Origin of the sequence: Streptosporangium heterodermiicola, from assembly GCF_051390675.1 — a bacterium.
Taxonomy (GTDB): Bacteria; Actinomycetota; Actinomycetes; order Streptosporangiales; family Streptosporangiaceae; genus Streptosporangium.
Map to the genome: position 1 here is coordinate 57,672 of NZ_JBPJSR010000002.1, position 705,446 is coordinate 763,117.

Annotated in this window: 610 protein-coding genes, 11 tRNA genes, 6 pseudogenes and 4 riboswitches (1 of these 631 only partly in view); of the genes and pseudogenes, 319 read left to right on the top strand and 308 right to left on the bottom strand. The window is 71.4% G+C overall.

The genetic code is table 11. The features are described 5' to 3' along the window. Nucleotides 1-631, bottom strand: partial view of a YeiH family protein gene (locus tag ACSC1Q_RS04080; RefSeq protein WP_436757287.1) — the 5' portion only. Its footprint begins 593 nt before the window's first position; only the first 631 of its 1,224 coding nucleotides appear in the window; it begins with the start codon at nucleotides 629-631; the stop codon falls past the left edge of the window. A gap of 70 nt (nucleotides 632-701) precedes the next feature. Between ACSC1Q_RS04080 and ACSC1Q_RS04085 the strand changes: the two genes are divergently transcribed. The 7 genes from ACSC1Q_RS04085 (at nucleotide 702) to ACSC1Q_RS04115 (ending at nucleotide 10,290) form a co-directional block, all read left to right on the top strand. Further along, nucleotides 702-1,607, top strand: coding sequence for a LysR family transcriptional regulator (locus tag ACSC1Q_RS04085; protein ID WP_436757288.1), 906 nt, complete (start codon nucleotides 702-704; stop codon nucleotides 1,605-1,607). Between the two features lie 278 nt (nucleotides 1,608-1,885). Then, a complete protein-coding gene (locus ACSC1Q_RS04090) occupies nucleotides 1,886-3,400 on the top strand; it encodes a phytoene desaturase family protein (protein ID WP_436757289.1) in 1,515 nt (504 codons plus the stop codon). Nucleotides 3,401-3,476: 76 nt separating this feature from the next. Beyond that, a complete protein-coding gene (locus tag ACSC1Q_RS04095) occupies nucleotides 3,477-4,184 on the top strand; it encodes a response regulator transcription factor (RefSeq protein ID WP_436757290.1) in 708 nt (235 codons plus the stop codon). Continuing rightward, nucleotides 4,181-5,590 carry a sensor histidine kinase gene (locus ACSC1Q_RS04100; protein ID WP_436757291.1) on the top strand — a complete coding sequence of 470 codons (1,410 nt, stop codon included), beginning with the start codon at nucleotides 4,181-4,183 and terminating at the stop codon, nucleotides 5,588-5,590. The genes ACSC1Q_RS04095 and ACSC1Q_RS04100 overlap by 4 nt, the downstream gene beginning before the upstream one ends. 222 nt (nucleotides 5,591-5,812) lie before the next feature. Beyond that, on the top strand, nucleotides 5,813-7,009 hold the full coding sequence (locus ACSC1Q_RS04105) for a bifunctional glycosyltransferase family 2/GtrA family protein (protein WP_436757292.1): 1,197 nt from the start codon (nucleotides 5,813-5,815) through the stop codon (nucleotides 7,007-7,009). A 254-nt stretch (nucleotides 7,010-7,263) separates the two neighbouring features. Continuing rightward, entirely contained in the window at nucleotides 7,264-9,360 is a 2,097-nt protein-coding gene (locus tag ACSC1Q_RS04110; protein WP_436757293.1) for a glycosyltransferase family 39 protein, read from the top strand. Nucleotides 9,361-9,636: 276 nt separating this feature from the next. After that, nucleotides 9,637-10,290, top strand: a complete 654-nt coding sequence (locus tag ACSC1Q_RS04115) for a TetR/AcrR family transcriptional regulator (RefSeq protein ID WP_436757294.1) — start codon at nucleotides 9,637-9,639, stop codon at nucleotides 10,288-10,290. A 25-nt stretch (nucleotides 10,291-10,315) separates the two neighbouring features. Here ACSC1Q_RS04115 and ACSC1Q_RS04120 read toward each other — a convergent pair whose 3' ends face one another. The 5 genes from ACSC1Q_RS04120 to ACSC1Q_RS04140 form a co-directional block, all read right to left on the bottom strand. Continuing rightward, nucleotides 10,316-10,687: a cupin domain-containing protein gene (locus ACSC1Q_RS04120; RefSeq protein ID WP_436757295.1), complete on the bottom strand. Its 372-nt coding sequence runs from the start codon at nucleotides 10,685-10,687 to the stop codon at nucleotides 10,316-10,318. Nucleotides 10,688-10,984: 297 nt separating this feature from the next. Then, on the bottom strand, nucleotides 10,985-11,254 hold the full coding sequence (locus ACSC1Q_RS04125) for a hypothetical protein (protein WP_436757296.1): 270 nt from the start codon (nucleotides 11,252-11,254) through the stop codon (nucleotides 10,985-10,987). Between the two features lie 67 nt (nucleotides 11,255-11,321). Then, nucleotides 11,322-12,173: a helix-turn-helix domain-containing protein gene (locus ACSC1Q_RS04130; protein WP_436757297.1), complete on the bottom strand. Its 852-nt coding sequence runs from the start codon at nucleotides 12,171-12,173 to the stop codon at nucleotides 11,322-11,324. A gap of 135 nt (nucleotides 12,174-12,308) precedes the next feature. After that, a complete protein-coding gene (locus ACSC1Q_RS04135) occupies nucleotides 12,309-12,533 on the bottom strand; it encodes a hypothetical protein (RefSeq protein WP_344745052.1) in 225 nt (74 codons plus the stop codon). Nucleotides 12,534-12,650: 117 nt separating this feature from the next. Beyond that, nucleotides 12,651-13,676: a phosphotransferase family protein gene (locus tag ACSC1Q_RS04140; RefSeq protein ID WP_436757298.1), complete on the bottom strand. Its 1,026-nt coding sequence runs from the start codon at nucleotides 13,674-13,676 to the stop codon at nucleotides 12,651-12,653. Between the two features lie 199 nt (nucleotides 13,677-13,875). Here ACSC1Q_RS04140 and ACSC1Q_RS04145 point away from each other — a divergent pair, with 199 nt between their 5' ends. Next, the gene (locus ACSC1Q_RS04145) at nucleotides 13,876-14,466 is read left to right on the top strand and encodes an RNA polymerase sigma factor (protein ID WP_436757299.1); all 591 of its coding nucleotides are present in this window, start codon (nucleotides 13,876-13,878) and stop codon (nucleotides 14,464-14,466) included. Further along, nucleotides 14,459-15,472, top strand: a complete 1,014-nt coding sequence (locus tag ACSC1Q_RS04150; protein WP_436757300.1) for a CU044_5270 family protein — start codon at nucleotides 14,459-14,461, stop codon at nucleotides 15,470-15,472. Before ACSC1Q_RS04145 ends, ACSC1Q_RS04150 begins: the two co-directional genes overlap by 8 nt. A 56-nt stretch (nucleotides 15,473-15,528) precedes the next feature. Here ACSC1Q_RS04150 and ACSC1Q_RS04155 read toward each other — a convergent pair whose 3' ends face one another. Continuing rightward, nucleotides 15,529-16,443, bottom strand: coding sequence for a TIGR03620 family F420-dependent LLM class oxidoreductase (locus ACSC1Q_RS04155; protein ID WP_436757301.1), 915 nt, complete (start codon nucleotides 16,441-16,443; stop codon nucleotides 15,529-15,531). 108 nt (nucleotides 16,444-16,551) lie between these two features. Here ACSC1Q_RS04155 and ACSC1Q_RS04160 point away from each other — a divergent pair, with 108 nt between their 5' ends. Next, nucleotides 16,552-17,088 carry a TetR/AcrR family transcriptional regulator gene (locus tag ACSC1Q_RS04160; protein WP_436757302.1) on the top strand — a complete coding sequence of 179 codons (537 nt, stop codon included), beginning with the start codon at nucleotides 16,552-16,554 and terminating at the stop codon, nucleotides 17,086-17,088. A gap of 32 nt (nucleotides 17,089-17,120) precedes the next feature. Here ACSC1Q_RS04160 and ACSC1Q_RS04165 read toward each other — a convergent pair whose 3' ends face one another. From ACSC1Q_RS04165 to ACSC1Q_RS04185, 5 genes are all read right to left on the bottom strand, one after another. Then, complete coding sequence (locus ACSC1Q_RS04165) at nucleotides 17,121-18,977, bottom strand: acyclic terpene utilization AtuA family protein (protein WP_436757303.1); 1,857 nt, start codon at nucleotides 18,975-18,977, stop codon at nucleotides 17,121-17,123. 169 nt (nucleotides 18,978-19,146) lie between these two features. Further along, nucleotides 19,147-19,959, bottom strand: coding sequence for an enoyl-CoA hydratase-related protein (locus ACSC1Q_RS04170; protein WP_436757304.1), 813 nt, complete (start codon nucleotides 19,957-19,959; stop codon nucleotides 19,147-19,149). Nucleotides 19,960-20,077: 118 nt separating this feature from the next. After that, nucleotides 20,078-22,201 (bottom strand): acetyl/propionyl/methylcrotonyl-CoA carboxylase subunit alpha, encoded by a 2,124-nt coding sequence (locus tag ACSC1Q_RS04175; protein ID WP_436757305.1) that lies wholly within the window; start codon nucleotides 22,199-22,201, stop codon nucleotides 20,078-20,080. Nucleotides 22,202-22,203: 2 nt separating this feature from the next. Continuing rightward, the gene (locus ACSC1Q_RS04180; RefSeq protein WP_436757865.1) at nucleotides 22,204-23,763 is read right to left on the bottom strand and encodes an acyl-CoA carboxylase subunit beta; all 1,560 of its coding nucleotides are present in this window, start codon (nucleotides 23,761-23,763) and stop codon (nucleotides 22,204-22,206) included. A 47-nt stretch (nucleotides 23,764-23,810) separates the two neighbouring features. Further along, the gene (locus ACSC1Q_RS04185) at nucleotides 23,811-24,536 is read right to left on the bottom strand and encodes a TetR/AcrR family transcriptional regulator (protein ID WP_436757306.1); all 726 of its coding nucleotides are present in this window, start codon (nucleotides 24,534-24,536) and stop codon (nucleotides 23,811-23,813) included. A gap of 135 nt (nucleotides 24,537-24,671) precedes the next feature. On the opposite strand from ACSC1Q_RS04185, the gene ACSC1Q_RS04190 reads away from it, so the two are divergent. Next, a complete protein-coding gene (locus ACSC1Q_RS04190; RefSeq protein ID WP_436757307.1) occupies nucleotides 24,672-24,863 on the top strand; it encodes a glycine zipper domain-containing protein in 192 nt (63 codons plus the stop codon). Between the two features lie 153 nt (nucleotides 24,864-25,016). On the opposite strand, the gene ACSC1Q_RS04195 is transcribed toward ACSC1Q_RS04190, so the two are convergent. From ACSC1Q_RS04195 to ACSC1Q_RS04210, 4 genes are all read right to left on the bottom strand, one after another. Beyond that, entirely contained in the window at nucleotides 25,017-26,183 is a 1,167-nt protein-coding gene (locus ACSC1Q_RS04195) for a PrsW family intramembrane metalloprotease (protein ID WP_436757308.1), read from the bottom strand. A 192-nt stretch (nucleotides 26,184-26,375) separates the two neighbouring features. Further along, complete coding sequence (locus ACSC1Q_RS04200) at nucleotides 26,376-26,954, bottom strand: TetR/AcrR family transcriptional regulator (protein ID WP_436757309.1); 579 nt, start codon at nucleotides 26,952-26,954, stop codon at nucleotides 26,376-26,378. Then, nucleotides 26,947-27,783: an alpha/beta fold hydrolase gene (locus ACSC1Q_RS04205; protein WP_436757310.1), complete on the bottom strand. Its 837-nt coding sequence runs from the start codon at nucleotides 27,781-27,783 to the stop codon at nucleotides 26,947-26,949. Before ACSC1Q_RS04205 ends, ACSC1Q_RS04200 begins: the two co-directional genes overlap by 8 nt. Nucleotides 27,784-28,213: 430 nt before the next feature. Continuing rightward, the gene (locus tag ACSC1Q_RS04210; protein WP_436757311.1) at nucleotides 28,214-28,465 is read right to left on the bottom strand and encodes a hypothetical protein; all 252 of its coding nucleotides are present in this window, start codon (nucleotides 28,463-28,465) and stop codon (nucleotides 28,214-28,216) included. Nucleotides 28,466-28,890: 425 nt separating this feature from the next. Between ACSC1Q_RS04210 and ACSC1Q_RS04215 the strand changes: the two genes are divergently transcribed. Beyond that, the gene (locus ACSC1Q_RS04215; protein ID WP_436757312.1) at nucleotides 28,891-29,436 is read left to right on the top strand and encodes a hypothetical protein; all 546 of its coding nucleotides are present in this window, start codon (nucleotides 28,891-28,893) and stop codon (nucleotides 29,434-29,436) included. A gap of 351 nt (nucleotides 29,437-29,787) precedes the next feature. On the opposite strand, the gene ACSC1Q_RS04220 is transcribed toward ACSC1Q_RS04215, so the two are convergent. The 3 genes from ACSC1Q_RS04220 to ACSC1Q_RS04230 form a co-directional block, all read right to left on the bottom strand. Further along, on the bottom strand, nucleotides 29,788-30,036 hold the full coding sequence (locus ACSC1Q_RS04220) for a hypothetical protein (protein WP_436757313.1): 249 nt from the start codon (nucleotides 30,034-30,036) through the stop codon (nucleotides 29,788-29,790). A gap of 1,605 nt (nucleotides 30,037-31,641) precedes the next feature. Beyond that, nucleotides 31,642-33,567: a serine/threonine protein kinase gene (locus ACSC1Q_RS04225; RefSeq protein WP_436757314.1), complete on the bottom strand. Its 1,926-nt coding sequence runs from the start codon at nucleotides 33,565-33,567 to the stop codon at nucleotides 31,642-31,644. A 296-nt stretch (nucleotides 33,568-33,863) separates the two neighbouring features. Next, nucleotides 33,864-35,225 (bottom strand): FAD-binding oxidoreductase, encoded by a 1,362-nt coding sequence (locus ACSC1Q_RS04230; protein WP_436757315.1) that lies wholly within the window; start codon nucleotides 35,223-35,225, stop codon nucleotides 33,864-33,866. 190 nt (nucleotides 35,226-35,415) lie between these two features. On the opposite strand from ACSC1Q_RS04230, the gene ACSC1Q_RS04235 reads away from it, so the two are divergent. The 3 genes from ACSC1Q_RS04235 to ACSC1Q_RS04245 all read left to right on the top strand — a co-directional run bounded on the left by ACSC1Q_RS04235 (nucleotide 35,416) and on the right by ACSC1Q_RS04245 (nucleotide 39,473). After that, on the top strand, nucleotides 35,416-38,196 hold the full coding sequence (locus tag ACSC1Q_RS04235) for an immune inhibitor A domain-containing protein (protein ID WP_436757316.1): 2,781 nt from the start codon (nucleotides 35,416-35,418) through the stop codon (nucleotides 38,194-38,196). A gap of 112 nt (nucleotides 38,197-38,308) precedes the next feature. Continuing rightward, the gene (locus ACSC1Q_RS04240; protein ID WP_436757317.1) at nucleotides 38,309-39,247 is read left to right on the top strand and encodes a diacylglycerol/lipid kinase family protein; all 939 of its coding nucleotides are present in this window, start codon (nucleotides 38,309-38,311) and stop codon (nucleotides 39,245-39,247) included. 70 nt (nucleotides 39,248-39,317) lie between these two features. Beyond that, complete coding sequence (locus ACSC1Q_RS04245) at nucleotides 39,318-39,473, top strand: hypothetical protein (protein ID WP_344747535.1); 156 nt, start codon at nucleotides 39,318-39,320, stop codon at nucleotides 39,471-39,473. A gap of 72 nt (nucleotides 39,474-39,545) precedes the next feature. Here ACSC1Q_RS04245 and mads6 read toward each other — a convergent pair whose 3' ends face one another. Then, nucleotides 39,546-41,270 (bottom strand): methylation-associated defense system protein kinase MAD6, encoded by a 1,725-nt coding sequence (gene mads6, locus ACSC1Q_RS04250; protein WP_436757318.1) that lies wholly within the window; start codon nucleotides 41,268-41,270, stop codon nucleotides 39,546-39,548. A 294-nt stretch (nucleotides 41,271-41,564) separates the two neighbouring features. Then, on the bottom strand, nucleotides 41,565-42,365 hold the full coding sequence (locus ACSC1Q_RS04255) for an SDR family oxidoreductase (protein WP_436757319.1): 801 nt from the start codon (nucleotides 42,363-42,365) through the stop codon (nucleotides 41,565-41,567). A gap of 242 nt (nucleotides 42,366-42,607) precedes the next feature. On the opposite strand from ACSC1Q_RS04255, the gene ACSC1Q_RS04260 reads away from it, so the two are divergent. The 5 genes from ACSC1Q_RS04260 (at nucleotide 42,608) to ACSC1Q_RS04280 (ending at nucleotide 46,152) form a co-directional block, all read left to right on the top strand. Next, nucleotides 42,608-43,006: a phage holin family protein gene (locus ACSC1Q_RS04260; RefSeq protein WP_436757320.1), complete on the top strand. Its 399-nt coding sequence runs from the start codon at nucleotides 42,608-42,610 to the stop codon at nucleotides 43,004-43,006. Next, nucleotides 43,003-43,749, top strand: coding sequence for a DUF3618 domain-containing protein (locus ACSC1Q_RS04265; protein WP_436757321.1), 747 nt, complete (start codon nucleotides 43,003-43,005; stop codon nucleotides 43,747-43,749). Before ACSC1Q_RS04260 ends, ACSC1Q_RS04265 begins: the two co-directional genes overlap by 4 nt. Next, complete coding sequence (locus ACSC1Q_RS04270) at nucleotides 43,750-44,757, top strand: YihY/virulence factor BrkB family protein (protein ID WP_436757322.1); 1,008 nt, start codon at nucleotides 43,750-43,752, stop codon at nucleotides 44,755-44,757. It begins immediately after the preceding gene. A 312-nt stretch (nucleotides 44,758-45,069) separates the two neighbouring features. Then, nucleotides 45,070-45,651 (top strand): hypothetical protein, encoded by a 582-nt coding sequence (locus tag ACSC1Q_RS04275; protein WP_436757323.1) that lies wholly within the window; start codon nucleotides 45,070-45,072, stop codon nucleotides 45,649-45,651. A 27-nt stretch (nucleotides 45,652-45,678) separates the two neighbouring features. After that, complete coding sequence (locus ACSC1Q_RS04280; protein ID WP_436757324.1) at nucleotides 45,679-46,152, top strand: VOC family protein; 474 nt, start codon at nucleotides 45,679-45,681, stop codon at nucleotides 46,150-46,152. Nucleotides 46,153-46,326: 174 nt separating this feature from the next. On the opposite strand, the gene ACSC1Q_RS04285 is transcribed toward ACSC1Q_RS04280, so the two are convergent. Continuing rightward, nucleotides 46,327-47,022, bottom strand: a complete 696-nt coding sequence (locus ACSC1Q_RS04285; RefSeq protein WP_436757325.1) for a TenA family protein — start codon at nucleotides 47,020-47,022, stop codon at nucleotides 46,327-46,329. A 292-nt stretch (nucleotides 47,023-47,314) separates the two neighbouring features. Between ACSC1Q_RS04285 and wrbA the strand changes: the two genes are divergently transcribed. From wrbA to ACSC1Q_RS04340, 11 genes are all read left to right on the top strand, one after another. Beyond that, a complete protein-coding gene (wrbA, locus tag ACSC1Q_RS04290; RefSeq protein WP_436757326.1) occupies nucleotides 47,315-47,995 on the top strand; it encodes an NAD(P)H:quinone oxidoreductase in 681 nt (226 codons plus the stop codon). Between the two features lie 133 nt (nucleotides 47,996-48,128). Then, nucleotides 48,129-48,647 carry a MaoC family dehydratase gene (locus ACSC1Q_RS04295; RefSeq protein WP_436757327.1) on the top strand — a complete coding sequence of 173 codons (519 nt, stop codon included), beginning with the start codon at nucleotides 48,129-48,131 and terminating at the stop codon, nucleotides 48,645-48,647. A 73-nt stretch (nucleotides 48,648-48,720) separates the two neighbouring features. Then, nucleotides 48,721-49,881 carry an acyl-CoA dehydrogenase family protein gene (locus ACSC1Q_RS04300; RefSeq protein ID WP_436757328.1) on the top strand — a complete coding sequence of 387 codons (1,161 nt, stop codon included), beginning with the start codon at nucleotides 48,721-48,723 and terminating at the stop codon, nucleotides 49,879-49,881. Between the two features lie 127 nt (nucleotides 49,882-50,008). Beyond that, nucleotides 50,009-50,443, top strand: a complete 435-nt coding sequence (locus ACSC1Q_RS04305) for an HIT family protein (RefSeq protein WP_436757329.1) — start codon at nucleotides 50,009-50,011, stop codon at nucleotides 50,441-50,443. Nucleotides 50,444-50,634: 191 nt separating this feature from the next. After that, nucleotides 50,635-51,831, top strand: coding sequence for a sensor histidine kinase (locus ACSC1Q_RS04310; RefSeq protein ID WP_436757330.1), 1,197 nt, complete (start codon nucleotides 50,635-50,637; stop codon nucleotides 51,829-51,831). 103 nt (nucleotides 51,832-51,934) lie between these two features. Next, nucleotides 51,935-52,696, top strand: coding sequence for a LytR/AlgR family response regulator transcription factor (locus tag ACSC1Q_RS04315; protein ID WP_436757331.1), 762 nt, complete (start codon nucleotides 51,935-51,937; stop codon nucleotides 52,694-52,696). Then, nucleotides 52,693-53,190: a DUF485 domain-containing protein gene (locus tag ACSC1Q_RS04320; RefSeq protein ID WP_436757332.1), complete on the top strand. Its 498-nt coding sequence runs from the start codon at nucleotides 52,693-52,695 to the stop codon at nucleotides 53,188-53,190. Before ACSC1Q_RS04315 ends, ACSC1Q_RS04320 begins: the two co-directional genes overlap by 4 nt. A gap of 70 nt (nucleotides 53,191-53,260) precedes the next feature. Beyond that, nucleotides 53,261-54,760: a sodium/solute symporter gene (locus ACSC1Q_RS04325; RefSeq protein ID WP_436757333.1), complete on the top strand. Its 1,500-nt coding sequence runs from the start codon at nucleotides 53,261-53,263 to the stop codon at nucleotides 54,758-54,760. Nucleotides 54,761-55,042: 282 nt separating this feature from the next. Continuing rightward, on the top strand, nucleotides 55,043-56,224 hold the full coding sequence (locus ACSC1Q_RS04330) for an MFS transporter (protein WP_436757334.1): 1,182 nt from the start codon (nucleotides 55,043-55,045) through the stop codon (nucleotides 56,222-56,224). Nucleotides 56,225-56,539: 315 nt separating this feature from the next. Next, complete coding sequence (locus ACSC1Q_RS04335; protein WP_350966963.1) at nucleotides 56,540-56,869, top strand: DUF485 domain-containing protein; 330 nt, start codon at nucleotides 56,540-56,542, stop codon at nucleotides 56,867-56,869. Next, a complete protein-coding gene (locus ACSC1Q_RS04340) occupies nucleotides 56,866-58,476 on the top strand; it encodes a monocarboxylic acid transporter (protein ID WP_436757335.1) in 1,611 nt (536 codons plus the stop codon). The genes ACSC1Q_RS04335 and ACSC1Q_RS04340 overlap by 4 nt, the downstream gene beginning before the upstream one ends. A 130-nt stretch (nucleotides 58,477-58,606) precedes the next feature. On the opposite strand, the gene ACSC1Q_RS04345 is transcribed toward ACSC1Q_RS04340, so the two are convergent. The 8 genes from ACSC1Q_RS04345 to ACSC1Q_RS04380 form a co-directional block, all read right to left on the bottom strand. Then, on the bottom strand, nucleotides 58,607-59,530 hold the full coding sequence (locus ACSC1Q_RS04345; protein ID WP_436757336.1) for an aldo/keto reductase: 924 nt from the start codon (nucleotides 59,528-59,530) through the stop codon (nucleotides 58,607-58,609). An 89-nt stretch (nucleotides 59,531-59,619) separates the two neighbouring features. Continuing rightward, the gene (locus ACSC1Q_RS04350) at nucleotides 59,620-61,134 is read right to left on the bottom strand and encodes a WS/DGAT/MGAT family O-acyltransferase (protein ID WP_436757337.1); all 1,515 of its coding nucleotides are present in this window, start codon (nucleotides 61,132-61,134) and stop codon (nucleotides 59,620-59,622) included. Between the two features lie 446 nt (nucleotides 61,135-61,580). Then, the gene (polX, locus tag ACSC1Q_RS04355) at nucleotides 61,581-63,266 is read right to left on the bottom strand and encodes a DNA polymerase/3'-5' exonuclease PolX (RefSeq protein WP_436757338.1); all 1,686 of its coding nucleotides are present in this window, start codon (nucleotides 63,264-63,266) and stop codon (nucleotides 61,581-61,583) included. A 128-nt stretch (nucleotides 63,267-63,394) separates the two neighbouring features. Further along, entirely contained in the window at nucleotides 63,395-64,072 is a 678-nt protein-coding gene (locus ACSC1Q_RS04360; RefSeq protein ID WP_436757339.1) for a cupin domain-containing protein, read from the bottom strand. Nucleotides 64,073-64,195: 123 nt separating this feature from the next. Next, entirely contained in the window at nucleotides 64,196-65,035 is an 840-nt protein-coding gene (locus ACSC1Q_RS04365) for a DUF6807 domain-containing protein (RefSeq protein WP_436757340.1), read from the bottom strand. Then, the gene (locus ACSC1Q_RS04370) at nucleotides 65,026-66,057 is read right to left on the bottom strand and encodes a Gfo/Idh/MocA family protein (RefSeq protein WP_436757341.1); all 1,032 of its coding nucleotides are present in this window, start codon (nucleotides 66,055-66,057) and stop codon (nucleotides 65,026-65,028) included. Before ACSC1Q_RS04370 ends, ACSC1Q_RS04365 begins: the two co-directional genes overlap by 10 nt. A gap of 124 nt (nucleotides 66,058-66,181) precedes the next feature. Continuing rightward, nucleotides 66,182-67,477, bottom strand: a complete 1,296-nt coding sequence (locus ACSC1Q_RS04375; protein ID WP_436757342.1) for a glycoside hydrolase family 30 protein — start codon at nucleotides 67,475-67,477, stop codon at nucleotides 66,182-66,184. Between the two features lie 196 nt (nucleotides 67,478-67,673). Beyond that, complete coding sequence (locus ACSC1Q_RS04380) at nucleotides 67,674-68,684, bottom strand: LacI family DNA-binding transcriptional regulator (protein ID WP_436757343.1); 1,011 nt, start codon at nucleotides 68,682-68,684, stop codon at nucleotides 67,674-67,676. A 184-nt stretch (nucleotides 68,685-68,868) separates the two neighbouring features. On the opposite strand from ACSC1Q_RS04380, the gene ACSC1Q_RS04385 reads away from it, so the two are divergent. From ACSC1Q_RS04385 to ACSC1Q_RS04410, 6 genes are all read left to right on the top strand, one after another. Next, on the top strand, nucleotides 68,869-70,167 hold the full coding sequence (locus ACSC1Q_RS04385; RefSeq protein ID WP_436757344.1) for an extracellular solute-binding protein: 1,299 nt from the start codon (nucleotides 68,869-68,871) through the stop codon (nucleotides 70,165-70,167). An 8-nt stretch (nucleotides 70,168-70,175) separates the two neighbouring features. Then, a complete protein-coding gene (locus tag ACSC1Q_RS04390) occupies nucleotides 70,176-71,177 on the top strand; it encodes a carbohydrate ABC transporter permease (protein WP_436757345.1) in 1,002 nt (333 codons plus the stop codon). After that, nucleotides 71,174-71,998 carry a carbohydrate ABC transporter permease gene (locus ACSC1Q_RS04395; protein WP_436757346.1) on the top strand — a complete coding sequence of 275 codons (825 nt, stop codon included), beginning with the start codon at nucleotides 71,174-71,176 and terminating at the stop codon, nucleotides 71,996-71,998. Before ACSC1Q_RS04390 ends, ACSC1Q_RS04395 begins: the two co-directional genes overlap by 4 nt. 41 nt (nucleotides 71,999-72,039) lie before the next feature. Beyond that, entirely contained in the window at nucleotides 72,040-73,419 is a 1,380-nt protein-coding gene (locus ACSC1Q_RS04400; protein WP_436757347.1) for a glycoside hydrolase family 5 protein, read from the top strand. 41 nt (nucleotides 73,420-73,460) lie between these two features. Beyond that, nucleotides 73,461-74,855 (top strand): sugar-binding protein, encoded by a 1,395-nt coding sequence (locus ACSC1Q_RS04405; RefSeq protein WP_436757348.1) that lies wholly within the window; start codon nucleotides 73,461-73,463, stop codon nucleotides 74,853-74,855. Between the two features lie 278 nt (nucleotides 74,856-75,133). Beyond that, the gene (locus ACSC1Q_RS04410; protein WP_436757349.1) at nucleotides 75,134-76,804 is read left to right on the top strand and encodes a glycoside hydrolase family 43 protein; all 1,671 of its coding nucleotides are present in this window, start codon (nucleotides 75,134-75,136) and stop codon (nucleotides 76,802-76,804) included. 169 nt (nucleotides 76,805-76,973) lie between these two features. Here the strand turns inward: ACSC1Q_RS04410 and ACSC1Q_RS04415 are convergent, their stop codons facing one another. Further along, nucleotides 76,974-78,023: a ParB N-terminal domain-containing protein gene (locus ACSC1Q_RS04415; RefSeq protein WP_436757350.1), complete on the bottom strand. Its 1,050-nt coding sequence runs from the start codon at nucleotides 78,021-78,023 to the stop codon at nucleotides 76,974-76,976. Nucleotides 78,024-78,243: 220 nt separating this feature from the next. Here ACSC1Q_RS04415 and ACSC1Q_RS04420 point away from each other — a divergent pair, with 220 nt between their 5' ends. Further along, on the top strand, nucleotides 78,244-81,678 hold the full coding sequence (locus ACSC1Q_RS04420) for an AfsR/SARP family transcriptional regulator (RefSeq protein WP_436757351.1): 3,435 nt from the start codon (nucleotides 78,244-78,246) through the stop codon (nucleotides 81,676-81,678). Between the two features lie 182 nt (nucleotides 81,679-81,860). Here ACSC1Q_RS04420 and ACSC1Q_RS04425 read toward each other — a convergent pair whose 3' ends face one another. After that, entirely contained in the window at nucleotides 81,861-82,445 is a 585-nt protein-coding gene (locus tag ACSC1Q_RS04425) for an HD domain-containing protein (RefSeq protein WP_436757352.1), read from the bottom strand. Nucleotides 82,446-82,799: 354 nt separating this feature from the next. Between ACSC1Q_RS04425 and ACSC1Q_RS04430 the strand changes: the two genes are divergently transcribed. Next, on the top strand, nucleotides 82,800-83,576 hold the full coding sequence (locus ACSC1Q_RS04430) for a methyltransferase (RefSeq protein ID WP_436757353.1): 777 nt from the start codon (nucleotides 82,800-82,802) through the stop codon (nucleotides 83,574-83,576). Nucleotides 83,577-83,618: 42 nt separating this feature from the next. Here ACSC1Q_RS04430 and ACSC1Q_RS04435 read toward each other — a convergent pair whose 3' ends face one another. From ACSC1Q_RS04435 to ACSC1Q_RS04445, 3 genes are all read right to left on the bottom strand, one after another. Then, the gene (locus ACSC1Q_RS04435) at nucleotides 83,619-84,548 is read right to left on the bottom strand and encodes a carbohydrate ABC transporter permease (protein ID WP_436757354.1); all 930 of its coding nucleotides are present in this window, start codon (nucleotides 84,546-84,548) and stop codon (nucleotides 83,619-83,621) included. A gap of 2 nt (nucleotides 84,549-84,550) precedes the next feature. After that, nucleotides 84,551-85,390 carry a carbohydrate ABC transporter permease gene (locus ACSC1Q_RS04440; RefSeq protein WP_436757355.1) on the bottom strand — a complete coding sequence of 280 codons (840 nt, stop codon included), beginning with the start codon at nucleotides 85,388-85,390 and terminating at the stop codon, nucleotides 84,551-84,553. Nucleotides 85,391-85,473: 83 nt separating this feature from the next. Further along, complete coding sequence (locus tag ACSC1Q_RS04445) at nucleotides 85,474-86,829, bottom strand: extracellular solute-binding protein (RefSeq protein ID WP_436757356.1); 1,356 nt, start codon at nucleotides 86,827-86,829, stop codon at nucleotides 85,474-85,476. A 359-nt stretch (nucleotides 86,830-87,188) separates the two neighbouring features. Here ACSC1Q_RS04445 and ACSC1Q_RS04450 point away from each other — a divergent pair, with 359 nt between their 5' ends. Next, nucleotides 87,189-89,645 (top strand): glycoside hydrolase family 3 N-terminal domain-containing protein, encoded by a 2,457-nt coding sequence (locus tag ACSC1Q_RS04450; protein WP_436757357.1) that lies wholly within the window; start codon nucleotides 87,189-87,191, stop codon nucleotides 89,643-89,645. Continuing rightward, entirely contained in the window at nucleotides 89,629-90,675 is a 1,047-nt protein-coding gene (locus ACSC1Q_RS04455) for a LacI family DNA-binding transcriptional regulator (RefSeq protein WP_436757358.1), read from the top strand. The genes ACSC1Q_RS04450 and ACSC1Q_RS04455 overlap by 17 nt, the downstream gene beginning before the upstream one ends. Here the strand turns inward: ACSC1Q_RS04455 and ACSC1Q_RS04460 are convergent. The 3 genes from ACSC1Q_RS04460 to ACSC1Q_RS04470 form a co-directional block, all read right to left on the bottom strand. Continuing rightward, nucleotides 90,669-91,847 (bottom strand): N(5)-(carboxyethyl)ornithine synthase, encoded by a 1,179-nt coding sequence (locus tag ACSC1Q_RS04460; RefSeq protein ID WP_436757359.1) that lies wholly within the window; start codon nucleotides 91,845-91,847, stop codon nucleotides 90,669-90,671. The two genes, ACSC1Q_RS04455 and ACSC1Q_RS04460, sit on opposite strands and share 7 nt — an antisense overlap. 165 nt (nucleotides 91,848-92,012) lie before the next feature. Then, the gene (locus ACSC1Q_RS04465) at nucleotides 92,013-92,579 is read right to left on the bottom strand and encodes a DUF4142 domain-containing protein (RefSeq protein ID WP_436757360.1); all 567 of its coding nucleotides are present in this window, start codon (nucleotides 92,577-92,579) and stop codon (nucleotides 92,013-92,015) included. A gap of 204 nt (nucleotides 92,580-92,783) precedes the next feature. After that, nucleotides 92,784-93,926: an ROK family protein gene (locus ACSC1Q_RS04470; RefSeq protein WP_436757361.1), complete on the bottom strand. Its 1,143-nt coding sequence runs from the start codon at nucleotides 93,924-93,926 to the stop codon at nucleotides 92,784-92,786. Between the two features lie 105 nt (nucleotides 93,927-94,031). On the opposite strand from ACSC1Q_RS04470, the gene ACSC1Q_RS04475 reads away from it, so the two are divergent. The 9 genes from ACSC1Q_RS04475 to ACSC1Q_RS04515 all read left to right on the top strand — a co-directional run bounded on the left by ACSC1Q_RS04475 (nucleotide 94,032) and on the right by ACSC1Q_RS04515 (nucleotide 100,836). Beyond that, nucleotides 94,032-94,760 carry an amino acid ABC transporter ATP-binding protein gene (locus ACSC1Q_RS04475; protein WP_436757362.1) on the top strand — a complete coding sequence of 243 codons (729 nt, stop codon included), beginning with the start codon at nucleotides 94,032-94,034 and terminating at the stop codon, nucleotides 94,758-94,760. Nucleotides 94,761-94,813: 53 nt separating this feature from the next. Continuing rightward, nucleotides 94,814-95,734, top strand: coding sequence for a glutamate ABC transporter substrate-binding protein (locus tag ACSC1Q_RS04480; protein ID WP_436757363.1), 921 nt, complete (start codon nucleotides 94,814-94,816; stop codon nucleotides 95,732-95,734). Continuing rightward, nucleotides 95,734-96,378, top strand: coding sequence for an amino acid ABC transporter permease (locus tag ACSC1Q_RS04485; protein WP_436757364.1), 645 nt, complete (start codon nucleotides 95,734-95,736; stop codon nucleotides 96,376-96,378). Before ACSC1Q_RS04480 ends, ACSC1Q_RS04485 begins: the two co-directional genes overlap by 1 nt. 55 nt (nucleotides 96,379-96,433) lie before the next feature. Continuing rightward, entirely contained in the window at nucleotides 96,434-97,261 is an 828-nt protein-coding gene (locus ACSC1Q_RS04490; RefSeq protein ID WP_436757365.1) for an amino acid ABC transporter permease, read from the top strand. Further along, a complete protein-coding gene (locus tag ACSC1Q_RS04495; RefSeq protein WP_436757366.1) occupies nucleotides 97,254-98,204 on the top strand; it encodes an asparaginase in 951 nt (316 codons plus the stop codon). The genes ACSC1Q_RS04490 and ACSC1Q_RS04495 overlap by 8 nt, the downstream gene beginning before the upstream one ends. Next, nucleotides 98,201-98,947: a copper homeostasis protein CutC gene (locus tag ACSC1Q_RS04500; protein ID WP_436757367.1), complete on the top strand. Its 747-nt coding sequence runs from the start codon at nucleotides 98,201-98,203 to the stop codon at nucleotides 98,945-98,947. Before ACSC1Q_RS04495 ends, ACSC1Q_RS04500 begins: the two co-directional genes overlap by 4 nt. A gap of 203 nt (nucleotides 98,948-99,150) precedes the next feature. Continuing rightward, a complete protein-coding gene (locus ACSC1Q_RS04505) occupies nucleotides 99,151-99,750 on the top strand; it encodes a sulfite oxidase-like oxidoreductase (protein WP_436757866.1) in 600 nt (199 codons plus the stop codon). Beyond that, nucleotides 99,720-100,478, top strand: a complete 759-nt coding sequence (locus tag ACSC1Q_RS04510; RefSeq protein ID WP_436757368.1) for a ferredoxin reductase — start codon at nucleotides 99,720-99,722, stop codon at nucleotides 100,476-100,478. The genes ACSC1Q_RS04505 and ACSC1Q_RS04510 overlap by 31 nt, the downstream gene beginning before the upstream one ends. 85 nt (nucleotides 100,479-100,563) lie before the next feature. Next, on the top strand, nucleotides 100,564-100,836 hold the full coding sequence (locus ACSC1Q_RS04515; protein ID WP_436757369.1) for a DUF6510 family protein: 273 nt from the start codon (nucleotides 100,564-100,566) through the stop codon (nucleotides 100,834-100,836). A 9-nt stretch (nucleotides 100,837-100,845) separates the two neighbouring features. Here ACSC1Q_RS04515 and ACSC1Q_RS04520 read toward each other — a convergent pair whose 3' ends face one another. After that, on the bottom strand, nucleotides 100,846-101,256 hold the full coding sequence (locus ACSC1Q_RS04520) for a helix-turn-helix domain-containing protein (protein WP_436757370.1): 411 nt from the start codon (nucleotides 101,254-101,256) through the stop codon (nucleotides 100,846-100,848). 178 nt (nucleotides 101,257-101,434) lie between these two features. Next, entirely contained in the window at nucleotides 101,435-102,409 is a 975-nt protein-coding gene (locus ACSC1Q_RS04525) for an aldo/keto reductase (protein WP_436757371.1), read from the bottom strand. A 224-nt stretch (nucleotides 102,410-102,633) separates the two neighbouring features. On the opposite strand from ACSC1Q_RS04525, the gene ACSC1Q_RS04530 reads away from it, so the two are divergent. The 4 genes from ACSC1Q_RS04530 to ACSC1Q_RS04545 all read left to right on the top strand — a co-directional run bounded on the left by ACSC1Q_RS04530 (nucleotide 102,634) and on the right by ACSC1Q_RS04545 (nucleotide 104,802). After that, nucleotides 102,634-103,173 (top strand): hypothetical protein, encoded by a 540-nt coding sequence (locus ACSC1Q_RS04530; RefSeq protein WP_436757372.1) that lies wholly within the window; start codon nucleotides 102,634-102,636, stop codon nucleotides 103,171-103,173. Nucleotides 103,174-103,227: 54 nt separating this feature from the next. Further along, nucleotides 103,228-103,500, top strand: a complete 273-nt coding sequence (locus tag ACSC1Q_RS04535) for a hypothetical protein (RefSeq protein WP_436757373.1) — start codon at nucleotides 103,228-103,230, stop codon at nucleotides 103,498-103,500. Between the two features lie 177 nt (nucleotides 103,501-103,677). Then, nucleotides 103,678-103,893 carry a hypothetical protein gene (locus ACSC1Q_RS04540; protein ID WP_436757374.1) on the top strand — a complete coding sequence of 72 codons (216 nt, stop codon included), beginning with the start codon at nucleotides 103,678-103,680 and terminating at the stop codon, nucleotides 103,891-103,893. A gap of 393 nt (nucleotides 103,894-104,286) precedes the next feature. Continuing rightward, nucleotides 104,287-104,802 carry an SSI family serine proteinase inhibitor gene (locus ACSC1Q_RS04545; protein WP_436757375.1) on the top strand — a complete coding sequence of 172 codons (516 nt, stop codon included), beginning with the start codon at nucleotides 104,287-104,289 and terminating at the stop codon, nucleotides 104,800-104,802. Nucleotides 104,803-104,871: 69 nt separating this feature from the next. Here the strand turns inward: ACSC1Q_RS04545 and ACSC1Q_RS04550 are convergent, their stop codons facing one another. After that, nucleotides 104,872-105,417 (bottom strand): NUDIX domain-containing protein, encoded by a 546-nt coding sequence (locus ACSC1Q_RS04550; protein WP_436757376.1) that lies wholly within the window; start codon nucleotides 105,415-105,417, stop codon nucleotides 104,872-104,874. A gap of 330 nt (nucleotides 105,418-105,747) precedes the next feature. Between ACSC1Q_RS04550 and ACSC1Q_RS04555 the strand changes: the two genes are divergently transcribed. Continuing rightward, the gene (locus tag ACSC1Q_RS04555; RefSeq protein WP_436757377.1) at nucleotides 105,748-106,095 is read left to right on the top strand and encodes a hypothetical protein; all 348 of its coding nucleotides are present in this window, start codon (nucleotides 105,748-105,750) and stop codon (nucleotides 106,093-106,095) included. Continuing rightward, a complete protein-coding gene (locus ACSC1Q_RS04560) occupies nucleotides 106,092-106,610 on the top strand; it encodes a MerR family transcriptional regulator (RefSeq protein WP_436757378.1) in 519 nt (172 codons plus the stop codon). The genes ACSC1Q_RS04555 and ACSC1Q_RS04560 overlap by 4 nt, the downstream gene beginning before the upstream one ends. On the opposite strand, the gene ACSC1Q_RS04565 is transcribed toward ACSC1Q_RS04560, so the two are convergent. Continuing rightward, nucleotides 106,579-107,232, bottom strand: coding sequence for a DUF4232 domain-containing protein (locus ACSC1Q_RS04565; protein ID WP_436757379.1), 654 nt, complete (start codon nucleotides 107,230-107,232; stop codon nucleotides 106,579-106,581). The two genes, ACSC1Q_RS04560 and ACSC1Q_RS04565, sit on opposite strands and share 32 nt — an antisense overlap. A 172-nt stretch (nucleotides 107,233-107,404) precedes the next feature. Here ACSC1Q_RS04565 and ACSC1Q_RS04570 point away from each other — a divergent pair, with 172 nt between their 5' ends. After that, nucleotides 107,405-108,343: an MBL fold metallo-hydrolase gene (locus ACSC1Q_RS04570; protein ID WP_436757380.1), complete on the top strand. Its 939-nt coding sequence runs from the start codon at nucleotides 107,405-107,407 to the stop codon at nucleotides 108,341-108,343. Between the two features lie 186 nt (nucleotides 108,344-108,529). Here the strand turns inward: ACSC1Q_RS04570 and ACSC1Q_RS04575 are convergent, their stop codons facing one another. Further along, a complete protein-coding gene (locus ACSC1Q_RS04575; RefSeq protein WP_436757381.1) occupies nucleotides 108,530-110,434 on the bottom strand; it encodes a S9 family peptidase in 1,905 nt (634 codons plus the stop codon). Nucleotides 110,435-111,023: 589 nt separating this feature from the next. Then, nucleotides 111,024-112,106 carry an alcohol dehydrogenase catalytic domain-containing protein gene (locus ACSC1Q_RS04580; RefSeq protein WP_436757382.1) on the bottom strand — a complete coding sequence of 361 codons (1,083 nt, stop codon included), beginning with the start codon at nucleotides 112,104-112,106 and terminating at the stop codon, nucleotides 111,024-111,026. Between the two features lie 190 nt (nucleotides 112,107-112,296). Here ACSC1Q_RS04580 and ACSC1Q_RS04585 point away from each other — a divergent pair, with 190 nt between their 5' ends. Next, nucleotides 112,297-113,733, top strand: coding sequence for a glutamate-cysteine ligase family protein (locus ACSC1Q_RS04585; RefSeq protein ID WP_436757383.1), 1,437 nt, complete (start codon nucleotides 112,297-112,299; stop codon nucleotides 113,731-113,733). Between the two features lie 134 nt (nucleotides 113,734-113,867). After that, nucleotides 113,868-114,917 (top strand): hypothetical protein, encoded by a 1,050-nt coding sequence (locus ACSC1Q_RS04590; RefSeq protein ID WP_436757384.1) that lies wholly within the window; start codon nucleotides 113,868-113,870, stop codon nucleotides 114,915-114,917. A gap of 83 nt (nucleotides 114,918-115,000) precedes the next feature. On the opposite strand, the gene ACSC1Q_RS04595 is transcribed toward ACSC1Q_RS04590, so the two are convergent. The 20 genes from ACSC1Q_RS04595 to ACSC1Q_RS04690 form a co-directional block, all read right to left on the bottom strand. Next, nucleotides 115,001-115,762 (bottom strand): class I SAM-dependent methyltransferase, encoded by a 762-nt coding sequence (locus tag ACSC1Q_RS04595; protein WP_436757385.1) that lies wholly within the window; start codon nucleotides 115,760-115,762, stop codon nucleotides 115,001-115,003. A gap of 169 nt (nucleotides 115,763-115,931) precedes the next feature. Continuing rightward, nucleotides 115,932-116,558 (bottom strand): pyroglutamyl-peptidase I, encoded by a 627-nt coding sequence (gene pcp / locus ACSC1Q_RS04600; RefSeq protein ID WP_436757386.1) that lies wholly within the window; start codon nucleotides 116,556-116,558, stop codon nucleotides 115,932-115,934. Beyond that, nucleotides 116,555-116,953 (bottom strand): thiol-disulfide oxidoreductase DCC family protein, encoded by a 399-nt coding sequence (locus tag ACSC1Q_RS04605; RefSeq protein ID WP_436757387.1) that lies wholly within the window; start codon nucleotides 116,951-116,953, stop codon nucleotides 116,555-116,557. The genes pcp and ACSC1Q_RS04605 overlap by 4 nt, the downstream gene beginning before the upstream one ends. Nucleotides 116,954-116,981: 28 nt before the next feature. Then, nucleotides 116,982-118,835: an endonuclease/exonuclease/phosphatase family protein gene (locus ACSC1Q_RS04610; RefSeq protein WP_436757388.1), complete on the bottom strand. Its 1,854-nt coding sequence runs from the start codon at nucleotides 118,833-118,835 to the stop codon at nucleotides 116,982-116,984. 142 nt (nucleotides 118,836-118,977) lie between these two features. Then, a complete protein-coding gene (locus ACSC1Q_RS04615) occupies nucleotides 118,978-120,012 on the bottom strand; it encodes a hypothetical protein (protein ID WP_436757389.1) in 1,035 nt (344 codons plus the stop codon). A 30-nt stretch (nucleotides 120,013-120,042) separates the two neighbouring features. After that, on the bottom strand, nucleotides 120,043-120,930 hold the full coding sequence (locus ACSC1Q_RS04620) for a hypothetical protein (RefSeq protein WP_436757390.1): 888 nt from the start codon (nucleotides 120,928-120,930) through the stop codon (nucleotides 120,043-120,045). Nucleotides 120,931-121,218: 288 nt separating this feature from the next. Next, nucleotides 121,219-121,650, bottom strand: coding sequence for a PPOX class F420-dependent oxidoreductase (locus ACSC1Q_RS04625; RefSeq protein WP_436757391.1), 432 nt, complete (start codon nucleotides 121,648-121,650; stop codon nucleotides 121,219-121,221). 234 nt (nucleotides 121,651-121,884) lie between these two features. Then, on the bottom strand, nucleotides 121,885-123,636 hold the full coding sequence (locus tag ACSC1Q_RS04630) for a hypothetical protein (protein ID WP_436757392.1): 1,752 nt from the start codon (nucleotides 123,634-123,636) through the stop codon (nucleotides 121,885-121,887). A 446-nt stretch (nucleotides 123,637-124,082) separates the two neighbouring features. Beyond that, nucleotides 124,083-124,847 (bottom strand): MBL fold metallo-hydrolase, encoded by a 765-nt coding sequence (locus tag ACSC1Q_RS04635; protein WP_436757393.1) that lies wholly within the window; start codon nucleotides 124,845-124,847, stop codon nucleotides 124,083-124,085. A gap of 472 nt (nucleotides 124,848-125,319) precedes the next feature. After that, nucleotides 125,320-125,868 carry a DUF8788 domain-containing protein gene (locus ACSC1Q_RS04640; protein ID WP_436757394.1) on the bottom strand — a complete coding sequence of 183 codons (549 nt, stop codon included), beginning with the start codon at nucleotides 125,866-125,868 and terminating at the stop codon, nucleotides 125,320-125,322. After that, on the bottom strand, nucleotides 125,865-126,341 hold the full coding sequence (locus ACSC1Q_RS04645; protein WP_436757395.1) for a DUF8788 domain-containing protein: 477 nt from the start codon (nucleotides 126,339-126,341) through the stop codon (nucleotides 125,865-125,867). The genes ACSC1Q_RS04640 and ACSC1Q_RS04645 overlap by 4 nt, the downstream gene beginning before the upstream one ends. 34 nt (nucleotides 126,342-126,375) lie before the next feature. Continuing rightward, nucleotides 126,376-127,158 carry a hypothetical protein gene (locus ACSC1Q_RS04650; RefSeq protein ID WP_436757396.1) on the bottom strand — a complete coding sequence of 261 codons (783 nt, stop codon included), beginning with the start codon at nucleotides 127,156-127,158 and terminating at the stop codon, nucleotides 126,376-126,378. 25 nt (nucleotides 127,159-127,183) lie between these two features. Further along, nucleotides 127,184-127,684 (bottom strand): DUF8788 domain-containing protein, encoded by a 501-nt coding sequence (locus tag ACSC1Q_RS04655; protein ID WP_436757397.1) that lies wholly within the window; start codon nucleotides 127,682-127,684, stop codon nucleotides 127,184-127,186. A 48-nt stretch (nucleotides 127,685-127,732) separates the two neighbouring features. After that, nucleotides 127,733-129,274: an acyl-CoA synthetase family protein gene (locus ACSC1Q_RS04660; protein WP_436757398.1), complete on the bottom strand. Its 1,542-nt coding sequence runs from the start codon at nucleotides 129,272-129,274 to the stop codon at nucleotides 127,733-127,735. After that, a complete protein-coding gene (locus tag ACSC1Q_RS04665; RefSeq protein WP_436757399.1) occupies nucleotides 129,271-130,818 on the bottom strand; it encodes a pyridoxal phosphate-dependent decarboxylase family protein in 1,548 nt (515 codons plus the stop codon). Before ACSC1Q_RS04665 ends, ACSC1Q_RS04660 begins: the two co-directional genes overlap by 4 nt. Before the next feature lie 1,095 nt (nucleotides 130,819-131,913). Further along, nucleotides 131,914-131,988, bottom strand: a tRNA-Val gene (locus ACSC1Q_RS04670). Between the two features lie 13 nt (nucleotides 131,989-132,001). Continuing rightward, a tRNA-Gly gene (locus ACSC1Q_RS04675) sits at nucleotides 132,002-132,073 on the bottom strand. 74 nt (nucleotides 132,074-132,147) lie between these two features. Beyond that, nucleotides 132,148-132,218 (bottom strand) — tRNA-Cys (locus ACSC1Q_RS04680). 25 nt (nucleotides 132,219-132,243) lie between these two features. Continuing rightward, nucleotides 132,244-132,315 (bottom strand) — tRNA-Gly (locus tag ACSC1Q_RS04685). Between the two features lie 88 nt (nucleotides 132,316-132,403). Then, complete coding sequence (locus ACSC1Q_RS04690) at nucleotides 132,404-134,752, bottom strand: N-acetylmuramoyl-L-alanine amidase (protein ID WP_436757400.1); 2,349 nt, start codon at nucleotides 134,750-134,752, stop codon at nucleotides 132,404-132,406. A 153-nt stretch (nucleotides 134,753-134,905) separates the two neighbouring features. On the opposite strand from ACSC1Q_RS04690, the gene ACSC1Q_RS04695 reads away from it, so the two are divergent. The 6 genes from ACSC1Q_RS04695 to ACSC1Q_RS04720 all read left to right on the top strand — a co-directional run bounded on the left by ACSC1Q_RS04695 (nucleotide 134,906) and on the right by ACSC1Q_RS04720 (nucleotide 143,185). Next, complete coding sequence (locus ACSC1Q_RS04695) at nucleotides 134,906-135,181, top strand: hypothetical protein (RefSeq protein WP_344743159.1); 276 nt, start codon at nucleotides 134,906-134,908, stop codon at nucleotides 135,179-135,181. A gap of 51 nt (nucleotides 135,182-135,232) precedes the next feature. Further along, complete coding sequence (gene glmS / locus ACSC1Q_RS04700; RefSeq protein WP_436757401.1) at nucleotides 135,233-137,053, top strand: glutamine--fructose-6-phosphate transaminase (isomerizing); 1,821 nt, start codon at nucleotides 135,233-135,235, stop codon at nucleotides 137,051-137,053. A gap of 201 nt (nucleotides 137,054-137,254) precedes the next feature. Further along, a complete protein-coding gene (locus ACSC1Q_RS04705) occupies nucleotides 137,255-138,247 on the top strand; it encodes a tripartite tricarboxylate transporter substrate-binding protein (RefSeq protein WP_436757402.1) in 993 nt (330 codons plus the stop codon). 4 nt (nucleotides 138,248-138,251) lie between these two features. Further along, nucleotides 138,252-138,453: riboswitch (cobalamin riboswitch) on the top strand. Between the two features lie 116 nt (nucleotides 138,454-138,569). Next, nucleotides 138,570-140,942 carry a ribonucleoside-diphosphate reductase subunit alpha gene (locus ACSC1Q_RS04710; protein WP_436757403.1) on the top strand — a complete coding sequence of 791 codons (2,373 nt, stop codon included), beginning with the start codon at nucleotides 138,570-138,572 and terminating at the stop codon, nucleotides 140,940-140,942. Nucleotides 140,943-140,976: 34 nt separating this feature from the next. Then, nucleotides 140,977-141,972, top strand: a complete 996-nt coding sequence (locus tag ACSC1Q_RS04715; RefSeq protein ID WP_436757404.1) for a ribonucleotide-diphosphate reductase subunit beta — start codon at nucleotides 140,977-140,979, stop codon at nucleotides 141,970-141,972. A 91-nt stretch (nucleotides 141,973-142,063) separates the two neighbouring features. Next, nucleotides 142,064-143,185: a mechanosensitive ion channel family protein gene (locus ACSC1Q_RS04720; protein WP_436757405.1), complete on the top strand. Its 1,122-nt coding sequence runs from the start codon at nucleotides 142,064-142,066 to the stop codon at nucleotides 143,183-143,185. Between the two features lie 103 nt (nucleotides 143,186-143,288). Here the strand turns inward: ACSC1Q_RS04720 and ACSC1Q_RS04725 are convergent, their stop codons facing one another. The 3 genes from ACSC1Q_RS04725 to glgC form a co-directional block, all read right to left on the bottom strand. After that, nucleotides 143,289-144,527, bottom strand: coding sequence for a DUF5685 family protein (locus tag ACSC1Q_RS04725; RefSeq protein ID WP_436757406.1), 1,239 nt, complete (start codon nucleotides 144,525-144,527; stop codon nucleotides 143,289-143,291). 120 nt (nucleotides 144,528-144,647) lie between these two features. Beyond that, a complete protein-coding gene (locus tag ACSC1Q_RS04730) occupies nucleotides 144,648-144,860 on the bottom strand; it encodes a VOC family protein (protein ID WP_436757407.1) in 213 nt (70 codons plus the stop codon). A gap of 163 nt (nucleotides 144,861-145,023) precedes the next feature. Beyond that, entirely contained in the window at nucleotides 145,024-146,250 is a 1,227-nt protein-coding gene (glgC, locus tag ACSC1Q_RS04735; protein WP_350966885.1) for a glucose-1-phosphate adenylyltransferase, read from the bottom strand. A gap of 48 nt (nucleotides 146,251-146,298) precedes the next feature. Here glgC and glgA point away from each other — a divergent pair, with 48 nt between their 5' ends. After that, a complete protein-coding gene (glgA, locus tag ACSC1Q_RS04740; RefSeq protein ID WP_436757408.1) occupies nucleotides 146,299-147,474 on the top strand; it encodes a glycogen synthase in 1,176 nt (391 codons plus the stop codon). A 31-nt stretch (nucleotides 147,475-147,505) separates the two neighbouring features. Here glgA and ACSC1Q_RS04745 read toward each other — a convergent pair whose 3' ends face one another. Continuing rightward, on the bottom strand, nucleotides 147,506-147,871 hold the full coding sequence (locus ACSC1Q_RS04745; protein ID WP_350966883.1) for a PH domain-containing protein: 366 nt from the start codon (nucleotides 147,869-147,871) through the stop codon (nucleotides 147,506-147,508). 96 nt (nucleotides 147,872-147,967) lie between these two features. Between ACSC1Q_RS04745 and pgeF the strand changes: the two genes are divergently transcribed. Next, on the top strand, nucleotides 147,968-148,654 hold the full coding sequence (gene pgeF / locus ACSC1Q_RS04750; protein ID WP_436757867.1) for a peptidoglycan editing factor PgeF: 687 nt from the start codon (nucleotides 147,968-147,970) through the stop codon (nucleotides 148,652-148,654). A 43-nt stretch (nucleotides 148,655-148,697) separates the two neighbouring features. On the opposite strand, the gene ACSC1Q_RS04755 is transcribed toward pgeF, so the two are convergent. From ACSC1Q_RS04755 to ACSC1Q_RS04775, 5 genes are all read right to left on the bottom strand, one after another. Then, entirely contained in the window at nucleotides 148,698-149,105 is a 408-nt protein-coding gene (locus tag ACSC1Q_RS04755; RefSeq protein ID WP_436757409.1) for a nitroreductase family deazaflavin-dependent oxidoreductase, read from the bottom strand. Nucleotides 149,106-149,171: 66 nt separating this feature from the next. Further along, nucleotides 149,172-149,987, bottom strand: a complete 816-nt coding sequence (locus ACSC1Q_RS04760) for a sirohydrochlorin chelatase (RefSeq protein WP_436757410.1) — start codon at nucleotides 149,985-149,987, stop codon at nucleotides 149,172-149,174. 202 nt (nucleotides 149,988-150,189) lie between these two features. Continuing rightward, a complete protein-coding gene (locus ACSC1Q_RS04765; protein WP_436757411.1) occupies nucleotides 150,190-150,747 on the bottom strand; it encodes a GNAT family N-acetyltransferase in 558 nt (185 codons plus the stop codon). A 239-nt stretch (nucleotides 150,748-150,986) separates the two neighbouring features. After that, nucleotides 150,987-152,006 carry an SPFH domain-containing protein gene (locus ACSC1Q_RS04770; protein ID WP_436757412.1) on the bottom strand — a complete coding sequence of 340 codons (1,020 nt, stop codon included), beginning with the start codon at nucleotides 152,004-152,006 and terminating at the stop codon, nucleotides 150,987-150,989. Between the two features lie 233 nt (nucleotides 152,007-152,239). Beyond that, complete coding sequence (locus tag ACSC1Q_RS04775) at nucleotides 152,240-153,622, bottom strand: MFS transporter (RefSeq protein WP_436757413.1); 1,383 nt, start codon at nucleotides 153,620-153,622, stop codon at nucleotides 152,240-152,242. A gap of 209 nt (nucleotides 153,623-153,831) precedes the next feature. Between ACSC1Q_RS04775 and ACSC1Q_RS04780 the strand changes: the two genes are divergently transcribed. After that, nucleotides 153,832-154,518 (top strand): GntR family transcriptional regulator, encoded by a 687-nt coding sequence (locus ACSC1Q_RS04780; RefSeq protein WP_436757414.1) that lies wholly within the window; start codon nucleotides 153,832-153,834, stop codon nucleotides 154,516-154,518. Nucleotides 154,519-154,546: 28 nt separating this feature from the next. Beyond that, complete coding sequence (locus ACSC1Q_RS04785; RefSeq protein ID WP_436757415.1) at nucleotides 154,547-155,866, top strand: alpha/beta hydrolase; 1,320 nt, start codon at nucleotides 154,547-154,549, stop codon at nucleotides 155,864-155,866. 120 nt (nucleotides 155,867-155,986) lie between these two features. On the opposite strand, the gene ACSC1Q_RS04790 is transcribed toward ACSC1Q_RS04785, so the two are convergent. Beyond that, complete coding sequence (locus ACSC1Q_RS04790; RefSeq protein WP_344743195.1) at nucleotides 155,987-156,412, bottom strand: Lrp/AsnC family transcriptional regulator; 426 nt, start codon at nucleotides 156,410-156,412, stop codon at nucleotides 155,987-155,989. 149 nt (nucleotides 156,413-156,561) lie between these two features. Here ACSC1Q_RS04790 and ACSC1Q_RS04795 point away from each other — a divergent pair, with 149 nt between their 5' ends. After that, complete coding sequence (locus ACSC1Q_RS04795; protein ID WP_436757416.1) at nucleotides 156,562-157,416, top strand: tryptophan 2,3-dioxygenase; 855 nt, start codon at nucleotides 156,562-156,564, stop codon at nucleotides 157,414-157,416. A gap of 79 nt (nucleotides 157,417-157,495) precedes the next feature. On the opposite strand, the gene ACSC1Q_RS04800 is transcribed toward ACSC1Q_RS04795, so the two are convergent. The 7 genes from ACSC1Q_RS04800 to ACSC1Q_RS04830 form a co-directional block, all read right to left on the bottom strand. Then, nucleotides 157,496-158,305: an Fpg/Nei family DNA glycosylase gene (locus ACSC1Q_RS04800; protein WP_436757417.1), complete on the bottom strand. Its 810-nt coding sequence runs from the start codon at nucleotides 158,303-158,305 to the stop codon at nucleotides 157,496-157,498. A 33-nt stretch (nucleotides 158,306-158,338) separates the two neighbouring features. Beyond that, the gene (locus ACSC1Q_RS04805) at nucleotides 158,339-158,776 is read right to left on the bottom strand and encodes a ribosomal maturation YjgA family protein (protein WP_436757418.1); all 438 of its coding nucleotides are present in this window, start codon (nucleotides 158,774-158,776) and stop codon (nucleotides 158,339-158,341) included. A gap of 128 nt (nucleotides 158,777-158,904) precedes the next feature. Next, entirely contained in the window at nucleotides 158,905-160,074 is a 1,170-nt protein-coding gene (locus tag ACSC1Q_RS04810) for a zinc-dependent alcohol dehydrogenase (RefSeq protein WP_436757419.1), read from the bottom strand. Nucleotides 160,075-160,097: 23 nt separating this feature from the next. Next, on the bottom strand, nucleotides 160,098-160,742 hold the full coding sequence (locus ACSC1Q_RS04815; RefSeq protein ID WP_436757420.1) for an SRPBCC family protein: 645 nt from the start codon (nucleotides 160,740-160,742) through the stop codon (nucleotides 160,098-160,100). A 587-nt stretch (nucleotides 160,743-161,329) separates the two neighbouring features. After that, nucleotides 161,330-161,644, bottom strand: a complete 315-nt coding sequence (locus ACSC1Q_RS04820) for an L-rhamnose mutarotase (RefSeq protein ID WP_436757421.1) — start codon at nucleotides 161,642-161,644, stop codon at nucleotides 161,330-161,332. A 54-nt stretch (nucleotides 161,645-161,698) separates the two neighbouring features. Continuing rightward, nucleotides 161,699-162,991, bottom strand: a complete 1,293-nt coding sequence (locus ACSC1Q_RS04825) for a M1 family metallopeptidase (protein WP_436757422.1) — start codon at nucleotides 162,989-162,991, stop codon at nucleotides 161,699-161,701. 24 nt (nucleotides 162,992-163,015) lie between these two features. Beyond that, the gene (locus ACSC1Q_RS04830) at nucleotides 163,016-167,281 is read right to left on the bottom strand and encodes a Pls/PosA family non-ribosomal peptide synthetase (protein ID WP_436757423.1); all 4,266 of its coding nucleotides are present in this window, start codon (nucleotides 167,279-167,281) and stop codon (nucleotides 163,016-163,018) included. A gap of 250 nt (nucleotides 167,282-167,531) precedes the next feature. On the opposite strand from ACSC1Q_RS04830, the gene ACSC1Q_RS04835 reads away from it, so the two are divergent. After that, nucleotides 167,532-168,047 carry a methyltransferase family protein gene (locus ACSC1Q_RS04835; protein WP_436757424.1) on the top strand — a complete coding sequence of 172 codons (516 nt, stop codon included), beginning with the start codon at nucleotides 167,532-167,534 and terminating at the stop codon, nucleotides 168,045-168,047. 142 nt (nucleotides 168,048-168,189) lie between these two features. Here ACSC1Q_RS04835 and ACSC1Q_RS04840 read toward each other — a convergent pair whose 3' ends face one another. The 3 genes from ACSC1Q_RS04840 to ACSC1Q_RS04850 all read right to left on the bottom strand — a co-directional run bounded on the left by ACSC1Q_RS04840 (nucleotide 168,190) and on the right by ACSC1Q_RS04850 (nucleotide 171,443). Beyond that, complete coding sequence (locus ACSC1Q_RS04840; RefSeq protein ID WP_436757425.1) at nucleotides 168,190-168,996, bottom strand: nickel/cobalt transporter; 807 nt, start codon at nucleotides 168,994-168,996, stop codon at nucleotides 168,190-168,192. Then, nucleotides 168,993-169,658: a hypothetical protein gene (locus ACSC1Q_RS04845; protein WP_436757426.1), complete on the bottom strand. Its 666-nt coding sequence runs from the start codon at nucleotides 169,656-169,658 to the stop codon at nucleotides 168,993-168,995. Before ACSC1Q_RS04845 ends, ACSC1Q_RS04840 begins: the two co-directional genes overlap by 4 nt. 111 nt (nucleotides 169,659-169,769) lie before the next feature. After that, nucleotides 169,770-171,443, bottom strand: a complete 1,674-nt coding sequence (locus tag ACSC1Q_RS04850) for a purple acid phosphatase family protein (protein ID WP_436757427.1) — start codon at nucleotides 171,441-171,443, stop codon at nucleotides 169,770-169,772. A gap of 296 nt (nucleotides 171,444-171,739) precedes the next feature. On the opposite strand from ACSC1Q_RS04850, the gene ACSC1Q_RS04855 reads away from it, so the two are divergent. Next, nucleotides 171,740-172,261, top strand: coding sequence for a hypothetical protein (locus ACSC1Q_RS04855; RefSeq protein ID WP_436757428.1), 522 nt, complete (start codon nucleotides 171,740-171,742; stop codon nucleotides 172,259-172,261). Nucleotides 172,262-172,340: 79 nt separating this feature from the next. On the opposite strand, the gene ACSC1Q_RS04860 is transcribed toward ACSC1Q_RS04855, so the two are convergent. Beyond that, nucleotides 172,341-173,330: a LuxR C-terminal-related transcriptional regulator gene (locus tag ACSC1Q_RS04860; RefSeq protein ID WP_436757868.1), complete on the bottom strand. Its 990-nt coding sequence runs from the start codon at nucleotides 173,328-173,330 to the stop codon at nucleotides 172,341-172,343. Nucleotides 173,331-173,673: 343 nt separating this feature from the next. Between ACSC1Q_RS04860 and ACSC1Q_RS04865 the strand changes: the two genes are divergently transcribed. The 13 genes from ACSC1Q_RS04865 to ACSC1Q_RS04925 all read left to right on the top strand — a co-directional run bounded on the left by ACSC1Q_RS04865 (nucleotide 173,674) and on the right by ACSC1Q_RS04925 (nucleotide 186,968). Further along, entirely contained in the window at nucleotides 173,674-174,042 is a 369-nt protein-coding gene (locus ACSC1Q_RS04865; protein ID WP_436757429.1) for a hypothetical protein, read from the top strand. Nucleotides 174,043-174,192: 150 nt separating this feature from the next. Continuing rightward, a complete protein-coding gene (locus tag ACSC1Q_RS04870; RefSeq protein ID WP_436757430.1) occupies nucleotides 174,193-174,327 on the top strand; it encodes a hypothetical protein in 135 nt (44 codons plus the stop codon). A 73-nt stretch (nucleotides 174,328-174,400) separates the two neighbouring features. Beyond that, nucleotides 174,401-175,699 (top strand): SidA/IucD/PvdA family monooxygenase, encoded by a 1,299-nt coding sequence (locus tag ACSC1Q_RS04875; protein WP_436757431.1) that lies wholly within the window; start codon nucleotides 174,401-174,403, stop codon nucleotides 175,697-175,699. A gap of 37 nt (nucleotides 175,700-175,736) precedes the next feature. Next, nucleotides 175,737-176,102, top strand: a complete 366-nt coding sequence (locus tag ACSC1Q_RS04880; protein WP_436757432.1) for a cupin domain-containing protein — start codon at nucleotides 175,737-175,739, stop codon at nucleotides 176,100-176,102. Next, nucleotides 176,099-177,634 carry a class I tRNA ligase family protein gene (locus ACSC1Q_RS04885; RefSeq protein WP_436757433.1) on the top strand — a complete coding sequence of 512 codons (1,536 nt, stop codon included), beginning with the start codon at nucleotides 176,099-176,101 and terminating at the stop codon, nucleotides 177,632-177,634. The genes ACSC1Q_RS04880 and ACSC1Q_RS04885 overlap by 4 nt, the downstream gene beginning before the upstream one ends. Next, a complete protein-coding gene (locus ACSC1Q_RS04890) occupies nucleotides 177,631-178,890 on the top strand; it encodes an ATP-grasp domain-containing protein (RefSeq protein ID WP_436757434.1) in 1,260 nt (419 codons plus the stop codon). The genes ACSC1Q_RS04885 and ACSC1Q_RS04890 overlap by 4 nt, the downstream gene beginning before the upstream one ends. Beyond that, nucleotides 178,887-179,735: a dimethylargininase gene (gene ddaH, locus ACSC1Q_RS04895; protein WP_436757435.1), complete on the top strand. Its 849-nt coding sequence runs from the start codon at nucleotides 178,887-178,889 to the stop codon at nucleotides 179,733-179,735. Before ACSC1Q_RS04890 ends, ddaH begins: the two co-directional genes overlap by 4 nt. Next, the gene (locus tag ACSC1Q_RS04900; RefSeq protein ID WP_436757436.1) at nucleotides 179,732-180,103 is read left to right on the top strand and encodes an avidin-fold protein; all 372 of its coding nucleotides are present in this window, start codon (nucleotides 179,732-179,734) and stop codon (nucleotides 180,101-180,103) included. Before ddaH ends, ACSC1Q_RS04900 begins: the two co-directional genes overlap by 4 nt. Before the next feature lie 2 nt (nucleotides 180,104-180,105). Then, nucleotides 180,106-181,911 carry an ABC transporter substrate-binding protein gene (locus ACSC1Q_RS04905; RefSeq protein ID WP_436757437.1) on the top strand — a complete coding sequence of 602 codons (1,806 nt, stop codon included), beginning with the start codon at nucleotides 180,106-180,108 and terminating at the stop codon, nucleotides 181,909-181,911. A gap of 6 nt (nucleotides 181,912-181,917) precedes the next feature. Beyond that, entirely contained in the window at nucleotides 181,918-183,315 is a 1,398-nt protein-coding gene (locus tag ACSC1Q_RS04910; RefSeq protein ID WP_436757438.1) for a cation:proton antiporter, read from the top strand. 65 nt (nucleotides 183,316-183,380) lie between these two features. Beyond that, nucleotides 183,381-184,619, top strand: a complete 1,239-nt coding sequence (locus ACSC1Q_RS04915) for an ATP-grasp domain-containing protein (RefSeq protein ID WP_436757439.1) — start codon at nucleotides 183,381-183,383, stop codon at nucleotides 184,617-184,619. Then, on the top strand, nucleotides 184,616-185,908 hold the full coding sequence (locus ACSC1Q_RS04920; RefSeq protein WP_436757440.1) for an MFS transporter: 1,293 nt from the start codon (nucleotides 184,616-184,618) through the stop codon (nucleotides 185,906-185,908). The genes ACSC1Q_RS04915 and ACSC1Q_RS04920 overlap by 4 nt, the downstream gene beginning before the upstream one ends. A 13-nt stretch (nucleotides 185,909-185,921) precedes the next feature. Then, nucleotides 185,922-186,968 (top strand): FAD-dependent oxidoreductase, encoded by a 1,047-nt coding sequence (locus ACSC1Q_RS04925; protein ID WP_436757441.1) that lies wholly within the window; start codon nucleotides 185,922-185,924, stop codon nucleotides 186,966-186,968. Nucleotides 186,969-187,312: 344 nt separating this feature from the next. Here the strand turns inward: ACSC1Q_RS04925 and ACSC1Q_RS04930 are convergent, their stop codons facing one another. The 3 genes from ACSC1Q_RS04930 to ACSC1Q_RS04940 are packed head-to-tail and all read right to left on the bottom strand — an operon-like array spanning nucleotide 187,313 to nucleotide 189,287. Beyond that, nucleotides 187,313-188,035, bottom strand: coding sequence for a hypothetical protein (locus ACSC1Q_RS04930; protein ID WP_436757442.1), 723 nt, complete (start codon nucleotides 188,033-188,035; stop codon nucleotides 187,313-187,315). Between the two features lie 32 nt (nucleotides 188,036-188,067). Beyond that, on the bottom strand, nucleotides 188,068-188,907 hold the full coding sequence (locus ACSC1Q_RS04935; protein ID WP_436757443.1) for an AfsR/SARP family transcriptional regulator: 840 nt from the start codon (nucleotides 188,905-188,907) through the stop codon (nucleotides 188,068-188,070). Between the two features lie 41 nt (nucleotides 188,908-188,948). Continuing rightward, a complete protein-coding gene (locus tag ACSC1Q_RS04940) occupies nucleotides 188,949-189,287 on the bottom strand; it encodes a hydroxyisourate hydrolase (protein ID WP_344748401.1) in 339 nt (112 codons plus the stop codon). A gap of 250 nt (nucleotides 189,288-189,537) precedes the next feature. Here ACSC1Q_RS04940 and ACSC1Q_RS04945 point away from each other — a divergent pair, with 250 nt between their 5' ends. Next, nucleotides 189,538-189,687, top strand: a complete 150-nt coding sequence (locus ACSC1Q_RS04945; RefSeq protein ID WP_436757444.1) for a hypothetical protein — start codon at nucleotides 189,538-189,540, stop codon at nucleotides 189,685-189,687. Between the two features lie 360 nt (nucleotides 189,688-190,047). Continuing rightward, a complete protein-coding gene (locus ACSC1Q_RS04950; protein ID WP_436757445.1) occupies nucleotides 190,048-193,155 on the top strand; it encodes an AfsR/SARP family transcriptional regulator in 3,108 nt (1,035 codons plus the stop codon). 111 nt (nucleotides 193,156-193,266) lie between these two features. Here the strand turns inward: ACSC1Q_RS04950 and ACSC1Q_RS04955 are convergent, their stop codons facing one another. The 11 genes from ACSC1Q_RS04955 to ACSC1Q_RS05005 all read right to left on the bottom strand — a co-directional run bounded on the left by ACSC1Q_RS04955 (nucleotide 193,267) and on the right by ACSC1Q_RS05005 (nucleotide 200,871). Next, nucleotides 193,267-194,907 (bottom strand): DUF885 domain-containing protein, encoded by a 1,641-nt coding sequence (locus ACSC1Q_RS04955; protein WP_436757446.1) that lies wholly within the window; start codon nucleotides 194,905-194,907, stop codon nucleotides 193,267-193,269. A 222-nt stretch (nucleotides 194,908-195,129) separates the two neighbouring features. Continuing rightward, nucleotides 195,130-196,383, bottom strand: coding sequence for an alkyl sulfatase dimerization domain-containing protein (locus ACSC1Q_RS04960; protein ID WP_436757447.1), 1,254 nt, complete (start codon nucleotides 196,381-196,383; stop codon nucleotides 195,130-195,132). A 319-nt stretch (nucleotides 196,384-196,702) separates the two neighbouring features. Then, nucleotides 196,703-197,338 (bottom strand): hypothetical protein, encoded by a 636-nt coding sequence (locus ACSC1Q_RS04965; RefSeq protein WP_436757448.1) that lies wholly within the window; start codon nucleotides 197,336-197,338, stop codon nucleotides 196,703-196,705. A 178-nt stretch (nucleotides 197,339-197,516) separates the two neighbouring features. Further along, nucleotides 197,517-197,753: a hypothetical protein gene (locus ACSC1Q_RS04970; RefSeq protein ID WP_436757449.1), complete on the bottom strand. Its 237-nt coding sequence runs from the start codon at nucleotides 197,751-197,753 to the stop codon at nucleotides 197,517-197,519. Nucleotides 197,754-197,940: 187 nt separating this feature from the next. After that, nucleotides 197,941-198,795, bottom strand: a complete 855-nt coding sequence (locus ACSC1Q_RS04975) for a Scr1 family TA system antitoxin-like transcriptional regulator (protein WP_436757450.1) — start codon at nucleotides 198,793-198,795, stop codon at nucleotides 197,941-197,943. A 4-nt stretch (nucleotides 198,796-198,799) separates the two neighbouring features. Then, nucleotides 198,800-199,315: a DUF6879 family protein gene (locus tag ACSC1Q_RS04980; protein ID WP_436757451.1), complete on the bottom strand. Its 516-nt coding sequence runs from the start codon at nucleotides 199,313-199,315 to the stop codon at nucleotides 198,800-198,802. Continuing rightward, nucleotides 199,287-199,556, bottom strand: coding sequence for a hypothetical protein (locus ACSC1Q_RS04985; protein ID WP_436757452.1), 270 nt, complete (start codon nucleotides 199,554-199,556; stop codon nucleotides 199,287-199,289). The genes ACSC1Q_RS04980 and ACSC1Q_RS04985 overlap by 29 nt, the downstream gene beginning before the upstream one ends. Before the next feature lie 196 nt (nucleotides 199,557-199,752). Further along, nucleotides 199,753-199,827, bottom strand: a tRNA-Val gene (locus tag ACSC1Q_RS04990). Nucleotides 199,828-199,844: 17 nt separating this feature from the next. Continuing rightward, nucleotides 199,845-199,915, bottom strand: a tRNA-Cys gene (locus ACSC1Q_RS04995). Nucleotides 199,916-199,940: 25 nt separating this feature from the next. Beyond that, a tRNA-Gly gene (locus tag ACSC1Q_RS05000) sits at nucleotides 199,941-200,012 on the bottom strand. Nucleotides 200,013-200,208: 196 nt separating this feature from the next. Next, complete coding sequence (locus ACSC1Q_RS05005) at nucleotides 200,209-200,871, bottom strand: ACT domain-containing protein (protein ID WP_436757453.1); 663 nt, start codon at nucleotides 200,869-200,871, stop codon at nucleotides 200,209-200,211. Between the two features lie 91 nt (nucleotides 200,872-200,962). Between ACSC1Q_RS05005 and dusB the strand changes: the two genes are divergently transcribed. The 4 genes from dusB to ACSC1Q_RS05025 all read left to right on the top strand — a co-directional run bounded on the left by dusB (nucleotide 200,963) and on the right by ACSC1Q_RS05025 (nucleotide 206,418). Further along, on the top strand, nucleotides 200,963-202,084 hold the full coding sequence (dusB, locus tag ACSC1Q_RS05010; protein WP_436757454.1) for a tRNA dihydrouridine synthase DusB: 1,122 nt from the start codon (nucleotides 200,963-200,965) through the stop codon (nucleotides 202,082-202,084). A gap of 241 nt (nucleotides 202,085-202,325) precedes the next feature. After that, a complete protein-coding gene (locus tag ACSC1Q_RS05015) occupies nucleotides 202,326-204,287 on the top strand; it encodes a TRAP transporter permease (RefSeq protein ID WP_436757455.1) in 1,962 nt (653 codons plus the stop codon). After that, nucleotides 204,284-205,264, top strand: a complete 981-nt coding sequence (locus ACSC1Q_RS05020) for a TAXI family TRAP transporter solute-binding subunit (RefSeq protein ID WP_436757456.1) — start codon at nucleotides 204,284-204,286, stop codon at nucleotides 205,262-205,264. Before ACSC1Q_RS05015 ends, ACSC1Q_RS05020 begins: the two co-directional genes overlap by 4 nt. A gap of 89 nt (nucleotides 205,265-205,353) precedes the next feature. After that, entirely contained in the window at nucleotides 205,354-206,418 is a 1,065-nt protein-coding gene (locus ACSC1Q_RS05025; RefSeq protein ID WP_436757457.1) for a sulfite oxidase, read from the top strand. Between the two features lie 27 nt (nucleotides 206,419-206,445). Here the strand turns inward: ACSC1Q_RS05025 and ACSC1Q_RS05030 are convergent, their stop codons facing one another. After that, nucleotides 206,446-208,698: an excinuclease ABC subunit UvrA gene (locus ACSC1Q_RS05030; protein WP_436757458.1), complete on the bottom strand. Its 2,253-nt coding sequence runs from the start codon at nucleotides 208,696-208,698 to the stop codon at nucleotides 206,446-206,448. Nucleotides 208,699-208,761: 63 nt separating this feature from the next. On the opposite strand from ACSC1Q_RS05030, the gene ACSC1Q_RS05035 reads away from it, so the two are divergent. After that, entirely contained in the window at nucleotides 208,762-209,721 is a 960-nt protein-coding gene (locus tag ACSC1Q_RS05035; protein WP_436757459.1) for a helix-turn-helix transcriptional regulator, read from the top strand. A gap of 18 nt (nucleotides 209,722-209,739) precedes the next feature. Here the strand turns inward: ACSC1Q_RS05035 and ACSC1Q_RS05040 are convergent, their stop codons facing one another. From ACSC1Q_RS05040 to ACSC1Q_RS05055, 4 genes are all read right to left on the bottom strand, one after another. Beyond that, a complete protein-coding gene (locus ACSC1Q_RS05040; RefSeq protein ID WP_436757460.1) occupies nucleotides 209,740-210,258 on the bottom strand; it encodes a DUF2087 domain-containing protein in 519 nt (172 codons plus the stop codon). 70 nt (nucleotides 210,259-210,328) lie between these two features. After that, the gene (locus ACSC1Q_RS05045; protein ID WP_436757461.1) at nucleotides 210,329-212,821 is read right to left on the bottom strand and encodes a DEAD/DEAH box helicase; all 2,493 of its coding nucleotides are present in this window, start codon (nucleotides 212,819-212,821) and stop codon (nucleotides 210,329-210,331) included. Between the two features lie 127 nt (nucleotides 212,822-212,948). Continuing rightward, nucleotides 212,949-213,689, bottom strand: a complete 741-nt coding sequence (locus ACSC1Q_RS05050; protein ID WP_436757462.1) for an SDR family oxidoreductase — start codon at nucleotides 213,687-213,689, stop codon at nucleotides 212,949-212,951. 96 nt (nucleotides 213,690-213,785) lie between these two features. Next, nucleotides 213,786-215,195 carry an acyltransferase family protein gene (locus tag ACSC1Q_RS05055; protein ID WP_436757463.1) on the bottom strand — a complete coding sequence of 470 codons (1,410 nt, stop codon included), beginning with the start codon at nucleotides 215,193-215,195 and terminating at the stop codon, nucleotides 213,786-213,788. Between the two features lie 253 nt (nucleotides 215,196-215,448). Here ACSC1Q_RS05055 and ACSC1Q_RS05060 point away from each other — a divergent pair, with 253 nt between their 5' ends. From ACSC1Q_RS05060 to ACSC1Q_RS05070, 3 genes are all read left to right on the top strand, one after another. Further along, nucleotides 215,449-216,699 (top strand): sensor histidine kinase, encoded by a 1,251-nt coding sequence (locus ACSC1Q_RS05060; RefSeq protein WP_436757464.1) that lies wholly within the window; start codon nucleotides 215,449-215,451, stop codon nucleotides 216,697-216,699. Beyond that, nucleotides 216,690-217,337, top strand: coding sequence for a response regulator (locus ACSC1Q_RS05065; RefSeq protein ID WP_436757465.1), 648 nt, complete (start codon nucleotides 216,690-216,692; stop codon nucleotides 217,335-217,337). The genes ACSC1Q_RS05060 and ACSC1Q_RS05065 overlap by 10 nt, the downstream gene beginning before the upstream one ends. Nucleotides 217,338-217,498: 161 nt before the next feature. Next, nucleotides 217,499-218,395, top strand: coding sequence for a ribokinase (locus tag ACSC1Q_RS05070; RefSeq protein WP_436757466.1), 897 nt, complete (start codon nucleotides 217,499-217,501; stop codon nucleotides 218,393-218,395). Between the two features lie 90 nt (nucleotides 218,396-218,485). Here the strand turns inward: ACSC1Q_RS05070 and ACSC1Q_RS05075 are convergent, their stop codons facing one another. Together ACSC1Q_RS05075 and ACSC1Q_RS05080 are read right to left on the bottom strand one after the other, a co-directional pair. Beyond that, nucleotides 218,486-218,629, bottom strand: coding sequence for a hypothetical protein (locus ACSC1Q_RS05075; RefSeq protein WP_436757467.1), 144 nt, complete (start codon nucleotides 218,627-218,629; stop codon nucleotides 218,486-218,488). 164 nt (nucleotides 218,630-218,793) lie between these two features. Next, a complete protein-coding gene (locus tag ACSC1Q_RS05080) occupies nucleotides 218,794-219,234 on the bottom strand; it encodes a GlcG/HbpS family heme-binding protein (RefSeq protein WP_436757468.1) in 441 nt (146 codons plus the stop codon). Between the two features lie 280 nt (nucleotides 219,235-219,514). Here ACSC1Q_RS05080 and ACSC1Q_RS05085 point away from each other — a divergent pair, with 280 nt between their 5' ends. Continuing rightward, nucleotides 219,515-220,366 carry a class I SAM-dependent methyltransferase gene (locus ACSC1Q_RS05085; RefSeq protein WP_436757469.1) on the top strand — a complete coding sequence of 284 codons (852 nt, stop codon included), beginning with the start codon at nucleotides 219,515-219,517 and terminating at the stop codon, nucleotides 220,364-220,366. Nucleotides 220,367-220,442: 76 nt separating this feature from the next. Further along, nucleotides 220,443-221,444, top strand: coding sequence for a phosphotransferase enzyme family protein (locus ACSC1Q_RS05090; RefSeq protein ID WP_436757470.1), 1,002 nt, complete (start codon nucleotides 220,443-220,445; stop codon nucleotides 221,442-221,444). Nucleotides 221,445-221,808: 364 nt separating this feature from the next. Here ACSC1Q_RS05090 and ACSC1Q_RS05095 read toward each other — a convergent pair whose 3' ends face one another. Beyond that, a complete protein-coding gene (locus ACSC1Q_RS05095; RefSeq protein ID WP_436757471.1) occupies nucleotides 221,809-223,662 on the bottom strand; it encodes a tetratricopeptide repeat protein in 1,854 nt (617 codons plus the stop codon). Between the two features lie 803 nt (nucleotides 223,663-224,465). Between ACSC1Q_RS05095 and ACSC1Q_RS05100 the strand changes: the two genes are divergently transcribed. The 4 genes from ACSC1Q_RS05100 to ACSC1Q_RS05115 all read left to right on the top strand — a co-directional run bounded on the left by ACSC1Q_RS05100 (nucleotide 224,466) and on the right by ACSC1Q_RS05115 (nucleotide 227,574). Next, entirely contained in the window at nucleotides 224,466-225,149 is a 684-nt protein-coding gene (locus ACSC1Q_RS05100) for a class I SAM-dependent methyltransferase (RefSeq protein ID WP_436757472.1), read from the top strand. 30 nt (nucleotides 225,150-225,179) lie between these two features. Further along, complete coding sequence (locus ACSC1Q_RS05105) at nucleotides 225,180-226,112, top strand: Ppx/GppA phosphatase family protein (RefSeq protein ID WP_436757473.1); 933 nt, start codon at nucleotides 225,180-225,182, stop codon at nucleotides 226,110-226,112. Nucleotides 226,113-226,149: 37 nt separating this feature from the next. Then, entirely contained in the window at nucleotides 226,150-226,968 is an 819-nt protein-coding gene (locus ACSC1Q_RS05110; protein ID WP_436757474.1) for a DUF1206 domain-containing protein, read from the top strand. Nucleotides 226,969-227,133: 165 nt separating this feature from the next. Next, nucleotides 227,134-227,574, top strand: coding sequence for an ATP-binding protein (locus tag ACSC1Q_RS05115; RefSeq protein WP_436757475.1), 441 nt, complete (start codon nucleotides 227,134-227,136; stop codon nucleotides 227,572-227,574). A 368-nt stretch (nucleotides 227,575-227,942) separates the two neighbouring features. Here ACSC1Q_RS05115 and ACSC1Q_RS05120 read toward each other — a convergent pair whose 3' ends face one another. Both ACSC1Q_RS05120 and ACSC1Q_RS05125 read right to left on the bottom strand, forming a co-directional pair. Next, nucleotides 227,943-229,268 (bottom strand): phytase, encoded by a 1,326-nt coding sequence (locus tag ACSC1Q_RS05120; protein WP_436757476.1) that lies wholly within the window; start codon nucleotides 229,266-229,268, stop codon nucleotides 227,943-227,945. 181 nt (nucleotides 229,269-229,449) lie between these two features. Continuing rightward, the gene (locus tag ACSC1Q_RS05125; RefSeq protein ID WP_436757477.1) at nucleotides 229,450-229,884 is read right to left on the bottom strand and encodes a DUF4267 domain-containing protein; all 435 of its coding nucleotides are present in this window, start codon (nucleotides 229,882-229,884) and stop codon (nucleotides 229,450-229,452) included. A 356-nt stretch (nucleotides 229,885-230,240) separates the two neighbouring features. Here ACSC1Q_RS05125 and ACSC1Q_RS05130 point away from each other — a divergent pair, with 356 nt between their 5' ends. Both ACSC1Q_RS05130 and ACSC1Q_RS05135 read left to right on the top strand, forming a co-directional pair. Then, complete coding sequence (locus tag ACSC1Q_RS05130; protein WP_436757478.1) at nucleotides 230,241-231,191, top strand: ATP-binding cassette domain-containing protein; 951 nt, start codon at nucleotides 230,241-230,243, stop codon at nucleotides 231,189-231,191. Then, a complete protein-coding gene (locus tag ACSC1Q_RS05135; protein WP_436757479.1) occupies nucleotides 231,188-231,997 on the top strand; it encodes an ABC transporter permease in 810 nt (269 codons plus the stop codon). Before ACSC1Q_RS05130 ends, ACSC1Q_RS05135 begins: the two co-directional genes overlap by 4 nt. Before the next feature lie 182 nt (nucleotides 231,998-232,179). Here the strand turns inward: ACSC1Q_RS05135 and ACSC1Q_RS05140 are convergent, their stop codons facing one another. From ACSC1Q_RS05140 to ACSC1Q_RS05150, 3 genes are all read right to left on the bottom strand, one after another. Next, on the bottom strand, nucleotides 232,180-235,488 hold the full coding sequence (locus tag ACSC1Q_RS05140; protein WP_436757480.1) for an AfsR/SARP family transcriptional regulator: 3,309 nt from the start codon (nucleotides 235,486-235,488) through the stop codon (nucleotides 232,180-232,182). 110 nt (nucleotides 235,489-235,598) lie between these two features. Beyond that, on the bottom strand, nucleotides 235,599-236,249 hold the full coding sequence (locus ACSC1Q_RS05145; protein WP_436757481.1) for a DUF3159 domain-containing protein: 651 nt from the start codon (nucleotides 236,247-236,249) through the stop codon (nucleotides 235,599-235,601). Beyond that, complete coding sequence (locus ACSC1Q_RS05150) at nucleotides 236,246-237,277, bottom strand: FAD-dependent oxidoreductase (protein ID WP_436757482.1); 1,032 nt, start codon at nucleotides 237,275-237,277, stop codon at nucleotides 236,246-236,248. The genes ACSC1Q_RS05145 and ACSC1Q_RS05150 overlap by 4 nt, the downstream gene beginning before the upstream one ends. Between ACSC1Q_RS05150 and ACSC1Q_RS05155 the strand changes: the two genes are divergently transcribed. After that, nucleotides 237,249-237,854, top strand: a complete 606-nt coding sequence (locus ACSC1Q_RS05155; protein ID WP_436757483.1) for a TetR/AcrR family transcriptional regulator — start codon at nucleotides 237,249-237,251, stop codon at nucleotides 237,852-237,854. The two genes, ACSC1Q_RS05150 and ACSC1Q_RS05155, sit on opposite strands and share 29 nt — an antisense overlap. Before the next feature lie 157 nt (nucleotides 237,855-238,011). Here the strand turns inward: ACSC1Q_RS05155 and ACSC1Q_RS05160 are convergent, their stop codons facing one another. The 6 genes from ACSC1Q_RS05160 to ACSC1Q_RS05185 all read right to left on the bottom strand — a co-directional run bounded on the left by ACSC1Q_RS05160 (nucleotide 238,012) and on the right by ACSC1Q_RS05185 (nucleotide 245,807). After that, nucleotides 238,012-239,301, bottom strand: a complete 1,290-nt coding sequence (locus tag ACSC1Q_RS05160) for a DegT/DnrJ/EryC1/StrS family aminotransferase (protein WP_436757484.1) — start codon at nucleotides 239,299-239,301, stop codon at nucleotides 238,012-238,014. 20 nt (nucleotides 239,302-239,321) lie between these two features. Then, nucleotides 239,322-240,413 carry a GNAT family N-acetyltransferase gene (locus ACSC1Q_RS05165; protein WP_436757485.1) on the bottom strand — a complete coding sequence of 364 codons (1,092 nt, stop codon included), beginning with the start codon at nucleotides 240,411-240,413 and terminating at the stop codon, nucleotides 239,322-239,324. A gap of 263 nt (nucleotides 240,414-240,676) precedes the next feature. Beyond that, complete coding sequence (locus ACSC1Q_RS05170; protein WP_436757486.1) at nucleotides 240,677-241,831, bottom strand: DegT/DnrJ/EryC1/StrS family aminotransferase; 1,155 nt, start codon at nucleotides 241,829-241,831, stop codon at nucleotides 240,677-240,679. 75 nt (nucleotides 241,832-241,906) lie between these two features. Then, on the bottom strand, nucleotides 241,907-243,274 hold the full coding sequence (locus ACSC1Q_RS05175; protein ID WP_436757487.1) for a lipopolysaccharide biosynthesis protein: 1,368 nt from the start codon (nucleotides 243,272-243,274) through the stop codon (nucleotides 241,907-241,909). Nucleotides 243,275-243,896: 622 nt separating this feature from the next. Further along, nucleotides 243,897-245,213, bottom strand: coding sequence for a M20/M25/M40 family metallo-hydrolase (locus ACSC1Q_RS05180; protein WP_436757488.1), 1,317 nt, complete (start codon nucleotides 245,211-245,213; stop codon nucleotides 243,897-243,899). Between the two features lie 213 nt (nucleotides 245,214-245,426). Next, nucleotides 245,427-245,807, bottom strand: a complete 381-nt coding sequence (locus ACSC1Q_RS05185; RefSeq protein ID WP_436757489.1) for a histone-like nucleoid-structuring protein Lsr2 — start codon at nucleotides 245,805-245,807, stop codon at nucleotides 245,427-245,429. A 1,125-nt stretch (nucleotides 245,808-246,932) separates the two neighbouring features. On the opposite strand from ACSC1Q_RS05185, the gene ACSC1Q_RS05190 reads away from it, so the two are divergent. Both ACSC1Q_RS05190 and ACSC1Q_RS05195 read left to right on the top strand, forming a co-directional pair. Further along, nucleotides 246,933-248,309 (top strand): SWIM zinc finger family protein, encoded by a 1,377-nt coding sequence (locus tag ACSC1Q_RS05190; RefSeq protein ID WP_436757490.1) that lies wholly within the window; start codon nucleotides 246,933-246,935, stop codon nucleotides 248,307-248,309. Then, nucleotides 248,306-251,413 (top strand): hypothetical protein, encoded by a 3,108-nt coding sequence (locus tag ACSC1Q_RS05195; RefSeq protein ID WP_436757491.1) that lies wholly within the window; start codon nucleotides 248,306-248,308, stop codon nucleotides 251,411-251,413. Before ACSC1Q_RS05190 ends, ACSC1Q_RS05195 begins: the two co-directional genes overlap by 4 nt. Here the strand turns inward: ACSC1Q_RS05195 and ACSC1Q_RS05200 are convergent. The 4 genes from ACSC1Q_RS05200 to ACSC1Q_RS05215 form a co-directional block, all read right to left on the bottom strand. Further along, the gene (locus ACSC1Q_RS05200) at nucleotides 251,395-251,706 is read right to left on the bottom strand and encodes a hypothetical protein (protein ID WP_436757492.1); all 312 of its coding nucleotides are present in this window, start codon (nucleotides 251,704-251,706) and stop codon (nucleotides 251,395-251,397) included. The two genes, ACSC1Q_RS05195 and ACSC1Q_RS05200, sit on opposite strands and share 19 nt — an antisense overlap. Beyond that, complete coding sequence (locus ACSC1Q_RS05205; protein ID WP_436757493.1) at nucleotides 251,699-252,196, bottom strand: DUF1622 domain-containing protein; 498 nt, start codon at nucleotides 252,194-252,196, stop codon at nucleotides 251,699-251,701. Before ACSC1Q_RS05205 ends, ACSC1Q_RS05200 begins: the two co-directional genes overlap by 8 nt. Nucleotides 252,197-252,270: 74 nt before the next feature. Continuing rightward, nucleotides 252,271-253,404, bottom strand: coding sequence for a DUF5925 domain-containing protein (locus ACSC1Q_RS05210; RefSeq protein ID WP_436757494.1), 1,134 nt, complete (start codon nucleotides 253,402-253,404; stop codon nucleotides 252,271-252,273). A 161-nt stretch (nucleotides 253,405-253,565) separates the two neighbouring features. Then, nucleotides 253,566-254,450 (bottom strand): LysR family transcriptional regulator, encoded by an 885-nt coding sequence (locus ACSC1Q_RS05215; protein WP_436757495.1) that lies wholly within the window; start codon nucleotides 254,448-254,450, stop codon nucleotides 253,566-253,568. 70 nt (nucleotides 254,451-254,520) lie between these two features. Here ACSC1Q_RS05215 and ACSC1Q_RS05220 point away from each other — a divergent pair, with 70 nt between their 5' ends. Next, on the top strand, nucleotides 254,521-255,489 hold the full coding sequence (locus ACSC1Q_RS05220) for a DMT family transporter (RefSeq protein WP_436757496.1): 969 nt from the start codon (nucleotides 254,521-254,523) through the stop codon (nucleotides 255,487-255,489). Here the strand turns inward: ACSC1Q_RS05220 and ACSC1Q_RS05225 are convergent. Then, nucleotides 255,449-256,936, bottom strand: coding sequence for a serine/threonine-protein kinase (locus tag ACSC1Q_RS05225; RefSeq protein ID WP_436757497.1), 1,488 nt, complete (start codon nucleotides 256,934-256,936; stop codon nucleotides 255,449-255,451). The genes ACSC1Q_RS05220 and ACSC1Q_RS05225 overlap by 41 nt on opposite strands. Before the next feature lie 335 nt (nucleotides 256,937-257,271). Between ACSC1Q_RS05225 and ACSC1Q_RS05230 the strand changes: the two genes are divergently transcribed. Then, complete coding sequence (locus tag ACSC1Q_RS05230; RefSeq protein ID WP_436757498.1) at nucleotides 257,272-259,128, top strand: peptidoglycan-binding protein; 1,857 nt, start codon at nucleotides 257,272-257,274, stop codon at nucleotides 259,126-259,128. A 76-nt stretch (nucleotides 259,129-259,204) separates the two neighbouring features. On the opposite strand, the gene ACSC1Q_RS05235 is transcribed toward ACSC1Q_RS05230, so the two are convergent. After that, the gene (locus ACSC1Q_RS05235) at nucleotides 259,205-259,408 is read right to left on the bottom strand and encodes an oligopeptide/dipeptide ABC transporter ATP-binding protein (protein ID WP_436757869.1); all 204 of its coding nucleotides are present in this window, start codon (nucleotides 259,406-259,408) and stop codon (nucleotides 259,205-259,207) included. 231 nt (nucleotides 259,409-259,639) lie between these two features. Between ACSC1Q_RS05235 and ACSC1Q_RS05240 the strand changes: the two genes are divergently transcribed. The 14 genes and pseudogenes from ACSC1Q_RS05240 to ACSC1Q_RS05305 all read left to right on the top strand — a co-directional run bounded on the left by ACSC1Q_RS05240 (nucleotide 259,640) and on the right by ACSC1Q_RS05305 (nucleotide 279,872). Continuing rightward, nucleotides 259,640-261,466 (top strand): methylmalonyl-CoA mutase family protein, encoded by a 1,827-nt coding sequence (locus tag ACSC1Q_RS05240; RefSeq protein ID WP_436757499.1) that lies wholly within the window; start codon nucleotides 259,640-259,642, stop codon nucleotides 261,464-261,466. Then, nucleotides 261,463-263,676 (top strand): methylmalonyl-CoA mutase, encoded by a 2,214-nt coding sequence (gene scpA / locus ACSC1Q_RS05245; protein ID WP_436757500.1) that lies wholly within the window; start codon nucleotides 261,463-261,465, stop codon nucleotides 263,674-263,676. The genes ACSC1Q_RS05240 and scpA overlap by 4 nt, the downstream gene beginning before the upstream one ends. Next, complete coding sequence (gene meaB, locus ACSC1Q_RS05250) at nucleotides 263,660-264,646, top strand: methylmalonyl Co-A mutase-associated GTPase MeaB (RefSeq protein ID WP_436757501.1); 987 nt, start codon at nucleotides 263,660-263,662, stop codon at nucleotides 264,644-264,646. The genes scpA and meaB overlap by 17 nt, the downstream gene beginning before the upstream one ends. A 444-nt stretch (nucleotides 264,647-265,090) precedes the next feature. Continuing rightward, entirely contained in the window at nucleotides 265,091-266,479 is a 1,389-nt protein-coding gene (locus tag ACSC1Q_RS05255) for a cytochrome P450 (RefSeq protein WP_436757502.1), read from the top strand. After that, a complete protein-coding gene (locus tag ACSC1Q_RS05260) occupies nucleotides 266,476-267,450 on the top strand; it encodes a terpene synthase family protein (RefSeq protein ID WP_436757503.1) in 975 nt (324 codons plus the stop codon). The genes ACSC1Q_RS05255 and ACSC1Q_RS05260 overlap by 4 nt, the downstream gene beginning before the upstream one ends. After that, entirely contained in the window at nucleotides 267,447-269,240 is a 1,794-nt protein-coding gene (locus tag ACSC1Q_RS05265) for a prenyltransferase/squalene oxidase repeat-containing protein (protein ID WP_436757504.1), read from the top strand. Before ACSC1Q_RS05260 ends, ACSC1Q_RS05265 begins: the two co-directional genes overlap by 4 nt. A 214-nt stretch (nucleotides 269,241-269,454) precedes the next feature. Next, the gene (locus ACSC1Q_RS05270) at nucleotides 269,455-272,226 is read left to right on the top strand and encodes a sensor histidine kinase (RefSeq protein ID WP_436757505.1); all 2,772 of its coding nucleotides are present in this window, start codon (nucleotides 269,455-269,457) and stop codon (nucleotides 272,224-272,226) included. A gap of 100 nt (nucleotides 272,227-272,326) precedes the next feature. Next, nucleotides 272,327-272,725: pseudogene (locus ACSC1Q_RS05275) on the top strand (roadblock/LC7 domain-containing protein); the annotation flags it as partial. Between the two features lie 119 nt (nucleotides 272,726-272,844). Next, a complete protein-coding gene (locus ACSC1Q_RS05280; RefSeq protein ID WP_350966776.1) occupies nucleotides 272,845-273,231 on the top strand; it encodes a DUF742 domain-containing protein in 387 nt (128 codons plus the stop codon). Continuing rightward, nucleotides 273,212-273,853: a GTP-binding protein gene (locus ACSC1Q_RS05285; protein ID WP_436757506.1), complete on the top strand. Its 642-nt coding sequence runs from the start codon at nucleotides 273,212-273,214 to the stop codon at nucleotides 273,851-273,853. Before ACSC1Q_RS05280 ends, ACSC1Q_RS05285 begins: the two co-directional genes overlap by 20 nt. Nucleotides 273,854-274,117: 264 nt before the next feature. Next, entirely contained in the window at nucleotides 274,118-276,136 is a 2,019-nt protein-coding gene (locus ACSC1Q_RS05290; RefSeq protein ID WP_436757507.1) for a CehA/McbA family metallohydrolase, read from the top strand. A gap of 151 nt (nucleotides 276,137-276,287) precedes the next feature. Beyond that, the gene (locus tag ACSC1Q_RS05295; RefSeq protein ID WP_436757508.1) at nucleotides 276,288-277,073 is read left to right on the top strand and encodes a polyphosphate kinase 2 family protein; all 786 of its coding nucleotides are present in this window, start codon (nucleotides 276,288-276,290) and stop codon (nucleotides 277,071-277,073) included. A 261-nt stretch (nucleotides 277,074-277,334) separates the two neighbouring features. Then, nucleotides 277,335-278,786, top strand: coding sequence for a bifunctional phosphatase PAP2/diacylglycerol kinase family protein (locus tag ACSC1Q_RS05300; protein ID WP_436757509.1), 1,452 nt, complete (start codon nucleotides 277,335-277,337; stop codon nucleotides 278,784-278,786). Between the two features lie 108 nt (nucleotides 278,787-278,894). Further along, nucleotides 278,895-279,872, top strand: a complete 978-nt coding sequence (locus ACSC1Q_RS05305) for a hypothetical protein (protein ID WP_436757510.1) — start codon at nucleotides 278,895-278,897, stop codon at nucleotides 279,870-279,872. 148 nt (nucleotides 279,873-280,020) lie between these two features. On the opposite strand, the gene ACSC1Q_RS05310 is transcribed toward ACSC1Q_RS05305, so the two are convergent. After that, complete coding sequence (locus ACSC1Q_RS05310) at nucleotides 280,021-280,311, bottom strand: TFIIB-type zinc ribbon-containing protein (RefSeq protein WP_344918700.1); 291 nt, start codon at nucleotides 280,309-280,311, stop codon at nucleotides 280,021-280,023. A gap of 45 nt (nucleotides 280,312-280,356) precedes the next feature. Then, nucleotides 280,357-281,427 carry an aminoglycoside phosphotransferase family protein gene (locus tag ACSC1Q_RS05315; RefSeq protein WP_436757511.1) on the bottom strand — a complete coding sequence of 357 codons (1,071 nt, stop codon included), beginning with the start codon at nucleotides 281,425-281,427 and terminating at the stop codon, nucleotides 280,357-280,359. Between the two features lie 57 nt (nucleotides 281,428-281,484). Between ACSC1Q_RS05315 and ACSC1Q_RS05320 the strand changes: the two genes are divergently transcribed. The 3 genes from ACSC1Q_RS05320 to ACSC1Q_RS05330 all read left to right on the top strand — a co-directional run bounded on the left by ACSC1Q_RS05320 (nucleotide 281,485) and on the right by ACSC1Q_RS05330 (nucleotide 284,137). Next, the gene (locus tag ACSC1Q_RS05320) at nucleotides 281,485-282,384 is read left to right on the top strand and encodes a TIGR03619 family F420-dependent LLM class oxidoreductase (protein WP_436757512.1); all 900 of its coding nucleotides are present in this window, start codon (nucleotides 281,485-281,487) and stop codon (nucleotides 282,382-282,384) included. Nucleotides 282,385-282,554: 170 nt separating this feature from the next. Continuing rightward, the gene (locus tag ACSC1Q_RS05325) at nucleotides 282,555-283,337 is read left to right on the top strand and encodes an HAD-IIA family hydrolase (protein ID WP_362843538.1); all 783 of its coding nucleotides are present in this window, start codon (nucleotides 282,555-282,557) and stop codon (nucleotides 283,335-283,337) included. Between the two features lie 167 nt (nucleotides 283,338-283,504). Continuing rightward, a complete protein-coding gene (locus ACSC1Q_RS05330; protein WP_436757513.1) occupies nucleotides 283,505-284,137 on the top strand; it encodes a hypothetical protein in 633 nt (210 codons plus the stop codon). A gap of 79 nt (nucleotides 284,138-284,216) precedes the next feature. Here ACSC1Q_RS05330 and ACSC1Q_RS05335 read toward each other — a convergent pair whose 3' ends face one another. Together ACSC1Q_RS05335 and ACSC1Q_RS05340 are read right to left on the bottom strand one after the other, a co-directional pair. Next, nucleotides 284,217-284,858: a response regulator gene (locus ACSC1Q_RS05335; RefSeq protein WP_436757514.1), complete on the bottom strand. Its 642-nt coding sequence runs from the start codon at nucleotides 284,856-284,858 to the stop codon at nucleotides 284,217-284,219. Further along, nucleotides 284,849-286,051, bottom strand: a complete 1,203-nt coding sequence (locus ACSC1Q_RS05340; RefSeq protein ID WP_436757515.1) for a sensor histidine kinase — start codon at nucleotides 286,049-286,051, stop codon at nucleotides 284,849-284,851. The genes ACSC1Q_RS05335 and ACSC1Q_RS05340 overlap by 10 nt, the downstream gene beginning before the upstream one ends. A gap of 107 nt (nucleotides 286,052-286,158) precedes the next feature. On the opposite strand from ACSC1Q_RS05340, the gene ACSC1Q_RS05345 reads away from it, so the two are divergent. The 3 genes from ACSC1Q_RS05345 (at nucleotide 286,159) to ACSC1Q_RS05355 (ending at nucleotide 291,051) form a co-directional block, all read left to right on the top strand. After that, the gene (locus ACSC1Q_RS05345) at nucleotides 286,159-286,920 is read left to right on the top strand and encodes an ABC transporter ATP-binding protein (RefSeq protein ID WP_436757516.1); all 762 of its coding nucleotides are present in this window, start codon (nucleotides 286,159-286,161) and stop codon (nucleotides 286,918-286,920) included. A 67-nt stretch (nucleotides 286,921-286,987) separates the two neighbouring features. Next, nucleotides 286,988-289,495 (top strand): FtsX-like permease family protein, encoded by a 2,508-nt coding sequence (locus ACSC1Q_RS05350; protein ID WP_436757517.1) that lies wholly within the window; start codon nucleotides 286,988-286,990, stop codon nucleotides 289,493-289,495. 128 nt (nucleotides 289,496-289,623) lie between these two features. Continuing rightward, nucleotides 289,624-291,051: a glycosyltransferase family 39 protein gene (locus ACSC1Q_RS05355; protein WP_436757518.1), complete on the top strand. Its 1,428-nt coding sequence runs from the start codon at nucleotides 289,624-289,626 to the stop codon at nucleotides 291,049-291,051. 15 nt (nucleotides 291,052-291,066) lie between these two features. Here the strand turns inward: ACSC1Q_RS05355 and ACSC1Q_RS05360 are convergent, their stop codons facing one another. Together ACSC1Q_RS05360 and arfB are read right to left on the bottom strand one after the other, a co-directional pair. Next, nucleotides 291,067-291,510 carry an NUDIX hydrolase gene (locus ACSC1Q_RS05360; protein WP_436757519.1) on the bottom strand — a complete coding sequence of 148 codons (444 nt, stop codon included), beginning with the start codon at nucleotides 291,508-291,510 and terminating at the stop codon, nucleotides 291,067-291,069. Between the two features lie 224 nt (nucleotides 291,511-291,734). Continuing rightward, a complete protein-coding gene (gene arfB, locus ACSC1Q_RS05365) occupies nucleotides 291,735-292,157 on the bottom strand; it encodes an alternative ribosome rescue aminoacyl-tRNA hydrolase ArfB (protein WP_436757520.1) in 423 nt (140 codons plus the stop codon). Nucleotides 292,158-292,406: 249 nt separating this feature from the next. Between arfB and ACSC1Q_RS05370 the strand changes: the two genes are divergently transcribed. The 3 genes from ACSC1Q_RS05370 to ACSC1Q_RS05380 all read left to right on the top strand — a co-directional run bounded on the left by ACSC1Q_RS05370 (nucleotide 292,407) and on the right by ACSC1Q_RS05380 (nucleotide 295,737). After that, the gene (locus ACSC1Q_RS05370) at nucleotides 292,407-293,240 is read left to right on the top strand and encodes a hypothetical protein (RefSeq protein ID WP_436757521.1); all 834 of its coding nucleotides are present in this window, start codon (nucleotides 292,407-292,409) and stop codon (nucleotides 293,238-293,240) included. 369 nt (nucleotides 293,241-293,609) lie between these two features. Next, nucleotides 293,610-295,157 carry an alkaline phosphatase D family protein gene (locus ACSC1Q_RS05375; protein WP_436757522.1) on the top strand — a complete coding sequence of 516 codons (1,548 nt, stop codon included), beginning with the start codon at nucleotides 293,610-293,612 and terminating at the stop codon, nucleotides 295,155-295,157. A 43-nt stretch (nucleotides 295,158-295,200) separates the two neighbouring features. Further along, nucleotides 295,201-295,737, top strand: coding sequence for a hypothetical protein (locus ACSC1Q_RS05380; protein ID WP_436757523.1), 537 nt, complete (start codon nucleotides 295,201-295,203; stop codon nucleotides 295,735-295,737). A gap of 172 nt (nucleotides 295,738-295,909) precedes the next feature. On the opposite strand, the gene map is transcribed toward ACSC1Q_RS05380, so the two are convergent. The 4 genes from map to ACSC1Q_RS05400 form a co-directional block, all read right to left on the bottom strand. Further along, a complete protein-coding gene (map, locus tag ACSC1Q_RS05385; RefSeq protein WP_436757524.1) occupies nucleotides 295,910-296,692 on the bottom strand; it encodes a type I methionyl aminopeptidase in 783 nt (260 codons plus the stop codon). A gap of 240 nt (nucleotides 296,693-296,932) precedes the next feature. Beyond that, nucleotides 296,933-297,331, bottom strand: coding sequence for a hypothetical protein (locus ACSC1Q_RS05390; protein ID WP_436757525.1), 399 nt, complete (start codon nucleotides 297,329-297,331; stop codon nucleotides 296,933-296,935). 249 nt (nucleotides 297,332-297,580) lie between these two features. Further along, complete coding sequence (locus ACSC1Q_RS05395) at nucleotides 297,581-298,795, bottom strand: ROK family protein (protein WP_436757526.1); 1,215 nt, start codon at nucleotides 298,793-298,795, stop codon at nucleotides 297,581-297,583. Between the two features lie 313 nt (nucleotides 298,796-299,108). Then, nucleotides 299,109-300,524, bottom strand: coding sequence for an FG-GAP and VCBS repeat-containing protein (locus tag ACSC1Q_RS05400; protein ID WP_436757527.1), 1,416 nt, complete (start codon nucleotides 300,522-300,524; stop codon nucleotides 299,109-299,111). 95 nt (nucleotides 300,525-300,619) lie between these two features. Here ACSC1Q_RS05400 and ACSC1Q_RS05405 point away from each other — a divergent pair, with 95 nt between their 5' ends. Beyond that, a complete protein-coding gene (locus tag ACSC1Q_RS05405; RefSeq protein ID WP_436757528.1) occupies nucleotides 300,620-301,849 on the top strand; it encodes a cytochrome P450 in 1,230 nt (409 codons plus the stop codon). Between the two features lie 12 nt (nucleotides 301,850-301,861). On the opposite strand, the gene ACSC1Q_RS05410 is transcribed toward ACSC1Q_RS05405, so the two are convergent. Next, on the bottom strand, nucleotides 301,862-303,289 hold the full coding sequence (locus ACSC1Q_RS05410; RefSeq protein WP_436757529.1) for an MFS transporter: 1,428 nt from the start codon (nucleotides 303,287-303,289) through the stop codon (nucleotides 301,862-301,864). Between the two features lie 242 nt (nucleotides 303,290-303,531). Between ACSC1Q_RS05410 and ACSC1Q_RS05415 the strand changes: the two genes are divergently transcribed. From ACSC1Q_RS05415 to ACSC1Q_RS05435, 5 genes are all read left to right on the top strand, one after another. Further along, nucleotides 303,532-304,491: an STM4015 family protein gene (locus tag ACSC1Q_RS05415; RefSeq protein ID WP_436757530.1), complete on the top strand. Its 960-nt coding sequence runs from the start codon at nucleotides 303,532-303,534 to the stop codon at nucleotides 304,489-304,491. Next, nucleotides 304,488-305,663, top strand: coding sequence for an STM4014 family protein (locus ACSC1Q_RS05420; protein WP_436757531.1), 1,176 nt, complete (start codon nucleotides 304,488-304,490; stop codon nucleotides 305,661-305,663). Before ACSC1Q_RS05415 ends, ACSC1Q_RS05420 begins: the two co-directional genes overlap by 4 nt. After that, on the top strand, nucleotides 305,660-306,466 hold the full coding sequence (locus tag ACSC1Q_RS05425) for an STM4013/SEN3800 family hydrolase (RefSeq protein ID WP_436757870.1): 807 nt from the start codon (nucleotides 305,660-305,662) through the stop codon (nucleotides 306,464-306,466). Before ACSC1Q_RS05420 ends, ACSC1Q_RS05425 begins: the two co-directional genes overlap by 4 nt. Next, on the top strand, nucleotides 306,457-307,854 hold the full coding sequence (locus tag ACSC1Q_RS05430) for an STM4012 family radical SAM protein (protein ID WP_436757532.1): 1,398 nt from the start codon (nucleotides 306,457-306,459) through the stop codon (nucleotides 307,852-307,854). Before ACSC1Q_RS05425 ends, ACSC1Q_RS05430 begins: the two co-directional genes overlap by 10 nt. A 74-nt stretch (nucleotides 307,855-307,928) precedes the next feature. Beyond that, a complete protein-coding gene (locus tag ACSC1Q_RS05435) occupies nucleotides 307,929-308,855 on the top strand; it encodes an STM4011 family radical SAM protein (RefSeq protein WP_436757871.1) in 927 nt (308 codons plus the stop codon). Between the two features lie 93 nt (nucleotides 308,856-308,948). Here ACSC1Q_RS05435 and ACSC1Q_RS05440 read toward each other — a convergent pair whose 3' ends face one another. Then, a complete protein-coding gene (locus ACSC1Q_RS05440) occupies nucleotides 308,949-309,575 on the bottom strand; it encodes a TetR/AcrR family transcriptional regulator (RefSeq protein ID WP_436757533.1) in 627 nt (208 codons plus the stop codon). A 38-nt stretch (nucleotides 309,576-309,613) separates the two neighbouring features. Between ACSC1Q_RS05440 and ACSC1Q_RS05445 the strand changes: the two genes are divergently transcribed. Continuing rightward, nucleotides 309,614-310,024, top strand: coding sequence for a hypothetical protein (locus ACSC1Q_RS05445; protein WP_436757534.1), 411 nt, complete (start codon nucleotides 309,614-309,616; stop codon nucleotides 310,022-310,024). Nucleotides 310,025-310,105: 81 nt separating this feature from the next. Here ACSC1Q_RS05445 and ACSC1Q_RS05450 read toward each other — a convergent pair whose 3' ends face one another. From ACSC1Q_RS05450 to ACSC1Q_RS05460, 3 genes are all read right to left on the bottom strand, one after another. Further along, a complete protein-coding gene (locus tag ACSC1Q_RS05450; protein WP_436757535.1) occupies nucleotides 310,106-311,038 on the bottom strand; it encodes a class I SAM-dependent methyltransferase in 933 nt (310 codons plus the stop codon). A 275-nt stretch (nucleotides 311,039-311,313) separates the two neighbouring features. Then, entirely contained in the window at nucleotides 311,314-311,928 is a 615-nt protein-coding gene (locus ACSC1Q_RS05455) for a TetR/AcrR family transcriptional regulator (protein ID WP_350966744.1), read from the bottom strand. Nucleotides 311,929-312,027: 99 nt separating this feature from the next. After that, nucleotides 312,028-312,684, bottom strand: a complete 657-nt coding sequence (locus ACSC1Q_RS05460) for a TetR/AcrR family transcriptional regulator (protein ID WP_436757536.1) — start codon at nucleotides 312,682-312,684, stop codon at nucleotides 312,028-312,030. Nucleotides 312,685-312,779: 95 nt separating this feature from the next. On the opposite strand from ACSC1Q_RS05460, the gene ACSC1Q_RS05465 reads away from it, so the two are divergent. Then, complete coding sequence (locus tag ACSC1Q_RS05465) at nucleotides 312,780-313,151, top strand: DoxX family protein (protein WP_436757537.1); 372 nt, start codon at nucleotides 312,780-312,782, stop codon at nucleotides 313,149-313,151. Nucleotides 313,152-313,194: 43 nt separating this feature from the next. On the opposite strand, the gene ACSC1Q_RS05470 is transcribed toward ACSC1Q_RS05465, so the two are convergent. The 3 genes from ACSC1Q_RS05470 to ACSC1Q_RS05480 are packed head-to-tail and all read right to left on the bottom strand — an operon-like array spanning nucleotide 313,195 to nucleotide 315,946. Next, entirely contained in the window at nucleotides 313,195-313,848 is a 654-nt protein-coding gene (locus ACSC1Q_RS05470; protein WP_436757538.1) for a biliverdin-producing heme oxygenase, read from the bottom strand. A 60-nt stretch (nucleotides 313,849-313,908) separates the two neighbouring features. Next, nucleotides 313,909-315,213, bottom strand: coding sequence for an acyltransferase family protein (locus tag ACSC1Q_RS05475; protein WP_436757539.1), 1,305 nt, complete (start codon nucleotides 315,211-315,213; stop codon nucleotides 313,909-313,911). Next, complete coding sequence (locus ACSC1Q_RS05480) at nucleotides 315,206-315,946, bottom strand: alpha/beta hydrolase (RefSeq protein WP_436757540.1); 741 nt, start codon at nucleotides 315,944-315,946, stop codon at nucleotides 315,206-315,208. Before ACSC1Q_RS05480 ends, ACSC1Q_RS05475 begins: the two co-directional genes overlap by 8 nt. Before the next feature lie 189 nt (nucleotides 315,947-316,135). Here ACSC1Q_RS05480 and ACSC1Q_RS05485 point away from each other — a divergent pair, with 189 nt between their 5' ends. Continuing rightward, complete coding sequence (locus ACSC1Q_RS05485; RefSeq protein ID WP_436757541.1) at nucleotides 316,136-316,663, top strand: GNAT family N-acetyltransferase; 528 nt, start codon at nucleotides 316,136-316,138, stop codon at nucleotides 316,661-316,663. Between the two features lie 13 nt (nucleotides 316,664-316,676). On the opposite strand, the gene ACSC1Q_RS05490 is transcribed toward ACSC1Q_RS05485, so the two are convergent. Next, nucleotides 316,677-317,333 carry a response regulator transcription factor gene (locus ACSC1Q_RS05490; protein ID WP_436757542.1) on the bottom strand — a complete coding sequence of 219 codons (657 nt, stop codon included), beginning with the start codon at nucleotides 317,331-317,333 and terminating at the stop codon, nucleotides 316,677-316,679. 25 nt (nucleotides 317,334-317,358) lie between these two features. Next, complete coding sequence (locus ACSC1Q_RS05495) at nucleotides 317,359-318,672, bottom strand: sensor histidine kinase (protein ID WP_436757543.1); 1,314 nt, start codon at nucleotides 318,670-318,672, stop codon at nucleotides 317,359-317,361. 259 nt (nucleotides 318,673-318,931) lie between these two features. Here ACSC1Q_RS05495 and lon point away from each other — a divergent pair, with 259 nt between their 5' ends. Further along, nucleotides 318,932-321,301, top strand: a complete 2,370-nt coding sequence (lon, locus tag ACSC1Q_RS05500) for an endopeptidase La (protein WP_436757544.1) — start codon at nucleotides 318,932-318,934, stop codon at nucleotides 321,299-321,301. Nucleotides 321,302-321,451: 150 nt separating this feature from the next. Here the strand turns inward: lon and ACSC1Q_RS05505 are convergent, their stop codons facing one another. Together ACSC1Q_RS05505 and ACSC1Q_RS05510 are read right to left on the bottom strand one after the other, a co-directional pair. Beyond that, entirely contained in the window at nucleotides 321,452-321,889 is a 438-nt protein-coding gene (locus tag ACSC1Q_RS05505; protein ID WP_436757545.1) for a GbsR/MarR family transcriptional regulator, read from the bottom strand. Next, entirely contained in the window at nucleotides 321,886-322,704 is an 819-nt protein-coding gene (locus ACSC1Q_RS05510) for an alpha/beta fold hydrolase (RefSeq protein WP_436757546.1), read from the bottom strand. Before ACSC1Q_RS05510 ends, ACSC1Q_RS05505 begins: the two co-directional genes overlap by 4 nt. A 199-nt stretch (nucleotides 322,705-322,903) precedes the next feature. On the opposite strand from ACSC1Q_RS05510, the gene ACSC1Q_RS05515 reads away from it, so the two are divergent. From ACSC1Q_RS05515 to ACSC1Q_RS05530, 4 genes are all read left to right on the top strand, one after another. Next, on the top strand, nucleotides 322,904-323,866 hold the full coding sequence (locus ACSC1Q_RS05515; protein ID WP_350966732.1) for a methionine ABC transporter ATP-binding protein: 963 nt from the start codon (nucleotides 322,904-322,906) through the stop codon (nucleotides 323,864-323,866). Then, nucleotides 323,863-324,519: a methionine ABC transporter permease gene (locus ACSC1Q_RS05520; protein ID WP_436757547.1), complete on the top strand. Its 657-nt coding sequence runs from the start codon at nucleotides 323,863-323,865 to the stop codon at nucleotides 324,517-324,519. The genes ACSC1Q_RS05515 and ACSC1Q_RS05520 overlap by 4 nt, the downstream gene beginning before the upstream one ends. 170 nt (nucleotides 324,520-324,689) lie before the next feature. Next, nucleotides 324,690-325,295 (top strand): ubiquitin family protein, encoded by a 606-nt coding sequence (locus tag ACSC1Q_RS05525; protein WP_436757548.1) that lies wholly within the window; start codon nucleotides 324,690-324,692, stop codon nucleotides 325,293-325,295. A gap of 200 nt (nucleotides 325,296-325,495) precedes the next feature. Beyond that, nucleotides 325,496-327,031 (top strand): acyl-CoA synthetase, encoded by a 1,536-nt coding sequence (locus ACSC1Q_RS05530; RefSeq protein WP_436757549.1) that lies wholly within the window; start codon nucleotides 325,496-325,498, stop codon nucleotides 327,029-327,031. 189 nt (nucleotides 327,032-327,220) lie between these two features. On the opposite strand, the gene ACSC1Q_RS05535 is transcribed toward ACSC1Q_RS05530, so the two are convergent. After that, nucleotides 327,221-327,685, bottom strand: a complete 465-nt coding sequence (locus tag ACSC1Q_RS05535) for a MarR family winged helix-turn-helix transcriptional regulator (RefSeq protein ID WP_436757550.1) — start codon at nucleotides 327,683-327,685, stop codon at nucleotides 327,221-327,223. 254 nt (nucleotides 327,686-327,939) lie between these two features. Between ACSC1Q_RS05535 and ACSC1Q_RS05540 the strand changes: the two genes are divergently transcribed. Both ACSC1Q_RS05540 and ACSC1Q_RS05545 read left to right on the top strand, forming a co-directional pair. Continuing rightward, nucleotides 327,940-329,049, top strand: a complete 1,110-nt coding sequence (locus ACSC1Q_RS05540; protein WP_436757551.1) for an NAD(P)/FAD-dependent oxidoreductase — start codon at nucleotides 327,940-327,942, stop codon at nucleotides 329,047-329,049. A 201-nt stretch (nucleotides 329,050-329,250) separates the two neighbouring features. Continuing rightward, nucleotides 329,251-330,639 (top strand): S1C family serine protease, encoded by a 1,389-nt coding sequence (locus ACSC1Q_RS05545; RefSeq protein ID WP_436757552.1) that lies wholly within the window; start codon nucleotides 329,251-329,253, stop codon nucleotides 330,637-330,639. A gap of 586 nt (nucleotides 330,640-331,225) precedes the next feature. Here the strand turns inward: ACSC1Q_RS05545 and ACSC1Q_RS05550 are convergent. From ACSC1Q_RS05550 to ACSC1Q_RS05585, 8 genes are all read right to left on the bottom strand, one after another. Then, nucleotides 331,226-331,984: an RICIN domain-containing protein gene (locus ACSC1Q_RS05550; RefSeq protein WP_436757553.1), complete on the bottom strand. Its 759-nt coding sequence runs from the start codon at nucleotides 331,982-331,984 to the stop codon at nucleotides 331,226-331,228. A 21-nt stretch (nucleotides 331,985-332,005) separates the two neighbouring features. Next, the gene (locus ACSC1Q_RS05555) at nucleotides 332,006-332,479 is read right to left on the bottom strand and encodes a glycoside hydrolase family protein (protein ID WP_436757554.1); all 474 of its coding nucleotides are present in this window, start codon (nucleotides 332,477-332,479) and stop codon (nucleotides 332,006-332,008) included. Nucleotides 332,480-333,086: 607 nt separating this feature from the next. After that, on the bottom strand, nucleotides 333,087-333,536 hold the full coding sequence (locus ACSC1Q_RS05560) for a hypothetical protein (RefSeq protein WP_436757555.1): 450 nt from the start codon (nucleotides 333,534-333,536) through the stop codon (nucleotides 333,087-333,089). A gap of 659 nt (nucleotides 333,537-334,195) precedes the next feature. Next, a complete protein-coding gene (locus ACSC1Q_RS05565; RefSeq protein ID WP_436757556.1) occupies nucleotides 334,196-335,191 on the bottom strand; it encodes a helix-turn-helix domain-containing protein in 996 nt (331 codons plus the stop codon). Nucleotides 335,192-335,457: 266 nt separating this feature from the next. After that, entirely contained in the window at nucleotides 335,458-337,161 is a 1,704-nt protein-coding gene (cydC, locus tag ACSC1Q_RS05570) for a thiol reductant ABC exporter subunit CydC (RefSeq protein WP_436757557.1), read from the bottom strand. 191 nt (nucleotides 337,162-337,352) lie between these two features. Then, on the bottom strand, nucleotides 337,353-339,251 hold the full coding sequence (gene cydD, locus ACSC1Q_RS05575) for a thiol reductant ABC exporter subunit CydD (protein ID WP_436757558.1): 1,899 nt from the start codon (nucleotides 339,249-339,251) through the stop codon (nucleotides 337,353-337,355). 16 nt (nucleotides 339,252-339,267) lie between these two features. Then, the gene (locus tag ACSC1Q_RS05580) at nucleotides 339,268-340,038 is read right to left on the bottom strand and encodes a cytochrome d ubiquinol oxidase subunit II (RefSeq protein ID WP_436757559.1); all 771 of its coding nucleotides are present in this window, start codon (nucleotides 340,036-340,038) and stop codon (nucleotides 339,268-339,270) included. An 8-nt stretch (nucleotides 340,039-340,046) separates the two neighbouring features. Then, nucleotides 340,047-341,231, bottom strand: coding sequence for a cytochrome ubiquinol oxidase subunit I (locus tag ACSC1Q_RS05585; protein ID WP_436757560.1), 1,185 nt, complete (start codon nucleotides 341,229-341,231; stop codon nucleotides 340,047-340,049). A gap of 166 nt (nucleotides 341,232-341,397) precedes the next feature. Here ACSC1Q_RS05585 and ACSC1Q_RS05590 point away from each other — a divergent pair, with 166 nt between their 5' ends. Then, nucleotides 341,398-341,727: a PadR family transcriptional regulator gene (locus tag ACSC1Q_RS05590; RefSeq protein ID WP_436757561.1), complete on the top strand. Its 330-nt coding sequence runs from the start codon at nucleotides 341,398-341,400 to the stop codon at nucleotides 341,725-341,727. A gap of 172 nt (nucleotides 341,728-341,899) precedes the next feature. On the opposite strand, the gene ACSC1Q_RS05595 is transcribed toward ACSC1Q_RS05590, so the two are convergent. After that, nucleotides 341,900-342,592, bottom strand: a complete 693-nt coding sequence (locus tag ACSC1Q_RS05595) for a permease prefix domain 1-containing protein (RefSeq protein ID WP_436757562.1) — start codon at nucleotides 342,590-342,592, stop codon at nucleotides 341,900-341,902. Between the two features lie 166 nt (nucleotides 342,593-342,758). Here ACSC1Q_RS05595 and ACSC1Q_RS05600 point away from each other — a divergent pair, with 166 nt between their 5' ends. Then, nucleotides 342,759-343,604, top strand: a complete 846-nt coding sequence (locus ACSC1Q_RS05600) for an alpha/beta fold hydrolase (RefSeq protein ID WP_436757563.1) — start codon at nucleotides 342,759-342,761, stop codon at nucleotides 343,602-343,604. A 28-nt stretch (nucleotides 343,605-343,632) separates the two neighbouring features. Here the strand turns inward: ACSC1Q_RS05600 and ACSC1Q_RS05605 are convergent, their stop codons facing one another. Beyond that, nucleotides 343,633-344,694 (bottom strand): pentapeptide repeat-containing protein, encoded by a 1,062-nt coding sequence (locus tag ACSC1Q_RS05605; protein ID WP_436757564.1) that lies wholly within the window; start codon nucleotides 344,692-344,694, stop codon nucleotides 343,633-343,635. Nucleotides 344,695-345,045: 351 nt separating this feature from the next. On the opposite strand from ACSC1Q_RS05605, the gene ACSC1Q_RS05610 reads away from it, so the two are divergent. Beyond that, nucleotides 345,046-345,408, top strand: a complete 363-nt coding sequence (locus tag ACSC1Q_RS05610) for a hypothetical protein (RefSeq protein ID WP_436757565.1) — start codon at nucleotides 345,046-345,048, stop codon at nucleotides 345,406-345,408. 133 nt (nucleotides 345,409-345,541) lie between these two features. Here the strand turns inward: ACSC1Q_RS05610 and ACSC1Q_RS05615 are convergent, their stop codons facing one another. Then, the gene (locus tag ACSC1Q_RS05615) at nucleotides 345,542-346,339 is read right to left on the bottom strand and encodes an MBL fold metallo-hydrolase (protein WP_436757566.1); all 798 of its coding nucleotides are present in this window, start codon (nucleotides 346,337-346,339) and stop codon (nucleotides 345,542-345,544) included. A 47-nt stretch (nucleotides 346,340-346,386) separates the two neighbouring features. Here ACSC1Q_RS05615 and ACSC1Q_RS05620 point away from each other — a divergent pair, with 47 nt between their 5' ends. Next, entirely contained in the window at nucleotides 346,387-346,806 is a 420-nt protein-coding gene (locus tag ACSC1Q_RS05620) for a MerR family transcriptional regulator (protein ID WP_436757567.1), read from the top strand. A gap of 337 nt (nucleotides 346,807-347,143) precedes the next feature. Then, complete coding sequence (gene trxA / locus ACSC1Q_RS05625) at nucleotides 347,144-347,515, top strand: thioredoxin (RefSeq protein ID WP_329083319.1); 372 nt, start codon at nucleotides 347,144-347,146, stop codon at nucleotides 347,513-347,515. Between the two features lie 180 nt (nucleotides 347,516-347,695). Here trxA and ACSC1Q_RS05630 read toward each other — a convergent pair whose 3' ends face one another. Further along, nucleotides 347,696-349,027: a class II 3-deoxy-7-phosphoheptulonate synthase gene (locus tag ACSC1Q_RS05630; protein WP_436757568.1), complete on the bottom strand. Its 1,332-nt coding sequence runs from the start codon at nucleotides 349,025-349,027 to the stop codon at nucleotides 347,696-347,698. A gap of 65 nt (nucleotides 349,028-349,092) precedes the next feature. Next, nucleotides 349,093-350,310, bottom strand: coding sequence for an FAD-dependent oxidoreductase (locus ACSC1Q_RS05635; protein ID WP_436757569.1), 1,218 nt, complete (start codon nucleotides 350,308-350,310; stop codon nucleotides 349,093-349,095). 94 nt (nucleotides 350,311-350,404) lie between these two features. Here ACSC1Q_RS05635 and sigK point away from each other — a divergent pair, with 94 nt between their 5' ends. The 4 genes from sigK (at nucleotide 350,405) to ACSC1Q_RS05655 (ending at nucleotide 353,029) form a co-directional block, all read left to right on the top strand. Next, nucleotides 350,405-350,995, top strand: a complete 591-nt coding sequence (gene sigK / locus ACSC1Q_RS05640; RefSeq protein ID WP_436757570.1) for an ECF RNA polymerase sigma factor SigK — start codon at nucleotides 350,405-350,407, stop codon at nucleotides 350,993-350,995. Continuing rightward, nucleotides 350,992-351,786, top strand: coding sequence for an anti-sigma factor (locus ACSC1Q_RS05645; protein WP_436757571.1), 795 nt, complete (start codon nucleotides 350,992-350,994; stop codon nucleotides 351,784-351,786). The genes sigK and ACSC1Q_RS05645 overlap by 4 nt, the downstream gene beginning before the upstream one ends. A 224-nt stretch (nucleotides 351,787-352,010) precedes the next feature. After that, nucleotides 352,011-352,619 carry a TetR/AcrR family transcriptional regulator gene (locus ACSC1Q_RS05650; protein ID WP_436757572.1) on the top strand — a complete coding sequence of 203 codons (609 nt, stop codon included), beginning with the start codon at nucleotides 352,011-352,013 and terminating at the stop codon, nucleotides 352,617-352,619. A gap of 5 nt (nucleotides 352,620-352,624) precedes the next feature. Further along, complete coding sequence (locus ACSC1Q_RS05655; RefSeq protein ID WP_436757573.1) at nucleotides 352,625-353,029, top strand: YkvA family protein; 405 nt, start codon at nucleotides 352,625-352,627, stop codon at nucleotides 353,027-353,029. Between the two features lie 49 nt (nucleotides 353,030-353,078). Here the strand turns inward: ACSC1Q_RS05655 and ACSC1Q_RS05660 are convergent, their stop codons facing one another. The 7 genes from ACSC1Q_RS05660 to ACSC1Q_RS05690 form a co-directional block, all read right to left on the bottom strand. Next, nucleotides 353,079-354,068: a phosphotransferase family protein gene (locus tag ACSC1Q_RS05660; protein WP_436757574.1), complete on the bottom strand. Its 990-nt coding sequence runs from the start codon at nucleotides 354,066-354,068 to the stop codon at nucleotides 353,079-353,081. 71 nt (nucleotides 354,069-354,139) lie between these two features. After that, nucleotides 354,140-355,147: a LacI family DNA-binding transcriptional regulator gene (locus ACSC1Q_RS05665; RefSeq protein ID WP_436757575.1), complete on the bottom strand. Its 1,008-nt coding sequence runs from the start codon at nucleotides 355,145-355,147 to the stop codon at nucleotides 354,140-354,142. A 34-nt stretch (nucleotides 355,148-355,181) separates the two neighbouring features. Further along, on the bottom strand, nucleotides 355,182-356,567 hold the full coding sequence (locus ACSC1Q_RS05670) for a GH1 family beta-glucosidase (protein ID WP_436757576.1): 1,386 nt from the start codon (nucleotides 356,565-356,567) through the stop codon (nucleotides 355,182-355,184). A 35-nt stretch (nucleotides 356,568-356,602) separates the two neighbouring features. Then, the gene (locus tag ACSC1Q_RS05675; RefSeq protein WP_436757577.1) at nucleotides 356,603-357,409 is read right to left on the bottom strand and encodes a carbohydrate ABC transporter permease; all 807 of its coding nucleotides are present in this window, start codon (nucleotides 357,407-357,409) and stop codon (nucleotides 356,603-356,605) included. 89 nt (nucleotides 357,410-357,498) lie between these two features. After that, nucleotides 357,499-358,476, bottom strand: a complete 978-nt coding sequence (locus ACSC1Q_RS05680; protein ID WP_436757578.1) for a carbohydrate ABC transporter permease — start codon at nucleotides 358,474-358,476, stop codon at nucleotides 357,499-357,501. Between the two features lie 83 nt (nucleotides 358,477-358,559). After that, a complete protein-coding gene (locus ACSC1Q_RS05685; RefSeq protein WP_436757579.1) occupies nucleotides 358,560-359,909 on the bottom strand; it encodes an ABC transporter substrate-binding protein in 1,350 nt (449 codons plus the stop codon). A 713-nt stretch (nucleotides 359,910-360,622) separates the two neighbouring features. Further along, complete coding sequence (locus tag ACSC1Q_RS05690; protein WP_436757580.1) at nucleotides 360,623-361,315, bottom strand: CHAP domain-containing protein; 693 nt, start codon at nucleotides 361,313-361,315, stop codon at nucleotides 360,623-360,625. Nucleotides 361,316-361,333: 18 nt separating this feature from the next. After that, nucleotides 361,334-361,472, bottom strand: a riboswitch (cyclic di-AMP (ydaO/yuaA leader). An 811-nt stretch (nucleotides 361,473-362,283) separates the two neighbouring features. On the opposite strand from ACSC1Q_RS05690, the gene ACSC1Q_RS05695 reads away from it, so the two are divergent. Then, nucleotides 362,284-363,252 carry a hypothetical protein gene (locus ACSC1Q_RS05695; RefSeq protein ID WP_436757581.1) on the top strand — a complete coding sequence of 323 codons (969 nt, stop codon included), beginning with the start codon at nucleotides 362,284-362,286 and terminating at the stop codon, nucleotides 363,250-363,252. Nucleotides 363,253-363,352: 100 nt separating this feature from the next. Continuing rightward, nucleotides 363,353-364,555: a DUF6716 putative glycosyltransferase gene (locus tag ACSC1Q_RS05700; RefSeq protein ID WP_436757582.1), complete on the top strand. Its 1,203-nt coding sequence runs from the start codon at nucleotides 363,353-363,355 to the stop codon at nucleotides 364,553-364,555. A gap of 148 nt (nucleotides 364,556-364,703) precedes the next feature. Here the strand turns inward: ACSC1Q_RS05700 and ACSC1Q_RS05705 are convergent, their stop codons facing one another. The 4 genes from ACSC1Q_RS05705 to ACSC1Q_RS05720 all read right to left on the bottom strand — a co-directional run bounded on the left by ACSC1Q_RS05705 (nucleotide 364,704) and on the right by ACSC1Q_RS05720 (nucleotide 370,260). Continuing rightward, nucleotides 364,704-365,990 (bottom strand): polysialyltransferase family glycosyltransferase, encoded by a 1,287-nt coding sequence (locus tag ACSC1Q_RS05705; protein WP_436757583.1) that lies wholly within the window; start codon nucleotides 365,988-365,990, stop codon nucleotides 364,704-364,706. Continuing rightward, nucleotides 365,987-366,916, bottom strand: coding sequence for a glycosyltransferase family 2 protein (locus tag ACSC1Q_RS05710; RefSeq protein WP_436757584.1), 930 nt, complete (start codon nucleotides 366,914-366,916; stop codon nucleotides 365,987-365,989). The genes ACSC1Q_RS05705 and ACSC1Q_RS05710 overlap by 4 nt, the downstream gene beginning before the upstream one ends. Nucleotides 366,917-367,005: 89 nt before the next feature. Next, nucleotides 367,006-369,063, bottom strand: a complete 2,058-nt coding sequence (locus ACSC1Q_RS05715; protein WP_436757585.1) for an N-acetylneuraminate synthase family protein — start codon at nucleotides 369,061-369,063, stop codon at nucleotides 367,006-367,008. 234 nt (nucleotides 369,064-369,297) lie between these two features. After that, the gene (locus ACSC1Q_RS05720) at nucleotides 369,298-370,260 is read right to left on the bottom strand and encodes an alpha/beta hydrolase (RefSeq protein ID WP_436757586.1); all 963 of its coding nucleotides are present in this window, start codon (nucleotides 370,258-370,260) and stop codon (nucleotides 369,298-369,300) included. Between the two features lie 275 nt (nucleotides 370,261-370,535). On the opposite strand from ACSC1Q_RS05720, the gene ACSC1Q_RS05725 reads away from it, so the two are divergent. The 4 genes from ACSC1Q_RS05725 to ACSC1Q_RS05740 all read left to right on the top strand — a co-directional run bounded on the left by ACSC1Q_RS05725 (nucleotide 370,536) and on the right by ACSC1Q_RS05740 (nucleotide 376,953). Continuing rightward, nucleotides 370,536-374,054 carry a S8 family serine peptidase gene (locus ACSC1Q_RS05725; protein WP_436757587.1) on the top strand — a complete coding sequence of 1,173 codons (3,519 nt, stop codon included), beginning with the start codon at nucleotides 370,536-370,538 and terminating at the stop codon, nucleotides 374,052-374,054. A 174-nt stretch (nucleotides 374,055-374,228) separates the two neighbouring features. Then, nucleotides 374,229-374,501 carry a hypothetical protein gene (locus ACSC1Q_RS05730; RefSeq protein ID WP_436757588.1) on the top strand — a complete coding sequence of 91 codons (273 nt, stop codon included), beginning with the start codon at nucleotides 374,229-374,231 and terminating at the stop codon, nucleotides 374,499-374,501. Nucleotides 374,502-374,573: 72 nt separating this feature from the next. Then, entirely contained in the window at nucleotides 374,574-375,290 is a 717-nt protein-coding gene (locus tag ACSC1Q_RS05735; protein WP_436757589.1) for an MgtC/SapB family protein, read from the top strand. Between the two features lie 451 nt (nucleotides 375,291-375,741). Further along, a complete protein-coding gene (locus ACSC1Q_RS05740; protein WP_436757590.1) occupies nucleotides 375,742-376,953 on the top strand; it encodes an MFS transporter in 1,212 nt (403 codons plus the stop codon). 162 nt (nucleotides 376,954-377,115) lie between these two features. Here ACSC1Q_RS05740 and ACSC1Q_RS05745 read toward each other — a convergent pair whose 3' ends face one another. Then, on the bottom strand, nucleotides 377,116-377,769 hold the full coding sequence (locus ACSC1Q_RS05745) for an NAD(P)-dependent oxidoreductase (RefSeq protein ID WP_436757591.1): 654 nt from the start codon (nucleotides 377,767-377,769) through the stop codon (nucleotides 377,116-377,118). Nucleotides 377,770-377,897: 128 nt separating this feature from the next. Here ACSC1Q_RS05745 and ACSC1Q_RS05750 point away from each other — a divergent pair, with 128 nt between their 5' ends. Further along, entirely contained in the window at nucleotides 377,898-378,278 is a 381-nt protein-coding gene (locus ACSC1Q_RS05750; protein ID WP_436757592.1) for a winged helix-turn-helix transcriptional regulator, read from the top strand. 152 nt (nucleotides 378,279-378,430) lie between these two features. Here ACSC1Q_RS05750 and ACSC1Q_RS05755 read toward each other — a convergent pair whose 3' ends face one another. Continuing rightward, nucleotides 378,431-379,738: an aminotransferase class V-fold PLP-dependent enzyme gene (locus ACSC1Q_RS05755; RefSeq protein WP_436757593.1), complete on the bottom strand. Its 1,308-nt coding sequence runs from the start codon at nucleotides 379,736-379,738 to the stop codon at nucleotides 378,431-378,433. Between ACSC1Q_RS05755 and ACSC1Q_RS05760 the strand changes: the two genes are divergently transcribed. From ACSC1Q_RS05760 to ACSC1Q_RS05770, 3 genes are all read left to right on the top strand, one after another. Next, complete coding sequence (locus ACSC1Q_RS05760; RefSeq protein ID WP_436757594.1) at nucleotides 379,737-381,125, top strand: aminotransferase-like domain-containing protein; 1,389 nt, start codon at nucleotides 379,737-379,739, stop codon at nucleotides 381,123-381,125. The genes ACSC1Q_RS05755 and ACSC1Q_RS05760 overlap by 2 nt on opposite strands. A gap of 428 nt (nucleotides 381,126-381,553) precedes the next feature. After that, nucleotides 381,554-383,896 carry a WD40 repeat domain-containing serine/threonine protein kinase gene (locus tag ACSC1Q_RS05765; protein WP_436757595.1) on the top strand — a complete coding sequence of 781 codons (2,343 nt, stop codon included), beginning with the start codon at nucleotides 381,554-381,556 and terminating at the stop codon, nucleotides 383,894-383,896. Between the two features lie 295 nt (nucleotides 383,897-384,191). Next, nucleotides 384,192-385,148 (top strand): GntR family transcriptional regulator, encoded by a 957-nt coding sequence (locus tag ACSC1Q_RS05770; RefSeq protein WP_436757596.1) that lies wholly within the window; start codon nucleotides 384,192-384,194, stop codon nucleotides 385,146-385,148. Between the two features lie 13 nt (nucleotides 385,149-385,161). Here ACSC1Q_RS05770 and ACSC1Q_RS05775 read toward each other — a convergent pair whose 3' ends face one another. Beyond that, nucleotides 385,162-386,037, bottom strand: a complete 876-nt coding sequence (locus tag ACSC1Q_RS05775) for an AEC family transporter (protein ID WP_436757597.1) — start codon at nucleotides 386,035-386,037, stop codon at nucleotides 385,162-385,164. 325 nt (nucleotides 386,038-386,362) lie between these two features. On the opposite strand from ACSC1Q_RS05775, the gene ACSC1Q_RS05780 reads away from it, so the two are divergent. Continuing rightward, on the top strand, nucleotides 386,363-387,484 hold the full coding sequence (locus ACSC1Q_RS05780) for a glycosyltransferase family 2 protein (protein WP_436757598.1): 1,122 nt from the start codon (nucleotides 386,363-386,365) through the stop codon (nucleotides 387,482-387,484). A gap of 51 nt (nucleotides 387,485-387,535) precedes the next feature. On the opposite strand, the gene ACSC1Q_RS05785 is transcribed toward ACSC1Q_RS05780, so the two are convergent. Both ACSC1Q_RS05785 and pulA read right to left on the bottom strand, forming a co-directional pair. Beyond that, the gene (locus ACSC1Q_RS05785; protein ID WP_436757599.1) at nucleotides 387,536-389,260 is read right to left on the bottom strand and encodes a carbohydrate-binding module family 20 domain-containing protein; all 1,725 of its coding nucleotides are present in this window, start codon (nucleotides 389,258-389,260) and stop codon (nucleotides 387,536-387,538) included. 93 nt (nucleotides 389,261-389,353) lie between these two features. Then, the gene (pulA, locus tag ACSC1Q_RS05790; RefSeq protein WP_436757600.1) at nucleotides 389,354-395,221 is read right to left on the bottom strand and encodes a pullulanase-type alpha-1,6-glucosidase; all 5,868 of its coding nucleotides are present in this window, start codon (nucleotides 395,219-395,221) and stop codon (nucleotides 389,354-389,356) included. Between the two features lie 366 nt (nucleotides 395,222-395,587). On the opposite strand from pulA, the gene ACSC1Q_RS05795 reads away from it, so the two are divergent. The 8 genes from ACSC1Q_RS05795 (at nucleotide 395,588) to ACSC1Q_RS05830 (ending at nucleotide 404,830) form a co-directional block, all read left to right on the top strand. Then, nucleotides 395,588-396,880 (top strand): extracellular solute-binding protein, encoded by a 1,293-nt coding sequence (locus ACSC1Q_RS05795; RefSeq protein ID WP_436757601.1) that lies wholly within the window; start codon nucleotides 395,588-395,590, stop codon nucleotides 396,878-396,880. 24 nt (nucleotides 396,881-396,904) lie between these two features. Further along, nucleotides 396,905-397,894 (top strand): carbohydrate ABC transporter permease, encoded by a 990-nt coding sequence (locus ACSC1Q_RS05800; RefSeq protein ID WP_436757602.1) that lies wholly within the window; start codon nucleotides 396,905-396,907, stop codon nucleotides 397,892-397,894. After that, nucleotides 397,891-398,757 (top strand): sugar ABC transporter permease, encoded by an 867-nt coding sequence (locus ACSC1Q_RS05805; protein WP_436757603.1) that lies wholly within the window; start codon nucleotides 397,891-397,893, stop codon nucleotides 398,755-398,757. Before ACSC1Q_RS05800 ends, ACSC1Q_RS05805 begins: the two co-directional genes overlap by 4 nt. 50 nt (nucleotides 398,758-398,807) lie before the next feature. After that, a complete protein-coding gene (locus ACSC1Q_RS05810) occupies nucleotides 398,808-400,424 on the top strand; it encodes a glycoside hydrolase family 13 protein (RefSeq protein WP_436757604.1) in 1,617 nt (538 codons plus the stop codon). Then, on the top strand, nucleotides 400,414-401,466 hold the full coding sequence (locus ACSC1Q_RS05815; protein ID WP_436757605.1) for a LacI family DNA-binding transcriptional regulator: 1,053 nt from the start codon (nucleotides 400,414-400,416) through the stop codon (nucleotides 401,464-401,466). Before ACSC1Q_RS05810 ends, ACSC1Q_RS05815 begins: the two co-directional genes overlap by 11 nt. Nucleotides 401,467-401,781: 315 nt before the next feature. Continuing rightward, nucleotides 401,782-403,047 carry a right-handed parallel beta-helix repeat-containing protein gene (locus ACSC1Q_RS05820; RefSeq protein WP_436757606.1) on the top strand — a complete coding sequence of 422 codons (1,266 nt, stop codon included), beginning with the start codon at nucleotides 401,782-401,784 and terminating at the stop codon, nucleotides 403,045-403,047. 93 nt (nucleotides 403,048-403,140) lie between these two features. After that, nucleotides 403,141-403,779 carry an ACT domain-containing protein gene (locus ACSC1Q_RS05825; protein WP_436757607.1) on the top strand — a complete coding sequence of 213 codons (639 nt, stop codon included), beginning with the start codon at nucleotides 403,141-403,143 and terminating at the stop codon, nucleotides 403,777-403,779. 268 nt (nucleotides 403,780-404,047) lie between these two features. Then, the gene (locus ACSC1Q_RS05830; protein WP_436757608.1) at nucleotides 404,048-404,830 is read left to right on the top strand and encodes a hypothetical protein; all 783 of its coding nucleotides are present in this window, start codon (nucleotides 404,048-404,050) and stop codon (nucleotides 404,828-404,830) included. Between the two features lie 94 nt (nucleotides 404,831-404,924). Here the strand turns inward: ACSC1Q_RS05830 and ACSC1Q_RS05835 are convergent, their stop codons facing one another. Further along, nucleotides 404,925-406,214, bottom strand: a complete 1,290-nt coding sequence (locus tag ACSC1Q_RS05835; protein ID WP_436757609.1) for an ABC transporter ATP-binding protein — start codon at nucleotides 406,212-406,214, stop codon at nucleotides 404,925-404,927. 325 nt (nucleotides 406,215-406,539) lie between these two features. Between ACSC1Q_RS05835 and ACSC1Q_RS05840 the strand changes: the two genes are divergently transcribed. The 3 genes from ACSC1Q_RS05840 (at nucleotide 406,540) to ACSC1Q_RS05850 (ending at nucleotide 409,883) form a co-directional block, all read left to right on the top strand. Next, entirely contained in the window at nucleotides 406,540-407,604 is a 1,065-nt protein-coding gene (locus ACSC1Q_RS05840; RefSeq protein WP_436757610.1) for a LacI family DNA-binding transcriptional regulator, read from the top strand. Between the two features lie 156 nt (nucleotides 407,605-407,760). Next, a complete protein-coding gene (locus ACSC1Q_RS05845) occupies nucleotides 407,761-408,798 on the top strand; it encodes a carbohydrate kinase family protein (RefSeq protein ID WP_436757611.1) in 1,038 nt (345 codons plus the stop codon). Between the two features lie 161 nt (nucleotides 408,799-408,959). Next, nucleotides 408,960-409,883 (top strand): aminoglycoside phosphotransferase family protein, encoded by a 924-nt coding sequence (locus tag ACSC1Q_RS05850; RefSeq protein ID WP_436757612.1) that lies wholly within the window; start codon nucleotides 408,960-408,962, stop codon nucleotides 409,881-409,883. Nucleotides 409,884-409,927: 44 nt separating this feature from the next. On the opposite strand, the gene ACSC1Q_RS05855 is transcribed toward ACSC1Q_RS05850, so the two are convergent. After that, a complete protein-coding gene (locus ACSC1Q_RS05855; RefSeq protein ID WP_436757613.1) occupies nucleotides 409,928-413,494 on the bottom strand; it encodes an indolepyruvate ferredoxin oxidoreductase family protein in 3,567 nt (1,188 codons plus the stop codon). A 110-nt stretch (nucleotides 413,495-413,604) separates the two neighbouring features. Between ACSC1Q_RS05855 and ACSC1Q_RS05860 the strand changes: the two genes are divergently transcribed. Then, the gene (locus tag ACSC1Q_RS05860) at nucleotides 413,605-414,057 is read left to right on the top strand and encodes an Lrp/AsnC family transcriptional regulator (protein WP_350966664.1); all 453 of its coding nucleotides are present in this window, start codon (nucleotides 413,605-413,607) and stop codon (nucleotides 414,055-414,057) included. Here ACSC1Q_RS05860 and ACSC1Q_RS05865 read toward each other — a convergent pair. After that, complete coding sequence (locus ACSC1Q_RS05865) at nucleotides 414,046-415,551, bottom strand: PucR family transcriptional regulator (RefSeq protein WP_436757614.1); 1,506 nt, start codon at nucleotides 415,549-415,551, stop codon at nucleotides 414,046-414,048. The two genes, ACSC1Q_RS05860 and ACSC1Q_RS05865, sit on opposite strands and share 12 nt — an antisense overlap. A gap of 92 nt (nucleotides 415,552-415,643) precedes the next feature. Here ACSC1Q_RS05865 and ACSC1Q_RS05870 point away from each other — a divergent pair, with 92 nt between their 5' ends. The 8 genes from ACSC1Q_RS05870 to ACSC1Q_RS05905 all read left to right on the top strand — a co-directional run bounded on the left by ACSC1Q_RS05870 (nucleotide 415,644) and on the right by ACSC1Q_RS05905 (nucleotide 423,931). After that, nucleotides 415,644-416,105 carry a nucleoside deaminase gene (locus tag ACSC1Q_RS05870; protein ID WP_436757615.1) on the top strand — a complete coding sequence of 154 codons (462 nt, stop codon included), beginning with the start codon at nucleotides 415,644-415,646 and terminating at the stop codon, nucleotides 416,103-416,105. Continuing rightward, a complete protein-coding gene (locus ACSC1Q_RS05875) occupies nucleotides 416,102-417,058 on the top strand; it encodes an isopenicillin N synthase family dioxygenase (protein WP_436757616.1) in 957 nt (318 codons plus the stop codon). The genes ACSC1Q_RS05870 and ACSC1Q_RS05875 overlap by 4 nt, the downstream gene beginning before the upstream one ends. Then, nucleotides 417,055-418,431, top strand: coding sequence for a purine-cytosine permease family protein (locus ACSC1Q_RS05880; RefSeq protein ID WP_436757617.1), 1,377 nt, complete (start codon nucleotides 417,055-417,057; stop codon nucleotides 418,429-418,431). The genes ACSC1Q_RS05875 and ACSC1Q_RS05880 overlap by 4 nt, the downstream gene beginning before the upstream one ends. Nucleotides 418,432-418,677: 246 nt before the next feature. Beyond that, nucleotides 418,678-420,246: an ABC transporter substrate-binding protein gene (locus ACSC1Q_RS05885; protein WP_436757618.1), complete on the top strand. Its 1,569-nt coding sequence runs from the start codon at nucleotides 418,678-418,680 to the stop codon at nucleotides 420,244-420,246. Nucleotides 420,247-420,319: 73 nt separating this feature from the next. Beyond that, nucleotides 420,320-421,285, top strand: coding sequence for an ABC transporter permease (locus tag ACSC1Q_RS05890; RefSeq protein ID WP_436757619.1), 966 nt, complete (start codon nucleotides 420,320-420,322; stop codon nucleotides 421,283-421,285). Further along, nucleotides 421,282-422,139, top strand: a complete 858-nt coding sequence (locus ACSC1Q_RS05895; RefSeq protein WP_436757620.1) for an ABC transporter permease — start codon at nucleotides 421,282-421,284, stop codon at nucleotides 422,137-422,139. Before ACSC1Q_RS05890 ends, ACSC1Q_RS05895 begins: the two co-directional genes overlap by 4 nt. Continuing rightward, complete coding sequence (locus ACSC1Q_RS05900; protein WP_436757621.1) at nucleotides 422,136-422,948, top strand: ATP-binding cassette domain-containing protein; 813 nt, start codon at nucleotides 422,136-422,138, stop codon at nucleotides 422,946-422,948. The genes ACSC1Q_RS05895 and ACSC1Q_RS05900 overlap by 4 nt, the downstream gene beginning before the upstream one ends. Beyond that, the gene (locus tag ACSC1Q_RS05905; protein ID WP_436757622.1) at nucleotides 422,933-423,931 is read left to right on the top strand and encodes an ABC transporter ATP-binding protein; all 999 of its coding nucleotides are present in this window, start codon (nucleotides 422,933-422,935) and stop codon (nucleotides 423,929-423,931) included. The genes ACSC1Q_RS05900 and ACSC1Q_RS05905 overlap by 16 nt, the downstream gene beginning before the upstream one ends. Before the next feature lie 83 nt (nucleotides 423,932-424,014). Here the strand turns inward: ACSC1Q_RS05905 and ACSC1Q_RS05910 are convergent, their stop codons facing one another. Then, nucleotides 424,015-424,494, bottom strand: a complete 480-nt coding sequence (locus tag ACSC1Q_RS05910; RefSeq protein ID WP_436757623.1) for a DUF2000 domain-containing protein — start codon at nucleotides 424,492-424,494, stop codon at nucleotides 424,015-424,017. A 113-nt stretch (nucleotides 424,495-424,607) separates the two neighbouring features. Between ACSC1Q_RS05910 and ACSC1Q_RS05915 the strand changes: the two genes are divergently transcribed. Beyond that, a complete protein-coding gene (locus tag ACSC1Q_RS05915; RefSeq protein ID WP_436757624.1) occupies nucleotides 424,608-425,099 on the top strand; it encodes an Lrp/AsnC family transcriptional regulator in 492 nt (163 codons plus the stop codon). A 297-nt stretch (nucleotides 425,100-425,396) separates the two neighbouring features. Beyond that, a complete protein-coding gene (locus tag ACSC1Q_RS05920; protein WP_436757625.1) occupies nucleotides 425,397-425,612 on the top strand; it encodes a hypothetical protein in 216 nt (71 codons plus the stop codon). A 301-nt stretch (nucleotides 425,613-425,913) separates the two neighbouring features. Here ACSC1Q_RS05920 and ACSC1Q_RS05925 read toward each other — a convergent pair whose 3' ends face one another. Beyond that, the gene (locus ACSC1Q_RS05925) at nucleotides 425,914-427,041 is read right to left on the bottom strand and encodes an AI-2E family transporter (protein WP_436757626.1); all 1,128 of its coding nucleotides are present in this window, start codon (nucleotides 427,039-427,041) and stop codon (nucleotides 425,914-425,916) included. A 500-nt stretch (nucleotides 427,042-427,541) separates the two neighbouring features. Here ACSC1Q_RS05925 and ACSC1Q_RS05930 point away from each other — a divergent pair, with 500 nt between their 5' ends. After that, nucleotides 427,542-428,909 (top strand): ROK family transcriptional regulator, encoded by a 1,368-nt coding sequence (locus ACSC1Q_RS05930; RefSeq protein ID WP_436757627.1) that lies wholly within the window; start codon nucleotides 427,542-427,544, stop codon nucleotides 428,907-428,909. 311 nt (nucleotides 428,910-429,220) lie between these two features. Further along, nucleotides 429,221-430,987, top strand: coding sequence for a glycoside hydrolase family 99 protein (locus tag ACSC1Q_RS05935; RefSeq protein WP_436757628.1), 1,767 nt, complete (start codon nucleotides 429,221-429,223; stop codon nucleotides 430,985-430,987). A gap of 94 nt (nucleotides 430,988-431,081) precedes the next feature. Here ACSC1Q_RS05935 and ACSC1Q_RS05940 read toward each other — a convergent pair whose 3' ends face one another. Next, on the bottom strand, nucleotides 431,082-431,426 hold the full coding sequence (locus tag ACSC1Q_RS05940) for a histidine kinase dimerization/phospho-acceptor domain-containing protein (protein ID WP_436757629.1): 345 nt from the start codon (nucleotides 431,424-431,426) through the stop codon (nucleotides 431,082-431,084). Between the two features lie 305 nt (nucleotides 431,427-431,731). On the opposite strand from ACSC1Q_RS05940, the gene ACSC1Q_RS05945 reads away from it, so the two are divergent. From ACSC1Q_RS05945 to ACSC1Q_RS05955, 3 genes are all read left to right on the top strand, one after another. Beyond that, nucleotides 431,732-432,472: a LysR family transcriptional regulator gene (locus ACSC1Q_RS05945; protein WP_436757630.1), complete on the top strand. Its 741-nt coding sequence runs from the start codon at nucleotides 431,732-431,734 to the stop codon at nucleotides 432,470-432,472. A 96-nt stretch (nucleotides 432,473-432,568) separates the two neighbouring features. Beyond that, nucleotides 432,569-433,141 carry an RNA polymerase sigma factor gene (locus ACSC1Q_RS05950; protein ID WP_436757631.1) on the top strand — a complete coding sequence of 191 codons (573 nt, stop codon included), beginning with the start codon at nucleotides 432,569-432,571 and terminating at the stop codon, nucleotides 433,139-433,141. Further along, nucleotides 433,138-434,307, top strand: coding sequence for a hypothetical protein (locus ACSC1Q_RS05955; RefSeq protein WP_436757632.1), 1,170 nt, complete (start codon nucleotides 433,138-433,140; stop codon nucleotides 434,305-434,307). The genes ACSC1Q_RS05950 and ACSC1Q_RS05955 overlap by 4 nt, the downstream gene beginning before the upstream one ends. 68 nt (nucleotides 434,308-434,375) lie before the next feature. On the opposite strand, the gene ACSC1Q_RS05960 is transcribed toward ACSC1Q_RS05955, so the two are convergent. From ACSC1Q_RS05960 to ACSC1Q_RS05970, 3 genes are read right to left on the bottom strand one after another with little or no spacing between them, the layout of a single operon-like run. Continuing rightward, the gene (locus tag ACSC1Q_RS05960; protein ID WP_436757633.1) at nucleotides 434,376-436,388 is read right to left on the bottom strand and encodes a tetratricopeptide repeat protein; all 2,013 of its coding nucleotides are present in this window, start codon (nucleotides 436,386-436,388) and stop codon (nucleotides 434,376-434,378) included. Nucleotides 436,389-436,402: 14 nt separating this feature from the next. Next, a complete protein-coding gene (locus tag ACSC1Q_RS05965) occupies nucleotides 436,403-437,416 on the bottom strand; it encodes a hypothetical protein (RefSeq protein WP_436757634.1) in 1,014 nt (337 codons plus the stop codon). A 53-nt stretch (nucleotides 437,417-437,469) separates the two neighbouring features. Further along, nucleotides 437,470-438,003 (bottom strand): hypothetical protein, encoded by a 534-nt coding sequence (locus tag ACSC1Q_RS05970; protein WP_436757635.1) that lies wholly within the window; start codon nucleotides 438,001-438,003, stop codon nucleotides 437,470-437,472. A gap of 121 nt (nucleotides 438,004-438,124) precedes the next feature. On the opposite strand from ACSC1Q_RS05970, the gene ACSC1Q_RS05975 reads away from it, so the two are divergent. Further along, complete coding sequence (locus ACSC1Q_RS05975) at nucleotides 438,125-439,201, top strand: helix-turn-helix transcriptional regulator (protein WP_436757636.1); 1,077 nt, start codon at nucleotides 438,125-438,127, stop codon at nucleotides 439,199-439,201. 202 nt (nucleotides 439,202-439,403) lie between these two features. On the opposite strand, the gene ACSC1Q_RS05980 is transcribed toward ACSC1Q_RS05975, so the two are convergent. The 4 genes from ACSC1Q_RS05980 to eda all read right to left on the bottom strand — a co-directional run bounded on the left by ACSC1Q_RS05980 (nucleotide 439,404) and on the right by eda (nucleotide 443,964). Further along, on the bottom strand, nucleotides 439,404-439,730 hold the full coding sequence (locus ACSC1Q_RS05980; RefSeq protein WP_436757637.1) for a cupin domain-containing protein: 327 nt from the start codon (nucleotides 439,728-439,730) through the stop codon (nucleotides 439,404-439,406). 67 nt (nucleotides 439,731-439,797) lie between these two features. Beyond that, on the bottom strand, nucleotides 439,798-440,418 hold the full coding sequence (locus ACSC1Q_RS05985; protein ID WP_436757638.1) for an AAA family ATPase: 621 nt from the start codon (nucleotides 440,416-440,418) through the stop codon (nucleotides 439,798-439,800). 1,359 nt (nucleotides 440,419-441,777) lie between these two features. Continuing rightward, complete coding sequence (locus ACSC1Q_RS05990; RefSeq protein WP_436757639.1) at nucleotides 441,778-443,037, bottom strand: TIGR03118 family protein; 1,260 nt, start codon at nucleotides 443,035-443,037, stop codon at nucleotides 441,778-441,780. Nucleotides 443,038-443,352: 315 nt separating this feature from the next. Continuing rightward, nucleotides 443,353-443,964: a bifunctional 4-hydroxy-2-oxoglutarate aldolase/2-dehydro-3-deoxy-phosphogluconate aldolase gene (gene eda / locus ACSC1Q_RS05995; protein WP_436757640.1), complete on the bottom strand. Its 612-nt coding sequence runs from the start codon at nucleotides 443,962-443,964 to the stop codon at nucleotides 443,353-443,355. Nucleotides 443,965-444,086: 122 nt separating this feature from the next. On the opposite strand from eda, the gene ACSC1Q_RS06000 reads away from it, so the two are divergent. After that, nucleotides 444,087-445,193: an RNA-guided endonuclease InsQ/TnpB family protein gene (locus ACSC1Q_RS06000; protein ID WP_436757641.1), complete on the top strand. Its 1,107-nt coding sequence runs from the start codon at nucleotides 444,087-444,089 to the stop codon at nucleotides 445,191-445,193. 119 nt (nucleotides 445,194-445,312) lie between these two features. On the opposite strand, the gene ACSC1Q_RS06005 is transcribed toward ACSC1Q_RS06000, so the two are convergent. The 3 genes from ACSC1Q_RS06005 to zwf all read right to left on the bottom strand — a co-directional run bounded on the left by ACSC1Q_RS06005 (nucleotide 445,313) and on the right by zwf (nucleotide 449,905). Continuing rightward, entirely contained in the window at nucleotides 445,313-446,269 is a 957-nt protein-coding gene (locus ACSC1Q_RS06005; protein ID WP_436757642.1) for a glucokinase, read from the bottom strand. Nucleotides 446,270-446,465: 196 nt separating this feature from the next. Then, nucleotides 446,466-448,361 (bottom strand): phosphogluconate dehydratase, encoded by a 1,896-nt coding sequence (edd, locus tag ACSC1Q_RS06010; RefSeq protein WP_436757643.1) that lies wholly within the window; start codon nucleotides 448,359-448,361, stop codon nucleotides 446,466-446,468. A gap of 68 nt (nucleotides 448,362-448,429) precedes the next feature. Beyond that, nucleotides 448,430-449,905, bottom strand: a complete 1,476-nt coding sequence (gene zwf / locus ACSC1Q_RS06015) for a glucose-6-phosphate dehydrogenase (RefSeq protein ID WP_436757644.1) — start codon at nucleotides 449,903-449,905, stop codon at nucleotides 448,430-448,432. 159 nt (nucleotides 449,906-450,064) lie between these two features. Between zwf and ACSC1Q_RS06020 the strand changes: the two genes are divergently transcribed. Further along, the gene (locus ACSC1Q_RS06020) at nucleotides 450,065-451,267 is read left to right on the top strand and encodes an ROK family transcriptional regulator (protein WP_436757645.1); all 1,203 of its coding nucleotides are present in this window, start codon (nucleotides 450,065-450,067) and stop codon (nucleotides 451,265-451,267) included. Nucleotides 451,268-451,323: 56 nt separating this feature from the next. Here the strand turns inward: ACSC1Q_RS06020 and ACSC1Q_RS06025 are convergent, their stop codons facing one another. Next, the gene (locus tag ACSC1Q_RS06025; RefSeq protein ID WP_436757646.1) at nucleotides 451,324-452,442 is read right to left on the bottom strand and encodes an epoxide hydrolase family protein; all 1,119 of its coding nucleotides are present in this window, start codon (nucleotides 452,440-452,442) and stop codon (nucleotides 451,324-451,326) included. 316 nt (nucleotides 452,443-452,758) lie between these two features. Between ACSC1Q_RS06025 and ACSC1Q_RS06030 the strand changes: the two genes are divergently transcribed. Further along, nucleotides 452,759-453,724, top strand: a complete 966-nt coding sequence (locus ACSC1Q_RS06030) for a helix-turn-helix transcriptional regulator (protein ID WP_436757647.1) — start codon at nucleotides 452,759-452,761, stop codon at nucleotides 453,722-453,724. A gap of 138 nt (nucleotides 453,725-453,862) precedes the next feature. After that, entirely contained in the window at nucleotides 453,863-454,789 is a 927-nt protein-coding gene (locus tag ACSC1Q_RS06035; RefSeq protein WP_436757648.1) for a class I SAM-dependent methyltransferase, read from the top strand. A gap of 40 nt (nucleotides 454,790-454,829) precedes the next feature. On the opposite strand, the gene ACSC1Q_RS06040 is transcribed toward ACSC1Q_RS06035, so the two are convergent. Genes ACSC1Q_RS06040 through ACSC1Q_RS06065 form a run of 6 tightly spaced genes read right to left on the bottom strand, consistent with a single transcriptional unit; the run spans nucleotide 454,830 to nucleotide 462,705 of the window. Then, complete coding sequence (locus tag ACSC1Q_RS06040; RefSeq protein WP_436757649.1) at nucleotides 454,830-456,182, bottom strand: MFS transporter; 1,353 nt, start codon at nucleotides 456,180-456,182, stop codon at nucleotides 454,830-454,832. After that, a complete protein-coding gene (locus tag ACSC1Q_RS06045; protein ID WP_436757650.1) occupies nucleotides 456,169-457,038 on the bottom strand; it encodes a phytanoyl-CoA dioxygenase family protein in 870 nt (289 codons plus the stop codon). The genes ACSC1Q_RS06040 and ACSC1Q_RS06045 overlap by 14 nt, the downstream gene beginning before the upstream one ends. Further along, nucleotides 457,038-458,108, bottom strand: a complete 1,071-nt coding sequence (locus ACSC1Q_RS06050) for a phenylacetate--CoA ligase family protein (RefSeq protein WP_436757651.1) — start codon at nucleotides 458,106-458,108, stop codon at nucleotides 457,038-457,040. Before ACSC1Q_RS06050 ends, ACSC1Q_RS06045 begins: the two co-directional genes overlap by 1 nt. 44 nt (nucleotides 458,109-458,152) lie before the next feature. Continuing rightward, nucleotides 458,153-459,382, bottom strand: coding sequence for a hypothetical protein (locus ACSC1Q_RS06055; RefSeq protein ID WP_436757652.1), 1,230 nt, complete (start codon nucleotides 459,380-459,382; stop codon nucleotides 458,153-458,155). Next, nucleotides 459,379-461,496 carry a DegT/DnrJ/EryC1/StrS family aminotransferase gene (locus ACSC1Q_RS06060; RefSeq protein ID WP_436757653.1) on the bottom strand — a complete coding sequence of 706 codons (2,118 nt, stop codon included), beginning with the start codon at nucleotides 461,494-461,496 and terminating at the stop codon, nucleotides 459,379-459,381. Before ACSC1Q_RS06060 ends, ACSC1Q_RS06055 begins: the two co-directional genes overlap by 4 nt. 15 nt (nucleotides 461,497-461,511) lie before the next feature. Next, complete coding sequence (locus ACSC1Q_RS06065) at nucleotides 461,512-462,705, bottom strand: radical SAM protein (protein ID WP_436757654.1); 1,194 nt, start codon at nucleotides 462,703-462,705, stop codon at nucleotides 461,512-461,514. Nucleotides 462,706-463,005: 300 nt separating this feature from the next. Here ACSC1Q_RS06065 and ACSC1Q_RS06070 point away from each other — a divergent pair, with 300 nt between their 5' ends. Genes ACSC1Q_RS06070 through ACSC1Q_RS06090 form a run of 5 tightly spaced genes read left to right on the top strand, consistent with a single transcriptional unit; the run spans nucleotide 463,006 to nucleotide 468,907 of the window. Next, nucleotides 463,006-464,214, top strand: a complete 1,209-nt coding sequence (locus ACSC1Q_RS06070; RefSeq protein WP_436757655.1) for a galactosyltransferase-related protein — start codon at nucleotides 463,006-463,008, stop codon at nucleotides 464,212-464,214. Beyond that, a complete protein-coding gene (locus ACSC1Q_RS06075) occupies nucleotides 464,211-466,298 on the top strand; it encodes a N,N-dimethylformamidase beta subunit family domain-containing protein (protein ID WP_436757656.1) in 2,088 nt (695 codons plus the stop codon). Before ACSC1Q_RS06070 ends, ACSC1Q_RS06075 begins: the two co-directional genes overlap by 4 nt. 1 nt (nucleotide 466,299) lies before the next feature. Next, on the top strand, nucleotides 466,300-467,310 hold the full coding sequence (locus tag ACSC1Q_RS06080; protein WP_436757657.1) for a zinc-dependent alcohol dehydrogenase: 1,011 nt from the start codon (nucleotides 466,300-466,302) through the stop codon (nucleotides 467,308-467,310). Continuing rightward, nucleotides 467,292-468,314, top strand: a complete 1,023-nt coding sequence (locus ACSC1Q_RS06085; protein ID WP_436757658.1) for a Gfo/Idh/MocA family protein — start codon at nucleotides 467,292-467,294, stop codon at nucleotides 468,312-468,314. Before ACSC1Q_RS06080 ends, ACSC1Q_RS06085 begins: the two co-directional genes overlap by 19 nt. Beyond that, the gene (locus ACSC1Q_RS06090) at nucleotides 468,311-468,907 is read left to right on the top strand and encodes a DUF1349 domain-containing protein (RefSeq protein WP_436757659.1); all 597 of its coding nucleotides are present in this window, start codon (nucleotides 468,311-468,313) and stop codon (nucleotides 468,905-468,907) included. The genes ACSC1Q_RS06085 and ACSC1Q_RS06090 overlap by 4 nt, the downstream gene beginning before the upstream one ends. 99 nt (nucleotides 468,908-469,006) lie before the next feature. Here the strand turns inward: ACSC1Q_RS06090 and ACSC1Q_RS06095 are convergent, their stop codons facing one another. Further along, the gene (locus ACSC1Q_RS06095; RefSeq protein WP_436757660.1) at nucleotides 469,007-469,696 is read right to left on the bottom strand and encodes a MarR family winged helix-turn-helix transcriptional regulator; all 690 of its coding nucleotides are present in this window, start codon (nucleotides 469,694-469,696) and stop codon (nucleotides 469,007-469,009) included. Nucleotides 469,697-469,777: 81 nt separating this feature from the next. On the opposite strand from ACSC1Q_RS06095, the gene ACSC1Q_RS06100 reads away from it, so the two are divergent. The 4 genes and pseudogenes from ACSC1Q_RS06100 to ACSC1Q_RS06115 all read left to right on the top strand — a co-directional run. Further along, a complete protein-coding gene (locus ACSC1Q_RS06100; protein WP_436757661.1) occupies nucleotides 469,778-470,947 on the top strand; it encodes a flavin-dependent oxidoreductase in 1,170 nt (389 codons plus the stop codon). After that, nucleotides 470,944-471,393: a DUF3237 domain-containing protein gene (locus ACSC1Q_RS06105; RefSeq protein WP_436757662.1), complete on the top strand. Its 450-nt coding sequence runs from the start codon at nucleotides 470,944-470,946 to the stop codon at nucleotides 471,391-471,393. Before ACSC1Q_RS06100 ends, ACSC1Q_RS06105 begins: the two co-directional genes overlap by 4 nt. A 151-nt stretch (nucleotides 471,394-471,544) precedes the next feature. Then, a pseudogene (locus ACSC1Q_RS06110) lies at nucleotides 471,545-471,851 on the top strand (CocE/NonD family hydrolase); the annotation flags it as partial. Next, a pseudogene (locus ACSC1Q_RS06115) lies at nucleotides 471,840-472,979 on the top strand (CocE/NonD family hydrolase); the annotation flags it as partial. The pseudogenes ACSC1Q_RS06110 and ACSC1Q_RS06115, both read left to right, overlap by 12 nt. Nucleotides 472,980-473,071: 92 nt before the next feature. Here the strand turns inward: ACSC1Q_RS06115 and ACSC1Q_RS06120 are convergent. Then, nucleotides 473,072-473,431 (bottom strand): signal peptidase I, encoded by a 360-nt coding sequence (locus ACSC1Q_RS06120; protein ID WP_436757663.1) that lies wholly within the window; start codon nucleotides 473,429-473,431, stop codon nucleotides 473,072-473,074. A gap of 2 nt (nucleotides 473,432-473,433) precedes the next feature. After that, a complete protein-coding gene (locus tag ACSC1Q_RS06125) occupies nucleotides 473,434-474,423 on the bottom strand; it encodes a hypothetical protein (RefSeq protein WP_436757664.1) in 990 nt (329 codons plus the stop codon). Here ACSC1Q_RS06125 and ACSC1Q_RS06130 point away from each other — a divergent pair. Beyond that, nucleotides 474,397-474,636, top strand: a complete 240-nt coding sequence (locus ACSC1Q_RS06130; protein WP_436757665.1) for a hypothetical protein — start codon at nucleotides 474,397-474,399, stop codon at nucleotides 474,634-474,636. The genes ACSC1Q_RS06125 and ACSC1Q_RS06130 overlap by 27 nt on opposite strands. Nucleotides 474,637-474,784: 148 nt before the next feature. Here ACSC1Q_RS06130 and ACSC1Q_RS06135 read toward each other — a convergent pair whose 3' ends face one another. From ACSC1Q_RS06135 to ACSC1Q_RS06145, 3 genes are read right to left on the bottom strand one after another with little or no spacing between them, the layout of a single operon-like run. Next, nucleotides 474,785-475,123, bottom strand: coding sequence for a hypothetical protein (locus tag ACSC1Q_RS06135; protein ID WP_436757666.1), 339 nt, complete (start codon nucleotides 475,121-475,123; stop codon nucleotides 474,785-474,787). A 3-nt stretch (nucleotides 475,124-475,126) separates the two neighbouring features. Beyond that, nucleotides 475,127-475,456: a DUF3140 domain-containing protein gene (locus ACSC1Q_RS06140; RefSeq protein ID WP_436757667.1), complete on the bottom strand. Its 330-nt coding sequence runs from the start codon at nucleotides 475,454-475,456 to the stop codon at nucleotides 475,127-475,129. Then, a complete protein-coding gene (locus tag ACSC1Q_RS06145) occupies nucleotides 475,449-475,685 on the bottom strand; it encodes a hypervirulence associated TUDOR domain-containing protein (RefSeq protein ID WP_436757668.1) in 237 nt (78 codons plus the stop codon). The genes ACSC1Q_RS06140 and ACSC1Q_RS06145 overlap by 8 nt, the downstream gene beginning before the upstream one ends. A 559-nt stretch (nucleotides 475,686-476,244) precedes the next feature. On the opposite strand from ACSC1Q_RS06145, the pseudogene ACSC1Q_RS06150 reads away from it, so the two are divergent. Beyond that, nucleotides 476,245-476,841: pseudogene (locus ACSC1Q_RS06150) on the top strand (class I tRNA ligase family protein); the annotation flags it as partial. Nucleotides 476,842-476,886: 45 nt separating this feature from the next. After that, a complete protein-coding gene (locus tag ACSC1Q_RS06155) occupies nucleotides 476,887-477,219 on the top strand; it encodes a hypothetical protein (RefSeq protein WP_436757880.1) in 333 nt (110 codons plus the stop codon). 121 nt (nucleotides 477,220-477,340) lie between these two features. On the opposite strand, the gene egtD is transcribed toward ACSC1Q_RS06155, so the two are convergent. From egtD to ACSC1Q_RS06185, 6 genes are all read right to left on the bottom strand, one after another. Next, nucleotides 477,341-478,321 (bottom strand): L-histidine N(alpha)-methyltransferase, encoded by a 981-nt coding sequence (egtD, locus tag ACSC1Q_RS06160; RefSeq protein ID WP_436757669.1) that lies wholly within the window; start codon nucleotides 478,319-478,321, stop codon nucleotides 477,341-477,343. A gap of 108 nt (nucleotides 478,322-478,429) precedes the next feature. Beyond that, complete coding sequence (gene egtC / locus ACSC1Q_RS06165; RefSeq protein ID WP_436757670.1) at nucleotides 478,430-479,146, bottom strand: ergothioneine biosynthesis protein EgtC; 717 nt, start codon at nucleotides 479,144-479,146, stop codon at nucleotides 478,430-478,432. Then, nucleotides 479,147-480,538 carry an ergothioneine biosynthesis protein EgtB gene (egtB, locus tag ACSC1Q_RS06170; RefSeq protein WP_436757671.1) on the bottom strand — a complete coding sequence of 464 codons (1,392 nt, stop codon included), beginning with the start codon at nucleotides 480,536-480,538 and terminating at the stop codon, nucleotides 479,147-479,149. It lies immediately after the preceding gene. An 88-nt stretch (nucleotides 480,539-480,626) separates the two neighbouring features. Continuing rightward, nucleotides 480,627-481,880 (bottom strand): glutamate-cysteine ligase family protein, encoded by a 1,254-nt coding sequence (locus tag ACSC1Q_RS06175; protein ID WP_436757672.1) that lies wholly within the window; start codon nucleotides 481,878-481,880, stop codon nucleotides 480,627-480,629. A gap of 170 nt (nucleotides 481,881-482,050) precedes the next feature. Beyond that, a complete protein-coding gene (locus tag ACSC1Q_RS06180; protein ID WP_436757673.1) occupies nucleotides 482,051-482,509 on the bottom strand; it encodes a zf-HC2 domain-containing protein in 459 nt (152 codons plus the stop codon). A gap of 51 nt (nucleotides 482,510-482,560) precedes the next feature. After that, on the bottom strand, nucleotides 482,561-483,211 hold the full coding sequence (locus ACSC1Q_RS06185; protein WP_436757674.1) for an RNA polymerase sigma factor: 651 nt from the start codon (nucleotides 483,209-483,211) through the stop codon (nucleotides 482,561-482,563). Nucleotides 483,212-483,554: 343 nt separating this feature from the next. Here ACSC1Q_RS06185 and ACSC1Q_RS06190 point away from each other — a divergent pair, with 343 nt between their 5' ends. From ACSC1Q_RS06190 to ACSC1Q_RS06200, 3 genes are all read left to right on the top strand, one after another. Further along, the gene (locus ACSC1Q_RS06190) at nucleotides 483,555-483,716 is read left to right on the top strand and encodes a hypothetical protein (RefSeq protein ID WP_436757675.1); all 162 of its coding nucleotides are present in this window, start codon (nucleotides 483,555-483,557) and stop codon (nucleotides 483,714-483,716) included. A gap of 63 nt (nucleotides 483,717-483,779) precedes the next feature. Next, nucleotides 483,780-484,772 carry an MvdC/MvdD family ATP grasp protein gene (locus tag ACSC1Q_RS06195; protein WP_436757676.1) on the top strand — a complete coding sequence of 331 codons (993 nt, stop codon included), beginning with the start codon at nucleotides 483,780-483,782 and terminating at the stop codon, nucleotides 484,770-484,772. Further along, the gene (locus tag ACSC1Q_RS06200; protein WP_436757677.1) at nucleotides 484,769-485,764 is read left to right on the top strand and encodes a TIGR04500 family putative peptide maturation system protein; all 996 of its coding nucleotides are present in this window, start codon (nucleotides 484,769-484,771) and stop codon (nucleotides 485,762-485,764) included. Before ACSC1Q_RS06195 ends, ACSC1Q_RS06200 begins: the two co-directional genes overlap by 4 nt. A gap of 37 nt (nucleotides 485,765-485,801) precedes the next feature. On the opposite strand, the gene ACSC1Q_RS06205 is transcribed toward ACSC1Q_RS06200, so the two are convergent. Genes ACSC1Q_RS06205 through ACSC1Q_RS06220 form a run of 4 tightly spaced genes read right to left on the bottom strand, consistent with a single transcriptional unit; the run spans nucleotide 485,802 to nucleotide 490,830 of the window. After that, complete coding sequence (locus tag ACSC1Q_RS06205) at nucleotides 485,802-487,784, bottom strand: DUF2264 domain-containing protein (protein ID WP_436757678.1); 1,983 nt, start codon at nucleotides 487,782-487,784, stop codon at nucleotides 485,802-485,804. Then, nucleotides 487,781-488,629: a carbohydrate ABC transporter permease gene (locus tag ACSC1Q_RS06210; RefSeq protein ID WP_436757679.1), complete on the bottom strand. Its 849-nt coding sequence runs from the start codon at nucleotides 488,627-488,629 to the stop codon at nucleotides 487,781-487,783. Before ACSC1Q_RS06210 ends, ACSC1Q_RS06205 begins: the two co-directional genes overlap by 4 nt. Then, nucleotides 488,626-489,561, bottom strand: a complete 936-nt coding sequence (locus ACSC1Q_RS06215; RefSeq protein WP_436757680.1) for a carbohydrate ABC transporter permease — start codon at nucleotides 489,559-489,561, stop codon at nucleotides 488,626-488,628. Before ACSC1Q_RS06215 ends, ACSC1Q_RS06210 begins: the two co-directional genes overlap by 4 nt. A 51-nt stretch (nucleotides 489,562-489,612) precedes the next feature. Then, entirely contained in the window at nucleotides 489,613-490,830 is a 1,218-nt protein-coding gene (locus tag ACSC1Q_RS06220) for an ABC transporter substrate-binding protein (protein ID WP_436757681.1), read from the bottom strand. 186 nt (nucleotides 490,831-491,016) lie between these two features. Between ACSC1Q_RS06220 and ACSC1Q_RS06225 the strand changes: the two genes are divergently transcribed. From ACSC1Q_RS06225 to ACSC1Q_RS06235, 3 genes and pseudogenes are all read left to right on the top strand, one after another. Then, nucleotides 491,017-492,243, top strand: a complete 1,227-nt coding sequence (locus ACSC1Q_RS06225; RefSeq protein ID WP_436757682.1) for an ROK family protein — start codon at nucleotides 491,017-491,019, stop codon at nucleotides 492,241-492,243. A 195-nt stretch (nucleotides 492,244-492,438) separates the two neighbouring features. Then, nucleotides 492,439-492,876: pseudogene (locus tag ACSC1Q_RS06230) on the top strand (winged helix-turn-helix domain-containing protein); the annotation flags it as partial. A 496-nt stretch (nucleotides 492,877-493,372) separates the two neighbouring features. Continuing rightward, nucleotides 493,373-493,642, top strand: coding sequence for a hypothetical protein (locus ACSC1Q_RS06235; protein WP_436757683.1), 270 nt, complete (start codon nucleotides 493,373-493,375; stop codon nucleotides 493,640-493,642). A 79-nt stretch (nucleotides 493,643-493,721) separates the two neighbouring features. Here ACSC1Q_RS06235 and ACSC1Q_RS06240 read toward each other — a convergent pair whose 3' ends face one another. The 4 genes from ACSC1Q_RS06240 to ACSC1Q_RS06255 all read right to left on the bottom strand — a co-directional run bounded on the left by ACSC1Q_RS06240 (nucleotide 493,722) and on the right by ACSC1Q_RS06255 (nucleotide 495,848). Then, on the bottom strand, nucleotides 493,722-494,351 hold the full coding sequence (locus tag ACSC1Q_RS06240) for a hypothetical protein (protein ID WP_436757684.1): 630 nt from the start codon (nucleotides 494,349-494,351) through the stop codon (nucleotides 493,722-493,724). Nucleotides 494,352-494,761: 410 nt separating this feature from the next. After that, nucleotides 494,762-495,028, bottom strand: coding sequence for a hypothetical protein (locus ACSC1Q_RS06245; RefSeq protein ID WP_436757685.1), 267 nt, complete (start codon nucleotides 495,026-495,028; stop codon nucleotides 494,762-494,764). A 60-nt stretch (nucleotides 495,029-495,088) separates the two neighbouring features. Next, entirely contained in the window at nucleotides 495,089-495,478 is a 390-nt protein-coding gene (locus tag ACSC1Q_RS06250; protein ID WP_436757686.1) for a hypothetical protein, read from the bottom strand. A 4-nt stretch (nucleotides 495,479-495,482) separates the two neighbouring features. Beyond that, entirely contained in the window at nucleotides 495,483-495,848 is a 366-nt protein-coding gene (locus ACSC1Q_RS06255; RefSeq protein WP_436757687.1) for a hypothetical protein, read from the bottom strand. Nucleotides 495,849-495,961: 113 nt separating this feature from the next. On the opposite strand from ACSC1Q_RS06255, the gene ACSC1Q_RS06260 reads away from it, so the two are divergent. Then, a complete protein-coding gene (locus ACSC1Q_RS06260) occupies nucleotides 495,962-496,294 on the top strand; it encodes a hypothetical protein (protein WP_436757688.1) in 333 nt (110 codons plus the stop codon). Between the two features lie 93 nt (nucleotides 496,295-496,387). Here the strand turns inward: ACSC1Q_RS06260 and ACSC1Q_RS06265 are convergent, their stop codons facing one another. Beyond that, a complete protein-coding gene (locus ACSC1Q_RS06265) occupies nucleotides 496,388-496,582 on the bottom strand; it encodes a CsbD family protein (protein WP_436757689.1) in 195 nt (64 codons plus the stop codon). 325 nt (nucleotides 496,583-496,907) lie between these two features. Between ACSC1Q_RS06265 and ACSC1Q_RS06270 the strand changes: the two genes are divergently transcribed. Continuing rightward, entirely contained in the window at nucleotides 496,908-497,486 is a 579-nt protein-coding gene (locus ACSC1Q_RS06270) for a ClpP family protease (protein ID WP_436757690.1), read from the top strand. 305 nt (nucleotides 497,487-497,791) lie between these two features. Here the strand turns inward: ACSC1Q_RS06270 and ACSC1Q_RS06275 are convergent, their stop codons facing one another. Beyond that, nucleotides 497,792-498,517, bottom strand: coding sequence for a DUF2470 domain-containing protein (locus ACSC1Q_RS06275; protein ID WP_436757691.1), 726 nt, complete (start codon nucleotides 498,515-498,517; stop codon nucleotides 497,792-497,794). 87 nt (nucleotides 498,518-498,604) lie between these two features. On the opposite strand from ACSC1Q_RS06275, the gene rpsD reads away from it, so the two are divergent. After that, on the top strand, nucleotides 498,605-499,219 hold the full coding sequence (gene rpsD / locus ACSC1Q_RS06280) for a 30S ribosomal protein S4 (RefSeq protein WP_436757692.1): 615 nt from the start codon (nucleotides 498,605-498,607) through the stop codon (nucleotides 499,217-499,219). On the opposite strand, the gene ACSC1Q_RS06285 is transcribed toward rpsD, so the two are convergent. Beyond that, nucleotides 499,207-500,235, bottom strand: a complete 1,029-nt coding sequence (locus tag ACSC1Q_RS06285; RefSeq protein ID WP_436757693.1) for an ion transporter — start codon at nucleotides 500,233-500,235, stop codon at nucleotides 499,207-499,209. The two genes, rpsD and ACSC1Q_RS06285, sit on opposite strands and share 13 nt — an antisense overlap. 299 nt (nucleotides 500,236-500,534) lie before the next feature. Between ACSC1Q_RS06285 and ACSC1Q_RS06290 the strand changes: the two genes are divergently transcribed. The 4 genes from ACSC1Q_RS06290 to ACSC1Q_RS06305 all read left to right on the top strand — a co-directional run bounded on the left by ACSC1Q_RS06290 (nucleotide 500,535) and on the right by ACSC1Q_RS06305 (nucleotide 502,862). Further along, on the top strand, nucleotides 500,535-501,023 hold the full coding sequence (locus tag ACSC1Q_RS06290; protein ID WP_436757694.1) for a hypothetical protein: 489 nt from the start codon (nucleotides 500,535-500,537) through the stop codon (nucleotides 501,021-501,023). 91 nt (nucleotides 501,024-501,114) lie between these two features. Then, nucleotides 501,115-501,792, top strand: a complete 678-nt coding sequence (locus tag ACSC1Q_RS06295; RefSeq protein ID WP_436757695.1) for a S8 family serine peptidase — start codon at nucleotides 501,115-501,117, stop codon at nucleotides 501,790-501,792. Further along, nucleotides 501,725-502,234 carry a S8 family serine peptidase gene (locus ACSC1Q_RS06300; RefSeq protein ID WP_436757872.1) on the top strand — a complete coding sequence of 170 codons (510 nt, stop codon included), beginning with the start codon at nucleotides 501,725-501,727 and terminating at the stop codon, nucleotides 502,232-502,234. Before ACSC1Q_RS06295 ends, ACSC1Q_RS06300 begins: the two co-directional genes overlap by 68 nt. Beyond that, nucleotides 502,197-502,862, top strand: a complete 666-nt coding sequence (locus tag ACSC1Q_RS06305; protein WP_436757696.1) for a hypothetical protein — start codon at nucleotides 502,197-502,199, stop codon at nucleotides 502,860-502,862. The genes ACSC1Q_RS06300 and ACSC1Q_RS06305 overlap by 38 nt, the downstream gene beginning before the upstream one ends. On the opposite strand, the gene ACSC1Q_RS06310 is transcribed toward ACSC1Q_RS06305, so the two are convergent. After that, nucleotides 502,844-503,479 (bottom strand): TetR/AcrR family transcriptional regulator, encoded by a 636-nt coding sequence (locus tag ACSC1Q_RS06310; RefSeq protein WP_436757697.1) that lies wholly within the window; start codon nucleotides 503,477-503,479, stop codon nucleotides 502,844-502,846. The two genes, ACSC1Q_RS06305 and ACSC1Q_RS06310, sit on opposite strands and share 19 nt — an antisense overlap. Nucleotides 503,480-503,555: 76 nt before the next feature. Between ACSC1Q_RS06310 and ACSC1Q_RS06315 the strand changes: the two genes are divergently transcribed. Together ACSC1Q_RS06315 and ACSC1Q_RS06320 are read left to right on the top strand one after the other, a co-directional pair. Continuing rightward, the gene (locus tag ACSC1Q_RS06315) at nucleotides 503,556-504,386 is read left to right on the top strand and encodes an ABC transporter ATP-binding protein (protein WP_436757698.1); all 831 of its coding nucleotides are present in this window, start codon (nucleotides 503,556-503,558) and stop codon (nucleotides 504,384-504,386) included. After that, entirely contained in the window at nucleotides 504,383-505,114 is a 732-nt protein-coding gene (locus ACSC1Q_RS06320; RefSeq protein WP_436757699.1) for an ABC transporter permease, read from the top strand. The genes ACSC1Q_RS06315 and ACSC1Q_RS06320 overlap by 4 nt, the downstream gene beginning before the upstream one ends. Nucleotides 505,115-505,229: 115 nt before the next feature. Here ACSC1Q_RS06320 and ACSC1Q_RS06325 read toward each other — a convergent pair whose 3' ends face one another. Further along, complete coding sequence (locus ACSC1Q_RS06325; RefSeq protein WP_436757700.1) at nucleotides 505,230-505,460, bottom strand: hypothetical protein; 231 nt, start codon at nucleotides 505,458-505,460, stop codon at nucleotides 505,230-505,232. 4 nt (nucleotides 505,461-505,464) lie between these two features. Further along, on the bottom strand, nucleotides 505,465-506,826 hold the full coding sequence (locus tag ACSC1Q_RS06330; protein ID WP_436757701.1) for a S8 family peptidase: 1,362 nt from the start codon (nucleotides 506,824-506,826) through the stop codon (nucleotides 505,465-505,467). 171 nt (nucleotides 506,827-506,997) lie between these two features. On the opposite strand from ACSC1Q_RS06330, the gene ACSC1Q_RS06335 reads away from it, so the two are divergent. Next, nucleotides 506,998-509,076: a spermine/spermidine synthase domain-containing protein gene (locus ACSC1Q_RS06335; protein WP_436757702.1), complete on the top strand. Its 2,079-nt coding sequence runs from the start codon at nucleotides 506,998-507,000 to the stop codon at nucleotides 509,074-509,076. Nucleotides 509,077-509,249: 173 nt separating this feature from the next. Here the strand turns inward: ACSC1Q_RS06335 and ACSC1Q_RS06340 are convergent, their stop codons facing one another. Beyond that, nucleotides 509,250-511,295, bottom strand: a complete 2,046-nt coding sequence (locus ACSC1Q_RS06340; RefSeq protein WP_436757703.1) for an LCP family protein — start codon at nucleotides 511,293-511,295, stop codon at nucleotides 509,250-509,252. A gap of 299 nt (nucleotides 511,296-511,594) precedes the next feature. Beyond that, a complete protein-coding gene (locus tag ACSC1Q_RS06345) occupies nucleotides 511,595-512,755 on the bottom strand; it encodes a neutral zinc metallopeptidase (RefSeq protein WP_436757704.1) in 1,161 nt (386 codons plus the stop codon). Between the two features lie 760 nt (nucleotides 512,756-513,515). On the opposite strand from ACSC1Q_RS06345, the gene ACSC1Q_RS06350 reads away from it, so the two are divergent. The 3 genes from ACSC1Q_RS06350 (at nucleotide 513,516) to ACSC1Q_RS06360 (ending at nucleotide 516,066) form a co-directional block, all read left to right on the top strand. Then, the gene (locus ACSC1Q_RS06350; protein WP_350966547.1) at nucleotides 513,516-514,385 is read left to right on the top strand and encodes a LysR family transcriptional regulator; all 870 of its coding nucleotides are present in this window, start codon (nucleotides 513,516-513,518) and stop codon (nucleotides 514,383-514,385) included. Nucleotides 514,386-514,489: 104 nt separating this feature from the next. Beyond that, nucleotides 514,490-515,323, top strand: coding sequence for a dihydropteroate synthase (gene folP, locus ACSC1Q_RS06355; protein WP_436757705.1), 834 nt, complete (start codon nucleotides 514,490-514,492; stop codon nucleotides 515,321-515,323). 125 nt (nucleotides 515,324-515,448) lie between these two features. After that, nucleotides 515,449-516,066, top strand: a complete 618-nt coding sequence (locus ACSC1Q_RS06360; RefSeq protein WP_436757706.1) for a VOC family protein — start codon at nucleotides 515,449-515,451, stop codon at nucleotides 516,064-516,066. Between the two features lie 49 nt (nucleotides 516,067-516,115). Here ACSC1Q_RS06360 and ACSC1Q_RS06365 read toward each other — a convergent pair whose 3' ends face one another. Then, complete coding sequence (locus tag ACSC1Q_RS06365) at nucleotides 516,116-517,300, bottom strand: MFS transporter (RefSeq protein WP_436757707.1); 1,185 nt, start codon at nucleotides 517,298-517,300, stop codon at nucleotides 516,116-516,118. Between the two features lie 58 nt (nucleotides 517,301-517,358). On the opposite strand from ACSC1Q_RS06365, the gene ACSC1Q_RS06370 reads away from it, so the two are divergent. After that, nucleotides 517,359-517,808, top strand: coding sequence for a MerR family transcriptional regulator (locus tag ACSC1Q_RS06370; protein ID WP_436757708.1), 450 nt, complete (start codon nucleotides 517,359-517,361; stop codon nucleotides 517,806-517,808). Between the two features lie 135 nt (nucleotides 517,809-517,943). Here ACSC1Q_RS06370 and ACSC1Q_RS06375 read toward each other — a convergent pair whose 3' ends face one another. From ACSC1Q_RS06375 to ACSC1Q_RS06395, 5 genes are all read right to left on the bottom strand, one after another. Beyond that, nucleotides 517,944-519,713: a S8 family peptidase gene (locus ACSC1Q_RS06375; protein WP_436757709.1), complete on the bottom strand. Its 1,770-nt coding sequence runs from the start codon at nucleotides 519,711-519,713 to the stop codon at nucleotides 517,944-517,946. Nucleotides 519,714-519,883: 170 nt separating this feature from the next. Then, nucleotides 519,884-521,314 (bottom strand): pyridoxal phosphate-dependent decarboxylase family protein, encoded by a 1,431-nt coding sequence (locus ACSC1Q_RS06380; RefSeq protein WP_436757710.1) that lies wholly within the window; start codon nucleotides 521,312-521,314, stop codon nucleotides 519,884-519,886. Between the two features lie 341 nt (nucleotides 521,315-521,655). After that, the gene (locus ACSC1Q_RS06385; protein WP_436757711.1) at nucleotides 521,656-522,300 is read right to left on the bottom strand and encodes a TetR/AcrR family transcriptional regulator; all 645 of its coding nucleotides are present in this window, start codon (nucleotides 522,298-522,300) and stop codon (nucleotides 521,656-521,658) included. Between the two features lie 59 nt (nucleotides 522,301-522,359). Then, nucleotides 522,360-524,042: a sensor histidine kinase gene (locus ACSC1Q_RS06390; protein ID WP_436757712.1), complete on the bottom strand. Its 1,683-nt coding sequence runs from the start codon at nucleotides 524,040-524,042 to the stop codon at nucleotides 522,360-522,362. After that, the gene (locus tag ACSC1Q_RS06395; RefSeq protein ID WP_350976805.1) at nucleotides 524,032-524,706 is read right to left on the bottom strand and encodes a response regulator transcription factor; all 675 of its coding nucleotides are present in this window, start codon (nucleotides 524,704-524,706) and stop codon (nucleotides 524,032-524,034) included. The genes ACSC1Q_RS06390 and ACSC1Q_RS06395 overlap by 11 nt, the downstream gene beginning before the upstream one ends. Nucleotides 524,707-524,869: 163 nt before the next feature. On the opposite strand from ACSC1Q_RS06395, the gene ACSC1Q_RS06400 reads away from it, so the two are divergent. The 3 genes from ACSC1Q_RS06400 to ACSC1Q_RS06410 all read left to right on the top strand — a co-directional run bounded on the left by ACSC1Q_RS06400 (nucleotide 524,870) and on the right by ACSC1Q_RS06410 (nucleotide 528,508). Continuing rightward, nucleotides 524,870-526,117 carry a LolA family protein gene (locus tag ACSC1Q_RS06400; protein WP_436757713.1) on the top strand — a complete coding sequence of 416 codons (1,248 nt, stop codon included), beginning with the start codon at nucleotides 524,870-524,872 and terminating at the stop codon, nucleotides 526,115-526,117. A 293-nt stretch (nucleotides 526,118-526,410) separates the two neighbouring features. After that, entirely contained in the window at nucleotides 526,411-527,439 is a 1,029-nt protein-coding gene (locus ACSC1Q_RS06405) for an ABC transporter ATP-binding protein (protein ID WP_436757714.1), read from the top strand. Further along, nucleotides 527,426-528,508: an ABC transporter permease gene (locus ACSC1Q_RS06410; protein WP_436757715.1), complete on the top strand. Its 1,083-nt coding sequence runs from the start codon at nucleotides 527,426-527,428 to the stop codon at nucleotides 528,506-528,508. Before ACSC1Q_RS06405 ends, ACSC1Q_RS06410 begins: the two co-directional genes overlap by 14 nt. Nucleotides 528,509-528,705: 197 nt before the next feature. Here ACSC1Q_RS06410 and ACSC1Q_RS06415 read toward each other — a convergent pair whose 3' ends face one another. The 3 genes from ACSC1Q_RS06415 to ACSC1Q_RS06425 form a co-directional block, all read right to left on the bottom strand. Further along, nucleotides 528,706-530,067 carry an ABC transporter substrate-binding protein gene (locus ACSC1Q_RS06415; protein ID WP_436757716.1) on the bottom strand — a complete coding sequence of 454 codons (1,362 nt, stop codon included), beginning with the start codon at nucleotides 530,065-530,067 and terminating at the stop codon, nucleotides 528,706-528,708. Nucleotides 530,068-530,494: 427 nt separating this feature from the next. Then, a complete protein-coding gene (locus tag ACSC1Q_RS06420) occupies nucleotides 530,495-531,241 on the bottom strand; it encodes a YcnI family copper-binding membrane protein (protein ID WP_436757717.1) in 747 nt (248 codons plus the stop codon). A gap of 52 nt (nucleotides 531,242-531,293) precedes the next feature. Next, nucleotides 531,294-531,848: an MFS transporter gene (locus ACSC1Q_RS06425; protein ID WP_436757718.1), complete on the bottom strand. Its 555-nt coding sequence runs from the start codon at nucleotides 531,846-531,848 to the stop codon at nucleotides 531,294-531,296. A 103-nt stretch (nucleotides 531,849-531,951) separates the two neighbouring features. Here ACSC1Q_RS06425 and ACSC1Q_RS06430 point away from each other — a divergent pair, with 103 nt between their 5' ends. After that, nucleotides 531,952-532,428: a hypothetical protein gene (locus ACSC1Q_RS06430; protein ID WP_436757719.1), complete on the top strand. Its 477-nt coding sequence runs from the start codon at nucleotides 531,952-531,954 to the stop codon at nucleotides 532,426-532,428. Nucleotides 532,429-532,569: 141 nt separating this feature from the next. Here the strand turns inward: ACSC1Q_RS06430 and ACSC1Q_RS06435 are convergent, their stop codons facing one another. From ACSC1Q_RS06435 to ACSC1Q_RS06455, 5 genes are all read right to left on the bottom strand, one after another. Further along, on the bottom strand, nucleotides 532,570-534,144 hold the full coding sequence (locus ACSC1Q_RS06435; RefSeq protein ID WP_436757720.1) for a sensor histidine kinase: 1,575 nt from the start codon (nucleotides 534,142-534,144) through the stop codon (nucleotides 532,570-532,572). 11 nt (nucleotides 534,145-534,155) lie between these two features. After that, nucleotides 534,156-534,986, bottom strand: coding sequence for a helix-turn-helix domain-containing protein (locus ACSC1Q_RS06440; protein WP_436757721.1), 831 nt, complete (start codon nucleotides 534,984-534,986; stop codon nucleotides 534,156-534,158). A gap of 446 nt (nucleotides 534,987-535,432) precedes the next feature. Then, nucleotides 535,433-536,182, bottom strand: coding sequence for an ABC transporter ATP-binding protein (locus tag ACSC1Q_RS06445; RefSeq protein WP_436757722.1), 750 nt, complete (start codon nucleotides 536,180-536,182; stop codon nucleotides 535,433-535,435). A 3-nt stretch (nucleotides 536,183-536,185) separates the two neighbouring features. Further along, complete coding sequence (locus tag ACSC1Q_RS06450; protein ID WP_436757723.1) at nucleotides 536,186-536,971, bottom strand: ABC transporter permease; 786 nt, start codon at nucleotides 536,969-536,971, stop codon at nucleotides 536,186-536,188. Between the two features lie 87 nt (nucleotides 536,972-537,058). Next, nucleotides 537,059-537,841, bottom strand: a complete 783-nt coding sequence (locus ACSC1Q_RS06455; RefSeq protein WP_436757873.1) for an ABC transporter permease — start codon at nucleotides 537,839-537,841, stop codon at nucleotides 537,059-537,061. 320 nt (nucleotides 537,842-538,161) lie between these two features. On the opposite strand from ACSC1Q_RS06455, the gene ACSC1Q_RS06460 reads away from it, so the two are divergent. The 5 genes from ACSC1Q_RS06460 to ACSC1Q_RS06480 all read left to right on the top strand — a co-directional run bounded on the left by ACSC1Q_RS06460 (nucleotide 538,162) and on the right by ACSC1Q_RS06480 (nucleotide 543,260). Further along, nucleotides 538,162-539,292, top strand: a complete 1,131-nt coding sequence (locus tag ACSC1Q_RS06460; protein WP_436757724.1) for an alpha/beta hydrolase — start codon at nucleotides 538,162-538,164, stop codon at nucleotides 539,290-539,292. 263 nt (nucleotides 539,293-539,555) lie between these two features. After that, a complete protein-coding gene (locus tag ACSC1Q_RS06465) occupies nucleotides 539,556-541,181 on the top strand; it encodes a serine/threonine-protein kinase (RefSeq protein WP_436757874.1) in 1,626 nt (541 codons plus the stop codon). Between the two features lie 85 nt (nucleotides 541,182-541,266). Continuing rightward, a complete protein-coding gene (locus ACSC1Q_RS06470) occupies nucleotides 541,267-542,082 on the top strand; it encodes an ABC transporter ATP-binding protein (protein WP_436757725.1) in 816 nt (271 codons plus the stop codon). Nucleotides 542,083-542,268: 186 nt separating this feature from the next. After that, complete coding sequence (locus ACSC1Q_RS06475) at nucleotides 542,269-543,003, top strand: DUF7873 family protein (RefSeq protein WP_350976776.1); 735 nt, start codon at nucleotides 542,269-542,271, stop codon at nucleotides 543,001-543,003. A 123-nt stretch (nucleotides 543,004-543,126) separates the two neighbouring features. Continuing rightward, nucleotides 543,127-543,260, top strand: a tRNA-OTHER gene (locus tag ACSC1Q_RS06480). 188 nt (nucleotides 543,261-543,448) lie between these two features. Here ACSC1Q_RS06480 and ACSC1Q_RS06485 read toward each other — a convergent pair. Next, nucleotides 543,449-543,736: an HU family DNA-binding protein gene (locus ACSC1Q_RS06485; protein ID WP_436757726.1), complete on the bottom strand. Its 288-nt coding sequence runs from the start codon at nucleotides 543,734-543,736 to the stop codon at nucleotides 543,449-543,451. A gap of 401 nt (nucleotides 543,737-544,137) precedes the next feature. Continuing rightward, complete coding sequence (locus ACSC1Q_RS06490; RefSeq protein ID WP_350976774.1) at nucleotides 544,138-544,311, bottom strand: hypothetical protein; 174 nt, start codon at nucleotides 544,309-544,311, stop codon at nucleotides 544,138-544,140. 163 nt (nucleotides 544,312-544,474) lie between these two features. Between ACSC1Q_RS06490 and mihF the strand changes: the two genes are divergently transcribed. Further along, nucleotides 544,475-544,783 carry an integration host factor, actinobacterial type gene (gene mihF / locus ACSC1Q_RS06495; RefSeq protein ID WP_344750230.1) on the top strand — a complete coding sequence of 103 codons (309 nt, stop codon included), beginning with the start codon at nucleotides 544,475-544,477 and terminating at the stop codon, nucleotides 544,781-544,783. A 236-nt stretch (nucleotides 544,784-545,019) separates the two neighbouring features. Here mihF and aceA read toward each other — a convergent pair whose 3' ends face one another. Continuing rightward, nucleotides 545,020-546,312 carry an isocitrate lyase gene (gene aceA / locus ACSC1Q_RS06500; protein ID WP_436757727.1) on the bottom strand — a complete coding sequence of 431 codons (1,293 nt, stop codon included), beginning with the start codon at nucleotides 546,310-546,312 and terminating at the stop codon, nucleotides 545,020-545,022. Nucleotides 546,313-546,647: 335 nt separating this feature from the next. On the opposite strand from aceA, the gene ACSC1Q_RS06505 reads away from it, so the two are divergent. Beyond that, entirely contained in the window at nucleotides 546,648-548,117 is a 1,470-nt protein-coding gene (locus ACSC1Q_RS06505; RefSeq protein ID WP_436757728.1) for a helix-turn-helix domain-containing protein, read from the top strand. 19 nt (nucleotides 548,118-548,136) lie between these two features. Here the strand turns inward: ACSC1Q_RS06505 and ACSC1Q_RS06510 are convergent, their stop codons facing one another. Further along, on the bottom strand, nucleotides 548,137-550,389 hold the full coding sequence (locus ACSC1Q_RS06510; RefSeq protein ID WP_436757729.1) for a hypothetical protein: 2,253 nt from the start codon (nucleotides 550,387-550,389) through the stop codon (nucleotides 548,137-548,139). Between the two features lie 131 nt (nucleotides 550,390-550,520). Here ACSC1Q_RS06510 and ACSC1Q_RS06515 point away from each other — a divergent pair, with 131 nt between their 5' ends. Next, nucleotides 550,521-551,480, top strand: a complete 960-nt coding sequence (locus ACSC1Q_RS06515) for a glucosyl-3-phosphoglycerate synthase (protein ID WP_436757730.1) — start codon at nucleotides 550,521-550,523, stop codon at nucleotides 551,478-551,480. A gap of 189 nt (nucleotides 551,481-551,669) precedes the next feature. On the opposite strand, the gene ACSC1Q_RS06520 is transcribed toward ACSC1Q_RS06515, so the two are convergent. Then, nucleotides 551,670-552,641, bottom strand: a complete 972-nt coding sequence (locus tag ACSC1Q_RS06520; RefSeq protein ID WP_436757731.1) for a threo-3-hydroxy-L-aspartate ammonia-lyase — start codon at nucleotides 552,639-552,641, stop codon at nucleotides 551,670-551,672. A gap of 359 nt (nucleotides 552,642-553,000) precedes the next feature. Between ACSC1Q_RS06520 and ACSC1Q_RS06525 the strand changes: the two genes are divergently transcribed. After that, on the top strand, nucleotides 553,001-553,435 hold the full coding sequence (locus tag ACSC1Q_RS06525; RefSeq protein WP_436757732.1) for a cold-shock protein: 435 nt from the start codon (nucleotides 553,001-553,003) through the stop codon (nucleotides 553,433-553,435). 178 nt (nucleotides 553,436-553,613) lie between these two features. Here the strand turns inward: ACSC1Q_RS06525 and ACSC1Q_RS06530 are convergent, their stop codons facing one another. Then, nucleotides 553,614-554,996, bottom strand: coding sequence for a glycoside hydrolase family 16 protein (locus ACSC1Q_RS06530; RefSeq protein ID WP_436757733.1), 1,383 nt, complete (start codon nucleotides 554,994-554,996; stop codon nucleotides 553,614-553,616). A gap of 482 nt (nucleotides 554,997-555,478) precedes the next feature. Here ACSC1Q_RS06530 and ACSC1Q_RS06535 point away from each other — a divergent pair, with 482 nt between their 5' ends. The 3 genes from ACSC1Q_RS06535 (at nucleotide 555,479) to ACSC1Q_RS06545 (ending at nucleotide 558,173) form a co-directional block, all read left to right on the top strand. Beyond that, nucleotides 555,479-556,318, top strand: coding sequence for a copper resistance CopC family protein (locus ACSC1Q_RS06535; RefSeq protein WP_436757734.1), 840 nt, complete (start codon nucleotides 555,479-555,481; stop codon nucleotides 556,316-556,318). A 143-nt stretch (nucleotides 556,319-556,461) separates the two neighbouring features. Beyond that, nucleotides 556,462-556,848: a cupredoxin domain-containing protein gene (locus tag ACSC1Q_RS06540; RefSeq protein WP_436757735.1), complete on the top strand. Its 387-nt coding sequence runs from the start codon at nucleotides 556,462-556,464 to the stop codon at nucleotides 556,846-556,848. Between the two features lie 8 nt (nucleotides 556,849-556,856). Beyond that, nucleotides 556,857-558,173: a hypothetical protein gene (locus ACSC1Q_RS06545; RefSeq protein WP_436757875.1), complete on the top strand. Its 1,317-nt coding sequence runs from the start codon at nucleotides 556,857-556,859 to the stop codon at nucleotides 558,171-558,173. Between the two features lie 30 nt (nucleotides 558,174-558,203). On the opposite strand, the gene ACSC1Q_RS06550 is transcribed toward ACSC1Q_RS06545, so the two are convergent. Further along, nucleotides 558,204-559,628 carry a S1 family peptidase gene (locus ACSC1Q_RS06550; protein ID WP_436757736.1) on the bottom strand — a complete coding sequence of 475 codons (1,425 nt, stop codon included), beginning with the start codon at nucleotides 559,626-559,628 and terminating at the stop codon, nucleotides 558,204-558,206. 323 nt (nucleotides 559,629-559,951) lie between these two features. Here ACSC1Q_RS06550 and ACSC1Q_RS06555 point away from each other — a divergent pair, with 323 nt between their 5' ends. Further along, nucleotides 559,952-560,839 carry an LLM class F420-dependent oxidoreductase gene (locus ACSC1Q_RS06555; RefSeq protein WP_436757737.1) on the top strand — a complete coding sequence of 296 codons (888 nt, stop codon included), beginning with the start codon at nucleotides 559,952-559,954 and terminating at the stop codon, nucleotides 560,837-560,839. Nucleotides 560,840-560,891: 52 nt separating this feature from the next. Here ACSC1Q_RS06555 and ACSC1Q_RS06560 read toward each other — a convergent pair whose 3' ends face one another. Further along, the gene (locus ACSC1Q_RS06560; RefSeq protein ID WP_436757738.1) at nucleotides 560,892-561,995 is read right to left on the bottom strand and encodes an amidohydrolase family protein; all 1,104 of its coding nucleotides are present in this window, start codon (nucleotides 561,993-561,995) and stop codon (nucleotides 560,892-560,894) included. Nucleotides 561,996-562,081: 86 nt separating this feature from the next. Here ACSC1Q_RS06560 and ACSC1Q_RS06565 point away from each other — a divergent pair, with 86 nt between their 5' ends. Then, nucleotides 562,082-562,714 (top strand): TetR/AcrR family transcriptional regulator, encoded by a 633-nt coding sequence (locus ACSC1Q_RS06565; RefSeq protein ID WP_436757739.1) that lies wholly within the window; start codon nucleotides 562,082-562,084, stop codon nucleotides 562,712-562,714. A gap of 130 nt (nucleotides 562,715-562,844) precedes the next feature. Here the strand turns inward: ACSC1Q_RS06565 and ACSC1Q_RS06570 are convergent, their stop codons facing one another. From ACSC1Q_RS06570 to ACSC1Q_RS06590, 5 genes are all read right to left on the bottom strand, one after another. Then, nucleotides 562,845-564,119, bottom strand: coding sequence for a cytochrome P450 (locus ACSC1Q_RS06570; protein ID WP_436757740.1), 1,275 nt, complete (start codon nucleotides 564,117-564,119; stop codon nucleotides 562,845-562,847). Then, nucleotides 564,106-564,321 carry a ferredoxin gene (locus ACSC1Q_RS06575; protein ID WP_436757741.1) on the bottom strand — a complete coding sequence of 72 codons (216 nt, stop codon included), beginning with the start codon at nucleotides 564,319-564,321 and terminating at the stop codon, nucleotides 564,106-564,108. Before ACSC1Q_RS06575 ends, ACSC1Q_RS06570 begins: the two co-directional genes overlap by 14 nt. After that, nucleotides 564,318-564,938, bottom strand: coding sequence for a TetR family transcriptional regulator (locus ACSC1Q_RS06580; protein WP_436757742.1), 621 nt, complete (start codon nucleotides 564,936-564,938; stop codon nucleotides 564,318-564,320). Before ACSC1Q_RS06580 ends, ACSC1Q_RS06575 begins: the two co-directional genes overlap by 4 nt. A 424-nt stretch (nucleotides 564,939-565,362) precedes the next feature. Further along, nucleotides 565,363-566,409, bottom strand: a complete 1,047-nt coding sequence (locus ACSC1Q_RS06585; protein ID WP_436757743.1) for a hypothetical protein — start codon at nucleotides 566,407-566,409, stop codon at nucleotides 565,363-565,365. Between the two features lie 299 nt (nucleotides 566,410-566,708). After that, on the bottom strand, nucleotides 566,709-567,653 hold the full coding sequence (locus ACSC1Q_RS06590; protein ID WP_436757744.1) for an acyltransferase domain-containing protein: 945 nt from the start codon (nucleotides 567,651-567,653) through the stop codon (nucleotides 566,709-566,711). Nucleotides 567,654-567,840: 187 nt separating this feature from the next. On the opposite strand from ACSC1Q_RS06590, the gene ACSC1Q_RS06595 reads away from it, so the two are divergent. After that, complete coding sequence (locus tag ACSC1Q_RS06595) at nucleotides 567,841-571,041, top strand: hypothetical protein (protein ID WP_436757745.1); 3,201 nt, start codon at nucleotides 567,841-567,843, stop codon at nucleotides 571,039-571,041. A gap of 153 nt (nucleotides 571,042-571,194) precedes the next feature. Here the strand turns inward: ACSC1Q_RS06595 and ACSC1Q_RS06600 are convergent, their stop codons facing one another. The 3 genes from ACSC1Q_RS06600 to ACSC1Q_RS06610 all read right to left on the bottom strand — a co-directional run bounded on the left by ACSC1Q_RS06600 (nucleotide 571,195) and on the right by ACSC1Q_RS06610 (nucleotide 575,836). Then, nucleotides 571,195-574,050: a hypothetical protein gene (locus ACSC1Q_RS06600; RefSeq protein WP_436757746.1), complete on the bottom strand. Its 2,856-nt coding sequence runs from the start codon at nucleotides 574,048-574,050 to the stop codon at nucleotides 571,195-571,197. A 150-nt stretch (nucleotides 574,051-574,200) separates the two neighbouring features. Beyond that, nucleotides 574,201-574,872, bottom strand: a complete 672-nt coding sequence (locus ACSC1Q_RS06605) for a nucleotidyltransferase domain-containing protein (RefSeq protein ID WP_436757747.1) — start codon at nucleotides 574,870-574,872, stop codon at nucleotides 574,201-574,203. A 106-nt stretch (nucleotides 574,873-574,978) separates the two neighbouring features. Further along, complete coding sequence (locus ACSC1Q_RS06610; RefSeq protein WP_436757748.1) at nucleotides 574,979-575,836, bottom strand: hypothetical protein; 858 nt, start codon at nucleotides 575,834-575,836, stop codon at nucleotides 574,979-574,981. A gap of 949 nt (nucleotides 575,837-576,785) precedes the next feature. On the opposite strand from ACSC1Q_RS06610, the gene ACSC1Q_RS06615 reads away from it, so the two are divergent. Continuing rightward, the gene (locus ACSC1Q_RS06615) at nucleotides 576,786-577,475 is read left to right on the top strand and encodes a type 1 glutamine amidotransferase domain-containing protein (RefSeq protein ID WP_436757749.1); all 690 of its coding nucleotides are present in this window, start codon (nucleotides 576,786-576,788) and stop codon (nucleotides 577,473-577,475) included. A 208-nt stretch (nucleotides 577,476-577,683) separates the two neighbouring features. Here ACSC1Q_RS06615 and ACSC1Q_RS06620 read toward each other — a convergent pair whose 3' ends face one another. Continuing rightward, nucleotides 577,684-578,241, bottom strand: a complete 558-nt coding sequence (locus tag ACSC1Q_RS06620; RefSeq protein ID WP_436757750.1) for a DUF1697 domain-containing protein — start codon at nucleotides 578,239-578,241, stop codon at nucleotides 577,684-577,686. 113 nt (nucleotides 578,242-578,354) lie between these two features. Here ACSC1Q_RS06620 and ACSC1Q_RS06625 point away from each other — a divergent pair. Then, a pseudogene (locus tag ACSC1Q_RS06625) lies at nucleotides 578,355-578,561 on the top strand (helix-turn-helix domain-containing protein); the annotation flags it as partial. A gap of 260 nt (nucleotides 578,562-578,821) precedes the next feature. Here the strand turns inward: ACSC1Q_RS06625 and ACSC1Q_RS06630 are convergent. The 5 genes from ACSC1Q_RS06630 to ACSC1Q_RS06650 form a co-directional block, all read right to left on the bottom strand. Continuing rightward, the gene (locus tag ACSC1Q_RS06630; protein WP_436757751.1) at nucleotides 578,822-580,744 is read right to left on the bottom strand and encodes a hypothetical protein; all 1,923 of its coding nucleotides are present in this window, start codon (nucleotides 580,742-580,744) and stop codon (nucleotides 578,822-578,824) included. A 108-nt stretch (nucleotides 580,745-580,852) separates the two neighbouring features. Next, a complete protein-coding gene (locus tag ACSC1Q_RS06635) occupies nucleotides 580,853-580,984 on the bottom strand; it encodes a hypothetical protein (RefSeq protein ID WP_436757752.1) in 132 nt (43 codons plus the stop codon). After that, nucleotides 580,968-581,294, bottom strand: a complete 327-nt coding sequence (locus ACSC1Q_RS06640) for a hypothetical protein (RefSeq protein WP_436757753.1) — start codon at nucleotides 581,292-581,294, stop codon at nucleotides 580,968-580,970. The genes ACSC1Q_RS06635 and ACSC1Q_RS06640 overlap by 17 nt, the downstream gene beginning before the upstream one ends. A 647-nt stretch (nucleotides 581,295-581,941) precedes the next feature. Continuing rightward, complete coding sequence (locus tag ACSC1Q_RS06645; RefSeq protein ID WP_436757754.1) at nucleotides 581,942-582,151, bottom strand: hypothetical protein; 210 nt, start codon at nucleotides 582,149-582,151, stop codon at nucleotides 581,942-581,944. 2 nt (nucleotides 582,152-582,153) lie between these two features. Then, entirely contained in the window at nucleotides 582,154-582,576 is a 423-nt protein-coding gene (locus ACSC1Q_RS06650) for a hypothetical protein (protein ID WP_436757755.1), read from the bottom strand. Nucleotides 582,577-582,717: 141 nt separating this feature from the next. Here ACSC1Q_RS06650 and ACSC1Q_RS06655 point away from each other — a divergent pair, with 141 nt between their 5' ends. Continuing rightward, complete coding sequence (locus ACSC1Q_RS06655) at nucleotides 582,718-583,863, top strand: helix-turn-helix domain-containing protein (protein ID WP_436757756.1); 1,146 nt, start codon at nucleotides 582,718-582,720, stop codon at nucleotides 583,861-583,863. 64 nt (nucleotides 583,864-583,927) lie between these two features. On the opposite strand, the gene cutA is transcribed toward ACSC1Q_RS06655, so the two are convergent. After that, on the bottom strand, nucleotides 583,928-584,263 hold the full coding sequence (cutA, locus tag ACSC1Q_RS06660; RefSeq protein ID WP_436757757.1) for a divalent-cation tolerance protein CutA: 336 nt from the start codon (nucleotides 584,261-584,263) through the stop codon (nucleotides 583,928-583,930). Nucleotides 584,264-584,490: 227 nt separating this feature from the next. Then, nucleotides 584,491-584,703: riboswitch (cobalamin riboswitch) on the top strand. Between the two features lie 107 nt (nucleotides 584,704-584,810). On the opposite strand from cutA, the gene ACSC1Q_RS06665 reads away from it, so the two are divergent. Both ACSC1Q_RS06665 and ACSC1Q_RS06670 read left to right on the top strand, forming a co-directional pair. Beyond that, the gene (locus tag ACSC1Q_RS06665) at nucleotides 584,811-585,161 is read left to right on the top strand and encodes a uroporphyrinogen decarboxylase/cobalamine-independent methonine synthase family protein (RefSeq protein ID WP_436757758.1); all 351 of its coding nucleotides are present in this window, start codon (nucleotides 584,811-584,813) and stop codon (nucleotides 585,159-585,161) included. A gap of 456 nt (nucleotides 585,162-585,617) precedes the next feature. Beyond that, the gene (locus ACSC1Q_RS06670; protein WP_436757759.1) at nucleotides 585,618-586,292 is read left to right on the top strand and encodes an HNH endonuclease; all 675 of its coding nucleotides are present in this window, start codon (nucleotides 585,618-585,620) and stop codon (nucleotides 586,290-586,292) included. Nucleotides 586,293-586,932: 640 nt separating this feature from the next. On the opposite strand, the gene ACSC1Q_RS06675 is transcribed toward ACSC1Q_RS06670, so the two are convergent. Both ACSC1Q_RS06675 and ACSC1Q_RS06680 read right to left on the bottom strand, forming a co-directional pair. Then, nucleotides 586,933-588,453, bottom strand: a complete 1,521-nt coding sequence (locus ACSC1Q_RS06675) for an OLD family protein (RefSeq protein WP_436757760.1) — start codon at nucleotides 588,451-588,453, stop codon at nucleotides 586,933-586,935. Between the two features lie 495 nt (nucleotides 588,454-588,948). Continuing rightward, nucleotides 588,949-589,293 (bottom strand): hypothetical protein, encoded by a 345-nt coding sequence (locus ACSC1Q_RS06680; RefSeq protein WP_436757761.1) that lies wholly within the window; start codon nucleotides 589,291-589,293, stop codon nucleotides 588,949-588,951. 186 nt (nucleotides 589,294-589,479) lie between these two features. Here ACSC1Q_RS06680 and ACSC1Q_RS06685 point away from each other — a divergent pair, with 186 nt between their 5' ends. Together ACSC1Q_RS06685 and ACSC1Q_RS06690 are read left to right on the top strand one after the other, a co-directional pair. Then, a complete protein-coding gene (locus ACSC1Q_RS06685) occupies nucleotides 589,480-590,826 on the top strand; it encodes an NsdA family TPR-like regulatory protein (RefSeq protein WP_436757762.1) in 1,347 nt (448 codons plus the stop codon). 41 nt (nucleotides 590,827-590,867) lie between these two features. After that, nucleotides 590,868-591,392 (top strand): NUDIX domain-containing protein, encoded by a 525-nt coding sequence (locus ACSC1Q_RS06690; RefSeq protein ID WP_436757763.1) that lies wholly within the window; start codon nucleotides 590,868-590,870, stop codon nucleotides 591,390-591,392. Between the two features lie 36 nt (nucleotides 591,393-591,428). Here ACSC1Q_RS06690 and ACSC1Q_RS06695 read toward each other — a convergent pair whose 3' ends face one another. From ACSC1Q_RS06695 to ACSC1Q_RS06705, 3 genes are all read right to left on the bottom strand, one after another. Beyond that, entirely contained in the window at nucleotides 591,429-592,850 is a 1,422-nt protein-coding gene (locus ACSC1Q_RS06695) for a replication initiator (RefSeq protein ID WP_436757764.1), read from the bottom strand. Beyond that, nucleotides 592,847-593,035: a hypothetical protein gene (locus ACSC1Q_RS06700; RefSeq protein ID WP_436757765.1), complete on the bottom strand. Its 189-nt coding sequence runs from the start codon at nucleotides 593,033-593,035 to the stop codon at nucleotides 592,847-592,849. Before ACSC1Q_RS06700 ends, ACSC1Q_RS06695 begins: the two co-directional genes overlap by 4 nt. A 511-nt stretch (nucleotides 593,036-593,546) precedes the next feature. Then, on the bottom strand, nucleotides 593,547-594,179 hold the full coding sequence (locus ACSC1Q_RS06705; protein WP_436757766.1) for a hypothetical protein: 633 nt from the start codon (nucleotides 594,177-594,179) through the stop codon (nucleotides 593,547-593,549). 304 nt (nucleotides 594,180-594,483) lie between these two features. Then, nucleotides 594,484-594,696, top strand: a riboswitch (cobalamin riboswitch). A 107-nt stretch (nucleotides 594,697-594,803) separates the two neighbouring features. Here ACSC1Q_RS06705 and metE point away from each other — a divergent pair. From metE to ACSC1Q_RS06720, 3 genes are all read left to right on the top strand, one after another. After that, nucleotides 594,804-597,029 carry a 5-methyltetrahydropteroyltriglutamate--homocysteine S-methyltransferase gene (gene metE / locus ACSC1Q_RS06710; protein ID WP_436757767.1) on the top strand — a complete coding sequence of 742 codons (2,226 nt, stop codon included), beginning with the start codon at nucleotides 594,804-594,806 and terminating at the stop codon, nucleotides 597,027-597,029. A gap of 173 nt (nucleotides 597,030-597,202) precedes the next feature. Further along, nucleotides 597,203-597,709: a lytic polysaccharide monooxygenase auxiliary activity family 9 protein gene (locus ACSC1Q_RS06715; protein ID WP_436757768.1), complete on the top strand. Its 507-nt coding sequence runs from the start codon at nucleotides 597,203-597,205 to the stop codon at nucleotides 597,707-597,709. A 702-nt stretch (nucleotides 597,710-598,411) separates the two neighbouring features. Further along, a complete protein-coding gene (locus ACSC1Q_RS06720; protein WP_436757769.1) occupies nucleotides 598,412-602,263 on the top strand; it encodes an NB-ARC domain-containing protein in 3,852 nt (1,283 codons plus the stop codon). Nucleotides 602,264-602,427: 164 nt separating this feature from the next. On the opposite strand, the gene ACSC1Q_RS06725 is transcribed toward ACSC1Q_RS06720, so the two are convergent. From ACSC1Q_RS06725 to ACSC1Q_RS06750, 6 genes are all read right to left on the bottom strand, one after another. Next, on the bottom strand, nucleotides 602,428-603,384 hold the full coding sequence (locus ACSC1Q_RS06725; RefSeq protein WP_436757770.1) for an SDR family oxidoreductase: 957 nt from the start codon (nucleotides 603,382-603,384) through the stop codon (nucleotides 602,428-602,430). 29 nt (nucleotides 603,385-603,413) lie between these two features. After that, complete coding sequence (locus ACSC1Q_RS06730; protein ID WP_436757771.1) at nucleotides 603,414-604,022, bottom strand: TetR/AcrR family transcriptional regulator; 609 nt, start codon at nucleotides 604,020-604,022, stop codon at nucleotides 603,414-603,416. A 182-nt stretch (nucleotides 604,023-604,204) separates the two neighbouring features. Beyond that, nucleotides 604,205-606,106, bottom strand: a complete 1,902-nt coding sequence (locus ACSC1Q_RS06735; protein ID WP_436757772.1) for a DUF6807 family protein — start codon at nucleotides 606,104-606,106, stop codon at nucleotides 604,205-604,207. Further along, entirely contained in the window at nucleotides 606,103-607,146 is a 1,044-nt protein-coding gene (locus tag ACSC1Q_RS06740; RefSeq protein ID WP_436757773.1) for a mandelate racemase/muconate lactonizing enzyme family protein, read from the bottom strand. Before ACSC1Q_RS06740 ends, ACSC1Q_RS06735 begins: the two co-directional genes overlap by 4 nt. Next, nucleotides 607,143-608,009: a 5-dehydro-4-deoxyglucarate dehydratase gene (locus ACSC1Q_RS06745; RefSeq protein WP_436757774.1), complete on the bottom strand. Its 867-nt coding sequence runs from the start codon at nucleotides 608,007-608,009 to the stop codon at nucleotides 607,143-607,145. Before ACSC1Q_RS06745 ends, ACSC1Q_RS06740 begins: the two co-directional genes overlap by 4 nt. A gap of 26 nt (nucleotides 608,010-608,035) precedes the next feature. Next, a complete protein-coding gene (locus tag ACSC1Q_RS06750) occupies nucleotides 608,036-608,923 on the bottom strand; it encodes an NAD-dependent epimerase/dehydratase family protein (RefSeq protein ID WP_436757775.1) in 888 nt (295 codons plus the stop codon). Between the two features lie 147 nt (nucleotides 608,924-609,070). On the opposite strand from ACSC1Q_RS06750, the gene ACSC1Q_RS06755 reads away from it, so the two are divergent. The 8 genes from ACSC1Q_RS06755 (at nucleotide 609,071) to ACSC1Q_RS06790 (ending at nucleotide 618,710) form a co-directional block, all read left to right on the top strand. Beyond that, nucleotides 609,071-610,048, top strand: a complete 978-nt coding sequence (locus tag ACSC1Q_RS06755) for a LacI family DNA-binding transcriptional regulator (RefSeq protein WP_436757776.1) — start codon at nucleotides 609,071-609,073, stop codon at nucleotides 610,046-610,048. Nucleotides 610,049-610,808: 760 nt separating this feature from the next. Beyond that, a complete protein-coding gene (locus ACSC1Q_RS06760) occupies nucleotides 610,809-611,789 on the top strand; it encodes a carbohydrate ABC transporter permease (protein ID WP_436757777.1) in 981 nt (326 codons plus the stop codon). Then, nucleotides 611,773-612,633 carry a carbohydrate ABC transporter permease gene (locus ACSC1Q_RS06765; RefSeq protein ID WP_436757778.1) on the top strand — a complete coding sequence of 287 codons (861 nt, stop codon included), beginning with the start codon at nucleotides 611,773-611,775 and terminating at the stop codon, nucleotides 612,631-612,633. Before ACSC1Q_RS06760 ends, ACSC1Q_RS06765 begins: the two co-directional genes overlap by 17 nt. Nucleotides 612,634-612,669: 36 nt before the next feature. Continuing rightward, the gene (locus tag ACSC1Q_RS06770; protein WP_436757779.1) at nucleotides 612,670-613,935 is read left to right on the top strand and encodes an ABC transporter substrate-binding protein; all 1,266 of its coding nucleotides are present in this window, start codon (nucleotides 612,670-612,672) and stop codon (nucleotides 613,933-613,935) included. A gap of 85 nt (nucleotides 613,936-614,020) precedes the next feature. Beyond that, nucleotides 614,021-615,304, top strand: coding sequence for a Gfo/Idh/MocA family protein (locus ACSC1Q_RS06775; protein WP_436757780.1), 1,284 nt, complete (start codon nucleotides 614,021-614,023; stop codon nucleotides 615,302-615,304). 96 nt (nucleotides 615,305-615,400) lie between these two features. Next, the gene (locus tag ACSC1Q_RS06780) at nucleotides 615,401-616,219 is read left to right on the top strand and encodes a PIG-L family deacetylase (protein WP_436757781.1); all 819 of its coding nucleotides are present in this window, start codon (nucleotides 615,401-615,403) and stop codon (nucleotides 616,217-616,219) included. 190 nt (nucleotides 616,220-616,409) lie between these two features. Beyond that, the gene (locus ACSC1Q_RS06785) at nucleotides 616,410-618,065 is read left to right on the top strand and encodes a penicillin-binding transpeptidase domain-containing protein (RefSeq protein ID WP_436757782.1); all 1,656 of its coding nucleotides are present in this window, start codon (nucleotides 616,410-616,412) and stop codon (nucleotides 618,063-618,065) included. A 54-nt stretch (nucleotides 618,066-618,119) separates the two neighbouring features. Next, nucleotides 618,120-618,710 (top strand): phosphoribosylanthranilate isomerase, encoded by a 591-nt coding sequence (locus ACSC1Q_RS06790; RefSeq protein WP_436757783.1) that lies wholly within the window; start codon nucleotides 618,120-618,122, stop codon nucleotides 618,708-618,710. Nucleotides 618,711-618,785: 75 nt separating this feature from the next. On the opposite strand, the gene ACSC1Q_RS06795 is transcribed toward ACSC1Q_RS06790, so the two are convergent. After that, nucleotides 618,786-619,562 (bottom strand): SDR family oxidoreductase, encoded by a 777-nt coding sequence (locus tag ACSC1Q_RS06795; RefSeq protein ID WP_436757784.1) that lies wholly within the window; start codon nucleotides 619,560-619,562, stop codon nucleotides 618,786-618,788. A 52-nt stretch (nucleotides 619,563-619,614) separates the two neighbouring features. Between ACSC1Q_RS06795 and ACSC1Q_RS06800 the strand changes: the two genes are divergently transcribed. Together ACSC1Q_RS06800 and ACSC1Q_RS06805 are read left to right on the top strand one after the other, a co-directional pair. Then, nucleotides 619,615-620,070, top strand: coding sequence for a winged helix-turn-helix transcriptional regulator (locus ACSC1Q_RS06800; protein WP_436757785.1), 456 nt, complete (start codon nucleotides 619,615-619,617; stop codon nucleotides 620,068-620,070). Nucleotides 620,071-620,194: 124 nt separating this feature from the next. Next, the gene (locus ACSC1Q_RS06805) at nucleotides 620,195-620,764 is read left to right on the top strand and encodes a carboxymuconolactone decarboxylase family protein (protein ID WP_436757786.1); all 570 of its coding nucleotides are present in this window, start codon (nucleotides 620,195-620,197) and stop codon (nucleotides 620,762-620,764) included. A gap of 20 nt (nucleotides 620,765-620,784) precedes the next feature. On the opposite strand, the gene ACSC1Q_RS06810 is transcribed toward ACSC1Q_RS06805, so the two are convergent. Further along, nucleotides 620,785-620,931, bottom strand: coding sequence for a hypothetical protein (locus tag ACSC1Q_RS06810; protein WP_436757787.1), 147 nt, complete (start codon nucleotides 620,929-620,931; stop codon nucleotides 620,785-620,787). A 124-nt stretch (nucleotides 620,932-621,055) separates the two neighbouring features. Here ACSC1Q_RS06810 and ACSC1Q_RS06815 point away from each other — a divergent pair, with 124 nt between their 5' ends. After that, on the top strand, nucleotides 621,056-621,850 hold the full coding sequence (locus ACSC1Q_RS06815) for an SDR family NAD(P)-dependent oxidoreductase (RefSeq protein WP_436757788.1): 795 nt from the start codon (nucleotides 621,056-621,058) through the stop codon (nucleotides 621,848-621,850). A gap of 13 nt (nucleotides 621,851-621,863) precedes the next feature. Then, complete coding sequence (locus ACSC1Q_RS06820; RefSeq protein ID WP_436757789.1) at nucleotides 621,864-623,777, top strand: FUSC family protein; 1,914 nt, start codon at nucleotides 621,864-621,866, stop codon at nucleotides 623,775-623,777. 34 nt (nucleotides 623,778-623,811) lie between these two features. Here the strand turns inward: ACSC1Q_RS06820 and ACSC1Q_RS06825 are convergent, their stop codons facing one another. The 4 genes from ACSC1Q_RS06825 to ACSC1Q_RS06840 form a co-directional block, all read right to left on the bottom strand. Beyond that, nucleotides 623,812-625,185, bottom strand: a complete 1,374-nt coding sequence (locus ACSC1Q_RS06825) for a GntP family permease (RefSeq protein WP_436757790.1) — start codon at nucleotides 625,183-625,185, stop codon at nucleotides 623,812-623,814. Next, nucleotides 625,182-625,763 (bottom strand): gluconokinase, encoded by a 582-nt coding sequence (locus ACSC1Q_RS06830; protein ID WP_436757791.1) that lies wholly within the window; start codon nucleotides 625,761-625,763, stop codon nucleotides 625,182-625,184. The genes ACSC1Q_RS06825 and ACSC1Q_RS06830 overlap by 4 nt, the downstream gene beginning before the upstream one ends. 366 nt (nucleotides 625,764-626,129) lie before the next feature. Continuing rightward, nucleotides 626,130-626,945, bottom strand: coding sequence for an SAM-dependent methyltransferase (locus ACSC1Q_RS06835; protein WP_436757792.1), 816 nt, complete (start codon nucleotides 626,943-626,945; stop codon nucleotides 626,130-626,132). Between the two features lie 527 nt (nucleotides 626,946-627,472). Further along, the gene (locus ACSC1Q_RS06840) at nucleotides 627,473-628,186 is read right to left on the bottom strand and encodes a DUF998 domain-containing protein (protein ID WP_436757793.1); all 714 of its coding nucleotides are present in this window, start codon (nucleotides 628,184-628,186) and stop codon (nucleotides 627,473-627,475) included. A gap of 291 nt (nucleotides 628,187-628,477) precedes the next feature. Here ACSC1Q_RS06840 and ACSC1Q_RS06845 point away from each other — a divergent pair, with 291 nt between their 5' ends. After that, the gene (locus tag ACSC1Q_RS06845; RefSeq protein ID WP_436757794.1) at nucleotides 628,478-628,810 is read left to right on the top strand and encodes a YciI family protein; all 333 of its coding nucleotides are present in this window, start codon (nucleotides 628,478-628,480) and stop codon (nucleotides 628,808-628,810) included. 48 nt (nucleotides 628,811-628,858) lie between these two features. Continuing rightward, nucleotides 628,859-631,192, top strand: a complete 2,334-nt coding sequence (locus tag ACSC1Q_RS06850; protein WP_436757795.1) for a sigma-70 family RNA polymerase sigma factor — start codon at nucleotides 628,859-628,861, stop codon at nucleotides 631,190-631,192. Between the two features lie 45 nt (nucleotides 631,193-631,237). On the opposite strand, the gene ACSC1Q_RS06855 is transcribed toward ACSC1Q_RS06850, so the two are convergent. Next, the gene (locus tag ACSC1Q_RS06855; protein WP_436757796.1) at nucleotides 631,238-632,314 is read right to left on the bottom strand and encodes a methyltransferase domain-containing protein; all 1,077 of its coding nucleotides are present in this window, start codon (nucleotides 632,312-632,314) and stop codon (nucleotides 631,238-631,240) included. Nucleotides 632,315-633,174: 860 nt separating this feature from the next. On the opposite strand from ACSC1Q_RS06855, the gene ACSC1Q_RS06860 reads away from it, so the two are divergent. Then, nucleotides 633,175-633,834 (top strand): HAD family hydrolase, encoded by a 660-nt coding sequence (locus ACSC1Q_RS06860; protein ID WP_436757797.1) that lies wholly within the window; start codon nucleotides 633,175-633,177, stop codon nucleotides 633,832-633,834. Between the two features lie 119 nt (nucleotides 633,835-633,953). On the opposite strand, the gene ACSC1Q_RS06865 is transcribed toward ACSC1Q_RS06860, so the two are convergent. Then, nucleotides 633,954-634,922 (bottom strand): aldo/keto reductase, encoded by a 969-nt coding sequence (locus ACSC1Q_RS06865; RefSeq protein WP_436757798.1) that lies wholly within the window; start codon nucleotides 634,920-634,922, stop codon nucleotides 633,954-633,956. A gap of 368 nt (nucleotides 634,923-635,290) precedes the next feature. Between ACSC1Q_RS06865 and ACSC1Q_RS06870 the strand changes: the two genes are divergently transcribed. After that, nucleotides 635,291-636,604, top strand: coding sequence for a YncE family protein (locus tag ACSC1Q_RS06870; RefSeq protein ID WP_436757799.1), 1,314 nt, complete (start codon nucleotides 635,291-635,293; stop codon nucleotides 636,602-636,604). Between the two features lie 173 nt (nucleotides 636,605-636,777). Here the strand turns inward: ACSC1Q_RS06870 and ACSC1Q_RS06875 are convergent, their stop codons facing one another. Both ACSC1Q_RS06875 and ACSC1Q_RS06880 read right to left on the bottom strand, forming a co-directional pair. Further along, nucleotides 636,778-638,001, bottom strand: coding sequence for an alginate lyase family protein (locus tag ACSC1Q_RS06875; RefSeq protein WP_436757800.1), 1,224 nt, complete (start codon nucleotides 637,999-638,001; stop codon nucleotides 636,778-636,780). A gap of 280 nt (nucleotides 638,002-638,281) precedes the next feature. Beyond that, complete coding sequence (locus tag ACSC1Q_RS06880) at nucleotides 638,282-638,761, bottom strand: MerR family transcriptional regulator (RefSeq protein ID WP_436757801.1); 480 nt, start codon at nucleotides 638,759-638,761, stop codon at nucleotides 638,282-638,284. 100 nt (nucleotides 638,762-638,861) lie between these two features. Here ACSC1Q_RS06880 and ACSC1Q_RS06885 point away from each other — a divergent pair, with 100 nt between their 5' ends. The 7 genes from ACSC1Q_RS06885 to ACSC1Q_RS06915 all read left to right on the top strand — a co-directional run bounded on the left by ACSC1Q_RS06885 (nucleotide 638,862) and on the right by ACSC1Q_RS06915 (nucleotide 647,997). After that, nucleotides 638,862-639,911 carry an aldo/keto reductase gene (locus ACSC1Q_RS06885; protein ID WP_436757802.1) on the top strand — a complete coding sequence of 350 codons (1,050 nt, stop codon included), beginning with the start codon at nucleotides 638,862-638,864 and terminating at the stop codon, nucleotides 639,909-639,911. 205 nt (nucleotides 639,912-640,116) lie between these two features. Further along, on the top strand, nucleotides 640,117-641,010 hold the full coding sequence (locus ACSC1Q_RS06890; RefSeq protein ID WP_436757803.1) for an NAD-dependent epimerase/dehydratase family protein: 894 nt from the start codon (nucleotides 640,117-640,119) through the stop codon (nucleotides 641,008-641,010). Between the two features lie 34 nt (nucleotides 641,011-641,044). After that, on the top strand, nucleotides 641,045-642,310 hold the full coding sequence (locus ACSC1Q_RS06895) for an enolase C-terminal domain-like protein (protein ID WP_436757804.1): 1,266 nt from the start codon (nucleotides 641,045-641,047) through the stop codon (nucleotides 642,308-642,310). 46 nt (nucleotides 642,311-642,356) lie between these two features. Next, nucleotides 642,357-644,423: a substrate-binding domain-containing protein gene (locus ACSC1Q_RS06900; RefSeq protein WP_436757805.1), complete on the top strand. Its 2,067-nt coding sequence runs from the start codon at nucleotides 642,357-642,359 to the stop codon at nucleotides 644,421-644,423. A 390-nt stretch (nucleotides 644,424-644,813) separates the two neighbouring features. Continuing rightward, complete coding sequence (locus tag ACSC1Q_RS06905) at nucleotides 644,814-646,205, top strand: ABC transporter substrate-binding protein (RefSeq protein WP_436757806.1); 1,392 nt, start codon at nucleotides 644,814-644,816, stop codon at nucleotides 646,203-646,205. Beyond that, nucleotides 646,202-647,176 (top strand): carbohydrate ABC transporter permease, encoded by a 975-nt coding sequence (locus ACSC1Q_RS06910; RefSeq protein ID WP_436757807.1) that lies wholly within the window; start codon nucleotides 646,202-646,204, stop codon nucleotides 647,174-647,176. The genes ACSC1Q_RS06905 and ACSC1Q_RS06910 overlap by 4 nt, the downstream gene beginning before the upstream one ends. After that, nucleotides 647,173-647,997, top strand: coding sequence for a carbohydrate ABC transporter permease (locus ACSC1Q_RS06915; protein WP_436757808.1), 825 nt, complete (start codon nucleotides 647,173-647,175; stop codon nucleotides 647,995-647,997). Before ACSC1Q_RS06910 ends, ACSC1Q_RS06915 begins: the two co-directional genes overlap by 4 nt. A 72-nt stretch (nucleotides 647,998-648,069) precedes the next feature. Here ACSC1Q_RS06915 and ACSC1Q_RS06920 read toward each other — a convergent pair whose 3' ends face one another. The 6 genes from ACSC1Q_RS06920 to ACSC1Q_RS06945 all read right to left on the bottom strand — a co-directional run bounded on the left by ACSC1Q_RS06920 (nucleotide 648,070) and on the right by ACSC1Q_RS06945 (nucleotide 656,268). Further along, complete coding sequence (locus ACSC1Q_RS06920) at nucleotides 648,070-649,599, bottom strand: golvesin C-terminal-like domain-containing protein (protein ID WP_436757809.1); 1,530 nt, start codon at nucleotides 649,597-649,599, stop codon at nucleotides 648,070-648,072. 1,754 nt (nucleotides 649,600-651,353) lie between these two features. After that, nucleotides 651,354-651,584: a zinc ribbon domain-containing protein gene (locus tag ACSC1Q_RS06925; RefSeq protein ID WP_436757810.1), complete on the bottom strand. Its 231-nt coding sequence runs from the start codon at nucleotides 651,582-651,584 to the stop codon at nucleotides 651,354-651,356. A gap of 85 nt (nucleotides 651,585-651,669) precedes the next feature. After that, entirely contained in the window at nucleotides 651,670-652,557 is an 888-nt protein-coding gene (locus ACSC1Q_RS06930; RefSeq protein WP_436757811.1) for a carbohydrate ABC transporter permease, read from the bottom strand. Further along, nucleotides 652,557-653,678 carry a carbohydrate ABC transporter permease gene (locus tag ACSC1Q_RS06935; RefSeq protein WP_436757812.1) on the bottom strand — a complete coding sequence of 374 codons (1,122 nt, stop codon included), beginning with the start codon at nucleotides 653,676-653,678 and terminating at the stop codon, nucleotides 652,557-652,559. Before ACSC1Q_RS06935 ends, ACSC1Q_RS06930 begins: the two co-directional genes overlap by 1 nt. Before the next feature lie 65 nt (nucleotides 653,679-653,743). After that, nucleotides 653,744-655,033, bottom strand: coding sequence for a sugar ABC transporter substrate-binding protein (locus ACSC1Q_RS06940; RefSeq protein ID WP_436757813.1), 1,290 nt, complete (start codon nucleotides 655,031-655,033; stop codon nucleotides 653,744-653,746). An 89-nt stretch (nucleotides 655,034-655,122) separates the two neighbouring features. Then, the gene (locus ACSC1Q_RS06945) at nucleotides 655,123-656,268 is read right to left on the bottom strand and encodes a LacI family DNA-binding transcriptional regulator (protein ID WP_436757814.1); all 1,146 of its coding nucleotides are present in this window, start codon (nucleotides 656,266-656,268) and stop codon (nucleotides 655,123-655,125) included. Nucleotides 656,269-656,445: 177 nt separating this feature from the next. Between ACSC1Q_RS06945 and ACSC1Q_RS06950 the strand changes: the two genes are divergently transcribed. The 6 genes from ACSC1Q_RS06950 (at nucleotide 656,446) to ACSC1Q_RS06975 (ending at nucleotide 662,885) form a co-directional block, all read left to right on the top strand. Further along, nucleotides 656,446-658,593: an amylo-alpha-1,6-glucosidase gene (locus tag ACSC1Q_RS06950; RefSeq protein ID WP_436757815.1), complete on the top strand. Its 2,148-nt coding sequence runs from the start codon at nucleotides 656,446-656,448 to the stop codon at nucleotides 658,591-658,593. Nucleotides 658,594-658,955: 362 nt separating this feature from the next. Further along, nucleotides 658,956-659,405, top strand: coding sequence for a helix-turn-helix domain-containing protein (locus tag ACSC1Q_RS06955; RefSeq protein ID WP_436757816.1), 450 nt, complete (start codon nucleotides 658,956-658,958; stop codon nucleotides 659,403-659,405). Continuing rightward, nucleotides 659,372-660,049: a tetratricopeptide repeat protein gene (locus ACSC1Q_RS06960; RefSeq protein ID WP_436757817.1), complete on the top strand. Its 678-nt coding sequence runs from the start codon at nucleotides 659,372-659,374 to the stop codon at nucleotides 660,047-660,049. Before ACSC1Q_RS06955 ends, ACSC1Q_RS06960 begins: the two co-directional genes overlap by 34 nt. Before the next feature lie 116 nt (nucleotides 660,050-660,165). Next, the gene (locus tag ACSC1Q_RS06965; protein WP_436757818.1) at nucleotides 660,166-661,836 is read left to right on the top strand and encodes an AAA family ATPase; all 1,671 of its coding nucleotides are present in this window, start codon (nucleotides 660,166-660,168) and stop codon (nucleotides 661,834-661,836) included. After that, on the top strand, nucleotides 661,749-662,033 hold the full coding sequence (locus tag ACSC1Q_RS06970) for an alpha/beta hydrolase (protein WP_436757819.1): 285 nt from the start codon (nucleotides 661,749-661,751) through the stop codon (nucleotides 662,031-662,033). Before ACSC1Q_RS06965 ends, ACSC1Q_RS06970 begins: the two co-directional genes overlap by 88 nt. Before the next feature lie 66 nt (nucleotides 662,034-662,099). Continuing rightward, a complete protein-coding gene (locus ACSC1Q_RS06975; RefSeq protein ID WP_436757820.1) occupies nucleotides 662,100-662,885 on the top strand; it encodes an SDR family NAD(P)-dependent oxidoreductase in 786 nt (261 codons plus the stop codon). Nucleotides 662,886-663,185: 300 nt separating this feature from the next. Here ACSC1Q_RS06975 and ACSC1Q_RS06980 read toward each other — a convergent pair whose 3' ends face one another. After that, a complete protein-coding gene (locus tag ACSC1Q_RS06980; protein WP_436757821.1) occupies nucleotides 663,186-664,175 on the bottom strand; it encodes an AraC family transcriptional regulator in 990 nt (329 codons plus the stop codon). Between the two features lie 324 nt (nucleotides 664,176-664,499). Here ACSC1Q_RS06980 and ACSC1Q_RS06985 point away from each other — a divergent pair, with 324 nt between their 5' ends. Next, nucleotides 664,500-665,477 carry a dienelactone hydrolase family protein gene (locus ACSC1Q_RS06985; protein WP_436757822.1) on the top strand — a complete coding sequence of 326 codons (978 nt, stop codon included), beginning with the start codon at nucleotides 664,500-664,502 and terminating at the stop codon, nucleotides 665,475-665,477. Nucleotides 665,478-665,593: 116 nt separating this feature from the next. Here ACSC1Q_RS06985 and ACSC1Q_RS06990 read toward each other — a convergent pair whose 3' ends face one another. After that, nucleotides 665,594-666,034 (bottom strand): VOC family protein, encoded by a 441-nt coding sequence (locus ACSC1Q_RS06990; protein WP_436757823.1) that lies wholly within the window; start codon nucleotides 666,032-666,034, stop codon nucleotides 665,594-665,596. 415 nt (nucleotides 666,035-666,449) lie between these two features. Here ACSC1Q_RS06990 and ACSC1Q_RS06995 point away from each other — a divergent pair, with 415 nt between their 5' ends. The 5 genes from ACSC1Q_RS06995 to ACSC1Q_RS07015 are packed head-to-tail and all read left to right on the top strand — an operon-like array spanning nucleotide 666,450 to nucleotide 669,501. Next, entirely contained in the window at nucleotides 666,450-667,673 is a 1,224-nt protein-coding gene (locus ACSC1Q_RS06995; protein WP_436757824.1) for a styrene monooxygenase/indole monooxygenase family protein, read from the top strand. 9 nt (nucleotides 667,674-667,682) lie between these two features. Further along, nucleotides 667,683-668,165 (top strand): flavin reductase family protein, encoded by a 483-nt coding sequence (locus tag ACSC1Q_RS07000; protein ID WP_436757825.1) that lies wholly within the window; start codon nucleotides 667,683-667,685, stop codon nucleotides 668,163-668,165. Then, a complete protein-coding gene (locus ACSC1Q_RS07005) occupies nucleotides 668,149-668,445 on the top strand; it encodes a helix-turn-helix domain-containing protein (protein ID WP_436757826.1) in 297 nt (98 codons plus the stop codon). The genes ACSC1Q_RS07000 and ACSC1Q_RS07005 overlap by 17 nt, the downstream gene beginning before the upstream one ends. Then, a complete protein-coding gene (locus tag ACSC1Q_RS07010; RefSeq protein WP_436757827.1) occupies nucleotides 668,446-669,219 on the top strand; it encodes an alpha/beta fold hydrolase in 774 nt (257 codons plus the stop codon). 36 nt (nucleotides 669,220-669,255) lie between these two features. Then, nucleotides 669,256-669,501 (top strand): hypothetical protein, encoded by a 246-nt coding sequence (locus ACSC1Q_RS07015; RefSeq protein ID WP_436757828.1) that lies wholly within the window; start codon nucleotides 669,256-669,258, stop codon nucleotides 669,499-669,501. Nucleotides 669,502-669,647: 146 nt separating this feature from the next. Here the strand turns inward: ACSC1Q_RS07015 and ACSC1Q_RS07020 are convergent, their stop codons facing one another. The 4 genes from ACSC1Q_RS07020 to ACSC1Q_RS07035 are packed head-to-tail and all read right to left on the bottom strand — an operon-like array spanning nucleotide 669,648 to nucleotide 671,779. After that, nucleotides 669,648-670,052: a hypothetical protein gene (locus tag ACSC1Q_RS07020; protein WP_436757829.1), complete on the bottom strand. Its 405-nt coding sequence runs from the start codon at nucleotides 670,050-670,052 to the stop codon at nucleotides 669,648-669,650. Between the two features lie 56 nt (nucleotides 670,053-670,108). Then, on the bottom strand, nucleotides 670,109-670,969 hold the full coding sequence (locus ACSC1Q_RS07025) for a helix-turn-helix domain-containing protein (RefSeq protein WP_436757830.1): 861 nt from the start codon (nucleotides 670,967-670,969) through the stop codon (nucleotides 670,109-670,111). Beyond that, the gene (locus ACSC1Q_RS07030; RefSeq protein ID WP_436757831.1) at nucleotides 670,970-671,506 is read right to left on the bottom strand and encodes a DUF6879 family protein; all 537 of its coding nucleotides are present in this window, start codon (nucleotides 671,504-671,506) and stop codon (nucleotides 670,970-670,972) included. A 3-nt stretch (nucleotides 671,507-671,509) separates the two neighbouring features. Further along, nucleotides 671,510-671,779 carry a hypothetical protein gene (locus ACSC1Q_RS07035; protein WP_436757832.1) on the bottom strand — a complete coding sequence of 90 codons (270 nt, stop codon included), beginning with the start codon at nucleotides 671,777-671,779 and terminating at the stop codon, nucleotides 671,510-671,512. 162 nt (nucleotides 671,780-671,941) lie between these two features. Between ACSC1Q_RS07035 and ACSC1Q_RS07040 the strand changes: the two genes are divergently transcribed. From ACSC1Q_RS07040 to ACSC1Q_RS07050, 3 genes are all read left to right on the top strand, one after another. Then, on the top strand, nucleotides 671,942-672,265 hold the full coding sequence (locus ACSC1Q_RS07040; protein WP_436757833.1) for a YciI family protein: 324 nt from the start codon (nucleotides 671,942-671,944) through the stop codon (nucleotides 672,263-672,265). Nucleotides 672,266-672,336: 71 nt separating this feature from the next. After that, nucleotides 672,337-673,590, top strand: a complete 1,254-nt coding sequence (locus tag ACSC1Q_RS07045; RefSeq protein ID WP_436757876.1) for an RNA polymerase sigma factor — start codon at nucleotides 672,337-672,339, stop codon at nucleotides 673,588-673,590. Nucleotides 673,591-673,761: 171 nt separating this feature from the next. After that, complete coding sequence (locus tag ACSC1Q_RS07050; protein WP_436757834.1) at nucleotides 673,762-674,397, top strand: maleylpyruvate isomerase family mycothiol-dependent enzyme; 636 nt, start codon at nucleotides 673,762-673,764, stop codon at nucleotides 674,395-674,397. A 193-nt stretch (nucleotides 674,398-674,590) separates the two neighbouring features. On the opposite strand, the gene ACSC1Q_RS07055 is transcribed toward ACSC1Q_RS07050, so the two are convergent. Further along, nucleotides 674,591-675,097: a carboxymuconolactone decarboxylase family protein gene (locus tag ACSC1Q_RS07055; RefSeq protein ID WP_436757835.1), complete on the bottom strand. Its 507-nt coding sequence runs from the start codon at nucleotides 675,095-675,097 to the stop codon at nucleotides 674,591-674,593. A 223-nt stretch (nucleotides 675,098-675,320) separates the two neighbouring features. Here ACSC1Q_RS07055 and sigJ point away from each other — a divergent pair, with 223 nt between their 5' ends. From sigJ to fdhA, 3 genes are all read left to right on the top strand, one after another. Beyond that, the gene (gene sigJ, locus ACSC1Q_RS07060; protein ID WP_436757836.1) at nucleotides 675,321-676,319 is read left to right on the top strand and encodes an RNA polymerase sigma factor SigJ; all 999 of its coding nucleotides are present in this window, start codon (nucleotides 675,321-675,323) and stop codon (nucleotides 676,317-676,319) included. A 249-nt stretch (nucleotides 676,320-676,568) separates the two neighbouring features. Then, a complete protein-coding gene (locus tag ACSC1Q_RS07065) occupies nucleotides 676,569-676,967 on the top strand; it encodes a hypothetical protein (RefSeq protein WP_436757837.1) in 399 nt (132 codons plus the stop codon). 298 nt (nucleotides 676,968-677,265) lie between these two features. Continuing rightward, complete coding sequence (gene fdhA / locus ACSC1Q_RS07070; protein WP_436757838.1) at nucleotides 677,266-678,489, top strand: formaldehyde dehydrogenase, glutathione-independent; 1,224 nt, start codon at nucleotides 677,266-677,268, stop codon at nucleotides 678,487-678,489. A gap of 44 nt (nucleotides 678,490-678,533) precedes the next feature. Here the strand turns inward: fdhA and ACSC1Q_RS07075 are convergent, their stop codons facing one another. Together ACSC1Q_RS07075 and ACSC1Q_RS07080 are read right to left on the bottom strand one after the other, a co-directional pair. Continuing rightward, on the bottom strand, nucleotides 678,534-679,916 hold the full coding sequence (locus ACSC1Q_RS07075) for an APC family permease (protein WP_436757839.1): 1,383 nt from the start codon (nucleotides 679,914-679,916) through the stop codon (nucleotides 678,534-678,536). Nucleotides 679,917-679,937: 21 nt separating this feature from the next. Continuing rightward, nucleotides 679,938-680,807 carry a carbon-nitrogen hydrolase family protein gene (locus ACSC1Q_RS07080; protein WP_436757840.1) on the bottom strand — a complete coding sequence of 290 codons (870 nt, stop codon included), beginning with the start codon at nucleotides 680,805-680,807 and terminating at the stop codon, nucleotides 679,938-679,940. Between the two features lie 102 nt (nucleotides 680,808-680,909). Here ACSC1Q_RS07080 and ACSC1Q_RS07085 point away from each other — a divergent pair, with 102 nt between their 5' ends. Continuing rightward, the gene (locus ACSC1Q_RS07085; RefSeq protein ID WP_436757841.1) at nucleotides 680,910-681,656 is read left to right on the top strand and encodes a FadR/GntR family transcriptional regulator; all 747 of its coding nucleotides are present in this window, start codon (nucleotides 680,910-680,912) and stop codon (nucleotides 681,654-681,656) included. Nucleotides 681,657-681,786: 130 nt separating this feature from the next. Here the strand turns inward: ACSC1Q_RS07085 and ACSC1Q_RS07090 are convergent, their stop codons facing one another. Beyond that, nucleotides 681,787-682,311: a ribosomal protein L7/L12 gene (locus tag ACSC1Q_RS07090; protein WP_436757842.1), complete on the bottom strand. Its 525-nt coding sequence runs from the start codon at nucleotides 682,309-682,311 to the stop codon at nucleotides 681,787-681,789. A gap of 346 nt (nucleotides 682,312-682,657) precedes the next feature. Here ACSC1Q_RS07090 and ACSC1Q_RS07095 point away from each other — a divergent pair, with 346 nt between their 5' ends. The 5 genes from ACSC1Q_RS07095 (at nucleotide 682,658) to ACSC1Q_RS07115 (ending at nucleotide 688,525) form a co-directional block, all read left to right on the top strand. Then, entirely contained in the window at nucleotides 682,658-683,767 is a 1,110-nt protein-coding gene (locus tag ACSC1Q_RS07095) for a BMP family ABC transporter substrate-binding protein (protein WP_436757843.1), read from the top strand. Nucleotide 683,768: 1 nt separating this feature from the next. Beyond that, a complete protein-coding gene (locus ACSC1Q_RS07100) occupies nucleotides 683,769-685,628 on the top strand; it encodes an ABC transporter ATP-binding protein (protein ID WP_436757844.1) in 1,860 nt (619 codons plus the stop codon). A gap of 302 nt (nucleotides 685,629-685,930) precedes the next feature. Further along, nucleotides 685,931-687,040 carry an ABC transporter permease gene (locus ACSC1Q_RS07105; RefSeq protein WP_436757845.1) on the top strand — a complete coding sequence of 370 codons (1,110 nt, stop codon included), beginning with the start codon at nucleotides 685,931-685,933 and terminating at the stop codon, nucleotides 687,038-687,040. Continuing rightward, nucleotides 687,037-687,951 carry an ABC transporter permease gene (locus ACSC1Q_RS07110; RefSeq protein WP_436757846.1) on the top strand — a complete coding sequence of 305 codons (915 nt, stop codon included), beginning with the start codon at nucleotides 687,037-687,039 and terminating at the stop codon, nucleotides 687,949-687,951. The genes ACSC1Q_RS07105 and ACSC1Q_RS07110 overlap by 4 nt, the downstream gene beginning before the upstream one ends. Before the next feature lie 121 nt (nucleotides 687,952-688,072). Further along, complete coding sequence (locus ACSC1Q_RS07115; RefSeq protein WP_436757847.1) at nucleotides 688,073-688,525, top strand: VOC family protein; 453 nt, start codon at nucleotides 688,073-688,075, stop codon at nucleotides 688,523-688,525. 121 nt (nucleotides 688,526-688,646) lie between these two features. On the opposite strand, the gene ACSC1Q_RS07120 is transcribed toward ACSC1Q_RS07115, so the two are convergent. Next, nucleotides 688,647-689,024, bottom strand: coding sequence for an ArsR/SmtB family transcription factor (locus ACSC1Q_RS07120; RefSeq protein WP_436757848.1), 378 nt, complete (start codon nucleotides 689,022-689,024; stop codon nucleotides 688,647-688,649). 164 nt (nucleotides 689,025-689,188) lie between these two features. Here ACSC1Q_RS07120 and ACSC1Q_RS07125 point away from each other — a divergent pair, with 164 nt between their 5' ends. The 4 genes from ACSC1Q_RS07125 (at nucleotide 689,189) to ACSC1Q_RS07140 (ending at nucleotide 693,425) form a co-directional block, all read left to right on the top strand. After that, nucleotides 689,189-689,383 (top strand): DUF1918 domain-containing protein, encoded by a 195-nt coding sequence (locus ACSC1Q_RS07125; protein WP_436757849.1) that lies wholly within the window; start codon nucleotides 689,189-689,191, stop codon nucleotides 689,381-689,383. Nucleotides 689,384-689,475: 92 nt separating this feature from the next. Then, nucleotides 689,476-690,453, top strand: coding sequence for an aldo/keto reductase (locus ACSC1Q_RS07130; RefSeq protein ID WP_436757850.1), 978 nt, complete (start codon nucleotides 689,476-689,478; stop codon nucleotides 690,451-690,453). 888 nt (nucleotides 690,454-691,341) lie between these two features. After that, nucleotides 691,342-691,746 carry an RICIN domain-containing protein gene (locus ACSC1Q_RS07135; protein ID WP_436757851.1) on the top strand — a complete coding sequence of 135 codons (405 nt, stop codon included), beginning with the start codon at nucleotides 691,342-691,344 and terminating at the stop codon, nucleotides 691,744-691,746. After that, nucleotides 691,650-693,425: a rhamnogalacturonan lyase gene (locus ACSC1Q_RS07140; RefSeq protein ID WP_436757852.1), complete on the top strand. Its 1,776-nt coding sequence runs from the start codon at nucleotides 691,650-691,652 to the stop codon at nucleotides 693,423-693,425. Before ACSC1Q_RS07135 ends, ACSC1Q_RS07140 begins: the two co-directional genes overlap by 97 nt. A gap of 47 nt (nucleotides 693,426-693,472) precedes the next feature. Here ACSC1Q_RS07140 and ACSC1Q_RS07145 read toward each other — a convergent pair whose 3' ends face one another. Next, nucleotides 693,473-694,351, bottom strand: coding sequence for a polysaccharide deacetylase family protein (locus tag ACSC1Q_RS07145; RefSeq protein WP_436757853.1), 879 nt, complete (start codon nucleotides 694,349-694,351; stop codon nucleotides 693,473-693,475). An 80-nt stretch (nucleotides 694,352-694,431) separates the two neighbouring features. On the opposite strand from ACSC1Q_RS07145, the gene ACSC1Q_RS07150 reads away from it, so the two are divergent. Continuing rightward, nucleotides 694,432-694,797 (top strand): MerR family transcriptional regulator, encoded by a 366-nt coding sequence (locus ACSC1Q_RS07150; protein WP_436757877.1) that lies wholly within the window; start codon nucleotides 694,432-694,434, stop codon nucleotides 694,795-694,797. Between the two features lie 106 nt (nucleotides 694,798-694,903). Here ACSC1Q_RS07150 and ACSC1Q_RS07155 read toward each other — a convergent pair whose 3' ends face one another. Further along, entirely contained in the window at nucleotides 694,904-696,430 is a 1,527-nt protein-coding gene (locus tag ACSC1Q_RS07155) for a glycosyltransferase family 4 protein (protein WP_436757854.1), read from the bottom strand. Nucleotides 696,431-696,590: 160 nt separating this feature from the next. Between ACSC1Q_RS07155 and ACSC1Q_RS07160 the strand changes: the two genes are divergently transcribed. Continuing rightward, the gene (locus ACSC1Q_RS07160) at nucleotides 696,591-696,770 is read left to right on the top strand and encodes a hypothetical protein (RefSeq protein ID WP_436757855.1); all 180 of its coding nucleotides are present in this window, start codon (nucleotides 696,591-696,593) and stop codon (nucleotides 696,768-696,770) included. Further along, entirely contained in the window at nucleotides 696,752-697,906 is a 1,155-nt protein-coding gene (locus ACSC1Q_RS07165) for a helix-turn-helix domain-containing protein (protein ID WP_436757856.1), read from the top strand. Before ACSC1Q_RS07160 ends, ACSC1Q_RS07165 begins: the two co-directional genes overlap by 19 nt. Here the strand turns inward: ACSC1Q_RS07165 and ACSC1Q_RS07170 are convergent. Further along, nucleotides 697,848-698,819 (bottom strand): alpha/beta hydrolase, encoded by a 972-nt coding sequence (locus ACSC1Q_RS07170; RefSeq protein ID WP_436757857.1) that lies wholly within the window; start codon nucleotides 698,817-698,819, stop codon nucleotides 697,848-697,850. The two genes, ACSC1Q_RS07165 and ACSC1Q_RS07170, sit on opposite strands and share 59 nt — an antisense overlap. Nucleotides 698,820-699,588: 769 nt before the next feature. On the opposite strand from ACSC1Q_RS07170, the gene ACSC1Q_RS07175 reads away from it, so the two are divergent. From ACSC1Q_RS07175 to ACSC1Q_RS07185, 3 genes are all read left to right on the top strand, one after another. Continuing rightward, nucleotides 699,589-699,660: transfer RNA gene (locus ACSC1Q_RS07175), tRNA-Gly, on the top strand. Nucleotides 699,661-699,780: 120 nt separating this feature from the next. Continuing rightward, nucleotides 699,781-699,853: transfer RNA gene (locus ACSC1Q_RS07180), tRNA-Pro, on the top strand. A 185-nt stretch (nucleotides 699,854-700,038) separates the two neighbouring features. Further along, nucleotides 700,039-700,111: transfer RNA gene (locus ACSC1Q_RS07185), tRNA-Leu, on the top strand. Between the two features lie 63 nt (nucleotides 700,112-700,174). On the opposite strand, the gene ACSC1Q_RS07190 is transcribed toward ACSC1Q_RS07185, so the two are convergent. Further along, on the bottom strand, nucleotides 700,175-700,678 hold the full coding sequence (locus ACSC1Q_RS07190) for an NUDIX hydrolase (protein ID WP_436757858.1): 504 nt from the start codon (nucleotides 700,676-700,678) through the stop codon (nucleotides 700,175-700,177). 61 nt (nucleotides 700,679-700,739) lie between these two features. Then, nucleotides 700,740-701,030, bottom strand: coding sequence for a hypothetical protein (locus tag ACSC1Q_RS07195; RefSeq protein WP_436757859.1), 291 nt, complete (start codon nucleotides 701,028-701,030; stop codon nucleotides 700,740-700,742). Between the two features lie 125 nt (nucleotides 701,031-701,155). On the opposite strand from ACSC1Q_RS07195, the gene ACSC1Q_RS07200 reads away from it, so the two are divergent. Then, nucleotides 701,156-702,133, top strand: a complete 978-nt coding sequence (locus tag ACSC1Q_RS07200; protein WP_436757860.1) for an isopenicillin N synthase family dioxygenase — start codon at nucleotides 701,156-701,158, stop codon at nucleotides 702,131-702,133. 99 nt (nucleotides 702,134-702,232) lie between these two features. Here ACSC1Q_RS07200 and ACSC1Q_RS07205 read toward each other — a convergent pair whose 3' ends face one another. Further along, nucleotides 702,233-703,516, bottom strand: coding sequence for an ROK family protein (locus ACSC1Q_RS07205; protein WP_436757861.1), 1,284 nt, complete (start codon nucleotides 703,514-703,516; stop codon nucleotides 702,233-702,235). Nucleotides 703,517-703,759: 243 nt separating this feature from the next. On the opposite strand from ACSC1Q_RS07205, the gene ACSC1Q_RS07210 reads away from it, so the two are divergent. After that, a complete protein-coding gene (locus ACSC1Q_RS07210) occupies nucleotides 703,760-705,073 on the top strand; it encodes an ROK family protein (protein WP_436757862.1) in 1,314 nt (437 codons plus the stop codon). Nucleotides 705,074-705,446 lie beyond the last annotated feature (373 nt).

The window sequence follows — 705,446 nt, forward strand, 5'->3', positions numbered from 1 at the left end:
GGCCCAGCTGGTGCGGGGTCAGCCCCAGCGCCCCCGCGAGCAGGGGGAGCGTGACGATCGAGACACTGCCGTACAGGACGACCACGCCCACCGCGGCCGCCACGTCGTCGTCGTCGCCCTCCGCGACCTCGTGCATGGCGGCCACGGCCGCCGCCCCGCAGACGGACACGCCGGTCGCGATCAGCAGGGACCTGCGCGGGCTCACCCCGACGCGGCCTCCGATCCACCGCGTCGCGGCGAACGTGACGCCGGTCCCCGCCGCGACCACCGCCAGCGCCCGCCAGCCGAGCGCCAGCAGCTCCGGCAGCGCGATCTGCAGGCCGAGCAGCACGATCGCCAGCCGCAGCACCCTGCGGGAGGCGAACCCGAGCCCGGGGGCGAGCGACCGGTGCAGGCCGCCGAGGTTGGTGAGCGCGACCCCGAGGACCACCGCGACCACGGCGGCGCTCACCCCGGGAACGATCCGGGCCGCCGCCGTCGCCAGGACCACCGCGCCGGCCGCGGCCCCGAGCCCCGGCGCGAGCGCCCGGAGCGCTCCACGTCCCGCCGCCGGTGCCGGTGCGGGTCGTACGGGTGTCTGAGGGGTTCGCGCGGTGGGGTCGGGAGAGCGGGTGAGCGGGGAGACGGGCATCTCCCGAGTCTCGGCGCGGCGTGGGGAGGCCGGTAGCCGTCACCTTTCTGGAAGGTCATAGCCTGGAGCTATGAGCGAGCTGCCCGACCTCGAATCCCTGCGCCTGCTCGTCGAAGTGGAACGCCTGGGCAGCCTCGGCCAGGCGGCCAGGGCCGCGGGCATCGCGCAGCCGTCGGTGAGCAAGCGCATCTCGCTGCTGGAACGCCGCCTCGGGCTGCCGCTGCTGGAACGCACCCCGCGCGGGTCCACCCTCACCCCGCAGGGCGTGATGGTCTCGGCCTGGGCCACGCAGGTGCTGGCGGCGGCGGAGGAGCTCATGCGCGGGGCGGAGGCGGTACGGCGCGGCCGGGCCGCGCACCTGCACATCGCCGCCAGCATGACGGTGGCCGAGTACCTGCTGCCGCGCTGGCTGGGTGAGCTCCAGGACCGCGAGCCCCAGGTCCAGGTCGGCCTGGACGTGCAGAACTCGGCCGAGGTGGCGAGGCTGATCGGCGGGAAGATCGAGCTCGGGTTCGTGGAGGGGCCCTCGGTCCCGGCCGGGCTGGCGTCGCGGGTGGTGGCCACCGACAGGCTCGTGGTGGTGGTCGCGCCGGGACACCCGTGGGCGCGCCGTCGCACCCCGCTGCTCGCCGCCGAGCTGGCCGCCACCCCGCTGGTCGTCCGCGAGCGGGGGTCGGGCACCCGCGAGACGCTGGACCTCGCGCTCACCGGCCACGCCGCGGCCGCCCCGAAGCTGGAGCTCGGTTCCAACGCCGCGGTCAAGGGCGCCGCCCGCGAGGGCGCGGCCCCCGCCGTGCTCAGCGGTTACGCGGTGGAGGCCGAGCTGGCCACCGGCCGCCTGGTCGAGGTGCCCACCCGGGGCATCGACCTCACGCGCCGCCTGCGGGCGGTCTGGCGCCACGGCCGTGCTCCCACGGGTCCCGCCGCCACCCTCCTCACGATCACCCTCTCCGCCGCCGCCCGCGAACGGCAGTGAGCTGTCAGTGAGCTGTCAGTGAGCGGCTGCGAGCGGTTGCGAGCGGCTGTGAGCGACGGTGAGCGTCAGTGCGCGACGGTGAACGGCGGCGATCCGGGAGCCGGGCGGCCGCGAGGTGGGCTGCCGATCTAGCGATATTTCGGGATATGGTGAAGCGCATGGTGATGGTCGAGACGCCGAGCGTGCTCTGTCCCGAGCCGCACTGGCAGACGGGTCTCTGAACGGCCGCAGTCCCAGCCCGCGTCCCCTCACCGCACCTCACCCCGCCGGGAAGTCTCGTGCTCCGCTCGCGCTACGAAGCCGTGATCGTCGGAGGCGGCCACAACGGCCTGGTCGCCGCCGCCTACCTCGCCCGCGCCGGCCGGCGCGTCCTCGTCCTGGAACGCCTCGGTCACGTCGGCGGCCTCGCCGTGTCGGCGCGGGCGTTCCCCGGGGTCGACGCCCGGCTCTCGCGCTACTCGTACCTGGTCAGCCTGCTCCCCTCGAAGGTCGTCGCCGACCTGGGGCTCAGGATCGCGCTGCGCCGGCGCCGATACGCCTCGTACACGCCGGTGGGCGGCACCGGGCTGCTGGTCGACAACGGCGACGCCGCGCGGACCGCGGCCTCCTTCGCCCGGGTCACCGGCGGCGACGGCGAGCTGCGGGCGTGGCGGCGCTTCTACGGGATGACCGCCGACGTGGCCGAGCGGGTCGCGCCGACGCTGCTCGAACCCCTCGCCGACCGGGCGGCGATGCGGAGTCTCGTCGGTGAGGAGGCCTGGCGCGACCTGTTCGAGCGGCCGGTCGGCGAGGTGGTGGACGAGCGGTTCGCCGACGACACCGTGCGCGGCGTGGTCCTCACCGACGCCCTCATCGGCACCTTCGCCGACCCCTCCGACCCGGGCCTGCTGGCCAACCGCTGCCTCCTCTACCACGTGATCGGCGACGGGACCGGCGACTGGAACGTCCCCGTCGGAGGCATGGGCGCGGTGTCCGGCGCGCTCGCCGACGCCGCCCGCGCCGCCGGGGCGGAGATCCTGACCGGCGCCGAGGTCCTCGCGATAGACCCCTCGGGCGAGGTCGCCTTCCGCGACGCGGACGGCGAGCACGCGGTGACGGGTGAGCGGATCCTGGCCAACGTGCCGCCCGCCGTGCTCGCCCGGCTGCTCGGAGACGCCGAACCCGTCCCCGAGGGGGCCCAGCTCAAGGTCAACATGGTGCTCTCGCGGCTGCCGCGCCTGCGGGACCCCGGCGTGGACCCCGCGGCGGCGTTCAGCGGCACGTTCCACATCAACGAGGGCCGCGACCAGCTCGCCCGCGCGTACGCGGAGGCGTCGGCCGGGAAGATCCCCTCGCTGCCCCCGGCCGAGGTCTACTGCCACTCGCTGACCGATTCCTCCATCCTCGGCCCGGAACTGCGCGAGGCCGGAGCCCACACGATGACGCTGTTCGGCCTGCACATGCCCGCCAGGCTGTTCAGGGAGGACCCGGCGGGGGCGCGCGAGGCCGCGCTGCGCGCCACGCTCGCCTCGATGAACGCCGTTCTCGCCGAACCCGTCGAGGACTGCCTGCTGCGCGCCCCCGACGGCAGCCCCTGCCTGGAGGCCAGGACCCCGGTCGACCTGGAGACCGAGGCGGGCCTGCCCGGCGGCCACATCTTCCACCGCGACCTGTCCTGGCCGTACGGGGAACCGGGGCGCTGGGGGGTGGAGACCGACTTCGAGCGCGTCCTGCTCTGCGGCGCGGGCGCCCGGCGCGGCGGCGGCGTCAGCGGCATTCCCGGCCACAACGCCGCCATGGCGCTGCTCACCTGAGCCCGGGCCCGGCTCTCCGAGCAGACCGGGTGAGGCGTTCATCCGGCTCTCATGATGGGCGTCTACCGTGGAGGTCATGGCTGAGGGTGAGACGGCGCGGGTGCTGGTCGTGGACGACGAGCCCGCGCTCAGGGAGGCGCTGCAGAGCAGCCTGGAGTTCGAGGGGTACCGGGTCGGCCTGGCCTCGGACGGCCAGGCGGCGCTGGAGGCGATCGACCGGGAGCCGTACGAGCTGGTCCTGCTCGACGTCATGATGCCCCGGCTGGACGGGCTGACCACCTGCCGCAGGCTCAGGGCGGCGGGCAACCACCTGCCGGTCCTCATGCTCACCGCCCGCGACGCCGTGGGCGACCGGGTCTCCGGCCTGGACGCGGGGGCCGACGACTACCTGGTCAAGCCGTTCGAGCTGGACGAGCTGCTGGCGCGCGTCAGGGCGCTGCTGCGGCGCGGCGCCCTGAGCGCGCCCGCGGCCGAGGACGACGCGGTCCTGGCCTTCGGCGACCTGCGGATGGACATCGCCGGTCGCGAGGTCACCCGGGCAGGGGAGCCGCTGGAGCTGACCCGCACCGAGTACCTGCTGCTGGAGCTGTTCATGGTCCACCCCCGCCAGGTGCTCACCCGCGAGCAGATCCTCGGCGAGGTGTGGGGATTCGACTTCGAGCCGTCCTCCAACTCCCTCGACGTCTACGTCATGTACCTGCGCCGCAAGACCGAGCTCGGCGGGCGCCCCCGGCTGATCCACACCGTCCGGGGCGTCGGCTACGTGCTGCGGACCTCCGCGTGAACGGTCGCCGTTCCCTGCGCTCCCGGCTCACCCTGCTGGTGGCGGCGGCCGTGGCGCTCGCGATCGCGGTGTGCGCGATGCTGTGCTGGTTCGTCGTACGGGCCGAGCTGCTGCGGCAGGTGGAGCGCTCGCTGGAGGGACGGCCGCAGGGCATCGAGTGGATCGGCCCGTACTGCCCGGGAGGGCCCCGGGGGGTGGGGGGCCCGGGGGACCGGGGGGAGGCCGCCGGCCGCAGGCCGCTGCCCCGCCTCCCGCCCATCCAGCTGGTCTACGCCGACGGCGGGAGGTGCGTGGCGGGCTCCACGCCCGTCGAGGTGACCCCGGCCGACGTGGCCCTGACACACGGGCCCCCGGGCGGGCGGCTGCTCAGGAACGGTGTGACCGACGCCGGAGAGGAGGTCCGGGTGATGACGAAGAACATCCGCCCCGGCCTCGCGGTCATGGAGTCACGATCCCTGGACGAGGTCTACGCCACCCTCACCGCCCTCGCCTGGATCCTCGCGGGGGTCACCGCGCTCGGCGTGCTCGGCGCCGCCTCCGCCGGGCTGCTCGTCTCCCGTACGGCGCTGCGCCCCGTCGGCCGCCTGACCGAGGCCGTCGAGTACGTCGCCAGGACCGAGGACCTCGACACCAGGATCCCGGTCGAGGGCACCGACGAGATCGCCAGGCTCGGCGTCTCGTTCAACGCGATGACCACCGCGCTGGCCGGGTCCCGCGAGCGCCAGCGGAGGCTGATCGCCGACGCGGGGCACGAGCTGCGCACCCCGCTCACCAGCCTGCGCACCAACATCGACCTGCTGCTGCGCAGCGAGAACGCCGGACGTCCCCTCGACGCCGCTCCCAAGCGCAGGCTGCTCGCCAACCTCAAGGCCCAGTTCGAGGAGATGTCCACGCTCGTCGGGGACCTGCTCCAGCTCTCGCGCTCGGAGGACGAGCACGAGCCGCACGTCGAGGTCGCCTTCCACGACGCCGTCGAGGCGGCCGTGCGCAGGGCGCGGCTGCGCGCCCCCGACACCTCGATCGAGGTGGGGCTGAGCCCCTGGTACCTGCGGGGCGACCAGGCCGCCCTGGAACGGGCCGTGGTGAACCTGCTGGACAACGCGGTGAAGTTCTCGGCGGACCGGCCGGAGCCGGTGGTCGTGCGGCTCCGTGACGGCGAGCTGACCGTCAGGGACCACGGCCCCGGCATTCCGGGGGAGGAGCTGCCGTACGTGTTCGACCGGTTCTGGCGGTCGTCCTCGGCCCGCAGCATGCCCGGCTCGGGACTGGGGCTGGCCATCGTCGCCAAGGCCGTGCGCGACGCCGGGGGAGAGGTGAACCTGGAGAACGCCGCCGGAGGCGGCATCCTCGCCCGCGTCCGCCTGCCCGGCTCTCCCACCCGGTCCCTCCTCACCCCGGGTACGTGAGCGGCCGTCCCCGTCGCCCTGTCGCCCCTTCTTCCCACGGCCTCGAACATGTGGGCCGCCGCCGACGCCACCCGTCCTTCGCTCCGCGCTCCGCGCTCCTCGCCGAGGCAACCGGTCGTGTCCCTTTCTCACCCGGTGTTAACGATCGCCTCAGGGTCGCTCAAGATCACGCGACCACTGTGAGGGTATGAGACAACCGAGCCCCCGCCCCCGGAGGGCGGCGTGAAGCAGGCCACGGCACCCGCGCGCACCCGGCTGGTCGAGATCGTGGTCCCCGTCCACAACGAGCAGCGGGTGCTCGGCGAGAGCGTCCGCCGCCTGCACGCCTACCTCACGAGAACCTTCCCCTACGGCTTCCGCATCACGATCGCCGACAACGCCAGCACCGACGCCACCTGGCGGATCGCCACCGCCCTCGCCCACGAGCTGTCCCACGTGCGCGCCCTGCGCCTGGAGGCCAAGGGCCGGGGCCGCGCGCTGCGCCGGGCGTGGTCGGAGAGCGACGCCGACGTGGTCGGCTACATGGACGTGGACCTCTCCACCGACCTGGACGCCTTCCTGCCGCTGGTGGCCCCGCTGCTGTCCGGCCACAGCGACCTGGCCATCGGCACCCGGCTGTCCAGGGGATCCAACGTCGTCCGGGGACCGAAACGGGAGTTCGTCTCGCGGACGTACAACCTGCTGCTCCGGTCGGCTATGGGGGCGCGGTTCTCCGACGCGCAGTGCGGTTTCAAGGCGGTCCGCACCGAGATCGCGCAGGCGCTGCTCCCCGCCGTCGAGGACGAGGAGTGGTTCTTCGACACCGAGCTTCTGCTCCTCGCCGAACGGCACGGACTGCGCATCCACGAGGTGCCCGTCGACTGGGTGGACGACCCCGACAGCCGCGTCGACATCGTCAGGACCGCCGTGGACGACCTCAGGGGGATGGCCAGGGTGGCGCGGAGGACGTTGTCGGGGGCGGCGCGGATCCCGGTACCGCCGCGCGTGCGGGGAGCGCGGCTGCCCGGGGGCATGGCCCGCCAGCTGCCCAGCTTCGCCGTCATCGGCGCGATCTGCACCCTGGCGCACCTGGTCCTGTTCGTGACCCTGCGCCTGGTGATGCCGGCCGTCGTGGCCAACGGGGTGGCCCTGCTCGTCACCGCCGTCGCCAACACCGCGGCCAACCGGCGCTTCACCTTCGGCGTCAGCGGCCGTACCGGAGCCCTCCGCCACCAGCTCGAAGGCGGCCTGGCCTTCCTCGTCGGCCTGCTGCTGAGCACCGGCGGCCTGGCCCTGCTCGACCTCGTGGCGCCCGCGGCGCCCACCGTCGCGGAGGTCGCCGCGCTCGTGGCGGCCAACGCCCTCGCCACCCTCGTACGCTTCCTGATGCTCCGCGCCTGGGTCTTCAACCCCCGCCGCGCCAAGGGGACCACCTCATGACCACCGACTCTTCGCGGGACACTGAATCGTCCCCTTCGCGGGACACGGGATCGTCCACGCCCGCGCCCGGCACGCCTACCTCCCCGCGGACGGGGACACGCACCGCTCACCGACCGGCGCTCCCCGCCCCCGGCGGACCGAGGCCGCCCGCGCCGACCGCGTCGTCTGCCTTGGGTACGGCGACGTCGCCTCCCGGCGGGCGGCAGGTTCCCGGCCGGGGCCGCGCGGAGCGGGACGGCGGGTTCGGAGGTGCCGTGCGGCGGGTGTTCCTCGGCGACCCCGGCGACCCCCGGTGGGCGCGGCCCGGCCTGTGGGGGGTGCTCGCGCTGGCCACGGTCCTTTACGTGTGGGCGCTCGGGCGGAACGGCACCGCCAACGACTACTACTCCGCCGCGATCCTGTCGGGCACCCAGAGCTGGAAGGCGTTCTTCTTCGGGGCACTGGACGCCGGGTCGTTCATCACCGTGGACAAGCCGCCGCTCGCGCTGTGGGTGATGGGACTGTCCGCGAGGGTCTTCGGGTTCGGCACCTGGAGCATGCTCCTGCCCCAGGCCGCCGCCGGGGTCGCCGCCGTCGCGGTGCTCCACTCGGCCGTGCGAAGGGCACTGCCCGGTCCGTACGGCCACGCCGCGGCGCTGGTCGCGGCCCTGGTGATGACGCTGACCCCGATCACCGTGGCCATCAACCGGGACAACAACCCGGACACCCTCCTCGTCCTGCTGCTGGTACTCGCCGCCTGGTTCTGCCAGGAGGCGGTACGCGCCGGACGGATGCGCGCGCTCGTCGTCTCGGCGGTGCTCGTCGGGCTGGCGTTCAACACCAAGATGCTCCAGGCGTACCTGGTGCTCCCGGTCTTCGCCCCGCTCTACCTGGCCATGGCTCCCGGGCCCCTGCTCCGCCGCCTCGGGCATCTGCTCGCGGCGGGCGTCGCGCTGGTGGTCTCCAGCGCGTGGTGGATGGTGGTCGTGGACCTGTGGCCCGCGTCGAGCAGGCCCTACGTCGGCGGCAGCACCGACAACTCCGTCCGGGACCTCGTCATCGGCTACAACGGCCTCGGCCGTATCTTCGGCGGGAGCGGCGCGCCCGGCGGAGGCAGCGCGCCCGGCGGACCCGGTGGACCAGGTGGACCCGGCGGTGGCGGCGGGTTCGGCGGCGCGGCGGGGGCCGGGCGCCTGTTCAACGACGTCATGGCCGGGCAGATCTCCTGGCTGCTGCCCCTCTCCCTGATCGCCCTCGTCGCGGGCCTGGTCCTGGTCGCGCGCGGCCCGCTCCGCGATCCCCGGATCGCCCTGACGCTGTGGGGCGGCTGGCTCGCGGTCCACTACGTGGTGTTCAGCTTCTCCAGCGGCACCTTCCATCCGTACTACACCACCGCGATGGCCCCGGCCGTCGCCGCCCTCACCGGCCTCGGCGGGGTGCTCGTGTGGCGGGCCCAGCTGGAGTCCAGGGCCTGGTCGTGGGTGCCGCCCCTGGGCATCGCGGTCACCGGGGCGTGGGCGTTCACGCTGCTCCGGAGTGCCGGGGACGCCGGGGACGCCGGGGACGCCGGGGACTTCGTACCCTGGCTGGCCTGGACGGTGGCCGGTGCGACCGTCGTGGCGGTCGCCGGGTTGCTCCTGGCCGGCCTCGGGCGGCGGCTCGGGTCGCGGATCGCCGCGGTCGCGCTGACGGCCGGGCTGGTCGCGGTCCTCGCCGGACCGGCCGCCTACGCGCTCACCCCTCTCGGCTCGCCCGTCAACGGCACCAACCCCACCGCCGGTCCCGCGGGGAGCGGAGGCTTCGACGGCATGCGGGGCGGCCTCCCCGGCGAAGGCGGCCCTCGGAACGGCGCACAGAGCGGCGCACAGAACGGCACTCAGGGTGGCCTTCCCGGCGGCACGCCGGAGCGGAATCCGGGACAGGACCCGGGACAGGACCCGGGGCACAGTACGGCCGGTGGTTCACCGCAGGGTTCCTCGCCCGCGCGCTACGGCTTCCCCGGCGGGATGCGGGGTGGCTTCGGCGGGGCGATGGACCAGCGGACGGTCGACTACCTGAAGAGGAACCGGGGCGGCGCGACCTGGCTGGTGGCGGTGAGCAGCGCGCAGGGCGCCTCCTCGGCCATCCTGTCGACCGGGCTGCCCGTCATCGCGATGGGCGGTTTCACGGGCGGCGACCCGGCCATGACCGTGGACCGGCTCAAGGGACTCGTCTCCTCGGGGCAACTCAGATATGTGATGCCCGGCGGCGGCAGGGGCGGGCCCGGCAGGGGTGATTCCCAGGTGACCGAGTGGGTGCGGGCCAACTGCGCCACCGTCAAGGCGTCGGAGTACGGCGGCTCCACCGACCAGTCCCTCTACCGCTGCGGCTGAGCCCGCTCGCCACGGTCCCGAAGGTCGCGACGGTCCTGGACGTTATGACGGCACCGGACGCCGCGACGGTGCTGGATGTCCTGACAGTCCGGGACGTACCGACGGCCCAGGAGGTCCCGGGCCCTCGGTACGTCCCGGCGGTCGTCGTCGTGTCCGGTCACCGCACCAGCGGAGCGCGGTGACCGGATACGGCCGCTGGGACCAGGGCAAAGCTATTGACTGGTTCGCCAATCAGGAGTAGTGAGGCGGCGGCCCGCGCTGCTGTAGTCTTGCGCCGTGCACAGCGGAGGAGGAGCGCGCAGCAGCCGCGCCGACCAGGCCGACCAGCGCCGAGCGGAGCTCCTTGAAGCCGCCAGGCGAGTCGTGCTGGAGCGTGGGCTGGCCAGCACCCGCGTCGCCGACATCGCCAAGGCGACGAACGTGAGCGGCGGGCTGATCCACTACCATTTCGCCACCAAGGACGATCTCATCACCGAGATGCTCCGCAGCACCAGCGACTCCGAGATCCAGCGGCTGAAGGAGATCGTCGCGGGCCCCGGCACCGCCGTCCAGCTCCTCGACCGCGTCCTGCGCTTCTACATCCCGGCCTCCCGCTCCGACCAGAGCTGGATCCTCTGGGTCGACGCCTGGGCCGTCGGGGTGCGCGAGGAGCACGTCCGCACCATCCTGCTGGAGCTTGAGGGCGCCTGGATCGAGATCCTCAGCCAGGTGATCTCCGACGGCGTGGCCTCGGGCGAGTTCACCTGCGACGACCCGCTGGGCTCGGCCGAGCGGATCGACGGCATGCTCGACGGCCTCGTGGTCCGATACACCCTGCACACCGGCAACATGTCGCGGAGCCGGATGCTCCACCACGCCCGGGTCGCCGCCGCCCGAGAGGTCGGCCTCGTCCTCTCCGACTTCCCCGACGCGCCCGCCGAGAGCTCCTAGGGCCGGGCCGGACCGCCTCCGGGTCCTAGCCGAGGGATTCGACGGCCTTGGACATCGGGCCTCCCGCGTCACCGGTGTTGAGCGTGCCGGCGGGCTCCACGAGCAGGATGGCCGTCTCCTCCTCGGCCAGGGGGCAGTGCTCGACACCTCGGGGCACCACGTACAGCTCGCCGGGTCCGAGGACGACGTCCCCCTCCCTGAGCTGGATGGTGAGCCGGCCGCTGACGACCAGGAACAGCTCGTCGGTCTCCGGATGGGCGTGCCAGACGAACTCCCCCTTGAGCTTGGCGAGCTTGATCTCGTAGTCGTTGAGGCCGGCGATCCTCTTCTGCGTCCACAGCTCGCTGAACCGGTCCAGCGCGCGGACGATATTGACGGGATCCAGGGAAACGGACACTCCGCTCACACCTTTCGAACAGGGCCGCCCCGGTCGGGGTGGTGGCCGATGTGATCAGCGTGGCCCGCTCGCGGGCCGTCCGTCTTGTACGTTCCTCGCATGACCTTCCGCCGCCCGCCGACGACGATCAGGGCGTGGCGGCCGCCCGTCGCGGGTGTCGCCGAGGTCTTCCACGCGCACTTCACCGACCACGCCTACCCGGCGCACACGCACGACACGTGGGACCTCACGATCCTCGACGCCGGGGCGGTGGACCTGCGCGGGTCCGAGACACGCCGTACGGGTCCGGGAAGAGGCTCAGGTGCGGGGGGTGGGCAGGGCGGCGAGGAGGAAGGCCAGCCGGGCCGCGGCGGCGTCGATGTTCTCGCTGCAGCCGAGCCGGTAGCCCCACGACGTGATGAAGCCGCCGTCCGGGGAGCAGGTCACGGTCTCGGCCAGGGTGTTGCTGAAGCGGTTGCGGACGTAGACGTACGCGGGATCGCCGAACGAGATCCGCTGCACGGAAAGGTCGGCGTGCAGCCGTATCGCGGCAACGAGCCTTTCGAGACAGGACAGCGTGTCCAGCATCGTGCGTCACCTCCGTCTCGACAGAGAATTGCACGATCTTGGGATGCTAATCAAGCAATTGCGGTGTTTAGTCCTCCGATTGTCCGGAGAAATCGTTGAGTACTCGGACGATCACCGATCGGGCATCCTCCCCGAAGGCCGCGACCTCGCAGAGTTCCTCGAAGGTCCGCCCGTAGAAGGCGACGTCCTCGGGGTCGCGCAGCAGCAGGTCCCTCGTCCTGGTCGGCACCGCCACGTGGTCCTCGTCGTACATCCAGAAGCCGTTGAGCAGTGCCGAGGGCAGGAACGCCTCGAAGGGGATCACCCCGAACTCCACGTTCGGAAGTGCCGTCACCGCCAGTAACCGGTCGAGCTGCCCGCGCATCACGTCCAGCGGGGCGAGCCGGTGGCGCAGCGCCGCCTCCGGCATGACGAACCTGAACCGCTTGCTCTGGTCGTAGAGGATGTCCTGGCGCTGCATGCGCACCCGGATGGCCGCGTCGATCTCGTCGGGCGCCCGGTAGAGGCGCTTGATCCGGGTGAAGATGCTCCGGGCGTACTCGGTGGTCTGCAGCAGCCCGATGACCACGCCGGGCTCGAACACCCGCAGCTGGGTGGTCCGCGCCTCCACGTCGCGGATGTCCTCCTGGAGCGCCGCCAGCCCGCTGCGGTGCCGCTGCCGCCAGGAGTCCTGGCGGTCCAGGAGTCCCGCGGCCTGCTCCACCAGCTCCCCGGCGACCGCGGGGGAGGCGTCCACCGCCCGCGCCCACCGGGTGACGTCGTCCTCGGTCGCGGTCTGGCGGGCGTTCTCGATCCGGGAGACCTTGGACGCCTGCCACCTCAGCCGCTCCGCCAGCTCCTTGCCCGACAGGTGCGCGGCCTCCCGCAGGTGCCGCAGCCGTACGCCGAGGTCGGTCCTCGCCTGCTGGAACCCGGTCACACGATCTCCTCGGCCGTTCGCGCGAGCCGGGTGCCAGGGCCGCCGTACGCCTGTGCTCCCCGCCTGCTCACGTCACCTCCCGCATGGTGCGCACGACGCTAGACCCGCGCGTGTGGATCAAGCCAGAGAGCACTCCTAATCGTGACCAATATTTACAGAAAGTACTCGGCGCGCGATGTCCGCGAGGAGTTCGCGCGGTACCTCGACGGCGGTCTCGCCGTCCAGGACGTGGCGCAGATCGGCCAGCGCCGCCGCGTCGGTCACCCGCAGACCCTGCACCACGATGGTCCCGCGGTCGGTCTCGTAGAGGGAGGGACAGGCCCCCGCCTCGGAGGTGGAGCCAAGAAACCGGAGACGCATGACTGAATCCTTCCCCGAACCACATTCACAAGCAATTGCGAGCAATCCTGGAATGCGGAAGGTTGCATGAAGGTTTCAACCACCGGCTAACGCATATTTCGCCTATTTCATCGCATGTCACATGAACGTCTGGGCGCGGGCGAACAGGTTCAGCGTGGTGGCGTGGAGCAGGTCCCCGATCTCCCTGGGAGCCTTGCCCGCGCAGGCGCGGGCGTGCGTGCCCTCCAGGACGATGCCGAGCTTGAAGCAGGCCATCACCGCGTACCAGTCGACGGCCGACAGGTCCCGGTCGGACAGGGCCGCGTAGCAGCCGACGAGCTCGGCGGCCGTGGCGAGCCCGGTGATCCCGCCGGAGATCACCCCCACCCCGTCGGGGGTCGGCCAGGTCGCCAGCAGCCACCCCAGGTCCAGCAGCGGGTCGCCCACCGTGCACATCTCCCAGTCGACGATCGCCGCCACCCTGGGCCCGTCGCGGGCGAACATGAGGTTGGCCAGGTGGTAGTCGCCGTGCATGATCCCCGGGGTGAACTCCTTCGGCCGGTTGCGCTCCAGCCAGCCCGCGGTCTCCGCCAGCCCCGGGATGTCGGGCCCCGGATATCCCTCCAGGGCTCCGTAGCCGTCCAGCTCGCCCATCCAGCGCGGCACCTGCCGCTCCAGGAATCCCTCGGGGCGGCCGAACCCGTCGAGCGCGCCGTGGTCCACCCGCCCGAGGTCGGCCAGCGCCGAGGCCGCCTCCAGTCCCATCCGGTGCCGGATCGCGGGATCGCCCGCGTGCGGCTGGGGCAGCTCGACGGTGGCGTTGAACCCCCGTACCGGCTCCATCAGGTAGAAGACCGCGCCCATGACGCTCTCGTCGGTGCAGGCCGCGACCAGGCGCGGCGCCGCCACCGGGGTGTCGCGCAGGACCGTGAGCACCCTCGCCTCCCGGCGGAGCGCCTCGTTGCTTTTGGCGCGCGGGTGCAGCGGCGGCCTGCGCAGCACGTACGACGCCCCGCCCCGCTCGAAGCGCACCATGACGTTCTGCGTCCCGCCCGTCACCGGCGCGACCCGCTCGAACGGCCCCTCCGGCAGCCCCCGCGCGTCCATCCACGCACCGAGCACGTCGAAGTCGATCGCGGTGACGTCGATGTGCGTGGACGTCATGCGCCCTCCTTGACCGAATGATGTTCTAGGTGGGGTGAATCTACGATTCCCGGCCGTGACGGTCAATAGTGTCCTGCCCCGGTCCCGTCGCGCTCCCGCCCCGGTCCCGCCCCGGCGAAGGCGTCGCCCGCGCCGCGAGAACCCGTTCGCGGACATCGGGTGAAAGAGGGTGACCGGACCGAGGAAACGGAGTTCAAGCTTGATCGCGGACACAGACATGGACGACGCGGAGGTGATCGAGCGTGCCCGGCGCGACCCCGCGGCCTTCTCCGTGCTGTTCGACCGGCACGCGCCCGCCCTCCACCGGTACGTGACGCGGCGCCTGGGCGACTCGCTGGCCGACGACGTCGTGGCCGACACGTTCCTGGCCGCCTTCCGGCGGCTCGGGCGCTACGACACCGCCCATCGCGACGCCCGCCCCTGGCTGTACGGCATCGCCGCCAACCTCATCGGCAAGCACCGCCGATCCGAGATCAGGGCCTACCGCGCCCTGGCCAGGACCGGCGTGGACGAGGTGGCGGAGAGCTACGCCGACCGGGTGGAGGCCCGGGTGTCGGCCTCGGCGGCGCACCGCGAGCTGGCGGGGGCGCTCGCGGTGCTGTCGCCGAAGGACCGCGAGGTGCTGCTGATGATCGCCTGGGCCGACCTCGGTTACGAGGAGGTGGCGCGGGCGCTGGACATCCCCGTCGGCACGGTGCGCTCGCGCCTGCACCGCGCCAGGAGGAAGACCCGTGAGGCCCTGGGCGGAGTCGATCCGTCCGCGACGAAGGAGGAGCCTGGCCATGGATGACCTGAAGACGCTGAGCGGCTTTCGCGCGGACGCGCCCGAGCCCGACGCCGACCGCCTGCGCTCCCTGCGCGCGCGCTCCACCGGGCGCCTCCGCCGGCTCCGGTTCGGGCTCGTGCCCTCACTGGCGGCGGCCACGGCGGCCGTCATGGTGGCCGTGGCCGTGAACGGCACCGGGCCGCAGGTCACCCGGCCCGGCATCGGCGCCGAGGCGACACAGGTGCCGTCCCCGCCGGTGGGGGCGACGCCGGTGGAGGCGGAGGTCGTGCTGGAACGGGCGGCACTGATGGCCGAGACACGCAAGCGGGACACCACGCCGCGCCCCGACCAGTGGATGTACCGGAAGGTCGTCGTCAAGCAGCCCAACGACACCGAGAACGACGTCCAGGAGTACTGGACGCGGTACGACGGCACCCGGCACGCGTTCCGCCAGGACGGGGGAGAGATGGACGTACGGACCCACGAGCCCGATCCTGACGACGACGACCTGAGCCCGAGGGAGTACGCGGCCAAGCTGGCCGACCTGCCCGCCGACCCGGACAGGCTGCTCGCCCACGTCAGGGGGGACCGGCACTGGATCACGAAGCCGGAGGACGACCCGGGCGGCAAGGAGCACCCGGACGAGCGGGCGTTCCGCGTGCTGTCGGTGTATCTCGGCCAGGAGGTGCCCATGTCGTCCGAGCTGGAGGCGGCGATCTTCCGTGCCCTCGCCAGGATCGAGGGAGTCCGGACGGAGGCCGGCGTGCGCGACGCGCTGGGCAGGCCGGGCATCGGCCTCGCCTACGAGGTCGACGCTCCCCGTGCCGGCACCCGGCGCGACGTGAACGGCCAGGTCGTCTCGCGGTCGTACGTCATCCTCGACCCCACGACCTACCGTTATCTCGGCAGCCGGGTGGACTATTTGCAGGACGAGGTGCTGGGGGGCGAGCTGATCTTCCCGAAGGGGAGCGTCCACGCGACCGCCGAGGTCGCCGCCGGGGTCGTCGACGAACTCGGGCAGATCCCCTGAGCGCTCCCTCGCCCCGCCGTCCACGTGCTCGCGGCACGCCGGTTCGACGGGCGTCGTCAGCCGACCGTGGCCAGGGCGGACAGCTCGCGCCATTCGCGCATGGGGAGCGCCTCGGGGGTGGCGGTCAGGACCTGCAGGCACACGTGGTCCGCGCCCGCGTCCAGGTGGGCCCGGACGCGCTCGGCGACGACGTCGGCGTCCCCGTAGGCGACGATCGCGTCGACCAGCCGGTCGCTCCCGCCGTCCGCCAGGTCGTCGTCGCCGAAGCCCAGCCTGCGCAGGCTCGCGATCTGGTGGGCGGCCATGCCGATGTAGGGGCCAAGGTGTCCCCTGGCGACCTCGCGGGCCCTCGCGAGGTCGGTGTCCAGCACGACGGCCTGCTCGACCGCGAGGAAGGCGCCGGGCCCCATCGCCTCCCTCGCCCGGTGGGTGTGCTCCACGGGCACGAAGTAGGGGTGCGCGCCGAGGGTCCGTTCGGCGGCCAGGGCCAGCATCCGCGGCCCGAGTGCGGCGAGGACGCGCCGCGGGGGCGCGGCCGGTGCGGGGGAGCCCAGCGGGATGGCGTCCATCGCGTCGAGGTAGGCGCCCATCGTGCGCACGGCCCGGCCTCGGCTGGGGATGCTGTAGCCGTTCATCCGGACCGGGGTGTCGGACACCCGGTGCCCGCCGAGGCCGAGGAGGTAGCGGCCGGGGAACGCCTCGTTGAGCGCGCGCTCGGCCGCCGCCATGGTGATGGGGTCGCGCAGGGCGATGTTGGCGATGCCCGCGCACACCGTCAGCCGCCGGGTGGCGGAGAGCAGCAGCCAGGCCTGGCTCACGCTGTCGCGGCCGAACCCCTCGCCGAACCACAGGGCGCCGTAGCCGAGCTCCTCGATCTCCGCCGCGGCCTCGCGGACCCGCTGCGCGGGCTGGTCGTCGAAGGCGAAGGTCCAGAGCCCGACGCGTCCGAGGTCGGCGGTGTCGTCGTTCATTCGGGGATCCCCCTCCGGAAATTATCCGGAGAGGGTCTCCGGATAATATGACCGTATGATACGGAGAAGTTCTCCGTTTGCAAACCGGCTGGAAACCTGGGGGTACCGATGCGGGTCGACGCGCGTCGCAACCGTGAGCACCTGCTGGCGACCGCCAAGGCCGTGATCGCCGAGCAGGGGCCCGAGGCGTCCCTCAACGAGGTCGCGCGCCGGGCCGGGGTGGGGCCGGGGACGCTCTACCGCCACTTCCCCACGCGGCAGGCGCTCCTGGCGGCCGTGTTCCAGGACCGGGTCGAGACGCTGTGCGCGAAGGCGGAGGATCTGCTCACCCACGCCTCACCGGACGAGGCGCTCGCCCTCTGGTCGCGGGACGTGCTCGCCCACGCCCTCGCCGACGGCGGGCTGTCCACCTCGATGACACTCGGCGGGGCCGAGCCCGGCTTCGACTGCCACGCGGCGATGCGCGCGGCGGCGGCGGGCCTGCTGACGCGGGCCCAGCGGGAGGGCCGGACGCGTCCGGACATCGACGTCGGGGACTTCTTCCAGCTCGTCACCGGCGTCGCGCTGGCCGCGAGCGAACTGCCCGGCGGGCTCGACCGGGCCGGCCACCTCCTCTCGGTGACCCTGGCGGGCCTGCGCGGATAGAACCGCCGAACGGGTCAGAGGAGCCGGACGGGTCAGAGAAGACGTCGCGGGATGTCGGCGAGCCCGGCGCGGAGCTCCTCCCCGAGGGCCTTGGCCTGGGCGTCGAGACGGGGACTCGCGGCCACGCCCCGGCCGAGGAGGCCGTGCACGACGAAGTTGAGGGCGAGCAGGTTGGACAGCTCGAAGCGCTCGACCTCCAGGCCCGCGGTGAACGGCAGGAGCTCCGCCAGGCGTTCGACCGTCAGGTAACCCTCCAGCCACCGGAACCGCTCGGGGGTACGGACCCAGACCCCCAGGTTGGCGTTGCCGCCCTTGTCCCCCGAACGGGCGCCCACGATCGTGCCCAGCGCGACCCTCGCGGTCCCACCCTCGCCGCGGTCACCGTGCAGGGCCCGCTCGGCCTCACCCCCGTCTCCGGTCGTGTCCCGCGTGGCCGTCGCCCCCGGGAAGGCGGGCGCGCCGGGGACGTCACGCGTGTCGAGTACGTCGAGTGCGTCGGGTACACCGAGTGCGTCGAGTGCGTCGGGTACGTCGCGTGTGCCGGGTGCGGCGGGGATCTCGCGGCCGTCCAGCCAGACGCGGGCCCGCACCGTCTCCGCCGGGACGAGCGTCGGCCAGTAGACCCCGTACGGCGAGGCGTCACCGGGAGGGGCGAGGCCGTAGAAGCCGGGATAGCTCGCCAGGCCGGTCTCGACCACGGCCGAGGAGAAGGCGCGTCCCGCCCTCCGCCGGTCGGCGTCCATCACGGTGACGCGCAGCAGGGCGGTCCCGGCGATCGGTGCGTGCTGGGTGAGCGGCGCGTGCGGGGTGTGCTGGGTGGGTGGCGCGTGCGGGGCGAGCGGGGTGAGGTCCACGTGGACCTCGTCGAAGGACTCCTTCGGCACCCGGGACCAGATGGCCTCCTCGGCGAGCCGGGCCTTCGCCTCGATGTCCAGGCCGGTCAGCACGAGCGTCATCGTGTTGCGGTAGCCGGCCAGGTAGTTGACGGCGACCTTGAGCGTGTCCGGAGGCGTCTCGCCGCGCACCCCCGAGACGCGGACGCGGTCCGGGCCCTCCTGCTCCAGCCTGATCGTGTCGAAGCGCGCGACCACGTCCGGCCCGAGGTAGCGGGGCGACCCGATCTCGTACAGCAGCTGCGCGGTGACCGTGCCCACCGAGACCAGCCCCCCGGTGCCCGGGTGCTTGGTGACCACGCTGGAGCCGTCGGCCTCCAGCTCCACCAGCGGGAACCCGCAGCGCGCCAGGTCGGGCACCTCGCCGAAGAACGCGTAGTTGCCGCCTGTCGCCTGGCAGCCGCACTCGATGACGTGCCCGGCGACCACCGAACCGGCCAGCGCGTCGAGGTCGTCCGGCCCCCACCCGTACCGCCAGATTCCCGGCCCCGTGACCAGGGCGGCGTCCGTGACGCGGCCGGTCACCACCACGTCCGCCCCCGCCGACAGGGCGGCGGCGATCGGGCGGCCCCCCAGGTAGGCGTTGGCGGTCAGGGCGGGGGCGGGCAGCGGCTCACCGGTGTCCGCGTTGAGGGCGCCGCCCAGGTCGTGGCCGGTCAGGTCGTCGCCGGTGACGTGGGCGACCCGCACCGGCAGCCCGAGGCGCCCGGCCAGCTCGCGCACGGCCTCGGCGCACCCGGCCGGGTCCAGCCCGCCCGCGTTGGAGACGATCCTGATACCTCGCTCCAGGCACGTCCCGAGGACCTCCTCCAGCTGCCTCAGGAAGGTCGGCGCGTAGCCGGGACGGCCCTTCAGCCGGTTCCCGGCCAGGATCAGCATGGTCAGCTCGGCGAGCCAGTCGCCGGTTAGCACGTCGATCGGGCCGCCCTCCACCATCTCCCCGGCGGCCGACAGCCGGTCACCGTAGAAGCCGGAGCAGTTCGCGACGCGCAACATCAGCTCTCCTCGGGCCGGGACGTCCCGGGCACGCCGCCGGGCGCCGCGAACCCCGGCCCGCGCGGCGCGGTTCCGTGGCGTGTCCCTGGCCCGCGCGGCGCGGATCCGTCATGTGTCCCCGGTCCGCGCGGCGCGGTTCCGTCGTGTGTCCCCGGTTCGCGGTACGGCATCAGCTCGCCTCCGGGGCGGGGATCCACGACGCGGGCCGCTTCTCCATGAAGGCGGCGATGCCCTCCTGCCCCTCGGCTGAGGTGAAGCGCCGCGCGGACAGTTCGGCCATCTGGCGCATGCCCTCCTCGACGCTCAGCTCGGGTACGGTCCGCACCAGCTGCTTGGTGAGCGCGAGCGCCTCGGGGCCGCCGCGCAGCAGCATGCCGGTGTAGTGCGCGACCGTCGCGTCCAGCTCCTCCTCGGGCACGGCACGGGTGAGCAGCCCGATCTCCCCGGCGCGGGCGGCGTCGAACGTCTCCCCGGTGAGCAGGTACTCGGCGGCGGCGCGCGGGTCGAGCCTCCGCAGCACGGTCACCGAGATCATCGCGGGCACCACGCCGAGCCGCACCTCGCTGAACGCGAACGACGCCGACTCGGGGGCGATCGCGAAGTCGCAGGCCGCGACCAGGCCGAGCCCCCCGGCCCGCGCGGTGCCGTTCAGCCTGCAGACGACCGGCTTCGGGCTCTCCCAGATCAGGCTCATGATCTCCGGGAACGACGCGGTCACCGGCGCCTCGTGCGCGTCGCCCGGCGCGACCCGCTGCTCCTTCAGGTCGGCGCCCGCGCAGAACACCGGCCCGGTCCCGGTGAGCACGATCACCCGGACGCTCTCCTCGGCCAGCGCCCAGTTGAGCCGGTCCTCCAGGTCGCCCAGCAACCGCACCGAGAGCGCGTTGCGGTTGCGGGGGGAGTCGAGGGTGATCGTCGCCACCCCCCCGGACACCTCCCTGCGCACCAGGCGTTCCACCGGCCAGCCCCCGTCGCTCTTCATCTCGGTCCTTCCGTCGTCGGGACCCTCACCCGGCTCCGGGACTCCACGGAACCCATGGAGCCCGCGGAGTTCGCGGAGCCCGCGGAGTCCGCGGAGCCCGGAGAACCCGGGGAGAAGGTCACGCCTGCTCCTCGATCACGGCCAGCACGGCCCCCGCCTCGACCTGGCGGCCCGGCGTCACGTTCACCGCCGCCACCGTGCCCGGCGCGGGCGCGGCGATCCGGTGCTCCATTTTCATGGCTTCGAGCACCACGACCACCTGCCCCGCCCCGACGGTCTCGCCGGTCTTGACGTCGACCCGCAGCACCGTACCGGGCATGGGCGCCACCAGGGAGCCGGGCAGCACGTGTTCCACCGGTTCCGGCAGGCGGGCCAGCGGGGTGAGCCGTACGGAACCGAGCGGGGAGTCCACGTGCGTCACGCCGTCGTAGCGGGCGACCGCGAACCGGTGCCGCACGCCCGAGGTCTCCAGCACCACGAGCGAGGGCGTCGCGCCGACCAGGACCGTATCGGGAAACCCCTCCGCCCGCAGGCCGTCCCTGGTGATCCGGTACGAGATCTCGGCCTCCGCGAAGGCGGCGCGCTGCGGCTGCGACACCACGTTGCGCCACCCGCTGGGCAGTCCCGCCTGCACGGTCGCCGCCGCCCGGTTGGCCGCCGCGCCCGCGAGCGCGGCGGCGAGGGCGGACAGGCGCACCGGCCCCGGCCGCCCCCGGCCGGGCTCCGCATCGGCAAGCCCGTGCTCCGCCGAGGGGCCGGTGTCGGCGAGCCGGTGTTCCGCCGAGGAGCCGGTGCCGGAGAGCCCGTGTTCCTCCGGGGAGCCGACGCCGGTGAGCCCGTGCTCCTCCAGGAAACCGGTGTGGGTGTCCCCGGCGAGGAACGCCGGGTGGCGCAGGACCTCGACCAGCAGGTCCCGGTTGGTGACGAGCCCGTGGATCCGCGCGCCCGCCAGCGCGGCGGCCAGCCTGCGCACGGCGTCGGGGCGGCTCGCGCCGTACGAGACGACCTTGGCGAGCATCGGGTCGTAGTGGACGCCGATCTCCGAGCCGTCCTCGACGCCGGAGTCCAGCCGCAGGCCGTGGCGCCCGCCGGGCGCGGGCGCGAAGCGGGAGTCCACCCCGGGGACCTCGAAGCGGTGCAGCACCCCGCTCTGCGGAAGCCAGTCGCGGGCCGGGTCCTCGGCGTAGAGGCGCACCTCGACGGCGTGCCCGGACGGCTCGGGCGGCGAGGCGGGGAGCCGGGCGCCCTCGGCGATCCGCAGCTGCCACTCGACGAGGTCGACACCGTACACGCACTCGGTCACCGGGTGCTCCACCTGCAGGCGGGTGTTCATCTCCAGGAAGGCGACCGTCTCGTCCCTGACGAGGAACTCGACGGTTCCGGCGCCGACGTACCCGATGGCCCGCGCGGCGGTGACCGCCGCGTCGAGGAGCCGCTCCCGCGTCGCGGGGGAGATCGCCGGGGACGGGGTCTCCTCGACCACCTTCTGGTGCCGCCGCTGGATCGAGCACTCCCGCTCGCCCAGCGCCCACACCGTCCCGTGCCCGTCGGCCAGGATCTGCACCTCGATGTGCCGGGCGCTCTCCAGCAGCGGCTCGACGAACACCGTGCCGTCCCCGAACGCCGACGCGGCCTCCCGGCGCGCCGACTCGACCGCCTCGGGCAGGTCGCCGGTGAGCCGCACGACGCGCATCCCGCGCCCGCCGCCCCCGGCCGACGCCTTCACCAGCAGCGGTACGGCCCATCCGGAGGCGGTCTCGCCCGTCCGGGTGAACAGGGCGTCCAGGTCGTCCGCCGAGTAACCGGGGCCCGCGACGAAGCCCGGCAGCACCGGGACCCCGGCCTCGGCCATCAGCGCCTTCGCCTCGATCTTGGAACCCATCGCGGCGACGGCCCCGGCCGGAGGGCCGACCCAGGTCAGCCCGGCCTCGGGTACGGCCCGCGCGAAGGCGGCGTTCTCCGACAGGAAGCCGTACCCGGGATGGACGGCGTCCGCCCCCGCCGCGCGGGCCGCCTCGATGATCTTCTCCACCGACAGGTAGGTGTCGGCGGGCCGCACCCCGGCCAGCCGTACGGCGTGGTCGGCCTCGGCCACGTGCGGCGCGTCCGCGTCGGCGTCGGAGAAGACCGCGACGGTCTCGATACCGAGGTCGCGGCAGGTACGGAAGACGCGGCGGGCGATCTCCCCCCGGTTGGCGACGAGCAGGCGGCGGATCGGTGCGGCGGTCACGGTCACGGGCATGGTCACATCCGGAAGACGCCGAAGCCCGAGGGCCGCGGGGCGGTGTCGTTGTCGAGGGCGGCCTTGCCGACGGTGCTGCCGACGGCCGACAGGCACAGGCCCAGGACCGTCCGGGTGTCGCGGGGGTCGATCACGCCGTCGTCGTAGAGGCGGCCGGAGAGGAAGAACGGCAGCGACTCGGATTCGATCTGCGCCTCGACCAGCTGCCGCATCGCCGCGTCGCCCTCCTCGTCGTAGACCTGCCCCCGGGCCTGGGCGGCGGCCCGGCCGACGATGGACAGCACCCCGGCGAGCTGGGCGGGCCCCATCACGGCCGACTTGGCGCTGGGCCAGGTGAACAGGAAACGGGGGCCGTAGGCCCTGCCGCACATCCCGTAGTTGCCGGCCCCGTACGAGGCGCCCATCACGATCGTGATGTGCGGGACGGACGAGTTGGACACCGCGTTGATCATCATGGCGCCGTGCTTGATGATGCCGCCCTGCTCGTAGTCCTTGCCGACCATGTAGCCGGTGGTGTTCTGCAGGAAGACCAGCGGGACGCGGACCTGGTTGGCGAGCTGGATGAACTGCGCCGCCTTCTGCGCCTCCTCGCTGAACAGCACGCCCCTGGCGTTCGCCAGGATCCCGATCGGACGGCCGTGCAGGCGGGCCCACCCGGTCACCAGGCTCCCGCCGTACAGCGGCTTGAAATCGTCGAACTCGCTGCCGTCCACCACCCGCGCGATCACCTCGCGCGGGTCGAACGGGATCCTCAGGTCCTCCGGCACGATGCCCAGCAGCTCGTCCTCGTCGTACAGCGGACCGCGCACGGCGCCGGGGGAGACGCCGGGACGGCGCAGGTTCAGGCCCTTCACGATCCGCCGGCCGATCCGCAGCGCGTCGTGCTCGTCGGCGGCGAGGTAGTCGGCCAGGCCGCTGACGCGGGCGTGCATCTCGGCGCCGCCCAGCGACTCGTCGTCCGCCTCCTCCCCGGTGGCCATCTTGACCAGCGGCGGCCCGCCGAGGAAGACCTTCGCGCGCTCCTTGACCATGACCACGTGGTCGCTCATCCCCGGCACGTACGCCCCACCGGCGGTGGAGTTGCCGAAGACCAGGGCGATCGTGGGGATCCCGGCCGCCGACAGGCGGGTCAGGTCGCGGAAGATCCGGCCGCCGGGGATGAAGATCTCCTTCTGGGTCGGCAGGTCGGCCCCGCCCGACTCCACCAGGTTGATCAGCGGCAGCCGGTTCTCGAACGCGATGTCGGCCGCCCTGAGCGTCTTGCGCATCGTCCACGGGTTGGACGAGCCGCCCCGCACGGTCGGGTCGTTGGCGACGAGCACGCACTCGACGCCCTCGACCACCCCGATCCCGGTGACCACGCTCGCCCCGACGGGGAAGTCGCTGCCCCAGGCCGCCAGCGGCGAGAGCTCCAGGAACGCCGAGTCGGGATCGACGAGCAGCTCGATCCGCTCCCTGGCCAGGAGCTTGCCCCGCGCGCGGTGCCGGTCGACGTACTTCCCGCCGCCGCCCGCCACCGCCTTGGCCTGCTCGGCGTCGAGCTCGGCCAGCTTGGCGAGCATCGCCTCGCGCCGCGCCAGGTAGTCGTCACCGGAGGTGTCCAGGCGGCTCACGAACCCGCTCCCTTGGTTGACACGGACCTGGTTGACACTGACTTGGTTGACACGGACGTCATGTCGGCGGCCCGGCTCGCCGGTATCGACGTCGGTGCCGGATCCCACGACGGAGCCGGTGTCAGGCCGATGGCACGGGCCCAGAGCGTGGAGAGCGTCGCGACGGCGGTCCGCTCGTCGGCGTGCTCGCCGAGGTCCAGCCAGACGTGGGCGAAGTGCTCGACCATCCCGCCCAGCATCACGGCGGTCAGCCGGGGGTCCAGCGAGGGATCGGCCAGCCCCTGCTCCTGCAGGCGCCGCAGCCCCTCCGCGCCCCGCCGTACGAAGACCTCGCGCAGCTCCAGCAGGAGGCCGCGGAAGCTCTCGTCGGTGGCCGCGACCTGCTCCAGCATCCGTACCAGCCGGGAGTTGGCGGCCCACGCGCGCAGGTAGAGCAGGTTGGCGGCCTCGATGCGGGCGTACGGGTCGCCGGGGGTGGCGGGCCCGACCACGCTGGCGGTGAACATCTCGCCCACCACGGTCGCCGCCACCTCGCGGAACAGCTCCTCGCGCGAGCCGAAGTAGGTGTAGAAGGTGCCGTGCGAGACCCCGGCGCGCGCGCAGACGTCGTCGACGCGCACGGCGTCGTAGCCCCGCTCCTCGAACGCCTCCCGCCCGGCCTGGACGAGCGCCGCCCGGGTGCGCCGTCCCCGGCCGCCGAGGGTCTCAGACTTGACGATCACGTCAAGTACGGTAGCCCACAACCGGCACTCCCGCCAGGGACGCCCGTGGTCCGGTGGATCCGTGGGGCCAGGGGAACACCGAGATGTCAGCCCGGCCGGGCGCATGTTCCACGGGAGCGAGGGAAGCGGCAGCACATGGATGAGAAGTCAGATGACGCGTCGCAAGCCGCCACCGGCCTCTCCCTCGGCATCGCCGTCGGTGTCGCCATCGGCGCCGCGCTGGGAGTCGCGCTCGGCAACCTGGCCATGGGCGTCGGTATCGGGATCGCCATCGGGGCCGGCCTGGGGGTGGCCTTCACGACCGGCCGGAAGAAGGGCGAGAGCTGAACGACCCACGGTCCGCGCCGGACGTCGTGCGGGCCGGTCCGCCCGCACGGCGTCCGGCGCGGACCGGAGAGCACGTGCACGGTCCGGTGCGTACGAAGGAGAGCGTGCGTACCCGCCATACGCGGGTTGGGGTTGTTACGGGGCACCGCCGTCTCACGCGGGCTGGGGCTGCGACGGGGAACGGGGCACGAAGCTCTCCCGCGCCCGTGCCATGGTCGCCAGCAGGGCGTCACGCTCGGCGGCGAGCTCACCGGGGCCGGTGCCGTCGCGCTCGGCGCGCTGGTGCAGCATGACCAGCTCGGTCGCGGCCTGCTGGTAGTCGGACATCGCGCGGCCCGCCCCGATCCCCCTGGCCCACCGGCGGGCCTGCCTGCGGGTGCTCAGCGAGCCGAGCATGCCGATGTCGTACGGCGTGACCAGGCCCGTCCCCAGGTAGGCGGGCAGGTGCACGCCCATCAGGGCCACCAGCAGCCGCCGCTCCCGCACGGTGACGACGACGAGTGCGCAGATGACGACCAGCTCCAGGAGATAGGCGGCCCCGAGGGCGGGCAGCGACTCCAGCGCCGAGGTCCCGTTCCACAGGCCGTGCAGGAGCACCGCGCCGAGATAGCCCAGCGGGATCGCGAGGAACCCGCCCCTGCGGCGCGTGGTGACCGCGTAGGCGACACCGAGCCCGATCATCGAGGTGAAGAGGGGATGCCCGAGCGGCGAGACCAGCCCCCGCAGCACGAAGAGGACCACCGCCCCCTCCGTGCCGGTCTCGGTGAACGCGGCGGAGTAGTAGATCATGTTCTCCACGGCGGCGAACCCCAGGCCGACCATGGAGGCGTAGATGATGCCGTCGGTCGGGCCGTCGATCTCGCGCCTGCACCGCCAGATCAGCCACAGGAGCGCGGCGCCCTTGAGCGCCTCCTCGACCACCGGTGCCACCGCCACCAGGGTCGCGGTCTCCGCCGCCCGCTCGCCCACGTCGAAGGCCCGCACCAGCACCATCGTGCCGCCCAGTTCCAGGACGACGCCGAGGACCACCGCGATGCCCGCGCCCCAGGCGAACGCGAAGAGCAGGTTCAGCCGGGGCTCGGGCTCCAGCCGGTCGAGCGCGAGCACGGCGGCGAGCAGGATCGGCAGCGGTGCCAGCCCCAGGGCGAACGAGACGCCGAAACCGGTGGGGCTCCCGTTCGCCAGGACGATGCCCATGGCGATCAGGACGCAGATCCCGGAGACCGCGAGGGCGGCGATCAGCCCCTTGCCCGGCCGGGGCGGCAGAACCCGCGGCCGTCCCCCGTGCGCGGGGGGAACGGCCGCCTCGTGTGTGTCCATCGGTGTCGGTCCCCTCGTGGTCGCTTCCGGGTGGAGAAGCACCACGGTCCCCCGGACCGGTTAACGTCCACTTGCAATCCGTGAGACGACCGGCCGGTCCGGCCATCGAGTGGTGAACCCTCGGCGACCGGCCACGCCCGGCCACGACCGGCCACGTCCGGCGATCGGGAACGATCGTCGACGGCGGCGTTCTCAGTCGCGGTGTCGTCCAAGGGCTCGCAGGCCCCGGTCGGTGAAGGCGATCAGCCACTCGAAGCTCTCGTCGATGTCGGCGCTCCACTGGAAGCCGTTGGCGGCCTGTAACGTGGCGAAGCCGTGGCAGAGGCTGCGGAGCATGCGCAGGGCGTGGTCGACGTGGGGCTCTTCGATCTCGTAGCCGCGCAGGACCGCCGCGAACGCGTCCATCGCCCGCCGGCTCTCCGTGGCCAGCGGATCGTCAGGGCCGGACGGTTCCATGCCGATCGTCGCGGCGTACCGGCCGGGGTGTTCCAGGACGAAGGCGCGGAAGGCGCGCGCCGCGGCCGCCAGGGCGTCGCGGCCGGCGTACCCCTGGATCGCGCCGCCCATGGCGTCGGCGGCCTGGCCTATCGCCAGGACCGCGATGCGCCGGTTGAGGTCCTCCTGGCCGTTCACGTGCTTGTACAGGGACGGGGTGCGCACGCCCACCCGCTCGGCCAGCAGGCCCATCGTCAGGTTGGCGAGGCCCACCTCGTCGGCGAGGGCGGCACCGGCCGCGACCACGGCCGCCGGGTCCAGACCGGCCCTAGGCACGAACGGCGTCCGATCGGAGGAAGTCGAGCACGAGCGAGATCACCTGGTCAGGGTACTGGTCGTGCGGGTAGTGCCCGGCACCCTCGATCATCGCGAGGCGGCCGAGGCCGGACGGCAGGGCGTCGACGATCGCCGAACCCTCGGCGCGCGGGTCGGCCCAGTCGGGGTCGAGCGTGCCCATCACGACCAGGACCGGGCAGCGGACGTCGCCGAGGTGCGCGCCGGCGTCGGTCGGGGCGCTGCGGCCCATGCCCTGCATCGCCTTCATCCGGCCCGGCTCGCGCATCAGGGAGTCGACGCGGCCGAGCCGCTCCGCCCACCCGGCCGGCTTCACGCCGGGGTAGGCCACGTCGAGGTAGGAGCGCCAGAGCGGCACGCTGCCGAACACGCCGGCGCCGAGCAGCCGCAGCATGCCCCGCCGGAAGCGCCTCACCCGCAGGTCGCCGAGACGGATCGACTGCTTGCGGGTGAACGGCCCCAGCTCGACGACCGCGGTGACCAGCGAGGGCTCCTTCGCCGCGGCGATGGTGGCGGCGCCGCCGGAGATCGAGTGGCCGACGAGCACGGCCGGGCCGCCCAGGTGGCGGATCACGGCGAGCAGGTCACCGGCGATGGCGGTGCGGCTCCACTCCGGCCAGTCGACGCTGGACTCGCCGCAGCCGCGCAGGTCGACCGCGGCGACCCGGTAGCCCGCCGCCACCAGCGGCGGGATCACCGCGTGGTACGCGGCGCGGCTGTCGCCCATGCCGTGCGCGAGAACGATCAGCGGGCCGGATCCGGCCACCTCGTAGGCGATCGTGCCGCCGTCGACGGCGAGGTACTCGGTCATGACATCCTCCAGGGGTGGCTAACGGTGTTAGCTAAAAGCTAATCTAGTTAGCCAAACCTGTCAACGACGAGACCCCGGGCGCGGCCGGGAGTGTGAGGAACCGTGCTTGAGCCGCCCGGAAACGGCCGGAGCGGCTTGAGGCCCCGTGCGATCCTCGCCTTCCTTGAAGAAGGCCCGCGACCGGGGGGCCCGCCTTCCGGGCTCACCTCCCGGTCCCGGGCGACGATCCGGGCGTCCCGCCTGCGAGGACGAGGAGGAGTGGAACCGCGCCCATCGGTCAATGGCCATCCGGGGCGGCCGGGGTCCGCGATTCCGTCGAATCCATCGGGGAGTCACCCGCGTTATGGGAAAACGCCTGTTGGCCCGGCCCATTGAGGGCCGGGCCGGTTACCGTGCCGGGGACCGGGCGATTACGCCGGGCCCGCCACGGCTACCACCACGCCGTGAAGTGCCACTTGTTGGCCGTCGAATACGTGCAGGACGACACGTTGACCCCCGTCGCCTTGACCGCGGACCTCCAGTAATTGCAGTTTCCGGAGTCGGGGTAGCCCCCGTAGAACTTGCTGCCCAGCGCGACGGTCGAGGCGGAGGTCGATGCCGTGCCGGCGTAGGCGGTACCCGTAAGGGAGAAAGCCGCCCCGGTGATGACGATACCGACGATTGCCCTTTTCAGAAGTCCCATGATGTGGCCCTTCCAGTGGATCTGCGGGAACTTGCAGCTGCCCGTTTATTCTCAACCGGCGATTACCGCCACGCAAGGCCGATCTGGTAATGGAACGTACCATTTGCAGAAATAAGCGAATTTATCCTGCGATTTCGAGTATTTCGAAATTGATGCGATTTCGAATCCGGCCGACGCGCAGCGATCCGCGCCCTCCGGGAAGCCCGCCGGGAAGCCCTCCGGGAAACAGGACGTGAGCCGCGGAACCGGGCGCCGTTCCTCGTGTTCACCTCGGGGAACCCGGCGGGGCTCGCGCTCCCGCGGTCGCGTTCGCCTCAGGTGACCCGGCGCCCGCGTCGAGTGGTTCGCCCGCGGCACGCGCTCGCCACGAGCGGTTCGCGGCGCGGCAGGCCCGGTTCTTTCGGGATGCTCCCGCTTCTTTCGGGTTGCTCCGCTTCTTTCGGGTTGCTTACGTCCGCGCGCGCCCGCTCGGCTCGGCGGCCGACAGCGCGCACGATGACGAGCGTCATGACCGACAGGATGGGAGTTATCCCCATGGGTCAATCGGCTCTCTACCGGGCCACCGGGCCACCGGGGCGGCCGGCCTCGTCGGCTACCTGCTCAACTCGGCCGGCCTGGCCGGGGCGTTCGCGATCGAGTACACGCTGCACCACGTCTTCCCGCCGCTGGGCGGGACCACGATCGACGGGCTGCTGTCCGGGGGCACCGGACGGGCGTTCCTCGTCACCTCGGTCGTCCTGATCGCGGGAGTCCTGGCCTTCGGCGTCGCGGCCCCGCGCTCGGGCGCCCTCCCGGCCGTCGCGATCGCGCTCTACGCCGTCGGCATGATCCCCGGCTCGCTCAGGAACCCGGTGCCCGTACCGGTCTATCTGGCCGGTCTGGTGATCGCGGCCGTGGGCATCGCCTGGATGTCCGCCCGGCTCTGGGCCGCCCGGGAGGAGAGCGCACCCCTCCAAGCCTCCGGCGCGTGACAGAGGGGCCCGCTCTCGGCGATCCCGTCACGGGTCGTATGGTGACGACGTCCGCCGTTCGCGCGTCTTCCGCACACGAAGCGGCCCCGTCGCCCGCGCGGGAACCGGCGACGCTCCCGCCGCCGGTTCCCGCGCGTACAGGTGCTTCGACCCCGGCATCTGTACGCGCGGGCACGCGCGAACAGGTGCCGGGGTCTCGGCCGGGTGGATCGCCCGGTTCGCCCTACGCGCAGAGGCGCGGCGCGCCCCCGCGGCCCGGCTCCCCGTCCAGGCCGCGGGCGGTCTCGTTGGTGGACACCGACATGAGGTAACCGGTCTGAAAGCCGGGGAGTTCCGGTGGCTCGGAACGCGTCAGGTGAGAGGCAGACAGGTCGCGTGTGGCTCGATGGTCACGCCGAGCAGGAGAGCGCCGCCGGCCACGACGGTCCAGGTGTTGCCGATCTGGAAGTTCTGCCGTATGAAGGCATCGCCGAGTCCGCCGACGGCGTAACCGCCGCCGGTGACGGTGGATCCGACCGGGCAGGTGGCCACCGCGGTCACGGTCCCGATCAGCGGTACGGGCGTGACGGGCCCGGCCACGTCGAAGGTGGCCGTGGGCACTCCAGCGGGGCCGGCCGGGCCCGCGGGGCCGGTCGCTCCGGTCGCTCCGGTGGCTCCGGCCGGTCCGGGGGCGCCCGGCGCGCCCGCCGCTCCCGTCGCGCCGACCGCTCCAGGCGGTCCCGCGGCTCCCGGTTCACCGGCGGGACCGGTCGGTCCCGGGGCTCCCTCGGCTCCGGCGGGTCCGGGTGCCCCGGTGGCTCCGGTGGCTCCCGCGGGTCCCGCCGGTCCCGCGGCGCCGTCGGCGCCCGCCGGTCCCGCAGGTCCCGCCGGTCCCGCAGGACCTGTCGCTCCAGTGGCGCCCGTCGCTCCGGCGGGTCCCGCGGGTCCCGCCGGTCCCGCGGCGCCGTCGGCGCCCGCCGGCCCAATGGGTCCTGCCGGTCCCGCCGGTCCCGCGGCGCCGTCGGCGCCCGCCGGTCCCGCAGGACCTGTCGCTCCAGTGGCTCCCGTTGCTCCCGTTGCTCCGACGGGTCCCGCGGGTCCCGCCGGTCCCGCGGCGCCGTCGGCGCCCGCCGGTCCCGCCGGCCCAATGGGTCCCGCCGGTCCCGCCGGTCCTGCGGCTCCCGTGGCGCCCGCCGGTCCCGCCGGTCCTATGGGTCCCGCGGGTCCTGCCGCTCCCGTGGCTCCCGCGGGTCCTGCCGGTCCTGCGGGGCCGATGGCTCCGGTCGCTCCTGCCGGTCCTGCCGGTCCTGCCGGCCCGGTCGCTCCCGCGGGACCGATCGGCCCGCGGGGGCCGGGCAGCCCGATTCCCGGCAGCCCGTCCTCGCCGTCACGACCATTGCGGCCGTCACGGCACCCGCAAGGCTTCCTGCCGCCGTCGCCTTCCTTCCCCGTGGCGATTCTCATCACACGGATACGCGAATGACCGGATCTACCGGTGGCCTTGAGGGCCGGGGCGGCCTCTTTGGCGACGGTTCGCGTGTTGAGAAGAAGGGTTGACGTGGTGTCGGAGGTGGCACTGGCCGGGGTCTGGCAGGAAAGCGCCAGGATGGCGCCGATTGCTGTTGCTGCGACGGACCAATTTCGAGCACGTTTGCCGGAATTAATGGTTGAAGTCCGTCTTCTACCGCTAGGAGTCATCGCATTCCATGTCTTTTGTGATTCAAGGGAATCTGATTGCCTAAACCGCGACAGTGGCGGCAAGCAGGAGTTACCCGATGATCGACATGGCAAAGCATCATCCTCGTTAACGAGGTTTAAACGGATTCGTCAACAATAGAAATATGTCCTAATTGCTAAGCTTATTTCGCTTCTGTGAATTCTTTCATAAGGTGAACCGGTATGAAGGTGATAGTTCTGCCGGAAGTCCCACGCGTGGTCCCGCTCCATGCCCAAGGTGCCAGGCCGGGAGCACGCCACCTCTCTCGATTCGGTACGGAGAAAGACTCCCGGTTCCTTCCCGGGCGGAGACGCCCATGAGGACCGGACGGCGTCGCGAAACGTCCACAGACCGTTTCTCGTCGCCGCCAGGACGGGAATGGTGTCGATCCTCTCCTGGTCCGAGCCGTCCCACCGGAGTACCCGCGCCCGGCGTGGCGGTCCGCGCGTCGATGATCTCGTCCGGCGTCACGATCAGGACGAGAACCGGCGAAAGGCGCGCCCCCGCGCTCAGCCGCAGTGGCTCCAGCCGCTCTTCCACGACAGTGACCCGTGCGAGCCGCCCCAGATGACGCATTTCTTGGCGGCGGGCAGGCGTACGGGGCCCGCGTAGACGGTGAAGTCGCCGGGGTTGCTTCCGGTGGAGCCGCCCTTCACCTGGAGGATCGCGTTCATCGCGATCTTGGAGGGGAAGACGTATTTGGACATGGTGACGACGCAGTTCCTGCCCTGGGCGGTGTTGTAGAGCAGGTAGACGGTCGCCGCGCCGCCCAGGGCCCTGGAGTCGACCACCTTGTAGCCGCTTCCGCAGACGCCGGTGGCGGTATGGGGGTTGGGCTTCTGGCTCGGCTTGGAGGTGGGCTTCACCGTCGGTTTCGCGGTGGTGGGCCTGGACGTCGGCTTCGGGGACGACGAGGGCTTGGGAGTGCCGCTCGGCCGAGGCGAGGTCGTCGGCTTGGTCGTCGGCTTGGTCGTCGGCTTGGGTGTCGGCTTGGGTGTCGGTTTCGCGGACGGGGTCGGCTTGGGGGTGTCGCTCGGCCGTGGCGAGGCCGTCGGTTCGGCCGTCGGCCTCTCCGTGGCGGGGTCCGGATCCCCGGCCGGCCGGGAGGACGGCTGCGTGGTGAGCCGGGACGGGTGGGGCGTGATCGCGGCGACCGTCTCGGTCTCCTCCTCCGAGGCCGTCGAGGCCGCCGGGGCCGTCTCCGAGGGCCGGGGAGACTCCTCGGGGACGTCGGGGACGAGCGTCGGCTCCTGGCTCGCGGCCTCCGGCACGACGGGGGTCGCCGCCGATCGCGCCGCGGCGGCCTTCCCGTCGTCCTGGAGGAGCACCACGGCCCCGGCGGCCACGCCGAGCGCGGCCACCACCGCCACCCCGGCGAGCAGGAGCCCCACCGGCCGGGGGGCCTTCCTCTCGCCCGGCCGCGACCCGGCCTGCCCTGACGACCCCTGCCCTGGTCCGCCCCGCCACGGCCCGGCCTGACCCTGTACGCCGTGCCCGGCCTGTCGCGCGGCCGTCCCGGGTACGGTCGCGGGGCCGAAATCGGTGCCACCACCAGGGCCGGGCACGGGAACGGAACCGGCCGCGGGGCCGGGAGGAGGGAAGGACGCCGGGCGGGGGACCGGGGTGGTGGGGCCCGCGCCCATCAGGTGGCTGACGAGTTGCTCGGCGGTGGGCCGCAGGGCCGGGTCCTTCGACAGGCAGGCCGCGATCAGGTCGCGCAGCGGCCCCTCCAGCGTGCCCAGCTCCGGCTGCGCGTTCAGGATCCGGTTGATCACGACGGCGATGGAGTCCTGGCCGAACGCGGGCGTACCCGTCGCGGCGAAGACCATCGTGACGCCCCAGGCGAACACGTCGGCGGCGGGCGTCACCTCGCCGGGGCCGAGCTGCTCGGGCGCGAGGTAGGACGGCGTCCCCATCGCCACCCCGGTAGCCGTCATCCCCGGCGAGTCCAGCGCCCTGGCGATGCCGAAGTCGATCACCACCGGGCCCTCGGGGCCCATCAGCACGTTGGCGGGCTTGAAGTCGCGGTGCAGGATGCCCGCGCGGTGGATCGCCGACAGCGCGGTGGCCGTGCTGACGGCGAGGCGCTCCAGGGAGGCTCCGCGCCGGGGTCCCTCCCGGTCGACCAGCAGGCGCAGGGACGGCCCGGGGACGTACTCGCTCACGATGTACGGGCGGCTGCCGGCCAGGTCGGCGTGCAGCACGGCCGCGGTGCAGAACCTGGCCACCCGCTGCGCGACCGACACCTCGCGCAGGAAGCGGGCCCTGGCCTCGGGGTCCCCGGCCAGCCCGTGATGGAGGAGCTTGACGGCGACCTGCTCGCCCCCGGGCCCCCGCCCGAGGTAGACGATCCCCTGACCTCCCTCGCCGAGCCGTCCGACCAGCTCGAACGAGCCCAGCCGGGGTGGATCCTCCTCGGTGAGCGGCTCTGTCATGATGTTCCCCCGAAACAAGCCCCGAACAAGCCCCGAAAAAATGGTTTATATGGTGCAGAACGCTACCAGCGCGAGCGGTGATGAAGACTCGCTCCGGTAGGACGCCTCGCCCGGGGAATCCCTTGACGTCCCGTTTCGGGTCTCGCGACGCCGGGCCCCGGGAGTTCCGCGACCTTCGCGCTCCGGGGCCTCGCGACGCCGGGCCCCGGGAATCCCGGGACCGTCGTGCTCAGGAGGCTTCGTGAAGGTCGCTCCGAGAACCTCGCGACGGCGGGGAACCCTCGAAGCGGGCCCGCTCAGATGGCCTTGCCGGGGTTGAGGATGCCGAGCGGGTCGAAGACCTTCTTGATCCCGTGGTGGATCTCCTCGGTGACCGGCCCGGTCTCCAGTGCCAGCCAGCGCCGTTTCAGCAGCCCGACGCCGTGCTCGCCGGTGAGCGTGCCGCCCATCGCCAGGGTCTCCCTGAAGAGCTCGTCGGCCGCGGCCCACACGTTGGGCGGCGGCTCGGTCAGGGCGTGGTCGAAGACGAAGACCGGGTGCAGGTTGCCGTCGCCCGCGTGGGCGACCGTGGTGATCAGCACGTCGTACTTGACGGCGATCGCCTCGATCCTCTCGATCATGTCCGGCAGCAGGGAGCGCGGCACGCACACGTCCTCCACCAGGCACTTGCCCAGCCGCTCCTTGGCCTGGTACGCCATCCGCCGGACCCCGATCAGCTCCTCGGCCTCCTGCGCCGACGACGACACCGCGACGAAGGCCGCGCCGTTGGCGGTGCAGAGCTCGGCCATCCGCTCGGAGACCGCGGGGCCGTCCACCGCGTCCGACTGCGCGATCAGCATCGCCCGGGTCGACTCCTCCAGCCCGATGTTCCGCCAGTCGTCGATGGCCTTGAGCGTGTTGCGGTCGAGCATCTCCATCAGCGACGGCTGGCAGCCGGCCGCGATGATCGCCGAGACGGCGGCTGCGGCGTCCCTGAGGGAGGTGAACTCGGCCGCGATCGTCGCCGGGTAGACAGACGGGGCCCTGCGCAGCCGTACCGTCGCCGCGGTGATGACCCCGAGCGTCCCCTCGGAGCCGACGAACAGCCCGGTCAGGTCGTACCCCGTCACGCCCTTCACGGTGCGCCTGCCGGTGTTGATCACCCGCCCGTCCGCGAGCACGACCTCCAGGCCCATCGCCGAGTCGCGGGTCACGCCGTACTTCACGCACCGCAGCCCGCCCGCGTTGGTGGCCAGGTTGCCGCCGATGGTGGAGATCTCGTACGAGGAGGGGTCGGGGGCGTACATCAGCCCGTGCTCGCGGGCGGCCCGGTCCAGGTCGGCGGTGATGACGCCCGGCTCGACCACGGCCGTCTCGTCGGCGGGGGACAGCTCCCTGATGGCCGCCATCCTGTGCAGCGCCAGCACGACGCACCCCTCGACGGCGGTCGCCCCGCCCGCGAGGCCGGTCCCGGCGCCCCTGGGCACCACCGGCACCCGGTGCTCGGTGGCCCACCTCATCACGGCGACCACGTCGTCCCTGGTGTGCGCCAGCACCACGGCGATCGGCTTCCCCGGCTCCAGGAAGGTCCGGTCCCGCGCGTAGGAGTCGGTCACGTCGGGGTCGGTCAGCACCTTCTCCGGTGCGAGCGCTGCGACGAGTTCGGAGATAGCGGTCACACGTTGGACTGTACGGCCTACGCCAACATGCCTTCCCCGGACAAAACGCGCTTTATTGCATTTTCGCAACATCATTTGGTGGCTTGACTCAAACTTTACCTTCTCGTCTAATCTCCCGGTTCGGCACGCTCATACGGCGCGCCGGTGATGGACGCGTCCGGTCAACCCGGACGCAGGGAAAGGGGACACGTTGTCCGGCAGAGTCAGCAGCGGAGGCGCTCCCCGGCGCCTCCTCGCGATAGTCCCCGTGCTCGGCCTGGCCGTCGCGGGACTGGCTGTGGGCGGTGCGTCGGCCGAGAGCGACACCTCGGTCGCGCGGTACCAGCCGACCGCGGCCGACTACTACATCAACTACGCGCCGCCCAGGGACGAGCCCGAGGTCGACGACCCGGCCGTGCCGTCGGCCAGGGCGCGCAAGGTCAGCCCGTCCAAGAAGCTCGCCGAGAAGTACTCGGAGGGCAACCCCGTCGCCGCGCGGGTGCTGGCCAAGCGTGAGGCCCAGGCGATCAAGACGGGGGCCAACCCCGCCGACTTCATCTTCAAGAAGTCGAAGACCGTCAAGACGGCCAAGCTCCTCACGCTGCTGGTGGAGTTCAACGACAAGGCCAACGACGACTTCTCCGGCTTCTCCCGGCCCGGGAACGTCGACAGCGAGGACCCGGCCGAGTGCGTCACCGAGCCGGCGGGCACCCTGCTCAACGGCCCGCTGCACAACAAGATCCCCAACCCGGCCACGCTGTCCCACAAGGACAACAACAGCTTCTGGGTGCCCGACTTCAGCCCCGACCACTTCAACAAGATGCTCTACACCAAGCAGGGCATCACCCAGCGCGTCCGCACCGACCTGACCGACCCCCGGGACGGCCGCAAGGGCATCGACATCTCCGGCTCCACCATGAAGAACATGTACGAGGAGATGTCCAAGGGCGCCTACACGGTCACCGGGCAGGCGAGCCCGTGGATCAAGGTCCCGCACTCCGAGGCCTACTACGGCGCGCGCGCCTGCGGCCAGCCGGTGCAGGACATGAGCGGTCACCCGGACAACCCGCTCGGGGCCGGCCAGCTCGCCATCGACGCGGTGAACTCCCTGGTCACGGCCGACCCGAACTTCCCCTGGGCCGACTACGACATCGAGGACGTCGGTGACGCCGACGGCGACGGCGACTTCGCCGAGCCCGACGGCGTGGTCGACCACCTGGTCCTGGTCCACGCGGGCAAGGACAAGTCCTCCGACGGCGGCGCCGAGGGCACCTACGCGATCTGGGCGCACTCCAGCGCGGTGGCCGGCGGCTACCAGGTGCCCGGCAAGAACGTGAAGATCTCCAACTACATCGTGCAGCCCGAGGACTCCGGCGTCGGCGTCTTCGCGCACGAGTACGGCCACGACCTGGGCCTGCCGGACCTCTACGACACCAGCGGCCAGGCCTCCTCGGCCGTCGACTTCTGGGACCTCATGTCCAGCGGCTCGCACAGCGGCCCGATCTTCCAGTCGATGCCCTCCCACATGAGCATCTGGAGCAAGTGGATCCTCGGCTGGGCCAACCCCAAGGTCTACAACCCCGGTGACCGCGCCGGCCTGGTGACGATCGGCCAGGCCTCGCGCACGCCCAAGCTCACCCAGGACGGCGTCCGCGTCAACCTGACCAGCCCGCCGGTCACGATGGTCGAGCCGCACAGCGGCACCAAGACGCTCTGGTCGAACTTCGACCAGGAGTGGGCCAACGTCAAGGTCGCCCGCGACCTGCAGGTGCCCGCCGGGACCGACCTGAAGTTCTGGGTCTGGAACAACTACGAGATCGAGGAGGACTGGGACTTCGGTTTCGTCGAGACCTCCGTCGACGGCGGCGTCACCTGGACCCAGCAGAAGGTCTACACCGAGGGCGGCGCCCTGGTCTCGACCGACGACGACTACACCGACCCCAACAAGAACCTCGCGGCGTTCGGCAACAAGAAGTACGGCCTCACCGGCAACACCGACGGCTGGCGTCACGACTACGTCGACCTCACCCCCTTCGCCGGTAAGGCGATCAAGGTGCGCCTGACGTACAACACCGACGCGGCCTTCACCCCGCGCGGCTGGCACGCCGACGACTTCTCGCTCACCAACGGCACCCAGACCGTCTGGAGCGACGACCTGGAGGCCGGGCTCAACGGCTGGACGGTCACCGGCGGCACCTTCAACGGCACCACCGGTCAGGGCTGGGTCCTCAACGACGGCAAGCGCGAGGTCTCCCGGTTCTATCTGGCCGAGTGGCGCAACTTCGACGGGTTCGACAAGGGCCTGCAGTACACCTACACCACCAACTACTCGCGTGACGGCGCGTGGAAGGTGGAGAAGGTCAAGTACAACGCCCCCGGCCTGCTCGTCTGGTTCCGCGACTCGAACTACAGCAACAACTCGGTGGCCAACAACCTCGAACTGGCCCCGAGCATCGGTTCCAAGGGCAGTCTGCTCCTCGTCGACTCCCACTTCGACCCGCTGCGCCGCACCGGCACGGCGGCCGAGAAGGACCCGACGACGCTGAAGAACCTGAACGGCCGCGTCCAGACCTCGAACGCCGCCTTCGGCTTCACCAAGACCTACCCCTTCACCGAGTGCTTCGAGGGGGCGGGCGAGCCCTTCAGCGAGTACTGCACCAAGCTGGCCGCGCAGAAGGGCGTCTCCGAGTTCACCGACGCCAAGACCTGGTACCCCGGGTTCGAGGCGCGCGGCACCAGCCTGTTCTACCGCGACTTCGACGCCTCGGTGGTCGTCCCCTCCAAGGGCGACCAGCCCTACAGCACCCGGATCGTCAACGCCGACGGCACCCCGGCGACCGAGCTGTACGGGACCGACATGGGCAACGGCCACGTCCTCGGCTCCGGCAACCCCGGTGACGAGGGCAAGGCGCTGGGCGTGAAGCTCAAGCTGATCACCCCGTTCCCGGGCAACCTCGGCGTGATCGTGCAGGTCACCCCGCCCAAGCAGTAACCCGCCCCGCCCAGCGGGCGAACGAGCGCCCACGGGCACCGGGGCCCCGCCGTCGAACGACGGCGGGGCCCTACCATTTGAACGGGCAACCACCCGATCGGATAGGGGCAGCGTGGGAGAGCTTCGAAGCAAGGCCGAGCACACCGAGGCCATCCGGACCAAGGGCAGGGTCTGCGTGGTCGTCAACACACGCTCGCGGCGCGGCCGGCGCCACTACCCGGCGGTGGTCCGCGCGCTGCGGGCCGAGGGGTTCGACTCGATCCGCTTCCTCCCGGTGGTCGACACCAAACGCCTGCGCGCCACCCTGGAGGAGGCCCTGGCCGACGAGCCCGACCTGCTCGTCGTGGGCGGCGGCGACGGCACGCTCAGCGCCGCCGTCAAGCACGTCGCCCACCGCGACGTCGCCCTCGGCGTGCTGCCCCTGGGCACCACCAACAACTTCGTCCGCAGCCTCGGCGTCCCCCTCGACCTCGCCGGGGCCGTCCGGGTCCTGCGCACCGGGAAGGTCGCCGACATCGACCTGGGCGTCGCCGGGGACCGCGAGTTCGCCAACCTCGCCAGCTTCGGGGTCTCCGTGGAGGTGGCGGGCAAGGTGCGGCACGGGGTGAAGCGCCTCCTGGGCCGCGCGGCCTACCCGCTCACGGCCCTCACGATCCTCCCGCGCCACCAGCCGTTCCGGGCCTTCCTCACCGTGGACGGGCGCCGCCACGAGCTGCTCACCCACCAGCTCAACATCGCCAACGGCCGCTTCCACGGCGGCTGGCAGGTCGCCAGGGACATCAGCATCGACAACGGCCGCCTGGTCGCGTACCAGCTCGGCTCGGGCAAGCGCCTGCGCCTGCTGCTGGAGACCATGGTCCGGGCCGGCAGCGGCCGCTGGCGCAGCCTGGCGGGCGGCCCCTTCGTGGTGGGCCGCGAGATGTACCTGGAGACCGACCCGCCGATGGCCGCCGACGTCGACGGCGAGGTCCGCCTGATGACCCCCATCATGATCCGTACCGTCCCCAACGGCCTGCGGGTGATGGTCCCGGACGACTTCGTCGACTCCTGAGCCCGGTTCCGGCGGTGATTGGAACGCGCCTCACCGGGTAGTCGGAGGTTTCCGACAGATGGAGGACACCATGGCATCGCTGATCGACCGGGTCCGAAGCTACCTGCGCACCCCGCAGGGGCAGCGGAACATGGAGAAGGCCAAGGCGATGGCCCGCGACCCGCGCAACCAGCAGAAGCTGCGCGGGCTCCTCGACCGCTTCCGGGGCGGCCACACCCGCCGCTGACCCGCCCGCGCGGCGGCGAGCCAGGCCCCGGCCGGGAGCCCGGGCCCGGTCTCTCGCGCGCCCGACTCGCCTTTACGGCTGTTTCCCGGTGATACGCCGGAATCTCGTCCTGAGCCTGTCGAGCAGCGGTTCCGGTGCCGGCAGGCTCTCGTGCTGTCCGTCCTCGTGTTGCGCGGGTGCCTGGGGGCGGGCGTCCCGCGGGTGGTGGTCCGGCCGCCCGGTGTCCTTGAGGCCCGCGGGGTCCACCGCGGCGACGCCCGCCGCGCCGGAGGTCTCGCCGGAGGTCTCAAGGACACCGGGAAGCTCGGGGACGAGGTTCCCGGGACCCGGGGCCTGAGGCCGGCCAGGGTCCTGGGAACGAGGGTCCTGGGGGCGAGGATCCGGTACGCCGGAGTGACGCGTGGCGGGGTCCGGGGGGCCAGGGGGAGCCAGGGGCCCCGGGGGGCCCGAGGGGCGGGGCCGGCGGGCCCGCCGCAGCTCCTCCAGGGCCTCCGCCGCGCCGGGACGCTTGCCCGTCGCGTGGTCGCGCATCCGCCGCAGCAGGTCCATCACCTCAACGGTCGCCCCGCCGGACGCGGGCTCGGCGTCGGGGGTGACCGGGGGGAGCCTCCCGGTCAGCAGCTGGAAGGCGATCACCCCGGCCGCGTACACGTCGGAGGCGGCCGTCATCCGCTCCGGCATGGCCTGGCACTCGGGGGCCGCGTAGTGGGTGTCGAGGACGTTGGGCAGCTCGTTGGCCACGGTGTGCGCGCGGGGCCCCGGCTTGGCGTAGTCGAACCCGGTGAGCATGGCCCGGCCCTCCTCCGTCACCAGCACGCACGCGGGGCTGAGCGCCCGGTGGATCACGTTGTTGGCGTGCACGTGGGCGAGGCCCAGCAGCATGTCCTCCACCACGTCCAGCCGGGCCGCGGCGGAGAGCGTGGACATGGGGGCGGTGAGGTGCAGGTGCAGCGCCTGGCCGTGCACGTCGTCGAGGACGAGCACGAACCGGCTCTCGTCGTCGATGGCGAAGAAGTCGCGGGCGCGTACCACGCACGGGTGCGGGGGAATCCTGGTGAGGGCCTGGTAGGCGTTGGTGATCAGCCGCCGCTCGGCCGCCCTCGGCTCCTCCTCGGCCAGCGGGTCGGCCCGGTAGACGCGCAGCAGGACCGTCTCGCTGCCCGGGACCGTCGCGTTGATCGCGCGGTACTCGGTGACCCGGGTGTCGCCGCCCAGCTGCTCCTCCACCTCCCAGCTGCCGAAGCGCGGCGGCGCCGTGGAGCGCCGCACGCTCCCGTTGAGCGCCTCGATGATCGCGGTGCCGTACGGCGCGCTGTCCGTGGTGTGGCCGCGCCTGACGCGGGAGACGTCGCTCAGCGTGCCGATCAGCCCGGCGAGGTCGGTGACGTGCCGCGAGTCGCGGCCGGCCGGGTCGACCAGCTCCGCGTCGGTCCCGGTGAGCACCACGAGGCTGTCGACGTAGACCCTGTCCAGCTCGCGGCGCGCCTGGGTGAGCAGGCCCTTGAGCGCGCGCCCGTTGCCGCGCAGCTTGGCGACGGGGGAGCCGAACGCCTCCCTCCGCTGCGGGAACCAGCGGGTCCCGGAGACCTCGATCCGGCCCCGGGTGCCCTTGACGTCGATGACGCAGAGCGAGTGGCCGGTCAGGACGATCACGTCCACCTCGAAGGTGTCGTCCCCGCGGGGCACCTCGATGTTGTGCAGCAGCAGCCAGTCGTCCGGCGCGTTGTCCCGCAGGTGCGCGATGACCCGTCGCTCGGCGTCGTTGACCGGGCTTCCGCCGCCGACGATCTGTGCCATCTCTAGCGTGCCGCCTTCCTGATCGCGCTCATCGTGCCACGCAGTATCCCAAGAGGCTCATCTTCGCCCGTACCTCTACTTTTCCACCACTGGACACGCGAGCCTCCCTATGATCATGGCGTATCCCGGCCGCGAGAGTGATCGACCTCCCCGGCACGCCGGACACGCGGGGGCGGCGCGGCCTCGGCCGATCCACGACGATCGCCCTCGCCGTCGTTCTCACCGGGGCCGGGGCCGGGGTGTCCTCGCCTCCGTGGAGGCGCACGCGGGATCCGGCCCCCGTACGGGCCAGGCTCAGCTCTCGCCGAACACGTCCCGGCGGCTGAACGGCGCCGTGGCGAACCGGCGCATGATCTTGCCGGTCGTCAGCCAGCGGACGTGGGCGCCGTTGCGGGCCCGGGACACGGCCCGCTCGGCCAGCCAGGGGGCGACCGTCTCCACCCGGTCGGCCAGGATGTCGAACATCTTCCTCGCCCTCAGCAGCTCCTGCGGGTCGTAGCCGTGGGTGAGCAGGCCGGTCACCACCATCCCCGGGCTGAGCAGCCCGATCGACACGCCCGGGGGCATCTCCTTGGCCGCCGCCCCCGTCAGGTAGGTGAGCGCCCGCTTGGTCGCGCCGTAGACACCCAGCCCGGGGACCGTACGGCCGTCGCTGCCCAGCCCCTCCATGTTCCACACGTGCCCGGAGCCCTGGGCGGCCATCCCGGTCACCGCCACCGCCGTGCCGTTCAGCACGCCGGCCAGGTTCACGTCGACGACCGTCCTGACCTCGTCCTCCGGCAGTCTCCACAGCGGCTCCCTGCGGTGGGAGACCCCCGCGTTGTTGATCCATACGTCCACCCGCCCGAACCTCCCGGCCGCCGCGTCCCACAGCGCCTGGACCTGGCTTCGGTCGGCGACGTCGGCGACCATCGCCAGGACGTCCCGCCCGGCCGCTCCGGCCGCTCCGGACGGTCCGGCCAGTTCGGCCAGGGCGCTCTCCACCGAATCGGCGCGGCTGCCGCACAGCGCGACGCGGTGACCGCGCTCCAGGAAGGCCCGGGCCATGCCGAGGCCGATGCCCCGGGTGCCGCCGGTGAGCACGATGTTCGTCATGGTCGCCTCGCGAGGGTCGGTGAACGAGTGGTCGGGTGGCCGGGGGGCGGGCCGCCATGGAACGGGCGGCCGGGTGTGAGCCTCCCGGGGCCGGGCGCGCGGGAAACGCGGGCCGGGGAGTAGTTTGCCGTGCGGCACGGCACGATGTCGTCCCCGTACCCCCAGTGATCGTCGCAGCCAGGCCCATGTTTGCCGGGGGAGGAGAGGGTAGACGTCCATTCCTGCAGGGGAGGAGGCAGCCCATGACCAACACCAAGGACTCATTGCCGACGTCCGAGCTGATCCGGCAGATGTCGGAGCAGGTCTCGCGTCTCGTCAAGGACGAACTGCGCCTGGCCAAGGCCGAGCTGACGGAGAAGGGCAAGCACGCGGGAATCGGCGTGGGGTTGTTCGGCGGGGCGGGAGTGGTGGCCCTGTTCGGGGCCGGCGCCCTGGTCGCCGCGGTGATCCTGTTCCTCGCGCAGGTCATGCCCCCGTGGGCGGCCGCCGCGCTGGTGGGCGGGGTGCTGCTGGTCGTGGCCGGCCTGCTCGGCTTCTTCGGCAAGCGCCAGGTCGCCGAGGCGGCCCCGCCGACCCCCGAACGGACCATCGAGAGCGTCAAGGACGACATCGACGCGGTGAAAGAGAGGGCGCACCGATGACTGAGACAGACCCGGGCGGGCCCGAGCGGCCCCAGGCCGTGGCCGGAACCACCGGATCCCGCAGGAAGGGCGTCGATGAGCCCATCACGCCCGACGAGAGCGGATCGCTGAACATCCCGCCGAACCGGCCGGACGCCGCGCCCGGCCAGGACCTCGGCGTCGCCGGGTCCGAGCGCGACGGCACGCCCGGGCTCCCGGGCGACCCGGGGAACCCAGGGAACCCAGGGAACCCAGGGAACCCAGGGAACACGGCACTCGCCGCCGTACCGGACACCACGGTGGCGACCACCCCGCACGCCGGCACCGGCGCGACGGGGGACGGCAGGACCGTCGGAGACGACGGGAACGACACGGAAAGCGTGCGGCGGGACATCGAGGACGCCCGCCGCGAACTGGGCGACACAGTGGAGGCACTGGTGCACAAGACCGACGTCAAGGGCCGTTTCCAGGAGACCGCCGCTCAGGTGGGCGACGACCTGCGCAAGGCGGGGGCGGCGACCGCCACCACGGCCACCGAGATGGTGGAGCGGGTCAAGGTGGCCGCTCCCGAGATGGTCGGACGGGTGAGGGAGGCGGCCCCCGAGGTCGTCGGCCGGGTCAAGGAGGTGACCCCCGTCGAGCTCAAGGACGCGGCGAACAGGGTCACCGCCGAGGCGGGCAAGCGCCCCGTCGTGACGATCGCCGCTGTCGTCGCGGTCGCCCTCGTCGTCCTCCGTGTCCTGCGGCGGGGTAAGAAGAAGTAGATGACCGGCAGCACCGGCAGGGCCGTCCCCGACGATTCGCGGGGGCGGCTCGCCCTTGTCCCCGACACCCCCTCGCAACTGTCCAGGGGGGCATGGTGGGGGGTCCTCAAGAGGACCGTCCTGGAGTTCCAGCGAGACGGCCTGCCCGACTGGGCCGCGGCCCTCACCTACTACGCGGTGCTGTCGATCTTCCCCGGCCTGATCGTGCTGGTGTCCGTGCTCGGCCTGGTCGGCCAGGACGTCATCTCCACCATCCTGTCCCAGGTCGCGGCACTCGCCCCCGGCGACGTCACGAAGCTGGTGGAGGACCAGGTCAACCAGGTACGCGGCAGCGGCAGCACGCGGGGTTTCCTGGCGATCGCCGGTCTGCTGGTGGCGCTCTGGTCGGCCTCCGGCTACATCGCCGCCTTCGTCAGGGCCGGGAACGCGATCTACGACATCCGGGAGGGGCGCCCCCTGTGGAAGCTGACCCCGCTCCGGATCGGGCTGACGCTGGTGTTCGTCGTCCTGATGGCCGCCGCCGCGGTGGCCGTCACCTTCACGGGAAGGCTCGCCGAGCTGGCGGGCGAGGCCCTGGGGGTCGGGCAGACCGCGGTCACCGTCTGGGGGTACGCCAAGTGGCCTGTCCTGGTGCTGATAGCCGCGGGCCTGGTGATGCTGCTCTACTGGGCCGCGCCCAACGTCCGCCAGCCGGGCTTCCGCTGGATCAGCCCCGGCGGGCTGCTCGCGGTGCTGCTCTGGGTCGTCGTCTCCGCGGGGTTCGCGGCCTACGTCGCCAACTTCGGCTCCTACGACAAGACCTACGGCACGCTCGGCGCCGCCGTGGTGTTCCTGGTCTGGCTGTGGCTGTCCAACATGGCCATCCTGCTGGGCGCGGAGTTCGACGCCGAACTCATGCGCGAACGCCGGATCGCCGGAGGCCATCCGCCCGAGAGCGAGCCGTACGCCGAGGCCAGGGACGAGGCGAAGGACGAGGACGGCCCCCTCCCCGGTCCCGGCGAACGCTGACCCGAACCCCCGTCGGAACGCCTCCGGACGAGACCTGCGCCCGCAAGCGAGCCAAACTCATGTCTGTCGGGGTAATCTGACCGTTTCCGGGTGGGCGGCGGACCCCCTCCTCTCCGCCCGCCCGGACCTTCCCGCGACCGGCGTGTCCCGTCAGGTCCCCGTTTCCGGCTCGGAACGGCGAACTATGCCGATCTCGGGCGCGCGGAGAGCCGGGCGCATGTAGCGTTCTTCGGCAGGACACGATGTTCTTCGGCAGGACATGATTTCCTCGGACAGGACACGATTCTCGGGGCAGGACACTCAGGAGGTCTCATGCGCCGTGTTCTCGGGATCGCCGCAGGCCTCGCCCTCATCGCGGCCGCTCTGTCACCGCTGCCGCAGGCCCAGGCCAGTTGCGTCAACGCCGCCAAGAAGTGCCAGGGCGCGCCGCTGATCGGCATCGAGGTGACGGGCGGGGCCGTGCCGCACCCGGATTCGACGGGCCGGGTCTCCTACACCCTCGACTACTCCATGACCTGGACGCCCTCCTTCGCCCCCTACTGGGGCGCCTTCTGGGTCGGAGGCCGTTTCCCCGAGGGCGCGCGGGGCCCCTCCCGGGCGGTGGTGCTCGACGGCGCCGGAGAGCGGGTCGCCGTCCTGCGCTGCCGCGAGCGCTTCGACGGCGTCTGGTGCGCCGCCGGAAGCCACGTCCCGCACCGGGGGCGGATCGTCTTCACGGCCCGCCTCGCACCCGGCACCGGGACCGGGACCGGGACCGCGGCCAGGCTCGGCTTCGACAGCTTCGAAGGACTCGACCGGAAGGAGTCCGCGCTCCGCCTCAGCCGGACGCGGGCGCGGGAGAGATTCTGCGAGCACCGTTTCACCACGACCGTCACGACGACGCAGGCCCCCTAGGCCGCCTGAGCCCCCTGAGGAGACGAGTTGAGCGCCGTACTGACCGGTGTGCACCACCTCAAGATCTGGGTGAGCGATCTGGAGCGGAGCCGCTCCTGGTACGAACGGGTCCTGGGGCTGGAGCACCACACCAGCTTCCAGGACGAGGACGGTGTGATCAGGGGGATGAGCTTCACGGTCCCCGGCGCGGCCTTCCAGATCGCGCTGCGCGAGAACCCCGACCTCGCCAGGGCGCTCTTCGACGCCGACCCCTTCGCGCTCCAGGTCACCCTCGACGGGCTCGACGAGTGGGTCGCCCGTCTCGACGGTCTCGGCGTCCCGCACAGCCCGGTCTTCCGGGCCTCCGCGGGCCACGCGATGGGCTTCACCGACCCCGACGGCGTCCAGATCCGCCTGTACGCCCCGGACGAGGAGGTCCACGCCGCCCAGGTGGGCTCCGGAGGCGTCTACCAGGGCCAGGCCCCCGAGCCCGCCCCGGCCCCCGGCCAGGACCGGGACTGAGGCGTCCACCGGGTCCCCGGGCGAGACTGGATTAAAGCGTCCACCGGGTCCCCGGGCGAGAGCAGGGCTGAAGCGTCCGTCGAGCCCCTGGCGGGACCGGGACCGAAGGGTCCTCTCCCGCCAGGGCGGTCGCCTGACGGTCCCGGCCCTGGCCTCGGCCGGGGGCGTGAGGGCTCAGGAACCGGCGGCCATGTCGAAGAAGCGCAGCTCCAGCCGTACGGCGCGGCGGAAGAGGTCGAGCACGCGCGACCGCCCCCGCTCGTCCAGCGCGGGGCCCAGCCGGTCCAGCTCCCCGCGCAGGAACTGCACCCAGGCGCGGAAGGCCGGGCCCTCGTGCAGCTCGATCCACTCGCGGTGCACGAAGTTGTCGGGAAGCGGTTCCTCGGCGCGGGAGGCCCAGCCCAGATAGGACCATTCGGCCACGCACAGCACCGCCAGGACGAGCGGGTAGTCCAGGCTGGTCCTCGCCTCGTCCATCAGGGCGCGGAAGTCCGCCGTGACCGGTTCCAGCTCGGGGGAGGTCATGTCGGCGGGGGTGGCGCCGAGGGCGGCGAGTGCCCGGTGGAAGTACGTCAGCTCCTCGGTGGTGGCGATCTCGCCCAGGAACTGGCCGAACGGCACCCGCGACTCGAAGCTGTCCGCGCAGGCCACGGCCGCCCCGAGCAGGGCGGTGAAGGAGTCGACGAACTGGAGGTCCTGGACCAGGTAGCGGCGCATGTCGTCGTCGGGGACGTCACCCCGGGTGATCGAGGCGGCGAACGGGTGGCTCACCACCGCCGTCCACTCCGGCTCGCTCAGCGAGCGCATCCACTCGCTGAAGCCGGGATCGACGGCACTCGCGCGCCACTCGTCGTAGGGGATCTGCTCCACGGGGCCTCTCCTCGCGATCTGGGCATTTTGCTTGTCCGGGCATCTGAGCGTCGGGGCATCTGAGCCTTGGGGTTTCTGAGCTCTGGGGTTTCTGAGCTCTGGGGCTTCAGGGCTTCAGGGCTTCTCGATTAGCGTGAATGCTAGCCCCGCCGCCCCCGGCGCGCGGCGGCCCGGGCATCCCGTGATCATTCAGGTCAAGGAGTCTTTACAGGTCACGACGGGTTCTTCTGGGGATCGTCGGGCACGTTCCGGCAGGACGATCCCGAAAGGGCACCCGGAGGGATGTGAGACCGTGAGCCAGGAGGCCCTGAGCCAGGAGGCCCTGAGCCAGGAGGACGTGAGCCGGGAGGACATGGCCGAACCGGTCGTCAACGCCGCCGTCGTCTACTACTCGGCCACGGGCACGGTCTTCGCGCTGGCGAAGGCGGCCGCGGCCGCCGCGGAGAAGGCAGGGGCCGAGGTCCGTCTGCGCAAGGTCAGGGAACTCGCGCCGGCCGAGGCCGTCGCGTCCAGCGAGGGCTGGGCCGCCCACGCCGCGGCCACCCAGTACGTCGTGGAGGCCTCCCTGGAGGACCTGGAGTGGGCCGACGTGCTCCTGTTCGGCACGCCCACCCGCTACGGCAACCCCACCGCCCAGATGAGGCAGTTCATCGACACCACCGGCCCGCTGTGGGCCAGGGGCCTGCTGGTCGACAAGATCGTGTCGTCGTTCACCGCGAGCTCGACGACCCACGGCGGCCAGGAGAGCACGATCCTCGCGATGAACAACACCTTCTACCACTGGGGTGCGATCATCGTGCCGCCCGGCTACGCGGACCCCGTCCAGTTCCGGTCCGGCAACCCGTACGGCACCAGCCACACCTCCGACAACGGCACGATCCCGCCCGGCGACGTGCAGCTGGAGGCGATGGCCTTCCAGGCCAGGCGGACGGTGGAGGTCGCGACGGCGTTTCTGCGCGGACGCCTGCCCTGACGGTGGCCCTCCTCCGCGACCACCGGGCGTCCGCCCCGGCGGCGTTCCCTCGCGCCGTCTCCGCGGAGCGGATCATTGACCGCCGAAACACCGGACGATTAGCGTCGAGGTCCCGGCGTCCAGGGGAGAGACCGTGACCGTGCACGAACCCGGCCTGGGCCGGTACTACGAGGACTTCGTCGTCGGCGACGTCTACCAGCACCCGCTCGGCCGCACGATCAGCGAGGCCGACAACACCTGGTTCACCCTGCTGACGATGAACACCAACCAGAACCACTTCAACGCCCACTTCGCCGAACGCGCCCCGGTCGGGAAGATCATCGTCAACTCCGGCCTGTCCGTGGCGATCGTGCTCGGCATCTCGGTGATCGACGTCAGCCAGACCGCCCTGATGAACCTCGGCTGGGACGAGATCAGGCTCACCCACCCGGTCTTCCTCGGCGACACCCTGTACGCGGAGTCGATCGTGCTGGACAAGCGGGAGTCGCGGTCGCGGCCCTACGCCGGGATCGTCACCTGCAAGACCCGCGGCCTCAACCAGGACGGCGACGAGGTCATGTCCTGGCGCCGCGCGGTGATGGTCTACCGCCGCGACGCGCCGCAGGACAAGAACTACTTCCCGCGGGCCAAAGCCGGCCCGCTCACCCCTTGAGGGCCGCCTCCTCCGCGCGGGCCGGGACTGGTCCGCTCACCCCCGACGGCCGTTTCGCGGAAAGGACCTCGTGATGGACTTCGAGCTCAACGAGGAGCAGCAGCTGTTCCGCCGGACCCTGCGGGAGTTCGTCGACAAGGAGATCGTGCCGGTCGCCTCCGAGTGGGAGCGGGAAGGCCGCTATCCCACGGAGATCGTCGAGGGCTTCAAGGAGATGGGGCTGTTCGGGATCACGATCCCCGAGGAGTACGGCGGGCTCGCCCTGGACCGGGTGTCGTTCGCCCTGGTCTTCGAGGAGATAGCGCGCGGGTGGATGGGCGTGGCCGGGGTGCTCGGCTCGCACTCCCTGGCCGCCTGGATGATCGCGAAGTACGGCACCGAGGAGCAGAGGGACGCCTACCTGCCGGACCTGGCCACCGGTGCCCGCCGTACCGGGATCGCGCTGACCGAGCCCGCGGCGGGCACCGACCTGCAGGGCATCCAGACGTGGGCCGTCCGCGACGGCGACCACTACGTGATCAACGGCACCAAGACGTGGATCACCAACGCCCGGCACGCCGACCCGATGCCCGTCCTGGTCAAGACCTCCGTCACCGACCCCGCGCACCGCGGCATGTCCCTTGTTCTCGTCGAGGCCGGTACGCCCGGGTACACCGTCAGCCGCGACCTGCCCAAGCTCGGCTACAAGGGCCCGGAGACCTGCGAGATCGTGCTGCAGGACGTGCGCGTACCGGTGTCGGCGCTGCTCGGCGGGACCGAGGGGCGGGGCATGCAGCAGGCGCTGTCGGCCCTGGAGCTCGGCCGGATCAACATCGCCGCCCGCGCGGTCGGCCTGTCCCAGTGCGCCTACGACGCCGCGCTGGGCTACTCGCGCGAGCGTCACGCCTTCGGGCAGCCCATCGCGGACTTCCAGGCCATCCAGCTCAAGATCGCCGACATGGCCACCGACATCCAGGCGGCCCGGCTGCTGACCTACTGGGCGGCGGTCCGCTCCGAGGGCGGCGCGGTGAACTCCGAGGCCGCGATGGCCAAGTACTTCGCCTCCGAGGTCGCGCTGCGCGCCACCACGGAGGCGATGCGGATCCACGGCGGCTACGGCTACTCGCAGGAGTTCGTCCTCGAACGCCTCTACCGGGACGCGCCCCTGATGGCCATCGGCGAGGGCACCAACGACATCCAGCGGGTGGTCATCGCGAGGTCCCTCATCTCGGGCGCGGCCAAACTCGGCTGGTGACACGGCCCTTGGGGCGCGGCCCGCTCCTGTGCCGCCGAAGGGGCGTACGGGCCGCGAAGGGGCGCACGGCCGCTCCCGTGCCGCCGAGGGATCGTGCGGGCCGCCCGGTGCCTCCTATCCTGGTGTGATGCCGGTTGCTGACGGGGTGCCAGGTGAGGACTGTCTGTTCTGTGCCATCGTGGCGGGGGAGCGGCCGGCCCACGTCGTCCTCTCCGACGGCGTGGCCGTCGCCTTCCTGGACACGCGGCCGGTCTTCAAGGGCCACGTCCTCGTGGTCCCGCCGGCCCACGTCGAGACGCTGGCGGACCTGCCGGTGCCGATGATCGGCCCGTTCTTCGAGCGTGTCCGCGCCCTCTCCGTCGCCGTCGAGCGGGGCCTGGAGGCGGCCGGTACGTTCGTCGCGATGAACAACCGGATCAGCCAGAGCGTCCCGCATCTCCACACCCACGTCGTTCCCCGCAACCGCAAGGACGGTCTGCGCGGCTTCTTCTGGCCCCGTACGAAATACGAGGACCCCGCCGAGGCCGAGTCCTACGCCCGTCGCGTCCGCGAGGCTCTCTGAGGCACCCGGCCGTCTCCGGCGGCTCATCTTTGATCTACATCGTAAAGGCGGGAGACCGGTAAGGGACTCCGGCGAACCGGTCACCCATCCGTACGCGAAAATCGGCGGTTTCGCGGTGAAGGTCCCGATGTGATCTCGCGCGATCTCCAGGGACGAGGCGCGGGCGTGGCCGGGCGTATAAGGTCCGGAGCGTGGAACCCCTCGTTGCCGTGTTGCTGGTCGCCGCCCTGGTCGGCGTACCCGCCCTGGTGCTGTGGCGGGTGCTGCGAGGGCGCAGGGAGCTGGGCAGCAGTCCCGCGGAACGGGCCACGTTCGAGACGCTGCACACCGCCTCCCTGGCCGCGCCGCCGCTGCGGGCGGGGCTGACGGAGGCGGGGGCGCAGAAGGCGTCGCGCTACCTCCGGGAGCTGCTGGGCTCCCCGGCGCTGGCGATCACCGACGAGGAGCGGCTGCTGGTCTACGACGGCGAGGGCGACCACCACGCCCGCGAGGCGTTCGCCCACGCCGCCAAGACGCTCTCCGGGGGCCGGACCCGCGTCCTGGGCCCCGAGCTCGTCTCGTGCGACCTTCCCGAGTGCCCGATCAGGTTCGCCGTGGTGGTGCCGCTCACCACCGACGGCAGGGTGGTGGGCTCCCTCGCCTCGTACGGCGGGCACGCCTCCGCCGGCCTGGTCAGGGCCGCCCACGAGGTGGCGAACTGGGTCGACTCGCAGCTGGAGCTGGCGGAGCTGGACCGGTCGAGGACGCGTCTGATGGAGGCCGAGGTCCGGGCGCTGCGCGCGCAGATCTCCCCGCACTTCATCTACAACTCGCTGACGACCATCGCGAGCTTCGTCCGTTCCGATCCCGATCGCTCGCGGGAGCTGCTGCTGGAGTTCGCCGACTTCACCCGCTACTCCTTCCGGCGGCACGGGGAGTTCACCACGCTGGCCGAGGAGCTGCGGTCCATCGACCGCTACCTCACCCTGGAACGGGCCCGTTTCGGTGACCAGCTTCAGGTGACGTTGCGTATCGCTCCCGAGGTGCTCGCGGTCGCGGTGCCGTTCCTGTGCCTGCAGCCGCTGGTGGAGAACGCGGTCCAGCACGGGCTGGAGAGCAAGCCCGGGATCGGGCGCATCTCGATCGTCGCCGAGGACGCCGGGGCCGAGTGCCGGATCAGTGTGGAGGACGACGGCGTCGGCATGGAGCCCGACCGGCTGCGCCGCATCCTGGCCGGTGACGCCGACGAGCGCTCGGGGGCGGGGGGAGTGGGGCTGGTCAACGTGGACGAGCGGTTGCGCCAGGTCTACGGTGACGAGTACGGCCTGGTGGCGGAGACGGCCAAGGGGGCGGGAACGAAGGTCAGCGTCCGTCTGCCCAAGTACCATCCGGGTGTCTCCGCCCGTTGAGCCCGCGCCTGAGCCGGACCTTCCCCCTACCGAAAAGTTGACAGGCGATGTCTGATTCATCACCCTCTAGAAATTCCCTCGTGAACGATCTGGAGGAGTGACCGTGACCGGCCTGCGCGTCCTTGCGGTGGACGACGAGCTTCCCGCGCTGGAGGACCTGGCCTATCTGCTCCGCGACGATCCCCGCATCGGGGAGGTCTCCCTGGCCAGGGACGGGGCCGCCGCGTTGCGCGTCCTGGACCGGGCGATCGCCGACGGGCGGCCGATCGACGCGGTCTTCCTCGACATCCGGATGCGCGGTCTGGACGGGGTGGTGCTCGGCCGGTTGCTCTCGCAGTTCGCCAATCCGCCCCGGGTGGTCTTCGTGACGGCCTACGAGGAGCACGCGGTGGACGCCTTCGAGATCAAGGCCGAGGACTACCTGCTGAAGCCGGTACGGCCGGAGCGGCTGGCCGAGGCGATCCGCAGGGTGTTCGTCTCGGCGGAGCTGCCGGAGATCGAGGGGCCGGGCCGTGCCGACCCCGACACCATCCCGGTGGAGCTCGGTGGTGTCACCCGGTTCGTGGCCAGTACCGAGGTCCGGTACGTGGAGGCGCAGGGCGACTACGCCCGCCTGCACACCGCGGGCGGTAGCCATCTCGTGCGCATCTCGCTGGCCACGCTGGAGGAGCGCTGGTCCTCGGCGGGGTTCGTACGGGTGCATCGCAGCCATCTGGTCGCGGTCAAGCACATCGACGAGTTGCACATCGACTCGGGCCGGTGTGTGGTCCGCATCGGTGAGACCGAGATCCCGGTGAGCCGCCGTCACACCCGTGAGCTGCGTGACCTGCTGGTCCGCAGGGCGCGCAGGGGCAGGTCCGAGTGAGCCGCGACGCCGGGTCCGGGGAGGGGGCCGAGCCGCGCCGGTGGATCGCCGACCGGTCGCGCAAGGACAGGGACGCCGAGCGGGCGGCGCGCAGGGACAAGGACGCCGAGCGGCCCCGCAGGGACGAGCGTCCGCGGCGTGAGGTGGTGACGAGCCCTCGCACGATGGCCCCCCGCCACCCGCGCTACCCGGTCACCCGTGAGATCGACGAGCAGACCCGGCTGGGCGAGGTCTACATGCGCTCGCTGGTCCGCACCCAGTTCCGCCTGGCCTTGTTCGTCTGCACGGTGCTGGGGTGCGTGGTCGCGGGGCTGCCCCTGATGTTCCTGCTGATGCCGGAGCTGCGCGCGGTCCACGTGCTGGGGATCCCGCTGCCCTGGGCGGTGCTGGGCGGTCTGATCTACCCGGCGTTCGTGATCGGCGCCTGGCTCTACGTCCGGCAGGCGGAACGCAACGAGCGTCACTTCGCCGAGCTGGTGGACAGGGCCCGTTGACCATGTGGTGGATCGTCCCGGGACCGGCCCCTGAGTTCTCCGCGACGGGAGACGGCGTGGAGGGCGTCGGATGAGCACCGCGTACGGTGTGACGGCGGTGGTGCTGGTGGTGCTGGCGGCGGTGCTGATCGGCGCGTTCGGGATCAGGTTGTCGCGGACCACGTCCGATTTCTACGTCGCCTCCCGCACGGTCTCCCCGCTGTGGAACGCCTCCGCCATCGGCGGGGAGTATCTGTCGGCCGCGAGTTTCCTGGGCATCGCGGGGCTGATCCTCACCTACGGCGCCGACATGTTGTGGCTGCCGGTCGGGTGGACGGGCGGTTATCTGGTGCTGCTCGTGCTGGTCTCCGCGCCGTTGCGTCGTTCTGGCGCGTACACGTTGCCCGATTTCGCCGAGGCGCGGCTGGAGTCGATGGCGGTGCGGCGGATGGCCGGGGTGCTGGTCGTGCTGATCGGCTGGCTGTATCTGATGCCGCAGTTCCAGAGCGCGGGCCTGGTGCTGCGGGCCATCACCGGTGCCCCGGAGTGGGCGGGTGGTCTGCTGGTGGCGGCCGTGGTGGCGGTGAACGTGATGTCCGGCGGCATGCGGTCGATCACGTTCGTGCAGGCCTTCCAGTACTGGCTGAAGCTCACCGCTCTGGCCGTGCCGCTGGTGTTCCTGCTGCTGGCGTGGCGCGACGGCGGCGCGCCAGGGCTGAGCGCGCACGACGCGGCCACGTGGGCGCTGCCGCTGGCGACGGGCAGGGAGTACGGCCTCTACTCGACCTATTCGCTGATCCTGGCCACGTTCCTGGGCACCATGGGGCTGCCGCACGTGCTGGTCCGCTTCTACACCAATCCCGACGGCCGGGCGGCGCGCCGTACGACGCTGGTGGTCCTGTCGCTGCTCGGCGCCTTCTACCTGTTGCCTGCGGTGTACGGGGCGCTGGGCCGGATCTACGTCCCGGAGCTGGAGGGCAGTGACACGGTGGTCCTGTCGCTGCCCGGACGGCTGATCGGCGGCGTGGCCGGGGATCTGCTGACGGCGCTGGTGACGGCCGGGGCGTTCGCGGCGTTCCTGTCGACCTCCTCGGGGCTGACGGTCTCGGTCGCCGGGGTCATCGGGCAGGACATCCTCAAGGGAGGGGTGCGGTCGTTCCGGGCGGCGGCGGTGCTGGCGGTGATCGTTCCGCTGGGGTTGGCGGTTTTCGCGCGCGCGTTGCCGGTCGCCGACGTCGTCGGGCTGGCGTTCGCGGTGGCGGCCTCCTCCTTCTGCCCGTTGCTGGTGCTGGGCATCTGGTGGCGGCGGCTCACCCCGGCCGGGGCGATGGCCGGGTTGCTCGCCGGTGGTGGCCTGGCCTGCGGCGCGGTGCTGATGACGATCGGCGGGGGGCCGCACACCGGTCTGGTCGGCGCGCTGCTGGCCCAGCCCGCCGCGTGGACGGTGCCGATCGCCTTCCTGGTCATGGTGGTGGTCTCGTTGCTGACGCCGGGGCGCATCCCGCCGAACGTGGCGCGAACGATGGTGCGCCTGCACACTCCCGAGATCCTCAACCTGGACCGGGGTGACTGGCGGCCCCGGTCCTCTTGACGGCCTGCTTGACGGTCCGGGTCCTCTTGACGGGTCCGGCGAGCTGTGACGAAATGACGCTTATGAAGCGACATTTCGGTTGTTCTGACTAGTTTTGTTACTCGCCGGCTCCGGTGACGTGGCGTTCGCCGAGGTCGGCGACGCCGCTGCCGTGCTACCCGGGCACCGGTCGGCACATCGGTTCTCCGCATCACGAGTACGTCGGTTCTTCGTGTCGCGAGTGCATCGGTCCGCCGTTTCGCACGAGGGCCGGTCGGCGGGCCGGTCCGCCGGTCAGCGGTGATGCCGGAGGTCCTGCGCCGGCCCCGGTTCCGGCTCATCTACTTCGGAATGGCCGTCAGCCTGCTGGGCGACGCCTCGCTGCTGCTGGTGCCCGGGATCCTGGCCAAGAGCCTCACCGGCTCCGACGCCGCCGCCGGGCTGACCCTGTTCTTCTTCACGCTGCCGCTGTGCTTCTCGCCCCTTTTCGGTTACCTGATCGACCGGGTGGACCGCAGGAGGCTCCTCGTCGTCACCTGCGTGCTGTCGGGCGTCTCGCTCGTCCCGCTGGTCGCGGTCACCGGGCCGGACACGGTGTGGCTGATCTACCCGGTGTCCGCGGCGATGGGCTGCTCGTACGCGGTGATCTTCTCCGCGCTCGGCGGGCTGCTCAAGGTCATCCTGCCCGAGCACCTGCTGGCCGAGGCCAACGGCGCCCTGCACACCACCCGGCAGGGGCTGCGCCTGTTCGGGCCGCTGCTGGGGGTGGCCGTCTACACCGGCTTCGGGCTCGGCGCGCTCGTGCTGTTCGACATGATCACCTTCCTGGTCGCCGCGGGGGTCTTCATGATGCTCTCCGCGCCGGAACCCCCGCCGCCCGTCACACCGGCCCCCGTGGGACGCTGGCGCGAGGAGTTCTGGGCCGGGGCCCGCCACCTCGCCGCCGACCCGCCGCTGCGCCGCGCGGCCGTGGCGCTCTGCCTGATGTTCTCGCTGGCCGGGGCGACCGAATCGCTGATCTTCGCGGTCATCGAGCACGGCCTCGCCAGGTCGCCGGAGTTCACCGCTTTCACCTCGACCGCGATGGGCATCGGCGCGATCGCCGGGGGGCTGCGAAGTTCCGGGGTGATCGCGCGCAGGGGCGAGCTGTTCGCGATCGGCTCGGGCATCGGCCTGTACGGGGTGGCGGTCATCTGCTGGGTGGTCCCCGCGGAGACGGTCGTGCTGGGGGCGATGATGGTGGCGGGCGCCGGGCTGACCCTGGAGGGGGTGGCCAGGACGACCCTGCTGCAGCGCCGCAGCCCCGGCCACCTCGTCGGCCGGGTGTCCACCGCCTTCGAGTCCCTGGCCGGGTTCGCCCAGCTGCTCTCCCTGCTCGCGGGCGCCGTGCTGGTGTCGCTCGTCGACTACCGCCTGCTGCTGGCGGTGGTCGGCCTGACGGTCTGCTGCGCCGGGGTCTACGCCCTGCGGGGCGGGCCGTGGTGAGCCCGCCGGCCGTTCGTCGCGGGTGGGCCGTACGAAGTGGACCGTGTCGAGCCGAGTGTGGTGAGTCCGGGTTCCCGCGGGCCGGCTGTTCGTCGTGGGCCGGCCGTACGAATCGGGCTGTATCGAGCCGATGGTGGTGACATCGGGCCCTCGTGGGGAACCGTTCGTCGTGCGAGACAGACCTTTCACCGCAAGCCCCACCCAACTGAACGCGACTCGGCGGCGCCTCGGCGAAGAGTCCGCGTGCGGGTCTCCTCCGGGGGTACCGTCCGCCCCTACGTTGTCCGTGATCCAGATCACATTTTGGGAGGTCCAGTGACCGCCAGCCAACATGATTCATCGGTCTACGAAGAAATTCAGACCGACGAACGATTCCAGGAGTTGAAGAGGCGTTTCCGGGCCTGGGCGTTCCCGATGACCGCGGCGTTCCTCGCGTGGTACCTGCTGTACGTCGTCCTGTCCGCCTGGGGGCGTGACTTCATGGGCACGAAGCTCTTCGGCAACATCAACGTGGCGCTGATCTTCGGTCTGCTCCAGTTCGTGTCGACGTTCGGCATCGCCTGGGCCTACTCCCGTTTCGCCGAGAAGAAGCTTGACCCGCTGGCCGACGAGATCCGCCACGAGGTCGAGGGGAAGACCGAATGAGCCACCAGACCCTCTCCACGATCCTGTTCCTGCTGTTCGTCGCGGGAACGCTGGGCATCACCTTCTGGGCCAGCCGCAACACCAAGGACGCCACCGACTACTACGCCGGTGGCCGGTCCTTCAGCGGCGTGCAGAACGGTCTCGCCATCGGCGGCGACTACATGTCGGCCGCGAGCTTCCTCGGCATCGCCGGGATCATCGCCCTGTCGGGCTACGACGGCTTCCTGTACTCGATCGGCTTCCTGGTCGCCTGGCTGGTGGCGCTGCTGCTCGTCGCCGAGCTGATGCGTAACTCCGGCAAGTTCACCATGGCCGACGTGCTGGCCTTCCGGATGAGCCCCCGCCCGGTCCGTACGGCGGCGGGTGTCTCCACCATCACGGTGTCGATCTTCTACCTGCTGGCCCAGATGGTCGGCGCGGGCGCGCTGGTCGGCCTGCTGCTCGGCGTCACCTCGCCGACGGGCAAGGCCCTCACGATCGTCGGCGTCGGCATCCTGATGATCGTCTACGTGGTCGTCGGCGGCATGAAGGGCACCACCTGGGTGCAGATCGTCAAGGCCGTGCTGCTGATGGGCGGCGCGACCCTGGTCACCCTGCTGGTGCTCGGCCACTACGGCTTCAACCTGTCCGGCCTGCTCGGCGACGCCGCCACCCAGAGCGGCAAGGGCGCGGCCTTCCTGGAGCCGGGCCTGAAGTACGGCACCGAGACGCAGGGCCTCGCGGGCAAGATCGACCTGATCAGCCTGGGCCTGGCGCTCGTCCTCGGCACCGCCGGCCTGCCGCACATCCTGATCCGCTTCTACACGGTGCCCACCGCGAAGGAGGCCCGCAAGTCGGTCCTGTGGGGCATCGGCATCATCGGCACCTTCTACCTGCTCACCCTCGTGCTCGGCTTCGGCGCGGCGGCCCTGGTCGGCGGCAAGGCGATCCTGGCGCAGGACAAGGCGGGCAACACGGCGGCCCCGATGCTCGCCGAGGCGGTCGGCAAGGCGATCTTCGGTGACGTGGGCGGCACCATCCTGCTCGCCGTCATCGCGGCGGTCGCGTTCGCCACGATCCTCGCGGTCGTCGCCGGTCTGACGCTGGCGTCGAGCTCCTCCTTCGCCCACGACCTGTACGCGCACGTGTTCAAGCGCGGCAACGTCACCGACAAGGAGGAGATCCTGGTCGCCAGGATCTCGGCGTTCGTCATCGGCGCGGTCGCGATCGGGCTCGGCATCCTCGCCCAGGGGCAGAACGTGGCCTTCCTGGTCGCGCTCGCCTTCGCGGTGGCGGCCTCGGGCAACCTGCCCGCGATCCTCTACAGCCTGTTCTGGAAGAAGTTCAACACGGCGGGCGCGGTCTCGGCCATCTACGGCGGCCTGGCCTCGGCGCTGATCCTGGTGATCTTCTCACCGGTCGTCTCGGGCAGCGCCACCGCGCTGTTCCCCGGCGCGAACTTCGCCTGGTTCCCGCTGAGCAACCCCGGCATCGTCTCGATCCCGATCGGCTTCCTGGCCGGGTTCATCGGTGCCCGCCTCAGCAAGGAGTACAGCGCGGAGAAGTACGCGGAGATCGAGGTCCGCTCGCTCACCGGCATCGGCGCGGAGAAGTCCGCCTCCCACTGACCCCCGTACCGACCCCCCGTACACGTCGTGCGGAAGTACGGGAACCCGGGGCCCGGCCGCGTCGCGGCCGGGCCCCGTTCTCGTGCGCGTCCGGCGGGCCCCGGTCACCCCGGGGCCCGCCGGACGGCCGCTAGCGGGACGCCTCGTCCAGCAGGGCGAGCTCCTCCTGCGACAGCGTCAGGTCGGCGACCGCGAGCAGCGGCCTGAGCTGCTCGACGTTGCGGGCGCTGGCGATCGGCGCGGCCACCGTGGGCTGGGCGGCGAGCCAGGCGAGCGCGACGGTGGCGGGCACCACGCCGTGGGAGGCGGCGATCTTGTCCAGGGCGTCGAGCACCCTGGGGCCGCGCTCCGACGTCAGGTATTCGGCCGCCCGGCCCGCGCGCGGGCTGTCGACCGTGACCCCCGGCCGGTACTTGCCGGTCAGGAAACCCATGGCCAGGCCGAAGTACGGGGTGCTGGTCAGCCCCGCCTCGGCCACCACGTCGCGCAGCGGCCCCTCGTAGTCGCGCTCGATGAGGTTGTAGTGCTGCTGCAGCACCCCGTACCGTGCCAGACCGGCCCCCTCGGAGATCGACAGCGCCTCCGCGAGCCGCTCGGCGCTGTAGTTGGAGGCGCCGATGTTGCGTACCTTGCCCTCGTTGACCAGCTCGTCGAACGCGCCGAGGGTCTCCTCCAGGGGAGTGGCCGCGTCGTCGATGTGGGCCCAGTACAGGTCGATGTGGTCCGTACGGAGCCGCCGGAGCGAGTCCTCGGCCGCCGCGCGGATGTTGGCCGCCGACAGGCCGGTGCGGCCGGCCAGCGACCCCACCTTGGTCGCCACCACGATCCGGTCGCGGTTGCGGCGGGAGGCCATCCACTCGCCGATCACGGTCTCCGACTCCCCGCCGGAGTGCCCGGGGACCCACGCGGAGTAGACGTCGGCGGTGTCGACGAAGTTTCCGCCCGCCTCCGCGTAGGCGTCCAGGACGGCGAACGAGTCGTCCCGGTCGGCTGTCCAGCCGAATACGTTGCCACCGAGGCAGAGAGGGAACAGGTTCAGCTCAGAAAAGCTCATGGGCCAACTCTATTTCTTGACCAATCACGTGGTTGCGGGGCATCGGCGGTGATTCTCACGGGATACGGCCCCGCCCCCTGTCTCCGACCTCAGGCGGGCACCATCTCCCTGGCCGGCACGGGCCGTTCCACCGGGGCGATCAGTGTGACCGGAGCGGGCTCGACCTGCTCCATCAGCTCGTCCATGGCCTCCCGCAGGTGGCCCATGAGCCGCCACACGTCGGCCACCCGGTCCGGGCAGGACAGGATGCCGAAGTCGAGCGAGCCGTCGTAGGAGAAACAGGTGATGTTGACCCCGCCGCTCACGTCGGTCAGCACCGACATGGGGTGGTAGGCGAGCACCCTGGCCCCGCACAGGTACAGCGGGAGCTGCGGCCCCGGCACGTTCGAGACGATCAGGTTGATCGGCGGCAGCACGATCGAGGCCAGCCGGAACACCGCGGAGGTCGCCAGCGCGGTGACGGCCGAGGGCAGCATCGACGACAGCTCGCCCAGCCAGGCCGTGGGGGCGCCGGCGAAGCGCCGCTTGGCGCTGAGCATCGTGCCGGCCATCACGCGCAGGCGCTCGCGGGGGCAGGCCAGGTCGGTCGGGATCGGGGTGACCATGACGGAGATCTGGTTGCCGACCACCTCCTGGGCGCTCGCGCTGCGGACCGCGACCGGGACCGCGGCGATCAGCGGCCGGTCGGGCAGCGCGTCGCGCTCGCGCAGCCACGCGCGCAGCGCCGAGGCGCACAGCGTCATGACCACGTCGTTGACGCTGGCCCCCGCGCTCCTGGCCACCCGCTTGACGTCCGCGAGCGGGATCGACCCGTAGGAGAAGCGCCGCTCGGCGCCGATCGGGCCGTTGAACGGGGTGCGCGGCGCGGTCAGCATGGGCGGCTCGGCAGGCTCCGGCTCCGGCGCCCGCCCCGCGATCATCCGGGTGGCGGCGGCCACCTGCCGGGCGCCGGGCAGCGCCGAGGTCAGCGGCATCGTGTCGAGCTCGGCCGCCATGCGGCCCAGGGAGTACAGGGTCCTGGCGGGCTGGAGCACGGTCCTGGCCACGGCGCCGGCGAGCATGCCGGCGAGGCCGGGGGCGGTGGTCCTGGGCTCGGACGCGGGCCGTTCGACGGCGCGGGGCTCGGGCGTGAGGTCCAGCAGTGCCGCGAGCAGCTCCGCCCCCGACACCCCGTCGATGGCGCAGTGGTGGACCTTGGCGTACAGGGCGACGCGGCCTCCGGTCAGGCCCTGGATGAGGTGCATCTCCCACAGCGGGCGGCCCCGGTCGAGGTGCCGCTCGTGGATCCTGGCCACCTGCTCGGCGAGCTGCGCGTCGTCGCCGGGGCCGGAGAGGGTCACCTCGTGGACGTGGCCGGCGACGTCGAGGTCGGGGTCCTCTGTCCAGTAGGGGCGGTCGAGGCCGAACGGCACGGTGGCGAGGCGCAGCCTCAGCGCCGGGGCCAGGTGCAGCCGCTCGCGGAGCAGCCCGACCAGGCACTCGCGGGTGAGGGCCCCGAGCCTGGAGCAGCCGGGGTCGAGGATGGCCAGCCCCGCGACATGGGCCGCCGTGGTCGCCGATTCGGCGTGAAGGAACTGCGCGTCGAGCGCGGTCAGCTGGCGCATCGGTCAGGCCTCCTGGCGGAAAATGCGAGAAATAGGAGAACACGTGTTGCCATCATCACGTCGGCACGTTTCCCTCTCGTTTCCTCCGTAGGACCTCCGGCGTCTTTCGGGTGTCTTCCCGGACGAGGTGCGGAGGCCCGCCGATCATCACTTTCCGTAACCTTCCCATTTCGCACGGTAGGCATGCCTTCCGGACGGGGCCGTCCCGGGGATCTTTTCCGAAGGCGATACCGGCCCGTGAGTGTCCGGCGTCGCCCATTTTACATGTATTTCCTACCAGAAAGCTAGGTAATAAGCGGGAGGTGACGCGCCCCCGTCCACGGCCGTCGCCCCGGCGCCCGGAAAAGCGTCCCGGTGACCGGGGGAGGGCGCCTTGAAAGACCGAGCAAGGCGCCTCGAAGGCGCCTCGCGGCCGAGGAGAGCGTCTCAGTGGCAGGGGAGGCGCCTCAGCGGCCGAGGAAGGCGAGCAGCCGCTTCAGCGGCCAGGTGTTGATCACGTCGTCGGTGGTGAGCCACCCGCGCTGGGCGACGCCGATGCCGAACCGCTGGTTGTCGAGGTGCGGGACCGCGTGGGCGTCGCTGTCGACGGAGAACTTCACGCCGTGGTGGTGCGCGAGCCGCACCAGGTCGGCGGGGAGGTCGGAACGGTCGGGGAAGGAGTCGATCTCCATCGCGGTGCCGGTGCGGGCCGCGGCCCGGAACACCTCCTCCCAGTCGGCGTCCACCGACGGGCGGATGCCGATCCTGCGGGTGGTCGGGTGGCCGATGATGTGCACGTGGGGGTTCTCGCAGGCGGTGACGAACCGCCGGGTCATCTCCGCCTTTGACTGGTTGAAGTGTGAGTGGACGCTGGCCACGCACACGTCGAAGCCCTCCAGCACCTCGGCCGGCCAGTCGACCGAGCCGTCGGGGGCGATGTTCAGCTCGCTGCCGTGCAGCAGCCGCGTCTTGGGGTACTTCTTCTGCAGCTTCTGGATGCGCTCGCGCTGTTCCAGGGCCTTTTCCAGCTTCATCCGGTGCATCGCGAGGTCGGGCGCGTGGTCGGTCACCGCGTAGTAGGCGTAGCCGCGGGCCGCGGCGGCGGCGACCATGTCCTCCAGGGAGGCGATGCCGTCGGTCAGGTCGGTGTGGGTGTGCAGGTCGCCCTTGAGATCCTTGACGGTGACCAGCTTGGGCAGCTCGTGCTTGAGCGCCGCGGCGATCTCGCCGCCGTCCTCGCGCAGGGTCGGCGGGATCCACTCCATGCCGAGCGCCTCGAAGACCTCCTCCTCGGTCGCGGCCGCGATCACCCGGTCGCCGTCGAACAGGCCGTACTCCGAGAGCTTCCAGCCCTTCTTCACGATGATCTCCCGCAGGTGCACGGTGTGCTCCTTGGAACCGGTGAAATACATCATCGCGGCGCCCCACGACTCGGCGGGGACCAGGCGCAGGTCGACCTGGACGCCCTGGGCGGTGCGGATCGAGGTCTTCTTCTCCCCGGAGGCGACGACCTCCGCGACGTAGGGCTGCGCCTTGAAGTCGTCCATCAGCGACTCGGGGCCGACCACGAGGACGTCGATGTCGCCGACGGTGTCCTTCATCCGGCGCAGCGACCCGGCGTAGGCGATCCGCTCGGCGCCGGGCAGCGAGGCGACGACCCGCTCCGCGAGGTCCATCGCCGTGCCGGTGTGCATCCTGGCGCTGTGCTCGGCCAGGTGCTCGACGCCCTTGAGGAGGTTCTCGACGGTCTTGGCGCCGAAGCCCTTGACACCGTCGAGGCGCCCCTCCCCGATCGCCTTCACCAGGGCCTCGGGTGAGTCGATGCCCAGCTCCTGGAAGAGGAAGACGGCCTTCTTCGGCCCGAGCGAGGCCACCCGGGTCAGCCGGCGCACCCCCTGGGGGACCTTCTCCCGCAGGTCGTCGAGCTGGCGGAAGCTGCCCCGCTCCAGGTATTCCTCGACCTTCTTGGCGATCGCCTCGCCCACCCCGGACACGCTCCGCACGGGCACGGTCGTGATGTCGTCGGGGAACCCGGCGATCGCCCTGGCTGCCTTCTGGTAGCTGCGGACCCGGAACGCGTCGCCGCCGTTCATCGCGAACAGCTCGGCGTACTCCTCCAGGGCGGCGGCCACGTCGTCGTTAGCTCGTGCCATGTACCCAGCCTAGAAGATCGCACCGACATTTCCCCGTCCCCGCGTCACGGAACACCGGTCTCCGCGTCACGGAACACCGGGCGGCGCGCGCCGCCGCGCCGCCCGGCGCTCCGCCCCCCCCGGGTCTCTCAGGCCCGGCCCCGGTCCGGGAGATCCCGAGAGTCCGCCGGGTAGGTCATCAGGTGGCCGCACATGCCGTCGCGGGGCACGGCCGGCAGCCGGGCGACCGCGGCCTCGCGCAGGTGGGTGAGGTCGCCGCCGCGCAGGGCCGCGAGCTGGGCGCCCGTCGTCTCGGCGGCGCGCAGCGGGCCGTCGCGCCAGCGCGCCTCGAAGGCGTCCAGGCGCGGGGCGACGATCCCGGCGGCGGCCTCCAGGAAGGAGGCGAAGGCCGGGCGGCCCCCGGCGCGGAGCCTCAGGAACCCCTCGACGGCGAGGTCACGGCGCTCGCGCGGGTCCGAGCGCGCCGCGCGGGCGTACCGGGCGGGGTCGGCGAGGACGTCCGGGGGGAAGGTCAGGACGGCGTCACCGGCCTCGGGCAGGCCGCTGTTCTGCATGAGGACCACGATGCGCAGGCCGCCGCCGTTGACCAGGCGGTGGACCGTGCCGGGGGTGAACCGGACGACGGAGCCGGGAGCCAGCGCCGTCTCCTCGTACCCGTTCCAGGTCAGGGTCTGGACGGCGCCGGAACCGGCCACCACGGCGTACGCCTCGGCGCACAGCGTGTGCAGGTGGGGCGAACCTCCGCGCAGGCCGTCCTCGGTGGGCCAGTCGTAGACGGTCAGGTCGCTCACGCCTGTGCCGAACACGGGTGCTCCTCACTCCTGCCGGACATCTCCGTCGAAAGTTTCACCTGAGCTTTGATCGCGCGTTCACGCCGGACGTCTCACCCGGACGCCTGGACGCTTCCGCCGGGCGCGGCGCCGGGCCGGTCACGCCGGTTCCGGGTACGGGTGTTCCTTGACGTAGGCCTCCAGCCGGGCCCGGTCCCACGCGCCGGTGGCCACGACCATCCGGTAGCCCAGGCGCAGCGTCGCGCCGGGCGGCAGGGTCAGCTCGCGGTGGAACGCGATGGACGGGTTGACGGCCGCGAACGGTGTCGTGCGGACGAACCACACGGTGGGCAGGGCGCTCTGGAACAGCAGGGTGGAGGAGCGGTCCACCTCGTCGTGGTGGCCGGTGTAGGCCAGCCACGCCGACTCCTCGCCCATCATCTCCGGCCCCTCGCCGCTCTCGGCGATCACCTGCCCGTGCTCGAAGGAGCGGGGCCCGCGCCAGAACAGGCCGCAGTACCCGGCCATCGGGCGGCCGTTGGTGGTGGGGCTGCCGAGGACCAGCTCCTCCCCGCGCACGTTGGTGATCGCGGTGGACAGCTCCAGCGCCCAGGAGTCGTCCAGCACGTCCCGTACCCCGAAGGTCCTCAGCTCGTCCACCCAGTGCTCGCCGCCCTGGGTGTGCCAGGTGAGGCGCTCCACGCCGGGGGAGAGGAACCCCTCGTGCCGCATGGTCCCGTTGTTCGGCAGGTTCACGTAGCCGGCGGCCTCGCGGACGTAGCTGCCGCCGCCCCAGAAGTTCTCCCCCGACAGGTCCGAGACGGTCAGCTGCAGGCCCTTGTGCCAGCGGTGGTCGTGCGGGCGGAAGGTGCTGACCACGTCCCCGGCGAGGGTCCTGATCGGGTGGAAGTACGGTTTGGGCGACTCGAAGACCGGGGTGTCGGGGCGGTGGACGTAGCGCAGGATCTCGACGCCGCGCTCGGTGAAGGTCAGATCCATGCGTGTCCGTCCAGGCGGTGGTAGGAGGGGTGGCCGGGGGTGAGGTCGGTACGGCGCACCGGCTCGCCGGTGAACGCGGACGCGTACAGGCCGGTGATCAGTTCGAGTGCCTGGCGCCCCTCGGGGCCGTTCATGGGCGGGCGCTCGCCGCGTTCGTAGGCGTCCAGCAGCTCCGCCAGCTGCGCCTCGTGCGAGCTCGGCAGGTCCTCGGGCGGGTTCCAGCGCGCCGAGGTGGAGGTCCAGTCGGCGTTGCGGTAGCCGTACAGGTGGCGCAACTCCACGGTCGCCTCGGTGTAGTCGAAGCGCAGGTAGCTCTCCTCGCGCCGGGACAGCACGCTGTTGACCACCGAGGCCATCGCGCCGGAGTCGAAGCGGACGGCGGCCATCGAGACGTCCTCGGTCTCGATCCTGCGGTCCAGCGTGCCGGTCATCGCGCGGATCTCCGCCCAGTCGCCGAGGATCGACAGCATCAGGTCCATCTGGTGGATGCCGTGCCCCATCGTGGGGCCGCCGCCCTCGGTCTCCCACCGGCCGCGCCAGGGCACGTCGAAGTAGGCGTGGTCGCGATACCAGGCGGTCACGCAGAGCGCGACGAGCGGGCGGCCCAGCTCGGGGGCGAGGGCGCGCAGGTGCCGCGCGCCGGAGCCGAACCGGTGCTGGGAGACGACCGAGGCGTAGCCGGGCCCCTCGGCCGCCGCGATCAGGTCGTACTCGGCCAGCGACAGGCAGGCGGGTTTCTCCGTCCACACCCAGGCGCCCGCCTTCAGGCAGGTCACCGCCTGGGCGGCGTGCAGGTGCGGCGGGGTGCACAGGTGGACGAGGTCGGGCCGCTCCGCGTCGAGCATCGCCTCCAGGGAGGTGTACGCCCCCGGGATCGCGTGCTCGGCGCAGAACGCCCTGACCCGCGCCTCGTCCACGTCCACCGCGGCCACCACCCGCGCCCGGTGCGCCTGGGCGCGCAGCGCGGGCAGGTGGCAGATCCCCGCGATGCCGCCGGCGCCCGCGACCGCCACCCGGATCATCCGGACCGCCCTTCCCGCGCGTACGGTCCGGGCGACCCGGGGGGCTCGGGCGGGCTCCCGGCCTCCGGTCGCGGGGAGCACGAAGCGCGACCGGAGACCCGGAGGCCGCCCGCGGGAGGGTGCGTCACCGTACGACCACCGTCGTCAGGGAACGCGGGGCGAGGGTGAGGGTCCTGCCGGATCTCAGCCCGGGGAGCGGGGTGGCGGTGAGGGAGTTGTCCGTGTCGGTCAGGTAGGCGGTGGCCCGGCCAGGGCGGGTGGCGATCGTGGTGGTGACGGTGGCGGTGGCGGTGTTGAGGATCTCGACGACCTCCGAGCCCCCGGCGTTGCGGAAGGCGGTGACCTTCAGCGCGGGGTCGGCCGAGGCGACGGAGAGCCGGACCGCGCCGGGCCGGACGAAGCGGCTGTAGGCGGCCAGCGCCCACAGCCGCTTGGAGACGCGGTAGGTCGCGGTGGCCTCGTCGATCTGGATCAGTCCCCGGGTGGCGCCGCGCGAGGCGCCGAACCAGAAGACGTAGCCGTTCGCCCTGCCCAGGGTGAGGGAGTCGTGGATCTGCTGGGCGACCGCGAAGCCGTCGTAGCCGCTGCCGTCGTCCCACGCCTCGTTCCAGGTGGTCCCGTTGGGCGACCACTCCGACATCCACACGGGCCGGTCGGTGGGCAGCGGGCCGTCCACCGGGCTGACGTAGGGGTGCCCGGCGTGCGTGGCGACCCACCGCCGCGCGACGGGGTCGGCCTCGATGGCGGCGGTGTACTCGCGCTGCTCGGACCAGCCGGCGGCGTCGCAGCAGACCACCTTGAGGCCGGTACGGGCCGCGGTGGGGCCGAGCACCTTGACGAACTCGGCGGCCTCCTTGGGGGTGAACCGCATCGAGGCGTACGAGACGGTGAGGTCGGGCTCGTTGGTGAACCCGATGTCGGTGATCTTGATGCCCTCCCGGGCGTAGAACTTCGCGTACTGCACCAGGTAGTTCGCGTACGCCTGCCGCCACGCGGGGAGCAGCGTCCCGCCGTTGCTGTCGGAGCCGTTGTCCTTCATGTAGCCGGGGGCGCTCCAGGCGTCGGCGTAGAAGCGGGTCACGCCGTAGCGCCTGGCCTCCTTGGCCAGCCAGACCTGGCCGCCGTCGTCGCCGTCCCAGACGTATTTCGGCGGCGCGGCCGGCCCGCCGGGGTCCTCGGGCTGGATGGAGGCCATCAGGTCGTACGGGCTGCCCGTGGGGGAGGAGCCGATGCCCAGGCGCAGGATGCTGAGCCCCGCCCCCTTCTCCGGGCTGAGCCACAGGTCGAGGATCTCCCGCTGCTTGGCGGCGGGCAGCGCGCGGACCAGCTCGTTGCGCCGGAACGCCTGCGAGAAGCCGAAGCCGTCGATCCGCTGGAGAACGCCGTGATGGTCCACCCTGACAAGGGAAGCGCTTTCCATGGTGGCAGGGCTGAATCCTAGGAGGGGGAGTACGAGGACCGGTGCCAGAAGTGCCCTGTGACGTCGAGACATGCGGAAACCCGCTTTCCGAAAGTTTCACAAGATTCCCGAGACATTTCGTGTCGAGTACCGTAAATGTTTCGAAAGCAGCCGTCAACAGCCGGCCGGGGTCGGCTGAGCGGGGCCGGGGCGGGGGTCAGCCGGGCAGGCGGGCGGTGCTCTCGCGGACGAGCAGGTCGGTGGCGAGCTCCACCCGCCGGGGCTCGTGGCCGCCGCGGTCGAGGCCGAGCACCATCCGGGTGGCCAGCGCCGCCATCTCCTGGAGCGGCTGGCGCACGGTGGTCAGCGGAGGCCACGCGGAACGTGCCAGGGGCAGGTCGTCGAAACCCACCACGGACAGGTCGCCGGGGACCCGCAGGCCGCGCTGCCTGGCCGCCTCGAAGACGCCGAACGCCTGCATGTCGCTGCCCGCGAAGATCGCGGTGGGCGGCTCCCCCAGGGACAGCAGGTCGTGGCCGTGGTCGCGGCCCGAGCCGACCAGGAAGTCGCCGTATCTGATGAGCGCGGTGTCCACCGCGATGCCCGCGGTCTCCAGCGCCGCCCGGTAGCCGTCGACGCGGGCCCGGCTGCACAGCATGCCGGCGGGGCCGCCGATCATGCCGATCCTGCGGTGGCCCAGCTCCAGCAGGTGGCGGGTGGCGGCCAGGCCGCCGTTCCAGTTGGTGGCGCCGACCGAGGCGACCCCGGGCGGCGGCTCGCCCTCGGGGTCCACCACCACGAACGGGATGGACCTGGCGGCCAGCTGGCCGTGCTGGTCGGCGCTGATCCGCGAGCCGACCAGGATGGCCCCGTCGGTGCGCCGGGCGGCGATCCGTTCCACCCAGTCCCTGCCGGGGCCCGCGTGGCTGTGCAGGACCGAGACGACCACCCCGGCGTCGACCTCGCGGGCCGCGGTCTCCACGCCGCGTACCAGCTCCATCGCCCACGGGCTCTCGATCTCGGTGAAGACCAGGTCGACCAGGCCGACGGGGGCGTCGCCCTGGCCGGTCCTGCGCCGGTAGCCGTGCTTGTGCAGCAGGTGCTCGATCCGCTGCCTGGTCTCGGACGCGACCTCGGGCCGCCCGTTGATGACTTTCGAGACCGTGGGCGCGGAGACCCCGGCCTCCTCGGCGATCAGGGCGATCGTCACACGCGGCTTGCTTGGCATGCGCCGAATACTAACTGAAACCTTTCGGAGGCCTCCCGGCGGAGGTGGCGGTTGACGTCCGCTGACGTCCGGGATCACTACCACGGGGCTATTGACGGGTAACCGGGAATTTACCTATCCTCCGGATCACGAAATATTCGGGGAATATATGAAAATTTCACGCTAACTCCCGAAAGGGGATCCCATGCTGAGTCGGCGAGGCGTGGTGGCTCTGGCGGTGTCCGCTCTGCTTCTCGGAGCCTGCGGTACGAGCGGGAACGGCGAGGGGGCCCGGCCAGGCGCGAGCACCGGCTCGGAGAAGGTCACCTTCGAGTTCTGGAACCTGGCGACGGCGGAACCGCTCAAGACGTTCTGGGCCGACCTCATCAAGGAGTACCAGACGGCCCACCCGAACGTGACGATCAAGAACATCGCCATCGAGAACGACTCCTACAAGCCGAAGCTCGCCACGCTCACCCAGTCGGGCAAGGCGCCCGACCTCTACTCCACCTGGGGCGGCGGCGTCCTGAAGCAGCACATCGAGGCGGGCCTGGTCAAGGACCTGTCGTCCGACGCGGGCGACGTCATCGGCGGCCTCACCCCGGCGGCCCTGGCCGCCTACCAGTTCGACGGCAAGACCTACGGGCTGCCCACCGACATCGGCATGGTCGGCTTCTGGTACAACAAGGCGCTGTTCGAGAAGGCCGGCATCACCGCCCCGCCCGCCACCTGGGCCGAGTACCTGGACGCGGTGAAGAGGCTGAAGGCCGACGGGACCACCCCGATCGCCCTCGCGGGCAAGGCCAAGTGGCCAGGCCACTACTACTGGGCCTACCTGGCCATGCGGGTCGCCGGGCTGGACGCGCTCAAGCGGGCGGGCAGCACCAACGACTTCACCGGGCCCGACTTCGTCGCCGCCGGGCAGCGGCTCAAGGAGCTCGTCGACCTGCAGCCGTTCCAGAAGGGCTTCCAGGGCGCCGACTACTCCACCCCCGACGGGCAGGCCGCGACCGTGTCGAACGGCAAGGCCGCCATGGAGCTGATGGGCCAGTGGGCCCCGGCCGTGCAGAAGGACTCCGGCAAGGGCCTCGGCGACGACCTCGGCTTCTTCACCTTTCCCGCGGTCGAGGGAGGCAAGGGCGCCGCGGGTGACGCGTTCGGCGGCGGCGGCGGTCTGGCCCTGGGCGTCAACGCCCCGCCCGCCGCGCTGGACTTCCTGAAGTTCGCGCTCAGGCCGGAGAACCACAGCAAGGCCGTCAAGGCCGGCGCCGTCCTGCCCGTGCTCAAGCAGGGGGAGGAGGCGGCCGTCACCGATCCCCACGTCAAGACGGTCTCCGAGACCCTCTCGGCCGCGAGCGGCTTCCAGCTCTACCTCGACCAGGAGTACCCGCCGGCCGTCGGCCAGGAGGTCAACGACGTCGTGGCCGAGCTGATCGGGGGCACCAAGACGCCCGAGGAGGTCGTCCAGGCCATCACCGAGACGGCCAAGTCGGAGTCGGAGTAGCCGTCCGGATGAAGACGACGGCGACGACGGCGACGGCGACGGGGCCGGGCACACGTGCGGCCCCGCACGCCGGGAAGCCCGACACGAGGCGGCGGGGGCGGAACGGCGCCCGCCGGGGACGCGGCTGGATCACCGCGATCCTGTTCGTGCTCCCCGCCCTGATCCTGTTCACCCTCCTGGTGCTGGCGCCGATCCTGGTGGCCGGCTACACCAGCCTCTTCAAGTGGAACGGCATCGGCCCGCCGGGCGACTTCGTCGGCCTGGACAACTTCACCCGGCTGTTCCAGAGCGACATCTTCGCCGGCGACCTGCGCAACGGCGGCATCCTGATCGTGCTGGGCCTGGCGGTGCAGCTGCCGCTCTCGCTGGGCCTGGCGGTGATGCTGAACCAGCGGATCCGCGGGCGGGCCTTCTACCGGCTGCTGTTCTTCGCGCCGTACATGCTCTCCGAGGCGATCACCGGCGTGCTGTTCTCGCTGATCCTGTCGCCCGAGGCGGGCCTGGCCAACCAGCTGCTCACCTCCTGGGGGCTGGAGCCCTGGTCCTGGCTGTCGGAGCCGGACACGGTGATGTTCTCGCTGTTCCTGGTGATCACCTGGAAGTACTTCGGGTTCCACATGATCATCTATCTGGCCGGGCTGCAGGGCATCCCCAGGGAGCTGAGCGAGGCGGCCAGGATCGACGGCGCCGGCAGCTGGAACGTGTTCCGCCACGTCACCCTGCCGCTGCTCGGACCCACCATCCGGGTCAGCGCGTTCCTGTCCATCATCGGCACGATCCAGCTCTTCGACCTGGTCTGGATCCTCACCGGCGGCGGTCCCTCGCACGCCTCGGAGACCATGGCCGTCAGCATGTTCGAGTACGGCTTCAAGCGGTCCCAGATCGGCTACTCCAGCGCGATCAGCGTCGTCATGTTCCTGATCAGCCTCGTCTTCGCCCTCGGCTACCAGCGGTTCGTGCTGCGCCGGGACCTGGAGGGGGCCAGCACCACCATGGGAGACCGCCGATGATCGCCCGGTTCCGCACGTACCCGATCCACGTGGTCATCTGGGTGGCGGCCGTCTTCATCGTCGTCCCCTTCCTGTACGGCCTGCTCGGCGGCTTCAAGACCTCCGACCAGCTCTCCGTCAACCCGCTGGGCCTGCCCTCCCCGTGGGTCACCGGCAACTACACCGACGTGATCGCCTCCGGCGCGTTCTGGCGCCAGCTCCTCAACAGCCTGTTCATCGCGGTCGCGACCACCGCGCTGGTCGTGGGGCTGTCGGCGATGGCCGCCTTCGCCTTCGCCCGGTTCGCCTTCCGGGGCCGGGAGTTCCTGTTCACGCTGTTCGCCATCGGGCTGATGTTCCCGTTCGCGGTGGCGATCCTGCCGCTGTTCGTCCTGCTGCGCACGTTCGGCCTGCTGGACAACCCGCTCGGGGTGATCCTGCCGCAGGCCGCGTTCGGCCTGCCGCTGACCGTGATCATCCTGCGGACGTTCTTCCGGTCCATTCCCAGGGAGGTCGAGGAGGCCGCCATCATCGACGGCTGCACCCCCTTCGGCTTCTTCTGGCGGGTGCTGCTGCCGATCGCCAGGCCCGCCCTGGCCACGGTCTCGGTGCTGGCGATCGTGGCGAGCTGGAACAACTTCTTCCTCCCGCTGGTGGTCCTCAACGACCCGAACCTGTGGACCCTGCCGCTCGGCGTCCAGCAGTTCCAGGGGGAGTACATGGCCGACACCGCCAGGATCCTGGCGTACGTCATCGTCTCGATGGTCCCCGCCCTGGCCTTCTACGCCGTCGCCGAGCGCCAGCTCATCAGCGGCCTCACCGCGGGCGCCACCAAGGGCTGACCCGGATTCCATCGTCGAACGTCGAAAGAGAGTGAGACACCATGACCCTGAGTGTCGCCGGATCCCGTCTCGTCGATTCGGCCGGCACCCCGGTACGGCTGCGTGGAGTGGGCCTCGGGGGCTGGCTGAACATGGAGAACTTCATCACCGGCTACCCGGCCAACGAGTCCGCGATGCGCGAGGCCGTCCGGGAGGTGCTGGGCGAGGACCGGGCCGAGCTGTTCTTCGACCGGCTGCTCACCTCGTTCTTCGGCGCCGACGACGCCGCGCTGCTCGCCGGGCTCGGCGTCAACTGTGTCCGCATCCCGATCAACTACCGCCACCTGGAGTCCGACGACCGCCCCTTCGAGATCGTCGAGCACGGCTTCCGCCACCTGGACCGGGTGATCGGCCTGCTCGCCGAGCACGGCATCCGCAGCGTCGTCGACCTGCACGCCCTGCCCGGCGCGCAGAACCAGCACTGGCACTCCGACAACCCCACCCACGTCGCCGCGTTCTGGGAGCACCGGCACTTCCAGGACCGCGCCGTCCACCTGTGGGAGGTGGTGGCCGACCGGTACCGGGACAACCCCTGGGTGGCCGGATACAACCCGATCAACGAACCGGGCGACCGGAGCGGGCGGGTCGTCGGCCCCTTCTACGACCGCCTGGTCAAGGCCGTGCGCGCCGTCGACCCGCACCACGTGCTGTTCCTGGACGGCAATACCTACTCCACCGACTTCTCGATCTTCCGCGAGGTGTACGAGAACACGGTCTTCGTCTGCCACGACTACGCCCTGGCCGGGTTCGCGCACGGCGGCCCCTACCCCGGCCACACCCGCGGCGAGTGGGTGGACCGGACCCGGCTGGAGCTCGCCTTCGAGCGGCGGACCGCCTTCCAGCGCGAGACCGGCACCCCCATCTGGGTCGGCGAGTTCGGGCCCGTCTACACCGGCGACCCGGAGATCGACCGGCAGCGCTACCGGATCCTCGCCGACCAGTTGGAGATCTTCGACTCGTACGGGGCCGGATGGTCGCTGTGGACCTACAAGGACGTCGGGCTGCAGGGCCTGGTCAGCGCGGGCGAGCCGTACATGAGCCGGTTCGGCGACTTCATCGCGAAGAAGGGACGGCTGGGCGCCGACCGGTGGGGCTCGACGATGGAGGAGTCGGCGAGCGACCTGGCCCCGCTGCACCGGCTGATGGAGACCGAGTTCCCGTCCTGGAACCCCTACCCGTGGGGCGCCCGCTACCAGACCGACGACCTGATCCGGCACATCCTCATCGCGCAGGCGCTGCTCCCCGAGTACGCGGAGCTGCTGCGCGGCCGCTCCGACGAGGAGCTGACCGCCCTGGCCGACTCCTTCGCCCTGGCCCGCTGCGTCCGGCGGCAGCCGCTGCTCGACCTGCTCGCGGAGAACCTGCGCGGCGAGGGGGCATGAGGACGCCGCTCGTGAGGAAGCGGCTTGCGAGGACGCCGCTCGTGAGGACGCCGCGACCGGTGGTCCTCGTTCTGCTGTCCCTGGCGTTCTCCCTGGTTGCGGGCACACCGGCGGCGGTACCGGCCGCCGCCGTCACCACCACCGCGGCCGCCACGATCGCCACCTACGACTTCGAGTCCGGGACCCAGGGCTGGGGACCGCGAGGGGGCGGGGTGTCGGTCGCCACGACCCCGGCCCCCGTACACGGCGGCGCCGGGGCCCTGCTCACCACCGGCCGTACCGCGACCTGGCACGGCGCGGCCCTCACCCCGCCGTTCGAGAAGGGCGTCGCCGACGACGCGACCTGGCTGTCGTCCTTCCCGATCACCCGGCTCAACCCGCCGCTGCCGTTCGACGACGAGCTCCAGGCCAAGCCCGCGTACTGGGGCGTCGCCGACCCGGGCAGGCTGCCCCCGGTCAGCCGGAGCCTGAACGCGCCCGCGGGCACGGTCACGGTGGACGGCAAGCGGGACGGGCAGTGGGACCTGCTGCCCGACGCGCCCGTCGCCAGGACCGGCGACCTGTCGGCGGCCTGGCAGGCGCGAACCACCCCCACCGGGCTGTACGTGCTGGCCGAGGTCACCGACCCCACGGACGACAGGACCGACACCGTCACGTTCACCGTGGGCGGCACCCAGTACCGGATCCAGCGGGGCGGCACGCACGCCCACGGCTTCAAGGCGCACGCCAAGCGGACCGCGACCGGCTACCGGGTCGAGGCGCTGCTGCCTTCCGGTACGGCGACCGGCGTCCGGGTCGCCGTGGCCGACGCGGGCCGGAAGGAGACCACCTGGACCGGTGAGCTGGTCCCCGTCCCGGCGATCAGGACGACCTCCGCGCCGAAGGGCGCCCCCGTGGTGGACGGCGTCGCGGACGCCGCCTGGAGCGGGGTCCCCGAGGTCACCACCGGCACCCGGATCCAGGGCACCTCGGGGGCGACCGCCACGGTGCGGGCCATGTGGAAGGCGGGCACCCTGTACGTCCTGGCCCGCGTCACCGACCCGGTCCTCAGCGAGGAGTCGCCGAACGCCTGGGAGCAGGACTCCGTCGAGATCTTCGTGGACCCGGAGAACAACAAGACCAGGGGCTACGACGATGACGACGGCCAGTACCGGATCAGCTTCACCGGTGGGAAGACCGTCGGCGGCACCTTCGACGCCTTCGCCGTCAAGGACAACCTGACCGGCGCGGCCACCCGGGTCGCGGGAGGCTACGTGGTCGAGGCGGCGATCCGGCTGCCCACGGTGACCCTGGCGCGGGGCGCCCTGCTCGGCTTCGACGTCCAGGTCAACGACGCCACGGGCACCGCCCGCACGGCCGCCGCGACCTGGAACGACCCGACCGGGCGGAGCTACGTCGACACGTCGAGGTGGGGGGTGCTCCGCCTCGCCACGTAGGCACGTAAGCACGTAGACACGACCACCAGACCGCCGGGTCCGTCCTCCTCCTGAGACAGGACCCGGCCTCCGGGGGTGCCGGGCCCGGCCTTAGGGGGGTGGGCCCGGCACTTCCCTCCGGAAATCCACGTCCGGAGGGTCACCCGTTCCGGGGAACCGGGGTGGATCCCCGACACGGCGCGCCTACGCCGCCCCGGCCCCTCAGCCGCCGGGGCCTTCGAAGGAAGACCCGGACACGCGGAGCTCGAAGGAAGACCTGGACCGATCAAGGGAGTCTCGTGTACAACAACCCCGTCATCCCCGGTTTCCACCCCGACCCCTCGGTGTGCCGGGTGGGCGCGGACCACTATCTCGTCACCTCGTCCTTCGAGTGGTTCCCCGGGGTCCCGATCTTCCACAGCCGCGACCTCGTGCACTGGCGGCAGCTCGGCCACGTCCTGGACCGGCCGTCCCAGCTCGACCTGGACGGCGTACGGCCGTCCGGCGGCATCTACGCCCCCACCATCCGGCACCACGACGGCGTCTTCTACATGATCACCACGTTGATGGACGAGCCGGGCAACTTCCTGGTCACCGCCACCGACCCGGCCGGGCCGTGGAGCGACCCGGCGTGGTTCCCCGAGACCCGGGGCTTCGACCCCTCGCTGTTCTTCGACGACGACGGCCGCGCCTGGATGACCGGTACCCGGCCGAGGGACGCCGGGCGATACAACGGTGACAGCGAGATCTGGCTGCGCGAGTTCGACCCGGCCACGCTCAAACTGCTCGGCGAGGAGCACGTCATCTGGGAGGCGGCGCAGCGCGGCGGCATCTGGTGCGAGGGCCCGCACGTCTATCGGATCGGCGCCCACTACTACCTGCTCACCTCGGAGGGCGGCACCGCCGAGGACCACGCCGTCATGGTCGCGAGAGCCGAACGGATCACCGGCCCCTACCTGGGCAACCCGCGCAACCCCGTTCTCACCCACCGCCACCTCGGGCTGCGCCACCCCGTCACCAGCGTCGGCCACCCCGACCTGGTCCAGAACGCGGAGGGCGAGTGGTGGTCGGTCCTCCTCGCCACCCGCCCCTATGGCGATCCGCCGGTTCCTCTCGCCTCCGCCGCCTCCGCCGCTCCCGCCGCTCCCGCCGAGGACCGTCCCCACACCGGGTCCGCCGGCTCCCCGGACGGTGACTCCCGCGATGAATCCGCAGGTGACCAGCAGCCCACGACGGCCGCCTTCCGCGCCTCCAAGGGCTACAACCTGGGCCGCGAGACCTTCCTCACCCGCGTCCGCTGGGAGGACGACTGGCCGGTCTTCGACCAGGTGGAACCGTACGCGCAGGCCCCCTCGACCCCCGCGCGCCGCTGGCCCGCCACCCCCGCCTGCGACCACTTCGACGCCCCGCGCCTCGCCCCGGCCTGGAACCACCTGCGCACGCCCCGCGAACCGTACTGGAGCCTGGCCGACAGCCGTCTCACCCTGCGGACGCGACCGCAGACCCTGCGCGAGCGGGCCGCGCCCAGCCTGGTCGCCCGGCGGCAGCGGCACATCGCCTTCGCGGCCCACACGGTGATGGAGTTCCGCCCGGAGGGAAAGGAGTGCGCCGGGCTCGTCCTGTTCCAGAACGACGATTTCCACATCACGCTCGTCCTCACCACGCACGGCCTGGAACTCACCCGCCGCTCCGGCGGCACGGACACCCTCCTGGCCCGCGCGGACGTCGTCCCGTCCGGCCCGCTGTGGCTGGGCGTGGAGGCCCACGGCCAGGACTACCGGGCCCGTTACGCGCCGCGCCCCGGCGAGTGGACCGACCTCGCGGCCCCGGTGGACGGCCGCGTCCTCAGCTCGACCGTCGCCGGAGGCTTCACCGGCGCCATGATCGGCCTCTACGCCTCCTCCAACGGCCACCCGAGCACCAACACGGCGGCCTTCGACTGGTTCGAATACCTGCCACTCCCGGAATGACCGCTGGCATCCAAGCGAACCCGAACGGACGCGGTGCACGTACCGCGATCCTCGGCATCCGCGTCGCCCGCTCCCGGGTCACCGGCGGGAAGGACGAAAGGCTCACCGTGAGAGGCGTGTGCAACCGCTGATTCTCAGCGGTTGCACACCGGTGCCGTCGTGCTTCCGCTCACTCCTTGAGGTTCGCCGCTCTGCGCTCAAGTTTCCTGGCGAACTCCGCCCAGGCGGCGGCGTTCTCCTTGACGGCCTGGCAGACGAGATCCACGCAGTGCTCGGGAACCGCGTCGATCAGCCGTTCCCGATCCGGTGTGAGCGCGGCGTTCACGCTGAGCACGCGCAGGAGAAGCCGGCCGCGCTCTCCTGATCGCAGAGCCGGGTCCTTGACCAGGATGTGCAGTGGTGACGCCCGGCGCCGATCGCGTCCCGGCCCGGGCGGGCGCGCCCCGGACGCGATCTCCGGGAGAGGCGGGAGAGGAACGCCGGAAGGGGCGGGCTGCTTCCGCGGGGTCGCGTCGGGCCGCGCGTCGGCGGATCGCGACGAGTTCGGCAACGGACCTTCCCCCCGCTTGAGACGGTCGCGGACGTCTCGCACCGTGCCCGGTGAGATCCCCGCCTGTTTCGCGATTCTCCTGAGCGAGGCGTGCGGCTCCTTCGCCATCAGCTCAGCGGCGCGGATCCGGCCCGCGGAGCTGTCCAGCGGGCGGACACGGCCGTCCTTCCCCAGCCGCGACGCCGGCTGAGCGCTCCCGCTGAACGCGGAACGACGGATGTTGCTCACCGTCCGGGCGGACAGTCCCGCGACCTTGCCGACCATCCTGTCGGACCAGTGCGGGTGCGAGCGGACGATCCGGTCGGCGGCCGCCGACCGGTCGGCGGCGGACAGCGGCAGGCCGTGCGCGATGTTCTCCCTGACGGCGATCACGAAGGCATCGCTCTCGTCGCCGTCGAAAAACCGCACGCGTATGTTCTTGTCCCCGCGCAGCATCGCCACCCGCAGCCGGTGCATCCCGTCCACGACCCGCATCGTGGGCCGGTGCACGATCACCGGGGGCAGCATGGTCTCCAGGCTGGACAACAGACGTATGTGCTGCAGGTCCTCCCCCATGCTCCGAGGTGTGTCCGCCGAGAGCAGCGAGCGGACGGGGACCGTCTCGGCTTCCGAGAGCCTGGAACGGTAGTCCTCATCCGACGCCTCCTCCGTGGTCTGGCTTACATTCAACGAGGTGGTTGTTCCAGCCCGATCAGCCAATCTGGTTTCCCTCCGACGAAGCCTTCGGCTTCCCGTTCCTGCTCCGGGGCCTGCCCGCACTCCGCCGGCCGCCCCTCCCCGTTCGGCGGGTTTTCCCGCATACCATTTCAGAGCGCACTCTCGGATTTGTCCTACCAGTTGTCTCGATCTTGTTCTGCGTGACCTGTCAGCGCGGAGATCGTGACGACCGGTGTCCACGTTCAAGCTGGGGCTCTGGCAGATCCATCGCCTCCAAAGGAGAACGACGTTGCGATTCCGCGTGCTGGGACCGGTGGAACTGCGGCGCGATGGAAATCCGGTCACCGTCGTCGGTGAGAAACAACGGACACTGCTGGCGATGCTGGTCATCAACGCCGGGAAAACCGTCTCCCACGACCAGCTGCTGACCGCGCTGTGGGGAGCCGACCACCCGGCCTCGGCGCGAAAACGCCTGCACAACTACGTGTGGTCGCTACGCCGCCTGCTGAACGACTCCGACGCCTTGCTGCGTATGCCCACCGGATACCGGCTGCGGATCTCCCCCGGCGAATCGGATCTTGAGGTGTTCCTCACCACGACCTCGCAGGGCCGCGGGCTTCTGGCGGCGGGCGACCTTTTCCAGGCGGCCCAGCGCTTTCATCACGCGCTGGCACTGTGGCGAGGCCCCGCTCTGAGCGGCACCGGCACCGAAGTGCGGGCGAGCGAGGGAATGGCGCTGGATGAGCAACGACTCGCCGTTCTGGTCGAGCGAATCTCGGCCGACCTGGCCTTGGGCCGCCACAACGAGCTGGTCGGCGAGCTACGCCGGCTGGTGGCCGACCACCCCTTGCACGAACCGCTGCACGCACACCTGATGCTCGCCCTGTATCGCACCGGCAGACACTCCGAGACACTGACCGTCTTTCGCGATCTACGCCGGGTGCTCACCACCGAACTGGGCACCGAACCGGGCCCAGACCTTCAGCGGCTACACCAGCGCATCCTGGCGAACGACCCCGACCTCCACCCACCCCCACCCGCAACCACCTCAAAAACCACCACCTCAGGAACCGTCACCTCAGAGGTCACCACCTCAGAAGCCGTCACCTCAAAACCCGCCACCTCGGAAGTCGCCGCTTCAGAGGTCGCCACTTCAAAGGCCGCCGCTTCAGAGGTCACTGCTTCGGAGGTCACCGCTTCGGAGGTCGTCGCTTTGGAGGTCGAGCGGGCAGCACCACCCCTTGGTGCCGGCTCGGCGGTGCCCGCCGATGGTTCGTCGTCCCCTGCCGATGGCCCGTTTCCTGCCTCCGAGGTGGCGGGGTTGTGCCAGCTGCCGCGGACCATCGGTGACTTCACCAGCCGAGACGTCGAGATCGAGCGGCTGGTGCGGGGGGCGGTCGAAGAGGTGGACTCGGCGGTGGTCATCGAGGCGATCGACGGGATGGCCGGTGTGGGCAAGACCGCCCTGGCCGTCCACGTGGCCCACCGGCTGGCCGGTCGTTTCCCCGACGGGCAGCTTTTCGTGGACCTGCACGGCCACACCCCCGGCCGAGAGCCGGTCCCCCCGCTGGAGGCGCTGCGGGCCCTGCTGCGCGCGACAGGCACCGCGCGGGAGAAGATCCCCGACGACGTCGAGGAGGCCGCCGCCTTGTGGCGGTCGGTGGCCGCCTGCCGCCGGATGCTCATCGTGCTGGACAACGCCGCCACCGCCGGCCAGGTGCGGCCGCTGCTGCTGGGCCGGCCGGGCAGCCACATCGTGATCACCAGCAGGCGGCGGCTGGCCGATCTGGACGACGTCACGGTGTTGTCCTTGGACGTGCTGTCGCGCGCCGAGGCCGTCGCCCTGCTCACCCAGATCATCGGCGCCGAGCGCGCCCACCCCGAACGGCGGGCGCTGGATGAGGTCGCCGATCTGTGCGGGTACCTGCCGCTGGCGCTGCGGATCGCCGCCGCCCGGCTGCTGCACCGGCCCGCCTGGACGGTGCGAGACCTGGCCACCCGGCTGGGCGACCAGCGGCGCAGGCTGCGGGAACTTCGTGCCGGTGACCGCGACGTCGCCGCCGCCCTCACCGTCTCCTACCACCAGCTGACCGCCCTGCAGCAGCGGATGTTCCGGCTGCTGGGCCTCGTTCCGGGAGACGACGTCGACGCTCACGCGGCCGCCGCCCTGACCGGCTCCTCCCTTTCGGAGGCCGAGGGCACGCTGGAGGAGTTGCTGGATGCCCACCTGCTCCAGCAGCACACCGCCGGCCGCTACGGCTTTCACGACCTGTTGCGCGACTACGCCCAGCAGACCTGCCAGGCCGACGAGCCCGACGGCGAGCGCCGCGCCGCGCTGGAGCGCTTGTGCGCCCACTATCTGGCCGCCGCGACCCTCGCGGTGCGGGCCCTCGGCCACGGCGTCCACCACCAGCCCTTCTCCGAACCCGTCTCCTCGGTGGAGCCGCCCGCCATCACCACCCGTGACCAGGCGACCGCCTGGCTGGACGCCGAGCGCGGCAACCTCGTGGCGGCGGCCCTCACCGTCCACGACATCTGGGCCGTCGACATGTCCATGACCCTGTGGAAGTACCTCTATTACCATGCTCACTACAGTGAGGCGCTGACTCTTCACCATCACGCCTCCGATACCGCCCAGCTGCTCGGTGACCAGAACGCGCACATCCAGATGCTCATCAATCTGGGCATCACATTCTGGAAGAAGGCACACTACGAGCAATCTCTGCAGCACCACCGGCAAGCGCTCGATCTCGCCCGTCAGATCGGCGATCGCGCCACGCAAAGCCGCGCCCTGATCAATCTCGGCATCACCTGGGCGATGACGGGAGATTACGAGCGGTCGAACGACTGCTTTGAGCGAAGCCTCGTCCTGTCCCGTGAAACGGGAAACCGTCAACGAGAAGGCCGTAATTTGGTGAACCTCGGTACCAACTACGAGCGGATGGGACGCTACCGTCTCGCCCTGCGTTATCAGGAACAGGCTCTGGCCTGCGCGCGCGATAGCGACGACCAGGCGACCGAGGGCCGGGCGCTGGGCAGTCTCGGCTACATCTACAGCCGGTTGGGACGTTACGAACTCGCGGTGGGCCACTCCCGGCTGGCGCTCACCATCGCCCGCCAAACCGGCGATCGCGATTGGGAGGTCGAGGTGCTGAACAACCTCGGAGTCGCCTACACGGGGCTACGCCGCTATCAGGAGGCCCTGCCCTGCTATCAGCAGTCCCTCGCGCTCAGCCGTGAAATAGGGAGCCGCTCCAGCCAGGCCGAGACGTTGAGTGAATTGGGCAATTTCTATCTGCAGCTCGGCCGTTATCCGGAAGCCAGGGATCATCACCAGCAGGCCCTGACCATGGTCGACGAAATGGGCGACCCCTTTCCCAAGGCCGCCGCCCTCAACGGGCTGGGGCAGGCCGCGTGTGCCACGGACGATCCGGCCAAGGCTCTCGACCATCACCGCCAGGCCCTGGCATTGGCCGAGAGCATCGGCCACCTTTACGAGCAGGCCCGTGCTCATCGGGGCATCGGCGATGCCCTGCATCGGACGAGGCACCCCGAAGCCGCCGAGTCGTGGCGGCGGGCACTGAGCATCTTCACCGAGATCGGCGCCCCCGAAAAAGAGAGCGTGGGAGAACACCTCGCGGCCGTGAACGGCATCGACGGCCTTTAGGCACTTCGCGAGCCCTCGATACCCGGCAACACCCAGTAGCGGGACAGCGCATGCGTGAGGCCGCCTCACGTGGCCGGTCGATGGTGGTGAACGAGCGTTGCGGCCAGACTGGCAAAAGACGCGAAAGATGCAAAAGACGCGAAATGGTCAGCCCGTCGCTCGTGACGTCCCCGTGTTCGGTGTCAGGTGTCCTGGTCCTCGCCGAGGACGCGTTTCACCCACTCCAGCGAGCCCGTGCCGAGCGCCTCGTCCGCGAGGCGCCTGGCGGACGGCGTCTTCAGCGCCGCGAGTGAGCTGTCGATCCACGGTTGCATGTTCCGGTAGCCCTGCTCGCGGTACTCGATGGCCTGGATCAGGCACTCCAGCTTGTCCGCGTCGCGGGCGCAGACGGCCTCCAGGCTGGCCTTCTCCTCGTACTCGCCGACCGCGCCGCTCACCATCTCCGCCACCGGCCCGGGAACGCCGCGTACCTGATCGGCGGTGACCTCCTCGTTGGAGGCCGCGGTGAGGTAGCGCCTGGCGAGGTGGTGGATGTCGGTGATCCGGGTCTCCTGGGTGTCGTGGAACAGGCTCATGAACGCCGCCCGCTCCGGATCGCCGCCCTCCAGCGCGGTGATCACACTCGCGATGACCGCCGTACGGAAGGAATGGTCGGCGACGCTCTCGGGATCCCGTACGCCGGCGACCAGCCAGCCTGTCCGCTTGTAGCGCTTGAGCAGGCCGATCTCGTACAGCAGGCCGGTCAGTCTCGACAGCTCCTCCGCCACGGAAGTCCCCTCTCACTCCTGGTGGACCATGCGCAGAGCGTAACGGGGGCGCGGTGACACGGCGTCGCTCCTCCCACGTTGGCGGCGATCGCGCCGAAGGTGCGCTCTCCGGCCTCGACGGTCTCCAGTACGGCCCGGGCATGGGTCGCCGACGGAAACTTTCCGAGCAGGGACGACTCCCCGGCGGAGAGAAGGGGGACAGCGGGCCGGCCCACGGCCTCGCCATCGTCATGACTCATGACACAGGTGACCGCCGGCTCTCGCGGCCGCGCCGGAAATGCTCGGGGCGCCCATGAGCGAGAATTCGGATCGAGCGGGGGAACGCGGTCGGAGAGCCGATTTCGAGGAGGCCATGTGATCATCACGTCGCGGTCGTTCGGGGAGTATCGCGCGATGTTCGCGCTCGACGACGCCGACCTGGACGGTGTCGTCCTCGACTGCGGTGGTGGCGCGTCCGGCTTCGTCGCCGGGGCCGCGAGGGCCGGAGCCGGCGCCCTGGCGGCCGACCCCCTCTACGCGCGCGGTCCCGCCGCGCTCGCCGCTCGCCTGCCCGCCGACAGGGAGCGAGCCGCCGCGCTCATCCACGAGAACGCGGACCGGTTCGTCTGGAGCTGGTACGGCTCGGCGCGGCGGTACGGCGAGATGCGTTCGAGGGCGGGAGCCGAGTTCGTCGCCGACATGGCCCGGCGGCCGGGTTCCTACCTGGCCGCCGGGCTGCCGCACCTCCCGCTGCGGGACGACAGCGTCGACCTGGTGCTGTGCTCACACCTGCTGTTCACCTGGGCCGGCGACGGGGCCGGCGGCCTGGCGTGGCACCGGGAGGCGATCCTGGAGATGAGCCGGGTGTGCCGTGGCGAGGTGAGGATCTTCCCGCTCGTCCACATGGGTTCGGGTGAGCCCGTCGCCTTCCTCGGCACCCTCCGGGCCGACCTCGCGGCCGCCGGCCTGACCACGGAGGTGCGCCGGGTGCCCTACGAGTTCCAGCGTGGCGCCGACCGGCTGCTGGCGGTCAAGAAGGTCGGGAAGGTCAGGGAGGTCGGGAAGGTCAGGGAGGTCGGGAAGGTCAGCGAGATCAGGGAGGTCGGGGAGGTCGGGAAACGGCCGGTGCCGTTCGGCGCCACCTCGGGGTGAGGGGTCGCCCGGCGCCGCCTCGGGGGATCGGGCCGGGCGCGGTCACTTGCCGAAACCGGCCGTCAGGCCGCTGAGCAGCTGGCGGCGGCCGACCACGTACAGCAGCAGGATGGGGAGCGTGGTGAGCACGACCGAGGCGAGCACGGCCGGGACGTTCACGCTGTACTGGCCCTGGAAGGTCCACAGCGCGAGCGGCAGCGTGCGCTTGTCGGGGCTCTGGGTGAGGATGAGCGGCAGCAGGAACCCGTTCCAGATCGTCAGCGCGTTGTAGATCGTCACCGTCACCACGGCCGGCATGGTGAGCGGCAGGGCGAGGCGCCAGAGCGTAGCCAGCTCGCCCGCGCCGTCCAGCCGCATCGACTCGAACAGCTCCTTGGGCACGTCGCGGATGAAGTTGGTCAGGACCAGCACCGACAGCGGGATCGCGAAGGCGATCGACGGGAGGATCAGCCCCGTCAGCGAGTCGTACAGCCGCAGCCGGATGATGATCAGGTAGACGGGGATGATGGTCGCCTGCAGCGGGATGGCCAGGCCCATGAGGAAGAGCGCGTTCACCCCGCGCAGGAAGCGGAAGGCGGTGCTGCCCCGGACGATCGCGTACGCCGCCATGAACGCGACCGCGACCGACGGGACGACCGCGCCGACGGTGACGATGAGGCTGTTGAGGAAGTACAGCGGGAAGTCGGACTCGACGACCAGCCGGTAGTTGTCGAGGGTCGGCGCGGCGGGCGGCGCGAGCGGGTTGGTGGCGTAGTAGCTGCTCTGCGCCTTGAAGCTGGTGATGACGATCCAGTAGATCGGCACGATCACGATCGCCAGCCACAGCCAGCCGACGGTCCCGCCCAGCCAGTTGGGGCGCTCGCCGAGCGAGCGCCGCCCGCCGGGAGTGGGCGGGCGGCGTCGCCGGTGCCCGCGCGGTCCCGACGCGAGCGTCTCGGCCCGCCTGGGTTCCGTCGTCCAGGTCATGCCCATGGTCAGGCCCCTTCCATCTGACTGGCGCCGGCGTCGCGTCCGCCGAGTCTGCGCAGGAGCAACGCCAGGGCGAGGCCGACGAGGACGAGGATGACGGCGATGGCACTGGCCGGTCCCATGAGGTTGGCCTGGAACCCGCGCTTGTACATGTCCAGGGCGAGCACCCGGGTGGCGTCGCCGGGACCGCCCGCGGTGAGCACGAAGATCAGGTCGAAGAAGGTCAGCGACCCGACGACCATCAGGGTGGAGGACGTGATGATCGTGTACTTGAGCTGCGGCAGCGTGATGCTGAAGAACTTGCGGACGCGGCCCGCGCCGTCTATCTCGGCGGCCTCGTACATGGAGTGCGGGATCTGCCGCACGCCGCCCTGGTAGATCAGCGAGTGGAAGGGGACGAACTGCCACGACACCACGAAGATCACGACACTGAAGGCGAGGACGGGCTCGCCGAGCCAGTCCTGCACGAGCAGGTCGATGCCAAGCCCGGCGCCGAGCCCGAAGTTGGGGTCGAGCAACGCCTTGTAGGCGATCGCGATGGCGGCCTGGCTGAGCAGCAGCGGGATGAAGTACAGCACCGCGAGCACCGAGCGGTAGCGCTGCCGCCCGGCCAGGAACACCCCGATCAGGATGCTGACCGGCGTCTGGACCGCCCAGGAGACGACCATCACCAGCAGCGTTATCCACAACGCGTGCAGGAGACCGGGGTCGCCGAGCACGGCCCGCCAGCTGGTGAGCCCGGACATCTGGATGTCGCCGAGCTGGTCCCAGGTCGAGAAGCTGAGGAACAGGACCCCGACCAGCGGGACGACCCCGAAGGCGACGAAGATCACCAGGGCCGGCACGGCCAGCCAGGGCAGAAGGCGGCTGTGAGCCCTCCGCCCGGCGGCCGGCGGCCTCCCTGTCCGGGCGGGGGTGGCGAACGCGCTCAACTGCCGATGACCGCGTTCATGTTGGACACGAACTGCTGCGGCGTGATCGACAGCTGGAACAGCTTGGCGATGTTGTCCAGCAGCACCTCGGCCGCGGTGGGGCTGAGCGCCTGGTCCCAGGACTGGGCGAACGACTTGGCGTTGCTGGCGATGCCGTAGACGAAGTTCAGGAAGTCCGCGTCCTTGGCACTGGCGAACGCGCTGTCGGCGCCGTTGACGATCGGCACCGCGCCGGTGCCCGCCCACTCCTTGACGTCCTCGTCGTTGAGCACGGCGGTCGCGAAGAACTTCTTCGCGATCTCCTTCTGCTCGGGGGTCGCCTTGGAGGAGATCGACAGGTACTGGCCGGGGTTGCCGACGGTGTTGCTGGGGTCGCCCTTGCCGCCCTCGACCGGCGGGAAGTTCATGTAGCCGAGGTGGCCGCCGGAGACGAAGTCGCCGCCGTCGGTCGACATGCTGCCGTACGTCCAGCCGCCGTGCAGCATCATCGCGGCCTTGCCGGTGTACAGCAGGGCCTGGTCGGCGTTGGAGTCGGCGGTGATCGAGGAGAAGCCCTTGATGAACCCGTCCGCCTTGACGAGGTCCTGCAGCTTGGTCAGGGCGTCGAGGGCGGCGGGGTGGGACCAGGCGTCCTTCTTGGCGTCGAACACGGCCTGGAACACCTCGGGGCCGCCGATGCGGTCGAAGAGGAACTCCAGCCACATCATGTTCGTCCAGCGGGACTGGCCGCCGAGGGAGAACGGGGCGATGCCGGCGGCGTTGAACTTGGGGACCAGGGCCATGATGTCGCCCCACGACTCGGGGGGCCGCACGCCGACCTGGTCGAAGATCTTCTTGTTGTAGTACAGGACGATGGGCTGCATGGTCTCGGCCGGCATCGCGTAGATCTTGCCGTCGATCGTGGCCGCCCCGAACGAGGAGGCGAACAGCCGGTCCTTCACCGCCGGGTTCTGCTCGAACCACGAGGTGAGGTCCTCCACCTGGCCGGCCTGCACGTACGTACGCAGGGTCCCGCCGCCCCAGCCCCAGATGACGGTGGGCGCCTGGCCCGCCCCGATCGCCGTCTTGATCTTCGTCTTGTACGCGTCGTTCTGCAGGGCGGTGAACTCGATCTGCCCGTTGGGGTTGGCCTTGTTGAAGCGCTCCACGGCCCTGGTGCGCACGCCCTCCTGGGGCTGGACCGACAGGAACCAGTAGGTGGCCTTGCCGGTGGCGTTCGCGCCACTCGCGCCGCTCGCGCCCCCGCCCGCCGGGGTGGGGCCGGACGTGCCGCAGGCCGCCAGCGCGGCGCTGAGGGGGATGCCCATCGAGAGGGCGAGGAAGGTGCGGCGGGATGGTGTCGTTGACTCCACGCTGATCTCCGTATGTCGAGTGCCGGGGCGGGGCTGGGCGGGACTTCGGGTGAAACATCGGTGGCGGTGGCCGTCGGTCGTGGATCGGCACCTCCGCTGCCAGGCGTCCGTCCCCCCCGAGCCCAGCATGGCGAAACATTTCCGAAACAGGCCGCGTGGCACGTCAATTTAGATTTCTACCAACCACCTGTCAAGGGGTGGGCCACATGTCGGCACGAGCTTGGTATGAGGGGGACTTGAGGTACTCTCATCTGGGACTTTCCTGGTCACCTCGGGTGCGTCAGGATGTGAGCAGAGCTGTCGCGACCCTTCGAAATGTTTCGAAAGGTGGCGAGAGCGGGTTTTCTTGAGGAGAGCACATGACGGCGCTAGATGGGACCTCCGCAGCGGGCCGGACCCTCCGGTCGTGGCAGGACCCGGCACTCCCGGTGGCCGAGCGGGTCGACGCCCTCCTCGCGGAGATGACCCTGGAGGAGAAGATCGGCCAGCTCGGCAGCCGCTGGCCCGGCAACGCCGTGCAGGCCGTGCAGAACGGGGAGCCAGAGGGGACGGCGAACGTCGCCCCGATGCAGGACGTCTTCGCGGCCTCGGGGTCGGTGCCCTTCGAGGAGTCGATCCGCCACGGGCTCGGCCACCTGACGCGGGTGTTCGGCAGCGCCCCGGTGACGGCCGCGGAGGGCGCCGCGGAGGTGGTGCGGCTGCAGACCGAGGTGGTGCGGCGCTCCCGGCTCGGCATCCCGGCGCTGGTCCACGAGGAGTGCCTGACCGGGTTCACCACCTACGGCGCGACCGTCTACCCGGCGGCCATCGCCTGGGGCGCGACGTTCGACCCGGACCTGGTGGAGCGGATGGCCGCCGCCATCGGGCGGGACATGCGCGCGGTGGGCGTCCACCAGGGCCTGTCGCCGGTGCTGGACGTGGTGCGCGACTACCGCTGGGGCCGGGTCGAGGAGACCATGGGGGAGGACCCGTACCTCGTCTCGATGCTGGGCGCCGCCTACGTGCGCGGCCTGGAGGGCGCGGGGGTCATCGCCACGCTCAAGCACTTCGCCGGCTACTCCGCCTCCCGGGCGGCCCGCAACCACGGCCCGGTGCCGATGGGCCGGCGCGAGCTGATGGACATGATCCTGCCAACGTTCGAGACCGCCCTCGTCGAGGGCGGCGCGCGTTCGGTGATGAACTCCTACTCCGACGTGGACGGCGTGCCCGCCGCGGCCGACCCGTGGCTGCTCACCGACCTGCTGCGCGACGAGTGGGGGTTCACCGGGACGGTGGTCTCGGACTACTGGGCGATCCCGTTCCTCGCCACGACGCACCAGGTCGCCGCGGACACCGGCGAGGCCGGGGCGCTGGCGCTGACCGCGGGCGTCGACGTCGAGCTGCCCGACACGCTCGGCTTCGGCCAGCACCTCGCCGGGCGGGTGCGCCGGGGCGAGCTGCCGGAGGCCCTGGTCGACCGGGCCGCCCGGCGCCTGCTCACGCAGAAGGTGCAGCTCGGGCTGCTGGACCCCGATTGGACGCCGGAGGGGTCGGTGGCCGGGGCGGAGGCCGTGGACCTGGACTCACCGGCCAACCGGGCACTGGCCAGGGAGCTCGCCGAGCGGTCGATCGTGCTGCTCGACGCGGGCACCGCGCTGCCGCTGCTCGGCGAGGGACGTCCCGAGGGGCGGCCCGAGCCGCGCAAGGTGGCCGTGGTCGGCCCCTGCGCCGACGACCCGCGCACGTTCATGGGCTGCTACGCCTTCCCCAACCACGTGCTGCCCCGCCACCCGGGGCTCGGGCTCGGCGTGGCCGCGCCCAGCCTGCTCGACGCGCTGCGGGCCGAGCTGCCCGGGGCCGAGCTGGTCCACGAGCCGGGCTGCGAGGTTCGGGGCGAGGACCGCTCCGGCTTCGCCGCCGCGCTGCGGGCGGCCCGCGAGGCCGACGTGTGCGTGGCCGTCGTCGGCGACCTGGCGGGGATGTTCGGGCTGGGCACCTCGGGCGAGGGCTGCGACGCCGAGGACCTGCGGCTGCCCGGCGCGCAGGAGGACCTGCTGATCGAGCTCGCCGCCACCGGCACGCCGGTCGTGGTGGTCGTCGTCTCCGGCCGCCCGTACGCGCTGGGCCGGGTGTCCGGGACGGCCGCCGCGCTCGTCCAGTCGTTCATGCCGGGGGAGGAGGGCGGGGCGGCCGTCGCGGGGGTGCTGTCGGGGCGGGTGCAGCCCGGCGGGAAGCTGCCGGTGCAGATCCCGCGCGGCCCCGGCGGGCAGCCGGGCACCTACCTGCAGCCGCCGCTGGGTTCCAACAGCCACGGCATCAGCAACCTCGACCCGACCCCGCTGTTCCCGTTCGGGCACGGCACCTCGTACACCACCTTCGCGATCGACTCCTTGAGGATCGGCGCCGCCGAGGTGCCCACCGACGGCGAGTTCACCGTGTCGGTACGCGTGCGCAACACCGGGGGCCGGGCGGGCGAGGAGGTCGTCCAGCTCTACCTGCACGACGTGGTCGCCCAGGTGACCCGGCCGGTGCGGCAGCTCACCGGGTTCGCCCGGGTCCGGCTGGAGCCCGGCGCGAGCGCCGTGGCGACCTTCGTCGTGCCCGCCGACCGGACCGCGTTCACCGGGCGTGACCTGCGGCGCGTCGTCGAACCCGGGGACATCGAGGTGTTCGTGGGCGCGTCGGCGTCCGACCTGCCCTGCCGGGGCCGCATACGATTGACCGGCCCGCTGCGTCACGTCGGCGCGGGCCGGCGACTGGTCACCCGCGTGGACGTGGAACCGGCACCGGGCTCGTCCGCCACACAGCAGGGAGTAACAGATGCCGGCCAGTCCTAGACGGGCCACGCTGGCCACGGTCGCGGCCTCGGCGGGCGTGTCGATCGCGACCGTGTCGAAGGTGCTCAACGGCCGGGGCGACGTCTCCCCGGTCACCCGCTCCCTGGTGGAGTCGTTGCTGGAGCAGCACGACTACGTCGCCCCGCCACAGCGCCGCAGGGACGACGCCGTGGTCCCGGCCACGATCGAGGTGGAGCTCGACGCCGACCTCAACCCGTACTCGACCGAGATCGTCCAGGGCGCGGTGCGGGCCGGGGCCGAGGTCGACGCGGCGATCGTGGTGAGCATCCGGACGAGCGACGACCGCGGCGCGGCCTGGGCCCGCGGCCTGGCCACCGCCGGGCGGCGGGCGGTGATCGCGATCACCAGCGACCTGACCGCCGGGCAGCTCGCGGCCCTGTCCCGGGCGCGCCTGCCCCTGGTCGTGATCGACCCGCTGAACCTGCCGCAGACCAGGGGGGTCACCAGCGTCGGCTCGACGAACTTCGCCGGGGGCCTGGCCGCGACGCAGCACCTGCTCGCGCTCGGGCACCGGCGCATCGCCTATCTCGGCGGACCGGCCACCGCCGCCTGCAACCAGGCCCGGCTGCACGGCTACCGCGCCGCCATGGAGGCCGCGGGCGCTCCGGTCCTCCCCGGCCACGTGCGGGAGGGGCACTTCCAGTACCAGGAGGGGGTGACGGGCGGCGCGGCGCTGTTCGGCCTGCCCGAGCCCCCCACGGCCGTCTTCACCGGCTGCGACGACATCGCGCTCGGCGTGCTGGAGGCGGCCAGGGCGCGGGGGCTGCGCGTGCCCGAGGACCTCAGCATCGTCGGCTTCGACGACACCCAGGTCGCCCGGATGGCCTCACCCCCGCTGACGACCGTGCGCCAGCCGCTGCGGGAGATGGGCGGCGTCGCGGTGCGCACGGCCCTGCGCCTCGCGGCGGGCGAGCGCGTCGACTCCCATCACGTCGAGCTCGCCACCGAGCTGGTGGTACGCGGCTCCACCGCCCCGCCCGGCGGCTCCGGCGGCCCCGGCCGCTACTGACCGCCGGCCGCGAGGGCCGGGAACGGGCCCCGCTCGCGCGGGTACGGGTAGTCCGGTGAGCGTTGCTGGAAGGACAGGATGGCGGGGTCCGGGACCACGCCGTCGCGGATCTCGACGGCCCGCCGGATGGTGTCGTCCGCGTCCCACGCCGCGGGGCCGTCGAGCACCGTCCGCAGGTGGGGCGGCAGGGCCTCGCTGATCTCCCAGGTGGCCGAGTCCCACAGGTACGACGGGCTGTGGTCGACACCGTGGTAGCGGACGTTGTCGCCCACCTCGGACATCGGGTCCGTGAACGTCGTGGGCCGTGCCCAGCCGAAGCCCATCCCCTCGTCGCAGGACACGTCGACGACGAGGGTGCCGGGCGCGAAGGCGGCCAGGTCGTCCTCGTCGGCGAACATCAGCGGGGCGTCGGTGTCCTGCAGCACGCAGTTGACGACGATGTCGTGGTCGGCGATGAAGCCCGCCAGCGGCAGCCGCCCGCTCTCGGTGAGCGCGTAGCTGCGGTTGGGGTCGTCGGCCTCGTGCTCGAAACGCACGATGCGCGCCGAGTGGATCGGCGAGGCGACCGCGGTGACGTCACGGAAGGTGAGGAGGTCGATGTCGTTCACGCCGTGCGCGTTGAGCGCCGTCACCGCGCCGCGTCCCGTCGCCCCGAAGCCGATGGCGACCGCCCGCGGCCTCCGGCCGTAGACGCCCGTCGGCCCGATGAGCTCCAGGGCGCGCAGGACCGAGGAGTAGCCCGCCAGCTCGTTGTTCTTGTGGAAGACGTGCAGGTTGAACGCGCCCTCGCGGGTCCAGTGGTTCATCGCCTCGAAGGCGATCAGCGTGAGCCGCCGGTCGATCGCGAGCTGCGTCGTCCTCTCGTCCTGGACGCAGTGCGGCCAGCCCCAGACGATCTGCCCCTCGCGCATCCCTTCGAGGTCCTCGGCCAGCGGCTTGGGGAGCAGGACGACGTCGCACTCCGCGACGAGCCTCTCCCGGGGGAGCAGCCCGGCGACGTACGGTGTCAGCTGCTCGTCGGGGACGCCGAAGCGCTCCCCGTAGCCGCTTTCGAGGTAAACGCGCCCTCGGAGGTCGGGGGAGAACCGCTCCAGGTGCAGCGGGTGGATCGCCAGCCGGTGCTCGTTCTCCTTGCGTGATCGTGACACGACGCCGAGGCTGAGCTGATCCACCGGGGGCTCCTATGATTGACCCCCCGTCTAGCACAGGCCCCATTTCGAACAGGCACTTCACGACCCGCGGGGCGATCCACGCCGCCTTCCGGACCTCTGTCCGCCTCCAGGCACCTCACGACCCGCGGGGCGATCCCCACGCCGCCTTCAGGACCTCCGTACGCCTCAGCTTCCCGAGGGGCTTGGAGCGGGGACCTCCTGGGCGCTGTGGAACATGTTCAGGTGCTTCCGTACGACGCGCTCGGCGGTGAGGGCGAGACTCCTCACCTGGGGGGTGGCGGAGTCGCTCTCCACCTGGCGCTTTATGAGGACGAGAGCCTGGCGGTGGTTGTCGATCTCCATGCTGATCCAGGCCCGGTCGAACTCGGCCCCGCGCAGCGCCATCACCGCCCCTAGCTGCTCGCGCTGCGCCGCGCTGGGTTCGTCGGGAAGTTTGACGCCCAGCTCACCGGCCACCCGCCGGATGACCTTGTCGAGTCTCGTGTGGTCGGCGATGAGCTGCTCTCCCAGCTCGCGGATGGCCCGGCCGACCTTCCTTCCCCCGTCGTCGCCGACCCTCTCCCTGACGGCCAGGCCCGCCTCGATCTCGGACAGGCTGCCCTGGTGCGCCTGGATGAGGAAATCCCTGTCCTGCGAGCTGAGAGGCAGGGGGGTGGGGAGGGCGGTGGCACCGGCCGTACCGGCCATCGCGGCCACGACGACGGCCAGCAGGATGATCATCATTCGAACCATCGGATCCTCCGTTGATCGATCCACGGTCGGGGCTCGCACCCTCCTCCCTCTCATCTATGCACATATAGGTCGATATGGCGTGATAAGTGGTAAATCCTCATAAAAGGACGCATTTGGCCCCGTTGGAGGAGGGGCCGGCCGGGCTTCCCGGTACCTCGTACCCCGTGGCCCTTCGGCCGAGGGGGCGGCGTACGTCGTGGTTCCTCAGCTGAGGACGGCGTCCAGCAGGAGGGAGCCCGCGCCGAGGAGGGCGGCGTCGGGGCCGCCCCGGGTGACGGCGATCTCCAGGTCGCGGGTGGCCAGGGGCAGGCAGCGCTCGTAGACGGCGGCGCGGATGGCGGAGATCAGCGGCTCGGCGGTGGAGAGGCTGCCGCCGACGACGATGGCGTCGGGGTTGAGGAAGTTGACCAGGACGGTGAGCACCTCGCCGATGAGGCGGCCCGCGTTCCTGACCAGGGCGGTGGCCTCGGGCACGCCGTCCTCGACCAGCGCGACGACGTCGGCGGGGCGCCGCGTCGCGATGCCGAGCCCGGACAGGGCGTCCATGAGCGCGGCGCCGCTCGCGTAGGCCTCCAGGCAGTCGGGGTGGCCGCACGAGCACATGGTGGAGGAGTCGGTCCTGACCCGGACGTGGCTGATGTCGCCGGCCGCGCCCCTGCCCCGGTGCAGGCGGCCGTCGACGATCACGCCGCACCCTATGCCGCTGCCGGCCTTGAGCACCATGAGGTTGTCGAACCCCGGCCACGAGCGGGCCTCGCCGACGGCGAGGAGGTTGGCGTCGTTCTCGACGAGCACCGGCAGGTCGTAGTGCGCGTCGAGATGGTCGGCGACGGGGAAGTTGTTCCAGCCGGGCATGCGCGAGGGGGACACCACCCGGCCGCTGCCCGGGTCGACGGGGCCGGGGATGCCGGTGCCGACGCCGCGCAGCGGGACACCGGCCGGGCCGTGGGCCAGCAGCAGCTCGTCGAACGCGGAGGCCATCCAGTCGAGGGTCGCCTCGGGGCCGAGCGCTATGTCGCAGGCGCGCTCCTCGACGACGAGGGGGACGCCGCTGAGGTCGAGCAGGCCGAGGCGGGCGTGGTGCGCCCCCAGGTCGGCCACCGCGAGCAGGCCGGCGGTCGGGCTCACCCGCAGCTTCCTGGGCCGCCGCCCGCCGCTGGAGGTCCCCGAGCCCTCCTCGACGAGGAGCCCGGTGCCGATCAGCTCCTCGACGCGCAGGGAGACGCTCGACGCCGCCAGGCCGGAGACGCGGGCCAGCTGGGCGCGCGACTCGGCATGACCGGTGGCGACGAGACGCAGAAGGTCCCCCTGTGCGCCGCGCACCAGCAGCCGCTCTTTGCCTGACATGAACTAGAGGAATACCACGTCTGTACTTACTACGGCAACGTGTTGACTTGCGTGAGAATCATCCGTTACCTTCCGCTTTATCTTCGATTTCGAAGGAAGATGGCAATGATTCAGGTCAAAGGGTTGAACAAGTGGTTCGGCGATCACCACGTGTTGCGCGACATCGACCTTGATGTGGCGCGGGGCGAGGTCGTCGTGGTGGTGGGCCCCTCGGGATCCGGCAAATCCACGCTGTGCCGCTGCCTCAACCGGCTGGAGACGGCCGGGTCCGGGGACATCCTCGTCGACGGCGTACCCGCCCCGGTGGAGGGCCGAGAGCTGGCCCGGCTCCGGGCCGACGTCGGCATGGTGTTCCAGTCGTTCAACCTGTTCCAGCACAAGACCGTGCTGGAGAACATCGTGCTCGCGCCGACGAAGGTCCGCGGTGACAGCCGAGCCGAGGCCGAGGCGTCGGCGCGGAGACTGCTGGAGCGCGTCGGCATCGCCGAGCAGGCGGGGAAACTGCCCGCCCAGCTGTCCGGCGGGCAGCAGCAGCGGGCCGCCATCGCCCGCGCGCTCGCCATGCGGCCCAAGGTGATGCTCTTCGACGAGCCCACCTCGGCGCTCGACCCGGAGATGGTCGGCGAGGTGCTGGACGTGATGGTCCGGCTCGCCGCCGACGGCATGACCATGGTCGTCGTCACCCACGAGATGGGCTTCGCCCGCAGGGCCGCCGACCGCGTGGTCTTCATGGACGAGGGCCGGATCGTCGAGACGGGCGAGCCCGGCGCCTTCTTCGAGGCTCCCAGGACAGACAGGGCCAGGGACTTCCTGGCCAAGGTTCTCACTCACTGATCTCACTCACCGATCGAAAACGATCCAGAAGTTCCAGAAGGATGGTGGGCCCGATGGTGTCCATGAAGCGGCTGGCCGCTGTCGCCGCTGTGTCCGTGCTCGGCCTCTCGGCCTGTGCCGGTACGGATTCGGCGAGCCCGGCCGTACCGGGCGAGGCCAACAAGGGGAGCGACCTGATCGCCTCGGCGCCGGTCGCGGCCGCCGCGGACATCCTGCCCGGCTCCACGATGGAGAAGATCAAGCAGCGCGGCGAGCTGATCGTCGGCGGGTCGCTCGACGCGCCGCTGCTGTCGCAGCAGAACCCGACGACCGGCGAGATCGAGGGGTTCGACGCGGACATGGGCAAGGCGCTCGCCAAGTTCATCATCGGCGAGCCCAAGGTGAAGATCGTCAACTCGGCCTCGGAGACCCGCGAGGCGCTGCTCTCCAACGGCACCGTGGACGTCGTCTTCCAGACCTACACGATCACCCCGGAGCGGGCCGAGCAGGTCGCCTTCGCCGGCCCCTACTACTCCTCGGGGCTGAGCCTCGCGGTCAGGAAGGGCACCACGGGCATCACCAGGCCCGAGGACCTGAACGGCAAGACCGTGATCGCCGGAGCCAACACCCCGGCCATCCCGGCGATCAAGAAGCTCGCCCCGCAGGCCAAGATCGTGACGTTCGGCAGCGACCCCGAGTGCATGCAGGCCCTCAAGCAGGAACGCGGCGACGCCTACGTCCAGGACGAGACGCTCCTGGTCGCCAACGCGCAGAAGGACACCTCGGTCGAGGTCGTCGGTAGCCCGTTCACCGAGGACCCGTACGGCATCGGCCTCAAGCACGGCGACGACCAGTTCAAGAAGTTCGTCAACGACTGGCTGAAGAAGATCCAGGCCGACGGCCTCTGGCAGAAGACCTGGAAGAACTCCCTCGGCACGGTCGTGCAGGGTGAGGCCCCCACCCCGCCGCAGATCGGATCGGTGCCGGGGTCCTGATGTCCGCCCTCCTGGACCACCTGCCCGAGTTCTGGCAGGGACTGGTCGTCACCCTCCAGCTGACCGCGGCGTCCTTCGCCGGCGCCGCGGTCGCGGGGCTCGTGATCACCGCGATGCGGGTGAGCCCGGTCGGCGTCCTGCGCGGGATCGGCACGGCCTACGTGGAGACCTTCCAGAACCTGCCGCTGCTGGTACTGCTGGTGCTCGCCGTCTTCGGCCTGCCCGAGATCGGGCTCAAGGCCGACCTGCTGGTGACGGCCGTGATCGTCATCGCGCTCTACGAGGCCGCCTACATCGCCGAGGCCCTGCGCTCCGGCGTCAACGCGGTCTCCGCCGGGCAGGGCGAGGCGGCCCGCGCGCTCGGGCTCACCTTCGGCCAGTCGCTGCGCCACGTGGTCCTGCCACAGGCGCTGCGCACGGTGATCCAGCCGGTCGGCAACATCTTCATCGCGCTGACGATGAACACCTCGCTCGCCGCCGCGGTCGGCGTGGTCGACCTGACCGCCGCGGCCAACCGGGTGAACCTCGCGGAGGCGCAGCCCATCCCGATCTTCGTCGGGGCGGGCCTGGCCTACGCGCTGATCGCCGCATGCGCCGGGTTCGTCACCGGGCGGCTCGAACGACGGCTGGTGGTGCTCCGGTGAGCGATCTGCTTTTCGACACAGGTGTCCCGGTCTCGACCGGAACGGCGGTGGCCCGGTGAGCAACCTGCTCTTCGACCAGCCGGGGCCGCGTGCCCGCCGCAGGATAAGGATCGCGACCGCGGTGGGGGCGGTCGCGGTCCTGCTCCTGCTGGCGCTCGCGGTCCGCCAGTTCGCCGCCAACGGCCAGCTCGACGCCGACCGCTGGTCGCCGTACGCCACCTGGCCGATGTGGCGCTACCTGCTGAACGGCCTGTGGGCCACCGCGCTCGCCGCCGTCGTCTCGGCCGCGCTCGCGATGGCCGCCGGGCTCGCCCTCGCCCTCGGGCGGCTCTCGCGGCACAGGTGGGTACGCGTGCCCGCCGCCACGTACGTGGAGGTCGTGCGGACCGTCCCGGCGCTGCTGCTGGTCTACGTCGTGCTGTTCGCGCTGCCCCGCTACGGGCTCGACCTGCCGCTGTTCTGGAAACTCGTGGTGCCGCTGGCGATCTCGAACGCCGCGGCGTTCGCGGAGATCTTCCGCGCCGGGGTCCTGTCCGTGGAGCGCGGCCAGGGCGAGGCCGGTCTCGCGGTCGGGCTCACCCAGGGCCAGACCATGCGCCTGATCGTGCTGCCGCAGGCGGCCAGGCGGGTGCTGCCCTCGATCGTGAGCCAGTCGGTGGGCCTGCTGAAGGACACCTCGCTGGGCTTCGTGGTCAGCTACGCCGAGCTGCTCTACAGCGGCAAGGTCCTGGCGACCTTCAACGGCCTGCTCATCCAGACCTACATCGTCGTCGCGCTGATCTACCTGGTGGTCAACGCGTCGCTGTCCAAGCTCGCCCGTACCCTCGACGCCCGCGACACCCCGGGGGCCCGCCGGATCAGAAGGAGACCCGCCCGTGCCTGAACTCGTCCCGCTCGCCGAGGTGGTGCGCTCCGGATTCGTGGAGAGCGTGCACTTCGGCAGCGCCGTCGCCCTCGCGCCCGACGGCACCGTCGCCGTCGCCAGGGGAGCGGTCGGCGCGCCGGTGCTGCCGCGCTCCTCGGCCAAGCCGTTCCAGGCGCTGGCCTGCCTGCTGTCCGGGGCGGCCCTGAGCGGCCCCGGCCTGGCCATCGCCGCGGGCAGCCACACCGGCCAGGACTTCCACGTGCGGCTCGTCGCCGACATCCTCGCCGGGGCCGGGCTCGGCTTCGAGGCCCTCGGCTGCCCCGCGGACTGGCCGGAGGACGAGGCCACCCGGCACATGCTGATCCGGGCGGGCCTGACGGCCTCGCGCGAGCGGATGAACTGCTCGGGCAAGCACGCCGCGATGCTCGCCGCGTCCGTCACCTCCGGCTGGGAGACCGCCTCCTACCTGGACGCCGGCCACCCCCTGCAGCGGCGGGTGCGCGCCGTGACCGAGGAGCTGTCGGGGGAGCGCGCGGCCCACGTCGCCGTCGACGGGTGCGGCGCCCCGCTGTTCGGGCTGTCGCTGACCGGGCTGGCGCGGGCCGTACGGGCCCTGGTCGTCGCCGAGCCGGGAACCCCGCCGCGCGCGGTCGCCGACGCGATGCGCGAGCACCCCGAGTACGTCGGCGGGACCGGGCACGTGAACACCTCGCTGATGCGGGCGCTGCCGGGGGCGGTGGCCAAGGGCGGGGCCGAGGGGGTCCTCGTCGTCGCGCTCGCCACCGGGCACGCGGCGGCCGTCAAGGTCATCGACGGGAGCCCGCGGGCCACGAGCGCGATCGCGCTCGCCGCGCTCAGGGCGGCCGGCGGGGACGTCACGGGCGCGGCGGGCTTCGCGACCGTTCCGGTACTGGGCGGGGGCCGACCAGTCGGTGAAATTCATGCTTTGGAGGAAAAATGAGTCTTAGATATGAGATCTGCATTGACAGCACCGCGGGCGCGCTCGCGGCCGAGCAGGCCGGGGCGCACCGCGTCGAGCTGTGCTCGGCGCTCTTCGAGGGGGGCCTGACCCCGACCCTCGGCACCGTCGAGGCGACCCTCGCGGCGGTCTCGGCGATCCGGGTCCACGCGATCATCCGCCCCCGGGGCGGCGACTTCATCTACGACGAGCACGAGGTCGCGGCCATGGAGCTCGACGTGGCCACGATCAGGGACGCGGGCGCGCAGGGCGTGGTGATCGGGGTGCTGACGCCGTCGGGCGAGGTGGACGTCGAGGTGGCCAAGCGCCTCATCGGCGCTGCCGGGGGCCTCTCGGTCACCTTCCACCGGGCCTTCGACATGACCGCCGACCCGTTCGCCGCCCTGGACACCCTCGCCTCCCTGGGGGTCGACCGGGTCCTCACCTCCGGCCAGGACGTCACCGCGCTGGAGGGCGCGCCGCTGATCGCCTCCCTGGTCGAGCGGGCGGGCGACGACCTGATCGTCATGCCCGGCGGCGGCATCACACCCCGCAACGTGCACCGCGTGGTCGAGGCGACCGGAGCCTCCGAGATCCACTTCGCCGCCCTGGTCGACGCGCCCAGCCCCGCCGTGCACCGCAACCCCCACCCGTTCATGGGCGGCGAGCTGCGCCGGCCCGAGTACAGCCGCCTGGTCACCTCCCCGCGCCTGGTCTCCGAGGTGATCGCCGCCTCGGGCGCCTGAGCCCCCGGAGTCATTTCCGTCGCGTACGTGCGCAGGGGCCACGTCCGCAGCGCTCGGCGCGACTCACCGCGGCCCGCCCGCTGACGTGGGACGCGGCCGGATGTGATGAGATTTACCTAGTTCTCATGACTCGTCGGCTCGTGATCGGTTCGAGGGGCATGGCGCGGTCGCCATGACCTGCCGGACAGTGGGAGGTGGGCGTCATCGGTATCGTCTCGCCCGGGTTCTTCGGCCGCCGCCGCGCCGGAAACCCGGATCTGCCACCGGGGCAGTACCTCACGGAGGACTTCCCCGTCCTGTCCGCCGGGCCCACGCCCCTGGTCTCCACCGACGACTGGAGCCTCGGCGTCACCACCGAGACCGGCGAGGTCGTCCGCTGGAGCTGGGCGGAGCTCAACGCCCTGCCCGTGGAGCGGTTCACGGTCGACCTGCACTGCGTCACCAAGTGGTCCAAGCTCGGCACCACCTGGGAGGGCGTGTCGCTGGACACCCTCCTCGACGGCGTGGAGACGTCCGCCGAGTACGCGCTGGCGGCCTCCTACGGCGGCTACACCACCAACCTCCCGCTGGAGGACCTCCTCGACGGCCGGGCCTGGATCGCCGTCCGCTACGAGGGCGAGTCCATCACCCCCGAGCACGGCGGGCCCGCCCGGCTGCTCGTGCCACACCTCTACCTCTGGAAGAGCGCCAAGTGGGTGCGCGGCCTCCGGCTCCTCGACGAGGACCAGCCGGGCTTCTGGGAGGGCGTCGGCTACCACAACTATGGGGACCCATGGCGCGAGCAACGGTACTGGGGCGACTGACCTGGAGGGTCGCCACGGTCACCGCCGTGCGCGACGAGACCCCCGGAGCACGCACGATCACCCTGGACGTCCCCGGCTGGCCCGGCCACCTCGCCGGCCAGCACGTCGACGTGCGGCTCACCGCCCCCGACGGCTACTCCACCCAGCGCTCGTACTCCATCGCCTCGGCCGCCGACGGGGATCGCGTGGAGCTCACCGTCGAGCTGCTGCCCGACGGCGAGGTCTCCCCGTACCTAGCGCGGGTCCTCTCACCGGGAGATCCGCTGGAGGTACGCGGCCCGATCGGCGGCTGGTTCGTCTGGCGGCCCGAGACGCCCGAGCCGGTGCAGCTGGTCGCGGGCGGCTCGGGGGTCGTCCCGCTCATGGCGATGGTCCGCGCCCGCGCCTCGGCGGGGACCGGCACGCCGTTCCGGATCCTGTACTCCACACGCGGTCCGCGCTCGGCCCTCTACCGCGCCGAGCTGGACCACAGGAGCGCCGACGGCTCCGGCCTGGACGTCACCTACGCCTACACGCGCGAGGTGCCCGACGGCTGGGAACGCCCGCCCGCGCGGGTCGACGCCGCCCTGCTCGCCGAGGCCGTCTGGCCCTCCGAGCGGGAACCCGCCGTCTTCGTGTGCGGGCCCACCGGCTTCGTCGAGACCGTCGCGGGCCTGCTCGTCTCCGCCGGTCACGACCCCCGTCTGATCCGCACGGAACGCTTCGGCCCCAGCGGAGGACGACCGTGAACTCCGTCCCACGGATGAATCCGGGGGATTCCTCCCCTGGCGGGCGGAGTTTCCCGCACCGCCGGTCACACGCTGGAGGTATTCGATGAGCCAGGACCACCTCGACGGGAACGCGGCGGGCGGAGCCCTGCGCGACGTCTTCGCCGTCGACCTGACCGCCGCGAGCGGCCGGTGCTCCGGCTGCGCGCGGACCCTCGCGCTGGCCGAGGCGCTCCTCTACACCCACGCCCCGGGCCTGGTGGCCCGCTGCCCCGGGTGCGAGGAGGTCGTCTTCCGGCTCGTACGGGCGCCGGGACGGGCGTGGCTGGACATGCGCGGCATGACCTGTGTCCAGTTCGAACTGCCCGCCGGCTCCTGACACCCCCGCTCAGCCCTCCGCCCTCTCGGCGGCGTGCCGCCGGTAGGCGGCGGGCGAGATGTCGAAGGCCGCGCTGAAAGTCCGGTTGAAGTGCGCCTCGTTGGGGAACCCCCAGCGGGCCCCGATGAGGCGTACCGGCACGGCGCGCTTCGAGGGATCGGCCAGGTCGGCCCGGCACCTCTCCAGCTTGCGGCGCCGGACCCAGCCGGCCACGCCGACGCCCTGGGGCTGGAACAGCCGGTGCAGATACCGGACCGAGACGTTGTGCGCCGCGGCGATGGCCGAGGGGGAGAGGCCAGGGTCGTCCAGATGCTGTTCGATGAACGCCGTCACCCGCATGAGGAAGACCTGCACCATGCCGAAGTCCAGCATCCGCACCTCGCCGTAGAAATCGTGGGTGCGATCGCTGGCCGCGTCCACCGAGATCACCGACTGGGCGACGGCCTCCCACCAGAAGTCGAACCGCTCGGCCGGTGGCGGCGGTGCCTTACCGGACGCCTTACCGTGCCGGGCGCCTTACCTGGCAGGGAGTCTTACCGGGCAGGGAGCCTTACCGGGCCGGGGACGTCACTGCTCGACGTCCCCGGCCCGGTAGGACTCAGTGCTTGACGACCCGGGGGCGGTACGGCTCGGCGAGGAAGGCGAGCTCCTTCTCGGTGAGGGACAGGTCCACCGCGGCGACCGCGTCGTCCACGTGCCGGTCCTTGGTCGCGCCCACGATCGGGGCCGACAGGCCGGGCTGGTGGAGCAGCCACGACAGCGCCACCCGCGCGGGGGCGACCTCGCGCTCCCTGGCCACCTGGGCGACCCGGTCGAGGATCAGGCGGTCGTTGTCGGCGTCGTCGTAGAGGGAGTCGATGCGAGGATCGCTGCCCGCCCGGGTGGTCTTCTCGTCGGATCCGGCGCGGGCCAGCAGGCCCCGGGCCAGCGGGCTCCACGGGATCAGGCCGACCCCCTGGTCGAGGCAGAGCGGGTTCATCTCCCGCTCTTCCTCTCTGTGAAGAAGGTTGTAGTGGTTCTGCATCGACACGAACTTGGTCCAGCCGTGGGTCTGCGCGGTGTGCTGGGCCTTGGCGAACTGCCAGGCGTACATGCTGGAGGCGCCGATGTAGCGGGCCTTGCCGGAGCGTACGACGTCGTGCAGGGCCTCCATGGTCTCCTCGATCGGCGTGTCTGGGTCCCAGCGGTGGATCTGGTAGAGGTCCACGTAGTCGGTGCCCAGGCGGCGCAGCGAGGCGTCGATCGCCGAGTGGATGTGCTTGCGCGACAGGCCGCCGGAGTTGACGCCCTCGTCCATCGGCATGAACACCTTGGTGGCCAGTACGTAGTCGTCCCTGCTGGGGAAGATCCTGGCGAGCAGCCGGCCGGTGACCTCCTCGCTGGTGCCGTAGGAGTAGATGTCGGCGGTGTCGAAGAACGTCACCCCCGCGTCGGCGGCCCGTCGCACGATCGGCTCGGAGGCGGCCTCGTCCAGCACCCACTCGCCCCATTTAGCGGGATCGCCATAGCTCATCATGCCAAGGCAGACCCTAGACACTTTCATCCCGGTTGACCCCAGGCGCACGTACTCCATGACAAACCTCCGGATCTTCAGACCTTGAACCCCACCCTACGACCGCCACCCTCACCCGGTTTGTCCCACCCACCTCGCCGCCTTCACCGCTCTTTCCTCCGGCGCGCTCCACGCTCACATACCGGGCTGTCGAGGCCACTGACCCGCTGTCGCTCGCCGGTGCGGCCTGGTCCTACGCCAACGGCCTGCGGGAGACCGGTTACGCCGACGAGGCACTCAGGGCGGTGAACGAAGCGGTTGACGTGCTGCGGCCTCGCCTGGAGGACGGTTCCAACGACATGCGTGGCATGTACGGGGCGCTCAACCTGCACGCCGCGATCACGCACGCCAGAGAGAGCAGGGACGGGGATGCCTGGCGTCACTGGGACGTGGCCAACGCGGTAGCCGGGCAGCTCCCCAAGGGTTACACCCACGCCTGGACGGTCTTCAGCCAGGGCAACACCGACATTCACGCCGTCTCTGTCGGAGTCGATCTCCGCACACCCGGCGTCGCTCTCCAGCGTGCCGAGTCCATCGACCTCGATCAGGTGCCCTCGGTCGAGCGCCGCACGCGGGTGCTCGTGGAGTTCGCCCGCGCGTACGACCAGCGTGACGACAAAGCCGGTGCGCTGCACTTCATGAACCGGGCACGCGACTCCTCTCCCGAGACGGTTCGCTTCACCCCCTCGGCGTGGTCGCTGGTCGCCGAGTTGGCCACCAGTACGCGCGGCCCCCTCAAGGCTGACGCGATGGCGCTCGCCGAGTTCGTAGGGGTACCCATGTAGGAGGGGCCCATTCTGGGCCCCTTGCCCCTGTGAGCTGCGCTTACGGTCTCCTGCATGGCATTCGGGGACGAGAGCGATCCGCAGCATCGGGACGCAGGCGACGAGGAGACCGCGCGTCGTCTGCGTGCCTATTTTCACAGCGCGCTCGAAGAGACGATCGACGAGAGCACGGCGGCAAGCCATGACCAGGCACTGTGCGCTGTGCAACGGCTTCTCACGGAGCGGGGCATCCGTGCCCGGCGTCACACCACGATCAGTCTCGGGCTCTACGGTGGTCACCCAATCCCCCGAACTGGTTCAACCGGCCTGGCCCCCGATGGTGGATGAACCGGCATCCACCTGAGCTCGCCGTAACCGGCCCTCAAGGCGGGCGCGACGTCACGGTGACCGTGGGATCGCGCTCTGGCTGCTACCCGGTGTCCATCCGCAACGGTCCTGACCTCCAAACCGTCGGGCGAGAGCACCCGGAAAGGTCGTTGACCTGATCGTGGCCGCTCGGGGGGCGTGACCATGCACGGCTGGGTCATCCTGGGCAATGCGGCCACGAAGCGCGTCAACGGCCAAGAGATCGTCATCACTGCCGGTAGGTCGGGTGACCTCGGGGCCGCCATCAGGGCTTGGGAGGACGACGAACGCCACCGGATGGCGTACGAACTGGGAAACCCCGGTCGCCTGGTCAACGATGCGTTGGACCGGCTACGGCAGGCCAGGGACATCTGACGGCGGCGACAGGAGTAGGTCACTCTCGTTGCTGATAGCCATGTCATCCGGTCAACCCGACCCGAAGCACAGGGCCGCCAGGCCCGCGCGTCGGAAGCGGGGCGGCAGAGGTGTTGCTCCCACCATTCGAGCGTTCCTGATGAACATGAGCGGGCCGGTGGTCGGAGCGGTCGGTGGTGCGTTCACGGTCGGCGCGGTGTTCGGTACGGCGGGCGGGCTGGTGCGGCGGGGTCCGGCCGTCCGCGCCGGGCGGGTGCGGGACCGGCGCCCACGCCGTATGTCCAGCCCCGAGGTTCGGGTGGCGCGGGCGGGCGCGCCCCGCCGCGTTGTGGCGCGGATCGCCGGCGCTCAGGTTTTACCTGACCGGAAAGATCTTGACTTATGCCACAGGGGTTGACGCTTGGTTTCCAAGTCGCTCTTGATCACGCTTGGGACGTCAAACGTCGCGGGGTGGAGGATGATGTGGGTAAGCGGTTTACGCGGTATGCGTTCTCTTCTGTGGCGTTCTTCGGCCTGCTGATTGGGGCCGGGAGGCTGCCCGCGAGCGCTGATCCGCTTGGTGAGCCGTTGCCAGGTGCGTCTGCGGGTGCTCCACCGCATCGGGCCCTGGTGCTGACGATCGCCTGGGGACCGGCCATTTTGCCGCCCATCAAGACGACGGTACTGCAGTGTTCGCCGCTCGGCGGGGGGACACACCCGAAGACTCGGGAGGCGTGCGCGGCTCTGGCGCCTGTGGGTGGCGATATGAGCAGGTTCAAGCCGCGAGTGGAGACGTTCTGTCCGTTGCAGTATGAGCCGACGACGGCAGCGGCGGTCGGTGTGTGGGACGGCCGGTTCAGCTTGTCGTCCCAGACCTTCGGAAATCTTTGCCTGCTGCGCAGTGCGCTCGGGGTGGTCGGCGGTTTCTGACAAAGGAGTAGACGTCGGCGATGTCGAAGAACGTCCCCCCGCCCGGTTTCTTCCGCCTACCCACCATCTTCACCGCTCTTCCCCCGGTGCGGTTGACTCGGTGAGGGCGTAGAGCAGTGCGGCCATGCTGGTGCCGCACACGATGCCGCCCGTACCGACCAGGTCGCGGATGTCGGTGAGAGGCACCCATTCGACGCGCTCGGCCTCCCACGTCTCGGTCGGTGGGCCGATGTGAGTGGCGCCGTGGGCGCGGAAGACGTGGTGGACCGAGTCGGAGATGCCGTTGGTCGGCTGGACGCTCAGCAGCGGGCGCAGCGGTCCTGGCCGCCATCCGGTCTCCTCCTCGAACTCCCGCGCGGCGGCGGCGACCGGCTCCTCACCGTCCTCGATCCCCCCGATGGGGATCTCCCAGCCCCACGAGTCGGTGATGAAGCGGTGCCGCCAGATCAGCAACACCCGCCGCCGGTCGTCGGTGACGACGGCCCCGGCCCCGGGCGCGGTACGGATCAGCCGGTGGTCCAGGTGCCTGCCGTCGGGAAGCTCCACATCCGCCACCCGGACATCGAGCCAGGGGTCGGTGTAGAGGGGTTCTTCGGAGTGGACCTGCCAGCGCATGCGGCGTACTCCCAGCGTGGTTGCCTGATCTCGGCGTCACGCTACATCGGAAACTCTTCGACGACTCGGCCGGGAGCGGGCCCGGAGCGGGCCGGGAACGGTGTCCACACCGCGTGCCCGGTCTCGATGTCCGTTCGGTACGGGCGGGCGTACCTCACCGTGTGACGGGGCGAAGTGTCGGTGTTTTCCCCGGCGACCAAGGTTTTCCCCTGGTGAAAGGTCGGCGATCTGAGGTTGTATCCGGTACCCCGGTACAGGCTTACCGTCGGGATGCGGGGCCGCTCGCGTCGGAGACGGGCGGCCCGGCCTTGGAGAGGTCTTGGAGGGTTCATGGAGTGGGCACCGGCCGAATGCGTGCTTCCCACTGGGGAGCGGCCCCTGCGGGTGGCGGAGTTCGACGCGTTGTTCGCCTCGGCGCTGGGCGGCCTGGAGCGGGTGAGCCCGACTCACCTGCGGCTCGACCTGCGCGGCGCCCGGGAGGGTGAGGCGGACCGGGTGGAGGAGGTCGCCCGTGATCTGGCGGCGCGGGAGACGGCGTGCTGTTCCTTCTTCACCTTCACGTTCACCCGGGACCGGGACGACCTGGCCTTGGACGTCGAGGTGCCCGTGACCCACAGCGGGGTGCTCGACGGCCTGGCGGCACGGGCGCTCGCGGCGGCACCCGGGATGTCCCGGTGAGCCCCCGAGGCGTCCCGGTGAGCGGGGAGTGGCTCCGTACCGGGGAGGTGGCGGAGGCGGCGGGGGTCAACGCGCAGACGTTGCGCTACTACCACCGGCGCGGGCTGCTGGAGGAGCCGCCGCGCAGCAACGGCGGGCACCGGCTCTATCCACCGGAGACGGTCGCCGTCCTGCGGGCGATCAAGATGGCGCAGCGGCTCGGCTTCACGCTGGGGGAGGTGGCGGAGCTGGTGGAGGCGGCCGGGCGCCGCCACGGCGCGGGGAACGGCGGGCTGCGGAAGCGGGCGGGGGCGAAACTGGCCGAGGTGGAACGGAGGATCGCCGATCTCCGGCTGATCCGCGAGTCGCTGGTCCAGGCGGTGGACGCCGGGTGTGACGACCTGGCGGCCTGCTCGGCCGCCCCGCGCTGCCCCCTGCCGTTCTCCGATCCTGAGGCAGGGGGCCGAATGCCGGGCACGTCTGGTGTCGGGGCCGGTCAGGGCCTCACAGGCGTGTCCCGGGGGCCATCGGGGTGACGTCCAGGCGGCCGTCACCGCAGACCGTTGCCCTGAAGGGGATCTCCAGGTGCGCCACCTCGTCCGGCGGGATGATCATCAGCCGGGCGGACGTGACGCAGGGGTGGCTCCCGCCGGGCACCTGGTTCCAGTGCAGCCTGGCGTGCGCGCTCGCTCCCGGCCGCAGGGTGATCCGGCGGGGCGTGACGCTCTCCCGGCGCGTCCTGGTACGCAGCGCGTCACCGCTCCCGTCGATCATGATGAGACCGACGAAGCCGTACACCCAGCAGGTTCTGCCGGAGGTGTTGGTGAAGACCAGGGGCGCGTACCGCTGTCCCGCTCCCGCGTCCACCCTGCCGATGCGTGCCGCGAGCGCCTCGGTGCGGCAGCGCGCGGCGGCGGCGTTCGTGACCCGCAGGCTCGCGGCACGAACGGCGGTGGCGGTGGGACGCGTGGGTGCGGAGCTCGGGGCCGGGGAGGGGACGGCGTTCTCCAGGACGGCCCCCGAAGCCTTTCCCGTGGCGTTCCCCGGGAGTTCTCCGAGGGGGAGACCGGGCGGGGCGCACGCGGCCAGGGCCGTCAGCACGGCCGCCGCCACCGCCGAGGTGACCGCGAGCCGCCCGGAACCGATGGATCGTTTCATGGTCCGTTGGACGCGCGCCGGATCGGTTTTGTTGCCGGGCGAGGCGACCGGCTTCCTGATCTCTCCGGTCCCCGGTGGCGGTGCGTACTTTTACCTGTGAAATACGTCTATAACACTCAAAAGATATCATTCGGTGTGACCGGCGACGGGCGCAGGCGCGACAATCCCAGGCATGAGTTCATCGCGACACGACCATCCCCTGCCCCCGGCGCGCGTCGAGGAGGTCTCCGAGGGGATCTACGCCTACCTTCAGCCCGACGGGAGCTGGTGGATCAACAACACGGGCTTCCTGGTCGGCCGCCGTGGAGTGATCAGTGTGGACTCCTGCTCCACCGAGCGCCGCACGCTCGCCTACCGCGAGGCCATCAGGTCGGTCACCGACCGGCCGGTCACGACGCTGGTCAACACCCACCACCACGGTGACCACACCTTCGGCAACTCCGCCTTCCCCGAGGCGACGATCGTCGGGCACGAGCGGACCAGGGAGATGATCCTCGCCGACGGGATCCCCGACTACCTGAAGCTGGCCTGGACCGAGGTCGACTGGGGCAACCTGGAGATCCACCCGCCGTTCCTCACCTACACCGACGGGGTGACCGTCCACTCCGACGAGCTGCGCTGCGAGGTACGGCACATCGGCGTCCCGGCCCACACGACCAACGACTCGATCGTGTGGATACCCGAACGGTCGCTGCTGTTCTCCGGCGACCTGGTGTTCAACGGCGGCACGCCGTTCGTGATGATGGGATCGGTGACCGGGGCCATCGCGGCGCTCGACGAGCTCAGGGCGCTGGGCGCGGAGACGATCGTCCCGGGACACGGCGGGGTGTGCGGGCCGGAGATCATCGACCACGTGCAGGGCTATCTGCGGTTCGTGCTCGCCACCGCCGAGCGCGGCAGGCAGGCCGGGCTGTCCCCGCTGGAGACCGCGCGCGAGACCGACCTCGGGGAGTACGCCGGACTGCTCGACCCCGAGCGCATCGTCGGCAACCTGCACCGGGCCTACGCCGAGCTGGACGGGCTGCCCCCGGGCGGGCGGATCGACCTGGTCACCGCGATGCTGGAGATGATCGACTACAACGGGGGCAAACCCCTCACCTGCCTGGCCTGAGCCTGCCCGCCGGCCGAGAACCTGCCTGAGCCCGCCCCCGGCTTGAGCCGGTCCGTCCGGCCGCGCCGGGACCTCCGGGACCCGAAGCCCGGGACCGCCGGGACCCGGGGCCATGGGTCCGGCGCCCCGGTCTCACCGGGTCTCGTACGCCACCGGTCTCCCCGTCCGGAACTACGGGCCGGAACGTCAGGACAGGTGGCGGGACCACCACTCCAGGACGGCCTCGAAGCGCTGCACACGGTGTCTCGGGCGGCCGCCGCGCGTGAGCTCGTGCCCTCCGGAGGGGAAGAGCAGGAGCTCGGCGGGGGCGCCGTTGCGGCGCAGCGCGACGAACATCCGCTGCGCCTGCTCGACCGGGCAGCGGAGGTCGTCCTCGGAGTGGACCACCGCGAACGGCAGGGTGATCCGGTCGGCCTGATAGAGCGGGCTCATCGCGCGCTGGGCCTCCGGGTCGGGGCCGCAGTAGGCCTCGGCGAAGAACCAGCCGATGTCGGAGGAGCCGGTGAAGGAGTCCCAGGCGTTGACCGCGCGCTCGCTCCAGGCGGCCCTGAACCGGTCCCCGTGCCGGGCGGCCAGCCAGCTGGTCATGAAGCCGCCGTAGGAGCCGCCCATCACGCCCACCCGCCCGGCGTCGCACGCGGGGTCGGCCAGTGCCGCGTCCAGCAGGGCGAGCACGTCGTCGGCGTCCACGGTGCCCAGCGCGCCGATCACCGACCGGCCGTGCGCCTGGCCGTACCCGCAGGAGCCGCGCGGGTTGGGCAGGACCACCGCGTACCCGGCGCCCGCGTAGACCTGGGTCTCGTCCAGGAACGACCATCCGTGCTGGTGGAACGGGCCGCCGTGCACGTTCAGCAGGACCGGGTGCGGCCCGTCGCCCTCGGGCAGGGCCAGCCAGCCGTGGACCGGGTAGCCGTCCGCGGAGACGGCGGTGATCTCGCGCAGCGGCCTCATCCCGGGCAGAGAGCCCGCGAAGTCGGTCAGCGGCCCGTCGGGGGTGACCACCTCGCCGGGGCTCACGGGCGTGGACAGCACCGCGACGATCCGCTCCCCGCAGGTGGTGAACGCCTTGACGCGCGCCCGCTCGCCCAAGACCGGGACGAGCTTCTCCAGCGGCGTGCCGTCGGCGCCGGAGGGGACCAGGCGCAGCTCGATCGCGCCGCGCGTCCGCACCGCGACCAGGACGCCGTCCTCCCTGGGTACGGGGGGCAGCGGCTCGCAGTCCACCGACTCCTCCTCGGTCAGCCGGGTCCCGGTCGCTCCCGCCCCGTCGCCGTCGCCGATGCGCAGTGGCGCGCGGTAGAGGCCCACGTTGTGGGCGATCGCGTCGATGCCGGAGAACTCCGTGCCGAGGTAGAGCACGTCCCCGTCCGGCAGGGCGACGGGATGCTCGGCGGAGCCGTCGCTGCGCACCGCGAGGATCGGGGCGCCCCCGCCGGACGGGACCGCGTACACGTCCGTGTGCAGGCTCTCGCCGTCGAGGTCGCGGGGGGCCGAGACCAGCACGTGCTCGCCGTCCGGCGTCCAGCCGGGGGAGTCCACCTCGTAGGGCCCCTCGGTCAGCCGCACCGGCTTCGGGACGTCGGCGAGGGCGTTGACCACGAACAGGCTCTGCCGCCGGTCGACGACGAAGCCGACCCCCTCGGTCCGGTAGCGCAGCCCGGTGATCCGGCGGGGCGCCTCGGCGGAGGCGCTCACCCCCTCCTCGGTGCCGTACCGGCCGGGCTCGGCGACCCGGGCGACGAACGCGATCCGGCGGGAGTCCGGCGCCCAGACCGGGACGCCCGCGCCCAGCGGCAGATCGGTGACCGGCCGGGCCTCGCCACCGCCGGTGGGCATCACGTACACCTGCGGGGCGTCGTCGTCATCGGCACGCAGGAAGGCGACCCGGGCGCCGTCGGGGGAGACGCGCGGCGCGCTGTCGCGCTCGCCGAAGGTGAACCGGACGGGCGGCCCGTCCTCCGGCACCCGCCACAGGCTTCCCCGGTAGGTGTCGGCCTCCGGATCGGGCCGGGCCACGTCGACGAGGAGGAGGTCGCCGTGGAGCGTGACACTGCCGGGGACGTTGAGCAGGGCGAGGTCTTCTGGACGCATGGTCAACAACGCTATCACCCCTTTAGTCATTGATAAGATCATTTAAAGTGCTATGTCGGTTCTGGTGGAGATGGTGCTGGTGTTGTGTTTTGCCCTTTCGGGAAAGGGGATTGTCTGCCCGGCCTCATCGAATACCTGAAGACACCGACACGAAAGAACGATTGAGCCATTGACGGGCTTTTGTCGCTCTTGATGGGAACCCTCCTTTCGGGAAGGCCCTGGTGGAGGGATGGTCGCGGTGTCCGCCGAACGAACTCTCTCGCGGGTCGTGCACGGCTCCCGCTACGACCGGGTCCCCTGAGGGCAACGGGTTCACGTCCGCCCCGGGAAAAGGATCGTCCGCGAGATCCAGTGGTACCTGAGAATTCGCCGGGCTCATCATGAAATTTCAGGACTACCGAAAACGAGCGCTTCCGGGGAGATCGAGGAATTCGTCACCCCGTCGGGGAGACGCGCCGGAAGCCGACGGCCCAGCCGACCGGCGACAAGCGGGGGACGGAGTCACCGGGATCCCGCCCGGACGCGTGCGCGCCCGATAAGAGCGATAAGAGAGATAAGACCGGTGAGCCCGATAAGACCGATGAGCCCGTCAGCGCGGGGACGGCAGGATCATCGTGACCCCGGGGACGGAACCGATCGAGGCGAGCGCGGCCCCCGCCTCGTCCAGCCCGATGGAACGGGTGACCAGGGCGTCCGGGTTCAGGGTGCCGTCGGCGACGGCCTCCAGCATCGCCGGGTAGGCGTGGGCTGCCATGCCGTGGCTGCCGAGGAGTTCGAGCTCGTGGCCGATCACCCGGCCCATCGGGACCGGGGTGAGGCCGGGCAGCAGGCCGATCTGGACGTGGCGTCCCCGGCGGCGCAGGCTCTCGATCGACGCCAGGCACGTCCCGGGGCTGCCGAGCGCGTCGATGGAGACGTGGGCGCCGCCCGAGGTCAGCTCCCTGACACGCGCGGCGACGTCGGCCCCGGACGGTTCAGCCCCAGACACTTCGCCCCCGGATGGTTCGGCCTCGGACGGCTCGGCGCCGATACAGGCGACGGCGCCGAACCGCCGGGCCAGTTCCAAGGCGCCCGGCGAGACGTCCACGGCGATCACCCGGGCCCCGGCCGCGGCGGCGATCATGACGGCGGACAGTCCCACCCCGCCGCAGCCGTGCACGACCACCCACTCGTCCGGCCGCACCCGGCCCACAGTGGTCACGGCGCGGTACGAGGTGGCGAAGCGGCAGCCCAGGCTCGCGGCGGTGGTGAAGGCCATCTCCTCGGGGAGCCGTACCAGGTTCACGTCCGCGTGGTCGACGGCCACGTACTCGGCGAAGGAACCCCAGCGGGTGAACCCCGGCTGGGTCTGGTGCTCGCAGACCTGATGATCTCCGGACAGGCAGGCCGCGCAGGAGCCGCAGGCGCAGACGAACGGGACGGTGACGCGGTCGCCGGGCCGCCACGAGGCGACGCCGGAGCCCACGGCCTCGACGACCCCGGCGAGCTCGTGCCCCGGTACGTGGGGGAACACCCGGATGTCGGGGTCGTGGCCCTGCCAGCCGTGCCAGTCGCTCCGGCACAGCCCGGTGGCCTCCACGCGGATCACCGCTCCCCCGGGCGGAGGCTCGGGGGCGGGCACCTCCCGGACCTCTGGATCGGCCCCGAAGGCGTCGAAGACCACCGCTCGCATCCGCGCACACTCCTCTTGCCCCGGCTCTGCCCCGGCTTCCGGCCCCTTCCGCCGGCAAGCCCGTCTGGCCGGTGAGCCTATTGGGTCGGCGAGCAACGCCGTGCGCGCCCCCGGTGTCGAGGCGTTCTGATTAGAACGCGCACTCTGGGAGAGAGGGAGGGGCACAAGGGTCAACTGATCGGACGGTGCGATGGGGCAGAAAGTCGACAAGGACCGCTATTCCGAGGCGGAGTTCCTCCGTTTCAGGGGAAAACTGGCGGAGCAGCTCGACACCCTCCGCGAGGTGCTCGCGAGGCCGGGCTTCGGCACCGGTCCCGCGACCATCGGAGCCGAGCTGGAGATGTTCCTCATAACGCCCGACGGGCGGCCGCTTCCCCGTAACCACGAGGTGCAGGACGCCGCGGACGACGACCGGCTCACGCTGGAGCTGGGCAGGTTCAACCTGGAGGCCAACCTGACCCCGCTGCCGATCGCCGGGCGGCCGTTCAGCGCCCTGCTGGGTGAGATGCGGGAGATCATGGCCGTGGTGGACGCGGCGGCCGCCACGCAGGGCGGGCAGGCCGTGGCGATCGGGATCCTGCCGTCGCTGAGCGAGTTCGACTTCACCCACGGGGCGCTGAGCGGCGAGGGCCGCTACCGGGCGCTGGCGAGGGGCATGCGGCGGCTGCGCACGGAGCCGTTCCGGGTGCGCGTCGAGGGCGTCGAGCTGCTGGAGCTGGAGGTCGAGGGGGTGATTTTGGAGAGCGCCAACACCTCCTGGCAGGTCCACCTCCGCACGACCCCCGCCGACTTCGCCCGTGTCTACAACGCCGCCCAGCTGGCCATCGGCCCGGTCCTCGCGGTCAGCGGGAACTCACCCTCCTTCCTGGGCAGGCGGCTGTGGGAGGAGACCAGGATCGCGCTGTTCGAGGAGGCCGCCGACGATCGGGACGTGGAGCGGCTCGACCGCAGGGACCGGCGGGTGGGGTTCGGTTCCGGCTGGGTGGGGGGCATCGAGGAGATGTTCGAGACGTGCGTCCGCGACTACGAGCCGGTGCTGCCGATGACCTCGGCGCCGGAGGAGGTGCCCGCCGGGGGCGTTCCCGGGCTGGCCGAGCTCCGGCTCCACCAGGGCACCGTGTGGCAGTGGAACCGGCCGGTCTACGACCCCGGTGACGGAGGCCACCTGCGGGTGGAGATGCGCGCGCTGCCCGCCGGGCCGAGCGCGCCCGACATGGCGGCCAACACGGCGTTCCTGCTCGGGCTGACCGCCGCCCTGGCCGTCGAGCCGGTGGAGGACTTCCCCTTCGCCGGGGCTTACCGCAACTTCTACCGCGCCGCGATCCACGGCCTGGACGCGCCGCTGAGCTGGCCGGGCCTGGACGAGGAGGTCCCGGCGGAGCGGCTCGCCCTGGACCTGCTGCCGCTCGCCGAGGCCGGGCTCGACAGGATGGGCGTGGACCCTGAGGAGACCCGTTGGGCACTGGACATCGTGCGCGAACGCGTCGTCCGCCGCCGTACCGGCTCCATCTGGCAGCGGGAGGCGCTGGCCCGCGAGGGCGGCGACCAGGCCGCGGCGGCGCGCGTGGTGAGCCGGTACCGGGAGCTGTCGCTGGCCGGGGAGCCCGTCCACACCTGGCCTTTCTGACTACCGAAGGGACCGTTCGCCCGGCCTTTTAACTACAACTTTTAACTACAAAAGGGATTTGAGTACCGGCATACTCATGAACTCCGTATCTTGATCCGCCGATCCTGGTGGAACCGGACAGGGAGTGACCCCTCATGAGTCAGATGAAGGCCGTATCGGCGGAGCCGTTCGGGCTGAAGCGGGACGGCGGCGGCGGTCTCACGGCCGGGATCAAGATCCTGGAGAAGGAGCTCAAGCGGGTCTCCCTCGACACCGTCCTGGCCAAGGCCAACCGCGTCACGGTCAGGAAGGGGTCGGCCGGCGCCGGGGCGTTCGCCACCATGAGGCCGAAACCGGTCGACTGGTACACCTTCGACGCCGGGGACAACACCACCAAGGAGTGGTATCCCCAGGGCCTGACCTGCGCCTCCGACGCCGGGATCGGCGGGAGCGCGTTCGTGGTGAGCTGGTACCACACACCGGCGTCGGGGGCCGAGCGGGGCGTGCGTCTGAGCTTCCTGAACACCGCTACGCTCCGCTACCGGCACGTCCTGCTCGTCCGGGCCGGCGCCGACGGGAACATCGCGCCGATCAACATCCACGCCGGCGGCGTCGCCTGGTACGGCAACCTGCTGTACGTCGCCGACACCACCCGGGGCCTGCGGGTCTTCGACACCCGGCAGATCTTCGAGATCGACGGGGACGGCACGGAGAGCATCGGCAGGAAGGGCGGTGTGTACGAGGCGTACGGCTACCGGTACGTGATGCCGCAGACCGACGCCTGGACCACCACCAGCGGCTCCGTCCGCTTCTCCTTCGCCGCCGTCGACCGCAGCACCGCCCCCGACACCCTGATCTCCGGCGAGTACGTCGACACCGCGGGCACGGTCGGCCGGGTGGCCCGCTGGCCGCTCACCGAGGCGGGAATCCTGAACGCCCCCGCCGGGAGCGTCGTCAAGGCCGTGGACGCCTACGCGCTGCCCGCGGGCAAGATCCAGGGCGCGCTCTCCTACGAGGGCGCCTGGTACCTCAGCCAGACCGTGGGCTCCACCGGGAACGGCACCCTGATCGTGGTCGGCGACACGGTGCGCAGGCGCCCCTACCCGGTGGGCCCGGAGGACCTGACCTGCGTCCGCGACAAGAGGACGCTGTGGAGCGTGAGCGAGTTCGCGGGCCGCCGCGCGGTGTACGGGGTGCCCCTCTGAGAAGTCCGTCGAAGCCCCTCGGCGTCACCGCGCGTGACCTTGCCACCGGAGGTCGGCGCTCCGAGAGGTCCGTACGGAGCCCCTCAGCCCTGTCGGCGCGCGACATGGACGGTGATGTCGGCGATGATCTCGACCGTCGCGGGCAGGACGCGCGTGATCCGGTCGAACACCTGCTCCCGCTCCGAGGGCGGCAACATGAGATAGGCCGAGACGGTCGAGAGCAGGCCGACGTAGTCGCCGGCCGTCATCGTCAGGCGCCGTTCGATCACGGACTGCCGGACATCGGTGAACAGTCCGGATCGCTGGAGCTCCGTACCCGGCCACTGCATGGCGTGCTCCGGGGGCGTCCCGTCGGGGGACGGGATCTCGTCACTGGCCAGGAACGGCGACCGCGCCGCGCGAACGGCCTCCTCCACGGCCGGATCGGCCGGCCGGATCGGCCCGCCGAACGAGGCGAACACGCCCCCCGGCTCCAGGAGCGCCGCCACGCGTGACCACCGATCCCTCGGGTCGGTCCAGTGCAGCGCCGCCGCCGCGTAGACCAGCCCGTACCTCTCGCCCGGTCGCACGTCCTCGAACGCGGCCCGCACGGTCCTGACGTTCGGCGGCAGGTGCTTGCGCGACTCGGCGAGCATGGACCCGTCGGGCTCGGTCGCGGTGACCGCGATCCCTCGCCGGGCGAACAGGCGGGTCGCCTTGCCCGTCCCGGCGCCGATCTCCAGGGCGGTCCGGACCGGCCGGGCCGCGTGTGCCGTCACCGTGTCGAAAAGCTCCACGGGATACCCCGGCCGGAACCGTTCGTACGCTTCCGCCATCACCCCGAAGCTCAGCGCGCGACCAGACATGCCGAGCATCCTGACACGAACCCTGCCGTCGACGCTCGACCTTTTCGCCAGGCCCACCCCCCCGCCAGGCCCACCCCCCCGCCAGGCCCACCCCCCCGCCAGGCCCACCCCCCCGCCAGGCCCACCCCCCTCGCCAGGCCCGCCACCCCGCCGCGGGCGGCGGAGGCCCTCAGTGGAGGGAGCCGCCGACCAGGCGGAGATCGCCGCCCAGGGAGACCGAGACGGCGGTGGTCACGATCGCGGTGAGCGCCTGGGCGACCACCGGGACGGGCATGCAGGGCCTGGCCTCGCCCAGGACCTGCTCGGGGCTGAAAGGCACGTGCACGAACCCCCCGCGGATCGCCGGCCTCTCGGTGGCGATCATGTGCATGAGGCCGTAGAAGAGGTGGTTGCACAGGAACGTCCCGGCGCTCTGCGAGACGCTCGCCGGGACCCCGACGGCCCGCGCCGCCGCCACGCACGCCTTCACCGGCAGGGTGGAGAAATAGGCGGCGGGACCGCCGCGCACCACCGGCTCGTCGATCGGCCGGTGCCCGGCGCGGTCGGGGACGCAAGCGTCGTCGAGGTTGACGGCCAACCGCTCCACCGTCACGTCCGGCCGCCCCCCGGCCTGCCCGACGCACACGACCACCGCCGGATCGTGCTCCACCACCGCGGCGCGCAGGTGCTCCAGCGCCCCGCCGAACGCGCAGGGAAGCAGCGCGGTCCGCACCCCGGGCACGAGCGTGATCGCCTCCCACGACGGGTTGCCGCCGCCGTCGAGCGGCTCGAACCCGGTGAGCAGGACGCCCTTCACCGGCGTTCCCCGGAGGGCGCCGCGGGCTTCGAGGACAGGGCGCAGGCGGGGGTGCCGCCCGGCAGGCGGTGCCGGTTGGCGGCGACGAGCCGGTAGACCCCCCTGGCCACCCACCGGAACGGCGGGACCCGCAGCACGAGCCCCAGGGGGCTCCACGGGAGACCGGCGGAGATCAGCAGCCTGGCCACCGCCTGCGCCCCGCCGTACACCCGGCCGTTCTCGACCCAGAGCACCTCGCGCTCGGCCCGCTCGCGCGTGACGCCCAGCGCCCGGAGGTCGGCGAACTGCCAGGGGACGACCCGGGCGCGCACCCCGACGCGGCGCTCGGCGAACCGGACGCTCGTCGTGCAGAAACCGCAGTCGCCGTCGAAGACCAGTACAGGTTGTCCCGTCATGCGACTGACATTACCCAGCGGGATTCGATCAAGGCCCGCCGACCAGGGTGACCGCGACCGGACGGTGGTCGGAGTACGGGACATCGGGGTTGGCCTGGTCTTTTCCGGTGAAACCCGGGGTGACGAGCACGTGGTCGATCTGCTCGGCCGGGCCGCTCAGTGACGGGATGGTGTTGAACGGCCTGACCGGGGCGAAGGGGTCGGTCAGGCCCGCGTCGGTCAGCACCTTCCAGGCGGGGTCGCCGGGCTGGAGGTTGAGGTCACCGGCCACGACCACCGGGGCGCCGCCGCCCGCCGCGTTCCCGACGATCTCCCCGAGCTGCTCGACCTGGTCGAGCTCGCGCCAGTCAGGCAGAGGCTGCAGGTGGGTGCCGATCACGGTGACGTCCCTGCCCTGCCAGCGCAGCCCGACCTCCAGCGCCTGCGCGCCGGTCGGGCCGCCCTGGACCAGCACGTGGTTCCTCACCGTGGTGATCGGCAACGTGGTGAGCAGGGCGTCGCCCCACACCTCGTCGGTCGCCGGGGCCCAGATGTAGTGCATGTCCAGCCGCTCGGCGATCAGCCGTACCCCGTCGTGGCCGCCGTTGAGCAGCCAGCCCCTGTCGGCCTCGCTCAGCACCACCACGTGCGGCCTCAGCGCCCTGATCGCGTCGGCCTGCCGCTCCAGGGAGAGCCTGCCGGACTCGCCGTACCCCATCCTGACGTTGTACGCCGCGACCCGCAGCCCGTCGCCCGGCGGCTCCCAGCGGGGCCGGGTGCCCTGCCACAGGGGGACGGCCGCCACCAGGGCGACCGCGGCCACGGCGGCCGCCGCGAACCGCCGGTCGTAGGAGCGGCGCGGCAGGCCCGCGCTGCCCGCCACGCCCAGGAGCGCGACGACGAGCGCAGCGGAGACGGGCACCCACGCGTTGGGCAGGTAGAGGTCGTAGGCGGCGTAGTAGCCGAAGACGAACACGAGGAACAGCAGCATCCCCCCGGCCGCCGACAGGCCCCGCCGGGCCGGTCGCTCCGCGCCGAAGGTCGTCGCGGCGTGCGCCAGGCAGGCTCCCAGCGCGACCTGGCCGACGATCTGCGCGACGATCGTCCAGCCGGGCGCCACGCCGTGGACGCCGTCCACGGTCGCCCTGCCCAGCGTGAACGCCACCGCCGAGGCCACCAGGGCGACCGCGGGCAGGAGCGGGCGGCGCAGCACCGGCAGCGCGGCGGGCGCCGCCGACACCACCGCGAACGCCGCCACGATCACCGCGGCGGCCTGCTGGGCGGAGTCGGTCGCCGCCTGGGCGTGCGCGGTGTTGCCCGTGTAGAGGCCCCAGAGCAGCAGGGCGGGGCCGACCGCCAGCCAGGCGCGGGGAGCCCCGGAGTACTCCTCGTCCGGGGGTTCGGCCCGGACCGTGAACGCGCAGAAGAGCAGGAGCTCCACCAGCAGCGGGATCCACGGGACCGCTCCAGGCCGCCACATCAGGTCGATGCCGTCCAGCGCAGCGTGGACCACCGTGGACGCGGCCAGCCCGGCGATCACCCCGCCCATCACCGGCCGGGCGTCCCGGCTGCCCATCGCGATCGCCACCAGCCAGACCAGCCCGGCCAGCAGGCCCAGGCTGGCCACGTACAGCTGCGCGTCCCCGCCGCCGGTCAGCTGGAGCACGAGCCTGGCCAGGAGCAGCAGGCCCGCGGCACCGAGGGCGATCAGCGGCGGCCGGGCGAACCTGGCCAGCGGGACGGTGAGGAAGGCCAGCACGAACCAGGAGGCGGCGTACAGGCCCATCATCTCCGCGGGGGTGCTGCCCGCCCGGCCGAAGAGTGTGATCAGCGACGGCAGGAAGACCCTGAGCACGTCGACGAGCACGACCACGCCAACGGTCACGTCCAGGCGGATCCGCATGCTACCTCCAAAGAACGCGAGCTATCCTCGCCTTCTTCGCGATCCCTGACAAGGGCGAGACCTGCCCGAACCGCCACCGGCCCCGGGAGACCCCACCGGAGCGTCCCGGCGCCGGAGACCGCGCTCCGGGAGAAGGCGGATCTCAGAGGGACGGAGATCCACCGGAAGGATCGGCGGACCCGTGCCCCGGAGGGGCGTCGGGAGGGGTGGCGGGGAAGGTGCCCGGGGAGGTGTCACGGGAGGCGGGGGACCCGTCCGCGAAGGGCGCGGGGCCGCCGGGGGGCGGGGCGGGAGGTCCGTCGAGGTGGCGGAACGCCTCCTGCGCCGAGCGCACACTGTCGCGCAGCGCCTGCTCAAGATGACCGGCGTCCTCGGCCAGCCTCCCTATCTCCGGTACGGCGAAGGCGTCGGCCCCGGACTCCGCGAGCAGCTCCTCGTAGCGGGGAAGCCGCGCGCGAAGCGCCTCGATCTGGTCGTGGGCGCGCAGTGCCCGCTCGGCGTCGGCCACGTGGCCCGCGTAGCGTTCCAGGGCCTCGACCCGCGCGAGGACGGCGGCCTCGCTGGCGGCCAGCGCCCGCTCCAGCGGCGCCATCGCGGCGGCCACCTCCGGGGTGCTGCCGCCGTACACGAACTCGTGGTGCTCGTTCCGCAGCGCGGAGAGCTTGGTCAGCAGCCGGGCGATCTCCCACTCCTGCGCGGGGAGCATCACCGAGTTGCGCACGCTGTCGAGCATCCCCATCGCGTTGACCCGCGAGCGCAGGATGTAGTCGATCGCCTGCTGGGTCCGGTCGAGCAGCTGTCCGGCGTTGTAGTCGAAGTCCTCGGCGGGCAGCAGGTAGCGGCCCTCGTACCAGCGGGCCTCGCGGTAGAGCTCGTGCTCGATCGTCTCCGGCTCGGCCGGCTCGCGGGCGGCCAGCAGGCCGACGAAGACCACGAAGACGAGCAGCGCGAGCATGAAGAACAGCAGCTGCCCGACATCGGCGAGGAACATCAGGCACACCAGGAAGAGCGCCGCCACCCCTCCGCCGACGTTCAGGAACCGTCCGGGCAGGCGCGAGTTGGGCGGCGGAGGCTCGGGGCTCCAGCCGGCGCGGACGCGTGACAACATCGACGCGTGCCGGCGGAACAGGTCGGCGGTCTTGGGGGGGACTTCAGGATCGACCACCACTCGCCGCACGGGCTCGCGCCTCCTTCGATCACATTCACGTCAGCCGTCGAGATGGCGGAACGCCTCGTGCGCCGAGCGTACGCTCTCGCGGAGCGCTCGCCGGAGCATGTCGGCGTCGTCGCTGAGATGCCCGATCTCAGGCCCGGAGAACCTGGCCGCGCCCGTCTCGGCGACGAGCTGCTCGTACTCGGGCAGGTGCGCCCGCAAGGCCTCGATCTGCCCCTGGGAGAGCAGCGCCCGCTCGGCGTCGGCCACGTGGCCCGCGTAGCGTTCCAGGGCCTCGACCCGCGCGAGGACGGCGGCCTCGCTGGCGGCCAGCGCCCGCTCCAGCGGCGCCATCGCCGCGACCACCTCGGGACTCCTGCCCCCCCTGGCGAGGTGGCGGTGCTTGGCCCGCAGCGCGGAGAGCTTGGTCAGCAGCCGGGCGATCTCCCACTCCTCGGCGGGGAGCATCACCGAGTTGCGCACGCTGTCGAGCATCCCCATCGCGTTGACCCGCGAGCGCAGGATGTGGTCGATCGCGCGCTGGACCCGGCCGAGCAGGTGCCTGGCGTCGTGGTCGAAGTCCTCCAGGATCAGGAAGCGTCCCTGCCAGTGCCGCGCGTGCGCGTACAGGATCCGCTCGACGGAGTCGGCGGGGGAGGGCTTCCTGGCGAGGTAGATCACCCCGAGGATGAAGAGGTACAGGAAGCTCAGCATGGTGAGTGCCACGACGGCCTCGGGGACCGGAGCGCCGATGGCGAACATGCCGCCCGCCGCGAGTGCCACCGTCCCGCCGAAGATCCCCACGAGCACTCCGGGGATCCTGGGGTCGTCCTTGTCCCTGGGCGGGCGAGCGGTGCGGAGGCGGTAGAGCAGCGGACCGTTCCGGCGGAAGAGGTCGGCGACATCCCTGGGCACCTCAGGATCGACCACCACGCGCTGCACAGGCTCGCCCCCTTTGCCGTGTTTCAAGAGCATAGCGATTAACCATGTTTCAGGTCATGCGTCCTTACATGGTGCCTCCCCATCATCGAGTATCGCGTGCCAAAAAGATGATCGTAATAATTGCCCCGGGATCACCCGGGGCGGGTCCGGGGCGGATTGTTCGATGTCGGGGACGGCGCGCCGGCCGAGCGGAGGGGACCCGGTGGCCGGCCCGGCCCGTGCGGAGCGCGATCCGGTGGGGACGCGGCGCGGCACGGACCGGGCGTGCGGGACCTCGGCCGGGCGCTGTCAGCCGATCCTCTCGCCGTACACGTGGTCGACCGTCATCACCATGAGCACCCTGCGGTCCGACACCATCACCGACCGGTACTCGTCCCAGTCCGGGTGCTCCCCGGCGGCGACGCGGTAGTAGTCCACCAGTGCCTCGACCTCGGGACCGTGGGGATCGGTTCCCGGGCCGGTGAGGGTCGCCGTGCCCTCGGCGGTGGCCCACGCCCGGCCGTCGGGGCTGGTGACCTCCAGGGTGGCCCGGGGGTCACGGCGCAGGTTCGCCGTCTTGGCGCGTCCCTCGGTCATCGAGACGTAGAGGACACCGGCCTCCCGGTCGTAGAAGGGCATCACGGGGGAGAGCTGGGGGCGGCCGTCCGACTTGATCGTCGCGAGGACACCGAGCCGGCTCTCCGTGAGCAGCGTGCGCGGATCGAATGATGTGGCGGTCATGTCCAGGGCCAAGGCGCGACCCGATGCCGGTTATTCCTCTTGCTCCTCCTGTTCCTCGCGACGCTGGTGCGGGCGCGGTCGCGGTCGCGGTTCAGCCGGTCCCGCGACGCGGAGCCGGCTTCACGACGGCCGACGAGTACGTTCCGCACGCGGCCGCCGCCGTCCGGGGGTTCCCTCGCGGGTACGGCCATGGGCACGGCCGCAGGACCGGGCGCGGGGAGGCCCGGTGAGGTGTCAGCGCCCGGAACCCTCGGCGACTCTCGGCGGGTCCCGCCACGACGCGCCCGGGGGCGGGGCGGTCGCGCAGACGACGTAGTGGTGCGGGGCCATGGCCGACATGCGGCCGAACAGCAGGCCCAGGCAGGCCGAGTGCAGCGCCTCCGGGGTGGTGTCGGCCGACGTGAAGCACACCAGCCGATGCCCGAGCCGTTCGTCGGCCTCGGCGACGACGGCCGTTCCGGCGGCGGGGGCCGCTTCGCCGGTCAGCCGCGCGAGCGCGTCCGTCGTCAGGCGCTCGACCTCGGGGAGGTGGACCCAGCAGCCGTCGACCAGCAGCCAGCCGTCGTCCCGGGGTACCGGGACGACGCCGGTGAGGGCGGTCAGTTCGGTCAGCGGCACGTCCCGGTCGCCCGCCTCGATGAGCAGCCGGGCGATCCCCTCGCCGAGGGCCGTCGTGTCGCCGCGGGGCAGGCAGCGCGGGTCGGCCCACAGGGTGACGTCGAACTCGCCGTGCAGCCGGTGGACCCAGAGCGAGGTGCGCGTGGGCAGGGTCGACGGCGGGAGCCAGACCGAGTGGACGTCCTCGCCGGTACGGCTGACCCGCGTGCCCCGGCCGGGAACGCTCATGTCGTTGAACACGACGTCCCGGGCGAAGAAGAGGCCGCGCTCCCGCTGGACGTCCTCCATGATCCGGATGAGGGCGGCCGAGTCGAACCGGCTGTTCTGGTACGCGGCCATCGTCGCCGAGCGCGCGCCGCGCAACACGGTGTCGAAGCCGTCCTCGCCGACCTCCACCGGGATCAGCGCGTCCTGGGCGAGCGGTCCGACGTACTCGCGCAGCTCGGGCCGGAACCGGTTCGCCGCGATGGAGAGCACGACGACCGTCCCCAGGCGGGCCCGCAGTCCGGCGAGCACGGCCAGGGCCGCGAGCACCGCCGCCGACGGGCTCGTCCCGGTGCGTGCGGAGATCCGGTTCAGCGCCCTGGCCGCCGGGACCGAACGCACGCGCAGCCGGGGGAGGAGCCAGTCCGTCTCGCCGTCCACCGGGACCGTCAGCGTGGAGCGGGGCACCCCGCGCAGGTGGCCCTCCCAGTAGCGGAGCGCCGCCCCGGCCCGCCGCAGGCCGGCCGGGGTGTGCTCGGCCGCCGCGACGTCGAGCGGCTGCGGCGCGGTCACCGGCGCGAGCGGCTTGCCGAGGAGGAGTTCGTCCCACTCGGCGAGCAGTACGGCCAGCCCGGCCGCGTCCATGGCGCTGTGCGTGGTCACCAGAACGGCCTGGCGGGGCACGCCGCCGGAGGCGATCACGGCGACCCGGAGCGGGATCTCCGCGTCCAGCGCGAAGCGCGTCCCCTGGAGCCGTCGCGCGACCTCCTCCGCGAGGTCGGCGTCGGGTGTCTCGGCGCGGGCCCGAGCCACCCCTTCGCCCTCGGCGTCCCCGGTGCCCTCCGGCCCCCGGCCTTCCGTGCCGTCGGCGCCCGGTCCGGCCGGGGGCTCGCCGATGTCGTGGACCTCGACGGCCACGCCCCCGGCGGCCAGGACATGCTGGAGGTCGTCGTGGAAGGTCGTGCGCAGGGACTCGTGCCGGGTCACCAGCTGGACCACGGCCTCGGTGATCACGGCGAGCGTCGTACCCGGCTGGACGGCCCGTACGACGCGGTAGTTCATGTGCTCCGGGGGGTCGGCGAGCATGCAGCGGACCATGTTGGCCTGGCCCGTCGTCAACGGACCGTGGCGCGCCGTCAGACCGGAGAAGCGCGCGGTGGTCACAGGCCGCTCACCGGACACCACTCCACACCGGAGACGCCACTGGAGACATGACCGGAGACGCCGTTGGAGGCACTGCCGGACACGCGGCCGGTGCGCCGGGCGCTCGGAGGCTCCCGGCGGGCGTCGGCCACGCCGCGCGGCCGGTGCATGCAGGAGGGGGCCGGCGGGTCGGATCGGTGGAGGAACCTGGACCGTTCCTGCCCGAACGAGAGCGGTTGTGCCAAGGGAAGCCACCAAACCGGAAGGTCCGTTATTGGAAAGTTTGCTTACAGTTTCGAAGGTGACGTCAGTGAATCATGTCGACGAGAGACGCGACAAGCCCTTGCCCGCCACGGTTTTCGCGCCTCGTCCGTCGTTCCGTACCCGTGTCACGCTGGTGATCGGTTCTTGACTGTAAAGAATGTTTGCAGTCAGGGGCTTCGCGGTCCGATGCCGGAGGGCGTCCGTCACCAGCTCGCTCCCGCCTCCGCCAGGGAGACCGATCGTCCTGGGACGGGGGTGACGAGCAGGTTGTCGAGACCGGCTTCCGAGAAGGCGGCCCGCACGTCCGTCCGGCCCTCGGTGAAGTGGCTCCAGCCCTCGACGTGGAGCGGCACGACGCACCGGGCTTTCAGCAGGCGCGCGGCGGTCACCATCTCGGCGGCGTCCAGGGTGAGCCGCTCGTCGATCATGGGTACGCGGGCGGCGCCGCCGAACAGCAACGCGATGTCGATGACCGGGAACCGGCCGGCGACGAGCTCCACGCACTCCAGCGAGGCGTTGTCCCCGCTGACGTAGACGGTGGGCAGCCCGTGGCCGGTGAGCACGAAGCCGGTGACCTGACCGACGACGGGCTCGCACCCCGGCGGTCCGTGCAGGGCGGGAACGGCGGTGACGCGGACCTGGCCGACGTCACGGTGCTGCCAGGGGAGCATCGGGGTGACCCCGGTACGGGCGGCGGCCTCGGGCGTGCTCAGGGTCAGCGGCACGGTGGACATCTTCTGGCGGCCGAGCGTGTCCAGGTTGTCGGGATGCTGGTCGTGGCTGAGCAGCACCAGGTCCACCCGGCCGATGTCGGCGGGGGAGAGGGCGGGGCCGACGGTCTTGGTGAGCGTGAGGGGCCCGGCGGGGTGGTCTCCCGGCGGATCGAAGGTCGGGTCGGTGAGGATGCGCAGCCCGCCGAGTTCCAGCAGGGCCGTCGGGCCGCCGATCACGGTGATGATGGTCGTCACGGGCGGTTCCGTTCGCTGCGCGGTCGGGCATCGTCCGGATCACGCTAGCCGAGCCGGGATCCCGCGCGTCCCGGACACGCCGGACCCGGGTGCCCCCGTGACCTGCGACGACCCCGGATCCGGCCGTACCGGTGGCGATCCTCCCGCCGGTGACGATCACCCCGAACCCGAACCCGAACCTGCGCCCGAACCCGAACCCGAACCTGCGCCTGAACCCGAACCTGCGCCCGAACCCGAACCCGAAGCCGAACCCGATCCAGAACCTGACCCCGCGCCCGATCCGGGATCCGCGCCCGATTCAGAGCCCGAGCTCAGGGCCGAGCCTGACCCCGCGTCCGATCCGGAAGCCCGCGCCCGCTCCTGTGGCCGCAGGAACGGGCGCGGGCCGCGCACCGGCCGGTCCTGGTCACCGCCGCCCGGCGACCAGGACCTCCACCCTCACCACGCCGTGCTCACGGCCCCACGCGGACCGTCAGACGGGCAGGACCCGCAGGGCGGGATAGCGGACCGAGTTCAGGTACAGCTTGTCGGTGCCGTGTTCCTTCTCCAGCTCCAGGACGAACCGGTAGCGGTAGAGACCGGGCTTGGCCTCGCTCATCACCGCCCCGGCCCAGTAGTAGTAGACGGCGGTGTACTTGTCGCGCATCCGGTCGGGAGCGCCGTAGACCTTGAGCTCGGTCATGATCCGGCGTTCGGCGACGTCGTCCTCGTCACCCTTCTCGATGTCGAGGAAGACGATGTTGTTGATCTTCGGCATCGGGGGCCAGCCGCCGTCCGCACCCTTGTGCATGTCGATCGGGCGGATGATCCAGTTGACCACCTGCCCCTGCTTGCAGATGGTCTCCAGGTGGTCGCTGCCCTGCCCGACCCCGCCGACGCTGTTGTCCATCATGTAGAGGCAGCCTTCGAGCGACTGCGTCGCGGCGGCCCTCTCCATGTCGACGAGGGTCACCACGTTCAGCTGGACGGAGTTGAGCTGGCCGCGATCGGTGAAGTCCGTGGCCGCGTACGCCTGGGTCATCGGCCTTCCTTTCCCTCGTTGGCGGGGCCGGTCAGGGTCGGCCGGGCGGTGAGACTGAACGGCGTGCTGACGGTGCCGAGCAGGAACGAGAGCCGGTACGGGACCGGCTCGGTGATGTCCTGCTTGACCTCGGCGGTCCAGAACACGATGTCGGTGCCGGGATACACCTTCTGCGTGGGCTCGGCGATCCGCGGGTCGATCTCGATGTCGCTGAGGGACACGTAGGTCTCGCACTCCAGCGGGATCACGTTCCACAGCAGGGTGTCGCCCTTGCGCACCCGGCTGTGCAGGGCGGGGGTCCCGAAACCGGTGGACCCCGCGGACTTGTTGGTGTCGTAGAAGTAGAGGTTGTCGTCCAGGTTCTCCGACGCCAGCGCGGCCACCGGGTCGACCACCGCGGTGATCGTCACGGGCCGGGTCGGCTGGCTGGACTGGGCGGGCTGGCGTTCTGGCTGCTTGTTCCTCGGGGGCATGTGGCTCCTCCGCTCGAAAACGCTCCGGGTCGGGTCAGCGGACGGCCGGGACCGCCGGGAGGGGAAGCACGCCCACTCCGGCACCGGTGAACCCGTTTCGCTTCGGGTCATTGATGATCTTGAGACTGGACTTGCAGGTCATCTCCACGGACTCCCAGACCATCTCGTCGTTCCGCTCGACCAGCTCGTGCAGCTGGATGTGCATCGTGTACGAGTAGACCCCGGGCCGGCTCGTGTCCACGGTCGCGGCCCAGTACCAGCCGTCGTAGATCATGTCGGGCGACCCGTACTGGGCCGGATACATGATCTTCTCGGTGACGGCCTCACCGGTGATGTCGGTGATCACCGGAGCCGGGTAGTTGTACGCGGCGTTGCCGCTCGTGGTCTTGCCGGTGACGTCCAGCAGCTTGGCCGCGGTGAGGCCGCGCCCGCCGCTCGGCTTGCCGGCGCGCTTGCCGACCCGCCGCTGCAGCCGCTTGAGATCGGTGTCGCTCACGCCGTCCTCGGTGCTGAGCGAGGCCAGCTCCCTCAGCGTGCGCCGGTCGTCGGCGCGCTCCTGCTCGGCCAGGTAGTTGCGCGGCACCGTCGGGGGGATCGACCCCAGCGCCGCGGGCAGCCAGTTCAGGACCTGCTCGGTCGCCTGCGACCCGTCGAGGAAGTGGGTGCCGGGCACGATCGTCACCAGCTGCTCGGTGCCCACCCCTGCGGAGCCGAACAACTTCATGTTGTCGAACCAGTACGTGTTGCCGTCGAGCGATCGCGTCCGGAGCGCGTTCTCGACGTCGAAGAGCACGATGATCCCGTGTTGCTGGGCCATGAAACCGCCTTTCGCAGAACGTGTCTCACACGCGCAGCAGCGCGGGCGAGTCGATGTGCAGCACGCTGTTGGGTCCTTCGTGGAGCCTGACGGAGAGCCGGTACCGGTACGGGACACCGGGCGTCATGTCGTAGGGCACGATGCCCTCCCACACCAGCAGGTCGTAGTTCTCGAAACCGTTGGAACCCGTGGCGTCGACCCGTGCCCCGGCCACGACACCGGGTGCCGGGACGGTGGAGGACTCCGCGGGGTGCGGAGCCCCGGCCTGGGCGGCCGGGGGCGAGACGGCCGCACCGGACAGGAACTCGATGGCCTGGATCTCGACCGGGGTCTGCACGTCCACGTGGATGGGCGTCCACTGGACGACCTGCCCCGGGGCCACCGCCGTGACGAGGTCGGGGGTCCCCTGGTGCCTGCTCCCCGCCGAGCTGTCGTCGACCAGCGAGATGTTGCCGTTGTGCAGCGTCCGGTCGGACAACGCCCCCACGGCGTCGACCATCACGACGATGCTGATCCTCTGTTTCATCGATCCTCCCTTGTCGGATGTCATTCGGGCGTACGGGCCACCACGTGCTCAGCCCCGGTCCCTCACCAGCGGTGTCTTGCCGACGGTGGTCCGTTCGATCTGCGGTGAGGAGGGGGGCACGAACACCAGCTGGAACCCGTATCCGGTCTGCTCGATGGCGGCCGCGTTCGCCTCCCGGTCGTTGAAGAGCGACAGGGAGCTCGGCAGCGCCAGGGTGAACAGCTGCCGGACCCCGCTCGGGCCGAGCGCGTGCTCGACGGCCGCGGTGGTGCCCTCGGCGTCGTCCACCGCCGCCAGCAGGGTGAGGGTCCGGTCCTCGCGGTGGTTGTGGAACTGGATCTCGTGCGCGACCAGGTCCAGGTCGACGCCGGTCGTCGAACGCAGCCGCGCGCGCAGGGCCGCGTAGGCCAGCGTCGCCGAGTACTGGCTGTCGTTGAGATGCAGCACGTCGGCGGTGCGCCCGGCGAACTCGAATCGCTCGGTGCGCAGTCCGGGCCCGTTCAGGGCGGGACGGCGGACCATCCGGTCGCCGAGCTTGAGCCGGAGCAGCGGCGTCTCGTCGGCGTGCAGCCGGGTGACGACCAGCTCGCCCTCCTCGCCTTCGGCGACGGCACGGCCCTGCTCGTCCACGATCTCCACCAGGTGCAGCCCCGGCACGGCGGAGAGCGCCTGCGAGGTGTGGTCGAGCTGGAGCCCGACGCACTCGGCCTGGGTCGCGGCGAAGTAACTGAGGATCGACACGTTGGGGAAGAACGCCTGCAGCTCGTCGCGCTTGCGCTGCGGCAGGGAGCCGCTGCCGTACATGGCGACCCGGAAGCTCGCCCTGGCGTGCGGGGGCAGGCCGGCGCCCAGCTCGGGCAGGAGCGCGATGCCCGCGGTGATGCCCATCAGCGCCTTGTGGCCCGGGTAGGAGAACATGTGCTCCAGCACCGGCGCGCTCACCGGTCCCGCGCCGATGTAGTTGACCTCGGGGACGTGGGACAGGACGCCGCCGACCATGGTCCCGCTGCTCCACATCTGGTAGTCGGCCAGGGTGGTGAACAGCCAGCGCGGCGCGGGGCCGCGCAGGTAGCGGCCGAGCTGGTAGGCGCCCATGAACGCCCCGGCGATGCGGTAGGTGTCGCGCAGCTCCCGCAGGGAGTAAACGATCTCCAGGGGCATGCCGTCACCGGTGCCGCCGCTGGCCACCACCTCGAACCCGCCGTGGTCGAGGGGCACGACCATCCCGGCCCGCGCGCCCATGAACATGTCCCGCTGCACGGTCTTGTCCGAGAGGGGGATCCGCTCCCACTCGGACATGTCGGCGGGGGCGTCGTGGATCCCGAAGTAGTGCAGCCGCTCGCGCCACAGCGGGTTGAGCAGGGCGACGCCGACGAGCTGCTGGAGCCGGCGGAACACCAGCGCGTTCTGGAGGTCGAGCGGGGTCTCGCAGTAGGGGACCCCGGCGAGCCGCCCGCACTCCTCCAGCTTCCCCGCGAACGACGGCAGCCGGATGACGTCGTCCACCGAGCGGGGCCGCAGCTCCTCCTCGGGGATCAGCCGTGCCGCCAGCTCCGCCGAGGTGGCGATGTCCAAATCCGTCATGGTCATGAATGGCTCCCGTTCCGCTGCTGGTCGTGCCGCGGCGCGGCGCTCGCGCGCAGCACCCGTTGCCCGATGTCCCTGATCTCGGCGATGAGCATTGCCAGGTGGTCGGCGTCGATCAGGTGGTTCATCACCACCACGCGCAGCGCCGCCACCCCGTCGATGTCGACCTTGGAGATGAAGAAGCGCCCGCCGCCCCGGATCCGGTTGCGGATCTCCAGCTGCAACCGGTGCACGGTGGCCTGTTCAAGGCCGTCCGGCAGGTAGCGGAAGCACAGGATGTTGGACTCCGGCTCGTGCGCCACGGCGAAGTCCGGCTCGGCGGCGAGCATCCGGTACGCCTGCCGGGTCATGGCGCACAGCCGGTCGATCCGCTGCGCGAACAGCGCCGGGCCGTAGACCGACCAGACCGTCCAGAGCGGCATGATCATCGGGCGTTTCGTGCACTCGAAGTTCTTGTCCGCGCTGTCGTAGGCGCTGTAGACGTCCGGTTCCTCGTCGAAGACGTAGCTGGCGCGCTGCCGGAACGCGCCGCGCGCCGTCGCGCCGTCACGGTAGAAGAGCAGCGTGCACGGCGCCGGCATGAACAGCATCTTGTGGGCGTCCCAGGTCAGCGAGTCGGCCTGCTCGATGCCGCGCAGCCTGTCGCGGTGCCGGTCCGACAGCAGCAGGCTCGCCCCGTGCGCCCCGTCCACGTGGAGCCAGAGCCCGTGGCGGCGTGCCACGGCCGCGAGCTCCTCCAGCGGGTCGAAGGCGCCCATCGACGTGGTCCCGGCCGAGGCCACCAGGCAGAACGGCCGCAGGCCGCGCCGGTGCGCCTCGTCCAGTATCGGACCGGCCAGATCGGGGCGGATCCGCCCGGCCCGGTCGACCGGGAGCCGGATGATCTGCCGCTCTCCGATGCCGAGCACCCCGGCCGCCCGGGTCACGCTGTAGTGGGCCTCCTCGCTGACCGCGATGGCCGGGGGACCCGACATGCCTCCGGCGCCGCGCGTCCAGATCTGCGGGAAGGCGCGGTTGCGGGCGGCCAGCAGCGCGGTCAGGTTGGCGAGGGAGCCCCCCGAGGTCGTCACCATGGCGAACCGGTCGCGGTCCCAGCCGATGAACCGGTTGAGCTCCTCGGCCATGAGCCGCTCGGCGACGCTGGGGAGCTGCCCGGCCTCGTAGAAGGAGGAGGGCTGGTTGACCACCGAGCCGACCAGGTCCATGAGGCTCGCCAGCGGCACCACGCCGGAGAACTGCCGTCCCATGTAACCGGGTGAGTAGACCGGGATGCCGGTCCCTGTGTACAGGTCGACGATCTGGTTCACCCGGTCGGCGTCGAAGTCGGCGACGCGCTGTCGTTCGGGGGTCATCAGCCCCCGCGCGGCCTTCAGCAGCACCGCCGGATCGAGGAGGTCGAGCCCGCGGACCGACCGGTCGCCCAGATACGTCGTCAGGCGGCTGACGATGTCCACGGCGCCGTCGTGGAAACGTTCGGGGTCGAAGGCGGCGATGAGGCTCGGAGTGGGTGACCGGTAGCCTTCGCCGGTCGCCGGCTCTGGGGCCATCGGCTCGGGAAAGGGACTCTGGACATCGGAAAGCGAACTCGTCACGGAGGAGGCTCCAAACGATCCGGCGTCGAGAACATTCATATGGCCGCGCCTGGACAAGAGTTCGGACATGCTTAATTGAACTCTTGGGCGATCACATTAGGGTTCTCGTGAATAAATGCGTGATCTACGGTGGTGCGTCGAACGGGAAAGAGGCCCCCGGCATCTGGGGACGTGAGGCGGAATGCGTGCCGCCAGGCAGTTCCGAAGACTTGGAACGGTCCAAACACGAGAGGGAATGTTGATCGGTGATGGAGGGAGATGGCATGGTAGGGCCTTGCTGCCCCTGTTCAAGCCCTGTTCGAGCTATTTTGAATCAGGTCGGCGACGAGTTTGCCGGCGGTCAGGGGCTGGAGGAGACCCGTCGTGGACGAATCGCGATTGATTCGAAGTGCATTTCGCCCGACGTATACCTTGGCGCGCCCGTCATGTAAGCGACCTAACCATTGATGACAGGAGGGGCGCAAGACCTCGGACGCAGGTGGAGTGGCAGATTCCGGCCACAGTTACTCACGCGAGGCGATTGAGATGGGGAGGCGCTCGGTGAGCCCCACCTGTTTTGGGGCTTATGGGTTTTCTTGGGAGCGTGGATTAGGTCAGGCATTTGAGGCCGCGCGTCGACGGTGATCCTATTAACCGGACATCCTTATTGTGGGGGGCTGTATCACCAAAATGCGACAGAAGCCTCGATGGGGAGATGTGCCGTGATTTCTTGGCATGTTTGCGTTAAAAGAGGTATCTCTGATGTTTCGAGCGATAGCGGGTTTGCTGGAGGCTGATTAGCGTCACTCCCGAACCGCCGTCCCGGGTCGGCGAGTGATCATCGCTGGCTGTTCAGGACGCGGACGCGCGGCACCCTGTGGGCCATGTCACCTCGGCGCGGGTCGTCGCAGGCGAGCCGCAACCCATGCCCACGACCTGACCGGGGCTTGGGAAAGGTCGGCACGGGACAGGAGGCAACGCTGGTCAACGGCAGCCAGCCAGGGAAAGCGGAAGGCCGCCAAGGCCCCCGGGCTGGGACTTTGGCGGCCGTTACGTTCGATCCGCGATGGATGGTGGACGATACAGGGATTGAACCTGTGACCTCTTCCGTGTCAGGGAAGCGCTCTCCCGCTGAGCTAATCGTCCTCGGGTGAACCAGAGCGGAAGACGGGATTCGAACCCGCGACCCTCACCTTGGCAAGGTGATGCTCTACCACTGAGCCACTTCCGCGTTTCGGCTTCGGGTTTCCCCTCCGCGCTCGCACTACTTTACCGGATCCCTGGGGGTCCGATGGTCGTGCGTTGAGGTGGAGACGGGATTTGAACCCGTGTAGACGGCTTTGCAGGCCGTTGCCTCGCCTCTCGGCCACTCCACCGGTCAGGTCCCTGAGGACCCGCCGGAGCGGAAGACGGGATTCGAACCCGCGACCCTCACCTTGGCAAGGTGATGCTCTACCACTGAGCCACTTCCGCGTGACCCCGGGAAACGCTCCGGGGCACGTGAAAACTCTAGCGCCTCCACAGGGCGGATGTGCGCAACCGGACGGGCTGCCGAAGATCCTCACCTGGTGACCGGCTGGACGTCGGCGGCCCGGACGAACATGATCCGGTGCCCGAACTGGATCTGCCGGTAGCGGATCCCGCCCGTGACGACCCGGTGATCGGACGGGTCGAAGGCGGCCGCCCTGAGGTACGAGGCCCGCGTCGTCTCGCCGGAGCTGTACGCCTGCCCCGCCGGTATCGAGTACTGCAGCGGGGCCAGGGCCTGCACGGGGACGCCCCCCGGGTAGGCGGGCGCCTTCGGGTACGCCCTGCCGTACACCCTGACCGGGGAACGGCCCGGCCTGGGCGTCACCAGGGGGCCGGACGCGCGTACGGAGGTGGGGGCTCCGGCCGGATCGTGGAACCAGGCCTTCTGGCCGAGGTACCAGATCGCGGTCCAGTCGCCCCTGCGCCCGGCGAGCGCGTACCGCTGGCCGGTGGAGGCGCGGGCGGCGTGGTCGTAGACGCTGTACGTGGAGTCGCCGGTGGGGTGCTTGCCGACATCCTTGACCAGCGGCGCGGTGGGGGAGGGGCGCGTGCGCAGCCAGACCGAGGCGGCGCCCAGGGCACGGCACCCGCCGGTACAGCCGGTGAATCCCGGGCTGTTGGTGCCGTAGTCGGGCCTGATCAGCACCGAGCGCGCGTCGTCGCCGCCCGAGGCGCGCAGCGGCCTGCCGAGCAGCTCGAAGTAGTGGGCCCAGTCCCAGTAGGGGCCGGGGTCGTCGTGCATGCCGCCCACGGTCTCCGGGGTGGTGCCCGGCACGTTGTCGTGCCCCAGGATGTGTGCCCGGTCGAGGGGGACGTCGTACTTGGCGGCGAGGTGGCGGACCAGCCTGGCCGACGCCAGGTACATCGCCTCGGTGAACCAGGCGCCGCCCCTGGCCAGGTAGCCCTCGTGCTCCAGGCCGATGGAGCGGGAGTTGACGTACCAGTTTCCCGCGTGCCAGCCGATGTCCCTGGCCCGCAGGTGCTGGGCGATGTGGCCGTCGGCGGAGCGGATGGTGAAGTGCCAGCTCAGGTAGGCGGGGTTCTTGACCAGGCGGGTCATGGCGTCGTAGCTCGTCTCCCCGTCGTGGATCACGATGTAGTCGATCTTCCGGGGGCCGGCGGACCGGTCGTGGTTGCCGTACCCGCCACCGGGGAGCCGCTGGTAGGCGGCCGGGAGCCACTCGCAGGAGACGCTCTTCGGGCAGTCGGGGCCCGGCACGGGGGCGGGCCGCTGGGCGAGCGTCAAGGCCGTCTTCGTGGGGGGAGCGGGGGTCCTCGTGGCGGGAGGGGGCGACGGGGGTGACAAGTTCGACGGGGTTGGGGTGACCGGGCCTGGGGTGGGTGAGGTGGTGGGCGGCCCGGTGGGCGAGGCGCGCCGTTCCAGGGGGAACGGCACTCGCGGATCGGACGGTCCGGAGCGCCTCGCCGGGGTGAGGGGGGCGGGTGGTCCGGAGTGCTTCGTCGAGGTGAAGGGTTTGGACGATACGGGGCGTCTCGCCGGAGTGAGGGGGCCGGATGTTCCGGAGCGCCCTGCCGGGGTGGGGGGGCCGGGTGTGGACAGGTCCGGGGTGGCGGGGAGTGTCACCCGCTCGCCGTCGTCGGTCACCCGCGAGGCGCCGGACCGGATCGTCGCGTAGACCTCGTCGGCGAAGGACAGCGCCGCCTCCTTCCCGGCCGCACCCTTTTCCGGGACGCCGGGATAGCGGGCCACGGCGTCGTACCAGCTCGCCGGGTCGTCGCCGGGGCCACCGCCGCCGGTGCGGCGCCGATGGTCGGCGAGCAGTGCGGCGCCGCCCATGATGTTGGCGGAGGGGTCCTCGCGCAGCCGGTCCGGGGAGAGGCCGGTCAGCTCCGAGGCCCGTCGCAGGGTGTCCTCCGGCGGGTCCGGCGCCAGGGGCGGAAGGGCGATCACCCGTGGCCGGGTCTCGTCGCCGCGCGGGTCCTCCCCGGCGCCGTGGGGGCGCCCGGGTTCGGCCCGGCCGTCGATCAGGTGCATCGGGCCGTACCCGGCGGAGACGCTGGGCAGGCCGCCGTGGCCCTCCCAGCGGGACTCCAGGTAGGAGAGCGCGAGCAGCACGCTCTCCGGCACCCCGTACCGCCGTGCCGCCTCGGTGAAGGCGGCCTGCCTGCCGGAGCGCGGCCTCGCCCCCGTCGATGTCACCGCGCCGGGAGGCGTCGTGGTCTCGGAGGGGGTGGGGGGTGTCCGGGGCCGGGTGGGCAGGTCCCCGGGGAGTGCCGCCTCCGCGGGGACGACCGAGGCCGGGACGATCGAGGCCAGGGTGATCGAGGCCGGGGTGATCGAGGCCGGGACGATCGAGGCCGGGGTGATCGAGGTCAGGATGGTGAGAGCGACGACGGTGATCCCCGGCAGGCGGTGCATAGCGGTTCCTCCCCCTCTGATAACTACCTAGAGTTATCAGAGATTACCGAGTGTCGTGCGTTGCGACGGGATTGAGATGTTGAAGAGATTCTCTGCCCGAAATCGGGCAGGAAACTTGGTGTGTTCTCTCCCGGATGCGTATGGTCCTGCTCTGTGTCCACGGCACGGAATCCGCACGAGGATCTGATCACCCACCTGACCCGGACGAGCGCGCTCGGTCCGGGCGAGGCGGCGCGGGTCGTCGCGGACGTGCTGGCCTACTTCTCGGAGCCCGTCGACGAGTTCGTCCGGCGGCGTCACGCGGAGCTCAAGGCCAGGGGGCTGGTCAACGACGAGATCTTCCCCAGGGTGGCCGCCGAACTGGCGGTACGCCGTGTCGCGGCCCCCGAACTCTCCCTGCGGCAGCTTCGCCGCATCGTCTACGGGTAGCGGACGACGGCACCTCGATCGTTTACGGATGAACGGATAAGGAGCGGTTACATGTGCGGAATCGTGGCCTACGTGGGGCCCAAGGACGCGGCACCCATCCTGCTGGAGGGCCTGCAGCGTCTTGAGTACCGGGGCTACGACTCGGCCGGGGTGGTGGTCTCCAACAAGGGCCTCAAGATGCGCAAGGTCAAGGGCCGGGTGGCCGACCTGGCGGCGGTCGTGCCCGCGCGGTTCAAGGGCGGCCTGGGCATCGGCCACACCCGCTGGGCCACCCACGGCGCGCCCAGCGACGTCAACGCCCACCCGCACCTGTCCACCGACGAGCGCATCGGCGTCGTGCACAACGGCATCATCGAGAACGCCGACGAGCTGCGCGCCAAGCTGGAGGCCGACGGGGCGATCTTCCTGTCGGAGACCGACACCGAGGTGCTGTCGCACCTGATCGCCCGTACGGTGAAGGAGGCCGACTCGCTGGAGGAGGCCGTGCGGACCGCGCTCAAGCGGGTCGTCGGCACGTACGGGATCGCGGTGATCGACTCCGAGCGGCCCGGCGAGGTGGTCGTGGCGCGCAACGGCAGCCCCATCGTGCTGGGCATCGGTGAGAAGGAGATGTTCGCCGCGTCCGACGTCGCCGCGCTGGTCCGCTACACCCGCCAGGTGGTGCACCTGGAGGACGGCGAGATCGCCGTGCTGCGGGCCGACGGGTTCAACACCTTCGCCAGCGACGCGCGGGAGACGGCCAAGGAGACGCTGACCGTCGACTGGGAGGCCGGGCACTACGACACCGGCGGCTACGAGCACTACCTGCTCAAGGAGATCTCCGAGCAGCCCGACACGGTGGCCAGGACGCTGCGCGGGCGGCTGGACGACCGCTTCCACATCGCCCACCTGGGCGGCCTCAACATGGACGCGCGGGAGACCCGCTCGTTCCGCCGGGTGAAGATCATCGGCTGTGGGTCCGCGTACTACTCGGGCCAGATCGGCGCGCAGCTCATCGAGGAGCTGGCGCGCATCCCGGCCGACGCGGAGCCGGCGAGCGAGTTCCGCTACCGCAGCCCGGTGGTGGAGGCCGACACCCTCTACGTGGCGATCAGCCAGTCGGGGGAGACCTACGACACCCTCGCCGCCGTGCAGGAGCTCAAGCGCAAGGGCGGCAGGGTGCTCGGCATCGTCAACACCGTGGGCAGCGCGATCGCCCGCGAGTGCGACGGCGGCGTCTACCTGCACGCGGGTCCCGAGGTCTCGGTGGCGAGCACCAAGGCGTTCACCTCGACCGCCGTGGCCTTCGCGCTGCTCGCGCTGCACCTGGGCCGGGTGCGCGACCTGTCGCCCGCCGACGGCCGCAGGATCTGCGACGGCCTGCGGAGGCTGCCGGACCAGATCAAGGAGATCCTGGCGCTGGAGCCGCAGCTCAAGGAGCTGGCGGGCAGGTACGCCGAGTCGCCGAGCATGATGTTCGTGGGCCGGGTCAGGGGCTACCCGGTGGCCCGCGAGGGCGCGCAGAAGCTCAAGGAGATCTCGTACGTGCACGCCGAGGCGTACCCGGCCAGCGAGCTGAAGCACGGGCCGCTGGCGCTGATCGGGCCGGACATGCCGACGGTGGCGATCGTCCCCGACGACGAGCTGCTGGACAAGAACCTCACCACGCTGGGCGAGATCCGCGCCCGGGGCGGCCGGGTGCTCATGGTGGGCCACCGTACGGCCGATCCCAAGCTGGCCGACGACTGCGTCGTGGTGCCCAAGAACGAGACCGAGCTGGACCCGATCCTGCTGTCGATCCCGCTCCAGCTCTTCGCCTACCACGCGGCCGTGGCGCTGGGCCGGGACGTCGACAAGCCCAGGAACCTGGCCAAGAGCGTCACGGTGGAGTGAGTCCCGCCCTCGGATCCTGTGAAGCGATCGTCTCCGATATCCGGATTTTTGGTGTCTTTTCCGGTGGTCCGTGATCGAGTGCGGACCACCGGAAGTTCCGGCATACCCCACTTCATCACGGAAAGTGATGGGTAGGTAACCTGTGGAATAGGGGGTTCTTGGGGGGAAGGGGCGCTTATGCGCCGTAGGGGGTTTTTCGCATTGGCGGCGGGGGCCGTGCTCGTCGCGGGGTGCGGCACGGACGGCGCCGCCTCCGCGGTGAAGCGCCTGTTCCTCCTCGAACCGACCGCCGACGGCCACGGCTGGGACGGCATCGCGGGCAGGCTGGCGACCGTCCTGGTCCAGTCGGGACTGGTGAGCACCGCGATGGCCGTCGAGCGGGAGGGGGCCCTGGGCTCCGCCCCGCGCGACGCGTTCGGCGCCTTCCGCGGCCCCTTCGCGCGCGAGGGCAGGCTGCTCGTCACCTCGATGCCGATGGTGGCCGCCGCGGAGATCGCCAACACCGCGGCCGTGGTGAACGCCGCCACCCCCATCGCCCGCCTGGTCGGCGACTGGGCGGTCCTGGTCGTCCCCTCCGGCTCCAGCCTGCGTACCTTCGAGGACTTCGTCGCGCGGCTGCGGCGCGACCCCGCGAAGCTGACCGTCGGCGGCCGGTCGGAGGGCGGCTCCGACCACGTGCTCTACGGCATGATCGGCAAGTGCCTCGGGGTGGACACCCGGCTGCTGGAGTACGCCGGATACCTCACCCCCGAGGACGCCGCCGACGCGCTGCACGCCGGTGGGGTGGCGGCCCTGCTGGGGTCGGCGCGCGCCCTGCGGCCCGAGATCGCCGCGGGCCGCCTGCGGCCCCTGGTGGTCTCCTCCGGCGGCCGGATCGACGGGATCGACGCCCCGACGCTCATGGAGGTCGACGTCCGGCTGGAGTACAGCGACTGGTGCGGCCTGCTGGGGCCCAAGGACATGAGCCCGGGGGACCGGGACGCCGCGATCGCCCTGTGCGACGGTATCGACGCCACGCCGCGCTGGCGTGCCCTGTGCGCGTCCCACGGCTGGAGCCGGGTCTACCTCAGCGGCGACGAGTTTCGCCAGTGGCTCTCCACCGAGACGGCCCGCACTCGCGGTGTGCTTCACGAGCTCGGGCTGCTGAAGTCGTCCGACACAACTTGTTGGGGTAGTTGCGTCAGACGCCCCTAGATGTAGGATCCTGCTCGTTGCTGGTTCGCCCCGCGAGGGGCGAGGCAAGAGGGAACCCGGTGAGATTCCGGGACTGCCCCGCAGCGGTGAACGGGAACGAAAGCCGTCATTTGAGCACTGGGTGAGTCATGCCCGGGAAGCGACGGCCGGTAGGCGTGTGTGGTGTGCCCGTGAGTCCGAAGACCTGCCGGTGACGTGATTGTCCAGGGCCTCGTGGGAGGGCCCGCGGAACGAGGCGATCCGGCGTGCCCGGGATCGCTCGCGGACGCGTGCCCATCCGGCGGAGCCGTACGGGGAAGTCCGATCGAGCGAGGGGCACTACGTGACACAGGCATTGGCGGAGACCGCGGCGGGTACCGCGACGGGCGATGGCGACGTGGAGAATGTCGCGAATGCCGGAAACACCGGGAACGTCGGGAACGTCGGGAACGCGGTGTCGACCGCGACGGGCGGCGTCGGGAACGCCGGGATCGCGACGGACAACGGCGATGTCGAGAATGCCGCGAATGTCGAGAATGCCGCCAGCGCGTTGGACGGGCGCAGGCTGGCCATCGACGAGGCCGCCGCACGGGTGATCACCGATCCCGCCAACTCCAGGGTCGCCGCCGCGATGCTGGCCGGGCTGATCGCCGACGAGGCCGCCGGGCACGGCGTCCGTGACTTCTCCGAGTCCGTCGCCGCGACCCACGAGGCGGGGCTGATCCAGGACGGGCTCGCGGAGTTCGTGGCCGCCCACGCCGGGGTGCTGGACGCGTTGATCGACCCGGAGGCCGACGCCAGGTTCGAGTACTTCGGGCTGCGTACCGTCTATGACCGCTACCTGCTGCGCCACCCGAGGACCCGCAAGGTCCTGGAGCGCCCGCAGCACTTCTTCCTCCGGGTGGCCTGCGGCCTGTCCGAGACCGTCGAGGAGGCCGCCGAGCTGTACGCGCTCATGGCAACCCTGTCCTACCTGCCCAGCTCGCCCACGCTGTTCAACTCCGGCTCGCGCAGGCCCCAGCTCTCCTCGTGCTTCCTGCTCGACTCGCCCCGCGACGAGCTGGAGTCCATCTACGACCGCTACGGGCAGGTCGCGCGGCTGTCGAAGTACGCGGGGGGCATCGGGATCGCCTGGACCAGGGTCCGCTCGCGGGGCTCGCTGATCCGGGGCACCAACGGCCACTCCAACGGCATCGTGCCCTGGCTGCGCACGCTCGACTCCAGCGTCGCCGCGGTCAACCAGGGCGGCCGGCGCAAGGGCGCGGCCTGCGTCTACCTGGAGCCCTGGCACGCCGACGTCGAGGAGTTCCTGGAGCTGCGCGACAACACCGGCGAGGAGGCCCGCCGCACGCACAACCTGAACCTGGCCAACTGGATCCCCGACGAGTTCATGCGCCGCGTCGAGGTCGACGGGGTCTGGTCGCTGTTCGACCCCAAGGAGGTCCCGCACCTCACCGACCTGTACGGCGCCGCGTTCGACGACGCCTACCGGGCCGCCGAGGCCGAGGGCCGGTTCACCCGGCAGATCCCCGCCCGCACCCTGTACGGGCGGATGATGCGCACGCTCGCCCAGACCGGCAACGGCTGGATGACCTTCAAGGACGCGGCCAACCGGACCTCCAACCAGACGGCCAGGCCGGAGAACGTCATCCACCTGTCGAACCTCTGCACCGAGATCCTGGAGGTCACCGGCGACGCGGAGACCGCCGTCTGCAACCTCGGCTCGATCAACCTCGCCGCCCACCTGGCCGAGGGTTCCTCCGAGGACGGGATCGACTGGGCCCGGCTGCGCGCGACCGTCCGCACCGCCGTGCGGTTCCTCGACCGCACCATCGACCTGGGCTTCTACCCGACCCCCGAGGCGGAGGCGGCCAACCGGAGGTGGCGCCCGATCGGGCTCGGCGTGATGGGCCTGGCCGACGTGCTGTTCGCGCTGCGGCTGCCGTTCGACTCGCCGCGCGCCCTGGAGCTGTCCACCAGGATCTCCGAGGAGATCGCGCTCGCCGCGTACCGGACCTCCTCCGACCTGGCCGTGGAGCGGGGCCGCCACCCCTCGTACGAGGAGACCAGGGCCGCCGACGGGGTGCTGCACCCCGACCACTACGGGGCGGCGGGGTCGGCGGAGTGGGCGGAGCTCAGGGAGCGGATCGCCGGGACCGGCCTGCGCAACTCGCTGATGGTCGCGATCGCGCCGACGGCCACGATCGCCTCCATCGCGGGCTGCTACGAGTGCATCGAGCCGCAGGTCTCCAACGTCTTCAAGCGCGAGACCCTCTCGGGGGAGTTCCTCCAGGTCAACCGCTATCTTGTCCGCGACCTGCAGGCCCGTGGCCTGTGGACCCCGCTGACCCGCGACGCGATCAAGCGCGCCGACGGCTCCGTCCAGGACATCCCGGAGATCCCCGCCGACCTGAAGGCGCTCTACCGGACCGCCTGGGAGCTGCCGCAGAAGGCGCTGATCGATCTGGCCGCCGCGCGCACCCCGTACATCGACCAGTCGCAGTCGCTGAACCTCTTCATGGCCACGCCGACCATCGGCAAGCTCTCCTCGATGTACGCCTACGCGTGGAGGTCGGGCCTCAAGACCACCTACTATCTGCGCTCGCGCCCGGCCACCCGGATCGCGCAGGCCACCGTGGCGGCGCCGACGGTGCCCGAGCCGGAAGCCGTCGCCTGCTCGCTGGAGAACCCCGAGTACTGCGACGCCTGCCAGTAGCCGTCCCTGAAAGCTCCGCGAAAGGCATTCCCCGATGTTGCTCGACCCCGGCATGGATCTCACCCTGCGGCCGATGCGCTATCCCGAGTTCTACGAGCGCTACCGGGCCGCGATCCGCAACACCTGGACCGTCGAGGAGGTGGACCTCACCTCCGACCTCGCCGACCTGGCGAGGATGACGCCCGAGGAGCGCCACCTGATCAACCGTCTCGTGGCGTTCTTCGCCACCGGCGACTCGATCGTGGCCAACAACCTCGTCCTCAACCTCTACCAGCACCTCAACGCCCCCGAGGCGCGCCTGTATCTCAGCAGGCAGCTGTTCGAGGAGGCGGTGCACGTCCAGTTCTACCTGACCCTGCTGGACACCTATCTGCCCGATCCCGACGAGCGGGTCAAGGCCTTCGCCGCGGTCGAGCACATCCCCTCGATCCGGGACAAGGCGGAGTTCTGCTTCCGCTGGATCGACTCGCTCGGCGGGCTGACCAGGCTGGAGACGCGGGATGACCGGCGGGCGTTCCTGCTCAACCTGATCTGCTTCGCGGCGTGCATCGAGGGACTGTTCTTCTACGGGGCCTTCGCCTACGTCTACTGGTTCCGCTCCAGGGGCCTGCTCAGCGGCCTGGCCACCGGGACGAACTGGGTGTTCCGCGACGAGTCCATGCACATGGAGTTCGCCTTCGGTGTCGTGGAGACCGTACGGGCCGAGGAGCCCGACCTGTTCGACGACAAGCTCGCCGAGCAGGTCACCCGGATGATCGAGGAGGCGGTCGCGGCCGAGCTCGCCTTCGCGGCCGACCTGTGCGGCGACGGCCTGCTCGGGATGAGCGTGGACCAGATGCGCCGGTACCTGGAGTACGTGGCGGACCAGCGCCTGGTCAGGCTCAAGATGCCCGCCCGGTACGGCACGGCCAACCCGTTCGCGTTCATGGAGTTGCAGGACGTGCAGGAGCTGGCCAACTTCTTCGAACGGCGGGTTTCGGCCTACCAGATCGCCGTCGAAGGCAATGTCACATTCGACGAATCCTTCTGATTAGCTGGTGATCCAGGCAAGAGGACGACGAGGATGAAAGACGTCGAGGGGGACGCCGCAAGTGTCCAGCTGGATCACGATGATTGTTTCCGTGGCCGTCGCCGTCGTGGCGGTGGAGGTGGTGCGGCGGGTGCTGCGCTCGCGGCTGATCGGCGAGAAATGGGTTCTCGCCGGTCCGCTCATCCGCCGCTGCACCTGGCCGGGGTTCGCCACGGCCGCCGTGGTGACGGCCTACACCGCCTACGAGCCCCAGATGGCGACGAGCGTGGTCGGCCGGCTGGTCTACCAGGGGCTCGGCCTGGCGATGATCGGGTGCGTCACCTGGCTGGTCATCCAGGCCGCCTTCGCGGTCACCGACGTGGTGCTGGAACGGCTGATCACCGTCGAGGGCGAGGGCAACCGCAGGGCCCGGCGCATTCGCACCCAGATCACCCTGGTCCGCCGGGTCGCCTCGGCGGTGATCATCGTGCTGGCGCTGGGCGCGATGCTCTTCACCTTCCCGCAGGTCCAGGCGCTCGGAGCCGGACTTCTGGCCTCGGCCGGGATCGCCGGTGTCGTCGTCGGTATCGCCGCCCAGTCGACCCTGGGCAACATGCTCGCCGGGCTCCAGCTCGCCTTCAGCGACGCGCTCCGGCTGGACGACGTCGTCGTGGTGAAGGGCGAGTGGGGCCGGATCGAGGAGCTCAGCCTCACCTATGTGGTGCTGCGGCTGTGGGACGAGCGGCGGCTCGTCCTGCCGGTCTCCTACTTCACGGCCAACCCCTTCGAGAACTGGACCCGGCACAGCAGCCGGGTGATCGGCCACGCGATCTTCCGGGTCGACTGGTCGGTGCCGGTGGACGAGCTGCGCGCCGAGCTCTACCGGGCCCTGCGCGAGCACCCGCTCTGGGACCAGAAGGACTGGACCCTCCAGGTCACCGACACCCTTCCCAACGGGCTGCTGGAGCTGCGCGCCCTGATGAGCGCCGCCGACTCCGCCAGCGCCTGGGATCTCAAGTGCGACATGCGCGAGCACATGGTGGCCTTCGTCCGCGACAAGTATCCCGAGGCGCTGCCCCGCTTCCGGGTCGAGACCCCGCCCCCGTCCGCGACCGTCCCCGGGACGCTCACCGGGCTGATGGGCGCCGGTCTGATGTCGCGGGGGCTGGGGGGCGACCCCACCGAGAAGGACGGCGCCCGCGAGAAGGACGGCGACCGGCCGGACCCGGTCTGAGGCCGGGGCCGAGGTCGGGGTTGAGGCGACAGGTCCGCCCGTTCGGTTCGTGAGGCACCTTCGGGGGCCGTCCGCGAGGTTCGGCGGGCTGGGCCCCGGAATCTCAGGCGCCGCAGTCGCAGGAGCACCCGTCGCACTTGCCACAGCACTTGCAGCAGTCGCAGCATCCGTCACACCCGTCACAGCCGCAGTTCTCGCACCCTCTCAGGTAGCAGCGCTGATCCCAGGAGCCATGTCTCCGGGAGCTCCACCGGGGCCGCCAGAGACCGCAGGTCAGCAGGGTCCCCACCCCGGCGGCCGACTTGCGGACGGATCCGGGCCGCTCGTAGGAGTGCCCCGACTCCCCGGCACGGGACGGCGTCTCCAGGTCGTGCTCTCCGTGCTCTCCGTGCTGCTCGGGGGCGTGGTCGTGTCCCGCCGAGAGGCGGCCGTGCTCCCTGTGCGGCTCCCCGTGCGGGCGCGCGCACGCCTCGCGGGCGGGGCCGTGATCCGGTCCTGAGGCGTGGCGGAACGTCCTGTCGACCGCCCGCCGCACCTCGGTGTCCAGCAGCACGTCCACCAGGTGCCGGTCGGCCAGCTCCAGCTCCAGCAGCGCGAGCCTCAGGCCGTGCGCGGCGTCGTCGCACAGCCGCCGCGCCTCCCGTACGGAGGTGCCGGTGGCGGTCAGCGGGTTGAACGCCCCCCGGGCGGCGTCCTCCTCCCGGTCCTCCACGGCGTCCAGCAGGTGGGCGATCCGGCCGAAGAACCGGCCCGCCTCGGCCAGCGCCGCCGCGTTGCCTGGGGTGCCCGCGAGCGTCGCGGTGTACGCGAACGCGGCGGCGACGGCCTCCTCGGTGGGACCGGTCAGCTCCAGCGGCGTCACCCCCAGGCCGCGCTCCAGCTCGATCTGGCGTTCGGCCGTCGAGGCCAGCGAGGCGGTGTCGAACCCGATCCCGGCCCCCATCCGGGCCCCCGCCGCCTCCCAGCGGGCCGCCAGCGTCCTGCGCGCCGCGCCGGTGCCCGGCGCGGAGTCGCCGTCGGCCACGTGGTCTCGCAGCTTGCCCGCCGCGAGGACGAGTGAGACCGTGGCGGCGAGCCGTACGCCCGCGGCCCGCGCGTCCACCACGTCCGCCGGCCGGAACCCGCGCAGCGCGCAGGGTCCGGCGGTCCGGTGCGGGGAGCCCGCCGGGTCCTGCGCCTCGGCGAGCACCGAGATGATCAGGCCGTCGTAGTTGGTGGCCAGCCGGGCCGCGTGCCCCTGCCCGTCCCTGAGGGTCAGGCACAGCCCGCACAGGTGCGCCATCCAGGCCCGGTGCAGCGTCGGACAGGAGTGCTCGCCGCAGGGGCGGATGATGCCGAACATTCGATCTCTCGTACCTGGGGAGTTTGCCCGGCGGGCCGGGGGAGTCGTACGACGTACCGGGAGAATCTATCCCGTACGGATCAAGAAGTCGCGCGCGTCCTCCTCGGACGCCCCCCACGGTCAGTCGGACATGACCTCGTAGAGGTTTCCCGTCTCGTCCGCGAAGAACAGGCCGCGCGGGCGGAGCGGGTGGTCGATCCGCCCGTTGCCGTGCTCGGCCGGGTGGTTGCCGTACGGCACCTCGCGCTCCCCGAGCCGGGCGAGGATGCCGTCGAAGGTGTCGGGGTCGACGTCGAAGGCCAGGTGGTGCCCGGCGGGGAGCCGGGATCCCATCCCGGACCCGGGCCCGCCCCGGCCCCGCCGTGACGGTGACGGCGGGGCCGGGAACAGGCGAGGCGGGGAACAGGCGGGGCGGGGCCGGGGCGACGCCGGACACCGAAGGGGCCCGGCGAACGGGCCCGGGTCGGCGTTCGGAGACTCGGAGATCAGGCCGGGGTCAGCGTTCGACGATCTCGTTCTTGCCGATGACGACGATGCCGCCGCTGGTCACCGCGAAGCGGCTGCGGTCGTACTCCAGGTCGAAGCCGATCCTGGCGCCGTCCGGGATGATCACGTTCTTGTCGATGATGGCCTTGCGGACGATCGCGCCGCGGCCCACCTTCACGTTGCCCATCAGGACCGAGTCCTCGACCTGGGAGTGGGAGTGCAGCACCACGCCGGGGGAGAGGATGGAGCGCTCCGCCAGCCCGCCGGAGACGATCGCGCCCGCGGAGACGAGGGAGTCGATCGCCCTGCCCACCCGGTCGCCGTCGTTGTGCACGAACTTGGCCGGGGGGAGCGGGTCGTGACCGGTGTAGATGGGCCACCGGCTGTTGTAGAGGTTGAAGACCGGGTGCGCCGAGATGAGGTCCATGTGGGCCTCGTAGTAGGCGTCGAGCGTCCCGACGTCCCTCCAGTAGCCCCGGTCGCGCTCGGTGGAGCCGGGCACGATGTTGTCGGCGAAGTCGTAGACCTCCGCGCTGCCCGACTTCACCATCATCGGGATGATGTTGCCGCCCAGGTCGTGCTTGCTCGTCGGGTCGAGCGCATCCTCCCTGAGCGCGTCGATCATCGACTGGGTCTTGAAGACGTAGTTGCCCATCGACGCGTACACCTGGTCGGGGGCGTCGGGCAGGCCCACCGCGTCCTTCGGCTTCTCGCGGAAGGCGACGATCCGACGCCCGGCCGGGTCGGCCTCGATGACCCCGAACTGGTCGGCGAGCGACAGCGGCTGCCGGATCGCGGCCACCGTCACCTCCGCCCCGGACTCGATGTGCTGCTCGACCATCTGCCGGGGATCCATCCGGTAGATGTGGTCGGCGCCGAACACGATGACGTGGTCGGGCATCTCGTCGTAGATGAGGTTCAGATTCTGGAACAGCGCGTCGGCGGAGCCGGAGAACCAGTGCGGCCCGAGGCGCTGCTGGGCGGGAACCGGCGTGACGTAGTTGCCGAGCATCGCCGACAGGCGCCATGTCCGGGAGATGTGCCGGTCGAGACTGTGGTTCTTGTACTGCGTCAGCACGACGATCTGGAGGTAGTGACCGTTGGCGAGATTGGACAGCACGAAGTCGACGAGCCGGTATATCCCCCCGAAAGGCACCGCAGGCTTCGCTCGATCAGCTGTCAGAGGCATGAGCCTCTTACCTTCTCCACCGGCGAGCACGATCGCGAGGACTCTCATAGGTGGACCCTAACCTGACGAACAGGGATGAAACACTAGGCTGATCGCATGCGAGTGGATCTGCTGACCCGTGAATATCCCCCCGACGTCTACGGAGGGGCGGGAGTTCACGTCGAATACCTCGCCCGGGAGCTGCGCAGGCTCGCCGACACCCGGGTCCGCTGTTTCGGCGCGTCGCGACAGGAGGAGGGCGTCGCGGCCTACCGGGTGCCCGGCGGCCTGGAGACGGCCAACGCCGCGCTCCAGGTGCTCGGGGTCGACCTGGAGATGGCCGCCGGGTGCGAGGGCGCGGACCTGGTCCACAGCCACACCTGGTACGCCAATTTCGCCGGCCACGTCGCCAAGATGCTGTACGGGACGCCCCACGTGGTGACCACGCACAGCCTGGAGCCGCTGCGTCCGTGGAAGGCCGAGCAGCTGGGCGGCGGTTACACGCTGTCGTCGTGGGCCGAGCGCGGCGCCCTGGCCACCGCCGACGCGATCATCGCGGTCTCCGAGGGGATGCGCCGCGACGTGCTGGCGAGCTATCCGGAGATCCCGCCGGAGAGGGTCACGGTGATCCACAACGGGATCGACACCGGCGAGTACGCGCCCGACCGCGACACCGACGTCCTGGAGCGGCACGGCATCGACCCGAGCAGGCCGTACGTCGTCTTCGTGGGCCGCATCACCCGGCAGAAGGGGCTCGTCCACCTGCTCCACGCGGCGCGCGACTTCCACCCGGACGCCCAGCTGGTGCTCTGCGCGGGCGCGCCCGACACGCCCGAGATCGCCGCCGAGGTGACCGCGCTCGTACGCGGGCTCGACCGCGAGGGCGTCGTCTGGATCTCGGAGATGCTTCCCCGCCCCGAGGTGATCCAGATCCTCACCCACGCGACCGTGTTCGTCTGCCCCTCGGTCTACGAGCCGATGGGCATCGTGAACCTGGAGGCGATGGCCTGCGAGACCGCCGTCGTGGCCACCGCGACCGGCGGGATCCCCGAGGTCGTGGCCGACGGCTCGACCGGCCTGCTGGTCCCGATCGACCAGGCCGCCGACGGCACCCCGCACGACCCCGACGCCTTCGCCGCCGGCCTCGCCGAGCGGGTCAACCGGCTGCTGGCCGACCCCGCGCTCGCGACCCGGATGGGCGAGGCCGGGCGGATCCGCGCGGTGGAGCACTTCTCCTGGGAGCGCATCGCCGAGCGGACGATGGAGCTCTACCGGAGCGTCGCCGCCGGTTGACGTCTTCGCCGGTCTCTCCGAGGTGGGGTTCCTAGGCGGTGATGTAGTGCAGGATCACGTTGTGCACGTGATGCGCCTTGTTGTCGCCCCGGAACTCCACCTCGTACGTGTGGGTGCCCACGTGGATGGCGATGGCGCCCGAGGAGAAGAACGAGCCCGCGATCGACTTGTTGCTCACCACGCTCACCGCCGAGACCTTGTTGTAGGGAATGCTGGTGATGGCGATTTTTTTGCCGACGAACGACTTGTCCTGCACGATCACGCGCCTGTCGGTGAGCCCCAGGAATCCGGTGCCCGTGCCGATGGCGTCGTAGACGGCGATGATCTGCTCGCCGGGCATCAGACCGCTCTCGATCTGCTGGTACTGCTCCTTGCGGTCGTACACAACCTGCGCCATGACGCTCGCAATCTCTAAGGGGTTCTGTGTCCTTGTGAAACGAACGTCCGGGGGACCGGGTTCCTGGGCGGGTAAGGTCGGCGCGTGAACTTTCAGATGAGGATCACCGATCGTCACGGTGGTGTCAGCGCCGGTCCGTACGGCAGCCGCAACCTCGGGGGCATGTGCGGTGACGAGCCGGACGCGGTCGCGGCGAACAGGGCCGGGACGGCCGCCGAGTTCGGCCTGGAGCGGGTCGTGTTCATGCGGCAGGTCCACAGCGCCGACGTCCGGTACGTCAGGGAGCCGTTCGGCGACGGCCCGCCGCCGCTGGACGGGGTCTGCACCGACGTGCCCGGTCTCGGCCTGGCCGCGCTCTGCGCCGACTGCGCGCCGGTCCTGCTGGCCGAGCCGGAGGCCGGGCTGGTCGGCGCCGCGCACTCGGGGCGGGTCGGCACCATGTCCGGCGTGGTCACGGCCCTGGTCGAGGAGATGGCCCGGCGCGGCGCGGACCCGGCGAGGATGACCGCCCTGATCGGCCCGATGGCCTGCGGCACCTGCTACGAGGTCCCCGCCGGGATGCGCGACGAGGTCGCGGTGCTGCTCCCCGAGGCGTGGTCGATCACCCGCCAGGACACCCCGGCCCTCGACCTGCGGGCCGCGATCACCTCGCAGCTGGGCAAGGCGGGTGTCGGGGAGATCACCCACGACACCCGCTGCACCATCGAGAGCGCCGACCTGTTCTCCCACCGCAGGGAGGGGACGACCGGCAGGTTCGCGGGCTACGTCTGGCTGGAGCCCTGACCTGTTCCCACCCCACGCCGGGCCCGGCCGCGCCGGTTCGCGGTCAGGACGTGATCCGCTCCAGCACGACCACGGGAATCTCCCGGTCGGTCTTCTTCGTGTACTCGTCGTAGGCGGGCCAGGCCGCGGTCATGATCGACCACAGCTCCGGCTTCTCCTCGGGCGTGGCGGTGCGGGCCCTGGCCCTGAACCGGTCACCCAGCACCTGCACCTCGACCTCGGGGTTCTCCCTCAGGTTGAGGTACCACAGCGGCGGCTCGTCGGCGCCTCCCTTGGAGGCCACGATGAGAAGATCGTCGCCGTGGCGCTGGTAGATGAGCGGGCTGGTCCGCGGCTCGCCGGACTTGCGGCCGACGGTGGTGAGGAGCAGGGCGGTGGTGCCCTGCCACTCGTGTCCCTCGGCGCCGTCGGTCGCTATGTATCGGTCGACGTGCTCTTTTCCGAACAGCATGATCTATCTCCTCTGACAGCTACGCGGATCATTACCCGTCAGAGGAGACAGATCACACAGGGGCCCTCAATCCGCCGACAGGACGCTCCCGTAGGCGCGGGCGGCCAGGTCGGCGATCAGATCGTGCGCCCCGAGGACGTCGGCGCACTCGGCCCCGATCTCCTCTGCCGCCGCGCTCGCGAGCCCGGGGGCCGCCTCGGGGCCCAGGACGCAGGGGGACAGGGCGATGCGCTGGGCGCCGATGCCGCGCAGCCGCCCGGCCGCGTCGGCCACGGCGGGCGCGCTGTCGAGGGAGGCGACCAGGACGGGAAGGGTGAGCCGCGAGGCGAGCAACACCGCCGTCGGCTGGGCCTCCGCCGCCGCGTTCTCGCCGCCGACGGTGGCGAGGATGACCGCGTCGACCGGGCTGGAGACGTTGAGCAGCCGCATCCGGTCGGCCCGCGCCAGGCTTCTCTCCGACAGGCGGATGTGCAGCGCCTCGGCGAGCAGCGGGTGCGGCCCCAGCGGGTCGGTGACCGTCACCGAGACCCTGCTGGAGGCGACGGCCTCGGCGATCAGCCGGTCCGCGACCGGGTGCGGGCCGGTCAGCAGCGGCACCACGACGGCGGCCGTGGCGTCCTCCGGCCTTTCCCTGGCGGCGGCCTCCAGCTCGGAGGTCAGCTCCTTGCCGTCCTCGCCGAGCGCGGCCAGGCGGACCTGGATCTGTGGGTTGTCCCCCCGTATGAGCGCCGCGAGCTCCGCGGCCGTGCCGGAGGCGTCGCCGAGCGCGGCCAGCACCAGCGCTGGTGCCTCGGGCGGGAGCTGGGAGGGCACCGGCCTGCGGTGCCTTCCGGAGGGCCGCACCGGGCGCCCTCGTACGGGGAGGATGGGACTTTCGCTCACATGCGCGGACTCTAGGGCCATTTGACACTTCCCGTGACCGGAAACGGCAGCATTCCCGTCACAACATTCTGAAAAGGGGGACGCGGGGGTGGGTTCTCCCGTGCCCGCGGCCTGTTCATGACAGGTACGCGGTGGATGCGTGACCGGTTCACGACAGGTTCACGACAAGTGCGCGACGGGCGCGTGCCGGGGGTCTCCCGGGTCAGACGTCGCGGTGGCCCTCCCACTCGTCCTCCAGCGCCGAGTGCACGACGGAGTCGCGCCAGGCCCCGCGGGCCCGTACGTGGTGCCTGATCCTGCCCTCCTCGACCATCCCGGCGACCAGCATCGCCAGTTGCGCGGCGGTGTTGGCGGGGGAGCGGGCGCCCCAGATGCGGTGCAGGCGCAGGTCGCGGAAGCCGAACGTGAGGATGAGCCGGATCAGGTCGGTGCCGATGCCACGGCCCCAGTGGTCGGGACGGAGCCCGAGGCCGATCTCGGCGCTGTGCGGGTGGTCGGCCTCGATGTGCAGCCGGGCGACGCCGAAGGCCTCGCCGCCGTCGAGGTCGGTCACCGCCAGCACGTAGAGACGCCGGGGCTCGGCCTCCGAGCACTTGACCGCCTCGACGATCATCTCTTCGACCTCCTCGCGGGTGCGGGGGTCGAACGGCAGGTGCTCGGTGGCCGTCGGGTCACCGTAGACGGCATGCAGGGCGTCCACGTCGTCGATGGTGATCTCCCTGAGCCGGAGCCTCTTGCCCGAGATCTCAACGTGGCGCATGCGCAGACGTTAACGTCTCGGAGGTTCCACGGCTAGAGATCTTTCCGGTAAGCGGACATACCATCATTTTAGTGATCTTATATGCACGACTCCGGGTGTGCCCAGTTCTGGAGACGCCTGTGCCCGGACTCAGGTGAACCCGGCCTCGCGTGCGGGAGTCCGGGGTCACCCGAGTCCGGAGCGGGCCGCTCCTCCCGGGGCCCGTGATCCGGAGGGAGAAGCGGTGTCGGGGGACGGGGTCACTTCGCCGGGACGACGATGTCGGAGTTGCCCGGCGCGTAGACGGTGATGCCGTCGGGGAGGGCGTTCAGTTTGTCGATCTCGACGCAGGCACGGCACTTGCGGTAACTCTCCTGCAGCTGCCTGTTCGCCTCGGCCTCGCCCTTGGCCAGCGCGACCGACGCCTTCGCGTCCGCCTCGGCCTGCCTGATCTTCGCCTCGGCCTCGACGTCGGCCTGCGACGCCTTCGCCTTCGCCTCGGCGATCCCCGCCTGGGCGACCTGGGTCTTGTTCACCGCGGCCTGGATCTCGGGCGGCAGCGTCACCCGGACCAGCGTGAACCGCAGGCCGGTGAAGAAGCGGCCGCCGAGCAGCTGCTCCAGGTCGTGTTCCAGGAGCTGGTTGATGCCGTTCTGGGCGCGGACGATGGAGGCGTTGCTGTCGATGACGGCCGGGAGGGCCTTCTTGTTCGAGGTCGTCTGCACCAGCGAGCAGGAGGAGAGCAGCTCGGCGCACTCGGCGGCGCCGATCTGGCTGCGCAGCGCGTTGTAGATCACCGGTCGCACGGACTGGATGAAGAACGCGTTCCAGCCCTCGTCCCCGTCCCAGGCGGAGCGCAGCTCGCCGTCCTGGCCCAGGTAGGTGCGGGTGCCGTACCGGTCGTCGAAGCGCTTGAGCGTCTCCTGGTCGAGGTTGAGCGTGAAGTAGAGCGTGCCCTCGATGCCGAGGTTCACCCCGTCGGAACTCGGCACGGTCACCTCGTCCACGCCGCTGGAGCTGGCCCGCTTGGCGTCGGTGGTGATGGTGTAGATCCGCTGCTGGGCCGGGTAGGAGTGCACCGACGACCACAGGCCGACCCAGGTGAGCCCCGAGTCGGGCGGGATGACCTGCCGGATCCCGGAGTCGTCCAGCGGGCCGCCGTCCCTGACGACGGCCACCTGACCCGGTTCGGTGCGTTCGAAGCCGCCTCCGACGCCGATCAGGACGATCACCGCGACGACCGCGAACGCCGCGACGGCGACGCTTCTTCCGATGGGCATGTCGATCCTCCTCTGGGCGGGCACCGGAGGGCGGTGACCGGGGATGGCCGTCCCCGGCCACCGGCCCGACCGGCGTCCTTCGTGGCGGGCTCTGGCGGTTCCTCACGTGTTCCAACGGGGTTTGACGAGCCGGTGGGCCGGTGAGTTCGGTGGATTGTCCGAAAATCCGGGTGGTTTCGAACGTCGGGGGAGCCGCGGCCACCGGGGAGGGCCGGTGGCCGCGGCAGGGGAGGTCAGGCGTCCCGGGAAGCGGTCCCCGTGCGCGTTCCCAGGTCGCCGTCGCGGGTGCCGTCGAGGTCTCCGGAGTTTCCGGGGTCGCCGGGGTTTTCGGCGGGAGCGTCGCCGGGGCCGGGCGTGTCGTCATGCGTCCGGGGGGCCAGGGCGAGGCCCGCCGCGGTGACGGCCAGCGCGGCGACCACGTAGAGCGAGACGGCGAGGGTGCCGCCGAACCGGTCGAACAGCCACAGCGCGACGATCGGGGCGAGGGCGCCGCCGAAGATCCCGGCGACCTGGTAGCCCATCGAGGCGCCGCTGTAGCGCAGGCGGGTGCTGAACAGCTCGGCGATGAAGGCCGCCTGGGGCCCGTACATCGCGGCGTGGCAGGCGAGGGCCACGATCGAGGCCAGCGCGATCAGCGGGAAGGACCCGGTGTCGAGCAGCGGGAAGAAGGTGAACACCCAGACCGCGGCCCCGATCACGCCCGCCAGGTAGACCCTCCGGCGGCCGACCCTGTCCGACAGCGCGCCGAACAGCGGGATCAGGAAGAGCTGGAAGGCGGAGCCGATCAGCACCGCGTTCAGCGCGACCCCGCGTTCGAGCCCGAGGGGACCGGTGACGTAGGCCAGGATGTAGGTCACGAAGATGTAGAAGGCGACGTCCACGCCGATGCGCGCGAGGCCCGCGGAGACCAGCGCGCGCGGGTGCGTGCGCAGCACCTCAAGCAGCGGCATCCGGGCCTTCGCGCCCGCCCGCTCGACCTGGGCGAACAGCGGCGACTCCACGATCCGCAGGCGGATCCACAGGCCGACGACCACCAGCGCGCCCGACAGCAGGAACGGCACCCGCCATCCCCACGACAGGAACGCCTCCTCGGGAAGCGCCGCCGACATGATCCCGAGCACGGCCGCCGCCAGCAGGTTGCCCGCGGGCACCCCGACCTGCGGCCAGCTCGCGTTGAACCCGCGCCTGCGGGGGTCGCCGTGCTCGATGGACATCAGCACGGCCCCGCCCCACTCGCCGCCCAGGCCGAGCCCCTGCACGAAGCGCAGGGTGACGAGCAGCAGCGGGGCGGCCACGCCGATGGTGGCGTAGCCGGGCAGCAGGCCGATCAGGAAGGTGGCGACGCCCATCAGCAGCAGCGTCACCACCAGCACGTTCTTACGGCCGGCCCGGTCGCCGAAGTGGCCGAACACGATCCCGCCGAGCGGTCGCGCGACGAACCCGATCGCGTAGGTGAGGAACGCCAGCAGCGTGCCGGTCAGCGGTTCGAAGGTGGGGAAGAAGAGCTTGTTGAAGACCAGCGCGGCGGCCGAACCGTAGAGGAAGAAGTCGTACCACTCAAGGGAGGTGCCGACCAGCCCGGCCATGATGACCCGCCTGGTCTGGGAGCTTGCCATCGCGTGTGCTCCTTACCTTCTCGTGGGGATGTCCCGTCTCGTGGAGGATGTTCCGTTCGTGGGAGATGTCCAGCTCGTGAGGGTGTCCCGCTCGTGAGGGTGTCCCGCTCGTGGGGATGTCTCGTGAGCCGGTTTCTTGCGGTGGTCCTATCAACATAAGAATCGTTCAACAATTCGACAATAGGTTTGTTTGATGATTTCTTGGGACCGTGGAAAACGTCACCGCGGCGCTACAGCGCGACCGTGGCCGCCTCGGGCGCAGCAGCGCGGCCGAGGTGGTCGCCGACATCCTCAGGGACCGGATCGCCGAGGGGCTCTTCGTCCCAGGTCAGCGCCTGTCGGAGGAGAGCATCGGCGCGGCGCTGGAGGTCTCCCGCAACACCCTGCGCGAGGCGTTCCGGCTGCTCGGTCACGAACGCCTGCTGGAGCATCGGCTCAACCGGGGGGTCTTCGTGCGCGTGCTGTCGGCCGAGGACGTGGCCGACCTCTACCGGGTGCGCAGGGTGATCGAGGGGGCCGCGGTGCGGAACGGCGCGCACGCCTCCCGCGACACCCTCGCCGCCATCAAGGAGGCCGTCACCGAGGCGTCCCGCGCCGCCGGGGAGGGACGCTGGCAGGACGTCGGCACGGCCAACATCCGTTTCCACCAGAGCCTCGCCGCCCTGAACGGCAGCCCCCGCCTGGACGAGGCGATGCGCCAGCTGCTGGCCGAGCTCCGCCTGGTCTTCCACGTCATGAAGAACCCCCGCGCCTTCCACGAGCCCTTCGTGGCCCGCAACCTGGAGCTGGTCGAGCTGATGGAGGCCGGACGCGCGGCCGAGGCCGAGCGGGCCCTGGAGAGTTACCTGGACGACGCCGAGAAGCTGCTGATGCAGGCATATATCCCCGAGCCGTAAACACGCGGCAATGGGGCAGAATAAACGGATGTTTACTCCGAATCCGCACGTGCTGGTGCTCGCCGGTCCCGGTCTGGTCGCGGACCTTCGCCTGCTCACCGAGGTGGCCGACCGCGAGTTCGCGGCTCTTGGCGTCGGCGGGACGGTGTCGGCGGCCTCGGACCTGCCCGGTTTCCGGACGGCACTGGAGTCGCCCGACGTCCTGGTCGTCCTGCCCGGCCCGGATCCGGAGGCCCGCGCCCTGTTCGCCGAGCGTCCCGACGCGGTCTGGCTCGACCTGACGAAGGCCGACGCCCCGCTTCCCGCCACCGGGGGTGGCACGGGGTCCGCGGGTCGTACGGGTGGCGCTGAGGTCACGTCGGGGACGCACATCCACGGGCGGGGGATCTGGGGGCTGACCTGGGCGATCAGGCACGCCGTCCACCGCCTGCGCCGTCCCGCGCACCGGATCGCCTACGGCGACCACCCCGACCAGTGGGTGGAGGTGCGCCTCCCGTACGGGGTCGCCGGCCAGGCGCCCGCGCAGGTTCCGTCGCGTGAGGTCCCCGCCGCGCCGCCGTACGAGAGCGGCGGGCAGGCACCCACGGCGGTGACGCGCGAGGTGGGTGAGCGGACCCCCAGGGAGACGGCACGTGAGGTCGGGGGCCAGGCGCGTGAGACCGAGAGCCAGGCGCGTGAGACCGAGGGTCAGGCGCGTGAGGCCGGGGAGCGGGCGCCTACCGTGGTGTTGCTGCACGGTGGGTTCTGGCGGTCCATCTGGGGGGCGGACCTGATGGACGCGCTCGCCGTCGACCTCGCCGAGCGCGGGTTCGCCGCCTGGAACCTCGAATACCGCCGCCCCGACCTGCACGGCTGGGACGCGACCACCGAGGACGTCGCCCGGGGCGTCGCCCTCGCTGCGGAGAGCGCCCGGGGGCCGCTCGTGGTGATCGGCCACTCGGCGGGCGGGCAGCTCGCCCTCCGCGCCGCCGCCGACGACCACCGGATCACCCTGGCCGTCTCCCTGGCGGGGGTGCTCGACCTGGCCGAGGGGGACCGCAGGCACATGAGCTCCGGCGCGATCGCCGTCGCGCTCGGCGGGTCCGCCGTCGAGGCGCCCGCCGCCTACCGGAGTTCGGGGCCGCTGGAACGGCTCCCCCTGGGGGTGCCCCAGCTCATCGTGCAGGGCGGCGGGGACGACCTCGACCTGGTCGACTTCGGCCGTCGCTACGCGAGAGCCGCCCAGGAGGCAGGCGATCAGGTGACATATCTCGAAATGTCGGGCGATCATTTCGACGTCATCGATCCCGCGTCACCGATCTGGCGGGCCACCGCCGGGGCGGTCGCCGAGCACCGCAAGCCCTCCTGACAGGCTCCCGCCGACGGATCTTTCACGTTTGGTTATGGGCGTACCGGGCGGAGACCATCAGAAGGGTCGCCGGGCGAAGGGCTTCCCCGGGAGGCCCCCGAAAGGCCCTCGGCGGGCTTGTCAGGTGGAGGAGAGCGGGCGCCAGGGGACGGGGCTGGACAGCACCATCATGCTCGACGGGTGACCGTAGGGGGCGAGCCGGTCGATCATCTCCTCGAAGGCCGTCATCGAGGAGGCGGCCACCCGCAGCAGGCAGCACGCGTCACCGGTCACCCGGTGCACCTCCAGGATCTCCGGCCAGGCCAGCGCCTGCTCGTCGCGGAGCACGCAGCGGGGCCCGTAACACGACATCCTGATCAGGGCGGCCACCCCGCGCCCGGCCATCGCCGCGTCGACCCGGGCGTGGTAGCCGGTGATCACCCCGGTCTCCTCCAGCCGCCGTACCCGCTCCGCCACCGCCGGAGCCGACAGGTGCACCCGGCGCGAGAGCTCGCTGTACGACAGCCGCGCATCGCCCTGAAGTTCGGCCAGCAACGCCCAATCCATCGCGTCCACGGTCACGCTCCGTCACGTCGTAACTTGATCCGCTCGATGCCTTCCGTTCCGAAGGCCCGATCCAATAATCGCCTTTCTTCCATTATTTCCGTACAGACCGATACAGACCACCATGGAGGTGTACCAACGGAGGAGGAGTGATGACCGGCATCAAGCAGCTCACGGAGCAGGACCGCAAGGCGCGAGCCGAGGCCAACGAGGGGCTGCCGACGCTGGGCTTCGAAACCGGCACGCCCTACGACGACTACGTGGGCACCGCCACCCTGCACGGGCTCCAGCGCACGGTCACCGACGCCCCGGAGGAGCTGCCGTTCCTGGTCACCACCCAGGTGATGGAACTCTATTTCGGGCTGCTCCGCACCGAGTGGCGCCTCGCCCAGCGGCAGCTCGACGCGGACGACGTCACCGCCGCGACCCTGACGATCAGGCGCACCGTACGGCACTTCGAGGCGCTCAACGCCGCCTGGGCCGCGCTGAGCTGGCTCACCCCCGCGCAGTTCAACTCCTTCCGCGACGCCCTCGGCGAGGGGTCGGGCTTCCAGTCGGCCCTCTACCGCCACGTGGAGTTCCTGCTCGGCAACAAGTCCGAGGCGCTCATCCGGCCGCACCGCCGCAACCCCGAGGCGTACGAGGAGCTCGTGGAGGCGCTGCACCGGCCGAGCCTCTACGACTCGGTCCTGGCCTTCCTCGCCCGCGCGGGCCACGCGGTCCCCGGCTCGGTGCTCGACCGCGACCCGGCCGCCGAGCACGGGCCCGACCCCGAGGTCGAGGCGGTCTGGGTCGAGGTCTACGGCGGCCCGCTCGCGCCGCTGGCCGAGGCGCTGACCGACCTGGCCGAGCAGTTCTCCGACTGGCGCTACCGGCACCTGATGGCGGTACGGCGCTCGATGGGCGCCAAGCCGGGCTCCGGCGGTTCGAGCGGCCTGACCTGGCTTGAGCGGAGCATGCGACGGGAGATCTTCCCCGAGCTCTGGACGGCCCGGACGCTGATGTGAGGCACTCCCCGGCGCCGGTGCCCTCGTCTCGTTCCGACGTCCCGCGGTGCCCACGGCCCTGAGCGGCCCGGTGCCGGGGTCAGCCGACCTGGCAGACCGGGCACCAGAAGAGGTTGCGCCCGGCGAGCACCTCCGTGCGGATCTCGGTGCCGCACAGGAAGCAGGGCATGGTGGAGCGCCGGTAGACGTAGACCTCGCCGCCGTGGCCGTCGACGCGGGGCGGGCGGCCCATCGCCTCCGGCGTGTGCTCGGGCCTGACCGTGTCGATGTGGCCCACCCGGACGCCCTCGGCCATCAGGAGCACCAGGTCCGCCCAGATCGCCTCCCACTGACCGTGGGTGAGGTCGCGGCCGGGCCGTGACGGGTCGATGCCCTGCCGGAACAGCGCCTCGGCCCGGTAGATGTTGCCCACGCCCGCGACGACCGACTGGTCCATCAGCAGGATCCCGACCGAGACGCGGCTGCGGCTGATCCGCCGCCAGGCGGCCTCGGGGTCGGCGTCCGCCCGGAGCGGGTCGGGGCCGAGCCTGGCGTGCAGCGCCGCCTTCCCCGCCGGGTCGAGCAGCTCGCAGGTGTTGGGGCCGCGCAGGTCGGCGTACTGACCCTCGTTGCTCAGGCGCAGGCGCACCATCCCAGTCGGCGCGGGAACGGGGGCCTGGCCGAAGGCGTACTTGCCGTAGATGCCGAGGTGGACGTGGAGCCACCGCTCGTCGTCGAAGCCCAGCAGCAGGTGCTTGCCGTGGGCGTCGGCCTCGGTGAGCACCCGGCCGTCGATCCGCAGGGCCCCGGCGGCGAACCGCCCCTGCGGGCTCACCGCGTGCACGGCCCGCCCGCCGAACGCCCGCCGGTGCTCTCCGGCCAGGCGGTGGATGGTGTGTCCTTCAGGCATGATTCGAAAATCATACGATCCGCCCGGCGATGCTCAGGGCGCCGCGCCCGCCCGTTCCCGTCGCCGCCGCGAACGGTGCCCGACCAGGGTGTGGGCCGACGCGGCGAGGACGGCCCCGGCCGCGTACGCCACGAGGTCGGCCGCGCCGAACGTGCTGCCGAGCACCAGCCTGGCCACGACGCTCGCCTCGGAGAGCGCGGCGGGAACGGGCGTCAGCTGGGCCAGCTCGACCGCCCAGCTGAACGCCAGCGCGCCGATCGCGGCCCGCACCGGGGTGACCCGGGGCCACACCAGCACCACCAGCGCGTACACGAGCACGGTGTAGAGGGCGTCGCCCGCGTACTTGCCGAACCAGCCGCCGGTGACCGCGCGGACGGTGAGCCCGGCGGCGACGGTCACGAGGGCGGCGAGCGCGGCGAGCGGGCGGGTGCGCGGGAGGCTGGGCGGGCGGTCACCGGGGGCGGGAGGCACCCGCCCACGATAGCGATCACGCCGATCCGCGAGCCGTCCGGAGGCACGGCTCGCGCGCCGCCCTCGTTCTCGTCACCGCTCGTTCCGTCCCGCTCCCCCGGCCCGTCGGCGGCCGGGGCGGGTGTCGGTTACGGGGTCAGGACGATCTTGTTGCAGCCGTCCGTCTTGTTCTTGAACATCTCGTAGCCGCGCGGGGCGTCCTCCAGCCGCATGCGGTGGGTGATGACGAAGCTCGGGTCGATGTCGCCCTCACGGATCTTCGCCAGCAGGGGCTTCAGGTAGCGCTGGACGTGGCACTGGCCGCTTCTGAGGGTGAGTGACCGGTTCATCAGGGAGCCCATCGGGAACTTGTCGAGCACGCCGCCGTAGACGCCGATCACGGACACGATCCCGCCGTTGCGGCAGGCCATGATCGCCTCGCGCAGGGCGTACGGCCGTTCGGTCTCCAGCCGGGCCGCCTGCTTGACGCGGTCGTAGGCGTACATGGCGGGGGTGGGGTGGTGGGCCTCCATCCCCACGGCGTCGACGCACGCGTCCGGGCCGCGACCGGCGGTCACGTCCCGCAGAGTGTCGAGGACGTCGGCCTCCTCGTAGTTGAGCGCCTCCGCGCCCGCGCGCTCGGCGATCCTCAGCCGGTAGGGGTGACGGTCGATGCAGATGACCCGTTCGGCGCCCATCAGGTAGGCGCTGGCGACCGCGAACTGGCCGACCGGTCCGGCTCCCCACACGGCGATCGTGTCACCGGGCTTGATGTCGCACATCTCGGCGCCCATCCAGCCGGTGGGCAGGATGTCGGACAGGAACAGCACCTTCTCGTCCGGCAGGTCGTCCTCTATCTTGATCGGCCCCACGTCGGCGAAGGGCACGCGGGCGTACTGGGCCTGGCCTCCCGGATAGCCGCCGAGCATGTGGGAGTAGCCGAAGATGCCCGAGGGCGTGTGGCCCATGACCTTCTCGGCCAGGCCCGCGTTGGGGTTGGAGTTCTCGCACAGCGAGAACATGCCGTGCTCGCAGGCGGTGCAGTTGCCGCAGGCGATCGGGAAGGGCACGACCACCCGGTCGCCGACCTTCAGGGTCGACACCTTCGGGCCCACCTCCACCACCTCGCCCATGAACTCGTGGCCGAGGATGTCGCCCTTCTTCATGGTCGGGACATAGCCGTCGTAGAGGTGCAGGTCGGAGCCGCAGATCGCGGTCGAGGTGACGCGGACGACGGCGTCGCGGGAGTTCAGGATCCTGGGGTCGGGAACCTCCCTGACCTCGACGCTGTTGCGGCCCATCCAGCAGTTGGCCTTCATCGGGTTCTCCTCACGTCACGGCTTCACAGGGGTACGGGCTGGGCGGGACGCTGCATGGCCTGCCGCAGCGCGCGGGTGCCCTCCGGGCTGCCTTCCGAGCGGACCACCTCACCGGTCTCCAGGACCTGCTTGAACCGGCGCAGGTCGTCGCGCACCTGCTGCTCGGGATGCTCGCCCAGCAGTTTGGCGAAGGCCATTCCGGCCCTGCCGCCCGGCGGGTCGTACATGAGGTTCACCCGCACCTCCGTGCCGCGCCCGCCAGGGGCGTCGGCGAAGCGCACGGAACCGCTGTTGCCGACCAGGGCGCCCGGCATGGAACGCCAGGCGATCAGCTCGCCCGACCTGTCCTCGACGATCTCCGCGTCCCACTCGACGGGCTTCAGCGGGCCCGTCGCCTTCCAGTGCGAGTGCCCGTCGCCGGTCGTCTCCACCGACTCCAGGTGCGTCATGAAGCGGGGAAGGTTCTCGAAGTCGTGCCAGTAGAGGTACACCTCCTGGCGGGGGCGGTTGATCGTGATGGCCGCGCGCAGGCCCAGCGGGCCCGTGTGCCCGTGGTCCGAGCGGCGGCGGTTCAGTCTCACCGCGGTGTATCCCACGCCCAGCCCCATACCGGCCCAGCCCAGCGCGCGGGTGAGCCGGTTGGTCGCGCGATCGTTCGCTCCGCTCATTTCGCCTCCCTGTGGTTGGTCACCTCTCGGTCCCGTCCCATGAGCCGGCGCCTGGTCGAGCCTTCTCTCCCGTGGCTTTTCTCCCGTGACCGCCCGGCTCCCGGCTTCCCCGGCTTGCCCGGTTTTCTCGGCTTGCTCGGCTTTCTCGACGTTTTCTCGACGCCGAGGGCGCGTGGTGACGACTCCGGGTGCTCCGTGGTGTGTCGCCGTCCCGCGCGGCCAGGGAAGATCTCGCCGTCCATGGGAATTCACGGGGTCGTTCCGGCTGTTCGGGGGCCTCTCCGGCATCTGGTACGCCGCGACTGCGCGACAGGAGACCCGCTTTTCCAGGCTGTCATCGATGCCGGGCGTGGAAAAGGGGCGGGGGGAGATATCTGTTCAATTTCCGTGCCGCCGATGCGGCCCAGGTCACCGCCCGGCCATCATCGCCAAAACATCACTTTGTTATCGCCGTCGGTGAATTCCGCAAAGGCCGCCGTGGCCACCGTCCGGTAGATTCTCGTCACGGGGCCGGTGGGCGGGTGTTTGCCCGTTCGCGGGCGACGGCGGATCGAGGGAGTTCGAGTTCCCGGAATGTCGTGACCGTCTCAGGGCAGTCGCCACACCGCAGGGAGGCCCTTGCCCGCCCCCTCCTCGGAGTAGTCGTGCACGACCTCCAGCAGCTCGGCCATCCGGGCCTGCCAGGTGATGTTCACCGGCAGGTCCGCCAGCGACGCCAGCAGCGCCTCGTAGTCGTCACAGTCGATCACGTGGAACAGGTCCTGGCCGCTGCGCCAGATCGTCCACTCGCGCGCGCCGCCCCGCCTGATGGCCTCGGTCAGCTCGGCGGGCACCTCCCGGTGCGCCTGGTCGTACTCGGACTCCCTGCCCGGCTTGACCCGGGTGTGCAACGCGACGCGCATGCCGTACCTCCACGAAGTTGTAGACCGTTATAGCAGTCATCCGATGTATAAGGGTCAGGGGAGGGGGGGCAGGCGGCGGTCCTGCAGCCATCCGGCGAAGAGCTCGTCCAGCGGCCTGGTGGTGCGGTGCGCGGCCAGCGCGGTGAACGCGCCGGTGGTGACGGTCCCGTGGCGGTGCCCGGCCGTCCACTCCCTGAGCAGCGCGAAGAAGGGCTCGTCGCCCATGGTGCGGCGGAGCGCGTGCAGGGTGAGCGCGCCGCGCCTGTAGATCCGGTCGTCGAACAGCCGCCGCGGCCCCGGATCGGCCAGCACGAAGTCCTGGGGGAGCGTGGAGAGGCGGCGGTGCCAGCGCTGCGCGTGGTCATCGGATGACAGGCCGCCGGAACTCTCCGACCAGATCCACTCCGCGTACGAGGCGAACCCCTCGTGCAGCCAGATGCCGCTCCAGTCGGCCACCGTCAGGCTGTTGCCGAACCACTGGTGGGCCAGCTCGTGGGCGACCAGCCGCTCCTCACCGCGCCTGCCGTCCACGTGGTTCCTCCCGAAGATCGACATGCCCTGCGCCTCGACCGGGATCTCCAGCTCGTCGTCCACGACCACCGCCGTGTAGGAGCCGAACGGGTAGGGGCCGAACCGCTCGCGGAAGACCTCCATCATCCGGTCCTGGCGCTCGAAGTCGTGGCGCACCCGCGTGGCGAACCTGGCGGGGAAGACCAGCCGCGTCCCCGGGCTCGGCTCGGTCTGCTGGTAGCGGCCGATCTGCACGCTCGCCAGGTAGGAGGCCATCGGCTCGGCCTGCTCGTACACCCACGTGGTCGTCGAGGCCGCCCGCCGCTTCGAGGTCAGCTCGCCGTTGGCGACCACGTGGTACGCGGAGGCGGTGGTGACCGAGATCCGGTAGGTGGCCTTGTCGTCGGGCCGGTCGTTGCACGGGAACCACGAGGGCGCCCCGATCGGCTGGCTGGCCACGATCACGCCGTCGGTGAGCTGCTCCCAGCCGAGCCCGCCCCAGTGGCTGGTCACCGGCTGGGGGGTGCCCGAGTAGCGGATCTCGACGGTGAACCGGCCGGGTCTCAGGCCGGGCGGCGACAGGTGGAGCTTGCCCCCGCGATGGGTGAAGCGCACCGGGGCGCCGTCGATCAGCACGCCGCTCACCCGGAGGGCGCCGAGATCGAAGGCGACCCGGGTGAGCCGCCGCAGCGCCACCGCCGAGATCCGGGCCACCCCGCCCAGGCGGTTGGGGGTCACCCGGTAGTCGAGGGTCAGGTCGTAGTGCTCCACCCGGTAGCCGTCGTCGCCGTGCATGGGGAAGTACAGCTGAGGGATGGAGGTCGTGCTCAGAGCCACACCGGCTTCCTCTGTTCTTCGTGCCTATCCTCGCCGGGCCCACGCCGCGATCGGGTTGCCGAACCAGCGGGTCCCGGCGGGCACGGACTCGCCGCGCATCACCAGGGAAGCAGGCCCGACCGTGGTGTTCTCCCCGATCGTCGCCGCGGGCAGCACCACCCCATGGGGTCCGAGGGTGGAGCCGTCCCGCATGAGGACAGTATCGATGCTCATCACACGGTCGTGGAACAGGTGGGTCTGCAACACACATCCCCGGTTCACCGTCACCCCGTCACCCAGGCTGACCAGGTCGACCTCCGGCAGCCAGTAGGTCTCGCACCACACCCCCCGGCCCACGCGGGCCCCCAGGGAGCGCAGCCACAGGTTCAGCGGCGCCGTCCCCAGCCAGCGCTGGGCGAACCAGGGCGCGGCCAGCACCTCCACGAAGGTGTCGGCCAGCTCGTTGCGCCAGACGAACGAGCTCCACAGCGGCCGGTCGCCGACCGCGATCCGGCCCACCAGGACCCACTTGGCCACGGTCGCCGTCGTCGCGGCGAGCACCCCGGCGCCCAGCACCGCCACGCCCGACAGGGCCGCCGCCGCCGCGAAGCCGTACGCCCCGGCCAGCCACTCCAGGGCCGCCGCGACGAGCACGGCCAGGGCGACCGTGCACATCACCGGCACCACGCGGCACACCTCCACCGCGGCGCGGGCGAACCTCAGCCTCGGCGGCGGGTCGTAGGTGCGGCTCCGGTCGCCCTCCTCCGCGGCCCTGCGCAGCTCCACCGGGGGCATCCCCAGGTACGACGAGCCCGCCTTCGCCTTCTTCGGCGCCGCCGACAGGACCGCGACCAGCCCGTCCTTGGGCACCTTGCGCCCCGGCGCGGTCATTCCCGAGTTGCCGAGGAACGCGCGCTTGCCGATCCGCACGTGGTCGACCCGCAGCCGCCCGCCCTCCAGCTCGTACGGCGCGACCATCGTGTCGTCGGCGAGGAAGGCCCCGTCGCCGACGGAGGTCATCGACGGCAGCGCCAGCACCGTCGACAGCTCCACGTCCCGGCCGACCTTCATGCCCAGGGCGCGCAGCCAGGCGGGGGTGACCATGCTCGCGTACAGGGGGAACAGCCAGACCCGGGCCATCGACATCAGCAGGCCCGTCGCCCACGCCTGCCAGGCCTGGCGGCTGTGCACCGGGTGCTGCCCGGCGTGCAGGCCGACCGACAGCAGCCGCACCGAGGCCACGGTCAGCAGGGCGAAGGTGGCGACCGAGGCGACGGTGGCCAGCGGCACCCCGTACAGGACGGAGGCCAGGGAGGGCGCGCCGTCGCGCAGCAGGACGGCGAGGCCCGGCAGCGCGGCGATCACCGGGAAGACGCCCAGGACCAGCGCGGACAGCCCGTAGACCGTCGCCCAGTGCCACGATCGCGGCGGGCGGTCGGCGGACGGGGGACGGGCCTTGCCCATCCGGCTCGCGGGCACGCCCGCCCAGCGCTCCCCGGACGGCACCGGGCCCGCCACCGCGGAACCGGGCGCCACCTGGGCGTTCTTACCGATCTTCGAACCGGGGAAGAGGGTCGTCCTGGCGCCGACCGTGGCGGAGGCACCGATCTTGATCTCGCCGACGTGCACCTGGTCGCCGTCGATCCAGTAGCCGCTCAGGTCGACCTCGGGCTCGACGGCCGCGTACCGGCCCAGCTTCAGCATCCCGGTGATCGGTGGCATCGAGTGCAGGTCCGCGTCGTCGCCGACCTGGGCGCCGAGCGCCCGCGCGTAGTGGGTGAGCCACGGGGCGGTGGACACCTCGCCCACCCCGAGCCGCTCGGAGAGCCGCTCGGCGAACCACAGCCGCAGGTGCGTGCCGCCGCCCCTGGGGTACGTGCCCGGTCTCAGGTCGCGCAGCAGCAGCCGGGCGCCGCCCGCGGCGAGCGCGATCCGCCCCGCGGGGCTGACGAACAGCAGCGCGCCCGCGAGCACCCACCACCACGAGACGACCGGGGCCCAGGGCGGGCCCACCAGGTTGTTCAGCGCGGCCAGCGCCACCACCCAGCGCAGCGCGCCGACGCTGAGCAGCGGCACGGTGAGCGCCGCCTGCGCGATCGCGGCGCGGCGCGGCATCGGCGCGACGACCCGGTCGGTGGTCACGATCTCCGGCGCGTCGAGCGCCGACAGGTGCCTGCCGAGCCTGGGCAGCGTCGGGTTGTCGTAGACGTCGCCGACCGTGACCGCCGGGTAGCGGGTACGCAGCGCCGAGACCAGCCGGGCCGCCGCGAGGCTGGTGCCGCCCTCGGCGAAGAAGTCGCCCTCGACGCCGCCCAGGATGTCCATCCAGCACTCGGCCACCCACGGGTCGACGTCCGGCACCCCGGCGTCGGGCGTGCCCGCCTTCTTGGGCAGTGGCCAGGGCAGGGCGTCCCTGTCGATCTTCCCGGAGGTGCGCGTCGGGAGCTCGTCCACCAGGGCGATCCTGGGGACCAGCGCGGCCGGCAGGGAGTGGCGGAGACGGTCCCTGGCGTCCTCCTTGTCGAAATCCTCACCGGGCACGACGTAGCCGACGAGCAACTGGTGGCCGCCGCCGGTCGTGCGGACCGCCGAGGCCGCCCCGGCGACCCCGGGCAGCGCCTGCAGCGCCGCGTCCACCTCGCCCAGCTCGATCCTGCGCCCGCCGAGCTTGATCTGCTCGTCGGCCCGCCCGACGAAGATCAACCCCTCGGGTTCCGCCCGCACCAGGTCGCCGCTGCGGTAGGCGCGCTCCCAGCCGAGCGACGCGAGCGGCGCGTACTTCTCCGCGTCCTTGGCCGGGTCCAGGTATCTCGCGAGCCCGACCCCGCCGATGACCAGCTCGCCGGTCTCGCCCATCGCCACCGGCTCGCCGTCCTTGCCGACGACGGCCAGGTCCCAGCCCGCCAGCGGCAGCCCGATCCGCACCGGGCCCTCCCCGGTCAGCGGCGCCGCGCACGCGACCACCGTCGCCTCGGTCGGGCCGTAGGTGTTCCACACCTCGCGCCCCGGCACGGCCAGCCGCTCGGCCAGCTCAGGCGGGCACGCCTCGCCGCCGAAGATCAGCAGCCGTACGTCGTCGAGCGTCTCCACCGGCCAGAGCGCCGCCAGGGTCGGCACGGTCGACACGACCGTGATGCCCATGTCCAGCAGCCACGGCCCCAGGTCCATGCCGGTGCGCACCAGCGCGCGGGGGGCCGCCACCAGGCAGCCGCCGTACCGCCAGGCCAGCCACATCTCCTCGCAGGAGGCGTCGAACGCCACCGACAGCCCCGCGAGCACCCGGTCACCGGGCCCGATGGGCTCTCCGGTGAGGAAGATCCGCGCCTCGGCGTCCACGAACGCCGCCGCGTTGCGGTGGGTCACCGCGACACCCTTGGGCTTGCCGGTGGACCCGGAGGTGAAGATGACCCACGCGTCGTCCTCGGGTCCCGGCCTGCCGCTGCCCCGGCTCCGCTCCCGCTCCCTGTCCCGGCTCTCGTACGTCGCGGGGAGCCCGTCCCGCCCGGTGACCGGGTCCTTGTGGCGGGCCAGCAGGGCGGTGCTTCCGGCGCTTCCGGCGCTCCCGGTACTTCCGGCGCTGCCGTTGCTCCTGGCGCTCCCGATGCCTCCGGTGGCACCGCGGCCGGTGCCGTGCAGCTCCGCCGCGTAGTCGAGCTCGGACCCGCCGGTGAGCCGGGGCTCCGGCGCGAGAGCGCGTCCCTCGGTGCGTCCTTCCAGGCTTCCCTCAGCGCGTCCTTCAAGGCGTCCATCGGCGCGTCCCTTGACGCGTCCTTCGGGGCGTTCATCGGCGTGACCAATCTCACGGTCGGCGCCGCGCTCGCCGGAATGTCCGTCATGGCCGGTTCGGGGTGCCGTGGCGTCGCCGGGCGAGGGGGTGTCCAGGTGCTCGTACGGGTCGCCGTAGGGGGTGATCTTCCCGCCGTCGCCGATGACGGCACGGACCCGCGCCTCGCCGAAGACCAGCTCAGCCCGCTCGTCGGGGTCGTCGGCGTCCACCGGGACGTAGGCGGCCCCGGCGGTGAGGACGGCGACGATCGCGACGTACAGGCCGACGGTGCCCGAGGGGATCCGCACCCCGACGCGGTCGCCGCGCCCGACCCCGGCCGCCCGCAGCTCCAGGGCCATCCGGCCCGCCTCGGCGCGCAGCCCGGTGTAGTCGAGACGGATCCGCCCGTCGTCGAGTGCGAGTGCGTGAGGATGACGTCGCGTGGTCTGGTCGAGGATGTCCAGCAACGTCCTGGCCTGCGGCGCGGTCCCTCCCGGCAGGAGTGCTCGCGACGGCATGCCGGTGTCGGCTGGTAACGGAATCACTGTCTTCCCCCTGTGTACGGCGCCTCTGTGAGCCCGGGACAGCCTACGTGCACGGGGTTAACGCGTTTCGCCCGTGCAGCCATACCCCTGTGAACCTTCCCTTTCGGGCATCTTTCACCCGGATGAACGGCCCGGAGGCGTCGCGCCGTTGACGCCCCTCCGGCCCGGACATAAACTCAACGCATAATGAATTAACCGCCCCCGGCGACGGCCGTCGCCTCCGGCGGCCCTGTCAGGGGAGTGTGACGCGATGCGCAGGACGCCCGCCGCCGTCGGGACCACGATCTTCTTCGCGCTGGCACCGGGCACCGTCGCCGGGCTGCTGCCGTGGTGGATCACCCGCTGGGAGGTGGGGGACCTCCTGCCCTCGGCGCCGTCCTGGATCGCGGCGTCCCTGCGCCTCGTCGGGGCGGCACTCGTCCTCGCCGGGACAGCGGTGCTGGTCAGGGCGTTCGTCCGGTTCGTCGTGGAGGGCCTCGGCACCCCCGCCCCGATCGCCCCCACCGAGCACCTGGTCGTCGGCGGGCTGTACGCGCACGTCCGCAACCCGATGTACGTGGCGGTCTTCTCGATCATCGCCGGGCAGGCGCTGCTGCTGGGCCGCCCGGTCCTCCTGCTGTACGCCGCCGTCACGGCCGTGCCGGTCGTCGCGTTCGTCCGCTGGTACGAGGAGCCGATCCTGCGCCGGACGTTCGGCGCCGACTACGAGAGATACCGCGCGGCGGTGCCGGGCTGGTGGCCCCGCCCGCGCGCCTACAGGCCCTGATCGGCCACCACACGCCGAACGGCCGCCCACGCGTGGGCCTTCACGGCCTCCCGGTGCGCTGGGGGGTGCCGGACCCGTCTCACGCGGCGCCCGAACGGCGACCGGTCCGCCGTCCGCACGATCAGCCGGTCACGACTCACGATCAGCCGCTCACGACGTTTATCGCCGCGGCGAGATAGAGCCCACCGGCGGAGGAGACCACGACTCCGGCGGCGGCCGGGGCCCAGGCCAGTGCCGCGGAGGCCCGGGACCACCCGCGGGTTCCCCGGTCCAGCAGCGCGTACCCCCGGATCGTCACGACGCCCACGCCGGTCAGGGTGAGGGCCATCCCCACGCCGAAGGCGGCGACGACCACGACGGCGTCGAGGGCCCGGCCGGTGAGCAGCCCGCTCATCAGGACGACGAAGGCCGACGGCGAGGGCAGCAACCCGCCGGAGAGCGCGAGCGCGACGAGGCCCCGGCGTGACCAGGGATCCGTCCCGTCCCCGACCTGATGGCCGTGTCCGTGTCCGTGTCCGTGTCCGTGCCCATGTCCGTGGCCGTGGCCGTGCTCGTGGTGGGTTCGTAGCCGGTGCCGGTTCCGTTCCCGCAGGTGGCGGTAGGTGAGGTGGGCTCCGACGCCGATCGTGACCAGTCCGGCCGCGACCTGCATCCAGGCGGTGACGTCCTTCGTGCCGAAACTCGCGGCACCGCTCAGTCCCACCCAGGCGAACGCCAGCATCAACACCGAGAAGGTGTGCATCAGCGCCACGATGACCCCCAGGCGCAGCGCGTCGCGGTAGCCGCCCCGGGTGCCGACCAGATAGGCCGCCGTGACGCTCTTGCCGTGGCCGGGGGCGACCGCGTGCAGGGCCCCGGCGACGAGCGCGACGGCGAGGATCGCCCAGAAGACGCCCCTGTCGTCGAAGAGCGAGACGAACCGGCTCTCGAGGCCGCCGAACTCCGTCACGACCGCCCGCCCGTTCCGCGCCGCCTCCACAACGCGGCGAACACACCCGCCCCGGCCAGCAGTACGGCGGTCCAGACGACGACGCTCGTCGTCCCCGGGGGCAGGCCGCTCCCGCCCGCGCCGGAGAAGGTGAGGCGCCGGGTGCTCTCGGCCTCGGTGAGAAGCGCCTGGCCGGGGGTCGCGGGCGTCTCTGCGACGAGCATCGTCCGGTACGCCTTGTTGAGGTCGGTCAGGGCGGCGACGGTGACGTCCAGCTGCGTGACCGGGCTCTGACAGTCGAAGACGAACCGGGCGCCGTCGGTGACCAGCTCCCGGAGCTCCTCCAGCCGGCTCTCGCACCGCCGGCCGTCCTGGGCGACCGTGACCCGGTCCAGCAGGTAGGTGCGCAGGGCCGGTGACCGCTCCAGTTTCTGCTCACCTGTCAGCTCCGTCGACACGGCACCGGCGGCCGGGTCCTCGAACGCCCCGATCGACTGGCCGAGCGCGACCCAGTCGTCCTCGGCCGCGAACCACGAGATGGTCACGCGCGAGCCGTCGGCCCCGATCCGCGCGGTGGACGGAGGCCCGAAGGGGTGGGCGGCGGCGGACGCGGCAGGGGTCGCCCAGCCGATGAGGGCGCAGACGAGCAGCACGCCCGCCGGCACGCGGGTGTGGATTCTCAACGGATCTCCTGTTCGCACGACTCCGGCACGATTCCGGCGCGACGCTGACATGGCACCGGTACCTCCGGGCGCGGGGCCGCAGGCACGGCCGCCCCGCGCCCGGAGAGGTCACTACCTGGTGACCGTGATGACCGGGCTGGTGATCTTCTGGTTGGCGCTGTCCAGGTACACCACGTAGGTGTTGCCCTTCCTCGCCTTGCTCGGCAGCCTGAAGGTGTAGGTCAGGCGGCCCAGCTCGTCGGCGGTCCGGACGGCGATCGCGTCGTCCCTGTCGTGCCCGTGTCCCCTGTCGCGGTCGCTCGCCTTGCGCAGGTAGACGGACACGCGCTCGCCCGGGTCGTAGCCGTACGCGGAGATCTTGAGCTCGCCACGCGTCCCGACGGTGGTCCTGTCGACGGTGACCTGCTCGCCGACGGTGTTCTCCGGGGTGCGGACCTCGTTGACCGTGCGCTCGCCCGCCCTGTTCTTGCGGATGACGAAGCCGTCGTGGTGCTCGCCGTTGGCGTAGCGGGCCTCGAACGTGATGCGGTCGGCCTCGACGTCGATCAGCTGGTAGAGCTGGGTGTTCTCGCTCTTGCTGACGACCTCGGCGCCGTTGCCGGTCCAGTTCTCGCCGTTGTTGAGGGCGTACATCTTGCCGCCGGAGACCGACACGACGTAGGCGACGCCGTTGTTGACCGTGACCGACTTGCGGGCGGTCGCCACGTTGCCCCGGCCGTAGGAGTGGTCGTGGCCCTGCAGGACCAGGTCCACGCCGTACTTCTCGAACAGCGGGCCCCACTGGTCGCGTACGGCGGGGTTGTTGCGGGTGCCGGTGGTGGAGTAGACGGGGTGGTGGAAGGTCACCACCGTCCACTTGTTCGGGTTGTTCTTGAGCAGGCCCTCCAGCCAGGTGGCCTGCGCGGCCATCAGGGCCGGGGTGCCCTGCACGTTGGAGTCCAGGCCGATGAAGCGCACGCCCTGGTAGTCGACGGTGTAGGCGGTCTGCTTCAGCTCGGGGTTGCCCGGCCCGTTGTCCGGATAGGGGAACTGCGGCCGCCAGAAGGCGGACAGCCCGCCGCTGTACTCGTGGTTGCCGGGGATCGAGATGTTGTTGACCTGGCTGTCGATGAAGCCCGCGGCCCTGTACCACTGGCCCCACTGCTCCTCGCTGTTCGCGGAGTCGATGAGGTCACCGGCGTTGACGATCACCTTCGCCCGCGGGCGGTCGGCGAACGCCTGGCGGAAGACGCGCGGCACCGCCGAGTCGATGTAGTTCTGCGCGTCGCCGTAGTAGATGAACGAGAACGGCTGGAGGACGGCCGCCGCGGTGGTGAAGTCGCTCCACTCGGCCCAGTTGGTGCCGTCGCCGACCCGGTAGGTGTAGCGGGTGTCCGGCTTCAGGCCGGTGAACTCCACCGTGTGGTAGATGGAGGCGTACCCGAGGGTGGTGTTGACCGGGGTGGTGCTGGTCGCCTTGACGTTGGCCACCGCGCCCGCGGCCGGTGCCACCGCGCCGAGCGCGCGGGGGGCCTCCAGGATCTCCGCCTGCGCCGACTCGGCGTCGGCCACGGCCCGCCAGGTGACCTTCTGGCTGGTCGACGGGGTGGTGGTCGGGGTGAGGATGACGCGGTCGGGCATGGGGGAGGGCTTGTGGATGTCGGCGGCGGGATATTTCGGCGGCGCGGCGGCGCCGAACGCCACCGGGCCGAACGCGAGGCCGCCGAGGAGCAGCACGCCCGCGCCCGCGGCCGACAGCTTCGTTCGCCGGGATCCGGTGGGCCGGGGCATATTGACTTCGCCCATCATGAGCTCTTTTCCGGGGAGGAATCACTGTCCGTCGAGGGAGTGCGGCGGACGTCCGTATTGATCCAGAAAAGATGATCGAATGCCTGTATGGAGCCTTGCGTCTGAATGAACATGTTCCCTTTGGAACCCGTGGCCCCGGCCGCCACCGCCGATGTCGCCGGAAGTCCGCGCGCCCGCCACGCTCCGTTGCCCGCCCGTTCCGCGCGCCGCGCCTATGGTGTGGCCGACCAGCCGTCGAACAGCGGAATCGCTCCCCGGGTGAAGAGCCGCTTCCCGAGGAACAGGACGTCCCGTTGACCGTCACCCGCCAGGCCGGCACCCGGTGGCCCGCCCGCCGCTGGACCCTGCTTCTCGGCCTCGTGGCGCTCGGGGCGCTGGTCCCGCCGCCGACCGCGACGGGAACGGCGGGGACGGCCGGGCCGAGGGTCAAGGACGAGACCTTCGTCACCGCGCGGACGAGCGGGATCCTGCGCATCGAGGCGGGGGAGTGCTTCACCGACCCGGCCTACTCCGAGGAGGCGGCCGAGGTCGTCGTGCTGTACACGCCCTGCCACGAGCGGGCGGCCAACCAGTCGTACGGCTTCGTGCACGCTCCCGAGGGCGAGTGGGATCCGGCCGCGCTGAGCGCGTTCGCGTGGCGGAGCTGCCGGCGGGGGTTCGACAGTCACTGGAGCGGCGAGGCGGCCTCTGGGCTGGCCTTCTACCCGGTCCTGCCGACCAGGGAGACCTGGGCCGGCGGCGACCGCGACGTCATGTGCGTGGTCTACGGTCCCGGCGGCCCGATGGACGGCTCGGCGCTCCCCGCGGCCGGCTGAATCCCGTGCGGACCGGAGCCGGAACCAGGGCCGTTCCGCGTGCCGCGTCGTTGCCGGACGGGGGAGCCCGTGAGCGTGGTCACAGGCAGGACGGCAGCCATCCCCTGGCGGCGGCGAGGTATCCGGCCTGGAACCGGCTGCGGGCGTCGAGCCGTTCCATCAGCTCGGCGGTGACGCGCCGCAGGGTGCGTACCGAGACGTCGAGCCTGCGGGCCACCGCCTCGTCGGTCAGTCCCGTCGAGAGCAGGCGGAGCACCTCGCGCTCCTGGCCGCTGAGGCCCTTCTCGTCGCGCCTGCGCTCCTCGCCGAGCGGGCTGGCGGCGCCCCAGGTCTGCTCGAACAGGGCGATCAGGGCGGCGACGACGCCCGCCCCGCGCAGCAGGACCGCTCCGGCGCCGCTGTCCGCGGGGTCCGTCGGCAGCAGGGCCGCTCGCCGGTCGAAGACGAGCATCCGAAGCGGCAGGCCGGGGGTGGTGCGAACCTGGCCGCCGTTCCCGGTGAGCCAGGTCGCGTAGCCGGTGGTCGCCTGGTCGTTGCGGACGCTGTCGGGGTAGATGATGCGGATCGCCACGCCGCGGTCGAGCAGGGACTCGTCCAGCGGGCGGCTCGCCGCGATGTTCTCCGGGGTCTGGGCGCTCTTGGGCTCGAACCCGAGCAGCTCCTCGCGGCACTCGGAGACCAGCTCCTCGATCCGGTTGCGGATCGTGTCGATGCCGACGAGCGACTCGGACCCGTCACCCGGGCGCGCCGGGTGGTGGTCGCCGTAGGCCGCGATCATCTGGGCGACGGCCGTCCGGCTCCGCTCGATCTCCTGCTGCTTAGCCAGCAGCGCGGCCTCCTCCCTGGCCAGCAGCGCGGCCAGTCCCACCTCGGGGCGGACCAGGCGCAGCACGTCCGGCTCCTCCCACGAGGGGCGCAGGAGCGAGAGCTTGGCCAGCTCGTCCAGGGTGGCGCGGATCCGGTGGACCGGCCATCCCAGCTCCAGGCCCAGCTCGGTCACCCCGTACGAGGGGTTCTCCAGGATGGTGCGGTAGACGGTTTCCTCGGCGGACCCGATGCCAAGCAGCATGAGCACGACCCCTCCACGGTTCGAGCATGACCGAGACACGATCCGATGGGCGGGGCCCACGACGATCGCAGTCTGAAACTAACCGGGCGGAGTGACGACCGGGTTATGCGATCGCCCCGGTTTCTCCCGGTAAACGCCGGCCCCTGAGGACCCTTCAGGGCCTGCTCCGCGCCGTGCGCGGGGCACGCCGCCACCCCGCCGGAGACCCTCGGAAAGAGGCGCCGTCCGGGGGCCGCCGGAGCCGGTACGCGAGGGCGCGGCGCGATGGCATGATCCTGCCACGCCATGGACCTGCCAGGGGAAACACCTGGTGGATTCGCCGCGCGCGAACCACGGTCGATTCATGTATCTCATCAACGCGCGCCTGCGTGCCCCCGAGATCGAAGGCCGTCCGGCCCCGCCCGCCGGACGGATACCCGCGCGTGAGCTCCGCCGGCTGCTCCTGGTGCTGGCGGAGCCCGCTGAGGGGATAGAGCACATCTACGGTGAGGACCACCCCGCCGGAATCCGCCTTGGTCTCTTCATCCGCAGACACACCCTCGACGAGGCCGAGAGCGCGGCGGCCCGGTTGTGCCTGCGCGCCCTCGACGGCGTTCCCGAGCTCGCGGGCTGGTCGCTGGTGGCCTGCGGCACCGATCTCGACCTCGCGCTCGGGCGCCTTGAGGCGTTCGACGAGGAGGCCTGTCAGCGTCCTGCCATTGCAGCGCGCTGACAGGGTCCGGTACTTCCGTAACCCACTCCGATCGGCCAAGAATCGAAGTGTCAGAACGAAACGGGAAATGTCCGGAAAAGTTAATTCGGGCGGTACCCGTGAAACAGGAAAAGGGCGCCGAGAATCGCCGGCCGAAAGGAAAGAAGAACAATGAGCACCACACTCCGTTCCATCGCCCCCACCCTCGGCGCCCGCTCGCTCACCGTCACCCCCGCCCCCGGGGAGAGGGCCGGCCTCGCGGCCACCGCGGCCCTCGCCCCGGCCGGTGGAGCCGGCTGGCAGTGAGCCGACCAGGAGATACCCAGAAACCATTCGTCACGGGCACCGCGCCCGAGAAGTCGTCCGGGAGGCGACCACCGTGAAGCACCAGGAAGTCGAGTTACTCGCCCTCGGCGCAGGGCCGTCCAACCTCGCCCTCGCCGTTGCCCTCGAAGAGCTCGCTCCGGAACTGGCCACCAGAACGCTGATCATAGAGCAGCACGAGAACGTGGTCTGGCAGCGGGGAATGCTGCTGCCCTGGACCCAGAGCCAGGTCTCCTTTCTCAAGGACCTGGTCACGTTGCGAAACCCGCAGAGCAGATTCTCCTTCGTGAACCACCTGCACTCCGTGGGAAGGCTCAGTGAATTCGTCAATCTGGGCAGTTTCACCCCGTACAGAATGGAGATCTCGAACTACCTGCTCTGGGTGGCGGAGTCGCTCGCCCAGGTGCGCATCGAGTACGACCGGCGCTGCGTGGCCGTCGAGCCGGTCCTGACCGAGGACGGCGGCGTCGAGCGCTGGGTCGTCCAGCTCGCCGACGGCTCGACCATCGGCTGCCGCACCCTGGTGGTCGGCGCCGGCCGCGACGCGCACATCCCCGAGGTGTTCGGCGCGATCCCCCGCGAGCGGATCATCCACAGCACCGAGTACAGCAAGGGGATCGCCGGGCTCGACCACGACGCCCCGCACCGGGTCGCGGTCATCGGCGGCGCGCAGAGCGCGGCCGAGATGCTGTGGGCCACCCACCAGAACATGCCCAACGCCCAGTGCACGATGGTGATGCGCTCCATCGGCCTCAACGGCTACGAGAGCAGCAAGTTCACCAACGAGCTCTTCTACGCCTCCTTCGTCGACGAGTTCCACCGCTCGCGCCCCGACGCGCGGCGCCAGCTCCTCGGCGAGATGCACCGCACCAACTACGCGGGCCTGTCCCCGGGCCTGCTGGAGAACCTCTACCGGCAGATCTACCTGGAGCGCCTCACCGGCCAGGAGCGGATCAAGATGATCACGATGGCCGAGATCGCCGGGGCCAGGCTGGAGGGCGACGAGATCGTCCTCACCCTCCAGGACAGGAAGAGCGGCGGCTACGACGAGCTGCCCTGCGACGTCCTGCTGCTCGGCACCGGCTTCGACCGCCGGATGCCCGCGCTGATCCGCGACCTCGCCGCCAGGGCCGGCCTCGGCGAGATCGGCGTCGACCGCTTCTACAAGCTGGCCCTGCCCGCCGGCTCGGGCGCCTCCTGCTACCTGCAGGGCGTCAACGAGGACACGCACGGCATCGCCGACTCCCTGCTCAGCACGCTGGCCAACCGGGCGGAGGAGATCGTCTCCGACATCCAGGGCAGCAACGCCGCCGCCGAGCTCCTGGCGCCGTTCGCCCTCCCGATCGCCTCCTGATCTCTCCTGACCCCCGAATCCCCCGAGGAGAACCCCCGTGGACCTCCGTTCCTATGACCCCGCCCACCTGCGCCAGGACAACGGCCTGCTCGCCAAGCGGCTGATGCCCTGGGACACGCTGAACGCCCCGTTCGAGGGTGCCTGGTGCGTCATCGCACCCGGCACCGCCTCGACCCGGCACGCCCACCACGAGTACGAGATCTTCATCGCCGTCTCCGGCGAGGCGGTCCTGGAGAGCGAGGGCGAGCGCGCCCCCTTCTCCGCCGGTGACGTCGCCTACTTCCCGCCCGGCACCGACCACCAGGTCGTCAACGACGGCACCGACGTCTTCGAGATGTACGGCATCTGGTGGGACCACGACATGACCCGCGTGTTCGAGAGCCGTCACCAGGAGGAGACATGACGGAGACGATCGTCATCGCCGCGACGCCGACCCCCAACGGAGACCTGCACGTCGGCCACATGGCCGGACCCTACGTCGCCGGCGACGTCTACGCCCGCTACCTGCGGGCCGACGGCCGCCCCGTCAACTACAACACCTGCACCGACGACAGCCAGTCGTACATGATCTCGACCGCCCGCAAGAACGGCACCACGCCCGCCGAGCTGTGCGCCGCGTCCACCGCCGCCATCCAGCGGTCGGTCGAGGCGATGGGCATCTCCCTGGCCCCGATGCCGCCCATCGACGACACCTACCGCAAGACCGTGCTCGACTTCGTCACCGCCCTCCACGAGCAGGGACGCTTCGAGCTGCGGACCGTGCGCATGCCGTACGCGGAGAACGCGGGCACCTACCTGTTCGACGGGCTGGTCAAGGGCGAGTGCCCGGCCTGCCTGACCGAGAGCTGCGGCGGCTCCTGCGAGGGCTGCGGCCACCCCAACCACTTCGACGACCTGGGCTCCCCGCGCTCGGTCCTCGACCCCGCCGACCCGGTGACCTCGCGCGAGGTCACCGTCCTGGTCCTGCCCACCGAGAACTACCGGGAGGAGCTCACCGCCTACTACGCCGCCCGCGAGAACACCTGGAGGGGACACAGCAGGCAGCTCATCCGCGAGATCCTGGCCCGGCCGCTCCCGGAGATCCCGATCACGGTGCCGTCGCCCGGCTGGGGGATCGACGCCCCGTTCGCCGAGACGCCCGGCCAGATCCTCTACCCGTGGGTCGAGGCGATGCCCGCCTCGATCTACAGCACCTGGAAGGCGGCCGGCGAGCCCGAGGGGCCCGTCGACCAGGCCTGGCGCGCCGAGAGCGGCAACGGCCTCGTCTACTTCCACGGATTCGACAACGTCTACTTCTGGGGCATGGTCGACCTGGTCATGCTGCTCGCCCACGGCGACCGCTACATCACCCCCGACGCCAACGTCTGCAACGAGTTCTACGAGCTGGAGAACGAGAAGTTCTCCACCAGCCGGGGCCACCTCATCCGCGGCGCCGACCTCGTCGCCGAGGTGCCGCGCGACCTCGTCCGGTTCTACCTCGCCCTGACCTGCCCGGAGGACCAGCGGGCCAACTTCACCCGGGAGGGGCTCGACAAGGTCACCACCCGCAGGCTGCGCGAGCCGTGGAACGCGCTCGCCGACCGCCTCGACGCCCTCGTCACCGACCCGGGGGAGGAGCTCAAGGTCACCGACGCCGGGCGCCGCCGGGCCGCGGTGGTCGTCGAGAGGTTCCGCCTCTGCTACGACCTCACCTCGTTCAGCCTGACCAGGGCGGCGGACGGCATCGTCACCCAGCTCGGAAGGCTGCTGACCGCCGAGCGCGACGAGCCCGGCGACCTCCTGATGGAGGTGCGCGCCTTCCTCTCCTGCGCCGCCCCCATCCTCATCGACGTCGCGGCCGAGGCCGAGGCGGCCGGTGTCGAGCTCACCCTCGACACCTCCGCCGAGACGATCGACGCCTTCCTGCTACCGCGACTGCCCGGGAGCCCCCGATGAAACTCCTCGCCATGGAAGCCCGCCAGAACGCCACCTACTACCGCTCCCGCTACCAGCAGGTCCAGGACTACGGCGCCGAGCTCTACGTCCTCAACGGCATCGGCACCCCCGACTTCTGGCCCGCCGACCGCTACCGCGTCGTGGGCTCCCAGAACATCGACGACCTCATCACCGAGGCCAAGGAGTGGCACGAGCAGGAGCGTTTCGACGGGATCATCACCTTCTCCGAGTCGGGCGTGACCACGGTCGCGGCCGTCGCCGAGGCGCTCGGGCTGCCGGGCGTGGGCGTCGAGGCGGCCAGGACCAGCCGCAACAAGCTGCTGATGCGCGAGGCGCACCGCAGGTACGACGCGCCGCACCCGGACTTCCGCTTCGTCACCGAGCTGGACGCGGCGCTCGGCGCGGCCGACGACTTCGGCTACCCGGTCATCCTCAAGCCCACGCTGGGCGCCGCGAGCAACTTCGTGTTCAAGATCGACGACGCGGAGGAGATGGCGGAGCTGTTCCCGCAGGCGCTGGCCGGCATCGAGGGGATGTCGTGGTTCGAGATGGAGGCGCACGGCCTCGACCTCGGCCCGCACGGCCTGCTGGTCGAGGCCTTCCTCGACGGGGACGAGTTCCTCATCGAGGCCGTGGCCTGGGACGGCGAGGTCTACCTCGGCTCCATCGTGGACCGCATCACCGTCGAGGGAGGCACCTTCGACGACGACGTGCACCACGGGCCGACCGCGCTCACCACCGAGCAGGTGGCCGCGGTGCACCGCGTGGTCAGGGCCGGCGCGCACTCCCAGGGGCTGCGGCGCAGCGTGCTGCACGCCGAGGTGCGCTTCCACCGGGGTGAGCCGTACCTGCTGGAGATCGCGATCAGGCCGGGCGGCGGCGGGCTGGACCTCATCGCCGGGATCACCGCCGCGCACAACCCGATCCGCGCCGTGATGGACGTGGCGCGCGGCGCGGCGCCGAGGGTGCGGCACTACCGGCCGACCGGCGTCCACATCACCGCGATGTGCCTGATGTGCGACGCGGGCCGGATCACCGCGATCGACGTGCCGGCCGAGGTCTCCGAGTCCGACAAGGTGTTCTTCCTCAAGATCACCGCCAGCCCCGGGGACGTCGTCAGGCGCCCGCCGGAGGGCAACAGCATCCTCGGCTTCCTCGGCACCACCGGCACCTCCCTGGAGGACGCCAGGGCGACGATGCTCGACTACGCCTCCAAGATCAACGTCACCCTCGTCCAGGACGGAGAACTGTCATGACACAGCTGGCCGAGGAGGCGCCGCACCGGACCCTGCGGGTCGCCCGCACCCGCCGCTACCTGATGTGCCCGCCCACCCACTTCGACGTCGTCTACTCCATCAACCCCTGGATGGACCCCGGCAAACCGGTCGACGGCGCGCTGGCCAGGCTCCAGTGGGACGGCCTGCTGCGCGCCTTCCGCGCCCTGGGCCACCAGGTGGAGTTCATCGAGCCGCTGCCCGGCTACCCCGACATGGTCTTCGCCGCCAACGGCGCGACGGTCATCGACGGCAGGGTGCTGTCGGCGAGGTTCCGGTACGAGGAGCGGGCCGCCGAGGGCCCCGCCTACCTGGAGTGGTTCCGGGCCCGCGGCTACCAGACCCGCGAGGCGGTCCACGTCAACGAGGGCGAGGGCGACTACCTGCACGCGGGAAGGTACCTGCTCGCCGGCACCGGATTCCGCACCGACATCCGCTCGCACCGCGAGGCGGAGAAGTTCTTCGGGATCCCGGTGGCGGGGCTGAGGCTGGTCGACCCGCGCTTCTACCACCTCGACACCGCGCTGGCCGTGCTCGACCGCGACCAGATCATGTACTACCCGGGGGCGTTCTCCAGGGAGAGCCAGGGCGTGCTGCGCGTCCTGTACCCCGACGCGATCATCGCCAACGAGGCCGACGCCGAGGTGTTCGGGCTGAACGCCGTCTCCGACGGCCGTCACGTCCTGCTGCCGCCCGCGGCCACCCACCTGATGGGCGAGCTGCGCGAGCGCGGCTACGAGCCCATCGGCGTCGAGCTCTCCGAGCTGCTGAAGTCCGGCGGGAGCGCCAAGTGCTGCACCCTCGAACTCAGGGCGGCCCGCTCATGATCGACTACAACGGGCGCCGCTTCACCACCGGTGGCGTCCCCCCCGAGGAGAAGCACCCGATCGCGCTGTACCGCCAGGAGGGCGACCTGCTGTGGGGCGAGTTCTCCGGCGGCCACGCCCGCCGGGGGACCCTCACCGGGCTCTGCGCCCCCGACGGCTCCCTCGACTTCGCCTACACGATGGTCCTCGACAACGGCTCCGTCGTGTCGGGCCACTGCCGCAGCACCCCCGAACTGCTCCCCGACGGACGCGTCCTGCTGCACGAGACGTGGGAGCGCTACGGCGCCCACGCGAGCAGCGGCGTCTCCCTCCTCGAAGAGATCGACCCCGACACCTTCACGCTTCCGCACCAGAGAACTGAGAGCTGACCATGACGCTGAACACCATTGCCCGCCCGAACGTGGAGAAGCCCGTCAAGGGCGGCACGGTGACCTGGGCCTGCGCTCCCGGATTCCCCCCGTCCATCATCTTCCCCTTCACCCCGCCCGAGCGGTTCGGCACCCGCAACCTGCTTGAGTTCCAGATCCTGATGTACCGGCCCCTCTACTTCTTCGGCACGCACGGCACCCCCGAGGTCGACTACGACCTCAGCATCGGCGAGCCCCCGCAGTGGAGCGAGGACGGCCTCACCGTCACCGTCACCGTCAAGCCCTGGAAGTGGTCCAACGGCGAGACGATCTGCGCGGACAACGTCCTGTTCTGGGTGAACATGATGGCCGTCAAGGGCGAGCGCTACGGCGAGTACGTCCCTGGCTGCTTCCCCGACAACCTCGTCTCCTACGGCAAGCTCGCCGAGGACAAGGTCTACTTCACCTTCGACAAGGTCTACTCCAAGCGCTGGGTGCTGATGAACCAGCTCAGCACCATCACCCCGATGCCCAAGGCCTGGGACCGCACCGCCGAAGGGCCGTCCGACGCCTCGTTCAGCCTGGAGAACGTCGCCGACGTCTACGACTTCCTGATGGGGGAGAACGGCGGCGTCATCGAGGAGGACAACTCCGACCGCGTCCACTGGGCGACGAGCCCGGTGTGGAGCGTGGTGAGCGGCCCGTGGCGGCTGAAGAGCTACACCATGGAGGGCGTCGTCACCTTCGTCCCCAACGAGCACTACTCCGGGCCGAACAAGGCGCACCTGGACGAGTTCCGGCAGATCCCCTTCATGTCCGACGGAGAGGAGTACCAGAAACTGCTGGAGGGGCCGGACGCCCCCGACGGCATCCAGGTCGGCTATCTGCCGCTGAGCTTCAGCACCGAGCCGACCGACGACCCCACCAAGGGCGGCCCCAACCCGCTGGCCGACGACTACACGCTGGTCCCGCAGGCGGCCTTCTGCATCCGCTACATCCCGCTCAACTACAACAACCCGACCGTCGCCGGCAAGATGCTCGCCCAGACCTACATCAGGCAGGCGATGCAGCACGCGCTCGACCAGGACCGGGCGGCCCGCGACATCTACCACGGCTACGCCTACCGGCAGGACGGGCCGGTGCCCCGCTACCCGGTGAGCGACCTCGTCTCGCCCACCCTGCAGGGCGCGCCGATCCTGCCCTTCGACGCCGAGCGGGCCCGCGAGCTGCTGGAGGCGAACGGCTGGGACACCAGCACGTTCCCCGCCGTCTGCGTCAACCCCGGCGAGGGCCCCGGCCAGGCCGGCGCGGGCATCCCCGGCGGCACCAAGCTCAGCTTCTCCCTCAGGTACGCCGAGGGCCGCCCCGCCCTCACCCGCCTGATGGAGCAGTTCCGCGACGACGCCGTCAAGGCCGGTATCGAGCTGCGGCTGCAGGAGGTCTACGGCTCGGTCCTGGTGGCCGAGGACGCCCCCTGCGTCGTCGGGCCCGACAGCCCCTGCCTGTGGGAGCTGAGCACCTGGGGCGGCGGCTGGGTCTACCACTACCCGAGCGGCGAGATCCTCTTCCGCACCGACGCCGGGGGCAACTTCGGCCACTACACCGACCCGAGGGCCGACGAGCTCATCGACCGCACCCTGACCAGCGACGACCCCGCCGCGCTCTACGAGTACCAGGACTACATCGCCGAGCAGGTCCCCGTCATCTTCATCCCGAACTTCTCCCTGAGGTTGTTCGAGGTCTCCAACAAGCTCCGCGGCTTCGAGCCGATCAACCCCTTCGGGATGATCAGCCCGGAGAACTGGTACTACGTCGAGAACGGTGAGTGACCCCCGATGAACACGATCGCCGCGGCCCCCGTCGCCGTCATCCCCGCCCAGAACCTGATGATCCTCCTGCTGCAGCTGGGGGTGCTCCTGGGCCTGGCCACCGTCCTGGGACGTCTCTCCGTCCGCTTCGGGCTGCCGGCCCTGCTCGGTGAGCTCAGCGCGGGCATCCTGATCGGGCCCTCGCTGCTCGCCAACGTCGCGCCGGAGTTCTCCGCCTGGCTGCTGCCCACCGACCCGGCCAGATTCCACATGATCGACGCGGTCGGCCAGGTCGGCGTCCTGCTGCTGGTGGGCCTGACCGGCATGCATCTCGACCTGGGCTTCATCCGCCGCCAGGGGAGGAGCGCCGCCTGGATCAGCGGCGCCGGGCTGGTCGTCCCGCTCGCCCTGGGCATCGGGATCGGGTTCCTCGCCCCCTCCGAGATGATCGCCGCGGGCGTCGACCACACCGTCTTCGCGCTCTTCCTCGGCGTCGCGCTCTGCGTCAGCGCCATCCCCGTCATCGCCAAGGTGCTGATGGAGATGCGCCTGCTGCACCGCGACATCGGCCAGCTCATCCTGAGCAGCGCCGTCATCGACGACGTGGTCGGCTGGTTCCTGCTCTCGGTGGTCTCCGCGCTCGCCACCGCCGGGGCGCGCACCGGGCAGGCCGCGCTCACCGCGATCGCGCTGCTCGTCGGCCTCGTGGCCGTGTCGGTCCTGCTCGGCCGCAGGGTGGTCGCCAGGGTGCTGCGCGCCGCCGACCGGGGCGGGAGCGCCACCACGATCGCCGCGGTGGCGACCATGATCCTGCTCTCGGCCGCCGCCACCCAGTCGATGGGCTTCGAGGCCATCCTCGGCGCCTTCATCTGCGGGGCGCTCGTCGGCTCCTCGCCGGACCTGAAGGTCGCCAGGCTGGCGCCCCTGCAGACGCTCGTCGCCGCGGTGCTCGCGCCGATCTTCTTCGCCACGGCGGGCCTGCGGATGAACCTGACCGAGCTGGCCAAACCGGCCGTGCTCGTCGCCGGGATCGTGGTGCTGACCGTCGCCATCGCGGCCAAGTTCGCCGGGGCCTACCTCGGGGCCCGCATCGCCCGCCGTACCCGCTGGGAGGCCCTCGCGCTCGGTGCCGGCCTCAACTCCCGCGGGGTGATCGAAGTGATCATCGCGATGGTGGGCCTGCGGCTGGGCGTGCTCACCACGGCGTCGTACACGGTCATCGTCCTGGTCGCGGTCGTGACCTCGATGATGGCGCCGCCCCTGCTGCGCTACGCGGCCGCCAGGATCGCCCCCACCGAGGACGAGGTCGTCCGCGAGGAGTTCTTCGACACCCTGCAGGGCACCGAAGGCGCCGACGCCGCCAACGGCGCCAACGGCGCCAACGGCACGGCCAAGCCGCTCGTGACCACCGCCAAGGAGGCGTGACATGACCACCGGCACCCCGCAGGGCCCCGACAGGCAGCTCGTGACCACCGCCAGGGAGGCGTGACATGACCACCGACACCAGGCCGCTGATCCTGGTGGTCGCGACGGGGATGCGGCACTACCGCGAATACCTGTTGCGCTCCATCGCCACCGAGTACCGCATCCACCTCCTGGTGGCCACCGAGCCCGGCTGGGAGAAGGAGTACGTCACCGGCTGGACCGTCGTCGCCGCCCTGGGCGACGGCCCCGCCCTGGCCGCCGCCGCGCTGGAGCTCGCCGCCCGCGAGCCCGTGCACGGGGTGCTGTGCTGGGACGAGGCCACGATCCTGGCCGCCTCGCACGTCTCGGAGGCCCTCGGCCTGCCGGGCGGCGACACCGAGATGGTGCGCCGCTGCCGCGACAAGCACCTCACCCGCGTCGCGCTCGACGCGCACGGCGTCCCCCAGCCCAGGTCGCTCGCCGTCTCCACGCTCGACGAGGCCCTGAGCGCCGCCGGGACGGTCGGCTACCCGGCCATCCTCAAGCCGCGCGGCCTCGGCGGCAGCCTGGGCGTCATCAAGGTCGAGGACCCCGGGGAGCTGGTCGAGCAGTTCGCCTTCGTCCACGACCTGACCGTCCCCGGCGGGGCGACGTTCGAGGTCCCCGTCCTGGTCGAGGAGTTCGCCGACGGCCCCGAGGTCAGCGTCGACGCCGTCGTCCAGGGCGGCGTGGTGACCCCGCTCTTCCTCGGCAGGAAGGTCCTCGGCTACGAGCCCTACTGCGAGGAGGTCGGCCACTTCGTCGACGCCCAGGACGAGCTCCTGCAGGACCCCGAGTTCTGCCGCGTCCTGCAGGACACGCACACCGCGCTCGGGTTCACCGACGGCTTCACCCACACCGAGGTCAAGCTCTCCTCCCGGGGGCTGCGCGTCATCGAGGTGAACGCGCGCCTGGGCGGGGACATGATCCCCTACCTCGGGATGATCACCACCGGGATCGACCCCGGCCTCGCCGCCGCCGCGGTCGCCTGCGGCCGTACCCCCGACATCGCCCCCGAACGCAAGCTCGTCGGCGGCGTGCGCTTCTTCTACGTCGCCGAGGACGACACCACGATCGAGTCGATCGCGTTCGACGAGGACGGCCTGCCCCCGGAGATCGACCGGGTCGTCCCGGTGGTCGCCGCGGGCGCGACCGTCTCACCACCGCCCAAGGGCACCCTGTGGGGGCGTATCGCCTACGCCACCGCGCTATCCCCGACCGTCGACGAGTGCCGGGCCGCGCTGGACGCGGCCGAGGCGAACCTGAAGGTGAAGGCAGCCACATGACCGCCGTTATCGAGAACGAGAGCAACCTGTCCTCGACACCCCCGGACAAGCCGGACGACGGGGTGTTCGCCACCCTGAGAGAGTCCCCGCGCGCGGTCAAGGCGCTGCTCTTCGGAGGCTTCATCAGCAGGCTGGCCGCGTTCATCCAGATCTATCTGGTGCTGTTCCTGACCGACCGGGGCTTCTCCGCCACCCAGGCGGGACTCGCGCTGGGTGTGTACGGGGCCGGCGCGGTGGTGGGCTCGCTGGCCGGAGGCTCGCTCTCCGACCGGCTCGGCGCCCGGGCGGTCACCCTGATCAGCATGGGCGGCTCGGCCCTCCTGATCGTGTCCATCCTCTACGCCCCGTCCTACGCCATGATCCTGGCCGCCGTCTTCATGGTCAGCACGGTCGGCCAGTTCTACCGGCCGGCGGCCCAGACGATGCTCACCGAGCTGACACCGAGACACCGGGTCGTGATGATCACGGCGATGTACCGGCTCGGCCTGAACCTCGGCATGACCGCCGCCCCGCTGATCGGCGCCGCGCTGCTCGCCGTCTCCTACAACGCGCTCTTCTGGGGCGAGGCCGCCGCGGCACTGATCTTCGGCGGGATCGTGATGTTCGCGCTGCCCAAGCGGGGCCCGCGCGTCAAGGCCACGCCGGTGGAGAAGGAGGCGGCGTCGTCGTCGGAAGGCCGCACCGGCTACCTCGCGGTGCTCGCCGACTGGCGCTACAGCGTCTACCTGGTCGCGATGCTGCTCACCTCCATCGTCTACTGCCAGTACACGGCCACGCTCCCGCTGGACATCTCCGCCGCCGGCATCAGCCTGTGGTGGTACGGCGCGGCCGTCTCGCTGAACGGCCTCATCGTCATCACCTGCGAGCTGGCGATGACGAAGGTCGTGCAGAAGTGGCCGATCCGGCTCACCGCGCTGCTCGGCCTGGGCCTCGTCTCGGTCGGCTACGCCATCTACGCGATCTCCCCGCTGCCGATCTGGTTCATGCTCGGCACCCTGGTCTGGACGCTCTCGGAGATCATCGGCGGGCCCACCACGTTCGCCTACCCCGCCCTGGCGGGTCCCGAGCGGCTCCGCGGGCGCTACATCGGCGCCATGCAGAGCGTCTTCGGGCTCGGCACCGCGATCGGGCCGGTCATCGGGACCCTGGTGTGGTTCCAGGTGGGGCGCTCGGTGTGGCTGTGGGCGGCCCTGGTCTCCGCTATCGCGACCGTGGCGGGCCTGATCGGCATGCGGGACCCGAACAAGACCGACGAGTCGCGGACCACCGCGACCGCCTCGGCGACATGAACGGAGGAGTGCCATGATCAGAATCGCTGTCGTGGGCGGAGGGATCGCCGGGGCCATGCTGGCCTGGCGGCTGTGCGAGGTCGTCAGGGGGAGCGCCGTCCACCTGTACACCGGGGAGCCGCACAGGAGGGCCGACGCCAGCGCCGCCTCCGGAGGCCTGACCAGGGCCTTCGAGCCCGACGCCGCACTGTGCCTGGAGGCCGCCGACAGCCTCGCCGAGCTCCACTCGAACCGGGAGCTGCGCGAGTGGGCCTCCTACCGGGAGACCGGCTCGGTGTACCTGCTGCCCGGCCTCGGGCCGGGCACCGAGGGCCTGGTCGAGCTGGTACGCAGCCGCCTGCCGGGCTCGATCTCCCTGGTCAGCGGTGCGGAGCTCAGCACCAGGGGAACGTTCCGCGAGCTGCCGGAGGGGAGCGTGGCCGTCGTCGAGAAGCGCGCCGGATACCTCTCCCCGAACGCCTTCCGCGACCGGCTCCTCGTCGAGCTCGCCAGGTCGGGCGCCTTCGTCACCGACGGGCAGGTGGACGGCATCACCGCCGAGGCCGAGGTCCGGCCGACCGAGGGCAGCCCGGCCAGGTTCGACGCCGTCGTGGTGGCCGCCGGGGCGTGGACCCAGGGCCTTCTCGCCCGTACGGGCCTGACGGACGCGGGGCTGCGCACCAAGGTGATCCAGTACGTGCTCGGTCCCTCGGCGGGGAAGAATCCGGACGCGTTCGTCGACGAGACGTCCGGGCTGTACGGCAGGTCCTACGCCGAAGGACGGGTCCTGCTCGGGCTGCCCACCGACAGATGGGACATCACCCCTGGACCCACGCCGACCGACCCCGTTCTCACCAGCAGGATCCTCGACGTCGCCGAGGCCAGAATCGGATACCGGCCACCGGGAGGGAAGGTCAAGGCCGTCACCGCGGTCGAGTGCTACCACCCCACGGGCGGGCTGTCGCTGCGGCCCCTGGCCAAGGGCGTCTACACCTTCACCGGGGGGAGCGGCGGCGCGGGCAAGACCGTCCTCGCCGCGAGCCGCACGGCCGCGCGAAGCCTGGTCAGGTCACTGCGGTGAGCGCCGGGTCACCGGGGTCACCGGGGTCGCTGCCGGGAACGCCGGGAATGCTGGGAACGCCGGAGACGGCGGAGACGCCGCCCGTCCGGGTCGTGTCCCGGAAATCGTGAGAAGTCGAGTCTCGGAGACCGTGAAAACGGAGCCTGAGAGAACGGAGCCTGAGAGAACGGAGCCTGAGAGAACGGAGCCCGGCCGGGTCCCGCCCCGAAAGAGGGGCGGCCCCGGCCGGGCTCATGCCGTTGACGAGCGGCGGAACGCGCTCGGTCCCGATCAGGTCCACCTGCCTGCCCGATCGGCCAGGCCCCGCGTGGCAGCCGGGCGCGACCGACGCCGCACGCGGCCGGTCAGGTCGCGGTGAACGCCAGATAGCAGTAGTCGTCCAGCATCTTCGCCAGCGGGCGCCCGGGGCGGCCCAGCTCCACCGCGAGCTCCCGTTCGCCGACACCCGCCTCCGCGAGCAGGCGCCGCGCCCACTCCCGGCCCAGCCGCAGGTGCGCGCGGTAGGCGTCCGCCGTACGGGACCCGTGCAGGGCGTCGGCGATGGCCGCGTCCCAGGGCATCAGCGCCTCCGGGCGCAGGGCGTGCAGCATCTTGGTCGCGGCGGTCGGCCCCAGGGAGCGGGGCCTGGCCCCGGGAGCCGCCCGCATCGCCGACAGGTCGGCGTAGCACGCGCCCAGCACGTCGATCTCCGCGTCGCCCAGCGTCGCGAGCGTGGCATCCTGGCCGGGAAGGTGCCCCCTCCAGCGGTCCCACCAGGCCGCGGTCTCCGTGCCGAACACGTCGGGCTCGCCGTCGCGCGGATAGCGCAGCCGGCACCCCCACGCGTTCAGCCAGGCCAGCAGCGCCCGGCGATGGGCCGCGAGCGCGGGGTCGACCCGCGGCCCGGTCGCCAGCAGCAGCCGCTCCCACGACCTGTCGGCCGCACCGTAGCGGGCGAACTCGCCGACCGCCGCGCGCAGGCGTTCCAGGTCGGGCCCCCGGCCGGGCGCCGCCTCCGGCGTACCGTCCGGATCGCGCGGGCGTTCCAGGCCGGATCCCCGGTCGAGGGCCGTCACGGACGCTGTCACGGACACCGTCACGGATGCCGTCACGGACGCCGTCACGGGCGCGGCCCGGTCAGGGGCGGCCGGCTCCGGCCTCGCATGAGCGAGGCCAGCAGCCGCTCGGTGCGCTCGCTCGGCTCCACGTCGAGATCGGTGCGCAACCGGTGGCGGCACACCTCGTACCAGCTCAGGACGCGGCCGAGCTCGCCGAGCTCGCCGTGCATCATCATCAGGGTCTGGTACGTGGTCTCGTGGTGGGGGTCGACGTCGAGGGCCCTGCGGCACCAGTGCATCGCGGCCGGCCAGTCCTCGCGCTCCAGCGCCTCGGTGCGCAGCGCGGTCAGGGCGCGCAGGGCGGTCCCGCGCATCCACTGTCGCTGCTCGTTGATCCAGTCGCCGCTCTCGCCGGAGAGGAAGTCCCCGACGTACAGGTCGGCGGTCCGCTGGAACCAGGCGATGGCGGTGTCGTGCTCCTTGGCCACCCAGGCGTTCCTGCCCCGGTCGAAGGCGCGCTGGAACTCCTCGATGTCCACCCACGCGCTGTTCGTCCGCAGCACGTACCCGTGGTCCTGGTGGAGCAGGGTGAAACCGTCCCTGTCCTCGAACTCGTTGAGCACCCGCCGCACGCCGTGCACCGCGACCTTGAGCGAGCTGGAGCGGTGGTCCTCCCGCTCCGGCCACAGCACCTCGCGCAACCGGTCCCCGTGGACGAACCGCTCACGGTTGACCAGCAGATACTGGAACAGGGCCCTCGACTTGCCGGCACGCCAGTGCGAGACGGCCTGCCCGTCGACCTCCAGGCGGAAGTTGCTCAGGCATCGGGCGATGACCGAGGGCGTGCCCTCGTCCTGCCCGGCGTTGTGGGGACCGGCTTTCACCAATTCTTGAACGGGCATGTTCGCTTCCCTTGGGAGGACTGACTCCGCCGCTCGCGGGCTCACCCGCGAACGCCGAAGCACGTCGAGTACGAGTGTGGCGCCAGCACGACCTGGACGTGGTACGGCATGCGCTCGTCGTGCATTCTGAACATGACCGTGATCTCCGGGTAGGAGGTGGTCATGCCGAGCCCGGCGAAATAGTGGTCGGTGGCGAGGACGAGACGATAGAGCCCGCGCTCCATGAATTCGTCCGTCCATTCCTTAACATTTCCATCGATGTCGGTCTCGCCCTCGGAGACCGGCTCCCAGCCGGTGCCCGAGGCGCGCTCCAGGCGAGCTCGGACACCGGCCGCGGACCGGCCGTATACGCCGTCAAGTGCCTGCGTGGCGATGCTCATGTGAGGTTACCCATCTGCTGGTCGGGGCGGCGTGACCCTTATCACGCGGCCTCGGTCCCATCAGGTTCCACGGGTGGGCTATCCGTCCGCTATCCATCGGCTACCCGAGCCTATTTTTTCGTGCCGGATGGCTCGGATGCCGGATCAGAAGGGATCGGATAAGGGGCGGATAGGGGCGCTATTTACGTTTTGAAGCAGACAGGCGGACAGCAGTGAACGGCCTGCGAGACACGAAGAAGAGGTACAGGAAATGCGGGAATTCGCGAGCTTCAACACCCTCCGGATCATCGTCTCCGCCATCGCGGTCCTCGGATGCCTCGGTCTCACCGCCGTCCTCCCCTCGGTCGCCGACGGAGCCACGAAGACCACCGTGCTCGCCAGCAACACTCCCTGGGGCTGAACTGCACCACCCGCCCGGAGAGGTCGCCGGCGGCGGGGGTTCGCCGAAGCGGTCGGAGCCGTCCAAGGCCCGGCCGCTTCTTCGCGTCTCAAACCCGCCCGTTAGTCGCAAATCGGACCAGACCTTTACAAACCCCCCTGGTTCTCCAACCGGCCACGTTGTATGATCCCGGGCAGACCGCGTTTCATGCATATAAAATTGCCCGTCGTGATCGCTGGGTTATATGTCCGGAGATCACGGAGGGTGGGGTTGAGTCGATTGTTGCCTGGATTTAAGGCAGTGGTTAGATCCCTGATGTCTCTCTTACACCAACTGTGCGGTGAATTTCCGGGACAGGCCGCGATTCTGTAAGGAGAGTCGGTGGAGTATCGGATCCTCGGCCCCCTGGAGGTCGTCGCCGACGGCCGGCGCCTGGATCTGGGCGCGCCTCGCCAGCAGGTCGTTCTCTCCTGCCTCCTGCTGGAGGCCAACCGGATGGTCACCATCGGGCGGCTGACAGACGCGATCTACGGTGAGGATCTCCCCAGCACCTCGCGCGCGCAGGTGCAGATCTGCATCTCCTCGCTGCGGCGGCTGTTCGCCGCCAACGGCGGGCCCGACGTCATCGCGACCCACTCCCAGGGATACACGCTGCGGGTCGCCGAGGGGGAGCTCGACTCCCAGACCTTCGAGGGCCTGCTGAACCAGGCCCGCCAGGCCCGCGAGGGCCACCGCCCGGAGGACGCCGTCAGGCACTATCGGGAGGCGCTCGCCCTCTGGCGGGGCCCCGCCCTCGACGGCCAGGAGAGCCGGCTCGTCCAGGGGGCGGTCGGCAGGCTGAGCGAGCGCCGGATCACCGCGAACGAGGACTGCGTCGAGCTCGAACTGGAACTGGGCAGGCACCACGAGCTGGTGGGCGAGCTCAGCGAGCTCGTCGAGGAACACCCGCTCAGGGAACGGCTGCGCGGCCAGCTGATGCTCGCGCTCTATCGCTCGGGACGCCAGGCCGAGGCGCTGACGGTCTATCGCCGCGCCCGCCAGACGATGATCGACGAGCTGGGCATCGAACCCAACGAGAGCCTCCAGCAGCTTGAGTACGCCATCCTCACCTCCGACGAGAGCCTCGACGCGCCGGGGCGGCAGCAACAGCAGCAGCAACACCAGCAACACCAGCAGCAGTCCCAGCGCCACGGGGAGACGCAGGAGGCGCCCGCCGCCCGCCGGACGATTCCCCGCCTGCTGCCCACCGACATCGCCGACTTCACCGGCCGGATCAAGCTGGTCGAGGCCATCCGCCGCCAGCTCACGTTCGCCGCGGAGGACCGCCAGCGGCTCGCCGTCCCCGTCATCGCCGTCGTCGGCAAGCCGGGCATCGGCAAGTCCACGATCGCGGTGCACGTCTCGCACAGCGTCGCCGGACGCTACGAGGACGGCCAGCTCTTCGCCGACCTGCACGGAGGGGAGTCCCACCCGGTCGGCTCCGGGCAGGTGCTCGAACGGTTCCTGCGCGCGCTGGGCGTGCCGGGCAACGCGATACCCGACGGGGTGGACGAGCGGGCGGAGATGTACCGGGGGCTGCTCTCCGGGCGCAAGATGCTGATCGTCCTGGACGACGCCAGGAGCGAGAGCCAGGTGCTGCCGTTATTGCCCGGCAATCCCGAGGCCGCGGTGATCATCACCAGCCGCAGCAGGCTCGCGGGCCTGCCGGGCGCGGCCCATCTCGACGTCGGCCTCTTCGACTCCAGGCAGTCGGTGGACCTGCTCTCCCGCATCGCCGGCGTCGAGCGGGTGCAGGCCGAGCGGGAGTCGGCGGCCGAGCTGGCGGACCTCTGCGGCCATCTGCCGCTGGCGCTGCGCATCGCGGGCGCCAGGCTCGCCGCCCGCCCGCACTGGACGATCGACCAGCTCGTGGGACGGCTGGAGGACGAGACCCGCAGGCTCGACGAGCTCAAACACGGCGACCTGGGCATCAGGGCGAGCATCTCCCTGACGTACGAGAGCGTCAGCGAGGACGCGCGCCGCCTGTTCCGGCGCCTCGCCATCCTGGAGTCACGGCACTTCTCCGGCTGGGTCGCCGCCGCGCTGCTCGACTGCCATCCCTCCGACGCGCAGGACCTGCTCGACGACCTGGCCGACAGCCAGCTGGTCGAGACGACCGACGCCGGGTACGGCGTGCACAGCCAGTACCGCTTCCACGACCTGATCCACGTGTTCGCCCGCGAGCGGCTCGCCGGCGAGGAGGCGATCGCCGACCGCAACGCCGCGCTGGAGAGGGTGCTCGGCGGCCTGCTCTTCCTGACCGGTGAGGCGCACCGCCGCGAGTACGGCGGCGACTACGTGCAGATCCACAGCGACGCGCCGCGCTGGCCGCTGCCCGCGCGGCTGGTCGAGAAGCTGGTCATGGCACCCCTTCCCTGGTACGAGCGCGAGCGGCTCACGCTGGTCTCGGGCATCCGCCAGGCCGCGCAGGCCGGGTTCGTCGAGCTGTGCTGGGACCTCGCGATCAGCGCGGTCACCCTGTTCGAGTCGAGGATCTACTTCGACGACTGGCGGGAGACCCACCAGGTCGCCCTGGCCGCCGCCCGGCAGGCGGGGGACCGCAGGGGGCAGGCGGCGATGCTCTACTCGATCGGCTCGCTGTACATCGCCGAGCAGCGCTTCGGCGACGCGCGGCGCGACTTCGAGTCGGCGGCCGAGCTGTTCGAGGAGGCCGGGGACGACCTGGGGGTGGCCCTCGTCATCCGCAACATCGCCTTCCTGGACCGGGTGAGCGGCCGGCTCGACGACGCGGTGGAACGTTATGATCGCGCGCTGGGCATCTTCCGAGGCACCGGCGACCAGGTCGCCTCCGCGTACGTGCTCCACAGCATGGCCCAGATCAGGCTTGACTGCGACGAGCTCGACGAGGCCAAGCGCCTGCTGGGCGAGGCACTCGAACTCAGCAGGATCGGCGGCAGCCGCCGGGTGGAGGCGCAGGTCCTGCACCGGCTGGGCGAGACCTACCTCAGGTCTGAGGAGTACACGTCGGCGGCCGAGGTCTTCGAGCAGACGCTCACGACCGTGCGCAACATCGGCGACCCGACCGGCGAGGCGTACGCCCTGCACGGCCTGGGCATCACGCGGCTGCGCCAGGGCGACCTCCAGGGGGCCGAGCGCACGCTCCAGAACGCCCTGGAGGTGGCGACCACCGCGGGGGAGCGGCTCGCCGAGGCCAGGGTTGTGCTCGGGCTCGGCGAGCTGGCCCTCGCCGTCGACCAGACCGAACAGGCGATCGGCCGCTTCCACCAGGCCCTCGGCCTGTTCCACAAGATCGACGCGCCGCTCCACCAGGTGCGCGTCCTGGTCATGCTCAGCGCGGCGTACGTCGCCGTCGGCGAGGCGGAGGCGGCGCTGAGCGTCTCGGAGGAGGCCCTCGAACTCGCCGCCGCGATGCCCCCCGCGATCGCCGCCCGGATACGCGCCCAGCTGGAGGACTTTCCCGTCGCCTGATCCGGGACGACCACGAGGGCGGACAGGGAGGGACACGGTGGTCCGGGCGGTGAACCGCGCGGGGAGATCCGGGGGCCGGACCTCCCCGCGCGGCGGGCCGATCGCCGACGCTCAGCAGATGCGGCGCAGGGCCTCCGCGAGACTGGACAGGCCGACCGGACCCAGCTCCAGGGCGGCGGTGTGCCAGGCGCGCAGGTCGAAGGCGTCGCCCAGGCGCAGTCTGGCCTCCTCCCGGGCCTGCACCCACGCCCGCTCGCCCAGCTTGTAGGAGATGGCCTGGGAGGGCCAGCCGAAGTAGCGCACCACCTCGGCCTCGACCCGGTGCGGCTCGCAGCGGCCCTGCTCGCGCAGCACCTCGCAGGCCTTCTCGAAGGTCCACTTCGAGCCGTCGGGCAGCGGCAGGTCGAGGTGGACGCCCAGGTCGATGACCACCCGGGCGGCACGCAGCGCCGACCAGTTGAGCATGCCCAGCCGGGTGCCCGGGTCGGTGAACCAGCCCAGCTCGTCCGCGAGCCGCTCGGCGTACAGGCCCCACCCCTCGCCGTGGCCGTCCACCCAGGAGACCTTGGAGAACCTGGACAGGGTGTCCCCGGCCATGCGCATCGCGCCGAACTGCAGGTGGTGGCCGGGCACGCCCTCGTGGAAGATCGTGGTCAGCTCGCTCCAGGTGGCGAAGCGGGTCCGCCCCCCGACCGGCCACAGGGTGCGGCCCGGCCGCGACAGGTCCTCGCTGGGCGCGTTGTAGGAGGCCGCGCCGGACGTGGAGCTCACGTCGACCTCGGCCACGATGCGCCGCAGCGGCCCGGGGATGTCGAAGTGCGTGCCGTTCAGCTCCTCGACCGCCCGGTCGTGGCGCTCCTGCAGCCACGCCTGGTACTCCTCCAGTGAGTCGACCGCCTGGGTCTCGTTGAGGATCGCGGTCGCCTCCTCGACGGTCGCGCCCGGCTTGATCCGCTCGACCTCGGCGGCCGTCTCGGCCCCGATGCGCTCCAGCTCCGCCCAGCCCCACTCGTACGCCTCGCGCAGGTCGATGTCGGCGCCCAGGCTGATCCTGGCGACGACGGCGTAGCGCTCGGGGCCCACCGCGTCGATCTCGCTCGCCCGGGGCGCGTACTCCTCGCGCAGGTAGCGCCCCGCGAAGGCGTAGGCGTCGTGGGCCGCCGCGGCCGCCTTGAGCAGTTCCTCCTTGACCGGGCCCTCGCCGTAGGTGGCGACGAAGGCGTCGTGCGCCGGGGGAGTCCCACCGGCACCGGCGAACTGGTCGGCCTGGTCCGCCATGGCCAGTGCCTGCCTGCGGGCGCCCCGCAGGCCCATCTCCAGGCCGACCTCCAGGCTCTCCCGCCACCCGGCGAGCATCTCCGGGATCGCCGCCAGGCGGGCGGCGACGTCACGCCACTCGTCGTCGGTGCCGTGGGGGAGGAGGACGACGCTGGAACGCACCCGGTAGGGCAGCCCGTACGGCGCCGCCACCCAGCGGAGCGGTTCGCCGGTGTCGTGCCAGGCGAGCTCGGCCTCCAGCCGCTCCCGCAGGTGGGTGGCCGCCCTGACGTCCGGCTCACCGGTCGGGACCAGCTCGTCGAGACGCTTCAGGGTCGAACGGATCAGCTCGGCCCGGGCGGCGCTCCCGGCCGGGCTGTGGTCGGTGGCGGCCACGAAGTCGGACACGATGCCCTCGGCACCTGCCGCGATCGGGTCGAGTGCCGCCCAGCGGGTGACGTACTCATCGCAAAGCGCAAAGATCGGAGTGCTCATGTCCGGAACGTAGGATCGCCGGGCATCCGCCCCCTATCCCTTCGCTATCCGACCCCTCTGACGTCCGCAAACCCGGCGCCGAGAGCCACGCCCCACCGGAGCACAGAGCCCAGACGAGGCACGCCCGCCCCCGGGAAAACCGACCCGCACCGGAGCCGGAGAGCGGACGCCGCGAGGGCGCGTGCGCCCCCGGGAGCACTCATCCGCACCGGAACCCGGAGGTCAGGCCGGGGGGTCTCCCGCGGCCCTGCGGGACTCCTCGGCCGCCCAGGTGAACACGCCCCTCGCCATCAGCGACGCCTCCGACTCCGCCCTGGCGGCGAACACCTCGGCCCGCGTCCTGTGCAGCGCCGCGTCGTCCGGCGCGGCCCGTACGGCCATCTCGGCCAGGTGCCCCGCAAGCCGCTGGTCTCCCGAGGCCAGCGCCTCCAGCGCGGCCTCACCCAGCCGCCCCGCGCCCCCTGCCAGCTTCGCCACCGCCGCGGCCAGCGCCGCCTCGGGCGCGGGCTTGAGATTGGCCGGGTTGCCGTCGTACCAGCCGCCGTACAGCCGCCAGATGTTGCGCACCACGAACTCCGGCTCGTCGTAGTGCGGGCGCAGATAGGGCCGCTCCGCCAGCCGCGCGGGAGGCTGTACGGCACGCGCGATGTCGTCCAGCCTCGCGCCCTCGTTGAGCATCCCCAGGGTGCGCTCGACCATGAACTCCAGCCACTCGGCCGTCTCGGTCAGCGCCTGCTCGACCCGGTCGGCGCCGAAGATGGGGGCGCCGTGGCCGGGCAGCATGATCTCCGGTCGCAGCTCGACCATCCTGCGCAGCGCGATCGCCCACTCGCGCGGATAGCGCTGCGCCTTCTGCGGGTTGCCGCAGTTGGGGGTCACCCAGATGAACAGGTCCCCCGGCAGCAGGATGCGGTGCGAGGGCACCCAGCCGACGCTCGCGTCGTCGGTCTCGCCCTTGGCGTGGAAGAGGTCGACGTGGCCGAGTGACATCACGTCGCGGTAGGCCACGTCGGGGTGGCGGTACTCGGTGGGCCAGGTCAGGCCGGGAGCCTGGAACTGCCGCTGGTTGATCACGGCGTTGTAGCCGTTGGTCAGCACGTAGCGCTCGAAGCGGACGGAGACCGCCTCGTGCCCCACCACCGTCGGCCGGGGCCGCCGCGCCGTGTCGGCCTCCGCGTCGAACGGGCCGACGCCCGAGACGTGGTCGATGTGCCCGTGGGAATAGATCGCGGCCGTCACCGGATCGTCGGTCCAGGCCCGCAGGTCGGTGTGCAGCCGGTCCGCGTCGAAGGGGTTGCCCGTGTCGAACAGGGTCACCTCCCCGCCGTGCCGCAGCGCGATCACGTTGCCGAAGCCGCCGCGGAAGCCCACCCCGTCGGCGATCTCCACGAAGCCCTGCCCGGCGGGACCCGTGTGCACGATGCTGTCGGGGACCTCGCCCCGCCACACGCTGTCGGCGTACTCGGTGATGTTCATGGGAGGCCAGCCCTTCCTCGACGTCGTCCACCGCACTCCGGCCGCTGCCCGCGACCGGATGCCACGCCCTCAGCCGTCCGGGATCGATACGGTTCCTGGAGAACAAGCCCATTCCAGCCGAGCGACACCGCATATGTCACCATTCGCAGCTGATCCAACCCGAGGCGAGCGCATCCCGCGGGCGATCCCGGAAATGGTGAGGAACATCCTCGCCGGGAACAGAAGCGACCTTGTGTTCCCGGAGGTCAGGGATGCGGGTCACGGGTGTGCGTCCGCGCGGGGGAAGACACCTGACCCTCCAGGAAGCAGAGGGGAGAACTCAGGTCACGTTCAGGGGCCGCATGTCCTGGACACGGACGATCAGCTGGGTGGCCAGCGCCCTGGGAATCGACACCTCGTCCCTCAGACTGACCTCAACGCTGCGCTCCCCGGTGGGGATGGCTCTCCGGCCCGGACCGGGGGTGAATATGTCGGCCAGTACGGCGGCGGGCTCGGCGTGGGCGACGGTGCAGACGGTCGAGGAGATTCCGAGCTGGGGGCAGGTGGCCAGCGCGTCGGGGATACAGGCCCGGCAGGTCGGCGGAGCGCTGGTGAGACCGCCGGTAGGGTCCCCGGGGATCTCGCGGAACGCGGTATCGGTCATGATCCAGGGGATGCGTCCCGTGTCAGGGTCGGTTGCGGTCTTCCCACAGACCTGGCACCGCAACCTCTCCATGCACCGCCACTGGCGCAGGGTGTTGAGCTTGCGCCACTGCGGCGCCCCTCGGCGGGTGGTCAGCACGCGGACGCGCAACACCCCGCGCACCTCGTCGCCCCGGCGCGGAATGTCGTAGGCGAGCCGCAGTCCACCGAGCGGGCGCCGGACGAACCGCAGGGGTTGAGGCACGACCTCGTCGGCGTGGGCGATCACGTAGGGGACCCGAAGCGGTGCCGGTGTCGGCGCGGCGCCGGTCATTCCGTCCCCCTGTCCGGTGCGAACGACCACGCCACCCGCACGGCCGGGCACCCCGGCTCAAGGTTTTGGAACGTCATGGCGTTCACGTCGGCCGGTACGCTCGCGGAGCCGCCCTCGCGGAGTGTTCCACGAGAGCCGTCCGGATTCTCCGTGACCTTGGACTCCGGTGTCTCCCACCTCATGCCGTCTCCTTCGGGAGTGAGGCGAGGATCAGGTCCACCACCGCGTGCGGCTGGTCGGCGTTCACCATCTGGGTCGTGACCCCCGCCGAGGGCAGCGAGACCACGAAGCAACCGGACCGCGACCCCACGGTCACGCTCGCCACCTCCCAGCCGTCGCGACTGTGCGCGATCAGCTCGAAGCGGTCTTCGCGCGGAAATGGGAGCGGCCGGTGACTGCGAAGGTGGAGCTCCACGTAGTGAATGATCGACGTTCGAACACCGTGCGCACTGACCAGCCGCGCGAGGTCCCTCAACATCTCGGGCGGTTCCTGCTCGGCGGAGCTCGTCGTCTCGTCGCCCTCGTGCCCCCCGACACGGGCCTCTGTCGATGTCTGTCCGGATGCCATAACCCAGACGGTAGGAGTCCGTCCAGAGCCGGAGCTAGGAAGTTTCCCGAGATTGCAGGTGCCTTCGAGCCGCCTCGATCTCAGCTCGGGCGGCGTCGCCGTAGACGGCCTGTTCACGCAGCAGATTGAAGATTCTCAAAAAGGTGGAAATCTCGATTGGCCTGCTCGTCTCGTACGTCCCGGTCCACTGGTCGCTGCGCACGGTGTGCTCATCGAAGATGTAGAAGTTTTCCCCCGCCCAGACCCGGTTACGGGTCGTCCCCAACGGGATGATGCCTAGGGACACGTGATTCATCCGCGTTGCCGCGATAAGGAAATCGAACTGTTCGTCCATCGTGGCCTGGTCCCCGAGGGTCACATACAGCGCTGAAGCCTCGACTGCGAAAGCGAACTGACCTGGCCCTGAGGTCAGGATTTGGAGGCGGCCTAGTCGGGCTTTGACCGCTTCGTCTACGTTGTCCGGAAGCTTATGGAACTGCGTTACCGCCTCCACCACGGCACGGACGTACATCGGCTTCTGCAGGAAACCGGGGATGTTGAGCGACGTGTAAACGCGCATGAGCTTCGTTCGCTCATACAACGGCTTGTTCTTCGCTGAAAGGTTCTTGAGCCCTTGGCGTAGCTGTTGCCGGTGCTCCTGCCACATCTCGTCGATCTGCCGATGGGCGGCAATCAACTCGGGTATCTGGTTCTCTGCGGAGCACGCCCGACACCATGTCCTGATGTCGTCTTCCGTGGGGTTCTGCCGAGCGTGCTCGATACGGGAGATCTTGGACGGTCGCATGCCTGTCATCGCTGAGAGCTGGCGACCACTCAGCCTCGCGTCAAGCCGTAGGTCCCGCAGCCGGATACCGAACGCCTTCTTGGCTTCTGCTTGTTGCTCGGACACTCGACTATGACAGCGGGTACTCGTGGTGCGGGATCGACAGATCCCAGAGCCTCGCGAAGGTGTCCAAGCAGAACCGTACGACCTCTGGGTCTCGGGAAAGCAGGATGTCCGTTCGCATGTCGTTGCCGTCGAAGAGGCCGAACGTCACGATCTCGGAGTCGAACAACCAGAAGTCGTTACCGGGCAGAGCTACGGCGGACACGAGTCGCCGAGGCACCCAACGCAGGTCTTCCCCGGCCTTGACCTTGAGGTCGTTCATCTCGTGACACCAGCGCTGATACTCCGAGAGCGGTTCGGAGACGACGCACAGACGCCGGTACGCCTTGCCTCTGGTAACTCCGTCTCGGACCTGATCGCACCATGGCCGCATGTCAGCCTTGACGCCTTCACGATCCCCTGAGCGCCAGCGGTCGAACCACGGCTTGTCGCCCTCGTAGTTGTCCCGCATCTCCAGATGCAGGGCCTCACGGTTGAAGCCGGCGATCAGCGCGCTACGGTCCTTCGGGGAGATCGACTCCATACCGCTCCCTTACGTACATGCGCGCGAATCTGTTGGCGAGCGCGTCGGGAATCTCTAGATAAGTCTCGTGGTCGGCGAGGGCCGTCAGCTTTGGGGCCACCTCAGACCCCATGCTGTCGCCCTGCACCACCCATGACTCCCGGTTCGTCCGATAGAACGTCGCGCAGTCGTTCTGGAAGTTCGAGTTGGGGTCCTTGCAGTAGAAGGTAACCGTTAGATCATCGCCGTGAAGTTTCCCCATGTTGCGCGCTCCCGACCCGTTGGATGGCCACTATCCGAACCCACGACAGTCTCAGCAGTCAAGCGGTTCACGGAAACTACGGTCAGCACAACATCGGTACCGACGCTGACAACACCGGGAGAAAGCAGAAGGCCGCCAAGCTCCATGATCTGGAATCTTGGCGGCCGTTCTGGTCGAGCTACCCGTATACGGGCGATGGTGGACGATACAGGGATTGAACCTGTGACCCCTTCCGTGTCAGGGAAGTGCTCTCCCGCTGAGCTAATCGTCCGCATGGGGAAAGACCAGAGGTGGAGACGGGATTTGAACCCGTGTAGACGGCTTTGCAGGCCGTTGCCTCGCCTCTCGGCCACTCCACCGGAGTGAGAGCCCGAAGACCCTTCGAGCGGAAGACGGGATTCGAACCCGCGACCCTCACCTTGGCAAGGTGATGCTCTACCACTGAGCCACTTCCGCGTGTTTCCTCCGGGTTTCGTACCCGGTGGCGACGAGAGAACTCTAGCGGGTTTTCCCGGTGGTTGCGTAACCGCGCGTTCAGCCTCCGGCCCCGTGGGCGTCGCGTGATCCCGCCCGGGGCCCTTGTGCGGCGGGTCCGGCCAGGTGATCGTTCAGCCGTCCAAGAGTCACAAGAGTCCAGGTGTCCATGAGGTGCTCAGCCGTCCTGCTCGGGCGGGCGGCGCAGCTGGCGGGCGACGACGCGCTCCACGGCGGGCAGGGTGAGGAAGATCTCCAGGATGCGGGTGAGGCGGTGCACCTCGATGCGATGGAAGGCGGGGCCGTCGGCGCGGGCCAGCAGGAAGGTCAGGGCGAGCGGGGGCAGCGGGGCGGCGATCACGTGCAGGCCGGAGGCGAGGGTGAAGGCCGCCGGGCGGACCGGCGTCTCGTCGGGGAAGGGCACCTGCTCGGGGGCGCGCCAGCTGGAGTGGACGAGCGTGCGGGGGCTCTTCTCGGTCGCCGCCGCCGCCCAGTCGGCGCTGAAAAGCACGGGCATGGAGTCGAGCAGGGTGGCGAGGGCGCGGTCGCCCGCGGTGGTGATGTATTTGAGGATCTCCAGCTCCGGGTAGGTCCCCGGCGCCTCGCGTGTGCTCCAGATGCCCTCGATCGTCACCCCCGGGACGCTCTCCAGCCCCTCGGCCAGGCTCTCCCTGGGCGCGGAGTCGGGCCAGTAGACGGTGATGTCGTCCAGCGCCCGGCCCTCGCCGCGGTCGAGGACGACCACCTGGGTGATGTCCGCGCCCGCGACGCCGAGGACCCGGGTCACCTTCCCCAGGGAGCCCGGCTGGTCGGGCAGTGCGATCCGCAGTCGCAACAGCATCCGCGGCCTCCCGTGTCACATTGATCTACGCCAGAGACACCATACCCAGCGATGATTCGTCCTGCTCGTCGCAGTGCGGTAGAAAAGCCAGGTGGAGTCGTTGAAGCTGGGATCGCTGGAGGTATGGCCGCCGGTCGTCCTCGCCCCGATGGCCGGGATCACCAACGCGCCGTTCCGTACTCTCTGCCGGGAGCAGGGCGGCGGGTTGTTCGTCTGCGAGATGATCACAACGCGGGCGCTGGTGGAGCGCAATCCCAAGACCTTCAAGATGATCCGGTTCGAGCCCGAGGAGAATCCGCGCAGCGTCCAGCTGTACGGGATCGACCCGGTGACCGTCGGCAGGGCCGTCCGCATGATCGCCGAGGAGGACCTGGCCGACCACGTCGACCTCAACTTCGGCTGCCCGGTGCCCAAGGTGACCCGCAAGGGTGGCGGCTCCGCGCTGCCGTACAAGCGGAACCTGTTCCGGGCGATCCTGCGCGAGGCCGTGCGCAACGCGGGGACGCTGCCGGTGACCGTGAAGATGCGCAAGGGCATCGACGACGACCACCTGACCTACCTGGACGCCGGGCGGATCGCCGTCGAGGAGGGCGTCTCCGCGGTCGCGCTGCACGGCCGCACCGCGATCCAGCACTACGGCGGCACCGCCGACTGGGAGGCGATCGCGCGGCTCAAGGAGAGCGTGACGGAGATCCCGGTGCTGGGTAACGGCGACATCTGGAGCGCCGCCGACGCGCGCCGCATGATGGACGAGACCGGGTGCGACGGGGTCGTCGTGGGCCGGGGCTGCCTGGGGCGCCCGTGGCTGTTCGCGGACCTGGCGGCCATGTGCGAGGGCGGCGACGAGCGGAGCCGCCCCCTGCTGGGCGAGGTCGCCGCGACCATGGACCGGCACGCCACCCTGATGGCCGAGTGCTTCGAGAGCGAGCGGCACGCCGTGGTCGACTTCCGCAAGCACGTCGGCTGGTATCTCAAGGGCTTCACCGTCGGCGCCGAGCTCCGCCGCCGCCTGGCCACCTCGGAGAGCCTGGCCGGTCTGCGGGAGGGCCTCGCCGAGCTCGACCCCGCCCAGCCGTGGCCCGACGGAGTCGACACCCCCCGGGGCAAGACCAACCCGCGCGACCGCGTCCACCTGCCCGCCGGGTGGCTGGACGACCCCTACGATCTCGCGGTCCCCAGCGCGGACGCCGAGAACGACACCTCGGGCGGCTGACGGCCCTGACGGCCCCGAAGGCCCTGACGGTGCCCCGGGCCCTGGGACGGCCCCTTCGCTCCGGTTTCGGTCCTTTCCTTCGGACATTTCGCTCTCTTCATGCCTCCTCGCGTCTGCCGTGTGGCCCGGTGCGGTCCGCACGGCAGGTGTGACGCGAATGTGACCGCGTCCTGACGGACGGGCGTCAGTGATCTATGTAATGTTCGGTCAAAGGTCGCGGCTCACACGTGGAGACGGCGGTTTGACAGGCACCACATCGGCGGGTTCGGCGAGCGGTACGACAGCGGGCGCCGCGTCGGCGGACGAGCTGATCGCGGAGTTCGACGCGGAGCGGCCCGCCCGGCGGCTCTCCGGCTGGGTGGCCGGGGCCGTCACGCTGATCGCCCTCGGGCTGTCGCTGTACGTCCTGTACCGGGCCTTCCGGCCGGGCTCCGTGCTCCCGTACCGGATGATCTTCCTCGCGGTCGTGCTGCCGCTCGTCTTCGTCTGTTACAAGCCGGGGCGGCGGGGCACCGACCGGCCGGGCGTGGTGGACTGGGCGCTCGCCCTGCTCGCGCTCGCGGCCTGCCTCTACCCGCTGGTGGTCTTCGACGACTTCATCCGGCGCGCCTTCGAGCCGACGGCCCTCGACGTGGTGGCCGGGGCGGTCATCGTGCCGCTGGTCCTGGAGGCCTGCCGCCGCACCGTCGGCTGGATCCTGCCCGCGGTCTGCGTCGCGTTCGCCCTCTACGCCTACTACGGCGGCTACCTGCCCTTCGACTGGGTCATCGGGCACCGCGGCTACGACATCGACCGGATCGTCGTCTCGTTCGTGATGGGCACCGACGGCGTGTACGGGGTGCCGCTCGACGTGGCGGCCACCTACATCATCCTGTTCACCGTCTACGGCGCGGTCCTCGACCACTCGGGCGCGGGCAAGTTCTTCGTGGACGTCTCCCTGGCCGCGTTCCGCCGCTCGCGCTCGGCGCCGGGCCGTACGGTCACCCTCGCCGGGTTCCTGCTCGGCACGGTGAGCGGTTCGGGCGTCGCGACGACGGTGAGCGTGGGCAGCGTCGCCTGGCCGATCCTGCGCAGGGCGGGATACCCGCCCGAGCAGGGCGGGGGAGTGCTCGCCGCGGCGGGCATCGGGGCGATCCTGTCGCCTCCCACGCTCGGCGCGGCGGCGTTCATCATCGCCGAGTACATGCGGGTCGGCTATCTCACGGTGCTGCTCTACGCCACCATCCCCACGGTCCTGTACTACCTGGGCATCTTCCTCGCCATCGAGATCGACGCCCGCAGGTACGGGACGCGGGCGGTCGAGGTGGACGCGCCGAGGTTCTGGCCGCTGGTCAGGCGGTTCGGCTACCACTTCAGCTCGCTCTTCGTGATCGTCGTCCTGATGGCGCTGGGCCAGTCGCCGTTCCGCGCGGTGGTGTACGCCACGCTGCTGGCCGTCGCGCTCTCCTTCCTCGACAGGGAGCACGCCCTCACCCCGCGCAGGGCGGCGAGGGCCCTGGCCGCCGGCACGACCGGGGTGCTGCCGGTCGCGGCGACCTGCGCCGCCGCCGGGCTCATCGTCGCCGTCGTCACCCTCACCGGTCTCGGACTCAAGGCGAGCTCGCTGATCGTCGGGGCCTCGGGCGGGATCCTCGCCGTCACCGCGCTGCTGTGCGCGGTCGCGGTGCTCGTGCTCGGCCTCGCCGTGCCGGTGACCGCGTCGTTCGTCATCGCGGCGGTCATCATCGGGCCCGCGCTGACGGACCTCGGCGTCAGCCAGGCCGAGGCGTACATGTTCATCTTCTACTACGCCGTGCTGTCGGAGGTGAGCCCGCCCACGGCGCTGTCGGCCTTCGCGGCGTCTGCCATCACCGGGGGCAACGCCTACCGGACCATGATGGCGACCTGGAAGTACACGCTGCCCGCGTTCCTGGTGCCGTTCGCCTTCGTGCTCACCCCGGGCGGGGCCGGGCTGCTGGCCCAGGGCACGATCGGGGAGATCCTGGCGGCCACCGGGGTCTCGGCGCTCGCGGTCGCCGCGCTGGCCGCCGCCACCGGCGGGCGGCTGTTCGGCCCGGCGGGTCCCGTGGAGCGGGCGCTGTGCGCGGTGGCCGCGGTGCTGCTGCTGTTCCTGTCGCCCGTGCCCGCCCTCGCCGGAGCGGGCCTCCTGGTCGTGGCCGTCTCCCTCCATCTGGTGATGCGCAAACGAGAGGTGGTTCGATGACCGTCAAACGCGTGGCCGTCCTGCTGGCGGCCGGGGTCCTGTTCCTCACCGGGTGCGGCGGCGACCGGTCGGCCGAGCGGGCCGAACAGGGCGCGGGCCAGAGCGGCGCCGCGGGAAAGCGGCTGTCGATCGCCACCGGCAACACCACCGGCGTCTACTACGTCCTCGGCGGGGGCCTGGCCGACCAGATCGGCAAGAACCTCCCCGGCTACCAGGCCACGGCCGAGGCGACCGGCGCCTCGGTGGAGAACATCCAGCGGGTCGTCAGGGGTGACTCCGACATCGCCTTCACCCTCGCCGACTCCGCCGCCGACGCCGTCGCGGGCAAGGGCGCCTTCACCGCGCCCCAGCCGATCCGCGCCGTCGCCCGGCTGTACGACAACCACACCCAGGTGGTCGCCACCGCGAGCTCCGGGGTGAGGTCCGTCGCCGACCTCAAGGGCAAGCGGGTCTCCACCGGCTCGCCCAACTCCGGCACCGAGGTGATCGCGCTGCGCCTGCTGAAGGCCGCCGGTCTCGACCCGGACAAGGACGTCACCCGGCAGTCGCTGGGGCTGCCCGAGAGCGTGCAGGCCGTCAAGGACGGCGACCTCGACGCCCTGGTCTGGTCGGGCGGGCTGCCCACGCCGGGCCTCACCGACCTGCTGACCTCCCTCAAGGACGAGGTCGCCTTCGTCCCGCTGGACGGGGTGCTGCCCGCGATGCGGGCCGAGCACGGCCCGGTGTACGCCGCGGGGACGATCGCGAAGGACGTCTACGGGACCCCGGCCGACGTGTCCACGATCTCGGTGCCCAACCTGCTCGTCGTGAACGAGAAGATGGACCCCGCCCTGGCCGGGAGCCTGACCAAGCTGCTCTTCGACCGCAAGGCGGAGCTGGAGAAGGTCCACCCCGCGGCCAAGGACATCACCCGCGACAACGCCCAGAAGACCGACCCGGTGCCCCTGCACGACGGCGCGAAGAAGTACTACGGCTGATCGGCGCGAATGTCCCGGACAGGGGTCGTGTCGTGTCCTCGTCCCCGGGTATCCCGAAGCGTGTGAACACCTGGGACAAAAGAGATGACATGGTGGTCCACGGGACCGACCCGTACAACGCCGAGGCCCCGCCGGGTGCCCTGGCCGACCAGATCCTCACCCCGCTCGACACCTTCTACAGCCGCAACCACGGTCCCGTCCCCGACCTGGATCCGGAGGCCTGGCGCCTCACCGTGGACGGCCTGGTCGAGCGCCCGCTGACGCTGTCGCTGGAGGACCTGCGCTCCGGGTTCCCCGAGATCGGCCTGGTGGCGACCCTGCAGTGCGCGGGCAACCGCCGTGCCGGGCTGGCCGAGGTGCGCGACATCCCCGGTGAGGACCCCTGGGGGCCCGGCGCGACCTCCACCGCCCGCTGGAGCGGTGTCAGCCTGGCCGAGGTGCTCGCCCGCGCCGGGCTGCGCCCCGAGGCCGCGCACATCGCATTCGCCGCTCCCGACGTCTCCCGGCTCGCCGATCCGGCCCAGCCCTACGGCGGCTCGATTCCCGTGGCCAAGGCCCTCGGCGGGGACGTCCTGCTGGCCTGGGCGATGAACGACCGGCCGCTGCCCCCGGCCCACGGAGCCCCGCTCCGCGTCGTCGTCCCCGGCTGGATCGGCGCCCGCAGCGTGAAGTGGCTCCAGCGCGTCACCGCGCGGGAGGATCCCTCGGACAACTACTTCCAGGCCACCGCCTACCGACTCCTGCCTCCCGGGGCCGACCCCGCCAAGGCGGGACCCGGTGACGGCATCTCCCTGGGACCCGTCGTCCTCAACACCGCGATCCTGAGCCCCGGCGACGGCGACCGCCTCCGGCCGGGCCTCACGCGGATCACCGGCTACGCGTACGCCGGGGACGGCCGTACCGTCGCCCGCGTCGACGTCTCCCTCGACGGGGGCGGCGGCTGGATCCAGGCGGATCTCGGCGAGCAGGCGGGCCCCTGGGCGTGGCGGCACTGGCACATCACCGCCGAGCTGGGGGAGGGCGAGACCGTGATCGCCGCCCGCGCCTGGGACAGCTGCGGGGCCACCCAGCCGGAGTCGGCCCTGGACGTGTGGAATCCCAAGGGGTACGCCAACACCTCGTGGTCCCGTGTCCGCGTCGTCTGCGCTCCTTGAGGGGACCTCCCGGACCCGCCCGACCCACTACGGGCGGGCCAGGTCGCGGCGGAGGTGTTCGGCGGTGAAGGAGTCCCGCTCGTCGAGGAGGCGCAGCGGCGTGCCCTCGAAGACCACGGTGCCGCCCCGGTCGCCGCCGTCGGGGCCGAGGTCGACGACCCAGTCGGCGTTCTTGATCACGTCGAGGTTGTGCTCGACGACGATGACCGTGTTGCCGCCGTCCACCAGGTTGTCCATGATCCCGATCAGGTGCTCGACGTCCGCCATGTGCAGCCCGGTCGTCGGTTCGTCCATCACGTAGACGCTGCCCTTCTTGTGGAGTTCCCCCGCCAGCTTGATCCGCTGGCACTCGCCCCCCGACAGGCTGCTGAGCGGCTGGCCGAGGCCGAGGTAGCCGAGGCCGACCTCCCGCAGCGTCCTCAGCGTGCGCAGCGGTCCCGGCTCGGTGAAGAACTCCGCTGCCCCGTCGACCGTCATCTCCAGCACGTCGGAGACGGACCTGCCGCGCAGCGTGTGCCGCAGGACCTCGGGCCGGAACCGCCGTCCCCGGCACACCTCGCACCGGGAGGTGATCCCGTCCATGAACGCGAGGTCGGTGTGGATGACCCCGAGGCCCTGGCACTCCGGGCAGGCGCCCTTGGAGTTGAAGCTGAACAGCGCGGGGCTCACCCCGCCCGCGGCGGCGAAGAGGCCGCGGATCTCGTCCATCAGCCCGGTGTAGGTGGCCGGGTTGGACCGGATCGAGGTTCCGGCCGCCGCCTGGTCGATCACCACCGCCTCCGGGTGCCGGACCAGGAGCGCCTCGTTGACCAGGGTGCTCTTGCCCGACCCCGCGACCCCGGTGACCACGGTGAGCACCCCGGTGGGGAAGGACACCGTGACGTTCCTGAGGTTGCGCGCGGTGACCCCGGCGACGGCCAGCGCGCCGGTCGGCTCCCTGAACGACGCCTTGAGCGGCGGGTTGCGGCGCAGGTGCCGCCCGGTGAGGGTACGGGCCCGCCGCAGGCCCTCGACGCCACCCTCGTAGACGATCTCGCCGCCGTTCGTCCCGGCGCGCGGCCCGACGTCCACCACGTGGTCGGCGATCTCGATGACGTCGCGGTCGTGCTCGACGACGAGCACGGTGTTCCCCTTGTCCCGCAGCTCGCGCAGCAGCTCGTTCATGCGCGTCACGTCGCGCGGGTGCAGCCCGACGGTCGGCTCGTCGAAGATGTACGTCATGTCGGTCAGGCTGCTGCCCAGGTGCCTGACCATCTTGATCCGCTGCGACTCCCCGCCGGAGAGGGTGGGCGTCGGCCGGTCCAGGCTGAGATAGCCGAGGCCGATGGTGACCAGGTGCCGCAGCCGGGCCAGGATCGCCGGGACCATCGTCGCCGCGACCGGGGCGTCGATCCCGGCGACCACGCCGACCAGGTGGCGGACCTCCATCGCGGCCAGCTCGGCGATGTTGCGCCCGCCGATCCGGCAGGCCAGCGCGGCCTGGTTGAGCCTCGCCCCCGCGCACAGCGGGCAGCGCCGCGACGAGGTGAACGCCGCCATCGCCTCCCGGCCCGCCCTGCCCTCGACGTCCCGCCTCACGTGGAGCCGGTCGAACCGCTCGGCCACGCCCTCGTACCGCTGCGGCGTCGTCCCGTCCCGCTCCTCGAAGGTGACGTCGGCCGCGCTCCCGTGCAGCAGCGTGTCCCACTCGGCGTCGGTGTAGTCCGCGAGCGGTTTGTCGTTGTCGAACAGCCCCGACTGGGCGAAGATCTTCCACTGCCAGTTGCCGGCCCGGAAGCCCGGCAGCAGGATCGCGCCCTCGTTGAGCGACCTCGACCGGTCGAAGGCGAGGTCGACGTCCAGGGCGATCTTCCGGCCCACGCCCTCGCACTCCGGGCACATCCCGGCCGGGTCGTTGAAGGAGAACGCGTTGGAGAAACCGGCGGGCGGCGTTCCGGCGCGCGAGTAGAGCAGGCGCAGCAGCGGGTTGATGTCGGTGACGGTGCCGACGGTGGAGCGCGAGTTGCCGCCCAGCCGCCGCTGGCCGACGACGACGGCCGCCGAGAGGTTGCCGATGGCGTCGGCGTCCGGCCGGCCGTGGTGGGGCAGGCGGTTGCGGGCGAACGAGGTGAAGGTCTCGTTGAGCTGGCGCTGCGACTCCGCGGCGATCGTGTCGAAGACGATGGACGACTTGCCCGACCCCGAGACGCCCGTGAAGACCGTGATCCGCTTCTTGGGTATCTTCAAGGAGACGTTCCTGAGGTTGTTCTCCCTGGCGCCCGTTATCTCGATGTGGCTCATTCCGGGCAGGCTAGCCACGGTTTAGGTCAGATCCCGGCCGCGACCGATGGCATCGTGGACGGCATGGCCGACACCACGGGACGGGTGCTGAGACTGCTGTCGCTGCTGCAGGCCCACCGGGAGTGGCCGGGGCCCGAGCTCGCCGAGCGGCTGGAGGTGAGCCCGCGCACGCTCAGGCGCGACATCGACCGGCTGCGCGAGCTGGGCTACCCGGTGCACGCGACCACCGGCCCGGCCGGGGGATACCGGCTGGAGGCGGGCACCGCGATGCCGCCGCTGCTCCTCGACGACGAGGAGGCCGTCGCCATCGCGGTGGGCCTGCGCACGGCGGCGGGCGGCACGGTGGCCGGGATCGGGGAGACCTCGGCCCGCGCCCTGGCCAAGCTGGAACAGGTGCTGCCCTCCCGGCTGCGCCTGCGCGTGCACACCCTGCAGACGCAGACGCAGGCGGTGGCGCCGATCGGGGCGACGCCCACCGTGGAGGCGGCCACCCTCGCGCTGCTCGCCCAGACCTGCCGGGACCGCGAGCGGATCCGCTTCGGCTACCGCCGCCGCGACGGGCGGGAGAGCGCCCGGGTCGCCGACCCGTACCGGCTGGCCTGCACCGGGCGGCGCTGGTATCTCGTGGCGTGGGACACCGGCAGGGAGGACTGGCGGACCTACCGGGTGGACCGGCTCACCGCCCCGCTGGGCACCGGCGTGCGCTTCCCGCCGCGAGAGCCGCCCCCCGGCCACGTCGAGGAGTCGATCCTCGCCCCCATCAGCCGCCACCGGGCGGTGGTCGTCGTGCACGCGCCCCTCGCCGTGGTCGCCGAACGCTTCTCCGGGCCCGACTGGACGCTGGAGGAGCTGGACGGGCACAGCTGCCTGCTGCGCACCGGCGGCGACTCGCTGGAGTGGCTGGCGCTCACCGTCGGGCAGCTCGGCCTGGACTTCACCGTACGGGAGCCGCCCGAGCTGATCGACCACCTCCGGACGCTGGCCGCCCGCCTTCAGGCCTCGACGGAGCCGCCGCGCCGGTAGGTGTCGCCGCTCGCCTTCCTAGGCCTCGACGGAGCCGCCGCTGCGCCAGTAGACGTTGTTCGCCCTGCTGAGCATGGCCTCGTCGACCAGGTAGCGGCGCAGCGCCGCGTAGTCGTCGTGGAAGGCGCGCAGCGCGACGTTCACCTCCTTCTCGGAGTATCGGACCCCCGGCTCGAAGACCTGGACCACGTAGTCGAGCACGACGAGCTGCTTGTCGCGCTTGGTGGGGATCGCCCGCAGCCGTCCCTCGACGAGGAAGGACTGCAGCACCCTCTCCTCGGGGGAGACCGGGGTGGCGGGCCTCGCCGTGGCGTGCAGCAGCTCACGGAAGCGCTCGCGCCGCACCTCCCACTCGCCGCCCTCTCCCCGTACGGCGAGCCCGCCGCGTTCCAGGCGGTCCAGCGCGCGCCTGACCGCCTCCCTGTCGAGGCCGGACTCCTCCTCCGGCTTGCCGCCCAGCACCAGGGCGGCCAGCACCTTCAACGTGTCTTCCTGGTACAGCAGGCCCAGCACCTGCCTGATCGCGTCGTCGCTCATCTCGCCATTCTTGCCGGTCCCGTCGGATATTTCCGCGCCCGAGGACGGCGGCCGCGACGGCCCGGGGTCGTCAGAGGCGGTTCAGGCCGATGACGTGGACCACCGCGCGGCCCTCCTCGTCGGAGGCGGCGAGGTCGACCTGGGCGTCGATGCCCCAGTCGCCGTCGCCCGCCGGGTCGGAGACGACCTGGCGGACCCGCCAGAACTCCTTCTCCTCCTCGATGCGCAGCAGGCCGGGACCCCGGGCGTCCGGGCCGGTGCCGATCTCCTCGTGGTCGTCGTAGTAGGCGTCGAGCGCGGCGCCCCAGTCGACGTCGGGGGCGAGCTGCTCCAGCTCCTGCTCGTTCTCCACGGAGGCGAGCTCGATCAGGCGGAACATCGCGTTGCGGACCAGCACGCGGAACGCGCGGGTGTTGGCGGTGACCGGCCTGGTGCTCTCCTCCAGCGAGGGCGCCTCCACCTCCCCTGTCGGGTTCTGCAGCTGCTCCCACTCGTCCAGGAGGCTGGAGTCGACCTGGCGGACCAGCTCGCCGAGCCACTCGATGAGGTCGACCAGGTCCTCGGTCTTGAGGTGCTCGGGGATGGTCCGCGACAGGGTGCGGTAGGCGTCGGCGAGATAGCGCAGCACGGTGCCCTCGGAGCGGGTCAGCTCGTAGAACTGCACGTAGTCGGCGAAGGTCATCGCCCGCTCGTACATGTCGCGGACGACGCTCTTGGGGCTGACCATGTAGTCGCCCACCCAGGGGTGGCCGCGCCGGTAGGTCTCGTACGCGCCCAGCAGCATGTCGGCCAGCGGCATGGGGTACGTGACGTCGTTGAGGAGCTCCATCCGCTCCTCGTACTCGACGCCGTCGGCCTTCATCAGCGCCACCGCCTCGCCGCGCGCCTTCTTGAGCTGCGCCGACAGGATCTGGCGGGGGTCGTCGAGGATGGACTCGATGATCGAGACCATGTCCAGGGCGTAGTTGGGCGACTCCATGTCGAGGAGTTCCAGGGTGGCGAGCGCGAAGGTGGACAGCGCCTGGTTCAGGGCGAAGTCCTCCTGCAGGTCGACGGTGAGGCGGGCCATCCGGCCGTGGTCGTCGGGCTCGCTCAGCTTCTCCACCACGCCCCCGGCCAGCAGCGACCGGTAGATCGCGATGGCCTGGGTGATGTGCCGCCGCTGCCACTTGCGGTCCTCGTGGTTGTCGGTGAGCAGGTGGCGCATCGCGGCGTAGCAGTCGCCGGGACGGTTGATCACCGCGAGGAGCATCGCGTTGCTGACCTTGAACCGGGAGTTCAGCGGCTCCGGCTCGGCGGTCTGCAGCTTCTCGAAGGTCTCCTCGCTCCAGCCGACGAAGCCCTCCGGCGGCTTCTTGCGGGCGAACCCGCGCCGTCGCTTGGGGTCGTCGCCGATCTTGGCGAGGGCCTTCTCGTTCTCCACGACGTGGTCGGGGGCCTGGCAGACGACGTAGCCGATGGTGTCGAACCCGGCCCGGCCGGCCCGCCCGGCGATCTGGTGGAACTCGCGGGCGCGCAGCCGCCGCACCTTGTTGCCGTCGTACTTCGACAGCGCGGTGAACAGCACGGTCCTGATCGGGACGTTGACACCGACGCCGAGCGTGTCGGTGCCGCAGATGACCTTCAGCAGGCCCGCCTGGGCGAGACGCTCCACCAGGCGGCGGTACTTCGGGAGCATCCCGGCGTGGTGCACGCCGATGCCGTGCCGCACGAGCCGGGAGAGCGCCTTGCCGAACCGGGTGGTGAACCGGAAGTGGCCGATCATGGAGGCGATCGCCTCCTTCTCGGCCTTGGTCGACATGTTGATGCTCATCAGCGCCTGCGCCCGCTCCATGGCCGAGGCCTGGGTGAAGTGGACGACGTAGACGGGGTACTGGTTGGTGGTGAGCATCTCCTCCAGCGTCTCGTGGAGGGGTGTCATCCGGTACGAGTAGACGAGCGGGACCGGGCGCTCGGCGTTCTTCACCACCGCGGTGGGCCTGCCGGTGCGCCGGGTGAGGTCCTCCTCGAACCTGGTGACGTCTCCCAGGGTCGCCGACATCAGGATGAACTGGACGTTCGGCAGCTCCAGGAGCGGCACCTGCCAGGCCCAGCCGCGGTCGGGCTCGGAGTAGAAGTGGAACTCGTCCATCACCACCTGGCCGATGTCGGCCGCGGCGCCGTCGCGCAGCGCGACGTTGGCGAGGATCTCCGCGGTGCAGCAGATGATCGGCGCCCCGGGGTTCACGCTCGCGTCGCCGGTCATCATCCCGACGTTCTCGGTGCCGAACACCGCGCACAGGTCGAAGAACTTCTCCGACACCAGCGCCTTGATCGGCGCGGTGTAGAAGGTGCGCACGTCCCTGGTGAGCGCGGTGAAATGGGCTCCGGCGGCGACCAGGCTCTTGCCCGAGCCGGTCGGGGTGGCCAGGATCAGGTTGTTTCCCGACACCACCTCGATAAGAGCCTCCTCCTGCGCCGGGTAGAGGGTCAGTCCCCGTTCGGAGTTCCATTCGACGAAGGCGTCGAAGATGGCGTCGGGGTCGGCGTCGATCTCTTCTGGCAGGCGGTCTACGAGGCTCACGGTTCAATACTGCCGAAGAACTTGAGGTGGTCGGACCGGAGGCGGTCACGGATCACCTTACATTCCAGGTAAAGTGCGTGACTTTGTGTAGTTATGGCTGCTTTTTTCGGCATAAATGCTGATCAAATCAGATGATGCCGCCGTTGACGCGAAGTACCTGCCCGTTGACCCAGCGGGCGGGACCGGCGAGGAACGCCACGGCCTCGGCGATGTCCGAGGGCTGGCCCAGCCGTTCGAGCGGCGGCTGGGCGGCCAGCCTCGCGATGGTCTCCTCGTCCTTGCCGTCCAGGAAGAGCGCGGTGGCGGTGGGGCCGGGCGCGACGGTGTTGACGGTGACGTCCCTGCCGCGCAGCTCGCGGGCGAGGATGAGGGTGAGGCCCTCGACGGCGCTCTTGGAGGCGACGTAGGCGCCGTAGCCGGGGAAGGACAGCCCGACGACCGAGGTGGAGAAGGTGATCAGGGCGCCGCCCCGGCGCAGCCTCCTGGCGGCCTGCTGGGCGACGGCGAAGGTGCCGCGTACGTTGACGCTCAGGATGCGGTCCAGCGTCTCGAAGTCGAGGTCGGCGAGCTGGACGGGCGGGCCCATGATCCCGGCGGCGTTGACGACGACGTCGACGCCGCCGAAGGTCTCCTCGGCCGTGTCGAAGAGCGCGGAGACCGCGGCGGGGTCGCTGACGTCGGCCCGTACGGCGAGGCCCTGGCCCCCGGCCGCGGTGGCCTCCTTGGCCGCGGCCTGCCCCTCGGTGTCGTTGCTCGCGTAGTTGACCACGACGGCGTACCCCTCGGAGGCGAGCCGCTCCACGACCTGGCGGCCGATGCCTCGGGAACCTCCGGTGACGACGGCGACGCGAGCCGGTGCGGTGTTCATGATCGATGCTCCCTCTGCGAGTTTGTGTACACAATGTACATATATCAGTATATGCACATACTGTTCATATATGCCATAGGGGGTCCGGGGCATCCGTCACCGGGGGGACGGGACGCGGAGCCGTCCGGCGCGCCCGCCCGGCCGTGAGCCGGGCGAGCCGGGGGCGCTCGGTGAGCGCGGCGAGGTGCCGCGGGAGGAACCGCGGGAGGAGCCGGTGAGCGCCAGGCCCACCACGATCGCGCCCGCCCCGGCCACGGGTGCCACCCCCGGGACGAAACCGATCACCGTGAGCGTGAGCAGGCCCAGCCCCACCAGCGCGGCGGCCACCAGGACCCTGACCGTCCCGCCGGTGTACGGCCCGGCCGCGGGCGGCGTCTCGAACCGGGCGAACCCCCGCAGCAGCGGCCACATCGCCAGGGCGAGCATGAGCAGCCAGTGCGGCCAGCCGGACAGCCAGGCCGGGGTACCCGGCGCGGGGGTGGAGATGCCCAGGCCCACCACGACCACCGAGACGATGACGAACAGCGCGCTCATGTGCCACAGGTAGAGGGTCATCATCCGGTCACCGGCCCAGCCCAGCGCCCGCGAGACCCCCGGCCACCCCGCGAAGGAGACGATCCACCGGCGCAGCGCGAGCGCCAGCCCGATCTGGCCCACCCCCACCGCGAGCAGCGCGACCGTGGGCGGCGCCATGTTGGAGACGGCCCCCGGCATCCCGATCATGCTGAGCGGGTACGGGCCGAAGGCCACCAGCGCCGCGCCCAGGCCGTACCCGCCCAGGGCCAGCACCCAGGGACGGCCCAGCCTGCCGTCGGCGTACAGGAAGCCGAGCTGGTGCACCGCGAGCCAGACCAGCGCGATGTTGGGGAGACCGGCGACGTCGAGGCCGCTGGTGAAGCGCAGGACGTCCACCGCCACGGCCCCCGCCGCCAGCGCGGCCGGCACCCGCCAGCCGTACAGCATGTTGAGCCTGAGCATCGGCGTGGTCGCCGCCACCGCGACGAGATAGATCGCCAGGAACCAGAGCAGCTGCCCGGCCAGCCGCGAGGCGGTCAGGACCGGCTGCTCCGGCACGCCGAGCGCGAGGAGCAGGTGGGGGAGGGGCAGCCAGACCGCCGCGAGCGGGACGACCGGCCAGGCCAGGCGGCGCAGGCGCACCGCGAGCCACACGGGGGTCGCGTCACCGCGCCGGGCCGCGCTCCGCCGGCTGATCGCGTTGGCCGCGCCGCCCGCGAAGAACACCAGCGGCATCACCTGGCTGATCCACGTGATCATCCACGCGTTCCCCGCGGCCAGCGCGTTGCCGGTGGAGATCCGCCCGTCCGCGAAGGAGAGCAGCGGAATGCTCCAGTGCTGCAACACCACCAGGACCATGCCGAACACCCGGAGCACGTCGATGAACGGGTCACGCCCGGCGGGCGCCGGTGCCGTGCGGGGCGCCGTGCGCGTCGTGCGGCGGGCGGGAGTCGTCGCCAGGAGGTCTGTCGGGGGCGCTGCCGTTCGCACTGCCGGGCCGGGGATCACGGCGGTCAAGGGGAGCTCGATTCTCAAGGAGGGAGGAGAAGATCTCAGTGATCGCGAGGGGACGGTGCGGGGGATCGCGATGGAAGAAGCCTCTCTCCGGGAGCCCGGCGGCACAGTGACGCGCGCAGCAGTCTTCTCGCCCGATCCCCCCACCATCCCGGGTAGTGCTGGCCCCACCCCCGAAAGCGGGCACGCAGGGTCGAACGAGGGTGCCGGTCCTCGTAGCGTGGGCGGCATGAGAACCCTCCTCAGCCGCATCGGCACCGACACCCGCTACCTGGTCGTCGGCTTCCCGTTGTCCATCATCTGGTTCGTCCTGATGGTGGCCGGTTTCGCCGCGGGGGCCGGCTCGGCCGTCGCGTTCGTGGGGCTGCCCATCCTCGCGACGACCCTCCTGGTCGCGCGGGGGTTCGCGGATGTCGAACGGCGCTGGCTGCCCGAGGTGCTCGGCCGTCCCGTGGCCCGGCCGAGGTACCGGCCCGCCCCGGAGAACGCCGGATGGTTCCGCAGGATGATCAACCCGTTCACGAACGGCCAGTCGTGGCTCGACCTGCTCTACGGCATCGTGGCCTTCCCGATCTCCATCATCACCTTCGTGCTGGCGGTGGCCTGGTGGGCCGGATCGATCGCCGGGCTCACCTACCCGCTCTACGGGTGGATCGTCTACGCCATCCCCGGCAACGACGGGGGGCTCGGCATGCTCCTCGGCCTGGGCGGCAGCCTGTGGGTCGAAGTGATCATCAACACCACCATCGGCGTGCTCTTCGCCCTCACCCTCCCGGTGATCGTGCGGGGCGCCGCGCTCGTCCAGGCCGGGCTCGGCAGGGCGATGCTGACCGGGGTCGCCGAGCTGCACGACCGCATCGACGACCTGGCCGAGGGCCGGGCCGCCGCGGTGTCGGCCGAGGCCAACGCGCTGCGCAGGCTGGAGCGCGACATCCACGACGGGCCGCAGCAGCGCCTGGTCTCCCTGGCCATGGACCTGTCGCGGGCCCAGCGCCAGCTCAGGCGCGACCCGGCGGGCGTCGAGCAGATGCTCGGCCAGGCGATCACCTCCACCCGCGAGACCCTGGACGAGCTGCGCGCCCTCTCGCGCGGCATCGCCCCGCCGATCCTCAGCGACCGCGGCCTGGCCCCCGCGCTCGCCGCGCTCGCCGGGCGCTGCACCATCCCCGTCGAGCTGGACGTCCAGGTCGAGGGCCGCTTCTCCGCCGCCGTGGAGAACACCGTCTACTTCGTCGTCGCCGAGTCGCTCACCAACGTCGCCAAGCACAGCCACGCCACGGTCTGCACCGTGACGCTGAGCAGGACGGGGGACTTCCTCATGCTGACGATCGGGGATGATGGGGTAGGCGGCGCCCATGTCGCCAAGGGGCATGGCCTGTCGGGTCTGGGTGATCGCCTGAAGGCGGTCGACGGTGAGCTGGTGGTTGACTCACCCACCGGAGGGCCGACGGTCATAGTGGCGGAGGTTCCGTGCGGGTAGTTGTGGCCGATGACGCGGTGCTCATCAGGGAGGGCCTGATCAGGCTCCTGGAGGAGTTCGGCTGCCAGGTGGTCGCGGCGGTGGGTGACGGCGACGGGCTGGTGAAGGCCGTCGCCGAGCACCGTCCCGACGTCTCGGTGGTGGACGTGCGGATGCCGCCCGGCTTCACCGACGAGGGGTTGCGGGCGGCGGTGGAGGCGCGCCGGAGGGTTCCGGGCACGCCGGTGCTGATCCTGTCCCAGTACGTGGAGGTGTCCTATGCCGACGATCTGCTCGCCGACGCCAGGGGCGCGGTGGGTTACCTGCTCAAGGACCGCGTCGTGGACGTGGACGACTTCATGGGCGGCCTGCGCACGGTCGCGGCCGGGGGCACGGTCTTCGACCCGCAGGTGGTGGCACAGCTGATGGTGCGACGCCGCCGCGACGATCCCCTCGCCCAGCTCACCCCGCGAGAGCGCGAGGTGCTCGGCCTGATGGCCGAGGGCAGGTCCAACCCGGCCATCGGCCGCCAGCTGGTGGTCAGCGACGGTGCCGTGGAGAAGCACATCCGCAGCATCTTCGCCAAGCTCGGCCTGTACGCCGAGGACGGCGACCAGCACCGCCGCGTCCTCGCGGTCCTGGCCTACCTGCGTTCCTGACCGTACCGTTCTCGCGCCTACGCATCCCACACCCGCGTTCCCGCGCCCGCTCCCACACCCGCGTTCTCGTATCCGCGCTCTCACACCCGCGTTCTCACGCAGGTGTTCCCGCGCCCTCACACCCGCTCTCACATCCGTGTTCCCGACCGCGAGGAGGAACAGTGATCTCGGTCTTCGGCAGTGCCAACATGGATCTCGTGGCCTACGTCGACGTCGCCCCCGCGCTCGGCGAGACCGTGACCGGCCGCGCCTTCGCCACGGTCCCCGGTGGCAAGGGGGCCAACCAGGCCGTCGCCGCCGCGCGGGCGGGCGCCGAGGTGGCCTTCCTCGGGGCGGTGGGCGACGACGCCTTCGGTGCCGAGCTGCGGCGCACGCTCGCCGGGGCGGGGGTCGACGTGACGCGCCTGCGCACGGTTCCCGGCCCCTCGGGCATCGCCCAGATCGTGGTGGACGGCGACGGCGGCAACTCGATCATCGTGGTCCCCGGCGCGAACGGGACCGTGACCGCCCCCTCCGAGGCCGAGATCGAGGTCATCTCCCGGTCCGACATTCTCCTGCTCCAGCTGGAGCTCCCCATCGAGGCCGTCACCGCCGCGGCCAGGGCCGCCCGCGCGGCCGGGACCACCGTGGTCCTCACCCCCGCGCCCGTCCAGCCGCTCCCCGCCGAGCTGCTGGAGGCCGTGGACGTCCTGGTGGCGAACGAGCACGAGGCCGCTGCGATCACCGGTCAGGACGACCACGAGCGCGCTCTGGAGGAGCTGAGGGGCACGGTCGGCTGGGTGATCATCACCCTGGGGTCGCGCGGTGCGCTCACCGCCTCGGGCGACGGGCCCGTCGTGCGTGTCGAGGCTCCCGAGGTGGCCGTGGTGGACACCACGGCCGCGGGCGACACCTTCGTGGGCGCCCTCGCCGCGGCCCGCGTCGAGCGGCGGCCCGCCGACCTGGCCGTCCGCTTCGCCACCGCGGCCGCGGGCCTGTCCGTCCAGCGCGCGGGTGCCAGCACCTCGATGCCCACCCGTGCCGAGATCGACCGGAGCCTTCCGGGAGCCGGTGCCTGACCCCGGCGTGCCGGGGCGTGCCGGTGGACCGTTCGCGGGCGGCCGCGACGCCCCCGGAAGGGGGCGTCGGCGCGCCGGGGGACGGATCGTCTAGCCGTTGATCAGCGACGTCTCCGACAGCGTGAGCAGGAAGGCCCCGGCGGCGAGCAGCGCGATCGGCCAGGACCGGCTGATGGCGGACCAGATCGCGGCGGCCAGGAAACAGACCAGGGCGAGCAGCACGAGAACGTCCACGGGAATCCTCCAAAGGGTCACCCCCAGACGATCATCGTCTGGGGCAAGCCCTCACTGCCCCTTGACCATCCGAGGTAACACGCCGCACCCCTGTTTCATCGGGGGGATGATTTCCGCCGACCTGCTTTCTATCGATATATCCGCCTATGCCCCTTCCAAGAGGGCTATGCCCCTTCCCAGAGGGCCGCGGCGGCCTCGGCGCAGGCGACGTCCTGGGGAACGGTGCCGCCGCTGACGCCGACCGCGCCCGCCACCTCGCTCATCACCGCGCCCACCCGGCGCCCGTCACCGGGCTCCCCGGGCTCCCCGGACCCCCCGAGCGGGACGCCGCCGCCGAAGCACACGTACCGGTCACCTGCCAGGCCGTACAGCTCGCCTCCAGGCAGGACCAGCGGCGCGAGGTCGGCGGTGGGCATGCGGTGGGCCACCGCGGTGTAGGCCTTGCCGGGGGCGAGGACCGGCCCGGTGATCCGCGCGCCGTCCATCCGCTGGAACGCGACCAGGTGCCCGCCCGCGTCGACCACGGCGACCGAGATGAGCGCGCCCTCCCGCGCGGCCTGCCGCACCGCGGCCTCACACATGCGCAGCGCGAGTTCCAGGTTCACCGATCTCCTCACCGTCTCGAAACCGTTCCGGCGGCCTTCGGCGTGGACGGCCGGGTGCGCGTGCGCCGCCGTCCGGGTGGTGCGAGATGTCATAACGATGGGACGCCCGCGCGGGCCCTCCGGAGGACCGGAACGAGGCGGGACCGTCGTCCCGAGAGGGAAGTGGCACCTCTGGGCGACATCCCGACGATGTTCACCAAGAGTGATATCTCCATCGCCCAGGGATACGATCTCGTCACTGGCGGGATCGTCGAGGTGTCGTCCCGACATGGGGAGAGGCATGCACAGTCACAACCGCGCGAGCGTCGTTCACCAGCTCAGATACGCCCTCGGCCATCCCGGGCGGGTCCCCCGGCACCTGAGAAGGCTGACCAGGAACACGTGGCTGCGCCTGGGCAACCGCGACCACATCTCCTACTACCGGGCCGTCATGAGGTCCGACACCGCGCGCAGCCCCCACGCGGCCGTGGGCAGCAGGTCGTACCGGCGCTGGGTGGCCCTGGGGAAGATGCAGTTCGACTATCTCGTACGGCACGGCCTGAGGCCCGAGCACCGCATGCTGGAGATCGGCTGCGGCAACCTGCGGGCCGGGCGCCTGTTCATCGGCTACCTCGATCCGGGAAACTACTACGGCGTCGACATCTCCCCGGACATCCTGCTCGCCGCCCAGGAGACCCTCGCCACCTACGACCTGCGCGACAGGTTCCCGCACCTCCTGCCGGTGAGGGATCTGCGCTTCGACGCCCTGCCAGACCGGGCGTTCGATGTCGTCCACGCCCACAGCGTCTTCTCCCACTCCCCGCTCCACGTGATCGAGGAGTGCTTCCGCAGCGTCGGCCGGGTCGTGCGGCCGGGAGGCTGGTTCGACTTCACCTTCGACCGGACCGAGGGCAGGGAGCACCACGTCCTGCGCGAGGACTTCTACTACCGCGCCGAGACCCTGCTCGACCTGGCCGCCGAGTGCGGGCTCCGGGCGGCCCTCATGGACGACTGGGAACGGCTCCCGCACCGGCAGTCCAAGATCCGCGTCACCTTCCCGGCACCGGAGACCTCCGAGGACCACGCCGTGGAGGGCCCCGTCCGCGAGGCCGTACGGGTGGCGCCGGGGGGCGGGGAGGAATCTCGGATATGATCTGGCGCCTCGCGCGACCGACCCGCTCACGCGACCGAGCCGGGGGAAAACCCGCGCGACCGACCAGGGGGAGACGATGCGGGCCCACGACCTGTCCGCCGGGGGCGACGTGCTGGCCCGGGTGCACGAGGTGGCCCGCGAGGCGACCCGGATCCACGGCCTGATCGGCGCCGAGGTCACCCTGGTCAACGTGTCCGAGAACGCCACCTACCGGGTGGACGACCTCGCCGCGGGGACGCGGTCCATCCTGCGGGTGCACCGGCTCGGCTACCACTCCACCCCGGCGATCCTGTCCGAGCTGGCCTGGCTGGAGGCGCTCCGCGAGCAGGCCGGGATCCGCACCCCCCGGGTGATCCCGGCTCCCGATGGCTCCCGGGTGCTGACCGTTCCCGGCCCCGAGCCGCGCGACTGCGTGATGTTCGAGTTCCTGCCCGGTGCCGAGCCGTCCCGGGACGACCCGGTGCCCGGCTTCGAACGGCTCGGCGCCCTCACGGCGCGGATGCACCGGCACGCGCGCGGGTGGTCCCGGCCCGAGGGGTTCACCCGTTTCCACTGGGACCACGAGGCCGCTCTCGGCGCCGAGTCGCGGTGGGGCCGCTGGCAGGACGGCCTGGGGGTGGGGGCCGAGGCGCGGGCCGTGCTGGGACGGCTGGACAAGGAGGTGCGCGAGCGGCTCCACCGGTTCGGCCGAGGCCGGGAGCGCTACGGCCTGATCCACGCCGACCTGCGCGCCGCCAACCTGCTCGTGGAGGGTGAGGACCCGCCCGCGGTCATCGACTTCGACGACTGCGGCTTCGGCTGGTACCTCTACGACCTGGCCGCGGCGGTCAGCTTCGTCGAGCACCGCCCGGAGGTTCCCGGGCTGCTCGACGCGTGGGTGCGGGGCTACCGGACCGTCCTGGACCTCCCGGCCGAGGACGAGGCCGAGATCTGGACGTTCGTCCTGTTCCGCCGCCTGCTGCTGGTCGCCTGGATCGGCACCCACACCGGCGCGGACATCGCCGCGGAACTCGGCTCCGGCTACACGGAGGACACCTGCGAGCTGGCCGAACGATACCTCGGTGGCTCGCTCGGCTGACGGCCCCGCTCACCTCCGCCCGCCCATCGCCCGTCACCACCCGTCTCCGTCCGTCACGCGTGGGCACGGCGTTCGCGTACGGGGCGTCCGATGGCGTGGCTTACGGTGACCGCGCATCGGGAAATCGCTCCTATCCACCTCCGGTCCCGGGGATACGGGAGGGCGAATACGAGACGTCGCGCGCATCACCGTGTGTATGACGGATATTCCGATAACGGGATTTTCCCGGACGGGGTCATCGCCTTACCGGCCGTGACTTTCCGAGCCGGTAAGGCGATGACCCCGTCGGAATCCGGAATGTTTTCCGGCGCCCGGCCGGTCCCCGACCAGACCCCTGCCAGGCCCGGCCGGGGACCGCGCGAGGTCAGGACTTCAGCTCGCGCCTGATGTCATCGTCGTCCGGGGCCAGCTCCAGCGCGCGGGTGAGATCGGCGACCGCCTCCGCGTCGCGTCCGGCGGCGCGCAGCGCCATCGCCCGGTTGAACAGCAGGGCGGGGTCGTCCCCGGCGTCGAGGGCCCGGGTGAAGTCCGCGACGGCGCCCTCGGGGTCGCCGGTCTCGAACGACAGCAGCCCCCGGCTCGCCCAGGCCGCCGCGAGTGAGGGAGCGAGCTCCAGGGCCCGGTCGAAGGCGGTGCGCGCCCTGTCGTAACGGCCCTCCGCGGTCTCCACCTGGCCCAGCGCGCACAGCAGGTACGGGTTGGCGGGATCGATCGCGAGGCCGGTCTCCGCGTCGGCCCTCGCCGCCGCGTACTCGCCGAGCGCGGCCAGCAGCCCCGCCCGGTTGGCCAGGCCGTCCACGAACTCCGGGTCCAGCTCAAGCGCGTGGTTCAGGTCGGCGAGCGCGCCCCGGTGGTCACCCGAGGAGAAGCGGATCTCGGCCCGGTTGTAGTAGGGCTCGGGGAAGGGCGGGCCGACCCGCATGGCCGTCTCGTAGTCGGCGACGGCCGCGTCCATCCGGCCCAGCCGGTGCAGCAGGTTGCCCCGGTCGATGTAGTAGTCGGGGTAGCCGGGATCGGCCGCGATCACCGCGTCCAGGTCCTCCAGCGCCTCCTCGGGGCGGCCCAGCATCACGGCGAGCTGCGCCCTGTTGGCCAGCAGCACCAGCCGGTGTATCGGGTGCTCGCCGGGCCGCAGGTCGCGGTCGGCCAGGGCGACGGCCTCCTCGACCAGCTCCAGGGCCTCGGCGGGACGGCCGCGCCGTACCTCCACCAGCGCCCGGCCGTTGAGGTCGAACCCCATCTTGAACGCCCGCTCGCGCGGGTCGGGCAGCAGCGAGGATATGGCGATCGCCTGGTTCACCAGCGCCAGCGCGGCGTCGGGGTCGCGCCGGGCCCGGTCGTGGTGGCGCACCTTCAGCATCCCGGTGGCGTAGGCGGCCGAGGCGTGGACCACGGGGGAGAGGCTCTCCCGCCTGGCCAGGTCGAACAGCGCCTCCGACTCGTCCTCGCGGCCCAGCGCGGCCAGCGCGGTCGCGGTGCTGTGCAGGATCCGCCACCAGGTCGCGGGATCGTCCTCGGGGCCGGTGAGAGGCAGGGCGCGTTCGCCGAGGTCCACCACGGCGTCGTGGTAGCCCTCGTCCAGGCACCACTGCACCGCGAACAGGAACGCCGCCACCGCGCTCGACGGGTCGCCGCCGCGCTCGCGGTGGTACGGGATCGCGCCGAGCCGCGCGCCGACCGTCGCCTCCCGCTCCAGCTCGTCGGCGAGGGCGTCGTGTCGTTCCGCGTCGTGCCGTTCCGCGCCGGGCGGCTCCTCGGGGGCGGTCCGCTCGCGGGTCACCACGGTCAGCAGCTCCCCGGGGACGCGGCGTCGCAGCACCGTCAGGAGCTCCAGGTCTGTGGGGTCGGCCAGGTCGGCGTTCTCGACGACGAGCACGCGGGGGCCGGTCTCCGACAGGTGCTCGCGGACGAACTCGGCCAGGCCGTTGGCCAGGCGCAGCGTGCGGCGCGGCGCGTGCACCAGGATCCGTTCCGCGCCGGGCAGGCTCGCGGCCACCGACCGGCGCCGGGCGGGGATCAGGTCGCGCAGGTCGGGTGCGACGGCGCGCAGCTCGATGTCGTAGCGGGCGACGAGCTCGGGCCGGGCGGCGGGCAGCAGCGCGGCGACGATCGCACCCCCGGCGGTGTACGGCCCGCGCAGGCGCCGGTCCGCGTCCACCGCGAGCGGCGGCGGCGCGGGAAGAGACGGGTTGCCCTGCGGGTACGGTCCCCGACTCACCGGACTCCTTTAACTCGATTAGCTGATATTTGATGATATATGGCTACGCCAGGAGCCGGCGCCCATCCCTGGACGCCGGTTCTGCGATTGTGTCTCAGCCGACGTGCTTAGGACTGGCGGTGCCGCTGAGTGCGATGGTGCCAGGCTTGTGAACAATGAAGTGCTTCATTATCGGCCTTCCTCGCGAATAAGAACAAATTGCAAGTATTCGCAGTAATCGCCCATACTGACAAGATCTATTACTTATCGTGGCCGGATCCGGACAAACCCCTGGACAGGTGCCGAACGGTGGTGTTGGCGCTAACGGTGCGGCCCGCCCGTGTCGTGGCGGACAGCGCGGCATGGCGGCGACGTGGCGGCGGGGAGGCGGCGGGGAGGTGTCAGGGAGGCGTCAGGGGGCGACCCGTAGGACGATGTCGTGTCCCAGGGAGCTCGGCTTGCGGGTGAACTGCCGCGACGGCGCGGTCACGAACTCGGCGTAGGCGCCGGCCCGGCGCGGAAACCACGGCATGCCGTACACCTCGTCCCCCCGCCTCCAGGGTGCTCACCCCGAAGCCGGTCTCCTCGACGACACCGGAGACGTCCTGGCTGATCGCCCGCATAAGGGTCACGACGGCCCTCCCCGATCTCTCGCCGTTCTTTCCGCAGGTGGCGCCGCCCGTGCGGGGCGGTGTGGATCACGCTACCCCTCCGGGCCCCGGAGACCCGGCCGCCCTGCCGTCCGCCGGGACGAGAGTCGTGCCGGACGCCCTCGCGTCCGGGCCGCCGCGCGTGGCCCCCGCCGGGGGTGAGACCCTGGGGCGGTGAGGGAACCGAGGAGCCGCTGGGCGGACATCGCGGGGGACGACGCAGGGGAGCGGTACGCCGAGCGGTTCGCCCGGCTCGCCGAGTCCGGGGCGGACACGCACGGCGAGGCGCGGTTGTGCGCGGAGCTGCTGCCGCCGGGCGCGCGGGTGCTGGACGCCGGATGCGGCACCGGGCGGGTGGCGATCCGGCTGGCCGAGCTGGGGTACGACTGCGTGGGCGTCGACCTCGACGCGTCCATGCTCGACGTCGCCCGGCGGGCCGCGCCGAGGCTGCCCTGGATCCTCGCCGATCTGAGCGACCTGGGTGATCTCGGCGACCTCGGTGATCTGGGTGATCTCGGTGATCTCGGTGACCGTGAGGATCACGCCGTACGGAAGGGTGCGTCCTTCGACATGGTCGTCGCCGCGGGCAACGTCATCCCGCTGCTCGCCCCCGGGACCGAGGCGCGGGCCGTCGCGGGGCTCGCGGCGCTGCTGCGGCCCGGCGGGCTGCTGGTGAGCGGGTTCGGGCTGGACGCCGCGCACCTCCCGCTCGCCTCGGCGACGGTCACCCTGGCGGACTACGACGGCTGGTGCCGGGCGTCGGGGCTCGCCCCGCTGCGACGCCTGGCCACTTGGGACGGCATCCCCTACGACGGCGGCGGATACGCGGTGAGCGTCCACACGCGCACCGCTGCCTGACAGGCCTCGCGGGAGTAGTAACTTCATCCCATGCGACTGGGCGTTCTCGACATCGGTTCCAACACGGTCCATCTGCTGGTGATGGACGCGCACCGGGGTGCCCGGCCGCTGCCGGCGTACTCCCACAAGGTGGACCTGAGGCTCTCCGAGCACATGGACGACGGCAACCGGCTTTCCGCGCGGGGCGCCGCGCGGCTGCGGGGGTTCGTCGAGGAGGCGCTGCGGCTCGCCGAGGACAAGGGCGTCGAGGACCTCATGGCCTTCGCGACGTCCGCGGTCAGGGAGTCGGTGAACGGCGAGGAGGTCCTCGCCGGGATCAAGGCCGACACGCAGGTCGACATCGAGGTCCTGTCGGGCCAGGACGAGGCGAGGCTGACGTTCCTGGCCGTGCGCCGCTGGTTCGGGTGGTCGTCCGGGCGGCTGCTGGTGCTGGACATAGGGGGCGGGTCGCTGGAGATCGCCTCGGGCATCGACGAGCAGCCCGACGCGGCGGTGTCGATCCCGCTGGGGGCCGGCCGGCTCACCCGCGACTGCTTCACCGCCGACCCGCCGCCCGCCGACGAGGTACGGGCGCTGCGCAGGCACGTACGGACCGAGATCGCCCGCACGGTGGGAAACGTGTCCCGGTACGGCCGGGCCGACCACGCGGTGGCGACGTCCAAGACGTTCAGGCAGCTCGCCAGGATCGCCGGGGCGGCGCCCTCGAACGAGGGGCCGGCCGTGCGCCGGGTGCTCAGGCACGCGGACCTGGTCGGGTGGACCGACCGGCTGATCAGGATGAGCACGAGGGAGCGGGCCGCGCTGCCCGGCGTCTCCGAGGCGCGGGCGCCGCAGCTGCCGGCCGGGGCGATCGTCGCCGACGCCGCGATGGACCTGTTCGGGGTGCCCCAGCTGGAGGTCTGTCCCTGGGCGCTGCGCGAGGGAGTGATCCTGCGCCGGCTGGACGCGATGCCGGAACCGTGAGGTTTACCAGGGCGTTCACAGGTAAGGGCGGGTAGTTATGAACAGCCCTCAGGCTCACGTGGAAGGTGCCGCTCGCAAAGCGGCCAACAGTCAGACGCTCGACAGGCTGGCGCGGGTTGGCCTGGCCTGCCGGGGTGTCCTCTACGGTTTGATCGGTTTCCTCGCCCTGCAGATCGCCTTCGGCGGGGGAAGCGGCGGCAAGGAGGCCGACAAGACCGGCGCCATCGAGATGGTGGCCGAGCAGCCGTTCGGCACGTTCCTGCTCTGGCTCATGGTCGTCGGGTTCGTCGCGCTGGTCGTCTGGCAGCTGTCGGAGGCCATCATGGGCCGCGGGCAGACCAAGGACCGGGTGGAATCGGGCGCGCGGGTGGTGGTCTACTCGCTGATCGTGGCCACGCTGCTCAGCGTGCTGCTGCGCGGTGACTCCGGCGCCTCGATGGACAGCCAGTCGAAGGACATCACGGCCATGCTGATGGACCTGCCCCTCGGGCAGTTCATCGTGGGCCTGGTGGGCCTGGGCCTGATCGCCCTGGGCGCCTACTGGATCAACCAGGGCTGGAAGAAGAAGTTCCTCCAGGACCTGCGCACCGGCGAGATGCCCGCGAAGGCGCGAGAGCTCGCCGAGAAGTTCGGCATGGCGGGATACATCGCCCGTGGCGTGATCGCCGCGGTCGCCGGTGTCTTCGTCATCCAGGCCGCGGTCACCTACGACCCCGACAAGGCCAAGGGCATCGACTCGACGCTGCGCTCGCTGGCCGACACCCCGGCCGGTCCGTGGCTGCTCGGCGTCGTCGCGATCGGTCTGCTGCTCTTCGCGGCCTACTGTTTCTTCGAGGCTCGCTGGCACCGCGTGTGACGGATGGAACCGCACGGTACGCCAGGTGCGGACACGCAGGTGAGGCGGCCTCTGGCAAGCCTCACCTGTCTATCCGGTAAGTGATCGCATTCCTACTTTTCCGCGACATCTTCCCCGCCGAGCTCCGCGTCTTCCCATCAGTGAAACGGCATCGGAGGGGGCGGTATGGACTCGTCGGAGTACGACGGCAGTGAATGGGTTCTCCGCCTGGCGGGTTCCCCGGACCAGGTGGTCAGAGCCCGCCGCCTGGTCTCGATGACCCTGGGGCGAGACCATCCCCTCCACGACGACTGCGTCCTGCTGACCAGTGAGATCGCCACCAACGCGGTGATCCACTCCCGCTCGGGGGACGGCGGGGCGTTCACGGTCACGGTGGCCTACTCGGCGACGGGGGTGCGGGTCTCGGTCCAGGACGAGGGCTCCTCCGAGGCCCCCTGCGTCTGCCGTGCCTCGGCCGACGCGACAGGGGGCCGCGGTCTTCCCCTGCTGGAGGCGCTAGCCCACCGCTGGGGCGTGGTCAGGGAGGCCGGGTCCAACAAGGTGTGGTTCGAGCTGGCGCTGGAGCTGGCCGGGCTGCGCGCGGGCAGCCTGGCCGGCGCCCTGTAAGCCGGCCGCACAAGGTGGAGGTCGCCCCTCGCGTCCGGTGGAGGTGCGCGGAGAACACGCCGGACGGCTGCTCTCATGGCCCTCACGGCCCTCAGGCCCTCACAGCCCTCAGGTTTATGGACCTCACGGCCTCAGGCCCTCATGGGCGAACACAAGAATCAACGCACGCTCACGCGTGGCGGCTGCCGGCGCCGCCACGCCGCCACCTGCGCGCCGCTGTTCCCGCCGGGGACGGGGGGCGGGGGTGAGATCTCGGCGTCGCACCCGGCCCGGCGCCGGCGCGTGACACCCCGCGAGCCCGGGGCGGAGACGACCGCGCCGGGCTCGTTGGGTTCGCGGGGTTCGCCGGGCTCGCGAGGAGGGAGCGGTCAGTCTCGCGGGTTCCAGCCGTCGGTGTCCACGTCGAGGTCGAGCTTGTCGGCGACGTCGCCCCACCCGACGAACTTGAAGTTCGTGTTCTCCCTGGCCTCGCCGTTCTCGTCGACCGCCCCGGGGGTGTTCTCGCCGTCGTGGGCCACGAGCAGGCCCCCGTCGAACCGGCCCAGCGGGACGTTGACCACCATCGAGCCGTCGCTGTGCTCGACGCCGTCCAGCCCGTTGCCCGCGCCGATCCTGAACTGGCCGACGTAGCGGTTGCGCTCCCGGTCGTAGACGGTGAAGGTGTTGTCGCCCTGGCCGGAGGCGAGCAGGTACCCGCCGCCGCCGTCACCGTGGTAGATCGTCAGCCCCTCGGCGTCGGCCGACAGGTGCCTGCCGCCGTACCCGGGGTCGGCGCCCGGCGCGCACTCCTCGGTCTCGGGGTCGTAGACGCCCGGCCTGCCGTACTCGCGAACCCTGTCGACCAGCGCCGGGGTGCCGGTGAGGTCGGCCCGCATCCGCCAGATGCCCACGTCCTCCTGGGCGGCGTAGAGCACGTCCCGCTCCCCGTCGACGACCATGCCCTCGACCTGGGGCAGCTCGCCGGGCTCCAGGCACGGCGTCCAGGTCGTTCGGTCCGGCAGCCGGAACGAGCCGGGCAGGTCCAGGGTGCGGACGAGCCGGTAGCCGACCTTCCCGTGCGCGGTGGCGGTCAGCCTCAGCAGCGCGACGCGCGTCCTGTGCCGCTGGCTGACCAGGACGTAGGTGCCGGTCCGGTCCTGCCAGGTGGCGAGGCCGTACGCGGTCCGCGCGTCGTTGACCTGCTCCTGGCCGGTGTTGAACACGAACGGCACGGCGGGGTCGGTCACGTCGGTGAGCGGCGCCCGGCCGCGTCCCGCCCTGTCCTTGTCGACGGCGTAGAAGCGGATCTGGTCCCGGCCCCGGTCGGAGACGACGGCCAGGTCGGTCCTGACGCCGCCGGACAGGCGCAGGCCGTACACCAGGTCGACGTTGTTGAACCGGCCGGGCTCGTCGTCCTCGCCGGGGGCGGCGGGGGCGGGTACGTGCTGGAGTCGCCTGCCGTCCAGGTCGTAGGCGTACAGGCCGCCCTCCTTGGCGGTGGCCATCACCACGCTCTTCCCCGAGCGGGTGGGGTGCACCCAGATCGCGGGGTCGTCGCCGTTGGCGTTGCCCCCGGCGGCGTCGTCGAACAGGGCGGGGGTCTCGACCCGGGGCTTGACCGTGGGGATCCCGTCGGCGAGCGCGACGGGCGCGAGTGCCGGTCCGGCCAGGCAGAGCGCCAGCGCCGCCAGGCAGAGGCGAGCAGGTGAACGCATGGGCACCTCTTCGTATGAGATATGTGGATGAATGTCCTTTTGATCATTGTGGAATCGGCGCAACAGGGAGTTGACGGGAAAAGAACGTGATGTCCGCGTGTCGTGATGGGCGCATTAACAAATTCCGCGAATCCGTACCGGCGGGCGGGCGGGCCGGTCTGCTTGCCAGGGCGTGCGAAGGTCAGGCGGGTCGCGCGGCGGGCGCCAAGGCGGCCTCGTGGGCTCCGCGGGTCTTGCCGGTCTCGCGGAGGATCAGCAGGCCGGTGACCACGATCAGCGCCGAGGTCAGGCCGTGGATGCCGAACGCGGCGGCCACGGAGCCGTGGTGGGTCAGTACGTTGGTCATGTCGCCGAGCGGGGTGACGGCCTCCACCAGCAGGACCCAGCCCAGGGCCCGGCGGTGGCCCGTCACCAGCAGGATGCCCATGACCAGGCCCGACACGATGTCGCGGATGCCCTTCAGGATCAGGAAGCCGTCGCCGTCGCCGGAGGGCCAGCTCGGCAGGCCGAAGTCCGGGGCGGACGTCTCGGGGGTCAGGACGTAGGACACCCCGATGTAGAGGATGAACAGGACGCCGACGGTGGCGAGGACGGTGTTGACGTTCTTCGAGGACATGGTTCTTCTCCTTGTGACGTTCGGACCGGGCCGGGGGTCAGCCTCGGACGCGGCGGGCGTAGCGGGGCGGCCGATGACGTGCCGGACGGCGCGGACCGGGGCGGGGAGGCCGCCGCCGGTCGCGACGTGCTCAGACTGCTCCCGGGTGTTTGGAGAGGATTTGGAATCGGCTTGGAGCGGCCCGCGTACGACGTGTGGATCATGACCTTCGGCCGGGTCCGGGCTCGTCCGCGGCCGAGGCGAACGGTGAGAAGGGGCGCGCACGGGCCGCCACGGCGCGGGTGACAGCGATATGTGCGCCGTCTGACAGCGGTCCGGGCGAGGGTGCACGGGTTACCACCATCAAGGGGGAATCAGTGCTTCACGCTTTCGAGGCCGAGGGGCTCGTCAAACGTTTCGGCAGGACCACGGCGCTCGCCGGGATCGACCTGGCCGCCCGGCCGGGCACCGTGCTCGGGGTCCTCGGGCCCAACGGCGCGGGAAAGACCACCGCCGTGCGCGTGCTGGCCACGCTGCTGAGACCGGACGAGGGCAGCGCCCGCGTCGGCGGGCTCGACGTCGTGCGGGACGCCGCCAAGGTCCGCCGGTTGATCGGGCTCACCGGCCAGTACGCCTCGGTCGACGAGGACCTCACCGGTACCGAGAACCTCGTCCTGATCGGGCAGCTGCTCGACCTGCGCAGGGCCGAGGCCGGGGCCCGCGCGGCGCGGCTGCTGGAGGAGTTCGGCCTCGCGGAGGCCGCGGGGCGCCCGGCCAAGACGTACTCGGGAGGGATGCGCCGCCGCCTCGACCTGGCCGCCAGCCTCGTCGGGCGCCCGGACGTCATCTACCTCGACGAGCCGACGACCGGGCTCGACCCGGCCAAGCGCGACGACGTGTGGAACATCGTCCGCTCCCTCGTCGCGGGCGGCGTCACCGTACTGCTCACCACGCAGTACCTGGAGGAGGCCGACGCCCTCGCCGACGACATCTCGGTCGTCGACCACGGCCGGGTCATCGCGCACGGCACCCCGGCCGAGCTGAAGCGGGTCGTGGGCGGGCAGACGATCATGGTGAGACCCGCGGACCCGGCCCGGCTCGCCGACGCCGCCGCCATCGTCGGCGCGGTCGCCGGACGCGTCCCCGAGTCACCCGCCCGCGGCGTGCTGACCGTGCCGGTCGACGGCGACGCGGCCTTCACCGAGGTGGTACGGCGGCTGGACCGCGAGGGCATCGGCGTGACCGAGCTCTCCCTGCGCCTGCCCAGCCTCGACGAGGTCTTCTTCACCCTGACCGGGCGCCACACCACCGAGGAGAGCGCGGCATGACCCTCACCGACAGCCCCGCCCTGACCCCCGCGCGCACCGCCGAGCGGCCCTTCGCCCTGCTGCGGCACAGCCTCGCCCTGGCCAGGAGGAGTGTGATCAAGACACTCCGTACCCCGGAGCAACTCCTCGACGTGACACTCCAGCCGGTCATCTTCGTCGTGGTGTACGTCTATCTGCTCGGCGGCGCGGTGGCCGGCTCCACCCATGACTACCTGCAGTTCCTGCTCCCGGCGATCCTGGTGCAGACGGTGATGTTCGCGGGGATGGCCACCGGCGTCAACCTCAACACCGACATCGACAAGGGCGTCTTCGACCGGTTCCGCAGCCTGCCGATCGGCCGCTCCGCCCCGCTGATCGGCTCGGTGCTCGGCGACCTCATCCGCTACGTGCTGGCGATCGCCGTCCTGCTCGGGTTCGGCCACCTGCTGGGCTTCCGCGTCCAGACCGACCCGCTGTCGGCGCTGGCCGCGTGCCTGCTCACGATCGTGTTCGCCTTCTGCGCGAGCTGGGGGTTCGTGCTGATCGGCATGCTCATGCGGAGCCCGGGGGCGGTGCAGGGCGCCTCGTTCCTCGTACTGTTCCCGCTGACCTTCGGCACCAGCATGGTCACGCCGCTGGAGACACTGCCCGGCTGGCTGCAGGCGTGGGTACGGGTCAACCCCGTCGCGGGCATGATGGACGCGGCGCGCGGCCTGATGCTGGGCGGGCCGGTGGCGGGGCCGGTACTCAAGACGCTGCTGTGGTCGGCCGGCATCCTCGCGGTGCTCGCGCCCCTGGCCGTCCGCGCCTACCGCCGCCGCGCCTGACGGCCCGCGCTCCGGGCCCGGTGGCCCGGCTCCGCCGCCACGTCGGCCGGGGCCGCGTTTCGGGGCCTGGCCTGCCGCCGCGTTCGACGGCTTGTGCTCCGGAGCCGGTGGCCGGGGTCCGTCGCCCCACCGGGCCGGGGCCGTGCTTCGTGGCCCGCGCCTGACGGCGCGTGCCCGCCGTCCTACCGGATGCGTACGCGTTCGAGGGCGGCCTCGCGGTCCAGCCCGTGGCCGTGGCCGTGGCGGGCGTCGTACCCGGCGTCGCCCAGCTCCTCGCGTAACCGCAGGGTGAGCCGGGTGGCGTCGGGGTGGTGGTCCGGGGCTCCCCGCAGGACCTCGGCGGCGCCCAGGGACTCCGCGGCCCCCGCCGCGTCGCCGAGTTGGGCTCGCAGGACGGCGGCGGCGACCCCGACCCTGGCCACGACCGGCATGTCCTTCGCCTCCAGCGCCTTGGCGAACGCCTGCCGTATCCGCTGCCCGGCGGTCGCGGGATCGCCCAGCTCGATCGCGAGGTACGCCATCGCGCAGAGGAAGAGGGCACGGAACTGCGGCACGACGAACGGCATCCTCTCAAGAGAGGTCCGGGCCGCGTCGTACTGCAGCGCCGCCTCCTCCAGGTCACCCTCGTGACGTGCCAGGTCGCCCAGACCGAGCCGGGCGAACGCGATATTGCGCTCGGACCAGTCATAGGCTCCCGGCTCGGTCATCTCCCACAGCTCGGCCCGTGCCCGCTCCGTGTCGCCCTGCCTCATGCGCGCCATGGCGAGCCAGACCCGCTGGTGACCGGCGTCGTCGTGGGGGTTCAGCTCGCGCAGGAGCCGGATCGACTCCTCCAGCGCCGCCACGGCACCGTCGAAATCCCCGAAGGCCAGGTTCGCCTCCGCCAGCGGGCTCAGCGCGGACGCCAGCCCCCACCGGTCGCCGATCTCCCGGAACGAGGCGACGGCGATGGCGAGATCCTCGTGCATGCCGACCATGTCACCGTCGTTCTCCCGGATGGAGGCGCGGATCGCGCGCAGCATCGCCCGCGTCCACGGGTCCGGGTGCGACAGGCGCCGCTCGATCGCGGCCAGGCCCGCCTCGGTGTCGTCGGTGAAGAGCGCCAGGGCGGGTTCGAGGAGCACGAGCAGCGGGTGCTCGGTGTTACCGGCGGTCGCGCGGGAGATCTCCTCCAGCTGCTCGATGCCGTCCTCCAGCTTGGCGTAGCCGCCGGTGGTGGCCCGGTTGAGCAGGTACAGGGCCGACACGATCCCCCGCGCCACCTCCGGTGACTCGCCGGGGACGTCGAGCGCGAGACGCAGCCACCCGACGGACTCCGCGCCGTTGCCGATGATCGTCCAGAAGACGCTCATGGCGGCGGCGAGCCGCATCGCGGTGTCGGCGTCGCCCGAGGAGGCGGCGAAGTGGAGCGCGGCGAGGACGTTGTCCCGTTCCGCCACGAGCCTGTCGATCCAGATCAGCTGGTCGGGGCCCCTGAGGTGGGGTTCCGCCGTCTCGGCGAGTTCCAGGAAGTAGGCGGCGTGGGCCTTCCTCAGCCGGGTGACCTCCCCGGCCTCGGTCAGGCGCTCCAGCGCGTACTCCCTGATCGTCTCCAGCATGCGGTAGCGGGGGCCCTCGGTGAACTGCAACAGGGACTTGTCCAGCAGGGCCGCGAGCCGGTCCAGGACCGGCTCCCGCCACGCACGCGCCCGCCCGGTGCCGGGTCCGGGAGCGGTGTGGGGTTCGGGAGTGGTACCGGCGGCCGAGGGCGCGCCGGGTCGCAAAGCGGCAGCCGGTGCCGAGGCGGCGGGTCCCGGTCCGGTGGACGGCTCCGGGGGAGCGCACACCCGTTCGGCGGCCTCGGGTGTGACGCCCGCGGGGAAGACCGCGAGCCGCTCGGCGAACCGGCGCTCCTCGTCGTCGAGCAGGTCCCAGCTCCAGGCGACGACCGCGCGCAGCGTCCTGTGCCGGGGCAGTGCGGCCCTGCTCCCCCCGGTGAGCAGGCGGAAACGGTCGTCCAGCCGCGCGGCGAGCTGCTCGGCGGTGAGGGAGCGCAGCCGGGCGGCGGCGAGCTCGATCGCGAGCGGCAGCCCGTCCAGCCTCCGGCAGATCTCCGTCACCAGGTCCACGTTGCCGTCGGTGACGGCGAACCCCGGACGCACGGCGGCCACCCGGTCGGCGAAGAGCCGCACCGCGGAGCCGGTCAGGGCCTCCTCGGCCGTGGCGCCGGGCTCGGGCAGGCCGAGCGGGGGCACCGGGCACAGGGCCTCCCCGGCGATCCCGAGCGGCTCCCTGCTCGTGGCGAGGATCCGCAGCCCCGGACAGCGCCCCAGGAGATCGTCGGCCAGGCGCGCGGCGGCGTCGACCAGGTGCTCGCAGTTGTCGAGCACCACCAGCGTCTCGGTGGACGACAGCAGCTCCGCCAGGCGGGCCATCGTGTCGGACGTCCCGGCCCGTACGTCGGCCGGGGCAGGGGCCGGGAAGCCGAGCGCTCCGAGCACGGCCTGCGCCACGTCGGCGGGGTCGGTCACGGGCGCGAGCTCCACCAGCCACGCCCCGCCGGGCATCCGGCCGGAGATCCCGGCGGCGACGGTCGTCGCGATCCGCGTCTTGCCCACGCCCCCGGGACCGACCAGCGTGACCAGCCGCCCCTCGTCCAGCCGCGCGCCGATCAGCCCGATCTCCGCGGTCCGGCCGACGAAGGTGGTCAACGCGGCCCTCAGGTTGCCGCGCGTGCCGGTACGGGCCGGCGGCGCCTCGTCGCGGGAGGCGCGCAGGGCCGGGTCGGCGCGGAGCACGGCGAGGTGGATCTCCCGCAGCTCGGGCCCCGGGTCGGCGCCCAGCTCCTCGGCGAGCCCCCGCCTGAACTCCTCGTACGCGGCCAGTGCCTCCGCCTGCCGCCCGGCGGCGTAGAGGGCCCTGACCCGCAGGCCGTGCAGCCGCTCCCGCAGCGGGTGGCGGGCCGTGAGCTCCTGGAGCTCGGTCACCAGCGGGGAGTGCCGGCCGCAGCCCAGCTCCGCCTCCACCCGGTCCTCGGTCGCGGCGAGCCTGGCCTCGTCGAGCCCGGCCGCGTACGCCACGGCGAACGGGGCCGTGGCGACCTCGCCCAGGGCGGGTCCCCGCCAGAGCCCGAGTGCCTCGCGCAGCAGGTTCGCGGCGGTCGCCGGGTCCTCGTTCCCCAGGGCCCGCCGCCCCTCGCGTGCCAGCCGCTCGAACCGGTGGGCGTCGACGGCGTCCGGCGGCACGTCGAGCAGGTACCCCCCGTGGTCGGAACGCAGCGCCGACGCGTCGGGCAGGACGCGGCGCAGCCGGGACACCAGCGACTGGACCGCGTTCGCCGGATCCCCCGGCCTGGCGTCGGGCCAGAGCGCGTCCGACAGTTCCTCGACCGTGACGACACGCCCGGCACCGAGGGCCAGCCTGACCAGCAGCACGCGAAGCCGCGTCCCCCCGATCTCGACGATCTCGCCGGCGGCCACGACCCGTAGCGGCCCCAGAATGCTCACGCGCACCCAGACACTCTGCCACCTGCCCGGCATGCCCGAGCACGGGGACACGTGAGCCGGGCGCCGTCCGCCCCGGGGGAGGGGGCCCGGACCCGTTCGGCGCGGGACGGCCGCTCTCAACCATGGTTCGGTACGGTGACGGCCGGATCCACTTCCCGCGGCCTCGCCTCCGTACGCAGGACCCGCCAGCACGCGTACGCGCACAGGCCCGTCGCGGGCGTGCCCAGCGCCGTCGCGGCGATGCCCAGAGCGGTCACCTGCCCCGCCAGGTACAGCGGCACCATCACCGTCACGGAGAGGCCGAACTTCGCCAGGAACACCGCCGTGCAGGCCTGGTAGCGCCGCAGCCGTGCCCGGTCGCGCCGCCAGCCGGACCGCTCCCCCCGCAGTCCCTCGGCCAGCACCCCGATGATCGGCCACCGCACCAGCAGGGACACCAGGAACACCGGCCCCGCGACCACCGGCAGCAACACGCTGACGAGGTAGAAATCCACCGCCTGCCCGGTCCTGCCGGCCAGCGACGCCGCCACCCCCACGATCACGAGCCCGGCCCCCGCCTGCCAGTACTTCCGATCGATGCGCGCCCGGACGATCGCGAACACCGCGACGGCACCGACCGCCACCAGCGCGGAGAGTGGGACCCGGCCGGTCAGCAGGTGGGCGACCAGGAACACCGCCTTCGACGCCTCGGCCTCGGCGACGGTCCGCCAGCCGCCCACGGCGGCGAACGAGGTCAGTGACTTCCGCGTGAGCACGCCCAGGGTCATGCGCCCGCCTCCGTGGCGTCGACGACATCCGTGGTCCGTGACGACCGGGCCGGGGCCGCCGTGGGCAGCGGTTCGCGTAACCGGCCTACCGGCATCGGCACGGCCGCCGCGCCGGGACGGGGCTCGCGCGGCGGGGCGCCGCCCTGGGCGTCGAGGGGCGGGACGTTGTCCTGGCGCATCGCCTCCTCGGCGGCGCCGATCGCGGGAAGCAGCTCCTGTTCACCGCGGGCGTACGCGGCCAGGGCGTCACACAGGCGGCGCGCGTCCCGCATCGCCAGGTTGCCGCCGAACCCCGGGGCCGCGTGGACGGCGTCGCCGATGACCGTCACCGGACCGGCCGGCCACCTTGGAACCGGCGGGATCGTCCCGATCCGCAGCGCGACCGTGACGTCCGGCCACGCCTCGTCGACGATCAGCCGCAACGTCGGGTGCAGGCCTGCGGCCAGTCCCCGGGCGAGTCGCCAGACCGCGTCCGGTGAACCGGCACGCCCAAGCTGGGCCTGGGTGACGGGCAGGCACCACATCACATAGTCCTCGGCGTCGGTGACGACGCGGGAGGTGAGGGCGGGCAGCCACCGGTCGCGAGCGGTGGCCGGCGACTCGGCGAACCGGTGGGCGCCCAGCGCCATCGTCATGCCGCGCACCCGCGCGCTGGTGCCGCTGTCGCCGATCAGGGCGGGCAGCCCCGTCCCGGCCACGGCCCGCAGCGGTGCCGCGCCCATCAACATGCGTTTCCCCGTGTCGACCACCCCCGCGTGCGGCAGGTACTGGCGGCGGACCGCCGAACCGACCCCGTCCGCGCCGACCAGCACGTCCGCGGTGTCCGTACGGCCATCGGCCAGCCACACCCGGACCCTGCCGTCGGCGCGCCGCTCGAAGCGTGTGAACGCCGCTTCGAATCGCACCCTGTCCTCCAGCCCGGTCAGCAGCACCGCCCGCAGCAGGCGTCGATGGGTCTGACGGCCCGGTCGTCGTCCCGCCGTGCCGTCGGCGGGCCTTGTGCTCGCGACCACGAGCTCGCCGTCCACCTCGGACAGCAGCAGAGTCCGGTCGAGGCAGCGGATCCTGGAAGCGGCCCGCGCGCTGTTTCGCGAGCACGGCTACGGCGGCACCACGGTGCGCGCGGTCGCCGCCGAGGCAGGGGTCGACTCGGCGATGGTGTTCTACTTCTTCGGCACCAAGCAGGGCCTGTTCGGGGCCGCTCTGGAGATGTCGGAGCACGTTCCGTCCGCCATCGAATCGATCTTCACCGGGGGCCTGGACGACATCGGCGCGCGCGTGGTCCGCGCGCTCGTGGAGAACCTCGACAGGTCCCACCGCACCCCGCTCGTGACGCTCACCCGCTCGGCCCTCACTCACGACGAGTCCGAGACGCTGCTCCGCCGGTACATCGACCGGGAGATCACCGCCCGGCTGGTGACGATGCTCGGCACGCCGGACGCCGAGGTGCGGGTCGCCATGCCGAACGTGCAGATCCTGGGCCTCGCGGTGGCGCGCTACATCGTACGGATCGAGCCGGTCGCGTCCGCGCCGGTCGACGACCTGGCCACCTGGTTCGGCCCGGTCGTGCAACTCTGCCTTACCGGACCGGCCTCATCGCGGTGACGGCCGGACGGGGACCCCGTCCCGCAGCCGCCGCCGACGCCCAGGTCCCGAACACGAGTTGCGGCAGGCGCCCGCGCGAGGACCTGCCACTCGACCGCCTTCGGGATCGGGCATGGCCGTGCCACCGGTGCCGGACACCTGGCAAGAGGCCGGCCGCTCAGCCGGGGCGCCGCGAGGCCGGGAAAGGCCGGGTGGCCGGGCGGACGTCCAGCTCGGCCAGCAGGGCGGCCATACGGGCGGCGCGGAGCGGGTCGACGGGCAGGACGTGGCCGGTCCACCAGCGGGCGATCTCCGGGGTCGGTCCCGGGGGAACCAGGTCCAGGTAGTCGTCCAGCGGCGGATCGTAGATGAAACCGGGCACCACACCCCTGCTCTCCAGCCGGGCGACGACCTCGTCGCGGTCCTCGACCAGCAGGGGGACCCGCAGCAGCGGCCGCGGCGCCGCGTCGCGGACGCCCTCGGCCGCCCAGGGCAGGGTGCGCAGCAGCTCGACCCCGGCCACCCTGCGCTCCCGCTCGCGGTCGATCACCCGGAACCGGGAGCGCTGGTAGCCGCGCAGCAGCGGCCCCTGGCGCATCCGCCAGTCGTCGAGGTCGATCCGCAGCCAGTGGTCCATCGCACGCGGGTCGACCGGATCGGCGGCGATGATCGCGCGCAGCTCCTCCTCGCGGGGCGGGCAGCGGTGGCCGGTCCACCGCACGAGCCCGAGCGCCTTGAGGGCGTGCCACATCGGCCTGACCAGCCCGGTCCGGTAGATCGTCTCGCGCAGCACCGGCCGCAGCGTGCCGAGCAGCTGGGCCCGCGCCCCTCCGGGGAGCAGCAGCTCGTCCCTGGCCCGCGCCAGCTCGGGCAGCGCGGCCGGGTCCTCCGCGGTGAGGAACCCGCCGGACATCGCCCGCCCGTGCTTGGCGAGGCTGAACACCCCGGCGGTGCCGAACGTGCCCGCCGGGCGGCCGTCCACGACCGTCTGCGTGGCGTGCGCCGCGTCGTCGACAAGGAGCACGCCGCGCCGGTCGCACTCGGCCCGCAGCTCGGTCACCCGGTCGGGCTGGCCGTACAGGTGCGTGGTGACGACCCCGGCGAGGCCGGTCCAGTCGACGGCGGGGACGTCGATGTTGCCGTCACGCCAGGAGACCGGCGCCATCACCGGCTCCAGCCCGGCGGCCAGCACGACGAACAGCACCGTCTCGCAGTTGGTCGGCGAGATCAGCACCCTGTCGCCACGCCTGAACCAGTGGCGCAGCGCCAGCAGCAGGCCGAACCTGGCGGACGGCACGTGGAGGCACTCCTGGCCGATCCGGTCGCGCATGGCCGCCTCAAGCGCGCGACGGCCGTCGGCGCGGCCGTCGGCATGGTTACCGGCGCGGCTGTCGGAACGACCGCCGGAACGGCCGTCGGCGCGGCCGGAAGCACCGGAAGCGCCGGGAACGGCGGGGCGATCGCTCATCGGACCCTCCTTCGGTCGGCTCACCCGGTCTTCCTCCGGGTGCGCAGCCGACCGTACCGCTTCATCGCCCTGTCGGCGGCGCCGTACAGGACAGGGCTGTCGAGGATGAACCGCCGCGCCCGGCGGACCGGCTCGGTGCGCAGCCAGTGCGCCGCCGCGCCCGCCGACCGGCGGCGCACGATGCCCTCGGTGACTGGAACGGTCCGGCTGCACAGCGCGTCCTTGTACTCCGAGCCGTTGCTGATGCCCAGGTCCAGGGAGGTGATCCCGAGCTTCGCGGCGGACTCGACCATGCGCAGGTGCTGGATCAGGCCGGGGGAGTACTTGGCGTACTCGGGGTCGTACGCGGGGAACCAGCCGATCATCGTCGTGCCGGTGCGCAGCCCGAAGTGGCCCGCGACGGGTTTGCCGTCGGCGTACAGCATGGACAGCGGCCCGGCGAAGTCGTCGGTGTCGACGGCGTGCAGCCGCTCGACCAGCTCCACGACCCACGCCTTGCCGAAGCGGTCGGGGCGGCCCATCCGCTGGTACTGGGCGGACTTCCACTCGCGCAGCAGCCGGAACCGCTCGGGGTCGCGCACCGCGAACTCGGCGGTGACCTCGCCCGCGTCGCGGCCCAGCTTCCGCTCCTTGTACAGGGTGGTCTTGAGGAACTTCGGGGAACGCTCGCGCAGCTCGTCGAGGAAGGCGGAGTAGCCGCCGCCGAAGTCGAGGACCACGGCCTCCTGCCTGAGCGTCTCGAACGGCCGGAACCACGGCTGGTGGTCGACCATGCAGCCGAACTCCCACACGCTCAGCCCGCACGCCTTGAGCAGGGCGTCGGAGTCGAACTCGGCGCCCGGCCGGTGGACGACCCCCTGGGAGAGCGAGACCCACCAGCCCAGCGCGGCGCCCACCCCGCCGCCGTGCCGCTCGAAGGGGAAGAACCCCACGGGCCCGTCGGACTCGGTGATCACCGCCACCCGCGCCTCCGCGCTGACCTCGCCCATCGCGATCGCGAAGTCCGGGCTGAGGAAGGGGTTGTCGAGATGCGGGCTGGAACGTTGCATCCCCCGCCACGCCGCGATCTCGGCCGGGCCCAGCTCCGCGGGCCGGACGACGTCGATCCTCATGCGCCGCCCCCCGCCGGGCGGGGACGACCGTCGGGGCACGCAAACCTACCGTTCACGAGGCGGTGGTCCTTTCTCGAAGCCTGGTCCCAGCGTCGGGGCGAAGGACGGGATCCGGCCGGTGCGGACACGAAAGTGGTGTGCGCCACGGCAAGCGAAGACCATCCCGGAACCAGGAGGCGATCCCCCGTACCGCCGGCCGGTAATCGATGAGCCAAATCTAGCGAGGTATCGCCCTATTCGCTTAGCTATACGCGACAGGTTCGCTACGCGACGCCGAAGGAGGCCGGGCCCGGGGGAACCCTCGGTGGCATCGGGGGCACCGCGGGGATGAGCCGCTCGATGACCGGCAGGGCGCGGTGGGCGTACAGCGGGTCGATCGGCAGCACGTGCCGCCCCCACCAGCGCGCCACCTCGGGCTCGGGAGAGGGGTCGGTGAACTCCGGCAGGTAGCCGTCGTACGGCGGGTCGTAGAGGTATCCGGTGGCGACCCCGTGCCGCTCCAGCTCGGCGATGGCCCCGTCGCGGCCGTAGACCAGCAGCGGGACCCGGAACAGCGGCTGGTCGAGGTGGCGGCGGACGGCCGGGGCCACGGTGGGCAGCGCGGCCAGCGCCGAGACGCCGGCGATCCGCCGCGACCGCTGCCGGGGCAGCGCGTGCAGGCGCCTCGATTGGTACCAGCGCGAGAGGTGGCCCCGCCTGGCCCGGTAGTCGTGCAGGTCGGCCTGGACCCAGGAGTCGAACGCCGGAAGCTGCTGCGGCGCGTACTCCAGCGCCCTGAGCAGCTCCGCCGGGCGAGGGGCGATGCGGTATCCGTCGCGCTCCTCCTCCATGCCGAGCGCGCGCATCGCCCGCAGCGCGGGGCGGACCATGTTCAGGCGCAGCGCGGCGTGCCGGCCCGCGGAGGTGAGCACGCTGTGGATCTCGTTCCTGAAGGCGCCCGGCTGCAGCAGCCGGTCGCGGTCGCGCTCCAGGGCGCGCAGGTCAGAGGGGTGCTCGACCGCGATCACCCCGCCGGAGCCCGCTCCCGCGTGCTTGGACAGGCTGAACACGCCGGCCACCCCGAAGGTGCCGATCGGCCTGCCGTTCACGCTCGTCTCGATCGCGTGCGCGACGTCCTCGATCAGGATCTTGCCGCCGAACGCGGCCACCCGGTCCGGCAAGCCGTACAGGTTGGTGGTGAGCACCGCGTCGACCGTGTCGAGGTCGACGCGGTCGACGTCGATGTTGCCGTCGTCGAGGGAGAGCGGCGCGATGACCGGGCGCAGCCCCGCCGCGAGCACGAGGAAGAGGATCTCGTCCGCCGACAGGGGTGACATCAGTAGCCGCTGGCCGGGACTGCACCAGTGCCGCAGGGCCAGATACAGGCCCAGGCGGTTGGAGGGCAGCGGGAGGCAGAGGCGATTTGTCCGCTTCGCCACAATGTGCTCAGGAGTCACTGGAGACCGTCTATCACGTACGACATTAAGACCGCAAACCGGGAAGCGCGTGTCGTCCTAACCAGTGTTCACCTGGGATGTTTTGCCATGGTTCATCACCCTGCGCATGTTCGGGAAGATCAGCAGCGCCACCAGGAGCTGGCTGCCGAGCATGGCGTAGCCGACCGCGGCGATCCCGAAGTGGGGGAAGAGCACCGCGATCGAGGTGAGGACCAGGACGGCCATCCCGATCTGGACGAGGGCGAGCTTGCGCGCCTCGCTCTGGGCGCGCAACATGCTGAGGCAGATCTCGATCACCGTCTGGGGGAGCACGGCGATCGCCATCAGGCGCAGCAGCGGCGAGCCCGCCTCGGCGAACCCGGGGCCGAACACGCTCAGGATCAGCGGCGCGCCGATCACGACCACCGCGATGACCGGCCCGACGATCAGGAAGGTGCGCCGCAGCGCGTTGCGCACGCTCTGCGCCAGCTGGGCGGCGTTGAAGGACCCCTCGACGGTGAGCGAGACCGCCATGTTGGCCGCGAGCAGCCCGACCATGGAGCCCAGCGTGTGGGCTATCGAGAAGTAGCCGAACGTCGGGGCGTCGTCGAGCCAGCCCGCGACGATGACCGGGACGAGATAGAGGATCAGCAGGATGGAGAACGCGCCGGGGAAGTCTCCGGCGAGGAAGCGGCCCACCTCGCGCAGGCGCGGCGGGTTCGCGGCGCTCACCTCGGTGTTCTTGACGTGCCTGGGGATGATCACGCCGAAGATGAGCCAGCTGATCGGGACCAGCGCGATGGCCGTCGGCACGATCCACGAGACGAAGATCCCGCCGAAGACGCCGCCCTGCGGCAGCGCGTACGCCAGCGCGACGAGCAGGCCCATCTTGACCAGGCCGAACGCCAGGCTGTTGACCGGCACCCAGACGGCGTTGCGCAGCCCGGCCAGCGTCACGTCCTGGAGGGTGAAGATCGTCCACACGAGCACCGAGGCGAGGAAGAACAGCCCGGGCCCGAGCCCGCCGAGGTCGGCGTAGACCGATCCCCAGATCGGCAACGTCAGCAGGAACCCCAGCGCCGCCACCAGACCGGCGGCCCCGGCGATCGCGTAGCCGCGCAGGACGAACTCGGCGGTGCGGCGCCCGGCCACCGGGATGAACCTGGCCAGGGCCCCCGCGAAGGCGAGCCCGGTCAGGGAGGAGAACAGCCGCATCGCGCTGATCTGGGCCTGGCCCTCGCCGAACGCGGCGGCGGTGTACAGGTGCGTCGCGAGGAACCAGTAGCCGAGGCCGAGCACGGCGGTGATGCCCGTATTGATCATCAGCGCGTAGCCCTGCAGGAACAGGGGGTTCCTCAGGTCCTTGCGCAGGCGGTCCATCAGACCTGTCCCGCGCTCCTCGGTCGCCGTCCGGCCCGCCGCCTGGTCGCTCCCGTCGCGTGTCACGCCGCCATCATCGGCCGGGCCGCTTGCGCCGACCTTGCCGCCCGCTGTATGGAGACCGGTGAACGCGTCCGCCGGCGGCTCGGGGCCCTCCGGCCGGGCGCCCGGCGCGGGAACGCCGCCACCGGGCCTGGCGTGCCTGCCTCGCCCGGTGCCGTGCTCACTCACCCGGGTGCTCCCGGTCCGCGCCGATCCCGGGGACGGTGTTCCGGGGGGCGGTACGGGAGTGCCGCGGATCGCCGGGGCGGGACGGATCGGCGGCCCCGCCGGCGGGCCCCGGGGGGCACGTCGCCGGTGTTCGTGTCTCGTCACGAGACCTGCCGGTCACCGAGGGGTACATGAGAATCGGCACGTGAGTCATGATGCCCCAGTTTCACGCGAGCCGTGTCCGGCATGTATCCGGAAGTCCCTGGCAGAGCCTGATTGTGATGGAGAGTGCCCCGCTTTCGTGGGTTGAGGGCGCGGGGCGAGAGTGGTAAAGGTCACCGCGAGCGGCCGGGGGCGCGGGAGCTTCCAGGGCTTCAGGGGGCAGGGGCTTCGGAGGGTCGGGGTTTCGGGGGGCTTCGGGAGGGCGGGGCTTCAGGGGCGGGGGCCTGAGGAGGGCTGGGCCTCAGGGGGCGGGGCTTCAGGAACCGGGCTTCAGGGAGGCGGGAGCCTCGGAGCCTCGGGAGGTGAGGAGACGGTTCAGGACGCGGACACCGAACTCCAGGCCCTCGACGGGGACGCGTTCGTCCACGCCGTGGAACATGCCGAAGTAGTCGAGGTCCGGGGTGAGCATCAGCGGGGCGAAGCCGTAGCCCCTGATGCCGAGCCCCGCGAAGGACTTCGCGTCCGTGCCGCCCGACATCACGTACGGCACCGGCCGCGCCGCCGGGTCCTCGGCCACCAGGGCGGCGCCGAGCCGGTCGAAGAACGGCGAGTCCATCGGGGCCGAGGGGGCGTCCTCGATGTTGACGAACTCCCGGGTCACCCGGGGGCCGAGCAGGCGGTCGATCGTCTCCAGGAACTCCTCCCGGTATCCCGGCAGGAACCGCCCGTCCACGTGGCCCTCGGCGGTGCCGGGGACCACGTTGACCTTGTAGCCCGCCTGGAGCATCGTCGGGTTCGCCGAGTTGCGGATCTGCGCGCCGAACAGGTCGCCGATCCGGCCGAGCCGCCTCGCCTCCTCCTCCAGCCGGTCGAGGTCGACGCGCTCGCCGAGGATGGCCGACAGGCTCTCGATCAGCGCAGCCACGCCGGGCGTGAGCCGTACCGGCCAGGGATGGGCGGCGATCCTGGACATGGCGTGGCAGAGCTCGGCGACCGCGTTGTCCACCGGCGGGCGGGAGCCGTGCGCCGCGACGCCGGTCGCGGTGAGCCGCATCCAGGCGGTGCCGCGCTCGCCCACCGCGACCGGGTAGATCCGCGCGCCCCCTGCCCCGGCCCCCGCCTCGACGCTGTAGCCGCCGGACTCGCCGATCGCGTCGACGCAGCCGTCGAACAGCTCGCGGTGGTGGCGCACCGCGTGGCGGGCACCGTACTCGCCGGTGGCCTCCTCGTCGGCGAGGAAGGCGAGCACGACGTCCCGGTCCGGCCGCACCCCGCGCCGGGCCCAGTCGCGGACCACGGCGAGCGTCATGGCGAGGCTGCCCTTCATGTCGACCGCGCCCCGGCCCCAGACGCACCCGCCGGAGATCTCGCCGGAGAACGGGTGGATCCGCCAGTCGGAGGGCCGGGCGGGGACCACGTCGAGGTGGCCGTGGATCAGCAGGGCCTCGGGGGAGCCGCCGGGGATCCTGGCGACCACGCTGGTCCTGCGGCTGGCCGACTCGAACACCACCGGCTCGATCCCGGCCTCGGACAGCAGGGCGGCGACGTACTCGGCCGCCGGGCGCTCACCGGGGCCGGGATTGGTGGTGTCGAACCTGATCAGATCCGAGCAGATCTGCGCGACCTCGCTCATCGACGAACGCCCCCCGGAGGAATCCCCTAAAACTTGATCAAAGGTGCATACCCCTCCGGGTTGGAAATAGCACCTCGGGTGGTCGTGCCGAGGGTTGGGAACAGCGCCTCGGGCCGTCGTGCCGAGGGTTGGGAACAGCGCCTGGGGTGGTCGTTCCGAGCACTCCCGGCCGGCTGCGACGCCGCTACCCCTCCAAGGGTCCGGGAGCTTGTCTCACTCGCTGAGCGCCGCCTCCGCCTTTTTGGTCGAGCCCTTGGCCACGCTGGGGTCGCCGGCGGCGAACGCCTCGGCGACCTTTCCTCCGATGCGTCCGCGCTCGCTCACCTCGATCCCGTGGGACTTCGCCCACGCCCGGATCTCGGCGCTCCGCTCACGGTTGCCACCGGAACCCTTGCCCCTGCCCTTGCGGCCCAGGGAGGTGCTCGCCTTGCGGGCCGCCGACTGGAACGGTTTGAGGGCCTCGCGAAGTTTCGTGGCGTTCTTCGAGCTCAGGTCGATCTCGTAGGCGGTGCCGTCGAGACCGAACGAGACGGTCTCGTCCGCCTTCTTGCCGGTGATGTCGTCGGTGAACGTGACGACTTGCTGACGTGCCATTGTGTGACTCCTTAATCTCGGCGCCGGAGCGTGCGGTCGTGAACCGGCCGACGATGGTTCCCGCGTCTCTTCCCCGCGCGCAAAACTCTAGTCCCTCCTTTCGGCGTCGCGCTCGGGAAACCCCTGCCTGTCGGAGATCCACCCTTCGGTTAATTACTCAAGGCCGAACTCCGACGTCTCCACGTCATTGGGAAATGCTTCCCGCTCACGAGGGATTAAAAACGACGGCGGCGCCTGGGTTCCCTGGCGCCTTGTATGCCGAGATCTGTCGGTTACCCTCGGAGGGTTTTCCGGAAGGGGGCACCGGAGCGCTTTGGAGTTTCATGACCTCCGGGTGGTTTCCGGCCTCGTCGCCCGGAAAAAAATCGACTTCCGCCACTTGGGGCCACTCCGGTCCGTCGTTCCACTGCCGTTCGTTTCCCGGACGCCGCCGCCCCGGACGCGGCTACCTCCCTCTAGGCAATCGTACGCGTCCTTCGTCCCCTTTTGGCTGCTCACGATATCTGCCGGGCAGAGGTGGCGGGGAGAGAACGCGGGGACGCGCCGGGTCCTGAAGGGGCGGGGAGGAGAGGTTCCGCCGCGCGTCGTCGCGGGCGCCCGGCGACAATTCACGCACGCCGGATGTCCGTAACCGAACGCGTTCCGGGATTCTGGCGGACAAATGACTTCCCCGCGTCCGGAATGCGTGCCGCCGGTCCACGGGTTTGCCCGCGTCCGGCGCCAGGTGTCTTCGAAGGCGCCCGGCGACACGGGGCCGATCACATTGGGGTGCGGTCTCGACACTCTGAGGTAAGGCAAGACTCGCCTTGCGGAACGCCTGATTCCGGGCGTCTCGCCATTGTGGGGGAGCGCGGACGGCGGGTGTCGTTTGGCCCTTGGCCGTCATTGGCCCGTTCCATCGTCCGTCCGGGTCAATCAACCGGCGTTCCCCGAATTGTTCGCGAGCCGGCGGGGATCGGATAGGCGCATTGACCGGATCCGGCACCCCCGCGTCTCCGGGCCTTCGAGCCCCCGCGTCTCCGGGCCCAGCGTCTCCGGGCCCCGCGCCTTCGAGCCCCCGGTGGTCGTACGCCGGTCGCGCGGCCGTGATCGGATTTGTCGGTCGTGATCTCTACCGTCCGGCCCATGACAAGTGCAGCGCAGGCTTACTCCTACGCCGGTCCCTCCACGCTCTCCGACGGACACCTGGGACTGTCGACGTCCGGAGGCCAGACCACGAAGGGCTTCCTCGACCACCCCCGGTTCTTCAGCGGGCTGCTCACCCAGGCCGCGCCCGCCGCGACCGGCCTGCTCGCGGTCGCCGACGTGGCGCTGGCCCGCTACCACCGGCCGCAGCCGGGATTCACCCGCGATCCGGTCGTGACCTGCGGCGGCGACCGCCTCAGGTTCGAGTCGTTCTCCGCCTGCGGCGGCGTCTACGCCCGGCTGGACGTGCTGGGCCCGGCCCTCGACGGCGAGGTCTTCGACCGGGGCACCACCAACGTGGACGTCAACAACCCGCTGCGCGAGGCGCTGGCCAGGGTCGGCGGACGTGACCCGCTGCACGTCGGGGTCGGTCCCGACGAGCTCACCGTGACCACCCTGGACGGCGCGGTCGTGGAGAAGAAGGTGCCGCTGCCCGACCGGTGGCTGCGCGGTTTCGCGGAGGTCCAGGTGATCGCCTCCGGGTTCGACCTGCGCGCCGAGCTCGCCGGGCCGCAGGCCGTCAGGTTCCTGCGCGGCCTGCCGAAGCGGGCGACGGCCGAGGTGTGGGCGGTCCCCTCGGGCAAAGAGCTGCGGCTCTCGGAGCGGGCCGTACCGGGCGGGGTCCACCTGGCCGGGGCCGGCAGGCTGGCGACGATGACGCCGTTGCTGCGCTTCGCCAAGGCCCTGCGCGTGTACGGGCCGGCGGACGGCTCGGGGTCGAGCGCCTGGGAGCTGGAACTGCCGGGCATGCGCTACACGCTGGTGCTGTCCCCGCAGGCCTGGCGCGGTTTCTCCGGGGAGGGGGCCGTCCTGGACGACCTCTCCTCGGACGTGGTGGCCGGCGACGCCGACCTGGTCGGCATCCTGCTCGACTTCGAGCCCACCCTGGAACTGGGCGTGCTCGCCGCGCGCTCGGGGCTCGCGCCGGAGCGGGTCCGGGCCTCGCTCACCCAGCTCGGCACGGCGGGCCGGGTCGGCTACGACCTCTTCGAGGCCGCGCACTTCCACCGCGAGCTGCCCTACGACCGCGACCACGTCGCGGCGCTCAACCCCAGGCTCGGCTCCGCCCGCTCCCTGGTCGCCTCGGGTGCCGTACGGCTGACCGGTCCCGATTCGGCCGAGGTGACCACGGAAGGCGGCGTCCGCCTGGTGCGGATGGCGGAGGGGTCGTGCACCTGCCCGTGGTGGTACGACCACCGGGGCTCGCGCGGCCCCTGCAAGCACGTGCTCGCCGCCCGGATGTCCGCCGGCACCGCCGACGCCCCCGCCGGCTCCCCGGCGGCACCGGCCTCCCTCGCCGGGGAGGACTCCCGATGACGGCCTGGGACGAGGTCCGCGACCTCATCGAGAACGGTGGCCTCGACGCGCTCGCGGCCCGGATGGTGAAACTCGACGACGCGGAGCGCAGGGAGGTCGCCAGGGAACTGCCCGGGTACCTCAGGCCGGAGCGGCGCGAGGCGTTGGCCTTCGACCCGTGGAGGAGGCGGGGCGGGCGGGGAGAGCACCTGCGGGTGGCGGGTGCGGGCTCGCTCGGCGGCGCCGCGGCTACGGCCACCTGGCTGAACCGGCGCGAGTTCACGGTCTTCGAGTGGGAGACGCCGGGCGACACCGACGCCCTCGTCAGGGTGATCTCCGCGCGGGAGCCCGAATGGCGGGCCGACCTGGTCGCCCGGCTCGTGCTCCGGATCCGCGCCGCGACCTCACCCGGGCTGCCGCTGGTGCTGGCCCTGCTGCGCGGTACCGGCGTGACGCCGCCCGAGCACGACCCGCTCGTGCTGGGCTGGCTCGCCACGCCGCCCAGGACGGGAGTGCTCCGCCGGGACCCGCTCCTCGACACCCTGCTGCCGAGGATCTTCGAGGCGCAGGGCGTGGGCCGCGCCCTGCGCGAGGAGCGGAGCGATCCGCCGCGCACCGGATCCTGGCTCAGAGCCCTGTCCGTGCTGAGCGGCGAGGGGCGGGTGAGCCGCGAGACGCTCGTGAACGGCTGCGTCAGCCGGTTCCTGCGCGGAGGGGACGCCACCGACCTGCGGTTCTTCGTCCGCCTCCACGAGCTGCTCGAACCCACGCACGCGGAGGTGGAGGCCCGCGCCCGCGACTACCTGCGCCTGCTGCCGGCCGCGCCCGGACCGGTCGCGGAGCTGGCGCTCAGGCACCTGCGCCGCCTCGGCCGCCTCGACCCGGACGACGTGACGGAGGCGCTGGAGGGTCTGCTGTTTCGCGCCGAGAGCGGGCTGGTGCGTACCGGACTGACCTGGCTCGACCAGACCCTGCGGCGGTCGCCGGAACGGGCCGACGAGCTGGCCCCGGCTCTCGCGTCCGCGTTCGGCCACGAGGCGTACGCCGTGCGGGAACGTGCCACGCGTCTCGCGGTCAAGCACGCGGCGCACCTCACCCCGCTCGGCGCGGAGACGCTGCGCGCCGCGCTGGGCGCGCTCCCGCCGGACCTGGGGCGGCTGCTGGCCGGGGCGGTCGGTGGGGAGGCGGGGCCCGAACGGGAGGAGCCGGAGGTCTTCGTCCCGCCGCCGCTCACCCCGCCCGATCCCGTGGAGGACTTCCCCGGCCCGCTGAGCACGATCGCCGAGCTGGTCCAGGCACGCTCGTCCCATGACTGGCAGGGGGCCGAGCGCTGGCTCGCGGGCTTCGTCAGGTTCGCGGCGGAGGACCGCGAGGCGCTGCGCGCCGCGCTCACCGGGAGCGTCCACGAGATCCACGACCTCTACCGGTACGAGAACTGGTACGCGCCCCGCGACTGGTTGACCGCGATCGCCGCGGAACTCGTCTCCCCGGGCGCCGACCCCGGGCCGGAGGCCCGTGAGGCTCCGGAGGTCTCGGGCGTCGCGGAGGGGTGGGTCTTCGGGAGCACGGCCGAGGCGCGGGAGATGTCCTTCGGCGCCCTTCTCGCCGGGGCGCGCGACCACATAATGCGGTTCCTCACCGGAGGCGAAGGGAACGGCGGGGCGACCGGGCAGGGGGAGGGGCGCGGCCTTTCCCGGGGCATGCCGCCTTCCTGGGGCATGCCGCCGGGGAGCAGGTCCGACGCCGCCGGGTTCGGAGACGTCTACTCGGCGCTCCGGATCTGGAGCGTGCCCGCAGATCCGGGCGGGGGCGGGGAGCTCGTGACGAACCAGGAGGCGGGGGAAGCGGTCCTCAGGGGGTTGCCCGGCCACGACGGTGCCGCCGGGCACCGCGCTCCCGAGGAGCCCCGGCCTGACCATCCCGACCTGCCTGATCGGCTTGATCGGCTTGATCGGCTTGACCGATCTGACCGGCATAACCGGCCCGACCTGCCCGACCTGCCCGACCGGCCTAACCGGTCTGACCTGCCCGACCGGCTTCCCGGCGAGGGTGGCGTCTCCGTGCCGCACCGGTTCGTGCTCCGGCGGTGCGCGGAGGTGCTCGCCGCGCTCAGGACGGGCACGCTGCCGCCGGTCCTGCTCGCGACCCCGACCCTCGCCACCGGCCACCTCGACCCCGCCGCGTTCCTCACCCGCCTGGAGGCGGTCGAGGCCGCCGGGGCCGAGCCGCTGCCCGCCGACTTCCAGCAGGCGCTGCTGCGGTTGCCGGGAACCACCGATCCCGAGACGGTCGCCCGGGCCGGACGGCTCACCTCCGAGGCCGGGCGCCGGGCGGCGCGATGGCTGGCGGAGGGGCCGGTCGAGCCGGAGACGCGCGTCCGCTGGACGTTCACAGAGAACGGGAACTCGTACCACACCGACGAGCGCGAACCGCCCCCGGACGCCCACCTGAGCCCGGTCCCCCGGGTGCGGACCGGCCCGACCGGCCTGCCCCTCGCCGACGAGCTGCTCGGCGAGGTGTCGCACCGCGACTGGGAGCAGCACGGCCGGTACATGGACTGGTGGCCCGCCGTCCTGCCCTCGCATCGCGACGTGGTCGCCGCCTCCTACCTCCCGTACCTGCTCCACTCCTACTACCGGCCCCAGGTCCAGCCGGACCACGTCGAGGCGCTCGCCGCCTGCGACGGGCCGGTCGGCGAGCCCACCGCGCTGCTGCTCGCCTTCTTCCTGGCCCAGCGGGACCCGGACCACGGCGTGCGCCTGGTGCTGCGGATGGCGGCGCGGGGGGACCTGCCCGCGGAGGCGCTCGGCGGGCAGCTCGCCCTGCTGACGGGCCGGGCCCGGGTGAAACTGCCGCACGCGGTGGCCGGACTCGAACAGGCGGCGAGGCAGGGTGCTCACCGGGAGGTCTGGGAGGTGATCCGGGCGGCACTGCCGCACGTGCTGCCGGGGGAGGGGGAACGGCCGCGCTCGGGCGCGACCGACCTCGTCGCCCTGGGCGTCGAGGCGGCCCGGTGGGCCGGGGCACGCGGGGAGATCCCCGGCCTCGCCCCGCCTTCGCGCCGCTCCTCGTCGGAGTTCGGCCGCCAGTGCCGCCGCCTGCACGACTATCTCGTACGACCCTGATCCCGCCCGCTAGGGGCGGGGGTGGCTGGACGGCGGCCGGGCGGGCGCCGTCCCGCCGCGTGCGCGGAGAAACCGGCGACGGCGAGCTTGCGGACCACCACCGTGAGCGCCGCCGTGGCGATCGCCGACCAGGTCTGGGCCTCGGAGAGGCGCAGGAGCCCGGCCGCGAGGAGGAAGTCGAGCAGCACCGCGAGCGCGCCGCCGGGACCGCCGCCGGAGAGCAGCACGGCGAGCCCGGCGGCCAGCCCCATGACGACGATCAGGGGGACGAGTGTCCGGACCAGGTCAGCCATTCCCGGCACCGGGCGGGACACGCCCGCCGGGCTCGTCCGGCGCGCCGCGCCCGCCTGGGGCGTCCGGCGCGCCGTTTCCGTCCGGGTCGTCCGGGGCGCCGTTCCCGCCGGGGGCGTCCAGCGAGCCGCGTCCGCGCGCGTCGTTCACCGTGCGTCCCTCCCGCTCGATCTCCCTGTTCAGGAAGAAGTTCAGCGCGGTACGGATGGCCGCGATCGCCGCGAGCTGCCCGATCTGCGTGAAACTCGGCGCGATGGCCGTACGCAGCACGTCGCTGGCCAGCTGGAACTCCAGGCCGAGGGCGAGGAACCGCCCCAGGAACAGCCGCACGGCGATGAACCCGTCGTCGTGCCGTCGTACGGCCACCAGCACGAACCGCACGAACGCGATCGCGGCGCCGACGAAGATGACGGCCGCCCCGGCCGCCTCGACGAGGCGGACCAGCAGGTTGACGAGCTGCCGGAGGGTCTCCTCCGGTAGGAGATCGAGCATGCGCTGCTGTTACCCGGTGACTCCCCGCCCATGCGCCGGGGGGCGCCGCCCCGCCCGCTGGGGGCGGAAGGTGCTCAGAGGTAGAGGCCGGTGTTCTCGGGGGCGGCCGGTGCGCGGTTGAGGACGCCGTCGCGGAGGGCGAAGAGCTCGGCGAGGGTCGCGCCGACGGGGGAGATCCCCTCGGTGCCGCCGAGCCAGCGGGCGGCCTCGTCGTAGGGGAAGGCGCCGACCTCGATCTGGGCGAGGCAGCGGCCGGGGCGGGTGACGGCGGGGTGGAGGTGGGCGAGGTCCTCGTTGGTGGTGATGGCCACCAGGACGTCACGGCCCTGGCCGAGGAGCCCGTCGGTCAGGTTGAGCAGGCGCGACAGGCCCTGACCTGTGGCCTCCTTGGCACCGGCCCTGATCAGCTCGTCGCAGTCCTCCAGCACCAGGAGCCGCCACCGGTCACCGCCTCCCTCGCCGTCGTGGTCGTGGTCGTGGTCGTCGGAGCCGACCGCGACCTCCATGAGATAGCCGGGGGACTGGAACAGCTGCTCCGGGTCGAGCACGCAGTCGACCTGGCACCACGAACGCCACTCGTGGGCGAGCGTGCGCAGCAGCGTCGTCTTGCCGGTGCCCGGCGGGCCGTGCAGCAGGATCAGCCGGCCGTGCGCCTCGGAGGGGGTGACGGACATCAGCCGCGACAGCGGCTCGCTGACCGACCTGGCGTAGTTTCCGGAGATCTCCGCCCAGGGGGAGGCGGTGATCGGCTTCTCCGAGCGGCGGCTGCCCCGGGGGCTCTGCCACCAGAAGCCCATCTCGACGTGGTCGCTCTCGGGGGCGGGCTCCTCGGCGTCCCTGGTGACCTCCTCGATCACCGAGCGGGCCAGCCCCTCGTCGACCGCGGTCACGCTGATCGTGGCGGCGCGGTTGCGGTAGCGGACCACGCGCAGCGTCCAGCCCTCCCCGCACAGCAGCCGTGAGTCGCGGCCGTCCTTCTCCGAGGCGGCCCGGACGAGCCTGCCCGAGGCGGGGGCGAGCGAGGCGTCGGGGCGGACCCGCTCCAGGCTCGCGGTGCGCGACCACGGCTGGGCCCCGGTGGCGAACGGCGACAGCGCGAGCGCGTCGATCACGTCCACCGCCGCGTCGCCGTCGTCGAGCCAGATCTTCATCGGCAGCTCAACCGGGCGCGGCTCCGGCTGGAAGTCGACCTCCTTGAGTACGGACATGGCGCCAATGATCCTCGCGAGACGCCCGCCGGTCGAAGGGTTTTAGCCCGGCGGGACCGGCGGTCCGGAGGCTTCGCGGCGGCCGGGCCGGGAACGCGGGAGCTCAAGGGCGGCGGGCCCAGGGGTTCGCGGGCATGCGAGCCCGGGAGCGTCGGCCCGGCTCAGGGGAGCGGGACCGCCTCGGGGACCTCGGGGGCGGTGCGGAGCAGGGCGTCGACCAGGGGGCTCGGCGGGCGGGTCAGCGGGCCGGTGAGGACGAGGGCGCGTTCCAGGGACGGCTTCAGCGGGACCATGACGAGCCCGGGAGGCAGCAGGCCGCGGCCGAGGTCGGGAACCGTCGAGACGCCGATGCCCGCGGCGATCATGCCGATGAGCGTGCCGAGCTCGCGTACGTGCTGGGCGGGCGCGTAGGGGACGCCCGCCATGGAGCACAGGGCGCGGGTCTGGGGCTCGCAGCCCCCCTTGGAGACCAGCAGCGGGTCCTCCACCAGCTCGGCCATCGTGATGTGCTCCTGACCGGCCAGCGGGTGGTCGGCGCGGACCACCGCGTGGAAGGCGTCGCGGCCCACCACCACGTGCGCCGGCGGCGGGGGCACCGGGTCGACGAGGATCGCGGCGTCGACGACCCCGGTCTCCAGCCAGGGGGACAGCTCGTCGTCGTCGCCCTCGAAGACCTGCACCTCGACGCCGGGGAGCTCCGCGCGCCACGTCCGCATGAGCTGGGGCAGCAGCCCGCAGCAGACCGTGGGCGGGGCGGCGACCCGCACGGTCCCCGCGTGCTGTCCCAGGTGCGAGGAGACGACCTCGTCGATGGCGGTGACCGAGGCGAGCGCGGCCTGGGCGTGCGGCAGGATCGCCGCGCCCAGCGCGGTGGGGCGCACGCGCCCGTGCCGCAGCACCAGCGGGGCGCCGAGGGCGCGCTCCAGGGCGGCGAGCGCGTGAGAGACCGCCGACTGGGACATGCCCAGCTCCTCGGCGGCCACGCCGAAGCCGCCGTTCGCGATCACGGCGGTGAAGACCCGGAGTTGCGCGACCGTCGCACCCATGAGGACATCTCATCACACCTGGCGGGTAACTCATTGGACGCATGATCCGGGCGGTGACGAGACTGTCCCCGTGACCCGTGCCCGTGAAGTAACCGTCTCCCCGCCGGTGACCGGCACCGTACCGAACCCCGCGGGCCGGTCCGTCCTCGTCCAGTACCTCGCCCTGGCCCTGACGTGGGGGGCCAGCTTCCTGTTCATCAAGGTGGCGCTCACCGGCCTCTCACCCGCCCAGACGGTGCTGGGGCGCCTCGCGCTGGGGGCGCTCGCCCTCAACGTGATCATGCTGGTCACCCGCAGGAGATGGCCGAGGCAGCCGGTGTTCTGGGGGCACATGGGGGTGATCGCCCTGATGCTGTGCGTGGTGCCGTTCCTGCTGTTCGCCTGGGCCGGGCAGTACATCCCCTCGGGGCTCTCCAGCATCTACAACGCCACGACGCCCCTGATGACGATGCTCGTGACCCTGGCCGCGCTGCGGCAGGAGCGCCTCGGCGCGGCCGGGGTGCTCGGCCTGCTGCTCGGCGCCGCCGGTGTCGTCGTCGTGCTGGCCCCGTGGAACCTGGGCGCGCAGACCGGCCCCTGGTGGGCGCAGGCCGCCTGCCTGGGGGCGACGTTCTGCTACGGGCTCTCCTTCGCCTACACGCGGCGCTTCGTCTTCGCGTACGGCCACGACGTCCCCACCATCGCCGCCGCCCAGGTCACCGTGGCCGCCCTGATCATGCTCGTGCTGAGCCCGCTGCTGGCCGCCGGTCCCGTACGCCTGGACCTGCCCGTGGTGGCGAGCATGGCCGCCCTGGGCGTCTTCGGCACGGGGCTCGCCTACGTGTGGAACACCTCGGTCATCGCCCGGTGGGGGGCGGCGACCGCCTCGACGGTGACCTACCTGACCCCGCTGGTGGGCGTCGTCCTCGGGGTGGTCGTCCTTGGCGAGACGCTGACGTGGAACCAGCCCCTGGGAGCGGTGATCGTCGTCGTCGGCATCATGACCGGCCAGGGTGTCATCAGTTCCTTCCGGCCCTGGCCAGGTCGCCGGTCTCGGTGACCAGTCCGGGGCCGGGGACGTCCTTCCAGGTGTAGGTCAGGGCCCCGTCCTTGCGCTTGAGCCACACGGTGCCGGGGACGCAGCCGGTGCCGGAGCCGAGGGTGAAGGTCAGCTCGTCGGCGGCGACCTTGGCCAGGGTGATCCGTCCCTTGCAGCCGCTGTCCGGTTCCGCCCACTCGGCTCCGTCGTCGCCCTCCTTGAGCGTGACCTCGATCCGTTTCGTACCGGAGGACAACGGGGAGAAGACGTCGTCGCCGGCCCACGTCCCGGCGAAGGCGGCGGGGACCTCGTCCCCGCTTCCCTTCGTGCCGGAGGGCTCGGGACTGGGCGGGGCGTCGCTCCCGGACGAGGACGGCGAGGACGGCGAGGGCGACGGTGCCGAGGACGAGGGTGTCGAGGGGGTCGAGGGTGACGGCGTCGCCCGGTCGGTGTCCCCGACGACGGTCTCGGGGGCGCCCAGCGCGAACCAGGCGGCGATCCCCGCGGCGACCAGCAGGGACACCGTGACGAGGACCGCGCCGACGACGATCCCCCGGGAGCCGCGACGAGGTTCCCGGGTGGTGAGTGCCGACCGTCCCGGAGGGGCGGCGATCCGGCTGCCGATCCTGGCCAGGTTCTCGACGGACCCGGCGGACTCGGGGGAGAGGCCGGCCGCGCCGGGATCGACGAGGCCGACCATCAGCGCGCGGGCCGTCGGGCGGCGGGCGGGATCCTTGTCCAGGCAGGAGGCGATCAGCCCCGCGAACGAGGGAGGCAGGGCCGACAGGTCCGGGTGGTGGTTGACGATCCGGTTCAGTACGGCCGGCACGGTGTCGGCCCCGAAGGGGGACCTGCCGCTCGCCGCGCAGAGCATGGTGGCCGCCCAGCCGAACACGTCGGAGGCGGGCGAGGCGGGAGCCCCGTTGATCTGCTCGGGGGACAGGTAGGCGGGGGTGCCGATCAGGCCGGAGGCGGTGGTGGCCGCGCTCTCCGCCCTGGCGATGCCGAAGTCGACCACCCGGGGGCCGTCGGGGCCGAGCAGCACGTTGGCGGGCTTGAAGTCGCGGTGCACCACCCCGGCGGCGTGGATGGCCGCCAGCGCGGTCGCCGTACCGACCACCAGGCGCTCCAGCTCGCCGCCCCGCAGCGGGCCCCGCTCGCGGATCCTCTCCTCCAGCGAGGGGCCGTCGACGAACTCGCTGACCACGTACGGGAGAGGGCCGTCCACGGAGGCGGTCAGCACGCGTGCCGTGCAGAAGGGGGCGACGCTCTCCAGGGCGGACAGCTCGCGGGCGAGCCGCGTCCGGGACACGGTGTCGCCGCGGAACAGCACCTTCACCGCCACCCGCTCGCCACTGGGCGCGTGCGCGAGGTAGACGACGCCCTGGCCGCCCTCACCGAGCCTCCCGGCCAGCTGGAACGCGCCGAGCCTGGCCGGGTCGCCGGGGGTGAGGGGGGTCATGACCATGGGGGCAAGGCTATCCGTGCCTGTCTCGGAGTAGGGGGCACTCTCGGGACGATTCCATGCGATTCGGTCAGCGTGATTACCACTGAAAAGTGCCAGACCGCGCAGCGATCTCCGTGAGAGGCGTCAGCCGTCACCAGCTGGCCGTCGATCCATGGTTTCGGCGCCGCCGCGTTTGGAAGAGGTACGCCCGCACCAGATCATTCTCGAAGCCGTGTGTGGTGGTTCAGTGACGGATGGTACTTGGATCAATCCACTCCATGTGGCGGAGGGTAACCGATAGTGTCTGTTGTGCCATCTTTGAGCTTTTCGCGTCGCCTGCCCCCCTGGAGACACCTGTGGCTGACATCGTGCCCCGTCGCGACTGGGGGGCTCGCCCTCCTCGCGGTTCATACTCGTCGATCTCCTCCACCAAGGGGGTAAAGGTCCACTACACCGGCGGGCAGGTTGACCCGGCCATAGTCGATGACCATAAAAAATGTATTGCCTTGGTGAAGTCCATCCAAAACCATCATATGGATGGAAATGGATGGATGGACATCGGCTACTGCGTCGATGAGCGGACAGAGATTCTTACCCGTGAAGGCTGGAAATCGTACGGGGATCTCCGTGCGGGGGACGTGGCGCTCACCTTGAATCACGAAACGGCGATGTCCGAGTGGCAGCCCGTCCTTGAGGTGTGTGTGTTCCCGGCGATGGAGCGAGACATGGTGCGGATGGAAGGAGTTTCTCACTCGTCGCTGACGACACCGCATCATCGTTGGCCCGTCGAGCGTTATCGTCGGCGTACCGGTACCGAACGGCAAAAAGGCCCTGACGGAAAATGGCTCCCCATTGGCAGGGCTCGGCGATCCGTCACCGGTCACGAACGGCTGTGGGTCACTTCCGAGACCATCGGCTACTGGGACCGGATCCCGATAGCCGCCCCATGCGCTGACCTGCCGACCGAGGCGAAGTGGTCTGACGCATTCGTCGAGGTGCTCGCCTGGTTCTGGACCGAAGGGCACGTCAAGGCGGCCCGTGACGGCAAGTCCACCAGTGTGGCCATCTGTCAGTCATCGAATAATTCTGCGAATGTCGCGAGTATCAGGTCGGCCCTCGGTGAATTGTTCGGTTCTCCGGTCGAAAAATTCCCTCGCGTCGGGCGCCGAACCGATGGTGTCCCGCGTTGGCGTGAGGTTGTCAATCGGCATCTTGTGGAGTTCCACCTCTCGTCCGACGCGGGCCGTCATCTTCTGGAGATGGCACCCGACGGGGTTCCTGGATTTGACTTCCTGCTCGCACTGACCAAAGCCCAGCTCGCCTTGTTCATCGAAATATCTTTGCTCGCCGACAATGCTGGGAAGGATGAGTTGGCGCAGAAGAACCGGGCCGCCGCGGAAGCGTTCATGTTCGCGGTTATCCTGTCAGGAAAGGCCGCATCGCTTCGGCGCAGGCCTCCGACCCGGAGCTGCAAAACGGATATGTGGCTGGTCACCATCCGGCAACAGCGGAACTTCGCTCCGCGAAGTGCGGTCGCCAGGAAAACCGCCAAATTCGAGATCGGCCGGCAGAAGTACCTCGGTGAGGTGTGGTGCCCGCGTACCGAGAATCAGAGTTGGCTCGCGCGTCGTGACGGATCGGTCTACTTCACGGGCAACACCATGCTGGTCTGCCCGCACCGGAAGGTCTTCGAGGGGCGCGGCCCGCACCACGTCCCGGCCGCCAACGGCTCCGGGCTCAACAGCGGCCACTACGCGGTGCTCGGCCTGGTCGGCTCCTCGGGGTTCACCAAGCCGACCGACGGCGTGCTGCACGGCATCCTGGACGCCATCGAATACCTCAGGGACAAGGGCGGCGCGGGCAAGGAGATCAAGGGGCACCGCGACGGCTACTCGACGAGCTGCCCCGGTGAGCCCCTGTACGCCTGGGTCAAGCGGGGCGCCCCCCGCCCCGGCGGGGCCCCCAACCCGCCGGAGCCGCACCCCTCCTTCCCCGGCCGTACGCTCAAGCAGCCGCCGGTGATGAAGGGCGAGGACGTCCGCACCTGGCAGCGGCAGATGAGCGACCGGGGCTGGGCGATCGACGTCGACGGCCTGTACGGCCCGGGCTCCAGTGACGTCTGCAAGAAGTTCCAGAAGGAGAAGGGCCTGCCCGTCACCGGCGCCGTCGACCGCGCCACCTGGAACGCCGCCTGGCAGGAACCCGTCAGCTGAACTTCCGCCCGGGAGGCCTCCCTGCAGGACCCCGTCACCTGCACCTCCGCCCGGGAGGCCTCCCGGCAGGACCCCGTCAGCTGACCGTCGCCCCCCGCGGGTGGTGGCAGGCCACCCACTGGTCGGGGCCGATCCGCCGCATGACCGGCTCCTCGGCGGCGCGCCTCGGCGTCGCCGCCGGGCAGCGGGTCCTGAAGCGGCACCCGCCGGGCGGCGTCACCGGCGACGGGGGCTCCCCGCTGGTCAGCCGGTCGGCGGGGGGAGCGGGGGAAAGGTCCAGGCCGCTACCCGGACCTGGAGGAGGTGGTCGACGCGCTCGTCGCCTTCTCGTACGGACACCTCAGGCTGCTCCGCAGGGACCCCCGGCGTCGCCGGGCGATCCCTCGCTCCCGCACGCCTCCTTTCGGAACGATCCACGAACCCCCCTATTGACCCCACTGTTGACCCCACTGTTGGTATTCGCCCCGAACCCGGGGAGAGTTCCCGGCCGGGTGGCGCTTAGTATCCGTGCATGACGGTGCCGCCTGAGGAACCTCGATCGGCCGCCGAGTTCCCACCGGTCACCCGTGACCGGTGGCGGGAGCTGGCGCTCGGGGTGCTGCGCAAGTCCGGTGTCGAGACCGGCTCCCCCGAGGAGGCGCTGGCCTCCACCACCCACGACGGCGTGACGATCGCGCCGATCTACGACGCGTCCGACCTGCCCGGCGACCCGGGCCTTCCCGGGGCCGCCCCCTACGTCCGCGGCTCCCGCCCCGAGGGCGGCTGGGAGGTGCGGCAGCGCCACGAGGAGCCCGACCCCGAGGCGATCCTGGCGGACCTGGAGAACGGCGTCACCTCGCTGTGGCTCACCCTCGCCCCCGAGGACCTGCCCCGCGCCCTGGCGCCGGTCTACCTGGACCTGGTCTCGATCACGCTCGACGCGGGCAAGCGGACCGGCGAGGCGGCCGAGGCGCTCTTCGCGCTGGCCGCGGAACGGGGGGTCTCGACGCCCGGCGGTGGGCCGGTGGCGCTCACCGGGAGCCTGGGGGCCGACGCCCTCGCCGACGCGCGGACCGCGGTCGAGCTGGCCCGCCGCTGCGTCAGGGACCACCCGGGTCTCAGGGCGGTCGTCGTGGACGCCACCCCGTACCACGAGGCGGGGGGCGGCGACGCGGAGGAGCTCGGCTGCTCCGTCGCCGCCGGGGTCGCCGCGCTGCGGACCCTGGTCGGCGCCGGACTGACGATGGAGCAGGCGTTCGGGCAGCTGGAGTTCCGGTACGCCGCCACCGCCGACCAGTTCCTCACCATCGCCAAGCTCAGGGCCGCCCGCAGGCTCTGGGCGCGCGTCGCCGAGGTGTGCGGTGTCTCCGGTGCTGCCGGGGCTTCCGGTGCTTCCGGGGTTTCCGGCGCGGCGCAGCGGCAGCACGCGGTGACCAGCTCGGCCATGATGACCGCCCGCGACCCGTGGGTGAACATGCTCCGTACCACGCTCGCCTGCTTCGCGGCCGGGACCGGCGGGGCCGACGCGGTGACCGTGCAGCCCTTCGACACCCGGCTCGGCCTGCCGGACGCCTTCGCCCGCCGCATCGCGCGCAACACCCAGTCGCTGCTCGTGGAGGAGGCCGGGGTGGCCCGGGTGATCGACCCGGCCGGGGGCTCCTTCTACGTGGAGCGGCTCACCGAGGACCTGGCGGGCCGGGCCTGGACGTGGTTCCAGGAGATCGAGCGCGCCGGGGGCGGCGGGGGCATGGCTGAGGCCCTCGCCTCCGGGTTCGTCGCCGAACGGCTCGCCGCCACCTGGGAGCGGCACGCGGCCGCGATCGCCAGGCGCCGCGACCCGATCACCGGCGTCAGCGAGTTCCCCGACCTGGCCGAGAGACCGCTCAACAGGCGGCCCAGGCCCGCCGGCGCCGACGGGAACGCGGGGAGCGCCGGGGTGCACTACGCGCAGGAGTTCGAGGCGCTGCGCGACCTGGCCGACGCCCAGAAGACCCGCCCGAAGGTCTTCCTGGCGACCATCGGCCCGGTGGCCGCGCACACCGCGAGGGCGTCGTTCGCGGCCAACCTGTTCCAGGCGGGCGGCATCGCCACCGTGACCGGCGGCGCCGTCACGGACCCCGGCGAGATCGCCGCCGCGTTCGCCGCAGGGGGGGCGAAGGTCGCGTGCCTGTGCTCCAGCGACCGGCTGTACGCCGGGCACGCCGAGGCGGTGGCCGCCGCGCTGCGGGGCGCGGGGGCGGTAAAGGTCTGGCTGGCGGGGAAGGGAGAGTTCGAGGGCGTGGACGCCAACCTCTACGCGGGGTGCGACGCGCTCGGCGTGCTCCGGACGACCTTCGACGACCTGGGGGTGGCTCGATGATTCCCGACTTCTCCGGTATCGAACTCGGCCCCCGCCCGGCGGTCCCGGGCTCCGGCCCGGAGGCCTGGGCGCGGTCGGTGCGGGAGGCCACCGGGAGCGATCCCGGTGAGCTGGTGTGGGAGACGCCCGAGGGGATCGGCGTCAAGCCGCTCTACACCGCCGCCGACCTGGCCGGGCTCGGCTCCCTGGACACCTACCCCGGCGCGGCCCCCTACCTGCGCGGCCCGTACCCGACCATGTACGTCAACCAGCCCTGGACCATCCGCCAGTACGCCGGGTTCTCCACCGCGGCCGAGTCCAACGCCTTCTACCGGCGCAACCTGGCCGCCGGGCAGAAGGGCCTGTCGGTCGCCTTCGACCTGGCCACCCACCGGGGCTACGACTCCGACCACCCGAGGGTGGCCGGGGACGTCGGCATGGCGGGCGTGGCCATCGACTCCATCTACGACATGCGGCAGCTGTTCGACGGGATCCCCCTCGACAGGATGAGCGTGTCGATGACCATGAACGGCGCGGTCCTCCCGGTGCTCGCGCTCTACGTCGTGGCCGCAGAGGAGCAGGGGGTGGCCCCCGAGCAGCTCGCCGGGACCATCCAGAACGACATCCTCAAGGAGTTCATGGTCCGCAACACCTACATCTACCCGCCGGGCCCCTCGATGCGGATCATCTCCGACATCTTCGCGTACACCAGCGAGAGGATGCCGAAGTTCAACTCGATCTCGATCTCCGGGTACCACATCCAGGAGGCCGGGGCCACCTGCGACCTGGAGCTCGCCTACACCCTCGCCGACGGGGTGGAGTACCTGCGGGCGGGCGTCGAGACGGGCCTGGACATCGACGCCTTCGCGCCGCGCCTGTCGTTCTTCTGGTGCATCGGCATGAACTTCTTCATGGAGGTCGCCAAGCTGCGGGCGGCCCGGCTGCTCTGGGCGCGGCTGGTGGCCGGGTTCGGGGCGAAGAACCCCAAGTCGCTCTCGCTGCGGACCCACTCGCAGACCTCCGGCTGGTCGCTCACCGCCCAGGACGTCTACAACAACGTCGTCCGCACCTGCGTCGAGGCGATGGCCGCCACCCAGGGCCACACCCAGTCGCTGCACACCAACGCCCTCGACGAGGCGCTCGCCCTGCCCACCGACTTCTCCGCGCGGATCGCCCGCAACACCCAGCTGCTGCTCCAGCAGGAGTCGGGCACCTGCCGGGTGATCGACCCCTGGGGCGGCTCCTACTACGTCGAGCGGCTCACCCACGAGCTGGCCACCAGGGCGTGGGGCCACATCGAGGAGGTCGAGGCGGCCGGGGGCATGGCCAGGGCGATCGACCAGGGGCTGCCGAAGCTGCGCATCGAGGAGGCCGCCGCCCGCACCCAGGCGCGCATCGACTCCGGGCGCCAGCCGGTCATCGGGATCAACAAGTACCGGCTCGACGTCGACGAGCCCATCGACGTGCTGAAGGTCGACAACACCTCGGTACGCGCCCAGCAGCTGGAGAAGCTGCGCCGCCTGCGCGAGGAGCGCGACCCCGACCGGGTGGAGGAGGCGCTCACCGCGCTGACGAAGGGCGCCGCGGGCGACGGGAACCTCCTCGCGCTGTCGATCGAGGCGGCCCGCGCGATGGCCACGGTCGGGGAGATCTCCGACGCGCTGGAGCGGGTGTTCGGGCGGCACGCGGCACAGATCCGTACGATCACCGGGGTCTACCGCGAGGAGGTGGGATCGGGCGTGGACGGAGTCCGCGCGGCCTGCGCCGAGTTCGAGCGCCTGGAGGGCCGCCGCCCCCGCATCCTGGTGGCGAAGATGGGCCAGGACGGTCACGACCGGGGCCAGAAGGTGATCGCCACGGCCTTCGCCGACCTCGGCTTCGACGTGGACGTCGGCCCGCTGTTCCAGACGCCCGACGAGGTCGCCCGCCAGGCGGTCGAGGCCGACGTGCACGTGGTCGGCGTCAACTCGCTCGCCGCCGGGCACCTCACGCTCGTGCCGGCGCTCCGCGAGGCGCTCGCCGCGCTGGGCGCCGACGACATCATGATCGTGGTCGGCGGGGTCATCCCGCCGGGCGACTTCGACGCGCTGCGCGCGGCGGGCGCGAGCGCGATCTTCCCGCCCGGCACCGTGATCGCCGACGCCGCCCGGGGGCTGCTGGCGGACCTGCTCACCCGTCTGGGCCACGACGCGGACGCTCTCACCCGGCCGGGCCATGACGCGGACGCTTGAGGACTACGTCCGGGGGGTGAAGGAGGGGTCCGTGGCGTGGATCGCGCGGGCGATCACGCTGGTGGAGTCCTCCCGGGCCGACCACCGGGACCTGGCCCAGCGGCTGCTCGCCGAGCTGACCCCCCTCGGCGGCGCGGCGCGCAGGGTCGGCGTCACCGGCGTGCCCGGCGTCGGCAAGTCCACGTTCATCGACGCGCTCGGCACCCGGCTGACCGGGCGGGGGCACCGGGTGGCGGTGCTCGCCGTCGACCCTTCCTCGACCCGTACGGGCGGGAGCATCCTGGGCGACAAGACCAGGATGTCCCGCCTGGCGGTCGACCCGGACGCCTTCATCCGCCCCTCGCCCACCTCGGGCACCCTGGGCGGGGTCACCAGGGCGACCCGCGAGGCGATGGTCGTGGTGGAGGCGGCCGGATACGACGTCGTCCTCGTGGAGACCGTCGGCGTCGGCCAGTCCGAGACCGCGGTGGCCGACATGGTCGACACCTTCCTGCTGCTCACCCTGGCCAGGACGGGCGACCAGCTCCAGGGCATCAAGAAGGGGGTGCTGGAGCTCGCCGACGTGATCGCGATCAACAAGGCCGACGGGTCCGAGGGCAGCCCCCACGAGCTGGACGCGCGCAAGGCCGCCAGGGAGCTCGCCGGAGCGCTCCGCCTGCTGGGCGCGGAGCGGACGCCCCCGGTGCTCACCTGCAGCGGGCTCACCGGCAACGGGCTGGACGAGCTCTGGGAGCGGGTCGTCCGGCACCGTGACGCCCTGGAGGCCTCGGGGGAGCTCGCCGAGCGCCGCCGCCGCCAGCAGGTCGGCTGGACCTGGGCCCTGATCACCGACAGGCTGCTCACCCGGCTGCGCGAGCACCCCGAGGTCGCGGCGATCGTCGCCGGGGTGGAGCGCGAGGTCCAGGAGGGCACCCTCACCCCGTCGCTGGCCGCCGACCGCGTCCTCGCGGCCTTCGCCAAGGACGGCTGACGATTCCGGCCGCGAGACCGGCGTCACTCTGGGCTACTCCAGGTCATCGCACGATTGGCGCCTGATCGGCCATTAAAGCGCCGGTGTTAAGCGCATGTTAACAAGGCTCGTGTCCGAAAGTGGCAAGATTTATATTCTATACGACCTTGATCACTTCTAGTGAGTCATGTGATACTTCGTGCGAAGATTAACTAATGTTGTGATGTGATGCGCTTTAGCGTGTAAAACACAGAATGAGACAGGCGAGGAGGCCCGGAGCGTCCTGGGATTGTCGGCCGATCGGTCCCCGATCCGTCGGTTGACCAGTCCTTATCCACGCCCCGGGTGGGCGCGGGGCAGGTGGGATGTCCCGTTTCCGAAGACCGCCCGCACCACCCGTGCGGGCGGTTGTCTCGTGCTGCGCGAATTCACGTCACACGAGGTGGGAGACGTTTACCTATGTCCATGGACGTGCACGCCCGCACCGGCCGCCGGGCGAGATCCGTTCCGATGCACCGGGCCCTGCCGAAACTGCTTCGCGAACCGGCGGGCGCGCTCGCCGAGTTCGCGCGCGAGTCGCAGGGGGAGGTCCTCCGGCTGAAGCTGGGGCCCTTCCGTCCCTACCTGGTCACCCACCCCGACCACGTCCAGAAGGTGATGCGCCTCGAATGGACGAAACACCAGCGTCTGGGCATGTTCTGGCGCCCCCTGGAGCGGCTCTTCGGGCACAGCGTCATGAGCGACGGCGAGCACTGGCAGAACAGCCGCAAGGTCCTGCAGCCGCTGTTCACCGCCCGGTACGTCGCCACGATCGCCGACGAGGTGTCCAGGCGCGTCGCCGGGCGCGTCGAGGAATGGGACGAGTACGTCACGTCGGGACGGGACTTCGACGCGGCCACGGAGATGTCCCGGATCCTCAGCTACATCGTCAACCGGGTGCTGTTCGGGGACAAGCTGAACCGGGAGGACGGCGAACGCATCATCCCCGCCTTCGAACAGGCGTCCTATTCTCTCGTCTATCGGATTCTCCTGCCGTTCATGCCGTATTTCATGCGGATCCCCGGCGACCGGACCTTTCTGAAGGCCGTCGAATCGATCGACGACGTGGTGTTCCCCATCGTGAGAAAGGCGATGGCGAAACCCGACGACAACGTCGACGTCATCTCCGTGCTCTGCCGCTCCGTCGACGAGAACGGTGACAGGCTCACCGAGAAGCAGATCCGCGACGCGCTGGTAAGCGTGTACGCCGCGTCCTCGGAGACCACCGCGATGATCCTCACCTGGCTGTGGCTGCTGCTGGAGGAGCACCCGGACGTGGCGGCCAGGCTCCAGGCGGAGATCGACGACGTGGTCGGCGAGGGACCGGCCGTGCCCGAGGACATCCCCCACCTCGTCTACACGCGCATGGTCCTGCAGGAGACCCTCCGCCTGTACCCGGCGGGCTGGTTCCTGCCCCGCAGGGTGATGGAGGAGACGGAGATCGGCGGCGTGCGGATCAAGGCCGGATCCTCGGTGCTGGTCAGCCCGTACGCCACCCAGCGGCTGGGGGAGTTCTGGGAGCGCCCGGACGAGTTCGACCCCGAGCGGTTCGCGCCCGGCCGGCTGGAGAGCGAGGAGCGCAGGCACCGCTACTCCTACTTCCCCTTCGGCGGCGGCCCGCACAGGTGCCTGGGCGAGCCGCTTTTCTACGTGGAGGCTCCGCTCGTGGTCGCGAGCATCCTCAGCCGGTTCCGGATGTCGGTGCGCACCCCCGGGCCGTTCGACACCGGCTGGGCCGCCTCGCTGCGCCCCCGCCAGAAGGTCGCACTGGGCGTGTCCTTCAAGAGCCGCGACCGGAGCGGGGCCCTGCGATGACACCCCAGCTCGATCCCGGCGCCCGGCCCGGCCCGGATGCCCGGTCCGATCTGGACGTCCCGCTCGATCCAAGCGTCCGGTCCGGCTCGGATGCCCGCCTCGACCCCGGTGTCCGGTCGGACGCCAGGGAGGCCGGGGCGATCTGCGCCCGCGCCGGGCGGTCCCAGCGGGACATGCGCGAGTGGGCGGAGACCTATCCCGGCCTGTTCTCCGCCAAGCCGTTCGACGCGGCCCTGTACAGCACGCTCTCGCTCGCCATGGCGTTCGGCGGCCCCTGGTTCGACGCCGATCAGTTGCGGACGGCGAACAAGGTCTCCCTCTGGGCGTTCGGCCTGGACTGGCTCGTCGACTACGTCGCCACCTCGTCGTCCGAGGTGGAGGGGATCGCCCGGCGGTGTCTGGACGTGGCCGGCGGCGCCCCGCCGGTTCCCGGCGACGACCTCACCCGCATGCTCGGCGACATCCGCGACGAGCTCGCGTCCTCGCCCGCCTTCGCCGAACTCGGGCCGGTCTGGCGCGACGAGCTGAGGCGCATGCTGGACGGGATGCTCACGGAGTGGCGCTGGAAGACCGACAAGGTCACGCCGACCTACGAGGAGTATCTCGGCAACGCCGACAACCTAGGCTTCTCCTACGTGTTCGCCGCCCACTGGATCCACGTCACGGGCTCCGGCGCGGTCGCGGACGCCGGCGCGCTGCGCGAGGCGGGCCGGGCCGTGCAGCGGGTCATCCGCCTCCTCAACGACCTGGGCACCTACGAGCGGGACGTCGCCTGGGGCGACCTCAACGTCCTGCTGCTCGGCGTGGACCGCGCCGAGGTGGAGCGCCGGATCGCCGGGCTCGCGGCCCGGAGCCGGGAACTGCTCGCCCCGCTGCGGGCCGCCCAGCCGGAGCTGGCGGGCTACATGGAACGGCAAATGGATTTCTGCGCGGGTTTCTACCAGGTCGGCGACTACTGGGGGACTCTGTGAGCGTCGACGGGCTGCTCGCCACCACGGACCTCGGTACGAGAACCGGCGTGAAGGACCGCGCGGGGCTCGGCACCGGGATGGGCTCCGGGATCGGCGTGGGAATCGAGATGGGGATCGACGCGGCCGCCGAGGCGCGCGAACTGGTCGCCGGGCTGCTGGCCGAGCCCTGGGGTCAGGTGTCCGCCTCGCCGTACGAGACCGGCCGGATGGTGAGCCTGGCGCCCTGGATGGCCGGGCACGCCGAGCGGGTCGAGTTCCTGCTCGCCACCCAGCGGGCGGACGGCGGCTGGTCCTCGTCCGGCGACCACGCCTTCGTCCCCACCCTGAGCGCGGTGGAGGCGCTGCTGGCCGAGCTCGGCCGCGACGCCGCCGCGAGTCCCGCCCTCCTCGCCAAGGCCGCCGACCGCGGGCTGGAGGCCGTCAGGAACTGGTCGTTCACCGCCGCCTGGCCGCCGGACACGCCCGCGATCGAGCTCATCGTGTCGTCCCTGCTCGCCCTGATCGACGGGCACCTCGACGGGGAGGGGCCGGAACCGCCCCCGGGCATGGGCGACGCCAAGCTGACGGCGGTGCGGGCCTGGCTGGCGTCGGGCGCGGCGATCCCGCAGAAACTGGTCCACGCCCTGGAGGTCGCGGGCCCCGAGGCGACGGCCGCCTCCGGGATCCGCCCCACCCCGATGCCCGGCGGGATGGCGGCCGCCGGGGCCTCCCCGGGGGCGAGCGCCGCCTGGCTGGCCGCGTCTTCCCGGTCCTCCGGGTCCTCCGGGTCTTCTGGGCCCCCCGGGCCCCGGCCCGGAGTCACGGCCGCCCCCGGAACCGCGGACCGCACCGCGCCGAAGGCCGGGGGCGAGGAGCGTGACGCGCGGAGGACCGGAGCCGGGGACCGTGACGCGCGGAGGACCGGGGACGAGGTCGCCGTACGGCGGTATCTGGAGGCCGTGGTGGCCTCCACGGGCGGGCCGGTGCCGTGCACCACGCCCATCACCGTGTTCGAGCGCGGCTGGACGCTGAGCTGGCTGCGGCGCGCGGGAGTCCCGGTGGACGTGTCGCCGGAGCTGGTCGCGAGCCTGCGGGACGGGCTCGGCCCCGACGGGGTCGCCACGGGCCCCGGCCTGCCAGCCGACGCCGACACCACCTCCGTCGCCCTGTACGCGCTGGCGCTGCTCGGCGAGCCGCGCGAGCCGGAGGGGCTGTGGCCGTTCGAGCTGGAGACCCACTTCTGCACCTGGCGCGGGGAGGAGGGGATGTCCCCGACGACCAACGCGCACGTGCTCGACGCCTTCGGCGAGTACCTGCGTCGGTGCGGGGGAGAGCCCCGCCACGCGGCCGTCGTCGCCAAGCTGGCGGCCTGGTTGCGCGACCGCCAGGGGGCGGACGGCAGCTGGACGGACCGCTGGCACGTCTCGCCGTACTACGCCACGGCCTGCTGCGCGATCGCGCTGCGCGAGTTCGGCGGCGCGGGTTCGGCGGGCGCGGTGGGCGACGCCGTGGACTGGGTGCTCGGCACCCAGCGCGGGGACGGGTCGTGGGGCCTGTGGGAGGGCACCACGGAGGAGACCGCCTACGCGCTGCAGACCCTGCTGCTGGCCGGCACGGCCCGGGAGGAGCGGTGGCGGGAGGCCGTGGAGCGCGGGTACCGGCACCTGCTGGCCGCCCGTGACAGTGCGGCACCGTCACTTTGGGTGGACAAAGACCTGTATCTACCGGTTGCGATCGTCAGGGCGGCCGTTCTGGGAGCGCTGCACCTGGCGCGCCGCGCGCTCGCCATTCCGGGGGATGACGCGTATTGAGAATTGACCGTGAATTAAAAACAGGACAGAAGGGCGCATCTACTCTGTCCGCCTTGAGGGTTTTTAGTGACATTGCTAGGGTTCGGCGGGTGTGATGTGGGGGTGTCCCGCTGATCCCAGCGATGCGGCGACCGTTTGACCTGCTTGACCGGTGCCTGTCAACCGCCACGAAAAAATGCCGTCTATTTTCTTTATCCTTCCCGGGGTGGATACCATGCGCTTGCGTAACGCGAGCTTGCGGACCAAGGTCACGGCACTTCTGGTGTCGCTCACCGCGCTCTGGGCGTTCACGGCATGGGTGACGGTCCGTGACGGTCTGAACATGCTGGGCGTGGCGACCCTCAACACCGAGGTCGCCGACCCGAGCGAGCGGCTCATCGTCGAGTTGCAGGCCGAGCGGCGGCTGACCGCGGTCACCCTGGGATCGGTCGGCACGGAACGCCAGCGGCGCGAGGCGATGACCGCCCAGCGCAAGCGCACCGACGCCGCCGACGCGCACTTCAGGAAGCTCACCACCGGCAGCGGGGTGGACCTGTTCGGAACCCCCGCCCTGGAGCGCCGCATCGGCGAGACCCGGCGGTTGATGGACGACCTGCCCGCCGCGCGCAAGGCGATCGACGCCGGCCGGGTCAACCGGACCTGGACGGCCACGGAGTTCACCGCCATCATCGACTCGATCTTCCGCGTCTACGACTCGCTGGCGACGCTGGACGACGAGGAACTCGCCAAGGACACCCGTACGCTCATCGCGATGAACCGGGCCAGGGACATCCTGTCCCAGGAGGACGCCCTGGTGATGGGCGCCCTGACGGCGGGCCGGTTCGCCGAGGGCGAGCAGGTCAGGTTCACCCAGATGGTCGGCACGCGGCGCTTCCTCACCGACCAGGCGGTGGCCGAGCTGCCCGTCGCCGACCAGGAGGCCTACCGGCGGCTGGTCGCCGGCGAGCAGTTCACCCGGCTGCGCGGCATGGAGAACCAGCTGATCGAGGACCCGAACGTGGTGTCGGCCGGGGTGGTCGACGTCACGCGGTGGAGCTCCGACGCCCAGTCCGCGCAGACCAAGTTCACCCAGGCCGTGCTCACGGCCGGCAGCGGGGTGGTCGAGCGGTCGGGCCCGGTCGCCGTCGGCGTCGTCGTGCGGCTCGCGCTGGCCGGCGGCCTGGGGCTCGTGGCCGTCATCGCCTCGGTCGTCCTGGCCATCACCACGGCCCGCGCCCTGGTCCAGCAGCTGGAGAAGCTGCGGGCCGCCGCCTGGGAGCTCGCCAACGAGCGGCTGCCCGCCGTGGTCGAGCGGATCGGCCACGGGCAGGTGGTGGACGTCGCTGCGGAGGCGCCTCCCCTCAAGTTCGGGGACGACCAGATCGGGCAGGTCGGCCAGGCGTTCAACGCCGTGCAGCGGACCGCCATCAAGGTCGCCGCCGAGCAGGCGCAGCTGCGCCGCGACATCGCCGACATCCTGCGCAACCTCGCCCGCCGTACCCAGTCGCTCGTGCACCGCCAGCTGAGCGTGCTCGACGTCATGGAGCGGCGCGAGAACGACCCGCAGGAGCTGCGCGACCTGTTCCGGCTCGACCACCTGGCGACCCGCATGCGGCGCTACGCGGAGAACCTCCTCGTGCTCTCCGGCGCGGCGCCGGGCCGCGCCTGGCGCGACGCGGTCCCGATGATCGACGTGGTCCGCGGCTCCCTCGCCGAGATCGAGGACTACACCCGGGTCGACGTGATGCCCCTGGGAGAGGTCTCGCTGGACGGCCGGGCGGTGAGCGACGTCATCCACCTGGTCGCCGAGCTCGTCGAGAACGCCGCCTCCTTCTCCCCGCCCTACACGACGGTGCAGGTCGGCGGATACCTGGTGGCGCACGGCTACGCTCTGGAGATCGAGGACCGCGGGCTGGGCATGAGTCCCGCGGACATCGCGGAGGCCAACGAGCGGATCGCCAACCCCCCGGAGCTCAAGCTCTCCGGCAACGCCCGCCTCGGCCTGTACGTCGTCAGCCGCCTGGCCGAACGGCACGACATCCGGGTGACCTTCAAGTCCTCCCCGTACGGCGGCACGACCGTCGTCGTCCTCATCCCGCAGGAACTGGTCAGCGAGGAGGACCCGGCTCCCTCCGTCGGGGTCGGCGTGCCGCAGGCGCGCACGGCGAGCAGCGCGGAGATGAACGGCGCGGAGCTGAACGGCGCCACCTCCGCGGTCGCCGCGGTCCGCGGCAGGGTGAGTGACCCGCTCGGCATCGCCGGTGGCCCCGGGCGGCCCGTGGGGGCGGAGGGAGAGGTCATCGGCGAGCACGTTCCCGTCACCGGGCCGGAGGCGTGGGAGCCCGCGCCGCCCGCCAACGGCAGGTCGCACCCGGCGGGCCCCGCGCCCTCCGGCCTTCTCGCCGACCCGGCGTCCCCCGGCGGCGTCGCCGACCCCGGCGGTTTCTTCACCCCGCCGAGCTCCGGCCGTCCCACGGATCCCGGCCTTCCGTCCGCTCTCGCCGACCAGGCGCCCTCCGGGCGGCATTCCGCGGGTCCCGCGCCCGCGGAGGGCTTCACCGACCCGACGTTCCCCGGCCGCTTCGCCGACCCCTCGGCGCTCAGGCAGATGCCCGAGACCGGAGCCCCCGGCCGGCTGCCCGACTTCACGCACCCCGGATCTCCCGCCGCGCCGGGCGTTCCCGGCGGAGGCCTCGACGACTCCGGCGCCCACGCGCGTCCGGGCGGCTCCGGTACGTCGCTGCCGCCCGTGCTGCCCCCGCCCGACAGCAGCCACACCCCGGGTGGCCTGCCGAGGCGTGTTCCGCAGACCCACCTCGCCGCCCCGCTGCAGGAGGACGAGCCCGTGGCCCCGCCCCCGGCCGACGACGCCGACGAGCGCTCGCCGGAGACGATCCGCGCGGCCATGTCGTCCTTCCAGGCCGGTACGCGCCGAGGCCGTGACGACGCCGCCCAGCTGCTCGATCGCGAGGGCGATCCGGTGGACGAGGGCGGGACCGCCGTGTGATCCCGGTGGACGACCCCAGTACGCGCGTGCCAGGCAGGCGCCGACGAGCCGCCGGGAACAGGCGACGCGACAGTCGGCAGGCAGAAGGAGAGGACAACGAGTGGTGCAGGGAACAGGATCCTTCACGGACCTGGCCTGGTTGCTGGACGACCTGGTCTCGCGGGTGGAGGAAGCTCAGCACGGAATCGTGTTCTCCACCGACGGCCTGCTGCTGGCCGCGTCGGCGGGGTTCTCCCCGGCCGACGCCGAGCATCTGGCCGCCGTCGGATCGGCGATCCAGAGCCTGGGCCGCGGGGTCAGCGACCGCGTCGGCGGCGGGCCGATGCGCCAGACCATCATCGAGATGCGGACGGCGTACCTGATCGTCACCGCCGCCGGGCAGGGAGCCTGCCTCGCGGTGTTCTGCGCCGCCGAGGCCGACGTCGGCCTGGTGGCCTACGAGATGGCCATGCTCGTCACCCGGGTGGGGCAGTATCTCACCTCGCCCACCAGGACGGCCGAATCCTCCTTCAAGGGCGACCCTCCCAGAGGTGACGCCTACCGGGGCGAGCCCCTCGGGGCGGAGTCCCGCAGGGGCGACTCCCTCAGGGGAGACTCCTTCAGGGGCGACGGCACACGATGAGCATCTTCGACGAGCAGCCCGAGTCCCAGTGGGTCGGCGACGAGGCGGGGCCGATCGTCAGGCCGTACGTCCTGACGCGGGGCCGGACCGAACCGAGCCGCGGCCGGTTCGACCTCATCACCCTGGTGGTGACCATCCGGCAGGTCTCGTCGAGGGAACCGGGCCTGGACCCGGAGTGCCTGGCCATCGTCCGGCTCTGCCTGCAGGCCCAGTCGGTCGCGGAGATCGCGGCCCATACGAACCTTCCGGCAGGCACGGTCCGTGTCCTGCTCAGCGACCTGCTCGACCAGGGATTCATCGCCATGCAAGAACCGCATTCGGAGACGGACATGCACGACGAGAGGCTGTACAGGGCGGTGCTCGATGGACTCCGTGCGCTCTAGTCGCGACGCCGGGCGGGTGAAGCTGCCCAAGGCGATCAAGATCCTGGTCGCCGGCGGGTTCGGCGCGGGCAAGACCACACTGGTCGGCGCGGTCTCCGAGATAGAGCCGCTGCGCACCGAGGAGACCCTGAGCGACCGGGGCATCGGTGTCGACGACCTGTCGGGCGTGGAGACCAAGCAGACCACCACGGTCGCCATGGACTTCGGCCGCATCACCATCGGCGACGACTACCGCCTCTACCTGTTCGGCACGCCGGGACAGGAGCGCTTCTGGTTCCTCTGGGACGAGCTGGCGCTGGGCGCGCTGGGCGCGGTGGTCCTCGCCGACACCCGCAGGCTGGCCGACTGCTTCCCCTCGCTCGACTACTTCGAACGGCGCGAGACGCCCTTCATCGTCGCGGTCAACTGCTTCGACGGGGCCCGCCGCTACGAGCTCGACGAGGTCAGGCTCGGGCTGACCCTGCACGAGGACATCCCGATCGTGCTGTGCGACGCCAGGCAGCGGGAGTCGGGCAAGGAGGTGCTCATCACCCTCGTCGAGCACGCGATGCGGATGCGGCTGGGCCCGACGTCCCAGCCGTCGGGCGCCGAACCCCCCACGGGGCAGACCGCCGCCCGCTGAACTCGTTCCCCCACGGGGCGCCCGTCAACGCGCTCCCCGTGGGGCGTACGGCCCGCCGGCCCGCTGACCTACCCCCCCGGGGACAGGCGGTGGCCCGTCGGCGCGAACGGGGCCCTCCGGGGCGGGTCATCACCACCCCGGGAGCGCTTTTACCCCTCCGGTAGGGATGAATCCCTCACCACTTGACTCCTACCCGCAACGCCTCATGTCCGGTGTGTCACGCTGGCGGCGATCACCTGGCGTCCTACCGCGTGGGGGAGACCTATGTGTGACGACCCGAACCTTCCTCTCACCGTCGCGCGGGCGCTCGGGGAGTACCGGGCGCTGCTGGACGAGCACGGGGTCACCTGGGGCGAGGATCCCATCTTCTACGTCAAGTCCATGGCGACCGACGCCTACCTGATGGGCACGACGAGCTTCTGGGAGGTCTGTTACGGCATGCTCGGCACCCGCTACCCCGGGGCGCCGTTCGAGGAGCTCAGGGACCGTCTCGACGAGCTGGACATGGACGAGGTCGTGCGCGGCGTCCTCGCGGGCAGGGTGCTCGACAACCTTGCCGCGCTCCGCCTCACCGACGGGGACACCGCGCTGCGGGCGCGGGCGCAGGCCGTGCTCGACGGCAGGCCCCTGCGCACGACACTGCTGGTCGACTCCACCAGGCCCGGACCGGCCACCGTGCTGGTGGACGGGCGGGCGCACGTGGTCGGGCCCGGCGGCGCCCGGCTCATCAAGATCACGAGCCGGAGCGAGGTGGTCGCCGACGGCGTGCCGATCGACCTGTCGCCCCTGACCCGCCCCGCCCCCGCCGCCCGCCTCCGCGTGCGCGCGGGCTTCCCGTGCAAGTGGAGCGTGTACGGCGAGCACGGCCAGGGCTGGTACCCCGAAGGCGCCCCCGACCGGCACGACTACCACGTGCTGCCCTACTTCCACGGCGACGACCTGGTCATGGACGTCCCTGCCGAGACGCTCACCGTGCGGGTCTCCAGGGGCATGGAGTACGGCTCCGCGCAGGTCACGGTCACCCCCTCACCTGACGGGGAGACCCTCGTCGAGCTGACCCCCGAGCGGCTCTACGACGCCGCCGCCCTCGGCTGGTACGGCGGGGACATGCACGTCCACCTCAACTGGGCGGGCGACATGGTCGGCACACCCGGCCTCGCGGGGATCATGCAGCACGGCGAGGACCTGCACGTCCTCAACCTGGTCGCCGGGAACGTCTCCTCCGAGCGGGTCTACGACTCCGAGGCGCTCGAACACTGGGCGGGGAAGGACCTGCCCTGGTCCGACCCCTCCCACGTGGCCAGGATCGGCGTCGAGTACCGCAACGACCTGCTCGGCCACCTCTACGCCTTCGGCGTCTCGGCCCCGCCCTCGCGCTTCCACACCGGCTTCCTCGGCACCGCCGACTGGCCGCCCAACAGCGTCGCCTGCGAGGAACTGCGCGGCCTGGGAGCCGTCACCGGTTACAGCCACCCCTTCCACAATCCGTTCACCGACACGGACGGACCGGACAAGGCGCTGCAGTGGGGGCGCAACTGCTCCTCCCGGGAGATCGTCGCCGACGCGGCGCTCGGCCTCGTCGACACCCTGGACGTGCTCAGCCAGACCTCGATCACCGCGACCGCCGCCGTCTACCGGCGCCTGATCGGGGCGGGCAACCGCATCGCGGTCACCGCGGGCACCGACGCGATGGTCTCCTTCGCCCGGCGGGGAAACCAGTCCAACCCGCCAGGCTGGGCGCGCGTCTACGCCCGGGTGGACGGGCCGCTCACCGCCGCCTCGTTCGCCGAGGCGGTCAGGCGGGGCCGTACCTTCGGCACCACGGGACCCTGGCTGGAGCTGTCGGTCGCGGGCCACGGCCCCGGCGCCACCCTGGACCTGTCACCGGGGGAGCGGGTCACGATCACCGCGCGGTCGGTCGGCCCTGAGGTGGAACGGCTGGAGATCCGCACCGCCGACGGAGTGCTGGCCGGGGGACCGCCCGGCGAGCTCACCGCCGAACTGGTCGTCGGCGCCCCCACCTACGTCGTCGCCCTCGCCACCGGCGGCCCGCACGAGCGGTCCTTCACCGGCGAGGTGTACGCCCACACCAGCCCGGTCTACCTCGACGTGGACGGCCGCCACGTGGCCAGGGCCGAGGACGTCGGCTGGTGCCTGGAATGGCTGGACGCCCTGGAGGCGCTGCTGCGGGAGGAGGGCATCTTCGAGACCCCCCGGCAGCTCGCCGACCACCTCGCCCTGATCGGCCGGGCCAGGGAGGTCTACCGGGACCGCCTGACCTGACCGCACCCTTGGACCCATGTCTGAGCCGCACGCCTGGCCCGCTCATCGGGACCGCACGCCTGAACCGCACGCCTGAACCGCACGCCTGAACCGCACGCCTGCACCGCAGGCCTGGACCGTTCGCGGGCCGGGACATGCGAGGCTTGTCGGCATGAACCGCCTCTCCAAGGTCGACCTGTCGCAGAAGCTCTCCAAGAAGGACGCCTCCGAGCGCCTCGACGTCGCTCTGGACCGCCTGCTCCGCCTGCGGCTCACGCTCGGCGGCCAGGTCGGCGAGCAGCGCATCGGCCCGCCGCTGTGCGTGGTCTTCGAGGGCTGGGACGCCTCGGGCAAGGGAGGGGCCATCAAGCGGCTGGTGCGCCCGCTGGACCCGCGTCACGTCCGCGTCGCCCAGTTCGCCGCGCCGACCTACGACGAGAAGCGCCACCACTTCCTGTGGCGGTTCTGGCCGGTACTGCCCGGCTGGGGCGGGATGGCCGTGCTCGACCGCTCCTGGTACGGCCGGGTGCTGGTGGAGCGGGTCGAGGGCTTCGCCACCGAGGAGCAGTGGTCCCGCGCGTACGGGGAGATCGTGGAGTTCGAGCAGACCCTCGCCGCCGAGGGCATGATCATGGTCAAGTTCTGGATGCACGTCTCCGAGGAGGAGCAGCTCAAGCGCTTTCAGGACCGGGCCGAAGACCCGCTGCGGGCCTGGAAGCTCACCGACGAGGACTGGCGCAACCGTGAGAAGCGCCCGCAGTACGAGGTCGCGGTGGAGGAGATGCTCGCCCGCACCGACCACCCGAAGGCGCCCTGGCACGTGGTCCCCGGCGACGACAAGCGCCTGGCCCGCGTCACGGTCGCGGAGACCGTCTGCGCCGCGATCGAGACCGAACTCGCCGCCAGGGGCCACGAGCCGGTGATCTCCTCCCCGGCGGGCGACGCCGCCGACGAGTAGCGAGACCGGCGTCGTCGGCGGCAGCGTTGTCGCCGGTGCCGGTGCCGGTGCCGTTCGCGTCGGTGTCCGTGTCGGTGTCGTTTCGCGCTGTTCCGGTGGGAAGTATGGGAGCGGCGGAAACGCCCCTGACCCCGGGACGCGCGGCAGAATCGAATGGCTGCCCCGCTCGTTCGTCATCGCCGTTCGTCGTGGGCGGTTCGTCGTGGCGGTCGGCCGTCGCGGTTCGTCATCGCTTTTTTTCATCGCAGGAGGGTGCGGCGCATGCGGTTGGGGTCGCGGCTGAGCAGGCTGGACCGGCGGGTGTTCGCCATGGTGGCGGGCGCGAGATTGCCCGGTCTCGAACGCGTCGTACCCGCGCTGTCGCGCGCGGCCGACAACTCGCTCCTGTGGGCCGGGGTGGCGGGGGTGCTGGCGGTCAGCGGGCGGCGTCCGCTGCGCCGGGCCGCGACCAGGGGGCTGCTCGCGGTCAGCCTCGCCAGCCCGCTGGTCAACCTGGTCGGCAAGCAGGCCTTCCGCAGGAGCAGGCCGTCGGCCGAGGGGCTCCCGCTCGCCCGGCTGATCAAGATGCCCGCGTCGGCGTCGTTCCCCTCGGGCCACTCCGCCTCGGCCGGCGCCTTCGCCGCGGCCGTGGCGCTGGAGGCGCCCCGCGCGGTCGCTGTCCCCGTCGCGCTCCTCGCGGCGGCCGTCTGCTTCTCCCGCGTCTACACCGGCGTGCACTATCCCGGCGACGTGCTCGCCGGGGCCGGGATCGGCGTGGCGGCGGGGCTGATCACCCGTCGCATCTGGCCCGACGCCGGTGAGGCGGGGCAGGCGCGCGCCGCCCTCACGGCGCCGTCCGCGCGGCTCGACCGGGAGGGCGAGGGGACGGTCGCCGTGGTCGACGGCTCCGCCGACGCCGTCGCGGGAACGGCCGAGGCACTGCGCGAGGCCCTTCCCAGGGCCGAGGTCGTCGAGGTGGCGCCGGGCGCCGACCTCGGGGCCGCCGTACGGGAGGCCGCCTCGCGGGCCAAGGTGCTCGCGGTGGCGGGGGGAGACACCGTGGTCAACCTGGCGGCCCAGGAGACGGCGGGCGGGGCGACCCCGCTGCTGGTCGTTCCCGCGAGCGTGCGCGGCCAGTTCGCCCGCGCGCTGGGGGTGGAGACCCCGGAGGAGGCCGTGGCGGCCTACCACAGCGGCGACCTCGTGGCCGTCGACGTCGGCGAGGTCGCGGGCCGGGCGTTCGTCAACACCGCCAGCGTGGGCGTCTACCCGGCGCTGGTGGAGCGCAGGGAGCGGCGGCAGGGCCGGATCGGCAAGTGGCCCGCGCTGTTCTGGGCGATGGCCGAGGTGCTCGGCCCGGGAGGCGCGCAACCCGTCGATCTCGTCGTGGACGGGGTGCCCCGGCGCGTCTGGATGGTGTTCGTGGGCAACTGCCGCTACGAGGCGCGCGGCGGGGCCCCCGCCAGGAGGCAGCGCCTGGAGGACGGCCTGCTGGACATCCGCGTGCTCGCCGCCGCCGACCGGCTGCCCCGGCTGCGGGTGTTCCTCAGCCTCCTGGCCGGGCGGGTGAAGCTGTCACGCCACTACCAGCAGTGGCAGGCCGACACGCTGCGCGTCTCCGCGCCCTCGGGAAGGCTGTCGCTGGCACGCGACGGCGAGACGTTCGCGGTCACGGGCGAGGTGGAGTTCACCAAGCGCCCGCGGTCGCTCCTCGTGATCCGGCCGGCAGGCTGAGTTCCGGCCGGTCGGGGTTCCGGGCGACGTCTCGGCCGTACTGTCAGAGATTGCCGATTCCCGGGCACTGTTTGACGCCCAGTGATCGATCCGGCAATAGTTGTACAGGTGACTACCCCCCGTTTGCTCGCCTGTGCCGTGGTCACCCTGGTGGCCCTCACCGCCTGCACCTCGTCTCCGAGTGAGCCCGTGGTCGGCCCGGCCACCGCGGGTGGCACGGTGGGCGTCGGGCAGGGGTCGGAGGGCGGAGACTCCTCGTCTCCCACCGGCCCGCCCGCCGCCGTGACGCTGACGCCCGACGAGTACCGGGCCGAGCTGGAGGAGGCGCGCGGCCCGGTGCGCGCCGCGGTGAAGAAGCTGGCCACGACCGGCGGCCTGAAGACCCTCGGCAAGCAGCTGCAGAAGACCTCCGGCGCGGTGGAGGGCGCGGTGACCCGGCTCTCCGCGCTGGCGCCTCCCGCCGAGGTGAAGCCCCAGCACGACAGCTACGTCGAGGCCCTGGGCCGGCTGCGGACCTCCCTCGACACCGCCCGCCAGGACGCCGAGGAGCAGCGGGTGTGCACCGGCCCGGCCGTGCTGACCGGCATGGCCGAGGCGGACCAGCTGTCCGACGTGGAAGACGTCGCCAAGACGCTGAGCGGATACCCGGCGAGCGTCATCCCGGTCAAGGCGGCCAAGAAGCGCGACCGCCGGTTGTCCAACGGCAGGTTCATCGCCTCCGAGGGACGAACCGGCCGCGCCTACCTCGAACTGCGCAACGGCACCAAGCAGGACGCCGTCGTCGTCCTGGTGCGCGGCAAGAAGAAGGCCGTCACCGTGTACGTCCGCAGGAAGTCGAACTTCAAGATCCGGGGTGTCCGGGACGGCAGCTACAAGATCTACTACACCCTCGGCCAGGACTGGGACGCGAAGGCTCGCACCTTCACCCGGTCGTGCGCCTTCGAGCAGTTCGGCAAGTCCGTGCGGTTCAGGACCGTCAACACCGCGACCCAGATCCGCTGGACCGACTGGACGATCACCCTGCACGCCGTGACCGGCGGCACCGTGAAGCCGAAGAAGGTCAAGCCGGGCGACTTCCCCACCTGACGCGCGGTCTCTCCGGAGCGGTCCTTCCCGGAGGCGTCATTCCCGGGAGCCGAAAGCTGAAAGCCGGGAGCCGAAAGCCGGGAGGCGCCGGAAACGCGAAGACCGCGACCTCGTGACGAGGTCGCGGTCCCGGTGTTTCCTCGGCCGATCAGGTCGAGAAGAGCATCCCGACCCAGCTGCGCTGGCGGTGGTGGCCGTAGTGGCCGTGGTGCTGTGCACCCCAGGCGGGAGCGCCGTAACCGGGAGCGCCGTGCACGGGCGGCGGCGGGGGCGGCGGCGGAGCTGCGTGGGACTGCTGCGACCACTGGCTCTCCATGCGGGTCAGCGTCTCGAGCTCGCCGTAGTCCAGGAAGATTCCGCGACAGCTCTCACACTGGTCGATGTGGACGCCGTTGCGCTCATAGGTGCGCATGGCGCCCCGACACTTGGGGCACTGCATCTGGCTGGTCTCCTTGTTCTGGCGTGGTAACCGAGTAACCACAACCTACTGCGTGGGCACACTATGGCAGGCGCTTCGATGCCGGACAATCCTGAGGCAGGACTCGACGAGCACCTCCTCCACCTCGTCCAGCGGACGCCCCTCCCGTCCGGCGGCGGCCACCGCGGCCGCCGCGAGCTGCACGGTCATCGCCTGGGCCGGGATCTCCAGCCGTCCCCACGGGTCGCCGTCCGGCGGGACGGCGGTCCCGCCCGCGGCGCGGTAGGCCCCCAAGAAGCGGTACCACACCTGGGGCTCCAGCAGTCCGGCCGCGAACCAGGCGGCGGGCCTGGACAGATCCCAGGCCTGGTCGCCGACGCCCAGGTCGTCGATGTCGATGAGGATCCACTCAGCTCGGCCGCCCGGCGCCCGGACCATCTGGCCCATGTGCCAGTCGCCGTGGGTCAGGCCGACGTGAGCCGTACCGGAGGAGCCGCCGGGAGACGTGCTGTGAGAGCCACCGGAAACCGTGCCGTGCGAGCCGCCGGGAGCCGTGCCCGAGGAGCCGCGGGGATTCGTGCCGGAAGGGCCGCTGGGAGCCGTACCTGAAGGGCCGCCGGGGTTCGTGCCGGGCGGGCTCGTGCCGGGTGAGGCGGGGAAGGGCAGGCAGGTGAAGGCCCGGCGCACCGCCAGTTCGGCGGCGGAGCGGTCGCCCAGGCGGGCGACGGTGGCGGCCACCCGCGAGGGTCCTCCCGCGGCCCGCAGCGGAGGCAGCGCCTGAGCCGGTACGGCGTGCAGCCGCGCCAGCAGCCGGGCGGCGGCCTCCCAGGGCGCCGCGTCCGGGTCCGCGTGGTCCACCGGCGTACCGGCGGGCCAGACGGTGACCAGCCGGTCCCCGGCGGTCATGACCTCCTCGGTCACCGGTTCGAGCAGGATCCCGCGCAGTGCCGGGTGCGCGGTGGCCCGCATCCGCTCCACCAGCGGTTCCCGCTCCGCCCCCGGCGCGTGCGCCTTGACCACGACGGAACCGGCTCGCACGATGATCACGTCCGGCCTGGTCGGCAGCACCGTGCCGGGCACGCCGCCGTATCGGGCGCCGATCCGGCGCAGTTCGTCGATCAGGTCCTCGCTGTCCATCCGGCAAGTGAACCACCGGTCGCGGGCCCCGCGGACCGGCGGCATAAAGTGCGAGGTATGAGGATCGGTTTCGCGGTGCCGGTGTCGGGGTCCTGGGCGACGCCGGAGAACATGGCGCGGGTCGCCCGGGGCGCCGAGGATCTCGGCTACCACGAGCTGTGGACCTTCCAGCGCCTGCTCTACCCGCGGGGCCACGCCATGGGCCCGACCTACCGCAGCGTGCACGACCCGGTGGTCACGCTCGCCTACCTGGCGGGCCTGACGAGCCGCGTCCGGCTCGGGGTGGCGGTGCTCAACCTGCCGTTCGCCTCGCCCGCGCTGATGGCCAAGCAGCTGGGGAGCCTGCAGGCGGTCTCCGGCGGGCGGCTGGACGTGGGCCTCGGCCTGGGGTGGCTGCCCGAGGAGTTCACCGCCTCCGGGGCGTCGTTCGAGCGGCGCGGGCGGCGCGCGGAGGAGTACGTCCCGCTGCTGCGGCGGCTGTGGACGGAGGAGACCGTGGAGCACAGGGGCGAGTTCTACGAGCTGCCCCCGGTGCACCAGGACCCCAAGCCGCCCGTCGTGCCGCCGATCCTGCTGGGCGGTTCCGCCGAGGTGGCGCTGAGGCGCGCGGGGCGGCTGGCGGACGGCTGGATCAGTTCGAGCCGCGAGGACCTCGACGGCATCGGCGAGAAGATCTCCGTCGTCAAGGAGGCCGCCCGTGCCGCCGGGCGCGACCCCGAGGCACTGCGCTTCGTCACCCGGGGCGTCACCCGCGTCCGGGCCCCGGGAGCGGACGGGCGCGGGCCGCTGACCGGCTCGTTCGAGGAGATCCGGCGCGACGTCGGCGAACTCGCGGCCAAGGGGGTCACCGACGTCTTCCACGACCTCAACTTCGACCCGGAGATCGGGTCGCCCGACGCCGATCCCGAGGAGTCGATGCGCAGGGCGGAGACGGCCCTGGAGGCACTCGCGCCCTGATCGGACTCGCGGCCACCCACGCCCTGCCCGGGCCCGCGGACGTGCTCCGATCGGGCCGGAGAGCCTGCCTGACCGGCCTTCCCCGCACATGTACGGGTCTGATGACGCGTGACCGAACGGGTCCTGTCATCCTTGTTCCGGTACGTACCCGGCGGGAACAGGGGATAGCGGTGGACGAGCGCAAGCCGATCGAGTGCTGGCTGTCGGACATGGACGGGGTCCTCGTCCACGAAGGACATCCGGTGCCCGGTGCCGACGAGTTCATCCGACGCCTGCGCGAGTCGGGCAAGCGGTTCCTGGTGCTGACCAACAACTCGATATACACCCCGCGCGACCTGGCCGTACGGCTGCGCGCGGCCGGCCTGGAGATCCCGCCGGAGTCGATCTGGACCTCCGCGCTCGCCACGGCCAGATTCCTGGACGGCCAGCGCCCCGGCGGCTCGGCGTACGTGGTGGGGGAGGCGGGGCTGACCACCGCCCTGCACGAGATCGGCTACGTCCTGACCGACATCGCCCCCGACTACGTGGTCCTCGGCGAGACCCGCACGTACAGCTTCACCCAGATCACCCGCGCGATCCGGCTGATCGAGGGCGGCGCCCGGTTCATCGCCACCAACCCCGACCCGGTCGGCCCGTCGAACGAGGGGTCGCTGCCCGCCTGCGGCGCGGTCGCCGCGATGATCACCAAGGCGACCGGGGTGGAACCCTACTTCGTGGGCAAGCCCAACCCGATGATGATGCGCAGCGCGCTGCGGGCCATCGACGGCCACAGCGAGAGCACCGCCATGATCGGTGACCGGATGGACACCGACATCGTCTCCGGCATGGAGGCCGGGCTGCACACGATCCTGGTGCTCAGCGGGGTCGTCAGCAGGGACCAGGTCGACCGCTACCCGTTCCGCCCGTCCATGGTGGTCGACTCGGTCGCCGACCTGATCGACCTCATCGACTAGGACCTCGCCCGGCCGGTCTCGCTCGCCCCTCGCGCTCGCTCGCCCCTCGCGCTCGCTCGCCCCTCGCGCTTGGTCGCTCCTCGCGCTTGGTCGTTTCCCGCTCCCGGTTTCCCGTCGACCGGCATTCCTGCCGTGGGCTGTCAGGTACGGGTGCCATGCTGTCGCCCATGACGCGTGTTTACCTGGAGATCGGCCCGAAGAAGGTTTTCGCCTGCTCGGTGGAGTGGCCGGGGTGGTGCCGGATCGGCCGGTCCGAGGAGGAGGCGCTCGATGCGCTGATGACGTACGTGCCGCGCTACCGGGTGGTCGCGGAGCGGGCCGGGCTCGCCTTCGAGCCGGGGGACCCGGTGGTGGTGGAGCGGGCCAAGGGCGGCACCACCACGGATTTCGGGGCCATCGAGGCGATTCCCTCGCTCGACTCCGAGCCGGTGGACGAGACCGAGGCGGTCCGGACCGTGGCGCTGCTCGGGGCGGCCTGGGAGCTCTTCGGCGAGACCACCGCCACCTCGCCCGAGGAGTTGCGCAAGGGCCCGCGCGGGGGTGGCAGGGACCGCGACAAGATGGCCGCCCACGTCGTCAACGCCGAGCGCGCGTACGCCCGCAAGATCGGTGTCCGCCACAAGCCCGTCCGCGAGCCCTCAGAGCTGGTGGCGATGCGCGCGGACCTCGTCGAGGTGCTGTCCCGGCCCTCCGACGGCGGTCCGCAGGTCCCCGGCGGCTGGCCGGTCCGCTACGCGGCCCGCCGCATCGCCTGGCACGTCGTCGACCACCTGTGGGAGATGGAGGACCGCCGCTCCTGAGTCCTGCCAGGCGATCCGGCGGAACACCCGCGCCCCGGTGGCCCGAAGGACGCCCGGACCGCGGCGGCGGGCTGGACGCTCACCCCCGCAGGTAGGCGAGGACGGCCAGGACGCGCCGGTGGTCGTCCTGGGCGGGCGGCAGGTCGAGTTTGCTCAGGATGTTCGCCATGTGCTTGGCGACGGCGGCCTCGGTGACCACCAGGGCGCGGGAGACGGCGGCGTTGGAGCGGCCCTCCGCCACGAGGCCGAGAACTTCGAGCTCGCGCGGCGTCAGGCGGGTCAGCGGGTCGCGACGGCGTCGCAGGAGTTGCCTGACGACCTCGGGATCCACCACCGTGTGGCCGCCCGCGACCCGCTCAAGCGCGTCGACGAACTCCCTGACGGCACCGATCCTGTCCTTGAGCAGGTAGCCGATCCCGGCACCGGTGCCGGAGTCGAGAAGCTCCGCGGCGTAGGTCTGCTCGACGTACTGGCTCAGCACGAGCACGGGGAGCGACGGCCGGCGGGCCCGCAGCTCCAGCGCCGCGCGCAGCCCCTCGTCGGTGAGACCGGGCGGCATCCTGACGTCGGTGACGACGATGTCGGGCTCGTCCTCGGCGACGGCGGCCAGGAGCGCGCCGGCGTCACCGACGGAGGCGACGACCTCGTGCCCGAAACGTTCGAGCAGCCCGGCCAGGCCCTCGCGGAGCAGGACCGCGTCCTCGGCGATGACTACCCGCACGGGATCTCCGCTCCGAGCACGGTCGGCCCGCCCGCCGGGCTGTACAGCGACATCGTGCCGTCGACGACGGCGAGCCGGTCGGCGAGCCCTTCCAGCCCGCTCCCACCGCCCTGGTCCGCGCCGCCCACCCCGTCGTCCCTTATCTCCAGCACGAGTACGTCCTTCACCAGTCGTCCACGCACCCGGCAACGGGAGGCGCCGCTGTGTTTGGCCACGTTGGTGAGCGCCTCGGAGACGACGTAGTAGGCGGTCACCTCGACGGCGGGCGGCAGCCGCCGTCCCTCCCGCAGGACGATGTCGACGTCCACCGGGACCGGTGAGCGGCCCGCCACGTCGAGCACGGCGGCCGGCAGGCCCCGGTCGGCGAGCACCTGCGGATGCACTCCGCGGATCAGCTCGCGCAACTCGGCCAGAGCCTTGTTCGCCTCCTCGTACGCCTCCCTGACCTGTACGGCGGCGGCCGATCCCGGGGGCAGGTCGAGTTCGGCCAGGCCGAGTTTCATGGTGAGCGCGACGAGCCGCTGCTGGGCGCCGTCGTGCAGGTCGCGCTCGATCCGGCGGCGCTCGTTCTCGAAGGCGTCGGCCAGCCGGGCCCGGGACCGGATGACCTCCGCCTCGCGCGGGGCGAGCACGGCACGGACGACGGTGGCGCGCGCCGCGGCCCAGGCGGTGATCGGGTAGGCGGCGATCGGCAGCGTCACCAGGCCCGCCGCCGCGAAGGGCAGACTGGGCAGCAGTTCGACGCTCGGCTGCAACGGCGCGCTCAGCAGCGCGAGGGGCAGCCACAGGCCGAGGGCGACGAGCCCCAGGTCGATCCACCACAGCGCGAGCACGGAGACCGCCGCGAAGCCCAGCTCCCGCCAGCCGGCCTGGTCCCGCGGGAGGACGCGGAACCGGCCCGGCGGTCCGGGGCTCACGGGCCCGTGCGGGTCGCGGGCGGGCCCGCGGTCGACCAGCCGCAGCCGCCACCTCTCGAACCGGGCCAGCCACGGCGCGAGGACCACCACCAGCGCCACCGCGACCGGTACGGCGACCGCCACGCCCCGCTCGTACGCCAGGTGGACCAGGCCCGCCGCCACCGGCCCCATACCCGCGCTGATCAGCAGGTAGGCCAGCGCCCGCCACGGCCAGGCCGACCCGAGGTAGCGCAGCGGTCGTCCGGACATGGCGTCCAGCGCGGTGAGGGAGGGCACCTCCAGAAAGTATCCGACCCGTCCGGCACCGGCAGTAGTGCTGGGGATAGCATCGCCCTCGTTCCCGTGCCAGTGTGCCGGCGGCGGGGCGCCGCTTGGCTTGGCGCATGAACTCCGAACACGCCCCGAGGGGCGAAGAGACCGTCCGGCTCTCGTCGGTGCGCAAGGTGTACGGCCCGGCCGCGTTGCCGGTGCTCGCGCTGGACGGGGTGTCCGCCGGGTTCGACGCCGGCACGTTCACCGCCGTCATGGGCCCGTCGGGCTCGGGAAAGAGCACCCTGCTGCACTGCGCCGCCGGGCTCGACCGCCCGACGGAGGGCGGCGTCGTCATCGGCGGCACCGACCTGGGCGGGCTGGACGAGACCGCGCTGACGGTGTTGCGGCGCGAGCGGATCGGTTTCGTCTTCCAGTCCTTCAACCTGGTATCCGCGTTGACCGCCGAGCAGAACGTCTCGCTGCCGCTGCGCCTGGCGGGCCGCCGGGTGAACCCGGTGGAGACGCGGGCGGCACTGGCGGAGGTGGGCCTGGCGGGCAGGGGCGATCACCGGCCCGGCCACCTCTCGGGCGGGGAACAGCAGCGGGTGGCGATAGCGCGCGCCCTGATCACCAGGCCGGCCGTGGTGTTCGCCGACGAGCCGACCGGGGCGCTGGACACCGCGAACTCGCGCGGCGTGCTGGACCTGCTCCGCGATCTCGCCGACCACCGGGACCAGACCGTGATCATGGTCACCCACGACCCGGTCGCGGCGGCCCGCGCCGACCGGGTGATCTTCCTGGCCGACGGCAGGGTGGTCCGGGAGATGACCCGCGAGATCACCGCCGAGTCGGTCGCGACCCGGCTGGCGAGCCTGGAGGCCCCGGCATGCTGATCCCGGCCATGCGAGACCGTCGCCCCGGCCGGTCACTCCGGAGCGGGCGCGAGCCGGAGGTCCCGGCATGTTGATCCCGGCCACCCTGCGCGAACGCCGGAGCGGGTTCGCCGGCACGTTCGTCGCGCTCTGCCTGGGAAGCGCGATCACCTCCATGAGCGCGCTGGCGTACGCGTCGGCCGACCCCCAGGTCCCCGAACGGCTCGCCGGGGCTCCGGTGCTGGTCCGGGCACCCGTGGAGGTCAGAGCCGACGGCGACTTCACCCCCGACCGGCCCTGGTCGCCGGAGACGGTCGCCTCCCTGGCCGGGAGGCTGGCGGCCGTCCCCGGCGTGGCGGCGGCCGTACCCGATCACGTCCTCTACGCCCAGCCCGTCATCGGCGGGAGGCCGGTCGGGGACGGACGGGGCCACGCCTGGTCGGCGGCCGCGCTGGCGCCCTACCCGCTGACCTCGGGCCGGGCCCCCGAGCGCGACGGGGAGGTGGTGCTCGACCGCGCCCTCGGGGCCGGGCCGGGGACGCGGGTGACGCTGCTCACCTCGGCGGGGCCGGTGCCGTACACGGTGACGGGCACCGTCGAAGGAACCGGCCCGTACCTGTCCGACGCGGAGGCGGCACGCCTGGCGGGCGGGGTGCGGACGATCGGGCTGGTCACCGAGACCGGCGCCGACCCGGCGGCGGTCGAGCGGGCCGCGAGGGAGGTGACCGGCGAACGGGGCGAGGTCCTCTCCGGCGAGGCGCGCGCCGCGCTCGAACCCCTGGACGACGCGCGGATCCGGTGGATCGGCGCGCAGGTCCTGACCGCGATGGTCATCCTGGCCGGGTTCGTCTCGGTCTTCGTGGTGGCCTCGACCTTCGCCTTCGGCGTGGCGCGGCGGCGGCGCGAGCTCGGCCTGCTGCGCGCCGTGGGCGCGACACCGCGCCAGATACGGCGGATGATGTACGGCGAGGCGCTGGTGGTCGGTGCGATCGCGGCGCTGACCGGCGTCTCGCTCGGCACGGCGCTCGCACCGGTGCTCGGTGGCCTGCTGGTCGAGGTGGGATTCCAACCGGCGACCTTCGCGGTACGGATGCGGGTGTGGCCACCGGCGGCGGCGTTCGCGGGCGGGCTGGTCGTGGCCTGGCTCGGCGTCTGGTCGGCCTCCCGCCGCGCGGCGGGGGTACGCCCGCTCGAAGCCCTGCGCGACGCCGAGGTGGACGAGCGGCCCATGCCGCGCGGCCGGTGGGTCTCCGGCGCGGTGTGCACGCTCGGCGGCCTGGCCGCGGCCGTCGCGGGCCTCACCACGAGCGCCGCCGAGACGGTCCCCTACGTGATCTACATCGCGATGGCCCTGATCGTGGGCCTCACCCTGCTGGCCCCCGCCCTCGTCCCTCCTGTCATCCGGTTGGTCACCTGGCCGCTCACCCGCCTGCGCGGGGCCACCGGCCTGCTCGTCAGGGAGAGTTCCCTGACGGCGGTCCGCCGTACCGCCTCCACGGCCGCCCCCGTCCTGGCCACGGTCGGTTTCGCGGTGCTGATCACCGGCATGGTGCAGACGACGGCGGCCGCCTACGGAGCGGGCAGGACCGCCACGGTCCGGGCCGGCGCGGTCGTGCTGCCCTCGGGCACGCCCGGCCTCTCCGACGCCGTGGGCGGAGCGTCGGCGCTGCCCACCGCGGTGTACGGAGAGAGCGTCACCGTCCCGGCGGCGGGTGTCACCCCCGAGGTGCTCGCCAGGTCGGGGATACCGGAGATGATCTCCGGCTCCCTCGGCGACCTGCGCGGCGAAACCATGATCATCAAGGAGTGGGTGGCCGGGGAGACCGGCTGGCGGCTCGGTGACGTCGCCGACGTGACCTTCGAGGACGGGCGCACCGTGGCGCTGAGGGTGGTGGGCGTGATGGCCGAGGCGCCGTTCGGCATGTTGCTGCCCAGGCAACTGGTGCGGGCACACGACCCCTCGGCACTCGCCGACGAGGCCTACCTCCCGGCCCCGGTGACGGACCCGGACTCGGCTCCGGACTCGGCCCCGGACCTGGACCCGGACTCGGCCCCGGGCCTGGACCCGGACTCGGCCCCGGGCCTGGACCCGGACTCGGCCCCGGGCCTGGACCTGGACCTGGACCTGGACCGGGACCAGGTGCCGACGGCGGACGAGGTCGGCGCACGCGTCGTCGACCTCGCCACCTACGCCGTGGAGGCCGACGCGGAGGAGGACCGGCTGGTGTGGATCTTCACGCTGCTGCTCGTCGCCATGTCGGCGGGGTACACCGCCGTCGCGATCGCGAACACGCTGATGATGGCCACGGCGAGCCGGGCACGGGACCTCGCCGTCCTGCGGCTGGCGGGTGCGACGAACCGGCAGGTGCTGGGCGTGATGGCGGCCGAATCGGCGCTGGTGGTCGCCATCGGGACCGTACTCGGCACGATGGTCGCCGTCCCCGCCCTGCTCAGGATGCGCGCGGGGCTCGCCACGTCGGTCGGCGCTCCGGTGTCCCTCGTCGTGCCGTGGCCTGTCATCCTCGCGGTGGTGGCGGTCTGCCTCCTCCTGGCGACCGTCACGAGCGTGCTGGCCGCCCGGACGAGACCCGCGTAGACGGGAGCCGGGGCGGCCGGGCGGGTGAGATCGCCGTCGCCGGAGACGAGACGGGAATGCCCGGGACGATTCCGCCGGGTCGTCGCGCCGGTCGCGTTGGTCACGTCCATGGTGTGAAATAGCGCGATGTGAGGGATGCTGCGGAGAAGCACAGGGCCCGGTCCCGCCTGCCGGAGGCGATCCCGGCGGTGGCGGCGACGCTGATCGGGCTCTGGGGCGTCACCACGCCCTCGTTCTGGCGCGACGAGTCGGTCAGCGCGCTCGCCGCCTCGATGCCCATCGACGACCTGTGGCACCTGCTCGGCAGCATCGACCGGGTGCACGCGCTCTACTACCTCCTGCTCCGGCCGGTCGCCGCGTTCTCGACCGGCGAGCTGGCCATGCGCCTGCCCTCGGTCGTCGCCACGGCCGCCGCCGCGTACGGCGTCACGGTCCTGGGCAGGAAGCTCGTCACCCCCGGGGCGGGCCTCCTCGCCGGGCTGCTCTACGCCGCGCTGCCGATGGTGAGCCGGTACGCCCAGGAGGCGCGCAGCTACGCGATCGTGACGGCGGTGGCCGTCCTGGCCACCTGGGTGCTGGTCGAGGCGACGCGGCGATCGAGCCCCCGCCGGTATCTGGCCTACGGGGCCTGCCTGGTGCTGCTCGGCTGGTTCCACGTCTACGCGCTGCTCCTGGTCGTCGCGCACGTGGTGACGGTGCTGTGGTGGCGGTATCGGGACCGTGCGTCGTCGTCCCGGCCCGATGTCGCGTGGTTCGCCGGGGCGCTGGCCGTGGCCGCGGCCGGGATCGCCCCCCTCGCGCTCCTGGCGGCCGGTCAGCGCGAGGCGCAGCTGTCGTGGCTGAAGCCGTCGAAGCTCACCGACGTCGCCTGGTTCGGGGAGGAGCTGGCGGGCAACGTGTGGGTGGCGCTGCTCCTGGTCGCCCTCATGCTCCTCGGTGCGTTCTCCGGGGGGCGGCTGGCCGCGGTCGCGCTGCCCTGGGCGCTGCTGCCGTTCGTGTCCATGGCGATCTCCGTCGTCTATCCCGTCTTCAACCCGAGATACGTGCTCTTCGCCGTCCCGGCCATGGCGCTGCTGGCGGGAGCGGGCCTGAACGCCGTGCGGCCCCGGGCCCTGGGCTGGATCGGGCTGGTCCTCGTCGCGGCGCTGACCGTCCCGGCGCACCTGACGATCCGCGAGCCGGACAGGCGGCCCGACGACCTGCGCGACATGGCGGCCACGCTGCTGGCCAGGCAGCGCCCCGGTGACGCCGTGCTCTACGTGGGGGCGAACAGGCGCCTGTTCGTCGCCGTGTACGAGGAGGCGTACCGGAACCTGCGCGACCTCACCCACGCCCCCGGCGGGCGCACGCCGAGGACCGCCGCGCAGTTCACGGCCGCCCTGGACGGTGTCGAGCGCGTCTGGCTGGTCACCGCCGGCAGGAAGCACAAGAGCAGGGCCTTCGTGGAGGACGACGAGCGCTATCTGGCCCTGATGGCGAACCGCGACTTCACCCCGAGGTCCACCGACGACTTCGGCTACTCGTGGTTCGGTCTCTACGTCCGTAGGGGGCGCTGATCCCGGTCAGGGGCCTCAGGCGATCAGATCGGACAGGCGGGTGACGGTGCCGGCGAGGTAGGCGCCGAGCTCCGGGGGGACGAGGTTGATGGCGGAGATCTCGGCCGGGTCGAGCGGGAGCCGCACCACCTCGTACTCGCCGCGGGCCGGGTCGTCGAACTCCGGGCCGCAGCGCAGCGCGGGGTCCATGGAGACCAGGCGGCAGCCGTAGACGTGCTGGGTCTTGACCCCCTCGTCGCGCAGGCACTCCAGGGTGGTCAGCGGGGTGACGCCGGAGACGACGGCGCCCAGCTCCTCCATGACCTCGCGGTGCAGGGTGTGCTCCAGCGAGGCGTCCTCGGGCTCGACGTGGCCGCCGGGGATGGACCAGTAGAGCTCCTTGCCGGGGACCGTGCGCCGGAACAGCACCAGCCGGTCGTCGTCGAGGAGAACGGCGCGGACGCTCGGCACTACAGACATGGGGCCATTGTGTCACCGCCGTGTCGCCGCGCCGGCGGCACGACCCGCCTCCGGGGCGGGGATCCGGGATTTCCGTACGGCACGGGCGGTCCGGGGGGGCGGGGAGGCGGGATACGAGGCTCCGCCGGTGGTGCCCGCGCGGGCGGGAACGAGGCTCAAACGGAGTCCCTGCGCAGACGGGAACGAGGCTCAAGTGGAGCCCCCGCGCGGGCGGGAAGGAGGCGCTAGTGGTGGTCCCTGCGCAGGCGCTTGAGGTCGGAGCGCTGCTTCTTGGCGGCGATCCGCCGCTCGACCGCGCCCCTGCTCGGCTTGGTCGGGCGGCGCTTCTTGGGCGGCGGGGCGATCGCCTCGCGCAGGAGCTGGGCGAGGCGCATCTCGGCGGCCTCGCGGTTGCGCAGCTGGGAGCGGAACTCCGAGGCGGCGATGGTGATCACACCGTTCACCAGGCGGGGGCCGAGGCGTTCGAGGGCGCGGGCCTTGAAGGCCGGGCCCAGTGCCTCGGTGGCGGCCAGGTCGAAGCTGAGCTCGACCCGGCTGTCGGTGGTGTTGACCCCCTGGCCGCCGGGGCCGGAGGAACGGGAGAACCGCCAGCCGAGCTCGGCCTCGGGGACCGAGACCGAGCCGCTGATCTGGAGCGGACCGGGCATGGCGGTGACTTCCTTCTCACGGGGGTGTGCGGGTTTTCAGCGTACCGAGGAGCCATAAGCGTGGATCAACTGGTTTTATGCCCAGTTTGGTCGCTGTTGATGGTTTTTGAGTCGCGGCTGGAGTCGGATCGGCCTTGTGGCGCGGGGTTCCCTTCCGCCACAGTTGCCCGGGGGACACACATTGCCCGAAGGCGCATGTGGTCAAACATCAGTGAGAACAAGGGCATCCGAAGCAGGAGGCGGGGGCGCATGGACACGATCGTCGGCGTGCACGGTATCGGCAAGTACCGCTACTACCGCGACGCGGGTAACTCGGTCGGCGGCGCCGCCCTCGCGATGCGCGACAAGTGGGACCGCTACCTGCACAAGGGCCTGACCGGCGGCAAACCGCACGCCAAGGAGCGCTACGTCACCGAGATCGCCTACTACGCCCACCTGCTGGGCGAGAGCAAGAACGACTCCGTACGCGCGGTGCGGACCATGGACGTCGGCGCCCAGGAGGTCTTCGTCGCCTGGGCCAAGCAGCTCGACGCGGTTGGGGAGGGGCTGACCGGAGCCCTGCACCGGATGACCGGCTGGCTGCTGGACCGGCTGGAGGTCAACGCCGCCGACTTCGCCACGTTCTTCTGCCCCGAGGTCGCCGCCTACATGGCCGCCGGGGGTGAGACGCGCGCGAAGTGCCGGGCGGCGGTGGCCGAGGTGATCAGGCGCAACCGCCCCAAGGTGGTGATCGCGCACTCGCTGGGCAGCGTGGTGACGTACGAGACGCTCTGGGCCAACCCCGACCTGGAGGTCGACCTGCTGATCACCCTCGGCAGCCCGCTCGGCATGCGCAACGTGATCTTCGAGCGCCTGACGCCCGCCCCGGTGAACGGCTGGGGCGAGCGCCCCCGCAAGGTCAAGCGGTGGGTCAACATCGCCGACAAGGACGACATCGCGGCGATCCCGCCGGGGCTGCGGGCCTGCTTCACCGGGGTCGACCAGGAGTCCATGGTCAACCTCGACTGGATCGACTTCCACACCGTGGAGAAATACCTGGGCTGCGGAGCCCTCACCCCGCACCTCAAGCCCTACCTGCGCTGACCTCTCAAGCCGTGCCCGAGCCGACCTCTCAGGCCCTACCTGCGCTGACCTCTCAGGCCCTGCCGCGCCGACCTTGAGCTCTGCCCGCGCTGACGTCTCAGCTCTGCCCGCGCCGATCCCGAGCTGACCTCTCAAACCCTGCCCCGCGCCGGCCCCGAGCACTGCCCGTGTCGACCCCGGTGCCGCGCGGCCACCGGCGGGAGGCCGGTCCTTCGCCGTGATGTCGCCCGGAGGTCGGCCGTTGTTCAATCACCGTGGGTAGGCGACTCGTCTGTGCGGCGGCTGTTCATCTCGCCTTGATTCGCAGGCCACGGCGGGGAAAGCTGAAACGGGTGCACTGATGGTGTGGAGCAGAAGCCGTCACGCAGAGTGTTCCTTTCCGTCGCCGCCGCGGGTGCGGGCGGCCTGTTGCTGACCGGGGCGGGGCTCGGCCCCTCCCGGATGTCCTCCCGGGCCCTCGCCCGCGACCCGTTCACCCTCGGCATCGCCTCGGGCGACCCGTCCAAGGACGGCGTCGTGCTGTGGACCAGGCTCGCCCTCGACCCGCTGGGCCTGAACGGCCGGGGTGGCATGCCGGTCAGGGACGTGGACGTCGAATGGCAGCTCGCCACCGACGAGCGGTTCTCCCACGTGGTCCGCGAGGGCACCGAGACCGCGCGCTGGAAGCGGGCGCACAGCGTCCACGCCGAGGTCGACGGCCTGGAGCCCGGCCGGGAGTACTTCTACCGCTTCCGCGCCGAAGGGCACCTGTCGCCGACCGGCCGCACTCGTACGGCCCCGTCCGCTGTGTCCGCCGCGTCCCTGTCGTCCCCGCTGACCTTCGCCGTCGCCGCCTGCGCCCACTACGAGCACGGCTTCTACACGGCGTACCGGAGACTGGCCGAGCAGGACCCGGAGCTGGTCGTGCACCTGGGCGACTACATGTACGAGTACGCCCCCCAGGGATACACGGCGCTGGGCGGGAGCGTCCGGCAGCACACCTGGGGCAAGTGCGCCACGCTGGCCGACTACCGGATGCGCCACGCGCAGTACAAGAGCGACCCCGACCTGCAGGCGGCGCACGCGGTCGCGCCGTGGCTGGTGGCCTTCGACGACCACGAGATCGAGAACAACTGGGCGGGGGACGTCTCCAGCTCCGGCGCCCCGGCGTTCGCCCGGCGCAGGGCCAACGCCTTCCAGGCGTACTACGAGAACATGCCGCTGCGCAGGACGAGCGTGCCCGGCGGGGCGGCGATGCGGGTCCACCGCCGGGTCGACTGGGGGCCGCTGGCCCGTTTCCACCTGCTCGACACCCGGCAGTTCCGCGACGACCAGGCGTGCGAGGACGGGCTCAGGTCCGGCTGCGACGACCGGCTCGCGACCGGCCGTACCCTGCTCGGCGAGGACCAGCGGCGCTGGCTGCTGGACGGCCTCGCGAGCTCGGACGCCCGCTGGAACCTGGTCGGCCAGCAGATCCTGATGGCCCAGCGCGACTCCAAGGTCGGGCCTGGGACCGAGGTCAACATGGACTCCTGGGACGGCTACGCCGCCGAGCGCACCCGCCTGCTGACCGGTTTCCGCGACTCGGGCGCGTCCAACCCGGTCGTGCTCACCGGCGACGCGCACATGCACCACGCGGCGGACCTCAAGCTCGACTTCGACGACCCCGACTCGCCCCGCGTGGCGGTGGAACTCGTCACCTCCTCGATCGCCAGCGACGGCGACGGCTATCGGGACGAGGGCCGGATCGCCGAGACGGTCGCCGAGAACCCGCACATCTCCTATCTCGACCAGCGGCGCGGCTACATCGTCTGCCGGGTCACCCAGGACGAGCTGCGCGCGGACTTCCGCACGCTCGACTACATCAGCAGGCGCGGCGCCCCCGCCAAGACCGGCGCCCGCTTCACCGTCCCGTCAGGACAGGCGGCACTGACCTGAAACGTGAGAGGAATTCTGGAAGATTTATTGGATGATGCCGCTTATGAGTCCCCTCGCCACGAGGCTCACCGCCGCGGCTCTCGCCGCGGCGCTGGGCGGCACCCTCCTTTCCCCGACCCCCGCCACCGCCGCCGGATCCGCCTTACCCGCCTTATCCGCCGCCCCCGCGGTCGCGCCCGCCGCCGCACCCTCCGACTTCGGGTACGTGATCACCTTCCCCAAGCACGTCCAGCGGGGCGGATCCCTCGTCTACTCCGTCAAGGTCCGCAACAGGAAGGCCCGCGGCCAGCACTACGTGGCGCTCATCGGGGACTTCTCGAAACGCTTCCGCAAGATCCGGGTGGTCTCCAAGCCGCGCAGCGTCAAATGCTCCGTCAAGGGCCGTAGCGTGTCGTGCTGGATCACCTCCCTCGACAAGGGCGACTCGACGACCGTGCGGATCCGGGCCTGGGCCGGCTCGCGCCGGGGCACCGCCACCGCCGCGTTCGGTGTGATCGCCACGTCCGACGCGGACGCCGACATCCGCAAGCTCCGCAAGGAGATCAAGCGCAAGATCAAGGCCAGCACGCGCATCCGCTAGCCGTACCGACCGAGGACGGACGCGGCGCACCGGTCTCAGGACGCGGTGCGCCGTGGACGGGACGATGCCGGGTCGCGGCCCGGGTCGTGGCGCGGCGGTGAGCGGAAGGGCGGTGAGCGGCGCGGCGGTGAGCGGCGCGGCGGTGAGCGGAGGGCCGGGCGTGGCCTCGACCTCACGGTCGCGCCTGCCCCGGCAGGGTGAGGATCTCGGCTCCGTCGTCGGTGATGGCGATCGTGTGCTCGCTGTGCGCCGTCCGGCAGCCCGTCGCGCTGCGGAGCGTCCACCCGTCGGCGTCGGTGACGAGCTCGGCGGTGTCCGCCATGACCCACGGTTCCAGTGCGAGCAGCAGCCCGGGGCGCAGTTTGTACCCGCGGCCGGGCCGTCCGGTGTTCGAGACGTGCGGGCTCTGGTGCATCGTCGACCCGATACCGTGACCTCCGAACTCGGTGTTGATCGGATACCCCGCCTCGCTGAGGACCGAGCCGATGGCGTGGGAGATGTCGCCGACGCGAGCCCCGGGCCCCGCGGCGGCTATCCCCGCGCTCAGCGCGCGTTCGGTCGCGCCGATCATCGCGACGCTCTCCGGGTGCTTCGACTCGCCCACGACGAAGCTGACGGCGGAGTCCGCGGCGATCCCGCCCTTGGAGACGGCGAGGTCGAGCGTCAGCAGGTCGCCGTCGGCGAGCGTGTAGTTGTACGGCAGTCCGTGGAGCACGGCGTCGTTGACGGCCGTGCAGATGTAGTGGCCGAACGGCCCGCGTCCGAACGACGGCTCGTAGTCGACATAGCAGGACAGCGCCCCGGCCTCGATGATCATGGCCTGGGCCCACCGGTCGATGTCCAGGAGGTTCGTGCCCACCGTGCTGCGGCTCTTCAGCGTCTGCAGGATGTCGGCGACCAGGGCGCCTGTCTCTTTCGCTCGGGCCAGTTCGGTGGGGTTCAGGATCTCGATCACGCGGCGCCCTTCTCATGCAACCAATAACTATACCGTCCATATTATCCCGGTGCTGAAGCCGGAGTCACGGTGAGGTAGCCGCTCCCCCCGACGGAGGCCGAGCGGCCGGGCGCGGGCGACGCCTCGACGCGCTGGGGGAGAGCATTCGACGCACACGTCTCACCGGAGACCCTTCGAGCCCTCGTCGGCCCGAATCGGATATCCGGCGGTCTCGCCGGTCGCGGGGGCAGACAGGCAGGTCTACCCCCGGCAGCGAGAGATCATTTCTGCAGGGACTTCTTGTAGGCGGCAGCGGGGCCAGGTTTCCGCTTCCCGCAGTGCCACGAATTCCTGGTTGTTCTGGTAGGGCTGATACTCCGAATGGCTGGTATTGAGGGTGATCTTCTTTCCGTAGACGCCGACGTCCCGCTTGAACACCACACCCAGGCTGGGCACGGTGATGAGCCGGTCCGGATACTCGGCGGCGGACAACGGGTCCGTGACGGTGCCCTCGTCGTTTATGTCGCGCCGCCGGGTCAGGTGGAACGTCGCGATGTTCTGGCCCGGCGTGATGTGCGAATTCTCGACGCGGTATTTGGCGGTGGAAATCGAGTGAGGGTTGACACCGTACTGGTCCGGGCTGATGACAGCTTTGAACATTGAGGCCGCTTCCGTGATCGTTCAGGCACAGACCCTGAACGGTATGACTTGGTATCGGCGCTGTCGAGATCGCATTCTGGCTTTTCCCTCGCACCGGGGACGGCCGGAATACGAGAGTTTGAAGAGCACTTGTTCGCCCGTAATCGTCGTCCGGCACGGCCGGAGGGGCGTGTCACCGTCGTCCTGGCGGGAACGGCCGCCGTGTACCGGCCGCTGGCCCGCCCGGGGCGGTGACGGCGCCGTACGGGATCAGATCCCGGCCCGGTTCCTGGGGCGCGGGGAGACGCCGTTCGGTTTCGCGGCCGGGTTCGCCTGCAGGAGGTCCTCGATCACGAGGGTGGCGGCGCCCAGCGCCACCGAGTCGACCCCGAGGCGGCCCAGGCCGATGGAGACCGTCTTGTACGGCTGCGCCAGGCAGTTGTCCGCGACGACCTTCCTGATCCTCGTCAGCAGGTGCTCGCCGAGCAGCACCCCCGCCCAGCCGCCGATGATGATCCGCTCGGGGTTGAACAGGTTGATCAGGTTGGCCAGCCCGACGCCCAGATAGGTGACGGTCTCGTCGATGACCGGGGAACCGGCGGCCACCAGCCCGGCCAGCTCGGCCTGCTCGTCGACGGTCTCCGTCCAGACCCCGGCGCGTTCCAGGATGCCCCTGGCCCCCACGTACGCCTCCAGGCAGCCCTCACCGCCGCAGCGGCACCGGTGCCCGCCGACCATGATCTTCGTGTGGCCCCACTCGCCGGCGCTGCTGTTGGCCCCCAGGTAGGTGGACCCGTCGGTGATGATGCTCGCCCCGACTCCCGAGCCGATCAGCACCACCACGGCGTGCCTGGCCCTGCGTCCGACGCCGAACCACAGCTCGGCCTGCCCCATCGACTTGGCGCCGTTGTCCACGAAGAGCGGCAGGTCGGTGCCCGCCCGCAGCAGCCTGCCGAGCGGGACCGCGTCCCACCCGAAGGTCGGGGCGTGGATCAGGGCGTCAGGTCCCGTCTCGACGATTCCCGGGACGCCCACCCCCACGCCGAGCACCCGCTCCCTGGGCACGCCGCTCTCGCCGAGGACCACGTCGATGCCCGCGAGGATGTGGCGGACGACCTGGTCGACGTCGTGCCCGGTGGGGCGCAGGGCGTACTCGGCTCTGGCCTGCCGGTTCATGTCCAGGTCGAAGAGTTCGACGCGCACGTGCGTCTCACCGACGTCGACGCCGACGGTGTAGCCGTGGGTGGTGTTGACCCGCAGCAGCACCCGGGGTCTGCCCCCGTCGGAGTCCGCCAGGCCGGCCTCGACGATGATCCCGCTCGCGAGCAGGTCTCCGGTCACGTTGCTCACGGTGGCGGGACTGAGCCCGATGGTCTCGCTGAGCTCCTGGCGGCTGGCGGGGCCCTCGAAGTAGAGGGCGCGCAGCACGATCGCCCGGTTGCCCCGGCGTAGATCGCGAACGGTCCTCTGCTGTGCGTCGAACATGCTCATCATCTTAGGTAACGACGTGAATTAAGCAGCCGATATTCTGCTCCCCCAGATGGTGGCGGCCTATATCGGCCAGGCCGGTACGGGTCGTGGATCGAAGGCCGGAGATCGAAGGCCGTGGATCGAAAGCCGTGGATCGAAGGCCGTGGATCGAAAGCCGGGGTGTCCGCCGAGGGAAGGCCCCGCCCCCGCGGCCCCCGCGCCGCCCGGCCGCGCTGCCCCGCGCCCTCCGTCCCGCCTCGCCGCCCCGCCACCCCGCCGCGCTGCCCCGCGCGCCCCGCACCGCCCCGTCGAGAGTTCGCGCCGATCCCTACCGCCCGGAGGACGGGCTCGCGAAGGCGTAGCCGAACAGGGTGTCGCCGGGAGCACCGGCCAGGGACCTCGCCGACGACGGGCGGATGCCCGGGTAGGAGCCCTTCCGCACGGTTCCGCGCAGCAGGGTGAGCCTGCTGTCGCCCGGGGCGGCGACGACCAGGCCTCGGCCCGAGACCGTGGCCAGGGACCCGCCGAAGTCGCCGCCCTTTCCGGTGAGCAGCAGGTTGTGGTTCTTGGTGAGACCGCCGGAGCGGGTTCCCGCGAGCACCTGGACGGCGTTCTCGCCCGGCACCCCGATCGCGAGCTCGTCGTCGCCGTCGCCGTTGAGGTCCCCGGCGGCGAGGGCGGCGCCGAAGCGGTCGAAGTAGCGCGGCTGCCCCTTCAGGGAGCGCTGCGACCAGGCCTCGGAGACCGCCGTACGCAGCCCCGAGCGGGAGCCGTAGACGACGTGCACGGTGCCGTCGCCGTAGTCCATCGCCCGCTGGTTGTCGCTGAGCCCCTCGCCCGGCACGCCGATCGCCAGGTCGTCGCGGCCGTCGGCGTTGAAGTCGCCGCTGGCCAGGGAGTTGCCGAAGAAGTCCCAGACCTCGGCGACGCCGGTGATCCAGGGGCTGTCCTGGGTGAGCACGGTCGCCCCGCGCCGCCGGACGTCGAGGACGGTGACCGAGCCCTGGCCGTTCTTCAGCACCGTGTCCGCGGGCGCGCCCACGGCGATCTCGGCCCGGCCGTTCCCGTCGAAGTCGCCGGTGGCGAGCACCGCGCCGAACTGGTCGGTCTCGCGCTCGCGCTGCCCCACCCAGCCGGTCTCCTGCGTGATCATGTACGGCTCGCGCCCCTTGAGCCCGTACACCCCGACCGCGCCGCCACCCAGCCCGGGAGCGCCGATCACCAGCTCGTCGTCGCCGTCGCCGTCCAGGTCCCCCGCCGCGAGCGCGGCACCGAACCGGCCGGGCTCGCGCTTGCGGCCCAGGTCCCCGGCGTCGATCAGCTTGCCGGGCCGCAGGCCGCCGGGCGAGCCGTGGAACAGCTGCACGGCGCCGTCGCCGTCCTCTCCCGGCCGGGAGCGGTCCTCCTCGGAGACGCCCACGGCCAGGTCGGCGCAGCGGTCGCCGTCGAAGTCGCCGGTCGCCAGCGCCGAGCCGAACGAGTCCCCGGTCTCGGCCTCGCCGGGCACCCCGGGCGTGTCCTGGGTCAGCTTCCCCTCGGTGGCGGTACGCATGCCGTACAGCACGGTGACCGACCCCGCGCGGGCGTGGCCGCCGGTGCGGGTGTAGGGCGCGGCGACCGCGAGATCGGCCCGCCCGTCGCCGTCGAAGTCGGAGGGCACGCCGGAGCAGGCGGCGGCGGAAGAGGGGGCGGCGGGGATCAGCAGGGCGGCGAGGACTGCGGAGGTGAGGAGCGCGGCTCTCATACCCGTGATGGTTTCCGGTGATTCGGACACGCGGCCCACCGGGACATGAAATCCACGTGGCCGGTACGCGTAAAGAACATGCCAGGATTGGCGGCATGGAAATCGACCTGGCCGACCTGGGATTCTGGCGGCGGCCGCTCAAGGAGCGGCATGAGGCGTTCGCGCGGCTTCGGGATCTCGACAAGCCGGTGTTCTTCGAGGAGAAGCGCGTCCCGCTGCTCCGCTCGGGCAAGGGTTTCTACGCGCTGGTCCGGCACGCCGACGTGGTCGAGGCCAGCCGCAACGCCAAGGTGTTCTCCAGCGAGCCGGGCGTGACCAGCCCCGAGCCGCCCGGCTGGGTCAAGCACGTGTTCGGCGAGTCCATGGTCAACATGGACGACCCCCGGCACGCCCGGCTCCGCCGCATCGTCTCCCGCGCGTTCAGCCCGAAGATGCTGGGCAACCTGCAGGGCGACATCGACGCCGCGTGCGCGCGGATCGTCGACGACGTGACGGCCTCGGGGCCCGGCGACTTCGTCGGCCAGGTGGCCGCCAAGCTGCCCATCCACGTCATCTGCGACATGATGGGCGTCCCCGACGACGTGCGGGCCAAGGTCCACCAGCACGTCGACATCTCCACCGCCTACTCCGGCGTACGGCCCAGCCTGGCCCACACCGTCAGGATGGCCGCCCAGAACACGCTCGCGCTGCTCGCCCTGCAGCGCCTGGTGATCAACCTGGGCAAGGAGCGCGCCCGGACGCCGCGCAACGACCTCGTCTCGGCGCTCGTCACCGCCAACGTCGACGGCGAGAGGCTGACCGACCGCGAGCTGGGATCGTTCTTCACGCTGCTGCTCGTGGCGGGCAACGAGACGGCCCGCAACACCATGGCGCACGGCATCAAGCTGCTGACCGACAACCCCGAGCAGCGGCGCCTGCTCGCCGACGACTTCGACGCGCGCATCGGCGGCGCGATCGAGGAGATGGTCCGTCACGTCTCGCCGATCATGCAGTTCCGCCGGACCGTCACCGAGGACTACGACCTGCGCGGCCTGCGCCTGAAGGCGGGCGACAAGGTCGTGCTCTTCTACGGCTCGGCCAACCGCGACGAGACGGTCTTCCCCGACGCCGACCGGTTCGACATCACCCGCGACACCAAGCCCCACGTGGGCTTCGGCGGCCCCGGGCCGCACTTCTGCCTGGGCGCCAACCTCGCCAGGCAGGAGATCAGGGCGATGTTCCGCGCGCTGTTCACCCGGCTGCCGGAGATCCGCTCGGTCGGCGAGCCCGAGCTGCTGGTCTCCAACTTCGACAACAGCGTCCGGAGCCAGGCGTTCACCTTCTGACGTCCCCGGCGGTCACCTGCCCGGCTGGGGGGCCGTCACCGGGCAGCCCACCTTCGGCTCCGACGGGATCAGCACGTTCTCCCGGATGGTGAGGAAGGTGGTCAGCGCCGCGACGCCCAGCATCGCCGCGCTGACCAGCATCGTCGTGTGGAACCCGGCGGTGAAGATCTCGGGGGAGTCGAAGGCGTCGCCGGTCAGCCCGGCCAGCGGCGGGATCGCGGCCACCGCGAGCAGCCCGCCGGTCCTGGCGACGGCGTTGTTGACACCGCTGGCCACCCCCGCGTGCCGCTCGGCGGCGGTGGCCAGCACCGTCGCGGTGAGCGGCGCGACCGCCGCCGACAGGCCCAGCCCGAACAGCGTCGCCGGAAGCAGCACGTCCACCACGTACGACGAGCCGGGGCCGATCCGCGACATCAGCAGCAGGGCCCCCGCGCAGACCAGGATGCCGCCCGTCATCGGCAGCCGGGGCCCGAGGCGCTTGGCCAGCTCGCCCGCCCGCGACGACAGCAGCAGCATCAGGATCGTCACCGGGATCATCGAGGTCCCGGCCACCAGCGGGGAGAAGCCCGCCGACACCTGCAGCTGGACGACCAGGAGGAAGAACACCACGCCCATCGCGGCGTACATGATGAAGGTGACGACGTTGACCGCGGTGAACACCCTCGACGAGAAGACCTCGACCGGTACGAGCGCCCTGGGCGAGCGCCTGATCTCCAGCCAGACGAACGCGGCGCCCAGCAGCACGCCCGCCGCGACCGGGACGATCTCCAGGTCGATCAGGCCGTAGGTGATCCCGGCCAGCGCCAGCGCCGCCAGCACCGCGCCCAGGACGTCGAACCGGCCGGTGGCCTCGGGGTTCCTGCTCTCCGGTACGTGCCGTACGGCGACCGCCACGACGAGCGCCGCGAGCGGAAGGTTGATCAGGAACACCCAGCGCCATCCGGCCGTCTCCACCAGCCACCCGCCGAGCAGCGGGCCGACGGCCGCGGCCACCCCGCCCAGGCCCGACCACGCCCCGATCGCCCTGGGCCGGTCCTCGCTGTCGAAGGACGCCTGGATGATGGCGAGGGACCCCGGGGTGAGCAGCGCGCCGCCGACGCCCTGCAGGGCGCGGGCCGCGATCAGCGTCTCCACGTTGGGCGCCAGGCCGCACAGGGCCGACGCGAGGGCGAACCAGACGACGCCGATCAGGAAGATCCTGCGCCTGCCGTACCGGTCGCCGAGCGATCCGCCGAGCAGGATCAGGCCCGCGAGGGTGAGGGTGTAGGCGTTGACCGTCCACTGCAGACCGGCCATGTCGGCGCCGAGGTCGTCGCCGAGCGCGGGCAGGGCCACGTTGACGACCGTGCCGTCCAGCAGGGCGATGCCGGAACCGAGCACGGTGGTGAGGAGGACCCACCGGCCCTTCGCCGAGGCGAACCGGATGTGACCATTGTCCATGCCGTTCATCATCGCCGACCCCGGACACCGGTCTGACCAGCTCCCACGTTCCCGGAAGCGATCATGTGAGGGCTCCGGAGGGGCTTCGGGAGGATTTCGCGGGCGCTTCCGGAAGTGATCACGGAGGATCGGGGAAGCGCTCCGGGAAGGATCAGGGCAGCCATCCCGGGAGTGCGGCCGGAAGTGTCGCGTACCTCTGGTAGGACGGTCCTGTCACAGTCGAGCCTGACGGGGAGCCTCCGATGGACCACACCGAGTTCAACGACGACGTCGACGGCCTCTACCGGGGAGACTACGCGGGTCTGCCCATCGTGAGCCTGCGTCCCCCCGGTGCCCCCCATCCCCCGGCCGGTGAGGCGGCGTGGCGTGTCTCGGTGCACGTCTACAACGCCAAGGAGACCTTCGAGGAGCACTTCGCGCGCTTCACCGAGACCGTCGACACCACCGAGGTCAGGGCGCTCATCGTCGGAGGCTGGGTCGAGGCCTACGAGAAGGACTCGTCGGGTCCCGTCCGGCTGCTGGCGGAGAGCGCGGCGCGCTTCCCCGCCCTGCGCTCGCTCTTCTTCGCCGCGATGCCGCAGGAGGAGTGCGAGATCTCCTGGATCCAGCAGAGCGACGTCACGCCGCTGCTGGAGTCCTTCCCGCTGCTGGAGCGGCTGGAGGTCCGGGGCGGGACGGGCCTGGAGCTGCGGCCGGTGAAGCACGAGCACCTCAGGGTGCTGCGCTTCGAGGCGGGCGGGCTGCCCGCCTCCGTGGTCAGGGGCGTCGGCATGAGCGAGCTCCCCGCCCTCGAACACCTGGAGGCCTGGCTCGGCACGAGCGAGTACGGCGGCGAGACCACCGCGGCCGACCTGGAGAACATCCTGTCCGGCGAGCGGCTGCCCGCCCTCAGGCACCTGGGGCTGCAGAACAGCGAGATCCAGGACGAGGTCGCCGCCCTCGTCGCCGCCGCCCCCGTCGTGGCCCGCCTGGAGTCGCTCGCCCAGTCGATGGGCGTGCTCACCGACGTGGGCGCCGAGGCCCTGCTGTCTGGGTTGCCGGGGCGGTCCCCGGCCCACCTCAAACGCCTGGACCTGCACCACCACTACCTGACCGACGCGATGGTCGAGCGCGTCAAGGCGGCGTTCTCGGGCGTCCAGGTCGACGTGTCCGACCAGAGGGAGCCCGACGGCGAGTGGCGCTACGTCGCGGTCGCCGAGTGACCACGATCACCGTCGTCGGCACGCCGGGAGACCGGCGGGTGACCATGTTCGCCGACGCCTGCGCCCGCCACGGGCTGGACGAGCCCGCGGTCGTGCCGTGGACGTCCGTGCTGCGCGGCGAGGAGATCGGGATCGAGCCGGGGACGCTCGTACGGATCGACTCGCCGGGGGAGGACGCCGAGGCGGACGCGCTGCTGCGCGGCCCCGGCGAGCCGTCCAGGGTCGGCGGCGGCGCCCGCTGGCACGCCGGGTTCGTCGCCGGGGTCGCCCGGGTCGGCCGGGCCGTGGCCGCGTCGCCGGGGGCCGTGCTGCTCGCCGACGTCGAGGACGTCTCGGTGATGTTCGACAAGCGGCGCTGTCACGCCAGGCTGTCGGCGGCCGGGGTGCCGGTGCCTCCGGCCCTCGCCGGGCCGGTCGGCGGCTACGCCGAGCTGCGCGAGCGGATGGCCGAGGCCCGCTGGGGCCGGGTGTTCGTCAAACCGGCCCACGGCTCGTCGGCCTCCGGGATCATCGCCCTGCACGCGTCGGGCCGCCGGGTCAGGGCGGTGACCTCGGCGGAGCCGGTCTCCGGCGAGCTGTACAACTCCCTGCGGATCAAGTGCTACGAGAACGAACCCGACCTGGCGATGATCGTCGACCTGCTGGCCGCGGACGGCCTCCACGTCGAGCGCTGGTTCCCCAAGGCGAGCCTCGGCGGGCGCGCGATCGACCTGCGGGTGGTCGTCGTGGACGGCACGCCCACCCACGCGGTCGTCCGCGCGAGCCGCGGGCCGATGACCAACCTCCACCTCGGTGGCGTACGGGGTGACCTGGGCGCCGTCACGGCCGGACTCGGTCCCCGGGGGTGGGAGCGGGCCCTGGAGGTCTGCGCGCGGGCGGCGGCCCGCTTCCCCGGGAGCCTCGCCGTCGGGGTCGACCTGATGATCGGGGTCGACTGGCGGGAGCTCGCGGTGGCCGAGGTCAACGCGTTCGGAGACCTGCTTCCCCGGCTGGAGGGCCTGCCCGGCGGCGGAGCCGAGGGCCTCGACACGTACGACGCCCAGGTCCGCGCGATCCTCGCCCGGCACGCCCCGACGGCAGACCTGGCGGGAGAACGGCGCGTCTCGGGAAGAGGTCTGGCGGGAGAGCGGCACGCCCCGACGCGAGAGGGGGAGGGCCGGTGCGTGACATGAACGACGTGGTGGGCAGCCACGACCTGCTGCTGGTGACGCTCGACACCCTCCGCTACGACGTGGCGGAGGAGCTGATGGCGGCCGGGCGGCTGCCCACCCTGGCGCGGGCGCTGCCCGGCGGGCGCTGGGAGCGCCGGCACAGCCCCGGGAGCTTCACCTACGCCGCGCACGCCGCGATCCTCGCCGGTTTCCTGCCGACCCCCGCCGCGCCGGGACCGCATCACCGGCCGTTCGCCGCAGCGTTCCCCGGCAGCGAGACCACGGCCCCGGGGACCTGGGTGTTCGACGCCCCCGACCTGCCCTCGGGGCTGGCGGGGGCGGGCTATCACACGATCTGCGTCGGGGGAGTCGGGTTCTTCAACAAGCTGACCCCGCTCGGGTCCGCGCTGCCTGGGTTGTTCGCCGAGAGCCACTGGGAGCCGGAATTCGGGGTGACCGCGCCCGCCTCGTTCGAGGCGCAGATCGCCCGCGCGGAGCTGGCGGTGGCGGGAACCGACCGGCCGGTCTTCCTGTTCGTCAACGTCTCGGCGCTGCACCAGCCCAACTGGTTCCACCTGCCCGGGGCCACCCGCGAGCACGGCGACAGCCGCCGGAGCCAGGCCGCCGCGCTCGAATACGTCGACCGGCACATAGGCAGGCTGTTCGCGCTGATGAGCGCCCGGCGGGCGGGATTCGCGATCGTCTGCTCCGATCACGGCACCGCTTACGGTGAAGACGGATATATCGGGCACAGGATCGGTCACGAGGTCGTCTGGACCGTGCCCTACGGGGAGTTCACGATGGAGCGGGGGCGATGGCGATGAGCACGGGTTCCGGCGCCCCGGCGGGGGCGGGCCCGTACCAGGGTTACGTCTACGCGTACCCGCACAAGACGGCCTACCGGCCGCTGGACCCGCGTCCCTCGCTGGCGGAGGTGTGGGCGGGGGAGCCCACAGAACGGCTCTTCCTCTACCTGCACATCCCGTTCTGCGAGATGCGCTGCGGATTCTGCAACCTGTTCACCAGGACCGGCGCTCCCGAGGAGCTCGTCGCCGCCTATCTCGACGCGCTGGAACGCCAGGCGGGCGCCGTACGGGACGCCCTGGGCGATCCCCGTTTCACGGCGGCGGCCGTCGGCGGCGGCACGCCGACCTACCTGAGCGCCGCCGAGCTCACCCGGATGTTCGACCTCACCGAGCGGATCACCGGCGCCGACCTGCGGGCCGTGCCGATGTCGGTGGAGACCTCCCCGGCGACCGCGACGGCCGACCGGCTCGCCGTCCTCGCCGAGCGGGGCGCGACCCGCGTCTCGATCGGCGTGCAGAGCTTCGTCGACGCCGAGACCCGCGCGGCGGTCAGGCCGCAGCGGCGGCGGGAGGTCGAGACGGCGCTCGGCCGGATCCGGGAGGCCGGGTTCGAGACGCTCAACCTCGACCTGATCTACGGCATCGACGGGCAGACGGAGGCGTCCTGGCGCCACTCGCTGGACGCCGCGCTCGCCTGGAAGCCCGAGGAGATCTACCTCTACCCCCTGTACGTCCGCCCGCTCACCGGCCTCGGACGCCGCGCCCGCGACTGGGACGACCACCGCCTCACCCTCTACCGTCAGGGCCGCGACCACCTGCTCGCCGCCGGGTACGAGCAGGTCTCGATGCGGATGTTCCGGCTTCCCGGGCGCGCGAGCCCGGCCGAGTACACCTGCCAGAGCGACGGCATGGTCGGCCTCGGCTGCGGTGCCCGCTCCTACACCTCCGGCCTGCACTACTCCTACGAGTACGCGGTCGGCGCCGGCCAGGTGCGCGCGATCATCGACGACTACGTGCGCCTCGCCCCCGGGGAGTTCGCGGTCGCCAACGTGGGGTTCCGGCTGGACGACGACGACCGGCGCCGCCGCCATCTCATCCAGTCGCTGCTCCAGGCCGACGGCCTCGATCCCGTCGCCTACCGCGACCGCTTCGGAGCCGGTCCCGAGGCCCACTTCGGCGCGGAGCTGGAGCGGCTGGCCGCGCGGGGCCTGCTGGAACGCGACGCCCCGCCGCCCGGGGACGGAAGCGCGGGGGAGGGGAGCGCGGGGGGGAGCACCGGAGGCGGGAGCGGCGGGGCCGGACGGCTCCGGCTCACCGCCGAGGGCCTTGCCCACTCCGACGCGATCGGCCCCGCGCTGTTCTCCGGCCGGGTCCGCGCGCTGATGGCCGGATACGAGGACCGGTGATGACGTCATCGGGCGAGCCGACGACACGAGGGCCGGTGAGCACATCGTCGGGCGAGCCGACGACACGAGGACCGGTGGTGACAGCGGCGGGCGAGCTCACGGTGGAAGGGCCGGTGAGGACGTCGTCGGGCGAGCTCACGATCCTCTACCGGGGGCCGCTGGCGAGCTGTGACTACGACTGCCCCTACTGCCCGTTCGCCAAGCGGCGCGACGACGCCGGGCAACTGCGGAGGGACCGGGCGGCGCTGGAGCGGTTCACCGCGTGGGTGGCGGGGCGCGACCATCCGGTCTCGGTGCTGTTCACCCCGTGGGGCGAGGGCCTCGTCCGCTCGTGGTACCGCCGGGCGATGGTCGAGCTGAGCCACCTCCCGCACGTGCGGCGGGTCGCCATCCAGACCAACTTCAGCTGCCGGCCCGGCTGGCTGGCCGAGGCCGACCTGGACACGCTCGCCCTCTGGGTCACCTACCACCCCGGCCAGGTCCCGTACGAGCGCTTCCTCGGCCGCTGCCGTGACCTCGTCGCACGCGGGGTCCGCTTCAGCGTCGGTGTCGTCGGCCTGCCCGAGCACCTCGGCCAGGCCCGCCGCCTCCGGGCCGACCTGCCGGGGGAGGTCTACGTCTGGGTGAACGCCGCCGAGGGCGCCGTCTACACCGACGACGAGGCGGGCGCCTGGACGGCGATCGACCCGCTGTTCCACCACAGCAGGACGCCGCACCGGAGCGCGGGCCTGCCGTGCCGTACGGGGGACAGCGTGGTCTCCGTCGACGGCGACGGCACCGTGCGGCGCTGCCACTTCGTCCCGGCCGTGCTCGGCAACCTCTACGACGGCACGTTCACCCCGAGGGCCACGGCGTGTCCGGCCGCGATGTGCGACTGCCACATCGGCTACGTGCACCTGGAGACGACCGGCCTCTACGACGTCTTCGCCGGGGGAATCCTGGAACGGATCCCCGCCCACCGGGTCGTCGCGGAAGTGCCGCCTTCGCCTTCGACGGGGTAACGGGCGCGGAGGCTTTCGATCTCGAAGGCGGGCACTCCCGCGCGGCGCGAAAGTTTCTCCGGGAAAGCGCGGCACGAGGGCGAGGAGGGGATGTCAGCCCAGGAGTTCGCGGGCCAGGGCCTCGCTCCACCATCGTTCGACGCGATCGGGTGACCAGCCACGTTCGACGGTGAGCGTGGTGTAGACGTCGATGTTGCACAGGGCCGCGTAGACGTCGACGGCGGAGGGCACGTCCAGGCCGTCTCGCAGGACGCCGTCCGGCCAGGACGAGAACACCAGCTCGCGGTTCCTGTCACCCTCCCCGCGGCCGTCGCGGTAGGCCGCCGCCAGCTCGGGCTCGGTCCGGGCCGCCTCGCGGACCAGCGCGATGACGTCGCCTGCGCGTTCGAACAGCCGCCGGTCGTAGGCGGCCATCGCCGCGAGCTGCCGCCCGGGATCCCCCGCCGAGGCCTCCAGTCTCTCCAGCATCCGCGGGGCGTCGGCCGACAGGTCCGCCGCGTCCGCCAGCGCCCGGGTGAGCCCTGTCTTGTTCCCGTACGCCGCGTAGACCGTCGGCACCGAGACCCCCGCCTCGCGGGCGACCTCTCGCACGGTCGTCGCCGCCCACCCCTGGGAGAGGAACAGCCGGCGGGCGGCGCGGGCGATCTCCACCCGGGTCTCCCGCGCCTGCGTCGCCCGGCGCAACGAGTCGTAACGGCGCCGGTCCGGCTCTGTGCTCACCGATCCCCCAATGGCTTTACGTTGCTTATAATGAATATATGTTACGTCAATCGTCCTCGGGAGCCGCTACGGGCTTCTCCCGGATCACCGGCATCGCCGCCCTCGGTTTCGCCCTCACGATCGTCCTCGCCAACGTGATCATGACGCCCGCCGGGCTGCCGCTCACCGGCGCCGGGATCGGCGAGGTCAACGCGTTCTTCGGCACCGAGGGCGAGGTCGTCGCCGTCGCGTCCGCGCTCACCCCCGCCGCCTGGCTGCTGGCCACGCTGTTCGGCGCGGCCACCCTCACCCCGCTGGTCATCGACCGCACCGGCCCGCTCGGTCTGCTGGGCCTCGTCGGCTGGCTGATGTGGGTCGTCTGGATCGTCGCGTACGGCGTCACCCTGATCCGCCTGAACCGGTCTCGCGATCCCGCGACGAGTGTTCCGGGCGCCGACCGGCCGGAATAGCGCCGTCGCGAGTGGAGGCGTCCGCGCGAACGGGCCGGGCGATCGTGGGCGGTGCGGGCCGTGGCCGTCCGGCCGGGCCGGTCAGGCGCGTCCGCGCCGGGTTACCCTGCGGGTCCACCGCACGGCACGCCGCACCACGGGACCGGCCAGGCTGATCTCAGAGGTGGCCTTCTTCAGCGCCTGGGTCGCGGCCCGTGACTCCGCCATCGCCTTCCTCAGCTCCGCCGTGGTGCGCCGGAGGTCGTCGCCGAGCTTCCCCAGCGTGGCGGCGTCGCCCGCGGGAGGCGCGGGCTTCTTGATCTGGTTGACCCGGACGAGGTCCCAGCCGTCGAACGCGTCCGTGGTGTGCCACAGGTCCCCGCGGGACTCCAGCCAGCGCAGCAGGCGCCTCCGGACCGGGGCCGCGTCCCCCCAGGTCGCGTAGAGCTTCTGCGTGCTGACGCATATCGGCGCCAGTCCCAGGTTCGACACCGCCTCCCAGACGGCCATCGCCACCCCGGGGGTGTGGACGCTCCGGTAGTCGTCGAAGACGACGATCCCGTCGGGGCGCAGGACCTTCCTGGCCGACATGACGTCCTGGCGCACGTGGACGTACAGGTGCGAGGCGTCCACATGGACGAACCTGCACGACTCGTCCGCGACGTGGTCGAGGATGATCGAGGTCGGGCCGTGCACGATCCGCGGGAGCGCGTCGTGGAAGGTGAGGTAGTTCTCCTCGAACCTGTCCCGGGTGAGCGCGGAGTAGGAGCGGCTCGTCTCGGCGTCGTTGGCCGCCTCGGGCGCGTCGGACTCGAAGAGGTCGCAGACCGTGAACACCTCACCGGGACGCGCGTGAGCCCCGATCATGACCGCGCTCTTGCCGAGGTACGTCCCCAGCTCCAGCAGGTCGCCGGGGGAGTTCTCGGTGGCCTGTCCGGACAGGATCCATTCGAAGAGCCGCTGGTCGGTGCCCCAGAACCAGCCGGGGATCCGATCGAGCGACTTCGGGGTGATCTCCGCCTTCACTGCTGACATGGGCGGACCGTAGCAGCCGGGAACGGCGGTCCGGCGGGTGTTGGCCTGATGGTCGCCCACGGTGTACCGGCACGACACGTGGCCGTCGGCCGCCGCTCACCCAGCGGTCCGCGCCCGCTCTCCCGCACCGGACGACCGAGGGGAACCCCGTCCCGTCGGAGAGGCGGAGATCACCGAGGGGCCGGAGGTCCGGAGCGCCCGGACGGTCGGGGACGCCGGTCCGCGTACGGCCCGAAGAACGGCCCGACCTGTCCGGGGCCGGATCCCGTCCGGTTTCAGATCCCGTCCGGGACGCTCCGGGAGCCCAGGCCGCGGAGCACGAAGCCGGAGACGATCTTCTCGGCCTCCTCGGGGGTCACCTCGCCGCCGAGCAGCGGTACCCGTTCGGCGCCGATGACGGCGAGGATCATCCGGGCGGCGGCGGCCACGTCGGGGGCCTGGAAGTCGCCCGACGACACGCCGCTGTCGATGATGCCCGTCAGGATGCGCTGCATCGGCTCGACGTGGTCGGCCAGGCGCTGGTAGGCGTCCGGGCCCAGCGCCGCCGACAGGTCGGCGGGACCGGGGTGGGGGTGGGCGAGCAGCCCGTCGAGCTGGAGCCTGACGAAGACCCGCAACCGCTCGGCGGGCGAGGCCCGGTCGGGCAGCTCCCGCTCGTAGCTGTCGATGAAGTAGTGCGTCACCCGCTCGGTGAAGGCGAGCAGCAGCGCGGCCTTGTCGGGGAAGTAGTTGTACAGGACGGTGCGGGTGATCTCGGCCTCGTTCGCCACGTCGGTCATGGAGATGGCGTCGATGCCCTGGTCCCGGGAGAGACGCGAGACCGCGCGCAGGATGCGATCCTGCGTCTGGACGCGGTGCTCGCCGATGGTCGCGGCCGAAATCCGGGGCATGCCCCATGGTCGCACAGCACCGGCACCCCGTCAGGCGATGCCATTGCGGTGCCGTGCCGTGCCGTGGCGTGGCGGGGCTGTGGTGGGATCGTGGCGGGGTCAGCGATGCGGGCGGGTCGTGAGCATCGCGTTGTGCATGTCCTCGGCGCTGGGGGCCGGGGGGAGCGGCGGAGCGATCCGGTCGGCGCGGCCGGTGCGGCACGCGTCGAGGACGAGGCCGATCAGCCGCCGCCACGCCTCCGGGGCCGCGCAGCGCGTGGAGCCGAGCACCCCGGCGTTTGCCATCATGATCAGCATCAGGTCCTGGCCGGTGAAGTCGGCGCGCAGCGTCCCGGCGCGACGGGCCCGCTCGATCACCCGGTCGACCGCGGCCAGCGCCCGTGCCCTCGGCGCCTCCAGCGCCGCCCCGGGGAAACAGGAGGTGAAGCCCTCGGTCACCCCCTGGTCGGCGGCCTGCATGCCGCAGATGTGCTCGACCAGCCCGGCGAACCCCTCCCACGGGTCGTCGGCGAGCTCCGCCGCCTCGGCGGCCTCGACGAACTCGGCCATGCGGTCGGCCAGGATCGCCTCGATGAGCGCCTCGCGGTCGGGGAAGCGCCGGTAGAGGGTGGCGATGTTCACCTCCGCCCGGCGGGCGATCTCCTCCAGGGGCACGTCGAGCCCGCCCTCACGGAACGCGATCCGCGCCGCCGCCACGATCCGCTCCCGGTTGATCTCGGCGTCCTTGCGCAGTCCCCGCCCTTTGCACGCGTTCATGAAACCGATTCTACAAAGTGAAGGGCTTCCTGCGTTTATGCTACGTTGGCTCCCCAAGCGAAGGGCATCCTTCACTTATCCTCTCGGAGCGCACCATGAACATCGTCCTTTGGGTCGTGCAGGGCCTGCTCGCCCTGGCCTTCCTCTTCGCCGGCTACACCAAGGCCACCAAGTCCCGTGCGGACCTGTCGGGCCAGATGCCGTGGGTGGAGGACTTCTCGGACGGGCAGGTCAAGATCATCGGGATCCTGGAGGTGCTGGCCGCGTTCGGCCTCATCCTGCCCGCGGTCACCGGCATCCTGCCCGTCCTGACCCCGATCGCCGCCGCGGCCCTGGCGGTCACGATGGTCGGCGCCCTCGTCGTGCACCTCCGGCGCAAGGAGTACCCGGGGATCGTGGTCAACGTGGTGCTTCTCCTGCTGTCCGCCTTCGTGGCCTGGGGCCGCTTCGGTCCCTACTCCTTCTGAGGGACTCTTTCCGAGGGACTCATTCCCGGGTTCCCGGGCGGGGTCAGGCGGCGAACTCGGGCCGGGCCACCCGGCCGAGCTCGCCCAAAACCTCGGTGTTGAGCAGGTACGCGAGCCTGGTCTCGCGGATCAGCCGCCCCTTCTCGGCCTCGTTCAGGGGGAGGGCGTCCAGCCTGGCCCGATACTCGTTCTTGAAGCGGGGCAGGCTGCCGATCCCGTCGAAGAGATAGAAGTCGACGCCGCCGCCCGGCTGGTAGCCGTAGATCTTCTGCAGCTCCATCCGGATGAACTGCCCGCCGGACAGGTCGCCCATGTAGCGGGTGTAGTGGTGGGCGATGTAGCCGCCCGGCCAGGTGGCCACCTGGTTGACGCGGGCGACCAGGGTGAGGGTCGGCTTGGAGGGCTCGATCCTGGACCTCCAGCCGGACCCGTAGATCGTCTCCAGGTCGCGGACCAGCGCCTCCTCCCGATAGAGCTCGGGGATGACGAACGGCCCCGCGACGGGGTCCGCGGCCAGTGAGCGGGAGGCGCCCTCCAGGGCCACGTAGGCGAAATAGTGCTGGGCGACCATCTCGCCGTAGGCCTCGGTGCTGAGGCTGCCCGCCATCAGCGCCTTGAGGTAGCTCTCGTCCTCGGCGGACTCGTGGTCGCCCCAGGTGGCGTTCCTGAGGACTTCGGAGAAGGGCGACTCGCTCATGATCACTCCGCGACGAGGGAATCTTTTATGACGCAGTGTCACAAAACTCGGGCCACCCCGTCAAGCCGATGACGACACCCTGTCATTAAATCTCCCGCGCTTTGATCCCGGAAGCCACGCGAGCGCGAGAACGGCCGCGAACACCGGGAACCAGGCCAGCCGGTGCAGCAGCCAGACCGGCTCGTCGGGCACCGCAAGCAGGCCGGGCACGTCGCCGAAGCGCAGGGCGGCGACGGCGAGCACGGCCACCGCGCTCTGGTGCCACAGGAAGAGCGTCATCGCCGACAGGTTGGCCAGCGCGACCACCGCCCACAGCCGGGGACGCCGCATCAGCCGGGCCAGCGGCGCGCGTACCAGCAACGCCAGCCCCACCTGGGCGAGCCCGAAGCAGACCACGGCCAGGCTGGGCGGGCTGAGGTTGGAGACCGCGTCCCCGGTCACGCCCACCATGCTCGCCGGGTACCCGAACCCGCCGACCAGCAGCACCGCCCCGGCCGCCCCGCCGGCCAGCAGGCCCGCCGCCACCCGGCGCGAGGTGAGCGCCCCGCCCGCCCAGGCGATCCCCAGCGCGTACGGGACCAGCCATCCGGCCGCCAGGTTCGCCCACCCGGCCCAGGCGGGAGCGCCGAGCCCGAACCTGGCCAGGTCCACCCCGAGCACGACCGCGAACGCCACGGCGGCCGTGACGACCGGGTGCGCGCGCAGGAGGAGGGGAGTCGCCGCCGTCAGCGCGGCGAAGACGGCCATGAACCACAGCGGCCCGATCGCCGGGACCACCATCACCCTGATCGTTCCCGCCGAGGTCCCGCGCAGCGCCATCCCCGCCGCGATCCCCGCCCAGACCAGGGCCAGCGGCACCACCGGCCGCAACAGCCTCCCCATCCTGGCCCGCACCCAGATTCCGCCCGGGTACGCGCCGCCCCCGGCCTCCCGACGCGAACCGGGTGTCGTCGCGGGACCCGTACCGCGTGACGGAGTGGGGGGAACCACGGAGCCCGGCTCACGCGCCTCCGAGGGCTCGCGCCCCTCCGAAGGCTCACGGACCTTCAAGGGCCAGCGGGCCGTCGAGGATCCGGGGGCCTTCGAGGCGCGCGTCGCCGCCGAGCGGAGACCGCGCGCCGCCGCGTAGCCGCCGACGAAGAAGAAGAGCGCCAGCGTCTGGAACACCCACGACAGTGGCGTGACCCCCGGCAGGTGGGCGAGCGGGCTGGACAGGTGAACCGCCCCCGCCGCGCCCGGTGCCCACGCCGTCACCAGCCAGTGCCCCAGCACCACCCCCAGGATCGCCAGCGCCCGCAGCGCGTCCACCCCGCGGTCCCTGCCCTCGGGAGTGGCCGCCTCGATCCCGGCCGCGAGACTAGCCACGGGACACCTCGCCGCCACGGCCGAGCGCGATCAGGGTCAGGTTGCGCAGGGACTCGCCGCCCGGTTCGAGATACTCGCTGTGCCCGGCGGGGCCGGTACCGAACAGGCGGGCGCCGAAGGCCGGGGCGGCGGGGTCGGGGCCGAAGCCGAGCGGCCCGATCCTGAGCTTGGGCACCTCGCGCATCCAGTCGCGGGCTCCGCTGCCCGCCCACAACCGGGTGCCGCCCAGCTCGGCGGCCGACGAGACGCCCAGCCCCGGGCTGCCGAACACGGCCGTGTCCGCGACCCCGGACCCGGGCACGGCCCCGGCGCACACCACCGAGCCGTAGCTGTGACACAGCAGGCTGACCCGTTTCCCCCTGAGCGTCCCGGTGACGTACCGCCGCAACTCCACCGCGCCCCGTTCCGCGGCACCGCCGGTCATCACACCGAGGCTGAGCGTCGCCGGGCTGTCGTAGCCGAGCCAGGCGACCACCGCCAGCCTCGCCCCCGGATCCAGTGCCCGCGCCTCGGCCAGCAGCGCCCGCGCCCCGCCCCCCGGCGTGCTGTACGGCCTGGCCCTGCCGCCGTCGAAGGTGGCGGCCGTGGTGTCGGCGCCGGGGACGACGACCGCGACGTGCTCGGCCGTGCCGAGGTCGCCGTAGATCCGCACCACCCGGTCGCCCGCGGGCGGCGGGACCGTCACGTAGGCGAGCGCCGCGGCGACGGCCACGGCGAGCGTGCGGCGGAACATGCGAGCCTCCTGTCCGATCCGAAGAACCGGACAGAACGCTAGAAATCGCGGCCCGTAACCCGCGTCACCCCGAGGCGCTCACCTTCCCCGTCCCCCTCGGGAGCGAGGCGGTCGACCCCGGATCGACCCCAGGCCGCTCCCGGACCGAGGGACGTCGCCCTGAACGGCCCCGGCGATAAACTCGGCCGGATGGAGACGGAACGGTTGATCATGCGCAGGTGGCGGGATGACGACCGGGAGCCGTTCGCGGCCCTGAACGCCGACCCCGAGGTGATGGAGCACTTCCCGGCCCCGCTGACCAGGCCGCAGAGCGACACCATGGTCGACAAGATCGAAAGGGCCTTCGACGAGCAGGGCTACGGCCTCTGGGCGCTGGAGGTCGGGGAGACGGGCCGGTTCATCGGCTTCACCGGCCTGATGTGGCAACGGTTCGAGGCGCCCTTCACCCCCGCCCTGGAGGTCGGCTGGCGGCTGGCCAGGCACGCCTGGGGGCACGGGTACGCCGTGGAGGCGGCCAGACAGGCCGTCGCCGAGGGCTTCGCGGTGGCCGGGGTGGACGAGATCGTCTCCATGACGACCGTGCGCAACACGCGCTCGCGAGCGGTGATGGAACGGCTGGGCATGACCCGCGACCCGGCCGACGACTTCGACCACCCGTCGGTGCCCGGCGGCCATCCGGTGCGTTCCCACGTCCTGTACCGGCTCGGGCGCCCCTGACAGTGGGCGGGAGTCACTCGCCCGGACGGACCAGGCCCGTCTCGTAGGCGTGGACGATCGCCTGGGCGCGGTCGCGGAGGTTCAGTTTCGCGAGGATGCGGCTCACGTGGGTCTTGACGGTCTGTTCCGACAGGACGAGCTCCTCGGCGATCTCCTGGTTGGACCTGCCCCGCGCGATGAGGGCGAGCACCTCCGTCTCCCGCTCGGTGATGTCGTCCAGCCGCCCGCGCGGGCGGCTCGGGCCGATGCGGGCGAACTCCGCGATCAGCCGCCTGGTCACCGAGGGCGCCAGCAGCGCCTCCCCGGACGCCACCACCCGGACCGCTTCGGCGAGCTGCTGCGCCGAGGCGTCCTTGAGCAGGAACCCGCTCGCCCCGGCCCGCAGCGCCTCGTACACGTAGTCGTCGAGGTCGAACGTCGTCAGGATCAGGATCTTCGGCGGAGGGGCGACGGACTTCGTGATCTCCCGGGTCGCCGCGAGGCCGTCCATCACCGGCATCCGCACGTCCATCAGCACCACGTCGGGCCGCAGCTCGGTCACCCGCGTCACGGCCTCGCGTCCGTTGGCGGCCTCGCCGACGACCTCGATGTCGGGCTGCGAGCTCAGGAACACCGTGAAACCGGTTCGTACCATGCCCTGGTCGTCGGCGATGAGCACCCGGATCGTCATCGAAGCTCCTTGAGCGGGGAGGGGGTCACGCGTCCTCGGTGATCGGCAGTATGGCGGTGACCGCGAAGCCCGTCCCGGTCGGGCCGACCCAGAGCTTCCCGCCGAGCACGGACACCCGTTCACGCATCCCGATCAGGCCGTGCCCCATGTGACCGGGTTCCCCGGAGGAGCGGTGCCCGGCGCTGTTCGTCACCTGGACGTGCAGCTCGGCGCCGTACCGGGCGATCTTCAGCGAGACGGTGGAGCCGGGGGCGTGCCGCATGGCGTTGCTGAGCGACTCCTGGGTGATCCGGTAGGCGGACAGGCTCACCGCGGTGGGCAGCCCGGTCAGGTCGCCGATGAGTTTGAGCGTCACCTCGATCCCGGCGGAGCGCGCGGTGTCGACGAGTTCCTCCAGGCGGCCGAGGCCCGGCTGCGGCGCGGTGTCGATGTGCCCGTCCCCCTCCCTGAGGACGCCCAGCACGCGGCGCATCTCGGTCATGGCCGCGAGGGAGAGCGCGCGGATCTCCCTCAGCCCCTCCTCCAGGCGCCGCGCGTCCCCGGAGGCCTGCAGCGGGACGGCCTCGGCCTGGATGGCGATCACCGACATGTGGTGGGCGACGACGTCGTGCAGCTCCCTGGCGATCCTGGCCCGTTCTTCCAGCGTGGCCTGGGCGGCGAGGGCCCGCTCGCTGCGCCGTTCCTCCTGGGCCAGCAGCCCGGCGGCGAGCCGGCGGGCGCGTACGTTGTAGCCGAACAGGACGGTCGCCGTGATCATGCCTGTGATGACGGCCATCGAGTCGGGGTCGGTCATCCAGGCGCCGAGGACCGAGACGATCCACACGCCCACGGTGATGTGCCGCTCACATCGGACCGCGACCGCGTAGACCACGAGTGTGTACATGACCGAGGTGGACCCGGTGTAGGGGGTGTCGCCGAGGAACTGCCGCGAGACGACCGTCCCCAGGGGAATGAGCAGGAAGGCCGACCGCCAGGCGACGAGCGGCCATCGGTCGCGCAGCGCGAGCGGCAGGGAGAAGGCCAGGGCGGCGAACATGAGCCCCTCCTGGTCGAGGGGGGAGTGCGCCGCGGCCGCCTCGGTCTGGAGGTAGGACAGGCCGCCGCCGAACAGGACGGCGGTCAGTGCCAGGTCGCCCAGCAGGACCAGGTCGATCGTCCGGAACGGCAGCAGCCCCAGCGCGCGCGGCACGCGACGGGTGAGACGGCGCGATCGGGGCCGGACCCGGTCGGGCGCCCCGGTCACCAGTGCTTCGGTGATCGGGTGGGCGAGCCGTACGGCGGTCTTCCACACCGGCTGCGCGCGCCGTGCGAGGAACTGGCGCGCGGGGCTGGAGGTCACCGGAACAGCCTAGGCAGGGTGGATCACCTCCACGTCCCACCGTGGGGTGACATCTCGGCATCACCTGAAGGAGCCACCCGGACTCTCCGCGCGGCCGTCCGGGCACTCGCGGTTACTTTGAGTGACAGAAGCGGGCTGGAATGCTAACTCAAGGTAACGATTACACAATTACGATCGCTCACAGCGAACTCGCTCAAGCTCGGGAACATTCTCCGGCTCCCATTAATTGAGTGTGTATAACTCAACCCTTGGAGTTCACATGAGTGAGAGCTTGATCCTCCCGGTCCTGCCGCTCGACGACGAGGTCGTGCTGCCGGGCATGGTGGTCCCGCTTGACCTGTCGGAGACCGAGGTCCGGGCCGCGATCGACGCGGCGCAGGCTCTCGCTGACAACAAGCCCGAGGTCCTTCTCGTTCCCCGGATCGACGGCAGATACGGCTCGGTCGGTGTGAGGGCGATCGTCGAGCAGGTGGGCAGGCTCCCCGGGGGCGAGCCCGCGGCCGTGGTGCGCGGTGTCGGCCGGGTCCGGGTGGGCACCGGCACGACCGGCCCCGGCGCGGCCCTGTGGGTGCAGGTCACCGGCATCCCCGCCGTCGCGGCGGGTGAGCGCGCCCACGAGCTCGCCAAGGAGTACAAGGCGCTGGCCACCACGATCCTGCAGAAGCGGGGCGCGTGGCAGGTCGTCGACGCGGTCAACCAGATGGACGACCCCTCTGTCCTCGCCGACAACTCCGGGTACGCCCCCTGGCTGAGCACCCCGCGCAAGGCCGAGATCCTTGAGACCGCCGACCCCGCCGACCGCCTTTCGATGCTGGTCGAGTGGTCCCGCGAGCACCTGGCCGAGCTCGACGTGGCCGAGACGATCCGCAAGGACGTCCAGGAGGGCATGGAGAAGCAGCAGCGCGAGTTCCTGCTCCGCCAGCAGCTCGCCGCCGTCCGCAAGGAGCTCGCCGAGCTGAACGGCGACACCTCCGCCTCCGAGGAGGAGGACTACCGCTCCCGCGTCGAGGCCGCCGACCTGCCCGCGAAGGTGCGCGAGGCCGCGCTCAAGGAGGTCGACAAGCTGGAGCGGACCTCCGACCAGTCCCCCGAGACCGGCTGGATCCGCACCTGGCTCGACACCGTCCTCGACATCCCGTGGAACGACCGGACCGAGGACTCGTACGACATCGCCGCGGCCCGCGCCGTCCTCGACGCCGACCACACCGGCCTCGACGACGTCAAGGACCGCATCATCGAATACCTCGCCGTCCGCGGGCGCAGGGCCGAGAAGGGCCTCGGCGTGGTCGGCGGGCGCCGCAGCGGCGCCGTGCTGGCGCTCGCCGGTCCCCCCGGGGTCGGCAAGACCTCCCTCGGCGAGTCCGTGGCCCGCGCCATGGGCCGCAAGTTCGTCCGCGTCGCCCTCGGCGGCGTGCGCGACGAGGCCGAGATCCGCGGTCACCGGCGCACCTACGTCGGCGCCCAGTCCGGCCGGATCGTCCGGGCCATCCGCGAGGCCGGCTCGATGAACCCGGTCGTGCTGCTCGACGAGGTCGACAAGGTCGGCTCCGACTACCGGGGCGACCCGACGGCCGCGCTGCTGGAGGTGCTCGACCCCGCGCAGAACCACACCTTCCGCGACCACTACCTGGAGGTGGAGCTCGACCTCAGCGACGTGCTCTTCCTCGCGACCGCCAACGTGCTGGAGGCCGTCCCCGGCCCGCTGCTCGACCGCATGGAGATCGTGACGCTCGACGGCTACACCGAGGACGAGAAGGTCGCCATCGCCCGCGACCACCTGCTCCCGCGCCAGCTCGACAAGGCCGGCCTCACCGCGGAGGACGTCACCGTCGGCGACGACGCGCTGCGCAAGCTCGCCGGCGAGTACACCCGGGAGGCCGGGGTCCGGTCCCTGGAGCGCTCGATCGCGAGGATCCTGCGCAAGGTGACGGCCAACGTCGCCCTCGGCGAGAGCGAGCTGCCCGTGACGGTCGGGGACCTCGTCCCCTACCTGGGCCGCCCGCGCAACGTGCCGGAGTCCTCGCTCCCCGAGTCCAGCCAGCGCACGTCGGTGCCCGGCGTGGCCACCGGGCTGGCGGTCACCGGGGCGGGAGGCGACGTCCTCTACGTGGAGGCGTCCCTGGCCGACCCCGAGACCGGCGACACCGGCCTCACCCTGACCGGCCAGCTCGGCGACGTCATGAAGGAGTCGGCCAGGATCGCGCTCTCCTACCTGCGCTCGCGCGGCGCGGAGCTGGAGCTGCCGGTCGCCTCCCTCAAGGACCGCTCGGTGCACGTCCACTTCCCGGCCGGAGCCGTTCCCAAGGACGGCCCGTCCGCGGGCGTCACCCTGATCACGGCCCTGGCCTCGCTGCTCTCCGGCCGCCAGGTCCGCGGTGACGTGGCCATGACCGGCGAGGTCTCCCTCACCGGCCGGGTGCTCCCGATCGGCGGGGTGAAGCAGAAGCTGCTCGCCGCCCACCGGGCGGGCATCACGACCGTGCTGATCCCGGCGCGCAACGAGCCCGACCTGGACGACGTCCCGCAGGCCGTCCGCGACGAGCTCACCGTGCACACGGTGAGCGACGTGCGCGAGGTCCTGGAGATCGCGCTCACCCCGGCCAAGGTGGCCCAGCACACCGCCGCCTGACCCGCGCTCCTGCGAGCCCGCCCGCCCCTCCCTCGCCGGAGTCCTCACCGGAGGGGCGGGCCGTCCGCCGTATTCGGGTCGTCCGCCGTATTCGGGTCGTCCGCCGTATCGGGGTCGCCCGGCGAGCCGGGGCGACCCCGATACGGCGGATCACCGGCGGTGTCTGTCGAGCAGCTGGCTTCCGACGTCGACATAGCCGGAGAACAGCCCGATCACGTCGTGGAGCCGGTCCTGAGCCGGGCCGGGACTCACCAGGGTCTCGCCGTCGCGCAGGGCGGCGATCAGCGCTCTGGCTCGCGTGTGGCTCGCCTCCAGCAGCGACTCGATCCCTCCCGTGGCTTCGACCAGGAGCCTGCGACTGCCGGGCTGCGGTGTCACCTTGGCGAGTCCCCAGGAGTCCAGCTGCCGCACGGCGGTGCTCACCGCTCCCTTGCTCAGTTCGAGGTCGGCGGCGATCGCGTCGAGAGAGGACGGCTCCTCGGTGACCAGCAGCAGCCCGTAGACGCGGCCGGTCGCGTGGGGAAGGTTCCACGAGGCCAGCAGGTCACCCACCGAGGTGATGAACGCGCGACGCCTGGCCGCGCTCACCGCCGTGCCCGCTTCGGCGCCGGGACCGTACGCAGGAACGCCTCGATCGCCGCGTTGACCGTGTCGGGGTCGTCCTGGTTGGGAATGTGGCCCGCACCGGGGATGACGACCTCCTCGACGCCCTCGGCCCGGGCCCATCTGGGCATGGCCGAGGCGATGTTGCCGGTCCGGTCCCGCTCGCCGCGGATCAGGCACAGCGGCACCGGCGTGCGGTAGTGAGGATCCGGGTCGAGAAGTCCGGCGGTCGCCCGCCACACCTGGACGAACTCCTTCTTCGACAGCAGGGAGAACGCTCGTCGCACGTCCGCCCGCGCGTCTTCCGTCTCCGCGGAGGCCCTGGCCATCACGTCCGGCAGGCGTCCGGCCGGGATCGCCGCCAGGCTCGGCGCGGCCATCCTCAGCAGCAGGCGCTCGCCGCGCGACAGCGGTGCGGTGTTCCACGTCGCGTCGATGACGACCAGCGCGCGGGCGAGGTCCGGATGCCGCCGGACGATCGCCTGGCCGATGTTGCCGCCGAGGGACTGCCCCACGAGCACCGGCCGGTCGAGCCCAAGATGCTCGACGAGCGCGCACAGGTCCGTGATCGCCCGCTCGGCGGTGAACCGGACACCGGCCGGGCGGGACAGGCCGTGGCCGCGCATGTCCCAGGTGACGACCCGGTATCCCCGGGCGCGCAGGTGTTCGCCCTGGGCGTCGAACATCACGTGGTCGGCCCCGGCGCCGTGCGAGAACACCAGGGGCACGCCGTCGCCACCGCTGTCGGCGTAGTGGAGGGCGCAATCGTGCAGTGAGAGTGTCGCCGATAGATTCACCATTTACTAAATATAGCGAATATGTCTGCGGCGCGGATCGGCGGAACGGGCGACGTGGATGTGTCCCGGCCCGCCGTTCGTCACCCGTGGTCGCCGATCGGTCAGAATTTGCCCGCCGGAGACCGGGAACTCGTGAGGGGTGATCGGTTTCACATAACATGTCGGGAATGAGGGCAATGCGAGGGCGTGTTGGGGACCAGCTGTGATCGATGTGTCTGGCCTGCGGAAGGTCTATCAGGATCGGGGCCGCGAGGTGGTCGCCGTCGACGGGGTGGATCTCCATGTCCGCGAGGGTGAGATATTCGGCGTGCTCGGGCAGAGCGGCGCCGGTAAGAGCACCCTGCTGCGCTGCGTGAACCTGCTGGAGCGACCCACCTCGGGCACCGTCTCGGTGGCGGGCCAGGAGCTGACCGGCCTGCGCGAGGGCGACCTGCGCAGGGCCCGGCAGCGGATCGGGATGATCCACCAGCACTTCGCGCTGCTCTCCTCCCGTACGGTCGCCGGGAACGTCGCCTTCCCGCTGGAGGTCATGGGGGTGGCCAAGGCCGAGCGCGCCAAGCGTACGGCCGAGCTGCTTGAGCTGGTCGGGCTGGCCGACAAGGCGGGAGCGCACCCCGCGCAGCTGTCGGGAGGGCAGAAGCAGCGGGTCGGCATCGCCCGCGCGCTGGCCGGAAGCCCCCCGGTGCTGCTGTCGGACGAGGCCACCTCGGCGCTCGACCCCGGGACCACGCAGTCGATCCTGGCCCTGCTCAAGCGCCTCAACCGCGAGCTCGGCCTCACGATCCTGCTGATCACCCACGAGATGCAGGTCGTCAAGTCGATCTGCGACTCGGTCGCCATCATGCGGGACGGCCTGGTCGAGGAGTCGGGGACCATCGCCGAACTGCTCTCCAGGCCGGGTTCCAGGCTCGCCGCGGAGCTGTTCCCGCTGCCGGAGCCGGAGCCGGGCCACGTCACGATCACCTTCACAGGGCAGGCCGGAGAACCGGTGGTGTCGCAGGTGGTCCGCAAGTTCGACGTGGACGTCAACATCCTCGGCGGAGCCCTGGAGGAGGTGGCGGGCGTCTCGACGGGACGGCTGCGCCTGCTCGTCACCGGTGACGAGCGCGCCGCCGCGCTCACCTACCTGGCCGAACGCGGCCTGCTCGTCGAGGAGGCCCGATGACCTGGGAAGAGATGTTCCCGCTGCTGATGGAGTCGACCGGCCAGACCGTCCAGATGGTCCTGTGGTCGACCCTGTTCACGGTGATCCTCGGCCTCCCGCTCGGGGTGGCGCTGGTCGCCACCGACCGGGGCGGGCTGTTCCCCTCGCCCGCGCTCAACCGGGTGCTCGGTCTGATCGTCAACATCGGCCGCTCGCTGCCCTTCATCGTGCTGATGATCGCGATCCTCCCGCTGACCAGGCTGATCGTCGGCACGACCATCGGCACCATCGCCTCGGTGGTCCCGCTGACGCTCGGCGCGGCGCCGTTCTTCGCCCGGCTGGTGGAGACCGCGCTGCGCGAGGTCGGCAGGGACAAGGTGCAGGCCGCCCAGGCCATGGGCGCCGGGCGCGGGACCATCGTCGGCAAGGTCCTGCTGCCCGAGGCGATGCCCGGCCTGGTCGCGGGGCTCACGGTGACCGTGGTCGCGCTGATCTCGTACTCGGCGATGGCCGGGGCGATCGGCGGGGGAGGGCTCGGGGACCTGGCGATCCGTTACGGCTACCAGCGTTTCGAGACCACGCTCATGATTGTCACCGTCGTCGTGCTGGTCGTCGTCGTGCAACTCGTGCAAACGCTGGGTGACACCGTCGCCCGCCGTCTCGCGCGTAACTGACCGGATTGTCATACTGATCATTTTGCGCTATTTCACGACTTATCCCGTAAGAAATATGATTTGATCATTGGTCTGGCCTCGGGTTTCAAGTGAAGTGAAAGTGACCGGCAATCGGCGCAACGTACAACAAGAGGTGTCAAAATCCTCACTCCCGAGAGGAACCCCTCGAAATGCGATTCGCCAGCCGAATCCTCCTGGGCGCCGGTGTCGCCGCCCTGCTCACCACGGCCGCCCCGGCGATGGCCAACGCCGAGACCGTGACCCCCATCAAGACCGTCGCCACGACCACCTCCGCGACCCCCTACTTCGCCGACAGCTGGGGGCCGTACTCCTCAGGTGACGAGAAGGCGGAGGCCGAGGGCAAGGTCGCCGTGGAGAAGAAGTCAGAGAAGCACTGGTACTGGAAGAAGTACTCGAAGGTCGTCAAGAAGTGCACCTGGTACAAGGGTGAAAAGAAGTGCAAGTGGGTGAAGCAGTGGTTCAAGAAGCGCGCGTGGAAGTGGGAGCACGAATACCACTACACCGTCGATAGCAAGCTCACCAACCACAAGTGGTGGAGCAAGCCCAGGCACTTCTGCGCGTGGGAGACCTTCAAGGTCGTCGGCTTCGACGGCTCGACCACTTTCAAGAGCTTCAAGAACTGCTCGAAGAAGCCCGCCTTCTACTCCTTCTCCGGCACTGACGCCGAGCACATCTACGTCAAGGTGAGCCGGGGCAACCACGGCCACCCGAACGGCTACCAGAGTGGCTGGGAGCACGTCTACAGCCACGCCTGATCCATCCGGCCGGGACGCTCCGGGGCACGGCACCTGATCGGCACGGTCAGGGCGCTCCCGGGCGCGGCACCCGACCCGCACGGTCAGGGCGCTCCCGAGGCCTGACCATCCGCTGGGCCGCGACCTCACCCGAGGTCGCGGCCCAGTCGCGTGGTGCGGGCACTTCTCACCGAACTACTCACCGAGTAATGTTCGGTTTCATGCATCCGGGAGCGATCGCAGCAGTCTCGCCCGACAAACCCGCTGTGATCATGGCGGGCTCCGGACGGGTCGTCACCTACCGTGAGCTGGACGAGGAGTCCAACCGCCTCGCCCACCTCTTCCGCGCCGCCGGGCTGCTGCCGGGTGACCACATCGCCTTCATGCTGGAGAACCACCCGCTGTTCCTGGTGGTCGCGTGGGCCGCGCACCGCTCCGGCCTGTACTACACCGCGATCAGCCCGCGGCTGAAGACCGACGAGCTCGCCTACATCGTCGACAACTGCGAGGCCCGGGTCTTCGTCTCCTCGGCCGCCCTCGCGGAGGTGGCCGTCTCCGTCACCGGCCGCACCCCGGGCGTCGAGCTGAGGCTCATGCTGGACGGCGTGGCCCCCGGCTTCGACTCGTACGAGAAGGCCGTCGCGGCCCATCCCGCCACCCCGGTCGAGGACGAGTGCCAGGGCGTGGACATGCTCTACTCCTCGGGTACCACCGGACGCCCCAAGGGCGTCAAGCCCACCCTCTCCCGGGCCACGCTGGACACCCCCGGGGCGCTGCTGCAGCTTGTCCAGTTCCTGTTCGCGCCCTCCGCCGACAGCGTCTACCTCTCCCCGGCGCCGCTCTACCACGCCGCCCCGCTGCGCTACTGCATGGCCTTCCAGCGCATGGGCGCCACGCTCGTCGTCATGGAGAGGTTCGACCCCGAGCAGGCGCTCGCGCTCGTCGAGAGATACCGCGTCACCCACTCGCAGTGGGTGCCGACCATGTTCATCAAGATGCTCAAGCTGCCCGACGAGACCCGCGCGCGGTACGACCTGTCGTCCCTGACCTGCGCGATCCACGCCGCCGCCCCCTGCCCCGTCCCCGTCAAGGAACGGATGATCGACTGGTGGGGCCCGATCGTCCACGAGTACTACGCGGGCACCGAGGGCAACGGCTTCCTGTACGTCGGCTCCCAGGACTGGCTCGCCCACAAGGGCACGGTCGGCCGCCCGCTGCTCGGCGTCACCCACGTGTGCGACGAGGAGGGCGACGAGCTGCCGCCGCGCGAGCACGGCACGGTCTACTTCTCCGACGGCCCCCAGTTCGTCTACCACGGCGACGAGGACAAGACGCGGGCCTCGCGCGACCCCCGGGGCCGGGGCTGGACCACCCTCGGGGACATCGGCTACCTCGACGAGGAGGGTTTCCTCTACCTCACCGACCGCCGCTCCTACATGATCATTTCTGGCGGGGTCAACGTCTACCCGCAGGAGGCCGAGAACGTTCTCTCCGTCCACCCGAAGGTGGCGGACGTGGCCGTCTTCGGCGTCCCGGACGAGGAGATGGGCGAGCAGGTCAAGGCCGTCGTGCAGCCGCTCTCCATGGACCTGGCGGGCCCGGCGCTGGAGGCCGAGCTGATCGAGTACTGCCGGTCCCAGCTCGCGCCCTACAAGTGTCCCCGCTCGGTCGACTTCCGCGAGGAACTGCCCAGGCACCCCACGGGAAAGCTCTACAAGCGCCTCCTGCGCGACGAGTACTGGCCCGCCGGCTCCTGAGCCTGAGCCTGAAACGTCCGGGGACGGTGCCTTCACGCACCTGATCGACGGGCTCGCCCCTGACGAACGGGGATGTGCGCGGCGGCCGATCGACTCTCGGAGAACCCGGCTGCCCGGAGCCCGGCCGTCCAGAACCCGGCCGTCTGGAACCCGACCGTCCGGAACTCAGGCCGTCCGGAACCCGGGCGGTCAGTCCTCGGCGCAGGCCCGTTCCTCGGCCGAGGTGTTGATCCGGCTGAGCAGCCCGTGGAGCTGGACGATCTCCTCCTCGTCGAGGCCGGAGCACAGCTCCCGCTCCAGCGTCGTGAGCGCCTCCTGCACCCTGGTGAGCGCGTCGGCCCCCGCGGCGGTCATCTCCACGATGTGGCGGCGCCGGTCGGCGGGATCGCGGCGGCGCCCGGCGAGCCCGTCGCGCTCCAGGTCGTTGAGGATCGCCACCAGCACGCTGGGGTCGACCCCCAGTGCCTCGATGAGGGCCTGCTGGCCCATGGGGCCGCTCTCCTCAAGATTCATCAGCGTGATGGCGTGCCTGGGGGTGAGGCCGGTCACGCCGAGTGCCTGCCGCATGCGGACGTTCGTGACGGTGCCGTGGCGGGCCAGGAGCATGCCGAGACGATCGGTGGCCCTTGGCGCACGGATGTCCTCGACTCCCATGCCCGTACCGTAACACGGATCGAATGATCGATGAATCCAAATAGTTGACGCCCTTCAACGATATGTTAGTGTCAACGACGTGCCGGGCGCCGCATCGGTACGTACGGCCTGTTCAGACCCGTTTTGGAAGCCCTGGCCGACGTGTCCGCCGCGAGGCGACCGGGCCGACGGCTGTCCGACCCGGCGGCCGTCCGGGCCCACGGCCCGTGCCGTACCACCGTGATTCCGTACGAGAAAGAGATCGGGAACCCGAGATGAGCGATATCGCACCCGCATGGCAGCCCACCGTCGCCGTGGTCGGCGGAGGCTACGGAGGCGTCCGCGTCGCCAAGGCGCTCGACGACGTGGCCGACGTCGTGCTCGTCGAGCCCAAGGACGCCTTCGTGCACAACGTCGCCGCGCTGCGGGCCCTGGTGGACCCGACGTGGCTGCCGGGCATCTACTTCCCGTACGACACCCTGCTCGCCCGGGGCCGGGTGGTCCGCGACCGGGCCGTCAGCGTCGACTCCAAGCGCGTCGTCCTCGGTTCCGGTGAGGAGATCGCCGCCGACTACATCGTGCTCGCGACCGGCTCCTCCTACCCGTTCCCCGGCAAGAGCGACGCCGTCGACACCGAGGTCGCGCACGAGCGCTACCGGGCCTCGCACCGGGCTCTCGCGGCGGCCGACGGTGTGCTGCTGCTGGGCGCGGGCCCGGTGGGACTGGAGCTCGCCGGAGAGATCAAGGCCGTCTGGCCCGGCAAGCGCGTCACCGTCGCCGACATCGGCGACGACATCCTCCCCGGCCCGTACAAGCCCGAGCTGCGCGCCGAGCTCCGCCGCCAGCTGGACGAGCTCGGCATCGAGCTGCTGCTGGGCAGCCCGCTGCGCGAGGCGCCGCCGACCGAGCCCGGCACCGCCGCGACCTTCACCGTGACGACCGAGGCGGGCACCGAGATCACCGCCGGCATCTGGTACCGCTGCCACGGCGTCACGCCCCTCACCGGCTACCTCGCCGACGACCTGGCCCCCGCCCTCACGGCGAGGCGGTTCGTCGAGGTCACCCCCGAGCTGCGGGTGACCGGGCAGGACAGCGTCTTCGCGCTCGGCGACATCACCACCCTGGGCCCGCCGATGGCGGGGTACGCGGGAGCGCAGGCCGAGGTCGTCGCCGCGAACATCCGCGCCCTGATCACCGGCGAGGGGGAGCTGGGGGCGTACGAGCCGATGCCGCCCGTCATCGTGGTGCCGCTCGGCCCCGAGCGCGGCGCGGGTCAGCTCCCCGGCCAGGACGGCATCCTCGACGCCCCCGGCGTCGCGCGGATCAAGGGCGCGAGCCTGCTGGTCGAGCACCAGACGGCGGTCTTCGGGGTCCGCGAGGGGTAGCGGAAAAAGTTTTCGCCCGGTGATTTCGAGCGGTCGGGACCCTTGTTGAGCACGGCTGATAAAGCCGATGTCAGAGGATCCCGATCACCGCGATCAGGCCCTTAACCTGCGCTTACACGTCGTCGGGCATTGTTTTCCCTAGCCGGTGAGTACCGGTCTCCGCCCCATCTGATCGGGGCGACGTAGGACGTGGGGGAAGACATGGACCCGAACAGGAATGAGCAGCAGGACGCACCGGCCGAGGCGACCCCCGGGAACGACGGCTGGACCCAGTTCGGCAAGGTGCCGCCCCGCGCGGGCGCCTACCGCGCCGGTGCCGGCACCGGGACGCAGCCGACGCTGATCCACCCGGTGCCGGAGCGGCTCGCCGCCGAGGCGCCCGGGAGGGCCGGGGGGATCGGGGGATCCGGAGGGGCCGGGGGGCCAGGGGGATACGGGGGACCGGGGGCGGTCCCCCCGCGGCGAGGGCGGCTCACCGCCGGGCAGAAGATAGGCACCGGTCTCGCGCTGGCGGCCATGGCCGTCGGTGGCGGGGTCGCGGGGGCCTTCGTCGCGACGAGTCTCAACAGCGGTGCCGCCGCCCAGGTCTCGTCGTCCAGCCCGGTGGTGAGATCGGTCGGCAACGCGACCACGGTCGCCGACATCGCCCAGGCCGTCCAGCCCTCCGTGGTGTCGATCGAGATCAGGACCGCCGCCGGAGGGGGTGAGGGGTCCGGGGTGGTCCTCTCGGCCGACGGCCTGATCCTGACCAACAACCACGTGGTGGAGGCCGGGGGCCAGGGGGGTCCGGGCAGCCAGGTGACGGTCAAGTTCAGCGACGGGAAGTCCGCCACCGCGAAGATCATCGGAACCGACCCGGCCACCGACCTCGCGGTCATCAAGGCGGAGGGCGTCTCCGGCCTCACCAAGGCCACGATCGGCGACAGCGACCGGCTGAAGGTCGGCGACTCCGTCCTCGCCATCGGCAGCCCGCTCGGCCTGTCCGGCTCGGTCACCGCCGGGATCGTCAGCGCGCTGAACCGTACCCTGACCGTCGGCGGCGACCAGGGCCAGCAGCAGCTCCCGCCCGGCTGGGGCAGGCAGCAGCCGCAGGGCGGGAGCGGGAGCACCACCATCGGCGGCGCCATCCAGACCGACGCGGCGATCAACCCCGGCAACTCGGGAGGGGCACTGGTCAACGCGGCAGGGGAGGTGGTGGGCATCAACACCGCCATCGCCACCAACGGCGGCGAGGGCAGCATCGGTGTCGGCTTCGCCATCCCCATCACCACCGCGAACCAGGTCGCCCAGCAGCTCATCGAGAGCGGCAAGGTCTCCCACGCCTTCCTCGGCGTGAGCGTGACCGACGCCACCGGGGACGCGGGCGGCGCCCTGGTCGGCCAGGTCACCGAGGGCAGCCCCGCGGCCAAGGCGGGCATCCGGCAGGGCGACCTGATCACCAAGATCGACAACACGGCCGTGGACGAGGCGGCCACCGTGGTCGGAGCCGTCCGCGGCTTCAAGCCCGGCCAGCAGGTGACCATCGCCTACGTCCGCGACGGGCGGCCCGGCACCGTCACCGTCACCCTCGCGGAGAAGACCGGAGAGTAGGGATCTCAGGGGCGGGCGCGCCGCCGGGGCCGTGGACATGTCCACGGCCCCGGCGGCGTTCTCATTCCCACGACCCGGCGCACTGGGCCCCGCCGTCCGAGGGGTTCGAGTTAATCGGGGTCCCGGTCGCGTTCTTTTCCTTTCTCATTTTCATATGGGTGAAGGCCACTCGGCAAAAGCAGGTGCTCAGATACACGGATCCGATACGTGCGATGGAACTTACGGGACGGGTCCGTCAGCTCAAGGTTCGGGGGCGAGAGGAGGAGGCCGTCCGCCTCGTTCACGAAGAGCTGGCGATGGAGATCGACAAGGCTCGAAGCTGGGTGAAGAGCATCTGACGTTGATGGCCGGCACGGGGTGCACAGCGGATGCCTTCGTCTGCACCCCATCACAGGGCAGACTCGCGACTACCTCTCTCATACGTCCTGAGTGACCAACTGGGTGACGACGACCACGGACGGGGCCGGACGACGGTGGATCACGGTGGACCGTAAGCCCAGGTGGGGACGAGTATTGCCGATGATCCCGCCCCTGCCTGGGTTGCTTTGCAAGTAAGGTGTCACGGTCTCTCCGGTCGTGCCGGTGATCAGGACTGGACGCGGGTCCACTGCTGGTTGGTGCCGGTGCCGCGGGCGTACTGCTGGATGTCGGCGCCGTCGGCGGCCGAGGCGTCGGCGACGTCGAGGCACTTGCCGCTGTTCTGGCCGACCAGACGGAAATAGCCGTCGCCGGTCTCCTGGAACCGCCACCTCTGGTTGCCGCCGCCGTTCCACGGATACTGCTTCACCTCGGCGTTGTTCGCCGTGGAGGCGTTGACGACGTCCATCACCTTGCCGCCGTGCCGGGCCGTGATCCGGTACGCCGGTGCGACGGAACCGGAGATCACTCCGGTGGCGGTGTCGACGGTGACCTGCGAGCTCCAGCTCAGGCTCATGCTCGTGGCGGACGGGAACGTGATCGGCAGCCACACGTACTGGGAGTCGTTCACCGGGCCGCCCCACGCGCCGGCCCACCGGTCGCCCATGTAGAGGTAACTCGTCGTCGAGGTGCCCTGCACCGGCAGGACGTACGCCGGCTGGGAGCCGAACGTCGTGCCGTCGCCGGCGTCGGCCCACCCGCTCCACGGGCCGGAGACGCTGGAGGCCGTCGCGTACCTGGCCTGATTCGGGTTCCATCCGGTGGCCCCGGACGTCAGCGGGAAGTACGTGCTCCCGCGCTTGAACATGGCCGGGGCCTCGCGGTGGCCGCCGGGCCAGAGGTTGCCGACCAGGGCGCCGACGTTCAGGTAGTCGGAGGTGAGGCGGTAGATGTGCAGGTCGTAGTTCTCGTTCGCGGCCGAGATCATGTACGCGGTGCCGTTGTCGTTTTAGAGGGTGATGTCCCTGGACATGTGCTGACCCAGGGGGCGGAAGCTGCCGTGGTAGGTGTGGTCGCCGTCCACGGTCGCGGAGGAGGCGACGGCGGCGCGGGCCTGCCCGTAGTCGACGCCGTTCTCCTTGCGCATCCACATGACGTAGCGGCCGGTGGAGCCGTTGTAGATGACCTTCGGCCGTTCGATGTTGGAGACGTTCAGCTCGGCGGCCGACGTACGGGTGAGGACGTCGCGCCGGAACTCCCAGTTCCGCAGGTCGGTGGACCGGTAGACCGGGACGGCGCGGAAGGTGTTGTCGGCGTTGCGGTTCTCGCCGAACCAGTAGTAGTACGTGCCCACCTTCAGCACCCCGCCCCCGTGGGCCTGCAGCGGGTTCCCGGCGGTGTCGCGGAACTGCGTCCCGTTGGTGATCGTGACCTCGGCGGCCTGGGCGGCCTGGGCGGCCTGGGCGGCTTGGGCCGGCGCCACCGGCTGGGTGACGCGAGGCCCGCGGGAATCGTCCGGCGCAGGGACACGACAGGCACCCCTCTCCGAGGGGCGGAACGGCGTGCGATTGCGTTAGCGCTAACAATTGACGGTCCACGTCGGCCAGGGGAAAGGGGTCCTCTATGGGCGGGGACGACCGGGGCGCGTCGATGTTTCCGCTGTGTTTCCGCCGAGTGTTCACGTCACCATCGCGGATGTCAACGGACCGCGGAAATCCCGGAACGCGCATTCGCCGAGCCCGACAGACCCGGCTGGTCGAATGTGAGCGCACACGCAGATGTGGCGCCGACCTGACCTGCCGTTCCGCGGTGATCGCGGATGGTGTGCCGCACGCGTCGGCGTTCCCCGCCTCCTCGCGCCACGGTTCTCCGTCGATGAAATGTTAGCGATAACATTTCATCGCCCGAAGAAAAGGCCCGTACGGCGATCGGTGGATGGGTGGCCGGGACGGCCGCGCTCGTGCGGGCGATCCCCGTGCCGCGACTCGTCGAGGAGCGCCATCGTCCAGGATGGGAAGGGTTCGCCGCGGTGACCCCGTGCGCGGCGACGGGGAATTCCCGATCAGCCGGCCCCCTCCGCCCGGGCCACCTCAGCGGTCCGGCCAGAACTGAATATTGATGAGAGTGATGCCGACCAGATCCGGCGCCAAACTTTGGTGGCCAAGGAAACTGCGATGGATTTTGACGCGCCAGACGCGGTTCTTCTCGCCGAGGTCGAATTCCGCGCCGTAGAACGTGTCACCGGAGTGTTCGTTGACGGCGTGCACCTTTCCGGAGGTCAAACGCACGCTTCCGGACCAGGTCCTGTCCCAGGTGTCGCGAATGGGAGGGAGAGGGGGGCCGTCCCAGAGTTCGTATTTGATCAGACATCTCTCGCTGTCCATCTCGTTGATCGCGATCCCGTCGTCGGCGGCGCCGACCCATCCACCCGAGTCGGTGTCGATCTCGTCGAGTTCTCCCTCTGCCTCGATGTCCGCGACGCCGGAAAGATACTTCGGTATCTCGCGCTCGTCGATGAGTTGGGTGATGATCCTTGCCATGGTCGCCCGATGCTCCTAGAGGACGGACGCGAAGGCCCGGCCGGACGCCGGACGACGCCCGGCCAGGGGGACGCGCGTCCCCGGTGGCGATCGGAAGAGCGTTCTCCCCACGCTGTCGCGCGTTTCGGCGAAGCCGAGGTCGCGGCCGCCGGGGCAGGTCACCGGAAGCCTCCGGGGGACGCGACCCTCGGCATGGATCCTCGTGCCGTAGCGGGTCGACCGGCCGGGCCCGGACGTCCCGTCGGCGCGCGTCCAGGCTGTCGCGGGGAGGGCACGACCGGCGGCGGCGGACCCGCGACGGCGACCGAGGCGTCGACGGCCGTGGTGTGGCCACCCGCCGATCCGGCGGAACCCCTGACCGCCGACACCACGCCTGGCCAGACACGACGAACTCCGGCGCATCCCCGTCCTCCTCCGAACACGTCACCGCGAGCACGGACGAACGCCCTCGCGTCACCCCCGGCCCGCCACGGCGTCCCGGTTAGGCCGGAGACGACGGTGCGGAGTACGGGACAAGGCAAATGATCACGCAGGGCCGGTTCGCGTCGTCGTGAGGGGGGGCAGTCGCGGAGATGGTCGTTCTGGTACGTCGGAAATGCGAGCGATGTCCCGGCACGATCTTGATTCTGAGGTGAGACGAGGAGAAAGTCGTTGACTTTTCAGGCCGGGTTTCTTGTGTTCGCGGGCCCGGCGGCGCGCAGTGCGGCCTGCCGGTGTTCGATCGGTGTCACGCCGTAGCCGGCCCGGAACGCGCGGGTGAAGGAGGGGGCGTCGGCGAACCCCCAGCGGTGTGCGATGACGTGCACGGGCTGGGAGCGCAGCGCCGGGTCGGCCAGGTCGCGGTGACATCGGTCGAGGCGGCGTTGCCGTATCCAGGCGGCCACGGGCAGATCCTCGTTCTGGAACAGCCGGTTCAGCTGGCGACGGGAGATGCCGTGCGCGTCCGCGATCATCTGCGGCGTCAGGTGCGGGTCGCCGAGGTTGCCGGCGATGAACGCCCGGATTCGCAGGAGCAACGCGTGGTGGCGTGCCTCGGGGGGCACCGGCGCGTCGCCCGCCATGTGTCCCAGCAGGACGGACAGCAGGTCGAGCAGCGCCCCGCTGAACCGGTCCCCGCCCGCGACCTCGGCGCTCGAAGGAGGGGCCGCGCGGGTTATCAGGCGGGACAGGAGGTCGCCCAGGCCGTCGCCGTCGCCGATGCGGGTCCCCAGGAGTGGCTCGATCTTCTTCGGCGCGAGCGGAAGGTGCGTTCTCGGGATCGAGACCAGCACCTTACGGGCCCAGAGCGTCGGGGTGACCATGTGGCCGACGAAGGGGGTCGAGGAGTCGTAGAGGAGGAGGTCTCCCGTCCTCAGGCCCACTTCCCTGTCGGCGTAGGTCAGTCCCAGGGCTCCGCGTTGCACGAGCGCGAGGAAGTACATTTCGGGATCGCTGCGGCGGATCAGGTCCGAAGATCGTGTGGAGGTCAGGGCCGAGCAGCTGACCATGCTGACCTGCACCGACCCGTGTGCCCGCAGCCGCATCGACGCCTGGAAGTCGTCTCGGTGCTCGGACTCGATCGTGGCCGGGATGAGCGCCGTGGCGGCCAGCTCACACCAGCCGGCGAACCGCTCGGATGCGGGAAGGTCGCTGCTGTGGAAGACCAGATCTGTCAATGGGAGCCTGCCTGTGTTTTCGGGATCCTGTTCATCTTCTGGGTCGTGACCCGTGCCCGGGAAGTTTCGATCACGATACAAGAACGCTCCGTTCATGAGCCTTTTCCCGCTGAAACCGCAGCTCATGGTGATGCGAACCGCGCCGGGTCGCTGGAGGCCCCGATGTGTCCCGGCGTGATGGACGTGCCGGTGGGCGCGCGCTTTCCGGTGCATCGGGTCCGCCCCCCTGAAAAGATCCCAGCGGTCCGGGAACCGCCCGGAGGCGCTCACCGGCCTGAGGTCAGCGCCTCCGAGCGCCACAGGTCGCGGTAGTAGCCGGGGGAGGACACCAGCTCCCGGTGGGTGCCCCGCTGCGTCACCGAGCCGTTCTCCAGTACGACGATCTCGTCCATCCGCTCCAGCCCGCGCAGGCGGTGCGTGACGAGCAGTGTCGTACGACCGTGGGTGGCGTCGAGGAGATCGGCCATGAGCGCGTCCGCCGTCGTCTCGTCCAGGGCCTCGGCGGGCTCGTCCAGCAGCAGTACCGGCGGGTCGTGCAGCAGCGCCCGCGCCAGCGCCAGCCGCTGCAGCTGCCCCCCGGACACCGTGCGCCCGTCCTCCCCGAGCACCGCGTCCCAGCCGGTCCGTTCCACCCACCGGTCCAGGCGCGCCCGCCGCACCGCCTCGGCCAGTTCCTCGTCACCGGCCTCCGGGCCCGCCAGCCGCAGGTTGTCCCGTACGGACGTCTGGAACACGTACGGATCCTGCGTAAGCCCGGTCATCACCCGCCGGGTGTCGTCGGCCGCCAGCTCCCGGACGTCCACCCCGCTGACCCGGATCGTCCCCGACTCGGGTTCGACGAGGCGCATCAGGGCCGACAGCAGGGTGCTCTTGCCCGCGCCGCTGGGACCGACCAGGGCGACGCGCCTGCCGGGGGTGAGGGTCAGGCTGACGCCGTCCAGGGCCGGGGGAAGCCCGGCGCCGTGCCGGACCACCAGGTCCTCGACCTCGACGGTGGGCGGCCCGGCGGGAACCGCGACGGGAACGGCCGGCTCGGCCACCGCCGGTGGGGTGGCACCCACCTCCCTCAGGCGGCGCAGGGCGGCGAGCACCCCGGTCAGCCGCTCCCCGGCCGCGGCCATCGGCAGTATCGGCTCGAAGGACACCAGCGAGACCAGCGCGAGCACCGCGGTGGCCACGGCACCCGCCCCGGAGCTCATCGCCAGCAGGACGACGGCCGCCACGGTGAGTCCCTGGGTGAGCAGGCCCAGGGCCGAGGCGATCGCGTTCGCCCGGGACTGCCTGCGCTCCAGCGCCGCCAGCCGGGCGTCGGTCTCGGCGGCGGCGGCCAGCGCCCGCTCGTCGGCCCCGTAGGCGGCCAGGTCGGCCGCGCCGTGCACCAGGTCGGCGACCCGGGCCGCCAGGTCCGCCCGCGCGGGGGCGATCCGCGCCGACCAGCGCCGCGCGGCGGCGGCCGTGCCCGCCGGGATCAGCACCCCGGCCACCAGCAGCCCGGCCAGGAGCACCAGCGCCGCCGCCGGGAGCAGGAACAACCCGATCACCATCGCGGCCACGCCGGTGACCAGCGCCGCGACCGCCGGGAGCAGACAGCGCACGAGCAGGTCCTGCACCGCGTCGGTGTCGTCGACCATGCGGCTGAGCAGGTCGGCTCCACGCTTGTCCGACGACCCCGTGGGGATGAGCGTCCGGTAGAGCCGCTCCCTGGTCGTCGCCTGGGCCCGCAACGCCACGTCGTGACCGGCCAGGCGCTCCCCGTAGCGGAAGACGCCCTTGGTCGTCGCGAACGCCCGCACCCCGACGATCGCCACGCTCAGCGCCGCCAGCGGCGGCTGCTCGGCCGCCCTGGTGATGAGCCACGCGGCGGACCCGATCAGCCCGAGCCCGGCCAGCTCGGCCGCCGCGGCCCCGGCCGCCGCGAGGACCAGCCGCCCACCGGCCCGGCCCACCGGCCGCTCGTCCGCGCGGTCCATTGGCCGGCCGTCCGCCTGGCTTGCCTGTCGTCGGTCTGTGCGGTCTGTGTGGTCTGTGCGGTCTGCGTTATCCGCCGACCGTTCGTCCGCGCGGCCCGCTGACCGCTTGTCCGCGCGGTCCGCCGGTCGTCCGGCCGCCTCGCTCGCCGGTCGCTCGTCCGTCCAGCTCACCGGGATCCCGCTGACGTCGGTCACGAGGTGACCTCCTCTCGCGTCCCCGCCGATGCTCTGTCCCCTGCGGTCCCTGCGGTCCCTGCGGTCCCTGCGGCCCCGGAGTCTCCGGCCACCACGTCACCGGCCACCACGCGGCCGTCGGCGATCCGGATCACCCGGTCGGCCAGGTCGATCATCGCGGGCCGGTGGGCGACGATCACGGCGGTGCGGCCCTCGGCGAGGTCGCGGGTCGCGCTCACGATCGCGCCCTCGCTGCGGCCGTCGAGCCGCGCGGTCGGCTCGTCCAGCAGGAGCAGCCCGGCGTCCGGGCGGCAGAACGCGCGGGCCAGCGCGACCCGCTGCCGCTGCCCGGCCGACAGGTTCGTCCCCCGCTCGCCGAGCACGGTGTCGTAGCCCTCGGGCAGTGCCGTGACGAACTCGTCGGCCTGCGCGGCCCGTGCCGCGGCCCTGATCTCGCCGATCGCCGCGCCGGGGGCGCCGAGCCCGATGTTGTCGGCCACCGAGGTGGCGAAGAGGTGCGGGCGCTGCGGTACGAACGCCAGCCGCGCGCGCCAGGAGTCGTGATCGCCGATCTCGGCGCCGTCGACCAGCACCCTGCCCTCCGAGGGGGTGACGAAGCCGAGCAGCAGGTGGAGCAGGGTGCTCTTGCCGGCCCCGCTCTCGCCGACCAGCGCCACCCGCTCACCGGGCGCGATCACCAGCGACACGTCCTCCAGCGCGGCCTCCTCACGGTCCGGGTAACGCACCGTGACGTGCTCCAACCGGATCTCCGGCGCCCCGGCCGACCTCGGCCCTGCCTCCGGCTCAGGCCCTGGGCTCGGTCCCGCTCCCGGTCCTGGCCTCGCTCCCGGGCCCGGCGCGCTCGCCGTCACTGTCGCCGTACGCCTGCCCGCGTGCTCGTCACGCGGAAGCGGTGCCTCCGGCGTCCCAGCCGTCCCAGCCGTCCCCGTCGCCCCAGCCGCTCCCTTCGCCCCGACCGTCGCCGCCTTGCCGTCGAGTACGCCGAACGCCTCGTCGGCGGCGGCGACGCCCTCCATCGCCGCGTGGAACCTGCCGCCCATGTTGCGTAGCGGCAGGTACGCCTCCGGTGCCAGGAGCAGCACCAGCAGCGCGGCCGACAGGTCCAGGGAGCCGGACAGCAGCCGCAGGCCCACCGGGACGGCGACGAGGGCGAGCGACAGCGACGCGGCCAGCTCAAGCACCAGCGAGGACAGGAACGCCACCCGTAGCGTGCGCATCGTCGCGGCCCGGTGGGCGTCGGCCACCCGCCTGATCACCTCGGCCTGGTAGCGGGCCCTGCCGAAGGCGCGCAGCGTGGGAAGGCCCCTGACCACGTCCAGGAAGTGCCCGCCGAGGCGGGAAAGGGCCCTCCACCGGCGTTCCGTCACGGCCTTGGTGTGCATGCCGACGAGCGCCCCGAAGATCGGGATGAGCGGCAGCGTGACCAGCACGATCACCGCGCTGGCCAGGTCGGCGGCGAACAGCCGGACGAGCACCGCGATCGGCACGACGCCCGCGACCGCCACCGCGGGCAGGTAGCCCGACAGGTAGGGGTCGAGGGCGTCCAGCCCTCGGCCGGTCAGCGTCACCAGCTCCCCGGAGCGCTGGGAGGCCGGCCTGACGGGACCCAGGTCCCGAAGCCGCGCCAGCAGGCGGTGCCGCAGGGCGGACTTCACCCCGGTGGTCATCCGCCCGGCGGCGGCCCCCTGCGCCAGGGTGAGCAGTGCCCGGACCCCGACGACCAGCGCCAGCAAGATCAGGGCCGGGGCCGCGAACCGCCCGGACAGCACCCCGGCGAGCAGCTCCGCCTGGACGAGGACGAGCAGCCCGGTCAGGACGGCGGCGGCCAGGCACGCGGCCAGGTGTCGGCGGACGGCCCGCTCGCCCAGTGCCAGCCGTACAAGATCCTTGTGCATGCCAACCCTAGTGAACTCAGAAGAACGACGGAACCCGATCGGAGGCGGCGCTCCCGGGACGGAACGTCCGCCATACCCATACTTGCGCACCCACCATGACCGGTGCGAAGGGCAGAATCATGACACTGAGCACACTTAGCGTCCCGGCGGGCGCCGTACGGCCGAGCAGCCAGGGGGCGAGTACGGCGAGCAGCACCGCGACGGGCGCGGCGGCGGCGCACGCGGAGAGCAGGAACGCCCGGCCGGTGCGGCGCGCGCGGGTCACCCGCCCGGCCAGCCGCCACGCGACGAACGTCCAGCCGTGGAAGGCGAGCAGCGCGGCCACCACCAGCCCGCCCAGCAGTCCCGGCAGGGTGATCGCGGACCCCGTCAGGCCGCCGGCCACCGCGACCAGGGCCATGCCCCAGCTCAGCGCCAGGCCGTACGAGCCGACGGCGATCGCCCAGTCCCAGGTCGCCCGCCACGCGCTCCCGTCGGCGCGGCGGCGGAACCAGAGCCCGGCGTCGCGGATGATCCACGACACCAGCAGGGAGACCACCAGCGGGTAGAGACCGAACAGCACGTCCCCCTCGATCGAGGGGAAGACGCCGAACAGCACGCCCGCCACGGCCACCAGCCACACCTCGTTGGCCAGGACGAACGGCGCCATCGCGGCGACGATCTCGTCCCGGTCCTTCCGTGTCCCGCCGAGTACGGGCAGCAGCATGCCCACGCCGATGTCGAAGCCCTCCAGGGCGAAGTAGCCGATCAGCAGGAGTGCGAACACGCCGAGCCAGAGGATGTCCACGATCTCTCCTAGTGGCTGAGCGCGTGCGCGCGCTCGGGGGGGTCGGCCGGCGCGTCCGCGCCGAGGGTGACGGCGGCGGGCCCGCGCCGCACGGTACGAGCGATCAGCACGTAGTCGATCACCGCGAGCAGGGCGAGCACGCCGCCGAAGGCGATGAGCGAGACGGTGACCATCCCGGAGGTGAGCCCGGGGGACATGGCGTCGGCGACGGTCAGCTTCCCGTTGACCATCCACGGCTGCCGGCCGGACTCCCTGGCCAGCCAGCCGAGGATCGCCGCCACGAACGGCAGCGGGGTGATCGCCATCAGCACGGGGTGCGTCCAGCGCCAGCGCGGCAGCCAGTACACGGTCGGCGCCAGCACGAACATGACGATGAGCTGGAGCAGCTGGCCAATCATGATCATGAAGCCGAGTCCCAGCCCGGCGAGGCCACCGCCGTCGAACTTGCCCGGCTGGAACTGGCCGATCACCCCGAACTGGGCGTAGCCGAAGCCGACCGTGATCAGCGAGCCGGCCAGCGAGGTGATCACTCCCGTGCGGAGCGAGCTCGTGAAGAACTCCCGCTCGGCGGTGCGCCGGAACAGCTGGTACGCGCTGGCCCCCATCACCACGAAACCGCCGGTCCACAGGCCCGCGCCGAGCACGTGCGGCAGCGCCATGGTCAGCGTCGGGTTGGTGAGCAGCGCGCCGAAGTCGGTCAGGACCAGGTGGCCGTCGCGCTCCACGGCTCCGGCCGGGTTCTGCAGGAACGAGTTGGCCACCATGATCCAGAAGGCGGAGGCGTAGGCGGTCAGCGTCACCACCCAGATGCACGCCACGTGGAGCCACCTGGGCAGCCGGTGCCAGCCGAAGATCCACAGGCCCAGGAAGGTGGACTCCAGGAAGAACGCGCCGAGTGTCTCGATCGCGAGCGGCGCGCCGAAGATGTCCCCCGCGTAGTGCGAGAGGCCGCTCCAGTTCATCCCGAACTGGAACTCCATCACCAGCCCGGTGAGGATGCCGAGCGCGTAGTTGATCACGTAGATCTGGCCCCAGAAGCGGGTCACCCGTTCGTGGACCGGCTTGCCGGTGACGGCGTAGCGGGTGTGCGTGATCGCGATCAGGGGGGCCAGGCCCAGGGTCAGCACGACGAACAGGAAGTGGAGGCTCCCTGTCACGGCGAACTGTGTCCGGGCCAGGTCGAGCACGTCCACGGTCTCACCTCCTTTGTTGTGTCTGTCTACCTGTAGGCACTCTACATGTAGAACGGCTACATGTAGCATGGCTATACGAGAGGTAGGCTGACGACGTGAGCGAGCGAAGCGAACGAACCGCCGGGTGCGGTGACACGGGATCCGTCCGGCGGGCGGAGGTGGCCGCGTGAACGCCGACGCGCTCCGCGGGCACATGGAAGCCCTGCTGCTCTCCGTGCTGGAGCACGAGCCGCTGCACGGCTACGCGATCATCGAGGCGCTCCAGGCGCGCAGCGGCGGCACGCTGAACGTGCCGACGGGCACGGTCTACCCGGCGCTGCGACGGCTGGAGCAGGCGGGATACCTGGCCAGCGAGTGGGCCACGGTGAGCGGGCGCAAGCGGCGCACCTACCGGCTGACCTCCTCGGGGCGCACGGCCCTCGCCGGTGAGCGCTCCGCCTGGCGGGAGTTCGCCGGAGTCATCGGCAGCGTCCTGGAACCGCGTACCACCCGCTGACGCCCCCGGAGCCGCCGGTGATCGGGTGGTGGAGGGATCCGGGTTCGCGCCGGGCCACGCCCGTGCCGACCGGGATGTGCCGACCGGGACGCGCTAGGCCGGGCTCAGACGATCACGGGGTCCAGGCGGTCGCGAGGCTAGGGCGATCACGGGGTCCAGACGATCGCGGGGCTCAGGTGGTCACGACGGGGGCGGGCACGCGCCGGGTGATGCTCAGGCAGCGGGAGGCGCAGTACAGCTGCACGGCCCAGATCGCGTAGCTCACCAGCGACGCGACGGTCCCCGGCGGATAGTGGCTGAAATCGGCGTAATCCTGGGAGCCGAACATCAGCGCCCCGCACGACACGAGCATGACCGGCAGCATCGCCCAGACGAACAGGCCCAGGAATCGGGTGACGAGCCGGGGCCGCCTGATCCTGCGCAGGCCGCGGCCCAGCGCGAGCAACGCGAGCCCGCCGACCAGGCCGATGAACATCTGGAGCATGTCCACGCCACGGGCGACCAGGACGAACCAGTCGGGCATGGTCTCGTACGCCGCCGGGGCGGCGGGAAAGATCTTCCAGATCACGTTCCACATGATCGCGGTGAGCGGCACGGTGACGAACAGCAGGACGGCCAGCCTCCGGCCCGCCGACTTGGACAGCTCCTCCTGGTAGCCGGGCGCGATCTCGCGGATCGTCCCGAACTCCTCGACCGCGGCCCGCTCGGCCTCGTCACGCCTCAGGCCGTCGCCTTCCAGCGCCTCGGCACTGTCGAGCAGGCTGTCGCGCGCCTCGGTGATCATGTCGAGCTTCGGTCTCCGGGGACCTCTGAGAGTACGGCTGAGCCCGGTCACGTAATCCTCGATGACCCCGGTGCCTGCCATATGCTCTCCAGTCGCCCGATTTCCATCCAGGGTATGCGTTTCCCATCCTGGTGTCCCGGCCAGGACGCGCACATCGGGGACCACCCTGAGAAGACCCCGAGCCGACCGGCACTCACCTGCGAATACGCTCTAATCCAGCCACACCGGCGGGAGGGAGGGGTACGGCGTGAGGATCAGAGGCCCGGAGGTGCGGGAGGGCACGCTCGCCAACGGCCTGCCGTACTACGCCTTCGGCACCGGCGCGCCGCTCGTCGTGCTGCGCTGGTTCACCCCCGCCCACGCGAACCCGGCCGGGCTGGCGCGCGGCGCGGAGCTGCGGATACTGGCCCCGCTGGCCCGCCACTTCCGGCTGTACGCCGTGGGCCGCGCTCCCGGCATGGCCCAGGGAACCACCATGGCCGACATCGCCGCCCGGCACGCCGAGGCGCTCCGCGCGGAGTTCGGCGGCCCGGTCGACGTGATGGGCCTGTCGTCGGGAGGCTCGGTGGCACTGCAGCTGGCGGCCGACCATCCGGACGTGGTGCGCGCGCTGGTCGTGGCCGGGGCGGCGCACCGGCTCACGCCGAGCGTCAGGCGGATCCAGCGCCGCTACACCGAGGCGGTCGCCGCCGGGCGGCGCGGCCTGCAGCACCAGGCGGTCACGGCCGCCGCCTCGCCCATCGGGCGGGCCCTGGCCGGGATGCTGCTGTGGCTGCTGGACCCGCTGGTGCGGCCCGGCGACCCCCGTGACATGCTCGCCTTCGCCCGCGCGGAGGACGGGTTCGACCTGACCGGGCGCCTGGCCGACGTCGTCGCCCCCACCCTGGTCCTGGGCGGGGAGCGGGACCTCGACTATCCGGTCGAGCTCTTCAGGGAGACCGCCGAGGGGATCCGCGACAGCCGTCTGATCACCTATCCCGGCCTCGGCCACCTGGGGACGTTCCGCAGCGGCCGGTTCGCCGCCGACGTCACGGCCTTCCTGGCCGGAACCGGCCCGGAGGGACCGGGAGAGACCGCTCGTACGACCTCCTAGCCTTTACGGACTCATCGCCTTTACGGGCTCATCCGTGGTCGGCGGCGCGCCACAGGGACCACCAGCGCAGCCCGAACCGGGTGCCGCGCGGGACGACGGCGAGCGCGCAGCCGCTCATCCTGAGCCCCTCGGGATGGCGGATGCCGGTGAAGAGGCAGGTGCTGAGGTCCAGGTCGGCGAGCTCCAGCTCCTCCGCGTCCACCTCGTGCAGCGAGGTCACCCGGGCGCCCTCCCGGCCCCGCACCGTGGCGGGGCCGTGCAGGGTCGCCCCCTCAAGGTCGGCCTCGGCGTCGTCGAGCCGGACGTTCAGCCGCCCGCCCACCTCCAGGCGCCGCAGGTCCACCGAGCACCCGCCCGTGGTCACGTCGAGGCCCTTGCCCGCCCACGCCCCGGCGAGGGTGAGGTGGCGGCCGACCGAGATCGGCGCCAGGTAGCCGCCCGCCGAGAAGCGCGCCCCGTCGAACCCGGCCAGCCCGCCGAAGCTCGTCTTGCGGAAGGACACCGTACGGCGGAACCTGCACCCTCTCAGGGTCGCGTCGCCCGCGAAGCCGGTGCCGTCGAAGGTGACGAATCCATGGAAATCCGCGCATTCGAACGACGCGGTCCGGTTGAAGAGAGCGCCCCCGAACAGGGCGTCACCGTCGATGGAGACCCGGTCGAAGGCCGCGTGCCCGGTGATGGCGACTCCGTGCAGGGACAGCCCCCGGTCGAACCTGGCCTCCCTGAAGGAAACGTTGCGCGCGAAACGGGCGTCGAAGAACGAGGCGAGACGCCGGAAGTGCGCGTGGTCGAACGAGACGTCCCCGCCGAACGCGATGTCGCCGAACCGCACGTTCTCGGGAAAGGTCGCCCAGTCGAACCTGGCCCGGCCCAGGCGTCCCCGGGTCGCGCCGAGGATGCGCTCCAGCAGGTCCCTGCCGACGACGGTGGCCCGCAGGTCGACGGCGGAACCGGGGGAGAGGCCGCGGACGACCTCGTCGAGCTCGGCGGCGCCCAGATGGGCCAGGCACCGGCCGTACGGCTGCCGCGCGGATCCGGCGCACTCCGGGGAGGCGGCGCAGGTGACCCAACCCACGTCCAGAGTTCTCATATTCCAGTGATACCCGCAGACGGCGGGGCAAGCGGCCTCCAAGTCAAGGAAAGCCACAACTGGCCGGGCCGAATAGCCATGAAGTGTCAACATTTACGATTTCAGCCTCTATCCACGCGTATACGAGTCCCCTGCTACGCCAGGCGCGGGCGACGCCGGGCCTGACCGGCAGCCCGGCCCCGACCAGCCCGCCGGCCCTCGGCGGCCTCTTCCGCGCGAAGACCGCTTCGAGCTGGTCGCCCACGGTCGCGACGGCTGGCAGGTGGCGAGCGTCACCGTGGGGGAGCGGTCCGGCTGCTTCGTGGTCTCGCCGCCCTCGGTGGGGATCACGGCCCGGATGGTGAACGCCGAGTGAACGCGACGACGTTTCGAGACCTTGGGCCGGGGGCCCGGCCGTGCGGGTGGCGTGGCCGCTCGCACCGGACGGCGGGACAGAATGACCGGCGCCGCGCCGGCCCGGCTCCGGATCCCTACGTCATCGCCCACGCCGACGAGGTCGCACCGCGACCCCTGCGCTTCACCCGGTGCCCGCTCGGCGGGCTGCGGCTCGCCTACGAAGACCCGCGCCGGGGCGACATGGCCCACGGGGTGCTGCGCGTCCGCGTCCTGAACAGCCGGCGAGGGGCACCGCAGTGGCGCAGGCTCAACACGCTGCGCCGGTGGCGCTGCATGGAGAAGCCGCTGTGCTTCCCCGAGCACTGGCCACACAGCTGATCGTCCGGGTTCACGACCTCCAGCCGGCGCCCCACCTGGCCCACCGGGAGTGAGGGTGGAGGGCGATCCTTTCCCGGACGGTGCTCCCTATCGGCGGCGCCCTGTTCGAGGGCGGTCCGCACCGTGTCCGGGATCAGCGGTAGCGGGCCAGTTCCCACGGGTCGTGGGCGCTGAAGACCGAGACCTCGTCGCCGTGGTCGCGGACGAGCTCGCGCAGCCTGGCCTGGGTGCCGAGTCGCAGGTCGCGGTGGACTTCCGAGCGGGTCTGCACGATGTCGAGCAGGGGGTGCGGGTGCGGATCGGTCTCCAGTTCCCGGTGGTAGTAGTAGGCGTCGCCGCAGTGCAGGAGCCAGCGGTCGCCTTCGCGTACGGCGACTCCGGTGTGGCCGGCGGTGTGACCGCCGAGCGGGACCAGCCGGATCTCCGGTGGCAGGCCCTTCGGCTGGACGGAGGTGAACCCGAACCACTCCTCGCCCGGTTCGGGGGTGTAGGGAACCCACCTCGGGTTGTGTGCCCAGTGGGCCGGGCGGTAGCGGGAGCCGGGCACCTCGGCGGTCGCCGCTTCGAGCTCGGCGGCGAGGACGTGGACCTGGGCGTCGGGGAAGTCGGGCAGGCCACCGCAGTGGTCGACGTCGAGGTGGGTCACGATGATGTGGCGTACGTCGCCGGGTGAGTATCCCAGCAGGGCGACCTGGCGTACGGCGGTCTCCTCCTCGGCCAGTACGGGCTGGACCATCTCGACCCAGCCGGCGTCGAGGATGTCGCCCGGACCGCGGACGTCGTCGAGGCCGAGGCCGGTCTCGACGAGGACGAGTCCGTCGGAGTCGGTCTCGACCAGCAGGCAGTGGTTGACGGCGTGCGCGGGAGGCGGGCCTTCGTAGGTGGCCTCGATCTGCCGTACGGACCCGCAGTTGAGGTGGTGGATGTTCATGGCGGATAGCATGCGACTTGAAGCGTGCTTCAAGTCAAGGAGGTGTGGTGGTGGAGACGTCGCTGGACATCGCCGAGGTGGCCGAGCGTTCCGGGCTGGCGCCTTCCGCGCTGCGGTTCTACGAGAACAGGGGCCTCATCGCCTCGTCGGGCCGCAACGGCCTGCGCCGCCTCTACCGGCCCAACGTTCTCGAGCGCCTCGCCCTCATCGCCTGCGCCCGTGGCGCCGGGTTCACGATCGCCGAGATCGCCAGGCTTCTGCGCGCCACGCCCGACGACACCGAGCTGCGCGCGCGGATGGCGGACAAGGCGCGGGAGCTGGAGGAGGACATCGCGCGGCTCACCCGGATGCGCAACGGTCTCCACCACGCCTCGACGTGTACGCACGAACCGCTCGTGGGGTGCCCCGACTTCAAGCGCAGCTTCGAGAGCCCACGGGTTTCGCGGCTGAACCCGCGCAACACCTGACAGGGGTGGGAGGCGCCGGCGTGGACCTCCGCGGTGCTGGAGACCGGTGAGGTGTTGCCGGCGGCGTCTCGTGCTCCGACCTGGTAGCGGCAGGTGGTGTTCGGGGTCAGGCCGGTGCCGGTGGAGGAGGCCGTGGCCGAGGTTCCGGCCTGGGTGAACGTGCCGCCGCCGGTGCCGGTGCCGGTGCGACCACCCTCGAAGGGATCTTGCCGGGCGCGGCCACCGGCCCGGCGGGTTCCCGCGCCCCGGTGGGTTGGCGGGATGGCGGGATGGAATGCGCGGGGAGGGGAAGTGGTTATGCCAGCCATACAGACGTGAACGACAGGAGGAGCCACCGGTGGCCACCATCGAGGTAACCGAGAAGAACTTCAACGACATCGCCGATGAGGGGATCGTCCTGCTGGACTTCTGGGCGGCCTGGTGCGGACCGTGCCGCACCTTCGGACCGATTTTCGAGAAGTCGTCGGCGAAGCACACCGACATCAAGTTCGGCAAGATCGACACCGAGGCCGAGCAGGCGCTCGCGCAGGGATTCGAGATCACCTCGATTCCGACGATCATGGCCATCCGCGATGGCATCGTCGTCTTCGCCCAGCCGGGCGCGCTGCCCGAGCCCGCCCTTGAGGACCTCATCGGCCAGGTTCGCGCGCTCGACATGGAGGCGATCCGCGCCGAGCTCGCCAACGAGCTGGGCGCCCAGAAGGGCTGATGCCCGGATCGCGAAAGCCCCGCGCCATCGGACTCTTCCTCCGGCGGCGCGGGGCTTTCGCGTGAACGGGACCCTGGAGCCCGCTGAGCCCCCTGAGGCGATCCATAAGGTCCCGTCCGCGGATCGGGCCGCCCCGGTGTTGGAGGGACGGCCCGATCCGGCTCTGTCCGGCCGGGAAGGTCAGACCGAGCGGTAGAGCTCGGCCACCCGGAAGGCCAGGTCGAGCGACTGGCCACGGTTGAGGCGCGGGTCGCAGGCCGTCTCGTAGCGCCTGGACAGGTCGTCCTCGACGATCTCGGCGCCGCCGCCCACGCACTCGGTGACGTCGTCGCCGGTGAACTCGATGTGGACGCCGCCCGGGTGGGTGCCGAGCGCGCGGTGCACCTCGAAGAAGCCCGCCACCTCGTTCAGGACGTCGTCCAGGCGGCGGGTCTTGTGGCCGCTGGGCGCCTCGAAGGTGTTGCCGTGCATGGGGTCGCAGATCCACGCCACCTGGGCGCCGCTCGCGGTCACCTTCTCCACCAGCTCGGGGAGGTGCTCGCGGATCTTCGAAGCGCCCATCCGGGTGATGAAGGTCAGGCGCCCGGCCTCGTTGTCGGGGTTGAGCTTCTCGATCAGCGCGAGGGCGTCCTCGGCGCTGGTCGTTGGGCCGAGCTTGACGCCGATCGGGTTGCGGATGCTGGCGAAGAACTCCACGTGGGCGCCGTCGAGCTGGCGGGTGCGCTCGCCGATCCAGACCATGTGCGCCGAGACGTCGTACGGGTGGCCGGTCCGTGAGTCGATCCGGGTGAGCGCCTGGTCGTAGTCGAGGATCAGCGCCTCGTGCGAGGAGTAGAACTCGACGGTGTGGAACTCCTCGGGCTCCGCGCCGCAGGCGCGCATGAAGGCGAGCGCCTGGTCGATCTCGCGGGCGAGCTGCTCGTAGCGCTTGCCGGCCGGGGACTCGATCACGAAGTCCTGGTTCCAGGCGTGCACCTGGCGCAGGTCGGCGTAGCCGCCCTTGGTGAAGGCGCGGATCAGGTTGAGCGTCACCGCGGAGGAGTGGTAGGCCCGCAGCAGCCGCCACGGGTCGGGAACGCGGGAGTCGCCGGTGAAGTCGAAGCCGTTGACCATGTCGCCCCGGTAGGCGGGCAGCTCGACGCCGTCACGGGTCTCGAAGTTCTTCGAGCGCGGCTTGGCGTACTGCCCGGCCATCCGGCCGATCTTCACCACGGGGACCTTCGCCGCGTAGGTCAGCACGATGGCCATCTGGAGCAGCGTCTTGAGCTTGTTGCGCACGTCGTCGGCGGTGGCGCCGCCGAAGGTCTCGGCGCAGTCTCCGCCCTGGAGGACGAAGGCCTCGCCCCGCGTCACCGCCGCCAGGTCCGCCTTGAGGTTGTCGCACTCGCCCGCGAAGACGAGGGGCGGCAGCCCCTTCAGCTCGGTGACGACCTTGTCCAGCTCGCCGCGGTCGGGCCACTCGGGCTGCTGCGCCGCAGGCAGCTGCCGCCAGGAATCGAGGTTGATGCTCACGACATACCAGGCTATTGCAACCGGCTCTTCGAACAGACCCGATTGTCCACGGAGTGAGAAGGTCTTTATACCTGGTGAGATTTTACCGGGCTGGAAATATGCTCCGGAAGCACCCCGAGACCGACGAAACGCCTGGCCAGGAAGCCGATCAGGGGTATGCGGGAGATGTCACGCGGCAGCCACACCTGCCGGGGACGCCCGCTCAGCGTCGGCCGGATCAGCCGGTCCTGGACGACGCTCTGGGCGAACTGGGTGACGGCGGTGGGCGGGGTACGCCGCCGCTGGACCCTCGCGAGCAGTGACTCCGGGATCTCCGCCCCGGCGGCGAGCGGCCCGGCCAGCAGGTTCGCGGCGGCGACCGCGTCCTGTACGGCCAGGTTGATCCCGACGCCGAAGATCGGCGACATGGCGTGCGCGGCGTCGCCGATGACCAGCAGGCCGGGGCGGTGCCAGCGGCGCAGCCGGTTGAGCGCGACCGACAGCACGCTGACCTCCCCGAAGTCCCGCAGCCGCCCGACCCGGTCCCCGAGGAAGGGCAGGAGCCTGGCGACCGGCTCGCGGATCGTCTCGATCCCCTGGGAGCGCAGGGTCTCGAAGCCGCCCTTGGGGATCAGGTAGGCGAGCTGCCAGTAGGTCTCGCGGTTGATCGAGACCATCATGTGGCCGCTGGACACCCGCAAGAACGTCACGCCGGGGTCGTCGGGCTCGCGCGGCAGCCGGAACCAGACCACGTCCATGGGGGCGCTGCGCTCCACGGGGACGAGCCCGGCGGACCGGCGTACGTCGGAGTGGCGGCCGTCGGCGGCCACGGTGAGCGTCGCGCGCAGCTCGTGCTCGCCCGAGGCGTCCCGGTAACGCACTCCGCGCACCGCGTCGCCCTCGCGGATCACCCCGAGCACCTCGGTCTCCATGAGGAGGCGGAAGTTCGGGTAGCGCTTGGCGGCGGTGGTCAGCAGGTCGAGGAACTCCCACTGCGGAACGAAGGCTATGTACTGATATTTGCCTTTAAGTCGCCTCAGGTTGGCGACCGGCACCGTGGTGTCGTCGGTGTGGATCTCCATCCCGTACGCCTTGCGGTGCGGGAGCCGGTGGAACTCCTCGGCCAGGCCCAGCTCGTCGAGGATCTGCAGGGTCGAGGGATGGATGGTGTCACCCCTGAAGTCGCGCAGGAAGTCGCCGTGCTTCTCCAGCAGCGTCACCTCGACGCCGGCCCTGGCCAGCAGCAGTGCGAGCATCGCGCCCGCCGGGCCGCCCCCGGCGATCACACATGTGTTTCGTCTCATAATTCATCACCCAATGAAATTCTGGCACAGGATCCGGCGGAAGAAAACAGGTTCGCTGGCAATCCATCCCTCATCCAGTGTCGAATTGCGAACTGTGAGGACAGAACGCGACCCCGCGGGAACGCCGGATCCCGACGATCCCCCCGGCCTGGAGGACCTGCTGGCCCAGGTCGCCCTCGGGCAGGAGCCGGCCTTCGAGCGGCTCTACGATCTGCTGGCCGGTCCGATCTTCGGTCTCGCGCGGCGTGTCGTGCGCGACCGCGCGCAGGCCGAGGAGGTGGCGCAGGAGGTCCTGGTCGAGGTCTGGCGTACCGCCTCCCGGTACGACCGGAGCCGTGGCAGCGCCCTGGCGTGGGTGATGACGATGGCCCACCGCCGCTCCGTCGACCGGGTCCGTTCCGCCCAGGCCTCCACGAACAGGGAGGAACGGGTCTCCAGGATGTCCGGAGAGATCCCTTATGACCAGGTTTCCGAGACGGTGACCACCCGCCTGGAGGGCGAGCGGGTGCGCCGCTGCCTCGGCGGCCTGACCGACCTGCAGAAACAGGCCGTCACCCTGGCCTACTACGGCGGCTACACCTACCCGGAGGTGGCCGGGCTGCTCAAGGTGCCGCTGGGTACGATCAAAACGAGGATGCGCGACGGCCTGGTGCGGCTCCGCGACTGCATGGGGGTGGAAAGGTGAACGACGACCTCCACACCCTTTCCGGCGCGTACGCGCTGCACGCGCTGCCCGAACAGGACGTGGCGCTCTTCGAGGCGCACATGTCCCGGTGCGAGGCCTGTGCCGTCGAGGTGCGCGGCCTGTCCGAGACCGCGGCCCGGCTCGCCCTGGGCGCCACCGAACCCCCTCCCCGGGCGATGAAGGCCCGGGTCATGAGGCGGATCGCCGAGGTGCGGCAGGAGCCGCCGATCCTGGAGCGCCGGGCCGCGACACCCGGGCGATCCGATCAGCCCGAGCCCGAGCGGCCCGGGAGGCCCGAGGAGCGGGAGAACGTGGTGCCGCTGCGCCGGGCCTCCCCCTGGCGCGGGCGGATCCTGGCCGGACTGGCCGCGGTGTCGACCGCGGCGGCGGTGATCCTCGGCGTCACCGCGGTCGACGCCGCCAGGGAGCGCGAGCAGCTCCGGCAGGTCGTCGCCGTGATCGCGGCCCCCGACGCCGAGACCGTCAGGCGGCGCGTCTCCTCCGGAGGCACCGGCGTCGTCGTGATGGCGCCCTCCCAGGGCAAAATGCTCTTCACCGCGAGCGGCCTGCCGCCGCTGCCCGGCTCCCGGGTCTACGAGCTGTGGATGATGGGCGGAGACGGCGTCCGCCCGGCGGGGCTGCTGGAACGGGCCGCCGACGGCAGCGTCGTCCCGGTCCTCGCCACCCCCCTGCGCGGGGACGAGCGGGTCGGCCTCACCGTCGAACCCGCCGGGGGCTCCGACCAGCCCACCACGACCCCCATCATGATCGCCGACCTCCCCTCCACCTGAGCGGGATCCCCGGCACCCGGACGCGCGGCGAGGAACGGCCATCTCGCCGCGTGGCGTGGTCCGCGGACCGCTCCGAGGAGGACGCGGGGGACGCGGGGGACACGGGAGAGGGGCACGGCCGGTTCGGCGTGATCGTCCGCCGTCAGGTGGCCGGCCCGCCGAGGCCGCCGTGATGTGCCGTCCCCTGTATTGGACCGTACGGTCCAGGAGGTTATGCTGTGGGCATGCCGACCCCGGTGAGGTTCACCGCCAAAGGGGCGCTCACGCGTGCCCGCATCGTCGAGGCCGCCGCCGATCTGGTCCTGGCCCGCGGGGTCGGGGGCACGACCCTGGACGACATCCGGGCCGGGACGGCGACCAGCAAGAGCCAGCTGTTCCACTACTTCCCCGACGGGAAGCGCGATCTGGTCGCGGCGATCGCCGCGTTCCAGGCCGAGCGGGTGCTCCAGGCGCAGCGGCCGTTCCTGGACACGCTCGACACCTGGGAGGCGTGGGACGGCTGGCGCGACGCCGTCCTCGCGCACTACGGCTCGCAGCCGCACTGGGGCTGCCCGATCGGGGCGATGGCGGGCGAGCTGGCCGGCAGCGATCCCGAGCGCGCCGCCGAGGTGGCCGGGCACATGGACCGCTGGTGCGGATACCTGCGGGCCGGGCTCACGCGCATGCGCGCCACCGGCCTGCTGCGCGCCGACGCCGACCCCGAGGATCTGGCTCTGGCGATCTTCGCGGCACTCCAGGGCGGCCTGCTGCTCACCCAGACGATGCGGTCGATCACGCCGTTGCGCGCCGCGCTGGACGCGGCCCTGACGGCGCTGCGGGCCTCGGCGGCCTGACCCGGGTGTCCGAGTTCTGGCGGGTGACGGCGGGGGTCGCGGGCGGCCTGCTGCTGCTCTGGCTGGTCCTGGCCGCCTTCCTGGTGGTGGCGCGCCCCAGGGGCACCGCGCTGAGCGAGACGTTGCGCCTGCTGCCCGACCTGCTCCGCCTGGTCGCCAGGCTCGCGCGCGACGGCGGCCTGCCGCGCGGGGTACGGGTGCGGCTGTGGCTGCTGCTGGGCTATCTCGCGCTGCCCATCGACCTGATCCCCGACGTCATCCCGGTGCTCGGCTACGCCGACGACGCGATCATCGTCGCCTTCGTCCTGCGCTCGGTCGTCAGGCGTGCCGGACCCGAGGCGCTGGCAGGACACTGGCCGGGCACCCCGGAGGGACTGGCCGTCGTCCGGCGCCTCCTCGGCGGGCCCTGACGGCCGGAAGCCGCGTTTCCCGGCGCCGGTGGCCGTGACCGGCGTCCCGTCACGGTGCCGCAGAGAGGACGTCGAGGGCTCTGAGCGCGGCCGTGAGGGAGCGGTCGCGGAGGGAGGCGTACTCCTTCTCCGGATACTGGCGGGGGCCGTTCTCGACCAGGAGGATGAGGGAGAGGTAGAGGCGGTAGAGGGCCATCCGGGTGCGGGCGGGACCGGTGAACTCCACGACGCCGCCCGCGTCGCGATATCCGGCGACGATCGGATCCGACTCGTCCAGCTCACCGAAGATCGTCGGGGTGACGAAGTCGGCGAGCGGGTCGCCCCAGAAGGCCCGCTCGTGGTCGATGATCGCCTGGATGCGCGGCGTCCCGTCGCGGGTCAGGAAGACGTTGCCCGGCCACACGTCGAAGTGGACCAGGCAGGGGACCTCGACCTCGTCCAGCGCGCCCGCGCCCGACTCGATCGCCGCCGCGATCTCGGGCACCGGCCTCGGCAGCGGGGTGGCGTAGCGGCCCGCGTCGGCCAGGAGCGCGCCGGTCATCGTCAGGAACGCCTCCCGCCAGGTGCCGCCGGTCAGGTCCGCGTGCGGGTAGCCGTAAACGTCGCCGGTGATCGCGTTCAGCCGGGCCAGGTGACCGCCGAGCTCCCTGCGCAGGGCCCGCCGGTCCGCCTCGGCCGGCGCCGCCTGGTTCCACGGCACCCCGTCGAGGGCGGACAGCACCAGGTAGTCGCCGCCCAGCACCGGGTCGTCGAACCCGGCGCGCAGCAGCTCGGGGACCGGCACCCCCGCGGGGCCGGCCAGGCCGTAGACCATGGCCTCGGTGCGCAGCAGGTCGCGCTCGTAGCTCAGCTGCTCCAGCTCGGGCGGCGGCGACAGCTTCAGGACCACCTCGCGGCCGTCCAGCAGGGCGAGCCGCCACACGGCGTTGGCGAAGCCGTCGGTCAGCTCGGTGGCCGAGGAGACGCCGACGTCCAGGGCCCGCCGCGCCAGCGCGTCGAGCTCGGCGGGGGTGAGCGGGCGTTTCGTCCTGCTGTCCATTTCCTACCTATGTTTCGCCGTGTCCTGCCTCGGTGCCGCGAGGGTACGCCGGGCGGCCGGGCAGGGGGAGGTCAGGCGGAACCGCGCTCGATCAGGTGGGTGTCCAGTATCACCACCGGCTGCTCCAGCTGCTCGCCGTTGATGCGGGCGACGAGCAGGTGGGCCATCTGCCGGCCCATCGACTCGGTGGGCTGGTGCACGCTGGTGAGGGCGGGGGAGGAGTGCGCCCCGGCGGGGGAGTCGTCGAAGCCGATCACCGCGACGTCGCCGGGGATCGACTTCCCCTCCTCGCGCAGCACCCGCATCGCGCCCAGCGCCATCGGGTCGGAGGCGGTGAAGACGGCGTCCAGGTCGCGGTTCTCTGCGAGGAGCCTGCGCATCCCCTCCATGCCGCTCTCCTCGCTGAAGTCGCCGTACGTCACCATCTCCCGCACGCCGGTCGCGAGCAGCGCGTCGCGGTAGCCCGCGAGCCGGTCGACGCCCACGCCCATGTCCTGGGGGCCCGCGATGGTGGCGATCCGGCGGCGGCCCCTGCCCAGCAGGTATTTGACCGCCTGCCTGGCCCCGGCCCGGTTGTCGACGTCGACGTAGCTGTAGGGGGTGAGGCCGACGGGCCGGCCGCCGATGACGGTCGGCACGCCCATCGCCTCCAGCCGCCCCGGCAGCGGGTCGGCGCCGTGCAGGGAGATCAGCAGCACCCCGTCGACGTGCTGCCCGGTCAGGTAGTGCTCCAGCCGCTCGTGCTCCGGCGCCGACTGCGCCATCGCGAGGATCAGCTGCAGGCCGGTCTCGGACAGGGCCGAGCCGATGCCGCGGATGGTCCCCGCGAAGTACGGTTCGTCGAAGACCCGCAGCTCCGACTCCGAGACGACGAGCGCCACGGTGTCGGTGCGCCGGGTGACCAGCGCGCGGGCCGCCCGGTTGGGGACGTACCCCAGCTCCTGGATCGCCCGTAGCACGGCGTCGCGGGCCTTCTCGCTCACCTTCGGCGAGCCGTTGATGACCCGCGACACCGTGCCCCGGCCGACACCGGCCAGGGCCGCGACCGCCTCAAGCGTCGGACGACGGTCGCCGTTCATGTTTCTGTGCCCCCAGTGGTGAATTTCCCGGCCCCTATTCTGCCGGACCGCTCAGGCCTCCACGCCTGATGGTCCCGGCATACCAGAGAGCGCTCTCTTTGGGAACTCTGACCTGGGTCTCGTAGTCGACGTGGACCAGCCCGAACCGCTTGCCGTACCCCCACGCCCACTCGAAGTTGTCCATCAGCGACCAGGCGAAGTAGCCCTCCAGCGGGATTCCCGCCTCGATCGCGGTGTGGCAGGTGCGCAGGTGGGCGTCGAAGTACTCCACCCGGTCGCGGTCGTGCACGACACCGTCGGGGCCCACGACGTCGTCGAAGGCCGCGCCGTTCTCGGAGATGACCAGCGGGACGCGCGGGTACTCGGCGGCGAGCCGGTGCAGGATCTCCAGCAGCCCCGCGTGGTCGATCTCCCAGCCCATCGCCGTCACGGGCCGCCCGCCCCCGACGAACGACACGTGCTCGCTGCCGACCCAGGGCGACCCGGTGTCGGTGGGCGCCGCCGCGGCCGACGCGGCGCCGCCCGGGGTGCCCGAGACGGTGAAGCGGCTGTAGTAGTTGATCAGCAGCTTGTCCAGCGGCGTCGAGATGATCTCCATGTCCCCGTCGTGGACGAGCCCCGCCGGCCGGCCGAGGTCCTCCAGGACGTCGTCCGGGTACTCGCCCTTGAGCAGGGCGTCCAGGAAGAAGCGGTTCTGCAGCCCGTCGATGCGGCGGGCGGCGTCCTGGTCGGCCTCGGAGGAGGTCTGGGCCGAGATCGCGTACAGGTTGACGCAGCCGCCGATGACGGTCTCGGGCCGCTGGGCACGGATCGCCTGCGCGGCCAGGCCGTGCGCGAGCAGGAGGTGGTGGGCGGCGTGCACGGCCTTGTCGGGCTCGCGCCGCCCGGGGGCGTGCTCGCCCGAGGCGTACCCGAGGAACGCCGAGCACCAGGGCTCGTTGACCGTGCTCCAGTTGCGGACCCGGTCGCCCAGCGCGTCGTGCACGGCCGCCGCGTAGTCGGCGAAGCGCTTCGACGTGTCCCGCGCGGGCCAGCCGCCCGCGTCCTCCAGGGCCTGGGGCAGGTCCCAGTGGTAGAGCGTCACCCACGGGTCGACGCCCCGGGAGAGGAGCTCGTCGACCAGGCGGCTGTAGAAGTCGACGCCCCCCTGGTTGACGGCGCCGCGCCCGTCGGGCTGGATCCGGGGCCAGGAGACGGAGAAGCGGTACGCGCTGAGGCCGAGCTCGGCCATCACCCGCACGTCGTCCCGGTAGCGGTTGTAGTGGTCGATGGCGGTGTCGGCGTGCTCGCCGTTCACCACCCGTCCCGGCTGCTTGACGAAGGTGTCCCAGATGGAACGGCCTCGGCCGTCCTCCGCGACAGCGCCCTCGATCTGGTAGGCGGAGGTGGCCGCGCCCCAGACGAAGTTCGTCGGAAACATCAGATCCGGGGTCTGAATCCTCGTCTCTTGCGTGGTCACGCCTTGACCGCACCTTCCATGAGTCCGCCGACGATCTGGCGGCCGAACGCGATGAAAACGATGAACAGCGGCAGGACCGACGCCGCGGTGCCGGTGAACAGCATCACGTAGTCGGTGCCGTGGGCCTGGTTGAGCGCCGCGATCGACGTCTGAACCACCGGGTTGTCCGGGTTCAGCACGATCAGCGGCCACATGAACTCGTTCCAGGTCTGCATGAAGACCAGGAGGGTGAGCACCGCCATGCCCGGCCGGAGCGCGGGGAGGATGACGTTCACGTAGATGCGCATGGTGGAGGCGCCGTCGACGCGGGCCGCCTCGACCAGCTCGTCCGGCACCGCCTGGGTGGCGTACTGGGTCATCATGAAGACCCCGAAGCCGTTGACCAGGAAGGGCAGGATGACCGCCTTCAGCTGACCGGTCCAGCCGAGCGTGACCATGAGCTCGTACAGCGGCACGACGCCCATCTGCTGGAGCGGGACCATCATCGTCACCAGGATCAGGCCCAGCAGGATCCTGCTGCCCCGGAAGCGGAGCTTGGCGAAGGCGAAACCGGCCAGCGTGGAGATCAGTACGACCGAGACGGTCACGGTGACCGAGACGATGGCCGAGTTGATCAGGCCGGTCATGAAGTAGGCGTCCTCGGTGGACAGCAGCCGCGCGATGTTCTCGCCGAGGTGGCCGCCGGGGAACAGCGGCGGCGGTACGTCGATGGCCTCCTCGTTGGTCCGGGTGGCCATGATGAACATGTAGTAGATGGGGAACGCCGACAGCACGAGGGCGAAGGCCAGCACGACCTTCGTCATGGGGCCGGCGTCCCAGATGCGGTTCCGCGCGGCCGACGGGCCCGAGGGCCGCCGGGAGTGCGCGGGGGGCCGCCGGAGCTGGGTGACCGTCACTTGGAACCCCCGATACGGCGGGTGAAGGAGTAGTTGACGAGCGTCCCGATGAGGATCAGCGCGAACAGCAGCCACGAGGCGGCCGCGGCGTAGCCGAAGTCGAAGTCGCGGAACGCCTCCTTGACGATGAACATCGCCACGGTCTGGTACTGGCCGGTGGCGCCGCCGCTCATCGTCGGGTTGCCGTCGAACATGACCGGCTCGGTGAACAGCGTCAGGCCGCCGATGGTGGAGATGAACACCACGAAGATGATCGTCGGGCGCAGCATCGGGATGGTGATCCGCCAGAACTGCCGCCTGGGCGAGGCGCCGTCGATGGAGGCGGCCTCGTAGAGGTCCTTGGGGATGGTCTGCATCGCGGCGAGCAGGATGATCGCGTTGTAGCCGGTCCAGCGCCAGTCGATCATCGTGGAGATCGCGATCCACGAGGACCACTTCTCGTTCTGCCAGTTGATCGCGTCGACCCCGAAGAGGCTCAGGAACCAGTTGATCATGCCGTAGTCGCGCCCGTACAGCTGGGTGAAGACCACCGCGACGGCGACGACGGAGGTGATCAGCGGCAGCAGCACGCCGAGGCGGAAGAAGAGCCGTCCCCGGATGCGCTTGTTGAGCGCGTTGGCCAGCAGGAGGGCCAGGACGAGCTGCGGGACCGTCGACAGGACGAACATGCCGAGGGTGTTGAACACCGCGTTCCAGAAGGCCTCGTCGGTGATCAGCTCGATGTAGTTGTCGAGGCCGACGAGGGTCTTGTCACCGGCGAGTTCCCACTCGTGCAGCGAGACCCAGAGGGTGTAGCCGAGCGGGAAGACACCGAAGACGGCGAAGAGCAGGAAGTACGGGGAGACGAGGAAGTAGGGGGTCGCCCGGAGGTCGAACCGGGCCCATCCACCGCCCCGCTCCGGTCTGCGGCGCCCCGGCGACCGGCGGGGGCCGGGTCGCGGCGGGGCGGCCGGGGAGTCGACGTGCAGTGTCATCGGTCAGAGCCTTTCAGCGGGGCCAGGCGACCGGCCCGGCCACGGGGTCACCGCGGCCGGGCCGATGCGGATCGGTACGGGGATCAGCCCGCTGCCTTGACGCCGGCCTCAAGGAACTTGGTCCAGGCCTGGTCGTAGGGGACCGAGCCCTGGTCCATGCCCTCAAGGACCTTCTCCACCGCGGTCTTGACCTGGGCGTGCTTCTCGCCGAGGAAGACGGGCAGCAGGTCCTTGACCGAGGCGCCGAAGATCTGGCCGGTCGGCGCGTCGTTGAAGAACGGGTTCTTCAGGTCGGCGACCGCCGGGTCCTGCTGCGCGGTGATGGAGCTCGGGAAGGCCGCGGCCTCCTGGAAGGCCATGATGTGGCCCTCCTTGCCGGTGAGGTAGTTCAGGACCTCGGCGGCCTCCTTGGGGTGCTTGCTCTGCTTGGGAATGGCCAGGTAGGAGCCGCCCCAGTTGCCCGCGCCGCCGGGCACGGACGCGACGTCCCACTTGCCCTTGTTGTCGTCACCGGCCGCGCCGGAGACCACGCCGAGCATCCAGGCCGGGCAGCCCATGGTCGCGAAGCCGCCCTTCTTGATCGCGGCGTTCCACGGCGGGGTGAAGGAGCCGAGCTTGGCGGTCAGGCCCGCCTCGCTGAAGCTCTTCACCGTGTCGAAGGAGGTCTTGATGGCCGGGTTGGTCTCGATGACGAGCTGGTTCTTCTGGTCGAAGTAGGCGACGTTGCCGTTCTTCGGCGCCTCCTGCGACAGGATCACGTTGTAGAGGGTGTTGGGGCCGTCGAGGAACTTCGGGTCACCCTTGCCGGGGTTGGCCGCCTTGAACTTCTCGCCGATCGCCTTGAAGGCGTTCCAGTCCGGCCAGAGCTTGCCGACCTCCTCGCGCCCGGTGGGCAGGCCCGCCTTCTCGAACAGGTCCTTGCGGTAGCACATGGTCATGCCGCCGATGTCGGTGCCCAGGGCGAAGAGCTTGTTGTCGGCGTTGATGCCGTTGTCCCACTTCGCCGCGGGGAAGTCGGCCTTGCGGCTGTCCAGCCCGTACTCGGCGAGGTCGGTGAAGAACTGCGGGCGGGCCTTCATGAGGCCCATCGCGCCCTCGTCCAGGGCGATGATGTCGGCCGCGCCGCTGTTGGCCTGCAGGCGCTGTAGCAGCTGCGGGAGGTAGACGTCCTCGAACCGGTCGGTCAGGTTCTGGTACTTGACCTGGATGTTCGGGTGCGCCGCGTTCCACGTCTCCACGGCCTTGTCGTAGCCGAAGTTCTCGCCGCCGCCGAAGGTGTGCACGGTGATGGTCACCGGCTCGGCCGCCGCGGCGGAGCCGCCGTTCGCGGCGGGCGTGGCGGGCTCGCTGGAGCTGCACGACGTGACGGCCAGGGCGGTGGCCGCCATGACCGCGACGGCGGCGAGCCTGCCGTGCCGCTTGTTGTTCAACATTCCGGACCCCTCTCAGGTGGTCGCCCGAATCATTGGGAGGCGACATCGCGGACCGGTCCCCGACAAACGCGGTCCTCGTGACGAGGTCGTTCCTCAATGTGCTTTGGGAGCGCTCCCACGAAGAGTGGACGATGGGCAACCGGGACGTCAATATGCCGAAACTCAACCGTTACATCCGGCCGTTTTAGGCAGGACTATTGGTACCAAACCTGCACAAAGATCTCATCAAGATGATTGGGAGCGCTCCCATCTCACGGACATACAGTCGGGGCATTTCGTGTCCGCGCGGGGGCGGGGGACGCCGATCGGGGTCGAGGGTGGCTCCCTCGGCGGGCGCCCGCTGAGGGCTGTCAAGAGGGTGTCAGGAGGGGGTCGGGGAGGGCGGCGAGGGACCCCGGCCACCGGAGCCGGGCCGGGGGAGGGGGCGAGGAGACGCCATCGGAGCCAGGGGAGGGGGGGACGTTCCCGGGGAGGGACGAGGGGGGAGGTGCGGAACGCTCCCGGAAGTCGGGAGAGGGGGACACGTAACGCTCCCGGGATCGGGCGAGGGGGCGCGGGACGCTCCCGGGGGGAGGGGGGACGCGGAACGCTCCCGGGGGCGTCGCCTGTTCGGGCGACGCCCCCGGGAGCGTGTGGACCGGGCCGCCGTTCACCGGCGGGGGGCCGGGACGCCCGCGCCGCAGGGGAGGACGGGTGCGGGTGGCGGGGGCGGGTCAGTTGGAGTAGACGGGGTAGCCGTAGCCGACGACCTGGGAGACGGGCCGGACGCGCTGCTCGACGTCGCCGTTGCCGGTGTTGCCCTCGATCGTGGTGATCGTGCCGTCCCCGTTGTCCTTCTTCACGAAGCCGACGTGGTCGATGCCGTCGATGGTCTTGCCGCCGGCCCAGTCGAAGTAGACGACGGCGCCGGGGGTGGGGATGGTGCCCCAGTGCCCGTTGTTCTTGAACCACTTGGCGTGGGCCACGGTGTAGGCGTCCCAGCCCATGGTGGGGCGGATGCCGGCCATCTCGCCGACCCAGGAGACGAACATCGCGCACCAGGGGGCGTTGGCGTAGTCGTACACGGTACTGCCGCCGTCGCGGGCGAGGGTCTCCTTGGCCCGGGGGCTCGACATGTACCAGGAGTGGAACTTGGTGCCGCCGCCCTGGGCGTTCTCGCGGACGCCGATCTGCTTGGAGGCGATGTCCAGGACCTTCGCCGCGGAGACCTTGGGGAGCCTCTCGGCCACGATCTGCAGGGGGGTCTTCGCGACCTTGGAGGCCTGCGCCTGGGTGTCGACGGGCGGGGCGTTCACGACGCCGTGGCCGTCGGCCAGTGCGGTGCCGGTGGTGCCGGTCGCCAGGGCGACGCACGCGCCCATGATGGCGCATGCCGCGCGGGGAGTGGAGATGAGGCGATGGGTCATACGGGGGTTCGACTCCTTGCTTCGCTTCCATTCCGCCTACCGGGTTAGCTGACGGGTTCGGGCTGGGAAGTGCCCTACGGCGCACAGGTGCGCTGATTCACCCCAGGAACGTGGTTCCCCGGTTCCGCAGACCTCGCGGATTCGGCGGCCGTGCTCACCGTCGGCGGAAAGGTCTCCGCCGGGTGGGACACGGTCGGGCAATGTGACGGCAATGCACAGACCTGGATAGACCTAGGCAATTGCCATGAATAGGACGAAGGTACGTCAGGGGGACAGACGATTACAAGTAGGACATATTGCCCTGGCTTGGGAATACGTCCGAACCGGGGAGGTGTTGCACGGTGCCGTCCGACTGAGGGGTGGGGTGAGGCGGCCCCGGCCACGCCCCTCCCCGGCGGGGCGGGAGGACACCCCGCCGGGACCGGGACCCCCTGTCTCCACGGCGATCCGGATTTTCCGGACCCGCCCGCGAGTTGCCGGCCGGAGGGGGCTGTGACGCACGGGTGAGGCTCCGGCCGGGGGGTGACGCACTCGGTCAAGTATCGAACAGGTTTTCGATGGTAAAAAGTATTCGGATGGTAGGGGTTCTCCCATGAAGGGCCGGAGCCGACGTGCCGGATCCGGCTGCTCCGGGCCCGTGTCCAGAAGAGTTTTCGCAGCTCAGGGACGCGGCAGAGGGAGGCGGGCAGGCCTCGCCGCCCGGAAGGTAAAGAGACGCGCTCGACGGGGCTCCGCGGCCCCGCGAAGGTAAAGGTGTCGGGCAAAGGAACGCGCTTTCCCCCAGGCCTCGTCGCGCACGCGGGTAAAGACCGGACGATCATCATCAAGCGCGCGTGGTCGGCTGTTCACCCGCAGTTCCCGGGCGCTTAAGGACACCGGGTTAGGTTGTGGCAGTCGTGAACGGGTCATCGCCCGGCGTGGAGGACGGCCGAGACCACGCGCGGGATCAGGGTTCGGCCGTTGCCTGGGTGGAGTCACCGCTGCAGATGCTCTGCGCGGTGGAGGCCCACCACGCCGGGCTGCTCGGCGCCCGCAGCCATCTCGTGCCCAGGGCGAAACTCCGCCCGCTGGCCGTGACGGGCCGCGAGCTGGGCCGTCTCACCCTGCCGAGCGGGCTGGAGCTCACCGCGGCCAGGCCGGACATGCCCCGGCCGCGCCGGGGGGAGACCTGGGTGGTGGGCGACGCCTTCTCCGGCAAGGTCCAGTTCCGCTGGCTCACCGCGCTCCCCGGCCGGATCGTGATCGTCGACGACGGGCTCGCCACCATCAGGCTCCTGGAACTGCTCACCGGCAGGCTGGGAACACCCTTGCTGCGGGCGAGGGCGAAGGTCGGAAGGCTCAGGACCGCCCTCGGCGCGGCGGCCGGGCTCAGGCTGCGCGCCGCCGCCCGCTCGGGACGGCTGTCGATCTTCACCGCGCTGCCCGTGCCCCCCGACCTGGCGAAGGCCGTACGCGCCGGGGGAGCCGAGCTGGTCACCCACGACTTCGCCTGGCTGCGGTCCCAGCCGCTGCGCGCGCCCCGCCCCGAGGAGCGCACCGTCGTCCTCGGCACCTCGCTGGTCCGCAACGGCCTGATCCACCGCGACCGCTACTTCACCTGGCTCGCCGGGCTCGGTTCGGCCGGTCCGGTGGCCTACTTCCCGCACCGCCGCGAGGATCCCGACGATCTCGTCCGGGTCGGGGAGCAGCCGGGGATCACCGTCTACGACGGCGGGACCCCCGCCGAGATGACCCTGCGCGGGCTCGCCGCCGAGCAGCGGGTGCTCAGCCTGCCGTCCACCGCGGTCACCTCCCTGCGAGTCCTGCTCTCGGCCAGGGGTGTCGCCGTGGAGACGGTGGACGTCCCCGACGAGTGGTGGACGGCCGAGGCTGTTCCCTCACTCCGCTCCCACCTGTCGCGGTTCGCCCATCACGACACGGGAGTCACCGGGTCATGACCCCGTGGCCGACGCCCGGCGGGCCCGCCGGGCCGCCTCTCCATTTACGAAACCGCATGAAAACCGCGCGAAACCGGGGATTCCCCGCCGGAGGTTCTCTTTGAAGGTCCTGGCCGTGGCCGACTCCGACTCCTACCTGAAGTGGGCGGCCTGCCTGCTGAGGGACCTGCCCTCGGGCTGCGAGACAGAGCTGGCGGTCATCCGTACCCCCATCACCCCGTCGCCGGCGCAGATCCACGCCGCCGTCGCCGGCTCGGCGGCCGACCCGCCCGTGCTGTCGGCCCGCGCGCTGCGCCGGGCCGCGGAGCGCCTGCGGCCCGACGTGGTGCTCGTCGCCTGTACGGGACCCGTGGTGGACGTGCTGGCCGGCGAGGTGCTGGCCGGGTTGCGGCCCAGGCCGGTGTTCGTCTCGGGACTGCCGGGCATCTCCGTACCCGCCACCGAGAAGGCGTGGTTGTTCCGCAGCGGGTGCGACCTGTTCGTGCTGCACAGCGGCCGGGAGGTCGAGGAGTTCTCCGAGATCGGCCGCAGGCTGGGCGGAGGGGGCCAGGTCGGGCTGGCCAGGCTGCCGTTCCTGCGCGACGGCGCGGAGATCGCCGCCACCGGGCCGCGCGACCGGGTGGTGTTCGCCACCCAGGCCAAGGTGCCCAGGCGCAGGGAGGAGCGCGAGCAGGTCCTGCTCGCCCTGGCCGAGCTGGCCAGGAGGCGGCCGGACCTTGACGTCGTTGTCAAGCTCCGCGCCCTGGACACCGAGCGCCAGACCCACAACGAGCGCCACCACTACCAGCGCCTGTGGGACTCGCTCGCGGGGGAGGGCCGGGTGCGCGCCGAGGCCGTGCGCTTCGCGGTGGGACCCATGCACGATCACCTGGCCCACGCGGCGGGGTTCGTCACCGTCAGCTCGACCGCCGCGCTGGAGGCGATCGCCCAGCGGGTGCCGCTCCTGGTGCTGTCGGACTTCGGGGTGGGCGCCGAGATGATCAACCTGGTCTTCGAGGACAGCGGCCTGCTCGGCACCCTCGACGACCTCTCCGCCGGGCGTTTCCTGGACCCGGACGACGCCTGGTGCAAGGTCAACTACTTCCACCCCGGTGGCGAGAGCGACTGGGTGTCACGGATGGTCTCCCTGGTCGGGCAGGCCCGCTCCGGGCGTCTCGTCCCGGCGAGTTCCCTGCTCGAAGGCCCCGAGTTCGCCGCCGCCCGCCGCCGCGCCCGCATGCGCGTGGAGGTCCCGCCGAACGTGCTGCGCGTCGGCTACCGCGCCAAGCGCCGGATGCGCCGCTATCTCAAGGCACTCGGCTAGGAGTGGCGCCCGGCTCCGGGGGGGACGACGATCCTCCCCGAAGCCGAAGCCGAAGCCGAAGCCGAAGCCGAAGCCGAAGCCGAAGCCGAAGCCGAAGCCGAAGCCGGGGTCAAGGTCAGGGGGCGGCCGGCGCCGGGGCGGGCCGGTTCTAGGGGAACGCCTTCGACAGGCGGCGGCGGAGCCTGCCCAGGGTGCTCCGCTCCTGGGACGCCGCGGCCTGGGGGGTGATCAGGTCGAGGGCGCCGAGGCGCTGGCGCTTGAAGTAGCGGGCGGGGCCGTGCTCCTCCAGATAGGCGGCGGCGCTCTCGCGCAGTCCCGGATACACCTCGGCCTGCATGCAGTAGCCGACCGCGCCCACCAGGGCGGGAAGGTCCACCGGCGGGGGTTCCTCCAGCGAGCCGTCCGCCGAGAGGCGTGGCAGCAGGGCGTCGGTGACGGTGGCCGGGATCCGGTTGCTGTTCTCGTACGGGGTGAGCCGCTCCAGGACCAGCTCGCCGCCCACCGTCGCCACCGGGAGCCCGAAGTAGCGGCTCGCGGTGATCAGGGCGGTGGAGAAGCAGCCGACCACGAGCTCGGGCCGCAGCCCGGCGAAACACGACTCGGCGGGTACGGTCTCCGCCACCACGTCCAGCTCGACACCCAGTTCGGCGGCCGTCTCACGCAGCCGCCGGGCGTGCTCGCGGCCCGCGGCCGGGTGGGGCTTGAACAGCACGCCGCGGAACCCCCGGGCGGCGAGGCCGCGCAGCATGTCGGCGTGCAGCCGCGCCTCCTCCTCGGGGGTGACGAGGTCGAGGGCCGACAGGTACTGCCCGAGGATCATCGCCCGGCCCGAGGGCGCGCCGCCGGCCTCCCCGCCGACCTGCCCGATCACGTCGAGGAAGGCCCCGCCGGGGACGGTCTCGGCGGGGACCCCGTACTCCGACAGCAGCAGCGGCGTCAGGCCGGGGACCAGGTCGAGGTGGAGCAGGCGGGTGATCCGGCCGGAGATCTCCAGCGGGAGCGGGTCGCGGGTCGGGCCGTAGCTCATCAGGCCGTCGGAGTAGACCGAGATCGGGCAGTCCTTGACCAGCCCTCCCAGGGTCCTGGCCGGGGGGACCGCGATGGACTCCAGGATCAGCTCGGCGGGCCCGTCGCCCAGGGACAGATACGAGCCGACCAGGCGGCTCAGCATCGGCACCTCGATGACGCGGGCCTTCCAGTCGGAGGGGTGCAGCGGGGCCACGATCTCGTTCCACGAGTGGATCTCGTCGAAGCGCGGGCGCAGCGCGGCGAAACCGGGGGTCTCGTCCAGGGACGGGGTGATCTCCGGGATGGCCGCGTTGTTGGAGACCAGCAGGATCCGGCGCCCCTCGCGGGGGCCGAAGCGGCCGTCGTCGATCGCCGCCGCCAGCGTCATCGCGCCGAACAGGGTCGAGGCGTAGAACAGCTGCGTCATCGGCCCTCCAGGAGTCTCTGCAGGATCTGGTCACGTTCCGGGTCCAGGCGGGTCTCGGCGAGCAGGTCCGAGGGGAACCGCCTCAGGGTCGCGGCGCCGCGCTCCTCGAAGCGGGCGCGCAGCTCGGGGGAGAACCGTTCGCCCATCTCCAGGTGGTGGGCGAGGAGCGCGCGGAACATCCGCACCGCCTTGGGGGCGAACTCCTCCTCCAGCCCCTCGAAGACCAGGTCGAAGGCGTCGAAGAAGTGCAGCTGCCTGGCGTCGCCGATCTGGGTCAGCGAGCCCGACACCATCCGCCGGTAGAACAGCCCGGCCAGCGACACCACCGCGAACGAACCCGCGGCGCGGTGCAGCCGCCAGATCCACGGCCTGTCCTCGGCGGTGTGCAGGTGGCCGGGGAAGGTGAGCAGCTCGCCGAGGTCGCGGCGGTAGATCCCCGCCCAGGCGTACGGGTAGTCGACCATGGTCTTCGAGCGGGCGGGCAGGATGTGGTCGCGCGGCTTCAGCACCGTCTCCCGGGTGGCGAGCGGCGCCCGGTGGATCACCCGCTTCCTGCCCTCGGCCTGGACGTGGTCGACCCGGACGAAGTCGCAGCCGAGCCGCTCGATCGCCCCGACCAGGTCTCCCAGGTAGCCGGGCGCGAGCCAGTCGTCGCCGTCCATGAACGTCAGGTAGCGGCCGGAGGCGAGCGAGACCCCGAGGTTGCGCGCGTCGGCCAGCCCGACCGGCGCGTCGTTGTGCAGCACGACCAGACCGGGCAGGTCGTCGCGGAAGTCCTCGACGATCTGCCCGGTCGCGTCCGCGGATCCGTCGTCCACCACGATGAACTCGAAGTCCCGGCGCGCGTTCCTGACCAGCGAGGTCAGCGCGTCACCGATGTAGGCCTCCGCGTCCCGCACCGGGACGACGACGGACAGCTTGATCAAGTTGTTCTTCCCATTCCCGATTCGGATGTTCGTACGACGCGGCTTCCCGATTCAGATGTTCGTGCGGTGCGGCGGCCTCGACGGGAGGTTCACACGGTGACGCGGCGCAGGCGCGACTTGGGCGCCTCCTCGCCGGGGAAGACCCGCTTGACGCCGTCGCCCAGGGCGGTCTCGATGATCCGGATGTCGCGGACCAGGTGCTCCAGCCCGGCCGGCTCCAGCGAGGCCGCGTGGTCGGAGCCCCACATGGTGCGGTCGAGCGTGATGTGCCGCTCCACGGTCACCGCGCCCAGGGTCACCGCCGCGAGCGAGATCTGCAGGCCGCGCTCGTGGCCGGAGTAGCCGACCGGCACGCCGTACCGCTCCTGGAGGGTGACGATCGCGCGGAGGTTGGCCTCCTCGGGAGGAAGCGGGTAGGTGGAGGTGGCGTGCATCATCACCAGCCTGGAGGTGCCGAGGATCTCCACCGCCTGGTCGATCTCCTCCAGCGTGGACATGCCGGTGGACAGGATGAGCGGCTTGCCGGTGGCGGCGAGCGCGCGCAGCAGCTCCAGGTCGGTCACGCTGGCCGAGGCGATCTTGTGGGTGACCACGTCCATCGACTCCAGGAACTCCACCGACGGCACGTCCCACGGGGAGGCGAACCAGTCCAGGCCGCGCTCCTGGCAGTGCTTGGCGATCTCGGTGTACTCCTTCAGGCCGAACTCGGTCCTGATCTTGTACTCCATGTAGGTCATCTCGCCCCACGGCGTCTGCCGGATCTGGCCGCGCTGCTCCAGCGGCACGCAGATCTCCGGCGTGCGCTTCTGGAACTTGACCGCCTGGCAGCCCGCCTCGGCGGCCACGTCGATCAGCTTGCGCGCGATGTCCAGGTCGCCGTTGTGGTTGATGCCGATCTCGGCGATCATGTAGACCGGCTGGCCGGAGCCGACCAGCGACTCGCCGATCTGGACCGGCTTGGCGACCGGGGTGAGCCGCAGTTCGGCGCGGGGCGCGGGAGCGGCGGCGACCTCCTCCAGCGGGCGGGCCGCGAGGACCCGGTCGCACAGTTCCCGTACGGCCCCGGCCCCTCCGGCCCTGGTCAGCACGGTCCTGGCGGCGGCGCGGACCTTGGGGTGGGCGTCGGGGACCGTGACGGGCCAGCCGACGTCGCTCATCGGGCCCAGGTCGTTGACGTCGTTGCCGACGTACGCGACGCGGGCCGGGTCGATCCCCTCGATGGCGAGCCAGTCGCGCAGCACGGTCCGCTTGTCGGTCAGGCCCTGCAGGACGGGCACGCCGAGCTTGCGGGCGCGGGCCGCGACCACCGGGTTGTGCTCGGTGGACATGATCATCAGCTTGACGCCGGAGCGGCGCAGCAGCGAGATGCCCATGCCGTCGGAGCGGCTGACCGCGACCATCTCGCGGCCGTCCTGGTCGACGTAGGCGCGGTCGTCGGTGTGCACGCCGTCGAAGTCGGTGATCACCGCGTCCACGTCGATCGGCTCGGGCTCGTCGACGAAGGGCGCGAGCGCCCGTACGATCTCCAGGTCCTCGGGGGTGTCGACCTCGATGGCGTGGCGCGAGGGCACCTGCTGCACGGCGACGGCGCCGAAGAAGCGGTGGCCGTGCTCGCGCAGGCCCTCGGTGCGCATCACGTAGAACGCGCCGGTCTCGCGGAAGTTCGGCTCGCGGTCCTGGCGGCGGGGGCGGTGGGACGGGTCGTGGTTGACGCCCGCGCCGTTCGCGCTCCACAGGAACTCGTGCGTCTCCAGCCCGGAGAACACCACGTCGGCGCTGCCGTCCAGGACCTTGGAGATCGCGCTGTCCAGGTCGGCGGGGTCGATGAACGCGCTGGTGCACTGCACCAGGATGACCACGTCGGGGACCTCGGACAGGTGGTCGAGCGCGTGCAGCACGGCGGACTCGCTGGAGGCGGTCGCGCCGCTCAGCTCTCCCGGCCGGTCGATCACGGTCGCGCCCGCGGCGCGGGCCACCTCGGCGATGCCCTCGTGGTCGGTGCTGACCACGACCTCGTCGACCAGCTCGGCGCGCACGCAGGCCCGTACCGCACGGGCGACCAGGGGACTGCCGCCCACCGCGGCCAGGTTCTTCAGGGGAACCCCCACCGAACCTCCACGGGCGGGGACAACGGCCAGGACTCGCAAGGTGGCTCCTCAGACATACGGCGAACGCCCCTGAGCTGGGGTGTCATTGGAACCTAGCCACGAGGGTGACCGGAAAGGGGTGTCTGAGTTGAACGTCCAGAGTCGCCCGTCTTAACTTTCCGCGCGACCGGGAGCACCGACTTGGGCGCTTCGGTTCGGGTATGCGTCGGCTTGGGAGCTTCAGTTCTGGTACGCGCCGGTTCGGGAGTTAGCGGCTCCGGCCGTCGCCGGGCCTCAGACGGACGCGCCGATGGAGCCCATGAGCATGGGGAGCGAGCGTTCGAGGCCGCGGCGCCAGTAGGGCCAGGAGTGGGTGCCGGGGCCGTAGAAGTCGACGGCCACGTCGGCGCCGTTCGCCCTGGCCCGCTCGGCGAAGGTCACGGACTGCAGGAGCAGGGAGGCCTCGCCCTCGTCCCGGGCCTCGGAGGCGTCGTCCAGCGGGCCGGGGGAGCCGTCGCCGCTGGAGACGAAGAGGCGCGTCCCGCGCAGCGCGCCGGTGAGGTCGGCCGGGTTGTGGGCGGCCCACTCCGGGTCCTGCGGAGGGCCCCAGAGCTTCACGGACCTCTCGCCGTACTGCCCGAGCAGCCAGTCGACGCCGCCGTTGCCGTCGCGGGTGTGCAGCACCCCGGAGAAGGAGGCCGCCGCCTGGAACATGCCGGGGTGGCGGGCCGCGTACGACATCGCCCCGAACCCGCCCATGGACAGCCCCGCCACCGCCCGCCGGTCCCCGGCGCCGTAGTCGCGCTCCAGGACGGCCCGCACCTCGGTGAGGTGGAAGGTCTCCCAGCCGGGACCCTCGCGCCAGTCGGAGTAGAAACCGACGGGGCCGCTCTCGGGGATGACCACGAGCGCGGGGTAGCCCGAGGTGAGCTCCGCGGCGCCTCCCTTGGTCACCCAGGTGTCGTAGTCGGACTGGCAGCAGCCGTTCAGCAGGTACAGCACCGGCCACGGACCCGAGCCCGGCGTCCATCCGTCGGGCAGCAGGACCCTGACCCTGCCCTCGCGGCCGAGCGCGGCGGAGGTGACGGTGAGCTCGTGGTCGCGCTCGCCCAGCTTCCGCACCGCGACGGCGGAGGCCCGGACGTCCTCCTCGCCGTACGTGCCGGTGGAGGACGGGGGCAGCAGGGCGAGCAGCACCGCCGCGACCGCGACGGCGGCCAGCAGGAGTACTCCGAGACGTACAGCGGTGCGGTTCACGCCGCCAATCCTCCCGCGTCTCGTTGATCGCGTGAAGCCCACATGCCGTACCGGCCCGGTGTGAGGGCGGCCCCGGTGTGAGGGCGGCGGACGCGGCTCACTATTTGGGCCGATCCATTCGTGTTAATTCTGATGACATATGGCGTTTTAGTAACCCGAAAGCTTGAAAATTACACATGATCTATTCAGGATTCTCCACGTGGGTTGTAAAGATCGTGTGCACCCCACGGCGCTCTGCCCGGCGGGAGACTCCCGCCCGGAGTGAAGGAGATCGTGTGTCAAACACCCCTCGACACCGGCGATCGGTCCTGATCGGGATCGCCACCGCCCTGATGCTCGTGCTCCCCCAGGGAGTGGCCCAGGCCGCACCCGCCCCTGACAAGATCGACAAAACCGTCCTCGCGGATCTGGCCACCGACGACAAGGCCACTTTCTGGGTACGCCTGAACAGCGACGCCGACCTCGGCGCGGCTCGCAGGGCGAAGACCAAGACCGAGAAGGCCGCGCAGGTCTTCCGGGCCAAGACCGAGCTCGCCGCCTCCTCGCAGGCGGGCCTGCGCAGGTTCCTCGCCGCCGAGAGCGTCGACTTCACCCCCTTCTGGATCGCGAACGCCATCCAGGTGACCGGCGACGCCAAGCTGGCCGAGGAGATCGCCAAGCGGCCCGAGGTGGAGCGGATCGAGCCGAGCCGGGTCACCAAGGTGCCCGAGCCGCTGCCCGGCAAGGACGTGGCGAAGGTCGACGCGATCGAGTGGAACATCAACCGTGTCAACGCCCCCCGGGTCTGGAACGAACTCGGCGTCCGAGGCGAGGGCATCGTCGTGGCCAACATCGACACCGGCGTGCAGTTCGACCACCCCGCGCTCGCCGCCAAGTACCGGGGCAAGAGCGCCGACGGCACCGTCGACCACGACTACAACTGGTTCGACCCGGCCGGCATCTGCTCGGGCACCGCGCCGTGCGACAACAACGGCCACGGCACCCACACCATGGGCACGATGGTGGGCGACGACGGCGGCGCCAACACGATCGGCGTCGCCCCCGGCGCGAAGTGGATCGCCGTCAAGGGCTGCGAGTCCAGCACCTGCTCTGACGCCTCGCTGCTCGCCGCCGGCCAGTGGGTGCTCGCGCCCACCGACCTGGACGGCGACAACCCGCGTCCCGACCTGGCGCCGCACGTCGTCAACAACTCCTGGGGCGGCGGCGGCTTCAACCCCTGGTACAAGGAGACCGTCGACGCGTGGGTCGCGGCGGGCATCTTCCCCGTCTTCTCCAACGGCAACGTCACGAACGCGGGCTGCAACTCCAGCGGCTCGCCCGGCCAGTACGTCGCCAGCTACAGCGCGGGCGCGTTCGACGTCAACAACACGATCGCGACCTTCTCCACCCGGGGCACCGGAGAGAACGGCGAGATCAAGCCCAACCTCGCGGCCCCCGGCGTCGACGTGCGCTCGTCCGTGACCAACGGCGGCTACGGGTCCAACTCCGGCACGTCGATGGCCGCGCCGCACCTGGCGGCCACCGTCGCGCTGATGTGGTCGGCCTCCCCCGCCCTGCTGGGCGACATCGCCACCACGCGGGACCTGCTCGACCAGACCGCGATCGACGTCAACGACACGCGCTGCGGCGGCACCGCCGCCGACAACAACATCTGGGGCGAGGGCAGGCTCGACACGTTCGCGGCCGTCCAGGCCACCCCCTCCGCCGCGCTCGGCGGGCTGGCCGGAACCGTCACCTCCGGAGGCGCGCCGCTCGCCGCGGCGACCGTCACCGTCACCGGGCCGCTGAACCGCACGACCACCACCGCCCAGGACGGGACGTACGAGCTGCCCCGCCTGCTCGCGGGCGACTACCAGCTCACCGTGAAGAAGTTCGGGTACGCCGACGCCGCCGCGGCCGTCACCGTCGTGTCCGACCAGACGGCCACCGAGGACCTGTCGCTGACGCGGCTGTCGTCGGGCACGGTCTCCGGCACGGTCACCGCCGCCGGAGCCCCCGAGCCGGGCGCCACGCTGACCGTGGCGGGCACCCCGGTCAGCGCGGTCGCCGACGCGGCGGGCCGGTATCGGCTCACGCTGCCGACCGGCGACTACCAGCTGAGGGTCACCCCCGGCTCCCGGTGCGCGGGAGAGCTCACCGTGCCGATCACGGTGAGCGGCGACCTGACCAAGGACGTCGACCTGCCGCGCCGTACCGACTCCTTCGGCTACACCTGTGACAGCGCCGCCGAGGCGTACGTCGCGGGCACCGCCAAGAGCACGCTCACCGGCGACGACGCGGTCCAGCAGATCGCGCTGCCGTTCACCTTCCCGTTCTACGGCACCGGCTACACCGGCGCCTGGGTGAGCACCAACGGGTTCCTCGCCTTCAAGGACAGCGCCGCCCTGGCGGGCAACGTGGCCCTGCCGGCCTCCGCGGCGCCCAACGCGGCGGTCTACCCCTTCTGGGACGACCTCGTGCTGGACGACCAGTCCGGGATCTACACCGCCACCGTCGGCACCGCGCCGAACCGGACCTTCGTCGTCGAGTGGCGCAACGCCCGCTTCTACGCCGACGCCACCCAGCGCGTCACGTTCTCGGCGCTGCTCGGCGAGAACGGGTCGGTCGGATACCGCTACGACAGCGTCGACAGCGAGCGCGACGCCGGGATCGGCGCCACGGTGGGCATCGAGAACGCCGACGGCACCGACGCGCTGCAGTACTCCTTCAACAGCGCCGCGATCGGCGACGGCCAGAGCCTGACCTTCACCGCGAGCCGGCACGGGCTGCTGACCGGCGTCGTCACCGACGCCAACGACGGCGAGCCGCTGGCGGGCGCGACGGTGAAGGTCGGCGACGTGGCGACCTTCACCACCGGGGCGGACGGCAGGTTCCTCGGGCAGATCCTGCTGGGCGACTACCAGGTAGAGGTCTCCAAGGAGAACTACGGGACCTTCACCCAGGAGGTCACCATCACGGCCGGAGGCGTGACCCGGGCCGACACCGCGCTGGCCACCGGCCGGGTGACGGCCTCTGTCGCCGAGGTGACCCTGGTGCAACCGGCGGAGACCACCAGGACGGGCACGGTCGAACTGTCCAACCTGGGGGTCGCCACGGCCTACACCGTGCTGACCGACCCCGCCCAGGGCTGGCTGAGCGTGGCCCCCGCCACCGGCCAGCTCGCCAAGGGCGCGTCGGTGACGCTGAGGGTGACCGCCTCCAGCGCGGGCGTCCCGCCGGGCACCGTACGCACCGGCAAGCTGCTGGTCCGCTCGGCGAGCGGCCGCAACCCGCAGATCGAGATCGCCGTGACCGTCGTGGTGCCCAAGCACCAGGTCGCCGTCGAGGTGGGCGGCACCAGGGACGTCGTCGACACCGCGGGCGACCGCTGGACCGCGGACCGCAAGCACGGCACCGGCGGTCACGGTTACATCGGCACCAGCACCAAGACGAACACGACGAGCAGGACGATCACCGGCACCACCGAGCAGGCGCTGTTCAAGAGCGTCCGCGAGGGGATGCTGGAGTACCGGTTCGACCAGGTGCCCAACGGCACGTACGCCGTCGAGCTGGGCTTCGCCGAGACCCGGGGCAAGCGTGAGGGCCAGCGCGTCTTCGACGTCATCGTCGAGGGCCAGCTGGCGATCCCCGCGCTGGACCTCGCCCTGGAGACCGGCGCGTACGTCGCCACCACCCGGCAGTACACGGTGAAGGTCACCGACGGCCAGCTCAACGTGCGGTTCGCCAAGCGGACCGGCGACACCGTGCTCAACAGCATCCGCATCTCCGAGCGCCCCGACAAGGCCACCCCGTAGCGGCCTGAACCCCCGGACGGCCCGTCCCGCCTCCCCGGCGGGACGGGCCGTGCCCGTCTCCCGGTGCCCCGGTTGCCCGGGGACGGCCGGAGGGGCAAAGTCCTGGTCAAACGGTGTTACAGGTCGTACGGGGCCGGGGATTGGCGGGGTGTGTCGTGATTCACGGAGGCTGCCATGGCCAGGACAACCACCACCGCTTCGAACGGCAGGACGCGTGTCCTGGCGAACGGCGAACAGCTGCCGCCGCACATCACCGTGCCGGTGATCGGCACGTTGACCCTGCCGCCGCCGGATCGGCTGGTCTTCTACGGGGTGCTGGGCGCGCTGGGAGCGTTGGGAGTCCTCGAATGGCCCGTCGCGCTCGTCGTCGGACTCGGCCACTACCTGTCGGAACAGCGGCGGTTCCCCGCCCTGCGGCAGGCCGGGCTGGCCGCCGAGGCGGCGTAGCCGGGCACGCGTACGTCTTCACCCGGACCGAAACCGGAACCTGGAGCGGGACCGGGGTCGGGGGTGATGGCGATGGCGCCGCTCGGTGAACTCGCCGGGCAGGGCTGGGCCCAGGTGGGGGCGCTGTTCCTCGCCTTCGCGCTCTCGGCCGTGATCGGCCTTGAGCGGGAGGTCCGCCTCAAGAGCGCGGGACTGCGCACCCACACCCTGGTCGGCTTCGCCGCCGCCCTGATCATGCTGGTGTCGAAATACGGCTTCGCCGATGTCCTGGGGGAGCACGTCACGCTCGATCCGTCCCGGGTGGCCGCCCAGATCGTGTCCGGCATCGGCTTCATCGGGGCGGGCCTGATATTCGTCCGCGGTGACGCGGTCCGCGGCCTCACCACCGCCGCGGCGGTCTGGCTCACCGCCGGGGTGGGCATGGCGGCGGGGGCCGGGCTGTGGCTGCTCGCGATCGTCGTGACCGCGGGATACTTCGCGACGGTGTTCGTCCTCACGCCGCTGGCCGACCGGCTCCCCCGGTCCAAGTACGCGCCCTCACGGCTCAATCTGACCTATCTCGACGGGCGGGGCGTGCTGCGGCTGGCACTGGCCGAATGCACGCGCCGGGGATTCGGCGTGGACGAGCTGTCCGTCGGCCAGCACGCCGAGGGACAGAGCCCGGCGACCGTCTCGCTCTGGCTCACCGTGCACGGCGCCGGCTCGGTAACGGAGCTCACCACGGCGCTCTCCGAGATCGACGGGGTGCTCGCCGTGGTGAGCCGGGACGCCAACGCGGTGGTGCACTGAGAGCGGGATCGCGCTTTCGAGGGGCCGGACGATCGGGGCCCGCGAGTGACGAGAGGCGCACCGGACCCGGACCACGGCGTTCGCCGCGACCAGGATCTGCGAGAAAGGCAAACAATTATGATTACCGGCATTTTTGGGCCGAAAAGTCGTGATGTGATGTCCGCCACATTCATTTGACGGTTCGTTGACTCCGGCAATTTCCCGGCGAACAATACATTCGTCATTGATTTCGCGCCGGGCAGGGGTTTCGTTCTCCCCGCGGGGCGGGTGGCGAGTGTCGGCGATCGTTCGGCAAGCCCTACCGGCAGGGGTTTCACGGGCACCGCCGCGAATCGGCCCGCGGTCCCGGATTCGCCGATGAACGAGGCGTGAACAGGCGTGATCGTGCCGGCACGAGTGTGAATTCGCACGGACCGGCCGGGACGCGACGGCTTGGAGGTGAGCACCACGTGTGACCGCCGAACAACAGCGTGAACGGCCTCGGATCTCCCCGGGATGGCGTCTCGTCATCGCCCTGGCCATAACGCAGACCGTCGGCTACGGCATTCTTTACTACGCGTTCGCCGTTTTCCTCGACCCCATGCGGCGTGACCTGGACGCCTCCGCCGGCCAGGTCACCGGTGCCTTCACCCTCGCCGTACTGATCACCGGGCTGGCCGCCCCGCTGGTCGGCCGCCGGCTGGACCGCCACGGCGGGCGCGGCCTCATGACGCTGGGCTCGGTCGCGGGCACGCTGGCGACGTTCGCCTGGTCGCGGGTCGACGACCTGCCCGGCCTGTACGCGGTCCTCGCCGTCATCGGCCTGGCCTCGGCCATGACGCTCTACGAACCGGCGCTGGCGATCGTCGTCGCCTGGTTCGATCCCGGCCGCCGCTCCACCGCCCTGCTGGCCGTCACCCTGGTGGCCGGATTCGCCTCCAGCGTCTTCCTGCCCCTCACCGGGCTGCTGGTCGACCGTCACGGCTGGCGTACGGCCCTGGTCGTGCTCGCCGTCATCCACGCCGCGACCACCATCCCGCTGCACGCCTTCTTCGTACGCAGACCTCCTGGCGCCGTAGGTCCCGGCCAGGCGGAGGGGGAGGAGCGGCCGGGCGGGGCCGGGCTGCGCCGGGCGATGCGCGGGCGGGCCTTCTGGTTGCTGGCCGTCGCGTTCGTCGCGCACACCGCGGCCGTCGCGATCGTCGCCGTCCACCTGCTCGCCTACCTCACCGAGCTGGGCCATCCCCCCGCGTTCGCCGCCCTCGTCACCGGGCTGCTCGGTGTCCTGTCGGTCACCGGCAGGCTCGTCACCACCGGTCTGCACCGGCGCTTCCCCGCCGCCTCGGTCACCGCCGCCGTCTTCCTGCTGCAGGCCGTCGCCGCGGCGTCCCTGCCGCTGCTCGGCGGGAGCGCGGCCGGTGCCGTCACCTGTGTGATCGCCTTCGGGATCGGCTTCGGGGTGGGCACCCTCGCGCGCCCCGTACTGGTCGCGGAGCGGTACGGGGCCGCGGCCTACGCGACCGTCGCCGGGGCCCAGGCCCTTCCGATCATGCTCGCCAAGGCACTCGGCCCCCTGGGCGCGGCCTTCCTCGGCCAGAGCGCAGGATATCCCGTCGTGATGCTCGCGGTGGCCGTCTCCAGCGTCCTCGCGGCCGTCATGCTCATCGCCTACGGAAGATCCTGAAATCGACCCCGCCGACGGGGTCACCGGGGTCACCGGGGTCACCGGGGTCACCGGGGTCACCGGGGTCACCGGGGTCACCGGGGTCACGGTCAAGCCGACCGTGACCCACGAGGGCCCCGGGAAACCACCGGCTCAGGGCGGCCGGTTCCCGTGACCGCCGGTTCAGTACGACACGGCGACCAGTGCCCGGTGGTGCTTCGGGGTCTCGGCCTCGTCGACGACCGCGACCGCGAGGTCGGCGTAGGAGAAGGGCGGCGCGCTCTCGTCGGCGGCCAGTAGCCGGGTGTCGCCGGTCCGGTACCGGCCGGTGCGCTCGGCCTTCTCGTCGAGGAAGACCACCGGCGGGGCGAGCACCACCCAGTCGATCGCGGTGTCCGCCGCGCGCAGGGCGTCCAGCTCCGCCGCGTGCCCCAGGGAGAATTCGCGCGCCTCCGCCGGGAAGTCGGGCGTGCTGTAGAGCGGCACCCCGGGCGCGGTCTCCAGGGTGGTGCCGATGCCGATCGCCACCAGCCTGCCGACGCCGGCCCGCGCCAGACCGTCCAGCAGGGCGGCGGTGGAGGCCAGGTAGAACTCCGTCGCGGACATGTCGAGCCGGCCGGCGGCGTTGACGGCCGCGTCGTGCCCGGCGGCGACCGCCGCGACGCTGTCCGCGCCGGTGACGTCGCCGGGGACCACGGTCACACCGTCACCGGCCAGGTCCGGGTGCCGGGCCGGTTCGCGGACGACCGCGGTGACCCGATGGCCGCGGGCGGCGGCCTCCGCCACCGTCCGGCGGCCCGCACGGCCTCCCGCTCCGAAGACAACGATCCTGCTCATTCCGGGGCTCCGATCGACGGGACCGGCGTGATCACCGGCCTCTGACGCGGACGGTAGCCCGTGCCCCCTCGGTTCCCGCAACGATAGTGACCCGTGTGCGACGCGATGGCCGCGCGTACGCTGGGAGGGTGATTGAGCCGCTCGATCCCGACATGTTCACCGGGTGCGCACCCGGCACCCCGCCGTTCCAGATCGGCGGGAAGTGGACCCCGAAGATCATCAGGTGTCTGCAGGACGGCCCCCGGCGCTTCTCCGAGTTGCGGGTGCCGCTGCGCGGCATCACCCCGAAGGTGCTCACCGAGACCCTGCGGGCGATGGAGCGCGACGGGCTGGTCTCCCGCTCGGCCTATCCCGAGATCCCGCCCAGGGTCGAGTACGCGCTGACCTCGCTCGGGCACACGCTCCTCGAACCGATGAACGCCTGCTGCCACTGGAGCCAGGCGCACCTGCCCGAGATGCTCAGGGCCCGCGACGACTACGAGGACCGCGTGACATTCTCCCCCGCCTGAAGGACGGGGCATCCACATCGCGGGGACTCGCCGATCGCCGGCCCGCCGCCCCGCACCCACCCGTGCGTGGAGCGCGACGCGGCCCCCCGAGCCGTCGTCCGCCCGGTAACCGTCGTACGACAGGCGACTCATGTCCGGCGAGTGGATGGCCGTCACCGTTCTCGTCGTCGATCACCCGGAGAGCGGTGGCCACCCGGAGAGCGGTGGCCACCCGGAGGGCGGTGGCCGCGTCCGCCGGTGCCGCTCAGGTCCGCGACCGCGGCGACGACCTGGTCCACCTCCTCCTCGGTGTTGTAGTAATGCGGTGACAGCCGCAGGCACCAGTCGACGTCCTTGTCGCCGAAGTCGAACTGCGCGAACTCGCGGAAGCTGAGCGCCGAGTTGATCCGCCGCGCGTCCATCGCCGCCTTGAACGGCCGCGGCTGCCGGTCCTCGACGGCGAAGGTGACGATGGCGCCCAGCCGCGGGCCGCGGTCGAGCGTCCGTACCCCGGGAAGGGCGTCGAGCCCGTCGCGCAGCCGGGCGGCGAGCGCGGGGGAACGGCTCGCGATGGCGTCGAGGCCGACCTGGCGGGCGTAGCGCGCCGCGGCGGCGCAGCCGAGCACGGCGGCGTAGGGGAACTCCCACTCCTCGAACCGGGCCGCGGACTCGACGGGCTGGTAGCGGCCGGGCTCGATCCAGCGGGCGCCGTGCATGTCGATGAACAGCGGTTCGTACCCGTCGCGCAGCACCCGGTCGGACACGTAGAGGAAGCCCGAGCCGCGGGGGCCGCGCAGGAACTTGCGGCAGGTGGCGGTGAGCATGTCGCAGCCGATCTCGGCCACGTCGACCGGGTACTGGCCGACCGACTGGCAGGCGTCGACCAGGTAGAGCAGGTCCAGCTCGCGGCAGTGCCGGCCGATCTCGGCGACGGGCTGGACCAGGCCGGAGTTGGTGGGGATGTGGGTGGCGGTCACCAGCCGGGGGCGGTGCGCGCGCATCAGGGCGGCCATCGCCGCCACGTCCACCCCGCCCTCGGCGGTGTCGGGCGCGTGCACGATCTCCACGCCGAACCGCTTGCGCAGCGACAGGAAGGCGATCTGGTTGGAGATGAAGTCGTTGCGGGTGGTGAGGATGACGTCGCCGGCCTGGAACGGGATGGCCGACAGGGCGGTGGCGAAGGCGTGCGTGGCGCTGCCGGCGAAGGCGACGTTGCCGGGCTCGCAGTTGAGCAGGGCGGCGATCTCCGTGTAGAACCCGCGGACCTCGGACTCCCGGGCGGCCGACGCCTCGTAACCGCCGATCCGCGCCTCCAGGTTCAGGTGGTCGAGCATCGCGGCCAGCACCGGCGCGGCGAGCAGCCCGCAGCCGGCGTTGTTGAAGTGGACGACCTGCTCGCAGCCGGGGGTGTCGGCCCTGAGGGCGGCGAGGTCCGGTAGTGATTCTTCACGAATCGCAGAAGTGCTACTGTCATCTCTCATGGATGACAGTAGCACTTCTGCGATGCTGGCGGCCAGCCTGCGGGCGCTGCTGGCCGGGCTGTCACCCGGTGACCGCCTGCCGAGCAGCCGGGAGCTCACCCAGCGCTACCGGGTCGGCCCGGGGACCGTCTCGCGCGCGATCTCCGTGCTGGCCGCCGAGGGCGCCGTGGTCACCCGGCCGGGCAGCGGCACCTTCGTGGCGGCGCGCGGCCGGACCGGTGCCGGGGTCGCCGACACGGTCTGGCAGACGGTCGCGCTCACCGACCGCACCGTCGACACCGGCCCGCTCACCGACGCGCTCGGGCCGCCCCCCGCTGGGACGATCATGCTGGACGGCGGCTACCCGCACCGGTCACTGCGGGCCACCCGGCCGCTGAGCGCGGCGCTGGCACGCGCGGCGCGCCGTCCCGACGCCTGGGACCGCGCCCCGGCGAACGGCCTGGCGGCGCTGCGGGCGGTGTTCGCGGGCATGGCCGGTGGCGGGATGACGCCCGACGACGTGCTGGTCACCGCCGGGGGGCAGAGCGCCCTGTCCATGGCGTTCCGGGCGATCGCCGGGCCGGGCAGCCCGATCCTGGTGGAGTCGCCCACCTATCCCGGCGCGCTGGCCGCCGCCCGGGCCGCCGGGTTGCGCCCGGTGCCCGTCCCCCTGGACGACGACGGGGTCAGGCCCGGCCTGCTGGCCGAGGCGTTCGCGATGACCGGCGCGCGGCTGTTCTACTGCCAGCCGACCTACCACAACCCGACCGGCATCGTGCTGGCGCCCGAGCGCCGCCGCCACGTCGTCGACGTGGCGCGGGCCGCCGGAGCCTTCGTCGTCGAGGACGACTTCGCGCGATACCTCGGCCACGGCGGGCAGGTGCCGCGCCCGCTCGCGGCCGACGACCGTGACGGCACGGTCGTCTACGTGACCTCGCTCACCAAGCCCGCGGCACCCAGCCTGCGCATCGGGGCGCTGGTGGCCCGCGGGCCGGTGATGGAGCGGATGAGAGCGGTCCGGCTGGTCGACGACTTCTTCGTCACCCGCCCGTTGCAGGAGGCCGCCCTGGAGCTGGTCAGTTCGCCCGCGTGGGACCGGCACGTCCGCTCCCTGGCCCTGGCGCTGCGGGAACGCCGCGCGGAGCTGGCGTCCGCCGTCGCGAGCGAGCGTCCGGACTGGACCGTCACCCGGCTTCCCGCGGGCGGGCTGCACCTGTGGGTCCGCCTGCCGGCCGGCACCGACGACACCGTGGTCGCCGGTGCCGCCCGCAGGCACGAGGTCGCCGTCGGCGCCGGCCGCCGGTACTTCGCCGCCGAACCGTCCGGGGCGTTCCTGCGCCTCGGGTTCGCGGCCGCCGGCGACCTCGCGGAGCTGACGGAGGCCGCGCGCCGGTTACGGCACGTCTGACACCGGGGACGCGCGGTTCGCTGGACGAGGGTCCGGTGGGATGAGTAGGGGATACTCATGCTTTCCGCCGCCTCCCTGCCTAACGTTCGGAAAGACCCGTCCTGACCGATCCACGGGGGCGGGTGGGAAAAGGCTGGATCCGTCCTTCTCGTCGCTGTCGTTGTTTCGATGACGCCGGTGCCACTCCTCGCGGGTGTCGTACCGGCTGCCGGGAAAGCCGCGAGCCTGGCGGGGGCCGGCTCGCGGGCATCCCGTCCGGTTGTCCCTGATGTCGGCTCGGGGGCCGGGGTGGCCCATGGGCGTTTGGTCTATTTTGTCGGCGATGGCATGCTCTTTCCCGGGACTCGGCCTCCCACGGTCCGGCGCCTGCCCCGCCCCTCGTACGGCGGGGAGCGGGTCCGGGCGGGTCCGTACCTGGGAGGAGCACGATGGCTGTCACGGCGCCGCGGCCCGGCGACCCCGCGAGCCTTGGCCCGTACACGATCGAGGCCAGGCTCGGTGAGGGCGGGCAGGGCACGGTCTACCTCGGCCGCGACCCGGCCGGTGAGCGCGTCGCGGTCAAGGTGCTGCACCCGAGGTTCGCCGCCGACCGGGTCGCGAGGGCGCGCTTCGAGCGGGAGATCGCCGTCGCCCGGCAGATCGCCGAGTTCTGCACCGCCCGGGTGCTCGACGCGGGGGAGAGCGGCGACCACCTCTACGTGGTGAGCGAGTTCATCGACGGGCCGTCGCTGCAGCAGGCCGTCGAGAGCGAGGGGCCGCGCGACGGCGCCGCCCTGCAGCGCATCGCGATCAGCACGGCCACCGCGCTCGTCGCCATCCACCAGGCGGGGATCGCGCACCGCGACTTCAAACCGGCCAACGTGCTCCTCGGCTTCGACGGCCCGCGCGTCATCGACTTCGGCGTCTCCAAGGCGCTCGACGCCGGGCTCGCCCAGACCAGCGGCGCCTTCGGGACCCCGACCTACATGTCGCCCGAGCAGATCCACGGCCAGCCCGCCGCCGCACCCTCGGACGTGTTCAGCTGGGCGGTGACGATGGTGTTCGCCGCCACAGGCAGCCCCGCGTTCGGCCGGGACACCATCCCGGCCGTGCTCCACCGCATCCTCACCGCCGAGCCCGACCTGTCGGGGGTGCCCGAAGGGCTGCGGCCGCTGCTGGGCGCCTGCCTGGCCAAGTCACCCGCCGACCGGCCGGTCGCCCCCGACCTGCTGTTCCGGCTGATCCGCCAGCCGTCGGCGGGCGTCACCCCGCCGCCGTCCCCGTCCCCGTCCCCGTCTCCGTCCCCGACGCCACCGCAGGCCGGGCACCCGGTACGGGACCAGGCGTCCCCCGGGTGGGGTACCGAATCCCGGCAGCCGCTTTCCCCGTCGCCGGCCGAGCCGTCATCCCCGCGGTCGTCCCAGCCGCCGTCCCGGTCGCCGTCGCCGCCCGGACGGAGCACCGCGCCCTCGCGGCCGTCGTACGCCGGGCGGTCACCGATCGGTCCGGACGCCGCCCCGGAGCAGTGGCGCCCCGAAGGGCCGGGGGGACCGGCCTTTCCCGGTGACGGGCGGAAGGGGTCCGCCGACGAGACCGTGCCGGGCGGGGCCGGACGATCGCGCCCGTGGTGGATCGGCGCCGCCGTCGCCGTCTCCGCCGTGGCGGTCGCCGCGGGCGTCTTCGTGCTCCCGCCGCTGACGGCGGGTACCGGGGATGAGCCCGCGGACCCCACCCCCGTCGCGCTGGCCGGATCTCCTCCGGCCTCCAGCGGATCCCCCTCACCCGGCGAGTCGTCCGTACCGCCCACCGCTTCGCCGTCCCCCGCGGCCACCCCCACCTCGGTCACCGGGGACTGGAGGAGCGCGCCGGTCGGCGGCCCGCTGCGCGGCCATCGCGACGACCTCCAGACGGTGGCGATCGCCCGGGTCGGCGGCAGATCCGTGATCGTCTCCGGCGCCAACGACCGCACCGTCCGCCTGTGGGACCTGGCGACCCGCAGGCCGCTGGCCACGCTCACCGGGCACACCAACTGGGTGCGCTCCGTCGCGGTCACCGAGCTGGACGGCAGGACGATCGCGGTGTCTGGCGGCGACGACGGCACCGTACGCCGCTGGGACCTCGCCGCCCGCAAGCCGCTCGGCAAGGCCATCGACGCCGCCGTGCCCGTCTTCTCCCTCGCCCTCGCCGCCCTCGACGGCGAGCCCGTCGTGGTGACCGGAGGCCGCGACGGGAGCCTGCACGTGTGGGACCTGAGGACGGGCAAGGCGATCGGCAAGGCCCGCCGCGCCTCCGACGGCGCCGTGTTCGGCCTGGCCGCCGCCGAGCTCGACGGCGAGCCCGTCGTGTTCACCGGCGGCGGTGACGGTACGGTGCGCCGCTGGCCGCTCCGCTCCGGGCCCGGTGAGACGCTCCTCACCCAGCGCGGCCAGGTCAGCGTCGTCACCACGGCCGAGCTGGACGGCAGGCTCGTGGTGCTGTCCGCCGGGGGCGCGCGGGACATCCACATCGACGACGCCGCGGGCGGCGGTGAGGCACGCCCGCCCATCCGGGACCACAGTGGCTGGGTCTACTCCCTGGCCGTCGGCCGGGTGGGGTCGCTCACCGTCGTCGTCTCCGGCAGCAACGACGCCACCGCGCAGGTCCACGACCTCGACACCGGGAAGCGGGCGGGGCGGCCGTTCAAGGCCCACGACCACAACGTGTTCGCCGCCGCGGTGGCCGAGCTCGACGGGAGTCCCGTCGCGGTCACCGGAGGCGGCGACGACACCGTCCGCGTCTGGCGCCTGCGCTGACCGGTCTCCGGCCATCGGGCCTCCGTCTCGATCCTCGCGTCGGGGAAGAGCCAGCGGACGAGGGGATCGTTCATGAACGCCTCGGTCAGGATGTCCGGCACCATCTGCCGGTCCGCGTCGTCCGCCCGCCGCACGGATGCGTACGGTGTATCGACTGCCATGGGTACAGCGTATTGAGACGGTCGTAAAAACGGTCATATTTCGTGAGTTCAGCACGTCGAAGTGCGCTGGTACGGAGAGATTGAACTAGTACACTCTCGACCGGTACCAACCTCACCGGGAGAGGGGCCCCTTCATGCCGCCGTCGGCGCAGCGACCGGAACCGCCGTACCGGCAGATCGTCGAGGAGATCCGTGCCCGGATCCTGGCCGGCGACCTGAGGCCCGGGGATCGGGTGCCGTCCGTCCGGGAGATCGCCCGGCGGTGGGGCGTCGCGGTCGCGACCGCGACCAGGGTGACGGCCACCCTCCGCGACGAGGGACTGGTCGAGACGAGGGTCGGCGCCGGCACGGTGGTCGGCGCCCTCACGGGCCGGACGCGGCCGGTCGTCGTGCCCCCTCCCCCCGGACCACGGCGGGCCGGCGTTCCCAAGCGGGCACTGGACCGGAGGCGGACTCTCCGCGCGGCCATCGCGATCGCCGACACCGAGGGACTCGACGCCGTGTCCATGCGGCGGCTCGCGGCCGAGTTCGGGGTCGGCCCGATGTCGCTGTACCGGCACGTCGCGAGCAAGGAGGAGCTGGTGACGCAGATGACCGACGAGGTCTTCGGCGAACCGGAGCTGCCCGTCCCGGGGCCGGACGGCTGGCGGGCCAAGCTCGAACTCGTCTCCCGCCTGCAGTGGGAGCTGTACCGGCGACACCCCTGGCTGCCCAGGGCCGTCTCGCTCATCCGCCCGTCGCTGGCGCCCAGCGTGATGGAGCACACCGAGTGGACCCTGCGCGCGCTCGACGGGCTCGGGCTGCCCATGACGACCCGGATCCGCGAGGCGCTCACGCTGCCCGCGCTGGTCCTCGGCGTCGCGCTGCCCATGGCGGACGAGGTCGAGGCCGAGCAGGAGACCGGTGTGACGCTCGACCGCTGGTGGCTGGCCCGGCGGGAACGGGCCGACGAGCTTCTCGACTCCGGGCGGTTCCCGCTGCTGGCCACGCTCACCGGGGAGGAGGTGCCGGACGTGGACGGATTGTTCGAGTACAGCCTCGCGCGCCATCTCGACGGTTTCGCCGCCCTGGTGGAGCGGGCACGCCCGTAGTCCCGTCCTCGGCTCAGGCGGCTCCCAGCAGGGCGATGACGGACAGGGTGCCCAGGGACAGGACGCTGGAGACGAGGATGGCGTCGCGGGGCAGGTCCGTGGAACGGCCGTACTCGGCGGCGTACACGAACGTGTTCTGCGCGGTGGGGAGACCTGCGAACAGGACGGCCGAGAAGAGCGCCGGGCCGTCGAGGCGCAGGAGGAAGCGCCCGACCAGGAAGGCCACCAGCGGCTGGAGCAGCAGCTTGAACGTCACCGCCGGTGCCGTCGCGCGCCAGGAGACGGCCGAGCCGTTCAGGGACATGCCCAGCGAGAAGAGCGCCAGGGGCACCGCGGCGCCGCCGAGGATCTCCAGGGGCCGCAGCGCGAGGTCCGGAAGCCGCCAGCCGAGGGCAGACACGGCAAGGCCGAGGAAGGAGGCGATCACGATCGGCGTCCGCAGCGGGGCGAGGAACGACGCGCCCCCGGCGCCGAGGCCGAGGAAGATCAGCGGGGAGACCATCAGGACCTGGAAGATCAGGACCGACACCACGAACGTCGCGTCGTTCAGGACGTACAGGCCGACGGGGATGCCGAGGTTGCCGGCGTTGACGTAGGACGACGACATCGCGGTGAGCACCCGTTCCGGCAGCTCGCCGCGGGACAGCGCGAGCGCGAGCAGGCCGGCGGCGAAGGTGCTGACCGCGAAGGCGAGCAGCGGTCCAGGCTGGATCCGGTCGAGCGGGGTACGGCTGAGCGTCGTGAACAGCACCGCGGGCATCGCGACGGTGAACGCGAACCGCGTCAGCGCCTGCCGGGCCTGGTCGCTCGCCCATCCGAACCGGGCGGCGAGCCAGCCGAGGGCGCCGATAAACCAGATCGGGATGAATGCCGCGATAACCGACTGCACCCGGCACACCGTATCCGGGCCGTCGCGCCTCCCGGCGAGTGCGGCGGCTCGGCGACCTGCCCGCCGCCCGACGCCACGCCCAGCGGGTGGGTCCTGGAGTCGCGGCCGACCGGCCGCACCCGCCAATGAGCCTTGCCCGGCGTATTGCCGTCGGCCGGTCGACCGAGTATTGCCGTCGGCCGGTCGACCGATTTCGGTGAACGGGAAATCGCTCCCACGATCATTGCACTGGACTTGCGGACGGTTGATAATTCTGATCGCGAAGGCGTCCGACGTGTCCGTGACCGTGCCGGTCATTCTTTGTCGCCCATTCACAGGAGGTTTCGTGAAGGTCAGCGTCGTCATTCCAGCCTTCAACGTGCGGAGCAAGTTGCGCCTGTTGCTGTACACCCTCGCGCACAGCGTGCTCGATCCGGAGGACTCCTTCGAGCTCGTCGTCGCCGACGACGGCTCCACCGACGGCACCGGCGAGATGGTCGCCGAGCTGGCGGACCGTGACAACCTGACCTACCTCTACCTTCCGCGCACCGATCGGTCGAGCCGGGCGGCCGCCCGTAACGCGGCCATCGCCAAGGCCACCGGGGAGCTCGTCGTCATGGTCGACGCCGACACGGTGGTCGGGCCGACCTATCTCGCCGAACACGTCCGCTATCACCGGCTCAGGAATGATCTCGTCGTGATCGGCCCCCGCCCGGACCTCGGAGACGGAGACTTCGACGAGGAGCGCCTCAGCCGCGAATTCACCTTCGACGCCATGCCCGCCGTCGCCTGGGGTGATCCGCGGGAGAAGGTGCTGGCCGAATTCTCGGGCAACATGAACCGGCTCGCCATCTGCTGGCATCTCCTTTTCACCTGCAACGCCTCGGTGCGCGCCGAGCACCTGCGCCGGCTCGGCGGTTTCGACGAGGCGTTTCTCGGCTGGGGACTTGAGGACACCGACCTGGGATATCGGCTGCGGCAGGCGGGACTGGCCTTCGCCTTCAACGTCTCGGCCGTGGCCTACCACCAGCGGCGCCGGGGGATAGACGCCGGAATGTACGGCGACTGGGTCCGCAATCTCGCCTACATGACGGCCAAGCATCAAGCGCCCGAAGTGGCGATCCAGTCGATCGTCGGCCTGGCCATGAACCCGGCCGGCCCGCGGATCGGCTGGGTGGAGGCGATGCGCTGCTTCGAGTCCGCCGCGCGGGCCCTCGAAGGCCGGCTGCCGGTGCCCGTCACCTACCGGCTCGTGGTGGTCGAGGAGGACACGGTCGACGCCGCGACGGCGGAGCTGGCGGCCCGCGGTGCGACGAGCGATCTTCTCGTCATCGACGAGACCCGCGGCGCCGAGCTGGCCGGCCTGGTCCAGTGCGTCGACACCCCCGGCGAGCTGCTCTACTTCCACCGGCCGTCGGAGACGCGGCGAGCCGAGATCCTCAGCCGCTACCCGGTGGCCGGCGGATGACCCGCGCCGGTCGAAGGCCGGCGCGGGTCAGGTGAAGGTCAGCGCCAGGAGTCAGCGCCAGGAGTCGGTGCGGGTCGCGGTGCCGCCCGAGGGGGTGGTGAAGGAGCGGTTGGGGTCGCTCTCCCAGGTCACCGAGCCGTCGGGGTTCTTCTTGATGTACTTGTACTGGATCGCCGTGCCGGGCGGCAGGTTCACCGTGGCCCGCCAGACCGGGTACGCGGCCGACGACAGGGCGACGGCGTTCGCCGGGTTCCAGGAGCCGAGCTGGGAGACGTTGCCGACGACGAAGACATTCTGGCCCCAGTTCGTGGTGACGGTGGCGTTGAACGTGGTGGCGACCTGGCCGGGGTTGGGCGTCGGGGTCGGGCTGGGGCCGGAGGCGCCGGTGTGGATGGCGACCGCGCCCTTCGCGGGGACGGTCACCGAGGCCGAGCCGCCCGAGCCGACGGTCACCGAGCCGCCGCCCGCGACGTTGGCGTAGGTCCCGGCGGGCAGGCCGGTGGAGAAGGTGCGGGTGACGCTCCCGCCCTCGTTGTTGATCGCGACCCAGCCCTTCGCGCCCCGGCTGAAGGCGATCACGTTGTTGCCGTTGTCGTACCAGTTGCCGACCGCGGTGCCCTGGACGGCGCGGTTGAAGCCGACCATGCCGTTCATCTGGCGGTGGAAGCAGGTCCACTGGCCGTTGCCGCAGTTGGCGTCGGTGGCGAAGCCGCCGTTGGCCGACGGCGGTCCGGCCTCGGCGTTGCTCCAGGTGAACCCGGAGTAGACCCTCGGGGTGCCGTACGGCCAGGCGAGCATGAAGACGTTGGCCAGCCGGTAGGCGTCTCCGTACTTGTAGTTCATGGTCGAGCCGTTGCGCTCGGTGTCGTGGTTGTCGATGAACACCACGGCCTTGTCGCTGGGCACCGACAGGCCCCAGCTCTGCCCGAAGGACTGCAGGTTCCTGATCTGGCCGCCGTTGAACTGCTCCTTGAGCTTGCGGCCGTACACGAACTCGTGCACGTCGCCGATGCCGGTGTACTGGCTCGGGCTGATCGCCTCGCCGTCGCCCTGGATGACCTCCTGGTGGATGTACGGCGAGCCGGTGAGCCTGCCCTTGATCGCGGCGAGGTCGCCGGGGTTGATGTGCTTGGCGGCGTCGACGCGGAAGCCGTCCACGCCCAGGGAGGTCAGCTTGTTGAGGTAGCCCGCGATCTGGTCGCGGACGTACTCGGAGCCGGTGTTGAGGTCGGCCAGGCCGACCAGCTCGCAGTTCTGCACCCGCCAGCCGTCGTTGACGTAGTCGGAGCCGTTGATCCCGCAGGTGGGGGAGTGGAAGTCGGCGGCGGAGTAGAGGCCGGGGTAGTTGTACTTGCCGAAGGCGTAGCCGCCGTAGCTGCTGCTGCCCTGTCCCGTCATGTGGTTGACGACGGCGTCCGCGTGGACCTTGAGCCCGGCGGAGTGGCAGGCGTTCACCATGTTCCTGAACGCGTTCTCGTCACCGAACTTGCTGGTGAGGGTGTAGCGGGCGGGCTGGTAGACGTCCCACCAGACCGCGCCGCCCCGCGACATCGAGTCGCTCGGCGGGGAGACCTGCACGGCGGCGTACCCGGCCGGGCCGAGCACGTCGGTGCACTCCCTGGCGACGGAGTTCCAGTTCCAGTTCCACAGCTTGACGATCGGGCCGGGGGTGGGCGGCGCGGCCTGGGCCGGGGCGCCCAGCACGCCGGGCACCAGCACGGCGGCGCTCACCAGAGCGCTTAACGCCGTGGCAACGACGACTCTGTAGGGTTTCATGAGTGGGGGGCCTCCAGGATCGATGGACGGGTTCCCTGGCCGGGCCGGGTGCTGCAACACCCGGCCCGGCCGTCTTTCCGGGGTACGGGGGAGTCAGGGCTGGACGAAGACGGCGACCGTGCGGGCCGGGACCGTCAGCGTGCCCGTGGCGGAGTCGAACGCCGACCGCTTCACGACGGCGTCGTCGCCGGACGTCTGGACGGGGTGGAGCGTCACCTGGGCGCCCTTCAGCGCGGCGACGGTCTGCGGCCGTGCCTCGGGGGTCGCGTTGAAGACGACGGTGACCGACTTCCAGCGCGGGTCGATCCCCGTGGCGTCCAGGTGCATGGTCACGACCCCCGGGGTCTCCGAGGTGCCGCCGGTCGGGAAGGTGACGCGCCTCTGCACCTCGGCTAGGGTGGCGAGGCCGAAGACCGGTGAGGAGGAGCGGATCCTCAGCAGCTCCCCGTACCGGGCGCGGGCCGCGCCGATCGCCGCGCAGTCCGGCTTCAGCGCCGGGTCGCCGAGCAGCGGCCTGGCGTACTGCCACTTGTCCTCGTTGTCGGGCCTCGGGGGGAGCCCGGCGCCGAAGCCGTTGCCCGCCGAGCAGTCCCACAGCAGCCGGTTGAACCAGTCGCCCGAGTCGTAGGAGTTGCGGTCGAGCGACTTGGACCGCAGCCGCTCGCTGCCCGCGTGCACGAACGAGGTGCCCTGACCGAGGACGGCCGTGGCCAGCGAGAGCGACTGCATCCGCACCCGGTCGGCCATCGCGGTCGCCGGTGGCAGCTTGTACGCCAGCGCGTCGAACAGCGTCTCGTTGTCGTGGGCGTCCACGTAGGTGACGATCTCGCCCGGCGCGGCGGCGTACCCGGCCGGAGAGCCGTTGTAGCTCACCTCCGAGCCCTTGACGAGCCTGCCGTCGGAGGCGGTGAAGGTGTAGTCGCGGAGGTTCCCGGCGAGCCCGACCTTGATCAGGTCGTGGTAGTTCAGCAGCCGGGACCGCTGCTGCGCCTCGTCGCCGTTCGCCGGTGAGCCGTTGGGCGCCCCGGCGAGCCCCGAGCCGAAGCCCTGCACGCGGGGGTCGGCGTCGAACGGGCCGCCGCCGCGCACCGCGTCGCGCAGCCGGTCGCTGAAGGTGCCGATCCCGGTCCCGGCCATGTTGGCCTGGGTGGCCTGCTCGAAGCGGGCGTCGTCGGCGACCTCGCCGAAGTTCCAGCCCTCCCCGTACAGGATGATCGACTTTCCGTCGACGCCGTCGCGGGCGACGGTCAGCTTGTCGAGTGCCGCGCGGACCGCGACCATGTTCGCCTTCGGGTGGTGGCCCATCAGGTCGAACCTGAAGCCGTCCACCTTGTACTCGCGGGCCCAGGTGACGATGGAGTCGACGACGAGCCTGCCCATCATGGCGTGCTCGGGCGCGGTGTTGGCGCAGCAGGTGGAGGTGGCGATCGTGCCGTCGTCGAGCAGCCGGTGGTAGTAGCCGGGGACGAGGCGGTCGAGCACCGAGGTGGGGTCCTGGCCGGAGGCGTGGGTGTGGTTGTAGACCACGTCCATCACGACCCGCAGCCCGGCCTGGTTCAGCCCGCCGACCATGCCGCGGAACTCCCTGATCCGCGACGACCCGTCGGGCTCGGAGGCGTAGGAGCCCTCGGGCACGGTGTAGTGCAGCGGGTCGTAACCCCAGTTGAAGGAGTCCTTCGCCGCCGTCCTCGCGACGCAGGCCTGCTGCTCCTCGGAGTCGGGGGGCATCGAGGCGAGGTCGCAATCGGGCTCGGTCCGGTCGGCCCTCCTCTCGGGAACGGTCGCCATGTCGAAGACGGGCAGCAGGTGCACGTGGGTGAGCCCGTCTCCGGCCAGCCCGCGCAGCTCCCTCATCCCCGCCGAGTCGCGGGTGAACGCGGCGTACGTGCCGCGCTCGGCGGCCGGGACGGTCGTGTCGGAGGCGGAGAAGTCGCGCACGTGCAGTTCGTAGATCGACGCCTTCTGCTGCGCCACGGCCTTCGGCTTGGCCAGCGAGGACCAGCCGTCGGGGCGCAGCGCCCGGTCGGACAGGTCGGCGAGCTGGCTACGTCCCGAGCCCGCCGACAGCGACAGGCTGTAGGGGTCGGTCACCTCGTTGACGACCACCTTCCCCTCGCCCGGCACGTAGACCGTGACCAGGAAGGTGTAGTAGCGGTCCTTCCAGTCCCGCTGTCCCCGCACCGACCAGACGCCGGTCTCGTCGTCGCGGCGCATGGCGTGGACGGTACGGGCGCCGCCGGAGGAGTTCCGGTAGAGGGCGAGCTCGACCTTGCCCGCGGTCGGCGCCCAGACCGACAGCCCGGGTGTGCCGCCGCTCCAGGAGGGCCCGAGGCCGGCGGTCGCGGCCCTGGGGTACAGATCGTCGAGCAGGCCGGGGAACTGCACGCCGGTGGCGGCGAGCAGCGCGCCCGAGGCGTCGCGCTCGACGGCCACGAGCTGGCCCCGGACGGCCTCCCGCACCAGGTCGGCGTCACGCGGGTCGACGGTGAACGCGGCGTGCCCGGCCAGGTGCGGCCACTTCGCCTTCTGCGCCTCGGTCAGCGCGCCGGGCGCGAGACGGATCAGCCTGAGGTCGCCGGTCAGGTCACCCTTGTCGTAGGCGATGCCGCCCTTGGCGGAGAAGGCGAGGGAGTAGCGGTTCGCGGTGGCGGGGTCGATCTTCCAGGCGACCGTGGTCCGGTCGATCCAGTGCGCCGACGACTTCGACAGGTCGGCGTCGGCCCCGCGCGCCGAGGGCTGGGGCAGCAGGTAGCCCTCGGTCGCCGCGACCCGCCACGCCTCGTGGCCGGTCGACGTCAGGTCCAGCGACTGGTTGTCCGGCAGGTCCTTGGTGTCGCCCTTGTGGATGATGTAGTTCACGGTCTTGGCCCCCTCGGTCAGGGGGACGCGGAAGTGAACGCCGAACCCGTCCTCGCCCGCGGGCCGGAGCGGCGCGCCCCACTCGGTGGGATTCGCCACGTCGCCCCACAGGTGCAGTCCCCAGCCGTCGTAATTCCCGTCCGGCCGGTGGTAATGCAGGATCGCGACGTTCTCGGCCGCCGCCCGGGTCGGATGGGCCTTCGCCACGCCCGAGGCGACGTACGCGTCCGGCTGCGCCGCCGGGGTGAACGACTGGTCGGGCCCGGGGTCCTTGGTGTCGCCCTTGTGCACGATGAAGTTCGCCGGGAGGGCGGCGTCCTTCAGCGGCACCTTCCAGAACGCGCCGTAGGAGTCGACGCCGTCCGGCGGGCGCGGCGCGGCCCAGTCGGTGGGCACCCCGTCGGCGAGCCCGTCGCCCCACAGGTGCAGTCCCCAGCCGTCGTAGTTCCCGTCCGGGCGGCCGTAGTGGACGGTCGCGTACCCCTGGGCCGCCGCGCGGGACAGGTAGGTGTCCGGTTTCCCCTTCGCCAGCCAGACCTCGCCGTTCCTGGCGGGGTTCACGACCCGGTCGCCGCCGTCCTTCTCGTCGCCCTTGTGGGCGATGATCCCGACGCTGGTGGCACCGGGCTTGAGCTTGATCCAGGCGAAGCGGCCGTAGGAGTCCTCGCCGGTCAGCGGGAGCGGGGTGGCCCACTCGGTCGGGTTCTCCACGTCGCCCCAGACGTGCAGGCCCCAGCCGTCGTAGTCTCCGGCGTTCTCCCGCTGGTAGTGCACGACGAGCCAGTCGCGCTTGACCGCGCCGGGCTCCTCGGGGGCGGGCTCGGCGCCGACGGTCGCCTGCGCGACCGCCGAGGCGAACCGGCCCGCGGAGTCCTTCACCACGGCCTTGTACGAGACCTTCGTGCCCGCCGCGATGCCCCGGAGGTCGTGGAAGACCCTGAAGGTACGGCTTGAAGGGGCGTCGTCGGTGCCGATCACCTTCCAGGCGCCGTCGCCGGCCTTGGCGGCGAAGGTGACCTGGTCGAAGCCGGTGCCCGGCACGGTCGCGACGACCGGGATCCGGCCGTCCTCGGCGGTGCCCCTGATCTCGGCCCCGGGGAGGGTGATCGAGACGGCCGGGGCCGTGGCCGGCGCCTTGAGCTTGGCGGGCGCCTTGTAGACCACCGCCGACAGGGCGGGGACGGTGAGCGCCAGCCTGGTGTCCGTGCCGGTGGTGAGGGTGGCGGCGCCCTCGCCGTACACCTTCGTGAAGGCCGCGCCCGCCGAGAAGGTGGGCACGCTCGCGGTCGCGGGCCGCTCGGCGTTGTTGACCGCGACCAGGTACTCGACCTGCCGGGTGGCGCCGATCCTGGAGAAGGCGTAGACGCCGCCGGAGACCAGCCGCTCGATCTGGGCGCCGTCGGCGAGGGCCGGGTGGGCGTCGCGCAGCGCGGCGAGGGCGGAGATGCCCCGGTAGAGCGGGTGGGTGGGGACGAAGTTGTCCCTGGCGTGGGTGGAGTCGGTGCCGATCAGGTCGTCGCTCAGGTAGCTCTCGGTCCTGGAGGCGAACATGGACGCGCGGGCGTCCTGGTCGCCGCCCTTGCCGGTGAAGCCCTGCTCGTCGCCGTAGTAGACGACCGGCTGGCCACGGGTGAGGTACATCAGCTCGTGGGCGAGCAGGTCCCTGCGCAGCAGCTCCGAGTCGGGGGCGCCCGGGTTGTCCTGGGCGACGAAACGGCCGATGCGGCCCATGTCGTGGTTGCCGAGGAAGGTCGGCAGCGACGACGCGTTGCCGTCGGCGTCGGTGTGGTAGTCGTCGCCCGCGTACAGCCGGGCGAGCCTGGAGGCGTCCGCCGTGCCGCCGCCGAAGGAGCGGGCGGCCTCCTGGAACGGGAAGTCCAGGGTGGCGTTCATCGCGCCCCGGGTGGAGTAGCGGCTGGTGAAGGACGGCTCGCCGGAGTAGACCTCGCCGAACATGAAGAACCGCTTGTTGCCCTGCTGGGCCGCGTAGCCGCGCAGCGCCGGGGAGAACTTCTCCCAGAACTCCATGTTCACGTGCTTGGCGGTGTCGATGCGGAAGCCGTCGAGGCCGGTCTCGCGCACCCACGTCTTGTAGATGTCGGTCATGCCCTTGACGACCTCGGGCCGCTCGGTCCACAGGTCGTCGAGGCCGAAGAAGTCGCCGTACTCGTCGTTCTCGCCGCCGCTGAAGGTGGAGTCGCCCCGGTTGTGGTACATCGTCGGGTCGTTCAGCCAGGACGGGGTCTTCGCGTTCCTCGGCGCGACCGGCGTGTACGGGAACGAGCCGGTGTCCACCTTCGGGAAGGTGTCCCTGCCCGCGAAGTCGCGGTCGTCGAACGGCACGCCACGGGTGTCGACGTAGGGGTAGGCGCCCTTGGAGCGATACGAGTACGTCTTCTCCGTGTAGTCGACCACGTCGGCCGTGTGGTTGGTGATGATGTCGAAGAAGACCTTCATCCCGCGCCGGTGGGCCTCGCGCACCAGCTCCCTCATCTGGGCGTTCGTCCCCAGGTGCGGGTCGATCCTGGTGAAGTCGGTGATCCAGTAGCCGTGGTACCCGGCGGAGACGTTCGCGCCGGTGCCCTGCACGGGACGGTTCACGAACGCCGGGGTGATCCAGATCGCGGTGCTGCCCAGGTTCTTGACGTAGTCGAGCTTTCCGAGCAGGCCCTTGAGGTCGCCGCCCTGGTAGAAGCCCTTGTGCGCCGGGTCGAAGCCGGTGGCGAGCCGGTCGCCCGACAGGCCGCCCCGGTCGTTGCCGGTGTCGCCGTTGGCGAACCGGTCGGTCATCGCGAAGTAGAAGCGCTCGCGGCTCAGGTCGGCGCGGAGCGCGTCGCGCGCGAGGTCCCGGTCGGAGGGCTCGGCGGTACGGCTGAGCGCGGACACCACGGGGCTCGGCTCTGTGGCGCGGCTGAGCGCGGACACCGTCGGGCTCGGCGGGGAGGCCGGTACGAGAGTCGTGGAGACAGGTACGGAGAGGGGCGCGGACGCGGCGGCGGGGAGCGGGGCGGCGGCGAGAGGGGTGGCGACCAGGGTCGCCGCGAGCGCGGCCCCCGTCAGGAAGGTCGTTCTCGCGCGCCGTGGGAGGAGCGGCCAGACCACGGAGGGCCTCCACGGGAGTTGTTTCGAGGGTATTGCCCGGAAGTTACTCACTGGGAATGGTCTGTGCAATCCCTTGCGGCAATTTTCTGAATCCCGGCAATTCATGCCCGTCCGGAAGGGGACCCAATCGGTTGCCCAAAACGTACAAATAGCGATTTTTCGGCACTAAGAGGGTGATATGACCGCTTGCCGGTCGAGCGGGAAAGTGGGATGACTCCTCGGCTTTGGGGGGCTTTGTAACGACTTTGCAGACTCTTGCAGAAACTTCTTCCAATGAGGTTCACGTCGGCGTAACGTCCGGCGTACTCCAGACCCGGCCGGACGGCTCATCGGTCCCGGCCGCCCCCCGAACACGAGGAGAAGAACATGCGGCGAGCCTTCTCGGCCGCGACGATTGTCGCGGCCCTCGCCCTGGCGGTCTCCGCCTGTGGTGGCGGTGACGCCGGTACGGCGGCCCCCGCCCAGCCCGCGGCGACGGACCCGTCGAAGATCAGCGGTGAGATCACCTGGTGGGACACCGTCAGGCCGGACAGCGAGGGCCCGACGTTCCAGGCGCTCATCGAGGACTTCCAGGCGAAGTACCCGGGCATCAAGGTCAAGTACGTCAACGTCCCCTCCGACCAGGCGCAGAACCAGTTCCAGACCGCGGCGCAGGCGGGCGCGGGGGCGCCGGACGTGATCCGCTCCGAGGTCGCCTGGACCTCCCAGTTCGCCTCCCTCGGCTACCTCCAGCCGCTGGAGGGCACCCGCGCGGTGGAGAACGAGGCCGACTTCCTGCCGGGGCCGCTGAGCAGCACCAAGTACGACGGCAAGACGTACGCCGTCCCGCAGGTCACCGACACCCTCGCGCTCCTCTACAACAAGCGGCTCCTGGCGGAGGCCGGGCACGAGAAGGCCCCCACCACGGTCGAGGAGCTCAAGCGGGCCGCGCTCGACGTCAAGGAGAAGACCGGGAAGAACGGCCTCGCCCTCAACGTCGACTCCTACTTCCTGCTGCCCTTCATGTACGGCGAGGGCGGCGACCTCCTCGACGTGCGGAACAAGAAGATCACCGTCAACTCCCCGGCGAACGTGAAGGCGATGGCCACCGTCGCCGACCTGATCACCTCCGGCGCCGCGCCCAAGCCCGCGATCCAGGACAGCTACGCCAACGCGATGACCGCCCTCAAGGACGGCAAGGCCGCGATGATCTACAACGGCCCGTGGGCGCTGTCGGAGATCTACCAGGGCAAGGAGTTCAAGGACAAGGAGAACCTGGGCATCGCCCCCGTCCCGGCGGGCTCGGTCAAGGCCGGAGCCCCCACCGGCGGCTGGAACCTGGCCATCTACGCCGGCTCCAAGAACCTGGACGCCTCCTACGAGTTCGTCCGCTTCATGAGCACCCCCGAGTCCCAGGCGAAGGTGGCCAAGGAGATCAGCCTCCTGCCGACCCGCGTCTCCGCGTACGACAACCCCGACGTGCAGGGCAACAAGGACGTCGCCGTCTTCAAGCCCATCATGGACACCGCGACCGCCCGGCCGTGGATCCCCGAGGGCGGCCAGCTCTTCCAGCCGCTCCTTGAGGGCTACCAGTCGCTCGTGGGCGGCACGGCGAGTCCCGAGGACATGCTCAAGAAGGTCGACGGCCAGTACCGAGGCATCTTCAAGGACTGGAGCTGACCCGTGGCGCTCTCGACTGGGCGTGTGAACAGCACGGCCAGGGACCGGGCCGCGGGCGCCGACGGCGCCCGCGGCCGGGGCCGCCCGCCCGGCGGCCCGTTCCGGCGGGCGATGGGCACGCACTGGTACGCCTGGGCCATGGTCGCCCCGGTGATCCTGGTCACCGGCCTGCTGGTCGGCTGGCCGCTGGCCAGGGGCGTCTACCTCTCGCTGACCGACGCCACCGAGGCCAACATCGGCCGGACGATCGGCGTCAACGTCATCCCCTCGACGTACGAGTTCACCTGGTTCGACAACTACGTCGCGATCCTGACCAGCGGGTTGTTCTGGGAGAAGCTGACCTGGACGGTCGTGTGGACCGTCGCCTGCGTGGCGTTCCACTACGGCCTGGGCCTCGGCCTGGCCATGCTGCTCAACCGCGAACTCAGGTTCCGCTCGGCCTACCGGCTGCTGCTCATCCTGCCGTGGGCGATCCCGGGCTTCGTCTCGGCGTTCATCTGGCGCTACCTCTACAACAGCGACTTCGGCGTGATCAACGCGATGCTGCGGGCCGCGGGACTGGGCGCGGTCGGCTGGCTCGACGACCCGACCACCGCGAAGATCGCGGTCATCGCGGTCAACGTCTGGATGGGCGTGCCGTTCATGATGGTCGCCGTGCTGGGCGGGCTCCAGTCGATCCCCGGTGAGCTGTACGAGGCGGCCGAGGTCGACGGCGCCACGCCGTGGCAGCGCTTCCGCTTCATCACGGTTCCCGGCCTGCGTACCGTGTCGAGCACGGTCGTCCTGCTGGGCACGATCTGGACGTTCAACATGTTCCCGGTGATCTACCTGATCAGCGGGGGAGGGCCGGGCAGCTCCACCGAGATCCTGGTCACCTACGCCTTCCGCGAGGCCTTCACCGGCGTCCGCAACTACTCCAACTCCGCGGCGTGGGGAGTGATCATCCTCCTGCTCCTCGTCGTGCTGGCCGTGGTCTACCGGCGCTCGCTGCGCAAGCAAGGGGAGGTCTGGTGAGCACCGTCACCACCACCGGGCGTGTCCGGAGGCGCGGCGAACGCGGTGCGGGGAAGTCGATCCTGCTGCACGCGACCCTGCTCGCCGCGGTCGTCACCTCGGTGTTCCCGATCGTCTGGCTGGTCCTGACCTCGCTCAAGCCGCGCGACGGCTGGCTCTCCAGCGAGCTGGAGATCTTCAACCAGCCCTCGCTGGACAACTACGTCCGGGTGCTCACCGAGACGCGGTTCCCGACCTGGCTGCTCAACTCGGTGATCGTCGCCGGGCTGACCACGGTCATCGGCGTCTTCCTCGCCTCCACGACCGGGTACGCCATCAGCCGCTTCCGCTTCCCCGGCTACCGGGGGGTGATGTGGATGCTGCTCGTCACCCAGATGTTCCCGGTGGCGATCCTGATAGTGCCCCTCTACAACCTGATGGCGGGCCTCGGGCTGCTCAACCAGATCCCCGGGCTGGTCATCGCCTACATGACGGTGGCGGTGCCGTTCTGCGCGTGGATGATGAAGAGCTACTTCGACTCCATCCCGCGCGAGATCGACCAGGCGGGACTCGTCGACGGCCTCACGCCGTTCGGCGCGTTCTGGCGGGTCATCCTGCCGCTGGCCAGGCCGAGCCTCGCCGTCACCGCGTTCTACTCGTTCATGACGGCCTGGGGCGAGGTCGCCTACGCCACCGTGTTCATGTCGCAGGAGGAGAAGCGCACGCTCGGCATCGGGCTCCAGCAGTTCGTCGGCCAGCACTGGTCGGACTGGGGCCTGCTCACCGCGGCGGCGGTGCTGATCGCGGTCCCGGCGGCGGTCGTCTTCCTGCTCGTCCAGCGGCACCTGGTCACCGGGCTCACCGCCGGTGCCACGAAGTCGTAACACCGTTGTGCTACTACGTCCTGATATGTCGTCTGATCGGGGGATTTGATATGACCGAGCTTGCCCGGAGCGACCGGGGTGCCGGGACCGCCACCCGATGGTGGCGGGACGCGGTGATCTACCAGGTCTACGTGCGCAGCTTCGCCGACGGCAACGGCGACGGCGTGGGGGACCTGCTCGGCGTGCGCGGCAGGCTCCCGTACCTCGCGGACCTCGGGGTCGACGCGGTCTGGCTCACCCCGTTCTTCACCTCGCCGATGGCCGACTTCGGCTACGACGTGGCCGACTACCGGGACGTGGACCCGATCTTCGGGTCGCTGGCCGACGCCGGGGCGCTGATCGACGACGCGCACCGGCACGGCCTGCGGGTCATCGTGGACGTGGTGCCCAACCACACCTCCGACCGGCACGCCTGGTTCCTGGAGGCCCTCGCCGCGCCCCCCGGGGACCCCGCGCGGGAGCGCTACCTCTTCCGCGAGGGCCGGGGCGCCGGAGGGGAGCTGCCGCCCAACGACTGGGAGTCGGTCTTCGGCGGCCCCGCGTGGACCCGGCTGCCCGACGGCGAGTGGTACCTCCACCTGTTCGCCCCACAGCAGCCCGACCTGAACTGGGAGAACCCCGAGGTCCACGCGGAGTTCGAGTCGATCCTGCGGTTCTGGCTCGACATGGGGGTCGACGGCTTCCGCGTCGACGTCGCCCACGGCATGGTCAAGGCCGACGGCCTGCCCGACGTCGGCCACCCCGACCAGGTCGGGATGATCGGCACCGAGGTGGTGCCGTTCTTCGACCAGGACGGCGTGCACGAGATCCACCGGGCCTGGCGCAGGCTGCTCGACTCCTACCCCGGGGAGCGGATCGGCGTCGCCGAGGCGTGGGCGCCGTCCTCGCTGCGGCTGGCCAACTACGTCCGCCCCGACGAGATGCACCAGGCGTTCAACTTCCAGTTCCTCGTCGCGCCCTGGGAGGCCGTCGCGTTCCGCGCGGTCATCCAGGAGTCGCTGACGACGGCCGGGCTGGTCGGCGCGCCCTGCACCTGGGTCCTTTCCAACCACGACGTCAAGCGCCACCTCACCCGGTACGGCGGCGGCGAGGCCGGCCTGCGCCGCTCCCGCGCCGCCGCCCTGCTCACGCTCTCCCTGCCCGGCTCGGCCTACGTCTACCAGGGGGAGGAGCTCGGGCTGCCCGAGGTCCTCGACCTGCCCGAGGAGTTCCTGCGCGACCCGCAGCGCCTGCGCGACCCCGACGACGGCCGCGACGGCTGCCGGGTGCCGCTCCCGTGGGCCGACGGCGAGCCGCACTTCGGCTTCAGCCTGCCCGGCGCCGAGGGGACCTGGCTGCCCATGCCGCCCTCCTGGGGGCCGCTCAGCGTCGCCTCCCAGCTCGGCGACCCGGTCTCCACGCTGAACCTCTACCGGGAGGCGCTGCGGATCAGGCGCGAGCGCCGCTCCTTCGACGACGCCCCGCTGACCTGGCTCGACTCCCCGGATGGCACTCTCGCCTTCTCCAGGGGCGACGGGTTCGCCTGCACGGTCAACCTCACCGGCGAGCCCGTGGAGCTACCCGCACCCGGGCGGATCCTGCTCGCCAGCGCGGAGACGGCCGTCGAGGGCGGCGTGGCGCGGCTCGCCCCCGACTCCGCCGTCTGGTGGGAACCCGATGCCGCATAGCACCCTCGGTCACGGCGGCACCGGCACCGCGAGGCTGACCGACATCGCCGCGCAGGCCGGGGTGAGCGAGGCCACGGTCAGCCGGGTGCTCAACGGCAAGCCGGGCGTCTCGGCCGTGACCCGGCAGGCGGTGCTGACGGCCCTGGACCTGATGGGGTACGAGCGTCCTCAGCGGCTGCGCCAGCGCAGCAACGGGCTGATCGGCCTCGTCACCCCGGAGCTGGACAACCCGATCTTCCCGGCCTTCGCCCAGGCGTTCGAGAAGACGCTCACCCAGCACGGCTACACGCCGGTCCTCTGCACCCAGCTGCCGGGCGGGGCGGTCGAGGACGAGTTCACCGAGCTGCTCGTGGAGCGCGGGGTGAGCGGCATCATCTTCGTCTCCGGGCTGCACGCGGACATCACCGCCCGCTCGGACCGCTACACCCAGCTGATCGGGCAGGGCGTGCCGATCGTCCTGCTCAACGGGCACGCCGCCGACGTGCCCGCCCCGTTCATCTCCCCGGACGACCGGGCCGCCGCCCGGCTCGCCGTGCAGCACCTGGTCGACCTCGGCCACGAGCGCATCGGCCTCGCCGTCGGCCCCGGCCGGTTCGTGCCGGTGATCAGGAAGATCGAGGGCTACCGGCAGGCCATGTCCCAGCTGCTCGGCGTCACGGACGTCGACGGGCTGATCTCGCACTCGCTGTTCTCCGTGGAGGGCGGCCAGGTCGCGACCGCGCAGCTGCTGGAACGCGGCTGCACGGGGATCGTGTGCGCCTCGGACCTGATGGCGCTGGGCGCGATCCGGGCCTGCCGCGACCGGGGACTGTCGGTGCCGGGAGATGTGTCGGTGGTGGGGTTCGACGACTCGCCGCTGATCGCGTTCACCGACCCGCCGCTCACCACCGTGCGCCAGCCCGTGCAGCCGATGGTCACCGCCGCCGTGCACACCCTCCTGGAGGCCGTCGCCGGGGCGCCCGGCCAGCACTCCGAGCTGATCTTCCAGCCGGAACTCATCGTGCGGGGCTCGACGGGATCGGGACCCAAGATCGTCCGTTGATCGCCCCCGTCCGCCGGGAGACGATCACCCGGTGGCTCGGCGAGGCGGGTCGTCACGGACCGCGGGAGTATATCCTGACGCGCTCCCCGGCCCACCTCCTGACCGTCGCCACCAGGGCGTGAACCGCGCGGACGGCGACCGGGAACCCCGGCCCCGCGCCGCCTCCCGGCCCCGAAGCCGCCGCCTCCCGGCCCGCCGGAGCGAGGCGGAGGTAACGGTCGGCTGTGCGTCCTTCGCTCGGATCGCTGAGTGAACCCCGGGTGTGCGAAGATCTGCGCTGACGTACTGGCGGTGACGGCGATGGAGCGTACCAGGATGGACTCGACGAGGCTGTGGGCCGCTCCCGCGGCGGGGGCTCTCTTGGCGGGAGGCATGATCGTCGCCGTGCCCGGGGCCACCGCGTCCGCGGCGGGCACCGTCTACTACGTCGACTCCAGGTCGGGCGACGACTCCGCCGCCGGGACCTCGGCCGCCACGGCCTGGCGCAGCCTGGACAACGTCAACGCCGCCACCCTGGGCCCCGGCGACACCGTGCGCCTCAAGCGCGGCGGCGGCTGGCCGGGCGCGCTGACGCTGTCCGGCAAGGGCACCGCCGCCAGCCCCATCTCGGTCGAGCCGTACGGCAAGGGCGCGGCCCCGAGGATCAGCGGCAGGGACGCCGCCTGCGTGGTGATCTCGGGCTCCTACGTGCGGGTCGTGGGGGTGCGGGCGAGCAACTGCCAGTGGGCCGGATTCGAGGTCGGCGGCAGCCGCAACGAGCTCGACCGCGTCATCGCCGACCGCAACATCACCGGGGTCCACTTCATCGGCGCGCGCAACGTCGTCAAGAACAGCGTCCTGAGCGACAACAACCGGATGAGCGTCAACGACGAGGGCGGCGACGACGACTCCGGCGCGTTCGGCGTGCTGCTCAACGGCGACGACAACCTCGTCACCGGAAACACGATCACCGGCAGCTACGCGAGCAGCAAGGACTACGGCACCGACGGCGCCGCCGTCGAGGTGTTCAACGGCGACCGCAACCGGATCACCCACAACGTCGCCAGGGACAACGAGACCTTCGTCGAGCTCGGCGCGCAGAAGGGCAAGACCGCCGGGGGCAACGTCTTCGCCCACAACGTGGTCACCTCCTCGCGCAGGGGCTCCTTCCTCGTCACCCGGGGCCCCGGCCACGTGGTCGGGCCGGTGAAGGGCACCGTCGCGGTGCACAACTCGGTCTATCTGCCCGCCCGCAAGACCCTCGGCTGGGCCTGCCACGACGGCTGCTCCCCGGGGATCCTGAAGCTGCGCAACAACATCATCGTGGTCGGCGGCGAGGTGGGCTTCGAGGACGGCAAGGGGGCCGACGAGGACGCCGGCGTCTACAAGGGCCGCTCCCTGAAGTTCAAGCTGGGCCGCAAGTCGATCGTGGCCGACCCCCGCTTCAGGAGCCGGACGGACCTGCGCCTGCGTCCCGGCTCCCCGGCGCTCGGCCGGGGCGTCAAGCTCGGCCCCACCTGGTACGGAGGGGCGGGCCTGGCCCGTGACCTCTCCGGTGCCGCGCTGTCCGCGGCCCCCGCCGCCGGGGCCTACCAGTCCTGATTTTTACGTATTTCAGGCTTTATTCTGGACATCTCCCCGGAACCTTCGTGAAACCTGGCTAGGACAGTCTGGTCGCAGAGCGAGGTGATCGACATGATGTTGCGGCTACGTGTTTCCTTCCCCGACAGGCCGGGCGCCCTGGGGCAGGCGGCCCGGGTGCTCGGCACGCTGGGTGCGGACATCCTCCAGGTGACGGTCCTGGAACGCGAGGTGGGCCGGGCGGTGGACGACTTCACCGTCTCCTGGCCCGGCACCGTGGACGCGGAGACGGTCAAGGACCGCCTCTCGGGCGTCCCGGGAATGCGCGTCGAGGGTGTCTGGCCCACTCGAGAGATACCCGGCACCGCGCCCGACTACGACCTGCTGAAACACGTCGCCGCCGATCCCGGCAGGGCCTTCGCCACCCTCGTGGACGCCATGCCCGACCTGGTGAGCGCCGAGTGGGCGGTGGTCCTGTCGCCGGAGAGCGAGGATCTCGTCCACCGCAGCTGGCAGGCCCCGGTGACCCTCGACGAGACGGGTGGTCTCGTCGGCGTCAAGGTGGCGGACCTCGCCACGCTACGTCCCGCCGTCCTCGGTTCCGGGCGGCACCAGCTGATGAGCCTCCCGGTGCCGGAGACGAACCGGCAGCTGGTCCTGGCCAGGACCGACGGCCCGCCCTTCCACCGCGCGGAGCTGGACCGTGCCATCCGCGTCCTGGAGATCGTCTCCATCATGAGCCGCGCTTCGTGAGTAACCGCGCTCCATGAGTGCCTGCGTCTCCCGAGTGCCCGCGTTTCCGATATGTCGGTTATTGGGTAGGAAGGCTAGGAGTGGCTCGGCGCCACCTTCCGTGACCGCGCCTCCCCGTCCGTCGTGCCCGGTCCCGCCCGCCGAGGGCGGCCGGGTCCGCCCGGCGGGACGGTGGCCGTCGCGCACACCCGCATCAGATCTCCCCCCGATGGACGCCGCTGGTCGTATCGGTACCGGGCCCCCGCGGGTCCGCGAGGAGGGCAGCCTGATGTCTGAGCGCCACCACGTCGTGACGACGACCCTGGTAGGGACCCTGGTGGGACTCTGCCTGGGAGCGAGTACGGCCTGCGGGGGTGGGAGCGGGACCGTGACGGGCGCCGTTCTCGCGGCCCCGGCGCGGGGCCTCGACCTCGCGCGAAGTCCGGGTCCCGGACAGAGCGCCGAACCCGGCGCGAGCGCCACGCCGAGTCCCGGTTCCAGTTCCGGTTCCGGTTCGCCCGAGAGCGCCGCGCCCGTACCGGAGGGGTTCAAGCGGATCGGGGGGCCCGCCAACGGCGTCACCGTCGCGATCCCGAAGGAGTGGGTCGCGCTCGACCTGACCAAGGACGACCTCGACAAGGGGCTGAAGAACAGCGGCCTGACGGGCCCCACGCTGGAACAGGCGAAGAAGAGCCTGCAGACCCTGGTCGACAACAACGGCATCTGGGCGTCGGACACCGGCTCGGCGAAGGGCTCCAGGAACGGCTTCCCCACCAACCTCAACGCCTTCTGCCAGGCAGGGCGGCAGATCTCGACGGAACAGCTGCTCAGGGAGACCAGATCCCAGCTGGAACAGCTCAACGCCAAGGTCGTCGAGACGAGGAAGGTGCGGATCGGCTCCAGGGACGCGGCGCGGATCGTCTACTCGTTCCGGACCAACGGCGTCGACGTCCGGGGCACCCAGTACTACGTGCCGGTCGCGGACAGGACCTGCATCGTCACGCTCAGCACCGACACCGAGGGCAAGCAGGAGCTGTTCGACAGGATCGGCGAGACCATCAGGCCGGTCTGACCGTCCCGCCTCGCCGTCGCGGCGGTTCCGGGCGGGTACCGGGGGCCGGGTGGGACCGAGGTGGATCGGGGGTGGGGCCCGGGGCGGTGTCGCGTCAGCGCTGCGGCGGGTCGATGCGGGCGCCGTCCATGGTGAAGAGCATCAGGCGGGTGACGTCGACCCCCACCCGGGCGGGCTCCCCGGCCCGCCAGACGGGGCGGGACCCCAGGCGGACGATGAGATCGGCCCGGCGGTGGTTGCCGCCGACCTGCTCCTGCGCCTGCTGCGGCTCGGCGTCCTCGTCGAACGCGCCACCGGGCATCAGCCGCCGCAGGACCGAGCGGATCCGCCCGCCGACGAGGGGGACGCCCAGGCCGTTGGCCTTGTGCCGGGGGTCGGGGGGCTCGGGCACCGCCACGGAGGTGAGCCCGCTCTCGACGTAGGCGAGCCACTCGTGGCCGTGGTACTCCAGGGCGCGGACGCGGCCGAGGAAGGTCGGCCCGTCGAAGCTGTCGGGAACCGGCGCGAGGCAGTCCGGCCGCAGGCCGACGATGATCTGGTGGCCCACGTGCTGGGAGATGACGTACGCCCTGGGATCGGTCCAGGGAATCATGATCTGGTGCGGGCCGAAGTCCAGCAGGATGAACTGGTTCTGCGGGGTGCGCACGGTGGCCGCGAGCAGGTTGATCTGCTGGGAGCTGAGGAAGGCCGCGGTGAAGGCGGTCGCGGGGTCGTTGTAGACCTGGGCGGGAGTGCCGACGTCCTGCAGGACGCCGCGGTTCATGATGGCGATCCGGTCGGCGAGCGTGAGGGCCTCGACCTGGTCGTGCGTCACGTAGATCGTGGTCACCCCGAGGGAGCGGACCAGCGACGAGATCTCCATCCGGAGCTCGGTGCGCATGCCCGCGTCCAGGTTGGAGAGCGGCTCGTCCATCAGGAAGAGCGAGGGCTGGCGGACGATCGCGCGGCCCATCGCCACGCGCTGGCGCTGGCCACCGGAGAGCGTTCCGGGTCGCCTTTCCAGGGTCTCGTCGATGTGCAGCGCCTTCGACAGCTCCGTCACGCGCTCCCTGACCATCGCCGGGTCGGCCTTCGCGATCTCCAGGGGGAAGGCGATGTTGCCGCGTACCGTCCGGTGCGGGTAGAGCGCGCCGTTCTGGAACACCATGGCCACGTCGCGGTCGCGGGGGGCGAGCTCGTTGGCGAGCGTGCCGCCCAGCCACAGGTCCCCGTCGGTGACCTCCTCCAGACCGGCGATCATCCGCAACAGGGTGGACTTACCGCAGCCCGAGGGGCCCAGGAGTACGAGAAACTCCCCGTTTTCCGCGCGCAGGCTCATGCGGTCGACCGCGAGGTATCCGCCCGGGTATACCTTGCTCACGTTGTCGAGGACGACGGTACTCATGCGCGCTCGTTCCTCCCGGGCGCCCCCGCCCGGATCCCAGCCGTGTGATTGATGAGGTAGTACATCGCGACACTTGCCCGTGTGTCCATAGATGTCGTTAGAAATTGCTCATCTAATGGTTACTTCTCCGTTCCCCGGTGTGACATCCAGTCGTGACATAGCACCTTTACCGGAACGCCAGCACGAGGGTTGAAATGTTACAATTTGCGAAAAGTTGCAGAAACGAATTTCATAGAGGGTGCCGGATGCCGATCGTTTCGCGCCTGGTTCGGCCGCGTGGTGTTCAGTCGCACGGTGTTCAGCCGCATGGTGGGGTGACTGCTTGATGGACGGTGAGCTCGCGCAGACCTCACGCCTCCGCTCCGACGGGACGGCGATCCGGCTGGCCGACATCGCCGCGCAGGCCGGGGTGAGCGAGGCCACGGTCAGCCGGGTGCTCAACGGCAAGCCCAGCGTGTCGCCGTTGACCCGGCAGGCGGTGCTGACGGCCCTGGACCTGATGGGGTACGAGCGTCCTCAGCGGCTGCGCCAGCGCAGCAACGGCCTGGTCGGGCTGGTCACCCCGGAGCTGGACAACCCGATCTTCCCGGCCTTCGCCCAGGCCATCGAGAAGGCGCTCACCCAGCACGGCTACACGCCTGTGCTCTGCACCCAGCTGCCCGGGGGCGCCCCCGAGGACGAGTTCACCGAGCTCCTGATGGACCGCGGGGTGAGCGGCATCGTCTTCGTCTCCGGGCTGCACGCCGACACCACGGCGAAGATGGACCGTTACACGCGCCTGATCGAGCGCGGGCTGCCGATCGTCCTGCTCGACGGCTACAGCGAGCGCGTCGAGGCACCCTTCATCTCCCCGGACGACCGGGCCGCCGCCCGGCTCGCCGTGCAGCACCTGGTCGACCTCGGCCACGAGCGCATCGGCCTCGCCGTGGGGCCGCGCCGGTTCGTGCCGGTGATCAGGAAGATCGAGGGCTACCGGCAGGCCATGTCCCAGCTGCTCGGCGTCACGGACACCGGCGAGCTGATCTCGCACTCGCTGTTCTCGGTGGAGGGCGGGCAGGCCGCCGCGGCGCAGCTGCTGGCGCGGGGATGCACGGGGATCGTGTGCGCGTCCGACCTGATGGCGCTGGGCGCGATCCGGGCCTGCCGCGACCGCGGGCTCTCGGTGCCGGGAGAGGTGTCGGTGGTGGGGTTCGACGACTCGCCGCTGATCGCGTTCACCGACCCGCCGCTCACCACCGTGCGCAAGCCCATCGGCTCGATGGCCTCGGCGGCGGTGGCGACCCTCCTTGAGGAGATCAACGGGGTCCGCGCCAAACACGTCGAGCTGATGTTCCAGCCCGAACTCGTCGTCCGCCGCTCGACCGGCTCCGGCCCCCTGGTCAGCCGCTAGGTTCCGCCGGTCGGGGCTCACCGGTCGGTCGCCGAGCCCGGCCGGCTCGGGCCCTTTGGCCGACCGCCGGGGTTCGCTGGGTGGGGCTCACCGGTCGGTCGCCGGGCCCGGACGGCCTCCGGGGGCGCGTGTCCGGCCGGGTGGGACCATGGCCCGATGAACACTGGTCACGATGTCGTCGTCATCGGCGGCACCGGAGTCGACACCACCGCCTACGTGCCCTCGCTTCCCCTGCCGTACGCCGACACCTACGCGGTCCCGCCGGTGATCGACCGGATCGGCAACACCGGCAGCGGTGTCGCCCTCGGCTGCCACGCGCTCGGGCTGAGGGTCAAGCTGGTCGACCTGATCGGCGACGACCCGCAGGGCCGGTTCGTCCGGGCCCACTTCGCGGAGAGGGGGGTGGACACCGGCTGGGCGCTCGCGCCGCAGGGGACCCGGCGCAGCATCCTGCTCGTCGGCCCGGACGGGCGGCGCACCTCGCTGTTCGACCCGCGCGCCGCGCCGGGCGAGCGGCTGCCCGGGGAGCTCTACCTGGACGCGGTCCGCACGGCCCGGCACGTCCACGTGTCGATCACCGACTTCTCCCGGCACGTCTACCCCGACCTGCGCACCGGGTCCGGCCCGAGCGCCGGACCCGAACCGGCCGCCGGGACCGTCCCGGGTGCCGGGATCGTCCTGGGTGGAGGGTCCGTCTCCACCGACCTGCACGACTGGGACGGCGAGAACGACCACCACAGGGACTTCGCCCACTCCTCCGACCTGGTCTTCCTGTCGGCCACCGCGCTCGGCCCGCGCCGCGACGAGGTCATGCGCGACATCCTGGAACGTGGCCGGGCGAGGGCCGTGGTCTGCACGGAGGGCGCCGAGGGCTGCCGCGTCCTGGACGCGGACGGCTTCCGCGGCTTTCCCGCCGCCCCCCTGCCGGGGCCGGTGGTCGACAGCAACGGCGCGGGCGACGCGTTCGTCTCGGGGGTCCTGTACGGGCTGCTCTCCGGGCGTTCCCTCGACGACTCCATCCCGCTCGGCGCCGTCGCCGGAGCCCACGCCTGCACGTCGGCGGGCACCCACGAGAACCCCATCGCCGAGCCGGACCTCCTCTTTCGCGTGGGAGAGGCGGGAGGGCCCGGCCACGCGGGGAAATCCGGTCATGGGGGAGCACCCGGCCGCGTGGGGGAACCCGGTCACGCGTGAGAGCCCGGCCGCGTGGGGAACCCGGGGAAACCGCCCGTCTCCCGTAGCCCTCGCGCGGGCACGCCGGCCCCGCCCGCTCAGCCGCCACGTGACGGCGTCCGCGTGCGAGGGACGCCGAAAACCGTTTGCACGGCGGGGGGAACGGCGGACACACTCTCGGGGTGATCGAGAGCCCGCACAGTGACGGTCGCGCCGGCATCGACGCGGCGCTGGTGAAGCGGCTGGTCGCGGCCCAGTTCCCGCGGTGGAGCGCCCTCCCCGTGACCCCGGTCGAGGTCGACGGGTGGGACAACCGCACCTACCGTCTCGGTGACGAGATGACGGTGCGCCTTCCCACCGCCGCCGGTTATGTCCCGGCGGTCGACAAGGAGGACCGATGGCTGCCGGTTCTCGCCCCGTCGTTGCCGGTCGCCGTTCCCGTGCCGCTGGCGAAGGGGGTTCCGGGCGAGGGATACCGGTTCACCTGGTCGATCCGTGGCTGGCTGGACGGCGAGACCGCGAGCCTCGACCGCATCGGCGACCTGTCCGAGTTCGCGGTCTCGGTCGCCGGCTTCGTTCTCGCCCTGCAGCGCGCCGACGCGACCGGCGGGCCTCCGGCGGGCGCGCACAGCTTCCACCGGGGCGCGTCACCGGCCCACTACGACGACGAGACACGCCGCTCCCTCGCCGCGCTGGACGGCCGCATCGACACCACCCGGGCATCGGCCGTGTGGGACGCCGCCCTCGACGCCGTCTGGTCCGGGCCGCCGGTGTGGTTCCACGGCGACATCGCGAGCGGCAACCTGCTGGTCAGGGACGGAAAACTGGCCGCCGTCATCGACTTCGGGACGTCGGGCGTCGGCGATCCCGCCTGCGACCTGGTGATCGCGTGGACGATGTTCTCCGGCGAGAGCCGGGAGGCCTTCCGCGGCGCCGTCGGCCAGGAGCCCGCCATGTGGGCGCGGGCTCGTGGCTGGGCGCTGTGGAAGGCCCTGATCACCCTGGTCGAGCACATCGACGGGGGCACCGGCAAGGACGAGAGGCGAGCCGCGGTCAACCGCCGCGTCATCGACGAGGTCCTGGCCGACCACGATCGCACCGGCTGACCCCACCGGCACCGGCACCGGTATCGGCGCCGGGGGCACGGATCTCAGGCGCCGGTCAGCTCGTCGAGGACGGTCCTGACGGAGGCGCGGTAGGCGGCCACGTTGCGCAGCTTCACGTGCTCGTAGCCGCGGACCGCGTCCGGCAGCCCGGCCAGCTCGCGGACCCGCTCCCCGGTCTCGGGGCGCAGGTGGTCCAGCGCGAGGTGCACGTCGCGGGTGTACTCGGCGGCGAGCTCCCGCTCCGTCCCGCGCACCCCGCCCAGGCCGAACGGGTCAAGGCGGGTGCCGCGCAGCACGCGCATGCCGTACAGCAGGCGGAAGGCCGGGTCGAACCAGGTGCCGAGGCGGAGCTTGCGCCTCATGCCCAGGGCGCGCAGGAACGGCGGGTGCAGGTTGTAGGAGACCCTCGCGCCGGGGCCGAACTCGGCGGCGATCCGCGCCCGCTCGGCCGGGTCGAGGTGCAGGCGCGCCACCTCGTACTCGTCCTTGTACGCCATCAGCCGGTGCAGCTGCCGGGCGTAGACCTCGGTGACGGCGGTGCTCCCGGGGGAGACCTCCCGCTCCCTGGCGAGGACCGCGCGGACCGCGTCGGCGTACCGGGCGGCGTAGCGCGCGTTCTGGTACGCGACGAGGTCGGGCACCCGGACCGTGAGGATCCGGTGCAGCTCGGTGCCGGGCTCGGCGACCGCGTCGACCAGGCGTACCGACTCCGGGGAGGGGAGCGGCGCGGCCGGGACGGCGGGACGGGTCGCCGCGGCCACGGCCTCGGGGGCGGCGACCACCGCGCGCCCCCAGTGGAAGGCGGCGACGGTCCGCTCGGCGGCCCCGCCGCCCGCGCGGATGGCCCGCTCGATCGACTCCAGGCCGAGCGGGATGAGCCCGCGCTGCCAGGCGGCCCCGACGATGATCGTGTTGGCGGGCATGTGGTCGCCGAACAGCGCCTGGGCCATCTCCTCGGCGTCGAGGTAGACGTTCAGGTCGCGCCGGGTCCGCGACTCCAGCGCGCCGATCGGCGAGGCCGTGTCGGTCAGGTTGGTGGCCGGGTCGAGCACCATCGAACCGGTCGGCACCAGGCTGGTGGAGACCACCGCCACGGTACGGTCGCGGTCGGCGGCGGCCAGGTGGGCGGGGTCGGTGGCGCCGATCAGGTCCAGCGCCAGGTAGGCGTCCACGCTGGCCGCGCCGCCCCGCGCCGAGCGGTCGCCGTCACCGTCGAAGATGAGGATGTCGGAGACGACCGTGCCGCCCTTCTGGGCCAGGCCGGTCTGGTCGAGCCCCCGCGACCGCCTGCCGTCGAGCATCGCGGCGGTGCCGAGGATCTGCGCGACCGACACCACGCCGGTGCCGCCGATGCCGACGAGCCTGATCGAGGTCTCCCCGGTGCGCGCCTCGGGGAGGGGCATCTCCGGCGGCGCGGGCAGCGGCGCGCGCTTCCTCGAAGCGGCCTTCCCCTTCGAGGACAGGGCGGGCAGGACGGTGAGGAAGGACGGGCAGTCGCCCTCCACGCACGAGTAGTCCTTGTTGCAGGACGACTGGTGGATCTCGGTCTTGCGGCCGAACTCGGTCTCCACCGGCAGCACGGACAGGCACTCGGACTTCTGCCCGCAGTCGCCGCAGCCCTCGCAGACCCGCTGGTTGATCGCCACCCGCCCGGCGGGGTCGGGCAGGTCGCCCTTCTTGCGCAGCCGCCGCTTCTCGGCCGCGCACCGCTGGTCGTGGATGAGCACGGTCACGCCGGGGATCGCGGCCAGCTCGCGCTGGGCGTCCTCCAGCGCCGTCCTCTCGCGCACCTCGGCGATGCCCGCGAGCCTGACCCCCCGGTAGCGCCCGGGCTCGTCGGTGGTGACGACGACCCTGCGCACCCCCTCGGTCTCCAGCCAGCGGGTCAGGTCGGGCACCGACAGCGCCGGGGTGATCGTCTGGCCGCCGGTCATCGCTACCGCGCTGTTGTAGAGCAGCTTGTAGGTGATGTTGACGCCCGCGCCGACCGCGGCCCTGACCGCGAGCGAGCCGCTGTGGTGGAAGGTGCCGTCGCCGAGGTTCTGGAAGATGTGCGGGGTGTCGGTGAACGGCGCCTGGCCGATCCACTGCGCGCCCTCGCCGCCCATCTGGGTGAGGCCGGTGAGCGTGCCCTTGCCCTCGCGGTTGAGCACCACCATGGTGTGGCAGCCGATCCCGGCGCCGACGGGCGCGTTGTCGGGGACGGCGGTGGAACGGTTGTGCGGGCAGCCCGAGCAGAAGAACGGGGTGCGCTTGGGAGTGAGCAGCGTGAGCGGCGCCGGGCGCGAGATGACGGAGAGCCCCTTCGCCACCCGCTCGCCGAGGCCGTTCAGACCGTCCGGGTCGTTCAGGCCGCTCAGCTCGTCCGGGCCGCTCAGGCCGTTCAGGCCGGTCAGGCTAGTCAGACCCCGGCGGCGCAGCCGGAAGGCGATGGCCTTGGCGGCCAGGTCGGCGTCGACGGCACCGTGCCGGGGGATGAGCCGCGCGCCGTTCTCGTCGAGCTTGCCCAGCACGCGGGGGGCGTCGGCGGTCCCGTACAGGATGTCCTTGACCGAGGTCTCCAGCAGCGGGGCCTTCTCCTCCACGACGAGGATCTCCGACAGCCCCCGGGCGAAGGTCCGGACGATCTCCGGGTCCAGCGGCCAGAGCATGCCGATCTTCAGGAGGCGGACACCGGCCTCCTCCGGGGTGACGCCGAGCTTGCGGAAGCCCTCGCGGACGTCGTAGTAGGCGGTCCCGGAGGCGACGACGCCCAGCCAGGCGTCACGGGGGTCGGCGGTGACGCGGTTGAGCCCGTTCTCGCGGGCGTAGGCGCGGGCCAGGTCGAGGCGCGGGCCGACGAGCGTGCGCTCCATCTCCAGCGACCACGGGGTGAGCAGCGTGGCGTCGGGCACGTGCCGGTACGGTCTGCCCTGGTATTCGACGACGGGCATGACCGGGACGACCCGGTCATGCCCGACGTTCACGGTGCCGGTGCCGTCCACGACGTTGGAGACGGCCTTCACCGCGACCCACAGGCCGCTCGCCCGGGACGCCGCGATCGCGTGGCGTCCCAGGTCGAGCAGCTCCTGGACGCTGCCGGGGTGGACGATCGGCATGCCCAGCGTGGCGAGCGTGCCCTCGGTCGCCGAGGGGAGGGTGGAGGACTTGCAGGTCGGGTCGTCGCCGCAGAGCGCGATCAGGCCGCCCTCGGGGTGGGCGCCGACGAAGTTGCCGTGCCGGAACGCGTCGGCCGCGCGGTCGACGCCGGGCGCCTTGCCGTACCAGACGCCCAGCACGCCGGAGGTGCGCGGGCGGGGGAGGGTGGGCACGAGCTGGCTGCCCCAGACGGAGGTGGCGCCGAGCTCCTCGTTCTGCCCGGGGCGGTGCACCACGCCGAGCGGCTCGGTGTGCCGGCGGGAGCGGGCCAGCTCCTGGTCGAAGCCGCCGAGCGGGGAGCCGGGGTAGCCGGACACCATCGTGCCGGTGCGGAGACCCGCGTCCCTGTCGGCGCGCATCTGGTCGATGATCACCCTGACCAGGGCCTGGGTGCCGGTCATGAAGACCTGGCCCTCGTCGAGCAGGTAGCGGTCGTCGGGGGAGACCTCCCGGGCGTCTGCGAAGATCGTCATGGTTCCGTCCCGTCGTCGGCGCTCCTGCGTAGCCGCAAGGTTATGCCAGGTAGAACAAAATTCGATGTCAATCTTTCCAAGGCCGAAGCCCCTCGTTAGCATCCGATGTCATGGATGTGACGGATCGCGCAATTCTCGGTCTCCTGCAGGTGGAGGGGCGGTTGAGCAACCTGGAGCTGGCCGAGCGGGTGCGGCTCACCCCCTCGCCGTGCCTGCGCAGGGTCCGCAACCTGGAGGAGAGTGGAGTGATCACCGGCTACCGCGCCGTGATCGACCCGGCGGCCGTGGGGCGGGGCTTCCAGGTCGTCGCCTACGTCGAGCTGGAGGGCCAGGACGCCGAGACGGTCACCGCCTTCGAGGCCGCCGTCATGGAGATCGACGACGTGGTGGAGTGCCTGCGCATGTTCGGCCGCCCCGACTACGTGCTGCGGGTGGCGGTGCCCGACATGGACGCCTACAGCCAGCTCTGCCTGGAGCGGCTCGGCCGCCTGCCCGGCCTCGACAAGCTCACCTCGCAGATCGCCATGAAGGCCCTCAAACCCGGCGGCGTCCTACCCCTGTGAGATCCGGTGGGCCGCCGTCGCGAGCAGCAGCGCGGCGTGCACGTCCGGATCCGTCACGGTGTAGCCCAGCAGCGCCTCGATGCGCTGCAGCCGCTGGTAGAACGACTGGCGGCCGAGGTGCAGCACGGCCGCCGCGCGGGTGGCGCTGCACCCGTGCAGCAGGAAGACCTCCAGTGTGCCGACCAGGTTCGTCCGGTGCGCCGCGTCCCAGTCCACCAGCGACGAGATCGTCCGCCGGACCAGGTCGGCCGCGTGGCCGCCGTCCCCGTGCCGGGTCAGTTCCAGGTCCAGCGCGAGGGCGCGGGTGCTGACCAGGCGCGCCGACGGGCGCAGGCCGAGCGCGGCCCGCGCGTCGCGCAGCGAGCCGCCCAGCTCGCCGAGGTCGGCGGCCGGATACCCGACCGCGACCCGCAGCTCCGGCGCGCTCACCCGCCGCAGGGCCTCGTCCAGCGCCTGCGACGCCGCGCCGACCGCGTCCGTCACCGCGCGTGGCACGGAGAGGGCGCCGAGCACCAGCCGGGACAGCCGTCCCCGCAGCGCGGGGGTGTGCAGGATGTGGGCCGCGCGGTCGATCGCCGCCAGTGCCGCCGCCGTCTCCAGGGAGTCGGCCGCCACGCCGACGAGCACGTGGTCGGGAGCCGGGTGGAAACCGGCCATCATCGCCCGTACCGAGGAACCGGCCTCGGCACCGCCCTCGATGAGGTCCCGCAGCAGCGCGGAGACCTGGCGGTCCCGCTCGCTCGGCGGGCTGCCGGTGCGGAGCATGGCCAGGGCCAGCGCCACCGCCGTCCGTTCCAGCGCGATGGACAGGTCCTCGGCGGGCAGCGCCGAGCCGGGGCCCGCGACGAGCCGCCCCCACGGCCGCCCGTGCAGGGTGACCGGGGCCTCGCAGGCGGAGTGCTCGACGGCCTGCCACGCCTCCCTGTCACCGTCCACGCCGTGCGCGGACACGAGCGCGCCGCCCGCCGAGACCAGCGCCAGCGGGGCGCCGGTCACCCGCGCCCCGGTCGCGAGCACCCCCGCGATGCCCGCCCCGGCGATGAGCGCCTCGTTGAGGGCGCGGGTGGCCGAGTCGCCGAGCCGCAGCCGCCTGCTCGCGTAGTCGACGATCAGGGTGTTGGCGTCCTCGGTGATCCGGATGAACGGCACCACCGAGCGCAGGACGATGAACGGCAGCTCCTGCCTGCGCGCCTCCTCGACCAGCTCGCGGGGCGTCTCGGGGAAGGTGCGGCCCAGCTCCAGGGCGATCCCGGCGACCCCGCGCGCGGCGATCTCCCGCAGGTAGTGCCGCCGCGCGCCCGCGTCGGTGCCCGCCAGCCCGAGCCCGGTCGTCAGCAGCAGCTCGCCGCCGGTCAGCAGCGGCCCGATCTCGTAGATCTCGCTGGAGTGGACCCAGCGCACCACGCGGTCGAGCGAGCCCTCCCCGGCGAGCACCTCAGGGCGGGCCTCGCGGAGCACCTCGAAGGAGAGCAGTTCGCGCAACGTCAACGGCATTCGTCATCCTTTACGGATTGTCCGCTCCGGACCGCCATAGTACGGACGATCTGCTCGTTCTCGAACCTCGTCCCGCGGGGGATAGTGGGCGCATGACCAGCGACGTTGTCAGCCCGGCCGCGATGCTCGGCGTGGCGCTCGAAGAGGCGGTGAAGGGATACGCCGAAGGGGGCATTCCCATCGGCGCCGCGCTGTTCGCGGCCGACGGCAGGCTGCTCGGCCGGGGCCGTAACCGCCGCGTCCAGGACGGCGACCCGTCCGTCCACGGCGAGACCGCGGCCTTCAGGAACGCGGGCCGCCAGCGGACCTACCGGGGAACCACCATGGTGACGACCCTGTCGCCCTGCTGGTACTGCAGCGGCCTGATCCGCCAGTTCGGCATCACCGGATTGATCGTCGGCGAGAGCCGGACCTTCACCGGCCAGCACGAATGGCTCGCCGAGCACGGCGTGGACGTCCTCGTCCTCGACTCGCCCGAGTGCGCCGAGCTGATGACGGCCTTCATCGCCGCCAACCCCGCCCTGTGGAACGAGGACATCGGAGAGGACCAATGAGAACAGTCCCGATCATCGATCTCACCCCCTGGTTCCACGGCGACGCGGGCGACCGCGAGGAGGTGGCCGCCCAGGTCGACGTCGCGCTGCGGGAGATCGGCTTCCTGCTCGTCACCGGGCACGGCGTCCCGGCCGGGCTCCGCGCCGACATCCGCGCGGCGGCGAAGCGCTTCTTCGCCCTGCCGTACGAGGTCAAGAACCGCTACGCGGCCACCGTCGGCGAGCGGGGGTGGCTGCCGCCCGGGGTCGAGGCCAACGGGTACGCCGAGGGCACGCCCACGCCGCCCGACCTCAAGGAGACGTTCGCGGTCGGCGCCGACCGGCCGATCGGCGACCCCGCGATCGACGCGGAGTGGTTCCTGGAGAACGTGTGGCCCGAGGAGGTCCCCGAGCTGCGGGCGCTCGTCACCGCCTACCTGGACCGGATGCGGGCCCTCGCCGACGAGCTGCTGGTGATCTGCGCCGCCGCCCTCGGCCTCCCCGGCGACTTCTTCACCTCCCGGGCGGCGCATCCCACGTACACCATGAACGTCAACCGCTACCCGCCGCTGTCGCAGGTGGGGGAGCCGGAGCCGGGGCAGTTCAGGATCGGCCCGCACACCGACTTCGGCACCGTCACCGTCCTGGAGCGGCAGCCGGGCGTCGGCGGGCTGCAGGTGTTCACCCTGGAGGGGGAGTGGATCGACGCCCCCTTCGTGGCGGACTCCTTCACGATCAACATCGGCGACCTGCTCGCCCGCTGGACGGGCGACCGCTGGCGCTCCACCCGGCACCGGGTGCTCCCGCCCGACCCCTCGGCCCCCGACGAGGAGCTCGTCTCGCTCATCTACTTCTACGAGTGCGACCCCCTCGCGGAGGTCGAGTCCCTCGGCCCGCCCATCGGCAGGGTCTCGTACGAGCCCGTTCGCGCGTCCGACTACCTCCTTGAGAAGCTGAAGGCGATAACCGTATGAAAGTGATGGAGCCCTCCGGCGTCGCGGTGCGCGAAGGCGAGTACGGCGACAGGATCGCCGCCGTCGAGCCCGGCGGCGTCGAGTTCATCCCGCTGTCCGAGCGGCACGGCAGGCCACGGCAGCTGCTGTGGACCTGGATGTCGCCCAACCTCGAATTCGCCACGATCTTCCTCGGGGTGCTCGCGGTGGCCGCGTTCGGGCTGAGCTTCTGGCAGGCGGCCCTGGCCGTCGCCCTCGGTACCGGCCTGGGCGCGCTCTCGCACGGCGTGCTCTCGGCACGGGGTCCCTCCGCCGGGGTGCCGCAGATGGTCCTGGGGCGGCTGCCCTTCGGCCACTGGGGCAACCTGATCCCCGCCGCGCTGAACACCGTGGCGGCCGGGATCGGCTGGTTCGCGGTCAACAGCGTGAGCGGCGCGCTCGCGCTCAACACCCTCACCGGCCTGCCCCCCTGGCTCTGCCTGGTGATCGTGGTCGCGGTCATGGTGGTGCTCGGGTTCTTCGGGCACAACCTCGTGCAGGCCTTCGAGCGGTACGCGTTCCCGGTCCTCGCGGTGATCTTCGCGGTGACCGCGGCCGTCATCCTGTCGAAGGCCCAGCCGGGCTTCGCGGGCAGTGGCGGCGGGCTCGGCGGCTTCCTGCTCACCGTCGGCGCCACCTTCGGCTACGCGGCCGGGTGGAACCCCTACGCCGCCGACTACACCCGCTACCTCCCGCCGGACGCGAGCAGGCGGGCCGTGGGGCTGTACGCCGGGCTGGGGGTGTTCGTCCCGTGCGTGATCCTGGAGATCGTGGGCGCGGCGTCGGTGACCATCGGCGGCGACGCCCTCGGCCAGCCGACCACCGCGTTCACCGGCCACCTGCCGGGCCCGGTGGCCGCCCTGGCGCTGCTCGCGATCACCCTCGGCGCGATCTCGGCGAACGCGCTGAACGTCTACTCGGGCGCGATGTCCCTGCTCACCATGGGGGTACGGCTCCCGCTGACGCTCCGCAGGGCGCTCACGGCGCTGGCCTGCGGGGCGATCGGGTTCCTGGTCGCACTGGCCGGGCTGGAGGACGCGGGACACAAGTACGAGTCGTTCCTGCTGGTGATCTCCTACTGGATCGGGCCGTGGCTGGGCGTCGTCCTCGTCGACGCCTACCTGCGCCGGGCCGGGGAGTTCGGGCCGCTGCTGTACGACAGGCGGCACAGCAACCCGGCCGGTCCGATCGCGATGGTCACCGGCGTGGTGCTGTCGGTGTGGCTGTTCTCCAACCAGGAGCTGTACGTCGGGCTGGTGCCCGAACGGGTCCCGGCGGTCGGCGACATCGCGTTCGCGGTCGGCTTCCTCATCTCGGCCGCCGTCTACCTGGCCCTCAAGCCGCTCCGCCGGTAAGGGGTGTCCGTAAAGCGGATTTTTGTCCGAAATTGGAAAAAGCCTACTATCTCTGTAGGATTAGCCGAGAAGCCGCTGACGACGTGTTCCCAGCCCGTCGCCGGCGGCGTACCGCAGGAAGACCCCTCCGGCGAGCCCTCGCCGACCGTGACGAAGTCAGCTGTCCGAAACCACGCCCGCGACGGCCCCCGCACCTCTCGTGCGGCCCGCGCGGCCTGATGGCGCGGACGGCCACCAGGAGAGACAGTGAACAGGAAGACGACGCCGTTCATCGGAGCCGTGATCGCGGCCGCGCTGGTCCTCGCCGGATGCGGCTCGGGCCCCGGCCCGGACTCCGGCTCCGGCTCCGGCTCGGGCGCGAGCTCCGGCTCCGGCGGGAGCGCCGCGCCCGCGGGGTCGGCGGCCGCCTTCGACCCGGCCGCGACGATCGAGGTCGGCTCGCTCTACGAGCCGCAGAATCTCGACAACACCGGCGGCGGCGGTCAGGGCGTGACGGAGGCGTTCAACGGCAACGTCTACGAGGGCCTGTTCAGGCTCACCGACGAGGGCAAGGTCGAGAACCTGCTCGCCGAGAGCGACGAGGTCAGCCCCGACGGCCTCACCTACACCTTCACCCTGCGCGACGGCGTCACGTTCCACTCGGGCGACCCCCTCACCTCCGCCGACGTGAAGGACAGCGTCGAGCGGGTCACCGCGGAGAAGTCGCAGTCGGCCCGCAAGAGCAGCTTCGCCGTCGTCAAGAGCATCGAGACGCCCGACGACCGCACGGTCGTCGTGAAGCTGAAGGAGAAGTCGATCTCCTTCGTCTACAACCTCAGCTACATCTGGATCGTCAACGACACGGCCAAGGACCTGGCGAAGTCCGAGGACGGCACCGGCCCGTACCGGCTCGGCGAGTGGAAGCGCGGCTCCACGCTGAGCCTGACGCCGTTCGACGGCTACTGGGGCACCGCCCCCACGAACAAGGGCGTGGTGTTCCACTACTTCACCTCGGCGACCGCGCTCAACAACGCGCTGCTGACCGACGCCGTCGACGTCGTGACCAGCGAGCAGAGCCCGGACGCGCTGGAGCAGTTCAAGAACAACCCGAACTACAAGGTCAACGACGGCCGGTCGACGACCAAGCTCCTGCTGGCCTTCAACGACAAGGCCAAGCCGTTCGACAACAAGCTCGTCCGCAAGGCGGTCAGCTCCGCCATCGACGACGCCAAGCTGCTCGACTCCGTCTGGGGCGGCTACGGGACGCCGATCGGCTCGATGGTCCCGCCCACCGACCCGTGGTACGAGGACCTCACCTCGGTCGACCCCTACGACGTGGAACTCGCCAAGAAGCAGCTCGCCGAGGCGGGCCTGCCGAACGGGTTCGACTTCACGCTCGACACCCCGAACTACGACCCGCACCCCACCGCGGCCACGTTCATCAAGGGCGAGCTGGCCAAGATCGGCGTCAACGTGACGATCAACGTCATCACCGCCGACGAGTGGTACACCAAGGTGTTCAAGAACCGCGACTTCACCGCCACGCTGCAGGAGCACGTCAACGACCGCGACGTCGTCTGGTACGGCAACCCCGACTTCTACTGGGGCTACGACAACCCCGAGGTCACCAAGCTGGTCAACGAGGCGGAGAAGTCCGGCACCGTCGAGAAGCAGGCCGAGCTGCTCAGGCAGGCCAACCGGCTGATCGCCGAGGACGCCGCCAGCGACTGGCTCTACCTCTACCCGCAGATCGTGGTGGCCTCGTCGTCGCTGTCGGGCTACCCGGTCAACGGCCTCAACTCGCAGTTCCACGCCTACGGCATCAAGAAGGGCTGATGCCCGGCACCGCCCCCCGCCGGCCCGGCCCGCCGCCCCACGCGGCGGGCCGGCCGCTGCCGAGCCCTCTCCCATGATCACTTACCTGCTGCGGCGGGCGGCGTTCCTCCTCGTCTCGTTCCTCCTGGCCTGCGTCGTGCTGTTCCTGCTGCTGCGCCTGCTGCCCGGCGACCCCGCCAACGCGCTGCTGTCGGCCGGGGCCACCCCCGAGCAGGTCGAGGCCGCCCGCCACCAGATCGGCTCCGACCGGCCGCTGCCCGAGCAGTTCGCCACCTGGCTCGGCCAGATCGTCACCCTCGACCTGGGCGAGTCGTTCGTCAGCACCCTGCCGGTCGGCCCGGAGATCGCTTCCCGCCTGGTCGTCACCGTCCCGCTGACCCTGCTGTCCTTCCTGCTCGCCGTGGCCGTCGCCGTACCGGTCGGCTTCGTCGCCGCCCACCGCGCGGGCACCTGGTACGGGTCCCTGCTCAGCGGGCTGTCCCAGCTGGGCGTCGCGGTCCCGGCCTTCTGGGTGGGGATGCTGCTGGTCACGGTGTTCGCGCTCCGGTTGAGGGTGTTCCCGGCCGGTGGTTTCCCGAGGGACGACTGGGCCGACCCGGTCGCGGCCCTCACCTCGCTGGCGCTGCCCGTCGTCACGATCGCCCTCGTCATGTCGGCCTCGCTGATCCGCTACGTCCGCTCCGCCACCCTGGACGTGCTCGGCAGCGACCACCTGCGGACCTTCAGGGCGCTCGGTTCCTCCTTCACCGGGGCGATGTGGCGGCACGGCCTGCGCAACGCGGCCGTGCCCGTCGTCTCCGTCCTCGGGATCGAGCTCGCCACGACCTTCCTCGGGGCCGTCGTCGTCGAGAGCGTGTTCGCCCTCCCCGGTCTCGGCGGCATGCTGGTCAAGGGGATCGCCCAGCACGACTACCCGGTGATCCAGGGCATCCTGTTCGTCAGCACCTTCGCGGTCCTGCTGATCGGTTTCGCCGCCGACCTCGCCCAGCGGCTCATCGACCCCCGGCTGCGCGGCACGGTCTCCGGAGGCCACCGATGAACACCGTGTCCGCGGCCTCCCCGCGGGAAGCCCCCGCCCGGTCGCGGCGGTCCGCGACGCTCGTGGTCGGATGCGTGCTCGCCGGCCTGGTCGTCGCCGTCGCGGCCGTCTCCCTCCTCTGGCTCCCGTACGCCCCGGACGACACCTCGGGAGACCGGCTCATGCCCCCGGGGGCCGCGCACCTCCTGGGCACCGACAAGCTCGGCCGGGACCTGCTCACCCAGCTGATGATCGGCGCCCGGATCGCGCTGACGGTCGGGGCCGGGTCGGTCCTGCTCGGCGGCGTCCTCGGCCTGCTCGCCGGTCTCGCGGCCGGGTTCGCCACCCGATGGCTCGACGACACGGTCTCGGCGCTGCTCGACATCCTCATCGCCTTCCCCACCCTGCTCCTGGCCATGCTCATCGTCGCGGTGCGCTCGGCGTCGCTCGGCTCGGCGATCCTGGCGATCGGGCTGGGCATGTCCGCGATCGTGGCGAGGCTGACCCGGGTGCTCGTCAAGCGCGTGCTGGCCCAGGACTTCGTCACGGCCTCGCGCACGTCCGGAACCTCCTGGCCGCGCGTGGTGACCGAGCACGTCCTGCCGAACATCTGGCCGACGTTGCTGGTCAACCTCGCGCTCCAGTTCGGGCTCGCCGTACTGGCCGAGGCGTCGCTGTCCTACCTGGGGCTCGGCCCGCCCCCGCCGAACGCCTCCTGGGGACGCATGCTGCAGGAGGCCCAGGCGACCGTGCTCACCGCGCCGGTCGGGGCGATCGCCCCCGGCGTGCTGCTGGTCGTGCTCGTCATCGGGGTGAACCTGATCGCGGACGGCCTCAGGGACGTGGCCGACCCGACCCGGCGGAGGACGCGATGAGCCTGCTCGACGTCACGGGACTGCGCGTGCGCTCCGCCGAGGGCCACGACCTCGTCAGGGACCTGTCCTTCACGATCGGCCCGGGGGAGCGGTTCGGCCTGATCGGCGAGTCCGGGTCCGGCAAGTCGCTCACCGCCCTCGCGGTGATGGGCCTGCTGCCGTCCGGCATGACCGCGTCCGGCAGCGTTGTGCTGGACGCGCCGGGAACGGGCCCGTCCGAGGTCGTCGGCGCCCCCGAGCGGCGCCTGAACGGCCTGCGCGGCCGGGTGGTGTCGGTCGTCTTCCAGGAGCCCCTGACGGCACTCGACCCGCTCATGAGGGTCGGCCGCCAGCTCGCCGAGCCCATCGGGCGCAGGCGGAAACTGCGCGGCGCAGCCCTGCGCGCCGCCGTGGCCGCGGCGCTCCAGGAGGTCAGGATCACCGAACCGGGCCGGGTCGCGCGGGCGTACCCGCACGAGATCTCCGGCGGCCAGCGCCAGCGCGTCGCCATCGCGATGGCCCTGGCCTGCGAGCCCGCGCTGCTCATCGCCGACGAGCCGACCACGGCCCTCGACGTGACGGTACAGGCGGAGGTGCTCGCCCTGCTCGGCGGCCTGGTCACCGCCCGGGGCATGGCCCTGCTGTTCATCGGCCACGACCTCGCGGTCGTCTCCGGGATCACCGACCGTGTCCTCGTCCTCAAGGACGGCGAGGCCGTCGAGTCGGGAACCGTCAGGGAGGTCGTGGACGCGCCGCGCCACCCGTACACCAGGTCGCTGGTGGCGGGCGCCCGGCACCTCGACAGCGCACTGGATTGGACGAACCGTTGACCCGGCCCACCCCGGACCAGCCACCCGAGCCCACCGCCCCCGTCGCGCCCGTCGAGCCCACCGGACCCGCCGCCTCCGTCGCGCCCGCTGAGCCCGTCGTACCTGCCACGCCCGTTGAGCCCACCGAGCCCGTTGCGCTTGCCACGCCCGCTGAGCTCACCGAACTCACCGGGCCTGCCGGGCCCGTTCGGGACGGGGTGGCCCAGCCGATCCTGGAGGCGCGCGGGGTGGGTTTCACCTACCGGGGGGCGGCGGCCCCGGTGCTCTCCGATGTCTCCTTCCAGGTGCTGCCGGGGCGCAGCACGGCCCTGGTCGGGGAGTCGGGGGCGGGCAAGACGACGCTGCTGCGCCTGCTGCTCGGCCTGGCCGTGCCCACGGCCGGGCGGATCCTCTTCGACGGGACGCCGCTCTCGCCGCGCGACCGCGGGCGGATGCGCGCGTTCCGCCGGGGCGTGCAGACCGTGTTCCAGGACCCGTACTCCTCGCTCGACCCTCGGCAGCGGGTGAGCAGGATCGTCGCCGAGCCGCTCCGCTCGCTCGGACTGGTACCGGCGGCGCGGTGGAACTCCTCGGCCGCGGACCTGCGCGTCGCCGCCGCGCTCGAAGCCGTCGGGCTGCCGGCCGACGCCGCGCGCCGCTACCCGCACGAGTTCTCCGGCGGGCAGCGCCAGCGAATCGCCATCGCGCGGGCCATCGTGTGCGAGCCCCGGGTCCTGCTCGCCGACGAACCCGTCAGCGCCCTGGACGTCTCCACGCGCGTACGGGTGATCGACCTGCTGGCCGAGCTGCGCGAGAGCCACGGGCTGACCGTCGTGATGGTCTCCCACGACCTCGCCGTGGTCGCGATGCTCTGCGACCACACGGCCGTCCTCGAACGCGGCCGGATCGTGGAGCAGGGCGACACCGCCGCCGTGCTCGGCTCCCCGGGCCACCCCTACACCCGGCGCCTGATCGACAGCGTGCCGAGGCTCCCCGTCACCTGACCGCCACCTGACCGTTTCTCCCGCCGCGCCGGCGGGAGCCTGCCGTCACCTGGCCGCTCTCCCCGCCGTGCCCCGCGCCCGCGCTAGCGCAGCAGCGGGAGCTTGCCCGTGAGGCGCTCCACGGCCTGGCGCGGGCCCAGCAGGCTCACCGCGTAGTACGAGAGCTCCTCGCCGCCCGCACGGGCCAGCCCGGCCAGATACTCGTCGTAGACGTTGGTCCGCTGCGCGATGGCCGCCATGTCGGCGACGACCAGCCCCGCCTCCCGCGCCTCCGCCGCCGCCTCGTTCCTGATCCGGCGGACGGCGTCGGCGGGCGCGGCCAGCACCGTGCACCCGGTCCAGGGCAGCCCGACGTGGGTGTGACCGGAGGCGTCGGTGCCCGCCGAGCCCAGGATCGCGGGCACGGCGTTGCCCACGGACGCGGCCAGGCAGGCGGCGGCGTTGGCCTGCAGGCCGCGGGGCAGGTCATGGTCGATCACGATCACCCATTTCACCGGAAGCCGCCGGGTGGGCAGGTCGGTCCGGCGCTCCAGGGTGTCGATCCAGTCGGCCGTCATGGTCATCCGCGTCCCTCTCTCCGAATTTCTGAGAGGACGTTCGCATCTGAGGTGCAGGAATCACAACTCGATCCCGGTCGTTCCGAAGAAGGTTCGGAGATTTCTGGGAAGATGTGTGCGTGGACGAACTTGATACGGCCATCCTGGCCGAGCTCCAGCGTGACGGCCGCCAGACCAACCGCGAGCTGGCCGAGCGGCTCGGCATCGCGCCCTCGACCTGCCTGGAGCGGGTGCGGTCCCTGCGGGGCCGGGAGGTGATCGAGGGCTTCCACGCCGAGGTGAACCTCGCCGCCATCGGCCGTCCGGTCCAGGCGCTCATCCACGTCCGGCTGCACCCGAAGATCAGGGAGGCGGTCGAGGGCTTCCGGGACCATGTCGCCGCGCTCCCCGAGACCCTCGCGATCTTCGTGGTGTCCGGCGGCGACGACTTCATCGTCCAGGTGGCCGTACGCGACACCGGCCACCTGCGCGACTTCGTCCTCGACCACGTCTCCCGGCACCGCAACATCGCCGACGTACGGACCTCGCTGGTCTACGACCACATCCGCAAGACCTCCGTCGAGGTCCTGCCACCCGAGCGGCCGAGCCCACCCCGGACCCGCCGCCGCTGAGAACGGACCCGCCACCGTTTGGAACGGGCCCGCCGCCGTTGAGAACGGGCTCGCCACCTTTGAGAACAGGCCCGCCGCCGCTGAGAACGGGCCCGTCCGCCCCCGGCACCGGAGCGTGTTCCGCCCGCCCTCACCGGACCGGTGAGACGGCGTACCGAGCCAGGGATCGAGCGCGGGGTGGCCCTCCTCGCCGGCCGGAGGCGACCGCGTGGTTCCGGCCGGCACACGTGGTGATCCTAAGATCGCTGGAAGGCCTCACCCCTCACGATCGCCGACCCGGTATCCGGAGGATCCGCCATGCGACTCCCGCGTTCCCTCTCCGGCTGGACGATGGCCGTCTTCCTGTGGACGGTGCCTTTTCGCCTGCTGACGTTCACGGTCTTCACCCTCCTGGTGGTGACCGGCGCCGCCCCCGCGCCGTTCATCGGCGTCGGCCTGTGGGAGGGGGCCGGCGCGGTGGCCACCGGGGCCGCGCTCTGGTGGGAGCGCGGGCGCCCGGACACCGCCGCCTGAGGGCTCGGGTACGGCGTCCGCGCACCGGGGGCGCGACGCGCTCGGCCGGCCGGCCGGCCATCGAGCCGACTCCTCGCGCGGGAGCCCCTCCGACGCCTCGGGGCCGCCCGGGTCCGCCGGATCCGCCGGGTCCGGCGCGGGACGATGGGGAGCGGGCCCTGCCGGTTCACGTGGCACGAGGAGCCGGATCGCGAGCCCGTTGTGGCCGGACGCGGTTCAACCGTCGGTCGGCGGCGCGGGTGCGGGTCCAGACCTGGAGTTCGCAGCCCCGGACCGCTTCGGCCGGTGTCCGGCCCGTGCCTCAGGCGGGCTTCTTCGCGGGGACGGTCGCACCGGTGTCCGGCCCGCCGGGCTCCGGCTCCCGGGACGGGTCGCTGAGCTGTTCGCGGAGATAGTTCCAGATTACGGCGATCAGGGCGGCGACCGGTACGGCGAGCAGGCTGCCCACGATGCCCGCCAGGCTGCCGCCCAGCGTCACCGCCAGCAGGATCACCCCCGCGTGCAGGCCGAGGCCACGGCTCTGCACCATGGGCTGGAACACGTTTCCCTCAAGCTGCTGCACGGCGACGATGATGGCGAGCACGATGAGCGCGTCCGTCGGGCCGTTGGACACCAGCGCGATGAGGACCGCGACGAAACCGGCGAACAGGGCGCCGATGATGGGGATGAACGCCGACACGAAGGTCAGGACGGCCAGGGGGAGCACCAGCGGCACGCCCACGATCCACAGGCCGAGACCGATGAAGACGGCGTCGAGCAGGCCCACGAAGGCCTGGGAGCGTACGAACGAGCCGAGGGTGTCCCAGCTGTGCGTGGCCAGGGCCGGCACGTCCTTGGCGAGGCGGCCCGGGAGCTGGCGGGTCAGCCAGGGCAGGAACCGAGGGCCGTCCTTGAGGAAGAAGAACATCAGGAAGAGCGCCAGGACGGTGGTGACCAGGCCGTTGACCACGGTGCCCACCCCGGTGAGGGTGGCGGTGACGATGCTGCCGACGCTGGACTGGATGCGGGCGGCCGCGGTGTCGAGTGCCTTGCTGACCTGGTCGTCGCCGATGTTCAGCGGCGGCCCGGCGGCCCAGTCGCGCAGTTGCTTGATGCCGTTGCCCACGCCGGTGGCCAGCTCGCCAGACTGGGACGCCACCGGGACGGCGATCAGCACCACGGTGCCGGCGGCTATCAGGAGGAAGAGCACCGTCACGACCGAGGCGGCCAGGGTGGGATGCCAGCCGTGCCGGCGCAGGAAGCGGGTCACCGGCCAGGTCAGCGTGGTGAGGAGCAGGGCGATCACGAGCGGCCAGATGACGGACCACATCTGGCCCAGGATCCACAGAACCACCGCGATCATCAGCACGACGAGCAGCATCTCCAGGGAGATGCGCGCCGACGTGCGCAACGCGGTGCGGGTCTTCGAAGCGTTCAGCGTGGCGGGCACGAGATCACTCTAGACATAGTCGGTATCAGGCCCGCATCGGACCGGGAACCGGGACGGATCCGGCCGGCACGGGCTGGGACGCGTCGCGCCCGACGGCCACCGGACTCCCGCCCGCCCGTCGGCCCGCGTCCGGGACCGTTCCGTTCCTCCCGGGGTGGACCCCGGCGGAAGCGGCGCTTTTCGTCGGCGCGGGGAGGGTGTTGGATGAGGGCATGCGTGAAGCGGACGGAGAGTGCGAGCCGGCGCGGGCGGCGGCGGATCCGGAGAGCCCGCCCGCCTCGCCGTCCACCGCGCGGTCCACCTCGCCGTGGAGCGCGCCGTCGCTTCCGTCTCCCGCCCGTGACGCGGGGTGGCGCCCTGCCTATGGCGCGCCGGGCGGGACACCCGCTCCCGGCGTGAACGGGCCAGGCGTGACCGGCCCCGATGTGAACGCTCCCGGCCTGAACGCTTCCGGTGTGAACGGCCCCAGCGTGAACGGTCCCGGCGTGAACGGTTCCGATGTGAACGCTCTCAGTGTGAGCGGTCCCGGTGTGAGCGGTCCCGATGCGCGGCAGACCTTCGGAGGAGGTCCCGAGCGTCGCCCGCGCGCCGGGCGCCCGCTCCAGGCCGGGCCGGCGCCGGGACGGCGTGAGGGCGGGACGCGCCCGGCGCTCCGTGCCTTCAACCAGCTCGCCCTCGGCTCCTACAACGAGAAACTGGTGATCGAGAGCATCCGGCAGGCCGTGTCCACGAGCAGGGTGGAGATCGCCGAGCGCACCGGTCTCACGCCCCAGGCGGTGTCGCGGATCACCCGCAACCTGCTGACTTCGGGCCTGCTCACCGAGGACGCCCGCCAGCCCGCGGGCGCGGGCAAGCCGCGGGTGCCGCTGCGATTACGTCCCGACGCCGGTTCGGCCATCGGCGTCCACCTCGACCCCAAGATGATCACCGTGGTCGCCGTCGACCTGTGCGGCGACCTGCTCGACCAGCGGCACCTGCCCCTGCCGGAACAGCCCGACCCGCAGTGGTGCCTGGCGCAGATGACCCGCTTGGCGCAGGAGTCGGCCGAGGCCGCCCACCCCGCCTCCGCGGCCCTGCTGGGCGTGGGGGTCGCCGTGCCGGGCCCGCTCGACACCCGCGCCGGGCTGCTGCTCGACCCGCCGCTGTTCAGGGACTGGAAGCACGTGGCGCTCAAGTCCGAGCTCGCCGCCCGGCTGGACGTCACCGTCATCGTCGAGAAGGACTCCACCGCGGCGGCGATCGGCGAGCGCTGGCTGGGCGCGGCCGACCGCGCCGACGACTTCGTCTACCTCTACCTGGGCGCGGGCGTCGGCAGCGGCGCCTTCCTCAACGGCGACGTCTACCGGGGACGTACGGGCAACGCGGGCGAGGTCGGCCAGCTGTGCGCGATCGCGACCGGCTGGCTCACCCCGGAGGGCGGCCCCACACTCGTCCCCGAGTGCGCCCCGACGTCGACGGTGGTGGACCGTGCCAGGGCGGCGGGCATGGTGGTCCCGCCGGGCGACGCCGCCTACGAGTGGGTCTGCGAGGCCGCGGGGCGCGGCGACCGGCGGGCGGTCGAGGTGATCGAGGAGGTGGCCCGGGTGATCGGCCTGGGCGCCGCCGGGCTCATCGACCTGCTGGACGTCGAGCAGCTCATCATCGGCGGGCCCGCCGTCCTGCCCGCCGTGGCCGACATCTACCACCGGCAGATCGCCGCCGCCGTCAACGGGTTCCCGATGGCCAGGCACCTGCGCGAGGTGGAGGTCGCCCAGTCGCACCTCAACCGGGCCGCGGCGGCGGTGGGGGCCGCGTCCAGCGTGTTCCACGAGGTGTTCACGCCCAGCCTGGGTTCACGGACGCGAGCGGCGCACCCCGACGCCGTGTGACGGCACCCATCGGGCGATCGGCATCTACCGTATGACGGTATCTACCGGGTGACCGTAATTACCGTGTGATCCGCCCACGACGTGGATCGCACCCGCCGGGTGACCCGCCTGCCGCGTGACAACACCCGCCGAGTGGCCCATCCGCCGTGTGACCTGCTTGCCGACGCCGCGGGGACTTGACAGGGAAGGTGACGGGATTCCGTGCGGATTGACATAGTCAATCCAATGGATTTACATACTCGTAACCTCCGTCACCCCCCACCGAAGGCTAATCCGTGAACATCCGCCACAAACCCCTCGTTAGAGCGGCTTTGGCCGTCTCCCTCCTCGCGACCGCCCTGAGCTGGTCGGCCGTCACCCCGGCCCTCGGCGCGCAGGCCGCCGCGCCCCCCACTGTGAAGAACAAGGTCTACGCGGGTTACCAGGGCTGGTTCAACGCCCAGGGCGACGGCTCACCGCTCAACAACTGGCGGCACTGGTCCCGCGGAACGCAGCCGTCACCGGGCAACCAGACCTTCGAGCTCTACCCGGACATGAGCAGGTACCCCGCCTCGGCCAGATACCAGACCGGGTACGCCGCGCTCGGCAACGGCCAGCCCGCGACGCTCTTCTCCTCCTACCCGACGGCCGTGATCGACCAGCACTTCCAGTGGATGAGCCAGCACGGCATCGACGGGGCCGCGATCCAGCGCTTCGGCAGCGACGTCGCCGACCCCGGCTCGGCCAACGCCCAGGTCCGCAACACGATCACCTCCAGGGCCAGGGACGCCGCAGAGAAGCACGGCCGCGGGTTCTACGTCGAGTACGACGTCAGCGGCCTGACCGACGCGAACGTGGAGCAGGTCCTCACCCGGGACTGGACCGACGTGATCACCAACCAGCTCCACCTCACCGACTCCCCGGCGTACGCCAGGGAGAACGGCAAGCCCGTCGTCGAGATCTGGGGCTTCGGCTTCGAGGACCGGCCGGGCACGGCCGCCCAGGCCGAGCGCATCGTGCGCTGGTTCAAGGACCGCGGCCTGTACGTCATCGGCGGCGTGCCGCGCGAGTGGCGCACGGGCGCGGGCAAGCCCGGGTTCGCCCCGGTCTACCGGGCGTTCGACATGATCTCGCCGTGGATGGTGGGGTACGTCGGCGACACGAACGGCCTGCTCACGGGTGACCGCGACGCGCTGAACGCGACCGGCCAGGCGTACCAGCCGGTCATCTACCCGGGCTTCGCCTGGTCCAACTGGAACGGCGGCGCGCGCAACATGATCCCGCGCCGGTCCGGCGACTTCATGTGGGAGCAGGCCACCAGCGTGCGCCGGGCGGGGGTTCCGCAGGCGTTCATCGCGATGTTCGACGAGTACGACGAGGGCACGGCCCTCGCGCCGGGCGCCGAGGACTCCTCGCAGGTGCCGACGAACCAGTACTTCCTGACCACCAGCGCCGACGGCAAGTACGTGGCGTCGGACTTCTACCTGCGCCTGGCGGGCAAGGCCGGCCGCATGATCACCGGTCTCGACCCGCTGGTGACCACGGTGCCCATCCCGCTCAGCGCCGGTCCGGTCTTCTTCCGCACCAGCGTGGAGCAGGGGACCGACGCCCAGCCGACGTGGAACAACACACCGGGCGGCGGCGGCACCACCAACGTCACCGGCCAGTCGCTCGCGGTCGCGGCCAACGAGGACAACCAGATCGGCTCGTCCGCCCTGCGCATCCGGGGCACCGCCGCCTCCGCCGCCGCCTCGCACGCCTACTTCCAGGTGTTCGACGTGAACATCCCGGTGACCGCCGCGACCAAGCTGCAGTACTCCTTCCTGCCGAAGGACGCGGGCGGCCGCAACGTCTCGGTGGACTTCACGATGACGGACGGCACCACGCTCCGCGACAGCGCCGCCGCCACGACCACCGGCGTCGACATGCACCCGGGCGCGGCCAAGGGCACGGTCGGCTCGTGGACGCGGATCCAGAGCGACTTCGGCTCCTCGCTGAACGGCAAGACCATCGACAAGATCCTCGTGGGCTACGACCGCAGCGGCACGGCCGGCGCCTTCACCGCCTACATCGACGACATCACCATCACCAACTCCTGACCCCGCCCCGGCCGGGGTACGGCGCCCGTCACGGCGCCGTACCCCGGCCGAGCCACGCCGGGACGCCGTCAGGGAACGTGTCGTGGCCGGACGGTCACGGCCGTCCGGCCCGCAGCCGGACGTCCGGGCTCCCGATCATCTCGGCCACGTGGGCACGGGCCACGGCGGAGAGGCCGACCGGCTGCCGTGCGCAGGTGCCCTCCGCGACCCGGGTGAGCAGCAGGAGGTCGGCGGTGATCGCTTCGAGCCGCTCGACGCCGCGGAGCGCCGCGTCGAGAAGCCTGGGGAGATCGGTCTCGTCGGGATGCAACCGAGCCTCCTCCAGCTCGGCCCTGAGCCCGGCGAGGGGTGTGCGGAGTTCGTGGGCGGCGGCGGCGAACCGGCGCTGAACAAGGTCCCTTTCGATGGACAGGGCCGCCTGGGTTACGTTCGTTTTCACTCTTTCGGAAGGTTTCGGTCGCTGGCATCACCGGCGCTTTCGAGCAAGGCGTGATCTGGACGCCTCGGTGGCTCGCGGAAGCCTGATCGCCGTAAGCCGTACGCCCGGGTGCGTCGAGCGCCGGCTCGGCCGGCGGTGGCCTACCGGCCCGCGGCGACGTGATCGGTACGCCGATCAGGCGCGCACCGGAATCGCGACTTCCCCTGTAGTGCAGAACCCATCGTGGGTTCACTTGGTTCCGTCCCGCTGGGACAGGCTTGCTCCCTGCTGTTAGGTAAAACCTCCTACAGGATTGCAATGTGCGGGTGGAGCTACGCCAGCTGCGCTACTTCGTCGCGGTGGCCGAGGAGTTGCACTTCGGCCGGGCCGCCGCCAGGTCGCGCATCGCGGGCCCGTCGCTCTCCCAGCAGATCAAGGGGCTGGAGCGCGATCTGGGCGTGCGCCTGTTCGACCGGGACCGCCGCTCGGTCGCGATGACCCCCGCCGGGCGGGCACTGCTCGCCCAGGCTCGGGCGGTGCTCGAACAGGCCGACGAGCTGCGCCGTTCCGCGGCCGGTCTGGCCGCCACCGAGCCGGTCCGGCTGGGCCACGTCGGCTGGCTGCCGCCCGGCCTGGCCGCCCGCGTGTCCGGTGTCGCGCAGCTGCACGTCGACGCGTGGATCATGCCGTCGCACGTCCAGGCGGGCCGGGTCGCCAACGGCGACATCGATCTGGCCATCTGCTGGGCACGGACCGACGGCCTGGCCGACCTCGGCCTGGAGGCCCGGCCGATCGGGGTGGACCGGCTCTTCGCGATCTCCGCCGGCACCGACACGTCCGCAGTCCGGGCCGGGGACACCGTGGCGCTGACGGACACCGACACCGCCACCTGGAACTCGTGGAACCGCTATGCCGAGGCGTTCGCCCGCGACACCGGCGCCCAGGCCGTGCGCATCGACGACGGCGGGATCACCGGCCGGGCCTTCTTCGACCACGTGCGCCGGCTCCGCCGCCCCGTCGCCGGGCCGGCCGGCCGGGGTCGTCCGGACGCGGAGGCGACGGCGTAACCGCGCCGCCCGGCCGCCCGGAGAGGTGGGAGGGGCCGGGCGTGTTTCCCGGGCCCGGTGAGGCAACCTGGACGGCGGGTCGCGCATGGAAAAGGTATGCGATCTCAGATTCGACGAGCGGTAGTGGAACCGCCGCCGGTGGCGGAGCTGCCGGTGGACACGGCTCCGGTGGACACGGCTCCGGGGGACGCCGCCGTGGCCGGGCTGTTCCTGGCCCACCGGCTCGGCCTCGTCCGCCTGGCGTTCCTGCTGGTGGGGGACCAGGAGACGGCCGAGGACGTCGTTCAGGACGCCTTCGCGGCGCTCCAGCGCCGCTGGAGCCGGTTGGCCGACCACGACCGGATGCTGCCCTACCTCCGGGTGGCCGTGGTGAACGGCTGCCGCATGGTCCACCGGCGGCGGGCGATCGTCGGCAGGTTCACCGGCGACAGGGAGACCCCGTTCTGGTCGGCGGAGGCCGCCACCCTGCTGGGCGAGACGCGCCGTGAGGTGCTGCTCGCCGTACGCGCGCTGCCCCGCCGCCAGCGCGAGGCCGTGGTGCTGCGCTACTACCTCGACCTGTCGGAGGCGGAGATCTCCGAGGCCATGGGGGTCAGCCGCGGAACGGTGAAGTCGACCACCTTCCGAGCCCTGAGGGCGCTCGCCGTGAAACTGGAGGAGACCCGATGAGCCCGCGGATCGAAGACCGGCTCCGTGACGCCTTCGCCGCCGGTGCCGAACTGGTCCGCGCCGAGGCCCTGCGTCCCGACGAGGACGCCGTGCGGGTGGAGGCCGCCCCGCGCCGGCGCGGGCTCGCCCTGGCCGTCCCGCTGGTGGCGGCCCTCCTCGTGGCGGCCGTGAGCGTGGCCGTCCCGGCGGGGATGCGCGGCCCGGCCCCGGTGGAGCCCGAGGTGAAGGCCCCCCCGGGGCCGCGTTTCCTGCTGGTCGCCGACAACGACGGGGTGACGGTCCGCGACGCGCGTACCGGGACGGTCGTCGACCGGGTCGGGGTGCCGCGAACCCCGGAGGGGAGCTTCCGCGAGCCCGGCGGGTACCTGCTCGCCGGGACCGGCGAGGGCGCGGCGTTCTACGTCGCCCGGAGCGTCACGTCCCGCCGGACGCACGTGAGCACCACCCGGTTCCACCGGGTGCGGGTCGACAAAACGGGGAAGGTGGCCGACCTGACCCGCGACGTGATCCCCCCGGTGACCGGTACGGCCGCGAGCTCCCTCGCCGTCACCGGCGACGGCACCCGGCTGGCCTACAGCCTCGACGGCGAGGTGTGCGGCAAGGACGGGACGTCGCGCTTCTGTCCCGGTGCCCGGCTCACGGTCGTCGATCTGCCCGCGAGGACGAAGCGCGTCTGGACGACGAACGCCGCCGGACGGATCGAGCACCTCTCGTGGGCGGCCGATCGCCGCACGCTCGGTTTCGTGGCGAAGTCCGAGGCCAGGGTCCTGGACACGGCCGCCACCGGCACCACGCTCGCGGCCGCCCGCGTCGTGGTCGGGGGCCAGGAGGTCACGGCCGCGACGATCAGCCCGGACGGCCGCGTCATGCTGGTCGGCCGCACCGAGCCGCCCACGGGCCGGACAGTCCACTACCGCGTCGACGAGTACCCCGTCACGGGCGGAGGCGGGATCAGCGGGCTGATCACCGCGAGCCGCGGCGACGGGAAAGCCGCCCGGTGGAGCCTGATCCGCTACGACGTCACCGGGCGGCACGTGCTGTTCATGGGCGACGTCTTCCCGCTGAGCCGATGGGACGACTGGAAGATCACCACCCTGGTCCACCACGGTCCCGCGGATCCACGCCTCCGGGACTCGCCGCGGCAGGCGCTGGAGGCGGCCTGGTGATCACGAGGCCGCCCCGGCTTCGTGATCACGAGGCGGCCCCGGCCTCGTCTGATCCCCCGCCCGGGGGATCAGACGAAGCGGAGGTAACCGATGACGTTGTTCAGCACCTCGGGGTCGTTCTCGGGGAAGCGGGCGACGAAGGTGCGGAGCCTGCCGGTGTCGTCGAGGGCCGCCCAGAGGTAGGCCACCTCGGAGCCGGGAAGCGTCATCCACCAGGCCGTGCCGGGAAAACCGCCGAAGGTCGCCTCGGCCGGGGGCCGGGTGCTCAGCGGGCGGGCGGGGAGCGTGCGCTCCAGCTGCTCGCGGACCGTGGTCAGGGTCCGGGCGCGGGACGCGGCCGAGGTGGGCGGGGCGATGCGCAGGATCCTGACGGCCAGGTGGTGGAGTTTGTTCGGGGAGGTCAGGTCGGCGGTTCCGGCCAGGTCGTGGGAGAGGGCCCAGCCGTCGGGGCGGCAGAGGGCCAGGCCGCCGGCCCAGTCGGCGTACCCGGTCAGGCCGACGCCGGTGCCGGTCGACAGGGTGGCGCCCGCGCCTGCCAGCAGGCGGCCCTCGGCGTAGAACTCGACGCGATACTCGCCGGTCGCGGGGCAGGCGGCGTCGACGACCGTCCAGTACGTGGTGCCCGAGGGCTGTTCCGGCTGCCAGGGCTGGATGCTGACCAGGTCGGAGCGCTGCAGCCACTCGTCGCCCGGCCGCGCCCGGTGGTAGACGATCGAGGCCATCCTGGCGCCCTTGAACATGCCCTCGTAGGAGAGGGTCGCCCGGATGAGAGCGCCCTGCGCGGCCACCCGGATCGCCGGGATCCTGGCCGACGGCGCGGGCCGCGCGTTCGGGGCGAGCTCCTCGCCCTGCGCGCGAACCAGCTCGCCCTTGATCTCCTGGGCGAGGGGCCTGGCGTGGTCGCGCTGGGCGGCCACCAGGTCGAGACCGGTCCGGGTGGCGGCGTAGAGCTCGTTGCGCTCGGTGGGGTCGGGGCGGCTCACGATCACCCGGAGCAGCTCGGCGGCCACCCGCCCGGCCTCGGCGGTCTTGTTCTGGCCGAGCAGGGCGAGCAGCAGGTTCAGCCGGGGGATCGGCGGGCCTGGGTTGAGCTCGATGGCGGCCCGGCTGTGCTCCTCGGCCGCCTCGTGGTCGGCCAGGTGGATCTCGAAGCCACCCAGGTTGACCAGGGCGGTGTACTTCTCGCCGCCGTACTCCACAGCCTTGGTCATGTCCGCCACCGCGGCCTCGTACGCGCTGCGCGAGGCCGTGCTGAACACGTACGCCGACGTGGCGCGCTCGGGGCTCGCCGCCATCACGCGGGCGCTCGCGCGGTGCTCGTAGGCGACCGCGTAGTCGTCGCGCAGCGCGATGGCGCGGGTGTAGTGGGTGAGCGCGCCCTCGTACTCGCGCAGCCCGGCGAGACGGTCGCCCTCGGCCACGGCCGCGACGGCCGCGCGGGGCGTCGTGACGGGCGGCACGGCGAGGAGGACGAGGGTGCCCGCGACGGTGACGGCCACCAGCCCGGCGGCGGGCCACACCAGGTGGTTCCGGGTGGCCTCGCCGACGGTCAGGGACAGGCCGAACAGGGTGAGCGCGACCGCTAGGAGGGCGGTCCCCGCCGAGTAGGTGTTGCTCCTGTCACCCCACGCGCTCGCGGTCTCCTGGGTCGCCTCCTGCAGGAGGCCCGCCACGGTCGCCTCCCTGCTGAGATCACCGATGTAGCGCTGGGCGGCGTCCGCGTCGGCGCCCAACAGCGGGGAGGACCCGGCCAGCTTGCCGTACGCCCGCCGGAGCCGGTCGGCGACGGCCTCGTGCTCCTGCTCGCCGAGCAGCGTGGCCCGCAGGGACTCCAGGTCGTGACGGCGCTTGACGGTGGTGGCGGTGCCGAAGTTGGCGGTGCTCTCCATGGAGTCGGCCGTCGCCCCCGCCTGGGCGGCCAGCGCGGTGACGGAGGCGCGCTGGGCCTCGCGGGCGTTCCTGTCCTCCTGGGCGCCCGCCTGCCCGCCGAGGTAGGTGAGCACTCCGGCGAGCAGGCCCACCGCGGTCATGGTGAGCGCGAGCCGGCGCTTGAACGGGGTGTCGAACTCCTCGTCCGTCATACCGGTTCCCGCCGTCATACCGGGGCCAGGGAGAGCCACAGGGCGAGGGCGGTGAGCAGCCCGTACCCGCCGAGGGCGGCTCGCAGGAGCCGGACGCGACGAGGCGGCGCGACGAGGCGGGCGACGGTCAGCAGGAGCACGATCGCGAGGGTGCCGCCGACGGTGAGGGTGAGATGACCGACCCGGTCGTGCAGGGCGTCGGCGCGCCGCGCGGTCCTGGCGGGCTGGTCGCCCGGCACCGTGAAGATCTCGTGGTTGCGGACCACCGCGGCCTCGCTCATCTCGTAGTCCCACCTGGCGGTGGCGCCCACGCCCGGCAGGTGGCGGCGGTCGATGTACTGGTCGACGAGGAAGCCGTCGGCGACGTCGCGCAGCGCCCTGGCCTCGTCGGGGTCGACGGCCTCGATCGCGTCCGCCTGGGCGTGGAGGGCCCGGTAGTGCACGACCTGCCCGCCCCTCGACCGGCTGCTCATGTGCCCCACCACGCCCGCCGTCCGCACCTGGATGGTCTCCACCACGGCCTGCCGGTCGGTGTCGATGGCCTGCGAGTTCAGCCGCACCGCCGCGTACGAGGCGGCGGCGCCGGTGATCGTGGACAGGCCGATCGCGATCGCGACGATCCGCTCGTACGACCGGGTGCCGCCCCGCTCCCGGTCGCCCCGCCTCGGGAAGCGGAAGCGCCGCGGCCGGGGCGACCTTCTCGGCCCCGCCGCGCCGGCCCCGCGGAGGGTCGTGATCCTCGACCGCAGCGACCGGACGGCGCCGTGGTGGGGACGGCCGTTCTGGCCACTCGCCGGGACACCGTGCGGCAGGCGGTCGTTCCGGTCATCTGCCGGGAGGCCGGGTCGCGGGTGGTCGTTCCGGTCATCTGCGGGGACGTCGTGCTGCGGGTGGCCGTCCCGGTCGCTCGCCGGGGCGCCGGGGCGCGGGTGGTCGTTCCGGTCGTCGGCCGGGGCGTCGTCGGGGACGCCGCCGGGGCGCTCGGCGGGACCGGGATCGGGCGCGTTCCCTCCCGCTTCGTGGGGCATGTGAGACCTCCGGCTCGGGCACCGGCAGACACGGTTCCCGTGCCTGTCCGTGGTCAGTTGATGACGATAACGGCATCGAACCATGGGGTCGAGAGCGACGACAGCGGACTGCGCAATTTCTCCACCCCCAGCCGGTAGGTGCCGGCGTTCAGCCCGGCGAGCGGCAGGTAGCGGCCGGTGAGGTTGGAGGCGGTGCCGGTCCAGAAGCCGTGCTGCAGCGAGCGGAGGACCGTCACGGGCCCCGACGCCAGGCGCGGGTGGACGGCTGAGAGGTTGCCCGACAGCTGGAAGCGGGCGCCCGCCGCCGAGTTCCGCCCGGCGGTGCGGACGGTGGAGAAGATGAAGTAACGGTGGTTGTATCCGGCGCCCGACGTCAGCGGCGGGCAGTCCACCGCCACGATGGTGCCGCGGACGGTGCCCAGCCGCAGCGGGTTGGAGTAGGAGCCCGAGCCGGCCAGGGAGCGGCAGTTCACCGCCGTGACCGAGGCGCCGGAGGTCTCCGCCGACGCGGGGGTCGCGGGCGCCTGCGTCGCCGCGAGAACCAGCAGCGCGGTCGTTCCCAGGCGTGCGAAGCCCGTTATTTTCATGATTCCCCCATTTGTGCTGTTTGATACGAGTACGCGTCCGACCAGATGTATCGGGAAAAGGGGGCCGCCGTATATCCCAACTTTCTGGGATGGGCGATGGATCGGCTTTATGATTTACGACATGCTTCCTGATTCAGGCGGTTTTGAGCAGAAGCTCGCCCGGCAGCAGAGCGCCCTCGATGTGCTCGACGTCACCGCCTCCGCGGTCCTGAGGCGGGTGCCCGCTGACGTGTGGTGCACGGTCCTGATCGATCCGTCCACCCTGCTGGACACCGGCGGGCAGAACGAGGCCGGCTTTTCCGTGGAATACCTCACGCGCCTGTTCGAGATCGAACATGTCGAGGCGGATGATCCGGGTAATCTCCGCGAGCTGGCGAATGGCGCGTCCACTACGAGCCTTCTCAGTCGTGCGACAGCCGGAAATATCCACTCTAGTAAGTACTATCAGGACATTTTGCGCCCGCAGGGGCTCGGTGACGAGCTACGGGTCGCCCTCCGCGACGGCCCGCACGTCTGGGGCCTGCTGGTGATGTGCAGGGAGCACGGTGCCGCGCCGTTCACCGACGCCGACGAGGCGGCCGCCGCGCGGCTGGGCCGCCCTGCGACGGCCGCGCTGCGGCGCTCGCTGCTCCTGTCCGGAGTGGACACCGGAACGGTCCCGGACGCGCCCGGCCTGGTCGTCGTCGACCGGGAGGGGAACGTCCGGTCGATGTCGCCGACGGCGCGTACCTGGCTGGAGCTCCTGCAGGACGGTACCCCGGAGCACGCCCGGCCGTTGCGCGCGGTGGTCGCCGCCGCGCTCTCCTCGGGAATGGCACGTTCCCGCGCGCTCACCCGGTCCGGCCGATGGGTGGCCCTCCAGGCGTGGTCGATGGGACAGGGAGAGGAAGGGCTGGTCGCCGTCTCCCTCAGCCCTCCCGAGCCGGGGGAGCTGACCGCGGTCATCCTCGGCGCCTACGGTCTGAGCGAGCGCGAGCGGCAGATCACCCAGCACGTCATGCGCGGCCACTCCACGACCCAGATCGCGGGCCGGCTGAACATCAGCCCCCACACGGTCCAGGACCACCTCAAGAGCGTCTTCGCCAAGACCGGCCTGGGCAGCCGGCGCGCGCTCGTCGCGGACATCTTCTTCCGCCACTACCTGCCGCACTTCGGAGAGGGGCCGCTGTCGACGGACGGCCGGCGCCTCGCGGGGTAGCCGCTCCGGCCCAGGCCGGTTCGGCCCGGCTCGGCCGGTCCGTCACGTCGCCGCGCGGGTGCCGGACCTCGCCCGTACGGGACGCGACAGCCCGGCCCCGGAAGCCCCTGACCGCCGGTGACCGTCCCGACCGTCGTGAACGCACCGGCCGGCCGTACCCCGGCCGCCCCCGTCCGGCGAGGGGCGGGCCGTGCCGGTGTCCTCAGTCGCCGATGTTGACGACGCTGGTGAGGATGACCACCGACTCCTCCTCGGCCTCCAGCGAGTGCCGCCGTTGCGGGATCGGAGCGGTCTGGCCCGAGCCGAGCCCGACGGCCCGCTCGCCGTCGATGAGCCGGACCCGCCCCGACAGGACGTGCAGGCTCGCGGCCGGTGGGGCGTCGTGGTCACCGAGGACCGTTCCCGCGGTCAGCGCGATGATCGCCTGACGCAGCGTGCCCTCGTTCAGGTAGGTGTGGGCGCTGCGGCCGTGCGAGCTCGCCCTGGCGAGGGTGAGGTGCTCCGCGGCGAGAGCCAGTACGTCGATCATCTGCTTCCTTCCGGTCGTCCTGAACCTGCCCTGGGCGGGTGGGGCGCAGAACCAGGCGAGGGTAAAGTCATCCGTCCCGCCGCGCGGCGGGCCGCTCGTCGAAGTGGATCGCCCTGAGCAGATCCGCGGCGGGGCGGTCGAGGATCGTGACGCTCGCGGCCGGGGGGAACGAGCCGCCCCGGGCACGGTCGATGATCACTCGCCAGCGGCGGCAGTGCCGGGCGAAGGTCGCGCTCGTGACGACCCGGCCGCGCGAGAGCTGCCCCTCGCGGGCCGTCCTCGGCTCCACGTCGAGCAGGATCAGGTGGACCTCGCTGCCGACCCTGCGGGCCAGCCAGGCGAACCCGTACAGGATGTGCGGCCACGTGCCGCGGGTGTGCGCGACGACGGCGTGCCCCTTCAGCAGGGCACGGGCGATCCGCACCACGTGGGTGGTGTGCACGAGCGGGATGCGGGCCCTCGGCGGGACCGGGCCCAGGTAGCGGGCCCACCAGTTGCGGGACTGGCGCGAGTCGATGACGCGGGCCTCACCGGCGCGCACCGGCTCCCTCTCGTCACCGCGCAGCCCGTACAGCCGGTCGAGCAGGGTGCTCTTGCCCGCGCCGGGCAGCCCCGCGAGGAGCACCAGCGATCCTGCCGGATAGCGCGGATCCTCGACGGAGGACCGGCTGGCCGGTGTGGTGGCCATCACGTGCACCTCGCTGGTGTGGGGGACTTCTCTCATAGTGCGTCTCGCAGCCTTCCAGTGGCGGGATCGGGTTCGCCGTCGATACGGCGGTCGCCGGAGGGGACGAACCTGGCGAAGATCGGACCGAGGGCTACTCGTGAGGCGCGTCCGGAGATGGCGGTGGCCGGCGACCGGGACGGTAAGGACCGGTGACGGCCACGGGGCGGGTCGCGGTGGGGGAGCGGCGGGGTGGGACGCCGCGCCGGAAGGCCGGGGAAGGCCCGGAGGCTCCGGGAATTCCGGAGATCCCGGAAACATGGGAAACTCCGGGAACCGGGAGCACCTCGGAAGCCCCGGAAGACCCGGAAGCCCGGGCAGTCCGGAAAGCCTGGTGAATCCTGGCAACTCCGGCAAGCCCGGCAACCCCGGGAACACGGCCCCGGAGGGGCGGGTGCCGTGGCGGGGGAACGCCGGTGAAGTGGTGCCCGGAAGGAGAGGGGACTGTCAGGGGCATGCTCGCTCCTCGAATGCGCTCGGCCATTCGAGGTCTCCTTCACCCGCACCTCGCGGGCGACCGTCCGGGGACGCCACAGGGCGTCCGTATTGACCGGACCGGTTCTTGGGAAGTACTCCCCTCGTTCGTTCAAGGTTAAAGGAAACCGGGCGGTGGCGCGGTCACCGAGGGGTGACTCTCCCGGACGGCGTCGTGCCGGAGCGTCCACCGAGGGGTCCGGGAGTCCGGATCACCGGTCGACCGTCCTCGATCTCCGGTTCCCGGCCGTCGCTTCCCGCTCGGCCGCTCCCCGATTCCCGCTCCCTGAATCTCGGTCGCCGGCCCTCGGCCATCGACCCTCGCCCAACCGGTCCTCGGTTCCCGCTCACCGGTCCGGACGTGCCGCGGCGCCGGCACCCCTCCGGCGGTCCGCGTGGGCCGGCCTGTCGGCTCGGTCTCGCGGTCCGCTGGTGTGGGGGTGCCGGCGCAGCCGGAAGAAACCCCGGGCACTGGTGCCCGACGGTGGTCCGTCAGTGGTTTTGACCCGCTCCCCGGTACGAACGCCGAGGACGCGGCCTGTGCCGCTCTCGCGGCACCTCTGTGGCTTCCCGCTTCACCGACCTGAGCCACCGGGATGGTGGTCTTACCGGGTCTCCGCGGGCTTTCGAGCCCTTACGAGCCCTTACGAGCTCCGTTCCCGCCCGTCCGGCGGTATCCGGCGCGAGTGCCTTACCGGGCGCCAATCCGCGGTGAGGGCGAACCGGCGCCTCCTGCCCCGCTACGAGGGCCCGCTACAAGGACCTGCTACAAGGACCTGCTACGAGGGTCCGCTATCAGGGAGAGTCCGCATCACCTCCGGCGCGAACATCGGAGCACTACGGACGAGTTCAGTAGCCGTAGCCGTTGGAGTTGTTAGAACTGTTGGAACTGTTGGAATTGGAGTTGTTGGACCCGGAGTTGTGGGAACTCGGGTGCGAGGCGGAGGGCGAGGGGGAGGCGCCGCCCGTGGGGGAGTTCGAGGTGGCCGCCCCCGAGGGCCGGATCAGGCCGAGCAGGCCGTGCGTGCCGCCGTCGCTGCCCGCGCTGAACCACAGGGCGTTCGTGCCGCCCACGGCCTCGGTACCGGGCTCCAGGTCCCACAGGCCGCCCAGGGTGATGGCCTTGCCGTCGGCGGAACGCAGCGGGCCGAGCGGGCGGCCGTTGCGCGGGTTGTAGGCGTTGATCCGGCCGTCGCCGAAGTTGCCGACCAAAAGGGCCCCGGAGTGGGCGCCGAAGCCCTTCGGAGCCAGCGTCATCGCCCAGGGCGCGTTGAGGGCCCCGCGCGCGGCGAATCGGCCGACGAACCGGCCCGAGCCGCTGAACTGGCTGACGAACCCCTTGCCCTGCCCGGCCACCGACTTGCCGGTCTCGGGGTCGCGCTTGGCGTACGCGACGAGGATGGAGTTGCCCACGACCTCCACGTTGAACGGCGCGTAGTCCTCCGGCATGCCGGGGTCCCTGAACGCGCGGCGGCCGAACGAGATCCGGTCGAAGTCGCCGTCGAAGATGTGGACCTTGTTGTGGGCGAAGTCGGCGGCGAGCAGCATCGCCCCCCGGTTCGTCTCGGCCAGGGCCAGGCCCTTGAAGTCGGCGCCCTTGACGAACGCGCTGATGATCGCGTCGTCCGGGTCGGCCTCGGCGTTCCAGCCGGTGATCGCCCCGCTGGGGCTGGCGAAGATGAACGTCGCAGGTCCGGCACCGCCGGGACCCTTGACGACGAACTCCTCGCCCTTGTTGACGACCTGCCCGGTGGGCCTGCCGCCGGGGACGCGTACCTGAGTCTTCTCCTGCTTCACGTTGCCCGCGCCGCCGGAGTAGACGGTGGCCAGGCCGGTGCCCGCGGCCGAGACCCACAGGGTCTTGCCCATGGCCAGGCCCCACGGGTTGACCAGCGTGGGGTCGGTGACCGCGGCCCGGCCGCTGACGTCCGAGACCAGGTTGGTGACCGCGAAATGGTTCCGCAGGGTCTGCCCGCCGGCTTTCTCCGGGCCGCTGCCGGCCTTGGTCTGTTTCGCTCCGGCCTGCGCCTGGTGGGTCCCGGCGGACGCCGTACCGGCGACGCCCATGACCAGGACCGTGGCGCAGATCGTGACGATGCGTACTCGCATTCATGGCTCCTCTGTGAGGGAGTGCCTTTCGCCGCGAGATACGCGTGGGGTCCGTGCGCGGTTCAGTCCGGTTTGAACGGCCGGGACCTGGGAGGAGCCGGAGGGGCAGAAAAGGGCGGCCCGTGACCGCCTTGTGGGGCGGTCACGGGCCGGATCCCATGAGCGTCACACCGGGTCACGGCGACTCATGGCCGCGGCGCGCGCCAAGGGAGGAGAAAGCGCGCCCGCGGGGTCTCTCCAGGTCCCGCGAAGGGCCCGTGAGGGTCCTGCGAAGGTCCTGCAAGGGTCTCGCGAGGGTTCCGCGAGCGGGGAGGGTCAGCGGAGGGCGGCCGCCTCGGTGGCCAGTTTCTCGATCCTGGCGTAGTCGCCGGTGGCGAGCGCGTCGGCCGGGGTGAGCCAGGTCCCGCCCACGCAGCCGACGTTCGGCAGCGCGAGGTAGTCGGGGGCCGTCGCGAGCTTGATTCCGCCCGTCGGGCAGAACCTGACCTGCGGCAGCGGGCCGCCGAGCGCCTTCAGGTACGGCAGGCCGCCGGCGGCCTCGGCGGGGAAGAACTTCATCTCGGTCACCCCGCGGTCGGCGAGTGCCATGACCTCCGACGCGGTCGCCACGCCGGGCAGGAACGGCACCCCGCTCACCTCCATGGCGTCGACCAGGACCGGGGTGGTCCCCGGGCTGACCAGGAACTTGGAACCGGCCGCCACGGAGGCCGCCACGTCGGCCGGGGTGCGGACGGTGCCCGCGCCGATCACCGCCTCCGGGACCTCGGCGGCGATGCGCGCGATGGCGTCCAGGGCGGCGGCGGTGCGGAGGGTCACCTCGATGACCGGCAGACCGCCCGCGACCAGGGCGCGGGCCAGGGGGACCGCGGTCTCCGGATCGTCGATCACGACGACCGGGACGACCGGGGCGATGTCGAGCAGACTCATCGGATACCTCCAGTGTGGAGACCCTGGGCTTTAACCCGGGGGAGGAAACGAGGCACGGTGCCGCGTGGTCGGGAATCGAATACCCATGCGCGCTTAACCGATCGTGCGGCAGAACGTGAGGCGTGGCGCAGATCGTGAAGCGGGCTTTCAAATTCCGCCTTCACCCGACCCCCGAGCAGGCTGAAAAGCTCGCCCGGACGTTCGGCCGCGTCCGCCTGGTGTACAACAAGGCGCTGGAAGAGCGCAGTCGCGCCTGCACCCTCGAAGGCCGCAGTATCTCCTACGTGGAGTCCTCGGCGGAGCCGACGGAGTGGAAGCGCACCGACAAGCTGGCGTTTCTGAACGAGGTGTCGTCGGTGCCGCTGCAGCAGACGCTGCGGCACCCGCAGGCGGCGTTCGCGAACTTCTTCGCCAAGCGTGCGAAGTACCCGACATTCAAGTCCCGCAAGAAGTCCCGGCTCAGCGCCGAGTACACCCGCTCGGCGTTCCCCTACCGGGACGGCCGGCTCACCCTGGCGAAGATGGACGGCCCGCTGAACGTCGTATGGTCGCGCCCCCTGCCCGAGGACGCGAACCCGTCCACGGTGACGGTGTCGAAGGACGCGGCGGGGCGTTGGTTCGTGTCGATCCTGTGCGAGGACCGTATCTCCCCGCTCCCTCCGACAGCCAACACGGTCGGGGTGGACATGGGTATCACGGCGTTGGCGACGCTCTCCACCGGAGAGAAGATCGTCAACCTTCGGCATGAGCGGGCCGACCGCCGCAAGCTCGCCAAGGCTCAGCGCAACCTCGCCCGCAAGGAGAAGGATTCGGCGAACCGGGGGAAAGCCAGGCTCGCGCTCGCCCGTGTTCACGCCCGCATCACCGACCGTCGCCGTGATCATCTGCACAAGGTCACCACTCGTCTCGTCCGTGAGAACCAAACGGTCGTGATCGAAGACCTCACCGTCCGCACCATGGTGAAGAATCGCGGCCTGGCCCGCGCGATCTCGGACGCCTCGTGGCGGGAGATGCGGTCCATGCTGGAGTACAAAGCGCAGTGGTATGGGCGGGAACTCCTGGTCGTGGATCGCTGGTTCCCATCGTCGAAGCTGTGCTCGGTGTGCGGCACGATCCAGCGGTCCATGCCCCTGCGCGTCCGGGACTGGATGTGTGCCTGCGGTGCGTCCCATGACCGGGATGTGAACGCCGCGAAGAACATCCTCGCCGCCGGGCTGGCGGAGAGGTGAAACGCCTGTGGAGGGCTGGTAGGACCCGATCCGCGAAAGCGGGGAAGGCGCAGCCCGGTGAAGCAGGAAACCCAACCCGTGAGGGGTGGAGTCCCCCGGCTTTGGCCGTGGGGAGGATGTCAAACGAACTCCAGGTTGGACAGGCGCTGGTTCAGCCAGGCCGCCGCGCCGGTCAGGGCGGGCTGGGGGGCCACGATCAGCGCCGTGGCGATGCCGGAAAGGTAGTCGTTCAGGGTCGGGGTGGCCTCGAAGCGACGTCGGAAGTCGCTGGAGCGGACCCGGTCCACGATACGCGGCAGCACGCCGCCACCCAGGTAGACACCGCCCCGCGCGCCGAGGGTGAGGGCGACGTTCCCGGCGAAGGTGCCGAGCATGGCGCAGAAGACCTCGACGGTCTCCGCGCACAGCGAGTCGTCCATCCGGGCCACGATGTCGGAGGCGGACAGCCTGGGCGCGTCCGTCCCGTGGACGAGCGCGAGTCCCCGGTGCAGGCGCGACAGTCCCGGCCCCGACAGCAGATGCTCGGCCACCACGTGCTCCAGGCCGTCCGCGCGCAGCGCCCGGACGATCTCGTGGTCCCGCCGGTCGAGGACGGGCGCGGTGACGTGCCCTCCCTCCCCGGGGATCGGCACCCAGCCCTCGGCGGCGGGCACCAGGCCGCCCACGCCGAGACCGGTCCCGGGTCCGAGCACGGCCTTGACGCCGCGCGAGGGCTCGGGGCCGCCCAGGGAGACCAGGTCGTCGCCCCGCAGGTGCGGCAGGGACGCGGCCAGGGCCTCGAAGTCGTTGAGCAGCCAGGCGTTCGGGATGCCCAGGTCGCGTACCGACCCCGTCCACCCGGCGTTGGTGAGCCGGTAGCGGTCGCCCTCCACGGGCCCCGCGATCGCGACGCACGCGGCTCCCGGCTGAACTCCGCCCGCATGATCTGCGATATAGGCGGCTACGGCTTCGGGTAGGCCATCGTGTTCCGCGCCCGCGAGCACGGCCACCGCCTCGGGCTGTCCACCGGGCTCGGTGACCAGCCCGAACCGGGCGTTGGTGCCGCCGATGTCGGCGACGAGCCAGGGAAGGCTCACGGGGTCTCCTTCGCGGGTCGTGCGGCCCTGACGGGCCACCCGAGGTTCACATGCCGTACGACCTCCACGCGCCGTACGGCCCGCGCGACTCCCGCGAGCCGCGCGCCCGCGAGGCGTGCGGACGGAGGTCGTACGGATGTGGACCGTGCGAATCCGGGGTGTGCGAGCGAGAGGGAGACGGTGACGGTGTGTTCCCTCACGCACGGATTCCGCTCTGGGCGGTCGCCGGGCGGGTGCCGTTCGCGACGGCCTCGGCGTGGCCGTTCAGGGCGAAGACGCCCGCGCCGCGCTCGGCCGGGCCCGCCGCGCGGCGGAAGGCGCCGAACAGCTCGCGGCCGGTGCCCACCCACTGGGCGTCGGTGAGCGGCGCGCCCTGGACGGGCCTGGCGGCCAGCTCCCCGGCGGGGACCAGCAGCTCCAGGGTCCCGGCGGCGGCGTCGAGGCGGATCGGGTCGCCGTCCCGCACCAGCGCGATGGGGCCGCCGTCGGCGGCCTCGGGCGACAGGTGGATGGCGGCGGGGACCTTGCCGGACGCGCCGGACATGCGGCCGTCGGTGACGATCGCGACCCGCTGGCCCCTGTCCAGCAGCACCGCCATCGGCGGGGTGAGCTTGTGCAGCTCGGGCATGCCGTTCGCGCTCGGCCCCTGGTAGCGGATGACCGCCACGAAGTCCTGCCCGTCCAGCTCTCCCGCGTCGAAGGCGCGCAGCAGCTCCAGCTGGTCGTCGAAGACCTTGGCCGGGGCCTCGATGACCAGGTGCTCGTCCTTGACGGCGGAGACCTTGCTGACCGCGCGCCCCAGGTTGCCGTCGAGCATGTGGATGCCGCCGTCGGAGGAGAACGCGTCGGAGACCGGGCGCAGCACGTCGAGGTCGGTGCTGCCCTCGGCGCGCTCCTCCCAGACCAGCTCGCCCTCCTTCAGCTCGGCGGCCGAGCGGTAGTGGTCCAGCCCGTGCCCGGCGACCGTCAGCACGTCGCCGTGCAGCAGCCCGGCGTCCAGCAGGTCGCCGATGAGCACCTGCATGCCGCCCGCGGCCTGGAAGTGGTTCACGTCGGCCTGGCCGTTGGGGTACATGCGGGTCAGCAGCGGCACGGCCTTCGACAGCGCGGCCAGGTCGTCCCAGAGGAGCTCGATGCCGGCCGCCGCGGCGATGGCGACGATGTGCATGGTGTGGTTGGTCGAGCCGCCGGTCGCGAGCAGTGCCACGCAGGCGTTGACGATCGCCTTCTCGTCGACGACCTCGCCGACGGGGGTGTACTCGGGGCCGTGCGCGGTCAGCTCGACCGCCCGCCTGCCCGCCGCCTTCGTCAGGGCCTCGCGCAGCTCGGTGCGCGGGTTGACGAACGTCGAGCCGGGCAGGTGCAGGCCCATGACCTCGATCATGACCTGGTTGGAGTTCGCGGTGCCGTAGAAGGTGCAGGTGCCGGGGGAGTGGTACGACTTCGCCTCGGCGTCGAGCAGCTCCTCCTTGCCGACCTTGCCCTCGGCGAACAGCTGCCGGGTGCGGGCCTTGACCTTGTTGGGCAGGCCGGAGGTCATCGGCCCGGCGGGGACGAAGATCGCGGGCAGGTGGCCGAAGTGCAGCGCCCCGATCAGCAGGCCTGGAACGATCTTGTCGCAGACGCCGAGCATGAGGGAGGCGTCGAACATGTCGTGCGAGAGCGCGATCGCGGTGGCCATCGCGATGACCTCGCGGCTGTAGAGCGACAGCTCCATGCCCGCCCGGCCCTGGGTGACGCCGTCGCACATCGCGGGCACGCCCCCGGCGAACTGCGCGACGCCGCCCGCCTTCCTGACGGCCGCCTTGAGGATCGCCGGGTAGGCCTCGTACGGCTGGTGCGCCGACAGCATGTCGTTGTAGCTCGACACGATCGCCACGCCCGGCTTGACGTTGGCGCGCAGGTCCCGCTTGTCGCTCTCGCCCACGGCGGCGAAGCCGTGCGCGAGGTTGGCGCAGCCGAGGCTCGCCCTCGCGGGTCCGCGCAGGCGGGCCGCCTCGGCCTCGGCGTGCAAGCGCCTCAGGTACGCGGTGCGGCTGGGACGGCTGCGCTCGACCAGACGGTCGGTCACCTCCTGGATCACGGGATGCATCCGGCCTCCTCGGTCGTGGTCGGCGTGGTTCTCTCGGTCGTTCGGGTGCGGGTGCCCGGCTCGCGCGCTCACGCCTGCCCCTCCTCGTGCCAGACGCGGCCGCTGCGGCCGACGAGTTCGTGGGCGGCCGCGGGGCCCGCGCTGCCCGCCGGGTACGGCTCGGGCGGGGTGCCCTGGGAGTCCCACTCGGCGAGGATCGGATCGATCCACCGCCAGGCGGCCTCGACCTCGTCGCGCCGCATGAACAGGGTCGGGTTGCCGGTGAGGACGTCCATGAGCAGCCGCTCGTAGGCCTCGGGCACCCGGCCGGTGAAGGTCTCGGCGAAGCTGAGGCTCAAAGGGACCGGCTTGAGCGCCACCTCGCCCGCGCCCGGCTCCTTGGCCATGATGTTCAGCCGGATGCCCTCGCTCGGCTGCAGCCGCAGCACCAGCCGGTTGGGCGTGCTGCCGGGGAAGATCGAGTGGGGCACGTCCTTGAACCGCACCACGATCTCCGAGCAGCGGTTCGGCATGCGCTTGCCCGTACGCAGGTAGAACGGCACCCCGGCCCAGCGCCAGTTCTTCACCTCGGCGCGGATCGCGGCGAAGGTCTCCACCCGGCGGGAGTTCTCGGTGGGCGCGGTGTTGTCGGGCTCGTCGAGGTAGCCGGGCACCCGGACGCCGCCGGACTCGCCCGCCGTGTACTGGCCGCGCACGGTGAAACGGTCCACCTCGCCGCCGGTGACGGGCCGCAGCGACTGGAGGACCTTGACCTTCTCGTCGCGGATCGACTCGCGGTCGTTGCGCGACGGCGGCTCCATCGCCACCAGGCACAGCAGCTGGAGCAGGTGGTTCTGCACCATGTCGCGCAGCGCGCCCGCGTGGTCGTAGTAGCCGCGGCGGCCGGGGGTGCCCACGGTCTCGGCGACGGTGATCTGGACGTGGTCGATCCAGAGTGAGTTCCAGATCGGCTCCAGGAACGCGTTGGCGAACCGGAGCACGAGGAGGTTCTGGACCGTCTCCTTGCCGAGGTAGTGGTCGATGCGGTAGATCTGCCGCTCCTCGAAGATGGCGCCGACCTCGTCGTTGATGCGCAGCGCGCTGGACAGGTCGCGGCCGAGGGGCTTCTCCAGCACCACCCGCGAGGCGGGGGTGACCAGGCCGGCGCGGTGCGCCTGCCTGCAGAACGGGCCGAACGTCATGGGCGGGCTGGCCAGGTAGAACACCCGGTCGCGGTGCTCGTGCCCGCCGAGCATCCCGGCGAGCCTCGCCCACCCGGCCGGGTCCTGGCCGCCGATGTCGACGGTGACGTGGTGCAGGCGGCCGAGGAAGCGCTGCCAGGTGCCGAGGTCGTCCACCGGCACCGAGCCGCGTACCTCGGCGTCCACCTTGCCGCGGAAGTCGGCGTCGTCGAGCCCGCCGCGGGACATCGCGATCACGCGGGTCTCGGGGGCGAGACGCCCGTCGCGGTCGGCGTGGTAGAGCGCGGGCAGGAGCTTCCGCATGGAGAGGTCGCCTGTGCCGCCGAAGACGATGAGGTCGGCGGGTTGCGGGGTCTCAGACATGCGGCGGCGCTCCGTGGTGATCTGCCAGTAGTGATCTATCTAATTAGGTATAGATCGGACAGTAGCTAGATCTTGCGCTCTACACAAGCGGAGTTTTGTAATTCGAGATGAGAAAGTGGGAAGTTTTCATTTCCTAAGTGGGTGTGATTCACTTGGCGGATGCCTCGACGTCCCGCTGCCGCGCTGGCCACCAGCGGTGAGGTGCTGCGCCTCATCCGCTCCGGCGAGGCCGTCACCCGCGCGGACATAGGGCGTGTCACCGGCCTGTCCAGACCCGCGGTCTCCCTGCGCGTCACCGAGCTGCTGGACCGGCGCCTCGTCGTCGAGGACAGCGAGGGCCCCTCCACCGGAGGCCGCCCGCCCACCCGGCTGGTCTTCAACGCCTCGGGCGGGGTCGTCCTGGTCGGCTCCCTGGGCGCGAGCCGCGCGCAGGTCGCCGTCTGCGACCTCGCGGGCCAGGTGCTGGCCAGCGCCGCCCTGTCCGTGGACGTGGAGGAGGGGCCGGACGTCGTCCTGCCCCTGGTCATGCAGACCTGGAGCGACCTGCTGGGCGACCGGCCCGCCTCCCTGATCCGCGGGGTCGGCCTGGGGGTCCCCGCCACGGTGGAGTTCGCGGCCGGCCGCACCGAGAGCGCCCGGATCATGGCCAGCTGGACCGGCGTGGCCATCCCGCCGATCATCGCCGAGCGCTTCCCCGTCCCCGTCTTCCTCGACAATGACGTGAACGTCATCGCGATCGGCGAGCACCGCGAGATCTACGCGGGCGAGGCCGACGACCTGCTGTTCATCAAGGTCTCCACCCGGATCGGCTCCGGGGTGATCGCCGGGGGCGAGATCCTGCGGGGGGCGCTGGGCGCGGCGGGGGAGATCGGGCACATCCCGGTCCGCGACGGCGGAGGTGTCCTCTGCCGCTGCGGCAACATCGACTGCGTCGACTCCATCGCCAGCGGCACCGCGATCCTGCGCAGGCTCCGCGACCTGGGGCACGACGTCAAGACCCTGGCCGACGTGGTGACCCTGGTCAGGGCCGGGGACGCGGAGACCATGATCGTGGTGCGCAACGCCGCCCGGATGCTCGGCGAGGTCGTCGCCAGCGCGGTCAACCTGCTCAACCCCTCGGTGGTGGTCCTCGGCGGCGACGTCGCGGAGACCTTCCAGCCGATGGTCTCCGGGGTGCGCGAGGTCATCCACCGCCGCTCGACGGCCCTGGCCACCCGCAACCTGCGCATCGAGCGCAGCCGGCTCGGCCCGAGCGCCGGGATCATCGGCTGCGCCCACATGGTCCTGGACAACATCCTGTCGCCCGAGGCCGTCGACTCCGCGGGCTGGCAGCCGCTCCGCTCCGTCCGCTCCCTCGCCTGACCCGGGCTTCCGGGTACGTCGCGGCGCGGGCTCCGCGGAGTCTCCCCGCCGGATGCTCAGCGAACGGTGCGGAAGAAGGCGCGCACCTCGTCCACGAACACGTCGGGGACCTCAAGCGCGGCGAAGTGCCCGCCGCGGTCGTACTCGGTCCAGCGGGTGATGTTGTTGAGCGGTTCGGCGAAGGAACGGATCGCGATGTCCTCGGCGAAGTTGGCCACGCCGGTGGGCACCTGGGAAGGCGTGGGCCAGTTGCCGGTGTGCATGGACTCGTAGTACAGCTGCGCCGAGGACGTGCCGGTGTTGGTCAGCCAGTAGATCATCGCGTGGGTGATGACGTCATCGGCTCCGATCGAGCCCGCGGGGTGGGCCCAGTCGTGGAACTTCTCGCCGATCCAGGCGAGCTGGCCGGCCGGGGAGTCGGCCAGGCCGAAGCCGAGCGTGTGCGGGCGGGTGGCCTGGATCTGGAAGTAGCCGTTGCCGTCGGAGAGGAACCGGTTCATCCGGTCGAGCCTGACCCGCTCGGCGTCGGTGAGCACCGTGTCCGCGGGCACGTCGCCGAGCGGGATGAACCCGACGGTGGCCGCGTTGACGTGCACGCCGGCGACGCGTTCGGGGGCCACCCGCCCGAGGTCGGGCGCGATGATCGCGCCGAAGTCGCCGCCCTGTGCCCCGTACCTGTCGTAGCCGAGCCTGGCCATCAGCTCGGCGTAGGCGGTGGCGATGCGGCGCGCGTCCCAGCCCGCCGAGGCCGGTCCGGTGAACCCGAAGTTCGGGTGCGAGGGGATCACGAGGTGGAAGGCGTCGGCCGGGTCGCCGGGGTCGGTCAGCGGCTCGATCACCCCCAGGAACTCCGTGATCGACCCGGGCCAGCCGTGCGAGAGGATCAGCGGGAACGCCCGCGGGTGGGGTGAGCGGACGTGCAGGAAGTGCAGGTCCAGCCCGTCGATCCGGGTGGTGAACTGCGGGTGCCGGTTGAGCCGCTTCTCCGTCGCGCGCCAGTCGTATGCCGTGGTCCAGTACTCGGTCAGCTCCCTCAGGTGATCCACCGGCACGCCACGGCTCCAGCCGACGTCCGGGATCTGGCCGGGCCAGCGGACGGCGGACAGGCGCCGCCGCAGATCGTCCAGCTCTGACTGCGGGATGTGGACCTGGAACGGCTTGATCTCGCTGTTCAACACACGACTCCTCTTTGTCGGCACGAACCTGTCGGCACGAATCTGTCTGCACGAATCTGTCGGTACGAATTTGTCAGCATGAATCTGTCGGTACGAGGCGCCCGGCCGCGTGCGCCGGGCAGGTGCCCTCGCCGGGCGTGTTCGCCTCGCGGGGCCCGGTCGCGAGCCCGGATGAAGGCCCGTGACCGATGTTCCTGGCGAAGGACCCGCCGACACCACGCCGTCCGGCGCCCGCCGCGGTGAGCGGCGATCGCTGAGACGAGCATGTCAGCCAAGGAGGTCAGCCACTGTCCTCGTTGCGACGCACAATGGGGGCATGCTCGAAACGTCCGCCCGGTTGCTCCGGCTGTTGTCGTTGTTCCAGCAGCGCCGTGACTGGACCGGCCCGCAGCTGGCCGACCGGCTCGGGGTGACGGTGCGCACCGTGCGCCGTGACGTCGACCGGCTGCGCGAGCTCGGCTACCCGGTGCACGCCACGATCGGGAACGTCGGCGGATACCGGCTGGGGGCCGGGGCCGCCATGCCGCCGCTGCTGCTCGACGACGAGGAGGCCGTCGCGGTCGCGGTGGGGTTGCGCACCGCGGCCGGGGCCACGGTGGCCGGGATCGAGGAGACGTCGGTGCGGGTCCTGGCGAAACTGGAACAGATCCTGCCTCCCCGGCTGCGATACCGGGTCTCGACGCTGGACGCGGCCATCGTGGCCGAGCACCGGCCGGGCGCGGTCGTCTCGGCCGAGACGCTGACCACGATCGCCGGGGCCTGCCGCGACCACCGGCGGCTGCGCATGGACTACCGCAGTCACGACGGCACCGAGAGCACCCGCACGGTCGAGCCGCACAGGCTCGTCCACGCCGGGCGCCGCTGGTACCTGGTGGCCTACGACGTCGACCGGGCCGGCTGGCGGACCTTCCGGGTCGACCGGCTGCGGCCCCGGGCCCCGGCCGGCCCCCGGTTCGACCCCCGCGAGCCGCCCGCCGACGACATCGGCGGGTACGCGTCCTGGGCCGTGGGCGTCGGCCGGTACCGCCACCGGGCGCGGTTCACCATGTACGCCCCGGCGGCACGGGTGGCCGAACGGGTGTCGGCGGAGACGGGGGTGATCGAAGCGGTCGACGAGCGCAGCTGCACCCTGTGGGTCGGCTCGGACTCCCTCGACGGGCTCGCCCTGCACGTGACCCTGCTCGGCTTCGACTTCACGGTCCACGAACCGGCCGAGCTCGTCGAGCGCTTCAGGACGCTGCACGCGCGCATCGGCCACGCGCTCGGCCCGCCTGCCGGATGACCAAGGTGCCGCCGAAGCCTCGCCGGCGGGACGGAACGCCCGGGGGTCGCGGCATACGTCCAGTCATCGCTTTGAGCGATCAAATCGATCGAAAACAATCGCTTTTCGCGATGACTTCCGGCTCCTATCGTGGCCTGCATGACAGCAGCCGCCGTCGTACCGGCCGGAGTTCGAACCACCATGTCGAATCGACAGCGAGAGGAACCGGTGACGGTGATGTGCGACCAGAGAGGTGTCCGGACACGGCCTGACCCCGAGCCGGCCGTGGGCCAGCGCGGGACCGGGCTGCCCGGCCTGTTCGACTACGACGCGGAGTTGCGTCCGCACAACGAACTCTTCCGTGCCGCCGCCCGCGTCGGCTCGCGCGACCGTGTGCTCGACATCGGCTGCGGTGCCGGGCAGTCCACGCGCGAGGCCGCACACGCCGCCGTCGACGGAAGCGTGGTGGGCGTCGACCTCTCCGCGCCGATGCTCGAACGGGCCCGCAGGCTCGGTGACGAGCAGGGACTGTCCAACATCACCTTCCTGCGGGCGGACGCCCAGGTCCACCGCTTCCCGCCGGCGCGTTTCGACCTTTGCGTCAGCAGGTTCGGAACGATGTTCTTCGCCGACCCGGTCGCCGCGTTCACCAACATCGGGCGCGCCCTGCGCCCCGGAGCGCGCCTCGTGCTGCTGGTCTGGCAGGATCGCGACCGCAACGAATGGGCCTCCGCGATCCGCCGGAGCCTCACCGCCGCGACGGCCGCGCCCACCCCGCCCGCCGGCGGTCCAGGCCCGTTCTCACTCGCCGATCCGGCCGTCACGCGAGGCATCCTGACGGCGGCGGGCTTCACGCGAGTCGGCTTCACCGACGTGCACGAGCCCGTCTTCTACGGCCAGGACACCGCCACCGCCTTCGACAACGTGCTCCGCCTGCGGGAGTACGAAGACCTGCTCGCCGGTCTCGACACCGCGGCGGCCGAGCGGGCACGCGCGCGGCTACGAGCCACCCTCGCCGCCCACGACACCGGCGGCGGCGTGTACTTCGGCTCGCGTGCCTGGATCGTCACGGCCCGCCGACACTGACCACCGCCGGGGGAAGGACGCCCCCGCGGGGCGCGGGCCCTCAGCCGCTCCCGCCGGGTTCTCCGGGGGCTGCGGTACGGGACCCCTGAGGTTCCCGCGCGGCCTCGTTCCGGTCCGCCGTGCCGGTGGCGCGGGCGTTGAGGACCACCAGCCCCAGCAGGACGAGCAGCCCGCCGAACGTCGCGGCCAGGCCGACGAGCTCGGTGAACCAGCCGACCAGGACGGGTCCCAGCAGCAGCCCCGAGTAGGTCAGCGTGGTGAACCTGGCCAGCGCCGCGGCCGCCCCGAGCCCTTCCGCGCCGCCGTGTCCCACCGCGCTGAAGATGAGGGGGAGCAGCACCGACAGGCCGATCCCCACCACCGCGAAACCCGCGATCGCGACGGCGATGCCCGGGCTGAGCACGACCATCAGCAGGCCGCAGAGGGCGATGCCGCCGCTCACCCTGACCAGGGCGGGCGCGCCGTACCGCTCGTGCAGGCGGTCCCCGACGAGGCGGCCGCCGGTCTGGCACAGGTTGAAGAACGTGTAGCCCAGCGAGGCCACGGCGAGGGTGGCGCCGCGATCCTCCAGGAGGAAGACGCCGCTCCAGTTGCCGACCGCGCCCTCGACGATCAGGATGACCGCGCCCATCGCGCCGAACATCAGCACCCGGGGGGTCCAGCCGTCCCGCCACCGTACGCGGACCTTCTTCTCGCCCTCCTGGCTCACGTGCCGGTCGGCCGAGGCCGGCAGCATCCACAGCCCGGTGACCAGCGCGAGGAGGGCCACGGCCACGCCGAGCCACAGGAAGTGCGTCATGGGGGAGAGCCCGGCCTGGATGGCGAGGCCGCCCAGCACGGAGGCGGCCATCGCGCCGATGCTCCAGGCCGCGTGGCAGCGGTTCATCACGGACCGCTTGTGGGCGCGCTCGACCGCGATGGCATGGGCGTTCATGGAGACGTCGAGGAGCCCGTCGACCAGACCGAAGATCACCAGTGCGACGGCGAGCTGGATCGGGTCGTTCGCCAGCGCGAGGCCGACCAGGGAGAGCGGCAACACCACCCCGGTCACCCGGGCGATCGGCGCGCTGCCGTACCTGGCCACCAGGCCACCGGCGAGCTGCATGGCGATCAGCGCCGAGACGGAGGGGACGACGAGCAGGAGACCGAGCTGCCCGGCGGACAGGCCGTGCTCGACCTTCAGCGAGGGGACCCTGATCAGGAAGCTGGCGTAGGAGAGCCCGACGATCAGGAACGCGGACATCGCGGCCAGGCGCGTCCGGCCCGCGGCCCGTGACAGCACCTCCCCGGGAGGCGTCCCGGGCGGCTCGTCCGAGGGGGAGTCCGCGCCGGGTGTCTCCCCCGGGGGCAGCCCACCGGACGCGGGCCCGGCCGTGTTCTCAGGCGCCGTCATCGCCGGCCCACTCCTTCGTCCACCGGGGGTCCATCTTGTCCTCCTCGCGGATGAACCGCACGTCGGCGGAGACACGCATGACGTCGGTCACGGTGTCGAGGGAGGCGTGCACCACGTACGGGCTGTGCACGGTCAGGTCGCCCGCCTCGTAGTCGCTCCACAGCCATCTCCGGCCGACGGCGCGGGCCGTCAGCCGGAGGTCGTGGCTGATCGGCCGGGAGTCGTCGGCCCGGTCGCTCGCGAGCCGCACCGCGTCGAACCGCTCGGCGGGCTCCCGGTGCGAGCCCTCCAGGTAGACCAGGCCCCCGGTCTCCATCGGGCAGTCGCCGACGGGGACCCACATCGTCAGGACGCGGTCGCTGCCCTGGGACATGTAGGCGTAGTCGGTGTGGGCGCGGGAGGCACGCAGCGAGCCCGCGTAGAAATGACGCAGGATGCTCCGGGGCAGCGGCCGGACGGGACCGCCGAGCAGGGTCGCGGCCAGCTCCGCCAGGGCCGGTTGCCGGACGAACGAGGCGAACGGCTCCGTCCGCACGAAGTCGTAGGCCGGATGGTCCCGCACCCCGTGCGAGGGCAGCCCCTCCGGCGGGCGGCCGGAGAAGACGCCCTCCCGGGCGGTGGACCCGGGCTTGAGCAGGCCTTCGGGAAACGTCGACAGGTACGCCCCGCGCAGGGCGAGAACCGTCTCGCGGTCGAGGAACCCCCGCAGCAGCACCAGGCCGTCGTCCTGGAACCGCCGTCTCAGCGCGCCGGGGTCGCCGAGCAGCGCGCTGCTGTCGGGCAGCGGGGTGAACAGCTCGTCGGTGAACGGCACGGGCACGCCGTTGGAGGAGACGGCTCGCCGGTCTCCGGGCATCAGTAGACCCCTTCGGTGATCTGGCCGGCGTCCTCGGCCTCGTAGGGGCCCACCCGCGCCACCCCGGGCCACGGGAACCAGGGGTGCGGCGGGGCGGACACCGCGCTGTCCCGCTCCAGCAGGTTGGGCAGGAAGAGGTCCTCCAGGAGGGTCACCACCCTGATCCGGCCCCGCTCGCCCTCGGCGACCTCCTGCCACACGTCGTCGGGCCGGACGACGTGCATGACCGCGAAGGGTGGCGGCAGATGGTAGCTGTGCGACTCGCCGGGAGAGGCGGCGTCACCCTGGAGGGCGTGTCCGGCGAGGGTGTTGCCGTAGGTGTCGATCCACTGGACCCCGTCCAGATACTCCTCGCGGAGGTAGCGCGCCTCCTCGGGCGAGCAGGAGGTGCCGCCGGTGCACACGGCGCGGACGCCGTACTCCGCGAGGGGCTTGTCCAGCGCCGGGGCGAGCGCCATGAGCAGCTTGGCGGTCGTGAAGAGCAGGGTGACCCGCTCGTCCCGCAGGATGTCCGCCGTCTGCGCGACGAGGTGGTCGACGTAGGCGTCGGCGCCGCCGGGACCCCGGGAGGTGCGCAGCAGGTGCTTGACCCAGCGCGGGTCGAAGTCCACCGAGAAGACGGCCGCCCCCCAGCTGTCGCCGAGCAGCTTGACGAAGTGCCCGTAGGCGTGCGGGCCGCTGGGCGTCATGGCCAGGATGTCGCCGCCGAGCAGGCCGCGCGCCTCCAGCATCACGCGGTACATCCCCACGTCGTAGATCGCGCGGGTCACGTCCACGACCCGGTACGGCGGGCCGGACGTCCCGCCGGTCTCCACGACGCGGAACGGCCGCCCCGCGAAGCCCCGGGGCACGAGGTCGCGCGCGCTCACCCCCCGCAGGTCGGACTTGTCGAACAGGCCGAACAGGCGCAGGGAGGCGTAGTCCTTGACGTCGCGGATCGGGTCGAAGGGCAGGCGGCTCCTGCGCGCCAGCCAGAACGGCGAGCCGCTCTCCTCGCCGAAGTGCCAGCTCATCATGCGCACCGTCCACTCGTCGAGGGACTCGCGCATCGGGGGGATCCGCTCTCGCATGGCGTCCAGCAGGGAGCCGCCAGGTGGGAGATGACTGCTCGGGTTCAGGACGACACTCCTTCGGGGACGGTCGCGAAGCGGGCCGGGTGCACGAAACGGGACCCGGCGGCGACGCCGCGCGCTCCCGCCTCGTCCGTGGAGACGGCGACGGCGAGGGGGAAGGGCAGCTCGCAGCCGACGAGCGGATGGCCGACGTCCTCGACGTGCACGAGGGTGGGCGCGAGGAACGTCGCCCCGCCCGACCTGACCAGGAGCGGCCGCCGGGTGAGCACGCGCCCGCCGGGACCGAGCCGGTCGGAGACGAACGCGGCCATCCGCGCGGCGTCGGCCTCGGCCCAGGACGCCTGCGGCCAGCGCGGGTCCGGCGGGTCGAGGGAGATGCCGTCGAGCACCTCCGCGACCCTGCGGGCATCGGCCTCCCGCGTGGCGTGGGCCTCCCGCGAGGTCTCGTTCTCTCGCGGGGTTTCGGCTTCCCGCAGGAAGACCACCGTGCACGCGCAGGTGCAGAAGCGGCCCGCGTCGCGCGCGATCCGGGCGGCGAGGTCCTCGGGGTCCACCGGTTTCCCCGCGTCCACGACCACGCAGGCCCGGCCGGGGCCGCGCAGATCCAGCGACGGCGCGCCGGCGGCGGGTCCGGCGGCCAGGCCGTCGCCGCCGTAGACGATCTGCCGGTCGGTCGCCCGGATCAGCGCGGGCAGGGTCCGGGGCGCGCTCGGGTAGTAGCCCAGCGTCCCGGGCGGCCAGCCCACGCTCAGCAGGGCCCCGACCAGGCGGGCCGACGACAGCGGCTCGCGCCTGCTGGGGCGGATCCAGACCGCCGCGCCGGACAGCGCCGCCTCCAGCACCCCCTCCAGGCAGGTGAAGGTGTTGGCGGGCAGGGAGACCAGGGTGAGCCCCTCGGAATCGGGCGTGTCCGCCGCGAGCTCCTCCAGCCGCTCGGCGAGCATCCCCGACCAGCGCCGTACGAGAGCGGGGGGAAGGCCCGCCGTGGCGCGCATCGCCTCGGCGAACCCGTCGGCGTCCTGGACGCCGAGGGACTCGACGGGTACGCGGCCGTGCCGGAACAGCGCGACGGCCTCGCGGAGCAGCTCCAGGCGCCGGGCGCGGGACGGCACGGCCGTCGCGGCACGGCGCTTCCGCAGGCGGGCACCGTCGTCGCGGACCATGATCTCCGGGGCCAGGGAGAGCAGCGGGCCGCCGGGGACGGGCACGGTGTCCATCGACCGGTACCACCGTCCCGCGCGCAGTAACGGCAGGACCGTCTCGCCGGTCATGACAGCGCGTCCCGCAGCGCGCGGACGACCCGCTCCTGCTGGGCGCCCGTCATGCCGGGGAAGAGCGGCAGGCAGATGTGGCGGGCGGCGAACGCCTCGGCGCGCGGGAGGGACAGGTCGCCGAAGCGCCGGGCGAAGTAGGGCTGGCGGTGGAGCGGGACGTCGTACACCTCGCCCGCGAGCCGTACCCCCTCGGCGCGGAGCCTCTGTTTGAGTGCCGCGCGGTCGACGCCCTCCGGGAGCAGGGCGAGGTATTTGTAGTGGTTCGACGCGCACCCCTCCGGCAAGGCGGGACGGGTCAGGGAAGGCACGCCGGCCAGGCTCTCGTCGTACCGGGCGGCCAGCTCCGTGCGTTCGGCCAGCACCTCCGCCAGCCGGGCCAGATGGGTGAGGCCCACCGCCGCGTGCAGCTCGCTCATGCGCCAGTTGCTGCCGAGGTCGTCGTGCAGGTTCTCCTCGAAGGACCGCTTGCCGTGGTCGCGCAGGTGCGTGATCCGCTTCAGGTCGGCCCCGTCCGCGCTGAGCAGGCCGCCCTCGCCGCTGGTGATGACCTTGGTGGGGTAGAGCGAGAAGGCGGCCAGCCGGCCGAAGGTGCCCGCCTGGCGCCCGTGCAGCGAGGAGCCGAGGGCGTGGGCGGCGTCCTCGACGACGGCGACGCCCTGCCGGTCGCACTCGGCCAGCACCTCGGCCAGCGAGGGGGCGACGACCCCGGCGATGTGCACGGGGACGACCGCCGCCACGTCCTCGTGGGCGGCGAGGGCGGCGCGCAGCCCCTCGGGGTCCATGCCGAGGCCGTCCGGTTCCAGGTCGACGAAGCCGACCCGGGCACCGGCGCGGACGGCGCTGGCCGCGGTCGCGAAGAAGGTGTTGGCCGGGACCAGGACGGTGCGCCCCTCGACCCCGACGACGCGCAGGGCGATCTCCAGGGCTGAGGAGCCCGAGCTGACCGCCGCGGTGCCGCGCCCGATCTCCCGGCTCGCGAGCGCCTCCAGCCGGGCGCCGCGCGGCCCGAGGGTGAGCGCCCCGGAGGCGAGGGCGTCGTCGACCAGGTCCAGGATGTCCAGGCGGGCCCGGACGTCGAAACCCACCTTGGCGGCGGGCACGTCCGGGATACCGGCCGCGGGTTCGGCCGGGGAACCGGTGAGGGGCAGGGAGGGGGTGAAGGTCAGGGAGCGGGTGAAGAAGTCCGCCGCCTCGGCCAGGCCGGTGCCGTGGCCCATGGGCAGTGGCAGGATCTCGGCCGTGTCGTGGCCGCTCACGATCCGCTCGCCGGCGGTCTTGGCGTCGCCGGGATCGAGGCGCCCGTCGGCCGTGCCGTACTGGATCTGCAGGGGCGCCGGGGCCAGCGCCGCGTACAGGTCGGGGAGGTCGGCGTGGCGCAGGATGGACGGCAGGGCGACGTACTGGTTCCAGGCCAGCGACCGGCCGATCATCGTCTCGTACGTGCCCAGGTGGCTCGCGGCGCACAGCGGGAGCGGCTCCTCCCGCAGCAGCGCGGCGTGCAGTGCCACCGCCGCGCCCATGCTGTGCCCGAACAGGCCGACCCGGCCGGGTGCCACGTCCGGGTGCGCGCGGAGCCAGTCGAGCGCGGCCCCGGCGTCCTCCGCCAGCGCCGCGAGGAGGCTCCCGCCGCGCAGCCGCAGCGTGCCGTCCAGCACGTCGCCCGGGTCGCGCCCGCCCAGCGCGGCGGGCTCGGCCCAGCCGTCGAGGCCGTGGTCGAGGGTGAGCGTGAGGAAACCGGCCCCGGTCAGGTACGCGGCGACGTCACGGCCGGGATGGTCGGGAGGCAGCAGCCCGGTGACCCGTTCCAGGGTCGCGTTGCGCCCCGGGCAGACCAGCACGGCCGGCCACGGTCCCGGGCCCGGCGGGGTCAGCATGACCGCGCGCAGCTCGCGGCGCCCCTCGTGCTCGAAGAGATGGTGGTCCACCCTCGGCTCCCCGCCCTCCTGCCTGCGGGTGGAGCGCACGCGGAGGGTCACCCGCCGGGTGGCGGCGAGCCGGGCCACCGCCCGGCGCACCTGGTTGTTGCGGACGCCCTGGTCCGGCGCGGGGGAGCCGGGGGCGGGATCGACCGGGGAGTGGCCGAGATGGTGGAACCGGTCGATCGACGTCAACGCGAACCCCGGATCTCAGACGAAGTCGGCGTGGAGCGCGTGCGGAACCTCGACGCGGTACGTGTTCAGCGCGTCGTCCAGCTTGATCCGCCCCTTGCGCAGCCATTCGAGCAGCTCGTTCTGCGGCCGGTAGAAGCAGGATTTGCACAGGTCGGTCCTGAGCGGGTTGCTCGACTCCCACTCGGCCCTGGGGCCGCCCTCCAGGACGTTCAGGTAGCCGTCCTGCAGCACGTTGCCGATGCGGTAGCGGCTGTTCAGGTGCACCTGGGGGCAGGGGTAGAGGTGCCCGTCCGCGCCGACGGCCGTGACGAAGCGGCTGTAGTGGCAGTGGTCGAAGTCGCCCTCGACGGACTCCACCTGGTCCATCGGCCCCCGGTCGAGCTTGGGCACGGAGACCTCGAACTCCTCCGACGACAGCGAGGAGACGTCGGCGAGCGAGGCGGAGACCTCCGCCATGACCTCCTCGATCGTCTCGTGGCCCATCCCGCTGTAGAACTCCGGCTCGAACCGGACGTAGTGCGCCCCCGAGTCGCGCGCGATCCGGGCCGCCTCGGAGATCTCCCGGTAGTTCTGCATGGTGATCACGAAGTTGAACCCGATGCGGAAGTCCGGGTCGACGGCGTTCTCGCGCAGCCTGCGGACGGAGCCGAGGAAGGACTTGAACGTCTGCTCGCGGTCCCGGGTGATCTCGTTGAAGGTCGCCTCGGTGCCCGCGTTGAGGCCGATGCGCACCCAGGTGTGGGTGTTGACCACGCAGTCGGCGATGTCGTCCCGGTGCAGGCGGGAGCCGTTGGTGATCAGCCCGATGCGCAGCCCGGCCGCGTGCCCGGAATTGCAGATCTCCGCGTACCCACGGTGAATGGTGCATTCGCCGCTGCCGCAGAACGTGACGGCCCGGCCACCGGATTCGGCGAACTCCCGCATGAGCTTGACACTCTTGTCGGTGGGAATGGCGTCCTTGAAGGAGAACAGATCGTAGAAATTCTCCTCGTTCGGCGAGTGGAAGTTGCAGAAATTGCAGCGCATATTACAGGCGCCCATAATTCCTATGCGCATATGGACGGGCCGGAAAGTCTCCCCGTTGACGAACTTCCTGAGCAGGTCCTCGTGGGCCAGGACCTTGTCGGGGGCGTGTGCCTGGTCAAGGGCGACCTCTGCCAGCCCGTTTCCGTTGGTGGGTCTCGCCGACCTGTAGCTCTCGTCCGACATTTACGTCCCCCGTTCGACCGGGAAGGCGATTGACCCGGCCCTTGTGTGCCAAAGCCGGCGTGCTGGTGGCCGCCGGTTCGATACGTTTTCGGGTAAGCCGAGCTCGGCCGAAGGCAAGGCATTCCGGCCGTGGGAGCGCTCTTCGGGGAGATTAAAACATATCCTAAACCGGGTCAAGTCCCCTTGTGAGGCATTTTTGGGCACGGTACGGTACATCCGGTTCGACATTCGCGCGGCCGGAGGGAATTCGTGCAGGTGGAGGGAAACGGCATGACAGAAACCCCAATAGCGTCACCCCAAATGCCGGGCTCCTTCCCGGACGCGCGGACGCTCGGGTCCAGGCTGGCCGCCTACGCCTTCCTCGCCAACGACCCGTCGGTCCCCCTGGTGGCCGCCGACTGGTGGGAGATCAGCGGCCCGCACTACGACGCGGTGGCCGGCGCCCTCACCCACTTCGTGGCCGGAGAGCCCGCGGCCGAGGACCTGGGCCGTTTCGCCGCCTCCCCCGGGGACCGCGAGCTGGAGGACGCCCTGGCCGGCGCGCTCGTCCCCATGCTGGAGCGCTCACCCGCCGACGCCGCGCGCCTCGCGGGGCTGATCGCCGAGGCCGACGCGCACGTGCTGGTCGACTACCACAACGGGGTGCTGGCCGACCGCTCCGCCGCCGAGGTGTCGGTGGCCGACGTCTCCGCCTGGTCACGGCGGGAAACGCCGGGAGCGTCCGTGGCGCCTGGAACACGGACGGCGGGGACGCGAGCCGTGATCGTGATCCCCTTCCGGGACCGCGTCGGCGGCGCCCGTACCCGCAACCTGCTGGCCTGCCTGGCCGCGCTGCGCGACCAGGACGGTCACGGCGACGAGGTGACCGTCACCGTGGTCGAGTCCGACACGGCGCCCACCTGGCGCGACACCGTCGAACCGCTGGTGGACCACTACGTGTTCGCGCGGCACGACGGGCACTTCAACAAGTCCTGGGCGGTCAACGTCGGGGTCCGCGACACCCCGGGCGAGCCCGAGCTGATCTGCGTGCTGGACACCGACATCCTGGCGGACCGCCGCTTCCTGAGCCGGAACCTGGACCGCATGGCGCGCGAGCCCGAGCTCTCGGCCTTCCTGCCCTACCGCCGCATGTACTGCCTCGACCCCGAGACCTCCGCCGCCGCCGTCCGCCGCCGCTGCGAGCGCGGCGAGGCCGACGTGCCGCTCGACGCCGTACGCTCGCTGGTGCTGAAGGAGCCGCCGGGGGCCTGCCTCTGGGCCAGATCCACGATCTTCGACGCGATCGGCGGGTTCGACGAGCGCTACCAGGGCTGGGGCGGCGAGGACGACGACGTCGTGGCGCGGCTGAGCCTGGCCGGGCGGTTCACCCGGTTCGACGACCCGCTGCTGCACCTGGCCCACCCGCGTCCGGAGATGACCCTGGACGGGTTGCCGTTCAACGCCCACATCGACCCGCTGAGCTGGACCGTCGCCGGCGGGTACGGCGACCTGCGCGGTCCCAGGGGATGACCTCGGCCGTTCGCGCCTACGCGACGCGCACGTCGGTGCCGCAGGGCGGATCACTACGCTTCCGCCTGACGACCGGTGACCCGGCGACGGACGACCCGGCAACCGGGGACTCGGCGACGGGGGCCCTGGTGGCCGGAGACCTGGAGACCGGCGGTCCGGTGATCGGGGGCCTGGCGACCGGAGGTCCGCCAACCGGACTCCCGGTGACCGGTGACCCGGCCCCTGTGAACCCGGCGGACGGCCGCGAGCGCGGCGAGGCCGGCTGCCGCGCCCGGGTACGCGACGCCGTGACCGGCGAGGTCAGGGCCGAGCTGGACGCCACCGGGCCCTGGTGGACCCTGGACGTCCCCGACAGCTGGCCCAGCTCGCTCTACGCCGTGGAGTTCACCCCCGGCGACCCCGAAGGGGAGGCCTACTTCGTCGTCCGGTCCCGCGAACCGCGGGCCGCGGGGACGATCCTGGTGTCCGTGCCCTTCCTCACCTGGCAGGCGTACAACAGGGCCGGTGTGCCGGGGGAGGGCCTGTACCCCACCGAGGGCGCCGAACGGGCCGGGCGGGTCACCTTCGACCGCCCCGGCGGCGGACCGGCGGGCAACTGGGAGGACAACTTCTACCGGTGGCTGAGCCGTGGCGGCGTCCAGGTCGACTACTGCTCCAACCTGGACCTGCACGAGGATCCGGACACGCTGCTGCGCGACCGGCGCCTGCTCGTGATCCCCGGACACGACGAGTACTGGACCCGGCCGATGCGCGACGCCGCGGAGTCCTTCGTCGCGGCCGGGGGGAACATCGCCTTCTTCGGCGGCAACACGTGCTGGTGGCAGGTACGGCTGGAGGACGACGGCCGCACCATGGTGTGCCACCGTGACGCCCTGCTCGACCCGATGGCCGCGACCGATCCGAGCCTGGTCACCGTGGAGTGGTCGGGTTCCCCGGTGTGCAGGCCGGAGAACAGCCTGACCGGCGTGAGCTTCCGGCGCGGCGCGGGCTGCTGGGAGGACATGGACGCCATGAAGTCCGAGGCGTACACGGTGCGCTTCGCCGGGCACTGGGCGTTCGAGGGCACGGGACTGCGCGACGGCGACACCTTCGGCAGGGGCGCGGTCGGCTACGAGACCGACGCCGCGGAGTACGTGGAGGTCGACGGCGTCCCGCTGGCGACGGGCGCCGACGGCACCCCCGCCGACTTCGCGATCCTGGCCACCGCCGACCTGCGCCACTGGCGGCGCGTGGGCCAGGGCGGCCACGCCACCATGGGCATCATGCGCCGGGGGGCGGGCACCGTCTTCAACGCGGCCACGATCGGCTGGGGCGACGCCCTCGACGACCCGGTCGTCGACCGCGTCACCCGCAACGTGCTCGCCAGGCTCGCCGGAGCTCCCGGCTGGTGGGAGCCGATGGGCGGCGGGGCACCCGCGCTCGCGCTCGCCGCCTGCGAGCAGCGGCTCTTCGCCGTCCTCACCGACGGCGACCTCTGGACCCGGCCGTACCGCACCCAGAACCTGAGATGGCGTCGCATCGAGCCCGCGCCCGGCCTGGTGGCCCTCGCCGCGCCGCGCGAGGCGACGCCCGGCTCACCCGTTCTCCTGTACGGCCTGCACGCCGACGGTCGCGTCCTCGTCCGCGAGCCGGTGACCGGGCAGGCACCCTGGACTGACCTGTACGACGCCCCGCCGGGGGCGGTCGGGATCGCGCCCGTCGACCAGACCATGTTCGCCGCCGGCGCGGAGGGCGAGCTGTGGCAGCGCCCGCTCGCCGCCGGACGGCCGGAACCGTGGACCCGCGCGGGCGACGACGGGCCGGGACTCGCCGCCCTCGCCCACGTGGGAGGACGGCTGATCGGGCTGACCCGCGAAGGCGAGATACGGGTCAGAGCACGAGACAACCAGGTCAAGGCACGAAACGACCGGGCCGGGACACGGGACGACGGCGCATGGATCTCCTTGGGCGCCGCTCCCGGCCTGGCCACGCTGACCGGCACGGCGGGCAGGCTCATCGGCGCCACACCGGGCGGCGACCTGTTCTGGCGCGAGCTGGTCGGCGACACGACCACGGGACGTCCGCAGACCGGAAACGAGGAGTGACGTGCGCCGGATCGAACTCGTCGGCAGACACCGCATCCGCCTGGACGGCGACGTGCCGGTCCCGTCCATCGGGCCGGGCGACGTGCTCGTCCGGGTGGGGGCCTGCACCGTCTGCAACCGCAGTGACCTGGCCTACTACCACTATCATGGCCTGCGCGACCACTGCGCGACCGGCTGCTTCGGCCACGAGGTCGCCGGAACCGTCGAGGCCGTGGGAGAGCGGGTGACCCGCGTCGCGCCGGGACAGCGGGTGTTCGTCCGCACCCCGCTCACCTCGGGTTTCGCCGAGTACGCGGCGGCGAGGGAGGTCAGCGTGGGCGCCCTCCCCGACGACGTGCCCTTCGAGCAGGGCGCGATCCTGCAACTGCTGCCCCTGGCCGTGCACGCGACCCGGGGAGTACGGCTGGGCGACCGGGTCGCCATCCTGGGACAGGGACCGGTCGGGCTGATGGCCCTGCAGATGGCGCGGTTGCGCGGCGCGGCCGAGATCGCCGTCGCCGACCTGGACCCCTGGCGTCTGGAACGCTCGGTGCTCCTCGGCGCGGACCGGACCTCGCCGGTGAAGTCGCCGCAGGCCGTACCGGAGGAGCTGGGGACGGAGTTCGACGTCGCCATCGAGGCGGTCGGCACCCCGCACACCGCCAACGCCTGCGTCGACCTGGTCAGGCAGAACGGTCTCGTCGTCTTCCTCGGCACCCACCACGTCGACACCCACGTCACCTTCGACATGGTCAAGTGGGAGAAGAAGGGGCTGCGGGTGCACAGCTCCGCCGAGCCGACCGACACCGCGCGGGCCGAGGCGATGCGCGTGGCCGAACGGCTGGCCGCCACGTTCACCCGGCGCCTGAGCCTCGACACGATCCTCACCGCCACCTACCCGCTGGAGCGACTCCAGGAGGCCCTCGACCGGCTGTCCGAGAGCCCCACCCTCCATCCGGCCGGAAGCGCCGCGCCGTTCCAGACTCCGCCCCCGGAAACCCTGAAGATAGCCATATGCCCGAACCAGGATTGAGATGGGGGATCGCCGGATACGGCGACATCGTCCGCAGGAAGGCGCTGCCCGCCCTGCTGTCCCTCGGTGAGACCGTCGCCTGCGTGTGGGGCCGGGACGCCGCGCGAGCGCGGGCGACCTGCGAGGAGTTCGGGATCTCCCGCGACGGGTCGTCCGGCGCCTTCGGCACGTCCGACTACACCGCGCTGCTCGACGCGGCCGACGTCGTCTACGTCGCCACGCCGGTCGCGGCCCACCTGCCCCTCGCGGTCGCGGCGGCACGCGCGGGCCTGCCGGTCCTCGTGGAGAAACCACTCGGCGGGGCGGTTCCCGAGCCGGCCGCCGCCCATACGGTAGGCGGCGCCTACCCCCGTGAAGCGGTGTCCGAACTGGCCGGCGCCCACGCGGGAGTCGCCTACTACCGGCGGCTCGCGCCCGCGCTCGGGCGGGTGCGCGAGCTCCTGCGCGGGCGTGCCGTCCACCACGCGGCCGTGGAGTTCCGGAGCCACTTCGACCCGGGGCCGGGCGACCCCAGGCTCTGGCGTACCGACCCCGCGATCTCCGGCGGGGGAGTGCTCGCCGACATCGGCAGTCACCGCCTCGACCTGCTCCGCTGGCTGCTGGGGGAGCCCGTCGTGACCGGCGCGCGTACGGGCCTGCCCTTCGACCTGGGCGCCGAGCGGCTCGCCGGGGTGGAGCTGGCCTGGCCGTCGGGAGGCACGGCCGGCCTGGAGGTGGCGTGGACGCCCGGCGCCCGCCACGACCGGTTCCACCTGTCCTTCGACGGCGGCCACCTGGAACTCGACCCCCTCGATTCGGGGACCGTGCGCGGGATCGTCGACGGGGCCGCCGTCGAGGAGTTCCTCCCGCCGCCGGAGAACCCGCACCTGCCCCTCATGGCCGACTTCGCCCGCAGCGTCCGGGAGGGGACCGATCCGGTCTGCACCGTCCGTGACGCCGAGATCGTCGACCGCCTCATCGCGGACGCCTACGCGTTCGCAACCCGTCTGGAGGAACACCTGTGAGCGAAACCGTCTCCCTGCCCGCCTTCCCCGCGCCGCTGCGCTGGCTGAACCAGCCCGAGGACTGGAGCGCCGAGGGCGACGCGCTCTCCATCGTCGCGGGAGCGGGAACCGACCTCTTCTCCGACCCCGGGGAGCCGAACCGCTACGCCAACGCCCCCGCTCTCGTCGGCCGCCTGGACGGCGACTTCACGCTCAGCGCGCGGGTCAGGCTCGACCTGCTGTCCACCTACGACGCGGCCGTGCTGCTGCTGCACGCCGACGACGACCACTGGGCCAAGTTCTGCCTCGAACTCTCCCCGCAGGGCAGGCCCACGATCGTCTCGGTGGTCACCCGAGGGGTGTCCGACGACTGCAACTCCGTGACCATGGACGGTACGGACATCCGGCTGCGGATCTCCCGCATCGGCACCGCCTTCGCCTTCCACGTCGCCGACGAGTCCGGGTTCTGGAACCTCATCAGATACTTCTCGCTCGACGGGAACCCCGAGGTCGGCTTCCTCGCGCAGAGCCCCACCGGCGAGGGCTGCACGGTGCGCTTCGAGGACATCGTGTACTCGCCCAAGCGCCTGTCCGACCTGCGCGGCGGCGAGTAACCCACTTTCCCGCCGGCCCGGGCGGGCGACGCGGCGAAAGCCGCGCGGAACGGCAACCGGTCCATGGAACAGTAGCCAAGCCAGGGAACGGCAGCCGGGCTAAGGAGTGTCAGCCGGGCGAGCCGTGAGGATGCGGGCGAGCAGACCGCTGAGATCGGCCTGCTCGCGCGGGTCCAGGGGGGAGAACCACTCCTGCTCCCTGCGGGTCTGCTCCGCGAACGTCTCGCGGACGGCGGCCTCCCCCTTGCCGGACAGCGCGACCACCACCGCGCGCCTGTCGCCGGGCACCGGACGGCGCTCGACCAGGGCGTCGCGCTCCAGGGTGTTGACCACGTTCGTCACCGCCGAGCGGGACATGGCGGAGATCTCGGCGAGCCGGGCGGGCTGGGTCGGGCCGAGAATCCAGAGCTTGAACATCAGCCGGAAACCGGGCAGTGTCCAGCCGCGCGGGCGGTGGATCCGTGTCTCCAGGTCCGTCACCAGCAGGTAGGCCAGCTGCAGCAGGTTGTAGGCGAGCTCGAACCCCTCCGGGTCGGCGGGAGGCGGCATGCCTGCGAGACGTTCCCGCGCGTACGCGGCATACCGGAGATCCGCCCTGCTCTCCGGCCCCACCCGCGGCATCCCGCCGTTCTCGGCCCGTGGCACCTCCTCGCCCCCGGCCACTACCGGCGCCGCGACCTTCGCCCGTTCCCCGGTTCCCCGTTCCCCGGCTCCCCGGCCCTTGGCTTCCCGGTCTCCGGCGCGATGGGCGAAACCCGCGCGCTCTGGTTCCTCGCCTGCTGATTCCACTGGTTCCACCGCACAAGTCTTGCGTAGAAGCACCCTCGCCGTGAATATTGTTATGGCCATAACAATCGACGGGAGGCGCCCGTGAACATCGTCATCGCCGGTGGTGGCATCGGCGGCCTCGCCGCCGCGCTCAGCCTGCACGCGGCGGGCTTCGAGAACCTCACCGTCCACGAGGCCGCGCGCGAGATCCGCCCCCTGGGCGTGGGCATCAACCTGCTGCCCCACGCCGTACGGGAACTGACGGAGCTCGGCCTCGCCGACCGGCTGGCGGCGATCGGCGTCGCCACCGCCGAACTCGGCTACTTCGACCGGCACGGCTCCGTGATCTGGTCCGAGCCCCGGGGCGTCGACGCGGGATACCTGTGGCCGCAGTACTCCGTCCACCGGGGACGGCTGCAGATGATGCTGCTGGACGCCGTGATCGAGCGGCTCGGCCCGCGGTCGGTCGTCACCGGCAGCCGGATCACCGGGCCGGGCACGGAGGACCTGCTGATCGGGGCGGACGGCATCCACTCGGCGATCCGCGCGCGCCTGTTCCCCGGCGAGGGACCCCCTCCCTGGAACGGGCTGGTCCTGTGGCGCGGGACGACGTACGGCGCGTCGTTCCTCACCGGACGGTCCATGATCATGATTGGTGACGGGACGCAGAAGTTCGTGGCCTACCCGATCGAGACCGGCGAGCGAACACTGATCAACTGGATCGCCGAGAAGCCCTCCGAGGGCGAGGCTCCCGACCGGGGCGACTGGAACCGGCCGGCGGACCTGGCCGAGGTCGAGAGGCACTTCGCGGACTGGCGGTTCGACTGGCTGGACGTGCCGGGGATCATCGCCGGAGCCGGAGCGGCCTACGAGTATCCGATGGTGGACCGCGACCCGCTGCCGCACTGGACCGAGGGAAACGTCACCCTGCTGGGCGACGCCGCCCACGCGATGTACCCGATCGGCTCCAACGGCGCCTCCCAGGCGATCATCGACGCCCGGGTGCTGGCCCACTCCCTCGCGCACGGCGACCTGGCGGCGTACGAGGCCGTGCGGCGGCCCGCCACGACCACCCTGCAGCTGTCCAACCGGCGGATGGGCCCCGAGGTCGTGATGAGACTCGCCCACGAGCGTGCCCCCGACGGGTTCGACGACATCGACCGGGTCATCCCCTACGCGGAGCGGGCCGAGATCGCCGCCTCCTACAAGCGCACGGCGGGGTTCGATCCGGCTTCGCTGAACGGATCCCCCTCCTGGAGCGTCGCCCGATGAACCTCGAACACCTCGCCACGTTCACCGTGAGGCTGGACCCGATCCTGGAACTCGGCGGCACCCACTGGGGCCGCCGACGGGTGATCAACATCGTGGGCGGATCGTTCGAGGGCCCGCGCCTCTCCGGCGTCGTCCTGCCCGGCGGGGCCGACTGGCAGGTCGTGCACGCCGACGGCATGGCCAGCGTCGACACCCGCTACACCCTGCGCACCCACGACGGCGCGCACCTCTACCTCTCCACCTCCGGCGTACGGCACGGCCCCGCCGAGGTCATGGACCGCCTCGCCCGGGGCGAGCCGGTGGACCCGTCGGAGTACTACTTCCGGCTGTTCTGCCGTTTCGAGACCGGTGACGAGCGCTACCTGTGGCTCAACCGCACCCTCGCCGTGGGAACGGGCGGCCGGCTGCCCGACGCCGTCCGCTACGACGCCTACACCCTGACCTGACCCCTCCCATCCCGCCCCTTCCCGAACCGCACCGCACCGAACCGCGCCATGGCCCCGGCGACCCTCCGAGGCTCGACGGACACCCAAGGAAATCGTGATGCCGAAGCCGAACCGCACCCCGCTCTCCATCGTCGCCGAGCACGACACCCCGATGCCGGTACGCGACGGCACGATCCTGCGCGGCGACGTCTACCGTCCCGCCTCGGACGGGCCGTTCCCGGCCCTGCTCGTCCGCACGCCGTACGGCGCGGGCTCGTTCCTGACGGCGCCGAAGATCCCCGCCCTGGAGGCCGGTTTCGCGGTGGTGCTCCAGCACTGCCGGGGACGTGGGAGCAGCGACGGGGAGTTCCGGCCGTGGCTGGACGAGGGCGACGACGGCTACGACACCGTCGGGTGGATCACCTCCCAGCCGTGGTCGAACGGCGAGGTCGTGGCCTTCGGGATGTCCTACCTCGCCGGATGCGCGCTCCAGGCCGCCGCGACGCGCCCGCCGGGGCTCAAGGCCGTGGTGGAACGACTGGATCTCGCACCCGACCCGCGACGCCTACTGGGAGGGACTGGCCGAGACCCTGCGGCACGACCGGATCGAGGTGCCCGTGATGCACGTCGGAGGGTGGTTCGACCTGTTCCTCGCCGGAACCCTGGAGAACCACCGGCGGCTGGGCGGCCCGCTCGTCATCGGCCCCTGGTCGCACGGCTCCAGCGCGACGGGCACCGGCCGCCTGGACTTCGGGTTCTCAGCCTCGGCGCAGGCGGCCATGCTGCCGCAGCGGCAGATGGACTTCCTACGCGGCGAGGACACCGGCCCGGCCGTGAAGATCTTCGTCATGGGCGACAACGTCTGGCGGGACGAGGAGGAATGGCCGCTGTCCCGCGCGGTCGGCACCCGCTACCACCTGCACGCCGGCGGCCTGCTGTCCGTCGATCCCCCGTCGGACACCGAGCTTCCCTCAGCCGCCGTGTCCTCAGCCTTCGTGTCGCCCCCCTCGGACACCGGGCTTCCCGCGGAGGCCATGCCCCCCGCGGAGGCCATGTCCCCCACAAAGGCCGCGTCCCCCCCGGGCGCCGTGCCGTCCACCTTCATCTTCGACCCCCGCGACCCCGTGCCCACGACCGGTGGACCCCTCCTGCTCCCCGACGTGACGAACGTCGGCCCCCAGGACCAGCGCGACGTCGAGCTCCGCCCCGACGTGCTCTGCTTCACCACCGAGGCGCTCACCTCCGATGTCGAGGTGACCGGCCCTCTCTCCGTCACCCTGCACGCCGAGACCTCGGCGGTCTCCACCGACTGGACGGCCAAGCTCGTCGACGTCCACCCCGACGGCCGGGCCATGAGCGTGACCGACGGCATCGTCCGGACCTCCGTCCCGTCCGGGGTGCACGAGATCGACCTCGTCGCCACCAGCCAGGTCTTCAAGACCGGCCACCGCGTCCGCGTCGAGATCTCCAGCTCCAACTTCCCCCGCTTCGACCGCAACCCCGGCACCGGCCGTACCCCCGCCGACTCCACCGAGGCCGACCTGGTCGTCCAGCACCAGACCGTCTTCCCCGACTCCTACATCACCCTCCCGATCGTCCCCCGGTAGCGGGTCTTGGACCGGACGGCCACCTGCCGTCCCATGCCCGCGAACCTCCCTCGACACCGACCGTCACGGGAGCCGAGCGGGCCGCCCGTCGTTCAGGCGTCGGCCACCGATGGCCAGCGGACGGTCAGCACGGTGGAGTCCTCCTCGGCCTGCCAGGAGTGGTCGATGCCTGGTCCCCAGGCGACGTAGTCGCCCTGGCGTTCCAGTGTGGTGCTGCCCGTGGTGAGGTCGAGGCGGAAGCGGCCCCGGACGAGCAGAAGCAGGGTGGTGCGCCGGTCATCGGCGGTCCATTCGGGACGTCGCTGACCGGCGGGATGAATGCCCCATTTCACTTCGAGGGCGTTGGTCGAGCGAATGCCTCCGGCCTCAGGGGCGATGAAGTGGCCCATCAGCCAGCCCCTGTACTGGTCGGCGTCATCGGTGGCATTGCCGGTGTAGTAGTTGTCGGCCATGATCACAGCTCCAGTTCGACGGACGGAAGGTCCACGCGGCTTCCGCCGATCTCGCTGAGCCGCCGGAGCCCTTCGGAGAGAGCGAACAGGCCTTCGTTGCTCCGTGCGGGATCGCGGAGCAGTGACGCGATGAGGCCGGTGTCGAGGGGGGAGTATCGCCTCATGCCGCTGGACTCCCAGTTCGCGGCGATGTGGCCACCGAAGCGGATCCACCATTCCTCGTCCTCGATGAGGATGAGTGAGGCGAACTCGAAGTTGCCGCTGACCAGGTTGAACCCGAACCCGGTATATTCCGCTCGCCACCGGTCCGAATGTTGGGAGAGCCGGCTCATCGGTTCGGACAGCCGACTGGTGTGCGTTGGGTCGGCGTGCAGTTGATCTGAGTGGGTGGAGTCCACGTCGTCGCGGCCGAACAGTTCCTCTTCCATCTCCCGCTCGATGGTCGCGAGGATCGAGACGTCCTCGCCGAAGTCCGTCAGCGGCTCATGAAAGGCCTTCGGGATGACGGCGAGCTTCTGAGCCGCGTTGAGCACGTTGCCGGAGCGTTCCTGAACGAGGATGACGTAGTCGGGTTGTCCTCGGCGGGCTCGGCTTCCCGGGCGGGCGATGGCGCACAGGGCCGGGGGGCCGCCGGCGCACAGCCGGGCGGCCGGGTTCGTGACGGTCTCCAGGTCCGGCGGGTGGTTATCGCGCAAGGGAAGCGCACCCCGATGAGTCGGGCGTCCGTCGGCGATCGCGTCCAGGAGTTCTCTTTCCAGAAGATCCATGGACAGCGCGTAGTGGACGAACTCGGATATGCCGAAGTCGGCGCTGAGCCGTCCGGCATCGATGGCGATTTTCGTCATCCGGTAGAGCGGGGCGTCGACGATCCGCCTTCCGGCGATGAGTGATTCGGCGAGCGACGCCACCACGGCCTGGGAGTGGAGTCGATCCACTGGCAGATCCGGGCTGGTGGTTTCGGTGAGATGGAAGTCCTCGTCGTCGGTTCCCATCCGGAGGCTCAGCCCGAGCCAATCGCGCTTGGTCAGGAGACTGGTCGCGACGAGATCATCGCCATTGCGAACCCGATGGGCGCGGAATTCTTCGTCGTCGACGGCGCCGATGTAGTACGAGGCGAGAGCATCCGCTACGTGATCGCGTCCGATCCGGCCTCGAACCTGAGCCCGGTCCCGAAGGTGTCGGGGGTCGAGTCCGACCAGGTGTGAGGCGACCTGTCGGCGACTACTCCCCGGGGTCCATGAAGCTTGCCGGTCAAGCCAGTCAAGTGCGGCGGTGATGTGGGGATCGTTGGCAAGCCGTAGCCCGGCCTGAACGTGCGGCGCGGAGTCGGCGTTCCGGTGCTGGACTTTCCTCTCAGCGAGGGGAGTCAGGAGGGGGTTGCGCGGGGCTCTCGTCACGATCCGAGCCGCGCGGCGACCCCTCGGCGCGCGGCAGCGCGGGACCGCGCAGCACCTGCCACAGCGCCCACGCGTTGAGCCCGCAGATCCCGGCGAGCAGGGGGACCACCTCGGCTCCCCGCATGGGGCGTGCCCAGGTCGTGGCCGTCGCGACCACCGACAGCGCCGACACCTCGCCGACCACGACGGCGAGCACCGCGGTGACGGCCACGACGGCCAGGCAGAGCGCGACGACGGCGGCGGCCGCGCGCCCCGAAGCGGTACCGGCCGGTGTGCCGTTCGTGATCACCGGCACGGCTCACCTGAGCGGGTCGTGTCCCCAGTTCATGAGGGAGTATCGCCACGGGGTCTCCCTGACGTCTCCGGACGGACGCTGCTTCAGGTGGCGACGGACGTAGCCGGTCACCTTGCGCATGTGGGTGTAGTCGTCCTCCGCCAGGTCACCTTTCCGCTTCCGCAGGATCTCGGCGATCCGGCGGCCGGACCGATGACCCGTCGACTCGTCACCGCCCGACTTGTCGCCCACACTCTTCGACTCCTCCGTCTCCAGCCAGCTTTCCAGCTCCGTGGCCGTCATGTTGACGGCGTGGTCGAAGTCCGCGGCGATCCGCTCGCCGTCCTCAGTCATGGCGGTCTTTCCTGTGCAGCGCCGACGGCTTGTGCACGGCGGTCTTGCCACTCTTGTCGCTGCGTACGCGGTACTGCGGATCGTCGGCCGAGGCTTCCACGGTGCGCCCCGACTCCTCGGTCCGCTTCGTGATCTTCTTCTCGACCTTGCCCGAGGTCGACGAGCCGTGGCTCTCCCACGTCACGTCGTCGCCCACGCTGGGTTCGTCCCGCTTGTGCTTCTTGGTCATGGCCTCTCCGTACCCCGTACTCCTCCAAAGCCCATCGCGCCACACCTGAACTGGTGCTTCACTGGATCGGATCGCCCCCAACGATCGATGAGGGCACGGTGGCCGAGGGCTTGTCTTTGTCCGGTGATTACTCGCCTATTGCCGCCTCGACCGGCGTCGACTTTCGACGGCGTGGTCGATGACCGTCCGCACGTCCTTGGAGGCCGGATGGGTGTCGTTGGTCGCGCGGCCCCACGGCAGGACCACCTTGGACAGCAGGTCCGCTTGGAGCGCACGGCTGTGCCTCCCGGCACCCCGGACCCGCAGGCGAAAACACCTGTGACAGTCACGCTCACCGGCCACGTGGCGGATCTTGCCGATCCATCGGGAACGGCCGGTAAAACCGGCGGATCGTGCCGGTCGCGGGGTGTTAGCCTGGCCGCATGAACGCGTTCGCATATCAGGTGATGATGCCCCGCTCACGGGGCCGCTGACACCGCACGGACGTTCGTTTCCGAGGCCCTGTTACGGGGCCTCGACGCGTTTTCACCGGCCGGAGCCCCTTTTCCCGGAGGTTCCGATGACCACGCCGCACACTTACGTCACCACCACCATCCCGTACGTCAACGCCCGTCCCCACCTGGGGTTCGCGCTGGAGCTCGTGCAGGCCGACGTGCTCGCCAGGTTCCGCCGGGCGCGGGGCGACCGGGTGCGGTTCCAGACCGGCACCGACGACAACTCGCTGAAGAACGTGCTGGCCGCCGAGGCCGAGGGCGTTCCCGTACAGGAGTTCGCCGACCGCAACGCCGAGGCGTTCGTCGCGCTGCGCGAGCCGCTGGCGCTCTCGGTTGACGACGTCGTCCGCACCAGCCGCGACCCCCGTCACCGGGCCGGGGTGGAGCGGCTATGGCGGGCCTGCGCCGACGCCGGTGACCTCTACCGCAGGCACTAAGAGGGGCTCAACTGCGTCGGTTGCGAGCAGTTCTACACCCCGGCGGAGCTCACCGGCGGACGCTGCCCGGAACACGACGTCGAGCCCCAGCGGGTCGCCGAGGAGAACTGGTTCTTCCGCCTCTCGCGCTACGCGGACCGGCTCCACGACCTCGTCTCCGGCGAGCGCCTCGGGATCGAGCCCGCCGAACGCCGCAACGAGGTCCTCGGCCTCATCGCCGGTGGCCTGGAGGACCTCTTCCGCCGGGCCGCCGCGCCGGTCTGGGCCATCGTGGACGAGGCCAACCGCTACGTCGACCGCGTCCGGCCCTGGGAACTGGCCCGCGCCGAACGCGACGGCGACCCCGGCGCCGCGGCCCGGCTCGACGCCGTCCTCGCCGAGCTCGTCCGCGCGTGCGGGACGCTGGGCGAGCGGCTGGCGCCCTTCCTGCCCGGCACGGCCGCCCGGATCGCCGCGCAGTGCACGGCCGGGGACGACGGGCTTCCCGGACCACGCCCGGTCTTCCGGCGGATCACCGTCCCGGAGCCGGAGCCGGAGCCGGAGCCGGAGCCGGAGCCGGAGCCGGAGCCGGAGCCGAAGCCGAAGCCGGGGCCGGTGTCCTGACTGTTGCCGTGTAAGACGGCCGCGATCCTCATCCCGCACGACGGCCAGGTCCCGCGTCCCGAACCTCATCGGGACGAGACGGCGTCGGGATACGGCATGGGCACGTCGCGGAGATCATCGATCACGGGTGGGCGAGGACGAGGACGAAGTCGCCGGTCGGGTCGGTGTACTGGCGGATCATCCCGAAACCGGCCGTGACGAGCTCTCGCCGCAGCCCTTCCGGGCGGAACTTGGCGCTGATCTCGGTCCGCATCTCCTCCCCGGCCTCGAAGGAGACCCGCAGGCCGAGGTCGCCGATCCGCACGCGCATGGCGCGGCTCGCGCGCAGCCGCATCTCGATCCACTCGTTCCGCGCGTCGTACAGCGCGACGTGCTCGAAGGCGTCCGGTTCGAAGTCGGCGTCCAGCTCCCTGTTGATGACGCGCAGGACGTTCCGGTTGAAGGCGGCGGTCACCCCGCTCACGTCGTCGTACGCCGCGACGAGCCGGTCGGTGTCCTTGACCAGGTCCGCGCCGAGCAGGAAGGTGTCGCCGGGGCGGAGCGTGGCGCGCAGCTCCTTCAGGAACATCTCGCGTGCCGCCGGGGTCAGGTTGCCGACGGTCCCGCCGAGGAAGGCCACCAACCGCCGTCCCGTACGGGGCAGCAGGCCCAGGTGCGCCTCGAAGTCGGCGCAGATCGCCTGCACGGTCAGGCCCCGGTAACGGGAGGCGAGCCGGTGCGCGGCCTCGCCCAGGGTGGCCGCGTCGACGTCCACCGGCGTGTAGACGCGCAGCGTCCCCGTCACGGAGAGGGCGTCCAGCAGCAGGACGGTCTTCTCGCTGGTCCCGGAGCCGAGCTCGACCAGGGTGTCGGCGCCGCTGCGCACGGCGATGTCGAGGGACTCCCTGCGCAGGATGTCGAGCTCGCGGCGGGTGGGATAGTACTCGGGCAGCCGGGTGATGCGGGAGAACAGCTCGCTGCCCGCCTCGTCGTAGAACCACTTGGGCGGTAGCCACTTCGGCGTCGACGTCATCCCGGCGCGGACGTCGTGTTCGAGTGCCTGGCGAAGATGGTCGCGGCCGAGATGGTTGACCAGGCGGATGGCTGACTGGCTGACGGACACGGGGCCTCCTGGGTGTGTGGGTCACGGTCCCGCTCGCCGGTCCGTGGCCGGGTGCTGTGCTTTCCTGTGACTCGGCTTTCCTGTGGTCTCGCTCCGCCCGGCCCCCGCTCACAGGGGCTGGACGCGCACCCCGTCGGGTGAGGCGAGGACCAGCGTGTGATCCGGTACGGCCTGCCAGCCGGGCCGGTCGTCCAGCGGCTCGCTCGCCACGAGCACGCCGTCGGGCGGGTGGCCGTCGAGGCGGACGAAGAGCGTGTCGCCCCAGGCGGTCGCGGCGATCGACGTACCGTCGCAGGCGAGCAGGTTCAGCCGGGCGCGGGGATCCTTCAGCCCGGCGCGGGTGACGATCTCCGCGAGGGCCTCGCCGAGCGGATCGCCCGCCCGTCGCCTGAGGAACACCGCGGCGGCGAGCCACGCGGAGTCGCAGGAGCTCTCCGCGTCGTCGGCGAGCTCCCCGACCGCCTCCCGCGCGACGCGGCCGTTGTGGCTGAGCAGCCACGACCCGTCGGTGAAGGGCGCGGTCGCGGTCTCCTCGATCGGCATCCCGGCGCTGGCCGACCGCACGGCGGCCAGCATGCAGCCGGAGCGGGCGGTCCGCGCGAGGCCCGCCAGGTTGGCGTCCGTCCAGGCGGGGATCGTCCGGCGGTAGCGGACCGGCTCCGCGCGGGCGGCGTCGTACCAGCCCATGCCGAAGCCGTCGGCGTTGATCGTGCCGTGGCGCTGCAGGAGCGGGGCGTAGGACTGCCGTAGCAGGCCGTGGACCGGCTCGTGGATCAGCGAGGCGAGGGTGCGGGGAGCACCCAGCCATGACGCGTGGCGGCACATCTACTCTCGCTCCGCCGAGCGTCCCGGTGCGTGGCCCGGTGAGTGGCCCGGTGCGTGGCCCGTGGAACCTGGGGAGTGTCCCGGAGAGTGTTCGGGGGAGGCCGAGCGGGCGCACCGGAAGCCGGAGAAGATCTGCCTGCGGGCCGGGCGGTCCCAGTTCCTGAACGTGGTGCGGACCACGGCCGGGTCGGACGCCCAGGACCCGCCGCGCAGCACCCGGTAGTGCGAGCCGAAGAACACCTCGCTGTACTCGCGGTAGGGGAAGCTGCGGAAGCCGGGGTGGGGCAGGAACCACGAGCCGGTCCACTCCCACACGTCACCGATCATCTGCTCGGCGCCGCAGGGACTCGCTCCCGAGGGGAAGGCGCCGAGCGGCGCGGGCCGCGCCGCCAGGTGCCCGAGGTTCGCCACGCCGGGCCCGGGGGTGCCGTCGCCCCACGGATACGTACGCGACCGCCCGGCCTCGGCGTCCCAGCCGCAGGCCTTCTCCCACTCGGCCTCGGTGGGCAGCCGCCGTCCCGCCCACCGGGCGTAGGCGTCGGCCTCGTACCAGCACACGTGTTGTACGGGTTCGTCCATGGGGACGGGCTCGGTCCTGCCGAAACGGGTACGCCACCAGGTGTCGCCGTCCCTGGTCCAGAACAGCGGGGCGAAGGCGCGGGTCCGCCGCAGCCAGCGCAGACCGTCCGGGGCCCACCAGCGGGGGTCGTCGTAGCCGCCGTCCTCGATGAAGTCCGCGTACGCGCGGTTGCCGACGGGCAGCCTGTCGATCCAGTAACCGGGCAGGTCGAGCTGGTGGGCGGGGCGCTCGTTGTCGTAGGCCCACGGCTGGGTGTCGGTGCCCATCATGAAGGGGCCCGCGGGGACGAACACCTCGTCGGCGCCGCGCGTCCGCCAGGACCCGCCGGGCGGCAGGTCGCCGTCGCGGACCAGGCCCGGCCGTCCCGACAGCTGCAGGGTGGCGAGCATCGTCTCGTCGTGCTGGTGCTCGTGCTGGATCACCAGGCCGAAGACGAAGCCGTACCGCCGCAGGGGGTCGGGGTCGTGCAGGTCGACCGTGTCCAGGACGTCCAGCACCCGGCCGCGCACGCCCTCGATGTAGTGGCGCGCCTCCACCGGTCCCAGGATGGGCAGGGACGGGCGGTCCGCGCGCGGGTGCTTGAACGCGTCGTACAGCTCGTCGATCTCCGGGCGGAGCGGGGTGATCCCGCCTACCTGCCGCAGCACCCACAGTTCCTCGTAGTTGCCCACGTGGGCGAGATCCCACACCAGCGGCGACATCAGCGGCGAGTGCTGCGTGACCAGCAGGTCGTCCTCGGCGTCGGTGTAGGCGGTGGAGCGGTTCCGCGCGGCGGTCAGCTCGGCGGCGATCCGTTCCTTGAAGTCGCTCATCAGATACCTCCAGCGTGGGGACCCCGGGTTTTCCGACCCGGGCTCCCGGTCCGGAACGGTCAGGTCATGGTCCGGTTCCGGGAAGGACTCAGATCCGTCCCTCCTCGGCCAGCCAGTCCGGCAGGCGCCCTCCCGGTCCCCTCGTCAGATCCAGCAGGTCCGCGGCCGGGGCGCGGCCGGGTGTCACGTGGCGGTCGGCGAACGCGGCGACCTCGCAGACCAGGGACGGGGGCGCCCCCAGCCGGGGCAGCGCCGAGAGGGCGGCACGGAAACAGGCGCGGGCGGCCCTGCGCAGCGGGGGATCCGACAGGCCGTGGCGCGCCGCCGCCGACCACATCCCCGCGTACGGTTCGGCCGCGGCCAATGCCGCGTCGGCCGCGCGGTCGTCCATCACCAGGGCGTGGGTCACCGCCGCGCACACCGGCCAGTTCGCCGGGTGCTGGGCGTCGAGGTAGCGGATCTCCAGCCAGCCGCGCGGCCGTACGGGCGGGAAGAGCGTCGTGGCGTGGTAGTTCAGGTCCGCCAGGGTCGGCGGATGCTCGGACGAGGCCAGCCGGTCGCGGAAGGTCGAGCCGTCGAGGACCGGGCGGTACGGCTCCGCGCCGTTCCCGTTCCCGCCGCTCCCCGTGGTGCCACGCACGGCCATGAGACGGGCGTCGAGCAGGTACTCGGTCCAGGCGGCGCCGGGGTCTACGCTCGCCGGGACGGCGGCCGTCCGGGTGCGGTCGAGCCGTTCCCACACCGCCTGGCGCCCCGACATCCACCCGCACGGCCGGCCCTCGCTGAGCGGCGAGTTCGCGAAGGCCGCCACGAGGACGGGCCCCAGCAGGTGGGCGCGTTCCCAGCGCACCGCGGGCCGGTCGCCCAGGTCCAGGTTGACCTGGATCGACGCCGTCGAGCACATCATCAGCGACCCGTACGGCGTGCCGAGGAACCGCGCCATCACCTCGTACCTGGGCAGGCGCAGCTGCCGCCTGGCCGGGCGCAGCGGGTCGAGACCCACCCCGCCCAGCGCGAGGCCGGCGTCCCGCAGCGCCCGGCGCACGGCGTCCACGTCGGCGGTGAGGAGGGCGATCGCGCCCGGCAGCGAGCCGGGCGGCCCGGAGAGCTCCAGCTGGCCTCCCGGTTCGAAGGTCACCAGGCTGCCGCCCGGCAGCGGTGGCAGGGCGTCGGTGATCCTGGCCATCGGGACCTGCCGGGCGGGAGCCGTGCGGTCGTACACCAGGAACTCCAGCTCGACCCCGACCTGGTCGCCGGGAGAGCCGTGGAAGCAGCGTCGCGCGAAGGTCTCCACATCGGAGGCGTTCCGGATCAGTGTGTCCTCGGTCGCCAGACCGGTCATCCCCATCCCCTTTCGCCTGATATATCCAGATGTGTACGGATTTATAGAGTCGCGAGGCACCGAGGCGTTACAGGGAGGGCTGCCGGGAGGCCGGGGGGGCGGGTCGCCCCGGCGAGGAGCGGGGCGAGCCTGGGCGGGACGGTGTTCCGGGAGGTGGTGTCCCCAGCGGCTCAGGAGGTGCGCCGCCTGGCGCGGAAGGCGGCCAGCAGCCGGTCGCGCGTACCCTCCGGCAGGCTCCCCGGCCGCGACGGGCCGGGGGCGGCACCGGGAGCTTCGGGAGCGTCGGTGGTGACGGCGCTGCCGGGGGCGCCGGGGGTGCCGGGAGTGTGAGGACGCGGGTCGTCGGCCTCAGCGGCCTCAGCGGTCTCGGCGGCCTCGTCGGCCTCGGTGTCGGCTTCGGCGTTGGCGTCGGCGGCGGTGTGGAGCCGGCCGGGAGGTCCGGTGGTCCGGAGATGGCCGAGAGCCTCGACGGTGACGCGGAACTGGCCGAGATAGCGCTCGCAGCCCTCGCAGCCGCCCAGGTGCTCCTCGAACCGGCGCCGGGTGGGCTCGTCGAGCTCGCCCTCCATGAAGGCGGTGACGAGTTCCACCGCCTCCTCGCAACTGAACCGCTTCAGAACCTTGACCACCTCACCATCCCGACAACCGGATCCGTAGCCGAACCTGGCGTGCCGGCCGCGTTACGCCGGCCGTCTCGCCGTCTCGAAGTAGTCCTCCAGCCGCCCGCGCACCGCCGTCCTGGCACGGTGCAGCAGGACGCGCTGGTTGGCGGCGGAGATCCCCAGGATCTCGCAGACCTCCTCGGAGGTGCAGCCCTCGACGTCGCGGAGCGTGATCACGGTGCGCTGCCTGATCGGCAGCTCGGCCAGGGCGGCGGCGATCCGGTCGCGCACCTCGGCGGCGAGCACCTCGCTCTCCGGAGTCGGCCAGGCGGCGGGAAAATCCTGCCAATGTCCCGGGAAGGGGTCGTCCGTCCCCTGGAAACGCGAGCGGTCGACGGTCTGGCTCTCCCGCTCGAAGGCGCTGCTCCAGGGCACCGTACGGTGCTCGCGCAGGCCTCGCCTCCTGGCCGTGTTGACCAGGATCCGGTAGACCCAGGTCTTCACCGACGAGCGGCCCTCGAAGGCCTCGATGCCCCGGATCACCGCCAGCCAGGTGTCCTGCACGACCTCCTCCGCCGAGTCGTTGGTGGACACGTGCGCGCGGGCCAGCCACAGCATCCCCCGCGACCAGGTGTCCAGCAGCGTCGTGAACATCGCCTCATCCCCGGCGCGCAGGGCCGCGACGACGACATCGTCCGAGGGCAACGTGCCGTCTGCGAAGGACCTCACGGTCGCCTCCTCCCGGTGGGGCATCTGGAAGATCCATGGCCTGACGCGCGCGGTCGATGCGCGGCGCTCGCGGGTCGTCGTGGCGACGCGGCGCTCCGTTCGGCATCCCGGTCGTCGTGGCACCCTCCCGGCCGAGAATGCCGCCGGGAGAAATGGTGGCTCTGGGATGAAATTCCCGTTCTGACCTGGTTCGACACCTTTTCGTACGCGGCCTGAGTGGCGCCGGATTCGTGCGGTCGCCGGGCCCGCAAGATCCAAGTTGGATCCAAGCCCATTGCAAGATCACATCGTCAGGCTCCGGGAGCACAGGGAAAGTTCATGACGAAGGAAAGAGGTTGAGACGATGACCATTCGCATCGACGATCTGCCGGGCACGGCCGCGCTGTCCGACGACGCGCTGGACACCGTCATCGGCGGACGCGAGCCGATGACCCCGCCCAGCCCCAAGGTGTGCACCTCCATCAACAACGGCCAGCCGGATCAGTGCTACGACTACTCGTACTAGAGGAACCCGGGTGGCATCCGTGCGGACGCACGGGTGCCACCCGTCTTTCATATGGAGAACGCCGTGATCCTGATACTCAGTGAGAAGAGCGACCCGGGGGTCAACCTCGTCCTGCCCAAGCTCGTCGAGCGCGGCGTCGAGGTGTACTGGTGGGACCCCGGCGACTACCCCGCCGCCGCCCGGATCACCTCCCGGCTGGTCGGCGGAGCGTGGCGGCACACGCTGGTGACGGAGGACGCGGAGATCGACTCCTCGGTCGTCAGCACCGTCTGGGTGCGCCGCCCCGGGCGGCCGCGGGCGGCGTCGACCGTCGAGGATCCCGGCTACCGCGACTTCGTGGAGAAGATGGGGCGGGTCTACCTCGCCGGCTGGGAGGACACGTTCGACGCCCGCTGGTTTCCCGCCCGCCCGGGTGTCCAGACGCACGCCGAGAACAAGCTGGTCAACCTCGCCGCCGGGGCCAGGCTCGGCTTCACCGTGCCCGCGACCACCTTCACCAACGACCCCGAGGGGCTGGCCGGGGCGTGGGCGGAGACGGAGGGCCGGCTCATCGCCAAGGAGATCGGGTTCGTGCCGTACAAGCTCGACGGGAGGGGCCACAGCTTCTACACCACGCCGCTCACCCGGCGGCACCTCACCAGCCGCCACCGCCTGGCGCACACCCCCGTGATCCTCCAGCCGAGGATCGAGAAGGCCGTGGAACTGCGGATCACCGTCGTGGGCGAGCGGGTCTTCACCGCGGAGATCCACTCCCAGGGGTCGCGGATGACCCGCGAGGACTTCCGCCACTACGAAGGAAACTTCACCGAGTACGCCGTCCACGACCTGCCCGAGGACGTGGAACGGCGCTGCGTCGAGCTGGTCGGGTCGCTGGGCCTGGCCTTCGGCTGCATCGATGTGATCGTCACCCCGGAAGGCGAGTACGTGTACCTGGAACTGAACGCCAACGGTCAGTGGGGATGGCTGGAAGAGTTCACCGACCTGCGCATCTCCGACGCGGTCGCCGACTGGCTGGCCGCCGGAGAGCGCCCGGCCGTCCAGGAGGTGCCCGCGTGACCCGCTACCCGGAGACGCTCGCCGCGGCCGTCGAGCTGCTGCGCGGGCTGCCGCGCCACCGCGACGCCGTGCCCGGCGCGCGCACGACCGTGGCCGCCTGGCGCGCCGCCCACCCCGGCTCCCGCGCCCAGCTCGTCGTGGACGTACGGCCGGGCACGCCGATGGTCGACTACGACCTGCTCATCGACCATCCGGACGGCGGCACCGTCGCGGTCACCGCGTCCGTCGAGGACGGTGTCCCGTGGACGGTCGACCACTCCGCCCACTGGGCGGCGAGCAAGGTACTGAGCGTGGACGGTCAGGAGCTGTCGGTGCAGACGGCCCTGCTCACGATGCGGGCCTACGGTGAGCGCGACCGGACACTGCACGACGACCTGATCGACTACTGCCTCCTCGCGCTGGAGACCTGGGAGGAGGAGGCGCCGTCCGAGGAGGATCTGCAGCGAGCGTCCGACGACTTCCGGCTGCGGCGCGGGCTGCACAGCCGGGCCGACATGCTGCGGTGGCTGGAGGAGGTCGGCCTGACCCCCGAGGCGTACCGGAACCACCTGTACTCCCTGGCCAGGGCGAGCCGGTTCAGGGGCCGCAAGGAGAAGGAGTCGGCCGGAGCCTACTTCGAGGCGCACGCCGCGGACTTCGACCACGTGTCGGCCACGTGGGCGGTCGGTCCCGAGTCCGGCCTCGCCGTGCTGGCCGGCCGGGACGACCCCTTCGCGGCGCTGGCCGACGCCGTGGCCCGTCCCTCGGGGGAGCTGACCGTCCGGGTGGCCGAGCGGGCCGCGGCCGAGCTGCCCGAGCCGCTGCGCGACGCCGCCGAGGGGGTGGCGGTCGGTCCGGTGCCGTACCGGGACGCGTTCCTCTTCGGCGCCGTACGCCACCGCCGCCCCGCCCGGCCCGACGCCGCGACGCTCGCGGCGGCGGGCCGGGCCGCGTTCTCCGCCTTCATGGCCGGACGGCGGGCCGAGGCGAACATCGAGTGGTACTGGCTCTGAGCGCGGCACCCCCTCGCGGGCCGGTCCGGTGGGCCGGTCAACCGGTCCCGAAGGGGTGCCCGCCGGGGAGGAGCGCCAGTACGTCCTCCAGTCCGGGCGGCTCCGGCCAGCCCGCGGGCCCTCCGGCGCCGGAGGGCCCGGAACCGGGCGTCCGGGAGCCACGCGGACCGGCACCGTACGGACCGGCATCGTACGGACCGGAGAGGCCGAGGATCGCGCAGGCCAGCCAGTGCTCGCCCGGCTCGTGCTCGCCGCGCAGCGTGGGGATGACCGTACGCGGGACGACGACGTTCGTCCCCGGCAGGGGACGGACCAGTTCCCCGGCCCTTCCCGTTCCGAGGGGCCCGCCCGAGGGCCCGCCGAGGTCCTCGATCACGCACAGCCCGGCGGGGGAGTCGAGGCGGGCGTGCCCCGGGCCCTCGGCGACACGGTGCGCGACGGGGTCGCGGTCGACCGCGAACGCCCCCTCGGCCGACAGCAGCCCCCGCCCCGACCGTACGCGGTGCACCCGCACGTGCCACGGGGAGCGGGGGAGCAGCCAGGTGTCGACCTCCACGTCCGGCCACGGCTCCCACCGGGCGTGCAGCAGGCCGTCGCGCACGGAGAGGTCCCCGGGCGCCTCGCAGGGCCGCCAGTGCGTCCCGTCGTCGCTCAGGGCCAGGGTGCCGTCGAAGGCGCCCTGCTCCAGTCCCCACGAACCGGCGGGCACGCTGAACCCGAAGGACGTCGAGTAGGCGAACTTGGCGTACTTCGCCGGGCCGTGCCGCACCCACGCGTTGTGCTGCCCCGCGCTCAGCATGACGACCTGCCGGCCCTCCTCGCACCGCATCAGCGCGACCCCGGCCTCGGGCTGCAGGCTGGTCTCGGGCAGCTCCCGCGCGGGCTCCTCGCCCGCCGCCCAGAAGGGGTGGTCGTCGGCGAGCGCGAGCGGCAGGAACGCCTTCATCGCCCAGTACGGGGAGCCGGGGGCGTTGTACTGCTCGGCGAGGGCGGGCTGGGCGTAGCCGTACCCCAGGGTCAGCAGGCCCGAGGCGTCGCGGAGCGGCCGGCGCAGCCACCAGCGCAGGTGCCGCATGAGGTGGCCCCGCACCTCGCCCCACGGCAGGGCCTCGACCCCCGCGAAGCCCAGGGCGCCCCAGAAGGCCCCCTGCGCGAAGCGGTAGGTCAGGCTCCGGCCGAAGGGCACGGCGGCCCCGTCCGAGGTGAACCAGTGCTGGAAGTCGAGCGCGAACGCCGCCGCCCGCCCGCGCAGGCGCTCCGCGCGGGCGGGATCGCGGTCTCCGGCCAGGGCGGCGTAGACCAGGCCGTAGAAGTGCATCGCGAAGGGGACGTAGTAGTCGCGCTGCGCGGTGGGGCCGTCGCTGTACCAGCCGCGGCCCAGGGCGAAGGACTCCAGGCGCTCCAGCCGGGCGTGGTTGGGCCCGGGGTCGAAGCGCACCCCGACCCGGTCCAGCCCGAGCCCCACCAGCACGGGGAAGAACCGCCAGTTGTTGTCGGCGGTCTCGCGGGTCATCGCGTGGAGCAGCCAGGCGGCGAGGTTGTCCCGCTCCGCGCCGCTCAGCGGGTCCCACACGGCCTCGGGGGCGAGGGCGAGCGCCAGACCGATCGCGGCGGTCTCCACCAGCCGCTGGTCGACGTCGGTCGCCGCCCCCCAGAACTCCTCGTGCCCGGGGTCGGTCCCGGCGGCGAGACCGCGCCGCCACAGCTCCCAGTGCCCGAAGGAGGCCCCTCCGGCCGCCAGCGGGGCGAGCCCCCACAGCGGGCGGGCGAACGCCTCCAGCTCGGCGGCCTCGTCGCCGTAGAGGGCCGCGTTCGCCCCGAGCCGCAGGCGCGCCCGCCCGGGGCTGAAACGGGGGACCAGCGGCTCGACCAGCTCGGTCGCGAGCCGGCGCATGTCCTCGCGGTCGCGCATCGCCCCGCCCGCACCTGACGAACCCTCGCGGTCGCGCGCCGCCCGGCTCGCGGCCGGTGGATCCTCGCGGTCGTACGGCGCCCCGCCCGCAGCCAGCGGAGGGGTCAACTCTTGAGCCCGGTGAACGCGATCCCCTGCATGATGCGGCGCTGGAAGATCAGCAGCACCACGATGACCGGGATGACCGCGAGGGCCGCGCCCGCCATGATGTAGTACGCCCGCCCGGACTCGCTGCTGGCCAGCTGCTGCAGGGCCAGCGGCAGCGTGTAGAGCTCGGGGTCGTTGAGCACCACCAGCGGCCAGACCAGGTCGTTCCAGTGGAAGATGAAGCTGGTGATCGTCACGACCGCCAGCACCGGCTTCGACAGCGGGATGATGATGCGCCAGAAGATCTGCATCCGTCCCGCGCCGTCGATGCGGGCCGCCTCCTCCAGCTCGGAGGGCAGCGACATGAAGAACTGGCGCAGCAGGAAGATGTCCAGCACCGAGGCCACGTTGGGCAGGATCAGGCCCCACCCGGAGTCGAACATGCCGAGCGCCTGGGTGACGTGGATGCGCGGCACCAGCAGCGTGATCGTGGGGACCATCATGCCCGCGAGCAGGACGACGAACAGCTTGTCCCGGCCGGGGAAGGGGATCCTGGCGAAGGCGTAGGCGGCCAGCGCGTCCACGAGGAGCTTGGCCGGGACCAGGATCAGGCAGACCCAGACGCTGTTGACGAACGCCTGGCCCAGCCCGCTGACCTGCAGGACGTGCTCGTAGTTCTCCAGGGTGGGGGAGAACTCGCCGGTCTTGCGGTCGAGCGGCAGCAGGCTGGGCACCTTGGTGTAGACGTCCGAGCCGTGCTTGAACGAGGTCGCCAGCATCCACAGGAACGGGACGACCGACACCAGGGCCAGCAGTACCAGCGCGATGTAGATGGGCGCGAGCCGTACGTTCCTCGCGGCCTTCACGACGCCTCCTGCTTGACGAACTTGAACTGCAGCGCAGTAATGATCATGATGAAGACGAACAGGATGAACGACATCGCGCAGGCGGCGCCCATCGCGTCGTAGCGGAACGCGAACAGGTACAGGTGCAGGACGTAGGTCAGGCCCGACTGCTCGGGGCCGCCGGTGACGCTTCTGCCGCCGCCGCCCGAGAAGATCACGTACACCAGGCCGAAGACCTGGAGCGCCGCGATCACGCCGGTGACCAGGAGGTAGAAGGTGGTGGGCCGCAGCATCGGCATGACGATCTTCCGGAACCGCTGGAAGGGACCCGCGCCGTCGATGATCGCGGCCTCGCGGATCGAGTCGGGGATGCCCTTCAGCCCGGCGAGATAGATGATCATCGAGATGCCGCACTGCCAGGCGGCGATGAACGACAGTGCCGGGATGACCAGGTCCGGGGTGTTGAGCCAGTTCTGCGGCGGGATGCCGACCAGTCCGATCATGGTGTTGACCAGGCCGTACTGCGGGTCGTAGAGCCACCGCCAGATGGCGCCCACGGCCGCCTCGGCGGTCACGACCGGCAGGAAGAGCAGCAGCCGGAACATGTTGGAACCACGGCGGATCGCGTTGATCAGCAGCGCCTGGACGAGGGCGGTGCCCAGCGTCAGCGGCACGGCGATCACCGTGTACAGCAGGGTGACCTGGATCGACTTCCAGAAGTGCGGATACTTCACGTCGTCGAACAGCAGGTCGGTGTAGTTGGCCAGGCCCACCCAGTTCGGCGCCGTCCGCAGGTTCCAGTCGGTGAAGCTGTAGTAGAGGGCGGCCAGGGCGGGGTAGAGCAGGAAGATGACGAAGTAGATCACCGCGGGGGCGATCAGCAGCCACCCGATGACGTGGTCGCGTCGCCCGAACCCCGGGCGACGGCGCCGCCGCCCGGGAGGAGGCGTCACGGCGGGCTTGTTAGCCAGCACCGGAGATGCCACGTTTGCCTCGCTTTCGCGTTAGCCGTTCCACTTGAGCAGCGCGCGCGTCTTGTTCGCGGCCTCGGTCAGTGCCTCCTGGGAGGTGACCTTGCCGCTCAGCGCCGACTCCAGGGCGGGTGCGATGATCTCGTCGTTGATCTGGATCCACTCCGGCAGGGCGGGCCTGGCCTGGGCGACCTTGAGCTGCTCCAGGAACGCCGCCTGGTCGGGCCCGAACGTGGCCGCGTCCCGCTCGGCCGCCTCGATGTTCGTCGGGAAGCCGCCCAGCGCCTGCGCCAGCGTGGTGTTGTTCTGGGCGTTCGTCAGGAAGGTCAGCCACTTCCACGCCAGCTCGGCGTTCTTGCCCTTGCTGAAGACCACCGCGTTCTCGCCGCCGATGTTGCCGGAGGGCTCGGTCTTGTACGGCAGCGGGGCGGTGCTGAACTCCAGGTCGGGGAAGTCCGCCTTGATGGTGGCCACGTCCCACGGGCCGGAGATCATCATTCCGGCGAGGCCGTTCTCGAAGGGCTTGTCCGAGTCGGTGATCTGCCGGGGCGACGAGGGCAGCAGGTCGACCCAGAGCTGGAGCGCGTCGACTCCGGGCTGCTGGTCGAACAGGATCTTCTTGCTCTTCTCGTCGACGAGGGATCCTCCGGCGCCGCCGAGGAAGCCCGGCCACATCCAGCCGCCGTAGCCGTCACCCTTCGGCACCACCATGCCCGCGATCTTCGAGTCGGCCTGGTGGATCTTCGCGGCGGTCGCCTTGAGCTCGTCCCAGGTCTTGGGAGGCGTCGGCACCAGCTTCTTGTTGTAGAAGAGCGCAACCGCGGTGTGGTCGAGCGGCAGCCCGTAGAGCTTGTCGTTCACCTTGTTGGTGTTGAGGGCGCCCTCGTAGTAGATCTTCTCGTCGACCGTACCGGCGGGCACCTCCTTGATGGTGCCGTCCAGCGCGTACCTGGCGACCAGCGGCTGGTCCAGGATGCCGACGTCCGGGACGGTCCCGGCGGCGACGGCGCTGCCCAGCTTGGTGTTGTAGTCGTCCTTGGGGATCTTGACGATCTTGACGGTGACGTTGTTGGCCTTCTCGAAGTCGGTGCGCAACTTCTCGACGACCTCCCCCGCCTGCGGGGTGCGGTCCTGGAACATCCAGTAGGTCAGTGTCGTGGCCTCCGAGGCCGTCCCGTTGTCGCCGCCGCAGGCGACGAGTCCGGCGAGCAGTGCCATACCGGCCGCAGCCCCTGTGACTCTCCTGATCATTTCTTCCTCCTGATGGGGGGTGCAACGGACGATAATGTAAGATGTGAAAAAAGTTCAGTCCCCTTAAGAAACGCTTTGGTAACACGGAGGAAAGACGGACGTCGGTCACCCGTGGGGCAGGGGTCGTCCAGGGGCCCGGCGGGCCGGACGAAGATCTTTCAATTCTCAATTACCATGTGCCGTGACATGGGGAGGTGGGCCATCGTGAGGCCCGAGCGCAGGACGGTCCGCGACGTGCGCAAGGGCAACCGGGCCATGCTCCTGCGGACTCTATACTTCAACGGCCCCGTGACGCGCAACGAGCTGACCAGGCTCACCGGCCTCAGCGCCGCCACGGTCAGCAGCATGACGGGCGACCTCCTCGCCGAGAACATCGTCGTCGAGGCCGGACAGGCCGAGTCCGACGGCGGCCGCCCCCGCGCCATCCTCCGCGTCAACCCCGTGTACGGCCACGTGGTCGGCGTCGACGTCGCCGAGACCCACGTGCGCGTCGAGCTGTTCGACCTCGGGATGAACGAGCGGGCCAGGGTCGAGTACGCCCTGCGTCCGGCCGGGCACCAGATCGAGCTCGTGGTGCGCCACATCCTCGCCGGGGTCGAGGTCGTCCTCGACGACGCGGGCGTCCCGTCCCGCCAGGCCCTCGGCGTCGGCGTGGGCGTTCCCGGCATCGTCGAGGACGGTCCCGACGCGCTCATCCACACCAGGACCTTCGGCTGGGACGGCGTTCCCATGGGAGCGCTCCTACGCGCGGGCACCACGCTCCCGCTGTTCGTCGAGAACGGCGCCAAGGCGCTGGGCCGCGCCGAGCTGTGGCCCGACCCCCGCCGCCGTGACGGCGCCGCCCCGGACCGCGGATCCGGTGACGCGGTGATCGTGCTGATCGGCTCCGGCGTCGGGGCCGCCATCGTCTCCGACAGCGTGACCTTCCGCGGCGTGAGCAGCAGCGCGGGGGAGTGGGGCCACACCAAGATAGTGGTGAACGGCCGGGCCTGCCGGTGCGGCGGGCGCGGCTGCCTGGAGGCCTACATCGGGGCCGAGGGCATCCTCGACCGCGCCGGGGTGCCCACCCGGACGACCGACTGGCAGGCCGAGCTGGCCGCGCTGGTGGAGTCCGGGTCGCCGGTGATCGCCGAGACCGTCACCTACCTGGGCATCGGCCTGTCCAACCTGATCAACCTCATCAACCCCGAGCGGATCGTCATCGGCGGCTGGCTCGGGCTCCTGCTCGGCCGGCACCTGCTCGACGACATCCGCGCCGCCTCGGCGGAGAACTCCCTGCCCCGGCCGTACGCGGCGACCTCCATCGTCATGGGCCGCCTCGGCCCCGACGCCGTGGCCCACGGGGCCGCCACCCTCGTGCTGGACGAGTTCCTGAACGCCCACCCCGCCGCGAGGATCCCCGCGCCCCGCTGACCGGGAGAGCGGCCAGAGAGAGCGGCCGGGGGAGACCTCGCCCGTCCGGCACCTGGAGACCGAGGGGGCGCGATGTCCCGCCCCGCGCGCTGGAGGCCGCCCGGGTGGGCCGTGGGGGGGGCGGCCGGGAACCGCCGGGGTGACACGGGGCGGGTGCCTGTTAGATCCCGTTTGCCCAGGTGAGAGCCTTAAAGTATGAGATATTCAGACAGGGGTGGCGGGCTGTCCGCGCAGGAGCGGGAGAGGCGCGAGAGGCTGCGGTTCCGGGCCGCCGACATGTTCGCGGGGGAGATCGCGCCGGCGCGGGTGGCCCGGCTGCTGGGAATCACCCGGAAGTCCGCCTACGAGTGGTACGCGCTCTGGCGGCGGGGCGGCAGGGCGGCGCTGGTCTCCAAGGGGTCCGGCAGCGGCCGCAAGCTCACCGACGAGCAGCTGGCCCGGCTGGAGCAGGCCCTGGAGGAGGGCGCCGCCGCCCACGGCTGGGACGACAGCCGCTGGACCACCGAGCGCGTCGCCGCGCTGATCGCGGAGAGGTTCCAGGTCTCCTACACCGCGCGAGGCGTGGCCTATCTGCTGGACCGGCTGGAGTGGACCGGCCGCTTCCAGCTGCCGGTGCGCCGGACCGCGCGGCGCCCGGGACGACAGGAAGGGCGATAGGCGGCTACGGCAGGCGTGCGGTAGGTAGCGAGACGGGCGGCGCGGCAGGCGGTGCGACGGGGTGGCGCGTTGGGCGGTGCGGCAGGCGGTACCGGGTGGCGCGGTAGGCGGCGCGCTGGGCGGTGCGGCGGATGGTACGGGGTGGCGCGACAGGCGGTGCGGAGTGGTGCGATGGTCGGCGTGGCAGGCGGTGCGACGGGTGGCGCTGTGGGCGGGGCTGTGGGCGGGGCGCGGGGCCCCAAGGGAAACGGGCGCGTGATCTCCACTCCGGTGTAACCCCCGCCTTTCCTTTCCGGTCCTTTCCTGCGACGATCCCGGACCAAGGCTTTGTCCTTTCTGGGGTGAAAGTTCTTATGGCTCTGAACTAGCGTCTTACGTGACGTCGATTCAGCATATTTCCTGGAAACTGTTCGGCGCCCTGTAAGTCCTGGCGGCACGCCGGGTTCAACCATCAGACACGGAGTGATTTTTCATGTTCAAGCATGCTCTCGCCGCCGGCACCTTGGTGGCATCCACCCTGATCGTCGGCATGACGGTGGCGGCCCAGCCCGCCGGCGCAAGCGCGGCGCCCCAGCAGGTCGCCTCCCTGTCGGCACTCCCGGCGACCGCCGGCAGCAGCAGCTTCGACCCGTTCAACCCCTTCGGTTTCTACCCTCGCTATTCGCCGTTCGGTCTCTACAACAACTACGTTCCTTTCGGCTTCCGGCCTTTCTACAATCCTGTCGTCTACCGCATCTGGTAAGCCGGAAAACGGTAGAGCACGGTAATGGCCGGGCATGACGGCGCCGGGCGTGGCCGACCACGCCCGGCGCCGTTCGCCGTCACGGTGACGGTGGCGTCACCGCCGCCCGCCGCGGCCCGGCCACGCGATCCGGCCGGGCCGATCGGCGCCGCCCGTACGCCGTCCGGCCGAACGGCTTGAAGACCGAGAGCACCGTGTTGAGCGCGTAGAGGGCGAGCGCGACGCTCGGCGCGACGACCAGGACGCGGTCCACGCCGCCGAGATCCAGGGAGGGCAACTCCGCGGGGAGGGCCTTCGACACCGCGGTGGCGGCCGTCTCGATGTGGGGGCGCAGCGCGAACAGGGACGCGATGACCGCGGCCAGCGTGGTCACCAGCTTGATCAGCACCCAGCGGTACCTGACGAACCCCCATGGCGTGCCCAGGCAGAGCAGGACGCCGGTCAGCAACGCGCCGAGGCCCACCGGGACGATCAGCACGTCACCGAAGACGTCCATCGCCAGGTAGGAGGCCCGCAGCAGCTCCGGATCCCCGGTCGTCAGGGCGGTGATCCCGAGGGTGAGCAACCCCAGGTCGAGCCCGAGCCAGCCGACCGAGAACACCACGTGCAGGGTCAGGACGGTCCTGCGGACCGGAGGCGACATGACCGGCACTAGGCGGCGGGCGGTACGCGGCGCGGTGCGGTCGTCGGAGGGAATGGTCGCGGGCATGGGCGCCTTCCGGGCACGTGCCGCGCCGCGTACCGGCCCCTGCCGCGCGGGCCGCCGAGGGCCAGGAGTGTGGGGAGAACCGGTGAGGCGGCCCGGCGGGAGCGGGACGGGATCGTCATGGTGTCCACTCCACTCTGGCCGGGACCGCCCGCCGGGCCGTCCTCCACCGGATGGCTTCTCACGTACGCCCCCCGTCGTACGAAAACGTCATCCGCGAGGCGCCCGCCTCCGTCCCACGTCGTACGGGATGTTCCCGGGGAGGTGGCCGCCTCTGTCCCGCGTCGTACGGGAGGTCGTCAGGAGGGTGGCTCGCCTCCGTCCCGCGCGGGGGGCGGGGGGCGGAGGGGGACGGGGGGGAAGGTGCCGGGCCCGGGACGCGGGGGCGCGTCCCGGGAGCCGTTCGTGGTGGCTCAGCCCGCTTCCGTCGTCGTGCCCGGAGCGGTGCGTGACTGCCTGCGCACCGCCAGGACGATGTCCGCGATCGCGACCACGGCCAGCACCGCCATCGCGACGGTGAGCCAGGTGATCCCGGCCACGACACCGAGCACTCCGAGGCCGATCACCGCTATCAGGGCGAACGAGCCCAGGCGAATGTGGACGACGTCGCGCGGGGTGGCCGCGACCATGGGCTTCCCGCTCGCCGAAGTCTCCTCCGGCATCTGTCCTTCGGCCGTCATGTTTCCCTCCTTGTTCGGAACGCGTCCTTTACCCGGACGCCCCGCTGTCATGTGCCCGGCTCACGTTCGACGTGACCGTTCGAGGGCTTCCACCAGTCCTTCGGGATCGGAGACCGTCACGGTTGCGCCCGGATGGGTCAGGAGACCGCCGGGCGCCAGAGCGGGCACCGGGGTGCGGAACCGGACGCACACGCCCCGCCTGGCGTTGGTGCCGAACGTCACCCCGCGGTCGGCGAGCGACAGGTGCGGCCCGATGACCCTCCACGGCGTGTACGGGCCGGTCACGGTGGTGCCCGCGACGTTGGACAGGGGCGTGCGCAGCGACCAGAAGCCGAAGCGGACCGCGAACTCGCCCTCGCGGACCTCGGCGAAGGCCCGGCCGGGCCCCACCCCGAAGAGCAGCAGCGGTATCCGCCACGCCGGGTCGAGGCCGAACGCGAAGCGCGTCATCCGGTCAGGACTCCCACGGGGCGTCCTCGCCCATCTTGGCGTAGTACTTGGCCAGGTGGGCCTTGATCCGGCCGAGGTCCTCCGCGGGCACCTTGACCCCGCCCCGGGCCCCCCGCAGGATCCCTCCCGCGGCCCGTACGGCGTGCGGCACCACCTTGAGCCTGCCGTCGATCACGTCGGCGATGGGGAGCTTGTAGCTCCCGAAGTTCTCCGGTTCGTCGCCGTCGTACCAGAGATGGGCTTCCCGATAGCGGGCGTTGGGCTCGTCGGCGGCACCTGACCACGAGCGGACGCGCTTCTCGGCCGCCTCGCCGTCCCAGGTCCTGTCGTGATCGGCCAGCGGCAGATCCTGAAACCGGGTAACCGTCATGATCTCGCTCCCTTCGTCGAGGGTTTCCCTACCCGGGTGACCGGCCCCATGCCTGCCGGCGACATATTTGGGCTTTCCCAGGGGAGGGGATCGGCATGACCGAGACTCCTGAGGTGAGCGAAGACACGGCCGAGCGCGACACGCCCGAGAAGGACCCGCCGCCCGCGGGCCCGCGAGGTGTCGACGGCGAGACCCGGGTCGTGGCGGAACGGTCGGGGTCGGACACGACCTTCCCCGAGCGGCCGCTGCTGGCGGACCCCGACGACGCGCGCCGTACCCCGGAAGAGGAAAGCCCCGAAGGCGCGACCGACGCCGGGACCGACGACGGGGACGGCGACGGGGACGGCGAGGACACCGGGGGCAGCGGGAACGAGGCCGAGGGGGACGCGGGGGAGGACACCTCTGGCGACGGAACACCGGAACCGGAGGTCGGCCCGGCCTCCTGAGGAGTCTGAGGAGTCGTCCCTCCCCCAGAACCCGGCCCCGAACGCGGTGGAGGGGGTCCCGGAGAACCGGGACCCCCTCCACATGATCGAGAATCAGCTCTTGAAAGCGTCCTTGACCTTCTCCACGCCGTCCTTCAGCTTCTCCCCGGCCTGCTTGAGGTGGCTGTCGGCCTGGTCGGTCCTGCCCTCGGCCTCAAGGCGCTCGTCGCCGGTGGCGCGTCCCGCGCCTTCCTTGACCTTGCCGCCGAGCTCTTCGGCCTTGTTGGCAATCTTGTCGTCGGCACCCATGGTGTGATCCCTCCCGTTTGTGGATTTTTGTCCACGCAGTGGTATCTCCCTCTCCCGCAGAGGAGGGGGTAAACATGCCCGCCTCCGGAGGCCAGGTCGATCCGGCGCCGACGGCCGTGCCCGGGGCGTGAAACGGCCGTGCCCGGCTTCGGGACGATCGAGACCGGTCCGGGAACGGCCGGGCGCGGCGGGGAAACGGAGTGACGGACGCTGCGCTTTCAGCGGAAAGCGCTGACAGCGAACGAACGGAAAACGCGGTCCCCGGCGGGACTATGGTCGCGAATGTTCGTTATTCGCAAACCCGGGTTCGGAGCAGGTGGAAGACATGAGCGGTCCCCAGATCGTCCCCGAAGACCAGCTGTACCAGCGGCTGCTGCGCAAGCGGATCGTCGTGCTCGGCAGCGAGGTGAGCGACGAGGTCGCCAACCGGATCTGCGGGGAGCTGCTCCTGCTCTCCGCCGACGACGACCGGCGCGACATCTGGCTCTACATCAACTCACCCGGTGGCTCGGTGTCGGCCGGAATGGCCATCTACGACGTGATGCAGTACATCCCCAACGACGTCGCCACCGTGGCCATGGGCATCGCGGGGTCCATGGGGCAGTTCCTGCTCTGCTCGGGGGCTCCCGGCAAGCGCTACATCCTGCCGCACGCCAGGGTGATCATGCACCAGCCCTCCGGAGGGCTCGGGGGCACGGCCGCCGACATCGCCATCCAGGCCGAGCAGATGCTCTACACCAAGCAGACGATGCGCGAGCGGATCGCCTTCCACACCGGCCAGCCGCTGGAGCGGATCGAGGAAGACTGGGACCGCGACCGCTGGTTCACCGCCCCCGAGGCCAAGGACTACGGTTTCGTCGACCAGGTCATCCGGAACACCAGCGAGGTGGTGTCCGAGGGCTGACATTCCGTTCCCGAGGCGAAATTCCTCTCGGGATGATCGTACCCTGGGAATAATTTCGCGTCCGGGGCGGTTTCGCGCGGAATGGCATGGCGCCATTTCCAGTCGTGGCCGGAAATGGCGCCACAGCGATAAACACGCGGTAGAAAGCGGTAGAAAGCGGCAGAACGCGGCAGAACGCGGTAGAACATCGCCCCGTCGGCCGCCGAACGGCTGCCGCCCGATCTCGACTCCAGCGGCCGTTCCCCGAGCACCCCTGCCGCCCGTTGGCGACTCCGGCCGTGGCGACTCCGGTCGTGACGACTCCGTCAGTGGTGGCAGAGCAGGCAGCGTACGGCGTGTTCGAGAGACTCCGCGTCGGTGATGGGCGAGGGCCAGGGGAGGCGGATCAGCGTCGGGTCGTCCACGCCGCAGCGGACGGTCGCCCCGAAGCGGTCGAGCTCCCAGAGCCAGGCCTCCGGCACCGGCGCGGCGAGCAGGGAGCCCAGCGCGGTCTCCAGCTGCCTGCGGTGGGAGTCGTTGATGTGGTGGAGCATGCGCTCGGCGTCGCCCATCAGGGGGTCGGGGGCGGCGCCGAGATACTCCTCGGCGTCCAGCACGCCCGACTCCGGCCCGGTGAGATAGATCACCCTGCCGACGTCGACGCGGAGCAGCCGGGGGCCGTCCGTCCCCTCAAGCACCTCGAACAGCGCCTCGTCGGGGCAGCGCTCGGCGATCGCCACCGCCGTCTCCCGCACCTCGGCCTCGGGCACGGCCTGCACCCAGCCCTGCACCTTGAGCAGGCCGCGTGACAGCTCGTGCTCTCCCAGTGAGCGGTTCGACGTCAGGTCCACGGTCACCACGGGCTCGTCCCGCGCGTCGTAGAGCGGGTCGCCCGGCAGGACGAGCAGCACGGGACGGCCGGCGCCGTCCACGCCGCCCTTGGCGGGTGCCGCCGCGCCGGTGGTCCCGGAGATGGACACGTGGGTGGGAGCGGCGGTGGCGGCGAGGGTGCGGACCCGCTCGGGGATCGGCGGAGCGGTGACGGGCTGCATGGACCGGCTCTCCTTGAGGTCGGGAGATACTGCTGTATAAGATTAGCCTTGCCTAACTAAGGTAGACCTAACCACACAGGAGTGAGCATGCGCTACACCGGACCGAAGGTGCGTCTTTCCCGGAGGGCCGGCGTGCCGCTGACCCGCAAGGCCGTCCGCTACTTCGAGGAGCGCCCCTACCCGCCGGGTGAGCACGGTCGCAAGACCAACCGGCGGCAGACCGGTGACTACGGGCTGCGGCTGATGGAGAAGCAGAAGCTGCGCTGGTACTACGACGTCTCCGAGCGGCAGATGCGCCGCTACTGGGACCTGGCGTTGCGCGGCACCGGGCGTGCGGGCGCGGAGCTGGTGGTGCTGCTGGAGACGCGCCTCGCCTCCCTGGTCCTGCGCTCCGGTCTCGCCCCGTCCATCTACGCGGCCCGCCAGTACGTCGCCCACGGCCACATCACCGTGGACGGCCGCAAGGTCGACATCCCCAGCTACCTGGTCAAGCCGGGCCAGGTCGTCGCGGTGCGCGAGAAGTCACGCCGGATGCAGCCGTTCGTCGCCGCGTCCGAGGGCACGTACGCGGACGACCGGATCGCCGCCTACCTCGACGTCAATCACGCCGAGCTCAAGTTCACCCTGTTCAGCCGCCCGTTGCGCGAGCAGGTCGTGGTCCCGGTGGACGAGCAGCTCGTGGTGGAGTTCTACTCGCGCTGACCTGGCGCCGATCCGCGGCGCCGGCCCGCTGCCCCCCGGGTGGCGGGCTTTCTCGCGCCGTTGTTCCCCCGTACGCCCTTCGCGTCCGAGCCGTTGTTCCCCCGCGTGCTCTTGGCGTCCGAGCCGCCGTTCCCCTCGTCGCCGTTCGCCGGCGTGCGCGCAGGGGGCCGGCCACCGTTCCCGGCCGCGTTCGGGGTGCCCTTCGCGGCCGGGCCCGGACCGCCGTCCGGCGTCACCGGGACCCGGTCCCGCAGCTCCCGTACCTCGGCCCGGAGCGTGGCCAGCTCGGTGAGCACCGCCCGGCCCAGGTCCTCGGTCGCCTGCACGGACTCCTCGGCGTGCTCCTCCTCCATCGCGCTGACCACCACCGCGATGAACAGGTTCAGCACCACGAAGGTGCACACCAGCATGAACGCCACGAAGAACACCCACGCCGACGGGTGTACGGCCATCACCTCGCGGGTGATGTCGGACCAGGCGTCCCCGGTCATCATCTGGAACAGGGTGAACAGCGAGGTGGGCAGGTCGCCGAAGTACTCCGGGGCGGTGACGTGATAGAGCTTCGTGCCCATCACCGCCGTGACGTAGAGCACCAGTGCCAGCAGCAGCACGATCGAGCTCATCCCCGGCATCGCGGTGAGCAGCGCGGTCACCACCCGGCGCAGGCTCGGCACCACCGAGATCAGCCGCAGCGCCCGCAGGATCCGCAGCGCCCGCAGCACCGAGAGCCCGCCCGCCGTGGGCAGCAGCGAGACCGTCACGATCGCGGCGTCGAAGAGGTTCCACGGGTTGCGGAAGAACCGCCAGCCGTAGGCGTAGAGCCTGGCGACCAGTTCGACGACGAAGATGTAGAGCGCCAGATGGTCGACGAAGGTGAGCAGCGTGCCGTACCGCTCGACGGTCGCCACCGAGGTCTCCAGCCCGAGGGTGGCCGCGTTGATCACGATGACGCTGATGATGAACTGCTGGAAACGGTGCGTTTCGAGCAGGGCGCGGAGACGCTCGCGCGAGGGCACGGGGACTCCTGGGGGTCGGAGGGGCCGGGAACAGCCAAGATCATAACGGACTGGTGAAGTTCCGGATCCTCCTCGCGTGTCGCGAAACATTCCGGCCATTTGATCTTTGCTGTCCGGAAACATCGCGAGGCACAAAAATGTGTACCGTGCACATTGTTTCCAGCCCGCGGCAGCCGGCCCGCGCGACCCGACATGTCACGGCGGGCCGGCTTCCGCGTGCCCCCCTCCGGCTGGCCGCGCCACCCGTCCGACGGATCCGGACGCGGGGCGCCGCCCGCCGCTTCGAAACGGAGCCCCCCATGCGAAGACGCCGCCCTACCCTGCGCGGTGCGCTCGTCGCCGCCCTCCTGGGTACCGGCGCGGGCACCGCCGAGGCGGAGCCGTCCCCTCCGGCCTCTCCACCAGCCGCGGAGCGATCGGCGGCGGGAGAGCCGCTCGCGGGCGAGGCTGCGGCCGTCAGGACGCTGGGCCTCGTCACCGGCGACACGGTCACCTCGTCCGGCGGCCGGATCGCGGTGAGGCCCCGCGAGGGAGTGCGGTTCCTGCGCTACCGCGACGGTGAGCACCAGTACGTCGTGCCCAGCGACGCGGTCCCCCTGCTGCGCGCCGACCGCCTCGACCGGCGGTTGTTCGACGTGAACGGGCTGCTCGCGGGCGGCTACGACCGGCTCCCCGCGCTGCCGCTGATCGTGTCGGACGCCTCGGGCGCCTCCGTCGCGCGGGGGCTGAGGGTGGGCCGCAGGCTGGCGGCGATCGACGGGTTCGCGGCGGAGGTCCCGGGCCCGTGACCTCGGCGGGAACTGGCCCGCCCTGCGTACGTCCCTGACGACGGGCAAGCTCTGGCTGGACGGCACGCGCGTCCCCACGCTCGACGTCAGCGTGCCCCGTACGGGAGCGCCGGCCGCGTGGGCCAGGGGCCTGGACGGCACCGGGGTGAAGGTCGCGGTGCTCGACAGCGGCATCGACGACACCCACCCGGATCTCGCGGGCAAGATCGCCGGGCGGAGCAACTTCGTCCCGGACTATGAGGGCGACGACGACCTGAACGGGCACGGCACCCACGTGGCCTCGACCCTCGCGGGTACCGGCGCGGCCACCGGAGGCAGGTACCGTGGCGTCGCGCCGGGGGCGACGCTGCTCGACGGGAAGGTCTGCTTCGACTACGGCGGCGACGGGCTGTGCCCCGAGTCGTCGATCCTGGAGGGCATGCAGTGGGCCGTCGCGTCCGGTGCCAAGGTGGTCAACCTGAGCCTCGGCGCCCCCGACGCTCCCGGCGTCGACCCGCTTGAGGCGGCGGTCGACGGGCTCACCGACCGGTACGACGCGCTGTTCGCGGTCGCGGCCGGAAACCGGGGCCTCGCGCGGACGATCGGCTCCCCGGCGTCCGCGGACGCGGCCCTCGCGGTCGGCGCCGTCACCAAGACCGGCGAGGTGGACTCCTACGTCCAGCAGGGGCCCGCGCCTCGGCGACCACGGCGTCAAGCCCGAGATCACCGCTCCGGGCACGGACATCGTCGCCGCGCGCAGCGGTCACAGCGCGGGCGGCGAGCCGGGTGACGCGTACATCGCGCACTCCGGTACGTCGATGGCCACGCCGCACGTGGCCGGGGGCGCCGCGATCCTCACCCAGGCCCGCCCGGAGTGGACGGCCGAGCGGCGCAAGGCGGTCCTGGTGGGTTCCGCCAGGGCGCACGCCGGCTACGACGTGTTCACCCAGGGGGCCGGGGAGCTCGACCTGGTCCGGGTGCTGGACCAGCCCGTCAGCGCCTCGCCCGCGACGGTCGCCTTCGGGCTCCGGGAGTCTCCCGGCGAGGACGGCCCCCTGGCCCGCGCGCTGACGTACCGCAACGCGGGCGAGGCGCCGGTCACGCCGGCCCTGGCCCTCACCACCGCCGCGCCGGCCGGGACCTTCACCCTCGGCGCCCCCTCGCTGACCGTGCCGGCGGGCGGGGAGGCCTCGGGTGGAGCTGCGTGCCGAGACCGGTGCCGCGAGGAGTGACTACGACGTCTTCTCCGGCCGGGTGGTGGCGACCGCCCCGGGGATCGGCGTGCAGACGCCGTTCAGCGTCTTCAGGGAGCGGCCGAGCGCGGACGTCACGGTGACCTCGCTCGACCGTACCGGCGCCCCGGCGGTGAACGCGATCACGATGGTCGCCGGTCCCGCGAACGGTCTGGTGTTCTACGCGATGGGGGCCGAGTCCACGTTCCGCGTGCCGCCGGGCACCTACTTCGCGGCCACGCTGATGCCCGGTGACGACGGCACGTCCACGGTGGCCGCCCACCCGGACCTGGCGGTCACCGGGAAGCTGGACCTCGTACTGGACGGCAGGAAGGCCCGCGACCTCGACATCACCGTGCCGGGCGGGTCGGCGGCGCCGGTGAGCGCCGGGTACGCGGCCGACGTGAAGGGCGCCGAGGCGTGGCGGACCAACTACCCCGTCGTCCCCGGGATCGCTTATCCGGCCGGGTCCCTGCTGCCGCCCGTCGCGCCGCCGAGGACGCGCACGGAGTACTACGCGGGCAACCTGGCCTGGGAGCCGAGCGTCGACGAGAGCGCCAGGCCCTCCGAGGACGGAGGTTTCCCGGTCGTGACGGCCCGGGGGACGTCCTACCGGCGGACGCAGTAGTCGCCGATGCCCGACTCCAGCAGTCCAAAGGCGCGTTCGGCGTGCCGTCGCAGGTCGGGGGCGATGGCGTCGAGGGTCTCGCCCGCCAGCATGCGTTCGACGGCGTGGGTCATCAGCCGGTGCAGCACCGCGCTGACCTGGGCGGCGACGAACACGGGGGTGAGGTCGCCGGGATCGGCTCCGGCCTCCTCTGCGAGCGTCCTGGCCAGGGCCTTCTCCCGCGCCTCGTTCATCTCCCGCACCCGGCCGTTGAGTGACGGGCTCCGCGAGACCATGCGGGTGAAGGCGTCGCTTCCCTCGTGGAACCCGTAGCGGTGGTGGCGGGTGTCGAGCGCGTCCAGGAAGTCGCGGCGCAGCGCCCCCAGCGTGCCCTCGCCGGGCTTCCGCTCCCGTACGACCCTGCTGAGCAGGTCCTCCACCTCCTCCTGCCGGTCGAAGAGCAGGTCCTCCTTGGTGCCGAAGTAGTTGAAGACCGTGTTGACCGACACGTCGGCGGTCCTGGCGACCTCGGCCACCGTCACGTTGTCGAAGCCCTTCGTCACGAACAGCCACGTGGCGATGTCGGAGATGCGCTGCCTGGTCTCCCGTTTCTTGCGCTCGCGCAGGCCCTCGTTCATGGATCCCATCCTAGGTGTCGGACTATTTTTTCAGTGACTCCAAAATTGGTGTTACTGTAAAAATGGAGGCGATCAAATGATCAAGACATCGGCATTGAGCAAGACCTTCCCCGGCGGCGTGGCCGCCGTCCGGGGCGTCGACCTGGCGGTGGAGGCCGGGGAGATCGTCGGATTCCTCGGCCCGAACGGCGCGGGGAAGACGACCACGATGAGGATGCTCACCACCCTGGTGCGTCCCACCGGCGGCACAGCCACGGTCGCGGGCCACGACCTGCTCACCGACCCGAGGGGCGTGCGGCGGCGCGTCGGCTACGTGTCCCAGAGCGGCGGGATAGACCTGTCGAACCCGGTGGGGGAGGAGCTCGAACTGCACGCCATGCTGTACGGCATGCGCCCGGCCGAGGCGCGCGAACGGGTCGCGGAGGTGCTCGGCCGGTTCGGGCTCACCGCGCTGCGCGACCGGCCGGGCGGCGCGCTCTCCGGCGGTCAGCGCCGCCGCTTCGACCTCGCCTTCGGCCTGGTGCACGACCCCGTCCTGCTCTTCCTCGACGAGCCCACCACGGGCCTGGACCCGCAGAGCCGGGCCGCGCTGTGGGAGCACATCAGAGGACTGCGCGACGGGTTCGGCCTCACGGTCTTCCTGACCACGCACTATCTCGACGAGGCGGACACGCTCGCCGACCGCCTGTTCATCATCGACGGCGGCGTGATCGTCGCCCAGGGCACCCCGTCCGAGCTCAAGGGCGGCACCGGCACCCTCGACGACGTCTTCCTGTCCATCACCGGCCGCTCCCTGAGAGACGATCCACCGGGCTCCTCGAACTCACCGGGTTCCCCGGGCTCACCGGACTCCCCGGGAACGGGCGACGAGCGGCGGGCGGCTAACCTGGCGGGTGGGGAGCGATGAGCGCCGTCCGCGACACCTGGCTGATCTTCCGGCACAACGTCCGGATCTCGCTGCGGCAGAAGGCGGGGATCATCTTCGGGGTCCTGCAGCCCCTGCTCTATCTCGTGCTGTTCGGCCCGCTGTTCGTCACGATCGGCCCCTGGGAGACACTGATCCCCGGCCTGCTCATCCAGGTGGCGCTGTTCAGCGCGGGCCTGGCCGGGTTCGGTATCGTCATGGACGCCAGGGCCGGGGTGCTGGAGCGGCTGCGGGTCACCCCGGCGCACCGCGTCTCCCTGCTGCTCGGCCGCGTCCTGGCCAACTCGCTCACCCTGGTGATCCAGTCGATCATGCTGATCGCGGTGGGCTACGCCTTCGGCCTGCGCGCGGCGGTTCCCGGAGTGCTGGTCGCGCTGCTGCTGATGATCCTGCTCGGCGTCAGCCTGGCCGCGCTGTCCAACGCCATCGCGCTCGTCATGGACCCCGAGGCGTTCGCGCCGATCATGAGCACGGCGATCGTCCCGCTGGTCCTGCTGTCCGGCGCGTTCCTGCCGATGTCGATGGCACCGGGCTGGCTGGACGTCCTGTCGCGCGTCACGCCGTTCCGCTACGTGCTGGAGGCGATGCGCGAGCTGTTCAACGGCCACTACGCGAACTGGACCGTCGGCCTCGGCGTCGCCGTGACCGTGGTCCTGTCCGTGCTCTGCGTCGTCGTGGGAACCCGCGTCTTCAACCGCGAGAACGCCTGACCGCCCGTCTCTCCCGACGGTTCCCCCGGAGGCGTCGCCGCCGGGTCGTCGCCGGGGCGTTCCCGAGCCGTCGCCGGGCCGGGACAAGGGCCCCACCCGAGGAGCAGCACGGTGTTCAGCCCGGGGGGCCGTACGGCTCGATCCTCGGGTCGGAGTAGGGGCCGCCGCCCGCCGGGGAGACCCGGTGGGCGGCGGACTCGCTCACCCGCAGGCCGTACAGCCCCTTGGCGGGGTCGATGAGCACCAGGCCGTAGTCGGTGTCGACGTCCTCGTCGGACAACTCCAGCCGCCGCATGGCCTGCGCGAGCGTCGCGTCGGGCGGGAGCCGTACGGTGATCAGGAGCATGCACTCACGCTACGCGTTTGGCGCGGCGACGCAACGAGGTGAGGATCCCGGCGGTGTCGACGACGCCGTAGCCGTAGTCGTGGTCGAACCCGATGTCGCCGTGGTCGTCGGCGGTGCGCCGGAGCAGGGTGCGCAACTGGGCGGGCGACAGGCGGGAGGAGGACCACCGGGTGCGTACGGCCGCGACCAGCCCGGCGGCGACGGGGCACGCGGCCGAGGTGCCCGAGTCGGCCTCGTCGTCGCCGAAGGCCCCCGAGCCGGAGAAGTGGGTGTAGGCGCAGAGGTCGGGCTTGCGGGCGGTGAGGCGGCCGGGCCCCTGGGAGGAGTAGCCGACCCGCGCGCCCCGGACGTCGACGCCGCCGATCGACAGGACGCGCGGGTGGGAGTTGGCGCCGGTGATCGGCCGGCTGGGGTACGCGCACCGGCCGTCGGGGCAGTCGCGCCCGCAGTTTCCCGCGGCGAACAGCACGTCGGCGCCCGCCCGCTCCAGGCTCGCGACGATCAGGTTGAACGGGTGGGCCGGGTTGTCGGAGTAGTTGCCGGGGTGGCCCGCGGGGAAGTCCCAGTCGGGGGAGAAGGAGCCCCAGCTGTTGCTGACGACCAGGGAGCGCGAGGCGGCGGGCTGGGCCTCCAGGACGGTACGCAGGTGGGCGAAGGCCGCCACCGCGTCCGAGAGCAGGCCGTCCAGCGCGCTGCCGCCGGGGCGCCGGGACAGCAGCACGGGCACGTCGATCAGCGACGCCCTCGGCGCGGCGATGAGCGCGTCGAAGGCGCACATCGTGCCGTGGTCGACGGGGAACTCGCCCGCCTCGCCGCGTACCCCCGACGGCTTCCAGCTGTGCCGCGCGTCGAGGGCCACGGCGCGGTCGAGGCGCCGGGCCACGTGCGCGGCGTTGATGCCGGTGTCGAGCACCGCGAGCGCGACGCCAGAGCCGTCGAGACCCTCGCGGGCCAGCTCGGCGACGTTCAGCAGCCGTTCCACGTCCCGCCAGTCGCCCACCGGGGGCGTTCCGCCGCAGGTGAGACCCCGCTCGATCACCGGGTCGGCGAAGACTCCCACGACGTCGGGGCGGAGCGAGGGCAGCAGGGTGATCCGGGTGGAGATCTCGTCGTCGGAGATCTCCCCGCGGACCAGGACGGAGGCCTCGTCGTCGGCGAAGGAGAACGTCAGCGGCTGGTTGAGCGAGAGCGGGTCGCCCCCGGCGACGGGGACCGGCCGGGGCGCGACGACCGGGACGAAGGAGGGATCCACGACGACCCCGGGCAGCGCGTCGACGACGTCGGCCGCCGCCGGAGTGATCACCGCGGGATCGGCCACGGCCGCGACGACGTCGGGGGAGGGACGGAGCTGGAGCAGGACCCGCATGTGCACCACCGGGGTTCGAGGGGATCGGGCCCCACCACGTTCCTGCATCCGCCTCGATCGCGTCCAGCCGTTGAAATCACCTCCCATCCGGACTCATGGTGTGTAATCCGTGTAAACGACGGGCGTGGATTTCCTTCCCTGCGCGGGTGCCGGTCACTAGCGTTGGGCGTCATGACCGCAGAGCCACCCCCCAACCCCGATGTCCGGCACACACACTGGCTGAGCACGCGGCCCAGACTGATAGTGGCCAGTGGCTTCATGCTCTTCCTGGAGCTGGCCCTGATCCGGTGGACCGGATCGAACATCGTCCATCTGAGTTACTTCACCAACTTCGTCCTGCTGGGGTCCTTCCTCGGCATCGGGCTCGGCTTCCTGCGGGTGGGACGCAGCACCCGGCAGCCGTACTACTCGCCGATCGTGCTGGCCGCCCTGGTCCTGGTCGTGTGGCTCTTCCCGGTCACCGTGGACCGCCAGACCGAGGGCGTCCTGTACTGGACGAGCCTGAGCGCGAGCGGGCCGCCTCCCTGGCTGATCCTGCCGGTGATCTTCGCCGCGGCGGCGATCGTGCTGATGGGCCCGGCCGAGCTGGTCGGGCGGTGCTTCCCCGAGCTCGAACGGCTGGAGGCCTACCGCTACGACCTGATCGGCAGCCTCAGCGGCATCGCGCTGTTCACCGCGCTGTCGTTCCTCAGCGCGCCCCCGGTGGTGTGGGGCACGATCGCCGCGATCGCCTACGCGGTGCTGCTCTGGCCCCGCAAGGTCTGGGCCCGCGCGGCGCTGCTCGTGCCGTCGCTGATCGTCGTCGGCGTCCTCGCGACGGAGACGCTGACGGCCGGGGCGCTGTGGTCGCCCTACTACAAGGTGACCTACGTGCGCGGCTACTGGAACGACGTGCCGCTGATGAACATCGACGTCAACGGCATCCCGCACCAGCAGGCCACCCCGGCCAAGAGCCGCCTGGAGTGGGAGCGCCAGTACGCCCTGCCGTACGAGCGCGCGGCCTCCGGCAAGCTGGACAACGTGCTCATCGTGGGCGCGGGCAGCGGCACCGACGTGTCGATCGCGCTGTCCAAGGGCGCCAAGCACGTCGACGCCGTGGAGATCGACCCCAAGCTCCTCGAACTCGGCCGCTCGTACCACCCGGACAATCCCTACAGCGACCCCCGGGTCACCACCCACGTCACCGACGGGCGCGCCTTCCTGGAACGGACCTCCGACAAGTACGACCTGATCCTCTTCGCGCTGCCCGACTCGCTCACCCTGGTGTCCGGGGCGAGCTCGCTGCGGCTGGAGAGCTATCTGTTCACCCGGCAGGCGATGGAGGCGGCCAGGGACCACCTCAAGCCCGGCGGCGCCTTCTCGATGTACAACTACTACCGCGAGACCTGGCTGGTGGACCGCCTCGGCTCCACCATGCAGGCCGCCTTCGGCCACAAGCCCTGCGTCGACATCGTCAGCGAGACCGGCCAGCAGGCGGTGATCACCGCGGGGCTCACCACCGAGGCGCAGCGGTGCGGCTCCGAGTGGGCGGGCGCGACCCTGGACACCCCGCCCCCCGCCAGTGACGACCGGCCCTTCCTCTACCTGAAGGACCAGACGATCCCGCAGATCTACATCATCACCCTCGGCCTGATCCTCATCGTGAGCCTGCTCGCCGTCCGGGCCGTCGCCGGTCCGTACCGGAGGATGCGCCCGTACGCCGACCTCTTCCTGCTCGGGGTGGCGTTCCTGCTGCTGGAGACGAAGAGCGTCACCGGGTTCGCGCTGCTGTTCGGCACCACCTGGGTGGTGAACGCGATCGTGTTCGGCGGGGTGCTGGTCGCCGTGCTCGCCGCGGTGGAGGTGACCCGCCGCTTCCGGGTGCCGTCCCTGCCGGTGATGTACGGCGTGCTGCTCGCCGGGCTCGTCCTGGCCTGGCTGGTGCCCAACTCCTGGCTGCTGGGCCTGCCGCTGCCGCTGCGCGCGGTGACCGCCGTGGTCGTGGCGTTCCTGCCGATCTTCGCGGCCAACGTGGTGTTCGCCAAGCGCTTCGCCGACTCCGCGGACGCCACGGTGTCCTTCGGCGCCAACCTGCTGGGCGCGATGGTCGGCGGCTGCCTGGAGTACCTGGCGTTGATCATCGGCTACCAGGGACTGCTGATCGTGGCGGGCCTGGTCTATCTGGGCGCCTTCGCCCTGCTGCCCAGGACCTCCGGGGCGGTCGGGGGCGCCGGGGGTGCCGGGGGTGTCGGAGGGGTCAAGGTCGGCTGAGATCGGTTGAACCCGGCGGGTTCCGGGGGTTCCGGGGTTCTGAGGCGCCGTGGTTCCGGGGTTCCGGGGTTCCGGGAAAGCACTGTGGCCCGTCCTCCTGTGAAGGAGGGCGGGCCACACGCGTGTGGCGGTCGCGCGGGGCCGTCAGCGGCGGAACCGCTCGCGCGGGGCCGTCAGAATCCGCAGAGCTCGTCCAGGGACTCGGCCTCGCCGTTCTGGGTGGGCGTCTGGCTCGGTCCGGCCGCCACCGCCGTCCTGGAGGGCTTGGGCGTGGCGACGGGTGTCGCGCCGCTCGTGCCGTTCGCGCCGCTCGTACCGGGGGAGGCCGTCGCGGCCAGGGGGCGGCGGGCGGGCTGCAGCGACCGGCGCAGCGCCCTGGCGGTCGCGGTACGGATCTTCTGCCAGTCGGGCGAGCCGGTGTAGAACTGCGGCGGCACGAACTGGAGGCTGACGATCCTGGCGTCCTTGACCTTCAGCCCCAGCTCGATGATGTGCTCCAGCAGCTCGCGGGGGATGTCGGTCTTGGCCATCTTCTTGGCCACACCCGCGATCTTGGCGAAGTTGGTGAGCACGACCGACGGGGTGGCCTGCTGGGCGAAGGCGCCGATGACGCAGCGCTGGCGGGCCATCCGGGAGAAGTCGTCGCTGCCGACCCGGGAGCGCCCGTACCAGAGCGCCTCCTCACCGGAGAGCTTCCGGTATCCGGCCTTGATGGTCCCGGCGGTGCCGTAGAGGCCGCCCCACGGGACGTCGCGCTCCACCCTGATCCTCAGGCCGCCGATGGCGTCCACCAGGTGGGCGAAGCCGAACATGTTGACCAGGGCGTAGTAGTCGATCTTCAGGTTGAGCGTGTAGCCGATGGCGTCCATGAGCGCCCGGGGGCCCCGCTGCCCGGTCTTGACCCCGGGCATCAGTTCGGGGTGGTCCTCGGCGTACTGCCAGACCTCGTTGAGCAGGCCGCCGTTGGGCAGCTCGCGCATGAAGCCGTCGGGGAACCGCTTGCCGAGCGCGCTGCCGGGCGGGAAGCGGACGTGCTGGAGGTTGCGGGGGAGGCTGAACATGGCGGTGTTGCCGGTCTCGACGTGCACGCTGGCCATGGTCATGCTGTCGGTCCGCACGCCCTCCCGGTTCCCGGCGCCGTCGCCGCCGACGAGCAGGAAGTTCACCCGCTTGCGCCCGCCCCACGGGTCCTCGTGCTTGACGGGGACGGCCGTGGGGTTGCTCGAAGTGCTCTCGAAGATGGCGTTGGCCGTCTCCTTGCCGGTCAGCACGGTGCTCGCGGTCAGCGCGAACGGCGCCATCACCGACACGCACAGCACGCCGACCGCGATGCCCGACACGATCTGTCCCCTGCCGCTGAGCCGGTCGGGCCCGAGGGAGACGTAGGAGAAGAGCACCAGCAGGAACCAGGCGATCGCGCCGACGATGGCCAGGACCGCCCCGGTCATCAGGGTGCTGTCGCGGGCGAGGAAACCCGCGTTCCCCTCACCGCTGAGGATGAGCGCGCCGACCAGGATGGACAGCAGCAGCGCGCCGAAGATCGTGAGCAGGATGTATCCGGTGCGGCGGTGGCCCGACCGCAGGTGCGCCGCGCCGGGGAGGAACGCCGACAGCGCGGTCCAGCCGATGAGCGCGCCGACCGTGAGCGGCCTGGCGAACCGCGGGCGCTTCCCGGGAGGGCCGGGCGGTCCAGGAGGACCCGGGGGTCCACCGGGAGGAGACCCGGCGGGCCCCCCGGTCCGTCCCTCCGGCTGGGCCGGACCCGCGCCGTGGACCGGCTGGGCGCCCTGACCGGGCCGGGTGTCCGTTCCGGTCCGCGACGAGGAGGTCGTCCGGCCGTCGGGCGCGCCCTGGGAGGGGAGGTGCTCCTGGCCCTTGTACGCGGCCTGCCCGTTGGGCGCGCCGTGCGAGGGGGACGTTCCCTGTCCGTTGGGCAGGCCTTGGGAGGGGGACGTTCCCTGCCCGTTGGGCGCGCTGTGCGTGGGAAGGGTCCCCTGTCCGCCGGTCCCCTGTCCGCCGATTCCCTGCCCGCCGGCCCCCTGGCCGTTGGGCGTGCCCTGGAAGGGGTGCGCCTCCTGCCCGTCGGCGGCGCCCCGTGCGCCGGGCCGGGGCTGCGGGGGAGGCGTCCCCCGCCCGTCCGGTACGCCCTGGACCGGGTCGGGAACCGCCCGGAGCCCGTTGCGCGCGTCCCCGGCGGGAGTGTCCTGGGCCGGTGGCACGCCGGGTGGGCCAGGGGGGACTCGCGTCTCGGCCGGACCCTGCGCGCCGCCGCGGTTCGTGCCCGAACCGCCGCTGCGGCGCCGGGGGCGCCGTTTCCCACTGTCGCCGGCGAGATCCCCCGAGTCTTGCCCAAGGCGCATCGTCACACCGCTTCCTACTACTTTTTGCCCCGGTCTACCTGCCAAAACAGCCAGGTTCCCCGATTGAACGGAATTTGCCAGGATTCTAGTCCCCATACCTGGACATGACAGACAGATGGCTAATCTGTGGTGAATGATCCCTTAAGTCGTGACGTCGGCTATGACGTCGACGAGGAAGGCGCCAGCCAGGTGTTGCACTGGAACGCCTTGTTCTTCTCGTAGCCCTGGCGGAACCACCGGTTGTTGTTCTGCGGGGAGCCGTGGTCCCGGGGGTAGCCGGGCCAGTCGCCCACCCGGGAGTAGAAGTAGTAGAGGGTGTTGCGCCGGGCCGGGGTCACCGGATAGCTGGCCGAGACCGAGCGCATGAACATCGCGCCGAAGCAGGTCGCCTGGAGCTCGAACCTGCGGCTCAGCGCGAGTTTCCCGCTCCGGCCGCTGGACCGCAGAGACCGCTGCCACCAGGTGTTGGACAGCCCCGACAGCTGCTGCACGTGGTGCCCGTACTCGTGCGCCATCATGCTGACGACCCCGCCGTGCCAGTCGGTGATGGAGCCGTACCCGCCGGAGTTGCCGACCCCCCGCACCATCGCCCTGGTCGAGGCGTAGATGGTGGTGTTGCGCGGGCAGTAGTACGGCACCATGTTGCCCGGCGAGGGGAAGTCGCCACAGGCGCCGCGGCCCTTCGTCGCGGTGAGGGCGTAGCCGGGCGGGCGCCAGTCGATGCCCTGCTTGCGCATGATCTGGGACCACCCCTTGTCCATGCACTTGGACGTCCTGAGGATCAGCGCCTTGAGCTGGCTGTGGCTGTAGACGCTGGCCGATCCGGCCGGGCAGTTCACCCTGGGCAGCCCTCCGGCCCGGTAGAGCGTGTTGTTCTCCAGGCTGGTGTCGAGCGTCCGCACCTTGACCGGGGGCGTGATCGTCTCCTCCGAGATGTCGGAGGAGGCCGTCGTCCGTCTCGGCTCCGCGGTGGGCCTGTACGACGGCCTGCTGTCCAGGGAGGTGGGCAGCGGCAGGATCGCGACCGGCGAGACCGGGTCCGGGCGGCGGCTGTTCTTGGCCACCGCGCCCACCACCACGAGCCCGACGAACACCAGCGCGGACACGCCGAGGATCCCGCCGACGACCGCCCCGGCCCCGCTGGAGCGCGGGCGCTGCGGCTGCCACCGCGGCGGCGGGTAGGCGTGCCGCTGCCGGGGATCCGGCGGCGGTGGCGGTGGCGGCGCCGGATGCCCGTACGGCGGCCGGCCCCCGGGCAACGCCTGCCCGTACGGCGCCTGGCCCCCGGGAAGCGCCTGCCCGTACGGCGGCCGGCCCACGGGCGGCGTCGGCGGATTCCGGTATCCCTGTCCCGGCGGTGGCTGTTGCGGAGGCACCGGCGGGGGCGGGAAACGCGGCGGATGCCCGGGTGGCGGATATCCCGGGGGCGGCGGCTGGGGGTGGCCCCGGGGCGGTCCTTGAGGCGGGTACCCCTGGCCGGGCGGAGGCGGTGGCGGGGGTGGCTGCCGGGAGGGAGCGGGCGGGTACCCGTACCCGGCGGGGAATCCCTGTCCTGGCGGCGACGCCGGGTGGCTCCCGTGCCCCGGCGGCGCTGCTGGATGGTTTCCCTGTCCCGGTGGTGCCGGCGGATACCCCGCCTGTCCCGGTGGAGGCCCCGGCGGTGGTGCCGGCGGGCCCCCTTGCCCCGGGTGGTTCCCCTGCCCCGGCGGGCCTCCCTGCCCCGGATAGGTGGGCAGCCGTGAATATCCCTGTCCCGGTGGTGGCGGCTGCGGTGGGTGTCCCGGCGGCGGCGGTTGAGGATGGCCCTGAGCCGCCCACCCGGGCGGTGCCTGAGGTGGTCGCCCCTGAGGTGGATGGGGCGGTGGGGGGTAATGCCCGTTGCCTGTCACGCTGTCTCCCCGTTGACCCGAGCGTCCGATGTTTAGCTACAGGTCCGGACTTTTGCCGAATTTGGGGCGTAAGCATACTGATTTATCATCCGTCACGGATGTCGCTGCATTCGATTACATTCCGAAATCATCCGAGGTGATCTCCGCGATGTACCGGACCGATCCAGGGCCCGTGACCTAGCTTCAAATCATGAATCTGCAGCAGCTCCGCTATGTGGTCGCGACGGCGGAGCATCGCACCATGACCGACGCGGCCAGGTCGCTGTACATCGCACAACCTGCCCTTTCCCGTGCGATCAGGGATTTGGAACGAGAGCTCGGGATGACGTTGTTCGCACGTTCCGGACGTGGCGTGGTCGTCACGGCGCAGGGACGCCGGGTGGTCAAGCTGGCCCGGGAGGCACTCGACGCCGTCCGCGAGATCGAGTCATTGTCCACGCACGGCCACGCGTCCGAGGCGGAGCTCCGCATCGCCTCGATACCCAGCCTCGAACCGGGGCTGGCAGGACGCCTCCTCCCCGCGTACACCGCCGAACATCCCGGGGTACGCATTCACATCGTCCGCTGTGACGGGCGGGACGGCGTGGTGAGCGCCATCAGGGACCAGAGGGCCGATCTCGGCCTGACGGACCTGCCCGTCCCCACCGATCTGATCAGCCACCCGCTGGAGCGCCAGGAGATCGTGCTGATCTCCCCGCCCGGCGTGGACCTGCCCGACCCGGTGCCGATGAGGAGACTCAACGGCATGCGGCTGGTGCTGCCGGTTCCCGGCAGTTCCCGGCGCCGGGAGTTCGACGCGCTCTTCGCCAAACACGGTGTGGCCCCCGTGGTGGCGACGCAGCTCGACGAGCGCGGCAACTGGCTGAGCACCGTCCGTTCGGGTACGGCCTCGATGCTCTGGTACCGGGGGATGGCCGAGCAGGCCGCCCGCGCCGGGCTCGTGGTCCGCACCCTCGATCCCTCGGTCCGCCGGGTGATCGCCATCGTTCACGCGCGACGGCGGCTGCCCGCCATCGCGCAGGAGTTCCTGTCCGTGGCCGAAAGTGGGTCGGCCGCGTAGGAGCCCCGAGGCTCGTCAGCTTTTCCGGTTCCCCAGTTTTCCCCCAGAGGCGGCGCAGGTGGGAGCGCCGTCCTCTCCGACACCGGGCTATAGGCTCGGTCTCGATGACTATCTTGCGCCTGCGCGGCCGTGAGTTCCGGCCCGGCGAGTTCGCGATCATGGCGGTGGTCAACCGCACCCCCGACTCCTTCTTCGACAGGGGAAGGACGTACGGCTTCGCGGCGGCCCTGGAGGCGGTGGACGGTGCCGTCGCGGGAGGCGCGGACATCGTCGACATCGGCGGCGTCAAGGCGGGTCCCGGCGACGAGGTCGATCCCGCGGAGGAGATCCGCCGGGTGGCCGACCTGGTCGCGGAGGTCAGGCGTCGTCACCCCCGGCTCGTCGTCAGCGTCGACACCTGGCGCGCGGAGGTCGCCGAGGTCGTCGCCGAGGCGGGCGCGGACCTGCTCAACGACACCTGGGGCGGGGTCGACCCCGAGCTGGCCGGAGTCGCCGCCAAGCACGGCATCGGCCTGGTCTGCGCGCACGCCGGTCGCGTGACCCCGCGCACCCGCCCGCACCGCATCGCCTACGCCGACGTGGTCGCCGACGTCATCGGCTACACCGTCGACCTCGCCGAGCGCGCCGTCGCGGCGGGGGTGCCCAGGGAGTCGATCCTCATCGACCCGGCGCACGACTTCGGCAAGAACACCTGGCACTCCCTGGAGGTCAGCCGCCGCCTGGACGAGATGGTCGCCACCGGCTGGCCGGTGCTCGTCGCGGTCTCCAACAAGGACTTCGTCGGCGAGACCCTCGGCGGCCTGCCGGTGGACGAGCGCCACGCCGGGACCATGGCCACGCTGGCGGTCTCCGCCTGGCAGGGCGCCCGGGTCTTCCGGGTCCACGACGCCGCGTCCGCCCGCGCCGCCCTGGCCACCGTCGAGAGACTGCGCCGATGACAGTGTCGCCGCCGCTGCTGCCGCCGCCGCTGCCGGTGGTGACGCCCGCCTCGCCTCGCACCGCGAGTACCCCTTTCCCGCGGGCGCCGAGCCGCCCGCCGCAAACACGGACGGGAGCCCGACCCATGCCGGAAGAACTGCTCGACCACCTCGTCTACGCCACCCCCGACCTGTACGGGACCGTACGGGAACTCGCGGGCCTGCTCGGCGCGGAGCCCGTCGAGGGCGGGCGCCACGTGGGCCTGGGCACCCGCAACTACCTGCTGGGCCTGGGCGGGCGCCGTTACCTGGAGATCATCGGCCCGGACCCCGACCAGCCCGATCCCGGCCTCGCCCGGCCGTTCGGCCTCGACCTGCTGCCCGGCCCGCGCCTGGTCACCTGGGCGATCCACCCGGACGACCTCGACGCGGTCGTCGCGCGGGCCCGCGAGCGCGGGTACGAGCCGGGCGACGTCCACCCGATGTCGCGCCGCACCCCGGAGGGCGAGCTGCTGGAGTGGCGGCTCACGTCCTCGCCCGACGACACCGGCGACGGCCTGGTCCCGTTCCTGATCGACTGGGGGAGCACCGCGCACCCCGCCGAGCGCGGCCTGCCCGTGGTGGAGCTGACCTCGCTCACCGCCTTCCACCCCGACCCCGCGACCGTCGCCGGGTACCTGTCCGCGCTCGGGACCGAGCTGGAGGTGGCCGCCGGTGACGAGCCCCGCCTGGTGGCCGTGATCGGCGGGATCAGACTCTCCTAGAGCGTCGTCCCGGCCCGGGGCCCCGGCGGCGGTGGCGGAGAATCCGGGTTCAGGCCGCCGAGACGGGCTCGGTGAGGGTGTCTGCGGGCGCCTCGGCGCGGCGGGGGACGGCGAGATAGGACAGGGCGAGACCGGCCAGGCTGAGGAGCGCCCCGGCCAGCCCGCTCCAGCGCAGGCCACCCGCGGCCACGACGGCACCGCCGATCGCCGACCCGGCCGCCGCCCCGAGGTTGAAGGCGCCGACGTTGACCGCCACCGCCAGCGTGGGGGCCGCACCCGCGTACCGCAGGATCAGTCCCTGCAGCGGTGCGATGGTGGCGGTGGCGAGCAGGCCGAGCGCCAGTACGGCGAGTACGGCCGACGGCTTCCAGGTGACCGCGAACGGGGTGAGGGCCAGCACCCCCGCCAGAGCGGCGAAGACGGCGCGTACGGTGGCGGTGGGAGCCCGGTCGGTGAGCCGGCCCGCGGCGAGGTTTCCCACGAGGCTGCCCGCCCCGTAGGCCAGCAGCAGCGCCGAGACCGCGGGGGCGGCGAACCCGGTGACCTGGGTCAGCAACGGTGCGACGTAGGTGAACACCGTGGCCACCCCGGAGAAGCCGACCGCGGTGGTGACGATCGCCAGCAGCACCGGCCGCCGGGTCACGACCCGCACCTCGTCGCGGACGCGGGTGGCCTGGGCCGCCTGCCGGGGCAGCACGACCGCCAGCAGCGCGGTGCCCGCCAGCGCCAGCCCGGTCAGCACCGCGAACGGGACACGCCAGCCCGCCCCCTGCCCGAGCAGAGCCCCCAGGGGCACGCCGAGCAGGGTCGCCGCGGTGAAGCCGGAGACGACCGTGGCGACGGCCGTTCCCACGCGCTCGGCCGGGACGACACTCGTCGCCGTCACCAGGGCCAGGGCCAGGAACGCGGCGTGACTCAGTGAGGAGACCACCCGGCCGGCCAGCAGGACCTCGTACGAGGGGGCCAGCGCGCTGATCGCGCTGCCGGCGGCGAACAGCAGCATCAGCCCCAGCGCGAGGGCCCTGCGCGGCAGCCGTATGGTCAGGGCGGTGACGATCGGCCCGCCGATCACCACTCCGAGCGCGTAGGCGGTGACCGCCTGCCCCGCCGCCTCCACCGAGACCCGCAGGTCCGCACCGACCTGCGGCAGCAGCCCCGCGACGAGAAATTCCGAGGTACCGATGACGAAGACGCTCGCGCACAGCGCGGCGAGGATGACAGAACTCTTTCGCATGCGGCGACGTTAAACTCTCACACGTATGTGAGAGTCAACCGGCAGTGAGGGAGATCACATGCGCATCGGGGCCCTGTCCCGGCGGACCGGGGTGAGCCAGCGGCTGCTGCGCTACTACGAGGAACAGGGCATGCTGCGGCCGGTCCGGCGGCCCAGTGGCTACCGGGAGTACAGCGAGCAGGACGTCGCCACCGTGCGGCGCATCCGCAGCCTGCTCACCGCCGGCCTGAACACCGCCACGATCGCGAGCGTCCTGCCCTGTGTCCGCGACGACGGCGAGCGCCTCGTGCCGACCTGCTCGGACCTGGTCGCCCACCTGTGGCGCGAGCGTGACCGGATCAGCCACGCGATCGAGGAGTTGCGGGCGTCCCGAGCCATGCTCGACGCCGTCATCGTCGCCGCCCCGCCGGAGGTCGCCCGCACCGTCACCGGCCTCGTCGCGACGGAGGGCGTTCCCCCCTCGCCCGGAGAGCCGATCGGTGACGCGGGAAGGACGGGTTCATCCTGAGAAGGGACGGGCCGGGCGTCCGGGGGAGAAAAAGGATCGGGCCACCCTTGGGGGGGAAGGGTGGCCCGATCGCGAGGCGAGGGTGCCTCGTGCTCAGGAAGGTCTACGGACTCGAAGGTCTACGTGCTCGAAGGTCTACTGTGAGGTGATCTTGACGTCGTCGAACCCGGCCTCCACCAGGCTCGCCCCGGAGGCGTCGGCCGCGTCCACGACGACACGGACGACCTGCCCGGCGTGGCCGGAGATGTTGGCCGTGGCGGTGGCCCAGGCGGCGGCGCGGTTGGACGCGGCACCGGTCTGGTTCAGCACGGTCGTGGTGGTCGTGCCGACCACGCGGACCCGGACGTAGTCCGCGCTGCTCGCGTTGTTCAGATGACCGAGATACCAGGAGAAGGACAGCGTGAGCGTCCCGCTCGCGGGCAGCGTGATCGCCGGTGACTGGGCGCTCGTCACACCGCCGTCGATGTCGCCGTCACCCGCGCTCGACCCGGCCGCCGCACCGCTGACCAGCCCGTACGTGCCGCTGGGGGTGGTGCCGGGCTGGGTGATCACGCCGCTCGACGTCTGTCCGGGGTCGCCGCGCTCGAAGCGGCCCGTCGTCGCGGTGTCGGTGCCGCCGGGGTTGACCGTCCAGCCGCGCTCGGCCTCGAAGTCGTCGGAGTAGACCACGGTGGGCTGGGGGCCGGGGCCGCCGCCGCCGACGTACAGCAGCAGGTTCGGCGATCCGGTGCCGGGGCTGGTCACCACGCCGGGCGTGGCGTTGGCGACGATCGTGTCGCGCACCTGCGCCGGGGTGGCGGTGGGAGTGCCGCTCAGGATCAGCGCCGCCGCGCCCGCGACGTGCGGGGAGGCCATCGAGGTGCCGTTGATCGTGTTGGAGGCGGTGTCGTTCGTGTTCCAGGCCGAGGTGATGGCCGAACCGGGGGCGAACAGGTCCAGGCAGGTGCCGAAGTTGGAGTAGGACGCGCGTGCGTCGGTGCTGGTGGTGGCGCCCACCGTGATCGCGGCGGGAACCCGCGCGGGGGAGCGGGTGCACGCGTCGGTGCTCTCGTTGCCCGCGGCGAGCGCGTACACGACGCCGGAGGCGATGGAGTTGGAGACCGCGGTGTCGAGCGTGGCGCTCGCGCCGCCGCCCAGGCTCATGTTGGCCACGGCCGGCTTGACCGCGTTGGCGGTGACCCAGTCCACGCCCTCGATGATGATCGAGGTGGAGGTGGTGCTGCCGCAGCCGAACACCCGCACGCCGATCAGCGTGACGGCCTTGGCGATGCCGTACTGGCCGCCGCCGACCGTTCCCGAGACGTGGGTGCCGTGGCCGTTGCAGTCGGCCACGTCGTTGTCGTCGTCGTAGACGTCGCGCCCGGCCTGCGCCCGCCCGCCGAAGTCGGAGTGGGTGACCCGGATGCCGGTGTCGATGATGTAGGCCCGCACGCCGGAACCGGTGTTCGGCGCGGTGTAGTTGCCGTCGAGCGGCAGGTTCCGCTGGTCGACCCGGTCCAGGCCCCACGAGGAGACGGCCTGGTTGATCAGGGTGAACTCCTGGTCCTGCTCGACGTAGGCGACGTCGGGCCGCGCGGCGATCCGCCTGGCCTGCTCCTCGCTGGCCCGGACGGCGAAGCCGTTGACGGCGCGCTGGTAGACGGCGCTCACCTGCGCGCCCTCGCCCTCGGCGACCTCGCGTGCCTGGCGTTCGCGGTCGACCCGGCTGAACCGGCTCTTGAGGACCACGATGTAGCTGTCGGGGACCGCGTTCGCGCTGTCCGCCTTGACGATGGAACCGGTGGAACCCGTGGAATCGGTGGATCCCGTGTGCTGCCGCGCCGAGGCCGGGGTGACCGACCCGAGGGCGAGCAGGAGTGCGGCGGTGACCAATCCCGCTAATCGGAGGGTGGGGGCCTTGCTCATGTTCGCGGACCTCCTGGAGGGGGTGGGCCCGGTATCCCGGTCGGGGATCCCGGGCGGCGGTGGAGCGTCCCCATCGTCGGCCAGCGCGATATTTACTGCAATATCATGACAAGGGTAAATCAATTTGTTATGTAGTTGTCCGTACGCGATCGGGAGTGGATAGCGGGCGATCAGGAATAGATGACGGAGAGGAAGCGGATCAGGATCGCCTCCCGCCGGTCGGCGGGGAGGGCGTCGAGGACCGCGTTGACCACGGCCATCTCCGGCTGCCCCGAGCCGCCCAGGTCCACCCCGACCGCCGTCGCCAGCTCGCCGAAGGCGGCGTCGTCGAGCGCGTCCAGGTCCAGGCCCGCCACCAGCTCCACCAGTCCCTCGGGCAGCTCCGCGGGACCCCGCTCGCGCGCCGCCTCCGTGGCCTCCGCGATCACCTCCAGCATCGCCTCGACGCCCCGCATGGTCACCCCGGTCACCGTGATGTGGATGTTGGCCGGGATGCCCGCGTAGGACAGCTGCGGCTGCAGGAACCAGCCGCGCTTCCTGGCCTCGTCCGACAGCACGAAGACGTCCACCCCGTCCTCGTCTCCCGTGGAGCCGAAGGCGACCAGCGCCGACTCGGGGTCGCCGAGCACCCGCAGCCCGGGGATCTTCGCGATGCCCTCGCGGAGCTCGCGGGCCGCCGCCAGGGTGGTGCGGCCGAGCTCCAGGTAGCCCTCCCTGCCCAGGGCCTGGAAGGTGGCCCACGCGCCGCCCAGCGGGCCCGCGGACTTCGAGCTCTGCACGGTGGCGTTGATCACCGTGTAGCCGGGCCACGAGGCCGAGGCGAAGTACGCCCTGCGCCGCAGCGCCGGGTCGGCGAACAGCACGACCGAGGCGCCCTTGGGCGCGTACCCGAACTTGTGCAGGTCGCAGGAGAGCGACGTGACCCCGGGAACCGACAGGTCGAACGGCGGGACCTCCGCCCCGGCCTCGCGCAGCCACGGCAGCAGCCAGCCGCCCACGCAGGCGTCCACGTGGCAGAGCACGCCGCGCGCGGCGGCGATCCCGGCGATCTCGGCGATCGGGTCGATCACGCCCTGGGGGTACGACGGCGCCGAGGCGACCACCAGGACGGTGTCCTCGGTGATCACGGCCTCGACGTCCGCGGGGGAGGCCCGGAACGTCACCGGGTCCACCGGTACGGCGTCCACCACGACGCCCAGGTAGTGCCCGGCCTTGTGGAAGGCGGGGTGCGCTGTCACCGGCACCGCCATCCGGGGGCGGCCCGCCGTCTCGCGGGAGTCCCGCGCGGCCTTCACCGCCAGCATGATCGACTCGGTGCCCCCGCTGGTGAAGACGCCCGAACCCCCGCCGAGCAGCTCGGCGACCGCGCCGACGACCTGTTTCTCCATCTCCACCACGCTGGGGAAGGCCGTCGGGTCGAGGGTGTTGACCTCCAGCATCTCGAAGTAGGCCCTGGCGGCGGCCTCGTGCACCTCGGGCCGTCCGGTGTCGTAGACGTACGCGGTCACCTTGCCGCCGCGCACCGGCAGGTCGTCCCGCTTGAGGCGGGCGATCTCGGCCAGCAGTTCGTCGGTGGTACGGCCCTTGTCAGGCAGGCTCATCGGTCTCCTCGGTGGTACGGGGCTCGTGCGGGCTGGAAGGACGCGGCCCGCAGGGGCTGCCGGGAAGTGCCAGCATCACACGAAATCACACGAAATCGTGCCGTACGAAGATCCGATTGCGCGCACCGGCCCGGGATACGGGACGGGCGACCGGAGCACGGGACGGGGCGGGAGTCCGGGCGGGGCAGGGGCACGAAGCCGGGAGGGGAGCGGGGGCGGGGAAGGGAGTCCGGGCGGGGGCACGGGGCCGGGAGGGGAGCGGGAAAGGGAGTTCAGGCAGGGAGTCCGGGCGGGGGCAGGGCACGGAGGCCGGGAGGGGAGTCAGGGGCGAGAGGCGGAGGTCAGGGCGAGGGCGGCGAGCCGGGCAGGGCGGCGACGCGGTGGATCATCTGGTGCAGGTAGGCGCGGAACCGCCGCAGCACGGCGGGATCCTCCGCGTCCTGGCGGTTGCCCTCCCGGTCGAGGACCCCGCCCTGGCAGAAGCCGTGCACGCACCACACCACCGACCAGAAGGCGTACTTCATGTCGACGCCGGCGTCCACGTACCCCGCCTTCATCGCGGGAGTGATCACGCTGGAGACGAGGTCGATCTGCGGCTGGATGTACTTCCGCTCCAGCTCGGTGACGTCGCTGGCGTCCGCGAGCCAGCGGTGCATCCAGAGGGAGGGGAACTCGGGGTGGGCGACGCAGAAGTCGAGGTAGTGGTCGACGATCCGGTGGACCACCAGCGCCGTCCGCTCGGGGGTCACCGCGGATATCCCGTCCAGCGCCTTCACCAGGGACGCCCGCTCGGCCCGGTACTCGCGCTCCATGATCTCCAGATAGAGCTCCCGCTTGCCGCCGAACTCCTCGCCGAGAGCCTCGACGCTCAGCCCGGCGGCCTCGGCGACCTGGCTCGCGGACGTGCTGTCGTACCCCAGCGCGGCGAACAGGCCGGTGGCGACCCGCAGGATCAGCTCCCGCCGGCTGCCGTCAACGGAAGTCATAAAGGCGACGCTAGGTCCCGGGCGATCGCCCGGCCAAGCGGGTGAGGCACAAGCCTCGGTCAAGATAGCGGAAGCCGTACGACCGCGCGGAGGCCCGGAGAGGCGTCCTCCAGGTGGACCGCGCCGCCGTGAGCGTGGACCGTCTCGCGCACGATGGCCAGGCCCAGCCCGGCCCCGCCCTCGTCGCGGCTGCGCGCGCTGTCCAGCCGGGTGAACCGGTCGAACACCCGCTCCCGGTCGGCCTCGGGGATGCCCGGCCCGTCGTCGGTGACGGTCAGCACGGCGTCGGCCCCCTCGGCCCGCAGCTCGACCAGCACGGGGGCGGAGGTGTGCCGCAGCGCGTTGTCGACCAGGTTGACCAGCACCCGGCTCAGGTCCAGCGCGTCCCCGGTGACCCTGATCTGCCCGCCCTCCGGCCGCCTCCCCGGCCCGCCCGCGGGGTCGCCGGCCGCGCGAGGCCCGCTTTCCGGCCCGTCGGCCGTGCCGGGCCTGCCTGACGGCCCGCCGCCCGCGCGGGGGCCACTCCCCGGTCCGCCGCCGGGTGCGCCGGGTGCGCTCCCCGATTCGTTCCCCGGCCCGTTCTCCGGTTCGCCCGCGATCCGTACCGTGACGGCCTCGCCGTAGCGCTCGACGGTCTGCGCGACCAGCTGGTCCAGCTCCACCGGCTCCCCCCGCGCGGGTGTGCCGCCGCGCTCGTCCAGCCGGGCCAGCGAGAGCAGGTCCTCGGCCAGCCTGGACAGGCGCATCGTGTCCTCCAGCACCCCCTCGGCCGTCTCCCGCCAGTCCTGCCCCTCGGGATGGCCGAGCGCCACCTCCAGCTGGAGCCGGATACTCGCCAGCGGGCTGCGCAGCTCGTGCGCCGCGTCCGAGACCAGGGCCCGCTGCCGGACACCGGCCTTCTCCAGCCGGGCCAGCATCGCGTTCAGCGTCGTGGCCAGGCTGTGCACCTCGTCGCGTGCCTCGGGCACCGGCAGGCGGCGCGAGCGGGCGGTGTCGGTGATCTCGTCCGCGCCCCGGCGCAGCGCCGCGATCGGCCGCAGGGTCCCGCCGATGATCACCCAGCTGGCCCCCGCGAGCAGGACGAGCAGCAGCGGCGTACCGACGATCAGCACGTGCCCGGCCGTGGAGATGCTGGTCTGCACCTCGCTGAAGGGACGGGCCGCGATCACCGTCTGCCCCCGGTCGGCGCTGAGCACCCGGACCCGGAGCATGTGCGGGATGCCGTACGGCTTCCCGTCCAGGAAGCGCGCCTCGCCCCTGCCGATGGCCGCCGCCCGGTCCCCGGCGTCCAGCAGCGGCACCAGCCTGTCGGTGCCGGTGGTCGTGTGGGTGATCCGCCCCGTGCCGTCGATCACCTGCAGGAGCGTGCCGTCGGGCGAGGTCATCTCGTCGGGCAGCCGCCCGGCGTCGGCCAGCGAGATCGTCTCCCTGGCCCGCTGGTAGATCGACTCGTCGATGGTGGACAGCAGCGCGTTGCCGAGCACGGTGATCATCACGTAGGCCGAGACCACCAGCGCCACCGCCAGCACGGCCGAGGCGACCGCCGTCAGCCGGAAGCGCAGGCTCTGGCGCCGCCACAGGCCGACCGCGCGCCCTCCCCCGTGCGCGGCCGCGTCGGCAGGGGAGGCCGTTCCGGTAAGGGCTCCGGTGAGGGAGGCCGCGCCCGCCGGGACACCCGCACCGGGCCGGCCCCGGCGGGCGCCGGGGGCCTGCCTGGACCGGGAGGCCGGGTCAGCCGCCATCGCCGGCCAGCCGGTATCCCGCTCCCCGTACCGTCTGCAGCGCGTTCCGGGAGAACGGCACGTCGATCTTGCGCCGCAGGTAGCCGACGTACACCTCGACCACGTTGGGGTCGGTGTCGAAGGTGTCCCAGACGTGCTCCAGGATCTCCGTCTTGGAGACCACCTCGTCGTGGTGGCGGATCAGGAACTCCAGCAGCGCGAACTCCCTGGGCGTCAGCTCCACCGGCGTCTCGCCCCTGGTGACCCGCCGCCGCGCCGGGTCGAGCGCGAGGTCCCCGGCCCTCAGCACGGACGGCCGCCGGTTCGCCCCGCGCCGCAGCAGCGCCCTCAGCCTGGCCACCAGCACCACGTACGAGAACGGCTTGGTCAGGTAGTCGTCGGCGCCGAGGTCGAGCCCGTCCGCCATGTCGTACTCGCCGTCCTTGGCCGACAGCATCAGGATCGGCACCCAGTTCTCCTCGGCCCGCAGCTGCTTGCAGACGTTGTAGCCGGAGATCCTGGGCAGCATGATGTCCAGGACCACGACGTCGTACTCGCCGTGCCTGGCCTGGTGCAGGCCGTCCTCCCCGTCGTGCGCGAGGTCGACCGCGAACCCCTCGGCCTGCAGGCCACGTTGCAGAGCGGCGGCCATCCTCCGCTCGTCCTCCACGACGAGAACCCGCATGGACTGCCCCTTCCACCATCTCGGACGTGCCCATCCTCGACCACCCGGCCTGAGAGGCGGCTGAGAAGCCTGTGAGCCCTCTCAGTCTGTCTCAGCTTCGGCACAGGACCTGTCACGCAAGCTGCTGATGACAGGGATCGACGGCATACCGTGGAGGAATGAGATGTCTGAGCAAGCGAGACGGGGGCGCGCGGTGAGGTGGGCCGTACCGGTCGCCGCGGCCGCGCTGGTCGCCGGAGCCATCGGAGCCGGACCGGTCATCGCCGCCGTACAGGGGGATCCCACGCTGCCCGAGCGCACCGCGGAGCAGCTGCTGGCGAGCGCCGCCCAGGCGAGCCAGAGCGGATTGAAGCCCATGTCGGGCACCGTCATGCAGACCGCCTCGCTCGGTCTGCCCAGCCTGCCCGGCCTGCCGGGCGCGGGCGGATCCTCGCCCGCCGCCCTGCTGGCGGGCTCGCACGAGCTCAAGGTCTGGTACGGCGGGGAGGACAAGGTCCGCTTCGCCCTCCCCGGACGGATGAGCGAGACCGACCTGATCGTCAACGGTGACCAGGTCTGGCTGTGGCAGAGCGAACTCAACAAGGCCACCCGCGTCAAGGCGGGAAGCGAGGGGGGCGCCGGGGAAACCGGGGGCCCCGGGGGCCTCGGGGGCGAGAAGCCGGGCGCCGGGGTCGGCGACGCGCACAGGGCGCTGCCCACGGCGACCACGCCGCAGCAGCTCGCCCAGGAGCTGCTGAAGCGGATCGGCGCCGACACCACGGTCAGCGTGACCAGCACCGAGAAGGTCGCCGACCGCGCGGCCTACCAGCTCGTCCTCGCGCCCAAGGACGCCTCGTCCCTGGTCAGGGAGGTCAAGCTGGCGCTGGACGGGGAGACCTTCGTCCCGCTGCGGGTCCAGGTGTACGCCAGGAGCGCGGCCGAGCCCGCCTTCGAGGTCGGTTTCACCTCGGTCACGTTCTCCCCGCCCGCGGCGGAGAACTTCGCCTTCACCCCGCCCGCGGGGGCCAAGGTCGAGGAGACCTCGATCGGCGAACTCGCCAAGGAGGGCGGCGCGCGGCAGGGCGAGAAGTTCAAGGAGGGCGAGAAGATCGGCGAGAAGGCCAAGATCGTCGGTGGGGGCTGGACCACGGTCGCGGTGATCCCCGCCTCCGAGACGGAGAAGCTGATCTCGGCACCCCGGGGTGAGAGCTCTTCCGGGCAGGACGCGGGCTCTTCCGGGCAGGGCGCGGGACAGGACGCCGGTGCGATCACCGGTGCCCTGCTGCGGTCGGCCAAGCCGATCAGCGGCCCGTGGGGCAGTGGCAAGGTAATCCAGACCAAGCTGGTCTCCGCGCTGCTGACCGACGACGGCCGCCTGCTGGTCGGCGCCGTCACCCCGGAGAAGCTGTCCGAGGCGGCCGGTCAGAAGTGAGCTCGGCGCCGGGAGCCTGACGCCCCCGTACGGGGGCGGCGCCGGGCTCCCGGCGGGATCCACAGGCGGGGTCCGGCGGCGTGAATCGGGGACGCCGTCCGGGCCGCGCGCGACGTTCCGAGAATCCAGGAATCCAGCACGTCAAGCAACATCCAGCGGACTCGGCGTACTCGCCGGTTCATGAGTGTTCAGGGGCGCTCGTGAACGTCCAGGGCGCGAGATCCAGCCGGGACGGCCGCGCGGCCGTCCCGGAACCGACGAGCAGTGGGGGAGAAGTGCCGATCGTCCAGAACGTGAGGAACAGCGGGAGCGAGGAGAACCGGACCGGCGAGGTCGGGGAGGGCCCGGCGGCCGTGACCACCGAGAGGCCGGCCCCGAGCCCGTCCGACGGGGGGTTCGCCATCGTCACCAGCGGGCTGACCAAGCGCTTCAAGGGCGGCCAGGTGGCCGTGGACTCCCTCGACCTCGCCGTCCCCCGCGGGTCGGTGTTCGGCTTCCTCGGCCCCAACGGCTCGGGCAAGACCACCACGATCCGCATGCTGCTCGGCCTGGTGGCCCCGACGGCGGGCGACTGGCGGCTGCTCGGCACCTCGATGCCCGGAGGGGCGGGCGGCGTGCTGCCCAGGGTGGGCGCCCTCGTCGAGGGACCGGCCTTCTACCCCTACCTGTCGGGCGAGGCGAACCTGCGCCGCTACGACGCCGCCGACCCCTCGGCCGACCCGCGCACCGTCCAGGCCAGGATCGGGTACGCGCTGGAGCGGGTGGGCCTGGCCGCCGCGGCCCGCAAGCGCTACCGCGCCTACTCGCTCGGCATGCGCCAGCGGCTCGCCATCGCCGCCGCGCTGCTCGGCCCGAGGGAGCTGCTCATCCTCGACGAGCCGACCAACGGCCTGGACCCGCAGGGCACCCGCGAGGTACGCGGCCTGGTCAGGGAGATCGCCGCCGAGGGGACGACGGTGTTCGTCTCCTCCCACCTGCTGGTCGAGGTGGAGCAGATGTGCTCCCACGTCGCCGTCATGCGGACCGGGCGGCTCGTCGCCCAGGGGTCCATCGCCGAGCTGCGCGCGGGGGAGACGGTCAGGATCCGGGTGGAGACCCCCGACACCGTCGAGGCGGCGGCCGTGCTGGCCGGGCTCGGCCTGCCGGAGATCCGTCTCGGCGACGGCGACGTCAGCGCCGCGCTGGGAGCCGACACGCCGGAGCGGGTGTGCGTGGCCCTGGTCGCCGACGGCGTCGCCGTCCGCGGCCTGGCCGTCCAGCGGCCCAGTCTTGAGGACATGTTCGTGGACCTGACCGGGGAGGGATTCGATGTCGACGGTTAGCGGGAAGGAAGCCGTGTCCACCGAGAACGCCACACGCGCCACACGCGCCACCCCCGGCCGGCAGCCCGCCACGGGGGCGGGCCTCGCGCCGGAAACGGGGGCGGGCCTCGTGCCGGAAAACACCCTCGTGCCGGGAACGGCTCTCGCGGGCGGCGGGCGCGCCTTCGGAAGCGCCTCTGGAAACGCCTCCGGGAGCCCGGCCCCCGCCGGGCGGGCGGTGGGCGCCCCCCGGGCGTGGCTGCGGCTGCTCGGCTCGGAGACCGGCCTGATCTTCCGGCGGCCGAGGAACCTCGCCATGCTCGCGGTGCTCGCCGTGATCCCGGCGCTGATCGGGATCGCGTTGCGGACGTTCGGCGGATCCACGGGCGACGGGGACGGCGGAGGCGGCGGAGGCGGCGGGCCGGCGATCTTCGAACAGGTCACCGGGAACGGGCTGTTCCTCACCTTCGCCGCGCTCTCGGTCCTGGTGCAACTGCTGCTGCCGGTCGCCGTCGCGGTCGTCGCCGGGGACTCGATCGCGGGGGAGGCGGGCATCGGCACGTTGCGCTACCTGCTCGCGGCCCCGGCCGGCCGGACCCGCCTGCTGGCCGTCAAGTACGTCGGCGTGATCCTCTTCTGCCTGGCCGCCGTCACCGTGGTGGCGCTGTCCGCGCTGCTCACCGGCCTGTTGCTGTTCCCCGCCGGTCCGATCACGCTGCTGTCGGGAGGGACGATCCCCTTCCTCGACGGCGTGCTGCGGATCGGCGTCGTCGTGCTCTACGTCACCGCGGGCATGGCCGCCCTGGCCGCCATCGCGCTGGCCCTGTCGACCCTGACCGAGGTGTCCATCGGGGCCATCGCCTCGACCGTGGTCGTCGTCATCGTGGCCCAGGTGCTGGGAGTCATCCCGCAGCTGTCGGTGATCCGGCCGTACATGCTCACCGAGTGGTGGAACGGCTTCGACGGCGTCCTGCGGGACCCGATGGCCACCGGCGACATGGGGCAGGGCCTGCTGGTCTTCGCCGCCTACGTCGTCGTCTTCGGCTCCATCGCCTGGGCGCGCTTCACCGGCAAGGACATCACCGCCTGACCACGCCCGCCCCGGTGCCCCGCGTCCCGTGAAATGCGGGCGTCCGGAAATCGTACGGAAGAGGTCGTACGGAAGGGGCGCCGGACGGTTCGCCTTCGACGCCCCGGCGGTCCGGAACCGCGCGACCGCCGGGGTTCCCGTCCCGTCACCCGTACCTCTCACGGTGTTTCCGGCTGTGGAGGAGTCGACGGGAAGGTTCAATGCTCGGGGGAGACCTTGAAGCCCTGCCGTCGCGCGTAGGCGCTGAGCCGTTGCTCCCAGGCCCTCAGGCCGATGTCGAGGTTGGTGGCGTGCGAGAGCGACCGTCCCACGCTGCCGGCGAAGACGCTGTTGGCGTAGAGCTGGAACGGCAGGTACTGCCAGCCCTTCGCCACCTGCGCGGAGCCCTCGCTGAACAGCCTGTTCGCCCGCTGACCCCCCAGGATCGGGATCTCGACGTCGAGGAACCTCTCGCTCTCCAGCAGGCCGGTCGTCGCGGGGAACACCCCGGAGACGGTGTTCAGTGACCTGACCGCCTTGGGATCGGAGTCCAGCCATCGGGCGAAGCCGTAGGCGGCGAGCTGGTGCTCGCTCGTCGCGAGGACGGACACGCCGGAGCCGCCGTTCTCCGCGTTGACCGGCTTCCCGGTGTCCCAGCGCGGGAGGGGCGCGGCGCGCCACACGCCCTTGGTCCGCGGGATCGCGCCCTGGATGACGCCGGGCGCCCAGGCGCCCGTTATCCACAGCGCGTATTTGCCGCTCGCCATGTTCTTCCACCACGGGCCGGTCCAGGTCACGGCCGGGTCGACGAGCTTCTCGTGTGACAGCCGCGTCCACAGCCTCGCCCATCGCCTGGTCCCCTTGTCCTGCAGGTCGATCCGGATGGTCGTGGCGTTCTCGATGCCGAACGGCCGCCCGCCCGCCTGCCAGATCAGGCTGTCGGCGATGCCGGAGTCGGTCGGGTCGACGCTGGTGATGAAGACGCGGGGGTCCTTCTTCCTGATCGCCTCGGCGACCGTCACGAACTCCTTCCAGGTTCTCGGCGGTTTCAGGCCGAGCCGGTCGAAGACGTCCTTGCGGTAGATCATGGTCATCGGGCCGGTGTCCTGGGGGATCGCGTAGACGCTGCCGTTGAGGTCCACCTGGTCCCAGGCCGAGGAGGTGAACCTCCGCGCCAGGTCCTCCGCGCCGTACGCGTTGAGGTCGGTCACGGCTCCGGAGAACGCGAAGCGGGGCAGCGCGAAGTACTCGATCTGCGCCACGTCGGGAACGCCGGTGCCGGTCCTCAGCGAGGCCCGGAGCTTGGTGTACTCGATCCTGGAGCGGCCCGCGTCGACCAGGTTGACCTTGATCTTGGGGTACTCCCGCTCGAACAGCGCCACCGTCTTCCCGAGGCTGGGCACCCACGACCAGAACGTCAGCGTGGTCGGGGTCCGCAGGGCCCTCGCGATGTCGGCTTCCTTGACCTCGGGGAGCGGGGGCTGCGAGACGTGATGGAGGGGCGGTGTACCGCAGGCCACCGGGGCGAGCAGGGCGAGGGAGAGCGCGGCGACCGCTGTGACGCGCGTGCTGTGCCGCATGACGGGGACCTCCATGAGGAGTGGGAGAACGCCGCCCGGCGGCCTTGGCCGGCGGAACAGGCGGTGCCGCGGGAGAGGGAGGCGCGGGGACGGCACGGGAGGCGTGACTCAGCAGACATACCGGTGGAACGCCGCCCTGAGCCGCGAACATTTCCGCGACGCGCGGCCGGGCGCCCCGTCCCACGGCCCGGCGAGGTGCCGGCGCGGCCGTAAGAGGGCGGGAGGGCGTGTGACGCGGCCTCCCGGCGGGAGGGGGCGGGAGAGGCGCGGCGGCACCGGAGGAACGCGGGACGGCGACGGAAAACGCGGAACGGCCCCGGGAGGCCTCCCGGGGCCGTTCCGCGCGATCGGAAGAGGATCGGAGGGAGATCGAGGATGGTCAGAAGGTGGTCATGAGACGGTCAAAAGGCGACTCCGGAGACGGTCGTCAGGAGGCGCGGCCCCGGCGCAGGCCGAACGCCGCGACCACGAGCCCGGCGAGCCCGAGCACCAGACCGGCCCCGCCGAGCAGGCGGGCGGTGCCGTCCGAGCCCTCCGAGGCGGCGACGGGGGCCACCGACGGCGTCGACACCGCCGGGGCCGAGGAGGCGGCGGCCGAGGGGGTGGCGGAGGCGCCGTGACCGGCTCCCTCGGCGGAGGCGGGGGTGAGCTTCAGCGTCGGGGCCGGGCGCTCGGCCTCGGAGCCGTCGGCCTTGGGCTCGTCCGCCCACTTGACGACCTCGCCGCCGCTGTAGGTCTGGGTGGTGGGGAAGACGAGCTGGTCGGTGTCGGTGGGCAGCGTGCCCATGGACACCTCGAACTCCTGGAACTGGCCGGGGTCGATCTTCCCGCCCGACCAGGTGACCTTCGTGACCGCCTCGGTGAGCTCGCCGTACTCGGTGGTGATCGGCTTGGGCAGCTTGCCCTCGACCACCTTGACGTCCCAGCCGGGCACCGGCTTGACCGAGACGAAGGCCAGCGGGTGGTCGGTGGGGAAGGTCACCTCCAGCTTGGTCGTCGAGGCGTCGTCACGCTCGTTCGGGACCCGGAAGGCGACCTTGGTGAAGCCGCCCTGCTCGGCGGTGCCGGGGTTGATGGTGACGTGCGCGAGGGCGGGAAGGGCGAGACCGAGGGTGAGGGCGGTGACACCGGCGGTGACGGCGGCCAGACGGCGGAAGGCGTGCGAGAGCGACATGAGGGTTTTCTCCACTTCGGAACGTCAAGGATTCGGGATTTACGGGGTCGGGTCAGGCGGCGGGAAGCGGAGGACCGCGCCGGCTGACGGAGTGACGGAGGACGGCACGCGCGGCGACGGGCGTGACCGGGGCGTACGCGGTGCCCGGCGGGGCGGTGACGGCGGCCGGGGACCACAGCGGAGGGAGGAACATGGCGCCGAGGCGGCGACCGGCCGAGCGGAGCAGCACCCACAGGGCGCTCTCGCCGCGGGCCAGCCACCACCCGGTGATCAGGGTCGCGGTGAGGTGCGCGACGAGCATGCCGAGGTTCTCGCCCAGCCCCCTGACGTGCGGATGCGGGGGCGGGACCCCCGCGGCGCCACCGAGGGCGAGCAGCTCGTGCAGCGCCAGCTGCAGGGCGGCGAGCCCGGCGTTGATCGTCACCATCGACCGCTCGCGCCCGGCGAGCAGCACGGCCATCACGACGACCGCCGCTCCCGCCGCGCCCACCACCCACGGCCGCGGCCAGGAACCGCCCGCGGCCACGTGGCCGAGGACGGCGAGTGCCAGGCAGACGGCCGAGAAGGTGGCCGCGCGCGTGAGGCGTAACGGGAGGCGGGCGCGCATGGTGACCCATATGTTCTCACGCTCCGGGGTGTCTGCCGTTCTGGACTTTTTGTCGCTATGGTTGCCGCGACCGTGACAGGTCCTTCAAGCCGAGGTGGTGGCGATGCGGCACGTCGTTGGGGTGCTTGTCGGGCTGTTCGCGGCGGCCGTGCTGCTCTTCGGCGCGGGCTGGGCCGTACAGGAGGCGGGGGCGAGCCTGGTGCCCCTTCCGGCGGAGAGCGGTTCGAGGACCTGGATCGCCCTCGGGGTGATGGCCGGGATCGGTCTCCTGATCGGCCTGGTGGTCGCCGGTCGCGTCTCCCCGCTGGCGGCCTTCGTCCCGTCGATGGTCCTGCTCGCCTGGACCGTGGTCTACGCCCTGGACGTCAGGCGCGCCATGGGCCTGGTCCCCGACGATCCGGCCTTCCACGAGGTGCTCCTGCAGGCCGGTCGCGGCATGGGCCTGCTGCTGACCACCGGTGTCTACGCGCTCCTCGGCGTCCTGCTGTTCCTGCCGGTGCTGATGCCCTCCCGCTGGGCGCCGCGCTTCCGGGACGACGAGGAGGAGTACGAGGAGTCCGACGCCCAGGGCTACCGCTGAGTCCTCGCCCCCGAGGCCGCGCTCATCACCGAGGCTTCCGGTCACCGCGCCGATCACCGGGGCTTCCTATCACCACGGCCTTCGATCACCGGTGCCGTGGTCGGTCACCGCGCGTCCGCCGGTCCCGCGCCGTGACCCCGGTCACCGCCGGCGGTGACCGGCCCAGGTGAACGGGCCCTTCGTGCCGACGCCCTCCCCGTGCGTCCCCTCGTCGAGGGCCCCTTCCTTGGGGGCCTTGCGGGCCTTACGGGGGCCTTCCTCGCGGGTGGCACCCTTGACGGCGGATTCCCTGCCGGCGGACTCCTTGCCGGTGGATTTACCGGTGGACTCCCTGCCGTCCGCTCTCCTGGAGGGCGGGACGGTCTTCCCCGGGCCGGCGCGCTGGACCTCCGGGTCGGCCCCGAGCGGCCGCGTGTCCTCCGGCGGGAGCCTGAGGACGAACCTGGCCCCTCGCGGCGAGTCCTCGATCAGCAGGGTTCCCTGGTGGGCGTGGGCGATGTCGCGGGAGATGGCGAGGCCGAGCCCGCTGCCGCCCGAGTCGCGCAGACGTCCGTCGTCCAGGCGGGTGAAGCGCTCGAAGACGCGCTCGCGGTCGGCGGGCGCGATACCGGCGCCGTCGTCGACCACGGCCACCACGGCCTTGCCGTCCTCGAAGCCGACGGAGACCTCGACGCGGCTGTCGGCGTGCCGCCGCGCGTTGCTCAGCAGGTTGCCCACCACCCGGATCAGCTGGATCCGGGAGCCCCGGACCTGTACGCGGGCGGTCACCTGGACCCGTACCGGCATCCCGGTGCCCTGGGCCGCCTCCTCCGTCACGAGGTCGCCGAGGTCGATCAGCTCCTGCGGCGCCGGGTCGGCGGCGCGCAGCCTGGCCAGCTGCAGCAGGTCGTTGACGATCGCCTCAAGCCGGCCGCTGGCCGTCAGCGCCCCCCGGATGGTGTCGCGCGGATCGATGTCGTCGGGGTAGAGCAGGGCCTCCTCCAGCTGCACGCGCAGGCCGGCGATCGGGGTCCTGAGCTCGTGGGAGGCGGTGGAGGCGAAGCGGCGCTGCTGCTCCACGGCCTCCTCCAGGCGGGTCAGGGTCTGGTTGGCGGTACGGGCGAGCAGCGCGATCTCGTCCTCGCCCGGGGGGATGGGCACCCGCAGGCTCAGGTCGCTCACCGTTATCTCGGACATCCGCGCGCGTATCGCCGCCACGGGGCGTAGCGTCCGCCCCACGACGCACCAGGTCATCCAGGCCGCGAGGGCCAGCAGGATGAGGACGCCCGCGGCGATGAAGTACTCCAGGTGGTGTTCGTGCAGGATGGCGGGCTCCTCCAGGCCCGCGTAGACCACCGGGGAGTCGGCCGCGGGGGAGACCCGGATGGCCATGACCATGACGGAGCCCTCGGTCAGCTGCTGGAACCGGTCGTCGGCCGGGGGGCGGCTCGTGCTGATCGGGGCCATGCCCATGGCCTGCCTGCTGGAGTTGATCACCGTGCCGTGGGAGTTCACCAGCTGGACGAGGTCGACCGGGGCGGTCGCGGGGATCGGGTCGGGGATGTTGCCGATCCGTACCAGCGCGCTCCACTGGCTGGCGACCCGCTCGGCGTTGCCGAAGCCGTCGTCCTGGATCCGGTAGCGGATCGCCATGTCGATGCTCGTGCCCACCAGGGCGAGGATGACCAGCAGCAGCATCGTCGTGATGATCGTGTAGCGCGCCTGGATCGAGCGCATGCGCGGCCCCTTCATGGCGACGTCAGCGCCGCTAGGCTGCCCAGCAGGTTCAGGGCGTGCGCGGAAGGGCTTCCCGGCTCGGCCTGGAAGACGATCAGTTTCTGGCCGGTGGAGCCGTTGATGTTGAACAGCTCGTACGTGAGCGTCAGGTCGCCGACGTCGTGGTGGTGGAAGCGCTTGGTCGCGACGTTCCCGCTGAACACGTCGTGGCGCGCCCACATCCGGCGAAAGTCCTTGCTCTTGAGCGAGAGCTCGCCGACCAGGTCGGTCAGGTACGGATCGTCGAGGTCCGCGCCCGCGACGGCGCGTAACTGGGCGACCTTGAGGCGGGCGGACTCCTCCCAGTCACGATAGAACCGGCGGGAGCCCGGGTTCAGGAAGAGCAGCCGGAGCAGGTTGTCCCGGTGCGCCAGCCCGTCGTAGAGGGCGTCGGCCATCTGGTTCGAGGCGAGCACGTCCATCCAGCGGCTGGTCACGATCGCCGGGGTGTAGGGCCAGCTCCGTATCAAGCGCACCAGCGCCGGTTTGACCCGTTCCGGCTGGTCGGCGGTTCTGGACTGTCGCGGCCCGGGGTGCGCCAGCTCGTGCATGTGCGTCGCGGCGTCGGCGTTGAGGTTGAGGACCTGCATGAGAGCGCCGAGCACCCGCTCGGACGGGTGACGTTCCCGTCCCTGCTCCAGGCGTATGTAGTAGTCGGTGCTGACTCCGGCCAGCATCGCCACCTCTTCCCGGCGCAGCCCCGGCGTCCGCCGGGAACCAGCGGGCAGGAGGCCCACTTGTTCGGGGGTGGTGAGTTCGCGCCGAGCGCGAAGGAACTCACCGAGGAGATTGTCGCTGTCCATAGCATTAAGGTATGCCAGAACCCATTTGACATGGTGGCAGTATTACTCCCACTGACGCTCTCGAGACTTGACGAACGCGCTGGTGGGAGCCTCTTTACAAGGTTTCTTTCCGATCGTTTCCCGCTCCGGATCGATGATCGTCGAATCTCGTTCGGTGGCGTTTTACCTTTGTCGCTCCGATGGCATTATCGGCCAGGCGCGGGGGATTCCAGTGGTAAAGGGCGGAGAGGAACGGTTATCGCGAACCGGTTTTTCGTATGGAGAATGCCCGGGGGGTCAAGAAGGTTCCAAACGCGAGCGAAGGGTGCTCCCGTGCCGACGGGATCATGGAAATGTGATTAAGGTCACACTTGTCCTGCCGGAGAATCTTGGCCGCGCATCTTGACCCCCTGCTCGCGGGTGCAATAAGAGGCCGTCCCCTCCGCTCGGGCGCGGGGTCCGGCGGGTCAGCCGGAGTAGAGGCGGGCGACCACCTCCTCGATGGAGTCCCCCTCGGGGGCGGTGGCGCGCAGGTCGTCGAGGGTGCCGTCGAAGGCGAGGCTGCCGTGGTCGATCAGCATCACGCGGCGGCAGAGCTTCTCGATGTCGCCCATGTCGTGGGTGGTGAGCAGGACGGTGGTGCCCCGGTCGGCGTTCAGGCGCCGCAGGAAGTCGCGCATGGCGGCCTTGCTGACCACGTCCAGGCCGATCGTGGGCTCGTCGAGCACCAGCACGGTGGGGTCGTGCAGGAGCGCGGCGGTGATGTCGCCGCGCATGCGCTGGCCGAGGCTGAGCTGGCGGACCGGGGTGGTCATGAGGGCGGCGAGGTCGAGGAGCTCGGTCAGCTCGGCCAGCCTCCGCCGGAAGTCCGTTTGATCTACTTTGTACAGGTGTCGGATCAGCTCGAAACTGTCCCGCAGCGGCAGATCCCACCACAAAGTCGTCCGCTGGCCGAACACCACCCCGATCCTGCGCGCCAGCGCCGTGCGGCGGCGGGCCGGGTCGAGCCCGGCCACCCGGACGCTGCCCGAGGTCGGCGCCAGGATGCCGGTGAGCATCTTGATCGTGGTGGACTTGCCCGCGCCGTTGGGCCCGAGGTAGCCGACGAACTCCCCGGCCTCCACGGTGAATGACAGATCCCGTACGGCGTGCACGGTCTTCCTGGTCCCGCGGCGGCCCACGGTGAACGAGCGGCCGACCCGGTCGAGTTCGATCATGTGTCAACTTCCCGTCGAGCGATAACGGCGGATGCCCGCCCGCCAGGCGAGGGCGGCGACGGCGGCCAGGAGGACGGCCGCCAGGGGTGAGGCGAAGCGGAGCCAGTACGGCAGGCCGAGGGGGTCGTCGCGGTCGAGCACGAACAGCGCGGGCTGCCAGTTCACGAACGCCAGCGGCACGACGAAGGTGACGCCCTTGACGAGCTCGGAGCCGTAGACGCTCAGGGGGTACTGGGTGAGGGTGCCGCCTCCGTAGGTGAAGGCGTTGGCCACCTCGGGGGCGTCGGTCAGCAGGAACTGGACGGCCCCGCCGAGGGCGAAGACCGAGGTGAAGATGACGAGCCCGCACACGACCATCAGCGGGATCATCCAGACCCTGTCCCGGCTCAGGCCGAGCTGGGGCAGGGCGACGGCGAGCACGACGGCGGCCTGGGCCAGCCTGCCGAAGCGGTGCACCCCGAAGCGGTCGACGGCCATCTGGGTGAACGCGCTCGCCGGGCGGATCAGCATGGTGTCGAAGCCGCCGCTCCTGATGTGCTGGCTGAGCCGGTCGACGTTGCCGAAGAGCATGTCGGCGAGCGCGAAGGACAGTCCGGCGGTGCCGTACAGGAACATCACCTCGGCCAGGTCGAATCCGCCCAGCGAGCCGGTGTGCTCGAAGATCACCCAGATCGCGGCCACGTCCAGCCCGTTGATGACGAACGAGCCGACCGCCATCATGATCAACGATTTCGGGTACTGCGCCGAGGCCCTCAGCCAGGTCCAGGCCAGCAGGAGGTACGTCCTCACCGTCCGCCTTCCCCGGCCGTCTTCCCGGCCGTCTTCCGCCCAGCGGGTCCGTGGTCCCCGTGGTTCGCGTTGTCGTCGTCACCGTCGTCACCCACCCTGGATCACGACCTTCCTGCGGGCCGCGCTCGTGGCCAGGGCTCCCAGGGCCAGCAGCGCCACCGCCCACGCGGCCTGGAAGGCCAGGGCCTCCAGGACGTCGCGCTTGCCGAGGTAGAGGTCGGCGGGGACCTGGACCATGGCCGACCAGGGGAGCGCCCGCGCCAGGGTGCCGAGCCAGCCGGGGAAGAGGTTGAGGGGCAGGACCATGCCGCTGAGGAAGAAGGTCATCACCAGCGACATCGTCTGCACGCCCCGGTCGTCGATGACCCAGCAGGCGGACAACGCGACCAGGTAGCGGAGGGCGAAGCTGACGATCACCGCGAGGGTGAAGCCGGCCGTGAAGGACAGCCAGGTCAGCGGATCGGCGGGGAAGACGAGGCCGAACAGCGCGGCGCCGACGGCCGTGGGCGGCAGGCTGCGGGCGAGGAAGAGGTACGAGGCCCGGCCGAGGTCGTCGGCGAGGCTCCACATCTGCAGGGAGGCGGGACGGAGCAGGTCGAGGGCGACGTCCCCGCTGCGCACGCGCTCGGAGAGCTCCAGGCCGCCGCCGAAGACCTGCATGGGGCCGATGAAGGCCTGGCTGAGGAAGCAGAAGGTCACGGCGTCGGCGAGGTCGTACCCGGCGAGACCGGGACGGGCCTCCCAGAGGGCGATCAGGACGTAGGCGCGGAGGATGCCGAAGACGGTGTTGGTGAACGCTCCGGCGACGGCGGCGGCACGATAGGTGGAGTGGCGGCGGAAGCCGTACCCGGCGATGCGCGCGTAGAGCAGGAAGGCTGCCTCCCTGAGGGTGTCAGGACAACCCTCCTATCCTCCTGGGCGCTCCGGGGCGAGGCAACGGATTTTCGGTGGCACCGAGCGGACCGGGGCGGGTCGCGGGGACGTGGCACGGGCCGTCGAGGCGACCGTCCGAACGGCCCGGTCCGGGGGTTCGGGGAGCGGTGACGTTCGGTACGCGGACATGACCTCAGGGTGACATGTACTTGCGTGATATGTAGTTGTAATCTCCCCGATATGTTCAATCGCCGATAGAAGTCCACTCTGGGGGGAATGTCCTTTTATGGAGGTCCCCCATGCGCGATGAGATCAATATGGATGTCAGTCCGGTCTACCCCTTCAGCTGGCAGGCCGCGACCCTCAACGCGATCATGCGCGGCACCTTCAAGCCCATCTCCGACCTGCTGCTGAGAAACGACGTCGGCTTCGCCGCGGCCTCCCGCATCGTCGCGCTGGCGGGCAGGGTGCCTTTCCGCCTGCCCGTGCACGTACGCGTGACCCCCGACGAGGCGGGGGCGTGCCCGGGGGAGTGGGTTCGCGCGGGGGAGGAGCTCGACGAGGGCAAGGTCCTGCTCTACTTCCACGGCGGGGGCTACTTCGCCTGCTCTCCGGCGACCCACCGGCCGATCACCTGGCGCCTGTCGGCCGCGACCCGGCGCCCGGTGCTGGCGGTCGACTACCGCCAGGGCCCCGTCCACCGGCCGGCCGAGGCCCTTGAGGACGGCATCGCCGCCTACCGATGTCTGCTGGAGCACGGGTACGACCCCGCCGACATCGTCTTCGGCGGGGACTCCGCCGGGGGCCACCTCACCCTGGCCACGCTCCTGGCGCTCCGCGACCAGGACATGCCGCTGCCGGCCGCCGCCGTGTGCCTCTCCCCGTGGGCGGACCTGACCGGCGCGCCCCGCAGGGTCAACCGGCTGCTCGACCCGATGATCCCGGCCGGCCGTGTCGACTGGCTCGCCCGGCGCTGGACCGCGGGGCTCGACCCCCAGGACCCGCTGCTCTCCCCGGTACTCGGCGACTACACCGGCCTGCCCCCGCTGATGATCGTCACCGGCTCCACCGAGGTCCTGCGCGACGAGGGCCGCCGGGTGGCCGAGCGGGCCCGTGCCGCAGGGGTGCCGGTCATGTACGAGGAGTGGCCCCGCATGCCGCACGTCTTCGCGATCCTCGCCGACGTCGTCCCCGAGGCCCGCGAGGTGTATCCGCACATCGCCCGCTTCCTCGCCGCGACCCAGGACCTCGTGCCCGGCCGCGCCGGCTCGAAGCGGAGCCGCGCCCCGTCCGCCCTCGAACTGCCCGACCTGCCCGACGTCCCCGTGCCGGATCTCTCCGGCCCGGACCCTCTCCTGCCGGGCCTCGCCGAGACGCTTCCCCTCCCCGAGGACGTCTCCGCCCCGGCTCCGCGCAAGCCGTCCGCCCGCTCGCGTTCCGCCGCCTGAGGCGTATCACGGCGTACCAAGAGGCACGTCCGCGAGGCGGCGCGCGTCCTCTTCCCGCTGGTCACATCGTTCCGCCCCATCCCAAGGGCATCCCGCACACCATGGATTCCTTACCCTGAGGGATCATTCGCCTTACCTCTCATATCCCTTCTGACCGGTCGGGAGCGAAGAACGCCCGAATCCCGCCACAGTGTGCTTGCCGTAGCCCGCGCACGAGAGGCTCAACGAGGATGGCACGTGGGGGAGCAGGTCCCGTGAACGGCATGCCGACCGGTGTGCGGCCGCTGACCGTCGGGGACCCGGTCATCATCGGCCGCTACCTGCTGCTCGGCCGCCTCGGGGTAGGTGGGATGGGCATCGTCTACCTGGCCGAGCATCCGCAGGGCGGGGTGGTGGCGCTCAAGACGCCGCACCCGATGCATCTCAACGATGCCACGCTCCGCGCCCGTTTCGCGGAGGAAGTGCAATTCTCCCGGAGAGTGGTGCCCTTCTGCACCGCCGCGGTGATCGAGGACGGCACCGACAAGGACCGCCCCTACCTGGTGTCGGAGTACGTCCCCGGCCCCGCGCTGTCCCAGGTGGTCTCCGCGCACGGCCCCCTCACCCCCGACCTGGCGTACGGCGTCGCGCTGGGGGTGGCCGCCGCGCTGGTCGCTGTGCACGAGGCGGGGCTGGTCCACCGCGACCTCAAACCCGGCAACGTGCTGCTGTCGGACACCGGCCCCCGGGTGATCGACTTCGGGATCGCGAGGGACGTCGACGTGCTCGCCGCGCACACGCAGGCGGGGCAGGTCATGGGCAGCCCCGGCTGGGTCGCCCCCGAGCGGCTCACCGGCGGGCTCGCGCTGCCCGCCTCCGACGTCTTCGCCTGGGGCTGCCTGATCGCCTACGCGGCCGCCGGCCACCACCCCTTCGGCGCCGGGGAGGCGGACGTGCTGACCCGGCGCATCCTGGTCGAGCCGCCGAGGGTGGCCTCGGTGCCCGCGCTGCTGCGCCCGGCGGTCGAGGCGTCCCTGGCCAAGAACCCCGCCGAACGGCCCAGGGCCGCCGACCTGCTCGGCGCGCTGCTCGCCGCGGGCGGCGTGGGCGACCCGTGGGACCTGCGCGAGGCGGTCGCCGAGGTGCTGGCGGAGATCTGGACGCCGGTGCCCTACGCGCCGGGAACCGGGAGGGTGCGGCTCGCGGACGTGTCTCCGCCGCCCTCGCCGTCCCCCTCCTCCCCGTCCCTGCCGTCGTCCTCGTTCCACGACGAGCCCTCGGTCCCGGTGCGGGTCTCCGGGAAGGGGGCCCGCAGGGCCGGGCCGCGCAAGGGCGCGCACCTGTCGCAGGCCGGTTTCGCGGCGCTGGCCACGGTCTCCATGGCGGCGGTCACCGTGGCCGCCGCGACCGGTGGCGGCGGGTCCGACCCTCTCGGCGGTCCCGGCGTCCCCGAGCCGGTGCCGCTCGTCCTCCCCGCGGACGGCACGCCCACCGCCTCCATCTTCCGCGACGGCACCCGCCCGCCCACCGGCAGGCCGCGGGTGCCGACACCGACCGCCCCCTCCACCGTCCAGGTCACCACCACCAGGACCGTCTCGCTGCCCACCACGGGCATCGACGGCCGCGACGGCCGGGAGGATTCGCTGCCGGAGCGTCCCGGGGGGCCCCGGGGCTCGGGCGACTCGCCCGACGACGGCGACGACCCGCGAGACTGCGCGGACGCGACCGCCAAGGGCAAGGGCCGGGCCAGGGACTGCCCGACGGCCTCAAGCGACCCCAAGCCCTCCTTCACCCAGATCCCGCAGACCGGCGACGGGGAGAGCCCGTCCCCGACGCCCACCGCCCCGGCCCCCTCGGGGACGACCATCACCCCGCACCCCACCCCGGGTCCCTCCCTGCAAATAGGCTGAGTCATCCTTTTAGGACGATTTACAGGGAGATATCGGTGCATCGGTTAAAGTAAGCGCCGCGAATCGAGGCGGAGGGGGGATACCGATGGGCGGGCCTGTGGCCGGTGCGGTGGAACTGAGCGGCGTCGGGGTCCGGGTGGTCGGCCGTACCCTGCTGGACGGCATCGGCTGGCGGGTCGGATACGGGGAGCACTGGGTGGTGCTCGGCCCCAACGGGGCGGGGAAGACCACGCTGCTCTCGCTGGCCGCCGCCGTACGCCATCCCACCGAGGGGGCCGTCACCGTGCTCGGCCAGCGGCTGGGCCGGGTCGACCTGCGGGAGCTGCGCCGCCACATCGGCCTCGTCGCGGCGAGCCAGCGTCTCGTCGACGAGGAGCTGCTGGAGGAGGAGGGCGCCACCGCGCACACCGTCGTCCTGACCGGCCACACCGGGACCAGCGCCCCGCTCTGGGACCGCTACGGCCCCGCCGAGCACGAGCGCGCCCACCGCCTGCTGGCCGACATGGGCTGCAAGGACCTCGCGGACCGGCTCTTCCGCGTCTGCTCCCAGGGGGAGCGGGCCCGCGTCCGCGTCGCCAGGGCGCTGATGGCCGATCCGGTGATCCTGCTGCTGGACGAGCCGTTCGCCGGTCTCGACCTGCCCGCCCGCGAGGACCTGATCACCGCGGTGGAGGACCTGGCGGCGACCCGCCCGGCGCTGACCACGGTCACCGTCACCCACCACCTGGAGGAGGTCCCGGCCACCACGACCCACGCCCTGCTGATGCGCGACGCCCGCGTCCAGGTGGGCGGGCCGGTGACGGAGATCCTGACCGCGGAGAACCTGTCGGAGTGCTTCGGGCGCCCGCTGCGCGTCGACCACCTCGACGGCCGCTGGTCCGCCCGCGCGGTGCGGGTCTGAGAGTCCCGCCGGTCCGTTCCGCGCGGTGCGCGGCTGAAAGTTCTGCCGGTTCGCCCGCGCGGTACGTGGCTGAAAGTCCCCGCTGGTCCGTTCGCGCGGTGCGCGGCTGAAAGTCCCGCGCCGACAAGGGGTGATCTGCGGGAAAAGCGGTGTTATGCGGGTGATCTTCCCGGTACGGTGTCACGCATGGCGACCAAGTTGAACCAGATCCTCGCCGTGGAGAAGGGCGTCAAGTCCGACACCCAGCGCAAGGTGACCGACGCTTACCACACGATCCAGAAGAACGCCCTGCTGTCGGGCCTCTCGCGGACCTACCAGCCCATCGACGACGAGGGCGAGCGGCTGCCCCCGGAGTCGACCCGGGTGCAGGTGCAGGGCGAGGACCTGCTCAAGCAGGTGGGCGCCGCGCTCACCCGGCTGTTCGACGTCACCGCCACCAAGGACTGGGCCAACTGCGCCGCGCGGGCCGACGTGAAGGTCGACGGCTCGACCCTCCTGGAGGACGTGCCCGTCACCTATCTCCTGTTCCTGGAGAAGCAGCTGGTCGACCTGCACACCTTCATCGCCAAGCTGCCCGTCCTGGACGCCGCCGAGGCCTGGACGCTGGACCAGTCGACCGACTGCTGGCGGACCGAGCCGGTCAAGACGACCCGTACCAAGAAGGTGCCCCGCAACCACGTCAAGGCGGAGGCCACCGACAAGCACCCGGCACAGGTCGAGGTCTACCACGAGGACATCGTCGTCGGCTTCTGGACCAAGGTCACCTTCTCCGGGGCCGTGCCGCAGAAGCGGGTCAACGAGCTGCTGGAGCGGGTCGGCAGGCTGCAGAACGCGGTGAAGTTCGCCCGGGAGGAGGCGAACGGCACCGAGATCACCTATCAGCGCGTCGGTGAGAAGGTGCTGGGCTACCTGCTCGGGTAAGATCACAGGACTCCCCGCTGGAGCGCGGGGATGCGCGAAAGCGCGAAAGCTGAAACTGAACCGTCAGACTGACACGCGGCCACAGTGGGGGTTCGAGACCCTCCCCCGGCACCACCTGCCGGGGTAGCCCAACAGGCAGAGGCAGCCGCTCACGCTCAGACTCTCGCTCCAGGCTCAGCATTCGCCGCCGGGCGCCGGATCGAACGGATACGGGCGACGATGGTCGAGTGCGGGTTCGAATCCCGCTGGGTGCTCCACATGCGCCTATAACTTAACGGCAGAGTGCGACCTCATCATGAGTGACCCGGATCCTTAAACGTGCCGGTGCCGCGATATGGCGGCACTCCAGGCCCTCGGGGAATGGATACTTCCCCGGGGGCCGTCGCCTTCCCCGTCCGGGGTCGCCTTCCCCGCCCGAGGCCCGAGGCGGCCGGGGGAGGGGCCGTCAGTCCTTCTTTCGCTGGCGGATCAGACCCATGAACCCCGGGCTGGGCTTGAACCTCGCGGTCCAGGTCTCCGCGATCTCCAGCGGCTCCCCGGTCTGCGGGTTGCGCCCGCTCCGCGCGGGCCTGTGCACCATCTCGAAGGACCCGAACCCGGGGATCGCCACCTTGTCCTCGGCCGCCACGGCCGTCTGGATCGTGTCCAGGATCGCGTCGAGAGCCGCGGCCGTCTGCCTCCGGGTGAGCCCGGCCTCGGCGGCGGCCTTCTCGATCAGCTCGCGCTTGTTCATGGGAACAGTTAACGCCATCACCACCCGGTGAATCGAGCCCCGTCCGCCACCCACGGCGTCCGCGCGCCCGTGTGGTCGCCGCGCGGGTGGGAGGGCTCCTACGGTGACCGGGCCTCAGCGCGGTCCGGTGTCTCGCGCCGGTCGCGCGGGTGCCCGCCGTTTCGGTGGCGGGCACCCGTCCTCGTTCAGCGGTCGGGCTGGGCGGCCAGCCTTTCCGCCTCTGTGTGCAGTGCCTCGACGAGGATGAGCTCCAGAAGGAGATCTTCGTCAATGAGGCCGATCAGAACATCCATCGAGCCTCCCTGACTACTTGACGCCCCAGCGGACGCAGAAGTTGACACACGTACCGAACAAGACTCGGGCGTGATCCAACGTTGATCGTTCGGATACTCGGGGGTCCGCTACGCCGGGACCAGCTGTGCCAGATCGACGTGCTCCCCGACCTCACGGATGCTCATGCAGTACGCCACCAGGACCCGCCGCCCGTCGATCCGGCGGGTGACCAGCAGGCAGGGGCCGTCGTGGACCACGATCGCCTCAACCTCGATGCCCTGAGGGCTTCGCCAGATACCCATGAGCCCGAGGCTACGGAGAAGCGGGTAAGGGCGGGGTAACTAAACGGGCATATCGTGATACACGGCATGGAGACTGTGGATCTATATGTATGTCTCCTGATGATTAACCTGGCGACTTTGGGTAGCAGGACGCTGGAATTACCGTCATCAGGGAGAAAACACCATGGCTTTGCCCAAGCTCACCCCCGAACAGCGTCAGGCCGCCCTGGTCAAGGCCGCCGAGACCCGTACAGCTCGCGCCAAGCTTCTCGCCGAGGTCAAGAACGGCGCGCTCAGCCTGGAGCAACTGCTTGGCCGTGAGGACGACATCGCCAAGCGCATCAAGGTGTCGCAGGCCCTGCGCGCCCTGCCCGGAGTCGGTACCGTCAAGGCCGCGCAGCTGATGGCGCAGGCCGACGTGGACGAGGCGCGCAGGCTGGGAGGCCTCGGTACCCAGCAGCGCCGCAAGCTCATCGAGGCCGTCGGCCGCTGAGATGCCTCCCGCCGTCCACCGCCCGCGTTCCCGGGAAAGGTCGCCGGGAACGCGGGCCGTGGAGAACGGGAGGGCCCACCGGAGCGCGGGGCGCGGGTGGGCCGGGGAACGGGGAGGCCCCGCCATACGGACTCGGGGGGAATCCGTGCGGCGGGGCCCGTCGGCCTGGTCGTCGAGCTCGTCCGGGGAACCGTCCCATGCCCTGGAACTCGTCCTGACGAGCCCGGTCCGGAGAGTCAGTGAGCCTCCGCGAACTGCTGCTCCTCCGTCGACCCCTTCAGGGCCGTGGTGGAGGAGTCCGGCGCGACGGCCGTGCTGACCAGGTCGAAGTATCCGGTGCCGACCTCGCGCTGGTGGCGGGTGGCGGTGTAGCCGCGCGCCTCGGAGGCGAACTCGGCCTCCTGGAGCTCGACGTAGGAGGTCATGCCGTCCTCGGCGTAGCCGCGGGCGAGGTCGAACATCGAGTGGTTCAGTGAGTGGAAGCCCGCCAGCGTGATGAACTGGAACTTGTAGCCCATGTGGCCGAGCTCACGCTGGAACTTGGCGATGGTCGAGTCGTCCAGGTGCTTCTTCCAGTTGAACGAGGGCGAGCAGTTGTAGGACAGCATCTGGTCGGGATACTCGGCCTTGACGGCCTCGGCGAACTCGCGGGCCACGTCCAGGTCCGGGGTCGAGGTCTCCATCCAGAGCAGGTCGGAGTGGGGCGCGTAGGCCAGGCCGCGGGCGATGCAGGCGTCCACGCCGTTGCGGACCCGGTAGAAGCCCTCCGCCGTACGGTCGCCGGTGGTGAAGGCCTGGTCGCGGGGGTCGACGTCGGTGGTCAGCAGGGTCGCGGCCTGAGCGTCGGTCCGCGCGATGACCAGGGTCGGCACGCCCAGCACGTCCGCCGCGAGGCGGGCGGCGCTGAGGGTCTTGATGTGCTGGCCGGTGGGGACGAGCACCTTGCCGCCCAGGTGGCCGCACTTCTTCTCCGAGGCGAGCTGGTCCTCCCAGTGCACCCCGGCGGCGCCCGCGGCGATCATGCCCTTCATCAGCTCGAAGGCGTTCAGCACGCCGCCGAATCCGGCCTCGGCGTCGGCCACGATCGGCGCCAGCCAGTGCGGGGCGTCCCCGTCGCCCTCCGACCAGGTGATCTGGTCGGCGCGGAGCAGCGCGTTGTTGATGCGCCGCACGACGGCCGGGACCGAGTTGGCCGGGTAGAGGCTCTGGTCGGGGTAGGTCTGGCCGCCCAGGTTGGCGTCGGCGGCGACCTGCCAGCCGGACAGGTAGATGGCCTTGAGCCCGGCCTTGACCTGCTGCACGGCCTGGTTGCCGGTCAGCGCGCCCAGGGCGTGCACGTAGTCCTCGTTGTTCAGCAGGTCCCACAGCCGCTCGGCGCCGAGCCGGGCGAGGGTGTGCTCCTCCTGGACGGAACCCCTGAGTCGAACCACGTCCTCGGCCGTGTAGGTCCGCTCGGTCCCCTTCCAGCGAGGGTCGGTCTCCCACTCGCGCCGCAGCTCGTCTGCGGCTCCCTTGAGGCGATCATTCATAGTGTGACTCCTTTTCGTCCCCTGGGTGGCCTACTCCGAGTGTGTGCCTCGGCGAAACGGTCAAACAAGGTCGACTCGGACGAAAGAATGGAGATTATTCTCCTAGGATCAATACTCATCGGTATTTGGAGGGGAAGAAGTTAATAGTTTTCTCTATGGACTAGACCAATTCTTGTGCCGGGATCAGGTGTCCGGATGCCGGTGCCCGGGTTGGCCGACCAGACGTCCCGGGGAGGAGCGCGTCGGACGCTCCGGGGGGCGGGCGTGGCGACATCCGCCCCGGAGACCCGGCCTGGAGATGAAATTTCCTCGGAAATTTCGTTTAGCATCGGGTCATGGCATCTTTGGTGGGTGAAGAACCGCTTTCCTTGACGCAGGAGCTCGATCTCATCGCGTTCGGCCAGCGGCTGAGACACCTGCGCAAGCAGCGCGGCCTCACCCTCTCCGACCTGGGCGAACGCGTGAACCGCGCGCCCAGCCAGCTCTCCCTGCTGGAGAACGGCAAGCGCGAGCCGAAGCTGTCGCTGCTGAAGTCCCTCGCCGCCGCGCTCAACGTGCCGATCGAGGAGCTGCTCCGCAGGCAGGCCCCCAACCGGCGGGCACAGCTGGAGATGGCCCTGGAGGAGGCGCAGCGCGACCCCCTGTACGCCGGGCTCGGCCTGGCCAGGCTGAAACTCTCCGCGCGCGTCCCCAACGACGTGCTCGAACACATCCTCGGCCTCTACGGGGAGCTGCGGTCACGCCAGGCCAGGGGGACCGCCACCCCCGAGGAGGCCCGCGCCGCCAACGCCGAGCTCCGCGGCAAGCAGCGTGAGCAGGGCAACTACTTCGCGGAGATCGAGCAGGCCGCCGCCGAGGCGCTCGCCGCGGTCGGCTACCGGTCGGGCGCGCTGTCGCAGAGCACGGTCCAGGCGCTGGTCAACCACTTCGGCTACACCGTCCAGACGGTCCAGGACCTGCCACGCACCGTGCGCTCCATCTCCGACCTGCGCAACCGGCGCATCTACGTCAAGCACGAGCAGGTCGGCATGCACACCCCGCGCACGATCCTGCTGCAGACCCTCGGCCACCTCTCCCTGGGCCATCACCGGCCCCGCGACTTCGCCGACTTCCTGCGCCAGCGGACCGAGGCCAACTACTTCGCCGCCGCCGTCCTGGTGCCCGAGGCCGCCGCCGTGCCGTACCTGCGGGAGGCCAAGAAGGACCGCGCGCTGAGCGTGGAGGACCTGCGCGACGTGTTCGCCGTCTCCTACGAGATGGCCGCGCACCGCTTCACCAACCTGGCGACCAATTTCCTGGACCTGGTCTGCCACTTCGTCCGCAACAACGCCGACGGGATCATCTACAAGGCGTACGAGAACGACGGCATCGTCTTCCCCGCCGACGAGCAGGGCGCGATCGAGGGCCAGCGCATGTGCCTGCAGTGGTCGGGGCGCCAGGTCTTCCTGTCACCCGACCGCTTCTCCGTCCACTACCAGTACTCCGACTCGCCCACCGGCACCTACTTCTGCCTCGCCCACGTCGACATCTCGCGCGAGCGCGACTTCGCCATCACCCTGGGCGTCCCGTACCGGGAGTCGCGCTGGTTCCGCGGCCGGGAGGTCACCACCCGCACCAAGTCCGGCTGCCCCACCGGCGACTGCTGCCGCCGCCCGCCCGCCGAGCTGACCCAGCGCTGGGAGGGGTACGCCTGGCCCTCGGCCCGTGGCAACTCCCACATCCTGGCCGCGCTGCCGCCCGGGTCCTTCCCGGGGGTGGACGAGGCCGACGTCTACACCTTCCTGGAGCGCCACGCCGCGGGCTGAACGCGCGGGACGTTCGGTCTCACCCCGTGGGCGGGGCCGTCCGGTGCAGCGTGAGGGACGGGTGGCCGTGGAACTGGTAGGCGCCCGCGCTGTCGGGGGCCTGCGCGCGCATGGACCGCAGCACCTCGGCCGGCGGCTCGCCGGCGAAGCAGCGCCGGTAGAACTCCGGCGCCGGCCCACCGGCGGCGGGCCAGAGCGGGGCGACGACCGCGCTCGCGCCCGCGAGCAGGAACGCCTGGGCGTTCCCCGGCTCCTCCAGGAAGACGAACGGGGACCCGGCCAGATCGTGTCCCAGCGCCTCGGACGCGGACCCGCCGTCCGTGAAGTGGACGACCTCGGCACCCTGGCCGAGCAGGCCCAGGACGTCGCCGAGCGCGGGGGAGACCTGCGTGGCGCCGTGGTCCGTCACCAGCGGATGCGCCCGCTCCTCGCCGTACACCACCACGACGCGGTCGGCGCGCGCGCTCGGGGGAGGGGGCAACTCGGGGCGCCGCCCGCCGAGGGGCCAGCGGCCGGTCACCGTCTGGCAGTTCAGGTAACCGGGGAGCGAGGGATCGTACGGCTGCTCAAGCACGGCCAGTTCCCAGGGCACGTGCGGCTCCTGGGAGAGGAACAGCACGCTCGGGCGGCGCGGCGCCACCCGGCCGGCCACCGCGTTCAGCAACTCCCAGAACCCCCACGGCACGCGCGAGCCGACCTCCCGCCCCAGCTCCTCGGAGAGACGGCCCCGCCCGGTCAGCCGCCCGCCGAACTCCGAGGCCCGCGTGCCGAGGTCGCAGAGCTCGGCACGGTCGGGGGTGACGAAGTGCGGCGACTGGTAGGTCCACCACAGCCGTCCCGGCCTGTCGCCGTGGACGATGATCGCCGTGACGTCCGCGGGCTCGTCCATCAGGGCCGGGCGGATGCGGGTACCCGAGACCGGCTCCAGCGCCTCGTGCCCGCTCAGGCTGCCGGGCGAGCCGTGCACCGTGATCGCGCGCAGGCCGAACCCGATCACCTGGCCGCGCACCGCGTAGGCCGCCTGGATCTGCCGGGAGACCTCCGGCTCCTCCTGGGCGAGGGCGACCAGGTTGACCGCGGCGCGCGGGTACGGTGCCGTCCCGTCGGCGCGTAACCGCACCCGCCACCCGCCGGGCGCGTCGAAGCCCTCGGCGACGATCTGGATGTCCAGGTCGAGCGGCTCGCGCGGTATCGCGGTGCCGTCCTGCCCCTGGCCGGGGGCGACGCCGATCGCCACCTCGGCACCCCAGCCCGCGACCGCCTCGGCGGGGGACTCGATCAGCGGGATCCCCTTCCACTCGGACCCCGGCGCGGTGGCGGCGGGCGTCTCCTTGCGCCGCCTGCGGAAGGCACCGGTGAGCCGGTCGAGAACCGAGGGTCCCCGGGCCCCGGTGGGAGCCGGGGATCCGGCGGGCGGCTCGGGCGGTGTCGGCGGTGTCGGCGGTGTCGGCGGTGCCGGTTCCTGGGGTGCCGACGAGAGCGGACCCTGCGGTGCCTGTGAAGCCTGCGGTGTTCCCGGCGGCGCCGGGGGTTCCGGGGAGGGGGGCTGGGGCGCCTGCGGTCCGTGGGACGGCGGCGCCGGGGGGAACGGCGACGGGAACGGCGACGGTCCGGGGGATACAGGGGACATGGGAGGAACGGGGTCCGCGGCCTGGTCGGGGTGAGACCAGTCGACGCTCATGGCACCGGTGGACGGCATGTCGTCGTGATCGCCGTCGCGCGGGTCCTCGCCCCGGTCCCGCGGTGCCCGCCCGGGGTCCGGCGCCGGTCGCTCCCGCTCCTCCGCGCCGGGGAGCATCCAGTCAGGGGTGTAGGCGGCGGTCCGCGGGGCGTCGTCCGGATCCCAGCCGGAGGGGTCCGCGCCGGAGGGGTCCGTGCCGGAAGGGTTCGTGCCGTTCGGCGGGGCCGTGCCCCAGGAGGGCGGCGTGGGACCCGCGCCGCCCGGCGACGGAGGGCTGAGGCTGCTCCCCCCGCTCCCGCCGCTCCCGTGCGAGCCGGGCTCGGCGCCCGCTCCCTGGGAGAGCAGGGGGAGCACCTGCTCGGCGGTGATGCCCCGGTCCAGGCTGAGCAGCGCGGTGAGCCGGTCCCAGGCGGGACCGTACTCGGCGACGAGCATGATGACCGCGTCGGCCAGCTGCTCCGGGGGCCGGCTGCCCGCCTCGGCGAGCAGCGGATCCAGCCGGTCGCGAAGCTCGCCGGAGGCGCCGCCCATCAAGCTGTCGAGCTCGTCGCGGACGCCGCGCGCCGCCCGCATCACGGCTACCGGGTTCATGCCGTCCCCCCTCGTTCCGGACTGGACTGATCTTCCCACCTGCGCGGCGGGGACGGGAGCCGGTAGGTGTGCGGAATCGGCGCCACATAAGGTGATACCCCTAACCACCGAGGTGATGGAGAGGACGGGTCGTGCTGCCTGAGGTCGAGGCGTGGCTACGCGGGCGCACCTCATCCTCGGCCGACTGGGCGCTGCCGGAGCTGCTGGCGGCCAAGGGGAGGACGACGATCAGCGTCGTGCTGCCCGCCCGCGACGAGGAGGAGACGGTCGGGGAGATCGTCGCCGCGATCCGCCGGGATCTCATGGAGGCCGTGCCGCTCGTCGACGAACTCGTGGTCATCGACTCCCGCTCCGTCGACGACACCGCCGCACGCGCCGCGCGGGCCGGGGCGACGGTGATCGCCCAGGACGAGGTACTGCCCGACCTCAAGCCGCTGGACGGCAAGGGCGAGGCGCTCTGGAAGTCCCTCGCCGCGACCTCCGGCGACCTGCTGGTCTTCGTCGACGCCGACCTGCGCGAGTTCCGTACGTCCTTCGTGACCGGGCTGCTCGGCCCGCTGCTCGCCGACCCGGCGGTGGTCTACGTCAAGGGCTGCTACGACCGGCCCCTGCAGAACGTGCAGAGCGGCGGCGGCCGGGTCACCGAGCTGGTCGCCCGCCCCCTGCTCAACCTGCACTGGCCCCGGCTGGCCGGATTCGTGCAACCCCTCGCGGGTGAGTACGCCGGGCGCAGGTCCGTGCTGGAGAACGTCCCGTTCGTCACCGGCTACGGGGTGGAGCTCGCCCTGCTGATCGACCTGCTCGATCTCGCCGGTCTCGACGCCCTGGCCCAGGTCGACCTGGGCCGCAGGGTGCACTCCCACCAGTCGACGGAGGCGCTCGGCGGGATGGCCGCCCAGATCCTGCAGACCTCGTGGTCGCGCCTGGAACGCCAGAACATGATGGTCTCCCTGCACCGGCCCTCCCCCCGCCTGGCCCAGTTCCGCCGGGGCGCGGACGGCCACCAGGTGAGCGTCCGGGACGTCGCCGTCGCCGAACGCCCCCCGATGATCACGATCCCGGCCTACCGCGCCGGCCACCCCGCCCGCTGACCGGGCCGTACGGCCGGAAGCCCGGCGGCGAGCACATCGGTGGCCCGGGGGAGGCTGTCACGAGGAGGGCCTGGCTCGCGCTCGCGGTCCCGCGAGGGGCGTCCCCGGAACCGGCGTTCCGGGGGTGCTCCGGACGGTGCTCCGGACGGTTTTCGGACGGTTTTCCGGGCCGGGCCCGGAGCGCGTCGGTCACGAGCCCAGCAGTGACGCGTAGCGCTCCAGGTCGACGTTGCCTCCGCTGACGATCACACCGACCCGCTTCCCGCCCAGCTCGGCGGCGAGGTTGCGGACGGCGGCCAGGCCGAGGCAGCCGGTGGGCTCGACGACGATCTTCATGGCGGACCCGAAGAGCCTCATGGCGTCGACGAGCTCGGCGTCGGTGGCGGTGACGATGGCGTCGACCTCGCGGCGGATGATCTCGAAGGGGTAGGCGCCGAGGTGCTGGGTCTGCGCGCCGTCGGCGATGGTCTTGGGCGTGTCGATGTGGACGATGGAGCCCTCGCGCAGCGACCGCCGCCCGTCGTCGCCCGCCTCGGGCTCGACCCCGTACAGCGCGCAGCCGGGTGACAGCGCCCGGGCCGACAGCGCCGTACCGGAGAGCAGGCCGCCCCCGCCCAGGGGTACGAAGAGCGCGTCGAGGTCGCCGACCTCCTCGAACAGCTCCTTGGCCGCGGTGCCCTGACCGGCGATCACGTGGGGATGGTCGTACGGCGGGATCAGCGTGAGGCCGCGGTCGGCGGCGAGCGCGCGGCCGATCTCCTCCCGGTGCCCGGTGTAGCGGTCGTAGCGGACGACCTTGCCGCCGTACCCCTCGGTGGCGGCCACCTTCGAGGCCGGCGCGTCGTGCGGCATGATGATCGTGGCCGGGATGTCGAGCAGCCGGGCGGAGAGGGCGATCGCCTGGGCGTGGTTGCCCGAGGAGTAGGTGACCACGCCGGAGCGCCGCTGCTCGGGGGTGAACCGCGACAGCGCGTTGAACGCGCCCCGGAACTTGAAGGCGCCCATCCGCTGGAAGTTCTCGCACTTGAACACCACGTCGGCGCCGACGCTCTCGTTGATCCGGCGCGAGCGCAGCACGGGGGTGCGGTGGGCCTGCGGCGCGATGTGGGCGGCGGCGCTCAGGACGTCGTCATATGTCGGTGGCGTCGGTGACGGGGACATCGGCTGCCTCTCCTGGGTCGGCACGGCTACGGACTCGAAGCCTGGCATCCCCGCCGGACGGCCGGTGTACCGGGGGAGGGTTCCCGCGCCGTGCGGGACGTCTTCGGCGGGTGACCGTTCACGGTGTCGTGAAGCGGTGTCATGAGGCGATGTCGTGAGGCGATGTCGTGGGACGACGTCGTGGAGGGGTGCGGTGAGAGGCGTTGTGGAGTGGTGTCCTGGAATCGGCTCGGACACGGTCGGGCCGTCCGGTCTAGCATCGGGTCGTCCGCGGTGTGACAGGCAGGCGGATTCACTGTCCGGACAGTTCCGGAAAGTGACAGCGAAGCGGTGCGATTCTCTGTGTAGGTGGTGTTGTTGTGGCAGTCGGTACGATCCTTCGTTTCGATGAGGTACGCGGGTACGGTTTCATCGCCGCCGTCGGCGGGGGCGAGGATGTGTTCTTCCACGCCAACGACTTCGGTGAGAGCCGGCACGTCGTCCAGCCCGGTCTGCGGGTGGAGTACGAGGTCATGGAGGGCGAGCGCGGTCTGAAGGTCTCGACCGTCAGCCTCCTGGACCCGCCGCCGGTCCGGCGGCCGGTCGTGGCGGTGACGCCCCCGGTCGCCGGTGTGGCCTCGCAGCAGCTCGGTGACGACGACGGCGTGTGCGACGTGCTGTCGGCGAAGTCCTTCAACGGCGCGGTGACCGAGTTGCTCATCGAGCACGCGCCCACGCTGACGGGCGCGCAGATCGGGCAGGTCAGGCAGCGTTTCCTGGCGTTCGCACGGTCCCACGGCTGGGTCGACGACTGAGGCGGGCCGACGTTTTCCCGGCAAGCCGATTCCCCCCGGTGAGCAGGCGTCTCCCCGGCGGACCGGATGTTTCTCCGGCGGGCCCGGGCGGGCCGTGGCGCGGTGGGTGTGATCCGGAGCGGTGCGGCTTGCGCGTCCTGGAGGGCGCGCAAGCCGCGGTGGGGCCGGTGGCCGGGGGTCAGCCGAAGGAGAACCAGTTGATGTTGACGAAGTCGGCGGGTTGCCCGCTGCTGAAGGTGATGTAGACCGTCTGGGTCCCGGTCACCCCGCTGATGTTGGACGGGATCGTGCGCCAGCTCTGCCAGCCCCCGGTGTTGCCGAGGGCGAAGTCGCCGATCGGGGTGGCCGTCGGGCTGCCGAGGCGCACCTGGACCAGCCCGCTGACCCCTCCGGCCGCCCCGGACGCGACGCGGGCGTTGAACTGCGTGGCCGCCGTGCCGCCGAAGTTCACGCCGTCGAAGCGCAGCCAGTCACCGTTGCCGATCTGCGCGACGTTCTGCCCGCCGCCGCTGTCGGTGGTGGTCTCCAGCGACGTGCCCGACTGCGCCTGGTATCGCTCGGCCTGGATGGTCGAGCGGGCGTCCACCCCGCCCGGAGGAGGCGTGATCGTCGGGCTGGGGCCGGGGCCGGAGCCGCTCTGCCAGACGGCCACGTAGTCGACGAGCATCGGGCGTCCCGAGACCGTGGCGGCGGTCGGGGTCGGCCCGGCCAGCGCGTTGGGGAACGCCCCGCCCATGGCCACGTTGAGCAGCAGGAAGTAGCCCTGGTGGCCGGTCATGTTGTTCCAGGTCGTGGCGTCGAACTGCGACTGGTTGACGCTGTGGAACTGCTGCCCGTCGACGTACCAGCGCAACTGGTTCGGGGTGACGGCGCGGTCCCACTCGAAGCGGTAGGTGTGGAACGCCGACTGGCAGGAGGAGCCGGGGCAGGCTCTGCTGGCGCCGAGGCCGGTGGTCTCGTTGCAGGGCCCGCCGGGGTTCACGCCGCAGTGGAGCACGCCCCAGACGGAGTTGATGCCGTTGACGTTCTCCATGATGTCGAACTCGCCGATGCCGGGCCAGTTCCAGTAGTTGCCGCGGTACGGCGCTCCCAGCGCCCAGAAGGCGGGCCAGTATCCCAGGGCCGCGCTGCCGGTGACGTTGGGCATCTGGAGGCGGCTCTCGATGCGCAGGACGCGCCCGGCGGCGGGCTTGAAGTCCGAGCGGCGGGTCTCGACGCGGCCCGACGTCCACTCGCTCCCGCTCTTGATCGGGGTGATGCGCAGGTTCCCGCCGCCGTCGAGGCTCAGGTTGGCGGGGCTGTCGGTGTAGCGCTGGACCTCACCGGTGCCCCAGTTGGCGGGGCCGCCCGGGTAGGCGTGACCGGTGTCGACGATCCAGTTGGCGGACGAGGGCAGCGATCCGGCGCCGCCGTTGAAGTCGTCGCTCCAGACCAGGGACCACCCGGAGGGGGTCGCCGGTACGGAGGCGTGGGCGGCGATCGCGATCAGCGTCGGCACCAGGGCGGCGGCGACGACCGAGATCCATCCGAGAGAGCGCTTTCTTCGCGGGGGGTTGCTCATTCGGAACCTCTCACAGGGCGAACGAGAAGGAACGGCCGAACGTCGCTGCAGCGTAAAGACCGATTGTTTTCACTGTTACGCGAAGGTTAAGTTTGGTCAACACCTCCGTCGGAAAAAGCCTGAGAGCGCTCTCAACAGTTGGCCGCGAGGTTCGGGGGGCCGCCGCGCACCGCGGGACGGATGCGAGGTTGGTGCGGGACGGACGCGGGACGGACGCGGGGCGAACTCTGAGCAGGCACGGGAGGGGCTCGGAGCAGGCGTGGGACGGATGCGGGGCGGGCGTGAGAGGGGTGCGGGGCAGGCGCGGGGCAGGCGTGGGGCGGTGTGGCTCACAATTCCTGACACTCTTTCGTTGGATGCGCACCATAGTTCTGTTCATATGGGACAAAAGCGGCTACTCTCGACGAGAATTGACCTTGAGCGGTCGAAATCGCCCGCGGTTCCCTTGGCCTGTGGGCCTTCGGTGGAGAGCAGAGGTGGCGATGGCGCGCTGGTTGGGCCAGTTGCTCGTACTGGCCGTTGTCGCCGGCGTCGCGCTGACCGCCCTCGCGACGCCCGCGTCCGCGCACGGCCAGCTCGCGATGTCGACGCCGGCCAAGGACAGCACGGTGAAGGAGCCGCTGGAGTCGCTCGCGCTCTACTTCACCGAGAAGCCCGCCCCGAACGCGTACTTCACCGTCACCACCCCCAGCGGTGCCCGCGTCGACGAGCCGTGGTCGCACGGGGGGCCCAAGCGCCTCGACGAGCCGGTCACGGAGTACAACCTCGTGGACGGCAACTGGCAGCCGAGCCTCTACCACACCGGGTTCCCGGCGATGGTCCCGGTCGCGTACTGGCCGGAGCAGGGCCTGTACGTCGCCCGCTACGTGTCGGTCGCCTCGGACGGCGAGAAGGTCACCGGAGAGGTCAAGTTCACCTACAAGGGCAAGATGTCGGAACCGCCCAAGGGCTGGAAGGCTCCCACGAACGAGCCCGACCCCGCGCTGCTCAACCCGGCGGAACCCGGTGTCACCGCGCCGTCGGCCGGACCGGCCGTGCCCGCCACCTCCCAGGCCACCCCGCAGACCACGCCCCAGGCCGCGGCCTCGAACGCGCCACAGGCCACCTCGGGCTTCGACCTGTCGGTGTGGCTGCTGCCCATCGCCCTCGTCGTCGGAGTGGGGTTCATGGTGGTCCGGGCGGCACGGCGGCCGTCGCCCCGCGACGCGGAGGTCCGGCGGCGCTCCACCGGGCCGCCCGGGAGAAAGCCCCCGGGCCGGCCCGCTACCACGCCGGGCAAGGCGCGGAGCGGCAAGGCGGTCAAGACCGCCAAGCGCCGCTGACCCGCCCGGTCCCGCCCGCCCCCGTTCCCCCGGCCCCGCCGGTGTCCCGCCGTCCCGTCCCCGTACCGATTCGCCGTCCTCGCCACCGTGCCGGCTCGCCCGCCTCTCGCGCCGGCCTGACACCCACCCCCAGGAGAACAGTCATGACGTCCCCCCTTGCCCGCCGCCGCTCGCCGTTCGCCGTGCTCGTGCTCGGCGTGACCCTGCTGATGGCCGCGCTGACGGTCACGGCCTGCGGCTCGTCCAGCGCGGCCCCCGGCGCCTCGACGGTCAAGGAGATCACGGTGACCATCGCCGGGCGGCAGGTGACGCCCCCGCCCGGACGGATCGACGTGACCAAGGGCCAGACGGTACGGATCACGGTGACCGGTGACGCGGCCGACGAGGCGCACGTGCACGGCTACGACAAGGCGGCGGACCTGAAGCCGGGCACCCCCGCGACGATCGAGTTCGTCGCGGACCAGGACGGGCTCTTCGAGGTCGAGACCCACCACTCGAAGCTGCAGCTCTTCCAGCTCGTGGTGCGCTAGGCCCCGTGATGCTCCTGGCTCACGGCATCGGCGGTCGCCAGGACCTGCCGATCCCCTTCGAGGCCGCGCTGACCGGCGCGATCCTCGCCCTGCTGGTGTCGTTCGTGGCACTGGGCGCCCTGTGGACCGAGCCGCGGCTGGGCGGTGACCTCCGCCGCCCCCGCCCGCTCGCCTCCCTGGTCCAGGGGGTGGTGTCCGCGCGGGCGTGGCCGTGGTTCTGGCGTGCCGTCGGGCTCGTCGCCGCGGCGTACTTCTGCGTGGGCCTGCTCTTCGGCCCGGACAAGGTCGAGAACCCCACGGCGGGGGTGTTCTACGTCCTGTTCTGGGTCGGCCTGGTGCCGCTCTCGCTGCTGTTCGGGCCGGTTTGGCCGGTCCTCAACCCGCTGCGGACGCTGCACCTGCTGGCCTGCCGGGGACTCGGGCGTGACCCCGAGACCGGGCTGCGCCCGCTGCCGGGCGGGCTCGGCTACTGGCCCGCCGCCGCCGGTCTCCTCGCCTTCGTCTGGCTGGAACTGGTCGCCCCCGAACGGGCCACCCTGCCCGTCATCGGCGCCTGGCTCGCCGTGTACGTCGTGTTCATGCTCGGCGGAGCGGTGCTCTTCGGGTCGCGCTGGTTCGGCCACGCGGACGCGTTCGAGGTCTACAGCACCCTCGTCGGCCGGCTCGCCCCGGTGGTGAGAGGCCCCGACGGCGTCGTGACCTGGCGTAACTCCCTCGACGGGATGGCCGGGCTCCGGCCGGTGCCGGGGCTGACGGTGCTGGTGGTGGTGCTCCTCGGCTCCACCATGTACGACAGCCTCTCCAACGCCCCGATCTGGGTGCGCTTCGTGCAGGAGAGCGCGGTTCCGGCCCCGGTCGTGGGGACGGTGGGCCTGCTCGTCGTCATCGGGCTGGTCCTCGCCGCGTATCGCGGCGCGACCTCACTGGCGGGCCGCTGGGGGGCGGCGGAGCCGGGTACGACGGCGGGCGAGCTCGCCCACGCGGTGGTCCCGATCGCCGTCGGGTACGTGGTCGCCCACTACTACACGCTCCTCCTGCTCGAAGGCCAGCGGACCCTCTCCCTGCTCTCCGACCCGCTGGTCAACGGCGCCGACTGGCTGGGCACGGCGGGGTGGACCGTCCAGGCGATCGGTACCTCCCCGGCCGGGATCGCCATGCTCCAGGTGACGGTCATCGTCGTCGGTCACGTGCTCGGCACCGTGCTCGCCCACGACCGCGCGCTGGCCCTCTTCCCGAGGCGGACCGCCGTCATCGGGCAGATCCCGCTGCTCGTGCTGATGGTGGTCTACACGGTGGTGGGCCTGCTCCTCCTCTTCGCGGGCTGACCCGCCCCGCCTGTCGCCGGACCCGCCCTGTTACCGGACCGGTCGCGGAGTGGGGACCGAGGGCGGGGCGGGGGCCGGGGGCGGGGCGGGGGCGACGGTCATCAGGGTGAGGTGGTAGGCCTTGAGGATCTCGCGGATCGGCTGGAAGTAGGTGACGGTGTCCGTGGCACCCGTGCCGCAGTCGCCCCAGCCGCCGGAGGTGACCCCCTGGGCCTGGTCGATCGAGACGAAGGCGCCGCCGGAGTCGCCCCGCTCCGAGCAGACGTTGGTACGGGTCAGCTCGAAGATCTTTCCCGTGGGGTACACGGCACTGACGTCGCGCTGCAGGATGAGGCCGCAGTGCCAGCCGGTCGTGGAGCCCGACCGGCAGACCGAGGCACCCTCGATGGCCGTCGTGGCGCCGGCGACGGGCACGGTGGTCCCCGCGCCGCCGCTGCTCACCTCCGCCGTGGGCACCCAGTCGTCGTTCACCGCGATCCACGCGAAGTCGCTGACCGGGAAGGTCGAGCCCCGGAAGACGCCCTGCGCGACCTGGTTGAAGCCGGTGGTGACGTCGCCCTTCCTGCCGCAGTGGCCGGCGGTGACGAACCCCCTGTGATCCCCGCGGGTCACCGGGAAACCGACGGAGCATCGGCCCGTACCGGTGTAGTAGGCGTCACCGCCCTTGAGGCCGTACCGGGGACGCTCCGGGACGTGGAGGGGACGGTTCGGGACGCGCAAGGGGCGCGGGTCCTCCTTGGAGGCCAGTACGACGACCAGGTTCGCGTCCACCCCGATGGACTTGATGACGTTCTGGGTCACCGGGGCGTACCTGGACAGGACGACGACCTTGTTGCTCCGCACGTCGACGTAGCGGACGCTTCCCCCGGCCGGTCGGGCGGGCAGGGCGTCGTCGAGTTTCCGCTTGACCGCCTTGAGCGTCGCCAGCGACGCGCGGACGACCTCGGCCCTGGCGCCCGCGGAGACGATCGCCGGGATGTCGGCGGCGCTGGTGGTGGCGACCACGAGGGTACGCGCGGTGGTGCCGGTGAACCAGGAGCCGCCGAAGCGGCCGCCGAGTTCCTCGCGCAGCCGCGCCTCGACCGGTGCCAGCCGGATCTCGTTGCGCGGCCGGGCCTCGGCCTGCCTCCTGGTGAGACCGAGGTCGCGCTGGAGCGCCTCGATGACACCCGGCGGCAGGTTTATCGCGGGGGGAGTGCTCTCCGCCCTCTGGGGCGGGGCCACCGGGGTGAGGACCGTCGGGATGACGGCCGCCGGGGTGAGGACCGCCGGGGTGGGAACGGTGCCCGCCGGCCGGGGCGCGGTGTCGCCCGGCGAAGGTGCCGGGACGGGGACGGGGACGGGGGAGGGGGCGGCGCCCGCCGCCCAGCGCGCGGCGAGGGCCGGAAGGGGCGTCAGGGTGAGCGCGGTGATCGCCAGGACGCACCCGGTGGCGGCGATGTGGTTGCGGGACATGTGATCTCTCCTCGGCCTCTGCTGTGAAGCGTGAGGGGGGAGGTCGTCCCGCGTCGCGAGTCGGCCGCGCGACACGGGAGGTCGTCCCGCGTCGCGGCGAACCGTACGACACGGGCATCGCCACCCTAATCCAGTCACCACCGGTTCCGGCCGGAGCGGCCGGACGCCACGCTGCGCGCCCGCCCGGTTTGCCGTGGGACGTGCTGGAGATGAAGGGGCAGGCGGGAGGGCCGGTGTTCTCAGGACGGCCGGTGACCGCGCCTCGTTCCCGCGAGCGGGGCCGAGGACAGGAGACAGGTCCACCTATGTTGAGGGAGGTCGTCATGCCGCGGCACAGCCGGTTGGGCAGGTTCGGTGTCTGGAGCGGGGCCTGGGGCAACGCGTTGCGCGGCGACGGCCCGGCCGACATGGGCGAGTTCGGCGACGCGGCGGCCGAGCTGGACGCGCTGGGGTACGGCACCATCTGGCTCGGCGGCAACCCGGCCGTCGACTACGCCGTCCCGCTCCTCGACGCGGCCCCTCGCGTCACCGTGGCCACCGGCATCCTCAGCATCTGGGAGTACGGGGCCGCCGAGGTCGCCGCCCGGCGGGCCGCCCTTGAGGAGCGGTATCCCGGGCGTTTCGTCCTGGGACTCGGTGTGAGCCACGAGGGTTTCGCCGAGCGGTACGCGCGCCCGTACTCCGCGATGCGGGAGTATCTGGACGCGCTCGACTCCGCCGCCGATCCGGTGCCCGCGCAGGCGCGTGTCCTGGCCGCCCTCGGCCCCAGGATGCTGGAGCTGGCCAGGGACAGGTCCGCGGGCGCGCACCCGTACCTCGTCACCGTCGAGCACACCGCCCGGGCCCGCGAGATCCTGGGGGAGCACGCCCTGCTCGCCCCCGAGCTGAAGGTCGTCCTCGACCCCGACCTCGACAGCGCCCGCGACAGCGCCCGCGGCTATCTCCGCCTCTACCTGAAGTTGCCCAACTACACCGGCAACCTGCTCCGGCTGGGTTTCGGGGAGGACGACTTCCGCGACGGCGGCAGCGACCGGCTGGTGGACGCGGTGTTCGCGCTCGGCGACGCCGACGCCGTCGCCGGGAGGGCCGCGGACTTCATGGCCGCGGGAGCCGATCACCTCGCGATCCAGGTGGTGACCGGCGACCCCTTCCGCGACCTGCCGCGCGCCGCGTGGCGCCGCCTGGCCGAGGCGCTCCCGCTGGACGGCTGAGACGGGCCCGCTGAATGGCTGAGACGGGCCCGCGCCACGGCCCGCGCGATCGTCACGTTCGGGCCGGACCGTGTTCGACGCCGCCGCACCAGACGCGGACGATGTCGCGGGTCGCGCGGATGTCCGTGACGGGGTCGCCGTCGACGAGGACCAGATCGGCGCGCAGCCCGGGGGCGATCGCCCCCCGGTCGGTGAGGCCGAAGTGACGTGCCGGCAGCGCGGTGGCGGCCCGCAGGGCCTCGGCGGGGCTGAGGCCCGCGGCCACCAGCAGTCGCAGCTCGTGGTGCATGCTCTCGCCGTGCGGTGGGTGGAAGGGGACGCCGGGCGTGGAGTTGGCGTCGGTACCGGCCAGGATGGGCACCCCGGCCCGGTGCAGCAGCGCGACGCTGCGCAGCGGGCCGGCGAACATCCCGGCCATGCCGAGGGCCGTCATGGCGCCCTCCACCATGGCGAGCGTGGGGACGACGACGCGACCGTCGGCCGCCGCCCGGGCCACCTGGACGGCGTCCAGCGGCGGTCCGGCCGGTACGTGGGTGATGACGTCGGCGCCGGCGTCCAGGGCCATCAGGTAGGCGCCGGCCGACGCGGCGTGGGCGACGACCTGCCTGCCCTCCGCGTGTGCCGCGCTCACCAGGGCGCGGGCCGTCGCCTCGTCGGGACCGCCCGCGCCCGGGGCCTCAAGGACGATCTTGATGTAGTCGGAGCCCTCCGCGAGGCGGGCGGCGACGTATTCCTTGGCCCGGTCGGGATCGCGCACGATCGCGTCGTCGGGCCTGCCCGGGATGTTCACGTGCGGCCCGCCCGGACCGATGGCGGGTATGCCGGCGCTGCGGACGTCCGCCAGCCCGGGCAGGCCGCGCAGCGAGGCGAGCAGCTCCGGAGGCCAGGTGCCCATGTCGAGAGCGGTCGTGACGCCGTACCCGGCGAGCTGTTCGAGAGACTCCCGGCCGTGCAGGTGAACGTGGGCGTCGATCAGGCCGGGCAGCAGGGCGGCCCCGCCCGCGTCGATCGTGCGGGCACCGGCCGGGTCGGTGCCGATCGCGGTGCCGATCACCGGGCCGTCGATGACCACGGTGCGCGGTTCCGACAGCCGCCTGCCGTCGAAGACGCGGGCGTTGGTCAGGACGGTCTTCGGCTCGCGGGATGTCTCGCTCATGTGGCACCCATCATATAAGGAACAACTTTGTTCTCTAAGGGAGACTACATCGATCCGGGAGCCGCCGGGCCCGCTATACAGGAGTCATGAGCACGCCTTCCGCGGACACGGCCGCCGGCCCGGCGCCGAAGGGCAGGGCGACCCGGCGCCGGGGCGACGCGCTGACCCGCGCGATCTACCTCACGACCCTGACCGAGCTGGCCGAGACGAGCTTCGAGGAGCTCGGGTTCGACAGGATCGCCTCCCGGACCGGTACGGGCAAGGCCTCCCTCTACCGCCGCTGGGCCACGCCCGCCGAACTCGTCATGGACGCCCTGACCGATCCGGTCTCCGGTTTCGGCGAGCCCGCGAAGCCGGAGACCGGCGCGCTGCGCACCGATCTGCTGGTCCTGCTCCGCGGCCTCGCCCGGGCGCTCGACGAACCCCACGGCCGGGCCCTGCGCCCGCTGATGACCCAACGCTCCCGGCACCCGGAGCTGTACGAGCGCGTCCGCGCCCTGATCCTGCGGCCGCGTCAGGAACTCCTGCTGAGCCTGCTGCGGGCCGCGGCCGACCGGGGCGAGGTCCGCCCCGCCGCCGTCACCGATCGCGTCGCGGCCGTCGGGCCACGCCTGGTCGTGGCCGAACAGATGGACACCGGCGCGGTCTCCGCCGCGGACGTCGAAGCCATCGTCGACGAGGTGCTCATGCCGCTCATCTCCACCGCACCGGGCCGCTGAACGGCGGCCACGCGCGCCGTAGGACGTCGGCTCCCGGCGTACGTGCCCGGTCAGCCGATGCGGAGCGGGAGCAGGAGTGTGCGCGGCCGTCGGCCCACGGCGTACGTGAGCGGTCCCGCCCCGTGCCCGGTCAGCCGATGCGGAGCGGGAGGGTGCGTGGCCCGCGGACCTGGCCGGTCGCCCAGGTCACCGCCGCGGGGTCGTCGAGGCTGAAGGCCGGGTTCCGCTCCAGCCAGACCTCAAGGGCGACCCGCAGCTCCATGCGGGCCAGGTGCGAGCCCACGCAACGGTGGATGCCCAGGCCGAACGCGGCGTGCCGGTTGACCTCGCGGTCGATGACGACCTCGCCCGCCCGGTCGAACTGGGCCTCGTCGCGGTTGGCCGCGGGGAACGACAGCAGGATCCAGTCGTCGGCCTTCATGTCGACGCCGTTCCAGTGCATGTCCTCCTTGACCAGCCGCGCCATCGTGACCGGCGCGTAGGCCCGGAGGAACTCCTCCATGGCGGTCGGCAGCAGGGCGGGCTCGGCGACCAGGCGCTCGCGGTCGGCCGGGGTCTTGGCCAGGTGCCACAGCGACGCGCCGATCGCGCTCCACGTCGTGTCGATGCCGGCGATGAGCAGCAGCGCCATCGTGCCCGCGACGTGGAGCGACTCCAGCTTCCGGCCGTACAGCTCCGCGTTGATCAGGTAGGTCGTGAGGTCGTCCCGCGGGTTGTCGATGTGGTCGCGGATCTGCGCCAGCAGGTAGTCGAACAGCATCTCCATCCGGGGGATGCGCTCCTCGGGGGGCAGGTTGACGCCCTCCAGCGCGTTCTCGACGAACTCCCGGAACCGCGGCCCGTCCTCGGGCGGGAAGCCCAGCATGTCGGCGATGACGCGCGTCGGGATGTGCTGGGCGTAGTCGCGGGCGGCGTCGATGACGTCCTGCCCCTCCAGCGCGTCGAGGAGCGAGTGGCAGAACGCCCGCGTCGCGGGCTCCTGCCTGGCGACCGTCGTCTTGGTGAACATCGGCAGCAGCAGCTTGCGCGCGTCGTGGTGGAAGGGCGGGTCGGAGGAGATCGGCGGCGTGCCGCCCACCGGCGCCACCTCGGGCGGCGGCCGGAAGTTGCTCACGATGATCGACCGGGAGGAGAAGTGCTCGGTGTCGTAGGCGATGGCCGCGACGTCCTCGTAGCGGGTCGGCAGCCACGCGCCGCCGAACCGTTCGGTGTGCGCGATCGGGCAGCGCCGCCGCAGGTCGTCCTGGATCGGGTACGGGTCGGCGGCCCACTCCGGCTCGGTGTGGGAGAAGTCGGTGGCCCAGTCGGAGACCGGTCCGGTGACGACGGCGTTGCGCACGCCGTCGGGGCGGTCTCGCAGCCTCTCCTCGAACTCCTTGTGGCCGAAGCGGTCATCGACGGTCATGTCGCGCCTCCTGGAGGATCTCGATCGTTCTTTCCGGGCAGTTCGCCACGGCAAGGCGCGCCGTCTGCTCCTCGTCCGGTGGTACGACGCCGTCGCCGACGACATGCCCGTAGCCCTCGTCGTCCTCGCCGAACAGGCCGGGGGCGAGGTCGTAGCAGCGACCGTGTCCCTGGCATCGTTCGGAGTCGATCCTTACCTTCATCGTGGCGCTCCCCTCTGTGCGGTGCTGTCGGCAGGGGCCAGGGCGGCGACGACGCGGGTGAGCAACGCGGCCCACTCCTCGTCGTCGACCGTGTGCAGGTCGGAGGTGACGAGCGCGCTGCCCATCGCGAGCAGCAGGCAGAAGTGCGACAGCGCGTCCGGCGACAGCGCGCCGTCCAGCTCGCCGTCGTTCTGGGCGGCGCGGACGAGCCCGGCGAGCCAGTCGGCGCGCTCGCCGACGTAGTCGCGCATCGGCCGGGCGACGTCCTCGTCGCGGCGTGCCGCCACGAGCGCCTCGACGATGAGGGAGCCGTGGGCGTCGGGCCGTCGGCGCGGGAGCCCGCGGCCGACGACGGCCAGCAGCTCGGTGATCGGCCGGTCCGGGTCGGCGGCGAGCAGCTTGGCCAGCAGCAGCGGCCCGTGCGCGCGCAGCGCGACCACCAGCAACTCGGCCTTCGAGCCGAAGTGGGCGTACAGGGCGCCGTTGCTCACCCCCGCCGCCGAGGCGATGTCGGCCACGCGCGTGCCGTCGTAGCCGCGCAGGGCGAAGGCCTCGGCCGCCGCCCGCAGCAGCCGCTCCCGGGTCTCGGTGGCGGTGACACCCGCGATACGCCCCATAGGCCAATTAAAAGAACGTTCATTTGATATGTCAACAGTGGGGTTAGCCCCTGGTGAAGTCGTCCGGACTCACCGAACCTGACGGTTCGGCGCGGATCTTGACGGTTGACTTGATGGTGGGAGATCGAAGGCGACGGTTGGTCCGCGTCCTCGGCTCCTGGTTTCCTCCGCCTGATCGAGGTGCGGCCATCGCGGCACGATCATGTCCCTGCCCGGCCTGCCCGCACCTCGTGGCGCCACGTGGTCAGCCCGGAGTCCCGGCCCGTGGCGGCAGCCGGGTGCGAGCGGCATGCCGGCGGGGCCGTCGTGCCCGCGATTTCCGCTCCGGCTCGGCGGCGACTTCTGGCGACGGCGGCCAGGCACGGTTCGGGGCACCGCGGCCGGCTCGGCGGCCAGGCGTGTGTTTTGGGCCGCCGCAGCGGGCTCAGCGGCCGTGGGCCCAGATCAAACCGTTACGGCCGGAAGGTGCCGCGCCGACCGCCCAGATGGAACCGCTCCCCGGCTGGACGGCGAGGTCACGGACGAACGCCTTCCGGTTCGGCGGAGCCGGGAAGGCACCCGGCTCGACACCGTCGGTGCCGATGTGCAGGAACCGGCTGCCTCCGCCCTTGGCGTCGTAGACGACCCAGGCCCCGCCTCGGCCGTCGGGCTCCGCCTGGGCGCGCGGCTGGAGGCCCGGTTCGTCGCGGACCTCGAAGGTGAAGCCGCCCAGATAGCCCGACAGCAGCAAAGTCTCACCGCAGAAGGAGCGCCTCGCACCGCCGCACGGCCAGGCGACCCAGCCGACGGCCATCACCCGGCCGGTCTCACCGTCGACCGCGACATCCGTCAACTCCGAGATCTGGCCCGAGCGTGCGGACGGAATCGCGGGAAGCGCGACCGCGCGCCAGGCCGTGCCGGTCCAGCGGGCCAGGGCCGCCCTGCCCCGTACCGAGCCCGCCGCCCACTTGCCGTCGAGTCCCTTGACCACGATCGGTGTGTCGACCTTGCGCCACACCGACCCGTCCAGGCGCCGCAGCGTGGACCGCGCCTTCCACCCGGCGCCACCGGCCGCGGGGAACGTGTTCGAGTTCTCGACGACCCACAGGTTCTTGCCGATGGCGTACGCCCGATCCACCCGGCCATGGCGCCATCGCTTGACCTGCCAGCGCCTGCCGTCCCACCGGGCGTACCGCGACGCGCCGAACGCCCAGACCCTGGTGTCGGACGCCGACGCCAGCCGCTTCACCCGGAAGCCCGGCCCGGTGACCCGCTTGAAGGTGGTCCGGCCGCCCTTGAGCAGGAGCGACCCGGTGCCCCTCGTCCCGGCGACCCAGACCGCCCCGCCCGGCGTCACCGTCACCGCGTCGTAGGAGTCACGGGGGTGGTCGTGGACGACGCTCCACCGGCCGGGCGGCGCCACGGCGTGGGCGGTGGCCGGTCCGGTGGCGACGAGGAAGGCGAGGGCTGCGGCGGTGCCGCGAAACAACATTCCCATAAAGGTGAGACGCGCCTTTGGGGGGAAAAGTTGGCACGGCGGCGGGGCGGAAGGTGGCGAGATCCGGACCTGTCACCCGGCCGGCTCCGCTGGGCGCGAGGGGGACGGGTCGAAGTCCCGCTGGTCGAAGTCGGCCGCGCGGTCACATGCACCGTGAGATCAGCCGCCACCGCCGACTTCGACGACCCGTCCGGCGAGCGGTCACGCACACGTATTTGACGGTGAGCGGGTAGCAGCGCCGGTCGCTGTCGTCCTCGCTGACGCCGGACATGAGACAGGCGCCGGGGGTGTGGCTAGATCGGGAAGTGGCCGCGGCGCCAGTGCCAGTGGCGTCCGGCCTTCAGGTGGTCGACGATCGCGCGCTGGAGCACGGTGCGGCGCGGCAGCCGGTCGAGCGGCGTGGTCAGGGTGCGGAACACGAACCGCAGCACCTCGACGTCGGCGTCAAGCCCTTCCGGCTCCTCGTAGGGCTTCAGCTCGAACCTCCGCTGGAACCGGACGATGTTGGAGTCCTCGGGCAGGTACTCCTGCAACTGCGGGTCGAGCAGCCACGAACCGCAGGCGAACTCCGTGTAGTGCTCGTCGGGAAAGTGGCGCGGGAAGAACGCGCGGGCCTCGTCGAGCGACGCCGTGACCGCCTCCGGGGTCATCGGCCCCGACTCGGGGATGTGCAGGTCGATGGTGGCGCCGCCGCGGTGGTACTGCAGCCGGCCCAGCTCGTGGACGGCGCCGCGCGCGTGCAGCGTCAGCCAGCTCTGCATGACCGGCCACCCCTCACGGCGCATCCGCCGGTCGACCGCGAGGTTTCGGCCCAGGTCCGCGAGGGTCGTCCACGACACGGCGTCGGCTATGCCGTGGTCGCGGTGGTATTCCATGACGACGTCGACCAGGGCCAGGTACGCGTACACGTAGAGATGCCGCCAGGCGGGGCCCCGCTCGCGCGGCAGCTCCGGACCGGGCGGCAGCCAGACGTGGCCCCCGAGATCGGCGCGGACCAGGGCGATCGAGCGGTCGAGCAGCCAGCGCAGCTCCGGGGTCCACAGCGGGGAGCCGGGGTCGGGCCAGCCCGCCATGATCTCGGCGGCGTCGTCCGGCCGCACCGCGAGCCGGTCGAGGATCGCGGGCGCGTCGGCCTTGGCGGGCAGCGGGGCCGACGGCCGTTCGCCGGCGAGCCGGTGCACGCGGTCGACCTCTTCGGTGGGTACCCCGAGCCGGGCGGCGGTGGCGTCCAGATCCACGCGGACGATCCTACCCGCAGGCGGCGAGGGGGCAGCGGCTTGTTCCGCTTCAATGCGGCTCGCTCCGCCTCGGTGGCCGAGACCGCGCTCACGTTGGGTATCTCGCGTTGAGTATGGGGATACTCATGGCTTTTGCCGGGTTGTGACGGACGCTGAGGCAACTTTCCCGAATATGCCGAGGTGTCCCATGACCATCACGACGAGAAGACGGCGGTCGATCGCCCTCTCGTTCGCCGGAGTGTTGCTGGCCGCGCTGTTGCCGGTGCTGACCGCCCTGCCCGCCGCGGCCGCCACGACCATATCGGTGACGTTCAGCATCGACTACTTCCAGCGGTTCGAGATCCCCGACGACGGGATCGCCGAGGAAGGGGAGTTCCTGCCCGAGGTCAGGATCGGGGACGCCGCCGGGACCCAGCGCAGGGCGCCCGTGTCGGACGACGTGTTCCGGCCGAGCCAGGCTCACTTCGGCGACCAGAAGTGGGTGTTCACCCAGAACGTCACCTTGCAGGACGACCAGACGAGGATCCCGGTCCTCGTCCGCATCTGGGACGACGACGACACCGGCGGCCTCGGCGACGACAGGATGGACGTCTCGCCGGCCAACCGTGACGTCGAGCTCAACGTCGAGTACGACCTGGTCACCGGCGGCTGGTCGGGTGACGGGGTCGAGCCGGCCGCGCCGTGCGACAACGATCGCGAGCTGGGACAGACCTGCGCGAAGGGCGACGGCGACTCGAACTTCCCCGAGTTCGGTGACGGCAAGGAGGTCAGGATCGGCTTCAGCCTCGAACACTCGCCTCTCGTCGACCGGGACCAGGACGGCATCCCCGACCTGGTCGAGCGTTTCGGCGTCAAGGACGTGAACGGCGCGATGATCGCCGACCTCGCCCGGCTCGGCGCGGACCCCTGCCGCAGGTCGGTCGTCGTACAGCTCGACTACATGACCGGAGCCGCGAACGGCCACTCGCACCAGCCCAAGCAGGCCGCCGTCGACGAGGTCGTGAACGCCTACGACGCGGCGGATCTGCCGAACACGGCCGCGCAGTCCTGCCCCTACCCGGGCGTGCACAAGCCCAAGGGCATCGACTTCGTTCACGTGCCCGGCAGTCCGGTCACCGAGCAGCCGACCATGACCGAGGACGACGCCGCGTTCGCGACGGCGCGACAGGCCCACCTGCACCACCGGCTGCGCCCCTACGCCCACTACGCGATCCTCGCGCACGACCTGCAGAACGCCAGCCGGACCTCGGGCCGCTGCTGCTCCGACGTGAAGGACTTCGTCGTCACGCTCGGGTCCTGGCGGCTGCCTGGCGTGTCGGCCGGGGCGAACGGCGTTCTGGAGACGATCCCCGCCGGCGACGACGTGCTCGGCCGTGGCAGCGAGATCACCCCGGGCGCCGACGGAAACCTCGACTCCGTCCCGGCGGGCAACGACGTGATGACCGGCACGTCGATCTTCCCCGGGCCCGGCGGCGTCCTGGAGACGGTCCGCGCGGGTGACGACGTGGAACTCGACATGACCGTCGACGTGGGCCCCGACCGCGACACCGACACCACGGCGAACAACACGTTCCCCGCCGACGACGAGCAGCTCTACGACCTCGGGGCCGGTTCGGAGTACGCCCAGGTCGGGACGGTACGCGACCAGTCGGGCACGATCATGCACGAGCTGGGACACGCGCTGGGCCTGGAGCACGGCGGCGACGAGAAGACGAACAACAAGCCGAACTACCTCAGCGTGATGAACTACAACTTCGACCCCGGCGGCATCCCGATCGCGCCGCCCGCCCCCCGGCTCAGGGACAACATCGACATCACCGGCGCGCAGCGCCGCCTCGACTACTCCAACGTCTCGCTGCCTCCCCTGGACAAGACGGGCCTGGACGAGTCCAAGGGGATCGGCGACGGCACCGACTTCACGTTCTGGACGGACCCGACCGGCCGCTATCGCGTCGGCCGGGGCAACGGACCCCTCAACTGGAACTGGAACCTCACCCCGGCGGGAGCGCCGATCTTCGACGCCGTCACGGTGCCCGTCGACATCAACGCCGACGACGACGCGCCGGCCCCGCGCAAGACCACGCTGTTCGGTTTCCGCGACTGGAACAACCTCAAGTACCGCGCCGGCACCCTGTCCGACGGCACGGCGAACACCGACCACGGACACGAGATCGACTTCACCAGGGTCATGCGGCGGGAGACCGAGTTCTTCCGCTTCTACGATCCCGACCTCGCCGTCTCGAAAACCGTCGACCGGGCCGACGCCCTGCCCGGCGACACGCTCGCCTACCGCGTGAAGACGGACAACGTCGGCACCGGCGCCGCCACCTCGATCGCGCTGACCGACACCCTGCCCGACGGCACCACGGTGACCAGGACGACCCCGTACCTCGACGCGGCCAGGTCGGCGACCGAGACCTTCGACCACCGCGTCCCGTGCGACGTCGCCGACGGGACCGTCCTGACCAACACGGCGGCGGTGACCGCGAAGGACGCCGGCGGCGACCCCGAGGTGAACACGGCGAACAACACCGCGAGGGCCACGACCACCGTGCACGCCCCCAGGCTCACCCTGACCAGGGGCGCGCCGCGGACCGTCAACGCCGGTGAGGCCATGACGATCGACCTGACGGTGACCAACTCCGGCAGCGGCGCCGCCACCGGCGTGACCCTCACCGACACCCTCCCGGCCGAGGTCCACTACAACCAGGCCCTCGACAGGGGAACCGGTCCCAGACCCTCGTCCGTGACCGCCAATCCCAACGGCACGACCACGCTGAACTGGTCCCTCGGCACGCTCGACGGCGGCCAGAGCCGCGGGATCCAGTTCACCGCGCGGCCCGGCCTGCTCTTCGCCGGTGGCAGCACGATCTCCGGCACCGCCGTCACCACGTACCGGAACGCGAACGGGTGCGTCTACACCCCGGTGAGCGCCACGGCCTCCACCCAGATCACCGAGGTCACCCCGACCAGGAACCCCTGGCCGCAGCTCACCTGGCAGTTGCACGGCGACCGGCAGAGCGCCGAACTCCTGGCCCGCGTCCAGGCGACCGACACCCGCTTCGACGGGGCCGACGGCTCGGCCCCCGACGGCGTCCTCACCCGTGCCGAGGTGAGGGACGTCTTCGGCCTCTCGCTCAGCCAGTCGCAGCTCCTGCGGGCCCAGCTGCTGACGACCTACCTCAACCTCGCCGACCGGCGCGTCAACGCCGCCACGAGGATCGTCTCGCTGGTGGCGGCCAGGCTGGACCTCCGCTCCGTGGGCCAGGCCGTACGCCACGCGCACACGACCCTCAAGCTCCCCGACAACCTCGCCAACCTGCTCAGGTACGGGGAGGCGAAGACCCTGCTGACCGAGATCAACCTCAACCTCAGCGAACGCTACTGACCCCTGACCCCGGCATTCCGATCGCCCGGTGCCCGTCCAGATCTCCTGGACGGGCACCGGGCGACGTTCCGCGGCAGGCGTTCCGAAGCGAGCGCTCTACGGCGGGCGTTTACCGTGGGCGTCCGGCGGGCCGGGTCCGGGGCTTCGCCGCCGTCAGCGGCCGAGGGCCCGGTCGACGAGCTCGCGCAGCCGCTTCGCCTCCTCGGAGTCGCCGATCTGGCCGAGCTTCAGCTTTCCGGCGATGGGCGTGAACCACCAGGCGGGGAGGACCACCGCCGCGCGGCCCAGTGCCGCGAGGGTGGCGGGGGTGTCGTCGAGGGCCCTTCCCTGCACCAGCGAGAACAGCTCGCCGGCGAGGTAGCGCTGGGTCTCGATCGTGACGCGGCCCGCCGGCCTCGCGAAGAACTCGACGAGCAGCGGCACCACGCTGCCCTTGGGCCGCACGTTCTGGACCGCGAACGCGCAGTACGAGGCCACGATGCTGTTCCGGTACCGCGCGATGCCGGCGTCCTCGGTGTTCGTGACGCGGGCCAGCGCCTCCAGGTGCTCGTGCACCGTCCCGAGCGCGAGCGCGGCGAGATCGACCCGCGTCTTGTCCGGCTCCTTCGCGCCCGGGGGCGTGCTGGCCGCCAGGTGGCCGAACGCGTAGAAGCACTCGACCATCGTCTCCTTCGACTCGTGGCCGGGGTTGATGCGCACGTACGGCCCCGGGATGCCGCCGACGTACGACGTCCGCAGGAACGAGAAGCTGTCGCGCCGATCGATCGTGACGAGGTTCTTGAACAGGTCGTCGACCTTGCCGGTGGGCGTCCCGCGCAGAAGCAACGGGATGCCGTCCACGTACGAGGACCCCTGCCTGCGGTCCGACCGGTCGATCGGCCAGCAGAACTCGTCCACGAACTTGGCGTTCCCGGCGGCGCTGCGTATCAGCGTCAGCTCGTCGCGATGACCGTGCCTGAGCATGTGGATCACGAGCTGCGCCTCGTCGTGCCGGGCGAGATCGAGGTCGAGGTCCTGCAGCAGCGCCTCGGCCCGCGCGAACGCGGACGCGAGGTTGCCCTTCATCGACAGCATCGTGAGATCACCGGCGGCCACCTTGCCGGTGCCGAACGAGGCGTACTTCTGGAAGCTCTTGCACAGGAAGACCTCCAGCCTGCCGTCGGCGACGGCGTCCTTCAGGCCGGAGAGCACGACGTCGAGCTGGGTCTGGCCGCCGGGCGACTTGGGCGCGACCTCGATGGTGGTGTCGAGTATCAGCGCGAACGGCGCGTCACCCGTCTTGTGCGTCTCCAGGCCCTTCAGCACGTCGACCACGAGTTTGGCCGCCGACGGCGCGTCGAAGGGCGTGCTCGGGTTCAGCGCCGCGATCAGGACGTCCTCGCTCGGCGTCGCCGTCTCGCCCTTCTTGAGCTTGCCGAGCAGCAGCCCGGTCTCGAAGTAGTCGATCTCCTCGGTGGGACGCGAGACCTGGTCGTGGCCCCGCGACGACAGCGCGATCCACAGTGCCGTCCCGAGCGAGTCCATGCCGCTCGACATGAGGTGGCTGTCGAGCTGGATCCGCGTGTCGACCAGCGGCGCGATGCTCGGCGCCCGCTCCAGCAGGACCTGCCGCATCGTCTCCCGGTAGTCGGTCCACGTGTAGTTCTTGGCCGTGGCGACCACGATGCCGATCTCGTCCATCATGAGGTCGGCCGCGCGCATCGCCACCGACGGGTTCTCCTCGTTCTCCACGACGATGTCGAGGAGCCGGCTCAGCGAGCCCAGGGCGTTGGCGGTCAGCGCGTCGAAGCGATCCGGGCCGAGCTCGTCGGTGAGGCCCAGCACGAGGTGCTCGACCATGGCGCACACCGGCGCCAGCCCGCCCTTCCCTCGCGCGATCTCCTGCAGGCGGGAGAACGGGCTGCAGGTGACGAGCTCCACGAGGTCGGCCCGCGTGTCGACCGTGAAGTCCGTCGGGGGCGGGTTCTTGCCCGTGTCCATGAGCTCGTAGAGCTGGTATGCCGACGGCGTCGCGCCGAGCTCCTCCAGGATGACGTCCCACGCGATGCCGGTGTGCTTGTCGGTGCCGCTCAGCACGCTGATGCCCGACGTCCCGGCGAGCGGCGTGATCTTGAGCCCGGACAGCACCTCCGGGCCCACCATCATCCCGAGCTTGCGCAACACGCGCGGGCTGTTGACCAGGAGGTCGCCCGGCCCCGGCTTCCCGCTCACCCGCAGCTTGTTCAGGAAGTCCTTCAGGGTGTCGCGGAAGTTCGTGCGCCAGTAGGTGGCCGCGAGCTGGTTCTGGGCCGACAGGCCGCCCTTGTCGAGGCGCTGGGTCCTCGCCGCGCGGAAGCCGATCTGCTCGACGATGTGCTCCTGCGTCGTGTCCGCCACCTTCGGCCCGAGCTCGGCGCGGCGCTCCTTCGAGTACGCCGCCTTGCCGCCGATGGAGTTGACGAGCTCCAGCGCCTCCAGGAGGTGGCCCACCGACGAGGCGTCGCGCACGTCGTCGGTGCGCCGCTCCAGCTCGACCAGGTCGACGGTGACCTTGCCCGCCGCGGCGAGGTCGAGCGCCTCGAACTTCTGCCGGTCGCGGCCGTGAGGGGTCGTCGCGGGGACTTCCTGGAGCTTCTTCGGCGGCAGGAGGTCGAGGCTGTGGAGCACGTCCCCGCTCTGTGGCACCGGCTGCTCCTTCGGCGTCTCCAGCGTCGAGTGGGCGAGACGGACCGCGGCGGTCGCCTTCAGGAAGCCGCGGGCGACGTCGCCGCTGAGCCGGGACGCGACGAGCCGGGACATCGCGCTGCGCTCGCGCGCCGAGCGCTTGGCCAGCGTCTCGGCGATGAGCCGCATGGACGCGAGCGCGTCGATCAGGCTCATGTCCTCTTCCAGCGCCTTCGCCACCGCCCCGGTGGTGGTCGCGTCGGGCTTCGCGACGAACGCCTGCCAGCCCTTCGGCAGCGCCACGGGAGTGGTGGCCTGCGATTTCCGCTGGGTGCCGGTGGTGGAGGCCGAATCGGAGTGCGACATTGTGATCCTTCTTCTTCCGGGAAAGGTGGAAGCGATCTACCGGGGAAAGGTGGAAACGATTCGCGTCCCACCGCGCTGCCTTTGCGTGTGGATTCCCGCGGAACTCCCGAAGCCTCCACCCCGGTAATCAAGAAGGAATTGCAGGACGATTTACATGCCCTTTTTGTCGCGAATATCCGTGCCTGCCGGGCGGACCGTCCGGGAGGACATCCGAACGCGGCGGGCATGGGCGTCAGCCGAACCGGTTCCACCGGACCCGGGGTCGGTGCCGGCCGCCCCGTACCGCGCGAGTGCCACGGAGAAGTCCGCCTCCCACAGGCCGCCCACGAGCGCGGCGCCCAGCGCCGCAGGGTAGACGCGGGTACGTTCCCGCAGGTCGGCGAGCTCTCCGGTGGGATCGGCCAGCACCCGGCACAGGGCCACCTCGCCGGCGTAGGCGTGGGAGTAGAAGCCCAGCGGATGCCCCGCCTGGACTCCGACCTCGTAGTTGCCCTCCCGGCAGCCGGCCCAGACCCGGTGGACGCGGTTCAGGTCACGGTAGATCCAGTCGACCCGCCGGCCGTCGACGGTGAGCCAGCCGCCGCCGTCGACCCAGGGGCCCCAGCCACCCGGCTCGGTCAGCTCGGTCGGCTCCCCGGTCTCCCGCGCGGCCAGCGCCCGCAGCGCCGTGACGTCCAGGCCGCCCCGGTAGTACAGCCCCAGATCTATGTCCGAGTCCGGGCGGTGCGTGCCACGGGCCCGGCTGCCGCCGAGCGCCACCGCGACCACCCCGGGGACCTGTGCCAGCCGCCGCGCGAGCGCCTCCAGCGCCGTGTCGTCCATGGAGCCGTATTCGATCACACAGCGGAAGGGCCCCTCCACCGGAATCGGCGGAGGGGCCCTGGGGCGACGGGATCAGCCCGGGAGGACCGGAAGGATCACCGGAGGGTCAGCCCGGGGGGAAGTTGCCGTTCTTGGCGACCGGCAGGGCGATCTGGCTGGCGCCGCTGAGAACGGCCTGCTCGATCGGGAGACCGGCGAGGACGGGGTTGATGTGCCGCAGGGTGAGCGAGACCGCGGGCAGGGCCGGGGTGGAGAGGTCGAACTTCTCCAGGTCGATCCACCGGACGACCTTGAGCACCTCGTCCGGGATGACGTCACCGGCCTTCTGCACCGGGACGCACAGCTGGCGGGCGTTGAGGACCACCGCGCCGTGCGTGGGGATGATCGGGGTCAGGACGGGGTTGAGCTGGCGCAGGGACAGCTGCTGGTTCAGCGGGGTGTTGGGGGTGATGCCGTAGCACTTGAGGTCGATGTGCCGGATGAGCGACAGCACCTCGGCGGGTGGGTTCACGTTGTTCTTGATGACCGGCACGCACAGCTGCTGCGGGGTGTTCAGGGAGACCTGCGTGCGCGGCAGGCTCTGGAACAGCGGGTTGAGGTGGCTGAGCACGAGGCCCGTGGTCACAGTGGTGCCGGAGATCCTGTAGCAGGCCAGGTCGATGAACCTGATGAAGTTGAGGGCGGACGAGGGCGGAATCTGGTTGTTCTTGGCGACCGGGACGCACAGCTGCTCGCGCTGGCCGAGGAGGACGGTCTCGACCGGCAGGTTGGCGAGCACCGGGTTGATGTGCCGCAGCGTGAGCGTGGCGGCGGGCGGCTGGTACGGGCTGGTCTTGAAGCATTCGAGGTCGAGGAAAGCGGTCAGATCCTTCGGTGTCGGCAGCGCGAGGGCGCTGGCGGGCGGCACGCACAGGAACGCCACGGAGAGCATCGCGACGACGGCGGACGTGAGGCGCCGGATCATCGTTTTTCTACGTCCGCGAATTCCGGTTACGGATCGGTCCATTGTGGCTCCAAAGGCTGGGGGGTGGGCCTTCTCCACGCAGAGTGTGTGCCGCCACGGCCGGACTTTCAATACGGTCGTTCACCTTTTTGTCACACTCAAAATTCGGGCCGACGGGCCGGGGAATTATCATCGGGCATAAAAGCCGTGCCGGTTCGCCGGCAACCGAAATGCGACGGCTTTATCGAGGAGCTGTCAAGCCGACGGCGCAGGTCGTTGGAAAGGCGCCCCGAACACTGCCGGAGGGTTTCGTCACCCCAGGTCGGATCCATGACCGCCGGCTCGCCTTCCGGCGAGCCGGCGGACCCGGGAACGTCGGCGCCCGGTCGAGCGACGTGGCCCGCCATCTCGTGGCCGGGAATGCGAGGGAAACCGGCCGTCGAGGAGCCGGTGGTCGCTGCGACACATTCCCGTGACCCCGACCGCGATGAGAACCTCGTCCGGACCCCGTTCGAGAATGGAAACTCTTCGATTCGCAATGGTCGCCGGTATCCGTATATTCGGGCTGCGCGCATTCTCGTGACACCTCCTCGCCCCTGCCGATCCCCGGTCCGCTCACCGCCGTCACGTAAAGGTGATCCCGGTGAGCGGGGGACTTGTCGGCGGTGACCGAACCGGTTCCGCTCACGGGTCCGCGCTGACGCGCGCCCGGCACGACTGTGGCGGCGCGCGACGAGTCGATCGACTCGATCGACGACGCCACGTCGTTTCCCGACCGCCCCCCGGCAACCGCGGTGGGCTGTCGGAGATCTTCCGTCCCGGTGGGTGAAAGGGCGCTTCCCCGCCGTGGGGACGGGCTCCGTTTTCTGGCCGGTGTTCGTCAAGTGCACATCTCGCGTGTTTGGGCATGAGCGACAAGGTGATGCACTCCACTGACGCTGAAGTACGGGAACGAGACGAGGAGCGGGCCTTGAGGGTTTTGATCGTGCTGACCTCGCATGACGAGCTGGGTGACACCGGGCGCAAGACCGGGTTCTGGCTGGAGGAGCTTGCCGCGCCGTACTACCGCTTCAAGGACGCCGGGTGGGAGATCACGCTGGCCTCGCCGAAAGGCGGGCGGGCGCCGTTGGACCCGAAGAGCAATGAGGAGCAGTTCAAGACCGACCAGACCCGCCGGTTCGAGGCCGATGCCGATGCCGAGGCCCAGCTGGAAGGGACGGTGCGGCTGGACACGGTGTCCGCCGACGACTTCGACACGGTCTTCTACCCGGGCGGGCACGGCCCGTTGTGGGACCTGGCCGAGGATGAGGCGTCGATCAGGCTGATCGAGCGGATGGCCGCCTCGGGCAAGCCGTTGGCTCTGGTGTGCCACGCGCCGGGCGTGTTGCGCCATGCCAAGAGGCCGGACGGTCGCGCGCTGGTGGCGGGGCGGAGGGTGACCGGCTTCACCGACAGCGAGGAAGAGGCCATGGGCCTGACGAAAGTGGTGCCCTTCCTGGTGGAGGACGAGCTGGTGGCCAAGGGCGCCGACTTCTCCAAGGCGGGCGACTTCGAGTCGTACGTGGTGACCGACGGGCCGCTCGTCACCGGGCAGAACCCGGCCTCCTCCGGAACGGCCGCGGCCGAGCTGATCGCCCTGGTCGGCAAGAGCGGAGCCTGACACGGTCCGGTGCTGCGCCGCGCCACCCCGGGAACGGTCGCCGAGGTGCTCGGCCTGACCCATCACGCCACGGTGTGCGTCTCCTCACGCCACGACGTGTATCCCCTCACGCCACGGCGCGCACCGAGCTCGCCCGCGTTCTCATCGACATCGCCCGTGACCACGGCTTCACCGAGGTCCGACCCGGCCGCACCACTCACAGCGATAGTCAGGCGGGCTGGATCTGGGTCAGCTCCACCAGCTTGGTGACGGTGTTCCAGTTGCGGGTGGTGGCGACGACGCCGTTGGGAGGCGATTTCATCAGGGCTTCCGCGAGCTTGGAGCGGCCCAGGCCGTCCGGGACGTAGAGGTAGAGCGCACGGTCGCCGAGCCGGAACTCGTCGGGAAGGTGCCTCGCCGCGTCGATGGAGGCCAGGTGCGACGCGGTGACCGGCTCGGAGAAGTACGTGACGTGCAGCTGCCTGCCTTCGAGCGAAGCCGCGGGGAACGGGCAGCCGTCGGCCACCGCCTTCAGATACGCGTGATCACGCACCAGGACGTCGACGCCGAAGCCGAACCGCTTCTCGATGGCACGCTCCAGCTCCGCCGCGAGCGCCTTCTCGTCGCCCTGTGCACTGGTGAAGACGGCATTGCCGCTCTGCAGATAGGTGCGTACGTCGCCGTGGCCGAGCTCGGTGAGCAGCGCCCGCAACTCGGCCATCGGGACCTTCTTGTGGCCGCTCACGTTGATGCCCCGGAGAAGCGCCGCGTACGCCTTCGTCGTCACCCCCACACATTACTGACGATCAGACTTGATGGTGCTGGTCAGGAGGGGTGTACGAGCTGGGACACCGACAGCGGCCGACCAAGATCCGATGCTCTTCCCCGGGAGCCTCTCGCATGCCGTCCCATCCGTCGTCGATCTCGCTGTCCACCCGCAGCCTCGATCACCTGGCCGGGCCGATCCACGTTCGCCGACCGGCGCCGCGGTCGCGGTGGCGTCGCCTTCCCGCTGGTCGGCAGGCGCTGCGGGCGTTGGCGCGCCTACGTAACGGCGACACTCCCGCCCGGCCAGCACCCGGGTTCGGCATCGGCGCCACGACCGCATGTTTCCCCGTCAGCCTTTCGTACGTAGCGCTGTACGGCCCGGGCTCAGATCGCGCCGGCTCCTGGTAGAGGGTGACGGCTTCCTGGACAGGGGGCCTCTCTGGTCAGACTGTCGACGCAACTTCGGTTGACGATGATTCGAACTGACCGAAGACTCGAAATGAGGGATCGCGTGAATTCGGAGCGCGGGCCGCGCCCCTGGGTGCGGTCTGAGGTCCCAGGGGCGCGGCCGCGTCAGTTCGAACGCGACCTTCCCGTGCCTACTTCTTCGGCACGTACAGCCGGATGTTGTCGATGCGGGCCTGGCCCTCACCGACGTTCGTGTACGGCTCACCGATGACGAAGTAGTCGGGGTAGGCCGAGCCGGCCGGCCACTGGTTGTCCCACGTCTTGGAGCCGAACGCGCCCTGCGCGGTGTGCGACGTGTTGAACTGGCCGCCGTACTCCTCGGCGTCCACGTTGTAGTGGAAGATCGGGACGTTCGCCCCGATCACGCCGGCGTCGTCGTCGATGAAGCCCCGGGTGAACCGGTAGGTCTGCTTGCCGACGTTCTTGAAGACGCCGCTCACCTCTAGCGTGTAACCCGCCTCGGTGCGCTCGATGGCGAACGCGTAGTCCTTGTGGGGCATCAGCTCGGGCCGCAGCTCCACGGCCGACTTCTGCACGCCGGAGACCGGCCGGCGGTCGCAGCTCGTCACGAACGTCTGCGACTGACCGAGCGAACCCGTGAAGTAGAGCATGTTCACCGTGGTGCGGTTGCTCGTGTCCCAGGGGTACTTCTCGCCGGTCAGCGAGTTGCAGACGTCGTAGCCGTTCGTGTTCCGGGACGGGGCCGGGCTGAACTGGTCCATGAGCACCTTGCGGTGCCAGTGGTACATCGCCAGGTTCCGGGGCATCGCCGGGAAGTCCAGGATCGACATGAAGTGGAACGCGTTGTACGCCTCGTTGCTGTCCTCCCGCACGGAGCGGGTGGCGCAGGGGTCGGCCGGGTCGATGTCGTTCGGGTCGCCGACCCAGGGGTAGAACGTCTTGCACTCCCCGAGGGTGTACCCGTTGTACTTGCCGTCGTAGAACAGCGAGCCGTTACGCAAGCCGCCGAAGTCGAGCGTCTTGAGGTCGTACTCGATGCGGTAGTACTTCGGCAGCGGCTCGGTGTTGCGGATGATCGCGCCACCTGTGTAGTGAGGCACGGCGATCTTGGCGACGGCGCCTGCGGTCTCCAGCTTCTCCGTCTTGATCGACGGACGTTCGGCGGCGTCGGTGTAGCTGTCGTCGACCCGCCCGCCGCTCTCGCGCGTGGAGAGGGACGCCGTGAGCCAGCCGTCCTTGCCGAACTCGGTCTCCTGCCGGTAGGTCCGCATGGTCGCCATCGCCGCGTCGAACTTCGGACCGAGCTGAAGGCGGTAGAGGTCGCCGTTGTCGTCGTTGAAGTCGTCGACCGGCTCGCTGTAGTCGTCGAGCACCCACGGGCTCGCCTCGGTGCGGATCTTCTTCTCGAACGGCTCGTCGTACTTGAGCCGCCAGCGGATGGGGGTGGGTTCCGGCTCGGGATCGGCGGCCGCGCACGGCGGGGTCACGCCGTCGTCGTCCTGAATGATCGTCAACTTCACGTTGTTGAAGGTCACCCCGGTCGTGCCCGCCTCGACGCGGAAGTCGGCGCCGCCGTTCTCGCGGTTGGCGAACCGGGCGTCCATCAGCTCGAAGCCCGCCGTCTTCCACGTGTTCGACCCGGTGCGGTTCACCGAACCCGTCCCGGCGTACGCGCTGCTGGTCGAGTCGTACTGGACGCGGAACGTGGCCCCGCCCTCGTCGAAGTACTCGACCTGCAGGCACGCGACGAAGGCGCCATCGAAGGCGACCGCGTCGTCGACCTGGAAGTACATGTGCTGCGCCGGTGCCGAGGTCTGCACGGTCTTGCGCGCGCTCCGCCCGCCGACCGTCACGGGTGCGGTCGTGCCGTCACCCTGCTCGATCTGGCGGAGACCGTTCTCCTCGTTGACCTCGCCCAAGATGATCGAGGCGCTGGGCCCGTCCGCGGCGGACGGCGTCGCGGTGGCCGACATCGCGGTGGCCGACATCGCGGTGGTCGGTGTCGCGGCGAGGAGCAGAGATGCCCCCAGGGTGACCACGCCCAGGGCCGCCACGGCCGAGCGACGTCTGCGATTGCGAGTTGTTGCTTTCATTGCGCTTCCTTCTTCATTGAGCAAGGCGTCCGTTCGTGCCGCTCCGGGCCTCGGGGCCGCGCGTGAGGCGCGACCCCCGTCACGGGTGCCGATGTGCGCTGGTTGGGTTCACTCGTCGGTCACGCTCGCGCGCGGCAACTCCTTCCCGCCACCATCGGTGAGCACGAGCGTCGCGGTCGCACCGGACTCGACGGGTGCCGGGAGTTCGCGCGAGACGTACGCGTCACCTGTGAGTCGCACTCGTCAGCGTGCTTCCGGTCGAGCCGTCGACCAGGGCGGCCGTCACGTCCTGGCCGACGAGGGTTGTGAAGCTGTGCCGGCGGACGCCACCGTCCCCAGCGGCTCGAACGCCTTGGTCGTACTCGACGATTTCCTCGTCGTCGGCATTTCTGTCGTCGCCATTCGAATAACTCGAATCCTCTTCGATTTGGTACTGACCACAGCCTTGATAAATGCGAGACCCTTTGTCAAGGGTTTCGATTCGTGAACTTTCCTGGCTGATCGACGGATTCCCAACCGGGAATTCGAGCATGTCGAATCGACGGTTCATCTCGACACCGGCGTGGGCCGTCGACGGTCGCGGCCACGGTGATGGGCACCGCGGCAACCGGTTACGCCGCTTGTCGCGAGGGGAGACAGACCCCCGCCGCACGTCGAGCGCGAGCCCGGTCACCGGCGGGCGGCGTTCGAAGGCCGTCAGGCGCGCGCTTGCTCGTGCCGACCCTGAGGTTCACCCGGTGGACCTGGCCACCGGCTGCGTTGTCAATGGCCGGTCGCCAAGCGAATCAGAACAATTCGAGGAGAGCCTCGCATTAATTGTGAAAAGGCCTCCAGATCGCTGCGGAGCGGGATTTTCCCGATCTCGTCCGTGTGGCAACGGCGAACTTCAGCTGTCCTTCACGAACCGCCCTCATAGGCGTTCGTGTTGACGTGCGCCGGCCTCGATTCAACCCAGCGCGGACGGCCGGACCCCGCCGCCCGCCGCACCGGCCCGCCCGCCGTACCGAACACCGCGCCGACCGTGAACGCACTGCCGCCCGCTCCGCTCGTGTTCATCAGGAACGCTCGAATGGTGGGAGTGACACCTCTGCCGTCCCGCTTCCGACGCGCGGGCCTGGCGGCCCTGTGCTTCGGGTCGGGTTGCCGCCGGATGACATGGTTACCAACAGCGAGAGCGACCTACCTTCGCCTTCGCTATCAGGTGTCCCCGGCCTGTCGTAGCCGGTCCAACGCGTCATTGACCAGGCGACCGAGGTTTCCCAGTTCGTACACCATCCGGTGATGCTCGTTGTCCTCCCAAGCCCTGATGGCCGCCCCGAGGTCGCCCGACCTCCCCGCAGTGATGACGATCTCTTGGCCGTTGACGCGCTTCGTGGCCGCATCGCCCAGGATGACCCAGCCGTACACGGTCACATCCCACGAGCGGCCAGGATCAGGTCAACCACCTTTCCCGGCTGTTCCTGTCCGACAGCCTGAAGATCAGGGCCGTTGCGGATGGACACCAGGTAGCACCCCGAGCGTGACTCCATGGTCACCGTGACATCGCGCCGGCCTTGGGGCCCGATCACCGCGAGTTCCGGCGGGTGTCGCTTCACCCACGTCCGGGAGTCAGGTCGGTTCGGCCAGGTGGGGAGGTCCACATGGTTGCCGTAGAGTCCGAGGCTGATCGTGTTGTGGCGGTGGGCACGAATGCCGTGCTCGGTGAGAAGTCGGTGCACGACGGCCAGAGCCCTGTCCTGGCTTTCCGCTGTGGCGTCGGTGATCACCTCGCCGCACTCGTCGCCACCCTGACTTTCGCTCTGCCTCTCTGTTTCGCCTTGCGTCACTCTCATAACACCCGCCTTTCCTCTCACAGGTGCGCGCTCTTTGGGGCCCTCATGGTTCCGACCCGTTTCTGAGAGCACCGGCAAGGGCATCGCTTACAGCGATAGGAGTGCTAGGGGAAAGATCGCTCACAGCGATACGCTCACTCGGTGGATGTGCGGACTTTCCCAGATGCCCTTAAAGCGATCATGGAGCAGCGAGGGTGGACCCAGACCGATCTCGCCCGTGAGCTAGGTGTTTCTCAGGCATGGGTCTCCGAGGTGTCCCGAGGTCAGAAGGACACCGGCATGGCGAAGGCCATCAACCTGCTGGCGCGCGTGGGCTGGGAAATACGCATATCGCCCAAAGTGGAGGAGTCCGTGGAACGCAGGGAATTTCTGGCAGCCGCCGCATCCGTTATCTTCGTTCCTTCTACCAGTGCGAATCCCTATCAAGACCCCAACTATGTGAACACGTTGGCTACGTCACTTGCTCGCAGCCGCTATGAACTTGGCGGAATTCCCCTCATGTCGCGTGCGTCAAGTCACATGCAGCACGTTGACAGAGTATTGAAAGACGTCAGCGAGCAGCCCCTGCAAAAAGCGGTTTCTGAACTCATGTATCAGGTCACCCTCGTTCTGTATGACGCAGGCAAGCTTGCCCAGGCCGACCGGACCGGTGGAATCGCGCTTGACCTCGCACTCCGAGCCCAGGACTTCAAGAGCCAGGCCCGCGCGTACGACAGCCTGAGCCGGGTCAGTCTCTACCGAGGTGATCACGCCCGAGGAGTCACCTACGCCCAGCGAGGACTACTGGTCCCGGACATCACCAGCAGCCAGCAGGCATCTTTGAACATGCGCCTTGGGCGCTCCCTTGCGCTCATACCGGAGCAGAAAGCAGCGTCCCGGAACGCGCTTGATCGCGCGCTCAACGTCGGAGGGCTTTCCCCCTTCGGAGAGGCCGCCTTGGCGGGTGACGTCGGCATAGGGCTGAGCCACCTTCGCGAGTACGGGGAAGCCGGAACACTGCTGAACGAAGCGGCCAGCACGATCGGGCAATGGTCACCGCTTTTCCGAGCACAGTACCTGGGACGGCAGATACAAACGGCGCTGAGGGCTTCCGACCTGTCTTTCGCAGCCGATCGGATGAACGAACTGGCGCGAGCGCTCCCGTTCGTCGCTTCGGCGAGAGTCAACAAACGGGTTCACGAAATACTCCGAGCGTCCCTCAAATGGAACGCCACCCCGGAGGTACGGCAGGCGCGCGAACACCTGCAATCCATGATTTCCCCTGAAGCGTCATCACCCGCCGTATGACATCGGGTCTCATGGCGTGCCCGTTCTTTCGGAATCCTGCGGACAGTGGTGATGGGTTGCAGATTCAGTCCTGTCCAGGAGGGGGCGCCGTCTTCTTGCTCAGCCATTCCAAGTAAGGGGTCGAACCACCGTCGATCGATGTGAAGGTCACCTCGGGATTGTTCCACGGATGCTCGGATATCAAATGTGATTCCAGGTCCGGGTAGCGCTCCACGGTCGTCCTCAGGAAGATCTGCCACTCTTCCCCTTCGCCCGTTTTCCCCTCATGCCAGAAAACAGACTGTGCAGGTCCGAGGACTTGGCCCGATGCTGCCAATTTCGCACGGATGGCAGATCTGAGAAGATTCATCGCCGCATCACGGCTGTCCGCTGTGGTGGAAACCTGAAGGTAGCCAGTCATGCGGTCAAGCCTAGATCAACTCCCCCGGATCCGGTACGGAAGAGCGAAGACGGCTTCCGGGTGCCTGGAACGCATCTTTATGAAGTCCCTCCACTTCACGATGAGCCCGTTCTTTGGCGGCCTTGCGGACAGTGGTGATGCGTTGCCGTGCCGGCTCAGTTGTCAGTGGCCGCTTCCGGCGTAGCGCTGCTCGGCCAGGGGGAGCGTGATCTCTTCGGCAGGCGGGTTATGCTCGTGGCGCGGTTGGTTCTCCCGGGGCCGTGGTGGTGCCGGGAGTCGTAAGAGGGAACCCGGTGTGATTCCGGGACTGCCCCGCAGCGGTGAGTGGGAACGAACGCCGTCATTGGCACTGGGTGTGTGTGCATCTGGGAAGCGACGGTCAGTAGGAAGTGTGTAGGACGCCCGCGAGTCCGAAGACCTGCCAGTCGCTCGTGCGCCGTCCGGTGTGCGGTGATCCGTGGCCTCGTGGGAGGGCCTGGGATGCGTCTTTCGCATGTCCTCGCTCGTGGCTGTGGGTCGGCATGGCATGAGCCGAGGGAAGGACGCCATGAGCAAGGTCACCACGACCGTTTTGGGGTACCCGCGTATCGGGGGCCGTCGCGAGTTGAAGCGGGCGACGGAGGATTACTGGGCCGGGCGCACGGACGCCGCCGGTCTGAGAGAGACGGCCGCTGGTTTGCGGCTAGGGGTGTGGCGGGAGTTGTCGGGGGCGGGGTTGGATGGGGTGCCGTCCAACACGTTCTCGTTGTATGACCAGGTGTTGGACGCGATCGCGTTGGTGGGTGCGGTGCCCGAGCGGTTTTCCGGGGTCGCGGACCCGTACTTCGCGATGGCCCGCGGCGCCGAGGGGGTCGCGCCGCTGGAGATGACCAAGTGGTTCGACACCAACTACCACTAGTTCAGTCGCAAAGGCAACTATTCACGGGGGAGCGGTCGGCGTAGCAGCTCATTGAGCGATCGATGCTCTGAGCTGCCGGGACGTCTGGGCAACCGGCCATGTAGGTCCCTGAGTTACATGATCGAGATCGCGTTGGCGGGTCGATCCGCGAGGACTTTCATTACAGGGTCAAGGCAGTCCGCCTGCGGCGGCCTGCGCGCGTCGGGCGGTCGCTGGCCGCGCTGCGGCTCTTCGGCCGGTCGCGACCAGCGCCACCCACGCGCTATCCCGCTTGGTAGCCGGACAGCTAAAGCTCAAGGACCTGCCCGCGTTTAGTCATTTAGTAAGTCCGATTTGCGGTTAGAGTACGGACCTTAATCTCCTACCTCATGGCAGCCTCACCCAAAGCTGTTCCGCCGACCTCACCTGGTTAGCGTTGCCTCCTTTGCTGTCGGTGTGCATCGTTAGCATGCGGTTATGAGCACGAAGCGACCTGCTATACCCCGTGATCTACGACGACGCGTCCTCATCGAGGCTGGCCATCGCTGCGCAATCCCGACCTGCCGTGCCACGCCGGTAGAGATCGCACATATCATCCCGTGGGCAAAAGCAAGAAAGCATGAATTCAAAAACTTAATCGCCCTATGTCCAAACTGCCACACACGATTCGACGACCCAAATAACCCTCTCGATCGCAAGGCTATGCGGCAATACAAGGCCAACCTTAACCCGCTTTTGTTTAATTTTGGAGGGAGATCTGATCAGATCGCGCTGGCCTCTTCCTATCAGGAGTTCAGGGCAAACTTCGCTGCTTGGGTTTTTTCCACACAAGCGCTCGGCGCCGCGAAGGCGAAAGCGAATTCCTCCGCCGAAAAAATCGCAGAGCTCAGAAGAGAATCAATCGAACGATTTGCGGACGCCATGGTTTCGTCTATAAGTTTTAAGTTAGTCTGGGAAAATACCAAGGTGCCCGAAATTGCCGGAACGATCATATGTCATGTCGCCGATTGGTCTGATGAAATCTTTGAAAGCCCTTGTCCTTCTTTCGTAGAACTGACTGAACGTGATATTTCGGAGGAACTTTCTGAAATTTCATCGGAGCTGCATCTTTCTGTTTGTGAGGAGATTGGCATTTTGGATGCCGAATTCTGATGCTAAATGAATGGATTTCAATGTTCTCGGTATCTCTCGGATTCTCTGAGACGATCATCTGATTGTCACTGGCGGCTTCAGGTAGAACTAAGGCGTCAGCGCTTCGCGCCGTTGCACGGCGGGGCACGCCCACCCGCGCCGGACGGACATCGGGGCCGGGCATGCGGCCTGGAGGCCGGTCCCGTCCCGCGCCCGCCCGGCGCGGGTGGCCGGACCCCGCCGCCCGCCACACCAGCCTGCCCGCCGTACCGAATGTGCTCGCCGACCGTCAACGCGCTATCACCAGCCACTTACCGCTGCAGCAAACAGCTGGGATATTCGGCACAACCGAAGGTTCACTGCATTTTCCTCGACAACAGCCAGTATTACAGGCTCATCGAACTGTGAGTTTGCCTTTAAATCCTCATTTCCCCTATGAGGGGCCGTAAGCACGAAGGCCGTGACGATCGCTCACTTCGAATATCACCGCGCTCAGTCGGGCGATCGGCTGCCGCGTCCCTCCTTCGTCGGGACTTGCCATCGAATGACTATGGCAACGCAAGCGATGCAAGCATTTTTCTATGCCGTATCGTCAGCTCTGTAATCCGAAGGTACTGTGTGTTTCTGTCGACTCTCAGTGCTTAACATTCAGATTCTAATCCTAGAGGCTTGCACCTTCAATCGTAGCGATTATGCTATCTGCTTCTTGCTTGACCTGCGGATTGCGGAGCCATGCGCGAATTAAGCTGTGAATCAAAAAAGCTTCATGATGACCCAGGCGCGTTGCCAAAAACTTCAATTTGTATTGATGGTCGAGGTTGGAACAGTCAGAAATGGCGGAAAGGAGGTGGTCAACAGACCTAGCAAGTATTTCAGATAGCCATTCCAACTCTAAAGTCGCATTGTTTAAAAGCTCGTCCTCCGGCTCTTGGCTGCCAGGTAAAAAGAGGATTTTAAGGTCGCTGGACTTTTTTGCCAGCGACGAATCTCTTTGATCTCCGTCTAGGATTGCAAATGATTTGAATTGGGAAGATCGTGCGAATACGCGTATTCCAGATAGTACTTCGGAGGCGCTTCCAGCGGAAATTATCTCCAACTCACGCAATAACCAAGGTGCTAGCTCTCCGCACAAGGACTGAAATAAGGTCTTCGCGAACTCGTCCTCCACTAAGACGAAAGCCTTTACTGGTGTTTCGATGCCAACGGAATCTCTTATTTGAGCTCTAGAATTCGGTGTGATTACTCTGATCTTTTGTCCATTCCTGACGCACATTCTAATATTTTCAAGTGGGAAGCGACCCAGGACTTCAGGTGAATGTGTTGCCACAAGCAGTTGTGCTTCTTTTGCAAGTGTTCGCCTTGCGATTTCGTCAATCATGGGTCGCTGACCCATGCTGGAAAGGAAGCTCTCGGGCTCATCCACCATGATCAAATCCCCGGGTTCTAAATATGTTGTCATCGTCCAGTTTAAAACATAGTGAACCCAAATTTCTCCAAGGCTCATTTTCCCACTGTCTATAATATGATCGCCGCTGGTTGCTATTACATAGGGGCAGCACTCTTCGTGCGTATCAGCAGTGCCTTCTGAGATGACAACAGGATTAACGGTAACTTGATCATAGTTACGCCCAAGTATATTTCTTATGCCGTCGAGATCTACGCGACTTAATTGATAGATGGAGCGCTCTTTGGAAACAAAACTGCCGTTGCGCGGATAGTCATCGTACAATATTTGCAATTCACCGAAAGCGCTAATTGCGCTATTGTAGATAGCTATTGAATTGCCGCCAAAGTCATCCTTCCATATTTCGTGGCGACGTTTTGCTGGCCACGTCAAATCTATAGTCCGTGTTACCCTAGAATTAAGTTTCCTCACGGTTATTTCAACTATAGACTTTAGTGCGCTGCTAGCTCTGTCCCCATATAGAGTGTCGACAAATAGTGGTGGTGAGTAACTTGGGATTAAGTAGCCCAAAGAAGCTTCTATTAAGCGCAGTAAGACTGTCTTTCCGGTGCCGTGAGAGCCGACAACAGCCGTTGCCCGATTAAGCTCGATCACTTGTGGTTCAAAGACATCCGATTCGAAAATCTTAATAGATTCAACCTGAACTGGTGCCCGAGTTTCCAGGAGACGCTGCCATCGCTTGATCCGGGCATCGTTGTGGTTCGAAGTGTCGGGCATTTTGAGATCATAACGTCTTACTGCTGTATCTCGGGGAAGTTTAGAAGTTTCGCCCGCTGCGACCGCCGGCCCCAACCGCTACGCGGCCCCTTTGGGGTGCTTCGCATTGGCGCCGGCCGTCTCCACTCCCGCACATGGTTCGCCGGGCTGCGATCAGTGTATTTCTGGCAGGCGTGGTGGCGTGAGTCCCTCCAGATCTCACGCCACCACGCCGTCTAACGGGCACTTCCAGACAGGAGCCCTGTCCAGACGGCCCGAGCTTCACTGATCGAATAGATGAAGGTGTCATGGACTTCGGGACTGCGATCGAGTTGGACGGTTCGCCGAATGAAAGCCTGCCCGCCACCCTCGTACAGTTCGTAGGCCGTGGCGCGGCACAGGCAGGTCCACAGCACCGGGCGAGCCCGCTCAAGCACCGAGTCCGCGTACGGTTGCCGCCATTCCAGCCGTACGTGATCCCGCTGAACCATGGCCACGTGCGGGCTCACGCACTCGTCAAGCAGGATCACAACGCGCCCCCGCCGCCAGCTCGGACGGGGGATGAATCTCACGCAGTTCCGCATAGCGAAACGCGATCCGGCGAGCGGCCCGGACAGCGTCCATCGCCGGGTGCCAGGCGTAGACGGGCCGGTGACGTCGGGCGTCCCAGCCGGTACGCCACCAGTAACGATCGTCCTTGCACCAGACGACCAACCCCACCCAGACCGACACCAGTGCCAGGCCGTACCCGTCATGAACGTCAGCCTTGATGCCCAGCCGTCCCAGTTCGGTCCGAAGCTCCTCGGCCGCGTCGACAGGAGTCAGCGCGGCAAGATCCATACCGGTCATCGACGGATTCATGTACCCAGTGGACCGCCCGTGGCCGAGGGAGCATAAGCGTGTGATCGACCGTGGATATGGGAGCCGGTTCACACCCCGTGTGAAAGCGATCCAGTCGTGACAGTCACCCTGAGTAGATGACCTGTCCGGAACACGCGAGCCTGTTTACACTCCGTGCAAGAGCGGCAGCCCACGGAAGGCAGGTCCATGAGCGAGCCGAACATCCTGCTTGACGCTCTGCTCGCCGAGGCGGGGATCTCACACTCCGGGCTCGCCACGCGCATCAACAAGGCCACATCCACCGCCCGACGCCCGACCCGTTACGACCACACCGCTGTCGCCCGATGGATCAGAGACCGGGCGATCCCCAGAGGAGACGTACCGGAAATCATCTGCGAGATCATCGGGGACAAGGTCCGTCGGTCCCTGTCGCTCACGGACATCGGCATGGTGCGGACCGGAACAGGCCACGACGAACCGGATTTGCCGCGAGCAGTTGATCAGGCCGTCGCGTTGTGGCGTGGGGATCTCAGCAACAAGGTCTTCCTGACGGGTGCTTTGATGATCGACGGACCGGCCGCCGTGGCGCCTGTCTTCGAGTGGGAGAACCCTCCTCACGAGCTGGACGTCTCCCACCGAGGCCCACGCGCCGTGAGTATGAATGACGTCCAAATCCTCAAGGACGCGCGCAACCGCTACGAACAGATGTACCGCCGGGTTGGCGGCGTGCCGGTACGTCCACGCATCGTGGCCTTCCTCAACGCCAACGTGACACCCCTGCTGAAGGGCGGTCATGACGACCGCACCGGCCGGGAGCTGTTTCGGGCAGCCGGTGGCTTGGTCGCGCTCGCGGGCATCTGTGCCTACGACTCCGACCGCCAGGCACTTTCTCAGCGCTACCTGTTCCACGCCCTGCGGATGGCCAAAGCATCAGGGAACCTGGCGTTCGGGGGTTACGTGGTCGCCCTGCTGGCGAATCAGGCCATGTCCCGGGCGAAATACCGGTACGTCCTCCAGTACGCCGAGACCGCGTTGCGCGGCGCGCGTGGTCACCTGAGTCCAGCCCTGGTCACTGACCTACACACGCTCCAAGCCAAGGCATACGCGCGAATGGGAGATCGGGCGAGCTGTCATGCGCACCTGCGCCGTTCGGAGGCCACTGCCGCTCAAATCCGCCACGACAACGAGCCACCCGAAACCGGATACGTGCAGCCGGGCTTGCTGGAGTGCCAGCACGCGGAAGCTCTGCGACGGCTTGGTGACCTCATGGCCGCTCAAACCTATGCCGAGGAAGCGCTTCGTTCCGCCGATACCTGCCATCTGCGCGGCCAGACTCACCGGTTGGCGACTCTCGCCCTTGTCCTGACTGAACGCGGCGACCTGGATCAGGCCGTCACTACCGCTGAGATGATGCTCGACCGCGCACAGGGCATGGAGTCCGAACGCATCGCCGAACGGGTCGCCATGGTGGCCGACGCTCTACGGCCCTTCGACGCCCGCGTGGTCGATGAGTTTCTGACGCGGGCGCACCAGCAGGCACGCGTGCCCTTGTAGCGTGGTGCCGAAATCAGGTAACCACGCTGGGAGCACGCCGCATGCGCTGGCAGGTCCACTCCGAAGAACCTCTCTACACCGACCGGTGGCTTGATGTCCGGGTGGCGGATGTGGAGCTTCCCGACGGCAGGCACCTGGACCACCGGCTGATCCGTACCGCGCCAGGAGCCGGGGCCGTCGTCACCGACGATCGGCACCGGGTGCTGCTGATCTGGCGGCACCGCTTCATCACCGACTCCTGGGGTTGGGAGATCCCCATCGGCAAGATCGAGGACGATGAGGAACCGATCGCCGCCGCCGCGCGGGAAGTCGAGGAGGAGACCGGATGGCGGCCCGTGTCGTTGCGCCCGCTGCTGTGCGTCCAGCCGACCAACGGCATCTCCGACTCGGTCCACCACATCTTCCGTGCCGACAGCGCCACCTACATCGGCCCGCCGACCGAGACGTGGGAGGCCGAGCGCATCGAGTGGGTCCCCCTCACCGACATCGGCGACCTGGTCGGCAAGGGCGACATCGTGAGCGGCACCAGCATGGCCGCGCTGCTGTACGTCCTCACCAAGTCGTAGAAAGCGAAGCGTTCCGTGCATGGCTGAAGACAGATGTCAGCCGGAGCCCAGATGATCACGCTCACGAGCCATTCGGCGAGCGGTAGTAATGCATTGTCGAGCCAGCTCCGCCCAGAAGGGTTCGCCGTGTCGGTGGCCGCTTCCGGCGTAGCGCCACTCAGACAGGGTGAGCGTGGTCTCTTCGGCAGGATCGGGCAGGCCGAGGATCATCCGAGCTTGCGCGGCCCGGTAGTCGGCACGGGTCCGGCGGAGCTCGCCGAGAGTCGTGGAGTAGTAACGGCTCTTGGTGGAGAAGTGGCCCCGGTAGCCTAGCATGTGCGACCAATGCCGTAGTGGGAGCAGCCGGTATTGAGGCAGACGGTTCAGGGTGAAGCAGGTCAGGATCATGCGTCGGGCGTGTTCGGTCGCGTCGAGTCGGGGGATGTCCCGAGCGTCACGGATGCGTCGGTCCACCGTGCCCGCCGACTCGGCGCCCTTGGTCGCGTACTTGGCCACGTACGACGCCACCCGCTGATCACTCACACCGTCCAGGTCGGTGGAGAGGTAGACCGGTCGCACGTCGAGTTGGTCACCCCAGCGCAGCAGAACCGGGGGAGGAGCATCCGGCGACTGTTTAGAGGCAGGCACCACGATCTGTTCGGCGGCTTGCCGGATCGCGGTGTCCAGCAGCGGGACGGTTGCCCAGTCCGGGGGAGGGGAGGCAGGACCGTCCGGGCCGTCGAGGCGGATCACCGCGTGGAAGTGGACCAGGCCGCGCGCTTGGTACTCGGCGACCTTGGCATACGACAGGCGCAGCACCTCCCGCAGGTGAGCACGAGGCACGCCGAGCTGCCGGGCCAGGACAGCGGGGAGTGCCTGGGTGAAGCGGCGCCACAGCTCTCCCGCGTGAGCGTTCCACAAGACCGCGCCCTGGTAGTCGTAGCAGTCCACGCAGAGCGGTTGCCCTGCTTGCGGGTCATCGCGGTCATGGCGTCTGCCGCAGCCCTCGTATCGGCCATGGGGGCAGGTGGGGGAGTCGCGCCGGGGACGGCAGGGCAGGGTCTTGCCGTCCTTGCCTGTGCGGTGAGCGTGGACCGCGCCGAAGGAGGGAGCGGTGAAGGTGGCGAACACCCGGGGGTGGCCGCCCACGTCTTCGGGGACGCCCTTGCCGCCGCGTAGGCCGGAGATGATGAGGTGGTAGGTGTCGTCTTTGTAGACCGCCGAGCAGGCCGCGCATCGGGAGGCGCGACGGTTGCCGCAGGCGGTGAGTAGGAACCCGGTCGGTTCGTCGGCCGTTCGGTAGACGTCGAGGATCTCACCGGTCGCGCCGTCGAAGGTCAGGCGTTCCCCGTGCAGGCGGACCGGTTGGGCACAGCCGCCCGTGGCGTAGACCATGCGTTGCCACCGGGCGAAGTCGGGCATGGTCGCGCGTTGCAGGGCGGCCAGGATGTCAGGGGCGAAGGAGGGGGCCGGGTTCACGCGGCCCCCCTCTCGGCTTCGAGGGACGGGGGTTCGGCGCGAGTCGGCCCGTCGGCCAGCTCGATGCCGTGGATGGCGGCGATGCGCCGCCATTTCTCGGGTGACCACCGAGGCGACTCGGCGATCTTGCGCTTGGACCACTCCCGTACAAGCGCGGCGTGCGGTACCAGTTCGGGAGGTACCAAAGGACTCCCTTCTCTCTGCGGAGTTCCCACGCCATTTCGGGAAAAGGCAGGTGCCATCGGCAGGCATACGGAAAAGACATGACTGCGCAGGAACGGCACTCGTCAGCGAGATTGATGGAGTGTCGAGGTCGCGCGACGGTGAACCAGTGAGCGCTGCCTGTACTGCTGGCCTACCGCTGGCCGGGTCCCCCCAGCGGAACGGCTCTCGTCTTCATGGTGCCCGGTGGCGTACTGCGCTCGAATGTGTCGCGTCTGGTCTCTCGCTGCTTCCCGAAAGACGGGGGAAATTATCTATGGTCATTTTGCCACGGTGACCGGGAAATTATGCGTGCGGGAATTTCCGCCGGGACGTCCTTCGAGCCGTCCCCTGTCGTCCGGTGGCGTCCGGCTGCGTCCACTGACGTCCGGCTGCGTACGGCTGCATCTGATCGTCAGGGGCAACAAGTAAGGGAGCTGTCACCTGTCGGTCAGGTGCTCAGCTCCCTTGGAGGCGAGGACGTCCCAGGACGTCTTACTCCATCCACACCGGTTCGAGGAGGTCGGGGTCGAAGGTGGCCCGCCCCTTGCCCGCCGGATACACGATCACCGCGTGCAGCATCTCCCGGACGTGCGCCCTCTTCCGGGACAGCGGTAGTCCACCCTCCGCTTCCGGGAGGTACCAGCGCCGCCGGATCTCCTTGATGTCGGTGACCATGCTCGCCCGCTGGCGTTCCGCCCGTCCCGTGATCTTGTTCTTCTCCGCCCGCAACCGGGCGATGTCGCTTTCCAGGTCGGCGGCGTTGCGGAAGTAGAGGTTGTTGGAGATGTTCCGCGCCCGCCACTGCCGGGTCAGTTCCTCCAGTTGCTCCTCCACGTCGCTGAGTTCCTCTTCCCTGGTCCACAGCGGAGCGTCGTCCACGTCCGTGTACTGGGCGAGTTCCATCTGACCGAGCACGAGTTCCGAGATGGCGAAGTCGACCAGATCCCCGCGTCGCGCGACTCCGCCGCAGCCGCCCACGTCCTGACCGGGACAGAAGTAGATGTGTCGCTTGCCGTCCTTCGTCTTCCTGGTCCTCAGCGGTACGTTGCACACGCCCCCGCCCTCGACGGGACGACCGCAGCGCAGCACACCGTTCAGCAGGTAGCGATGCTCTCGGTAGTCCAAGGGGAGGGGAGCACCTACGGCGCCGCCCCGCTTGACGGTGTGTCCCTTGCGGGCTGTCGAGGATGTCCCGTACGGCCAGCCACTCCTCAGGGGTCAGGGTCGGTTGCCATTCCCCGGTGATCGGGTCGTCGCTCGTGTCGTGGACCAGTTCGCTCCGCAGCTCCCGGTAGCCGCACATGCGCGACCTGGCCGGTGCCGTCTGAGCGCGTTTGCCGGTCGTTGCCCCGGGAGTCTTGATACCTCGTGGTGATCCGTGCTTTCCGGGGGAGGCGGGTGGTGGCTCTGCCGGAGGGTGGGGGCGGGTTATGCTCGTGGCGCGGTTGGTTCTCCCGGGGCCGTGGTGGTGCCGGGAGTCGTAAGAGGGAACCCGGTGTGATTCCGGGACTGCCCCGCAGCGGTGAGTGGGAACGAACGCCGTCATTGGCACTGGGTGTGTGTGCATCTGGGAAGCGACGGTCAGTAGGAAGTGTGTAGGACGCCCGCGAGTCCGAAGACCTGCCAGTCGCTCGTGCGCCGTCCGGTGTGCGGTGATCCGTGGCCTCGTGGGAGGGCCTGGGATGCGTCTTTCGCATGTCCTCGCTCGTGGCTGTGGGTCGGCATGGCATGAGCCGAGGGAAGGACGCCATGAGCAAGGTCACCACGACCGTTTTGGGGTACCCGCGTATCGGGGGCCGTCGCGAGTTGAAGCGGGCGACGGAGGATTACTGGGCCGGGCGCACGGACGCCGCCGGTCTGAGAGAGACGGCCGCTGGTTTGCGGCTAGGGGTGTGGCGGGAGTTGTCGGGGGCGGGGTTGGATGGGGTGCCGTCCAACACGTTCTCGTTGTATGACCAGGTGTTGGACGCGATCGCGTTGGTGGGTGCGGTGCCCGAGCGGTTTTCCGGGGTCGCGGATCCGTACTTCGCGATGGCCCGCGGCGCCGAGGGGGTCGCGCCGCTGGAGATGACCAAGTGGTTCGACACCAACTACCACTACCTGGTTCCCGAGCTGGGCCCCGAGACCCGGTTCCGGCTCGACTGGAGCAAGCCGCTGGCCGAGTACGCCGAGGCGCGGCGGCTGGGCGTCGAGACCCGGCCGGTGCTGGTCGGGCCGCTGTCGTTCCTGCTGCTGGCCAAGTCCACCGAGCCGGGCTTCGCGCCGCTGCGGCTGCTGGACGGCCTGCTGGAGACGTACGCCGAGCTGCTGGAACGGCTCGCCGCGGCGGGGGTGGCCGAGGTGCAGCTGGACGAGCCGGTGCTCGCCGCCGACCGTACGGACGAGGAGCTGGCCGCGCTGCGCCGGGCCTACGCGCGGCTGGGCGAGCTGAGCAGCCGTCCCCGGCTGCTGGTGGCCACCTACTTCGGGGAGATCGGGCCCGCGCTGGAGATCCTGGCCCGCAGCCCGATCGAGGCCGTCGGCCTGGACTTCGTCTCGGCGCCCGGCAACCTGGAGGCGCTGGCCGCCGCCGGCGGGCTGCCCGGCAAGACCCTCGTCGCCGGGGTCGTCGACGGCCGCAACGTCTGGCGTACCGACACCGCGAAGGCGCTGGCGACCTGCGCCGCGCTGCTCGGCCTGAGCGACCGGCTGGTGGTGAGCACCTCCTGCTCGCTGCTGCACGTCCCGCTCGACCTGGACGCCGAGACCTCGCTGGACCCGAGGCTGCGCGAGCGGCTCGCCTTCGCCAGGCAGAAGGTCGACGAGGTCGTACGGATCGGCAGGGCGCTGAACGGCGAGGAGGTCGTCGCGGGGGAGAGGAGCGTCGAGCGGTTCCTCAACCCCCGGGTGCGGGCTCGGCTGGACGCCCTGGGCGAGGGCACCCCGCGCGCCCCGCACGCCGAACGGCTCGCCCTGCAGAACGCCGACCTGGGCCTGCCGCCGCTGGCGACCACCACCATCGGCTCCTTCCCGCAGACCGGCGAGGTGCGCCAGGCCCGCGCCGCCGTGCGCTCGGGCGAGATCGACAGGGCCGGGTACGAGCGCAGGATGGAGGCCGAGATCGACCGTGTCATCGCGCTGCAGGAGGACATCGGCCTGGACGTGCTGGTGCACGGCGAGCCCGAGCGCAACGACATGGTCCAGTACTTCGCCGAGACGCTGGAGGGCTACGCCGCCACCGAGCACGGCTGGGTGCAGTCGTACGGCAGCCGCTACGTCCGCCCGCCGATCCTGTTCGGCGACGTCTCCCGTCCCGAGCCGATGACGGTGCGCTGGGCCTCCTACGCGCAGTCGCGGACGAAGAAGCCGGTCAAGGGCATGCTCACCGGGCCGGTGACCATGCTGGCCTGGTCCTTCGTCCGCGACGACCAGCCGCTGGGCGAGACGGCCAGGCAGGTGGCGCTCGCGCTGCGCGACGAGACCCGCGACCTGGAGGCGGCGGGCATCAGGATCATCCAGGTCGACGAGCCCGCGCTGCGCGAGCTGCTGCCGCTGCGGCGGGCCGACCGCGGGGCCTACCTGGAGTGGGCGGTCGCCGCGTTCCGGCTCGCGACCAGCGGGGTGGCCGACAGCACGCAGATCCACACCCACATGTGCTACTCGGAGTTCGGGGAGATCATCGGCGCGATCGGCGACCTGGACGCCGACGTGACCAGCGTCGAGGCGGCCCGCTCCCGGATGGAACTCCTGGACGACCTGCGCGACTTCGGCTACACGCGCGGTATCGGGCCCGGTGTGTGGGACATCCACTCGCCCAGGGTGCCCTCGACCGGGGAGATCGAGACCGCTCTTCGTACGGCCGTGGCCACGGTGGATCCGGCCCTGCTCTGGGTCAATCCCGACTGCGGCCTGAAGACCCGCGGCTACCCGGAGACGGAGGCCAGCCTCAGGAACATGGTCGAGGCGGCCCTGCGCGTCCGGGGGGAGACGGCCTGACGGCCTGACCGTCACCGTGTTCGAGGGGCGTGACCCTGTCCGGGTCACGCCCCCTCCTCGCCGCCGTGCGCCGTCCGCGCCTGACCGTCTCCCGAATCTTCCGTGACTCGAATATTTACTGTTAGGAAACTTTCTTTTATATTCGAGTCAACCCCCCAGCGAAGGAGCAGGATATGCGCAGAACGGTCACCTTCCTCGCGATGGCGATCACCGCCATCGCCTCGACCGTGTTCATCGCCTCACCGGCCAACGCGCACGGCTACATCTCGTCTCCGCCGAGCCGTCAGGCCATGTGCGCCCAGGGCCGGGTCACCGGCTGCGGCGACATCATCTACGAGCCCCAGAGCGTGGAGGGTCCCAAGGGCCTGAAGAGCTGCCACGCCAACGTCGCCCGGTTCTCGCAGCTCAGCAACGAGAGCAAGGGCTGGCCGGCGACGAGCGTGGGCAACTCGGTCACCTTCAACTGGGTGCTGACCGCCCGCCACGCCACCAGCACGTGGGAGTACTTCATCGGCAACACCCGGATCGCGGTGTTCAACGACGGCGGCAGGCAGCCCGGCGCCACCGTCTCGCACAACGTGAACCTGGGAGGCAGGACCGGCCGTCTGAAGGTCCTCGCCGTCTGGAACATCGCCGACACCGCCAACGCCTTCTACTCCTGCGTCGACCTGCAGCGCTAGTCCAGGCCGATCCACGACCCACCGAAGACCCGCGACCTCACGGTCAGATCTGATCGCGAAGGCCCGGACCCCGCAAGACCTGAACCGCTCCCGCGCCCTTCGTGGCCCGACGGCGTCCCTCGCCGTCTCCGGCCCGATGGGCGCGGGAGCGGTTTCGCCGTTCCCGCGCCCTCCCGTCCCGTCTCTCCCCTTGGCCCCTTGCCCGGCCAGTCCCTCCCCGTGAACCCGTGAACCCTGCATGCTCGCCCCCGCGACCCCGCTGACAGACTCCCGAACAGTAGGAGAGAGGTCACCAAGGGCGACCGTGGCGTCACGGAAAGGATCTCCCGTGAATGGGATCCGGAATGGCGGGTGTGACGTCGTGGACATAGCAGCTCAAAGTGTGCAACACGGCTTTTCGCCTGCGCTTTAATTGCCAAAACCTCGGTGATTCAACTCAAGGGCAATGGGGAACAGATATCGTGCCTCCAGGGTTCCCGGCGCCCGTCGGGGCAGGGGTCGGCACTGTAGGGGTGGGCGGTGGCTCGTCGCACAAAAAGAATCACCGATGTCGCCACGGCGATTCTGGTGGTTTTAGGAATCCTGGTCGGACTTCCGGTGCGAATGGTCGAGGAATATCTTCCGGACACGGTCGTCGAGCACCGGATCGAATGGGTCGCGATTTTCGGATTAACCGCCTCCCTTGTCGTCCTGCTGGCATGGATGACGCCGAAACTGAGAGAGTCGCGCACGCGCGGCGGGCTCTTCCTGGTGCCGGACCGGCAGCCGGGCTGGGTGCGCAGGACCGAGCTGGACGACGTGGTCTCCACCCTGACGATGAAAGGCTCGGGCACGGTCGGGCTGACCACCGGCCTCGCCGGGGCGGGCGGGTTCGGCAAGACCTCCCTGGCCGTGGAGGCGTGTCACGGCGACGAGGTGCGCAAACGGTTCGGCGGCGGCGTCATCTGGGTCACCGTGGGCCGCGACCGCGCCGGTGCCGACATCGCGGCGCTCGCCAACGACGTCACCGAGGCCGTGCTGGGCGTCCGGCCGGAGTTCTCCAGCCCCGAGCAGGCCGGTCACCGGATGGCCGAGGCCCTGGCGGAGCGGGGCCGCGTGCTGCTCGTGGTCGACGACGTGTGGAGCCTCAAGCAGCTGCGCCCCTTCCTGTCCGCGGCCGTGCGGTCCCGGGTGCTGGTGACGACCCGGCTGCCCAGGGCACTGCCCTCGAAGGCGATCGCGATGATCGTCGACGAGATGGCGCCGAGGGTGGCCGTCCAGGTGCTGAGCCGGGGGCTGCCGCCGATGAACCCCGGGGCCGTCAGCGACCTGGTGGGCCTGACGGGGAGATGGCCGCTGCTGCTGTCCCTCGTCAACGCGCGGCTGCGCGACGAGCACGCCACGGGGACGAACGCCGACGTCGCCGCGCGCCGGGCGGCCGAGCGGCTCGGCCGTACGGTCCCCGCCGTCCTGGACGTCACCGCCGCCTCGCAGCGGGAGACCGCGGTGCTCGCCACCGTCGAGCACAGCCTTGAGGCGCTCGGCGCGTTCGACCGCGCCCGCTTCCTGGAGCTGGGCGTCTTCCCCGAGGACACCGAGATCCCGCTCACCGTCGTCGAGCTCCTCTGGCGGGGCACCGCGGGGCTCACCTCCAAGCAGGCCGAGCGGCTCTGCGGAAGGCTGCAGGACCTCTCGCTGGTCGGCAGGCGCCACACGCGGGGGGCGGCGCCGTCGATCACGATCCACGACGTCGTCCGTTCCGCCGTCCGCTCGGAGGGGGGCCTGGGAAAGGAGCGCGCCGAGGCCGCCAACCGCGACCTCCTCGACGAGGCGAGGAGCCTGATACCCGACGACGACCTCACCGCCGACGCCGAATGGTGGAGGCTGCCCAAGACCGTCCCCTACCTCTGGGACCACCTGCTGTTCCACCTCTCCGAGGCGAGGAGATACCGGGAGCTGGAGTCGCTCCTGCACGACGTGCGGTGGTTCGTCGCCCGCGTACGCGTGTTCGGGGTGGCCGCGGCGGAGTCGGACCTGGCGCTGTCGACCTCCCGTTCCGTCGCCGGGGTCCGCCGGTTGATCGCCCGCAGCGCCCACCTGCTCACCCCCTTCGAGTCGGACGCCGCCTCCACGGCGAACCTGCTGGCCCGCCTCTACGCGTTCCCGCCGATGCGGGCATCGGTCGAGCGCTACAGCCAGGAGAACGAGACCACCTTCCTGAGAGCCCGCTGGCCGCTGCCCGACGACGGCGCCACCTGCCTCCTGCGGACCCTGACCTCGGCGACGAGACGGCTCGACGAGGTGTCGGTCACCCCGGACGGATCGCGGTTCGTCGTGCACGCCCGCGACGGCGGCGCGCAGATCTGGAAGGTCGACGGCACCACCCGGACCACGCTGGCCACCCACGGCAGACGGGTGCACGAGGTCGTCGTCGCGCCTGACGGTTCGTGGCTGGCGACCCGTTCCGGGAGCAGGAGGGTGCAGATATGGGGGATCGGCGGCACCGAGAAGGCCGTCCTGCGCAACGGGATGGGAAGACTCGTCAGGATGGTGGCCGCGTCCGACGGCTCGTGGCTGGCCACCCTCTCCGCGAGCGGGAAGGGCCGCCTCTGGAACCCCGACGGCAGCAGGCGCGCCGTCCTGCGCAGCGGGATGGGAAAGCTCGCCGGGATGGTGGCCGCGCCGGACGGCTCGTGGCTGGCCACCCTCTCCGCGACGGGAGGGGCCGTTCTCTGGAGCCCCGACGGAGGGAAGCGCCTGGTCCTCAGGAGCAGGGTCAGGGTGAGGACCAAGTCGCGAAGCCTGAAGGACGTCCTGCGGATGCGCGGCTGGAGCCAGGAGGACGAGAAGGTCTCCGGCAGGAACAGGCCGATCGGCAAGGTCTCCAGGATCGCCGTCTCACCCGACGCCTCGTGGCTGGCGACCCTCTCGGGAGACGGGAGCGTCCGCCTGTGGGGAATCGACGGTGTCGAGCGGGCCGTCCTGACGGGACACACCGGGGCGGCGTCCGGGATGCGGATCTCGCCCGACGGCTCGTGGCTTGCCACCTGGGCGTCCACCGGTCCGGTGCGCCTGTGGGAGGCCGACGGCAGGCAGCGGGCCGTCCTGGCGGGTCACGCGGGTGCGGTCCGGCAGGTGGTGATCGCGCCGGACGGGAGTTGGCTGGCGACGCTTTCCGGTGATCGGAGTGTGCGGTTGTGGGAGGCCGACGGTGCCGAGCGGGCCGTCCTGGCGGGTCACGCGGGTACGGTCCGGCAGGTGGTGATCGCGCCGGACGGGAGTTGGCTGGCGACGCTTTCCGGTGATCGGAGTGTGCGGTTGTGGGAGGCCGACGGTGCCGAGCGGGCCGCTCTGACGGGTCACGCGGGTACGGTCCGCCAGGTCGTGATCGCGCCCGACAGCGGCTGGCTCGCCGCCTGCTCCGACGAGGGGACGATCCGGATCTGGCAGTCGGAGCGAACCGCGCGGCAGAGCCGCAGGGGCCGGACCGGGACGGTGCGCCAGGTGACGATCTCCCCCGAGGGAAGCTGGATCGCCACGCACTCCGGTGACGGGTCGGTGAAACTCTGGAACGAGGACAGGATAGAGGGGGCGACCCTCACCGTCCCCCTGGAGAACAGCCACCACGGCGCGATCTCGCCGGACAAGACGTGGCTCGCCGTCTGGTCGGCCGATCACGTCGTCCGGATACGCGGCGCCGGTGGCCGCAGGCGGGCCATCCCGACGGGGCACGCGGGCCGCCTGCGCGGAGTGGCGATCGCCCCCGACAGCACCTGGCTGGCCACCTGGTCGGCCGACCGGACCGTACGGCTGTGGGGCGCGGGCGGCAGCAGGAGGGCGGTGCTGGCCGGTCACACCGGGCCGGTGCGCGAGGTGGCGATCGCGCCCGACAGCAGCTGGCTCGCCACCTGCTCCGAGGACGGCACCGCCCGCGTGTGGTGGGCCGACGGCACCGAGCGCGCCGTCCTGGTCGCGAACGTCAGGGCGACCGCCCACCTCCTCATCTCCCCGGAAGGCGGCTGGCTCGCGACCCTGTCCATCTACGGGAAGATCCAGCTCTGGAAACCGGACGGCCGCAGGTACGCCACCCTGAGAAACCGGGTGGAGGACATCGGCGAGATCACCGTGGCGCCGAACGGCAGATGGTTCGCCATCTTCTCCGCCAACGGGACGGCCGGCCTGTGGGGAGCCGACGGTAAGGCGCGGGCCGCGCTCAAGGGGTGCCCGGGACCGGCCCGGGGGGTGACGATCGCCCCCGACGGCACCTGGCTGGCCGCCTGCTTCGACGACGGAGACGTCCGTGTCTGGTCGGCGGGCGGCAGGGAACGGGCGAGGCTGTCCGGCGGCGAGGGAAGGATCCGCGGCGTGGCGATCTCCCCGGACAGCAACCTGCTCGCCACCTGCTCCGACGACGGCACCATCCGGGTGTGGGACAGGTACGGCGAGTCGTCCGCCGCCGGGGCCAGGGTCGAGGCGGGCCTCAACTGCCTCGCCTGGTTCCCCAGCGGCTTCGCCCTGGCCGCGGGCGGCGACCAGGGCCTGTACGGGTTCGACCTCTACCCTCCGCCCGGATAACGGCCGGCCGCCCCTGCCCGTACAGGGGCCGCCCGTCCTCCGCCCGGTCTCCTGCTCTCCGCCCGTCTTCCGCCCGTCCTCCGCCCGGACAGCGGCCGGCCGCCCTCCCGTTCGAACGGCGGCCGGTGCGATCGTCACCGGGTCACCGACAGTCCTTCACCGGGTCATCGGTAGTCCTCCGGGGCGACGCCGTCGACGCCCTTGCTCTGGGTCGCGCCGTAGTAGCCGCCCCAGTCGGGCCGGGAGCCGTCGGCGTCGGTGAAGCCGTACTCCTTGACCAGCTGCCAGGTCGCCAGCGACCGCCCGCTCCAGCGGTCCACCTTGGGGTCGGCGGCGAGCGCGGCCACCGCGCGGCCGAGATAGACGGGTGTCTCCGACAGCGCGAAGTAGGGATCCTGCGCGATGCCGTCGCGCCAGGTGTCCTCGGTGACGCCGAAGTGGTCGAGCATCGCCTCCGACCGCAGGAACCCGGGCGTGATCGCGAGGGCGGTGACACCGTGCGGCCGCAGGTCACCCGCCTGCGCCCGCGCCATCCGGATGACACTCGCCTTGGCCAGGTCGTAGAAGAAGGTGCCCCGGTAGTCCTGCTCGTCGGTGCCGTCGGTCACCTCCACGACCAGGCCGCGGCGACGGGCCACCATCAGCGGCAGCGCGTGCCAGCTGGTGATGATGTGCGTGTGCACCGCCTGCCGCTGCAGCTGCAGGCCGCCGTCGAGAGGCTGCTCCCACAGCGGCTTGTCCCACACCGTCAGCGGGTCCCCGCCCCAGACGTTGTTGACCAGGATGTCGAGCCTGCCGTCCTGCTCGCGGTCGATCCGCGCCACCAGCTCGCGGACCTGGTCGACGTCCAGGTGGTCGGTGGGGACGGCGATGCCGTGACCTCCGGCGGCGGTCACCAGGGCGGCGGTCTCCTCGATGGTCTCGGGGCGGTTCATCGGCGATCTCGCCGCCGCCGTGCTGCGGCCGGTGACGTAGACGGTCGCGCCGGCCACGCCGAGCTGGACGGCTGTTCCCCGGCCCCCGCCGCGGGTGGCCCCGCTCACGAGGGCGACCTGCCCCGCCAGCGGCTTGTCCGCCCCCGGCTCACCTGTCCCCGGCTTGTCTGTCACGAGCTTGTCCATCACTGGTTGGTTTGTCACCGGCTTGTCCGTCACCGGTCCTCCTTGTCGCGCCGATAAGGGGTGAGCAGCGTGCTCAGGTCCCGGCGGAGCGCCTCGGCCAGCGGCTCCGATCTGGTCATCGCCCAGGTGAGCTGGGTGCCGTTGCGGATGGAGTCGACGGCGGCGGCGAGCGCGTCCACGTCGGCGTCCTTCACCAGGTGCCCGCTCGCCACCGCGGACCCCAGGTAGGCGGCGAACTCGGCGCGGACCGCCGCGTCGTGCTCACCCAGGAGCCCGCGGAACTCGGGGTCGGCCAGCTCCAGGTGCAGGAACGCCAGGTGGTTGGCGAACTCCTCCGGCTCGGCGTCGCGCCCGGCACTGCGTACCACCGCCCGGATCAGCCCCTCCACCGGATCGGCGGCGGACTCGAACGCGGTCCGCATCCGCTGGACGAACGCCTTCTCCGCCAGCCCCCACCGGACGAATCCGAGCAGCAGGTCGCGCTTGCTGCCGTACCGCCCGACGAGCACGCCCGTCGAGACCCCGGCCTCCCGGGCGACGTCGGCCAGCGTCAGCCGGCCCGGCCCCACCCGCCCGACCGCCGCGGCGAGCGCGACCATGATGCGCTCCTCGCTGATCGTGCGCGGCCGCCCCGCCATGAACCCTCCCCATTAAATAATGAACAGTCATTATTTATAGCACGCGACAGCGCCGCCGGACCGTGGCCGTGGCCCGGTGAGCGAGGTCAAGGTTCGGTGAGCGAGGCCGGGCGGGTCGGTTCTTCGCCGTCACGGTCCGCTGTGGGGCGCCGTCCCGCCGGGGCGCCCCACAGCGGAGATCCTCAGGAGACGGCGAGTTCCGTGACGAGGGCGGCGGCCCGTTCGGTGGTGAGCCGCCCGTCGGCGACCACGACGGTGATCGCGCGGTCCAGCCGGTCGGGGACGGCCAGCGGCGCGTCCCAGGCCAGGGCCGGTCCGACGCCCGGATACTCGTCGACGCGGACGAACCACGGGTCGAGCCCGAGGGTCTGCACGAACAGCAGGCTCCAGTCGTCGGAGGTCAGCGCGAGCCAGGGCGAGAGGCCGCCGTGCACGGCCCGCTCGCCGGAGGCGCCCTCGGCGAAGACGTCCAGCCCGGGGGAGTCCTTGGGCGCGCGCCAGAAGAACCCGCCGTAGCCGGCGCCGGTCCGGCCCTTGCAGGCCGAGCTCTGGATCGACAGCGGCTCGCCGGTCCGGTTGTGCAGGGTGAAGGTGACGTCCAGCGCCCAGGCGCCGGCCAGGGGGCGGGCCGTGAGGGTCCGCTCCTCGGCGGCGAGGACGGCGCCGTCGGGTCCGGCCCAGTCGAGGCGCTCGGCGAAGCCGCCGTCCACGGGACGCAGCGAGCGCCGCCGCTGCCGCCCGTGGTTGGGGAGGATCCTCGGGCCGGCGCCGCGGACGTAGGTGGAGCCGCCCCAGAAGTTGACCCCGTTGACGTCCGCGATCGCCACGCCCGCGCCGAAGTGGTGCACGTGGTCGTCGGGCTGGGTCTCGGTCACGACCGTCCCGCCGAGGGTACGGACCGGATGCAGGTGGGGCCGGGGCGCGTCCGTCGCCCGCAGGTCGCCCCGCTGGACGTAGGTCGCGACCTCCCGCGAACCGGCGCGCAGCACCGTCTCCGGCCAGGTGGCGGGCCGGGGACCGAGACCGCCGGGGAAACCGACCTCCGACAGGGTCTTCAGCTCCGCCGCCGCGCGCACGGCGAGGCCGTCGATGCCCGGCAGCACCAGCCGGGACGGCTCGATGCGGGAACCGTCGACGGGCAGCGGGTCGGGCGCGCGCCGGATCTCGTCGAGCAGCCGGGTGAAGCCGCCGGTCCGCTCCAGCGGCACCAGCAACTCCTCGCCCTCCCTGACGTGCGCCAGGAGATTGCCGAGGAGGTCGACCCGGTCGAAGCCGGTGCGTACGCCGTCCACCTCGATCTCGTCCAGGGTGTAGAAGAGCAGGGCGGAGCGCGTCTCGCCGTGCAGGTGCAGGTAGGGCTCGGTACGGCGGTCGCCGCAGAGGCTCACGGTGATCGCGATGACGGTTCCGCCGGCGAGGCGGAGCCGCGCGCTGGAGGTGTCGTCGGAGGAGATCGCGTTGGCCCGGTACAGCTCCAGCTCGATCTCCTCGATCGAGGAGACCGCGTCGGCCCCGGCGACGGCCAGCGCGGTGGCCGCCGCGTGCGCGAACGGGTTGGTCAGCGCGCCGTCCATGACGTCCACGCCGTCCAGCCTGCGGTGCCCGGCCCAGGAGGCGCGCGAGTAATAGGTGTACGGGCGCGTCCAGGTCCCGGCGACGCCGATGCCGCGGATCGGCTCGCCCAGCAGCCCGGCCGCGGCGGGGACGGCGGCCGAGCCGAGCGACTGGAAGCCGACCTGGCACGCCAGCCCCGTCTCGGCCACGGCGGCGGAGATCCGCTCGAACTCCTCCACCGACGGCGCGGGCGGCTTCTCCAGCAGCACGTGCGCCCCGGCCCGCAGGGCGGCGACCGTGAGCGGCGCGTGGGTGTGGATCGGCGTCGCGATCACCGCGACCTCCGCCCCGGTCTCGGCGATCAACGACGGCAGGTCCACCGACCACGGCACGTCGAGGCCGGGCGCGGGGCGGGTGTCGCAGACCCCGGCGAGCTCGGCCCGGCCGGTCGCGGCGAGCCGCCGGACGTTCTCCACATGGTTGCGCCCGTGGCCGTGGATCCCGGCGACCACCACGCGTACCGGCTTCACGGCACCCACCTCGTCGGTGCCCCGGTCGCCCGCAGCTCCGGCCCGGCGATCTCCACGGGGAAGGGCTCCGCGAGCAGCCCGAGGTCGGTGAGCGCGGCGTCCTCCACCCGCTCCACCATCGCGGGGTGGTGCAGCGCGAGGGCGAGCTGGCCCGACAGCTCGGTGAGCAGGTGCGGGTAGACCGGGACGCCGAAGGCGCGGGCGAGCCCGGCGATCCGCAGGAACGGCGTGATCCCGCCGACGCGCACCAGGTTCGGCTGGACGACGTCGCAGGCGCCCGAGGTCAGCAGGTCGCGGAACCCGTGGACGGTGGCGACGTTCTCGCCGACCGCGACCGGGACGCCGACGCTCCGCCGCAGTTCCACCTGGGCGGCCAGGTCGTCGGCGGGCAGGGGCTCCTCGATCCAGAACAGGTCGTACCTCTCCAGGGCCCGCAGCGCGGTCCTGGCCCGGAGCAGGTCCCAGCGCTGGTTGGCGTCGATCATCAGCAGCCGGTCGGGGCCGATCACCTCGCGGACCATCGCCACCCGCTCGACGTCCTCGGCGAGCGAGGGGCGGCCGACCTTGATCTTGACCGCGTCGTATCCGGTGGCGACCCACCGTTCGGCCTGCGCCCGGAGTTCCTCCGGCGGGTAGTGGAGGTTGACCCCGCTGCCGTAGACGGGGACGCTCTCGCGCCGCGCGCCGAGGACCTCGACCAGCGGGCGCTCGCCGCAGCGCAGGTCCCACAGCGCGAGATCCACCCCGGCCATGGCGATCGGCACGATCCCGGCCCGGCCCGCCTCGCCGAGGTGGGCCGACAGCCAATCCCAGACGAGCTCCGGATGCGGCGGCAGGCCGATCACCGCGTCGCGGACGTCGTGCTCCAGCAGGGCCTTGACCGCCCGCGCCCCGATCTGCGGCGTCCACGCGAGCCCGGTGCCCCGCCGCCCGTCGTCCAGCGTGATCGTCACGAGCAGTACGTGGTTGAAGGGCACGTCCGCGCCCCAGGGGCGGGTCAGGGGCACCGAGCGCAGCGTGACCGCCAGATCCTTGATCATGGCGCTACCAGGGCGAGTCCAGACTTGATCAGCGCTTCGAGCTCGGCCTCGTGCTCGGGGGCCACCGGGACCAGCGGCGGCCGGACCGCGCCGACGTCCAGGCCGCGCAGCCGTACCCCCGCCTTGACCAGCGACACCGCGTAGCCCGGCACCTTGGAACGCAGCCGCACCAGCGGGGCGTAGAACTCGGTGATCAGCCGTTCGTCGCCGTTCAGGTAGGCGTTGGCGATCTCGGGCGCGAAGCAGAACACCGCGCTGGAGTACAGGCCGACGCCCAGGGCCCGGTACGCGGGCTGGGTCAGCTCGGCGGTCGGCAGCCCGTTGAAGAACAGGAAGTCCGGGTGGGCCTCCCGGACGGCGAGCACGATCCGCTGCATCCGGTCGATGTCGCCGAGGCCGTCCTTCAGCCCGATGACGCCGGGGATCCCGGCCAGCGCGACCGCCGCCTCCGGTTCGAGCGCGATCGGCCCGCGCTGGTAGATGATCACCGGGAGCTCGGCGGCGACCGCCCGCACGTACTCGGGGAAGCCTGGCCCCTGGACGAGGTACGGCGGCATGAGCAGCAGCCCGTCGGCGCCCGCCTCGCGGGCGGCCCGCGCCTGGGCGAGTGCCGCGCCGATCGGCCCGCCCGCTCCGGCGAACACCGGGACGGTCCCGGCGACCGTCTCCGTCGCCACCCGGACGACCCGGGCGTGTTCGGCCTCCGACAGCGCGGTGAACTCGCCGGTCCCGCAGGCGGCGAACACGCCGCCCGGCCGGTGGTCGAGCCCCTGCCGGACGTGGTCGGCCAGCACGCCGGGCGCGAGCTCGCCGTCCGGGCCGAAGGGGGTCACGGGGAAGAAGAGGACACCTTCGAGATTCATGGTCGGGGTCTTTCTTTCTGGAGAGTTCAGGAGAGTTCGGTGCGCCAGCTACGCTTGGCGGTCCAGCCGAGCAGTCGCTCCGCCTTGGCGGAGGAGAAGGCGGGGGCGGTGCCGGTCAGGTGGGCGGCGAACGCCTTCGTCTCCGGTATGACGGTCGGCAGCAGCTCGGCCAGCGGCTCGCGCGCCAGGGCGTCGGCCGCGCCCGCGAAGAAGACCTCGCCGTTCGTCTCCAGCAGCGGGAGCCTGGTGAGCAGCGTGTCGACGAAGTCGCCGGCGTCGCGGGCGTCGAGGTAGTTGAACAGGGAGACCCCGCCGATCTCGGGCCGGTTCAGCCGCTCGGTGATCGTGTGCCCGGACTGGGTGGGCGCGCCCTCCCACTCCTCGGGCGCGACGACGAAGCAGGGGCGGACCGCGGCCATCCGGGTGGTCTCGGTGGTCCGGGCGAACGTCCGCATGGTCTGCTCGGCCACGACCTTCGAGAGGTTGTAGGCGTTCCAGGGCTCCGTCGGGTGGTCCTCGTCAAGGGGCAGGTAGGCGGGGGTCCAGCCGCCGGGCGCGCCGTACCCGATCACCGTGGGGCTGCTCGCCACGATGAGCTTCTCCACGCCGAGGGCGACCGAGGCCGCGCAGATGTTGAAGGCGAGCTGGGTGTTGACCCGGAACGTGGTGGGCTCGGAACGGCTGAACGGCACCGCGATGGCCGCCAGATGGACCACCGCCTCCGGCCGGAACCGCGCGATCACCGCGTGGGCCTCGCCCAGGTCGGTGAGGTCCGCCGGAAGGGTCGAGGCGGCCTCGCGAGGGGTGCCCGGCGCGCTGTCGACGCCGATCACCTCGTGTCCGGCCGCCGCGAGCGAGGTGACCACGCTGCGGCCGAGCCGGCCCGCGCTGCCGGTGACGAGCACTCTGCTCACCGTGTGGACTCCTTTGGAAGACTGCAATCAGTTGCAGTAAACAATCGCGTCCGGCGGGACAATACGTCAAGTGAGCGGGGTCAATCACCGGCAACCGGTCTCATTCTGGTTGACCGACCTGCAAACGATTGCGTTAAGGTGTGCGGCATGTCAGTGACCATCCGGGACGTCGCCCAGGCATCGGGCGTCCATGTGTCGACGGTTTCCCGGACCTTCTCGGCACCCCATCTGGTGAACGCCGAGACCCGGACCCGGGTGCTGGCGGCGGCCGAACAGCTCGACTACCGGCCCAACCGGGCGGCCCGCTCGCTCAAGACGGGCCGCACCAACAACATCGGGCTCATCGTGGCCGATCTGGCCAACCCGTTCTTCCCCCCGCTGATCAAGGCCGCGCAGGCCGCCGCGCGCCGCCAGGACTACCACCTGTTCGTGGCCGACACCGGAGAGGACCCCGTCGAGGAGGAGAACCTGGTCCTGGCCTTCTCCAAACAGGTGGACGGCATCGTGCTGTGCAGCCCGCGACTGTCCAACAAGGCCCTGGAGAAGCTCTCCGAGCAGGTCTCGTTCGTGCTGGTCAACCGGCGCATCCGCGGGCTGACCACGGTCGTGATGGACGTCGCGAACGGCGCCCGCGCCGCCATGGAGCACCTCGTGGGGCTCGGTCACCGGCGCGTCGCCCTGGTGGCGGGCCCCGCGGGCTCGTGGACCAGCGCCGAGATCCGCAAGGCCGTCTCGGAGATCCCCGGTCTCGACACGGTCGTCATCGGCCCCAACTCGCCCACCGAGGAGGGCGGGATCGCCGCCGCGCCCAGGGTCGCCGAGGCGGGGGTGACCGGCGTGCTCGCCTACAACGACCTCGTCGCCATCGGCCTCATCGAGGGGCTGGAGGTCCTCGGCGTCGACGTGCCGGGCGACGTCAGCGTGATCGGCTTCGACGACAGCATCACCGGGCGGCTGCACCGTCCCAAGCTCACCACGGTCGCGATGCCCGCGAGCGACGCGGGCCGGATGGCGGTCGATCTGCTCATCCAGTCGATGAGCGCCGCGACCGTCCTGGAGACCCACCTGGTGGTCCGCGAGTCCACCGCGCCGCCCAGACCTTCCGGAGGCCACCGGGTGACCTGAGCCTTCCGGGCCTTACGGGGCCCGCCACGTCGCTCAGGCCTTCCGGAGGCGACGACGCCGTCTGAGTTCCGGCTCACCGTGCCCGGCTGAGCCTCCGCGCCCTCTTCTCTCTTCCGGCCTGCCTGGATTTCTTCGGTCTGGCCGGGTCCCTTTGGCCTGCCTGGCTTTCTTCGGCCTGCTCGGCTCTTTCGGCCCTGCTCGGCTCTTTCGGCCTTGCTCGGCTTTTTGGCCTGCCCGGCAGAGCCATGGTCCGGTGGCGCGGGCGATTCCCGCGTTCGCCTCGTTCCCGAGTTCCTGCGTTTTCGGGCTCCCGCGTTCCCTGGCCTCTTCACGAACGTGGCGGCTTCGGCGGAGGGCGCCTCTCCCGTCCCGTTGAGTCCCGTTGAGTCCCGTTGAGGCCCCGGCTTCCCGGGGAGGTCTCGACGCCCCGCGACGCACTGGCGTCCCGTGCGCATCGAGGGGCGTCCGCGAGAGGGGCGCGCTTCGCGCGGACGCCTCGCCCGGAGGGCGGCCACCAGGCGTTTCCCACCCGCCGCACCGGAGAAGGATCACGGTCCGCAACTGCAATCGGTTGTACTAACTCGTGTTCGGGCGAGATTTTTCCATCCGGCCCCTGACGAGGGATAGCCCGTCTGAGCTGCGATAACGACAAAACCGAAGGTTACGATTCGTGAGCTAGCTCACTGCAAAGGGTTGACGTCTTAGTTTGTGAAGCTATAGGAAAAGCGCATCCCATTCACAACTCCCCGAAGGGCCAGTGATGACGCTGAGTCCCGCTCCGGTGGGGACGGCCGAGGTGCCGGTCGCGCCCCCGGAAAAGGCGGGCGCCCCCCACCCAGGGCGTCTCAAGAGCCACCGCAGCCGATCGCAGGCGCGGGCGGCCTATCTGTTCCTGGCCCCTTGGTTCGTCGGCCTGTTCGCGATCACGCTCGGCCCGATGATCGCCTCGCTCTACCTGTCGTTCACCGACTACAGCCTGCTGACCGAGGCCAAGTGGGTCGGGTTCGACAACTACGAGAAGATGTTCGTCCAGGACGACCGGTTCATGGCGTCGCTGCAGGTGACGACGACCTACGTGCTGGTGTCCGTCCCGCTGCAGCTGGCCTTCGCCCTCGCGCTGGCGCTCGTGCTGGACAAGGGCCTGCGCGGCCTGCCGTTCTATCGCTCGATCTTCTACCTGCCGTCGCTGCTCGGCGGCAGCGTGGCGATCTCGATCCTCTGGCGGAAGATCTTCGGGACCGACGGCATCGTCAACTCGTTCCTCGGCCTGTTCGGCTACGAGGGCCAGGGCTGGGTGACCAGCCCCGACACCGCGCTGTGGACGCTGATCGTCCTGCACGTCTGGACGTTCGGCGCCCCGATGGTCATCTTCCTGGCGGGCCTCCGGCAGATCCCGCAGAGCCTGTACGAGGCGGCCTCGGTCGACGGCGCCGGCAGGTGGCGGAACTTCCGCTCGATCACCCTGCCGCTGCTCACCCCGATCATCTTCTTCAACCTGGTGCTGGAGGTGATCAAGTCGTTCCAGTCGTTCACCCAGTCGTTCATCATGAGCGGCGGAAACGGCGGGCCGGTCGACTCGACCCTCTTCTACACGCTTTATCTCTACATCAAGGGCTTCAAGAACTACGAAATGGGTTACGCGGCCGGAATGGCCTGGGTGTTGTTGCTCATCATCGCCGCGCTGACCGGTGTCAACTTCCTCATGTCTCGATTCTGGGTCTTCTATGGCGACGACAAGTAAGCGCGTGCCGGTCCTGTTCCGGCCCGCCCCGCGCCTGCTCAGGCACGTCCTCCTCATCGGTGCCGGGCTGTTCATGCTCTACCCGCTGCTCTGGATGGTCTCCAGCTCGTTCAAGCCCGAGGAGCTGATCTTCCGGGAGCCTGGGCTGGTGCCGACCGCGGTGACGGCGGAGAACTACACCGAGGGCTGGGGCGACCTCAAGCACTCCTTCGGCTACTACCTGTGGAACTCGGCGGTCCTCACCGCGCTCGCGGTGCTTGGCAACCTGGTCGCCTGCTCGCTCGCCGCCTACGCCTTCGCCCGGCTGGAGTTCCCGCTGAAGAAGATGTGGTTCGCGATCATGCTCGGCTCGATCATGCTGCCGCACCACGTCACGGTCGTCCCGCAGTACATCGTGTTCGCCAAGATCGACTGGATCAACACGATCTGGCCGATCGTCGCGCCGAAGTTCCTCGCCACCGACGCGTTCTTCATCTTCCTGATGGTGCAGTTCATCCGCACCCTTCCCCGGGAGCTGGACGAGGCGGCGGCGATCGACGGCGCGGGCTACTGGCGCACGTTCATCCGGGTGATCATGCCGCTGTGCGTCCCGGCGCTGGCGACCACCGCGATCTTCACCTTCATCTGGACGTGGAACGACTTCTTCACCCAGAACCTCTACCTGACCAACTCCGACAACCTCACCGTTCCCGTCGCGCTCCGGCAGTTCATGGACTCCAGCGGCGAGTCCTCCTGGGGCCCGCTGTTCGCGATGTCGATCATCTCCCTCGGCCCGATCTTCGGCTTCTTCCTCGCGGGCCAGAAATATCTCGTCCGCGGCATGGCGACCACCGGTCTCAAATAACCCCTCCTCATCCCCCATCCCCCCGGAGGTATCTCGATGAAGCGCATCCTGGCGGCCACCGCCATAACCCTGATCGCCGTGTCGGCCACCGCGTGTGGCGGCGGCGACGGCGCCGGCGAGTCCAGCGGGAAGACGAAGGTCGTCTTCTCGTACTGGGGCAGCGACGCCCGGCAGAAGCTGACGGAGACGGCGATCGCCGCGTTCGAGAAGAAGAACCCGACGATCGACGTCGAAGGCGACTTCTCCGACTGGGACAGCTACTACGAGAAGCTGGCCACCAAGACCGCGGCCGGCGACGCCCCGGACGTCATGTCCATCGAGATCCGCGGCCTCGCCGAGTACTCCGGCCGCGCCACCCTCGCCGACCTCAACGGCAAGGTCAACACCACCGACCTCGACCAGGAGGTGCTCAAGGCCGGTCAGGTCGACGGCAAGCAGTACGCCATCCCGACCGGCGTCAACACCTTCCCGATGATCGTAAACAAGGCGGCGATCGAGAAGGCCGGCCAGAAGGTCCCCGACGACACGAGCTGGACCTGGGACGACTACATCTCGATCTCCCAGCAGGTGACCGAGAAGGGCGAGGGCAAGGTATGGGGCACCGAGTACAACGAGAACCCCGCCTTCCTGCAGCTGTTCGCCGCCCAGCGCGGTGAGCAGTTCTACAAGGACGGCAAGATCGGCCTGTCGGAGCAGACCATCAAGGACTGGTGGGCCCTCCTGCGGAAGATCATCACCACCAAGGCCGGTCCGGACGCCGCACTGATGCTGGAGACCGGGACCAAGGTCGACCAGGCCCTGCTCGCCACCAACGCCAGCGCGTTCGGCAGCTGGTGGAGCAACCAGCTCACCGCGCTGAGCAAGGGCTCCGGCCAGGAGCTCGACCTGCTGCGGATGCCGAAGGCCGAGGGCGCGACCACCGCCGGGATGTTCCTGCAGCCGGCGATGTACTACACGATCTCGTCCAAGACCGAGCGGGCCGACGCCGCCCAGAAGTTCGTCGACTTCCTCGTCAACGACCCCGAGGCCGGTGCCATCCTGCTCAGCGACCGCGGCCTGCCGACCAACGCCAAGGTCGTCACCGCCATCAAGGACAAGCTCACCCCGACCGACCAGAAGGTGCTGGCCTTCATCGACTCGATCAGGAGCGAGCTGAGCCCGATCTCGATCCCGCCGAAGGGCGCCATGGAGATGGAGGACATCCTCAAGCGCGCCACCGACTCGGTGCTGTTCGACAAGACCTCCGCCGACGAGGCCGCGAAGGCCTTCCTCACCGAGGCCAACGCCGCCATCACCAAGTAACCGGCGGCAGCCGGGATCCGCTGACGTGCCGTACGGCTCGCGCCGAGCCGTACGGCACCCCACCGTTCCTCTCATGGAGTGCTTGATGCGATACGCCTTCGTCGGGCTCGGCCACCGGGTGCAGCTGTACATCGACGCGCTGCTCGGGGGGTGGAGCGACACCGGTGAGATCGTCGCCCTCTGCGACGTCAACCGGACCCGGATCGGCTACTACCTCGACCGGATCGGCCGCGACGTCCCGTGCTTCGCGCCGCACGAGTTCGGCGAGATGCTCCAGCTCGCGGACGCCGTCGTGGTCGCCACCGTCGACGCCACCCACGCCCGTTACGTCGTCGCCGCGCTGGAGGCGGGCAAGGACGTCATCGTGGAGAAGCCGCTGTGCACCACCGCCGAGGACTGCGCGGCCATCACCGAGGCGGCCGAGCGGAGCACCGGGCGGCTCGTCGTCACCTTCAACTACCGCTACTCGCCGCGCAACAGCGCCGTCCGCCGGCTGGTCGCCGACGGGGCGATCGGCGACGTCACCTCCGTGCACTTCGAGTGGGTGCTGGACACCATCCACGGAGCCGACTACTTCCGCCGCTGGCACCGCGACAAGGCCAACTCCGGTGGCCTGCTGGTGCACAAGTCCACCCACCACTTCGACCTGGTCAACTGGTGGCTGGCCGACACCGCCCGCTCCGTCCACGCCCTTTCTGCCCTGCGGTTCTACGGGGCCGAGAACGCCCGCGCCCGAGGTCTGCGCGACCGGCCGGGACGCGCCCACGGCGCGCCGGAGCTCGGCACCGACCCCTACCTCCTCGACATCTCCGCCGACCCCAGGCTCAAGCGCCTCTATCTGGACGCCGAGCACGAGGACGGCTACATCCGCGACCAGGACGTGTTCGACGACGGCGTGACCATCGAGGACAACATGGCCGTCCTCGTCGGCTACTCCCGGGGGGCGGCGCTCACCTACTCCCTCAACGCCCACGGCCCCTTCGAGGGCTACCGGGTGGCGATGAACGGCACCGAGGGACGGCTGGAGCTGGAGGTCGTCGAACGCGCCTGGACCCCGCCGCGCGCCGCGGTCGACCCGACCGCCGCCGACAAGGCACACGCCACCGGCGCCTCCGAGCGGCTCGTCCTGCGGCGGCACTGGCGGGAGCCCGAGGAGATCACCATCTCCTCCGGGGCGGGCGGCCACGGCGGCGGCGACGCCCTCATGCTGGACGACGTCTTCCGTGGCGCGGGCGAGGACCCCCTGGGCCGCCAGGCCGGGCACCGCGCGGGCGTCGCCGGCGTGATGGTCGGGGTCTCGGCCAACCGGTCCGCCGCGAGCGGCGGCCCCGTCCTGCTGGAGGACGAGGGGACCCGGTACGCGGGCTGACCCCCTGGGCGAGGAGGTCCCTCCGGCTCCGGTGCCCCGGCGGCCACCGTAGAGTGGGCCGGTCCGCAGGGCTTTTCCGGAAATGGGTCGAAATTTATGGATGAAAAGCTGACGTTGATGGCCGTGCACGCCCATCCCGACGACGAGGTGATCAGCACCGGCGGGATCCTCGCCAGGTACGCGGACGAGGGCGTCCGTACCGTCCTGGTCACCTGCACGAACGGCGAGCAGGGCGACGGCCCCGGCGGGGTGAAGCCGGGGGAGCCCGGCCACGACGAGGCGGCGGTGAGCGCGCTGCGGCTGGAGGAGCTCCGCGAGTCGGCGGCCCACCTGGGGATCTCCCACGTGGAGCTGCTCGGCTACCGCGACTCGGGCATGGTCGGCTGGGCCGCCAACGACGCGCCCGAGTCCTTCGCCAACGTCCCCTTCGAGCAGGCCGTCGACCGGCTCGTCGCGCTGATGGAGCACTACCGCCCGCAGGTCGTCGTGACCTACGACGAGAACGGCGGCTACGGCCACCCCGACCACATCCAGGCCCACCGGGTCGCGGTGGCGGCGGCCGAGGCCAGCGGCATTCCCGGCAAGCTCTACTACACGGCCGTTTCCCGCGAGCGGATGGCCGAGCTGTTCGAGTATCTCCGCTCGACCGGTGACGCCCCGGAGGACTTCGAGCCCTCCGACGACTTCGGCGTCCCAGAGGAGCGGATCACCGCCGTGGTCGACGTGTCGGGCCAGGTGGAGCGCAAGCTCAAGGCGCTGGAGGCGCACGCGAGCCAGGGCGACAGCATCTTCTTCCTGCGCATGCCCGCCGAGGCCCAGCACCGGGTCTTCGAGCAGGAGACCTTCATCCGCCACATCAACCGCGTTCCCGCCGCGGCCGACCGCGAGGACGACCTCTTCGACGGCTTCCGCTAGCAAGACGGCGTCCGCCGGGGAGGCGCGTCCGGGGCGGGGGCTCTCCACGAGGCGGGCCGCCGTCACGGACAGACCCGCCGGGGGCTACGGTGTCATACCGAAGTCCGGAAAAACCTGGTTAACCGCTTCTCATCACCTTTACGATCTTTTCTCTGGTATGCAACTCTGCAAACCCGGGGGAGTAAACGGTATGCGTGATCGACGGCTCGTCGCGCTGATCTTCTCCGCGACCGCGATCCTCGTCTTCGGCGTGTACGGGGTGGTGGCCGCCCCGGGGGCGGTGGTGGCCTCGCCGTCGCCGCGCCCCACGCCGGCCGGCGACGCCGACGACGCGAAGAACCCGGAGCCCGGGCCGGCGGTGACGAGGGCCGGGAACTCGCCGAGCCCGGTGCCCGTCTCACCGCCACCGAACCTGGTCACGCTCACCCCGGTCACACCGACCCCGCAGGGCGGCCCCGAGACGACCGCGGCGAACTACCTCACCGCCTGGCAGAACGGCGACCTCACCGGCATGGCGGGCATGGTCGTCGACCCCCCGGTGGATTTCGGCGTCCGGCACCGCGGGTTCGACGCCGACCTGCGGGTCTCGTCGCTGTCGCTCACCCCCGGCGAACTGCGCCGCCAGGGGGAGGAGGCGGCGGAGATGTCCTTCAGGGGAGTACGGAAGGTCAACGGGCTGGGCGACTGGCCGTTCGACTCCTTCCTGCGCCTGGAGCTGCGGTTCGGGGTGTGGAAGGTGCGCTGGAGCCCGGAGACGATGCACCCCTCGCTCAAGGACGGCGGGAGCCTGCGGCTGAGGGAGACCGAGGTCCGGCGCCCGGCCACGCTGACCCGCGAGGGGGATCCGTTCCCCCGCGACAGCAGGGCGGGCCACTACTTCGACGGGCTGAGCGACACGGCGGCCGGCCTGACGCTGGAGGAGAGTCCCTCCGGCAAGGTGTTGCTCGCCTCCGAGCCCCCGCCCGAGTCGGGGACGAGGACCACGATCTCCCAGCCCGTGCAGGCCGCCGCGGCCCGCGCCCTGGACGGTGTCGAGCAGGCCGCCGCGATCGTGGCCGTGGACGTCCAGACGGCCCAGGTGCGCGCGGTGGCGGACACGCTGGGCGGCAAGCAGGCGTTCGGCGGCCTCTACCCGCCCGGCTCGACGTTCAAGGTCGTGACCGCCGCCGCGCTGCTCCGCGCCGGTCTCACCCCGGACTCGCCGGTCGCCTGCCCGGCCAGCTACACCATCCCGAACGGCAGGAGCTTCAGCGACTCCGACGGCGTCGACCACGGCGGCGTGTCCCTCACCACGGCCTTCGCGCTCTCCTGCAACACAACCTTCGCCCAGCAGACGTACGAGCGGCTGCGCGACGACCGGCTGCGCGCCGAGGCGGCCGACCGGTTCGGCTTCCGCGAGAAGCCGGGGCTGAGCACCTGCCGGATCCAGCCGTACGGGAGCCCGGACCAGCTGGGGTCGGACGCCATCGGCCAGAACTCGGTGCAGGCCAGCCCGCTCTGCATGGCCGAGGTCGCGGCCGCGGTCGCGAGCGGCGTCTGGAGGCCCGCCATCCTGACCGAGACACCTCCCGCGGACTCACCGGCCCCGGTGCCGCTGGACGAGGGGGTGGCCGCGGGCCTGCGGACGATGATGGGCGCGGTGGTCACCCAGGGAACGGCCGCCCAGGCCGGGCTCCCGCCGGACACCGTGGGCAAGACCGGCACCGCCGAGGTCGAGGGCGGCGGGGACCACGCCTGGTTCATCGGCTACCGGGGCTCCCTCGCCTTCGCGGTGTTCGTCCGGCACGGCGGCGCCGGGGGCAAGGTCGCGGCGCCGATCGCCGCGAGGTTCCTGAACGCCCTCTGACGCGCTCCCGGCGTTCCGGATACGGGGGACGGGGGACGGGCTACCGTACACAGGGTGTACGTGAAGATCTGCGGGCTGCGCGAGCCCGGACATGTGACGGCCGCCGTAGAGGCGGGAGCCGACGCCATCGGGTTCGTCCTCACCAGGAGCCCGCGGCGGGTCACCCCCGCGCGGGCGAGGGAGCTGGCCTCGGAGATCCCCCCGCACGTGCTGACCGTGGGGGTGTTCGCCGGTGAGCCCTCCGAGGAGGTCAGGGCGGCCACGCTGGAGGCGGGGCTGCGCGCCGTCCAGCTGCACGGCGACCACCCGCACGAGGACTTCACCGCGCTGAAGGACCTCGGGGTCACGCTGGTGCGTGCCGGGGCCGCGAGCGCCGACCTGCGCTGCGGCGCCCTCGACGAGGACCTGCTCATCGTCGACGCGCCCAGGCCGGGGTCGGGGGAGCCGTGGGACTGGGCGGCCGTGCGCGGTCGCCCGGAGGGCCGCTGGATGCTGGCCGGTGGGCTGGATCCGTCGAACGTGGCGCAGGCGATCGCCGCCGCCCGGCCCTGGGGGGTCGACGTTTCGAGCGGGGTGGAGGTCGAGCCCGGGGTGAAGGACCCCGGTCTCATCAGGGACTTCGTCACCGCCGCCCGACGCGGCTGAGCGCCGCCGGGCGGGTCACCCGGCACCCCGTCCGAAGGCTGGGCATTTGAGAGCCGGGAGCGGAGCCGGTGCCGTTCAGCGGGTCCCGGGCAGCTGCGGGTAGAGCGCGGTGAGGTCGCCGGAGAGCGCCGCCTTGGTGCCCGCGCTGACCGCGTCTGCGAGGACCTCGTACCGCCCGGCCTCCAGGCCGTCGAGGGCGGCGTGGGCGACGACCGAGGGGGCGCTCTTGGGGGCGTCGACGTGCGCGGCCATGTCGGTGTCCATGTATCCGACGTGCAGGGCGGCGACCAGGATCTTCTGCTCGGCGAGCTGCAGGCGCAGCGCGTTGGTCAGGGCCCAGGCCGCCGACTTGGCCGCGGAGTAGGCGGCGCTGCCGGGGAACGAGATCCAGGACAGCACGGACAGGACGTTGAGGACGGCCCCGCCGCCGTTGCGGGCGAGCGCGGGGGCGAAGGCCCGGCTCATGGCGAGCGTGCCGAAGTAGTGGGTCTCCCTCTCCAGCCGGAAGGCGTCGAGGTCCCCGTCGGGGAGCCCCGCCTTGGTGGAGGTCCCGGCGTTGTTGATCAGCAGGGTGACGTCCGGTGCCAGGTCGGCCGCCGCGCGTACGGCCGCCGGGTCGGTGATGTCCAGCGCGACGGGAACCACGCCGGGCGTGGTGATCGTGCCGGGGTTGCGCGCGGCGGCGTAGACCTTCGACGCCCCGCGTTCGAGCAGCGCCTGGACGAACCGCTCGCCGAGCCCGCGATTGGCGCCCGTGACGAGGGCGACGGAGCCGTTGATCTGCATGGTGTTCCCAACCGTGATGGTGGGAGCGGACGCCACGGGACGGTCGCGCGTCGCGGGGTCGTTCATGAGGTTCCCCGAGGTCTGAGTTGGAAAACCCAATCTAGCGTAGACTGGAACCATGCCCACGAAGACCGGACCCGTACCCGAACCGCGCTGTTCCGTCGCCCGGAGTTTGCGGGTGCTCGGCGAGCGGTGGACACTGCTGATCGTCCGGGACGCCCTCGCCGGTCTGACCCGGTTCGCCGACTTCCGCGACTCCCTGGGCATCGCCTCCGACCTGCTCACCAACCGGCTGAACGCGCTGGTCGAGGCGGGTGTCATGGAGCGCCGCCCCTACCGGGAGCCGGGGGCGAGGGCTCGCCACAGCTACCACCTGACCCCGGCGGGGGAGGAGCTGGTGACGGTGCTCGCCTCGCTCCAGCAGTGGGGTGACGCCCACCGGCCCCACGAGGCGGGCCCCTCGCTGCGGGGGCGCAGCCGGTCCACCGGGCGTCCCGTGCGCGTCGAGTTCGTCGACGACGCGGGCGCGCCCGTCCCTCGCGAGGACGTCGACCTGGTCTTCCTCGGCACCTGAGCGGCCTTCCCGGATCCGGCGTTGCCAAAGTCGTCAACCATCTTTACTATATAGACAACCTCATTGACGATATCGCCTCGCGACGCGATCGCCGAGGACCCGGAGAACAAGAGAGAAGGCCCCCATGTCCCACGCCGTCTTCGTCACGCACACCGCCGAGAGCGCCCCGCCCGACGCCCGCGCCACCATCGAGGGCGTACGGCGGAAGTTCGGCCACGTCCCCACGCCGGTCGGCCGGATGGCCACCTCCCCGCAGCTGCTCAAGGGGTTCCTGGCGGCGAGTGCCGCCTTCGAGCAGAGCACCCTCGGCCCGGTCGACCGCGAGATCGTCGTCATGACGGTCGCCACCCGCAACGGCTGCCACGTCTGCGTGGCGATGCACACCGCCACGCTGGCCGGGCTGGAGGCCCCGGCCGAGCTCGTCGAGGCGCTCCGGACCGGCAGGCCCCTCCCGGACGCGCGGTCGGAGGCGCTGCGGTCGTTCACCGTCGCCGTCATGGACCGTCGCGGCGCAGTGGGCGACGAGGAGACGCGGGCGTTCCTCGACGCGGGCCACAGCGCGCGGAACGCCCTTGAGGTCGTCCTCGGCGTCGGCGCGTACACGATCTCGACCTTCGCCAACCGCCTGACCGACGCCCCCCTCGACCCGCCGTTCCACGCCTTCGCCTGGGACGGTGACGGCGACGACAGGTGAGCCCGGCCCGGCCCGCCCGGTCAGCGGGAGCGGCGGGGGCGGCGGACTCCGGCGACGGTGCCGAGTGTGCCGGTTTTGGTGCGGTACGCCTCGATGCCCAGCGACGATATGAGGGCATTATCAAGAAAAATCACTGTTTCTTGGGCTCGTTTCGCGAAGACGATCACCGTCCGTACGTTCCGCCCCGGCGGACACGGGAACGAACACCGGATCGGCTGGACGACATATCGCCAGGTCGTGAGGCGCCCGCACCGGCGGGCGGCCGCACGCCGGGCGCCAAGGACGTGACGCATGCATATCGATCTCACCGGTAAGACGGCGCTGGTCACCGGATCCACCCAGGGCATCGGGGCGGCCATCGCCACGGGTCTCGCGCGGGCGGGCGCGACGGTCGCCGTCAACGGCCGCAAACCCGACAAGGTCGAGGCCGCCGCCGACGCGCTGCGCGCCGAGGTCCCCGGGGCGCACGTCGTCCCGCTCGCCGCCGACCTCGCCACCGAGGAGGGCGCGGAGCGCGCCACAGACCTCCTGCCGGACGTCGACATCCTGGTCAACAACCTCGGGATCTTCGAGTCGAGGGACGCCCTGGAGGTCACCGACGACGAGTGGCGCCGCTACTTCGAGGTGAACGTCCTGTCGGCGGTCCGTCTCACCCGCGCCTACCTGCCGGGGATGACGGCGCGCTCCTGGGGCCGGATCCAGTACATCGCGAGCGACTCCGCGATCGTCACCCCCATCGAGATGATCCAGTACGGGATGTCCAAGACCGCCCTCCTCGCCGTCTCGCGCGGCTTCGCCAAGAAGGCCGCGGGCAGCGGCGTCACCGTCAACTCCGTCATCGCCGGTCCCACCCACACCGGCGGCGTGGAGGACTTCGTCTACGGGCTCGTCGACCGGGACCTGCCCTGGGAGGAGGCCCAGCGCGCCTTCATGCGCGAGCACCGCCCGCAGTCGCTCCTGCAGCGGCTGATCGAGCCGGAGGAGATCGCCAACATGGTCGTCTACCTCAGCTCACCGCAGGCCTCCGCCACCACGGGCGGCGCCCTGCGCGTCGACGGGGGGTACGTCGACGCCATCCTCCCCTGAGCGCGGCGAGCCGATGCCCCCGCTCTTCCGGCGGGCCGCCGGCCGCCTGACCGACGCCGCACCCGGCTGGCTGGTCGAGACGGTGCGGCCCGCGCCCGCGTCGCCACGATGGTGGCCGATGCTGCGCATGGCCGTGGCGGTGACCGTCCCGCTCCTGCTGGGGTTCGTCTCGGGGAACGTCGCGGCCGGCCTGCTGCCCGCGATGGGCGCGATGAACGCCGGCATGGCCGACCGGGGTGGCCCGTACCGGGTCAGGATCGTCCTGATGGGCGCGGCCGGTGCCGCCGGGGCGCTGGGGTACCTCGTCGGGTCCGCGGTGCGCGGCCACGGCTGGTGGATCGTGCCGGTCATGGTGGCCGTCGCGGTGGTGTCCGCGCTCGTCAGCACGGGCGGGGCCACCGGCTCGGCCGCCGGGCTGCAGCTGCTGGTGATGACGGTGATCGCCACCGGGATAGGGCTGCCGGGGGCGTCGGAGGCGAACGCGCTGGCGTTCCTGCTGGGCGTGCTGTGGGTGATCGTGCTGGCGGTCGCCGACTGGCCGTTCCATCCCCGGGCGCCGGAGCGGGGCGCCGTGATCGAGGTCCACCAGGCTCTCGACCGGCTGTTCTGCGATCGCGACGCCCCCGCGCTGGCGGCGTTCGACACCGCTCTCAAGCGCGGCTACGACGTCGTGCTCGGCGCCCGCTCCCCGGCGGCGGGCCTGGATCCCGGCCGCACCCGCCTGGTCGCCCTGCTGAACCAGGCCTCGCTGATCCGCAACGCGCTGCTCTCGCTGCGCTACGAGGGACGCGAGCCGCCCGCCGAGGCCGCGTCCGCCGTCAGGGCCGTCGCCGGGGCGCTCGCCGGTGGGCCCGCGCCCCGGATGCCGCCCTGCGAGCCCGGCTCGCCCGCCGTGCGCGCCCTCTACTCCGCCGTGCGGGGGTCCGTCGAGCTGGTGTCCGGCGGCGACGTCGCGGCGGAGCAGCTGCCCTACGAACCGGTCGGCTACCGCTCCCGGGTCCTGGCCGTCCTGGAGCAGATGTGGCGGGGCCACCTCGTCCGCGTCTACACGGTCCGGCTCGCGCTCTGCATGGGCGTCGCCGCCGCGTTCAGCGCGTCCGGCCGGCTCGAACGGTCCTACTGGATGATGCTGACCGTCGCGCTGGTGCTCAAGCCCGACTTCGGGTCGGTGTTCGCGCGCGCCGTGCAACGCGCGCTCGGCACCTTCGTGGGCGCGCTGATCGGCACCCTCCTGCTCGTCCTGGTGCCGTACGGCCCGCTGCTCCTGGTCCCCGTCGCCGTGTGCGCGGCGCTCATGCCGTACGGCCTGCAACGCAACTGGGGGCTGATGTCGACCTTCCAGGCGTCTCTGGTCCTGCTCCTGGTGGACCTGCTGACCCACGGAGGCCCGGACCTGGGCAGGATCCGGCTGCTGGACACGCTGATCGGATGCGTGATCGTCCTGGTGCTGGGATACCTGCCGTGGCCGGCGAGCTGGGAGGCGCCGGTCGGGCCGAGGCTCGCCGACGCGGTGGCGGCCACCGCGAACTACCTCCGGCACGCGTTCGACGCGGGACACACCGGCAGGGCGCGGCTGCGCCGAGGGGTGTACGACGCCCTGGGCGACCTGCGGACGGTCTTCCAGCGGGCCGTCGCCGAACCACCCGTGATCAGCCGGCGCGTCACCACCTGGATGCCCGCGATGGCCGCGCTGGAACAGGTGGCCGACGCGATCGCCGTCACCGTCGCGTGCACCGAGCGCGGCGCGCCGCCACCGTCGGAGGCGGCCGTACGGGCGCTGGCGGGCCACCTGGAGGGCATCGCCGGGGACATCCGCGAGGGAAACGACCCCGGCGACCCCGGGCTCTGCGTCGAGGAGGCCCTGGAGCGGGTCCACTCCGCCGTCCGGAGCCTGCGCGACACGGTGTCGGGTGACCGGCAGAGGTGACCGGCACCGTGCCGCGTACGAAGTCGAGCGAGAACTATATGAACAGGCTCAGCAGCAGGACGAACACCAGGCCGGTCACCGAGATGATCGTCTCCATCACCGACCAGGTCTTGATGTTCTGGCCCACGGTGAGCCCGAAGTACTCCTTGACCAGCCAGAAGCCCGCGTCGTTGACGTGGGAGAAGAACAGCGAGCCCGCGCCGATGGCGAGCACGAGCAGCGAGGTCTCCCCGACGCCGAGGTTGGCGACCAGCGGGGCGAGGATCCCCGAGGCCGTGACCGTCGCGACGGTCGCCGAGCCCGTGGCCAGCCGGATGAGCACGGCGACCAGCCAGGCGAGCAGCAGCACCGACAGGCCGCTGTTCTCCACCCACGTGGCGATGAGGTCGCCGATCCCGGTGTCGATCAGCGTCTGCTTGAAACCGCCGCCGGCGGCCACGATCAGCAGGATGCCCGCGATCGGCGGCAGCGACTGCTCCAGGGACTTCGCGACCGCCTTCCTGTCCATGCCGGCGCCGAGGCCCAGGGTGAACATCGCCACGATGACGGCGATGAGCAGCGCCACCAGCGGCGTACCGAGGAAGTCGAGCACGGTGCGCAGGACGTTGCCCTCGGGGGCGAGGATGTCGGCGAGGGCCTTGCCCATCATCAGCACGACCGGCAGCAGCACGGTGGCGAGGGTGACGCCGAACGACGGCCGCCGCGTCTCCTCCGCCTCGGGCCGGGTCTCGTAGAGCTCCGGCGCCGGTACGTCCACCCAGCGGGCCGCGTACTTGGAGAACAGCGGCCCGGCGATGGCGACCGTCGGGATGGCGATGAGCACGCCGAGGCCCAGCGTGATGCCGAGATCGGCCTTGAGCGCGTCGATGGCGACGAGCGGGCCCGGGTGCGGGGGGACGAGCCCGTGCATCACGGAAAGGCCCGCGAGCGCGGGGATGCCCACCCGGATCAGCGAGACGCCTGAGCGGCGCGAGACCAGGAAGATGACCGGCATCAGCAGCACGAGGCCGATCTCGAAGAACATCGGCAGGCCGATCAGCGCGCCCACCGCGGCCATCGCCCACGGCAGGGAGCGGGGGCTGGACCGGCCGACGATCGTGTCCACGATCTCGTCGGCCCCGCCGGAGTCGGCGAGCAGCTTGCCGAACATCGCGCCGAGCGCGATGAGCGTGCCGACCCCGGCCGCGGTGCTGCCGAACCCGTCGGTGAAGGCGGCGATGGTGTCGGTCATCGCGAGGCCCGCGACGGCCCCGACCGCGAGCGAGCCGAGGGTGAGGCTCAGGAAGGGGTGCAGCTTGAAGTACGTGATCAGTACGACGATCAGCGCGATGCCGACGAGCGCGGCGGGGACGAGCCTGCCGGGGGAGGTGGCGGCGGGTTCGGCGAGCGCGGTCAGGAGGGGGCTCACCTCGCGCTTCCGGCCTCGTCGGCGTCCCGGTTCCCGGGCGTCGCCGTCGTCTGGTCCGTCGCGGCGAGGTAGGCGTCCACGAGCTCGTCGACGGGCTTGGCGAAGTCGAGGACGATCCCCTGCTCGTCGGACTCCAGGGGCTCCAGGGTCTTGTACTGCGACTCGACCAGCGAGGCGGGCATGAAGTGCCCCGAGCGATCGGCCACTCTCCGGCGTACGGCGTCCATGTCGCCGTGGAGGTGGACGAAGGTCACCGTCGGCGCGGCCTCGCGCAGGATGTCGCGGTAGTTTCGTTTGAGTGCCGAGCAGCTCGCCACGCCGCCGGTGGCGGCGTGCTCGGCGAGCCAGGCGCCGATCGCGCGCAGCCAGGGCAGCCGGTCCTCGTCGTCGAGGGGGATCCCGTCCGACATCTTGGCGATGCTGGCCTCGCTGTGGAAGTCGTCGGCGTCGGCGAACGGCAGCCGTAACCGCTCGCTGAGGGCGGCGCCCACGGTGGTCTTGCCGGAACCGGTCACCCCCATCACGACGAGCAGCGCGGCGCCGGGGGGTGGTGCGGCGGGATCCTGAGCGGGGTTCATGGAGACGGCCTCCCATGTCGATCTTCGCGACAGCCTGACTGGATCGGTGATCTAACAACCCAGACCTAACGGTGATAAATCATATTTTGTAGTGTTATGTCTTCACTTGGGGTGTTCGGTCGCTGTGCGAGGTAACGACCGGACGACTATGGGACTGCACCGGAGCGCCCCGAATAAACTCGGCGCGCCGGCCGCGTCGGGTCACCTCGCCGCCGGTCAGGTGCCGGAACGCGGAAAGCCCCGGCTCCGCGCGAGCCGTCAGGCGGGCCGGGGGAGCCGGGGCGAGGGAAGATCGTCAGGTGGGGCCGGGGAGCCCGGACGAGGGGACGGCCCTCGAAGGAGGAACCCGGAAGGGCCGGCGGCGCGTCAGGACTTGCGGGCGACCCCGCAGAACTGGGAAACCTCGGCGGGCTCGCCCCACGGGGTGTGTTCCTGGCGCCATCGCGAGCAGGAGACCACGCCGGGCTCCAGGAGGTCCAGGCCGTCGAAGAACGAGACGAGGTGGTCACGGCCGCGCGCCACGATCGGGGTGCCGCCCCGCTCCATGAACCGCCGCATCGCCTCGTGCATGGCGTCGCCGTGCACCTCGGCGGTGGCGTGCGCGATCACCAGGTAACTGCCCGGCGGGACGGCGTCCACCAGCTCCCGTACGACCTTCGCGGCCTCTTCGTCGTCGGTGAGGTGGTGCAGGATCCCCAGCAGCATCAGCGCCACGGGCTCGGTGAGGTCGAGGGTCTCCGCCGCGGCCCGCAGGATGTGGTGCGGGTCGCGCAGATCGGCGTCGATGTAGGTGGTGGCACCCTCGGGGCTGCTGACGAGCAGGGCGCGGGCGTGGACCAGGACCAGCGGGTCGTTGTCGACGTAGACGACCCGGGACTCCGGGGCGAGCCGCTGCGCCACCTCGTGCGTGTTGTCGGCGGTGGGCAGGCCCGTGCCGATGTCGAGGAACTGGCGGATCCCCGCGTCGGCGACGAGGTGCTCGATGCAGCGGCCGAGGAACGCCCGGTCGGCGCGGGCCGAGTCGACGATGCCGGGGATGAGCCCCTCGACCATGTCCCCGGCCTCGCGGTCGGCGGGGTAGTTGTCCTTCCCGCCCAGCCAGTAGTTCCAGATGCGGGCCGAATGCGGCCGGTCGGCATTGAGTTCCACGGGCTGCCAGTCGGATTCGCGAGAGGTACTCATGGGGGCGGGATCCGTTCATGAGGTATTCGCATCGAATGGGACGGGAGGTAGTGGATCACAAATGCGATGTTCGACGCAAATCAACTGCGTATCCACAGTCATCGTGAAATCCGTACGTGACTGCCATTTCGCGTGATGGAGAGGGACGAACCTCCCACGCTCTCCGAGGCACGGAAAGGCGGCGATCCAGGGGCGCGGCCGCCGCGACACGAGCAAGCCGCTCTCCGCCCGTCTCTCCTTGGGCACCTCTTTCTACGGAGTATTGGAACGAGATATACGACATTACAGACACCCAAAAGGCGTTCCCGAAGGGCGGGACTTTTCGCCGCGATGAATGCGCGGCCCGAGGGCGGGGCCTCACGGATCCGGCCGGGCGCGTACGCGGACGGCCGCCTCCCGCGATGTGGTGACGAGCGGATGTCCGGAACGGGGCCGGTGGCTCCGACGCGTCGCGAGGGAGCCCCGGCCCGTAGAGGCGGTCCTGGTGGGGTACGGCCCTGTGGAGTGCGGCCCTGGGGAAGCGTGGCCTAGTGGAGCGCGGCCCGCTTGTCGGCCGCCACCACGGAGACCCACACCATCGCGGTGATCGCGCCGACGGCCAGGGTGAGGGAACCGGCCCGCCCGCCCGACATCGCCCAGCCGTCGCCGAGGGCGAAGGCCAGGCCGCTGAGCCGCGAGGCCATGGCGAAACCGGGGCGACCCGCGCGGGAGAAGTGACGGCCCAGGACGAGGCAGGCGACGATGAGGGCGGTGAACGCGATGGACCCGGTGATCATGTGCATGAGCGCGTGCCAGCTCAGCGTGCCCGTCTGGCCCAGGGGGGTGCCCGCGGGGAATCCGTCGCCCGGGTCCATCATGAAGACACCGGCGGCGGCCATCGCGACGCCGTTGACCAGGATCAGCCGGGGCGCCCACGTACCGCCGGGCGCGCCGCGCATGACGCGGCGAAGGCCGACCGCCCCGGCGACCGTCAGGGCGCCGCTGAGCAGGAAGGTGGCGATCTGGAGCCAGCCGAGGTCGCCGGTGGCGAGCATGCTCAGGGGGTGGCGCGTCAGGTCGAACCCCTCGCGGGTGAAGGCCTGCGCCAGCGACACGACCGCGAAGAGGGGAGCGACGGCGACGGAGCAGGCGAGCAGCACGCGCGTCGCGGGGGTGACGGATTCGCCGGTGGAGCCGGTGGAGCCGGTGGAGCCGGTGGAACTGGGGGAGTCGGTGGCGATGCCGGGCCGGATGGCGGTCATGTCTGTTTCCTCTCGGTGCGACGGTGGTCCGTCGCCGTTCTCGGTCCGCCGGTTCGCTCGGCCTCGCCGACGCGTCGAACGGGAGGGGAGGGAATCGACGCCTCCCCTCCATGGCGCCTCTGAGCTGCGACTACCTGGATCGGGCCCGCATTCCCTGTCACATCGCATTCCCTGTCACATCGGGCCGCCGCCCAGGTCGGGCGGCGCGTGTCGATTTCCGGCCGATCCGTTCGACGCGTGACCGAGGACCGGCGAGGATCGGTCACCTGACCACCCGAAGGAGATATGGCGATGCGATTCCTGATGACGACCAAGGGCGGCGACATGGCACCCCCGACCGAGGCGATGCACGCCGAGATGGCCGCCTTCGTCGAAGAGATGATCAAGGCGGGAGTGGTGCTGGCGACCGGCGGCCTGGACCCGGCCGGCACCCACATCTCGTCCTCCGGCGGCGAGATCACCGTCACCGACGGGCCGTTCACCGAGGCGAAGGAGGCGATCGTCAGCTTCGCGCTCGTCGAGGCGCGCTCGAAGGAGGAGGCCGTCGAGCTGGCCCGGGGCTTCTGGAGGATCGTCGGCGACGGCGAGGGGGACATCCAGCGGGTCTTCGGCCCGGAGGACTGACCGGGCGCTTGCGTACCCGGTCCGGAGGGTGCTCTGATCGAGCGCGTGATGTCCGGGGACGCCCACCGCGCCGTCGACGCGGTCTGGAAGATGGAGTCGGCGAGAATCGTCGCCGGACTCGTCCGGATGGTGGGCGATGTGGGGCTGGCCGAGGAGCTCGCGCAGGACGCGCTCCTGGCCGCCCTCGAACAGTGGCCGGGGGCGGGCGTCCCGGACAACCCGGGCGCCTGGCTGATGGCCGTCGCCAAGCGCCGCGCCATCGACCACCTGCGCCGCGAGGAACGGCTCGGCCTCAGGCACGAGCGGCTCGCCCACGACCTCGCCACCCGGCGGGACACCGCTGTGGCCCCCGGGAGCGCGGGGTCCGCCGAGGCCGACGTCGACGCGGCCCTCGACGGCGAGGTGGGCGACGACATCCTGCGCCTGATGTTCGTCTCGTGCCACCCGGCACTGCCCGCCGAGTCCCGGGTGGCCCTGACGCTGCGACTCCTCGGCGGGCTGCGCACCGAGGAGATCGCGCGCGCGTTCCTCGTCCCCGAGCCGACCGTCGCGCAGCGCGTCGTCCGGGCCAAGCGCACCCTCGCCTCCCTCCGGATCCCCTTCGAGATCCCGGAGGGCCCTGACCGGGAGGCGCGCCTGTCATCGGTCCTCGGGGTCGTCTACCTGGTGTTCAACGAGGGGTACGCGGCTAGCGCCGGCGACGACCTGATGCGCCAGGACCTCTGCCAGGAGGCGCTGCGCCTGGGCCGCCTGCTGGCCGGACTCGCGCCCGGCGAGGCCGAGGCGCACGGACTGGTCGCGTTGATGGAGCTCCAGGCGTCGCGGTCGGCCGCCAGGACGGGAGCGTCGGGGGAGCCCGTCGCGCTGCACGAGCAGAACCGAGGGCGCTGGGACCGGCTCCTCATCCGCCGGGGGTTCACGGCCCTGCTGCGCGCCAGGCAGTGCGCCGCGCCCTTCGGCCCGTACGTGCTGCAGGCCGCCATCGCCGCGTGCCACGCGCGGGCCCGTACGGCGGAGGAGACCGACTGGACACAGATCACCGCCCTCTACGAGGCGCTCGCCCGGGTGCTGCCCACCCCTGTCGTGCAGCTCAACCGCGCGGTCGCGCTGGCCATGGCCCGGGGCCCGGAAGCGGGCCTGGCGCTCGTCGACACGCTGGTCGGCGAGCCGGTGTTCAAGGGCTACCACCGCCTGCCCAGCGTGCGCGGTGACCTGCTGGCCAGGCTCGGCCGCCACGAGGAGGCCCGGCGGGAGTTCGAACGCGCCGCCGCCCTCACCCTCAACGGCCCGGAACGCGCCATCCTCACGGAACGCGCCGCGGCCTGCGCCGACATCACCGCGCGGAGAACGGGTGGACCGGGAACGGGCACTCCGGGAAAGGCCGTCCCGGGAAGGGACACGCCGGGGACGGCCGTCACCCTGGCCGAGGCCGCGACCGCCTTCCTCGCCCGTGACGACCTGGACGCCGCGACCGTCCGCTCCTACCGCCAGACCATGAACCGGCTGCGCCGTGACCTCGGTGACGACATCCCGCTGCCGGACGTGACCGCCGCGCGGGTCGCGGAGATCTTCGGCGCCGCGTGGGGAGACGCGGCCCCCGCCACCTGGAACCGTCACCGCGGGGCCGTCCGCTCCTTCTCCGCCTGGGCCGCCGCCGAAGGTCCGTTGACCGCCGGTCAGGGGTCATCGGTCGCCGACGCGGGCCCGTCGATCGCCCAGGGCCCGCCGACCGCCCACGGGTCGTCGACCGCTCAGGGGTTGCCGCCCGCTCATGGGCCGTCGAGCGCCCAGGGATCGTCGACCGCTCAGAGGGCATGTCCTGCCGCTCAGGGTCCGTCGAGCGCCCAGGGGCTGTCGACCGCCGGCCGAGAGGTGCCGGTCGCCGGTCAGGGGGCGCCGGGCGGTGGCCCGGGCGGGGGAGTGCCCCGCGACCTGGCCGCCGGGCTCGGGCGCAGGCCCGAACCCCGGGGGCGCACCCGTCCCATGGACCGGCCGCGGGTCGAGGCGCTCTGGGAGCGTCCGGACATCGCCCCGCGCGAGCGCGCCCTGTGGCTGCTGCTCCACGAGAGCGCGGCCGGGGCGGGCCCGGTGCTCTCGCTCAACGTCGAGGATCTCGACCTGGCCGGGAGACGCGGGAAGGTGGCCACCGGATCCGGCTGGGTGCACTGGCGCTCCGGTACCGCAGAGCTCCTCCCTTACCTCGTCGCGGGCCGTCGCCGGGGCCCGCTCTTCCTGTCCGACCGCAGGCCCGGTCCCGGCCGTCCTCCGGCGCCCGGCGACCTGTGCCCGGAGACCGGCCGTCGCAGGCTCTCCTACGAACGGGCCGAATACCTGTTCAAGCGGGCCACCGGCCACACCCTGGACCAGCTCAGGGCCCGATAGGGGCCCGCCCGGCGTCTCCTCCCGCCGGGCGGACCCCATGGCACGTCACACCCCCCTTTGCTCGCCGGGCGCCGCGAACTGGACGAGGAAGGGCTGCGCGCCGGAGATCCGGACCCGCTGCACGCGCAGCGGGACGAACCGCCGCCGGATCCCGGCCGCGATGTCACCGGCGTCGGGAAGCAGGACCACCGCCATGCCGCCGGGCGCCAGGACGCGGCGCAGCTCCGCCCACCAGTGTGAGGAGGAGCCGGAGAGCCGGCCCCGCGCGGTGACCTGCCCGTTCCAGGGGGGATTGCACAGGACACGGTCGACGCCGCCGCCCGGTAGCGGCAGGTGACCGGCATCGGCCCGGTCGATGGAGATCGGCAGCCCCGCCGCGTTCTCCTTCGCCGCCCGCAACGACTCCGAAGCCAGGTCGAAGCCGTGGAAACGGGCGTGCGACTGGTGCAGCCCGGCCTCGATCAGCAGGGTCCCCGCGCCGCAGCAGGGGTCGAGGACCGTGTGACCCGGATGGATGTCGGCCATCCGTGCCATCGCGGCGGCCAGCGGAGGATGCAGGGTCCCCGGGATGGAGTGCCGTTTGTAGGCACGCCGGTGCAGGGGCCGGTCGGTGATCCTCAGCATGAGGGTGGCCCGCGTGCCGTCGAGGGTCAGCCGCCACCCGCTGTGCGCGGGCGGGGGTCCGGCGCCCGCCCGCCGCGAGTGGTAGCCGATCCCCAGCCGCCGCGCCAGGACCTGACCGACGGCGTCCTCGGCGTCGTACCGGTTGAAGGTACGCCTGCCCAGGAACGACGCCGACACCTCGACCCCGGTGACCGCGCCGGAACCTCCCTGCTCCTGCCGCAGCCGCATCAGCGTGCCGATGTCGGCGGTGTCGGCGAGCAGGGCCAGCTCGGTGAGGTCCCGCTTGGTCGTGCCGATGTCGGGCCGCTGCGCGGCGAGCAGGAACACGTCGTCCGCCGTGCTCAGCCCGAGCGCTCGCGGCCCCGACCGGAACGTGCGGAAGTGGACTTCGCGATGCCCCAGACGGGTGACCGTTCCGAGTCCGAGCTGGAGTATCTCGGCCGCGACCGTCGGCTCCAGCCCGTGAACGCACCGCGCCACCAGGCGCGCCGCCGTCACGAGACGGCGAGGGCGCTGGGACGCGGTGCGGTGAGAAAACTCGCGCGAATGCGCATAGTGATCGTTCTTCTCCCACGTCAGCCCGGGACGGCGCCACGCCGCCCCGCGTCGTCGACGACGGGGTGTGCCTCGCTTCGCCGACGGGGGCTCAGCGCAGGTTGAAGAAGAACGAATACGTCATGCCGGGAATCCTAGCGATCGGAGCCGCGTACGCAATCGATATCGGAGGCGCTCGCCGGCAGGAGGGGAACGCCACCGGCCATGGGTGCTTCGGCAGGTGGGCGTGCTGTCGAGGGCATCGCCGGATCCCGAGGCCGGAGCCCGGAGGGTGGGGGAACGACCGGTGCGCCGGTGCCGGAGTCCGGCCCGTCGGGTCGCCGGGAAGTGTGGCGTGCGGCGAGGTCGTCTAGCGCCGGGGCGGGTCGGTGACGCTCGGGGTGGGGCACGGGAGGTCGCGAGCCGCCGTCACCCGCACCTCCTCCGTGCAGGCGGCGGGCACCCGCGGCTCGTTTCGTGCGCGGGACGGGCATCGTGCCGGCGCGTGACATGGATCGCGGAAAGGGCCGCCGGGAGCGCCCGGAAAACGACGGGGAACAGAAATACTGTTATCCCGTTCTTTCAGGATATTTCCTACTTTCGGTGATTGATCGGGTGAATCAATGGGGCGGACGATCACGGTGTCGGTGTCGGTGTCGACGGCGCCCGGCCGGTCGGCCGCCCACTGTCGTGTTCCTCGCGGTTCCCCGCGAGCCTCTTCGCGAGCACGACGGGTTTTCGCAAAGCGCGTCAGGCAGGATCTTTCCCCAATCCCGGGAACAGCGATCCGAATGGCGCCGTACGGGCGGGGGCACATCCCCCACATGGCCGACACCGCCATCATCGACATCGACGGCACCCTGGTCGACACCAACTACCAGCACGCGCTCGCCTGGTTCAGGGCGTTCGGGCGCTACGACGTGTGGCTGCCGGTGTGGCGCATCCACCGGCACATCGGCATGGGCGGGGACCGGCTGGTGGCCGCCCTCGCCGGTGACGACGTCGAGCGGCGGCACGGCGACGCGCTGCGCGACGCGTGGGTGGAGGAGTTCGACGTGTTCCTCGACGACATACGGCCGTTCGAGGGAGCCACGGAACTCCTGGACGAGCTCGGCGGGCGCGGGTTCACCGTCGTGCTGGCCTCGTCGGGCAAGCCGCAGCACGTCGAGCACTTCCTCGACCTCGTCGACGGCCGGTCACGCTGCCGCGCGTGGACCACGTCGGAGGACGTCGAGGCGACCAAGCCCGCGCCCGACCTGCTGCGGGTGGCACTCGCCAAGGTCGAGGGCGCGTCGGGTGTCGCGGTGGGAGACTCCACCTGGGACTTCCTCGCCGCCGGCCGGGCGGGCATCCCCGGCATCGGGGTCCGCACCGGAGGCTTCTCGCCCGAGGAGCTTCGCGAGGCCGGGGCCGGCCACGTCTTCGACTCCCTTCCCGAGCTGATCGGCAATCTCGGCCGTACTCCGCTGCGCGCCCCTCCCTGAGCCGCGTACCCCCTGGGAAGGGAGACTTCGTGTCCGGAGAGGTCCCGGCCCTGGTGCGGTACGCGGATCCGACGCGGTCCCGGGCCTGGGACCGGACCTGAGACCGGGCCCGGGGCCGATCAGCTCCAGGGCAGTGTGCCGCGCCTCGCCCAGTAGTCCTCCGGCTCCTCCGCCAGCCCGGCGAGCCGCCGCTCCAGCTCCGCGTCCCACACCGTCCCGGCCGCGGAGAGGTTGTCGCGCAGCTGTCCGGCCGAGACCGCGCCGCTCAGCACCACTCCCGCCCACGGCCTGGCCAGTACGGCCGCGAGGGCGAGCGCGTCCGGCGTGGTGTCCCGCTCGCGCGCGGCGGTCACGAGCGCGGCGGGGGCCGCCCGGACGGTCAACCGGCCGTTCGCCACCCCCTCCTTGACGATCACCCCCATCCCCGCCTCGTACGCCCGCCCGAGCGCCTCGCCCGCCGAGCGTTCCAGCAGGTTCCACGTCGACTGCACCGTGTCGAACAGCCCGGCCTCGATCGCCCGCCCGACGGTGTCCGCCTGGCGCGGCCCGCTCGTCGACAGCCCGACCGCGACCCCCTCGGCCCGCAACGCGCGCAGCCCGTCGAGCACGTCCTCGTCGTCGAGCACGCCGCTCTCGGCCGTCGCCGAGTGGATCTGGTAGAGCGAGAGGTGCTCGCCGAGCAGCGCGCGGGTCTGTTCCAGCTGGACGCGGAACCGGTCGGCGGTGAGCTCCTTCACCTCGTGCCGGTCGGCGTCCAGCCGCCAGTCACCGACGTAGGCGTATCCCCACTTCGAGCCGACCGTGACGGTCCCCGGGGCGATCCCGCGTTCGCGCAGCCACCCGGCGAGGAACTCCTCCGCCCGCCCGTACGAGCGCGCCGTGTCGAAATAGCGCACGCCCGCCGCCCACGCCGCGTCGAGCACGGCCCAGGTGCGCGACCGCATCGCGGCGACGTCCCGGTCGCCGCCGAGGTCCTCGGCGCGGCCGAGCGTGATGTAGGCGGGACGGCCGAGGGCCGCCAGCCCCAGGCCGAGCGGTGTCACGGACAGGGCGGTCTGGCCCAGCGGGCGTCGGACCAGCGCGTTCATGGCGCCAATATAGCGACCACGCTGCTCGGGGCGTTCAGGGCTTTCTGACACGGGAGAGGCCGTGATCTCCGACGTACCGCGCCGCGTCGCCCCGTCTCACCGGCCACTCGTTGTGCCGGCGGCGGCGGGTACCATCGCCGGGGCCGTTCACCGCTTTGTATATTGAAATGGTGCCATATTTTCTTTTTCTTGCTTTGGAGGTTTGGTTTCTTCCGGAAATTCGCCATCCCGTGGAGCGGGGAGTCTTGACCCGCTTTCTTTGAAAATCATACAATTCTTAGACTTATGTGGATATGGGGCTAAAGATAAAGCGGCGGCTCTACGGGGACGCGGGGAGACGCTCCGGCCGGAGTGGTTCTGGAGGGCGTATGGGGAAGTGGCGGGCCGCGGTCGTCGCGGTGCTGGCGCTGTTCGTTCTGGGCGCGGGAGTGCCGTTCCAGGTGGCGGCGGAGAAGTCGTACGAGGTGTGGCTGGTCGACCAGTCCAACACCAACGGGCTCGCCCACGGTGGCACCGTCAGCGTGTACTCCGGACGTGACGTCACCAAACGGCTGTCGTCGGCGCGGCCCGTCCACGTCCTGGACCTGGGCGGCGCGACCTCGTCCCTCTGCCTGGCGAGGACCGGCAGCGTGCCCGTACGCCCGCACATGATCGTTTTCAACAAGGCCGACACCCACGCCGCGCTCGCCTTCGTCGCCAGCGGCCACGTGGTCGTCTTCGACGCCCGCACCCGGCAGCCGCTCACCTGCCTTCTCACCGAGACCGGAGCGGGAGGGGTACGGCAGGCCCACGCCCTCTGGCCCACCGAGGACGACAGATACCTGATCGTCTCCAACCAGAACGGCAAGAAGCTGGAGCGCGTCAGCACCGACTACGCCTCGAACACCTTCGTCCAGCAGCCCGCCGCGACGGTCGACCTGGCCGGTTGCGCCACTCCGAACGGCGCGCCCTGCCAGTCACCCGGGCTCCGGCCGGACAACGCGCCGATCTGCCCGTTCATCGCCTCGGACAACGGCCCGGTCTTCGTCAGCCTGCGGGGCGGCGGGATGCTCGTGGTCGACTGGCACACGACGCCGATGTCGATCGTGGGGGAGTACGACGCGACCAGGATCCCGGCGAACGGCTGCGGGTTCATCGAGGCGAAGGGCACCGTCTTCGGCAACGGGGGCGGGGGCACACCCGCCAACCTCGACCAGTTCAGCGTCTTCAGGCTGCCGATGAGCGGCTACTCGCCCGCCAACCCGCCCAACACCCCGGCGGTCCAGGCGCTCTTCAACGACGACTCGCCCGAGCGCGACGCCCACGGCGTCCTCGCGTCCGCGGGGGAGCGTCACGTGTGGGCCGGTGACCGTGACGCCAACGTCGCCGAGGTCTTCGACGGGTCGAGCGGCGCCCACGTCGGCACCGTCGACCTCGTATCGCCGTTCAGCGCGGACCCGACGGTCGACCTCTTCGCCGTCTCCCCGGACCACAAGTGGGCCTTCGCCTCGACCCGGGGACCGAACCCGCTCTCCGGGGACCCGCACTCCTCCCACGGGAGCGACCCGGGAATGCTGGTCCTCAAACTGACCGGCAACGGTAAGAAGGGCACGGTCGAGGGCCTGATCCGGATCTCCAACGTGGACGCGGGCGGTGTCCAGCGGGCCGACGCCCACGGCATCCGCGTGCGCCGTACGAACTGACCGGACGGAACGGCCCGGCCGGGTTCCGTGTGCGGGCTGGCCAGACCGGACGGTTCCGTGTGCGGTGTGCGAACCGGCCGGACCGGACGGTTCCGGCCCGGCCCTGACGCGAGATCTGACGCGCGGGAGGGGCCGTCCCGGTCGACCGGGACGGCCCCTCGGGGGGATCGGTGTCAGCTGGGGTTGGCGGCGTGGGTCAGGGTCTCCCAGGCGACGAAGAGGACGTTCGTCCCGGCCGGGCGCTGCTGCTCGGTGAGACGCTGCGTGTTCGTCATCGCGATGCCCAGCCGGGTGTTCAGCGCGTTGAAGCCGACCTCGGTGATCGGGCCCAGCCCGAGGTGGAGGGTGCCCCCGCACAGTGAGGACGGCACGGCGGCGCCGAGCTGGTACTTCGCCTGCAGGCCCAGCGCGTGGCGCAGCCGCTCGCTGATCTCCGGGTAGAGGTCCTGCCCCTGGATCCGGGTGGTCTCGGCGAAGTGCGAGATGGCCGACAGCCCGTACCCGGTGTGGGTGAAGTCGCGGCAGGTCTCCTGGGTGAGGCCGTCCATGAAGGTGGACTGGCCCTGCCAGTAGTCGATGATCTCGGCGCGGGTGTCGATGCCGCTCCCCGGAGGCGCCTTGGGGAGCGCGCCGTCGGACGAGACGTAGATGAAGGCCGGCACCCGCCCGCGGAACTTGGCCACGGCCCTGTCGTAGCTCGTCCGGTCCTCAAGGAAGACGGAGATGCCGAGCGCGGCCTCCATCATGCTCAGTTCCCAGTTGCCGTTGCTGTTGGAGCCGTTGATGATCTTCGGCAGGTAGACGGTCCGCAGCATGGTGGAGAAACGGGTGACGGAGGCGGCGGACCAGCCGGTGTAGGTGTAGCGGATGATCTCGGCGGCCCTGGGCCACGAGGATCCGGCCCATCCGGTCTGCAGCGGGGCGTTGCTGTTGGTGTGGTCCCTGATCACCGCGGACCAGGCGTCCATGATCTGGATGGCCTTCTGGGCGTACCTGCTGTCCTGCGTGACGTACCAGGCCAGCGCCATGGTGTACGCGGCGAGCGCGTCCTGGCGCTCGTCGGTGCAGCCGTTGTTGGGGTTGGAGTAGGAGCCGCACTCCACGATCGCGCGCGGCTTGGGGGTCCGCGACAGCGACGCCAGGGAGTGCCCCATCATCTGGTCGAAGGCGCCCTTCCACGGCTGGGCGCCGGCGTTGACCTTCGCGCGGATGAAGTCGAGCTGGGGCCTGCTGACCAGGACTCCCGGGTGGGTGAAGGTCGCCGGGGCGGCCTGCGCCCGCGTGGCGGGGAGGTTCGGCGGCGGCGCGGCGCCGGCCGCGGGGGCGGAGAGGGTGGTGACGGCGAGCGCCGTGGCACCCAGGATCGCGGCTGCCGTCGTTCGGATGCGTCTGAGCATGTGGAGCTCCTCGCTGGCCTGACAGGCCAAGGGGGTGGCGAGAGGTCTCGGCAGGGGGCCTTGATGACCGCCCATCCAACCGACCCCGACAGCGATCCGTCAATATCTTTAGGAAAGTTTCCTAACATTTAAAGGTCTTGCCGGGCGTCCCTGTGGCCTCCCCTCCGGGCGTGCCCGAGCCCCTCGCCCTCGGTCCCGGTGGTCCGGTGTGGCCCGTGCGTGAGCTTGATGTGGGCGGGTGTCGCGGCCGATGCCGCCGGGCCTGTTCCTTCGGACTCCTTCAGGCCCGTTCTTCCAGGACCGTTCCGCGCTCCGGCCTGTTCTCCGGTGAGGGCGGTGCGACGCACTCGTGGCCGGCGGCTCCCCGGTCGAGGATGTCCTCGTACACCCCGACCTTGTGGTTGATCAGGTCCAGGCAGCGGTTGAGCCGGTCGAGCTGGGCGGTCACCCGCTCCCGGTGCAGGCGCAGGAGGGCGAGCCGCTCCACCTCGTTGCCGTCTCCCAGCCTCACCATCTCCGTGTACTGGCGGATCGCGGGCAGCGGCATGCCGGAGGCGCGGAGGATGATGCAGAGGGTCAGCCACTCCACGTCGTCCTCGCCGTAGACGCGGCGCCCGCCGGGGTCGCGCCGTACGGGATTGGCCAGGATGCCCTCGCGCTCGTAGAAGCGCAGCGCGTGAACGCTCAATCCCGTGCGCTCGGCGACCTGCCCGATGCTCAGATCCGTTGTGCCCGTGCCCGTGTCCGTGACCGTGTCCATGGCGTCCAGGATACGGACTTGACCTAGAGTCGACTCTAGATCCTACGATGCGGGGCGTCGCGACATCACGTCCGGAACGACCATCAAGGGAGCACGACCCATGCGTTATCGCGTCCTCGGCGGCACCGGCATCGAGGTGAGCGTCCACTGCCTCGGAGCCATGATGTTCGGTGCCGTCGGCAACCCCGACCACGACGACTGCGTCCGCATAATCCACGCCGCCCTCGACCAGGGCGTCAACTTCGTCGACACCGCGGACATGTACTCCGCCGGCGAGTCCGAGGAGATCGTGGGAAAGGCGCTCAAGGGGCGCCGTGACGACGTCGTGCTCGCCACCAAGGTTCACTTCCGGATGGGGAAGGGCCCCAACCGGAGCGGCAACTCGCGGCGCTGGATCATCAAGGAGGTCGAGGAGAGCCTCCGGCGCCTGGGGACCGACTGGATCGACCTCTACCAGATCCACCGCCCCGACCACTCGACCGACATCGAGGAGACGCTCTCCGCGCTGAGCGACCTCGTACGCCAGGGGAAGATCCGCGCCTTCGGCTGCTCGACCTTCCCGGCCGAGGAGATCGTCGAGGCGCACAACGTCGCCGAGCGTCGCGGGCTCCAGCGCTTCAGGACCGAGCAGCCGCCCTACTCGCTGCTCGCCAGGGGGATCGAGGCCGGGGTGCTCCCGGTCTGCCGTCGTTACGGGATGGGGGTGCTGACCTGGAGCCCGCTCGCCTCGGGGTTCCTCACCGGCAGGTACAGGAAGGGGCAGCCCATCGACCTCTCCACCGGGCGCGCCTCGCTCATGCCCGCGCGTTTCGACCCCTCGATTCCGGTGAACGCCGCCAAGCTCGACGTCGTCGAGAAGCTCGTCGAGGTCGCGACGGACATCGGCTGCTCGCTCCCCGAGCTCGCCGTGGCCTTCGCCGCGGCGCATCCCGCCGTCACCTCGGTGATCACCGGGCCGCGGACCATGGAGCAGCTGGAGGGACTGCTGAAGGGCGCCTCGCTCACCCTCGACGACGCGACCCTCGACCGGATCGACGAGATCGTGCCGCCCGGGACCAACGTGTACCACCCGGACGGGGCCTGGCGCCCGCCCTCGCTGACCGACACCGCGCTGCGCCGCCGCCCGCTCGCGGAACGCGCCGCGGGTTAGCCTCGGGCGTGGGTCAGCCTTAGACGTGGGTCGGCCTCGGACGTGGGTCGGCCTCGGACGCGGATTGGCCTCGGGCGCGGGTCGGCCTCGGACGCGCCCGGGGCGCGCCGCTATTGACATGGCAATGGCGGGGTAGCAAGCTGATCTCATATGTACAAATCGATTTGCGACACGGATGAGCCCTTCCCGCCGCAGGTGGTGACGCATGAGTGAGGTTCCCCGGCGGGTCCTGGTGACCGGGGCCGCGGGCAGGTTGGGACGGCTGATGCTCGACCTGCTCGCGCACCGGGGCGTGGCCGTCACCGCCCTCGACCTCCGCGACCCCGGCGGGCCGGTGGCGGGCCGGGTGGTCGTCGGGGACGTGGGAGACCCGGCGACGGTGCGCGACGCGCTCGACGGCGTTGACGCCGTCGCGCACTTCGCCGCGATCCCGGCCCCGGTTCTCGGCACGCCGGAGGAGGTCTTCTGCGGCAACACCCGGGCGACCTTCGTGGTCCTGGAGGAGGCGGGCCAGGCGGGGATACGCCGGGCCGCCATCGCGAGCAGTTACTCCGTGCTCGGCCTCCCCTGGGCCTCGCGCCCGCTGCACCCGGCCTACCTGCCGATAGACGAGTCACTGCCCCTGCAGGTCGAGGACCCGTACGGGCTGTCGAAGCAGGCCGACGAGGCGACCGCGGCGATGATGGCGCGCCGCTACGGCATGACGGTCGTCGCGCTGCGCTTCCCCCTGCTCGGCGGGCCGGGGGACAAGCTCGACAAACGTGCGCGGGAGTACGCGGAGGACCCCGGCTCCGGCGCCGCCGAGCTGTGGACCTACCTCGACGGCAGGGACGCCGCCCTCGCCACCTGGCAGGCGCTCACCCGGCCGATCGAGGGCTACCGCGCGATCTTCGTGACGGCCGAGGACACCCTGGCCCCGCAACCCACCGAGGAGCTGCTCGACCGCTTCCACCCCGGGGTCGAGCGGCGGGCGCCGCTGCCGGGCAGGGCCGTCCCGATCGACCTGGGAGAGGCCCGCCGCCTGCTCGGCCTCACCGTCCGGCACCCCTTCCCCGCGGCGGACGCGGCGGACGCGGCGGACGTGCCGGAGACCGCGTGACCCCTCTTCCCATGCCGGACGACGCGGAGGCCGCATGACATCCCTTCCCCTGCCAGAGACCCAGGCCCCCTGGCCCGCCAGGGACGCCCTCCGCGTCACGGGGGTACGGCCGATCGTCACCGCCCCCGAGGGCGTGCCCCTCGTGGTGGTCCGGGTCGACACCAGCGACCCCGGCCTGTACGGCCTGGGCTGCGCGACCTTCACCCAGCGCTTCCACGCCGTGGCCGCCGCGGTGGAACACCACGTCGGCCCCCTCCTGATCGGCCGCCACCCCGCCGACATCGAGGACATCACCAGGATGGTGCACTTCTCCTCCTACTGGAGGGGCGGCCCGGTCCTGAACAGCGCCCTGTCGGGGGTGGACCAGGCGCTCTGGGACATCGCGGGCAAGCGCGCGGGCATGCCCGTGTACGAACTCCTCGGCGGCCGGGTGCGTGCCGCGGCCGACACCTACCTGCACGCGGGCGCGGCCACCGTGGAGGAGACGATCGAGGAGGCCCAGGCGATCCTGGCGTCCGGATACCGCCACGTGCGGCTCCAGACGGGCGCGCCGGGGCTCGGCCACTACGGTTCGCCCGGCTCTCCGGGCGGTTACCCCGGCTCCCCGTACCCCGACGGGTGGGACGTGCAGCGCTATCTGCGCGACACCCCGAAGCTGTTCGAGCGCGCCCGCGCGGAACTGGGGGAGGAGCCGGGCCTGATGCACGACGTGCACTCGCGGCTCACCCCCAAGCAGGCGATCGCCCTCGCGCGGGCGCTCGAACCGTACCGGCTCTTCTTCCTGGAGGATCCGATAGCGCCGGAGTTCTACGACCGCCTGCCCGAGGTGCGCGAGGCCGCCCCGATGCCCATCGCGGCGGGCGAGCAGCTCAGCTCCGTCGCCGACGCGGCCAGGATCGTCCGCGAGGGCGGCGTCGACCTGCTGCGGCTGCACGTCTCGTCGGTGGGCGGGCTCACCCCCGCGCGCAAGCTGGTCGCGCTCTGCGAGCTGACCGGCGTGGGCACCGCCTGGCACTCGCCCGCGGACGTCTCGCCGGTGGGCGCCGCCGCCAACGTGGCGCTCGACGTGACCACCCCCGCCTTCCAGATCCAGGAGGGGCACCTCTATCCCGAGGCCGTCCACGAGGTCTTCCCCGGCACGATCGGCCCCGTCAACGGATACCTCTACCCGAACGACGCGCCCGGCTGGGGGATCGACCTGGACGAGACGCTGGCGGCGAAGTATCCGCCGCTCGAACACCTCCACGAGCGCTGGTCGGCCCGGGTACGCCGCCCCGACGGGGGCATCGAGCCGCCCTGAGAAACTTATAGTGGGTGTAAGGAGTGTGTCGATGTAAGATCTGCCCATGGTCCCGGCACCCTCCGAGGAGCGACCCCCCACGCGGCGTGAGCGGAGGAAAGGGGAGACGCGGCGTGCCATCGCGGGCACGGCACGCCGCCTGTTCGCCGAACGCGGCTTCGAGACCGTGACGGTGGCCGAGATCGCGGCGGTGGCCGACGTCTCGACCAAGACGGTCTTCAACCACTTCCCGGTCAAGGAACAGATCTTCTTCGAGGCGGATCCGCTCGGCTGGCCCGCTCCCGAGCGGGCCCTGAGGGAGCGCCTGGCGGGTGAGCGGCCCGTCGACGCGATCCGCCGCGTCATGGCCAGGCCCTCGGCGGCCGGTGCCGGGGAGGACGCCGACGACGACGCGGCCGATGACACCGACGACGCTGCTGACCTGGTCGACATGGCCGACGCCGCCGACGCCGGGGCGGTCGCCGTCCACGCGCGGATCTACCGGGACAGCCCGGCGCTGCGGTCGTACTCCCGGGAGATGTTCGCGGGGCAGGAGCGCGCGCTGCGCGAGGCGATCGAGTCCGGCGCGGGCGGTTCCGACGCGGGCGGTCCCGGCGCGGGGGGAGGGCTCGGGGCCGGGGTCGTGGCCGCGCTCGTCCTGGCGGCCGTGCGTGAGGTCTGGGAGTCCACCCTGCTCAGGATCGCCGCCGGTGCCGCCTTCGAGGACGCCGCGTCCCTCGGACGCCGAGAGCTGGACGCGGCCCTCGACCTCCTCTCCCACGACTCTTCCGGCCGTGACGCGCAGGGCCGTGACCTGCCTGGTCAGCACCCGCTCGGTCGTGACCCGCTCGACCGCGACCCGCCCGGTCAGGACCCGCTTGCCCGTGACCCGCTCGACCGTGACCCGCCGGACCTCGCGCGTGGTGGCACGCGGAGGGCCCTGTCCGCTCCTCACGCGGCGGCGCGGCTCCCGGCGGACGAGCCCGTACGGGAATCGCGGGGAGAACGGGGGGCGCGGGGGCGTGCTCCGGCCGGAGGCGGGGACGCCGCCACCGCAGACGCCTCCGCCTCGGACGTCCCGGTCCCCGGCGGGGGCGCCCCCGCCGGGGACCGGGACGTCCGCGGGCCGGTCCGCGGTGACCGTCCCAGCATCACCAGGGTCGCGCGGCTCGCGGGAGTGAGCGCGACCACGGTGTCGCACGCGCTGAACGGGCGCCGCCCGGTGGCCGAGGAGACGCGGCGGCGCGTGCTGGCCGCGATCGACCAGCTGGGATACCGGCCCAACGTCCTCGCCCGGGGGCTGCGCACGAGCAGGAGCCAGACGATCGGGCTGATCATCCCGGACATCACCAACCCCTTCTACCCGGCGCTGGCGCGCGGGCTCCAGGACGTGCTGGGACCGGCGGGCTACGACGAGATCATCAGCAACACCGACGGCGACCGGGAGCTGGAGCGCGCCGCCATCGACCAGATGATCGCCCGGCAGGTGGACGGCCTCGCCTTCGCGGTCTTCCACACGCACGCCGAGGACCTGCTGCCCGTCATCGGGGCGGGCATCCCCGTCGTACGGCTCGGGGGCCGCCTGGTCCAGGCCGGGGTCGACGTCGTGCACAGCGACGACGAGGGCGGGGCCGCCGAGGCCACCCGCTACCTGCTCGAACGCGGTTACCGCAGGATCGGCTTCGTCTGCGGCCCGCACGCGGAGGGACCGGCGGCCGAGCGCGTCGCGGGTTACCGTTCCGCGCTGCTGGCCGCCGGCGCGGACGCCGATCCCCGGCTCGTGGCGCACACGCACTTCAGCCGGGCGGGCGGGTCCTCGGGCACCGCCCGCCTGCTCGACCTGCCCGAGCCCCCGGACGCCGTGCTGTGCGCCAACGACATCATGGCCATCGGCGCGCTCGACACGGCCGAGGAGCGGGGGCTGCGCGTTCCCGCGGACCTGGCCGTCATGGGGTTCGACGACATCGAGGCGGCGAGTCTCGTCTCGCCGGGACTGACCACCATGGCCAACCCGGCCAGGGAGATCGGCCAGGCGTGTGCCCGCCGCCTGCTGGAACGGCTGGGGGGCGGGACGGCGGAGCTCTCCGCCGAGACGGTGATCCCGGCCCGGCTGGTCCGCCGCCGGTCTGCCTGAACACCCCGCCGCGCGTGCGGCCGTCCCTCCACCCTGGCGTGACCCTTGACACGCGCTGTGTTGCGTGTAAGTTTCGGAACCAATCTTAACGATTTGCGTGGACGTCGCCCCGTGATCCGGATCCCCACCGGGGCACGGGCGAGAGCCCGGACTCATCCTCCGCGACCCCCCTGAGGAAGTGACGATGCCGATGCCAACCGGCCCATACCGATCACCTGACCGCGCCCGCCGGGTGCCGGAGCCCGCCAGACGCGGGAGCACCGGACCGTCGTGCGCCGTCCGCGGCACACACGCAGCACACGCGGCGGATGCAGCGCACACAACGGACGCAGCGCACGCAGCGCACACCGTACGCATCGCACGCATCGTGGCAGTGGGGAAGGAAGCGACATGAGAGCAGGCAAGCGGGTCCTCGCCGCCGGTCTGGCGCTCGCGGTGGGACTCACCGCGGCCGCCTGCGCGGGCGGCGGGCAGAGCGGTGACCAGGGCGGCGGGCAGGCGGCCGGTCAGACGCTGAAGATGTGGACGTTCAAGCGGACCCACGCCGACGCCCTCACCAAGGCCGCCGAGCAGTTCAAGACCGAGACGGGCATCTCCGTCACCATCGAGGCGATCACCCCCGACGACGTGTTCGTCAGCAAGGTGCAGAGCTCCGCGCAGACCGGCGACCTGCCGGACGTGCTGGAGATGCACGCGGGCGGCGAGGACCTTGAGATGGGCTCCTCGGGCCTCCTGGTCGACCTGGCCGCCGACGTCTCCGACGCCTGGAAGCAGCGGCTGCTGCCGACCACCCGCGACGCCGGGCTGATGACCCAGCAGCGGATCGACCTCGCGGCCAACGACTCGCCGTACAAGCAGGTCAAGGCGGGCACCCTGTTCAGCGTGCCGTTCACGGCCGGGGCGTTCGGCATCGTCTACGCCAACAAGGAGAAGCTGAAGGCCGCCGGGCTCGACGCGGAGACGCCGCCGAAGACGTGGGAGGACTTCCTCGCCGCGCTCAAGGCGACCACCGACAAGGACCCCAAGCAGGGCGGTCTCTCCCTGGGCCTGAAGGTCAGCCAGACCGGCTACAACTGGGCCTACCAGCCGCTGGCCCACTCCTACCTGGGCAAGGAGAGGTTCCAGGCGCTGTTCGCCAAGGGCGCCGCGCAGGGCTTCGCCTCGCCCGACGGGATCAAGACGCTGGAGCTGTACAGTCAGCTCACCCCGTACTGGATGCCCGGCACCACGTCGCTCGGCATCGACGAGGCGGACATCGCCTTCGCGCAGGGCAAGTCGGCCTTCAACGTCGGCGGCACCTTCACCCTGGCGTTCCTCGCGCAGAACGGGATGACCCCCGACAAGGTGCTCGCCTTCCCGATCCCGCCGTCGTCCGAGGGGCTCAGCAAGGAGATCGTGATGGCGCCCCTGGCGCTCACCTCCCTCGGCGTCACCGCCACCAGCAAGAACCGGGAGGCGGCGGTCAAGTGGCTGGACTTCGTGACCTCGCCCAAGGGCGCGGGCGTCGTCGCGAAGAACTCGCTCGACCTGCCGGCGACCGACCTGGGCGCGGAGGCCGAGGCCCTGCTCGGGCCCGACCTCGCGTCGTTGCAGAAGTACTTCACCGGCGCCCCGGAGGCCACCTACGACGCCGGTGACACCACCTTCTTCCCCTCCGACTACGACCAGGTCAAGCCCGGGGACCTGATGGTCAGGCTGACGCCGCTCAAGGAGGTCACCCCGCAGCAGGCCGGGCCGGAGATGGACAAGATCATGGGCTCCATGTGGAAGTCCACCAAGTGAGCACCCTCACCACCGAGGATCGCGCGGGGCGGCTCCCTGAGGAGTCGCCCCGTCGCGGGCGCGGGCGCGGCCGGAGCCGCTGGGGGCGGTGGCTGACCGGGTGGGCCTTCGTCCTGCCCGCGGTGGCGCTCTTCCTGCTGATGGGGGTCTACACCATCGGCACCGGCCTGGCGCTGAGCTTCGCGAAGTGGAACGGGCTCACCCCCGAGTGGATATGGGTCGGCTTCCAGAACTACCTCGATCTGCTGTACGCCGACCCGGTGCTCGCCCCCGAGCTGCGCCGGGCCGCCTGGAACACCTTCCAGGTCATGGTGGCCGTCCCGGCGCTCACGGTGGCCATCTCGCTGCCGCTCGCGGTCGCGCTGAACTCCGTCCGGCGGCTGCGCGGGGTGCTCCGCTCGGTGTACTTCCTGCCCTACGTCACCAGCGGCATCGCGGTCTACTACGCCTGGCGCTACGTGCTGGAGCCCGACGGGGCGATCAACGTGCTCCTGGGGTCGGCCGGCCTGGGCAGCCTGTCGCAGCCGCAGGGTTTCCTCGGCAACCCGGACACCGCGCTCCCCACGCTGATCATGATTCTGGTCTGGTCGAGTGTCCCCGTCGCGACCCTGCTCTACCTCAGCGGGCTGCAGGCCATCGACCCCAACGTGATCGAGGCCGCACACATCGACGGGGCCTCGCCGCGCCAGGTGCTGCGCCGCATCGTCTGGCCGCTGCTGACCCCCCTCACCGCGGCCATCGTGCTGCTCGGCGTGCGGGACGCGCTGCACGGCTTCCAGATCTTCCTGATCATGACGAACGGCGGGCCCGGCGGGCACACCGACGTGCTCGGCCTGCAGGTCTACCGGCTCTCGTTCATGAAGGAGCTCGCCCAGACCCTGGGGATGGCGAGCGCGCTGGGCTGGCTGCTCTTCGCCGGTGCCCTGCTGCTCACCCTGGTCAACGCGCGCCTGCTCAGGAGGATCCGATGATCGGGTCACGCATCGTGAAGACCGTCGCCCGCACGGCCCTGGTGGCGTACGCGCTCATCAGCCTGTACCCCTTCCTGTGGATGCTGTCCGGCGCCTTCAAGACCAGGGAGGAGATCCTCCGGGGCGGCAACCTCATCCCGGAGAACCCCACCTTCGACACCCTGGTGTCCACGTGGAGCCGCCTGCACTTCTTCGACTACTTCCTCAACAGCCTCCAGGTCACCGCGCTGACCGTCGCCGGGGTGCTGGTGGTCTACAGCCTCGCCTCGTACGCCTTCGCGGTGCTGGACTTCCCCGGCAGGAAGGTGCTGTTCTGGTTCTTCGTCTCGCTGCTGTTCGTGCCGGGCATCACGGTGCTGCTCCCCGTGGTGATCCTGGAGAAGAACCTCGGCATCCTGGGCTCGCACCTGGGGCTGGTCCTGCCGTTCGTCAACGGCACCGCCCCGCTGACGGTGCTGCTGCTCACCAACGGCTTCAGCGGGATCCCCCGGGAGCTGCGCGAGGCCGCGCGGGCGGACGGGGCGCGGGAGTTCCGGATCTTCTGGTCGGTCTACCTGCCGCTCGCCCGCCCCACCCTCATCACGGTCGCGGTGCTGACCGCGGTGCCGACCTGGAACGAGTACGTCCTGACGCGGGTGTCCCTCAACGACCCCTCCCTCTACACCCTGCCGCTCGGCCTGGAGACCCTGCTGTCTGGCAATGTGCCGCACTACAACGAGGTGATGGCCGCGTCCCTGATCATCGTCCTCCCGGTCATCGCGCTCTTCCTCCTCCTGCAGCGCTACTTCGTCAACGGCCTCGTGGGAGCGGTCAAGGGGTGATCCCCGGTCAGGCGGCCCGCCTCCGGTGGGGTGGGGCGGGCCGCCTGACCGGTCCGGGGAGTTCCGGGGGGCTCAGAGCCGGGTGAGGCGTACGGCGTCGGCGACGATCAGTCCCGTGCCGGAGGTCCAGCGGCTCACGCCGACGGCGTTGTACGTCCCGGCCTTCAGGGCGAACGTCCCGATGCTTCGCCAGGCGCCGCCACCGGCCCGCTGGTCGACGTACACCGTCCTGCTCCCCGTGGAGGTGGCGACGATGTACGGGGCGGAGCCGTTGTGACCGGCGGCGGCCGGGTACCAGACCTCGACCTGGTAGGTGGCCGCGGCGGGGACCGCGAACCGGTACCAGGCGACGTCGCTCGCGGTCACCGGCTTCGCCTGGCGGTGGTCGGGGCCGTGGCGCCCCGCCGCGGCGGTGGAGGCGGTCCAGTTCGCGCTCGCGGTGAACGCGCCGGAGGTGGAGTTGTCGGCGGTCGCCGACCAGGGGGCGGTGCTCCCGGTGACGTACCGCATGTACTTGGCCCAGTCCCAGTGGGAACCCGGGTCGGTGTGCGTGGCGCCGGGGACCTGGTTGTGCCCGATGATGTGCGAGCGGTCCTTGGGGATGCCGTACTTGTCGCAGAGGGCGCGGGTGAGGGCCGCCGAGGCGCGGTACATCGCGTCGGTGAACCAGGAGGCGTTACTGACGAACCCCTCGTGCTCGATCCCGATCGACCTGGTGTTGTACGACCAGTTCCCCGCGTGCCAGGCGACGTCCTTGTCGCGGACCATCTGGGTGACGTCGCCGTCGGAGGAGCGGACGACGTAGTGCGCGGAGACCTTCGCGGCGGGGTTCTGGAACCAGGAGATCGTGCCCGCGTACGCCCCCTGGGTGACGTGGATGACAACCCGGTCGATCTTGGAACTTCCCGGCCTGCTCGCGACGGTCCGGTTCCCGGCGTTGGCGGCCACCCAGCTCGCGGCCGGGTAGTCGGGGCTCGGGGCCTTGGCGGCGAGTTCCCGCACGCCCTCGTAGACGCCGCGGTCGGCCTGCAGTTCCACGGCCGTCACGGTGACGACCTCGCCGCCCGGGGTGGTGGCCCGGACGCCCCTGCCGAGGAGGTCGTAGACGGTGTCGGCGTACAGCCTGGCCGTCTCGGAGCCGGAGGCGTTGCCGTACTTGGCCACTGCCGGGTACCACTGCCCGGCGTCCTTCCTGGCGGTGGCGTCGAGGCCGAGCGCGTCGGCGTGCGAGCGCAGCACCGCGGCGCCGCCGAGGACGTTGGCCGCGTCGTCCTTCTTCAGGGTCGCCGCCAGCGTGCCGGTCAGCTGGGCCGCGCGTTCCAGGACGCGCACGGCGGGGTTGCTGACCAGGTGCATGACCCCGTACCCGCCGCTCGCGCTCGGCTCGCCGTCGTGCCCGTCGAGGTGCGTCTCGGCGTACGCGAGCGCCACGAGCAGGTCGCGCGGCACGTCGTACGCGGCCGAGGCGCGAGCGAAGGCGTCCGCCAGGGGGCCCGCCGACCGGGAACTCGCGGCCTGGGCGGGCGCGAGGAGCAGGACGGCGAGAACGGCGGACAGGATCGCGGCTGACCGGCGGTGCGAGCGCGGCCGGGCGTTCTGCACGGAGTCTCCTTGGGATTCGGGTTTCCGGTCCCGTCCGGGCACCGGCTGATTCGGCACCGTAAAGGAGAATTGCGACAAATGTAAATAATCAACACCCCTTTGTTTGTTAGCGACAATTATCTTTTTCGATATGATATGCCGCGTATTTGCTGGCCGGTTGGTCGGCCGGTTGGCCGGCCGTTCGGCCGGGACGGCGGGGAGCGGAGGTCCTGGCGCGTCCCGCCGCGACGCGGGCGGGGGCTCGATGGCTTCGCCGCGACGCGAGCGGGGGCACCGCAGTTGCCCGGCCACGGCGGGTTCGGCAGCACTCCCGGAGCCGGATACACGACGCAGGCCGCCCGGGCGATCGTGCCCGCCGGGTTCGCCACCGTGATGAAGAGGTTGGTCGGGTCCTCCGTAAGTGAGACCTCGTTCACGCCGGTGGGATACCCGGCCAGCGCGGAGACGCCGTGCCAGGTGGGAGTGGTCCAGGGGTCCCGGACCTGGGTCGTTCCCGCGGTGGAGACGTACGCGGTGAACTCGGAGGAGCCCTCACGCGAGCTCACGAGGGCGTTGCCGGCCCCCGCGGGGCCGGTGGCGCCCGTCACGCCGGTCGGTCCCGCCGGGCCGTCGGCGCCGGCCGGGCCGGCCGGGCCCCGGGGGCCTTCGGGTCCGGTGGGTCCGGGCGCGCCGTCGGTGCCGGCGGGACCCGTGGCTCCCGTGGCTCCCGTGACTCCCTGAGGCCCCTCGGGTCCCGCCGGGCCCTGCGGCCCCTCGGCTCCCGCGGGCCCCGAGGGGCCGGGCAGCCCGTCCAGACCGTCGAGACCGTCGAGACCGGCGGGTCCCTCCGGACCCTGCGTACCGTCCGCTCCGGCCGGGCCGGTCTGTCCGGGAAGGCCGGGTGCGCCGTTGGCGCCCGCCGGACCCGTCCGGCCGATCGGGCCCTGGGCCCCGGCCGGTCCCGCGGGGCCGGTGGGGCCCGGCGCTCCCGCGGGACCCGCGGGTCCCTGAGGCCCGGCAGGACCCGGTGGGCCCGGGTCGGCCACGGTGCGCAGGCCCCTGGGCGCGGCCGTCCCCTGAGCGCCGGGCGAGGCCGCGGGATTCCGCCCGGCCGCCGGATCCGGGGGGCGGTGATCCTTGTCGCGATCCGCCGGCTCACCATCTGTTTCGACTCCGCGGACCCCTTGGGCAACACCGTGCCCTTCACGCAGGCCCGGCCGCGAGCCTCCTGCCGGTCACGCGAACATCCGGGGTCGCCACGCCGGCACGCGCACCGCGCGCCTCGCGGGCCGGAACAGTTCGTCCCCGTCCGAAGGCGTGACTTTCCGAAGGCGCCGGAGAGGTGGCGGCCCACGAGGGCGGTGACGAAATCCGATGGCGGATCGAATTGGACGGTATTCGTCTTCAGGGCCGAGGCGTCGGCGGGAGTTTGGCACGACGCCGCGAGAAAGGCTCCGGCGATCGTCGCCATCGCCGCCCACGCCTGGGCGTGTCCGCCGTGCTTCGAGGAAGAAATCCTTTTATTGCCGCTGTGAATCATCTTTATCCGTTTTACCCGCTGTTCTGAGGGGTTGGGATATCAGCACCGAAACGGTGATCAGCGGTAATTGCCCATTGGAATAAAAGATGGCGCGGGCGACTCTTTCAGTAAACCTTAAACCGACATAAAGGCGGCTCCAAATGTGCGGTCGTGTCTTTTGGGTCGTCGCCGGACGCCCGGCGCACAGTGCGCGCGTACCCCGGAATCGGCGCCCTGTGGAACGTCGGCGGAACGTCTAGCGGACCGCCAGCCGGCTCGCCTCGTCCTTGGAGATGCCGTACACGGCCCCGCAGAAGGTGCACTGCATGTCGTATTTCGTTCGTACCGGGAAAAGCGGGATGAAGAACAGGCTGAACTTGGTGACCCGCCGTGACAGCACCTGCGCCGCCGTGTTGCCGCAGTTGCGGCAGAGCAGGGTCAGCACCCCGAGCCGGTGGGCCACCGTACGCAAACCGAAGATGAGCATTGTCCAGACATACCCGGTACGGGCCCGCTATTCCCCGCGCCGTGTCACTCCTGCCATCCCCGCCGTCCCCGCCGTCCCCGCCGTCTCACCCCTTGTCCGCGCCCTCGTTGGCGCCGCGGATGAAGTAACGCTGGAAGATCACGAAGATGATCGCGACCGGGATGGTCGCGAGCACCGCCGCGCCGAGCTTGAGCGGATACTGGCTGCCGACCCCGAGGGAGCCGCTGACCAGGTCCGCCAGGCCGCGCGGCAGGGTGAAGAGGCTGGGGTTCTGGACGGCCACCAGGGTGTGCGGGAACTCGTTCCAGCTGCTCTGGAAGGAGATGATCGTCAGGGTGATGACGGCGGGGCGTCCCATCGGCAGCACCACCGACCAGAAGATGCGGAACCGGCCCGCCCCGTCGATCCGCGCCGCCTCCTCCACGCTCACCGGGATCGACTCGAAGAACTGCTTCATGATGAACACCCCGGCCGCGTCCGCGACGATCGGCAGGATCAGCGCGGTGTAGCTGTCGTAGATGCCGAGCTGGTTCAGCACCAGGAACTTCGGGATGAACAGCACCACCCCCGGGACCGCCATGATCGCGACGATCGAGGTGAAGAGGGCCTTTCGCCCCCGGAAACGCAGCCTGGCGAGCGCGTACCCGGCCAGGGAGTCGAGGAACACCCGGCCGACCGTGATGACGATGGTCACCAGCACCGAGTTGGCCAGCCACAACGGCATGCCGGTGTCGACGAACACCCGCTCGAAACCGGCCAGCGTCACCGGGTCGGGGATCGGCGAGAGCGGGTTGGCCGCGGCGTCGGGCTCGGTCTTGAACGAGTTGGCGACCTGGATGACGAACGGGTAGAGGAAGACCAGCGAGAAGAAGACGAGGACGGCGTACCCGCCGAAGGTGGAGACCAGCGAGCGGATCCCCCCGCCCGCCCCCTCCGGACGGGCAGGGGCGGAACGGGTCTTGACCGCGGACATCATGCCCTCCTCTGGCGTGACGGGGGACGCTTCGCGAGGCGCTTCGCGCTGCCGCCGTCCTTGGCGTCCCTGTCGCGCATGACCCACCGCTGGAACGCCGCCAGCGCCACGATGAGCACGAACAGGACGAACGAGATGGCGGCGCCTGAGCCGTAGTCCAGCTCCTTGAAAGCCGTCTGGTACGACAGGAAGGCCGGGGTCAGGGTGGTCTTCGCGGGTTTGCCCTGGCTCATCACGTACACCTGGTCGAAGACCTGCCAGGTGGCGATCAGGCCGAGGGTGAGCACGAGGAACAGGGTCGGCTTGAGCATCGGCAGCGTCACGTAGCGCAGGCGCTGGCGGGAGTTGGCGCCGTCCAGCATGCTCGCCTCCTCCAGGGTGACCGGGATGTCCTGAAGGGCCGCGAGGAACATCAGCATGAACGTGCCCGAGGTGGTCCACACGACCAGGATGATGATCGTGCACATCGCCACGCTGGGCCCCGACAGCCAGTCCCACCACGACAGCCCGAACGGGCCGCCGCCGGTCAGCGCCGCCGGGGGCGCCTCCGGGTCGACCAGGCCCACGGAGCCCAGCAGCACGTGCAGCACGCCCCGCGCGTCGGAGAACCACGGGGGCCCGTCGACGCCGACGAACGCGAGCAGCTGGTTGACCGCGCCGGAGTTGCTGAAGATGAACAGGAACAGGACGCTGATCGCCACCGAGCTGGTCACCGAGGGGAAGAAGAACGCGGTGCGGAAGAAGGTCTTGCCCTTCAGCAGCCGGCGGTTGACGACCAGCGCCAGGCCGAGTGCCAGGACCGTCTGGGCGGGCACCACCACCAGCACGTAGTAGAAGTTGTTGCGCAGGCTCGTCATGAAGTTCAGGCGGGCCAGGTCGTCCTGGGTGAACAGCTCGGTGTAGTTGTCCACGCCGACGAACGGCACCTGTGCCCGGAACGGGCTGCCCTGCCCGTTCCAGTCGGTGAGGCTCACCCACAGCGCCATCAGGATCGGCAGCAGCATGAACAGGGTGAGGATCACCACCACCGGTGCCACGAAGAGCCAGCCCGCGATGTTCTCCCTGGCTCTGTCACCAAGGCGGCGCGCGGGACGCCACGATGCGGTCGTTGTCTCGGCCACGTCAGTCTCCCTTGCGTCCGGCGCGCGGCCCCTGGAACGTTTCAGGGGCCGCGCGCCGGTCTGACTCAGTTGCCGAGCGCGGCCTGGGTGTTCTTCTGCAGGTTCGCGAGGATCTTCTTGGGGTCACCGGCGGGCAGCTGCTGGATCGCGGTGTCGAAGTCGGCGAGCACGCTGTCCATCTTGGGGGCGTTGACCGGCCCCTGGGCGTACTCGGCGCTGTCGACGAACGGCGCGTCCTCGGGGAAGGCCTGGGTGAAGGCGTCCTTGGCCGACTGGCGCGAGGGCATCACGCCGAACGCCTTGGCGAAGGCCATCTGCTGGTCGGCCTTGGTCATCGCCTCGACGAAGGCGATCGCCTGCTCCTTGTACTTGCTCTTGGCGGCGATGCCCCAGCAGGTGGTGAAGGACAGGGTGCCCTTGCCCTTGGGGCCGGCCGGCAGCTCGTGGGCGCTGTACTTGACGTCCGGGTAGTCGGCCTTCATCGCGCCCTTGATCCAGTTGCCCTCGATCGTCATCGCGGCCTTGGCCTTGCCGAACGCCTCGCCGCCCCAGCCCGCGTCGACCTGCTTGGGGAACTGGGCGAGCTTCTCCTTCAGCAGGCCCTGCACGTAGCTCAGGCCCGCGACGTTCTCCGGGGTGTCGGCGGTCGCCTTCTTGCCGTCGGGGCTCACGATCCAGCCGCCGGCCTCCACCATGAACGCGCCGACCCGGTCGCGGGTGTCGCCGATGACCAGCGGGGTGACGTCCGGCACCTTCTCCTTGAGCTTCCTGGAGACCGAGGTGAGCTGCTCCCAGCTGGTCGGCACGTCGGCGTCGGTGAGCCCGGCCTTCTTCCACAGGTCGTCGTTGACGATCAGCGCGAGGGTGGAGAAGTCCTTGGGCACGCAGTAGAAGGTGCCGTCGTGGGTGAACGTCTCACGCAGGCCGGGGTAGAAGTCGGCGGAGTCGGAGATCTTGTCCGCGTACGGCTCCAGAGCCCCGACGCTCGCGTAGTCGGCGAAGCGCGCGGCGTCGACGTAGAACACGTCCGGCGGGTTGCTCCCGGCGAAGGCCTGGCCGAGCTGCTGGGTCAGGTCCTGGGCGGGGGTGATCGTCGCGGTGCTGCCCGAGGACGCCGACCACGTCTTGGCGGCCTCGCGCAGCGCGTTCGTCTCCGCGTCGCCGGAGGAGCCGATGAGCACCTGCAGGCTGGCGGGCCCGCTGCTCTGCGGGGCGGCGCTCTGGCCGCTGGAGTCGTCGAAACCGCTGCCGCAGGCGGCCGAGGTCGCCAGGGTGCCCGCGGCGAGCGCGGCGAGCGCCGTGGTACGGAGGCCGTGCCGCATGGGCCGCATGGGCTGCTTGGTCGGCTGTTTCATCGTGGTCTTCCAATCTTCGCGGGGGGTGATCTGAAGGAGAGTCAGGTGGTCGCACGGTCAGGCGGTCGCGCGGTCGTGTGGTCAAACGGTCATGACGACTGCCGGAGGATCAGGGACGGCTGGAGCAGTACGTGCGTGCGAGGCCCCCCGGCCTCGGGTGCGTCGAAGGTGCCGGGGGAGGGCGGGTCGAACAGCCGGGTGAGCAGGCCGACGCAGCCGGCCGCGGCCTCGGCCAGCGGCTGGCTGACGCTGCTGAGCCCCACCGCCTTCGCCACCGGCGTGTCGTCGAAGCCGATCACGCGGACCGGCAGGCCCTCCTCGCCACCGGCCTGGCCCCCTACCGTGAGACGCCCCTCGGCCGTGAGGCGCCCCGAGGCGGTCAGCTGCCCCGAGGCCGTGAGGGAGCGGACGGCGTGCAGCGCGCCGAGGGCGAGCGAGTCGCTGGCGCAGACCAGAGCGGTGATCGGCAGCTCGGCGCGCAGCAGGTCGCGGGCCGCCTTCTCGCCGTCGGCCACCCCGTCGTCGGTGGCCTGGTCCAGTCCCGCCGGGTCGACCCCCGCGCCGGCGAGGGTCCTGGCCCAGCCGGACCTGCGGTCGTCGCCCACGCCGGAGCCCGGCGGCCAGCCGAGGAACCCGATCCGCCGGTGGCCCGCGTCGAGCAGGTGACGGGTGGCCGCCGCGGTGCCCGCCGCGCCGTCCACGTCGACCCAGGGATGCCCCGGATCGCTTCCAACAGCACCTCCCGTGTCACCCGTGTCACCCGTGTCACCCCATGGCCGCCCGAACGTGACGAACGGCAGCCGCCGCTCGCGCAGCCACGCGGGGCGGCCGTCGCCGTGGTAGGTGCTGGTGAGGACGAAGGCGTCGGGCTCGTGGCTCCCGACCAGGTCGTCGAAGGTGTCGATCTCCGAACGCTCGTCACCGGCCGCGTACAGCAGGATCCGGTACCCGGCGCGGGCCGCCGAGGCGGTGAGCCCGTGCAGGAACCGGTCGAGCACCGAGCCGTTGATCCCGTCCTGGTCCGGCTCGATGCGCGTGGCGATCAGTCGGGAGCGGCCGGTCCGCATCTGCCGCGCGGCCTGGCTGACCCGGTAGCCGAGCGTCTCGATGGCCTCCCGCACCCGGTCGCGAGTCTCCTCGCGGACCAGCTCGGGGCTGTTGAGCACGTTCGACACCGTCTGACGCGACACCCCGGCACGGCGCGCGACGTCGGTGATCGTCACCTTAGTAGCCATTTGTACCTTTCTGGGGGGTTTGAGCGTTCAAAGGGGCATGGTGCATGATTGGATCGTTCAAGTAAACGGAGCGTAATGGTTGGATCGTTCAAGTAAAGAGAGTGTTTCGCAATGTGCACCCCCCGGCCGTCGTCTGTCAAGACGTCACCGGCTCGACACGATCTCAGGGAGTAAGTCGTGCTCGACGACGCCTCATCCCCCACCCCGCCGGTGGTCACGGTGGCTGATTCCACCGCGGCCTACCGTCTTCAGCCCCTGTTGCACGACCTCGTCAGCACCGTGCGGGCGCCGACCGTCGCGCTGAGCGGCGGCGACGGGCAGATCCGCCCGGCCGGTGTCCAGGGCGTGTTCCACGCCGACTCCCGCGCCCTCTCGCAGGCCACCCTGACGATCGACGGCCGTGAGCCCGAGGCCGTCGGCCACGCGCCGCAGGGGCCGGGCGCCACCAGGTTCGTCACGCTGGCCCGCTGGCTGGGTGATCCCGTCCCCGATCCCACTGTACGGATCGAGAGGTTCCGGCAGGTCGTACCGGGTGGCATGGAAGAACGTGTCGAGATCGTCTCCAGCGCGACCATACCCGTCACCGCCGTCGTGAGCCTGGAGGTGGGCTGCGACTTCGCCCCCATCGAGGTGGTCAAATCCGGCGGCGACACCGCCGAGGCCGCGCCGGAGCGCACCGCGCCCGGTGAGATCTCCTGGCACTCCGGCGGCGTCCGGGTCGCGGTGACCGGCACGGGCGCGCGGGCCGAGTCCGCCGAGTCCACCGGGTACGCGCGCACCGGTTTCCTGCGCTGGCCGGTCGAGCTGGCGCCCCGCGGCCGGGTCACCCTGTCCTGGCGGGTCGAGGTGCACGACCCGCAGGCCGTGGTGACCGCGCCCGACCGTCCCGCCGAGTGGGCGGCGGGGGAGGGGGAGCCCCGGGTCGTCGCCACCGACCACCGGCTGAGCAGGCTCTTCGAGCAGTCCATGGACGACCTGCGCTCGCTGCGGCTGGCCGAGACCGCCGCCCCCGGCGACACCTTCCTCGGCGCGGGAGTGCCCTGGTTCCTCACCCTCTTCGGCCGCGACAGCATCTGGGCCGCCCGCATGCTGCTGCCGCTCGGCACGGAACTGGCCATGGGCACCCTGCGGGTGCTGGCCCGCAGGCAGGGCACCAGGATCGACCCCGCCTCCGGCGAGGCCCCCGGGAAGATCCTGCACGAGCTGCGCCGGCATGACTTCACGGTTGAGGGCAACGACCTGCACCTGCCCGCCGCCTACTACGGCACGATCGACGCCACCCCGCTGTGGATCGGTCTGCTGCACGACGCCTGGCGCTGGGGCGCCCCCGCCGGAGAGATCGCCGCGCTGCTGCCCCACCTGGAGGCCGCCCTCGGCTGGCTCGGCGGCCCCGCCGACCCCGACGGGGACGGGTTCGTCGAGTACGTCGACACCAGCGGCCGGGGCCTGGCCAACCAGGGCTGGAAGGACTCCGGCGACGCGCTGTGCTTCCACGACGGCCGCCAGGCCCAGCCGCCGATCGCCCTGGTCGAGGTGCAGGGCTACGCCCACCAGGCGGCCCGGCAGGGCGCCGACCTGCTGGAGGCGTTCGGCCGCCCCGGCGCGGACCGCTGGCGCGGGCACGCCGCGGCGCTGGCCGAGCGCTTCCGGGCCCGGTTCTGGGTGGACGGGCCGGGGGGGCGGTTCCCCGCCCTCGCCCTGGACCGGGACAAGCGCCCGGTCGACGCGCTGACCAGCAACATCGGGCACCTGCTCGGCACCGGCCTGCTCAACGCGGACGAGGAGGCCGGGATCGCCGACCTCCTCGTCTCCCCGGAGATGGCCGGTGGCTTCGGCCTGCGGACGATGTCGGCGGACGCGGGCGGCTTCAGCCCGCTGTCCTACCACTGCGGGTCGATCTGGGCGCACGACACGGCGATCGTGGTCGCCGGGCTGGCCCGCGCCGGGTTCGCCACGCACGCGGCGACCCTGGCCGAGGGGCTGCTCGCGGCTGGCGAGACGTTCGGCTACCGGCTGCCGGAGCTGTTCGGCGGCGACGACCGCTCGGCGCTCGGCCGGCCGGTGCCCTACCCCGCCGCCTGCCGTCCGCAGGCGTGGTCCGCCGCCGCCGCGGTGACCGTCGTGCACGCGGCCCTCGGCCTCTATCCCGACGTGCCCGGCGGTCGGATGCTGCTGCGCCCGCTCGCCGGCGCCCCCCTGGGCGCGCTCTCCGTACGCGGCCTGCGGGTAGCCGGGGCGGAGGTGAGCGCGGCCGTCGACCGGGAGGGCGAGGTCGTCGTGACCGGCCTGCCCGGGGGGATCTCCACCGAGAGGGCCTCGGCGTGAGCTCCCGGTCGGTGTGGGGTGGGATCGGCGGGTGGCACGTGCCGCCGCTGTGATGACAGCGGTGGTGGCGTCGGGCCGGGAGATCGTGATCACGTGTGAGGCGTCCCTGACCTCGCTGGTGTGCGCGCCGGCGCGCTTGGCCATGAACCGCCGGGCCGCGGGCGGGATGGCCTGGTCTGCGCCGGCGACCAGGTAGCAGGAGGGGATGGTCTTCCAGGCGGGCGCTCCGCTCGGCTCCCTGAGCGCGGCCAGGGCGGCCGGGCGCCGAGTGGCGGCCGTCAGCGCGGTGTCGCGGGCGCCCAGGCCGTCGGCGAAGGCTCGACCACGCGCGGGCGGCATGCCTCGGCCGAGGCGAGGACGGGATGATCAGGGCCACTGTCCCCGGTCTTCCGCGTAAGCTTTGGGGTGCTCTCCACCAGCTCGCGGAGAAGGAGCATTCGATCACCACGTCGGCCGGCTTCGCGGAGGTGCTGCGTCGTCATCGGCGTGCGGCGCGTCTGACGCTGGAGCGGCTCGCCGAGGCCTCGGGAGTCAGTACCCGGACGTTGTCGGACATGGAGCGTGGGCGTAGCAGGGGTCCCCAGCACCGGACCGTCACCGCGCTGGCCGACGCCCTCGGCCTGGCCGGCGCCGATCGCAGGCAGCTGGTCGAGCTGGCGCGTGAGGGCCGGCTACGTGATCACCGGGCTCGTCCGACCGGGTTGTGTGAGCTGCCGCGTTCGGTTGACGATTTCACCGGCCGTGCGGCCGAGCTGGCCTGGGCGCCGAGGCCGCCGCCTTGGAGGACCCGGCCCGGCAGGCCGGGCAGCTGAACCTGCTGGCCTGGGTCCACCTGGTACCGCGAGATGATCCGGAGACGACACTGCGCCACACGGCGCGGGCGATGGACCTGGCCACCCGCGGTGGCGCCACGGCGCAGGTCGCCCTGGCCCACCACCACGCGGGGGGCGCGCTCCGCCGGCTCGGGCGGTTCGACGAGGCCATCGTGTCGGAGACCCGGGCGGCGGAGATACACATGAACAACGGTGACATCGACCGGTACTGCCACTGTCTCGGCGCGCTGGGCACCTGTCTTCGCGACGCCGGGCGGCACGCCGAGGCGCTGGAGCGCTACCTTGACCTGCTGACTTTGCTGGACGACCGGTCGGGGGTGAGGCCGAGCGTCGCGGCGATCGTCCGGCCGATCGCGCTGGCCCGTGTCGGTGAGTGCCTGGCACTGCTGGGCCATCGGGCCGAGGCGATCGCCAAGCTCACCGAGGCGGTCGACCTCATGGAACGGGCCCAGATGCCCGCCCCGCAGGCCCGCGCCCTGGAGACACTCGCGGCCCTGCTGGCCGAGGAGGACCGGACCGGCGACAGCCGCCATACCTACGCGCGGGCGGCGCAGGTGTATGAGGCCGTCGGCGACGCCGAGGCGGGCGGCCGCTGCCGCGCCCTGGCCGACGCCGCGCCCTGACGGCCTCCGCGCCACTTCTGCGTGTTGTTCTGCCTGGTCGTGCCGGGTACGCGCGACTTGGATGGAGAGCACCGGGACACAACGCCGGGCCCGTCCATCCAGCCGCAGGAGCGATCATGACCACCATCGGCAACGTCGTGCTCGCGCACGGCGGCACCCTCCTCACCGCCGCCCTCGAAGAAAGCGCGACGTCCGGCCGCGGGAACGCCGCCCCCTCGGCTTTCGACACGGCTTCCGACCCGGCTTTCGCCGCAGCGCAAGGCCTGCCTGGCCGGAAGCGATCCGTCGGCAGATCTGACGGCACCCCCGGCTCACCGGTCCGCTCCTACCGGGAGTTCGCCGGACGCGATCCCGAGCGCGAGCGATCATGGCTTCATATGTCGGCGGGCCGGCCAGTGAGAGCACTTTTCGGGCGGGAGTCCGAACAGCGACGTCTCGGCGACTTCGTGGACGGCGTCCACGATGGCGGCGGGGCGACGCTGGTGCGCGGCGAGGCGGGAATCGGGAAGTCGTCCCTGTTGCTGGACACGGCGGGGGTCGCGGCCGCGCGTGGCATGCGGATCCTGCGGACGGTGGGTGTGGAATCGGAGACGCACATGCCCTTCGCCGGTCTGCATCAGGTGCTGCTTCCGCTCCGTACCGAGATCGGGGAACTGCCCGCCCCGCAGCGCGACGCGCTGGAGGCGGCGTTCGGGCTGACCGGGGCCCGGGTGCCGGACCCGTTCCTCATCGCCCTGGCGGCGCTGAACCTCCTGAGCGAGGCCGCCACCCGCTCGCCCGTCCTGCTCCTCGTCGAGGACGCTCACTGGCTGGACCGCGCCAGCGCGGACGTGCTCGCGTTCGTCGCGCGGCGGCTGGACTCCGAACCGATCGTGATGCTGGCCGCGATGCGCGACGGTTTCCAGAGTCCCCTTGACAGGGCGGGGCTGCGGGAACTGCTCCTCGACCGGCTCGATGACACCGCCGCGACCGCCCTGCTGGACGCCTGCAGCCCCGCCCTGGCGCCGGCGGTGCGCACACGGTTGCTGCGGGAGGCCGCGGGAAACCCCCTGGCCCTCGTCGAGCTGCCGATCGCCTCGGACACGCGGGACGGGAAGGGGCCCCTGCCGCCGGGGTGGCTCCCGCTGACCACCCGGCTGGAACAGGCCTTCACCGCCCGCATGTCGGGGTTGCCGCCGACCCTTCGGACCATGCTGCTGGTGGCCGCGCTCAACGACAGCACCGCCCTTTCCGAGATCCTCGACGCCACCGCGCTGATCACCGCCGTACCGGTCACGGCGGACGATCTGGCTCCCGCTGTCACCGTACGGCTGGTCGACGTGCACGAAGCCGGGGTGTCGTTCCGGCACCCGCTCATGCGTTCGGCGATCTACCAGGGGGCGAGCGTCTCCCAGAGGCACGCCGTGCACGCCGCCCTGGCCGACGTCCTCACCGGCCGGCCGGACCGCCGTCTCTGGCACCGCGCGGCGTCCACCCCCAGGCCGGACGAGAGCATCGCCGTCGAGCTGGAGACCACGGCCAAAAGCGTGCGACGCCGGGGCGACCTGCTGTCGGCCGTCGCGGCACTGGAGCACGCGGTCAGGCTCGGAGAGAATCCCGCCCGCCGGTGTGAACGGCTGGTGCGGGCCGCCGCGCCATCCCGGCCCAGGAGGCCGCCGAACTGTACGAACGCTGGACCATCCCCGCGCCGGGCAAGCCGTTGTTCGAGGCCGCCGTCGCCAACTTCTCCCCCCACTCGCCCGCCAAGGTCAACACCGGCAACAACACGCGGGGACCGTTGCTCCTGATCGCCGGCGGCGAGGACCGTACTGTCCCCGAGGCCGTCACCAAGGCGACCCTCAAGCAGTACCGGGACTCCACCGCGATCACCGACTTCCAGGAGTTCCCCGACCGCGGCCACTCCCTGACCATCGACCACGGCTGGCGCGAGGTGGCCGAGGCCTGCCTGGCCTGGCTCACCAAGAACGACCTGCGGACGCGCTGAAAGCGATCCGCGGCGTTGACCGCCATCACCGGTCAACGCCGCGGGCCGTCCGCGGAAAGGAATGCCATGGACCTGAAACTGCGGGGCAAGGTCGCGGTGGTGACCGGTGCCGGCAAGGGAATCGGACTGGCCATCACCCAGGCCCTGGTCGAGGAGGGAGTCCATGTCGTCGCCGGATCACGCCGAAGCACCCCCGAACTGGAAGAACTAGGCCAAAAGGGAAGCGTGCAGGTGATCGAGGTCGATCTCGCCACCACCGAGGGCCCGGCCCACCTCGTCGCCGCCGCACTGGCACATGGACGCCTCGACATCCTGGTCAACAACGTCGGCGCGGTCGCGCCGCGCCTGACGGGGTTCTTGGACGTCACCGACGAACAATGGCTGCACAGCCTGACGCTCAACCTGATGGCGGCGGTACGCGCCACCCGCGCCGCGCTGCCGGCCATGCTCGCGGCCGGGCACGGCAACATCGTCACGATCAGTTCGGTCAACGCCTTCCTGCCCGACCCGACGGTGATCGACTACAGCGCCGCCAAAGCCGCCCTGACCAACTTCTCCAAAGCCCTGTCGAAGGAGGTCGGGGCCCACGGCGTCCGGGTCAACACCATCAGTCCCGGCCCGGTCACCACGGACCTGTGGCTCGGAGACGAAGGCGTCGCCGCGACCGTCGCCCGCGCGAGCGGCACCGACCCCGGAGCGGTGGCCGAACAGACCGCCGCCCAAGCCGAGACCGGCAGGTTCACCCACCCGCACGAGATCGCCGACCTGGTACTGCTCCTGTCCGGCGACCGGGCGGGGAACGTCACCAGCACCGACTTCGTCATCGACGGAGGACTCACCAAAACCCTGTGAGACCCCCACCTCCGGGATCGGCGGCAGCCGGGGCCGGACACGGAGACCGGTCGCGGGGCGTTCTTCGGGAAGCCCGCGCGAACCGGTCTCGGCCAACGGCGCCACCGGCCGTCGCCCACGGTGTCGCGCCGTCGCGCCGTCGCGGTGACCTGCCCGACGTGCGGAACGGGAAGGGAGGTCGTGTCCGTCCCCGGCGGCTCCGTCCTGTGATCGGCGGCCTGCCGGTCGTCGGCCGGGGGAGAGGGGAGACGGGAGACGGAAGGCAGGTGGCAGGCGGAGGGCGCGTACGGTCGAGGGGTGTCAGTCACCGCGCAGTGTCCGTGACGGCGCCTGGCCGTATCTCGCGCGGTAGAGGGCGGCGAAGCGCCCCTGGTGCGGGAAGCCCCAGCGGGCCGCCACGTTCGTCACGGTGCACCTGGCCGGATCACCGGCCGCCAGCTCGTCGTGCACCCTGCCCAGGCGCACGTCCCTGAGGTAGGTCATCGGGGTCAGCCCGAGATGGCGGCGGAAGCCCTCCTGGAGTGAGCGGCCGCTGACCGCGACGGCACGCGCGACGTCGTCGGTAGTGAGCGGCAGGTGGGCGTGCTCGTCGATGTACCGCATCGCCCGGCGCACCACCTTGGGCAGGGCGGGGGGCCGGGGGGTGGTCAGCCGCTCCAGATAGTTGGACGGCTGCCCGGTGAGCAGGGAGGAGAGCATGGCGTTCTCCAGGTGGGCGATCGCCAGCGGCTGCGCGGCGAGCCCGTCGCCGTGCTCGGCCTCCCTGACGATCAGGTCGGCCATCGCCCGCCAGGCCCGCGCCCAGCCCGCGGTCATGTCCACGCCCAGGTCGAAGACGAGCGGGTGGTCCAGCCGCTCCCCGAGCATCCGCTCCAGGGCGTCCTCGACGACCGGCCGGTCGAACTTGACGATCAGCTGGGGGCAGCCCGCTCCCCAGCGCATGTCGAGGTACTCCGACGGAGACGGCAGGGACGCCAGGTCCGGTGTCGACACGATCTCCTGGCCGCCGCACCGGATCAGGCTGCGCCCGGCCAGCGGGATCTGCACCAGGAAGAAGGATTCGAGCTCCCCCGGCTCGATGCGGACGTCCGCCCCGTAGTCCAGGTAGTTCACCCGCACGGTGCCCAGCCGGACCGAGTTGAGCCGCGCGGCGAGCCCGGAGACGTCACCGGCGAGCTCCAGCCGGTGGGGACAGAACACCCGGGCCACCAGCTCGCGGGCCTCGTCGAGGTCCGCGGTGTCGAAGACCGGCCTGTTGCCGAGCGGGACCGGTCCTCGCGTCTCGCCCATCGACACTCCAGCCCTCTGCCCGTACGTCACCGCACGCGCCGTCGCGTGCGTACGGCGACGCGAGATCGCGCACGGCCGATTCCCGCATGGTCTACCTGCCGGACCCGGCCGACTATGGAGAAATACGCAAAGCCGCCGTGGAGCGTGTCCAACAGCGGACAGGCCTCACGGGCGCGCGGAGCCCACACGGCCGGCTGGCCGGAAGTGCCGACGGGCGCGCTGCGCTCGCGCGGGTCACCGCCGGGTGGGGGGCTGGCCCGGTTTTCGGAAGGCGCGTGGCCCGGCTTTGCCGTGGCTTTCATCCGCCGGTCCTACCGTGTGCTGGTGACGTCTTTTCACCGGTACCTCGCGGAGGAGGTCGCGGTCGACCACGCGGAAGGGCTCATCCCCCGGCGCGAGGCGCTGCACCGCCTCACCCTTCTCGGGCTGGCGGCACCCGCCGCGGGCGCGCTGCTCGCGGCCTGGAACACCGGAGGGAAGAGCGCCACCGTGTCGGCCGCCACGGGACCCGGCGCCGGTGCCGGTACCCCTACCGCCGTGAGACCCGGTGCCGGATCCGGTACGGCGACGGCGTCCGCCACGCCACCGGACGGCGCGTCGCCCGCGGGACCCTCGCCCCTGCCGACCGAGGAGATCATCTTCTCCGGCACCGAGAGCGGCGTCACTCTCAGGGGCGCCTGGGCGGCGCCCGCGCAGCCGCGGGGCGCGGTGCTGGTCGTCCACGAGAACCGAGGGCTCACCGATCACATCCGGTCGGTCGCCGGGCGCCTGGCGGCCGACGGCTACTGCGCGCTCGCCGTCGACCTGCTCTCCCGCGAGGGCGGGACCGCCTCCTTCGCGGAACCGGCGCAGGCCACCGCGGCGCTGGGCGCCATCTCCCCCGAGCGCTTCGCCTCGGACCTGAAGGCCGCACTGGGCGAGCTGGAGCGGGGCGCCCCCGGCAGGAGGCTCGGCGTCACCGGCTTCTGCTTCGGCGGAGCCATGACCTGGCTGCTGCTCGCCTCGGACGAGCCGCGCCTGTCGGCGGCCGTCCCGTTCTACGGGCCGCTTCCCGACGACGCCGACCTCTCCGGGTCGAGGGCCGCCGTCCTCGCGATCTACGCCGAGCGGGACGGCCGGGTCAACGCCACTCGCGACGAGGCCAGGACCGCCCTGGAGAGGGCGGGCCTGGAACACGAGATCGTGACGTTTCCCGGTGTCGACCACGCCTTCTTCAACGACACCGGCCCGCGCTACGACGCCGGTGCCGCCGCCGAGGCGTATCGGCGCGTCCTGGACTGGTTCGGCCGCCACCTGGCCTGAGCGCCCCGCGTCCCCCGCGCTCCAGGGTTCGTACGTGGCGGTGGGCTGCGGTCGCGTACGCGACCGGCGGTCCGGCGCGCCTCCCCGGTACGGGTGCCCGGACGGTTCGGCGGCCTTCAGCCGAGCTGCTGGGCCAGTCCGACGACGATGCCCTCGGGGCCGCGGACGTAGCAGAGCAGATAGCTGTCCTCGTATCGCGCCAGCTCGCCGACGAGTTCGGCGCCGTGGGGGCGCAGGCGGGCGACGACGTCCTCGACGTCGTCGACGGCGAACATGACGCGACGGATGCCCAGCGTGTTCGCCGGAGCGTCCTTGGGCCCGGCGCCGATCGCCTTCGGCGTGTGGAACATCGCCAGCTCGATCCGGCCGTGGCCGTCCGGGGTCCGCAGCATCGCGACGTCCTGCCGCACGTCGTCGATCCCGATGACACGCTCCACCCAACGTCCCTCGACCGGTGCCCTGCCCTCCAGTTCCATGCCGAGTTCGACGAAGAACGAGACAACGGCGTCGAGGTCGTCGACAACGATGAGGACGTTGTCCATCCGCTGGATCGGCATGCTGGGTCTCCTTGGTGCGGTACGGCCACGGTGGCCGCGTCCGTCCCGGGACGGAGCCGCCGGGCCGTTCTCGACATCCTCCGCGGCCTCTATTCGAGAACCTCCCGGCGTGGTGGTGCCCGTCACGCGCCGGTCGTACCGCGGTGTGCGGGGGCCGTGTCATGGGGACGACGACCGGACGCCCGCGCACCGGCCTCTCGTGCCGCTCGGCGGATCCCGCGGCGGTTCCGCGATGTTCCGGCGGCTCCGGGAGGGCTCTCGGCAGGCCCGGGGGAGGGTTCGCGCCAGGTGGATGGAACCCGCGCTGAGCGGATGGCACGGGCGGTGACGGCCGTCGTACCTTTTCACCAGGCGCCGCTCGATCGTTCTCCCGCTTCCTCGAAGCTCTCGTACTCTCCTCGAAAGGACACTCGCCATGCGCAGGATCCTCGTCGTCGGCGCCGGTCAGGCGGGCCTCCACCTCGCCCTCGGCCTGCTGCGGAACGGCTACGACGTCACCGTCGTCTCCAACCGGACCCCGGAGGACATCCGTGGCGGCCGGGTCATGTCCAGCCAGGCCATGTTCGGCACCGCCCTCGGCCACGAGCGTGACCTCGGCCTGGACCTGTGGGCGGACGGCTGCCCGCCGATCGACGGGATCCAGTTCGCGGTGGCCGGTCCCGACGGCGACCCGGCGATCCACTGGGCCGCCCGGCTCGACGCCCCGGCCCGCTCGGTCGACCAGCGGCTGAAGATGCCCGCCTGGATGGCCGAGGTGGAGCGGCTCGGCGGGAAGGTCGTCATCCACGACGCCACCGTGGAGGACCTGGAGGACTACGCCGCCCAGTACGACCTGGTCCTGGTCGCCGCGGGCAAGGGGCCGATCGCCTCGCTCTTCGAGCGGGACGCGCCGCGCTCGCCGTACCGCGCCCCGCAGCGGGCCCTGGCCCTCACCTACGTCAACGGCCTCGCGCCGCGGCCCGGACACTCCGCGGTGTGCTTCAACGTGGTCCCCGGGGTCGGCGAGTACTTCGTGTTCCCCGCGCTCACCGTCACCGGCCCCTGCGAGATCATGGTGTTCGAGGGCGTGCCCGGCGGGCCGATGGACTGCTGGGCGGACGTCAGCACCCCCGCCGGGCACCTGGCCACGAGCAGGCGGATCCTGGAGACCTTCCTGCCCTGGGAGGCCGAGCGCGCCGCGGGCGTCGAGCTCACCGACGAGGGCGGCGTCCTGTCCGGCCGCTTCACCCCGGTCGTGCGCAGGCCGGTCGCGACGCTCCCGTCGGGCGCCCGGGTCCTGGGCGTGGCGGACGTGGTCGTGCTCAACGACCCGATCACCGGGCAGGGCTCCAACAACGCCGCCAAGTGCGCGGCCTCCTACCTGTCCGACATCCTGGAGCGCGGCGAGCGGCCGTACGACGCGGAGTGGATGGAGCGGGTCTTCGAGCGCTACTGGCGCGACGCCCGGCACGCCACCACCTGGACGAACGCGCTCCTCGCGCCCCCGCCGCCGCACGTGCTGGAGATCCTGGGCGCCGCGGGCGGGCTGCCCGAGGTGGCCTCCCGCTTCGTCAACGGCTTCGACGACCCCTCCGACTACGCCGGCTGGTTCCTGGACCCGGCGGGCGCGGCCGAGTACCTGGCGCGGGCCGGGAAGTGAGGGGCCGTCATGAGATCCCTGCGCGACGCCCTCGGGCAGTTCGCCACCGGGGTGGCGGTGGTCACCGCCGCCACCCCGCGAGGTGACCGGCTGGGCGTGACCGTCAACTCCTTCACCTCCGTCTCGCTCGACCCGCCGCTGGTCCTGTGGTGCCTGTCCCGGCGGGCTCCCAGCGCGCCGGCCTTCGCCGAGGCCGGGCGGTTCGCGGTCAACGTCCTGGCCGCCGGGCAGGAGCGCCTGTCGCGGCGGTTCGCCACGCCGCTGCCCGACAAGTTCGCCGGGGTGGAGACCCGTCTCGCCCCGGGCGGGGTGCCGGTGCTCGCCGGGAACGTCGCCCACTTCGCCTGCCGCGCGGTGGCCACGTACGACGGGGGCGACCACCTGATCTTCGTCGGGGAGGTCGAGCACTTCCGGCGCGAGGAGGGCGAGCCGCTGGTCTTCCATTCGGGCGGCTACCGGGCGTTCTCCAGAGACGGTGACGCCGCCCATTAACGCGACCGACGACCGGGTGCTCGGCGGCCGGCAGATCGACGCCCTGATGAGAGGCGAGCCCCGTCCGCAGCCGGGACTGCTGGAAAGCGCGGACCGGCAACGAGAAGTTCTCGCACTCCTTGTGAGGGGACTCAGCACCCGGGAGATCGCCGAAGTGATGCGTATCGCCCCGAACACCGTCAAGACACACCTGAAGCACATCTACGCGAGATTCGGTGTCTCCAGTCGAGGGCAGGTGATGGACCTCCTTCGAGGGGGAGGGCCTCCGCCCACGCAGTGAGTGATCAGGGTTTCCCCCTGGTGGGAATGGCGCGGCGCCTCGGCGCTGGCCGACGAGCTGCACGAGGTCCTGGAGGCATCCGGAGAGCCCGGCCCCTACCTGATCGTCGGCCACTCGATGGGTGGGGAGATCGCCCGTTTCTACGCTGCCCGCCACCGCGACCAGGTCGCGGGGATGGTGCTGGTCGACGCGCCTTCCGAGCGCATGACCTGGATGGCCGAGGAGTTCGGCCAGTGGCGGTACGGGCCCCTGCGACACTGGCGGCAAGCCCTCACCTACGCCCTGACGCCGTGTGGCCTGGTCCGCGCCCGGCTGCGTCTGGCGATCCGAAGGGGCCGGGAACCGGACCTGCTGCGCCGGCTGCGGCAGCGCGTCCCGGCCGAACTGGTCGAGCTGGGCCTGGCGCTGGAACTGACCAGCGGGCAGCGCCGCGCGGAGGTCCAGGAGGACCTCGGCCGGACGGGAGTGGTCACGGCACTGAAGGCTGAGCGCACGCACTTCGGCGGCATGCCGCTGACGGTCATCTCCAAGGCCCCGCACCCGGCCCCCGGCACCTACTACTACGAATACCTCGCCGGCCGGTCGCCTGACGTTGCCGAGCGCTACAACCGCGTCTGGGCACGCATTCAAGCCGACCTGGCCGGCCTGTCCGACGACAGCACGCTGATCGTCGCCGAGCGGGCCGCGCACAACATCCAGATCGACGAGCCCGAGCTGATCGTGAAGGCCGTCACCGACATGTGCCACAAGATCCGCGACCATCAGCACCCGTAGGCGGCGACCAAGCCGGCCAACGAGCAGGGGTTCACGATGTCCCAGACCATGACCGAGCCGGACCTGATCACCCACTCCCCGGACGGCGAGTCGCGCGGGCTGATCCTCCGGGCCGGCGACGTCTTCCCGACGCTGCCGACCCGGCACGTCTTGTCCGCTCCGGCCACTTCTGCCGGTGACGCCCGGATCACCGCGGATTCCTCCTGTTCGGCGTCGGCCCGCCTCGACCGGCGTGATGGTGCGCCTGCAACCGGGCTATCGCGCTGTCCACGAGCCTGCTGAGTTCTCTCAGATCGCGTGCCTGGCGCGCTCGCTCCCCGGCCTCCCAATTCTCGATGGCCGCGTGAGTGGTGGGGAGGTTTCCGGTCGTGACCCTGATGTCTCGCCCGTTGGCCTCGCGGGTGGCCATGTCGCCGAGGATGTGCCAGTCACGTACGGCCACGGCCGTCCCCCCTCGTCGCCGCGAGAACCAGGTCCACCACCGCGTGCGGCTGGTCGGCGCTCACCGTCTGGGCCGCGACACCCGCCACGGGCAGGCGGACCAGGTAGCAGCCGGAGCGCGACCCCACGGTCACCGTCGCGACCATCCGTCCACCGTCGCCGTACGCGACCAGCTCCGGCGCGTGGCGCCCGCGCTCCGCCAGGGACAGTGGCCTGCCGTCCTGGGACAGCTTCAGGGTGATCGTGTGAACGGCGCGGGAGCGAACTCGCTCCGCCGCCAGCAGCCGCTGCACGACCGCCAGGGCCCTGTCGTGTTTCTCCCCCGTCGCGCTTGTCACCGGCTCGGCTGAGCGCTCTCCGGTGAACCGCGCGGTCGTCTGTCCGAGTGTCATGCCAATGACGGTAAGTAGCGAACGTCAGGGAGGCCAAGAAGTTTTCTTGAGTTTGCTCACTCTGAAGGCTTGTTGGTCAGCCGCGAGACTTCTTGGGTGATCAAGGAGCTTGCCTCGCGGCCGTAGACAGCAGATCTGGAAAATGCCTCGAACGCCTTTATGTACAGCTCTATCTCGTGGGGCTGTGTTATTTTCAGCTCGGCTGAATGGGTCTCGACCAACACCATTCGCTCGTCAAAAATCCAATACCCGTGCAGTGGTGTGACCTCAAATACCGCACGGACAGGAACGATGCCGATCCGAAGCCTGGGCAGGGTCATAAGGGTCAGCAGGCGCTCAAGCTGGTCGATCATTATTTCGCGCTCTGCGCCGTGGGTCTGCATAGCTGCATGGCCGATGATCATATGAAAGCGCCGGTCTCCTCGATAGAGAACCTTCTGGCGCTCCATGCGTGCCTGTACTCCGCTATCCAGATCATCTGGAATATCGTAGAAATCTATCGCTTTAGAAAAAATCAAACGAGCATATTCGGCCGTCTGGAGCAGGCCGGGGATCATGATGGGCTGAAAAACCCGGAAAAGATATGTCTCCTCCTCCCAGGCGATCGATCCTTCTTGGCGACGCTTGGTTCCGGACCGGAGTTGGCGTCGCCACTCAACATACTGAGTCTCGATATTTCTGACGGCAGCTATCAGGTCTGAAACGTGACGTTCAAAACCGGTATGCAGGCACCATGCGTGAATGTCGGCCTCGCTTGGTGCCTGCTTTCCATACTCTATCTTCGAGACCTTGCTGGATTGCCATCCCGCAAGAGAGGCTAGCGTGCGACCGGTCAGTCCTGCGTCTTTCCGTAGGTCGCGGAGCCGTGCCCCGAGGGCCTCGCGGGCCTGGTTCGCGTTACCGGCCAAGATTTCCACTCACACTTGGTTCAGGGATTCGATGAACTCTTGGCGGGTCAGTGAGTTTTGCCAGGCGACTTCGCGCCAAGCCTTGTGTTCTTCTATCCTTGAGGAGTCCGTGATGACTTCCGCCCCAAGAAGGCGGTCATCGTCATCGAAATGAAGCAATGCTATCCGATTCGAATCGAACAGCCACGCGTCGAGTTGCGGCAAGCCAAGATCAATCGCTTGCTCGCGGTCCATGTATCGGATCTCCTCTCCGGCGGCCAGGTTTCCCTGGACACTCCAGAGCGCATAGCGTGAGTAATCCTTCAGGGGAACGGTCACGATCCGCACCCTCTGGAATCGCCTGCCCTCCGAGGTCTTCGCCCTGATGAATTCGAGCCATGGACGGGATCGGATGTACTCCAGATCAGGGTCACCGTTCATGAACCTTTTTATGGCATCCTTCTCGTCGAATGAGTTGTGGCGGTCTCGCGACTCCTGGCGGTAAGCGGTATGCGTGAACGAGTCGAACAGGTTTTGAAAGTCCTGTCCAACCACAAGGCTTGCCATTGTTCACTCCGTGAAATACTTGATCAGTTCCTTGGGAATCTCCACCGCGGTTTCGTCCGAGGCCAGGTCCCGGAGTCCGCCCAGCGCGTCAGCGTCAGAGACGATCGTGCCTTGCACGACGTAGGTGTCACGGTCGGTCGCGTAGACGGTGGGGCAACCACCGTCGTCCGAGGTCGTACCCGGGAAGCGTAGCTTCATGATCGGCCTTTCGGGTAGCGTTGCCGAGGTTTTCTCGGTTTCTGCGATCCGCGGTCGCGAATCCCGCAGCGTCAAGCCTTTTCCGAACATTCGCTGGGATCGGCGCAACGTCGAAGCCGGTGCTGGCGACAAGCCGGACAATAGCCGTCAATTGCGAAAACCAGCAGGTCAACGCCTACTGAGCGGTGATTTTGGTGATTGCTCGATGAGATCGCGACCTGTCTAGCATGGAGGGTTATGAAATACATGCTGCTGATCTGTGGTGACGAGACCGCGGAGGCCCATGCCCAGGACGGGTGCGGCGGATGGTCCGAGGAGATGGAACGTCGCGGGGTGTTGCGGGGTGGCGCCGGGCTGCGGCCACCGGCCGACGCCACGACCGTGCGGGTGCGTGACGACGCGGTTCTGCTCTCCGACGGCCCGTTCGCCGAGACCAGGGAGCAGGTGGGCGGGTTCTGCATGATCGAGTGCGCCGACCTCGACGAGGCCATCGAGATCGCCTCGAAGCACCCGGCCTCCGGCTACGGCTCGATCGAGATCCGGCCGCTCCTGCCGTCGTGACCGGGAACGGCATGACCGGGGATGGGGTGGCCGGGGGCGGTGTGACTGGAAACGGCGTGACCAGGGGCGGGATGACCGGGGACGGTGTGGCGGCGGAGGTCGAGGAGGCGGTCGCCCAGGCGTTCCGGGACGAGTGGGGTCAGGTCGTGGCGACCCTGATCCGGGTCACCGGCGACTGGGACCTCGCCGAGGAGTGCGCGCAGGACGCCTTCGCGGCGGCCCTGCGGCACTGGGCCGGGGACGGGGTCCCGCGCAGACCCGGCGCGTGGCTAACCACGGTCGCGCGCAACCGCGCCGTCGACCGGCTGCGCCGCGAGGCGGTCGGTGCCGCCAAACTGCGAGAGGCCGCCGCCATGTCGTACGAACCCGAACCCGCCTGGCAAGACGACGGCGTGCCGGACGACCGGCTGCGGCTGATCTTCACCTGCTGCCATCCTGCGCTGGCCCTGGAGGCCCGGGTCGCGCTCACCCTGCGCACCCTGGCCGGGCTGACCACCTCGGAGATCGCCAGGGCGTTCCTGGTCGGTGAGCAGACGATGTCCAAGCGCCTGCTCCGGGCCAAGCAGAAGATCAGGCACGCCGGGATCCCGTACCGGGTGCCGCCCGCGCACCTGCTGCCGGAGCGGGTGCCCGCCGTGCTGGCCGTGCTGTACCTGCTGTTCAGCGAGGGATACTCGGCCACGGCGGGCGCCGATCTGCTGCGGCGCGACCTCAGTGCCGAGGCGATCCGGCTGGCCCGCGTCCTGACGCGGCTGATGCCCGACGAACCCGAGGCGGTGGGGCTGCTGGCGCTGATGCTGCTGCACGACGCCCGCGGCGCCACCCGGCTCGACGCGGCCGGTGACCTGGTGACCCTGGAGGAGCAGGACCGGGCCCTGTGGGACACCGCCGCGATCACCGAGGGCGAGGAGTTGCTCGCCCGCGCCCTGCGGCGTGGCCACCCGGGCCCGTACCAGGTGCAGGCCGCCATCGCCGCCTGCCACGCCACCGCGACCGACGCGGCCGGTACCGACTGGGCCCAGATCGCCGCGCTGTACGGGCGGCTCGCGCGGTTCACGCCGTCTCCGGTGGTGGAGCTGAACCGGGCGGTGGCGGTGGGGATGGCCGCCGGACCGGCCGCGGGGCTGGAACTGGTGGAGGCGCTGCGGGAGTCGGGGGCGCTGGCCGGATACCACCTGCTGCCCGCTACGAGGGCCGACCTGCTGCGCCGCCTGGGCCGCGCCGCCGAGGCCGCGTCCGCCTACCGCGAGGCGCTGGAGCTGGCGGCGACCGACACCGAACGCCGTTACCTCGGCCGCCGGCTCGCCGAGGTCGCCGGTCCGTAGTCCAGGGGTTGTGGTCCCGGGGGTGTCCGATGGCGCCGGGCTCGTTCGTCGGTAGGGCGAACACCTTCCCGGAACTCCCGGGAACCTGGAGAAGAGGACACCGATGGACACTTCAATGGACGCGGCGACTTCGCGCGCCGCCGCCGGGGTCGCGCGATCGGGGGAGCGGCGATGACGAAGGTCACGGAGAGCGAGGTCAGGAAGGCGATCGCCGCCGAACGCCGCGACCTGGCGGACGTGCTCACCGGCCTGCCGGAGCGGAGGTGGGACGAGCCGACCCTGTGCGCCGGGTGGCGGGTACGGGAGGTCGTGGCCCACATGACCATGCCGTTCCACTACTCGACCCCGCGCTTCGTGATCGAGATGCTCAGGTCGCGGGGAAACTTCGCCAGGATGGCCGACCGGTGCGCCCGGCGCGACGCGGCCGCCCTGTCGTCCGGCGAGCTCGCCGCGCTGATGAGGGACAACGCGGACTTCGCGTGGAAGCCCCCGGGGGGTGGCTTCGAAGGCGCGCTGACCCACGAGGTGATCCACGGCCTGGACTTCACCCTGCCGCTCGGCCTCGACCGGCACGTCCCCGAGGACCGGCTGCGCATCGTCCTGGGCGGCTTCGAGGCGGAGAAGAGCCTGAAGTTTTTTGGGGTCGACATCCGGGGGATCGAGATGCGCGCCGATGACGTCGACTGGTCCATCGGGGACGGGACGCCGGTGTACGGGGCGGCGCAGGATCTCGTCCTGGTCCTGTGCGGCCGGAAGCTGCCGGAGGGGCGGTTGCGCGGCGAGCCGAGCCACCGGTTCGTCGTGTAGAGCCCACTCGTCGTTCGGCCCGGCCCTGGCCCTGACCCTGGTTTCGGCTCCGGCTCCGGCTCCGGCCCCGGACCGGGGCCGGGGCCGGGGCCGGGGTCCGGTCTGGACGTGGTTTGGCTGTGGTTTGGCCCCTGCCCGGCCCTGTCCGCCCCGGCCTTTTCGGGCCGGACAGGCATTCGCAGCGGGAGACGCGCTACCTGCTGTAGTTCTTCCCGGGCGCCCTACCGGGGATCGGCCTGGCGATGAGAGCGACGGGGATGAAGAAGCAGATCTGGGCGATCGCCAGAGTGAGTGTCCAGAGCGCCTTGTCGTCGTAGTGGGTGGATGCCCTGGCGTACAGCTCGTCGGGGACGCGCTCCCCGAACGGGTTCGAGGTGAGGACGGCCTCCACGAGCTCCAGCGCGGCTCGTTCGGCGCCGGTGAAGTAGGGGGCGTCCCGCCATGACGCCACGGCGGTGATACGCTCCTCCGTCTCCCCGGCCTTGCGGAGGTCGCCGGTTTGCCGGACGGCGTGGTAGGTGCTGCCGACGATCTGCCCGGCGCGGAGCTGCACCAGGCCGATGGTGGTCTGCGGGATCGAACCGTTCCGGGTGGCCTTGGACATGGCTCCGGCGATTTTCGCCATCTCGGGGAAGAACTGGAGGGGGTCGGGCAGACGTGACTGGATACCGTCGTGCTTGGTCGTCGTGGTCGTGGACATGGGGTTTCCCCTTCTCGATCTCATCGGCGGTGTTTTGAGGCTCGCGACCCGGTGGGGTTGGTCCTCCCGCGCGAAGTGGCCGGTCGCGGGGACGATCACCGTTCCGGTACGGGTTCCGGACAGCGAGTGGTGTCCCGGTAGTCCGACGAGACAGCCCCTGGGAACGTGAGGCGGCGCGTCGGCCTCACATTCCGGAGGCTTGTCTCGTCGATCCGGTGAGGGCATGAGGGCAGATGCGACCAAGGGAGCCGGCGACACCGTGAACACCCACCCCGGCCAATCCGAGCCGAGAGACGGCCGGTTCGATCCGGGCCTGAGCGCGATCATGAGCGAGCGGCGTCAGCTGATCAACCTTTCCTACCGGCTCCTGGGCTCCCTGTCCGACGCCGAGGACGTCGTCCAGGAGACGTACACCCGCTGGTACGCCATGTCCCGGCAGCGGCAGGAGGCCATCGAGTCGCCCGGTGCCTGGCTGACGACCGTCGCCGGCCGCATCTGCCTGGACCTGCTCGGCTCGGCACGGGCCAGGCGCGAGCGCTACGTGGGCGAATGGATCCCCGAACCCCTGCCCGACCGTACCGAGTGGGTCAACGGTCGGCCGGGCGGCACCACGGCCGACCCGGCCGACCCGGCCGACCGAGTCACCCTGGATGAGTCGATCACCATGGCCTTTCTCGTCGTGCTCGACTCGATGACCCCCGCCGAGCGCGTCGCGTTCGTCCTGCACGACGTCTTCCGCCACTCCTTCGCCGAAGTGGCCGAGATCGTCGGCCGTACCCCGGCGGCCTGTCGCCAACTGGCCTCCTCCGCCCGCCGTCGCATCCGCGTCTCGCGGGCCCCCGCGACCCCGGCGGCCCAGCGCGCCGACATCGTCAGAGCCTTCAAACAGGCGTGGGAGGCCAAGGACATCGACGCCCTCGTCGGCCTCCTCGACCCCGATGCCACCGGGACCGCCGACGGCGGCGGCCTGGTCAGCGCCCTGCTCCGCCCGATCGAGGGCGGCGAGCAGATCGCGCGCTACGCCGTCGGCCTCGTCGGCAGGGTGCCCGATCTGACGATCCTGGAGCGTACGGTCAACGGTCAGCCCGGTCTGGTGGTCCAGCAGGACGGCGTCACCGTGGTGGTGATGGCGTTCGACCTCGCGGGCGACCGGATCAAGCACCTCTGGGCGGTGCGCAACCCCGAGAAACTCCGCCCCTGGACGACGGAGCCACGGCACTAGGGGACCCACCGAGCCGGTCAATGCCGCAGACGACCTGGTGCTGTCCAAGACCACCGCCCGCTACGGCCGAAACGGTGCAGCTTCTTCGAGGCGAGGCGTTCACCGGCGGCCGGCACGGTGGCGCCTCCGATGGTGTGGGGACAGTCGCCTCACATTCCCGGCGGTTGTCTCGTCGGACTACTGAGACACCGTCCACCGCGCGGATCGTCGCGGTCCTCACCCCATCTCGCAGCCGTCAAGGAGTCACCCATGTTGTCGCGTATCGCGATCACCCTGCAAACCCTGGCCCTCTTCGCCGCGCCGGTCACCGCCGGACTGTTGTTGTCCTCGCCCGGCGGACGGGCGTCGCACAGCGTCGCGGCGTACGGGGTGTTCACCGTGGCGGTGTCGCATCTGGTCATCGCGATCCTGGTGTGGCGGCCGGGCGGCGGCTCGCCCAGGCCCATCCTGTACGCGGCCGGGTTCCTGGGCCTCACGCTGGCGCAGATAGCGCTGGGTATCGCGGGCCTGAAGACCCTGCACGTCCCCCTGGGCGTGCTGATGTTCGGCTTGAGCGTCCTTCAGCTCAGCCGGCTCTGGCCGGTTGCCGCCGGCCGGAGCGGTGGTGACGTTCACGCGGCATCCGACGCGGATCCAGCGAGGGCCTGATGAGGATCCGATGAGGGCCTGACGGATGGGGATCCCGCCGGGTGGAGCCCCGGCAGATAGAGCCCCCGGCGGATAGGGACCTCCGGTATCGCGACGATCGCCCGATGGGGTGGGGGAGGATCCGGTTGGGTGCGGCTCCCCGATATAGCCGTGACCAGCAGGTATATGGTGAAAAAAGGTGAAAAATCATATTCGGTTTGGATCGGTCGTCACCGTTCCCTCACGTCCCCCACGGGCGACAACCGGCCGTCCCGCAGGCGTCGCGCGGAAGGGCACCACGAGGAGACAGGAGGACGTCATGCCGAGCAACAAGGTCGTCGCGTACCAGGGGCCGGGCAAGGTGGAGGTCCAGGAGATCGACTATCCCGGGTTCGAGCTCAAGGAGGGGCCCGGGGTGCCTCCGGCGAACGTGGGCCGCAAGGTGCCGCACGGCGCGATCGTCAAGACCGTCGCGACGAACATCTGCGGCAGTGACCAGCACATGGTCCGTGGCCGCACCACCGCCCCCGTCGGGCTCGTCCTCGGCCACGAGATCACCGGCGAGGTCGTCGAGACCGGCCCGGGCGTGGAGTTCACAAAGGTGGGCGACCTCGTCTCGGTCCCCTTCAACATCGCCTGCGGCCGCTGCCGCAACTGCAAGGAGGGCAAGACCGGGATCTGCGAGAACGTCAACCCCGAGCGGCCGGGCGGGGCGTACGGCTACGTCGACATGGGCGGCTGGGTCGGCGGGCAGGCGCAGTACGTCCTGGTGCCCTACGCCGACTGGAACCTGCTGAAATTCCCCGACAGGGACCAGGCGATGGAGAAGATCCTCGACCTGGCCATGCTCACCGACATCTTCCCGACCGGCTTCCACGGCTGCGTCACCGCGGGGGTGAAGCCGGGATCGACCGTCTACGTCGCCGGAGCCGGACCGGTCGGGCTCGCCGCGGCCGTCTCGGCGTTCCTCCTCGGGGCGGCCGTGGTGATCGTCGGCGACCTGAACAAGGAGCGCCTGGAGCAGGCCCGCAGCTTCGGCTGCGAGACCGTCGACGTGTCGCGGGGCGAGCCGCAGGACCAGATCGAGCAGATCCTCGGCGAGCCCGAGGTCGACTGCGGCGTCGACGCCGTGGGCTTCGAGGCCCACGGCCACGGTGACGACTCCGGAAAGGAACAGCCCGCCACCGTGCTCAACTCGCTCATGGAGGTCACCCGCGCGGGCGGCGGGCTCGGCATCCCCGGCCTGTACGTGACCGGCGACCCGGGCGCCCACGACGAGGCGGCGAAGCGGGGGTCGCTGTCCATCCGGCTCGGCCTCGGCTGGGCCAAGTCGCTGTCCCTCGCCACCGGCCAGTGCCCTGTCATGCGCTACAACCACTACCTGATGCGGGCGATCCTGAACGACAGGGTGCGGATCGCCAAGGCGGTCAACGCCGTGACGATCCCGCTGGACCAGGCGCCCCAGGGGTACGCGGACTTCGACCAGGGCGCCGCGTCCAAGTTCGTGCTCGACCCGAACGGTGTGCTCGGCACGACCGGCTGAACCGGACCCGCTTCACGGGAGCCGGGAGCCGTACCCGGAAGGCGCTACCTGAGCAGGCGCGGGTCGTGGCCGATGCCCTCGGTGGCGGGCGCCTCCTCGGCGAACTCCAGGTCGGGCGGCGGCCGCCGGAACATGCGGGTGAGGTAGGCGAGGTAGATCACGCCCAGGCCCAGCCAGATCAGGCCGAGGGTGACGGCGTGCGCGTCGAGGCGGCTGAGCAGCCACAGGTTGACCCCCGCCCCGATCGCCGGGACCAGGACGTACGGCACCACCCCCAGGGCCCGGCCCGCGCGGCGTTCCCTGAAGTAGTGGGCGATGACGCTGAGGTTGACGAAGGCGAAGGTGGTGAAGGCGCCGAAGTTGATGAACGACGTGGAGGTGGCCATGTTCAGCCACAGCGCGATCAGGCCCGCCGCGCCGGTGATCACCAGGCCGAACACGGGCGTACGGCATCGGGGGTGGAGGTAGCCGAACACCCTGCGGGGCAGCACCCCGTCGCGCCCCATCGCGTACAGCAGTCGCGAGGTGCTGGCCTGCGCGGCGAGGCCGGAGGCGAACTGGGCGACGACCAGACCGGCCAGGAAGACCGCGCCGAACAGGCTGCTGCCGATCATCCTGGCGAGGCCGAAGGCCGCCGAGGAGGAGTCGTCGAAGAGGCCGCCGGGATGCACGAGCTGCGTGAAGTACGCGACCACGATGAAGATCGTGCCACCGGCGAGCGCGGTGAGCAGGATCGCCCGGGGGATCGTCCTCTCGGGCTCGATGGTCTCCTCCGCGAGGGTGGTGACGGCGTCGAAGCCGAGGAGGGCGTAGGCGGCGATGGCGGCCCCCGCCGCGACGCCGGAGACCGTGGTGGCCCGGTTGTCGAACGGCGCCAGGTCGAACAGCGCGGCGGGCCCCCACGAGCCGGCCACGTAGCCGATCGACAGCAGCACGAAGAAGAGCAGCACCGCGATCTGGAAGGTCATCAGCAGGAGGTTCACCCGGGCCGCGATCTTGATACCCACGAAGTTGAGCACGGTCGTCACGGTGATGAACAGGACGATCCACACCCACGAGTGGACCGCCGGGAACTGCGCCGACAGGTAGGCGCTGCCGATCAGCCAGATGACCATGGGCAGGAAGAAGTAGTCGAGCAGCACCGCCCAGCCCACCAGGAAGCCCGCCCGCGCGTCGATGGTCCGCCGCACGTAGGTGTAGGCGGATCCGGCGATCGGGTAGATCGCGGCCATCCTGCCGTAGCTGAAGGCCGTGAACAGCATGGCCACCAGCGCGAGCGCGTACGCGGCGGCGGTCGCGCCGCCGGTGGTCTCGGACACGATGCCGAAGATGCCCAGGACGATCAGCGGCGTCATGTAGGCCAGGCCGAACAGCACGACCTCGCCGAGCGTCAGAGCCCGCCTCAGAACTGGTCCCTTGGATGGCATCGTGAGGTTCTTCCCGAAGAGTCAGCCCCCCGCTGGAGTCCAGCGCGAGGGATCGATTCGTCCCTGGTAGAGGGGGAGGTCTATCGGCGGGTCGGCCTCGGTGAACTGCTCCCAAACGCGGTTGAGGCCGGCGGTGCCGTATCTGCGGACCCGCGTGACGTCGTCGAGGTCGAGGACGTCGGTGAGCACCGTGGCGGCCTCACCCGCCTCGGCCCTGACCCGGCCCTCGGGGTCGGCGACCAGGCTGTGCCCGGTGCCCACCGGGGCGGCCGTGTTGACGCTGACGACGTACACCTGGTTCGCGATCGCGTGGGCGCGTGCGAGCACCAGCTCCTGGGGGCGGTCGGAGGTCGTCGTCATGGCCGGGGCGACGATCACCTCCGCGCCCATCCACGCGAGATGGCGGGCGACCTCGGGAAACCAGATGTCGTAGCAGATCGCGAAGCCGACCCGGCCCGCCTCGGGGACGTCGAACACCACGAAGCGGTCCCCGGGCCGGTGCGGCTCGTACGGCCGCCAGGGGAAGATCTTCCGGTACGAGGCGGCGAGCCGGCCCTCGGGGGAGAAGGCCAGGGCCGTGTTGTAGAGCGCGCCGCCGGGCCCGCGCTCGCAGACGCTGCCGGGCACCAGCCAGATTCCCAGGTCACCGGCGAGCTCGGCGAGGGCCTTCGAGCGCGGCCCGTCCAGCGGTTCCGCGGACGCCTCCAGCTCGGCGGTCCGCTCGCTCGCCGGGCCGCGCGTGCCGTGCAGGTGGAGCTCGGGGAAGACGGCGAAGCGCACCCCCGGGAAGCGCCCGGCGAGCTCCTCGACCTCTCGCGCGAAGCCCGAGATCGGCTCCCCTGCCTGCCGGGGAGCCGCCTGGGCGAGCGCTATGGAGAGGGGACGCGACATGGCACACCTGCTTCCCGGCTAGGGAATGAAAAATATCTCATTATGAGCACTTATCGCAATTTTGATCATTATGACCTGTTTTTTGGCTAGTACCGTGGTGGCATGTCGTCCGGCAGCCCCCTCATCGTCCTCAAAGCCCCCGCCCTGGTCGGCATCCGGCGGCTCAAGGCGCTCGATACCGTCCGCGCCCGCATCGCGATGGCCGTCGAGCTGGGCCTGCTGAAACCCGGGGAGCGGCTGCCGCCCGCCGGTGACATCGCCCGCGCCCTCGGGGTCGGGGAGATCACCGTACGGAGGGCACTCGTCTCACTCTGTGACCAGGGCATCCTGGAGCGGCGGCGCGGGCGCGGCGGCGGCACGTTGGTGTCCGAGCGGCCCCCGCCCGGCGAGGTGCGTGAGATCGAGGCCTACCGGTCGGCCGCCGCCGACGTCCACCGGCTGATCGACCAGCGGCTGCTCCTGGAGTGCGGCATCGCGCACCTGGCCGCGACGCGCCCCGGCCCGCACCCGCTGGGGCAGCTGGAGGAGCTGGAGCGGCTGGTGGCGTGCATGGACCGCGCCTCAAGCTGGGCCGAGTTCCGCACCTGCGACGAGCGCTTCCACATGGAGGTGGCCGCGGCCACCGGCCTGCCGTCCGCGGTGGAGCAGTACGGCGCGGTCGTCCGCGAGCTCTACCGCTACTACCTGCCCTTTCCCCTGGACTACCTGCGCGACTCCAACCGCGGGCACGCCGAGCTCGTCGCCGCCCTGGCCGCGGGCGACCCGCTGAGGGCGGTCGAGATCACCCGAGGTCACGTCGAGGTGCTGCACCGGACCATGTTCGTCGGCGTCGAGGACCAGCGGGGCTGAACGCTTCGGGGCTCTGGGGAGCCCGGGAGGCTCAGGAAATTCTGGGAGCCCGGGGAGCCCGGGAGGACTCGGGGAGACCGGAACGGGCTCGGGAGGGCTCGGCGGGGTTCGCCGGGTTTCGCTCAGGGGCTCAGAGGGTGTCGACGAACAGCTCGGCCTCGCGCTCGCCCATGCCGGTCTCACCGCGCACCAGGTAGACGGCCTGCTCGGCGCGACCGGCGGCCTTGAGGCCGCGCACGCGAGTGGCCAGGTCGGGACCGGCGGCGGCACCCCCGTCACCCGGAGCACCTGCGGCACCCGTGGCAGCGGCGTTCGGCGGGACCACGGGGTGGGCGGGACGGAACCGGGCCATGGCCGGATGGCTCCACATGTCGTGCCCCGAGGCCACGGCGTCGACGACCGTCTTGGCCTCCTTCAAACCGAGCCCGGTGTACTGGCGCAGCTCCTTGATCGCCTGGATCTTCTGACCCTGGCGCGTCAGCCGGGTGACGGTCTCGTACAGCCCCTGGGGCGTCGGCGGCATGAGGGGCGCCCGGCCGCCCGAGACCGCGCGGCCCGCCTTCCTGACCGCCATGACGGCACCGACGATGATCACCAGGACCACCGCGAGCAGAACGGCGAGGATCAACAGTTCAATGGGTCCGAGGTTCGGCATGCCCGCATCGTACGCCGGACCCGCGCGGGTAGCGCGAGGCTGCGACGAGTCGGCGATTCAGAGTGGGAGGCGATGACGAGTCAGCACGGGAAGCGGTGACGAGCCGGAGCGGGAGGACCCCCTCCTTCGCCGCCCGCCGGAGCGGGAGTCCTCCGGCCGGTGCCCGCGGCCGGGGATTCCCGGCGGGCGGTGGACACGACGGACGGCGACGGCTGTTAAATGGCAGCGTCCGAACGGCGGCCTCCCAGCCTGCCCGCAGCAAGCCCGTACCCCCGCCCGCGACCAAGGTTCGTTCCCCACACGCGCCCCGCAGGCGGCGCGTGCGCATCAGATCGAGAGGATCGTCATGGCCGCACACCATCGAACGGGCCGGGTCACGGCCGCGCTGACCGCCTGTCTCGCCTCGGTGGCCCTGGCCGGGTGCGCGAGCGGCGACGCCACGGCACCCCGGGCCACGACCCCCGCCCCGGCCGGCACCGGAGCGAAGACGGACGGCGGCACCGTGCTCGCGGGCCAGCCGGACGTCAACGGCGACGGCAAGGTCGTCATCGGGGTGCTGAGCCCCGGTGACATCAACGACAAGGGCTACTACCAGAGCTTCGTCGACACCGCCGAACAGTTCGCCACCTCGAAGGGCTGGACGATCATCAAGCGCGGCGGCGTCAACACCAGCGAGGCGCTCAACGCCGCGCGGGCGCTCTGCAGGCAGAAGGTCGACATGGTGGCCCTCGGCGCCGCGGACCTCAGGGACGCGATCCCCGCCTCCGAGGAGCCGGTGTGCGCCGGCACCGCCTGGTACGTCCCCTCGTCCGACAACATCCCGCAGACCCCGAGGATCATGCTCTCCACCGACGAGGCGGACCAGAGCCTGCTGGCCGCCGGGTACGCGGCCGGCCTGCTCATGAAGGAGAAGGGCGCGACCAAGGCCGGGTTCGTGACCGGCCCCGAGGTCGACTTCACCAGCGCGGCGGCGAGGGCCTTCAGAGCGGGCATCCGGTTAGTGGTCCCCGAGGCCACGCTGACGGTCACCTACAGCGGCGACCTCAACGACTCGGCCAAGGCCAAGGAGGCCACCCAGGCCCAGATCAGCCAGGGCGTCAAGGTCGTCTACCCCTATCTGGGCGGCGCCACCGACGCGTCGGCGGAGCTGGCCAACGCCAGCGGCGTGCTCACCCTCACCCCGGGCACCGACCGGTGCGCCTCCACCGGGCCCAGGTTCGACGTCTCGGTGCTCTTCAGCCCCGGCGACTACTTCAGGGCCGCGCTGGAGGACTTCGCCGCGGCGAAGCTGCGGATGGGCGTGGAGAAGGTCTGGAAGCTCGGCGTCGACCCGTTCCCCACCGTGAGGATCTGCGAGCCCACCCCCGAGCAGGAGGAGAGTCTGAAGACGTTCATCGCCGACGTCGGCAGCGGGAGGGTCGACCCCAAGGCGGAAGTGAAGAGGCTCGGTTCCTGACGTGGCGGAAGACGAACAAGCGGGGAAGCCCACCCCGCCGTCGGTGCCCGCGCTCCGGCTGCGGGGGGTGAGCAAGAGCTACGGTCCGGTCGTCGCCTGCGACGCCGTGGATCTCACCGTGTACCAGGGCGAGATCCACGGCCTGCTCGGTGAGAACGGGGCCGGCAAGTCGACGCTCATGAGGATCCTGACGGGACTCGTCCAGCGGGACGCGGGAACCGTCCTGCGTCACGAGGAGCCCGTCGAGATCGACGGCCCGAGGGAGGCGGCGGCGCTCGGCATCGGCATGGTGCACCAGCACTTCAGCCTGGTCGAACCGCTGACGGTCTGGGAGAACGTCATCCTGGGCGACACCGGGAAGATCGACAGGGCCGCGGCCCGCGACCAGGTGCGGGAGATCTCCCTGCGCTACGGCCTGCCGGTCGACCCGCTGGCCAGGGTGGCGCGGCTCTCCGCGGGCGAGCGGCAGCGGGTCGAGCTGGTCAAGTGCCTGCGCCGGGACCCGGAGGTGCTCATTCTCGACGAGCCGACGTCGGTGCTGACCCGGGCGGAGTCGGCCGAGCTGTTCGGCGTGCTGCGCGGCCTGGTCCGCTCGGAGAACCGCGCGGTCATCCTGATCAGCCACAGGCTGGACGAGATCACCGCGGCCACCGACCGGGTGACCGTGCTGCGCGGGGGAAAGGTCGTCTTCCGGAGCGCCACCGCGAGGACGGACCCGCGCGAGCTGGCCCGGCGGATGGTCGGCAGGGAGACATCCCCGGGCACCGAGGCCGCCGCCCTCGGCCTGCTGCCGGTCGAGTCCCTCGGCACGCGCGAGCCCGCGACCGGTGGAGGCGAGACCGCGACCGGAAAAACCACGGCGAACGAGACGGCGACCGAGAGGTCCGGGACCGAGGTGCCCGAAACCGAGGGAAGCAGGGCCGAGAGGACCAGGACCGGGACCGAGAGGACCGGGACCAAAGAGACCGGGATCGAGGAGTCCGGAGCCAAGGAGGCTAGAGCCGAAGGGGCCGGAGCCGAAGAGGCCGAAACCGAGGAGGCCGGGATCGGCGAGGCGGGCACCCCGGAGTCCTCGGTTTCCCCGATGCCTTCGATGCCTCCGATGTCCCCGATATCTCCGGCACCCGCGCTGCGGCTGCGCGGCCTGAGCCTCACCGTCGACGGCGCGCCCCTGCTGTCCGATCTCAGCCTGGACGTCGCCCCCGGTGAGATCGTCGGCCTGTACGGGGTCGAGGGCAACGGCCAGTCGGTCCTGGGGGACCTGTTGTCCGGGCTCGTCGTACCGGACTCCGGGGTGGTCGAGATCTCCGGACGGCCGGTCGATCCGTACCGTCCGGGCGCGCTGCACGCCGCCGGGCTCGGCATCGTGCCGGAGGACCGGCACGGCTCCGGGCTGGTGCTGGACATGAGCGTCGCCGAGAACCTGGTCATGAAGTCGCTGGACGCCGTGAGCGGCCGGGTGTTCCTCAACCGGGGGAAGGCGCGTGCCGTGGCCCGCCGCCTGGTGACCGAGTTCGGCATCGTCACCCCGTCGACGGACACGCCGGTGCGCGACCTGTCGGGAGGCAACCGGCAGCGGGTCGTGCTCGCCCGCGAACTCTCGGCCCGCCCGGCCGTCCTGGTCGCGGCGCGCCCCTCGTATGGGCTGGACGTGGGCGCCACCGAGGACATGTACCGGCGGCTGCGCGACGTCGCGGCCGGAGGGGTGGCCGTGCTGCTGATCTCCACCGAGCTGGAGGAGGTCATGACGCTGGCCTCCAGGATCGCGGTGATCTCGTCGGGAAGGATCACCGGCGTGCTGCCCACGGGCGAGGCCACGGCCGAGCGGCTCGGCATGCTGGTGGGCGGGATGAGCACGTGAACGAATCCCTCCGGCCCCCCGGCCAGGAACCCGCCCGGAACCTCGACCAGGAACCTGCCCGGAACCCTGGGCAGGACCCGGCCCGGCCCCCCGGCCAGGATCTCGTTCGGAACCTCGACCAGGATCTCGCCCGGAATCCCGGACAGGACCCGGCCCGGAACCCGGCCCGGAGTCCTGACCTGGACTCTGTCAGGGGTCGCGCTCGGAACCCCGACCAGGAATCCGGCAGGGACGGTGCTCGAAACCCCGCCCGGAGCCCGTTCGGGCGGCGCCTGCTCGTCCTTCTCATCCCCGCCCCCGGCATGTCGGCGTGGAAGACCGGCCTGGCGACCGTCGCGGGTGTGGTCGTGGCGCTCGCCCTGTCGGCGCTGCTGATCGCCGTGACCGGCGGCTCCCCGCTCGCGTCGGTGCTGGCCCTCTTCCAGGGCGGCATGGCCGACCGGACGGCCTGGACCTCCACCCTGCTGTACGCGGCGCCGCTGCTGCTCGTCGCCGTGGGCGCGTGCGTCAGCGCCAGGTCCGGCATGTTCAACATCGGCCAGGAGGGCCAGGTGCTCGTCGGCGCCCTCCTCGCCGCCTGGGTGGGCCTGCGCCTCGCGGTCACCGGCCCGGCGCTGCTGGTGGCCGTGCTGGCGGCCGCCGCGCTGGCCGGTGGGGCGTGGGCCGGTCTCAGCTCGCTGATGTACCGGCTGCGCGGCGTCGACGTCGTGGTCAGCACGCTGCTGATGACCTTCGTCGCCCAGCAGCTCGTCGCGTTCGCGGTGAACACGCCGTGGCTGCTGCGGGAGTCGCGGGTCGGTGACGCCGTCGTCGCGCCGCAGTCCAACCCGCTGCCGGGGAGCGCCCTGCTCGGCTCGGCCGGGGAGTACCCGGACCTGCAGGTCAACGGGGGACTGTTGATCGCGCTGGTCGCGGCCGTGGTCGTCGCGACGGTGATCGCCCGTACCCGGTGGGGCTTCCGGCTCACCATGCTCGGCCTCAACCCGATCGCCGCCAGGCACGCCGGGGTGCGCGCCGACGCGCTGGGCGGCGTGGCGCTGGCCGTCTCCGGCGCCCTCGCCGGGCTGGCCGGGGCCGTGCTGCTGACCAGCCCGGTGGGCGTCCACCGGCTGCAGCCCGGCATGGCGATGGGCATCGGCTGGGACGGCCTGCTGGTCGCCCTGGTCGCCCGCAACCGGCCGTTGCCGGCCGTGCTCGTCGCCCTGCTGTTCGGCGTGCTGCGTTCCGGCGGCGGCTTCCTCGCCGCGACCGGCGTGCCGCCGTTCGTCGTGGACGTGGTCAAGGCCCTGCTGGTGCTGGCCTTCGTCGCCCCGCCCGCCGTCCTCACCGCGATCCGCCGCCAGGGTGGCGGCGTCCGTGCCGGACGCGCGGGACACCGGTCCGTGCCCGTCACCGAGGGAGCCGCCCGATGATCGTCGCGGACGACGTCTCCACCATCCTGTCCAGCGGGGTACGGCTCACCGTCCCGCTGGCCTTCGCGGCGTGCGGGGAGTATCTCGCGGAGCGGGCCGGTGCCATGAACATCTCCGTCGAGGGGATGATGCTGGGCGCCGCGTTCGGCTCGGTCGCCACGGCCAGTGCCACCGGCAGCGCTACCACCGGGCTGTTCGCGGGCGTGCTGATCGGGCTCCTGGTCGGTCTCGTCCACGGCAACCTCTCCCACCGCTTGAAGATCAATACTTTTGTGGCGGGGCTGGTGCTCAACGCCCTCGTCCTCGGGCTGACCGGCTACCTGATCACGGTCAGCGACTTCGACTCCCACCAGGTGCCGCAGGTCAGCGTCCCCTGGCTGCGCGACATCCCGCTGGTCGGCGCCCCGCTGTTCGTCGAGCGCTGGCCGGTCTACCTGCTGGTCGTCGTCGTCCCGCTGACCTGGTGGCTGGTCGAGCGCAGCAGGTGGGGCCTGGAGCTGCGGGCGGTCGGCGAACGGCCTCAGGCCGCCGACGTCACCGGCGTCCGGGTCGACGCGCGCCGCCGCCAGGCACTGCTGTGGTGCGGCGCGCTGGCCGGGCTGGGCGGCGCGTACCTCGCGGTCGGCGAAGTCGGCTCGTTCAACCAGAACATGACGGCCGGTCGTGGGTACATCGTCATCGCGGCGGTGATTTTCGGCGGCTGGCGGCTGGGACGCACCCTGCTCGGCTGCGCGCTCTTCGGCCTGGCCGACGCCCTGCGCCTGGCGCTGCCCGCGCTGGGCCTGACACTGAACTCACAACTGCTCATAGTGGCGCCGTACCTGGTCGCGCTGCTCGCGATGCTGCTCTTCACGAACCGGCGCCGCGAACCGGGAGCGCTGGGACGGCCCTTCGAACGGGACTCCACCTGAGGGTCCCGGACACCGGCGATCGTCCGGGGCGGACAAAGGTCGTCCGGATCGATGAAGGTCGTCCGGATCGACACGGACCGCCGGATCGACACGATCGACACGGAGGAAGTGGAGGATCTTCATGAGCGATCTGACCCGGGCACGGTGGACGCACGTCGCCCTGCCCACGGGCGATCTCGACGAGGCGATCGCGTTCTACACGTCGCTGACGCCGCTGGTGGTCGTCGAACGCTTCCAGGACGCCGACGGGGAGAGCGCCTGGCTCTCCAACGAGGGGCAGGCTGAGACCCCGATGGTCCTGGTACTCGTCTCCTTCGACAGGGACAGGGGCGAACGGCTGGGACTGCTGACGCCGTTCGCGCACCTCGGGATCGAGGTGCCCGAGCGCGCCGACGTCGAGGAGATCGCCGAGCGGGCGCGCGAGCTGGGCCGCCTGCACTGGGAACCCCGCGACATGCCCGGCCCGGTCGGCTACATCTGCGCGCTGAAGGACCCCGACGGCAACGTCGTCGAGATCTCCCACAACCAGCGGGTCTTCGCCACCGTACGCAAGCTGTGGGCGGGCCCCTCCTGAGCGGGGAGATCCGATCCCGTCCCGGTACCGGGGGAGAGGGGGTCGGTTCCGGGGGGAGGGCGTCGGCCCCGGGAGAGCGCGTTGAAGGAGGGGGCGTTGCGGGAGGGGTGTTGGACGGTGGTCAGGGGCTGTCCCCGTCCTTGCCAGGGGGCGGCTGGTTCTCCGCCTCCCTGAGGCGGCGTTCCCGCTTTCCCCGCGCGAGCTCGGTGCCCAGGGCGTCGAGGTGCTGGTTCCAGAAGTGCCGGTAGCGGTCGAGCCACCTGTCCACCTCCCGCAGCGGGGCGGGGTCAACGGCGTACAGCCGCCGGGTCCCCTGGGCGCGTACGGTCGCGAACCCGTTGTCGCGCAGCACGCGCAGGTGCTGCGAGACGCCGGGCTGTGAGATCCCGAACTCCTCCCGCACCACGGCGCTGATCTCACCGGCCGCCAGCTCGCCGTCGGCGAGCAGCTCCAGGATCCGGCGCCGGACCGGATCGCCGAGAACGTCGAGCGCGTGCATAACCTCACTGTCTCAGGATCGACTTATATAAGTAAAGTCTGAAGCCGGGAGGTCGTCCAACCGGCCTTAGCATGCCTCTGACCTGGACGAATGCGTCGCAGGGTGATGCCATGGAAGGGGAGGAAGGCCGGAGAACCGGCACCCTGCTGATCCAGGAGGCCCCAGTGAAGGCAACCATAGGCGACAAGTTGATCGTGGAGGGCGCCCACAGCGGCGATCCCCGGAAGATCGGATCCATCGTCGAGCTGCGCCACGAGGACGGAAGCCCGCCCTACGTGGTCCGCTGGGAGGGCGACGAGCACGAGAGCCTCGTCTTTCCAGGTCCCGACGCCCACGTGATGCCGGGCGTACCGGGGTAGGTTCCCGGGAGTGCGTGCCACACCGTCTCGCCGGCCCGCCGTACCCGGGTGCCGGTGATTCACATCGTGTCGTGCGGGCTACGATCGCTGATGTGGAACAGCGCGAATTGGGAAGAACAGGCAGGCGGATCGGTGTCGTCGGGCTCGGCGCGTGGCAGCTGGGGGCCGACTGGGGTGAGGTCGGCGAGGACGAGGCCCTGGCCACCCTCGACGCCGCCGTGGACGCCGGGGTCACCTTCGTCGACACCGCCGACGTGTACGGCGACGGGCGCAGCGAGCAGATCGTCTCGCAGCTGATCAAGGCCAGGCCGGGACTCACCGTGGCCACCAAGATGGGCCGCCGCGTCGCGCAGGAGCCGTCCGCCTACACCCTGGACAACTTCCGGGCGTGGACCGACCGCTCCCGCGCCAACCTCGGCGTCGAGACCCTCGACCTGGTGCAGCTGCACTGCCCGCCCACCCCGGTCTACGCGACGGACAGGGTCTTCGACGACCTCGACACCCTCGTCCAGGAGGGCCGCGTGGCCGCCTACGGGGTGAGCGTGGAGACCTGTGACGAGGCGCTGACCGCGATCGCCCGGCCGGGCGTGGCCACCGTGCAGATCATCCTCAACGCCTTCCGGCTCAAGCCGCTGGAGAAGGTGCTCCCGGCGGCGGCCGAGGCCGGGGTCGGCATCATCGCCCGCGTCCCGCTGGCCAGCGGCCTGCTGTCCGGAAAGTACGACGAGTCCACCGTCTTCGGCGCCGACGACCACCGTACCTACAACCGGCACGGCGAGTCCTTCGACGTCGGGGAGACCTTCTCCGGGGTCGACTTCACCACCGGCCTGGAGGCGGTCCGCAGGCTGGCCCCGCTGGTGCCGCCGGAGGCCACCATGGCGCGGTTCGCGCTGCGCTGGATCATCGACCAGCCCGGCGTCTCCGTGGTCATCCCCGGCGCCCGCAACCCCGGGCAGGCCCGCGCCAACGCGGCCGCCGCCGCCCTGGACGCGCTGCCCGAGGCCACCCTCGCGGGCGTGCGGGAGATCTACGACGAGCTGATCCGCCCGCAGGTCCACCAGCGCTGGTGACCTGACAGCCGTTCCGGGCGGCCAGAACCGCCCGGAACGGCTCGAAGTAGTTAGAAGTAATTCGAAGTAGTTCAAGGCTGCTCGGAGAAGCCAGGACCGGCCGGGAACGACAGGCCGGATCAGCTCAAGTCAGGTCAGGCGGGCCGGCAGCCGCAGGTTCCACTCCTCCAAATGAACGAGCAGCGCCTTCGGTGGCCCGCGCGGCCCGCGACCGGGCTCCGGCGCCCCGCGCGGATGTGCGATTTGGGCCTGCGGGGTCCTCGTCGCATCAGGGGACCGCTCGCCCGCCCACAGCTCGTCGATCAGACGGTCCAGTGAGACCACCCCACCCGGTTCCGGAGCCGGCATCGCCGCCAGCGCACATTGCTTCCCGGCGCAGAGGGGCGTCCTGGCGCAGAAGAACTTCCCGGTACGGAGGGGTTTCCCGGTGCCGGAGGGCTTCCCGGCGTAGAAGGGTTTCCCGGCGCCGAGGGCGAGCAGGTGATCGGCCGTGTCGGCCGTGTCGGCCGTGTCGGCTCACCGCGCCACGTGACACCTCCGCGACCGTCGTTCCGAACGGTTCCGCGTCGCCCGGATGAACGCCTCAACGCTTACTTTCATGCGTTCGGGCAGGATGGCCGCACTTTTTAGTTTGTAGGATTGACAAACTTATTACGGCTACCTACATTACGGAAACCGATCTCCCGTATTTGCGGGACTCGGGTCGGGGCCGGTCACGGGACACCTCGCGAACGGGCTCGACGCCGCGATGCTTCACCGCCTCGACCTCGATCGATCGCCGCCGCCACGGTTCGCGAGACCCCGTCGCCAGGGCGCGCCGACGACTCTGCGGCAGCTGATTCGCCGACCACGAAGAACCACCCCCCAGAACTTCGAGGATGAGAATCGATGGACTCGCGTTCAACACCCACCCGCCGTCGAGGACGGTTCACAACCCGGCTGGTCGGTCCTCCCGTCGTCGTGGCTCTGGTCGCCGCGACCGCTTTGGTGGCGGTGGCCTTTCCGTCGCGGGCGGCCGTGGTGCCGGTGGCCGACGGTGTGTACACGCTCGCGTCGGGTTCCAGTGGTAAGTGTGTCGATGTGGCCGCTGCCTCGGTCGACAACGGTGCCTTGCTGGTGCAGGTCGCCTGCAACGGTGGCGCGGCCGATCAGCAGTGGAGGGCCGTCGCCCAGAGCGGCGGGTTGACGTCGCCCGCATGCAGTGGACCTTCAACCACGTGTCGGGGCCCACCGCGCCGCCGACGACGCCGCCGGCCGGTGGCAGGCAGCTGGAGGCGCTCGATCGCGGTGTGATCAGCGTGCGGTCCGGCAGCGGCAACCTGGTGTCGTGGCGGCTGCTCGCCGGCGACCCGGCCGGGGTGGGGTTCAACGTCTACCGGGGCACCACGAAGGTCAACTCCTCGCCGATCACGAACTCGACCAACCATCTCGACTCCGGGGCGGCCGCGGGTTCGGCGTACACGGTGCGGGCGGTGGTGGGCGGCGCCGAGCAGGGCGCCTCCCCGGCGGCGCTGCAGTTCACCGCGGGTTACCTGGACGTGCCGATCTCCGCCCCGTCCGGGGGCACCACCCCCGACGGGGTCGCCTATACCTACGCAGCCAACGACGCCTCCACCGGCGACCTGGACGGCGACGGCCAGTACGAGCTCGTCCTGAAGTGGGACCCGACGAACGCCAAGGACAACTCCCAGTCCGGATACACCGGCAACGTGTTCGTCGACGCGTACAAGCTGAACGGCACCCGGCTGTGGCGTATCGACCTGGGGCGCAACATCCGGGCGGGCGCGCACTACACCCAGTTCCAGGTGTACGACTACGACGGCGACGGCCGGGCCGAGGTGGCGATGAAGACCGCCGACGGCACCAGGGACGGCGCCGGGGTGGTGATCGGCAGCTCCGGCGCCGACCACCGCAACTCCGGCGGCTACGTCCTGTCCGGGCCGGAGTACCTCACCATGTTCAACGGCCAGACCGGCCGGGCCGTGTCGACGGTCAGCTACGACCCGCCGCGCGGCACCGTGTCGGGCTGGGGCGACAGCTACGGCAACCGGGTCGACCGGTTCCTGGCCGGCACCGCCTACCTCGACGGCACCCGGCCGAGCCTGATCATGTCGCGCGGCTACTACACGCGCACCGTGATCGCGGCCTGGGACTTCCGCGACGGCTCCCTGACCAGGCGCTGGACCTTCGACTCCAACTCCGCCGGCTCCCAGTACGCGGGCCAGGGAAACCACCAGCTGTCGGTCGCCGACGTCGACGCCGACGGCAGGGACGAGATCGTCTTCGGCGCGATGACGATCAACGACAACGGCTCGCCGCTGTGGAACACCCGGCTCGGCCACGGCGACGCCCTGCACGCCGGCGACCTCATCCCGGGCCGCACGGGCCTGGAGGTCTTCAAGATCAGTGAGAGCACGAGCCGGCCCGCGGCGTGGATGGCCGACGCGCGGACCGGCCAGATCATCTGGCAGAACGCCTCCTGCGGCTGCGACAACGGCCGGGGCGTCTCCGGCGACGTCCACGCCGGCAGCCCCGGCGCCGAGTCCTGGTCCTCGGCCGTCGACGGCCTGCTGAACACCGGCGGCCAGAACATCGGCCGCAAGCCCAGCTCGTCGAACTTCCTGATCTGGTGGGACGGCGACCCCGTCCGCGAGCTCCTGGACGGCACGCGCATCGACAAGTACGGCACCGGCGGCGACACCCGCCTGCTCACCGCCTCCGGCGTCCACTCCAACAACACCACCAAGGCGACGCCCTCGCTGTCGGCCGACCTGTTCGGCGACTGGCGCGAGGAGGTCGTCTGGCCGACCACGAACAACACCGCCCTCCGCGTCTACGCGACGCCGCACGTCACCGATCGCCGCATCACGACCCTGATGCACGACGTGATGTACCGCGAGGCGATCGCCTGGCAGAACACCGCCTACAACCAGCCCCCGCACCCGAGCTTCTTCATCGGCAACGGGATGTGACACCTGTGGGCCGGGTCCCGGGACCCGGCCCACAGGCCGTCGGCGAGCTACGCGCGCTCCCCGAGCGTGCGCCGGTAGTGCTCGGCGATCTCGTCGCTGGTGGCCAGCCAGACGTCCGGTCGCGCCGCGAGGTACTCCAGGGCCTGGTCCAGATACTTGGCCCGGAACGGCTGGCCGGTCACGAACGGATGCAGGGCCAGCGCCATCACCCGGCCGCTGTGCTCGGAGTCCGCGTGCAGCTGCTCGTACTGGTCCCTGACGATCCGGACGAACTCCGGCCCGCTGGTGCCCTTGCCGAACAGGAGGAGGTCGTTGAGCTCGACCGAGTAGGGGACGCTGAGCATCCCGGGCACGTTCAGCTCGTAGGGCTGGTCGTCGTTGGTCCAGTCGAGCACGTAGCCAAGGCCGAGTTCGGCGAGCAGCGCCGGGGTGTCGAACGTCTCGGTCAGTCCCGGTCCCATCCAGCCGCTCGGCCGCCGTCCGGTCGCGGCGGCGATGGTGTCGACGACGTCGGTGAGGAAGCGGCGCTCCTCGTCGCGGGTCATGCCGGCCTGGAGGATCGAGTTGGTCCGCCCGTGCGCGAGCCAGGCCCAGTCCCGTTCCAGGCCCGCCCTGATGATCTGGGGGTAGCGGTCGGCGACCGCGGAGTTCAGCAACACGCTCGCCCGGACGCCGTGCCGGTCCAGGCTCTCGATCGTGCGCCAGATGCCGACGCGGGGCCCGTAGTCGCGCCAGCCGTAGTTGAGCGCGTCGGGGACCAGGTCGGCCGTGCCGGGCCAGATGCTGGTGGACGGGCGGTCGACGAGGAAGTGCTCGACGTTGAGCCCGACGTAGACGGCGACCCTGGCGCCGCCGGGCCAGGCGATCGGCGGCCGCTCGGTGATGGGACTGTAGGTGAAGAGCTCGTTCTCCGCTGTCTTCGTCATGCCGACACGGTAGAAGTTAACATCGGTGTCAGATTCAAGTGCCGGACGTGCAGGACGTGCCGGACGTGTGGGGGGTCGGGATGCGGATCGGTGAGCTCGCGCGGCGCACCGGGGTGAGCGAACGGTCGCTGCGCTACTACGAGCAGCAGGGGCTGCTGCCGGCCGGCCGCACGCCCGGCGGCCATCGCGACTACCCCGAGCAGGCGGTCGACCGGGTCATCCGCATCCAGGAGCTTTTCGCCGCCGGCCTGCACAGCAGGAGGATCGCGCGGCTGCTGCCGTGCATGCGGGACGCGGACGGCGGCCCGTCCGAGATCGCCACCCCTCTGCTGGTCACCGAGCTCGCCGCCGAACGGGACCGCATCGACCGGATGATCGCCCAGCTGGCCGGCTCCCGTGCCGTGCTCGACGACGTGATCGACACGGCGTCGGAACACCGCCACTGATCATCCGGCCGTGTCCGCACCCGCCCCGCCCGGCGGGCACCGGGCGGGGTGTGGAGTCCTCAGCGGCCGACGTTCGCCGAGACGTTCGGGCGGACGCCGCCGCCGATCACGATGCTCGCGACGGCACGTTCGCGAAGGGCATCGCCGAGCCGGTGAGACCGGAGACCGCCTGACGGCAGGAAACGACCTCCCCACCGGAGTCCGGATCCGCGTCCGCGTCCGCGTCCGGCACCACAGGCGCCGGTCCCGCCGGAGGAGCCGGTACGGCGGCTGAAGGTTCTACCGCGTTGCCCGGTACGGCGGCTGAGGCGGGCTCTTCCACAGGGGCCGGGGCGGTTGAAGGCTCTTCCGCGGGACCCGTCAGGGCGGGCGCAGGCTTGACGTAGGTGCCGTTGCGGCGGGCCAGCAGTTCCTCCAGAAGGGCGTCCCATTCGGCGCCGACGGACTCCACGTCGTAGGTGGCGGCGGTCGCCAGGGCGCCCCTGGCCAGCCGGTGTCGCAACTCCTCGTCCTCGATGACACGGATGAGGGCGGCGGCGAGGTTGGCGTCGGTGCGCGGCTTGACCAGCAGCCCGTCGACCTCGTCGGTGATCATCTCCTTGGGACCGTGCGGGCTGTTGAAGCTGACGATCGCCAGCCCCTTGGCCATCGCCTCCAGGATCGTCATGGGGAAGCCCTCGTGGCGGGAGCTGAGCACGAAGACCGAGGCCCTCTCCAGTTCGGCGCCGACGTCGGCGGTGGGGCCCGGCAGCTCGACCCTGCCCCGCAGCCCCGCCTCGGCGACCTGGGCACGCAGGTTGTCCTCCTGCGGCCCCGCGCCGAAGACACGCAGGGTCCAGCCGGGATGGGCGGCGGCCACGGTCTCCCACGCGGTGATCAGCCGGTGGAAGCCCTTGAGCCTGGTCATGCGGCCGACCGCGACCACGACCTTGTCCTCCAGCCTGGAGATATCGCCGTTCATGGGCGGCACGGCGTTGGGGATCCTGGCCAGCTTCCCGGGCTTGCGCCGCAGCGTCGCGCGGTAGTCGCGCATGTCGGCCTTGGTGAGGGTGACCAGCGCGTCGAGTTTGCGGTAACGGCGCTTGATGATCTCCTGCACCTCCTGCGGCTGTCCCCGCAGGGCCACGTGCTCCTGGCCGATGGTGATGACGCCCGGCGGGGCCAGCTGGGCGAGGGCCAGGTTGAGGCCGGGCCTGGTGGCGATGACGACGCCGGTGTCGACCGAGCGGATCCACCGGGCCAGCTGCAGGTCGGTCCACACGTTGAAACGGTGGTAGGCGGCCTCCTGCGGAGGGATGAGCCTGCTCGGCATCCTCGAGAGCCGGCCGCGCAGGCCGGTCCGCGGGACCAGCCTGTCGTCGAGGAAGCGGAACCTCACCCTCGGGTCGACGGGGAAGAACGGTTCCTCCGCCTCCTTGAGGATGGAGACGATCTCCACGTCGTGCCCGGTCGAGGCCAGGTAACCCGCCAGGTTGAAGACCGTTCTGATGGTGCCGCCCATCCCGTACGCGTGCAGGATCAGGATCCTGATCCGGTGTGTGGACGGGGGCGGCGCGGTCCGTTCGCGCCTTCGGTTCCTTGCCTCGAACAGCCGGTAGACGGCCTTCTTGCCCTTACCTGCCAGTGCACGCACCGTGAAGGGTCCCCTTCTCGCCTGCTTCCGGGCTCACGCGCCTGTCTGTCCCCGTGGCGCATTTCCCGCTTCGACCCTATAGACGCTGTATTGCGATGGAAGGTTGCAAAAGATGGTCAGATGCAAGCAAATCGCAGTTCAGGGGCGTGTCCGCCGCACCGTGGGCGACGGATCCGGCGACCTGTCGCGCGGCCCGGACATGATCGACGAGGTGGTCCCCGGCGGCCGGGACCCGCCGCCGGTGGCCGGACAGGGCTCCGTCCGCGCCGCCCGGGTGGGCCGTTCTGGCCGGGAGCGTGAACGGCGACCTAGTGTGGAGCCGTGCAGGGACTACTGCTGAGGCTGTCGGCGCTCGACTCCGACGCGGAGAGCGCCGTCCGCGTCATCGCCTACTTCGACGTGCTGGTGCGAAACCACGCCGGAGTCCCGGTGCTGCTCCAGGCCACCGCGCGCCTGACGCAGTGCCCGGTCGGGCTCGTCGACGCGGTCACCGGCAGGCGGACGCGCGTCGTTCCCGGCGGGGCGCCCGAGCCGTGCGAGGAGCCTCCCGGCCCGGCGATCCACCGCCGCCTCGGCTCGGAGCTCGGCGCCGTGTGGATGGAACGCGAGGGGACGGCGCACGGCCTCGACGAGATCGTCCTGGAGCGCTTCGCGGGCGCGGCGGAGGTCACCCTGGAGCGGGCCGCCGCTCAGGCACAGGCCGGCACCGACCCCGCCCTGGTGGAGCTGGTCCTGTCGGCCGACGCCGGCGAGGCCGAGCGGGCACGCGCACTACGGCTGCTCGGCTTCGCCCCCGCCGCCCCTCTCCAGGTGCTCGCCGTGCTCGCCGGCGACGAGCGGGAGGGCCGCGACGGGGCCGCCGTGGCGGCCTGGCTACGGGTCACCGACCGTCACGTCCGGGCCGCCCCGCTGGGCGACACCGTGGCGCTGCTGGTCGGCCCGGCGGTCGACGGGCCCGGCGAGCTGCCCGGGACACCGGACACCTGGCGCGTCGGCATCGGGCCGGAGACGCGCGGAGCCGGGGCCGCCGAATCCTGGGCGGCGGCCCGCACCGCCCTGCGCTTCACCGGCCCGCACCCGGCGGACCGGGTGGTCGACTGGGCCGATCTCGGTGCCCTGGCCCTGTTCGCCACCCATGTGCCCGACGAGGAGATCGCCGCCCTGCCCGACGTGCGGGCCGTCGAGGAGCTCGCACGGCGGCCGTACGGCACCGAGGCCCTGGAGGCGGTCCGCGCGCTGTGCGCCGAGGGCACGGTCCGCAGGGCCGCCGTCGCCGTGCACCTGCACCACAGCTCGCTGGCCGCGCGGATCGCGCGGGCGGAGGCCGTTCTCGGCTTCTCCCTCGCCGACTCCGCGGGCCGGCTCAGGGCGCATCTGGCCATGCGGCTCGCACGGCTGGTGCCCCTGAGTCCCGCCGTCAGCGAAACAGGGCCCGGCGCAGCGCGACCACCCGCTCGGCGGCGGCCCGGCGGCTGATCTCCGCCTCGGGGATCATCCCGTCGAAGCCGTGGAAGGCCCCCGGGTAGAGGTGGAACTCGGTGGAGACGCCCGCCCGCACCAGCCGCAGTGCGTAGTCGAAGCACTCGTCCCTGAAGACCTCCAGCTCGCCGACGTCGATGTACGCGGGCGGCAGGCCCGACAGGTCGTCCGCCCTGGCCGGGGCCGCGTACGGGGAGACGTCGTCGCCGCCCGCCCGCTCACCCAGCAGTGCCTTCCAGCCCAGCAGGTTCGCCCCCCGGTTCCACACGACCGCCTCGACGAACTCGCGGCTGGAGGGGGTGGTGTTGCGGTCGTCCAGCATCGGGCAGATCAGGAGCTGGAACGCGAGGGCCGGGCCGCCGCGGTCGCGCGCCAGCAGCACGGTTCCCGCGGCGAGCCCGCCGCCCGCGCTGATCCCGCCCACCGCGACGCGCTCCGGGTCGATGCCCAGCTCGGCGGCGTTCTTGGCGGTCCAGACCAGGCCCGCGTAGCAGTCCTCGACCGGCGCCGGGTCCGGGTGCTCCGGCGCGAGGCGGTAGTTGACCGAGACGATCACGCATCCCAGCGCGGCGGCGTACACGTTGAGGCGCGAGTCCTCCATGTCGACGTCGCCGATGATCATCCCGCCGCCGTGGATCCAGTACAGGCCGGGGACGGCGCCCTGCTGCCCGACCGGGCGGTAGATCCGCAGCCGGATGTCGGGATCGCCGTCGGGGCCGGGGACCGTCCGGTCCTCGATCGTGACCCGCTCGTCCGGCGCGATCGGGTCCATCGCCGCACGCGCCGCGTCCATCTGGAGGCGTACGTCGGGCAGATCCTCCAGCCGCAGGGAGCCGAAGTTCGCGACGGGCAGGGGGTTCGCCTCCAGGACGGCGGCCAGCCCGGGGTCGATATTCGGATGAAGTGCCATGTCACCCACCTAATCAGAAGAGAGGGACGCCGGTTCGCGCGATCGGCTCTTTCCATCGATCATGCGTGAGCCCGCGCCGCCTCACAACCGCAAGATGGCCGCGATGAGGGACCCGCCGCCCGCCAACCGGCGGACGACCGGCCACCGGCCGGCGGGCGAGCACCGGTGACTCCGCGTCGATCGTACGGACCCCCGCGACGGCGACGCGGCCGTCGGCGTGCGCGGGTACCGGCGAGACGGCGGCCGACCCGAGCCGAGACGGGCTGGTCCGGCCGATTCGCGTCGGGCAGATTCGAGATGGGCGGATTCGAGATGGGCCGGCATGACCACGGCCGGTGTCCACGTCGGTCGCGGGAAAACACCGCCGACGGAAAAGGCGGATAAAACCATTGGCGTCGGAGGTCGCCTTTGCCCTTCAATGGAGAAAAGCCGGAGCACCCGCTCCGCGCTAAGGAGAGGAACGACAGTGAAGCACGGGGCATCACCGGTGTGGCGGGGAGGGCTTGAAACGTTCCCGCTGCTCAGTGGCGGTGCGCCGATCTCCGGATGGCCAGGTGGATGACCCTTACGAGGGAAACCGCCCAGCCGCCAGAGACACCCGTCCAGGCGGCTTCTTCATTTCCGAAACCAGGTAATAGCCCACCGCAAGCGGGAGCCCGTTTCCCGCTCTCGACAAATCCACAGCGCAGCACACGTTGAACGCGAATCCGTTCATGCCCTCTCCCTGAAGGGCGCGAAAGGATTCACCCCGGGAGATCCCGGGAGACACGCCGCAGAGGCCGAATCGGTAAGGCAGCCGGCTTCCACCCGGCAGGACGGGGTTCGAACCCCCGCTGCGGCTCTGCCCTCGCGGGAGCGGGGCATGGGACTGGGACTGGGCGAGGGGAGTGGCGACCCCCGCCCGGTCGGCAGGACCGCGGCGCGTCCGGTTCGGCCCACGCCAACCGGCCCGGACGCGTGACGGGGCGTAGCTCAGCAGGAAGAGCATCCGGCCAGGGACCGGAAGGCCGCAGGTTCGAGCCCTGCCGTTCCGACGACACGAACAGCACCACGACACGAGCGATACAGGCACCACGAACAACGCAGCGACACGAGCAGCACGGACAACGCGGCGCCACAGGTAGTACGAGCATCGCGGCGACGCGAACGACACAACGACACGAGCAGCACGAGCAGAACAGCGACATCGTGACACCGGCGTGCCCGCGAGGCACGCCCGGCCGCTCTGGCCCAACGGCAGAGGCACCAGGTTCAGGACCTGGGTGATCAGGGTTCGAATCCCTGGGGCGGCACGCGACACGGCGATGAGCCGACACCCGGACACCTGAACCTCAGGACGTCTGAACCCCCGTCCGCTACTCGTCGTGGGGCCAGGGCAGCAGAAGGGGCTCGGCGGGGAGGTCACCGGTGAGGAAGTCGGCCAGCAGGGTCCCCAGGTCGAGGGGGAAGACCGTTTCGCGGGTGGTAAGGAGATCGTGCCGGGTCCACCAGCGATGCGCCGAGATCACCGAGCGCTCCAGCTCCTCCTGTCCCGAGGCGTCGACGGTGTGGTCGTCGACGCGCAGGAAGAAGAACGAGTCGACCGCCGCGACCCGGACGTCACCGAACCAGACGAGGCCGGAGGAACGGGCCACGACGGACCCCATGCGCTCTTCCGCGACCTCCAGCCCCGTCTCCTCGCGCAGCTCGCGGACCGCCGCGCCGACCAGCGTCTCGCCCTCGCGCACCCCGCCGCCCGGCGTGATCCAGTAGTGCTCGGCGGGCCAGTGCGCGGGTGCCGGGTACCGGAACAGCAGGAGGCGGTCGGCGGCGTCGACGAGCAGGATCCGGGCAGTGGGACGTGAGATGGGGGCGGTCACGTCCCCGATCGTAGAAGAAGAGGTCGTCCCGCCTCGCGGCTCGGCCCCCGCACGCCGGTTCTCAGCGGGAGAGGCGGCGCGAGGTCTCCGTGACCAGCTGGAGCACGACCGGTGCGAGCTCGGGCCGGTCCTGCAGCATGTCCTCCAGGCGTACCCGCCAGGCCGCGGTCTCGGCGAGCCAGGCGTTCTCACGCTGCAACCGCAGGCGCGTCTCGGAAAGTCGCGTCTGGTGCGTGACACCGAGAGAACGTCCGACCGCGTCACTGAGCCACCAGTAGACGTTGTCCTCGGCGGCGTTGACGAAGGTGCGCGCGCCCTCCCAGGCCACGCGCGGATGGTGAACGACGGTCATGGCCGGACCGTACGCCCGCTCTCTCCGCCCCGCAAGACCCCGGCGTCCCCGGTGGCGACTCGTCCACGACCTGCCCGACCGGTCCCCGGGACGGCACGAACGGATCCATGGGTGATGATGGCCGGATGGAGCGGCTACCGGTGATCGATGTCAGCGCCCTGGTGCGGGGCGGGTCCCACGCGGAACGCGAGCGGGTCGCCCGCGAGATCGAGCGGGCCTGCCGTGACACCGGGTTCTTCTACGTCTCGGGTCACGGGGTGCCGTCCTCGCTGCTCGACCGGCTCGACACCGCCGCCCGCCGCTTCTTCTCGCTGCCCCCCGAGGTGAAGGCGGAGATCTCCATGGAGCGGGGAGGCCGTGCCTGGCGGGGGTTCTTCCCGGTGGGCGGCGAGCTCACCTCCGGCCGTCCCGACCTGAAGGAGGGCGTCTACTTCGGGGCCGAGCTGCCCGGGGACGACCCTCGCGCCCGGCTGCCGCTGCACGGCCGCAACCTGTTCCCGGCCCAGGTGCCCGAGCTGGGCGAGGCGGTCCTCGAATACCTCGGCCGGCTCACCGATCTCGGGCAGTCGGTCATGCGCGGCGTCGCGCTCAGCCTCGGCCTCGCGGAGGACTACTTCGCCACCGGCTACACCGCCGACCCCACCGTCCTGTTCCGGATCTTCCACTACCCTCCGGCCCCGCCGGACGCCGACGGGTGGGGCGTGGGGGAGCACACCGACTACGGCCTGCTCACCCTGCTGGCCCAGGACCGCAACGGGGGACTGCAGGTGCACGCGGGCGGCGGCTGGGTCGAGGCCCCGCCGATCCCCGGCACCTTCGTGTGCAACATCGGCGACATGCTCGACATGCTCACCGGTGGCTTCTACCGCTCGACGCCCCACCGGGTGCGCAACGTCAGCGGGAACGAGCGGCTGTCGTTCCCGTTCTTCTTCGACCCCGGCTGGGACGCGGAGGTGCCGCCGCTGCCCTCGCGGGAGGCCGCGGGCGGCGGCCGTGCCCGCTGGGACGGCCAGGACCTGCGCGCCTTCACCGGAACCTACGGGGACTATCTGCTGGCCAAGGTCTCCAGGGTCTTCCCGCAACTGCGGGAGGACGTGCTCTGAGCCTCCCCGAGGGAAGCCTCCTCCAAGAAGACCGTCCCGATGGAAGCCGCCACAGAAGAAACCGTCCCGAGGGGGCCGCTCCGGGAACGACCGCGGGCGTCAGGTGCCCGAGGGCTGCGGTGTGGGCCGCATTATCGCGGTGGGGTCGTTGACGATCTGATTGATCACCACGTTCGCGGCGCCCCGGGAGGCCGCGCCGAAGCCGTGGTCGGAGGCGACGAAACGGCAGCGGGCCGCGGGGCCCGCGACGACGAGGCGCTCCAGCTCCGCCTGCGCGAAGGGGAGCATCCAGTCGGCCAGGGTGGCGAAGTAACCCCCCACGACGATCACGCGCGGGTTGAAGAGGTTGACCAGTATCGAGCCACCGAGCCCGAGCCAGCGGCCGGCCTCCGCGACCGCGACCAGCGTCTGCCTGTCGCCGGCGGCGAGGTCGCGGGCGATCTCGGCCACCCGCTCCTCGGGGTCGGGCACCGGTCCCGAGCCTGGCCCGTAGGCCCGCCCGGGGGTCGCCATGCGGACCAGCGCGGCCAGGCCGACCTTCGTCTCCCAGCAGCCGAAGCGCCCGCAGCCGCAGCGCCCGCCGCTCGGGTCGACCGGCAGGTGCCCGACCTCGCCGGAGAAGCCGTCGGCGCCGCGCAGTAGTCTGCCGTCCACGATGATGCCGCCGCCCACGCCGACCTCGCCGGTGAGGTAGACCATGTCGGCCGTACCGGCGGCCACCCCGGAGGTGTACTCGGCGAGGGCGGCGAGGTTCGCGTCGTTGTCGACAGTCACCGGCACGCGCAGCGGGCCGAGCGCGGAGGAGAGGCGGGCGGCCAGCGGCACGTCGTGCCAGTCGAGGTTGGGGGCGAAGGCGACCACCCCGTGGTCGACGTCGACCAGGCCGGGGACCGCCACCCCGATGCCCGCCGGGTCGGCCCCGGCGCGCGTCATCTCCTCGATGGCCTCGCGGGCGGTCAGGCCGAGCTCGCGGAGTGAGCGGCTGGGGCCGCTGCCCGCCGCGTCGAAGCCCAGGCGGCGGTCGACCAGGACGTTGCCGCCGAGGTCGACGCCGTGCACGGCGATGTAGTCGACGTTGAGCTCCAGCCCGAGTGCGCCGATGTGCGCGCCGTGCAGCGCCACCGCGCGCCGGGGGCGGCCGACCGCGCCCGCGTGGTCGACGCCCACCTCCTGGACCAGCCGCCGGTCGAGGAGCTCGACCATCAGGTTGGAGACGGTGGCCCGGTGCAGGCCGGTGGCCTCCGCGATGTCGGAGCGCGAGGTGGACCCGTGCTCGCGCAGGTGGCGCAGGACCAGGGAGAGGTTCGTCCGGCGGAGCGAGGCGTGACCCACGGCCTGGGGCGTGCCGCCCACCGTACGGGCCTGGTGCTGCTCCTGGATCACGCGGTCACCTGGCTTTTATTTGTCTCGGATAGAAATTAATTGGATTTGTAACACAGAGGTGTCCTGCCGCGCACCAGGGGTCCGGTAACAACTCGATATCTGTCTTCCGTGTGACGTACGCGTGTATAACGCGCGACCATGTTACAAAAACGTTACGCAGATCGAAACGTTTCGAACCTTGCGCCCACCTCGAAACTGAGCATTTAATTCGGCCAGTCATGCAAATTAATTGAGGGGAGTGACGTGCACCGTAGCTGGACCGGCAGTCGCAACGGCGGTTCGACGAGCTCGAACAGGTCGGCCGGTACCCCCGCCGACCAGGCCACCGTGCGCCGGTCCAACCTGTCCCTGGTGCTGCGTCACGTCAGCGAGTACGGTCCGCGCTCCAGGTCGGTCGTCGCCATGGAGACCGGCCTGAACAAGACCACGGTCACCAGCCTCGTCAGCGAGCTGCAGGCCCGCGGCCTCCTCAAGGAGATCGGTCCGCAGCACGCGGGCGCCGTCGGCCGCCCCGGGCTCGCCCTCGCCCTGGACGGCTCCGGTGTCGGCGCCCTCGGCCTTGAGGTCAACGTCGACTACATCGCCGCCTTCGCCACCGACCTTGGTGGCCGGGTGCTGATCGACCGGCGGGTGAGCTTCGACGCCATGGGCCGCGACTCCGAGCGCTCCCTGACGGAGCTGGCCCGGGTGATCGGGGAGGCGATGGCCGAGCTCGACCTCCTGGAGGTCAGGATCGCCGGGATCACCGTGGCCGTCCCCGGCCTCGTCGACACCGCGACCGGCGTCGTGGACGTCGCCCCCAACCTCGGCTGGTACGGCGTCCCGGTGGCGGAGTGGCTCGTACGCGCCGGAGTGCCGCCGAACGTGCCGATCAGCGTGGACAACGACGCCAACCTGGCGGCCCTCGCCGAGTTCACCGGCGGCGTCGCCTCCGGCACGTCCGATCTCGTCTACCTCACCGGCGAGGTGGGCATCGGCGGCGGCGTGATCTCGGGCGGGCGTCTGCTGAGCGGCGCCGACGGCTTCGCGGGCGAGGTGGGCCACGTCATGGTCGACCCCTCCGGCGAGCGCTGCGGCTGCGGCCGGATCGGCTGCTGGGAGACGAAGGTCGGCCTGGCCGCGCTGGTCCGGATGGCCACCCCCGACCACGCCTACGGCCTGCACGACGGGGTGATGCGCGACCCGGAGGAGCGGCTGGCCGAGATCGAGCTGCGCTGGGCCGCGGGCGATCCCCGGGTCGACCTGGCCATCGGAGAGGTGGGCCGCTGGCTCGGGCGGGGTTCGGCCACGCTGGTCAACCTCTTCAACCCGCGCGTGATCGTCATCGGCGGCTACTTCGCCAAGCTCGCCGACCGGCTCATCCCGGTGGCGCAGGCGGAGCTGAAGCGGCTGGGCGTGGAGGGATCCGTCGCCCGCTGCGAGTTCGTCGCCTCCGATCTCGGCTTCGGCGCGGCCTCGCGCGGCGCCGCCGGGATCGTCACGGAGAGGGTGCTCTCCAACCCCACCGCCATCGACGTCCGCCTGGCGGCACCGGCACCCGAGAAGGAGCGCGAATGAGACGCCATCCCTCGTGAGCAGCCGGTATCGCCCCCCAAGCATCCCGTCCGTCCGACCGGAAAACCGGATTCGTGACGCCGTCGTTCACGCCGACCTCGGCGGCGCCACGCTGGTGCTGTCCGGCCCGGCCGGACGGGCGGGATCCCTTTTGTCACCGAAGTTCCTTTTGTCGTAGAAGTTCGCGACGAAATCCCCATCGAGATTCTGTTGTAAAGATCCACGGAGGCCCCCCATGCCGGAGCCGTCAATCGACTCGGCACCCCTCCTCGTGATGCGAGGGATCGTCAAGCAGTTCCCCGGAGTGCGCGCCCTCGACGGCGTCGACCTGGAGGTCCGCGCGGGCGAGGTGCACTGCCTGCTCGGCCAGAACGGT

Bases quoted from the DNA above. Each gene is read 5' to 3' on its own strand.
- ACSC1Q_RS06765 (WP_436757778.1), top strand. From the start codon at position 611,773: ATGGCGACGACAAGTAAGCGCGTGCCGGTCCTGTTCCGGCCCGCCCCG.
- ACSC1Q_RS06250 (WP_436757686.1), bottom strand. From the start codon at position 495,478: ATGACGCGCTTCGCGTTCGGCCTCGACCCGGCGTGGCGGATACCGCTG.
- ACSC1Q_RS05350 (WP_436757517.1), top strand. From the start codon at position 286,988: ATGTTGATCCCGGCCACCCTGCGCGAACGCCGGAGCGGGTTCGCCGGC.
- cydC (WP_436757557.1), bottom strand. From the start codon at position 337,161: ATGGACCGCGCGGACGAGCGGCCGGTGGGCCGGGCCGGTGGGCGGCTG.
- ACSC1Q_RS06445 (WP_436757722.1), bottom strand. From the start codon at position 536,182: ATGATCGAACTCGACCGGGTCGGCCGCTCGTTCACCGTGGGCCGCCGC.
- ACSC1Q_RS06860 (WP_436757797.1), top strand. From the start codon at position 633,175: ATGGCCGACACCGCCATCATCGACATCGACGGCACCCTGGTCGACACC.
- ACSC1Q_RS05060 (WP_436757464.1), top strand. From the start codon at position 215,449: ATGAGAACCCTCCTCAGCCGCATCGGCACCGACACCCGCTACCTGGTC.
- ACSC1Q_RS04340 (WP_436757335.1), top strand. From the start codon at position 56,866: ATGAGCCACCAGACCCTCTCCACGATCCTGTTCCTGCTGTTCGTCGCG.
- ACSC1Q_RS04395 (WP_436757346.1), top strand. From the start codon at position 71,174: ATGATCGCCCGGTTCCGCACGTACCCGATCCACGTGGTCATCTGGGTG.
- ACSC1Q_RS06045 (WP_436757650.1), bottom strand. From the start codon at position 457,038: ATGCCCGGAGACCGGCGAGCCGTCTCCTCCAACGGCGTGCCCGTGCCG.
- fdhA (WP_436757838.1), top strand. From the start codon at position 677,266: ATGCCGAGCAACAAGGTCGTCGCGTACCAGGGGCCGGGCAAGGTGGAG.
- ACSC1Q_RS05865 (WP_436757614.1), bottom strand. From the start codon at position 415,551: ATGCCGTTGACGTTGCGCGAACTGCTCTCCTTCGAGGTGCTCCGCGAG.
- ACSC1Q_RS06235 (WP_436757683.1), top strand. From the start codon at position 493,373: ATGTTCAAGCATGCTCTCGCCGCCGGCACCTTGGTGGCATCCACCCTG.
- ACSC1Q_RS04905 (WP_436757437.1), top strand. From the start codon at position 180,106: ATGACGCTGAACACCATTGCCCGCCCGAACGTGGAGAAGCCCGTCAAG.
- ACSC1Q_RS04135 (WP_344745052.1), bottom strand. From the start codon at position 12,533: ATGCGTCTCCGGTTTCTTGGCTCCACCTCCGAGGCGGGGGCCTGTCCC.
- ACSC1Q_RS04275 (WP_436757323.1), top strand. From the start codon at position 45,070: ATGCGCCGTGTTCTCGGGATCGCCGCAGGCCTCGCCCTCATCGCGGCC.
- ACSC1Q_RS04585 (WP_436757383.1), top strand. From the start codon at position 112,297: ATGGGGCAGAAAGTCGACAAGGACCGCTATTCCGAGGCGGAGTTCCTC.
- ACSC1Q_RS06650 (WP_436757755.1), bottom strand. From the start codon at position 582,576: ATGAGAGTGACGCAAGGCGAAACAGAGAGGCAGAGCGAAAGTCAGGGT.
- ACSC1Q_RS05040 (WP_436757460.1), bottom strand. From the start codon at position 210,258: ATGAGCGACGACGCGATCAGGCAGGTGCTGGGCCTGCTGTACCAGGAA.
- ACSC1Q_RS04940 (WP_344748401.1), bottom strand. From the start codon at position 189,287: ATGAGCATCGCCACGCAGGCACTTGACGGCGTATACGGCCGGTCCGCG.
- ACSC1Q_RS06320 (WP_436757699.1), top strand. From the start codon at position 504,383: ATGAGCGCCGTCCGCGACACCTGGCTGATCTTCCGGCACAACGTCCGG.
- ACSC1Q_RS05090 (WP_436757470.1), top strand. From the start codon at position 220,443: ATGCGGGCCCACGACCTGTCCGCCGGGGGCGACGTGCTGGCCCGGGTG.
- ACSC1Q_RS06545 (WP_436757875.1), top strand. From the start codon at position 556,857: ATGCTCCTGGCTCACGGCATCGGCGGTCGCCAGGACCTGCCGATCCCC.
- ACSC1Q_RS06470 (WP_436757725.1), top strand. From the start codon at position 541,267: ATGGGCGGGCCTGTGGCCGGTGCGGTGGAACTGAGCGGCGTCGGGGTC.
- ACSC1Q_RS05465 (WP_436757537.1), top strand. From the start codon at position 312,780: ATGAACATCGTCCTTTGGGTCGTGCAGGGCCTGCTCGCCCTGGCCTTC.
- ACSC1Q_RS04865 (WP_436757429.1), top strand. From the start codon at position 173,674: ATGTATCTCATCAACGCGCGCCTGCGTGCCCCCGAGATCGAAGGCCGT.
- ACSC1Q_RS06130 (WP_436757665.1), top strand. From the start codon at position 474,397: ATGGAAGTCCTCGTCGTCGGTTCCCATCCGGAGGCTCAGCCCGAGCCA.
- ACSC1Q_RS07065 (WP_436757837.1), top strand. From the start codon at position 676,569: ATGTTGTCGCGTATCGCGATCACCCTGCAAACCCTGGCCCTCTTCGCC.
- ACSC1Q_RS05260 (WP_436757503.1), top strand. From the start codon at position 266,476: ATGACACCCCAGCTCGATCCCGGCGCCCGGCCCGGCCCGGATGCCCGG.
- ACSC1Q_RS05025 (WP_436757457.1), top strand. From the start codon at position 205,354: ATGGTGGTCCACGGGACCGACCCGTACAACGCCGAGGCCCCGCCGGGT.
- ACSC1Q_RS04175 (WP_436757305.1), bottom strand. From the start codon at position 22,201: ATGCCCGTGACCGTGACCGCCGCACCGATCCGCCGCCTGCTCGTCGCC.
- ACSC1Q_RS06565 (WP_436757739.1), top strand. From the start codon at position 562,082: ATGAGCACGCCTTCCGCGGACACGGCCGCCGGCCCGGCGCCGAAGGGC.
- ACSC1Q_RS04435 (WP_436757354.1), bottom strand. From the start codon at position 84,548: ATGGGCATGACCTGGACGACGGAACCCAGGCGGGCCGAGACGCTCGCG.
- egtC (WP_436757670.1), bottom strand. From the start codon at position 479,146: ATGTGCCGCCACGCGTCATGGCTGGGTGCTCCCCGCACCCTCGCCTCG.
- ACSC1Q_RS06560 (WP_436757738.1), bottom strand. From the start codon at position 561,995: ATGAGCGAGACATCCCGCGAGCCGAAGACCGTCCTGACCAACGCCCGC.
- ACSC1Q_RS06070 (WP_436757655.1), top strand. From the start codon at position 463,006: ATGCCGGGCTCCTTCCCGGACGCGCGGACGCTCGGGTCCAGGCTGGCC.
- ACSC1Q_RS05005 (WP_436757453.1), bottom strand. From the start codon at position 200,871: ATGCTGTTGCGACTGCGGATCGCACTGCCCGACCAGCCGGGCTCCCTG.
- ACSC1Q_RS06375 (WP_436757709.1), bottom strand. From the start codon at position 519,713: ATGAGCAAGGCCCCCACCCTCCGATTAGCGGGATTGGTCACCGCCGCA.
- ACSC1Q_RS04255 (WP_436757319.1), bottom strand. From the start codon at position 42,365: ATGACGAACATCGTGCTCACCGGCGGCACCCGGGGCATCGGCCTCGGC.
- ACSC1Q_RS05330 (WP_436757513.1), top strand. From the start codon at position 283,505: ATGACGCGTGTTTACCTGGAGATCGGCCCGAAGAAGGTTTTCGCCTGC.
- ACSC1Q_RS05920 (WP_436757625.1), top strand. From the start codon at position 425,397: ATGCGACTCCCGCGTTCCCTCTCCGGCTGGACGATGGCCGTCTTCCTG.
- ACSC1Q_RS06460 (WP_436757724.1), top strand. From the start codon at position 538,162: ATGGATGTCAGTCCGGTCTACCCCTTCAGCTGGCAGGCCGCGACCCTC.
- ACSC1Q_RS04800 (WP_436757417.1), bottom strand. From the start codon at position 158,305: ATGCCTGAAGGACACACCATCCACCGCCTGGCCGGAGAGCACCGGCGG.
- ACSC1Q_RS06220 (WP_436757681.1), bottom strand. From the start codon at position 490,830: ATGATCAGGAGAGTCACAGGGGCTGCGGCCGGTATGGCACTGCTCGCC.
- ACSC1Q_RS05830 (WP_436757608.1), top strand. From the start codon at position 404,048: ATGTCTGAGCGCCACCACGTCGTGACGACGACCCTGGTAGGGACCCTG.
- ACSC1Q_RS05670 (WP_436757576.1), bottom strand. From the start codon at position 356,567: ATGTTTCCGACGAACTTCGTCTGGGGCGCGGCCACCTCCGCCTACCAG.
- ACSC1Q_RS06190 (WP_436757675.1), top strand. From the start codon at position 483,555: ATGACCATTCGCATCGACGATCTGCCGGGCACGGCCGCGCTGTCCGAC.
- aceA (WP_436757727.1), bottom strand. From the start codon at position 546,312: ATGAATGATCGCCTCAAGGGAGCCGCAGACGAGCTGCGGCGCGAGTGG.
- ACSC1Q_RS04575 (WP_436757381.1), bottom strand. From the start codon at position 110,434: ATGCGTCCAGAAGACCTCGCCCTGCTCAACGTCCCCGGCAGTGTCACG.
- ACSC1Q_RS05890 (WP_436757619.1), top strand. From the start codon at position 420,320: ATGATCACTTACCTGCTGCGGCGGGCGGCGTTCCTCCTCGTCTCGTTC.
- ACSC1Q_RS06715 (WP_436757768.1), top strand. From the start codon at position 597,203: ATGCGCAGAACGGTCACCTTCCTCGCGATGGCGATCACCGCCATCGCC.
- ACSC1Q_RS05280 (WP_350966776.1), top strand. From the start codon at position 272,845: ATGAGCATCTTCGACGAGCAGCCCGAGTCCCAGTGGGTCGGCGACGAG.
- ACSC1Q_RS04595 (WP_436757385.1), bottom strand. From the start codon at position 115,762: ATGTCTGGTCGCGCGCTGAGCTTCGGGGTGATGGCGGAAGCGTACGAA.
- ACSC1Q_RS04515 (WP_436757369.1), top strand. From the start codon at position 100,564: ATGAGCCAGGACCACCTCGACGGGAACGCGGCGGGCGGAGCCCTGCGC.
- ACSC1Q_RS05380 (WP_436757523.1), top strand. From the start codon at position 295,201: ATGAGTCCCCTCGCCACGAGGCTCACCGCCGCGGCTCTCGCCGCGGCG.
- ACSC1Q_RS04980 (WP_436757451.1), bottom strand. From the start codon at position 199,315: ATGGAGTCGATCTCCCCGAAGGACCGTAGCGCGCTGATCGCCGGCTTC.
- ACSC1Q_RS04385 (WP_436757344.1), top strand. From the start codon at position 68,869: ATGCTGAGTCGGCGAGGCGTGGTGGCTCTGGCGGTGTCCGCTCTGCTT.
- ACSC1Q_RS05430 (WP_436757532.1), top strand. From the start codon at position 306,457: ATGGCGATGAGCACGGGTTCCGGCGCCCCGGCGGGGGCGGGCCCGTAC.
- ACSC1Q_RS04305 (WP_436757329.1), top strand. From the start codon at position 50,009: ATGCCGGTTGCTGACGGGGTGCCAGGTGAGGACTGTCTGTTCTGTGCC.
- mihF (WP_344750230.1), top strand. From the start codon at position 544,475: ATGGCTTTGCCCAAGCTCACCCCCGAACAGCGTCAGGCCGCCCTGGTC.
- ACSC1Q_RS06680 (WP_436757761.1), bottom strand. From the start codon at position 589,293: ATGAATCCGTCGATGACCGGTATGGATCTTGCCGCGCTGACTCCTGTC.
- ACSC1Q_RS06330 (WP_436757701.1), bottom strand. From the start codon at position 506,826: ATGCGGGTCCTGCTCCAGCTCCGTCCCTCCCCCGACGTCGTCGCGGCC.
- ACSC1Q_RS07105 (WP_436757845.1), top strand. From the start codon at position 685,931: ATGTCGGCGTGGAAGACCGGCCTGGCGACCGTCGCGGGTGTGGTCGTG.
- ACSC1Q_RS04170 (WP_436757304.1), bottom strand. From the start codon at position 19,959: ATGAAGAGCGACGGGGGCTGGCCGGTGGAACGCCTGGTGCGCAGGGAG.
- ACSC1Q_RS05760 (WP_436757594.1), top strand. From the start codon at position 379,737: ATGGATGACAGTAGCACTTCTGCGATGCTGGCGGCCAGCCTGCGGGCG.
- ACSC1Q_RS04325 (WP_436757333.1), top strand. From the start codon at position 53,261: ATGAGCACCGCGTACGGTGTGACGGCGGTGGTGCTGGTGGTGCTGGCG.
- ACSC1Q_RS07040 (WP_436757833.1), top strand. From the start codon at position 671,942: ATGAAATACATGCTGCTGATCTGTGGTGACGAGACCGCGGAGGCCCAT.
- lon (WP_436757544.1), top strand. From the start codon at position 318,932: ATGAGTGAGAGCTTGATCCTCCCGGTCCTGCCGCTCGACGACGAGGTC.
- ACSC1Q_RS04890 (WP_436757434.1), top strand. From the start codon at position 177,631: ATGAAACTCCTCGCCATGGAAGCCCGCCAGAACGCCACCTACTACCGC.
- ACSC1Q_RS07050 (WP_436757834.1), top strand. From the start codon at position 673,762: ATGACGAAGGTCACGGAGAGCGAGGTCAGGAAGGCGATCGCCGCCGAA.
- ACSC1Q_RS05370 (WP_436757521.1), top strand. From the start codon at position 292,407: ATGGACACGATCGTCGGCGTGCACGGTATCGGCAAGTACCGCTACTAC.
- ACSC1Q_RS06510 (WP_436757729.1), bottom strand. From the start codon at position 550,389: ATGAACCCGGTAGCCGTGATGCGGGCGGCGCGCGGCGTCCGCGACGAG.
- mads6 (WP_436757318.1), bottom strand. From the start codon at position 41,270: ATGGCACAGATCGTCGGCGGCGGAAGCCCGGTCAACGACGCCGAGCGA.
- ACSC1Q_RS06085 (WP_436757658.1), top strand. From the start codon at position 467,292: ATGCCCGAACCAGGATTGAGATGGGGGATCGCCGGATACGGCGACATC.
- ACSC1Q_RS05105 (WP_436757473.1), top strand. From the start codon at position 225,180: ATGCGACTGGGCGTTCTCGACATCGGTTCCAACACGGTCCATCTGCTG.
- ACSC1Q_RS05960 (WP_436757633.1), bottom strand. From the start codon at position 436,388: ATGACGGACGAGGAGTTCGACACCCCGTTCAAGCGCCGGCTCGCGCTC.
- ACSC1Q_RS05050 (WP_436757462.1), bottom strand. From the start codon at position 213,689: ATGAACACCGCACCGGCTCGCGTCGCCGTCGTCACCGGAGGTTCCCGA.
- ACSC1Q_RS07075 (WP_436757839.1), bottom strand. From the start codon at position 679,916: ATGCCATCCAAGGGACCAGTTCTGAGGCGGGCTCTGACGCTCGGCGAG.
- ACSC1Q_RS06575 (WP_436757741.1), bottom strand. From the start codon at position 564,321: ATGAAGGTAAGGATCGACTCCGAACGATGCCAGGGACACGGTCGCTGC.
- zwf (WP_436757644.1), bottom strand. From the start codon at position 449,905: ATGTCTGAGACCCCGCAACCCGCCGACCTCATCGTCTTCGGCGGCACA.
- ACSC1Q_RS06870 (WP_436757799.1), top strand. From the start codon at position 635,291: ATGGGGAAGTGGCGGGCCGCGGTCGTCGCGGTGCTGGCGCTGTTCGTT.
- ACSC1Q_RS07140 (WP_436757852.1), top strand. From the start codon at position 691,650: ATGCAGTGGACCTTCAACCACGTGTCGGGGCCCACCGCGCCGCCGACG.
- ACSC1Q_RS06600 (WP_436757746.1), bottom strand. From the start codon at position 574,050: ATGTCGCACTCCGATTCGGCCTCCACCACCGGCACCCAGCGGAAATCG.
- ACSC1Q_RS05110 (WP_436757474.1), top strand. From the start codon at position 226,150: ATGAACAGCCCTCAGGCTCACGTGGAAGGTGCCGCTCGCAAAGCGGCC.
- ACSC1Q_RS04810 (WP_436757419.1), bottom strand. From the start codon at position 160,074: ATGAAGGCCAACTGCTGGATGGGCCGCAACAGCGTCGAGGTCAGGGAG.
- ACSC1Q_RS06435 (WP_436757720.1), bottom strand. From the start codon at position 534,144: ATGCGCTCGATCCAGGCGCGCTACACGATCATCACGACGATGCTGCTG.
- ACSC1Q_RS05300 (WP_436757509.1), top strand. From the start codon at position 277,335: ATGCGGTTGGGGTCGCGGCTGAGCAGGCTGGACCGGCGGGTGTTCGCC.
- ACSC1Q_RS05295 (WP_436757508.1), top strand. From the start codon at position 276,288: ATGAACCGCCTCTCCAAGGTCGACCTGTCGCAGAAGCTCTCCAAGAAG.
- ACSC1Q_RS05310 (WP_344918700.1), bottom strand. From the start codon at position 280,311: ATGCAGTGCCCCAAGTGTCGGGGCGCCATGCGCACCTATGAGCGCAAC.
- ACSC1Q_RS06040 (WP_436757649.1), bottom strand. From the start codon at position 456,182: ATGACGGCGCCTGAGAACACGGCCGGGCCCGCGTCCGGTGGGCTGCCC.
- ACSC1Q_RS05405 (WP_436757528.1), top strand. From the start codon at position 300,620: ATGGAAATCGACCTGGCCGACCTGGGATTCTGGCGGCGGCCGCTCAAG.
- ACSC1Q_RS05605 (WP_436757564.1), bottom strand. From the start codon at position 344,694: ATGAGAACTCTGGACGTGGGTTGGGTCACCTGCGCCGCCTCCCCGGAG.
- ACSC1Q_RS06980 (WP_436757821.1), bottom strand. From the start codon at position 664,175: ATGGGCGAGACGCGAGGACCGGTCCCGCTCGGCAACAGGCCGGTCTTC.
- ACSC1Q_RS04920 (WP_436757440.1), top strand. From the start codon at position 184,616: ATGACCGCCGTTATCGAGAACGAGAGCAACCTGTCCTCGACACCCCCG.
- ACSC1Q_RS07000 (WP_436757825.1), top strand. From the start codon at position 667,683: ATGAGATCCCTGCGCGACGCCCTCGGGCAGTTCGCCACCGGGGTGGCG.
- ACSC1Q_RS07020 (WP_436757829.1), bottom strand. From the start codon at position 670,052: ATGACACTCGGACAGACGACCGCGCGGTTCACCGGAGAGCGCTCAGCC.
- ACSC1Q_RS05200 (WP_436757492.1), bottom strand. From the start codon at position 251,706: ATGGCTGACCTGGTCCGGACACTCGTCCCCCTGATCGTCGTCATGGGG.
- ACSC1Q_RS05970 (WP_436757635.1), bottom strand. From the start codon at position 438,003: ATGAAAATAACGGGCTTCGCACGCCTGGGAACGACCGCGCTGCTGGTT.
- ACSC1Q_RS06640 (WP_436757753.1), bottom strand. From the start codon at position 581,294: ATGAACCGTCGATTCGACATGCTCGAATTCCCGGTTGGGAATCCGTCG.
- meaB (WP_436757501.1), top strand. From the start codon at position 263,660: ATGACGCGGACGCTTGAGGACTACGTCCGGGGGGTGAAGGAGGGGTCC.
- ACSC1Q_RS05485 (WP_436757541.1), top strand. From the start codon at position 316,136: ATGGAGACGGAACGGTTGATCATGCGCAGGTGGCGGGATGACGACCGG.
- ACSC1Q_RS05290 (WP_436757507.1), top strand. From the start codon at position 274,118: ATGTGTGACGACCCGAACCTTCCTCTCACCGTCGCGCGGGCGCTCGGG.
- ACSC1Q_RS05205 (WP_436757493.1), bottom strand. From the start codon at position 252,196: ATGCTCGATCTCCTACCGGAGGAGACCCTCCGGCAGCTCGTCAACCTG.
- ACSC1Q_RS04470 (WP_436757361.1), bottom strand. From the start codon at position 93,926: ATGTCAGGCAAAGAGCGGCTGCTGGTGCGCGGCGCACAGGGGGACCTT.
- ACSC1Q_RS04775 (WP_436757413.1), bottom strand. From the start codon at position 153,622: ATGGCAAGCTCCCAGACCAGGCGGGTCATCATGGCCGGGCTGGTCGGC.
- ACSC1Q_RS06760 (WP_436757777.1), top strand. From the start codon at position 610,809: ATGACGCTGAGTCCCGCTCCGGTGGGGACGGCCGAGGTGCCGGTCGCG.
- ACSC1Q_RS04625 (WP_436757391.1), bottom strand. From the start codon at position 121,650: ATGACCGCCACATCATTCGATCCGCGCACGCTGCTCACGGAGAGCCGG.
- rpsD (WP_436757692.1), top strand. From the start codon at position 498,605: ATGCGCTACACCGGACCGAAGGTGCGTCTTTCCCGGAGGGCCGGCGTG.
- ACSC1Q_RS05855 (WP_436757613.1), bottom strand. From the start codon at position 413,494: ATGACGATCTTCGCAGACGCCCGGGAGGTCTCCCCCGACGACCGCTAC.
- metE (WP_436757767.1), top strand. From the start codon at position 594,804: ATGAGCAAGGTCACCACGACCGTTTTGGGGTACCCGCGTATCGGGGGC.
- ACSC1Q_RS04755 (WP_436757409.1), bottom strand. From the start codon at position 149,105: ATGCTGTTCGGAAAAGAGCACGTCGACCGATACATAGCGACCGACGGC.
- ACSC1Q_RS04300 (WP_436757328.1), top strand. From the start codon at position 48,721: ATGGACTTCGAGCTCAACGAGGAGCAGCAGCTGTTCCGCCGGACCCTG.
- ACSC1Q_RS06385 (WP_436757711.1), bottom strand. From the start codon at position 522,300: ATGACTTCCGTTGACGGCAGCCGGCGGGAGCTGATCCTGCGGGTCGCC.
- ACSC1Q_RS05650 (WP_436757572.1), top strand. From the start codon at position 352,011: ATGCCGACCCCGGTGAGGTTCACCGCCAAAGGGGCGCTCACGCGTGCC.
- ACSC1Q_RS05320 (WP_436757512.1), top strand. From the start codon at position 281,485: ATGAGGATCGGTTTCGCGGTGCCGGTGTCGGGGTCCTGGGCGACGCCG.
- edd (WP_436757643.1), bottom strand. From the start codon at position 448,361: ATGCATCCCGTGATCCAGGAGGTGACCGACCGTCTGGTCGAGCGCAGC.
- egtB (WP_436757671.1), bottom strand. From the start codon at position 480,538: ATGAGCGACTTCAAGGAACGGATCGCCGCCGAGCTGACCGCCGCGCGG.
- ACSC1Q_RS05225 (WP_436757497.1), bottom strand. From the start codon at position 256,936: ATGGTCATGACCCCCCTCACCCCCGGCGACCCGGCCAGGCTCGGCGCG.
- ACSC1Q_RS04140 (WP_436757298.1), bottom strand. From the start codon at position 13,676: ATGACGTCCACGCACATCGACGTCACCGCGATCGACTTCGACGTGCTC.
- ACSC1Q_RS04350 (WP_436757337.1), bottom strand. From the start codon at position 61,134: ATGCGCCAGCTGACCGCGCTCGACGCGCAGTTCCTTCACGCCGAATCG.
- ACSC1Q_RS06895 (WP_436757804.1), top strand. From the start codon at position 641,045: ATGACATCCCTTCCCCTGCCAGAGACCCAGGCCCCCTGGCCCGCCAGG.
- ACSC1Q_RS06475 (WP_350976776.1), top strand. From the start codon at position 542,269: ATGGCGACCAAGTTGAACCAGATCCTCGCCGTGGAGAAGGGCGTCAAG.
- ACSC1Q_RS04900 (WP_436757436.1), top strand. From the start codon at position 179,732: ATGATCGACTACAACGGGCGCCGCTTCACCACCGGTGGCGTCCCCCCC.
- ACSC1Q_RS05165 (WP_436757485.1), bottom strand. From the start codon at position 240,413: ATGAGGATCGACGTCGTCCGGCCCGCGGAGCTGGGCCCGGCCGAGATC.
- ACSC1Q_RS06670 (WP_436757759.1), top strand. From the start codon at position 585,618: ATGAGCACGAAGCGACCTGCTATACCCCGTGATCTACGACGACGCGTC.
- ACSC1Q_RS07195 (WP_436757859.1), bottom strand. From the start codon at position 701,030: ATGACCGTCGTTCACCATCCGCGCGTGGCCTGGGAGGGCGCGCGCACC.
- ACSC1Q_RS04955 (WP_436757446.1), bottom strand. From the start codon at position 194,907: ATGAGCACTCCGATCTTTGCGCTTTGCGATGAGTACGTCACCCGCTGG.
- ACSC1Q_RS05545 (WP_436757552.1), top strand. From the start codon at position 329,251: ATGGACCCGAACAGGAATGAGCAGCAGGACGCACCGGCCGAGGCGACC.
- ACSC1Q_RS05990 (WP_436757639.1), bottom strand. From the start codon at position 443,037: ATGCGAGTACGCATCGTCACGATCTGCGCCACGGTCCTGGTCATGGGC.
- ACSC1Q_RS05895 (WP_436757620.1), top strand. From the start codon at position 421,282: ATGAACACCGTGTCCGCGGCCTCCCCGCGGGAAGCCCCCGCCCGGTCG.
- ACSC1Q_RS06310 (WP_436757697.1), bottom strand. From the start codon at position 503,479: ATGAACGAGGGCCTGCGCGAGCGCAAGAAACGGGAGACCAGGCAGCGC.
- ACSC1Q_RS06370 (WP_436757708.1), top strand. From the start codon at position 517,359: ATGCGCATCGGGGCCCTGTCCCGGCGGACCGGGGTGAGCCAGCGGCTG.
- ACSC1Q_RS04225 (WP_436757314.1), bottom strand. From the start codon at position 33,567: ATGACAGAGCCGCTCACCGAGGAGGATCCACCCCGGCTGGGCTCGTTC.
- ACSC1Q_RS06775 (WP_436757780.1), top strand. From the start codon at position 614,021: ATGCGATACGCCTTCGTCGGGCTCGGCCACCGGGTGCAGCTGTACATC.
- ACSC1Q_RS06425 (WP_436757718.1), bottom strand. From the start codon at position 531,848: ATGCGCGCCCGCCTCCCGTTACGCCTCACGCGCGCGGCCACCTTCTCG.
- ACSC1Q_RS05540 (WP_436757551.1), top strand. From the start codon at position 327,940: ATGAGCGATATCGCACCCGCATGGCAGCCCACCGTCGCCGTGGTCGGC.
- ACSC1Q_RS04965 (WP_436757448.1), bottom strand. From the start codon at position 197,338: ATGACCGGCGCCGCGCCGACACCGGCACCGCTTCGGGTCCCCTACGTG.
- ACSC1Q_RS06145 (WP_436757668.1), bottom strand. From the start codon at position 475,685: ATGACCAAGAAGCACAAGCGGGACGAACCCAGCGTGGGCGACGACGTG.
- ACSC1Q_RS04390 (WP_436757345.1), top strand. From the start codon at position 70,176: ATGAAGACGACGGCGACGACGGCGACGGCGACGGGGCCGGGCACACGT.
- pgeF (WP_436757867.1), top strand. From the start codon at position 147,968: ATGAGGATCACCGATCGTCACGGTGGTGTCAGCGCCGGTCCGTACGGC.
- ACSC1Q_RS05180 (WP_436757488.1), bottom strand. From the start codon at position 245,213: ATGAGCGAGGTCGCGCAGATCTGCTCGGATCTGATCAGGTTCGACACC.
- ACSC1Q_RS06995 (WP_436757824.1), top strand. From the start codon at position 666,450: ATGCGCAGGATCCTCGTCGTCGGCGCCGGTCAGGCGGGCCTCCACCTC.
- eda (WP_436757640.1), bottom strand. From the start codon at position 443,964: ATGAGTCTGCTCGACATCGCCCCGGTCGTCCCGGTCGTCGTGATCGAC.
- ACSC1Q_RS04180 (WP_436757865.1), bottom strand. From the start codon at position 23,763: ATGCTCGCCAAGCTGGCCGAGCTCGACGCCGAGCAGGCCAAGGCGGTG.
- ACSC1Q_RS06840 (WP_436757793.1), bottom strand. From the start codon at position 628,186: ATGACCGCCATCCGGCCCGGCATCGCCACCGACTCCCCCAGTTCCACC.
- ACSC1Q_RS05525 (WP_436757548.1), top strand. From the start codon at position 324,690: ATGCGATTCGCCAGCCGAATCCTCCTGGGCGCCGGTGTCGCCGCCCTG.
- ACSC1Q_RS04610 (WP_436757388.1), bottom strand. From the start codon at position 118,835: ATGCGGATCCGCCTGGACGTGACCGTTGGCGTGGTCGTGCTCGTCGAC.
- ACSC1Q_RS04555 (WP_436757377.1), top strand. From the start codon at position 105,748: ATGGAGTGGGCACCGGCCGAATGCGTGCTTCCCACTGGGGAGCGGCCC.
- ACSC1Q_RS04535 (WP_436757373.1), top strand. From the start codon at position 103,228: ATGGCATTCGGGGACGAGAGCGATCCGCAGCATCGGGACGCAGGCGAC.
- arfB (WP_436757520.1), bottom strand. From the start codon at position 292,157: ATGCCCGGTCCGCTCCAGATCAGCGGCTCGGTCTCGGTCCCCGAGGCC.
- ACSC1Q_RS05510 (WP_436757546.1), bottom strand. From the start codon at position 322,704: ATGGTGAATCTATCGGCGACACTCTCACTGCACGATTGCGCCCTCCAC.
- cutA (WP_436757757.1), bottom strand. From the start codon at position 584,263: ATGACTGGCTACCTTCAGGTTTCCACCACAGCGGACAGCCGTGATGCG.
- ACSC1Q_RS06940 (WP_436757813.1), bottom strand. From the start codon at position 655,033: ATGAAACAGCCGACCAAGCAGCCCATGCGGCCCATGCGGCACGGCCTC.
- ACSC1Q_RS06535 (WP_436757734.1), top strand. From the start codon at position 555,479: ATGGCGCGCTGGTTGGGCCAGTTGCTCGTACTGGCCGTTGTCGCCGGC.
- ACSC1Q_RS06905 (WP_436757806.1), top strand. From the start codon at position 644,814: ATGAGAGCAGGCAAGCGGGTCCTCGCCGCCGGTCTGGCGCTCGCGGTG.
- ACSC1Q_RS06570 (WP_436757740.1), bottom strand. From the start codon at position 564,119: ATGACCGTCGATGACCGCTTCGGCCACAAGGAGTTCGAGGAGAGGCTG.
- ACSC1Q_RS05815 (WP_436757605.1), top strand. From the start codon at position 400,414: ATGCCGCATAGCACCCTCGGTCACGGCGGCACCGGCACCGCGAGGCTG.
- ACSC1Q_RS05900 (WP_436757621.1), top strand. From the start codon at position 422,136: ATGAGCCTGCTCGACGTCACGGGACTGCGCGTGCGCTCCGCCGAGGGC.
- ACSC1Q_RS06140 (WP_436757667.1), bottom strand. From the start codon at position 475,456: ATGACTGAGGACGGCGAGCGGATCGCCGCGGACTTCGACCACGCCGTC.
- ACSC1Q_RS04605 (WP_436757387.1), bottom strand. From the start codon at position 116,953: ATGACGGGACAACCTGTACTGGTCTTCGACGGCGACTGCGGTTTCTGC.
- ACSC1Q_RS05035 (WP_436757459.1), top strand. From the start codon at position 208,762: ATGGCCGACACCACGGGACGGGTGCTGAGACTGCTGTCGCTGCTGCAG.
- ACSC1Q_RS06050 (WP_436757651.1), bottom strand. From the start codon at position 458,108: ATGCGAGAGCGGATCCCCCCGATGCGCGAGTCCCTCGACGAGTGGACG.
- ACSC1Q_RS06850 (WP_436757795.1), top strand. From the start codon at position 628,859: ATGTCCGGGGACGCCCACCGCGCCGTCGACGCGGTCTGGAAGATGGAG.
- ACSC1Q_RS05535 (WP_436757550.1), bottom strand. From the start codon at position 327,685: ATGGGAGTCGAGGACATCCGTGCGCCAAGGGCCACCGATCGTCTCGGC.
- ACSC1Q_RS04365 (WP_436757340.1), bottom strand. From the start codon at position 65,035: ATGGATCTGACCTTCACCGAGCGCGGCGTCGAGATCCTGCGCTACGTC.
- ACSC1Q_RS04820 (WP_436757421.1), bottom strand. From the start codon at position 161,644: ATGCGCGTCGCGTTGCACACCCGGGTCAAGCCGGGCAGGGAGTCCGAG.
- ACSC1Q_RS04480 (WP_436757363.1), top strand. From the start codon at position 94,814: ATGGTGTCCATGAAGCGGCTGGCCGCTGTCGCCGCTGTGTCCGTGCTC.
- ACSC1Q_RS06915 (WP_436757808.1), top strand. From the start codon at position 647,173: ATGATCGGGTCACGCATCGTGAAGACCGTCGCCCGCACGGCCCTGGTG.
- ACSC1Q_RS05285 (WP_436757506.1), top strand. From the start codon at position 273,212: ATGGACTCCGTGCGCTCTAGTCGCGACGCCGGGCGGGTGAAGCTGCCC.
- ACSC1Q_RS05135 (WP_436757479.1), top strand. From the start codon at position 231,188: ATGACCCTCACCGACAGCCCCGCCCTGACCCCCGCGCGCACCGCCGAG.
- ACSC1Q_RS04715 (WP_436757404.1), top strand. From the start codon at position 140,977: ATGTTGCTCGACCCCGGCATGGATCTCACCCTGCGGCCGATGCGCTAT.
- ACSC1Q_RS04665 (WP_436757399.1), bottom strand. From the start codon at position 130,818: ATGGCCCCAGAGCCGGCGACCGGCGAAGGCTACCGGTCACCCACTCCG.
- ACSC1Q_RS06685 (WP_436757762.1), top strand. From the start codon at position 589,480: ATGAGCGAGCCGAACATCCTGCTTGACGCTCTGCTCGCCGAGGCGGGG.
- ACSC1Q_RS07045 (WP_436757876.1), top strand. From the start codon at position 672,337: ATGACCGGGGACGGTGTGGCGGCGGAGGTCGAGGAGGCGGTCGCCCAG.
- ACSC1Q_RS06490 (WP_350976774.1), bottom strand. From the start codon at position 544,311: ATGGGTATCTGGCGAAGCCCTCAGGGCATCGAGGTTGAGGCGATCGTG.
- ACSC1Q_RS04400 (WP_436757347.1), top strand. From the start codon at position 72,040: ATGACCCTGAGTGTCGCCGGATCCCGTCTCGTCGATTCGGCCGGCACC.
- glmS (WP_436757401.1), top strand. From the start codon at position 135,233: ATGTGCGGAATCGTGGCCTACGTGGGGCCCAAGGACGCGGCACCCATC.
- ACSC1Q_RS04475 (WP_436757362.1), top strand. From the start codon at position 94,032: ATGATTCAGGTCAAAGGGTTGAACAAGTGGTTCGGCGATCACCACGTG.
- ACSC1Q_RS06290 (WP_436757694.1), top strand. From the start codon at position 500,535: ATGCGAAGACGCCGCCCTACCCTGCGCGGTGCGCTCGTCGCCGCCCTC.
- ACSC1Q_RS06255 (WP_436757687.1), bottom strand. From the start codon at position 495,848: ATGACGGTTACCCGGTTTCAGGATCTGCCGCTGGCCGATCACGACAGG.
- ACSC1Q_RS04190 (WP_436757307.1), top strand. From the start codon at position 24,672: ATGGATGAGAAGTCAGATGACGCGTCGCAAGCCGCCACCGGCCTCTCC.
- ACSC1Q_RS04150 (WP_436757300.1), top strand. From the start codon at position 14,459: ATGGATGACCTGAAGACGCTGAGCGGCTTTCGCGCGGACGCGCCCGAG.
- ACSC1Q_RS04525 (WP_436757371.1), bottom strand. From the start codon at position 102,409: ATGGAGTACGTGCGCCTGGGGTCAACCGGGATGAAAGTGTCTAGGGTC.
- ACSC1Q_RS07095 (WP_436757843.1), top strand. From the start codon at position 682,658: ATGGCCGCACACCATCGAACGGGCCGGGTCACGGCCGCGCTGACCGCC.
- ACSC1Q_RS04645 (WP_436757395.1), bottom strand. From the start codon at position 126,341: ATGCCCCCGAGGAACAAGCAGCCAGAACGCCAGCCCGCCCAGTCCAGC.
- ACSC1Q_RS06900 (WP_436757805.1), top strand. From the start codon at position 642,357: ATGGTCCCGGCACCCTCCGAGGAGCGACCCCCCACGCGGCGTGAGCGG.
- ACSC1Q_RS05470 (WP_436757538.1), bottom strand. From the start codon at position 313,848: ATGAGCGAGTCGCCCTTCTCCGAAGTCCTCAGGAACGCCACCTGGGGC.
- ACSC1Q_RS06795 (WP_436757784.1), bottom strand. From the start codon at position 619,562: ATGAACGACCCCGCGACGCGCGACCGTCCCGTGGCGTCCGCTCCCACC.
- ACSC1Q_RS04210 (WP_436757311.1), bottom strand. From the start codon at position 28,465: ATGGGACTTCTGAAAAGGGCAATCGTCGGTATCGTCATCACCGGGGCG.
- ACSC1Q_RS04155 (WP_436757301.1), bottom strand. From the start codon at position 16,443: ATGAACGACGACACCGCCGACCTCGGACGCGTCGGGCTCTGGACCTTC.
- ACSC1Q_RS05615 (WP_436757566.1), bottom strand. From the start codon at position 346,339: ATGAACATCCACCACCTCAACTGCGGGTCCGTACGGCAGATCGAGGCC.
- ACSC1Q_RS06630 (WP_436757751.1), bottom strand. From the start codon at position 580,744: ATGAAAGCAACAACTCGCAATCGCAGACGTCGCTCGGCCGTGGCGGCC.
- glgC (WP_350966885.1), bottom strand. From the start codon at position 146,250: ATGAGAGTCCTCGCGATCGTGCTCGCCGGTGGAGAAGGTAAGAGGCTC.
- ACSC1Q_RS06175 (WP_436757672.1), bottom strand. From the start codon at position 481,880: ATGACCGGTCTGGCGACCGAGGACACACTGATCCGGAACGCCTCCGAT.
- ACSC1Q_RS05520 (WP_436757547.1), top strand. From the start codon at position 323,863: ATGACCTGGGAAGAGATGTTCCCGCTGCTGATGGAGTCGACCGGCCAG.
- ACSC1Q_RS06820 (WP_436757789.1), top strand. From the start codon at position 621,864: ATGCCCCCGCTCTTCCGGCGGGCCGCCGGCCGCCTGACCGACGCCGCA.
- ACSC1Q_RS05985 (WP_436757638.1), bottom strand. From the start codon at position 440,418: ATGGCCACCACACCGGCCAGCCGGTCCTCCGTCGAGGATCCGCGCTAT.
- ACSC1Q_RS05825 (WP_436757607.1), top strand. From the start codon at position 403,141: ATGATGTTGCGGCTACGTGTTTCCTTCCCCGACAGGCCGGGCGCCCTG.
- ACSC1Q_RS04655 (WP_436757397.1), bottom strand. From the start codon at position 127,684: ATGAAACAGAGGATCAGCATCGTCGTGATGGTCGACGCCGTGGGGGCG.
- ACSC1Q_RS04850 (WP_436757427.1), bottom strand. From the start codon at position 171,443: ATGGGCGAAGTCAATATGCCCCGGCCCACCGGATCCCGGCGAACGAAG.
- ACSC1Q_RS05685 (WP_436757579.1), bottom strand. From the start codon at position 359,909: ATGTTGAACAACAAGCGGCACGGCAGGCTCGCCGCCGTCGCGGTCATG.
- ACSC1Q_RS05480 (WP_436757540.1), bottom strand. From the start codon at position 315,946: ATGTTCCGCCGCACGCTCGCCGTGGCCGTCGCCGCGGCGCTCGCCTAC.
- ACSC1Q_RS04500 (WP_436757367.1), top strand. From the start codon at position 98,201: ATGAGTCTTAGATATGAGATCTGCATTGACAGCACCGCGGGCGCGCTC.
- ACSC1Q_RS06365 (WP_436757707.1), bottom strand. From the start codon at position 517,300: ATGCGAAAGAGTTCTGTCATCCTCGCCGCGCTGTGCGCGAGCGTCTTC.
- ACSC1Q_RS06265 (WP_436757689.1), bottom strand. From the start codon at position 496,582: ATGGGTGCCGACGACAAGATTGCCAACAAGGCCGAAGAGCTCGGCGGC.
- ACSC1Q_RS06755 (WP_436757776.1), top strand. From the start codon at position 609,071: ATGTCAGTGACCATCCGGGACGTCGCCCAGGCATCGGGCGTCCATGTG.
- ACSC1Q_RS06035 (WP_436757648.1), top strand. From the start codon at position 453,863: ATGACAGCAGCCGCCGTCGTACCGGCCGGAGTTCGAACCACCATGTCG.
- ACSC1Q_RS04935 (WP_436757443.1), bottom strand. From the start codon at position 188,907: ATGCCCGTTCAAGAATTGGTGAAAGCCGGTCCCCACAACGCCGGGCAG.
- ACSC1Q_RS05765 (WP_436757595.1), top strand. From the start codon at position 381,554: ATGGCTGTCACGGCGCCGCGGCCCGGCGACCCCGCGAGCCTTGGCCCG.
- ACSC1Q_RS06945 (WP_436757814.1), bottom strand. From the start codon at position 656,268: ATGGCTACTAAGGTGACGATCACCGACGTCGCGCGCCGTGCCGGGGTG.
- ACSC1Q_RS04885 (WP_436757433.1), top strand. From the start codon at position 176,099: ATGACGGAGACGATCGTCATCGCCGCGACGCCGACCCCCAACGGAGAC.
- ACSC1Q_RS07030 (WP_436757831.1), bottom strand. From the start codon at position 671,506: ATGGCAAGCCTTGTGGTTGGACAGGACTTTCAAAACCTGTTCGACTCG.
- ACSC1Q_RS05595 (WP_436757562.1), bottom strand. From the start codon at position 342,592: ATGGCAGGCACCGGGGTCATCGAGGATTACGTGACCGGGCTCAGCCGT.
- ACSC1Q_RS05860 (WP_350966664.1), top strand. From the start codon at position 413,605: ATGGATGTGACGGATCGCGCAATTCTCGGTCTCCTGCAGGTGGAGGGG.
- ACSC1Q_RS06885 (WP_436757802.1), top strand. From the start codon at position 638,862: ATGCGTTATCGCGTCCTCGGCGGCACCGGCATCGAGGTGAGCGTCCAC.
- ACSC1Q_RS04770 (WP_436757412.1), bottom strand. From the start codon at position 152,006: ATGCCCATCGGAAGAAGCGTCGCCGTCGCGGCGTTCGCGGTCGTCGCG.
- ACSC1Q_RS06275 (WP_436757691.1), bottom strand. From the start codon at position 498,517: ATGCAGCCCGTCACCGCTCCGCCGATCCCCGAGCGGGTCCGCACCCTC.
- ACSC1Q_RS05400 (WP_436757527.1), bottom strand. From the start codon at position 300,524: ATGAGAGCCGCGCTCCTCACCTCCGCAGTCCTCGCCGCCCTGCTGATC.
- ACSC1Q_RS06785 (WP_436757782.1), top strand. From the start codon at position 616,410: ATGCGTGATCGACGGCTCGTCGCGCTGATCTTCTCCGCGACCGCGATC.
- ACSC1Q_RS04565 (WP_436757379.1), bottom strand. From the start codon at position 107,232: ATGAAACGATCCATCGGTTCCGGGCGGCTCGCGGTCACCTCGGCGGTG.
- ACSC1Q_RS07135 (WP_436757851.1), top strand. From the start codon at position 691,342: ATGGACTCGCGTTCAACACCCACCCGCCGTCGAGGACGGTTCACAACC.
- ACSC1Q_RS05455 (WP_350966744.1), bottom strand. From the start codon at position 311,928: ATGCCCCGGATTTCGGCCGCGACCATCGGCGAGCACCGCGTCCAGACG.
- ACSC1Q_RS06505 (WP_436757728.1), top strand. From the start codon at position 546,648: ATGGCATCTTTGGTGGGTGAAGAACCGCTTTCCTTGACGCAGGAGCTC.
- ACSC1Q_RS06415 (WP_436757716.1), bottom strand. From the start codon at position 530,067: ATGCGGCACAGCACGCGCGTCACAGCGGTCGCCGCGCTCTCCCTCGCC.
- ACSC1Q_RS04725 (WP_436757406.1), bottom strand. From the start codon at position 144,527: ATGTTCGGCATCATCCGCCCCTGCGGCGAGCACTCCTGTCCGACGCTG.
- ACSC1Q_RS06720 (WP_436757769.1), top strand. From the start codon at position 598,412: ATGACGCCGAAACTGAGAGAGTCGCGCACGCGCGGCGGGCTCTTCCTG.
- ACSC1Q_RS06075 (WP_436757656.1), top strand. From the start codon at position 464,211: ATGACCTCGGCCGTTCGCGCCTACGCGACGCGCACGTCGGTGCCGCAG.
- ACSC1Q_RS06780 (WP_436757781.1), top strand. From the start codon at position 615,401: ATGGATGAAAAGCTGACGTTGATGGCCGTGCACGCCCATCCCGACGAC.
- ACSC1Q_RS06690 (WP_436757763.1), top strand. From the start codon at position 590,868: ATGCGCTGGCAGGTCCACTCCGAAGAACCTCTCTACACCGACCGGTGG.
- ACSC1Q_RS04270 (WP_436757322.1), top strand. From the start codon at position 43,750: ATGACCGGCAGCACCGGCAGGGCCGTCCCCGACGATTCGCGGGGGCGG.
- ACSC1Q_RS07110 (WP_436757846.1), top strand. From the start codon at position 687,037: ATGATCGTCGCGGACGACGTCTCCACCATCCTGTCCAGCGGGGTACGG.
- ACSC1Q_RS04380 (WP_436757343.1), bottom strand. From the start codon at position 68,684: ATGCCAAGCAAGCCGCGTGTGACGATCGCCCTGATCGCCGAGGAGGCC.
- ACSC1Q_RS05215 (WP_436757495.1), bottom strand. From the start codon at position 254,450: ATGGGTGCGACGGTCGCGCAACTCCGGGTCTTCACCGCCGTGATCGCG.
- ACSC1Q_RS04790 (WP_344743195.1), bottom strand. From the start codon at position 156,412: ATGGATTGGGCGTTGCTGGCCGAACTTCAGGGCGATGCGCGGCTGTCG.
- ACSC1Q_RS05635 (WP_436757569.1), bottom strand. From the start codon at position 350,310: ATGAGACGAAACACATGTGTGATCGCCGGGGGCGGCCCGGCGGGCGCG.
- scpA (WP_436757500.1), top strand. From the start codon at position 261,463: ATGATTCCCGACTTCTCCGGTATCGAACTCGGCCCCCGCCCGGCGGTC.
- ACSC1Q_RS06325 (WP_436757700.1), bottom strand. From the start codon at position 505,460: ATGCTCCTGATCACCGTACGGCTCCCGCCCGACGCGACGCTCGCGCAG.
- ACSC1Q_RS06020 (WP_436757645.1), top strand. From the start codon at position 450,065: ATGCCTCGACGTCCCGCTGCCGCGCTGGCCACCAGCGGTGAGGTGCTG.
- ACSC1Q_RS04795 (WP_436757416.1), top strand. From the start codon at position 156,562: ATGACCGGCATCAAGCAGCTCACGGAGCAGGACCGCAAGGCGCGAGCC.
- ACSC1Q_RS07150 (WP_436757877.1), top strand. From the start codon at position 694,432: ATGCGGATCGGTGAGCTCGCGCGGCGCACCGGGGTGAGCGAACGGTCG.
- ACSC1Q_RS06665 (WP_436757758.1), top strand. From the start codon at position 584,811: ATGAGCAAGGTCACCACGACCGTTTTGGGGTACCCGCGTATCGGGGGC.
- ACSC1Q_RS04650 (WP_436757396.1), bottom strand. From the start codon at position 127,158: ATGGCCCAGCAACACGGGATCATCGTGCTCTTCGACGTCGAGAACGCG.
- ACSC1Q_RS06865 (WP_436757798.1), bottom strand. From the start codon at position 634,922: ATGAACGCGCTGGTCCGACGCCCGCTGGGCCAGACCGCCCTGTCCGTG.
- ACSC1Q_RS07120 (WP_436757848.1), bottom strand. From the start codon at position 689,024: ATGCACGCGCTCGACGTTCTCGGCGATCCGGTCCGGCGCCGGATCCTG.
- ACSC1Q_RS05360 (WP_436757519.1), bottom strand. From the start codon at position 291,510: ATGTCTGTAGTGCCGAGCGTCCGCGCCGTTCTCCTCGACGACGACCGG.
- ACSC1Q_RS07145 (WP_436757853.1), bottom strand. From the start codon at position 694,351: ATGACGAAGACAGCGGAGAACGAGCTCTTCACCTACAGTCCCATCACC.
- ACSC1Q_RS04785 (WP_436757415.1), top strand. From the start codon at position 154,547: ATGTTTACTCCGAATCCGCACGTGCTGGTGCTCGCCGGTCCCGGTCTG.
- ACSC1Q_RS05395 (WP_436757526.1), bottom strand. From the start codon at position 298,795: ATGTTCGACGCACAGCAGAGGACCGTTCGCGATCTACGCCGGGGCAAC.
- ACSC1Q_RS05820 (WP_436757606.1), top strand. From the start codon at position 401,782: ATGGACTCGACGAGGCTGTGGGCCGCTCCCGCGGCGGGGGCTCTCTTG.
- ACSC1Q_RS07090 (WP_436757842.1), bottom strand. From the start codon at position 682,311: ATGCCGAACCTCGGACCCATTGAACTGTTGATCCTCGCCGTTCTGCTC.
- ACSC1Q_RS05185 (WP_436757489.1), bottom strand. From the start codon at position 245,807: ATGGCACGTCAGCAAGTCGTCACGTTCACCGACGACATCACCGGCAAG.
- ACSC1Q_RS05745 (WP_436757591.1), bottom strand. From the start codon at position 377,769: ATGAGCAGGATCGTTGTCTTCGGAGCGGGAGGCCGTGCGGGCCGCCGG.
- ACSC1Q_RS06410 (WP_436757715.1), top strand. From the start codon at position 527,426: ATGTCGACGGTTAGCGGGAAGGAAGCCGTGTCCACCGAGAACGCCACA.
- ACSC1Q_RS04925 (WP_436757441.1), top strand. From the start codon at position 185,922: ATGATCAGAATCGCTGTCGTGGGCGGAGGGATCGCCGGGGCCATGCTG.
- ACSC1Q_RS04245 (WP_344747535.1), top strand. From the start codon at position 39,318: ATGGCATCGCTGATCGACCGGGTCCGAAGCTACCTGCGCACCCCGCAG.
- ACSC1Q_RS04450 (WP_436757357.1), top strand. From the start codon at position 87,189: ATGACGGCGCTAGATGGGACCTCCGCAGCGGGCCGGACCCTCCGGTCG.
- ACSC1Q_RS06540 (WP_436757735.1), top strand. From the start codon at position 556,462: ATGACGTCCCCCCTTGCCCGCCGCCGCTCGCCGTTCGCCGTGCTCGTG.
- ACSC1Q_RS05875 (WP_436757616.1), top strand. From the start codon at position 416,102: ATGAGAACAGTCCCGATCATCGATCTCACCCCCTGGTTCCACGGCGAC.
- ACSC1Q_RS04815 (WP_436757420.1), bottom strand. From the start codon at position 160,742: ATGAGCGGAGCGAACGATCGCGCGACCAACCGGCTCACCCGCGCGCTG.
- ACSC1Q_RS05085 (WP_436757469.1), top strand. From the start codon at position 219,515: ATGCACAGTCACAACCGCGCGAGCGTCGTTCACCAGCTCAGATACGCC.
- ACSC1Q_RS06395 (WP_350976805.1), bottom strand. From the start codon at position 524,706: ATGCGGGTTCTCGTCGTGGAGGACGAGCGGAGGATGGCCGCCGCTCTG.
- ACSC1Q_RS07170 (WP_436757857.1), bottom strand. From the start codon at position 698,819: ATGGCACTTCATCCGAATATCGACCCCGGGCTGGCCGCCGTCCTGGAG.
- ACSC1Q_RS05030 (WP_436757458.1), bottom strand. From the start codon at position 208,698: ATGAGCCACATCGAGATAACGGGCGCCAGGGAGAACAACCTCAGGAAC.
- ACSC1Q_RS04835 (WP_436757424.1), top strand. From the start codon at position 167,532: ATGCGCAGGACGCCCGCCGCCGTCGGGACCACGATCTTCTTCGCGCTG.
- ACSC1Q_RS04160 (WP_436757302.1), top strand. From the start codon at position 16,552: ATGCGGGTCGACGCGCGTCGCAACCGTGAGCACCTGCTGGCGACCGCC.
- ACSC1Q_RS05550 (WP_436757553.1), bottom strand. From the start codon at position 331,984: ATGATCTCGGCCGCGAACGAGAACTACGACCTGCACATCTACCGCCTC.
- ACSC1Q_RS04640 (WP_436757394.1), bottom strand. From the start codon at position 125,868: ATGACCCAGGCGTACGCGGCCACGGACTTCACCGATCGCGGCCAGCTC.
- ACSC1Q_RS04455 (WP_436757358.1), top strand. From the start codon at position 89,629: ATGCCGGCCAGTCCTAGACGGGCCACGCTGGCCACGGTCGCGGCCTCG.
- ACSC1Q_RS05795 (WP_436757601.1), top strand. From the start codon at position 395,588: ATGCGGCGAGCCTTCTCGGCCGCGACGATTGTCGCGGCCCTCGCCCTG.
- glgA (WP_436757408.1), top strand. From the start codon at position 146,299: ATGCGAGTGGATCTGCTGACCCGTGAATATCCCCCCGACGTCTACGGA.
- ACSC1Q_RS05880 (WP_436757617.1), top strand. From the start codon at position 417,055: ATGAAAGTGATGGAGCCCTCCGGCGTCGCGGTGCGCGAAGGCGAGTAC.
- ACSC1Q_RS06270 (WP_436757690.1), top strand. From the start codon at position 496,908: ATGAGCGGTCCCCAGATCGTCCCCGAAGACCAGCTGTACCAGCGGCTG.
- ACSC1Q_RS06485 (WP_436757726.1), bottom strand. From the start codon at position 543,736: ATGAACAAGCGCGAGCTGATCGAGAAGGCCGCCGCCGAGGCCGGGCTC.
- ACSC1Q_RS06430 (WP_436757719.1), top strand. From the start codon at position 531,952: ATGCGGCACGTCGTTGGGGTGCTTGTCGGGCTGTTCGCGGCGGCCGTG.
- ACSC1Q_RS05210 (WP_436757494.1), bottom strand. From the start codon at position 253,404: ATGTCCGTACTCAAGGAGGTCGACTTCCAGCCGGAGCCGCGCCCGGTT.
- ACSC1Q_RS05410 (WP_436757529.1), bottom strand. From the start codon at position 303,289: ATGGACAATGGTCACATCCGGTTCGCCTCGGCGAAGGGCCGGTGGGTC.
- ACSC1Q_RS06360 (WP_436757706.1), top strand. From the start codon at position 515,449: ATGCCGGAAGAACTGCTCGACCACCTCGTCTACGCCACCCCCGACCTG.
- ACSC1Q_RS05735 (WP_436757589.1), top strand. From the start codon at position 374,574: ATGGCGCCGCTCGGTGAACTCGCCGGGCAGGGCTGGGCCCAGGTGGGG.
- ACSC1Q_RS04690 (WP_436757400.1), bottom strand. From the start codon at position 134,752: ATGCACCGCCTGCCGGGGATCACCGTCGTCGCTCTCACCATCCTGACC.
- ACSC1Q_RS06805 (WP_436757786.1), top strand. From the start codon at position 620,195: ATGTCCCACGCCGTCTTCGTCACGCACACCGCCGAGAGCGCCCCGCCC.
- ACSC1Q_RS04745 (WP_350966883.1), bottom strand. From the start codon at position 147,871: ATGGCGCAGGTTGTGTACGACCGCAAGGAGCAGTACCAGCAGATCGAG.
- ACSC1Q_RS04590 (WP_436757384.1), top strand. From the start codon at position 113,868: ATGAGTCAGATGAAGGCCGTATCGGCGGAGCCGTTCGGGCTGAAGCGG.
- ACSC1Q_RS05660 (WP_436757574.1), bottom strand. From the start codon at position 354,068: ATGGACAGCAGGACGAAACGCCCGCTCACCCCCGCCGAGCTCGACGCG.
- ACSC1Q_RS04765 (WP_436757411.1), bottom strand. From the start codon at position 150,747: ATGCGCCACGTTGAGATCTCGGGCAAGAGGCTCCGGCTCAGGGAGATC.
- ACSC1Q_RS05965 (WP_436757634.1), bottom strand. From the start codon at position 437,416: ATGCCCCACGAAGCGGGAGGGAACGCGCCCGATCCCGGTCCCGCCGAG.
- ACSC1Q_RS05705 (WP_436757583.1), bottom strand. From the start codon at position 365,990: ATGACGCAGCTGTTCTACGCCTCGACCCTGTTCGGCGCGATGACGCTG.
- ACSC1Q_RS06315 (WP_436757698.1), top strand. From the start codon at position 503,556: ATGATCAAGACATCGGCATTGAGCAAGACCTTCCCCGGCGGCGTGGCC.
- ACSC1Q_RS04660 (WP_436757398.1), bottom strand. From the start codon at position 129,274: ATGACCATGACGGATTTGGACATCGCCACCTCGGCGGAGCTGGCGGCA.
- ACSC1Q_RS06530 (WP_436757733.1), bottom strand. From the start codon at position 554,996: ATGAGCAACCCCCCGCGAAGAAAGCGCTCTCTCGGATGGATCTCGGTC.
- ACSC1Q_RS06580 (WP_436757742.1), bottom strand. From the start codon at position 564,938: ATGGGGCGTATCGCGGGTGTCACCGCCACCGAGACCCGGGAGCGGCTG.
- ACSC1Q_RS06990 (WP_436757823.1), bottom strand. From the start codon at position 666,034: ATGCCGATCCAGCGGATGGACAACGTCCTCATCGTTGTCGACGACCTC.
- ACSC1Q_RS06440 (WP_436757721.1), bottom strand. From the start codon at position 534,986: ATGGACAGCGACAATCTCCTCGGTGAGTTCCTTCGCGCTCGGCGCGAA.
- ACSC1Q_RS06240 (WP_436757684.1), bottom strand. From the start codon at position 494,351: ATGCCCGCGACCATTCCCTCCGACGACCGCACCGCGCCGCGTACCGCC.
- sigJ (WP_436757836.1), top strand. From the start codon at position 675,321: ATGAGGGCAGATGCGACCAAGGGAGCCGGCGACACCGTGAACACCCAC.
- cydD (WP_436757558.1), bottom strand. From the start codon at position 339,251: ATGCACAAGGATCTTGTACGGCTGGCACTGGGCGAGCGGGCCGTCCGC.
- ACSC1Q_RS06745 (WP_436757774.1), bottom strand. From the start codon at position 608,009: ATGAATCTCGAAGGTGTCCTCTTCTTCCCCGTGACCCCCTTCGGCCCG.
- ACSC1Q_RS05270 (WP_436757505.1), top strand. From the start codon at position 269,455: ATGCGCTTGCGTAACGCGAGCTTGCGGACCAAGGTCACGGCACTTCTG.
- ACSC1Q_RS05755 (WP_436757593.1), bottom strand. From the start codon at position 379,738: ATGAGAGATGACAGTAGCACTTCTGCGATTCGTGAAGAATCACTACCG.
- ACSC1Q_RS05680 (WP_436757578.1), bottom strand. From the start codon at position 358,476: ATGACACTGCACGTCGACTCCCCGGCCGCCCCGCCGCGACCCGGCCCC.
- ACSC1Q_RS07015 (WP_436757828.1), top strand. From the start codon at position 669,256: ATGTCCCAGACCATGACCGAGCCGGACCTGATCACCCACTCCCCGGAC.
- ACSC1Q_RS06890 (WP_436757803.1), top strand. From the start codon at position 640,117: ATGAGTGAGGTTCCCCGGCGGGTCCTGGTGACCGGGGCCGCGGGCAGG.
- ACSC1Q_RS05190 (WP_436757490.1), top strand. From the start codon at position 246,933: ATGACAAGTGCAGCGCAGGCTTACTCCTACGCCGGTCCCTCCACGCTC.
- ACSC1Q_RS04265 (WP_436757321.1), top strand. From the start codon at position 43,003: ATGACTGAGACAGACCCGGGCGGGCCCGAGCGGCCCCAGGCCGTGGCC.
- ACSC1Q_RS04375 (WP_436757342.1), bottom strand. From the start codon at position 67,477: ATGGAAAGCGCTTCCCTTGTCAGGGTGGACCATCACGGCGTTCTCCAG.
- ACSC1Q_RS04510 (WP_436757368.1), top strand. From the start codon at position 99,720: ATGGCGCGAGCAACGGTACTGGGGCGACTGACCTGGAGGGTCGCCACG.
- ACSC1Q_RS05145 (WP_436757481.1), bottom strand. From the start codon at position 236,249: ATGACCCTGGGCGTGCTCACGCGGAAGTCACTGACCTCGTTCGCCGCC.
- ACSC1Q_RS06975 (WP_436757820.1), top strand. From the start codon at position 662,100: ATGGACCTGAAACTGCGGGGCAAGGTCGCGGTGGTGACCGGTGCCGGC.
- ACSC1Q_RS05255 (WP_436757502.1), top strand. From the start codon at position 265,091: ATGGACGTGCACGCCCGCACCGGCCGCCGGGCGAGATCCGTTCCGATG.
- ACSC1Q_RS06420 (WP_436757717.1), bottom strand. From the start codon at position 531,241: ATGTCGCTCTCGCACGCCTTCCGCCGTCTGGCCGCCGTCACCGCCGGT.
- ACSC1Q_RS06585 (WP_436757743.1), bottom strand. From the start codon at position 566,409: ATGTTGTTTCGCGGCACCGCCGCAGCCCTCGCCTTCCTCGTCGCCACC.
- ACSC1Q_RS06245 (WP_436757685.1), bottom strand. From the start codon at position 495,028: ATGACGGCCGAAGGACAGATGCCGGAGGAGACTTCGGCGAGCGGGAAG.
- ACSC1Q_RS06125 (WP_436757664.1), bottom strand. From the start codon at position 474,423: ATGGGAACCGACGACGAGGACTTCCATCTCACCGAAACCACCAGCCCG.
- ACSC1Q_RS04095 (WP_436757290.1), top strand. From the start codon at position 3,477: ATGGCTGAGGGTGAGACGGCGCGGGTGCTGGTCGTGGACGACGAGCCC.
- ACSC1Q_RS07055 (WP_436757835.1), bottom strand. From the start codon at position 675,097: ATGTCCACGACCACGACGACCAAGCACGACGGTATCCAGTCACGTCTG.
- ACSC1Q_RS05315 (WP_436757511.1), bottom strand. From the start codon at position 281,427: ATGGACAGCGAGGACCTGATCGACGAACTGCGCCGGATCGGCGCCCGA.
- ACSC1Q_RS05195 (WP_436757491.1), top strand. From the start codon at position 248,306: ATGACGGCCTGGGACGAGGTCCGCGACCTCATCGAGAACGGTGGCCTC.
- ACSC1Q_RS06105 (WP_436757662.1), top strand. From the start codon at position 470,944: ATGAACCTCGAACACCTCGCCACGTTCACCGTGAGGCTGGACCCGATC.
- ACSC1Q_RS06770 (WP_436757779.1), top strand. From the start codon at position 612,670: ATGAAGCGCATCCTGGCGGCCACCGCCATAACCCTGATCGCCGTGTCG.
- ACSC1Q_RS06550 (WP_436757736.1), bottom strand. From the start codon at position 559,628: ATGTCCCGCAACCACATCGCCGCCACCGGGTGCGTCCTGGCGATCACC.
- ACSC1Q_RS06120 (WP_436757663.1), bottom strand. From the start codon at position 473,431: ATGGCCGACAACTACTACACCGGCAATGCCACCGATGACGCCGACCAG.
- ACSC1Q_RS04195 (WP_436757308.1), bottom strand. From the start codon at position 26,183: ATGGACACACACGAGGCGGCCGTTCCCCCCGCGCACGGGGGACGGCCG.
- ACSC1Q_RS04205 (WP_436757310.1), bottom strand. From the start codon at position 27,783: ATGACCGAGTACCTCGCCGTCGACGGCGGCACGATCGCCTACGAGGTG.
- folP (WP_436757705.1), top strand. From the start codon at position 514,490: ATGACTATCTTGCGCCTGCGCGGCCGTGAGTTCCGGCCCGGCGAGTTC.
- ACSC1Q_RS06800 (WP_436757785.1), top strand. From the start codon at position 619,615: ATGCCCACGAAGACCGGACCCGTACCCGAACCGCGCTGTTCCGTCGCC.
- ACSC1Q_RS06390 (WP_436757712.1), bottom strand. From the start codon at position 524,042: ATGGCGGCTGACCCGGCCTCCCGGTCCAGGCAGGCCCCCGGCGCCCGC.
- ACSC1Q_RS05840 (WP_436757610.1), top strand. From the start codon at position 406,540: ATGGACGGTGAGCTCGCGCAGACCTCACGCCTCCGCTCCGACGGGACG.
- ACSC1Q_RS05665 (WP_436757575.1), bottom strand. From the start codon at position 355,147: ATGAACGGCGACCGTCGTCCGACGCTTGAGGCGGTCGCGGCCCTGGCC.
- ACSC1Q_RS05020 (WP_436757456.1), top strand. From the start codon at position 204,284: ATGACCGTCAAACGCGTGGCCGTCCTGCTGGCGGCCGGGGTCCTGTTC.
- ACSC1Q_RS05115 (WP_436757475.1), top strand. From the start codon at position 227,134: ATGGACTCGTCGGAGTACGACGGCAGTGAATGGGTTCTCCGCCTGGCG.
- ACSC1Q_RS04985 (WP_436757452.1), bottom strand. From the start codon at position 199,556: ATGGGGAAACTTCACGGCGATGATCTAACGGTTACCTTCTACTGCAAG.
- ACSC1Q_RS06555 (WP_436757737.1), top strand. From the start codon at position 559,952: ATGCCGCGGCACAGCCGGTTGGGCAGGTTCGGTGTCTGGAGCGGGGCC.
- ACSC1Q_RS05120 (WP_436757476.1), bottom strand. From the start codon at position 229,268: ATGCGTTCACCTGCTCGCCTCTGCCTGGCGGCGCTGGCGCTCTGCCTG.
- ACSC1Q_RS05785 (WP_436757599.1), bottom strand. From the start codon at position 389,260: ATGAAACCCTACAGAGTCGTCGTTGCCACGGCGTTAAGCGCTCTGGTG.
- ACSC1Q_RS04465 (WP_436757360.1), bottom strand. From the start codon at position 92,579: ATGGTTCGAATGATGATCATCCTGCTGGCCGTCGTCGTGGCCGCGATG.
- ACSC1Q_RS06400 (WP_436757713.1), top strand. From the start codon at position 524,870: ATGTCTGAGCAAGCGAGACGGGGGCGCGCGGTGAGGTGGGCCGTACCG.
- ACSC1Q_RS05560 (WP_436757555.1), bottom strand. From the start codon at position 333,536: ATGGCAAGGATCATCACCCAACTCATCGACGAGCGCGAGATACCGAAG.
- ACSC1Q_RS06350 (WP_350966547.1), top strand. From the start codon at position 513,516: ATGAATCTGCAGCAGCTCCGCTATGTGGTCGCGACGGCGGAGCATCGC.
- ACSC1Q_RS06030 (WP_436757647.1), top strand. From the start codon at position 452,759: ATGCTCGAAACGTCCGCCCGGTTGCTCCGGCTGTTGTCGTTGTTCCAG.
- ACSC1Q_RS05770 (WP_436757596.1), top strand. From the start codon at position 384,192: ATGCCGCCGTCGGCGCAGCGACCGGAACCGCCGTACCGGCAGATCGTC.
- ACSC1Q_RS06835 (WP_436757792.1), bottom strand. From the start codon at position 626,945: ATGAGTACCTCTCGCGAATCCGACTGGCAGCCCGTGGAACTCAATGCC.
- ACSC1Q_RS05450 (WP_436757535.1), bottom strand. From the start codon at position 311,038: ATGTCAGCAGTGAAGGCGGAGATCACCCCGAAGTCGCTCGATCGGATC.
- ACSC1Q_RS06380 (WP_436757710.1), bottom strand. From the start codon at position 521,314: ATGAGCCTGCCTGACAAGGGCCGTACCACCGACGAACTGCTGGCCGAG.
- ACSC1Q_RS04730 (WP_436757407.1), bottom strand. From the start codon at position 144,860: ATGGGATCCCGGCTCCCCGCCGGGCACCACCTGGCCTTCGACGTCGAC.
- ACSC1Q_RS06675 (WP_436757760.1), bottom strand. From the start codon at position 588,453: ATGCCCGACACTTCGAACCACAACGATGCCCGGATCAAGCGATGGCAG.
- ACSC1Q_RS05730 (WP_436757588.1), top strand. From the start codon at position 374,229: ATGGCCAGGACAACCACCACCGCTTCGAACGGCAGGACGCGTGTCCTG.
- ACSC1Q_RS05835 (WP_436757609.1), bottom strand. From the start codon at position 406,214: ATGAGTACCGTCGTCCTCGACAACGTGAGCAAGGTATACCCGGGCGGA.
- ACSC1Q_RS04570 (WP_436757380.1), top strand. From the start codon at position 107,405: ATGAGTTCATCGCGACACGACCATCCCCTGCCCCCGGCGCGCGTCGAG.
- ACSC1Q_RS07085 (WP_436757841.1), top strand. From the start codon at position 680,910: ATGTCGTCCGGCAGCCCCCTCATCGTCCTCAAAGCCCCCGCCCTGGTC.
- ACSC1Q_RS05240 (WP_436757499.1), top strand. From the start codon at position 259,640: ATGACGGTGCCGCCTGAGGAACCTCGATCGGCCGCCGAGTTCCCACCG.
- ACSC1Q_RS06595 (WP_436757745.1), top strand. From the start codon at position 567,841: ATGACCATCACGACGAGAAGACGGCGGTCGATCGCCCTCTCGTTCGCC.
- ACSC1Q_RS06830 (WP_436757791.1), bottom strand. From the start codon at position 625,763: ATGAACCCCGCTCAGGATCCCGCCGCACCACCCCCCGGCGCCGCGCTG.
- ACSC1Q_RS07115 (WP_436757847.1), top strand. From the start codon at position 688,073: ATGAGCGATCTGACCCGGGCACGGTGGACGCACGTCGCCCTGCCCACG.
- ACSC1Q_RS04870 (WP_436757430.1), top strand. From the start codon at position 174,193: ATGAGCACCACACTCCGTTCCATCGCCCCCACCCTCGGCGCCCGCTCG.
- ACSC1Q_RS06965 (WP_436757818.1), top strand. From the start codon at position 660,166: ATGACCACCATCGGCAACGTCGTGCTCGCGCACGGCGGCACCCTCCTC.
- ACSC1Q_RS04260 (WP_436757320.1), top strand. From the start codon at position 42,608: ATGACCAACACCAAGGACTCATTGCCGACGTCCGAGCTGATCCGGCAG.
- ACSC1Q_RS05675 (WP_436757577.1), bottom strand. From the start codon at position 357,409: ATGACGAAGGTCGTGCTGGCCTTCGCCCTCGTGCTGTCGGCGTTCCCC.
- ACSC1Q_RS06225 (WP_436757682.1), top strand. From the start codon at position 491,017: ATGGGGAGGTGGGCCATCGTGAGGCCCGAGCGCAGGACGGTCCGCGAC.
- ACSC1Q_RS06055 (WP_436757652.1), bottom strand. From the start codon at position 459,382: ATGACCGGCGAGACGGTCCTGCCGTTACTGCGCGCGGGACGGTGGTAC.
- ACSC1Q_RS05980 (WP_436757637.1), bottom strand. From the start codon at position 439,730: ATGATCGACGTACTGGCTCTCGCCGCGGAGCACCTCACCCTCGCCAGG.
- ACSC1Q_RS05910 (WP_436757623.1), bottom strand. From the start codon at position 424,494: ATGACCATGACGGCCGACTGGATCGACACCCTGGAGCGCCGGACCGAC.
- ACSC1Q_RS04550 (WP_436757376.1), bottom strand. From the start codon at position 105,417: ATGCGCTGGCAGGTCCACTCCGAAGAACCCCTCTACACCGACCCCTGG.
- ACSC1Q_RS04945 (WP_436757444.1), top strand. From the start codon at position 189,538: ATGCGGGAATTCGCGAGCTTCAACACCCTCCGGATCATCGTCTCCGCC.
- ACSC1Q_RS04330 (WP_436757334.1), top strand. From the start codon at position 55,043: ATGCCGGAGGTCCTGCGCCGGCCCCGGTTCCGGCTCATCTACTTCGGA.
- ACSC1Q_RS07200 (WP_436757860.1), top strand. From the start codon at position 701,156: ATGGAGCGGCTACCGGTGATCGATGTCAGCGCCCTGGTGCGGGGCGGG.
- ACSC1Q_RS05445 (WP_436757534.1), top strand. From the start codon at position 309,614: ATGTTACGTCAATCGTCCTCGGGAGCCGCTACGGGCTTCTCCCGGATC.
- ACSC1Q_RS04960 (WP_436757447.1), bottom strand. From the start codon at position 196,383: ATGAACATCACCGAGTACGCCGACAGCGTGTGGCGGGGCGAGGTCCCC.
- ACSC1Q_RS06465 (WP_436757874.1), top strand. From the start codon at position 539,556: ATGCCGACCGGTGTGCGGCCGCTGACCGTCGGGGACCCGGTCATCATC.
- ACSC1Q_RS06730 (WP_436757771.1), bottom strand. From the start codon at position 604,022: ATGGCGGGGCGGCCGCGCACGATCAGCGAGGAGCGCATCATGGTCGCG.
- ACSC1Q_RS05690 (WP_436757580.1), bottom strand. From the start codon at position 361,315: ATGACCCATCGCCTCATCTCCACTCCCCGCGCGGCATGCGCCATCATG.
- ACSC1Q_RS06335 (WP_436757702.1), top strand. From the start codon at position 506,998: ATGACCGCAGAGCCACCCCCCAACCCCGATGTCCGGCACACACACTGG.
- ACSC1Q_RS05955 (WP_436757632.1), top strand. From the start codon at position 433,138: ATGAGCCCGCGGATCGAAGACCGGCTCCGTGACGCCTTCGCCGCCGGT.
- ACSC1Q_RS06605 (WP_436757747.1), bottom strand. From the start codon at position 574,872: ATGGACGACACGGCGCTGGAGGCGCTCGCGCGGCGGCTGGCACAGGTC.
- ddaH (WP_436757435.1), top strand. From the start codon at position 178,887: ATGACACAGCTGGCCGAGGAGGCGCCGCACCGGACCCTGCGGGTCGCC.
- ACSC1Q_RS06845 (WP_436757794.1), top strand. From the start codon at position 628,478: ATGCGATTCCTGATGACGACCAAGGGCGGCGACATGGCACCCCCGACC.
- ACSC1Q_RS04860 (WP_436757868.1), bottom strand. From the start codon at position 173,330: ATGCTGCTTGGCATCGGGTCCGCCGAGGAAACCGTCTACCGCACCATC.
- ACSC1Q_RS07080 (WP_436757840.1), bottom strand. From the start codon at position 680,807: ATGTCGCGTCCCCTCTCCATAGCGCTCGCCCAGGCGGCTCCCCGGCAG.
- ACSC1Q_RS04345 (WP_436757336.1), bottom strand. From the start codon at position 59,530: ATGAGCTTTTCTGAGCTGAACCTGTTCCCTCTCTGCCTCGGTGGCAAC.
- ACSC1Q_RS05415 (WP_436757530.1), top strand. From the start codon at position 303,532: ATGGACCACACCGAGTTCAACGACGACGTCGACGGCCTCTACCGGGGA.
- ACSC1Q_RS04085 (WP_436757288.1), top strand. From the start codon at position 702: ATGAGCGAGCTGCCCGACCTCGAATCCCTGCGCCTGCTCGTCGAAGTG.
- ACSC1Q_RS06065 (WP_436757654.1), bottom strand. From the start codon at position 462,705: ATGTCGGACGAGAGCTACAGGTCGGCGAGACCCACCAACGGAAACGGG.
- ACSC1Q_RS06610 (WP_436757748.1), bottom strand. From the start codon at position 575,836: ATGATCCGGCGCCTCACGTCCGCCGTCGTCGCGATGCTCTCCGTGGCG.
- ACSC1Q_RS06925 (WP_436757810.1), bottom strand. From the start codon at position 651,584: ATGCTCATCTTCGGTTTGCGTACGGTGGCCCACCGGCTCGGGGTGCTG.
- ACSC1Q_RS04165 (WP_436757303.1), bottom strand. From the start codon at position 18,977: ATGTTGCGCGTCGCGAACTGCTCCGGCTTCTACGGTGACCGGCTGTCG.
- ACSC1Q_RS05390 (WP_436757525.1), bottom strand. From the start codon at position 297,331: ATGTTCAAAGCTGTCATCAGCCCGGACCAGTACGGTGTCAACCCTCAC.
- ACSC1Q_RS04370 (WP_436757341.1), bottom strand. From the start codon at position 66,057: ATGATCCGGGTGGCGGTCGCGGGCGCCGGCGGCATCGCGGGGATCTGC.
- ACSC1Q_RS04915 (WP_436757439.1), top strand. From the start codon at position 183,381: ATGACCACCGACACCAGGCCGCTGATCCTGGTGGTCGCGACGGGGATG.
- ACSC1Q_RS05125 (WP_436757477.1), bottom strand. From the start codon at position 229,884: ATGTCCTCGAAGAACGTCAACACCGTCCTCGCCACCGTCGGCGTCCTG.
- ACSC1Q_RS05870 (WP_436757615.1), top strand. From the start codon at position 415,644: ATGACCAGCGACGTTGTCAGCCCGGCCGCGATGCTCGGCGTGGCGCTC.
- ACSC1Q_RS05810 (WP_436757604.1), top strand. From the start codon at position 398,808: ATGACCGAGCTTGCCCGGAGCGACCGGGGTGCCGGGACCGCCACCCGA.
- ACSC1Q_RS06740 (WP_436757773.1), bottom strand. From the start codon at position 607,146: ATGATCAAGGATCTGGCGGTCACGCTGCGCTCGGTGCCCCTGACCCGC.
- ACSC1Q_RS05950 (WP_436757631.1), top strand. From the start codon at position 432,569: ATGCGATCTCAGATTCGACGAGCGGTAGTGGAACCGCCGCCGGTGGCG.
- ACSC1Q_RS06875 (WP_436757800.1), bottom strand. From the start codon at position 638,001: ATGCTCAGACGCATCCGAACGACGGCAGCCGCGATCCTGGGTGCCACG.
- ACSC1Q_RS04580 (WP_436757382.1), bottom strand. From the start codon at position 112,106: ATGCGAGCGGTGGTCTTCGACGCCTTCGGGGCCGATCCAGAGGTCCGG.
- ACSC1Q_RS05425 (WP_436757870.1), top strand. From the start codon at position 305,660: ATGAACGACGTGGTGGGCAGCCACGACCTGCTGCTGGTGACGCTCGAC.
- ACSC1Q_RS06930 (WP_436757811.1), bottom strand. From the start codon at position 652,557: ATGTCCGCGGTCAAGACCCGTTCCGCCCCTGCCCGTCCGGAGGGGGCG.
- ACSC1Q_RS05460 (WP_436757536.1), bottom strand. From the start codon at position 312,684: ATGAACGCGTGCAAAGGGCGGGGACTGCGCAAGGACGCCGAGATCAAC.
- ACSC1Q_RS06880 (WP_436757801.1), bottom strand. From the start codon at position 638,761: ATGGACACGGTCACGGACACGGGCACGGGCACAACGGATCTGAGCATC.
- polX (WP_436757338.1), bottom strand. From the start codon at position 63,266: ATGGCACGAGCTAACGACGACGTGGCCGCCGCCCTGGAGGAGTACGCC.
- ACSC1Q_RS05160 (WP_436757484.1), bottom strand. From the start codon at position 239,301: ATGAGCGATCGCCCCGCCGTTCCCGGCGCTTCCGGTGCTTCCGGCCGC.
- ACSC1Q_RS05490 (WP_436757542.1), bottom strand. From the start codon at position 317,333: ATGACGATCCGGGTGCTCATCGCCGACGACCAGGGCATGGTACGAACC.
- ACSC1Q_RS05345 (WP_436757516.1), top strand. From the start codon at position 286,159: ATGAACTCCGAACACGCCCCGAGGGGCGAAGAGACCGTCCGGCTCTCG.
- ACSC1Q_RS05530 (WP_436757549.1), top strand. From the start codon at position 325,496: ATGCATCCGGGAGCGATCGCAGCAGTCTCGCCCGACAAACCCGCTGTG.
- ACSC1Q_RS05845 (WP_436757611.1), top strand. From the start codon at position 407,761: ATGAACACTGGTCACGATGTCGTCGTCATCGGCGGCACCGGAGTCGAC.
- ACSC1Q_RS06520 (WP_436757731.1), bottom strand. From the start codon at position 552,641: ATGTCCCCGTCACCGACGCCACCGACATATGACGACGTCCTGAGCGCC.
- ACSC1Q_RS06955 (WP_436757816.1), top strand. From the start codon at position 658,956: ATGATCAGGGCCACTGTCCCCGGTCTTCCGCGTAAGCTTTGGGGTGCT.
- ACSC1Q_RS04485 (WP_436757364.1), top strand. From the start codon at position 95,734: ATGTCCGCCCTCCTGGACCACCTGCCCGAGTTCTGGCAGGGACTGGTC.
- ACSC1Q_RS04125 (WP_436757296.1), bottom strand. From the start codon at position 11,254: ATGCTGGACACGCTGTCCTGTCTCGAAAGGCTCGTTGCCGCGATACGG.
- ACSC1Q_RS06815 (WP_436757788.1), top strand. From the start codon at position 621,056: ATGCATATCGATCTCACCGGTAAGACGGCGCTGGTCACCGGATCCACC.
- ACSC1Q_RS04910 (WP_436757438.1), top strand. From the start codon at position 181,918: ATGAACACGATCGCCGCGGCCCCCGTCGCCGTCATCCCCGCCCAGAAC.
- ACSC1Q_RS05975 (WP_436757636.1), top strand. From the start codon at position 438,125: ATGCTTCCTGATTCAGGCGGTTTTGAGCAGAAGCTCGCCCGGCAGCAG.
- ACSC1Q_RS06725 (WP_436757770.1), bottom strand. From the start codon at position 603,384: ATGGACAAGCTCGTGACAGACAAGCCGGGGACAGGTGAGCCGGGGGCG.